A 922,746-nucleotide genomic window follows, 5' to 3' on the forward strand; every position below is an offset into this window, starting at 1 on the left:
TGCTGCAATAGCGCCTGTTGCCGCAGACCGTCATCCACGAACCATGACCGGTTCCGGCCTCGCCAGCGGCTAGCCCGATAACCTGAATCAGTGCACTACCGCCTATGTCAGACAGCCAACAGACCGAATACGATCCCGGGCCGGATTCTTCGGCCCTGGAACCGGCGCAAGACACCGAGCTTGCCCGTGGCCTGCGCGACGAAATTGATTCCCACGACCGGGATCTGTCGGGCTTTCACCTGCTGCATGATGGTCTGTCGGCGTTTGTCGCGCGCGCGGCTCTGGTGAGGGAAGCCAGCATTTCTCTGGACCTCAAGTACTACATCTACAGTGATGACACCTCCGGGCGAATTCTCACGGGGCTGCTGCTCCGGGCAGCGGACCGAGGTGTCCGTGTTCGCCTATTGGTGGACGACCTGGGGACACGAGTAGCCAATCCACGGATCCTTGCTCTGGAAAGTCATCCTCGCATTCAGATTCGCGTGTTCAACCCGGTCGAAGGCCGCAGTGGTCTGCGTCGCGGGTTGGAGCAGCTACTGAATTTCGGACGTATCAACCACCGCATGCATAATAAATTACTGGTATGTGATGGTAATGTTGCAATCACTGGTGGGCGCAATATCGCGGACGGCTACTTCTCCAAAGCAGAAACGGAGTTTCTCGATGTCGATATCGTTACTGTTGGAGCGGTGGTGGGGGATGCCTCGAAGACCTTCGACGATTACTGGAACAGTGAAGTCGCAATTCCCGTAACCGAACTGGCTTTCACCAATGATCAGACCTGCTCACTGGAGGAACTGCGGGAGCAGGTAGGGGAATATTTGGCGGGTGCGCGGCAATCGGAATTCAGTCGCGCGCTGGAAAAGTCGGACCTCGCGGAAAAACTCAAGACCGGCGCGATTGAGTTTCACTGGGGGAAGGGAACACTGTTTGCTGATCCTCCACGCAAGGCCATTGACCGGGCGAGCGTGCCGGTGAGCGAGTATCCCGGCGCTAAGCTGGAAAAAATTATCAGACAGTGCCAACAGAAAGTGCGTATCACCAATGCGTATCTGATTCCCGGTGTGCCCGGTGTGGACTTATTTTCCGCACTGCAGAATGCCAATGTCCAGGTGGATATTCTGACCAACGCCCTTGCCACCAACGATGTGGCAGTGGTGCACGGCGCCTATTCCCGCTACCGCAAGCCCCTGTTGCGCTCCGGGGTAAATTTATGGGAACTGCGTCCGGTGGCAGAACAGAAGCAGCGGCTGCACTGGTTTAAAGGCAAGTCTCGCGCGAGTCTCCATGCCAAGACTTTTGTATTGGACGATGATCGCGCCTTTGTCGGCTCGATCAATCTCGACAGTCGCTCGATTATCCAGAATACGGAAATTGGCGTGCTGATTGAAAACCCGCAGATCAACCGACAGTTGGACGAATTATTCGATACCTGGACCGGTCCGGACGCGGCCTGGCAGTTATCTCTGAATAAAGGAGAGAATATTCGCTGGACAGCGGCCGGGGAGGACGGGGAACAGGTAGTGGAAAAGCGGGACCCGGAGACCCGCTGGTGGCAACGCCTCTTGGCCCGTCTGCTCTCGCGCCTGCCTATTGAGTCGCAGATTTGAAACCGGCTGCTACCACGCCCCACCCGGGGGCGCAGCGGCATCAAAATTCAAATTGCACGGACCCCCCCAGAAATTGCAGCGAAGTATCTTTATAGCTGCCTTCTAGCCTTGGACTGAACGGCGGCCGACCCTGCTGGTCAATGTCAATATCGCCGGACCAGAGCATGGTGTAACCGATGTCCATGGTGACACCAGGGCAGAGCATTTTCCCTGCACCCAATCCAAAACGGTAGGCCTTGCCCGTGACCAGGTTGGCGGTGAGGTTGGATTCGTTCTGCATGGAGTTGTCATAGGCGAAACCCGTGGACAGGTTCCACCCCTGCAAGAATCCCTGAGAAAAAGCATGCCTAACGCCCAGGGCGAAATGACCGGTGTCCTTGTACCCCTGATCGATAAACACGGATATTTGATCAGGGTGGTCGAGAGCCAGTCTCATTCCGGCAAACTCGGACCAGTCCTGCCATCCGAGGTTGGCGTAGAGAGTGGTTTTGGGGGTCAATTTTTGTTGCAGGCTTGCGGTCACCGTCGCCGGCACCGTCATATCAATTTCAGTCCGAGTCCCATTGAACCGTGCTACCGCTGGCTCAAAAATGGGGCCGAAACCACTCAGGCGCAGGTTGTCTTTGAAGGTAAGCTCCACTTTCGATGTGTAGCTGATCCCAAAGGTTGTGGACTCGACCGGGCGATAGATAATGCCCGCATTGCCTCCGTAGCCGACGTCGATATCCTCGTATTTCAAGTGCGCATCACCGGGGATCACCCCCGCACGGGGTGCGGAAACGTACTCAAAAAACGCCCCCATGATGTTAACGCCCGCGCCGATGGAAAGGCAGTCGTTTATTTTCCAGCTGAGCGAGGGGATCAGGCTCATTCCAATCAGGTCGGACTCCTGAACAAAACGTCGGCCCGCCCAGTCGTCGTTGTAATCCAGTCCTAGCCCGAAGTTTCCTGCCATGGCCAGGCCCCAGCCTAAACGTTCGGAGAAGACACCTGCTGCGTGGGCGCCACCACCGGGAAACCATTTCACCGGATTGCCGCCGTCGTTGCCGGGCACATTGGTTTCTCCGCCATTGCTGAAACCGACGTCGCCATAGAGTGCCTGGCCCGCCACGCGCACTTCTGTGGTGTCGCGCCAGACGGTACCGGCCGGATTGGTGAATGCCGTGGCGGCGTCTTCCGGCGTCGCTGCCCAGCCGGCACTTGCGGTACCCAGAGTAGGGGTGCCTATTTCCCATAGAAGAAGCCCGCCTGCGTGTGCCGACGGCACAGCGGTCAATGCGATCATGAACGGTAATGATCGCGTGCAGAGTGCTGCGATCGAGGCACATTTGTGCTGCATAACCAGTTCCCTCTGGACTTGGAAGCGACGAAACGATAACGCGAATCCGCTTCGTCAGACGATTCGTGAAATCAGCTCAGTTTATTTGGGAAAGAGCATCACCCAGTTCAGTCGAAAGCCCCAGTCGTGGCTGCCCCCTGTTGGGCTTTCCGCGTAGTAGCGCGGCCCAGCCTGTATCTGATAGGTCTGCTTCCCTACCTTGAATACTTTGGCCACCAGAAAATGTACGGGTACATTCCATTGCTCGGTTTCCCAGTTGTAAGTGGATTCGGTCTGCAATGTAAAAGTCCAGGAGGTAGGGGTGTTGTATGCAAGAAACGGTTGCACAAAGGTGTTGTTCACATCGGTGCGGTTGTCGTTACCGGCAAAAGACCAGATGTGATTGGCGAGTGTTCCAATGGTCCAGGGGCCGGTCTGCTTGAGGACGACACCGGTTGGGCCGGCGCCCCATTTTTCGGTACCCAGTAGCGGCTCAGTACCTGTGGGCAATAGAAAGACCGGGCCCAGCCCCCAGGTAACTCCCCCGGCAGTGGGCTCCTTTGGCGAGAAAAACAGGCTTTGGGTGGTATCGCCGAGGCCGGTCTGATCGCCGCTCCCGGGGAAAATATCTTCCTGGTTCATCACTGGAAGGATGGTGCGACTGATCAGGTTCCATTCCTTATTGATGGAAAACGGAATCACTGGCTGGACATTCAAGGTGTATTTCCGTCCGCCATCCGCCGGGCCGACGCGGTTGTCCCAGTTGTTCTGGAACGGGACACTGATCAGGTCGGAAACCGGGTTACTGAGCTTTTTGGCGAGGTCGGCGTCGCCGCGGGTATCGCTGCTGACGAGCGATGTAAGTGTGGCCACAATGAATACAAGCGATGGGGCGAAACCGCGGTACATCTTATTCACCAATCTCGGTCAGTTGTAAATCAGCTTTCCTCAGTCTAGATGTAGCGGGCAATAATTGTTTTCGCGTGTCGCGGTGGACCACCACGGAATGAAAATTGATGATTGAGTGGCGTTATCGACAGCGCTTACCGAGCAATAGGCGCCACTCAGCGGGTAGTGGAGACGGTGGGGAGCGGTTTACTTGGCGGCAATGGCCAATGCTACGGTACCAGGTCCCAGGTTGATTCCGCCGGACAGGCTCATCACCGAGCGATAAACCTTTACTCTGTGTTTTGCCGCGGTTTCGAGGAAGGACTTGAAACCCGGTGTATTGTCCAGCTGTTCCAGTGGCCCCGCGATACTGACCACCACAGCGGGCATCAACAGTGCGTTGGCGGCCATCTTTTCTTCGGCGATCTGAAACAGGCGGTGGGTACTGCCATCGAAGGTTTTCACCGTATCGGCTACGGCGGAGCCCTGGTCGGTCATGGAAATGATCGGGTGCAGATCCAGCGAGCGCGCCATAAACGCCTTCAACCAGCTCACGCTTTTTTCGTTTTTCTGGCGGCCGCGTTCACGGAGGTAGTACACATCCCGGATTGCGGCGTAGCCGGCAATCTTGCGGCCAAATTCCTCGGTGCGGGATTTTACCTGAGCGCCGGTGAGGCCTTTCTGGATCAGCGACAGGGTGTAGAGCGCAAGCAATCCCTGGCCGGAAAACAGAGTGTGAGAATCCACCGTATGGATCGCCACGGCGTCATCGCTGAGCTTCTGTGCGACCTTTAGCGCATTGGTGTAGGTCGGGCTGTTGGCGGCATTGATGGTCTGAATGACGATATCTTTCTGGCCCTGGCGAATCAGTTTACTGATCACCTCTTCGATTTCCGGTTCACCTGCGGGCCCGGAATTGACGACTCGGGAGCGGTCGACCAGTGAGCGGGAATAGAAATGGCTCATTTGCGCGGGATTGCGCTGATCGCCAAACGCGTCTTTTCCCACACTGACACGGTGTGGCAATACGGGAACACCGTATTTGCGCAGGAATTCGTCCGGTAAATCGCAGCCGGAATCGACGACTAACTGAACCATTGCGGGGTACCTCTTATTGTTTGGTCCGTTGCCGAAGGCAATTGGTCGCCAAATTTAGCACTTCGTCACAATTTCGCACAGTTTGCGCAGGACAAAGTACTTGACTATTTGTGACTGATCGGTTCGCGGGGGCAGTCTGTGAGCGATGGTTTTGGGGCGGGGCGAATTTTAGCGCGGCGTTTCGAGGCCGCTTCAGCAACACACTTTGTGCGCAGAAAAAAGCCGCGGATGTCCGCGGCAGAAGCTACTCAGGATGTCGAGATGACGAGGAGAGTAAATCGATACAGCCCCTCTGGGGCCGCCATGGGTGCGTTCAGTTGTGGGAGAACGCCCTGACCTGATTGCGAACAAAGTCCAGCAGCGCGGGTGAACCGGTGTGTACCGCGAGCGCTTCCGGAACCGGCACCACCAGCCAGTTCACTGTCCAGGACAAGGCTTCTTCCTGTCGGAGCTGGTGTGCTGCACTCTGCACCTCCAGTTCCAGATAGGGAGATTCACCGCTCAGGTAGAGTTCGATGTCCCCTTCTCCCGTGGCCATGTCTGCGGCGGCCACAGGAGGGTAGACTTTGAGGTAGAGCAGCTGATCTACCACGTAGGCGAGCCAGCCCTCACTGCCATTGGCAATGACCTTACCTTCGACCAATGGCGCATCTTCGTTGAGAGGAAGCCAGAGGGTGTCTTTGTCCAGGGTGTAGGCCACTTCTCCACGCACGGTTTTGACCGTGTCGGCGTTGACCGGGGCAAATGCCAGCCCGCGCTTGGGAACGCGGGTAATCTCCCAGGCGGCGACTTCCGGAAAATCCTGTTCGGCATCGATCCGGTAATGCACGGCGATACGCTGGTCGCTTTCCACCGATACGGTTTTGTACACCTTGGCTCCGGCACCGGGAGCACTGGCGAGGCTCGCGGAATCATCCCCCTGCGTAATGACCGAATAGGGTTGGTGATCGTGCTCGGGCACCGGTGGCCACTGCCACAGGGATTGGGGGCTGAGCCAGAAGGTGGAGCCGAAGTTGTTGCCGCTGGGCCTGGCCAGCGACAACAGATCTTTTTCTCCGTACCGAAGCTCCGTGATCCTGCCGCCGTAGGCGGGATCCAGTACCAGGGAGAGCTTGTCCTTGCTGAGCTGGATACCGGAGGGCTCCGCGCCGGCGCTTGCGGCTGTCAGCGCGGCAGCGAGTCCCACGATGAACGGCAGATTTCCGATGCGTTCTTGCAGCATGGCGCTCAGCTCCCGCAGCGAATCTGTGCCTGTTCTGCCGCGCCGGGCACAAACTTGATGTTGGCCACAGCCATGGCCAGTTTGCCCTCACTATGCAGAGACAGGCCCTGGGAAACTTTCGAGAAATCCGCCCCGGCCTTGGCAAAGCATTGCAGGTCGATGGTGACCTGGGACCAGTCCCCTTGCGGCAGGGCCTGAAGTGTACTTTGCAGGGGCAGAGCACCATTGCACGCTTCACCGGCGCAGGAAATCTGTGCGAATACCGGCGCTACCGGCGCTTCATCGATGCGGATGTCCATGGTGAGAGCGGCACCTTCATTCAGGTAACGGCTGAGGTCCTGGGGCTTCTGGGTTTCCAGTACCACGCTACCGGCGCGCAGTCCTTTCCAGGTGAGGGCGCGGGCATCTTCCTGAGACAGCATATCGATGGAGGCCACGGTGATATTGTCATCGGCGCTGCTGGCGAGGTTGCCGCTGACCCAGACCGGCTCCTGTTCGCCGTCGGCAATAAACAGTTTCCACGGTGCCTGTGGGCGCGAGACCATCAGCCAGGCGTCTTCCAGTGCACCATCTACGTAGGACTCACCATCTTCGTTGAGATTGTTGGCCAGTTGTACATCGCTGGCGTAGTCGAGACCGTAGCCGTAGCTGAACAGCGGCGCATATTCTTCGTCGTCACGGTTGATAACGGTCTGGTGTACCAGCTCCGGCCAGCTGAACGAGAGGCGGCCGGTGAAGTCGTAGCGCTTGTTGCCCTCGGCATCGGTCAGCAGCACATCGGCAACCCCGGCGCCTTCCGAGCCCGGCAGCCAGGCCGCCACGAAGGCATCCGACAGGTTCAGCTCCTTGTTGACCCACAGGGGGCGGCCGGACAGGAATACACTGATGACCGGAATATTCTGCGCTTTGATTTTCTGCAGCAATTCCTGATCCTGTTTACTGCCCAGCTGGAATTCGATGCTGGCCAGGTCCCCGTGCCACTCGGCGTAAGGATCTTCGCCAAATACCACGATGGCCACGTCGGGCTTCTCGCCCGCAAAGTCTTCTGGTGCCAGCGCGCCATTTTCTCTCAAGACAACCTGGCCACCGGCGGCATCCACCGCCTGTTTGATACCGGTATAAATGGAGGTGGCACCGGGGAAGTCTTCGGCGGTGTTGCCGGTTCCCTGCCAGGAGATGGTCCAGCCGCCGCTCTGTTTGGAGATGTTGTCGGCACCGTCACCGGCCACCAGAATTTTCTGACGCGCATCTACCGGCAGCAGTTGATCATTATTTTTGAGTAATACCAGGGACTTGCGCACGGCCTCGCGGGCGATGGCACGGTGCTCCGGACTGCCGAGAATACCGTTTTTACCCGCCAGCGGACGATCCCGCTCAAACAGCCCCGCGCGGATTTTTACCCGCAGGATACGGCTGACCGCATCGTCGATGCGGCTCATGGGAATCTCCCCACTCTTGACCTGGGCGAGGGTGTTTTCCAACAGCGCCTTCCACTCGGAAGTGATCATGAACATATCCAGGCCGGCATTGACCGCCGCGGCACAGCTGTCGATGGAGCAGCCATCCACGAAGCGGTGGCCGTTCCAGTCGCCCACCACAAAGCCGTCAAACCCGAGGCGCTCTTTGAGTACGTCGGTGAGCAGGTATTTATGTCCGTGCAGACGTTTGCCGTTCCAGCTGTTGAAGGAGGCCATCACCGATTGCACGCCGGACTCCAGTGCGGTGAAGTAACCGGCGGCGTGGATCTCGGCCAGTTCTTTTTCACTGACCAGGGTATCGCCCCGGTCAATTCCGCGGGTGGTGCCGCCGTCGCCAACAAAATGTTTGGCGGCGGAAACCAGGTGGCGGCCGTCGAGAAATTCTTCGGTGTTTTTATCTCCCTGGATTCCCTTGATCATCTCCCGGGCGTAAGCGGCGACGATTTCCGGGTCTTCGGAGTAGCTTTCAAAGGTGCGCCCCCAGCGGTCGTCGCGTACCACGGCAATGGTGGGCGCAAAGGTCCAGTCGACACCGGTGACCGCCACTTCGCGGGCGGTGGCTTCGCCAATGCGGCGGATCAGGTCCGGGTCGCGGGCGGCGCCGAGGCCGATATTGTGCGGGAACAGGGTTGCGCCGATCACATTGTTGTGACCGTGGACAGCGTCACTGCCCCAGATGATCGGAATCGCAACGCCGCCGTCAGAGGTGTCCATAGACGCGGCAAAGTAGGCGTCGGCCAGCTGTCGCCAATCGTCGGGTGTGGCGAATTTGTCGTTGTTCGGGAAGGTACCACCGCCGTTGAGAATGGAGCCGATATGGTATTTTTTGACTTCTTCCGGCGTAATGGATTTGATTTCTGCCTGCATCATCTGGCCGACTTTTTCTTCCAGTGTCATCTGAGACAGCAGGTCGGCAATACGGGCTTCGAGTTTTTCGTCTTTGGGGAAAGCCGGCGCCAGTTTGGGCCAGTTTTCCAGGGAATACTGTTCGGTTTGTATCGGCTGATTTTCCGTTGCCTGCGGCGTATGGGTGGCGTTATCGGAGCTGTTTTCAGGCTCGCTGCAGGCAGTAAGGGCCGTTGCCAGCATGATGCTTGCTGACAGGGATTTCAGGTAAGACATGGGCACTCCGTAACGGGTCCGGTGCGGAACGTCGCTAATTCAAAAAAGGCGGGGGCCTTGAGAAAGGGTGATCAAGGCCCCCGCAATCACTACATGTGAAACGTGTGTTTCTTACACGTCGAGAGAGCAGGGGAGTCATTTACCGGGCCCGCCGCGCAATAAAAGCGTGCCCGGCTTACAGCAACCGCTTAGAAGTTCACCTTGAAGCGCGCGCCGTAAGTGCGCGGCAGATTGGTGAATCTAATGTTGTTGCCGTGATCAATGATTCCCTTATTAGAGACGGTTATGTCGGTCAAATTGGCCCCATAAAGTTCAACGCGGTATTTACCGGAGTTGTCGGTGAAGCCAATACCCGCATCCACATTCACGTATCCATCCACTTGATCCGCGTAATCCGGATCACTACCGATGACGGTCTCACCATCTACCAGGTCGTAGTCGGTGTTGTTCCAGATACTCAGGTAGTAATCGCTGCGGTACATGGCGGAAACAGACCAGTCGAAGGTACCTGCGGAGGTATCCAGCTGCTGGGACAGAGCCATGGTCATGGTGAATTCTGAAGCCTGCGGCAGGCGCTTGCCGGAAATATCCACGATCGGCAGATCGGTGCCCCAGCCCTGGCGGGTGTCCGCCATGGTGCCTTCCTTGATTTCCGCATTCAGCCACAGAGCGGTCATGTCCAGCATCAGGTCCGCGGGCAGCAGGAATTTGCTTTCCAGTTCCAGACCGGTGATTTCGGAGTCCGCGATATTGCGGTTTTGCAGGGAGCTCGCGCCCTCATCGTCTGCAGTGGCCACAATCATCTGGAACACCTGATCGGTGTAGTCGTAGAAGAACGCGGAAGCATTCAGTCGCGTGGGGACGTTGCCGAGGGTGAGTTCGTTTTTGCTGCCCACTTCATACATCACCAGTTTTTCCGGTGCGTAGGGGATGGCGATCAGATCGCCATTGGGATCCACCAGGCTGTCGTTGAAGCCGCCAGACTTGTGGCCGGAGGCAATGCTGGCAAACAGCATATTGTCTTCGGTCAGCTGGTAAGTACCGCCGATACGGAAGTCGACATAGTCTTCCTCGTAGGAACCTTCCTGTTGCTGCGGGCCGTAGTAGCCACCCTCCATGTCGGAACCGAAGGCACAGCTGTCGCTGTCCTGCAGGCACACGGCGATTTCATCGAAGTTATCGTCGACACCGAAGCTCTTGATGCCGGATAGCAGATAGCTCAGTGCATCAATTTTGCTCAGGTCGTACTCGTCGCGGGAGAGACCGTCATAGACGAAGCCGGGGCTGCCCCAGCGGATGGATTCGGGGCGGTCCTCTCCGGCCCAGAAGCCAAAGCCGTAGTTGCCGCCGGTGCCGTAACGGTACTTTTCTTCCTCGGTGCGGCGAATGCCGGCAAAGCCGGTCAGCTGTTCGGTGAAGTCATAGGAAACGTCCGCGTACACCGCGAGGGAGGAGCCATCCACGTCGGGCATGACCCACTCAGTGGCGTTGTACCAGTTTTCGATGCCGGCAACGTCGGTGAGGCTCATCAGGCCTGCTGCCTGGTCTTCATCGAACTGGAAGATACCCGCAGTCCAGGACAGTGCGCCGTCGCCATTGGAGAAGAAGCGCAGCTCGTTGACCACGGACTCAGACTGGGTGTCCCAGTACTGGGTGCTGTAGTTTTCCTGGTTGACGTCATCGTGACCCGGGTAATACACACCGTCGTTGGACGCGTTGGTCTGTTTGAAGTCCAGATCCCAGTAGCTGCTCGACAGTTCTACGGAGAAGCCGTCAAAGTCGTGGGTCAGTACCGCCATGATACCGGTGTGGGTGGAATCCAGGTCGCCCTCGGTGCCGCGATAGAGCACCGCACGCGGATCGTCCAGGTCATCGAAATCGTAGCCGGACTGCAGCGCCTGCTTGATCTGGGCACCGGGATAACCGGTGCCGCCTTCCTGGGTCTGGTCGGCGACCACATAGAGTGAAGTATTCTCACCGACTTCCCACAGGGCGGAGAGACGGAAGGACTGGACGTCTTCACTGCCGGCGGCATCCAGGGTGCTGTTGGCGCTGGCGTTGCTGAAGTAGGGGTCGTGTTGCTCGGTGTAGCCGGCGAGACGCAGGGCGAAGGTATCGGTGACCGGCAGGTTCACGGCACCGCGAGCGCCGAAGTTGTTGAAGTTGCCAGCGGAGACTTCCAGGTCTGCACTGGTGCCATCCAGGTCCGGGCGGTTGGCCACAATGTTGAGGGTGCCGGCGGTGGCGTTGCGTCCGCGCAGGGTGCCCTGAGGGCCTTTCTTAACTTCGACCCGGGCAATATCGTAGAACATGGCGCCAATACCGCGGGGGCGGGGAATGTACACGCCGTTTAGGTGGGTGGCGGCGGCCGGGTCACCCAGCTCGGTGTTGTTACTGGAGCCTACACCGCGAATGTAGATCTCCATATTGCCTTCCTGATCGGCAATATTGAGGCCGGGAACCACGTTTTGCAGGTTCTGGAAGTTGGTACCCACACCGAGACGGTCGAGGCTGTCCTGGTCGAAGGACTGGGCGACGCCGGCGACGCTTTGCAAGGTCTGCTCACGGCGTTCAACGGTGACTACCACTTCTTCCAGGGCTTGTGACGTGGTGGCTTCTTCGTCAGATTGGGCGTAAATCCCACCGCTAAAGAACCCAGCCAGAACTGCGGTCACAGCCGCAGCCAGTTGATCTCGCTTGAATCGCACCATCGCTGGCACTCCTTTTTATGTTTGTGATTATTTCTTGGTCGTCAGATCGAGTACTTCTCAGTCTCCCGAGAATACTGACCGCCGAGCGCACTGCGAGTCGTCTCACTTAGGACATCTGCACAAAATTGAACGTCCAGATACCGGGTATGCACAAAGTCTTACGTTTATTATGGCGCCATTCTGGCTGTTATTTAAACATTCTGGTAGTCTTCCCTCAAAATACTGCGGCTGTCTCCTGGCCTTGTGGGACAATCGTCTCTGCTTTAAAAGCAGACAATAACAATACCGAGAGAAGCGCTCCTCCCATGGATATCCTCCTGTTTAACGTGCACGACATCGTCCTGATGATGACGAGTTACCAGTGCCTGCTATTCGCATTGCTGCTCACGGCGGTGCGCAGTGAACAGAAATTCAGCTTCCTGCTGTTGGCCGCGTTTCTGGTGACCCAGGCCATGATTCCCATGGATACACTGATCAGCTACGGGGCCGGTGTGCGTCAATGGGCGATCGATACCTCGCCGAATCTGTTTTACGTGTTCGGTTTCGCCTACTGGCTGGAGGGGCCGGTACTGCTGTGGTACACCCGCTCGCTGATCTATAAGGACTACCGTCTGGCCCGTTCGGACCTGGTGTATCTGCTGCCATTTCTCGGTTACGCCCTGTACGAGTACTTCACCTACTTCCGCTTCGACAGCGCCACCAAAATTGCCATGCTGGAGGGGTATACCCCCTACGGCGAAACCCTGGTGAACCTGATTATCGGCTTTGGTCGCGAGTCTTTGCGCCTGCTGTTCGGGGTCTTCTGCCTGATCGAGATTCGCAACTGTCGGCGCCAGATGCGCGATACCTACTCCAATGTGGAGCGCATCGACTTCAAATGGCTGCTGATTCTGGTGTGGGGCTTTTTATTGCTGCGTGGTTGGGCGGTGCTGGTCAATGTGGCCCTGACTCTGGCTGCACAAACCGACGTGCCGGTGGACTTCCGGATCATGGGGCTGGCCAGCAATTACACGGTATTTATCCTGATCAGTGCGATGATCTTCTTCAGCCTCAGCTACGCGTCCATGTTCGAGGGGATCGATCGCAAGCAGGACGGAGGCGAGGCACCTGTCCCGGACGCCCCTGCCGGGGAGATGGAGGAAGAGGTCAAGCCGGCGGTGGACACCGCGTTGGCGGATCGTATTGCCCGCTTCATGGAGACAGAAAAGCCCTACCTGGAGCCCTCTCTGACGCTGGAGCAGCTGGCCGGCAAGCTGGATGTGCCCAAGCGCAGCGTTTCCAACACCATCAACCGACACTTTGAACGGAATTTCTTTGAGTTCGTGAATCAGTATCGGATCGAAGAGGCCAAAAACAAGCTGAGTGACCCGGACTGCGTGGATCTCACGGTCATGGATATCCTGCTGGACAGTGGCTTCAACACCAAGGCCACATTCAATGCTTTCTTTAAGAAGTTGGTGGGTATGACGCCGACGGAATACCGCAAGAACGCGCTCCGCGGACAGAGTTTGCCGGAAAAAACTGCGTCCGTGCAGTGATAAGGTGGCTTCCCTGTCGATTCAGCCAAGGTGACATCCAGTGTTGGATGGAGGGAGATGAATCTGTCGATTGCTAATCCAGAGATCCGCTGCCCGCCCAGCGGTACAGCGGATCTCCGGGAATACGGGTTAGCCGCGCATCTGTTCCAGCTCTAACCCTTTGGTCTCGTGCACCATATACAGTACAAACGCCACAGAGAGCAGTGCGAACAGAGTGTAGATACCATAGGCGCCCGCCAGGCCGATGCCGGTCAGCATAATCGGGAAGGTCATGGTGATGGCAAAGTTTGCTACCCACTGCGCCAGACCGGAAACCGCCAGGCCGGAGCCGCGGATCTGGTTGGGGAACATCTCACCAAGCATGGTCCACATGGCCGGCCCCCAGGAGCCATTGAAGAAGAACACGTAGGCGTTGGCTGCGATCAGTGCCAGCAGGCCCATGCTCTGGGAGAGCTGTAATTTACCGTCCACCAGGGACGAGTTGGCGAAAGCAAAGGCCACCAGGCCAAGGGTCACCGCCATACCGATGGAGCCTACCAGCAGCAGCGGCTTGCGGCCGATTCTGTCGATCAGTGCCATGGTGATCAGGCAGGCTGCGATGCTGACGCCGCCGGAAATGATATTGATCAGCAGGGCGTCGGACTCGGAGAAGCCCACCGCCTGCCACAGTACCGCACCGTAGTAGAACACCACGTTGATGCCCACCAGCTGCTGGAATACCGCCAGGCCGATACCCACCCAGACGATTTTGCGGACCTTGCCGACCCGTTGACCGGCACTTTCCAGCAGATCCGACATGCGCGGGCGGTGATCCGCTGCGACCGACTGGCGAATACTCTCCAGCTTTTCGTTTACAGCGGCTTCGCCATACAGTTTGCCCAGTACTTCGCGGGCACGGGCCGTCTGCTTCGACAGCACCAGGTAGCGCGGGCTTTCCGGAATCATCAGAAGCGCGAGGAAGAACAGGGTGGCGGGGGCAATTTCGATCCAGAACATCCAGCGCCAGGCGGTAAAGCCCATCCACCACTCATTCACGGCTGAGCCGGCGGTGTTGGCCAGCCAGTAGTTGCTGACAAATGCAGCGAACAACCCGGAAATAATGGCGATCTGGTTGATCGTGATCAGGCGTCCACGGATGGCCGCCGGGGCAATCTCACTGATATAAGCCGGCGACATCACACTGGCGGCGCCCACCGCCAGACCGCCCAGAATGCGATACACCACGAACTCCGGCGAACTGGTCGCGATACCAGAACCCCAGGCACTTAAAATAAAAAATACTGCGGAAATCAGCAGCAGGGTTTTGCGTCCCCAGCGGTCCGCCAGGCGCCCGGCAAAAAAGGCACCCACCGCGCAGCCGAGCAGCATGGATGCCACATTGAAGCCGGTCCCAGCGGTATTGGAGTTGAATGCCTGCTGCAGTCCGGTGACGGTGCCGTTGATCACGCCACTGTCGAAACCGAACAGAAAACCACCGATTGTGGCCACACCACAGATCAGCACGATAAAGGGTAGGGGAGGTGCGTCTTGACGGCTCTGGGCGGCGCCCTGAATGCCATCGACGGAGTTCTCAATCGCTTGCATAGCTACTTCCTGCATTTTTTATTTTCGGTGATCGGGTAGCGGGTATCCGCCCGAGTCTGTGAGTAAGTGGTTGTTCTTGTAATCGATGCACCCGCAAGGGGGCAGTCTTAATAGTGACGTGTGGGTGGCGTAAAAGCGTCCTACTTTAGGAAAATACCTAAAGTTGGACGCCGTGGGAGGCTCCCATCCGTCCCAGTTTGCGCCGCGCGCCGGCAAACGGTGGGACGGACGGAGCAACCTGTGAGACGTTGCCTGTTTCTCGGGAGGAGCGTTAGCGCAGGGTGAAACCGCTTTCCAGACCCGACTGGGCATCCGGTGCCACCCACACGCGGAATTCGCCGGGCTCGATGACCTGTTCCATCTGTGCGTTGTGGAAGGCCAGGTCACTCGCCGCCACGGTGAACTGCACCCGTTGCGATTCCCCCGGCGCGAGGGTGATCCGCTCGAAGCCTTTCAGCTCGCGCACCGGCCGCGACACGCTGCCCACCAGATCGCGCACATACAATTGCGCGGTTTCGGTAGCGGTCCTTTTCCCCGTGTTGGTAATGGTGGCGGATACCGTGAGCTGGCCGTTGACATCCAGCGTGGTGCTGGAAAGTTCCAGGTCGGCGTATGCAAAGTCGCTGTAGGTTAATCCGTAACCAAACGGGAAAAGCGGCTTGTGTCCGTAGTCCAGCAGGTTGGATGAGTTGCCCGGCTGGTGCTGGAACACTTCCTGGCCGATCTTGTCGATGCGGGTGTAGTTGTCGTCGGTGGCCGGGCGGCCGGTGGCCAGGTGGTTGTAGTAAATCGGGATCTGGCCCGCGCCCACCGGCCAGGTCAACGGCAGGCGCCCGGAGGGGGAGGTTTCCCCGTACAGCACATCCGCCAGTGCCGGGCCTGCCATGGTGCCCGGATGCCAGGCCATCATTACCGCGTCTGCCTGTTCCAGCGTCTCATCCAATTGCAGCGGGCGGCCGGCCATCAACACCATCGCCAGCGGCTTGCCGGTTTTTGCCAGTTCTGCCACCAGTTCGGCCTGGGCGCCGGGCAGGCGGATATCGCCACGGCTGTGGCCTTCGCCGGAAAGAATGGATTCCTCACCGCCGACATACAGAATCACGTCGGCTTGTCTGGCGGCCTTGAGCGCCGCTTTGAAGCCGCGGGTCCGCGTGTCACGGCTGTATTCAAGGCCGGCTGCATAGAGAATCTTGGCAGTGTCACCCACCATCTGACGCAGAGCCGGTAGCAGGGTGTGGGAGTGCCGCTTGTCGCCGTTATAAATCCAGGTGCCCAGCTGTTCATGGGGGGCTTCCGCCAGGGGGCCGATGACGGCAACGGTCTGCCCTTTTTTCAGCGGCAGTAACTGTTTTTCGTTTTTCAGCAGCACGAAGGATTCTTTGGCTGCGTCCTTGGCGGCGCTGAGGAAGTCATCGTTGCGAATGATCTGTTCGCGCTCCGCTTTGGATTTGGCGCGGGGGTAGGGGTGGTTCCACAGATCCAGGCGCAGTTTGACCCGCAGAATATTGGCCACCGCTGTGTCCAGTTGCGCTTCCGAGAACTTGCCTTCGTCCATCAGCTGCGGCAGGAATTGCTCGTAAGTGTCGGTGTGCATCTCCATATCGATTCCGGCATTGGCAGCGAGGGTGGCCGCGTGCTTGGCGTCGCGGGCAAACCCGTGGGGTACCATTTCCATAACGGCGTTCCAGTCACTGACCACGAAGCCATCAAAACCCCATTCGTCGCGCAATATCTGTTTAAACAGGAAGGGACTGCCGGTGCCCGGCACATCGTTCAGGGTGCTGTAGGTGCTCATGATGCTCTGCATGCCCGCATCGATACCGGCTTTGAACGGCGGCAGGTAGATGTCGCGCAGCAGGCGCTCCGGAATATAGGCACTGTTGTAGTCGCGGCCGCCCTCCGCCGCGCCGTAGCCGGCAAAGTGTTTGCCGCAGGCGGCGAGGCTGGTTGGGTCGGCGAGGTTGCCGGTCTGGAAGCCTTCCACCATGGCGACACCGAGAACGGAGGTGAGCAGTGGGTCTTCCCCCAGGGTTTCCGCGATGCGGCCCCAGCGCGGGTCACGGCTGATGTCAATCATCGGGGCAAAGGTCCAGCGGATACCGTCGGCGCTGGCCTCCTGAGCGGCGATGCGGGCGCCGTTTCTGATCAGTTCCGGATTCCAGCTGGCGGCCTGGCCAAGGGGGATGGGGAAGATGGTTTCATAGCCGTGGATCACGTCCTGACCGAACAGCAGCGGGATGCCCAGTGGGCTTTCCTCCACGGCGATGCGTTGCAATTCCTCAAACGCATTCTTGTCCACAGCGCTGAAGTTCACGTTCAGAAAGCCACTCACGCGTCCTTCGCGCACGGCCTGCTTGACGGCCTTCATGTCCGACGCACCGAAGGTGCCCCAGTCGCGCAGGGCCAGTTGGCCGATTTTCTCGTGAACGGACATCTGCGCCAGCAGGCTCTGGATCTGGGATTCGATGCCTTCTTGCTGTTGCTGCTGGTTTTGGGGGGCGCTGAAGCGCGTGGTTTCGTTGGCGGCCTGCAGGGGCAGAGTGGCTGCGAGGGAAAGAAGCCCGGCCATAACGCCGACGTAAAGTGGATGCTGTTTCATGGTGTTCACTCAGGTCAATCTGTTTTTCGGGTACTACTAAGCCGGTATCAGTTCGCTTTGCTACCTGTTGCGGCACGGGATGGCGGCGGACAGGCGCGGGGAAAAAGGCCCCCACCGTGGTGGGAGGGGGCAAGCGACGATGACGATGGCGGTTGAGATTGCCGCGGTTAATAAAAGTCGCGGTTAAAAGTTGTAATTGCCGCGGATACCGTAGAAGCGCGGCATGGAAACCGGGCCCTTGATTACGCCGTCGCCACCACCGGCCCAGTAGGTTTCTTTCTGGTCGGTGAGGTTGTAAACAAAGGCTTCGACATTCCACTTATTGTCCGGTGCTTCCAGCTTGAGGGTGCTGTTTACACTGTGGAATGCCGGGCGCACATCGCTGAACGCGTCCGGGGTTTCTGTGGCAAAAACGTCGTAGTGTTTATCCACGTTCTGGAAGGTGTGGTACGACTTGTCCCGCCAGAAGTAGCTGAGGTGAGGAACAATCGCAAAGCCGTTATTGAAACGGAAGGTGTGGGTGTAATTCAGTTTGGCGCTGAGTTTTGGAGACGCGGCCAGTTCGTTGCCTTTCAGGTTGACCTTCATGGCATCGTTATCTGGATTGGTGGCGGCACCATGGTCCACTTCGAACAGGTCGGTGGCGGCGAAATCCCAGTGGTAAATAAAGTCGCTGGTGATTTCGGTGTCCAGCCAGGTGACGTAACCGTCAAAGCGGCCGTTTTCAATCGGCGCCCAGTCAAACTCTACTTCCAGGCCCTTGATCACGGCGGTGCCGATATTGTCGGTCTGGAATACGGTCTGGGTTTCGGTGGTGATTTCGCCGGTCAGCTCGCCGGTTTCGTCCGCTCGCTCTTCAACGTAATACGGAAAAATACCTTTGGCAGAGGCCGCCTGCATATCTTCGTAGTCGCTGTAGAACAGGGTGGCCATCAGATTCAGGCTGCCGTCCAGATAGGTGCCTTTGGTGCCCAGTTCATAAGTGGTGACCACTTCCGGTTCGTAGGTGTTGCGGTGGCGCTCTTTGACTATGCGATCGCCGTTGTCGTCGAGCAGGTATTCCGCGGTGGCAGGGTCCTGTTCGTATTGCACGAACACATCGCCAATACCGCCAGATTTAAAGCCGTTGGCGACGTAGCCAAACACCATCAGATCGTCGTTGACGATGTAGTCCAGGCCCAGGCGGTAGTTGGTAAAGTCCCAGCTGCCTTTGGTCTGGTTGTCGCTGATGGCGGTGTAGATGGAAGGGTCGTCGAAGTAAGCCGTGGGCAGTTCGTTGAAGGCGTCGCGATCCCAGGCCGGAAAACAGGCTTCGCCGGTCTGTGGGTTTATGGTGTCGCCGTTGCAGGTCAGGTTGCGGCCGCCCACGTCCTGCTTGGTATCTTCGGTGTAGCGCACGCCGACAGTCGCATTCAAGCGATCGGTGAGGGCGTAAGTACCTTGGGTAAAGAAGGCCTGTGATTTGAGCGTGCGACTGGGCTGGTCCCAGTAGTCGGCATTCTGACCGCTGTTGATCCAGCCACCCTGCATATTATTGTCTTCTTCAAAATAGAAGGCGCCGGCAATCCACTGCAGGGGGCCGGAACCGGTGGACTGCAGCTGGAGTTCGTGGGACTGGGAGGTGAAGGTCGCATCGCGGAAGAAGATGGACATATCCCATCCGGTGATACCGCGATCCTGGTCGGAGTGCTGGGAACGCACCTGCTCCGCCCAGCCGGCGTTGTACACCAGGGCGAGTTCGTCGGACAGATCCCAGGTCATGTTGGAGCGGATCGATTCGATACTGAGATCGAGGAAGCCGGGCACACTGACGTTCACGGTAAAGTCGTCGGCGCCGGGGCCGTAGACATTTTCACAGCCCAGTTGGCCGGGCACCGGCACGTCGGAGATGTTGCCGTCCCCATCCAGGTAGTTGCCATCGCCGTCTTTGCGGATGCGTTTGGCGGCCATATCGCAGTTGAGGGTGTCGGCACCGCCGGCACCATTGTCCTGGAACTGTTCATAAGCCAGCATCCACGACAGGGTTTCGCTGGGCTCCCACAGGGCACTGACGCGGAAGGCGTACTGGTCGGAGTTGTTGTAGAAGTTGGCGGGATCGGCTTTTACCAGCTCCTGTACGTCACCGCTGCCCCAGCGCTCGCGCTGGCGCAGGCTGCGGTCTTCATCGGCGCCGGTGTAGACCGGGGCATTCTGGATTTCTTCCGGCAGATAGCGCACATCCCACTGGTTGGGATCGTAGTAGCCGTCGAGGTAGGAGTCGCGGGTCTCCTGCATAAACGAGGCGCGCAGGGCGAAGGTATCGCTCACCGGGATATTGAGCATGCCGCGGGTCTGCTGGTGGTTCCAGCGGCCGGCCTCAATACCCAGGGATGCATCGAATTCGTTGAAGTCCGGGCGTTTGGAAATGATGTTGACGTTACCCACGGTGGAGTTGCGCCCGAACAGGGTGCCCTGGGGGCCGCGCATGGCTTCTACCCGCTCCACGTCGAACATCAGCGCCATGGCACCCTGGGGGCGGGGCGAGTAGATACCGTCCAGGTGTAAGCCGACGGAAGGATCACCCAGTTCGGTGATGTTGGTGGAGCGGACACCGCGCATGGCTACCACCGGAGCGGTCTGGGAGGAGTCCATGGAAATTTCCATGTTCGGCACCATCTGCGCCATATCCTTGACGTTGGTCAGGCCTTCCCGGTCCAGCTTCTCCTGGGTAAAAGCAGTGATGGATATCGGCGTTTCCATCAGGTTGGTTTCTCGTTTGGTGGCCGTCACGACCACTTCTTCCAGGGCGGATACATCCTGGCTGGGTACTGGATCGTCCAGCTGTTCCTGCTGCGCATCCTGTTGTGCGTAGGCGAAGCCGGAGTTCACCAGCGCTATGGAGAGCGCAAGCGGCTTGTGCAGTCTCTTCATCGGTATTCCTCTCATGTTTATTGTTTTCGGCCGCCAAATCCGGGCGACGGAGGAAATTTGCCAAATGCCCTGGGGGCAGGCGTCCGGGTGCGGTTATTCGAACGCAAAAACCGGATTTTTTTGTGGTTCGACTATCCTACGCGGACTCGAACCCGGGGTAAATGCTGAAAAATCAATAGCTTAGGATGGGTCTGTCTGTGGGGGCAAGGGGCGAGTCGGAGACAAAAAAAAGGGCCGCGGCGGTGATGCCAGCGGCCCAAGGGACGAGAGAGGTGGTCAGTGGCGGTTAGTTTTCAAACAGCCACAGCTGGTTGTCATTGCCGTGGTATTCCCACTGTTGAATATTGCCGCCGGCGCTGGTGGAGCCGTCCTGCACATCCAGGGATTTACCGCTCATGGCCGACAGAATGCGGAACTGATTGCCGGAGACCGGCTCGATAATCCAGTGCTGGTTGGCGCCACCACCGTATTCCCACTGCTGGATGTTGGCGCCGTTGATGCTGGAGACACCCTGCACATCCAGGGCCAATCCGCTATAGCTGCTTTCGATCCGATAATTACCGTTGCTGAGGGCGGTGACCTGCCAGGACTGGCTACCGCCCTGGATCACATTGCCGCCGTTGCTGGTGGCATTGTTGGCAACGCCCAGCAACAGACCGCTGGCCAGGTTGCGGATCTGGTACTCGCCATCGGCAATGCTGCCAGATGGCGGTGGGGTGGGGTCCACGGGCTCGTCCTCGCCACCTCCCTCGGCCAGCTCGAACCAGTTGAGGTTGAACCCTGGGCCCGCGACTTCCAGGCGCAGGGTCTGGGTGCCGGCGCTCAGGTTGACCGTGGTGGAAACCGATTGCCAGCTCTGCCAGCCGCCGGTGTTGGGCAGACTGGTGTCGGCCACCTGACCCGCGTCGGCGAGCATCCGCAACTGCCCGGCATTGGCGGTGCTGGCGATGCGGTAGGTCAGTGTGTATTCACCATCCTCGGGAATTTCAACGCGGTAATCGAGCCAGTCGCCAGTGTCCGTCCAGCCCACATTTTGGCCACCACCACTATCGCTGGTGTCCTCTAGTTGGATGCCGGACATGGCGCAGTAGCTTTCTGCCTGCATTCGGCCAATGGTCTGTGCACTGGCGGTATCACAGCCGGCAGGCGGCGGTGTACTGCCACCGCTGGTTTTAATCGCGTCGTAGAACCCCTGATGCCAGCTGACATTGCTAGCGCCGTTGCCGATGTTGTTCTGGGCAAAATCGATCATGCCGGCATAGGCGTTGGCCGGTGGTGTGCCGCCGTGATTGATGTAGTTCACCACCTGGCTGTAGATACTGTTGGGGGCGATGGTCCACAGGGTGCGATCGTGACTCATCTTCTTGAATGACCAGGGAAATTGGCCGGCGATATTGTTCACCGACCAGTCGGTGAGCTGGCGAATAATATCGTTGTTGTCCTCGCCGTATTCCCCCAGGATCATCGGTACGTCCATATTATTTGTGCGGTCTACGCGGGGATAGAGGTCGGGAATCCAGCCGGCGTTGCCGAATACGTAGTGGTGGGTCTGGTACACCAGGTTGTGGTCCCAGCGGGCGCTGATGCCGGTGTTGGTCTGGGTGGCAGAGTCTGTCCAGTCGATTTTCTGTATGTCCGATCCCCACCAGCTTCCCTCTGCGACGATAGCGTGGTTGTTGTCCACTTCACGTATGGCATCGCGCATGGCGATTAGCGATGGCAGCAGCTCGTACTCGCGCCCGGCCTGGGGTACCGGCTCGTTAATCAGGTCGTACCCCCAGATCACCGGTTCGTCTTTATAGCGATTGGCGATGTGCCGCCACACCTGGCTGGCAATCTGCACATTGTTGCCGTCCCAGAATTTGACCGAGCCCCGCGGCTGGCCGGCATTGGAGTCCATATTGTCGCTGTGGTCGCCGGGATTCTGGTAGCCCGGGGCGGCGTGCATATCCAGCAGTACATACATGTCGTGGGTACGGCAGAACCCGATCAAACGGTCGAAATACTGGAAACCGTGATCGGTCAGCTGTCCGTTTTCCCAGAACAGGTTGTAGTGGAAGGGCACCCGCACGGTGTTGAACCCCAGGTTTTTCAGGTCGGCGATTTCCCGTTCGGTCACGTAGTGCATGCGCCATTGGTGTTCAAACTCCTTCGCCTGCGCCATGCTGCCAAAGGTGTCCGCCAGGCTGTTGAGGAACTGGGTGTGGGTGCGGTAATTGAAGTCGCCCATCATCAGGTAACCCTCCCACAACAGCCAGTTGCCGAGATTGATACCGTTGAGGTGAATAGGGTCACCATTACCGTCGACGATCTGGTTGCCATCGGTATGCAGGTACTGGGCCTGTGCGTCTTCTGTGGGGGTGAGCGGGGAGAGGAGAACCAGTAGTGTCAGAACACTGCCCAGTCCACTTGCGGTGTTAAATCTCATCATGCTTTCCTTTATTATCCATTTGATGTTGAGAGATAAAGGCGATTGAATCGCCAGCTGCACCCTAAGAGGTGGAGGCAATCCACGTCGTTCTGACGGCGTAAATTGTGTGGTATGCGGTGAGTCGAACCCGTTCGGCTGCCTCGCGGGATTCGAACGTCCCGGTTTTACTGGAAAATCATAAAAAATGAGCCAGGTCCTGTTTAATTTTCACGATGTGGTACTGCTGATGACGGCCATGCAGTGCCTGTTCTTTGCGGTACTGCTACTGGCCACAAATACCAGCAAGCAGACCAGTACCTATTTTCTTGCCGCCTTCCTGTTTGCCCACGCGTTTATTCCGCTACACGAGCTGGTGCTGTGGGGGGCGGAGTTCAAATTTGCGGTGCGTGAGTGGTTGCCGCAGGTCTATTTCCTCGGCGGTTTTGCCTATTACCTGGACGGCATGCTGCTGTTCTTTTGTGTGAAATCCCTGATTTTTCGCGACTTCAGGCTGCGTCCCCGTGACGGTGTGCACCTGCTGCCGTTCGCCCTCGCGCTTGTATATATGAGTGCCGTGTTCTTCCGCCTGCCGCTGGATCAGCGTCTGGAGCTGATCAACAGCGAAACGCTGGTGTATGGCTGGCACTACGTGCTGGTGGAATTTCTGTGCAAGGGCCTGCGGGTGGCGTACTGCCTGTGGTCTTTGTGGCTGATCGTGAATTACACCCAGCGTCTGAAAAGTACCCACTCCAATGTGGAAAAGGTGGATGTGGCCTGGGTTCGCTTTCTGGTGGCCGGATTTATGCTGGTGATGCTGGTGGAGGCGCTGCTGAGCGTGGTCAAAATCGTCGGCCTGTATCAGCACTACGATCTGGGCGTATTTGAGCGTATCGGTCTGACCGGCTATTACATTGTCTTCATGCTGGTGAATCTATTGGTGTTTACCGGTGTGCGCTACTTTGCCAGTTTCGAATCGGTACGGGAGCCGGAGAAACCGCGCAAGGCGCCCGGTGAGCAGGTGTGCAACCCGGCGCTGGCGGAGGAAATTGACCGCAAGATGCTCGCCGGAAAGTTCTACCTGCAGCCCGATGTCACCATCGATCTGCTGGCGGAAAACCTGGAAGTGCCGACGCGGGACCTGTCGATGATTATCAATCGGCACTTTGAAGTGAATTTTTACGAATTCATCAATCGCTACCGCATTCGCGAAGCTATGCGCCTGTTGCGCAGCCCCGATGGTGAAGGCAAAACCATTACTGATATCTATCTCGAGGTCGGCTTCAACAGCAAATCGGTTTTCAATACTTTCTTTAAAAAGGCCGCGGGAATGACGCCGTCCCAGTATCGGCGGGCCGACGTCACTCCCGAGACGGCGTGAGGGTATTCACTGCCGATGTCTGGGGCTATTGCCCCAGCAGTGCTTCCGCAACTCCCTCCAGTGCGGGTTTTTCTTCATAGGGGCCATTGGCGGGGCCGCTGAATAGCAGTGGCCAATCATCCGCACCCTGCCAGTTTTCGAAGTCCAGTATCCAGCTGTCACCGTCCCAGAGCCCCCAGACAGAGATGCCCCCACGCAATGCCGGCGGCACTTCCTCGAGGTAGGTCTGTACGATGGCCTTGTAACGGGCTTTCTGTAAGGCCGCGACTTCCGGCGTGAACTCGGTATGTTGCGGGAATGGCGCGGAGGAGTAGGGATTGTTCACTGGTACATCCAGTTCGGTGATTTTGACCTTGAGTCCACGTTCCACGATAGCCTGGAAGGCACTGCGTAAATGATCGGTGGTGGGCCAGTCGATCTGTATATGCATCTGCAGGCCGACTCCGTCGATGGGTGCACCATCTGCCTGCAATTCGTCCAGCATGGTCAGCAGGCAGTTGAACTTGGCGCTGTTGCCACCGGAAATGCTGTAATCGTTGTAGTAGAGATCCGCAGCCGGGTCTGCACTCTCAGCAGCAATAAATGCCTCACTGACGTAGTCCCGCCCCAGCCGCTGGTAAAACAGCGTATCCCGGTAGCAATTGGACTGGGTCTCATCCAGTACTTCATTTACCACGTCCCAGCTCACCACGCGGCCCGCGAAATGGTCGGCAATGGTGGCCACGTGGGTATTGAGCATGGACTGGAAATCGCCGCTGTAGCTTTTCATCCAGTCGGGTACCTGGTACTCGTGATGCCAGATGAATGTATGACCGTGCACGCTCAGACCATTAGTGAGTGCCCAGTCGACCATCTGATCGGCATCGGTAAAGTCGTAGGTATTTTCCGCCGGGTGCAGAAAACGCATTTTCATGATGTTTTCCGCAGTGATCTGGCTGAAGTGCTGGCGAATGGTGATTTCCTGCTGGGGGATTTTCAGAAAGCTGCGCGCACTGTCGCCGGCGGCGACCGCGACTCCGATCGGAAAAGACGCCAGGCTGTACAGGTGTTCCGTGGTGCCGCCGGAACTGGACGAGCTACTGGAGCTGGACGACCCGCCCGAGCTGGATGAGCCACTGGAACTGGAAGAACCGCCGGAGCTGGACGAAGAGCTGCTGGAAGAACCGCCCGATGAGGAGCCGCCATCGCACAGGGCGCCACTCACCGCAGGGGTTTCAGCGAAACTGCCAGAGGTTCCCTGAAAGCCGAATTCCACCGTCTGCCCCGGCTGCAGGCTGCCGTTCCACGAGACATTGCTGGCGGTATAGGGGTTGTCACCCTGGACTTCGGCATTCCAGGCATTGGTCACTCGATTGTCTCCAGAGTACTGCCACTGTACCTGCCAGTCCTGCACTGGAACGGAGGAATCGTTGGTGACACGCACATGGGCGACAAAGCCGGATCCCCAGTCGTTGCTGACGCTGTATTCACAGCCCGCAAACGCATTGCCCGCTGCGCCGGTGCAAACCGCCAGCAGCAGTGGCGCAAGCCGCCAGATCCGGTGGGTATGGCGATGGCGACCCGGTTGGGGGGTGTTACGCACGCTGCCTGCTTCTTTATGTATCTGCATCGCTATTCTGTTCTCTTGATGTTCTCTTGGTATTGTCGATCTCGATTTAACCGGTCGATTGGCTGTGCCCGGGAACGCTGGACACATGCTGGTGACGTGCGAATAACGTGGCCCGGGCCGCCCCGGTACCGGTTTTGTGCTCCAGATCTCTGATTGGTCGCCCGCGGTATCTTTTCCTGGCAACACAGGCGGTGCCAGACGGGTGCAGGCAAGGTGTGGTTTGGCCGGGTATACTCGCGGCAAATCTCGTCAGGAATCCGTGTGTGACACCGCCCTCTGAGCGATTGAACGACCTGCTGAACCGCTCCCTGAAGCGATACCCCGCTTCGGGGCAGTTGTGGCTGGGATATTCCGGTGGCCTGGACTCGTCTGTATTGCTACACCTGCTGGCACGTGCACAGGTGCCGGTGACGGCGGTGTACATTCATCACGGCCTGAGTACGGATGCGGGCGCCTGGCAGGATCATTGCCAGGTTGTGGCGGCCCAACTGGGGGTGCCATTTGTTGCCCACCATGTGCAGGTGGATCTCGGAGACGGAGGGCTGGAGCAGGGCGCACGGAATGCCCGCTACCGCGCATTTGACCAGTTGATGGGCGCGGGGGATCAGCTTCTGCTGGCACACCACAGTGACGACCAGGCGGAAACCTTTTTATTGCGCCTGTTGCGCGGCGCCGGGGTGCGGGGGCTGGGGGCCATGCCGGAATACCGTGTCGTCGGTGACCGGTCGACGGAGAAGAGCCTGTTGCGGCCACTACTGAAGGCGACGCGATCGGAACTGGAATCCTACGCCCGCGTGCACGAGCTGACCTGGATTGAGGACGAGAGCAATACAGACCTTGCAATCGACCGAAATTACCTTCGTAACCGGGTGCTTCCTTTTATTAATGAACGCTGGCCCGTTCAGGCCCGTGTGGTGCAGGCGTCGGAAAACCTGCGCGAGGCTGCAGATCTCTTACAGGACCTGGCAAATGAGGACCTGCAGCGGTGCGGATACCAGCGGGAGTCATTTGGTCACAGTGTCGACCTGGTTAGCTTCTCCTCACTCACCGAGGCGCGTCGCAAGAACCTGTTGCGGGGCTGGCTGGCACTGCTGGGATCCAGAATGCCGGAAGCCGTGCACTTGGTTCAGGCGTTACAGCAGGCTGGGGCGGTCGGTGACGGCGCTCCGGAAGTTGCGCTTGGTGAGCAGGTGCTGCGCCGCTATCGCGATCGCCTGTTTCTCACACCACAATTGCAACCTTTCCATGGTATTGATGGGGGCGAGATTCAGTGGGATGGATCTGGCGAACTTCACCTGCCAGGCAACTGGGCGCTGCTACCCAGCCAGGGTTGGCCCGTGGCGGACTATCGGGTCCGATTCCGTATTGGCGGCGAACGGGCCAAACCGCGCGAGCGCCGTCATTCCCAGACCCTGAAAAAGCTGCTGCAGGAGTACAGCCTTCCTCCGTGGCTGCGAGACCGGGTACCACTGGTCTATCGGAACGGTGCTCTGGTGGCTGTGGGCAACCTTTTCGTCACCGGGGATGGGCCTGCAGAACCGCCAATCTGGCGGTTTTTAGATTGAGCAGAAACCGCCTTTCTGGTAGTCTGGCGTCCCATCTCAAAGGCATCGGGTTGCGCGAGACTGCGCGCCCTGAGCCAGTCCCGCACGCCCGTACCCGTCGGGCATTCAACTGACCAAGGTTTTGCATGACGCGCTATATTTTTGTCACTGGCGGCGTGGTTTCCTCATTGGGGAAAGGTATCGCCTCCGCTTCTCTGGCTGCAATTCTTGAAGCCCGTGGCCTCAAGGTCACCATCCTGAAGCTTGACCCTTATATCAACGTGGACCCGGGCACCATGAGCCCCTTCCAGCACGGCGAGGTCTATGTGACCGAAGATGGCGCCGAGACGGATCTGGATCTGGGCCACTACGAGCGCTTTATCCGCACCCGCATGTCCAAGCGCAACAACTTCACCACCGGCCGTGTGTACGAAACCGTACTGCGCAAAGAGCGCCGTGGTGACTACCTGGGTGGCACCGTACAGGTGATTCCGCACATTACCGACGAGATCAAGCGCCGCGTGATCGAAGGCGGCCGCGACGTGGATGTCGCCATTGTCGAGATTGGCGGTACCGTAGGTGATATCGAATCCCAGCCATTCCTGGAGTCCGTGCGCCAGCTGCGTGTGGAAATGGGGACCAACCGCGCGCTGCTGATGCACCTGAGCTACGTGCCCTATATCGCCACCGCCGGTGAAACCAAAACCAAGCCGACCCAGCACTCGGTGAAAGAGCTGCGCTCTATTGGCCTGCAGCCAGATATCCTGTTGTGCCGCTCCGAGCGCGCCATCGATGACGACTCCCGCCGCAAGATCGCGCTGTTTACCAACGTGGAAGAGCGCGCGGTAGTGCCTCTGCCCGACGCCAAGACCATTTATGGCGTGCCGCGCATGCTGCACGAATACGGTCTGGACGAGATCGTGGTGGAAAAACTCCAGCTGGAAACCGGCGCACCGGACCTGTCCGAGTGGGACGAGGTGGTCGACGGCAAACTGAATCCGCAGCACGAAATCAAGATTGCCATGGTTGGCAAATACATGGAGCTGCTGGACGCTTACAAATCCCTCATCGAATCCCTGGTGCACGCAGGAATTAAAAACCGCACGAAGGTCAATATCGACTTTATCAATGCGGAAGATGTAGAGGGCGAGAACGGCCTCGATCTGATCAAGGGTGCCGATGCGATTCTGGTTCCCGGTGGTTTCGGTGAGCGCGGCCTGGAAGGCAAGCTGGAATCCGTCCGCTATGCCCGCGAAAACAACGTGCCGTTCCTGGGTATCTGCCTCGGCCTGCAGTCTGTTGTAATCGAGTACGCGCGCAATGTACTGAATCTGGAAGGCGCCAACAGCACCGAGTTTGATGCCAAGAGTCCACACCCGGTGATCGGTCTGATTACCGAGTGGATCGACAGCGAAGGTAATATCGAAAAGCGCGACGAGAAATCCGACCTTGGCGGCACCATGCGCTTGGGCGGCCAGGAGTGCCGACTGGCGAAAGATTCCAAGGCGCGTGAAATTTATGGCAAAGACGTGATCGTCGAGCGCCACCGTCACCGCTACGAAGTGAACAACAACTACGTGGACCGCCTGCAGAAGGCCGGCCTCAAAATTGGTGGCTGGTCTGCGGACGACACTCTGGTGGAAATGGTTGAACTGCCCGAGCACAACTGGTTCGTGGCCTGTCAGTTCCACCCGGAGTTCACCTCCACCCCCCGCGACGGCCACCCGCTGTTTGAAAGCTTTGTCGCCGCAGCCTTGAAGCACAAGCAGGCTTGAGAGGCTGAATCGGTGGATGCGCTTCGCTTATCCACCCTACGTGAAATCTGTGGTCAAAGCGTAGGGTTGGTAAGCCGCAGGCGCACCTACCATAGAGGATGAGAAAAAATGAAAACAATCGAAGTAGGTAACCTGCAGGTTGCCAACGACAAGCCGTTCACTCTATTTGGCGGTATGAACGTGCTGGAATCCCGCGATATGGCCATGAAAGTGGCCGAGCACTACGTTAACGTCACCGACAAACTGGGTATTCCCTACGTATTCAAAGCGTCATTTGACAAGGCTAACCGCTCTTCCATCCACAGCTACCGCGGCCCGGGGATGGAGGAAGGCCTGAAGATTTTTGAAGAAATCAAAAAGACTTTCGGCGTGCCCTTGATCACCGACGTGCACGAGCCTCACCAGGCTGCACCGGTTGCGGAGGTGGTGGACGTGATTCAGCTGCCTGCATTCCTCGCCCGCCAGACCGACCTGGTGACCGCCATGGCCGCCACCGGAGCGGTCATCAATGTGAAAAAGCCGCAATTTATGAGCCCACCGCAAATCAAGAATGTGGTGGAAAAGTTCGCGGAAGGCGGTAACGAAAATATCATCTTGTGCGAGCGCGGTGCCTGCTTTGGCTACGACAACCTCGTCGTCGACATGCTCGGCTTCCGCACCATGATCGATTCCACCGGTGGCGCTCCGCTGATATTCGATGTGACCCACTCCCTGCAAATGCGCGATCCCGGTGGCGCAGCCTCTGGCGGCCGTCGCTCCCAGGTGACCGAATTGGGCCGCGCCGGCCTGGCCATTGGTATCGCCGGTCTGTTTCTGGAAGCGCACCCGAACCCGGACAAAGCCCTGTGTGATGGTCCGAGTGCGTTGCCGCTGGAGAAACTGGAGCCCTTCCTGGGGCAGATGAAAGCGGTGGACGACCTGGTGAAAAACTTCGAGCCACTGGACACCAAATAACCTGGATTGGTGGATGCGCTTAGGCTTATCCACCCTACACGAATCCAGGGTGCTCGTAGGGTGGATAAGCGCAGTGCATCCACCGCGGACAAACTGAATAACTAGAAAGAGTGGCCCAGAGAAGGCGGTCACCAAACCCAAACCTCACAGATCAATAAATTCCGACTAACAAGGAGCCCGTTGTAAACATGAGCAAGATTGTTGCTGTTAAAGCTTTTGAAGTGTTGGATAGCCGTGGTAACCCCACCGTTAACGCCGATGTAGTTCTCGAGTGCGGCGCGGTAGGTTCCGCCTGCGCACCATCCGGTGCCTCCACTGGCTCCCGCGAAGCCCTGGAACTGCGCGACGGCGACAAAAGCCGCTATCTGGGTAAAGGCGTACTGAAGGCTGTTGAAAACATCAACGGCGAAATCGCCAGCCTGCTGGTAGGCAAAGATGCCACCGACCAGCGCGCCCTCGACCAGGCCATGATCGACGCTGACGGCACCGACAACAAAGCCAAATTGGGTGCCAACGCCATCCTCGCCGTTTCCCTGGCTGCTGCCAAAGCTGCTGCCATTTCCAAGGGCATCCCCCTGTATCAGCACATTGCGGAAATCAATGGCACCGCCGGCGAATACACCCTGCCGGTACCGATGATGAACATCATCAATGGTGGTGAGCACGCCGACAACAACGTCGACATCCAGGAATTCATGATCCAGCCGGTGAAAGCCAAAACCTTCGCCGAAGCTCTGCGCCAGGGTGCTGAAATCTTCCACGCCCTGAAAAAAGTACTGTCTTCCCAGGGCCTGAACACCGCCGTGGGTGACGAAGGTGGCTTCGCCCCCAATCTGCCGTCCAACGAAGGTGCCCTGAAAGTCATCGCCGAAGCCGTTGAAGCCGCAGGCTACAAGCTGGGCGACGACATCACCCTGGCCCTGGACTGCGCCTCTTCCGAATTCTACAAAGACGGCAAGTACAACCTGTCTGGCGAAGGCAAAGAATTCGACAGCGAAGGCTTCGCCTCCTACCTGCAGGAGCTGTCCGAAAACTACCCGATCATCTCTATCGAAGACGGCATGGACGAAAGCGACTGGGACGGCTGGAAAATCCTCACCGACAAGATCGGCGAGAAAGTACAGCTGGTGGGCGACGACCTGTTCGTAACCAACACCAAGATCCTCAAAGAAGGCATCGAAAAAGGCGTGGGCAACTCCATCCTGATCAAGTTCAACCAGATCGGCTCCCTGAGCGAGACCCTGGACGCCATCAAAATGGCCAAAGACGCCGGCTTCACCGCGGTTATCTCTCACCGCTCCGGTGAAACCGAAGACACCACCATCGCCGACCTGGCGGTTGCCACCGCTGCTGGTCAGATCAAAACCGGCTCCCTGTGCCGCTCCGACCGCGTAGCCAAGTACAACCGCCTGCTGCGCATCGAAGCCGAGCTGGAAGGCAAGGCGCCTTACCGCGGCATCGCTGAGTTCAAGTAATTCAGTTAGCCCGGTAAACTGGCTAGAAGTCGTATCGGAGCTCTAACAATGAACTTCGATGCGAAGGCACTGATGCCGATGCCCCTTCCTGGGACCTTCTGCGACAGGGACGTCGCGGAAGAGCCCCCATGGATGGGTTCACGGCGTGTCCCGGGAAGGGGCATCGGCAGCAGGGCCGCCACGAAAGGTTATTCGTGCGAACCCCGAAAGCCAGATAGAGAACAAAACAAATGAAATGGCTGCTGGTAATCCTCACCGTAATGCTGCTGGTCACCCAATATCGATTGTGGGTGGGCGAGGGCAGTTTTGCCGATGTGACCAGACTTGAACGCCAGCTCGAAGACCAGCAGCAAAAAAACGCTGCACTGGAGCGGGAAAACCGCCACCTCCTGCGGGAAGTCCGCAGCTTGAAAGAAGGCACCGACGGCGTCGAAGCCAAAGCCCGCTATGATCTCGGCCTTATCAAAGAAGGCGAAACCCTGTTTATTTTTCTCGACCAGGATAAACATCCTGCGCAGTCACAACGGGAAAAAGAATGACCAGCGCCACCAACCCAGTTGAAAACAACTACTGGGTCATCGTCCCCGCAGCCGGCAGTGGTAAACGTATGGGGGCCGACAAACCCAAGCAATACCTGCCATTACATGGCAAACCCCTCATCGCCCACACCCTCGAAAATGTACGCCAATGGCCGGGTGTGAAAGGTGTTGTCGTCGCCATCGCCGCCGACGACACAGAATTTAAAACGCTCCCCTGCGCGCAAGATCCCAGAATTCAGACCGTCACCGGCGGTAACGAACGCGCAGACTCCGTGCTCGCCGCCCTCAACTATCTGAGTGAGCGCCAACCTGCGCAAACCCCCGTATTGGTCCACGACGCCGCCAGACCGCTGGTAAACACCGACGACATTCAAAAACTGCTCGCCGCGTCCCCCATCGCGCTGCTCGCACAACCTGCCAGCGACACCGTCAAACAGAGTCGTGAGTGCGAAGACAAAAGCATCGTCCAGCAGACCCTGCCCAGAGCCCAGATCTGGCTCGCGCAGACACCGCAAAAAGCACCGCTGGGTCTGCTGAGAGAGGTACTGCAAATAGGCTTGCAGGAAAACCCCGCCGCAATCACCGACGAAGCCAGCGCACTGGAACTCGCAGGGCACAGCCCCGAACTGGTGGCCGCCTGCCGCAGCAACTTTAAAGTGACCCATCCCGCCGACCTGATCCTGGCGGAAGCCCTGATCAACTACAGGGCCTCGGAATCTAACTCTGGAAGCAAACTATGAGCCTCAGAATTGGCCAGGGCATCGACGTACACGCCTTCGGCCCCGGTGATCACATCGTCCTTGGCGGCGTCACCATTCCCCATGAGCAGGGTCTTGTCGCGCACTCCGATGGCGACGTCCTGCTGCACGCCCTCGCCGACGCTTTGCTCGGTGCGCTGGCCCTCGGCGATATCGGTCAACATTTTCCGGATACCGATGATGCCTACGCCGGTGCCGACAGCCGCGTGCTGCTGCGACATGTCATAAGCCTGATAGAGCAACAGGGCTATCGACTCGTGAATGCCGATGCCACCCTGATCGCACAGGCTCCTAAAATGGCACCGCACATCGACGCCATGCGCGCAAATATTGCCGAAGACTGTCAGGTAAGCGCCGACGCCGTCAGCGTCAAAGCCACCACCAGCGAGAAACTGGGGTTCACCGGCAGAAAAGAAGGTATCGCTGCACAAGCGGTTGTACTGCTGGAAACCGTCTCGTGACCGAATTACCTCAAACCTGGAACCTGAACTGGCCCCGGGCCCTTGGTGGCACCGCGATTCAGGCCGATTTTCGCAGTGCACCCGAAGACTTCGTCGTAGACGAACTGGCTGCGCCAGAAGCCGGTGAGGGGGAACACGTCTACCTGCACATCCGCAAGCGGGGCGCGAATACCGGTTATGTGGCCCAGCAGTTGGCCCAGTTGGCGGGTGTACAGAGTAATGATGTGGGCTTTTTCGGCCTTAAAGATCGTCACGCTGTGACCACCCAGTGGTTCAGCGTCTGGCTGGCACAAAAGCCGGAGCCAGACTGGCAGCGATTGAATAACGACGAGTTTCAGGTCCTGCAGCATTTCCGCGGCGCCCGCAAACTGCGCCGCGGCGAGCACCTGGCGAACCGTTTCCAGATTCGTCTGCGCAATGTCACCGGAGATAGTACCGCCGCGGAGCAGGTGTTAGAGCAGATTCCCAATGGTGTACCCAACTATTTTGGCGAGCAGCGCTTTGGCCACAATGGCGGTAATCTGGACCTGGTAGAAAAAGCGATTGCCGATCAGCAGGCCGGTCAGCGCCGGCGAATGCCGCGCAATCAGAAGGCCTTTGCACTGTCTGCGGCGCGCAGCTGGCTGTTCAATCAGGTTCTGGCTGAGAGAATCGGGCAGGGCAACTGGCAGTCATCCATAGAGGGTGAGCCGGACGCTGAACCCAGTGGCCCGCTGTGGGGGCGGGGACGAAATGCAGCCGCCGGTGAGCAGTTGGCACTGGAAGAGGGCGCCATGTTTCCCTGGAAGCCGTGGCAGGATTGGTTGGAACACGGCGGACTAAGCCAGGAACGGCGCTCGCTGGTGCTCGTGCCTCAGGGATTCACGTGGGAATGGCAGCAGCAGGAGGGGCGCAAGGATCTGGTTCTCTCCTTCGTGCTACCGCCTGGCACCTTTGCCACCGCTCTTCTGCGGGAACTGGCGGATCTGGCCAATCAAGTAGCCGTGGCCATAAAATAAAACACAGTTTAACGACAACAAAAGTGACCGGGTCTGGCTTGCCACTCACCAGTCAATCGCCGGAAAAAGCAGTTTTTGGGGACCGGCGATCCGCTTGTAGGGAGACTTACCGTCCTTATGGATCGATTTAGACACGAAGGCCTGGGCATGACATCCCAGCGTACCCGCAATCGCCTGATTCAGCGTCTGCGGGAAGAGGGGATCAGTAGCGAAGAAGTGCTGGATGTGATGGCATCCACACCCCGTCATCTGTTTCTGGACGAGGCCCTGGCCATACGCGCCTACGAAGATACCGCTCTACCAATCGGGTACGGGCAGACCATCTCCCAGCCCTATATCGTCGCTCGTATGACCGAGTTGCTGATGAGCCGTGCGCCGTCAAGGGCGCGGGTATTGGAAGTGGGGGCCGGTTCGGGGTACCAGACCGCCATTCTCGCGCGCCTGGTGGACAAGCTCTATTCCGTGGAACGGGTTGAGCCTCTCCTGGTTAAAGCCCGCCAGCGCATGCGCGAGCTGGGAATCTTTAACGTCGAGATGCGCCTGAGTAGTGGTGGATTCGGCTGGCCGGAGCAGGGCCCGTTTGACGCCATTCTGTGCGCTGCAGCTCCGGCAACAGTTCCCGATGAGCTGCGCGAGCAACTCGCTCCCGGTGGTGTACTGGTGATGCCCGTCGGTAGTGAAAGCCAATACCTCACAATTGTTACCCGTCGGGAAGAGGGTGACCGGTACGACGTCGAAAAGGCCGAGCCTGTGCGCTTTGTTCCGTTATTGAGTGGAGTGGTGCGTTGATGCGTGAAGATGCGCAAGATATGAAACCGGGCAGCGAGACTCATCATCGCGGCTCAATTTGGCAAAGCCGCTATTGGGGTATTGGTGCGCGAGGCCTTGCGATGGGTGCTGCGGATGTTGTGCCCGGGGTTTCTGGAGGCACGATTGCCTTTATTACGGGCATCTATCAGGAGTTACTCGACAGCCTGAGCAAAATCGGTCCCCAATCGGTAGCCACACTATATAAGGAAGGAATCGCCGCGACCTGGCGGCAAATGAATGGCAGCTTCCTGCTCGCGCTGTTCGCCGGCATTCTCGTCAGTATCTTTAGCCTCGCCAAGCTGATCAGTTTTCTGCTGGAAAATCATCCAATCCTGGTGTGGGGATTCTTCTTTGGGCTGATTCTTGCTTCCACGGTGCCCATCGCCCGCCGGGTAGCGAATTGGCGCTGGCCCAGCTGGATGGCTTTGATTGCCGGGGTCGCGCTGGCAATACTGGTCAGTGAAATGCGCCCGACCGAGATCGCGGCTACCCCGTACACGCTCTTCTTTTCTGGTGCACTTGCTATAAGCGCCATGATTCTCCCCGGTATCTCTGGTTCCTTTATTTTGCTGATGATCGGCATCTATCCCCAGGTGATTGCTGCGGTACATCAGCTTCAGATCAGTGCGTTGATCTGGTTTGCAGCGGGCGCCGGTTGCGGACTTTTACTGTTCAGCCGCCTGCTGTCCTGGTTAATGCGCCGTTTCCCTTCGGTAACCCTGTCGTTTCTAGTGGGTGTGTTGTTGGGCAGCCTGAAAATTGTGTGGCCCTGGAAGCTGGCGGATAGTGCCACGGGCGCCCTGATTAACGCGAAACTCGCGCCTGCGCTTGCCAATGTTTCTCCCTGGGAGTTTGCCGAGGTCAGCGGGCAGCCTTCTTATTTTATGGGCAGTGCCCTGGCCGCGATGGCCGCGGTGGTGCTTGTACTATCGATTGAGTGGCTTAATAGCCGCTTTGTAGGAAAAGACTTACAGAGGTAGTTGGCGATGTCGTACCTCGTAGTTCGGCCGTATATTACAGGGAATTGCAGCTGGACTTCGGGGTCAAAACCCTGAGAAATGGGCAGAGAGCGCCAATTGTTCGGTGATCGGGAAAAAGGCAGATTTAATGCCCGTCAACAGGCGATGAAATAGTGGTTTTCTTTAGACACTTTTTCCATAAATGCCCACCTTTGATGTAAAAAGAGAATAATGAAACGGCGCAATATTCGACATTTCAAAGACCGGTTTTTCGCCTTTGGTAGAGGAATTTTGTGCCTTTGTCCGTTTTTTCGGGGTTCTCGCCTACTCGTGCTTTGCGCGTCGATATTGATGGTATCCTGTACCAGTAACCTGGCTCCCACCACATCGCTCAATCAGCCTCCCAGCCAGAAAATCCAGCACCACACGGTGAGCAAGGGGGAGACTCTTTACTCCATTGCGTGGCGATATGGCAGGGATTTTAAGGAATTAGCGGCGATAAACCGTATTGCCGCACCCTACCGGATCTTCCCCGGGCAACGACTTGCGCTCACGGGGCGTGTGCCAGCACCGGTACGTACACAGCCGGTGAAGCAAGCACGAACACCGAAAAAGGTGACCCGTAAGACCGTGGTTAGCCCGAAAAAAATTCCCGCCAAAGTCGTGAAGAAATCGTCAATTTCGGACAGAAACAATTTTGACATAAAGTGGCATTGGCCGGTGCGGGGACGCATCCTGGCGCGCTACCAGGCCAACAACCCCTTGCGCAAGGGTGTTGATATCGCCGGGAAAAAGGGGGAATCTGTTCAGGCAGCAGCGGACGGCACAGTGATTTACGCCGGAAGCGCACTGAGAGGTTACGGCAAACTTTTGATCATCAAGCACAGCGAGGAATTCCTCAGTGCTTATGCCCACAACGACAAGCTGCTTGTTGGCGAGGGGGCGAAGATCAGAGCGGGGCAACGGATAGCGGAACTGGGTTCGAGTGGTACCGACCGCGATATGCTCCACTTCGAGATTCGCAAGAATGGTCAGCCGGTTGATCCGCTGGTTTATCTACCATGATCGTCCGGACTTGCGTATCCCCTCAGTAGGCGGAGTCAGCTCCCTGTCTTTACGCTGTTGTGTAATAAAAATGGACTTTTATTTATAACCACTTGAGGTAGTCACCGGGATCGGCAGTAACTGCCCTGCAGTGACCTCACTCACCGAGAAGTTGCCAACGAGGGTAGCGACGGTGAGGTGCCGGGAACGGAGGCTGTCGCATCGGACAGCGACCGATTCAGCGATCGCGCGTTGTCATGCGGCTGATACAGGCAAAGTACAAGGAGTTGGGGAAATGGAAGCACAACGTCACGATCACCTGGACATTGGTGCAAGAGCGGAACTATCACCTGAAGCAATGGATCAGGAAGAATCCATTAAGGAAAGTAAAACAAGCCGCAGCCGGAGCAAAACGGCTAAAAAAAGCTCCGAAACAATCTCACCTAAAAAAACAACAACGACAACAGCAAAAAGCGCCTCGCAAAAAACACCCTCCCGAAAGCTCGAAGATTCTCACGGACAGAAGAATCTGGATGCTACCCAGCTATATCTCAATGAAATCGGTTTTTCTCCCCTGCTGACTGCAGAAGAAGAGGTCTACTACGCACGCAAAGCGCTGCGCGGTGACGCGGCTGCGCGCAAGCGCATGATCGAGAGTAACCTGCGATTGGTTGTGAAGATCGCCCGCCGTTATGTCAGCCGTGGCCTGGCACTGCTGGACCTGATTGAAGAGGGCAACCTTGGCTTGATTCGCGCCGTAGAAAAGTTTGACCCCGAGCGCGGATTCCGGTTTTCCACCTACGCGACCTGGTGGATTCGTCAGACCATCGAGCGCGCCATCATGAATCAAACGCGGACCATCCGACTGCCCATTCATGTGGTAAAAGAGCTCAATGTGTACCTGCGCGCATCCCGTGAGTTGGCGCAGAAACTGGATCACGAGCCGACAGCTGAAGAGATCGCCAATCTGCTTGAAAAGCCGGTCGAGGATGTAGAGCGGATGCTCGGCCTGAATGAGCGTGTCACTTCGGTGGATACTCCCATAGGCCCTTCGTCGGAAAAGACCCTGGTGGATACCATCCCGGACCAGCAGGAGTCAGATCCCGCGGAGCTGCTGCAGGACACCGACCTGTTCGACAGCATCAATCGTTGGCTGGGTGAGCTGCCGGACAAACAGTGTGAAGTCGTTTCCCGCCGCTTCGGTCTGCGTGGCTATGAGGCCAGTACCCTTGAGGAAGTGGGGCGTGAAATTGGCCTGACCCGCGAACGTGTCCGTCAGATTCAGGTGGATGCCCTGAAACGCCTGCGCGAAGTGATGGAAAGTCAGGGACTGGATGGCATGTCACTGTTTGCCAATCTGTAATGGCCTGACAAGACGCCTGGACAGCCTCCTGAAAAACCCGCAAACATCCGTTTGCGGGTTTTTTTATTGGGAGGGCTGTGGTGTGGGTAGCGCCTATTTTTGCTTCCAGCGCCCCAGGTTGTCCTGGTAGTACTCGCCTTTGGACAAGCGCGCTTCCAGCTTCTCTGCGGCGCGGGCGGCAACCTGATTGATATCGATATTGTTGCGCTTGGCGATCGCCGCGTATTCCCGCTTGCGCTTATTGTTGACTTCCGCCACGAGCTTTTCTACTTCAGGGGTGCCATCCTGTACGACGGCAATATAACCACTGTTTGCCTCACCCACCAATCCTTTGGATTGTGCCTCTTTCAGTGAGAGTGCACTGGCGGGCAGGGCGATAAGCAGGGTAAGGCCAAGCAGGCCGCTCAACAGTTTTTTCATGGACGGGTATCCGGACATTGTCTCGACTCCTTCTCTCATTCGATGCGGGGGTTTCTTCAGCCGGGGCTTTAGAAAATCCCTTCCTTATCCTCAAACAGGTCATCAAGCTCTTTGTCCACTCGTACGCGGATTTCATGCTCGATCTTTACATTCAGATTGACAGTGATCGGTTCGCTGGGCGCCTGAACCGCCACTGTAGGGGTGCACGCGGCGGTAACCATACCCCCGAACAATAGCACCCCGCATACGGCGAGCCGTTTGAATATTCCTGATTGCTTCACTGATGAACTCCTGTGTCTCTCAGGTTGTTGGTCGCCAGGCCTCTGTGTCGCGATCCGGCCCGAACCGAGTCACCTGGGAGCAGTTGATGATCACTATAGATAGTGTCTGATTAACCGTACCTGAACAGTGTCCCCGCTGGGCAAAGCCGGCGGGGGATGCCTCGGCAGGTCCGACTCTGGTGCTATTGTATCTCCCGCTCAAGTACATCCGTGAGGTCACGGCTCGCCTGGAGCGATCGGAGCATTGAGGGGATGTTGTTCTCCAGGTTCAGATTGATAATCAGATCCCGATTGGCGTCGATGGCCTTGCTGCGCCCGGTAAGCTTCAGGTTCAATGTCAGGCCACCGCTCAGTGGGTAGTCAATGGTGCCATGAATGTCGCGATAATTGTAATCTTCCAGCGCGCCGGCAAGAAGCTTGAGTTGTGGGTTGCTGCCCAGCATGGACGGGGAGAATGCGCCGTAGTAACGCAGCCGTCCCCCCGGAGGGCGCGACTGCACAGTGCCTTTTTCGACCGTGATACCCTGGCGGTCGGTAGTGAGTGGAATGTTGGCGTCGAGTAAGCCACTGGCAGCGAAGTTTGTGGACTCCATTTCACGGGCAAGGGCGCCGATCGCCAGCCCGGTAAACTGGAGTTGCGAGTTTCGCTCCTCGCCTTGGATGTTCCATACCAGGCTGTTGGATGTCAGTGCGCCTTCCAGCAGCTCTGCCGAGAAGTCGCCCAGTGTGAGATCCCCCGTCTCACTCAGCGATAACGCAAAATGGACGTTTTTGATCGCGATGCCTGTATCCACCTGCTCGATGGAAATGGGCGTGGGCTGCGCGGTCGCCCAATGGCCATTGATGGGTTTCAGGGCAACATTTCCGTTGATGCCCACCGCAAAGCTGCTGTTGTACTGTAGCGCCGTATCCTTCAATTGAATATTGAGGTGGTCTCTGTTGACACCGGGCCAGTGGAATTGACCGTCGGCTTTTATTGATCCTTCCACAAGATCGATGGGAAGGCCTTCTATTGCACTGGACAGCGGATGCTTTGGTGAAAATGTGCTTTCCGGGATACGCGCCTGAAGACTGCCCTGAGCGTCTAACAGATTGTGCTCCCAGGTCATGTGCAGAGTCAGTGGTCCGGCAGTAATCGCGTTTGTGCCGGACAATGTCTGGTCGCGGAATGCCAGCTTCCCGTTGACCGACATCGTACTCTCGTATTGGTCAAGGCCCCGAATACTGAGCTTCTCACCGCGAAAAGCGGTTTCGACACTGAATTTCTGTGGCTGCTCGCGCTCACGGGTCAATGACAGGTCGTCCAGGAAGATGAGCCCCTGCAGTCGATTGTCGTCCATTCGCAGAGGGTCCAGGCTTATTGCTATCTGTGGAGCGCTACAACGAGTGCGTCCCTCTCGGAGCGTGCAGCTGGTCTGTTGCGCGAACAGTTCCGGGTTTTGCAGGGAGAGCGCCTCGGCGCTCATCGTGTCTGCGGTGAGATCGAATGCGCTTAATCCAATCTTCAGAGTGTGGTCTTCTGCCGTACTGAGCGCGATTTGCTCCAGCGACAGGTGTGCCCCGGCGACGCTTGCTTTGGCGGCACCCAATGTCAGCTCACCAAGCGTGGCTTCTGCCCGGAGCGAGCAATTCAGCTGGGGAAGCCCGGTGCACTGAATGTCGTTGAACTGGCCGCTCACGACTGCCGGCTCGGCAGCGGACACGAGTAGAGAAGTGGGTTGTGCCAGTACCGATAATGCCGGCAGGGACAGGCTCATGGGGCCGGGCAGTTTGGGTGCGGACAGTTGCACTGGACTGTGACCTGTAGCCTGTATCCAGGCGCTTTTCCATTGAATAGCGTGCAACGGATTTGCATCGGAGGGCGGCGTGTAGTGGAAGGTAATGGCATCGCTTAACGTCACTTCCGCGACGAAATGATCAATTGCGAATTTCTCTTGCTGCGCGAAAAGGCCGTCAATACCGGGTAGATAAAACCCGCCGGTAATGGTCTGTGTACCCTGTGCGTGAGCGATGGGTAGTTCAATGCCGAGGGTCCGCCAGCGTTCGGTATTCCGGAGCCGGAATATTTGGGCAAGGTGTGTACGTCCGGTGAAGCCGACACGGGGAATGTTACCCTCGGTCGCAAAAGTAACATCACTTTCGAACAGCGGCGCAGGACTATGGTTTGACTCCGGCGCCAGGGAAGCGCGAATGCGTGTTTCTCCTGCGATGGACGCAGCCGATAGCGGTACCAGGGAGTGCAGTTCTATATTGACCGGATTGATGGCCGAAAAATACAAGAGAATGGGCATCCCCAGAATGTCATCGGGTAAACGCATCGACAGCCCCTGGGAGCGGATGGACGCGCGGACCTGCGTGAGGTCAGTGGCCTGGGAAGGCTGATTCGGCAGTGAACCCGCGACCTCAAGTGCCAGCTGTCCCTTCACCGAATCCGGGTACTCGAGCCAGGTCTTCAGACGCGTTCCGTGAATGCCGGCTTTATCGAGAAGTTCCGGTAGACGTTCCGCCTCCAACGTCAATTGCGTCGCAATTTGCCACCTGGTCTTCGCGGTATCTGCTGCGGAAGGCTCTCCCCGGGAAAGCCCGGCTTCCAGTTGTGCGATGGGTTGATTGTGCTCAGTGAAACTGAGTGTCAACAGCGCAGAGTCGTTGCTGGTTTCAACGCCGAGATTCAGCGCACACTGAACGCACTGCGAAGCTTGTAGTCTGCCCCTCAGTTGGCCAGCTTCTGGCTGCTCCGCGATAAAGGAAAGGTGTCCCGCCAGTAGGTCCGGCCACCGTATCTCTGTCAGTGTCAGTTTGTGTAGCGGCAGATGACGCAGGCGAGCCAGCAGGTCAGCGATCGAACCCTGCTGGGGTGTCTTTTCGCTGGTTTGATCTCGAGCAGATGAAGATTGTGTGTCTGTCTTAGTGTCGTCACCCGGTGGCACAGGTGCTGGAGCATCTTTGGCACTCGCCCCGGCACTTCCAGCTCTGCCCGGTGAGCCGGGTGCGGGGGCGATAGAAACCCGGGCAATGGAGAGCTCCGACCTGGCCGGTGGGGGATTGGGGCGGGAGATTGTCAGTGTGTGGATGAGTGCGGTCAGCTCCGTAATGCGAATACCATGCAAGTGAATGGTGTACTGATCGTCTGACGTCAGAGTGAGACGTTGAATATCCGCGCGAACGCCCCGGTTGGTGTGCGCCAGGGTAAAACCGTCTAGCCCGGTAACAGACAGGCCGTCCAGCTGACGGCTTATCAGTGCCGGAACCCAGAAATATCGCGTGACCCAGAGACTTGCTGCGAGCAGAGCCAGAGCGGCCGCTGAAATCGCGGCCAATTTAACGATACGGGACACAAGACGCACATATACCTCGGTTGACCGGCCTGTCTAATACGGAGAGACTTGCTCTGAGAATAACGATAGGAACAGTAATTGTGAAACTCGAGATGACAGTTTTTATCTCCCGTCTGGCCCGCAATGGTTCAGCAGCTTCGTTGCAAAGCGGCCGCAGGTATAGAAGTTGGTGCACGGCAACCGCAGCAATGCGTGCCATTGGTGCATTTGTCGCCACGCTGGCGTTCAGCGCCGGTGTATATGGGTATGACCGCGTTAACGGAGAGGGGTTCGCCAGCCGCTCTCCTGTACTGGCTACCCAGGGGATGGCTGCCACCAGCCAGCCGCTCGCGACTCAGGTGGCTCTGGATATCCTCAAACAGGGTGGCAGTGCGGTTGATGCTGCCATTGCTGCCAACGCGGTGCAGGGGCTGATGGAGCCAACCGGTAACGGGATAGGTGGTGACCTGTTTGCCATTGTCTGGAGTGCTGAAGATAAAAAGCTCCACGGTTTGAATGCCAGCGGCCGCTCGCCAAAGCCTCTGCCATTCGAGTATTTTGCCGACAATAATCTGGAGAAAATCCCGTCTCATGGTCCACTGCCGGTGTCCGTGCCCGGTGCAGTGGACGGCTGGTTCGCATTGCACGAGAAATTTGGTCGGTTGCCTATGGAGCAGCTGCTGGCACCGGCAATCCGATACGCGAACGAAGGCTTTCCTGTTACTCAGCTGGTTGCCTACTATTGGAACCGCTCTGTACCGATTCTCGAGAAATTTCCCGGTTTTCGCGATACTTTTATGCCCGGGGGCAAAGCACCGGCTGAGGGAGACCTGTTCCGCAACCCGCGTCTGGCGAAGACTTTACAGAAAATCGCTGACGGTGGCCGTGACGCTTTTTATAAAGGGGATATCGCGCGCGAGATCGACCGCTATATGAAACAGAATGGCGGGTTCCTTTCCTATGAGGATCTGGCCAGCCATACCTCTGATTGGGTCAAGCCAGTATCCACCAACTATCGCGGCTACGATGTGTGGGAATTGCCGCCCAATGGGCAGGGTATTGCCGCTTTGCAGATACTGAATATTCTGGAAGGTTTTGACTTGAAGAAGCTGGGGCGTACCAGTCCGGAATACGTACACCTGTTTGTGGAAGCAAAGAAACTGGCCTTCGAGGATCGTGCGAAATATTACGCGGACCCCGATTTCAATCAGCTGCCAGTGAAGGAACTGATCTCAAAATCCTATGCGGAGAAACGTCGCAAACTCATCAACCCCGACAAAGCTGCCAAGCACTATGATGCGGGAAATGTCGCTTTGCGACATGGCGATACCATCTATCTCACCACCGCCGATCAAGACGGCAATATGGTGTCTTTGATCCAGAGCAACTACCGGGGTATGGGCTCGGGGATGACGCCGGGAGAACTCGGATTTATTTTGCAGGACCGTGGTGAGATGTTCAGCCTCAAGGAAGGCCATTTCAATCAGTATCAACCGGGCAAACGCCCATTTCATACCATCATCCCGGCCTTCGTTACCAGGAATGGGAAGCCCTGGTTGAGCTTTGGTGTCATGGGGGGCGCTACTCAGCCGCAAATGCATGCGCAGATCGTCATCAATATGGTGGACTTCGGCCTCAATGTTCAGGAAGCCGGGGATGCGCCACGTATTCTACACAGCGGCTCCAGTCAGCCCACGGATGAGTTGATGGAGGACGGCGGCTACATCAGTCTGGAGGACGGCTTTCCTATGGAAACCCGGCGCAGACTGGTGCAGATGGGGCACAAGATTCGCTTCGAAAGTGGCCCCTACGGCGGCTATCAGGGCATCCTGAAAGCGGAAAACGGTGTCTATCACGGCGCATCGGAAAGTCGCAAAGATGGGCACGCCGCGGGGTATTGAACCGCGAAGCTTATGGAAGGCGGGCGCCGACTTCTTGGGGCCCACAGGTATTGCAAGAGATTGTTGGAAATGAAAGACACACAGCCACGCACTATTTATCTGAAAGACTACCGGGCGCCTGAGTATCTGGTGGATCGTACCGAACTCACATTCGACCTGGACCCGCACGCCACCCTGGTCAAATCGCGCCTGTCTGTGCGGCGCAATCCAGATGCGAATGGCACTGATACGTTACCGGCACTTTGGCTTGATGGCGTAGACCTTGAGCTTCTGTCCATTGCGATCGACGGTGAGTTACTACCTGCCCATCGCTATACAGAAAAACCAGGGGGGTTATTACTCAATGTGGATAAGTCCGCATTTGTGCTGGAAGTTCAGACACGGATAGCGCCGGAGGCCAACACATCATTGGAGGGGTTGTATCTCTCCAATGGTATGTACTGTACCCAGTGTGAGGCGGAAGGCTTTCGTAAGATTACTTTCTATCCGGACCGCCCGGATGTGATGAGTGTATTTACTACCACCATTGTTGCGCCAGCGAACTACCCGGTACTGCTGTCAAACGGAAATAAAATTGACAGCGGGACCACGGCGGATGGCCGTCTCACCGTGACCTGGGAAGACCCCTTTGCGAAGCCCTCCTATCTGTTTGCCCTGGTCGCCGGGGACCTGCAGTTTGTAGAAGACCGGTTTATCACCTGTAGCGGCCGTGAAGTGACGTTGCAGCTGTATACAGAACCCAAGAATATCGGCAAGTGTGAACATGCGATGACCTCACTGAAGCACTCCATGAAGTGGGATGAAGAGGTATACGGCCGGGAGTACGATCTTGATATCTTCATGATCGTAGCGGTGGATCATTTCAATATGGGGGCCATGGAAAATAAAGGGCTGAATATCTTCAATTCCGCCTGTGTACTGGCAAGCCCGGAAACGGCAACCGATGCTGCTTTCCAGCGTATCGAAGCCATTGTCGCTCACGAATATTTTCACAACTGGTCCGGTAACCGGGTCACCTGTCGTGACTGGTTTCAGCTGAGCCTGAAAGAAGGCTTCACCGTATTCCGCGATGCGGAATTTTCTGCGGACATGAATTCCCGCGCGGTAAAACGTATTGAGGATGTCACTCTGCTACGCACCGCGCAGTTCGCGGAGGACGCTGGGCCCATGGCGCACCCGGTGCGCCCGGACTCCTATATGGAAATTTCCAATTTCTACACTCTTACCGTGTACGAAAAGGGCGCGGAGGTTGTGCGGATGATCCACACGATTCTCGGTGCCGAAGGATTTCGTCGTGGTAGCGATCTTTACTTCGAGCGCCACGACGGCCAAGCCGTTACCTGTGAGGACTTCATCGTGGCCATGGAAGATGCCAATGGTGCGGACCTCCAGCAATTCCGCCGCTGGTACAGTCAGGCTGGGACCCCTGTGCTGGATGTCGAAGATACCTACGACATGGAAACTCAGGAGTACCGTCTGACTATTCGACAGCACACGCCTGATTCGCCGGGGCAGGTAGACAAATTGCCACTGCACATTCCGGTGTCTATCGCTTTACTTGGTAGGAGCGGCAGTGCATTGCCGCTGGATTCCTCCGGTGAAGTGGAGTGTGTTCTACATGTCACGGAACCCTGTCAGGAGTTTGTATTCGGCAATATTCCGGAGCGGCCATTACCCTCACTGTTGCGGGGCTTCTCGGCACCAGTCAAGTTGCGCTACGGCTACGGTGTGGAGCAATTGCTCTTTTTGATGCGTCACGATAGCGATCCGTTTAATCAGTGGGATGCGGGGCAGCGCCTTGCTTTTGATGCGCTTTCCTCGTTGCAGCAAGCTTACCGGAATGGGACAGAGCTGGAACTGCCAGAATCCCTGATCGATGGGCTCTCAGCGGTATTGGAGAATACCCGGCTTGATCCTGCGCTGGTGGCGAAGATGTTGGCACTACCGAGCGCGCAGGAACTGACAGAGCAGGGCGGTGAAATTGATGCCCCTGCGATTATTGCCGCGCGTAACTTTGTACGGGACGGAGTCGCCAAAACACTGAAACCGCAGTTCCGGGCACGCTATGAAGCACTGAATGTCCAAAAACCCTACTGCCCGACGGCCAGTGATATTGCCGAACGGAGTCTGAAAAACACCTGTCTGTCTTACCTGTGCGCCACTGGCGACCAGGAGATGCTGGCCCTGGCGGAGGCCCAGTTGGCCCGCGATGACAACATGACCGATAGTGCCGCGGCACTGGCGGCCCTGGTTGAGTTCGGTCCGGCGGACAAAGCGCAGGCGCACCTGGATGCGTTTTACCGACAATGGCAGCAGGACACACAGGTGGTGGAAACCTGGTTTGGACTGCAGAGTAGCAGTCCCACATTCGGAACTCTGGATCGTGTACGGGCGCTTATGCAACACAGTGCCTTTGAGTTCAAAAACCCGAATAAGGTAAGAGCGGTTATTGGTGGCTTCGCGATGCGGAACTTTGCACAGTTCCATGCGCCGGATGGCAGCGGTTACGCGTTTCTCGCAGAACAGGTGATCGCTCTGGATAAACTGAATCCCCAGATCGCTGCGCGGATCGTGACGCCACTGACTCGGTGGCGCAAGTACCGAGCGGAAGAGTCCACACAGGTTCAGGCGGCACTGAAGACCGTCCGCGAAAGCGGCGAACTGTCACGGGACCTCTACGAGGTCGTTAGTAAAAGTCTTGCGGATTGAGTGAGCATTCCACGGGAGCCGTTTACAGGGCTCCCGCGGGTCACGGCGGGTTAGCGGATCTGATTTCGGTCGGTCCGCTCTCGCCCAAGTGCCTCGATACTGAGCGCACCGCTATCCGGATCCAGATTCAGGCGGGTTTGTGAGGTGTAATCGGCCAGGAACTGGGTGACACGTTCATCCTTGCGTATCGCCGCAACGACTGCGTTGATCACCAAAAAGTGACAGAACACCAGAGTGGTTTTAGCTGCGCTGTCTTTCCCCAGTCCGGACAATGCCCGCATGAGCCCAGTTCGCCACAGGGCTTGCTCTGAGGTCAGGTTGCCCCAGTCACTATCAAGAAATGTCTGAATCCAGTTCCCCCGCTCAGCGAGCGGGATCCCCTGTGGTGAGGGGATCTCGATAAAATCATCTCGCTCAATCAGCGGCTTCCGCCACAGTCGGGATACCGGCATCGCAGTCTGTCGTGCACGGGCCTTTGGGCTGCTGATCAGTCGTACTCCGCTACCATCGGGGTACTGTCGCTGCAGATCCTGCGCTAGTTCCATAGCCTGTTGTCGTCCCAGACCGGTGAGGCCGGGATCACCATCCGTGGGTGACTTGGCTGCCTCACCGTGGCGAATCAGTACGATTTTGTGCAATGTGGGATACTCCGTAGATCAGCGGGAGCCCCGATTTTACGCGCTTTATAGAAAACCGCGTAGTTGGTGATCATCGAGATCTGCCCAAAGGGTCTGTAGAGCCTCCGGGTTGAGCGTTCTATCGGACTGGCTACCAAACTGTTTACTGTGCCCCCTATCATAATCGGGCCAGTCTGTGCCGGGCTCGCCGGATTCCGCGAAATTCAACCAGGCATCCCGCATGGATTCACTAAGGGGGTGGGGCTCGGCTTCCCCACCGTAAAAATGTGCCAGATCCTCTGCGGCGTGTGTGCCAAATACAAAGCCCAGCTCGGCGGCGTGGCAGGCCCCTAACAAGGGCTGTGCGCTCAACGGGTGGGTAAAGTGATAGTGATACCGTTTTCCCTGATGGGCACCGAGTAGCCTCAGTCCAGGAACGGTAAATACCATATCGGTTAACATCAGGTTCCAGGTGCGGCTCCACAGTGGCCATGGATTCTCCGGCATGGACTCCGCGCGCGCGCGGTAGTACTCCAGTAGTGGGGCAATCTTGGCTTCTGGAATGACATGCTGTAAGTGGCCGCGGATTTGCTGGTCGTCCAGGGTAAACGTCTCCGGTCGTGCAGCACTGAAAAGATTCCATTCGTCGCTATTGCTTCCCACCATCATCGCGACATTCGCCGCCGCGGGGTTTTTCAAGGCGTCCACCGGGGCGCTCTGCAGGAACTGTCCATCCTGAACAGGCTTGAATGGCAGGTGCCCCCAGCGCTGATCTGTGCAGGGGGCGTCAATAATGGCCGCTTGTGCCTTCAATAGCTGTGGTACGGTGAGCGTGTGTATGGGCGCTCGGCTGTCACTGTGTAGCGCTTCCAGAAAAGACTCTGCCAACTGGGTTGCGTGTTCCGGTTGATGGTAAACACCCGGATTGCCGCTCTGCACAATTGCTTTATGAAACAGATTGCCGCACAGAGGCTCGCGTTGCTGAGGGCAGGCGGAGAATAGCGAAGCGATGCTCATCGCACCAGCGGACTCGCCAAACAAGGTAATGTTGGCGGGGTCGCCGCCAAACGCGCTGATATTCTCCTGCACCCAGCGCAGTGCCGCCAGTTGATCCATCAGGCCTTCGTTACCTGTGGCTGGCAGGTCGCTAATGTCACATAAGCGCAGAAAGCCGAACACGCCCAACCGGTAATTCAACGTTACCACCAGGGCGCGGCCACTTGCTGCCAGGTACTTGCCGTCGTAAAGCGCCTGACTACCTGAGCCGAGGTAAAAGGAACCACCGTGAATCCACACCATGACTGGCAGCTTTTCCTGTTGGGGGCTCAGGGGTGCGTAGATATTCAGGTAAAGGCAGTCTTCTGATTCCGGTTGCTCTCCGTTGGGACCACGAATTTCAAACAGAGATGATGGGTTTTGTGGCGCAGGCATACCATAGCGAGTTGCCTCCAGTACATCATGCCACGGGGATAGTGGCTGAGGTGCCCGCCAGCGCAGCTCATCTACGGGCGGGCGAGCATAGGGAATCCCCAGAAACTGCTTTACCGAAAGTTGATCGTCCAATTTTCCCCGGATTGCGCCACAGGGCGCTTCTACCAATAGACTGTCGTTTCTCGGGTGCTGCATCAGTGTTGTGTCCTGCGTAGTAGTCATTTCCAGCAACTGGCGATAGTGACGTGGATTCAAGTGTCGGGCAGGTGCTGTCTTAGGTCACTCTCAGTATAGAAGCTGTCATATTTGGGAATTCGGGCACCATTTGTGAAAGAAATGTTTCTGTCGATTCGCCGAAAATTACGGTTGCATCGGTCAACTGTTGAGATATGATTAAAAAGTAACTGTCCTGTTGTCATCGAAACGCTCATAGTGACGATCACCGTTGAGCGGCTTTCAATCAGAGCATTCAATCTATGTTGATCAAATTATTTGGCACTGCCCCTGTACGTCTGCGTCACCTTTTCGTGACTGCAGATAGCGCTGTGTCTGATGATCAGCGAAATGTTCTGGCTTGTCCTGTGGCTCACACTATATCCGCGGGCGCACTACCTACTCTTCTATGCGCCTATTCCGTGGGCACCGGCTTTTCCGTCATGGCGCATGTACGTGCTGCCATTGCGTGTACCGCACGCAAACTGCGTAAGGCCCGTAAATTGTTAACCTGACAGTCAAACTGAATCGTACTGGAGGGTTTTCCCAAGACTCTCCACAGAAAACCCGGAGAGCCTTGGCCTCCGGGTTTTTTTTGCCGCTAATTTGGGAGAAATCGGCATGGACAGGCAGTGGTGGCAATCGCTTTATGGCTTACCGCCTTTGATATGGGTCGTATTGATTGGCAGTTTTTTCGGTCGTGGTACCTACTTTATGGTGTGGCCTTTTCTCGCTGTAATGCTGCATCAAAAGTTCGCACTAGGCCCTGGGGTGATCGGTGCGGTACTCAGTATCTCGGCAATGTGTGCCGCGGTGCTTGGCTTTTATACTGGATCTCTATCTGATCGGTTCGGTCGAAAAATTCTGCTTCTAGCCGGCACCTTTATCAATGTGATCGCCTTCTTCTTACTTGCGGTGGCCGATAGCATTGAGGGGTTCGTGGTGGCAATTACGCTGAGTGCAGTAGGGCGCTCGGTATGGGAACCACCCGCCATGGCGATGTTTGGTGATCTGATTTCCGATACGCGTGTGCGAGAACTGGCGCTGCAGTTTCGCTATTTTCTGATCAATGCGGGGAGTGCCCTGGGGCCAATGATCGGCGTATGGGTGGGAATCAGTGCTCAGCAGACAACATTCAGTATCACAGCACTGAGTTACCTCGGGCTGTTTGTTGCTTTCATGTGGGCCTTTGCGTCTATACGACCAGGATCTGAGACCCCCAAGGGGACGGCTGGCAGTTCAAGCTTTGCCAGTACCGTGCGGGTGCTTGCGCGAGATAAAGTATTTCTGGTGACAATTTCCGCGAATATTCTCGCCTTGTTTATCTATGCTCACATGGACTCGAGCCTGATCCAGTACCTGACAGTCAATGATGCGCCCGGTATCGTGTCGCTCATTTCCAGCATGATTCTGATAAATGCGCTGACCATCGTGTTCTTGCAGTTCCCCTTGTTGCGCTTGATGCGCGATCTGGAGGTTAATCACCGCATTATTTTTGGACTCATGGTGTTGGCGTTGGGGCAGGTTTGGTTTGCATTCAACCCAATCCAATGGTTTTACGGCTGGCTCGGAGCGACATTTCTCATCAGTGTGGCAGAGGCAATTCTGTTTCCAAATATGAGTGTGCAAATAGATCGTATGGCGCCTGCAAATCTTCGAGGTAGCTACTTTGGTGCTACCAGCCTGTATGCATTCGGTTGGTCGAGTGCGCCATTGGTCGGCGGTATTACCATTCAGTATTGGGGCGGGCAGGTGTTATATCTGGCAACCTTCATCTTGTGTCTTGTGGTTATGCTTTTGTACGTGTTTGCGTCCAAAGTTGCTGCGCTTCCTGTAGCGGCTGCACCGATCTCCGATGACGCCGTGACCAGCCACGGGGATGAGTCTGAAGAAAAAGCTCGCGTTCAGTCCGTTTGCTAACCAGCCGTTCCCTGAATGGTTTCAGCCGCCTTTTATCTTAGCCCCCGAACAGGGGGCTTCTTCTTAATGGAAGAGATGCTCGGCAGACTCCTCTATTGGCGTTTCCTGTTCATAGGTGTCTGCAGCTATTTCGATGACAGGAGGGGCCCGGTGGCGTGAAGCCTCTTCTCCTGACGCTCTGAGGAACCGAGCGTCGATGAAGTTCTGATTAATTTGTGAGCAGTGTCAGATTTCGAGGCGGGTATATTGAGATTCTGGCGCCAATATCTTCCTCGCCTGCATATATTCTTTTTTTTAGACGACCGCCCTTAACTTGAAAAATTCGAATAACTCATCCATACCAAAGTATGTGTGATTAAAAATTACACATATTGTGCAGGTGGTGATCGCTTCGGAGGTGTGGCTGTCATCACATTCTTTGGGGTCCATCAGAAAGCGATGGAAAGAAAAGGTATGCAGGATGCAAACCCAGGTAGTCGACAAGTCTAGCGGCGCCTTGAGTTCATTCGAATCCACCCACGTGGTTTTAGATGCACCAGGGTTCGTAAAACTCCAGTTAGCGCAAGATGAAATTCGCGCTTTCTCCAGGGCTGGGGACGATCTGATAGTTCAGCTCGCCTCTGGTGAAATAGTCACAATTGAGAATTTCTATCTCGCAGACGCGACCGATGCTCAAAGTGACCTGTTTTTGGAAGACCCTGATTCGGGTACGGTTCTGCTTGCGCAGAAAGGTGCAGACGGATCTATTTTCTCCATGGCACAGGTGAGCAGTAGCGCGGACCTGGCGGGGGTTGTTCCTCCCACGGGCGAAGTCGTTTGCCCTTGGGTATGGGCGGGGCTTTCGGCATTAGGGATTGCCGCCATCGCTCACGCGGTGGATGATGACAACGATGATAATAATGAGCGCGGAATATTTGAACCTTTCCTGAAGCCGACTCCGTTCGGACCCATCCCTGTGCCTCCCCCCGCCCCTCCTCCTGCACCGGATAGCGACGCAGACGCGGACTCCGATGCAGATGCCGACGCCGATGCGGATGCGGATGCCGATGCGGATGCCGATGCGGATGCGGATGCGGATGCCGATGCCGATGCCGATGCCGACGCAGACGCAGATGCCGATGCGGATGCCGATGCGGATGCGGATGCGGATGCCGATGCCGATGCCGATGCCGATGCCGACGCAGACGCAGATGCCGACGCAGATGCCGACGCAGATGCCGACGCAGACGCAGATGCCGATGCAGACGCAGATGCCGATGCAGACGCAGATGCCGATGCAGACGCAGACGCAGATGCCGATGCAGACGCAGATGCCGATGCAGACGCAGATGCCGATGCAGACGCAGACGCAGACGCAGACGCAGATGCCGATGCTGATGCCGATGCCGATGCTGATGCCGATGCCGATGCCGATGCCGATGCCGATGCCGATGCCGATGCCGATGCCGATGCCGATGCAGACGCCGATGCCGATGCCGACGCAGACGCCGATTCGGATGCCGATGCCGATGCCGATGCCGATGCAGATGCCGACGCTGACGCCGACGCTGACGCCGACGCTGACGCCGACGCTGACGCCGATGCGGATGCTGACGCCGATGCCGACGCTGATGCTGATGCCGATGCGGATGCCGATGCCGATGCCGACTGCGACAAGGAATGTGAAATCAATGTCAATGTCGACGTAGAGCTCGAATGTGACGCTGACGCCGATTCAGATGCAGATGCAGACGCGGATTCAGATAGTGATTTCGAGTATTCGTTTGATTTTGTATACAAGGGAAGTGAGTTCGACGTCGATATTGAGATTGATTTTGACAAGGTGATAAACGAGGAGACTTGCGAGCTAAATTTGGACGTTGATATTGATATCGCGTACTCGCTAGTTGACCAATACGGCAACCCGATTCCATGCCCAGATCCGTTAACGGAAGAGCACATAGAAACTCTGATGGAAGAAAGTATCGAGCTGGGCCTCGAATCGGTACTTGGTATCTATTTTAGGAATGAATGCTGTTGTGAGGACCCGTTTAATACGGCCGTTGAGAGCGGTACACAGGACGTCGCCGCCATTGGTTTAGGGGACTTATTAGTTGATTATTTCGACAGTCACGAAGCATTTGAACCATCACTAGATCTGCTGAGTACCGGTACTCTGTCTAATTTGCCGGACGACTCTTCGTCGGAAGTGGTGGCGATTGAATTTCATGACACTACCGAAAGTCTTTGGCAGCAAGGCGGTGTACACGAGTTCTGACAAAGATTGATCAACATGGCCGACTACTTTGGCGCCACAAGCACCGGGCTAAAAACCCGGTGCTTTTTTATTGAGCTAAACTTTATGCGGCAATAGAAATAAATTTCCGCACAGGGCCCAAGAGCGCAGGGTCGCCAGAAAGCGATTCAGTTGCGGCACAAAAAAGTGAATAAATGTGAGCCAGCGATACGATCACCGCAAGCTACGGATGGCTGAGCGTCGTAATGACCGCCAACCCCATTTTCTTCTACCGTTTCTGGTCTCTAGCCTGATTGTGGGCGCTTCCGTCGCAATAGCCGACAGCGCCGCGCAGATTGAAACGGAGTCCATCAGCCCGGGTCAGCTCCAGGGCGAAGTGAGCGTTAATCCGCTATTCAACGCACAACCACTCAATCCGGGGATCTCATCGAGTACCGCCAGCCTGCAGATAAACATGACAAATGCTGTCCAGCAGGCGGTGGGGTGGCATCCGGCAGTTGGCGAATCTGTGGGTGAACTACACCGCCAACAGGAGAATATCCGCGCCGCTCGCGCTGGCTATTTCCCACAAGTCAGTGTCGGTGTCGTAGGAGGGTATGAAACAGAGAACGAAGGAAATGGAGATGGTCACGCAGTACAGCTGTACGTATCTCAGGTCCTTTATGATTTCGGGAAAATCGCGGGCAGCGTCGACGCCGCCACCGCTGGGGCAAGGGCATCCCAGGCACGTGTTTTACAACAAATAGATACGATTGCACGTGATACCGCGCAAGCGGCGATTGAGGTTCTCCGTTACCAATCTCTCGTCGATTCTGCCGACGCGCAGATCGAGGGTGTTTCAGCGATTTCCAACCTGGTAACCATGCGCAACCAACGTGGTGCGAGCTCGCGGTCAGATGTCCTGCAGGCACAAGCGCGTATCGAATCTGCAAGGGCTAACCGTCAGCAGACCATCGCCCAACTTAATCGGTGGCGCAGTGTTTTGCAGAATCTGATGGGCGTGGAGCAACCTGTTGTTTTGAAAAACGGCGTTCCCCAGTCGATTGTCAATGGCTGCTCGGTAGACCCTCTGCAGGCGAACGCAGCACCTGCGGTACTGGTCGCAGAAGCCGAACGTGCCGAAGCGGTAGCACAATTGAAAGAGGCGCGCGCGCAATCGTGGCCGACTCTCTCCCTGGACGGAAGTGTGAATAGCTATCTGGATCAGGAGTATGTGGACGTGAACGCCCTAAATGATCATGAAAGTGCCATATTTCTGAACCTGTCGATGCCCATCTATCAGGGGGGGCGACTATATGCGAATCGCGACGCCGCGAACTTCGCGATGCGTTCAGCGGAAGCGGCCAAAGATAATGCCCGTCTTGCTGTCGCCCGGGATCTTCGGATCGCCCAAAGTCAGAGCGTAGGACTGGAGCGCAGCCTGAATATCCTCGATGCCCGCCTGCATGCAATCGAAGAAACCCGGGATTTATACAGAAAACAGTACTCTGCACTGGGGACACGGACGTTGGTTGAGCTACTGAACTCGGAGGAAGAGGTTCAACAGGCTCGCATTGAAAAAAGTAATACACAATATGATCTATATAGCCTGCAGGTAGATTGCCTGTACACCGTGGGGCAAGTCCGCCGCGCCTTTCATCTTGATGGTCGACAGGTACAGGGTGTAGAAATTCTGCCGTGAATAAGCGCCGGATACGTAAGGGGCATTTCGTCAGAGCAATCTAAGGGTGAGTCGGAGTTTTATGAAAAATGCTGAGCCGTTGAATACTGATTATTCGCCCTGGCTGGCTGCTGTATTATCGGTGGCGAAATACTATCGTCTGGATTTTTCCGCTGAAAATGTGCGTATTGCCGGAAACTGGAGTGGCGAAGAAACTACGGAAAGCGTCATCCGAAGTATGGCCCGACAAGCGGGTTTGGTCGTCCGCTTCACTACCTTTAATTCAAGCATGTTGTCGCCATGGCGCTTGCCGTTGGTCGTGCAACTCAAGGGCGGCCAGGTCGGTGTGATTGAGGCGATCGACGGCGACGGTAAAGTCGCGCTCGCATTCAGCGGTGATGAGGGCGCCAACACCTCCGTGGATGCTGAGATCCTGAAGAAAGAGGTTACATCGGTGGTCGTTTTAAGACCGTCGAGCAATGTCGCGGATGTACGTGTTGATGATTATATCAAGCCACAGGAAAAGCACTGGTTTCGATCGATCATATTGAGAGACCTCAAACCGTATGGTCATGTGGTTATTGCTACAACCGCAGCAAATATTCTGGCGCTTGCGGGTATCCTCTTCTCCAAGCAGGTATACGACCGCGTCATACCTGCAGAATCCATGCCCACACTGTATGTGCTCTTTATCGGTGTCGTAATCGCCATTGTTTTCACCTTTCTGTTACAGGTAACACGAATAAAGATCACGGATCTTCTGGGTAAACGCGCTGATATTCGCGTGTCTGACCTGGTATACGGCCATGCGGTGCGATTGCGCAACAGTGCGAAGCCGAAATCGACCGGCGTATTTATTTCGCAGATCAAAGAGCTTGAACGGGTTCGGGAAATGGTTACCTCGACCACCATTCTCGCCCTGGCAGACTTTCCGTTCTTTTTCCTTTTTCTGTTTGTCATGTGGTATGTGGCGGGTCCCCTGGCGCTGGTGCCATTGGGTGCTCTGGTGCTATTAGTAATACCCGGGCTGCTCGCGCAGAAGAAGCTTTCCAGCCTGGTCGCGGAGGCAAATCGGGAATCGGCCCTCAGAAACGCAATGTTGGTTGAAACCATTCAGGGAATGGAAGATATCAAGGCACTACAGGCTGAGCAGCGGTTCCAGCAGCAATGGAACCACTACAACGCGGTAACCTCTGAGGCGAGCCTCAAGCTTCGTAATCTGATTGGGCGGCTGACAACCTGGACGCAGAATATCCAGACGTCTGTATTTGCTGTCGTGGTCCTGATCGGCGCGCCGATGGTAATGGCTGGCGATTTGACCACGGGTTCTCTGGTTGCGGCATCTATATTGGGCTCTCGGATGATGGCGCCCATGTCACAGATCACTCAGGTGCTGAGTCGCTGGCAGCAGGCAAAGTACGCCCTTAAAGGGTTGGATCAGATAATGCAGCTACCGGTGGATCATCCGCAGGGGAGCAAGCGGGTGCATATTCCCAATATTGCCGGCAATTTTACGTTGACGCAGGCAGTCTTCAAGTACAGCGCAGACTGTGCCTTGCCAGCACTCACAGTATCGAAACTGCATATCCGTGCTGGGGAAAAAATCGCTGTGCTTGGCCGAAATGGCGCAGGTAAGTCAACCTTGCTACAAGGATTGTCCGGCATTCTCGAGGCAAACCAAGGTGAGATTACCCTTGAGAATGTAAGTTTGGCGCATATTGATCCAGCGGATACACGACGGGATATCGGGTTACTGACGCAAAATTCGAGTCTTTTTCACGGTACATTGAGAGAAAACATCACGCTGGGAGCCCCCGGTGCGACGGACCGGGAAATTGTGGCGGCACTGGATATGTCCGGAGCATTGGAGTTCGTTCGCAAGCTGTCGAAAGGGTTGGATCACATGGTGCTCGAAGGTGGTCTCGGGATGTCTGGTGGGCAGCGTCAATCGTTACTGCTGGCCCGGCTGTTCATTCGCGACCCGAGTGTTGTGCTGCTGGATGAGCCCACTGCATCGCTCGATGATATGACCGAAAAGCGCTTTATAAGAAAACTGCAAAAGTGGGCGCACGGTAGAACGCTGATAGTTGCTACGCATCGAAGCAGCACTTTGCAGCTGGCGGACCGAATTCTAGTGGTCGAGAATGGCGAGCTGGTTCTCGATGCACCGAAGGAGGATGCGTTGAGCCGGCTGGCACAGGCGAGCTCTCGCGCGACCCGTAGTAAGGAGGTAGTTGGCTGATGACTGACAATTCCGATAAACATTCATCGTCCGAACGTGCCGTCGGTAGTATTAGTGAACAGGATTTCGTTCCCGCGTCGATTGGTACTGTTCATGACAAAGCGCGTAGTGCAAGTAGTGTTGCCATTCTGGAAGCTGATTTTCAGAATGCTGGTGCGCACTTCAATGTGGAGTTGGACGACGCTCGGCTGACAAAGTCGACTCGTATTGTATGGATATTTTTGTTGCTGCTGGTAACTCTTATTACTTGGTCGTATTTTGCGGAAGTGGATGAGGTTTCTAGAGGGAGTGGGAAAGTAATACCGACGTCCCGTGCCCAGATCATCCAGTCCCTGGAAGGGGGGATTCTCGCGGAACTCAAGGTAATGGAGGGGGATATCGTCGAGCAAGGACAGGTCATCGCACAACTTGATCCCACAAAAATTCGCTCCAATGTCAATGAGAGTGAAGCACGATTTCGCGCGGCGTTGGCTAGTGCGGCTAGATTAAGTGCAGAGGTGAGCGGTCGGAAGCTGATTTTTCCCGAAGAGCTTGCTGGATACCAGAATCTGATCGCTAAAGAGAAAAAGCTCTACACTATCCGCCAGAATGGATTACAGGATGCGTTGGAAAGCTTGCAGGAATCGCTGAGCCTGGTAAAAAGTGAATTGAAGATAACCCGGGACCTTGTAGAGTCAGGCGCAGCGAGTAGTGTGGAGGTGCTTCGGCTAAGTCGCCAAAAATCCGAACTTGAGCTGAAGATTAAGGAAGCGAAATCCGAGTATATGGTTCAGGCGAGGGAAGAGCTAGCGAGCGTCAGCGCGGAGGTTGAAGCACTTAGGTCTATTATTGAGGGGCGGTCAGACTCTCTGACGCGGTTGACGCTAAAGTCACCGGTGCGGGGCATTGTCAAAGATATCGCCGTCACAACGATTGGCGGAGTAATACCGCCGAATGGTCATTTGATGGAGATCGTACCTCTGGATGACCGTCTGTTGGTAGAGGCAAAGATTTCGCCAAGAGATATCGCCTACATACACCCAGGTCAAAGTGCGAAAGTTAAAATTACCGCGTACGACTATTCTATTTTTGGCGGTCTGGAAGGAAAGGTTGTTACGATTTCCCCCGATACGATTCAGGATGAGAACAAGCCGGACGAGTACTATTACCATGTTACCATCCTGACGGACGCGCCTGCCCTAATTAACAAGTCCGGTAAAAAGTTTCCAATCGTTCCAGGGATGATTGCTTCAGTAGATATAAAGACTGGTGCAAAAACTATATTTGATTATCTTGTTAAGCCAATTAATCAAGCGGGGGAAGCTTTGCGAGAGCGTTAATTCGTAACTGATCTAGCTACTTGAGTCTATTTACCCGCTTTCACATATCGGGGTGCCCTTAGAGTAGGCCCCAAAAACTCATCTTTTCCATACTGCTTTACACACTGACTGTTCCCAACATCCTTATCTGTCTTTTTTCTCTGCCTGTTTTTTGATCGATTGATCAAATTTCTCGCCGTTTTCTTATGAGATGCGAATTGTGTCAATCGTTCGACCTTTCAGTCTCATGCCTCAATTATTTACTAGGCTGTTAAAAACTTGGCCTATTTCCAGGCTGGTAACCATTGGTAGGGAATAAATCCAACTTCGGGCGTACTACCAATTCTCTTTAAAAGTGTTCTGTCGGTGGAGCTGAAGATTAATGCGGTGCTGCGGCTGCTTCGAAAAATAAACTTTCTATAGCTAGGTGATGAATATGAAGGTTCAGGTAGTCACAAAATCCAGTGGCAATGTCGAAGAGTTTGATGGAGCTTCCCTGGCATTAAATGAGCCGGGAATAGTCAAGCTGTCTTTGACGGAAGATGAAGTACAAAGCTACACACGATCTGGTAATGATTTAATTGTTCAGCTGGTTTCCGGGGAGTTCGTAACGATTCACGGATTCTTTTCACCAGCCGGAGATAACACAAAAAGCGACCTTTTTCTGCAAGATCCTGGTTCGGATGAAGTGCTACTTGCTCATTTCAGTGAAGAAGGCAGTTTCTTCTCAACCTCGCTGGTGAGTAGCAGCACCGATCTGGCCGGCGTGGTACCTGGCAGTCAGCAGGTTTGCCCGTGGGTTTGGGCGGCGCTGTCCGCTATAGGTATCGCTGCCATTGCGGATGCGGTTGATGACGATGATGACAACGACAGAAACAATGGAAATGGGAGAGAAGGACGAGATACCTTCGAGCCATTTACCCCGACCGCTTTTTCTGCTCCTCCCCCTGTAGATAGCCCACCAGCTGTAGACGCACCGCCCCCATCCGAGCCGCCAGCGCCTCCACCGCCGGATGGGGACGCCGATGCGGATTCAGATGCGGACGCTGATGCCGATGCCGATGCCGATGCCGATGCGGATGCCGATGCGGATGCGGATGCTGACGCCGACGCGGATGCGGATGCCGATGCCGACGCCGACGCCGATGCCGATGCGGATGCGGACGCCGATGCAGACGCTGACGCGGATGCCGACGCGGATGCAGACGCAGATGCAGATGCCGACGCGGATGCGGATGCCGATGCGGATGCTGACGCGGATGCTGATGCCGACGCCGATGCAGATGCCGACGCGGATGCCGATGCAGATGCCGATGCCGACGCCGATGCGGATGCCGATGCGGATGCTGACGCTGATGCTGATGCTGATGCTGATGCAGATGCCGACGCGGATGCTGATGCCGATGCCGATGCCGACGCTGATGCGGATGCCGACGCGGATGCGGATGCCGATGCAGATGCAGATGCCGACGCGGATGCCGATGCCGACGCTGATGCCGATGCCGATGCCGATGCTGACGCCGACGCTGATGCGGATGCGGATGCTGACGCTGACGCTGATGCGGATGCGGATGCGGATGCGGATGCGGATGCTGATGCGGACGCGGACGCGGATGCGGATGCCGATGCCGACGCGGATGCGGATGCGGATGCGGATGCTGACGCCGACGCCGACGCCGACGCCGACGCCGACGCGGACGCTGATGCCGACGCTGATGCTGATGCCGACGCTGATGCCGACGCTGATGCTGATGCCGACGCTGATGCGGATGCCGACGCTGATGCGGATGCCGACGCTGATGCGGATGCCGACACTGATGCGGATGCTGACGCTGATGCGGATGCGGATGCGGATGCGGATGCCGATGCTGACGCTGATGCAGATGCTGACGCGGATGCGGATGCTGACGCCGACGCCGACGCCGACGCCGACGCCGATGCCGACGCAGATGCCGATGCGGACGCTGACGCGGATGCCGATGCGGACGCCGATGCAGATGCCGACGCAGATGCCGATGCGGACGCCGACGCCGATGCAGATGCCGACGCCGACGCCGATGCGGACGCTGATGCCGATGCCGATGCCGATGCAGATGCCGACGCAGATGCCGATGCGGACGCCGACGCCGATGCAGATGCGGACGCCGATGCGGACGCGGATGCCGATGCGGATGCCGACGCCGACGCCGACGCCGATGCGGACGCCGACGCAGATGCGGATGCGGATGCGGATGCCGACGCTGACGCTGACGCGGATGCGGATGCTGACGCTGACGCTGATGCAGATGCCGACGCCGACGCCGATGCCGATGCGGATGCAGACGCGGATGCTGATGCCGATGCCGATGCCGATGCTGACGCGGATGCCGATGCAGACGCTGATGCGGATGCCGATGCAGACGCTGATGCCGATGCAGACGCTGATGCCGATGCAGATGCGGATGCTGACGCCGACGCCGACGCCGATGCCGATGCCGATGCCGATGCCGATGCCGATGCCGATGCCGATGCCGATGCCGATGCCGATGCGGATGCGGATGCAGATGCTGACGCCGACGCTGATGCAGATGCAGATGCAGATGCTGACGCCGACGCTGATGCAGATGCAGATGCAGATGCGGATGCCGATGCCGATGCCGATGCCGATGCAGATGCCGACGCCGATGCGGACGCTGATGCCGATGCGGATGCCGATGCGGATGCTGACGCTGATGCAGATGCAGATGCAGATGCGGATGCCGATGCGGACGCGGATGCAGATGCCGACGCCGATGCGGATGCCGATGCGGATGCTGACGCCGACGCCGACGCCGATGCCGATGCGGATGCAGATGCTGACGCCGACGCGGATGCCGATGCTGATGCCGATGCCGATGCCGATGCCGACGCCGACGCCGACGCCGACGCCGACGCCGATGCTGATGCCGATGCCGATGCCGATGCCGATGCCGATGCCGACGCGGATGCCGATGCTGATGCGGACGCTGACGCTGACGCTGACGCTGACGCTGACGCGGATGCCGATGCCGATGCGGATGCTGACGCCGACGCTGATGCCGATGCCGATGCCGATGCCGATGCCGATGCCGATGCCGATGCAGATGCCGATGCAGATGCCGATGCGGATGCGGATGCTGACGCCGACGCCGATGCTGACGCCGATGCCGATGCCGATGCCGATGCCGATGCCGACGCCGATGCAGATGCGGACGCAGATGCGGACGCTGACGCCGACGCGGATGCCGATGCCGACGCGGATGCGGACGCCGACGCGGATGCGGATGCCGATGCCGACGCCGATGCGGATGCCGATGCCGATGCCGATGCGGATGCGGATGCTGACGCCGACGCTGATGCCGACGCGGATGCGGACGCAGATGCGGATGCTGACGCGGACGCTGATGCCGACGCGGATGCGGACGCAGATGCGGATGCTGACGCGGACGCCGATGCTGACGCCGATGCCGATGCCGATGCCGATGCCGATGCCGACGCCGATGCAGATGCGGACGCAGATGCGGACGCTGACGCCGACGCGGATGCCGATGCCGACGCGGATGCGGACGCCGACGCGGATGCGGATGCCGATGCCGACGCCGATGCGGATGCCGATGCCGATGCGGACGCAGATGCGGATGCTGACGCGGACGCTGATGCTGATGCAGATGCCGATGCCGATGCCGATGCTGATGCCGATGCTGATGCTGATGCCGATGCGGATGCCGATGCTGACGCCGACGCCGACGCCGATGCTGACGCGGATTTCGAGCTTGTAGATGTAAATGACGAAGCGGTTCTGCAGTGTGAGATCACGCTAGAGGCCGAAGCTACTCCGGATACTGACAGTGACTCTCAGTTGGATGTCGCAGGTATCACTATCGCGGATCTGGCAAGCCTGAATATCGGCACAGGTCACCCTCTTGTTGAGTTCGGTCTGGACGAAGACACGAACGAAACAGTATTTGACCTAGATATATCCGGGGTGCTGGGAATTGGTGTACTTAATGACTACGTCTTGATCGTCGAGCGATTTGAAGGCGGGTCATGGGAGCGTGTTGATGATGCTGAAAACAATCTTGATGGCGGTCTGCTGTCTCTCAGCGTGCTGGGCTTGGGCGGGACGTCTGGCCAGGTAACACTGGAGAACCTGGAGCCCGGATCATATCGCGCAACCCTGGTTCCGGATCCTGACCTTATCGACGTCAGCGTAGGTATTACGCGAAGCATTGACGTGACAGCTACAGACTTTACAGAAATTGAAAGCATCGTCGGAAGTGTGAATGCGGAAGACAATTTCATTACACAGTCGGCTAGTGGTGATACGAGCAACCTGGAAGTTCAGTCGGTAACCTTCGATGGAAATTTGGTAACACCTAGCGGTGGCGAGATCGAAATAGAAGGTGATTACGGTACGCTGGTAATGCAGACGGACGGTAGTTACGTCTATACGCCTGATGAAGAGTCTGGCAGTGCCGGTACAGATACTTTCTCTGTAACCGTTGTTGATACGGAAACCAATGAAACCTTGTCTGCAAATCTGATCATCGAGGTTACGAAAGAAGTTATTCCTGATGACGGCGACGCCGACGCCGACGCCGATGCGGATGCCGACGCAGATGCCGACGCAGATGCCGACGCCGATGCCGATGCTGACGCCGATGCCGACGCCGACGCCGACGCCGATGCTGATGCTGATGCTGATGCCGATGCCGATGCCGATGCCGATGCCGATGCCGATGCCGATGCCGATGCCGACGCGGATGCCGATGCTGATGCGGACGCTGACGCTGACGCGGATGCCGATGCCGATGCCGATGCCGATGCCGATGCTGACGCTGATGCTGACGCTGACGCTGACGCTGACGCTGATGCCGATGCGGATGCCGATGCAGACGCTGATGCGGATGCGGATGCGGATGCGGATGCGGACGCAGATGCGGATGCGGATGCTGACGCTGATGCGGATGCGGATGCGGATGCGGATGCGGACGCTGATGCGGATGCGGATGCCGATGCGGATGCCGATGCGGATGCTGACGCGGATGCCGACGCCGACGCCGACGCCGACGCTGACGCCGATGCAGATGCAGATGCAGATGCAGATGCTGACGCCGACGCCGACGCCGATGCCGATGCCGATGCCGATGCCGATGCCGATGCCGATGCCGATGCCGACGCCGATGCAGATGCGGACGCAGATGCGGACGCTGACGCCGACGCCGATGCCGACGCCGATGCGGATGCCGATGCCGATGCGGACGCAGATGCGGATGCTGACGCGGACGCTGATGCAGATGCAGATGCAGATGCAGATGCAGATGCCGATGCCGATGCCGATGCCGATGCCGATGCCGATGCCGATGCCGATGCGGATGCGGATGCTGACGCCGACGCCGATGCCGATGCCGATGCTGATGCCGATGCTGATGCCGATGCCGATGCTGACGCCGACGCCGATGCCGATGCCGATGCCGATGCCGATGCTGATGCCGATGCTGATGCTGATGCCGATGCGGATGCCGATGCTGACGCCGACGCCGACGCCGATGCTGACGCGGATTTCGAGCTTGTAGATGTAAATGACGAAGCGGTTCTGCAGTGTGAGATCACGCTAGAGGCCGAAGCTACTCCGGATACTGACAGTGACTCTCAGTTGGATGTCGCAGGTATCACTATCGCGGATCTGGCAAGCCTGAATATCGGCACAGGTCACCCTCTTGTTGAGTTCGGTCTGGACGAAGACACGAACGAAACAGTATTTGACCTAGATATATCCGGGGTGCTGGGAATTGGTGTACTTAATGACTACGTCTTGATCGTCGAGCGATTTGAAGGCGGGTCATGGGAGCGTGTTGATGATGCTGAAAACAATCTTGATGGCGGTCTGCTGTCTCTCAGCGTGCTGGGCTTGGGCGGGACGTCTGGCCAGGTAACACTGGAGAACCTGGAGCCCGGATCATATCGCGCAACCCTGGTTCCGGATCCTGACCTTATCGACGTCAGCGTAGGTATTACGCGAAGCATTGACGTGACAGCTACAGACTTTACAGAAATTGAAAGCATCGTCGGAAGTGTGAATGCGGAAGACAATTTCATTACACAGTCGGCTAGTGGTGATACGAGCAACCTGGAAGTTCAGTCGGTAACCTTCGATGGAAATTTGGTAACACCTAGCGGTGGCGAGATCGAAATAGAAGGTGATTACGGTACGCTGGTAATGCAGACGGACGGTAGTTACGTCTATACGCCTGATGAAGAGTCTGGCAGTGCCGGTACAGATACTTTCTCTGTAACCGTTGTTGATACGGAAACCAATGAAACCTTGTCTGCAAATCTGATCATCGAGGTTACGAAAGAAGTTATTCCTGATGACGGCGACGCCGACGCCGATGCGGATGCCGACGCAGATGCCGACGCAGATGCCGACGCCGATGCCGATGCTGACGCCGATGCCGACGCCGACGCCGACGCCGATGCTGATGCTGATGCTGATGCCGATGCCGATGCCGATGCCGATGCCGATGCCGATGCCGATGCCGACGCGGATGCCGATGCTGATGCGGACGCTGACGCTGACGCTGACGCTGACGCGGATGCCGATGCCGATGCCGATGCCGATGCCGATGCCGATGCTGACGCTGATGCTGACGCTGACGCTGACGCTGATGCCGATGCGGATGCCGATGCAGACGCTGATGCGGATGCGGATGCGGATGCGGATGCGGACGCAGATGCGGATGCGGATGCTGACGCTGATGCGGATGCGGATGCGGATGCGGATGCGGACGCTGATGCGGATGCGGATGCGGATGCCGATGCGGATGCCGATGCGGATGCTGACGCGGATGCCGACGCCGACGCTGACGCCGATGCAGATGCAGATGCAGATGCAGATGCTGACGCCGACGCCGACGCCGATGCCGATGCCGATGCCGATGCCGATGCCGATGCCGACGCCGATGCAGATGCGGACGCAGATGCGGACGCTGACGCCGACGCCGATGCCGACGCCGATGCGGATGCCGATGCCGATGCGGACGCAGATGCGGATGCTGACGCGGACGCTGATGCAGATGCAGATGCAGATGCAGATGCCGATGCCGATGCCGATGCCGATGCCGATGCCGATGCCGATGCCGATGCGGATGCGGATGCTGACGCCGACGCCGATGCCGATGCCGATGCTGATGCCGATGCTGATGCCGATGCCGATGCTGACGCCGACGCCGATGCCGATGCCGATGCCGATGCCGATGCCGATGCCGATGCGGATGCAGATGCTGACGCCGACGCGGATGCTGATGCGGACGCAGATGCCGACGCCGATGCTGACGCGGATTTCGAGCTTGTAGATGTAAATGACGAAGCGGTTCTGCAGTGTGAGATCACGCTAGAGGCCGAAGCTACTCCGGATACTGACAGTGACTCTCAGTTGGATGTCGCAGGTATCACTATCGCGGATCTGGCAAGCCTGAATATCGGCACAGGTCACCCTCTTGTTGAGTTCGGTCTGGACGAAGACACGAACGAAACAGTATTTGACCTAGATATATCCGGGGTGCTGGGAATTGGTGTACTTAATGACTACGTCTTGATCGTCGAGCGATTTGAAGGCGGGTCATGGGAGCGTGTTGATGATGCTGAAAACAATCTTGATGGCGGTCTGCTGTCTCTCAGCGTGCTGGGCTTGGGCGGAACGTCTGGCCAGATAACACTGGAGAATCTGGAGCCCGGATCATATCGCGCAACGCTGGTTCCGGATCCTGACCTTATCGACGTCAGCGTGGGTATTACGCGAAGCATTGACGTAACAGCTACAGACTTTACGGAACTTGAAAGCATCGTCGGAAGTGTGAATGCGGAAGACAATTTCATTACACAGTCGGCTAGTGGTGATACGAGCAACCTGGAAGTTCAGTCGGTAACCTTCGATGGAAATTTGGTAACACCTAGCGGTGGCGAGATCGAAATAGAAGGTGATTACGGTACGCTGGTAATGCAGACGGACGGTAGTTACGTCTATACGCCTGATGAAGAGTCTGGCAGTGCCGGTACAGATACTTTCTCTGTAACCGTTGTTGATACGGAAACCAATGAAACCTTGTCTGCAAATCTGATCATCGAGGTTACGAAAGAAGTTATTCCTGATGACGGCGACGCCGATGCGGATGCAGACGCAGACGCTGATGCAGATGCCGACGCCGACGCCGATGCGGATGCGGATGCGGATGCGGACGCCGATGCCGACGCCGATGCCGATGCCGATGCCGACGCCGATGCCGATGCCGATGCCGATGCCGATGCCGATGCTGACGCCGATTCCGACGCCGACGCCGATGCCGATGCGGATGCAGATGCCGACGCCGATGCCGATGCCGACGCCGACGCCGACGCCGATGCCGATGCCGATGCCGATGCCGACGCCGATTCGGATGCGGATGCCGACGCAGATGCCGATGCGGATGCGGATGCGGATGCGGATGCGGACGCAGATGCGGATGCGGATGCTGACGCTGATGCGGATGCGGATGCGGATGCGGATGCGGATGCGGATGCGGATGCGGATGCTGACGCGGACGCCGATGCCGATGCGGATGCCGATGCGGATGCTGACGCGGATGCCGACGCCGACGCCGACGCCGACGCCGACGCCGACGCCGACGCCGACGCCGACGCTGACGCCGATGCAGATGCAGATGCTGACGCCGACGCCGACGCCGACGCCGACGCCGATGCCGATGCCGACGCGGACGCAGATGCGGATGCCGACGCTGATGCTGATGCAGATGCCGACGCCGATGCGGATGCCGACGCTGACGCCGATGCCGACGCGGACGCCGACGCTGATGCAGATGCAGATGCAGATGCAGATGCCGACGCCGACGCCGATGCGGATACCGACGCTGACGCCGATGCGGATGCGGATGCGGATGCGGACGCCGACGCCGATGCTGATGCGGATGCTGATGCCGATGCCGATGCCGACGCCGACGCCGATGCGGACGCAGATGCCGACTTCGAGCTAGCGAATGTAGCCGGCAATGCTGCGGTCGAGTGTGAGATTACCTATGACGAGGAGCCGGTACCGGAAACAGATAGTGACACCGAGTTTGATGCATTGGGCGTCAGCATTGGCAGCCTCGTAAGTCTCGATATTGGAAGCGGCCACCCATTGGTCGAGTTCGGCTTGGATGAAAGCACTAATGAAACGGTGTTCGATCTCGAGATTAGCGGTGCGCTGGGAATCGGGGTTCTGAATCAGTATGTGCTGATTGTCGAGCGTTTCGAAGGTGGATCCTGGTCGCGGGTTGATGATGCCGAGAATAACCTGAGTGGAGGTTTGCTCTCACTTAGTGTGCTTGGTCTGGGTGGTACATCCGGTCAGGTAACCTTGGATAACCTGGATGCAGGTGAGTACCGAGCGACCCTGGTCCCGGATCCTGGTCTGATCAGTGTTGGTGTCGCGCTCACCCGTGATATATCTGTTACGGCAACGGATTTACTGGAAGTTGAGACCGTGGTCGGTAGCCAGACCGCGACTGGAAACTTCATCAGTGAATCCGCCAGTGGTGACACTACTAATCTCGAGATCCAGTCAGTCACTTTCAATGGAAACGAAGTCACGCCGACCGGCGGTGAGATAAACATTGCAGGTGATCATGGAAGTTTGGTGATACAGACTGACGGAAGCTATGTCTATACGCCGACGGAAGCTCTCGACAATGAGGGTACGGATGTGTTCAGTATTGAAGTAGTGGATACCGATACGAACCAAGCCTTGAGCGCCGATTTGAGCATCGAAGTAACCAAAGAGGTTGTGGCCTCCGGTGAGGCAGCCGTGAGTTCTTTCGCCATGGAAATGGATGGAGAGGCTGATGAGTCATCGGATGACGACTTCGTGGTACAAACCAATGAGGCTGGATTGGAGACTCTTCAGTGGCAGGGTGGAGCGGATACCATTGCCCTGGGTGATTACAGCGATTCATTTGAAGGGATCGAGGCCGTTGATCTGGACCAGGGCAACGCCGTCACTCTGTCGGTTGGCTTGGATGACCTGCTATCGATCTCTGCCGGTGATGACAGCTTCTATATCAACGGTGATAGCGAGGACTCGGTCGATATCCTGAGTGAATGGTCTGCTAGTACTTCAGGAACTGCGCACGGAATCGACTATCACGTATATGTGGCAACGGATGATCCCGAGCTGGAACTTTGGGTCGAGACTGGTATCACCGTCGTCTAAAATTCGATCTGCCTCTTTAATCCACAACCGGGCCTCAGGGCCCGGTTTTTTTGTACTTTACAATAGGGATATAAACAAGGGGGCTTACAATGGGAGGCCTGAGGATCGAAAAGGAAGGGGAATAGGGATGGCGACGTAGATCCGGGTGTATCTGCAGGTCCCGCTTAGAAGGTAGTGTCAGCTCGACGGCGTGGTCTGTTCACTGGCTGTGAGTTCTTGACCTAGACGTACCATCGAGAGATAGTCGTTATAGCGTTCTTTCGGTGATGGCGATCCCGCGGTAACTGAAATAAGGGTTGTACCGGGATTCAACGCTGAAACCGCGGCAAGGTTGAAGTAGGAAGGCCAAAGTGCGCCAGACTTCCCTCCACGGAACTGTGGGATGTTAATTGCCGGAACTTCCGAAAGGGTCGAGAAAATAAAGCTGGATTTTATCGAAATTTCGCGTGCGTTCTCACCGTGAACCGGTATTGTGTAGCGCAATTTGTTCCATAGTCCGCGGATGATTGTATTTTCCGAGCATTTTTTAACGAGAAGTGATAAATCTCGGGCGCTACAGCGTTGCGCCTTATTCGCTAAACCGTGCGCATTGATAAAATAGGCGTTCTTCATCCGCAATTGGCGTGCAACCAGATTCATCTCGCGAATAAAACAATCTGTCGGTGCTGCGTTTGAGTCGGTGCCGCGTGCCACAAGAATACCGCCCATTTCTCGTGCGATGACATTTGCACTCATGTTCGAGGATGAGATCAACAGGTTTGCAATGCAGTCCAGAAACGAGAGTCTATCACCGGGCTTCAGATTTCGACCAGACCCCTCAATGTCGTCACTCTCTGCTACTTCGACGAGGGTGATTGGGGATATGTTGTTTTTTACAACAATCTCTATTGCGGTTAATGCGGTGAGTAGCTTTGTTATTGATGCCGGATAGATCAGGCGTTCAGAATTCTTCTCGTAGATCAACCTTGCTTTTTTGTCGCGAATGATAACGCCGATAGCACTTTTGGCGGTTACAGGTGATGTGCTTGATGATGGCGGATATTTCACTAGTGATTCCGGTTTGGTATCGAATATTTTCCTGCAACCTCTCAAGCATTTTCAGATTCCAGTAAATCTTTTACAAGAAGGTGCAAGCCACTTCCATGGGATCCCTTAAATAATAGAATGTCTTCCTCATCTAGTGTGTCTTCGAGTGCTTCTTTCAGCGCAGCTGGATCGCTGTAGATTTTGCTGTCTATCCCATGTTCCGTGAGTTTCGGGTTGAGGTTTTTCATTTCCTTACCGAATAGGTAGACTGCACTCGCTCCAGTGTCAGTGATGAAGGGGGCGAGTGATTCATGATAGGTTTTGGATCCTTTTCCCAGTTCCAGCATGTCGCCTAAAACAAGAATTTTTCTGGCTGTTTGGCGCGCTAGCGGAGTCTCCTTGATTCGCTGTAAGGCTGCCTTCATTGAAGCTGGATTGGCATTGTAGGCTTCGTCAATAAGATTAATTTTTTTGCCACGGACATTTATCCTGGTTAGGCTGCCGCGCCCTGGTAACGGAGTGAACATACTGAGGAATGGAAGGGCAATTCGATAGTCTAAATCCAGTGCATGTAGACAGGCCAGACAAGCCAGGCTATTCATTGCCATGTGTATGCCCGGTGCGCCCGCTCTGAACTGTGCGGATTCGCCGTGTGCGGTGACAGTGGCTGTTCCGGAGCTGGAATCATATTGACTCAGCTGGAAGTCGCTCTCGGAGTGCTCGCCAAAGGAAAGAATTTTCAGGTTGAATTTATTGGCTTCTGCCTGGATTACCGGCCATTCTGCTATATCCCGGTTGATTATCGCGGTACCTCCCGGTTTCATGCCCGAGAAAATACGGCTTTTCTTGCGCGCAATTTCTTCGGTATTGTGATGATACTCCAGATGGGCTGGGTGTATATTGGTAATAATCGCCACGTCGGGGCGGGCAATTGAAGAATTCAATTGCATATTACCGATTGCCATTTCCAAAACAGTAAACCGTGCGTTCCAGGGAATCGACGCGAGATTCCAGGAGATCCCTAGTGGAAGGTTGGCATTGTGTTCGGTTCGCCCGATGGTTCCCTAAGGGCTCAGTACATGTTGTAGCATCGCGACACTCGTCGTTTTACCCGAGCTCCCGGTGATGCCGATAACCTTTCCGGAGAACTGTTTTCTTGAGTATCGTCCGATATCAAGTATTGCTTTACGTACTTCACTTACCAGCAATGTGGGGATCGAATCTTTCGACGTATATTTTGGGTTGTCCGTTATTACTGCCTGCGGTGTATAGCGCAGGTTTCGAATTTGTGTGGGGTGGATAAATCGTTTGTCATTTTCTGGTCGCAATACCACCATATTTCCTGGCTGCATTCCCGGTGAGAAAATGCATAAGCCGGTTGCGCACCAGGACTGCCGGGGCGCTTTCAACCAGCTTCCCGATGTGGCCTCCTGAAGATTATGCATGTTCCAATTATCAGACATTGGAATTGCGCGACTTTCTACAGCCTTTTTCTTCGGAAATTGCATGTTGCTCTCAACCGGTGGCTTCGGTGGGTTTTCTACTATTGTCGCATTCGTATTGCTGCTTTTGACTGCTTCCAGTAGGTGATTCCGATAAGCGATGAACCCTGACAGATAGTGCTCGACATCATCAATACGCACACGGAATGCGTGATGGCGGATAAAGAAGCTGCCCGTTATCCGCTTCGGATTGCCGAAGAACATTGCATATTCCGGCCAGTAGAACCCATTCAGCAGATATTTAGCGCGGCTATGGAGTGCTTTGTAGAACTTGTCAAGATTCAGCTGCCGCAGCAGGTGGCTGAATTCTGGTTGTTCTCGCAGCCGTGAAACCATTTTTTCCGCGGCCATCATGAGCTCGAGAAGTGTCGGGAAAGTGGTGATTCTTTCCAGTACAAAGTCAAGGTACCCGGCGACGTTCTGAATCCCGAACTGGTAGTACTTTTCGTTGGGACGATAGAGTGTCAGCTCATTCACACAATAGCTGAGCCAGTGGTCATGGGCTTGCCAGTGTTTATTGTCGATAAAGTAATCGAACGCTTTTTCTACCACCTGAAGCCATCGCTCATCTTTTGTCAGTCCATACAGGCGCATCAGACCGAAGGCCGCCTCGCCGTCGTAGTAAATAATTCGGAACTCTTCTTTAACGGCGAGTTCTGGAAATTGGAGTACATGGACAAACTTCCCTGTGGTCTGGTCTTGCATGAACTGGATACCCAGTGCCAGTGCCTCGAGTAGATCCAGGTACTTGTCGGTTCCGGTAACTTCAGAATATTTGGTAAGGGCCAGTAGGCAGACCGCGTTACCCCCCAGTTTTATTTCACCATTTGCTTCCAGGAGGAAGGCTGCGTTTTCGCCGGTTGGTGTCGGTGTAAACCGGATCAGCTTCTCGGTGAGATAGTTTAAGGCGCGGTCAATCGCGCGCTTCATCCCGGGATCCCTGGTGACCTCCCAGGCTTCGGTCAGCGCATAGATTGAACTGGTATGGCGCAGAGTGTTGTAGGTATTGATAGGACGATCGAAGCAGCAGTGCCAGCCATAGTAGAACCGCCCGCTGGCTCGTACCTGGCTTGCCAGATATTTACCACTGGATTCAATCAGATGGTAGGTGGAATTCTTATCGAGCGCTTCAATGATCCTGCGGCCTGCATTTCTGCCCGGTCCATACAGGGGCTGTGGCGGTGTTTTGGGATCCAGATAGAGACCTTCGGTACTGAGTACGGTGACGGGGCTATGGTCATCAAAATCGAGTGGAGTTTTCTTGCTGAACCGGACGTCGGTATACGCGCGAAATTTTTGCTGGTTGACCACGACATGGTGAATTTTGTTTCCACCGTAAAGCATGGCATTTCCATTCAATTCCTGTTCGAGGAAGGCGACTTTACAGTTGGGGTCCAGTGCCAGCCCGTAACGGAAGTAGCCTCGCTTGGTGTTTTTAAAGCGTTCGTTGAGCGTCGCCCAGGTAATGGCTTCCCGTTGTGTTACCCAGTCTACGCGGAACCAGGTCGGAGTCATTTTTGCGCTCTTTGCCAGTTTTCGCGCCTGGTTGGCCAGTGTTAACCAGAGAGCGTCGATATCGGCTGCGGATCCGTGACATACCTTGGCGCGCTGTTCCCCATCGCTGACCGAGAAGAAAAGGGTATAAGGCGGGCTTTGTTGCGCGAGTTTCTGGACAACCAGAGGTTTGGCGCGCATGAGTAGCTCTGAAAATGAAATCGCAGTTGTACTGGAGGCCATACCGGAAACAGTCCCTGTTGATCGTTATTGTCGGGGAGGGAATACCTGGCTTGTGAGAGGCTTCGTTAAGCCTCGGAGTGCCATATCCGCGTCCCTGGCGGATTATTCCGTACGATAGAGTATAGTCGGCTTCTCCAATTCTGCTGCGGTGACAGCGGGTGAGGGCGCTCGGAAGGGTAGCGGTGGGATGGCCGACGAAAGGAAAGCAGCAGGGGCCTCGGCCAGGCTCCCTGCTGTAGTGGAGTTTTTCCGTTATAGCGCCGCGGCCACTCGTGAGCCTTGATCGATTGCTCGTTTGGCATCTAGCTCTGCCGCTTCATAGGCGCCACCAATCAGGTGGCTGACCTGGCCACGGGCCTGCAACTGGTCGTGCAGGGTACGCAGGGGTTCCTGCCCGGCGCAGATCACGACATTGTCAACTTGCAGCACTTTTTCCTCGTCCCCCAGTCGAATATGCAAACCCTGGTCATCGATCTTCAGATAGGTCACCCCTGCGAGGCTCTGGACATTGCGGTGCTTCAGACTGGTGCGATGAATCCAGCCGGTGGTTTTACCGAGACCTGCGCCGACCTTTGAGGACTTGCGCTGCAACAGGAAGATCTGGCGGGGGCTGCTCACCGGCTGTTGGGGCTTCAGGCCGGCGCGGTGATCCAGCGCAATATCCACGCCCCATTCATCGAAAAACTCATCCTTGTTACTCGCGATCAGTTCCTCGGCATGATCTTCGCTGTGAGTGAGGTACTCCGCGACATCAAAGCCGATGCCGCCGGCGCCGATAATGGCCACGGATTTACCGACCGGTTTCTTGTCTTTTAGCACCTCGAGGTAGGTCAGTACCTTGGGGTGGTCGATGCCTGTAATGGGTGGCTTGCGCGGGGAGATGCCCGTGGCAATGATCACTTCATCAAATTCTGCCAGGTTTTCCGCGTTGGCGACGGTGTTAAGCCGTACATCGACACCTGTCAGCTCCAGTCGGCGTTTGAAGTAGCGCAGCGTTTCTTCAAATTCCGCTTTGCCTGGTATTTGTTTGGCAATATTGAACTGGCCGCCTACCGTGTCACTCGCTTCAAACAGGGTTACCTGGTGTCCGCGTTCTGCAGCGACAGTCGAGGCCGCGAGACCAGCGGGGCCCGCGCCTACCACGGCGATTTTCCTGGCGCTTTCCACCGGTAGGTAGTTCAGCTCTGTCTCATGGCAGGCGCGTGGATTGACCAGGCAGGATGTGAGTTTCAGCTCGAAAGTGTGATCCAGACAGGCCTGGTTACATCCGATACAGGTGTTGATTTCATCTGCGCGGTTTTGCGCTGCTTTGTTGACGAATTCTGCGTCTGCGAGGAACGGGCGTGCCATGGATATCATGTCGGCCTTGCCCGCCGCCAGTACATCTTCACCGACCTGTGGCATATTGATTCGGTTGCTGGTGATTACCGGTACCTTCAAGTGCTGTTTTACCTTGGCGGTGATGTCGGCAAATGCGGCGCGGGGGACGCTGGTGGCAATGGTGGGCACTCGCGCTTCGTGCCAGCCGATACCGGTATTGATAATGGATGCGCCAGCCTGTTCGATGGCCTGACCCAGGGCGACCACTTCATCAAAATCACTGCCGCCTTCTACCAGGTCCAGCATGGACAGGCGATAAATGATAATGAAGTCGTCCCCGACGGCCTCGCGGATTCGGCGTACGATTTCAATGGGTAGGCGAGTACGGTTTTCAAAGCTGCCCCCCCAGCGGTCGTCCCGGTGATTGGTGCGGGTGACGATGAACTGATTGATAAAGTAACCTTCAGATCCCATTACCTCCACTCCGTCGTACCCTGCTTCCCTGGCGAGGGTTGCACAACGCACGTAATCGTCGATCTGCTGCTCTACCTCGGCGTCGCTTAGCGCTTTGGGAGTAAAAGGGTTGATTGGCGCCTGAATCGCGGAGGGGGCTACCAGGTTGGGGTTATACGCGTAACGGCCCGCGTGCAGTATCTGCATGCAGATCTTGCCCCCTTTGCTGTGCACCGCTTTCGTAATCGACTTGTGCGCTTCAGCTTCTTCTGCGGTGGTCATCTTCGAAGACCCTTGAAACACCCCACCTTCCTCATTCGGCGCGATACCACCGGTTACGATCAGGCCAACGCCACCGCGCGCGCGCTCACCATAGAATGCCGCCAGGCGATCGAAACCGCCGGGGTGCTCCTCGAGGTTGGTGTGCATCGAGCCCATAAGGACGCGGTTTTTGAGCGTGGTAAAGCCGAGGTCCAGTGGGGCAAGAAGGTTCGGGTAGGCGTTTGTCATGGTGGTCATTCTCTTTGTGTCCGACTCTTGTGGGGCGACGGGGCCTGATGGGAGTACACAGTTTCTCAGGTTTATATGCAAAAAGTTGCATATCATGCTTCAAGGATAGCAACTGTCTGCGAGGGCCCGCAGTGACCAATCCGATCGAATGCTCTGGCTTTCAGCGCTATATGACGATTGCCGGCAGTGGTATTGCCTGGGCTTGCGTTTCAGCCGAACAGGTGGAGCACCTGTTGCCGGAGCCAGCGATTGGCCCCTTCCTCGTCCTGACTGCGATGCCACAAGAGGTGCCAGTCCATCTGAGGGATCTGAAAGGGTAGCTCGAAACACTTCGCCGGATATTGCTGCGCCAGACTGACGGGTACCGTCAGCGCGAGATCCGTCTTCATCACCACCAGTGGTGCGACCCGGTAGTGCTGTACGCGCAGCTTGATCTTACGCCGCCGCCCCAACTTATTGAGAGCAATATCTGCTATGCCCGGGCCGCTGCGGCGGCTGGAGACATGGATGTGCTCCAGTTCCAGGTACTGCTCCAGGGTCAGGTTAGTCTGCTGTGCGAAAGGGTGGTCCGGACGCAACATACACTGATAGCGGTCTGCAGAGAGGCGCTGCTGATTCAGCTGGGTGGCGGAGATCATCGGCACGTCCAGGGCGAAATCCAGGCTATTCGCTGCCAGCTCCTTTGCCAGCTGGTCCCGTGGTACGTAGTAGGACTCCACGCTGATGCCCGGCGCCACCTGTTGCAGGTGCTCCAGTAGCCGCGGCAATACCAGTGTCTCGGCCATATCGTTCATGGACACCCGCAGCGTTTTCTCCGCCGTCTTCGGCTCGAATTGGTGGTGTTCCGCTACGCTGCTGCCCAGCAGGGTCAGCGCCTGCTGTACCTTCGGCATGATGTGCTCTGTCAGTGGTGTCGGGCTCATACCGTTGGGTGTGCGGATAAACAGCTGGTCGTTCAGCACCCGGCGCAGGCGTGCCAGCGCATTACTCACCGCGGGCTGGGTGATGTGCAGGCGTTCGGCGGCGCGGGTCAGATTGCGGGTGTTGTAAATCGCATCCAGTACCGGGAAGAGATTCATATCCATCTGCTGTAACTGCACGGTCACTGCTCCCCCTCAGGTATTCAAAGTGGTATCACTGCTGTGAATGTTTCGATATTTACATAATAAACTTTAATGATCCATGGCGAATCGCTAGCGTAGCTTCCAATGAAGCGCCGGCGGCCCGGTCCCAGACTTGAGGTCGTTCGAGGAACAGATTGGACGGATTTGCGCAGGCGTGCGCTATGCAAGAGGAGGAAGAGCCGTGCCGGAGATATTTGTGGTACGCCACGGCCAGGCGTCATTCGGCAGTGAAAACTACGATCGGCTTTCGGATCTCGGTTGGCAGCAGGCCCGCTGGCTCGGCGAGTACTGGGCAGGCGAGGGGCATCGATTCGATCGTATTGTCAGTGGTGATCTTCAGCGCCATCGGGAAACTGCGTTGGGTATTTGTGAGGGGCTTGGCCTGGAAGACCGGGCCGTGGAAGAACTGCCGCAGTTGAATGAGTTCGATTTCAAGCGGGTCATGGGAGCCTACGGTGAGAAGAACCCCCAGGCGGCACCACAGCAGGGCGCAGTGCGGGCAGACTACTACCGGTTTTTGAAAATGGCCATGCACGCCTGGTCCAGCGGTGAAATCGACGGCGCCGAAAGCTGGCAGCAGTTTGAACAGCGGATCGAAGAGGTGTTGGGAGTGTTGTCAGCCGGAGTGAAGGGCGGGCGGACCCTTGTGGTGAGTTCCGGCGGCGCCATTGCGATGATGGTGCGCCAGATTCTCGGAGCTCCTTCTCACAGCGTGACCCAGCTGAATATGCAGATAAAAAATACGGCAGTTACCCACTTTTTCGCCGGGCGCAGCGGGGTAAGTCTGCACAGTTTCAATCATGTCCCGCACCTGGATAACCGTTTACGCCGGGAATTCATTACCTACAGCTAACAAATTAAACGTGAATAAACTGGAAAGATCGCGATGAATTTTGACTACTCCCCGAAGGTAACTGATCTACTGAATCGTTTGAAAAAGTTTATGGCGGAGGAGGTATTCCCCGTTGAGCGGACCTATTACCAACAGCTGGAGGAGGACCGCTGGGGTGAACCGCCTATCATGCAGACTCTCAAGCGCAAGGCGAAAGATGCGGGGCTGTGGAATCTTTTTCTACCGGATGACGGATGGGGCGCAGGGCTGACCAACCTTGAGTACGCTCCACTCGCGGAGGAGATGGGGCGGGTGGGGTTCTCGTCCGAAATATTCAACTGCAGTGCGCCAGATACCGGCAATATGGAAGTACTGGCTCAGTACGGGTCTCCACAGCAGCAGGCGCGCTGGCTGAAGCCACTGCTTCAGGGGGAAATTCGCTCCGCCTTTGCAATGACCGAGCCGGAAGTCGCCTCGAGTGATGCCACCAATATCGAAACGAAAATTACCCGCGACGGTGATGACTATGTGATCAACGGGCGTAAGTTCTATATCAGTGGCGCGATGAACAGGCGCTGTGAAATCATGATTGTGATGGGAAAGACCGCGCCAGACTGCGAGGACCGGCATCGACAGCAATCTCAGATCCTGGTCCCCATGAACACTCCCGGTGTCCAGATCGTTCGCCCGATGCGTGTATTTGGCTACGATGACGCGCCGGAAGGCCATGCGGAAATCGTTTTCGACAATGTCCGTGTGCCGAAAGAAAACCTGATTCTTGGTGAAGGGCGTGGCTTTGAGATTGCACAGGGACGCCTTGGGCCCGGTCGCATCCATCACTGTATGCGCCTGATAGGACAAGCACAACGCGCACTGGAAATGATGTCAATGCGCGCTGAAAGTCGAGTGGTCTTCGGCCGCCCGATGATCAAGCAGGGCTCGGTGCGTGAGGATATTGCGACCTCGGCCTGCGAAATAGAGCAGGCGCGTTTATTGACCCTGAAGGCTGCAGATCAGATGGACCGGTATGGTAACAAGGCGGCTCGTGATCTGATCGCCATGATCAAAATCGTCGCGCCGAAGATGGCATGCAGAGTGATCGACCGTGCAATCCAGATCCATGGTGCTGCTGGGTTGGGGCAGGACCTGCACCTTGCTCGGGCCTACAGTTACGCGCGCACCATTCGTATTGCAGATGGACCTGATCAGGTGCACATGATGCAGCTTGGTCGCAATCTGGCCGCCGCTTACGCTGCCACCGCGCAACAGGAGGGGTGAATGACGGAAGCAAACCACGTGGGCCTCGTAGGGCAGCTGGATATAGAAAACTTGCGCCGATACCTGAGAGAAATTCTCCCCGGTTTTGACGGTGTGGTGCGGGCGACGAAATTCCCCGGAGGGCAATCCAATCCCACCTTCAAGGTGGAAACTGATGCGGGCCTCTATGTACTGCGACGGCAACCGCCGGGGAAACTGCTGAAATCTGCCCATGCGGTAGACCGTGAGTTTCGTGTGATGCGCGCACTGGCAGGTAGTGATGTACCTGTACCGAACGTTTTTCACCTGTGTGAAGATCGCGACGTGATCGGTTCGATGTTCTATGTCATGGAGTACTGTGGCGGCCGGATATTCTGGGATGCTGCACTGCCCGAGCTCGATTGCAATGAGCGTACCGGGCTCTATGACGAAATGAACCGGGTACTGGCGGCGCTCCATAGCGTCGATGTCGAAGCGGTCGGGCTATCGGATTACGGCCGGCCGGGTAACTACTTCGAGCGACAGTTCGACCGATGGCATGGACAATACCGCGCATCAGAACTGCAAACCATCGATACGATGGATCAGCTGATTCGGTGGCTGGGTGACAACCTGCCCGAAGACGATGGCCGGGTAGCGCTGGTGCATGGGGATTATCGTCTCGACAACATGGTGTTCCACCCTGTTGAACCCCGCGCTATTGCAGTGCTTGACTGGGAGCTGTCTACCCTGGGGCACCCGTTTGCCGATCTTGCCTATCAGTGCATGCAGCTGCGTATGCCGGCGGACAGTGGCAACATTTCCGGATTGATGGGTGTGAACAGAGCAAAACTTGGCATACCCAGCGAGCGGGAATATGTGGCACAGTATTGCGAGCGGATGGGCATCACGGGTATCGACAACTGGGCGTTCTATCTCGCGTTCAGCTTTTTTCGGCTCGCGGCAATCATTCAGGGCGTCGCCAAACGTGCTCAGGAGGGCAATGCATCCAGCAGCGATGCAGCGAAGCTCGGTGCGTTTGTTGCGCCTCTGGCTGCCCTGGCAATGAATGTCATTGAGAAAGAGTCTTGAAGAAAAATAAAAATCATCATTTACAACACTATGCGTCGGGAGAGTTGAATGGCGACCAAACTGTTTGATCTGAGTGGGAAAATCGCGCTGGTGACTGGAGCCAGTCGGGGTATTGGCGAGGCCACTGCCAAGCTGCTGGCGGAGCAGGGTGCGCACGTGCTGGTATCCAGTCGGAAAATCGATGGGTGCCAGGCGGTAGCGGATGCGATTAACGCAGCCGGTGGCAAGGCAGAAGCGATTCCCTGTCATATCGGCAATATGGGGGATATCGAGCAGGCTTTCGAGCATATCCGGAAGTACTACGGCAAGCTGGATATTCTGGTAAATAATGCAGCGACGAATCCCTACTTTGGACATATTCTGGATACAGACCTGGGGGCATTTGAGAAGACAGTTGCGGTCAATATCCGCGGCTATTTTTATATGTCGGTGGAAGCCGGAAAACTCATGCGGGAAACTGGTGGGGGCTGTATCGTAAATACGGCATCCATCAATGCGTTGCAGCCCGGTGTGGGGCAGGGCATCTACTCCATTACCAAAGCCGCAGTGGTCAATATGACCAAGGCATTTGCCAAGGAGTGTGCGCAATTCAATATCCGGGTGAATGCGCTACTGCCTGGCCTCACCAAAACCAAGTTTGCCGGAGCATTATTTTCCCACGAAGAGATTTACAATACTGCTATCAGCCATATTCCAATGCATCGCCACGCCGAGCCGGATGAAATGGCCGGTACCGTGTTGTACCTGGTATCTGATGCCGGTAGTTACACCAATGGCGAATGTGTCGTAGTGGACGGCGGCCTGACTGCCTGCGGAGGGCTCTAACCATGGCGGCGATTCAACGAGACCCGATACTGGACTTCACGGGGAAAGCGGCGCTTATAACCGGCGCTGCCAGCGGTTTCGGCGCATTGTTGGCCGAAGAACTGGGGCGGCGTGGCGCGCGCCTGGTGCTTGGGGATATCAATGACGCCGGTCTGGCGCCGGTGGTTGAAAAGCTGACCCTGCTCGGCGCTGAAGTGCGGGCGATTGCCTGCGATGTGTCGGTGGAAGCTGATTGCGCCGCAATGGTTGCACTGGCTGAGGAAAGCTTCGGCGGCTTGGATATCGCGGTCAATAATGCTGGTATCGCGCCGCCACTGCAGTACTTTGAAGAAGTGGACGAAGAAACCTTCGACCTGCAACATCGGGTCAATGTGAAAGGGGTCTTCTTTGGAATGAAACACCAGCTTAAGCGGATGCGGCGTCAGGGAAGCGGTGCGATCCTGAATGTCAGTTCCATGGCCGGAATTGGTGGTGCGCCGAAAGCTTCACCCTATGCGGCAGCCAAGCATTCGGTGGTGGGGCTCACGCGTACCGCGGCGGTTGAGTACGCCCGGCACAACGTGCGTGTAAACGCCATATGTCCCTTCTTTACCCTGACACCCATGATTACCGGAATGCAGGCCCCCGAAGGTTTGACTCTGGAGCAGGTGCACGCGGTCTTCGCCGCAGGGTGCCCGATGAAACGGCTGGGGAAACCTGAGGAAGTCGTCAGCGCGATGTTGATGATGTGCTCACCGGCGTTGACCTATGTAACCGGGCAGACACTCGCTGTGGATGGCGGAGTGTCTGCCTTTTGACCTGCAATGGCGGTGACCGGATCAGGGTAGGATGCGGCAATGTTGCCGGGCTTTGCTGACCAGGTCGTCAGGCAGGCTAGCCTTCGCTACCGAATGTTTCTGGCGCCGCCACTCTGCACACAGCTGCATGTAGCTGCCGGCGTTCACTTCCGTTCGCAGCGTGTGCCACGGGTCGGTATTGACCTTGATGGTAGCGGGTTTTGCCCGGTAGCGCTCCAGTCCTCGGGGAGTCGTGTGGTCACCCTCAGGGAGGGCAACTCCACCGGGTGCCGCACCGATATACTGCGCCGGGTGCAGCAGAACGATCACGATCGCCAGAGCACTACAGGTGGACGCGGCTTTGGAAAGCAGGCCGCCGCTTTGCCGGCGTGATCGCGGTTTCAGGGGTTTTACACCGCGAATACCTGCGAGTATTTTGTCATCCAGCGCGACAGGGGCCCGAAGTTCTTCGACAGCGCGCCGATACGATGTTTCCCAGTGATCACTACTCATGCTCGCGCTGCCTCAACCGAAGAATTCGCCGTGGTGGGGTTGCCTGTACCTGAGCCATCCGAAGATTTGCGGGGGCTCCATGGGAAGCGCGCTCGCGACTTGCGGGGAGCTTCCGCACGCTCGGTCGTTACTTGCGCGGCCGCTTCCATTTCCGCCGCCTCTCTGGCGAGTGTGATACTGGATTTCCAGGGTTTACGGACACTGCCGTGGAGGTTAAAGGCTACCGATTGGCGCCCGTGTGCGAGCTCCTGCCGGCACACCGATAAAGAAATTCGCTCGATGTCAGCAATGGTGGCCAGGGACAGCTTACATTCATTAAACAGCAGGAAAATATTCCGCTGTCGGCGCGGCAACTGCTGTACCGCACTGAGTACATCAGAGGACTCAACAGCGGACTGTAACGGCGATTCCGCTGCACCATCTGCTTTCACATTTGGATCAACGGTATTGAGCACTTTATGCAGCCGGGTATAGAGCCAGTTCTTCAGACGCTGGCCGTGCAGGCTCGGCGGCTCCTGCAGCAGCGTGAGCCAGAATTCTTCCATGAGCAGATTGCAGCGCTCCAGATTCATCTGCGCGCAGTAGCGAAACAGTGGATCCCTGTAGCGTTGGTAAATTTCACGAAAAGCTTTTGGATTACGTGTACTGCGATACTGCTGCAGTAAGTCTTCATCACTGAGACTGCACAACTTCTCCGCAAACATGGGATTTGCCTCCTTGGCTCCAATTCCCAATGTTAATTACTCGGTTGCACACCTCCCGAAGGTTCCGTTCCGGGAGTACATCAATGAACCAGTAAATTATCTGTTAACTTTATTCCGCCGCAGTGTCGATTCGGCGAATACTACCCTCTGACTCAGTGTTTTCCGTATTTTGAATTTTCTACAGACGTCGTATTTGCGCTGCTTTTCTGGCTGGGAGACTTCTCTGCGGTTCCTGTTACAACTTTTTCATTACGCTGCGGTGGGTCCCTGAGCTCATCGCGACGTTTGCGCCAGGAGGCAAGGAAGATCGTTCCCAGTCCCAGCAGGATCTCATCCACAAAGGGAAGAAAATCGGGAATGATCAGGTCGATCAGAAACAGGGCGCAGATCCATTTGAATAACTGCGGGTGCTTGAGTTTACGCGCGTAATTGAGAAACCAACCGACAAAGGCGCTGGGAAGTACACGCTTCATAAACTGTGTAAAACTGCTTTGAGGACCGTGTTGGGAGTATAGCGCGGGGCGGCTAGACCGGTATCCGGGCAAAAGGTTCCGTGTATGAAAAAGCGCAAGGGTTGGCGTCAAAATCTCACTGTGATGTAAACCCCGCGCAGTAATGCGGCGCAACAGTAGACTGAAAATTGAGCAATTTCAGGTGTTGCGGGATGATCGGTAGCGCAGGGGCAGCGGCAACTGCTCTGGCCCTAAATCGGCGCGTAAATCTTTGAGTTTGATCCCTACGCCAAGCAGACGAATGGGCTCATTGCGCTTTTCCCAGCACTGTTGTAACAGCTGCTTGAATTCACTGATGCGGCCTGCCTTGCTGGCTCGCTCGTGGGTCGATTGGGTAAAGTCTGCGTACTTCACCTTCACGATCGCGCCGGCAATCTCATAGCGGTCGCCGAGTTTTTCAAGCCGCTCCTGCAGACGGCCGTACAAACCCACCAGCTCTTCCTGCCAGGCTTCCAGCTGAACCAGGTCTGAGCGGAATGTACACTCCACACTGACACTTTTTCGGGATCCATCACTGCTGACAGCCCTGTCATCGATACCGCGACACAGGTGGTACAGGCGATTACCGAATTTGCCGTATTTTTGCACCATCTCCACCAGGGTGAACCGCCGTAAATCACTGCAGGTGCGGATTCCCTCCCGTTGCATCTTTTCTGCGGTTACACGCCCGACACCGTGGATCTTGTGGATCGGAAGCCGCAAAACAAAGTCTTCTACCGCGTTGGGGTGTATCACCGTAAGTCCGTCCGGTTTCTGCCAGTCACTGGCGATTTTGGCGAGGAATTTGTTCGGCGCGACACCTGCAGAAATCGTAATCCCCAGGTCTTTGTGCACTCTTGCGCGAATTTCTCTGGCGATCAAAGTTGCACTGCCATTGCAGTGATTACTCTCTGAAACATCGAGGTATGCCTCATCCAGAGAGAGTGGTTCTATAAAGTCCGTATAAGATAGAAAGATCGCCCGAATCTGCGCGCTCACTTCCCGATATTTTTTCATGTTGCCCGGCACTACAATCAGATCAGGGCACAGCTTCTTGGCGTGTGCAGTCGGCATCGCCGAGCGTACGCCAAAACTGCGTGCCTCGTAGTTACAGGTGGAGATTACGCCCCTGCGATCACTGGCTCCGCCCACGGCAATGGGGCGCCCGCGTAAATTGGGGTCGTCCCGCATCTCTACCGAGGCGTAGAAGCAATCGCAGTCGCAGTGGATGATTTTGCGCATGCTGGGATTATATCCAGTATTCGGGCGCAGCCAACCAGATTCTGAGCCGGCCTGGCGAGAAGAGAGGTGGATATGAGCAATATGCCTTTGGTCAATAGCACGACCGGTATACCGAATGAAACGCAGGTGACAGCGGTGCTGGACGATGTGCGTACCCAATTGGGCTCTGTGCCCAACCTGTTCCGTGCCTACGCCAACAATCCGACCATCCTGGCACAGCTGTGGGAGCGCTATCAGCACGTCATGTTGACGGGCCACCTGTCTCCAAAGCTCAAGGAAGGGATTGCCCTGATGATCGCGTCGGACGAACATAGCGATTACGGCATTTCCCAGCACAGTGCCCTGTTGCAAAAACTGGGGGTTGCGCCCGACGAAGTGTTGCGCATCCGTACCGATCCGGACCATGCCCACTACGACCAGAAAGAACACGCGCTGCTGGAGGTGGCGCGCCACGGAAACAACAGCCCTCACGATCACGGTGATCGGGTACTCGAGGCTGCCCGGGAGGCGGGTGCCAGTGATGCAGAAATTCTGGAGGCGCTGGCGGTTGGTGGGTTAGCCGCGGAGCTAAGTCATGCGGCTGCGTTTTTAGACATTTCGCCAGATTGAGAGCGCGGGCTTTCTCTCCGACCGTGGCCAGTCAATAAAAAAGCCGTCTCGAAAGACGGCTTTTTGTTGCGATTTTAGCGGTGCTTAGCGCTCCAGGTACTGTAATTTCCCGGTCTTCCCATCCCACTCTTCCGCATCCGGCAGTGGATCTTTCTTCTCGGTGATGTTTGGCCAGACTTCCGACAGTTCCGCATTCAGCTCGATGTATTCCTGCTGATCGTCCGGCACTTCGTCTTCGGAGAAGATGGCATTGGCCGGGCACTCGGGCTCACACAGGGCGCAGTCAATACATTCGTCCGGGTGGATCACCAGGAAGTTGGGGCCTTCGTAGAAGCAGTCTACCGGGCAAACTTCCACACAGTCGGTGTATTTGCACTTGATGCAGTTTTCCCCAATTACGAATGTCATGCTTGTCCCTCGATAATGCTGATGCGTCGCCGCTGCCCGGTCGGCTCCGCGTGCCGGAACCGGACCTTATTCTTGAAAGCTGCGGATTTTAGCAATAACTGGCGCGAATTGTAGTGGCTTTTGAGTCGAATTGGTTGGGTGCTTATAACAGTTTGCGCAGGGCGTAGAGCTGTTCCAGGGCCTGGCGCGGGGTCAGGTCGTCCGGGTCCAGCCCTTCCAGGGCCTCTACTGCCGGGTGCGGGACGCTGCCAAACAGGTCTACCTGTGCCGGCGCGGCGGGCTTGGGCGGTGCTGCCGGGGCTGGAGTCGGGGCGGGCACCGGTTCCGGGGGCGGGTTCATTGCCTGCGGTTGCGGCGCACCCGGACCCGAGTCGCGGGTGGTGTGCCCCGCTTCCAGGGCGGCCAGCCGGGCCTTGGCTTCTTCCAGAACTTCCTGGGGAATCCCGGCGAGCTTGGCGACCTGCAGACCGTAACTCTTGGATGCCGGTCCTTCCTGGATGCGGTGCAGGAATACGATGGAGTCCCCGTGCTCGGTGGCATTCAGGTGGATGTTGGCCGCATCCGGGCATTGCTGGGGCAGTTCGGTCAGCTCGAAATAGTGGGTGGCAAACAGGGTAAAGGCGCGCACCTTGTCGGCGAGGAAGTGGGCGCAGGCCCAGGCCAGAGAGAGACCGTCGTAGGTGCTGGTGCCGCGGCCGATCTCGTCCATCAGAATCAGACTGTGTTCACTGGCGTTGCGCAGGATATTGGCGGTCTCGGTCATCTCCACCATAAAGGTGGAGCGACCACCGGCGAGATCGTCGGCGCTGCCGATGCGGGTAAAGATACGGTCCAGCAGGCCGATTCGGGCGCTGTCGGCGGGTACAAAGCTGCCGCAGTGGGCGAGCAGGGCGATCAGCGCGGTCTGCCGCATGTACGTCGATTTACCGCCCATGTTCGGGCCGGTAATCACCAGCATGCGGCGGCTCTCGTGCAGCTCGATATCGTTGGCCACAAACGGATCGTCCAGCACCTGTTCCACTACCGGGTGGCGGCCGCCTTCCACGTGAATGCCGAGGGCCTCACTCAGCTCTGGCTGGATCAGGCGTAACTGGTCGGCGCGCTCGGCCATATTGGCCAGTACGTCCAGTTGCGACACCGCCGCAGCGGCGGTCTGCAATTCCGCAAGGGATTCGTTCAGGGTAGTGAGTAGTTCTTCATACAGGAACTTCTCCCGGGCCAGGGCGCGGCTCTTGGCAGACAGCGCCTTGTCTTCAAACTCTTTCAGCTCCGGGGTGATGAAACGCTCGGCGTTTTTCAGGGTCTGGCGGCGGATATAGTCCGCCGGTGCCTTGTCGCTCTGGCCGCGGCTGATCTCGATAAAGTAGCCGTGCACCCGGTTGTAGCCCACCTTCAGGGTGGGGATGCCGGTGCGCTCTTTCTCGCGCACTTCCAGCTGTACCAAATAGTCGCCGGCGTTTTCGCTGATACCGCGCAGCTCGTCCAGCTCCTCGTCGAAGCCTTCGGCAATCACGCCGCCATCGCGCAGCACTACCGGTGGGTTTTCCACCACCGCGCGCTGTAACAGCTCGACGGTTTGTGGCCACTCACCTATCTCTGTGCTGAGCTGCGCGAGCAGTGGGGCATCGGTCTCGGACAATTGGCGTTGCAGTTCCGGGAACTGGGACAGGGACATGCCCAGGCGGGACAGGTCCCGCGGGCGCGCGGAGCGCAGGGCTAGGCGGCCAAGGATGCGCTCCATATCGCCGATGGGTTTCAGGGCTTCCCGCAATGGCTCAAAGCGGTAGTCCTCGATCAGCGCGGTGATTGCCTGCTGGCGCTGTTGCAGGGTATGTAGATTGCGCAGGGGATTGTTCAACCAGCGGCGCAGCAGCCGGCTGCCCATGGCGGTTTTACAGGCGTCGAAGACGGATAGCAGGGTGTTGTCGTCGCCGCCGTTGAGATTGGTATCGATTTCCAGGTTGCGACGGCTGGCGGGGTCCAGGGCCACAGTGTCTTCGCTGCGTTCGGTGCGCAGGGTGCGGATATGGGGCAGTTCGGTGCGCTGGGTATCGCGGGCGTACTGCAGCAGGCAACCGGCGGCACAGAGTGCCGCCTGCATATGGCTGCAGCCAAAGGCCTCCAGGTCCATGGTGCCGAACTGGCGATTGAGCAGGCGCAGGGCGCTTTCCAGATCGAACTCCCAGGGGGCGCGGCGACGCATGCCCGGGCGCCGCTCGATTTCTACCGGTAGGGTAAGGTCTTCGGAAACCAGCAGTTCAGTGGGGCTGTAGCGCTGCACCTGTTCGGCGAGGTCTTCCAGGGTTTCCACTTCCTGTACGGCGAAATGGCCGGTGCCCACATCCAGCAGTGCCAGGCCGAATTTCTCGCCGACGAGGACGGTGGCTGCCAGCAGATTGTCCCGGCGTTCGTTCAGCAGGGCCTCATCGGTCACCGTGCCCGGGGTGACGATACGCACCACCTTGCGCTCCACCGGCCCCTTGGAGGTGGCCGGGTCACCGATCTGTTCGGCGATGGCGACGGACACCCCGGCCTTGATCAGCCTCGCCAGATAGCCCTCCGCCGCGTGGTAGGGAATACCCGCCATGGGAATCGGCTGACCACCGGACTTGCCGCGGGCGGTCAGGGTCACATCCAGCAGCTCCGCCGCGCGTTTGGCATCGTCGTAAAACAGCTCGTAGAAATCGCCCATCCGGTAAAACACCAGCTCCTGGGGGTGCTCAGCCTTGATCTTCAGGTACTGGACCATCATCGGCGTGTGTTCGGGCTTGGCGGTTTTCGCGGCAGTTGCGGGCATTTGTGAAAAATTCTTGTTAAATCATTGGGTTATCTATGGGGGTAAGCGTGATTCACCCCGTTGCAGGGTGCCTCGAGCAAGCCGCTAAGGATACCAAAGCGCCACTGCTGAGACTATCGGGTTGGAGGCGGGGGGGGGGGAACTCAGGGGGCCCATGAGAAAAAGCCACCGATGGGTGTCGGTAGCTTTTCCCATAGGTTATCGCTATGTGCGATCAATTGACCGGTGTCAGGACAACCTTGTCACCATTCCATTGCCAGGCGCTGTTGCCAGTGCTCTGTACACGCAAGGTATGGGTGCCCGGGGGCAGGGCAATCGAGGAGGGAAGGGTGAAGTTCACGTAGCTTTCCCAGTCGCCGGTATTGCTGATGGCGATAGAGCCCACATTTTGGCCATCGATGGAAACCTGGGCGTTGATATCTCCAGACATCGGAGTTGCTGCCGCAAGGGTAAGCCCGTAATTACCGCTAGTGGCTACATCCAGCTGGTACTCCGCCCAATCACCGCTGGTGTTGTAATTGATGTTACTGCCATTGGGATTGAAGCCCACCACGGAATCGCCCGCTACCGCTGAACCGACTTTGCCGGTGGTGACGAAGTCTGACAACTCTAGTGTGATGGATTCGGCCGGCCGCTGGGAGGACAGCTTTACAAAGCGGATGGCATCGCCATTCCACTGCCAGGTACTGGTACCGATACTTTTCACCCGGAAGCCATAATCACCGGCAGCACTGACCGATACGGTCTGCGCAAACTGGAAGGTCTGGTACGACTCCCAGCCGCCGGTGTTGCCGATTGTGGTGACGAGTGTGCTGCCGTTAAACTGCAATTCGGCTCCCAGTTCCCCGGCTGAGGGCGAGGCGGTAATCAGCTCTACCCGGTAATCGCCAGCTTCCGGCAGGGTGACGGTGTAATCGCCCCAGTCGCCGCTGGTGTTGTAGTTGATATTACTGCCATTGCGGTTGAAGCCAGGCACCGTATCGCCGGACACGCTCGCCCCGTCTTTGCCTGTGCTGTAGAAGTCTCCCAGCTCGACGGTGGTCACGTCGCCTTCGGTGCTGCCACCGGAACTTCCACCTGAACTACCTCCGGAGCTGCTGCCACCGCTGCCGGAGCCGCCACCGGTTGCCACAGGCTTATAGAAACGCACCCAGTCCACGTTGTAGGTATTGCGATTCGGGTCCGCCAGCTCGGCATCCGTGGGGGTGATACCGTTGTCCGAGCGCCAGTTCTGATCTTCCATATTGATAATGGCATGCATCGGTTTGCTCAGACCGGTGCCACTGGTAAAGCCGTTGGGGTCGATAATGTCGGGCCCAGATGCGGTGCGTACCAGCTGCCCATCTACGTAGTATTCCAGATGCCAGGGATCACGCCAGTAAACCCCGACACGATGATAGCCATCTGCCCAACGGGTGCCGTTGCCATCGGCGTACCAGGTACCGGGATCGGTCGGCTGGTAATCCTGGAATGGCTCGCGGATAAACACGTGGTGCGAAAGGTGCAGGCGTTCGGCAAACCATTCCTGCCCCGGGCGGTCACTGCCGTAGGCCTCGATCACGTCGATTTCTTCGGTGGAATCCGCGCTCAACAGCCAGAAGTCGGAGGCCAGCACCATGTTGCTCAGTTTGGCTCGCGCTTCCATATACAGCGGATAGGTGAGGGTGGTTTTGGAAGTAATACTGCCGAGATATACCTGATTGGTACCCGGTTTGCGGCCGGATTTGATCTGCAGGCGGCCATTGCTGACCAGTGAGTACTCCGGGTGCCATTCGGTCAGGCCCGGCCCGGTCCAAGGGTTGATAAAGCCCTCTTTCCAACGTTCGTAAAACGCCGCGCTTTTGCCCGCTGCCGGGGCCTCGTAATTGAAGTCGTCGGAAAGGGGGTGCAGCTCCCAGACCTTGCCTGCGCCCGGGTCTGCCGGCACCGGGATGCCGTCCCAGTCCGCAGCGGTCGCTGTCCCGCCCAGCATGGATGCGAGCAGGGTGATAGTTAGACGGTTCATCACTTTATCTCCTTGGGGTTTTTTATCGTTATTCCAGCTCACCTTAACGCAACCACTCATCTTTGTTAACAATTAACTATTGACATTGTGTGAGGTGGCGCACAGGATGGCCATCGCAGTCTGCGATAGGCGGGGCTTTCATCTCCGCTCGCACACTGCACAGGAAAGTTCAACTCAATAACGAATAAGCGCTCGATACTCGGTCACCTGGCGGCAGGTGTGAGGTCTGAGCTTCGAGCCTCCAGATGGAGAGAGAGCATCCATGCCTATCTATAACAAGCGCTTCACCCTGAGCGCCTTGTCGGCTGCCGTGATTTCCGCCGCTTCTGCGGGTGCATACGCCCAGGAAGCCGGTACCAGTGCGCTGGAAGAAATTACCGTGACCGGCATTCGCCAGTCCCTTACCAATGCCATGGACATCAAGCGAGATTCCGCCGGCGTGGTAGACGCGATTTCAGCGGAAGACATCGGTAAATTCCCGGATACCAACCTCGCAGAATCCCTGCAGCGGATTACCGGCGTATCCATTGACCGCAGCAACAACGAAGGTAACAAGGTTACTGTGCGCGGCTTTGGTCCCAACTTTAACCTGGTAACCCTGAATGGGCGGCAGATGCCGAATTCATCGGCGCTGCAGTCTGAAGGTATTAACCGCAGTTTCAAATTCGCGGAAATTTCTGCGGAAAGTGTCAGTGGCGTAGAGGTATTTAAAACCGGTAAGGCGGAAATTTACTCCGGTGGTATCGGCTCCACCATCAATATCAAGACCGCCCGGCCATTCGATTACGACGGGTTTGTCGCCAGCGCCAGCGTGAAAGGTGTCATGGATACCAGTGTCGAAAAAGGTGATACCGTCACTCCGGAAATCGCCAGTATGGTGAGCAGCACCTTTTTCGAAGATAAACTTGGTGTGCTGGTAGCCGTTTCCCACGCGGTGCGCGATAGCCGCAGCGAATCGGTGAGCACTCAGGCCTGGGTTCCCAACTACGGTGCGGCCGACACTTCGGCCATTGATCGCAGTAAAAACCCGGAAGCCACTTACTGGGCCCCCTGGACCTTTGACGTAGACGTGGCTGACCACCAGCGCGAACGCCAAAATGCGCAGCTGGTTGTGCAGTTTGCGCCGGTAGACAACGTGACGGCGACCCTGGATTACACCGCATCCCGCTACGACGAAGATATTTCCATGAACCGGACCAGTGTCTGGTTTGACAGCTCCACCGGCGTAGCGGACAGCAACGGTACTGTAATCAACCCAAGTGTTCAGAACGACGAGCTCAATTTCTGGGCGTGGAATTATCAGTTTGTAACCGAAAACGACTCTGTCGGTCTGAATGTCGAATGGGACGCAACAGAATCCTTGAGCTTCGGCCTGGACGTGCACGATTCTACTTCCCACTCCCAGCCGGGTGGGATTCCCGCAGAGACCATCGCGAATACCAGAAACCCGGGTAAGTTGGTGGATATTACTGCGGACTTTTCCAGCGGTAGCGGTTTGCCAGGTATCAGCTTCGATGATTCTGCTCTCGCTGGTGGTGCATTCGCTCCAGAAAATATCGTATCCGACCTGTTTCAGGAGCGGGGGCTGGAAATCGAAAACCAGATTCAACAGTTCCAACTGGATGGTACTTGGGAGAACCTGGACGACGGGGCTCTCAAAGCCATCAAATTTGGTCTTGCCAGTACGGATTACAAGGTGGACTCCTACGATAGCCAGTCTTTCGCCTTTGTAGATCTGGGCGACTTGGCATCTCTCGGTATCGACTTCGAACAGCTGAGTGACTTTGGCGATCAAATTGGCAGCAATGCGGGCCTTTTTCCGCTACTGGCTGACTATGAGGCATCTGACTTTATCGAGGCAGTTAAAGCCAGCGGTCAGTACTTCGAGGCAACGCCAACCTTCAACAAGGTGGAGGAGGAAACCCTGGCGGCCTTTGTTACGGCTGATTTCGAAACTGAATTTAACGGGTACCCTGTTCGCCTGAGTACCGGGTTGCGATTTGAAGATACAGAAGTGGTCGGTACTTCAATCCAGAATGGTATTCTCGGTCTTAGCTACTGGCACGATGAAGAGCTGCGCGAGGTCAATGATGACACGCCAAGCGCTGATACTCTGGAAGGGAACTACACTCGCTTTCTCCCGAATCTGGATGCGAGTGTTGAGTTGAGTGAGGAGCTTGTCGCCCGCGCTTCTTACAGTCGCACCTTGAGCCGCGCGGACATCTCTGCGATGTTCCCGTCCACGTCCCTGAATGTCTCTCGCCCCGGCGGCCCATTTAACGCCTCTCAGGGCAATCCGGGTCTATTGCCCATTACCTCGGATAACTTTGATCTGTCGATAGAGTACTACTACGACGAGGGTAGCTATGCATCTTTGGGTTACTTCAAGAAATACGTTGAGAACTTTATCGGCGCAACGTTTGAAGACCGTGTGATCACCGACGTCAACGGTAATCCGATCACAGATCCAAGTGTCAACCCACGTCCGGGCTGCCCTGACGCCAGTGGTTCAAACCCGGCTTGTCTCGGCAATGCGAGTGATCCGGTGGTGACCTGGAATGTGGCCACCCCCGGGAACCTGGAGGATGCTGAGGTTTATGGCTGGGAGCTGGCCGTCCAGCATATGTTTGGTGAAACCGGATTTGGTGCAATCTTTAACGCAACCGTTGTCGATGGTGATGTCGAATATGACGTTTACGACAATGAAAATGTGTTTGCCCTGACCGGCATGAGCGACTCCGCCAACCTGATCGGCTTCTACGAGAAAGATGCATTCCAGGCGCGTTTGGCGTACAACTGGCGCGATGATTTCCTGCTGGCTACCCGTCAATCCGAGATTGGTGGGCAGCCTGTGTTCAATGAAGCCTACGGTCAGTGGGACCTGAACGCCAGTTACGATGTGACTGAGGATATCTCCGTGTTTGTGGAGGGACTGAACATTACTGAAGAAACCATCCGTCGTCACGGTCGGTTCGCCAATCAGCTGGTCAGCGCCCAACAGTATGGAGCTCGCTACAACATCGGCGTACGCGCCAAGTTTTAAGAGAGCGCTGGATTGTTCATGTAGTACCAGGGAGGGCTGCCACATTCGTGGCGGCCCTCTTTGTTTTCACCGTATAAAAACCAGAGGTCAGAAATGACTGATCCAATAAAATCCGTCGTTATTCTCGGTGGTGGCACCGCAGGCTGGATTACTGCGGGCACTCTCGCTGCACGCTTTAACAGAGACCATGCCAATCCGGTTCGCGTCACCCTTGTGGAATCGCCAAATGTACCAACCATCGGTGTCGGCGAAGGCACCTGGCCCACCATGCGTACAACCCTTAGGAAAATGGGTATCCGCGAAACCGACTTTATCCGCGAGTGCAATGTGGGCTTCAAACAGGGTGCCAAATTTGCACGCTGGACCACGGGTACCGAGGACGATTTTTACTACCACCCGCTGGTACTGCCGGAGAACTTCAATCAGTTCAATCTCGCTCCCCAGTGGTTGAGTGGCGACCGGAACCAATCTTTCTCCGACATGGTGTGCCCCCAGGAGGCCCTCTGTCAGCACAACCGGGCGCCCAAACACATCGGCACCCCGGAATACGCCGCCGTTGCCAACTACGCCTACCACCTGGATGCGGGCAAGTTTTCCGGTTTCCTGCAAAAACACTGCACGGAACATCTGCATGTGCGCCATATCCTGGCGGATGTTACCGGCGTTACCGAGTTGGAGAGCGGCGATCTTGAGTCCCTGCAGACAGAGACTGCGGGCGATATTGAAGGTGACCTGTTTATCGACTGCAGCGGCTTCCGCTCGCGCTTACTGGGTGATCATTACGGTGTGCCGTTCCGCTCCTGCAAAGACGTGCTGTTTATCGACAACGCTCTGGCCGTTCAGATCCCGTACGAGAACGAAGACAGTCCCATTGCCACCCACACCATCTCCACTGCCCAGAGCGCCGGTTGGCTGTGGGATATCGGCCTGCAGAATCGCCGCGGAGTAGGGCATGTATTTTCCAGTGCGCATACCGACGAAACCGGAGCCTACCGCGAGCTCGCCGCCTACCTGAACCTGAGTGAGGTGGAGTTGGATCGCTTGGGGGTACGCAAAATCCCCATCGTGCCCGGCCACCGGGAAAAGTTCTGGCACCGCAACTGTGTCGCAATCGGTCTCTCTGCTGGCTTCCTGGAGCCGCTGGAAGCTTCGGCACTGGTGCTTATGGAAATCTCGGCAAATATGATTGCCGAACAATTCCCGGCGAGTCGCGCAGCAATGGATATCGTGGCACGGCGTTTTAACGATACCTTCCTGTACCGCTGGGACCGCATTATCGACTTCCTCAAGTTGCACTATGTACTTACCAAGCGCACGGATAGCCATTTCTGGCTCGACAATTGCGACCCCGAGACTATCCCAGACAGTTTGAAAGAGCTACTTACCTTGTGGCGGTACCAGCCCCCGTGGCACGATGACTTCGACCGCGCGGTGGAAGTCTTCCCCGCAGCCAGCTACCAGTATGTGCTTTACGGCATGGGATTCGAGACAGAACCCAATGCCTTCGGCCTGTCGGAACAGTATCGGGAGCAAGCACAGCAGTTGCTACAGCAAAAACAGAATGCCACACAGCAGATGCTCGCCGGCCTGGATAATCACCGGGATCTGATCAACAAAATCTGCCAGCACGGCCTGCAAAGAATCTGAAGGAGAGAAAACCCATGAGCGCCCAAGCAAACCCACAAAATAGCGACGTGGTTGCCCTCAACAACGAAAGCCACCGCAACCTCACCGTCGTTACCAAGCGCGGCGCCGAATACGGCGAAGCCACCCACCTGGTGCCAGTAGTGGCCAACGAACTGCGCAACCTAGTGCTCGAATACCCGGTCTGCATCACCAAAGACCCCAGCAACGGCCAGTTCTCCCTGTGCGCATTGCTGGGTTTCGAACCGGGAGAAAACCTCTACCTGAATGGTGAAAACTGGGACGCCCAATACATCCCCATGCACATTCGCCGCCAGCCCTTTATGGTCGGCTACAAAAATCCACAGGCCGGCGCCGGCGAGGATAAAGGCGCGGTCATTACCGTGGACCTGAGCAGTAAACGGATTCACGAAAACGGAGCAGAGGGCGAGCGCCTGTTTGACGACGAAGGCAACAACACCCCATTTATGCAGCAGGTCAGCGACCTGATGGGGCAATTGATGGCGGGTATGGAATCCACCACCGCATTTCTCAAAATCCTGGCCGACAACGACCTGATCGAACCCGCCCACATTAACGCACAGTTCGCCAGTGGCGAACAGAAACGCTACGAAGGCCTCTATACGGTCAATGAAGAAAAACTGCAGAAGCTAGAAGCGGATAAGCTTGTGTATTTTCATCAACACGGATATTTACAGGCGGCGTACTGGTTGGGGGCTTCTATGGGGCAGGTGCGGAAGCTGATTGTTCTAAAAAATAAATTGGGATAGTTTCGAAAGCTTAATGCGAAGGCGGCGATACCGGGTACAGCCTCGCAAGACCTTCTAAAACAGGGACGTTTTAGAAGAGCCCCCATGGGCCGGAGGCGCCGCGTTGAAGCGGCTGGGCTGGGTTAAGGGGGGGCGCCTAGCTCGTGTCTTGCGAGGCTGTACCCGGTAGCGGCGCCGCCACCGGGATAAGAAAGAACGAATTATCCGGTGGAATCGGGACTGGCCGAGGACTCAATCGGATGCACCTGCGGCCATCCGGCGAACTGTCGGTCCCGCGCTGGATCTGCATCCCACGGCCAACACTCCAGCCGGTATCGCCCCTCCGCGTGATCCACCACCACAATCCCGTATCCCTCACTTTTCAGATTGCGATCAGACACAAACTTACCCCAGGTCGTATTGTCATCGCTGAACTCCGCGTGGGTAATCTTCGGATTCGCCGCCGCCAGGACGCGCATATTATTGCCAAACGGATCGGTAAAATTCCCAGTATTGGGATCATCACCGTAGCGGCCTTCCAGCTGTCCAAAACCCTCAAACCAGCGCTGCCAGAACGCCGCCGAAGCAGGCCCGGAGAAAAACAGTGCCCCCGCGTTCTCATCACCCACAGGGAAGGCACCACTGTACTGCCGCGCCACCAATCCGAGGTGCTGGTCCCCCGCAAGCACCAGCGCCTTCGCATCCTCCACCAGCTTCACCGCACGGGTACGCCCATCGGGGGGATAGCAGTTCGCGTCGTAGTCAATCAACCCCTTGCCTTCCTCATCCGTTTGCGGTGAACCCCAGATAGAGGCCGTCAGACAGATTTTCGGCAGGCCCGGATCCATCTTCGCCCAGTCCCGCAGGAACTGCTCTTGCCGCTGCCCAAGCAACTCGCCGGTAACCGTCAATCGGTCTGCCTCATAGTCTGGAGCGGATTTGAACTTGCGGTCCTCCACCATCGCAAAACTGGTGCCGCCGTAAACAAAGTGTGCGTAAGTAACCGGGATGCCGTGGCGGATTGGGGTGGGGTCGTAGGCATCCGGCGTGTGGCTGCTTTGAATGCGGTACACCATTTTCACCAGCTCGATATCGTGTTTGAAGCCACCGTCTTCTTCCCGCGGGCCACCGGTTGCATCGCCCTTGTTGCCCCACAGGTTGCCCTGCAGAACGTCGTGGTCATCCACCAGCACAATGGAAGGGCGGTTGCGCACGGATTCGCGGAAGGTCCAGTACCACAGGTACCAGCGGTATAGGGTGTCCAGTTTCGCCTGGGGGGTATCACGGCCGTAACGGGTGGGGAACGTCTCGTAGTACTGGTCCCCGGCAAACACGTACAGGTCCGGTTGATGACTGTCGCAGTTGGAAACCAGGGTGTTGTGAGGGAAGAAAATACTGTCCTCGGTGTAGCGCCCGAGAAGTCGTTCTTCCGGGATATGCCTTTTGTACACCGTTTCATCCAGGCTTTTAGCCGTGGGAATAATGCAGGAATAGAGCGCGATTTTAAGCGGGCGGGACTGGCCTGGATCGCGGGCGATGGTGCCGGAGTAGAGCGCCGCTTCGTCATTGGCAAATCGCACGCGATATTCGTGGTCTTTGCTCGCATCCCACCCGGCGATACGGAAGGCCGCAACATAGCCGTCCTCGATGGGGCGCTCGGCGCCCAATTGCCACTGTTTAGTGCCAACCGCTCGATACTCCAGGATTGCCCTCGAATTCCCTGCGAGATCAATCGGCATAAACTGGGTGGAAAGCTTCATCACCGGCTGGTCACCGTTGCAATTTAGGCTGTGCATACAGCCCATGACCGGGCCTAATATGCGCTCGGAGTATGCTGCAATCTTTTCGCCCCCGGTCTCAATATCCGCAAACCACCAGCGTGCACCGGCGGCATTCGCGGGCGGTGAGGAAACCAGCATAATGCCGCCGGTCAGTTGCGCTGCCGGAACCTCGGTGCGCACCGCAAAGCCGAACTCCTCGCCACTCTTTGCGTCGCTCGCTACCAGTCGCACATCAAACCGGCCATCGGTCACCGGGTCGATATGGCAGTCCAGAAGAATCTCCCGCTGGCCGACTTCCGCGATGCTCACGCTGCCTTCCCGCTCCAGCCGGGTAAAGCCCATGCTGTTGTCTTGGTCGGAAAAATCCCGAAAGCCGAGATTGCCGCTTTCATCCAGCACCGCCATAAAACCGCCGTTGGTACCGCCGGCACGTTGTGCCAGTGCCGCCCCCCGGTATTCCAGCTTGCCGGCGCCGACGCCCAGCAGAAATCCGCAAAACCCATTGGCATCCGGCGTAAGCAGACCCACGCGGGCGCGGATACGGCCGGGTTTGTGGGTGTTATTCAATTCCCGTGTCAGCAGGGCAGCGGTGCGTACCTCAAAGGTTTTGTCCCCTTGTAGGCATTCCAGGCGCCCGTCACTGCACTGCCAGTCTTGCAGGCGATTGCCCCAGAAGTGGCCGCCGAGCCAGTGTTGAGTACCGCCCGGCAAGGCCCCAAGCGGTGCGGTTTCCACCAGTTTCGGACGCGCTGCCGCCATGGCAACGGAGAGGGAAGGGGAAATGGCTGGTGCCAGCGCGGCACCGGAGCCGAGCTTGAGAAAGCTTCTTCTTTTCATGGTCGGATTTCCGTTTTTTCGATCGGATTTATTGTTCGCTGAGTACAGGTGTTGTTATTGAACGGCGGAATACTTCGTCATTCAGCAGCGCTCCTTTGTGTTGAATCACCAGCGCAGACACTTTGGCCGCAAGTGCAATGGCGTCGCGCGGGCTCAAGCCCTGGCTGCGGTAGGCGAGATAGGAGCCATTAAATGAATCCCCGGCAGCGGTGGTGTCCACTACCTGAGCAACCGGCGTAATCGGCTCCACAAAACGTTCTGTTGGCCCGCGGTAGCAGACCCCATTCGGGCCGTCCTTGATCACCAGTTCTTCGATGTCAAAGCCATCCAGGAAATCGCAGGCACCGTCAAAGCTCTTCACTCCGTACAGAGCCGACAGATCCTCGATGCCGGGCAATGCCAGGTGCGCGTACTCAAAGGCGCGCGCGTACTCCGCTCTGGTCTCTTTGACCGAGCTCCACAGCTTGGGGCGGTAGTTCGGGTCAAACACAATGCGGGTGCCGGCGCCGTGCAGTTGCTCGATAAGTTCCCAGAACGCGGGGCGGGTATTGGGGGTTAGCACGGCCAGAGAGATACCGCTGAAGAAAAACAGGTCCGGGCGCGGGGCGATGCCGCAGGGCAGGTAACCGCCATCCCCAGCCACCTGGGTGGCCTCGCGGAATAGTGGCATCACCTCCCGGGCCGCAGAGTCCGATCGCCAGTAGCTGAAGCTGCGCTCACCCCGGTTATCGGTATTGACCATATACAGCCCCAACTGGCGGGTGGGGTGGCGAAACACCAGTGAGGTATCGATGGATTCCTGCTCCAGAGCCGCCAGCAATCCGTGGCTGGCAGTATCGTGCCCCACCGCAGTCATCAGGCGCACCCGGTCGCCGGGACTGGCCAGTCTCTTGAAGTACACCGCCACGCTGTGCACGTCCCCAGCGTAGGATTGCTGGAAGATTCCGGGCACTTGCTGACTGAACTCCACCATGCTCTCCCCCAGAATTACCAGATCTGTCATAGCAGTCACCTTTATACGTTGCCTTATACGCGCCATCTGGGACAATTCGTGCCACTAAATGAAGTAATGGCAATTAAGTCACGCCGCTTGCGTGGTCAGGGCCTGGGGCGAGAGGATTGCACCTTTACTCCCCTAAGGCGACCTTGTAAATTGTCAACAACGGGCTGCGAACAAATGCGTAGCTTATTAAAAAATGCTTATAAAACAATAACTTAAAATATTGAGGCTCGGATCGCCTCAAGCTAGTGGCTGACGCCCCCTTCACCAAACATTAAACAACGGATTTAGATTGTTAACAATCAACAGTTGACATGGTTTCCGGGGTTGGTGGATGATTGAGCCATCGATGGAAGAAACCCACTAGATAACAAAACCGGGTCTTCTTTCGAAAACTAGGGGCGGCGCCACTAGCGGTATCAGTGAATGCCGAATTGATAATAAAAATGCGATCCGATGGAGAGAGTAAGCCATGTCTACGTCCACTGTACGTAATCGCTTCCGTATGTCTGCACTGTCAGTTGCCGTACTGTCCGTTTGTAGCGGCCAGGCATTTGCACAGGAAGACCAAAAAGAAGATGAAAGCCAATATCAGGCACTTGAAGAAATTCAGGTGACCGGTATTCGTGCGAGTATTGAAAAGTCCATTGATGACAAACGCTACGGCGGCAACATCAAAGACACCATCAACGCCGAAGACATCGGCAAAACCACCGACCAGAACATTGCAGAAGCCCTGTCCCGCGTGACCGGTGTTTCCATGCAGACCGCCGACGGTGAAGGCACCACCATCACCGTGCGCGGCGCGAATGCGCAGCAGAACAATATCAGCCTAAACGGTGTGCAGCTGGGTTCTACGGGCTTCAGCCAGGCGGTGGACCTGTCGGCTTATTCCGCAGATATTCTCTCCAAAATCGAAGTTGTGAAAACCCCCAGTGCAGACCACGACGAAGGTTCGCTGGGCGCGAATATCAATCTGGTTTCTGCCAAACCGCTGGAAGTAACCGAAGGGCTGAATATTACCGGTCAGGGCCGCTATAACGACTTGGCGGAAGGTGAAGATCATAAGGCGTCTGTTACGTATACCGGTAAATTCTTGAATGACACTGTGGGTGTCATTGTTACCGCTTTTGACGAGACGAACTCGGTCCGTAAGGATCAGTATGAGGCTGAAGATTTTGTAGCAAAGACCTCCCGGATTGCTCGTGATCAGAATGGCAATATCATCGAAGATGTCACAGGTATCGCCGTTCCGTTTTCACATATGCAGCTGTTTCAGAACGAACGGGATCGCCAGGGCGTAAATCTCGGTTTGCAGTGGTATGCAACGGAAACCACTGAAGTTAATGCAAATGTTAGCTGGAACAAGCAGGATATCGTGTCTTCAATGCACGACCTGAGAACGCGTATCGGTGATTACGAAAATATGATCGAAGGGGAAACTGTCCCCGGTATCAATATGGACCCCGCCGAATGGACTGATCCTCAGCAAAATTGGCATGTCTACGACACCGAAACCCAGACGTTTACAAAAATGGTAAACCGTACGGCGTTGGGTGATATTTCTCAGGGTACCAATAACTTTTCAAATGAGAACACCATTGTCTCGCTGGATTTGACTCAGCAGATTGGTGACTCGATTGTTTTATCTGGTGGTCTTAACTATTCCAAAGCAGAGCAACTACCCGGGCAGTCTTTGTATGTAAATATGCAGAACTTTGATCGGATCAATGCGACGCAAATGATGAATACCCACCCGGATGATTTAGAGCCGGTGGGCTACGATTGTACCTCTGGCCGTTGCGTTTTGGTTGGTGGTACCGGGATAGTTGATCATGGCGATGTATTGCCGCCGGATACAGAACACACGAGAGATAACTATTCGACCACAGGATTTAACCCGGATGATTTGGCTGCGCAACATTTAAGCTATCTCACCAAAACAGACCGATCTGTTGAAGACACCCAAAGAGCTGCATATTTTGATGTGGATTGGGACGTAGATTTTGCCGGCGTTAACAAACTAGAGTTCGGTGCAAAATTCTCCGATCGAGAGAAATTCGTCGACAACCAAATGGTTGTGTTTAATAACCCGGATTCATATACTAACCGCGACAAATTACCTAAAACTGGAGGTGATCTGCGATACTAGGGGCATTTTACTCCCGCCAAGAAGTGAATTGCACCAATGAAGTATCAACAGATCACCAGAGAAGAAAGATACACGATTGCGGCCTACCGTGCACAAGGTCTTTCCGTCACCGATATCGCCGAGTTGACTGGGCGCCACAGGAGTACCCTCTATAGGGAGTTCCAACGTAACAGCTGCCACCGAACCGATGGCGGTTATAGACCGAGTGAGGCCGACAGTCGTACTCGAGGGCGACGCAGACGATCACGTCGTAATAGGCACTATTCTGAACGCCACTTTAAGCTTGTGCGAGCGTTACTTCGGAAGAAGTACAGCCCAGAGCAAATAGTCGGTTACATACGCAGACATAAATTGATGAAACGCCGGTTAAGCCACGAAACTATCTACCAGTATATCTGGAGAAATAAGAAGAATGGCGGCAACTTATGGACGCATTTACGCCAAGCCTCAAAACAGCGTCGAAAGCGCTACAAAGCCTATGACAGCAGGGGGAGACTTGCGGATAAGCGGCACATCACAGACCGACCTAAAAGTGTAGAGACCAGGCGTTACAAGGGCCATTGGGAAATTGACACTGTTCACGGCCGGGGCAGCAACCACTGCATTGTTACATTGCTGGAGCGTAAAACGGGGTTTGTGATGATTGGGAAGCTCAAAAATAAATCAACCTATGAGCTGAACAAGAAAACAGTACGGTTAATTAATCGTGATCCGAGAAATATTAAAACTATAACCGCTGACAATGGTACTGAATTCCACCAATATAAGAAGATTGAGGACTGCTGTGCAGTAAAATTCTATTTTGCCACCCCGTACCACTCCTGGGAGCGAGGAAGCAATGAGCATGTCAACGGGTTAATCAGGCAATACCTTCCGAAGGATCACAGCATGGAAGACATTACACAGCAGCAATGTGACGCTATTGCAATGAAATTAAATAGCCGCCCCAGAAAGCGGTTCGGCTACAAAACCCCAGAAGAGGTGTACTATGGAAGATAACAGTTATTGTCGCGGTTCAAACTTGATACTAGGTAACGTAACAGAGGGAACCGTAACTCGCGATCCCGTTACTGGCGAGGTGTTCACGACTGTTCGCGGAATGACGGATATCAGCGGTACCAATATTGCCTGTGGAGAGTTCCCGGTTGACAACTTCATGGAGTCGCTGGGGTACGGCCGCGATAATATCACCGATGGCTGGGCGGTTGTCTCCGCTGAAAAAGCGTTTATGGCCGCCCTGGGTAATACAGACGTAGATTACCTCCCGGACAATACCGAAACACGCCTGACCGAGCTGGATAATCAAGCTGTTTACTTGAAAGGGAATTTTGCGTTCCTGGATGATCGCTTGACTGGTGACATTGGGGTTCGCTACGTAAAGACTACAGTGGAAGCTGAAGGCTATTCCGGTGTGAACTTCCATTCTGATCCAAATAATAATGGCTTAGTATTTGACCCGTTCGCCCTTGAAGCCTTGCGTGATTCAACCAATCCTCTTTGCCCCGATATCCTGTTTTACGGTGGAACTAACTGGAATGATGAAACTCGTTGGTCTCGGGTAGATGGTCAGGGCTATGACACCATGGGAACTGAAACTCGCGAAGATGATGTTCCTCTTCCTGACGCAGGTGCCTGTTTTGAACCGCTCGCGGTTAAAAATAATTGGGCGGGCGAAGAAATTGCAGAATGGTGGCTGTGGCGCCATTCCGATACGTCCACCGAGTCTTTTAATATCTATGGTGAGCGCCAGTTCGATGAAGATGGCAATATCATTCCTGGCCCGGATTTGAGTCAGCGTTCTTTCGCGGTTGAGGATGAGCATGAATATAGTGCGGTCTTGCCAAGCTTGAACCTTAACTACGTTATTAACGATGAAATGGTTGGGCGTTTCGCCGTGTCCAAAACCATGGCTCGTCCGCAGATTGACTCGCTTCGCCCCGGGTTCAAGGTGGTAGAGAGTATTTGGGGAGATCGTACAGGTAGCGTGATTACGTTGTATAACACCAAGTTGGATCCGCTGGAGTCAAATAACCTCGATCTTTCCTTCGAATGGTATTTCTCGGAAAACGCCTTGTTCGCCGCTGGTTTGTTCTACAAGGACATGACCAATTTCGAAGAGTCACAAACTATCGTCACCTATATGGACGATCTGCGGGACCTCGGGCTTAATGAAGGCGATGAGCCCTATGAAGCTGCGGACCTGATCAAGCAAGCCGATGATCTTGAGAACTGCATGCCTAAGCGTATGCAGGGCAATGTGATGTTGAACGAAGACTGGGCCTTCTCTGGTGATCCCGAGCAAATGTGTGCCCAGTTCCGCACCACGCAAATCAAGAATGGTAAAGGTGCGGAAATCAAGGGTCTCGAGCTTCAGTACACTCAGACCTACGATATGCTCCCGGGTGTATTTTCTGGCCTTGGTACCATGTTCAACTATACGTTCCAGGATAGCGCTTATGAACAGGAAGTGTCCTCACTGGATCCGAACATCGTTCTCCCGGAGCTACCCGTAGCGTACACACCGGAGCACAGCTACAACGCGACCGTATTCTGGGAGCAGAATGGTCACCAGTTACGTCTTGCCTACCAAGGTACCTCTGATCAATTGGCGCAGCGCAGTTGGAACAACGGTGCGCTCTGGCAGGAAGGTCGTCAAACTCTTGACCTATCTGCGAGCTATGCGCTCAACGACAATGTGACGCTATCCTTCCAGGCTACTAACCTGACTGATGAAGGTGTTCGAACCTACTACACCAGTCGTTTTATGGACCTGGGTGAGGTAGATGCGGATGGAAACACCGTGCTGTTTGACGAAGGAAATCCATTGGATGGAGATGCGACCAAGTCACGTACTGTAGTGGACTATCGCACCGGTCGTACCTTCCGCGTCGGTGTCCAGGCGCGCTTCTAAGCCCTCTCTTCAATAGTTTGTCATTGCTTGCCGCGTCTGGAAACAGGTGCGGCTTTTTTTCACCCATTTTCTGGTGATTCTATGAATAGAAGACGCTTTCTGATCAATATATCGGCTGCACTTGGGTATGGTGCGCTCGTCAATGATGCTGCAGCTTTGGATGCTGCGCTCGCCTTTTCCGGGAAACCTTCCGGCTTTCTAGGTCCAGATGAACTGGAGTTCGTTTCTCAGGTCTCGGATATTATTATTCCTAAGTCAGATACACCCTCGGCCAGTCAGGCAGGAGTTCCGGCATATATTGATTTTTACCTGAGCGAATTTCTGGAATCCAAAGCAAGAAATTCATTTGTTGAAGGCTTGAGGGAATTGTGCAATGAATCCATTCAAGAATTTCTGAGATTATCCGAAGAACACAAAACGGAGTTGATTCAGTCTCTGGATGACCGGCTGGGCTCCTCTGATGAGAGCACTGTCTACAAACAGCTCAAAGAGCTTATCGTAATCGGCTACTACACCTCCCAAGTCGGCGCTACTCAAGCGCTACGTTACGACCCGGTTCCGGGCCCCTATAAAGAGATCAAGCTGGCAGAAGTCGGGCGCGCCTGGTTGTAGCGCGAAATAGGTCTGAAGGAAAACAGTAATGAGCAATACTGAATACGACGTAATCGTCGTTGGCTCCGGTATGAGCGGCGCTTATGCGGCGAAAGAGTTCTGTGAAAAGGGCTATAAAACTCTGGTGCTAGAGCGGGGTGAGATGGTCAAACACCGGCAGTATAAGACCGAGGGCAAGGCCCCGTGGCAAATGCCTTTCCGCGGTGATGTACCGGAGGAGTTCAAGGCAGAGCAGCATATCCAGAAGGAGGTGTATATCTACAATGATTACACCCGCCACCACCTGATCAATGACAAAGATCACCCTTACGAACAGAAAAGACCGTTTATCTGGTACCGCAGCGCCACGGTGGGTGGCAAGTCGCTGATCTGGGGGCGCCAGAGTTACCGCTGGAGCAAACTGGATTTTGAATCCAACAAACTCGATGGGAACGGTATCGACTGGCCGGTGCGCTATGAGGATATCGAGCCCTGGTATGACCGGGTGGAGCCTTTTGTGGGGATATCCGGTAGCTATGAAGGTCTCGAAGTTTTGCCGGACGGCAAGTTTCTGCCTGCATTGCCGCTCAATGTGGTGGAGCGGGATATGAAAAAGAAAATTGAGAAAACTTTCCCGGACCGTCACTTTATCCCCGCGCGGGTCGCGCATCTCACGCAACCCCAGAAGCAGCACCTGGAGCTGGGTCGGGTGCAATGTCAGGCCCGCAGTGAGTGTCCTCGCGGCTGTTCCTTCGGGGCCTACTATTCTTCCAATTCCGCAGCGCTGCCGGCCGCCGAGCGCACCGGCAATATGACGCTAGTGGCCAATGCTCAGGTTCAGGAGGTGCTGTACGATCACGCCAGCGGCCGCGCCACCGGCGTGGCCTATGTGGATATGCGCAGCGGAGAGCGCAAGCAGGTGTCTGCGCGTACCGTATTTATGTGTGCCTCTACGCTGGCCTCGGTACAGATTCTGCTGAATTCAAAATCCGAGACCTTTCCCGAAGGGATTGGCAACCGGTTTGATGTGCTCGGCCGTTATGTGATGGACCACTGTGGCGGGGGCGGGGCTTCGGGCATGGTGCCCGGGTATCTGGAAGACTATTACAAGGGGCGCCGCCCGGGCGGGGTCTATATTCCCCGATTCCGAAATATCAATAGTAAGCACGGAAAGTTCGAACGCGGTTATGGTTTCCAGTGCGGTGCCAGCCGTGCAGGGTGGCACTGGGCCAAGACGGGCAAGGGCATTGGTAAGGCCTTCAAGGAAAAAGTGAGCCAGCCGGGAAATTGGTACTTCACCATGTGGGGTTTTGGCGAGAGCCTGCCGAGGTATGAAAACCGAATCTATCTCCATCCGTCCAAAAAAGACAAGTGGGGTATGCCATTGCTGGTGACCGATGTGGCCTATGGAGAAAACGAAAGCGCCATGGTGCGGGATATGAGCGATACCGCGGTCGAAATGCTGGAAGCTGCGGGGCTCCAAAATATCCGCCGCTTTGAGGGCGAGGCGCCGCCGGGCGGCGCAATTCATGAAATGGGCGGCGCCTGTATGGGGCATTCGGTGGAAACCTCTTACTTGAACAAGTGGAACCAATGTCACGATGTGAAAAATCTATTTGTCACCGATGGCGCAGCCTTCTCGTCTGTATCCTGCGTGAATCCTTCGATTACGTTTATGGCGTTTACCGCGCGGGCGGTGGATTATGCGGATCAGCAGATGCAACAGGGGTTAATCTGAATGGCCGGGAAGGACAAAATGAAAAAATCGCCAGTAAAAAGGGTGGTGACGTTACTCGCGCTGATGGCTGCCACACCGGTTTCGGCGGCTCAGTTCAAGGCGCTGCTGTTTACCAAAACGGCGGGCTGGCAACACGAGAGTATTCCGGCTGCAGTTTCGGCGGTAACGGAACTATCCCGTCTACACGATTTTGAGGTGGTGCACACGGGTGATAGTGAGGCGTTTACGACGGAAAACCTGCAGCAGTTCGATGTGGTGGTTTTTCTATTAACCACCGGTGATGTTCTGAACGAACGGCAACAGGACGCCTTTCAGGCCTTTATCCGTTCCGGTAAGGGCTATGTGGGTGTGCATTCGGCAGCGGATACGGGGTACGACTGGTCCTGGTACCGGGGCCTGGTTGGGCGTAATTTTCTGATCCATCCAGCGGTGCAGTCTGCGAAAGTGGATGTGCTGGAGGCGGGCTTTCCGGGTGCCGAGTATATGCCAGCGCGTTTCCTGTGGACCGAAGAGTATTACACCTATGGACCGGAGCACAGCGATTCCCTGAAGTATCTTTTGTCCGTGGATGAAACCACCTACAAGGCGCAGGCCGCATGGGGTGATGTGAAGTCCGACGGTATGGGTGAGTTTCATCCCGTTGCATGGTACCAGCAGTACGATGGCGGCCGCGCTTTCTACACGGGCCTCGGCCATTTGCCGGCGTCTTACGGTAATGCCATGTTTCTGTCGCACCTTTACGGTGGAATTTACTGGGCCGCGACCGGAAGAGGGATCGAATAGGCTCCGATGATCTAGATCTTTAACGTTTACTGAATCATTAAAAAACCCCGCCCTGTTACCAGTGCGGGGTTTTTTGTTTTACCTTGTGGTCAATGAGGCTTAGTTTCGCACCGGCACGGTGCTGTAGTCTTTGACAACCAGGTTGGCGACGGTCAACTCACCATTGTGTCGGAAGTCGACGCTGATGGTGTTGTTGGCCTGCAGTAGGTCAGCCGGAACGGGAATCTCCAGGGTGTTGAAGTACCGTTCTGCCGCGTTCTGCTTGCGTCCACGCCAGTCCAGTGGCGTCTCAACGGTCTGGCCATTGATGGTCAGGCTGTCGATCTGCAGCAGGCTGTCGGGGCTGTCGTCTTCACCCGGGTAGAGAGCCACGGTAAGGCGCAGTTGCGCTTCCGCATAGCCGGCCGGAACCGCCACGTTGTTCACCTGCAGTGTTTTCGCACCACCGTTAACTGAGATACGGTGGGGTACACTGCCGCCGCTTACGCTGTTACCGAAGTACTTCTTCTCGTTCATGGTCTGGTTAACGGCGATGTTGTTACCCAGGCTGTAGCGCAGCACAACAGTAGCATTTGCCGCGAGCGTGAGGTTACTCGGCATTTGCTTCATATGCTGGCGGTCCAGCAGGGTATCGAAGCTGTTGTCGAAATGCATATTGCGCATTTCCACATTCTGCAGCTGGGCGCCGCCCAGGCCAGCGATGTCCAGGTTCACGGTGGTGTCTACGGTTTCCAGGTTGTTCATGATCACGAACAGCTCGTCGCCATCCACATAAGACTGGACCTGTACATCCGCATCACTGGAAATGCTGTCGACCCGAGTACCATCTACATCCGCCCACAGCTCGTAGAACTTGATGTAGTCAGACCACTGCCAGTTGCCCTGGTTGAGTACAGGCTCGATCAGCAGGCTGTAGTGGTACGGGGCTGAACAGGTACGCGGTTCTTCATAACCACAGCCGCCCGGGTAGTAGCCCCACAGGGGTTTGGCCGGGGTAAATGGCATGGACTTGATGACATAGTCCGGGCGCTCCAGGATCTGCATCAACATGGCGTTGAAGGATTTGATTACCTCGGACTCGTAACGAACCTGGTGGGGAAGATAGTCCCAACCACCCTGTACCGCGCCGTATTCCGACAGCACGATGGGTGTGCGGTTGGATTGGCCGTTCTGGTGAACGTCGTACCACTCCATCATATCGAGCATGGCGTGTAGGTGACCGTTTCGGCGCAATGTCGAACGCGAGTCATCGTCCACTCCCGGCCAGTCATAGACGTGTACTGCATAGAAGTCCATGTTATGGCCAGCGGCATCCATAAAGCCCTTCCACATTACATCCCACTGGTACCAGTCTTGTGCTCGGGTATCATCCACGGTGGTCGCCATGGCCTGACGGAAGAACTCTTCCGCCGCAGCTTCTTCAGCGGGGTCGTCTGCGGTAATCCACTGGTCGTAGGCGTCATCGGCGTGACGCGAGATGCCATCTCGACGATAGAAGTCGTGCTGGCCCCAGGTCAGGCCGCCGATCATTGGCGCTTCGTTCCCGAGCTTCGCACGGATTTCCTGTGCTACGAGGTTGTGATATTCCCAGATCGCTTCCTGGTTGGTGACCATAAACGCGCCGGTTTTCATTTTCATATCCGGTTCGTTGATCACTTCCCAGTATTTTGGCATGGGATCGCCCACGTAACCGTTGCTGGAATTTGCGTAGTAATGCTTCAGGTATTGGCCCATCCACGCAGCAGAGGTTTCGATATTCATCGGCTGCCAGTTGTGCCAGGTCTTACCGGTGTCGTACCAGCTCAGGGTCGGGTACGTCGGGTGTGGGTTGGTGCCGGCAATCAGCTCGGTGCTCTCTGCACTGAAGCGTTTGTAGAAGGGGTTGCCTTCGTACAGTTCACGCAGCTCCTGCCCGCGCTCCACCATATAGTCCATATCCGGCCAGTTGTCCCGGTTTGGATCTTCTTTGGTGTCCTGGAATTTCCAGGTAGCGGTACCGTTGTCGCGGCCGAGGGTCACATCCAGAGTATTTACGAAGTAGTTCAGTTTGTCTGAATGACCGTTCCAATCATTTTCGTAAATGGTGGTATGCGCAGTAATGTGGCGCTTACGTCCGAAGTCAGACACACCGCCCACGCTGTGCTTGATATTGGCGTTGACCGTTACAGTGGCACTGTGACCGTTACCCACTTGTGAGGCTGAGCAGCCAGACTCGTTGGCAAACTCGCCGGCAGGGGTGGAGGGGCAGTTGTCTGCACTGTTGGCGATACCGTCGTTATCGCTGTCGGCGAATCCGGAACAGCCGGATGGGTCGACGTTCTGACCGTACGGGGTATTCGCACATTGGTCCGTACCATTGAGCACGCCGTCGAAGTCATCGTCGTCGCCGCCCGGGCTTGCACAGCCAACGGCGTTAACGAATTCCCCGGCCGCGGTCGTCGGGCACTGATCCAGATTGTCGGTAATGCCGTCTTCATCGGTGTCCAGTTGAGAGGGCGCACAACCTACGCTGTTGGCGGTTTCTGCTGGGTCGGTGCTCGGGCATTGATCGTCCACATCCGGGGTGCCGTCGCTGTCGCCATCAAGGGCCATGTTCACGTCGCCCACACGTTCAAAAGTGGCGTAGTCGATATTGAACTGGAAGTCCTGACTGCCTGCGCCGAAGATGCGGATGGTGAGGTCGCCGGCGAACAGGTTGATTTCGCTGGAGGCGTCGAGCAGATAGAAGCTGTCCCAGTCGCCCCCCTGGCTTTGTACATCAGTGGTGTTCTTGATGACAAGCTCACCCTCGTGGTCGGTGGCCATCAGGCCAACAGACGTACCGGAAGTGTTGCCGGTACCAACGAAGAATTTCGGACGGTAAAGACCGGATTGATCCAGGCTCAGGTTGTACTCGAGGTAGTCGCCACTGTTGAAGTAGTTCACCGCCGTGCCGCCGTTGATGGCGTAGGTATCGATATCACCACCCACAACGTGTGCGCTTTCAGCCTGCAGGGTGAAGGTGCCGGAAACCGGGCTGCCGTTACCGGGGCTGCTGCCGCCGGAGCTGGAGCCGCCAGAGCTTGAGGAGGACGAGCTCGAAGAGCTGGAGGAAGACGAGCTTGAGCTGCTACCACCAGAGGAGCTGGAGCTGCTGGAAGAGCTTGAGCTGGAAGACGAGGAAGAGCTCGAGGAAGAACTGGACGAGCTGGAAGATGAGCCGCTGCTGGAGCCGGAGCCTGCACTGTCGTAACTCAGTTCAAAGCGATCCAGGTTCCACTGCCAGTCGTTGCTGCCACCGCCATACACGCGGATTTGCTGGGTGCCTGCGGGCAGGTACACGCTGCCACCGGCCAGTGCCTGGAAGTTATCCCAACCGGCGTTTGGAACACTGGTTTGCGCCAGGGTCTGCCAGTTGCCGCCATTGTTGTGCTGGAAGTCAATGCGACCGCCGTTAATCGCGGTGCCGGCGAAATAGGTCAGGTCGTAGTTGCCGGCCTGGGGAACGGAAATGGTGTATTCCGCGTAGTCGCCTTTGTTGACGTAGTTAATCGCCGTCGCGCCGTTTACGGAGTAAACGCTGATTTTTTGCGGTTGGCCATCGGCGTAAGTACCACCGACCTGGGAGAAGCTCTCTGCTTCGACGGTGAAGTCGAGGCTACCACCGCCACTGCTGCTGGAGCTGCCGCCGCTGCTGCTGGAACCGCCACCGGTGTTGACCTGGGTGAGTTCCAGTGCGTCCAGGTTCCACTGCCAGTTGTTACTGCCAGAGCCGACCACGCGCAGATTGACCGTGCCCGCCGGCAGGGAAATGTTGCCGGCATCGAGTGGCTGGAAGTTATCCCAGTGGCCCGCCGGTACGGCTTTTTTAACCAGCGAGGTCCAGCTGGAACCACTGCCGATCTGGAAGTCGATTTCCGCACCGGAGGCCACGCTGGTACCAATCAGGTACTGGAGGTTGTACGTACCCGCTTCGGCGACTTGCAGGGAGTACTCGGCGTAGTCGCCTTTGTTGACGTAGTTGATGGCGGTTACGCCGTTGACAGTGTAAACACTGATTTTTTGCGGCTGTCCATCGGCGTAGGTGCCGCCTACGCTGCTGAAGGCTTCCGCTTCGATGCGGTAATCCGCCGCAGTCGCTGCCGTACTGAAGGCGATACCAGCGGCCAGCACGGATTGTGCCAGCGCCAGTGGGCGCCTGGGGTAGGGGAGTTTCATCGCTTGCTCCGAGATTGAGACACGGTACATCGGGTGTCGTTATTATTTTTGAACCGCTCGGGCGTTCCGCCGGTACCTCGGAATGGCGGAGCGCACAGTAAGTGGCTCCAGATCGACGGCAGTTGCCGCAAAAACCGTATGTTGTGAAAGGTTTGGAAGTGCGGCGCTGTTAGCGTTATATCTGCTGTCACAAGAATTAAACAATAAACTGTTAACAATCGACAATATGTTTGATTGGAATTGTCGTGTAATTCGCTCATGTTTTTTGTGGGGATGAGAACTGCCTCTAGTTCTCGAGAAGTGGAGGGGGAATAAAAGGCAGGCCGGGGTTGGAAACCACCGGCCTGAAAAGGGTGAAAAGAAAGCTGTAGAAGGTCGTTGTTGTTTTTGGTCTATAAATTTGAATTATTCACGGACGCCGCGGGCGATTGCTGAGGAGGTATTGAATACCTGCAGTGTTGCCGTACTGACAAAGCCTCCTTCGTCCTCAAACACGATTTCTACGGTGTTGTCTTCGCGGAGGTATTCGAGATCCACAGGGATTTCGAGTACCCCAAAGAACTGTGCGCGGCCTTTGCCGCCGTAGTACTGATCGTACCCCTGGTAATCTTCCGGTACGGTGACCGCATTGCCGTTCACCGTAACGCTCGGCGTCAGGGATTTCCCGTGCTCGCGACCAACACCCAGGCGTAGTACCGCTTCACCAGTATCGCCAACCAATACGTCGTTTATTGCAAACTGCAACTTGGCATCGGCACTGATGGCCTGCTTGTATTTGTCGGCGTAGTATTTAGTTTCTGTCCCATCGCCATCAACGGCAATTGAGTTTGTATAAGTCAATTGCAGAATGGTCGTCGCTTCGGACTTCAGCGTGTACATCTGTGGAAGTTCTGCTCCGTCACTTACGTCCAGCACCGGCTTGCCATCCGGGTCGTAATAGAGCTCTTTGATGGTCACGCTTTGCAGGCTGTTTCCATCGGCGCCCAGTGCCGCCAGGTTCAGTTCGGTGTCTTCCTGCTCCAGGTTATTTAGCACCAGGTAGGCCGTTTTATCGTCTACATAGGCGTTTACCTGAATATCCAGATCGCTGGCCCAACTATCTACCCGCGTGCCTTTTACGTCAGACCATAGCTGGTAGAACTTCACAAATTCTGTATATACCCAGGCGTCTCCGGTCTCCCCTTCGGCTTCAAATTTCTGACGCATTAGGCGATTGGTATAAGGCACCTCAGTGCGCCCCCACTCCGCTTTCATGGTGACAAACGGAATGGATTTCAGGATCTGGTCCGGGCGCTCCAGCATATTCATCGTCAGTCCGTTAAGGGCGCGTAACTTGTAGCCGTCCCGTTCCGGAGTCCAGGGATCATTCATCATGCTGTGCACGGTGGCACCAATTTCTGAAACCACGAAGGGTTTACGCTCGCCGGTGGCCATCAGGCTATACTGTTCCAGCATATCGAAGGTGGCTTCCACATTACTGCCGCGGCGCAGTTGGCGGGTACCCTGGAATGCTGGGAAGTCATAAAAATGGACGGACAGGAAGTCCATGTTCGCCCCGGCAATATCGATAAACAGCTTGTCGCGTTCTTCCCAGCGATTGAAATTGTCTTTTTCGAAGTCTGGGAAAGCGACGGTATAGCCGCCGATCAGCACATTGTCGTGGGAGGCCAGATTCCACTGGTCCCGGTAAGCTCGGACTTCATTGGCGACCGCATTGTGGAATTTGAATACGTCTTCCGGTGTAGTGCCTGCGTCTTTATCTTTCGGGTAGTCAACGAGGTCATACAGCGGCTCGTTTATTACTTCCAGATACACGGGCTTCGGTTGACCGTAGGTGTCACTGCCGCCGCGATTGAAATACTCGTAGAGGTAGTTCGCCATATAGTGGCCCACCGCTGTGCCCAGTGGTTCTTCTTCGGTATCCGTTTGGGAGAATGACCAGCCCATGCCCACGTCGTCACCGTTGGGCCAGTATGGGTGCTGCTGGCCGCCTACAATCATGTCGGTTGCCCGATGCTCATGTTGTCGTGCCAATACTGCATTTTCCGCACTGATCTCAGTGTAATTCCAGCGCACACCGCCGCCATTGGTTCTTGCTGCCTCAACATCAATGAAACCGGGGCGCGCGCCATCTTCCGGAAGCTGGCTTAATTGCCACTTCATACCGCCGGTATCCCGTCCAAAATACACGTCGTAACCTTCCAGGAAGTTGGTCATAAGATCCGGGTCATCATTGGGGGCGCCGGCGCTTTGCGAGTTGCCGCCAAACCAATCGTTCTCAATATTGGAGGCATGCACGGTAATAAACTTGCGCCGATCAAATTCTGATTCCCCACCAACGGTGTGACGCATATTCAGATTGAAGTCTACTTTTACCGCATCGTCAGTTGGGGGTTCGGGTTCCGCAGGCTCTGCCATGGTGGTCACCGAATAGTCTGCGCTCACGCCGCCAATGGTCAGTGATGCAGTGACTGCGGTGCTGTATTCGGTACTAGTGGTGACGCGAACGGAAACGGTGTCCCCGTTATTCACGGTACCTGCGTCACTGGTGAAATCCCCGTTGTTTACCGAGTACTCGCCACCACTAACGCTGATGTTGGCCGCGGCGTTAATGCCGGAGACCGTAATGGCATTGGAGGTGTAGCTAGTGCCCATCTCGGCATCGGAGATGGCGGTAAAGGCGAACGTATCTGGTCGTGTGTCCTGCTGTGTTTCGCCACCGTCTTGTGGGGGCTGGTCATTGCTGGAACCGCCGCTGCCGCCACCACCGCAGGCAGCCAGAGCGGCGGTGAGGGTCAGTAGGGCAAATCGTGCGGGCAGGGAATGCGGCTTCATCCGTTCTCTCCAATCTCGTTTTATGATTTTTGTAGAAGGGATGCTAATAGCGGCGGGATCTATTTGTAAATGGTAAATTGTTAACAAAGTGGTCAGGGTTGGAACATTTGTGCCAGGCGTGTCTTTTTGGCGGGGTAGATGGCTCTTGAATATAAATTGAGCGGAGAGCGGCAGCTCGGGAGAGCGCCTCAAAAGTGTTGTAGATTGTTAACAAAAAAGGTAGTGTCGGGTTCAGAGCAGTCCCAACTTTCGTCGATAACCAACAATAATGGGTAAAGTGATGATTGAAACTACCGTGAAAGTCCAGGCATTCCTTGGGCAATCCCCCGTTCCTTTTTATTCTAATGGTGCCTGGGTGACCGGCGGCACCAGCAAGTCCATGGCGGTGGAGAACCCCGCAGATAAATCTCCCCTGGCTAACATTGCGGAAGCGGTCGCCACCGACGCGGAACAGGCCATTGAGGCTGCGCATACCGCGTTTCAATCCTGGCAGGACACCATACCCGCCGAGCGCGCCACGCTGCTGCGCAAACTCGCGGACCTGTGTGAGCGGGATGCAGAAGAGCTCTCACAGCTGGAAGCTCTGGATGTGGGCAAGCCCGTAGAGAACGCCCGCGGCTTTGACGTCCCTTTTGGTATCGAATGCCTGCGCTACTTCGCGGACATGTGCGAAAAGGAAGAATTTGAAACTCCGTTGACCCTGGCCGGTATGAAGCAGGCCCGCAAGGTACGACTTCCCTACGGCGTGGTCGGCTTTATCTTTCCCTGGAATTTCCCGCTGACCCTGTGCCAGTGGGGCATTGCGCCGGCGCTGGCCGCGGGTAACACCGTGGTGGTTAAACCGTCTGAAGTGACTCCGTTGTCCACTCTGTATCTCGCCAAGCTGGCAGAAGAGGCGGGCTTCCCTGCGGGCGTAATCAATGTGTTGCCCGGTGACGGTCCGGAAGTGGGTACCGTGTTCACCCGCCACCCGAAAGTGCGTTTTGTTTCCTTCACCGGCTCCTCCCGCGTTGGCCGCCTGATCGGCGAAGCCTGTGGCGCGAACCTGAAGCCAGTGAAGCTGGAGCTGGGCGGCAAGGGTGCATCCATTATCTGTGACGATGCCAATATCAGCGCGGCGGCAGCCGGCCTTGCCGGAGCCATCACCCTGAATACCGGGCAGGTGTGCTGTACCGCAACCCGCTGGATTGTGCATGAGAGCGTCGCCTCTGAATTTATCGACAAGGTAAAGGCGGAGCTGGACAAGGTGCTGATCAAGGCGGGTATGAACGAAGACAGCCAGATGGGCCCGCTGGTCAGCGAGCGCCAACTGAAAACGGTCAACGGTTACATCCAGCAGGGCCAGGAGCAGGGCGCGGAAGTGGTCTACGGTGGCAACACTATTTCGGATGCGGAGCGCTCCGGTTATTACGTCAGCCCAACACTGCTGATGGGCTCTGAAGAAAACATCTGTTTCCGCGAAGAAATCTTCGGCCCGGTGGCCTATATCACCACCTTCAAGGACGACGCTGATGCGCTGCGCCAGGTGAACAGCCTGGATTACGGTCTTGCCAACAGTGTATGGACGACGAATAACGACCGCGCCATTGCCATCGCCAAGAAAATGGTTTCCGGCAACAGCTGGGTGAATGCCCACAACGTCTTTGCCTATGGCTTGCCCTACGGTGCCTGTAGCGCCAGTGGTATGGGCGGCGGTGTGAACAGCCGCGAGACCATGCTGGATTACACCCGCAATCTTTCGATTGCCGAACCCGAAGAGGAATAAATGTGGATCAGGTAGCATTATGTAATTACCTGATCGATAAAGGTCTTCTGCTCTCACAGGATGCAACCTTTACCCCGCTCTCCGGCGGGGTTTCTTGTGAAATCCTGCTGGTAGATGACGGCCAGTCGCGCTTCGTGGTGAAGCGCGCGCTGGACAAGCTCAAGGTAAAAGACGATTGGTTTGCGGATATCAAACGCAATATCACCGAACAGGAATACCTCCGCTATGTGGGCGCATTCCTGCCGGAATCCGTACCCGCCATTCTCTACTCTGATACGGAAAAGTACTTTTTCTGTATGGAGATGATTGAGGGTGGCCTGGAAAACTGGAAGTCCCGCCTGCTATTGGGCGAATACGACCGGCAGTACGCGCGCCTCGCCGGCGACTATCTTGGAACCATTCACCGCCGATCTCTCGGGGATGCGGTTGCCCGGGAAAAATTTGACACCCTCAAAGACTTCACCGAACTGCGGCTGGATCCCTACCTGCTGAAAACCGGCAGCCGGTATCCGCAGCTAAATCCGTATTTCACGGCAGAAGCAGAGCGGATTGCAGGTACCCGCACCTGCCTGATTCACGGCGACTACAGCCCCAAAAACCTGATGGTGGGCAGTGGCCGGCTGGTGATACTGGATTGTGAAGTCGCCTGGTACGGCGACCCGGTATTCGATGTGGCTTTTCTGTTGAACCACTTCCTACTGAAGGCGCTGCACCGGCCGAAAAATGCCGCGCAGATACTCGGCCTCGGCCTGAAGGTGTGGGACAGCTACACCGCTGCAGCAGATACGGTGGTCGACGACGCATTTGAGGTGCGACTGTGCCATCTGCTGCCGATACTGATGTTGGCGCGTGTGGATGGAAAATCCCCGGTGGAATACCTGGACAGCAGCCAGCAACAGACAGTACGGGATTTCACGTACGCTGTAATTCCTGATTCTCCCAACACACTTAACCAACTTGTCCACCAATGGACCGAGCTTTTGACCGCTGAATGAATAACGGTAAGAAAACCATGAATATCCAGAGTATTGACGCCTTTCAGATTTACGATTCCCGCGGTTTTCCTACCGTAGAAGTACAGGTGACCCTTGAAAGTGGCATCACTGGTACGGGCCTGGTGCCGAGCGGCGCATCTACCGGGCAATTCGAAGCCCTGGAATTGCGCGATGGCGACAAAGCGCGCTTTCGCGGGAAGTCCGTATTCAGGGCCATTGAAAATATCCAGAAAGAAATCGCCCCAGTATTAAAGGGGATGCCGGTCACCGATTTAAAAGCCATCGACAACAAACTGGTCGAGCTGGACGGTACCGCCAACAAATCCCGCCTCGGCGCCAACGCCACTCTCGGTGTATCTATGGCGTGTGCCCGCGCTGCCGCCAACGCTCGCGGTGTGCCGCTGTATGAATACCTTGGAAAAGGCCAGGGCACTCTGTTGCCGCTGAACGAAATTCAAATCCTCGGTGGCGGTGCACACGCCGACTGGGCCATCGATATTCAGGATTTTCTGATCATCGCCGTGGGTGCCAAGACCTACGAAGAAACCCTGGAAATGACCTTCAATATCTACCACGCCGCAGGCGAAGTGATGAAGGCTCGGGGCAAAAGCGTCGGCCTGGCCGACGAAGGCGGCTGGTGGCCGGCATTCGACAGCAACGAAGAACCTTTCGAAGTGCTGCTGGAAGCCGTGCGCATGGCGGGCTATGCAGCAGGCAAAGACGTTGCCATTTCTCTGGACATCGCCGCCAGCGATCTCTACGACGGCCAGCACTACCATCTGAAAAAAGACGGTACTTCCTTTACCCCGGCAGAATTCTGCGACCTGATGATCCAGTGGTGCGACAAGTACCCCATCATCTCAATCGAAGACCCTTTCGCCGATACCGATTTCGACAGCTGGAAGCGATTCACCGCGGAAGTGGGCAAGCGCGTACAGGTTATCGGTGACGACCTGTTTACCACCAACATCGAACGCATCCAGAACGGTATCGACAACCAGCTCGCCAACTCAGTTCTGATCAAACTCAACCAGATCGGCACCGTTTCCGAAACCATGGCGGCCATCGAAATGACGCAGAAAGCCGGCTGGCTCCCCGTCGTCTCCGCCCGCTCAGGAGAAACCGAAGACGCATTTATTGCTCATCTCGCTGTCGCGACCAATGCGGGTCAGCTCAAAGTGGGTTCCTTTGCCCGCAGTGAGCGGATGGTGAAATGGAATGAGGTACTGCGGATTGAGCGGAGCCTGGGTAACCGGGCGCGGTTTGTTGGGGCGGAACTTTACCGGATCATTTTCTCCTGAATGTTTCTCGAAAAGGCCGGAGCGAATTATCGCTCCGGCCTCTTGCTTTTCAGGCTGTTAGTTACTCAGCGTAAACTTGTCGAGATTCCACTGCCAGTCGTGCGTGCCTGCCCCATAAAGTCTCACAGTATGAGCGCCGGCTTTGAGATAAACCGTACCTCCGCTTAATGGTTGGAAATTGTCCCAGCCAGCATTAGGTATCGCTGTCTGTGTCTTGTTACTCCAGGTTCCACTTTCATTGACAAGGAAGTCAATACGCCCACCGGTAATGCCACTACTGATGTTATACGTAATACTGTAGATGCGATCTTCAGGCACGGTGACGGTGTAGTCTACATAGTCTTCGCGATTCACGTAATTGATCGCTGTAGTAGCCCCAGTTGTGTAGGTGCTTATGGCTTGCGATTGGCCATCTGAAAAATGGCCTCCAACGTTATCGAAATCCTCCGCCTCTTTCTCGATATCAATACTCCCGTTGCCGGAATCACCTCCATCGGTATCTGGCACGGGTTTATAGAAACGCACCCAGTCCACCAGGAATTTGTTTCGGCTGGGGTCTGCCAGCTCTTCATCGGTGGGGGGCGCGGTACCCTGGGCATCGCGCCAGGGTTGGTGTTCGGCATCAAAGATGACCTGCATGGGTTTGCTGAGGCCGGATCCCCCCGTATAGCCGTAGGGGTCAATCATGTCCTGGCCGGATACGGTGCGTACGTGCTCGCCGTTTACGTAGTATTCCAGGGTCCAGGGGTCAATCCAGTAAACACCAATACGGAAAAATTGGTCGCGCCAGGTGCCGCCATTGGGGTTGGGGTACCAGCTGCCGGCGTCTTTGGGCTGGTAGTCCTGGAAGGGTTCGCGGATAAACACGTGATGGCTCAGGTGGAGGCGCTCATCGAACCAGGTCTCGCTGGGGCGGTCGCTGCCGTAGGACTCCAGTACGTCGATTTCCTGGGTGGAGTCGGCGCTCAGCAGCCAGAAGGCGTTGGCCAGGGTGAGATTGGTGATCTTGGTGCGCGCTTCCATGTACAGCGGGTAGGTCAGGCTCTCCTTGGAATGAATCGCTCCGGTGTAGACCTTGATGGTGCCGGGCTTGCGGGTGGCCTTGATCACCAGGTTGCCGTCCTCCACGGAGGAGTTGGGGGCGTGGTATTCGGTTTCGCCGGGGCCGAGCCAGGGGTTGATAAAGCCTTCGCTCCAGCGCTCGAAGAAGGTGGTGCTCTTACCGGAAGCCGGTGCTGCGTAGTTGAAATCGTCAGAGAGTGGGTGCAGTTCCCACGTGTTGCCGGGCCCTGCATCGGCCGGAACCGGAATGCCGTCCCAGTCGGCGGCCATCAGAGGGGTACTAAACATGAGCGCCGCCAGGGCGCACTGAGTGGTTTTCATCACTTTGCTCCATACGCTCAATCCGTTCCTGGACGAGCGCGTTATTGTTATATCGGAGCAGTTAGGTTACTGTTAATTGTTAACAATTTAAAGCGGTCAATGACTACGCGGTGCGGATTGGGGAGTCGTTCGCATTTTCGGGTATCCAGAGCCGTATTGGTCGGACACAACGCCGGCCAATAGCACCAACCAATAACAGCGACGATGCAGCAGCGGTATGAAAGCAGCCAATAAATTCGGAGTTCTCGCGCTGATCTTTATCAGTGTGGTGATCAACTATATGGACCGCACCAATATTTCGGTGGCGGCCAATGCGACTTCTCAGGACCTGAGCCTTACCCCGGTTCAGATGGGGATCATCTTTTCCGCTTTCGCCTGGACTTATTCCATCATGCAGATTCCCGGTGGGATGATCGTGGATGTGGTGAAGGTGCGGATTCTGTATCCGTTTATCCTGGTAGCCTGGTCGTTGGCGACCATCGTGCAGGGGCTGGTCAGTTCACTGGCGGCGATGGTGGGATGCCGTATGGCAATCGGCTTTTTCGAGGCGCCATCGTATCCCGCCAATAACAAGATCGTTACCCAATGGTTTTCTCGGCAGGAGCGGGCTAGCGCGATTGCCGTATACACCTCTGGTCAGTTTATTGGTCTGGCCTTTCTGATGCCGGTGCTGGCCCTGATTCAGGAGTGGTTTGGTTGGCGCGGGCTGTTTATTGTCTCCGGTGTGATCGGCATTATGTGGGCGGCGATCTGGTACTGGCTGTATCGTGAGCCCGGGAGTGAGGATAGCGGTACGATCAGGGATGAGAAGGGGCAGAAGTCACCGGTAAGGGAGAGCAGAGATACACCGGCGGCGGTCAGCTGGGACAATATCCGTCTGGCATTCTCCAGCCGCAAGCTCTGGGGTATTTATATCGGGCAGTTTTGCCTCGGCAGCACCTTGATCTTCTTTCTTACCTGGTTCCCGACCTATCTCGCCGAATACCGGGGAATGGGAGATCTTAAAACCGGTTTACTGGCATCGGTGCCGTTTCTGGCGGCTTTTTGCGGGGTGTTGCTTTCCGGGTTTACCTCGGACTGGCTGGTGCGGCGTGGCTTCTCGAACGAGTTTGCGCGCAAGACACCGGTGATTCTAGGCCTGCTACTTTCCGGCTCCGTGATTGGTGCTAACTATGTGGACTCGATTGCCGCCGTTACCTTTTTCCTATCCCTTGCCTTCTTCGGCAACGGTCTCGCCTCTATCAACTGGGTATTTGTTTCCCTGATCGCCCCGAAGCAAATGGTCGGTTTGGTGGGAGGCTGCTTCAACTTTATCGGTGGTCTCTCCGCCGTAACCATCCCCGTAGCCATCGGCTTCCTGGTGCAGGATGGTGATTTCCGCCCCGCGCTGGCCCTGATCGGAGCCCTGGCACTGCTGGGGCTGTGCGCCTATGTGTTTCTGGTTGGGAAGATTGAAGAAATTCCCATGCAGCGCCCAAATCAAAACCCTGATCTCGAAGATGCCAAGCCTTCAGCTTGACCCCTCTACCTGAAAATATTGATGAGTCGATTTATGAACTTCCCGATAAAGCAACTTTCAGCCGCTGTTTTTCTTGCAACCCTGATCAGTGGTTGTGGCGATGATGCCCGTTCCAACGCTACAGAGTCGGCTACGGAAAATACACAAGCGTCCGAGAAAGGTGGCGATGCTAAATCCCTGTGGACGTTTGAACAGGGCCAGGTGCCAGCTGCAATACAGCTTGAGAATGCGGATGCCCGTGTGATTGATGGGGAGACTGGCAAGGCGCTGGAAGTGCAGCTGCGCACCAAAACCCAGTACTCGGCGAATCTTACCTTCGCCCCTGAGCAGCTGTGGGACTGGAGCGGGCTGGGGAATTTTGCCTTTGCCCTGGATATTGCCAATCCGAAGGCCTCTTCGGTGCACCTGTACGTTACCGCGACGGATAAAAACGGTAAGGCGCACAATCGCAGCTTCGCGGTGCCAGAAAATTCCAGCGGCACCTATTTTATGGAGTTGAAAGGGCCGGATCTGACGGTGGAGACCGGGATTCGTTCCAATCCACCCAGCTGGGACTCCGAGTTTCAGGACATGATCTACCGCTGGGGTGATAAGCAGTTGGATGTCAGTGCGATTGAGAGCATCGCCTTTACGGTTACCGGCGTACTTGAAGACAAGACCCTGGTGATCGACAACGTACGGTTGATTCAGCCCAAATCTCTGGATAAAGACTACCTCAAGGGGCTGGTGGATGAGTTTGGCCAGAACGATAAGCTGGATTTCGCCAACAAGGTGGAATCCCTTGAGGAATTGCGTGCAATCTCCGCAGAAGAGCAATCACAGCTGCGTAAAACACCGATGGATGGCCGCTCCCGCTTCGGCGGCTGGGCAGAAGGGCCAAAGCTGGAAGCTACCGGCTATTTCCGCACAGAAAAAGTGAATGGCAAATGGGCCCTGGTAGATCCGGAGGGCCATCTGTTTTTCTCCACCGGCATTGCCAACGTGCGCCTGGCCAATACCTCCACCATTACCGGATATGACTTTGACAAAGCCAGAGTTCCCCAACGCACCCCCGGCGACCTGACGCCAGAGGATTCTCTTGGTCTTAACCGCGTGCCCGACGCGGCCATTCCGACGCGCCATATCAGCTCGCCTCTGCGTGCGGAGATGTTTACCTGGTTGCCGGAGTACGATGAGCCCCTGGGACAGAACTTTGGCTATCGCCGCGAAGTGCACACCGGCGTTATTGAACACGGTGAAACGTTTAGTTTTTACCGGGCCAATTTACAGCGCAAATACGATATTGCCGATGAAGAACGGTTGATGGCGAAGTGGCGGGAGACTACGGTTGATCGCATGCTGAGCTGGGGATTCACTTCCTTCGGTAACTGGGTTGACCCTGCCTACTATCAGATGAATCGAATTCCGTATTTTGCCAACGGCTGGATTATCGGCAACTTCAAAACCGTGAGCAGCGGCAATGATTACTGGAGCCCGCTGCCGGATCCGTTTGATCCGCTGTTCAAAGAGCGCGCCTATATTACGGCCGAGCAGATTGCCAAAGAGGTCGCAAACAACCCCTGGTGCGTGGGTGTATTTGTGGACAACGAAAAGAGCTGGGGGCAGGAGGGTTCCACCGCTTCCCAGTACGGCGTTGTGATCAATACCCTGGGCCGCGCAGCGGGTGAAAGCCCGACCAAGGCGCAGTTTGTGCAACTGATGCAGGATAAGTATGGCGAAATCGACGAGCTGAATAGTGCCTGGAATATTCAGCTGGCGGATTGGGACAGCTTTGCAAACGGTGTGGCGCTGACCGACTTCAACGATGCCATGGTCGAAGACTTCTCCAGCATGCTGGAGCATTACACCGGTCAGTACTTCAAGATCGTGCGGGAAGCCGTCAAGCACTATATGCCCAATCATATGTATCTGGGCGCACGTTTTGCCGACTGGGGAATGACGCCGGAGGTGCGCAGCGCTGCGGCGAAATATGCGGATGTGGTGAGTTACAACTACTACAAGGAAGGCGTCAGCGATAAGTTCTGGCATTTTCTGGAAGAAATCGACCGCCCCTCCATTATTGGTGAGTTCCACAATGGCGCACTGGATTCCGGCCTGCTGAACCCGGGTCTGATCCACGCCAGCTCCCAGGCCGATCGCGGCAAGAAATTCGCCGAGTATATGAACAGCGTGATCGACAACCCGTATTTTGTTGGCGCGCACTGGTTCCAGTACATTGACTCTCCTCTGACCGGCCGTGCCTACGATGGGGAAAACTATAACGTGGGCTTTGTGTCTGTTACCGACATCCCTTATGAGCCGCTGGTGGAAGCGGTCAAGGAAGTGAACGAGAACCTGTACCAGCGGCGCTTCGGGAAAACGGCGGGTTCCAGCAACGAGGCCAATTGATCATGAAGCGATTTCCGGCTTTGCGCCTGCCTCTTGTAGCCCTTGCGTTCATTGGTTCCAGTTGTGCTTGGGCGGATGTGCATTTCACGGAAGTCAGTGAGCAGCAGGGGCTGAATACCGAACCGACCTGGAAATACGGCGGCCCTGCTGTTTCGGATCTGAACGGTGATGGCCGTTATGAATTGTTGCTGAGCAATCATGACAAGGTGCCTGCACAACTATTCTGGGGCGGGGCTGATGGACGCTACCGCGAGCACGATTCACCGCTTATGCGCTGGGACGTGCACGGTATTGCCGCCGGTGACTATGACGGGGATGGCGACCAGGATGTAGCGGTCGCACTCGGCGGCGGCAACGGCACCAGCCCGCAGCCGCCGCGCATCCTGAAAAATAATGAGGGTGTGTTCGACGATATCACCGTCGGTAGCGGTATCGAAAACATGGGCGCCCGCGGGCGCTCGTTACGCTGGGTCGATATGGACCTGGATGGGGATCTGGACCTGTTGCAGATCAACGCGGTCATGCTGCCCGGCGAAAAAGGCCCGCGCAATATCCTGTTCGAAAATGTGGGCGAGGATCAGTTTCGCTACCGTCCCGCACCGGCGTTCGAGCAACTGGAGGCCGAGCGGGTTCTGGTTACGGATTTCAATGGCGATCATGTTGATGACCTGATCGCCTTCTCGCCACTAAGTCTGTGGGCCGGCGAAGGCCAGTTCGGGTTCCGCGATGTCACCGAGCAGTGGTTGCCTGAGGGTACGGACCGGGAATACGTGATGGCGGTAGCCGAGGCCGATATCGACAACGATGGCGACCTGGACTATTACCTGGCCCGCGGCAAAACCTATTACCAGATCGCCAACAACGCGGTGTCATTTGATTCTGCCAGTGGACGCCTGGATCTGCGCGATGAAGGTAATCGCAGCCACGACGGGATCACTTTCTACAGTGATGGATCTCTGCAGCTCAATGAATTTTTTCATTGGCAGCGGGGGCAGGAAATTACTCTGCCGGTGCATCTCGGCGCGAATGGGGAAACTCTGGCTACCCCAGCGGGTAAATCCCTGGTGACCGTGTCACCAGAGAAGGCGCAGGGCTTTCGCGCAGAATTGAGCGAAAATGGCTGGCATCTCGGCGTGGTGGAGCAACCCGATTCCCGGGCGACAGGCAATGGCCCTTACCAGTGGCGTCTGGAGTGGCTGTTAAACGGTGATCTCGCCTGGGATATCCGCGCCAGTGTACATGGCGTCAAGCAGATAGCACCTGACTGGACGCCCCAGGCGCTGGGTGTTGCCGATATCCTATTGCGCAACGATGGCCGGGGTTTTACCGACATCAGCGACCGTCTTCCCCCACTAACTGCCGACAATAACTGGGGCGTGACCACCGGGGATCTCGACAATAACGGCTACGCCGATTTTTTTGTGTACCGCTTCGGCGAATTGCACCGCCGGGTAGAAGATCTTTTGTTGTTAAATCAGGATGGCAATTCTTTCCGGCAGGCATCCAGTCACGGCGGCACCGTTCTGGGCCAGTCCGGTCACGGCGACATGGGCGCGGTGTTTGATTTCGATCAGGATGGTGACCTGGATCTGCTCAGTGGGGACGACGATCAGGGGCGCTGGCATCTGTTTGAGAATGCGCTGAATCCTCATGAATCTGAATCCCCGGAGAATAACTACCTGCAAGTACGCGTCGGCTACTCGGCCAAGGGTACCGACCCGAAGGGAGCCGAGGTTTCCGTAACCAGCCCCCACCGGCGCTATCAGCGAATCGGTGCGGGCAGTGCCACCCACTCTCAGGGTCAGCTAGATGTTGCGCATTTTGGCCTTGAGCGGAGCCGCGATCCGGTGGATATTCATGTGCGATGGCGGGATGGAACAGAGGCGATACTGCGCGGCCTTGCTGTCAATCAACGGGTATTCATAAGCGGCGACAGCGATAGAGCTAAAAGCGCCACTGCAAGCGGTGCGCCCCCTCGCAGTGTCGATTTTAATTTTGGCTGGAAATTCCGTTTGCAGGATGACGAGAACTTCCGTAAACCCGAATACGATGACAGCCAGTGGCGCGACCTGCGCCTGCCGCACGACTGGAGTATCGAGCACGACTTCGACCCGGCACTGAACGGCGCCACCGCCTATTTGCCCGGCGGCATCGGCTGGTACCGAAAAACCTTTACCACGCCCGAACACGCCGAAGGAAAAGTCACCTATCTGAATTTTGACGGAATCTACAATCACTCGGAAATCTGGCTCAATGGTGTGAAGATCGGCGGGCGCATCAATGGGTACACGCCGTTTAGCCTCGATCTCACCGAACACCTGGCCCCGGCGGGGCAAGACAATGTTGTCGCAGTACGGGTGGATCGCAGCCGTTATATCGATAGCCGCTGGTACACCGGATCGGGTATCTACCGCAGTGTAAAGCTGCTGACCGTAGACCCGCTGCATATTCCTGTATCCGGGGTATTTATCCAGACTCCGGAAATCAGTACAGATATGGCGCAGGTTAGTGTCCAGGTAGATATCGTCAATAAATCAGAGGCGCAGCCCTTTTTGGTTGAGACGGAGATCTTCGACCAGATGGGCAAGGCGGTCGCTCGCAGCAGAACCCGAAAATCTCTGGCCGACCACAGCGACGGTACTGTTAACCTCCAACTTGAAGTCGCTGCCCCCAGTTTGTGGAGCCCGCAAACGCCGAATTTATATACGGCGGTAACCCGTGTGATACAAGGCGATCGTATTATTGATCAGGTGGAGAGCCGCTTCGGTATCCGTTCCCTGCGCTTTGACGCAAACGAAGGTTTTTTCCTGAACGGTGTCAATACGCCCATCAAGGGCGTAAACCTGCACCACGATGCGGGCGCAGTGGGTGTTGCGGTACCGAAGGATGTGTGGCGACGCCGCCTGGCAACATTGAAGACCGCTGGCACCAACGCTATTCGCACTGCCCACAACCCAGCCTCGGAAGAGTTCCTCGATCTGTGCGATGAGATGGGGTTTCTGGTACAGGCGGAAATCTTTGATGAGTGGGACAACCCGAAAGACAAGCGCCTGAATCAGTGGGAGCGGCACAGCGATTACATCAGCCGTGGCTATGCGGATTACTTCCAGCAAGAGGCCGAATCAGACCTGAGACTGGCCGTAAAGCGTGACCGCAACCACCCCTCCATCATTATGTGGAGCATCGGTAACGAGATCGAGTGGACCTATCCCCGTTACAAGGACGCCACCGGTTATTTCGACATGAACGCGTCGGGTAATTACTTTTACAACCCACCGTTTATTACCGAACAGGAAATCAAGGACCGCTTCCACGGTAGCGAAGAGGGTGAATATGTACTCGCCAAGACCGCGAACAAACTGTCTGGCTGGGTCAAAGAATTGGATACCAGCCGGCCGGTTACTGCGAACCTGATTCTGCCTTCTGTGAGCCATATTTCCGGTTATACCGACGCGCTGGATATCGTCGGCTATAGCTATCGCCGGGTGATCTACGACTACGGTCACCAGCGGTACCCCGAGAAAATGATTATGGGCACTGAAAACGTGGTGCAGTGGCATGAGTGGAAAGCGGTGGAAGAGCGCCCCTTTATTCCCGGTACCTTTCTGTGGACGGGAACGGACTATCTGGGAGAGGCCAATGGCGCCTGGCCACGCAAGGCGGTGCGCAGCGGCATGCTGGATGTAGCCGGTTTCGAGACGCCGGCCTATGACCTCTACCGCACTCTCTGGAACAGCGCACCTTATATCGCGATTACCTCGCAAACCGAGGAAAAATCGCTGTACCGTCGTGATGCTGATGGCGGTGTAGTGGAAAAGACTCCGGGCGCCTGGGCGCAGCGGGTGTGGGGCTGGCAAGACGTAAATCGTCATTGGAATTACCAGGACGGCGAGCCGGTTATCGTCGAGGTGCTAAGCAATTGTCCGGAAGTAGCCTTGTCACTGAATGGCGAACCCCTCGGGACGCGGGCCCTTGCGGATAGTCCGGACCGCCTGTTGAAGTGGGCGCTGCCATTCGTGAGCGGTCGCCTTAGAGCCCATGGCGTCAATGGCTGCGATGTGTCCGCGGAAGTCGAAACCACTGGCGGGCCAGCCGCGGTCGCGCTTTCACTGGATCGAGACACCTTACCGGTAGACGGTTACAGTGCCGCACATGTGACGGCAAAACTTGTGGATGACCAGGGCAGACCTGTACGTCACCAGGATAGGCGAATTGAGTTCGAGCTCGCAGATGGACTTGAGCTGCTGGGTACGGATAATGGCCGAACCTCCCGTATGACGGGGTACAAAAGTACAAAGCTGCGTACCAGTGAAGGTAAGGCGCTGTTGATTGTCCGTGGCCTTGTAGAAGAAGGCGAAATAGCACCAACCACAATCCGCCTGGATAAGGCAGTACAGGCGAAAATCATTGGGGAGGCTGGTGTCGATTAAAAATGGGTAGAGAACTTGAAGAACAATATAAATGGATTGTCCCGTCGCAAGCTGGTGTTTGGCATACTCTCCAGCGCACTCGGCGCATTGCCATTAAGCGCTGCAGCCAGAGCACTGTTAACGAATAGTCGCGTTACCACTAGTTCGATTAATAAAATGAATCGCGAGGAAGAAGAAGTGAGTGAGCATTCGCAGAATTCTGCCGAGCCTGGTCAGCCAGAGGTTTTCGATCAGCGCATCTGTAGTCTGGGGGAGGGGCCCTTGTGGCATCCACAGCGCAAAAACCTGTACTGGGTGGACTTGCTCAACAAGCGGGTACTGGCCAACGGTGCGGAAGGTGAACAGGCCTGGGAATTTGATGAGATGCCCTCTGCGATTGGCTGGGTGGATAAGGACCGGGTCATTGTGGCCTTTGAAAGTGGCCTGAACCTGCTGAATCTGGACAGCGGCGAGAAAACCCTCCTGTGTGCTCTGGAACCAGATCAACCTGGGAATCGAAGCAATGACGGACGGGCCGACCCCTGGGGTGGGTTCTGGATCGGTACCATGGGCAAGGAAGGGGAGCCGGAGCAGGGCAATCTGTACCGCTGGTACAAGGGCGAGTTGCGCCAGCTGGACAGCGGTATGACCGTGCCGAACGGTATCTGCTTTGATAGCGCGCGCAACCTCGGGTATTACGCAGATTCGGCCAGAGGTGTGATTTATCGGGTGCCGTTAAACGAAGCCGATGGTTGGTTGGCTGGGGAGCGTGAAGTCTTTCTCGACCTCAGTAAAGAGGGACTGACCCCCGATGGGGCGGTAATGGACGGCCAGGGGAATATGTGGTCCTCCCTGTGGGATGGTGCGCGTACCCAGTGCTTCACCCCGGAAGGCCTTGTAACCGGCGCTTTACAGGCACCGGTGACTCGCACCACATGCCCCGCCTTCGGCGGGGATGACTTTACCGATATGTATGTCACCACGGCAGCGGTCGGGCTGGAAGACAAACCCGGTGCGGCGGTCGCCAACGGTGTGACATTGGTGTATCGGAACGCGGTAAAAGGCCAGGCCGAACCGGCGGTGATTGTGTAGTCCGGTGTTCAACTCAGTCGGATCAGAATTAAATCTGAGCTCAATAAAATAGGCGTCTCTGCGAATTTGGGGGCCGCCTTTTTTCGTGAAAAACGTGTACGCTCAGTGGTTGCTTGAAGTCTCGGGCAATTTTGCCTTTCTAAAAGCATCAATCCGTTCCATGGCCTGCCCTTCAAACTCCCGCTTCAGCTGCCATCTGGGGCGCTCCAGCTGCAGCTCCCACTGGAATAATTTCTTGTATAGCGCGGCAACTTTGTCCGGATACTGCTGCGCAAGATTCTGGGCTTCGCTGACGTCTTCCGCCAGGTTGTAGAGCTCGGCGGGTCTGTCCGGGAAGCGCAGTAGTTTCCAGTCGCCATCGCGAATCGCCGCGCGGCTCTCCTTCCTCCAGTAGAGCGACTGGTGCGGTTTTCCGCTTGCCTCGCCACTGACGAAGGGCAGCAGGTTTACACCATCGATACCCTCCAGCGTGGAAGTCTGGCCCCCGGCGGCGGCATAAAATGTCGGTAACAGGTCCAGCAGGCTAATGGGGGCCGGAAAGGTCTGCTTTGCCGGAATCCGGCCGGGCCACTGCATCACAAATGGAACCCGGATACCGCCCTCCAGATGCGTGGCCTTGGTACCGCTCAAGGGGAAGTTGTTGGAAGCATTGTGATCCGTGGGGCCGCCGTTGTCGTTTGTGAATACGATCAGAGTATTGTCGATCAGCTTCTGTTGTTCCAATACGTCGAGCAGTTTCCCCACCCCTCTGTCCAGCGCCCGGGTCATGGCGGCGACTTTCTGTCGGTTGCCGGAAAGCTCGGGGAAGGCGGCCAGATCTTCTGGCAGCGCATCCATGGGCGCATGTACCGCGGTGTAGGATAGGTAGAGGAAGAAGGGCTCGCTTTTATTGCGCTCCACAAATGCGACCGCTTCATCCGTTAGCGCGTCGGTGAAGTATTTGGGTGTCTCGGCAAAGGAGCCGAAACCGCGCTCGAGGAAATCTTCCCGGCGGGAATTGGGGTTGCTCTCATTGAACGGGAAGTACGACCGGGCACCGCCGCGAAAGCCATAAAATTCGTCGAATCCCCGCTTGAGTGGGTGGAAACGATCGGCATTGCCCAAATGCCATTTGCCCAGGATGGCGCTGTGGTAGCCCAGTGGTTTGAGGTAGTCCGCGATGGTTTTTTCGTCCAGCGGCAGCCCCATATCGTCTCCGGTAGTGCCGCTGGCACTCATATAGCCCGGTACGTTGTTTTCCTCATAGCCAAAGCGTTGCTGGTATTTACCGGTGACCAAACCCGCTCGGGATGGTCCACACACCGCGGCACTTACATACGCCTGCGAAAAACGGGTACCGTTTTTTGCGATGCGGTCAATGTTCGGTGTCTGGAATACCTCACTGCCCTGGAAACTGAAATCCGCGTAGCCCGCGTCATCCGCGAGAATCAGAATAATATTGGGCTTTTGTACGGCCTGCGCCGTGACGGAAATCAGGATCAGCGCGATGAACGCGGACAGAACGCGCAGTGTGGCGAATAAGCCGCGACAGCCGCCGATATGGTTGTGGAAAGACATGAAAACCCCCAATGCTGAAAGATCGGGGGTAGTCTACCGCTATTTGTATATTGTTAACAAAGGCCTGGCGTGGTCGCATGAACTTCAAATGACCAGCTACGGGATGCGCGGGCTGGAACCGCCGGCGCCGTCCCTCTGTCCAGCAGTTCCCGCAGGCTGTCGCCGTTGCCAATCGCCGGCTCCAGCACCAGATTGAAATAGGGCGCGCCGCCATCGCCGGCCCAGCCCCGGTAGTTGAGCCACAGGGCGATATGGGGCACTTCCGACGGTGGCAATACAAAATGCAGCGCCTCACCGGTTGCCGGGTTTTCCAGCCCGGCTATGGCCGGCGAATTGCCGCTGGTGCAGTCGGATAGGTTCTGATGGGAAAGTAACTTAGTGGCGTATCCGCTATTGGTATCCGGGTCTGGAATAATCGACATATCGGTACCGTTCGGGGTTAGTGGCCAGCGGAACTGGTCGCCAGTGGTCAGTGGGGCATTGTCGCTGGCGTAGGAACAGTACAAATGGTGGCTATCTGGCAAGCGCAGCTGCATACCAGGAGTGATGGCAAGCGCTGGGTGCATACACCAACTGAATGGAACCGGGCTGTCACTCAGGTTTTCGACACGGTATTCGAACCGGAGTGTACCGCTGTCCGGGGCGAGCAGCAGGCGGCGCTCGAAAGTTACCGGTAGTGTCTGGCACAGTTGTCTGAGTGTCAGTGTTGCGGTGCCATCGCTGTTCACGACACTCTCTTGAAGTGTCCACGGGCGGCCGTAGAGTTCGCCATGGTCGGGCAGGGGGTGACCGGCCCGGTCGCCTGCGTTCGCTGGCAGTTCGCAGGCATCTACGCTGGGGAAGCATTCGTCGATGCCCCCGGTATCGTGCTGGCGTGTGTAGCTGTGGTCCAGCTGCGCGGGCTGATGAGGAGCTCGTTCACTTTTCCACAGCCATTCGGTCTGCAGCGCCCGGCCGGAGCGCAGACTGATAATTTTGCCACCCAGGTCTGGGGCGATGTCCAGGGATAGAAACCGGTTTTTAAGTCGAAATACTGAAAAGTTTTCGCCATTCAGGTGTTCAATGGTTGCTGTGGGGTTTGCCATGGGTTTCACAGGTGAATCAAACAATAAATCAGAATTGCACTTTTCGAGGGGTAGTGCAAAAAAATGGCAGCCGGTTGGCTGCCATTTTCGGTCACCAATGAGAATATTGGTGATTGAAGGGATTGCAACTTACTGGGTGACAGTGATCGAATAAGTGGCTGTTTTCCCCTTGTTTTTGGTTTTGACGGTAATGGTTGCTGAACCGGCTTTCTTGCCGACCACGACCCCGGAGGAATTTACCGTTGCGACGAGAGGGTCACTGGTGGAGAACACCACGCTTTTGTTGGAGGCGCAGGCTGGTGCGACCATCGGATTGAGTGTGACAGACTGACCCCTACGCAAAGTACCGGAATTTGGGTTCAGGCTGACTCCGGTTACCGCCACCCAGCCCCCATCGCAGGTTTCACCGCCGCTGGAGCTGCTTGATGAGCCGCCTGAAGAACTGCTGGACGAACTACTGGACGATCCACCGGACGAACTGCCACTAACGGCACTCACGGACAGGTTGGCCGTCGCCTGAAAACCCCCATCGTCGGTGGTGACGGTAACGGTCGTGTTACCGGCAGCATTGGCCCGCGCCAGGCCCTGCTGATTAACGCTCGCCACGCCGGCGTTGCTGGACTGCCAGCTTACCCCTTTATTGGCGGCACTGACCGGATAGACGGTGGCGCTAAGCTGAGTGGTCTCGCCCACTTCGAGTTCGCTATCGCCCGCCGCGACGGAAACGCCAGTTACCGCAACTGGCACCTCGTCTCCCACAATATTGACTGGCTGGATGCCGCCCAGCTGGAACACGTCGCTACCGTTGGAGGAGCGGAATACTGGCGCCAGTGCGTAGTAGTGACCGTCTGGCAGGTGTTCAACCGGCGTTACTCCGCTCAGGTCCAGGCTGAGGGTCGTCTGACCACCGTAGCGTTTTTCTTCGGTCGTGACCGATGCGTCGTTAGCGCTCGCGGCGATCTTTACAAAACCATCCGCATTTTTTTCCACCAGATTGACGGTAATACCGTTGTACTGACCGCCCACCACGTGATGGTTGCTGCCGCCGTGGTAGTTCACCACCACATCCAGGGTGCCGTCGTTACTGTAACTGGTAGAAAGGTATTTACTTTTGTCGTCTACCCAGATGGACGGCAGTACCTCCCAGGTTTTCACGTAGTCCACCTGCATGGTGGCGTCTTCCGGGAAACCCTCGGAAGTAACCGTGTTGGGGTTGGGATCTGCGCGGTTGCAGGCGCTGTTAAAGTAAATGAACTGGCGGCGCAGGCCCATGGAGAAAATGACATGCATGGGGCGGTGCCAGAATAGGTTTGGCTTCTCGCCGATCAATTCTCCGTCCACGTACCAGCGGATAACGTCCCGGCGGTTCTCTACCGCGTAGGTGTGGAAGTCTTCGGACGGGTCAAAGGGGGCTTCAAACTTGAGCAGCTGTGCTTCCGGATAGGGTTTGGGGCGGCGCCAGTAGGTGTTGCCATTTTGACCCACGATGCGAGCGTGCAGGTTGTGGTCCATTACGTTGATCGGGTCGGCGTCATGTGGGCCGGGGCCATACCAGTCCGCCTGTTGCAGCTCGACAATATCAATTTCACTGTAATCTACGCTGCCCGGGACGTTGCGGTCGGGGTAGGGGTGGCCGTCACTGTACAGCCAGAACGCCGGGCTCAGCCCAGGGAATACCTTGACCCCTTTGAGGCTGGCTTCGTAGTAACCGTACACGCCGTCATTGGTGGACTTTACCGCACCGGATTTGTAGTAGAGCTCGCGCTGGACGGTAGCGCCGCCCTGACACACATCGCGGAAAGGCCGCGTGTGGGTCTCTTGGGTGACCTCGATATTCAGTTTTCCGTCCGCCACATAGGCGTTGTCGCTATCAAAGGTCCAGGCGCCGATCACCAGGTCGTTGGGATCGTTGATCCATTTGCTGGTGTCGAGGCTGTTGCCATTGAAGTCGTCGGTGCGGTTGCCGAGCTCCTGCCAACGGATTTCGCCTTCGACCGCGCCCACAGGGCGGACATTCTGCGCCTGTACGGCGGTGGTACCGGCGAGCAGCAGCGCAGCCAGTATTGGGGTGGTTTTCATAGAGGGTTCTCTTCGCTAGTCAACTTATTGTTGTGTCACACAACCCTGAGTCTTACAGCACTCTCAAGGTAAAACAAATGTAAACATATGATGTTGAGGCTTAACAAGGGATCCGGGCGCTGGGGCAAGGGAGGTGGCCGGAAATGCGAGGTAGTTCCCGCGTCTCGTACCTTGTTGCGGACGGGTACCGCCTTGCCAATATGGTACGTATTGCTTTGCTAAACATCATATGTTTGAATGCATCTAATGAATGGCGGTAGCGGGTCAAAACCCGGCATTGAGGTGTCTAACCATTCATTCGTCCATATGTAGGGCGTAGTGCGCTTAATAGGTACTCGCCCGATCCGGAAGCTGGCGGCACAGCAGGCTCCGGTGAAGGCGGAAGCGCGATGAAAATAATCCAGTATAAAAATGAGAGGGAAGACGTGAAGAATCAGAGCCCAAAGTCCATGCACAGCTTGCTGATGCTCGGTTGCTGCTCCGTAGCCACGCTTTTCAATGTCGCCATCGCACAAGAGGTGGAGACCAAGAAAAAATTCGATGAGACCAGCGCCCTGCAAGAAGTGGTTGTTACCGCTCAGAAACGCGAGCAGTCTGTTCAGGATGTTCCCGCATCCATGGAGGTTCTTTCAGGAGACCTGATTGAAGAACTCGGAGCGGATACTGGTTTCGATATTGTGAAATACCTGCCGGGCTTCGGCGTTGACGATAACAACGAAATCCGCACCACCACCCTGAAAACCCGCGGTATTGGTACTTTCACCAGCTCCATTGGTCTGCAATCGTCCAACCTGATCGTGGTTGACGGCGAAGTACTGCCGCGCCAGTCCATGATGAATCTGGCCATCGCTGACGTGGAGCGCGTTGAGGCACTGCGGGGCCCGCAGGGTACACTTTTCGGTCAGAATACTTCTACCGGCGTTATTCACTACGTGACTAAGCGTCCGCAAATCGGCGAGTTTTACGGTAGCGCCAAAGCCGAACTGACCGAATATAACGGTCGTCAGGTCAGCAGTGCGGTCAACTTGCCCATCAACGATAATTGGGCTGCGCGCATCAACGTGCAGCACGGCGAGCAGGACGGCTGGATCCGCAACGAATACCCGGGTGGCGAAGATGTGGGTGCGGAGGAAAAGTCCGGTATTCGCACGCAGTTCCTGTACGACAATGGCAATGACCTGAGCGCTCTGGTACGTATGGATTACTCCGAGCGCGACACCAACTGCTGTTCCATGGTTAAAACTGAGATTAGCCGCGAATACGGTCCAAAGCCGGTGGTGCGTATAGATGACGGCGTTGTGACTGCCGCCGCTTACAATGAAATTGATTCCGAGCCAGATTACAATGTTTTTGGTGAGCCGGTAACTGCGCGCAACCCGGAATCCAACTACGGGTCCGTTGAAAACGCCGGTCTTTCTGCGGAGGTCAACTACGATCTCGCCAACGGTATGTCTCTGAGCTACCTGGCCAGCTACCGCGACTTCGAGCTGAACAACAGCTCTGGCTTCTTTACCTTCAAGTTCCCGGTACACCGCGAACACTTCGGTGGTAACGAGTCCGTTGAGGTAATTCAGCAAGAATTGCGCATCAGCGATTTTGACAACGAAACCTTCAACTGGGTACTGGGTGCCTTCTTCCATGATACTGCCGGCCAGCGTTCAGAAATTACCGATGGCTGTGTGGGCGGCGGTGGCGCCAGCTCCCGTGGTGTGATTGAAGATGGGGTGATGACCGGTTGTGTAAGCAATGCGTCTGCATTGGCCTTCATCAACCATTACAACGAAACCGGTACGCAGGATCGCTCCCTGCTGGTTGCCGATCGCAACCTGTCCGCTGGTGACTTCACCGCAGACTTCACCAATACCGCGCTGTTCGGTCAGCTGGAATACCAGATTACCGATCGCCTGGATGCGACCCTGGGCTTCCGTGCCCTGCACGAGAAAGGTTCCGCCTCTTTCGACGCCCTGTGGCTGCGCCCGCCCACCGATGGCACCGGAATGGAAACCTTCGACGAAGTGTTGGCAATGTCCAAGTCTGACCCATCTCTGATCCGTAACGATCCGGAAGGTGCGAAGTTCTCCGACTCCAATACCGACTTTATTTATAAAGCGGTACTGGGATACGACTTCACCGACAACATTCGGGCCTATGTGAATTACTCCACTGGCTACAAAGGTCCTTCATACTTTGTAACCAGCAACACCAACCCGGCGGATGCCGAGTACTTCCCGACCCGTCCGGAACAGTCCACCAACTTTGAGGTAGGCGTGCGTTCACGCCTGCTGGACGACAAACTGCAATTCAACCTGACCTACTTCGATATGGCCGTGGAAGACTACCAGGTTCGCGCTCAGCGCCTGGTGGACGAAGCGTCTAACACCTACTTTGCCGGCTACGTGAATGCGGACGAAGTACGTTCCACCGGTTTCGAAGCGGATGCGGTGTACAAGCTGACTTCCGATCTGAAAGTGGTCGCCAGCTATGCCAACTACGAAGCAACCTACGAGGACTTTGCGGATACTCCGGTAAACTGCCCCGGTGGCACCCTGGCGGATCGCTGTAGCGTTGTCGGTGGTCGCAATGTGTTCGATCAAACCGGTTTGCCGGTTGAGAACAATGCACAGGAACAGGCGCTGGTGACGCTCAACTACAATCGCGAGATTGGCAGCACCGGTTGGGACGCGAATGTACGCACTGTATGGCGCTACGAAGGTGACTTCACTCCCTCCGCAAACATGATGGCACAAGAATTTGATCCAAACGCAGATTACGATGTGCTGGATCTCTACATCGGTGTCGGCAACGACAAGCTGCGTGGCAATCTGTTCGTGAAAAATGTCATGGACGAGAGCTACAACACCTTTAAGTTTGCCGATCAGTGGGGCAATCAGGCATTGTTCTATCCGCGTGATTACTCGCGTTACTTCGGTGCCAGCGTAACTTATATGTTCTGATCTCACAGGTCGTTGGATATGTAGTCTGCCCCTGGTACCCGCCCGAGTAACCCCAAAATTTGCTCGGGCGGTGTTCAGGGGCTTTTTTATAGTATTTGCGGTGATGAAATGAAAAAAATCCTGATGTTGTTGATGGCCGTAGTGCTCGCGCCTGCAGCCTGTGCGGATACCAAGAAAGCGGCACCTGTAAAAAGTGAGCGCCCCCCGAATATCGTACTGCTATTCGCCGATGATGCGGGCTATGAAGACTTCGGTTTCCAGGGAAGCCCGGTGATGAAAACACCACGCCTGGACGAAATTGCCGAAGGTGGTGTGCGATTCACGCAGGGCTATGTCTCCGATGCAACCTGTGGTCCCTCCCGCGCGGGCCTGATGACGGGCAAGTATCAGCAGCGCTTCGGTTACGAAGAAATTAACGTTCCCGGCTTCATGAGTGAGAACTCCGGCATCAAGGGTGCCGAAATGGGCCTGCCACTGGATCAGAAAACCATGGCGGACTACCTGAAAGATCGCGGCTACAAGACTGCGGTCTACGGAAAGTGGCACCTCGGAGATGCCGATCGATTCCACCCGACCAAGCGCGGCTTTGACGAATTTTACGGTTTCCGCGGTGGCGACCGCAGTTACTTCAAATATGATGGGGAAAACCCACTGGATAACGTGGTGGCCGCATTTGATAAGAAGCTGGAGCGTGGTTTTGGTCGCTATGAAGAGCACGATGGCTACCTGACCGACGTGTTGGCCGATGAAGCAGCACAGTTTATCGAGCAGAACCAGGACAGCCCCTTCTTTATCTATCTGGCGTTCAACGCGGTGCACACACCGATGGAAGCGCTGGAAGAAGATATGCAGCAGTTTCCGGAGCTCTCCGGCAAGCGCCGAGAACTGGCGGCAATGACACTCGCCATGGATCGCGCCACTGGTCGTGTGATGGATAAGCTGGAAGAGTTGGGTCTGGCGGAAAATACCATTGTGGTATTCACCAATGACAATGGCGGCCCTTCAGATAAGAATGGCTCCAGCAATTATCCCTTGGCGGGCACCAAGTCCAATCACCTGGAAGGGGGCTTACGCGTCCCCTTTATTATACGCTGGCCCGCGAGGTTGCCTGCTGGTGTGGATTACGAATATCCGGTTTCTACCCTCGATCTATTGCCGACTTTTTATGAGGCTGCAGGCGGTAGCGAATACGAGTCCCAGTTGGATGGCGTGAACCTTCTGCCTTACCTTACAGGTGAGAAAAAAGAACGCCCGCATCAGAAAATGTTCTGGAAAAAAGAGTCCCGCGCGGTGATTCGCGATGGTGACTGGAAGCTGATTCGTTTCCCGGACCGTCCGGCAGAGTTGTACAACCTGGCGGATGATATTGGCGAGCAGAACGACCTGGCATCGGCTGAGCCCGAGCGCGTGCGCAGTATGTTCAAAGACCTGTTCGAGTGGGAGCTGACCTTGGAGCGCCCGCTGTGGCTGCTCAAGCGAAAATACGAGAAATACGATATTGACCGCATGGATCAGTACCGGGTGCCAAAGCAACCCGACGCCTGAGGGCGTTTGTGACGTAGTCTGGCTCAGACGCTTCTTTAGACCCATTGCGGGTGCCTGGTGCACCCGCAATGACCATCCACGACCGTTCACCCCGGTGGTTCTACTGCTAAAGATCTACCTGGTATTCCCCCTCCTTCTGTAAAAATCCCGCCCCAAAATTTCAATTAACCAGCAGTACCTACCTGGTGCCTGCCTCAAGATACCTTCGGATCTGTCTGTCGGCTCTACGGATGCCTGTGACTGCCGCCGTCTGTTAGCGATGGTCAGCGTGGCGGCGCTTTACCAATAGTGCAGGTGAAAAGTGTGACCTGGATAGTGTCTCGAGCATTGAAAAATGTTTTCAGGGATGTATTGCCTATACAAACATCATATGTTTGAATAAGTCGTATGGGGTTGTGGTGCCGCTCTTCAACGGGTGGGTAGCTCAACAATAAGTAGGCCCGGCCCCAATCTGGCAATACTTGCTGCCTCAGTTAGCAACTAGAAAAACTATAAGATTTCTTTCTCAGATAGTCGGGGCCTTATGGGCTCTGTCTGCAGCCCCTTGAGTGGATGCGTATTCACTACGCGAGGGTGGCGTTGTGATCAATCTTCGTTTTTCCGGAACTGCAAATCTAAGTCGGCATGGTGCGTCAATCAGGTGCGTTGAAGAGCCTGTGAGCGGTATGCAGGGGTGTCAGCGTTAGCAGTCAATAAAACAACAATAGTGAAGGTGGAGAGATCAAATGAAGAATAGGTTTAAGCCACATGCGCTTTCGGTTGCGATCGTGGGGGTTATGGTCGCAGCGCCGGTTTTTGCTCAGGAAGAGGAATCTAAAGAGCTTAAAGAGCCAGCGGAGCAAAGTGAGAGCCTGGAAGAGGTTGCGGTTACCGGGTTCAGACAAACTGTAGAGCGTGCAGTGGATGCGAAGCGTCTCTCGGATGAGGTTTCCGACTCTATTTTCGCAGAAGATATCGGTAAATCTACAGACCAGAATATTGCCGATGCTCTGAATCGTATTACCGGTGTCAGCGTCACCGAGGAGGGCGGTGAAGGCGCGAGAATTTCAATCCGTGGTACCTCTTCCTATCAAAACCAGATTCAAATGAACGGCGTGGCATTGACCAGTGGTCTGAGTCCGCTGGGTGCCGGTGATACCGCGGATACCGCGGAGGCTGACCAGAGTGTCGACCTAAGCGCCTTTTCTTCTGACATCCTTTCTGCCATTCGCGTGATCAAAACCGCTACCGCTGACCAGGACGAGGGATCCCTGGGTGGCACGGTTATTCTGGAGACGGTTGCTCCACTGAGTCGTACTGATCGCGTATTGAATGGCTCGGTACAGAGTCGCTTTAATGAGTTTTCCGGTGAAGACGATTACCGTTATAACGCGAGCTATCTCGATCAGTTCTTCGATGACAAGCTCGGCGTGGTATTCACCGTGTCGGAAGATAATCAGATTTATCGTGAAGATCGCATGACCCACGACTGGGGTGACTCTATGGCAATGGTTTCCGATGCCGGCGGAGAAAGCGGTCTTCGGGCCATTGATAAGGAAACCGGCAAGGCCATTCGATATCTCAACGAAGATGGCAGCCTGCCCGAAGGTTTTGATCCTGAAACCGAAGTGGCGTTTGCCGATCCGGTTGAAGTACTTCGCCGCGATTCCATCCACCTTGCCCTGAGTCGCAATGAGCGCAAGCGTCAGACCGGAAACTTCGGTATCCAGTTCCGACCTTCCGATTTTACAGATATTCGCCTGGATACATCCTATACCAAGCAAACGGTCACTACTGACTACAATTCCATGCGCTATAACATGGGTTCGCAGGGTATGCAGCCGATCGATCGGACGGATTGGGCTGTGGTGAATACCGACAACAGCACGCTTGAGGCCATGCGCGGTGTGGCGCGAGGTGGCTGGATGAACCGTTCTCAGGGCGACACTGTTTCCGAAACCCTGGTTGCGTCGCTGAAACTGGATCAGCAGATCACCGACTCCCTGACCATGAATATCACCGCCGGTTACTCGAGTACCGATGAGAACACCGATGATTTCGTGAATATGGGGACGGAGACCTGGGGAACCATCGGCGTTGGGGCGGTTGAAAACAATGACCCCGACTTGAGTGAACCTACGGGGTATGACTGTTCGACGGGTGTATGTACTTTTTATAATGGCACAACCAATGCCACCTTTAATCCTGTGACCGGTAATGTCGTCAATGCAACGGGGCGATTTAATCCGACCGATCTCTACGCGAATCACCTGGGTAATACCAATATTCGGGATAACTACCAGACGGATACCAATAGCTCGGTATTTGTTGATTTTGACTGGGATGTCGATCGCTTTGGGCTTACCACCGTTGAGTTTGGTGCGAAATATGCCAACCGTGTAAAAGACGTTCACACACAAAACACCACCATCGGTCTGGGTTCCACCTTCAAAGATGGTGACGGCACCGACTACGCCTACGACGGACTTTCCTCTGTTCGTTTGATTGATATGAGCGCTTCAGAAGCTTTCCTATACAAAAACTTTGGTGAAAAGCTTGGAATTGATCGCTCCAACCCTGTGTTCAAGGGGTGGCCGATGATCGATCACGACAAGGCGTTTGAAGCCTTGCTCGGAAGGAAGCCGGGTTCCATCAGGGTTGATATTGACAATCGCGGTACCCGAAATATCGATACCGACACTTTTGCGGCGTATATCAAGTCCAGCTTTGAGGCGATGGATGGCCGTCTGCGTGGTAATGTCGGTCTTCGTTACGCCGAGGATAAAACCGAAGCGCGAGGCTATGCGGGTATGCAGTATTATCCAAACCCTCACGTTATTGACCTGTACGACCTGGCTCAGCGCGGCTTATTTAACGATAAAAACCCGGTGTGTCAGGAGCCTGATTGGACCGGTGGTCCGCAAGACAACGACCACCGCTATGAACCACAAAATTCCGGTCAGGATGGTGTGGACCAAAACTGCTTCTCTTGGCGCCTGAACTACGCGTATGACGTCAACAAACCGGAAACCCTGCCATACGACACCGAGAAGGGGGAGTGGGTTCACGAGGACGGTAAGGACTTCAACCGTATTGTTAACATTGAATACAATGACGACGGCACTATTAAAGGTGGTGTCGAAGGTTTCAATGAGGCAATGACGGAATTCTACGGAGGGGAATTCGATAACCCCAATGGCAGTGGTTCTTTCACAACCAATACCCAAAGCCATTGGTATTTTAACAATAATGGCGGTATGGAGCGTTGGTTAGACCGCAGTACGAACATTTACCGTTCGAATAGCGACACTAGCCTGAATACCCAGCAAAACTACATTCGTGCCTCTGAAATTTCAGACAAGGGTCTCTTCGATGTGCTGCTGCCAAGCCTGAACTTGAGTTATCAGATCAACGATGAGTTGATTGGACGTTTTGCTGCATCCAAGACCATGACCCGTCCACGATTTGACAGCTTGAACCCAAGTCTGCAGGTCAACGAGAACAACTGGAACGAGTATGCAACCGGCACTGCGGGTAACACCCAGTTGCAGAACCTTGAATCGATTAACCTGGATTTTTCGCTGGAATGGTATTTTGGTGAGGGCAACAACCTGTCTGCCACTGTTTTCCATAAGGATATGAAAGACACCGAAATAACCGTTGAAACGCCTTATTTTATTAAGGATGCGCGCGGAGATTACGATCTCGAAGATGCTGACCTCTTGATTGAGCCGGTCGGTGTTCCTGGAGAAAGTGCTGCGGGAGGGGAAACCTGTTTGCCACGCCGGCATATTGCGGGTTGGCAAACACAAAATATGCAAATCGAGTGCCGGGCAGCCCGTATTCAACAGGTTCAGAACGGTGGCGGCGCTTCCATTACCGGTCTGGAGCTAAATTACACCCATATGTACGACTTCCTGCCCGGCATCTGGTCCAACTTGGGAGTTCAAGCGAACTATACCTTCCAGGATGCACTGCAAGACGAAGTTGCTCTAGCTACCACCGGTCGCGTAATAGCGCCTAAATCTCTTGAAGATACGCCGCGGCATTCTGGAAACCTGACTGTATTCTGGGAAGGGGATCGTCTGAGCCTGCGATTGGCAAACAGCTATGTCGGCACTCAGGCTGTGGATCACGGGCAAATCGGCACATCCATTTGGCAAGAGAGCTACAACCGTCTGGACTTCAGCTCTAGCTACTTCGTCAACGATAACGTGACCATTACTTTCCAGGCCACGAACCTCGGTGATGAAGGCCGTCGTACTTTTGTTACCGCCCGGGATATGCTGTTGGCAGACGGTAGCTATTGGGATGAGGGTGATGCGGTTACTGATAGCGTTAATACAAGCCGTACCGTGAACGAGTGGAACTTTGGTCGAGTGTTCCGCTTGGGTGCGCGGATGAACTTCTAATCCATTCAAATAATAAATCTAATACTGATTTCGCCACTTTCTCTATGAGACATAGCGGGAGTGGTCGAAATGGAGAGAAAATATGAAACCTAGAATTCTGAAAAGTGTAGCCATGATGGCTCCGGTTATTGCTCTGATGGGGGGCTGTAAAGCTGATAGAGGTCAGGACTTTGTTGGTGATGGCGATCAGCCGATCGTATTCAGTGATGATGCGCTGAATGTTGTGGTAAACGAGGATGAAGGTGTGATCATCATCGATTTACCCCAGGGCGCGACAGTAGGTGGCGATCCACTTTCTACACAGAGCGGCGTGGGTGTAAGTCAGGTCAGTTTCGCCCAGGACACCATCATCTGGGACCCTAGCGCCGAGAATAATGATCAGCCTATGTATGGTCTGCCAGTTCCCACTGTAGTAGAAAATGGTAAACAAGTTACGCCGTTTTTGCTGGAAGGGAATCAGATGCTGGTCGATCTTGGGGGGTTCGATGACAGACTGGTTTCATGTTCTGATTTTACCCCGGGTGAGAGTGTTAACCCGTGGCCACGTCCGGCTCATACTTACACCATTACCTATAATATCCTGCATGGTGGTGAGCCGGTTACCAGAACCCTTAATCTGACGATTAACGGCGTGGTATCGATGATTGAAGAGATTGATGTGCAAAATCTATCTGTTCGAGTTGATGAATCCACTAGCGCTTCGGTTAGCTTTTCGCCTCAAGTCGCTTGTGATAAAGAATTGCGGTACGAAATTGCTGACGAATCTGTAGCTACCGTGGACGATGAGGGGAACGTTACGGGAGTGGAAGTAGGTACAACGGAACTTACAGTTTGGAACCCAGAGACTAATATCTCAGCGACGGTAGATGTAACTGTGAATTCCACCTTCCAGATTAATGTCGCCAATGCCGATGGCCCACGGGATGCACTGGTAAAGGAAATTCCTGCATGTACCCATGGTGGCCTGCACGTGGTGCCGGTTCCGTCACTTGGCGAGACATTGAACGGTGTCTATCAGTATAGCTGGAGTACTGAAGAAGAGAGTCTTCTCACTCTGCTTGATTTGGTTCCGGATGCCGATTCCGAAAATGGTGAGTGGGCAATTATTCAGGTTGGCGATGGCGATAAGAATCCGATCAGTAATGTCGCCCAGAGCGCGGAGGCGATTACCGTTGCCTATGAGTCCGGTGAAACGACTACTCCGAAAGAGGCTATAGAGCAGCTATCGGTGTCTGCAAGTGTCGTACCCAACAAGGCCTGCCTGAAAGCCAATTATGACGATAATGCCTCCAACTGGGATCACACGTTTGAACACAGTTTCCCAGGCAATGGATACAATGTCTATGTATCGGGGACTTTCGATCAGGCGACGGGGGATCCCATTTTCGGTAGCTCCCTGCGTGTGACTGCGACTGAAGACGGCAACACTGCCGGTGTTGTTAAGACCAACTGGACCAATGGTAACGCCGCCTTCGACATGTGGGGCTCTTACTATGGTGTTGGTACCCGGGGGCACGGTGTTGAATTCGGTGTTTCCATGTGGGTCAAGCTTGAGCAGCCGCGCGAAGGCGTAAAAGTGCACTTCAATCTCGCTCCTTGGCATGACAGCCGTAACGCCAACGCCAACAAAACCGCAGGCAGTTTCCCCAACGCTGAAAAAACCGGGTCTGACTTTGCTGCGGAACTGGCGCCGACCACCGCCTGGCAGCTTGTTAACCTGGTGAATCGTAACCATACAGAAGATGAAGGCGATGATTCTCCTACCTATACGATCCCAACAACCTGGGCGATTGATGGAACGGCGAATACCACGGTGATGCCTTACATCTATGCAACGGGTTTGAAGACCGGCGATCAGATTCTGTTTGATGATATTGCTGTCATGGAGAAACAACAGGCGAGTGAGTAGTATCCTGACCTGAGGAACCTCTGAATGGCTGCCGTACGAATTGTACGGTGGCTATTTTTTTGAATTATCGGATGAGGTGATTTTTCAATGAAGAATTTTATTTTTTCCTTTCTGATTTTAGCCTCTGCATTTGCATGTAGTGCCTCAGCCAATGCAGACGATTTTATTAACAGTCTCGATGTTCCGGATGTCATAGGTGGCGATCAGCCACTGCGGGTGGATGTCGATCTGAAAGTGGCCAAGACCCGGGATGTCTATTTTGTGTTGCAGCACTTTGGCAGCTGGAAGAAATTAAAGGAAAAAACAGCAAGGGTTACGGCTAGCGGCAAGTATCACGTGAATTTTGATACGAAGGGTGTCGAACCGGGAAAGTATCGGGTTGTTGTGTACGTAACGCCGCGTGATCAAAACTGGAATCATCGAGTGGGTAATGAGCTTAACGCCGTTACGTCTGTTCTGACTGAAAGTGCCTGGAATGAGCATATTTCAACGGAAGCGATTTCTGAGGTTCGCTGGCCCCGTCGCGTCAGCACTGGTAAGGAAGTGCTGGGTGTTAGCTATCGAGTCAACGCCCCAAAACTTTTGAATCTTGATTTGCTGAATGGGGACGGGGATGTCATTTCCAATATCCAATACCCGGTAACTGAGTCTGGCGACTTTTCTTTGCCAATTGATGATTTATTCGGCAAAGTCGGGGCAGGCAGGTTCACCTGGAAAGTCCTGCTGCTGGCCGAGGACGGAGAGAGTGCCGTTGGTGATGAGGCTGTTTTTCATTTTACCGTGTATGGCGGGTGATGCTGTTGCCCTGGGCGCTGAATTGGTTAGTAATTTTTCCTGATGTGAGTAGTTTCTGTTGAAAATTGAATCCGTTGAAACATTATTGGGTGCCGTAGGCACCCGCAATCAACTGCTGGTCAAAGTCGTTACTGAATGCGGCCTGGTGGGCTGGGGGGAATCCGGGCTTTCAAACCGGGAGCAGGCGGTGATCGGGGCTGTGGCGCACTTCGCCGAATTCCTGCGTGGCCGTGACCCGCGCCAGATTGGCAGTATCTGGCAGGAAATCTACCGCAGCCAGTATTTTGAAGGGGGCAGGGTGCTGACCGCGGCCATGTCCGCGATCGATATTGCGCTGCACGATATCGCTGGCAAAGCGCTACAGGTGCCTGTATATCAGTTGCTGGGCGGTAAGCAGCGGGACAATATCCCCTGCTTTGCCTGCTGTTATACCGAGGCAGACCCCGATCGCCTGGACGAGCTGGTCAAGGAAGTCACCGCACTGATCGAACTCGGCTGGACCACCATTCGGGTGATTCCCGCGGGTTTTGATGATCCGAATCTCTTTGACCCGCGGGATTCCATTGCACGCACCGCTCGCTGTCTCACCGAGTTGCGCAAAATCATCGGTCCCGATATCACCCTGGGTATCGATTACCACCATCGCCTGAGCGTGGCCGAGGCGGCGTCTTTCTGTCAGCGCATGGCCCCGGGCACTCTGGATTTTCTTGAAGAACCTATCCGCAATGAATCGCCGGACGCTTACGCCACTCTGCGCACCCTGACCAGGGTGCCATTTGCCATTGGCGAGGAGTTCAGCTCCAAATGGGCGGCGATGCCCTTTGTGGAAAAAGGCCTCACCCAGTACCTGCGGGTGGACGTGTGCAATATCGGTGGATTTACCGAAGCGATGAAAGCCGCGGCCATGGCCGAGGCACACTATATCGATGTGATGCCGCACAACCCGCTGGGTCCGGTGTGCACCGCCGCCTCCAATCACTTTGCCGCAGCACTGCCCAATTTTGCCCTGATGGAGACCCATCAAGGGCCATTCTGCACCTTCGGTTTTCACGACCCGGCACTCTTCCCGGTGCAGCACAAACTCGACGGCACCGCATTCGTATTGCCGGATACCCCGGGGCTTGGTGTGGAGGTCAATGAAGAGGCCTTCCGCCAGTCGCCGCCCGTCGCCGCAGAGGCGCCACACCTGCGCAGGGCCGATGGCTCCGTGACCAACTGGTAAGCAAGATGAGCACTATGTCTGAAAGTCCTTTTACGGACGTTACCGCGGAAGTTTTCGATGGGCGCCCCTGCCAGTTGGGTGAGGGGCCTTTGTGGCATCCAGAGCGCCAGACCCTTTACTGGGTGGACCTGCTCAATTGTCGGCTGATGGCGAAAACCGAAGCCGGTGCCGAGCTGGCCTGGGACCTGGGGGAAATGCCCTCTGCGATTGGCTGGATTGATGCCGAGCAATTGCTGGTGGCCTGCGAAAGCGGGCTCAACCTGTTCAACGTGGAATCTGGAGAGAAGACTCTGCTGCGTGCGCTGGAGCCGGAGCTTCCGGGGAACCGCAGTAACGATGGTCGTGCTGATCCCTGGGGCGGATTCTGGATTGGCACCATGGGGAAAAACGGTGAAGAGGGCGCGGGTAATCTTTACCGCTGGTATCGCGGTGAGCTGCGGAGGCTCGATACAGGCCTCACGGTCCCCAACGGTCTCTGTTTTGATCGTGAGCGTCGACTGGCGTATTACGCGGATTCCGCGGCGAACACGGTTTACAAGGTATCGCTGGATGCGCAAACAGGCTGGCCGGAATCGTCACGCCAGGTGCACCTGGACCTGACCGATGGCGCGCTGACTCCCGACGGTGCAGTGGCAGATTCTCAGGGGAATATGTGGACCTCCCTCTGGGATGGAGAGTGTACCCAGTGCTACAGCCCGGACGGTGTCGAGCTGGGAGCCCTGAAGGCACCGATCATCCGCACCACCTGTCCGGCCTTCGGCGGGCGGGACTTTACCGATCTCTATGTGACTACCGCAGCGGTAGGACTTGAGGATGCGCCCGATGCCCCGGTGGCCAATGGTGTGACCCTGGTTTATCGCAATGCAGTGAAAGGGCAGGCGGAGCCCGCCGTCACTCTGTAAGGGGTTAGCGGATGATCTCGGGCTAATACGTTGCCAGTCCAAACATCATATGTTTAAATAGGTCTTATACGTTGCCAAAGGCACAGCAAAGTGTCGGCAATTAGCGATGAAGAATTCAACAAGGTACCAACAATGAATAAAAATAGTGCCGCCAGTAATGTCACCAAATATGCACTGATTGCCGCCTTTGGCGGCTTTGTGTTTGGTCTGGATGCTGCGAATATTTCCGGGGCCGTACGCTATGTCAGCTCCCAGTTTGAGTTGAGCAGTATGCAGGTGGGCACCCTGGTGGGGTGCGCCATTGTTGGTGTGATTATTGCGCTGTTTTTCACCGGTACCTTGTGTGAGCGTTTTGGCCGCAAGAAGGTTCTGCTTGCCATTGCAGGAACCTACTCTCTCTCGACTCTCGTTTCGGCCTTCGCCGTGGACTACAACATGTTGGTCCTCGGCCGTTTTATTGGTGGTGTCGCCTTCGCCTCGATCACGGTTTCGGCCATGTATATCGGCGAAGTCGCACCGGCGGACAAGCGCGGCAAGTTCGTCTCGGTCAATCAGTTACTGATTACCCTGGGCAGCCTGCTGGCGTTTATCGTCAACTATTTCCTGGTCAAATCCATGGCGGACATCAGCTGGATCCACAATGAAAATGTGTGGCGGCTGATGTTGGGCTTTGAACTGATCCCCAATGTCATCTGGATTTCCTTGCTGCTGACGATTCCCGAATCGCCGCGCTGGCTGGTGACCCAGGGGCGCGAGCAGGAAGCGCGCGAAGTCTTTGCGAATGTTGTGCCGCAGTCCCAGGTGGAAGCCCTGGTGAGTGAAGTGCGCGGCAGTATCGATGAAGAACGTAAAAACAGTACCCTCGACCAGCTCAAAACCCTGTTTAGAAAACCTATGCGTTTGGTAGTGCTGATTGCGGTTTGCTACGCAGTGGTGCAGGGTGCGACCGGAATGAATGCGGTGCTGTTCTATGCGCCGACCGTGTTCGAGCAGGTGGGCATGAGCGTGGAAGACAGCTTTATGCAGACCATCGTGCTGGGTTTGGTTGCCGTTGTATTCACGTTGGTGGCCATCACCACCGTGGAGAAGCTTGGCCGCCGCGTGCTGACCCTTGCCGGGCTCGCATTGATCGTGGTTGCCCACGCTTCCACCTGGTACGGATTTGAATCCGCCCGCTATACCCTGGATGACAATGCAATTGTGGCCCTGGAAGCGCAGCAGATCGACGCAGCGCCGCTGGCTCCCTATATCGGCAAGACCTACGAGAATGATGTTGCACTGAAAAACGACATCGCCGCAGTCTATTCGAAAAAGGATGTGCCGCTGGTGAGTGGCCCGATCATCAACTCGACGATTGAAATCAGTGCGGGCTTTGTTCTGTTCGGTATCTTCGCTTTCCTGGCTGCGTTCAATATGTCCATCGGTCCGGTGATGTGGGTGATTTTCTCGGAAGTCTTCTCCAATCGGGTACGCAGTGTGGCCCTGCCGTTCGCGGCACTGGTGCAGAGTATTTCCAGCTACCTGATTCAGCAGTTCTTCCCCTGGCAGCTGGAGCACCTGGGTGCAGCGAATACCTTCCTGAATTACGGAGTGATCGCCTTCGTGGGCATGCTGGTCATGCTGATGATCCTGCCGGAGACCAAAAACAAGTCCATCGAGCAGATTGAAAAAGATCTGGTGCGTCCGGACCCGGCCGGCAAAGCGGAGCTGGCGACCTGATTCCCACGGGAGTCGGTTGGGAGAAGTATCATGACGAATCGTTTGCAGAATCAGGTCGCTATCGTCACCGGTGCCGCGGATGGCATCGGCAGTGCAATCGCCCGGTTGTTTGCCAGTGAGGGTGCCAAAGTCTGTGTGGCGGATGTGGATGTCGAGCGCGGCCTGGCGCTGGTAGAAGAATTGAAAGCGGCAGGACAGCAAGCCATTTTCACCGAGACCGATATCGCCGATGAAGATTCGGTAAATGCCATGGTGCAGGCTACCTGCGAGCAGCTCGGCGCGCCGAATATTCTGGTCAATAACGCCGCCCTCACTCCCATGGGGAAGAGCGTGCTGGATGTTTCTCGCGAGCAGTGGCAACGCAATTTTGCCGTCAACGTGGACGGCATGTGGCACTGCTGCCGTGCGGTACTACCGATGATGAAAGCCGCCGGTGGTGGCAGCATCATTAATGTCGGCTCCGTGCACTCCTTTAAAATCGTGCCGGACAGTTTTCCCTATGCGGTTACCAAGCACGCGGTGATCGGGCTTACCCGCAATCTGGCGGTGGAGTTCGGGCCGGACAATGTGCGCGTCAATGCGTTGTGCCCTGGCATGGTGGAAACCCCCAACGCGTTCAAGGCCTGGGAGCAGACCGAAGACCCAGCCGCGGCGCGCAAGGCCATTGGCGATGTACACCCACTGCGCCGCAATGCCAGTGTCCAGGAAATCGCACGTCCCGCGTTGTTCCTGGCCAGCAGCGATTCAAGTTTCATGACTGGGCACAGTCTTGTTGTCGACGGTGGGCGCTCGGTGCTTTACCACGACTAGGGTGAATGTGGTTTTCATCTCACCACGTTCTCCCTCACTTTGATGATGCGAGTTGCGTTCAAAGTGTTGTCTTGCCGGCACCTTCACGGGTGCCGGCTTTTTTTTGGCCGGCTCCTTCAGTGATTTCCGCTCCCCATTACCTCACCGCTTATCCCTGTCGCCGACCTGTCTGACCAATCTCGCATAGTTGGCCGATAAAAGTCATAAGCGTATTGTTAGTGTAAACATCATGTGTTTAAATTGTTTGCAACTGGAATGAATCAATAAGCTTAAGGTGGGTGGTTGCTGGCGTCTTATGCTTGGCCACCCGCAAGGCAGGCAACAGGGGACTGAATATGGCACTGGCCAAACGTATGTACATCGGGGGCGAGCTGTGTGGTGACGGCTACCTGGACGTGGTCAATCCGGCAACCAATGAAGTGGTTGGCACGTTTGCCGAGGCGACCGTAGCCGATGCCCACAAGGCGCTGGAAGCCGCTCAGGCCGCTTTCCCCGGCTGGTCGACCACCAGCGTCGCCGAGCGCGTCAGCTGGATGCACAAGCTGCGCGATGCCGTGCTGGCCAATGAAACCCACCTGCGCGAGTGTATTCACCTGGAAATGGCCAAGCCCTGGGCGGCCACCAAAGACGACTACCAAATGCTGGTACACAGCCTGGAGTTTTACGCGGAAGAAATTACCCGCATGCATGCCGAGTCCCTGGTGGACCGCGAAGGCACCCACGTGCACACCCTGTCCCGTCAGCCCGTTGGCGTGGCGGCGGCCTTCCTGGCCTGGAACTTCCCGCTGCTGAACCTGGCCTACAAGCTCGGCCCGGCCCTGGCTGCCGGCTGCCCGATTGTGATCAAGCCGTCTTCCAAAACCCCGCTTTCCGCCTATGCGGTGGGCGAGCTCTGCGCCGAGATCGGCCTGCCGGCCGGTGTGGTCAATATTATTTCTGGTACGGACCACGAGATTGGCGATGCCATTTCTGCTTCTACGATTCCTGCGCTGCTGACTCTGATCGGATCCACTCAGACCGGGCTGCACGTCATGCGCACCGGTGCCACCTCTATTAAGCGCTATTCCATGGAGCTTGGTGGCAATGCGCCGGCACTGGTATTTGCCGATGCGGATCTGGATCTCGCCGCCGATGTGATCTGCGGTGTGAAGTACGCCAACTCCGGGCAGATCTGTGTAACGCCTAACCGGGTGTTCGTGGAAGCCGGTGTGGCGGACGCATTCCGTGAAAAAGTGCTGGCTCGTGCCGCAGCAGTAAAGGTGGGTTACGACCGCGACGGCGATATTGATATGGGTCCGGTGATCGATCAGCGTTCCGTACAGCGCATTGATGCGCTGGTTCAGGACGCAGTAGGGAAGGGCGCGACCCTGGTGCACGGTGGCAAGAAGCCGGAAGGGCTGGATGATAGCCTGGAGAAGGGTGCCTTCTACGCGCCGACGGTACTGGACGGCGTCAATAACAGCATGCGCCTGTACAGCGAAGAAGTATTTGGCCCGGTGATCAGCCTGCTCACTTTTACCGATGAAGATGAAGTGATGGTGCAGGCCAATGACACCGACGCCGGTCTGTCATCCTATATTTTCACCGCCGATATCGAAAAAGCAGAGCGCTGCGCGGCGCAGCTGCAATTTGGCGAGGTACAGATTAACGGCATCAAATATGCCATCGACCTGCCGCATTGTGGAGTCAAGCAATCAGGTATTGGTGTGGACTGCTCACACCTGGCACTGGACGACTACCTGGCACCGAAACGGGTGTCGCGCGCCATTAAAAAATAAAACTGAGAAACCTCTGAATAATTACTGCGCGAGCGCCTGGCGGCGCCCGGCTGTGCTCGGATGCTCACGTACTCAAGTACGCTCCGCGTCCTGTGCGCAGGCGGTCACCACCATCCACTCGCTCGCTACATTATTCAGAGGTTCTCTGAACTAATTTCCGAAATACTTCGGGATTGAGTTAGGGGTTAACTCCATGAAAATAACAAAAATCATCAGTCATGTACTGCAGTACGATCTCGAGGAGGAGCTCGGCTATTCACAGCAGTACTACTTGAAGCGCACCACCCATCTGGTGGAAGTGCAGACCGATGTGGGCATTACCGGTTGGGGTGAATGCTTCGGTGGCGGTAACGTGGCTTTTGCCAATAAAGCTATCGTGGAAAAAGTCATCCAGCCGATGATTCTGGGGATGAACCCTCTCAATCGGGAAGTGATCTGGCACACCGTCTACAACCTATTGCGGGATCACGGCCAGGAGGGTATGCCCATTCAGTCCCTGTCCGGTGTGGACATTGCCCTGTGGGATATCGCGGGTAAAGCCCTGAACCAGCCGGTTTACCAACTGCTGGGCGGTGCGTTCCGCGAACGTATTCCCGCGTACGGTTACGGCATGATGCTGCAGCGGGTGCCGGACCTGAAAGAACGCTTTGCCGAGGAAGCCGTCGCCATCCGCGAGAAGGGCTTCCGCGCAATGAAAATGAAAACCGGCCTCGGACACAAAAAAGATGTCGAGTTGGTGGAAGCTGTGCGCAACGCCATCGGTGACGAAGTGGGCCTGATGGTAGACGCCAACCATGCTTACACCACCCGCGAAGCCATCCCCATGGGGCGCGAGTTTGAAAAACTGGGCGTCGACTGGTTTGAAGAACCGGTAGCACCGGAAGACTACCGCGGCTATCGGGATCTGTGCGAAGCCCTGGATCTGAATATTTCTGGTGGTGAGTGTGAGTTTACCCGCTGGGGCCACCGCGAACTGATTCAGAATCGCTGCGTGGATATTCTGCAGCCGGAAGTCTGTGCTCTGGGCGGCATTACCGAGTACCAGAAAGTCCTGGCACTGGCCACGGCGAACTTTATTCCGGTGATCAACCATGTGTGGGGCTCGGCGGTGGCCGTGGGCACCAACCTGCACCTGCTGGCCGCACTGCCGGATCTGCCCGGTGCGGCGCATCCGGTACAGCCGATGCTGGAGTACGACACGACCCCAAACCGCTTTCGCGAAGAACTGCTCACCGAACCGCTGCGGATTCAGGAGCAGGTCGCAGAGAGCGGCGGTACGGTTGCGCTGCCAAAAGGCCCGGGTCTTGGTATCGAGCCAGACCGCGACTTTATCAAGCACTTTGAAGTCGACGCCTGATAGTTTGTCTTGATTGCGCTCAATTATTCGTAATTGTTGCAATGCTTTCGTTATTTGCCCCGGCGGTCTATCTGGCATCTTTCCAGTAGTCGACCGGGGTTTTTTTCTATCTGATGGATTAATCCATGCCTGAACACGTAAACACCTCGCCCGCATTGATCGGCGTCGACTGGGGCAGTTCCAACTTTCGTGCATTTCTGATGGATCGCAGTGGCGCCTTGTTGCAGGAAACCACCAGCCCGAAGGGTATGTTGACGCTCAGCCAGGAGGAGTTTGAGTCTTTTCTATTGGAACAAATTACCCCCTGGCTGGAAGGCGGCAAGCTGCCGGTACTGATGACCGGCATGGTCGGCAGTGCCCAGGGCTGGATAGATGCCGGTTACGTGGACTGCCCGCTGCTACTGTCGGCAATGGGTAAGACGCTGTGCCCGGTGGCAAACGGCCAGGGGCTTTCCATGGGCATTGTGCCCGGCGTGCGCGGCCGTTCCTTCAGTGGCTTTGCCGATGTAATGCGCGGCGAAGAGGTGCAGATTCTCGGTGCTGAATTACTGCAGGGCAGTGAAGTAGGGGACGGTGAAGCCATTGAAGGTGTACGCCTGTTGTGCCTGCCGGGCACCCATGCCAAGTGGGCGAGGGTAGGCCTGTGTTCTGCTACAAGCGGTGAGGCTGAGCCGGCGATTATGGATTTCGCCACCTGCATGACGGGCGAACTGTTCAACGTGCTGTGCCAGCACAGCATCCTCGGCCGACTGATTCCTGTTGATGGTGCGGGCAAGGCCGCAAGCCCGTTCCACCCTGCCGCGTTTGATCGCGGTGTCGGTGTGGCCGCGGAGCATCCGAACCTGCTGCATACCCTGTTCAGTGCGCGCAGCGCGGTGGTTGCGGGTGTCGTTGCCGATACCTTCCAGCTGAGCGCGGACGAAGTGCACAGCTATCTTTCTGGCCTGTTAATCGGTGCGGAAATGCACACGGTCACTGCAGAAATTGGCCGCCCAACCCATGTGACTCTGGTGGGTGGTGGCAACCTCACCGCCCTGTACCAGCGCGCACTCGAACTGCGCGATATTCCTTCTGCAAGCATCGACGGCAACAGCGCCGTGCGCCGCGGGCTGGTGGCCATTGCCAGCAATGCCGGCTGGTTATAACACATCAGAATTTTTGGAGAAAAACATGACCACAAACATACTGAATCCTTATCTTGAAGCACTGCCCCTGGTGGCCATTCTACGCGGTGTACAGCCCACCGAAGTAGTGGCAATTGCCGAGACCATCCGCGAAGCCGGATTTCGTATTATCGAAGTCCCGCTGAATTCCCCAGAGCCCTGTGCCAGTATCCAGGCACTGGCGGAAGTGATGGGCGACGATGTACTGGTCGGCGCCGGTACCGTATTGACCGTAGAGCAGGTGCGAGCGGTAGCAGAAGCCGGCGGTAAGGTGATTATTTCCCCAAATACCGATGTGGACGTGATTCGCGAGACCAAGCGCCTGGGGCTGATTTCCATGCCTGGTTTCTGTACGCCTACCGAAGCCCTGGCTGCTGCGGATGCGGGCGCCGACGCGCTCAAGCTATTCCCGGCAACCGCACTCGGCTCGCAAGGGTTCAAAGTGGCCTCGGCGGTATTCCCGGATCTACCGGTGCTAGCGGTGGGTGGCGTTTCACCGGAAAATATGCCGGAATATCTGGCCGCAGGGTTCTCCGGTTTTGGTCTGGGTTCCGGGCTGTATCGCGCGGGTATGACCGTGGCACAGGTGCGGGACAATGCCGTGGCCTATGCCTCTGGCTATCGCGCCCTGTCTGCCTGAGCGCAGGAAGGACAAGCGATGATGCCCGGTGTATCATTTTCCGCAAATTCTTCCAGGAGATTGATTCCCATGAAAACCATTCTTGCCGCCTACGCAACGGCACCGGTAACCGACGATTGGCAGCCAGAGGTGCAGACCCGGTACTTGGATGGCATCAAACAGCTGAGCAGTATCCGGGGTATTGAACACCCGTTTACCGGTCAGTTGCACCCGCACGATGATGACTGGTTTTTGCAGAACATCGACCCCACCTGGGATTTCGTGTTCACCGGTGTGCCGGGCATCATGGGCCGCCTGGGGAAAAACCCGCACTTTGGTATCGCTTCCGACAACCCGGACGGGCGTGCGGAAGGTATCGCCTTCTATCAGCAAATGCGTGCTGCGGTACATAAGCTGAATGCGCATCTCGGGCGCAAGGCGGTGGATTTTATTCAGTTGCATACCAGCCCAAACCGTACCGGAAGTGCATCTTCCGTGGCCTCGTTGGTCGAGTCGCTGAAAGAGATCCAGTCCTGGGACTGGGACGGAGCTGAGTTGGTGATCGAGCACTGCGACGCCTTTGTCGAGGGCGCACAACCGGAGAAAGGCTTCCTGACACTCGAGGAAGAAATTCAGGCGGTGTCAGAGGTCAACCGCGCTTGTGGTTGCGAAATCGGCCTGTCTGTCAACTGGGGACGCTCCGCGCTGGAAACCCGCAGTGTACAGGGGCCTCTACAGCACCTGCAGGCGGCGCGCGAGGCCGGGCTATTGCGCGGCTTTATGTTCTCCGGTATTTCTGATCAGGACACCCCTTATGGTGTATGGCGAGATACCCATATGCCACCGGCAGAAATCTTCGAAGGCGGAAGTTTCGCGGAGGGGTCCCTGTTGACCGCTGAGCAGATGAAGGCAAGCCTTGAGGTGGCAGACTGGTCCAGTCTGGATTTTATGGGTATCAAGATTGGTGTGCGCCCTAAGGATTTGGGAGCCGATGCTCGAGTGGCCTATAACCGCGATGCATTGGCGGCGCTGGATTTACTGACGAAGGGTTGATATCCCGCAGTATGTGTTTGGAAATCCAATAAAAAGGGGAGCAATTTGCTCCCCTTGTTCGTTGTTTGACTCAGAATTGCTCTCAGTGCCTCGTGGTTTTGATCTCATGTAAAGCGAGCTCGTCAACATAAACTAGCCCACCCTGTGGCTTGTTGGTAAAGAAGATGGTCACCTCAGTGGTGTTCGGGCCGGTAGTGAACTGCAGGCTCTTTTCATGCCAGCGGTTGAAGAAGTAGCGCACGTTTGAGGTGGCATTGCCGTGGTCTCTTACGCCCAGGTAGGCGTTGAACCATTGGTCTGTCTGATTGGTGTCGGCGCTATTGGCCCAGGCACTGACGATGTACGCCGTATTTGGTTTTACCGCTACCGTCTGTTCGATGGTGCCACCACGGGTCAGTGATGCCGCCTTGTTGCCATCTGATGTTACGTTGGTGGTGATGGTGGCGGGTCCGCTCCAGCCTTGCAGGTCATGTTCGAAGCTGGGGTTGGTCAGCAGGTTTTCCCGGTTCGGGCAGGCGCCGCCAGATTGTCCGTTGGTGCGCTGGTAGACGCGGCTGTAGTCAACGACAAAATCGATACCTTCGGCACCGTTAAAGTGTTCAGGTCGCAGGTCCCAGGCGCTGATTTCCCAGTCGAAGGTTTCCATATCGATCCACGGGCGCTGGGGGTTGGTGGCAACCCATGCATTGCCCATTTCTTCACGGGTAACGCAGTTTACCAGCGCGCCATCGATATAAATGGCGACATAGTTGGGATCCCACTCAAACCCGTACACATGGAAATCGTCGGCTACACCGAAATCAAAAATATGGTCGTTTTCCCAGATGCGGCGGCCGTAGGTGGAAGAGCCATTGCGCCAGTCGTGAAAGCTGGTGTGAAAGCGCTTGCCGGACCAGGGGTTGTTCGGGTTCCAGCCAAAGCTTTCGAAGGCATCGGTCTCACCGCCTACACCGGTAGTCCAGTAGGAGCTGGAAATGGGGCCAGGTGCAGCTTTGGAACGCATCTCCATATAGCCGTACAGGAAGGTGTTTTTGCCAAGCAATGCCGCGGTGGTAATGGGCACATCACCGTATTGCCAGTTGCCCTGGGAGTTGCCGCCGCCATTGCCGTCTGAAAAGTTATGGCCTGGATCCCAGCGGGATGTCATATACAGATAGCCGTTTTCTACCCGCACGTTATCCGGGTCATATTCGGACGGAGCCCGTCCGCGCCACTGTCCATTCCATTGGCCGTTTTCACCCTGATTGAACCACACGTCTCTATCAAAGCTTGAGCCATTAAATTCATCGGAAACACTGGGATTTATGACCCAGCCAGCGTTGTTGTCTGGGTCGGATAGTGGTGGGGGGATTTCCTGCGCGGTGGCTTGTTGGCCCGCAGCGACCGCCACGGTGAGCGCGAGAGAGGCTCTTAATTTCTTACGCATTGATTTACACCCTTAAGTTTTTTTATTTTTTCTGTTTGCACGATGCTGGCCCGGTATCTCACCGCTATTGGTGCCGGGCCAGCGTTTCGTCGTGGATGTCAGTGAAATGACGTTACTGGGACACTATGAGAGTAATCGCGTCCGTGATGGATGAGTCTGCCTTGGAGACAACCGTAATCGTGGCCTGTCCAGCACCCTGGGCAGTGATTAAACCGGACGTGCTGGGGCGGGCAATTTGCCAGCTGGACGATTGATAGGTTACGTTTTGCTGGTTTGCACAGCTCGGAGAAACGGTTGTATCCAGAGCCAGTGTGTCACCAACGTTTAGGTGAACAGTGCCTTCTACATTGAGCGCGATACTTTCCACCGGGACCCAGTTGGGTTGACCCGGGCCGCAGATGCTGTTGTCGGGCTCAGGCTCGGGTTCGGGCTCGGGCTCGGGTTCAGGTTCAGGTTCAGGTTCAGGCGGGGTCCCTCCAGCGAACGCCAGAAGGTAGTGATCCACGTTGAAGGCGTTTTGCCGGGTCGACACCAGGCGCGTGTTGGGCCGGCCATTGCCGAGCCAACTTGCAGGAATGTTCCCGTAGACATACGGGTCCGGCTGCATCGGCTGACGGCGCTCGTCGTACGGTGCCATTACGCCCGGGTGTAACGCCAACGCGTCGAGGTCAAGTCCGCCGCGTCCGTCAGCGGTGTGACAGCTCAAGCAGAAGGAGTTTCCACGGGACTCCGGGCGAGGGCGATCTGCCTGCAGTGGGCCTTCCGGGAAGTTGATCGCTTCACGAACGCCGACCATTCCGGCGGGAATATTCTGCAAGTGTGCGGCGTAGTCATCACTGTAGTCGTGATAGCACGCGTATTGCGAATAGGTGTTCTCCCCGAATTGCTGCAGGACAGTGCTGATTTCGTTGTGGGAGTCAGCCGGGAACCCATTGGCGCGCGTGCGCCAGTACGCAGGAGCATTGCCTGTGACAGCGGCGAGGGTACCTTTTGCGTGGTTACAGGCGACTTCTTTATTGACGGTTTCAGAAAATACTTTGAAGTCATCAATCCAGCCACGGAAGGAGGGGGTTCCGTGAGCGCCGGCGCCGATCGTCAGGGTACCCGGCTCGAGCGCGAATAGCGGTTGACCACTGGTAAAGGTATCCACCTTGTACCCGTTGATATAAGTCTCGATCGTGCGGTTTCCAACACTCAGCTGAAAGCCGAGATGTGCCCAGCCGGATAGCGGTATGGCGTCCACCGTGTTCAGGGTATGCACCTGCGCGCCGTTGCTATCGATAAAGGCAATGCGGTCGCTATTTTGCAGACGGACCTGAGAGCCATCGGGAAATTCGATTAGAGTGCGCTCTCCGGCATTGTCACGGCTATCTATAAAAATGCTGTAGTACCAGGGAGTTCCCAGTACGCTTTGCGGCTGCTCTGGTATTTCGTACTCCAGCCCGATGTTGTCGCCGTCCAGCCAATAACCTTTACCGGTAAATCCGCCGTTGGCGATAATTTCTGCGCGCCCATCTCCGGTCATTCGTGCACTGAGCGGTTTGTTCCAATACAGGGACGTCGCTGAATTCTGGATATGTCCGTCGAGGACCGCTTTTACGTTGTATCGCGTGTTGATCCTCAGCTGCTGCACCATATGCGAAACAATAAAGCCGTTTGCATTGACGTAGTCGTCAAACACGACCTCATCGGTCGAACGACCTGTACTCATCAGCCAAGTGACATCCGCGGGACTGATTGGGCGCATATTGTCGAAGTAATTGAAACGGTGTTCGTTCGAATCAAAAAAACTGGTATTTGGCACATTGCCATTGGGCATAACATCGATGTTGCGGCTACGGGTATCGCCGACACGTTTATATCCTTGATCCGCCCCATTGGGCTCATACAGCAATACTTCGCGATGTGCGGTTTCGCGCACGTCTTCCATGCTGTCCATATGATTGATCATACCGTCCAGCAGTACCATTTTGCCGCGTGTCCACAGCCCTAGAAGTGTGCGCCCGTTGAGCGGTGAATTTTCTGCACCGCCGGAGCAACCGCCATAGGTTGCCTGTACTTCTGGTGGGCAACGGGTAGGGAACCCGGCATTGGACAAGCGCCCGCCGATGGAAGTAAAGGTGATATTGGCACCACTCTTATCAATCCAGGGGTAGGTGCCAAAACCGAAGCCATCGGGAAGTACCAGGCGCTCTCCCCGGTTGTCCAGGGTCTCGAAGGGGTGCATGGCGAAACCATAACGGGTGTTAATGGTGTCATCGTAGGGGGCGTGGCCAATCGGGTAGCGGTCGGTGAACTGGCGTACGTCACAGGCTTCAAAATTGTCGGGGTTGTCGTTTACGTAGTAGACAATATCCGATCGGGCGGAACGGGTACCTCCGTCCGGGTGGCGCCAGGAAAAGGACGCATTGTCCGTACGGTGTACGAGCAGGTGGCCGTCACCGGTAATGCTGGGTTCAAAAAACGACCCTCCGGGAAAAGCCACATTGCCTTCCACGGTATTGCCGGCGGTGATTTCGGCAATGTGTGCATCGGCGGTTTTGGGGTTTTCAACCCGGATGTGCACATCAGTACCGGCCAGGTGGCGATTTTCCAACTGGGTGATAACAACCAGGTCATAGCAATCGTCTGAACCGTCTACGCCACACGCATAGGGGTTCGCGTTATCCCGGTGGGGCGCGGCGGACGGGTCATCTGAAAGATCCCCGGAAGGGTCACACAGCGTCATGTGGCCGGACGTGCCTCGGATCGGAATATCTCCATCCGGTTGCATTTCATAGGAGTACTCATGGCGACTCATAATTTCCATACCGGCAGGGGACTCGAGAAAGGGCTCGTTGATGTTTTCCGGTTTTAGCAGACGGAAATACACCCCGCGATAGGGCCGGTGGGTTAGCCCGACCCGGCTGTCTTTGCTGGTGGTGAGGGGGGGGATGTAAGGGTTTAGCCAGTGCCGATGGGTACCGCCAGGCACATGGCCCTCTGCCATGTGAATGGTGCGGTCGATACTGGGTCGTTCTGGGGCTGCATGACCATAGCTCGCTGTGAGTGCGAGCAATACGGCCGGCACGTAAAGTCTCATCGCTAGTTGCCTCCGGGCATTATTTTTATGTAAGTGCTCAAAAAAACCTCGGAAACGGAGGTTTACCGCATTTGAGGAGGGCTCCCTGACAGAGAGAGTAATGAAAATGTAGCATTTAGCCAAACATCATACTAATGATATTGTGTTATGTGGTGCACACTTTTCGTGCAAGGACGCTCTCTCTAGTGGATTATTGCGTCAGATCGGAAGAATATTGCGAGCCAAAACGTATGATGTTTAAATAAGTGGCATGACCCTGATTTCGAGGCTCCGTGTGAACCCGATGGGTAATCAATGCGAGATCTGAAAACCAATAACAGCCAAAGTCACGCCTGGATCGAGAGAAAAATGAAAAAGACATTGTTGTGCACCGCCATTGCTGCGCTTTTGCCGCTGGGCCTGGGGGCCTGCTCCGAGCAGAAACTGGAAGCCGCCGCACTGGAAAAGCCAGCCAGTGAGAGTGTGGCCAATGTCAGCCCACTGGAAGCCACTGCTTTGGACAAAATCGGCACTCTCGAGGCGCAGGTAAAAGAAGCACAAAGCAAAGGCCTGGATGTTACCCGGGAAGAAACCACCCTCTGGTTCGCCCGGGAGTTCCTGAAGTTTGCCAACTGGGACGAGCAGAACCGCGATGCGGTGGCCTATATGTTCGGTGCCTACGCCCCCTACGAAGATAGAAAAGAGCAGTTGGCGGATGAGCTGCCGGACTTCGAGCGCAGCAAAGTCATCGAAATCCTCGATGCGAGTATTGAAGAGCTGGGTAAAGTCATCGACGGTTCGATCAAGCGGCGCCCGGTGCCCAAGATTGACTGGGAAAATATCGAAGTCAGCGACAATATGCTGCTGAGCAACGGCAAGCCCGCGTTTCTATACGACTATTTCTCCAAATCCGTCGGCCGCCCGCTGACGGATACCGCGGTGTACAACGATCACCTCGGTGCCATTTATCACGGTGGTGAAAACCTCTACCCGGTGGATCACGACCGCGCCATCAACTCCTTCCTGCTGAAAGAAGACGGCACCTTTGATGAAACCTTGATGAAAGAGGTTACCGACATCGACCCGAGCAATGTCGGCTTCCTGATTTACTGGAACATGGGTATCCCCGAGTGGGTGGAAAAGAAAGAGCCGGAGGTACGCCTCGGTCGCTCCCTGTTTACCGGCTATGACATCGACAACCCGCTGGTGCGCGATGTCTGGGGCAAGATCGCCAGCCATACCGGTGAGCTGACCCGTGGCAAAAAAGTGACCCAGCTGGGCTATATCCTCGCCAATGAACCCCACTGGTTTAGTGAAAAAGGCCACTGGAGTCAGAATTTTCAGGAAATGAACGCGATCAGTTCCTACACCCTGGATGCTTTTCGCAACTGGCTCGACGGAAAATACCGGGGTGACATCAAGGCGCTGAACGGTAACTGGGATAGTGACTTTGCGAGCTTTGATCGCGTACAGATCGAGATTCCCATTGACCCCGCCATTCGCGGCACGGCCAAGTGGTACGACTGGTCCCGCTACAACATGGACCGTGCCATCAACTGGTTTACCTTCCTTCAGGGGGAGCTGCGTAAGGGCAATCCGGAGGCGGATACCAGTATCAAAATCATGCCTGACATGTTCACGGAAAACGCACGCTCCCACGGTATTGATGTGGAGGCGCTCACCGATCTCACCTCAATGATTGGCAACGATGCTAAAACCCGCGAGACGCGCGCGCTGAACCGTAATCAGCCGGAGCCCTGGGAAGCGCATTACAGCTGGTTCTGGGAAGAGATGAGCATGAGTTACGACTTTATGGAGTCGGTCTCGCCGGGGAAAATCCACGTAAACAGTGAAAGCCACTTTCTCTCAGCGTCCTGGTGGCGGGAGCTGGATTCCAGTGTAGATTACGTGCATAGCGTTTATTGGCTGGCGACCCTGCAGGGGATGGATGCCAATATGGCCTGGTTCTGGGCCCGTGACCCGGACGGCTCTCCGGAAGACCGTCTTGAGGGCGAGATGAACTTCTTCGACCCGGCACTGGCGGGTTCCTTTGCCGGCTCGGTCAACCAGCAGCCGCATATTGCCAACGCCTATACCCAGGTGATGTACGACCTGAACAGCTTTTCCGAAGAAATTATCGCGCTGCGCGAACAGCGCCGTCCCATCCGCCTGTTTTATTCGGAAACCTCGGCCATCAATAAGCCAAAGCATATGAGCGAACAGTGGAAAGCCTACGAGAGTCTGTTCTTTGACGGCTTCCCGGTGGGCTTCGCCACCGAAAATATCATCAACAAACAGGATCACAGTCAGTGGGATGTGATTGCGGTGCATAGCACCCAGTATGTCACCAGCTCCGAGCTTGACGCCCTGCAGGGCTACCTGAACCAAGGTGGTACCGTGATCGTGGACAGCGCGGAAAGCCTGAGCATGGACGAGTACGGCAAACCGCACAAAAAAGCGCTGGAGCAGGGCAAGGGCAAACTCATTGTTCTGAATAAAAAGAACGACGTTGCCGCAATGCGTGAAGCCGCGCTCGACGAGGCTGCAGCGAGCCTGCCGGCCATCAACCTGGTGGAAGACAATGGCACCGAGCACAAAGGCACCACCTGGCGTGTGGTGCAGCAGGATGACGGCTCCTATCTCGTCAGCATCCTGAATATCGGCAAGCACACCGCCAAGCTCGACCTGAGCCTGGACGGCGCCGATACCATTGCCGTAACCGACCTGTTTACCGAAAACGAGATGGGCACCCAATTCGAACTGGCGCCGAAGGGCGTGATGTTACTCCAGGTGGCCGCACGTTAGAGAGAGGTGTTCTCGAACGTTATTACGTTAGTCTTCACGAAATGAGACCATTAGTCTCTTTTCGTGAAAGAGATTGCGCGGATCAAGAATATTCTGTTGTCCGTCTAAAGGTATAATGTTTAAATAGATTCCATGAGTGAGTTAATCTATTACGACCTGAAGCGCGCCCCCACCATGTCTCCGAGTCTGTCTGTCCAGGTGGCTCGTGAGCTTGGTCGGAGAATCGTTTCCGGTGCCTTCGAGCCGGGGAGCCTGATTGATGATGAGGCGGCTCTCGCGGAGCGCTATCAGGTAAGCCGGGTGGTGGTACGCGGTGCGGTAAAGATTCTGGTAGGGAAGGGCCTGCTGGACGTTCGCCGTGGGATCGGTACCAAAGTGCGGCCGCGCAACCAATGGATTCTATTGGATGACGATGTACTGGCCTGGCACCTTTCCGCGCCCCCCAATCCCGCGTTCCTCAAACAGTTAATGGAAATTCGTCTGGCGTTTGAGCCCAAAGCGTCCCGCTGGGCCGCGGAGCGGGCAACGCCAGAAGATCTCGCAGAAATTGAAGCGGCCTGTAACCGGATGGCGGAAGAGCGCGGTTCTGCAGAAGACTTTGTGATTGCAGACTCGATGTTTCACCGCGCTATCATCAAGGCCGCACGCAACAGCATTTTGACGGCGATGGAAGGGGTGATTTACTCGGCTCTGCTGGTGAGTATCCGCGTAACCAACAAAGATCCGCGGGAGAATGGTGCCTCGGTGCCATTCCACCGGGAAGTGTACGAAGCCATTGCCGCTGGTGATGGCGACAAGGCCGAGCGGCTCACTGATAACCTGCTCCGGGATACCAGCCGGCGGTTAAGCCTGGAGGAGAGTGAAGTCTGATCGCTTTTTAAACAGTTTGACTGAAAATCTCAGGTTTTCGATTTCCTGAAACGACCTGCCTGGCCTCCTGCCGACAAATCTGTTGGCAAGTTCTACATGCTATGTTTATATGCGTCGCATGAGTGAACTTCTTTATTACGATCTTAAACGCTCGGTGTCCATGTCGCCGAGCCTCTCCGTTCAGGTGGCTCGCGAGTTGGGCCGCCGCATCGTTGCCGGTGCCATCGACCCGGATACCCTGTTGGACGAAGAAAACACCCTGGCCGAGCGCTTCAAGGTCAGCCGGGTGGTGATCCGTGATGCGGTTAAGATTCTTGTCAGCAAGGGGATGCTGGATGTACGGCGGGGAATCGGCACTCGAGTGCGCCCGCGCAACGACTGGAATCTGCTGGACGACGATGTGCTGGCATGGCACTTGTCAGCGCCCCCCAGCCGTGAATTTCTTATGCAGCTTCTGGAAATTCGCCTGGCATTTGAGCCCAAGGCGGCACGCTGGGCGGCAGAGCGCGGCAGTAAAGAAGATATCGAGGCGATCAAGGAGGCCTGTGATCGTATGGAAGCTGCGGTTGGTTCCTCGGAAAACTTTGTGGTGGCAGATGCCCTGTTCCATAAGGCGATTCTTCACGCTGCCAATAACGAGATTCTGACCGCAATCGAGGGTGTGATTTATTCAGCGCTGCTGGTGAGCATCAAGATCACCAACCAGACTCAGGAGAGTAACCTCAAGTCGATTCCATTTCACCGCAGCCTCTACCAGGCAATTGCTGCCGGCAAGGCAGAGAAGGCGGAGAAAATGGCGGGGGATCTGCTGGGAGATGCGGCTGAGCGTTTGCGCAAGGAAATAGAGGCTGGCAAAGAGTAATTGCTGAGCGGATATGATGAAAACGCCTGTCTGCCGAGCGGCCCTACGAGGCGCCGCTCGGCAGACAGGCGTTTTTTTATGCGAGCGACATATGCTTGTTGACCGGCAGATCGCGGATGCGCTCGCCGCAGGCGGCATAGATCGCATTGGTGATGCTAGGAGCCACTGGCGGTACTCCTGGTTCACCGACCCCCGCGGGCGGTTGATCGGAGGTGAGCAGGTGTACATGTAACTCCGGACACTGCTGCATACGCAATAATGGGTAATCGTGGAAGTTACTGTTTTTCACGGCACCGTTTTCCATGGTGACTTCCCCCATCAGTGCCAGGCTCAAGCCAAAGATCATCGCGCCTTCCATCTGTGCATTGACGCGATCCGGGTTCACCGCGAGGCCCACGTCGGCAACGCAGTGCATTTCCGCAACCCTGAGTTTATCGCCCTGTACCTCTACCCGCGTGGCAATGCCGACGTAGGAGAGGAAACTGCGGTGCACCGCAATGCCCCAGCCTTCACCCTTGCCATTGTTGAGCGAAAAGTCCGCCTTGGCTGCGGTCTCTTTTACCACCCGTTTCAGGCGAGCAGTGTCAACCGGGCTGTCTTTCAACTTCGCGCCGTAGTTGCCGTATTTGAAGTCTCCCTGGTTGGGATTGACATGCCGGTCTTTGCCGATCAGCTCCAGCAAAAAAGCATCCGGTGCCTGCCCGCTCAGGTGCGCCAATTCATCCGCGAAGCTGCAGATACCAAAGGCGTTCTGGATATTGGCCACCGAGCGCATCCAACCGATGCGTGTATGGTATTCGGCAACGGCTGTTTCACAGGTTCTGTTGGGGATGTCGTAGGCCAGGTCGGCAAAACCGAGGCTCAGTTCACCGGCAGAGGGGCGGTCGACACCTGCAGAAAAGGTGCCACTGATGGACGGGAAGGCGGTGCGCTGGCGCCACGCGGAAACCAGCCCGTCGCTGTTGAGGCCCGCTTCAAAGTAAGCGGCGCTTGCGGCGTGGTAGTAGCTGTGCCGGATATCGTCTTCGCGGCTCCACACGACCTTGACCGGGCGCTGCATTTTGCGGGCGAGTACCGCGGCTTCCACGGCAAAATCCGGTTTGGATTTACGTCCGAAGCCGCCGCCGAGAAAAGTGACGTTTACCTTCACCTGCTCCGGTTTGAGCCCGAGGGCTTTGGCGACATTCTGCTGTGCGGATTGCGGCGTTTGCGTGCAGGCCCAGATCTCGCAGCTGTTCTCGTCAACCACGGCGGTGGCACTGGGGGGTTCCATGGCCGCGTGGGTTAGATAGGGGACAGAGTAGACCGCACTGTGGCGTCGTTCGGACTTCGCCAGCTCAGTGTCCGTATCGCCGTAAGTCGTCACGGTTTTGCCCGGTTGGGTGACCCGCTGCTTTAGAGTGTCGATATATTCTGCGCTGTTGTGCGTTTCGTGCGTACTGTCGCTCCAGCTGATTTCCAGGGCCTTGCGGCCTTGCAGAGCTGCCCAGGTATTGGTGGCCAGCACCGCGACTCCGGCGAGCGGGTGAAAAAGGGGAGGGAGTTGGCCACCATCCATGGTTTCAATCGCGACCACCCCCTTCACTGCGCGGGCTTTATCCTGTTTCACGCTGGCGACACTGCTGCCGAGAACCGGGGCCCGTTCGATACTGGCAATCAGCATATTGTCGAGCTGTACGTCTTGTCCGTACTGGCCCTTGCCCATGACCATATTCGGTGTGTCGTAGGTGGCCACTGGTTTACCGATATAGTTGAAGTCATCGCTGCTTTTCAGTTTCAGCGCGCTGGCTTCCGGCACCGGTTGCGAGGCGGCCAGTTCCGCTAGCTCACCAAAGCTGATGGATCGCCCGCTGTCCTTATGGTGGACCCGGTGCTGTAGTGCCTGGCAGCTGGCGACGGGGACAGTCCACAGCTGTGCGGCGGCGGCCTCCAGCATGTGGCGGGCGCTGGCGCCCATGGTGCGCATGGTGTGGTAGAAGTTGCGAATACTGCGCGAGCCGTCGGTGTTCTGGCTGCCGTAGCGTTTATCCGCAAGCCCCTGGACTACGTTTACCTTTTCCCAGTCCGCTTCCATTTCGTCCGCCACGATCTGTGGCAGGCCGGTACGGATACCCTGGCCCATTTCAGAGCGGTGGCAGACGATGGATACGGTATTGTCCGGGGCAACACTGACAAACAGGTTGAGTGTGTGCTCGCTATCGCTGCTACTGTTTGCATCGGCCCATACTGGTTGCGTGCCGGTAAACCCACTGCCCAGAATCAGGCCGCCGCTGCCGATACCCGCCAGTTGCAGGAACTTGCGGCGGCTGACCACGGTAATGTTGGTGTCCTGCTTACGCATGTCTGCTGCTCCCTTTTGTCTTGCTTCCTTTTGCTGGGTACGCCAGCGCGGCGCTCGCTTCGGTGGTTTTTACCGTGTCTTTGATGGCAGCCTTGATTCTTGGGTAGGTGCCGCAGCGGCACAGGTTGCCGCTCATGGCGCTGTCGATTTCCTGATCTGTCGGGTTCGGATTGTTGGCGAGCAGAGCAGCTGCCGACATCAGCTGGCCGCTCTGGCAATAACCGCACTGAGGCACATTGTGTTTGATCCACGCCTGTTGCAGTGGGTGCTCCCCAGCTTCGCCACCGAGCCCTTCGATCGTTGTGATGGTCGCACCTTTGGCGACGGATACCGGTGTCAGGCAGGCGCGCGCCGGGTTGCCGTTGATATGAATGGTGCAAGCACCGCACAGGCCCGCGCCACAACCGAATTTGGTGCCGGTCAACCGCAGTTCGTCGCGCAGTGCCCAGAGCAGTGGCATATCCTCGTCTACATCCACCTGGTGGACTGTGCCGTTGATGGTTAATTCCATAATGTGTCTCCACTATTCAGGGGTTCCGTCAGGGGCCCGGTAAATTTATTACTGGTGTTTTGCCAGCGCAGCCAGTCATCTGGCGTATCGATATCAATGGCGGCGCTGGGCATGGGTGTCTCCTGTAGGGCGCCTGTCTGAGCCTTGAGTAAGGCCTTGGCACCCTTGTCTCCCTCCAGTTTGCGCAGAGCCGGGAACTGGCTGTGCGGAAAAATGGCGGGAACACCCGGCGCGCCCTGGTAGTGCGCGCAGACCACGTTTCCTGACTCTTCCCAGTTTCGAAGCAGTTGGGCAATATGCTCGCCGGTGATCGCGACCTGATCCCCAAGCAGCAGTAATACCCCCTGGGCGGTATCCGGTATGCAGTCCATGGCGAAGCCGATACTGGAGCCCAGGCCCTTTTTCCAGTTGCGATGGTAATGAAGGTTCAGGTTGGGGACTGCCTGTTGCATAGCATTGTGCCAGGCGCCGGTGATAATGAAGGGGTTACTGAGTCCAGCCTGGCGCACCGCATCCACACGGTGCTGTAGCAACGACTTTCCTTCCTGTAATAACAGGTGTTTGCAGCTGCCAAACCTCTGTGCCGCTCCGGCAGCGAGAATGACAGTGGTCAACCCGTGGCGTGTATTGCTCATGATCATTCCTGCAGCGCCGGATTTGAGTTCATGTGCAGACGAGCCTGTGAAGAAGGGGCGGTAAGTGCTACCGCGGATTTGCGGTGCAGTACGCTGTGAATTTCCGCGCAGGTCGCCAAGGCAATACTTTCCGGTAATTCTCCCCCCAGATCCAGGCCAATGGGGGCACGCAATACGCCCCGAATCAGCTGTTGCTGTTCTTCATAAGAGAGTCCACTTTGCGCCAGCACGCGATCCCGGCGGCTGATCGGACCAAGTAGCCCCAGGTAGCGCAGTGGGGACTGGTGCAGCAGGCGTATTGCTGCGGCATCCAGGTTTAGGTTGTGGCTCATCGCCACGGCTGCGTCGATGCTGGTGAGATCCAGCTTTTCCGGCAGCGCGTCGGGATGGCAGCGGTAGCTTATGCAATTGGGAAAATAGGCGGGTCGCGCATTGGCCGGGCGCGGATCGCACAGACTGACCTGCCAGCCCTGGGCGTTGAACTGCTGTGCCATTGGCCGGGCATCAATGCCTCCGCCCACGATCAGTACGTGCGGAGCGGGGAACAGGGGGGTGTTCAGCCAAAGGTTTCCGTTGCTTTCCGCCAGAACCGGTCGTTGCGACGGAAAGCCTGACTTCTCAGCCTCGTTGTGGAGTGGTCGCAGATCGGCACAGGTTTCACCATTTGCGGGGATCAGCTGGCGGAAAACCACCGCCTGTCTTTGCTTGAGCTGGTTTCTCAGTTCCCCCAGCTGCAGGTAGTTGCTCTCCGCGGTAATAGGCTGCAGCAGTATTTCGACTTCTCCCCCGCAGCCGATGCCCAGCTGGAAGGCCACATCGTCCTCATCGCTGCCATCGTAGCGGATGGTGGCCGCTTTTCCGGTGCTCAGCGCCTTCAGCGCATGCCTTTGAATGTCAGATTCCAGACAGCCGCCGCTAAGTAGCCCGTAGTGCCGGCCGAGGTCGTCGCATAGCATCATGGAGCCCGCTTTGCGGTAACTGGGCCCGCGAGTCCGATACACAGTGCCCAGAACCCAGCCACGGCTGTCTCGGTTGCTGAACCAGAGATCCAGCAGTGTGCTCAGGTGGTTTGCAGGTGCCTCCTGGAGGTCTTGCATGGTGAGTATTCCGCGGTTTTTATTCTGAAATCAGCGGTGTATGGCGTCCCCTGCTGAGGACCGCCGTGTCAGCCGCGCCACTGTACCCTAACACGGTGCGCGGTGATTGCCTGCCCGAATCCGTCGAAGTGACGCTGTGGGCCGGCCGTCGCAAGGCATGAATTACTTGCATATAAACGTCATATGTTTATATTATTTCTACCTTGAAGATTCAAGCGTGACTTTAAGGCCTTATCTGCAAAGACCTTTAGACCTCCCGCTGTTAATAAAAATAATGTTCAGGTGGAATCAATGAATAAATTGCTTGCAGGGGTGTTCGCCTGCGTGGTCGCGAGCGCAGCCCCCGCAGTCGCTACCCCCGCGGAAGCGGGATCGGCAGCTGGTGATCGTGAAAACGTACTGATTCTGATGTTCGACGACATGCGGTTCGACACCTTTTCCTACCGCAACGGCCCCGTTTCCACGCCGAATATCGATGCCCTTGCGGAAGAAAGTGTGCGTTTCGATAACGCCATGACCACCACAGGACTGTGCTCTCCCTCACGTGCCGCCATGTTTACCGGCCGTTGGGGGCACAGAACCGGGCTGGACGATAATGTCGGCCTGTATCACTCCCGCCTCTCCGAACTTGACCTGTCTGAAGGTGGGCTGATCGCCCGCGCCAAGGAAGCGGGCTATTTCGTTGGATACGTGGGTAAGTGGCATCTGGGCCCCCAGGGGGTTCGCCTGCGCGGCGCGGACTATACCGCAGAGATCAAAGAGGCCGATTGGTCACGCAGTATGCGCCAGCTGACGCCTTATGGTATCCAGAAAAATATTGCCAGATACAAGGCCGCAGCCAATGCACCGGAAGGCGAAAAAGCGGACTATTTCAATGGTGAGAAGGTCGAGTACTTCCAGACTCTGCCTGGAACCTACGAAGACACCGGCACTTATAAAAAAGTAAAAGCGGGCCAGGACCTGCTGCGCAAAGCAGCGGAAGAAAAGCGGCCCTTTTTCGGGGTAATCAGCTTCGATCAGCCCCATCCGCCTTACCGGGTGCCGGAGCCCTATGCCAGCATGTTTGATCCGAATGCGCTGGAACTGCCGCTCAACCATTTGAGCAAGCGTGTCAACAAGCCGATGTCGCAGGATGATCCCTTTTGGCCCTGGCACGATGTCAGCCATCTGAGTGATGAAGAGTGGCTGAAAATGCGTGCTTACTACTACGGTGCCATGGCCATGATCGACCGCGCGGTCGGTGAAATACTGGAGACAGCGAAGGAAACCGGTCTCTACGAAAACCTGCATATCGTGTTTGTCGGCGATCAGGGCAGCATGTTGGGCGAGCACGGCCTGTACGACAAAGGTCCATACGCCTATGACGAACTGATGCGTATGCCACTGATGATTCGCGACCCGAATACGCAACCAAAATCCGTTACCCGCCAGGTATCCATGCTGGATATTACCCCCACCCTCGCCGAAGTAATGCAATTGCCGGAAGACGGTGTCCAGGATGGCCGCTCTCTGCGCGCGCTCATGCTAGAGGGCGATGTCGCAGATAAGGGGCGAAAAGATACCGCCCTGTACGCATACGAATGGTACAACGGCGGCTGGTTTGGTATCCGCGCATTACGTACACCAGAAATGAAATTTGTATGGAACCCAGGCGATGCCAGGGACGAGCTGTACGACCTGCGCAGAGACCCGATTGAAGTGAACAACCTGTTCGATAAGCCGGAGTATCGCGAACAGCTGTTGGCCATGGCGCGCCTGATGCGTGCAGAGTTGAAGAGAACTGACGACCCGCTGTTGTCCCGGTTTGATTTACAGATGAAAGAACTCCTCAAATAGAATTCAGGAAACAGAGGCGAGAGAAGTATGGATGTGTTGAGAATACTGGCGGTAGCGTTGTTGACTCTGGTGGCGAGTGGGGCATCTGCGGCAGCCGCGGAGAACATCGAAAAACCCAACATCGTGGTTATTCTTGCCGATGATCTGGGTTACGCAGATGTTGGCTTCAACGGTTCGAAAGATATTGTCACTCCAAATCTGGACAAGCTTGCCAATGAAGGGATGACCTTCAGTGAGGCCTATACCGCCCACCCATTTTGCGGGCCCAGCCGAGCGGCGTTGATGACCGGCCGTTACCCTCACAAGATCGGCTCCCAGTTCAATCTGCCGGTACGTGGTTCTTTTGTGGGGGTGCCCACGGAAGAAAAGTTTATCAGTAAAGTGTTGCAAGATAATGGCTACTTTACTGGAGCCGTGGGCAAATGGCACCTGGGAGAGGCGCCGGAGTTCCATCCAAATCGACGCGGCTTCGACGAGTTTTACGGCTTTCTGGGTGGTGGTCACAACTACTTTCCCGAGCTGTTCAATAAGCTATATGCCAAGCAGAAAGCACAGGGGCTCACCAATATCGATCCCTACATCAGACCGCTCGAACACAACGGAAAGGAAATAGAAGAGAACGAATACATCACCGATGCTCTGTCCCGTGAGGGCGTCAATTTTGTGCGTAAAGCCGCAGACACCGGAAAGCCGTTTTTTCTGTACATGGCCTACAACGCGCCCCATTCGCCACTGCAAGCCAAACAGGAAGATATGGCGAAGTTTCCCGGTATCAAGAACAAAGATCGCAGGACCTACGCCGGCATGGTGTACGCCATGGATCGCGGCGTTGGCGATCTGGTGGAAACACTCAAGAGCACCGGGCAGCTGGACAACACCCTGATTGTCTTCTTTAGCGATAACGGCGGTGATAAAAGATATGGTGCCAACAACAATCCGCTGAGAGAAGGGAAGGGCAGTGTATTTGAAGGCGGTTTCCGCACGCCGATGGTGATGCATTGGCCGCGACAGATTAAGGCGGGATCGCGCTTTGAGCATCCGATAAAAGCGCTGGACCTGTTCCCGACCTTTGCTGGCCTCGCCGGTGCGTCACTGGAGCCTGACAATAAGCTCGATGGAAAGAATATTTTCCCCTTCCTGAAAACCGGTGAGGCGCCCCACAAGGATGAACTGATCTTCGCACTGCGCCACCGCGGCAGCTATAGTGACGCCGCAGTGCGTCGCAATGAATGGAAGGCGGTCAAGGTAGGCGAAGACTCTCCCTGGAAGCTGTTCAATATTGAACAGGACAAAGAAGAAACGCGTGACCTTGCTGAAAAGCACCCGTTGATGCTGCGCGATATGGTGCGTGAGATGGAGGTATGGTCGTGGGATAACGCACAGCCGGGTTGGTTCCACCTTCATGATGAAGGGGCATTGTGGCGTCAACACGGAATGCCACGCTTTGATAAAACCTTTTCAATAGACTGAGCCTGCGGGTTCTTATACAGACCGGAATTAAACGCCAAGGGCCACCCAGATATGACTCGGTGGCCCTTTTTGTGTGATTTTTGTCAAGGAGCACGTGTGATGATAGCCAGGACAACTCTGGCAACAGCGCTGGTCGCTGTATGTATTGGTTCCCTGCTGGGTTGCGACCGAAACGCTGAAGATGCGAAGCTGCAAAGAGAAGGTATACGCTTTTCTCCCGTTAATACGGGGTATTTCGGTCAGCAGAAGAACCTCCGTAAATGGGGGGCGCCAGCGGTGGCAGATCTGGACCAGGACGGGTGGCCAGACGTGATCTTAAACGATCATGGTTTTGGTGTGCGGGTTTTGTGGAACAATGAAGGGGAGTTCGGTAAACCTTTTGATCTGTTGATGGGGGATTCTCACGGGGTGTCCGTAGCCGACTTCGACCTGGACGGCGCCCTGGAGGTCGTGCTTTCCCGCGGTGGCGGCTCCGGCTCGAACGCACGCAATTCCGTCATTTACCGGGTGGATGGCGAGCGCAATTTCGAACGCCTGGAAGATTTTCCCGAGCCGCTGATACATATGCGCGGTCGTACCGTACAGTTTGCAGATCTCGATCACGATGGCGCCGTGGATTTATTGAACTTCGCGTTTCCCTCCAAAGAGAAGCGTGGAGAGAGTGAGAATTACCTGTATCGCAATACACAAAATGGCACCCTTGAGTTAGCCGGCCGCTTGAATGCCAGGGTGCATGGCGATGGGCAGCGAACCCTGATTACCGATATCGACGGCGATGGTCAGCAGGATCTTTTATTGTATGGCCATGGCCCCATCTCATTGCACCGCGGCCAGGGCGGTTTTGACTTTGAGGAAGTGACGAAGCAGTGGCTACCGGCCAAATATCGGGATGTCACCAGTGCAGTAGAAATTGATTTCGACAACGACGGCGATTTCGATATTGTGCTGAGCCGGGCAAACGCGTTTGAAAGCGGTGAAACCTTTTACGATGAAGAAGCCGGGACCTGGGGATTCTACGTGCGCCGCGATAGTTTCGAATTCGACCTGGTGGCGGGTGACGTACTCAAGCTGGTCAATTACCAGAGCCCCTGGCCGCACCGGCAGATCTACATCGGCGAATCCGCCTATCAATACAAGTTCCCCGGTGAAACCCACAGCGGCAAAACCCTTGATCTGATTAACAGTGACTCCCTGGGCTGGCCCGATCATCAGGAAAAGCAGGGGTTACACGCCGGCTATATTGGCAATAGTAACTGGCGAATCGGAGGCCAAATCTGGTCTCCTACCGCGGGTGTGGTAAAGGGGTTGGCAGAGAACCCGAGCCCGCAAAGCGATAAACACAAGGATGCATTGAGCAACATCCTCCTGGAAAATCGCGATGGCAAATTCGTGGATGTTACTGCGCAGGCTGGCCTGGATGCTCCGTCTAACAGCACTGGTGTGGTAGTCGCGGATTTTGATAACGACGGCTACCAGGACCTGTTCTTCGTACAGCGTGGCAACCTGGTAACCCCCACAGAATCCAGCATCTATCGGAACAAGGGTAACAAAACCTTCGAGGTAGTGCGCAACCATCAAGTGGTCTCTCACGACTTGGGCGCCTGGGGCCTCGGTGGTGTTGCCCTGGATTTTGATCGGGACGGAAAACAGGACCTGTTGTATGCCAATGAACACGGCCAGTGGCACCTGTTCAAAAATCAGACCGGAAAGGCTGGAGAATCTCTCGTCATCGATCTGGGCGCAGGTGAGGCACCTGAGTTCACCCAGCTCGATGGCATCCTGCAGTTAAGCGCATGTGGCCAAACGCAAACCCGCCGGGTTGGTATTAGCAACGCCGGCTACGAGCGTGGTTACAACCGATATGTCTACTTTGGCTTGGCAGGCTGTTCAGAACCTGGGCAATTGACCGCTACCTGGACCAACGGGGAAACAGTAACGCAAACCCTTGAGCCGGCCGGCACCACCAAGGTGTCCCTGCTCGCAATGCATTAGCAGTGATCAGGCGGGTTTTACGATCAATATCAGGGATTTTTCGTTGCCGTTTAGCCACCCGTGGGGTGTATTCGGCTTGAAGGTAATAAAGTCCCCTGCCTGATACCGCACACCCTCGGTGCGGTTTTCTTCCGCGTCGCCGGCATACAAGGTGCCGTGGCCGCTGGCCACGAAGGCGAGCCAGGCTTCATCCGAGGTGTGGATAGGGTATTCCACCGCGCCCGGCTCGATCTCAAACTGAAACATGAAAATACCGGCATCTTCCACCGCGCGGGCTTTCCAGCCGGGCATATTTTCGTGGCTGGTGAATTCCGGGGCGTCGGTGGTTTCGATGCCGCTGGCGCCCTGGTGTTCGAACATGATGAGATGTTTGGACATGGCGTTTTCTCTCTTTATTGTTTTGCTGCGTAATAAAACGGGGGCTTATGCCCCCGTAGTGTTTATTGTCTAGTTACAATTTAAATACACTACGCGTTTTTGTAGATAGCCTTCGATGCCGTAGATGCCGTCCTCACCACCAATACCGCTGCGCTTGTGGCCAGAATGGTAGCCCTGGATATAGCCGACGATCTGTTTGTTTACGAATACGGTGCCTACTTCCAGGCGGCTGATGCCGTCCATGATTACCCGGTAGTCGTTGCTCCACAGGTAGCAGCTCAGGCCGTCGTTGCGGCAGTTTGTAATTTCCACCGCCTCATCGAACGAAGAAATTTTGACGATGGGCAGTACCGGGCCGAAAATCTCTTCGCGGGCGGCGGCCATGTCGGCGGTGACGTCTGTCAGTACCGTGGGCTGATACCAGTTGCCGTTTTCAAACTCGGCACCTTGCGGGCGCGCGCCGCCGCAGGCGAGGGTGGCGCCGGCGTTTATGGTTTCCTGCACGATGGAATCCACCCGGTCCAGCCCTTGCGCGGTAACCGCCGGGCCCATGCTGGGGTTGTCCATGGGGTTGCCCACGGTGAGGGCTTTGACTTTTTCCAGTACCTTGCGGGTGAATGCATCCGCGACCTTTTCGTGCACCAGCACCAGTTCGGCGCAGATACATACCTGGCCACAGTTGGCGTAGCGGGAAATCACTACCGCATCCACGGCCTTGTCGATGTCCGCATCGTCCAGCACGATAAAAGAGGCCTTGCCGCCCAGCTCCAGAGAGACCGCGGTGACATTTTCCGCTACTGCACGGCAGATGGCCTGGCCGGCGCGGATGCTGCCGGTAAGGGTAACCAGCTGGGTGATGGGACTTTTCACCAGGTGTTCGCCCACGGTAATACCGCTACCGCTGATGATATTGATCACGCCTTTGGGGATGCCCGCTTCTTCCACCACCTTGGCAAATTCCATGGCGGTGACCGGGGTGGCCTCATGGGGTTTGACGATCATGGTGTTGCCGGTAACCAGCGCCGGGCCAACCTTGCGGCCGATCAGTGCCAGTGGATAGTTGAAGGCACACAGGCCGACGGTAACGCCGTACGGGACTTTCTGGATCCACAGCTGTTCGCCGGCGGCGTCCGCGGGAAAAATATTGCCTTCGATACGGCGCGCGGCTTCGGCGGAATAGGAGAGGTAGTTCAGGGTATCGTCGAACTCGCCGTAGGCTTCCGCAAGGGTTTTACCCTGTTCCAGTACCAGCAGGCGGGCGAACAGGTCGCGCTTGGGTTTGAGTGTGTCGATCAGGCGCAACAGATGGCGGCCGCGCTCGATGGCGGGTAGCATTTTCCAGCTCTGCAGTGCCTGTTGCGAAGAGGCCAGGGCGGCATCGGCCTGCTCAAGGGTACAGTCCGGTACGCTGGCAAATACTTCACCGGTTGCCGGGTTTTCTACGGCGACTTTCTCTGCGCTGTCTACCCATTGCCCGTCGATAAAGCACTGGTAGTGTTGTGCGGTGTTGCTCATCATCTTCTCCATGGTGAGTGGCTTTTTCTATTTATTCGATTACTGCTTGATCGTTGCCACGATTATTGATTACACGCTTTTACTGATTGAAAGACGGTTCCCGTTTTTCCACAAATGCGCGCAGTCCTTCTTCGGCATCGGCGGTTTCATACAGGGAGTCGGCCAGTTCCGCTTCCAGGGCCAGGGCGCGATCCAGCGGCAGTGAACTGCCTTCGCGCAGGGCGCGTTTGGTGGCGGCGAGGGCACGGCCGGGGCCGCGCGCCAGTTCTTCGGCAAATTCTGTGGTGCTTTCGGCCAGCGCTTCACCGTCGTAGATGCCATCCACCAGGCCGAACTCCTGGGCCTGTGCCAGACCAAAGGTGTCGCCGGTGAGAAGAATTTCCATGGCGGCGCGGCGGCCGATACGCCGCACCAGGCGCTGGGTGCCGCCATTGCCGGGAATCAGCCCCAGTTTGATCTCCGGCAGGCCAAAGCGGTAATTGCCTTCGGCGGCGAAAATGAAGTCGCAAGCCATGGCAATTTCCAGGCCGCCGCCGAGGCAGTGGCCGGTCACCTGGGCAATATAGATCTTGCTGCTGTTTTCGATGGCATTGGCATTGGCGCGGGCCTGGGCAACCAGGGCGAGGTTCTGCTGCACCGAGTTGCTTTCAAATACTTTGATGTCGGCACCCGCGCAAAAGAACCGTTCCAGTCCGCTTTCCAGTATTACCACGCGCACAGAATCGTCCTGCTCCAGGGTGCGAATGGCATCGCCAATCTCTCGCAAAAACTCTTCCGTGTAGGCGTTTGCCGGTGCCCGCTGCAGGGTAATGCGGGCAATGCCACTGGGTGACACTGTATGCAATACACGAGAGGGCGTTGGATTTGCACTCATGACTATTTCCTTTCTCTCATTTTTGTTGTTTGTTTTTCAACGCGAGGTCGATGGCCGCCTGGTGTTGCCCCAGGTTCGGCGCGGGTTGATTACCCCATAACAGTTCGCCATCAAGCCGGATCGGGCAGCGGCTGGTGGTCAGGGGCGTGCCACTGGCCAGTGGTAGCGACTGCAGCATGTCGAGGGCGGTAAAGCCGTCGTGCTGCAGTAGTTGATCCCAGTCCAGGACTTCCGCACACCAGATATCTGCCGGTTCCAGTAATGACAGCCAGTGGCTGGTGGTCTGGGAGGGCAGGTGGTCGGCGAGTATCTGCTTGATCGCATCCCGTTCCTTGAACGCGACCCCTGGGGCTGCGTAGGGAAGTAGGGCGGGGCAGTCCAGCAGTTGCGCGAGGTCTTGTACTCGGCCCATCGACAGCGCGATGTAACCGTCCGCGGTGCGATAAAAACCGTAGGCGCCGGCGACCAGCGTGTGTGCGCCATTGACTGCGGCGCGCTCGATCTTCTGTTGCTGGTCGTGGAGCAGGATGGTGAGCGGTTCAAACTGAAAATCCAGCATGGCTTCCAGCATACTGATTTCCACATGGGCGCCTTCACCGGAAAATTCACGGGCGAAGAGTGCGGCGAGGACACCCTGCACCAGCTGTGCGCCGGTAAAAATATCCGCGACCGGAACTCCCATGGCCACGGGGCCATCGTCTTTGCTGCCGGATAGCCAGGTCAGGCCGGAAAGCGCCTGCAGCAATAGGTCCTGACCGGGGCGGTCTTTCCACGGGCCAGCGGTACCGTAGCCGGTGATTTCGCCGTACACGATGTTCGGATTGATTGCTTTTACCGCGGCGTAGTCCAGCCCCAGCCGCGCCATAACACCGGGGCGGAAGTTGGCGATCAGGATATCCGCGCGGCGGATCAATGCGTGGATGTCTTCGCGGTGTGCGGGGTTTTTGAGGTCTGCGCAGTAGCTTTCCTTGTCGCGGTTGATGGCGTGGAACAGGGTGGATTCCCCGTCCAGTACGCAATCGGACAGGTACAGGTTGCGGCAGTCGTCGCCGCCTTCGGGACGCTCGATCTTGATCACCCGTGCACCCAGGTCCGCAAGGCGCAGTGCGGCGGAGGGGCCGGACAGGAACTGGGAGAAATCCAGCACCAGTGTTCCTTTCAATGGGCCGTCTACCGGAACGTCTAGCGGTCTGTCGGAAATATTCATGCAAGGGCCTCCAGAATACGCGCGGTATCGGCACCCAGTGCCGGTGCTGCCTTGGGGCTGACAAAAGGTTGTCCGTTAATGCGAATCGGACAGCGGGTGGTGGTGACGGTAACGTTCTCGCCCGCACTATTTTGACGCTGTACCTGTAGCGGCATGGCCACCGCTTTGAAGGCCGGGTGTTGCAGTAGCTGATCGTAATCCAGTACTTCCGAGGCCCACAGTTTGTGCGCTTCCATACGCGCCAGCCAATAATCGGTGGTATTACTTTTCAGGCGTTCCGCGAGCATTTTTTTCAGCGCGTCGCGCTGGGCGAACGCCTGCTCGTCCGCCACATTTAATGCCGGGCATTCCAATGCGTTTGAGAGTGTTTCCAGGGAGCCCATGGAAATGGCAATCCACTGATCGCGGGTTTCGTAAATACCGTAGGGCGCACCGAGAAACGCGTGGGCGTTGGCCACTTCGCTGCGGCTTGGCATCTGTCGGCCGTTGTTGAGATAGGTGGTGAGTCCTTCAAACTGAAAATCCACCATGGATTCCAGCAGGCTGACTTCCACTTTTGCGCCGATGTTCTTTTTCTGGCGGCGCACCAGTGCCGCCAGAATGCCCTGGGCCAGGTGGGTGCCACAGAGCATGTCGGCGATGGCAAGCCCCAGGGGCACCGGGCCCTGATCCGCATTGCCGCTCAGCCAGCCCACACCGGAAACCGCCTGTGCCAGCAGGTCCTGTCCCGGTTTGTGTGCCCAGGGGCCGGTGTCGCCATAGCCGCTTACCTGGCCGTAAACGATGGTGGGATTGATGGCTCTGACGCTGTCAAAATCCAGTCCGATTTTTTCCATCACGCCGGGGCGGAAGTTGTGCGTCATCACATCCGCCTGCTGAATCAACTTGCGCACCTGTTCGAGGTCTTCGGCGCTTTTCAGGTTTGCACAAAAGGATTCTTTGTTGCGGTTGATGGTGTGGAACAACAGGCTGTCCCCGTCCACCCATAAATCTTTGGTGGCGAGGCTGCGGCAGGCATCGCCGCTGCCGGGGCGTTCGACTTTGATGACCCGCGCACCCAGGTCTGCCAGTCGCAGGCCCGCGTAGGGGCCTGCCAGGTACTGGCTGAATTCGAGAACGGTTATGCCCTTGAGAGGTTGCAGCATGAATTATCCCTGGTGTGACTTTACGTACAGCTGATTGAGTTGTTGCAGCAGGGTTTCCGCATCGCCACCGTGCATCAGGTAGTTGCGAATGGGCGCACCGGAATTGTCCTGGAAGAACATATGCCCATGATAGCGTGGGCGTAGGAAGGCCCGGTCGAGCGTGGGCAGGGTGTTGGTGAAGTAGTTGTTGGTCAGATGATTGGCTGACTCACTGGTCCAGGCTTTGCGGTGCCCTGGCTGTCCGCCGTACTGGATGTAGAAGGAGGCCTGCAGCTCCGGGTTGCCGGCAAACTCTACGAATTGTGCGGCTACTTCCGCGTGCTTGGAATGTGCTGAAATGGCGAGGCCGGTCCCGCCCAGGGTGGTTTTCAGGTGTTCACCTTTGGGGCCTGCAGTCACGGTATCGCGGAATTCCAGCAACTTGCGCGCATAGCCGGGTTGCGCGTAATTGGCATAGCCGTAAGCGAAGGGGCAGTAGGCGAAGTCGTCGCTGCGGGTCATGGCCTCGTACACCTTGATCGGGTTCCAGTCGAAGCAGCGGCGATCCAGATTGTCGGATAGCGCCTTCAGCATGCCCAGGGCTTCGATACCCACCGCTTTGCTCACCACTTCTTCTTCGCCCACACAGGGATCTTCACCCATGGCGGAGCACAACATGTAGAAGTTCATCAGGGTGTCCTGGGGAATACTGGGCACCGCCACCAGGCCTTTTTCCGCCAGTGCCATCAGGTCTTCCCAGGTTCGGGGTTCTTCCAGCCCATTTTCTTGCAGCAGGTCCGGGCGCAAAGACGCTACCGGGGTGGCCGCGTCCAGTGCCAAAGCCCACTGCTGGCCATCGTAGTGATAGGAAGTGTGGGAGTGCCCCACGGCGTTATCTGCCTGGTCCTTCAGGAAGGCGGAGGACAGGTGCTCGTCCAGGGGCAGGATGACCTTTTCCCGTGCGGCAAAACCAGTCCAGGGGTGGTCGATCACCAGCAGGTCGTAGCGGCTGGCGAGGTCATCGATGGGGTGGTCGGCAAAGGCCTGCAGCGAACGCTTGTCCCACTGGATGGTGACATTTGGGTTCAGTTCTTCAAAGCGCTGGGCCGCGGCCACCATGGGGGTAAAGCCACGGGTATGGTTCCAGGTCATGCCGCGCAGGACGATGGGTTCCGCCGCCTGCTGCATTGGGGCGCCTTGCTTCTCTTGGTCGTTGTCGGAGCTGCTCATAGTTTTCTCTCGATTTTCTCCATAGTGTCTCTGGAGTGTCTCGCTGTGCGAGGCGCGGGCGCTGGTCCGGGATTGGGGGCACCCGCAGGTTGGCGGCTCATCAGGATTGTGTTTTTATATTTGAAATTGTTGTTCAAGTATAAAAATCGTTTTTTGGTGGTGTCAACCTGTGCTTAAATGCGCAGACATACCAAACCGATAAATTGGATGGGTCAGGGGGAAGCGGTGCCCGAGAAAGTGAGCGAAAAGGCCGGCAGCCAGAAGAATGGCAATGGCGCGAATAAATACGCGGTGCCCGCGCTGGATAAGGCGCTGGAAATACTGGAGTTTCTCGCCGCGGAATCGCTGCCGCTGTCCCAGTCGGATATTGCCCAGGGGATCGGGCGTACCAATAGTGAGATCTTCCGGGTGCTGGTTGGCCTGGAGTCCCGGGGTTATCTGCTGCGGGATGAGGTGTCCGGTAAATACCGGGTGTCTCTCAAGCTGCTGGAGCTGACCCGTACCCTGTCGCCAGTATCGCAATTGCGCTTTGCGGCGCAGCCGGAGATGGAGGCGCTGGCGGCGCGTCTGGGCCAGTCCTGTCACCTGAGTGTGATCCACCAGGGGCAGCTGATGGTGGTGCTGCAGGTGCAGAGCCCCGGGCCGGTTTCCCTGTCGTTCAATGAGGGTACGCTTTTCCCGTTGCTGCAGACCGTTTCCGGGCGGGTGTTGGTGGCGAACTGTGAGGCTGGGCGCCGCGCCGGCCTTCTGGCTAAAACCACTGTCCAGGAAGGTGTGGCCGAGCTCGAACAGTCTTTGCTGTCGGTGCGCGATCAGGGGTTTGAACTGCGGGCCAGTGAATTGACCGATGGCGTCACTGATTGCGCAGCTCTGGTAGGGCAGCCGGATGGGGCGACCATTGCCGCACTGGCGGTATCCAGCCTGACATCGGTAGTGGGTAAAAAGCTGGAGCGGGAAGAGCTGGTGCGGGCAGTGCGGGAATCTGCCGCGCGGATCAATGCGTCGCTTGGCCTCTGATCGGGGCGGTGAGACAACTATAAGAAATAAAAAAACGCCCCTGAAAAGGGGCGTTGAAGCGAGAGAAATGCTTGCATTGCGGTACAAGCAAAGGTCACGAAGAGTCAATCGCAACTGACAAGGTGCACCGGATTCCATCACTTAGACAGTCCCCGGTGTAAGAGAGAAATCGTTCAGGCGCCTGGGGAACCTCTGATCAAGTCCGTAATGCCTCAGCGTGACCTGAAGGCAGTAGCTGTTAGGCGCAGCTTGCAGTGAATGGCTGGCCCTTTACAAGAGCTGCAACGCAGCAGATGCTGTCTTCAGGTCGCGCCCTGCGGGGCTTTCAGAGCGATCCACACTCTGCGTTGTGACTTCTTGAAAGGTCTAGACATTCCTGCGAAGCCACGCCTTGATTGTGAACCGCTCCGAAAGCCTGAGGCATCACGGACTTGATCAGAGGTTCCCTAGTGCTTTGGCGCGGTTGGCCGCGTCCACCATGATGCGCGCCTTGTCCGCGATCTGGCTGGCATTGTCGCCGGCGGCGTAAATATTGGAGCCGAGGCCGAATCCGCGGGCACCGGCTTTCCAGTACGCTTCCATATTGGTATCGGTGATGCCGCCCACTGCCAGGGTGAGGATATCTTTCGGGACCACCGCACCCAGGGATTCCAGGTACCGGGCCGGGAAGTCCGCCACCGGGAACATTTTCAACACCCGGGCACCGGCCTTGAGCGCGCTGAAGGCTTCGGTCGGGGTGAGGCAGCCAGGAACAGAGATCAGATCCCGGTCGATAGTGGCCCGAATGATTTCCGGGTCGCAGTTTGGCGAAACAATGATCTTTCCGCCTGCATTTTGTACACTTCGCGCCTGTTCCGGTGTGAGTACAGTGCCGGCGCCACAGATGGTGGTTTCGCCGAAATCGTCCATGATCTGGGCCAGCCGCTCGATGCTCTTTAGGGGCTCTACCGGTGAGTTCAGTGGGATCTCGATAGCGCGTACACCCGCTTCCAGCAGGGTATTGGCGACCATATCGATCTCGTCCGGTGTCACGCCACGAATAATGGCGATCAGCGGGCAGGCCTCCAGGGCCTGATGAAACTGTTGGCTCAGCATCTGGTCTTCCTGTGCTGTTTTCTGTTTATTCCCGATGACGGGACAGGATGGATGCAGTATAAAGGGACTCAGGAATATTTGTATATAGTTAATTGTTAACAAAAATGGATTGGGGTTGTATGATGGGCCAACATCAGGTGGTGGCCGACCGTGCAACCAGAAGATACCTGAAGGTACCCCTGAAGAGGGTGGCAGGTATCAGCGGTCGGAGTACCCATAACAATAAAGAGGGTTATCCGATGAGAGGATTCCAATTGACCGCCTTCAAATTTGCCGCGATCGTGGCATTTGGCGGTTTCATCTTTGGACTGGATGCGGCGCTGATCTCCGGCACCGTGCGTTTTATTACTGCCGAATTTACCCTGTCCGACTTGCAGGTGGGGACCGTGGTCAGTGCGCCCGGTTTCGGGGTGATTTTTGCGTTGATGGTCACCGGGCGGATTTGTGACGCTTGGGGCCGTAAATCGGCGCTGCTGATTATCGCCGCTCTTTATCTTCTTTCTGCCGTTGGCTCGGTGCTCGCCCCCAATTTTGAGATGTTGGTGGCGGCGCGCTTCCTCGGTGGCCTTGCGTTTACCTCCCTGTCTCTCGCCTCCATGTATATCGGCGAGATCGCCCCGGCCAATATGCGCGGCAAGCTGGTCTCCATGAACCAGATCACTACCGTAGTGGGGCTGTCGGCGGCGTACTTTGCCAACTACCTGATTCTGCAGGCGTCCAACGCGGACGCCGCCTGGGTGGGCGCGCTTGGGATCGATCAGTACACCTGGCGCTGGATGCTCGGAGTGGAAGTGATTCCGGCGCTGATCTGGCTGTTGATGTTGCTGGCCATTCCCGAGAGCCCGCGCTGGCTGGTGCTGAAAGGGCGCCTGGACGATGCCCGCGCCGTGATGGGTAAGTTGATCCCCGCAGGCCATATCGAACCGCAGATTCAGGAAATCCAGGAGAGCGCTGCGGCCGCACCCACCGGCAGCTTCCGCCAGCAGGTGGCGGAGATTTTCAAACCGCGTCTGCGCACCGCCTTCTGGGTTGGCCTGGTGATCGCCATCGCCCAGCCGATTACCGGTATCAACGCCATCATGTTCTACGCGCCCACGGTGTTTGAGCAGGTGGGTATCGGCACCAATGCCGCCTTTATGCAGGCAGTGATCGTCGGCGTAGTGAGCGTGATGTTTACCGTGCTGGCGCTGCTGCTGATTGATCGTCTTGGGCGCCGCCCACTGGTGCTGTTCGGCCTCGCCTGGGGTGGTGTCAGCCTATTTCTGTGCAGCTGGGCGTTCAGTCAGGCCAGCTATGAATTGACTGCGGCTTCGCTACAGGCGCTGGCGAATGCGAATATTGATGTGTCTGGCTTGCAGGCCTTGGTCGGCACTGCCTTTGAGAGCGATGTGGCCTTCAAGCAGGCCATGTATCAGGCGCTCGGCGAAGCGACGGCGCGGGCCAACGAGGGCGCGCTGATCCAGAACGCCATCCAGATCAACGCCAAGTTGGTATTGATGGGCATCATGTGTTTTATCGCCGCGTTTAACCTGTCCATTGGGCCGGTGATGTGGGTGCTCTTCTCGGAAATTTTCCCCACCCATGTTCGCGGTGTGGCGATTCCATTCTTTGCACTGATTGTGAGTACCGTCAGTTACTTCGTGCAGCAGTTTTTCCCCTGGCAGCTGAACAATATGGGTGCGACGGAAATCTTCTTGTTCTACGCCGCCTGTATCAGCGTAAGCCTTGCACTGCTGTTCCGTCTGCTGCCGGAAACCAAAAACAAATCCATCGAAGAAATCGAAGCGACCATGGTGCGCGCCTGAGCGCGCATTGGTGGACCGTTCAAGAAAGTGAGAAGTCTTCATGTCTAAAGCCTTGCTGGATCAGAAGGTTGTTATCGTCACCGGTGCCGCTGCAGGCATCGGTTGGGGTATTGCACAGGTGTGTGCCGAGGCGGGAGCCAAGGTGGTACTGGCGGATATCAATGATGCGAGTAACCGGGTGGAAACCCTGCGCGATCGTGGTTTTGAGAGCGCCTATTTTCCGCTGAATGTGGGGGACGCTTCCGCCATTGCGCCGTTTATCGACGAGGTCTTCGAAAAGTTCGGGCGCATCGATGGCCTGGTGAATAACGCCGGCGTCACCATCGAGGGGGACTTTCTCGAGTTCGATCTGGACAAGCTGAATTGCCTTTGGGAAGTGAATCAGCGCTCGGTATTTCTGTTGTGCCAGGCGGCGGCGCGCCGCATGCAGGCGGGGGCGACCATTGTCAATATTGCCTCCAACCACGCCGGCGCCAGCGTGGCGGGCTACGAGATGTATGCCGCCACCAAGGGCGCGATTGTCGCCATGACCCGCGCCATGGCCTGGAGCCTTGGCAAAAAAGGAATTCGCGTAAATAGCCTGTGCCCGGGCCTGACCAAGACCGAAGCGGTGGCGAAGGTCGCCGATGACAACCCGGCTCTGGCGGCGTCTTTTAACCAGATGCACGCGGACAACAAATACAACACCGTTGAGGAAGTCGGCCACATCGCCGCCTTCCTGTTGTCGCCCTGCTCCGGCGCCATGACCGGCTCCAATATCACCGCAGACCACGGCCTCAGTGCCAGCCTCTGTCCCACCGACGATCTGAAATGAGCGGAGTGCGAGCATGAAGATTAGCGATATCAAGGTTTACCCGGCCTGGGTTGGTCACCGCAATCTGTGTCTGGTGAAGGTGGAAACCGATGAGGGAATCTATGGCTGGGGCGAGTCCGGTTTATCCAGTCGCGAGCTGGCGGTGGCCGGTGCGGTAAAACATTTCCGCGAGTTTCTGATTGGCCGTGATGCACGCAACATTGGCGCCCTGTGGCAAGAGATGTACCGCAGCCAGTATTTCGAAGGTGGCCGGGTGCTTACCGCAGCTATTTCTGCTATCGACATCGCCCTGTGGGATATTGCCGGCAAGGCGCTGAACGTGCCGACCTATCAATTGCTTGGCGGCAAGCAGCGCAACGAAATTCCGCTGTTCGTTACCTCCACCAAACCCATGGGACAGGCGCTGCTGGATGACTTCCGTGCACTGCGGGAGCAGGGCTGGGAAGTGATTCGTGCAACCACAGGCGAACACGGTTTGCCCACCGAGCCCACCACGTTTGATGTGCGCAAATCCATTGCCGCCGCAGCCGGCAGCCTGAAGGAAATCCGTCAGGAGCTGGGGGAAGAGCTGGTACTGGGTATCGACTATCACCACCGCCTCTCCGTTGCCGAAACCGCGAGTTTCTGCCAGAAGCTGGGGGAGGGCGTGCTCGATTTTCTCGAAGAGCCAATCCGCGATCAGTCGGTTACCGCGTATCAGGGCCTGCGCAAACTGGTGAATGTGCCCTTTGCCATCGGTGAAGAGTTCGCCAGTAAGTGGGATTTTATGCCCTATATCGAAAGCGATCTCACCAACTTTGCCCGCATCGACGTGTGCAACGTGGGTGGACTGACCGAGGCGATGAAAGTAGCGGCCATGGCGGAAAGCCACTACATCGACATTATGCCCCACGACCCACTGGGCCCGGTGTGTACCGCTGCCACCATTCAGATGTGCGCGGCGGTGCCAAATCTTTCCTGGTGTGAGATTGCGCCTTACGACAGCAACAAATCCGATCACGACAAGTATTTCATCAACCGCCCGAAAGAAGTGAATCGGGTGTATCCGGTGGGCGATGCGCCGGGCATCGGCATCGATGTGAATGAGGAAATGATTGCCGAGCAGTCGTTCAAATTCTGGGAAGCCCCGCGGCTGTACAAGCCAGACGGCAGCTACACCAACTGGTAAGAAATTCTTTCAAGACTATGCGTCAGGCAACCAATAATTAAAACGAGTACTACGATGGACACAAAGCGATTTCCCAAATCCCTAATGCGCTCAGCACTGAGCCTCGCGATCACTGCGGCCACTCTGGGTGCTCTGGCGGCCTGTTCTGGCGAGCAGAAAGGTGGCGAGACTGCGGCCAATGTGACAGCCGCGTCCGATTCCAATCTGCTGGCTCAGGACCTTTTGCTGGAAGGCTTCGATCAGGGCGGTATTCCTGCTTCTGTACAGGTAAACAATGGCACCGCCAACCTGGTAGATGACGGTGCTGGTGGTAAAGCGCTACAAGTGAAGTTGAAACTGGCCGACAACAATAATGCCGGCCTTGTAATCCAGCCCGCGGAGGCCTGGGACTGGAGCGAGTTCTCGGACTTTAACCTGGCATTCGATGTGGCCAACCACGGTGCCGAGTCGGTGCAGATTGATGTCACCATGGCGGATAAGAACGGCGATTTCTATACCCGCGGCCTGGTCGTGCCGGCGGATGGTACCGCGCGTACTTACTATGCCAAGCTGCACGGACACGATCAGGAAGACCCCAAGGCGGCGGCACAGAACGAATTCAATTTCGCTTCCGGCCTGCGTTCCAATCCGCCCACCTGGCAGTCCGACGACATTATGCTGCACTCCTTCTGGGGCAAAAAACTGTTGGACCTTTCGGGTATTACCCAGATTTCCTTCGGTACTGATGGCAGCCTGAGCGATCGCCAATACACCATTGACAACCTGCGCCTGCGGGCCAATCCGGCGATGGACGAAAACTTCCTTACCGGACTGCTGGACAAATACGGCCAGAACGCCAAGGTGGATTACGAAGGCAAGATCCACTCCGATGAAGAACTGAAAAAAGTCGTCGAGGAAGAGCTGGCCAGCTTGTCCGGCAAACCCAACGCCGACCGCTCAAAATTCAGCGGTTGGAAAAATGGACCGCAACTGGAAGCCACTGGCTATTTCCGTACCGAAAAAGTCAACGGTAAGTGGGCTATCGTCGACCCGGAAGGATACCTGTATTTCTCCACTGGTATCGACATCATCCGTTTGTCCAATTCTTCCACCATTACCGGCTACGACTACGACCAGGAATTGATTCCGAAGCGCAGCGCGGATGAGGTGATTGCGGAAGACGATCAGCCTTTGAACCGTGTCGACGAGAAAGCCTGGGCGACCCGCGAGCTGATCTCGGAAACCCGCGCGAAAATGTTTAACTGGCTGCCCGGTTATGATGATGAACTGGGGAATCACTACGGCTACCGGCGTGAGACACAATCGGGGCCGCTCAAGCACGGTGAGACGTTCAGTTTCTACAGTGCCAACCTGGAGCGTCGCTATGGCGAGACATATCCGGAATCCTATCTGGATACCTGGCAGAAGGTCACTGTCGACCGCATGCTGGACTGGGGGTTCACTTCGTTGGGCAACTGGGCCGCGGAACCCTTTTATGAGCAGGAGCGGATTCCGTATGTCGCTTTCGCGGACATTATTGGTGAGTTCGGTACTCTCAGTAGCGGTTTCGATTTCTGGCATCCGGTACCTGATCCCTACGACCCTCGTTTCTATCAGCGCTCGGTAGTGGCGGCAAAGTCGGTCAGCGAGCAGGTTGAAAACAGTCCCTGGTGTATGGGGGTGTTTTTTGACAACGAGCAGAGTTTTGGTCGACTGGAAAGCGACGAACTTCACTACGGTATCGTGATCAATACGCTGACACGGGATGCAGCAGACACTCCAGCCAAGGGTGCCTTCACCAAGGTATTGCGAGAGAAGTACGGCACCATAGAAGCCTTGAATAAGGCCTGGAACAAAGAGGTGAAGTCCTGGGAAGCCTTTGAGAAGGACATGGACTCGAGCCTCACGACCGATGCGCAGCGCGAAGATTACGCGACTCTGCTGTTTGAATACGGCAATCAGTACTTCGGCACTATTCGCAAGGCGATGAAGTCGGTGATGCCGAATCACCTGTATCTCGGCTCCCGTCTGCCAAGCTGGGGTATGCCTCCGGAGATTGTGAAGGCGGCGGGCAAGAACGTGGATATCATCAGCTATAACCTCTACGAGGAGGGGCTGGTGCCATCCAAGTGGGAGTTCCTGGCAGAGATCGACAAGCCGAGCCTGATTGGTGAGTTCAGCTTCGGCTCGGACGATCAGGGCCACTTCCACCCGGGGATCGTAATCTCTGCGGACCAGAAAGACCGCGGCCGTATGTTCAAGAACTATATGCACTCGTTTATCGACAACCCCTGGTTTGTGGGTGTGCATATGTTCCAGTACATGGACTCCCCAATTACTGGCCGCGCCTATGACGGCGAGAACTACGCGAATGGGTTTGTGTCGGTAGCGGATGTTCCCTACGTGGAGCTGGTCAAGGCGGCCAAGGAAGTCCATGAGGATCTGTACGAGCGCCGCTTTGGCGATGTGAAGCCTGTCGAGTGATTTTTCGAGCGCTGTAGAAAGTTCGGTGGCGGCGACGCTGCCGGGTAGGGCTTCCCAGGACGCGCCGTGAACCCATCCATGGGGGCTTTTCCACGGGTCCCTCTCGCGGAAGGTCCTGGAAAGCCCTACCCGGCATCGACGCCTGCTCGAATAGATAGGTAGTTCAAGCGTACCTGCGCCAAAAACAGGGCGACGGAGACAAGCGCGGCGTCCGAGAGGGCATCGCGCTTTTTTTATCGGTAAAACAAGGGTTTAAGTCCCTTAAGGGACATAGAAACGTTTACATTGAGCTTGGATGACTGTAGATTGTTAACAAAATATTGTTAATAAAATAGAATAACGATCTTTTGGTCCCGGTTAGCTCAATGTCGATCTCTTTGTCCTCAGTTCAATGTGTGTTGAAGCAACTTCGTTTCGGAATACTGTGGCTTTCCGTGGCTCCTGTGCTGCTGTCTGCCTGCGGTCAGCCAGGCGATGAAGGCGCAGTAGCTGCGGGTCCGGGCAACGAGCACGAATACCCGCCGGCTTTATTGACTGGTGGCCGTGGGATTCCCGCAGGTGTGGAAGGGCACGGAGTGTCGCTTTCCCGACTGCCGGTGGACACCGGAATCTCCCCGTTGCACGCGGTTTTCTACAAAAACACCTATGAGCCGCGACTGGACCTTGCCCCGGATTCTGGCTGGGACTGGAGTGGTGCCGGGGAGAATATCGGTCTGTCCCTGAAAGTAACCAATCCCGGGGACCACTCGGCGCAGTTGTTTGTGTCGGTCTACGATGACGAGACTTATGGTACGCGCTCGTTCAATGTGCCCGCAGGCGGGACCGGTACTTATTATTTCGATCTGAATGGCCCGGCACTTGCCCTAGATACCGGTATGCGGGATGCGCCGGCACTCTACGACAACGCGGCGACGGCAATGACCTGGATGTGGGGCAGCAAGTCGCTGGATCTGGCGAATATTCGCCGCATCGAGCTCAATATGAAGAGTATCCTCAGTGACCGGGCCCTGGTGTTTGAGGATATCGCGCTGACATCCAACGGCGATTTCCAGCCGCAAAAGCTGCAGAAAATCTTCGATCGGTACGGGCAGTATGCACCTCAGGACTACCCGGAAAAGATTCTTAGCGATGACGAGCTACGTGCAAGTGCGCAGCGTGAGGCAGAAGCATTTTCTGGGTCTTCGAACTTTCCGGATCGTTCCCGTTTTGGTGGCTGGGCGGAGGGGCCGCGCTATGAATCCACCGGCTATTTTCGGACCCAAAAAATCGATGGGCAGTGGGCGCTGATTGACCCGGAGGGTTACCTGTTTTTCGCCACTGGCGTCGACAATATGCGTATGGACAACACCGTCACCATGACCGGTGTGGATTTTGCGGATCCGGACACAGGGCGGGGAGAGACAATAGCATCAGAGCTGCGCCGGGACCTGTTTCAGTGGTTGCCGGAAAAAGACGATCCGCTCGCTGCCCACTATTTTTATCGTCCCGTGGTGCATATGGGGCCGGTAGAGAAAGGGCAGGGATACAGTTTTTATCGGGCAAATCTGCAGCGGAAATATGGACCGGATTATCTGCAGCGCTGGCGTGAGGTAACCGTTGACCGCCAGTTGAACTGGGGATTTACTACCCTGGGTAACTGGGCCGATCCATCGCTATACGACAACCGTAAGGTTGCTTATGTGGCCAATGGTTGGATTCGCGGCGAGCACAAGCGCGTCAGCAGTGGCAACGATTACTGGGGGCCACTGCATGATCCGTTCGATCCGGAGTTTGTCAATTCCGTAAAACGCACCGTGACACAGGTCGCTGCCGAAGTGCGGGGCGATCCCTGGTGTATGGGCGTGTACATTGAAAACGAACTGAGCTGGGGCAACACCAAAACCGACGCCGGTCACTACGGCCTGATTATTCATACTCTGACGCGTGACGCCGCAGAGAGCCCCGCCAAGGCCGCGTTTGTCGAAATCCTGAAAAACAAATACTCCAGTGTGGAGGGGCTGTCTCGCGCCTGGTTCTCCTCTATTCCTTCCCGGTCTATTCCTTCCTGGGAAGCGTTTGCCGCAGGCTTTTCGCTCTCTCAAGGAGCTGGCGGTGAACCCAAAATTGAGGGGCAGTTGCGGGAGGACTTCTCTCTGCTGCTGGAATCCCTTTCTGCCCGATTCTTCTCCGTGGTGCAGCGCGAGCTGGCCGATGTTATGCCTGACCACCTTTTTCTCGGCGCCCGCTTTGCGGATTGGGGAATGACACCAGAGGTGGTGCGCGGGGCTGCTGCCCATGTGGATGTGGTGAGCTACAACCTCTACACCGAGGGGCTGGCGGCAGATAACTGGGAATTCCTCGCGGAAATCGACAAGCCCTCCATCATCGGTGAATTCCATATGGGTGCGACGGACTCCGGCAGCTTCCACGCGGGCCTGGTATCCGCAGAGAGCCAGCAAGAGCGCGGCGAAATGTTCCGCGACTATATGCACACCATTGTCGACAACCCTTGGTTTGTGGGAGCCCAGTGGTTCCAGTACATCGATTCACCGGCCTCCGGCCGCGCCTGGGATGGGGAAAACTACAACGTCGGCTTTGTCACCGTAGCGGGTGAGCCCTATGGACCGCTGGTAGCTGCGGCTCAGGCTTTGAACCGGGAGCTGTACCCGCGCCGATATGGGCAAAAAAATGATTGATGTTAATTGTTAACAATATACAATGGTTCCATTGATTGAAGTCTAATCATTGGAAGTATTGAAAAAGGGCCTATTAACACTGAATTCGATGGCCGCGCCGGAGGCCGTTTTTTCGCAAGGCAAGGCGCAGTGAGCGCCGTGTGGTTATTCCACATAAGCAAACTGCAACGCAGCATTGCGGGAAAACGGTCCCGGCCCTCCGGGTTGCGCCCCAAAACGAGCCATGCAGCGTTGCTCGTCGCTCGTTTAGCGGGCTAAACCACGCTCCTCGTGCCTTGCCTGGCTCGTTTTGGGGGGCAACGCGGCCATCGAATTCAGTGTTAATAGGCCCAAATAAAAAATCACGGATTTTGGGGTTTCTCCATGTTGATGGAAGTACAAGAGCAGGCCACAGAGCTGCTGTCTTCGAGCACCATCGCCGCCACCAAGGTTGAGTACTACCAGATTCCTCTGGCGGAAGTGCTCTCCGATGCGCGCCACGGCGATCACACCCACTTTGAGGTGCTGGTGTTCCGCGTGCGCTGCCAGGATGGTCTGGAAGGCGTTGGCTACACCTACACCGGTGGTCGCGGTGGTCGCGCCATCTACTCCCTGCTGCAGGACGATATTCAGCCGCTGCTGGAAGGCCGCGATGCGTCAGATATCATTGCCATCTGGGAGGGAATTCAATCCCACCTGCATTATGTGGGCCGCGGCGGGCTGCTGAGCTTTGCGCTATCTGCGGTGGATATCGCCCTGTGGGATCTCCGGTGCAAGCGTCTCGGCCTTCCGTTGTGGAAGGTCGCTGGGGGCGCCGGTAATTCCAGCAAGTGTTATGCCGGTGGTATCGACCTGAATTTCTCCGAGTCCAAACTGCTGGACAATATTTCCAATTACCTGGCCCGTGGCTTCAATGCCGTGAAGATCAAAGTGGGTAAGGAAGACTACCGGGAAGACGTGGCGCGCGTGGAAGCGGTGCGCAAGCTGATTGGTGGCGATGTCACCTTTATGGTGGACGCCAATTACTCCATGACCATCGAACAGGCGGTGCGCTTCGGCCGCGCTATTGATCACTGCGATATTACTTGGTTCGAAGAGCCCACCATTCCCGACGATTACCTGGGTTACGGCCGTATTGCCGATGCCATCAATATCCCACTGGCCATGGGCGAAAACCTGCACACGGTGCATGAGTTCACCTACGCCATCGCACAGGCCAAGCTCGGCTTCCTACAGCCGGATGCATCCAATATCGGCGGTATTACTGGCTGGCTGAAAGTGGCGGAGCTGGCCTATGCGCACAACCTGCCGGTGTGCAGCCACGGCATGCACGAACTGCATGTCTCCCTGATGGCGAGCCAGCCCCATGCGGGCTACCTGGAAGTGCACTCTTTCCCTATCGACGAATACACCACCCGCCCGATCGTGCTGGAAAACGGCCGCGCCGTGGCTTCCAACGAGCCGGGTACCGGGGTGACTTTTGATGAAACTCTGCTGCGACCCCATCTGGTCAAGCACTCTTAATAGGTGATGTTCATGCAAGCTCAAGCTGCTCAGTATGTCGGCAACAAATCATTTGACGTTGTGGAAGGTCGCTGTGAAGCGCCAGCGGCGGATGAGGTGCGCCTGAAGGTCGGTTATGTCGGTATCTGTGGTACCGACATGCATATCTATCACGGTGTGATGGATCAACGTGTAAAGCCACCGCAGGTTGTCGGCCACGAAATGTCCGGTGTTGTGGATGCGGTAGGCGAAAACGTAAAAGACTACACAGTGGGCGAACGCGTTGTGGTGCGTCCGTTGGATTACTGCGGCGATTGCCCGGCCTGTGATAGTGGCCACAGCCATATCTGTCACAACCTGAAATTTATGGGCATCGACTCCGTCGGCGCTTTCCAGAGCTACTGGAATGTGAAAGCCCGCACTCTGCACAAGCTGCCGGAAAATGTATCTCTGAAGCAGGGCGCATTGATCGAACCCCTGGCAGTGGCCTGTCACGATATCTCCCGCGCGCGACTTAAGGCTGGGGAGAAAGCCGTGATTCTCGGTGGTGGCCCAATCGGTCAGCTGGTGGCCCAGGTTGCCCTCGGTATTGGTGCCGAGGTGATGATTTCCGAACCCAGCCCGGAGCGCCGCGCTTTTGCGGAAAAAACCGGTGCGCTGGCGGTGAACCCGATCGAGCAAGACCTGAAAGCGGCGGTGGAAGACTGGACCCAGGGTAAGGGTGCCGATGTAGTGTTTGAAGTGTCTGGTGTACAGCCGGCGGTGGATGCGATGACCGAGATCGCGGCGGTGCGTGGCCGCATCTGTATGGTGGCGATCCATTCTCAGAAGCCACAACTGGACCTGTTTAAGTTCTTCTGGCGCGAGCTGGAGCTGGTGGGTGCGCGCGTGTACGAAGCGCAGGATTTCGAGCAGGCCATCGATATGGTTGCTACTGGGAAAATCGATCTGGTGCCTTTCATCAGCAAGGTGGCCCTTCTGAACGATATCGGTAGTGCCTTCGCTTCTATGGATGGCAATCCATCCGGCATGAAAGCACTGGTCGCCTGCGGCGCGGAAGACTGAGCCGCGATTCGCCAATTAAAGAATCTAGAGAGTAAAACGATGTTGCAACAATTCAGCCTCGCCGGAAAGAAAGCCCTGGTTACCGGTTGTAACCGCGGTATTGGCAAAGCCATGGCGGTGGCCCTGGCGGAAGCGGGTGCCGACGTCATCGGTGTCTCGGCCAATCTGGATCTGAATGAATCTGACGTAGGCCGTGAAGTATCCGCGGCAGGTCAGCAATTTTTCCCTTACCAGTGCGATTTTTCCGACCGCAGTTCTCTGTACGGTTTTATCGACAAGGTAAAAAGCGAGCACGCGCAGATCGATATTCTGGTGAATAACGCCGGTACTATCTTGCGTGCGCCAGCGGCAGAACACGGGGACGACCTCTGGGACAAGGTGATCGAAGTCAACCTGAATGCCCAGTTTATCCTGAGCCGTGAAATCGGTAAGGAAATGGTCGCGCAGGGTTCCGGAAAAATCATTTTCACTGCCTCTCTGTTGACTTTCCAGGGCGGTATCACCGTACCGGGTTACGCGGCCAGTAAAGGGGCAATTGGCCAGATCACCATGGCGCTGTCCAACGAGTGGGCGTCTAAAGGTGTGAACGTGAACGCGATTGCACCGGGTTATATCGCGACCGATAACACCCAGGCACTGCGCGAGGACAGCGAGCGGGCGGCGAGTATTCTTGCGCGTATCCCTCAGGGGCGTTGGGGTGAACCAGAAGATTTCAAAGGCCCGGTGGTATTCCTGGCTTCTGAAGCTTCCAACTACATGAACGGCAGCGTCCTACTGGTGGACGGTGGCTGGATGGGGAGATAACCCATGGCAATTGCAATTAAAAACAACGTGAACTTCGTTAATGGCGAATACATTGCCTCCAAGGCGGACGGCGTTATTGAAGTGCTGAACCCGAGCACCGGTGAGGTACTGGGAAATATTCCCAAGGGCTGTGCGGAAGATGCAGAAGCGGCGCTAGCCAATGCCAAGCAGGCACAGAAGGCCTGGGCAAAGCGCACCGCCCGCGATCGCGCGGCGCTGTTGCGCAAGTTTGCCGCGGCGATTCGTGCGGAGACCGAAGGCCTGGCGGAGCTGCTGGTAAAGGAGCAGGGCAAGCTGATTGGTGTGGCCCGCGATGAAGTCAACGCGACCGCAACGTTTATTGAGTACGCCTGTGACAACGCGCTGACGCTGGAAGGGGATATCCTGCCCTCGGATAACACCGACGAAAAAATTTACATCCACAAGGTGCCTCGCGGCGTTGTGGTGGCGATTACTGCGTGGAACTTCCCGCTGGCTCTGGCTGGACGCAAGATCGGCCCGGCGCTGGTTACCGGCAATAGCATTGTCATCAAGCCAACCCAGGAAACACCGCTTACCACCATGGAGTTGGGGCGCATTGCCAACGAAGTGGGTATTCCCGCGGGCGTGCTGAATATTGTCAACGGCGAAGGCTCCATCGTTGGCCAGGCCCTGTGCGAAAGCCCGCTGACCGCAATGATCACCATGACCGGCAGCACTCGCGCCGGCCAGATTATTCATCAGGCCAGTGGCAAGCACATGATTCCGGTCATGCTGGAACTGGGTGGTAAGGCGCCATTTATTGTGATGGAAGATGCGGATCTGGATAAGGCTGCGGAAGCCGCACTTTGGACCCGTTATGCCAATTGCGGCCAGGTGTGTACCTGTGCGGAGCGCCTGTACGTACACGAGAAGGTGTACGATGCATTTATGGCCAAGTTCCTTCCTAAGGTGAAGGCACTGAAAGTGGGCAACCCGCTGGATGAATCCTCGCAGATGGGGCCTAAAGTGAATGCCCGTGAAATCGAGCATATCCACGAGCTGGTACAGCAAAGCATCGCCCAGGGGGCGGAGCTGCTAACTGGCGGCAAGCCCGCGGAAGTTGCTGGCTTCGAAGGGGGCAACTGGTATGAGCCGACTGTGCTCGCCAATGTTCAGCAGGACAACATCTTGGTGCACGAGGAAACCTTCGGCCCGATTCTGCCGATCGTGAAGATTTCCAGTATCGATCAGGCCATCGCCTATACCAACGACAGTGAGTACGGCCTCTCCGCCTACCTGTTTACTGAAAACCTGCGCTATATCCACCAGTCGATTGCAGAGATGGAAGTGGGTGAGGTGTATGTAAATCGCGGGATCGGCGAGCAGCACCAGGGCTTCCACAACGGGTGGAAACTTTCAGGTATAGGCGGTGAAGATGGCCGCTATGGCCTCGAGCAATACGTGGACAAGAAAACGGTTTATCTCGCGGAGGTTTGAGCCACCTTCGGACTCTTCCTTTCATCTCATCAGGATGAACACTTGTGCGGGGACTTATGTCCCCGCTTTTTTTTCGCTAATCGGGTAAAAGTACCAGGCATAAAAAAGCCCGGCACCTGGCCGTAATGCTGTTCACTTAAGCGGAGCAGCACGACGATTCACTGGATAGCGGGTTTTGCGGATCTTTACCGTCCTCGGCCTAGAAGGCCGAGGACGGTCCTCTAAAAACAGGTTCCCAATCCCCGCCCTAAGCTCCGATAAGCGCGCTCCAGTCCTTGATAATGGCTGAGCCGCGGCCATGACAATCAGCTGCGCAGCAATATACTGGCATGCGAACTTAAAGCGTATCCTGGCTGGGTTTCCCCCGTGAGCGACCGCTGCCTGGCTTGCCTCTCGACGTATCACGTTGTACGCCAACAGTAGCCCCCACACTTCCTGGTAAACCAGTTCCACGGTCTTGCTACGTAGGGTGACGGCGTTGTGCTGCATGGAACTTTTGATGTCACGGAAGCCGATTTCGATTTCCCAGCGCTCTTGGTAGAGCTTCGCGACGGCTTTAGTGCCGTAAGTATCTGCCGGTAGCGAGGTAAATACCGTTTTGTTTTTGCCATTATGCTTGTAGCTCACTGCTCGAACTTCCCAGTACTCGGGAAGGGCCGGATTGCGCTTCCGAGCCTGGGGGGAGACCTTCATTCGCAGTAGTCGATCATTTTTGTTGTAGACCTCCACTGTCTCACTGACCAGGCCTTTGCGCTCGGGGATCAGCCAGTGGCGTTGCGTGTTCTGATCCGCCCACCGCAGCAAAAGGTCTGCACTCCAAAAACCCTTATCAAACAGGGTTACGGAGGCTTCCGGCACCTGATTCATAAACTCATCGGCCAGGCGTATTTCGCTGCGTCGGTAAGGGCTTAGCTCTGCATTCAGAAGTACATGTGAACGTACGTTCATTAGAGCAACCAGGCGCATAAGAGGGTACGGAGTTTGCCGGTTTGTGCTCGTGTTACCGGAGCCAAAATGATCTCGCAGCTCAGGAGTATCTTGGGTGCGCAACAGCGCGCCATCGACAGCGAGAACTTGCAATCCTCGCCATTCATCTTCGGGGTAACGCTCATGTCCCCAGTGCACCCCGGTACGTTGAAATAGCCACTGAACGGGGTTAGCACCAAGACGCTGTCGCGCCTTTGATACCCCGCTTGGGGCCAACAGGCTATCGTTCGCGAGCCCCTGAGCACAGATATTGAGCCTGCGGCAACTTCTGAGACCGGTTCATTCCTGAACAGGGCCATGCCCAGCACGAGCCAGAGTACCTGATCGGCGGGAAGTCGACGGCGGCGAATAGTGGCTTGCGAGGATAACTGCAGAGCGGAATCCACCCATTCAACGGGAATGTTCTGGGTGAAGGTACTCAGGTCACAGAAGGACTGGAGGGCATCAATATCGAAGAGAGACTGCTGAAGAGACACAAAAAAATCCGGTTTCCTGATCTGGAAACCGGATTTTCCGGGGCCCCACCTTAGGCTGCAATGCTTAAGTGAACAGCATTACGGCACCTGGCCGGGCTCCGTGTGCGGATTCGGTATTATTTGATGTTGGCGCGCAGTGCGGTGGTCGCTACATTGATTTTATTGGCCTTGAGCGCTTCCAGGATCGCGCGGTGCTCGTCCACGCAGTCTTTAGGCTTGGAGATTCGCTTGTAGTTCATGCGCATACGCAACACGATGGGATACCACAGGTTGGTCAGCTCATCGCCACCGGCGGCCTGCACCAGGTAGCGGTGGAAATCGATATCTGCCTTGGTCACCTCATTGAATTCCTGCGCGTCAAAGGCGTCCTGTAGGCGCACCAGAATATCTTCCAGTTCGGCGAAGTCCATCTCGGTCAGCTTGCCTTTCAGCTGGGAGATGGCGAACACCTCGATGCGGCGGCGGATATCGATCATCAACTCCTGCATGGAGGGATCCAGCACGCTGTTTACCGATACCCCGCAGTTGTTCTTGGCTACCAGCAGGCCTTCTTTGGTGAGCTGTAGCAACACATCGCGCACCGGCCCGCGCGATACGCCAAAGCGGTTGGCAAGCTGCTGCTCGTTCAACTTGGTGGTTGGGGCTAACTCTCCGGAAATGATATCGGAGCGCAACTGGTCCGCGATTTGCTGGCGGACTGGAATGATTTTTGTGGCTTCAGGCATGATGGATTCTGCTCACCATTTATCTTGAGGCAGGGGAAGTGATTCCTCCTGCCGTGATTTACGTTCTCGGACACAGCTGCCTACCCTGTATACCGCCCTTCGCGCAAATCACAACTGGTATTGCACTCCCAGGCAGCTGCAGCCGGCGGCACCGGGACAGTAGTGGTTACCGCTGGAACTTGTAACAAATCTACAGCAGGTTCCCGTTAGATAGATAGTACCTCAGTGGGGTAAAAAAATCGCCATCAAATTGTTAACAATGGACAATAAAGCTGGTTAAATCCCAAGCCTGAATGGCTGACGGGGCCGGAATCCCATGGGGTAGCGCCGCTTCCTGTGGATTATCCGTCAATCGTCAACAGTCAACCGATAGATAAATCAAATGGATAGCTGGGGGTACCCTAATGAGTGACGTGCTGGTGTGTGACTGGGGGACAAGCAGTTTCCGGCTAATGCGTGTGGGTGACTCCGGTGAAATAGTCGCCCAGGTCAGTACGGATCGCGGGGTAAAAAACGTCCCAAAGCCCGAGATGGAAGCCTATCTGAAGTCTCAGGTAGTGGGAATGGACGGCGACGGCCTGCCCCTGTTGCTGTGCGGCATGGTGGGATCCAGTATCGGTTGGTATGAGCCTTACGTGGCTTGCCCTGCGTCAGGCAGGTCCCTCGGCCGGGATCTGGTAAGGATCCCGGACACCGATCTCACCGCCTGGTGTGTGCCCGGCGTAAAGTACGTCACCGGCGGCGGTAGTGCGGACGTGATGCGCGGTGAAGAGACGCAGGTAATTGGCTGGCTGAGTCAGGCGAGTGAGCAGGAGCAGGCACAAAGCACTCTGTGCCTGCCTGGTACCCACAGCAAGTGGGTACAGGTGGAAGGCGGTGAGATTTGCAGTTTCAGTACCGCCTTTACCGGCGAATTGTACGCGCTACTGACCGAGCGCAGTGTGTTGGTACAGGAGCAACAGCAGTTTTCCTCCACGGCGTTTGTCGCCGGGCTGGCCGCCAGTGGTGAGGCGCCCGGACTGATCCATCAGCTGTTTAACGCCCGCAGTCGATCCGTGCTGGGCTTGCAACCAGCCAGTGCCAGTGCTTCTTATCTCTCCGGCCTTCTGATCGGCAGTGAAGTTGGGACCATGGTTGGGAACCTGAGCCGGGGAGAGCGGATTCATCTGATCTGTGGCGATTCTCTGGCTGTGCCCTATGGCACGGCGATGGACTATTTCAGGCTTCCATACCAGCACTATTCCGGCGATACATTTGCCGCACTTGGTATGTATGCCATTGCCCAGGAAAACGGGTTTTGAGTCCGAGGGGCGCTGAGCAGCGCCTGAGGGCGCCTCACTGGAGGGGGGCACTAGGCCAGCTGTTGCGCGAGTTTTTCCCGCAAAAAGTCGCGCAACAGCAGTACCGCAGGGGTGACCTGTCTGCGAGAGGGGCACACCAGGTTGAGATCGATTGGAGGGGACTGAAGCTGCGGTAGCACACGGATCAGACGGCCGCTGCGCAGTTCGTTCGACATATCGAGCCTGGCTTTAAACGAAATGCCTTTTCCCTCTACCGTCCAGCGGCGGACGACATCGGCGTCATTGGTGGTGCGATTACTGGTGACCCGAATTTTTTCCGTTTTTTTGTCCGGGCCCTCTGGGGGGGAAAATTCCCAGATATCGTTAATGCGTCCACTTAGCTGAAATAGCAGGCAGTTGTGCTGTAGTAACGCTTGTGGACTTTCCGGTGCGCCGTTTCGCGCAATATAGTCGGGGGAGGCGCAGAGTACCCGCTCGGTGGTCGCCAGCTTGAAGGCGATGCGCGAGGAATCGGCGAGGTTACCGTAGCGGATCGCCAAGTCCACCCGATCCAGATAAAAGTCGGATAGCGAGTCCCCCAGGGTCAGACTGATATTGAGTCCCGGGTGCTGATCCATCATTTCATCCAGCCAACCCAGCAGGATATTCCGTCCGAGATCTGAAGGTGCGGACAAGCGCAGTTCCCCCGCAATTGTTCCACCGCGGTTATCGATAGATGCGCGCCCTTCCTCCAGTACCGCCAGCGCCTGCCGGCAGTACACCAGAAACCGCTCTCCCTCGTCAGTGATCCGCAACCGGCGGGTAGAGCGGATGAACAGCTGTGTCTGCAGTTGCTTTTCCAATCGCTTGAGTGCTGCGCTCGCGGAGGCGGCGGTCATCTCCATGTATCGGGCCGCGCCGGTGATACTGCCGATTTCCGCGGTATGCACGAACAGCTGCAAATCTTCCGTATTCATTGTCAAAAATATTTTGAAAATGTTTGTTTTGTTGCTCTGTTTATAGCATGGAATACATTGGCGACAATACCCGAGTCAACGTAAACGCCGCCCCGCTCCTCGGGGGCTAACCCAGGATTAGAACCATGAAAGCGATTGCCTATACCCGACCTCTCGATATCAATGCTCCGGATGCACTGGTTGATGTGGATCTGCCAGTGCCACAAGCCTCGGGCCGGGACCTTCTGGTGAAGGTTCGCGCCATTTCGGTAAACCCGGTGGATACCAAAATTCGTGCCTCGGTCGCGCCCGACCACGGAGAATACAAGGTGCTGGGCTGGGATGCCGTCGGTGAGGTGGTCGCGGTGGGTGACGGTGTCTCACTGTTTGAAGTGGGAGATTCCGTCTGGTACGCCGGCGACCTGACGCGGCCCGGTTCCAACGCGGAGTATCAGCTGGTGGATGAGCGCATTGTTGGGAAAAAGCCGATGTCGCTGTCGGACGTCGAAGCCGCCGCCATGCCTCTGACGGCCATTACCGCCTGGGAGTTACTGTTTGACCGGCTGGGGTTCGCAGCGCAGCTGCCGACCGGAGTAACGTCATATACCGACGGTTTTACGGAGACCGGTGAGGCCGCGCGGATACTGGTGGTGGGTGCGGCCGGTGGTGTCGGGTCGATTCTGGTTCAGCTCGCCAAAAAACTGACCGGCGCTACGGTAATCGGTACCGCGTCGCGAGCGAAGAGTGAAAATTGGGTAAAAGAGCTGGGTGCGGATCACGTCATCAACCATCATCAGCCTATGTTGCCGCAGTTGCAGGCCCTGGGGATCGAACAGGTGACCCATGTGATCAGCCTGACCCACACCGGCGAGCACTTCCACCAGCTGGTTGAGGTGCTCGCACCACAGGGCAAGCTGGCACTGATCGACGACCCCAAAGAAGGGTTGGATATTCTGGAACTGAAAACCAAATCCATCTCCCTGCACTGGGAGTTTATGTACACCCGCTCCATGTTTGGCACCGGAGATATGCAGAAGCAACATGACTTGTTGACCGCACTGTCGCAATTGATTGACCGCGGCGTTGTCCAGTCAACCCTGGGTGAACACTACGGAGCCATCAATGCGGAGAACCTGATTCGCGCACATAAGCAGATCGAGAGTAACCGTTCAGTGGGCAAAATTGTGCTGGAAGGTTTTGCCGCGCAAAAAATCGCGGTGATGGGTAGCCGGTTCGATATGATAGGGTAACCTTCAGTAATCGGATTTTGGCTGACGCACTTCTATGGAACAGATCCTTGCAAACCCCATGGCCATGCTGGTGCTGGTGGGTATCGTTTCGATGGCCTGTCAGTACCTGGCGTATATGCTCAAGCTGCCGGCGATTCTGCCGCTGCTTCTGGCTGGGCTGGCATTGGGGCCCATGACCGGGGTGCTGGACCCGGATGCGCTGTTCGGGGATCTTCTGTTCCCGCTGGTATCACTGGCAGTGGCGATCATTCTGTTTGAGGGCGCGCTTACCCTGAAACTCTCCGATCTTGCCGGACACGGCACCATGGTACGCAACCTGTGTACCCTGGGCGCTCTGGTGACCTGGCTGATCGCCACCCCGGCTGCACACTATGTCCTCGGTATGCCGGTGCAGCTGGCAGCGTTGTTTGGGGCGATTGTGACGGTCACCGGGCCGACCGTGATTGTGCCCATGTTACGTACCGTGCGCCCGAATACTCGCATCTCCAATATCCTGCGCTGGGAAGGTATCGTCATCGACCCCATCGGCGCGCTCCTTGCGGTCCTCGTCTACGAATACATCGTCGCTGCGCAAAACCCGTTTGAGCATTCACTGATTTTACTGTTGAAAGTGGTGGTGATCGGATTCGGTCTGGGTTCCCTGATGGGCCACTTTCTCGGCACCATGCTGCGAAAAAACTGGGTGCCCCACTATCTCCGCAACACCGCAGTGCTGACCCTGATGCTCGGCGCCTATGCCATTTCGGACTTACTGGCGCACGAGTCGGGATTGCTGACGGTGACGGTGATGGGGATCTGGATGGCCAATATGAAAGGTCTCGAGGTAGACGACATCCTTGAGTTCAAGGAAACCCTCAGCGTACTGCTTATCTCGGCGCTATTTATCCTGCTGGCGGCAAGGGTGGAGCTGTTCACTCTTGCGCAGTTGGGGTGGGGTGCAGTCATTGTGTTGGCGGCCATCATGTATGTCGCGCGCCCCCTGTCCGTTTTTCTGTCGGCGCCGGGCTCGGGGCTCAACTGGCGGGAGCTGACGATGCTCAGCTGGATTGCCCCGCGGGGTATCGTTGCCGCTGCGGTTTCTGCGCTGTTCGCCCTGAAAATGGAATCCTTCGGCCTGCCGAAATCCGAGCTGCTGGTGCCGATGGTATTTCTGCTTATTATCACGACGGTGGTTGTCCAGAGTCTGACGGCAAAACCCATGGCGAAACTAATCGGGGTGCGTGCGCCATACCCCAATGGGTTCCTGATTTTTGGGGCTGGAAAATTCTCCCGTATGCTGGCAAAAGACCTGATGCAAAAGGAGGTGCCGGTCCGGATTGCCGATACCAACTGGGATGCCATCAGCGAAGCCCGTATGGATAATATTCCCACCTATTATGGCAATCCGATTTCCGAGCATGCCAGCCTGACCATGGACCTATCTACGGTGGGGAAGGTACTGGTGCTGTCACCCTACAAACAGCTCAACCCATTGGTGACCTATCACTTCGAACACCTGTTGGGAGATGGTGCGGTATTTGGGCTGAATCCGGGGGCTCAGCCGGGGCGTGCCAGCCATCAGGTATCGGAAGACTACGCCCGGAAGTTGACGCTATTCTCGGAAAATGCGACCTACAGTCGCCTGGCCAGTCTGGCCGCCCGCGGCGCGACCATACGCACAACCCGACTCACCGAGGCGTTTACGCTGGAAGACTATGAGGCAACCTACGGCGGCCGTGCGACCCGTCTGTATGCCGTCGACCCGCAGGGGAAAATTTATATCTGCACGATCGGCCACGAGTTCGAGATAAAAGAGGACTGGCAGATCGTCAGCCTGATTGCACCGGCGGAGGAGTCCGACCATAGTGAGGTGGCGGATGGGCGGGGGTGAGGACCGCCACCGTAGCCGGTGGCGGAAGTGATGGTGGAACGGTGGCGGGCGGAAATCAGTCCGTGCTGATGGTATAGCAGGGCCGGTACGCTTTTCCGGGCAGTTTCATCCGCTGCTGGGTGACAAAGGAATTCAGCAATGTATCCATACTGCGCATCAAGGCTGGGTCACCGCGCAATTCGTAGGGGCCGTTTTTCTCTACATTGCGAATCCCTTCGTCCTTTACATTCCCGGACACGATGCCCGAAAAGGCGCGGCGTAAATTTGCCGCCAGTAGATACGGTTCCTGGTGGTTGTGCAGCGCCAGCTCCCGCATATTTTCGTGCGTCGGAATAAACGGCCGCTGGAACTCAGTGGATACTTTCAGCTTCCAGTTGTAGTAGTACGCATCCCCGGTATCTTTGCGGTACTGGCGTACTTTCAGAATTCCCGCGGCCATCTGTCGGCCCACTTCCTGTGGATCGTCAATGATGATCTGATAGCGGGACTGCGCTTCCTCGCCCAGGGTTTCACCAATAAACTGATCAATCTGCTCAAAGTACGCCGCGGCGCTGGCGGGTCCGGTAAAGATGACCGGGAGTGGCTGTTCTCTGTTGTCCTGGTGCAGGAGTATGCCGAGCAGATACAAAATCTCTTCCGCGGTGCCGGCCCCCCCGGGAAATACCACGATGCCATGGCCGGTGCGCACGAACGCTTCCAGGCGCTTCTCAATATCCGGCATGATCACCAGCTGGTTTACGATGGGGTTGGGAGCCTCTGCGGCAATGATTCCCGGCTCGGTGACTCCCAGATATTGACCGTGTGCGTCCCGCTGTTTGGCGTGGCCGATGGTGGCGCCTTTCATGGGGCCTTTCATGGCGCCGGGGCCACAGCCGGTACAGATATCCAGGCTGCGCAGGGCCAGCTCATAGCCCACCTTTTTGGTGTAGTCGTATTCTTCCCGGGAAATGGAGTGGCCGCCCCAGCACACCACCAGTCGCGGTGCGCGGGTACGGTCGAAGGTGCCTGCATTTCGCAATATGTGGAATACCGCATCGGTGACGCCCTGGGCGGAAACCAGGTCATAGCGCGGATCACCGGTGATCTCACTGCGCACATAAATGATGTCACGCAGTACGGCAAACAGGTGTTCGGCGATCCCTTGAATCATCCGTCCATCCACGAATGCGGTAGCCGGCGCGTTAGTCACCTTGAGTTTGACCGAGCGCTCGGTGGGGATGACGGAAATATCGAAGTCGGAAAACTTTTCCAGCAGTTCTTTGCCGTCGTCCATGTAATTGCCGCAGTTCAGAACGGCCAGGGCACAGTTGCGGAAAATGGTGTTTTGCGGGCCGCGGCTGGTGTCGGTGAGCTTGTGGATCTCATATTTGGAAAGAATATCGAACTGTCCGGTAGGGGAGACTCGTGCATCGACGAGTTCGATAAGTTCTGTGGTCATACAACCCCCAGTAATACTTGTTGTGTGATGCCGCCACGCAGGGGCATTTCATTATCAGATTACGTCTGGCGGAAAAGGTTTTATTTTCCGGTTCCTGACTAAGGATAGCTGACGGGTGCGTCAAGTTTGGAAAAGTTGTGCAGGGAGGGGTAGGCGGAAAAGAAAAAGCCCCGAGCTCTTACGAGTTCGGGGCTTCTTGTATGGCGCGCTCGGGAGGATTCGAACCTCCGACCGCCTGGTTCGTAGCCAGGTACTCTATCCAGCTGAGCTACGAGCGCGTCGTTGTGGTTGCGAACTATAGTGACTTGCCTTGGCTTCGTCAACGTTTTTTTTAAAAGATTTTTTAAAAATTCTTTTAAAATCCGCAAGTTACCGAGCTTTTGCTGTTGGCCGAAACCGTTGCTTCAGCTCGATAGGGCGCGCATTCTGCCGCGCCTTCTGACCCAATGCAAGCAGTTTTTTCAATTTTTCTTCAGCCGGTTAAATGGCGGGTTCCGCCTCGGGGGCATTGCGGTGAAGCGCAAAGGCCCGCTCCAGAATCTCCGGGTCCCGGTGGCGCTTGATTTGCTCGAAGAACACCTGGGCCTGCGGAAAGCTCAGCTTGAGGTAGGCGAGCCACTGCTTGACCCGGTTGCCCAGGTACTTGGCGGGGTATATATCCTTGGTGGTGGTGTAGTACTCATAGAGGATGCTGGCCACCTGGGGCCAGGCGAGGGGCTTTACTTGCTCTCCGGCGCAGAGTGCACGAATCTGCAGGCCGATATCCGGGCGTGCCAGCAGGCTTCGGCCGAACATATACGCGTCACAACCGGTGACCTCCCGGCAGCGCTGGAAGTCTGCGAGGGTCCACAGATCTCCATTGGCGATCACGCGAATACCCAGCGCCTGACGAATTTCCCCGATGTACTCCCAGTAGGCGGGTGGCCGGTAGCCATCCACCTTGGAGCGGGCGTGCACCGCCAGCTCCGAGGCGCCGCCGGCTTCTGCCGCACGAGCGTTGTCCATATAGGCACTGCGGTCTTCAAATCCCAGCCGAATTTTTGCCGATACCGGGATCTCCGGCGGCACCGCCTGCCGCACAGCGGAGACAACGGCTTCTACCCGGGAAGGGGTTTTCAGCAGGCATGCTCCGCCATCGCTGTTGTTCACATGCTTGGCCGGGCAGCCGAAGTTCAGGTCGATGGCGGTGGCGCCCGCTTCGACTGCGCGAATCGCGTTAAAGGCCATGGCACTTGGATTGCCCCCCAACAGCTGTAACTTAACCGGCGTTCCCGAGGGCGTTACAGCCCCTCGTTCCAGCTCTGGACAGAGGCGGGTGAAAACCCGCCGTGGCAATTTGGTGTGGGTGACACGGACAAATTCGGTGACACAGATATCCACTCCCCCGATTTTCGACAGCAGCGCGCGCACATGGTGATCAATCACACCTTCCATGGGGGCCTGATAGATCAGTGGGGGCGTGGCTTGAGTGGATTCGGTGTTCATGGATGACAAAATAGGTCCGTGTGTACAGCAGTGAGCGACAGGGGCGCGCGCATTGTACGAGAAAAGTCCGTGCCTGGTTAGATAATGTGCAGTGTCCTGGGGGTGGGGCGCAAAGGCACGGCCGGCGGGCGGGAGAGGGCAGGCGAGATTCTGCGGACAAGGCTAACTGGTCGAATCTGGCAGGCAAAATGGTCGAAAAGGAAGGTTTTTGGGTGCTTCTTGGTTGCTTCTGTAACTAATAAGTGTTTGATTTTGAAAGGTTCTTTTACTGATAATATCGCCCGCTCCAATGCAGGTTGCATCGGCCTGCCTATAAGTCTGGTATCGCCACGGGCGCAGGTTCTGAGCCCGGGGAAACTGCCAGAGCAATAATCAGAGTAATAAAAGCAACGAAGCGAGGGGGTTATCGTGCAAGACGCACTTCTGCAGCAAGGTCTGGACATCACGCTGTTCGGCATGGGAATCGTATTTACATTTCTGCTGCTGCTGGTGATTTGTACCACCGTCATGTCCCGCGTCATGACCCGTTACTTCCCTGAGCCAGAGCCTGCCGCTGCGCCTTCTCTCGCGCCCACAACACAATCCGACGCTGGTAACCAGCGCCTGCGCAAAATTATCGAAGCTGCCATCGAGCAGCACCGCAACCGCCGTAAATAGTTTTTCAGATTATTTGCCGGTTTTCCGTGCCTGACCCCGTCGGCGCGGAGCAGCGGATAGAAAGCGCCATCATTTTTCATTTGCCAAGATCAATTTCGAAGAGAGATCACCCATGACTGAGGTTAACTCTTTTGTTAATAAAACCCCGCTCGGAATTACCGACGTAGTTCTGCGCGACGCCCACCAATCCCTGTTTGCCACCCGGATGCGGTTGGACGACATGCTGCCCATCGCAGAAAAACTGGATAAGGTTGGCTTCTGGTCTCTCGAATCCTGGGGTGGGGCTACCTTTGATGCCTGCATTCGCTACCTGGGGGAAGATCCCTGGGAGCGCATTCGCGAGTTGAAAAAAGCCATGCCCAACACGCCGCAACAGATGCTGTTCCGCGGCCAGAACATCCTGGGCTACCGACACTACGCAGATGATGTGGTGGAAAAGTTTGTCGAGCGCGCAGCCACCAACGGTGTGGATGTTTTCCGTGTGTTCGATGCCATGAACGATATGCGCAACCTCAAAACCGCACTGGCGGCGGTTAAGAAACAGGGCAAGCACGCACAGGGCACAATCTCTTATACCGTCAGCCCGGTGCACAACATGGACATGTGGGTGGATCTGGGGCGTCAGATTGAAGACATGGGGGCGGACTCCATTGCCATTAAAGATATGGCCGGCCTGCTGCGCCCCTACGAAGGCTACGAGCTGGTCTCCAAGCTGAAAGCCGCGGTGGATATCCCCATCCATATGCAGTGCCACGCCACCACTGGCCTGTCTACGGCAACGGCTCTGAAGTGTGTCGAAGCAGGTATCGACAATATCGACACCGCGATTTCCTCCATGTCCATGACCTATGGTCACAGCCCCACCGAGGCGGTGGTGGCGATTCTGGAGGGCACCGATCGCGATACCGGTCTGGACATCAATCTGCTGGAAGAAATTGCCGCGTATTTCCGCGAGGTACGGAAAAAGTACGCGAAATTCGAAGGTTCCCTGCGCGGTGTGGATTCCCGCATTCTGGTGGCGCAGGTACCCGGTGGCATGTTGACCAATATGGAAAACCAGCTGCGCGAGCAGGGCGCTGGTGATCGTTTGGACGAAGTACTGGAGGAGATTCCACGGGTTCGCAAAGACCTGGGTTACATCCCACTGGTCACACCCACTTCGCAAATCGTGGGTACCCAGTCTGTACTGAATGTACTGACGGGCGAGCGTTACAAATCCATCTCCAAGGAAACCGCCGCAGTATTGAAGGGCGAGTACGGCGCAACGCCAGCAGACGTCAATAAGGAGCTGCAGGACAAGGTTCTGGAAGGCGGTGAGCCGGTAACCTGTCGCCCGGCGGATCTGATTGCTCCGGAACTCGACAAACTGTCCGCGGAGCTGAAGCAGAAATCTGCCGAAGAACGTATTGCGCTGACTTCCGGGGAAGGCGAAATTGACGATGTACTCACCTACGCACTTTTCCCGCAGATCGGCCTGAAGTTCCTGAAAAACCGCGGCGATGCTTCAGCCTTCGAACCGGTGCCTACTGGCAACGAATCCAGTGAAGTGAAAAACGATCAGGGCGAGTGTGTGTACACCGTTTCTGTAGAGGGCGAAAGCTACACCGTTACCGTGGCCGATGGCGGCGACGTTACCGGCATGGTGAAAGTGGGTGGCGAGTCGCCTGCTGGCGCCGCAGCAGCACCTGCGGCAACGGGCGGCGGCGAGCCGGTAAAAGCCCCTCTGGCAGGGAACATCTTTAAAGTGCTGGTGAAGCCCGGTGACCAGGTCGCCGAAGGCCAGACCATTGTGGTTCTTGAAGCCATGAAAATGGAAACCGCGGTCAGTGCGCCCCGGGCGGGCAGCGTCACTGGTGTGACCATTAAAGAAGGCGACTCCGTGGCGGTGGGCGACGACCTGCTGACCATCGCGTAACGGGGGGTACCGTGGAAAATTTAACCAACCTCTGGCTTTCGTCTGGCGCCAACCAGATGACGATCGGCCAGTTCTCCATGATCGTGGTCTGCCTCGGTCTGCTGTTTCTGGCGATTCGCAAAAACTTTGAGCCGCTGCTGCTGGTGCCCATTGGCTTTGGCGGTATTCTGGCGAATATCCCAGGCGCCAATCTGGCGCTGCCAGCAGTGGAAGCGGCCATTGCCTCCGGTGACGCCGGCGTGCTGGCGCAACTGTCCCAGGCTCTCGGCCTGTCTGCTTCTGAATCCATCGACGGATTGAAGGCGGCCCTGGAAAGTGCGCCGGCAGCGGCCGCAGAGCGGGCGTCCCAGGTGGCTGCGGATGCGGGCTTTTCCAATGGCATGTTGTACAACTTTTATAACGTGGCCATTGCTTCCGGTGTCGCTCCACTGGTGATTTTTATGGGCGTTGGTGCCATGACGGACTTCGGTCCACTGCTGGCCAACCCGCGCACCCTGTTCCTCGGTGCCGCCGCGCAATTCGGTATTTTCGCAACGGTTCTGGGCGCGGTCGCCATGTCTGCGGCAGGGATAATGGATTTCTCCATCGCCGACGCGGCGGCCATCGGTATCATCGGTGGTGCAGACGGTCCCACCGCGATCTATGTGTCCAGCCTGCTGGCACCGGATCTACTGGGTGCGATTGCCGTAGCCGCCTATTCCTATATGGCCCTGGTACCCCTGATTCAGCCGCCCATCATGCGCGCGCTCACCACCGAGCAGGAGCGCCGTATTGAAATGGTGCAGCTGCGCCATGTGAGCAAGCGCGAGAAGATTATCTTCCCGCTGGTTTTGCTGATACTGGTGGCGCTGTTCCTACCGGACGCGGCACCGCTGCTGGGTATGTTCTGTTTCGGTAACCTGATGCGTGAATGCGGTGTGGTATCCCGACTTTCCGATACCGCGCAGAATGCACTGATCAATATCACCACCATCTTCCTTGGTCTCTCGGTGGGCTCCAAATTGGCCGCAGACAAGTTCCTTGACCCCAAAACCCTCGGCATTCTGGCGCTGGGTATTGTGGCCTTTGCCATCGGTACTGCCGCCGGGGTATTGATGGCAAAATTGATGAACACCATGAGCAAGAACAAGGTCAACCCGCTGATCGGCTCTGCCGGTGTATCCGCCGTGCCAATGGCCGCGCGGGTATCCAACAAGCTGGGCCTGGAAGCCAACCCGCACAACTTCCTGTTGATGCACGCCATGGGCCCGAACGTGGCCGGGGTGATCGGCTCCGCGGTGGCTGCCGGGGTCATGATTACCATGGTGCGCGCCATGACCGGCTGATCGCCTCACCGGACGCGATTCGTGAAACCCCGCTTCGGCGGGGTTTTTTATTGCGTCGACAGAGAGCGTGACCGTGAAGTCGAACCCTGGTCGCGCAGAATAGGGGCGCGCAGCACCTCGTGGTAAGATGGCGACCGTTTTTTACCGTTAGTGGCGCCAGTGCAGGTGTCCGGAAGGAGAAGTTATGTCCTGGTTAGGAGCGGGTATCGGTGCCGGAATCGGCATGATGTTTGGCGGTCCTATAGGTGCGGCCCTGGGGGCCTGGGTTGGGGGCTCCTTTGGCTCCGGCCTGAAAAAGCTCAGTGAAGCGGGTATTACGCTGAACCGCGATGGCGCCCAGGCGGTATTTATCGTCGCCCTGTTCTCGATGCTGGCGAAAATGGCCAAGGCGGATGGGCAGGTGTCCAAAGCCGAAGTGCAGTTGATCGACGACTTTATCAACAACAACCTGCGCCTGAATGCCGAAGATCGCCAGCAGGCGATCAAGATTTTCCAGAATGCCAAAACGGATCAGTACTCAATATACGATTACGCGCGCCAGTATAGTCAGCTGATTCGCAACCAGGCCATGCGTGAGATGGTCTACCGCCTGCTGTTTGCGGTGGCTTTTGCCGATGGGGAACTGCATCCGGCGGAAGAACAGATTCTGCGCAAAATTCCCGAAGAGCTCGGTCTGCACGCCTCCATTTTCACCGCCATGTTCAATGAGTTTGGCCATGGCCGAGGCCCTGCGGCCAGCGGCGACAGTCTCAAGGCACATTACGACGTGCTGGAGTGCAGCCCGGACGTGAGTGATCGCGAACTGAAACTGGCCTACCGGCGCAAGGCCGCGGAATTCCATCCGGACAAAATTGCCTCGAAGGGTCTACCGGAAGAGTTCATGCGTCATGCGGAAGACCAGATGAAGAGCGTGACCGTCGCCTACGATACGATTGTTGCGGCGCGTAAGCGTCAAGCAGAAATAAACCAGGCCTGATTCAGGATTTGAGAGAGGTAGATAAGCGGAAATGTCCCTTGCGCAGCAGATTCAGGAAAAGCTGACAGCAGCTTTTGACCCATCCCATATCGAAGTACAGTGCGAAAGCCATATGCACAATGTACCGGAAGGCTCTGAAATGCACTTTCGGGTAGTGCTGGTCAGCGAGGTGCTGAATGGCCTGCGAAAAGTACAGCGGCACCAGAAAGTGTACGGTGTGCTTGCGGAGGAAATGGCTGGACCCATTCATGCACTGGCGCTGCATTTGTTTACCGGTGAAGAATGGCGCGGACAGGCGCCGGATAGTCCTCAGTGCCTTGGCGGCGGGAAAGAATAAGCGTTTTCCCGCCAATTTTTGTTTACTCAACACTTCTTTACGCTTGCGATTTTCAGGGATGTCGGACCTGAATGTCGCCTGAATAACTGACGGAAAATTTCCTATTTTTCCGGTGTGCCCATCGTTTTCCGCAAACGATTGGCGCGACTTGCTTCTTTTCTTTCCTGTGTGGCGCCTGAGATAACTTTTTTGGCGCTTATTTCCCCGCCGATAGCCCCATCCTCTGCTCCGTTTCATTTTACGTCTGGCGTTTCACTTTTGTTTATCGAAGGACGCGGCGACAGAATCGGCCAAAAGTTCCACAGCTGAAGATTTTTTTTGGTTGTTTTTTCTACAGCCGCTCACAAGCGTGTCTAGACTGACAAGTGATTGGGTCAATTGCTGTTTAATTTGCCGAATACGATGGAGTTCTCAATGAAAATGACACGCGTTCTGACACCGCTTGCGATCGCTGTAGCCGCTCTGGTCAATGCCCAGCAGGCTTCTGCCGATTGGTTGAGTGATGGAGATTTTGTTGTACGTGTTGGCGCCAGCTGGGTAGATCCTAACGACGATAGCGATCAGTTCCGTCTGAGCGATCGATACAGCACGGCAAAGTTTGATGTAGACGCTGATACCACCTGGAATATTTCCGGTGCATGGCTGCCAGTAGAGCATTGGGGCGTCGAGCTGATGTACATCGGTTCCACCCAGCACGATCTGGACGTTGAAGATATTCGCTACGGCAATATCACTTATGACACTGACCGTTACCGTGTAGGTAGCTTCGATGCCAGCTATGCGAATGCATTCCTGAACTGGTACCCGCTGAGCCGCGATTGCCTGGGTCAGCCATACATCGGTATCGGTGTGAACTACACCGACTTCAGTGATGAGCATTTGCGTGGACGTTTCCGCGACGATATCAACAACTGGGATCCGGATCTGGGTATCCGTGATGTGGACTACGGTCTGGGTCACTCCTGGGGTGTCGCCGGTCAACTGGGTGTGGATTTCCGCTTTGGCCGCGACAGCGCCTTCCTGGTTAACGCCGCGGTACTGTACATGGATGCCGACACCGATCTGACGACCTATTACACCGATACTACTCTGCCGCGTAATCCGCGCCTGAGCGTATCCGACGACGTGGATTACAGCCCCTGGGTATTCAACCTGGGTGTTGGTTACTCCTTCTAATCACCTGGCGTGATTTAACGAGTAGCGTTCAGGGATGAACGGAAAAGGGCACCCTCGGGTGCCTTTTTCTTTTTCCGGTAACGATCGAGAAGTGGCCATCATCCATGGAGTACCGTGACTACTACCAGATTCTTGGCGTCGAACGCAGCGCCTCACAAGATGAGATCAAGAAGTCCTACCGCAAGCTGGCACGCAAGTATCATCCGGATGTGAGTAAAGAGGATGATGCGGAGGATCGCTTTAAAGAAGTGAGCGAAGCCTACGAAGTACTGAAAGATCCGGAAAAGCGCGCCGCCTACGATCAGCTCGGCAAGCGCTGGAATAGCGGTGAGGACTTTAATCCACCGCCAGATTGGGATCAGGGGTTTGAATTTCGCGGTGGCGGATATACCGAAGCAGACCCCGAGGCCTTCAGTGATTTTTTTGAGAGCCTGTTCGGAGGAGGCGAGTTCCGTCAGGGTGGATTTCACCGTGGAGGTTTTGGTCAGGCGGGCCAGTCGTTCCACGCTCAGGGGGACAACACCCACGCACGTATCGCTATTGATATCGAAGACAGCTATCGGGGACGCAAGCGACAGATTACCCTCAAGCACTCAGCGCTGGGGGCAGACGGGCGCCCCGTAGTAAAAGAACGCACACTGAATGTGACGATCCCCAAGGGGGTGACCGAAGGCCAGCAGATACGCCTGGCGGGTCAGGGGCAGCCGGGCCTGGGTGACGGAAAACCGGGGGATCTGTATCTGGAAATCGTGTTCAACCCGCACGCCCGCTATAGCGTGGAGGGGAAAACCGTATATCTGGAGCTTCCAGTGGCGCCCTGGGAGGCCGCCCTTGGGGGCAAAGTTCCGGTGACCACGCCGGAGGGCGCGTTGAATCTTACCCTGCCGCCCAACAGTAAGAATGGGGGTAAGTTGCGTCTGAAGGGAAAGGGACTACCGGCGAAAGAGCCGGGGGACCTGTATGTGGTTCTGGATATTGTCACTCCGCCGGCTCACAGTGAAGAGGAGCGAGCAGCGTACCGTCAGTTTCGCGACAGCTTTCAGTTTGATCCACGCAAGCCTAACAGCCATGGAGGTGCCTGAGCATGCCATCCGGGAGTCCGTCGGAAGAGGTTCTTGCCGAGATCCTCGACGAGAACAGCATCCTTACCCTGCGAGAACTTTGTATGGCCTGCGACCTGACGGCAGAGCAGGTGCTGGCTATGGTCGAACACGGTGTTATCGATGCGCAGGGGGAAGGGACAGGTTTGCGTTTCAGTGGAATCTGCGTGCGTCGGGTGCGCCGCGTATATCGATTGGAGCGGGATCTTGGAGTAAATCACGCGGGCGCCGCACTGGCACTGGAGCTGCTGGAAGAGATTGAGCAGCTGCGGGCTCGGGTGCGGCGTCTTGAGCGGCGCTAGGGAGACAGGGATATTGCGCCCGTGAATCCCCGCGCGATTTGATCCGGAACGTCAGGCCGCCGTTGCGGTGCTGGTAATTTCGTACACCAGGTACGCAGTGTAGGCCACATAGGCCGCCAGCAGCGCCCCCCCTTCGAAACGGTTGATACGTCCCTGGCGTTTGCCGAACCCGTAGCCAAAAACAAACAGCGCGAGTGTCAGCCCCATCACCATTGGCCAGTCACGGGTGATGAGTTCGTGGGGCACGTCGGGCATGGGGGCGATGGTACCAGCGATGCCGACCACTGCCAGCAAGTTGAACATGTTGGAGCCCACCACATTGCCGATGGCAATATCGTGTTGACCTTTCTTGGCTGCCACCAGTGTCGCCGCCAGCTCGGGTAGAGAGGTACCCAGCGCGACAATTGTCAGCCCGATGATCAGATCGCTGACGCCAAGTTGGTGCGCAATGGTCACCGCTCCCCATACCAGCATCCGTGAACTGACCACCAGTAGAATCAGTCCCGCAATCACCCAGAACAGCGCCTTGCCCAGTGGCATATCGTGCTCTTCCAGGTTGTCCTGCATACCGCTTTCAATCAGGTCGCCCTTGCCCTGAATGGCGGAGTAAATAGACCAGCCGATGACACCGAAAAAGCCGGCCAGCAAAATCGCCCCTTCGGCCCTGCTGAGAGTGCCGTTCCAGAAAAAGGCCGCGGTAATACAGGTGATGATCAACAGCAACGGCAGTTCTTTATGAATAATTTTGCTGTTGACGGTGAGCGGAATGAACAGTGCAGTGGCACCGAGAATCAAGCCGGTATTGGCAATATTGGAGCCGTAGGCGTTACCCAGTGCCAGCCCCGGGCTACCGTCCAGGGCGGCCATGGCGGATACGACCATTTCTGGCGCCGATGTGCCAAAGCCCACAATCACCATGCCGATCAGCAGTGGTGGCATCCCCGCGTGCTTGGCGGTCGCGGCCGCACCATCGACAAAGCGATCGGCACTCCACATCAGCAAAAGAAATCCGGCAATAATGGCAAGCGAAGCAAGAATCATGGGGTTCCCTGGTTTTAATGAACGGCCATCCACTCTCGCGCCAATCGAGGCGCCGGAAGTGGGGCTGAAATCGGGGGCCGATTGTAACGGCATTGGCTCTCACTTGCAGTGATAAATCGGGGGGCGCCCGGTGGGTGGTGCAATCTGGTGGACCTTAGTTTGTTTTCTGGTTTGATGTCGGGTGCAGGCCCGAAGCCCGGTCAGTATTCTGGTGAGTCTGGAGAGTCGGACAATCCGCAGGGGCGGGGCTATTTATCGCAGCTGGCAGAAAGACTCGGCATTTATGCCAAGGCGGCACAGGTGATTGAATCACAGGTGCCGCACTGAACGAGGCTAAACCGGTCAGATTAAGGCAGCAGTCGGGCGAAATTCGGGCCGGTGGGGTAGTCGCCCTTGGTCCAGCCGAGGCGCACGACAACCGTATTGGTTGAGGGTGAAATCATTACCGCCTGCGCGCGGTTGCCCAGCATAAAATAGCTGTCTGCGGGCAGCTCCGGGTAGCGCAGGGATTCTCCGCCACCGTTCAGCCAGAACTGATAACCGTACCGCGGTTCGTTGGTGCTGGCATTGGGTGTGCTGGCGCTGGTGACCCAACCCTCGGGCAATAGCGCTGTACCCTCCCATTCTCCGCCATTCAGCATCAGCTGGCCGAGCCGCGCCCAGTCGCGAGCGGGCGCGTAAAGGTAGGAACTGCCCACAAACACGCCACTGCCATCCACCTCGAAGGTGGTATTGGCCATGGCCAGCGGTGCCAGGAGTTGCTGCTGGAAAAAGTCGACACTCGCCTGTGGGGCGGCACCCAGCTGCTCATATACCCAGCGGGCCAGAAGATTGGTGGTACCGGACGAATAGGAAAAGTAGCTGCCGGGCGGGTGCGCCAGTGGGCTTTGCAGTGCGATATCTGATGCACTGTGAGCACCGAACAACATTTCGGTGGCGTCACTGCCGGGGGCGTAGGTTTCGTCGAATGCCAGTCCGGACGACATCTGCAGGAGGTTCTCCAGGCTGATCTGGCTGCGCTCGTCACTCCACTGGGGAAAGAGTGGAGAGGAGGTGTCGTTGTCTGGCTGCACGGCCTGCAACCGGGCGACCAGCATCGCCGTCACACTCTTACCCATAGACCAGCCGAGCAGCGGCGTCTGGGGGGTAATCCCGTCGCTGTATGATTCGGCAACCAGCTTTCCATCCTGAACCACCAGCAGTGCACGGGTATTGAGACCGGATGCGCTGTCCTGGCTCAGCATGGCATTGAGGGTTTTTTGCAGTGTCGGATCGATATCGGGAGCGCCACTGCCACTCGGCCAGGGGGCGGAAGACGCCGCAAGCGGCTTCACCGTTACCTGATCCAGGGCGCTGGAATCCCCGATATCCAGTGTACAGCCGAGGCCCGGGCGAAAGGTTGCGCTGGTTTCCCCCATGCCCATGAGGGTGGCGGTGACCCGCTTGGCCTGATCATCGTAAACCAGGTCCAGCAGTCGGTTGGCCGGCGAGTAGGACGCCAGATCATTGAGGTTGCGCGTGTGATCAAACCCGGACAGGTAGCGGCCAGAGCAGGCGAGCTTGGCGCCCATACCGGTGGAAACGCGCACCGCATTGCCCAGTTCGGTGATGGAAAATCCCAACAGCCGGGGGGCAAGAAGCGCGAGCGCCAGTACGAATGCGGCGATGACTGCGAGCAGGCTCAGAATTATTTTTTTCATTCGATCTCGGCACCGTGATTTGCTGTTCATAAGCGCAAATCATTGCCGATGTACCCGTCGATGGACAGGTTAATTCGTGTCAGCCTCGGTGACCGTTTCAAATTCCGCGAGTAGCTTCAGAAACGGTTCGCCGAACCGCGCCAACTTACTGTCGCCAATGCCGGATACTGCCAGCATTTCCTGTTCGTTGCGCGGGCGGGCACTGAGCATTTCCCGCAGCGTCGCATCGTGGAACACGACGTAAGGGGGCACGCCGAGTTCTTCGGCCAGGGACTTGCGCAGGCCACGCAGGGCATCCCACAGAGGCCGGTCTTGCTCGGAAATTTCCACTGCGGCGCGGGAGCGGCCACTTTCGGATTTTCCGGTTGCCTTTGCGGCTTTCGGTAGCGTGCGCAACTGTACCGGTTCCTCGCCGCGCAACACCGGGCGGCACTGTTCGGTGAGTTGCAGGGCGTTGAAGGCTTCAGCATTCACCTGCAGGTAGCCTCGCACCACCAATTGCCGGACCACCGCGCGCCATTCGTTGGCACTGAGATCGCTGCCGATACCGTAGGTGGAAACCTGATTGTGATTGAACTGGCGAATTTTCTCCGTGTCGGCACCGCGCAGTACATCGATCACATGGGCAGCACCGAACCTCTGGCCGGTGCGATAGATACATGACATCAGTTTGCGTGATGCGTCACTGGCATCCCAGGTGACCGGTGGTGTCAGGCAGGTATCACAATTGCCGCAATCCTGTGCCAGCTCCTCGTTAAAATAGCGCAGCAGAGCGCGGCGCCGGCAACTGGTGATTTCGCACAGTCCCAACATGGCGTCGAGACGCTGGCGCTCCTGGCGCTTGTGCTCTTCGCTGCCCTCGGAGGTATTCGCCATCTGGCTGAGTTTCACCACGTCTTCCAGCCCGTAGAGCAAAAGCGCGGTGGCCGGTTCCCCATCGCGCCCGGCGCGCCCGGTTTCCTGATAGTAGGCTTCGATACTCTTGGGAAGATCCAGGTGGGCGACAAAGCGTACATCCGGCTTGTCGATACCCATACCAAAAGCGATGGTGGCCACCACAATCACCCCTTCTTCCCGCAAGAAACGGCGCTGGTGCTCCGCCCGTACCTCGGCGGAGAGGCCCGCGTGGTAAGGGAGGGCGTTAAACCCCTGCTGCTGCAGCCAGCTCGCCGTGGTCTCCACTTTGTTGCGCGACAGGCAGTAAATAACCCCGGCATTCCCCTGATGTTCTTCGTTGAGAAATTGCAGCAGTTGGCGCTTCGGATTGTTTTTGGCTGCAATCCGATACTGAATGTTCGGGCGGTCAAAACTGCTGACGAAGTGACGTGCGCTTTCCAGGTCCAGGCGGCGAGCAATTTCTCCTTGTGTCCGCTGGTCGGCGGTAGCGGTCAGAGCCACTCGTGGCACCGTGGGAAAGCGCTCATGCAGACAGGACAGTTGCAGGTAGTCGGCGCGGAAATCGTGTCCCCACTGGCTGACACAGTGTGCCTCATCAATGGCGAATAAAGAGATGTGCGCCTGGCTGAGCAGCTCCAGGGTCCTGGGCTGTAGCAGGCGCTCTGGTGCCAGATAGAGCAGGTCCAGTTCACCGCGCAGTAATTGCGCTTCCAATGCCTGCCCCTGCTGATAATCCAGCGAGGAATTCAGAAAAGCCGCGGCCACGCCCACCGCGGTCAGGGCTTCTACCTGATCCTGCATCAGGGCGATCAATGGAGAAATCACCACCCCGCAGCCCGGGCGGGCCAGAGCGGGAATCTGGTAGCACAGAGACTTGCCCCCGCCGGTTGGCATCAGTACCAGGGCGTCCTGCCCATTCACCAGGGTTTCAATGATGGCTTGCTGGTCACCGCGAAATTCGGTGTAGCCAAAGGTGTGTTCCAGGATGTAACGGGGAGAGGCGTCGGTGGTGGGCTGGGTGTCATTCATGGCGGGAGTATACCGCCTGAATCCACACCAAGGCGAACGGGTAGGGCTGCCGGTCCCGGGAAAAATTGGCGCCGCTTGCCTTGGGTTTGGCGCGCCAATCCTTCCGTAAATGAGAAGTTGTACTATAATCCGTGCACCGCTGACATAGACAGGGAAAATGCTATGCGCGCAATGACATCGACGTCTAATATCAAATATCGCATCTGGGCGGTGATTTTTATGCTCGGACTCGCTGGCTGTGCAAGCCAGACTCCAGAGCCCATCAATCCGCGCCATCTCGCTCAGTCCGCCGTGGCGGATACCCACCTGGGCTGGAAGCCGGCCCCAGCACACCAGCTCAACTACTCTCTTGCCACATCGTCGGGTATCGCCCGGATGGAAATGCGCGAACTGCCCAGCGATCTGCAGGCGCTGACCATCGAACTGCCGGGCATGCGGAATGTCGAGGGGATTCAGTGGCGGGCATCCAACGGGGATCATGCGATGCTGTTCGATGGCGATCGCGGCGCAGATGGCGTAACCCTGGAACGCCGGCAGCGCGGCTATCGCTTACAGGTGCGCGGTCCGGCGCTGGAAACCGTTCGCCCCGGTGGATTTCTGACCGTCATTGATTACTACCGGAACTGATCGCTGCTAGCGCGCGCTTTCTGCTTTTTCCGTTCCCTGGTTTTCTCCCTCAAACCCGAGTCCCCGGGGGCGGATCAGGTAAAGCCTGGGCCATAGCTTTCCCGTTACCCAGAGTCCATTGCGGGCTTTGTCCCAGGCGATACCATTGGCCACCGCATCCACGTGCCGCCGGCCGAGCAGACTCTTCTCCTGCAGCGTCTTCAGGTCCACCCATCCCTGCACTTTGCCTGAGTGCGGGTCAATGGCGATGATCCGGGTATCCTGCCAGATATTCGCCCAGATCAATCCATTCGCATATTCCAGTTCATTCAACCGCGACCACTGCTGTCCGCCACCGGAGACCTTCAGGCTGCGGGTCACCTTGAAGCCATCGGGGGTACGGAAAGTGAGCGTATCGCTGCCATTGCTCATGATCAGAGATTCTCCATCGCTGGTCAGTCCCCAGCCTTCACCGGAGTAATGCAGCAGATGGACCAGCTGGAAGTTGCGGCGATCGTAGATCTGCAGCTCTCCTGCGCGATAGGTGAGCAGATACAGGTAATCACCAAACACCGCGAGCCCCTCGGCAAAGCGGTTGCTCGCCAGCCATTTGCGTCTTACCGGGTTACCCCCCGGGTCGGTATACTCCGCCAGCCAGGACCGGCCGTACAGGCCGCTGCTTTCCAGCCAGCGTTCGCCGTCGAAATAGAGTCCCTGGGTAAAGTGGTCGGCAGGGCGGGGCTTGCTCTCCAGTACCCGGTAGGGCACCGCCTGCGGGGCGGCGGCCACGGAAGCGCACAGTGTGAGCGAGAGCAGAGCGAAGAGGGCGGTTTTCATGGTCTGATTCGGGGTTCCCGGTAGACGCCGGCGGAGTATCGGCGTTCCATAACAATGCGTGCAGTTCTTACTAGAAGCCAAGATGACCAGAATTAAAACATTTATTACGTTAACCCTGTTAGGTGGCCTGGCGGTCGTCTTACCCATAGCCATCTTTATTCTGCTGTTCCAGTGGCTGTTCGGCCAGATCAGTGAACTGGTGGCGCCCGCCACAGAGTGGATGCAGGCGCATACGGAGTTCAAGGATAATTTTGCCCGGCTGATCGTGATCGCCGTGATTCTCGGGCTCTGCTTTGTGATCGGTCTGTTGGTAAAAACCAGCGTGGGCCGCTGGATACACCGGCACCTGGACCACTGGCTGGGTAAACTGGCACCGGGTTACAACACCATCAAGGAATTGGTGCTGCAGTTTATTGGTGGCGGGGGAACCGAGGGAGTGCTGTCGGGGCCGGTGGCCAGAGCGCGGATTCACGGCGCCGGCAACCCGCTGTCGGTAACGGCGATCGTGACCTCTACCCATGCGGACGGCCACTTCACGGTCTATGTCCCAACCGCACCGGTGCCCACCTCCGGGTTTGTGTACCACCTGCCACCGGAGTGTGTGGAAATCCTGCCCCATGTGACGGTCGAGGCGGCGATGAAATCCATTGTTGCCTGCGGCTCGGGAAGTGGCCAGCTGCTGGCGGCACCGGCGCTGGAAGAGAAAGTCTAGGCTAGATCGGCTTGTTTTTGCCCAATGCGCGAATGGCGAAGCGCATTGGGTGCAGTGCTTTCACCAGATCCTCCGATACCGGCATCACTTCATTGTTGATCCAGGCCGCCAGTACCTCCGCGGCCAGCGGCGCATAGGTAAACCCCCGCGAACCCAGGCCGGCGAGCACGTAGAGATTGTGCTGGTAGCGCGTGCGTCGGGGAATCCGCTGCTTACGGTTTTTTCTCAGCGCACTGTAAGTGCTTTCCAGCGCGTCCCACTGTGCTACGGGGCCCGCCATGGGCAGGTAGTCCAGTGTCGCGGCGCGCAGCGCCGCGCGGCCCTCCAGGGGCTGCCCGGCAAATTCTTTCTCAAATTCCGGGAGCAGGGTGCCGAGGGTTTGCAGGTTCTCCCGGTGCTCCTCTTCGCGAATATCCGTTTCCGTCTGCTTGAGTTTGAAGGTGGCACCGAAGCTGTGATGTGGCGCTTCTTGCGTTTCCAGCGCACTTGATGCCGGAGCGATATAGCCCTCGCCACACAGGGCAATGTTCAGTTTCTCTGTGGCGCGGGTCGCCTTGGCAAAAGAGACCTGACCGCGAATGGGCTGCAGGGGCAGGGGAGCCGTTTGCGGGAACTGGCGATTGAAATTGGCGGTACACAGGATCAGCGCATCAAAGCACCGCGGCTTTTCCTGGCCCTGGACGTGCAGCTGCCACTGATCATTCTGGTACTGCGCCTCCCGTACCCGGGTAGCGAACTGCAAGTGAATGTTGTCGTGCTGTAAAAGGCTGTTGCAGACCTGCCGGGGTTGCAGCCAGCCGGCCTTGGGGAAATACAGGCCGGGGAAGCCTAATGTTACGCCGGCGAGTTCGGTGGCCTCTTCTGCCGTCACCGGTTGTGCCAGCGGGCTGTGGGCGTCCAGTTTCAGGTGTTGGCAAATCTGCTGCTGCAACTGCCGCTCTTTGTCCGATTGTGCCAGTTGCAACAGACCGTTGAGGTGCGCCGCCTGTGGGCAGCGGTTCGGGTAAAAGCGCTGGGCAAACTGCAGGGCCTGCAGATTGAAATCCCCGTTGGGGCCGGGTTTGGGAGAGAGCTTCCCGTAGAGGATACCCTGGTCGTTTCCCGACGCGCCACTGCCCGCAAGTGCCCCTTCCTCGAACACGGTCACCAGGAAGCCCCGCGCAGCCAGAGCCTGGGCGGCCGCGGCACCGGCGATTCCGGCACCAATGATGGCGATGGCATTCGGCTTTTGCACAGGCGCAGGCGGCAGGTGCCAGGGTGTGCTCGAATAGCGTTGTGCCTCTGCGCCTTCCTGTTTTTCTTTCTCTTCTTGTTCTGGGGCGAACCGCCCCCGCAGCATTTCCCGCTTGCGCCCGAACCCAGGTACCTTTTCCAGGGCGAAGCCCACGGACTTCAGCCCGCGTTTCACAATGCCTGCACAGGTGAAAGTGGCGAAGGTGGCTGCCGGTGCGCTCAAGGTTGCGATGGCGCGGAACAGCGCCTTGCTCCACATCTCGGGATTTTTTGAGGGCGCAAACCCATCGAGAAACCAGGCATCGATTTGCCGGTCTCGCTGTGGATCTTCCAGAGCCAGGGATTCAAAACCGGCACTGGCCTCACCAATCACCAGGGTCAGATGCACATTGCCGGGAAAATTGATCCGGTGTACCCCGTGGGCGAGATACCCCGGGTAGTTGGCGATCAACTGTGCACTGAACGCCTCCAGCTCCGGCCACATTGCCAGCGCCCGCGCCAGATCCTTGGGATGCAAGGGGTATTTCTCGACACTGACAAAATGCAGATGCGCGGACGCGGGCGCGGTGCTTTTCCAGAGTTGCCAGGCCGCGAGAAAATTCAGTCCGGTGCCGAAGCCGGTTTCGCCGAGGGTAAAGACCGCATTCTCCGCAAGCCCGTTCCAGCGCTCCGGTAGATGATTCTGTGCGAGAAAAACGTGGCGGGTTTCTTCGAGCCCCGAGGCGGTGGAAAAGTAGATATCGTCAAAGGCGCTGGAAACCGGCTGGCCGTTGTCGCGCCACTCCAGCTGCGCGTGGCGAACCGAGCTGGGATCTTCGGGTTTTTCATCGGGCAGCTTGTCAGGCCGTTCCTGGTCGCTCATAAAGATTAAGCCGCAAGACCGAATTCACGCATCACCTGGGCGCACCACTGATCCAGTCGTTCATCGCTGAGATCAAACTCATTCTCTTCATCCAGCGCCAGTCCCACAAACTGACTGCCGTCCGGCGTCAGTCCCTTGGACTCCTCAAATTCATAGCCCTCAGCGGACCAGTAACCCACCGCCTTGGCCCCCACCGCGACCACCTGCGCGTGCAGGTAGCCCAATGCATCCTGATACCACTGCGGATAACCTTCCTGATCCCCAAGCCCGTAACAGGCCACCTTCTTGCCGCTCAGATCCAGCGTCGCCAGTTGATCCCAGCAATTCTCCCAATCCTCCTGCAACTCGCCATAGTCCCAGGTCGGAATACCGAGAATCAGAAAATCGTAATCCTGCATTTGTGCCACATCGTCCGTCGCCACATTGTGCAGATCGATCCACTCCTCACCGATACGATCGCGAATCTTCTCCGCCGCCATCTCCGTGTAACAAGTGCTGGAACCGTAAAACAGCCCGATCGGGGCCAGGGACGTATCGAGGGAACTGTCTGTTGTTTGCATAATCTACTGAGCGTTCACATAGCCCAGCTGACGCCAGGCCTCATAAATAACGATGGCTGCCGCATTGGACAGATTGATACTGCGGCTGTTGGCACACATGGGAATACGCAGCGTATTTTCCTTCCCCGTCATCGCCAGAAACTCCGCCGGCAAGCCCCGCGTCTCCGGCCCAAACACAATCGCATCCTCCGCCGCAAAGGCCACCTCCGAATGCGGTTTACTGCCCTTGGTCGAAAGCGCCAGCACCCGCTTCGGCTGCTCCGCCGCCACAAACGCCTCCCAGTCCCGGTGGCGCACCACGCGGCTGTACTCCGCATAATCCAGCCCCGCGCGGCGCAGGCGCTTGTCATCCATCGCAAACCCCAGGGGCTCGATCAGGTGCAGCTCGGCTCCGGTATTGGCGCATAGACGGATGATATTGCCGGTGTTTGGGGCAATTTCTGGTTGGTAGAGGACGATTTTGAACATGTATGCAAAGGGGTAGTAGTAGCTGCGGCTGAACTACAGGAAGTTAACGTGAAGGTGTCGGGATCGGGTACTGCCTTGCGAGACCTTCACCGCCATGGATGGCGGTGCAGAGCCCCCAGGGATGGGTTCACGGCGTGTCTCGCAAGGCAGTACCCGATACCGGCACCGCCACGGAGCAGCTTAAAAACCCTGGGGCTGGAGGTCTGAATTGGCCTGTTTCGCCCAACAATAAGGCGCGGATTATAACGCGGACGACGTCTCTTCGCAGTCTATCTCGACGCCCAGCTCATCGGCGATCTCATCGAGCTCGTCGTGCAGGCCATCGATGCTCACATCCTCCGCCACACTGATCGTACACTCCGCAGAGAACAGCGGTTCACCACTCCATGGCGTGCTGCCATAACGGGTATCCAGCGTCTCCATATTGATCTTGCGCGCCGCCAGCGCCCGGGAAATCTCCTTCACAATCCCCGGCCGGTCACTGCCCACCAGCTTCAGCTGCAACGTCTGGCGCCCGTCCGCCGCCACCGCCAACGCATCCTCAATCTGCAGCTTGAAATCATCGCCCGCCAGATTCTGCAGCGCCTCCCGCAAACGGGCACTGTCCTCCGCCGTCACACTCACCCGCAGGATTCCCGCAAACTTACCTGCAAAATGTGCCATGCGGCTGTCTTCCCAGTTGCCACCGTTCTCCGCCACCGCAGAGGAGAGCATCTCCACCACACCGGGCTTATCATCGCTGATGATCGAAATCACGAGGTGCTGTTGCATAGGGACATCCTTCCTGGCGCTAATTACAATTTGGTGAATTGTAGCCAGTGAGAGCCCCAGTGGGCAAAAAACGTGAATAGGCCTCAACTAGCCGAGAATGCCACTCAATACCCTTTACATGGCGTTAACCAGCGTGTTGAATCCCAGAGTGCAGAAAATAATTCCAACCACCTGAATCACTTGGGAGATTCTTGATGAAACTGACCCACTGGCTCGCCGGCATGGCCTGCGCCCTTACTGTGACCGGCATGGCGGGCGCCGCACAGGCCGACGCCATCAAAGACGCCGTCGCCAATGAAAAGCGCACCGAAAAGTACACCCAGCGCGATCAGTACCGCCACCCCGCAGAAACCCTCGAATTCTTCCAGATCAAGCCCGACATGACCGTGGTGGAAGTCTGGCCGGGCGGCGGCTGGTACACAGAAATCCTGTCCCCCTTAATGGCGGAAGACGGCAAACTGTACGCCGCGCACTTCCCCAAGGACTCCGACGTGGGTTATTTCAAGCGCTCTCGAGAGAGCTTTGAAAAGTGGCTCTCAGACGAGAAAGACACCCATGGCCATATCGTACTGACCGAGTTTGCACCGGGTAAAGAGAGCGAAATCGCCCCTGCCGGCAGCGCCGACGCGGTGCTCACCTTCCGCAACGTGCACAACTGGATGCGCGGCGACAACGAAGCCGCCGCGTTCAAATCTTTCTACAAGGCGCTGAAGCCCGGCGGTGTTCTGGGCGTGGTGGAGCACCGGGCCAAGCCGGGCACCGACCGCGATGCCATGAAAACCAGTGGCTATATGACTCAGGACTATGTGGTTGAGCTGGCCACCAAAGCCGGTTTCGTACTCGAAGAAGCCAGCGAAGTGAACGCCAACCCCAAAGACACCGCGGTTCACCCGAAAGGCGTCTGGACCTTGCCGCCGTCTCTGGCACTGGGTGAGGAAGACAAGGAAAAGTACCAGGCCATCGGCGAAAGCGATCGCATGACCCTGCGGTTCCGCAAACCCAAGTCATAGAAAAAGCTCCTGTTTCGGTAGCCTGATTGGTTCCCGATTCAGGCGTTGCGATAAAATGCCTCGAGCCCGAACGCTCGGGGCATTTTTTTGTTGTCGAGCCGTCCGACAATCTCCATGTATTTTATGAACCGTAAACCATGATCATCCCCTACAAACAACTGGATCCGGACACCCTGCAGAATCTGCTGGAAGAATACGCCACCCGCGATGGGACCGATTACGGCGAGCGGGAAGTGAGCCTCGCCCACAAGGTCGCCAGCCTGCGCCGCCAGCTGGACGACAAAACCGTAGTGATCTGGTTTGAACCAGGGGAAGAGTCCATCAACCTGGTACTCGCGGAAGACATCCCCAAAGAGGGGGGGGACTGATGGCGCCCCCTACCAACTGGCTGATTGACCGGCCCGAAAGTGCCCCCATCGCCTGGTTCCTGTTCGCCCACGGCGCCGGCGCGCCCATGGACAGCGACTTTATGCGGGCGATGGCTGAGTTGCTGGTGGAGCAGGGGCTGGGGGTGATTCGCTTCGAGTTTCCTTACATGGCCGAGCGCCGGCAAACCGGCAAGCGGCGCCCCCCAAACAAAATGGACGTACTTCTGACTTCGTTTCAGGCGCAGATTGACCGGGCTGAAACGGAGTTCCCCGGGGTTCCCCTGTATATCGGTGGCAAATCCATGGGTGGGCGCGTGGCGAGTTTGCTGGTACAGGAGAACGCGGATGGGGGAAGGGTGGCCGGTGCCGTTTGCCTGGGTTACCCCTTCCACCCACCGGGCAAACCGGAAAAGTTGCGCACCGGACACCTGGCCCCCATGACCTGCCCGACCCTGATTATCCAGGGTACCCGGGACAAGCTCGGGAGCCGGGAAGAAGTGGCCGAATACCCGTTGGGATCAGGTATTCAGTTGTACTGGCTGGAAGACGGAGACCACGACTTCAAACCACGCAAAGTCAGTGGCTTTACCCAGCAACAACACTGGCAGACGGCTGCTGCCCAGGTGCACCGCTGGCTGCATCCTCAAGGATCGTAATACGCTCCTCCTGGGCCAGCATCGGGGAAAGTTGCGCCATCTGGTCTCGCCGCTCCTCGCTGTCGTACCACTGCTGCCAGTGCAGCACCGACTTCCAGCGGGAGAAGGTAAAGCGGCGCAGCGGGTTATCCAGCTCGGTGTAGGTGTGCCCGTCCACAAATCCCGTGGTCTGGTAGGCGTTGGTCAGCAGCTTACGGGCCGCGTCTTCGTAGGTGGTTTCCAGGTCTTCGGCGATTTCTCGCTCAATCAATACGTAAATCATCTCGCGTTTGAATCCTGCTCGCTCTGGATTGGTGGCCTCGCTGTACGCAGTTTAGCCTTGGGTGCCCGTGGTCGCTGCTAATATCCGAAGCTGCTCACCAAAACCCGCGCACCGAGACAGCCAAGACGAAACCAGCGAGTCTTACCATACCAGATGACGCGCCCGTGCAAATCCCCGACAATAGGCCTATGAAGTCACACCACACCCTCGATGCCCGCGGCCTGCTATGCCCGGAACCCGTCATGATGCTCCACACCGCCGTGCGCAAGGTCGCCGCCGGCGAAGTGTTGCAGATGTTCGCCACTGATCCCTCCACCCAACGGGATGTGCCCAAGTTCTGCCAGTTTCTTGGCTATGAGCTGGTGAAGCACGCGGAAGAGAATGATGAGTTTGTTTATTGGATCAAGAAGGCTGATTGAAACGAAAAAGTCAGATGCGAAGGTCGAGCGCTGGGTACGTCTTTTCGAAAGCGTCGGCGACAGGGACGTCGCCGACGCAGCGTACAGGGAAGTATTCATAGCGGTTTCGAAAAGACGTACCCAGTGATCGGCCGCCACGACAGTCTTCAAATGTAACAAGGGCGACCACTGGTCGCCCTTGTTTTACGTGTTTGTGAGGGAAGTAAGTTAGGGCGAAGTGACAAGCGCCGCGATCGCTGCCAGGGCCTCTGGGTCCTCGGATTTGATCTTGTTGGCGATGTGGTGTTGGAAGAAGTAACGGAAACACTCCGACTCCTGAGCCGGGTACAGACAATTGTCCCCCGGGAGAACCGGTGTCGTCTCCACACTGTTGTGATCAATCAGCATGCCGTGGATCTCTCCGCTGGCAAACAGACGCCAGCTCACGACTTCTGTAAGGGTCAGGTTCTCCTTGTCCACATCCATGAACACCGCATGGGTGCCAATGGTATCCGGGATCTCCTGAACCACTTCATCTGCCTGATTGCTTTCGTACTCGAAGTATTCCGCCGCAGTCTCCAGCTCGACGATTTTATGGATGGGAGGCTCGTGGAAAATTTCCTCGATGCCAGAGTCGTAATAGCCTTCAAACCGTCCATCCAGGGGGTCTTGAATATCCGGGCAGGCCACGATGGAGTTCAACCAGGGAACCAACCCGACAATCTCGCCATTGGCACGCAGGCCCCAGCAAAGAATTTTCAGGCTGTAGAGATCATTTCCACTGGAATTGTTGGAGTAGAGCATTTCCAAGCCATCCAGCTCCGGAGACAGACGGATAAACCGCAGATTCTCTGAAGTTTCGATAGGCTTGCCGGTGAAGAGGTCAACCACGTTGTTCGTACTGTGGTCGGTCATAGAGCACCTCCTTGCAGGGCCGGTAGTAGGGCGGAAGGTCTTGTACTACTTATTTTGAGGGCCCTGAAATCTATTGCGCGTGCACCGGATGGCACCCGCTCGATAGAATTTCAGCTCCCTAAAGCTTAGAAGCAACCGGCGTAGGGATACTGTGCGAAGACCTGCCGGCCATCGCCGAATCCAGACTCCGGGAGCAACTGTTTTGCCTCCCTGGGAAGCCGGTACCGCAACCGAAAACGACTACCCAGCGCGCTCGCGAGGGATGGCATTGAGCAGCAGCAGGTTTCCGGTATCCCTATATTCAAAGGTATATTCTGATCCGCAGAAATACAACCAGCGGATTGGGGTTCTTTGCCTCTAAATGCCTCCTTTTTGGTTGAATTCGCAGGGGGTGGTCGCGGACTCCGTATCCGGCTCCACCGCGGAGTCGCCGGCGGTCCTCAACGCGGCCGGTCTTGATCCCCCCGCAGGCGCTGATATAGTCCGCGCCAAGCGGGCGCTCGGCCCAATATTCATCCCGACAGCGGTCATGCGCTTTGCCAGATACAGTCTTGAAACAGCAACTTCCGTACCATTCTGACCACGCTGTGGACCAAGAGATCCCGATGCGGGAATCGTCAGTGACTGAACGGATAGTCACAGTCTTTAATGACTGTTTTGCGGCGCCGGAGACCTTGAATACCTGCCTGGTCGGCGGGCACGCGGAACCCTACTATCGCCCGGCCAGCACACCGGGTGAGCGCCACCGGGTCGAATTTTCTTACGATTACCCCGCCAGTGCTCTGCACGAGGCCGCGCACTGGTGTGTAGCCGGCGAAGAACGCCGCCAACTGCCCGATTATGGCTACTGGTACGCGCCGGATGGTCGCAGTGCAGCGCAACAGGCCGAGTTCGAGCGGGTAGAGGTGCAGCCCCAGGCGCTTGAGTGGATGTTTGCCAGAGCCTGCGGCCTGGACTTTCGGGTCAGCGCCGACAACCTGGATGCCGGCCTCGGTCCCAGCGAATCCTTCAAGCGCGCCATCTGGCAACAGGTGCAACGCAATTGTCACCAAGGGGTAAATTTGCGCGCGCGGCAATTGGCCCAGGCTCTGGCGGCCGAGTTCCGGCAACCGGATCCGATGCGGGCGGAGTGCTATCGCCTGGAGGATCTCCGGTGAAGCCGATTTTCCTGGTCGATGCCTCGGTCTATATCTTCCGCTACTACTTTGCCCTGCCGCCCAACTGGGAAAGCCGCTCGGGTTATTCCACCGAAGCGGTGTACGGATTCACCAACTTTCTGCTCGACCTGCTGGCCCGCCGGCCGGGTGGCATCGCCTGCGCGTTTGATGAGTCATTGGGCAGCTGCTTTCGCAACGATATCTACCCGGACTACAAGTGCAGTCGGGCGTTGCCCGATGAAGCGCTGGCCTTTCAGCTCGCCGCCTGTCGCGAGATGGCCGAGGCGCTGGGTATCGCCAGTTTCGCCAGTGAGCGCTTTGAAGCCGATGATATTCTGGCCACTCTGACCCGGATCTGTGCCGAGCAGGGGACGGCCCCCGTGATTGTTACCCGCGACAAGGATCTCGGCCAGTTGCTGGACCGCGGAGCGGCCAGCCTGTGGGACGTTGCTGCGGATCATTTTATCGGCCAGCAGGAAATACAGGACAAGTTCGGCGTGCGCCCGTCGCAGATTGCCGATTATCTCGCATTGGTCGGTGACACGATTGACGATATTCCCGGGGTGCCCGGTATCGGGGCCAAGACCGCAGCGACCTTGCTGGGTGCCTTTGACTCGGTTGGGCATATGCTGGCCAATCCAGAAAAAATAGTGACCCTCAAACTGCGCGGCGCGTCCCGGGTGGCAGAGAAGATTCAGGCATATCGCGAGCAGATCACCACGTCACTGGCGTTGGCACAGCTGGCGTACGATGTCCCTCTGAAAATAACCGCGTCGGAGTTAACCGGCGGGCAGGTTGCTCCGGATCTCGCCGTCGCCCTGGCGGAGGAGTTTGGTATAGCCGGGCTGACCAACAAAATCACCCGTACGCTGCTGCCCGAATGCACCGTGAACGGTGCCGCGGCGATCGATAATCATCATCAGTAATAGGAATTGCGTGCAGCAGATGACGACTTCTCAAGTAGCACCATCTCTGAATATTGTTGCCGACGAGAATATTCCCGGTCTGGATCAGTGGTTCGGCGACCTGGGCAATATCACCCGGGTTCCCGGCCGTACCCTCACCCGGGAGCAGCTGATGAATGCGGATGTTTTACTGGTGCGCTCTGTCACTGAGGTGAACGAAGCGCTGGTTGCGCGCACACCGGTGCGATTCGTGGGCAGTTGTACCATTGGCACCGACCACCTGGACACGGACTGGCTGGAGTCCCAGGGCATTGCCTGGAGCGCGGCGCCCGGTTGCAACGCCAACTCCGTGGTTGAGTACGTGTTCTGCACTCTGGCGGCACTGGATATCGATTGGCGGGGCCGCAGCTTCGGTATTGTCGGTTGCGGCAACGTGGGTGGCTCGCTGCAGCGCAAACTGCGGGCGCTGGGCATCGATTGCAAGATTTACGACCCCTGGAAAACCGACAACCCGGACAGCGCAAGCCTGGAGGCGGTTCTGGCGCAGGATGTGATCTGTCAGCATGCGCCGCTGGTAAAAGTCGGCCCGCACCCCAGCCTGCATATGCTCGACGCCACCGCGCTGGAGCGAATCTGCCCCGGCGCTGTACTGATCAGTGCAGGTCGTGGTGCCGTTATCGACAACCGGGCTTTGCTGGCACTGCGCAAGCGGGAGCCGCGTTTTACCACGGTCCTGGACGTGTGGGAGAACGAGCCGGATATCGACCTGAATTTATTGCAGGCAGTGGATCTGGGAAGCCCCCATATCGCCGGTTACAGCCACGACGGCAAGCTGACCGGTACGCGCATGGTACGCGAGGCGCTGGAGCGAGCGCTGGAATTACCCGCGGCAGAGCCTGCGGATGCTTCGCAAGCGCCGCAGGCCCCCCTGTCCACGGAGCTGTCGGGTTTTGCAGCCATCCGTGATTTGCTGCTTGCCATGTACAACCCGCGGGAAGACGATGCCCGCCTGCGCGCTGCGGCCAGTGAGGCAGAAAATGATGGGGTACCCATGAAGGTCGCCTTTGATCGTCTGCGCAAGCAGTACCCGAAGCGCCTGGAATTCTCCCATTACCAGCTGGCGCAAGCGCCCAACCTCGACGACGCCACCCGACAACAACTGGCAATCCTGGGGCTCAAGTGAAACTCAAGAAACTCGGACTTATTATCAACCCTTGGGCCGGTGTCGGCGGTCCCGCCGGGCTCAAGGGGAGTGACGGTGCCGAAACGGTGGAGCGCGCGCTCGCCGCCGGTATCGAACCCCAGTCCCACAAGCGCGCCGCTCTTGCGCTGTCCGCTCTCCAGCCATTCTGCAATGTGCTGCAGATAGTGACGTTTGCCGGGGATATGGGGGAGCAGCTCGCGGTCTCTCTGGGGTTCAATGTCGAAGTGGTGGGCGAGGCGGCAGGTGCTCGCTCGACGCCGGAGGACACCGAGCGCGCGGCAAACGCCATTCGTGAAGCCGGCGCCGACCTGATTGTATTCGCCGGTGGCGATGGCACCGCGCGCAATATGGTCAATGCCCTCGGTGATGCCTTCCCTGTACTGGGTATTCCCGCCGGGGTCAAAATGCACTCCGCCTGTTTCGCCATCTCACCTCGCGCCGGCGGCGAAGTATTGCGGCGTTTGATGGCCGGCGAACTGGTGGATCTGCATCAGCACGAGGTGCGGGATATTGACGAACAGTCTTTCCGTGACGGCAGAGTAAGCACCCGTTATTACGGTGAGCTACTGGTTCCGGAAGAGGGCTACTTTCTACAGGCGGTAAAAAACGCCGGGCGCGAAGTGGAAGAGCTGGCCGTTGCCGATATCGCTGCACAAATCGTAGAAGAAATCGACGAGCTCGACCCCGATACGCTTTATGTGTTTGGTCCCGGCTCCACCACGCTCGCAGTACTGAGTGAACTCGGTGGCGATGGCACCCTGCTGGGGGTGGACCTCTGGCAGAATGGCGCGCTACTGGCTGCGGATGTCAATGCGCCGCAGATTAACCGAGCCATTGCGGAACACCGCCGGGACAACCCGCAGCGTCCGGTAAAAATCGTTCTCACCGCCATCGGTGGACAGGGGCACCTGATTGGCCGCGGCAACCAGCAGTTGAACCCCGCTGTACTGAAAGCGGTGGGGCGCGACAACCTGATGGTGATTGCCACCAAAACCAAAATTACCGAGTTGGGCGGCCGACCGCTGCTGATCGACAGTGGCGACCCGCAATTGGACGAAGCCTGGAGCGGCTTTGTGCGCGTAGTGACTGGCTACCGCGATGAGATTCTCTACCCTCTGTCTGGCGATGGCAGTGGCGAAGCCCCTGAAAATACAACTGTGAGTGATTGATAGCTTGAACTGGGACCCCCTGCTGCAGGAAGTGCGCAGCAAACTGAATGAACAGACGCCGGGCGATTCCCCGGACAGCCGCCGGCTGTTTCACGGCCGCGGACGCTGTTATCCGGGGCTGGAGTGCGTCTGTGTGGACAGCTATCACCCGGCGCTTCTGGTAACGCTGTTTGAGGCATATGACGGTGAGGATCTGCTGGCGGAGCAGTTGTGGGCTCTGGGGCAACCGGCGGGTTATACCGGCGTGGCGGTTCAGCGTCGATACCAGCGCGGGGCGCCAATTGAATGGCAGTGTGGCGAGCCGCTGGAAGCCCCGGTGGCTCGTCGTGGGACGCTGAAGTTTCCACTGACTTTTGACCGTCAGAACGTGGGCTTTTTCCTGGATATTGAGCCCGGTCGCCAGTGGCTGGAACAGCAGGTGCGGGAAAAGGCCGGCGACGTCGACCAGCTGAAACTGCTGAACCTGTTTTCATTTACCTGCGCCTTCTCCGTTGTCGCTCGTGCGGCAGGCGAGCTGGAAGTGTTGAATGTGGATCTGAACAAGGGCGTGTTGAAGCGGGGGCAGGCCAATCATCAGGTCAACCAGCTGGCGAGCAAGGGGATTCGCTTTCTGGCCATGGACGCATTGCGGGATTTCAAACGCTACGACCGCCGTGGGCCTTTTCAGCTGGTTGTGGTGGACCCGCCCACTCGCCAGCGGGGCAGTTTCGATGCGGGAGAAAACTATGCGCGGCAGCTGGAACTGCTGCCCGGATGTCTTGCAGATGACGCCGACTTACTGCTGGTGCTGAATTCGCCCGCGCACAGTGAGCAGTACTTCAGGGAATTGATCGAGGCGGCGCATCCGGGGTATTTGGTGGTCGAGCGATTGCCGCAAAGCCCCGATTTCCCTGATAGCGACCCCGATGCTGCGCTGAAAATGCTGCACGTAAAATTTAAACGCGGGTAAATTGGCTGGGTGGCTAGCGGTTCAGTTGGGCCATCAACCCCACCATCAGTTCTTCAAGCTGCGGCGAAGACCCACTTCGCACTACCTGATCCAGTTTTTCCGCATTGCTTGTCCCATCGTCTCCCCGGCTCACCAGCAGCAGAAAGCTGCGGTGGGAGAGGGTGGCGTCTTCAATCGCTTCCTGGCGTACCAGCTGGCTGAAGTTGATATAGCCACACTCTTTCAGCCAGGTCATGGCGCCAAGACAGGCCAGGTGGCGGGGGGAGTGCAGGCCGAACTCGTCCGGCGTGTCGGGCCCGGCAATATCCTCTACATAGATGGTGGCCGGTGCGGGAAACTGCTGGAACAGTGCCAGCAGGATTCTTCCCGCATCGCGATAAAAGTCGTGGATGTGCAGATCGTCGAGCATGATTCCGGTGTGCAGCCTGTTAGCGGGTGTAGCGCTCGAGGAAATGACCCAGTCGGCTCACCGCGTGAGACAGATCGTCCGCCCGGGGCAGGAATACGATCCGCAGGTGGTCCGGTGCATCCCAGTGGAAGGCGCTGCCCTGAACCAGCAGAATTTTTTCCTGACGCAGGAAGTCGAGCACAAAGCGTTCGTCGTTTTCGATCTTGTGGCGGTCCAGGTCGATCCTGGGGAACATGTAAATGGCACCCTGGGGCTTGACGCAGCTTACGCCGGGAATGTCGTTGAGCATGCCCCAGGCGAGGTCGCGCTGTTCGCGCAGGCGGCCGCCGGGCAATACCAGATCCTTGATACTCTGGTAACCACCCAGTGCGGTCTGCACGGCGAACATCGCCGGGACATTGCCGCACAGGCGCATGGACGACAATATATCCATACCCTCGATAAACCCTCTGGCGAGGTGCTTGGCACCGCTGACGACCATCCAGCCAGAGCGGAACCCGGCCAGGCGGTAGGACTTGGACAGGCCGTTGAAGCTGAGGCACAGCACATCTTCGGCCAATGACCCCATGGGGATAAACTCGGCGTCGTCGTAAAGGATTTTGCTGTAAATCTCGTCGGCAAAAATAACCAGGTTGTGTTGACGTGCCACTTCCACGATCTGCTGCAGCAGCTCGCGGGGGTAGACCGCGCCGGTGGGGTTATTGGGATTGATCACCACGATTCCTCGGGTACGCGGGGTGATCTTGGATTTGATGTCTTCGATATCCGGCAGCCAGTCCGCCTGTTCGTCGCAGCGGTACAGCACCGCCTTGGCACCGGTCAGGTTGGTGGCCGCCATCCACAGCGGATAGTTGGGCATCGGCAACAGCATTTCGTCGCCATTGTTCAGCAGTGCCTGGGTCGACATGGAAATGAGCTCGGAAACGCCGTTGCCCAGATAGATATCATCGATATCCACATCGGGTACACCGAGTACCTGGCATTCGTGCATGATGGCCTTGCGTGCGGCAAACAGGCCTTTGGACTCCACGTATCCCTGGGCCTGGGACAGGTTGTAGATTACGTCCTGAAGGATTTCATCCGGTGCATTGAAGCCGAAGGGGGCCGGGTTGCCGATATTCAGCTTCATGATCCGGTGGCCTTCTTCTTCCAGGCGCGTTGCCTGCTCCATCACCGGTCCGCGAATTTCGTAACAGACCCCGTGGAGTTTTTCCGACTTGTGAATATCCTTCATTGCTGCGTTCTTTAGTGAGCTTGTTGCTAAGGGTTTAAATCCGTCATGCCGACAGCGCCTGTACCGGAACTACCGGCGGACCTTCGTGCAGGCAAAACCGTTTCTACCAAACGCTCGGACCTAGTAGGCTGTGCTACATCTTGGCGGGTAACCGGCCGGACGAAGGGTTGGCACCGGGATAGGGGTGCTGCCGCAAAGCGTTGTGCCGGGCAGGGTAATGCCGCTGGATACTGACTTATCAGGCAAAAAAGGAGTCACAGTATGGCAAAAGAAAAAGACGATAACTACTGGCGCGAACGCCTTACTCCGGAAGAATTTCACGTTTGCCGGGAAGGCGGGACCGAACGTCCATTTACTGGTGAATACTGGGATACCTTTGAAGACGGCAAATACCTGTGCCGTTGCTGCGGCAAGCGGCTGTTCAATGCCGAGTCCAAGTTTGACGCCGGTTGCGGTTGGCCCAGCTTCGATGCCGAGGCCGAGCAGGGGGCCGTGGCAGAGCGGGTCGATAACAGTCTCGGCATGCACCGTACCGAAATCGTGTGCGCCAACTGTGGTTGTCACCTGGGGCACGTGTTCCCCGACGGCCCGACCGAGACCGGCTTGCGCTATTGTGTTAATTCACTGTCGGTAAAATTGGACCCGGACGAGAAAGCTGAGTAGTGCCGGGCGCAACAGGGGAGAACGAACATGCTGAGATCCGGTCGTCCGCGGCACTGGAGCCGCTGGCTGTACCGATTCCAGTGGCTATTTCTGACCCTAATAGCACTTACGGTCGTCGCCGTGCGTGTGGGGCTGCTGCATCTGGACTCTTCATTTCGTGTCTTCACCGGCCTGGGGCTGGCCATGGTCGCATTGGCACTGCTGTCGATGCTGGTTTTTCTGTGGGGGATGGTCCGGCGCCACAGTGAGGCGCGAACCGCTGCCCTCTGGGCCATGTTGATGGGGGTGATTCCCGTCGCCCTGCCACTGTTTTTCGTGGGCCAGCAGAATCTCAGTGCGCCGGCACTCTACGATATCTCCACAGACCTCAAAGACCCACCGCAGTTCGATCTGCTGCTGTCGTTGCGCAAGGAGGGAGACCACAGCCCGGACTATCCGGGCAGTGCGGCGGCGGTGGTTCAGGAAAAGTCGCCTCTCTACGGGGATATCAAACCGCTGATCCTGACCGCAACACCCTCTGAAGTCATTTCCCAGGCGGAGCTGGTGGCCCGGGATCTCGGCTGGCGTATTATCGCGGTGCAGGCCGGGAAAGGGCAGCTGGAGGCCGTGGTGCGTACGCCGATACTCGGTATTACCCAGGATGTGGTGGTGCGCATCCGGCCTGTGGACGCGCAGGGCAATCAGGAAGAAACACCGGAGCGCAAAAGCGCCGACCGAGCAAACAGCACAGGCGCCGATGCAGCGACCGCGCCGGAACCGACGTCCACCCGGGTGGATATGCGTTCTGCCTCCCGCACCGGCAGCCGCGATCTGGGCAGTAACGCCGAGTCGATACGCACGTTTCTGCAGAAGCTGAAGCAGCGGGTGAGCGAACGGGGGGAGGTGGCGCAGTAATAGTTGGTCCATCCGCTGGGTCATTTCTGCGGGTTTTGTGCACAGGTTATGTAAGTGCCTGTATGGAAAGGAAAAATTTGTTAAAAAGTTTTCAATCGGGTGTTGACAGCCCCCCGGCCCGTCCATAGAATGCGCACCACTTCTGAGGCACTGCTGATCTTTCTTCACCGAAACAGCGGCACCGAAAGAAGCTTCTGGGTCCCCATCGTCTAGAGGCCTAGGACACCGCCCTTTCACGGCGGTAACAGGGGTTCGACTCCCCTTGGGGATGCCACGCGGGAATAGCTCAGTTGGTAGAGCGCAACCTTGCCAAGGTTGAGGTCGCCGGTTCGAACCCGGTTTCCCGCTCCAATTTTTGTTCACTGGCCATTGCGAGTGAGCAGGTAAAAAGGAAATTGATCGCAAGATGATTTCCAGTTTACCAAACTCAATCTCCAAGAGATTGAGAATGTTCTATGTCCCCATCGTCTAGAGGCCTAGGACACCGCCCTTTCACGGCGGTAACAGGGGTTCGACTCCCCTTGGGGATGCCAATGCTGTGAAGCTGCCAAGGCAGCTTTACCACAGGATTGCGGGAATAGCTCAGTTGGTAGAGCGCAACCTTGCCAAGGTTGAGGTCGCCGGTTCGAACCCGGTTTCCCGCTCCAATCTAAAGCCGCTCTTTGAGCGGCTTTTTTTTGCCTGTTTTCTGGAGAGCCGGGCTCTTACCTGCGCTCTCAAAATTCCACACTTTCCGTTCCGTGGTTGAAATGTTTTCGCTGCAGGCGTTGAATAGCGCCTACCTTTTACAGATTCAGTACATTTTATGACTGCCGCACTTTCTATTCGCGATTTGCAGAAAACCTACGACAACGGCTTTGAAGCCCTCAAGGGCATCAGCTTTGATGTGCAGCCGGGGGATTTCTTTGCCCTGCTTGGCCCCAATGGCGCGGGCAAGTCCACCACTATCGGCATCCTCTGCTCCCTGGTGCGCAAGACCGGCGGCAATGTTTCCATATTCGGTATCGACATCGACGACAATTTCCCGGCGGCCAAGCAGATGCTCGGTGTGGTGCCGCAGGAATTCAATTTCAGCCAGTTTGAAAAAGTGTTCGATATCGTCTGCACCCAGGGCGGCTTTTACGGCATGCCGCGCAAGCTGGCCGAGGAGCGCACGGAAAAATACCTGCGCAAGCTGGGGCTGTGGGACAAGCGCAGTACCCAGGCGCGGATGCTCTCCGGCGGCATGAAGCGCCGTCTGATGATTGCGCGCGCACTGTTGCACGAACCCAAGCTGCTTATTCTGGATGAGCCCACCGCGGGGGTGGATATTGAGCTGCGCCGCTCCATGTGGGAATTCCTGCAGGAAATCAACGCCCAGGGCACCACGATCATCCTTACCACCCATTACCTGGAGGAGGCGGAAAGCCTGTGCCGCAATATCGCCATTATCGACAAGGGCGATATTGTCGAGAACACCTCTATCAAGTCCTTGCTGAAAACCCTGAGTCGGGAAGTGTTTATTGTCGATACGCGTGAGACTCTGGAAAAGGCGCCGGATTTTGGGGGTTTTGACGGGCGCCTGCTGGATGAGCACAGCCTTGAGGTGACCATCGAGAAGGGGCAGTCTCTGAGTGATCTGTTTGCGCAATTGAGCGCACAGGATATTGCGGTAACCAGTATGCGCAATCGTGCCAATCGGCTGGAGGAGCTGTTTGTCTCCCTGCTGGCTGAAAACCAGTCGTCGGCGGACAAGGAGGCCGAATAATGAGCCCGCAATTAATCTGGACCGCCTTCTCTACTATTTTCCGTCGTGAAGTGCGTCGTTTTACCCGTATCTGGCCCCAGACCCTGGTACCGCCGGTCATCACCATGTCTCTGTATTTTGTGATCTTCGGCTCGCTGATCGGTAAGCGCATTGGGGAGATGGGCGGCTACTCCTATATGGAGTTCGTGGTGCCCGGTCTGATCATGATGGCAGTGATCACCAACTCCTACGGCAATGTGGTGTCCTCTTTTTACAGCGCCAAGTTTCAGCGCAGTGTGGAAGAGCTGCTGGTTTCACCCACACCTAACTGGGTAATTATGGCGGGCTACGTGCTCGGCGGCGTTGCGCGCGGTTTGATCGTCGGGCTCGTCGTAACCTTGATCGCGCTGGTGTTTACCGCACTCGAGGTGCAGCACATCGGTATCACTGTGTTGATTGTATTCCTGACGTCGGTGTTGTTTGCCCTGGCCGGTTTCATCAATGCGATCTTCGCCAACAGCTTCGACGATATTTCGATTATCCCGACGTTTGTGCTGACCCCGCTGACCTACCTGGGTGGGGTCTTTTACTCCATTGAGCTGCTGTCACCATTCTGGCAGGGGCTGTCGAAGCTAAACCCCATCCTCTATATGGTGAATGCCTTCCGCTACGGGGTGTTGGGTGTATCCGATATTAATGTGGGCTGGGCGTTTGCCGGAGTGCTGGCGTTTATTGTGGCGCTGTCGGCGTGGGCCTTGCATTTGATGCGTCACGGCAAGCGTCTGCGTCACTGACGGAAGATTAAGGTGTTCGCCTGCAGGCAAATGAATCGTTGGATCAAATAGATGAACCGAGAAGACTGGCAAAACCTCCCCCTGGGGCAGGAAACCACCTACGAAGCAAAATACAACCCGACCCTGTTGCACCCCATTCCCCGTGCCGTATCCCGCGCGCAGCTGGGGCTGGATGGTGAATCGCTTCCTTTCAGCGGTGCGGACGAGTGGTGGGGCTTCGAGCTGTCCTGGTTGAGCCCCAAGGGGGTGCCACAGGTCGCCGTAGCCCGCTTCCGCTTCGCCGCGTCCAGCCCGTTCATGATCGAGTCCAAGTCATTCAAGCTGTACCTGAACTCGCTGAATCAGAGCGAATTTGCGTCTGCAGATGCGGTGTGCAGGGTGCTGGAGCAGGACCTGAGTGCCGCCGCAGGCAATGATGTGTGCGTGACCCTGTATGACGTCGAAAGCGTGGAACTGGCGGTGCAGAAACCCCGGGGAGTCTGTGTGGATCATCAGGAGATCGAAGCCCGGCAGTACCAGCCGGATGCGGGGTTGCTAAAACTGGCGGCCGGTGGCGAGACGGTAGAGGAAACGCTTTACAGTCACCTGTTGCGCAGTAACTGCCCGGTCACCGGTCAGCCGGACTGGGCCACGGTGACCATTGAATATGCCGGGCCGGCGTTGGATCAGCAGGCGCTGCTGGCCTACATCATCTCCTTTCGCGAGCACCAGGACTTCCACGAGCATTGTGTAGAGCGTATCTACTGTGACCTGCAGGCGCTGGCCGATTTCCAGCACCTGACCGTCTGCGCCCGTTACACCCGCCGCGGTGGGTTGGATATCAATCCCTTGAGAACATCCTCTGGCAGAATTGAGTTTCCCGGGCGTTTTGCCCGACAGTAGTCGCCTGATTCAATTTAGCATATCAAGTGATTGAGCCGAGCGAGGGTGCGGCTATCCTGAGAGCTGATATTCCTTTGAAACAAGCAATTACTCCTCGTTCCACTTTATTGATCATCCTCGTTGGATAAATTTTGCACTCTATAGGTGCGCGGTTCTAGCGCTATCGCGCCGATTCCGGAAATCGAGTTTCTTTGCTGGATCTGATAAAGCAACTTTTCTTCTGTGAATTTCCGGTTAGCTGATCGCCGGTTTTCACATCGTTAAATACTTCTTACTGGTCTGCCACGCTTCAGCGATTTCCATCGCCACGGCAGACACCACCGTAGGCCTCTACACCCCTCTGAGCGCTCATAGGCAGCGGCACCCAAGTACTGCTCTCGCTCTATCAGCATCAGTTCGTTGAGCAGCACTTTGAGGGCCGACGCCAGGCCATCAAATCCTTGCTCTGACAGGATTTCAGCGACAACGGTAATTGCGGTATTCTCATTGTCGCAGGTCAAGGTCAGTTCCTTTTGAGGCTGACCTTGTTTGGCGACAATCAGTCTAACCGTGGCCTGGTCCTAAATCATGTGCAGGCGAATATATAGAAGGGATGGTGCACGACCTACTAGAGTGATAATTGAGGTTTATTTATTTCCGTCGATTTTAGTCAGTTCTTCTAGGGTTTTTAATGGATGAAAAGTTTTACTGAGGCAAAATGGTGGTCGATTGCGTGCGTAATTGGTTTCGTACTGGTTTTATATTGTGGATGGAGGATGAGTGGAGCGATCGATGGTGGCCAGTGGGGTTGGGGGGCGGGGAAAGAGCCTGATCTTACTGGTGATCAGCAGAATGTGAATGCTGGTTATTCAGCAGTTCGTGATCGTGAGAGCAGCCTGTTGAATGCAGCTTCTGAAGCGGTCAACTTCGTGCCAACGGAAAATAATGGTTTAACCGGTCCCCCCGCCGATGTTTACGGACAGGATCTCGGGACAAAAAGTGATGAGGAAGATTGGTGCAGTTTGAGTGAGCTTTCCGAACAGTCACAGGCAGATGTTAGTGCGGAATTGGATGAGTGGAGACGAGGCCTAGGCTACGACGCCATTGGTACGCAAAATAGGCCAAACTCTATGAATTATCAAGATTATAATTTATCGACTTTACGCTCTTTGGCCGGCCAGGGCGACTTCTATGCGATATATCAACTTTTAGAACGCCCGGAAGTTACCCAAGAAGAAAAGAAATCTTTAGCTCATGAAGCACTAGTTTACGGTGCGACGACTACGATCGCTCAGTATGCAGCGGCTCCAAATCCTGAGCTTTCTAGGTTGATTAAGGCGGGGAAACCTGAAGCCGCAAAACAACTTTTGATAGAAGAGCTAGCTTGGGGAGAGTATGCAGCGATTCGGGGCGATTATACCGTGTTCGGTACAACAGTGAGGAGCTACCAGAACCGTTTGAAGTTATTTGGCGATGCTGTACGGTTATCTAATGAGGACCTTAAAACGATTTCTGCTATGGCGCATGAGAATGTCGAAAGCATCAACGCTGAGCGTACCGCCCGCGGGCTGGGGGAATTGAGTTTGTCTCCCCCAAAGAGCGCTAAAAAAATGTTTGAACGAAAGGTTGGCTCCATATTAAGCGGTGGTTACGATCTCAATTATGGTCGCCAATTCCTGCAGGCTAACTCGTGTGTCGAAAGGCATCTTGAATTTTTTACTCGACTCAAAAAAAGTGGAGAAACTGGTGGTTAAGCCGGATACTTCGCGAGAAGTAGGGGTGTCAGTAGGGGGAAGCCAGCGTAAGAGAGTTGTATTTCAAACTAGCTAGACAGACTTTGCGTTCTATCTCTTTCAGGCTGGCTATTTTGGCAACAGGTTTACTGTGGGGGAGGTTGTTGAAGCGGCCTCAGCCATCTGTTGTATAGTAGCTGGCTGGTGCTGGTCAGCCCGCTAGATCGCAGCCTTTCGCGAGCAACGAGGGGGTTCACGAGTACTGCAGGAAGCGTATCAATTGCGACCTGAAAAATTGACGAAGTTTGGTGTGCGATCAGTCTTCTCCACCCTCAACATGGCGCCTGCGTCCAGGTATTCCAAGCGTGAGTAGCCACAATGGCTTTGACCGTTTCAGCTCGCGGTAGGCATTTGTGCGTAGCAACCAGATGAACGGAAGGCGTAAGGCCATGTAGCTCTGCCGTTTCTATCAGGCCGTATAGTGCGGCACTGCCTTTATCCCTGTTCGGGGGTGGGTTCTCACTGAATAGTTAGTTCTTGCGGCTGAGTGGGCTTTGCTTGGCGATTTCAATTTACTTTTGCCGTTCTTGTCTTTATCGCCACTGGCCTTTTGTGTTTCGCTAAATTTTCGTCGTACATGCTGTGCCCAGCAACCGAGATGGATGGTCGTATTGCCACAGCTCACATCATGGTACCCGCCGTTTTCCCGGCCGTTTTGCACGGCAATAAGGGGCGCACTGCCCCCTTAAATGATGGTTTTGCTTTTCAGCTGCGACTGCGCCTTCTGTAGCGCCTTCAGCACTTTTTCTTTGTCGTAGTTGCGAATCTTCTCGAGGTCCAGGTGCATGGCAAAGCCCGGAGCATGCTCCTCTAGGTAGCTCTGCTGGCCACCGAGGTTTTTGCGCAGGTCGGATACCGAATACACCTTCACCGGGGTGCTGAAGCCTTTCACCGTAATGTGGCCTTTATCCCGGCACATCACGGTCTGCTTGATCATTGCCCAGGTCTCATGGCTGATCAGAATCTCCCCTGGCTCGGCGGCGCTTTCAAGGCGCGCTGCCAGGTTTACGTGTGTGCCCATGACCGTGTAGGTTTGGTGATCGGCGGTACCGAAAACACCCACGGTGCAGTAGCCGGTATTGATACCCATGCGAATCTGCAGGGGGTGGGAGATGCCCTGGTCGTACCACTCCTGCATCATCTCCCGCACCCGCTTGCGCATGGCCAGCGCCATGGCCACACAGCGCAGGGCGTCGGATTTTGGCCCTTTGCTCTGGTCGTCTCCGAACACCACCATTACCGCATCGCCGATGAACTTATCGATGGTGCCGCCGTAATGGGCGACGATGCGCGACATCTCGGTCAAATAGCTGTTCAGCAGGCGGGTGAGGGTTTCCGCTTCCATCTCCTCGGTCAGCTGACTGAAATCCTTGATGTCAGAAAAGAACACTGTGAGCAGCTTGCGCTCGGTGACAATCTCTTTTTCCTTGCCGGTGGTTACCGCGCGCCACAGGCGCTTGGGGAGGTAGCGGGAAAGCTTGTAGCTGGCGAGGTTGGCGATGCGCTGCTCTTTCTGCAGCTGCTCGTTATCGCGCTTTAGGGTGGAGATCTGCTTGAACATGTAAAAGGCATGACAGCAGAAGTAGGTGAATACGCCGATCAGGCTGGCGGCGCTGATATTCAGGTCTGCGTTTACCACCAGCGCCGGGCGGTGTATCAGGTAGCCAACCCCCACGCCGAGTAACATGGCGGTATTGTGCTCGAACCAGCTGCGCCCACCCCCTAGTGTCAGTGCGTTGAACTGCACCATGGTCAGGAACAGCAGACTCGGCAACAGGCTGAAATTGGAAAGCGCCATGGCCATGCCGACCAGCAGTGCGTCGGTAAACGATAACCAGCGGTGTACCTCGGCCTGGTTCTCGGGAATCGCGCGGCGGCTGATTTGGTAGGCGATGGGAATATAGGCGAGCAGTATGATCGCCATGCCCAGTGGGAGAAGGGCACTCTGCGTGAATAAGGATGACCAGGAGATACTGTTCAGTAGCGTGCCGGAGGCCGCAAAACAGATCAGAGCGCGAAAATACAGCGGGTACCGGGAATCGGATATTGCGCTGTTGGTTTCTTCAGGCTGGTTCTGCATGAACGCTGGGTCTTATCAAAGCTTTGCTGCAACAATCGGGTCGGTTGTAACCACGCTGCAGGTGTTAAATGGGCGCTTGTTGTTTTCTTCTCGTCCGCATCGGTGTCGGCTGCCAGTGCGCATTGACTAGTTTTTAGTCGACAGCATCTTGTTGATCGTTGTTGCTGTTGCAAATGCGTGGCATGGGTCACTGACAGGCGCAAAGTTTACCCTTATCCGAAGGTGAAAGCGACGCTAATTGACCATCCGGCCGTAGTCTGGACGGTCGTGCAAGATAGTTTTTATTGGCCAGTAAGATAGAATCGCCGGTCTGCTGAGGCAGGCCCGGGCAACGGCCTGTTCAGATGAAGGCAAATAACAGGAGGCATATATGGACGCGTTGGATGCACTGCACAACCGGGTTTCGATTGGGGTATTGACGGAGCCCGCCCCCGAGGGCGCCCAGCGAGAAAATATCTTCCGCTCGGCCCTGCGTGCTGCCGATCACGGCAACCTCCGTCCCTGGCGGTTTCTGGTGGTGGAGGGCAGTGCACGGCACCGGCTGGGGGATATCTACCTGGCGGCCAGTGCGGATCAGGAAGACCTGAGCGAGGCCCAGAAAGACCGTATCCGCGCCATGCCACTTCGTGCCCCACTGGTCATCGTCGCCATTACGCGCCTCCAGGATCACCCCAAAGTGCCTTTCAACGAACAGCGCATGTCCACCGCGGGAGCGGTACAGGCGATGATCACTGCGGCATTTGCTCAAAATGTGGGCGCTTACTGGCGCACCGGCGCACTTGCGGAAAACCAGCAGGTGGCCAACGCCCTGGGGTTGGCAGACAACGAAGAGATCAGCGGTTTCATCTACATGGGTACCCCTGCCAAGCCCCCACGCCCCGCCCCGGACCTCGCCATAGAGGACTTCTTCGCTGACTGGAGCGGTGAGTAAGGTAGCAAAGCGAATGGCTCGGCGGCATTTTTTCCCAAATACACTTGCACCGGCCGCCGCCATTCTGTAAAGTGCGCGCTCGCTGATCGGGGCGCTATGTTACTGATTAGCAAGACAATTTGGTGAGGTGTCCGAGTGGCCGAAGGAGCACGCCTGGAAAGTGTGTATGTCGAAAGGCATCGAGGGTTCGAATCCCTCCCTCACCGCCATATACAAAAAAAGCCCCATGCGAAAGCATAGGGCTTTTTTTGTATATGGCGGTGCAACGCCCCGAGCGCTGCTTGAGAGTCCGCGCGTAGCGCCGGAGACCAGCGAGGCAGCGAAGCGAATCCCTCCCTCCGGTTCGATTAACTCCTGCCAGCCTTGATCCCCATCCCGTCCATCCCGTAAACACAGTCATACCCGCCTGAGCAACATTCGTCAGCGTTATTCATCGCGGCCGCAGGCCCGAAACTTGCTTGCTCTTCTCTGCGAAGGTGACACTGTTTGCGAAAGCCAGTAGAACATCACCGAAAATATCTATAACCAGACTCCAGGGGAACCATGGCACTCTTTCACTATTTTCGTTGTTCAGTTATTTGTCTAAGCCTGTTTTCCACCCCTGCTCTTGGCATGACCCACATCACCGCCGATCGCATGATCGACGTGGAAACCGGCGAGGTGATAGAGGCCCCGGTGATCTCCGTCGATGGCAATCGCATTGCCTCTGTTACCGCCAATGGCGAAGTCCCTGAAGATGCCATCCGCCTGCCGGGCGCTACCCTGATCCCGGGCCTGATGGACATGCACGTCCACCTCACCGGCGATGCGCACACCCACGGTTACCGTCGCCTCGCGGTCTCCGCTATGCGCTCTGCGCTCACTGGCGCCAAGAACGCGCGCATTTCTCTGGAGTCCGGCTTCACCACAATGCGCAACCTGGGCGCCCCGGGTTTCGCCGACGTGGCTTTGCGAGATGCGATCAATGCTGGCGATATTCCCGGCCCGCGTCTATTCGTGTCCGGCCCCGCAATCGGTATCACCGGCGGTCACTGCGATAACAATCTGCTGCCCATCGCATACAAAGCCAAAGGCGGCGGTGTGGCGGATGGCCCCTGGGCGGTGCGTGCCAAGGTACGGGAAAATTTCAAATACGGCGCAGACCTGATCAAGCTTTGCGCCACCGGTGGGGTAATGTCTAAGGGGACGGAACCGGGGGCGCAGCAGCTGGCCCTGGAGGAAATGCAGGCGGCGGTGACCGAAGCGCACAACCGGGGTACTACTGTGGCGGCCCATGCCCATGGCACTGCCGGAATCAACGCGGCGATTCGTGCGGGTGTCGATTCGGTGGAGCACGCCAGCTTCCTGGATAAAGAAGCCATCCGCCTGGCGAAGAAGCAAGGCACCGTCCTGTCGATGGATATTTATGTCACTGAGTACATTCTGTCCGAAGGCGAAAAGGCCGGTATCCTGCCGGAAAGCCTGGAAAAGGAGCGTCGCGTTGGTGGCCGGCAACGGGAGAGCTTCCGCGCGGCGGTAGATGCCGGAGTAAAAATGGTGTTTGGTTCCGATGCCGCCGTTTATCCCCATGGCCAGAACGCGCGACAGTTTTCCCGCATGGTGACATTCGGTATGACGCCACTGCAAGCTTTGCAGGCCTCCACGATCAATGCGGCACAGCTGCTGGGTAAGCAGAATGAACTTGGCAGTATAAGGGAAGGCAAATTGGCGGACCTCGTTGCGGTGCCCGGGAATCCGCTGGAGGATATTTCCGTATTGGAGCGCGTGCAGTTTGTCATGAAAGATGGTGAAGTGTTCAAGAACTCCTCGGAAAATTTCTGAACCCGACAAATGGAAAAGGCCCGAGGATAAAAATCCGCGGGCCTTTTCAGACTTGGTCGGGTCGCGTTCATTATTGAGGCAGTGAATTCTCCGAATGCGCGGCTTGCGAACCGCCCCCCAGCCCGCCAATCAGCTTCTGCTTGCCACGCGCCGCAAAGCGGCTGATATCCACTCCCACGCCATACAACGCCGGCACCAGCAGCAGCGTCACAAAGAAGGCGACAAACACCCCAAACGCCAGCGCCACCACAATCGGCTGCAGAAAGGCGGCCTGAATGCTTCGTTCCAGCATCATCGGCAGTAGGCCCACAATGGTGGTTACTGTGGTCAGCAGAATAGGGCGGAAGCGCGCAACGCCGGCTTCGACAACGGCCTTGAGCGGTGCCATGCCTTTTTCCCGCAGGCGGTTGCAGTGGTCCATCAATACCAGGTTGTCATTGACCACCACACCGGCTGCGGCGGCGATACCGAAGTAGCTGAAAATCGCCATGGTCATGCCCATCACACCGTGGCCGAGTATCGCGCCGACGAAGGCAAACGGAATGGCGATCAGGATCAGGATCGGCTGGAAGTAGCTGCGGAACGCCACCGCCAGCAGGCTGTACATGGCGAAGAAGGCCATGGTGTACAACCCGAGTACTTCGGCAATAAAGCGCTTCTCGCCTTCTGCCTGACCCACGGCGCCGCGCACGATACCCGGGTAGCGCTGTTCCCACTCCGGGAAAAAGTTTTCTTCCAGGTCTTTCATGATGTCTCCGCGCACATCGTCTTTCAGATCTGCCATTACCCGTGCTGCGCGGTTGCCGTTCCAGCGCTGAATGCGCTTGATACCGGGAGCATATTCCAGGTCGGCAATGGCGAGTAGCGGAACCTCGCGGCCATCACTGGTGCGCACGCGAAAATCCTTCAGGCTGTCGATGGAGCGGCGCGATTCCAGCGGGTAGCGCACCATGACTTTTACATCCTGGCCGCCCCGGGGCAGGCGTTGTACTTCTTCTCCAAAATACGCCTGCCGGACCTGGCGGTTTACTTCCGCCAGGGTCAGGCCAAGTTTGGTGGCGCCGGGTTTCAGGTCGATGCGGATTTCTTCCGACGCGCCCTCCAGATTGTTGCGTACATCGTAGAGGCTTTCGTATGTGCGCAGCTGAGACTCCAGGTCGGATGTGGCTTCGCGCAAGATGTCCAGATCCGGGTGGCGGATGGAAAGCTCGAAGCCGGGACCATTGTTATTGGACGTGTACTGAACCGATACCTCCTTCGCGTCCGGCACGTCGCCGAGCAATTCCCGCAGGCGCAGCGCAGCATCTTTCGCCGACATTTCGCGGGTTTCCGGCGGTGCCAGTTGCACGATGGCTATTACGCTGTCGCGGCGGGAGCGGGTGTACCAGTTCTCGATCAGAGCGCCTTCGCCATTTGTTCGCTGGTTCACTTCTTTTTCAAGGTGCTTTTCTGCATCCTGAAGCTGCGCCAAAACTTCCAGTGCCCGGCTGTAAGGCGCGCCCTCTGGCATGACCACGTTGACAATAATCTGATCGGATTCAATATCCGGCATAAAGCTCTTTTTCACCCAGCCACTGCCAAAGGCGCCGAAACCGATCATCATCACGGCGACAAAAATACTGACGGTGAGGTAGCGTCGCTCGACCGCCCACTGGCCGGCACGGCGATAATGATTTTGTGCAAAGTACACGATACCGTTGGCGATACGTTGCTGAATACGCCCAAAGCGCCCGGGGTTTGTCTGCGGCTTCAGGTTGTTCAGATGCGCCGGCAGAATAAACAGGGATTCAATCAGGGAGAACAGCAGAGCCAGAATCACTACCCAGGTGATATGCCGGGTAAACTCACTGGTGGATCCGCTGATAAAAATCCACGGCAGGAAGGCGAGGATGGTGGTCAGTACGGCAAAGATAACCGGCTTGGCCACCAGTTGTGTGCCCAGTACCGCCGCGCTCAGGCTGCCACCAGACTTCTGGTGTTCGGGATTGTGAGACTCGCTGTGAATGCTTTCGCCCACCACAATCGCGTCGTCCACCACAATGCCGAGTACCAGCAGGAAGGCGAAGGTCGACAGCATATTCAGGGATACACCCACGGTGGGCAGTAGCACAAAGGCACCCGCGTAGGCGGTACCAATGCCTACCGATACCCAGAAGGCGACTTTGGGGCGCAGGCTGAAAATGAGTACCAGCAGTACCAGCAGCAATCCCATAAAGGCAGAGCTGCTGATGGTCTCCATACGTCCCTTGAAGTCCTCTGCATTGTCGGTCCACAGAGTGAGTTCCGCACCGGCGGGCAGGGTCTCGCGGCGCTCGGCAATCCATTTGCGAATCGAGTCCGAGGCGGTGACGATATCCATGGTCTCGGTGCTCATGACCTGCAGTAACACGGCCGGCTCACCATTGAGGGTGGCGAGGATTTCGTTGTCTTCAAAGCCGTCGACCACTTTCGCCACATCGCCCACGCGGATGGTGCCGCCGTCGGCGGTCTGGCGCACGATGATATTGGCAAACTCCTGCTCACTGTCCGCCTGGTTGCGCACTTTCAGCTGGTAGTTGCCTACTTCGGTACGCACGGTACCTGCGGACTGGTTGATCGAGTTTGCGCGAATGGCATCCGCCAGTTCCTGAAAGGTCATCCCGTAGCGGCGCAGCGCCTGTTCACTTACCTCGATGGATACTTCTTCCATACGTGTACCGAATAGTTCCACCACAGAGATCGCGGGCAGGGTGGCGACTTCGCGGCGCAGCTGTTCGGCGAGGCGCTTCAGCTCGCGCTCACCCAGATCGCCGTGCACCGCCACGCGAATAAACTCGTTGCGGTTAACCCACTGGTGTACCTGCGGTGGCTCGATATCGCGAGGGAAAGACGAAATTCCATCGACACGGATTTTTACATCGTTCATGAAACGGGAAAAATCCACGGTGGTTTCCGCGAGAATATACACCTCACCGAACCCCTCGGAAGAGGTGGAGCGCACCCAGTCAATATTGTCCAGGTCACTGACCGCTTCTTCGATCCGCGCGACGATCTGTTCTTCCACTTCCTGCGGCGCCGCACCCGGCCAGGCAACGCGAATTTCCAGACCCGGGAAGCGCACCTGCGGGTCCATTTCCCGTTCCATACTCAGGAAGCCGATCACGCCGGCCACAAGAATGCCGATCATGGCGAGGTTGGCGGCAACCCGATTGCGGGCCCACCAGGCAATCAAACTGTTCATGGGGCTTGTCCTTAGCGGCGGGCCAGATGGGTGATGGGTTGTACGTGCATACCATGCACGGGGTTGGCGATGGTGGAGGTCACCACGCGCTCGCCATCGGTAACTCCGCTGGCGAGTACAACCCGGTTGTCGGCAGTAGAAAGTACTTCAACGGTGCGAATATCCAGACGGTCCTCGTCGTCTACGACGTACACCTTGTCGGCACTGCGCAGCGCTTCGCGGGGCACAACGATCGCGTTCCGCTGGGCAGCGGATTCCGCTCTGGCAGTGACGAACAGTCCCACCGCCAGAGGTACACCGTCACTGGCACCTTTGCCATAGGGATCCTGCACTTCTGCCACGGCATAAATCAGGCGGGTTTGCGGGTCGATACTGGCCTGGGTGCGCACGATGCGCCCCTGCCACTGCTGTTCATGATTTCCCACCAGGGCCGATAGGGTTACTGCGGGGCCCGGTGACTGCTTGCTGGCGACAAATCCGAGTGGCAGGTCGAGCTCCAGCAGCTGGCTGTCGGTGAGTGGCAGGCGCACTTCGACGCGGTCCGTAGCAAAGATACGCCCCAGAGAGGTGCCGGCGGTCACGTATTGACCGACGCCCACTTCACGGCTAACCACGCGGCCGCGGTAGGGCAGGCGAATCTGCGTGCGTGCTAGGTTCAGTTCCGCATCGGCCAGTTCGGCCTTGGCCGCACGCAGGTTGGCTTCCGCCTCCAGCACCTGCGGTTTGTTGACCTGAAGCGGGGTCGGCTCTTTGTTGGGGTTCAGGCCGAGCCACTGCTGGCGTTTGATATCCGCGGCGGCGTTCGCCTGTAACAGCAGTACTTCGGCCTGGGCAACCCGGGCTTTGGCCCGGGCGACATCCAGTTGGAAGTCTGCATCGTCGAGCTGAATCAGGGTTTCACCGGCCTCAAAACCGGCGCCCTCGGCAAAGCGGTTGGAAATCGCGGTGATACGCCCGGAAATCTGTGGGGTGAGATGAATCGCGGTGTGAGCGCGCACCTCCCCCTGGGTGGTGACTTGCAGTTGCACCGGCTGGGCGCGGGCCTGCGACGTAACCAGCGATACCAGGCGCTGTTCTTCCTCTTTTTTCTCCGGTTGCGGTTTTGCCGCAGACATCCATTGCACGACGCCAAATGCCGCCGCCAATACGAGTACCGGTGCCATCACTTTCAATGGTTTCTTGTTCATTGTTTTTTTCGCAGTTTTGTTGCGGAGTTTTGAAATGGGTTGCCAGATGGACGGGGTGGCAGCGCGGGATGGATGCAGGGGGTGGAAAAAAATTCCTCGAAACAGGGAACTTCCATAGATAGTTATTGACGGACACCTGATAATCATTATCATTGCGAATCGATTTTTCGGCATGCCTAGCATGCGGTACAGGGTGGTCCAAAACGGGTGGCCTTAGGCAGACCGGTTTGCGACATAAAGGATGATTAGAAAAGGGGTACAACAGGATGCAGGGCATCAAGAGCCAGGGCTTTACATGGAATTTGCTTGCCGCCGCCGTGGTGGCAAGTCAGGTGGCAACGGTCGCGCAGGCACAGGAAACGCCTGCGGCGGAATCTGCGTCCGACGCCAGTATGGAAAGTGTGGTGGTTACCGCCACAGGTTTTGAGCAGAAAATAACCGATGCGCCGGCGAGTATCTCGGTAATCAGTGCCGATGACCTGAAAACACGCCAGTTCACCAATCTGCTGGATGCGGTGAAATATCAGGAAGGTGTGGATATTGGCAGTACCCGCGACAAGACCGGTCAGGGCTCCATCAGCATGCGTGGCCTCACCGGTGAATACACCCTGGTGCTGATCGATGGCATTCGCCAGAACAATCATGGCGATATTTACCCGAACAACTTCGGCGGCAACCAGTTCAATCATATTCCACCTCAGGACACCATCGAGCGTATCGAAGTGATCCGCGGCCCGGCTTCCACGCTATATGGTGCGGATGCGCTGGGTGGTGTCATCAATGTCATTACCAAACGGCACACGGACGAGTGGGGCGGAGGCATGACCTACGGTCGCAGCCTGCAGACCAATGACGACTTCGGTGATGACATCACCACCGACTTCAACGTTATTGGCCCGATTGTTCCCGGTGTGCTCACACTGGGCCTGCACGGCAGCGTGTACGAGCAGATGGCCTCGAATCCGGAATTCCAGCCCGCGGTTGACCCCAATGGCGAAGTACACGTGCGTTCCATGGGATTCGGCAGCGGTGGCCGCACCGTGGACAGCATCAGCGAGCAGTACGGTGTCAGCCTGTCCTGGACCGCCAGCGACAACCAGTTTGTGCGTTTTAATTTCGACACCTCCGAGCAGTCCTACGACAATACGCCGACTTTCGATATCAATACCGGAGGAATCAGCTATCCACTGGGTACCAAAGACAATATCGAGTCTGTATGGCGGGACAGTCGCGGCCAGGTTCAGCCGCGTACCGGCTATGCGGCCGACCAAGTATTTACCCGCGACTGGTGGTCGCTGATCCACGAAGGCGATTGGGGCTTTGCCACCAGCAGTGTTTCTCTGAGCTTCGTTGATACCAACAACGAAGGGCGCACCCTGCCGTTCACCGTGGCCGAGCGACTCGAGCTTCAGGAAATGTACGACGGCACTGGTGAATACGCCGGTATGGATGAAGAAGCGCGCAAGGCACTGGCGGAAGCCACCTTCCTGCCGCGCCCGCAGCGCACGCTGGCCAGTAGCCAGTACACTCTGGATGCACGCATGGACATCCCGCTCAGTAATATGCTGGGTGAACACATGCTGGTAATCGGCGGCCAGGTGATTGACGGAGAGCTGGAAGACGACGTTTTCGGTATGGAAGACAATGCCGCCGGTGGTATCCAGGAACAGAATATGTACTCGCTGTTTGTCGAGGACAACTGGACGCCAGTGGGCGATATGACCATCACCGCCGGTGTGCGTTACGACAATCACGACACCTTCGGCAGCCAGGTATCACCGCGCCTTTACAGTGTGTATTCGCTGACCGACAGCTGGACTGTGAAAGGCGGCGTGAGCACGGGATACAAAACCCCGCAAACCACTGACCTTTATGATGGTATTACCGGTTTTGGCGGCCAGGGCACCTCGCCATTCGCGGGTAACCCGGATCTCAAACCGGAAACCAGTGTCAACAGTGAGATTGCGGTGTACTGGACGGCGCCCTCCGGTGCGCACAACTTTAATGCAACCCTGTTTCAGACCGACTTTGAGGACAAGATTGCCAGCGGCGACACCATCTTCAGCTGTGAACGTACCGGTGGTATCCGTCCCTGTGTGAATCTGGGGGAGTATGATTCTCTGGGCTACGATTCTTACAGCCAGAAAATCAATGTGGACGAAGTGGAAATTCATGGCCTGGAACTGGCGGGTGAGGCGTCTCTGGCGGCGGACTGGTCGCTGCGCGGCAACTACACCTGGACCGACAGCGAACAGCTGAGTGGCCCGGAAGAAGGGCAGCCCCTCACCAACACTGCGGAACACATGGCAAATGTGACCCTGGATTGGCAGGCCACCGGCGACCTGAATGTCTACCTGCAGGCGGAATTGCGTTCCGATCGCTATCGCGGTTGGGACAATGTGCTCGATAAACCCCTGTACTTCGAAAACTACGAGGTGCTGAACCTGGGTGCGCAGCTGCAGATCAACGAAAGCGTTTCTGTAAACGGCCGCATCAACAACCTGCTGGATGAGGACTTCACGTCTTACCAGACCTCCTACACCGATCTCGACGGTGATGGTGTCTACACCTATGCAACCGGGCGCGGTGTCGTCAGTGAAGTGGTATTTACCGACGATTACAACGTGAAAGATAAAGCCCGCAGCTTCTGGGTGGGCGTGAACGTGTCCTTCTGATCGGGCCGGGTGAAGCACCATTTGGTGTATTACTCGACCAATTGCGATACCTGTCCCAGTGGCAGCGGAAATCGGCAAAAAAGGCCGGCGGTTATAGATAACCGCCGGCCTTTTTTTTGGTAAATCGATAGGTTTACTCCCGGTATTTTTAACGTAATTTACATCGGATTAACCCTTCTTTACGGATAACTCGGCCATCATGTGGATCTCTTTTCCAAGAACCTGTTATTCACCGTGTGCCAACTTTTCTACCGTCCACAGACACCGTTAACACTGCTATTCGCAATGGCAGTTGCAGCCCCACTCTATGCCGCTCCGGTGCCAACCGAGGCTGAGCCCTCTGGTGCTCAGGCGCTGACGAGTAATGAAGCGGTGGAGCAGATATCTGCTGTAACAGCCGATTGGTGGCAGCAGTTCGACGATCCGCTGATGGTCGACCTGATCGACCGTGCCATTGCCACCAATCCCGATCTACACAGCGCCCAGGCTGTGGTCCGGGCCTCTCAGTCCCAGGCGGTAATCACCGGCGCCACCCTGAAACCCGAACTGGATGGGAGTTCTTCCGCCTCTCAGAATGACGGTCGGAGCAGCTACGGTGCAGGTGTGGATGCCGGGTGGGATCTGGATATATTCGGCGGCAATCGCGACAACCTCCGCGCCTCCGAAGCTGATCTGGCAGCGACCACCGCCAGTCTGCAGGATATGCAGATTTCCCTGGCCGTCGAGGTGGCCACCAATTACATCACTCTACGGCAGGCTCAGGCGCAGGCAGATATTCTCGTCCGCAATCTCGCTGCGCAGCGGGAAACTGCAGAGTTGATAGAAGCCCGCTTCAGAGTCGGGCTCGACAGCGAATTGGAATTCACTCAGGCCAGGTTAAGCGTCGGGCAATTGCTGGCGCAGTTACCGGAACAGGAAAAAGTGGTCAGCCAATCCATGCATAGCCTCGCGCTACTCGTTGGTGAGGAGCCGGAGGCATTGATCGCGCAATTGCGCACAGTTACCGGCGTACCCTATATGGCGCACCTACACGGGAATCCGTCAATTAACGCCGAGCTGGTGCGTCGCCGCCCGGATCTGCGCGCGGCGGAGCACGCGGTGGCCGCGGCCGCCTTCCGCCGGGATGCCGCAGAGGCAGATCGTTATCCTAGCTTCCGACTCGGTGGCGCGTTGAACTTTAGCAGCCTGGATGCCGCGGATCTGTTTGATTCCGCAAATCTGGCCCGTTCGCTGCTCGGCTCCATTAGCGTACCTCTGTTTAATGGCGGTCGTCTGAAAGAGCAGGTAAACCTTCGCGACGCGCAGCATGAGCAGGCGGTAAATCAATATCGGAAAACACTACTTACGGCGCTCGGTGAAGTGGCGGACGCCCAGGTAGATATGGCCAGCAGCGAACAGCGAATTCCCCAAATGACAGAGAACCTGGTGATGGCCCGGGATACGCTGGATTTGGCCTTTACTCGTTACCAGGCTGGTGCGGTGGACTTTCAGACGGTGCTCGACAGCCAGCGTCAGGTGTTAAGCGCGGAGGAAGCGCTGCTGCATGCCCGGGTAGCCACTTCCCTGGCCGCAATCAATCTGTACCGCGCGCTTGCCGGCAGCTGGTAATTCGAGAATAAAAGCATGGAGAATCAATCGATGAGTGATCGCCACCAGACGGTTCAGGAAATGCTGGCGCAGTCTGGCAATAAACACGGTTTCTTTACTGGGCTGAAATCGAGATGGAAAAGCGCGAATGTTACCCGTCGCAATAAAATCGGACTGGGTGTCATCGGTGCTGCCCTAGTGGCCTACTGGGGATGGAGCAGTTTCTTTAGCGCGGGCGGCACGCCACAGTTCAGCACCGCAACCATCGCTCGTGGTAATCTCGAGGTCTCGGTAACCGCGACCGGCAACCTGCAGCCGGTCAATCAGGTGGACATCGGTACCGAAGTATCCGGCACCGTGGAAACGGTTTCCGTGGATTACAACGATCAGGTAAAGAAAGGTCAGGAGCTGGCCCGCCTGATTACTGTGCAGTGGCAGGATCAGGTACGCAAAAGTTCCGCGGCACTGGCGTCTTCCAAGGCAAGCCTGCAGCAGGCCGAGGCCTCGCAGATTGAAGCCGCACAAAACCTAAAGCGTTTACTGGATTTGCGAGAGGCCACTGACGGTCGTTTGCCATCGCGCTCTGAACTGGAGGCTGCAGAGGCAGCGGACAGGCGTGCCCGGGCCGACGTTGCCGTAGCCGAAGCCAACGTTGAATCGGCGTCTGCGGATCTGGCGTCGGCAGAAACCAATCTTGCCAAGGCGATCATCGTTTCACCGGTGGATGGCGTGGTGCTCTCGCGCGTGGTGGAGCCCGGCCAGACCGTGGCCGCGTCACTTTCTGCTCCGGTGTTGTTCACCCTTGCCGAAGACCTGTCGAAAATGGAGCTGGAGGTCAGCGTGGACGAGGCGGATATTGGCGAGATGTCCAAGGGGTTGAGCGCGACCTTTTCCGTTGATGCCTGGCCTGGCCGGGAGTATCCCGCCACGGTCACCCGTGTGAGTCTTGGCTCCAGCATTGTCGATAACGTGGTGTCCTATTCCACGCTGCTGTCCGTGGAAAACCCGGATCAGACCCTGCGCCCGGGGATGACCGCAACAGCCACGATTACCACGGAATCTCGTCAGGATGTTCTGCTTGTACCTAACGCAGCGCTGCGTTTCACCCCGCCAGTGGAGTTAATGCCGGATATGCCTCCTCGCGGAGAACGCAGTGGTGCAGGTCCCGGTGAGCGTCGCGGAGAAAATGGTGAGCGTCCGCGCCGTGAAGGTATGGAGGCGCGCAATGGGGGAGGAGGTGAGCGGCATCGCAGTGGGAATAATCAACCCGGCGGCTTGTTCTCCCAGCTGATTTCCGGTCCTCCTCGCGGATTTCGCGGCTCACGTGACCGTAATCAGAAGCGCACTTCTTCGGATATTTCCAACCGCGGGCCACAACGTGTGTGGGTGATGGAAAGCGGCGAATTGAAACCTGTGCGTGTGCGTACCGGCATCAGCGATGGACGTTATACAGAAATCATCGGCGGCCGTCTGGAAGAGGGTGCTGAGGTCATTACCGGAATGACAGGAGCGCGCGGATGAGTGCACTGCTGGAATTTTCCAGAGTTACTAAAAGTTATGGTCAGGGCAGTGCCGCATTTCAGGCACTGCGCGGTGTCGATCTCAAAGTGGAAGAGGGCGATTTCGTTGCGGTAATGGGGCCCAGTGGTTCCGGTAAATCCACCGTGATGAATATTATCGGCTGCCTGGATGTTCCCACCACTGGTGGTTATCGCTTTCGCGATGTACAGGTGGAATCGCTGTCCCGCAATGAGCGCGCTCTGTTGCGTCGGCATTTTCTCGGCTTTGTTTTTCAGGGGTTCAACCTGTTGGCCCGCACCTCCGCCCAAGAAAATGTCGAATTGCCGTTGCTGTATCGCGGGGAACCGGCCGAAGTACGCGCCGCTGCCGCCAAGCGTGCGCTGGCTCAGGTTGGGCTTGCGGGGTGGGAGCATCACACCCCGGGGGAGTTGTCCGGTGGTCAACAACAGCGTGTGGCCATTGCCCGGGCCATCGTTACCAATCCCTCTCTCTTGCTTGCGGACGAACCAACCGGCAACCTGGATACATCCCGTAGCCACGAAATTATGGAGCTGCTGGTGTCTCTGAACCGCGACAGTGGTATCACCGTATTAATGGTAACCCACGAAGAAGAAATGGCAGCTTATGCGCAGCGTATGGTGCATTTTGTCGATGGCCGTGTTGCCCGGGACGAAACGCAAGAATCACGTGTGCGAGATACGGGGGAGTACGCCAATGTTATGGAGTAGTCTGCTGCTGGCGGTGCGCGAAGTGCGCCGCAACATCCTGCGCTCTTTCCTTACCGTACTCGGTATCGTGATCGGTGTTTCAGCCGTCATCACCATGGTGACTCTCGGCAATGGCGCTACTGAATCCGTGCGCGAACAGGTAGAAAAACTCGGCAGTAATTTGCTGATGGTTCGCCAGAGTCGATTCCGCCGCGGCCCTCCCGGTAGTGCAGGTTCTTCTGGTCCGCCACCGTTCAAGCTGGACGATGTTGATGCCATTCGCTCCTACATTCCCAATGTGGCCGCGGTGGCGCCGGAGCTGGAAGTGAGTACCACTGTAGTGGCCTATTCCAACAACTGGTCCACGGAAGTCGTTGGCAGCAATACGGAATACTTCACCGCCGCCAACTGGGAATTGGAGGCCGGGCGCTTTTTCAGTGAGGAAGAGGCGCAGATGGGGTCTACCGTGTGTGTAATCGGGTCTACCATTCGCGATGAATTATTCGGTGAGTCTGCTACACCTGTGGGCGATATTCTGCGGGTGAAGAATTTTTCCTGTGACATTATCGGCGTGCTGAAATCGAAAGGGCAAGCGCCCATGGGGGATCAGGACGATAAGGTAATCATGCCCCTCGGTGCCGTACAGCGGCGCCTGGCGGGCAGTCGGCGCAATATCGACACCATTCTTGTATCCGTTGTCAGTGCGGAACAGATTGATCAGGTGAGGGCGGAAGTTACCCAGTTGATGCGCGAACGCCGCCGGCTGTCAGAAAATGAAGAGGACGATTTCAATGTCCTGGATACCCGCCAGATTGCCGACGCGCTCTCCGGTACTACTCAGGTGCTCACGGGGCTGCTGGCTGCGGTTGCCTCTGTGAGCCTGCTGGTGGGGGGGATCGGGATCATGAATATCATGCTGGTGTCAGTGACCGAGCGCACCCGGGAAATCGGCATTCGCCTTGCCATTGGTGCGCTGGAGCGCGAAGTGCTTCTCCAGTTTTTGATTGAAGCGGTAGTGCTGGCTGCGTTGGGTGGATTGATGGGGATTATTCTTGCCACCCTCGCATCGGTCGGACTATCACTTTTGATGGGGCTTCCCTACCGGTTTGACGTGGCGATCAACCTGATTTCTTTTATTTTCTCTGCCGCAATCGGTGTGTTGTTCGGCTATATGCCCGCCCGTCGGGCGGCACGGCTGGATCCGATTGATGCTTTGAGACACGAGTGAGGAAATTGGTCATATAGGTCGGGTTGAAAACCGTCGGAGAAATGGAAACGGTCATAGAGAGCAGGTAGTCTTGGCAGCCGGTACCCGAGTGCCAATCGAATAAATATTTTTAATCGGCGGGATAAATCGCCGCTATTAACCTGCTGCCAAAGCTGATTTCCAATCTGGTGATTTCTCAATGCCAAGCTCACCCTTGTCCGCTCATTTCTTCTCAACTTTCCGGGGCTTAACTGCTGGGGTTGCGATCTGCCTGACTCTCTCGGGTTGCAGTCGAGATGTGGAGACGCCCGCTGACGGCGAGCGGGCACCGGCCGCTCAACCGGTAGTGACCGAGGTAGTGGAATGGCAGCCACGCAAAGTGCGCATTGAAGCGGTTGGAACCTCCAGAGCGCTGAAAAGTGTCACCGTACACCCGGAAGTCAGCGGTGAGGTTGTGGAGGTGACCTTTGCGGCTGGAGACAGGGTACAGGCGGGGCAGACCATTGTGCGCCTGGACGATCGCGACCAGCGTCTCGCGGTACAAATTGCCCGCGTGGAACTGGAAGATGCCAAGCGTCTGTACAGCCGCTATCAACGCACCCGTGGCTCGGGCACCGTGACCGAGAGTGTTATAGACGATGCAAAAAGTGCGGTGGAGCGCGCCCGTCTCAATCTCGACCGGGCAAAGGTGGCCCTGGACTATCGCAGTATCGAGGCTCCGTTTGACGGTTACCTGGGTATCAGCAATATCGACCCGGGATCTCGGGTGGACACAGCAACGGCCATTACCACCATCGACGACCGCAGCAAATTGCTGGTGACCTTTCAGGTGCCGGAGCTGTTTCTTGGGCAGATCGAACAGGGGCAGGAAATTGTGGTTGCCACCTGGTCCAGCGGCAGTGCGCCTCACACCGGCCAACTGGTGGAGATCGATAGCCGGGTCAATCCCGAGACCCGGACCTTTGCCGCCCGTGCCCTGGTGGAGAACGAGCGCGACCTGTTGCGCCCGGGGATGAGCTTCCGTGTTTCCCTGGATCTGGAAGCCGGACGCTATCCGCAGATACCGGAAGTGGCACTGCAATGGGGCAATGATGGTGCCTTCGTGTGGGGTGTGGACGGCGGAAAAGTCACGCGGATTCCCGCCACGATCGTGCAGCGGGTGCCCGGTGCCATTCTGGTGGAGTCGGACCTGCCCGAAGGCATTCAGGTAGTGACCGAAGGTACCCAGCGCATGCGCGAAGGGCTGCGCGTGACCAATATCGCGGGGCTTTAATACCATGGGCGAACAGAATACGACCCCGCAGGAATTAAACCGTCCGGCGAGCAACGTGAAAAACGATCTCGCTTCTCTGGCCATCCGACGCCCGGTACTGGTGCTGGTGCTGAACCTGCTGATTGCCATTGCTGGTATCGCCGCCTTCAGTGCCGTGGAAGTGCGCGAGTTACCGGATGTGGATGTGCCCATCGTTTCTGTGCGCGGCACCTTGCCCGGCGCCTCGCCGGAAACCCTGGATTCCGAAGTCACCAGCATAGTGGAAGGCGCGGTGGCGCGGGTGTCCGGGATTCGGCAGATCGAATCTTCCAGTGAGGAAAACAGTTTCCGCATTCATATTGAATTCAACTCCAATGTGGATCTGGATACGGCCGCCGCCGATGTGCGCGAAGCGGTCAGTCAGGCGGAGCGCAATCTGCCCAGCGATGTTGAACAGCTGACCGTCGTCAAGGCCGCCGATCAGCCGGAGCCGGTGGTGCAACTGGCGGTCACCAGCGATACCCTGCGCGATGAAGCGCTGACCTACATCATCGAAAAAGACATCGTTCCGGAGCTGATATCCATCAACGGTGTGGCCGATGTGCCCATCTCCGGGCAGCGCCAGCGGGTATTGCGGGTAGTGCTGGACCCGTTGCGGCTGACAAGTTTTGGCCTCTCCGTCAGTGAGGTGGCGGCGGTGTTGCGCAATGCGCCGCTGGATGTGCCCTCCGGCAGTTTCAATTCCGTGGACCAGCAGTTACTGGTGCGCACCGATGCGTCTACAGTGACCGAGGAGCAGGTGCGTGAAACCACGGTCCGCGGGGATATCCGTATCGGTGATGTGGCCCACGTGTCCTTCGGCCCGGAGGATGTGCAGTCCCTGGTGTATCTGAATGATCGCCCGGTGATCGGGCTGGGGGTAGTGCGCCAGGCCCAGAGTAATACCATCGAAATCAGTGATGCGGTGCACCGCAAAGTCGCGTCCCTGAATAAGCGCTTCGACAACCTTTCCATCACCGTTACCGAAGACCGCGCTGTGTTTATCAAGGGCTCGGTGAAGGAAGTGGTCACCAGCCTGTTTTACACTGTGCTGATCGTGATTGCCGCCATCTGGTTGTTTTTCGGCAATATCCGCACCACCCTGGTGCCCAGTACCGCCATTCCCATCGCGCTGATCGGCACGCTGGCGGGTATCTGGATGATGGGTTTTTCCATCAATATCCTGACACTGCTGGCCATTGTGCTGGCCACCGGTCTGGTGGTAGATGACGCGATCGTGGTGCTGGAAAATATTCAGCGTCTGCGTGGAATGGGTATGGGCACGCGCGCAGCGGCGGTGCTTGGCACGCGCCAGGTCATTTTTGCGGTGCTGGCCACCACTGCGGTTCTGGTGAGCGTATTTATTCCCATCGCTTTATTGCCCAGTACCGCCGGGCGCATGTTCCGGGAATTCGGCATGGTACTGGCGACCGCCGTTGCACTGTCATCCATTGTCGCGCTGACGCTAGTGCCGATGCTCACCGCGCGGGTCACCCGTAACGAGCAGTCCCAGGGCGGCAATCCAATCTACCTGCGGATTGCGGCACTGGGAGAGCGCCTCGCCGGTATTTATCAGCGCAGTCTGCAGGCCTGCCTGCGCCGCGGATGGATCAGTTTTGCGGTGGCCATGTTGCTCGCGGTGGGCGCCGGTGGCCTGTACACGGTGATCGGCAAAGAGCTGTTGCCGCCGGAGGACCGCGGCATTCTCTACGTGAATGCCACCGGCCCCGACGGGGTGGGGCAGAACTATATTGCCCGTCAGGCGGAACATATTGAGGATGTGGTGCGGCCGCTGGTGGAGCGCGGTGATATCACCGACATCATGACCAAGATCGGCCAGTGGGATCCCAACCGTGCGCAGATTACTTTGCCACTGGCGGACTGGGATGATCGCACGGTTTCCCAACAGGATATCAAGCGGGAAATTCAGGGGCCGCTGGAGGCAATCCCCGGTGCCCGTATCCGCGTGGGCAGCCCCAACAGTCTGTCGATTCGCGGCGGGGGTGGCGGTATCGAAGTCGCGCTGCTGGGGAACGATTACGGACGCATCTATCAGGCCTCCAGGGAACTGGCCCGGGCCATGGAAGATCGGCTGCCGCACTTTGGTCGCCCGGAAATCAGCTACCGTCCCACGCAGCCGCAGCTCTCTATCGAAATTGATCGCCGCCGCGCGGCGGATCTCGGCGTACCTCTGGACAGCATTGCGACCACCCTGCGCACGGTGGTGGATGGACTGGACGTGGTGGATCTGAACGTGGGCGACCAGGCGGTGCCCATCATGCTGGAAACCTCCAATACCACGGTGTCGTCACCGGAGGATCTGGTGAACCTCTATGTGAAAAGTGAGCGGGGTGACCTGCTGCCGCTTTCGAGCATGGTGAAATTGCGGGAAGAAAGTGTCGCTGCCGAACTGGATCGCCAGGGTCAGCGCCGCGCCATTGAAATTGATGCGGGGCTGGAGCCGGGTTATCCCCTGGCCAGCGCGGTGGCGGATATTCAAAACCTGGCGGACGAGATTCTGCCGGAGGATATCGGCCTCGCGTTTCTCGGTGAAGCGGATTCCCTGGAAGAGAGTTCCCGGGAGGTGGCAATGACCTATGCCATCGCGGCGCTGGTGGTCTTTCTGGTGTTGTGCGCGCAGTTCGAAGGCGTGAGCAGTGCGGTGATTGTCATGGTCACCGTTCCTTTCGGGTTGGCCGCGGCTATTTACGCGCTGTTTTTTACCGGTACCACCATCAACATCTTTTCTCAGATCGGCCTCGTCATGCTGATCGGACTGATGGCCAAGAACGGGATTCTCCTGGTGGAGTTTGCGGATCAGTTGCGGGACAAAGGTCATAGTGTCTATGACGCTGTCACCGAAGCGGCCCGCGTGCGCCTGCGCCCTATCGCCATGACCATGCTGTCCACAGTGCTGGGTGGTTTGCCGCTGATTTTAAGCAGCGGCCCCGGTGCGGAAGCGCGCTCCGCCATTGGCTGGGTGATGTTTGGGGGGCTGGGGCTGGCGGCGCTGTTTACGCTCTACCTGACACCGGTGGTGTACCTTGGTCTCGGCCGTTTTCACAAGCCGCGCTCGGTGGAAAGCAGTTTGCTGGATACGGAATTGCAGCAGGCGGGTGAGGGAAGAGGTATCTAGATCGGCCTGAACCAGAGGGTTACGGAGCAAGCCGTAACCCTCTGCGACGTTTAACCGTCGAGGCGCTTGCGATGCGCTGCCAGCACTTCACCGGCACCCATCTCGAACTCGCTCAATGCTTCCATAATCCGCACCAGGCAGTTATCCCGCAGGGTTTCCAGCTCGCGGATGCTGTGATCGCCGGCCTGTTCCTGCGTGCCTTCCACCATGCGGTCGATCAGCTGGTCGTTGAGTTCCGGCGCTTCCAGTTTGGTCCACGGCAACTTCAGGGCCGGGCCGAATTGTTCCAGCATGTGGCGCATACCGGTTTCGCCACCCGCCAGATGGTAGGTCAGGTTGGTGCCCATAAATGCCCAGCGCAGACCCGGGCCGTAGGTGATGGCCTGATCCAGCTCACCGGTGGTGGCAACACCATCGTTTACCAGGTGCAGTATTTCTCGCCATACCGCTTCCAGCAGGCGGTCGGAAAGGTGTCCGTCGATTTCGTTGCGCACATGCAGCGGGTGCATGCCGATACCGCGGAAAAATTCCTGCGCGCGCGCAATGGTTTCCGCAGAAGTCTGTTCACCACCCACCACTTCCACCAGCGGCAGCAGGTAGACCGGGTTAAACGGGTGGCTCACCACGAAGCGCTCCGGTGCCACCATATTCTGTTGCAGTACACTGGGTTTAAAACCAGAAGTGGACGAACCGATCAGGGCATCCTGCGGTGCTGCGCGGCTGATTTCCGCCAGCAGATCCACCTTCATCGCCTCGCGCTCAGGGGCATTTTCCTGAATAAAGTAAGCCCCTTCGCAGGCCTCTTTCAGTGAGGTGGCAAAGCGCAGGCGCTCGCGGCTGGCACCGGTGACCAGCCCGACTTTCTCCAGAGCCGGCCAGGCGGTGTCGACGCTCTCGCGCAGTTTGCGCTCTGCCTCTGCGCCCGGGTCCCAGGCTACCACGTCGTGACCCTGCGCCAGCAGGCGCGCGACCCATCCTGCACCGATAACACCGGTGCCGATAACTGTTGCGTGTGACATCTCGTCCCCTTAGTTCTGTTTTATCAATAGTGTTTTTTCAGATTCAGTCGCTCGCGGGTTTCCGCCGGTGTGGCGACGCTGCTGCCCAGGAGTTCGATGATGTTGCGGATTTTTTCCACCAGCTGTGCGTTGGTGGCCAGTTCGCCGCGCTTCAGGTAAAGGTTGTCTTCCAGGCCCACGCGGATATTACCGCCCATCAACATGACCTGGGTGGCCATGGGGAACTGGTGGCGGCCGATGCCGAAGCCCGCCCACTGGGCGCCCTCTGGCAGATTGTCCACCATGGCTTTCAGGGTGCTGATGTCGGGCGGCGCGCCCCAGGGAATACCCATACACAGCTGGAACAGCGGCGGCGCGTCCAGCAACCCTTCCGCGAGCATCTGGTTGGCAAACCACAGGTTGCCGGTGTCGAAAATTTCCAGTTCCGGTTTTGCCCCCAGCTCCTGTACGCGCCTGGCGCCGAGGCGCAGCATTTCCGGGGAGGAGATATACACGAGGTTCTGGTCGCCGAAGTTGAGGGAGCCGCAATCCAGGGTGCAGATCTCCGGGCGCAGCTCCTCGATATGGGCGAGGCGCTCCATCCCGCCCACCAGATCCGTGCCGTCGGCGAAATCCATGGGATTGTCGTCCGGGCCCAGCAGCAGGTCGCCACCCATGCCCGCGGTGAGGTTGATTACCACATCGGTATCGGACTCGCGGATACGCTCTACCACTTCTTTATAGAGGGCTACGGAGCGGCTGGGGGCGCCGGTTTCCGGGTCGCGCACATGAATATGTGCCACTGCTGCACCGGCTTTGGCGGCGGCGATGGCGTCGTCGGCAATCTGTTTCGGGGTGACCGGTACATGCGGGCTCTTTTCGGTCGTGGCGCCGGCACCGGTAAGGGCACAGGTGATGATCACCTTGTTGTTGATCTGCATTCGCTTTCGCTCCTGATCGAGAGGGGAGTTCGGCGGTAATGCTATTGGGCAGGGGGAAAAACGCTCGCACAAACCCGCAGTCGAGTTTTGATATTGCGACAAGCGGCAAAAGATTCCGGCAGTGTGCAGGGAACGCCGGGCATTGCTCTTGATGTTTGGTTCACAGTCGTTATTCGCGGTCCTTGCTCGGGCTGATACCAAAATCCTTGCGGTAAGCGGAGCTGAAATAGGCGGCGGACTGGAAGCCGCAGGAAATGGCGATATCCAGTACCGTCATATCGGTCTGGCGCAGCAGCTGACGGGCCTTGTCCAGGCGCAGCTTGCGGTAATAGCGTTTGGGCGGGGTGCCTACGTCGTTTTTAAACAGTCGCTCCAGCTCGCGCACAGAGGTTTCACAGCGCTGGGCAATTTCGTGAATGGAAAGTGGCATGGTCAGGTTTTTTTCCATCAACTGCACGGCGCGGATCAGACGTTTATTGGTGGTGGAGAGGCGTCCGCGCAGACTCATGCGCTGGGCGTCTTCCGCACTTTGAATGTGGGTATAGGTAAACTGCTCGGCCACCGCCGTAGCCAGTTCCTGGCCGTGGGCGGCCCCGATAATATTCAGCATCATATCCAGGCTGCTGAGTCCACCCGCTGCGGACACCCGATTTTCCTCGATCATAAAGCGCTCGGGCACCACCTGAATGGTGGGGTAGTTTTCCTGAAAGCCACTGCTTGCTTCCCAGTGCACCACGGTACGCTGCCCCTGCAGTAACCCCGCGCGGGCCAGAATATGCGCTCCGGTATCCACGCAACCGAGACTCGCGCCGTTGGCGGCCAGTCGGCGCAGCTCCGAATACAGAGTGTCGGAACAGCCGTCCAGCGGGTTGAACCCGGAAATCACCACCACCGTCTGGTACTCGTCGGGGCAATCCGCGATGGAATATTGGGTGTCAAAGGGAATGCCATTGGATGCCTTGACCGGCGAGCCGTCCTCGGAGAGGAAGGTAAATGTGAATAACTTCTTGTCCGCGAGCCGGTTTGCCACCCGCAGGGGCTCGGAACAGCAGGCGAGGGCAAAGAAGGAAAAATCGGGAATCAGCAGGAAACCGATATGCACCACATCGCTCTGTCCAAAGCGCGGTGGTTGAAACGTATCCAGGGTATCGAACTCGGGAGAACTATCGGTCATGTCGGAATTGAACAAGATTTCATCGCATTTCCAAAAGTATATGTCAGGTCAGGCAGTAGGATAACGCCAGCTTTATTCGCAGGCCGGCAAAATCTTTCGTTTGCGTGGGCCTACTCCTGTCAATAACCCTCTGGAAGATGAATGCGACCTTATAGTCTAAGAACAAATACCCCCCTCAAACTAAACCCTATCGCACAAGTGATTGCCGCCAGCCTCAGCGCACTACTGGCTCAGGCAGCCACCGCCCAGGAAGCTACTGCTGACCGCGCGGACAATAGCGCAAATCTCGCTCTGGAAGAAGTCACCGTGACTGCCCAGAGAAAATCCCAGAACCTGCAGAGCGTCCCCATCGCTGTGTCCGCCTTTGGTGAAGAAGCCATGGAGCGCGGCAATATGCTGGATGTGGAAGATGTCTCCGCAATGACTCCGGGATTTTCTTTGTCTTCCTATAACCCGGTTACCCCGCAGCCGTACATCCGCGGTGTGGGCACCAACTCCAGCTCCGTCGGTGACGATGCCTCCGTGGGCGTGTTTATCGATGAAGTATACGCAGGTCGCGCTGGTGGCTACCGCGCGGATATGTTCGATATCGAGCGCGTGGAAGTGCTGCGCGGGCCGCAAGGTTCGCTTTATGGCCGCAATGTGGCCGGTGGTGCGATCAATGTCATCACCAAAAATCCGACCGATAGCTTCGAGGCCAAGGCCAAGGTGACCGGTGGCAATTACGATCTGAAAGAATTCCGCGGCATGGTGAACGGCCAGCTTTCAGACAATGTGAATGGCCGTGTGGCGGTTTCCCGTCGCACCCGCGACGGTTGGATCGAGAATGTCGCCACAGGCAATGAACTGGCCAATCAGGACAACCTGTCTGCCCGCGGTAAACTTGCCATTACTTTGGGTGATCGCACCGATCTGTTGCTGAGTGCCGACTATGCCACCGATGATCTGATCGGCTCCGGTGCCCGCAGCATTGTCGGTTACGAGGATGTATTCGGTGTGGAGCATCCCACCGAAAACCGTCCGGACAAAGTGGATCTGTTTGTGGATGGCTTCGCCGAGCGCGATATGCACGGTGTCTCCGCAAAGCTGACCCACTCCCTGGAGACCGTTGACCTGGTGTCCATTACCGCCTATCGCGCACAGGAATACGCGTTCAACGACGACCTGATGGGTACTTATCTGGCGCCGGCGGATGCGGCCATGACCAATGACGTTGAGGAAGACTCGAGCCAGTTCAGTCAGGAGCTGCGCATCCAGTCTGCCGGTACCGAAGCGCTGGAGTGGACCGCTGGCCTCTACCTGTTTAAAGAGGAAGTGAACCGCGTTGAGAGTTTTGACTCTTCACTGGTTTACACCCTGATGGGCTACGAGGGACTGAGCTCCCGACCGGTGTGGGATGCCAGCAACGATACCACCAGCTATGCCGCCTTTGGTGAGGCGACCTATCACTTCTCTCCGGCACTGAGTGCCACCTTCGGTGGTCGCTATACCTACGACAATAAAGCGTTCAGTAGTGTGGCCACGGGTAGTGGTGATCTGTTCGGTTTCCTGGCGGAAGACTACGAAGTTACCGCTGAGAAGGACTGGAAAAAGTTCACGCCCAAAGCGACCCTGACCTATACCACGGAAAACGCCAATATCGTCTACGCGACGATTTCCGAAGGCTACAAGGCCGGTGGGTTTAATGGCATTGCTGCCACTGAGCAGGGTGCCACTGTCGCGTTTGATCCGGAAAACGCCACCAATTATGAGCTGGGCTTCAAAACCAGCCTGATGGGCCAGCGTGTTCGTCTGAACGGTGCGGTGTTCTACCTGGAGTACAGCGATTTGCAGAGTTTCACCGTAGACCTGGAGTCCGGTCAGGTGGAAACCGCCACGGGTGATGCGGAAATCAAAGGGGTCGAGCTTGAGGTCTCCGCATTTGTAACCGACGGATTGTTGCTGGCTCTGAATTACGGCTATACCGACTCCGAATATGTGCGCTTCGCGTCCCGCCCGGAAATTGTCGGCAATCATCTCGCGCGTACCCCGGAGCATAGTGCATCCACCAGCCTGAACTACGAGTGGCCACTGGCCAACGGCTCTGCGCTGAACTTCAATACCAACGCCATGTACCAAAGCCAGGTGTACTACAGTGTGGGTAACGTGGATGCGGCGTCCGACGATGCCCGCACCCTGGTCAATGCCAACGTCACCTGGGACAACTACGCGGGCCTCAAGGTTGCACTCTGGGGCAAAAACCTAACGGACGAAGAGTACATCGCGCACTCCTTCGACCAGTCCGGCATGGGCTTCGCGATTATGGGTGAACCCACCACCTGGGGTGTTAGCGTAACCAGAGAGTTCTTCTGATTGCGACCACACTCGGGGATAGCCGGAAACGCGGCTATCCCCGTTTTTTCATTCCGAACAGCACACCCTGAACAGGAAGATACGTGTGAATAGCTCCCAACCGGTCGTGGCCGCCGACCGCCCACGGCTGGATCTCCCCGTTTTTATCCCCGCGTTTGCCATTGCCGTCATCGCCGCCTGCTTCCTGGTGTTCCGCCCGGAGCAGGCGGAAGCCTGGGCCGCACACCTGATGTCGCTGGTGACCAGTCAGTTTGGCTGGTTGTTTGTCATTTTCGGTTTCGGCACCTTTGTGTTTGCCCTGTGGCTGGCCTTTGGCCGTTTTGGTCAGGTGAAGCTTTCACGCACCGATGAGCCACCGGAGTATTCCGAGCTCAGCTGGGCGGCGATGATGTTTTCCGCTGGTATCGGTATCGGCCTGGTGAGCTGGTCGTTTGTAGAGCCGATTTACTATCTCTCCACACCGCCTCTGCATATCAAACCGCATTCGGCGCGCGCCGCGGAATGGGGCCATATGTATACCCTGTTTCACTGGAGCTTCGTGCCCTGGGCGCTGTATGCGGTGCCCTCGGTAGCCGTCGCTTACGTCCTGCATGCGCGCCACCGCCCGCTGCTGCGTATTTCGGAAGTATGCCGACCGGTATTGGGCAACCGCGTGGATGGCTGGGTAGGCTCGGTGATCGATACTCTGATCATTCTCGGCCTGATCGCGGGTGCCGGCACCTCCCTGGGGCTTGGGGTACCGCTGGTGTCGGCGTTGACCACCTCGACTCTGGGGATTGAAGAAAATCTCTACACCCGCCTCGGCGTAATCGGGGTCTGGACAGTGATTTTTGGTGTCAGCGCCTACAAAGGGCTGAAGGCCGGCATCCGCATTCTCAGTGATATCAATATTTTCCTCGCCATTGCACTGGTTCTACTGGTGCTGTTTGTGGGGCCGACGGTGTTTATTCTGTCGCTTTCCGCCAACAGCCTGGGCCTGATGCTGGACAGCTTTCCCCGAATCAGTTTCTGGCTGGATCCGGTGAAAGATGGCGGTTTTCCCGATGCCTGGACGCTGTTTTACTGGGCCTGGTGGATTGCCTACGCACCCTTGATGGGACTGTTCTTTGGGCGTATTTCCCGCGGTCGCACCATTCGCCAGACGGTGCTGGGCATCATCCTGTGGGGCAGCCTCGGGTGTATATCGTTTCTGAGTATCTGCGGTGCCTATGCACTACACCTGGAGCTGGATGGGGTGCTGGAAGTGTCGCGCATGCTCAGTGAAAACGGCATTCCCGCAACCGTAGTGGAAATCGTAAAAACGCTGCCGTTCAGTCAGGTGCTACTGGCTGCATTTACCGTGCTGAGCTTTGTGTTCCTGGCCACCACGCTCGATTCGTCTGCCTATGTCCTGGCAAGTATCAGCACCAAAAATCTGTATGGCGAAGACGAACCGGGTAAGCGCAACCGCCTGGCCTGGGCCTTTGCCCTGGCGATGATTGCCGTCGGCCTGCTGTTCGCCAGCGGTCTGCAAACGGTCAAATCGCTCACCATTATTCTCGCGCTGCCACTAACGGCAGTGCTGTTCGTGGTTTTTCGATCGCTGACCCGCGCCCTGGGCGAGGACTTTGGCAAGCGCGTGCGCAAGCCGGCCCTGGTGATCGCCCCGACAAACAATGCTTCGAATAAGGAATCTTGAAATGTCTAAAAAATTTTTAATGCTTGGGGCGCTGTTGAGCGCGACCCTCTTTGCTGTGAGCAGTGCGCTGGCCTCCGATGAAAGCCGTAAAGAACTGGAAGAAGTTGTGGAAGAGGGCGGTGCTGCGCAGTTTATTGCCAATGCTATTGCCCATGCCAAGGCGACCGTAAAAGACACGGATATGGATGCAATCAGCAAAGCGCTGCGCCCGTACGATCAGCGCTACTTTCCGGAAGGCGAGGGCGCGGTTCCTACCGTGTTGTTCTTTCACGGCTGCAGTGGACCCACCGAAAGCCACGAACAGGACTGGGCCCGTCGCCTGAATAAGGAAGGTGTCGGTATGATCGCCGTAGATAGCTACAAAGGTCGCGGCATCAAATGGCAGGATGCGTGTAATTTCCAGGCCATGACGCCCTGGCAGCGCTCGGCGGATATTCTCGCCACCATTGAAGACGTGAAAAATGATCCGCGCGTGGATGCGGAGCAGCTGTATCTCGCGGGTTTCTCCCACGGCGCTGTCACCATCTGGGCCGCACTGACCCAGGCCTCTGCAAAATCTGCCCCTATCAGTCTGACGGAATGGCCGCAAGTGGATTTTGAACGTCGTGTACAGGGTGCCTTTATGTTCTACGGTACCTGCATGCAGCCCTGGACGGTGGACGTGGATGCTGTTGCCTTCCTCGGCACCGAAGACCGTTATATCGAAGAGGAAGTGTGCCAGGCCTACCAGCCGAACCACCCCAAAGGTGCTGGCGAACTGACCCTGAAAATATACAAGGGCGCTACCCACACCTTCGACCATGCCAACCCCAATCAGGCGAATATCGATGCGGGTTCTGTATACGATGCCGCCGCTACTGAAGACGCGTGGCAGACCATGCTGGGGATGATTCACGCGGGAACAAACGGGGAAGCCAACTAATGGCTGCCGTTCGCACTTTTTCCGGCGTGGCCCACACCTGGCTGTGTGATGAAATGGGGCATATGAACACCCGCAATTACGTGGGGATGTTCGATGATGCCATGCAGCACTTTATGCTGATCCTCGGGCATAACGCCATGGTCGATGGCGAGCGTCGCCTGGGATGGGCAGACGTGCGCCACGAGATCGACTACAAGGCGGAAGTACCGGAGGGCGCACTGGTGCATGTGGACTGCGAGGCACTGAAAATCGGCAACAGTTCGATTACCTATCGTCAGACGCTGGTATTGAGTGAAAGTGGTGAAGTGGCGGCGATCAATCGCGCCACTTCGGTGCTGTTTGACCTCAAGGAGCGTGGTACCGCGCGCATTCCGCAGGTGATGCGGGACAAGGTGGGTGAATATTTGGCGGCGGAAGGCTAGGGAACCTCTGATTTTGCTTTTTCTCGATCCACGAATTTCTGTATCGTAGTATTCAGTCACTCTGGATAACGCTACGCCATGGCCTTTGAGGTTCTGAAAGACCGCAATTACGCGCTGTACCTGGGCGGGAATACCGTCTCCTGGATTGGCACCTGGATGCAGCGCACTGCCATTGGCTGGTTATCGTGGGAGCTGACGGAGTCCTCGACCTGGGTAGGGCTTATCGTACTTGCCCAGTACCTTCCTCTGGTTTTTATTGCGCCGTTGTTCGGCGTGCTGATCGATCGCATGGATCGCCGGCGCTACGCCATTGCCTGCCTGCTGGTACAGATCCTGTTCAATACCGGGCTTTTCGTGACCCACGCGCTGGGTTTTCTCAATATTCACGCGCTGCTTGCCTGCTGTGTATTGCTCGGTATTGGCAATGCCGCCTACCAGCCGATCCGCCTGACGCTGATTCACGATATCGCACCGCGGGAATTTCTCACGCAGGCCATCAGTCTGAATGCGGTGGTGTTCAATGTTACCCGCCTGGTAGGCCCCGCATTGGGCGGTGTGTCCATCAGCACCATCGGCGTTGGCGGTACTTTCCTGATCAACACCCTGACCTTTCTCGGAACGCTGCTTGCTCTTCTGGTGGTGCAGATACGACCCACGGCGCGCAGTCAGAAGGGCGGTGGTGTCCTCTTCCAGTTGCGCGAAGGCCTGCTCTATATCAAAAGCACTCCAAAATTTCTCGAGCTCTTTATTCTTTCGGTTGCCATCGCCGTCTTGGGACGCGGGGTGTTGGAGTTGCTGCCCGCCTTCGCCGGGGGCGTGTTCCACAGTGGCAGTAGCGGCCTCGCGATCCTGATGGCGGTGGCCGGTGCGGGCGGTATTGTCGCCGGTGTTGTGTTATCCGGAACGACCCGGCGCAGCACGCTGGTAACCTTTATCACCATGGGATGCGCGTTGCAGGGGCTGTTTGTGCTGATGCTCGGTTTTTCCAGTCAGTTTTTACTGGCGGCCCTCAGCATCTTCGGTATTGCCGCCATGTCCACACTGGCCAGTATCGGTATGCAGGCCGCTTTACAGGCGGACCTCGACGGCGCATTCCGGGGCCGGGTAGTGAGCCTGTGGGGGATGACCACGGTGGCCGGGCCAGCGGTCGGCGCATCGCTACTCGGCGCTCTGGCCCAGATAACCGGGTTACCAGCAGTGGCAGTGCTCAGTGGGGTATTGTGTGCGGTGGTATGTTGCGGCGTCATGTGGCGCAGCCGCTTTTTTCCCGTCGGCAGCGCTGGGCGAGCCGTAGGGTAAACTTGGCCGGGCTGATATCGAGAACTGGATTGGGAGATTTTCGTGCGCACCCTTGCCCCCTCTGTTGCCCTGATTCCCGGCTTTATGCTGGATGAAACACTGTGGAACGAATTTCGGCTTTACCTTCCGCAAGACTGGAGCCTTCATACCGCAGCCCTGGGCAATGGGCCGACCATCCGCGATATGGCGTCCGATATTGCCGAGCGCCTGCCGGAACGGTTCGTCCTGATCGGTTTCTCACTCGGTGGTTATATTGCCCGGCAACTGGCTGCAGATTTCCCGGAGCGGGTGGAGGCGCTGATCCTTGTTGCCAGTTCGTTGCGCGACGACACCGCGCAGCAGAGGAAAACAAAAACGCAGGCGGTGCAGGCACTGACCCCGGAGCGATTTCGGGGCCTGAGTAACAGTACCATTGCCCATTCACTGCACCCGGATAACGCCTCGGACAAAACCCTGATCTCGACGATCAAGGAAATGAGTCGCCGGTTGGGGTATCAGGCGTTGGCGACACAATCGGCACTGGACCGCTCTCAGGTTCCGGCGTCGACAATCCAGTGCCCGACCCTGGTGATTGCCAGTGCAAACGATGCGCTGCGTTCTCTGGAAGAAGCGGACGAGCTGGCGGCGGCGATTCCAGGCGCCGAGCTCCGGCGGATCGATGGCGGCGGTCATATGCTTCCCCTGGAGCAGCCCCAGGCACTGGCGGACGCCATTGTGCACTGGCTGGATCAACCCCAGTAGGCTACTAATTTTCGCGCTCGGTCGCCCCTCGGGTAGGACGCCCACGAAACGATCCGGTAACGATGGAAATCAGTGCACTGATCCCCAGCAGCCAGCAGTAGTGGATACTGCCCGCTAGCGCCAAAGGCGAGACTTTTGCCAGAGACGATGCCAGCAGTATCTGTGCACCGTAGGGAAGCATTCCCTGTACCACGCAGGAAAAAATATCCAGCAGACTGGCGCTACGACGGGGTTCCACGCCGTAGCGGGTGGCCATCTCCCTGGCGAGCTGTCCGGTCAGTAAAATAGCGACGGTATTATTGGCGGTACAGACGTTGGTCAGTGCCACGGCGGTACTGATGCCCGCCTCGCCGGTTTTGCGCCCGGGTTTACCACGGCTGCACAGATGACTGATACGATCAATCTGCCGGCCCAGCCAGGCCAGTCCGCCACCGGCGTGCATCAGAGCGCCGAGCCCACCGATCATCAGTGACAGAATCAGGATTTCCTGCATCCCGGTATAGCCCGCGTAAATATCTTTGGACAGGGCGGCAATGGAGTAGTCCGGTTGCAGTCCCAGCCCAATGGCGCCCGCCAGCAGGATGCCGATAAACAGCACCAGCAGTACATTCACGCCGCTGACCGCCAGTACCAGCACCGCAATATAGGGCAGCACCCGAACCAGTTCGTAGTCGCCCGGTGCCGTAACCTGCGCGGTGGTGCCGGAGAAGTACAGCCAGATCAATGCGATCACAGCGGCGGGCAGGGCGATCAGCAGATTCATGCGGAATTTATCCCGCATTTTTACCCCCTGGGTACGGGTGGCGGCGATGGTGGTGTCGGAAATAATCGACAGGTTGTCACCGAACATGGCCCCGCCCACCACGGTGCCGATGGTGAGCAGTATCGACAAATCCGTGGCATCACTGACGCCCACGGCGATCGGCGCGATGGCGGCGATGGTGCCCATGGAGGTGCCCATCGCTGTCGCCACGAACGCAGTGATCAGAAACAACCCCGGCAAAACCAGCGTTGAGGGAATCACACTCAGGCCAAAATTCACCGTCGCATCCACTCCTCCCACGGCCTTGGCCACGCTGGCGAAAGCACCGGCGAGCAGGTAGATCAGCACCATGGTGACAATGGTCGGATCACCCACACCCCGAATAAAAGTGTCGATACGCTGGCTGAGAGGGCCGTGGGCGAGCAGGATTCCCAGTGCGATGGCGGGCAGAATCGCGACCGGGGCGGACACCTGATAGAAGCCCATGGCAACCCCCTGGGACTGATACCAGAGGCCGGCGCCCACAAAGAGTGCGAGAAACAACAGGAGCGGAAGCAGGGCGCGTGCTGATGGTGCCACAGGTGGTGTCGATGAAGGGGGAGGCGTGGGCTGTGCAGAGTGGTGCGTCATGAATCCGCTTTGACCATTGAGTTTGCTGATGCAGTAATCGGAAAAGGGCGCGGATTTTAAACAGTATGGCGGCGGCCGGCTAAGAATTTGCGATGGCCATACGAGCACGATCCGTTATATGACTTGGGCGGTGAAACACCTGGGCCCTTTACAGAATTTTACATTCTGCCGGGATGGAAGGCTTTGATGTTGTTAATGAGATACATTATCATTATTTGTTTGATCCCGCCTGTGCTCTCTGCCTGTCGAAGTCAGATGGGCGGCGCTCGGGTGGTGGTCTGCACAGGGGTGCACAGAATAAGACGTTTCGGGGGCGGAACCATCGTGGCTATATCTCTTGGGTCGGTGCGGCAGTGGCACTGGATCAGCTCTGCTGTCTGTCTGGTGGGAATGCTGCTGTTCGCCATCACCGGGATCACCCTGAACCACGCGGGAGAAATCCCTGCCTCGACGCACATTGTCAGCCACGAGGGACAGGTGCCCGGACCCCTGCTGCAGGAGTTGCGTTCCCTGGGCGCAGACGACGGGGAAGCATTACAGATGCCCGAGTCACTGAAGAGCTGGCTGGCGTCGGAATATCAGATCTTGATCGCGCGCTCTTATGCGGGTGAATGGGACAGTGGTGAGTTCTATCTTGCGATGCCGCGGCCGGGGGGAGACGCCTGGCTGTCACTGGATACCGAGAGTGGTGCGTTTATTTACGAGAGTACCGACCGCGGTTGGATTGCGTATTTTAACGACTTGCATAAGGGGCGGGACACCGGCACAGCCTGGCGTTGGTATCTGGATATGTTCGCAATTGCCTGTGTCGTGTTCTGCGTTACAGGTTTCTGGCTGCTCTGGCAACAATCCTCCCGACGGGTTTCTACCTGGCCGGTTACGGCGCTGGGGGTTTTGATTCCTCTGGTGATTGCGCTGGTTTTTATTCACTGACTGTTAATTTGGAACAAGCATGGAAAAAACGCTGTTAAAACGTTTCGCTGGCATCGTCGCAACCGGTGCGCTTTTTCTGACGATGAGCGCCGAGGCCCGGAACCTGCAGGTAAGCATCGAAATTCCGCGATTGAATGTAGCGGAATACCACAAGCCGTATGTGGCTGTCTGGCTGGAAGATGAATCCCGCAGCGCGACCCAGATTGCCGTGTGGTACGACGTCGGAATGCGCAATAACGAAGGCGAGAAGTGGTTGAAAGACCTGCGCCAGTGGTGGCGCCGCGGAGGCCGGGCGCTGGATGTACCGGTGGACGGTATTACCTCCGCGACCTACGGCCCCGGTGAGCACACTTTGGAGGTATCCATTGCCGGTAGCGACCTGGCGAAGCTGGCACCGGGGAAATACCGCCTGCGGGTCGAAGCTGCCCGTGAAGTGGGCGGCCGCGAGCTGGTTGAAATTCCCCTCACCTGGCCGCTGGAAGAATCCGAACTGCCGTTGTCGGCAGCCGGGAATGAAGAACTGGGCCGGGTGCGTATCGCGCTCGCGTCTGCCAGCGACAATTGATCATTCTGTAAAGGACACACTCATGAAAAAGAATTTCACAAGCGTTCTGGTTGCCGGCCTGATGGCCGCCGGTGTGGCAATGCAGGCGGAAGCCCACCGGGCATGGATTCTGCCGAGCAGTACGGTACTGTCGGGTGACGATCCCTATGTCACCTTTGACGCCGCTGTCTCCAATACCATTTTCTTTCCGGATCACGTGGCGATGGGGGTGGACGCGGTCACAGTAGCGGCGCCCAACGGTAAAACTCTGTCACTGGAGAATGCGTCCAGAGGTAAATATCGCTCTACCTTCGACCTGCAGCTGACGGAAGAGGGCACCTACAAAGTCGGTCTCGCTTCCTCCGGTTTGCGCGCTTTCTGGAAAGACGCAGAGGGCAAACGCAAAATGTGGCCGCGACGGGGCCAGCAGGCGAATGACGCGGAGTTTGAAACCGCCGTACCCAAGGACGCCAAAGACCTCCGCGTCACCCAGAGCTCCCGTCGGGTTGAAACCTTCGTCACTGCGGGTGCCCCTACCAGTGATGTGCTCAAGCCCGAGGGGGTTGGCCTGGAACTGGTGCCGGTCACCCACCCCAATGACCTTTATGCAGGTGAAGCGGCCAGTTTCAAACTGCTGATTGACGGCGAACCGGCGAAAGGCGCAGAAGTGGTGCTGATCCCCGGCGGCACCCGCTACCGCGACAGCCAGAACGAAATCAGTGCCCAGGCTGACGCTGAAGGCAAGTTCAGTGTCACTTGGCCGAGTGCGGGGCAGTACTTTATGGAAGCGGAATATGAGGATGGCAAAGCCCGCGCACCGGCGACCGTGCGTCGCGGTTCCTACTCTGCAACCTTCGAAGTGCTGCCCCTTTAACCGGGCCGCGAGCGGAGCGGACTTGTGACCGAGAATCAACGTATCGCGCTTGCTCTGGGTTGTATTCTGCTCTGGTTGCTGTGGGTGGTCGATCTGTACCTGCAGTATCGTCGCACCCTACGCAGTGCAGATCGTCTGCAGCTGTCACAGGTGGAAGACAGCGTTCTTATCGCGTATGCCAGTCAAAGCGGTACCGCCGCCACACTGGCACGGCAGAGCGCTGATCACCTCGGCGCATCGCAGCCGGTTACCCTGCTGCCCCTCAGTCAGGTTTCTTCCGATACCCTGCGAACAGTGCGCAAGGCGCTGTTCGTTGTCGCGACCTACGGCGAAGGCGAACCGCCGGATAACGGCCAACGCTTCGCCAGGAAGTTTCTGGGCCATAGCAGCGGCGCCAGTGGTGAAGTTGCGACCCTGGACCTTTCGCACCTTTCCTATTCCGTGGTTGCCCTGGGTGACAGCACCTACGAGCGCTTTTGCGCCTTCGGGCAGCGCCTGTTTGATGGCATGGCCGCGTTGGGGGCCCGCGCCCTGAACCCTCTGCATAAAGTAGACCGGGCCCAGGGTGATACCGGCGCGCTGGCCAGTGTCATGCCCGCCTGGTTTCGCGCTTCCCCGGCGATGACGCATGACCGGGCGCCGCCGGCCAAACAACCGGTGATCTGGTGGCGACTGGCGGAGCGCGGTCTTCTGAATACCGGGAGCCCCGGTGCCCCCCTGTTTGAACTCACTCTGCGAGCGGTCAGCGACTGGCCCAGATGGCGCGCTGGTGATGTGTTTGAGTTGCAGCCCCGTCAGCCTCGCGCCGTGGTGGCAGACTGGCTCGCGCGACATCAGCTGGATGCGAACGAGTGGGTGGTGGTGGGCGGGCGCGGTCAGACCCTGCAGGCCTGGCTGCGCGAGCGTAGGTTGCCAGGTGGCAGATTCAGCCGGGAAAAACTCTTGTGTGGCGACTTTTCCGAATTTCCGCTTCTGCCGATGCGCGAATACTCGGTGGCTTCCTGTTCCGCGGAAAAAGCCCTCAAGCTGATCGTTCGCCAACAGGCGGACTCCCATGGGAATCTGGGCCTCGGGTCGGGATGGCTGACGGAGTTCTGTGAAGTGGGGGAATTGTTTGGTGGCCGCTTGCGGGAAAATTCGCACTGCCACACGCCGGACCACAGCCGCTCGTTACTGATGGTTGGGGCCGGCAGTGGACTGGCCGGGTTGCGCGCGCAACTGGCGGAGCGGGCAGCCGAAGCCTCTGTGCAGGGTGGTGCCGGCCCTGTTTGGCTGGTTTATGGTGAGCGCCGTGCCGAATCGGACCGCCCACTGGCACGGGAAGTCGAGACCTGGCAACAGCTGGGCATCATATCTCGCTGCGACCGGGTGTTTTCCCGCGGGGCATCGGATCAACCCGGGTATGTGCAGGATGTTCTCGCCGCGCATGCGCAGGACCTGTGTCGTTTCCTCGCTCGCGGGGCGGATATATACGTCTGTGGTAATCGCGATGGAATGGGGCAAGGGGTGGACCGCGTTCTACGGCAACAGCTTGGAGATCGCGAAGTGACATCGCTGCTCGAGAATGGTCGGTATCGCCGGGACCTGTACTGAATACGGCTTTTCCAGTAGGGTCATGTGCATTCAAAACGAAGGAGTGGGGTATGTGTGACGAGCTGAACAGTAACGATGCGGAAGCCTATTTCCTGCAGCATGGCCTGGGTAAAGGGGTAAGTCGCCGGGGATTCGGCCGCATGGGGGTCGGCGCTGGCCTGTTGGCGATGCTGCCCTGGTCCGCGTCTGCCACCAGCGAAGCCAACCTTGTGGAAAGCCGGGTGATGGTGCCCACACCCGATGGTGAGGCCGATTGCTACTTCGTACACCCGGCGAAAGGTCGTCACCCCGCGGTCGTGCTATGGCCGGATATTTTTGGCATGCGCCCAGCATTCCGCCAGATGGGCAAGCGCCTGGCTCAGTCCGGTTACTCTGTACTGGTGGTGAACCCCTATTATCGCACCATGAAAGGCCAGCTGGTGCCGGACGATGCCAAAATCATTGGTCCGGAACTGCGCAAAAAAGTCTTTCCCAAAGGTCGCGAACTGGCCGGCACTCTATCTCCCGAAACTTGTGTTACCGACGGCAAGGCATTTATCGCCTGGCTGGACAAACAGGACTCTGTGGACGCCGGCAAAAAAGCCGGTACGGCAGGGTATTGCATGACCGGCTCTTACACCTTCCGTATGGCCGCCGCCCAGCCCGAGCGCATCGGGGCTGGCGCTTCTGTCCATGGAGGTGGCCTGGTGACCGATAAAGCGGACAGTCCCCATCGCCTGATTCCCGAGATCCAAGCCGGCTTTCTTGTGGCCATTGCTGAAAACGACGACGAGCGCCAGCCTGAGGCCAAAGATGCCTTGCGTGAGGCCTTCGAGGCCGCAGACGTGGACGCCACTGTAGAGGTATACGAAGGCGCCATGCACGGCTGGTGTCCGCCGGATTCGATGGCGTACAACCAGGCCCAGGCGGAACGTGCCTGGGAAGAAATGCTTAACTTGTTTGAAGAGCGACTTGCATAAAAGGCCGGAGGCTTGGAGATGTGGCAGCGGATTTCCTGTTTGATCGCGGGCTTGGTGTTTTGCAGTCCGCTGGTGTGGGCGGAACAACCGGAATCTGCCCCATTTGCCATCGCCATCCACGGTGGTGCGGGCACCATTGAAAAGTCCTCCATGACGCCGGAGAAGGAGCGTGCCTACCGTGGCAAACTCGAGGAAGCCATCAATGCCGGCTATCGGGTACTGGCCACGGGGGGCTCCAGTCTGGACGCGGTCGTCGCCGCCATCAATATTCTTGAAGACTCCCCCCTGTTCAACGCCGGCAAAGGCGCCGCTTACACCTATGACGGCACCCATGAACTGGATGCGTCCATCATGGATGGCCGCAATCGCCAGGCCGGCGCGGTGGCCGGAGTAAAGCACGTCGCCAACCCGATTGACCTGGCGCGGATGGTGATGGAGGACTCGCCGTTTGTGATGCTCGCGGGCCAGGGTGCAGAGGACTTTGCCAAAAGCCGGGGTGTGCCCATGGTTGACAATCAAACCTTCGATACCGAGCAGCGCCGCCAGCAACTGGAGCGGGCGAAAGAAAAGCTGGATAAGGAAAACAAACAGGACAAGGATTACCGGGCCGCCGTCGAATCCCTGCCTGAACCTTTCCGCATGGGTACCGTTGGTGCCGTCGCTCTGGACAAGCAGGGCAACCTGGCTGCAGGAACTTCCACCGGCGGTATGACCGCCAAACGCTATGGTCGTATTGGCGACGCGCCGGTAATCGGGGCTGGCACCTTCGCAGACAACGAATCCTGTGCGGTCTCCGCGACCGGTCACGGGGAGTACTTTATTCGCTACAATGTCGCTGCGGATATCTGCGCTCGCGTGGCTTACCAGAACAAGTCTGTCGCGAACGCTGCGGACGAGGTGATCAACGATATTCTGTTGCCGGTAGGCGGCACTGGTGGCGTGATTGTGCTGGATAGCAAGGGGAATCTGGCGCTGACCTTTAATACCAAGGGTATGTATCGGGCCAGTCGCGTGGCCGGGCAGAAGCCGGTGATTAGAATTTTCGCGGAACACTGAACCTGGAAATGGCGCCCCCGGCAGGACTCGAACCTGCAGTCCGGACTTAGGAGGTCCGTGGTTTATCCTGTTAACCGACGGGGGCTTTCCCTGATGCAGCCAGCCTTCTTGGCGGTCGGCCGGGCCCAGCCTTGAGGGCCGGGAGGGCATTCTAGCGGCTGATTCTGCTCCTGTCATGACACGGTGTCTAAGCGCCAGCTCCGGCGGCCACCCGCACCGGCAATTTCTGCCAAACCTCGGATACCTTTTCAGCCTGCCTCTGCACTGTCACCAAGAGTAACGCCCGGTACCAAAACGGTTACCAGACTGCTCTGTTTTCTGGTGTTTTCATAGACTGGGAAAACAGCGGAAAAATTTCGCAAATTGGTAACAATTTGTCGCTATTTTGGCGCCAGCAGCCGGGGGTTGAGGATCCGCCTCCTCGGTGCTGAGGGCGCTATCCAGGTGGCAGTTGTAACCCCAGGAAAAACTGCACCGTATAGCGAAAAAGTTGCTTGACCGGAAAAGCCGGAGCTGGCTAACCTGCGATTGCACAACAAAAACAGACAAAGAGTTTCTGCCCTGGCAGATCGAGATTGTGGAGTTTTCTATGAGCGGCAACGTTATCGAAAATGACATGGATTTTGATGGAAATGATTCCTCTCTTGAAGAGAGTCTGCTCTACACCCCGGAGAGCCCTCGCGACGCACGTCGGCTGGTCGAAGACCGGTTGGAAGAAATGCGGCTGCGGCGGGAGTTGATGGACTATCAGTACGACTTCTGACCGAGACTGGAATCTCAGGCCAAAACCTCACACCGGGAACTGCCCGGAATAAAAATCATTCCTGCTCCAATGCGGTGTGCATAAAGCGAGCAGTGTACGCCGAAGGGTGCCATTGGCACCCTTTCGCATTTCTGGGATAGGGCCCCACCAGTTTCCACACCTTGCAGCGGGGTGTATATTGGAGCTGACAAGTTCTGCAACGGTCAGGATGCAGCAGGATATAGGACGTTCTAATGGTGATTTCCGAAAGGTTCGAGAGCCGCGTGAGCTCGGAAGTTTCCGAAGATGGCGAAGAACTGGTGATTCATATCACCGGGAACTTCGATTTCAATATTCATCGGGACTTTCAGCGGGCCTACCGCAATGCGAATCCGATTCCCAAGGTGTTTCTGGTGGACCTTGCGGCCACCGACCACCTCGATAGTGCGGCTCTGGGGATGCTGCTTTTGCTGCGTGACTACTGCGTCGAAGTCGGCCGAGAGCGCGAGCAGCCCACCGTGGAGCTGATGAACGCAAACGCGCACGTGGCGCACATCCTGACCGTGTCTAACTTCGACCGGATATTCAGCATCCGCTGAATACCGCGTTACCCTGATGCCCGCCTTCCGAATTCTCATTATTGAAAGTGACTCGCAGGAAACCGCAGAGCTGCGTCGGCTGATTGATGAATGGGAGTACCGGAGTTCTGGGGGCAAAGTGTCGCCGGCATCGGTATTGTGTGTCCCCCATGCCGCTGCCGCCCTGCGCTGTTACGATGCCTTCGCGCCCAACCTCCTTATTTTTGGGCCAAACGCTGCGCTGGCTACCGGTAGAGAAGCGGTCGCACAACTGCGGCAGTGTATGGGGGTAGAGCCGGTACCGATCCTGGCGGTGCAGGAGCTGCATGACGCCGATCCCGAGACGCTGAGCCTGGCGCAATGTGACGATATTCTCACCAAACCCTACAGCCCCCGCCTGGTGCAGTTGAAGCTGGCCTCCATCCGGCGTTTCTGTGAGTTCGGCCGCTCCCTGATGGCGCAGCGTGACCGGCTTCGCCGTCATCACGCGGACTTTCTCCAGGAGCAGGCCAACGCGCGGGAGATCTTCGGTAACCTCGGCAATGAGAGCTGTCTGGACGATACTCCGGCCATTCGCTATCACCTGTCTCCGCGCGCCGTGCTGAATGGCGATCTGCTGGCGGCGACATATGCCCCCGATGGCAAACTGGTGTTGATGCTGGGGGATTTTGCCGGGCACGGTCTCGCCGCAGCGGTGGGGGCGGTTCCGCTGACTTCCGTTTTTTATTCGATGATTCCCCGGGGGTTTTCGTTTGCCCGCGTGGCCCGGGAGATCAATCGCAAGCTGTACGATATCCTGCCCCGGCAGATGTTCTGTTGTCTGGTGATGCTGGAGTTCGACCCCCGGCGCCAGCACCTTCGTCTGCTGAACGCGGGAATGCCAAGCCCCTGTCTGAAACGGTCCAGTGGCGCACAGCAATTGCTGGAATCCCGGCATCTGCCGCTGGGTGTGCTGTCTTCCGATCAGATCAGTTCCGCCATCGTGAATATCCGGGTGTTGCCGGGGGATCGGCTATTTCTGTGGAGCGATGGCATTCACGAAGCGCGCAACAGCAAAGGCGAACACTTTGGCGAGTCGCGTCTGTTGGATATTTTGCGGGAAACATCCGCAGGCAACGCGCCAGCCGGTGTCGGCAGGCCGATATTTGACCAGATCCTGATGGCCGTCAGTGCACACGCGGCGGAACAGCACGATGACCTATCGCTGGTGGAGCTGGATCTGTCCGATCCGGGCCTGCTGCGCAGAGGGTGTCCTGAACACGAGATGTCCGGGGAGCGAAAAGGGGGGCGCATCGGCGACTGGTCGATCAATTTCCGGCTCACGGAAACCGAGTTGCGGGAGACGGACCCGCTGCCGCACCTCCTTAGTGTGCTCGGGCAGATGCCCGGTGCCGCACGCTTCCAGGAGGATCTTGCTATCGCCCTGGGAGAACTGTTCCGCAACGCTCTGGAACACGGGGTGCTGGAACTGGATTCCTCGATCAAGGGGACAGATGATGGCTTTGTGCGTTATTACGATCTGATGGCGGAACGGAGAAGTCGTTTGTCTCAAGGTTGGGTCAACATTTCCCTCTGTTGCCGCGAGGGAAGTGGCGGTGGCAAACTGACGCTGGTGGTTGAAGACAGTGGCGACGGCTTCCCCCAGGTGCGTGAGGCGGGCTCCATCTACGCCGGCCGCGGCCTTGCACTGTTGCACACCGTGTGTGGCGAGGTGCGCTACTGTGCCGGCAGTAGCAGAGTGGAAGCGACCCTGACTTGGGGGGAGGCTTCCGATCAGACGCCGGAAGACAGTTCACAATCGCAATACGATTCCATGCAAACCCCGCCAGTACCGGTATAATTGCGCTCAGTTTTTCATCAGTGCCGGTGCTCAATGACCCTTACCGCTTCCGATTCTCCCGTTGCCGCCGGCAGCCCTCTCCTGTCCGTGCAGGGGCTGTGCTGTGAGCGCGATGGCCGGCCGTTGTTCGACGGACTGAGCTTTGCCCTGAATACCGGTTGTGCAATTCAGGTGATGGGGGCCAACGGCGCAGGCAAAAGTACTCTGATCCGTACCCTGATTGGCAGCGTCTCGGACTTTCGCGGCGAAATTCACTGGCGTGGCCAGGCGTTCCCTGCGGGGCTGCCGTCGATGCGCGCGGAACTGTTGTATGTCGGGCACAATGCCGGTGTGCGCCGGGGCCTTACGCCACTGGAAAATCTCGCCTGGTACGGCGCCACCGAGAAGGAAGCGTTTGAGGCGCTTGCGGCGGTGGGCCTGTTCGGGTTCGAGGATCTGCTGTGCCGGCAGCTGTCGGCAGGGCAGAATCGCCGAGTGGCACTGGCGCGCCTGTACCTTCCTGACCCCGCTCCCCTGTGGGTATTGGACGAACCGCTGGCCGCCCTTGATGTGGCGGGGGTGGAGAGTCTGGAGGCGCGTATGCGCGCGCATCTGGAAAATGACGGAAGCCTCCTGCTGACTTCTCACCAACCGGTCAATATTCCCGCGCTCAGCAGGATCGATCTGGCGGACGTCCAGGCCCCGTGTGAAGACCGTTTCGACGATGCCGCTGCCCTGGCCGGGCAAGTTCGCGGGACAGCGTGCGAGGTCCATCATGGGTGAGCCCGCAGTGCCCCCCCGCGCCTCCACCGCTGCCGATACATCGGCACCGTCGGCGAGCCGCTCTGCCTTTAGCCGGCTGCCGGGATTTTTTACCCTGTTGCGCACGGAGTTCACCCTGGCGGTGCGGCGGCGCTCGGATATCGTCAACCCATTGCTGTTCTTCGTCACCGTGCTGGCGATGATGCCGCTGGGGATCGGGCCGGAGCCGGAGATGCTGGCGCGTATGGCGCCCGGACTGATCTGGGTGATGGCATTGCTGGCGACGTTGCTCTCTCAGGAGTCTCTGTTTCGCAATGACTACGAGGATGGCTCCCTGGAGCAACTGGCACTGCAGCCGCAGCCGCTGTACTTTCCGGTACTGGCCAAAGTGCTGGTGCACTGGCTGGTGACCGGCTTGCCGCTGGCATTGCTCTCGCCATTGTTGGGGATGATGCTGAACCTCGGGGCAGCGGGCTACTGGCCGCTGTTGGTGTCCCTGCTATTGGGCACCGCCAGTCTCAGCCTGATTGGTGGGGTGGGGGCAGCGTTGACCGTGGCATTGCAGCGCCCGGGTCTGTTGCTGGCGTTGATTATTATGCCGCTGTATGTGCCCGTGTTAATCTTCGGCACCGGAACAGTGCAGGCGGCACTGGATGGCTACAGCTATGGCCCCCAGCTGGCGATCCTTGGGGCCATTCTGGCCGTCGCTGCTGCGCTGGCACCTCTGGCGTCTGCGGGTGCCATCCGTATCAGTCTCGAGAACTGACCCTTTCCTGCAGTTCCCACACGCGGTATGGGAATTGACTGAGAGAAGGGCATAGGAGTACGTATTTTGTCCTGGCAATGGTTTCACAGATTGGGTTCGCCGCGCTGGTTTTATCAGAAATCCGGTGCCTGGCTGCCCTGGCTGGGGGCGACAGCGCTGCTGTTGCTCTCGGTTGGTATTGTCTGGGGCCTGGGTTTTGCCCCGGAAGATGCCAAGCAGGGTAACAGCTACCGCATCATTTACATTCATGTGCCCGCGGCCTTCCTCGCCCTGGCCGGCTACTACATCATGGCGATTTCCGGGGCTATCGGCCTGATCTGGAAGATGAAACTGTCTTTTGTGGTCATGCGTGCCGCCGCACCGATCGGCGCCGTGCTGACGTTTATCGCGCTGTTCACCGGTGCTGTGTGGGGCAAGCCCACCTGGGGCACTTACTGGGTGTGGGATGCCCGTATTACCTCCATGCTGATTCTGTTCTTCCTGTATCTCGGGGTAATGGCGCTTTCCGGTGCCTTCAGTCGCGAGCAGTCCGGCGATAAAGCCAGCGCCCTGTTGGCCCTGGTTGGCACCGTCAATATCCCGATCATCTACAAATCGGTCGACTGGTGGTTCACGCTGCACCAGCCCGCGACGCTCAAACTGACCGAAGCCAGTACTATCGACCCGAGCATGTTCTACCCGCTGATCACGATGATCGCGGGCTTCTACCTGTTTTACGCCTGGGTGCTGACGCTGCATACCCGCACCCTGATCCTGCAGCGGGAATGGCGCACCCAGTGGGTGCGGGAATTGCTGGGGGCATCTTCCCCCGCCCGAGGTTGAGCCGCCAACGAGGATGCGAGCGATGGAATTTCAATTTGACAGTCTGGCCAGTTTTATCGCGATGGATGGCCACGGTCCCTATGTGTGGGCGTCCTACGGGGTAGCCCTGCTGGTGCTGGCAACCCTGGCGATTGTGCCGTCGATCCGGCAGAAAGCCTTGCGTGCGGAAATCGGCCGCAAGTTGCGCCAGGAAGAGGCGCGCCGCCGCGCAGCCCAGAGTGCGCGTACTGCGCAGACACAGCCGGAAATGGCGGACTGAATAGCGCTGCCGCGAACACCTGCGGTGGTAACGAATATCTACAACGAATTGCGATTGAGAACAGGATACCCATGCATCCAGCCCGTAAACAGCGACTGATACTGGTGGTCATACTGGTGGCGCTCTCGAGTGTCGCGGTGGGGGTTGTCACCTACGCCATGCGTGAAAACATGGACTTCTTCTATGCACCCAGCGCATTCGCCGCCGGCGAAGTGCCTGTTGAAAAGCGGATCCGTGCCGGTGGCTGTGTGGTGCCTGGCAGTATCGTGCGCGATGAGGATTCCCTGGATGTGCGCTTTGCGATTACCGATGGTGAGGCGGAGCTCGAAGTCGTGTTCGACAAGATTCTGCCGGATCTGTTTGCCGAGGGTGAGGCTGCGGTGGTAACCGGTAAACTCCAGCAGGGAGGGTATGTGCGTGCCGATCAGGTGCTCGCCAAACACGATGAGTCCTACACTCCGCCGGAAGTCGCAGAGACCATGGTGAATCAGGCGAGTTGCCATGGAGATGCCAAAATATGAGTCCTGAACTGGGCCATTTTGCCCTGATAATCGGTCTGCTGCTGTCCCTGGCGCTCGCAATCGTGCCCATGCTGGGTACCTATACGGGGCGTCTCCTCTGGGTGAACACCGCGCGCCCTCTGTCGATGGGTGTGCTTGCATTTACGGCGCTGTCGTATGTGTGCCTTACGGTCGCGTTTGTGAACAGCGACTTCTCCGTCGCCTACGTCGCGCAGAATTCGAACAGTATTCTGCCGATGATGTATAAGGTGACTGCGGTATGGGGTGGGCACGAGGGCTCCATTCTGTTGTGGCTGTTGATGCTGGCTGGCTGGACCGCCGCGGTCGCGGTGTTCAGCCGTCAGTTGCCCGCAGTGCTCGTTGCGCGGGTACTGTCGGTCATGGGTATGCTGCTGATCGGCTTTTTCCTGTTTATTCTGCTGACCTCAAACCCCTTTGATCGCATTCTGCCGTTCCCGCCCAGTGATGGCAGTGACCTGAATCCGTTGCTGCAGGATCCGGGGATGATTATTCACCCCCCGTTGCTGTATATGGGCTATGTGGGTTTTGCAGTGGCCTTCGCCTTTGCCATTGCCGCGTTGCTGGAAGGGCGACTGGACAGCGCCTGGGCGCGCTGGGCGCGGCCCTGGACGGCGGTGGCCTGGGCGTTTCTGACTCTGGGGATCGCGCTGGGAAGCTGGTGGGCCTACTACGAACTTGGCTGGGGAGGCTGGTGGTTCTGGGATCCGGTTGAGAATGCCTCCTTTATGCCCTGGCTGGTGGGAACGGCACTGCTGCACTCGCTGGCTGTTACCGAAAAGCGCGGTCTCTTCCGCAGCTGGACCATTCTGCTTTCCATTTTTGCGTTCAGTCTCAGTTTGCTGGGCACCTTCCTGGTCCGCTCCGGCGTGCTGACCTCGGTGCACGCGTTTGCCACTGACCCGCTGCGGGGCGGATTCATTCTCGCGTTTCTGGCAGTGGTTGTAGGGTTGTCCCTGCTGTTGTTCGCCCTGCGAGCGCCCACGGTCAGTGCCGGCAGTGTGTTTTCGTTCCGCTCCCGTGAAACCTTCCTGCTGGGCAACAATATTCTGCTGATATTGATTATGGCGGTGGTGCTCACCGGCACCCTGTATCCACTGCTGGCCGATGCGTTGAACTGGGGCAAAATCAGCGTGGGCCCACCGTTCTTCAATATGTTCTTTGTGCCGTTGATGCTGGTGCTGTGCGTTCTGCTGGGTATGGGGATTCACGCCAACTGGAAAGACAGTCAGACGAAAAAGCTGGTGAAGTCCTGGGGCATGCCGGCACTGGTGGCAGCTATTGGTGCGCCACTGCTGACGCTGCTGGCGGGTGATTTCCACTGGGGCGCGGCACTGGGATTGTTTGCGGGACTGTGGGTGATTGCTGCGAGTGTCGCCGATATTCTGGCCAAGTCGCGGAATGCCGATAGTCTGCTTGCCGGCCTCAAGCGTCACCGCGCCAGTTATTATGGGATGCACCTGGGGCACGTTGGTCTGGCGGTTTCAGTACTGGGGGTGGCCCTGACCACCGTGTACAGTGTGGAAAAAGACCTGCGGATGTCGCCGGGGCAGAGTGCCACAATGTCTGGCTACGAATTTACCTTTGAAGGTGTGCGCCAGGTACGCGGGCCCAACTATCGCGCCTCGGAAGGGGTGTTGCTGGTGCGTAAAGACGGTCGCCAGGTGGCCGAGTTGCTGCCGCAAAAACGCAGTTATTTTTCCGGCGGCAATATCATGACCGAAGCCGCCATTGATACCACGCTGTTCCGGGATCTGTACGTCGCGCTCGGTGATCCCATGGACAGGGAAAACCTCAGTGGCGATTGGGCGGTGCGTTTGCAGTACAAAGCGTTTGTCATCTGGATCTGGCTGGGCTCGGCGCTGATGGCACTGGGCGGGGCCATCGCGGTTGCCGACAAACGCTACCGTAAGGTACGGGCGGCACGGGCAGGTAAGGTCCGCGCAGAGGCTGCGGGTGGTTCCCTGGCCCGTGCCTGATTGGCTTTCCAACAATAAGCGATATACGGATTTTCGGATTACATGGCAAGACTCAAGCTGTTCCTTCCACTGATTGTGTTTGCCGCGCTGGCCGCGCTTTTCTGGCGCGGCCTGTCGCTCAACCCTCAGGATATGCCCTTGGCGCTTGTTGACAAACCCGTGCCGGAGTTTGCCCTGCTCGATGTGGAATCCAATCGCGAATTGAAAAAAGCGGATCTGCCCAGTCGCCCGCTGTTGCTGAATGTCTGGGCGACCTGGTGTATTTCATGCCGGGTGGAGCACCCCTACCTGAACGAGCTGGCAGAGCAGGGTGTACCGATCGTCGGGATCAATCTGAAAGACGACAACGAAGCGGCACAGAAGTGGCTGGAACAGTTCCAGAACCCCTATGTTTTTTCGGTATCGGACAACGAGGGTCGGCTCGCGCTGGATCTGGGGGTTTTCGGTGCACCGGAAACATTTCTGGTAGATGCTGGCGGCACGATTCGCTGCAAGCATGTCGGCGTGGTGGACGACAAAGTCTGGCAGACGAAATTGCAGCCGCTGTATCAACGGTTGCAGAATCAGGAATGGGACGAATTTTCTGGTGAGTTATCAGATTCCCTGCTCGCCCGTTGTCGCTGAGACAGAAGAAAAAAAGAGCCGCTTTATCTGCTGGCTGGGGCCGGTGATCGATAAAGCGGCTTTTTTGCACGAACTGGAAAGTATCCGTGCGCGCTATCCGGACGCCTCCCACCATTGCACGGCGCTGATCGTCGGCAATCCCGCAAACCCCGATGTGATGCAGAGTGACGATGATGGTGAGCCCGGCGGCAGTGCTGGCAGGCCAATGCTGGAATTGCTGTTGAAACAGGAAGTGGGCAACGTGGGTGCCATCGTTACGCGCTATTTTGGCGGCACCAAGCTCGGAGTGGGTGGTCTGATGCGCGCCTACCGCGGAGCCGTGGGTGCTGCGCTGCAGATGGCGACACTCGAAACCCATATCCCTCTGCTCGACGTGCAGATCGTCTGCGATTTCGCCGGCGAATCCCGTGTGCGCTTTCTGGTGACTCGTTACCGCGGAGTGTGTGGTGATGTTGAGTACAGTGACCGGGTGCGCATTGCGGTGCAACTGCCGCGAGATCAGTGGCCGCCCTTGAAGGAAAAACTCGCGCCAGAAGGTTTTTCGTTTTCCCTGTCGACGCCCTGAATCTTTCCTTTCCCGGCTCTTTTTTCCTGTATCGCCTTCCGATTCGGGATTACTTGGCAATCCTTGCACTAAGTGGCGCCGTTCACGTCCATCGGTTTGACAGCGTTGTCAGCTGCCCGCTAGCTTGGCAATGCTAGTTGACAGCGCTGTCGGCTAAAAGTTGGTGCGCTTTTCTAATTCCGCCTCCTTCAAAAGAGGAGGGCTCTTTTCCTCTAGCGTTTTCTTTCCTTGCGGTACCGATCCAATCAATCGGGCGGAATGATCCGCCATTTCAATACCGACTCTTCGACTGGGAGAAGAAGAAAACATGCAAAAAACAACAATAAAAAGGATATGGAATACTGGCGCCGTGTTGCTTGGCCTGTGGGCTGCGGCAAGTGCGTCGGCATACGATTGTTCAGGTGCGCCGGAGTTTGTAGACGGCGCCAGCTATACCACCGGCGCTACCGTGCAAAGCGCCGGCGTTGCCTATCGGTGTGATGTCGGTGGCTGGTGTAGTCAGGGGGGGGCCTATGCCCCCGGTAGTGGTTGGGCCTGGGAGCATGCCTGGAGCGGCCTGGGTAGCTGTGATACCGCTGGCTCCAGCAGCTCCAGCAGCTCCAGCAGCTCGAGTAGTTCAAGCAGTTCGAGTAGTTCGAGTAGCTCCGGTAGCGGCTCTGGTAGCGGAAGCAGTAGTTCCAGCTCTGGTTCCGGTGGTTCTTCCGGGAGCGGAAGTGGCTGCCCCACCTATGTTTCGGGCAGCGCCTACACCGCCGGTGATGTGGTGTCCAATGCAGGTGGTTTCTTCTCCTGTTCAGTAGCCGGCTGGTGTTCTTCCGGTAATTCGGCGTACGAGCCGGGAGTCGGCTGGGCGTGGGAAAATGCCTGGGCCAGCAGCAGTGAAACGGCGTGCTCGGGAGGTGGCAGTAGTAGCGGAGGCAGTGGTGGCACTGTTCCAGACGAATATTTCTGTGCGACCGAATGGCAGACCGGCACGCTGTATACGGAGGGGAGTGTTGTCGCTTATCAGGGCATTGCGTATCGCGCACTCGTGGATACCCACTCCATCGCACCAGACAATACGGCTTATCCGGGGCAGTGGGAGGCTGCGGGATATCCCGACGATGCTCTGTGTCCGGTGCCAATTCCCAACAGTATTGATTATGGAGAGGCCCAGCCCGTCGACGGTAATCTGAGTGCCGGGGTGGTGAACCCTGCTGGTGCGATCGGTGCCGCGCGAATTGCCGATTCTCAGTCACCAATATCCGGTTTTCAGGGCGGTGCCGATCCGGCTGCGGATAACGGTGGTGATCACGGTGGTCTCGACGTCGACAATGGAGCCCGGGGGACCAAGCTGGTGCCTGGCAATCTGCCTTTGCAGCACAACGGGTATAGCCTGAGCGCCGGTACCGAGGTCGTCACCTACATTGGCGATTGGGCAATATACGGCCGACAGTACGACTTTACCCAACTGCCGGCCGCCAATCTGCACCGCATCGTGTATGGCTTTGCCGGTATCTGCTATCCCGATGCGAAAAACGTTCAGGACGGCGGTTTTCCCACCACGGCTCCGGCGGCAGTGATGCGGACCTGTGATCAGAGCGGGCTTCCCGACGGTGCCATGGCCGTGGCGGATTTTGAGGCGGCCTTTGTGCGCGATGTGGGCGTCGCCCCAAAAGGGATCGTGGGCACGGAAAGCATGTACGCACTCGATAAAGATAAGGTCGGTGGTGTCTTCGGCGTGCTGTATCAGCTCCGTCAACAGAATCCGCAGTTAAAGCTCGATCTTTCCATCGGCGGTTGGACCTTGTCCGAGGGCTTCCCGTGGATGGCCCACGATCCGGCGCGCCGTAAAGCCTTTGTGGATTCCGTTGTGCATTTTCTAGAGCGCTATGACTTCGATGGGGTGGATATCGATTGGGAATATCCGGGTAGCGATGGCGCGGTTGTGGGAATGGCGCGAGAAGACGATGGCGAAAATTACGCAACCCTGATTCGTGAACTGCGCGCAGGCATGGACTGGTTAAGTGAAAAAACGGGTAAGCCCTATCGCCTGTCATCGGCCATTCCTGCCGGACTCGGCCGGCTTGAAAAAGTCGACTGGACACAGGTGCATCCGTACATGGATCGCCTCTACGCCATGACCTACGATCTGACAGGCGCCTGGGAGCGTGAGCTTTCCCACCATACGCCGTTGTATGTAAATCCGATGGCAGTGGGCTCGTCTGCGGGCACATCGGCCAGTTGGACGCTCAACTATCTGCAAAGCCTGGGAGTGCCTGCCAATAAGCTGATGATTGGCGCGGCCAACTATCATCGCTCCAAAGCGACGCATCCCGGGGACATTTCTCAGTTTACCCATGGGTTGACGGGCAATAGCAGCTACGGAGACGGCAGCTGGAGTGGGGCGGATCTGATTCTCGGTATCGCCGGGCTTGGCTCCTGGGAAGCTGGTGTGATCGAGGGTTACGATCTTTACCAGAACTATCTGGATAGCAATATGCTGCCGCGTAATGGGTTCTGGCTATATACCGATGCGGAAGCCAATGCGGACTACCTGTACAACGACACCATTGGTGCATTTATTTCCGTGGAAACCCCCCGCACCGTTGCCCTGAAGGCGCAGTACGCCAAAGACAACGGCCTGGCCGGCATCTTTTTCTGGATGGCAGAACAGGATAATGGTTACAACCTGAACGCGGTAAATCATGTGTTGGGAAATAGCCTGACACAGGACCGGTCTGATGGTGATCCGGCAGACCAGATTCCTGTCTGTGGGCGCAATGTCACTGCTGCAGAATGTGAGTCGTTGATCGCGCCGTTGCGCTGAGCGCAGATGTACTGACCGTTGCCCCTTCATCGTACCGACCTGGCTTCGGGAGAGTTGTGGGCAGCGGTATCTTGTGGAAAAAATAAAGGACAATTTATGAAAACGCATCTTTGGAGTAATGCGATTCGGTGGTTGCTGTGTTTTGCTGGCTTGATGGGGGGTGGCTCTGCTTACGCAGTGGACTGCTCCGGACTGTCGGTTTGGAACAGTAGTGACGCCTACAGTGGCGGGGCGCAGGTGCAGCACTTGGGCACCGCGTACGAGGCCAACTGGTGGAGTCAGGGCAGCGATCCCGCGCAGCACTCCGGTCAGTGGCAGGAGTGGTCGGTCATCGGCCAGTGTGGTGGCGGGAGTGCCTCCAGTTCCTCGTCTTCCAGCTCGTCTTCTTCGGGGTCGTCCTCATCGGGTTCCTCGTCATCCTCTTCCGGCGCCTCATCCAGCTCGTCCTCGGGCGCTTCTTCTGGTGGTGGCAGCTGTCATTCCGTGCAGTACGTGGCGGGCGTCAGTTATGCAGCGGGGCAGCTGGTACAGAATATGGGGTATGAATATCAGTGTGATGTCCCCGGCTGGTGTTCTTCCGAATCTGCCTGGGCGTACGCACCAGGGGAGGGCGACTACTGGGATCACGCATGGACCCAGGTGGGAGATTGTGGCGGCTCTTCCAGTTCCTCGAGCTCTTCGTCGGGGTCGTCTTCGGGGACGTCTTCGGGATCCTCCAGTGGTGCTTCGTCGAGCAGCTCTTCAGGGGGTTCCAGTGGTGGTAACAATCGTCGCCTGATATCTGGCTATTGGCATAACTTTGACAATGGCTCCGGTGTCATTCCGATTGCGGATGTTTCCGATGCCTACGACGCGATCAATGTATCGTTTGCCGAGCCGACGGGCGCGGCACCTGGGGAAATTGGTTTTGTGCTGGACCCGCTGTTCAACGAGCAGGACTTTATCGCGGGTATTCAGTCCAAACAGGCGGCAGGTAAGAAAATCATTATCAGCATAGGCGGGGCCAACGGTCAGGTGCGCCTTGAAAGCGCTGTAGCCCGCGACAACTTTGTCGCGTCGATGATCGATATTATCGACCGGTACGGATTCGATGGCCTGGATGTGGATTTTGAAGGGCACTCTCTGGAATTGAATGCCGGGGATGTGGATTTCCGCAACCCCACCACGCCGGTGATCGTCCATCTCATCGATGCGCTGCAGGCCCTGGTCGCGCACTACGGTGATGACTTCATGCTCACCATGGCTCCCGAAACCTTTTTTGTGCAGCTGGGCTACAGCTTTTACGGTGGCTCCTGCTCTGGCTGCGATCGACGTGCCGGCGCCTACCTGCCGGTGATTCACGCCATGCGTGATGATCTGGACTGGCTACAGGTGCAGCACTATAACTCGGGTTCGATTATCGGGTTGGACGATCAGTACCACAGTATGGGGGTTGCCGATTTTCATATCGCCATGGCGGACATGGTTTTAACCGGCTTCAATGTTGGCGGCGACCCGAACTATTTCTTCCCGCCACTGCGACAGGATCAGGTGTTGATCGGGCTGCCGGCCAACGTGAATGCCGGCGGTGGGTTTACTTCGGTCAGTGAGGTACACGCTGCGCTGAACTGCCTGGTGAAATTGCAGGGGTGTACCACTTATACACCGCACACGAATACTGGGTGGACCGGGCTCGGAGGGTTGATGACCTGGTCAATCAACTGGGACAAATTTAATAACTTCGAATTTTCGACTGAACACCGGGCGTTTCTGGATGCGCTGTAATATCGGATCGTGGATACGAAAGGGAAAAATGATGGGCAGGGAAAGTAGGTAAAGTGAGGTGCAGGGTGCGGCCGGGACTGATTCGCGGCTGCGCCGCTCACCCTGCGGGCGCCTTCGGCGTCTTAAATTGCTGCGCAATTTGATCGAACGAGGGTTCTCGCACGCCGATCAACCACATACAAAAAAGGCCCTCACTTTCGTGAGGGCCTTTTTTGTATGTGGCGGACCGGACGGGACTCGAACCCGCGACCTCCGGCGTGACAGGCCGGCATTCTAACCAACTGAACTACCGGTCCGCATTCCTGACATTCCTTTGTGCAATCTGCCGTGCAGATGTAAAGGAAAGTGGTGGGTGGTACAGGGGTCGAACCTGTGACCTACGCCTTGTAAGGGCGCCGCTCTACCAACTGAGCTAACCACCCCGCGTCAGGAGCTGCGTATAGTAATGATATTTTTTGGGGCGTCAACGGTTTTTGAAAATTTTTTTTCAATTCAATGAGTTAAGCGGGTGGCAGCGTAATTCGGTTTAATGCGCAGGGAGTTGGCATTGCTGCGGTTCGGACGTGTTTGCCGGCGCCGGCGCTGATATAATCGCCGGAATTTCCGCCGGAGAAAGCCAGTGCAGAAAAAAATCTTGGCAGCGCCACGGGCTGCCGTCCTGACCCTGCTGATCGCGATGGTCGCACCGCTGTCCGCCAGTTACGCCTCGGTAGAGGTGGAGCCCCTGTCTACCCCGGAACTGCAGGCGCGTTATCTGGTTTTAATTGAAGAAATGCGCTGCCCCAAATGTCAGAACCAGAATCTGGCCGGGTCCGATTCCATGGTGGCTACCGATCTGCGGCGGGAAATTCGCCGGCTGCTGGAAGAGGGCTTCAGTGACCAGGAGATCAACGATTATATGGTGGCGCGCTACGGAGACTTTGTTCTGTACCGTCCCCCGCTGCAGCGCAACACCATGCTGTTATGGGTGGCGCCGGGGGTGTTTGCCGCGCTCGGATTACTGTCCCTGATCGTGATTGTGGCGCGCTCTCGCAGTGGGCGTGGTGGGCAACAGAGTGATGAAAATGATGCGCTGAGTCCGGAGGAGTCCCGGCGTCTGGCGCAGTTACTTGATCGTAGCGATGATCTGGAAGGGCGCGAGTCCGTGGCCCAGCAAAAGAGCGGTGGCAAAAACGATGTTTGATCTCTGGATAGTGCTGGCGCTTCTACTGTTGCCACTGGCGGCTGTGATTGTGTGGCCCATACTGCGCAAACAGCGCACCCCGGTGACCCCGACGCAGGCTTCACAGACCGAACTCTACCGGGAGCATCTGGCGGAGATCGAAAATGCCCACACCAGCGGTGCTATTGATGAGGTGCAGTATGAATCCCTGAAGGCGGAGCTGGCGCGCAAGCTGTTGGCGGAAGAGCCCGGAGCGGGTTATCGCCTGGCAGAGAGTCACTCCGGTGGACGGGGTCTGCTGTTCGCGCTGGCGTTTGTGGTGCCCTTCGCCGCGGTGGGGCTGTACTTCTATTGGGGGTCCCACGACGACCTTGCTCTCTATCGTGAGATGCTCGCCAGTCAGGCGGGTGAGACGGATATGGTGGCGGAAGCGCGCATTACCCAGCAATTGCGAGAGCGCGCGGTCAGCCACCCGGAGGACCTCAATAGCCGTTATGTGCTGGCTCAGCGCTTGCTGGTAAGCAACGACATTCAGGGGGCGGTGGCACAATATCGCTATATTGTTGCCCGTGAGCCGCAGGCGGCAAATATTCGCGCGGAGCTGGCGCAGGCGCTGTTCTTTGCCAATGGCTCGCAGATGAGTGCTGAGGTGATGCGCGAGGTGGATCAGGTTCTGTCTGCGCAGCCGAACAATACAACCGCTCTTGGCCTGGCGGGTATTGCGGCATTTGAGCAGGAGAATTTCTCCGGCGCCAAGTCCTATTGGCAGCAGGCGCTCGCGCAAATGGCTCCCGGGTCAGGTGCCGCCCAGGCACTGGCTGCAGGGGTTCAGCGGGCAGAGGCCGCGCTGGCAGAAGCCGGAAACGGTGACGTTGCCTCCGCTGCGGGCGCGCAGCCCGAAGCAGTGGGTGAGGTCGGAACGCAGAAGGAAAATCGCATTGCGGTATCCGTCGCGCTGGCCGACTCCGTAGACTACGCCCCGGATACCCCGGTATTTGTTTACGCGCGTACCGCGGAAAGTCCGATGCCGCTGGCAATTGTCCGACTCACCGCCGCGGACCTGCCCACGCAGGTGGTGCTGGACGAATCCCGCGCGATGATGCCCGGGCGCAGCCTGAAAACTGTCGATCAGGTGCAGCTTGTGGCCCGTCTCGCCGTCGGCGGTAATGCCCGCCCGGCGCCGGGAGACTGGCAGGGCGAGGTGAAGGCCCTGGCCCGTTCAGACTGGTCCAGGCCGGTAACGATTGTGATCGACGAGCAGATCTGATCCGCAGCTGCTGAGTCAGCCCGTCCGGCTCGACCACTTTCCCCCGGGGTAGCCGGGAATCCCTTTTCCCGGCTCCGTTTTCAGGCGGAGCCGTCGCTGCCGTATTGTGGTGAAAATAGCGCTGAAACCCGGCCCTCAGCCATGTACAATCGGCGGTTTGCAAAGACAAAACGGCGATTTGCGGGTACTGGCCAGTCAGATCCCCCGGGCAAATCCTCCAGAAAGTACAACGAAGAGCGTTCGGCGGCGGCACCATGACCGCACGGGCGCCGGGTATTACCGAGTTTTAAGACCATGCGTTTGAAGTGTATCAAGCTGGCCGGATTCAAATCGTTCGTCGATCCGACCACCGTTTACTTCCCCTCCAATCTGAGCGCCGTGGTCGGCCCAAACGGCTGTGGCAAATCCAATACCATCGACGCCGTGCGCTGGGTAATGGGTGAATCCTCCGCGAAAAACCTGCGCGGCGACTCCATGACCGACGTCATCTTCAATGGCTCCAGTGGTCGTAAGCCTGTGGGTCAGGCTTCCATTGAGCTGGTCTTCGATAACTCCGCGGGCAAACTGACCGGGGAATACGCCGCATTCACTGAGATTTCCATCCGGCGCAAGGTGACCCGCGAAGGGCAGAATATCTATTACCTGAATGGCGAAAAGTGCCGCCGCCGCGATGTGACCGATCTGTTCCTGGGCACCGGCCTGGGTCCGCGCAGCTATGCGATTATCGAACAGGGCATGATCTCGAAGCTCATCGAGGCCAAGCCGGAAGAGCTGCGGGTGTTTATCGAGGAGGCCGCGGGTATCTCCAAGTACAAGGAGCGCCGCCGGGATACGGAAAACCGTATGCGCCGCACCAAGGAAAACCTGGAGCGCCTCACCGATATCCGAGATGAACTGGACCGCCAGCTTGCGCGCCTGGAGCGCCAGTCTGCGGCGGCGGAAAAATACAGCCGTTTCAAGGAAGAGGAGCGCACGCACAAGGCGCACCTGCAGGCTCTGAAGTACAAAGACCTGGATGACCAGGCGCATGCCAAGCAACAGCAGATCGGCGAGCTGGAACTGACCGTGGAAGAACTGGTGACCCGCCAGGTGGGCTTCGATACCGGTATCGAAGAGCAGCGTGTGGCGTACCACGATCTGTCGGACGCCTTTAACGAGGTGCAGGGGCGGTTTTATGCGGTGGGCGCGGACATTGCGCGCCTGGAGCAGAGTATCTCCCACGCCCGCGAGCGCAATACCCAGCTACAGACCGATTTGGCCCGCACCGAGCAGGAATTCAATGAATCCCAATCACTGCTGGCGGCGGACCAGGAAAAAGCGGTTGAATTTGACGCCGAACTGGAAATCATCCTTCCCGACCTCGAAATGGTACAGGCCGCGGAAGAAGAGTCCGCACAGGCGCTGCTGACCGCCGAAGATCAGATGCGCGACTGGCAGAATGAGTGGGACCAGTTCAACCAGGGCGCGTCCGGCTCGCGCCAGCGCGCGGAAGTCCAGCAGTCGCGTATCCAGCACCTGGAAACCTCGAGCCAGCGTCTGCAGGACCGTATTACCAAGCTGCAGACCGAACGTGAATCCCTGTCTGGATCCGGTGACGACCTGGAGCTGGAGCAGCAGAACGAAGAGCTGGCCGAGCTGGAAATGCAGCTGGCAGATCTGCGTGAATCCATTGCCGAGCAGGTGGAGCAGCTGTCCGAGCTGCGCCGCCAGGAAACCGAGCTGGGTGCGGAGCTGGACAAGGAGCGCCTGCAGCTGCAGACCAGCCGCGGCCGCCAGGCCTCACTGGAGGCGCTGCAACAGGCCGCCATGGGGCAGGGCAAGAATGTCGCCAGCTGGCTCGAGCAGCACAGCTTGCAGGATCGCCCGCGCCTGGCGGAGCAGATCAGCGCCCGCGCCGGTTGGGAAACCGCGGTGGAAACCGTTCTCGGCGCCCAGTTACAGGCGGTGTGCGTCGACCAGATCGATTCCCTGCAGGAAAGCCTCACCAGCTTTGACGGTGGCCAGGCCGTGTTTGTCGACGGCCACAGTGCCCCGGCAGCCGCCGCCGGCAGTCTGCCGAAACTTGCCGAGGTCGTGGAAGGCCCGGCCTCGTTGAGCGGGCTGGTGGATGGCATCTATACCGCCGAAGACCTGAATGCGGCCCTGGCCCAGCGCGATCAACTGAAAGCCAATGAGTCCATCGTCACTCGCGATGGCCTCTGGGTCGGCCCCAACTGGCTGAAGGTCAGCCGCGGAGGTGATGCGGAATCCGGCGTACTGGCGCGCAAGCAGGAGCTGGAAAACCTGGAAGCGGCGCTGGAAACCTGTGAAGCGCGCATCGAAGAGCTGTCGGAACAGCGCGAACAGCTGCGCAGCCGCGCCAGCGAGCTGGAACCCGGTATCGAGCAGGGCCGCAACAATGCGGAGCAGCTGAACCGCCGCACCGGCGATCTGCGCAGCCAGCTCTCTGCCCAGCGCGCGCGCCAGGAGCAGATGGACGAGCGCCGCCGCCGAATTGAAGCGGAAATTGCCGAAGTGAAAGAGCAGCAGGAGCTGGAAGCCGAGTCGATTTCCGAGGCGCGCATTGTGCTGCAGGAGGCCCTGGAGGCCATGAGCGACGACACCGATCGCCGCGAATCCCTGCTGGCGCGCCGCGAAGAACTGCGCGAAGCCCTGGATGCCGCCCGTCAGCGCGCCCGCGAAGACAAGGACCGTGCGCACGAACTGGCCATGCGGGAACAGTCCGTACGCACCCAGAAGGTATCCCTGGAGCGCACCCTGCAGGTATTGCGCGAGCAGGTCGAGCGCCTGCAGGAGCGCCGCGAGCAGTTGTTGCGCCAGATGGAAGACGCCCAGGATCCGTCGCAGGATTTCCAGTCGGAACTGGAAGAGAAGCTCGGCCAGCGTATTGAGGTGGAAACCGAGCTCTCCGAAGCGCGCAAAAAAATGGAAGAAGTGGAGGCCACCCTGCGCAACCACGAGCAGGAGCGCCACAAAGTGGAATCCGCCCTGCAGGGGGTGCGCGCCCAGTTGGAGCAGCAACGCCTGGCGGCGCAGACTCTCGAAACCCAGCGTAGTGGTCTGGTGGAGCAGCTGGCGGAAGCGGGGCACGAATTGAAAGGCCTGCTGGAGGAACTCCCCGAAGAGTTGACTATCGAAGCCGTACAGCAGGATATCGAGCTGGTGGCTGCGCGTATCTCCCGTCTGGGGCCCATCAACCTGGCCGCCATCGACGAGTACAAGCAGGAATCCGAGCGCAAGAACTACCTGGATACCCAGTACAACGATCTGACCGACGCGCTGGAAACGCTGGAAAATGCCATCCGCCGCATCGACAAGGAAACCCGCACCCGCTTTAAAGAGACCTTCGACCAGGTTAACGGCGGCCTGCAGGAGTTGTTCCCTAAAGTATTCGGGGGCGGCCACGCCTATCTGGAGTTGACCGGCGACGACCTGCTGGATACGGGGATCGCGATCATGGCGCGACCACCGGGCAAGCGAAACAGTACTATTCACCTGCTGTCCGGTGGTGAGAAGGCTCTGACCGCAATTGCCCTGGTATTTTCCATCTTCCGCCTCAACCCGGCCCCCTTCTGTATGCTGGATGAGGTGGACGCACCGCTGGACGATGCCAACGTGGGTCGCTATGCGCGGATGGTAAAAGAAATGTCAGAACACGTTCAGTTCATCTACATTACCCATAACAAGATTGCCATGGAGATGGCCGATCAACTGTTGGGGGTAACCATGCACGAACCGGGTGTTTCCCGTCTGGTATCCGTGGATGTGGAAGAGGCCGCGGAACTGGCTTCTGCGTGACGGGCACAGGGAGAGGGATGTAATTATGGACAACTGGCTGATCAATCTGCTGGCGCTGGTGCTACTGGGCGTAGTGCTCGATGGTGCCCGCCGCGCCTATCTCAAGCATAAAGATTCGGTAAAAGTCTCCCGCAACCTGGCTCGCTCCATGCGTCAGGAAATGGAGGATGGCAACGAAGATATTCTGTCCACCCCGCGCACCGTAAAGGAAGCGGCGGATGCCACGCCGATGCCGGAAAAATCCAGCCCCCTCAGTGAGTCCGAGCTCGAATACATCGATCCGGAAGAGGCGGAAAAGCGCCGCCAGATCTCCGCGGAACTGCCTGGCACCGTGCGGGTGGTACAACGCCGCAAGCCGGAAGATGCGAGTCAGGTGAATCGCCAGGTACAGCAGAACTTCCAGTCATCCCGTAAACCTCTGGCGGGCAGCAAGCCTGAACGTGTATCGGAGCGCAGCGAAATGCGCACCGATGTGCCCGCGCCATCGACCACCACCACGCGTGCTGCCAAGGTGCCGGAACAGGCCTCGCTGAACCTTGAGGAGCAGGTGCCAATGCTGATGGACTCGGTGGAGCCGGACATCGCACCGCAAGCCGCCGGTGATATGCCATCCGAATACACCTCAGAAGACAGCCTGCAGTATCAGGGAGAGCTGGATCCGGTTGCCGGCCTGGCCTCCGCCGGCGATGAGTCGCCGGTGACCGATCGCCGCGAACCCTCTCTGGACGAGTCCATCAGCCTCGAATCTCTGCAGTCGGTGCCGGACGATGCGCCGGTGGAAGAACCCGAAGCGCCGGTGAAGAAGCCCGGCTGGTCACCGGCGGACCTGAAACTGCCGGAGATTAAATTTCCAGAACTTAAAAAAGGCCCCGACCTGAAAAAAGCCGCCGGTCGCGATGGGGTGGAAGACGCGGAAAGCCCTGGTAAGAAGAAGTCCGGCAAGCGCGGCCATAGCGGGTCGCAAGAGCGGGAAGTACAGGAAGTCCTGATCCTCAATATCATGGCCCCCGCAGGCGACTGTTTCGAAGGCAATGACCTGTTGCGGGTGCTGTTGTCCAGTGGGATGCGCTTTGGTGACATGAATATTTTCCACTACCACTGCGGCGAGGCGGGAGAGGGACCTGCGCTGTTCAGTCTGGCGAATATTGTGGTACCTGGCACCTTTGATATGTCGGAGATGGAAGACTTCACCACTCCCGGGGTAAGTCTGTTCCTGGCGTTGCCCGCGGAAGTGGAAGCCCTGAAGGCGTTCGACACCCTGTTGTCTACCGCGCGTACCATTGCCGAGCAACTGGGCGGCGAGCTGAAAGACGAGAACCGCAGTGTGTTTACCGCGCAGACTGCGGAGCACTACCGCCAGCGGGTCATGGAATTCCAGCGCCGCACTGCGCTTGCCCGTGCCCAGGCCTGATCACTTTCCTGTTGTAGGAGCCTGCTGCAGGCGAATAAACCTCGGATTGAGAGTTGCAAGTTCATCCGCAAGACAGGCTCCTACAAAAAACACGTTCTAACACACCGGCAAGAATTCCCCATTTTTGCGGAAAAACAATGACAAAGAATATTCCTTCGGACGCGCAGTCCCGCGCATCCGCGCTACACGAGATTCTCAACCGCGCCAATTATCAGTATTACGTGTTGGACACACCGGAATTGCCCGACGCGGAATACGATCGCTGCCTGCGTGAACTGCAGGCGCTGGAAGAAGCGTACCCGGCGCTTGTCACCAGTGACTCACCCACTCAGCGGGTGGGTGCGGAGCCGCTTGCGGCGTTTACCCAGATCCGCCACGAAATGCCCATGTTGTCGCTGGACAATGCGTTCAGTGATGAGGAGATGGAAGATTTTGATCGCCGGATCCGTGAGCGTCTCAACAGTAGTACCCCGGTGGAATACGCCTGCGAGCCGAAGCTGGATGGTATCGCGGTGAGCCTGCTGTACCGCGACGGATTACTGGAGCGGGCTGCCACCCGTGGTGATGGTACCGTGGGCGAGGATATTACCCAGAATGTGCGCACCATCTACTCCGTGCCTTTGAAACTGCTTGCCGAGGATGTACCGCAAGTACTGGAGGTGCGCGGGGAAATCTATATGCCGAAGGCGGGTTTCGAGTCGCTGAATGAAAAGGCCCGCGCCGCCGGCGAAAAAACGTTTGTGAACCCGCGCAATGCCGCGGCCGGCAGCCTGCGCCAGCTAGACTCCCGCATTACTGCCCAGCGCCCGCTGGAGCTGTGTGCCTACAGTGTAGGCGTGGTGGAAGGTGGCGACCTGCCGGAGACCCACGCGGAAATTCTTCGGCAGTTGAACCGCTGGGGATTCCGGATCAATAGCGAAATGGCGGTGGCGGAAAACATTCAGGCCTGTATCGACTATTACCGCAAACTTGGCGAGAAGCGCGCACAGTTGCCGTACGATATCGACGGTATCGTGTTCAAGGTAAACAGTATTTCGCTGCAGAAGCGGCTGGGATTTGTTGCCCGTGCACCACGCTGGGCCACAGCCTACAAATTCCCCGCACAGGAAGAGATGACCCAGTTGATGGATGTGGAGTTTCAGGTGGGGCGTACCGGTGCAGTAACCCCGGTGGCGCGCCTGGAACCTGTATTCGTGGGCGGGGTGACGGTTTCCAATGCCACTTTGCACAATCGCGATGAAATCGAGCGTCTGGGCGTAAAAATCGGGGATACCGTGGTGATCCGGCGCGCCGGTGATGTGATTCCGCAGGTGGTCTCGGTGGTGGAGAGCCGGCGCCCCAAAGACGCCCGCGACATCGAGTTTCCCAGCCACTGCCCGGTGTGTGATTCACCGGTAGAGGCGACCCCCGGCGAGGCCGTCGCCCGCTGTAGCGGTGGCTTGATCTGCAGTGCGCAGCGCAAACAGGCAATCAAGCATTTTGCCTCGCGCAAAGCCATGGATATTGACGGACTCGGCGACAAGCTTGTGGAGCAGATGGTGGACGAGGGGCTGCTGAAGTCGGTCGCGGGTCTCTACCACCTCTCTCTTGAGCCACTGGTGGCACTGGAGCGGATGGGGGAGAAGTCTGCCCAGAACCTGCTCGATGCACTGGAGCGCAGTAAAAATACCACCCTGCCAAAGTTTTTATATGCGCTGGGTATTCGCGAGGTAGGGGAGGCTACCGCGCGCAACCTGGCGCGGCATTTTGGCGACCTGGAGCAACTGATGCAGGCGGACACCGAGGCATTGCAGCAGGTGGAGGATGTCGGTCCGATCGTGGCCCATTATGTGGCGGAGTTTTTTGAGCAGCCACACAATCTCGAAGAGATCGCCGCGCTACAGCAGGCCGGTGTGCACTGGGAGGCGGAAGTGCAGGAAGCCGGCAGTCAGCCTCTGGCCGGTCAGACCTGGGTGCTCACCGGCAAGCTGGAGACCCTGTCGCGCAGCGAGGCCAAGGATTATCTCCAGCGCCTGGGCGCCAAAGTCGCCGGCAGTGTATCGGCCAATACCCACACCGTAGTGGCCGGGCCCGGCGCCGGTTCCAAACTGAACAAAGCGCGGGATCTGGATTTGCCGGTACTGGATGAAGAGCAGCTGATGGTCATGTTGCGGGAACAGGGCATCGAAATTTAAACGATCTGCCTGAAATGCGATCGGGTCGAAAATTTGCCGTCATCTGGCAGTAGAATTATCCCGGTCGCGCCGTTACAGTTGGCGGAGCATTAATTGAATTGGCCCGCTGACAACACATTCGTGCTGCGGGAGAAGCGTAGGGGTTAGCGCAGCGTGATTCAGGGCGATCAGGAATCCATCGTTTACGGCTGTATCAAAGACAGCAACAGCCTGGCGGGCGGCAGCGATCGCCGCCGGGTCAATCGGGAAGCCGTGTTGGCGCTACCTAGTGCGGACGAGTGGCCGTTCCTGTGTCGCGACATGTTTTCGATCCCGACCATCAAGGTCAAGCAATCCCAGTACCAGACCGACGTGATCCATTTTGGTGCTTCCTATCGCGCTGTCGAATATGAATGGAATCACTGGATTCAGAAATTCGAAGAGCTGTTGCGCAGTATGTACTGGGTGTCGGCCACGGTGCATCTGGAGACGGAGCTCTCGGGTACGCACTCGTTTAACTGGGAAGCCGCCGGCCTGTTTCACGAACCCGGCAGTGGGGATATGCAGGTGCGCTGCGAGTGGACCCAGGAAGGGCGCGTCAGCGTCTGATTGCGCCCTGGCAATTGCCAGATCCCGTCACCACACATTACTCTGTATCAGATTACTCTGAACCGGTGTTTCGCCGGTGTCGCATTTCTTTCATCTGTGCTTTCCAGGAGGTCCTGCTCCGTGCGCAAGCCACCCTTCGATGAACCGGGCGAGAATGCCGGGTCATTCCGGATCGAGAAAGACAGTCTCGGCGAAATCCGCGTTCCACAAGATGCGCTGTTCGGGGCCCAGACCCAGCGCGCGGTCGATAATTTTCCGGTCAGTGATTACGCGTTACCCGTGCCGTTTGTGCGGGCGGTAGTGGCAATCAAGCGCGCTGCGGCGGAAACAAACCGGTCACTTGGTATTCTGGAAGAAGAAAAGGCGCGCGCGATCATCCGGGCCTGTGACAGCCTGACCGATGCGCACTACGCCCGGCAGTTTCCGGTGGATGTGTTCCAGACCGGCTCCGGTACCAGTACCAATATGAATGTGAACGAGGTGCTGGCCCATCTCGCCAGTGAGGAAAGTGGCCTCACCATTGGTGCCAACGATCACGTCAATATGTGTCAGAGCAGCAATGATGTCATTCCCACAGCCATTCATCTCTCTGCATTATTGGCCATTCAGAATCAATTGTTACCGTCTCTGGTACACCTGTGTGAGGTGCTGGATAGCAAGGCGGAGGCCGTGGCGGATGTCGTCAAGACCGGCCGTACGCACCTGATGGATGCGGTGCCCATCACGCTGGCGCAGGAAGTATCTGCCTGGAGTGCGCAGATAAAACTGTGTCGCACGCGTCTCGAGGATGTGCTGCCGCGCCTGGAGCAGTTGGCGCAGGGAGGCACTGCGGTGGGAACAGGCCTGAACGCGCACGAAGACTTTGCCGAAGTGTTTGCGCGCAAACTCGGCGCCGCCTGCGGCATCTCGCCGCGCCCCGCAGATAACCCGTTCGCGGCAATCTCCAGTCAGGACACGGCGGTGGAAGTGTCGGGTCAGCTGAAAACCCTGGCGGTGGCGCTGATGAAAATTGCCAACGATCTTCGCTGGATGAACAGTGGACCGCTGGCGGGTGTCGGTGAAATAGCGCTGCCGGCATTGCAGCCGGGCAGCAGCATCATGCCGGGAAAGGTGAACCCGGTCATTGCTGAGTCCGTTGCCATGGTGGCGGCGAAAGTGATGGGCAACGACACCACCATTACCGTGGCCGGCCAGAGCGGCAACTTTCAGTTGAATGTCATGTTGCCGGTAATCGCCTTCAGTCTGCTGGAGAGTATCCAGTTATCGGCCAATGCGTCGCGCATGCTGGCGGACAAGGCCATCGGCGACTTTTCGGTAAATGCGTCGCGCATGCAGGAAGCGCTCGCGCGCAACCCGATACTGGTGACGGCGCTGAATCCGGTAATCGGGTATGCCAAGGCGGCAGAGATCGCCAAAGCGGCGTATAAAGCCGGACGCCCGGTGCTGGATGTGGCTGAGGAAATGACGGATCTGCCCCGCTCGCAGCTGGAGAAGTTACTCGATCCCGCGCGCCTGAGCGAAGGGGGGATCGTGGATGGGTCAGGCCATTAGCAGAATGCCCAGCAGAATGGAGCCGGCGACGAGCATCATGCACTCGACCCAGATGCCAAGCCGGCGCAGTATCGATCTGTCTGCTTTGCGAAGTAAGTGTCGTCTGTGCATGGCATTCTCCCTGGTCGGGTCCGCCGGATCCTCAATCGGTCGGGCTGCGTTGACAGCCCATGACCATTCCTGCAGGATTCGGCGCCATGTGGACACGGGAATACCCGGTCCCGATTTTGCAGGTCTGCGCACAGCGTGTCCGCCAGCGGTGGTGGCACCTGTGACCCGGTAAAATCCATCGCTCTGGTTATAGTATTAGAGAGATCGGAACTCCGGGTCCCGGGCACTCGGCGAGGTGTTGTGAGCTTCTCTTCTCTGGGGCCCCGCGTAACACCTGAATCCTAGTGTCGGCGAATGCCGCCGACCAATCGTTCATTCCCCGTTGAAAGTGCTTTGTTATGGCCCAGAAACGCCGCCGTTCGTTTATTACCAGTGTACTCGCCTGTATTGCCTTCATTGCCGCGGCTATCTGGAGTTGGGACCTGCCGGTGGCGGATGTATTCAGCTACCTGATCCTGATGCTGGTGTTTCTCGCGGTGATCGTGGCGGTGGCATTCGGTTTCGGTGCGCTGCTGAACTGGTTGCGGCGCAGAAATGATCAGCGCGACGATCGTCGCAACGACGACCGCTAGGCAAGGGCAGATTATGGCCAGCGACAGTCCGTCGGTTTCCAGCCTCAACCCAAGCCAGAGTGACGATATCCGTATTCCCATTGCCTATGTCCAGCGCCTGCTGGATGAGGCGGCCAGGCACGGTTGCGACCGGGCGGAGCTACTGGCGTCGGTAGATATTTCCGAGGGCGAGCTGGCGGATACCGCGGCGTTTTCCGCAGTAAAGTACGGGCGACTGTACCAGCGGGTCATGTGGCTGGCGCAGGATGGATGGTTTGGCATGCTCAGCGGCGGCCGGGTGCGTTCCGGCTCGTTCCGACTGCTCTGCCTGACGGTGGTGAATTGCGCCACGGTACGCCAGGCCATCACCCTCAGTGCAGAGTTTATGGAAATCTGCCGCGGCTTCCGGGTCAAGCCTGTGCTCGCGCCGGAAGGGGATCGCGACAAAGTGGTGATTGTGGGCATCAGCTCCGTGAAAGAGGGCGAGTTCGATCAACTGATCGCTGAGACAACCCCGGGCGTCATTCGCACCACACTGGCGGTGTGGCACCGTTTCTACTGCTGGCTGGTGGGCCGTGAAATCCCACTGGCCAAACTGCATTTTTCGTTTCCCTGCCCGGAAGAGTTCCAGACTCTGGCGCAGAGCGAGGCCGGCGAGCTGCTATTTGATCAGCCTGCCAATGCCCTGGAGTATGAAAGTCGTTACCTGGACTACCCCATTGTGCAGAGCCCCCAGACGGTGGAGGATTTTATCCGCACCGCGCCTTACCACCTGGTGATCAGCGACGGCAATGCCAACAGCATCAAGACCAAGGTCAAAACCATCCTCAATCGCGATGTGAGCGAGTCCATGCCGCCGGCCGAGGCGGTTGCCGAGCGCCTGAACATGTCGGTCACCACCCTGCGGCGCAAACTGCAGCAGGAAAACACCTCTTACCAGAAACTCAAGGACGAATGCCGCATGGAGGCCGCGTTCCACTATCTGAGCTGCCCGGATCTGTCCAATACTCAGATCGCCGAGATGCTCGGTTTCGATGAGGCCAGCGCCTTCTTCCGCGCCTTCAAGAAATGGACCGGCGTGACCCCGGGAGAATATCGCAAGAGCCCGCGCGGGGCGGCGGCAAACTGAATCCGCGCGGCGCGCCTTTCCTTACTGTTTCCCTGGTTGATCCTGTGGTTCCGCACCGCTCTGGTGACCTGAGCGTCAGTGATTTTTAGCCCAAATCGTCGCCGTATTTTGTTAGTGCTTTGGACACTTTTCGCCATAGTGACTATTGGTAATTTGCTACTAATATGAATAAAACGAATAGTTGAGTCACGGCATCTCGCCGTGCTTCCCATGCGCTGCCCCGCCTGGTTCGCGTTGAACACGGGCAGAGGGCGCGAGAAATCGAGTGTAAAAATCGTTAAAGAGGGTATTCAGGATGAGCGAGATCAAAATTCCGCTGCGCGACATGCGTTTTTCCATGCGTGAGCTGCTGAACTGGGACCAGCACTATGCAGCGCTGGGCTACGAAGATGCGAGCCCCGACGTGGTGGATGCCATCCTGGAAGAGGGTGCCAAGTTCTGTGAAAACGTCCTCGCGCCGATCAATCAGGTGGGCGACCAGCAGGGTTGTACCTGGAACGACGGCGAAGTCACCACCCCGGAGGGCTTCAAGGAAGCCTATCAGCAGTTCGTGGAAGCCGGCTGGCCATCCCTGCCGCACAAGGTCGAGCATGGGGGGCAGGGCCTGCCGCCTTCTCTCGGTACCATCCTGAGTGAAATGGTGGGCACCGCCAACTGGTCCTGGGGTATGTACCCTGGCCTGTCTCACGGCGCCATGAATACCCTGGAAGCCCACGGCACCGACGCGCAGAAAGAAACCTACCTGACCAAGCTGGTGGAAGGTACCTGGACCGGCACCATGTGTCTGACCGAGCCGCACTGCGGTACCGACCTCGGTATCCTGCGCTCCAAGGCTGAACCCAACGACGACGGTTCCTACTCCATCACTGGGACCAAGATCTTTATCTCCGCCGGTGAGCACGACATGGCCGAGAACATCGTGCACATCGTTCTGGCGCGCCTGCCAGATGCCCCGGCGGGTACCAAGGGCATTTCCCTCTTTATCGTGCCGAAGTTCCTGCCTAACGAAGACGGCTCTGTGGGTGAGCGCAATGGCGTGACCTGTGGTTCTCTGGAACACAAAATGGGTATTCACGGTAATGCTACTGCGGTGCTCAACTTCGACGGTGCCAAAGGCTTCCTGATTGGCCCGCCCAATAAAGGCCTGAACTGCATGTTCACCTTTATGAATACCGCGCGTCTGGGTACTGCACTGCAGGGCGTGGCTCACGCGGAAGCGGGCTTCCAGAAGTCTCTGGCCTACGCCAAAGACCGTCTGCAGATGCGCTCTTTGAGCGGCCCGAAGAACCCGGAGGGTGCCGCTGACCCGATCATCGTACACCCGGATGTGCGCCGCATGCTGCTGACCCAGAAAGCCTTCTCTGAAGGTGGTCGTATGCTGGTGTTGCTGTGTGCGCAGCAGGTAGACCGCAGCCATGCCGCAGAGACCGATGAAGAGCGCAAAGACGCCGATGACCTGCTGGCGTTCCTGACGCCGATCGCCAAGGCGTTCCTGACCGAAACCGGTTATGAGTCTGCCAACCTGGGCCTGCAGTGTTTCGGCGGCCACGGTTACATCGCTGAGTGGGGCATGGAGCAGAACGTCCGCGACAGCCGTATCTCCACCATCTACGAAGGTACTACCGGCATTCAGGCACTGGACCTGCTGGGCCGCAAAGTGTTGATGAGTCAGGGCGAGCTGCTGCGCAAATTCACCAAAATTGTGCACAAGTTCTGTCAGGCGGAAGTGGACAACGAAGCCCTGGCGCCGTATGTCGCCAAGCTCCAGGAAATCAACAAGGAGTGGGGCGAGCTGACCATGAACATCGGTGTAAAAGCCATGGAAAACCCTGACGAGGTCGGCGCTGCTTCCGTGGATTACCTGATGTATTCCGGCTATGCGGTACAGGCTTACCTGTGGGCACTGGCTGCAAAAACCGCTGACGAGAAGCTGCAGGCGGGCACCGGTGAAGAAGACTTCTACCGTGCGAAAATTGCCACTGCGCGCTTCTATTTTGACCGTATTCTGCCGCGCACTGCGACCCACGCCAGTGCCATGCAGAGCGGTGCTGACAACCTCATGGGCCTGGACGCGGAACACTTCGTATTCTGAGTGACATGATTGGAAAACACCGCCCCTGGTAACAGCGGCGGTGTTTTTGAATCCGCGTTTGCCAACGGCGGTTAACGGCGGACTTCCGAACTTCCGGAGTGATGATGCAATTACCGGCGCACATTCTCGAGCGCTTGCGGCTGCTTACTTGTCTGCCTCAGACCACTCGAGTACAGTTTCGATTGTCGGATGGCAGCGATTTTTACCTGCGCGTTGCGCGCAGGGGGCCGGCCGAAAGGGGCCGGGAAGAAGTGGCCGTAATTGAGGCGGAGCAGGTCTCGGGGCTGGCTGAAGCGCCAGATCTGGATCTGGAAATGTCCTACAACACCCTGCGGGACATTATCGATGGTCAGTTAAGCGCGCGGCACGCGTTTCTGCTGGGCGATATCCGCTATACCGGTAATCGCGAACTGGCGGCGGCACTGGCCGACCTGTTCGCGGTCCACTGATTTCGCCGGGGTTTCTCTTCCGGGAGAAAACCCGCTTCGCATCTCGGCGCATGCTCTCTGGTGGAAAGGCGCCGGGAAGGGGACCTGTTGAGAGACGCCCGCCAGGGGAGGGACCCGGCGCAACAATAATTATTTGACCGCCGGTCATCGGTTTACGATGAAATTCAGGCGGCTTATTTGCCTCTCGCAGTAACATTCACCAGATAACTAACAAAACTTACAATAATTACCCGTCTGCTCAGATCAGCACTGCGGATTTCGACTATAAACGGACTGGATCGCCCGGTGAGGTATCATCAGTCCGCGAACTCGCCGATAATCTGCCAGTCTTGTGAATCTGTCCCAGCTCGAATCATTGCGAGTGCGGCAGGCCGCGTTTGGCGGGTGACACCACAAAAACAACAGTATTGGGAGAAACAAGTTGGACATCGAACGCAGCATTCTTGACGTGTTTACCAGTGCCACGGCCAAATATGCAGAGCGCCCGGCATTTACCTGCCTGGGGCAGACACTCACCATTGGTGACATTGATCGGCTCAGTGCCCAATTTGCCTCCTACCTTCAGAACCACACCAACCTCAAGCCTGGCGATTGCGTCGCCGTACAGCTCCCGAATGTATTGCAATACCCGGTAGCGGTGTTCGGTGCCTTGCGCGCCGGTATGGTGGTGGTCAATACCAACCCCCTGTACACACAGCGTGAAATTAAGCATCAGCTGAATGACTCCGGTGCCAAGGCGCTGGTGGTGCTGGCGAACATTGCCGACACTGCCGCGGCGGTGATTGGCGAGACCTCCGTGGAGCAGGTGATTGTTTCCGAAATTGCCGATCTGCACCCGCCACTCAAGCGGGTTCTGATCAATACCGTTGCCAAGCACATCAAGAAGATGGTTCCGGACTTCCACTTTGAGAATCAGGTGAATTTCCGTGACGCCATGTCAGCGGGCGCCAAACAGCCGCATCAGGACGTGCAGCGTACCGCGGACGATATCGCGGTGCTGCAGTACACCGGCGGAACCACCGGTGTGGCGAAGGGCGCAATGCTGACCAATCGCAATCTGGTGGCGAATATGGAGCAGGTGCGCGAGGCCCTGGGTGACTCCATGAAAGAGGGCGAGGAAATCTACATCGCGCCTCTGCCGCTGTATCACATTTACGCGTTTACCATTCACTGTATGGCGCTGTTTGCCACCGGCAACCACTCGATCCTGATTCCCAATCCGCGGGATATTCCCGCGTTCGTAAAGACCCTGAAGGGAGTCCGCTTCACCGGTTTTGTGGGGCTGAACACACTGTTCAATGGCCTGATGCGCAACCCGGATTTTGCCAACCTGGACTTCAGCAAGCTGCACACCACGGCGTCTGGTGGTATGGCGTTGACCCGGGATACCGCCAAACGCTGGGAAGAGATGACTGGTTGCGTGGTCACCGAAGGCTACGGTATGACGGAGACTTCACCGGTTGTGTCTTTTAACCCCGCCGAAGCGGTGCAGTTGGGGACCGTGGGCAAGGCCGTTCCCAATACCGAAGTGAAAGTAATCGACGAGAACGGTAATGATCTGCCCAACAACACTCCGGGTGAGTTGTGCGTGCGTGGTCCCCAGGTAATGAAAGGTTACTGGGAGCGTCCGGAAGCGACCGCCGAGACCATTGATTCTGAAGGGTGGTTGAAAACCGGCGATATGGCGGTGATTCAGGACGACGGATACATCAAGATTGTGGATCGCAAAAAAGACATGATTATCGTGTCTGGATTCAACGTCTATCCGAACGAAATCGAAGACATCGTCAGCGCACACCCGAAAGTGACCGAAGCCGCCGCGGTAGGCATCCCGGACGAGCGTACTGGCGAAACGGTCAAGCTGTTTGTGGTGAAGGCGGACAACTCCCTGACGGAAGAAGAAATCGTCGCCTACTGTCGCGAGAACATGACGGCCTACAAGGTGCCGAAAAACATCGAGTTTCGGGAAGACCTGCCAAAAACCAATGTGGGCAAGATTCTGCGCCGAGAGCTGCGTGACGAAGAGCTCAAAAAGGTGGAGGCGGGAGTCAGCGCCTGAGCATAGGCCTGTTCCTCAGCAAAAAAAGCCCGCTGCTTGCAGCGTAATGCTGTTCACTTAAGCGGAGCAGCACGACGATTCACCGGATAGCGGGTTTTGCTGATCTTTACCGTCCTCGGCCTAGAAGGCCGAGGACGGTCCTCTAAAAACAGGTTCCCAATCCCCGCCCTAAGCTCCGATAAGCGCGCTCCAGTCCTTGATAATGGCTGAGCCGCGGCCATGACAATCAGCTGCGCAGCAATATACTGGCATGCGAACTTAAAGCGTATCCTGGCTGGGTTTCCCCCGTGAGCGACCGCTGCCTGGCTTGCCTCTCGACGTATCACGTTGTACGCCAACAGTAGCCCCCACACTTCCTGATAAACCAGTTCCACGGTCTTGCTACGTAGGGTGACGGCGTTGTGCTGCATGGAACTTTTGATGTCACGGAAGCCGATTTCGATTTCCCAGCGCTCTTGGTAGAGCTTCGCGACGGCTTTAGTGCCGTAAGTATCTGCCGGTAGCGAGGTAAATACCGTTTTGTTTTTGCCATTATGCTTGTAACTCACTGCTCGAACTTCCCAGTACTCGGGAAGGGCCGGATTGCGCTTCCGAGCCAGGGGGGAGACCTTCATTCGCAGTAGTCGATCATTTTTGTTGTAGACCTCCACTGTCTCACTGACCAGGCCTTTGCGCTCGGGGATCAGCCAGTGGCGTTGCGTGTTCTGATCCGCCCACCGCAGCAAAAGGTCTGCACTCCAAAAACCCTTATCAAACAGGGTTACGGAGGCTTCCGGCACCTGATTCATAAACTCATCGGCCAGGCGTATTTCGCTGCGTCGGTAAGGGCTTAGCTCTGCATTCAGAAGTACATGTGAACGTACGTTCATTAGAGCAACCAGGCGCATAAGAGGGTACGGAGTTTGCCGGTTTGTGCTCGTGTTACCGGAGCCAAAATGATCTCGCAGCTCAGGAGTATCTTGAGTGCGCAACAGCGCGCCATCGACAGCGAGAACTTGCAATCCTCGCCATTCATCTTCGGGGTAACGCTCATGTCCCCAGTGCACCCCGGTACGTTGAAATAGCCACTGAACGGGGTTAGCACCAAGACGCTGTCGCGCCTTTGATACCCCGCTTGGGGCCAACAGGCTATCGTTCGCGAGCCCCTGAGCACAGATATTGAGCCTGCGGGCAACTTCTGAGACCGGTTCATTCCTGAACAGGGCCATGCCCAGCACGAGCCAGAGTACCTGATCGGCGGGAAGTCGACGGCGGCGAATAGTGGCTTGCGAGGATAACTGCAGAGCGGAATCCACCCATTCAACGGGAATGTTCTGGGTGAAGGTACTCAGGTCACAGAAGGACTGGAGGGCATCAATATCGAAGAGAGACTGCTGAAGAGACACAAAAAAATCCGGTTTCCTGATCTGGAAACCGGATTTTCCGGGGCCCCACCTTAGGCTGCAATGCTTAAGTGAACAGCATTACGCTGCTTGCAGCGGGTTTTTTTATGGGTGCCTGTCACCCAGGGGCAACAGACAGGGCCAAGAGTAGCGTGGTGTATGTCACCGGGCCACGTCAGGTGCGCTATAACTATGGGGCAACTCCCTGACCCGAGAGCAGCGTATGTCCGACAAGCAGGAACGCCCGACCATGATCCATGAGGAGCTACCGGCGGAGCACGAAGATCCGCTGATTCGATTCCTGCATGTGGTTATCCGCAGTTCGGTGCGCTTTCTGTCTGTGGTGATGGCTCTGGTGATCGTATGGAGCGTGGCGGATGTTGTGTGGGTGGTGTACCAAAGGCTGCATTCGGCACCGTTTCTGATTCTGAACCACAATGATCTATTCGATGTTTTCGGCGCGATCATGCTGGTGCTGATTTCCATCGAGATATTTATCAATATTCGCCTGTATCTCGGCTCCAACGTAATCCCGATTCAGCTGGTGGTGGCAACCGCGCTAATGGCGATTGCGCGGAAAGTCATTGTGCTGGACCTTGATGATACGACACCCGACTATATCCTCGGTATCGCAGCGGCGGTCTTGGCGCTGGGTGTGACCTATTGGCTGGTAGCGAAAAAAGAGGCGCTGTCGTACAAAGAGCGGCGCAGCCTGCTCGAAGATAAGGATTGAGTGTGGGTAGGTAAAAAAAAGGGGCGCCCCACCGGGCGCCCTTATTGTGTTTGATCGCGCGGACAAGCCGCAATTTCCTTTTATTAACGCGCGTCCGCACTCTTGTCGCGCGCTGCGCGGAACTCGTTGCCCTGATACCAGTTTGGCCAGTCGCGGCTGTTAGCGAGCTCAAGACCCAGGTCCAGTCCCAGGGCCAGATCCAGTGCGGCACCTTCCAGGTTCCACTGTGGGTCGTACTCATCGGCGGGCTTGTGATAGGCGTGGGCACCGTACTCGGCCGCTTTCTTTTGTGCCCATGCGCGACCGTGTTCGAAACTGTCCGTTCCGGAATCAAAATACAGCATGGGTACGCCTTTTTTCGCCAGACTGAAGTGATCTGAGCGGTAAAAGTAACCGCGTTCAGGGTGGTCTTCCGGCGCCAGGTAGCGCCCCTGTCTGGCGGCGGCTTTTTCCAGCAATTGCTCCAGTTCGCTGTTGCCGTAGCCGACAACGATCACATCGCGCATGGGGCCAAGCACGCCCATGGCGTCGAAATTGATACCGGCAACGGTTTTCTCCAGGGGCACAACCGGATTTTCTGCATAGTATTTGGAACCGAGCAGGCCCGACTCTTCTGCGGTAACCGCCACGAAGATCATGGAGCGCCGCGGCGCTTCCGGCAGCTTGGCAACCTGGCGTGCCATGGCCAGCAGACCGGCGGTACCCGTGGCATTGTCCACGGCACCGTTGTAAATATGATCCTCGCCTTCACCGTGTCCACCCACACCCAGATGGTCCCAGTGTGCGGTGTAAATGACCGCTTCATCCGGGTACTTGCTGCCCTCGACCTTGGCGACCACATTGCGGGAATCCGAGGTGCGGACTTTATTTTTCAGGGCAATACTGGCGGTCAGGTTCAGCGGTTTGGGCTGGAAGCCACGTTGTTTAGCCGCTCCCATTTCCGCAGTGAAATCCAGGCCCGCCGCGTCAAACAGGGATTTGGCCGCAGCGGTGGTCATCCAGGACTCCACCGCAACGCGGTCTGCGTTTCTGTTCTCCGCAGCGAGGCTGATCTGAGCACCGGACCAGCTGCCACTCACGACCTCCCAGGGGTAGCCGGCGGCACCGTCCTCATGGATGATGATGGCACCTTCCGCGCCCTGGCGCGCCGCCTCTTCAAATTTATAGTTCCAGCGGCCGTAATAGGTCATCGCATTGCCATTGAACAGGTTCTTATCCTGCGTGGCATAGCCCGGATCATTGACCAGAATCACCGCCGTTTTGCCTTTCATGTCGAGGCCAGCGTAATCATTCCAGTCGTTTTCCGGCGCGACGATTCCGTAGCCGACAAATACAAGAGGGCTATCGCTCAGTTTACTTTCTGCGGTCTGGCGCTGAGTAAATGCGACCATGTCGGTCAGGGCGTCGAGGGATTTCTCAAAACCTTCGCCCTTGACCTCCAGAGGCGTGGTTTCGATCTGCATTTCGACCACCGGCACCGACTGGAACCAGCTGGGATTGCCCTCTGCATCGGTGGCTCCCGGTTTCAGGCCCAGCTTCTTGAATGCATTCGCCAGATAGTTGACGGTGAGTTCTTCACCTTTGGTTGCGGGCGCACGCCCCTCAAACTCATCGGAAGCCAATACCGCGATATGGGTGTGCAGATCTTTTGCCAGCTCGGCCACTTCGGCTTTTTCGGCATCACTGAGTTTCGGCTCAGTAATGGGCTCAACCGTGGGCATCTCCTGGGGTGGGGGTAGCGTGCGTTCCGCGGTTTCACTCTGGGGGGAGGATGCCCCGAGACTGCTCGTGGGCTCATCCTTACTCTCATCCTTAGTGCACGCGGATATGGTGGTGATCGCGGCAAGCGCAAACGGCAGAGCAAGCCGCTGCCAGGGTAACGATTTAAGCATTCTATTTCCTTTTGTTATTTCTATGCTGTCCGGGTTTCTGGTGCTGTCATCCATTGCCATTCATATAGGCAAGTGTTTCGCGAATGGGAGTGAGCATATCCCGCGCCAGTTGACGGCAGCGTGCTGGTGACCAGCCTTCAATGGGGTCGGGTAGGTTGTCGTTGTCTTTGAAGGGCATTTCCAGCGTCAGCGCCAGAGTGCGGAACTGATGGCCGCACCAGTTGGTGCCCACGGTCATATTGGCCTCACCGGGTTTGTCCAGCGGGTAACCCTGCTCCGTCTGGAAATCCGGGCTGGCGTTGACAAAAGATTCCTTGAATACCTTTTCAAGCGCTGCATGTTTTTCGTCGTAGCCGGGAATACCTTCACAGGCGGCCACGAAATTGAATGGCAGCGCTTCATCTCCGTGAATGTCCAGGAACATGTCGCCGCCGGTGGCCAGCATGCGCTCGCGCACAAGATAGACTTCGGGGCTCTTTTCCATACTTGGGGATTGCCATTCCCGGTTGAGGTTGGCTCCGGCCGCGTTGGTACGGAGGTGGCCGCGCACACTGCCGTCGGGATTCATGTTGGGCACCACGTAAAAAACGGTGTCCTGCAATAGTTGCCGTGCGCCCGGATTGGCTTCGTCCAACAGGGTTTCCAGGAAGCCCTCGACAAACCACTCGGCCATGGACTCTCCCGGGTGTTGACGGGCGATCATCCACACTTTGCGCGTTGCTTTGTCCGCATCACCAATGGTGAGCAGCGTCATATCGCGTCCGTCCAGCGTCAGGCCGAGGGTTTCGGACTGCACCCGTTCATCGGATTGTGCCCAGGCCAGCAGGTCGAGATGCCGCTCCCAGGAATAGGGGGCGAAATAGGCCAGATAAATAGCCGGTTGCTCCAGCTGTACCGTGAAGTCCAGGACCTTGCCGTCATACTGCGCGTCAATGCGGAACCAGTTGTGGCGGTCGTAGGACGCGCATACCCGGTAGTTTTCCCAACCTTCCGGATAGGCTGCCTTGCCGGCATTGTTGATACGCAGTGGGTACTGCTTGCCCACTTCACCGTCGAGGCGAAAGTGGAACCACTGGTAAAAATCGGACTGGTTGTCGATTCGGATCGCCAGCTCGATGGGATTCGATTTTTTGTCGATGACTTTGATATTGCCGCTATCGAAAGCGCTGCTGATATGCATGCGTAGACTCCGCAGTGATTTTGTTCAGGTTTTCGGCACGGTGCCGCGAGCCAGTGGTCGAACGGGGTGCAGGATACAGCGTCGGGCCTGGAAATCAGGATAGTCCAAGGCAGCTTGAAGGAAATATCTGTGGGGGCGCAAGTTTCGAGATGAAAATTTTGTAGCCGGGGGGCAATTTCCCGTGGGAATTTTCTGCGGGAACCGGCAAATAAAAAGGCGCGACGCCCTCGCGGACGTCGCGCCTCTGCCAATCCTTGGCGGCACCTGCCGAGACTACTGCTCCCTGAAATTTCTGGCGTCGGACCAATGACGACTTCTCACTGCCCTGGTCAAATGCTCGGTGTGAACCACTAACACACCTTCAGAAATGTTGTACTGCTCCCTGACATTCCTCAGCAGGTGCTGACTAAAGTTTAGGCAGTCTTTTGAGGTTGCCAGGGGGCGGACGCCCAACTTGGCGCAGATTCAATTGACTATTAGACAGGTGAAGCAGGTTAGGACTTGGGATGGCGGGGCCGCGGGCGGAATACCGCCCGCTGTGACGCGCGCCGGCAGAGCGCACGGGCCTGTGGTCGGACTCAGTTCAAAGCGGCATCTTTCCAGTATTTGGTGCCCTTCACCGTCGCCTGCAGCGCGATACCGCTTTCCGTGAGCTGGTAGACCCGCATGCCATCGGCCACGACCTCTCCGCCGACGGCAGCGCCTTTGTCCTGGGATTTGGCGGCGGCGTCCGCGTGGCCGCCAAAGGTCCAGCCGGATTCCACAAAGCGTTGCATGACTTCAGCGGAATCAAAGATAAACAGGGCGCGGAAGTCTTTTACCCCGAATCCCAGGCCAACCCCCACTTCACCCATTTTCATATAGGTACGCTTGCCGGATTTGCTTACGACAACACCGTATCCACTGGCGGTACTGGCAACCAGCAGGTTGACGTTGATATTGCTGAACACGGCGTACCCTGGCGCCTGAGCCACTTCGCTGCGCAAGGCCGGCTTCAACCGGTAGAGTTCCTCCAGCACTTCGCGCTCGGTTTGCACAATATGCTGGCGTTGCTCGTCGGGAGTGCGCCCGGGGGCGGCACAGGCCGCGAGCAGGCAGATCTGCAGGACGATCGATGTCAGCGCCAATGGGCGCAGAAGTGGGAGCAGAACACTGGGCATGGGAAATCTCCGAAAGCCAAAAGAGTATGAGGGTGAGAAGGCAAGGTGTATTCGGTACAGCTTCCTTTCAAGAATACCGAGGATGTCCCGCAATGCCTGCGACCTGGCGCACAATGAATGATATGGCGCCACTTTCAGCAGGTTTGGGAAATCAGGTATCCTTGCGGACCCCGGATTTTGAATTGTCCGGCCCTGCGGTGGCCGGCACCTGCTAAGGAATACGTACTATGAATCGCCCATCGAATCGATCTCTCACGCGCGGTCTCGCGGCGACCTGTCTGCTGACCATGGTAATGAATCTGACCGCCTGCGGTTATTTCCTGTACCCGGAGCGCAAAGGGCAGAGTGGTGGCCGGGTCGACCCGGTGGTGGTGATCCTGGACGGAGCGGCACTGCTGTTCGGTATCCTGCCGGGCATCGTGGCATTTGCCGTGGACTTTACCAATGGCACCATTTATCTGCCGGCGGGTGGCTCCTCCGCGATTGACCGCCACATCACCTCCGCCGATGACAGCCAGCACAGTGGTGAGCGGTCGGCGAAGCCTGTGATTGATCAGAACGGTCAGGCCTGGATCGCGCTGCCCCTGCAAGAGGTGACCGCTGCCGATGACCTGGCTCGAGTGGGCACTGCGCTACGGGAATATACCGGGCAAAACGCGGACCTTTCCGACATCGTCTGGGTGCAGGATCTGGCGGCGTTACAGCAGGCGCGCACTGCCCAGATGGCGACTGCGCACTAAGATGTCACGGTTTGGCCATTGTCATGGCTGACAGGCCGTCACTACTCGTCGCTGCCGGCGCGGGTGGTGACGGTGAGGCGTTGCCCGAGCGCCGCTTTGCGCAGGATTTCTCTGCACCGTTTTCCTGTATTCCCTTTCTCGATACGCCCGAGGTGGTGCATATGGGGCTCAACAGGCTCGATACACGCCACTGGGTATTGCCCTGTCACACACTCCCGCACTATCACCACCACAAGATTGCCGCCCGTCGCGTGCTGGGGGACAAAGTCTATGCCCAGCTGCCAGAATCGCTGCCGGCTCAGCGAGAGCTGGGGGAGCGGCTGTATCAACATCTGATCAACGACCACGCAGGTTACGCGTGCACATCCGCTGGCCCCCTTCGTTGGCAGGCGGATGGCAAAGCCCTCTACTGGACGGGCCTGGCCTCCCAGCTTGCAAGTGGTGAACCCCTGTGGGATGCCAGTGGCTGGATTGCGGACGATATCTGTCTGCTGCAACCGGGCAAGCACGGCTATGTACTGGTTGCCGCGTCACTGACGGCGCCGAGTTACTGGCGGCTGGAAGAGAAGATCGGGCGGCCACTGGATGCGATTCACAGGCCGGTACCCGGATTCCAGAACAAACTGTCAGCCCAGGTCGCACGCTTTTTCGATCACCTGAAGCCGGCGTATCCGGTATGGCGGGGCAACTGGTCGCTGGTGACTTCGGCAGAATTGTTGCAACGTGGCGGCGTTAGCGTGGATTCATCGGGAACCGGCGAGACTAAAAATCAGCGGGCATACCTGCGGATCGAGCGACAGTCGCTGCGCCGACTGCCGAAAACCGGCGCGGTGGTATTTACCATTCGTGTGTCGATCAATCCGCTGGAAGATCTGTTGCTGATCGAGGGCGGTGTTGCCGCACTGCAGGCTGCGGTGGAGGCGATGTCACCGGAAGAGACCCGGTACAAATCACTGGCGCCGTTGCTGCAGGACGAGCATGGGCCTCTGCGACAATTTTTTACCGAGCATGGTGGGCGTATATAAACGTATCAGCGCCGGCGTCCGGTCAGAGCGCCCATCAGTCCGCGCATTAACTCCCTGCCAAACTGTCGTCCAAAGCTGCTGGCCATCTGCTGAATACTCTTTTCCAGTGTGCTCCTGGAGGCCTGGCCGCTTCCGGTGGTTGCTGCGGGAGCGGTGTCCTTCGTGACCTGCAATTGCTCGCGCCGCTGCTGGAGCTGTTCGTAAGCGGATTCCCGATCCAGCTTTTTACCGTAGATTGTGCGCAAGGGGTCACTTTTCACTAAAGCTTTTTTCTCGTCGTCCGTGAGTGGCGCGAGCTGGCTCGCCGGTGGGTGAATCATCGCGCGCGCTACCGGCTGTGGAATGCCATCGGGGTCCAGCCCGGAAATAAGAGCCTCGCCGACGGCCAGTTCGCCGATGGCGCTGGCGGTATCGATAGCGGGGTTCTCGCGAAAGCTGCGCGCTGCGGCCTTGACCGCGCGCTGCTCATTTGGCGTGTAAGCGCGCAGTGCGTGCTGAATGCGGTTGCCAAGTTGCGCGAGAATGTCTTCTGGAATATCCAGCGGGTTTTGCGTCACAAACACAATGCCCACACCTTTGGAGCGGATGAGTTTCACGATCTGCTCCACCTGGTCGCACAGGGCTTTTGGCAGATCGTCGAACAGAAGGTGTGCCTCGTCAAAAAAAAGGACCAGGTGCAACTGACTGTCGCCGCTCTCGGGCAGGGTTTCGTACAACTCTGCCAGCAGCCACAGCAGCAGCGTGCCGTAGACGGCGGGCTGCATATCGCTGGCGTCCAGCAGATGGATGCGCCCGCCCTGGGTCAGATCATTGAGGTTCAGTGCGGGCTCGCCGAAGAGACTGGCGGCGCCTCGGGTGTCCGCTGACAATGGCTCCAGGGCCAGCATCTTGCGCTTGATGGCGCCGAGGCTCGCGGGAGAAATATTCCCGTATTCGGCGGTCAGCGCTTTGCGGTGCTGTTCCACATAATCCAGCAGCGCGGTCAGGTCTTTCCAGTCCAGTAACAGCAGTCCCTGCTGATCGGCCATGTGAAAAATGACCCGCAATAACCCCTGCTGGTTGTCATTCAACTGAAGCAGCCGGCCGAGCAGCTCCGGGCCCATTTCACTGGGAGTGGTGCGCAGAGGCAGGCCGCAGCGCCCCCACAGGGTCAACGGAAAGCCGGTGAAATAGCGCTCGTCGAGGGCGAACAGCGACAGGCGTTCCCGTACCTTCTGGTTGCCGCCACCGGGCGCCGCCAATCCACTGAGGTCGCCTTTGAGATCGGTGACCAGTGTCGCGATATTACGGCGGTTCAGCTGCTCGACCAGGTAGCGCAGGGTGACTGTTTTGCCGGTGCCGGTAGCACCGCAGATCAGTCCGTGTCGGTTCAACATCTGCGGCAGCAGAACCACCGGGGCATGGGCGGCGCCGGCCTCGGGCGGGAGTGTGGTCTGCCCGAGTACGATGGGTAGCCGGGAGGGCGGTTCGACGGTGGACGCGGACTGGACAGACATGCGCGGGTTCCTGAATGCAGTAGTTCGGGAAGTCTCCCTAACTGTAGCGTTCTCCCGCGGTGACGGTAGCGATCAGTCCTGCTGTGCCTTGAACCCTTTCGGGGACAGGCCGGTCCAGCGGCGAAACGCTTTGCCAAAGGCGCTTTCGTCGCAGTACCCGAGGGCCGCGGCAATATCCACGTTGGTCTTCTGGCCCTCGCGCAGCCACTGGCAGGCATAGTGACTGCGCACCTCGTCCTGTATCGCGCGGAAACTGGCGTTCTCTTCCAGCAGCTTGCGCCCGAGGTGTCTCGGGCTGATGCACAGACGGGCAGCGACCTGCTCGCGGCTGAGTTGCGGCTCCTGCTGTAGCAGGTGCGCCACCCGCAGTTGCAGGCTCTTGCTGGTCAGGGCCTTGAGCAGGGCATCTGCCTCGGGCTTGAGGCGCGCCATCACCTGGCGATCTGCGGCCACCAGCGGGGTTTCCAGATCCTGGGGGCGCAGGCGGATGGCCGAGACTTCCGCATTGAACTGTACCGGTGCCTGCAGCAGTTGCTGGTACTGCTGTTGTACCGCGAGAGAGGGGGTGGGGTAGGCGAACTGGACACTCTGGGGCTGGAATTCCCGCCCGGTCATGGCGCGGGCCTGGGCCAGGCAGATGGACAGCACCGTCTCGACCCGCAGTCGCGCGCAGCGCAGGTAATTGGGGCGATAGCAGAGTTCCACATAAAAACTGCTGCGGCGCAGCTCGAACTGGCCACCCTCTCCCAGCAGCGGGTGGTATATGAGAAGCTGATCAATGGCCGCACCCAAGTTTTTCTGGGTCATCAACAGGTAACCCACCAGCCCCATCTGGCTGCCTTGCATGGCCTGCCCCAGGCGGATACCCAGAAGTGGGTCCGGTATGGCTTCCTGTACCGCCAGCCAGATCTCTTCCTGGACCTCCATTGGCACGCGCTCTTCCTCGTCAATGGCGGCCAAGAGGGATTGGGCACTGTCAGGGAGTACCAGATCCAGGCGCCCGAGAGCGGCAATAATTGCGCGGGTATAGCTGAGTGTGACGGTTCGAGTATCAGTGGTGTTCAAATTCACTGTCCGAAATTAACCAGAGACTGCCCGATTATGACGACGGCCTCTCCGGATGTCACGTTATATTCAAAATCGACCCCAAACGGTATGTCTGAGAGTGCGGTGAAACGCGGAGCAGGCATCGTTGATGAACTGAAAAAACAGCGAGAAGAATAATGAAACCCTACGCGGTGATTGGCGCGGGCCCCATGGGTCTGTGTAGTGTACGGAATCTGGCAAAGCACGGCATCCCCTGTGTGGGATTTGAAATTCACAGCGATGTGGGTGGGCTGTGGGATATCGACAGCCCGACCAGCACCATGTATGAGTCGGCGCACCTGATTTCCTCCAAGCGCATGACCGAATTTGCCGAATTTCCCATGGGGGATGAAGTTGCTCTGTTCCCCCATCACAGTGAGCTGAAGCAGTATTTTCAGGAATATGCACGGGAATTCGATCTCTACCGCCATTACGAATTTGATACCGAGGTTGTCCACTGCGAGCGGGTCGATGGCGACTGGCATATCACAACGCGCTGCAAAGGCGAGGAGCAGACCCGGGTATTCGGCGGCTTGTTGATTGCGAACGGCACCCTGCACCATCCCAACAAGCCGCAACTGCCCGGTGAATTTGCCGGCGAACTGCTGCATTCCTCGGATTACCGGGATCCGGCTATTTTCGATGGCAAACGCGTGCTGCTGGTGGGGTGCGGCAACAGCGGCGCGGATATCGCAGTGGATGCAGCGCATCGCGCCCGCAGTGTGGACATCAGCCTGCGTCGCGGCTACTACTTCCTGCCCAAGTTTATTGGCGGCAAGGCGACGGACGCGGTGGGTGGCAAGATCAAACTGCCGCGCTTTATCCAGCAGAAAATCAGCGCGGCTCTGTCAAAGTTCATGCTGGGTACACCGGAGCAATACGGCCTGCCCAAGCCGGACTACAAGATGTTTGAGTCCCATCCGGTGATCAATTCCCTGATTCTGCACCATATTGGCCACGGGGATATCAAGGCCCGCAAGGACATCGCACAGGTGGACGGTCACCGCGTGACCTTCGCTGACGGCAGCAATGGCGAATACGATATGATCCTGCTGGCAACCGGCTACAAACTGCATTACCCGTTTATCGATCGCGCGCGCCTGAACTGGGAGTCCTACGCGCCGCGGCTCTATCTGAATGTATTCCACCCGGAGTATGACAACCTGTTCCTGATGGGCATGGTGGAAGCGGCCGGACTCGGATGGGAGGGGCGCAATCGCCAGGCGGAAATGGTGGCGCTGTACATCCGCCAGCTGTCGGAAGGCGCGGAATCCGCGCGCAAACTCCAGGCGATCAAGCGGGCCCGGGCAGGCAGCCGGGCCGATGGCGGGATGAATTATCTGAATCTGGAGCGCATGGCCTACTACGTGCACAAGGATACCTACCTGAAAGCACTGGCTGGTCACACCAGGGACTTGCTGAAGGGGTATGAGTTTGCGGATACTGATCATTTTGTAGCCAGTCCCGCTGCGGCGACCCGCTGAGGTCGCCAGGACCATGAATGAAATGAACCCCGTAATCTCGTCCTCGCTGGAGACTTTTCAGATGTCGCCAGCGGCGCTGCTCGCGCTCAACGCGATTCTCGCGTTTATGATGTTCGGCGTTTCTCTCGGGCTGCGCAGTGCGGACTTTCGCCGGGTACTGCGTCGGCCAGTGGCTCCGATCACCGGACTGGTCGCGCAGTTTCTGTTGTTGCCAGCGATGACCTGTGCCGCGACCTGGGCTCTGGATATCAGCCCGGGACTGGCGCTGGGCATGATCCTGGTGTCCTGCTGCCCCGGCGGTACTTTCTCCAATGTGATGACCTGGATTGGGCGCGCCAATGTAGCCACCTCGGTGAGCATGACCGCCATTTCCAGTCTCGCTGCCGTGGTGATGACGCCATTCAATTTTGCCCTCTATGGCAGTCTCAACCCGAACACCCGCGATCTGCTGCAGGCCATTGCGCTGCCGGCGGAAAACATGGTGCTCATTGTGGTGATGGTACTGGCAGTGCCTATGGTGCTGGGGATGCTCGCCGGCGCGCGCTTCCCGCATTTTGCCCAGCGCAGTGAGCGCTACTTCCGCACGGCCTCACTGCTGGTATTTCTGCTGTTTGTGGTGATCTCTTTCAGCAAACACTGGCAGACCGCGATACAGATTGCCGGCTCCGTTCTGGTTCTGGTTGTCGCACACAATGCGCTGGCCTTCCTGATCGGAGACCTTTCCAGCCGGGCGGCTCGCCTGCCGGTCGGGGACCGGCGCGCGGTCACCATGGAAGTGGGTATCCAGAACTCCGGATTGGCGCTGGCCATCCTGTTCACCTTCTACCCCCAGGCGGGAGAGATGCTGGTTATCGCCGGCTTCTGGGGCGTGTGGCATCTGGTGTCCGGGCTTTGTGTGGCGGGCTATTGGAACTATTCCAGCAACCGCTGCCCGACGCCCGGATTCAACGGCGCGGGGAGCGATTCGGTCGGGTAGACCAGCCACAGACATCGAATCATAAAAACGCATACAAATAACAATATCGTTTCGGCGGCGACCACCGGTCGCGGCCCCGGGGAAAATAAGAGTGAACAATGACTGATAAGCGGGTATTGATTACCGGTGCTGCCGGCTACGTGGGCTGCTTACTGGGGGAATCTCTGAGTAAACAGATGTCCGTCATGGGTATTGACATCGTGCCGCGGGAAGCGGCATTTCCGATTCGTGAAATGGACATCTGTGACGCGCGCCTGGCGGAACTGCTGCGCGCGGAGCGCATTACACATGTGGTGCATCTGGCTTCTGTGGTGTCGCCCGGGCGCGACCGCGCGCGGGAGTACAGGATTGACGTGGAGGGCACGCGCAACGTGCTGGAGGCCTGTGTCAAGGCTGGTGTTTCCCACCTCACGCTCACCAGCAGCGGTGCGGCCTATGGTTATCACGCCGACAACCCTGCCTGGCTGCAGGAGAGCGATCCGCTGCGGGGCAATCCGGAATTTGCCTATTCCGATCACAAACGGCTGGTTGAGGAGATGCTCGCGGAGTATCGCCTGCAGCACCCGCAGCTCAAGCAGTTGATTTTTCGTCCCTGTTCCATTGTCGGTGCAACGACCAACAGCAAAATCAGCGCGTTGTTTTCCGGTCGCGGCATCCTCGACCCCGGAGCCCATAATTCACCGTTTGTCTTTGTGTGGGATCAGGACGTGATCGGCGCGATTGAATACGGCGTGACACGTAGTGCCAGTGGGATTTTCAATCTGGCCGGCGACGATGCACTTACCCCGAAGGAGATTGCGCGGCTGTTGCATAAGCCTCTGCGGTGCCCGCCGGTTTGGCTGTTGAAGGCGATCCTGTCTTTCTGTTTCACATTGCGCCTGGGGAGTGTGCAGCCGGCTCAAGTGATGTTTCTGCAGTATCGGCCGGTTCTGCTAAACCACCGGCTGAAAACCGAGTTGGGCTATCAACCGCAAAAAACTTCGGCTGAGGCCTTTGCCTTTTTTGCAAAAAATGCACTGGGTATCCCGGTGGATGCGAGAGAGGCCCGCGTCACCCGGTTTGAGGGGGTAGTGTCGGGCGCGCAGCGACAACAACAACCGCAGGGAGAGGCCGCATGAGTTTTTTACGTGGCAAGCGGGTGAACCGCGAACAGGTGGCAGTAGTGACCGGTGCCGCAGGCGGACTTGGATGGGCCATGGTGCAGCAGCTCGCGGCGCGGGCCCAGCAGAGTGCGACGTCTCTGCGTCTGGTGCTGGTGGATATGAACAGCGATGCGCTGCAGCATCGGGCGGCAGAACTGACCCAGCCTTTGGTCTCGGTGGATGTGCACGTGGCCGACCTTTCTGCGGAAGATTCGGTGGCGGGACTTTGCCGCGCGCTGTGTAATGCCCACCCTCAGATTGATCTGCTGATCAATAATGCGGGAATCACCCACCGCAGTCTCTCCACCCAGACCACCAACGCGGTGATCCGCCGGGTGATGGCGGTGGACTATCACGCGCCGGTGGAACTTGCGCAAGGACTGCTCGCACCGATGCGTGCTGCCGGTGGGTGCGTGGTGAATATCAGCTCCATGGCGGGCTGGATGCCGGTGCTGGGACGCGCCGGATACTGTGCTGCCAAAAGCGCTTTGCATCAGTACTTTGAAACTTTCCGTGAGGAAGTCCGGGACGACGGTATCTCTGTGTTGATGGTGTACCCCAGTTTTGTTGCCACCAATATTGACGCCAATGCGCTGTCTGGGGACGGTGGTCGCGCGCAGCACGCGCAAAGCACGGTGGGCCAGGTGCGCACTGCCGACTGGATGGCAGCGCGTATTGTGAACGCGGTGGCGGCAGGCAAAGAGCGTCTGTTCCCGTGGGACAAAACCCTGCTCGGTGCCTATCTGTATAAACTGGCGCCGCGACTTTTCCTGCGGCAGATGGTGAAAAACTTTCGTGTGGAGCTGGAAGAGGGGCGCAAGTTGGCGCGCCAGTCCAGTATCAGCTGAAGCGCGCAGACGCTTTTCCCGGGTGCCGCCGGAGCGCGCTTCCTGCACGCGGCACTCTCCCTGTCATACTGTCATACCGCCTTCCCCCACTGAGCGCGTCGCTTTTCCGGCGCGCCCGACCTACAATTCACGCCCTGTACATCTCGAATCCGCTTCACCTGAGATTCCCGGGGAGTTTTGATGGCGCTGATCGATAGCCATTGCCACTTTGATTTCGATTCCTTCTCTGCCGATCGCGGGCAGGTCTGGGCGCGCTGCCAGGGGCTGGGTATGCAGGGGTTGATCATACCCGGCGTGAGTATTCCCCAGTGGCGCCACCTGTTCGCACTCGTGCAGTCTGAGCCCGGCTGGTTCGGGGCCGTGGGGGTGCACCCGTGGTGGGTGGCAGACCTTGCCCTGGGGGCGGCCGAGGTCGGGCGCGCGGTGGTCGAGCGTGTCCAGCACGAACGCAAACGGGGTGGGCAGCACTGTGTTGCGATCGGTGAATGCGGTCTCGATGCCAATATCGAAACACCTCTGGAGGCACAGATTCCGGTATTCGAGGCGCAGCTGCAGGCTGCGCAGACATTGTCGCTGCCGGTGATCGTTCACTGTGTGCGGTGCCACAGCGAGGTCCTGAAAGCGCTGAAAAGTATTTGCCCGGAAAAAGGCGGGGTGATTCACGCATTTTCCGGCAGCCGGGAAATAGCCGAGGAATATATCAGGCTCGGATTTTCTCTCGGTGTTGGTGGCACCATTACCTATGAACGGGCGGCGAAAACCCGCGCAACCCTCAGCGATGTGCCCCTGGAAAAACTGCTACTGGAATCCGATGCACCGGATATGCCCCACGCGGGGCGCCAGGGTGAGAGAAACAGCCCGGAATACCTGCCGGCGGTAGCGCAAACCCTGGCGGAATTGCGCGGGGTGCCCGTTGAAACCGTGATTGCTCAGACTGGAAATAATGCCCGGGTACTCTTTGGGCTCTAATTGACAATGCATTTTTCTCCCGAATACTTCAAAACACACTTCCCGCTCTTCGCTCAGCAGGAAAACCGGGAGCTGGTTTACCTGGACAATGCGGCGACCACGCACAAGCCCGCATGTGTGATTGACGCGCTGCGCGATTTTTATCTCCACAGTAATGCCAATACGCACCGTTCCAGCCACCGGCTCGCGCGTCGCGCAACCGAAATGGTGGAAGGGGTACGCCGCGCCGCAGCCGGGTTCCTCAATGCCCGGTCCCCGCGCGAGATTATTTTTACCCGCGGAGCCACCGAAGGCCTGAATCTGCTCGCCAACAGTCTGTGCGGCACCCTGCAGGCGGGGATGAGGTCGTTCTGTCTACCGCAGAGCACCACGCTAACCTGGTGCCCTGGCAAATGATGGCTGAACGCTATGGGCTGACGTTGCGTTTTGTGCCCGACGCCCGGGGTATTCCCCAGTTCGACCGTATTGGTGAGGTACTGTCGTCGCGAACAAAGATTGTATCGGTGACGGCCGGCTCCAATGCTTTGGGCTTCCGTACGGATCTGGCGGCACTGCGCGCGTCACTGGGCGACCGGAACCTGTACTGGGTACTCGACGGCGCGCAACTGGCGGCACATGACCCAGTGGATGTGGCAGCCATCGGTTGTGACTTTTTCGTGTGTTCTGCGCACAAGTTTTACGGCCCTACGGGGATTGGCCTGGTTTTTGGTAAAGAGGAACATTTGCGATCGATGCCCCCCTGGCAGGGCGGAGGCGAAATGATTGCGGATGTGGACCTGCTGTCCAGCGCGTACGCGGAATTGCCGCACAAGTTCGAGGCGGGCACCTCATCCCTCGCAGGCATCGCGGGTCTTGGCGCCTGTCTCGAATTTATCGCTCGTCAGGATCGCGTCGCCATGGCCCGGCACGAGCAACAGATGCAGCAGTATCTCCACGAAAAACTGTCGCAGATTAGTGAACTTCATTTATTGAGCAATCCGCAACACAACCTCGGTATTGTCAGTTTTACCCATCCCCGATGCGCCGCGATTGACCTGGCGCAGTGGCTGGACGGACGGGATATCGCGGTGCGGGTCGGGCACCATTGCGCGCAACCCCTTTTACGTGCCGCCGGACATACCGCAATCTTGCGTGCGTCATTGGCCGCCTATAACACCCGTGCGGACTTGGATCGTTTTGTGGCGGCGGTCGAGGAGTTTTTACGACAGCTGGACTCGGATACCGATCCGGAACCGGGAATGGCTGACATGACGCATGGCCTCTGGCAGCCGGACTACCTATCGACGCTGGATCTCGCTACGCTGCGCAATCAAAAAAATTGGCAGGATCGCTATCGCACCCTGATGGGGTGGGCCAAGGTGATAACCCGCAAGGATGCGATTCGTACTGCGGAAAACCTGGTGCAGGGCTGTGAGTCCAGTGCCTGGCTGGTGCATCGTCAGCAAGGCGACCGACACTATTTTGCTGTGGATAGCGATAGCCGCATCGTCAAAGGGCTGGGGGCGCTGCTGTTGTCGCAGTTGGACGGATGCCAGTCCGATGAGGTAAGCGTCGAACAACTGCAGGCGCTGTTTGATGACCTGGGACTGGCACAGCAGCTCAGTGAGTCCCGGGCAAACGGGTTCCGTGCATTGCTACAGCGCGCTTTCAGCCTGATGAATACGCGCTGACGGCATTTCAGGTCCGCTTGCGGGTGCGCTGCAGTATGCGCTCAACGGCTTTTGCTGCGGCAACAAATCCGAAGGTACCGGTGACCATGGTGGCGGCGCCGAAGCCGCCGCTGCAATCCAGCTTGACCCCATTCTGCATGCTACTTTTCTGTTGGCATACCTGGCCATCGGGCTGCGGGTAGACCATGGGCTCGCGGGAATAAATGGCATCCACACCAAACTGTCGCTTGCTGGATTTCTGAAAGTTGTGAAAGCGGTACAGGTGCTGGCGGACTTTTGCCAGCATCGGGTCGCTGACTGTGCGCCCGAGATCCGCACAGGTGATCTGGGTGGGATCCTGTTTGCCGCCGGCAGAGCCTACGGTAATCAGTCTCAGTTTGCGCGCCTTGCAATAGGCGATCAGTGCAGCCTTGACCCGCGCATTGTCGAACGCGTCGATCACCAGATCGATGGACTCCCGCTGCGGTGCCAGTAGCTCGGCGAAGTTGTCGCTGGCGATGAAGTCCTCGACGGTTGCGACCCGAATTTCCGGGTTGATCTCCCGCAGACGTTCCGCCATCGCCGTCACCTTGATTTCCCCCACACTCTGCTCCAGCGCGTGTATCTGCCGGTTGGTATTGGTGATGCAAATATCATCGAGATCGATCAGGGTGATTTTGCCGATACCACTGCGCGCCAGTGCTTCCGCCGTCCAGCTGCCGACACCGCCAATTCCAATGACCACCGTGTGCGCGGCGTGAAGGAGCGGCAGAGCGTCGGCGCCATACAGTCGTGCAATACCGCCAAATCGTTGCAGGTAGGCGTCACTCAGGTTCTTGTGGGGCAGAGAGTCGGGCATAGGGGTCCGGTACCACTTACTATTGGGCTGAATAATAAACCGAAGGGGGAGGGTAGAAGACGCAGGGCGGAGGGACCGCCCTGCGGGGAGAGTTTCGAGTCAGTGCACGTGGCCGTGGTCGATCTCTTCCGGAGTTGCTTCGCGTACCGAGACCACTTCGATGTCGAAGTGCAGCTCAACGCCTGCCAGCGGGTGGTTGCCGTTGATGGTTACCTGGTCACCGTCGATATCGATGATTTCGACTTCGATCGGTTGACCCTCGGTACTCTGGGCACGGAAGGCCATGCCTACTTTCAGCTCTTCCACACCGCCAAATGCGCTTTTCGGCAGGGTCTGGATCAGCTCCGGGTTCTGGGGGCCGTAGCCATTTTCAGGCTCTACCACGACCTTGAACTTGTCGCCGGCACTCTTGTCGAGCATTTCCTGCTCCAGCCCGGGGATGATATTTCCTACGCCCTGCAGGTATTTCAGCGGCTGGCCACCTTCGGATGTGTCGATCACGGTACCTTCGGCATCTTTCAGGGTGTAGTTGATCTCCACAACGCTGTGGTTAGCAATTTTCATTGGCAATCTCTTGTATCTTGAGCGTGAGTTGTAGCGCTTACCGCTTACAGTAGGAAAAGCAAACGGGGATATAGGCTGTGTGAGAGTGCATTGTATGGGGCGGCCCCGGCGGTCGCAACCGAGGCCGATGCGGGAGGCGAAGCGCCGCGGTCAGATGGCGCGCAACCGATGCTCAGCAGGCGATGGACAGCGGGGTTTCGCTCTGGTCATACAGGTCGGTCACGGTGCGTACCAGTTGTCCGCCGAAGGAAGGGGAAAAGCCAAGCTCCAGCAGGCGCGCTTCAAAATACTCCATCAGACCCTCAAACAGAGCGGGGTTGAGTCCGCGGGCGAGGAAGCTGGCGCGGGCGCTGTGCACTGGCTCCGCCTGCTCCGCCAGGGCGTGGCTGATAAACTGTGCCTGACGGGTGGTCTGTTTGCCGTGCTCGGATGTGTCTTCACTGGACAGATATTTACCGATCGCCTGGTAAAACTCAGTGACAAGCTGATCGACAAACACGCGGCCGCCGATGATGTCGAGCAGGGTGCATTCCCCCGGAGTCTGGATCGCGCTGTGCTGGGAGCACGATCGGAGTGCTGGTACGGCTGATACAACCTTTGGCATGAATGAAATCCCCCTGTGAGACGGTCAAACTGAAAGTAAGTTGGCGCCCTTTTTCCTGTAAGTAGTTGCTTTTTTGGCAATTGCGTTTGCGGTATTCACCGTTTTTGCTGAGGTCTGGGCTGCCGGCTTCGATATGGGCGGCAAGAGTACGGGATGGAAATACCACTGCCAACAAAACGGCAAGAAATTGTCACACTTCTCCACGGGTGTTTCAGGGCCCGTTTAATTGGGCGCAACGTCGCGGCGCAGTATGCTTCAGAAGCCTATTTTTACAGCGTTTTCTGGCGGCTGCCGAGTTGTCCGTTAGCTCTTGGGAGCCATGTGCATTGTGTGGCCGTTCTGTCGCCGGCATGCTGAGGAGGTGACACGGCAAACGCCACTGGTAAACTGCCCGTCGAACCAATGCAACAGCAGATTCAGCAAAGCAGGGCACCCAATGGCAAGTATTTTTACCCAAATCATCAATGGCGACCTTCCTGGGCATTTCGTCTGGCGAGACGAGGTGGCGGTGGCAATCATGACCATTGCGCCCATAAAACCGGGCCACTGCCTGGTGATTCCGGTGGAGGAGATTGATCACTGGGACGATCTACCGGCGGAAACCAGCGCGCACCTGATGCAGGTGGCAAGCAGGGTGGCGAAGGCTCAGAAGCGCGTGTACAGCCCAAAGCGCGTTGGGGTCATGGTGGCAGGCCTGGAAGTGCCGCATACCCACTATCACCTGGTGCCCATCAATGAAATCCCCGACCTGGATTTCGCGCTGCAGCAGCAGGCGGAACCGGAGGTCCTGGCGGCCGAAGCGGCGAAGATCCGTCAGGCGCTGGTCGATCTCGGCTACCGCCACAGTACAGATCCGTCGTGCACAGACAAATAGCCACCCACTGCATCCGAACCGGCGCGCGGGAGCGTCCTACAGGCAGTGAACGGAAATGGCAGCCCACGCGGGTGCCGTCGGGTAAATCAGTTAATGACTACAGGTAATCGGGCCATGGGTTCCAGATCTTCATTTTTTGCTCGTTTTTTGACCTTTGTGGTGCTGGCGCCACTACTGCTGCTGGGGGCTGCCGGCAGCCGCGCGCAAGACAGTCGCAGCTTCGATGCGGAGGGCTTTTCCGCCATTGTCCTGAAAGGCGGCTCGACGCTGGAAGTGGTACAGGGGGCGTCCTTCTCGGTAACCGCACACGGACAGAAAGAAGACCTGCAATACGCTCGGACGGAGGTCAGCGGAGACACGCTGTCGCTGTCGGTAGAATCGGACCGCAAGAGTTTGTTTGGGGTGGTAACCGTAAGCAGCGAACCGGAAATCGACTTCAAGGTCACTCTGCCGGCGATAAAGGCCCTTCGCGTTACCGGTTCCGGTAAGGCTTCTGCGGGAACCCTCGAGAGTGCGGAACTGGATCTGCGCGTGACCGGGTCCGGCGTGATGCATGTGGCGAAAGTGGCGGCAGAGTCGCTCAGTGCTCAGGTGACCGGTTCCGGTGACCTGATTCTCGGTACTATTCTGGCTGTGCAGGGGGACACCGGCGTGACCGGCTCTGGGGACGTCCGTATGGACAACTTTATTGGCGAGACCCTGAGCGCACAGATCAAGGGCTCCGGTGATATGGTGATCGGCGGCAAGGTGGCTGACCTGAAAATCACCGTGATGGGTTCCGGCGACTTTGTTGGCCGCAACCTGCAGGCGACCAATGCCGGCGGTGCGGTAATGGGGTCGGGGGACATCGTTCTGAAGCGTCCCGCCAGTGACAATTTCTCGGTGATGGGCTCTGGCGACATTGCCCTGGTCGAGTAAGCCGCCGGCGTTTGACCGCGGTGGTTGCAGCCTCAGGTGCCGCATCCGGGCCGCGTGTCGCGGCACCACTGTACATGGAGTTTGAGTGAGTTCTGAAAATCGTGGCCATACCGGCAGTGGCCGCTTGCGCGGCCTGAAAAAGCAACTGCGCCACCTTGGAAAAGAGGCGCTGGATAAATCCCACTGGGCGGCCGAGCGCCTTCTCGACAAGCGCCTGTGTATCGGGATTACCGGTCTCAGTGGTGCCGGTAAATCCACGCTGATCACTAGTCTTGTCTATCAGCTGAGTCATCCGGACAGAGCCCAATTGCCGGGCTTTGCGCCGGCCCTCAATGGCCGCCTGATCGGCGCCGACCTGCATCCCGCCGTCGATTCCGGTCTGCCACTATTCGAATATCAGCGCTGCATCGAGGCGTTAACCGCCAATCCGCCGCGCTGGCCGGAATCCACCCGCGACCTCTCCGCCCTGGAACTGCACCTCCACCTGCAAAGCCGACGCTTCGGCCGCAAATATCGCCAGAAGCTGATTCTCGAGTTTCGCGATTATCCGGGCGAATGGTTGATGGACCTGCCTCTGCTGCGGTTGGATTTCGCCACCTGGTGCCGACACCAGCGGGATTTGCTGGCTGGTGAAACCCGGCGGGCTTTGGCGCCGGCATTGCTGGCGCGCCTGGAGAACCTCAACCCGGAAGCGACGGCAGACCCCCGGGAGCTGGATAGCCTGTGGCAGGATTATCGTCAGTTTCTGCGCGATTGCCGCGGCAGTGCCCGGCTCAGCTATCTGCAACCGGGCCGGGCGCTACTCGATAACGACGAATACGGCTTCTTCCCGCTGACGGCCCTGGCGCATCAGAGTGCCGCAGAGCTGGCGGCGCTACCGGAAGATAGTGTGTATCGGGTTCTGGAAGCGCGCTATCGGGAGTATGTTGAAACCCTGGTGAGCCCATTTGTCGAAAGTCACTTCCGGCACCTGGACCGCCAGCTGGTCCTGGTGGATCTTATCGGGACGTTATTCGCCGGCGAAGAAGCGCTGGAAGATATGCGCATGGCGTTTGGGCATATTGCCGACACCTTTCGCTATGGCAGCAACGGGTTGCTGCGCAAACTGTGGCGTCCTCGGATCGACCGACTGGTATTTGCTGCCACCAAGGTCGATCAGGTGCTGGCGGCGGATCACGACGCCCTGCGGCAGTTGCTGGGACAGCAGTTACAGCAGGTATTTTCCGGTGCGCGCCATCGCGGGTTACCGCTGTACTGCGAAGCCATTGCCGCGGTGCGCTGCTCGAATGAGAGTGTGCGCGATGGTCGGCGTATGCTGGTGGGGCACGGGATGGATGGCCGCTATCTCGGGTTTGAAAACGCGGAAATCCTCGCCCATCTACCGCAGGAGGGGGACTGGCAGCATTACAATGGGGGCCTGCCGCCGCAATTGCGGCCACCGGTAGGTATCGGCAGTGAGGGCTATATGCCCCATATACGCATTGATGCGTTACTGAACCTGTTGCTGGGGGATAAGGTGTGACGGATTTGCCTGACAATAACGCCGTCCCGGGCGGCAAGCCGCCCGGTGGGCTGGGGGCGCCGCGGCGTCAGACCCGAATTGAAAACCTCGACGCGGAAGAGCCGGCACCTCGCGAACGGGCCGCGACACGGGTGGAATCCCTGGCGGAGGAACCCGAGCAGCTGCCGCGCTCAATAACCACCGGTGAATCATTGCCGAATACGGTCTCATTTTCCGAGCTCCGGCTACCGGTATACCGCCTGCGCCTGTGGAAGCCGGCATTACTGGCCGCTCTGGCACTGACATTTGGCGCCGTGTTCTGGGAGTTGCGTCAGTTTTTCTACTGGGCGGCAGATATGCACTGGAGCCTTGGGCTTTTGGCCGGGGTCATTATTGGTGCGCTGGTGCTCACCATGGCCAGCGCCGTGTGGGAATATTTCCGCGCTGGTAAGCCGTTGCGCAAGTTGCAGAAAACCCAGCAGCTGGCGGCGCAGGTGCGTGATAGTCGTGCCACGGACGCGGTTGAGCCACTCAATCAGCAGTTGCGAGCACTCTTCGACGGCAAACCCCAGGGGGCGTTACTCGCCAGAGTGCAGGAGGAAACTCCGGATTATTACGATAACAGTGAGCTTCTCAAGCATCTGGAGCTCAACTTTTTTGAAGCGCTGGATCAGGAAGCCCTGCGGCGTATAGTGCGCCACGCCACCACCACCGGTGCCCTTGTGGGCCTGAGCCCATTTACGACCCTGGACGTCCTGGTCGCCCTGCGCCAGTCCATGCGCATGATCGACGATGTTGCACAGATCTACGGTGTACGACCATCGGTGGTGGTGCGCTGGCGCCTGTTCAAAAAGATCCTGGCACTGGTGGCGTACAGTGGAGCAAGCGAATATGCCGTAAGCGAGCTGTGGCCGGAACTCGTGGGCGACAGCATGCTCAGCACCGTCTCTGCCCGGTTGGGTCAGGGTATGGGAGCCAGTCTGTTCATGGCGCGTATTGGTCTCGCCGCAGTGCACAGTTGCCGGCCGATTCCGTTTTCTGAAAAGCAGCGGCCCAAGCTTGGCGCGCTTGCACGCAGAATTGCTGCCAGCCTCAAAGAGCGTCTGTTGGGGCGTGATCAGGAGCATTGGCCGGAGATGACCGCGAGCGAGGCCGCAAAGGGAAGGGAGGCTGGCGCGGCGGTTCCGCGGCCAGGCAGTGAGAAGGAAGGCCGGGAACGGTAGTACTCGAAGCTCTACCGCCCCGGTCAGACGGTGATTACTGGAACTGCTTCTTCATCAGAATACGCGTGTGGTGCTGATCCATCAGCTCGGCGAGCGTCTCGTAACGACTTTTGATAAACGGGTGCGGATTGTTCGCACCGGACTCATCCGGATACTCGACGCCTTCGCGGACCAACTGGAGTTCCTTGGCAAGGGCATCAATCGCGGCAAAGATGTCCTTGGTGTTCTTTTCATCGTGGAACACGTGAACGCTGGCGGTATCCTTGAGGTAGGCGTCGCATTCTGACAGCCATTCCGAACGCTGCTTCAGGAAATTGATGGTATTGCGGATACCACCTTTATATTCCGGTTTGAAGTTCTCATTGACGTATTTACCCAGGCTGCGCATCCCGGAATCGACGAATTGCTCTACCAGCCCATCGCAATAGCTCTCGGTGAGGTATGACGGATGGGCATTGGCCGCGGCGTTACCGGAGGACAACAGAATGCCGAGTGTCATGGCGGCAGTCAGCGCCTGAGTTACTTTCCGGCGCAGGTTCGGCAGGGTGGATGGGTGCAAGTGTGTTGTTTTTCGATATGGTGTTTTCATTTTCGAGTGCCTTGCTGTTGTTTTCGCTATCAGGCTTGTTATTGTGATAAACATCACATAAGTATCTAAACGCCAGTCTTATGTCAACGGCTTTTAAGTTCGAAATGTCACTTATGTGCCAATTGCGGAACCAGTCCGCGTTTCCCCTGGCCAATTAGTGGTGAGATAGGTAGTTTTTTCGGCAAAAGGAGTGAATTTTGTCTGAATTTGATTTTGATCTTTTCGTGATTGGCGCCGGCTCGGGCGGCGTGCGTGCGGCGCGCATGGCCGCGGCATCGGGCATGCGCGTGGCAGTTGCGGAAGATCGTTATATGGGCGGAACCTGCGTCAACGTCGGTTGTGTGCCAAAGAAACTGTTCGTCTATGCGAGCAGCTATCGCGAGGCTTTTGAAGATGCCGAAGCCTATGGCTGGCAGGGACAGGCGAGCGCCGAGTTTGACTGGCCCACTCTGCGTGACAACAACGCCAAAGAGGTGACGCGTCTCAATGGTATCTATCGAAATCTGCTGGGGACCGCGGGTGTGACCATTATTGATGGGCGCGCAAAGCTGAGTGGCAGACATCAGGTCACCGTCGGCGAAACCGAGTATTCGGCACAGCGCATTCTGATCGCAACCGGTGGCTGGCCGTTTGTGCCGGAGCTTCCGGGTTCTGAATATGCGATTACCACCAACGAGGTATTTTCCCTGGAGGTCTTTCCAAAGCGGGTGCTGATTGTGGGCGGTGGTTATATTGCTGTCGAGTTTGCCGGGATATTTGCCGGGCTCGGTGCGGAAACACATCTTTCCTATCGCCGGGATCTGTTTCTGCGGGGGTTCGATAACGATGTGCGTCGTTTCGTCCGCGATGAAATGGCGAAAAAGTCCGTACAGCTGCACTTTCAGCACCAGGTCTCATCCATCGAGAAATGCACCGATGGCAGCCTGCGGGTAACTGACAGCGACGGAAAGGTGCTGGAAGTGGACGCGGTGCTGTATGCCACTGGCCGTAAACCCAACACGGCCGGTCTCGGTCTGGAGAAGCTTGGGGTGGTGGTGCACAAAGATGGCACCATTGGTGTTGACGACAACTTCCGCAGCAGTGTGACTTCAATCTACGCTCTGGGAGACGTGACAGGGGGCCCGGAACTGACGCCTGTGGCGCTGGCGGAAGCGATGGCACTGGTAAAACATTGGCAGAGCGGTAAGACCGCGGAAATCGACTACAACAACATCCCGACCGCAGTCTTCTGTCAGCCCAACATTGGTACCGTCGGGTTGACCGAAGAAGAGGCTCGCCAGGCTGGGATCCCGGTGCAGGTGTTTCGCTCCGATTTTCGCGCCATGCGCCATTCCGTCAGCGGGCGCGATGAGCGCACACTGATGAAACTGATCGTGGATCGCGATAGTGACCTGGTAGTCGGGGCGCACATGGTGGGGCCCGACGCCGGGGAGATCATCCAGGGGCTGGCGGTGGCCATGAAAGCAGGAGCGACCAAGGCGATCTTTGACCAGACCATCGGTATCCATCCGACCGCAGCTGAAGAGTTTGTGACAATGCGGACCCCGGTGGCAGAGTGAAGTAAGCGATCGGGTGGCGCAAACGTAAAAGGCGGGGAGTTACCCCGCCTTTTCTGGTTGTATTCAGCAGGAGACATTCAGGTCCACTGCGCGAAAAATTCTGATGTATCGATCGGTCTGGGCTCGCTCGGGTAGCGGCGACGCTACTCCTCGGTGACAGCCTCTACCTGCGGCATCTGATGTCGACGGGTTTTGCGGCGGTCGCCGCGCTCTTTCAGGCAGCGCTCGGCGGAACTGAAGGCACCATTGACGGCTCGGTGAATGGAGTCGCTCTCGTTGGTAATGGTGACGGGATTGCCGCTAACAGCGAGCTCAACGGAAGCTTTGTACTGCTTTCCTTTGTGCTTGTGTTGATGGGGGGCTTCGAGGACCACACGGCTTCGTATGATATCGCCACAATAACGTTCCAGCTTGTCCAGCTTTCTGGATACTGTGTCCGCGAGGGCGGCAGATTTGTCGATGTCGCGAAACACAATGTTATCGTAAGGCGCAGATTTCATGGGCACATACCTCCGGTTATAAAGGATCCATGCAGGCCGCGATGCGCGGTTTGCTGAAAGAAGGTAGGGCGCCCTGTAGGGAGAAAATGACAGGGTTGAAAATTTGGTCACCAGAGGTCGCGGTTTGGTGGCTGTGCGTGCAGCCGGTATAAAGTTTTGCGCTCGGGCCGGTCTTCAACCAGGTCAGGATTAACTCCCTGTGATCCATAATGCGATTCTCAGAAAAAAAATCAAGCATCAAAATCAATAAAATGTCATAAAAATTTGCTAGTCCCGGGGGAACTTTTTCAGCTCTCAGAAACTGCGAATTGCAGCACAGGTCACCCATTGCCCTGCATTCTTGTTGGCATGGTCATTGCTGCGTAAAAGTGGCTGGGGTAAATTTGTCGTGTACATGAGAAAATGTGCGTGAGCGTGGCTATCGGCCTGCTGAACTCCCGGATTTGGGCGTTTTGGGGGGTGGCTCGCTCAATTTTCATACTGCCGGCGCCGATTAGTGGTGGCCCGGCACATCAAGAGCGCCTGCAGAAAGGTATTCCGCGGTGTTCTCTCGAAGTAAAAATCAAACAATGGATTTTGACAATGGTGGTAAACCGTGGCCGCTCGCTGTTGATTGCGGGCCTATTGGGGGTGATTGGCTGGAATTCGGCGCTGCAGGCAGCATCTTCGCTGACCGCGGAGCAGAACAGGCTTGCGCGTATGGAGCAGGTTCAGGAAAACCGGCTGGTCGAGTTGGAAGATATTGAGAACGAAATGCTGGCTTACGAGTACAAGCTGCAACGTGCTCAAGAGTCGCTCAGCAAGGCGCGGGAAAACTATCAGCAGAGCCTGGTGGAATTGAAGACCGCAGAGCGGGAGCACAAGGGTGCACCCAGCACGGATACCGAGCGCGCTCTGCATAAAGCGCGCCATGCCCATGATATGGCCGAGCGCGGGGTTGATAGCCGCAATCGCCGGGTGGAGATCATTCAGTCCAACTTCGCCGAGCTGGAACAGCGACTGAAAGATTCGCGGGAATCGGTGGCCGCGGGCAAGGCGCGTCTGGCCAGTCAGCAAACACTGGTGGACTCCCTGGTGAACGCGATGCTGTCGGAAGCCAACACCAAAGCCCAGGCGAAAAAAGTCGAGCAGGCGAAGAGTGCCTCGCCGGCGGTTGCCATGTCACAACCGGAAATCCCCGAGCCGACTCTGGCTTCCCTGGCTCCGGCTGAAGAGGCGGCGCCTGCCGCTGCGGAAGCGGCCATGGCGCAAGAGCCTGTGCGCGAGATTGACCCCGAATTACTGGAGTATGTGCGCGGAGAGCGCGAGCGCCTGGAAAAGTTGCTGGGTGAGCTCGAGGAGGGGGAAGAGGGTAAGCATACTTTCCGTAACCTGACCCTCAGACCCTCCGGTGAGGACGCTATCGAGTTCGAGTTTCTTGGTCAGAACCAGTACAAGCTGATTGCGCCGGTCAGTTCCGGGCGGCAAACCTACAAGATCAATTCCTGGCGCTTCCGCCGCACCATCCCGTCGGATGATGATGGTGAGCGCTATGTCTTTATCTTCGATGCCCGTCGCCTGTCGCGCCCGCGTCTGGTGATGTACCCAGAGTATGTTCTGTCCCATCTGGACTGATGAGTCAATTGACTGCTCCTGAATGGAGCAGCTCCGACAGCCCGCCTGGCCTGGCCGCCAGGCGGGTTTTTTTATGCCTGCGAATCCGCCTCGGAATTTTCTGCCCCGCACAGTGGTAGTGTCAGCAGTGACCGGTATTGACTGCCTTCGGGCGCAAGGAGACTCTGGTAGAGGGTGAGGTTGTCGAGTATGCAGGTGAAATCCGCGGGGATGGGTGCGGGTCGGGAAAACCCGCTGCGGCTGCGCGCTAGGGTGAAGTGTGGGCGAAAGGTCTTGCGCTCCGGTGCTTTGCCGATGGCGTGCATGAGTGCCTGACACGCCCGGTGCAACCTCGTCAGCGCCGGAGAAGGCAGCAATTCTGCGGCAAACATTGCGGCACGGGCCCGCGGAAAAGGGTGGGCGCTGACAATTTTGCCACAGAGAGGCGGTGACCCACTGGCGATACCTGCCAGAGACTGCTCGATCGTTTCCAGGTGGTCCGGATCCGTTTCACCGAGGAAGGCCAGGGTGAGGTGCCGATTGGTGTGGCTGATCCAGCGAACTTTCTTTGGCAGTCCGCGCTGCCCCGCTTCGCAACAGATCCCGTCGAGAAAATGCTGTGTGTCTGCATCTGGTGCGATACCGATAAACAGCCGGATGAGACTGGTGTCCTGAGGCCTTTGCTGAGGGCGCGAAGTTTTTTGCATTTTTTTTTGATGTTGATCTTGAAGGCGGATCACCCGGCCCTATATCTATGGGTAAGGGAGCAGGCTCGACAGAGGTGTTCCCGGAATGCCGGATACCCCCGATATTGGGGAGTAGTACCGGAAAGCAACCGCCCGGTACGGAAGCTGTGCTTCACAAGGTACGGGCACCTTTTAAATATTGCTCTGAATTGAGGATATGACAATGCGTAATATCGATTTTTCTCCGCTTTACCGTTCTGCAATCGGGTTTGATCGTCTGGCCAGTCTGCTGGACTCCATGAATAGTGCCGATCAGAATCAGCCCGCATACCCCCCTTACAATATTGAATTGACCGGGGAAGATGCCTATCGAATTTCCATGGCGGTCGCCGGGTTTGATCAGTCAGAGCTGGATATTCAGGTGGAACAGAACCGTCTGACCGTCAGTGGTAAAAAGCCCGCCGACGAAAACCAGCGCAATTTCCTGCACCGCGGCATTGCGGCGCGCAATTTTGAGCGGCGCTTCCAGTTGGCGGACCACGTGAAAGTCGTGGATGCTCAGCTTTCCAATGGCCTTCTGCACATTGAACTGGTGCGCGAAATCCCGGAAGCCATGAAACCGCGGAAAATTGAAATCTCCAGCGGAAAGCTGCTCCAGTCCAGCACATCGGCTCCCAAAGCTGTGACCAGTGATGGCGAGCAGGATAAGGGTGAGCAAGCCGCCTGATCGTGACGTCACAAAAATCCAGCCTGGATCGGCAGACCGTATCATCCGTCTGCCCACTGTGCCGCCTTCGGGCGGCACAGCCGTTTCTGTACCACCGGGATCGCCGCAACAAAAAACGTCGCACTGTCGAAGACGCCGCTTTGCGTTCCTACTATCAGTGTTCAGCATGTGCGTTGGTGTATGTGCCTGAGCAATTCCATCTTTCCGCTGGGCAAGAGAAAGCCTATTACGACCTGCACGAAAACAGTCTGCAGGATGCCGGCTATCGGAAGTTCCTGAGTCGATGTGCCGAGCCGTTAGTCGCTGCTCTGCCTGCGGGAGCGGAAGGGCTGGATTTTGGTTGCGGCCCGGCTCCCCTGCTGGCACAGCTACTTGAGCAAGCCGGCCACAAAATGGCGATCTACGATCTGTACTATCAACCAGATGCGGCGGTGCTGAAGCGGACGTTCGATTTCATTGTCAGTACCGAGGTTGTGGAGCATCTGAGTGCCCCCGGTGATGTGATCGAGATGTTGTGGCAGCGGGTCCGGTGTGGGGGAGTGCTCGCATTGATGACCAAGCTGGTAGCGTCCCGCGAGCGCTTCGCCAGCTGGCACTACATTCGCGATCCTACCCATATCGTATTTTTCAGCGAAGAAACCTTTTCCTGGCTGGCAGCCCATCTGGGGGCAGAGCTCGAAATTGTCGCGCCCGATGTGATTTTTCTGCACCGGCCAGATTGATCGGGGTTGAATGTCTGGCTTTTCGAGTCGCGCGAGCCTCTCGCATTTCAGGGAGCGTCCGAACTCTGCCCCCGTCGCTCAGGTGTTTACCCGAAACAGTTTCGCGCGTACGGTTGTACGGTACTCGCTTGGGGTAGTGGAGAGGAATTTTTTGAACAGCGCAGTGAAATGGCCCATGTCCTGATAGCCGACTTTTTCCGCGATTTCGTTGACCGACAGATTGCTCGACTGCAGTAATTCTCTCGCCATATCCACGCGCACGTTCTGCAGATATTGCAGGGGTGTCTGACCGGTTGCCAGTTTGAAGCGTCGGTTGAACGAGCGCACACTCATATCGAAGGTCTTGGCGACTTCACTCAGTTTTACATCTTCACTGCAACGCTGCTTCAGCCACGTTTGCGCCTGAACGATATCCTCGTCCGGGTGCAGGTGCACAGCACCCTCCGAGTAGGCGATTTCCTCGAACGGCCGGCGGATTTCATGGGAGAAATTGCGCTCCACATGGCTCGCGACAGAGGGGCCGTATAGCTGGCGGATCAGGTGTACGGTTACATCCGCCAGTGCGTTAACACTGGCGGCACAGAACAGCTTGTCGGCCTGGGTAATAAAATACTGGCGTTTGAGTTTGACATCCGGGTAGTCGGCAGCGAAGCGATCGAAATAATGCCAGTGCGTGGTCGCGGGTTTGCCATCCAGCAGGCCGGCTTCCGCGAGAAAGCATACGCCGGTGCCCACCGCACTGATCGCGGCGCCTTTGCTGGCCTGATCGCTCAGCCAGTCCAGCAGGGGTTGACTGCGCTTGAGTGCCGGGCGCGGATTCCGCCACAGTGCGGGCAGATAGATAATATCGCTGTCCGGCACCTGGGCGAGGGCCATGTCCGGCGCCAGGTTGAAGCCCGAACGTGACCTGACCGGCTTGCCATCGACACTGGCGCTAATCAGCTTCAGGGGAGTGGATTTTCCCTCCGCCCGAGCCCGGCTCTCTGCCCCTCGCAGCATTTCCAGGGGCAGCATGGTGCCGGTGGATAGCATCTGGTCGATCAACAGGAAGGTGACGGTGGGCATCGGGTAACTCTCTGGGGTAACGCTCTAGGATAGTGCGGTTCGGAGCCGGCCGGTTCGGAAGCCCGGCATTGTTGCTCGGATGCCAGCGTGTTCAGCGCTGTTCGCCGCAAAATCCTCACAGTCATCCGGGCCTGTGCCAATCCAGGGCGCGGCGCCCGGGGCAATCATGGCCAGATGGTCAAATTTGCTGGCCAGTATGCCCATAACTAGGCCGAATCGCCAGCCCCTAAACTGGCGCACATCCGAAATTACCGGGTTCTTTTGTTTCGTGTTTCCGTAACAGGCTGGAGGTCAGGATGCAGCGCCTACCCGTAATCACTGCGTTTGGGGGATTCAACCCGGCAGGTCGCAGTTCCTTTCACCGTGGCTACAAGCGCATGGTGTTGGATAGTCTCGGGGCTGATGAGCGCACCGATGTATTGTCTGATCTCGCGGCGCTGATGGGGCTCCGCACCGGCAGCGAAGCGCAGGGCACCCTGAGTGCGGAGCTTGAGCAGCAGGTGCTGGATGGCACCCTGGTGCGGGCACTGGAGACCCGTTTCTACGATTACCGCCAGTGCCATTTTCACCAGCCGGCGTCGCTGTCCAGTGCCGAGGGTTTCACCTTTGAAATGTCTGCGCGCCAGCTGCCCAATCCACTGCCGGCGGGCTGGCAAGTGGAGACACTGGAAACTGGCCGGGTAAAGGTGCGTACCGGCAGCCTGTCGGTAATGCTCGACAGCCACCGGGAGATCGCGGTGGCCTCAGCGGGTCAGTTGCCCACCGGCTTCGAGCCGGGCGAGCAGTACAATTCCCGGTTCCATCCCCGCGGCCTGCAACTGGCGATTCTGGGGGCTTCCGATGCGGTGCAGTCCCTGGGAATCGATTGGGATAAGGTGGCCGAGAAAGCGGGCCCCGACAAGATTTCCGTATACGCCAGCTCAGCCATGAGCCAGCTGGATCCCAATGGTAATGGTGGTCTGCTGCAATCCCGCCTGCGCGGCGGTCGGGTCAGCTCCAAGCAGCTGGCGCTCGGCCTCACCAGCATGCCAGCGGACTTCGTCAATGCCTATGTGCTCGGTAGTGTCGGTACGACCGGGGCTGTTGCCGGCGCCTGTGCGACCTACCTTTACAACCTGCGTTCCGCAGTGGAAGACATTCGCTGTGGCCGCGCCCGGGTGGCGGTAGTGGGCGCCGCTGAGGCGCCGCTGGTTCCGGAAGTGGTTGATGGTTACGCGACCATGGGTGCCCTCGCCAACCTGGACGGGCTGCGCAAAATTTTTGGCGATCGAATCGACTTCCGTCGCGCCAGTCGCCCGTTTGGCGAAAACTGCGGATTTACCCTGGGTGAGGGTAGTCAGTGGGTGGTCTTGATGGACGACGCGCTGGCGATGGAGCTCGGCGCCCCCATTCACGGTGCTGTGGCCAATGTCTTTGTCAACGCCGACGGACCCAAAAAATCCATTTCTGCACCGGGGCCGGGTAATTACCTGACGGTAGCGCGCGCGATGGCGGAAGCCCGCGCGATTCTGGGCGAGCAGAGCCTGCGCGAGCGCAGCTTTGTGCAGGCTCATGGCTCCAGTACCCCGCAGAACCGGGTGACCGAGTCCGCCATATTTGATCGCCTGGCGGCCGCGTTTGATATCAAAGACTGGCCGGTGTGCGCGGTAAAAGCCTTCGTGGGGCATACGGTCGCCGCCGCCAGTGGTGACCAGCTGATTACCAGTCTCGGTGTATTTAACCGCGGTATTCTGCCCGGTATCACTACCATCGACCGGGTGGCAGATGATGTGCACCACGAAAACCTTGCGCTTTCCATGGCCCACGTAGAGCGGGACCCGGAATCTCTGGACGTGGCCTTTCTGAACTCCAAGGGCTTCGGTGGCAACAACGCGACAGCCGGCGTCCTTGCCCCCCACGTTACCCGGCGCATGCTCGCCAAACGTCATGGTCAGGCTGCGTTTACCGCCTACCAGGCTCGCAATGAAGTAGTGAGTGAGCAGGCCGCGGACTACGATGCGCGCGCCAGCCGTGGCGATCTCAATGCCATATATCGTTTTGGCGAAGGGTTGATTGATGAGAGCGCGATCGAGATGGATGCGCACAGGCTGACCCTGCCCGGCGGTGCGGGCGCCATTTCCCTCGACGCCGACAACCCCTTTGCGGATATGGTCTGACTGATTCACAGCGTCGGCTCGCCCGGGCGGGCGGCGCTGGTTCCCGCCTTGCGACTGCGTCTTGGGATGGAATCGATGCAGTGCTCCCCTCAATCGGCTCCGCAGCCGACCCCCTGGACGGTATTTCCCGCTATGCTTGCTGCGCACGCCGCCGTTGCCGCGGTGATGTCCACAAAAACCCGGTTTGTGAACGATTGGGTCAGATTTTGATCGGAATCCGTGCAAGACCACAATGTTTCCACCGGTATGCACCGAACCGGACAGTGGATATGGCAGAAATGGTATTCAAACACACGTTTGAATCTGGCTATACTTGGCGCGTTGACTGATTTCGGACAGTGCGTCATTAACTGGCAACACGAGTGCCGCACGCTGTTCGCGGCGAGTCCTATCTCAGTCTTGCACAACCCGACCCCCGGACCGGTCCATTGACGTCAATGACACCGGGTCACCAATCAATGAGGTCAATAATGTTATTTAGTGGCAAAGCGCTATCCGTGCAGATGCTGGACAACGGCATCGCGGAACTGAAATTCGATCTGGAAGGCGAGTCCGTCAACAAATTCAATCGTCTCACGGTATCGGAGTTTTCCGACGCTCTGGATGCGATTGAAAAAGCGGGCGATATCAAAGGTCTGTTGCTGACCAGCGGCAAAAGTGTATTCATCGTCGGTGCCGACATTACCGAATTCGGCGGCGCTTTCTCCGCCGGTCCGGAAGGCATCGCCGAGCTGATGAACAAAAACAACGAGAACATCAATCGCCTGGAAGACCTCCCGTTCCCCACAGCCGTGGCAATCAATGGGTATGCCCTGGGTGGCGGTTTCGAAGTCTGCCTGGGTTGTGATTTCCGCGTAATGGGCGACAAGGCCAAAGTTGGCCTGCCGGAAGTGAAACTTGGTCTGATTCCGGGCTGGGGTGGCACCGTGCGCCTGCCGCGTGTGGTAGGTGTGGATGTCGCTGCGGAATGGATTGCGGCCGGTAAAGAACAGCGCCCGGATGCCGCATTGACTGCCCATGCGGTAGACGCGGTGGTTCCTACCGACAAGCTGAAAGATGCCGCGCTGAAACTGCTCGAACGCGCCATTGCCGGCGAACTGAATTATGAAAAGCGCCGCGAGATCAAGAAGTCGCCGATCCCGCTGAACGACACCGAAGCGCTGATGGCCTTCTTCACCACCAAGGCGTTTGTCGGCCAGCAGGCGGGGCGCAATTATCCGTCGCCGGTGAATGCGGTGACCTCCATCGAGCAGGGCTATAAAGTCGATCGCGATGAAGCCCTGAAGATCGAGCAGCAGCAGTTTATTGCCAGTGCACAAACCGAAACCGCCAAATCTCTGGTGGGCCTGTTTCTGAGTGATCAGAAAGTCGGCAAGGTGGCGAAAGGCTGGGAGAAAAAATCGGACAAGGATATCGAGCGCGCTGCGGTACTGGGCGCCGGTATCATGGGCGGTGGTATTGCCTATCAGTCTGCCTATAAAGGCACGCCAATCAAAATGAAAGACATCGCCCAGGATGGCATTGACCTGGGCCTGAAAGAGGCGGGCAAACTGCTTACCAAGCTGGTTGACCGCGGTCGTATGACGCCAGCGAAGATGGCCGAGACCCTGAACCGCATCGAGCCCACCCTGAGTTACGATGGTTTCGACAATGTCGATATCGTGGTTGAGGCCGTGGTGGAGAACCCGAAGGTGAAGCACGCAGTGCTGAAGGAAGTAGAAGGCAAGGTGACCGACGACACCGTCATCGCCTCCAACACTTCTACCATCTCCATCGATTCCCTGGCTGAGCCCCTGTCCCGCCCGGAAAATTTCCTCGGCATGCACTTCTTTAACCCGGTGCACAAAATGCCGCTGGTGGAAGTGATTCGCGGTGAGAAAACCTCCGAGACGGCCATCGCACGGGTTGTGGCTTATGCGAACAAGATGGGTAAGAAAGCGATCGTCGTACGCGATTGCCCCGGATTCCTGGTGAACCGGGTACTTTTCCCATACTTCGCCGGTTTCGCCATGCTGGTACGCGACGGCGCGGACTTCCAGCAGGTCGACAAGGTGATGGAGCGCTGGGGCTGGCCCATGGGCCCGGCTTACCTGATGGACGTGGTCGGTATCGATACCGGTGTACACGCTGAGCAGGTGATGGCGGAAGGCTTCCCGGATCGCATGGGTAAATCCTTCACGGCTGCTTCTGATGTCATGTACGAAGCGGGTCGTTACGGCCAGAAGAATGGCAAGGGCTTCTACGTCTACGAAGAAGACAAGAAGGGACGCCCGAAGAAAGTGGCAACCGATGAAGCCTACGAGCTGCTGAAGCCCCACGTCGCCGAGCGTCGTGAGTTCGAAAACGATGAGATTATCGAGCGCATGATGGTGCCGATGGCGACCGAGCTCGCCCGCTGCCTGGAAGAGGGTATTGTGGACTCTCCTGCCGAAGCGGATATGGCGCTCATCTACGGCATCGGTTTCCCACCGTTCCGCGGCGGCATCTTCGCCTGGTTGGACAGCATTGGTCTCGATACCTTCGTGAAGATGGCCGAGAAGCACAGCGACCTGGGTCCGCTGTACGAGCCCACCAAAGGTATGCGTGAAATGGCTGCCAGCGGCAAAACCTACTACGGCGACAAGTAAGGAGAGTTTCCATGAGTCTGAATCCTAGAGATGCCGTAATCGTCGACTATGCGCGTACCGCCATGGGTCGATCCAAGAACGGTGTTTACCGCAACGTGCGTGCGGACGACATGTCGGCAGAGCTGCTGAAAAAATTCCTGCAGCGCAATGACAAGCTGGACCCGAAAGAAATCGATGACCTGATCTGGGGCTGCGTGATGCAGCGCGATGAGCAGGGCTTCAATGTGGCGCGGTTTATTCTGCTGCGCGCGGGTCTGCCGCACACCATTCCGGCGCAGACCGTAAACCGTCTGTGTGGCTCCTCCATGTCGGCGCTGCACACCGCGGCGGCGAATATCCAGGCCGGTGTTGGTGATGTGTATGTGGTGGGTGGCGTCGAACACATGGGCCACCTGAACATGATGGAGCACGTGAGCCCCAACCCGATGCTGGGCCGCAACATGGCCAAGGCCGCAGGTTCCATGGGTATGACCGCGGAATACCTGGCGATGATGCACGGTATTCAGCGTCAGCAGATGGACGAGTTTGGTGCCCGCTCTCACCAGCTGGCTGCCAAAGCTACCAAAGAAGGCAAGTTCAATCGCGAAATTATCGCGATTGAGGGGCACGATGAAGATGGCGTGCCGATGCTGGTGGAAACTGACCAGACCATCCGCCCGGATACCAGGGCCGAGGCGCTCGCGCAGCTGAAGCCCGCATTTGATCCGAAGCACGGCCAGGTAACCGCAGGCACGTCCTCGCAGATTACCGACGGTGCTTCCGTGATGCTGGTGATGTCGGCCGAGCGCGCCCGGTCGCTGGGTCTGACGCCGATCGCCAAGGTGCGCGAGATGGCACTGGCAGGCGTGGATCCGTCCATCATGGGCTATGGCCCGGTGCCATCCACCCAGAATGCGTTGAAGCGTGCGGGCCTCACCATCGAGGATGTCGACAAGCTGGAGCTGAATGAGGCCTTTGCTGCACAGGCGTTGCCGGTGCTGAAGGACCTGAAGCTGCTGGACGTGATGGACGACAAGGTGAACCTCTATGGTGGCGCGATTGCCCTGGGGCACCCATTTGGTTGTTCCGGCGTTCGAATCACCGGCACCCTGCTGTCTGTGATGCAGAACGAAGGCGGTAACCTGGGTGTCTCGACCATGTGTATTGGTCTGGGGCAGGGCATTACCACAATTCTCGAGCGCGTATAAGCGATCGGGTCTTGTGTTCGCAATCAGGGCGCCTGCGGGCGCCCTGATTGTTTTTGGGCTACTTATTGAAGCCCTGTGCCCACTGTGGCACAATCTGCTCCCCTCGCTGGACGTGCGGCCTGTTTTTTCCTAAAAATGCAGGAAAATCAAAGGCTTATCCGCGAGTGTGTGTTGGGGACGTGGTGGAATTGGTAGACACGCCAGATTTAGGTTCTGGTGCCGCAAGGTGTGAGAGTTCAAGTCTCTCCGTCCCCACCAATCAGGAATTTTGCAGTCCGTGCTTATTCGGCACCTTCTCTGCGCAAGCCTCGGGCGCGCAAGGGGAGGGCGCAGTGGCGCGGGCTGTTTGTATTTGGCGGCCGGAACAAGTTCGGCGCAACGCTAATCGCTGGTGGCGGGCAAGCATTCCCGTAGCCCGGCATTCAGTGAAGAGAAGAGTCTCACGAGGATTAACATGCAGGTTTCCATCGAAACAACTTCCGGTCTGGAACGTCGCTTAACCGTCAATCTGCCGGCAGAAGTGGTTGATAAGGAAGTAGACAAGCGCCTTCAGCAAGCGGCCAAGACCGTGCGCATTAACGGCTTCCGTAAAGGCAAGGTGCCGATGAAGGTTGTGCGTCAGCGTTTTGGTGCTGGAGTTCGTCAGGAAGTGCTGGGCGAAGTGATGAGCCGTTCTTTCTACGACGCTGTGCAAAAAGAGCAGGTCAAGCCGGCTGGCCAGCCCAGCATCGAAGCCAAGAATGTGACGGAAGGTGAGAACCTGGAGTACGTGGCGACCTTCGAAGTCTATCCGGAAGTTGAGCTGGCGGACCTGTCTGAAGTTACTGTTGAGCGCCCGGTGGCGGAAGTGACCGACGCGGACGTGGACAATATGATCGACGTTCTGCGCAAGCAGCAGTCCGGCTGGAAAGAAACCAAGCGCAAGGCGCAGAAAGGCGACCGCGTAACCATCGACTTTGTCGGCCGCAAAGATGGCGAAGAGTTCGAGGGTGGCAAGGCGGAAGGTCAGCAGCTGGTGCTGGGTTCCGGCAGCATGATCCCGGGCTTTGAAGACGGCATTCTGGGTATGAAGCCGGGCGAAGAGAAAGAAGTGGAAGTGACTTTCCCGGAAGATTACCAGGCGGAAAACCTGAAAGGTGCAGATGCCGTGTTCACCATCAAGGTGACGGCTTCCGAGAAGCCGGAACTGCCTGAGCTGAACGACGAGTTCTTCGCTGGTTACGGCGTGGAAGAGGGCGGCGAAGAGAGGTTCCGCGAAGAAGTGCGTGGCAACATGCAACGCGAACTGAAAAACGCCGCGCTGAACAAGGTCAAGACCCAGGTCATGGACCAGCTGTTTGAAAAGCACCAGGTTGAAATCCCGGCTGCACTGGTTGCGGGTGAGGTTCAGACCCTGCGCGGCCAGATGGTTCAGCAGTTCGGCGGCCAGATCAAGCCAGAAGACGCAGCCAAAATGCTGCCGGACACCATGTTCGAAGATCAGGCAAAGCGCCGTGTTGTGCTCGGTCTGGTGGTTGGCGAAATCGTCAAGGAAAACAAGCTGACCGTGGATGCCGACCGAGTGAAGGCCAAAGTGGAAGAGCTTGCCTCCACTTATCAGCAGCCGGAAGAGGTGGTTGAGTACTACCTCAATAACCGCGAACTGCTGGCTGGCGTCGAATCTGTAGTGCTGGAAGATCAGGTCGTTGACTTTGTACTGGACAAGGCAAAAGTGAGCGAAGTTGAAAGCAGCTACGACGACGTGATCAAGCCCCAGAAGCAGTCTTGATTCGCACGCAGTAGCGTTTCAAAGCGGCCACCTTCGGGTGGCCGTTTTTGTTTGTAGGTTTTGTTTTTTCCGCCCGGTGGCGCGAGTGTCAATCTGGCATTATTGCTGTCGAGCAGTTAAGCTCAGGTTGAGCGAATTTTTCAGAAGTGTGTCTTTTTTGAGCACATGCGTTCTGACCCGCCTAATACGCCGAAAAAGGAAGCATCGTATCCATGGCATATTTTGATAATCCAATGAACTCCAAAGAAATTCTCGCCACCGGTGGGCTGGTGCCCATGGTGGTGGAGCAGACAGCGCGCGGGGAGCGTTCATTTGATATTTACTCCCGCCTGCTGAAAGAGCGTGTGATTTTCCTGGTTGGTCCGGTCGAAGACCATATGGCCAACCTGGTAGTGGCGCAGCTGCTTTTCCTGGAAGCGGAAAACCCCGATAAAGACATTCATCTGTATATCAACTCGCCAGGCGGGTCGGTGACGGCAGGTATGTCCATTTATGACACCATGCAGTTTATCAAGCCCGACGTCAGCACCATGTGTATTGGTCAGGCCTGTAGCATGGGTGCGTTTCTGCTGACCGCTGGCGCGGAAGGCAAGCGCTACGCCACACCAAATTCCCGCGTCATGATTCACCAGCCCAGTGGTGGCGCTCAGGGGCAGGCGTCGGATATTCACATTCATGCCCAGGAAATTCTGAAGATCCGCGCGCGCCTGAATGAGCTCATGGCGCATCACACTGGCCGCAGTGTGGCGGACATCGAGCGTGATACGGATCGCGACCGCTTCCTGAGTGCTGATGAGGCCAAGGAGTACGGTTTGGTGGATGAAGTACTGGCTCAGCGTCAGAATTTGGGTAAGTAATACGCTTGGGGCGTTGACCGCGCACCAAATCCCTAAAATACCCCGGGCCCGGGGAGTGTTGTCCCGCAGAATTCGGCATCCTGTTGCTGGCGTTGTGGGGCGGCGCTACCGCCGGGCCCGGAGGAGAGAATAAAAAAGCTTGAAAATCCTGCCAAAAGACCGCATCTTGGTTATGAACCCTTTTTGCCACCGAGTTTTGGCTGGCTATGAGACCACGGAGTACTTAGATGACTGAAAAGAACAGCGGAGACGACAACGGCAAACTCCTTTACTGTTCCTTCTGTGGCAAGAGCCAGCAGGAAGTACGCAAACTGATCGCAGGCCCCTCTGTTTACATCTGTGACGAATGCGTCGAACTCTGCACCGATATCATTCGCGAAGAGGTGCAGGAAACTGTTGATGGCGACGATTCCCGTTTGCCAACCCCTCAGGAAATCACCGAGATTCTCGACCAGTACGTTATTGGTCAGGCGCGTGCCAAAAAAGTGCTCGCGGTAGCGGTGTACAACCACTACAAGCGTCTGCGCACCAGTAAAGGTGTGAAAGGCAAAGATGAAGTGGAGCTGGGTAAGTCCAACATTCTGCTGGTGGGCCCTACCGGTAGCGGTAAAACCCTTCTTGCGGAGACACTGGCGCGCCTGCTGAATGTGCCGTTCACCATCGCCGATGCGACCACGCTGACCGAAGCGGGTTACGTGGGTGAGGACGTCGAGAATATCATCCAGAAACTGCTGCAGAAGTGCGATTACGATGTGGAAAAAGCCCAGCAGGGTATTGTCTACATTGACGAAATCGACAAGATTTCCCGCAAGTCTGACAACCCTTCCATCACCCGTGACGTGTCCGGTGAAGGGGTGCAGCAGGCACTGCTGAAACTGATTGAAGGTACCGTTGCTTCCGTTCCCCCGCAGGGCGGGCGCAAGCACCCGCAGCAGGAGTTTCTGCAGGTGGATACCTCCAATATTCTGTTTATCTGTGGCGGCGCATTCGCCGGCCTCGATAAGGTCATCCGCGATCGTTCCGAGAAGGGTGGTATCGGCTTCTCTGCGCAAGTGAAGTCCAAAGACAACAACAGTAACTTCGGAGAAGTACTGCTGGACCTGGAGCCGGAAGACCTGGTGCGCTACGGCCTGATTCCCGAGTTTGTGGGCCGCCTGCCGGTGACTGCAACCCTGGAAGAGCTGGATCGCGCTGCACTGGTGCAGATTCTGACCGAACCACGCAATGCGCTGACCAAGCAGTATGGCAAGCTGTTCGATATGGAAGGGGTTGAGCTGGACTTCCGTCCCGACGCCCTGGACGCAGTCGCCAACAAGGCGATGGAGCGTAAAACCGGTGCCCGGGGCCTGCGCTCGATCATGGAGTCGGTGCTGCTGGAAACCATGTACGACATCCCGTCCATGGACAACGTGGCCAAGGTCGTGATCGATGAAGCCGTGATCAAGGGGGAATCCGCTCCCCTGCTGGTCTACGAGCAGGCGGAAGCCCAGAAGGTTGCGCCGGAAGAGTAATCGGCTGCGGTAAATACCTGCTTCGGCAGGCATAAAAAGCCCCAATTTGGGGCTTTTTTTGTGCCTGTCGATTGCGGTGACAACGGGCGATGGTGGCCGGGTCACTCTCGTAACTGACCCCGACGTCAGGCTCCCGCTGGCCTACAATCGAGTGTCTTTTGTGCTAATAGACTCAGGCATTCAGGAACTTGAGTTTTGTGCAACCAAGGCTGAGGCTGTGGAATTAAACTAATTTTGCTGCGCTTGGCGGCACAGGCTTGTTATTCTGCGGTATGCCCCCACTTTAGCTGTTGAACTGGCACTAGCCGTACAAGAACCGCGTCTGGAATAGCGGCTTGCGACGACGAATACGCTGCCAATCTGGCGGTTTCTACCGCCTGAAGGCCGAGAGGAGTTTTATGGACCAGCCATCCGAGACCTTGAACGAATACCCCTTGCTGCCACTGCGAGATGTGGTGGTATACCCGCATATGGTGATCCCGCTGTTTGTTGGCCGGGAGAAATCCATTGATGCGCTGGAAGACGCCATGCGCAGTGACAAGCAGGTGTTGTTGGTAGCCCAGCGTCAGGCGTCGGAAGATGATCCTGGTGCTGAAGATGTATATCGCGTAGGCACCGTCGCCAGCGTGCTGCAGTTGCTGAAGCTGCCCGATGGCACCGTAAAGGTGCTGGTTGAGGGCGGCCACCGGGTGAAGGTGGAAGAAATTACCGAAGGCGAAGGGCACTACCGCGCCACTGTATCTCAGATTGATTCGGAAGATTTGCCCGAAGCGGAGGCCGAAGCACTGGTGCGTTCCGCGATGTCTCAGTTTGAGCAATATGTCAGTGTCAGCAAAAAGGTGCCCAACGAGGTCATGACCTCACTGTCCGGGATTGATGAGCCCGGTCGCCTGGCGGATACCATTGCCGCGCATATGTCCCTGGATTTGCCCCAGAAGCAGGAGCTGTTGGAAACGATCAGTGTCAAGGAGCGCCTGGAGCACCTGCTGGGCCTGATGGATTCGGAAATCGACCTGATTCAGGTCGAAAAGCGTATTCGCGGCCGAGTCAAAAAGCAGATGGAGAAGAGCCAGCGCGAGTATTACCTGAATGAGCAGATGAAGGCAATTCAGAAAGAATTGGGCGAGATTACGGAAGAGCCCAATGAAATTGAAGAGCTGGAAAAGAAAATTGCCGATTCCGGTATGTCCACTGAGGCGGAAAAGAAAACCCGTGCCGAACTGGGCAAGCTGAAGATGATGTCGCCGATGTCGGCAGAAGCTTCTGTGCTGCGCAGCTACATCGACTGGATGTTGAGTGTCCCCTGGAAGAAAGCCAGTCGAGTGCGCCACGACCTGATCAAGGCAGAAGAAATTCTGAACAAAGATCATTACGGTCTGGAAGAGGTGAAGGAGCGCATCCTTGAGTATCTCGCGGTGCAAAAGCGCGTGAAAAAAGTGAAGGGTCCGATTCTTTGCCTGGTGGGTCCGCCCGGGGTCGGTAAAACTTCCCTCGGTGAGTCCATTGCCCGTGCAACCAATCGCAAGTATGTGCGTATGGCTCTGGGTGGCGTACGTGATGAGGCCGAAATTCGCGGTCACCGCAGAACCTACATCGGCTCTCTGCCCGGTAAACTGGTACAGAAAATCTCCAAGGTCGGGGTGAAAAACCCGTTGTTCCTGCTGGATGAAGTGGACAAGATGGGGATGGATCACCGCGGTGATCCGGCCTCTGCACTGCTTGAGGTGCTCGACCCGGAACAGAACAAGTCGTTCAACGACCACTACCTGGAAGTGGACTACGACCTCTCTGATGTGATGTTCGTATGCACCTCCAACTCCATGAATATTCCGGGCCCTCTGCTGGACCGGATGGAGGTGATTCGAATCCCCGGCTACACCGAGGACGAGAAACTCAACATTGCCCAGCGTTATCTGATTCCGAAGCAGCGCAAGGCCGCCGGCCTCAAGCCCGAAGAGCTGGAGCTGGCAGACGAGGCAGTGCGCGATGTAGTGCGTTATTACACTCGTGAGGCCGGGGTCCGCGGTCTGGATCGCGAGATGGCGAAAATCTGCCGTAAAGTGGTTACCGAGCATGTGCGCAACGCCACCACTGAGAAGGTGGTGATCAAGCCGGAACAGCTGGAAGACCTGCTCGGTGTGCGCAAGTTTGATTACGGTCGCGCTGAAGACGAAAACAAGATTGGTCAGGTTACCGGCCTGGCGTGGACCGAGGTTGGCGGCGAGCTGCTGACGATCGAATCTTCCGCCGTGTCTGGTAAAGGGCGGGTGATCAAAACCGGTTCCCTGGGCGATGTCATGCAGGAGTCTATTCAGGCTGCGCTCACCGTTGTACGCGCGCGTGCACAGGCACTGGGTATTGCGCCAGACTTCCACGAAACACGGGATATTCACATTCACGTGCCGGAGGGGGCGACCCCGAAAGACGGACCGTCTGCGGGTATCGCCATGTGCACGGTTCTGGCTTCTGTACTCACCAATATTCCGGTGCGTTCGGATGTGGCAATGACCGGTGAAATTACCTTACGCGGAGAAGTGTTGCGTATTGGCGGCCTGAAAGAGAAGCTGCTGGCAGCGCACCGGGGCGGAATCAAAACTGTGCTGATTCCCGCGGACAACGAGCGCGACCTGAAGGATATTCCCGACAATATTCAGCAGGATTTGGTGATCAAGCCCGTTAAATGGATTGATCAGGTGCTTGAATACGCGCTCGAATCCATGCCCAGCCCACTCAGTGACGAGGAGTATTCCGCACTGCAAAAGCAGGCGGATGAGCGTTCCCAGCGCTCGATGCAAACTCACTAAAACGCCTGCCATCCGGTCGGCGGAAAAAACCATTGAAACCTCGGCAGCAAGTCGCGTAGAGTACGCGACCTGCTGCTGTTACAGGTTAAAAAATGAACTTGCAGGCGGTTGACTGAACAAGTGTGCTTCAAAATTGTCCAACTGCCCGCAAAGCCGCATGGTTCCTTGACCCACCAACAGGCAGTTGGTATAAAACGTGGCTTGTTGCGCTGCGGGGGAGCCGCAGGCGATTAAAAATCGACTGCAAAAAATGCACGATTGCGCCTCGTAAAACGGGGTTGCAACAGACCTGAAAAAGACACCTGGAAATCACGTCCGGAACGATCTTCCGGATGCAGAATCTAGATATTTAGACCATTTAGACCTAGAAAAGAACAGAGGGATATAGCGTGAATAAGTCCGAACTGATTGAAGCCATCGCCGCGTCTGCCGACATTCCAAAGGCAGCGGCAGGCCGTGCGCTGGACGCCATGGTAGACAGCATTACTGACGCCCTGAAAAAAGGCGATCAGGTAGCACTGGTTGGCTTTGGTACCTTCGCTGTAAAAGAGCGCGCTGCCCGTACTGGCCGCAACCCGCGCACCGGCGATCCGATCGAAATCGCAGCGGCTAAAATCCCGAACTTCAAAGCTGGTAAAGCTTTGAAAGACGCGGTGAACTAAGAAGCCTTGTAAAAGCAAGGCTTCAAAGAGGCGTATCATCTGGATGCGCCTTTTTTGTTTGTGAAAGAAAAAATTGTAAACAGGATCAACAGGATATTTGTCCTGATCGGCCGGGTGCTTTCTGCACATGAGGTCGAGACAACAATAAAGATTGATCTGCCTGAGTACTGACAAGAGTTAATTTCGGAGCTGAATATGCTTCAGTCCATGCGTGACAACCTGAAGGGAACGGCCGCCATTATCGTAGCGGCCTTTTTCGGATTTATCATGGTGATCGGTGGGATCGATTTCTTCACTGGCGCCAGTGGCGGTTCCGCCGAAAAAGTAGCGGAAGTGAATGGTGAAAAGATCACCCAGTTGGATTTACAGCGGGCGATCCAGAATCGCCGTGCGATGATTGAAAGCCAATACGGCGAAAATGTGCCGAGCGACCTGCTTACCGATGAGCAGCTGCGAGGCCCCGTTCTGCAGCAGTTGGTCAATAGCGCGGTGATGCGCCAGGCGGCGCTGGATAGCGGTATGGCGATGAGCACCAGTGCGGTTGATCGTGAAATTGTGCAGATGCCCGGTTTTCAGGTAAACGGTCAGTTCGATCAGCAGATGTTCCGTGAAGGGCTGCGCCGGATGGGATACAGCCCGGCAGGTTTCCGTCAGCTGCTGGAGCAGGAAATGGTCATGCAGCAGTTTATCAGCAGCGTGTCCGACACCGCATTCAGTACCCGTACCGATGCGGAAAATATTGTAGCGGTGTCGATGGAAGAGCGTGACTTTGACTATGTCACACTGCCTGCCTCTCCGCTGCTGGACGGAATAGAAGTGGCTGACGAAGAAGTACAGACCTACTACGACGAAAACCAGGCCTCCTTTCAGCGCCCCGAACAGGTTGCAATTGAGTACATTGAGCTGACCCCTGAGCAGTTTGCGGCGAACATTGATGTGTCCGAACAGGACGTGCGTGCGCAATACGAGCAGGAAGTAAAAAGCTTTGAAGCCAATGTGCGTCGCCATGCCGCACACATTCTGGTGGAGGGCGACGACGAAGCAGCGCAGGCCAAAATCGCAGAAGTGCAGGCCAAGCTGAGCGAGGGGGCGTCCTTCGAGGCGCTGGCGAAAGAGTACTCCGACGATATTATCTCCAGTGAAGATGGCGGTGATGTGGGCTTCACCTCGGGTGATGTGTTCCCGGAGGCTTTCGAAGATGCGCTGGCAAATCTGCAGGTTGGGGAAGTGTCGGGTCCGGTTGAGACCGATGGTGGTACCCATTTTATCAAGCTGATTGAAATTGCCGATGCGGAGCCCCCGACGTTCGAAGAACGCAAAGCGGCCATTTCGGCCCGTTTGCGCAACGCGGCTGCGGAGCGGGAGTTTGTTGATGCGGTCAGCCGTCTGGGCGATCTCGCTTATAACGCGGAAACCCTGGCCGCACCGGCAGAAGAGCTGGGTGTGAGCGTTCAGAAATCCGCTCTGTTCTCGCGCCAGGGTGGCAGTGGTATTACCGGTGAAGGGCAGGTGATATCCGCTGCGTTTGCCCCGGAAGTACTGGAAGATGGCAATACGTCCGATGTGTTGAATCTCACGGAGAATCACGCGGTGGTACTGCGTGTTATCGAGCACAAAACCGCCGGGGTTAAACCGCTCGAAGAAGTCACAGCAGAAATCGTTCAGCGTCTGAAGCGTGAAAAGGCCAGTGAGCAGCTTGCCAGCAAGGCGGAGCAGATTCGTGACCAGGCGGCCTCCGGAGACGGTCTGGCGACGGTTGCGGAAGCCGAAGGATTGACGCTGGAGACCAGCGACAAGACACGCCGTGGCGGTTTTGGGACGCGGGGTGAGGTGGTGAATAAAGTCTTCGCAATGAATGCGCCCCGCCCAGGAGCACGCACCCTTGAACAGTTTGCTCTGCCTAGTGGCGATGTGGTGGTTGCGCAACTGCGCGCGGTCCGTGCCGGTGTTCTTGCGCGGCAAAGCAAGGAGCAGCGAGAGGCATTGCTGCAGCAGCTGGCTTCGATGCAGGGCAGTGCGGAACTTGCGGCCGTTCAGCAGTTCCTGACTGGCAAAGCAGATGTGGAAGTATCCCAGGCTGAGCCGGCACAGTAATGCGTGGTACCACTGGTTGATACAATACGTGTTCAATAAAAAAACCGGCGATATCGCCGGTTTTTTTATGCCTGTCTGGACAGTTTGTTGACTCAGCCGCTGTTGGCGGTATCCACAAACAGCGTCAATCGCTGGCCCGGTTGCCGGTAGCTGTTTTTGCTGATTTTATTCCAGCGCACAATGTCGCTGATATCGATGCGGAATTTGCGTGCGATACGGTACAGCGAGTCTCCGCTACGCACCCGGTAGGAGAGTTTACGGGTTGTACGGCTCTCGCTGCTTTGGGCACCGCTGTAAGCCACCAGTTTACGCCCTGGTCGGAGGGTGTCGCCCGGGGCCATACTGTTCCAGCTGGCCAGCTCACGCACTTTCACATCCAGCTTGCGGGCGATGCCCCAGAGTGTGTCGCCGGGACGAACGGTGTAGTTTGTTTTCTGGCCTTTACCCGAGCTCTGCCGGCGCTTTACGCGTTGGTCGATCGCGTAAGCGTATTGGGCATTGGGGCCGGACGCGCTGGGAATTAACAGGGTCTGACCTGCGCGGATGTTGCTGCCGCGCAGTTTATTGGCCTGCTGGATGGCGGCAATGGTGGTCTCATAGCGGCGTGCAATTACAGAAAGAGAGTCACCACGGGCCACGCGGTAGTGCTGCCAGCTTACCCGTTGGTCGGCGGGAAGTTTCTCCAGTGCCTCGATGAACCGGGCACTCTTTTCCCGCGGGACCAGTAGGCGGTGGTGGCCTTCCGGATCGGTTGCCCAGCGGTTGAAGCCGGGATTCAGCAGGTGGAGCTCTTCAATCTCTACGCCCGCCAGTTCCGCGGCCTGGGCAAGATCGATCTGGCTGCCCACATTGACCGCTGCGTAGTAAGGTTCGTTACCGACGTCGTGCAGGGGGACCCGGTAATGGTCCGAGCGGGACACCACTTCGGCGAGGGCCAGCAACTGCGGTACATAGCGCTGGGTTTCACGGGGCAGTTTCAGGTCCCAGAAACTGGTTCCTTTTCCCTGCCGGGCGTTGCGTTCCCTGGCGCGGCGAACGGTGCCTTCGCCGGCATTGTAGGCGGCCAGTACCAGCAACCAGTCGCCATCAAATTTCGCAGACAGGTAGTTGAAGTACTCGGAGGCGGCCCGGGTGGACTCGACAACGTCCCGGCGTCCGTCGTACCACCAGTTCTGATGCAGTCCAAATGAGCGTCCTGTGGCGGGGATAAACTGCCACATTCCGGATGCCTGTGCATGGGAGTAGGCGAAGGGATCGTACGCGCTTTCCACGATGGGCAGCAGGGCGAATTCCAGCGGAATATTTTCCTGTTCCAGTTGCTCGGCGACGTGAAAGATGTAGCGACGGGCCCGTTCCGTTACCCGGGCCATATAGCCCTGGTTGGAAGAAAAATATTTTACGTAATCCTTAACTTTTGGACGATGTGTTTCACGATCCAGCGTGAAACCCTGTCGCAGGCGCTGCCAGATATCGTCCGGCGGAAGGGCCGGTTCGGTGACATTCAGGATATTCTGGCTGATCGCACTGTGCTCCCCCCCGGATGCTGCCGGGTCTTGAGCGGCGCCGTTGTCGGAGGCGTTTGCATTTTGCGGAGCAGAGTCGATCTGCGTACAGGCCCCCACGGCCGCTGCCAGGAGCGCAACGGCAAACTTCTTATAAACCATTCTGGTGTCCACGATCTGTTGTTATCTTGTGGCTCTTTATTCCTGTGCAGCGCGCCCAGCGCGACACGGATGCGATACTGGCGGAATTCACGGCTCCGGCAGAAATTACTGCCGGCGAATACAGCCGTGGAATCAAGCGGCCAAATAATACACTTGAGCTTTGAATTGTAATTATCTGATTCTAAAGACGGGGGTTGGTTCCGGTCAATGGAATCTGGTCAAAAAACGTCCTTCCACTGACGTAAAGTGGCGAAAATTTCTACAGCATCCGCTGTGTCGGGCGCACCCTGTTGGTGTGCCCGGGCGCGCACCGAGGGTTGGTCGGTGCGCAGAAACGGGTTGGTGGCACGTTCCAGCGCGATGGTCGAGGGCAGTGTGGGTTCATCTCGCTCCCGCAGCGCCGCAGCGGCCCGCTTTCGTTCGACCAGCTGCTGGTTGTCCGGCTCCACCGCAAGGGCGAAGGCCAGGTTGGCAAGGGTGTACTCGTGGGTGCAGTAGACGCGGGTATGCGGCGGCAGCGCTGCGAGCCTGGCAAGGGATTCGTGCATTTGCCCGGGAGAGCCCTCGAACAGGCGTCCGCAACCGCCGGCGAACAGGGTATCGCCACAGAACAGATAGCGTTCGCGGCCGTCTTCCATCAGCACGGCGATGTGGTCCAGTGTGTGCCCTGGTACCGCCATGACGGTACAGGGGTTCCCCATCAAGTTGACATCAGCGCCGTCGGTCAGCGGGTGAGTGACGCCCTCGATGGTCGCCGGGCCGTAAACCGGGCAGTCAAAGGTGCGGGTGAGAGCGGGAACGCCACCGGTATGATCGAAGTGGTGATGTGTCAGCAGTATGCCCGACAAGCGTTCACCCTGCAGAGCGCGCATTACCGGCGCCGCGTCCCCCGGATCTACTACCCAGTGCTCACCATTTTGTTGCAAATGCCAGATATAGTTGTCGTTGAATGCCGGGATGGGGCGGATTGTGATCATTGGCTGTCCCCGCTAACCTAAGGATGATTGGCGAACCCTAACACAGCCGAATTGCTGGGGCAGTGAAGAATACCGCCATCCGGGCGACTGTGGAGTTCCGCACGGAGGTGGCCTTTCGGGGCTCAACCGCGGATAAACAGGTACGGGATGTCAGAAATAAGGAGCTGGTGATGACGCGGATGCCGGAAAAACCGGATAAACAATCCCTCTTCTTTGGGGGGAAGGCGCCCATAGCTCCACTTGCAGAATCCTGTGAGGCGTTGAGTGACTGGTTTGACAGCGGACTGGGACGGGAAATCCTGACCCAGCAGTTGGCGCTGGTCCAGCCGGTCGTGGAAGGGCTGTTCGGCTATCACCTGATGCAGGCCAGTGTGGCCCGGCAGGTGGATTTTGCCGCGTGCAGCCGCATCAATCACCGCTTCAAACTTAGTCCTTGCGCGGAAGGCCAGGGGGCCGCGCTGGTTGAGTTTGATCAGTTACCGCTGCCGTCCGAGTCCATTGATGTGGCGGTGTTGCACCACCTGCTGGACTTTTCGCCGCAGCCACACCAGGTCCTGCGGGAAGCCGCACGGGTATTGATCCCCGGCGGGCATATGGTGTTGATTGGGTTCAATCCGTTTTCTCTTCTGGGGCTGGCGCGCTTTTTCCGCTCCTCGAGCCCCTATCAAGCGGGTAATCAGTTGCGCGCTGCGCGCATTGCCGACTGGATGAACCTGCTGGATTTACAGTCGGGAGAAATAGAGCGCGGTTTTTTCCGTCTGCCTCTGAAGCATGGTGACCTGCTGGCGAAGACATCGTGGATGGAGCGCGTGGGGACCCGCTGGCACTTGCCGTGGGGAGGCTTTTACATCATAGTCGCGCGCAAAGAGGTGGCGCGGATGCGCACCATCAAACTCAACTGGCGCGGTGAGAAAAAGCCGGCCCTGAGTGTGGTGCCAAGCAGTCCGCGGATCGCCGCCAGAGACAGGCTCAAGCCGCTGCGTCCGGGTAAGCAGAACCGGAATACCAAGCGCTGACCAGACCTGTCAGCAATTTATCGAATAATTTCACGACGAGCACGATTTGAAACAAGTCACCATATATACCGATGGCGCTTGCCGGGGTAATCCTGGCCCGGGCGGGTGGGGTGCGTTGCTGATGAGTGGCGGTGCTGAAAAAGAATTGTGTGGCGGCGAGTCCCTGACCACCAACAACCGCATGGAGTTGATGGCGGCGATTCAGGCCCTGCAGGCGCTCAATCAGCACTGTCGCGTCGATCTGCATACCGATTCCCAGTATGTGCGCCAGGGAATCACCGGGTGGATACACAACTGGAAGAAGAATGGCTGGAAGACCTCGGCCAAAAAACCGGTGAAAAACGCCGATCTCTGGCAGGCGCTGGATGCGGCCATTGGGGAGCATGAAGTACATTGGCACTGGGTCAAAGGGCACGCGGGAGATCCGGGCAACGAGCGTGCCGATGCCCTGGCCAATCGCGGTATTGATGAATTGGGGGAGTCCTGAGTCATGCGTCAGATTGTTCTGGATACGGAAACCACGGGTCTGGACCCCAAATCCGGCCACCGGATTATTGAAATTGGTTGTGTCGAACTGATCAACCGCAAGCTCACTGGTCGTCACTATCACCAGTACATCAACCCGGAGCGCGAGGTGGATGACGGGGCTATCGAGGTGCACGGCATAACCAACGAGTTTCTGGTCGATAAACCGGTTTTCTCACAAGTTGTCGATGAGTTCATGACCTTCTGTGATGGTGCAGAGCTGGTCATCCACAATGCGCCGTTCGATGTGGGGTTTATTGATGCTGAGCTGAAGCGGTTGGGGAGTCCGCGCTGGCAAAGTGTGGCGGCGCACTGCGGAGTACTGGATACCCTGGCGCTCGCGCGGGAAAAGCATCCGGGCCAGAAGAACAACCTGGATGCTCTGTGCAAACGTTATTTTGTCGATAACTCACAGCGGGATTTGCACGGCGCACTACTGGATGCGGAGATTCTCGCCGACGTTTACCTGATGATGACCGGGGGCCAGACGGATCTCGCGCTTGCCGGTACCGATACCTCCGGCGATGACGATGCGGATAATCAGACCCAGGAATCTGGAAGTTCCTTCTGTTCTCTGTTCCTTCTGCGCTATGGCTCAGATTGCGTAGACGACGCAGGTCAGTGCAACAATCGTCAGAACGACGGTGTATGGCAGGGCCATAATTACCATGCGACCGTAAGACAGGCGAATCAGCGGTGCGAGGGCGGAGGTCAGGAGAAACAGGAACGCCGCCTGGCCATTGGGAGTAGCCACGCTGGGCAGATTGGTGCCGGTATTGATGGCGATGGCGAGCTTGTCGAAGTGCTCGCGGCTGATGTCCCCGGCGATCAGGGCGTCCTTGACTTCATTGATGTAGACGGTGGCAACAAACACGTTGTCACTGATCATGGAAAGGATGCCATTGGCGAGAAACAGCATGCCCGGCTGCTGTTCCGGCGCCAGACTCAGTACGAAATGGGTAACCGGTGCGAACAGGTGCTGCTGATGGATTACCGCGACGATGGCAAAGAACACGACCAGCAAAGCAGTAAATGGCAGGGCTTCCTCAAAGGCGTGGCCAATCCGCGCTTCCTGGATGACGCCGTTGAAAGCGGTCAGGAGCACAATGACCATCAGGCCAATAATGCCTACTTCTGCCACATGGAAGGCCAAGGAAAGCACCAGAATGACGGCTACAATCCCCTGAATCCACAGCTCAACCACGTCGCGTTGGGTGCGCTTGCGCTCCTGTTCGGACGCGTAATTTGACAGCACTTCGCGCACCGCATCCGGCAGTTTGGCGCCGTAGCCAAACATCCTGGATTTTTCCAGCAGGAAGCAGGTAATCAGGCCGGCTGCGAATGCGGGCATGGTGACTGGCGCCATGTAGGTGAAAAACTGCAGGAAGTCCCAGCCGGCTTTTTCTGCAATTAGCAGGTTTTGCGGTTCGCCGACCAGGGTGCAGACGCCGCCCAGGGCGGTGCCTACCGCTCCGTGCATGATCAGGCTGCGCAAAAATGCCCGGAACTGGTCCAGATCGGAACGGTGGTATTCAACCACCCCATCGTCGCTGGAGTGGTCGTGTTCCGGATGGGCCTGCCGGTTGGAGGTCACCTTGTGATAGACCGCGTAAAAACCCACTGCCACTGCAATCAGGACCGCGGTGACGGTGAGCGCATCAAGAAACGCGGACAGTACCGCGGAAACGCCGCAAAACAGCAGGGATAGTACAGATTTTGAACGGACGGTAACCAGCAGCTTGGTGAATACATACAGCAGCAGGTTCTTCATAAAATAGATGCCGGCCACCATAAACATCAGCAGGAGAATAACCTGAATGTTTTCTGTCACCTCGTGAAAGACCGACTCGCTGCTGGTCATGCCCAGTAGTACCGCTTCGATGGCCAGCAGGCCTCCTGGCTGCAGGGGGTAGCATTTCAGGGCCATGGCGAGGGTGAAGATAAATTCACCAATCAGAACCCATCCGGTCACGAACGGTGATGTGGTGTACAGTAGGATGGGATTGAGGATCAGGAAGAGGGCGATGGTCAGCTTGTACCAGTCAGGGGCCTCCCCGAGAAAGTTGTCGGTAAATGCGCGGCCGATGCCGCTACCCGTTGCCGGCAGGGTGTCATTCAGAGCGTTCATTAATACTACTTCCTTGGTTCTCTTAGGGCTCCCTTGCCGCTACCGCCGGGAGGACCGGCGGCAAAGCTACCTTTTTCCGCGGCGAATTTCAATTGGTTTTACCAATTGGCAGGTGGCGTGCATTTTTGTCGATTGATCGGTGGAAACGGGATGATTTTATCTGGACACTTTTACGGTTTTGTATAAATTGGACGGTTTGCAGGAAGGCGCCATTGGCGCCCAGCTGGCTGGCAGTAAAAAATAACGAGAATTGCAGTGGTGTAGGCAATGAATGGATTGCGCGAAATCAACCTGACATCCGTCAGTCTGGTAAAAGACGAGCTGGTTGCGAGTATTGAAGGAGCAACCGGCTACCTGGACCAGTACGCGGCAGATCACGGGGATAAACTGGCGCTGGAAGAATGTATCCAGAGCATGCGTCAGGTGTCTGGTGTGTTGCAGATGGTGCAGTTGAGCGCTGCGGAGCTGCTTGCTCAGGAAATGCTCGCGGCCATGGGTGACCTGCTACAGGATCGCCAGCAGTCGCCTCAGGAGCTGCTGGAAAGCCTCGGTATCGCCTTTTATGTAATGACCCGCTATCTGGACTTTGTCCAGAATCGGGCCGCCCCCCGTCCGGAGCTACTGGTTCCCTATATCAACAGCCTGCGACTGGCGCGCGCCCAGGCGCCGGTGCCCGAGAGCCACTTCCTGCGCTGCCGCCTCGATGCCACCGTGCCGGGAGCGGTGTCGTCTGCGGTGATGTCCGAGGACCTCAAAACCTTTGTGCGCCGCTTCCGTCACATGTACCAGGTGGGCTTGCTCGCGCTGCTGAAAGGAAAGCCCCGCGGCCCCGCCTATACCATGATGGCGCGCGCACTGCAGCGGATTGCCAGTGTGTGTGCCGGGCGTCCCAATGGCAAACTCTGGTCCGTCGCGGGCACCGCGATTGCCGCAATGGCAAGCCGCGAGATGCTGATCAACCGGCAGCGGGTGATGGTCTTCAGTATGCTGGACCGTCGCCTGCGCAATATCTGCCGCGACGGCGATGCGGCACTGGATCAGCCGGCCCCCCCTGTGTTGATCAAGGAGTGCCTCTACTGGCTGGCCCTGGCGGGGCCGTCCGGACAGGGAGAAAAAATGCTGCAGGTGTTCGGAGTCCGCCCGCTGGCCTATCGCGAGCCGGAGCTGGAGCGGGATCGTGCGAGCCTCGGTGGCCCCGGCGCCACGGCGATCGCCGCGGTAGCCGGTGCACTGGAAGAAGAGCTTTCCGGTGTGCGGCGTCTGCTGGACGATGCAGAAATGGTCGGTATGACTGGTCTGGATGACGAGGGCGGGCTGGTAGAAACCCTGCGGCGGATCTCCAACACCCTCATTCTGCTCAATTTTCGTCGCATTGGTGAAAATCTCGGCGGCTCTCTCACTGCCTACCAGAATTGTGCGCAGGTGGGTGGTCGCGCAGCGGACAATGCGCTGCAGCAGCTGACAAACCAGATTCTAACCGTGGACAGTGCGATCCGGGCCATGCGCCAGCGTTCCACCATCGAGCTGGATGAGAGCGGCCAGGCGGATATTGCCCTTGAGCGCAGTCAGCTCGAAGAGGCGGAGCTCGCGGTGCTCAAAGAAGCGGAAGCCGGGCTCTCTCTGATCAAACGGGCGCTGGGTTCCTATGCGGATTCCGGGTTCGATCACGGTCATATCCGCAATGTGTCCACCACATTGAACAGTGTGCGCGGCGGTATGGTGGTGTTGAGTCTCAGCCGGGCGGCAGCGGTGGTGGAGCGGCTGACCCATTTTGTGGATGCGGTAATCGATCAGAAGACCGTGTCCCCGGGGATAGAGCAGTCCCTGGAGATATTTGCTGATGCCATCATCAGTCTGGAATATTACCTCGGTGAGGTGAAGCTGCACCGGCAAGTGGATATGCAGTCCCTGGACCTGGCTGTGGAAAGTCTCGAGGCGCTCGGGTACCCGGTAGAGGTTGCCTGAACCCGGGCGCTGGTGCAGTCTTGGTGTAATGATCCAAGTACAGAATTCTCTGCATGTCTGATTTCAGCCCCGCGGCGAGCGTATTTCCCCACCCGGAATTTCACTGGCATATTGTGGTTTCCCATGGAGAAGTCCTGTGTGGTGCACAGGGGCCGCTCCACCGGTCCCTGCCGGTTCATGAACTAGCCGCAGACGATGCCCTGTCCAGCACGCATTATCTGGGTGAATGGGCGGGCAAGCCCTGTGCCGTTCATTACCTGCCTTTCCGCGTAGCGTTGCCCGGCTGTGATTGGCGAGGCCTGCGCACATTCCTGGGGACCGTCAGTGAGCCCCTGTTTTTTCTGATCGGGCGTGCCATGCAGGTGGTCAATTGGGATCTCGACCATCGCTACTGTGGCCGTTGTGGGCGGCACACAACCTACCACGCGAGGGATCGGGCTCGGGTCTGCAGTAGCTGCAATTTCAACGTATACCCGCGCATTTCCCCCTGTGTCATCATGTTGCTGGTGCGTGGGGATGAGTGTCTTCTGGCCCGTCACACTCACCATCGTCACGCCCTATATACCGCACTGGCCGGGTTTATTGAGCCCGGTGAAAACGCAGAGCAGGCCCTCGCCAGAGAGGCGCGTGAAGAAGTGGGGCTGGAGGTCGGGATGGGGCCGGAGCAGCTGCACTATGTCGGTACCCAATCCTGGCCATTTCCCGGGCAATTAATGATTGGCTACCTTGCCGAGGTAACCGGCGGGACCCTGCGGCCGGACCAGGAAGAGATCATGGAAGCGCACTGGTTCCACAAATCGCAAATCCCTCAGGCAATTCCGCCCGCGGAAACGCTTTCGGGGCAATTGATCCGAACGTTTGTTGGGCAGCGCTGAAACGGTTCCACCACAGGCGCAGCCCGTGAATGAGGCTAAAACAATGTATATCGCTATAACCTTTGCCATTGCCTTTGTGGCACTTTTACTGGTTTTCTGGGGTGGGAAGGTGTTGCTGCGCGGCAACTGGCTGATGGGCTTTCTGCGCGGTTCGGTCGGGCTGCTGTTGCTTGTGGGGGCTCTGTTGATCGTGCTGCTGGCATTGGATGTCTATAGTTATCGCAACCTCGGAGACGAGCACAGCGTGGGCACGGTTTCCTTTGAGCGTCTGGGCAACCAGCACTACATGGTGAAATTCGCCGACGAAGATGGTATTTCCCAGGAATTCGAGCTCTACGGGGACCAGTGGCAGCTCGATGCCCGTATGCTCAAGTGGAAGGGGGTACTCGCACGCTGGGGTATTGAGCCCGCCTACCGGCTGGATCGGCTGAGTGGCCGCTACCTGACATTGCAGGACGAGCGCAACAAGGCGCGCTCTGTTTATGCGCTGGAACAGAGTAACCACGGTGTAGACCTGTGGAATTTTCTGCGGGAAATGGATAATCGCGTGCCCATGGTGGATGCGGTTTATGGAAGTGCTACCTTCCTGCCCATGCAGGACGGTGCTGTGTACGAGGTCCGGATCAGCCATACCGGGTTGCTGGCACGGCCGCTGAATCAGCAGGCAGAATCTGCACTGAACGAGTGGCAATAAACGGGAAGTGCCACAGATTGAACGTTGCCGCAGTTGATGTCACTGCGGGAAAGAAAAAGAGAGGATTGAGTGGAATTTCTGAGTGAATACGGATTATTTCTGGCCAAGGTCGTCACCATTGTGTTGGCACTGCTGTTGGTGATCGGATTTATAGTGGCCAACCGCGCGCAACTGAAAGATCGCCAGCCCGGCCACATCGCGGTGACCTATCTGAACGACCGCTACGACGACATGAAAGAGTCTCTGCTGGAAGCGGTAATGGACGATGCGGATTACGCAGAGCGGAAAAAACAGCAGGAAAAAGAAAAAAAAGCGGAAGCCAAAGCGCAGGCAAAGCAACGTAAAGCCGAATTGAAGGCACAGGCGAAATCGCGCAAAGGGCAGGGTAAGAAGCGTGAATCGGCAGAAGCCGCGGTGCCCGAGCAGGCGGAAGCCGATGCGGAAACCGGGGCTGCCGCCCTCGAAGGTGAAGTGGAGACTGCCGGTGATGGTTCCCGGGAGGCAGAAGGGGCCAAGTGCAAGCGTCTGTTTGTGGTGCATTTCGATGGCGATATCAAGGCCAGTGCACTGTCCAATTTGCGCGAAGAAATCACCGCGATTCTGCAGATTGCGGGTAAGAAAGATGAAGTCGTTGTGTGCCTGGAAAGCCCCGGTGGCATGGTGGCCAACTACGGACTCGCCGCCAGCCAACTGGCGCGCGTGCGCAGCGCCGGTGTGCACCTGACCATTGTGGTCGACAAGGTGGCGGCGAGTGGTGGGTATATGATGGCCTGTGTGGCGGACCGCATTCTCGCGGCGCCCTTCGCGATGCTGGGCTCCATCGGTGTGGTTGCTCAGTTGCCGAACTTTCACCGCCTGCTGCAGCGGAACGATGTGGATTTTGAACTGTTTACCGCGGGTGAATACAAGCGCACGGTGACCATGTTCGGTGAGAACACTGAGGAAGGCAAAGAGAAATTCCAGGCCGATCTGGAAGAGATTCACACCCTGTTCCAGCACTTTGTGCAGGAATTTCGTCCGCAGCTGGATATTGCCAAGGTTGCCACGGGCGAAGTCTGGTTCGGGCAGCGCGCACTCGATCTCGCACTGGTTGATGAATTGAAAACCTCCGACGAGTATCTCACTGCTCGGGCGGCGAATGCCGACCTGTATCAGGTGGAATATAAAGAGCGACAGAATATCGCACGCAAGATGGGAATCGCTGCACAGCTGGGCGTCGAAAGTGCCTTTTCTCGCCTGTTTACACGGCTCGAAGCCTGGCGTCATCAGGCCCAGTAAGTATTTCCTGGGGCTGGCATTTTCAGTGGATAAGGAAGTGGCGGGAATGGCTGCTGAACAACAGAACAATACGGATCAGTGTTACCGGGCCATGCTGGTAGAAGAGGTGGCCGCGGGAAAGTACGACCAGAATATCGTACAGCGCCCGATGAGCGACTTGCCCGACAATCCGGTGCGGATTGCGGTTTCCCATTCGTCCCTGAACTACAAGGACGCGCTGTCTGCCTTTGGCAATCGCGCCATCACTCGCGAGTATCCTCACACTCCGGGTATAGATGCCGCGGGCACCGTCATCCGGGATGACAGCGGTACGCTGCAAGCGGGGACGCGGGTACTGGTAACCGGCTACGATCTGGGTATGAACACCCCGGGAGGCTTTGCTGAGCGCATTTCCGTGCCGGCGCAATGGGTGGCGCCCCTGCCGGATGGTCTGTCCCTGCGCGAATCGATGATTCTGGGAACCGCTGGCCTGACAGCGGCGCTCTGTGTTGAAAAGTTGCTGGAAGCGGGGGCAAAACCCGAAGATGGCGAGGTGTTGGTGACCGGTGCTACCGGGGGCGTCGGCTCCATCGCCGTGGCGCTTCTGGCCAAGTTGGGCTTCCGTGTGGCGGCAGTTACCGGCAAGCTCGAATCCGCCGAGTTTCTCACCGCACTTGGCGCCTGGAAGGTTCTCGACCGTGAGACCCTGGCCCCCTTCGCCAACAAGGCTATCGCCAAGCCGCTGTGGGCCTGGGCGGTGGATACCGTTGGCGGCGAGACGCTGTTCAATGTGATCAAGTGTCTCAAATACAGTGGTGGTGTCGCGGCCTGTGGTATGGCCTCCGGTGCCCAGTTCCAGGCCAATGTTTTCCCCTTTATTCTGCGCGGTATCAGCCTGCTGGGGGTGGACAGCGTGGAGCTGCCACTGCAGAAAAAGGTTGATGTCTGGCAGAAGCTGGCGGGATCCTGGTATATCGGTGAGCAACTGGAGCGGATTGCCGAAGATATCTCGCTCGAACAGGCGCCGGAATTCCTGGCTCGACTGCACCGCGGTCACGGCATCGGCCGCTATGTGGTCGATATGACCCGGTGACGCAGCTTCAGTCAGTTTTGTGACCCTGCGCGCACATTTTTGTTTTGCGCGCCGGTCCGCGGGACCGGCGGCCGCAGGCGCTGCTATCCTCAGCTGCTATGCTAAATAGCCACAATAAATTTAAACTGGGATAGATTGACGAGTTATTGGTCAATCATGAAAGAAATTTCCTAACTCCTGTTGATCTGGTAGCAAACTTTGTCGGTCAATAATCCGGTACCCCCCATCACACATGATTCTGGCGCCCTGATTCTCTCCGGTGGTGGCGCCCGCGCGGCCTATCAGGTTGGCGTGTTGAAAGCGCTGGCGGAGCTGGCGCCGGACAGTGAACCGCATCCGTTCAAGATCATCTGTGGTACTTCTGCCGGGGCGGTCAACGCACTGGTGCTGGCGACTCACCCGGGGACCTTCAAAGAGGCGGTGGCGCGCCTGTGTGATCTGTGGATGGGGCTGTCTGTCGACCGTATCTACCGCAGTCACTTCACCAGTCTGCTGGGCAATATGTTTACCATTACCCGGTCCCTGTTCAATCAGGGGATGGCCCGGCACAAGCCCCTGGCGTTACTGGATAATCGCCCGCTGCGGGAGCTGGTCACTGAGGTGGTGCCATTTGGCAATATCCAGCGCAACATCGACGCAGGGCGTCTGCGGGCCGTCAGCGTCAATGCCATGTCATACAGCGAAGGGGAATCGGTCAGTTTCTTTCAGGGCTGTGACGAGTTGCAGGAATGGCGTCGCTTTCGCCGCTGTGGTGAGCGCACCCAGCTCACCGTCGATCACTTGATGGCGTCAGCGGCAATCCCCACACTGTTTCCGTCGGTCAAAATTGGCGATGCGTATTTTGGCGACGGTGCGGTGCGCCAGTTGGCGCCGATCAGCCCGGCCTTGCACCTGGGGGCGAGTCGGGTGTTTGTGGTGGGTGTGTCAGATAACCGTTCGCCGGTACACTGGGGTAAGCACCGCAAGCCTCCCCGGCACTCCCCGTCGATTGCACAAATTGGCGGCCAGTTGTTCAACGCTGCATTTATTGACAGCCTGGAAGGGGATCTTGAGCATCTCGACAGGGTCAATTTACTGTTGAAGTCGGTGGATGAAAAAGTCCTGCCAGATCTCGCGCCTCTGCGCGCAGTGGAGTCCGCGGTGATCGAGCCGAGCCAGAGTCTGGACCGTATTGCCGGGCGCAAGGTGCGTTATCTGCCGCCAACATTGCGTTGGCTGTTTCGCTCTACCGGTGCAACCACTTCCGGTGGCGGAGCCTCGGCGGCCAGTTATCTGCTGTTTGAAAAACCTTATCTCGGTGAATTGCTGGAGTTAGGGTATCAGGATGCGATGTGGGAGCGGGAAACCCTGAAGGAGTTCCTGCGGCCGCGCACCCAGCTGGTGGAAAGCCAGCAAAAAAGTCTGTTTGGTTTACGGGTAAAACCCGCAACGGAAGCTTCCAATGATAATTCCTCGAACTGATTTATGTTTCTCAATCCAGACCCGCAGCCTGGCCCGGTTTGCTGCCGCGGTGTCGCTGGCGGTGCTGCTGGCCGCCTGTAGTGGCCAGGGGACGCAGCAGGGTGGGTCGAGTCCGGGCTTGCGAGCACAGAACCAGAGTGAGTACCAGATGCTGCTGGAAGAGGCGCGTCAGTTGAGTTTTACACTGGATTTTGATCGTCTGCGCAAGGCCTATGTGGCGTCATCGGAATACAACCCCTACGGTGGCATGAAGCTGAAAGGGCTGCCGGAAGCCTACAGTTCGGTAGAGCAGGCGGACTTCACCAGCTGTCTGCGCAATGTCGACAAGGTGCTGGCGTATAACTATATGAGTCTTGAGGCCCATATGATCGGTGTGGTGTGCAGTGGGCAGGCGGGGGAGTACGAGCGTGAGGATCTGCATCGCTACATGGTGGAAGGCTTGATGACCTCCATTGAAAACAGTGGCGATGGTAAAAGCCAGGAGAGTGCATTTCTGACCATCAGCACATCCGAGTTGCGTGGCTTTGTTCGGCTGAAGGGGCTGCAGGTTCTGGATCAGTCTATTGTCTACGACAAGCAGGGCATCTACGACAAAATGCAGGTGCGCGATCCGGAGTCCGGCGAGGAATACCCGCTGTTTTTCAATGTCAGCCAGCAGTTCGCGCACTCCACGGAAGCGGAATAAGCGGGCGTCAGGCTGCCCGCTGCCCCGGCGGAGTCAGCACAAGTGTTGTGACAGCTTGTCCCAGTCAAAGCGGCGGGTCTGGCGATCACTAAACAGGATCTCCACCCGCGCGTCCTCCCACTTTATGACTCGCCCGTAGCCCAGCTTCTGGTGCTGTATCCCATCTCCCACCGCAGGTTTCTTCACCGTCGCCTGCGGTGCATTGATGTCCGGGTTGTAATCGCACGCTGCCAGATAGCGCAGTGCCAGCCGCGTAATCGGCACTTTGGTGTCGATGTTTTCCGGTCGCTCCTGCAAGGCGCTCGCCAGTAAATCACTCAGCGGCAAATGCATTTCATCCAGAAACAGTGAGGGTTTCTGTTCGGTCTCCGCAGGATGGCCCGGGGCTTTGTTATTGCTCTCTGTTGGCGGTGGTGGTGTGAGCAGGAACAGGTGTTTGCGTGCACGGGTCATGGCTACGTACATCAGGCGGCGTTCGCTCTCGACAGAGGCTGGGGTGGAAAAATCCCGCTGCGGCTGGTATGGCATATTGTGGGTGGTAAGCCCGGGAATAATGACCTGATCCCACTCCAGCCCCTTGGCCTGGTGCATGGTCGTGATCTGAATGCGAGCGCGTTTTTCGTTCGGTACTTCTGCGCCGTCGGTGAGTGTGGCCGCGTCTACGTTTTCCTGGGCGCTCTCGTTCTGATGCTGCTCTTGCAGTTGTTGCAGGTGAGACAGCGCTTCCTGTGGCGTCAGGCGCAATTGGTCGAGGTACTGGATAAAGGCCAGTATGGTCTGCTGTTTTTCTTCTGCCTGTTGCCGATTGAATGCATCTTCGGCAATGCCGCTCAGAAAATCCAGTTCGCCCAGTTGCCGTCGCACCAGCTCCCCGGCCGTACCGCGCCAGTGTTCCACCTGTTGCAGCAGTTCTGCCCGTTGTCGCAGCCGTTTACTCTGGGGCTGGCTCAGGGACTCCGGCATCAGGGTGAGCAGCGTTTTACCCCAGTCTTTCTCCAGTCGGGCAAGCCTCTCGCAGAGAGGTTCCAGAACCGCGCGGGCGATGCGTACATGTGGAGCCGTAAGCCACTCATAGAGTCCCCTGGCGCGGCGTGTCACGGGCAGGTCGCGAAACCGGCCGGCAGCGATATTCAGGCTCCAGAACAGTGGTCGTAACTCCCGACGTGAGAGTACGGTGTTGCGACTGCCGGAGCGGTAGGGAATATTGTTGGCCAGCAGGGCCAGTTCCAGCGGTGCCGCGAGGGACCAGAGTCTGACCAGTACCGCGATACTCCCTAGGTCGACGCCTTCCTTGCGACAGCGGCGAATGTGCTCCACCAGCCACTTCCCTTCATTGGCGGCACTGACCTGCTGAATGCGGGTTGTGGCCTCGGGGTTGCCGGAAACGCAGAAAATATCTGCGCGCTCGCGGTTATTCTGAATAAAGTGGTTGGCTGCCAGTGACAGTGTGTGTCCATAGCGGAAGGTACGGCTCAGACGATATACATTGGACGGCGGGAAGTCCCCATCGAACAGACGCAGTAGAAATTCCGGTCGCGAGCCTCGCCATTCGTAAATGGTCTGATCCGGATCGCCGATGGCAATGACGTTACCGGATTTACCGTAGAAGACCCGCAGCAGGAGGTGTTGGACTTCGTTGATGTCCTGGTATTCATCGACCAGCAGTTCCTGGTAAAAACTGCCGTAAGTTTCGGCCATTTCCGGGTTGAGTTTCAGTTGCATGGCGGGATCGTACAGCAGGTCCGCGTAGGTCACTGCCTGCTGCTCGCGACGCCAGTCCTCAAAGTGGCGGAACACCTTCAGAAAGTACCGGTACTCATCCCCCAGTCGGAGACGGTCGAAAGCGCTGAGGTCGCCGTCCAGTGTGGTTTTGGTGAAATCAATAAAGAATTCCGCCGCCTCTGTCTCAGATTGTTTGCGCGCGCGGATATCTTCCAGTTCCGCCGGGGGGGCGCAGGCTTCGATGGCTTTCCATATCTGCAGTTGCACCAGCGACTGGGGCAGAGGAGAGAGGTTGGCCTGCGGCAGCTGCCCTCGGGCGATCATGCGCTGGTACAGGCGATAGCCGAGGCTATGAAAAGTGTTTACCACCGGACTGTTCTGGCCACAGAGTGCCTGCAGGCGGCTACTGAAGTCTTCCCGGGCGCTGCGGTTGTACATCACCACCAGAATCCGGCGGGGGTCAGTTCCCGCGTTCAACCGGTTCTGAATGTAGTGCAGGAGCGCCGTGGTTTTTCCGGAGCCGGCCACCGCGATAATCTTTGCGTGGCCGCCGGGATGGTTGGCAATGGCCTGTTGCTCTTCCGTGAGCTGTGCTGGGTTGCCTGACATGGATTCGAGTACCGCCAAAAAAGAGTACTGGATATATTGCCAGTATCCGGGTGGCGGGTACAAGTCTTTATGCCGGCTCCTCTGGTATGGGCTCTCCTTCATCGCCGTGCCGCAGCGCCAGTTCGGCAATATACGACGACAGGAAGATGCGGCCGGTCAGTTTTTCCAGCAGTTTTGAGCGGCTCAAGCGATCGAGCACCGGCCCTTTTACCTCGGAAAGGTGCAGGCGGATATTGCGGTTTCTCAGGTCCTTGTTGATCTGGTGCAGGCGCTCTAGTGCGGTGCCATCGATGCGGCTCACCGATGACAGAATCAGCACCAGCTCGCGGGTCGCCGGGTGGCGTTTCAGTTCGCTCAGGAGGCGGTCCTCCACGGCGCTGATATTGCTGAAGAAGAGGCTCTCATCAATGCGCAGAAATAGAATTTCCTCCTGGGTTTCCACGTCGTGGCGCAACACATTGCGGAAATGTTCTGTGCCCGGGACGCGCCCGACCACCGCAATATGCGGCCGGCTGCTGCGCCAGATCAGAGTGGCGAAGGAGAGGCCAATGCCCAGCGCGATGCCGACTTCCACCCCGAAAAGCAGCACTCCGATAAACGTGCACAGCATGGCAATGCCATCGGTGCGATCGTAGCGCCAGTTATGAATAAAGCCGCGGAAATCGAACAGGCTGGCGGCGGCCACAATAATGATCGCAGCCAGAACCGTCAGTGGCAGAACGCTGAATAGCCTGGTCAGGTACAGCAGCACTGGAATCATCAGCAGCGCCGCCAGCACGCCGGCCAGGGGGGAGACAGCGCCGGCCTCGGCATTGACCGCGGTGCGGGAAAAGCTGCCTGCGACCGGCAGGCCTCCAGACAGCCCGCTGGTGATATTGGCGGCACCCAGACCGAGAAGCTCCCCGTCGGCATTGAGGCGCTCTCCGCGCCGGGCGGCCAGCGCCTGGGCGATGGAAAGACTTTCCACAAAGGTGAGCAGGGCGATGATCAGCGCGGGTAGCAATAGCTGAAAGACCAGGTGCCCATTCCAGTCGGGGATCACGATCTCGGGTAACCCGGCGGGGATGTCACCGACAATGTCCAGTTCATCACTGAGGGCGAGCCAGTGCACCAGGCCGATGGCGCAGAGCACCAGCAACATGGGCATCAGCCGGGCGCCCAGCCGTGCCAGTTGTTTGGGCGCACCGAGGCGAAACAGCAGCATGGGTAGCCAGATGCGGCTGAATATCAGGATGGCGGCGGTGGCAACGCCAAATACCATGGTGGGCAGGTGGGCCTGTGGCAGGTGTTCCAGTACATGCAGCAGTTTGACCGAGGCCGTTTCCCCATCCGCTTCGACCCCGAGCAACGCAGGTAGTTGGCCTACGATAATCAGCGCCGCAGCACCGGACACAAACCCGTTGATCACCGGGTGGCTCAGCAGGTTGGACAGGGCCCCCAGTTTGAACAGTCCCATGGCGAACAGAAATAGGCCGCTCAACAGGGTGAGTACCACTGCAGCGCCGATATATTCGGGGCTGCCGACGGCGGCGAGAGGACTGAGTGCGGAAACTGTCATCAGCGAGAGGACGGCGGCGGGACCAACGGACATGGCGCTACTGCTGCCAAAGGCAGCATAGGCAATCAGTGGGACCAGGCTGGCGTAGAGCCCCACATGGGGCGGCAGCCCGGCCAGCAACGCATAGGCCAGCCCCTGAGGGACCAGCAGCATACCCGACACCAGTGCCGCGGTCAGATCAGAAAGGAGCCACTGGCGGCGATAGTTTCGCAGCCAGAAGGGTATCAGTCGGTTTGCCCGCATGGGTTGTGCAGTCTTGCTCCGGAGGGCGCATGAATTCCATCAGCATAGCCCCTGCCATCTGGAAGAGGCCAGTGCCATCTACGCTCAGTGGGTGCGCTGCTCCAGAATGCGAAAGAAGAACATCCCGGCCAGCATGGCGAGCACAAATACCGCCGCACCCGGCTGCAGTGCGCCGGTAGCGACAATGCCTGGTCCCGGGCAGAAACCGGCAAGTCCCCAGCCAACTCCGAAAGCCAGGCTGCCGAGAACCAGGCGCCTGTCGAGGGAGCGTTTGGTGGGCAGGTGTATCTCCCCTCCGAGCAGTGCGCGCTCGCGCTTTCTGGCCAGTGTAAACACGGGCAGGCCGACCGCAATGGCGCCCCCCATTACCAGCGCCAGGGAAGGGTCCCAGGCACCGAACAGGTCGAGAAACCCGAGTACCTTTTCCGGGTTGGCCATTCCTGAAAGCAGCAAGCCGACACTGAAGATCAGCCCGGAAGCAAATGCGGATACCGTTACTCTATTCATGGCGTCAGGCTCCCAGCAGGTGGCGCGCGATAAAAACAGTGGCGAAGCCGCCGCACATAAACGTCAAGGTGGCAGCCAGCGACCTGGGCGACAGTCGCGACAATCCGCAAACACCGTGGCCGCTGGTACATCCGGCTGCATAGCGGGTGCCGAGCCCCACCAGCAGGCCGGCCGCAACCAGCACCGGGTAGCTGGCATTGATTTCAATGGGGGGTAATACATAAAACAGTGCCCAGACCCCGGGGCCTGCGAGAAGGCCGAGGATAAAGGCGAGCTGCCAGCCGTGATTGCGTCGCTCTTGAGGCCCGCGCTCGCGGTTTACAAGTCCGCCGAGAATCCCGGAAATTCCAGCGATACGGCCGTTTGCGAGGATCAACCAGGCGCTGGCCAGCCCGATCAGCACCCCGCCGGCGAGGGCGGATATGGGGGTAAATGCATTCCAGTCGATGGTCATGGTGGCGAGTTACTCCGCGCAGTACAGTTGATACAAAGTTTGTAACAGGGTCAGTACCTTCTGGTCAGCCACCCGGTAGTACACCCGCTTGCCTTGCTTGCGTGTGGCGACCAGACCCTCCCGACGCAATACACCCAGCTGCTGAGACAGGCTCGGTTGGCGGATATCCAGTCGTTCCTCCAGCTCTCCAACGCTCAGTTCCTCTTCACACAGCTGGCAGAGCAAGAGCAGACGATCCTGATTGCCCAGCGAGCGCAGGAGTTGCGAAGCTTCCCCTGCGGCGGCACGCATTCTGTCGAGCTGTAGGTCACTTGGTTCCGGCATTCTTGGTGTTCCGCTTGGTGATTCAGGCTGGGGTGCGGCTAAGTGCACGCCGTATGAGGTGCCGGGCAGCCACGGTAAACTGTTACGAAAAAAATAATATATTGAAAAGTATATTGTTGGAATATATATTTCTCCTGGTTATTGATATATTCCTGGATGGTCTATGAGGCGCTGACATGGTTACCGCAGATCCCTGTCCACTCGTGCAACCGTTTCTCGATGATGACACCGAGACATGGAGCTATGTGGTCTATGACCGGGCCGGTGGCAGTGCCGCGGTCATTGATGCGGTTCTTGACTTTGACCAGGCATCCGGGCGTACCAGCACCGACGGCGCCCAGAGAATGGTTGAGTTCGTGCGCGACAAGGATCTGACCGTGGAATGGATCCTGGAGACCCATGCCCACGCCGACCACCTGTCTGCGGCGCCGTTCATTCGCGAGCAGCTGGGGGGCAAGATCGCCATCGGCGATCAGATTCGCCAGGTGCAGGGTATCTTCCGTGAGGTGTTCAATCTGGAAAAAACCTTCCTGGTAGACGGCTCCCAGTTCGATCACCTGTTCCATGACGGCGATATCTTCAAAATCGGTGATCTGGAAGCCCGGGTCATCTATGTTCCCGGGCACACCCCGGCGGACATGGCATGGTTGATTGGCGATGCGCTGTTTGTAGGCGATACCCTGTTTCTGCCGGACGTGGGCAGCGCACGCTGCGATTTCCCTGGTGGCGATGCCCGTACTCTGTATCAGTCGGTCCAGAAGCTGCTGTCACTTCCGGAGGAGACCCGCATGTTCATGTGCCACGACTATCCCCCCAATGGGGTCCGCGGGCACGAATGTGAAACCACCGTGGGGGCGCAAAAGCGCGAGAATATTCATCTGCACCAGGGGGTGACAGAGGAGGAGTTTGTAAAAATGCGCAGTGCCCGCGATGCCACTTTGGGCATGCCACGACTGATTCTGCCCTCTATCCAGGTCAACATTCGCGCGGGCCAGATGCCACCGGCAGAAGACAACGGCACCGTGTACCTGAAAGTGCCCGTCGACAGGTTGTAACGCGCGGGTTTCGTCTGTTTACAGATATTCATCTTACATCGCAGCCATCGATCGCATTAATTGAGGATACGCATATGGAGCGCAAGACACTGGACTCTCAGGTAAGCATTTCCGCAGAGCCCGCCCTCGCGGAGTTTGCCGCGTTGGCCGAGCAGGGGGTGGAAGTGGTCGTATGCAATCGGCCGGAAAACGAGGCGGAAGATAATCCCAGTTTCGCCGAGCTCGAAAACGCGGTCTCTGATGCCGGCATGACATTTGTCGCCATCCCGTTTTCCCGAGGGCAGATGCAGCCCCAGCACAGTGAAGCCTTTGCCGAGCTATTGCGCAGCGGCAAAAAAGTGCATGCGTTCTGCCGTACCGGTAACCGCTCCTGCAATCTCTGGGCAGCGGCCAGCTGCCTGAATGGAGCAGAGAAACCGCAGTTGCAGCAGGCGGCGCAGAAGGCGGGGTTCGATATCAGCGGAGTGCTGGTGACCTACTGATCGGGTCCGGCAGTCATTGAAAAATCAAGGATGCGAAAGCAGGTATTGAGGAGCGAGCCGGTGAATCAGGTATTTGATCGCAGTGCGGAGCTGGTGTGGTACCTTTCCTGAACCACACTGTTCCGGCTACGCAGTGGCTGCGCGAATATTCTCTGGGCACCCTGCAGCGGGATCTGTTGGCGGCGGTTGTCGTCACCATCATGCTGATTCCGCAATCCCTTGCCTACGCCCTACTGGCTGGTGTTCCGGCCGAAGTGGGGCTTTACGCTAGTATTGCGCCGCTGATGGTTTATGCGCTGTTCGGCAGCAGCCGCACTCTGTCTGTAGGGCCTGTGGCGGTGGCCTCGCTGATGAGTGCCACAGCCCTGAGTCAGGTGGCCGCGCAGAACACGGCGGATTATCTGCTGGCGGCGACGCTACTGGCGCTATTGTCGGGCCTGTTCCTATTACTGCTGGGGGTGCTGCGTCTCGGTTTTCTCGCCAACTTCCTTTCTCACCCGGTCATTTCCGGGTTTATCACCGCCTCGGGAATCCTGATAGCGTTCAGTCAGCTCAAGCATCTGACGGGTGTCACTGCCCAGGGAGACAGCCTGCCGGAGCTGCTTCTGTCGATGCTCGCCGGTGCAGAGAGCATCAATCCATATTCGCTCTTACTGGGCGCGGCGGTAATCATATTCCTGATCTGGTCGCGCGGTGCGGCAGCGCGGTTTCTACAGTACTTTTCGCTGTCGGAGAATACCGCGGCAATGTTGGTAAAAGCCGCGCCGATCATTGGCGTGATCGCAACCATACTGATCGCCAGCGGTTGGGATCTTGAAGGGAAGGGAGTGAAACTGGTGGGGGCAATCCCCAGTGGCCTGCCACAGCTGGTATGGCCCAGTTTCACGTTGGAGTTGATCCAGCAGCTGCTGATGCCCGCCATCATGATTTCCATTATCGGCTATGTGGAGTCGATTTCGGTTGGAAAAACCCTGGCGGTCAGACGCCGGCAGAAAATCGATATGAACCGGGAATTGATCGGTCTGGGGGCGGCGAACTTGGCTTCGGGCTTCTCCGGCGGTTTTCCGGTCACCGGGGGATTCTCCCGTTCGGTGGTCAACTTCGATGCCGGTGCAGAAACCCAGATGGCGAGTGTATTCACTGCTTTCGGGATAGCGCTTGCGGCCATGTTTCTTACCCCGTTTCTTTATTACCTACCCAAGGCAACTCTGGCGGCGACCATTATTGTCGCCGTGTTATCCCTGGTGGATTTCTCCATTCTGAAAAAGACCTGGCACTATGCCCCCAGGGATTTCGTCGCGGTATTGACCACCATTGTGGTGACCCTGCTGTTTGGGGTAGAGGCGGGGGTGTCCTGTGGTGTGCTGGCCTCGATCGTGCTGTTCCTGTACCGCACCTCCAGGCCGCATATTGCGGAAGTGGGACTGGTTGAAGGTACCGAGCATTTTCGCAATATCCAGCGGCATCAGGTGCACACCCTGCCGCAGATCCTGAGCATCCGCATGGATGAAAGCCTGATGTTTTCCAATGCGGCGTTTCTGGAAGACCGGATGTACGCCGACATCGCCGGGACACCGGAAGTGAGACACGTCATTCTGGTGTGCAGTGCGGTCAACGAAATCGACTGGAGCGCTCTGGAAACTCTCGAATCCATCAACGCGCGACTGCGGGCCGCTGGAATCTACTTTCACCTGTCCGAGGTCAAAGGGCCCGTGATGGATGCGTTGTCGAGGAGTGGTTTTGTACAGCGCTTGTCAGGGGAGATATTCTTTACCCAGTATCAGGCCTTTACGACATTGAGTGAAACTCTGGGTAGCGGTCCGCCCGCTCAGTGGGAGAACAGATAGGGGAACAGTCGCTTCCTTTCCGCATCCGTGAGCGACTCTACCCGCAGGATATTGTTGTGGGGAATAGACTCCGGATCCGGATAATTTTTCAGTCCGCGTTCCAGGCTCGCTTCCCGCAGAATATGCAAAATAGGGTAGGGGGCGCGGTTGGTAAGGTTCTCCGCATCGTCCGGTTGTGTGTCGGCAAACTGGTAGTGGGGGTGAAAACTGGCGATCTGGTAGATGCCCTCATAACCCTGCCGCTTGAGCAGCCACTCGGCATCGTCGAGGAAAAAGTTGTAATCGTGAAAGTCCTGCAGCTGGGTGGGCAGGATCAGCAGGGTGGTTTCCACCTCTTCTTCCGTGCAGCGGTCCAGTACCTGAAATTCCTGCAGTAACTCCTCCAGCAAAATTTCCGTGCACTTTTCCGCGGCGGCGTCGCTCACCACGTAACGGATCTGCCCGGCGCGCAGCGGCTTGCGGGCAAAGGGGCACAGGTTCAGCCCCACCACGACCTCATTCAGCCACTGCTCGACCTGGGCGATAACTGGATCGCTGTCTGTCATCTCACTGAGCGTCCGCTTACCACATCAGGTCATCGGGGATTTCATAGCCCGCATAGGGGTCGTCTTCGTCCGGTGCTGCACTGCTGTTTTCCGGTGGCTGCACCACCATGGCGGGATTGCGCTCGGCAATCTTTTCGGCCACGACCTTGGGCACCAGCTCGAACTGTTCGCCCTCACCGACGATCAGTAGCCGGCCTGCGATCAGGTGGTCCTGCACCGCGGCGGAGACATAGATTTTTTTGACTTTCTTGTCGAAGGTAAAGTGGTAGGCAATATCGTCTTTACCGTTGGCGCCCTTGGGCTGCTTGTTGCGCTCGATCAGCTGTTTGACCTGGGCCTGGATCGCCTTCTCCTGAGCGGCCGCCTCACGCTGGGCATTCAGTTCCCGGTCTTTGGCCACCTTGGCTGCACGGGCCTGCTCCGCTGCCAGTTTGGCCTCGTCCACCTGACCTTCGCCAGATTTCTTGGCCACTTTGTTCTGTTTGCGCTTTTCTTTGCTGATTTGCTTGGCTTTCTTGCCGTCTACCAGACCTGCCTTGAGCAGTTGATCCTGGAGTGATGCCATGGGGGTCTACCTGATGGGAACGTTCAGGCGGGAATTCTAGCGGATTTTGGTTGGGGATCGCAGTAGGGAAACTGCTATTGCGATGGTGGGTAATGTGATTATGTGGGCTTGAAGGTGGCTCTGCCGGTACAGGCTTGCAAGACCTTCCGCGAGAGGGACCTCGCGGAAGAGCCCCCATGGATGGGTTCACGGCGTGTATTGCAAGCCTGTACCGGCAGAGTCACCGCCACAAAACTTAATTTATGGCGATGAACTTACTATTTCTGCTCAAACACCAGACTGGTAGTCACCGGCACCATCGGGCTGATGCTATCCAGGCCAGCCACTTCGCGCAGCTTCTCGATACCTTCGAGCAGCTTGTAATCACCGGCATTGAGCAGAATGGGCGCCTTGGTGGTGACCAGCAGGCTGCCGCCTTCCAGACCGGTAACATGAAGCTTGGCCTTGTGGGTTTTGGACTCGCCGTGGATCGCGACAGTAACATCCGCGTTCACCGACATGGTCTGACCGGGCTTCAGGGCCTTCAGTTTCGCGGCATCCACACTGGTGGAAACTGTCGCCTCGGCGAATTTCGCCGTCTCGAAGAGCATTTTCTGCATCCGCTCGTTGCGGATCGGGATGTTGGTCTCCACGCTGGCCAGGTCGATGGTCACTTCCGCCTTACCCTCGTCGGAAATGGCACCGCTCACGCTCTTGAAAAAGTGGGTCTCGGCAATGGTGCTTTTTTTGACGGATACGAAATTGACACTGGAGTCATCACCGGCCAGCTGCCAGTCAGCGAACGCGGAAACGGGCAGAGCAAGTAGGGATGCCAGGGCAATGGACTTTAAAGTCATGGTGATTCTCCTGTTTCAGACTCGGTAGTGAGACCGGGGTTTAATCCATACACAGACTGTGTCGACCAGAATCGACCAATCGGTTTCAGGTGAGAAACATTATCAGTCACTGTGGTTACTGGCCAGTGAAAGTCAGCGAATAGTAGTAAAAACTGCAAAGAAAAAAAGCCGGCTAGGGCCGGCTAAAGGTTGAGGATGGTTCCCAGTGGGGGATGGGAGGGGTTCCCATCGGGGAGAGGCCGGGCGCCGCTGGGAGGCCAGCGCCCGGTGTTGCGATATCGCGCCGAGGCAGGTGTGGCGCCACTCAGCTCGCCAGTGACAGCGACGCATTCGCTGTCGCGGCATTTTCATCCGGTACCGAATGGCGGATCAGGTGATCAAAGGCGCCCAGGGCGGCGGTAGCGCCGGCACCCATGGAGATCACAATCTGTTTGTAGGGCACGGTGGTAGCGTCCCCCGCGGCGAACACACCGGGTACGGACGTGGCACCGCGGCTGTCGATCACAATTTCACCAACTCGGTTCATTTCCACGCCGCTGCCCTTCAGAAACTCGGTGTTGGGTACCAGGCCGATCTGCACAAATACTCCCGCCAGTTCCAGCTTCCTGCGCTCACCGCTGACGCGGTCGGTGTATTGCAGGCCGTTGACCTTGCTGCCGTCGCCGAGCACTTCGGTGGTCTGGGCGTTGGTGATGATGTCCACATTCGGCATGGAGCGCGCCTTGCGTACCAGTACCTCGTCAGCGCGCAAGGTGTCGGCAAATTCCAGCACCGTGACCTGCTTGACGATACCGGCGAGATCAATGGCCGCTTCGATACCGGAGTTGCCGCCGCCGATCACCGCCACGTGCTTGCCCTTGAAGAAGGGGCCGTCACAGTGCGGACAGTAAGCCACGCCACGGGTTTTGTATTCCGCTTCACCAGGGACTCCCAGCTCGCGCCAGCGGGCACCGGTGGCCAGCACCACGGACTTACTGGCCAGGGTAGCGCCGCTCTCCATTTGCAGCTCGATCAACTGTTTTCGTTGAAGGTCGGCCGCCCGCTGCCCGGTAATGATGTCCACACCGTACTCTTTCACGTGCTGCTCGAGGCTGGCGGCCAGCTTCGGGCCTTCGGTGTAGGGCACGGAAATAAAGTTTTCGATACCCACGGTATCCATGACCTGGCCACCGAAGCGCTCCGCCACCAGAGCGGTGCGAATGCCTTTGCGCGCGGCATAGATCGCCGCTGCGGCACCGGCGGGGCCGCCACCGAGCACCAGTACGTCGTAGGGCTCGCGCCTGTTCAACTCTTCCGCTTTGCGGGCCTCGGCACCGGTGTCGATCTTTGCCACGATTTCTTCCAGGCCCATGCGGCCCTGGCCGAAGTGTTCACCGTTCAGGTAGACCGCGGGCACCGCCATGATCTGGCGCTCGTCCACTTCGTCCTGGAACAGGGCACCGTCGATCATTTCGTGAGTGATGTTCGGGTTCAGGTTTGCCATCAGGTTCAGTGCCTGGACCACGTCCGGGCAATTCTGGCAAGACAGTGAAATATAGGTTTCAAAGTGGAATTCACCTTGGATATTGCGAATCTGCTCCAGCAGTTCCGGATCCGCTTTGGACGGGTGGCCGCCGGCCTGCAGGAGGGCGAGCACCAGGGAGGTGAATTCGTGTCCCATGGGGATGCCGGCGAAACTGACGCGCGGGGCTTCTCCGGCGGGCGCGATGGCCATGCTCGGGGTGCGCTTGCGGCTCTCCTGTTGCAGCTCAATTTGGCTGGAGAGGCCGGCGATTTCGCTGGCGAGGTTGTTCAGTTCAACAGCCTTGGGGCTGCTGTCGGCGGACACACTGATCTGGATCGGAGTGACGATATTCTGCAGATAGGTGTCCAATTGTTTCTTTACGTTTGCGTCCAACATCGGTGTGTCCTGAAATTCGGGTATTTATCAGAGGTTGTGGTGAAGGCGCCGATGCCGGGTGCTCTCTTGTGAGACCTTCCGCGAGAGGGACCTCGCGGAAGAGCCCCCAGGGATGGGTTCACGGCGTGTCTCACAAGAGAGCACCCGGTAGCGGCGGCGCCACTGAACTCTATTCAGAGCTCTGAATTGTTGCGGGCCGAAGCCCGCTGTGGATGGTTAGATCTTGCCAACAAGATCCAGAGACGGTGCCAGAGTTTCTTCACCTTCTTTCCACTTGGCCGGGCAGACTTCACCCGGATGGGCGGCGACGTACTGGGCGGCTTTGATCTTGCGCAGCAGGTCCTGGGCGTCGCGGCCAATACCGCCGGCGTTGATCTCAACGATCTGAATACGGCCTTCCGGGTCGATCACGAAGGTACCGCGGTCTGCGATGCCTTCTTCCTCGATCATCACACCGAAGTTGCGGGTGATGGTGCCGGTGGGGTCGCCGATCATCGGGAATTGAATCTTGCCGATGGTGTCGGAAGTGTCGTGCCACGCTTTGTGGGTGAAGTGGGTGTCGGTGGAGACGGAGTAGATCTCAACGCCCAGCTTCTGGAATTCGGCGTAGTTGTCCGCCAGGTCGCCCAGCTCGGTGGGGCACACGAAGGTGAAGTCCGCCGGGTAGAAGAAGACCACAGACCACTTGCCTTTCAGGTCCGCGTCAGACACATCGAAGAAGTCACCAGACTGGTAAGCCTTGGCGTTGAACGGTTTGATTTCGCTGTTGATGTAGTTAGCCATGGTATTTCCTTATCTCCTGAGAGAATGTTTGCCCGTTGTTTCAGGTATCTGTTTCGGGCGTGGGTTATCGGGTACGGGGGAAATACTATTGGATCGCTGCTTCTGATAAAAATTATTGATTTTAATGGGTGTGATTGCCCTGCGCTATCTGTGTATTGGTTTTGATAGCCTGATCGTCAAAAGAAGTAATGGGGGATCAACGCCAGGGCACTGCCGGTGAGTGCAAACGCCAGCAGCTCCAGGGCACCGTCGCGGGCGACCAGTGCCAGGCCGAAGGTAATCAGCGCAAGACCCGCCAGGGAGGCGGAGAAGGGGATGATTTCCATCACCGGTAGCAGCAGCGCGATGATGCAGCAGATACCCGCCGTAGCGAGGCTGCCGGCGCGATACACCATGATGCCAAGCCGTGGACGTAACAACCGGTCCAGGTGCTCCGCCGGTTTTTCGATCCAGTCCAGACCACGCACCAGGGGCTTTTTGGGAATGGTGCGGCTGAGCAGCCACTGTGGCAGCCACAAGTGATGGCGCAGCATCAGCATCTGGGTACTGATCAACAGCAGCAGGATACCCATCAGGGTAGGTACGCCGGGAATGCCGGACAGCGGGGAGAACAGGATCAGGCCGGCGAGGAGGATCACCGGTGCAAAGGACCGGTCGCCCAGGGCGTCGAGCACCTTATCCAGGGTAATCTTGCCACTGCACTCGGTCAGCGCCTCCAGCTGCTCTACCAGCTGACTGAGATTTCGAATCCTGTCTGTCATAGGGAAAGGCTACGCCTCGTCCGGTGCATGTGTGTGGCGCTGGTGCCACTCCAGTACAAATGCCGTCAGGGACGGCAGCATTGTCAGTGTCACCAGCGTGGCTCCAATGATACCCGCCATTACAATCACGCCCACTCCTCGGTAGAGTTCGGTACCGGCACCCGGTAGAAAGACCAGTGGCGCAAGTCCAAAGATGGTGGTCAGGGTGGATATGGCGATGGGGCGCAGGCGGGAATCCACTGCTTCCTGCACCGCTTCTACGGCGCTCATACCGTCTTCCTTCACGTTGGCGATGGCGCGGTGCACGATCAGGATCGGGTTGTTGACCACGGTACCCATCAAAATCAGAAAACCCAGCATGGAGATCATATCGAACGGCTGGTGAACCCCCTCAAATCCCACGCTGCGCAGCAGGGTTCCGGCGAGGTTGAGCAGAGCCAGCCCGGCAATGCCACCGGCAATACCCAGTGGAATGGTGGTCATGATCAGCAGTGGATACCCCCAGTGGGAAAAGATCGCCACCATCAGCAGATAGATAATGGCCAGGGCCACCACATAGTTACTCCCCAGAGAGGCGCGGGTTGCGTCCAGCTGATCTGCAGCGCCGGAGATATTCATCGACACGCCGAGGGGCACCTGGCCGTTATCCCGCAGGTACTGGACCAGCTCTGTGCGCACGGCTTCCACGCCGGTTTCCAGAGCCACTGAACGGGGCGGGATGATATTCAGCGTGACGGTACGGCGGCCATCGATTCGTCGCACCGTGGCCGTGTCCACGGTTTCCTGAATCCGCGCCAGCTCGGACAGCGGCAACACTGCGCCGGTGGGGGTGTACACAAAAATCTGTTCCAGCGTCTCCACCGTCGCTTCCGGCCCCTGCCGGTTGTACAGATAGATATCCACCTTGTCGTCGTCCATGAAAAATTCGTTGACGAAAGCGCCGTCGGTCAGGGCTGCCACCGCGAAGCCAATGTCTTCCGCGCTCATGCCCACTTCTGCGGCACGGGCCCAGCGGGGCTTTACTTCCAGCAGTGGCTGGGCCAGAGACAGGCTGGCGGGGCGGGTCTGGATATTGGGGTTGTCGAAAATCTGCTGCGCGCGGCTGTAGGCGGTGCGGGCAACCTGGTAGAGATCGGCGAGATTGGCCCCGGAAATATCCAGGTTCACGCTGCGGGTGCCGCCATCGTTACTGCTGATGATGGAGCCTCGGGTGGCGAAGGCGCGCATGCCGGGGTACTGCTCGTATTGTTTGACGATGATCGTCATCAGCTCGTCGATGTGCCGTGGATCCTTGGTTTCCGCAATGATACGCAGGCTCTGCGGGGATACGCTGATGATAAAGAACTTCATCGGTGGCACTGCGGCGTCGCCGCGATCGAATGCCTCCGGTGCCGGGTCCAGATAGGGCAGAAAGAATGCCTGCAGCTCCAGCGCGATCTCTTTCATGGTGGCGAGGTTGTAGCCGGGCGGGGCATTCATGCTGGCAAAGGTTTTTGCCTCCTCGCCCTCGGGCAGATATTCCGCCGGGGGCGTCAGCAACAGGACAATGGCAAGGCTTGCGGTAACGGTCACTCCGATACAGTACAGACGGCGCGCGGGCGCGGCGAGCAGCCAGTGGATGCGGCGAACCACGCCTCGGCGCACCCGGCTGTGGGTCAGATGATCGGCGGTGGTGCCGTCAAATCTCAGGCGCGCGCTGGCGGTGGGGATGACCGTGATGGCCACCAGCATGGAAACGAGAATGGACGCGGAAATGGCGATGGCAATGTCAGAGTACAGTTGCCCCGCTTCTTCTGCGATAAATACCACCGGCAAAAATACCATTACCGTGGTCAGTGTGGATGCCAGCACCGCCGGCCAGACTTTTTTTACGCCGCTGATGGCCGACTGTAACCGGTCCAATCCCCGTCGGCGTTCGAGCTCAATGCTTTCCAGCACCACAATACTATTGTCCAGTGTCATGCCGATGGAGAAGGCCACGCCGGCGAGGGAGATCACGTTGATGGTGCGCCCGGCGATCAGCAGGCCGATAAAGGCGGCAATGGTACAGATGGGAATACCGACCACGCCGAGTGCGGTTGCCCGCAGGGAGCGCAGGAAGGCGTACATGATGGCGGTGGCCAGTGCCGCGCCGAGAGCCAGGTTTTTCCATACATTGAATACGGAGGACTCTACATAGCCCACATCGTCCGCGGTGAGGGACAGATGCATACCCTGGGGTTCCAGTAACTCCCGATTGATCTGTGCCACCTCTCGGAGCATGGCGCGCTTGATATCAATGACATTGGAGCCGCTTTCCCGGCGCACGGAGAGAAAAATCACCGACTGACCATTGACGAAAGCACTGCTGCGGATCTTGAAGTGGTCCAGGGTGATCTCGGCGACGTCTTCCAGATACACGATACCGTCACCGTCCCGCCGCAGTATCAGCGCGCGAAGCTCTTCCAGATCCTTGAAGCGCCCCAGGGTTCGCAGCAGGTAGCGGCGCTTTCCACTTTCGACTTCGCCCCCGGAGATATCGCGATTGCGCGCATTGATCACCGCGCGCACCTGCGCAAGGGTCAGATTGCGCTCGGCCAGCCGTTCCGGTTTCAGGCGGATCTGGATCTGTCGCTCGGCACCGCCACCCACATCCACCTGAGCCACACCCGCCACCCCCGACATACGCGGTCGCACATTGTCTTCGACGAAATCACGCAGCATATCCATATCCAGCCCATGCGGATTGCCGGGTAGGGGGGACACACGAAAATACATAAAGGCATTGGAGGAAAAAGACGTGGCATAAACCCGGGGCTCGTCCACATTTTCCGGGTAGGAAGGCACCTGGGTGAGGGCGTTGTTGACCCGGATCTGGGTTTCCAGAATATCCACCCCAAATGGAAATTCCAGCTCGATCTCCGCAGAGCCGAGATCCGCGGTGGATTGCAGTTCCTGGAGATAGGGAATGTTGCGCAGGTATTCCTCTTGCTCGATCAGGATTTCCTTTTCGATATCCTGTGGTGTGGCGCCGGGCCAGCTGGTGCGGATGGAGATGGTGCGCACTTCCAGGTCGGGGATCATCTGCACGGGGATACGAAATGCCGCGACCAGGCCGAGGATGGCGATGATCAACACGGATACGGTTACCAGAATACCGTTTTTGATGATCTGCTCGAACATCAGTGACTGCCTGCGGTCTTCGGTGTTCCTGCCCGTTTCAATATCACGCGCTGCCGGGGTTGCAGGCTCTCATTGCCGCGCACGATGACGGGCTGGCCTGCATTGATTCCCTCGGTGATTTCGATCATGCCGTTGAAGCTGAGTCCGGTTGAGACCTGCTGCTCGGTTACGGTGGTGACAGCTCCCCAGCGGCTGTCGCGGGCGGCCACCCATAGGGTGATACGGCCGTCGGGGTAGCGCAGGACGGCATCCCGCGGCACCGCGATCCCCTCGCGATCTTGCTTCAGGTGCAATACCGCGGACGCGGACATGCCCGGGATAATCGAAGGGGGGTTGCCCGCGCGCTGCTGTTGGACGGTGGTGCGTAGTAGAAAGGTGCGGCTGCCACTGCGGCTCACCGGAATGCGATGCTCCACCCGGGCGCTCAGTGTCTCGCCGTTGTCGAGGGTCAGGCGTAGGCCGGTGTCGGGCCGGATACGGGAATAGTAGCGCTGCGGGACCTGGAAGTCGGCGCGGAGTGTTTGCGTATCCACCAGTTCAAACAGGGCAGTGCCCGGTTCGACCCATTCCCCTACGTCCACCTCCCGCAGACTCACGGTGCCGTTGAAGGGGGCGGCAATCTGGTGTCGGCGGAGCAGGGCACCCAGGCGCTCACTCTCTACCTGGGCTGCCTGCAATTGGGCACTGCGTTCGCGCACTTCGGAACTGAGGCTTTCCACTTCTGTTTCCGCCACGTGGTTGTCGCCCACCAGCCGCTGTAATTCCGCCAGACGTCGCCGGCTGTCTGCCAAGGTTTCCCGCACCCGCGCGACTTCCGCAAGGGCTGCGTCACGGTCGAGGCGGCTGAGCTCCGGGTCGAGGGTAACCAGCAACGCCCCTTGCTCTACCCGGTCGCCAATATCCGCGTGAATTGTCTGAATCATACCCGCCACCTCCGCGGACAGCAGGGACTGCCGCAAGGGATTGATGGTGCCGGTGACCGGCACCTCCTCGATCAGTGGCTGCGCCCGCGCGACTACCGCCTCTACCGTGATGGCGGCGGTCTCGGATGCCTTCTCGTCACCTGTCGGCTGTGCCCACAGCGGGGACAGTGCGACGAAGAGGGTAATGGGCAGGAATCGGATTAGCCGCATGGAGGCGAAATCATTAAACGTATCTGGCTAGTGTAGTAATCCTGCCCGAGAGAATTGGCGACGGCGGTATAGATAAACAGATAAGGAAAAGCAATGACGCTGATTTGCGGGCTTAATCGGTAGCCCGGTATTTCGGCAAAGTTCCACTGAGAGCCGTTCGATTGGCGTCGAATAGCTGGAGTTGTGTGAAGACTGAGGTTGCCAGTGCCTATATTCAAAACCAGCATTATTCAGAATAACCCGACGAGCGGCTCGCAGGAGACACTGTCATGATCAAAACCCAATTCCCACTTTGTACCGCCCTCGTGCTGACCCTGGCGACACTGTCTGCCAGCCTGGGGCTGCAGGCCCAGGAAAACGCCAACACCATGGTGCCGCCACCTGGAGAGCCCAAGCCCAACAGCTTCTGGTGGCCGGATGAGCTGGATCTATCTGTATTGCGCCGCAATAACCCGGCCTCCAATCCCCTGGGAGAGGAGTTTGATTACGCCAAGGCATTCAACAGTCTCGATTACAACGCGCTGAAAAAAGACATTGAAAAGGTGCTGACCACATCTCAGGACTGGTGGCCCGCAGATTATGGGCACTATGGCCCGTTGATGATCCGTATGTCGTGGCACGCCTCCGGTACCTATCGGGTCGTCGACGGCCGCGGGGGTGCTGGTGGTGCGCAACAGCGCTTTGAGCCACTGAATAGCTGGCCGGACAACGTCAGCCTCGACAAAGCCCGTCGTCTGCTGCTGCCAATCAAACAGAAATACGGCAATAAAATCAGTTGGGCGGATCTGATGGCGCTGACCGGCAATGTGGCGATGGAGTCTATGGGCTTTGAGACCTATGGCTTTGCCGGCGGCCGCGAAGACGACTGGGAAGCAGATCTCGTTTACTGGGGCCCTGAAACCAAATGGCTCGATGACAAGCGCTACAAGGGCGATCGCCAGCTGGAGAAACCACTCGCCGCCGTACAGATGGGACTGATCTACGTCAACCCGGAAGGCCCCAATGGCGATCCGGATCCCATCGCCGCCGCCAGGGATATCCGCGAGACCTTCGGTCGCATGGCCATGAACGATGAGGAGACCGTGGCGTTGATTGCTGGCGGTCACACTTTTGGTAAAGCCCACGGCGCAGTGAAACACGATTGCGTAGGGAAAGAGCCTGCCGCAGCGGGTATCGAGGAGCAGGGGTTTGGCTGGAAAAACAAATGCGGTACCGGCAAGGGCGCGGACACCTTTACCAGTGGACTTGAGGGCGCCTGGTCGGTAAACCCCATTCAGTGGAGCAACCAGTATCTGGAAAACCTGTTCAAGTTCGACTGGGTAAAAACCAAGAGCCCTGCCGGCGCCACTCAATGGATTCCCAAAGACGGACAGGCCGCCAACCTGGTACCCGACGCCCATGACAAATCCAAGCGCCATGCACCGATCATGTTTACCACGGATCTTTCCCTGAAGATGGATCCGGAATACCGGAAGATCTCCCAGCGTTTCCTGGAAAACCCGGACCAGTTGCAGAAAGCCTTTGCCAAAGCCTGGTTCAAACTGTTGCACCGGGACCTGGGGCCCAAGTCCCGTTATCTCGGCCCGGAAGTACCCAAAGAAGATCTGCTCTGGCAGGACCCGATCCCGGCGGTGGATTACACGCTGATCAGCGAGAGCGATGCGGCCAACCTGAAGAAAAAAATCCTCGCTTCGGGGTTGAGTGTTCCGGAACTGGTGCGCACCGCCTGGGCGGCCGCGGCGTCCTATCGCGACTCCGATGCCCGGGGTGGGGCCAATGGTGGACGTATCCGCCTGGCACCTCAGAAAGACTGGCCGGTGAACAACCCTGCAGAACTGTCCAAGGTGCTTGCCAAACTGGAATCCATCCAGAAAGATTTCAATGACTCCTTAAGTGGTGGTAAGAAAATTTCTTTCGCGGATACCGTGGTGCTCGCCGGCAATGCTGGTGTGGAAGAGGCCGCCAGGAAAGCTGGATACAACATTCAGGTACCGTTTAACCCGGGCCGCAATGACGCCACTGCAGAGCAGACAGATGTGGAGTCGTTTGGCTGGCTGGAGCCGAAAGCCGATGCCTTCCGCAATTACTATGGAAAAGGCAATACACTGTCTCCGGCGGAAGCCATGGTGGACAAGGCCAGCATGCTGGATTTGAGTGTTCCAGAGATGGCTGTACTGATCGGCGGTATGCGCACCATGAATACCAATACGGATAGATCCGCCAACGGCGTGTTGACGGACAAACCCGGTACGCTCAGTAATGATTTCTTCGTCAACCTCGTGGATATGTCCACGCAGTGGAGTAAATCCGGCAATAATCTGTATGAAGGCAAGGATCGGAAAACCGGCAAAGTGAAATGGTCTGCCACGCCGGTGGATCTGATCTTCGGCTCCAATGCCGAGCTGCGGGCTGTGGCGGAATTTTATTCTACCGACGATGCCAAGCAGAAATTTGTCGATGACTTCGCCAGGGCGTGGCACAAGGTGATGAACCTTGGGCGCTAGTCACGGGGATACGGGCACTCACAGAGTGCCCGTTTTCGTCTGCGCCCAGAATTCACCCTGGGGGTGATCCACGGGACTGAAATTGCGTACCATAACCAATAGATACGCTGAACCGTCTCTGGAAAATGGAATTGTTTATGTCGACACCACGCCGAGGAATACCCGCGATATTCCTGATTTTGTGTACGCTGCTGGCTTCGAACCGGCTGTCAGCGGCCGCCCTTGATGTGCGGGTGGTCAATGCCCCGGCAGAGGGCACTCTGGTGTTTCAGGTGTACGACAACCCAGACGCATTTGGTGACTTCCGCAGCCCCTCCCGGGAGATTCCACTGCCGGTCAATGGCAGCGGTGTTTACCGTATTGACGATGTGCGCCCCGGCGCGGTGGCGCTGCTGGTTTATGCGGATGGCAATCAGAATCGCGCTCTGGATCGCACCTTTATCGGTATCCCCAAAGAACCCATTGGCTTATCCAACGGTTACCGCCCGAAAGGGCCGCCCAGTTTTCAGCGGGCAAGTTTTTCGCTGGCCGAGAACGAAACAAAAACCGTCGATATTGAACTCTACGAAGTACTGGGTGAATTCGGCCAGTGGGGTGTCGGGTTGGGTGTCATTGGTCGCAGCAGTCCGTACATCGGTTCCGACTCCACGGTGACTCAGGTGATTCCGGCTATTACCTATTTTGGTGAGCGCCTTCAGTGGGTGGGGCCAAGTCTGCGCTATGGCCTGTGGGGCAGCGATACTTTCCGCTTCGCGGTCAATGCCACCTATCGGGTCGGCGCTTATGAAGAGAGCGACAGTCCCGTTTTACTGGGGCTGGGTGACCGGGACAGTACTCTGATGGCGGGCGTTGGGCTGGTGTATGACGGTCCTAACCGTATCGATGTGGATTTTCGCTATCAGCACGACGTACTCGATCGGTTTGGCGGCGGTACCGCCGAACTGCGGGTGTCGAGAGGGTTTCAAAATGGCAATATCAACTGGGCGCCGTCGCTTGGTGTCAACTGGCTGAGCAGTGACCTCGCCAACTACGATTTCGGCGTGCCGACCTGGGGCGCGCTGCCCGGGCGCCCAGCCTACGACGTGGGTAGCACCGTGACGGTGGAGGCGGGTATTGGCGCGATGCTGGAGATTACCGAGCACTGGCGCCTGGTGCTGGATATTAATGCCGAGTATCTCGGGGATGATATCTCGGACAGCCCGATTGTCGGTGACGACTATGTTCTCAAGGGGTTTGCCGCGATTACCTATACCTTCTGACGTCCGCGGTCCTTGCGGAGGTTCCCTAGAACAGCCCCAGTTGGGGCTGTTTTTCGTTAAAGGTCATCACCGGCGCCTGGGGCAGGCGCGCGTGTAGCAGTTCGGTCCACAATGTGACCAGGTTCAGGGCATCGCCGTTATCCGGCATATGGATGAAAACGTACGGCCGGACTCCCTGTTCGATCCAGTTCGCCACTCGAGCGACCCAGGGAGCGAGGTATTCCCGATTGCTTTCCAGTTCCGGGTGGCCGATAAAGCGAATCACCGGCGGTGCATTTACCGGTAGCAGGTGCACCGGTACCTTCGGTTTCTTGCGCTGCGCATCTGCGATCGATGGGCTCTCCGCTTCTGCCGCAAACAGGCCGCGGCTGTCCAGGCACACACGTGCGCACTCTCGCTCGCGCAACCCCCGGTTCAGGGCGCGCTCTGCGTCACCCTTTTGGAAGAATGCGGCGTGTCGGACTTCCACTGCGCAGGAAAGTGGATGCGGGAGATCATCCATAAACCGCCACAGATTGCTCAACTGCTGTGGGCCAAATGCCGCAGGCAACTGCAGCAGAAATGGGCCTAGCACGTCATTCAGTGGAGAAACGATCTCCAGAAATTCGGTCACCAATTTTTGTGGTGGGGTCAGCAGGTAGTCGTGGCTGATGCTGCGGGGAAACTTGAGCAAAAAGCGAAAATTATCGGAAACCTGGCGTCGCCACTGCACACATTGCGCCTGACTCGGGGTTGCGTAGAAAGTGGTATTACCTTCTACACAATTCAGCACCTGACTGTAGCGTTCGAGGGGCGCCGGGCCCGCGGGCAAGCGGGTGTGCCAGGCCGGGTGTTGCCACTGGGGACAGCCGAGAAAATAGGGAAGATCCATGATTTCGCAGTGATAAATATTTCCGCGCAAATGTAACCCCCGTATTCCGCAAGTCAAGTCTGCACATTTACTTTTAAATCATTAGAATTCGCGACCTTTTCGCGGGCCGGATTTTCGTGAACCTGAGCTACGAGAACCGAGGTTTGCGATTGACCCGCACGTCTGATTAAGAAGAGGTTGACTGAGATACCATGATCGTATTTACCCTGACCAACGAAGATACGGATCAAGTATGGGTGGGCACTGCGCGCGAGGGCGTGACGCCGGAAGCCCGCTTCGAGCAGATCCAGGCCGCCGTATCTTCGGGTATCGATCACCCTTTCTATGATGAACTGAAGAAATTCGGTGCGTCTGCCTTCACCCCGAGCCTGTTTGCCGTAGCGGAAGACCGCCTGGAGCTGCAGGAGATGGTGGAAGAAGCACTGGACAGCTTCAATGCCAAAAGTCTGGTAGGTATCAAAACGGTAAAGCCCGGCACTACTCAATCCGCACTGGCTCCCAAGCGCAAGACGCGGGTGACACGCGTCAAACCGTCAGCCAGCACCGCGGCGAAACCGAATAGCAAAAAGCCGGTAAAAGAAAAGCTGGCCACCGGGCGCACCGGCAGCGCGGCGAAAGAGCGGGCGATTAAAGCGGGTATCGAGGCCGAAAAGGCACGTATTGCAGCGGAAAAGGCCAAAAAGGTGCAGGAAGAGGCTGATGAGATGAAGGCAATTCTCGCCGGCCTGGATGCGCGGGGCTCGACGCTATCCCGGCGCTAAGCTGGATGAGTTCAATGCGGCGGGATCCCTGATCGCGCCGCGTTTCCCGCCTGTTTTATTGAGGGCGCGCCGGGCGCCGAAGCGCGTCACAGCAGTACGCAGTCGTTTCTTGATCCACAGTAAAACGCAGCAATCAGTGAGTAGCGCAAGAAGGGTGCGTAGCTGCTCAGGAAGTCCTTGATCCAGAACTGAATGTCTTCCGTGTTCAGCGGCTGACCTTCTGTTGCGAACGTGCACTGCACCACGGCGTGGGAGTCACGTACTTTGCCATCGTCGGTGACGACGATGGTCAATGTTGCCGTATCGACATTCCAGCCAAAGAGCAGGTAGCGGGAGTCGTCCTGGATATTGCCTTCCAGGAGCTCACAGGCTTTTTCAGTCGTTGCTTCAATCGCGCGCTGTACGTTCTGATTGTCTGGACTTTTCACATCCGCTCGATAAACCGTGAACTCGCGATCATTTCCCGCTGTGGCCTCGGGGAGTGAATTTTCTTGCGTCGTCATCCAGTTTAAAGACATGGCCGTTTCTCTTCGTTTTCAGTTCAGCTGGCAAAAAAAAGCCCCGCTCTTTCGAGCAGGGCTTTCCGAACCTCAGTCAGTCACTTATACAGCAACATCCTGAATCTCGGTCGCGGCGATACGCTTACCTTCTTCGGCAGACTTCTGGAAGTCTTCAATCTGGTCGAAGTTCAGGTAGCGGTAGATTTCCGCAGACATGGAGTTCAGGTTCTGGGCGTATTCCTGGTATTCCGCCGGGGTCGGCAGTTTGCCCAGGATGGCGCCTACAGAGGCCAGTTCCGCGGAGGTCAGGTACACGTTGGCACCATCGCCCAGGCGGTTGGGGAAGTTACGGGTAGAGGTGGACAGCACGGTGCTGTTCGGGGCTACGCGCGCCTGGTTACCCATGCACAGGGAGCATCCCGGCATCTCGGTGCGTGCACCGGATGCGCCGTAGATGTTGTAGTAGCCTTCTTCCATCAGCTGGTGCTCGTCCATCTTGGTGGGCGGAGAGATCCACATACGGGTGGAGATGCCACCCTTGTGCTGCTGCAGCAGTTTACCGGCGGCGCGGAAGTGACCGATGTTGGTCATGCAGGAGCCGATAAATACTTCATCGACCTTGTCGCCGGCCACGTCAGACAGCAGCTTGGCGTCGTCCGGGTCGTTCGGGCAGCACACGATGGGCTCTTTTACTTCCGCCAGGTCGATTTCGATCACTGCGGCGTACTCGGCGTCGGCGTCGGCGCTCATCAGCTCCGGTTTTTCCAGCCAGGCTTCCATGGCGCGTGCACGACGCTCCAGGGTGCGCTTGTCGCCGTAGCCTTCCGCGATCATCCAGCGCAGCAGGGTGATGTTGGAGCGCAGGTACTCGGCGATGGAGTCTTCCGGCAGCTTGATGGTACAGCCCGCAGCGGAACGCTCGGCGGAAGCGTCGGACAGCTCGAATGCCTGCTCTACAGTCAGGTTGTCCAGACCTTCGATCTCGAGGATGCGGCCGGAGAAGATGTTCTTCTTGCCTTTCTTCTCGACGGTCAGCAGGCCTTCCTGAATCGCGTAGTAAGGGATGGCATGTACCAAGTCACGCAGGGTGATGCCCGGCTGCATTTCGCCCTTGAAGCGCACCAGTACGGATTCCGGCATATCCAGCGGCATAACGCCGGTGGCCGCGGCAAACGCCACCAAGCCGGAGCCGGCCGGGAAGGAGATGCCCATGGGGAAGCGGGTGTGGGAGTCACCACCGGTACCCACGGTGTCCGGCAGCAGCATGCGGTTCAGCCAGCTGTGGATGATGCCGTCGCCCGGGCGCAGGGAAACACCGCCGCGGTTCATGATGAAGTCCGGCAGGGTGTGCTGGGTGTCGATGTCCACGGGCTTGGGGTAAGCCGCGGTGTGACAGAAAGACTGCATGGTGAGGTCGGCCTGGAAGCCGAGGCACGCCAGGTCTTTCAGTTCGTCACGGGTCATCGGACCCGTGGTGTCCTGGGAGCCAACGGTGGTCATCTTCGGCTCGCAGTAGGTGCCCGGACGGACGCCTTCCATACCGCAGGCTTTACCCACCATTTTCTGTGCCAGGGTGTAACCCTTGCCAGTGTCGTTCGGTTGCTCCGGCAGGCGGAACAGGTCGGAAGCGCCGAGTCCCAGGGATTCGCGGGCTTTGGTGGTCAGACCGCGGCCAACGATCAGGTTGATACGGCCACCGGCCTGCACTTCGTCCAGCAGTACGTCGGACTTCAGTTCGAATTCGGAAATGACCTTGCCGTCCTCGGACAGGATCTTGCCTTCATAGGGGCGGATTTCGATGATGTCGCCCATATTCAGGTCGTCAACCGGGGCTTCGAAGACCAGTGCGCCGGCGTCTTCCATGGTGTTGTAGAAGATCGGGGCCACTTTACCGCCGATGCAGATACCGCCGCCTTTCTTGTTCGGTACGCCCGGCAGTTCGTCGCCGAAGAACCACAGGACAGAGTTGGTGGCGGACTTACGGGAAGAACCGGTACCGACTACGTCACCAACAAAGGCAACCGGCAGGCCTTTGGCCTGGATTTCTTCGATTTGCTTCATCGGGCCGGTCACGCCGTGCTCTTCCGGCTCCAGACCGTCGCGGGTCATTTTGTACATGGCGCGCGCGTGCAGGGGGATATCCGGGCGGGACCAGGCGTCCGGGGCCGGGGACAGGTCGTCGGTGTTGGTTTCACCGGTCACTTTGAAGACCGCAACCTTGATGCTCTCGGGCACTTTATCGCGCTTGGTGAACCACTCGCCGTCGGCCCAGGACTGGATTACCGCCTTGGCCACTTCGTTGCCGGCTTTGGCTTTTTCTTCCACATCGTGGAAGGCGTCAAACATCAGCAGGGTGCCTTTCAGCTGTTCGCCGGCCAGTTCCGCCAGATCTTTGTCGTCCAGCAGGTCTACCAGAGTGGCGATGTTGTAGCCGCCCAGCATTTTACCCAGCAGTTTGGTGGCATGTTCTCTGTCGATCAGGGGGGATTCGGCCTCGCCCTTGACGATGGCGGTGAGGAAACCGGCTTTTACGTAGGCGGCCTCGTCCACACCCGGCGGTACGCGATTGGTGATCAGGTCCAGCAGTTCCTGCTCTTCACCCGCGGGCGGGTTTTTCAGCAGTTCCACCAGGCCGGCAACCTGCTCGGCGTTCAGGGGCTTGGGTGGGATATTCTGTTCGGCGCGCTCGGCGACGTGTTTGCGATAGGCTTCAAGCACGGATAATTCCCTCTTTGGTGTATGGGGTGGAACCAACAGCTTTCCTGGAGTTCTGGGCGACCAGAGCCGCAAATCGAACTCCGTTTTACATCGATGGCCGCTGGAAGCGGGTGGCGAATTCTACATTACTCGGTTAACGCTGTTAAGTTCGTTGAAAAATCAATAACTTACGCAAATTCTCATCATTCATCGGATGAATAAAGGTCGATTTCAGTGGCTTTTTTCAACTGATAATCAATCGCATTATGGTGCTTTCACCCGGCTATTATCCATGTGATGAATGGACGTAAACGGTCATCGAAAATGCTATTCTGTGCCGCCTCGATTCACACAGCGTTTCACACGAATTTATCGGCGCCCCACCGTACGGTGAGCATCACACAGGATGCTGGCGGTAGTGGCGGCAGAAGAGGTATTTTCGCTGCATGGCGATTTATAAAAAAGTACGTACGCCCTGTATTGGCGTCTGCTCCACCGGCATTGGCGACAATGTCTGTCGTGGGTGCAAGCGATTTGCGCACGAAGTGATCAACTGGAACGCATACTCGGAAGAGCAACGCCGCATCATAGCGGAGCGCCGTGACGGCTATCTTGCAAATGCCGTGCGCAGTCAGTTTGAAATCGTCGACCAGAACCTGTTGCTGGCGCAGTTGCGCCATCAACAGATCCGTTTTAATGAAGATCAGAACCCCTACTGCTGGGTGTTTGAATTGTTGCGCGCGGGGGCTAGCCAGATTGCCGACCCGGCGGAGTACGGGTTGCAGGTGACCCCGGTAGCACGGGGTATCCCGTTGACGGAGCTGCGCAGGCGCATCGATGAAGACTTTTTCGCACTCTCACAGGCGTACTACCTGCGATTTGTGGCGCCGGGGCTGGCATCGGCGGCCGAGTAGCCGGTGCGTACGTCAGGTGCTGTTTATTTCGGGTTGCTGTCAGGGCTCACAGTGCCCTGGCCACCGTTCATTATTTTTAGGAGTCTCACTTGCCCCACGCTTCCCGTCGCCCAGACAAGCAGCTCCTTATCCTGATCAACCCGGCCAGTCGCAGCGGCGGGGATTGTGCTGATCAGCTGCAGGCGGGGGTATCCGGCTTGCGGGAAGAGGGCTGGTCGGTCGAGGTAAGAGACACGGACAGTCCTGAAGATGCCGTTACCAGTATTCGTGATGCCCGGGCAGATATGATTGCCATTGGCGGTGGTGATGGCACTGTCAGCGGTTGTGCAAAAGCCCTGGTGGAGCGGGGGCTTCCTCTGGCGGTACTGCCCATGGGGACCGCCAATGATCTCGCACGTTCCCTCGGTATCGAGTCACTGGAACAGGCATTTGCAGCCATTCGTGACGGCCACACGGCAAGGATCGATCTCGCGCGCTTGGGGGATGAGTACTTCTTCAATGTGGCAAATCTGGGGCTGGGTGTGCAGGTGACGGAGGCGCTTACCCCGGATGTAAAGCGCCGCTGGGGTGTTCTCAGTTATCTCAAAGCCGTGAGTGAAGCGCTGACGCGCAGCAACCAGTTCAAGGTCCGGCTGGTCGTTGACGGGCAGAAATTCCATATCCGATCAATGCAGCTTGCGGTCGGTAACGGCCGTTTCTACGGGGGCGGCAATGTGGTGCACGAGCAGGCTACCATTAGCGATGGCAAACTCCACCTGTACAGCCTGAAGCCGCAAAGTCTGCTGGAACTGTTGTCCTTGGCGCCGTTTCTTCGCTTGGGGCAGCACCGGGTGTCCAGGCGCGTATTTACGGCGTCGGGTTCCGAAGTGGCGATCGAGACAGCGCCGGCAGCGATGGAAGTCCACGCAGACGGCGAGCCAGTGGCGACTACCCCGGTATGTATTCGGGTGGAGAAAGGGGTGATCGCGGCCGTGGTGCCGGCTGACGCTGGCGTCTAGCGGGCTGTTTGTCCCCGGCGCTGAGGAAGGCCGGGGTTCATGCGTAAGGAGAGTTGGTCTAATGAGTTTACTGAGAAGCGACCGTCAGGTGGCATTGCAGTGGCTGCACGGCTGGGCGCTGGAAACCCTGTCGCATTTCCGTTTCGTTGCCGATCACGAGGTGGGTGCGGAAGCGGTAGCGCTGTGTGAATCCCTGGCGGATGAGCGCGAGCAGCTGGTGGGCAGGCTGGCGGCGGCCATCCGGGAAACCGGTGATCTACCGGCGGAGCCAGATCCTGATCGCGAAGCGCTGCAGCAGATGCAGGAGCAGCTGTCCAGCGTCTTTGCGGAGCAGGGTGGGGACGCCATGCTGGCATACTGCGGCTCCCGGGAGGAGGCATTTCTGGAACAGGCTCGGCAGGAGGCGGGTGTGCTGGAGGGTACGCGATATGCGTCGCTACTTTCGGCGTGCCAGGCCAGTGCTGCGCAGGCAATCAAGCGCCTGCAGGCCTGACTACCGGCTTTATGCCCAATGCCCACGTTCAGTGCGGGCGGATAAGGTGCACCCGCAATGCCGGTAAAAATGGTGTTTTATCCACCTGCAAGTCCCGGCGCGTGCGTCGCCGGCTCGCCGGTGGCGTGTGGTCGACCCGAGAGAACTCCGGCAAAGAGCGATCCGCACCACCGCTGATCAGCACCGGCATCGCCGAATAACCTACCTGCCGATAGTCGTCCCGCTGATCCTGCTCTGCGGCATGAAAGATTTCCGCTACCTGTAAATTCGCTCTGCTCTGAATCTGTACCTGGCGCAGGTGGTCGTGGTCGTTACGGTGCAGCCCGGCCAGGAGCTGACGCTGATACTGAATACCCGGGTCCTGTCCCTGTGGGTCCAGTTGCACCAGCTTCCTCTCACACCACGCAATACTCACCTTTTTCATGGATTTGCGAGCCTTGATCCAGCTGAGTGCTATGGCATCCGGGCGCCGTGGGCAGAGTAGTATCTGGCGGTAACACTGGCGCAAATGGGTGCGGGGAAAACCAGCATCCGCGAGCATATCCCGCAGTTGTTGGTCGCGCTCTAGGGCAGGTTGGGGGGCGAGAGCCTGTTTTATGTCGGCGACCGTCTTCTGAAATACCGCTTTTGCTTTATTGAGTTGCTGCGCGTGCTCAATAGCACCGGTGGGAACCGCCAGTAGCCCCGGAACCTGTAGTGTATTGCGGGCATCCCCTGGCTGGTGGGCCTCACCATAATCAAGGCTGGCGAAGAGTGCAGCGGCCAGGCCGAATGGCTGTTCAAAGGTGACGCCCAGGCGGTTCGCCGAATCGATCGCAAACTCCGGGCGCAGCAGATAGTGCTGCCAACTGGGAGCGGCGTCCTCCAGTGCAGACAGGTGTTGCGCCAGTTGCTCCGCCAGTCCGTGCAGCTGCACAAGGGAGGCTGCCAGCTCGCGGTTGAGTTGTGCCAATTGGGACTTCGAGGTGACGCTGTTCGACATCTTCTGTGCCCTGGAGGTGATCCGCCGGATCTGGCCCTGGAGAGCGATGAATCCGACCTTGGGTGGTGCGGGAGTCTCCTATATTAATCCACTTAATAAGTCGTTATCAAATGAGCGCGATGCTCGGTACGCCCACCCCCGAGCGCGGTAACCGGTCAACAAAAGGCGGGGAGGGGCGTTATGATGCGCCGCGCCGGGAGGCACGTGTATTCCCGCGTATCCGTATTTGATTTGTCATGAGTTCTGTTATGAGTAGTGCCCCGGTTCCCGACCTGTCCGCCATCCACGACTTTCTGTTGTGCGAAACCCCCGGCGCGTGGATCGAGGCGGCGCTCGCGCAACCTGAAATGATGCTGGTGGACCACGCCAATTGCGAAAAGAAAGCCGCGGGCACGGCGCTCAATCTGATGTTTCGCTATCTCGACAATTTTGAGCTGCTGAACAAAATGTCGCGACTGGCGCGGGAGGAGCTGCGGCATTTCGAGCAGGTGATTGCGATTATGAAAAAGCGGGGTATTCGCTACCCGCATGTCACGGCCTCGCGCTATGCAGCGGGACTGCGCGACCAGGTGCGCCGGGAGGAGCCGGGCCGACTGGTAGATACGCTGATCTGTGGCGCGATTATCGAGGCGCGCTCCTGTGAGCGGTTTGCCCGGATTGCGCCGCATCTGGATGAAGAGCTGCAGGCGTTTTATCTCTCCCTGCTCAAGTCTGAGGCGCGGCATTTCCGCGACTATCTAACACTTGCGCAAAAGGCGACGAGCGAGGATATCCAGCCGAGGGTGCAGGCAATGCTGGAGGTAGAGCGGGACCTGGTGCAGGGCAGCGATGAGGAATTCCGCTTCCACAGTGGTGTACCCGGGCTCGCATGAGTCCCGTCGCGGCTATTTGTACACTTCGACCACATCCCCAAGCCGCTCTGCGACGATTGCCCGTAGGTCGCTGGCCAGCTCCCGGTAAAAGCGCCGTGCCGGGGCGCTCGCCCGCCATACCAGGCCGTGCTGGCGTCGAATCGGTTTCGCCCGCAGCTCGCTGACGTGCAGTGCTTCCGGGTTGTGCATTTCTGAATGGACGTAGAGTCCGGGCAGAAAGGCAACGCCCAACCCCATCACTACCATCTGGCGCAAAGTGTCCAGGCTGGTGCCCTCATAGTCTCGCTGTAGCTGGGCGCCCAGGCGCTCGCATATCTCCTGCACCTGATGGTGAAAGTGATGTTGTCCTTCCAGGGTCAGCACTTTTTCCCCCTTGAGCTGTGATGGCGTCACCTGAGCCTTGCCTGCCAGCCGATGGTCCGCGGGTACCACGAACTTGAGCGGTTCGGTAAACAGGGGTTCCACTGATATGTCGTCCCGTTTGACCGGGAGGGGCACGATCGCAATGTCGTAGAGACCTTCGGTAAGTGATTGGAGCAGGCGGTTTGGGGGCGCCTCCCGCACATAGAGTTTCAGTTTGTGGTGCCGGTGATGTAGAGCTGGCAGCACGTTGGGGAGCAGGTAGGGCCCCAGCGTGGGGGGTACTCCGAGTTTGTAGGTGCTCTGATGTCCCTGGGAAATCAGGTCCGCGTGTTGCGAAAATTCGCGAACTCCCAGAATAAGCTGCTTTGCGTGTTCAAGTAGCTCGCGGCCTTCCGGGGTCAACAGGGTGCCCGAGCGGTTTCGTTCAAACAGGGGAATGCCCAGGTTGCTTTCCAGGGCCTGAATCTGCGCGGTGAGTGCGGGCTGGCTGACTCTAAGCTCGTCAGCGGCACGCCGAAAGCTTGATTGTGACGCTATGGTCACAAAGTATTCCAGCTGTTTAAAACTGGGTGGTTGAGAGGTTTTCGGCATGGCGCTTCAGTCTTTTTTGATAACGAATGATTATCAGCGATAGGTATTTTAACTTATTGAACTATCAAAAAATAATGGATTCCAAGTTGAATGCCCGTTCCAGAATGATTGCAAGGAGTAATGATGGAGCACGTAATTTCCGGTGTGGCGAAGTTTCAGAAAGAAGTCTATCCCACCAAAAAGGCACGCTTTTCCAAGCTGGCTGACGGCCAGAATCCCGAGGTGCTGTTTATCACCTGCGCCGATTCCCGCATCGATCCGAACCTGGTCACCCAGACCGAGCCCGGCGAGCTGTTTATCTGTCGCAATGCGGGCAATGTGGTTCCCCCGCACAGCAATCATTCCGGCGGCATGACGGCATCCATCGAGTTCGCGGTGGCGGCGTTGGGGGTTTCCCATATCGTGATCTGTGGGCATACCGATTGTGGCGCCATGAAGGGCGCGATCGAGCCGGAGAACCTGGACTCGCTGCCGCATGTGAAGGAATGGCTTGGTCACTGTCGTTCAGCCACCGATGTTGTGCGCGACCGCCACGGCGAGCTGAGTAAAGATCACCTGAATGAAGTGACTTGTGAAAATGTGGTCCAACAATTGCAGCACCTGCGTACCCACCCTGCGGTCGCCAGTGGTCTCGCCAATGGTCGGGTTACCTTGCACGGTTGGGTTTACAACATTGGCAGCGGGGAAGTTCTGTGCTTCGACGAGTCAACGCGGGAGTTCAAGCCGATGGATGAGCGCTATCGCGCAATGTTCGGCGAGCTGGCGGACTCGGTTGCCAAGGACACCTGCGGCAGCTGATCGCCTCGCGTGTGTGTCGTCTGCGTTTCGTGCTGACAAAAGGGGCCAAGGCTCCTTTCGCAAGGAAGATTCTGAAGTATAAGAGGTGCCGAAGTCATGAAGTTCGACCTGTCTAATTTGCGCGGCGACATCACCGGGGGTATTACCGCCGGTGTCGTTGCGTTGCCGCTGGCACTGGCGTTGGGGGTTGCCTCCGGGCTTGGCCCCATGGCCGGTATGTACGGTGCAATCGCCGTAGGTTTCTTTGCCGCCCTGTTCGGTGGCACCGGCCCCCAGATTTCCGGTCCCACCGGGCCGATGGTGGTTGTTCTCGCGGGCCTGTTTGCCAGCCTCTCCGGCGATGCTGCGCTCATATTCACGGCAGTGATTCTGGCGGGCGTTTTTCAGATCGCCTTCGGGGTACTGGGCATCGGCCACTACATTCGACTGGTACCCTATCCGGTGATTTCCGGGTTTATGACGGGTATTGGTGTCATCATCATTATTCTCCAGTTGAACCCACTGCTTGGACACGCTTCTCCAAGCGGGGTGCTGGGCGCACTGGGGAATGTGCCTGAGGCGCTTTCTTCTGTTCATCCGGCAAACCTGGTACTCGGTCTGGCAACCCTGGCCATGGTCTACCTGTGGCCCGGTAAATGGGGGCGCTACCTCCCGGGGCCTCTGGCGGCATTGATTGTGGGTACCGTGGTTGCCTATTTCGCCCTGGATGTGCCGATTCTCGGCAGTATTCCCACCGGGCTGCCTGAGCTGCAAATGCCTGTGCTGGGTGGGGAGAATATGATGCTGGTGGTGGAAGCAGCCATCATCCTGGCGATCCTCGGTTCTCTCGACAGCCTGCTGACTTCTCTGGTAGCGGACAACATGTCCCGTACCCGACACCACAGCAATAAAGAGCTGATTGGCCAGGGTATTGGTAACACGGCGGCAGGATTTATCGGTGGTATCGCCGGTGCGGGCGCGACCATGCGCACCGTGGTGAATATCCGTTCCGGGGGCCAGACCCGTATTTCTGGGATGGTTCATGCGCTGGTATTGCTTGCGGTGGCACTGGGCCTCGGTCCCCTGGCGGAGAATATTCCCCAGGCGGTGCTGGCCGGTATCCTCGTGAAAGTGGGGCTGGATATCATCGACTGGAAATACCTCAAGCGCGCACACCAGGGCCCGCGTTGGGATCTGCTGTTGATGGTGCTGGTACTCAGCATGACCGTGTTTGTTGACCTGATTACTGCGGTTGCGGCCGGTGTGGTACTGGCAGCGCTGGCCTATGTGAAGCAGGTGGCGAGCCTGCAGATCGAGCGCCTGCGCAATTTACCCGAGCATCTGGATAGCGAGGAAGACAAAGCCATCCTGCAGCGTCACCGCGATCGTATTGCGCTCTTCGAGTTCAGCGGTCCGCTGAGCTTCGGTGCGGCGGCCGATCTGGGTCACCATGTGCGCGAGCAGAGCAGTCAGCAGTCGCGGGTGCTGATTCTGAACTTCTCTTCGGTACCTTACCTCGATCTGTCTGCGGCCCTTGCGGTGGAGACGATCGCAGCGGACGCCAAGGACAGCGGCAAGCAGCTCTATCTGGCGGGCATGAACGAAGAGGTGCACAAGGTATTGAAGGGCCTGAATGGCCGGATTCCTGCCTCGGGCACTTATGAGACCCTGAGCGAAGCGTTGAAAGCGGCGGAAGCGTCGATCGAATCGACCGCTGAAGTCGGTACGGACGATCTGAAGGGCTTGCCCAGCGGAGGTGCAGCCTGATTGATTGGGCTGACATTGCGTAAAACAAAAACGGGGCACATTCAGTGCCCCGTTTTTGTTTATCTGTCCGTCCGGCGTTTAACCGCGGGAATCAGGGCTCAATAGGCCATTGTTCCAGCGACAGGCCGTTTTCATCTGCCCTGGTGCACCACGCCAGCGCGCCCCAGTCCCCCAGCACGATACGCTCCGCCGCCTGGCCATTCGCGGTCAGCGCATGCCGGTCGGGTCGGTGCGTGTGTCCGTGAATCAGGGTCTGGGTGTTATGGGATTCCATGACCTTGACCACTTCCTCCGGTGTGACATCCATGATGTCTTCGGCTTTCAGGCTGTTCATGGATTTTGAGGTGGCGCGGATCTGCGCGGCAATCTGGCGGCGCTCCTCCAGGGACTTGGCAAGCAGCCCCTGCTGCCACAGCGGGTTACGGGCCTGCTGGCGGAATGCCATATATTCCTGGTCGCGGGTACACAGGCTGTCGCCGTGCATCAGCAGGACCGGGTGGCCTGCCAGCTCCACCAGGCTGGGATCCGGGAGCAGGGTGGCGCCGCAGCGCCGGGCGAAGTCTTCACCCATCAGGAAATCCCGGTTGCCGTGCATCAGGTAGAGTGCCGGGCCGGAATCGGAATAGGTCCTGAGTTGGCGCGCAACTTCTTCGATCAGGGGAGCATCGTCGTCGTCTCCGATCCATACTTCGAAAAAGTCGCCGAGGATGTGCAGCGCTTCGGCGCCCGCCGCGGGCCCTTTCAGAAAGTCAAAAAAGGCCCGGGTGATATTCGGGCGGGATTCGTCCAGGTGCAGGTCTGAAATCAGGTAGGTTGCCACTGGTCTGCTCCGCCCGGTTTGGTGTGGTATGCGAGTATTCGGGATTCGCTTACTTGTCGGCGTAGGCGTCGGAGACGGTCACACCGGTAATTTCGATGGTCTCGGTGGGTACGTCCTGATGGAAGCCGTTGCTGCCGGTGGGAACGTCCTTGATCTTGTTGACCACGTCCATACCGTCGACCACCTTGCCGAATACACAGTAGCCCCAGCCCTGTGCGTCTTTGGCGCGGAAGTTCAGGAAGTCGTTGTCTTTCACGTTGATGAAAAACTGCGCGGTGGCGGAGTGTGGGTCCATGGTGCGTGCCATGGCCAGGGTGCCGGTGTCGTTCTTCAGGCCATTATCCGCTTCGTTCTCGATCGCGTCGCGGGTGGGCTTCTGGTCCATATTCGGGGTCATGCCGCCACCCTGGATCATGAAGTTGTTGATCACCCGGTGAAAGATGGTGCCGGTGTAAAAGTCGTCGCGGCAATACAGCAGGAAGTTGGCCGCGGTCTTCGGCGCCTTGTCAAAATCCAGTTCGATGTTGATGTCGCCGTAGGTGGTGTGCAGAGTGATCATAAAATGTCCTGTCCGGGATCGGTTTGGGGCGGCATGATACTCTGTTCACAGTCCGACGCAAGCCGCGCAGCCCGGCGACTTACAAGCAGTGAAAACCCCATGCGGCGGCAGTCATCTGCGGTATAATCCGCCGCTTACTTCGAGTTGTTGATTTAGAGAAAGCTATGACATCCGAGAGCAAGCCCGCTCACTTCCTCCAGAACATCATTCGCGAAGACCTGGCCGAGGGCCGCGTCGAGCAATTGACTACCCGTTTCCCGCCGGAACCGAACGGTTACCTGCATATCGGTCACGCCAAATCCATCTGCCTGAATTTTGGTCTGGCGAATGAGTTTGGTGGTCAGTGCAACCTGCGCTTCGATGATACCAACCCGGCCAAAGAAGAAGAGGAATATGTTGATGCCATCAAGCGCGACGTATCCTGGCTGGGGTTCCAGTGGGCGGGAGATGTGCGCTACACCTCGGACTACTTTGACCAGCTGCACCAGTGGGCCATCTACCTGATCGAGCAGGGCAAGGCCTATGTATGCGATCTGAATGCGGAGCAGGCTCGCGAGTACCGCGGCACCCTGAAAGAGCCGGGCAAGAACAGCCCGTACCGCGATCGCACGGTGGAAGAGAACCTGGACCTGTTCGCGCGCATGACCGCCGGCGAGTTCGACGAGGGTAGCTGCAGCCTGCGTGCCAAGATCGATATGGCGGCGCCGAACATCAACCTGCGCGACCCGATCATCTACCGGATCAAGAAAATGGCGCACCACCAGACCGGTGACAAATGGTGCGTCTACCCGAGCTACGACTTCGCCCACGGTCAGTCTGATGCCATCGAAGGGATCAGCCACTCCATCTGCACCCTGGAGTTTGAAGACCACAAGCCGCTGTACGACTGGTTTATCGAAAACCTGCCGGTGCCGGCGCGCCCGCGCCAGTACGAGTTTGCCCGCCTGCACCTGAACTACACCGTGGTGTCCAAGCGCAAACTGAAGCAGCTGGTGGACGAGGGCTTTGTGGACGGCTGGGACGATCCGCGGATGCCGACCATTTCCGGTCTGCGTCGCCGCGGTGTGACCCCGGCTTCTATCCGTCAGTTCTGCGAAATGATCGGTGTTACCCGCTCCGACTCCACCGTTGATGTGGGCATGCTGGAATACGCGATCCGTGACGACCTAGACAAAAACGCGCCTCGCGCCATGTGTGTGCTGAAGCCGCTCAAGGTGACCCTCACCAATTACCCGGAGGGGCAGCAGGAAATGCTGAGTGCCCCCGGCCACCCGGTGCGTGAAGACCTGCCGACGCGTGAGCTGCCGTTTACCAAAACCCTGTATATCGAACAGGAAGACTTCCGCGAGGAAGCCAACAAGAAATACAAGCGACTGGTGCTGGGCAAAAAGGTGCGTCTGCGCAATGCCTACGTGATTCAGGCGGACGAAGTCATCAAGAACGATGCCGGAGACATTGTGGAAGTTCTGTGTTCCGTGGACCTGGATACCCTGGGTAAAGATCCGGCAGATGGCGTCAAGCCCAAGGGAGTTATTCACTGGGTGTCTGCGGACAACAACGTGGACTGCGAGGTGCGCCTCTACGACCGCCTGTTCAACGAAGAGTCCCCGGATGTCGGCGACAAGAACTTCCTGGAGTCCGTCAACCCGGACAACCTGGAGGTGCTGACTGGCTGTAAAGCCGAAATCGGCCTCGCCGAAGCGCAGCCGGAAAAAGGCTATCAGTTCGAGCGCAACGGTTATTTCTGCCGCGACAGCAAATACGGCACGCCGGAAAAGCCGGTGTTCAACCGCACTATCGGGTTGCGTGATAGCTGGGCCAAAGAACAAAACAAGTAAGTTTACCCGTCGGGATTGGTGGATGCGCTGCGCTTATCCACCCTACGGCCATGGGTTTTGTATTTGTAGGGCGGATAAGCGAAGCGCATCCACCGTCCGTTACCGAAAAGCCACAAAATCAGAAACAGCGAGAACCGATGTCTCTCAAGGTTTACAACACCTTCTCCGGTGAAAAGGAAATCTTCACGCCCATTCAGGAAAACCGCGTGCGTATGTACGTGTGCGGCCCGACCGTGTACAACCGTGTGCACATCGGCAATGCGCGCCCGGCGGTGGTGTTCGATACACTCTATCGCGTGCTGAAAAGCCTCTACAGCGACGTGGTGTACGCGCGCAACATTACCGATATCGACGACAAGATCATGAAGGCCGCGCGGGACAACGGCGAAGAAATCGGCGCTCTCAGCGCGCGCTTTGCCCAGGCCTATTTCGAGGATATGCAGGCGCTGAATACCCTGCAGCCAGATGTTACCCCTTACGCTACCCAGCACCTGCCGGAAATGATCGCCATGATCGAGGCGCTGGTGGAAAAAGGGCATGCGTACGCTGCAGAGGGCCACGTGCTCTTCGCAGTGCAGTCTATGGACGACTACGGCAAACTCTCCAAGCGTTCTCTCGACGACATGCTCGCCGGCGCCCGAGTGGAAGTGGCACCGTATAAGAGATACGCCGGGGATTTTGTGCTGTGGAAGCCGTCGTCAGAAGACGAGCCCGGTTGGGAGAGCCCCTGGGGCCGCGGTCGCCCGGGCTGGCACCTGGAGTGCTCGGCCATGATCAAAAAGCACCTCGGGGATACCATCGATATCCACGGCGGTGGTCGCGACCTGACCTTTCCGCACCACGAAAACGAAATCGCCCAGAGCTGCTGTGCCAACGGCAAAGAGTTTGTGCGTTACTGGATGCACAACGGCTACGTCAACATCGACGGCGAGAAAATGTCCAAATCCCTGGGCAACTTCCGCATGGTCAATGACCTGCTGCAACAGTACCCCGGCGAAGTACTGCGCTTCGCACTGCTCTCCGCCCACTACCGTTCCGAACTGAATTTCAGCGCGGACCTGCTGGATCAGGCCTGGCGCACCCTTGATGGCCTCTACGGTGCACTGCGCGAAACCCAGTCGGTGGAAGCGGCCGAAGCGAACCTAGAGGGCACTGCCTTTATCGAGGCCCTGCACGATGACCTGAATACCCCCATTGCCATCAGCGAATTGCACCAGCTCGCCCGCGAGCTGAACAAAGCCGCTGACGCCGACAAGCCCGCGCTCAAGGGCCAGTTGCTCGCGGCCAGCGAGATGCTGGGTATCCTGCAGATGGATGCGGAAGCCTGGTTCAAGCAATCCCGCGGCGGCGATGAGATCAGCGAAGACGAGATCGAGGCCCTGATCGCCGAGCGCCAGCAGAGCAAGAAAGACAAAAACTTCGCCCGCGCCGACGAGATCCGCGAGGAGCTGAAGGCCAAGGGTGTGGTTTTGGAAGACAGCCGCGAAGGCACCAAGTGGCGTCGAGAGTAATGTCCGGCTGAGCACCACATACACCGTCATGCCGGCACAGAGCCTGTGCCGGACTTGATCCGGTACCGGTATCCAGTTCGAAGCTCCGCAGCCTGGATTCCGGCATGCGCCGGAATGACGAAACAAAAGATAAAAACTAGAGAAAACGACCATGAAAAAAATCTTCACAGTTGCGTCCATCCTCTCCGCCGCTTTCCTGCTCACCGCCTGTGAACCCAAGCGTGGTTCCGATGCCTGGTGCAAGAAAATGGATGAAACCCCGAAGGGCGACTGGAGCTTCAAAGACGCCGGTGACTACACTAAATTCTGTGTGCTGAACCAGAAACCTGAAGACCAGTAAACTGACCTCTGACCGGAAGCCTGCCCGTTGTTCTTTGCAGATTCCTACCAGCACTTCTTCCGCCCGCTCACCGGCAAATACCGTGAGCAGGTGGTCGAATGCCTGCGCCTGTTATACGAGCGCCTGTACACTGCCAAGGCGGACTACGGCGAGTCGCTCACCCGCGAACAGATTCTGGAAATCTTTTCCGAGGCCCTGACCCGAGCCCCGCAGCTGGACAGCGACGGCAGTGCGGAGCCGGAAGGGCGCTTTCGCGGTTTGCGCGAGCAGTCCGTCTGGGTGCTGAACAGTCTGGTGGAGTTTGGCTGGCTGGAGAAGCTGGTGGACACCGCCACGCTTACCATCTCTTATCCCTTCAGCCGGCGCGGTCGGCTGTTTACCCAGCCGCTGGTGGAGCTGAACAGCACCCGCGTGCGCACCCGCCACCGCAACACCCGCAATACGCTCAACTCCCTGGAAGCCTTCGCCAATCGCGGGGAGGTTTACGACCTGATCGACGCCTGGGAGTATTCCGAGCGCATCGTCGCCGATTTCACGGATATGATCGCGGAGCTGGAAGAGCGCAAACGGGAAATGGTGCGCGAGGTGGAAGCGCAGATTCTGGTGCAGCAGGCTACCGACGAATTTTTCTCGTTTATGGAGAGCCGCTTCCAGCCAGGCCTGGCGATTCGCCTTTCCGCCGACAGTGTGGAAAAGCACCGCGACAGCATCAGTCGGGTCATCGGTCAGATTCGTCGCAAAGACAACAACAGAAAGGCCGAGTGGGAGCAGCGTCTGCGCCAGCAGCTCCCGGAGCTGCACGCCGAGGGGCAGTCGGTCCTTTGGTTGATGCTGGACACCATCGAAGACCGTATGCGCCGCGCCTGTGAGGTAAAACTCCCGGCATTGCGCCAGGCCCTGCAGGGCTTTACCAAGCGCGCGGAGATCATAATCCGCCAGCTGAGTTACCTGCAGAGTAGCACCGAAGGGGCCTTCACCGATCTGTGCCAGGAACTGGGTACAAACAGCGAGCGCGACCAATTACTCGGCAGGCTGGGCAGTGATCTCGCCGCCTTCCAGTTGCGGTTGTACGACCCGAAGCAGACACAATTGTGGCAGCGCAACCGCCGCCAGCCCGTCAACACCCTGGTGGAAGACATAGTGCCTATCGATGACGACAGGCAGCGTGGCATCGTCTTACAGCAACTGTTGGATCAAGCATTCAACTTTAACAGTAGTGACCTGCGCAATTATTTGAGCAGTGCTTTGCGCGCGGGAAAATCGGTCAGTAGTCGCGATCTGCCACTCACCAACGCCCGCGACCTGCTTGCCATGAGCCATGCCCTGGAAGCGGCGGCTGTGTCCCAGGATGGCAGTGGCCCCTTTGTGGAAGTGACCTTTACCGGTGAGACCGCCAGTAACGATTACTTCGAGCAATTTGATGAATACACGCTTGAATTGAAAACCGAGTCAGAAAATCGTGATTGAACAGGCATTGGAAGAAGCACTGGCCCAGTGCAAGTTGACCCGCAACGAATTCTCCGAGCTGCTGGTGCGCCTGCTGGATTACGGAGTGATCTGCCGGGACGAAAGTAATGTGGAGACGGTACTGTACGACCGCTTCCAGCGCTGCGAGCCGCTGATCCGCGAGTGGATTGCCCCGCTGGGCCTGCGCCTGCAGCACGACAGCCGCTTTCAGTTTATCCGCGTCTATCCGCCGGGGGCGGAAGTTCCCGGTATGCCGGATCAGGAGGAGCCGCACCACGGTGGCTTCCGCGCACGCCTGTCTCAACAGGAGGTGGCGGCGATTCTGGTGTTGCGGGTGGAGTACGACAAATCTCTGCGGGAAGGGCAGGTAGACGACCAGGGGTGCGTGGCACTGACACTGGAAGCCCTTGAACTCGGCCTGCGCAATCTGCTGAAAATGTCCCTTCCGGACAAGCTCGCCGAGCGCAAACAGCTCCTGAAAAAGCTCCGTCAGCTGCGCCTGATCCAGTTTAACGGCGAAGACAGCGAGGCCGTGGCCGAAACCCTGTTGCGGGTGCGGCCGACCATTGCGCAGTTTGTCAGTGAATCCGCGCTGGCGCAGTTGCTGGAGAGCGATACGTCGAATGACGAGGTGGAGCAAGTCGAGCGGATTACTCCGGCTAGCGAAGATCACAGCCTCTTCGCCACTGAACAATAGTACCGTCATTCCGGCGCAGAGCCTGAGCCGGACTTGATCCGGTATCGGCATCCAGTGCTACGTAGTGCTGGATGCCGGATCAAGTCCGGCATCACGACAGCGCATCTGCCAACGAGAAAAATTAAACCGAGCACACGAAACGTATGTTTCTGAAAAAACTCATCCTGATCAACTGGGGCAATATTCCCCAGCTGGAATACGACTTCGGCCCCATCAACCTGTTTTCCGGTGGCAATGGCTCCGGCAAAACCACCGCCGCCGATGCCATCCAGACATTGATGACCGCCGCCCACGATACCCTGTTTACCTTCAATCCGGGGCAGGACGAGACCACCCAGCGCGGGCGCGGCGGCAAGCAGGTGCGCACACTTGCATCTTACGTACTCGGCTGCGACGACGGCAGCTACGCGCGGCTGCAGCCTACCGATTGTTATATCGCGGGCAATTTCTTCCCCACCGAAGGTGAAGACGGCGAGCCCTTTACCGCCATCATGGCTATCCGCGCACACCTGGATGCCAGCTCCAAACCCGCCCAGGCGCGCCAGGACAATCTGAAATTTTTCGTGATCCCCGGCGAGCAGCTGGCCATGGGCGATTTCATCAAGGAATACAAAGACGGCAAGCACCTGCTACCCCTGGACAAGTTCTACAGTGTTGCCAGCAAGCAGTTCGGCAAGGTCGAGCAGTACGACAAAAAGAAAGCCTATCTGCGCCGGCTTTATGGCGCGCTGCGCGGCCGGAAGGATGCAGTACCGGATCGCGAGGCCACTCACGCCGCACGCACCTTTGCCAACTTTATGGCCTACAAACCGGTAAAGAGCATCAACGATTTTGTCGCCCAGGAAGTGTTGGAAAAGCGCGACCTCGGCGAGGCGATCCGCTCCGTATCCGAGCTGATGAAAACCATTCACGGAATGGAGCAGGAGGCGCGGGAAATTGTCGACCGCGTGGAGGCCCTGGCGAGTATCGGGGAATCGGCCGGCCTGTACACCGAGCAGTGGTTGCAACTGCGCGTGCAGGAGTATCTGCAGGCCAAGCACCAGCAATTGCGGGTGCAGAAAACCTATGTCGAGGGGAAAAACCGGCAGAAGGAAACCCGTGCGGAACTCGAGCGCACCGGCCAGGAAATCCTCCAGTCGGAGGGTCGTACCCGCCACCTGAGTGAGCAGCTGGTGGCGATCCAGGCTCAGCGCCAGGGTGTGGCGGCGCTGCGCAGCAAAGACGAGCTGGATCAGAAGATCGAGGAAGCGAATCGCACCCTGTCTTCGCTTGCGGCGCCGCTGGCCAGCCAGCAGCAGAGCTTTGCGGAAAATCAGGCCGCCGCCGGTGAGTTGCTGTCCCTGTTGAGTACCACCTCTGTTTCCCTGGAGATTCCGGCGTTCAGTGACGGTGGCCTGGTCAAGTCATTGAAGGCGGTCGCCCGGGGTGATGCGCTGCCAAAGCTGGACGGCCTGCTGGGCAAAGACTGGATTGATCTGTCCGCCCAGGAGTCGCTGCGAGAAGCGGTGGCCAATGCTGAGGCGCAGCAGAATCGTTTCGTGCAGCAGATGACCGGCGCAGAACCCGGGGAAGTGACCCTGCGGGATCAGGTCAACGATCTGGTGTCCCGCGGCGAGCTCAAGGTGCAGCAGGTGCAAAAGCAGTTGCACGCCCAGGAATCCCGTATTCACCACCTGCAGTCCAACCGTGTGCGCTACCCGCAGTATGTGGACCAGGCGCTGGCGGCGATTCGCGAACAGTGCCCCCAGGCCGAGCCCCAGGTGTTGTGTGATTTTGTGGAAGTACTAGACGAGCGCTGGCAGATGGCCGTGGAAGGCTATCTGGGCGGTGCCCGCTTCTCCATTATTGTCGACCCGGATTACGAAGCGGAAGCGATTGGTATCGTGCGCAGTATGCCGGGCCGCGGCAACCGGGCACGGGTCATCCAGGGCGACAAAGCCCGCCGGGATGCCGAGCGACTTGACCCGCAGAACAGATCCATCGTCGAGCTGATGTCGTTTAGCCACAAGACGGCGGAGTACTATTTGCGTGCGTCTTACGGCTCTGTGCTGCAGGTGCGCGATGCCGCCGAACTCAAGGGCACCCGCCGTGGCCTGACCTCGGAAGGCTTGGCCAGCGGCAACTACAGTATGTGGCGCTGTGATATTGATGACAGTGAGCTGGTGTTCGGCCAGGGTGCGCGGGCGCGGGCACTGGCAGCCCAGGAGCGCGCTCTGCAACAATTATTGAAAGAGGCGGGCGCGATTAACGATCAGCAGCAACAGTTGCGTAAACTGTCGCAGGCTGTGCGCAGTCTGACGCCACTGAAGCTGCTGGATGCGGTGGATACTGCGCTGAATGCCCAGCGCCAGGGCCGCAACGCGGAGCAGGCACTGTCCAATCTCGATCTGGACGATGGAATGGAGCTGGAGCAACAGGCTAACGCGCTCCACGAAAAGCTCGAGGCCGAACGCCAGCAGGGCGCCGGTCTGCAGAAGCTGGCCGGCAAACTGGAAAGCAATCTCGACGGTATCGCTCGTCAGTTGCAGGCGCTGTCGGCGCAGCTGGATCAACTGGACGAAGCCCTGTCGGACAGTGAAGCGGCGGTGCAGCGTATTGCCCAGATCACCCCGGACTTTGATGCCGAAGCCACCCTGCAAAAAGCCGACGACCAGGCCGCACAGGCGGATGACGGTTTCGACTTCTCCCAGGATGTGGCCGAGTGGCGTGGTCTGCTGCAGAAGTACAGCCATCAGTTGCTGAAAGCGGTGATGGACTACAACAGCAGTTGCAGCACCGGCGACACGCTGTCGTTTGATCCCGACTTCGCCGCCGGTCACAACGAAGGCCAGTTCAAGCTGGTGTGCCAGCTGGTGGAGCAGGTGACGGCCCTGCGCAACCGTCTGAAGAACAATCTGCTGGTGGATCGCCACGAGCAGCTGCAGGGGCTCAAAAAGTCCTTCAATACCACCTTCGTCACCCACCTGTGTCACGCCATCTACCAGTCCATCAATGATGGCAAGCGCGTGCTGGACGACCTGAACCAGGAGCTGGAGCACCACCGCTTTGGTGCCGATCGCGAGCGCTTCCGTTTCGATTACCGCTGGGTGCCGGAATTCAGGGAATACTGGAATTTCTTCAAGGCGGTGATCGAGCTGCCGAATCTGGGTGAAGAGCAGAGCCTGTTTGATGCGGACCTGGATCCAAAGCACCAGAAGGTGCGCGACCGCCTGTTGGGAATGTTGCTGAGTGAAGACGAGCAGGTGGCGCGCCGCGAGCTCGACCGCATCAGCGACTACCGCAACTATCGCAATTACGAGATCTACAAGGAGCCTCAGGGCAAGGAGCCCATTGCGCTCAGTCAGTACGGCACCGGCTCCGGCGGGCAGCTGGAAACACCGGCGTATATCATCCGCTCCGCCGCGGTCACCTCCGCGTTCCGCTTCAATGACGGCAACAGCCATCTGAAAATGGTGCTGGTGGACGAGGCTTTCTCCAAAATGGATGAATCCCGCTCTCGCGAGGTGATTCGCTACCTCACTGAGACGCTGGGTCTGCAGTTGCTGTTCATCATGCCCAGCAGCAAGTCCGGCCCGTTTATGGACCTGATCTCCAACCAGTTTGTGTTCAGCAAGTGCCCGAGCCCCAAGCCCATCGGTGAGCTGAATACCCGGGTGTATGTGGATCGCAAGGTGTGCAATCAGGAGAAAATTGCCAAACTCTGGGCCAACCACCGCCACACCATCCGGCAGCAGGCGAGTCTGGAGTTCCTGGATCTGGTGGACGAGGTTCCCGAATAAGCCTCGGATTTCGTCATCCCGACACAGGCCGGGACCCAGAGCTGCGAAGCTGGATACCGGATCAAGTCCGGTATGACGGTTATTCTCGGATACCGGATCAAGTCCGGTACGACGGCTATTTTTGGATACCAGATCAAGCTGGGTATGACGGTTATTCTCGAATGCCGGATCAAGCCGGGTATGACGGCTATTCTTGGATACCGGATCACGTCCGATGCGATAAGGAAGGGAGCAGCCTTACTGGTCATAGATTGAACTTGCGTTTTACACGCCAGTTCACGGAATATATCCCCGGTTCCGTTAATATTTGCCAGATTATATGCAGTAGTCACGCAAAAGCAGGGGAGGCTTGAATGCGTCAGTTTTCGATTTTATTGGTCTTCGTGGTCGCCTTTGGGGGCGCTGCGGTGCTGTATGAGCAAGAAAGTCGCAAAGTCAAAGGTGTACTCTCGCAGATTACTGATCTGCAGGCCAAGCTGGGGGATATGCAGGCGGAGATTAATCGTCTGAATGCAGAGCTGGAAGCCGTCAAACTGGCGGATCGTCGCCGCCCGAATCTGAACACCATTGCCAGTCGCGTGCTCAAAAACGCACCTGCTGAACCCAGTGCGCCGACCAGCCAGCCGCCCTCCGGCACGCGCTCGCGTGGCCTGGTTGCGGGGGATGTTACCACCACCGGTCCGGCGATTCGGGCAAATAAGTCGGAGAGTGACGACAGTGAGTGGGCGAGACCAACGGTGGATGCTGAGGCCTATGAGGTGCAATCTGAAGCCGATACACCGATAGCGGATCCCTACCAGTAAATTCCAGGTCAGTGATCTGGAGGGCAAGCTTTATTCCCTGCACTCCAGCCCTTACAATCGCCCTGAGCCCGCTTGCTGCGGGCTTTTCACTTTCTGGCCGCCCGTTACGGGTAGCTGGTTGCCATTGTCTGAGGTCGCTATGACGGTTACACCCTTTTACCAATCTCTCTCCAGCCAATTGACCGGTCTGTTGACCGGCGAGCGGGACTGGCTGGCCAATACCGCCAACGCCAGTGCCTTGTTGTGGCTGGAATTGTCCGACATCAACTGGGCCGGGTTTTATTTTCTGCACGGTGATGAATTGCGCCTGGGGCCCTTTCAGGGCAAACCCGCGTGTACGCGTATTGCGGTCGGCGCGGGTGTTTGCGGCACCGCGGTGAAAACCGGGCAGTCGCAACTGGTGGAGGATGTCCATGCGTTCCCCGGGCACATCGCTTGCGATGCGGTCTCGGCGTCGGAAATCGTGGTGCCCCTGTACAACGGTGATCGCTGTATCGGAGTGCTGGATATCGATAGCCCGCAGATCGCCCGCTTTACCGAGCAGGATCTCGCCGGTATCGAGCAGTTCGCGACAACCCTGCTGGAGCACTCGGACTTGCCAGGCAACTAAAACGGGCACCCGGGGATGGCAGTCATCTGGCAGCAGCGCCGCGGTGGCAACCGCTATGAAGTGCGAACCCACGGAGCGTCGGTGCGCCTGTACAGTAATGGTGTGTTTCATTCTCAGTGGAACCCGCGGGATCCCTTGAAGGGGTCATTGTGGGAGCTGCTGTTGCTGCCCGTGTTCTTTCGTCGCCCACAACAGATCAAGCGTGTGCTGTTGCTTGGCGTGGGTGGTGGCGCTCTGATTCGACTGCTGCAGACCTATGCCTTCCCGCACACCATTGTCGGTGTCGATATTGACCCGGTACATCTCAAGGTTGCCAAACGTTTTTTCGGGGTCGCGGGTACCGAGCTGATTTGCGCCGATGCCCGGCAATACATTTCGGAGTGCCAGGGCACTTCGGCTGAAAGGTTTGACCTGGTGGTCGATGATCTGTTCGACCATACGGACGGTGTGGCCCAGCGGGCAATTCCTGCAGATCCAGATTGGTGCGGACAGCTCCTGGAGCTTCTCACCCCTGATGGGGTTCTGGTCGGCAACTTCGGCAGTCGTCGCGAGCTGCTTGATAGCGGGTGGCGTCGGCCGCAGCTGCGTGCACAACTCGCACAGGAAAAAGGCGCATGGACTCTGGAGCACCCGGTTTACGAGAATTGCATCGGTGTGTTCAGTCGTCGTCCACTGATCCGTGCCGAGCTTCTGCAGCAGGCACCACCTGCGATCAACCCCGGCAATCCCAGCCGTAAACTGGATTCTCGCCTGCGCGCGCTTCGTTAGGGTCCTGCCGAACGGGTATTTAGATTGGCGGGTTAATGATCCCTGAGTCTATACTGGTTTTAGTCAGTTATTTTCCCAGGACCAGTTGATGCGGTACAAGACCTTGGAAGATGTGATCCAGGAGGGGAGGGAGTTCCACCTAAAACTGAGCCGCCAGTACGAAGAGTTTGAGTTGCTCGCTGCCAATGCGCGCGCCAGCCTGTTGCTCGATCAGTTAAAACGGCGGGAAGTGTCCATGACCCATACCCTGGAAAACTTCCGGGATGATGTGGGCGAAGGGGCGTTGCACACCTGGGTACAGTTTGCACCCGAGGGGCGGGAGCCAGAATTACTCCAGCGGCTGCGCAATACGGATATTTCCGATGTGGACGCCATTGGCCAAGTCGCGATGGATATTGAAATGTACCTGGCCGATCAATACCGGGACCTACTGCTGGTGGCAGATACGCCGAGCGCGAAGCATGCGCTGGAGCGGCTACTGGAACTGGAGCAACTCGAAGAGCACACCCTCTCGGTGAATCTGTTTAATCTAAGGGACTATTGAGCGGTGAGCATTGAACACTTGTGTGCTTGCCTGACCGTCGTTTAGCGGGTCAGACGATAGAGGCAGAATCCTCGCGCTTTTTCCAACTCTTCCACCTTTCCGAAAAGCGTTTCGGCTTTCTTCCCGAGCGGGATGAACTCATTCACTACAAATAAGGCCGTACCCCGTGGGCGCAGTATCCGAGCCGCCTGGCTCAGAAAGTGGCCGGTAAGATCACCCTCGACCTGGAAGCCCTGATGGAAGGGGGGATTGCACAGAACCAGGTCGGCGGACGCACTGGCTATCTGTGATCCGGCATCACCGGGTACGACCTCTCCCGGGATATTGCTTTCCATGAAATTTTTCTCACAGGCAATCAGTGCGGCGGCATTATTGTCTGTCGCGAGGATTCGGGCCTGAGTGGCGATTTTTGCCAGCTGGCAGCTGAGATAGCCGTAGCCGCAGCCCAGATCTACCGCGGTAAAAGGAGATGGGCCCAAATGGTCGGCAAAATGCGCGGCCAGAAGTGCGCTGCCTACGTCGATCTTGTTCCAGCCAAATTGTCCGGGCTTGGAGTAGAGATCGCCCAGTGCCATCACGGGGCGGAGGGAGCGGTAGTCACTATCGTCCAGTGGTGCACCGAGGGGTGCGCCGACGGCAAGCCTTGATCGGCTCAGATACTCCGCACCGTGCTTTTGCAGACGCTTGGGCGTGCCCAGATACTGCGCTGTTTTTTGTGCGTAAGTCTTGATACCGCTGTTCTTGCTGCCGAGCAGTAACAGTTCACCGTTTTCCTGAAGAACCTTCGGTGCAGAGTTGATCACGTAGTGGACGGCTGCCTTTTCTTTGGAAACCGGATATAGAATCTGCGAAAAGTGATTGCCCGCATGGGTCAGTTCAAAGTCCGAAAACACCGCCGTGACGCCACATAGCTGCGCCGCCTGTACCAGATCCCAGCGGTTACTGAGCATTGTCCCGGCAAATGAAAAGTCTTGGGTAAGCAGGGGCTTCGCATTTTCGTCTGCGATCCACAGGGTGCTTGCGTCACTATCGCGCAACAGCTGGGCGAGCAGGGTAGACATACTCAGTTTCCGGGGTGGTTGGTAACAGGCAATCAACCAATACTGGCGATTTCTTCCGGGGTCAGCGGACGGTAGTCCCCTTCCGACAGCAACTCATCGAGCTGGATTTCGCCGATGCTCTCCCGGTGCAGCTCCAGCACTTTGTTGCCGAGTGCGGCAAACATACGCTTCACCTGGTGGTAGCGTCCTTCGGTGATGGTGATGCGGACTTCGTTGCGGTAGAGAATTTCGAGCCTGGCGGGCTTGGTGCGGGTCTTCTCATGGTTGAGCCAGACCCCTTTTTCGAATTTCTCTACCGCATCGTCGGCAATGGGTTCCGCCAGGTGCGCGTAGTAGGTTTTGGCGCACTGATGGCGGGGCGAGGCAATGCGATGGGACCACTGGCCGTCGTCGGTGATCAGTACCAGACCGGTGGTATCGATATCCAGGCGCCCTGCAATATGCAGTTTTTGCAGGTTGGGCTCATCCAGCAGGTCCAGCACGATGGGGTGTTCGCCATCTTTGGTGGCACACACATAACCCAAGGGTTTGTTCAGCATAAAGTAGCGCGGACCGGCCGCACCCAGTACTTCGCCGTCCAGGCACACTTCGTCTGCGTCACTGACTTTGACGGAAGGGTCGGTCACCGCCACGCCATTGACGGTAATCCGTTCCTGGCGCGCGGCCCGTTTGACGTCTGCCCGGGACAGATCCGTTACCTGGCTGACGGCTTTATCGAGCCGCATGATGGATGCCGATGATGGCGAAGATGAAGAGGATTTAGCCAAGCTTTTTCTCACCGGAATCGACAGACTGATAAATCAGGGTGTTGATGGTCATGGGGCCGACACCGCCGGGAACCGGGGTATAGGCAGACACGCGCTCTGCCAGCGGGCCCAGCTCGATATCACCCACGCCACCGGGGTGGTAGCCGGCATCCACAACCACGGCGCCATCTTTAATCCAGTCCGCCTTGATAAACTCCGGGCGGCCCACGGCACCCACCACGATATCGGCGCGGCGGATATGCTCGGCCAGGTTTTGGGTGCGGGAGTGGCAAATGGTCACGGTGGCATTGGCATTCAGCAGCATGGCCGCCATGGGCTTGCCCAGGATCGGACTGCGGCCGACAACAACCGCGTGCTTGCCTTCCAGTGCGATGTTGTAGGCTTCCAGCAGGCGCATGATACCTTTCGGGGTGGCACAGCCGTAGGCCTCTTCACCCATCGCCATACGACCGAAGCCCAGGCAGGTGACGCCATCGACGTCTTTTTCCAGAGCGATGGCATCGAAGCAGGCGCGCTCGTCGATCTGCTCGGGCACCGGGTGTTGCAGCAGGATACCGTGTACGTTCGGGTTGGCGTTCAGCTCTTCAATCTTCGCCAGCAACTGCTCGGTGGTGGTCGAGGAGGGGAGCTCTACCTGCAGGGAATCCATACCGATACGGCGGCAGGCGTTGCCCTTCATCTTTACGTAGGTGGCGGATGCGGGATCATCACCCACCAGGATGGTGGCCAGGATCGGCGTCTGACCGCCGCTTTTTTCCTTCATCGCCGCCACGCGGGCAGAAAGTTCTTCTTCTGTTTTCTGGGCAAGGGCCTTGCCGTCCAGAACCAGTGCAGACATAGAGTATTCTCAACCTGAACAGGGAGCGCAGCCGCGGGAATGTGGACGCGCTCATGAATAGTTAGAGCGAGCAGGCTGCCGAACCGGACTTTCCCTCGCGACGAGCGCCTAAGTCCGTCAGCCTGCTAAAGCTTAATTTAGGCGCGGCATTTTCGCACAAGCGGCGAACATTTTCCCTATTCGGTCACTCATAAGATCACCACATTGGCGAAAGGCTAAACTACTTTAAAAAAGAATGGCTTAGCGCCGTTGACACCCTAGGGAGCCGCAAGTAATATGCGCGCTCTCGAACGGGGGGACACCCTCGGGAAAGAAATCGGGGCATAGCGCAGTCTGGTAGCGCGCCTGCTTTGGGAGCAGGATGTCGGGGGTTCGAATCCCTCTGCCCCGACCAATTTACCGGGTTTTCTTGCGCCCGTAGCTCAGCTGGATAGAGCATCCGCCTTCTAAGCGGATGGTCGCAGGTTCGAGTCCTGCCGGGCGTGCCATATCTCTGATAGTGGCTGCGAGCTTGGCAGACTAGTGATGGTCCGCAGCGAGCTAAAAGACGCAGGACTATTCCGGCCCATCAGCACAGCTGATGGGCGTAAAAATCGCCCAAAGCGGTGCTTTGCAAGCGGCGATTTTTACCCTGCCGGGCTTTGTGCCAGGTTGGGAGCGCGGTGGAAACATCGCCGTTGTGCAGCCACAGTGTACAACGTTAAACACCGCTCAATGGTGGCCGTAGCTCAGTTGGTAGAGCACAGGATTGTGGCTCCTGAGGTCGCGGGTTCGATCCCCGTCGGCCACCCCATATATGACCTGATGGTCCCGCAAACCCGGCTTTATGCCGGGTTTTTTGGTTTTAGCACTTTATTGTTCTATGGGTTGCCTTTACCTGCACTGGGGCGATCTAGGATAATGCGCGCCAGTTTTAGATTTCCGTCCCAAATGCTGTTGAGTACTTGGCGTCGGAGCAATTATTCGCAAGTTCAACTGTACTTAGGGGAAGAGAGTGACGGAAGTAGTCGAGCGTAAGGCAACCAATGTTCATTGGCACGATGGGGAAGTTACCCGTGGTGACCGTGCTGCAATGCTGGGTCATAAAGGTGTGACCCTGTGGTTCACTGGCCTGTCCGGATCCGGTAAAAGCACCGTTGCGGTTGCTTTAGAGAAAGCGCTGACTGCCCGTGGCGTACTGACTTACCGTCTCGATGGCGACAATATCCGTCTCGGTATCAACTCCAACCTGGGCTTCTCCGCGGAAGACCGTCAGGAAAACATCCGTCGTGTAGGCGAGATCTCCAAACTGTTCGCCGACACTGGCGTCGTGGTTCTGAGCAGCTTTATCAGCCCCTACGCCGATGATCGCGCCATGGTACGCAAGGTCCACAAAGAGGGTGACCTGCCGTTTATGGAAGTGTTTGTCGACTGCTCCTTGGAAGCCGCTGAAGAACGTGACCCGAAAGGCCTGTACAAGAAAGCCCGCGCTGGCGAGATCCGCGGCTTCACCGGCATCGACGACCCCTACGAAGCGCCAGAATCACCGGAACTGCATCTGCGCACCGACAAAATGACCCTGGAAGAAGAGGTTGAGGCGGTGATCAAATCCCTGCAGGATCGCGGCATCATTGTCTGATCCTGATGGGTTGCTGCAGGAGTCTGTTACCAGGCTCCTGCAGAGTGGCACGAAAAATTCTCATGGCGAGTCAGTCACGTGCTATTTCAGGAAAAAGTGCTCCCGCAAATAGACCTTTCGACATCAACGTTCTTTGATTTCTCCATTCTTTCTGTCTAAATTTCAAACGGCAATTCCTGCCGAATTTTCTTCGAGTAAACTCGCCCGCCAACCGGCCAACGCTTTTCCCGGCGCCACATATACTGTTGCTGTGCCCGCGGTTTTTGATGACGAAAGGCTTCGTCTCTTCGGTGCACAGGAATACACGGCGTACGGAGGCGCATATGGCTTGGAGCGCAAGGAATTTGACTGCGCGATTTGGAGTCCGGCGCGTGGTGACCAGTATTGTTGCCACGCTGTTTATTCTGCTGGGGCTGGGTACCTGGTTTGTTTATGAAAACCTCCCACGGCTGCCGGGTGTACCAAAAGCACCGGTGGTTGGCGTGCCCAAAGGGGCGCTGGATCATGCGCCTCAGCCGGCCTACCTAGGTGATCACCCGAGGAAAAGTGGTCGCCCGGCCGAATATTTTCCATTCCCTATTGCGATTGGCGAGAGTGGGCCAGTCGAAACCCTGTTCTCGGGGCCTTCCACCTATCCGTTTCTGTGTGGAGAAAACAAAGTCACCAATAATCAGCCATTGGTGGATAACCACAATGGCGAAGGTATTCCGGTATTTGCCCTTGATGAGAATGGGGAGCAGACCGATGAAGTGATCGGTTACAGTCGCGACTGCAGTCACGGGACCGCAGTTTCCTATTTCTATCGCAGTTCAGTAGACGGGCAGTTTCACCCGCTTGAGGATGCGAACAACGATATAGATCAGGTGACCGTTAACGGTCGCACCACGGATTTTGTGGTGCGACTTGAAACCGGCACCATCAACCGGTTTTTCTACGCGATCGCTGCCTTGAGAGGCGACGGCGAAACCGCTGACAATCCCAATACCAGCAACTGGAACAAGCGGTTAATTTACCAGTTTCGCGGTGGTGTCGGCGTGGGTCGCCGCCAGGGAAATATCGGTCGTAATCACATCGTCGAGCGGCGGGAAGATCAGCTTGCGCGAGGGTACGCCATCGTCTATTCCACCGCGAACCAGACCAGTAACCACTACAACATATGGTTGGCCGAAGACACTGCACGGCGTTTGAAGAAGCAGTTTTCCGCACTCTATGAAGAGCCTCTGTACACGGTGGGCATCGGTGGGTCCGGTGGTGCCATTCAGCAATACCTGATCGCGCAGAACGCACCGGGTGTACTGGATGCAGCGTTACCGCTGTATTCCTATCCAGACATGGTGAGCCAGACCATATACGTGTTTGACTGTGAGCCTCTTGAATATTATTTCGATGTGGTGGCCGCCGGTGACGAGCGCTGGAGGGAGGTCTCCGAACGGGAGGCCATTATTGGTCTCGCGACCAAAACAGATTTCGATCATCGCTTTAAGATTCTGGAAAACGCCGTCGGGTTGTTTGATGGCCGTTACAAGGGGACAGCCAACGGCGCTTCTGAATGCGTTCAGGGGTGGCGAGGTCTGGTTCCACTGGTGAACAACCCGAATTTTATACATTTCAGTGCGAGTTATGCGGATGCAGTGGCGAAACAGACACACTGGACGCACTGGGAGGACCTGCGTGATTTCTACGGTGCGGGGCAGGATGGTTACGCCAACAGTGCCTGGGACAATCAGGGGGTCCAGTACGGATTGAATGCGCTGAAGCAGGGAAAAATTGATATCGACGAATTCCTGCGCCTCAACGCGACCATTGGCGGCTGGAAAGAGCCCACAGAGCAGGGTGGTGAAAAGCTCTGGTTTATGAACGGTGATGTCTTCCCGGTAGAGCTGTCCGTGTGGAGCGAGCACAACATGAATCTGGGTGGGCTGGATAACCCGGCCCCCAGAAGTGTGGCGGATATTGAAGCAATCGAAGGTATCTACCGGTCGGGGCACGTATTCCTGGGGGATGTCGAGATACCTATCGTCGACCTGCGGCACTATCTGGAAGGTGAACTGGATATGCACCACAGCCTCGCGTCCTTCTCAAGCCGCGAGCGTATCCGTCGGGCGCGGGGGCATGCGGAGAATCAGCTGATCTGGATGAGTCATAAAAAATACAACCCGGTCGATGAGGCCCTCGATATCATCGACCATTGGATTCAGAAAATCGCGGAAAACCCCGAACGCGGCGTAGCCGGTAACAAGCCGGTAGAGGCGACCGATCGCTGTTTCGACAAAAACGGAAACGTGCTGGCTGCTGGTCCAGGTGTCTGGGACGGCGCATGGAATCACAAGCCCGATGGTGCATGTATGCAGCGGTATCCCATTTACAGCACCCCCCGTCAGATGGCCGGCGCACCCATAACCGGCGATGTGTTCAAGTGCGCTTTGCAGCCCCTGGAGCGCGCAATCGCCAAAGATACCTATGGCGCAGCCACGGATGACGTTGTTTCCCGTATTGATGAGATGCGGCGGATCTTCCCGGATGGTGTGTGTAATTACAACGAGCCCGATATTGGGCGTCCAAAAGGCCCGCTATTCCAGCAGGGTGGACCTGTCATCATTGCCGGGCAGCCGGTGAATTCGGACTATCGCTTGGCGCCAGAGCAGATTGCAGGGGAGCCTGAGGTGGAAGAAGAAATCGTGCCGACCCCGGTGTCTGCGGAGGCCGTACCTTTGGAAGATTAGTTCTAAAAATCAATGACTTAGGTTAATAAATAGGCGCTGAAAAGTTTTTTAATTTTTTGGCGTCTTTTTTGTTGACACTAAATCACAGTCCGGTAAGATGCGCCTCGCTCTCGGGGGACAAGCCCAGAGCGAAATCGGAAAACTTGATCGCTTTTAGCTCGAAAGACAGTTACCCGAAAGGGTGGTTAGCTCAGTTGGTAGAGCGGCGCCCTTACAAGGCGTAGGTCACAGGTTCGACCCCTGTACCACCCACCACTTCCTTAAAGGAAGCACTACCGCGGACCGGTAGTTCAGTTGGTTAGAATGCCGGCCTGTCACGCCGGAGGTCGCGGGTTCGAGTCCCGTCCGGTCCGCCATATACGCAAAAGGCCCTGTTCGAAAGAGCAGGGCCTTTTGCGTATATGGCGGACCGTCGGACTCGAGCCACCGTTCGACCAAATCGCAAAGCGATGTAGGGCGCCGAAGGCGCCCGCAGGGCGAAGGCCGATAGGCCTGAGTCAGTCCCGTCCCGATGTGGCACATACTGTACTCCTAGGTTTCACCACCTTTGCAATTTGTCCATTTGTCGAATATATTTAGGTCAAATGTCCTCTAATTACAGCCCGGAGGCAAAATGGCCAACCCAGCCCATACCCCGCAAGCCACCGAAGATCAGGTCCTCCTAGAGGCAACTCTCAATACTGCCAGCCACCTGGGCCTGAAAAAGAAAGAGCTCAGTGAAATCATCCACCTGGATGATCGCACGTTGCGCCGCCGCAGTGGCCTGGCCCCCCAGAGTGCCGAAGGGCAGCTCGCCCTGTTGCTGGTTCGGGCCTATCGCTCCGCGTTCGTGCTGATGGGGGGAGAAGAGGGCGCCAAGACCTGGTTCGCCACTGCCAACCGCGCATTAAACGGCGTACCCAAAGAAATAGCTCACCGTATCGATGGTCTCGTACGCATCGTCACCTACCTGGACGCAATGCGGGGTAAGGTGTGATCGACCTTCGGGACAAGATCCGAAACTCGGCCATCCGGCTGCTCGGGCGGCTGTACAGAATTATTGAATCTCAGGAAGAAGTCGCCACCCGGGGTCTCGTCGATAGCCTGCAGAAGCAGGAGGTTCTGGAAAACCTCCTCGAACAGAGCAAACCTGCCAGGCTACCGGGGAGCGAAGATCTGCACTATCTGCTGGCGACGCCGTTTCGCTACCCGCCGCTTCCCTGGGGATCAAGGTTTGGTGGCGTCGCCGAGAGCGGTATCTTTTACGGCAGTAAAACCATCGACACGGTACTCGCCGAGACTGCTTATTACCGGTTGTTATTTATTAGCGACATGGCGCATCCCCCGCCGAATCCTGTAACCAGCTTCCACCAGGTTTTTTCTGCCAAATACTGCGCTGATCCCGGGGTTCGCCTGCAATCGACAGAATGGCAGGACTACTGGCCACAGCTAACCCACGCTGCGGAGTACCGTTTCTGCCAGCTGCTGGGAACACAGGCACGAGAGGTTGGGATTCAGGGTTTTGAAACGCCGTCTGCCCGTGCTCTTTCTGCGGGCGTTGCGGAGCTGCCGACAGCCGGTGTCGAGGGGATCAATATAGCGTTATTTGACCCTCAGGCACTATTGCGTCGCCCACCCACCATGGAAGCGGAAGTTACCGCTGAGTCTTCGAGCGAGGGCGTGGCCTTCCTGGTCAAGACCGGCAGCGGCGTTCAGTCCCGCAATTTTTCTCGAGATCTGTTCGAGGCATCCGGCCAGATCCCGCAGCCCGCATGATCCGCTACCTGACCGAGTTGAGCCTGGAAGCCTTTACGGAGGCCGCCAGAAACGTGCCCTATCAGCAAATTGAGTCCGAACTGTTTCCCGGTATCGATCTCTGGATCCGCCGCGACGACCTCATCGATCCCATTATTTCTGGCAACAAAGCCTACAAGCTGATATTCAATCTGCTGGAGGCCCGTGCGCAGGGCAAGGATACGATTGTCACCTGCGGCGGTGCCTGGTCGAACCACATCCACGCCACCGCCGCTGCCGGACAGCGGTTTGGGTTCAAAACTATCGGCATCATACGCGGTGAACGCCCCCCCGCGCTGAGTGCCATGTTGCAGGACGCCGAGCGGTTTGGAATGGAATTACGGTTTGTGTCTCGCGCTGTATATAGGAAGAGAGCGGAAGAAGGGTTTTGGGCGCAGTTGGGGCTATCCGGCGAGCGGTATTGGTACGTGCCGGAGGGCGGGGCGAATGAGCAAGGGGCCCGAGGGGTTGAGATTTGGGGGCAGGTGATCCGGGAAACTTGCCCAGTACCCATGGATGAGTGCTGGCTGGCCTGTGGCACCGGGCTGACACTGGGTGCATTGAGTGCAAGTCTTGGTGCGTCAATACCATGTATTGGGGTAGCGGTTCTAGGGGCAGAGGCGAGTATCAGGAACACGGCGGGTTTCTGGGGGCGCGGGCTCCCATCTAATGATTCTCGAATAATTACAGGTGAACATCATGGGGGTTATGGCAAAACCTCCGAATTACTACGCCTCGATATCTGCGAAATAGAGGACTGCAGTGGCGTCAGGTTCGACCATGTGTATACGGGGAAGGTAGTTTCTGCAATCAAAAAAAGCCGCGTTAATCTCACCTCAAAAAAATGTAATACGCGCCAGCGCCGAGTCCTGTTCATACATACCGGAGGGGCGCAGGGGGCACGCGGATTGGTCGTAAAGTGATCAAAATACTAGGTTTTTGTACAAATAATATGCAGATTGGCTTGTGACCAGGCAGGCGCACACAACCCCGAATCAGGTTCGACTCGCTCTTTTCCCTCAGGCATAATCACCTGTCATATTACCCGCTGATAGATCAGAAATTGAACAGTTTCTGGTTGAAGCGCAAAACTCAAAAAACTGCATTGGCCCAGATTCGGGCACCTTGGGGGAGCGGTGTCGGAATTTCAGAATATCGGTCTTATCGGCCGAACCGAAAGTGATAGCGCAGTCATCTCACTCAAACGCCTGATGGCGTTTCTTGAGAGAGGGGGCTATTCCGTCGTGCTCGAAAAGAATACAGCCAATGATGTTGTCGGTCACAAAGCCAGAGTTTCAAGTAAAGATAAACTCGGTGAACTCTGTGATCTGGTTATCGTTGTGGGGGGGGATGGCAGTTTGCTCGCTGCTGCACGCGCTTTGGCCAAATTCAGTGTGCCTCTACTGGGGATCAATCGCGGCCGATTGGGCTTTCTGACCGATATCACCCCAGATGAAATTGAACAAAAGGTAGGGGAAGTGCTCTCCGGCAAATATATGGCTGAGAGCCGCTTCTTGCTGGATATGTCCGTCACCCGTGATGGTAAACCAATAGGTAAAGGATCCTCTCTCAATGATGTGGTGATTCACCCGGGTGAGTATATCCGCATGATTGAGTTTGATCTGTTTATTGATGGGCAGTTTGTATACACGCAGCGCTCAGATGGGTTGATCGTCTCCACGCCCACGGGGTCCACCGCGTATGCACTGTCCGGCGGTGGGCCGATTATGCATCCTAAGCTCGATGCAATCGTGGTGGTCCCTTTAAACCCGCATACTCTTAGCAGTAGGCCGATCGTGGTAGAGGGAAGTAGTGAATTTAAGATCATTATCGGTGAACATAATTCTACCCACTCCTATGTAACCTGTGACGGGCACGACCAGGTGATCACCGAACCGGGCGATGTGATTCGTATACATAAAAAGCCGCATAGGCTCACTTTGATACACCCGATTGATCACAACTTCTATGAGACATGCAGGTCAAAACTAGGCTGGTTGAGTTGAGTAAATGGCAAGTGTCGATTTTAATCCGGTACTTAATTTAGCTTTTATGGGGTTTAAATAGCAGTGGGCAAAATCGAAGAGCGGCGACCAATGAAACTAATATTGAATAGCGTTTCAGGTATACCCACGAGTACGATTTCTCGGGTTATAGGAACTCTTGGCCTAAGCATAACTGAGGCTGAAGAAGGTCAATTAACTAGAGCTCTTAACGATACGGCTTCCGAGGGAGAGTTTTATCTGTTGGTACAGCGCCATCCGATAAAGGTGATTGCGGAAAGCCTTCGAAAAAGGAATGACCCATTTGGTGCATTGGATATGTGGTGTAACGAAACTGAGCGCCAGATTCAGTTTCGTAAGATTAATGCAAACCAAGCATTATTCGTGGATGTCGATAACTCGGCAGAAAATCTAGGCACTCTCCTACCGGATGTCAATAGAGTAGTCGATGCTAGGGGCAGGTCAACCCAAGCTGTCGGTCGCCAAAAACCAGACTTTTACGATCTGCTCGCTGAAGCAGTGATATCGAGAAATTCGAAGGCAGTAGGGTTGTATGAAAGTCTCTGTAGTTACTTTTCAGGACCGGCTGATGGGCTCTTTGATTCAGAGCTCGATGTTAATTACCTAGTTAGTGAACTGGAGTCAATGACCTATGCGGAAGAGCAAAACGACTCATTATTGAAAGCTATTCAGAAGGAAAATCAAATTCTGTTGGCTCAATTACACACTGCAGAATCAGACCTAGATAATATGTATAAAAAGCTAGCTTCATATAGTCGCAAACAAAACCCTCTTGTAGGGAAGTTCGCCAAAAGAGAGGGGCGGCGATTTCATCAATGGTTGAGGCGAAACCTCGTAAGCGTTGTGAACCCTAGGAATAGTATTATCTGGAAGATTTCAGCCCCGCTGCGGTCTGTTACTAGGTCCGCACGAAAATCCTTGTCCTGAAACATACATGTATGGTTCGTAAAAAATTTATAGTTCGTGGCGTATTCCGTGGTTAGAGATCTAAGTTATTATTTTGAGTCCGGGCTGGTGAAGATTGCGGCTGTCGTTGATGGTGCTGGTGACTATGATTTAATTTTGGGTGCGAGGCTGCAGAAAGAGTTATATCAAAAGATCGAAGCGACTCACGGAAAGATATTTTGGGAGGACGCTCATAAGCTACTTTGTGAAAAAATCTCGAAGTATCAAGTGCCCGTTTATGGGATAGATTCGTCTGCCAATATCTTGGCTTACGGTGCCACCGTCAATAATCGCAAGGAATTTGATTTTTTTTCAAAGCTGCTTGAACGGAATGGCTATTCCGAAAAGCTAGTGAATGTGCGGGACTGTGAGAAAGTTGTAGAACCACTAATAGTTACTTTCAAGAGAATTGAAGAGGCGAGAAACGTAATACTTTCAGTTGCGGCGCGCTTTTTGTCATTGAGAGGGTATATATCTAAGTCAATATTGCATCAGGTATTGAATTATAGTCTTACATTCCTGTGTGCAATTGCTACATTGGTGACGTCGAAAGCAAAAGTATTTGTTGTCGCTAATGATCATTCGCCGATGCCTGTCGCGTTCTCCGTTGTAGCCAAATACTTTGGGGTAACCACGCTCTACATCCAGCATGCAGAAGTGACGGAAATCTTTCCGCGGAACGATTTTGACTTTTCAATTTTGCGCAACCAGGCCTCACGTAACGTCTATGAGAAAATAGCTCCATTGACCGGGGAATCTATATACCTCAGTAGAATCGACAAAGATCTCACTTTGGGACGAATATTGCATTCTCGCCAGCTTCTGCGGGAGAAAGTTGACCCGGCAATAGTTATTTATCCTAGCAGTAGTTTTGTTGTAGGTGAGCTTGGAGAGCTTGTACGAAGGCTTCGACTAGGTGGTGTTCCCTCTGATGTGAGGGTAAAACCACACCCATCCTTTAGTGCCTTTGAAGTTTTCGATAAGTTGAATGTCGGGGTTCTGAAGGAGGTCCCGGAGTACCCTCATATTGCTATATGTGGTAATTCATCAGTAGTGGTTGAGTTATTAGCAAGGGGGAACTTGGTTTACCAGTATTTCAAACTGGATTCTATTGTTGATGATTACTACGGTTTTGTGCGGCGGGGACTAACTAGCTCTTTAGCGGATATTGATACAAGTGGAAAGTTCTGGTCTGACGATAAAGATGGGAAGGCTTGGGGGGCTGTGCTTGGTGAGTACCTGCCGAACTTGGATACTGACCGTAATTTGATCGAAAAGCGACGCGAATCATTGTTCTTCAGAAAATTGTTCGTGGCCTCCGGGCTTTCCAGAGAATGGGATCACGCTATTTCAAAAGAGTTTAGTTTTTATAGAGATTTGTTTTGTTTTAATCAGACATTTACAAATTTTATGAGGGCTGGGCGAGCTGCTCGCTATGGTGACCTGTGGATAATTAAGCGGTTAAATAGTTACTTTGACTCGCGCAGTCCTTTATTAAGTAAGCTTTTCAATTCAGCTGATTTGACGGTTTGTCAGTCTATATTGGACTTCTGGTTGATCGCTAAAAGAATCGAGTGGACGGGATATCCCCCCTCGCATGAAAATATTGCATTACTGATAGAGTTTGCATGTAATTACTCTGGTGGTGAAGGCGCTGAAAAGTGGGTTGAAGCAAAAATCTTCGACATTATTCTTAGGCATTCAAATAATTTTACGTTAATTGGTTTTTTAAATCGTACAAGGCATTTTAGGGTGGAAAATGCCAGTATCAATCGACGTATAGCTTTTTTGCGTTTTGCCCAAGCTGATCAGGATCAAGGCCATACGTTGCTAAAGTATTTTGATTACCGAAAAGCAGATTTGACTCCACTAGAAAGGTTGAAGATTTCTGTGCAATGTCTCCTCAAGGTGAGGGGTGAATTTGAATTCTCCGACTATCAAGAGGTCGAGCGCAAATTTATCGAATACCTCCCGGCCATATCAGCTGAGTATAAATTGGCTGTAATAAATGTCTACGATCAATTACGAGATCGAGTTGTACTGTTGGATGTAAAGAGGAACTCTGACCAGTTTCAGCGCTTTGTGGCAATGGTCGAGTCAAAGTTGGTGTCTCGTGAGGGTTTTTCTTTCATAAGATTAAGTGATGGTGAAGGATACTTATTTCGGGATTATAGTGAGCATTTCTCTGAAGATGATGCACTGAATCGTGAGAGACACTGGTGGGGGCAGGAAATTCCGGCGGATCTGCGAGAAAAAATTTCTAATAATGCTAAGGCGGCGATTCAAAACGCTGATGTTTTGGGGATTCCAAGTGTGTACCGTTTTTTGAGGGATCACTCTGACAAGTCTGTTACATTGAAGAATAGTGTTCAGGGGCGCGGGCTTCTTTCTGTTCTCGAGGGAATTCGTATGCTTGACCGAGGATCTGCAATTTATACAGATGATAAAGCTAATCTGGCTGTTTTTAATAACATGCAGGTACTTCGGAAAATTGCTCAATTGGCTGGGAAGGTGATCATTGTGTCCAGTGGCGAACCGAATAACCTTAAGAATATCCTGGGTGAAACCATTGACACCCGGCTCATTTCTATCCCTACACATAATAAAACTTTGAAAAATGATAGGTACACTAGCTTCGAACAGCCATTACCTTTTCTGTTTCAGAATATTTGTGATGCCATTTCAGGCTTGGCAGTAGCTGGTGACTTGGTTCTTGTGGGAGCAGGAGTGGCCGGAAAAATTTTCATGGATACCGCCAAAAGCAAAGGTGCTGTCGCGCTTGATATGGGTAGCGCTATGGATGAGATTCTTGGCGCAGGTATCCACTCTTTACATTAATTATTTACATAATCATATGGAGTAAAAATAGTGTTTGATAATTCTTCTATTCTCGTTACTGGTGGCACTGGTTCGTTTGGGCACACTTTCATTCCAATGCTGTTGGAGAAATATAACCCAAGCCGAGTCATTATCTTCTCTCGAGACGAAATGAAACAATGGGAAATGGCAAAAAAATTCAAGGACGATCCTCGTGTTCGTTTCTTCATTGGAGACGTAAGAGACCGTGAGCGCGTTTATCGTGCGCTTGATGGGGTTGATTACGTCGTGCATGCCGCAGCAACTAAAATTGTGCCAACAGCCGAGTACAACCCTTTTGAGTGTGTGAAGACCAATGTTCATGGCGCAATGAACCTGATTGATGCCTGTATAGATAAGGGTGTGAAGAAAGTGGTTGCACTATCTACGGACAAGGCAAGTAGCCCGGTGAATCTATATGGTGCGACTAAGTTGACGTCCGACAAGCTTTTTGTGGCGGGCAACTCTTACGCTGGCGCTCACAATACGCGCTTTTCAGTTGTTCGCTACGGGAATGTAATGGGGTCTCGTGGTTCCGTGATTCCTTTCTTTATGTCAATTCGTGGAGAAGGTAAATTACCAATAACTGACCCGAGAATGACTCGCTTCATGATCTCACTGGAGCAAGGTGTAGAGCTCGTATGGCATGCTTTTAATGATATGGAAGGTGGCGAAATATATGTCAAAAAAATTCCTTCTATGAAGGTTACTGATGTGGCTAAAACAATAGCACCTGACGCAGAGCAAGAGATTATTGGAATTCGCCCTGGAGAAAAATTGCACGAGCAAATGATTGGTGCTGAAGACTCCTTCTATACCTATGAGTATCCAGAGCACTTCAAGATATTACCGGCCATCCACGATTGGGACAAGTGTGCAAACCGGATTAAGGATGGTACTAAAGTGCCAGAAGGTTTTATTTATGCCAGTGACAATAACAGTGACTGGATGAATGAGAGCGAGCTTGGTGCTTGGATTGACACCAATAAAGATAAGATTGGGAGTATTTAAGTGATTCCTTACGGTCGCCAGGATATTTCGCAAGAAGATATTGATGCGGTAGTTAGCGTTCTCACTTCAGATTTCTTGACGCAGGGGCCGATGGTGCCCCGCTTTGAGGAGGCAGTCGCGAGTAAAGTTGGTGCCAAGTACGCAGTCGCTGTTAATAGCGCCACATCAGCATTACATATTGCGTGCCTGGCACTGGGGTTGGAGGTGGGAGACCGCCTTTGGACTAGCCCTGTCACGTTTGTTGCGTCCGCAAATTGTGCACTCTACTGCGGCGCCAAAGTAGATTTTGTCGATATAGATGCAAAATCGTATAACCTCTGCCCGGTAGCGCTTGAGAAGAAATTAGTTGATGCTGAAGCACAAGGCTTGCTCCCCAAGGTGGTTGTAGTCGTTCATCTTTGTGGTCAACCATGTGACATGCAGGCTATCCGAAAGTTAAGCCATAGGTTTAACTTCAAAGTAATTGAAGATGCTTCTCATGCAATTGGCGGAAAATATCAAGGTAAGTATATCGGTGGGGGGCAATACAGTGATATTACTGTTTTCAGTTTCCACCCGGTAAAGATCATTACTACTGCCGAAGGTGGCATGGCTGTCACTAATGACCCTAAAATTGCCCAAAAACTACAATTACTACGTAGTCATGGAATTACGCGTGACCCTGCACTAATGACTCATAAGCCTGATGGTTCTTGGTATTACCAGCAGGTTGATCTCGGATTTAACTACCGAATGACGGAGATGCAAGCCGCGCTAGGTGCATCCCAACTTGGACGACTTGATGCATTTGTAAGCCGTCGTCATGAGTTGGCCGCTCGCTATAACGAATTGCTGGATGGACTGCCTGTCCTTACTCCTTGGCAACACCCTGATAGTTATTCCGGCTTTCATTTATATGTGATTCGTCTGAAACTGAATGAGTTGACGGCCAGTCACAGTGAAGTGTTTGACTCATTAAGGGCCCAGGGGATTGGTGTCAATCTACACTATATCCCTGTACATACCCAGCCGTTCTATCAACGCATGGGCTTCAAGGTTGGGCTTTACCCAGAATCGGAGCGTTACTATAGTGAGGCCATCAGCCTTCCGATGTTCCAAACTATGACCGAAGCTCAGCAAGATGAAGTTGTAGCAGCCCTAAGAAAGGCAATTGATGCATGAATGCAGCAATAATCCCAGCTAGAGGGGGCAGCAAACGGATTCCCCGTAAAAACATTCGGAGCTTTGGCGGAAAGCCAATGATTGCCTGGTCAATTGAGGCGGCAATCGAGAGCGATTGCTTTGACCACGTGATCGTTTCAACCGATGACTCTGAAATTGCAGAGATCGCTATTCAGTACGGGGCCGCGGTACCATTTATGCGCCCTTCAGTTTTGTCCGACGATTATACTGGAACGATCCCTGTAATTCGTCACGCTATCCATTGGTTGCAGTCCAATCAACTGGACGTGGACTATGCATGCTGCATTTATGCGACTGCACCATTTGTTTGCGCGGAAGATATTCGCCGTGGGTTGGCGTTGTTAAAAGCATCAGGTGCAGATTATGCGTTTTCTGTAGCGAGCTATGTGTTTCCAGTACAGCGAGCTATACGGTTGGCGGATAATGGTCGAGTCAAAATGGCGTACCCGGAGCACTTTGATACTCGTTCACAAGATCTTGAAGATATGTACCATGATGCCGGCCAATTCTATTGGGGAAAAGTCGATGCGTGGCTGAATGAACGAGTGATTTTTTCACAAGGATCTGTCCCCGTGCCTTTACCTCGTCATCGCGTGCAGGATATTGATACTCAAGAAGACTGGGAGCGAGCAGAGTGGATGCTTAAGGCTAAGCTGGCGCAGGCAGGTGTTAACCAGTGAAAGTTGCTTTTCGGGTCGACGCCTCCTTTCTCATAGGCACTGGGCATGTAATGCGATGCTTGACGCTTGCTGAAGCTCTCAGTGAATTTGGGGCAACTTGTTACTTTATTTGTCGCAATCATCGAGGAAACTTGTGCGACCTAATACTTGCCAAAGGTTTTCAACTGAAAATTCTTCCCAGCAATGACAGCGGTGCCAGTTCGATTGAAAAAGCAGAAGTAGCTCTTAGTTATAAATCGTGGCTGGGTTGTAATTGGGAAATTGATGCGGAACAGACTGCCAGCGTGATTGAGCATATTAAACCGGATTGGCTAGTAGTAGATCACTATGCAATCGATAGGAATTGGGAGTTAAATGTTAAGCCATTTACCCGGTTGTTGATGGTAATTGACGACCTTGCGGATCGTCCCCACATTTGCGATCTACTGATAGACCAAAATCTGGGAAGAGACCCATCAGATTATTCGCAGTTGGTGCCGGAATGTAGCAAAAATCTGATTGGTCCCGATTTCGCTTTACTACGTCCCGAATTTGCGTTCTTAAGAACTTCAAGTCTCTCTCGTCGATCAAAGGGAGGCTTGAAAAACATTCTTATCACGATGGGTGGTATCGATCGAGGCAACGCCACAGGTGAAGTCTTGCATGCATTGAAGGGGTGTAAGCTGGGACCCGACTGTAAGGTTACGGTAGTTTTAGGAGCTCACGCACCATGGTTGAATCACGTTCGGTACCTCGTTAAAGACCTGCCATTTGATACCCAGGTTCTGGTCAATGTTGATGATATGGGACGGAGAATGGCAGGCAGCGACTTGGTTGTCGGCGCTGCCGGAGGAACTGCATGGGAGCGAGCATGCCTTGGAGTTCCGTCTATCATTGTGCTCCTTGCGGAAAATCAAGAGCCCGGCGCCGCTGCATTACAGGCGGCCGGGGCTGCAAGAGTTGTAGGAAAAGTTGAGGATATCCGAGCTCTTTTTCCCAAAATATTGGATGAAGTATCCCGCGGTGAAATATTGATGGAAATGTCTCGGTCTGCAGCCAAAATTACCAACGGCCTCGGAGCTAAGAACGTTGCTCAGGTAATGAAAGAAGAGTTTTTCGGTCATGGTTAGTGCAGTTCGAACTATGAATGAAGCTGACCTCGACTTGGTTTTAGAGTGGCGAAACCATATAGAGGTCAGGCGTTATATGTACACGCAAGACAAGATAGATTTTGACCAGCATAAGAGTTGGTTTGACAGTAGCTCGAAAAATACAAGCCGACGATTATTGATTTTTGAGCAAGGTGATACTCCGCTCGGGTTTGTCAGCTTTAACAGAATAAACGGCGGCGATGTTGCGGATTGGGGATTTTATACGGCACCTGACGCACCAAAAGGAACAGGTAAAGAACTCGGAGAAACTGCTCTAGCCTATGGATTTGACAAGCTAAATTTACATAAGGTTTGCGGCCAAGCCCTGTCGTTCAATGAGCGATCAATAAGGTTTCATCGACGTCTTGGTTTCAAGCAAGAGGGTATCCTTCGAGACCAATACAGATATGGTAAATCATATTGCTCGGTGGTGTGCTTTGGCTTATTGACTACTGAATGGAAAAATATCAAGCGCGAGGAAAAAAATGTTTAAAGGCACCCCTAGTATTAATATAGCTGGCCGTGAAGTTTCAGTAGAAAACCGACCGTATATTATCGCTGAATTGTCTGCAAACCATAATGGTAGCCTAGATACTGCGCTAAAAATTGTCACCGAGGCAAAGCGGGCGGGAGCTGATGCTATAAAATTGCAGACGTATCGACCTGATACAATTACGTTAAATAGCAATGCAAAAGATTTTCAAATAAGTGGAGGGCTCTGGGATGGTCGCACTTTGTATGAGTTGTATCAAGAAGCCCACATGCCATGGGAGTGGCATGCTCCGTTATTTGAGTTGGCAAGGGAGCTTGGGATCACTATGTTTAGCTCCCCATTTGACAGTACAGCGGTTGACCTCCTTGAAGATTTGGGGGCCCCGGCCTACAAAATTGCTTCTTTCGAAGCGGTAGATCTGCAGTTGATCAAGTACGCTGCGGGAACCGGTAAGCCCATGATAATTTCAACGGGTATGGCTGATGCAGTTGAAATTGAAGAAGCCATTACTGCAGCACGAGACGGTGGCTGTAAAGAACTCGCAGTTCTTCATTGTGTGAGTGGATATCCGGCTCCTGCAGGCGATTACAATCTTAGAACTCTGAGTGACATGTCTCAACGGTATGGTTTGGTAACAGGTCTCTCAGATCACACTCTTGATAATACAACTGCTATTGCTAGTGTGGCACTGGGTGCCTCGATAATCGAGAAACATTTTACCTTGGATCGAAACGGGGGAGGGCCAGATGACAGCTTCTCTTTGGAGCCGCGGGAGCTGCAAGAGCTGTGCCGGGATACCAAGACCGCATGGGAGGCACTCGGTACTGTTAATTACGGCCGCAAGTCAAGTGAAACGGGAAATGTGCAGTTCAGAAGATCGTTATACTTTGTGAAATCTCTGCTGCCCGGAGAAGTTATTACTGCTGACGCAATACGTAGCGTTCGACCAGGGTATGGCCTACCTCCAAAATTTTACGACTCAGTTATAGGGAAGAAAGTAAACTCAGTTGTTTACGAGAATACTCCAGTTACTGCGAGTGTTCTCCAAGATCACTGAAACTTTAGGGCGTGCAGGCATTCCTCTATGGAGGAATGCCTGCTCTATTTCTTAGCATGCTGAAATATCTATCGCGGATTATCCGATGAAATATTCGATTATTGTTCCGATCTATGAGCAGTGGCATCTTGTGCCGGATTTAATAGATTGTTTGGAGCGTCAATCGACATGTGCTGAGACTTTTGAAGTTGTTCTGGTAGATAACGGCTCGACAATTTTTTGCCCTCCAGATCGAGTCTCAAATAGGTTTCGTATAATCAAGTGCAAAAGGCCGGGGTCATACGCCGCTCGTAATTATGGAGTTAGACACTCCAAAGGAGAGTGGCTTGTATTCACAGATGCGGATTGTCTTCCCGAGCCAGATTGGCTTTCAGAAATCAACCAAAAAGTAGCTCAACTTAACGGGCAGACATTCGTTATTGCTGGGAATATAAAAATGTTGCCGAGCTCAAGCTCGCCATGTGCTTATGAAATTTACGACCTGGTAAAAGGTGTACCGCAATCGAAATATGTAAAGCAAGGGTATGCTGCCACAGCAAATTTAGCATTTTCCAGAAGCTTGTTTGACATGGTCGGTGGATTTGATGAGTGCCGATACTCAGGTGGAGATGCGGAATTCTGTCGACGAGCTGTACATAACAAAGCTACATTAATTTTTGCTGAAGATGCAGTTGTAGGTCATAGGGCGCGTCGTAGCTGGTTCGATATTGCGAGTAAAGCACGTCGTATCAAAGGAAGCCAGTTGCGTCGTGGATCCTTTACTGCGCGATTTCTAACAATTGGGCGAACTTTTCTTCCACCATTGTTCGCTGTAGTGCGTTTTTTAAGGTTAAGAGATTTTTCAATGAATTCCAGGGCTATAGCCATCATGGTTCAGTTCAGAATCTGGACTGTGGAAATATATGAGGTCATACGATTATTACTGCGCGCAGAAGCTGAGCGACGTTAAGAAGAGATTCGATGTATGAATTTAGTGGCTCAAACAAAAATATTCTGGTCGTGGTATTTCCGAATTTTCAATACATTCTGGGGGGTTAGGCCAGGTGTATTCACGACCGTAGTACTTTTTTCCCTAATTGAAAAATTTTGCAATTTAATTGCAATGGTTCTTCCATTAAAGATTATTCTGCTCGCTAGCTCTGAGGGAATACCTAAATATTTTCAATTTTTTATGGGAATTGAATATAAGCAGCATTGGATAATTGGATTGTCGGCCGCGGCAATCGGCTTTCATTTGGTAGGGTTTGGATTTAGTGCAATTTCTGAGCGCCTAGCAGCTTTGGGTGGGGCTGAGGTTGTGGCTAAGGCGAATGAAATCAACGTGGTTTATGGACGAGAACAAAAGCTGAGAAATTATTATTCAGCGTTTTGCAGGATTTTGTCGAGTGCCACCTTCGTATTTTTGGTTCTTTCAGTCTTGGTGTGGCTTGACGATACTCTTTTACTGGCACTTTTATGCTCATTGTCCTTGCAGTATATGTTTTCAGTGTGGGTGCTTAGACCTTTGCCGCAAGCGCGAATGTCAAGGGTTGGTAGGTTTGCGAAAAATGAGCTTCCAGACTACTTGAACTCACTTACTTACGTAAACTTTATCGTTTGCTTTGTTATCGTACTAATGCCTTTCGTACTTGGATATCCTGCAAGCGTATTCTCTGCAGTCGTATCAATAATTTTACTTAGGCACGCGATAAATGCGATAGGAGGTATCGTAAAGGATTGTGTGAAGTTATGGGGTTGGAAAGACGGGATTGACCCTCTCGTTCTTCGAAATGTTCAAGTAAAGAAAAATGAATCACCAGAAACAGTAAGTTTTAGACAGCTTCTGGAAAAATCTAGCCGTGAAGAATGGGTTGCGAGAATACTTCCGAAGAATGTTTTATCTGAAGCGTCAGTTTCCGTTGAGTGGCTAGATCCTCCGCAGAAAGGCATAAACACATTTCAGGCTACAGTCGATACAAGTTCAGACTGTAAGAAAAGATCGTTTCTTCTTCAAGTTATGGATGTAAGGTGGAAACATCTTATTTCAAATGAACAGTACTTACTCAAACACGTGCCTCATGACGTATTGCTTGCGCCTGCCCGTGTTGCAACTGTGATGGAGGACGAGTTTGCGGCTCAGTTCTTGGAGGTCGAAGATGGAAAACGTGCTTCCAATGAGCTATGGCGTAAAGTGGAGAAGATAATTCTTCTAGAGCATTGGAGTTATTGCCCTTCGAGGGCATTATGTTCTGGCTTTGTTTTATCTCACCCGCTCTTACATCAGCGAGTTACTTTGAGCTTCGTAAAGAAAGTCTCCCTGGCTATTGATACGGAAGATGAAGCGAAAGTTTTCTCCTTATTTCTAAATACGTATCCTGAACTAATTAGGGTATTGCAATCTTTACCCTTGTATGTTTTTAACCCTGATCTGCAGCGTGATAATGTAATTGTTTCCGGAGGTCAGAGCCCCAAGCAATTTGTAACCAGCTGGGGCAGGTGGGCTTTGGAGCCAGTCGGCGTAAAATTACCTGCCGGAGCTAGTGAAATTCTGCTTGAAGATATGATTCATGAGCTAAGACAAAAAAGACCCACTCTTCCAGAAGACTATTCTATTTTCCATTTGAGTTTAGCGAACCGGGTTTTTCGCTTGGAAAGTATGATAAATGGACAAAAATTTAAAGCGGCTCTGGCTGAAATGTCCATAATTCTTGAAAATTCATTGTTGAGAAAGGGGTGTGGTCTTGCTGAATCTGCGTAATGTTGTCGCTGCAGTTCCTGGAGTCAGGGCCTTTAAGCGTTCAATTTTCAATCGGAAAACGTCGCGTCCTACACCAGTCGGCTTCCCCTCTGATCGCGGTAAACCACATGTGTCTACGTCACCAGGGGGGGGCACTCAGATATCGGAAGTGCCTGATACTTTTGTGCTATGGCGAATTATTGGGAATGACCTTTTCCCCAGGCATGAAAGGGGGCAATCCAGAAAGAACCTCGCTTTTATACTGGAAAACGAACCAGATCTTTTAGGTTGTCAGAAACGATTTATAGTCAATCGAATTGTCGACCCAAATGAAGAGCGTTTGATAATAGAAATGCTCGAACGTACAGGTTATCCCTATATCCGTATTCCCTTCGATTGGAATGAGTATCGGCAGCTGACATGGGATACCTCAGGTGTCCCATCAGATTATGCCCCTTATACCGAATCCTTTGCTGAGTTGCCTCAACAGGCTAGGCACCAGATTGAAATGCGAATTTTCCGTCACAAAAATAACTATGTGATGAATAACAATGGTGCAAGAAATGTAGCGCTACGGGAAGGGAAGAAGCTTGCAAAGTGGGTCCTTCCTTGGGATGGTAATTGTTATCTTACGGGCAGCGCATGGAGAGAGCTTCGCAGTGCTGTGATTTCGAAACGTGATGTACCATATCACATTGTTTCGATGGCGAGGATTACGGAGAACAGTAAACTACTCGATAAAGAATATATGCCGGAAGCCGCGGAAGAGCCTCAAATTCTGTTTCGTGCGGATTCAAAATCTGAATTTAATGAAGACTACAGTTATGGTAGACGACCTAAAGTAGAATTACTTTGGCGCCTGGGTGTTCCGGGAACATGGGATAGATGGCCTATCGAACCTTGGGACTTGGCGTGCCCACCCTATTCATCTGAAGCCGGGCAGTTTACTTATTCCGGCTGGGTTGCCAGGCTTTATTCTGGAAAAGCAAACCTTGAAAAGCAAAAAGATCACAAAGCATTAGTTGGACGGGGCGAAGCGAGGATGGAGGCTGTTGGCACTCTTCTTTCGAGTCTTGATGCTAAGGTGCTCGAGTCGAGTATCGACTCGGACCTACCAGTTTTTTCTAATCCTAGCAAATTGTCTGATGCCTCTTCGTGTCTACTGGGTAAATTGCGTACTGCTGCTAATCAAGCAATGTCGCGCGGTCCTTACTCAGTTGTGGACAAAAAAACCCTCCCTCCCAGTCAAAATCCTCACGATTATTGGCACGCTGCTCCATATTACTGGCCTCATCCATTGAAGTTGCCCGGATTGCCATACATTCGACGAGATGGTCTACGGGTACCTGGTACTCGGTTATACGAACCACAGAGTGATAATTACGATCGTACCCGGCTTCAACGTTTGTTTGACGACACCTATGTGTTGGCATTGGGCTGGCGGAATTTGGGTGATGATTCTTTTGGGCGGCACGCTGCCGCGTTGGTAAAGCACTGGTTTTTAGAGCCCTCTACAGCGATGAATCCCCACCTGGAGTTTGCACAGGTTCGAAAAGGACATAACAGAAATCGGGGGGCCAGCACAGGTATCATTGAGTTCAAAGACTTCTATTATTTTCTGGATGCAGTACGAATTTTACGAAGTGGTAGGTTTCTGAATCAAGCAGAAGTAATTAGTTTTGAGAATTGGTTAGGGGAGTATCTGCACTGGCTTTCTAGAAGCGAGCAAGGGTTTGGTGAGCGCTCAGCAAATAATAATCATGGTACCTATTACGATCTTCAGGTCGCCGCTATTAGTTTGTTTTTGGGTGAACATAAAATATTGCGGAGAACACTTCGCGACTCTCGATTTCGGATCCTTGAACAGTTTGATAGTGATGGAGCCCAGCCTCATGAATTGGCGCGCACAACCAGCGCTCATTACTGCTGTTTTAATTTGCAAGGCTGGATTCATCTTGCAATGTTGGCGGAATATATAGGTGAAGATCTTTGGTCTTTTACCGGTCGGGACGGTCAGAGTATTCGTAAGGGGATGGAATGGCTGATATCATATATCAATAAACCATGGCCTTTTAAGCAAATTGATACGTTTGACAAAGATCGCTTCTTACCGATCTTGTTAAGCTTTGATCGTAAGTACGGGCGCCCGTCTCGCATGGAGACGTTTGAGTCTCCGAGCGCCGAAGATCTAAAGCCTTTATTTTATCCACATGATGGAATTCGTCCATTCTGGAACATTGAAATGATTTCAACTAGAAATAAGTTCCTTAAATTTAGGAAGGAAAGTTTTGCATTGTAATATATGTAAACAAGTTTTACAGAAAATAGTAAGAATGAATTTCAACTAACACAGTTGGCAAGATAAATGGCCGTTAGCTCTCGAGTTGATAGGCTAACAGGGCTGACACTTTTTCCGAAAGAAATATATTTAATTGTTGAGAGGTTGATATGTCTTATTCTCCAGTATCAATGGCTATTGTTGGAGCTTATAAAAAACACAGGTCATTCTTGAGGCCGTTTAAGCAAGTCTTGGTACATCTCCATGTTTTCCGGGCAATCAGAAACTATGTTGTGAATAGCTCCCGCCCCAAAGTTGTCCGTGAAGTGGTGCGAGGGCCTTATTTGGAGGCTTTGATACGAGGGGGTGTTATTATAAATAAAGATTTGTCGCCAATGGAAATTGAGGAGCCTGATTGGAGTCGAGCAATTAACTGTTTTGAGTTTTGGCAGGCGCTTCCTCAGCACGTGCGTGCTAGGGAAGTTGAGTCGCCGAATGAATTTTTTAAGCTTTATATTTATCGCGAGAAGTATAGATGCCCAATTACAGGAGCTACTATTTCAATTGAAGCGGCCTTATCCTTTTTATGTCTATTTTCCCATCCGTTATATTGTAGATTCTTCAAAGATACACTGCTGGAATTCGATCGAAAACCTTCAGGTGAACTGGGTGTGCCGTCATTTTGTGGTAAAGCTTGCGTGGAAATTCCTGATTCTTTTCTGGGTCAGATGGCGAGCTCTCCCTTTGGGCGATTTCTGATTTCTTTAATGTACGCTAGACCACTCACTCGAGATCTGGAGGAGCTGCTTGCGACGTCTAAATCTCGAGTCGCTATCAACCTATTTGAAGATCTAATAATTTACTTGCGAGATCAGGTTAGATTTGATGACCTCAGGGATCTAATTGAAGTATATATTCAATGGTTTAATAAGTGTTCGCTTGATATTGGCGCGCGCTCTTATATTCGATTTTTTGACACCCTCACAGTCGGCGTCAAAAATCTCAATGCTAGAGTTGTTAACGATTTTCCTGTGTTAGATATTTCGCGGGTTGAGAATCAACATCATTATATTGTGTTATGCCGATCATATTTCCGGCTTGCGTTGGGGATGGCTAAATATGATGTTGCAAAAGAAATTCTGGAAAGCGCTGGGGAAATCGATCCCGTTACCTCACTCTCGCTAGCACTACTTACACACCAAAAACCGTTTAAGGTGGAGAGGCAGCCTGAAGTCCGACAACAACTCCAGTTATTATCGGCTGAGTTGATGCGTAAAATAGTTGCTTCAAATGTGAAGCTTGGCCCAGTCGTGTCACATATCGCATATCATGCCGTCACCGCGTCGGTCGATGATTTACGTGATGCCATAGTCACTTTACGAGATAGTGATATCCCCGAATTTGTTCAGCCTGACACTGGTTACTCTGCGCTGTTTGCAACGATATTATCGCAGCTAATACGGTTAGGCCTATATCGCGAAGGAGCGGAGCTTCTTTCTTTGTGTTCTAGAATGATGACCCCTAGTCATCAGAGCCTTTATAATATTCGGTTACATTTTGAGACAGGAAGTTGTGATTGGAATAAATTGAGAGGGGTGTGCTCAGAATCTGTAGTGCGTGAGTACTTGATGAAGTCTGCTGGTCTCACCGCTTGGAGGGCGAATAAGTTTTTCGAGGCGTTCTTGTATTTTTCTGCCGGGTACAAAGAGAATGATAAATTAGAGAAAAAAGTTGCTCGACAGTCCACGCTTGATAGGTTGCAATTTTTGCAGAGAACTAGCGACTTTGTTAATTCTGTCGTGCAGCCGCGTCGCCCTAAAGGACTCGTGCTTTTGGCAACATTAAATTGTTTTAATTCACTCGCGATGCTCGCACCAGTGATGGTGGAAATAAAGAGACGAAATTTTGCGGTAGCTGCGCTACTTGAAGGTGTTTTAGATTCTCCTTATTTGGAGGCTGGCTCTGAGATGTTCCTTTGCAATCATTTGTTTAATTCTATACGGCGTGAGCGTACTGATGGTAATGTAGTATTGGAATGGAATGTTGACTGGGGTGCTCGGGTTGTTAGCTCCGAGGGTGTAAACTTTTACCAAGGAATATATGAGCATTTATCAGCAAAATTTAGGCGGTCTACAATTAGTTTGGAAAACCCATTGGTTAAAGAGAGCTTTGACCAGTTGATCATGCTCTGTGATTACCTTCTGAGAGTTTGTTTGGAAATTGAAAAAGCTGCGCGTTCGGCAGAGTATCCTATTGTTATAGTCGGTAGCAATACCCATATTGCTCCTTATTCAGTGTTTCGAGATTTTATACTGGAAAGATCAATACCGAATCTTCGATTTGTGTCTTCAAATGTGGCGTATGAAAATTATTATACAAACTTGGGTAGTAAGTTTTCAGGATCAATGGCAGTAGTCGATATGACTTTGCACCGAACCTGTCGGGCTCCTTTTTTGGCACTTCGGCATAGGTTCGAAGAGTGGTATGAAGTGGAGAAAAACTCAGCTGAGCTGAATAGTAGGTTTTTAGAGCTAATCCACGAGAATAGAAATTCCGGCTCAGACGAAGATATTCCTGATTGTCACGATCTGATTGTGTCGGCAAAAAATGCCGGGAAGCGAGTTGTTTGCTGTTTTGGTAAAGTGTTGTGCGATCTTGCTGTGCCCTATGATGGTGGTCCTGCGCATTCGGATATGAAGGATTGGCTGCAGCATTCAGTCTCGACAGTTGCTGGTTCTGATGTGTTATTGTTGATTAAGCCACACCCTCATGAACTTCGGCCAGAAATTGCTTTAGATTTAACAGAAAAACTTGAGGATTTTCTGCCTGAAGACCTGCCAGAAAATGTAATTCTCCTCGGGCATAGGGACTACAATGTGCACGAGTTGGCTCGTTACATAGATCTTGCGGTACTTTGGAATGGTACTTCATGTTTAGAGCTTACGGGTCTCGGCGTGCCAGTAATTATGTGTTCCCACTTCGGTAAGTATGATTACCCGGTCGATCTTATTTATCCAGAGAATCGGGATTCATATGAAGAATCTAATTCTTTATTCTCAGTTGGATGCTCCTTCGGAAGAATTGCAAAAAAAGGCAATGGGTTTGCTTCACTACATGGGGACGGAAGAGGTTGCCATCCCTAATACCTATAGCCGAAGACCGATAACCAACGATAGTGTTGGTGTTCCACAATGGGATGAGGATAAAATTGCGGAATATTTGAAGTGTGGTGACGAACATATGGAGGTTGCTGCAGATAGAATTTTAGAGGGGTGCGTCACTTGACGTTGGTTCGATCTATTGCCTCCGTATGAGGTTTTGTATGCAGTGATAGGTGCGCATTGAGTCGTTTGATTTAATTCACTATTGATAGGGGCTGGAAATGGTGGAGCTTAAAGTTTTGGGGGCGATAGGGAGAAAGGTTTCGGGGACTTTTCTTTTTTCTGATTCAGAAAAGCGGATTCAGCGTCCTAGGATTTTCTTCTGCCATATTCCCAAGTGCGCTGGGTCATCTATTGTGTCAGCTGTTCGGAATAAGCTGTACCCTAATTGCGCTAATGGTACGTTCGAAATTGAACAGGCTCCAAGTAAGCGGTCCGCAAGATCTGTCGGGAAACCGATGATGGAGCTTCGAGAGAATATTCTCGCTTACAATTTGGCGTTGGATAGAAATTATTTTGGTCACGGGCATAGTTATTGTCGTCCTGAATTGGTTAAAGAATTTCTTGTCGATTGGGACTTCGTTACGATTCTCAGAGATCCAGTGGAGCGCTGGATTTCAGAGTACGTGTACAATACCTTCAAGGAAGGTGATTGGGCAAAGAACACGATGAGTTTAGAGCAATATCTTGATTCGAAGAAGGGGCTTTTCACAGGAAGGTACCTTCTTCACTACTTTTCAAATGAGTCCCGGTGCTCTGGTTTTGCTCCGGAACAGTATGTCACTGAAGCTTTGGATAATTTGTCTCGTTTTAGTGTTGTCGGAACGCTGGATCGTCTTGATCAATGGAGCAATGATATGATTCGGCGTTATGGAGTCACTTTAAAAATACCTAAAAAGAACGCTAGTCCAAGATCAGAAGTTGCAGAGGAAATAAGCTCGGACAGTAAGCTTGTTAAAAAAATTGAACGCCTCTGTAAGTATGATCTGGAAGTATACAATCGAGTTCTTGATCGCATATATTAGCGGAAAGGTGATTTGCTGCTGCTATGGTGTGTTGATTTTCGGGTTGATTCTCACTTAGGGGTTTTATTGTAGTATGCATTTTGTATTTTGGTTGTCCTGACGTGTTTCGGCTAGTGAGTGTTAATTCAAGGTCTTTACACCCTCTGTCGTTAAATTCGTAATCTGGTGCTTAAAATGCGTCTAAGTTTTAGCGTAATTGTTCCTGTATACAATCAATGGCAGTTCATTCCCGGTTTAATTGACAAGCTGAGATTGCAATCTTATGGGGTTGAAGATGTGGAAGTTCTTCTTGTTGACAATGGTTCATCAGAACTTCAGGTTCCCGACGAACTTCCGGAGAATGTGAGAGTTCTTTATTGCGAGGATCGTGGCTCCTACGCGGCCAGAAACTTTGGGGCTCGTTTTTCCTCTGGTAATTGGTTGGTCTTTACGGATGCAGATTGTTTACCCGAAACTGAGTGGCTAGAGCAGATTGCGAGAGCAATTAGTTCAAGTAATGGCGAAAACCGTATCATTGCGGGGGGTATCGACTCGTACTGTGAAGAGGTAAATCCTACGCTTTATGAAATATATGACATCGTACGTGGCATTCCGCAAGAGCGGTATGTTAGCCACGGATATGGTGCAACTGCCAATTTAACGGTACCAAGAAAAGCAATTGATATGCTCGAGGGCTTTAATCATCAGTTGTATTCGGGGGGGGATGCTGACTTTTGTCGTCGTGCCCGGAACCAGGGATTTGATATTGTTTATGTTAGCTCGGCCTTAGCTCAGCATCGTACCCGGTCTAGTTGGGAAGAAATTGCTACTAAGGCTCGGAGAGTAAAGGGGGGGCAGCTAGTTTGTAAGCCATTGAAGTATAGGGCGTGGATAGTTCTCCGAACGTTACTTTCTCCACTCGTCACCACTCACCGCTTTGTCAGCGAAAAACGTTATACGTTACGTTATCGTCTGATCGCAAGCTTTATTTACTTGCGAGTTTGGGGTGTGGAATTAGTGGAACTTGTGCGTGTCGGTTCCGGGCGAGAGCCTGAGCGTCGTTAGTTATTGGTGTTCTCGATCATGCAGCTAATATTAATTTACATTATTTCGAGCGTTTAGATGTCAATTATGAAAGGTAATGAGGTTAGCGTGATAATGCCTGCCTACAATGTTGCCGGCTATATTGAAAGTGCTGTACGGTCAGTCTTACGACAGTCCCATGCTGATCTTGAGCTTATCATCATTAATGACTGTTCTACCGATGGAACTGCTTTGCTCGTTGATAAGCTGTCTGTAGAAGATTCAAGAATACGAGTGATTCATAGTAACAAGAATCTTGGTGGTGCCGGGGCGAGAAACTTGGGGCTGGCGAGCGCTAGTTACTGCTACGTTGCCTTTATTGATGGTGATGATCTTTGGCATGAGGAAAAATTGGCGCGTCAGTTGACGATTCTTCAAAGAGGAGATGCCCAGCTCGTTTACACCGCAATTCAGAAAGTGGATTTTTCCGGGCTTCCGTTTGGGCAAGTGCAAAATGTTTCCCCTGAGGTCGACTACAAAACACTACTTGGCGACCCACTTATCGCCTGTTCCAGTGTGCTTCTTGATTATGGCGCGGTGGGTAGATGTAGAATGCCGGATATCCGAAAACGTCAAGATTTCGCGTTTTGGCTTAAGTTACTCCGCTCTGGTGTTGTCGCCAAGGGGATTGATATGCCGCTGACCTACTACAGGGTAAGACCAGGGTCATTGTCATCAAATAAGTTGAGTGCAGCGCTGTATACATGGCGAGTATATCGTGATTTTGAGCGATTGCCGCTTTGGAGGGCAATTCCTAATTTTGTTTCTTACGCATTCCGGGGCTTTCGAAAGCGGTTGAATCGATGATTGCAGGCAAGATACTAGTCACTGGTGCGAGTGGAACGATTGGTCGGGCACTGTTGAATAGGTTGAATTCAACGGGGGAATCAATGAGCTCTAGCAAGCCTACTCAATTCGGTGTAGCCGTTGCCCCTCACTGGAGACTCGGCCAGCCGTTAGGTGGCGCCTTGGATCGCGTGGAGTCGCTAGTGCATTTGGCTGCGCGTGTGCATATTCGGGGTAAGGGGTTTTCGGACAACTCTGGATTTATTAAAGATAATGCTGACGGGGCTCTTGCACTCGCTCAGGAAGCCAGCTTCTATGGTGTAAAGCGGTTTGTGTTTCTCAGCTCTATCGGGGTTTTGGGATCAAATTCGAGTACACCCTTGACTGAAAGTGCACCGTATAAAGCTCATAATGCGTATACTACTGCAAAGGCTTTGGCTGAAGAAAAATTAATGGATTTTGCAAATTCCAGCGATATGGAGTTAGTGATATTGCGCTCTCCTGCAGTCTTGGGCCCTGGTGTTAAAGGTAATGTGGCAAGTCTGGTTGGCGCAGTTAAACGTGGAATCCCGCTACCATTCTCCCGAGTACTTAATCAGCGTCAGTTTGTTGCGGTTGAAGATCTAGTATCCGCAATCGATTTGGCGCTGTCACACGAGGGTGCCCCAGGCGAGATATTTCATGTGGCCAATCCTGAGCGAGTCTCTACACGTGACCTTTGTAAAAGTGTTGCTTCGTGTATTGGCGTGAAGCCTAAATTGTGGCCCATTCCACCCGGTGTTCTGCGATCTGTATCGACCCTTGTCGGTCGAAAATCTCTAGGGGACGGTCTCACTGGCGATCTATTGATCAGCTCTGAAAAAATTACCCGTTTACTTGGGTGGCAGCCTAGGCAATCTCTTGACTCTGCATTATCCGATGCCATTCGGTCAATGAGCTAGCCGGGTCTTTCTGAAGCTCCAATAGTGCTACTGCGAGAACAGCCCAGGAAGTGTTTCGTCCTCTGTTTTAATTTTCTCTTCTATTTCTCGCTTTATTAATCGGCTGGCTAATATCTGTACTTGCTGCTGATTTAGCGGCTTCGGCGGTGTTAGATAGAGGGCTGTTCCAAGTAGCTCCCGAAGCTTATCCAATTCTTCAAAATTTAGCTGGCGGTTGAGCTCACTTAGGCTGCTGCCTTTCACCTGCGGCCAACGAGCACCTATCCAATGAACGAGAGCTTGTTGGATCTGGACAGCATCGCCATTTTTTATCGCGTGTCCCAAAGCACGGGTTTGTTCGTCGACGCCGGTGGAGCCCCTGGCGTTGTTGGCTTTCTCGTGGACGCGGTTGCCTCGGCGATAGAATAGATAGAAAACCCAAAGTAGATGCGATGCGATCGCGGCAATGGCGACCTTTTGCCAGAATCCTGGTTCCACCTCGTTGGTGATTGGTGTGCGGGCGCTCGGCAAGCCTGTAGATGTCGCCGCAGCGCTATTCGTTACTGGAGTGCCGCTAACGTTAAACCGAAACGCCGGCAACTGCGTAGCTCGTTGCCGCCCGATCTTCGTATCCCACCAGGTGATCGTAACGGCCGGTAGCTGATAGCTCCCTGGTTTGGTTGCAACAATGGCTGTTGTTTCTATGCGGCTGCCGGTTATGCCGTTCGAGCCGGGCTGATCCTCCTGCTGCGGCTGATCCGGGTAGGTTTTCAGGCCATCGATGTTGAGTTTGGGCAGGGGGGGCAGTTGAGCCGCTCGTAGGCCTTCGGCTCTCAGGGTAATAATCCGCGTTATCGGCTCTCCCACCTTGAACTCTTCCGGGTCTTTGGACCAGCTCTGTACCAACCCAAGGCTGGCCGCTGGGAGCCAGTGACTTCCACTATAGCTATCGGGCTTGGGCTCTACCTGTACTGTTTTCGCTTCCGAGCGCAGGCGGATGCGTTGGGCGTTGCGGTTGAACAGGGAGAAGGGGTCTCGTCTGCCGGTCACGGCAACGTAGTTGAGCGCGGGGATTTGCAGTTCGCCGGAGCTTTCCGGGAATACGGCGTAGGTTAGTTCGTAGACGGCATGACCTACACCTTTGATTCTGCGTTCAAAGCGCTGTTCATCCACTTTTTCAATATGCGCACCGGGTATCTGCAGGGGGTCGGTGGCGATGTCGTGCAGGCCTACGGTGGTGTAGAGGCGGACTTTGACCAGGAGCTGTTCCTGTACGTACAGTTTGTCTTTGTCCAGCTCAACTTCCAGAAATGCTTTGCGGTTGTCACCACTGGGTGTCTGGCCGGCTTTGTTGACGGTGATGGGGATGGCGTCGGAGATCTGGCCGTGCAGGTGTAATGAGGGGACGAAGAGTTTGCCTTCCTTCAGTGGGGCGAGGATCAGGGTCCACTCGACGAAGCTTTCTGCACGGCCATTGATGACGCGATACTGATTGGACTGCTGGCGGGAGAGGACTTCGAAGTCCTGTTCCAGCAGGTTGAAGTCTGGCTGGCCGCCGCTTTGGCTGCCACTGTAACGCAACGTGAGGGTAAAGGTCTCGTTGATAGCGAGTTCGTTGCGGTCTACGGACGCGGTCAGGTCCTGGGCGCTGGTTGACAGTGAGACCAACAGGAGGAGTGGCAGCAGGATAAGATAGGCGAGCCGGGTGGATCGTGTGGTATTCGTGCGTACGCGCGGTTCGCCTGCAGGCAGGCTCCTACGTGGGGGAAAGGAGTAGTTTTCCGCTTGGCTTACCATCTTTGGGTGGCTCCGTTTTCCGGGGGTTGCCATTCGCCGGCGCGATAGGCGCGGCGGCGCTGCAGGCTTTCATATTTGAATTTTTCGCGCATCAGACCGGCGGGGTCGTCCGGAATTTGCCGCAACCATTGATCCAGGGCCTGCTGGGTTTCCGGATCCAGTTCACTTTGGGATTCCTGTGGCTGCCCATCTGCCGGCTGTTCGGACTCTTCGCCGTCCTGGTTTTGGTGCTGGCTGTTGGCCTGCTGCCGTTGTTCTTGCTCGGATTGATCCTGCTCACCCTGGTCGGCGTTTTGCTGTTGCTCTTCTTCGCCCGACTGCTGCTGGTTCTGGGACTGCTGTTCCTGTGGGGACTGGTCGGAATCGCCTTGCTGCTGATTCTGCTGAGATTGATTCTGCGACTGTTGGTCCTGCTGTTGGTCTTGTTTGTCGTCCTGATTCTGTTGCTGATCGCCCTGTTGGGATTGCTGGTTTTGTTGCTGCTGTTGCAGCTTTTTCAGCTCTTCAGCGATCTGTTTGTTATGCCGCGCGTCGGCGAACTCGGGGTTTTGCTGAAGAGCGCGATCAAACGCTTCGATGGCCTGATCAAACTGGCCCTGCTGGGTGAGGCTATTGCCCAGATTGTACAGCCCTTGCGGGTCGATGCTTTCGGCAAAGCTTTTTGCTGCCGCGTCGTATTCACCGGCGCGGTATTGCGCGGTGCCACGCCACTGGGAGTTTTCAAAGACTTTGGCGGCTGCTTCGGGGTTGCCTTGCTGCAGGAGTTTTTCCGCCTGCTGATTTGGGGTCTGCCACAGGCTGCCGGACTCCTGTGCACTCGCGTCCGGGGCGGCCAGCAGTGCCATCAGGGGCAAGCTGAGTGGCAAGAGGCAGGCGAGGGTGCCCTTGCGGAACAGAAGCAGAGCGAACGGCAAGAGCAGTAAGACAAGCCACGGACCTTCTTCGTTCCACTGGTCGAATTCCCGTTCGGTGAGCTCTGCCTGCTGTGGTGATGTGTCATCGGGTAATACCCGGTTTATATCGCGGTCATCCACGGTGATCTGGGCAACCTGGCCGCCGGTGCTATTGGCTAGGCGCTGTAGCTCGCCGCGATCGAAGTTGGCAATAATGATGGAGCCGCTGTCATCGGTGATGAAGCCGCTACCTGTATTTTTGGGGATGGGGCTGCCTTCGCCACTGCCAACGGCGAGGATGGAGAGGGTGGCACTACTGCTATTCATTTCACTTTTGACGGTGCCCAATGCAGATTTGGCGATACCGTCGGTTACTGCCAGCAAGCGCCCCTGTCCACCGGCGCCGTCTTTCAGTAGTCGCAAGCCTTCCTGCACGGCCATTTCGATATTGCTGCCGGGAACCGGCATGATGCGCGGTGACAGCGACGGCACCAGGTTGGCAATGGTGGCAGTGTCATCGGTCAGTGGTGTGACCACGTGGGCTTCGCCTGCGTAGGCAATCAGCGCGGTCAGTCCGTCTTTGCGCTGTTTTAGGATGTCGAGGATCTTCAGGCGCGCGCGCGTCAGCCGGTTCGGTGATAGGTCCGTAGCCATCATGGATGGAGAAAGGTCCAGGAGAATCACTACGGCATCCTGGTTGCTGTACACCGGTGTCGGCAGCTTGCGCCATGTGGGGCCGGCGAGGGCGGCGACGGCACAGGTCAGCAGGGCGAAAATCAGGGTGAACAGCCAGGGGCGCTTTTCGCCGCCCTTGAGCAGCAGGTGCGGGAGAAGGTCCGGGTCGATGATTTTCTGTAGCCGCCCACTGGCGAACACGGTGCGTGCCAGAGCCCAGCAAAGCAGCGCAGCGGGCAGGATCAACAACAGGATTGCCGGGCGCAGAAAATGAAACTGGTGAAGGTCGGCGAAAAAGCTCACGCGGGTTGACCTCCATTCTGCTTGCGGGCACGTCTACTGTTGTGTAGTTGCAGCTCCGAAACTCCGGAGGTTATCAGCGGTAAAGCGGCCCACAAAAGTGCTGACAGCAGGGCGAGACCCAGGGGCCAGACGTACAGCGATTTCAGTGGGCGGTAGGTTTCCGCCTCCTGCTCCACGGGCTCGAGGCGATCCAGCTCCTGATAAATCTGTACCAGCTCCTGGGGATTGTGGGCGCGGAAGTATCTGCCACCGGTCTGGTCGGCAATCGCCTGCAGCGTGTCACTGTCGAGATCCCGGGATGGATTGACCCGACGCGCACCGAAGCGTGAGCCTAACAATCCGGGCTGGACCATCTCGTCTGCTCCGACGCCGATGGTATAGACGCGCACCCCGGCCTGCTTGGCCAGCTCAGCGGCTTTCAGTGGCGCTACTTCACCGGCGGTGTTGGCGCCGTCGGTGAGCAAGATCAGCACCCGCTGGTCCGCCGGTCGTTGGGTAAGCCGCTTGACCGAGAGGCCGATGGCGTCGCCAATGGCGGTACCCTGGCCAGCAAAACCGATCTGTGCTTCGTTAAGCAGGGTATCGACAGTCTGGCGATCAAAGGTGAGCGGCGCCTGCAGGTAGGCGCGGGTGCCAAACAGTACCAGACCGAGACGATCCCCCTTGCGGCGCAGGACGAAATCCCCGACCACATTCTTGACCGCGGTAATACGCATGGCCGGATTGCTGTTGAGGATCATGTCCGGAGTTTCCATACTCCCGGATATATCGACGGCGATCAGCAGATCGCGGGCGCTGGTAGTCTGAGTGATGGGTTCACCGTACCACTGGGGGCGCGCCGCGGCGCACAGCAGCAGTACCCACAGCAGCCACAGCATCAACAGATTCCAGCGATTGCCCGCTGCGCCGCCATTTTTGCGGGGTAGCTGCTGGTAGTAGGGCACTTTGAGGGCACTGTTCAGCGGTTCACTCTTGGGCAGTAGCCTGCGGGCCAGTAAAGGCAGCGGCAGCAAAAGGAAAACCCAGGGGAGACCAAACTCAAACATGTTCGGCCTCCGGAGTCTGCTGTTGTTCGGCCTGGCTCTGCGGGTTCTCCTGCACCAGGTGGGTGCGCACCCAGTCCTTTGCGTACTCTCGCAGTGCCGTCAGGTCCTGTTGGTCCGGATCTTTCGCGCTGTACAGGCTTTGCAGAATAACGCGATGCACAGGCTCCGGCATGGGCGTGTCGGCGGTAGTACGCAGAAACTCGATCCAGCGCTCACCGGTAAGCGGGCCGCACTTGGCGCGACCGAAGGTGACGACGGCGACGCGTTTCAGCAGAACATTGATGGCCTCCACCACGCGCGGTTGTTGCAGGTTGAGTTCATCTAACAGGCGTACACCTTCCACCCGGTACATTTTCTTCTGGCGCTGGCGGCGCAGATAGCGAAACAACCAAAAGCTGGCAACCACCAGGGCGATGATGATACCCGCGAGAATCCACCAGCCGGGAGCCAGTGGCCACCAGCCGATGGGGGCCGGCTCATGGATATCCCGCAGTTGTTCCAGCAACTGTTGCATTTCCGGTGTCAGGTGCGGCTGCGGTTGAGGTGGCGTGACCTGCTTGGTAAAGAGCCCGGCGGATTTCACGCTTGCCTCCGGCCCGGGGCGGGCTGTCGGTCACCGTAGGTGGTCAGCAGGCGCGGTACCACCGGCTGAGTATTGTCAAAATCCAGCAGCGGCAGACGCAGGCGGCGACACAATTGCGCCGCGTTCTCCCGCACCTGTTGCTGGTGCCGGGCAAACACCTGTCGCATCCCCTGATTGCCCTTGCCGAGAAAGGTACGCTGGCGTCCATCGCTGATGGTGACGGCCTGATCCGGCAGCTGTTGTTCCAGCGGGTCGGTGACCCGCAGTACCTGCAGGTCCGCATGACGGGTCAGGGAGTAGAGCGCCTGTTCGCAGCTTTGATCCAGGTCGTGGCAGTCGCTGATCAGGAACACGGCACTGCCCGGGCGGGCCACACGGCGGGCCTCTTCCAGCAGGGTGGACAGAGATTGGGATCCATTGGAGGGAATCGGGCTATCCAGTGCGCCGGCGGATTCCACCATGCCGTGAATGGCGGCGAGTACTGCGTGGTGGCTGCGCCGCGGGCGTACGGTGTTGACGTCGTTGTCGTCGAAAATCAGCGCGCCGATACGGTCGCCGTGTTGCAGGCCGGCCCAGCTGAGAGCGGAGGCAATGCTGCAGGCGGCGACGGATTTAAAAGCGTTCTGGCTGCCGAAGAACATGGGGGCGCGCAGGTCCAGTAAGATGACCACCGGGCGCTCGCGCTCCTCCTGAAACAGTTTGGTATGGGTTTTGCCAGTGCGCGCGGTCACACGCCAGTCGATGGAGCGCACGTCATCGCCGGGCTGGTAGTAGCGTACCTCCTCAAAGTTCATACCGCGGCCGCGGTAGCGGGTGAGCAGGTTGCCGGCCTGGTCGCTGCGGTTGACCCGGGGCTTGAACAGGCGCAACTGCCGGGCGATATGGCGCAGACGCACCAGCGGTGTCACCTCGGGGTAGGCGCCTTTCAATTCAAGCTCGCTGTGGTTCCGTGCTTCAACCACTATCAATAACCTAAATCGCCGGGACCAGTTGCAACAGGCGACGGATGACACGGTCGGCGTTGGCGCCGGCAGCCTCGGCTTCGAAGCTCAGTAGCAGGCGGTGGCGCAGTACATCCGGGGCAATTGCCATGACATCGTCCGGGGTGACGTAATCGCGCCCGGAAAGCCAGGCGTATGCGCGGGCGCAGCGGTCCAGTGCGATGGTGGCCCGGGGGCTGGCGCCAAAGTCGAGCCAGCTGGCCAGTTCATCGTCGTAGCGCTGGGGTTCGCGGGTGGCGATAATCAGCTGCACGATATAGGTTTCCACCGCCTCTACCATGGTCAGGTCGAGTATTTCCTTGCGTGCGGCGAACAGAGTGTCCTGGCTGATGATATTTTCCGGGCGGTCTTCGCCGTGGCTGGCTTCCGCGCGGGCCAGTTTCAGAATCTTGGTCTCCGCTTCCGCGTCCGGGTAACTGAGGTTTACCTGCATCAGGAAGCGGTCGAGCTGCGCTTCCGGCAGGGGGTAGGTGCCTTCCTGTTCGATGGGGTTCTGGGTGGCCATCACCAGAAACAGCTCTGGCAGAGAGTAGGTTTTGCGGCCCACACTGATCTGCCGTTCTGCCATGGCTTCCAGCAGGGCGGATTGCACTTTGGCCGGGGCGCGGTTGATTTCATCTGCGAGGATCAGATTGTGAAACACAGGCCCCGGCTGGAAATGGAATTCGCCGGTTTCCGGGCGATAGATGTCCGTGCCGGTGATGTCCGATGGCAAAAGGTCCGGCGTAAACTGCACCCGATGGAAGTCTCCCTCGATGGCATCCGCCAGGGTTTTGATCGCTTTGGTCTTGGCCAGGCCCGGTGCGCCCTCAACCAGAAGGTGCCCGTCGGCCAGCAATCCTATGAGAATCCGATTGACCAGAACCTCCTGGCCAATAATCTGCTGCTCCAGCCAATCACCCAGAATTTTTATCTGCTGGCGTGTGTCCATATCGTCACTTCTTTTGCCGATTTCCTGTTTCAATACGCTGCCGCGGAGCGGTGGCTATCTATGCTTTTTGAGGTGCCCTCTTATATATAGCCACTTGTCCGAAGTCTGCGGGCAGGTCGATTTTAGCGGCAGTTGGCTGAGAGGCAAATGCTGCAAGGTCTACCCGCAATCAAAGGCGGAAGAGTAGACAATTATTCTGTCGTTTTGTTCTACCTTGTAAGCGCATGGTGACGCATACCCGCGCAGATGGGCAAATCATACGACAGGTGGAATCAGGCGGGCGGAGTCTGGCACCCTATGTGCCAGCTCAGATTAATCAGTCGGGTGCGATGGCGATCGCATCGGAATGGGAGGACGTACGTGAATATGGCGACGGTCATTACCGATAGCCGGGAAGAGCTGCTGGAACAGGTCAGCAGTGTCATTCGCGATAAGCTGGGGGACAAGGCTGGGCCTGTAGAGGCCTTTGCCGAGCAGTTTCTGAATCAATACCCGCTGGAGGATCTGGCGGGCAGGCGTCTGGTGGATGTCTACGGGTGCCTATACACCTGTTGGGATTTTATTCAGCAGCGCAGTGGCGGCGAACCCAAAGTGCGGGTGTACAACCCACGCCTGGAGGAGCATGGCTGGGAATGCTCTCATACAGTGGTCTGTGTGCTGCAGCGGGATATGCCTTTCCTGGTGGACTCGGTGCGCATGGAGATCAACCGTCGCAACACGGTGATTCACTCCATCAAAAGCACCGTGATGCAGATGCAGCGGGACGACAGTGGCCGGCTGCAGCATCTGATATCCGCCACACATCGCCAGAGCGAAGACCGTCAGGACGACCCGCGCATCACCAGCGAGGCGCTGATCTATCTGGAGATCAATCTCGATACCAGTGCCTCTCACGCCTCGGATATGGCGCGGGCGCTGAAGGATGTGCTTGGAGATGTGGAGCTGGTGGTCGACGATTACGTGCCCATGCTCGATACCTGCGCAGCCATGGAAGATCAGCTGCAGGCGGGAATTGCCGATAATGACGCCAACCTGGAAGAGGCCAGCGCCTTTCTGCAGTGGATGCGGGATGGCAACTTCACTTTTCTTGGCTACCGGGAATACGAGTTCTCCCAGCAGGGCGACAAGAAAGTTCTGCACGAGGTCGAGAACCGCCGACTGGGCATCTTCAAAAAGCTGGAAGAAAGCGCCCAGCCCACACCGGAATACGCCTTCAATGAAGGCAAGCAGCGGTTCTATCAGGGGCCGAACTTTCTCACCTTCGCCAAATCGTCGGTCAAGTCCCGGGTCCATCGGGCGGCCTATTCCGATTACGTCAGTATCAAACGCTACGACGACAAGGGCGAGGTGATCGGCGAATCCGCGTTTATGGGCCTTTACACCTCACCGGTGTACACCGAGAGCCCGTCGAAGATTCCGATCATCCGCCGCAAGCTGGCGTCGGTCATCGAGCAGAGTGGCCTGGCGCCTACCAGCCACGACGGTAAAGCTCTGAAGCGTATTCTGGATACCTTCCCCAGGGACGAGCTCTTCCAGAGCAGCACCCGCGAACTGTTCGACACGACCCACGGCGTGCTGGCGATGAATGAGCGCGCGCGGCTGCGCCTGTTCATGCGCAAAGATCCGTTTGGCAAGTTCGTTTCAGCGATGGTGTATGTGCCAAGGGACCAGTTTAATAGTGAGGTGCGGGAGAAAATCAGTGAGCGCATTGCCCGTGCGGTACACGCGCTGGATTCCGACTTCACCACCTATTTTTCAGAATCAATCCTCGCCCGGGTACACCTGGTATTCCGGGTTGACCCCAATGAACCCGTGGAATTTGATGTGGCGCGACTGGAGGCGCAAATCGTGGATATAACCCGCAGCTGGGAAGACGTATTCCATAGATCCCTGATTGAAACCCACGGGGAAGAAGAGGGCAGTCGCCTGATTGGCACCTACGGTCAGGCTTTCCCCGCCGGTTACCGGGAAGACTTTGAACCGCGCATCGCGGTGCAGGATGTCACCTCCATCCAGGAGTTGAGTGACAACAACCGCGTGGCCATGAGTTTTTACCAGCCGGTAGGCGCGGAGCCCGGCAGCCTGCGCTTTAAAGTGTTCAACGTCGGCGGCGGCCTGACCCTGTCCGATGTGATTCCGGTACTGGAGCACCTGGGGCTGCGAGTAATGGGGGAGTTCCCCTATACCATCCGCCCGCGGGGCAAGCAGGATGTGTGGATGCACGAGTTCCATCTGGAGTTCGGCCTGCCCACCCGTGTGGACGCACAGGCGTCGCGCTCCCTGTTCCAGGATGCCTTCGCGGCGATCTGGGACGGCGTGGCGGAAAGTGATGCCTTCAACCGGTTGGTACTGGCAGCCCGGCTGAACTGGCGCGAAGTCACCATGTTGCGCGCCTATGCCCGATATCTGAAACAGACCAAGTTCAGTGCCAGCCAGTCGTATATTGCGGCAACCCTGGCAAACCACGTGGAAATTACCCGCAACCTGGTGGCGCTGTTCCGCGCCATGTTCGACCCCAGAATCAACTCCGCGGACCGCCAGGATGATGCCCGGGTCGAGCGCCTGATCAACAAGATCCATGACGGTCTCGACGCGGTGGACAACCTGAACGAAGACCAGGTGATCCGGCGCTATCTGGACCTGATCCGCGCCACCCTGCGGACCAACTTCTTCCAGCTGGATGAGAACGACCAACCCAAGGATTACATCGCGATCAAATTCAGCCCGCGGGATATCCCCAATATTCCGGAACCGCGCCCGCTGTTCGAAATCTTCGTCTATTCCCCACAGGTGGAAGGTGTGCACCTGCGCGGCGGCAAGGTGGCCCGCGGTGGTCTGCGCTGGTCCGACCGTCTGGAAGACTTCCGTACCGAAGTATTGGGGCTGGTAAAAGCCCAGAATGTGAAGAATGCGGTGATTGTCCCCAGTGGCGCCAAGGGTGGCTTTGTGGTGCGCAAGCCGCCGGCAGATAACAGCCGCGAAGCGTTTATCGAGTCCGGCATTCAGTGCTACAAAACCTTCATCCGCGCATTGCTGGATGTCACCGACAACCTGAAAGATGGTCAGGTAATCCCGCCGGAGCGGGTGATTCGTCGCGATGAGGACGACCCCTATCTGGTTGTGGCCGCGGACAAGGGCACGGCGACCTTCTCGGATATTGCCAATGGCATCGCCGCCGAGTATGACTTCTGGCTGGGTGATGCCTTTGCCTCCGGTGGCAGCAACGGCTATGACCACAAAAAGATGGGGATTACCGCGCGCGGAGCCTGGGTTTCCGTGCAGCGCCATTTCCGGGAGATGGGGGTCAATGTACAGACCGAAAACTTCTCGGTGATCGGTATTGGTGATATGGGCGGGGATGTATTCGGTAACGGGATGTTGCTGTCCGAACATATCTGCCTGAAGGGTGCCTTCAACCACCTGCATATCTTTGTCGATCCCAACCCGGATGCCTCCAGCAGTTATCAGGAGCGCAAGCGCCTGTTTGAACTGCCCCGTTCCAGCTGGGCGGACTACAACCTGAGTCTAATTTCCAAGGGAGGGGGCATTTTCGAGCGCCGTGCCAAATCCGTGAAAATCAGCCCGGAAATGAAGCAGGCCTTCGCGATTGAAGCGGATCAGCTGACGCCCAACGAGTTGATCAGCGCCATGCTGAAAGCGCCGGTGGACCTGATCTGGAATGGTGGCATCGGTACTTACGTAAAAGGCAGCGCGGAAACCCATGCCCAGGTGGGAGACAAATCCAATGACAACCTGCGGGTGAACGGTAGTGAACTGCGCTGTAAGGTATTCGGCGAGGGCGGCAATCTGGGCATGACCCAGCGCGGCCGTATCGAGTTCTCGCTGAATGGTGGCCGCTGCAACACCGACTTTATTGATAACGCCGGCGGCGTGGACTGCTCCGACCACGAGGTGAACATCAAAATCCTGCTGGATAAGGTGGTTGCCAATGGGGATCTGACCGAGAAGCAGCGCAATCAGCTGCTGGAGGAAATGACCGAGTCCGTGGCCGAGCTGGTTCTCACCAACAACTACGATCAGACCAGTGCGCTGAGTGTGGCGGCCTATCAGGTGGGCGACCGTTTCGATGAATTCCGCCGTGTGATCAACGCGCTGGAAAGTGAAGGGCGCCTGCGCCGCCAGCTGGAATTTATTCCAGACAACGAGGTGCTCAACGAGCGGCAGAGCAAGAAGCAGTACCTCACCCGTCCGGAACTCTCGGTGCTGATCTCCTACGTGAAGGTCAAGCTGAAAGAAGAATTGCTGGACGCACATATCATCGACAACGACTATGTGCAGACAGCCGTGGAATCTGCCTTTCCGCCGGCACTGGTGGCGCGCTACAGGGCACTGGTATACGACCACCAGCTGCGTCGGGAGATCGTTTCCACCCAGGTGGCCAATGAAATGGTCAACAGCATGGGCATTACCTTCTATCATCGCATCAGCGGGGCCACCGGCGCGGATATCGACACTATTGCCGCCGCCTATATCAGCGCCCGGGATGTGTACCTGATGCCGCAATTCCAGGATGGCGTGGCCCTGCTGGATTATCAGGTGCCTGCGGAGATGCAGTTGCAGCTGATGAGCTCCATGATTGGCCGCGTACGTCGCGCTACCCGCTGGTTTGTACGCAATCGTCGCGGTGAGCTGGACCCGGCCAGAGAAAGCGCGCTTTATCAGGAGCCCGTTCAACGGGTCATTCGTGCGCTGCCGGAAGTGTTGAGTGGCGAGCCCCTGCGGGAGTGGCAGTCCCGCCACGAGCAGCTGATGGCGGCGAATGTGCCGGAGGATCTGGCATTGCTGGCAGCGTCGCCCACCTACCTGTTCTCCGCCCTGGGTATTTCCCATACCGCCGCCTTTAGCGACCGGCCGGTGGAAGAGGTGGCCAAAACCTACTTCGCCTTGGCGGACCGACTGGGTCTGTACTGGTTCGGCAATCAGATTATCGACCTGCCGTCGGAAACCTTCTGGCAGTCCCAGGCGCGGGAAACCAGTATGGACGACCTGGACAGTCAGCTGGCACGTCTGGCGACACATATCCTGCGGCTGGCCAGTGACGACGGACTCGATGTCGACAGTGCGGTAGATCATTGGGTGACACTGATGGCGCAGTCCATTCAGCGGTGGGAAAACTTGATGAAAGAACTCAAATCCTCGACCCAGGGGGATTTCGCCATGTTCACGGTTGCCCTGCGAGAGCTGATGTACCTGGCCAATGCCACGGCGGATCAGGAATCGCTGTTGAGCAACTAGCTACTGGGGAAGCGCGGGCCGGTTTTTCGTCCGGCCCGGTTTTCCGTACAATAGCCAAGCCCCATCCGGACGCGCTTCGGGTGGGGCTTTATCGTATTCAAGCCGTTAAAAACCTTGTCAATTGCCAGGAAGCCCATGTACCAGCATTTACGCAAAGCCCTGTTTGCCCTCGATCCCGAGCGTTCGCATCACCTTTCGATGGATGCCATTGGCGCGGCGGAGCGCCTGGGGTTGATGTCGCTGTTCAGTAAGTCGGTACCGGACGATCCGGTTGAATTGATGGGGTTGACTCTGCCCAATCCCGTCGGACTGGCGGCCGGGCTGGACAAGAACGCGCAGGCGTTTAACGGCCTTGGCGCCCTCGGCTTCGGGTTCGTCGAGGTGGGTACCGTCACTCCGCGCCCGCAGCCGGGCAACCCGCATCCACGCCTGTTCCGTCTGCCACAGGCGGAGGCCATCATCAATCGTATGGGCTTCAACAATGAAGGCGTGGACTACCTGCTGGAACGGGTGAAGCGCCGTCGCTATTCCGGTGTGCTCGGTATTAACGTGGGCAAGAACTTTGATACACCTGTGGAGAAAGCGGCAGAGGATTACTGTATCTGTATGGAGAAGGTGTATGCCCATGCGGATTACATTACCGCCAATGTGTCCTCCCCAAATACCAAGGGGCTGCGGGATCTGCAGTTTGGCGACAGTTTGAGCGAGTTGCTGAATACGCTGAAAGAGAAACAGGCACAATTGACCGCGGAACACGACCGCTACGTCCCCCTGGCTGTGAAAATTGCTCCGGATATGGACGACGACGCCATTGCGCAGGTGGCGCATACCCTGCAGGAGCACGAGATTGACGGCGTGATCGCCACCAACACCACCATTGACAAATCTGCAGTGGAAAACCTGGAACATGGTGAGGAGCAGGGCGGGTTGAGTGGTCGCCCATTGACCGAGCGCTCCACGGAAGTGATTCGCAAGCTGTCATCTGCCCTCGATGGCAATATCCCGATTATCGGTGTGGGGGGGATTTTTGACGGTGAGACTGCGGCGGAGAAGATTCGCGCCGGTGCCACAGCGGTACAGATCTATTCCGGATTTATTTACCGGGGACCGGAAGTCATTCGCGAAGCGGCGGAGGGTATTGCCGAGCTCCACAAGGCACGGATCATCGAGCGTAAGAAGTAGCTCGCGAGGCACACCAGCGGGCAAAAAAAATCCCGGGTCGATACGCACTGCGTTGACTCGGGATTTTCTTACTCAATAACGAAACAAGCACGTGACAAACGTATGCGTTACATTGAGTAAAACCGTTCAGATTTCAGTGTAGAAGATGCTGGCATAAGCGTTCTGACTTCCCCTTATGTGCCAGTTACATACTCTCCATGCGCTGGGCCTGGGCCGCACGACCGAAGCCACTCCAGATATCCTCCCGTCCCTGTCGCCAGCCGTTCACCCACTCCTGGTGTAGTGATCCGTTCTCGTGGGGGCAGCTGTCATGGTTTCTGCCCTCAACGGCAGCAACGTAACCTTTGTGGAAAGCTCTATCGTTCGGATTACGTTTTTGGCGTTTCATAGATGTGATACCTCATTCTGGTTTTTCCAGCCGGCCGGCAAACTCTGCCAGACCGACATCACCCAATTTCCCCCTTTGTCCATTTCCAGCTTATTGTGGCGCTCGACCGGTGAGAAGAGCTGCAGTTAACCAAATTCACACGCCACCGGGAACGAACCGTTTTTTATGAAAAATCGGCCGTTTAGGCGTAATCCGTCTAGGCAGGGAAAAGTTGTCGCGCTTCGGAAAAGGCCGGGCAGAACAGAATCTCTGATTGCGGTATGCTTGCGCCACGAACGGTTCGAGTGGCTAAAATGGCCACACAAATTCTGCCAGAATGGCACTGTTAATTTCTGCGGAAAACCTACGGTGACGCCGCAGCCCTGAGAGGTTGATCCCTTGACTGAGAAGTACCAATTTACCGCCACCTGCCCAAAGGGGCTGGAAAACCTGCTCGCTGACGAATTGCGGCAACTGGGCGCCAGCGTGGAAAAGGAGCAGCCCGCGGCGGTGCGGTTTGCGGGTGACCTGCAGATGGGGTATCGGGTAAACCTGTGGAGTCGTCTTGCCAACCGGGTACTGCTAAACCTCGGGCAGTCACGCATCGAGGATGCCGAAGCGCTGTATCGCGCCGTGGCAGACGTGCCCTGGGAAGAGCACATCAGTCCCAACGGGGTCTTGTGGGTACAGTTTTCCGGTACGAACCGGGAGATTCGCAATAGCCAATTTGGCGGCCAGAAAGCGAAGGATGCCATCGTTGACCGGTTGCGCAAGGTGACTGGCGCGCGTCCGGATGTCGACAAGCGCGATCCGGATCTGTCGGTCATGCTGCGCCTGCATCGCGATCTGCTGGAAATTGCCATCGACCTCAGTGGCGACAGCCTGCACCGTCGCGGTTACCGCACCCATATCGGTGCCGCTCCCCTGAAGGAAAACCTGGCGGCGGCACTGCTGATGCGCGCCGGTTGGCCGAAAATCGCGGAAGAGGGCGGCGCTTTACTAGACCCCATGTGCGGTTCCGGTACCTTTCTTGTTGAAGCGGCGCTGATGGCCGCCGACGTGGCGCCGGGCCTGCTGCGTGAAGAGTTCGGCTTCGAACGCTGGCTCAATCACCAGAGTGATATCTGGCTGGCACTACGAGAAGAAGCGCTGCAACGGCGCGCGGCGGGATTGGCGAAAGTCCTGCCGGAAATTCGCGGTTACGATGCCGATGCCAAGGTGCTGTTTGCGGCGGAGTCCAATATCGCGCGCGCGGGCCTGGACCGGCACGTAAGGGTCAGCTGCCGGCCCGTTGCCGGGTTCAAGGTGCCCAGTCACCGGGAGGTGCAACCCGGGTTGGTGATTGTCAATCCGCCTTACGGGGAGCGTCTGGGGGAACAGGAAGCGCTGCGGGAAACCTACGCGGAACTGGGCCAGCAACTCAAACAGGAATTTGGTGGCTGGAAAGCGGGTATTTTTACCGGTAATCCGGAGCTGTGCCATTCCACCGGACTGCGTTCCCACAAACAGTACAAACTGTTTAACGGCAGTATTCCCAGCCAGCTTCTGTTATTCGATATACATGCACAGTCCGCGGAGAAAGGTGGTGATAGCAGCGCACCCCGTCTATCGGACGAAGCGCAGATGGTGGCCAACCGCCTGCAGAAAAACCTGCGCACGACCGGCAAGTGGGCCCAGCGCAACGGGGTCACCTGCTACCGCCTGTACGATGCGGATCTGCCCGAATACTCGGCGGCGATTGATGTGTACCACTCGGTGGAGGGAGAACGCTTCGCACATATTCAGGAGTACCGGGCACCGGCCAGCATCCCCGAGCAGAAAGCGCGTACCCGACTGATGGACCTGGTGCGTGCCACCCGTCAAGTGCTGGGGTTGGCCCCCGGGCATATCTCCATCAAAGAGCGCCGCCGACACAGCCATAAAGACAGTGGCGCGCAGTATCAGAAGCAGACGCAGCGCAGATCCACGGGCCAGCAACGCGGCGATCAGGGGGCGGACAATACACGCACTTTCTGGGCCGATGAGTACGGTGCGAAACTGGAAATCAATCTATGGGATTACCTGGATACCGGCCTGTTTCTGGATCACCGGCCGGTACGCCAGCACCTGCGCAAGCTGGCAACGGGCAAGCGGCTGCTGAACCTTTTCTGCTATACCGCAACCGCCACTGTGCAGGCGGCCATCGGCGGCTGCAGTGAAAGCACCAGCGTGGATCTGTCGAAAACCTATCAGGCCTGGGGCCAGCGTAACTTCCGTGAAAACGGTATGGATCCCTATCGCCACCAGCTGATCGAGGCCGACTGTCTGCAGTGGCTGAAGGCTGCCCAGGACAATCGGCGCGGGCACTACGATGTGATTTTTCTTGATCCGCCGACTTTTTCCAACTCGGCGAAAATGCAGGGGATTCTGGATATCCAGCGGGACCACCCGGACCTGATCCGCCAGTGCATGGCGTTGCTGAACAGCGGCGGTGTGCTGCTGTTTTCCAATAACCTGCGTAGTTTCAAAATGGATGCAGAGATTCAGGCCGCGTTTGCGGTGGAGAACCTGTCGGCAAAACTGCTGGACAAGGATTTTCAGCGCAACCCGAAAATTCACAATGTATGGGAAATTCGCGCGCGCTGAATACTGAGTTGTGAGGCTTCTTGAGCAGTGGTGGCGCCTGGTGTCAGCGGGGTACTCAGAGCTCCATAACCAGGCGGAAACCGACCTCTTTGGAACGCGCCTTTTCATTGAGGCCGGTGCGGTAGTCTGAGCTGATGTTACGCAGTGGCTCGCGCATGGAGCCCCCGCGCACCACGCGCAGGTCGCAGTTTTTCAGCTGTACCGGGCGCGCATCGCTGCGGTGATTGGTGAAATCGCCTAGAAAGCAATCCTGTACCCATTCACCGGCGTTGCCGGCGGTATCGTATAGGCCAAAGTCATTGGCCTTGTAGTGTCCTACCGGTGCGCTGGAAATAGAGAACAGGGAGTTGAATTCGCTGGCGCAGCCACGGCGGCAGTTGGCTTTACCCCGTGCGCTGCTGTCTCCCCACCAGAAGGGGGTATCGCTGTCTGCACGGGCGGCGTACTCCCACTCCGCTTCACTGGCCAGCCGGTATCTATGTCCGGTCTGTTCGCTGAGCCATTGCGCGTATTCCTGCGCTTCCTGCCAGCTGACATTGATCACCGGTCGGGTGCCGCGACCCCAGCCCTGGTCGCCCGGTAGGCCCTGGCCACTGGCTTTGGCGTAGCGGTCGTAATCATTGAAAGTGACTTCGTGTACGCCAATGGCGTACGGGCGGCGGATCGTAATCTTGTGTTCCGGGCTGGTGAATGGGCGAGCGTTATTTCCCATGGTGAAAGAGCCTGGCGACACCACAACCATCTCCGGTCCATTGCCGCCATCTTTCAGAGGTGACTGAAAAGATTTACCCGGAAAAAATTTGCGCTCAAGCTGCACGGCCAGATTGACGTCGGCACCGCTGACCTCGACCCAGCGCCGCACGGTACTGTAACCCGGTTTGCTCACTTCCACGTCGTAGCGACCGGGCTCCAGGGCAATCCCAGGGGAGTAGCGGGGCACGATGTTCATGATCCGGATTCGGGCGTCGGCGGGTACCGCAGAAACCGTGAGTGCGTAGGTGGAAATCACTGGCTGCGCCACTTCGGCAGCGGCGACCTCGGTGTTGTCCACGGCGGCAGTGTCCGCTGCGGCTTCCGTTTCGACGGACTCCGTCTCCCCGCGGTCGAGCACGGCTGGCGCTGTCGCGACGGCCTCCGCGTCTTCCCCGCTGCCAGCGGAAGTGGCGGGCTGCCGGAGCACCGGTCGCACCTGATTGGCTACCGACGCGGAATCCGCCAAGGGCGCGGGCTGCAGTGGGCCGGGCAGGGCATTCGCGGGGGCTATCTGTGCGGCGGCGCTACTGTCATCGCCGGTGGGTAGTAGTGCCTGGGACGTCATGTCCACCGCGTTATTCACCAGTCCGGACTCTGTTCGCCACTGAAATTTGTTGCTGAACAGGCTGAAGAGTACCCAAGCCAGGCAAAAGCTCACCGCGATCATGCCGGCCAACACCCAAGAGCGCTTTTTCACCGGTGCGGTGTGCTGCATGACCTGCTGGAATCGCATGATGGTCTGCTGTTCCGAGCGGGTATTCTGCTGGTGCAGTGGTTTGTCTCGCAGGCGTGCCCAGGCCGCCGAGAGGCGGTCGGTCATAGTGCCGTACAGCGTCATTACCAGAGCGCGCAACAAGCTGGAGACGCGCACGGATGTATTGTTCAGCTTGGTGGTGGGAGCGGGTGTTTTACCGTCCAGTGCCGCCAGCAGCTGGTCGATGGTATCCACCACGTCCAGCCCCCGTTGGAAGCGCTGCTCCGGATCTTTGGCAAGAAAGCGGTCGATCAGCCCCTGGTACAGAGAGTGGCGCGCCGGCAGACGCGGGATGGGGTCCGTCAGGTGTTTGATGGCAATGGCGACCGCTTCTTCTGCCTGGTAGGGCACGGCACTGGTGAGCATTTCGTAAAACACCACACCCAGGCTGTAGAGATCTGCCCGTCCATCCACTGCGGCGCCACGTGCCTGCTCCGGGCTCATATAGTGCGGGGTTCCCACGACCATACCGGTATTGGTCATGCGCGTGGTACGCGCCACCGCACGCGCGACACCGAAATCGGTGAGCACTGCGGAGCCGTCTTCACGGAACAGAATATTTTCCGGTTTCAGGTCCCGGTGCACATACCCTTTATTGCTGGCGTGATCCAATGCCATGGCGATCTGCCGGGTTATGTGCAGGGCTTCCAGCGGTTCGATCGCGCCCTTGGTCAGTGCATCGGCCACGGAGCCCCCGGGCAGGTAGTCCATGGCGATGTAATTCAGGCTGCGATAGCGGCCGATATCGTGAATGGCAACGATGTTGGGGTGAGAGAGCTGGCCGACAATATTCGCCTCGCGCTGAAAGCGCTCGCTAAATATCGGGTCGGCATTGAGCACCGGCGACATGACCTTGAGGGCGACCTGGCGACCCATGCTGCGCTGGGTGGCCAGGTACACGGTAGACATGCCACCCTGATTGATTTTTTTCAGGATCTGGTAGCCGGGAATTTCCAGCGAAGCAATGCCGCTGCTGACTACTTCCATTCGAGCCTGTTCCTTATTATCCGTTCAGCAGCTGCCAGGCCGCGTAAGCACTTAGCGAAAAAATTATCGAAAGTGTAGCGATTCTGCGGATCAGTTTGCCGCGTGCAGAACGAAATTTACCGGACACAGGTGGCTGCCGGTGTGTGCGGGAGTTCCGGTTTTCCGAGGTTGACTGACCATTTTTGTCAACGCTGTATGCATTTTCACCGGGTGCAGCTTCCGCGCCGCTATGCGGCGCACTGATGACCTGCACCGTGATATTGTCGCGGCCGCCGGCATCCAGTGCGGCCGCAATTAGAAGTTCACTGGCGCGTTGGTTGTTCGGGTTTTCTGTCAGTATCTGGCAGATTTCCGCCGCGCTTACGTCATTGCTCAGGCCGTCACTGCACAGCAATAGTTTTTGGCCGCTATTCCAGGAAAAGGACGCGCGATCGATCTCGAGGCTGGGGTTCGCGGAGCCACCAATGCAGCGAGTAATGACGTGTCGATTCGGGTGGTTGGCAGCTTCTTCCTGATTGATCGCGCCGGAATCCACCAGCATCTGCACGTAAGAATGATCGACAGTGAGCTGTTTCAGTGAGCCGTGAGGCTCGCTGTCGCAGGCGTTAGATGGGGTGTTGTCGTTGCGCGCTGGGGGGGTCCACAAATAGGCGCGGCTGTCGCCTACCCAGTAGATGTGGAAGTAAGGGCCGTCTTCGGCAACCACTACCGCGGTAGTACCCATGGCAGTGGCACTGCTCTCGTCACCGGCGAGCAGTGCATGCGCGCGGCGCAGCGCCTGTTCGTAATGACGGTCGGTGGCGGAAGAGCGTTGAATTTCTTCGACCACGGTCTGGCTGGCGATTTCCCCGGCCTGGTGGCCGCCGAGGCCATCGGCCACTACCCAGACTCCGCGAGTCTCGTCGCCCCAGAACGCATCCTCGTTCTGTTCTCGGCGGTATCCGGTGTGGGTCGCGCCCGCGCTGCGCGTGGTGGCGCGGGCGGCGGGTTGGCTCACACCACTGGGGTGTTCCCGTAGGTTGGCTTCACTCACTGGTATGCAACTACCTGTTACCTGTCGTTATTGTCGAAAGCGCCAAACTTGTGGTTTGCCTCTTTCCTGCCCCTGAAATCCTTTGGGGTAGGGAGTCCTTGAGGGAAATCGCGCTTCCATACTAGAGCCTGAGGCCATTGTAAGCTGCAAACGGAATCACAGGCCAATGAAATTGGCCGTGATAAACTGCCAGCGATGCTTTCAGACACTTGGAGTATGAAAAATTTCCGCCAAGGTTCCCAGGTTGGCGGAATTTCAGTGCATCGGCACCGCCAACCTGACGCTGAACAGACCAGCGGGGCAGTGTCGATCATTTTGATTGGTTAAAAATTGTACGCCTTTTAGCGCCTTCAAGGAAGCCCAAAACATGTTGAAATTGTGTGACGTGAAAGATGCCAGCCAGAGTGTGTGGCTGGTTGCACCCAGGGTCACGATCGGACGGGGGAGTCAGTGTGACCTGACACTGGGTGATCCGTCTGTCGCCAAGTTGCATGCGGAGATTCTGGTTGATGGCGAAGCACTGGAATTGCGCAATCTCTCCGGTGGCGGCCAGGTGGCCGTCAATGGCAAGCAGGTCGACGGTAGCTGTGCCCTGAGTCGCAACGATCGCATTCAGCTCGGCAATAGCAACCTGGCGGTGATCGACCCGAAGATCACGCGGGTGAAGGCGGCAGGTAATGCGGCAAATGTTTCCTGGGCGTTACGCGCCAATCACCCTGCGATTGTTGGCCGGGTCTTCCCGGTGCGGGAGACCAGTGTGGTGGGGCGTTCCGATGAATGCGATCTCACCTTTGCCATGTCCCACCTGTCCCGGCGTCACGCGCGCCTTGAGGTACGCGAGGGCCTGTTGTTCGTGGTGGACCTGGGGTCTGCCAACGGGACTTACCTGAACAATCAGCGGATTACCGAATCGCGAGTACGCCGCGGTGATGAACTGCGCTTCGACAGTCTCAGCTTCAGTGTGGTGGGGCCAGCGGATGATCTCGACAAAACCACCGTGCGCCAGGCGGTCACCATGCCGGATGCTGCGCGCCAGAGTGCGGCGCTGGATCAGGCGATGCAGCGGGGGCGCCACCCGGAACAGCGTGGAGTGACCCGAGACAATCTGGGCAGCGACGACGCGTCTTCGGTGCCCGCCGGTGGCTCCCGGTACGGCGGCGATTCGGCCACCGCGGGTGGCAACATGGGCTGGGTGTGGCTGGGTGTGCTGCTGTCCTGTGCTGGTATTGCCGGATTTATGTGGGCGAAAGGCCAGGGGCTGGTGTAACCGGTGGCGACGCAGAACCTGATTCTCTATACCACCCTTGGCTGCAGTCTGTGTGAGAAGGCGAAAGTGGAAATCTGGCCGCTGCTGGACAAGTACCCCTTGCGGCTGGAGTCCGTGGATATCGCCGAGGACGAAACCCTCACCCGGCTGTTCGGCTGGAGCATACCGGTGGTTGGTTTAGGGGCGACCGATGACGTGCTCTGCTGGCCCTTCACCAGCGAGGAACTGGATGCCTGGCTGGCGCAACGGGTCGTCTGAAAGCGCCGCCTGATCGCAACGCTTCTCTCTTTATCCTGTCTGGATAGCGGTCTTTCTTCGGAAAGGCCGCGTCACCACTTTGCTTCCGCTTCGTTCCTGTTCAGCAGAGGAGCCTTGTTGCCGCTGCGGTAGGCGTAGATGACCGAGTAGGAAAGCACGTTCTGCACATACTTACGGGTTTCACTGTAAGGAATTGTTTCGATCCACACGTCAAACGGCAGCTGCTTGTTGGTGTCTTTGAGCCAGCGCGATACCCGCGTGGGGCCGGCGTTGTATGCGGCGGCGGCAAGGAACCGGTTGTTGTCGAAGCGATTGAGTAGTGAATTCAGATAATACGCGCCCAGATTGATATTGGTGCTGGGGTTCAGCAGATCCCAGCTGCGCCGATAGGGAACACCGGCCTTGCGCGCGGTGGCCTGGGCGGTTGAGGGCAGCAACTGCATCAGCCCCATGGCTCCGGCGTGAGACTTGGCATCGTGACTGAAATGGCTCTCCTGCCGCGCGACCGCGAGCACCAGATAGTCGTTGAGGGCGGTTTTTTTACCCATGCGCTTGGCGACGTCACTGACGATGTCGGAAAACGCCAGTGGGAAGCGCAGCTCCAGATCGTCCAGATAGTCTGCCGCGAGGATCGACTGGATGGATTTGTGGTACCAGCCCCAGGAGTTGGCGATTTTGCCCGCAGTCATCAGCTCCTCGGTGGTCATCGGCTCGGTGGCGTAGTTCCACTCCCGGCGCGCGTGGTAGAACTCACCAATAGCCTGCAGTTCGCGAGCCCGCTGCATCCCCGGTCGCGCCGCCACCTCGTTTACCAGCTTGGGTGTTATCGGCGCAGGGCGGTCCACAAAGCTGTAGTCTGCGCCGATGGTGTCAGACGCGAGAAATCCATAATAGCTGCGTTCCGCCGCCGCCTGCTGATAGAGCTTTTTCGCCAGCGCCTGACGCGCCGGATCTTTTTTGCCCGCGCTTGCCAGCTGCTCTTCAATGGCGCGGGCTTTCCAGTACAGCCAGCGATCCAGCTTCTGATCTTCCGCGGGCAGCTGATCGATCCAGAACTCAATCTGTGCCCAGTCCATTTCGCGCAGGGACTGGCGGATGAGCCACTCCGAGGTGCGCAAGTCGTAAAACCCGGGGTTGTTTTTAATCAGGGCCTGCAGCCCCTGCTTGTCGTCCTGGCGGGCAAAGCGCAGGGCCAGATACTGCAGATAGTCGTCGCGTTCTTTGTCGCTGAACAGGTAACTCGCGCTGTATCGATCCCAGGCCTTGCTCGCTTTGGGGGCGTCCTTGATCGCCAACCGGCGAAGCCCGATATTGACGATATCGCGGTATTCCGGCTCCTCGCGGATAAATTTTTTGTAGTTGAGTATCTGCTCGGGTTTTCGATAAACGGCTCGCATCAGCTCGGCCCGGGCGGCGCGGCTCTTATCCAGCTGGCGCGCGATATAGGCCGCCAGATCCAGGTTGCCGGATCTGACCGCGAGCGTATGGCGCTGCCAGGCGCGCTCCTGAGTTAGACCGCCATCTTTCATCCAGCGGGCAAAGGCCGGGTCGCACTCTTTGGGCTGTGAGGCGCCCACCGTCCACAGCTCGGCGATCAGATCGTAGGCCTTCTGCTTGTCGCCGTGGCGGGTCAGTGCATCCACGTAGTAGCAGCGCAGTTGGGTGCGCTGGATCTTCTCGGTGTCGTAGTACTTCAGGTACGCCTTGAAGCGGTCCCTGCCGCCCAGTTCCCGCAGCACACGTACCCGCATCCAGTCGCCGATCGCGGTGCCCTCATACTTCGCCAGAAAGGCGTCGATATCGTCATAGGGCAGACGGGATAGGCGTTTGCTGAGCGCCCAGTATTCGATATACGGCAGCAGCGGATAGTCTTTGAGCGCTTTCTTGAGTGCGCGCAACTGGCGCTGGTCGTTGTGGGCGATCGCAAGGCGCGCTTGCTGCAGCTTTTCCCGTTGTGCCACCGCGGCCTTGGCCTCGGCGGTATCTGCCGACAGTGCTGCCGGACTTCCGGCGACTGCGACGGCAAGCGCGAACGTGAGGCTGGTTAAGAGAGTGGCGAATCCCTTGCTGCCAATCGACATACTGAAAACCCGATTGCGAAATCGCTTATTCGATGGGATGAAGAATAATGCGTAAAATGCCCTTTTTACACGGACGCCGACACAAACCGGGCGGACGGGTCATCCAGATGTCCCCGATTCCGATTTGTTCCGGCATCTCAAACACATTGTAGTGGTTAATTATGTTGCTTCAGTTGGATGGCGTCGGATTGCGCTATGGCGTGCAGGTTCTGGCGGATGGTGTGAGCGCCAAGGTGGATCGCGGTGACCGGATTTGTCTGGTGGGCCGCAATGGCGAGGGGAAATCCAGCCTGCTCAGCCTGATTGGTGGCAAGGGGGATCCGGATGAGGGCGAAATCATTCGTCAGACAGGGATGGTGCTCGCCACCCTCGAGCAGGCGCTGCCAGAGGACTGTGGTCAGACGGTGTACCGGTACGTGGCGGAAGGGCTCGGAGATGTGGGTGCTTGGCTCGCCGAGTACCGGGACAACCAGAACCCCGACCTGCAGGCGAAGATCGACAACGCCCATGGTTGGGAGCTGCTGGCGAGGATTGACAGTGTCCTCGACCGCCTCGATCTGGATGAAAGCGCACGAGTGCAGGACCTCTCCGGCGGTTGGCAGCGCCGCGCGGCACTGGCTCGGGCACTGGTGACGGAGCCGGATCTACTGATTCTCGACGAACCCACCAACCACCTCGATATCGCCGCGGTGGAGTGGCTGGAGGATTTCCTGTCCAGTTACCGTGGCGCACTGCTGTTTGTAAGCCACGACCGCGCGCTGGCCCAGCGTCTCGCCAATACCGTGTGGGACCTCGATCGCGGCATTCTTCGGGTATTTCATTGCCCGTTTGATCGCTACCAGCAGGAAAAAGAAAAACAGCTCGAAGAAGAGGCCCGCAACGACGCCCTGTTCGACAAAAAGCTCGCGCAGGAAGAAGTCTGGATTCGCCAGGGGATTAAAGCCCGGCGCACCCGTAACGAAGGCCGGGTACGCGCGCTCAAGGCGTTGCGCAACGAGCGCAAGGCCCGCCGCGATCGCCAGGGTGTGGCAAAAATGTCTCTGGATGCCGGCGAAAAGTCCGGCAAGCTGGTGGCGGAGATGAAAAACGTCACCTTTGGTTTTGGGGGCGAGAGTGCCGGCGAACAGGGCGATGGGGCACCGTTGATCCGCAACCTGAATTTCACCCTGATGCGGGGCGACAAGGTCGGTCTGATCGGCCCCAATGGGGTGGGCAAGAGTACCCTGATCAAGCTGTTACTGGGAGATCTCGAGCCCCAGGAAGGCAGTATCCGGCTCGGTACCAAACAGCAGGTAGCCTATTTCGATCAGCGTCGGGATGTGCTCGACCCCGACCTCAGTGTGGTGGACAACATTGCCGAGGGCCGTGAAAACATTCAGGTAGGCGGCAGCACCAAGCATGTGATGGGTTACCTCGCCGACTTCCTGTTTACCGGCGTTAAAGCGCGCACCAAGGTCAGTGCCCTGAGTGGTGGTGAGCGCAACCGCGCACTGCTGGCCAAACTGTTCAGCCAGCCCGCCAATATCCTGGTACTCGACGAGCCCACCAACGACCTGGATGTGGAAACGCTGGAACTACTGGAACAATTGCTGCTGGATTTCTCCGGGACGGTGCTGCTGGTGAGCCACGACCGGGCTTTCCTCGACAACGTGGTGGAGAGTTGTCTGGCATTTGAAGGCAATGGCCTTGTGCGGGAATACGTAGGCGGTTATGAAGATTTTGTGCGCCAGGGTGGTAAGTTTCTCAGCGCCGAAGAACAGCTGAAAACGCGCAAGCAGGCCGCCGGCAAAGACCGGGCGCCCGCCGCTGATTCCCCGGCGGCAGGCAGTACGCCAGCGGCCAAACCGAAGAAGCTCAGTTACAAGCTGCAGCGCGAGCTGGATGCGTTACCGGGCCAGATCGAGAAGCTGGAAAAAGAGATCGCCGCCATGGAAGCGGAGGTCGGTGCGCCGGATTTCTATCAGCAGGACAGTGGCGTTGTACAGGAACGCCTGAAAGTACTGACAGACTTGCAGGCCGCCCTGGAGGAGGCTTTCGAGCGGTGGGCGGAACTCGATAGCCTGTAGCCGCTAGCGCCAATATCGCCATGGCAGTAGAACCACTCCGTGGGCCACCGGCTGGCGCCGGGTGGGGGGAATGCGTGGCGGCGCAATTCTGCGCTGATGCTATTCGCTCGGGGAGTGGACCCGCACCGCCAGCACATCACAACCGGCGCCGTGCAGTACACCGTTGGCCGTGGACCCGAGCAGCAGGGCCAGCCCGTGGCGTCCATGGCTGCCGATCACGATCAGGTCGCAGCCGCTTTCTTCCGCCAGGCGATGAATTTCTGTGGCCGGTTGCCCGAGTACCACGTATTGCCGCTCCTCAGGAATATTCAGGCCCTGTGAGGCTTTGCGCAGTTGTTCCCTGGCCTGATTCTGTAGCTGCTCCTGCACTTCCGACAGGTCCATGGGAATATCGCCGCCGTAGGCAAAGGTCAGTGGTTCGATAATGTGCGCAAGGCTCATTTGTGCGCCCGAGCAGGCGGCAATGTCGCTCGCGCGCGCCAGCACCTGGGAAGATTCTACCGATAGGTCCAGTCCAACCAGTATGTTCTTATAGCCTGACATGGGTTCCTCTCAATCTCCGATGGTATTTCGCATAGATCATGCGTGAATGCGCGGCATTCGGGTAAAAATATCCGGCTGCCGATGGCTTCATTCAGTCTACTTTAAAAAAACAGACTTGACACAACCGCCCCGTTGCGGAGAAAAATGCGCGCCTGAAACAGGTGTTGCGACCACGTTCGGCGACGCCAAAGTGCGTACATTGCTACTTCTCGACTCTGACAGGAAACACACCATGGCCAGTTGGGTGCCCATCGTTGTCATTATTTTTGCCGTCGTGCTGGTGATCGGCCCGGTCATGTGGTTGAAGCCCAGCAGCCGCGAGCGTCAGCTTGCCGACCTCCGTCAGAAGGCTGCCAGCGCCGGCCTGAAAGTGCAAATTCAGACATTGCCAGAGGCACTGGGGGAGGGGTCTGCGGCGACCTATTTTTCCCAGTGGCGCAACCCACGCCGGCTGAATATCGGCTGGGGGTTGGAGGTGCAACGCATGTCCCATGAAATGCACTTTCAGGGGCCCTGGGATTGGCGTAAGGGGCGCCCGGCGCCCGAAGCGGCACAGCCGGCGCTGAAAGAGCTGATCGGGGCATTGCCCGCGGACGTCACTGCGGTCTATGCCAACGACAGCGGCCTGGGCGTGCAATGGCGTGAGCGCAGTGGTGACGACGGTTTGGGAAAGATTCAGGAGGCACTGGCCGCGCAGCGGCCAGTAATAGAAGAAGCAATACGTCAGCCGTCCCGGAGCGAGCCTGGCGAGGCCTAGCCGACGCCTGGTGCTCAAGAAAACTGGCCGCCCCGGAGATCTGGGCTACTGTTTTAACCGGTTGAACCAACCCCGGAATCATCGGTCACAGGCGCCGGCCGCAGTCAGGAATTGGTAACCAATTTGACTCTGATTTCGCCGATTTGCTTGACCACACTGGGGGCGGAGCATATATATTCGCGCAGCGCACCGTCGAAACGGAGGCTGGCGCAAAGTGCGTGAGCAGTAAATTTTCTATTAAAAATCAAAAGCTTATGGGTAAATCACTGGTCATCGTCGAGTCACCGGCGAAGGCAAAAACGATCAACAAGTATCTCGGAAAGGACTTCGTGGTTAAGTCCAGTATTGGTCATATCCGAGATCTTCCTACCGGTGCATCGGCGAAACAGGCCGTGGATCCCAAAGAGCGTGCGCGCCGAGCGGCAGAAACCCGCAAGCTGTCGCCGGAAGCCAAAGAGATCTACAAGCGCAAGAAAAGCCGTGAGCAGCTGATCAAGCGCATGGGCATTGACCCGGATCACAACTGGGAGGCCCACTACGAAATCCTCCCCGGTAAAGAGAAAGTGGTCGATGAGCTGCGCAAGCTCGCCGCGAATGCCGACCATGTCTATCTCGCAACGGACTTGGACCGCGAAGGGGAGGCCATTGCCTGGCACCTGCGGGAAGCCATTGGTGGGGATGAGCAGCGTTACCGGCGGGTGGTGTTTAACGAAATCACCAAGTCTGCCATTCAGGAGGCGTTTGAAGATCCGGGCCCTCTGGATATCGACCGGGTGAACGCGCAACAGGCGCGCCGTTTCCTCGACCGCATTGTGGGCTACATGGTTTCGCCGTTGTTGTGGGAGAAAGTTGCCCGCGGCCTGTCTGCCGGTCGCGTGCAGTCCGTTGCGGTGAAACTGGTGGTGGAGCGCGAGCGTGAGATTCGCGCGTTTATCCCCGAAGAATACTGGACCCTGTTTGCGGATACGCAAACCGCCAAGTCCGATCCCCTGCGTCTGGAAGTGAAAAAGCAGGCCGGTGAAGCCTTCAAGCCCACCAATGAAGAGCAGGCCATGGCGGCGCTGAAGGCGCTGCAGTCCAGCGACTTCACCGTAAGCGCCCGGGACGACAAGCCCACCAGCTCCAAGCCCAGTGCACCATTTATTACCTCCACCCTGCAGCAGGCCGCGAGCAACCGCCTCAGCTTCAGCGTGAAGAAAACCATGATGATGGCCCAGCGACTTTATGAAGCGGGTTACATCACCTATATGCGTACCGACTCCACCAACCTGAGTGCCGAAGCGGTGTCTTCCGTGCGCGAATTTATTGGTGAGAATTACGGCGAAAAGTACCTGCCGGAAAACCCCAACCGCTACAGCAGCAAAGAGGGGGCGCAGGAAGCGCACGAAGCGATTCGACCTTCCGACGTACGGGTGAAACCGAACATGCTGTCCGGTATGGAGCGCGACGCCGAGCGTCTGTACACCCTGATCTGGCAGCAGTTTGTGGCCTGTCAGATGACGCCGGCCCAGTTTACCTCCACCTCGGTGGTGGTCACCGCTGGCGATTACGAGCTGCGCACCCGCGGTCGCGTAATCCGCTTCGACGGCTTCCTGAAAGTCGCACCCGCGCAGAGCAAGAAAGACGAAGATCTGGTGCTGCCGGATATCAAGGTCGGTGAAAAACTGAACCTGAAAAAGCTGGATCCAAAGCAGCATTTTACCAAACCGCCGGCGCGCTTCAGTGAAGCGGCGCTGGTGAAAGAGCTGGAAAAGCGCGGTATCGGCCGCCCTTCTACCTATGCCTCGATCATCTCCACCATTCAGGATCGCGGATACGTACGCCTGGAAAATCGCCGTTTCTACGCGGAAAAAATGGGCGATATCGTCACCGACCGGTTGAGCGAAAGCTTTACCAACCTGATGGATTACGGGTTTACCGCCAGCCTGGAAGAGTCACTGGATACCGTGGCAGAAGGCAGGAAGGGCTGGAAAGACTTGCTGAACGAGTTCTACTCCGACTTCAGCAAGCGCCTGGAAGTGGCCCAGGACAAAGAGGGCGGCATGCGCCGCAATACGCCGACGGATACAGACATCGAGTGCGGCAAGTGCGGTCGCCACATGCAGATTCGCACCGGTTCCACCGGCGTATTCCTCGGATGTTCCGGCTATGCGCTGCCACCCAAGGAGCGTTGTACCAACACCATGAATCTGGTGTCCGGTGAAGAAGCCGTGGATGCCGAGAAAGACGAAGATGCGGAAACCCGTCAGCTGCGTGAAAAGCGCCGTTGCCCCAAGTGTGGCACCGCCATGGACAACTACCTGGTGGACGAACACCGCAAACTGCATATTTGCGGCAACAATCCCGATTGCAATGGTTTCGAGGTTGAGAAGGGTACCTTCAAGATCAAGGGTTACGACGGTCCGGTCATCGAGTGCGACAAGTGCGGTGCCGACATGCAGCTGAAGTCTGGCCGGTTTGGCAAGTACTTCGGTTGTACCAGCGAGACCTGTAAAAACACCCGCAAGCTGCTGAAAAGCGGCCAGCCGGCACCGCCGAAAATGGATCCGGTGCCCATGCCGGAGCTCGCCTGTGAAAAGGTGGAAGACACCTACATCCTGCGCGACGGTGCGTCCGGGCTGTTCCTTGCGGCCAGTCAGTTCCCGAAAAATCGTGAAACCCGCGCGCCCCTGGTCAAGGAGCTGCTGCCCCACAAGGATGAGATTGATCCCAAGTACAGTTTCCTGTTCTCGGCGCCTACCGAAGACAACGAAGGCCGAGATACGGTTGTGCGGTTCAGTCGTAAAACCCAGGAGCAGTACGTTCAGAGTGAAGAGGACGGCAAGGCCACTGGCTGGAAAGCCTTCTATCGCGATGGCAAATGGCAGATAGACGTTCCTGCGAAAAAAGCACCGGCGAAGAAAAAAGCCGCTGCCAAGAAAGCGCCTGCCAAGAAAGCGGTCGCCAAAAAAGCGCCGGCGAAGAAAAAGGCAGCCGCCAAAAAGTCCCCGGCCAAGTAACTGGCCGGGACGCCGCTCTCCATCATCCCGGCGCATGCCGGGATCCAGGAAATCTGGGAGAAAGACTAGTGGGTAATGCAGTTTGAGTAATCCCTATACCGGAACCGTCGCGTCGGCACTGCGCAAAGCCCAGCTGCTGCTGCAATCCAGCGCGCAAGCGGGGGATACTCCACTGCTGGAAGCCTCCCTGCTGGAAGCGGCGGTAGTGCAGCTGTGGCGTGGGTACCGGGGGTTTCTGGCGGAGCAGGGGCACCAGATGCAGCTGGGCTTTGCCACCGGTGCTGAACCGGAAACCGCCCATGCGCTGGCGCACCTGGTCGCCCAGCGCGGGAAGTTCAGTGCTGAGGCCAATGAGCTAGTCAGTCTTGCTGAAAACCCCGACAGCTGGTTTGCCGGTCTCTGCGGGGCCTGGCATCGACTGTGGGCCCTGAGTGTTTCCTCGGCCACCACATCCAGCCCTGCCAGCGGTGTTCAGTCCGTCATCCCGGTGCGTCAGCTTGATGATCTGGGCCGGAGTGTGGCCACTTCGGATCAGCCGCTCACCCGGGAGCGGGTACAGGAGTGGTATCAGGGGCTGTCCGAGCTGATTCAGCGCCAGCGGGCCCACAGCCAGGAGTGGTGATCCCCCGGGGCAGGAAGGAAACCTATCACCCGCTGCCCGCTGATTAATCAGGCGCCGCTGTGTTACACTGCCTCCAAATCACGCGGTTATTGGAGAAGTGAATGTCTACCGAGACTTACGAAATCATTGAGTTGTCCAATGGTGATGTGGCGCTGCGACGCGCTGGTCACAAAGGGGAACCGCTGGTGCGTATTCATTTCTCGGACGAGAGCCAGCACTTCCTGCGGGAACACAAGGTGGCCGTAGCCCGCGCCATGCTGGAAGCTGGGATCGAAGCGGTGCAGGACATCAATGAGATGGAGCCAGAGCCGTTCGAGGATGAAGAGGTAGACCTCACCGAGCACACCATTCACTGATCATTCTGTGGTTGATTCGTATACATAAAAAAACAGGGCTGAAGCCCTGTTTTTTTATGTTCGAAATACGAGGTTCGGAATGTTTGGCGATTCGTCATCCCGGCGAATAGCCTGTGCCGTACTTGATCCGGCAACGGGGGCCGGAAAACCTGAAGGCTCGCCGCTTACACCGCCAACATCAGATCGGATTCTGGCGAATCACACCCACCGCGAGACCTTCAATCGCAAAGCTGCGATCCCGCATATCCACTTCAATCACATCAAAATCCTGATTCTCTGGCAGCAGCTGCACCGTCGCCTGGTTCCCGCGGCGCTTGAAGCGTTTTACCGTGACTTCGTCTTCGATACGCGCGACCACAATCTGCCCATTGCGAATATTGTCGGTGCGCTGCACCGCCAGTAAATCCCCATCGAGAATACCCGCGTCCTTCATGCTCATGCCGTGCACCCGCAACAGGTAATCTGCCGGCGGATGAAAAAACTCCGCGGGAATCTCACAGTATTCCTCGATATTCTCTTCCGCCAGAATCGGGTTACCCGCTGCAACGCGGCCCACGATCGGCAGGCCATTGTTGTAGTCGGGGATACGGATGCCGCGGGATGCGCCGGCGACCATTTCAATTGCACCTTTGCGGGCCAGTGCCTTGAGGTGCTCTTCCGCAGCATTGGGAGAGCGAAAACCCAGCTCCTGGGCAATTTCGGCTCGGGTGGGCGGGTAGCCCGTATCGTCCAGATAGGATTTGATCAGTTCCAGTACCTGAGCCTGGCGTGCGGTGAGGTTTGTCATGAGCGCCTTCCTGTTGTCTGTATTTTTATACAGTTGCTGTGATTATATACAGATTTCAGGGGCGCGCAATCAAAGCGACCTGTGCACTGGTGGCGGCGAATGCCGCGGTCCACTCCGTACTGACAGGCGCAGGGTCATCAGGATTGAGTGCAATGGCTCAGAAGCCCTCATCGGTACCGGGGAAGCTTTCCCCCTCGAGCCGGTCGATCGCACTCTGTGCGGGGGAAAAAATCGGACTGCGATAACCGGCATCTTCGTCATCCTGCATTTCATCCGCCACAGTGCCGTACCCGGCGTTGGGGTCTTCGGGAGCCGCAGCGCCGATGACCGGCATTGCCGGCCAGTTCTGGAAGTCGATTTCGTCCAGACTGCCGTCCAGGTACTGGATTTCAATGGTGCGAGCCGGGTGATCGACGGCAACCACTTCAAACAGATCACCGGTATCGAAGTTTTCAAACCAATTGCCAATTTCCGGAGCGATTCGTGCCATGGCGTGCTCCTCCTCTTTTACTGTCGTGGTATCTCCGCCTTCCGTTCCATCCCGGCGCTTTCAGAGCTTGTACACTCGTTCTAACGTGGGGGAGGTGGGCTTGGTACTTTCGTCGAGGGCTAAAAGCCGTCGCGCGGTAAAGACTGGGATGGGTAGCGCAGGTTTCATCGCCGGCGGACTGTGCTAGTCTCCCGTTGAAACAAGCGTTTTAATTGTTGGTTTGAATTGGTGTGAAATCGGCATGAGTCAGTCAGACACGGTCCATCGTATTCTGGACGCCGCGGAAGTCCTGTTCGCAGAGCGGGGTTTTACGGAGACCTCCCTGCGGACCATAACCAGTACCGCCGGGGTGAACCTGGCAGCGGTCAATTACCATTTTGGTTCTAAAAAAGAATTGATTCAGGCGGTTTTTGAACGTTTCCTTACACCTTTTACGGATATTCTGAATCGCGAGCTTACCCGGCGGGGTGGTGCGAGCGAGCCGTTGCAGCTGGATGATCTCCTGCAGAGTCTGTATCGCGTTGCCCTCGCGGGGCTCGCCAGCCAGGGGCGCGACCCCAAGCGCTTTATGCGTCTGCTGGGACTGGCGTATACGCAGTCTCAGGGGCATCTGCGCCGCTTTATCGTATCCCGCTATGGCGACAGCTACCGGCGCTTTGCCGGCCAGCTGGCGGCCGCGCTGCCGCATGTGGATCCGGTGACATTTTACTGGCGCCTTTACTTTATGCTCGGTGCGACGGTGTTTTCTCTTTCGAGCTTTGACGCCATCGAAGCTATCCTTCGTGAGGATTTTGGCGCCGAGAGCAGCCTGGAAGAGACCCTGGCGCGGTTGGCTCCGGCGGCGGTGGCCATGCTGACTGCGCCCATGCCCGGCGAAAGTGCCGGCGACAACCATTAATTCATCTTGGAGTTCGTGCCGATGTCTAAACCGATTGGGCCGGTAATGATCGATGTGGAGGGGCACGCCCTCACCGACGAAGATCGCGCGTTGTTGCAGCATCCTCAGGTTGGCGGATTGATCTTTTTTGCGCGCAACTTTGACAGCCGTCCACAGCTGGAGGCACTGGTGGCAGAGATTCGCTCAGTGCGGCCCGAAATTCTGCTGGCCGTGGACCAGGAAGGGGGGCGGGTTCAGCGGTTTCGGGACTCTTTTACCCGTATCCCGTCCATGCAGGCGCTGAGCGCCCACGCAGATCAACAGCGGCTGGAAGATGTGGGCTGGTTGCTGGCCGCAGAACTGTTGGCTGTGGGGATCGACTTCAGTTTTGCGCCGGTGCTGGACGCGGATGACGATTTTTGCCGCATTGTCGGCGATCGCAGTTTTGCCCGGGATCCATTGAAGCTCGCCGACAAGGCGCGCCCATTTATGAGAGGTATGCACGATGCCGGGATGGCCACCACCGGCAAGCATTTTCCGGGTCACGGACAGGTGCTGGAAGACAGCCACGAAGAGCTGCCTGTAGACCAGCGTCCCCTGGAGGAGGTCTTGGCTGCGGATTGCACGCCGTTTAGTCAGTGTATTGCGGCCGGTGAGCTGGAAGCCGTCATGCCGGCCCATATTCGTTTCGCCAAGGTCGATGAAAACCCCGTGGGCTTTTCCCGTTTCTGGCTGCAGGAGATACTGCGCAAGCGCCTCGGCTTCGATGGTGTCATCTTCAGTGATGATCTGACCATGGAAGGCGCCGGTGCCGCGGGCGGTTATCGTGAGCGGATTCACGCGGCCATGGCGGCGGGGTGTGATATGGGTGTGGTTTGTAATAATCGTGCCGGCGCGGTCGAGGTGCTGGAGGCTCTGAAAGACTTTACTCCGGATCCCGATTCCAGCCGTCGTCTCGAGCGGATGCGTGGGCGCGCAAAAATGTCATCCTGGGACGCGTTGACTCAGAGTGAGCGTTGGCAGAAAACCCGCCAGTGGTTAGCCTCCTGGATGTAAAACCTTTTATTCTTTGCGCGCACGCGGTGCGCGTAATACTTGTCAGACAAGTACAGAAAAATAGTCACTAGCCAATAATGGAGTTATTTGTGGAGTCAGTTACAGCGTTTCTGCGCTCTCTGGTGGGGGATGATCGCTTCTGGATTGCGGAAGTCTTTGTCGTCGTATTGATAACGGCAATCGCGTCCTGGATTCTTGGGCTGTTTGTGAATCGTATGCGCGAGCGCGCAGAGCGCACCGTCAACCCCTGGGATGATGCGCTCGTCAACTCGATCAACCCCCCAGCCTCGATACTGGTGTGGTTGTTGGGGCTCTCGTTTGCCGCCGCGCGCGCCGGAGATGCCACTGGCGCGGAGCTGCTGCTCTGGCTGGAAGGCAAGCCCAGAGCAATTGGGTTTGTGGTGGTGGTTACCTGGTTTGCCATGCGTTTTGCGAAAGAGGTTGAGCGCAACCTGGCGGATCCGCGCTATGTGCGCAAGCCCATCGATACCACCACGGTGCGGGCCATCGGAAAGCTGGTCCGTGCATCTATCCTGATCACCGCGGCGATGGTCGTCATGGAGCGGCTTGGCTATAACCTCAGCGGTATTCTCGCCATGGGAGGTATTGGCGGCCTTGCCATCGGCTTTGCGGCCAAAGACCTGCTTGCCAACTTCTTCGGTGGCCTGATGATCTACCTGGACCGCCCATTCAAAGTGGGGGACTGGGTGCGTTCGCCCGACAAGGAAATCGAAGGCACGGTAGAGGATATCGGTTGGCGCCTGACCCGCATTCGCACCTTCGACAAGCGCCCGCTGTACATTCCCAATGGTGTCTTTACCCAGATTTCCGTGGAAAACCCATCGCGCATGCTGAACCGTCGGATATACGAAACCATCGGTATTCGTTATGACGATGCGCAATTGATGGCGCCGATCGTGAAAGAGGTGCGCAGCATGCTTGAGGGGCACCCGGAGATCGATACCAACCAGACCCTGATCGTCAATTTCAATTCGTTCGCACCTTCGTCACTGGATTTCTTTATCTACACCTTTACCAAGACCACCGATTGGGTGCGTTATCACGAAATTAAGCAGGATGTGCTGCTGAAAATCCTGAAGATCGTCGAAGACCAGGGCGCTTCCTGTGCCTTCCCGACATCCACCCTGCACATTGCCGACATCCCGGAGCTGGCGCTGAGTGATCGACGCGCCGAACCGTCGAACTCCGTCGGCGCCTAGCCGCTCAGGCGAGTGCCATGTGAAGAATGGCAGGTTTGTGCGTCAGGACCTGTCGGGGATTTGGGGCGAAAGTGCATGAATTGTCAAAAGTTGTGGCACTTTTGTTACCAATTTGGTGATATGTTGCGCATTGTGCGTGGGAAGTAACATTAATTTCACGTGCAAACCTAGACACTGGCGCAGTTTTATCTAAGAATCGGTAACGACCTGCGCGCGATGTCGGGCAGGCACTTCGAGACAGTGGCCGGCCTGGCAATGAAATTGCTTTGTACAGGTGCGGCTACCGCAATTGGGGTAGGCGAGTCGCCCGTAACCGGGGCGAACGCAATAACAATAAATGAGGTTGGCTTAATGAGTGATCGCGTTACGGGTACCGTGAAGTGGTTTAACAATGCCCGGGGTTATGGCTTTATCACCAGTTCCGAAGGTTCAGAAGATATTTTTGTTCACTACCGCAGCATCCGCGGCGATGGCTACAAAACCCTGAATGAAGGGCAGGCGGTAGAGTTCGAAATGCAGCAAGGTGACAAAGGCCTGCTGGCTGAAGACGTGGTTCCCTGCGAATAAATCGCAACCTCGTTCAGGTAGGTTGTCAGCGTTGCACTGACTGAATGCGTCGCTGGTACCAATCCAATAAAAAAGCCCACAGGGTAGCAGTACCAATCTGCTATTCCGTGGGCTTTTTTGTGTCTGCGCGCAGCCCGATAAGTCAGGCTGGCACAGTATGTCGACGACAGTGAGTTACTGGCCTTAATCGGTGAGGCCGGTCGGCTCCAAAGCGTCTTCCGGTGATGGCTTCACCGTCCGCACCTCGATCAGCACGCCCAGCTTGGGGTGATCAATATAGTGCAGTTCGCCGCTGCGTAGCCGGCGCTCTTCCTGCAGTACCGCGACACGTTTGGCGATTTTCTCCGCGGGCGGGGCGGGGGCAGTATCGACGCCTGCCTGCTCACCATGGAACACCGCTCGATCAGCAGTGGTGCTGAATCCACCGCGGCCGGGCTCGCTATAGCCGCTACTCTGCAGGCTGCCCGGGTTCTCTGTCGAGGTCAGGCCCATGGGTTCATCGGTGAACTCGGCAGCCGGCTTGGGCTGGAGCGCACGGGGGCGCGCGGGTACGGCGATGCCTGTGGGGGCGGTCAACGGGGTGTCATTATCTGCAGCCTGTGGGCTCCACTGGCGCTGGTCGAATCCACTCTGATCGGCCCATTCGCTCAACCACAGGTCGGTGCTCAGATGCAGATAGCGTGCGACGCTGAGAGTGACGCTGCCTTCCAGCTGGTGGTGGTTGCCACTGACATCGCCGCCGTTGATCAGTACCGCAGGTGCGTTGCGTTCGGTTTGCAGAACCTGGCGCCAGGTCTTGTGAAACAGAACCTCGTAGCCCGGGTCCCGGGTAAGGGCGGCTACCTTGTTGTTCAGTTGATTGGTGGCTGGTTGCAGGGCCGGCACCAGGGGATCCCCACGGGAAGGTGTATTGAAATCCACCCACTTGCTGTCGTACGCGAGCACGGGGTTGGTCGGCCAGGTCTCCCGGGAGGCGTTCATGCCCTGCGTGCGGGAAAACACCACCATTTCAATTTCAAACTGTGTGCCCGCGTAGCCGGCCGCCTGAGTGCTGTTTGCGCCCAACAGCAGGGGGAGGGCGGCAGCCAGGCAGGTAACCGCGGTAGCGGCTTTGGTGGTGATGGAACGGGTCAGTCGCTCGGCGACCTTGGTCTTCAAAGTGGTCATTATCGATACCGCGTTTGTTCTAAACCGCTTTCGGGGTTCGCCCACCGAGAGGTTGCCAGGGCTGCCGCCCTGGCGCTGGCGAATAATTCAACCATATTAGCACCCTTTGGCGGCAGGATCTGCCATCGCCGCCGTTATTGAGACAGCTGTTGCAGCACATCGTTGACCTGCTGCAAACGCTGCTCCGGACCACTTTCATCAATGACAAAGTTGAGTTGGTTGGCACCCTGCAAACGGTAGGTGGTGGGGCGGGTCTGTACCAGCTTCACCAGGGTGAGTGGGTCCACATTGGCGTTGTCGGCAAACTCGATCCGCCCGCCGGTGGCCGAGGCCTCCAGCTTGCGAATGCCCATTTTATTGGCGTTCAGCTTGATTTCAGTAATGCGGAACAGGTGCTTGACCGGCTCCGGCAGCAGACCGAAACGGTCAATCATCTCTACCTGCAGCTCCTTCAGTGCATCTTTGTTTTCCGCGTTGGCGATGCGTTTGTACATGATCAGGCGGCTGTGCACGTCGGGCAGATAATCCTCTGGAATGAGCGCCGGTACCCGCAGGTTCACATCCACCGCCGGGGATTCCAGGGGCTCGTCAATATTCGGGGTGCGGCCTTCGCGAATGGCTTTTACCGCGTGGTCGAGCATTTCCATATACAGGCTGAAGCCGACGCTCTGGATCTGGCCGCTCTGTTCTTCCCCCAGCAGCTCACCGGCACCGCGGATCTCCAGGTCGTGGGTAGCCAGGGTGAAGCCCGCGCCCAGATCCTGGGCTTCGCTGATGGCTTCGAGGCGCTTGACCGCGTCGCCGGTCATGGCGCGCTTGTTGGGGGTCAGCAGGTAGGCGTAGGCCTGGTGGTGGGAGCGGCCCACCCGGCCGCGCAACTGGTGCAGCTGCGCCAGGCCAAACTTATCCGCGCGCTCGATCAGGATGGTATTGGCGGTGGGTATGTCGATCCCGGTCTCGATGATGGTGGTACACACCAGCACATTGAAGCGCTTGTGATAAAAGTCGCTCATCACCCCTTCGAGTTCGCGCTCGCGCATCTGCCCGTGCCCGATTCCAATGCGGGCTTCCGGTACCAGCTCCTGAATTTCCCGGGCGATGCGCTCGATGCTTTTTACCTCATTGTGCAGGAAGTACACCTGACCGCCGCGCAAGATCTCCCGCAGGATCGCTTCTTTGATCAGGGCATCGTCCCGTTCGCGCACGAAGGTTTTCACCGACAGGCGCCGCGCCGGCGGCGTGGCAATGATCGAGAGGTCGCGGATGCCCGCCATGGCCATATTCAGGGTGCGCGGGATGGGTGTGGCGGTGAGGTTGAGAATGTCAACCTCGGCGCGCAGGCTCTTCAGCTTTTCCTTCTGGCGTACACCGAGGCGGTGTTCTTCGTCGATGATCAGCAGGCCCAGGTTTTTGAACTTGAGGTCACTCTGTAGCAGCTTGTGGGTCCCCACCAGAATGTCGACCTTGCCTTCGGCGACGCGCGCTTTGATCGCGTCCACTTCTTTGTTGCTGCGGAAGCGGGAAATGACTTCAATGGTTACCGGCCAGTCTGCGAACCGGTCCTGCAGGGACTGGAAATGCTGTTGCGCAAGCAGCGTCGTGGGCACCAGCATGGCTACCTGCTTGCCCCCATGTGCGGCAACAAACGCCGCGCGCATGGCCACTTCCGTTTTACCGAAGCCAACATCACCACACACCAGTCGGTCCATGGGTTTATCCGACAGCATATCGCCGACAACCGCTTCAATCGCCAGCTGCTGATCCGGTGTCTCTTCAAACGGGAAGCCAGAGGCAAACTCCCGGTAGGCCATGCCCGGATCGCCAAACGCGTGTCCCACGCGAGCTTCGCGGCGGGCGTAGATATCCAGTAACTCGGCGGCGGCATCGCGGACTTTCTCCGCCGCCTTGCGCTTGGCCTTCTGCCAGGTTTCGCTGCCAAGTTTGTGCAGTGGGGCCAGCTCTTCGTCGGCGCCGGAATAGCGGCTGATCAGGTGCAGGCTGGCAACCGGTACATAGAGTTTGGCGCCATCGCCGTATTCCAGGGTGAGGAATTCTGCCTGCTGACCGTCGATATCCAGGCTTTGCAGGCCTTTATAGCGACCCACGCCGTGATCGATGTGGACCACCGGGGCGCCGATCCGCAACTCCGCCAGGTTTTTGACGGCGTTGTCTGCGTCGTCTTTGGCTTTGCGTCGACGACGTTGCTGTAATACCCGATCGCCGAACAGCTGAGGTTCTGCGATCAGGTTCAGTGTGGGGTCCGCCAGTACCATGCCCTGATCAATCGGCGATACGGTAATCGCGAAGGGTTCGTCGCTGTCGAGGAAATCCTGCCAGCTGTGCAGAGTTTTGGGTTTCAGGCGTATACCGTTCAACAGCTCCAGCAGGGCCTCGCGGCGGCCGCCGCTTTCCGCGCAGAACAGTACCCGGCCTTTGTAGTCCATCAGGTAGGCTTCGAGGGCTTTCAGTGGCTGCTCGGATTTTCCATCCACCGGCAAGCTCGGTGGCTGGCTGGTGGCGAAGTTGTAGTTACCCTCTGCTTCGGGCAGGGTTTCACTGGAGAAAAAGGCGCGCGGCAGGCTTTTCAGGGCGCCATAGAATTCGTCGATGTTCAGGAGGACCTGGCGCGGCTCCAGGATTGGCCGGGTCAGGTCGCCGCGGCGGCTTTGATAGCGGTTTTCGGCCTCTCGCCAGAAAGATTCCACCGGCTGCTGCAGGTCGCCCTGAATGAAGACCTGGCTGTTTTCCGGCAGGTAATCAAACAGGCTCGAGCACTCATCGAAAAACAGCGGCAGATAATATTCGATCCCCGCCGGTGCGATACCGGCACTGATGTCCTGATAAATGGAGACTGGCCCCGGGTCGCAGTCGAACTGTTCGTGCCAGCGCTCGAGGAACTTCGCCAGTGCCAGTTTGTGCATGGGAAATTCCCGTGCGGGGAGCAGGTGAATCTGCGCGACCTTGTCCACGGTGCGCTGGTCTTCCGGGTCGAACGTGCGCAGTGATTCGATCTCATCGTCGAACAGGTCAATGCGGTAGGGCAGGTTGCTGCCCATGGGAAAGATGTCCATCAGTGCGCCGCGCACCGCAAACTCGCCGTGTTCGTAGACGGTATCTACGCAGTGATATCCCGCCTGCTCCAGCAGCTTGCGCTGGGCATCCAGGTCAAATTTCTGCCCTTCGCTGAGAATCAGCGCATTGCCGGCGACATAGTCTTTCGGTGCCAGTCGGTGGAGCAGGGTGCTGATCGGCACAATCACAATGCCACTGCCCATCTGCGGCAGTTGATACAGCGTGGCCAGTCGGTCCGAGATGATGTCCTGGTGCGGCGAGAAGGTGTCGTAGGGGAGGATTTCCCAGTCTGGAAACTGGAAAATCTTCAGCGCGTCGCCGTCGCGATCGGTGTCGTCATCTCGCCGCGGCTTGTTAAAAAATTTCAGCTGCACCTCAAGTTGATGCGCTTCCTGGCTGTTGCGTGCGATCAGCAGTGTGGGTGCGGTGCTGGCGCGCGCGGCGTTGAGGATGGCCAGTGCGGCGGCGGCGCCATGCAGTTGACCCCAGAATTGTCGGTCATTCTGGCTGCGAAATGCGGGGGGGGACAAAGGGGGGAACTGACTCATCTTTCCTTATAATTCCGTGCTTTCTGACCACTGCCGGCCGGGGGTGGGGCGTATTGTAGCGGTGAACCGTGACCGTTGCAGGTATGAGGTTCAAAGGGGTGGATTTTGCCCGTTGACCACAGCGCGCTGAGTGCCTGTGAACGAACCTTTTTACCTATCGAAAAATGTAGTTTAACTACAGTTTTTAGGCTGTTTTTTGCGCTGTTGCGCGGCCTCCAGTGAATCCACATAATTCGCCCGCCTTCGAGCCAGAGGCAGATTTTTGAGCCATCCTTGGTGGTGTGCTCGGTGATTTACTCCGGCCCAGGCAAGCCCCAAATTTTACTTTGCAGAGGTGTCTGACTGTGACTCAGAAGCGACCGAAGCCCGCTGACTTTTTCAAGGACTGGAAAGCGCGTGAAGCGCTGGCGGAATCCATGATTCCGATGATTGGCAAGCTCAACCGGGAAAGCAATGTCGGCATTTATATGTACGGCCAAAACCTGGTGAACCGCTCCGTGCTCAGCATCATGAAAGCGCATCGCTTTGTGCGTCAGGTGGAAGAGAACGAGCTGTCCGAGTTTGAGACCTATCCAGTTCTGGAGGTCATCTGCAAGCTGGACCTGGGTCCGGTGCATATCGACCTGGGTACCCTGACCAACAAATATATGCGCGATGAGCGCGGCCTGCCCATCGAAGACTTCGTGCGTGAAGAGCTGGCGGACGCTGCCGGCGCCGGCAAGCCGCTGCCGCAATCCCAGGACGTGGTGATCTACGGCTTCGGCCGTATAGGCCGCCTGGTGGCCCGCCTGCTGATCGAGAAGGCGGGCAGTGGTGATGTGCTGCGCCTGCGCGCCATCGTGCTGCGCAAGGGCAAGGCGGACAACGATCTGGTCAAGCGCGCTTCTCTGCTGCGTCGCGATTCGGTGCACGGCGCCTTCAATGGCACCATCCGGGTGGACGAAGAGACCAACACCCTGATCTGCAACGGCAATGAGGTGAAGGTGATCTACGCCAACTCCCCGCAGGAGGTGGATTACACCGAGCACGGTATCAACAATGCTCTGATCGTTGACAGTACCGGTGTGTGGCGCGACGAAGAAGGCCTGTCCCAGCACCTGGAGAGCAAGGGTGCGGCGAAAGTGCTGCTGACCGCGCCGGGCAAGGGTGACCTGAAGAACATCGTTTACGGCATTAATAACGGTGATATCACTGCCGACGACAAGATCCTGTCTGCCGCCTCCTGTACCACCAATGCCATTGTGCCGGTGCTGAAAGCGGTGATGGACAAGTACGGCGTGGAGCATGGCCACGTGGAAACCGTGCATGCCTATACCAACGACCAGAACCTGATCGACAACTACCACAAAGGGGAGCGTCGCGGTCGCTCTGCCGCTCTGAACATGGTGCTGACCGAGACCGGTGCGGCAAAGGCGGTCTCCAAGGCGCTGCCGGAGCTGAAGGGCAAGCTCACCGGCAACGCGATTCGCGTGCCCACCCCGAACGTTTCCATGGCGATCCTGAACCTGCGCCTGGGCAAGGAGACCACCAAGGACGAGCTGAACGAGTACATGCGCGATGTCGCGCTGCATTCGCCGCTGCGTCAGCAGATCGACTTCACCAACTCTCCGGAAGTGGTGTCCAGTGACTTCGTGGGCTCCCGCCGTGCCTGTGTATTCGACTCTATTGCCACCATCGTGGATGGGGATAGTGCGGTACTCTACTGCTGGTACGACAACGAATTCGGTTATAGCTGTCAGGTGGTGCGTTGCCTGGAAGATATGGCCGGGGTGCGTTACGAGCTGTTCCCGAAGAAAGACTGAACGGGCAATCTGTATCAGTCGGGGTGATCTGCGAGGCCCGTGTTTGGGTCGAAGTGGCCAGGCAGATCAATCCCGCGCCACCACTGGCGGTCCGGCCAGTGGTGGCGCCTCCAACTAAAGTTGTTGTTTTTTCAGCAAAAATTTCCTCATCTTGAGCCGATTTGGCTCTATCCGCTCTGGTAAACCCCCCGCCCCATCCTTATAATGCGCGCGATTTTGCGGGGCTGCCGTGCGCCGGGAATTTTTGCGCAAAGACTGCGGGTTGCGAAGGCAATTGCGGATCTTTGCTTCCCGGGCTGCGAGTGACTTCTTCTTATACCTATAGGTTAGGTGCCGACCGGCCAGACGCGCCGGGACCAGTGGCTGACGATGTGTGGCTGCTCTCTTCGCGGTGCACCTCGAGGCTTGTGTCAGGCTCTCCAAGGCTTAAGCCCCCGCTCCGGGTTTCCTATTCTTCCGGGCCCAAAAGGCCCAGAAATTTTTAAAACCTACTAAATCTACCAACTTAGAACTAGGCACAGGCGTATGAGAAAGATCCGTCGGGGATTGGATTTACCCATATCCGGCGCGCCCGAGCAGGTCATCCACGATGGCCCTGCAGCCAAAACTGTTGCGGTGATTGGTCCCGATTACAACGGGATGAAGCCCACCATGGCAGTTGCGGAAGGGGATAGCGTCAAACTCGGACAATTGCTGTTCACAGACAAGAAGACAGACGGTGTTCGTTACACCGCGCCGGCCGCCGGCCGTGTGGTTGCAGTCAATCGCGGTGTTCGCCGTGTGCTGCAGTCCGTCGTGATCGAGGTGGAAGGGGATGCAGCCGAGCAGTTTGCCAGCTACAGCGCTGACCAGCTCGCCACCCTGACCGCGGAGCAGGTGCGTGTGAACCTGGTGGAGTCCGGTCTCTGGACGGCACTGCGCACCCGCCCGTTCAGCAAGGTGCCGGCCCTCGACGCCCAGCCTTCTGCACTCTTTATCAACGCCATGGACACCAATCCGCTGGCCGCCGATCCCGTTGTGGTGATCGCCGAGCAGCGCGATGCGTTCGCCCAGGGTGTTGAGATTCTGTCCAAGCTCGCGGACAAGACCTTTGTCTGCACCGCGCCGGACGCCGACATCCCTGTGCCCAGCGCTGCAAATGTTCAGCGCGAAGCCTTCGCCGGCCCGCACCCCGCCGGTCTTTCCGGTACCCACATTCACTACCTGCACCCGGTCAAGCCTGGTCGCCAGGTGTGGTCTATCGGTTATCAGGACGTGATTGCCGTGGGCAAGCTGTTCGAAACCGGCAAACTGTACACCGACCGCGTAGTCGCCCTGGGCGGCCCCCGCGTGACCAACCCACGTCTGCTGCGCACCCGTCTCGGTGCCGATCTGACAGCGCTGGTTGCCGGTGAAATCGAAGGTGACGACAACCGCGTTATCTCCGGTTCTGTTTTCGGTGGTCGCACCGCAAATGGACCGCTGGCCTACCTCGGCCGTTACCACAACCAGGTGAGTGTGCTGGAAGAGGGCCGCGAGCGCCCAATGTTCCACTACTTCACCCCCGGTGCGAACCGCTTCTCCGTGCTGCCGATCTACATCAGCCGCTTTATGAAGAGCAAACGGTTCGATTTCACCACCAGCACCAATGGCTCCGAGCGCGCGATGATGCCCATCGGCACTTACGAGCGTGTGATGCCATTGGACGTATTGCCGACCCAGCTGCTGCGCGCGCTGGTGGTAGGTGATACCCAGGTTGCCCAGCAGTTGGGTGCTCTCGAACTGGACGAAGAAGATCTGGCTCTGTGCACCTTTGTGTGCCCGGGCAAGTACGACTTCGGCTCCATTTTGCGGGACAACCTCACCCGTATTGAGAAGGAGGGTTAAGGATGTTGCGTAAACTACTCGACTCCATGGAGCCGCATTTCCATAAGGGCGGCAAATACGAAAAGTTCTACGCGCTGTACGAAGCGATCGACACCGGTCTTTTCCAGCCAGCAGACCGCACCAAGGCCACCGCACACGTGCGCGACGGTATCGACCTGAAGCGCATCATGATCACTGTGTGGGCCTGCGCCATGATCCCGATGTTCTACGGTATGTGGAACGTGGGCTTCCAGGCCAACACCATCATTGCCGGCATGGAGAGTGTGGACCTGAGTGGATGGCGCCACGCCATCATCGGTGCGCTGTCCAGCTACGACGCCAATAGTGCCTGGGATAACCTGATCCACGGTGCCATGTACTTCCTGCCCATTTACGCGGTGACCTTCATCGTCGGTGGTATTTGGGAAGTGCTGTTCGCGGCGGTTCGCGGCCACGAAGTGAACGAAGGTTTCTTCGTTACCTCCATCCTGTTCGCGCTGACCTGTCCGCCGGATCTGCCCCTGTGGATGGTGGCGATGGGTATCAGTTTCGGTGTGGTCATCGGTAAGGAAGTGTTCGGTGGTACCGGCAAGAACTTCCTCAACCCCGCACTGACCGGTCGTGCTTTCCTGTTCTTTGCCTATCCGGCGGCCATGTCTGGTGACACCGTTTGGACTGCGGTCGACGGTTACACCGGTGCGACTGCGCTGTCCGTACTGGCCAGCGAAGGTATCCAGAATGGCGCGGTGGGCGTACCTGCCGGCCAGCTGACCTGGATGGATGCGTTCCTCGGTAACATGCACGGTTCTATTGGTGAGACCTCGACCCTGGCCATGCTGATTGCCGGTGTGATTCTGATCGGCATGAAGATCGCCAGCTGGCGTATTGTTGCCGGCACGCTGCTGGGCATGATGGCCACCGCCACCATGTTCAACTTCATCGGCTCTGAAACCAACCCGATGTTCGGTGTGCCCTGGTACTGGCACCTGGTAGTGGGCGGCTTCGCCTTTGGTCTGATCTTCATGACCACTGACCCGGTATCCGCTGCCATGACCGACGCCGGTCGCTGGTGGTACGGCATCCTCATCGGCGTGATGTGTGTATTGATCCGCGTGGTGAACCCGGCATTCCCGGAAGGCATGATGCTGGCGATTCTGTTCGCCAACCTGTTCGCGCCGCTGTTTGACCACTTCGTTGTGCAGTCCCATATCAAACGGAGGTTGGCACGTGGCTAATAAAGATTCAGTTAAAGGTACTCTGATTGTTGCGCTGGTACTGTGTATCGTCTGTTCCGTGGTGGTTTCCACCGCGGCGGTGATGCTCAAGCCCACGCAGGAAGCCAACGCTGCGTTGGACATGAAGAAGAACGTACTGCTGGCCGGTGGCCTGATCGAACCGGATCAGACCAGTGCCAAGGCTATCGAAGAAGCCTTTGGTAACGTCACCATCAAGTACGTAGATCTGCGTACTGGCAAGTTCACTGATGAAGCGCCGGAAGGCGGCAGCGGTCGCGCAGCCTCCAAAATCGCCAGCGCCAGTGAAAAACTGCCCGCGGATCAGGACACCGCCAAAATCATCCGCCGCGAGAACACCAAAGAGGTGTATCTGGTGGAAGAGAACGGTGAAATGCAGCGTATCATCCTGCCGGTGCGCGGCTACGGTCTGTGGGGGCAGCTGTATGGCTTCCTCGCGCTGGAAAAAGACCTCAACACCGTCGCCGGTCTGGGTTTCTACGAGCACAAGGAAACCCCGGGACTGGGTGGCGAAGTGGACAACCCCCGCTGGAAATCCCAGTGGGAGGGTAAAGAGGTCTACGACGCAGACGGCAATGTTGACCTGACAGTTGTGAAAGGCAGCGTTGACCCCAGCAGCCCGAACGCTGAACACCAGGTAGACGGACTGTCCGGTGCGACCCTGACCAGTAAAGGTGTCGATAACCTGATCAAGTTCTGGCTTGGCGCCGACGGTTACGGTCCCTTCCTGAAAAACCTCAAAGCAGGGGATGCATAAGCATGAGCAAGAAATTAAAAGACACTCTGCTGGAGCCGGTATTCAACAATAACCCCATTGCGCTGCAGATCCTTGGTATCTGTTCTGCACTGGCGGTTACCAGCTCGCTGCAAGTGACGCTGGTAATGTGTATCGCACTGACCACGGTGGTGGCTTTCTCCAACACCGCGGTATCCCTGATCCGTAAGCAGATCCCGAACAGCATCCGGATCATCGTACAGATGACCGTGATTGCCTCGCTGGTAATTCTGGTTGATCAGGTACTGAAGGCATACGCCTACGACATTTCCAAGCAGCTCTCGGTATTCGTTGGTCTGATTATCACCAACTGTATCGTCATGGGGCGCGCGGAAGCCTTCGCCATGAAGCACGGTCCCAAAGACAGCTTCTTCGACGGTGTCGGTAACGGCCTGGGCTACAGTGTGATCCTGATCGGCCTCGCGTTCATCCGTGAACTTTTCGGTGCGGGCAAACTGTTCGGCGTGGAAATCCTGCAGACCGTGAACAACGGTGGCTGGTATGTACCGAACGGCATGCTGCTGCTGCCGCCGAGTGCCTTCTTCCTGATTGGTCTGTTTATCTGGGCGATTCGCGCCTGGAAACCGGAGCAGGTGGAAGAGGACGAGTTCAAGATTGCGCCCAACTCCAAAATGCCGTTGGCGCAACAGGAGGCCTGATCGATGGAACATTTTATTTCTCTCATCATCCGCGCCGTTTTCGTAGAAAACATGGCGCTGGCCTTCTTCCTGGGGATGTGTACCTTCCTCGCGGTATCCAAGAAGGTCGAAGCGGCGATAGGTCTCGGTGTTGCGGTAATCGTAGTGCTGACCATCACCGTCCCTGTAAACAACCTGATTTACACCTACCTGCTGAAAGACGGTGCGCTGGCCTGGGCCGGCTTCCCGGAGGTGGATCTGAGTTTCCTCGGTCTGCTGTCTTACATCGGCGTAATTGCAGCGCTGGTACAGATCCTGGAAATGTTCCTGGATAAGTATGTACCGGCGCTCTACAACGCCCTGGGTGTATTCCTGCCGCTGATTACCGTGAACTGCGCCATCATGGGTGCGTCTCTGTTCATGGTGGAGCGCGAATACAATTTTGGTGAAAGTGTTGCCTACGGCTTCGGCGCCGGTCTCGGCTGGGCGCTGGCGATTGCGGCTCTGGCGGGTATCCGCGAGCGCATGAAGTACAGCGACGTACCGAACGGCCTGAAAGGCCTGGGTATCACCTTCATTACCGTTGGTCTCATGTCGCTGGGCTTCATGTCCTTCGGCGGCATCGACATCTAAGCGGGGAGGTTGAATAACATGGAATTAACGGATATTTATTTCGGCGTCGGCATGTTCACCGTGATCGTGATCGCGCTGGTAGCCATCATTCTGGTTGCCCGTTCGCGTCTGGTGAACACCGGTGAAGTCAACATCCTGGTCAACGATGAGAAAACCCTCACCGTACCGGCTGGTGGCAAACTGCTGCAGACCCTGGCTGCCAACAACCTGTTCCTGGCTTCCGCCTGTGGTGGTGGTGGCTCCTGTGCGCAGTGTGTATGTGTGGTTGAAGAAGGGGGCGGCGATATGTTGCCCACCGAAGCTGCCCACTTCACCCCCCGCGAAGCGAAGGAAGGCAAGCGCCTGTCCTGTCAGGTTGCGGTCAAGCAGGACATGAAAATTGAAGTGCCGGAGGAAGTGTTTGGTGTGAAGCAGTGGGAATGCACTGTGGAGTCCAACCCGAACGTGGCCACTTTCATTAAAGAGCTGACCCTGAAGCTGCCGGAAGGTGAGAACGTCGACTTCCGTGCAGGTGGATACGTACAGCTGGAGGCGCCGCCCCACCACGTGAAATTCTCTGACTTCGATATCGAAGAAGAGTACCGCGGTGACTGGGAGCACTTTGGTTTCTTCAAGTTGGAGTCCAAAGTCGACGAGCCGGTGGTGCGCGCCTACTCCATGGCGAACTACCCGGAAGAGAAGGGCGTTGTTAAATTCAACATCCGTATTGCGACTCCGCCGCCGCGCACCGAAGGTATTCCACCGGGCCAGATGTCTTCCTACGTCTTCAATCTGAAGCCGGGTGACAAAATGCGTGTGTACGGTCCCTTTGGTGAGTTCTTCGCCAAAGATACCGACAATGAAATGGTGTTCATTGGTGGTGGTGCCGGTATGGCGCCGATGCGTTCGCACATCTTTGATCAGCTGAAGCGCCTGAAAAGCACCCGTAAAATCAGTTTCTGGTACGGCGCGCGCTCCCTGCGCGAAATGTTCTACGAGGACGATTACAACGGTCTGCAGGAAGAGTTCGACAACTTCCAGTGGCATATCGCCCTGTCTGATCCGCAACCGGAAGACAACTGGGAAGGCTACACCGGCTTCATCCACAATGTGGTGTATGAAAACTATCTGAAGGACCATCCGGCGCCGGAAGATTGTGAGTACTACATGTGTGGGCCGCCCATGATGAACGCGGCAGTGATCAACATGCTGAAGAACCTGGGTGTTGAGGATGAAAACATCCTGCTCGACGACTTCGGTGGCTGATCACCCATGATTGGAAGTGACAACACATCCACGAAAGCAGGGCCGATGTATTCGGCCCTGTTTTTGTTTGTGCGCCCGGGGTTTTCCAACCGCGCCACCGTCGCGCTGCTGCTGGCCCTGCTCGTCAGCCTTGCCGGCTGCAGTCAGGAAAATACGGTCTGGAAGCTGACCGGCCCCACCATGGGTACTGCCTACCACGTCACCGTGGTGGATGCGCCCGCCGGCCTGGCGCGGGCAGAATTGCAGGCCATGATCGACGCGGAGCTGGCGGCGGTGAATCAGGAAATGTCCACGTATATTCCGGATTCCGAGCTGATGCAATTCAACGGTGGTCCTGTGTCACAGCCGGTGGCACTGTCGCCGAACCTGGCACTGGTGATCGCGCAGGCGCTGGAGATTTACCGCAACAGTGGCGGGGCTTTCGATGTCACCGTGGGGCCGCTGGTCAACCTGTGGGGCTTTGGTCCGAATCCGGAGCCGGAAACGGTGCCGGCTGCAGCGGAGATCGACAAGCTGCGCGCGCAGATCGGTTCCGATGCACTGAGGCTGGATGGTCAGAAACTCATCCGCAGTCGCCCGGTGCAGATTGACCTGTCGGCCATCGCCAAGGGTCACGGCGTTGACCGTGTCGCAGATCTGCTGATGGAGCAGGGCGTCGCCAACTATCTGGTGGAAGTGGGTGGTGAGCTGCGCACTGCGGGAGTCAACCCGGCGGGGCAGACCTGGCGCATCGGCATCGAGCGTCCTTCTGCCGGGCAGGTGGTGCAGAAACCGATTCAGGTGGCGGGCAAGGGTATTGCCACCTCTGGCGACTACCGCAACTACTACGAGCGCGATGGCAAGCGCTACGCCCACACCATCGATCCGCGTACCGGTCGGCCGGTGGAGCATCGCCTGGCATCCGTGACCGTGATCGCGGACACCTGTGCCATGGCCGATGGTTACGCCACCGCGCTCAATGTGATGGGGGCCGAGGCTGCGTTAAAATTGGCGGAAGAGCTGCAATTGGCGGTTTTCCTGCTGGTAAAGACCGATACCGGGTTCGAAGAGCGCGCCAGTAGTGCTTTTGCGCCCTATCTTGCAAATCAGGCTGAAAGTCAGGGGAGGTAACCGTGACTATTTATATTCTTGCGTTCATTGTTGTACTGTTGGTCATTACCGGCATGGCGCTGGGTGCCATCGTGCAGAACAAGCCGCTGAAAGGTTCCTGCGGTGGTCTGAACAAGATCGGCATGAAGAAAGACTGCGACATCTGTGGCGGTGACGACGATGAATGTGAAAAAGAACAGGAGCGTCAACGCCAGGCCGCACTGGCCAAAACTGCCGCCGCCGACCTCGCGTACGATGCTGCCGCGAAAGGTAAGCAGAGGAAGTAAGCGGCCCTCCTGCGGCAGCCGCGCACACGTGCGCAACACTATTCGGATGGAGAAAGGCGTCGCCTGCTGGCGGCGCTTCCGATAACAAACGACAATGAAAAACAAGACAGTACTTCAATGGCAGATTCCAAATACGATCTGGTAGTAATTGGCTCCGGTCCCGCCGGGGAAGCCGCGGCCATGAGTGCCGCCAAAAAAGGCCTGCGTTCTGCGGTCATCGAGCGTAGTGTGGCGGTCGGTGGTAACTGCACGCACAAGGGCACCATCCCCTCCAAGGCGCTGCGCCATTCCGTAAAGCAGCTGATGCGTTACAACACACAGAGTGTGTTCCGGGCTCTGGGCGAGCCGCGTCGCCTCACCTTTCCGCAGGTGATGCGCACGGTCAACAAGGTCATTAATCAGCAGGTGGAAATGCACACCAGTTTCTACGCGCGTAACCGCGTCGATCTGATTATTGGCGATGCCAGATTCATGGATGCAAACCGGGTAGAAGTACAGTTGGCTGATGGTGCCAAGGAAATTATTACTGCGGAAAAATTTGTGGTGGCCACAGGCTCCCGTCCTTACCGTCCGGCAGATGTGGACTTTGAGCATCCGCGGGTGTACGACAGCGACACCATTCTGGATATGGAGCACACGCCGCAAGCGATCATTATTTATGGCGCCGGTGTGATTGGTTGTGAGTATGCGTCTATATTCGCCGCGCTCGGTATCAAGGTTGACCTGATCAACAGCCGTGAGCATCTGCTGGAATTCCTTGACGACGAAATCTCCGACGCGCTCAGTTACCACCTGCGCGATATGGGGGTTACCGTTCGCCACCGGGAAGAGTACGCCAAGGTGACGGGCAGTGATCGCGGCGTGGTGATGGAAATGCAATCCGGCAAGCGGATCTCTGCCGATGCCCTGCTGTGGTGTAACGGCCGCTCCGGTAACACCTCCAGTCTCGGTCTCGAAAACATAGGCCTGGAAGCCAACCACCGGGGGCAACTCGCTGTCGATGAGCACTACTGCACATCCGTGGAGAATATCTTTGCCGTAGGTGATGTGATTGGCTGGCCTAGCCTGGCGTCGGCTTCTTACGACCAGGGGCGTGCGGTTGCGGCGGCGATTGTCGGCCGCGGCCACCGAGTGATCGAAGATGCCCCCACCGGTATTTATACGTTGCCGGAAATTTCCTCGGTGGGTAAAACCGAATCAGAACTGACCAGCGCCAAGGTGCCCTACGAAGTCGGGCGTGCTCTGTTCAAGCACACGGCGCGGGCGCAGATTTCCGGTGAGCGTGTGGGCATGCTGAAGATCCTGTTCCACATCGAGACACACGAAATTCTCGGTATCCACTGTTTCGGCGCCGAGGCCGCAGAAATCGTCCACATCGGGCAGGCGATCATGAAACAGCCGGCGCCGAACAATACCATCGATTTCTTCGTCAATACCACGTTCAACTATCCCACCATGGCGGAAGCCTACCGCAGTGCCGCCCTGGACGGACTGAATCGGGTGATGCGACTGTGACCGAGCCTTCGGCCGACGAGTTTCGCAAGCTGATGGAGGGCGTCTTTGAACAGGTGCCCTTCGTACGGGAAATTGGCCTCAAACTGCACGACTTCAATTTCGCCGAACAGACGCTGTCGGCCAAATTCGCTCGCACGCCCAAACTGATCGGCAATCACTTCCACAATATTCTGCACGGTGGTGTCATTGCCACTGCGCTGGATACGGTGGGAGGTTTCACCGCGATGGTGGCGGCCTATCAGCGGATGGGTGGCGCCATCGACTGGGAAGAGAAGGTTCAGCGTCTCACCCGTCTGGGGACCGTCGATATGCGGGTGGACTACTTAAAGCCCGGGCGCGGCGAGGAGTTTATCTGCGGCGGCTCAATTTTGCGGGTGGGGAACAAGCTCGTGGTGAGCCGAATGGAGTTGCACAACGAAAAGCAGGAGCTAATTTCCACCGGAACCGCTACTTTCCTGTATTGAATCCGCGCACTGGAAAGCCGGGCATAAAAAAACGCGCTCACTTTTCAGTCAGCGCGTTTTTTTATGGTGAACAGGCGTGTCCCTGTATCAGCCCCGGTGTTTGGCGACGGTATGAAGTACCCGGTCGTACTCGAAATAGACAAAAAAGTCGGCATATTCCCAGCGGGTAATGGCTGGCTCACCTACCGGGCCCTGAATACTCATTGGCTCACCGAATTCCTCAGTGACCTTTTCCTGCTTCTTGCCGCGCAGGTGATTGGCCTCCACCGCGTAACCCTGTTCGCCAACGGGGACTTCGACAGTGTCTGCCTGAGAGAGTGCGGTGCCGAACAGAGTGGCGCAGGTCAGGCTGGCGAGTGTCAGGTTGCGCATGGATTTTCTTGAGAACATTGGGGCTCTCCGGTCTGATTATTGGGGTCTTATCAACGACGTTGTGACGATTAAAGCAGATATTCTGCCTAAACACGCGGCATTCTTCACGTTTTTCGTGCGCGAGGCCGCGCGGCGTCCTTTCCCGCCCGTTGCCGCCCTGTGCTAGGCTGAATCTCGAACAGGGATAACCGGACAGTCACGGATGAGGCTTGCTCACTTCTTCGCCAGTGGTGGTCTGCTGGTCGGCACCATATTTTTTGCGCTCTCGCTGACCCCTTCGCTGATTCCACGGGAGGGGGTTACCCAGGGAATGATTTCCGGTGCCGCTCTGGCGGCGGGTTACGGAGTGGGTGTCTTCCTGACCTGGTTGTGGCGATACCTCGAACTTCCGGCCCTGAGTGAGCGGACCCGCCGGCGCCTGCGCTGGGTCGTCAGTGCCGGTTGCGTGCTGCTCGCGCTGATCTTTCTGTGGCGTGCCGCGCACTGGCAGAACGCCGTGCGCGCACTCATGGGAATGGAGGAGGCCCCCGGCGTCCGGCCCATGGTGATCGCCCTGGTGGCGGCGCTGGTGTTTCTGGTGCTGCTGGTGATCGCCAAGCTGTTCCGGCGCCTGTTTTATTTTCTTGCCGGGCGTCTGCAGAATCGGGTGCCCCGTCGAATTGCCGGATTGCTTGCCCTGTGCGGCGCCTTTGTCCTGTTCTGGGCGGTGTTCAACAAACTGTTGATCAGGGAAGCGCTACACCAGGTCGACGGTATCTATCAGCGTCTGGACGCCAGCGAGGCCCCGGATCTGCCGGCGCCCACCGGCAAGCTGGACCCGGGTGGTCCGGATTCCCTGATACGCTGGCAGGACATGGGCCATCAGGGCCGGCGCTATCTGTCCCTCCGCCCCCGGGCCGACGACATTGCTGAGGTCACCGGAGACGCCCGCGACCCAATCCGTGTGTACGTGGGCCTGAATGCCGCGGATACGCCGGCACAGCGCGCCAAGCTCGCTCTGGACGAGCTCAAGCGGGTAGGGGGCTTTGAGCGTTCTTACCTGATTCTGATTACCCCCACGGGTACCGGTTGGGTTGATCCCGGTGCCATCAATTCGGTGGAGTATCTGTTAGGGGGAGATGTTGCCAGCGTGGCGGCGCAATACTCCTATCTGCCCAGCCCGATAGCGCTGCTCACCCAGGATGCCTACGGCCGTGAGACCGCACGGGCGGCGTTTGGGGAAGTCTACCGCTACTGGCGGCAGCTGCCGCACAGTTCGCGCCCCAAACTCTATCTGTTCGGCCTGAGCCTCGGTGCGCTGAACTCCGACCGTTCCTTTGATTTCTACGACATTATCGATGACCCCTTCCATGGTGCCCTGTGGGTGGGGCCACCGTTTCGCAGTGATACCTGGCGCATGGTGACGGCCGAGCGCGACCAGGGGTCCCCCGCCTGGTTACCGGAGTTTCGGGGCGGGGCCGTGGTACGTTTCGGCAATCATTTTGAAGGCTATAACCGTGGGGACGCGCACTGGGGACACTTCCGCATTGCGTATCTGCAGCATGGCAGCGACCCCATCGTATTTTTCGACCCCAACGCCGCCTACCGTGAACCAGACTGGATGAAAGGTACCCGGGCACGGGATGTATCACCGGATCTGCACTGGTACCCCATTGTCACCATGCTACAACTGGCCATGGATATGCACGCCGGTCTGGCACCCATGGGGTATGGACACAGTTACGCACCCCAGGACTATGTCCGGGCGTGGCATCAACTCCTGGCGCTACCAGGCTGGGAGAAGACAAAAATCGAACAACTCAATAAACACCTGTTGAAATGGAATCCTCGCTGAGATTTGCCATCCAAACCTGAGTGTCCGCAGTGCCGGTGTTTTGTGGTGTGGCCGGGCTAAATACTTGGATTTCTTGGCGTTTTTCCGCTTAAATCACCGACATGATAAAACCAGTTCCTCTTTACATCGGCCTGCGCTACGTGGCCGCCCGCCGGCGCCAGCAGTTTATTTCCTTTATTAACGGTTTCTCCCTGCTGGGCATGGCGCTCGGGGTCTTCGCGCTGATCGTGGTGACGTCGGTCATGAACGGATTCGATCGAGAGCTGAAAACCCGCATCCTGTCGGTGGTTCCCCACGGTTTTGTGGAGCAGAAGGGCGGGCTCGAGGATTGGCCGGCCATTGCCACACAGCTGCGCGCACAGCCACATGTGCAGGCCGCGAGCCCGTTTGTTCGCGGCTTCGCCTTGCTGGGGGCCAATAACCAGTCCCAGGGCGTTGAATTTCAGGGCGTGGATCCGGAGGCGCTGCGACAGGTGTCCGCGGTGGGGGAACACATGCTGGTGGGCAGCCTGGATGGGCTCGAATCGCGCAGTTACAACATTGTGCTCGGGCGCATACTCGCGCGTCAGCTCGGTGTAATGCCCGGTGACAGTGTCATTCTTACCCTGCCGGATGTGATGATCACCCCCGCCGGCATCTTTCCCCGCACCAAGCGTTTCACCGTTGCCGGTGTTTTTTCCGTGGGCGCACAGGTGGATCAGAATATGGCACTGATGCACCTCGACGATGCCGCGCGCCTGTTGCGCATGCCCGGCAAGGTACAGGGGCTGCAACTGAAGTTCGATGATATGAACAATGCACTCGGGCGGGTCGAAGGCTACGCCGAAAACCTGGGGGAGGGCTTTACCGGAGAAGACTGGAGTCACTCCCAGGGCAGTCTGTTTCAGGCGGTCAAGATGGAAAAGACGGTGGTTACGCTGATGCTGATGATCATCGTCGCCGTGGCCGCGTTCAATATCGTTTCCGCGCTGGTATTGATGGTTGCCGACAAACGCTCGGATATCGCGGTGCTGCGCACCCTCGGGTTGACCTCCCGTCAGATCATGACGGTGTTTGTTGTACAGGGCAGTGCTATTGGCATTATCGGCGCGCTGGCGGGCGGACTGCTTGGCACCCTGATGGCGCTCAACCTGACAGATATCGTTTCCTGGGTGGAACAGGTGATTGGTGCCCAGATATTCGACCCACGGGTATTTTTCGTGAGTTTCCTGCCATCGGAATTCCGCCCGGGGGATGCCATCATGGTTTTGAGTGCCGCGGTGCTGATGAGTCTGCTGGCCACCCTGTTCCCGGCCTGGCGCGCGGCACAGATCGCCCCGGCGGAAGCGCTGCGCTACGAGTAATTGTTGTGCGCCCACAAACTGGATTAGATAGAAGATGAATAGCCAAGTGGAAATACACCCGGAAGAATCGACCCCGTACCCGGCCGCCGATGTGGTGTTGGCCTGCCGTCAACTTTCCAAGACCTATCGTCAGGGCGCCAATGAGCTGGCGGTACTGCGCGGTGTGGAACTGCAGGTGCCCAAAGGTGAACGTCTCGCCATTGTCGGTGCGTCCGGCTCCGGTAAATCGACCCTGCTCAATCTACTCGGTGGGCTGGACACGCCGACCTCCGGAGAGGTCTGGGTGGGCGGTAAAAACCTGGCGGCACTCAATGCCAACGAGCGTGGCTGGCTGCGCAACAGCAGCCTTGGTTTTGTCTATCAGTTCCACCACCTGCTGAATGAATTCAATGCCCTGGAAAATGTGGCCATGCCGCTGCTGATCGGCAAGCAGCCGGTTGCCGAAGCTCGTGCAGCGGCCACGGAAATGCTGCAGGCGGTGGGGCTTGGCGAACGGCTGGATCACAAACCAGCACAACTGTCTGGTGGTGAGCGTCAGCGGGTAGCCATTGCCCGTGCACTGGTGGCGCGCCCCGCCTGCGTATTGATGGACGAACCCACCGGAAATCTGGACCGCGCTACCGCCCAGGAAATTCACAAATTGATGGATCGCCTGAACCGCGAAACCGGCATCAGTTTTGTAATCGTGACCCACGACCCGGATCTGGCGGGTGCGCTGGACCGCTGTCTGCATCTGGTGGATGGCGAGCTGGTAGAAGACTGGAAACCGGGCGACGGTGTTTAAGGAAAGTCATGTTTAAGCCTTTACCCGCCTTTATCGGCCTGCGTTACGCCGGGGCCCAGCGCAGCGACGAGGACTCCGCCGGGCTGGTGTCGTTTATTTCCGGTCTCTCCATGATCGGCTTGATTCTCGGTGTGGCGCTGATGGTGATTGTCATGTCGGTAATGAATGGTTTTGACCGAGAGTTGCGCGAGCGCATTCTCGGCATCATGCCCCACGCCACCGTCTACAACACCAACCCCGACATCAACTGGACCGCAGTGCGCGATCAGGTGGCCGCAGCGGAAGGGATTACGGCCGCTGCGGAAGTGTGGCAGGTGAACGGCCTCGCCAAAAACGGACTGGAAGTTACACCGCTGCTGGTGCAGGGGGTAAACCCCGAAACCATCGTCAACGTGTCTACCATTGGTGACTTCCTGCAGCCCGGTAGCTTCGATGCGCTGACGGATAACCCCGCCGAGCCGGGCATTATTCTCGGCAAGGGCATTGCCGATAAACTGGAAATCGGTGTGGGTGAGCAGCTTTCGGTGATCGTCCCGCAGAGTGCCAGTGCCAGTGGCAGCGGCGGCGGCGGACGCAGCGCGGCGCAGCTTGCCGGGTTCAAGGTGGTCGATGTTTTTCACTCCGGAACCGCGCTAGACCATTCCCTGGCGATTGTGGACTGGGCACAGGCCAGAACCCTGGCCGGTGGGGCAGGGGGTGCCGGAGTGCAGATGCGCATGCAAGATATGCTGCGTTCTTTCTCCGTGTTTCAGAGCCTGTTGCAGCAGCTTCCGGTCGAAGGCTACTACGGCAACGACTGGACCGGTACCCACGGCAATCTGTATCAGGCCATTCAGATGTCGCGCAATCTGGTGAGTCTGTTGGTGTTTCTGATCATCGCCATTGCCGCCTTCAATGTGGTTTCCACCCTGGTCATGGTCGTGATCGACAAGCACGGGGATATCGCGATTTTGCGCACAATGGGGGCCAGCACCAAAGAAATTTTGCTGACCTTTGTCAGTCAGGGTGCGCTGGTGGGGTTGATTGGCGTACTGGTGGGCGGTGTGCTGGGTGTGCTCGGCTCACTGGTGGTGACCGATGCGGTGGCCGGGCTGGAATCGTTATTCGGTATCCAGTTTCTGAAGTCGGATGTGTATCCGGTGGACTATCTGCCGTCGGAATTACATTGGGGTGATGTCGCACTGGTGGTGGGCGCCGGCTTCCTGCTGAGCCTGATCGCCACTCTCTATCCCGCGCTTCAGGCAAGTCGCGTGCAGCCAGCGGCGGCACTGCGACAGGACTTCTAACATGTCATGCTGGACGAGGTCCGGCATCCAGAGAATCGGAGTACTGGATCCCGGGACAAGCCCGGGATGACGAAGCGGGTATACCCGTCATGCCGGACTGGATCCGGCATCCAGCGAACCGGAGTACTGGATCCCGGGACAAGCCCGGGATGACGAAGCGGGTATACCCGTCATGCCGGACTGGATCCGGCATCCAGCGAACCGGAGTACTGGATCCCGGGACAAGCCCGGGATGACGAAGCGGGTATACCCGTCATGCCGGTCTGGATCCGGCATCCAGTGAACCGAAGTACTGGATCCCGGGACAAGCCCGGGATGACGAAGCGGGTATACCCGTCATGCCGGACTGGATCCGGCATCCAGCGAACCGGAGTACTGGATCCCGGGACAAGCCCGGGATGACGAAGCGGGTATACCCGTCATGCCGGACTGGATCCGGCATCCAGAGAATCGGAGTACTGGATCCTGGGACAAGCTCGGGATGACGAGAACGCCCCCGTGGCCGGGGGCACTTTAGTTACTGATGATCCACCCAAAAATCGTAAACAACCACTTCACCGTAGTTGTCCGGATGATCGGTGTAGTCACCTTCTTCATCAGGGTTACTCTGGGTGTAGTTGCCAATCTTGAAGTAGGCTTCTCCGTAGTCCAGATCCATCACATAATCGTTGGAACCGTCTTTTACAAGATACTGGCTCGCATTACCTGACAGGAATGCTTCATTCAGATTGCCATCTTCGCTGTAATAGACATAGTGCTTCCCATCTACAACCTCAAAGATCACCTCGTGGCGGGTGCCGAGTTTGTAGTCGTCCTTGATGGTGACATTACTTCTCAGTTTTCCGCCATTGAAGCTGAGGAAAAGATGCTCGTCTTCCAGACGTACGACCAGCGCATCGTCGATACCCTCGTCTTTATTGCCGTGAATCTGCGTGGCAACCAGCTCATCCTTCACGATTGGCAGATGCGTAATAGCCTGGTCGACATAGACAATGTGCTGGCCATCGGTGGTCCAGTAAATATCTTTGCTACCATCGGCCACACGCTCCCGGAGTTCTGAGCGAATGTTGTCCGAGTTGGGCGTAGTACCGTTATTGCTGCGGATCGGTGCGCGGAACACCATGCCGTCGCCGGTCTCGTTCACAAAGAAGTACTCATTGTTGGACTCACCACACAGTGTCTTGTCTTCTTCTCCATCCGGGTAGGTAATCTTCCATTGATCACAATTTTCCATCAGGTCAGACGGAATGGACGCAGAGCCGGAAGAGCCACCGCTGCTGCCGCCGGAAGAACTGCCGGAAGAGCTGCTCGAGGAACCACCGGAAGAGCTGCTGGACGAACTGCCGCCAGAGCTGGAGCCGGAATCATTGTCTCCGTTGTGTGAAACGTCCAGGTTGTAGAAAGAGACCTGTGCGTAGTCGTCGCTGTCACCACCGTTATTCTGGTTGTAATTACCGGCTTTAAAATAGAACCAGTCATCGTTGTATTCTTCTGCCCAGAATACGGTTTGACGCGCCCAGGTACCGTCGGACTTGGTCACGGTAACCGTCATCTCACGGCCTTCCACATTGACCTCGTAGCCAAATTTCTCACCCAGGGCGATACCGTCTTCCACTGGCTCAACGGTAGATGTCAGGCCGTACTCGTCGGTACCGGAATCACCAAACAGGGGAATGAATACTTCGGTATCGGAGTCTTCATACGCCATGTACACCCAGCCTTTGGTATGGCCCGGAAGCTTGCGGTAGTAGAGCTTGAATGGCTCGTGATCGGACGCGTGAATCTGGCCGACAATCACACGGCCCACACGCCACTCAGAGCCGGAGTCGTAGGTATCGGAAACGCGGTCCACCGACACGGTGGCTTTCATATTGCCATCCACTGCACCTGCGGCATTGCGGTCTGAGCTGGAAGCGGTGGAGATCACCCAGTTATTACCCAGGCTGGTCGTGCCCGCGCTTTCGTTCAGCATTTCGCGCAACTCGGTGCGCGAGTACGAAGAGTTGGATGTAGAGCCGCCGTTGTTCGGACACTGGAATACCATGGCACCAGTATCACGGTCGGTGTAGAACTCATCGTCACTGACTTGGGGCGGGAACTTTTCGTCCGCATCTGGATAGGTGATTTTCCAGGTGCTGAGATCAAAGTTTTCATCCGGGTCCGCAGACGGATCGAGATTGGCCAACGGCAGAGTGCCATCGGTGCCGTACACGAGGCAGCCGACCGTTACACTGTCGCCGGTGCTTGACGTATCACAATCGGAAGAGCCGCCACTGCTGCTGCCGCCACTACTGCTGCTTCCGCTGCTGCTACCACCACCGCTGCTACTGCTGCCACCGTCCACCGGGTCGGTGTGGCCGTTGTCTTCACTGACCCGAATTTCGGACAGAGAATTCCAGGCGCTGCTGCTGTTCCCGTAGCCGATATAGCGCACGTAGCGCGCTTCGGTTTCAAACAGCGAAAAACTTTCCCAGGAGGAAGTGTCGCCACTGCTTACCGCTCCGGACAGAACAGTTTCCCAGGCAGACATGTCTTCGCTGGTCTGGATATCGAATGAGAAACTGCGTTCGTCACCTTTATGAAAAGCGATGTCCACGCTACCTACCACCTGGCTTGCGCCGAGGTCCAGTTGCAGCCATTGGCCACTCCCTTCCGCGGACCAGCGGGTATCGAGGTCATCATCCAGTACATTGGCAGCGACGTTTTCCCCTTCATCATCACTTGCTGTAGCGACAATCTCAGGTACGCAGGCAGTACAGCCCGGATCTTCAATTTCCTCACCCGGGTCATCAGAACCGCTGCCACCGGTGGTGAGAATGTCGACTTCGCTGATACTGTTCCAGTCGTTGGCGGAATTGCCGTAACCAACAATCCGCACATAGCGCGCGTAGGAGTCGGCAACTTCGACACCTTGCAGTTCGTCAGAGCTGTAAGGCTGTTCGTCGTCGTACACGGTTTTCCAGTTGCTTGCATCAAGAGAGGTCTGGACTTTCAGGGTATTTGTACGCTCATCGCCTTTGAAAAAGGCCATTTCCAGCGAGTCAACGGTGTAGTACTTGCCCAGATCATACTGGATCCACTCACCTTCACCTTCGGCTGACCAGCGTGTGGATAGGTTATTGTCGAGCGTATTTTCGGGCTTGTTCCCGTCATGGCTCGAGGCAGTAACGCCTACTGGTTCTACGATCTGGCTCATGGCTGCTTGTGAAGCAAAAACCAGAACCGCTGTTGCCAATTTTGTTGGCAACCATTTTCGCGCGTTCATTTTTGATTCCCTTTGGGTTTTTTAGCGCGCACAGTCCCACCGATGAACGCTCAGGTTCACCTATGAAATGTGACGCGGTTGTTTCTTTGAGAAATTTTTACAAACTGCGAAACCACATCTGTGGTTTTTGTAAAAACGATTAAGTCAGCACAGGATGGATTCGAGTGACTTAATCGCTGGCTACATTAGTGAAGTGAAAAAACCTTCGTCAATGAAAATTCTGACAAATTCTCTGAATTGGTTGACCAGTTGGTAAGAAAGGTGACTCGCGTCTAATAAATGGTTTTTTTCGAGGAAATACATCAAATATTAATTGGGGGGTTAGTACCAAGTGGGGGCGTGGGACTGGCGGTTCACAGGTAGAGACAAAAGGGCGGGGGCTCAAAAGATTGGGACGTAGATCATAAAACCGGAGAGTAGGGGGATCCCGGGCCGGGCCCGGGATCGAGAAAAGTGCCCTCGCTACGCGAGGGACACTTCAGTTACTGGTGGTCAATCCAGTAATCATAAACAACGACTTCACCGTAGTTGTCCGGATGGTCCGCCAGGTCTCCTTCGCGATCAGCATTACTCTGCGTGTAATTACCAATCTTGAAGTAGGCGTCTCCGTAACTACGGTCCATCACGTAGTCGTTGGAGCCGTCACGCACCAGATACTGATCCGCATTGCCGGACAGGAAGGCGTTGGCAAGGTTGCCGTCTTCGCTGTAGTAGGCGTAGTGCCGGCCGTCCACTACTTCGAAAATAATTTCGTGAGTAGTGCCCAGCTGGTAGCCGGTCTTGATGGTGAGGTCATCCCGCAGCTTGCCGCCGTTGAAGCTCAGGAACAGGTGATCGCCTTCCAGGCGCAGAACCATGGCATCATCAATGCCTTCACTTTTGTTGCCGTGAATCTGCGTTGCTACCAGGTGATCTTTTACCATGGGCAGGTGGGTAATCGCCTGCTTCACGTACACGATGTGTTGGCCATCGGTGGTCCAGTAAACATCCTTGCTGCCGTCCGGCTCACGCTCACGCAGCTCGGAACGGATATAGCTGGAGTTTGGCGTGGTACCGTTGTCGGTGCGAATTGGTGCATAAAACACCATGCCATCGCCCGCATCGTTTACGTAGAAGTACTCGTTATTGGCCTCGCCACACAGGGTTTTATCTTCTTCACCGGTGGGGTAGGTGATCTTCCACTGGTTGCAGTTTTCCATCAGGTCTGAAGGTACACTGCCGGAACCGGAAGAAGAACCACCTGAAGAGCCGCCGGAAGAACTACCCGAAGAGCTGCTGGAAGAACCGCCGCCAGAACTGGAGCTGGAAGAGCCGCTATCGCCGTCGTGGGTAACCTCAAAGTTGTAGAAGGAAACTTGGGCGTAATCGTCGCTGTCGCCACCATTGTTCTGGTTGTAGGAACCGGCTTTAAAGTAGAACCAGTCATCGTTGTACTCTTCAGCCCAGAAAATGGTCTGACGTGCCCAGGTGCCATCGGCCTTGGTCACTGTCACGGTCATTTCACGGCCTTCGACGTTGACTTCGTAGCCCCACTTCTCGCCGAGCTCGATACCGTCTTCTACCGGTTCAACGGTAGAGGTCAGGCCGTACTCGTTGGTGTCGGAATCACCAAACAGCGGAATGAAGATCTCGGTATCGGAATCCTCATAGGCCATATAGACCCAGCCTTTGGTATGTCCTGGCAGTTTACGATAGTAGACCTTGAACGGCTCGTTATCAGACGCGTGAATCTGTCCTACAACAACGCGGCCAACGCGCCATTCAGAACCAGAATCGTAGGTGTCGGATACACGATCCACAGAAATGGTGGCTTTCATATTGCCATTCACGCCCGCCGCTGCGCTCTGGTCAGAGCTGGAGGCAGTGGAAATGACCCAGTTGTTGCCGAGGCTGGTGGTACCCGCACTCTCGTTCAGCATCTCGCGCAGTTCGCTGCGGGAGTAGGACGAGTTGGAGGTGGAGCCACCGGTGTTGGGGCACTGGAACACCATGGCGCCTGTGGCGCTGTCGGTGTAGAACTCATTCGCGCTGACCTGCGGAGGATATTCTTCGCTGGCATCCGGATAAGTGATTTTCCATTTGCTCAGATCAAAGTTTTCATCGGGGTCCGCGGAAGGATCGAGATTGGCCATTGGCAGGGTGCCACCGGTACCGTACTCCAGGCAGCCAACGGTCACGCTGCTGCCGGTGCTGGAAGTGTCGCAGTTCCCGGAGCCGCCACTGCTGCTGCCACCACTGCTACTACTACTGCTGCTTCCACCACCGATCGGATCGGTGTTGCCGTTTTCTTCACTGACGCTCATTTCGGTCAGCGAGTTCCAGGAGTTGGAGCTGTTGCCGTAGCCAACATAGCGCACGTAGCGCGCTTCGGTCTCAAATAGGGAGAAGTTTTCCTGCGCGGTAGTGTTACCGCTGCTGACACCACCGTACAGTACGGTCTCCCAAGCGGAGCCGTCATCACTGGTCTGGATGTCGAACGAGGAAGTGCGCTGATCGCCCTTGTAGAACGCGATGTTCGCGCTGCCTACAACCTGCGATTGCCCGAGATCCAGCTGCAGCCATTGGCCACTGCCGTCGGCGGACCAGCGGGTGCCGAGATCATCATCCAGAACATTTTCCGGGCCATTGCCATCGTCGCTGCTTGCGGTCGCGACCACAGCTGGTTCACAGGCCGGACAGCCAGGATCGCCGGGGTCACCGGGATCATCAGACGAAGTAGTAATGTCGACTTCACTGATGCTGTTCCAGTCGTTGGAGGAGTTGCCGTAGCCCACAATACGCACGTAGCGCGCGCTGGTGTCGGTCACATCAAACGTCTGCAGGTTGGCGGTGCTGGAAGGCTGGTCTCCGGAGAATACGGTCTGCCAACTGCTGCCGTCGGTGGACGTCTGAATGTCCAGGGTCGCGGTTCTCTGGTCGCCTTTGTGCAGGGCGATTTCCAGTGCCTCGACCGTGTAACTGGTTCCAAGATCGTAGCGGATCCATTGTCCATCACCCTGGGCAGACCAGCGCGTGGATAGGTTATTGTCCAGAGTATTTTCAGGTGTGTTGCCATCATCGCTAGACGCAGTGACACCCACAGGATCAGCGGCAAAACACACTGTCGCTTGCGAAGCAAGCAACAGCGCAGCCGCCAATTTCATAGGCGAGTATTTCTGCACATTCATTACATAATTCCTTGCATTATTGTTTTTCACAGCGCGCACGAACCCACCGACAAGCTTTTGGAGGAAGCTCGCCTAGAGAGTGCCGCGCGATGAAATTCATTAAAGAAATTATTACAAACTACGAAACCACGAATGTGGTCATTGCAATAACAATCAAGCCAATAATTATTATGTGGATAAGGCTTGATCGATATTTACATTACTGAAACGAAAAAACGTTCGTCAATTAAAATCCGGAAAAATTGAAACAATTGGTTGACCAGTTCGAGTTTTTCGAGAACTACGTCAAAATCATGGTACTTTTTCCGAAGATAATCCTGTTTCACTGGAAATGAATATTTTTCTGAAACAGGTCAGAAGATAGCGCGCTCGCGTATGCGAAAAGGTGAAGCGCAGCGTGGAAAGAAATAAAAAATTATAAAACGGCGAGGGGAGGTGGACGGGCAAACGAGTGACCGGTTACTGGCTCTGGTCGAGTTGGGATTTGCGTTGCGCCAGGCGCGCTTTCCATCGCTTCACCACCTGCCAGCGCCAGATCGCCTGCATGGCAAAGTAGGCAGCGGTCGCAAAGAAGATCGCGAAAATCAGAGAGCCGGAAAACAGCGGCAGCCAGATACGCCCGACTTCCTCGGTCAGCCACTCCCAAGACAGCTCGATCTTGAATGGCATGGGCGGAGTGCCGAGTATCCAGGCGCCAAGCTTGTAGGCGCTGTAAAAAATCGCCGGCATGGTCACCGGGTTGCTGATCCAAACCAGAGCCATCGACAGGGGCAGATTGCAGCGGAACCACAGTGCCAGCAGTGCCGCAATCAACATCTGGCCGGGCAGGGGAAGAAAGCTGGTGAAGATACCCACCGCGAAGGCCACAGAGACCGAATGGCGGTTCAGGTGAAACAGGTTGGGGTCGTGCAGCAGGGTGCCCAGAAACTTCAGGCCATTATTTGCGCGCACTTGCTCGGGAGTTGGCAGCCAGCGCCTGATAACACTCTTAGGCATGATGTTGTTCTGCTCGGTACTCTCGAAATTGGTTCCGGTCCGGTCACCGGTACTACATTAACGGGAATCTGGGTGTCCTGTAGTCGGCATCTATCCTAAGAATAGAGTGCCCAACACACATTCCGCCGGCGCGAGCCTGGGCCGGCGCGGCGCTATTATGCCCATATCACTATTTCAAGACTACCATTCTGGGCGCGAACCACCGGAACTGCCCCGATTCCAGCCCATTTCCCCGGTTTACAGGCCCCTGGCAGCCGTACCGCTCGTAGTTTCCGTGACTTTCTAGTCAGTCGCTAAATGACAAAATGTTGACATATTTTGCGGTTGACGTGGAAAAGGTGGGCAAATATCCTGACTCAAACTAAAAAGTGTCGACAATCTTGGTTGGCACAATCCGGTATAGAGAATCGGGATAGCGATGACGATGGAATCCGCCAAAGACCAGTCGACGGAAGCGCCAGCCACGATGAGCGAGGTGCCGCCGGCGAATGCGCCCACGGCCACTGCCGGTAAACCTGCCCGTGGCTCCCAGAGCCTGGCTGACCGGCTGTTTCTGTCCCTGCGCAAAGATATCGTGGAAGGGCGAATCGCCGCCGGCAGCAAGATCAGCGAGCCGGAACTGGCCCGTCGCTTCGACGCCAGCCGCGGCAGCCTGCGCGAAGCTCTGATGCGGCTGGAATCCCTCAGTCTGATCGAGCGCCGGGTCAACGTAGGCGCCCGCGTGGTCGATCTCACCGAGCGCGGCCTGCTGGAAATTTACGACGTGCGCGAGGCGCTGGAAGGCATGGCCTGCCGCCTGGCCGCCGAGAACCGCAGCGAAGACGACCTGCTGGAGCTGCGCCGGATGCTGGTGCGCCATGAGCAGCAGGAAGAACTGAAGCAGGGCACCGCCTACTACCAGCCGGAAGGGGACTTCGACTTTCACTTCCGCATTGTGCAGGCGTCCCACAACGACCTGCTGATCGACACCCTGTGCAACAAGCTCTATTACCGCGTGCGCATGTACCGCTACCAGCTGGGTATGGCCAGCCCCCGCGCGCACCGCGCCTTCCGCGAACACAGCCACATTATCGAGGCCATCGAGGCCGGCGATGGTGAACTGGCAGAAATCCTGATGCGTCGCCATATCCGCGCGTCGCGCAGCAATATCGAAAACAAGCTTTCCCAGCAGAATTGAACAGAAAAGAGGCAGTTATGAGCAGACCAGAATCCGCCGGCGCACGCTTTCGCCAGGCCCTGAGCGACAATCAGCCCCTGCAGGTTGTCGGTACCATCAACGCCTACACCGCGATCATGGCCGAGCGCATCGGTCACCAGGCCATCTACCTGTCCGGCGGCGGCGTGGCCAATGCTTCCTACGGCCTGCCGGACCTGGGTATGACCAGCATGAACGACGTACTGGAAGACGTGCGCCGCATCACCGCCGCCTCCAGCCTGCCGCTGCTAGTGGATATCGATACCGGCTGGGGTGGCGCTTTCAATATCGCCCGCACCATCAAAGAAATGATCCGTGCCGGCGCCGCGGCGGTACATATCGAAGACCAGGTCGCCCAGAAACGCTGCGGCCACCGCCCGAACAAAGAGATCGTCTCTAAAGAGGAAATGGTTGACCGCATCAAGGCCGCTGTGGACGCCCGCGATGACGACGACTTCTTCATCATGGCCCGTACCGATGCCTTCGCACAGGAAGGCCTGGAAGCCGCCATCGACCGCGCCCAGGCATGTATCGAAGCCGGTGCCGACGGTATCTTCGCCGAAGCCGTCACCGAACTCGAACACTACCGCGCCTTTAAAGATGCATTGAACGTCCCGATCCTCGCCAACATCACCGAATTTGGTAAAACCAAGCTGTACAACAAAGCCGAGCTGGGCGAGTCCGGCGCCGACATGGTCCTCTATCCACTGTCCGCCTTCCGTGCCATGAACAAAGCCGCGGAAAACGTCTACAGCAGCATCCTGCAAAACGGCGACCAGCAGGCCGTAGTCGACACCATGCAGACCCGCGCGGAGCTCTACGACTACCTGAACTACCACGAGTTCGAAGACAAGCTCGATAACCTGTTCAAGAAGTAATTCATCAACCCAGCGTCATCCCGGACTCGATCCGGGATCCAGCCAGAGGTTGTCGACAGGCACCGAACTGGATACCGGCCTACGCCGGCATGACGAACAATAAACCCAGCGTCATCCCGGGCTCGATCCGGGATCCAGCCAGAGGTTGTCTACAGGCACCGAACTGGATACCGGCATACGCCGGCATGACGAACAACAAACCCAGCGTCATCCCGGGCTCGATCCGGGATCCAGCCAGAGGTCGTTGACAGGCACCGAAATGGATACCGGCATACGCCGGCATGACGAACAACAAACCCAGCGTCATCCCGGGCTCGACCCGGGATCCAGTCAGAGGTCGTCGACAGGCACCGAAATGGATACCGGCATACGCTGGCATGACGAACCAAAAACGCAAACTGATAGGGGAATTAGAGATGGCAGAGAAAAAAGTTGGCGGAGCAGGCCTGCGCGGCCAGGTCGCGGGCAAGACCGCACTTTCCACCGTAGGCGTATCCGGCTCCGGCCTGACCTACCGCGGCTACGACGTAAAAGACCTGGCAGAAAACTGCGAGTTCGAAGAAGTCGCCTACCTGATCTTCAACGGTGAACTGCCCACTCAGGCCCAATTGAACGACTACAAGGGCACCCTGAAAACCATGCGTGGTCTGCCAGTGGCCCTGCGCGAAGTACTGGAGCGCATCCCCGCCGACGCCCACCCCATGGACGTCATGCGCACCGGTTGCTCCATGCTGGGCAACCTGGAAGGCGAAGAGTCCTTCGATCAGCAGCAGGAAAAAGCCAACCGCCTGCTGGCCGCGTTCCCCTCCATCATTTGTTACTGGTACCGCTACAGCCACGACGGCGTGCGCATCGAGACCGAAACCGATGATGACTCCATCGGCGGCCACTTCCTGCACATGCTGCGCGGCGAAAAGCCCAACGCACTGCACGAGCAGGTCATGAACGTCTCCCTGATCCTGTACGCGGAGCACGAGTTCAACGCGTCCACCTTCACCGCGCGCGTCTGTGCCTCCACCCTGTCTGACCTGTTCAGCTGCATCACCGGCGCCATCGGCTCCCTGCGCGGCCCGCTGCACGGCGGCGCCAACGAAGCCGCGATGGAACTGATCGAGAAGTTCTCCTCCGCCGACGAAGCAGAAAAAGAACTGCTGGGCATGCTCGAGCGCAAAGAAAAGATCATGGGCTTCGGCCACGCGGTTTACACCGAATCCGACCCGCGCAACGCCATCATCAAACAGTGGTCGGAAAAACTGGCCGCGGACGTGGGCGACGACGTGCTCTACCCGGTATCCGTACGCTGCGAAGAAGTCATGTGGCGCGAGAAGAAGCTGTTCTGTAACGCCGACTTCTTCCACGCCTCCGCGTACCACTTCATGGGTATTCCCACCAAATTGTTTACGCCGATCTTCGTGATGAGCCGTGTAACCGGCTGGGCCGCCCACGTATTCGAACAGCGCGCCGACAACCGCATCATCCGCCCAAGCGCGGAATACACCGGCCCGGAGCTGCGCAAAGTAACCCCAATCGCAGACCGCTAAACACTTTCTATATCGTCATTCCGGCGAAGAGCCTGTGCCGGACTTGATCCGGTATCGGAATCCAGCTCCCCTGAACCACCAGCGAGCACTGGATCCCGGATCAAGTCCGGGATGACGAAAGAGGTGCCCATCACTCCGCCCCGTCGTCAATCCGGCGACGGCTGGAATCCAGCTCCCCCAAACCACCCGCGGGCACTGGATCCCGGATCAAGTCCGGGGTGACGGGTAAAGAACATCAAGCACCAATCAACCCGAACGGGTGATATACGATGAACACCGAATACCGCAAAAAACTCCCCGGCACAGACCTCGATTATTTCGACACCCGCGAGGCCGTCGAAAACATCCAGCCGGGCAGCTATGAAAAACTCCCGTACACATCCCGCATCCTCGCGGAGAACCTGGTACGCCGCTGCGAACCCGAAAACCTCACCGCAGCCCTGAAACAAATCATCGAGCGCAAACGCGACCTCGACTTCCCCTGGTTCCCCGCGCGCGTCGTCTGCCACGATATTCTCGGCCAGACCGCACTGGTGGACCTCGCCGGCCTGCGCGACGCCATCGCAGAGAAGGGCGGTGACCCCGCCAAAGTAAACCCGGTCGTGCCCACCCAGCTGATCGTCGACCACTCCCTGGCCGTCGAGTACCCCGGTTTTGAAAAAGACGCGTTCGAAAAGAACCGCGCTGTGGAAGAGCGCCGCAACGAAGACCGCTTCCACTTCATCAACTGGACCAAGACCGCGTTTGAAAACGTCGACGTCATCCCGCCCGGCAACGGCATCATGCACCAGATCAACCTGGAGAAAATGTCTCCGGTTGTGCAGGTCAAAGATGGCGTCGCCTTTCCGGATACCTGCGTCGGCACCGACAGCCACACACCCATGGTGGATGCACTCGGCGTAATTTCCGTGGGCGTGGGCGGTTTAGAGGCCGAAAGCGTCATGCTCGGTCGCGCCTCCTATATGCGCCTGCCCGACATCGTCGGCGTCGAACTGACCGGCAAACTGCAGCCCGGCATCACCGGTACCGACATGGTATTGGCATTGACCGAGTTCCTGCGCCGCGAGCGCGTAGTGGGTGCCTACCTCGAATTCTTCGGCGCAGGCGCGTCCAGCCTGAGCCTCGGCGACCGCGCCACCATCGCCAACATGACGCCCGAATACGGCGCAACCGCCGGCATGTTCGCCATCGATGAGCAGACCATCGACTACCTGAAGCTCACCGGCCGCGACGACGAGCAGGTAGCCCTGGTAGAAAAGTTTGCGAAAGAAACCGGCCTCTGGGTAGACAGCCTCAAAAATGCCGAATACGAGCGCGTACTCAAGTTCGATCTCTCTTCTGTCGGCCGCAACCTCGCCGGCCCCTCCAACCCGCACGCACTGCTGCCGGTATCGGAACTGGCGAATCGCGGTATTGCCAAAGACTGGGAGGACGGTTGGAATAAAGAGAAAGGCGAGATGCCGGACGGCGCGGTGATCATCGCCGCAATCACCAGCTGCACCAACACCAGCAACCCGCGGAACATGATTGCCGCGGGCCTGATCGCACGCAACGCCAACAAGCTCGGTCTGACCCGCAAGCCCTGGGTAAAAACCTCCCTGGCACCGGGTTCCAAAACCGTAAAAATGTACCTGGAAGAAGCCGACCTGCTGCCGGAACTGCAACAGCAGGGCTTCGACGTGGTCGCGTTTGCCTGCACCACCTGTAACGGAATGAGCGGCGCGCTGGATCCGAAAATCCAGAAAGAAGTCATCGACCGCGACCTCTACGCCACCGCCGTACTGTCCGGCAACCGTAACTTCGACGGCCGTATCCACCCCTACGCCAAGCAGGCCTTCCTGGCTTCACCGCCCTTGGTGGTCGCCTACGCCATCGCCGGCACCATCCGCTTCGATATTGAAAAAGATGTACTGGGCCACGACAAAGACGGCAACCCGGTAACCCTGAAAGATATCTGGCCGAGCGACGAAGAGATCGACGCGATCGTCAAACAGAGCGTGAAGCCCGAGCAGTTCCGCCAGGTCTACATCCCGATGTTTGACCTGAACAAAGCGGAAGCAGAGAAGGGCGAGCCGCTGTACCACTGGCGCCCGCAAAGCACCTACATCCGCCGCCCACCGTACTGGGAAGGCGCACTTGCAGGCGAGCGCAGCCTCAAAGGCATGCGCCCGCTGGCGGTACTCGGTGACAACATCACCACCGACCACCTGTCGCCGTCCAATGCCATCCTGGCCAGCAGTGCGGCCGGTGAATACCTGGCGAAAATGGGCCTGCCGGAAGAGGACTTCAACTCCTACGCCACCCACAGGGGTGATCACCTCACCGCCCAACGCGCCACCTTCGCCAACCCGAAACTGTTGAACGAAATGGTGCGCGACGACAACGGTGCAGTGAAGCAGGGCTCCCTTGCCCGCGTGGAGCCGGAAGGCAAGGTCACCCGTATGTGGGAAGCCATCGAAACCTACATGGACCGCAAGCAGCCGCTGATCATTATCGCCGGCGCCGACTACGGCCAGGGCTCCTCCCGCGACTGGGCCGCCAAGGGCGTGCGCCTCGCCGGTGTCGAAGCCATCGTGGCCGAAGGCTTCGAACGCATTCACCGCACCAACCTGATCGGCATGGGCGTACTGCCCCTGGAATTCCAGCCCGGCACAACCCGTGAGACGCTGGGCATCGACGGCACCGAAACCTTCGACGTTCTCGGCGAACACACCCCAGGCGCAACCCTGACCCTGCTGATCCACCGCAAAGACGGTGAGACGGTGGAGGTCCCGGTCAAATGCCGCTTGGACACCCAGGAAGAAGTCTCCATCTACAGCGCCGGCGGCGTCCTCCAACGCTTCGCCAACGACTTCCTCGAAGCCGAAGCCAGCGCCTAAGCCTGTTTAAATCGTCATCCCGGACTCGATCCGGGATCCAGAGATAACCTCGTCATGCCGGACTTGATACGGCATCCAGCTAGTGCCTCGTCATCCCGGCGCAGGCCGGGATCCAGCTCCGAGGCCCTGGATCCCGGATCAAGTCCGGGATGACGCAATAAGTGATTAAACCCATGACTCATACTCCCCAAAACTTCCCCCCACAAATCCGGGTCCCCGCCACCTACATGCGAGGCGGCACCAGCAAAGGCGTCTTCTTCCGCCTACAAGACCTCCCAGAACCCGCCCAGGTCCCAGGCCAAGCCCGAGACAACCTGCTACTCCGAGTAATCGGCAGCCCCGACCCCTACGGCAAACAAACCGACGGCATGGGCGGCGCCACCTCCAGCACCAGCAAAACGGTGATCGTCTCCAAGAGCGAACAGCCCGAACACGACGTCGATTACCTGTTCGGCCAGGTCGCCATCGACAAACCGTTCGTAGACTGGTCCGGCAACTGCGGCAACCTAACCGCCGCCGTCGGCGCCTTCGCCATCAACAGCGGTTTTGTCGATGCAGCGCGTGTTCCAGAGAACGGCATCTGCACCGTGCGCATCTGGCAGGCCAATATCAAAAAAACCATCATTGCCCAGGTCCCCATCACCAATGGGGAAGTGCAGGAGACCGGTGATTTCGAACTGGACGGCGTCACTTTCCCCGCGGCAGAGGTCCAGATCGAATTTATGGATCCGGCCGACGGGGAAGGAGCCATGTTCCCCACCGGCAACCTGGTGGACGACCTGGAAGTACCAGGCGTCGGTACGCTAAAGGCCACCATGATCAATGCCGGCATCCCCACCATCTTCATCAATGCCGCGGATATCGGTTATACCGGCAGCGAACTGCAGGAAGCCATCAACGGTGACGACAAGGCCCTCGCCATGTTCGAAACCATCCGCGCCCACGGGGCGGTGAAGATGGGGCTGATCGCAAAGGTGGAAGAGGCCGCCGCTCGCCAGCATACGCCCAAAGTTGCTTTCGTAGCCGCCCCAAAGGGCTATATCGCCTCTAGTGGTAAAGAAGTAGGATCAGGAAGTATCGATCTGCTGGTGCGCGCCCTGTCCATGGGCAAACTGCACCACGCCATGATGGGCACCGCTGCGGTGGCCATCGGCACCGCAGCCGCCATTCCCGGCACCCTGGTCAATCTGGCCGCTGGGGGAGGGGAGCGCAATGCCGTTACCTTCGGCCATCCGTCTGGCACCCTGCGGGTTGGTGCGGAGGTGGAAATTGCCAATGGGCAGTGGACTGCTACCAAAGCCATTATGAGTCGCAGTGCGCGGGTTTTGATGGAGGGTTGGGTGCGGGTGCCCGGGAACACTTTTTAGTACTGGTCCAGGAGGCTCCGCAAAACGGTGCACGCTGTTTGAACAAGCACTGAAATTCGGAAAAGCGAGTCCAAAATTGGGCGCGCTTTTTTTGTGCCAAATTTCTAATTATTCCTTAGCTATAAAGGGCTATGTGCACACTCAATTCGACAAAATCTGGCGTGAAAATCACCCGGCTAAAGATAAGTGATTGACTCAATTCGTATTTGAAATACGATCGAATACGGCTCTACGAAAAATCTAAACACCTTGTAGAGCATGATATGTGAATGTATTAATGATTAGTTTGGCGAGTATTTCGGTGGTAGTTCGAGGTGTATGGCAGGGGCCTCTTTGCCCTTGCATCGAACAATCAAAAAACCTAAAAGCGTAAGGAGAGATCGCGGATTTACAATGTTCAGATAGAGCGAGCTACCAGTCGGGCTCGCTTTTTTGTTTCTCCAGTCTACTCCGCGAAACTTGAATAATTTGATATTGGCTGCTGTTCGATCAGAAGATGCCAGCGCTTAGAAGATCAAATAGTAAAAATACAGCTGATCTTACTCACTGTGATTAATAGACCCGTTCTTTGCAATATTGAAAAGGTGCTCTCGTGATGGGTGGTACGAGGTGAGATCGGCCGCTAGTAATAGACTCATAGTAATTTTCTCTGGGGGATATAGTGATCAATATTAGAATATGGGCATCCAAGGTTGTGGTGGGGTTACTTTTTTGTTTCTGGGTTGGCGAAATTTTTGCGCAGATTCCACCCAATTCTCGGCGCTTTCAGATCAATGATTATTACGGCCCCGACGGAAGCGGTGGATACGAACTCTATCGAGCGCATGGGTTTGCCTTACAGAGCGCAGACAATATAAAAACGAAAATATTTCTACTGCCATTGGTTGAGGCGCGAACCAACGCGATTGAATTCTACGACGAGGATGGCTTTCTATATGACCCGGCCGATAGCCCGAGGCAGCTCGCACGGTCCATTAGTATTCCGTTGGCGTTGCACCAGAAACTACCAAGTAAGGAACATACGCCAGCGTTTGTTAGCGCACTAAGCGACGGAATCTCTGTGACCAATTATATGTACCCGAGTGCGAAAGCACCTAACGGTATGCCTCTGATTTACCCGCCTGCGCAAGGCCTGGCTCCCCAGTTGCATCAAGCAAACATGGAAAGAGACAGACTCTTCGCCGAACAACAAAAAATGATCGAGCAGTTTGAGAACTATGCACCGGAGCTGGTAAACCTCTTGGAGCTAGAAATTTCCGTGCGAATTGGGTCTGAGCAAATTGCCGTTGTGTCGTACCCACATAGCTTTATAACGATGGGTGACACGCTGTCTGTCGCGGTTGAAAACCCCACTATGTATGAGCAGAACAGAATCCGCCAAGGCAAAATGGACGTGCTGGTTTCCTACAAATTCCGTGATGCTAAGACCTCCACGATTTCAGCGCGCTTCGATGCGAAGCGGATTGTCAATAGATTTCTTCGCGAGGTTCAACAATCTTCGGTGAAAAAGAAGTCGTCTGGTTGGCAGTTTCTCGGATTTGGATCCCGACGCAGTACCCTAAAAACAGCCTTCAATCAGAGTGTGGATAGTCAGTTTAAGGGCTCAACATCCGAGTCGACTACGATTGAAATGTTTGATGCTGACGACAGTATGATTGAACAGTTCGAGGCGGACTTCTTCCCCGAGCTAAGTCGCCAATCTGTGATAGAGAACCATCTCGAAGCGGCCCGTATTGCTGCGGCGTCTGGAAATGAAAAGCTGCGCGATCTGCACCTGAAGTACGCCGATGCGGTTGAAAATAGTAACCCCGATCTGGAAGTGGATGTGGCGGATGCCGTGGCTTCTCTCTCCGCCGGTGACTACGCAGGGTTTTTAGCAAAAGGAGTTCGTTGGGGTGACCACCGGGCCACCGGTAATAGTTCGTTCCGTCGAGTGATAAATGAGCAAGCGGCGATTGACAAAAACAAAGCCTGGAGTCAAAGCCGGACGGTGTCGGTCCAACGCTCATTGACGATGAAGGCTGATCGCCTGAATACTTGGGAGCAGTGGCCTGACATGGGCATTTGTGGAGTGGTCTCGTATAACTATCAGGTGCCGATCGAACGCTGGAATGGATGGCAATGGGTGCAGAAGGTAGGCGTCATGCCCACATGTGTAACTGAGAATGGTCCAGCTCGCTCAGCAGGTATTATTCCTGGCATGATCGTGGCTGATTTTGATGGTGAGCTGTTCACCTCATCGTTGGAGGCGGAGGACTTTCTACGTCGCTATAGACCCGGCGATCGTGTTACGGCAAGAGTGGTGGATTTCCCGCCGGGTCGACCACCGCAGTACACAGATTACGACATCCAATTATCTGCAGGGAAACCAATCAAACTATGAATACCTTACGGATTACCGTTCTTACCATTTGCGCTTCGATGTCCTCTTACGCAGCCACAGCCCAGGAGGTACCTCGGTGTCACGTGTATGTGGATCGCGCAGGATGGGTGGCGAGTGACGTTTCAAAAGTAGTCAAAGTGCGCTACGACAGTGCCCGTCTGTGTGATACGACACTCAAACACTATGTCTGTTACACCTATTTTGAGAGTCGAGAGGGCTGTAATAAGAATGACGCTAGCCTGGTCGACCTTTTCTTGAAGGATGCACGCGCTGCAGGAGAAGTCATTGATTGATGCATTGACGGTTACGCGAGTTCTCTGGCTCTGAGTAGGATATCCGTAAGTGGGTGCGTACAGGTGCCCGGTGACTGCATTTGGTTTGGACGCCAATATTAGAGGTCGGTACAAAATAGCGAATTTTCACAAGGCGAAAAAGCGAGCCTCATTTGAAGCTCGCTTTTCTATATGCGTCAGTCGCTGATTAAATCTTAGCCGAATTACATGTTGAAACCACGATGACGGATTACTTAATCACGACTTGAGTGGGCAAACCTGTGTCATTGACTTAAAACATAATTCAAATACTATCTAGATCAGAAAAATTTAACGGGCATATAGGAAATGCCCGTCGAAACATGGCGTCCCATTGAGTATGGATAGAAGGCTCCGTCCTTTTTGGCAATCAATTGCCGGCGCTGATATGCCCCAGCGCTCTGTAATCGAGTTGGATATGCAAATATCAATCAAGGACGTTCGCTTACCTACCGCCCTAACGCACCATGCGCAGAGGGCGTTATGGCTAAACTGATTCCATCCCTCAGTTCCTGTCTGTCCAGAATGACCTCCGGCGAGAAACGCTTTGCTCGGCGCCTCGAAGCACTGCTGGAAGATGATTACCTCTGTTGGTTTGATATTCCCTTAGGGAGAAAGCGTCGCTACCCGGATTTTATAATTCTGCATCCCGCTAGAGGTATTCTTTTTTTAGAGGTCAAGGATTGGAAGGCATCCAGCATCAAACGTGTAAGCCATGCTGAAGTTGATCTTGAAACCTCCAGCGGTCGTAAAACGGTAAGTAATCCGATTGAACAGGCCAGACAGTGCAGTTATCAGGTTTTGCAGGTACTTGAGCGCGACCCTCAGTTAAAGCAGCTGATGGGAAAATACAAGGGGAAACTATGTTTTCCCTACGGGTATGGTGCAGTATTTTCCAATATCACTCGCAATCAAATTGAAAAAGGTATCCCAGAAGAATATCGCCAAAAGCTGCTACCTGGGCACCTATTAATCTGCCAGGATGAAATGTCCGAAAGCGTTATGGCTGACGAGTTCCAGGAGCGGCTATGGGGAATGTTCAATTATAAGTTTGGCAATAAACTGACATTACCTCAGATAGATAGAGTTCGCTGGCATTTATTTCCTGAAATCCGTATTGAGGCGGCCCAGGATGATTTGTTTGGTGCGGAGGAGGCCGGTGAAGGTATGCCCGAGGCGTCGTTGGCCGAAAACATGCCAGACATTGTGAAGATCATGGATATCCAGCAAGAGCAACTGGCCCGCAGTTTGGGGGATGGTCATCGCGTTGTTCACGGTGTTGCTGGTTCTGGCAAAACACTGATTTTGGGGTATAGATGCCTCTATCTAGCCGAGGCGTTAAATAAGCCTATCTTGGTACTTTGTTTCAACATTACCTTGGCTGCTCGCTTACGTAGCTTTATCGCCGAAAAGGGGATAAACAATAAAGTCCAAGTTTATCATTTTCACGATTGGTGTGGCGAGCAGCTGCGAGCTTACCACGTTGATCTGATCGATATAGATGCTCCGGTTTGGGAGCGTCAAGTGCTTTCCGTGATTAAAGCCGTTGAGAAGGGGCGTATTCCCAAAGGCCAGTACGGGGCGGTGTTGATTGATGAAGGGCACGATTTTGAAGCTGAGTGGTTGACTTTGATTTCTCAAATGGTTGACCCAGAGACGGATTCACTTCTTTTGCTGTATGACGATGCGCAGTCTATCTACAAACGGAAATCAAGCCTTGGGTTTAGCTTGTCGAGCGTGGGAATCAAGGCCCAGGGGCGGACCACGATACTTCGATTGAATTACCGTAATACCCGAGAAATTCTTGCCTTCGCGTATCAATTCGCCAAGGACTACTTTTCTCAAAATTCTGATTCCGAAATCCCTCTCGTTGAGCCTGAGGCAGCGGGCAAGAGTGGTGTTGAACCTTATGTAAAATGCGTTGAAACGCTGGAGGAGGAAATTGAGTATGCGGTACGCTGTTTGAAGGTCTGGAATAGTAAAGGGAAGGCTTGGAAGGATATGGCAGTGCTGTACCCGGGGGGCACTGCTGGGAAGCGGATGGCTGCCGCCTTGAAAAGGGAGCGCATACCGTGCGCATGGCTCGCCTCCAGCGAGTATAAAAAGCGCTATGACCCAAATTCTGAAAGTGTCTGCATCATGCCGATTCCGAGTAGTAAGGGGCTGGAGTTCGATACTGTAATTATTCTCGATTCCAGCTATCGATCCAGCCACGAGGGACATGTTGATTTGGCTGGTGATGTGCGTCGAATGTATGTTGGTTTGACACGAGCGCAGGAGCATTTACTGGTGAGCCACCACCGACGGAATGAATTGAGCGCAATGCTGTCTAGCCGAGATCGGGTCGGGAATGAGTCATTTGTGTAAGGTCGATTTGACTGGGTGAATCAGGTGCCGAAATAGTGACCTGGCCCCATCTATTCACCTGCACCGAGCTGCAGGAAGCCGTCAACGGTGACGACAAGGCGCTCGCCATGTTCGAGACCATCCGCGCCCACGGCGCGGTGAAGATGGGGCGATCGCAAAGGTGGAAGAGGCAGCCGCCCGCCAGCATACCCCCAAGGTTGCGTTCGTCGCGCCACCCAAGGGCTATACGGCCTCCAGTGGCAAACATGTGGACTCGGGCGATATCCACCTACTGGTGCGCGCCCTCTCCATGGGCAAACTGCACCACGCCATGAAGGGCACCGCTGCCGCGATTCCCGGCACCCTGGTCAATCTGGCCGCTGGGGGCGGGGAGCGCAATGCGGTGACTTTCGGGCAACCGTCTGGCACCTTGAGGGTGGGTGCGGAAGCGGAAATTGGCAACGGGCAGTGGACTGCGACTAAGGCCATTATGAGCCGTAGTGCGCGGATTCGGATGGAAGGGTGGGTGCGGGTGCCCGGAGGCAGCTTCTAGCAAGGTGCCGTGAATAGCGGCAGACACTGTTCAAGCTGACTTCGGAAGTCGAAAAAGCGAGCTTCAATTGAGGCTCGCTTTTTTATGCCCCTGAACCAGGGCATGTGAGTATACCAGGGCATATCTCCTCGAATTATACGGTTAGCCTCGGATATAATCTGATATGGTCGCGCTTAATGTTAATAATATGCATAATTATATAAGTGCGCTTTCGAGTGGTTGCCAGAATTCAACGTTTCATATATCGATTTGAACGGTCTGTCCTTTAACATGTGGTGAATAATCCATAATCATAGTGGATGATTTTTACTCTCGACATGTATACCAACAGGTTGCGGTGGGAACGATAAATATTTTCCGTTTAGTCCCGGTCCGGCCGGGTATCATTTTCAACACGTTCGGATAGTGTAAATTGGTGGGTCCAGTGAAAGAAAAAATAAAGAATGTATTTGTTAGCCATCACCACAAAGATGATGCAAGTGTAGATGGGCTTGCATCAATAGTAAGTGGGAAAAACTACCAATTAAGGAATAGCTCGATTAGGGTCAAACCTGAAAACCAGAAACGTGTTGAACAAAAAAAGGTCAGTGATCGAACCATTGCCAGGCTGCTGCGAATGAAAATGAGGTGGGCAAGCCAAGTAATTGTCGTAATCGGCAAAGAGACCCATACAAGGGATTGGGTGAATTGGGAAATCAAGGTCGCTCACCAACTTGGTAAGCCGATAATAGGGGTATATGAGAATGGTTTAAGAGATCAAGTAGATATCCCAGAAAACTTAAAGAAATATGCGACTTCAATTGTTGGTTGGCGAGCAGAATCCATTGTTGATGCGTTAGAAGGAAATAGTCAGTTTCAAAAGCCAGATGGCACTCCTGCTCCGAAAGTTAGTGGGGTGACAGTAACGTGTTGATTGATCCTAATTCAAATTTACATGTGTATACGGTTGCCCGAGACTTTGGCTTTGCTCCAAATCCCTTTCACGGGATGTGCACGTTGGCCACTTGCAAACCTAAGATCCGAAAGAGTGCGAGGATTGGTGATTGGGTGATGGGTAAAGCTGGCGCTGGCCTTTCTGATGCAAAAAGAAAATGTATATATTTGATGAAAGTGACGGAAAAAATTTCTTTTGAAGATTACTGGAATGATCCGCGCTTTTATTTGAAAAAGGCGGTTCGAAATGGAAGTAATGTGCAGTTGGTTGGCGATAACATATACCATAAGCGTAACGACGGAAGCTGGGTTCAGGAAGATTCGCATCATAGCAATCCCGATGGAAACCCGAATGTTGAAAATTTACAAACAGATACATCAAGTACTGACCAAGTATTGGTTTCCGATTTTTTTCTTTATTTCGGGCAGGCTGCAATACCTGTGAATTGGGAGTCTATTGGGTATAAAGGAGGGATTGGTCAAAAAAAAATTGACTTATCTGAATCCGAAAATGCTCGAAAATTGATAGCGAAAATTTTTCAGGAAAATAAAGCAAATTTAAATTTGGTCCTAGGGGATCCCTGTCAATTTGCTCTGTCACACCAGCGAGCTGACCAGAGCACAGGGAAGCTAGTTGAGTAAAGACTGGTTTTTCGACTTACAACCTGTCTTAAGATTGGGGATTTCTACGGTGGTGAGTAACTATAAACCTGCACTGGCAATTAACTTTATATGGTGTCCTTCTGATGACACGGTTGTCCGCCCGATTGTCGATTCTGTTAAGAGTGCTTTTTCGAGAGACAAAGATAGGCCTTTTTCTCGAGAGTTAAACATCCCCATGTTTTTCTTTAGTTCAAATAGTTGCGTCGAAATTCCTTCGGGTCTTCCGAAGGATGTTGCTGTAAATAATATTTCTTTCGTGTTTACAAGTGTTAATACGGTCGGGCGGCGAGAGTGGCGCAACTACGTGGATGCTGTTGCATCCTTGGGAAATTTTAATGTAATTCCAGTTGCGATTGATTCGGAAGGTTTGGGGCACACGGGGGCAATGTCGGGAGTAAATTGTATTCGAGTGAGTGATTGGGGGGCTGAAAATAGAGATTTACATTCTATCGTGGCTCTTGCTCATGAGGTTTATAGATATGGGTGTTCGGATGGTGAGTCTGGCTCAGTAGGAATTGATGCATCGATAAATATATTTTTAAGTCATGCCAAGGCAGGCGATACTGGCCGATTAAATTCGGAGCAATTGAAGCGGTTTATTGATGATTCAAATATGAACCGTTTTTTTGATGCAAATGAAATTTCACCTGGGTATAGGTTTGATGGAGAAATCGAATCGCATATAGAGAAATCTACGCTGCTAGCATTTATCACTGACGCTTATTCATCTAGATATTGGTGCCAGCGAGAAATCTTGTCGGCCAAAAAATATGGGCGTCCAATAGTGATTGTGGATTGCCTGGCTGAATATGAAGATCGTGTTTTTCCAGCCGCCTCTAATGTGCCTTGTGTGCATATTCCTGCAAGTGTCCCTATTTCTGCGCGAGATGTTTTGCGAATCCTTTCCGTTGTTATTTTGGAAACTGTTCGCTATTTCTACGCTCTTCGATGTCTGAATGAATATAAGAGGGTGGGTTGGATAGACTCAAATGCTGAAATTCTAGCTCGACCACCTGAGATTCGACAGATGTTAACTTTGAAAGCCAATGGATGTGAAAAAGTATGTTATCCAGAGCCTCCAATTTATTCGGCAGAGGCGGATTGGCATGAGCTGGTAAAGGTAGATGCTTACACACCGCTTTGGAGTAATGCTGAGCAGGATTGTCTTGACCGCATGCGGGTAGGCATGTCAATTTCCGAGGTTGATATAGATGATCTTATAGATCAACACTTGGATGCCAATGAGTTGATCCGTTTGGCGCAGGATTTTGCGAGACATTTACTAGCTCGATCCGCTATTTTGCTCTATGGCGGGGACCTTAGGCCAAACGGATTTACTGAATTTGTATTAGATGAAGCTAGAATCTTATTAGATCGTTTAAAGCAGGCAAGCCCCCATGTTGAAAATCATTTGGCATGGCCCTTATACGTTAATGAACCTAAAGTCATAGCGTGGCGGGCGCAATATCACGCAGTGATGGAAACTGTCGAACACAAAATCCCTGCTGATGTTGTTGAATTGGTAGATGAAGGGGGCTTTTTGAAGCCCAGTACGCCAAATAATTCATACATTTGGTCTCGATGCTTAACTGAGATGAGAGTGAAGTCAATTTCGTCTTCTACTGTGCGCATTTGTGCTGGTGGCAGGTTGAAGGGTTATAAAGGCAAAATGCCAGGTGTGCTGGAAGAAATTTTTATATCATTACAGAATAATAAGCCCTTGTTTTTGCTTGGTGGTTTTGGCGGCGTTGTTAAGGACGTATGCAAATTGATGCTGTCCGGTGAAACGCCAGTGTCACTCACTGAAAGTTGGCAGATTGCTCATAACGTTGGTTATTCTGAGCTGCAAAATATAGCTCGTGCTCACAATAACTCGTGCGACTATGATGCAGTCTTAGATGCGGTAAAAAATGTTGAAATTTCTAGGCTTGCCGAGAATTGCGGCCTGGATGAAAGTGATTATGTGAGATTAATGGTTTCGCAATTTTCTGACGAGTGCATTCATTTGGTTTTAAAGGGGGTGGGGAAAATTTTTCGGAGAAATAGCGCTTATAATTTCAATTGAGCTTGTGTCAAACGGGTTGAGTTTCTATTTGTGAATGATATTACTTTTAATGGATTGCTAGAGTTGAGTGGCGCTATTCCGTTACGGGATTATGAGCGAGTAATTTCGGAAACGGATAGGTTTTCAAAGGACGATATAACTCCAATTTTGTTGGGGCTATATGGTGAGGTTGGAAGCATTATGTCGGCCTCCAAAAAATATCACAGGGAAAAGAAGGCTTATCTTGGATATAAAGAGTCTGTTGAAGAGGAGTTTGGAGACGCTTTTTGGTACTTTTCCGCTTTGTGTCGCCGCTATGGGTTAAAATTGGCGGATATTTTCGAAGTCGCGACGCAAAAATCAAATATAAAGATTGTCTCAGCAAACAACCATGAGAGTGCCCCTGTTCCTTTTGTGGTTGGCTCTGATGCTATGGGCTCATTGGACTCTTCATTATTAGACTTGGGCTGCCTAACTGCTAAACTTTTAAAGTTGGATAGAACTTCGAGTAATGTACGCGATTCTTTGGTGGATTTCGCGGAAGTTTACTTGCGCGCCCTCAAGTCTATGAAGCTTTCATTTGCTCATGTGCTCAAAGGAAATTTAAGAAAGGCCTTTGGCAGGTTTTCAGAACCCGATTTAAGCTCATTGCCTGACTTTGATTTGGGTTTTCCAGAAGAGGAGCAGTTGCCAAGGAACTTTGAGATTGAAATTTCCCAGAGAGCTAATGGGCAATCTTACCTTAGGTGGAATGGTGTTTTTATTGGATCCCCTCTAACTGACAATATGAAAAGTCCTGATGGGTATAGGTTTCACGATGTTTTTCATTTGGCTTATGCTGCAGTTTTACATTGGTCTCCGACTATTAGAGCTTTAATTAAACATAAGAGGAAAAGTGATCCTATTTTCGATGAGGCTCAAGATAGTGGGCGCGCAATTGTTGTAGAGGAAGGGCTGACAGCTTGGATTTATTCATATTCGAAGGCGTTGGATCATTTTGATGGCCATGATCGGGTATCTTTTGACGTGTTGAAAACAATACAAAAGTTTGTCCAGGGTTATGAAGTAGAACAATGCCCTCTTAAATTGTGGGAGGACGCAATTTTAAAGGGGTATTCAGTCTTTAGGGAGGTAAAAAAGAATAATGGTGGATTTGTCATTGGGGATAGGGAAAATAGGACTCTGCGGTATCGTGCGTTGGGAGTGGGAAAATGAATTCTGATCGTTTTGTCAAAGATCTGTGCAGCGTTAAATTTCCTAATGTGTTTAACCCATATTTTGATCGATGCGAAAGGTACGATTACTATGACGCCCCTGCGAAGAGGAGGACGCTTCTTAAAGGAATGTTATCGGCGGCCAGTAATATTGAAGTAGATTCGATATGGATTGGCCGGGACTTAGGGTATCGGGGAGGGCGACGTACCGGGCTAGCGTTAACTGATGATGTTAACCTATCTAACCACCTTAATCGCTGGGGGCTCGAGAATGACCGGATAACTAAAGGGGTGGCTGTTCCAGAGAGGACTGCAGCAGTTATATGGAGTGTCTTATCTCAAGTGTCTAGTCCTGTTTTTCTTTGGAATGTATTTCCTTTACATCCGCACGAGCCAGGCAATTATTTTAGTAATCGAGCGCATAACGCTAAAGAGCGAGAGGTGGGGATAGAATTGTTATCATCGCTTGTTCAACTTTTAAAACCTAAGCGAATCGTTGCAATAGGAAATGATGCCGATAATGCAGTTAAAAAACTTTCACATGCCTGTGAAGTATATAAGGTAAGGCATCCTAGTTATGGCGGTCAAAATATTTTTCTTGATCAAATTCGATCGGTGTATAAGTTGAATTCCTCAAGACTCTTTGAATAGAGAGCGTTCCATTTTGTTGGGGGTTAGTTACAAATAAAAAGGACACCCAAAAATTGAAAGGCAGCTACCAAATGGTTTTTAGGGGGTTGACTGAGGTTGGGGTTTCCGATTGCATCGCCCGGAATTACTGAATTTGTGCTCTGATACGCAGCAATAAATGGGGTCAGATCAACATTATGGCGCTAAACAAAACTGGATGTTTTTGAAACCAAAAGTATGATCTACCCCGTTTCTCTTGCAACAAGTTACTTGGTTTGTAGTACGTGATAAATGACCAAGATCCAGAATCAATCCGCCCTTGATGAAACGTTGAAGAAAATCGGCAGGAATGTCCAGAATTTTCAGCGGATGGAAGCGATGCTGAAGTTTCTGATTTCGCATTCGAGACTGCAAGGGGCAGCGAGCGAACTTCAGTCAAATCACGAGAAGGCCGTTGATGCCGTCTCTAAGCAAACAATGGGAATTTGGTAAAAGACTTCGTGACGCCGGTGTATTCAGAGTCAAACTTGGAACCGGAGCGACCTCTTGATAATGAGCAAGCTTGGTTTTCATTTTCATTCACAGTCGAAACTGACGAAGCAAGCATTGAGCAGCGCAAGGCTGTACTCGCCTCTGATAGTCTAGGAGAGAAATGCCCTTATTCAGCAAATGCTTGGTCAGCTTGATCACAAGTCAGTTGAAAGTTGTCGTCAACTCAATGAAGTACTTGATAAGCAGTCGGAAAGAGTACGCCCCGAGTTTGAAGCCTTAAAGTCGCTCGTAATGACACTCCTGAATGGTAGAAAGCACGCTGTGGAAAGGGAGCTGATGGGGGAGGCGATCGCACCAGATGATAGGTAGAGCTCATTGTAAGACGTTCAATTAGCTGGATATGCATCACTGAGAGGCTCTGCTACTCATACCGCTGCGCTCCTTAACTCAATGTTATATGCAATACAACCGGGTTAATATAGATGAAATATGCGCTTGTTAATGGAGCTAAAACAGTTGCAGCTAGAGGTTTGAAAGGTATATGTCCTTGTTGCGGCTCAGTCTTGATCCCTAAATGTGGAGATCAAAAAGTTCATCATTGGTCCCATAAAGGGAATCGAAACTGTGATCAATGGTGGGAAAATGAAACAGAGTGGCATCGCCGGTGGAAAGGTTATTTCCCTAAGTCTTGGCAAGAAGTAGTGCATTTTGACGAATCCAATGAAAAACACATTGCTGATGTTAAGACAGGAAACGGATGGGCGGTTGAGTTTCAACATTCATACCTAAATAACGAAGAACGTCAATCAAGAAGTAGGTTCTACAAAAAGCTTGTATGGGTGGTAGATGGATCAAGGCGGAAAATGGATAGAACACAGTTTATTAAGGTTCTTAAAGAAAGTTCCAGACTGAGAGTTTCGATTCCTATTTATAAGGCACACTTTCCTGACGAGTGCCGGTTACTAAAAGAGTGGTACGGCTATTCAATGGTTTTCTTCGACTTTAAAGAAGTTGGAGAGGGGCAAGAACCTATGTTCTGGTTTTTGTTTCCAAGGACACCTGCTGGATCAGTATATTTGTCGCCGTTTTCCCGAGAAAGATTTATCGAGATATTTAGTAAGGATCGTTTTGATGAGGTTCTTACGGAAATAATATTGCCGATTCATGCAGAGATAGTTAACGAGGAGCGGAAGCAACGATTATCGGTATCTATAAGCCGAAACAATTCAGTTTCAGGCGTTGATAGATATGTGTTGAGGAAGCAAAGCCGTAGGCGTCGCTTTTAAAGAGAACTGAATAAATAGGGTTAGATCAACATTTTGACACCCATAAGCATTCGCTGAGTTTCCCCATCCATTAGTCTACGGCCATAGCTCTCAATGGTTAGGTCACTGCGCCTCGGACCTACAGGATTTAGTAGTATGTTATACTTCGGGGTAATAACCGGCAGGCTTGCTTCTGTTCAGAACAGGATATGGTCGACTATGCTGGTCGGCTAAATTAGTAGAAAAGGAATTCGGTTTTCAGATGCATGCTTGGGTCTGTGGCCAACTACCTCTACCGGCTGGCAACTTCAAACGTATGAGGTTGAGTCCATGGATGGGAAGCCACTAGACACAGAAATTGATCGTGGGGTTTATCGCTCTGTCGCTAGCGATTTTTACGGATATATTGACACGTGGCGCCAGTATTAGCTCGATTAGTCAGTCCTATCATTTAGCGGATAACGCCCGAAATGTATTCGTTGGCTCTCTCTGCGTTATATCGGCTTTTCTATGGTCGTAGAACGGCTACCCCTTGTTTCAAGCTGTCTTGAGAATAGTCGCAGCAATAGCTGTTGCAGCGGTGGCATTTTTCCATGCGATTGCTTTACCGGTCGGGGTGTTGACGGAGAAACGACGGTGACTGGGAATGTTCACACAGCCTCGGCAATTGCAATGTTCATTATTCTCGCAATCTTTTGTTGGCTGTTTTACCTGAGAGCGAAAGAAAATAACTCAAAAGAGGCGAAGGTGAGGGGACTAATTGATTGAGTCTGTGCATTCGTTATGGTTGGTGCTATGGTCCTGCAGCTGCTCTATATTATCAGGGTAGATTTTTGCGGTATTACTCAGCGGCTGACTTACTACGTCGAGTCGGCAGGCTTGTTTGCGTTTGGTGTTGCATGGCTGACAGCCAGCCGCATGCTGCCATTTATCACGACTGAAGATGAGCGTATTAAGATCGAGCTTGCTGGGAAGTAGGGCGAATTTTTGACTCGGCTAGTTTTATCCCATAAAAAAGGGCGCCGAAGCGCCCATTAGAATCTGCCGAATCTTCAATGTCAGAAAGAAAATTTATAGCCCACTGACAGATTGAACATCCAGGGATCATAGATGTAGTCCCCGGAATAGGACTCATAAATCGGCTCTACATTCGGTGGCGGCGGTACGTCATCCATCAGCTGCAAGCGCATATCGGTCATGGATCGCGCGTAAACCGCGGCGACGTTGACCAGCCAGGCGCTCTCGCGTCCGAAATTGAAATCCACACCCACTTGCCAGGTATAACCCCAGGAAGATCCCAGGTCGAAGTCGCCGCGAAGGCCGAAGTCGGCGAGGTCGTCGCGTACTTTGCGGCTTAGGCTGCCTTCGCCGAAGTCGGTGTAGCTAACGCCACCACCGATATACGGCTGTACCATGCAGGTCTCATCCAGAGGGTAGAATTTCAGGCTTGCGGTGCTGATGTCGGCGTCAAAACTGACTACATCACGAAATTCAACGTTGTCGAATCCCAGAGAGAAAAAGCCGTCGGCGTGACTACTGGTGTGATTGTCGCCGTCCATATAGGCCAGCTCGATGCCCCAGTGCTCGACAGGTTTCCACTCGAGGTTCATGTACCAACCCCATTCGGAGCCGGGATCGACGTTGGCGCGGAAGGCGTCGAAATACTGGTAGGTATCATCGACAAAGCTCACTTCGTCATCGCCCGGGGACATATAGTATCCACCCACACGGACGATGAAGTCCTGTGGGTCGGAGAGGCCGAAAGCGCCGGCAGAGACTGGGGTGGAAAGCGCCAGTGCCAGAGGCGCTAACAGAGGTGAAAATTTCAACATCCTTTTCATCCGAGGTAACTCCTTTATACCCGTGGAATAAAAAGTGTAATACAGCCAGTTATGGCCTAAAGAACAAACTGCGTACTTTAGGCGCCATGTCGAAAAATAGTTCCCATCAATATTCAATTACTTCAAGTTGCGATCCAGAAACTCTTTAATCACCGGAATAATTTCTGCTTGGTGCGTCTCTAACGCAAAGTGGCCCGTATCAAAAAAATGCACTTCGGCGTCTGGAATATCTCTTTTCCATGCTTCAGCACCTTCTGGTGAGAAGAAGGGATCATTCTTTCCCCATACCGCCAGAAGGGGCGGTTGATACTTGCGAAAGTACTCTTGGTACTCAGGATATTGCGCAACGTTAGAGGCATAATCGAGCAACAGGTCTAACTGAATATCCGCCATTCCTGGTTTTAATACATGCAGCCCTTCGAGGGTATATCCGTCAGGCGCCACTTTGCTCGTATCAGGCACACCTTCGATATACTGCCATTTGATCGAAGCTGGCGTTGGGAAGTCGCTAAGCGCCTCCCTGTTTTCAGTCGATGGCTCTTTCCAGTACTTCTTGATGGGCGCCCATCCATCTGCCAGGCCCTCTTCATAGGCATTGCCATTCTGAGAGATGATCGCCGTCACCCTGTCTGGATGCTTGACCGCTAAACGCCATCCAACAGGGGCACCGTAATCGTGAACAGCGATGGCGAAGGAGGCGATTCCTTTCTGATCAATGAACTGATCTACCGTATCGGCAAGGTTGGCGAAGGTGTAGTCGTACTCAGTACCTTTAGGGGATTCGGTAAACCCAAAGGCGGGCAGATCCAGTGCGATTACGTGATAGTTATCAGCCAATGCGGTAATCACATCACGCCACATATAGGAGGAGGCCGCGTAGCCATGCAGCATCACCACGGTAGGCGCATCAGGGCTTCCCGCTTCCCTGTAGAAGATGTTGACCCCTTCTACCTGTTCATAATTGAAACTTACTTGCTGCCCCGGAGTATCCGCTTGTACACCAGCGGATGTGCTCCCGATCGCGATACTTGCTGCGAGCAGCGTCGCTGAAGTTGACTTTGATTTCATTTTTAACCCTGTAACCTGTAAAGAGTGTTTTTGCAGGTTAGATGCAAGTGGTGTAACCTGTCAAGTGTGTTTTAAGTGGTTACACCTGTTGGGATAGTTGATGTCTTCTTCAGACTTTATTTTTGTGGCAAACAACCTGGCACTAGATTTCCTGAATACAGAGTCACTGGCAGGGGAGAGTGTGGTTGAACGATTAACGAGCGGTGAAAAGGTTTTAGATTGGCTGCAAGAGGCAGCGCCTCGATCACTGCGGAGCAGTGAGGCTTCGCCCAACCTGCTCGAATTGGCGATTAGGCTACGTGAGGAAATGAAAGAGTGTCTGGCGATGGCAAAGCTGGGGATGCCTTATGCGGCAGATACCGTTAACTTGATTCTTGAGAAGGGGGCGCCAACACCGAATCTGGGATGGGATGATAAATCGGGAAGATTTATTGTTACCGAGCGTTATGGTGCCATCACCGATGAAGTCTTACTGCACCCTGTTGCACACGCATTTGTTCACCTGGTTACCGACATCGACTTAAACCTCGTAAAGCAATGTGAGGCACCTGATTGTATTTTGATGTTTCATGATCAGACAAAGTCCCACCGCAGACGTTGGTGCAGCATGGCACTGTGTGGAAACCGAATGAAAGTGGCGGCACACAGGACACGGGCACAGCAGAAGTCACGTTGAGAAGTAGGGTGATCTGTAACAGTTCCTGGTTTTCTGGTGTGGCGTTGACCATGCATACACTTCAGGGAGCAGATTTCGGTCCACTCCCGTCTTAGATCGCTGTGTCGACTATCTAGCACTGTTCGCTTTTTTCGCCCCAACGTACATGGCAAGTAACCGAAGACCTATGGAAATCAGAACGAGCATGCTGGGCGCCGTAAGGTCGGGCATGGTTTTCAGTTGCGAGATTTCCCTTTGGATTATCATGGTTTGGTGTGGGTTGGACTGATGCTTTGATATCTGGCTGGTGTTTTGCTTTAGCAGTTTATCGAACGACTCAATTTCTCCTGCGAGCATGTCCAGGAGTTCCATCTCGTTCTTACCGTCTGTTGGCAGTTTTTTAATGTCCGTGTTCAGCGCTTTGCCGATTTTTTTCCATTCTTCTGCAAGAAAGGCTTCGAGCGACGAGAGTGTCCCGAGCTTTGAGTTCATCGACTGATTGGCTCGGTAGGCGCTGTGGCCGGCGGTGGCGGCCTTCATTTTTCCGAAGTGCTGTACGTTGTGTTTGGCGGTATTCAGATTGCGGCTGATTAGAGCGAGCTGTTCCAGTGCGTGATTGAGCGTGCGATTCCAGCCGGGATCTTTATCCTTGCTCTTGATTGCTGCCAGGGCAGTGGCCACCAGTCGACGTACCTGTTCTTTGGTTGCGTGTTCGTTAATAGACATATCCATTTATCCTTGTGAAGTCTTAGAAGAACCGGTTTAACCTTCCTACCTGGGACGGGTGTGCCACCTGCTGGTTTCTCAGAGGCGAGCGTATTTCGGTACCAGATTAAACTACCCGAAAATACGTGGGTAATCATTTGTGAGTTCGCGTGGATTCTAAACTAAATTAGTCTCAGGGTTCGTGTCACTGCGCTCTGATTCGCGCGGCAGTTATCATATTTTCAGAACCACGCCGATGAAGATGAGAACAAAATAGAAGGAAAAGATGAAATTTATGCTACACACGGGCGGGCGATGAATTTTCTGCCGATTCGCTGAGGGTAAACCAAATGGATGGGAAACCACTGGATCCTGAAATCAATCATCACACTGCAAAATTCATTGTTGGGGTTATCGCATTATCGTTGGCGAGTTTGACGGATTTACTGACACCAGGGGTAAGTATCGGTTCTATCAGTTTGTCATACCATTTGACGGATAATGCCCGCAACGTATTCGTTGGGTCTCTCTGTGTAATATCGGCCTTTCTCTGGTCGTACAATGGCTACTCTCTGTTTCAGGCGGTGTTGAGTAAAGTCGCAGCCGTGGCTGTTGCCGCTGTCGCCTTTTTCCCATGCGATTGTTTTTCCGGAAGGGATCTGGAACAGGCTGTCAGAGAGCCCTCGCTGACAGGGATTCTGCATACCGCCTCGGCAATTACAATGTTTGTGATCCTCGCGATTTTCTGTTGGCTGTTTTATCGAAGAGTGAAAAGAAAGGATTCTAAGGAGGCGCGGATTCGGGGGGTAATTTATAGAGTCTGTGCGATAGCCATGATTGGAGCAATGGCTGTGCAGTTGCTCGATATTCTGGGGTGGGTAGATTTTAGTGGTATCACACAGCGGTTGACGTATTACGTCGAAGCGACGGGATTGTTTGCGTTCGGCGTTGCGTGGATGACCGCGAGCCGCATGTTGCCTTTTCTCACCGCTGAAGATGAGCGGGTAAAAATCGAGCTTGCCGGGAAGTGAACGAGTTAATACGGGCTGTGACTGAACGCATTTGTGCCCAACTGCTATCAAGCCCCTTGTATCAAGATCTGCTGCTTGCTGATATCTGTGCATTTATCCAGTAGAATAACCGCTGTCTCCAACCCAAGCTTGAATCCAGAACAGTCTCTTGCCCCAAGGTTTTCTTCTCAGTCGCCACAGCTTTGATCAGCGCGGCAGTACCTGTATCCACTACTGGCTGGCCACACCCGAGGGCCCGACCAGGCTGGTCATTGAGGGCGAGCGCCCGGTGTTTATGGTGAAGGTGGCGGACCGCACTGAGGTGACCGAGGCGCTGGCCGGCGTGTCCTACGACTGGCAGCAGCTGGGCTTCCGGACCTTTGCTCACGAGGAAGCGGCCATGCTGTATCTTCCTACCATTGACGCGCACCGTCGGGCCCAGACCTTGCTAAAAGATCGCGGTATCGAGGTGTTTGAGGCAGATTTCCGCCTCCACGACCGCTACCTGATGGAGCGCTTTACTCGGGGTGGCCTCTATTTTGAAGGCGTGGCGCGGGCCAGAGACGGCTATACGGAATATCGCCAGGTGCGCCTTAAGGGTGCTGAGGTGCAGCCGGATTTCAAAGTGGTTTCCCTGGATGTGGAGTGCTCCGGGCAGGGGGAGCTGTATTCCATCGGCCTGTACGGTCATGGAGTGGAAGAGGTGCTGATGGTCGGCAAACCGGAGGCCGCCGACACCACCATTCACTGGGTGGATGACGAGCGGGCGCTACTCCAGGCCCTCGAGGGCAGAATCCAATCTCTGGACCCGGACATCATCATCGGCTGGGCCGTGGTGGATTTTGATTTTCGGTTGCTGGTGAAACGGGCAGGGCGCTACGGTCTGCGCCTGAAGCTGGGGCGCGGTGGCACCGATGCCCGCTGGCGAGATGGCCGCGACGGGAATCAGGGCTTTGTCACCTTGCCGGGGCGGGTGGTGCTGGACGGCATCGACGGACTCAAGAGTGCCACCCACAGCTTCGAAAGCTTCAGCCTCGAGTTTGTGGCCCAGACGCTATTGGGCCGGGGCAAGGACACCGAAGACGTGGACAACCGTCTGGCGGTGATTGAGCACGACTTCCGTCATGACAAACCCAAGCTGGCGGCCTACAACCTGGAAGACTGCCGCCTGGTCTGGGATATATTCCAGCACACCCGCTTGCTGGACTACCTGCGCCTGCGAGCCCAGCTCACGGGCCTGGAGCTGGACCGCAGTGGTGGCTCGGTGGCGGCGTTTACCAATCTCTACCTGCCCAAGCTCCACCGCAGCCGCTATGTGGCACCCAACCTGCCGGCGGACGGCGGCCTGGCCAGCCCCGGCGGCTATGTGATGGACTCCCGGCCGGGCCTGTACGACAACGTACTGGTGCTGGACTTCAAGAGCCTGTACCCCAGTATTATCCGTACCTTCAAGATTGATCCGATGGGCTTGATCGAAGGACTGGCGGATGACGGGGCGAGTGAAAATAGCATCCCCGGTTTTCGCGGCGCGCGCTTTTCCCGCGACCAACATTTCCTGCCGGATATCATTACCAATCTCTGGGCGCAGCGCGACATCGCCAAACAGGAGCAGGATGCGGCTCGTTCCCAGGCGATCAAGATCATCATGAACTCCTTCTACGGGGTACTTGGAAGCGGGGGCTGCCGTTTTTACGACACGCGCCTTGCCAGCTCCATCACCCTGCGTGGCCACGAGATCATGCAGCAGACTGCCCGTTGGATTGAGGAGCTTGGCCATCAAGTGATCTACGGCGATACCGATTCCACCTTTGTCTGGCTGAACGGCAAACCCAGCCCGGTCGAGGCCGATGCGATTGGCAAGAGTCTCGCCAGCGAGATCAATGCGCGCTGGCGGAACAAACTCCAAGACGAGCTCGCGCTGGAATGCGAACTGGAGTTGGAATTTGAAACCCACTACCAGCGCTTTTTGATGCCCACCATCCGCGGTTCCGAAGCCGGTTCCAAGAAACGCTATGCGGGGCTGGTAGTAAACGGAAAAGAGGAGAAACTGGTATTCAAGGGCCTGGAAACCGTGCGCAGTGATTGGACGGCTCTCGCCAAGCAGTTCCAGACCCAACTCTACGGGATGGTCTTCAAGGGGCTCGATCCCTCTGCCTATATCCGCGAGACCGTGGAGAAGACCCGGGCAGGGGAGATGGACGAGCACCTGGTGTACCGCAAGCGGCTCCGGCGCAAGCTGGATCAATACGTCAAGAATATCCCGCCCCAGGTCCGCGCCGCGCGACTGGCCGATGACCACCGCCGCCAACAGGGGCTGGCACCTCGCTACCAGAACAAGGGGTGGATTCGCTACGTGATCACACTGAATGGCCCGGAGCCCGCGGATTACCGGCAGTCACCGATCGATTACCAGCACTACATCGACCGTCAGCTGAAACCGGTTGCGGATGCCATATTGCCGTTTATCGATCTGGATTTTGACTCTCTGGTGGATGGCCAGCTGGGGCTATTCGGATTGAGTGATTGAGCAACGGCCTGGAGATACCCTGACTTTAGTCTCGGTAAAGAAGGTTTTGATCAAATTTACTGATCTCAACCTGTTTTTTGTAGTCCCGCCCAAATAAACGCGTCGCCCAGTTTATTGCTCCACCGGGCGCCTTTTCCAGAGTTTGCAACGTGCCAAGGTCGATGTTTTTGAGTATACCGGGTAGCGTACGCTCGATGTCATTTAATACCTGACGGATCGTGTTTTCGATTTCGTTTCCATACCCGAGTGTGTAAGACGTTAGCACTTCAACACATTGTTTCGTGGCGTACTGCGAGTAATTACACGCCAGCGAAGTTACGAGTCGGAGGTGGTAAGTAAAGTTGAGAAATTGCGTGATCGCTTCGATGTGGAGGAGTACGGACGGCTGGAATATGGTGATGAGCACTTCCCATTGCTTGCGATCCGCGGTCGCGGCTGGATTGAATACTCGCTTAAGTAGCTGGGCTTGTGTGCCAGCGTTTCCGACGCGTGCTACAAGACTACAACGGAAGTTTATCCAGCCACTCTGAGTGCCACGCCCGAGAAATACAATGAAGCCCAGGCGGTGGCGGTGTGTGCGGCGATTGATTACGCATTGGTATCTATGGAATAAGCTCGCTCTCTTCACACAATCGGAGCCTTACGAATCTAAAATGGTGAACTACATCACATATTTGATGGTGGTCGGGCTTGTAACTGGGGCAGTTGCCCCAGGACTTGTCGTTCTGGCTATTCGTAATCCTTGGAATAATAGATATTAGTGTTGATAGAATACGATCTCTATCGCATAGGTGCTAAGAAATTTAAAAAGGATTTTGAATGAATACAGATTCGCTGAGAGCGAGCGATCCCGATCTTGAGCAATCGCTTAAGAAAAATGAACATACACTGGTGGTGATGGATCCGAAGGAGTTTGTCGATTTCATTGTTCGTCAAAAGCTTCGGAGCGGTATGTCAAGAGAAGAAGTTTCCGAATGGATGGACTCTGTCGTAATGGAATCGAAAAAGATTTCTTCAGCATCCAAGAAGTTATGGCAGGAAAGCAAAGGCCATTTGAAATCGTATGGCTCATATGTCCCCGCTTTGGCTGACACAAAAGTACTTGCGGCACTTGCCTATGACATGCACAAAGGTGGCGATGTATTCAGCACATACCAGATAAAGACCTATTCGGGTCGATCGTACGTCATGTTTAAGGGGTATTCCCAGCTAAGGTCTCAGCTTACGGGGACTAGATATTTGGCAAATAATCCTAAGGTCGTGAGCCTTGGCGTCGGCAAGCTGGGAGCCGCAAAAGCTATTAAGGGCGGGCTGGTGTTCTCCGTCGTTTTCTCCGTGGCATTTCACTCGATTGAGCAATTGCTGAATGACCGAGCTACATGGCACGATTTTGTGGCAGGAGTTTCAGTTGATGTGGTGTCTGCTGTGGCCGGTAGTGCCATTGCCTGGAGCACAGTCTCAACAGTTGTAGGTGCTGCTGCGATGGCGACGATAGGCCCCATTGCTCTGGTTGTTGTGGTTGGTGTTGGGGCGACTTACGCTCTCAGTACTATCAGTGAGAACTATGAACTTTCTAAAAAATTGTCTGACCTTCTCAAAACTGCAGAATCCAGAATGATTAACAACCTTGAGCAGGTTCAGCGAGAAACGCGTAGAGGTCTCAATTATATGGATGAAGATCCGATTGGCTTTATGCATAGGCTCTTTGGAATTCCATATTTGAGGTTTCAATGACTACTGCCCATATCTCCGAGAGTAAAGCGCAAGGGTCAACACCGCCAAAATCAATGATTGCTTTGAATGTCGGTTTGTTGGCTTCCTGTGTGACCGCGCTTATTTACTTCCGTGGCCATGCGTTTATTGACGGGATCAGCCGAGTAAATGATGGTCACATTTATGTTTCGATTTCTAATTGGGATATTCCCGTTTTCATTAGTATTCCTTGCTTCTTATCAATTATCGCAATCCTGATACTGCGGCTCGTAGGTCGTGGGGCGGAAAGCACTGTTCAGAAATTACTGAAGTTTTCTTTTGTCGCTGCCCTTATCGCAATAGTGGTTCGCCTCCCAATCGGCTACCTTAATTCTACTTATATGTACTCAGCGGGATACTCGCCATGTTGGGAGCTGTCGTCTCCATCATTAATGGCTCCAACAGTCTGGGTGTCGAATTCTGGGTATTGTCTCCCGGAGGCTGCTGGCGTAAGAGGGGAGGTATTAGAGTGGATTGATGCTCAGTTTAGGTCAGGTGTGCGCCCGACGCCTAGAGAGGTGGCACGCGAAGTCAGCAAGCTTAGATAGTTTTCGAAGAGTAGTTGGCAGCGTCATTTCCGATGAGAATTGACCTGCGGGTATGGGTGGTGAGGGACTTTGCGTTGGCATATCAGTACGTTCCTGGCCCTATGTGGCACCCAACCTGCCGGCGGACGGCGGCCTGGCCAGCCCGGGTGGCTATGTGATGGACTCCCGGCCGAAGCCGATGCGATCAGAACAAGGGGTAGCGTTGTTTCGCAGGTGGGTAATGAATGCGGATATCAGCGGACGAGCCTGATTCTCCGGGGAGCAGACCCAGGCAAACCGTCTGTCCAGATCAAGTGGGGTATCGAGTGCGATCAGGTGCCCCGCTGCAATCTCATCGGAAATTGCCAGCGTGGACAAACAGCCGATGCCCAGTCCCGCGCGTACCGATTGCTTGATCGCTTCGTGCCGAGGCAGTTCCAGGGCTAGCGTTGGTTTGATTCCGGCCAGCTGCAGTGCCGCTTCCACTACCGCACGGGTACCAGAGCCTGCCTCTCGCAGTATCCAGTGCTGCTTCTCCAGCAGTGAAGTAGGGATCTCTTTGCATTGTGCCAGCGGATGTTGCGGTGCACTGAATACCGTCAAGCGGTCCGCGCGCCAGGGGACAATATCCAGTGTGGGGTGTAGCGCCGGGCCTTCAATCAGGCCGATCTGTGCCTGTCCTTTTTCCACTCGACTGATAACCCCGTCGGTATTGGCGATTTCAAGGTGGGCGGTGACGTCGGGATATTGCGCCTTAAACTTGGCGATGAGTGCCGGTAACAGATAGCTGGCTATCGTGACACTGGCGACAATGCGCAGTTTACCGGCAACTTTCTGAGCATCTGGCTGGGTGAGGCTGTCGGTTAGCGCCAGTATCTGCCGAACCCGCGGCAGGATGAGGTGTCCTGCTTCGGTCAGCTCCAGCTCTCGCCCAACCCGGTCAAGAACCGTAAAACCGAGGGCGCGCTCCAATTCCCTGATTGCCTGGCTGGCCGCGGACTGGCTGATGGCCAGCTCATCTGCCGCCAGCGTAAGGCGCCCCAGCCGCACCGTAGCCTCAAACAGCCGCAGTTGTCTGACACTATTAATCATTAGTTCAGCTTATCTCTTGAATCAGATATATCCATTTTAATTAAATTACCTTTCGGCATAAAGTCATCTCTAGAAGTAATAAGGGGAGAGTTTGATGCTGGTTCGATTGCTGATGATTGCCGTAGCGGCGCTGATACTGGCGCGAAATTCCGTGCTCAGTGCGCTCGGTCTCAGTGCATTGCCGTTGGCAATCCTGATTGGGATGATCTGTGGGAACCTTGTTCGTTCTGAGTTCAGCGGCAGGGATACCGCGGTGTTGGTGTTTAGTCAGCAGCAGGTTTTGCGACTTGGCATTATCCTTTTCGGCTTCAATATCAGCTTTCAGCAGATTGCCTCAATCGGCTACCAGGCCGTCTTGTTGGACATCCTGGTGATTGTAGTGGTCCTCTCGTTGGGGATCTTCGCCGGTGTGAAACTGTTCCGGTTGCCGAGAGAGCTTGCCGTGCTCACGTCAGTGGGCAGTGCGGTGTGTGGTGCGGCAGCGATCATGGCGGCGGAGCCGGTGGTCAAGGCAAAAGAGAAAGACGTGACAGTTGCCGTCGCGACGGTGGTGGTCTTCGGCACTCTGGCAATGTTCACATACCCGGTTATCTACCGGTTTGCCGATATGGAGCCGTCCGCTTTTGGAATCTATATCGGCAGTACCGTGCACGAGGTAGCTCAAGCCGTGGCGGCGGGGGAATCAGTGAGTGCGGAAGCCATGAACGCTGCAGTCGTGGCCAAGTTGATCCGCGTAATGCTGCTGGCGCCGGTGGTGATTGCGCTGAGTATGCTGATGTTCCGGAATACCGCTGACACTGGCGAAAAACGCCCGGTCCCCATTCCCTGGTTTGTTTTTGGTTTTATCGCAGCCGCGGCATTAAACAGCGTTCTTGTTCTCCCGGAAACAGTGCTCGACGGACTGAAGTTCTCTGCGCAGATCTGTCTTGCGGTGGCGATGGCTGCGCTCGGTTTCAAGACACGCTGGGCCACTATTCGCCATGTGGGTGTGCGGCCCCTGATTCTGTCGCTCCTGCTGTTTCTCACTCTGATGCTGGGAGGCTTTGCACTAAACCTCTTGTTCTATGGGTAGGCCGGTTGCTGCGCCGGCCCCGGAAGTCGCGCCTCGGGGAAAAGGAGATACTACGTTTCGGCACGCCGAAGCTGTCAGCTCTGCAGTTGTACCCTGGCGGTGTAGAATGCCCTCATTGCCCACTACTGGAGACCGCGCGCCATGAATACCACACCCGCATTCTACCCAATCGGTACTCCCGGCACGCCCTGGAGCAATGTGGAGCGCGTGCAGTGGCTTTCGCGACAGGTCCGGCGGCGCAGTTATGAATCCGAGGTGGTGAGCAAGATCAAAAATCTGGGTGGTCGCTTTGACCTGGAAGAATACGGACGCCTCGAATACGGCGACGAACGGTTTCCGCTACTGGCCATTCGCAGTCGCAACTGGAAGGACAATCTGCCGGTAGTGTTGGTTACCGGCGGGGTTCACGGTTATGAAACCAGTGGTGTTCATGGGGCATTACAGTTCGCGGATCAGTATGCGGGGAAATACCCGGATCGGGCCAATCTGCTGATTGCTCCGTGCGTCAGCCCCTGGGCCTACGAGCGTATCCATCGCTGGAACCCGAACGCCATTGACCCGAACCGCTCTTTTTACAAAAACAGCCCGGCGGAGGAGTCGGCGGCACTGATGCGACTGGTGGCCCCGATTCGCGATCGCGTCCTGATGCATATCGACCTGCACGAAACTACGGATACCGACGAAACCGAATTCCGCCCCGCACTGGCCGCCCGTGATGGCAAGCCATTTACCCCGAGCGGTATTCCCGATGGTTTTTACCTGGTGGACGACAGCGAGAACCCGCAGCCGGAATTTCAGCAGGCGGTGATTGCAGCAGTAGAGAAGGTCACCCATATCGCCCCGGCGGACGACAATAACGAGATCATCGGCTCACCGGTCGTTGCTCGCGGCGTTATCGAGTATCCACTCAAGCAGTTGGGCCTGTGTGCCAGTATCACCAACGCCCGCTATAAAACGACCACTGAAGTCTATCCCGACAGCCCTCGTGCGACACCCGAACAGTGCAACACTGCACAGGCTGTAGCGGTGTGTGCGGCCGTCGAATACATGCTGTCACACTGAACGCTACTGGGGGCAGCGTAGTTTAGTATGTAATTGTCGCGGTAATGGTGTCTTGGTATGTTCCTGTTGGCTTTGCGCTCTGCAGGGGTACGCGACCATAGACAGTGAGTGATTGAGTGTTGCCGTTACCGGTGCTGCTTAGGGTAGAGCCAGCTGTGTCTCCCCAGATCTGAGTGCGGGCTGCGTTCTGGTAGAGTTGATAATCAATTGTGTCTGGACCAAGCTGCATTTTACGGTGGTTTATATCCCCGTTATTCCCGCCGTCGAGCGCTATGGTGTAAGCACCGTTCAATGTGCAGGTTACCGACAGATTACTACTGGCATCTGTTTGCGCGATACTGGTTACGTTCCCGAAGTCGAGGGGGGTTGCAGAAATGGTGCAATTCGGTTCGATTTCTAATTGTGCTGTCATGCTGTCTGGCAGGTTGTACACCGAACTGATCGAAGAGCAGCTCTCCAGGGTTAACCCTTCCCGCACTTCAATACCGTTCAGCACCGACTGATACAACCCAACTGGTTTACCGGTTTGCCCTGCAAACAGTCGTCCATACACGGTTGTTACCTGCGTGCCTCCGAGCAAAGTGAAGTCCACGGTGAGCTGCTGATTCCCAGATACAGTGCCCCAAATTTGGGTACGCGCCGCATCGCGAAACAATTGATACTGGACGTCATATCCGCTACTGATCATGCGACGATCTGAAACAGACAGACCGCCACTGCCCGTGGGAAGGCTAATACATACACGTCTCAACAGCAGACTTCCCAGTGGGGGGCACTGCACGGTGATGTTCGCGGTTACATCGACCTGTGAGGTTGGTAACCCGGCCATAGTGCCGAAGTCGAGAGTCGGTGATACGGTGTAATTGCATGCCTGTCCCCAGCAATTTGATCCTGCGACTAGAAGAATCAATAGTAGAGTGCGCTTAACGGTCACGGGGACGCCTCACAGTATTCGGGTGACCGTTGAAGGCGTACGAACGCGGGTTCCGGTGTGGCACTGGGGTGAATGATATAGTGACAAACGAGCGTTTTCTCGTGCACCTCGATGCGGGCCCCCAAAGAAATATCGTCCAGATAAATTTCGCCACCGTAGCCTACCGGTAAACTATATTGTTCACCCGCCTGGTAGAGTGTGGCGCGGCTACCGGCTTCCAATTTCCGACCAGATTGATTCATGAGTGCGACAATGGCGGGCTGTAGCTGCGCAACTGGAAATACGACAAGCTGACCCGCATGATCGGCAGGGATTGCGAATTTTTCCAGCTCGGTGATTCGTACATTTGCGGCCAGTTGGTCGGGGTCAATACCGATCTTGTTACGCTGCCAGCCACGTAAATCCGGAATGAGCAGGTAGCCTTTGTCATCGGTGTGGCCGTAGATGCGGTTTTCGTTCAGAACGGGAATATTCTCCATGCCGGTGTAGACCAGTGCGAATGCATCGTGGATTCGTCGGCTTGCGATAAGCCGTTTTTCCATAATGGCGATACTGCCGCCCGCTTCAAAGAAATAGCCGCGGGCACCGCGATCCCAGTCGATCCCGCCGCGTGCCTCAATATAGCGGCCACGGGTTTCCACTGCAGCCTGGCCATATCCGCCGTCGGAATCGCCTCCTTGAAGCCACCAGCCCCATCCCCCGTCATAGGGAGCGGTTCGTCGCAGTTGCGCCTGCGGCTCAGTGGAGCCACCACTGCGACGCTGGGCGCCGACCGCGAGGTAGGCCAGATCCTCCAGTGGAATACTGAATGTCAGATTGCCGCCGGAACCGGTGTTGTCATCCTGAAAAAGCGCGGCGGAGATTGATAGGCGCCGGCCAATGTTTTGTGTCCAGCTGACACTGTGGGTACTGTTAAATTCCTGTGGTAGCAATTGGTCGCGGTGGTCTCTTCGACGCAGGTAACTGTAGGCGAGGTTACCACGGCCTACCTGCAGCCAGGATGTGACGCGGTCCTGAGCGTTGAGCCAGTGCTCCGTCAGGGTTCGGTCGGTATCCAGATCAGCCAGGTCGTAATACCCGCGAGAGCGGCGCACAGATTGCACATCGATTCCGAATGTGGGGCCTATCCATTGATATCCGAGGCTGTATTGGAAGCCGGATCTAGGGGAACTGTGGCGGGGGTGGGTGTCACTATAGGCAACGGAGGCCGAGACCAGCCCCCAGCGTGTATCGGGGGACCATACGCCGCCAATCCCCGTGAGTGAAAGATCCCGAGAGAGCTCGGTATGGGCCTCAAATGTAAAGGCGTCGGAAATGCCGTGTAGCCAACTCGCACCTGCGACTGCATAGTTGCCGTAATCATCCCAGCCGCCCTCGAAATCTGTGCGCAGTACTCCCACCTCAAAACTGAAATCACTGAGCCCAGGAGCGAGACGCCGGTGATCGACATAAAGGGGGGCGCTGGTTTCCGATGTTCGACCCAACGCATCGGTAACTAGCAATGTTGCGATCCCAGCGCCGCCGATTCTGGGTAGCGTGTTTAGAACAAATGGTCCGCTGTCTACGGCTTCGTCGTATTGCAGAATGTTGTTGACGTAGAGTTCAACCGTTGAGGGGAGTGCCGCACTGCCATCGAATTGCGGTATCGGTAATGTGATCAAGTCTGGACGTACGTCAAAATTGCGTCGCCACTGAATGCCGGCCATACGCACGGGACGTGACCAACGATGGCTACCACTAATAAAGTCGCCGACACTCCAGGTCCACATTCGTATCGGGTCACTGTAGGTCCAGTAGCTGTCTAAGCGGCGATACCCAACGGCTTCTTCACCGCTGCGAGTAACCCCGGCAATCTGAAAGCTTCCAAGGTGACCAAACCAGTTTAAAGTTGTGCCAAGAGAAGCCGAACTATGTTCCTGCCAGTGTCGGCTGTAAATATCGTATCCGATGAGTATCCCGTGATCTCTGCGTACTTCAACCGGCGGCGGTGGTTGGTAGCCAAGGTGCTGACTGTGACGGAGCCTCGCGGGTGCGTGGAGAATCAAGGATTGAGTCGGGACATCGTAGCGATAGGACAGACCGGCCAGAGAGTCCAGTGGTATCCATTGGGATGCGCTCTCCTCTGGCGTCGTGATTCCAATTGCGAGAAGATCTTCGGCTAAGACAAAGAGCCTGTTCTCGCGAAGTTGCACATGTACGATCAACCCCGTGCTGAGTTCGTCATAAAAAGCTTCCAGATAAAGGTCCTGGGCGGGACTTGCAATTGTTGGAAGGCTGTCGGCGGCGAGCTGGTGATGGTTGAGTGTAGGTATTGCTTGCGCTTTGACAGCGAGACTACTGCCAATCAAGTAGAAAAACGTGCGAATTAAGCAGGTACCCAGCTTGTTATTGCAGCGGGATGGTACTGGGTTGGCCATTTAGCAGTGTTTCCAGTCGCATTGGGTGCGTGGAATCCGCAACAGGTAGATGACTATCCTCTGGAAGCGTCCAAATCCTACGACTACCCGGCAAAACGTAGCCAAGTAGCCCTGCACTGAGTGGCAACTCCCAACCGAAACTATCAATTAATTGGGTGGCGCCCAGCTGGGCGGCACGACCACCAGAATTGACGCACTCCAGTGCCTTTAAGCTTCCGTCGATTCTGCAGGAAAGCTTGGCAGGGCGGGCGTCAGTGGCACGCACAAACAGCGGTAGAACATATCGCATTCGGACGCTAACTTTCGTATTGTTGTCATTGATCGGCGCTGGTAATTCATCCACTACCAGCCGGAAGTTATGATCCTTCTCTATAGCCGGTGGCCCTAGCCTAACGATACGTACAATCTGCTCTGCACCGGGTGCGAGCTGAACAATGGGTGGGCTTGCAACAACCGCATCACTGGGCGTCAGTTGATCTTCGCCATCGACCTGTTGCCAGTGAAATATCCGCACCTGTGCAGAAAGCTGCGCATCGCCGGTATTTGAGAGCCGTAAGCGTGAGGCTTTAGCACCAGCGCCGATTTGAACCATTATTGGGCCCGCCTGAAGCTGACCTTTGGCGAGTGCCGATATGCTAAACAGCACTGAGATGAGTACCGCAATCCACCGATTAAAATGTCGCTGAACCCACATCTCAGAAGGTTGCTGTTGCCGTGATCGTGGAATCGTAGGTACCTGCGGGCTTGGGGTTTTGCCCGGGACCCGTCAATCCATAGACGTCAAACGAATCGGCGCCGCCGGTACTGGTGAAATCGATGGTAAATGTTCCAGTGCTTCCGTCGCCCAGAATTTCCGTATTCGCTGCGTCGCGATAAAGGTTGAAATCGATGGTGTTGGTACCGTCGTCCATTTGCCGAACGGCAAATGTACTCGTTCCGCCGGTGCCTGCACTGAAGGCCACGCTCACCGGTGCTATGCCGGAGCAGGTCACGGAGCCGGTAGTAGACCCAGAAATCGAAGGTGTCAGATCATTGACTGTGCCGAAGCTCAGATCGTTTACCGAAATGGTACAGTCGTTCTCAATGGTAATCGAAACTTCGAAAGTGGTTGTATCGGTCGCAGAAAAAACCGGTGTGGAAAGCAGTAAGGCAAAAAACGAAACAGTTTTCTTTTTATTCACAATAACCTCAGCTGTTTTGAATGCTGCTGGAAAATTTTTATGCAGCATAAAATCTAGCCTAACTATGCGAGCCTATATAGCTTGTCGTAAAAGGTTGGCGGTTAACTTAACCTGAGTTGATGTTCAAGACGTCACCTTTGTGATTCATCTATGGCTCTATCTGATACATGCGTATCACTTTGGTCGCAGAAATTATCGCCGAACGAGAGTTGGGTTATTCTGATTGAGCGATCTACAATTATCTGCCACATATAGGTAACTGCGTTACGGCTTTAAGGTGACGCCAGCCACGGGCCATACCAATCCACACCGTAACGCTGTGAGCAGTATTAACAACGACGTTTTCATAGTAAGGAAAACGCCAATAGGGTGATCGGGCACACCCGCAATCATCAAGTAAATCAAATAGAGTGTTGCAAGTAGGTTGCCGACCAGGGTGGCGGTGAGCGCATAGCTATGCGTCTGCCAGAGAGGTCTACTGAACAGCATGTTCAACACGGCAGCGCCGGCTAGTATCGTTCCGGGCAGCAATCGCAGCAGACGGCGGGGAAGGGCGGTATCTTCACCAAATTGCGACAAGATGCCCATGGCCATTGGCATCTTCGCAGCAACCATGGGGATGTGGTTGCCGCGGATGTGATACAGATAGCGGCGACTATGTCTTGCAACGCCGTACCGGACTAGTCTGCCCCCTGATAGCGCATAATCACTATATCCCGCCCCTGTTTCTGGTAGGTATGGAACCGGTCGACAATGGCCGATGGCAAGCCTGCCTCTTCGACCACGACATAGCCCAGTGACTGGTAAAATGGAATCAGGTGCTGATAGGGAAAGGTAAAGGTACTGGTGTCGCAGGCTTCCGTCATCCGGGTCAACAGTAGGCGTGCAATACCTTTGCCGCGCCAAGCGTCCGCCACCGCGACACCGGCAAGCAGCTGGCTGCCCGTCAGTTTGCGCAGGGATCCGCAGGCGACAATCTGGTTTCCCGGCCCCCGGATGACCATACAGGGGTCATGCCGCCGGGCTTTGCCGCGCAATTTATGGCTGCGGTAGAATTTGTTGGCGAGGGGGATCTCTGCGCCGGAGAGCCACTGAGCAGTATAATTATTAGTCGATTTTTCCGAGTCCATTTTGCCCTATGCCGCGCGAAACCTGCTCAACCTGCAAGCGCCCGCTCAAAGTCTGCTACTGCGATACTTTGGTAGCCATACCCAGTCGTATCCGGGTATTGATCATACAACACCCATTGGAAGAGCGGCACCCGTTCAATACCGGACGCATGGCGCACCTGTGTTTGACCAATAGTGAGCTGGTTGTGGCGGAGCACTTGTCGGATGTCCGGCTGGCGCAATTGTTACAACCACGGTCTGCACTGCTTTATCCGTCACTGGATTGGTTACCAGACGTAGCCGAAGTGTTACCGGGTTCGCCGGAAAGCGATGCACTGGAGCAATTGGTCGTGATCGATGCGACCTGGCGAAAGTCCAAGAAGATGTTGCATCTACATCCGATGTTGCAGTACCTGCCTAGGGTGAGCTTTGAAGGGGAGCTGCACTCCGGCTACCGGATTCGCCATTCCTCGATGGAAAACAGCCTGTCGTCCATAGAAAGTATCGCGCTGGCAATGGACGCCTTAGAGCCGGCAGGGAGCTTCCGCCAGTTATACCGCCCGTTCGAACGCATGGTGTCTCTCCAGCTCGAACTTACCGACACTAAAAGTAGCGGCGAATTTCCATCTGCAGATAGTCGTCGCGGTCGAAACTGAACTCGGGCGATGTGGCGTTAATGGATGAGAACATTCGTGCTTCCACTGCGAGTTGCCAGTAATTGTTCAGGCGACGCTCGGCCTCAATTGATATAAACCGATTGCCATTGTCGAGGTCTGTGGCGATCAGGGCGAGCACTTCTGTGGCGTTGAAGTCATTCAGGGAAAGTCTCACTCCAGCCGCTAAATCATTCTGACTTAAGCGCTGACGTAAACCTGTACGATCATCGAACTGATACTCGCTAATAATGCCTAGATCCACGTTGCTCGACCCTAGTCCGTAGAGAGTATATTCAACCCCTCCAACAAACGCCGTATTGCGACCGTGGTCCAATTCATAAACCGAAATTGCTTCGAGCTTCAATAACGTGGCATCCAGCGTTGCCTGAACTTCAACGCCTGTCTGTTCGATCTGCTGGTAGCGCGGCCGTACCGCGGGGGTTGGGGCGGTACTCTCCGGTATCAGAAGGGGCGTACGGCTGGTGCCGGAAAAGTGGCTGATGGCGAGGTCCCATATGTCGAAATAGTTCGACCATCGCACCGCCCAGTCAAGGTGGCGCTCTTCGGCTCCGGATTGATACTCAGGTTCCGAGATGACAGAAACGGGCATACGCAACCTGGCGCTTTCGGACGGGAACTCTCTGGTTCGAAAGTAGGGCAGGAGGTACCCCTGCAGCGAGCCCCAATTGTCCGTCCAGCTCAATTGCACCATGGGTTGTCCGAGTTTTTCTTCCCCGTCCATGTCTTCGACAAAATCATCCTGATTGATGATGTCGACAAGATGAAGCGATTCCGTTACGCCCCAGAATACCTTCTGTACTCCCACAGAGACACTGCCGGATTCAAGCGTGGTCAGCCAGTAGGCTTCTCGTAGATCGAAATGGGATCGCTGACTGTCGGCGCTATCTGTCCGCCCAAACGCACGTAACTGTATCTGGTGGCGGGTGGAGATCGGATGATTCTTCTCAATCTCACCGGATAGAGAGACGGCATGCTCTGACTGTTCGTCAAATCGTGGGGAATAGGGGAAATAGCGCGCCTGTGCGGCAATGTGCCCGTCGGTACTTGCGAGGGCGCAATTGCATGAGAGTAACAGCATTACCGCAATTAGTAGTCCACATCGGCGAGCACTCTGAGACAAAGTCCGTGGGTTCGCGTGTCCCTGCATATCAAATTTCCCCATACAACCTGGGCTCCGTATCCTGAAGCCCTCAGGGCGCCGCGGTGGAGACCGTTTCAGAAGTTGCTTTGTTCAGTCGGATAGCACCGCTGATATAGAGGGAACCGAGGGCGATGCACAGTAATGAAGACCAGAGCAGGAAAGCAGGCCGTGCCTGCAGCTCGGCGAAATAAGCCGACTCCGCTATAAACAGCAGCGGAACCCCGAGCAAGCCTCTGGCAAGGAGTATTGCGCCGATTGTGGAGAGTGCGAAACGCGTCAATGGTAGCCGCCGGATGATCCCGGCGGCTCCGAGCGCATAGCATGACCAGACGAAAAGAACGGAAGCAATGAACAGGGTGACCAGTGCCGGGTAGGTGGATCCACTCTCAGCCATTCGGGCCATTTCTTCGCCGGCACCCCAGAAACGATACCAGTCCGCTCCGCCGACGATAATGCAAATATGAAGAATTGATCCCACCAGAGTAACGATACCGGCAGCGAGAAGCGTGTTGCGTTGACTGATCATAAAAAGTCCTGGAATCTACAAAACATCGGGTCGATATGATACTCGGATTATTTCTGGTGCTTCATGCCGCTGCGGTGAAAAGTCGCAGGGTCGAAATCTACTCCGAACGTCAACTGATTGGTGGCGAGTACGGTTTTGTTTTTGTTCTGTACGTTGATCATGGTTTTGGTATTCGCGCGCCAGTAACGGTCCTGGTATAGCGCATAGTCTGACAACTCCAGTGTTTTCAGCAGGCTGCCTTTGCGGTCATAGTACTCCACCTTGCTCTGACGCAAGTGCTCCACATCCATCCAGACTTTCAGCTTGGTATATCCGGAATTCTCATATTTGGGAATATACTCGATGACGTGGTTCGCCTTCCCGTGAAGGTCTTCCATTCCAGAGTAGCGATAGTCGTACTTTTCGATTTCGAAGGATCCCACATCTTCGTATGCAAACTCACTACCCAGGAAAGGTCCGGACTTGTTTCGTGACGAAATGCGCTTAATACGTCCCAGTGCCGGCATATAGATCCACTGCTGATCGGGTTCCAGGACGCGGGATATGTTCAGGAAAACAGTTCCCTTGACGTCATGGGGGGTATCGAAAATTGTCAGACTTTTGTCACCATCGTCCGCTACCTCGAGCATCATGGTACGCAGTTCACGACTAACGCTATTACCGCGCTTATCGAACAGGGTCATGGTCATCTTTGCCGATGCGTCAACCCATCCGCTGTCCCGCTGCTTGCTTTCAGTGACGATCGCCACTGCTTTGTCGTCATTCGGTGCTGTCGCCCAGGTCGGGCTTAGCACTAGCGCTGCCAGTAACAAACTGGCGAATGTCATATTCCATTTCATGGTAAACCTCACTTTGAATCAATGTGAATGGACGTTAGGCCGATTGAGGCTGGGCTTGCGCGGGCACCGTTGAGGCGTCGGGCTTCTTGCGAAATGTCAGGACAAGTAATGCGGGAAGCAGTACAAGGTCGAGGACCAGAGCGATCAGGATGCACACCGCCGTCAACAGGCCCATTTCGGAGTTCACTTTGAAGTGTGACAGAGCCAGTATTCCGAAGCCGCCCGCCAGGATCAGGCTGGTACTGACAATGGCGCGACCTACGTGGCGAATACTCATGGACACTGCCTGATTGATATCAGTGCCCGCGCGCTGGTGGCGCAAACATCGATAAAGAAAGTGGATAGTGTCATCGACGACGATACCGAGACTCATGGCCGCCACTACGGAGACCGCCAGCCCCACCTCACCGACCGCGAGTCCCCAGAGACCAAAGGCCATGAGTGCGGGGGCTAGATTCGGTAACAGACTGATCATGCCGTACTTGAGTGAGCGCATCATCAACAGCATCAGCATCGATATCCCGATCAGTGCGAGTGCCGTTCCGGTGAGCATTGATTGGATGTTTCTCAGGCTGATATGCGCAAACATCAGGGTTGGGCTACCGGCCAGTACAGAGACCCCCTCATGTTGGTCCCACCAGTTTTTTGCACGTTTCTCAAATGCAAGAACCTGCTGCGTGGGTATGGTTGACAGGGTTGCGGAGACTCGCAGGGACGATTTGTCCAGGCTCATCTGGTTCTTCAGATCCAACCCGTAGGGTAGGGACATCTCGTACAGAAAGATGTACTGTGCGATTTCCTGTTCGGTGTCTGGCAGGCGCGCGTGCAGCGGGTCATCACCATGCAGGTTTTTGTTCAGGCGCTTTACTGTACTGACAAGAGAGCTTACGTGGGTTACTTCCGGCTGCACATTCAGCCAGTCCACGAAATCTTCCACTTTCTTCAGGTAGCTGGGGTCATAGACCCCGTTTTCCGATTCAGAGTCGATGGCGTAGTCGATAAAATAGAGGCCGGTGAGCCTCCTTTCAATTTCGTCACTGTCCGCGCGAAACTGGATGCTATTGTCAAAGTAATGCAGAAATGTGTCGTCGATCCGGTTCTTCGGCAGCTGTGCGATAAGGGCGACGACAACACACAGGCCGACCGCTGCAATTACGAGAGGCCTTGCCGTCACTGTTGCTGCCAGACGGTTCAACAGCCTGTCCGCACTGCGCAGAGTGATTCCTTGCCCGGTGACAGGCGGCAGGAACCAGAGAAGTGCGGGAAGCACGGTCAGGGAGAGTACCCCCGCGAAAACAATACCCAGCGCGGTAATGTTGCCGAGGTCCCGGAAAGGTGGGGAATCACTGAAGTTCATCCCCACAAAGCCAATAGCAGATGTAACCGAAGTCAGTAGGATCGGCATCCAGTTGTTGCTGTACGCATAGCGGATTGCCTTCCACTTGATTCGGGTAGTCTGTAGCTTGTACTGATAGGAAGAGATAAAGTGTATGCAGTCCGCAATCGCGATCGTTAGTATCATCAACGGTGCGGAGGCAGAAGGTGGCGTAAGCTGTATACCGATCCAGCCTGCGGTGCCCAAGGCCATCAGGACAGCCCCGAGGATGATACTGGTCGTTGCCAGAACCGCGGCCACAGAGCGAAACAGTGCATACAGGATAACCAGCATCAACAGCAGTGCCCCCGTGATCAGAGTTTCCCCATCCCGCATGGAAACCTCTGCGAATGCATAGTCCATCGGCACCACACCACTGACACGGATTGCCAGATCCGGGTGATCGGATTCGATGCTGGAGATCATCTTTCTTACAGCTTCCATCACTTCTTTAGGCTGACCCGGTGTTCGCTCGTCGGGAAAGCTGATAGTGATGTACAGCGCCGTATGGGCACTGTCGCTGGAGAGAAGGCGCCCCACAAGTTCCGTCTGTGCAAGGGCATCCTGATTGGCCTCTTTCAGAAATCTTGATGAAAGAGGCTGATCGGAAGGAACCAGATCGCGTACCGTGAGGTCATCGGCCTCGGCTTCACTAAATTGAAAGTTGGTGATGGAGTCTACTCGCGTGGAGTAGGGTATCTGCCATGAGGTTTCAGTCAGTGCATGGATTGCGGAGATGGTCGATGGGGTGAACACCTGACCATCTTCAGGTGACACCATGATCATGACGGTATCACTCTTCACAAACCGGTCCTGAATGGTGTCAAACGCCCTGAGTTCGGGATTCCCATCATCGTAGAAAGCGTGATAGTCGGTATTGAAGCTCAGGTTGGGTATACCCGCTGTCAGTCCAATTGCAATGAGCGCCAGTACGGCGAGCAACATATAGCGGTATTTCTTGATTGCACTGTCCATGTTTTACGCTTTCTGATGATGAGTTTGTAAGTAATCGGAGAGTTGCCAGGTTTATGCGGGCTCTGTTTTCGCCTGATCAATCACCTCCATGCTGGTGGCTGAAACTTTAAGCGTACCGCGTGCACAGATTTTGCCTTTCTGTACCGCCTGGACTCTGAATTCCCGAAATGCTTCACTGTCGCTCACCATTTTTACCCGTAGCTCCAGTAGCGCACCGGGAAATACCGCTTTTGGAAACTTGATGTCGGAGTGCAACAGAACATATACCTTTGCTGGAGACGCTTCTTGAGCTGCCGTGGAATATCTTGATTCCAGCGCGAGAAACGCGGCACATGACTGCGCCAATGCTTCGGTTACGAGCACACCCGGCATGATCGGAAAGCCGGGAAAGTGCCCCTTGAACCAGTAGTCGTCATCGCTTACCGAACGCTGCGCGTGTAGAGCCTCGCCCGGCAAATACTCGATGACTTCATCGATCAGCAAAAACGGGTCGCGATGCGGTATAAGATCGCACACATCGATGTTTTCAATCATTTGCATGTCCTACTGCTTCTGAAAAACCACAAGGCTGTGTTGTCCGTCATCATCACACGCCAGGATGCCAATGGTCGAAGGCGCTGTTACCGGCTCCCCATACAGGAACGGTCCTGCCTCTTCTGGAACCTGCAGGTTCTGCGACAATAGTTCATTCGCCCACCCGGCGAAGAGAAACGAGTTGGCACATTCGCCCGCCTGGCCGAGCCATGCCTCACCATCGATCACATACTGCGCACTGTTGCTCGCGTACATCGCCGCCGCTAATGCTTTACTGGCGCCGTAGAATCCGGATGAAGCCGTAATCACGAGGCAATCAAGGCCATTAGGGAGGTTCTGTCCGTTAACCGCCTGATTGATTGCTGCCACCGCGTTATTTACGTCTGGCGTCGGATTGGTGAAAAGGGTTGGAATATGGATGCGCACCAGGTCACTTTCCTGACAGCGACGGACCACGAAACCACATGCCACCTCTCTTGGCGTTGGGGTGAGCGTTTGATGATAAGGCGAGTACACCTCCACTGCACCTACGATGCCCCTGTTGATGGACTCGTTCTCAATGCTCAGAAAAGCGAGATCCAGCGTATGTGCAAGACCGGATTGACCGGAGGAGACAGTACAATTGGGACCCTGAATTCCTGCGAAACGCGCAAAATGACTGGCGACCACGTTTGACAGGGTGTTTGGGGCGTGCAGGGGGCTCACGTAATCCGGTCCGTGATTCCGCGCACACATATCAAATGCGAAATCATCCTCCAGATTAATGTTTTCGCCGGCGAAGAAAATGCCAATGGCACCCGGATCCGTCTCCAGTGCAATTTTTGCCTCTGTGTCGGCTAGAAGCCTGTGGGCGGTAGAGCTGAATAATTTTGTGGCTGCACTCAGGTGGCGACTTTTCCCAATGCTTTTGTCCGCATCGTAGTTGGAAAAGGTGCCCGTCAGCGCCTGTGATTTGATGGCGTCATAGTATGAGTCAGCGGCAATGGACTCTGGAAATTTAACGGTAATTTGTTCTATGGCAAACGTCATGGTGGCACCTTATTCGTAGCGGCTCATTACAATGGAAGCGACATTGCCACCGAAGGCAAATGCATTGCTCAGTACATGATCGACTTTCGCTTCCCGGGCGTGATTAGGAATAATATCGAGCGGGTAGGGGAACGCAGGATCCAGGGTTTCCGTATTTGCCGTGGGTGGCAATGCCTGCTCCTTTAGTGCCAGAACGCAGGCAACCGCTTCGAATCCGCTTGCGGCTCCCATACAATGACCAATCAGAGATTTGATTGAACTTACCGGAACTTCGCGCAAGGTGTCGCCGAAGACACGATGAAGTGCAATTGCTTCCGATTCATCGTTCGCACGGGTTCCGGTACCATGTGCACTAATATAGTCAATATCCGCTTTTTCGATATCGGCCATTTTCAGCGCCTGCTCCATCGCCCGTACTGCACCGTTCCCTTCTGGATGTGGTGCGGTAGCGTGGTAGGCATCACAGGTAAGGGCGTACCCGGTGACTTCTGCGTAGATTTTCGCATTGCGCGCCTTGGCATGTTGCAGCTCTTCCAGTACCAAAAACGCAGCGCCTTCACCCACGACCATTCCATCGCGGTGCTCGTCGAAAGGACGACAGGGCCCTTTGGTGGATGCATTGAGGCGATGGAAAATGGTGTAGCAGGTACGACTGAATGGGTCCGCACCACCAGCCAGGATAACGTCATTGCGGCCACTGCGAATCCGATCAAAGCCCACCCCAACAGAGTAGTTTCCAGCCGCGCAGGCGTTCACTAATGTTGCGGATCCGCCGTACATTGCCAGTCGTTTTGCGGTCTCAGCACTCAGCTTCGCGGGACTGAAGTTTTGAATATCGGCTTTGGAGACAATGGCCGGATCCTGATCCTCTTGCAGGTCGTGCCGGTCAATCGCGCGCTCCACAAGATCCTGGTTGCCCATAGTAGTACCAACGAGAACCCCGTAATTGTTCGGTCTATTCGGGTCAATGTTGAGACCTGCATCCGTAAGGGCCATGCTCCCCGCAGCCACGCTATATCCCACTGCCTGCCCATAGGTAGTCAGGCTCTGGTCTTTGCTTTGCGGCAACTGATCCCAGTCTTTCACTTCGGCTGCCAGAGGGCGAGGGTATTTATCCGCGTCCAGTTTCGACAGCGTGTCTATCCCACTCTGGCTATCCATCAATCCTCCCCAGAATGACTGAATCTGACTGCCGAGAGGTGATACCACCCCGATACCCGTAACTACTACTCTTCGCATTGTACTCTCCTTGTGGCGCAGTTGATTTCGCGCGGGTAAGTTGTGCTAGGCGCTCAAGCCGCCATCAATAACCAGTGTCTGTCCGGTGATATAATCCGCGTGATCTGACAACAGGAACAGTGTGGCTTTGGCCACTTCACTCACTTCGCCTACGCGTCTTGCGGGAATCAGTTTGGTGAGTTTCTTCATGGCCTGCTCATTCATCTGCTCGACCATGTCCGTTCGGATAAATCCCGGGGCGATACAGTTGACCTGTACACCAAAGCGCGCCATCTCGTGGCTCAGTGTTTTGGTCAGGCCTACCAGCCCCGCTTTGGAGGCAGAATAGTTTGCCTGTCCTGCGCTCGCCTGGAGGCCACTCACCGAGGAAATGAACAGCACTTTGGCACGATCCTGGTGAATCATCTGCTTCAGAGCGGCCTGGGTCATATAGGCGCTGCCTGACAGATTGGTGCCAATCACGCTATCCCAGTTTTCCGCAGGCATCGTCATAAATGCCTGATCGGCGGTGATGCCGGCATTGTTGACCAGCGCGTAGAGATTACCCTCCTGTGCTAACACATCTTCTACAAGGGCCTGGCATTGCGCCGCGTCAGATACATCTGCCTGTACGCCGCGACAGTGGCGACCTGCTTCGACATTACTGCCCTCAATATCACGTGCCAATGCCTCATTGCTCCGGTAGGTGAATATAACTTTTGCGCCACTTTGGCAGAGAGCGTCCACGATTCCTTTGCCAATCCCTCTTGTACCACCTGTGACGATGACCGTTTTATCTTTTAATGAGCTGTACATTGTTTTCTCACATTAATGCTTTTAAGTCAGAATGTTTTCCGGATGAATTTAAAGGCAGGCGCAGGATCAGATCGACCATCCGCTCCATACTGCTTCGATGAAGCTTTCTTGGCACAAATGGCGCGCTGACGCTATGCCACTGCTGGTGTAGCTGCTCGACGATCCCCTCCCTACAGTCAGCCGCTTGAATTTCCTGGATGCAACGCTGAGTGTGAACCAGACAATTCTGAATAAGGTTTTCATCACCCTCGGGTGAGAGAATTCCGTGATGCGCCGTCACTATCTCGCGGACCGGCAACTTACACAGCGCCCGGAGCGATTCCAGATAGGCTTCCGCATCGTCAAATATCAGCGGGCGCCAACATCTGGTTACAGGGTCGAGCTCGCCCAGGCAGTCACCAGTGAAGAGTCGCTGTCTTCTGGCATCGTAAAAGCAAGTGTGATCCGGCGAGTGCCCGGGTGTTGCCACAGCAGTAACCGTCAGATGGTTGCCAGCTACAAATGACGCACCGGGATCAATTGCTTTTACAGGAAGCTTATCCAGGCGCTGGCACGATCTCCCAATTTCCGGAGTGCCCAGGGTCGCATTCAATCGGTCAATGACATCTCGAGTTGACGCACTCTGCCAACTTTCGATGGTTGCCCGGCTAGCGACAATTTCGACATTCGGCATAAGTGGCGCGACATAGCAAAGCATCCCGCAATGGTCATAGTGCTTATGGGATATAAACCAGTAGCGAATTGCCTTGAGATCTATTCCACGTGCTTGCAGCTGCTCGATGAACAGATCACAGTCACGACTGATGCCTCCCTCAAATAAAGCGAACTCTCTGTCGTTGATTGGTGCAACGTAAACCGGAACATTGGCTGATCCCAGAACCAGCAGCTGCTCACATTCGTGGTCGTCGCGGAGTGGGATCTGCATGTTCAAGGCACTCGATACACCAGGCTTCCCCAGGTGGCGCCCGACCCATAGGCAAGACAGAGCACCGTCTGGCCAGATGAAAGGCGGTTCATGTTCAAAGCGAGAGTCGCCGGTAGGGACGCCGAGGCCATGTTGCCGAGCTTGTGTACTGTTACCAGGAATTTCTCTTTTGGGATGCGAAGTTCCTCGCGAACACAGTCGAGTATCCGGAGATTAGGCTGATGACATATCACGTAGTCGATGTCATCCAGTGTCAAATCATTGTGTTCGAGGGTTTCCTTTGCCAGCCGAATCAGGGTTCCGCTCGCGTGTTCGAACATTGGGCGTCCGTTCATGACGAACTCGGTTTCTCCTGCCTCGAATTGCTCTGGGGTCAGGAATCGCATACCTGCGGATCCTGGGGCCTTCGTCATCAGCAGGTCGAAATAATTGCCGTCTGCGCCCAGCTGGCAATCCAGCATTCCCGATGCTGAATCGTCTGTTTTGCGAACAACCGCCGCTGCCGCACCATCTCCAAGAAGAATGGCAAGATTTCTTCCCCGATCGGAGCAGTCCATGCGCTTGGACAATACTTCACCGCAAATAATCAGGATGTTCTCGTACTTTTCATTGTTGAGGAGTGCATCAGCCAGCTCGAGGCCGTAAACGAAACCACTGCACTGGGCGCGCAGATCCATGGCCGGCACACAGTCCAGTCCCAGCTTCCGCTGGATCAAGCAGGCCTGAGATGGGTCGTGGTGGTCTGGCGACAGTGTGTTGACCAGCAGAAAGTCGATCTCCGACGGGCCGATTCCAGCATTTTCCATTGCCTGTATTGCGGCGGGAATCATTAAGTCGCTACATGCTTGACCGCTTGCCGCGTGATGTCGATAAATGACACCAGTGCGTTCGATAATGAACTCCTCTGACGTATTCATCATATTGACGAGGTCCGCATTCGACACGCACCGATCGGGTATTGTGCAACCCATTCCCGCTATCTCTAAAGCCATGAGATTTTCCGCTGCCTCAATTATTTGAAAATATTGTCCATTTTACTGGCGAGATAGATATTGCCCTTCACCAGCAGTTTACGGGTCAATATCGCTGTCATTCCTTTCAATTCGTTATTTACAAGCCGCAGATAGGAGTGCTCGTCAGTCTCAAAAGTGACATCCGGGTTTTCTTTGCGGCCATCAAGAATGGAGAAAGCACCATTGTTGACATGGATACAGAACTCTTTGCCATTTTCGCCGTTGATAATCCATTGATACTTTGCATCCACGCCTTTGCTTGCGTCGGGTTGGAAGCGCGCATCCATAGAGTGGATGACTTCTTCGATCGAATTTAGCCGTTGAGACATCAGTGTTGACCCTTTGCTAATGCTTTATTGATAACGCGCTCGAAACCTTGCATCACCCAGATATCGTGGTAGTCCGGATGGTAGATACCAGACTTCACAAAGTAGTGAATAGAGGGCATGACGAGTTGATCATTTAACTGCTGTCGGTGCTCAGAACAGAGAATGACATCGAGCAGGCGTTCGTGGTCCTGGAAAGCCGGGTCCTGAAATCCGATCTTCTCAAAGCAGTCGATATTGGTGATACCTTGATCAACCAGCTGGCGAAGATAGACCGCGGTTAACTCCTGAGCTTGCTGTTTGAAGGTGGGGTCACTGTCGATCAGGTTCTGAATCATCTGTTGACCCCACTTGATGTGCCGCATCTCTTCTTTCCAGTGGGCCTGTACTACGGCCTTTGCCATGGGGTGCACATAATCGGCATCAACGTCAAGCCGCTGGTATTCATCAGCAATCCATTCGATGACCATGGTCAGGAAAACCGCCATCAGGGGGTATTGGCCAGTACCGGCGTTATCGTCGTAAAAGGTTCTGAGAAAGTCCGGCATCGGGTATATATCGCTGCCGTAATACCGAATGGCTTTCTTGAAAACGAGGGTGTGGACCAGCTCTTCCTTGATGAAGTGCTTCATATAGTCTCTTACCAGCGGAAGATCATCGAAGGCTCCGTTGTTGAGTTCCTTCATGTAGTACTCGACAACAAGGGATTCCAGGTGCACAAAGGCAGACCACCAGGTGATCATCTCTTCTTGAGACAGTTTCTGGATCTCCTCCGGTGTGGCTTTGTCCCAGAACTCTGTGCCATAAATGGAAATGCGCTCCTTTTTCTTCAGATAGGGCGGCTCCAGAACTTCCAGGTTCCATGGATGATCGTGAAGGGTGCTCATGGACTTTTTTTCTGAGGACAGAATGAGCCGCTCAGTGACTTTGTTGATGCGGTCAATATTGGATTGGTCTACGGTAGCCTGCTGAGACATGACGTTATGCTCCTTCTGCAACTTGCTGGCGATTTCGGATGGTGGCTGCGGTGAACCCCAGGCACATGGCGGGTTCATAACCGGCACCATTTATCCAGGTGCCAACGAATTGAAGTCCCTGAAATGGTGGTTTTTGCAGGAATCGAACGTTTCTCTTCGGGATTGGCTTGTACCCGAACGACGATCCCCCGTATGAGTTGGTAAACTTCTTACTGGTTCTGGGTGTCGATACATCGAAGTACCGGATGTGCTTTTTGATATCCGGAAAATGTGACGCAAATCGGTCGATAAGAAGCTGGGCAATGGCGATTTTTCTTCGTTTATAGGACTGTCGGTCCAGCTCGAACCAGTCCGACTGATGATCTAACACCTCCAGTTGAATGACATTTCCGTATGTGCTGTCCAGAACCGAGTAATTCGATACCGAAAGTGGCCAGTGCTGGTATCTCTCATCTGATGCAGAGAGACCGTCGGCACAGTCCAGATATTGCGTCGATGCGAACAGGTAGTCATCTTTCGTGATACCAATCTCGCTTGGTGCTCGGTCAAGCCCCAGATACACGATGAACGCACCCAGCCCAAACTCCAGAGATTCGAGCTTCCCGGTGAAGCTGTCTAGCGCCGGGCTCGGAGGCGTAAGGTTGGGTATCTGGTGGGGGCAGCCGGTAAACACCGTATGCTCCGCGGTAATATCGTACCGTCTGGATAGGCAGCCTGTGACAGTGTCACCGTCTGTTTTGAGCGAACTCACTTCTTCACGTACGATCAGTTCGCCGCCTCGGCGTACAAACTCGTCAGCAAGCGTGTCAGAAAGTGCCTGTGATGAGCCTCTCACATACCGCTTCTCGGTGAAAAAGAAGGTGTAGGCAAAGTGCAGGAAGTAGAGCGCATCTACTTCATAAGCCTCAACCCCGAGGTTGATGGCGATCGCGCAGAAAAGGGTGATCAGCTCACGGTTTCGAAACAGTGTGCAGAGATAGTCATAGGTAGTGATGCGGCTCAATTGCCTTCCGCGTACAATCTCTTCAAAGCTGAGCTCGTATTCCCCCAATGCCAGCCGTGCAATCATATAGTTTTGATAGCCACAACCCTTGATATCCGCGATGAATCGGTGAATTGACTCCCTTTCGTCAGGGAATTCACGCAGTAATTGCGCAACGAACTCATCCGGTTTCGCCGAGATCCGAAGATTGCGCTTCCCGATGAAGATGTTCGTCAGGTGTTCATAGGTCTCGAACTCGACCAGATTGAGTAATCCTGCGCGACCCAATGCATTTTCCAGGTTTCCGCTCTCGCCGAATCCAGTGATCTTATGTAGGCTGCAGTCGAAAATGTACTCGCCCTTGCGCGCAAAGTTGGTGGCGTAGCCACCAACTTTGGTGTGTTTATCGATGACGACAACGCGCTTTCCGGCGGCAGCGGCTACGTTTCCGTAGACCAAGCCGGTAAGTCCTGCACCAACGACAAGCTCGTCAGCAAATATTTTCGCTCGTTCCTTCATTGAATGAATCTCAATCAAGCCGTCGCGGTTTCTTTTTCTTCAATCAGTTCATTGATCAAGTCGGCAATGGCCTGGATGGTTACCATTTCCTCGTAGCGAGAAGGTGGCACCTTCACCTTGTATTTTTTCTCCAGCCCAACCGTGATCTCCAGGCCGGCAAGAGAGTCGAGACCTACTTCTTCCAGGTTGTCCTGAAGCCCGATTTCCATATCCTCAAGTTCGCCGGCTTCGATTGCGAGGCTTCGAATTGTCTCGATAAGATTATCCATAATGTCACCTGTTGTGAGAAAGTTTGGGGAGGTCCCCGGTTAAGTTTCTGATCTTCAGCAAATTACCATGTCGCCGATTCGCCAAACCTGTGCCGCAAACCCCCATCCAGTTGCGGCGCCAGCCATCACAATGTTGTCGCCTTTTTGAATGCGACCCTGCTTTAATGACTGGTGGAGAGTGTATGGAATAGAGGCCGACACCATGACGCCCGCTTTGTACATGGTGGTGAGGTATTTTTCCTCGGGGCAGTCAACTCCGGTTGCCCATGCGTGGACGAGCAGGGGGGAGGGTTGGTGGAATACGAACTCACCGATATCGCTGCTTTGCAGACCCGCTTTCTTCAGGGCTCGGTGCACTGCGATCGGTACGTTTTGCGGAACAAATTCCTGCATCTGCTTCTGGCCGTCTTCATCCAGGCTGAAGTAGAGTTTGGTTCTATGGCTTTCACTGTCACCGGAAGGTGCACGCCATTTTCCGGTGGCGATCGAGTAATGCGTGGCGTTGCTATGTTGTGCGCTGGCCAGTAATTCACCTTCATCTGTGCTGGCGGTGAGCAGGGCCGCCGCGCATCCATCCGAGAATATCGTGGAGCTTCGGTCGGTGTAATCCATCATGTTGGAGATGTATTCACAGCAAAGTACAACGGCGTTTCGAACCTTTCCCTGTTCGATATACGAGGCGGCCAGTTTTTGCCCCAGTAGAAAGCTCGCACACTCCATCTGAATATCGAAGTGCATGGCATTGATCAGTCCCGCCTCCTCGCGCAAGACCCGGCTTAACCTGGGGTAGAGCCGAGGCTGATTGGTACCTTTTACGCTGCCAATATTGGTCAGAACCGGGCAGGATGCAGCGCAGATAACGAGGTCAACATCTGCCGGCTTCAAACTATTGGCCTTTAGAAGGCGGTCGAGCACCGTAAGAGAAACGCGCAATTCATCTTCACCGAGGTCAGGACTAAAGTAACCCCGCTCGTCGATTCCCCAGAAACGCCACCACCGCTGTGACATTTCTGGCAGGTGGCCAAATATCGGGTCCGTATTTTTAAACTTTCGGGCAGGCAGCTGACTCGTGATTGATGCAATTTTCGCTTTGATCATGCTTTTTCTCCTTCCACGGTCACAGTCACGAAGTCAATCGCGGATGCGAATGGATCAAAAGAGTAAACGCCGATTTTTCCCGCGGCTCTGGGTTGGCTGCTTTTCACCCACTGAAAGAGCGTGAATGGTCCAGCATTCAGTTGATCTTCTGTCTTCTCATTAAGCCAGGACTCGACAACCGGAGTATCGTAGGCCGCTGAGTTCCGCGCGTGTGCTGCGGCACAAGTTGCTGCGATGTCACTATAGAGTTCGGGCTGAAAGGTAAGGTTGAAGCGACCTTTCCTGTCGTCCGCCGACTTGATGTCCGTATTAAGGTCAATGCTCAGGGGGGCGATCGCCTTTTCGAGCGCGTAGGTTGCGGTAGCCTGTGCGGGATCCGCTTCGAGTAACGCTACAGCGACACCGTCAGAGCTGATAAAACCGCTTCTCTGGTCTTGCTCAAAAGACTGGTTCTGGTCGTATCGGATCAGCAGAATGTTGCGGTACGACTCGGCAATAGCGAGGGTGTTGATGATTGACAGTGCTTTTGCCAGGCTGGACTCCATCAGGTCAAACACGAACGCCTTGCTCGCACCGATCGCGCCCTGAAAGGGATGGCCGATCTTCGGGCCCATGATGCTGGTGTCGTGCACCAGATGATCAGGAGCCAGCGAGAGCGAAACAATCAGATCGATCTCTTCAGGATTAATCTGGTGATTTTCCAGCAGCCCGATCGCCATTGGTTTCAGGTAGTCGATACCTACCGTTCCGTTTTCGAACTTTGCGTAGCGAATCGAATAACGTTCCTGAGCGTAAGTAGGCTTCTCACTCACGACAGTTTCAGGCAGATAGCAATCAGCATCGATTATGCGCATATCGGAGCCTCCACAGGATCGTTCTGCTGGGTTGCCATTCTGGTCATTTCCTTTCGAACCACTTTCCCGTTGTCATTCCGGGGTAGGCTTTCGAGATACAGGACTCTTACCGGATGCATGTAAGAATCGAAGCGGTCCTGTATGAAGGCAAGCACTGTTTCTGTCGTTACCGAGTGTTGATCGGCGACCAGAAAAAGTACCGGTTGGACGGGGGCGGCGCCGTGGGCGGATGGGATAACGGCACATTCGAGAATCGAGGGGAATTCTTCAAGTAGACTATGCTCAATAAGGGCGGGGGTAACCCATCGCCCATTTACCTTGAACATGTCGTCTTCGCGGCCGCGATAGTAATAGTAGCCGTCGGCGTCCATTACGAAATTATCGCCAGTTCTGTACCAGCCCTGGTCGAACTTCTCGGATGTTTTCTCCGGTTGGCCAAAGTAGCCCGAACTGACGCTGCCGCCTTTTACCAGTAGCACGCCCTGCGTGCCGGTGTTGACTATTTCATCGCCGCTCTCGTCGACAAGCATACATTGGTAGCCCGGTAGCACCTGGCCGGTGGCCCCGGGGCGAGACCTTCCAAGGCGGTTTGCGAGAAAAATGTGCCCAACTTCGGTTGCGCCGATTCCATCGCAGATTTCAATACCCTGACTGATCCAGTACCGATACTCCGCCTCTGGAAGAGGTGCGCCTGCGGATACGGCTTTGCTGACGCTCTTTGCGATCAGACCTGCCTGGCTCTCTAGCGCGCTGTAGATGGCGGGAACCGCGAAGAGTACAGAGGGCTTGTATTGAGCGATATTGGCGATTATTCCCTTCGGCGTAGGCCATGCATCATCCAGAATCGCCGTGCAACCAGCGTATATGGGGAAGAACAGAGAGTTCCCCATACCGTAACCAAAGAACATTTTGGGCGCGGAATAGCAGATATCACCGGCATGGAGTGCGAGCAGGTTCTCTGCCACCGCCTTGCAGAACGCCATAGTGCCCGATGTGGAATGCATGACCCCTTTCGGGGTTCCGGTAGATCCCGAAGTATATTGGAGGTAGCAAACCTCATTGTTGGGAACTCTGTGAAAGTCGTTCCATTCTGGATTTCCGCACGCGAAGCCAAATTGCTCAGGGGACAGCTGTGTCCCTCCCGGCGCGGCCTCTTCAAAAATGATGATCTCGATATCAGACCAGTGAGGCAGTGTATGGGCTTTTTCAAAGGAAGTAACAATGAACGCCGGGGTCTTCTGGCTGATCATTTCTTCGACGGTTTCATTGCGAATTTTCGGGTTGATAATTGCCGGTATACCGCCCACGGCAATGACTGCCAGAAACATCTGTGCGAGAGAGGGCGAGTCGTTAAGCATTATCAGGATGTGATCGCCCGGGTTGATTGCACTCTGCAGCTCGCTGGCAAGTGCTCTGACCGATGCCGAAAAGTGCTTTCGCCGGATCTGATCTTCTTTGTACAGATACAGCGTATCTGCCGATTCGTGGTGCTTATTCGAAAGAAGTAATTCAGCGAGGTTCTCACGGTAGCAGGGGATGGCACTCATACTGCGGCCACCTCCGCAGCAATGTCGCGCTTCTGGGTCAATTCTTCGAGCAGTGCCGAGCACCACTGGGTAATCCGCTGTTCGGTTTTCTCAGGCTGGCAGTCCTCATCCAGGGCCAGGCCCACGAAGTGTGATCCATCTTCGGTCAGCGCTTTGGAGGCTTCAAATTCGTAGCCCTGGTTTGGCCACCGACCGACAATATTCGCGCCTTTTTCCACACACAGGTCGTGCAAGATGCCCATGGCATCCAGATACCACTCTGGATATCCGTACTGATCGCCAAGTCCAAACAGGGCGACCGTTGTACCAGAAAGATTTGTTTCTTCGAGTTCGGACCAGAGCTCTTCCCAGTCGGACTGCAGGTGACCGTAGTCCCAGGTTGGAATGCCGAATATCACCAGGTCGCAGGTTTCGAGGTCGGAAAAACCAGCTTCGGAAATTGTGTTCAGTTCGGCAAGGTCATCCCCAAAGAATTCCTGCACCTGTCTGGCGGCAACTTCGGTATTGCCGGATGTGGAGTCAAAATAAATTCCAATTTTCACAATAAAACCATCCGTTGGTAATTCGTAAGCCTGAGGCCACGGCATTGCGGGAAGCAGTGTCGCTTCCAGCGCAAGTGGTACCGGAGCCAGTTGGGCTATCTGTGTCGATTGATCTGCGGTGTACGCTAGCGAAGTTTTGTTACATAAAAATTCTTAATGTAAAAAAATATTCTCAATCAAAATTTTTTGGTGGGAAAAATTGCTGCGGTAGCAAGGCGGCGCATTTCAGCAGGAAAATTTTTTTTCGTCAACGCGCAATTTGTTTCTCAGTAGTGTGCCTCGGTGTAATTTTAATTTTTTCACCGAAGGGGTTTCGCAGTATTCATCCTGCCGTTGAATTTCGCGATGTAACCGTGTTTGTACGATCGTATTTGTTGCGAAGGTATTATTGCGGGCAAGTGAAATATTTTTGCTTTTGCTTTGGGTTTTTCGATGTTATTTCTGTTTTTTTCCGGTTGTGCGGGATCGGGATAATCCTGGAACACCTGTACATGCTTTTTATCTGGCACATTCGTGTGAATTGGGTGGCCTTTTAATAAAGGCGCGTAATTAGTTATTTTCTTGCGGAAATTTAATGGTACAAGAGTTCATGTTGATACATATTTTCAGCGTGGAGCGATTTTCGTACGGGAACAGCGGAAGATAGCTAAGAGCGGGGGAGTAGCAGGAGGGGAGCAGTGAGCGTGAAAGCCGGCGGGGGGAAGGGTTATTCCTGTTTTGGCATATCTTTGAAGTACTGCTTGTAAATCGCATCGCCATTACTGACCAGTGGAATCTGAGAGAGATATTTCAACCCGGTAATCTTTGCATAATTCAACCGCTGCCCCGGCAGGTGCGCAAATACCCCGAACATCTTTGAATAGGATTTTATCGCGCGGACTCGTTTGTGCCTCCGCTTAATGTACGAATGTATCAATTCACGAGTGAGAGTGGGCGGGGGGTTGGATTGAACCAGTTGTACGAGTACTGCCGCATCTTCAAAAGCGAGAGAGGCTCCCATACCCAGATTAGGTGTTACTGCGTGTGCGGCGTCGCCTATCTGTAAGAATCCGCTATCGTTTGTCCAGCGGACCGCGTTCTCCGATATCTGATCAAAGCGGACTTTTGTATCAGCGTTGATCCCGTTGCGGACAAATGCCCCGGGCTTACCAAAACGGTGCAGTATCTGCTGGATGTCTTCATTACGGTACTTTGACTCGCGTGCGAATGCACACGGTTGTGAAGTCAGAAATATATAGGAGCAGCTCTGCGACACAGGAAAGATCCCCAGTCGGAATTTTCCATTATGTATTTCGTACGCTCGTTCCTGATCGAGCACGCCATCAATCAGCCAGCGCCAGACTCCCTGTGTTGTGGCTTTGTTGTTTTCTGCAGTGGCTTCAAAACCGTGAATGCCGTCGCTAAAGAGGACGTTGCGTGCTCTGACGACCTCGCCGGAGGAAAGTGCCAGGTGCGTCTCGTTCTCGCTGTGCCGGGTAGCGGTGATCAGTTGGCGTTCTGGCAGGCAGTACTGTTTGTTGACATGACGATAAAGTAATTGATGCAGGGTGGCGCGCAACGTCGAAGCCACTGGATAGCCTTCATAGCCCATCTCTTGTGCGGCGATGTACGGGTTTCCGGGGGTCCCAAAGACCATCTCGCTGAGAGGAATGTAGCCATCCAGATGGCGGTAGTCTATGCCCAGCTGGTGCAGTGCGTGCAATCCGGATGGATGCAGGACTATTCCCATCCCCTCGGCAACAGGCAGTTGTCGCTGTTCGATCAGGCGGTAGTCCCGACCGGCGGCCTCCAATCCACAGGCCGTAGCCAGTCCTGCCAGGCCGCCGCCAATGATCGCTATATCCGTTTTCATGGTGTGAGCCTCGCTTTCCCTGGCGTTGTCAACTGGGCCGTTACTGCCGCTTCGTCCCGCGGATGAAATCGTATGGATTGTGCCAGTAGAACCCGTGGCCCTCCAGCCGTCTGTCTAATCTTCTATCTATATGGGTACGCGCGGTCTGCACGGTCAGTATAAGTCGATAGGAAATAGAGGGCACCTTATCTACAATACGCACCTTTGGTATTCCCCTCTATTAGTCGAGCTTCCTCTGTGACCCAATCTGACTCCAATCACCCCCGTGACTTCCAGTCGCTTCCTCTTCAAAAGCCGCTACTGAAAAACCTTCAGGATCTGGGCTACGAACAGCTGACCGAAATTCAGGCGATGGCGCTGCCGGCCATTGTGGCGGGCCGGGACGTGATCGGGCAGGCCAAGACCGGGTCGGGGAAGACGGTGGCGTTTGGCCTGGGATTGTTGCACAAATTGAACGTAGAGCAGTTTCGTGTGCAGTCGCTGGTGCTATGCCCCACCCGTGAGCTGGCAGATCAAGTGGCGCGGGAGCTGCGGAAGCTGGCGCGGGCCATTCACAACATCAAAATTCTGACCCTGTGCGGTGGTATGCCATTTGGGCCTCAGATCGGATCTCTCAAGCATGGCGCGCATATCGTCGTGGGTACCCCGGGGCGTATTGAAGATCACCTGCGTAAGGGTAATCTCGATCTGAAGCATGTGGAGACCCTGGTGTTGGATGAAGCGGACCGGATGCTCGATATGGGCTTCCAGGCAGTGCTGGACCAGATACTCGCAGAATTGCCGAAGGCGCGGCAGACGCTGCTGTTTTCTGCGACCTACCCGAAAACCATCGACGCATTGGCCTCCCGCGTGCTTAGCACCCCGTTAAAAGTGGAGGTGGCAGCGTCGCACACCCAAAACACGATTGAGCAGCAGTACTATCGGGTGGAAAACAATGAGGCGCGACCGGGGGCACTGTATCAGTTGCTCGCCAGCTATGATGCTTCATCAGCACTGGTATTCTGCAACACCAAAAAGGAGACCGAAGAAGCCGCGCAAGCGCTGAAACGTGCGGGCTTTGCGGCGCTGGCACTGCATGGTGATATGGAGCAGAAAGACCGTGATCGTACGCTGGCACTGTTTGCCAACGGCAGTGCTTCTGTGCTCGTGGCTACGGATGTGGCAGCGCGGGGGCTGGATATCGAAGAGCTGCCAGTGGTGGTGAATTATCACCTGTCGCGGGATCCAGAAGTGCATGTGCACCGTGTGGGTCGTACCGGGCGGGCAGGACAGAAGGGCGTGGCGCTCTCACTGGTGAGTAAGAAAGAGATCTACAAGCTGGAGCGCCTGGAAGCACTGATTCAGCAGAAAATCGCTCTACGGGAAGTGCCGGAACCGGATTCCGGCTTTGTGCCGACGCGCCCACTGATGTCTACATTGCAGATCGATGGTGGGAAAAAGCAGAAAGTCCGCGCGGGCGATGTAGTTGGCGCGCTCACCGGCGAGGGCGGAATTGACGGGGCGATGATCGGGAAGATCCAGCTGTTCGATTTTTCTACTTTTGTCGCGGTGCAGCGTCCCGTCGCGAAAAAGGCGCTGGGAAAATTATCCAGCGGAAAGATCAAGGGACGAAAGTTTCGCGCGCGTATTGTGGGCGTCTGATAGCCGGCAATACTAGTGGTCCATGCGGAAAATTCGGGTTCCCTATTGCGCCCCGTGCGGGCAGCAATAGGGAGGCGGATGCGAGTCAGAAGCGCAGGCGTATTCCCAGTGCGCCATCCACGTCGAAGCCCTCGTAGTAATCCACATCGCTGAACCCGTAGTGTGGCACCGCCTGAATGTAGGCTTCCAGGCTGGGGGCAATACCAAAGCTCAAACCTACGGGCAGGCGCACTCCAGTCTGGTAGTAGTCGCCATTGCCGTCGCCGTCTCGATAAAAGCCTCCGGCATCAATGTAGGCGTGTACTGTTCCCAGGTTATTGGTGAAGTTCTGCAGGCGCATATCGACGGCGATGGCATCGCTGTTGAAGAAAATCGAGGTTCCGCGTAACTGCGCGGTCACGCCCAGCCCCAGGTCGTGGGCGACCCCAAGCCCGACGCCAGTCCTATTGGCTGCCATAGACGGCGTCGCCAGGACAGCGAGCATGAGGGGTAGGGCGATCCTGATCAGGGTTTTCGAAAACTTCATGAGTACCTCATTGGTGGGGTAGATGAGGGGCGCGAGTATAGATTGGCCGCCCGGCGGTGCTTTGCGGTACTTCACAGTTGCGTGAAGGCCGGCTACTTGCTGCATTCTGGCAAGACGCAGCGGGTCAAAATCGGGATAATGCCGCGGTTTGCTCACTCCTATTCAGTTATCAATCCGGTAGTTTCCATGGAAATCAGCGTCAACTTCCTCGAAAACCTGCGTCTTGAAGCCAAGTTCGACGACTTTACCGTCATTACGGACCAGCCCATCCGCTACAAGGGCGATGGTTCGGCTCCCAGCCCGTTTGACTACTTTCTGGCTTCCTCTGCGCTCTGTGCGGCTTATTTTGTGCGGGTTTACTGTCTGGCGAGAGATATCCCTACGGAGAATATCCGCCTGTCGCAGAACAATATCGTGGACCCGGAAAATCGCTATAACCAGATCTTCAAGATCCAGGTGGAGCTGCCGGAGGATATTTCCGAGAAAGACCGGCAGGGCATTCTGCGCTCCATTGACCGCTGTACCGTAAAGAAGGTGATCCAGACCGGACCGGATTTCCAGATCGAGACGGTGGAAAACCTGGCGGAAGATGCGCAGGCGCTGCTGATGGTGGAGCCGGATGCGGAGCACCAGACCTTTATCGAAGGTAAGGATCTGCCACTGGAGCAGACCATTGCCAATATGACCAAGATCCTTGCCGATCTCGGTATGAAGATCGAGATCGCCTCCTGGCGCAACATCGTACCGCACGTGTGGTCCCTGCATATCCGTGATGCGACCTCCCCCATGTGCTTTACCAACGGGAAGGGGGCAACAAAAGAAAGTGCCCTATGCTCTGCGCTGGGCGAATTTATCGAGCGACTGAGCTGCAACTTCTTCTACAACGACCAGTTTTTCGGCGAGGAGATCGCCAACGCCGGGTTTGTGCACTACCCGAATGAAAAATGGTTTCCCTTAGAGGACGATGATGCGCTGCCGGAGGGAATACTCGATGACTACACCCGCGCAATTTATGACCCGGAAGAGGAGTTGGGTGGCTCCAACCTGATTGATACCAATTCCGGTCGCGCTGATCGCGGTATCTGCTCTCTACCGTTTGTACGCCAGTCTGATGGGGAAACCGTCTATTTCCCCTCCAACCTGATCGAGAACCTGTTTCTCAGCAATGGGATGAGTGCCGGCAATACCCTGGCGGAAGCCCAGGTCCAGTGCCTGTCGGAAATCTTCGAGCGGGCGGTGAAAAAACAGATTCTCGAGCAGGAAATTGCTCTGCCGGACGTGCCGAAAGCGATACTGCAGAAGTATCCGGATATTCTCGAGGGTATCGAAGAGCTGGAAAAGCAGGGCTTTCCGATTCTGGTGAAAGATGCGTCGCTTGGGGGGCAATTTCCGGTGATGTGCGTGACCCTGATGAACCCGCGCACCGGCGGTGTGTTCGCATCCTTCGGCGCGCATCCCAGCCTGCATGTGGCGTTGGAGCGCAGCCTGACCGAACTGATGCAAGGGCGCAGTTTTGAGGGGTTGAACGATGTACCTCCGCCCACCTTCAATAGCCTCGAATTGACCGAGCCGCATAATTTTGTCGAGCACTTTATCGATTCTACCGGGGTGGTTTCCTGGCGATTCTTTAGTGCCAAATCCGACTATGAATTTGTCGAATGGGACTTCTCCGGCAACCACGCTGATACCAATCAGACCGAGGCGGAGCGCCTGTTCGCGATTCTGGAAGAGATGGGCAAAGAGGTCTACCTCGCCACTTATGATGACCTGGGCGCTTCGGCCTGCCGTATTCTGGTGCCGGGCTATTCGGAAGTGTACCCGGTGGAGGACTTGATCTGGGACAACACCAACAAGGCGCTGGATTACCGCGAACATATTCTCAATCTGCACCGTCTGGATGACGAAGCCCTGGCGGATCTGGTGGAGCGGCTGGAAGAAAGCCAGATCGATAATTATGAAACCATCATCACCCTGATTGGTGTGGAGTTTGATGAGAACACGGTATGGGGTCAGCTTACGGTGTTGGAACTGAAGATACTGATCTACCTCGCGCTGGGGCGCCATGAAGAAGCGTTAGAGCTAGTGGAGGCCTTCCTGCAGTACAACGACAATACCGTGGAGCGTGGGCTGTTCTATCGCGCGGTGCAGGCGGTGCTGGAGATTGAGCTGGACGAGGATCTGGCGCTGCAAGATTACCGCTATAACCTGGAGCGGATGTTTGGGACGGCGACCATGGATGCGGTGGTGGGGTCGGTGGATGGCAGTGTGCGTTTCCACGGTCTCACGCCGACGAACATGCAGCTGGAGGGCCTGGATAAGCATCTGCGTTTGATTGAGAGTTATAAAAAGCTGCACACGGCCCGGGCGGCCAGTGCTAAAGCCTGACCAGACGGGTTACCGCGCGGTGGGCCTGGATTCCGGCATGCACCGGAATGACGGGTGCGCAATTTTGGCGTTCCGTCACCCCCGCGAAGGCGGGGGGCCAGGTACATCGTAGGTATGAGTCAGGAGGTTGTGAATTTATTGGGTTAGTTTAGGCTCGCCGAATCTTGCGACGGCTCTGCCGTATCATTTCTCTTCACATACCCATCCTCATCCAGCTCCACAATCGGCATACCCAGTTCCGCGATACTCTCACGGATATTGGCGGCATCGCCAACCACAACGATCGCCATATTCTCCGGATCCAGTAGACCGGTGATGACCTTGTTCAGGGTCTTGCGGTCGGTCTCTTTCAGCATGGCACCCTGCTGGGAGCGGTAGTCCAGTGGCAGGTCATAGCGCAGGATATTGTTGAGCAGGCTAAGCTTGTCACCGGGCGTTTCGTATTTGCGGGCTTCCTGCTGGCCGATGGCGGAGCGCAGGTAATTGAACTCGCTTTCGGTCATGCCCTCACTGTCGTACTTTGCGAACTCTTCAAGCACTTCGTTCAGTGCATCGGCGGTTGCGTCTTTTTTCACCTCTGAGCTCATCATGTACTGGCCTTCCTGCGGTTCGCCGATCAGGTAAGAGCGGGCCCCGTAGGTATAGCCTTTGTCTTCACGCAGGTTGAGGTTGATGCGGCTGTTGAAGTTGCCACCCAGTGGGAAGTTGCCCAGGTAGGCGAGGTAGTAATCGCCGAGGGCATCGTAAGGTACGCCGTGTTGGGCGACACGCAGGCTGGACTGGGCGGCCCCTTCCTTGTTCACCAGATAAACGGTGCGGCCTTCAATTACCGGTTTTTGCAGGGCGATGGTCGGGCGTACCGCTTCTGCGGTTTTCAGTCTCGCCAGTTCACTCAGAGACTTCACAATCTTCTCGTGGGGCAGGCTGGTGCTGACGGTCACACCACTCAAATGCGCGGGGAAGTGCGCCTGGTAGTACTGCTTGACGTCGTCGAGGGAGATCTGCTCAACGGTGCCCGGCAGGCCGGCACTGGGGTAGCTGAGGGGGTGTTCGGTACCACGCATTACTGCCCCGACCGCGCGGGTCGCGAGCCCCTGCGGTGTTTTGCGGGCCTGCTGCAGGCCTTCGATGGTCTGCTGCTTAATGCGTGCGAAGTCCGTTTCGGTAAATGCCGGTTTCAGCATGCGCTCCATCATCAGCGGTACCGCCGCATCCAGGTGTTTGGCGAGCACATTCAGCGTGACGGTGGTTTCGTACTGACCGCTGTTGACGCTGACACTGGCACCCAGGCGTTTCAGCGCTTCGGTGAACGCCGCCGCGCTGCGTTCTGTGGTCGCTTCACTCATTAGTGCAGTCATCAGGGCCGTCAGGCCGGCTTTACCGCGGGGTTCGTCCCGTTGGCCGAAGTCAAACACGGCACGCACAGTGACTGTGGGTGTTTCGTCATTTTTCACTGCCAGCAGACGCACGCCGTTTTCCAGCTTTCCGTCCTGAATCTCGGGCAGTTCCACTTGCGGGTTTACCCCGGGAGTGGGCTGTACACTGCGGTCGAAGGTATCCTTTACTGGACGCAGGGCGAGGGCTTCGTCCTCGTCACTGTAGGTTTCCGGAATAGTGCGCTTCCACTCATGGCTCTGCTCTGCCGCGGCCAGTTCCGGTTTGCCATTGGGCACAATGCTGAGCAGTACCGCCGGCTGCTCGGCGATGTACTGGTCGAAGACCCGGGTAACGTCGTCAGTGGCGACGGACAGGTAGGCGTTGATCTCTTTGTCGATACCCTTGGGGCTACCGGTGAAAGTTTCGAAGGCGGCGAGAGTGGATACTTTGCCGGAGACGGATTGCAGGCCGAACACGCGGCCAGATTCGTAACCGGCCTTGAATTTGACAAGGTCATCCTCGGTCACGCCGCGACTGGCGAATTCGGTGAGGGTATCGCGCACCGCCTGTTCCATTTCCGCCAGGGTTTCGCCGGAGGCAGGGTTCTGGATGACGATAAACCACATCTCACAGGCCAGTTCCTTGCAGGAATGGCTGACACTCGCGGAGACGGCGCGACCGGTTTGTACCAGGCGCTGATACAGCATGGAATCCTGGCCCTGACCGAGAATCGCGGCGGCGGCATCCAGTGCCGGCTCGTCCTCATGGCCGTAGTAAACCGTAGGTACCATCATCGCCAGAGCGGGAAGATGGATATTGTCTTCCAGGGTGACGTAGCGGTCCGCGTCGAGTTTGGCCGGTTGTTTCGGCAGGTTTTCCACTTCCGGGCCGGCGGGGATGGGGCCGAAGTACTTGGCCACCCATTCCAGGGTTTTGGCTTTGTCCACGTCACCACCGATGGTGAGCACGGCGTTATTGGGACCATACCAGCGCAGGAAGAAGCGTTTCAGGTCGTTGAGGTCGGCGCGATCGAGATCCTCCATCCAGCCGATCACCGGCCAGGAGTAGGGGTGACCATCCGGGTAGGTGGTGGCATACATGGTTTCCAGGGCGCGGCCGTAAGGGCGGTTGTCCACCCGTTGACCACGCTCGTTCTTTACCGTTGCGCGCTGGACTTCAAACTTTTCCTGTGTGACCGCGTCGAGGAATACTCCCATGCGGTCGGATTCAAGCCAGAGTACCGTCTCCAGTTGATTGGCGGGTACTGTCTGGTAGTAATTGGTACGGTCTGTGTTGGTGGTGCCATTCATGCTGCCACCGGCTTCAGTGATGATGCGGAAGTGTTCCTCGTCCGCCACATTGACCGAGCCCTGGAACATCATGTGCTCGAAAAAGTGGGCGAAGCCGGAGCGGCCGGGATCTTCCCGGTTGGAGCCTACATGGTAGGTGACGTCTACGTGCACCAGAGGGTCTGAATGGTCTTCGTGCAAGACTATCGTCAAACCGTTGTCGAGTTTGTATTTGCTGTACGGGATGGCGATCTCGGCACCATCGCCATCAAAGGTTTCCACCAGGGTAATACCGGCGGGCAAGCTGGCCTGTTGAGCCGACTCCGGAGAAGCTTCGCTGGTGGCGGAGGTCTGCGGGGATACAGGATCGGTGCCCTTGCTGCAGGCTACCAGAAGTGCGGATGCGAAAATCAGTGCGATTTTTGTGCGATGCATGATGGTAGGAGACCTTTTTATTTTCAGAATCTCCGATCCTAGCACAGCCGGCGGAATGTGCCCGACCGATACCGGTGTAACCCCGGTGTCCCCGGTTGCGTGACGCGCTATTCTTCAGTTGGAACGCAACAAAAGGGGCACTACCGGTCGGTAGTACCCCTTTTGCGTGGCGGTGGGCATGGAAGCGGTATGGCGCCTCACAACATGCCTGATTGCTGAATTAGAATTTGAACTCTGTGCCTACGCCTACGTAGCTGCGCGCATAATTATCTGCGGCAGTTTCATCGGTGTAGAAAGTAAATACCTTGGCAGCTTTGGACAGCTTGTAGTCCAGTCCAAGGCTGAATGTTTCGCCATCGGTCTTTACGATATCAGACTGGCCGTACTGTGCCTTCGCGGTCCAGTTATTGATTTTGTAAGCGACAGAGGTCATCCATCCGTCCTGCTTACTGTTGTCTGCTCTTTCCTGCTCTTCGTAAAGCCCGCCGACCTGCACATTACCAAAGTTGTACTGCGCAACCATACGCGCAACATTCCAGTCATTGGCCTCTACATCCATGTCATAGGCGTAGGCCAGGTAGACACCGTTGTTATCGTACGCAAATGCAACGGAAGTACCGTTGTCGCGGGTGTCGATCAGTGCGCCCTCGTCGTCCAGAATTTCTGCGTCCTTGTTGCTGATGTAAGCTGCCGCTACATGGAAGCCACCAAAGGATGGGGTGGTGTATTGCAGATTGTTGGATTCGCGGTTGTCGCTTTTGGTGATCAGGCTTTTAATATCGCCTTCCAGGTCGTTGAACAGATCTACTTTCTTCTGTGCAATCTTCAACGGCGTATCGAATTTACCGCCGATGACCTGGCCGAAGCCGCCTTCGAGCCCGGCAAAAATATTGCGTTGAGTGAAGGTGTCACCTTCGCCATCCATGTTGACCTGGTATTCCATTTTGTAGATGCCCTTGATACCACTGTCCAGGGGCAGCTCGCCTTTTACACCGAGGCGAGAGGCATTGCTTTTTACGTCGGTCGTTGCGCCGTCACCTTCGTCGTTGGACTGAAAGGACGCGTTGGCTTTACCGTAAAAGCCAAAGATTTCCGCGTTGGCGAAAGAGGGAAGTACTGCAACCAGCGCGAGCGACATGGCGGTCTTTTTCATGGGGGCTCTCGTAATGTTTGTTAAAAATGAACGCTGTGTGTTCTTGAGTTGCGCGCAGTTTGCTGCGGAAATGTTACAAACATGTGAAAGATGAAGATAAAGTGAATAAATTGTTACGCGGCCGCTTCAGCTCTGACAGGTGTGTCAGGTAAACCGGGCTGAGTGAGGGGCTTTTTCTCAGGGATAGAGGGTATGAGCAGGAGAGCTTGTATGGCGCATGGGTGGCGCGGGTATGCCAGTGATAGGGGCTAAGTCAGGCGGCCGCCCGAAAATATTGCCGGGCCTATGGATCTGTGCCGCAGGTATTGGGCAGGTGGCCTTCTGGCCTGTTTTACCGGGAAGCCGGGAAGTGGCCGGCACAATACTGCTGTGCCTGCTCGGCGCCACTTTGCTGTTGACCGTGACCGGTGTCTGGCGTCGCGCAGCGGGCTGCTGGGCCGGACTGTCTCTGTCGTTCCTCCTTGGTACCTTTTGGGCACTCTGGTGCAATCACCAGGCGCTGGAGCAGCGCCTTCCACCGCAGTTGCACGGCACTGATCACACTCTGGTGCTGGAAGTGGTGTCCTTGCCGCAAAGTGCACCGGCTGTCTCTTTTTTCGGCAGACCGTCACTGTCCGCCAACGGCTATCTCGACGCCCGTTTCCGCGCCCGTGTTATCGACGGGGCAGACGCCCGCTTTGTCGATCGCACGCTGCAGCTTGGTTGGTACCGCATGACCCCGGCGGAGGCCGAGCGCCTGCAGGCGGGCAGTCGCTGGCGGATGCGGGTGCGGGTGAAGGAACCGCGCGGCAGTATCAACCCTCACACCTTTGACTACGCGGCCTGGTTACTGGAGCAGGGGGTTTTTGCCACGGGGTATGTACGCGATCGCGATCTGCAGCCGGCGCTTATGGCGAGTGGCCATGGCATCGATCGCCTGCGGGAGGGCTTGCGTCGCCAGTTGAAGGCAGAGGTGTCGGGGCAGCCGCGGTATCCTCAGGCACCGCTGCTGAGCGCACTGCTTCTCGGCGACCGTGGTGGTATCTCGGAGAAAACGCGCAGGCTGCTGCAGAGCACCGGAACGGCACATCTTCTGGCGATTTCCGGGCTGCATGTGGGGATGGTTGCCGGCTGCTTCTTTGTGCTGGGCGGTATATTCGGACGTTCCGTGGGGGTATTCGGCGGGCGGTGGTCCGGAAACCCGCTGTATCTGGCCGGCGCTGCGGGTGCGCTCGGGGCGCTGTCCTACACCCTGATCAGCGGTGCCCCCCTGTCTGCCCAGCGGGCACTGTTGATGTCGCTGGTCGCGCTGGCGGCTGTGGTGCTGCGGCGGCGGTTCGATGGGCAGCTGGGGTTGGCTCTTGCGCTCTGTGGCATCCTGTTCTGGCAGCCCCTGGCGGTATTGAATGCGGGGTTCTGGCTGTCGTTTGTCGCCGTCGCCGCCCTGTTGTTGCGTTTTCAGGGGCGGGTAGGGGCTGCGGCGGTGGATGAGGTCGCGGCGCCAGTGGGGGGCTGGTTGTTAAACGCGGTGCGCAGCCAGTGGGCCATTATGATCGGTTTGCTGGTCCCCTCAGTGCTGATTTTTCACGGCGTAAGCCTCACCGGACTCGCCGTGAACCTGATCGCGATTCCGTGGGTCGGGTTGACCATTTTGCCGCTGATACTATTGGGTGCGCTGTGCCCGTTCGCGCCCCTGACGAGTAGCCTGTGGACCCTTGCAGATCTGCAGCTGGGCTGGCTGCTGCGCTTTCTCGAAACCACCAATCAGTTGGCACCCGGTTGGCATGGGCTGCCGGTGCCCGGGGGCTGGGTACTGTTGTTGCTCGCGTTTGCCGGGCTGCTGCTGATCATGCCCCGGGGTATCCCCGGGCGAGGGTTGGGCTGGCTGCTGGTTCCGGTGGTTGCGCTGGGAGGCACTGGCTGGCAGCGGCCGCTGCCAGATTCGTTTGAGCTGACCGTTCTGGATGTAGGGCAGGGGTTGGCGGTATCGATGACCACGGCCGAGCGCACCCTCATCTTCGATACCGGCGCGAGTACCGCCAGTGGCTGGAGTGCGGGGGGGAGCATTGTCGCTCCTTACCTTCAGGCGCAGGGGCGCCAGCTGGTGGATGCAGTGATTGTCAGCCACGGGGACCGGGATCATGCCGGTGGACTGCGCGGGGTGCTGGAACAGTTATCGGTGGTGAACCTGGTGGCGCCCGGTCACCTTGCAAAGCGTCTGTCGACCCACATAGATTCCCACCAGTGTGTCGCCGGGCGCGTCGCCAGCTACGGCGACCTCTCCATCCGCTGGTTGTGGCCGCGCTCCACGGCAGTGAATGGCGAGGAAAATGATCACAGTTGCGTGGGCCTGTTGCAGTGGAATCAGGTGCGTATCCTACTGACGGGGGATATTCCCGGTCAGGTGGAAGCACAATTGGCTGAAATGTACCCGCACATGGCGCCCGTCGATGTGCTGCTCGCCCCCCACCACGGCTCGCGTACATCGTCTTCTGCCGCGCTGGTGGCATGGGCGCAGCCGGCCCGTGTCGTGTTCAGTGCCGGCTACAGGCACCGCTTTGGCCATCCGCACCCGGAGGTGTCTGCCAGATACCGGGACGCGGGCGCGACCCTGTTCAACACTGCGGATGATGGGGCCATTCAGTTTCGCTGGGAGGGGGGTGGCGCGCCGGAAATCGCGCGCGCGCGTGATGGCGGCCGCTTTTGGTATCGGCATCACAGCAACAAAAAAGATAACAATCAGGCACTTAGCCGTCGCCCAGAGCTGTGGTAGAGTTTGGCGCTGTGGTGCCGGATGGCTCGGCCAGGCACCGGGGTTGCGATGGATACTTCTGTACAACCCTTGATAAACCATAAGAATCCCGTACGCAGTCTGGGGCACAAACGTGTTAGAAATCATCAAATCCGGCGGCTGGCTGATGCTGCCAATCCTGCTTTGTTCCGTTGCCGTTATCGCTATCTTTATCGAGCGCCTGTGGACCCTCAATGAGCGCAAGATCGCCCCGCGGACCCTGCTGGGGGAAGTGTGGGGCAGCCTGCGCAATAATCAGCTGACCACAGAAAAGATCAAAGAGCTGCGGGATTCCAGCCCTCTGGGCCGTATCTTCGCGGCAGGTCTGGCCAACTCAAAACACGGCCGCGATGTCATGAAGGACAGTATTCAGGAGGCCGCCAGCGAGGTGGTACACGAACTGGAGCGCTTCCTGAACGTGCTGGGCACCATCGCCGCTGTGGCGCCGTTGATCGGTCTGCTGGGTACTGTGGTCGGTATGATCCAGGTGTTTACCGCCATCATGCTGGAGGGTACGGGTAACGCGGGTGTTCTTGCCGGGGGGATCTCTCAGGCTCTGATCACCACGGCAGCGGGCCTGAGCGTGGCGATTCCCGCACTGATGGCACACCGTTACTTCCAGCGCCGCCTGGACAGCATCGTGGTCACCATGGAGCAGGAGTCCGTCAAACTGGTGGACGCGCTGCACAGCGACCGCCGTATCGAAGCCGCCTGAGCCCATCGCCAGACATTCAGGAGCGCTCGATGCAATTCCGTCGTCAAAGCCAAGAGCAGGATGGGGTCAACCTCACACCACTGATTGATGTGGTATTCCTGTTGCTGATCTTTTTTATGGTGTCGACCACCTTTACCAAGGAAAGCCACCTCAAGCTCAACCTCCCTGAAGCCGCGGGGCCTCAGGCCGAGTCGCCGCCGTCTACGATCGAGATTCTGATCAATGCAGATGGCTCATACTCCGTGGACGGCCAGGCACTGATCAACAAGAAGCTGGTTACCCTCAAATCGGCACTGTCGGAAGTTTCGGCTGGCGAGTACAATCGCCCGCTGATCATCACCGCTGATGCCACTGCCGAACACCAGTCAGTGGTTCGCGCCATGGATGCCGCCGGGCAACTGGGGTTTGTACACCTCAGTATTACCACGCGGCAGCCTGACGAACAGTAATCTATAAGTGTTGAAGTGGGGTGGCACCCGTGTCACTCCGTTGGTCCTTTCGCGCACCGTCGCCCGCAATCCGCGGGCGTTGTCGTTTGATAGGGCGGCCAACACACAACCTGATTGTTTATGGATAAATCCCCGCAACCGACCCGCAAACCCCAAAATGGAGCAAGGACCTACCGTCGCCTGCTCTCCTACGCCGCACCGCACTGGGCGGTGTTTGTGCTGGCGGTGTTTGGCTTCCTGCTGTTTTCCACCATGGAAGTCGCCCTGATTGCGGTGACGGAACTGCTGCTGGATGCGGTGGGCGCGGGAATCGAGACCGGACGCGGGTTTCTGTCCAAGTACGTCGCGTCCTATTTTCCCGGGGGCCAGATGCCCCAGGAAACGGCCCGCTGGCTGGTGCCCACGGGGATGCTTGCCATTATTGCCCTGCGCGCGGTGGGAAATTTCGTCGGCAGCTACGGCCTCGCCTATGTTGCGCGGGCGGTGATTCACCAGTTGCGTTCCGAGCTGTTTGAAAGTATCGGTCGTCTACCCAGCAGTTATTACGACCGCTATACCGGTGCCTTTCTCATTTCCAAAGTGGCGTATAACGTTGAGCAGGTTACCAACTCCATCACCAAATCCCTGAAAACCATTTTCCGCTCGTCATTTACCGCAATTGGCCTACTTACCTATCTGTTGATGGTGAACTGGAAACTCACCCTGACATTCTTCCTGTTCGTTCCGATTATCGCGGCCATCGTCGGTATTGTGGGCAAGCGTTTTCGCAAACTGAGCCACCGTATCCAGAACACCATGGGGGACGTGACGCACGTTACCCAGGAAGCCATCAACGGTTACGAAGTAGTGCGGATGTACGGTGGGCAGCAATACGAAAATGCGCGCTTTCAGGCCGCGAGTAATGCCAACCGTCAGCAGTTTATGAAGCTGGTCGTGGCGGACAATGCAAGTGTCTCGGTCATTCAGATTCTCGTCGGCCTGGCTACGGCAGTGCTGGTGTGGTTTGCACTGGCCCCGGGTATGGTGGAATCCATGACCGCCGGTGTGTTCGCCTCTTATATCGGTGCGGCGGCGTCGCTGGCAAAACCCATTCGAAACCTGTCCGAAGTGTATGCGGAAATCCAGAAGGGGATCGCCGCCGCGGAAAGTATTTTCGATGTGTTCGACGCGCCCAAAGAGCCGGCAGATGGCGACGCCGCACTGCCGAAACCGGTAACCGGCGAGGTGACTTTCGAACATCTCGGGTTCCGTTACAGCGACGATGGCCCCGAAGTCCTTGCAGATATCAATGTCACGGTGCGCGCGGGGCAGACGGTTGCGCTGGTGGGGGCTTCCGGTTCCGGCAAGACCACCCTGGTGAGCCTGTTGTCGCGGTTTTATGAGCCGACCACCGGGCGCATCCTGCTGGACGGGGTTGACATTACCCGACTGCCGCTGGCGGATCTGCGCGCGCAGATCAGCCTGGTTTCCCAGAATATCGTGCTGTTCAATGACACCGTGTATCGCAATATTGCCTACGGTGAGCTGGAATCGAAGCCGGAGGCCGATGTACAGCAGGCGGTAGATCTGGCCCATGCCCGCGAGTTTATCGAAGAGTTGCCCCAGGGCCTGCAGACGGTACTGGGCGACAACGCCCAGATACTTTCCGGCGGCCAGCGACAGCGCCTGGCGATCGCGCGCGCGCTGTTGAAAGATTCCCCGCTACTGATTCTGGATGAGGCCACTTCGGCTCTCGACAATACCTCTGAGCGGCATATCCAGGCTGCTCTGACCGAGGTGATGAAGAACCGTACCACATTTGTCATTGCCCATCGGCTCAGTACTATCGAGAATGCCGATTGTATTCTGGTCATGGATCAGGGGCGCATCGTAGAGCAGGGCAGCCACAGTGAGCTGCTTGCCCAAGGCGGGCGCTACGCACTGCTACTGCAGCAGCAGAACATGCAGGGCGCGGGCTGAACACCGCCAGGTTATTGAATACACCGTATCAGGGATAGGGGGCACATAGCGCAATGTCGCTTGAAGACTGGTTGAATAAACGCTGGTACCCGGCCACCGAGGGTGGTGGTGAGTGCGGTACCCAGCTGCCATTGCTGGCACCGCTGGAGGTTGCGTTTCGTCACGGCAGCCGCTGGCGCAAACAGCGCAATAAGCCGGCGCCACTGCCGGTACCGGTCATTGTGGTTGGCAATATCACCGTAGGTGGCGCGGGTAAGACCCCGCTGGTAGCCGAGCTTGGGCGCTGGCTGCTGGACCGCGGTTACCGACCGGGAATTATCAGCCGCGGCTACGGTGGTCGCGCCAAGCAGTACCCCTATGATGTCACCGCGCAATCCCACCCCCTCGAGTCCGGCGACGAGCCTCTGATGCTGCACCTGATGACCGGATTACCGGTAATGGTGTCGCCGAAGCGGGTAGAAGCCGCGCAAGCGCTGATCGCTCAGCACGGGTGCGACGTCATCCTTTCCGACGACGGACTCCAGCACTACGGCCTGTGGCGCAGTATGGAAATCTGCGTCGTGGACGGGCATCGCGGGCTCGGCAACGGTCACCTGTTGCCCCGCGGACCGCTGCGGGAGTCCGTCGAGCGGTTGGCCAGTGTGGACATGGTGGTGGTCAACGGTGTCGCAGGAGAGCTGGCCAGGTCCCAGTGTGGTGACAACATCGACTTCTCCATGCACCTGGAGCCGGCCCGCTGGCATCAATTCAACCTGGATCAGACCTCGACACTCAAGCTGGAGTCCGGCCCGGAAGTCGGCCCCTGCCACGGGGTCGCGGCCATCGGAAATCCCCAGCGTTTTTTCAACGCCCTGCGTGCAATCGGCTTTACCGTGATGGAGATGCCATTTCCTGATCACCACCAGTTCTGTGCTCAGGAGCTGCAGCTGGACGGCGTGACCCCGGTCATCATGACCATGAAAGACGCGGTCAAATGTCGCGACTTCTGGCAGACCCACTGGTGGGCAATGGAAGCACGCGCGCAGCTGCCCGATCTGTTCTATCAACGCATTCACCAACATCTCGAGAGTTTTGAGCCTGCATGAGTACCTCCGGCGAACTGAGCTTTGATGTCATCATTCCCGCCCGTTACGCCTCCAGCAGGCTACCGGGAAAGCCACTGGCAGAGATTGCCGGTAAAACCATGGTACAGCGGGTGTACGAGCGCGCCAGCGAGAGCGCCGCAGAACGGATAATCGTTGCCACGGATGACGAACGTGTGGCCGATGCGGTGGCGGCTTTTGGTGGCCAGGTGTGTATGACCCGCGGCGATCACGCCTCTGGTACCGACCGTCTGCAGGAGGTCGCGGCCAAACTCGGCCTTGCGGAGGAGCGTATTCTGGTAAATGTTCAGGGGGATGAGCCGTTGATCCCGCCAGCGGTGATCAACCAGGTGGCCGCCAATCTGGCTCAGAATACCGCTGCTGGTGTTGCCACCCTTGCGGAACCCATTGAATCCGTGGACGATTTCCTGAACCCCAATATCGTCAAGCTGGTATGTGAGGAAAATGGCCTGGCGCGTTACTTTTCCCGCGCCCCCATACCCTGGCCGCGGGATGCTTTTGCCCGCGACCGAACTGTTCTGCCGGCCGGGGTGCACCCGCGCCGTCATATTGGCATCTATGCTTACCGGGCAGCCCTGTTAAATCTTTTTGTGGGCTGGCCAATGGCGCCACTGGAGCAGATTGAAGCGCTGGAACAATTGCGCTTCCTGTTCAACGGCCATGCCATTCACGTGGCAGATGCCTGTGAGGCAGTGCCCGGTGGCGTGGATACGGAGCAGGATCTGGCGCGGATGCGCAGTCTGTTCCATTGAGGGCCGGATGGGCCAGTCGACCTTGCGGTAGGCCGGGCAGGCGCGGGCGTCACCGCTCTGCCGGCAGGCTCAACACATTTTCTGGTAGCGCATGATTCAGTCTGATATCGACCTGCAACCTTTCAATACCATGACCATAGCGGCGCAGGCGCGCCACTTTTGCTCGGTGACTTCCCTTGAGCAACTGCGCGAGGCCCTCGAATTTGCCCGCAGCAGACAGCTCCCCATCCTCCCTCTGGGCGGTGGCAGCAACATCGTGTTGACCGCTGATTTTCCTGGCCTGGCTCTGCACCTTGGTATGCGCGGGGTGGAGGTCGACGAGGCCGAGGACGGTGTACGCATTCGCGCTCAGGCCGGAGAAAACTGGCACCAGCTGGTGATGCGCACCGTAGACGCCGGTTTTGGCGGGCTGGAAAACCTGGCGCTTATTCCCGGAAACATCGGCGCGGCGCCCATTCAGAACATTGGTGCGTACGGGGTCGAGCTCAAAGATCATTTCGAGCAGCTCACCGCCATGGAAGTCACCACCGGTGAACTGGTGACCTTTACTGCCAGCGAGTGCGCCTTTGGCTATCGGGACAGTCTGTTCAAGGGCAAGGCCAAGGATCGCTACCTGATTTGTGAGGTCGTGCTCAGGCTGCGTCGTGACTGGCAGCCGCGTATTGACTATCCCGCGCTGCAGCAGCATTTCCAGGCGCACAATACCGCACTGGATACCCTCACCCCGTCCCAGGTAGCCGCAGCGGTCATCGATATTCGCAACAGCAAATTGCCAAACCCCATTGAAATCCCGAATACCGGCAGTTTCTTCAAAAATCCGGTGGTTTCCGAGGCGCAATATACCGCGATCAAACAGCGCCACCCGAACGTCGTGGCTTATGCCGCGGGGGATGGTTGGAAACTGGCAGCGGGCTGGCTGATCGATCAGGCCGGCTGGCGAGGTTTTCGGCGCGATGGTGTCGGTGTGCACGACCGGCAGGCCCTGGTGCTGGTCAACCCGGGGCACCGGGCAGGGCAGCAGGTGGTTGATCTGGCCCGGGATATCGCAGCAGATATTCAGCTGAAGTTTGGGGTGACTCTGGAGCCGGAGCCGCGCTTCTACCCGTAGCGACGGGGGTGTGAAATGGGGTTTCAGAGTGGGATATACCAGCCGTCAGGGGGTGCGGGAAATTTCCTGCCGTTTTTTTGCCTTAATGCAGCAGATTGCGTCGCGTTAACTTGCGTACCACTTGCTTTGCAATGAGACACTAGTCTGGTATGTTTTCCGAGGGCTCTGTGGATGGATCTTTGCGGGATGTAACCCGCTGAGCAATAACAAAAAATTCGGTTTTGTGCTAGCTGATTTCAGTAGGAAGATTTTGCGCAAAATCGGCTGAAAATCCGTGGTTGGGGCTAATTTGATAAAAGTCTTAGTGGTAGACGATCACGACTTGGTGCGCATGGGTATTTCCCGCATGCTCGGCGACGTTGACGACATTCAGGTCGTCGGCGAAGCCAAAAGTGGTGAAGACGCACTGGCATTTGTCCGCGAGACGGAAGTGGACGTCATTTTGATGGACGTACGAATGCCCGGTATGGGGGGGTTGGAGGCAACCCGTAAGTTGATTCCGCGCTTCCCCAAGGCGAAGGTCATTGCCGTCAGCGCACTGGACGACGACCTCTTTCCCAGCCGGCTGATTCAGGCGGGGGCATCCGGTTATGTCACCAAGGGTGCAGACCTGGAAGAGATGGTGCGGGCAATTCGCTCGGTGGTTGCAGGCGAGACCTATATCAGCTCGTCGATGGCGACCAAACTGGCGCTGCGCAGTGTCAGCGGTGGCTCTTCGCCCTTCGAAGATCTCTCGGAGCGGGAGTTGCAGACGGCGGTCATGATCGTGAATGGCAACAAGGTGGCAGAAATTGCCGAAACCCTTGCGGTCAGCCCGAAAACCGTCAACACCTATCGATACCGGATATTTGAAAAGCTCGGCCTGCACTCGGATGTCGAGCTGACTCTGCTGGCGGTGAAGCACAATGTGCTGGACCCGGAGGAGGCGGTGTAGTGACAGCGGGCTGCAGAGACTCCGTAGAGACGTGGTAGAGATGCAGTTGTTTCTGCCCGGGTATCATCCACCCAATACGATTTATTGAGAACAGGGGCCTTTCCGGCCCCTGTTCTGTTTCGGTAGCAGTATTTTTTGCATGTTCGACAGTAAGCGCTTTTTATCGACCGTGACCCGTAAACCTGGTGTTTATCAAATGTTTGATAGCCAGGGGAAGGTGCTGTACGTGGGCAAGGCGAAGAATCTGCGAAACCGTCTCGGCAGCTATTTCCGCGCGACCGGGTTGACGGCAAAGACCATGGCTCTGGTGGAAAAGATCTCGGATATCGAGGTCACTGTCACCCGCAGTGAAACCGAGGCGCTGGTACTCGAGCAGAGCCTGATTAAATCCCAGCGGCCGCCCTACAACGTCATGCTCAAGGACGATAAGGGCTACCCGTATATCTTTCTGTCGAGCAAAGATACGTTTCCGCGTATCGCATTTCACCGGGGCTCCAAACGGAAAAAGGGGGACTATTTCGGCCCTTTCCCCAATGCCTCATCGGTGCGTGATAGCCTCAACTTTCTGCAGAAAACCTTTCGACTTCGATCCTGCGAAGACAGCGTCTTCGCCAACCGCTCCCGCCCGTGTCTCCAGTACCAGATCGAGCGCTGTACTGCGCCCTGTGTCGACTATATTTCTCCGGAGGATTACCGCGCGGATGTGCGCCACGCGCAGATGTTTCTGGCGGGGAAAAGCGACACCATCATTCGCGAACTTGCGGAGTCCATGGAGCAGGCTTCCGTTGCGCTGGAATTTGAAAAGGCGGCGCGCCTGCGCGATCAGATTGTCGCCCTGCGCCGCCTGCAATCCGACCAGATTGCGGAAAGTGCCGGTGGCGACGTGGATGTCCTCGGTGCGGCCACCTCTGGCGGACTGTGTTGTGTGCATGTGCTGTTTATCCGCCAGGGCCGGATCCTTGGCAGCCGTAGCTATTACCCAAGCGAAAAGCTGGGGCTGGCATCCTCGGAACTGCTCTCCGCGTTTATTCCGCAGTTCTACCTCGGCGCCAACCGGGAGATCCCCCGCCAGATCCTGATGTCGGAGCTGCTGGACGACGGCGAAGCGCTGCAGCAGGCACTCTCTCAGCAATCCGGTAAAGATGTACATCTGGTGCATAGATTGCGTGGCAATCGGGCATCCTGGGTGGAAATGGCTCAGCAGGCCGCCAGTCAAAACCTGCAAAGTCGCACCGCGTCACAGCAGAAGTTACTGGACCGGTTCGAGAATCTGCAGGACGTCCTGCGCCTGGGGGAAATGCCCGAGCGGCTCGAGTGTTTTGACATCAGCCACTCCAGCGGTGAGGCCACGGTAGCGTCCTGCGTGGTGTTCGATACCGGTGGTCCGGTGAAATCCGACTACCGGCGCTTTAATATTGAAGGCATTACTGCCGGTGACGATTACGCGGCGATGGGGCAGGCACTGCAGCGGCGGTATGCCCGCTTGTCGAAAGGGGAGGGCCGGTTTCCGAATATCCTGCTGATCGACGGCGGCAAGGGACAGGTGCGGCAGGCGGTAGATACCCTCAATGAGCTGGGTGTCACCGGCGTGCAGATCATTGGTGTTGCCAAGGGAACCACCCGCAAGGCGGGGTTTGAGACCCTGCATGTGGTTTCGCAGAATCGGGAGTTGGTGCTGGAGTCGGATTCGCCAGCCCTGCATCTGATTCAGCAGGTACGAGATGAGGCCCACCGGTTTGCCATCACCGGGCACCGCCAGCGGCGCGACAAAAAGCGTCGGGAGTCTCCGCTGGAGGGAATCCCCGGTGTGGGGCCCGCACGGCGGCGGGCACTGCTGCATCATTTCGGTGGGCTTCAGGAAGTGATGCGGGCATCGGTCAATCAGCTCGCCAGTGTGGAGGGGGTCAGCCGCAAGCTGGCCCAGGAAATTTACTCTGCTCTGCACAATGAGTAGTGTAAAGCGCGCCCTTTGGCGTTTATTTTTCGGGTGCGGATTGCTAAGTTACGCATTGCCGACGAAGTCTGTTCAGCGAATGTAAAAGGATCAGCATGACCCTCGCCAATCAATTGACTCTGCTGCGCGTAGCGCTGATTCCGGTATTTGTGCTGGTTTTCTATCTCCCCTATAAGTGGAGCTACATCGCGTCCGCTCTGATCTTTTCTATCGCCGCCGCCACTGACTGGCTGGATGGCTATATTGCCCGCAAAATGAACCAGAGCACGCCATTTGGCGCCTTTCTGGATCCGGTTGCCGACAAGTTGATGGTCGCCACTGCGCTGGTTCTGCTGGTGGACCTGCACGATCACCGCCTGTTTACCATTGCTGCGGCCGTGATAATCGGCCGCGAGATCGCTGTTTCCGCGCTGCGTGAGTGGATGGCGGAGCTTGGGCTGCGCAGTAGTGTGGCGGTGAACTATATCGGCAAGATCAAGACCACCGCGCAAATGGCCGCGATTATTGTTCTGCTGGCGTTTGATGTACAGGAATTTCCGGTAATGGAAACCATTGGCTATATCCTGCTCTACGTCGCTGCGGCACTCACGCTGTGGACGATGGTGGTGTACTTGCGCGCTGCCTGGCCCGCATTGAGCGGCGACGAAACGTCCAAATCCTGAACCGTTAAATACTCGCCCGGCGATGGCCGGGTCGAGGCTGTCACAAATTTCACTTTTCAATATTGGTGCTAATTTTCGCGCCAAACAATCTCGGGTACGATAGTTCCATTCAAGCTTTTATGCGCCAATGGAGTTGTCGTGCCGCGTTCTCAAGCTTTTGCTTCCTTCCGATACCTGCTTGTCTGTTTTCTGCTGATACCCTGCGTCTTGTGTGCAAGTGCCATGGGTGCTTCCGGTGAGAATCACTACCGTCGCGCCGAGTGGTTACCCCGGTGGTCTGATACCGATCGGGACTGTCAGGATACCCGCCATGAATTGTTGATTCGCTTCTCTCTGGCCCCCGTCACCTATAGCGATGAACGTCAGTGCAAGGTGGCCAGTGGCCTTTGGATGGATCCGTATACCGGGAATTTTTTCGAGCTGGCGTCAGATCTGGATGTGGAGCACATTGTGCCGCTCAAATGGGCGCATGAGCGCGGTGGTGCCCTTTGGTCCCGTGACAAGAAGCGGGCGTTTGCGGAGGACCCGGATAACCTGTGGCTGGTGGACGATGGGCGCAATCAAAGCAAGGGCCACCGCGGGCCAGACCAGTGGATGCCTCCCTACGGCCCCGTCAGGCAGTATTACCTGCGTCGATTTATGGCTGTTGCAGAAAAATACGGACTCCAGGCCAGTCCGGAAGAGTCCCGGCTGTTTCTCGCAATGCTGGAAAGCCCCCACCGGGGCTAGTGCGGTAGCAGCTGCAGGATCTCGCCAAAACGGTCTTCGATCGGGTAGGGGGAGGCTGACCAGCCGAGCCTGACCACAACCGCATTGTGGGAGGGCGCCACCATCAGTTTCTGTTCCCGGTTCCCCAGCATATAGAAGCTGTCTGCGGGTAATTGCGGATACAGCTGCGGTAACTGGTTGGTGCGGTTGTTCAGCCACAGCTGGTAGGCGTAGCGCGGGTCGTTGTCGCTCTGGTTGGGGGTAAGGGCGCGAGTGAGCCAGGTCGGATCCAGAAATGGCTGTGGATTGTGGCCCACACCGTATCCCCCTAGCAGGGTGGCACCGATTCGGCCCCATTCCCGCGCGCTCGCATACCCGTAAGAGCTTCCGATAAATACGCCATCGCCATCGAGTTCCAGTATCGTACTGGTAAGGCCGAGTGGCGCGGCAAAAGCAGTTTCCCAGAATGCCAGTGTTGCCTCGGTCCCGCCGAGGGTTTGGTGCATCCACCGCGCCACCAGGTTGGTGCTTCCTGAGGCGTAGGAAAAGTGGCGTCCCGGCGAATGGGCCAGCGGCCGTTGCAGGGCATAGCGAGAGGCGGGCAGGGGACCAAACAGCATACGGGTGGCGTCTGTTCCCGGGCGGTAGGTCTCGTCGAAGGCGAGACCGTCACACATCTGTAACAACCGGTGGAGGGTTATCTCGCAGCGACGATCGTTCTGCCACTCGGGGAAAAGATCTCCCCTGGCAGCATCCGCGAGACCCAGGGTCTCCAGGCGTCCAAACAGTATCGCCAGCAGGCTCTTGCTCATAGACCAGCCAAGTAGTGGTGTTTGGTGTGTAATACCTGCACCGTAGGCTTCTGCCAGAATTTCGCCTTCCTGAATTACCAGCAGTGCGCGGGTGTCCAGCCCGGATTCGTGATCGTGTCGCAGCTGGCTTTCCACAAGCTCCTGCAGGGCAGGGGGGCGGGTGTTTTTTTTGCGCTGGTCTACCCCTTTGCTTACGCCGGAAAGGGGGTTGTCGGCGAGTGGGTGGCGAGGGAGGGGCTGGGGCTTTTGCGCATCGATCAGCGTGCAGCCATAGCGCGGATAGAAGTGTGCTTTCACACTGACAATATTGCCAATGGTTGCTCGGGTAACTCCCTGTCGCTGCTCGATGGATACCAGCGAGAACAGGGGGGAGTAGTTGCTGAGATCACTGCGAATGCGCTGTGGGGTAAACCCTGAGATATGGTGGGCAGAGCACGCCAGTCTGGCGCTCATACCTAGTAGCGTCTGAACAGCATCCCCGGGTAAGCGAAAAAATTTCGCAACTTGCGCGCTCCGGCGTTTCAGGCCGATAACCAGGACGGCGCCCACTGTGAACACGAGCACCCAGGACAATAGGAAAATCATTGGCTTCCGCATGGCATGCCTGGCCAGCGCTCGCAGCGGTGGTGCACCAGGATGCGTTGACAAGAGGGTTTGTCAGTGAAGCTTAGGGGAAAACGGAAGGTGGTGCCCAGAGCCGGACTTGAACCGGCACGTCCCAAAGGACGGGAGATTTTAAGTCTCCTGTGTCTACCAATTCCACCATCCGGGCAGATAGGGCGATCGACAGGCGTGGAGAAAGGCTGTCGATTGGACCAGCCTGATTACTCAGGGCTGGAAGAAAATGGAGGCTAGGGTCGGAATCGAACCGGCGTACACGGAGTTGCAGTCCGCTGCATAACCACTCTGCCACCTAGCCATATTGACTCTGTAGAGGATTCGCTCGCCGGTTCGAGTCGTACCGGCCCTCTTTATTCGCTGCAGGCGCTCGGAGTTGCCATCCACTGAATGACCACTCTGCCACCTAGCCATAGGTGTTGAAAACGTCGCGGATTCTAACGGAATAACAGTAAAAATCCCAGAGTTTTCTGATACTTACGCGCGCCAGGGCGTGTAAGAGGGCGCTATTCTATGGTTTGTCGGGGATTAGTCAAGGCTATTTCGCGATACGATGCATACTGTTCAAATTGTGATCTATGGGCTATTCCAGCGCCGCAGCGGGGAGGCGTAATAACTGGATGAAATGGAAGGGCTCTATCTATTGCCAATTGTTCTAAATTAATTGGCGATCGCGCTGGCAATCCCCCGGACCTGACCAATACTGAGAGTAGCTGGCTAGCACACATCTCCCCCCACGTGTTGTTTAGTAGTGCCGGCCGGGTGCCTTCCTCCATATGGGCACCCAGTGTGTTGTAAGGATGAAATCCTCCAAGTTTCACTCCTAATGGTCTTGGCCCTGACGCTCTCCCCCCCCCCCGTCGTCAGGGCTTTTTTTTGCCTGTAAGAAATGCACGCTCCAGTTGTGGAACGGGCTCTCCCGCCGCTTCTTCTACAAGTTTTCGGAATTTTTTTAGTGTGATTTCACCGCGATCGGCCGCCAGTGCCGTCACCACTTCATCCAGGTTGCGCTTGCCGTCGCTGGATTGTTGGATCTGCTCGTCAATCTGGTGGAGTACTACTGTGGCTCTTGCGGTGATCGGACCAGACGAGCGTTTCACCAGCAGGTTTGGAGATTCTTCTCCCCATTCCGCAAGATCTTGCAGCGCTTCCTGAAAGCGCCGCTCACTGATACCACCGGTACGGCGCAATGTCTGCAGGGAGTAATACTCCGCAATGCCTTCCACAATCCAATCGCTCTCTTTGTCACCGCGAATGCCGGTGACTACATGCACCAGCTCGTGCAGCATACTGCTTGTTCGGTTACCACTGATCAGAGGGCGGTCGGCGTGCATAAACAGGGAGCGGGTTCCAGATAGCCCGCCACGCCACATGGGGTCATCGGCCATGACGATCAGCAGTTTTGCTGGAAACTCCGGGAATACCTTTTTGAGTTCCGGCAAGGTCCAGCCGAGAAAGGCCAGGGTGTCCTGCCGGCGCAGCCCAATACCCAAGGGCCCGGCGATAACGGTGTCGGTTCCATCGATGATGTCCTGGCGACTGCCGATACGACCGGAAATCATCCAGCCTTTGGGGCGAATAAAACGGCGGCCCGGATCCTTCAACTGGAAAATACCTTTCTCGTCCTTGGCATAAGGGGCGAGGGTATTCCAGTCTTGCGGCGTATTGATCTGTAGTGTCGCCTGCGATTGCAGGGACTTGGGGGCGCGGGCGGATATGGGGGGAATCAGTTTGTCGGTGCGGAGGATGGTCCACTTGTCGGTCATCAATGAGTCATAGCGGCCTGACGATTTTTTCGCATCGATCTTGAATCGGTACTGGATTTCACTCTGTCCCGTTCCCGGTTTCCAGATGGCTTTGTCGCCATTCAGTGAAACATCTTCGCCGGCAATTTCTGAATGCCGTTCCGGATTCAGATGCAGAGTCAGTTGGCTGGGGAGCGTGTCACCGGACAGTTCAATACGGACATGCGCAAAATCTTCATCCGGCTTCAGATCCACCCGGTACTGAATGTCGTAAAAGGTTTTGGAATCGGAATGTGCATATGGTGCACACAGACTGCATAGCAGGGCGATCACGCCCAGGTTCGCGAATATGCGGGGAGAGCAAGCTTTCCAAAAATGTTGCATGAATACTTTCTGGCTTGTTAGAAGGACATGGATACGTTTGTTGGTATGACATCACACCTTGTGAACAGTGCCAAAGGTTAGCCCCCATTTTCCCGGGAGGCGACGCTGCGCACAATTTGCAGCCAGGCCGCTATTGGCACCACACTCCTACCGCGATCTTCGATTGAAAAATGTCAGAAGTCTCAGGGCTTGAGTAGAGCGCTATGCAGGTGGCACGGGGTTGTGCAACTAAAAAGCAGGAAAATAAAAAATAGGAGGGGTTGGAAAAATGGTCGGTGAGAGAGGATTCGAACCTCCGACCCCTTCGTCCCGAACGAAGTGCGCTACCAGGCTGCGCTACTCACCGACTTGTGCAACGTTCGATTCCGTTGCGGAATCTGCTGCGGCTTCCTTGTGAAACGGGCGGCATTATAACAGCCACTTCGCCTCTGTAAACCACTGATTTCATTTAATTTTAGCCGTTGTGCGCCCGTAGGCGCGTCGGAGCGTTTTACTTCTTGATCTGGCGGATCAGGCCTTCCTGGGTGGTGGAGGCAACCAGTCTGCCATCGCGGGTGAAGATCTGGCCACGGCAGTAGCCGCGGGCGCCACTGGCGGATGGACTATCGGTCACGTAGAGCAGCCATTCATCCGCGCGGAAGGGGCGGTGGAACCACATGGCGTGGTCGAGACTCGCGGGCATCAGGTGCGGGTCGAACAGGCTGATGGGGTGTGGTTGCAGAGCGGTACCCAGCAGCGCCATATCGGACGCGTAACAGAGAGCGCTGCGGTGTTCGATGGGGCTGTCGGACAATTCGCCGTCCACCTTGAACCAGAACATGCACTGGGGTTCGCGCACGGCGTTATCGAAGTAGCTCATTGGATCCACTGGACGGAAATCGACCATATAGCGGCGCTGGTTCTGCGCGGCGCCTTGCATGCCGGCTTCTTCTGCCAGTTGCTGGGTGTTTTTCAGGTCTTCCGGCTGAGCCAGTCCGTCGGTGGGCATATCCGCCTGGTGATCAAATCCCGGTTCTTCGATCTGGAATGAGGCGGACATATTAAAGATGGCTTTGCCGTTCTGGCGGGCAACTATTCGGCGAGTGGTGAAGCTACCGCCGTCGCGAATGGGATCCACATCATAGATGACAGGTTTTTCACTGCTGCCTGGCCGCAGAAAGTAGGCATGTAGAGAGTGGGGTAGGCGACCCTCAACGGTCCGCGCGGCCGCCATCAGTGCCTGCCCGAGCACCTGGCCTCCGAACAACACTTTGCGGTAGTTTTCGACATGCTCCCGGCTACGGAATAGATTGGTATCCAGTTGTTCGACATCGAGGAGCTTGCTTAACTTTTCCAACATGGGCGGTTACTGCCTGTCTGAATAGGGTTGTCTGATGTGTCACCTAGTGCTCTCGCAATCGGCGGACCGGAAATATTAGCAATTACTCCCAGAATGACCATTGCCGAACTGATCAAAATTGATTTCCTTGTCTTACGGGTTTTCCCGTCGGCACCTGCTCCATTAAGTTGCCGGGCCACCGCCGATTTAACAGTTCTGAATAAAAAAAGATCAGTGTGGTTGAACTATAAGCGCTAAATTTAATGAGAGGAAACGGGAGTGGCACCATGTGATCCTCGCGAATACGCGGTAAATGTACTACTGGCGCGGCTTTTTCCTGTCAATTAGGCGCAAAGTCCCCTGTAGAATTTGGGAAATCCTTTTCCATTCCGGGGGAATTGCCTATCATTCATGAATGAATAGTCAATTTCAGTCTCCACATTCACGGACAGCTAAGGTCGGAAGTATGGATAAGGCAAAAGAGAAGGTTCAGCGGTTCCGCGCGCGCGAGCAGCGTATCCTGGACGCGGCGTTAGAGCTTTTGCTCGAGCATGGTGAAGAAAAGGTTACCGTTGAGCAGATCGCCGAGCGGGTCGATATCGGTAAAGGCACCATCTACAAGCATTTCATCTCCAAAACCGAGATCTACATGCGCCTGCTGATGGACTACGAGAAGTCCCTCACCGAGCGCCTGAAAAGCGCCGTTGCCACGGCTGAGCAGGGCGATATCACCGCCCCGGCACGTGCTTATTTTGAATCCCGTATGGCGGACCCGGCGCGTGATCGCCTGTTCCAGCGGCTGGAAGAGAAGATTATCGCGTTGAATCTTGCGCCAGAGATGATCGCCGAACTGCACGCGCTGCGTAATTCCAACGCGTCAGCCCTGAATCGGGTGTTTGAGCGTCGCATGGAACAGGGGGTTCTGAAGAAGGTGCCTGCCTACTATTACTACTCTACCTATTGGGCTCTGGTACAGGGCGCCGTAGAGCTCTACCACTCCAAGTCATTCGCGGATGTTATCGAAGACCGTGAGGGTCTGATGGAGTTCATCATGGATGTTGGTGTGCATATCGGCGATATCTCCAGCCGCCGTCAAGTTGGCGGTACCCAGCCTTCAGAGCCGGTGCAGAGTAGCCCGAGCAATCCGGGTAGCAGTTTTGGCTGAACCGCTTTTCCAGCAGCTGCAGAAATTGCAGGACGAGTTCCGGGGGCACCCACCGGTGGCCTCCTGGAATCCGGATTTATGTGGCGATATGGATATGGTGATCCGGGCCGACGGTCGATGGATCCATGAAGGAACCGAAATAGAACGCCAGCCACTGGTAAAGCTATTTGCCAGTATTCTCAAGAAAGAAGGGCGTCACTACTATCTGGTGACCCCCGTAGAGAAGTGGCGCATTCGTGTCGAAGATGTCCCATTTCTGATTACTCAGGCGGCGCGCCAGGGGGAAGGGTCTACCGGCGAAATTTTGCTCACCACCAATACCGGTGACGTTGTTCCGTTGGACAGCGAACATCCTCTTCTGCTCAAGCCTTACGGCGACCCGCCGCAACCAATTCCCTACGTCGAGGTTCGCAACGGACTTCAAGGGCGGATGTCTCGTGATGTCTACTACCAGTTGATTGACTGGGCCGAGCCGCGGCAGCCCACCGAGCCTCCGGCGAAATTATGCCAGTTGTGGTTGCAAAGTAAGGGCGAGGAATTTTTGCTCGGCCAATATTAGTTCACCGTCGACACTTGGAACTGGTGTTCCTGTGCCTTGTTTCAATTTACCCCTTCTCTGTATGTTTTTTATCCGCTCGGGATCTCCCTGAAATATATATGAAATCATCCAGAAATATTACAGAAATAAAAATTTAACATTGCAATATTTTTGAATTGATTTACGGCTTTTTTTCTTCGCGTCTTTCATTCGTAACATTTTCGCAACACTCCGTTCCTAGACTCCCCCTCGTCCAAATTGCTTTGGCCGATAAGAATTTTTAAATCTCGGATTAATTCACTTCATCCTTGTTAGGGGGATCCATGAAACTTGCATCCAACAAGCTGCTGCTGGCAGCCGCGATTTCTGCTGTGCTGGCTGGTTGTGACAGCGGCGGTATCACCATTGCTCCGGAAACTAACGATAACTCTACCAACAACGGTGGCGGACAAGTCGAAGTTCCAGGTGATTCTTACGATGGTCCCTGCGCCTCATATGAAAAAGAAGATGGCACTATTGCTCACGGTGATTACAACGAAGCTCAAGGAAATTGTGTATACCAGCGCAGCTTCGTAGATGCCGGAAACCCGCTGATGCAAGACATCACTCTGGCGACCCTGGCTGGTAATGGCGCTCATGTCTTCACAGGTAGCCTTGTGGTTGGTAAAAATTACAGCAGTCAGGCTGAGCTAGACGCCGCAGGTATCGCAAAAGGCGGCGACGGTGCCGTTCTGACTATTGAGCCGGGCGTGACAGTTGCGTTCAACTCCGCTGCAGAGTCCCTGGTAATCAACCGTGGATCTCAGATTTTCGCTGAAGGTACTTCCGCTGCGCCGATCATTGTTACCTCTCTGTCAGACGTAAACGGTGAAATCACTAACCCTGAAGCCGTAGGCGAATGGGGCGGCATGGTGGTGAATGGTTTTGGTGTTACCAACAAGTGTGAGTACACAGGCTCTGTTGATGCAGGTGATATTGCTCAGGTTGGTGAGTGTCACGTAGACGTTGAAGGTCTGATTGGCGACGCTATCTCCAACTATGGCGGCGACAACAACGAAGATAACTCTGGTGTTCTGCGTTACTTCATCGTTAAGCACACTGGTTTCGACGTAGTGCCGGGCAACGAACTGAACGGTATTACTTTCGGTGCCGTTGGTTCTGGCACTGTGCTGGAAAACATCCAGGCTTATTCCACTCAGGACGATGGTGTTGAATTCTTCGGCGGTTCTGCGGACCTGACCAACTACGTAGCACTGTACGTCAACGACGATTCCATCGACCTGGACGAAGGCTACCGCGGTACCATCACCAACTCTCTGGTAATTCAGGGTGGTCGTGAAGGTGCTAACTGTATCGAATCTGACGGTATAGGCAGCTACTCCAGCAAAAGTGCTGACGTTATTGCTGACTTCATCGCCCGCGGCCTGAATAGCCGTCCAGTTATCGATGGCCTGACCTGCATCATCTCTCCAGTCGCCGGTACTGACGATGAAGGCGCTGGCTGGCGTTTCCGCGAAGCAATCTACCCGACCATCACTAACTCCATGGTTGTTGCTTCTTTCATCGGTGCTGAAAACGGTAGTGACAACTACTGTGTCCGTCTTGAAAACGACACCCTGCAAGGTGCGCAAGATGGTGACGTTGTAATGAAGTCCAACATCTTCGCCTGTGAAACCAAGACCAAAGGCGGTGTTCTGCCGAACAACCAGACCGTTGAAGCTTGGGCTGCTGCAAACGGCAACGTATTCGCCGAAGCCTTCCCGACCGCGGGTGCGGCTTACAACCCAACTGCTGCCGCCGACACCGGTCTGCAGATTCTGGGTGGCTCTCCGCTGCCAATCTTCTCTCTGGATACCGCCAGCATGCTGGTTGACGGTGCTGCAGTTACCCTGGCGCCTGAAAATGATCGTGGCTTCATTGGTGCACTGTCTGAATCCAGCGACGCAGGTGACTGGACTTCCGGCTGGACTGTAGGTCTGGACACCATCGATTGGCTGACTCAGTAAGGTAGGAATGGAATAGGGGGGAATAGCCCCGATTCCTAAGGGCGCCGCCTTCGCTGCTGGAGTCGGCGCCCTCTTTAGTTCTACTGCCTTTATAAACAGGAACGATAAGAGGCCTGGGTAATGGTTAAAAACGAAAAATTTTATCGAGCGCCGCTGGTACTGGCTATTACCGCGGCCTCCACATTTGCATCTGGTGCCTTTGCGCAAGATGCGCAGTTGACAGCGGAATCAGAAGAGTCCAAACCTCAAATTGCGGCGCCGCAGATTGAAGAGGTAATGGTGCAGGGGCGACTTCAGGATTCCGCACACTCACTGATTAATGAGCGCCTCGACGAAGAAGTGGTAACCGATATTCTCGGCGCCGAGATGATTGGCCGGGTGGGCGATTCCACCGTAGCAGCTGCACTGCGTCGTGTGTCCGGCTTGTCTCTGGTAAATGACAAGTTTGTCTACGTTCGTGGCTTGGGTGAGCGTTACTCCAGCACAACTCTGAATGGTGCTGTAGTGCCGTCACCGGATCTCACCCGTAACGTGATTCCGCTGGATATTTTCCCGACCTCGGTTGTTGAATCGTTGGCGGTTCAAAAAAGCTACTCAGCCGACCAGTCTGCAAACTTTGGTGGTGGTAATGTTGATATCCGCACCAAGGGAATTCCGGATGATTTCACTGTTGCCCTGGAAGTGGGCACCGGCTTCAATTCTGAAACCGACGGCGACGTATTGAGCTACGCCGGCGGTGGTGATGACTCGTTCGGTACCGATGACGGCACTCGTGCTATGTCGAGCGAGCTGCAATCTGCCCTGGATCGTTTCCAGGGACGTCTGGATGTTAACTCCATCCGTAATACCCTGATTTCTGAAGGTAGCGCGGCGCCAGAAGATGCGCGTGCTGCTGCAATCGCTTTGAATCGCAACTTGGCCCTTGAGCTGAATCGCGATATCGCGATCGAAGAAGATTCCAGCAACCCGGATTCTGATTTCAAGGCCAGTATTGGTAATCGTTTTTATCTGAACGATAACTGGGACGCTGGTTTCCTGGTGGGTGGCTCCTACAAAAGCAAATGGCGTTCGGAAGAAAGTACGCAGCGTGTGTATGGTGACCCCGAAGAGCAATATGGCGTAACGACTGAGTCCGTATACGCCGTGGATATTACCGGCAACGTGAATCTCGGTATCAGTTTTGCCGATGAGCACAATGTAGCGTTGACCAGTCTGTTCTTACGCAATACCGATGACACCACTGGGATCAAGGACTTCTTCAACGAAAACACCATCAAGTCCGATGGTTCTGGCTTTCGCGACTACTCAATTCGGTTTGAGGAGCGAGAACTGCTAGTAAATCAATTGAAAGGTACTCACTCCGTTGGTGCTGAGACCAAAGCCATGTTTGGTGGCCTGCTGAACTGGGTCCCCGAAGACCTGGTTGTCGATTGGCACTACTCCGACTCTGTTGCAACTACTGACATCCCCAATGAAGTGGTTGTTCAGGCGGATACCAAAACAGATCCGGCGACCGGCGAGGTGCAGAGCTCAACCATACGTTTGAACAACGGCAGTGCAAGCTATCGTTTCACCGAGTTGGAGGACGATGTGTTGAGTTACGGCTGGTCTGCGACGTTGCCGATCGAGTTCAGCACTTCGACCCTTGAGCTGAGCGGTGGTTTCTCTCATAACGAGAAAGGCCGGACTTACAAAGAGACGCGCTTCGGTCTCGGTATTTCAAGTGTGGTCGATGACACAATTCTTGGTGGCTCTCTGGATGATGTGTTTAGTGATGAAAACATCACTAATCCGGAGAACGACTACGGCCTGGTTCGTGCCGGTATCGACAACAAGAGCTACATCGCAGCCACAATGACCGATGCGGTATTCGGTAAGGTCGACTGGACCTTGAATGAAACCTGGCGTGCCTCTCTCGGTGCCCGCTGGGAAGATTACAATCAGGTCGCATTGGATTGGAATCCCTATGGATATTCGGTAGACGAGCCTCAGTTGCCAACCGATCCAGATACACTGCAAGATTCCGTGTTTTCAGAAGATAAGGTATACCCATCTCTCGCTCTGACATATATGAGTGATTTCTGGGCGGAAACCTTCCAGCTGCGTTTTGGTGCATCCAAGACTTCTGTGCGCCCGGATCTGCGTGAGATCACTGATGCGGTATATCTTGATCCCATTACCGATGAGCGCGTAACCGGTAATTCCAGTGTTCGTCCGTCTGAAATGACCAACTTTGACATCCGTGCAGAGTGGTTCTTCAGCGAAGGTGACAACCTGACCGTATCTCTGTTCTACAAAGATATCCTGGATCCGATTGAGTACTTCGAGAAGGCTACCAGTGATACGGATACCGGCCGTGAAATTATCAACGCGGAATCCGGTGAGATCGCCGGTGTGGAATTTGAAGGCCTGAAGTCCATGGGTTTCCTTGGTGAAACTATGGATAGCTTCTTCCTGCAGGGTAACCTCACACTGCAAGAGTCCGAGCTGGTTGCCGGCAGCGAAGCTGATTCTCCGACGAACCACGTCCGTACTATGGCTGGTGCATCGGAATATGTACTCAATATGCTGGTTGGATTTGATTCACCAGATGGCGCTCACTCTGCAACGCTCGGTTACAACGTATTCGGTGATCGCTTGTACCTGGCGGGTCGTCTGGGGGCGCCTGACTCTTTCGAGCAGCCGTTCCACTCTCTGGATATGACATATTCCTGGTATCCAACCGCTGAGATCACCATTAAGGCTAAGATGCAGAATCTGCTGAATGAGTCTATCGAAATTGAGCGCGATGGCGTGATCGTATTCGAACAGAAGCCCGGCCAGTCGTTCGCTCTGAGTGCGCAATACCAGTTCTGATCTGAAGTATTAAAAACCACGAGCAACCTGGAAGTTGTAGCGGTAATAAACCAACAGGGAATGCTTACTAAGCCGGACACTGGTGACAGTGCCCGGCTTTTTTGTTGGTGTGTCAGAGTGTGTCTGGTAGATGCGCCTGCGGCTTATCTACCCTACGGGTAGACGGGCTTTTCAGTAGGGTGGATAAGCCGCAGGCGCATTCACCAAAACCGGGTGTTTCCAATATAAAAACGGGGCGCCATTGGCGCCCCCATAGGTAAAGTGCACAGCTGATTACATATTCGGATAGTTGGGGCCACCGCCACCTTCCGGTGCGATCCATACAATGTTCTGGGTTGGATCCTTGATATCACAGGTTTTGCAGTGCACGCAGTTCTGTGCATTGATCTGGAAGCGCTTGCTGTCACCTTCTTCAATAACTTCGTACACACCGGCAGGGCAGTAGCGCTGTGCCGGCTCATCGTAGATGGGCAGGTTGTGATTCAGCGGGATGTCATTGTCCTTCAGCGTCAGGTGACAGGGCTGGTCTTCTTCGTGGTTGGTGTTAGAGATAAATACGGAAGACAGCTTGTCAAAGCTCAGTACGCCGTCCGGCTTTGGATAGTCGATTTTCTTGCAGTCCGCGGCCGGTTTCAGCTGCGCGTGGTCGGCCTTGCTGTCACTCAGGGTCCAGGGCAGTTTGCCCTTGAACAGGTTGATGTCGATAAAGGCGTAGGCAGAGCCGAGAATATTGCCCCATTTATGTTGCGCAGGGCCGAAGTTGCGCTGCATGTGCAGTTCCTTCCAGGCCCAGCTGTTTTTGTAGCGTTCGCTGTAATCGCTCAGCTCGTCGCTGCCGCGTTCCGCAGCCAGTGCTTCCGCCACAGATTCCGCTGCCAGCATGCCGGACTTCATGGCGGTGTGGTTGCCCTTGATCTTGGCAAAGTTCAGGGTGCCGGCGTCGTCGCCGATCAGCAGGCCGCCGGGGAAGGCCATTTTCGGCTGGGACTGCAAGCCACCTTTCACGATTGCCCGTGCGCCGTAGGCGACACGTTGGCCGCCCTCCAGGTACTGCTTGATCACGGGGTGGTGCTTGTAGCGCTGGAATTCGTCGAACGGGCTGACGTGGGGGTTGCTGTAGGAGAGGTCGGTAATCAGACCCACAACCACCTGGCCATCTTCCAGGTGATACAGGAAGCCGCCACCGGCAGAGTCGGATTCGTCCAGGGGCCAGCCGGCAGTGTGTACGACCAGGCCCTGCTGGTGCTTGTCGCTGTCGACTTTCCAGATTTCCTTGATGCCGATGCCGTAGTGTTGCGGGTCGCGGTCGGCATCGAGGGAGAATTTGGCGATCAACTGCTTGCCCAGGTGTCCGCGGCAGCCTTCGGCGAACAGTGTGTATTTGGCGTGGAGTTCCATACCCGGCATATAGGAATCCTTCTCCTCGCCGTTCATGCCCACGCCCATATCGCCGGTGGCGATACCTTTTACCGAGCCATCTTCGTTGTATAGCACTTCGGCGGCGGCAAAGCCGGGGAAGATTTCGACCCCAAGGGCTTCCGCCTGCTCGGCGAGCCAGCGGCACAGGTTGCCGAGGCTGATAATGTAGTTCCCTTCGTTATGCATGGTGCTCGGCACCAGCATGCCGGGCACCTTGAGGGCGCTTTCCGGACCGCGCAGTACATAGATGTCGTCACCGTTGACGGCGGTTTCCAGCGGCGCACCGCGCTCTTTCCAGTCCGGGAAGAGCTCGTTGAGGGCGGTGGGTTCGAATACAGCGCCGGAGAGAATGTGCGCACCGACTTCAGAGCCTTTTTCTACAACACACACGGCGATGTCTTCGTTGATCTGGCGCAGCTTGATCGCGGCGGCAAGTCCGGCAGGGCCCGCGCCGACGATGACTACGTCGTATTCCATTGACTCGCGTTCCACAGGTCTCTCCTCAAACAGGTTTAATTATTCACCCGCCGAATTATGGCAGGCAATTTATAGGTAGGCGGATTATATCGGGCATCGTGCAACCCCACCAATTGCGTAAATTTTCATTTCTGCTGGCAAATACTGGCGTATTTGACGGTTGTTGGGCCGGTACAATCGGGCCTGTTTATGGCTCGAAATTGATCTTGTGAATGGCTGCTAGGCTTACTATTCAACTATTGATTTTGGTCTGTGAAAGGGCCAACATACACGCCGCTCAAACGCTTGTTTGAACTGGAGGCTGGCTCGCAGGTGCCTTAAAACACTCGATCCGGGTGGTTTGGCAGGGCCGCTGAAACACTCAGCCGGGAGGCTGCGCGAGTTACCCATGCCGCAGTTCAGCGCCGTTACCGGCAGCAGACTGCGGCCTTTATGTAGACTACTGAGACGGGATTTTCATGAAAGTTCTTGTAGCCGTGAAGCGCGTTGTCGATTACAACGTGAAAGTTCGCCCCAAGGCGGACGGTTCTGATGTGGACACTGCCAACGTCAAGATGTCCATCAACCCATTCTGTGAGATCGCGGTCGAAGAAGCGGTTCGCCTGAAAGAGAAGGGTGTGGTCAGCGAGATCGTCGCTGTGTCCATGGGCCCGAAACAGTGTCAGGAACAGATTCGTACCGCGCTGGCGCTGGGCGCCGACCGCGGCATTCAGGTTGAGACCGATGCGGAGCTTCAGCCGCTGGCAGTGGCCAAGTGCCTGAAAGCCATCGTCGAGAAAGAAGAGCCGCAACTGGTTATTCTGGGCAAGCAGTCCATCGATGGCGACAACAACCAGACTGGCCAGATGCTGGCGGCGCTGACTGGCATGGGGCAGGGCACCTTTGCTTCTGAGGTCAATGTCGAAGACGGTTCCGTCAAGGTCACCCGTGAAATTGACGGCGGCCTGCAGACCGTGGAACTGACCCTGCCGGCGGTGGTTACCACTGACCTGCGTCTGAACGAGCCCCGTTACGCCTCCCTCCCCAACATCATGAAGGCCAAGAAAAAGCCCCTGGATGTAACCAACCCGGAAGAGCTGGGTGTCGATATCGCCCCGCGCACCAAAACCCTGAAGGTCGAGCCGCCGGCCGAGCGCCAGGCCGGCATCAAGGTTGCCGATGTGGCGGAACTGGTGGAAAAACTGAAGAGCGAGGCGAAGGTAATCTGATGAGCATCCTTGTAATTGCAGAACACGATAATGCGGAACTGAAAGGCGCCACGCTGAACACCATCGCTGCGGCCAAGGCCATTGGCGGCGACATTGATGTGCTGGTTGCCGGCAGTAACTGTGGCGCCGTGGGCGAAGCGGCGTCCAAAGTGGACGGCGTGAGCAAGGTCCTGGTGGCGGACAACGCCGCCTATGAGCACCAGTTGGCAGAGAATGTGGCCAAGCTGGTTGCTGACCTGGGTAAGAACTATAGCCATGTACTGGCTCCGGCCACGACGACCGGTAAGAACATGCTGCCGCGTGCTGCTGCGCTGCTGGACGTTCAGCCAATCTCCGACATCATCGCCGTTGAGGGTCCGGATACCTTCAAGCGTCCGATTTACGCCGGCAATGTGATTGCTACCGTGCAGAGCTCCGATGCCATCAAGGTGGCTTCTGTGCGTACCACCGCGTTTGACCCGGTTGCGGCGGAAGGCGGCAGTGCATCGGTCGAGTCCGTGGATATTGTCGACGACGCGGCGGTTTCCAAGTTTGTCGGTGAAGAGCTGGCGGAGTCCGATCGTCCCGAGCTGACCGCAGCGCGGGTGGTGATCTCCGGTGGTCGCGGTATGCAGAATGGCGAAAACTTCGAGATGCTGTACAAGGTCGCCGACAAGTTGGGTGCGGCGGTGGGTGCATCCCGCGCAGCCGTTGACGCGGGCTTCGTACCGAACGACATGCAGGTCGGTCAGACCGGTAAGATCGTGGCGCCGGACCTGTACATTGCCGTTGGTATCTCCGGTGCCATCCAGCACCTGGCGGGTATGAAAGACTCCAAAGTGATCGTGGCTATTAATAAGGATGAAGAGGCGCCGATCTTCTCCGTGGCAGATTACGGCCTGGTGGCCGATCTGTTTGATGCGGTGCCGGAGCTGGAAACCAAACTGTAACAATCAGTTCATATACTTCACTCCAAAAAGAAAGGGCGGCCATTGGCCGCCCTTCTCGTTTTTATGTGAATGTTGGGACACTGTGCCGGATTTGGCGGCCAGTAATGCTTTACTTGCTGCCTGGTTATTCTTTAGCCTATGCAGCCGAGATCATTGCCTTTCTGGGGGTATGCCCCGAGAATAGGCGCCCAATAATTAGAATTACGTTGTTTGTGACGGGTTTCATCATGTCATTGGTCAAGCGCACACTGTCGTCCGCACTGCAGAACCCAGGGGCTCCCGGAAGCAGTGCCAAGAAGAGCCTGCTCGCTACCGCCGGAGTGGTTGGCGGCTGGTTCGCCGTGAATCTCATGGCATACGGTCATCTCGCGGTGCCAGCTGATGGCGCGGAGAGCTTGCTGGCGGAACGCAGTAGCCGCTCCGTGGCGCACAATTCCGCCACAACGCTTCCCCCGACGGCATTTTTCGGTGTCGCAGCGGTCAAAAAGGCGGAAGAGCCTGAGATCGATCTGGCCAATATCCCGATCACCCAGTTAAACCTGGTGTTGTCCGGTGTGCTCAGCAGCAGTGTGAATGAGCACGCCAGTGCCCTGATTGCCGAGAGGGGCAAACCCGCTGAACGTGTTTTTGTAGGACAGACTTTGCCGGGGGGCGCCGAGGTCTACTCCGTTGAAGTCGACCATATTATCCTTCGCCGTAACGGGCAGATGGAAAAACTGACCTACCCAGACGCAGAGGGGCGTCCAACTGTTCCCAAGCAATACGCCAATTACGCCCGTCAGGCGGCCAAAGTGATCAGTGCCAAGTCCAGCGGGAGTCAGGCGGATAAACAGCAGTCCATTCGCGAGCGCCTTGAGCAATTGCGAAAGATGGCTCGTGAGCGTCAGGGGGCGCAATCGAACCGCTGAGACTGCGCAGCGAACCGGTAAGCGAATGGGGATTTTGGGTATTCGCTTTGCTTTCAAGACCTAACCATTTAACGACCAGATAAGAATTAGAGTCAGATTCATAATGATGAGCGTGTTTCACCGACGACTGGTTGCAGTCGCCATGGGTTTTTTGTTGTCTTTTTCGGTGCTGGCTCAGTCTTCTCCGGAGAGAGTGACACTTTCTCTCGACAACGCCGATATTCGCGACCTGATTAACTGGGCTGCGGATTTCACCGGCAAGAACATCATTGTCCACCCCAACGTAAAGGGCAAAGTGACCGTGGTTGCGGGTGATCCCATGACCCACGCACAGGCCTTTGACGTATTTATGTCTGTGTTGCAGGTAAACGGCTTCAGCCTGGTAGAGCAGGGGGATGCATGGAAGGTGGTGCCCGATGCGCTCGCCAAGCAGCAGGCGATCCCGGTGATCGACGAGCAGACCCGGGCCCCCGGTGAGGCGCTGGTGGTGCGCACGGTCAAGGTGGAGAATATTTCTGCCGCCCAGCTGATTGCCATGCTGCGGCCACTGATCCCGCAGACTGGCCACCTGGCCGCCTATGCGGACACCAATACCCTGATCGTTGCCGACCGCGCGGCGAACATCGACCAGATTGTGCGCCTGATCAAGCAGCTGGACCGCGCTGGCGCCATCGATATCGAGCTGGTTGCACTGCAATTCGCCTCAGCCAAAGAGGTCAAGCAGGTTCTGAACGAGTTGTTGCAGGGGGGCGGTAAGCAGGCCGGTAACGATGTGCAACCGCTGCGTATCGCCGTAGACGAGCGCTCCAACAGCATCCTGCTGACCGGCGACCCGGTCACCCGTACTCAACTCAAGAAAGTCATTCAGCGTCTCGATCAGCCTCTGGCCGGTGAGGGCAATACTGCCGTGGTCTATGTGCAGTACGCCAGCGCCGTGGACCTGAAGCCGATTCTGGAGGGGATGAGTGGCAGCATCCAGAAGACCGAAAAGGACCAGCAGGTGGCGGATGTGGAGGTCAGCATTCAGGTGAATGAGGAGCTGAATGCGCTGATTCTTACTGCGCCCCCATCACTGCTGGAAACCATGAAAGGGGTGATTGCCAAACTGGATGTGCGCCGCGCACAAGTTTTGATTGAAGCCATTATTGTGGAAGTCACCGAAGGTACCGGTAATCAGCTGGGAATCAAATGGCTCGCCGGGAACGACGACGATGTTTTTGCCGGCTTCAATAACGATGTGGCGATCGGTGATCCGGACGGGGACAACACCATTGAGGTGGATGGTGTTCCCATCAACCCGGGGTCACTGGATCCGTTGAATCTCGTCGGTGCTGGCCTGAACCTTGGATTTCTGAGTGGCACTGATGTTCGTGTGGCAATTAATGCAATCGCAGAGCAGAACAACGCGAACATTTTGTCTACACCGACCATCATGGCACTGGATAATGAAGAGGCTGAGATTCTGGTGGGCCAGAATGTACCGTTTATTACCGGTTCACAGCTGACCACTGGTAGTAATAATGATCCTTTCCAGACCATTCAGCGCCAGGACGTGGGTACCATTCTTAAGGTGACGCCGCGAGTGAATAACAACAACTCGGTGACACTGGATATCGAGCAAAAGGTTGAAAACGTGCTGCCGGTTACCGGTGCGGCATCGGACATCGTGACCAGCAAGCGTGAAATCCGCACCAAGGTCCTGATCGATGATGGCGCCATCTTGGTATTGGGCGGACTGATCGAAGATAAGCTCACCGAATATAACAACAAAGTGCCGTTGCTTGGCGATATACCCGGGCTCGGGCGCCTGTTCCGTAACTCCCAGAAAGACGTGGATAAAACCAACCTGATGGTGTTTATCCGCCCGCGTATTCTCAGCAACCAGATCGCCGGTTACGAGGAAACCCGTCGCCGCTACCGGGATATGCAGGAGAAACAACTGCGCATGCGTGACGACACCAGCCGAATCTGGGACTGGAATCGCGGCGATGTGCTGCCCGACCTGCTGCCACCCGCAACAAATTATGAGCAGGAATCTCAGGAGCCTCTTCCGGTGGAGCCTGAGGGCGTCAAGTGATGGCGGAAGTGGTACTCAAGCGCCTGCCATACGCGTTCGCCAAGCGGCATCAGGTGCTGCTGGCGGAGGTTGAGGGCACCCCGGTGTGTCAATATGTGGCGCCACTGAATCCCTCGGTGCTGGCGGAAGTTCAGCGTCTGTGTGAGGTGCCGCTGGGGGTAGCTCCGGTGGACCGGGAAACCTTTCAGGAATCCCTGCAACGGGAGTATGAAAACCGCGAAGGGGGCAACCTTTCCGATGTCGAAGGCCTGGGTGATGACCTGGACCTGGCCGCGGTCGCCGATTCCCTGCCCGAGACCGAAGACCTGCTGGAGCAGGAAGACGATGCGCCCATCGTCAAACTGATCAATGCCATTTTTGCCGAGTCCCTCAAACAGGGGGCCTCGGATATTCATATCGAAACCTTTGAAAAACGCCTGGTGGTGCGCTTCAGAGTAGACGGTGTGTTGCGCGAAGTACTGCAACCGCGTCGCGCCCTGGCGCCACTGCTGGTGTCGCGGATCAAGGTAATGGCGAAGCTGGATATCGCCGAGAAGCGTGTTCCTCAGGACGGCCGGATTTCCCTGTTGATGGGCGGCCGGGAAGTGGACGTGCGTGTATCCACCATGCCTTCCTCTGCCGGTGAGCGGGTGGTGATGCGTCTGCTGGACAAGCAGGCGGGCAAGATGGATATGCGTCAGCTGGGCATGGCCGAGCGCGACCTGAAGGTTATCACCGAGCTGTTGAGTCGGCCTCACGGCATTCTGCTCGTTACCGGCCCAACGGGTTCCGGTAAAACCACCACACTGTACGCGGGTCTCGCCAGCATCAACAACCGGGAAAAGAATATTCTCACCGTGGAAGACCCGGTGGAATACAACCTGGAAGGGGTTGGCCAGACCCAGGTCAACACTAAGGCGGATATGACGTTCGCCCGCGGCCTGCGCGCTATTTTGCGCCAGGACCCGGATGTGGTGATGGTGGGTGAGATCCGCGACCTGGAAACCATGCAGATCGCCATTCAGGCCAGTTTGACCGGCCACTTGGTGCTCTCCACCCTGCACACCAACACCGCGTTGGGTGCGGTGACCCGTCTGGTGGATATGGGGATCGAACCGTTTTTGCTGTCGTCCAGTATTATTGGTGTGCTGGCCCAGCGCCTGGTAAGGGTTCTGTGCCCGGATTGCCGCCAGCCCCATCAGGCCGACGCGTTCGAGCTGAGAATGCTCGGCTTTGCGGAAGATGCAGAGGCCACCATTTATCGTCCCGGCGGCTGTGAAAAATGCAACCACAGTGGTTATCTTGGGCGCGTCGGTATCTATGAGCTGGTACCGGTCAACGAGCGTCTGCGGCAGATGATTCACGACCGGGATTCGGAAAGTGCGCTGGTAGCCGAGGCGCGAAAACTCGGCCCCAGTATTCGCGACGACGGCATGGCCAAAGTTCTGGCTGGAACCACTTCACTGGAAGAAGTGTTGCGGGTAACCCAGGAGTCCTGATATGGGGGCATTTGAGTACACGGCGCTCAACAGCGGTGGCCGCAAAAGCCGCGGTACCCTGGAAGCGGATAGCGCAAAAGCCGCGCGTCAGCAGTTGCGCGCGAAAGGTCTGGTTCCGCTCGAGGTGACCGCTGCGGGGGACTCCTCGCCGCAATCAGCGGGTAGCTTCCTGAGTGGTAGTCCCGGGCTTGGCATCAAGCCGCTGGCACTGCTTACCCGGCAGATTGCCACCCTGCTGCGCGCCGGTATTCCCCTGGAAGAGACCCTCAGCGCGATTGCCAACCAGACCCGCAATCAGAAGGTGCGCCGTATCGTACTGGCCATTCGCGCCAAGGTGCTGGAGGGGCACAGTCTTGCCCAGGCGCTGGGGAGCTTTCCCCGCGCGTTTCCCAAGCTCTATCGGGCCACGGTGGAGGCCGGTGAGCATTCCGGCCATCTGGATGATGTGCTGGAGCGGCTGGCGGATTACACCGAGAGTCAGCAGCAGTTTCGCCAGAAAGTTCAGCTGGCTCTCATATACCCCATCGTACTGGTCGTTATCTGCGTCCTCGTAGTGACCGGCCTGATGGTGTACGTGGTTCCCGATGTGATCGAGGTATTCACCGGCACCGGTCAGCAGTTGCCACTGGCCACGCGGATACTGGTCTCGTTCAGTGATTTTATTTCTGCGTGGGGCTGGATTATCCCTCCGGTTATTGTGCTGCTGGTGGTGGGTTGGCTGCTGCTCCTGCGTCAGCCCAAATTCCGTTATCGCTTTCACCATCGACTACTGGAAATGCCGGTGATTGGCTGGCTGGTGCGCGGTGGTCAGAGCGCCCGCTATGTGGGTACTCTGGCGATCCTGACCGGCAGTAGTGTGCCACTGGTGCAGGCCATGGGGATTGCCAGCGGCGTGATGGGGAATGACTACCTGAAGGAAAGGTTGCAGACCGCACAGAAGTTTGTTCGCGAAGGCGGCAGCCTGCGGCGGGCGCTGGAAGACGTGGAGTACTTCCCGCCGATGATGACTTATATGATTGCCAGTGGCGAATCCTCCGGCACGCTCGATGAGATGCTGGAGCGTGCCGCGGAAAACCAGGAGCGGGATCTGCAGGGTGCGGTTACGGCATTTGTGAGCCTGTTTGAACCGCTGATGCTGCTGGTAATGGCGGGGATCGTTTTATTTATCGTAATGGCAATCATGATGCCGATCATGAACATGAACCAGTTGGTGGTCTGATTCGCTCCGTGAGTGGACGCAGCCGGGCCGACCGTTTTTGAGCACGCGAGGTGAGAAATGAAAAATTTGCGTAAGAGCCAGGGCTTTACCCTGATTGAGATCATGGTGGTGATCGTGATTCTGGGCGTTCTGGGTGCACTGGTCGTGCCCAATATCATGGGGCGCACCGGGGAGGCCCGGATTAAAGCGGCAACGGTCGATCTTCGTGCGATCTCGTCACAGCTGGACCTGTACCGCATGGACAACTTTGTGTATCCGAGCTCGGATCAGGGCCTGGAAGCGCTGGTTACCAAGCCGTCCGGTTTCCCGGAGGCAAAAAACTGGGCTGAACCTTACCTGAAGCGCGTGCCTAAAGATCCCTGGGGCAATGAATATCAGTACATCAGCCCCGGCAGCAGCGGCCCGTACGATCTGTTCAGCCTGGGTGCCGACGGCAAGCCCGGCGGTGAAGGTGAGGCGGCGGACCTGTTTGCTTCCGAGCTGTAAGCCCGGAGCCTGATTCTGTTATGCGTATCCTGTCCCGCCGCCAACGGGGATTTACCCTGATTGAATTGCTGGTGGTGATTTTCATAATCGCTACCCTGGCGGGCATGGCGACGCTTTCACTTCGCGGGACCGACAGCCGCAACTGGACCGGTGAGGTTCAGCGGCTCGCGAATCTGTTGCAGCTGGTGGCAGACCGCGCGCTGATCGACAAGTCGCACTACGGTGTCGTCTTTGAAGAAGACCGCTATGAGGTTGTCCGCTACGACTCCTCAGCCCTGAGGTGGCAGGAAATCGATGTCTCAGGCTCGGCCATCTCCTCCCGTGCCGGCCGCTTTATGTCCCACGAGCTGCCGTCAAATATGCGTCTGGAAGTCCTCTCGCAGACCGAGCTCCCGGGGGCGGATGGCAACAGTTCCAGTTTCACGCCCAGCGGTCGCAGCGATCGCGACAAAGACGACGAAGAGAAAGAGATCAAACCGCAGTTTGCGGCACTGTCCAGTGGTGAGGTGCTGCCGGTGGAGGTGGCGTTTTTCCTCACGCGGGATGGCGATGTAGCCCGTGGCGCGGTTATATCCTACAGCAGTCTGTACGGTATGCAGCTGGAGTGGCAGGTCGATGACTACTGAATCCCGACAGCTGCGCAGCCGGATTCAATCCGCCGGGGGGTTCACCCTGGTTGAGGTGCTGGTTGCTCTGGTGATCTTTGGGGTCATCGCCGCGAGCGTGCTCAAAACCATGCAGGATAGCGTGCGTCAGCAGGCTGCGCTGGAGGAGCGCCTTACCGCCAATCTGGTGGCGCAACAGGCGTTGGCAGAAATCCGCCTGCGTACCGACTGGCCCCCACTGGGCAAGAAAACCGAGCGCGTGCTGTTGGCAGAGCGCGAGTGGGAGGTGACCGCAGAGGTTAAATCCACCAGTGAACCGCGTATGCGTCACATCATTGTGCAGGTGGGTTGGCCGGACAAGTCACCACTGCTGACGATTGATTCCTGGGTGGCCGAATAACATGCGTGTGCCCCGTTCCCTCCCTCGGCCAATTCCTGCCCAGTCAGGCTTTACCCTGATTGAGGTCACCGTCGTGCTGGTGATCGTATCCATCATCGGCATTGGCTCCTACTCCCTGCTGGAAACGTTTTTTTCCACCGACCGTGCCTTGAACGCGCGCGCCGACGAAATGCGGCGTTTGTCCATGGCCATGTACCGGTTGGATGATGATTTGCGGCAATTTACCGCGCGCCCGGTTAAAAATGGCTACAGCGGCTACGAGCCGGCTTTCTTGGGGCTGAGTAACGAGTTTGAATTTACCCGATTGGGGGCCGCCAACCTGACCGGTGACCCCCGCGGGAACCTGCAGAGACTTCACTACGGTATCGGCTATGCGGAGGAGGACGACGAGCGGTACGCAGCCCCGGACGACGATACCGCGCTGCTGCTGCGCAGCCGTTGGCGCATTCTCGACCGCGGCCCCGATTCGCAGCCGGTGGCTGAGCCAGTACTGGATGGGGTGATCGAACTGAACGTGCGGTATTTCGACCGCGATACCCAGACCTGGCTCGCTCAGTGGCCTCCGGCCTCCTCGGCAACCACCCCCGGTGCCGTGGATCTGCGCTTGCCCCAGGCCATCGAGGTGACATTATTGACTCGAACCGGTGGTGAAATGCGCCGTCTGTTTTCGCTGCCGGCGTATGCTGTGGCTACCAGTAGCGGGGGTAGCGGTGGCAGCTCCAGTGGCGGTGACGATGACGGTGGATCCAGCAGCAGTGGCGGGGATGATGACCGCGGTGGAAGTGATGACGAGGAGCGCCAGTAATGACCTCTGCAAGTTGTCACGGTATTAATCGCGCCGGTGCCGGTGGACTGCTGCGCAACCAGCGGGGTGTGGCGCTGATTACTGTCTTGCTGGTAATGGTAATTGCAGTGGCGGCAGTGACCCATGCGGTGACACGCAACCGCCTGGCCATTTCCCGTACCAGTGCAATTCTCGCCAATACCCAACTCGCGGAATTTGTGCACGGGGCGGAGGCCTGGGCGACAGTAACGCTCGAAAAAGACTTTGAAGAAGACCGTGAAGCCGGTAGCGCTAGTGACAATCTACATGAACTCTGGGCTCAGCATCAGACAGAGTTCAATCCGGGTAATGGGAAAATACGTATATTAATCAAGGACTTGCAGGGCTGTTTTAATGTAAATAATTTAACGGTTCCTGGAGGTTCCAGCGGCGCGGACTCCGGCGGAAGTGGTACCGCTGGCAGTGGTCCCGGGCCTGTTCTGCGCCGTCTGGTGAGTAACCTGGGTGGGCCGGCGGATATGGCACTGGGTATCGAGGATTGGCTCGACCCCGGTGATACCCCGCTCGCGTCCGGGGGAGAAGACACCGGTTATCTCGGATTGGAACTGGCCTATCGCACTCCAGATACCCTGATTACCGATGTGTCTGAATTGCGCGCGGTGCAGGGAATGGACCCGGAAATCTGGCGTCAGCTCGAGCCTGAACTCTGCGCACTACCGGAGGCGGGTACTCCGGTGAATGTGAATACCGCATCGGAGGGACTGTTATCGGCGATGTTCCCATCGGCCAATATCGCGAGTCTGATTACGCAGCGGGAATCCGGTGTAGCGTTTACCCAGATGTCTGATCTCTCCCCGTTCAACATTTCCGGCGGGGGCGATCTGGATTTCAACAGCGCGTATTATGTGGCGCACATTGCAGTACAGCTGGGCCTGGAGGCGGGTACTGAACACCGGCAGTATTGGGAGTCGATTCTGAAACTCGACACCACCACCGGGAAAATAAAAGTGATTCAGCGTCAGCGGCGCGAGTTCTCCGGGCAGTTTTTGCAGGAATTATTGGGGGTCTAATTGAGCCAGGAAGTAAAACTATTGCGGCTGCGGGAGCCCGGCGCTGGTGCCCATAGCGGCAATCAGGAGCTGGGAGCCGGCGCTGTTGTGCTTGAGTACTGGCACCAGGCGCAGTGGAAACCGGTGGCCGTTGACGAAGATTTCGAGCAGGCGTTTGCCGACCCGTCGGGGTCAGAGGATGCCCAACCACCTGTGGAAGAGGGTTCCGCGCCGGATCCTGGCATCGCGCTGACCTTTGAACCGGGAGAGCGTGGCGTAATCCTGATCCCGGGCACCTGGGTCTGGAACGGCCTCGAATCGGTGCCCCGGGCAGCCCGGCGGCAGAGCCAGGCGGTGGGCTACATGGTGGAGGAGCAGCTGGCGGCAGATGTTGAAGAGCTCCATTTCGTCTGTGAACCGGTGCAGGGTGATCTGTGCAGTGTTATGGCGGTGGCCAGTCTGAAGCTGGCGATTCTCAAATCGCAGATTGAGCGGCTCGGATGGCCGGTTACCGTCGCCATCCCCGAATATCGCCTGCTGGCGGACACGGGATCCGAATCCGCGGTGTGGTTTGACGGCGAGCGTGCCCATTTCTGGCACACCGGTGGTCGCGGCCTCTCGGTCAACCGGACGCTGGCGGGGGTGATCGCCGAGAGCCTGTTTGCCGATGCGGCGGAGGCGGGCGAGGAGCCTGAGCAGGGCGAGCCGGCCGCGGGTGCGCCATTGCGGTTAATGGGCGATGCCACCGAGCTGGAGCGGGCTACGCTGGAACAGCTGGGTACCGTGCAGCCGGTTGACGGGACGCCACAAGACCTGTTGCTTGGCGGTGTAGCACCCACGGTGTCAGGAAACCTGCTGACAGGCCCGTATCAGGTTGCTCTGCAATCCGCCGAAGGCCCCTGGTGGAAAAAGCCGGCGATTGCCGTCGTCGTGTGTTTTGTACTGCAGCTGGTCTTTTTTATCGGCGCGGGCACCTATTACAAAATCCAGGGGGCGAAGGCGGAAGCGGAGGCCAGGGATCTGTTCAGCGAGATCTTTCCGGGGGATTCTCCCAGCGCGGATCTGCGCCGGCAGATTACCGGTTATCTCAATCAGTCGAGCGGCAGTGGCGGAGAGTTCGCGGGACAACTTCAGCAGTTGAGCACTGTCTGGGGAGGTGCCAAAAATAGCGACCTGAAACTGCAGTCTCTGCGTTTCGACGGCAACCGCGGCGAGTTGGTATTACAGCTGCGCGCCGCCAACCTCGGTCAGCTGGATTCTGTGGTCAGTCGCTTGGGGCAGGGGCAGTACAAAGCCGAGCTGCTGGCCGCCAACGAGCTGGAAGAAGGGGTTTCCGGGCGGATCCGCCTGCGACAACCGCGATAACAAAGAGCAAATATGAAGCATACAATCGAACAGTGGCGGCAGAAGTGGCTCGCCTTGCCGCCCGGAGATCAGCGGGCACTGGGTATTCTTGGCTTGTTTCTGGGACTGATGATTATCGTATTCGGTCTCTTCAAGCCGGCGCAGTCATTCTTCGAGGGCGCCCGGACCGATGCGGAAAGTGCCCGGGAGCTGGTGCAGTGGATCGAGCGGCAGCGGCCCCAGCTGGAGCGGGTACAGCGCGCCAGTGGCGGGCAGTCCCAGGGCAAGGGCACTTTGCTGCAGCGGGTAACGGCAGCGGCAAATAATCATCAAGTCACGATCAAGCGCTTTGAGCCAGAAGGCGACCGTCGTATTCGCCTGTGGGTGGATGAGGCGCGCTACCAGGATCTTCAGCCATGGCTGAACACCCTGTTGCAGCAGCGCTTTACCATTCGCTCGGTCAGCGTCGATGCCCTGGCTGAAGAGGGCATGGTGTCCGCCCGCCTTACTCTGGAGCGCTAGGGCGCTCCCATATTTCCAATATCCAGCACATGTGTGCGAAATTTGACGGATATTCCGATTTTTTCACATGATTGCCCGGGTATTTCCTGGCTAGCTTCGTCTGTGTCGAAGTGATAGGTGCCGGCGTAGGGTGCTTTTCCGCCGAATTCGTCCTCGGATGGCGCCATTTTCTCTCTATACTGATGGGTATTGAGAAGAAATAGGGGCCAAACATGTTGTTGAGAAACGCCGACGGCAATCACCTGATTGATGTGGCCGATGTCGTCACCCTGACCAACCCATACGAATTGACCGTCGTCGGACGCTACCTGTGGGGGGAAGAAATTCAGGACCCGGAAGTATTCGACAAAGAGCAGTTGCGCTTTCTTTCGGGGGAATCTTTGCCCCGTTGCTGGCAGGATAGTCGCTACCGGGATCGAGAAGTGCGTCGTGTGAAATGCGGCACTCGCGTTGATGATAGCGACTATTATCAGGGCGCCTGAGGTATAGCCTGTCCGCAAGGATGGATAGGGAATTCCCCGGGATCTGCCCGAAAGTTACATGGTTAAGCGTAGCGACCTCCTATACAATACGCGCCAATTTTTCTCCGGTAACAGGCCGGGTTAAGTGGTAACCCGGTCGAAGCCGGGAATGCGCGTGGAAGTGGTGTCATGAGCTTTGAGCTGTTTGAAGAGTATTCCCTGATTGTCGGAATTGGGGGCCTGATCCTGTTTATGGTGTTTATCGTCTGGAATCTGGCCAAAGAGTCCAAGGCGGGTCGCTTTGGCACCTTTATTCTCTTCATTGCCCTTGGTCTAGGCTTGCTGGGCTTCCTCGTAAAAACCGTACTGGTTGAAGTCATGGGCCTCGGCCAGTAACAGGCCATTGCAACGCCCGACATTTCCGTCACAGGGAGCGTTCGCCGGAAATCGCTATGCCGTTATTTGATCACCCGGAACTCAAAGTTCAGAAAGATCGCCGCGTATGCCGGAATACGGATACCCGGATCGCCAAGTACAGCCGCCGTGGGATGCTGTTCACCATGGTGGCGTTCGCCATTGCCGTTGCCATTGGTGAGCTGAGAACGATTGCACCGAAGCTTGTTTTGTCACTGGCGATTGTGTTGGTGCTGGTGACCCTGTTTCGCGCCTATTACGTGTTCCGCTTTGACCATATATATGCCACCGGGCCCAAGCGCTGGCGTCACCGCTATTTCCTCGCTTCCACGCTCGGCGCTATCTGGTGGGGCGTAATCCTGCTGAGCCATGTGTTTCTGCTGGGCTTTTCGCCCGCCACCCAGTTCCTGTGGCTATACACCGTCGTGTTCTGTGCCAGCGTGGCCTCGGTATTTTCTCCTTACCACCGTTTTCTCACCTGGTTTCTCGCAGGGTCGCTGGTACCGGCCGCTCTTCAAGGCTTCATGACGGCGGATATACTGGGTGCCATCTACGGCGCGCTGACGCTGGCATTTGTCTGGTTGATGGCCCATCAGGCCCGTCGCGAGTCGGAAAACTACTGGGATCGGGTAGCGGCGATGCAGGCACTGCAGCAGAAGGCCAGTAACCTCGCCGCCGCGCGTAAGCACTCCGACGCCGCGGTGGAGGTCACCAATGAGTTTCTGGCCAATGTCGGTCAGGAGTTTCGCAGTCAGCTGTCGGATTCTCTCGGCGCTCTGGCGCTGCTGGAGGGCGACCGGCTCTCCGAGCGCCAGCGGGAATGGGTGCGGCTGGCGAAAAATGCCTGTAATCAACAGCTCAAGCTGGTGGATAACGTGGGCATGTTCACGCGAGTGGCGCGTAAGGACATTCACTTGCGGCGCTCCCCATTCAATCTGGTGCGCACGATTGAGAAAGCCTTCAAGTTCGCCGCTCGGGCTGCTCAACGGCAACGTCTGGAATTCAACTTCCAGATCAGCGACGAGCTGCCGGTGATGGTAACCGGGGACAACCGAAAAACCGCCCAGCTGATCCGCAACTTGGTGGACTCTGCCACTGTGATTGCAGAAAGCGGCGAGCTCTGGGGCGAAGTCCTGTTTGAGCAGGTAGGGGCCGACGAGGGGCAGTTGACACTCAAACTGGTGGACAATGGCCGTGGTGAAATTCTTCCGGACGAGTCTGAGCTGTTTGGTGCATTCTCACGGATGGATACCACACAGGTGACCACGGGGCTTGGTCTGAATATTGCCAAAGGGCTGGCCGAAGCCATGGGCGGGTATCTGCAGCTGTACTCCTCGGATGAGGGCAACCGCTATCAGGCCGTCATCAAATTCGAAATCGAACCGAACCAGCGGATTTACCTGCAACCAGACCGGCGCCTGCAGGATACCGATATCCTGCTGTTGCATCAGCGTGGCCTCTTTGTCGGTGGTATCGTACAGCAGCTGAAATCCTTCGGCATGGAAGTGTCCTGCGAGGTGTGGGAGGACGGCAGCACCGCACCGATGGATGCGCTGTTGCAGTTTATGGAGCGCGGTCAGCTGGTTGTCCTGGCGCCGGCGGCGGGAGATGCGCAGCTCTTGAGTGGCGTGACTCAGGTGATTACCTCCAACAAGGTGGAGAATGCAAGATTCCCGCTGTTGTGCCTGGGCGGTTACGGGCACAAGCTGGAATTTTCTCCGCTGGCCGCCGCCGATCCAGAAGCACAGTATCTGGCCCGGCCGGTTACCCGCAAGGAGTTTCACGACGCACTGGTATTGCGGTTGTTCGGCGGCCAGAAAAAAGCCAGCCGCCGGGTGGTCAGCCAGCATTCGGCAGTCCCTCGGAAAAACAACCTGCTGCTGATTGAAGAGTCCCGTCAGCACCAGGGGGTGACCGAGGAAATGGTTCAGGCACTGGGGTATCAGGTCCAGGTGGTGCCCTCGGTTGAAGAAGCCCTGGCACTACTGCCGGATGGAAACTATGACCTGTTACTGGTGGACTGCCAGCAGAATACCGGACACAGTGCCGAGATCATCGAGCAGTTGCGGCTTTGGGAAGCCGAGTACTCGACGGATGACCGCCTGCCGATCGTGGCGCTGACCAGCACCACGGAAGAACAGTTTGAGGGGCGGTGTCTGGCAGCGGGAATGGATGATTTCCTTACCAAGCCATTGAGTAAAGACAGTCTGGCGGAGACATTGGAACGTTGGCTCGGCGAATAAGCAGATCGCGAAGCCGTTAAAAAAATGGCCTGTCTATGACAGGCCATTTTTGTTTTGCGGAGCCGTAAAGTTCTGGCTCCGCAGGGGCTGGATCAGAAGTTGTACTTCAGGCCCAGCTTCACACGCCAGGTAGACTCCGCTGCCTCGAAACGGCTGTAGTTGCGCGAATCAAAGCCGCCGAATGGTTCGTCGTAAACGTACTGTCCTTCTTCATTGACTTCAAAATCGAACAGTTTGTTCTGCGGGTACTCCAGATCGTACACCTTACCCCAATCGTCGTTGAGCAGATTGGCGAAATTGTCGATGGTGAGGTACACCAGACCGCGGTGCTCCGGCATAAATCCTGGGACTTCCTGGCTGATTGCCAGATCCATGGTGGTTACCCAGGGCATATTGTCGGAGTACTTGTCTACAAACCCACCGGCATAGCCATCGACACCGGCGGCACGGGCCATTTCCATGATTTCCGCGTAGCTCAGACCATTTTCAAAGTCCACGTTGGGGTCATCTGCACCGGACGGGATATAGGCCAGGTACACATCGGAGTCGTCGAAGCTGGCCTGATCGCCGAAGTGTGCATCGCGGTAGGAGTCCAAGGTCCAGGAGAACGGACGACCAGAGCGGCGCTCCATGAACAGGTTGAAGTTGGTGGCGTAGCCCTGGATGAACTCGGCGCGGTAGCCCAGATTCAGAACGAAGCGATGCTCGATTTCATAGTAGGCAGTGCCTTCCAGGGGCTGGTTGCGGTTTTCGGTTACTTCGTACTGGAAGTTGGATTCCGCCGTGGAGCTGGTACCCGGATTCACTTCGGTAATGTCCTGATTGGTGTAGGACAGGTTGAAGGAGAGGCCGTTGTCAAAGGCTTTGTCCAGGGCGGTGGACCAAATGATACTGCGGCCACCATTGTCGACGTTGGTCAGCTCCAGGTCGTAGTTGCCTTCGAACTCGGTGCCGTCATAGATGCTGTCCCAGATAATGCGGTCGCCGATACGCTTGCCGTTATCGACCCGCGACAGGTCGCGCCAGTACACCGCATTTTCACGATCGACGTACATGACTTCGGTGCTCCAGCTGAAGTCATCACCCACGCCCGGAATTGCAAACACATAGTCCGCAGCCAGCTGGTAGCGCCAGTCGGAAGGAAGCTCGAAGTCCGGATCGATGGTGTTGGTGCTGCCGGCACCGGGTTCCAGGGCGTCCAACGCCGCCTGAGGGACACCGGTGAAGTTGACGTCGGAAGGGTCAACATCGGTGCTGTAGTAAGAATCCTTGGTGGTGCCGTCGTTGGTGTAGGCATTGGATACCCACACCAGCGGCATGCCGCCGCTGAAGCGTCCGACGCCACCGCGCAGGGTCAGGTCATCCTGAAGCTCCCAGTTAAAGCCGATACGCGGCAGGAAGATGTCGCGTCCATCCAGGTTTTCAGTGTTGCTGAAACCATAGGTTTCCACAAAATTATCGTTCTGGTTGGGGGCGCTGTCGATACTCAGGGTCTCGTAGCGCAGACCGGCCACAAGCTCAAATCCGGCGAATGGCTCTAAGGTGGCTTCACCATAGAGAGAGTAGGTGGTGCCGTTTACATCGTAGGCAATATCATCGATGTTATTGGTGTAGGCGTTGCTGTACTCGAGGCTGGCGACTTCGCGGTTTTCAAACGCGTCGAGGTCGTCAAAGGTCCAGGTGCCCCGTGCATCGCGGCCGTAGAGGTTGTAGTTCAGGTGTCCTCCAGTTCCGCACCGAAGCGATACTGGACTTCACCGGCCAGGTAGGTGCCGTGTACGCCAAAGTTCCATACTTCGTTGGCCAGCACGTTAGCGTGGCGGTTTTCATCCGCACCGGCGACGATATACCCATCTTCGGTCTGGATATTGATTTCCCCCCAGCTGGAGCTGGTCAGGGAGGCCTGCTCATAGTCCTTGTAGGACAGGTTCACCTCAGTGCTGAATACATCGCTCCAGTCCGAGAACAGGTGCGCGGTGTAGTAGGTGGTGTCCTGGGCCATGGTCCACAGGTTGGAGCCTAGATTCAGGGTGGCGCTGCCGTCGGTGTAGTTGCGCGCGGAGCGGGTTTCCTGGGTGCTGTAGGTGAAGTCGGCGCGCTGGTTATCGGCGATATTCCAGTCCAGTTTTACCAGAACCTTTTCATCGCTATCGGGATCAGGGGCAGATCCTGCAGTGTCATTCAGGCCGTATACATCCTGAAGAATCGCCAGGGCGCGGTCGCGCTCCGCTGGGGTGACATCGTGATTGGCGAGGGTGTTCAGGTCGTAATCAAACGCGACTTCTTCTTCCCACTTCTCATAGGAAGAGAAGAAAAACAGTTTGTCCTGTACCAGCGCGCCGCTGAAGGTCGCACCGTAAGTCTCTTCTTCGTTCTCGATATCGATCTCAGTAACCGAGCCATCGGTGGGCAGTCGATCGTCTTTGGCTGTGCCAGTCCACGGCGTATTTTCGACATAGATGCTGCCGTGATATTCGTTGGTACCGGATTTGGTCACGGCGTTAATGTTACCGCCGCCAAACTTGCCGATACGGGCATCGAATGGTGCGAAATCCACGGAGATCTGCTCAACCGCATCCAGGGAGATCGGTGGGCGGTTGGTGGGGTAACCGTTGGACTGCAGGCCGAACGTATCGTTGATACCCACGCTGTCGATGGTGAACGCGTTGTATTTCGGGTTGGAGCCCGCGATGCTGAGCTCGGTGCCATCGGGGCTGACCACCGCCAGTGGGTTGGCCCGGATGACTTCCTTGAGATCGCGATTGAAGGTTGCAGCGGAGGAAATCTGGTCTTCACCGAAAACACTGCTGGAACCGCGGTTCTTTGACAGCAGCGCCTCTGCTGTCACTACAACCTCTTCAAGTTCATTCACTTCCACGTCATCGCTATCGAGGTCGATGGGGAGGACTAAGGGATTGCCCAGGGAAAGATAAATGCCGTTAACCGTCTCATCACCAAAATCGGACTCAACGCGCACGGTATAAGGACCACCTACACGCAGGCCGGATGCATTGAAGCGGCCAGCATTGCCACTTTCAATAATGCTCTGGGTATTGGAGGGCTGGTGAATGATGGTGAGCTTGGCATTTTCGACGGGTTTCCCCCCATCGCTGGTAACCACGCCACGAATGGCCGAAGTCGTCTGTTGCGCGCTGGCGGTCGGTGCGATTCCCAGCGCGGAGATTACCGCAGCGGATAGTAGCGCAACAGGGAACACGTTGCTTTTTACGGGACTGTTCATGGAACTCTCCTAATGTGTACTTCTAAAACCCGTACGGGCGTACCGTATCCTCGGTATCTTCCCGTTGGCCTGAATATGTATCTCGTTGATATTGGTCTCGGCCTGCAGTGCAGCCGGCCGAACTTTCGGCGGGCCCATTGTTGGTGAGAAGTCTTTCAATGGAGTGAAGGAAATATTTCCGGTTTATCGCAAAAGGGTGACAGATACTTTTTATCTATCAGCGCCATTGACGGAGCAAATTGCCCAGCTGTGATAATCCAGAGATTGCCGGTTTTTCTATGTGGAGGAGGGGCTGTCTGCGCAGCTCGGGGGCGGTGGTGCAAACCTTGTTTAAAACGCCTGTGGATGCCTCATGGCAAGGACGAGGGTTTTGAAGAGGCGCCCATGCGCTTCGCTACGCGATGCGCATTGAAATGGGTTTGCGGTTTTACCCGAATGGTCGGTACTTATTTTGAAGTCTGGTGCCGCGTGTGCGACACCAGCTTTGCAGAGGTTGCACTTACATGGAGCGTTGATCAATCCGCTTTCGAAACTCTTCACTGGTTTCCTTTCGTTCGGAGTAGCGATCGGTAAAGTAGTCCCGTTTGTCTTTGAGCAAGTAGGTAAACTTCATCAGCTCTTCCATCACGTCCACAATGCGGTCGTAATAGGAGGAAGGCTTCATGCGGTCATTGTCATCAAACTCCAGCCAGGCCTTGGCCACAGAAGACTGGTTGGGGATGGTGACCATGCGCATCCAGCGACCGAGAATACGCATCTGGTTGACGGCATTAAACGATTGAGAGCCACCACATACCTGCATCACGGCGAGAGTTTTTCCCTGAGTGGGCCGCACACCTTGCATCGCCTGTGGAATCCAGTCGATCTGGGCTTTCATGATACCGGTCATGGCACCATGACGTTCCGGTGAGGACCACACCATGCCATCGCACCAGGTGGCGAGATCGCGTAGTTCCCGGACTTTGGGGTGCTCGGCATCGGCGTCATCCGGCAGTGGCAAACCGGATGGGTTGAAAATGCGGGTTTCCGCACCCAGCCGGTTGAGGATACGCGCTGCCTCTTCCGCTGCGAGACGCGAAAATGACCGTGCTCTGAGGGAGCCATATAGCAGCAGAATTTTGGGTGCTGTTTCGGCAATCGGCGCAGTGAGTTGGCTTTTGTCGGTCTCCCGGAAGCAGTCCGCTACCAGGTTCGGTATATCGCTAATCTGTTCGCTCACACATTTTCTCCCACTTTGGTCTCTGTGGTTTGATCGGTGTTCCCGTCAAACCAGTGGCGGGTGCGGTTGGCAATTGCAACCAGAGACAGCATGACCGGTACTTCCACCAGAACACCAACCACGGTCGCCAGCGCGGCCCCGGAATGCAGTCCAAACAGTGAGATGGCCACCGCAACCGCCAGCTCAAAAAAGTTCGAAGTGCCGATCATACATGCCGGTGCAGCGATGTTATGCGGCAGTTTCATTTTGTGTGCGGCAACATAACTGAATGCAAATATGCCGTAGGTCTGGATCAACAGCGGAATTGCAATCAGCAGAATCGCCAGCGGATTGGCGAGGATAGTCTCAGCCTGGAACCCAAACAGAAGAACCACCGTCGCCAGCAGGCCACCCACGGAAATTGGCTTTACCCGTTGCAGAAAGTTTTCCAGGCGGCTGTGGTCATTGGCTTTATCGAGGGCGCGACGCGTGAGGATACCGGCGATCAGAGGTAGCAATACGTACAGCACTACAGAAAGGATAAGGGTATCCCAGGGCACCGTGATATCGCTGACCCCAAGTAACAGGGCAGCAATGGGCGCAAACGCGAAGATCATGATCACATCGTTCACCGAGACCTGCACCAGGGTGTAGTTGGCGTCGCCGCGGGTGAGCTGGCTCCACACAAATACCATCGCTGTACACGGGGCGACCCCCAGCAGGATCATACCGGCGATATATTCCGATGCAGTTTGCGGGTCCACAAGATCCGCAAACAGTACCCGAAAGAAAAGCCAGCCGAGCGCGGCCATGGTAAAGGGCTTGATCAACCAGTTGACCACCAGGGTAAGGGCCAGCCCCTTTGGTTTTTCACCGACATGCTTGATGGAAGAAAAATCCACCTGCACCATCATCGGATAGATCATCACCCAGATGAACACTGCGACGGGCAGGTTGACGTGGGCGATTTCCATCCCGGCGATTTGCTGAAATACTTCCGGTGCCATGTTGCCGAGAACAAGACCGGCAAGAATACACAGTCCTACCCAAAGAGACAGATAGCGCTCAAAGATTCCCATTTTTCTGCTCTCCTGTTTGTTGCCGATTATTCGCCCTGAACCAAGGCCTGCGCGGCATCACGCAGGTCGGATCCGTGCTTCTTGTCCAGCTCCAGCTCGAGCATCTTTTCTACGCGCGCCTGAATGGCATCGATCGTCTGATGGAACGCCCGGGCCAGTTCTTCTTCGCTGCCTTCCAGTTTCGACGGATCCTCCAGGCCCCAATGCACTTTGGTCGACTCACCCAGCCAGATTGGGCAGGCCTCCCCAGCGGCACTGTCGCATACGGTGACCACCAGATCTGGCGTCCAGCTTTCAAAGTCGTCCCAAGACTGACTCTTCAGGCCTTCGGTGGAAATACCCCGTTCCGCGAGATACTTGAGTGACAGTGGGTGTACTTCGCCACTTGGCTGGCTACCGGCGCTGCGCGCATCGATACGTCCCTGGCTGAGGTAATTGGTCACCGCTTCGCTCAGAATGCTGCGGCAGCGATTATGGGTGCAGATATACAGAATTTTCATCGGAAGCTCTCTCAATTAGGGCAGTCGGTATTTTGTTGGATCAATGGTTGATGGGCATCAGACGCGATGGTCAGAAACCGCTGGAATTTCGTTGCTCAGTCAACAGCAATTGGCGGCGCTGCTTGGGCGGTCCTGCATTTGACTGAGCGCCTGATGATTGGGCTGGATAAACCCGGGGATGGCCTGCAGAGTCTGTTGAAGAATGTCGGTAACCCACTGGGGCAGGCTCGGGGCAAGGCGGTAGTACACCCACTGGCCACGGCGTTCATCCTGCAACAGATCACAGTTCCGGAGCTGGGCCAGGTGCCGCGAGATTTTGGGCTGGCTCTGATCCAGGGCGCACATCAGCTCGCAGACGCAGAGCTCGCCCTCGCTGGCGATCAGAAGAAGGCTGCGCAGTCGGGTGTCATCAGCCAGACATTTGAAGACGGAAACCGGGTTCATCGGTGGCTCCTGGCCCGGGTGGGCGAAGTACAATTCAAACTTGGGGTAAGGATATTCGAAAAGTCATATATATGCAAAAACGAATATTTGTAGCTCAAGGGATGCTGCGGGATGGGGTGTTCCGAAGGGGAGCGGGAAAGGGGAACGAAAACGGAGGTGGGTAGGGTGCGCACCGGCATTCACCGGCGCGCATTGCTGCTGGAGGGGTCAGATATCGAATTCCGCCCACACGGGCGCGTGATCCGAGGGACGCTCCATACCGCGGATATCGTAGTCGATACCGGTATTCACGCAGCGCTCGGCCAGTACCTGGGATGCCAGGATCAGGTCGATGCGCAGTCCACGCCGCGGCTCACGGTCAAAACCACGGCTGCGGTAATCAAACCAGCTGAACAGGTCATCGGTGTCCGGGTACTGCGCGCGGAAGGTATCCACCAGCCCCCAGTTGTGAATTTTCTCCAGCCATTCTCGCTCCTCCGGCAAAAAGCTGCATTTGCCATCCCGTAGCCAGCGCTTGCGGTTGGGCTCGCCAATACCGATATCCAGGTCGGTGGGGGAGATGTTCATGTCGCCAATCACCAGAACCGGCGCTTTGCTGTCACAGCTGTTGTTCAGGTACGCGTCTAGGTCCGCGTAATACTTCTGCTTGGCCGGGAACTTCACCGGGTGTTCGCGATTCTCACCCTGAGGAAAATATCCATTGATTACCGTGAGCGGTTGATCGGCTCCGATATCAAACTGGCCGGCCACCAGGCGGCGCTGGGCATCGTCGGCGTCGGTGGGGAAACCGTACTGCTTCTTGAGAAAGGGGTAGCGGGAGAGCAGGGCAACACCGTAGTGCGTCTTCTGACCGAAATAGATGACCTCGTACCCCAGGTCGCGAATGACATCGACCGGGAAGTCTTCATCTGTCACCTTGGTTTCCTGTAGGCCGATGATATCTGGCGACTGGGTCTTTACCAGTGCCTCCATCTGGTGCAGGCGTGCGCGAATGCTGTTTACGTTAAAGGATACGACTTTCATTTTCCTTCCCCCCAAAGTGTTTTATCAAATAGGTAAAAAGCCAAAGCCCGCGGCTCGACAAGAGCAGCGGGCTTGGCAGAAATTTTGTTGGCCCGGGGTGACACCACTCCCGGGCTGTTGGCTTCTGGCGAACGCCGGTCAGTCGAAGTTGGCTACTTGCGGCGAGTTGGCGTGCTTCTTCAGGCCAATGAAATCCGCCATGATATAGCCCGCTTCGTTCAGCACTGGATCATCTTCCAGGGTGATTTCGGTCGGGCCACCCACCGGGGCGGTGTCTTCCGACTCACTCTTCTCATAGGCCTCGAAGCTTTCATAGGGTTCCAGACCCTTGGCTTTGCGGCGTTCATTTTCCATTGCAAGAATTTCCTGATTCAGGTTTTCCCGCTCCTGGATCCGCGCTTGCTCATTGAGCGATACGGCCTTGCGGTCTGCGCGTTCGGATTGGTATTCAAACTGCTTGCGCAGGAAGACAAAGTCCGGATCGATTGCGGTACGTTTGTCATGTTTCTTCGACAGCTGGGGTACCAGGTCTTTCAGGTTGAAGTACTTGGCGTGACGCACGGCGTGGATGCGATCCCAGGGCAGGGCGGTGTCGTAGGCACTTTCCCCCACCTGCTCGCTATCAATCAGCTGTGGCATGGAAATATCGGGTTTTACGCCCGCATGCTGGGTGCTGTCACCGGATACCCGGTAAAACTTGGACTGGGTAATTTTCAGCTGACCTTCTTTCAGGGGAGCCATGGTCTGTACGGTACCTTTACCGAAAGACTGGTTGCCCACCACCAGGCCGCGATTGTAGTCCTGAATGGCGCCGGCAAAAATCTCCGAAGCAGAGGCCGACAGCCGATTGATCAGCACCATCAGCGGGCCGCGATACATGGCCCGTGAACGGGAGCGGTTGTGGCGGGAGATCTGCTCATTGGCGTGACGAATCTGAACCACCGGGCCCTGATCGATAAACAGGTCGGTGAGCATGGTGGCTTCCTGCAGAGAGCCGCCGCCATTGTTGCGCAGGTCAAGAATGACGCCGTCAACGCCTTCTTTCTGCAGCTCATCCAGGAGTCGCGCTACGTCGCGAGTGGTGCTTTTGTAGTTCGGGTCGCGCCGACGGTAGGCCTCAAAGTCGATGTAGAAAGTCGGCAGGTTGATAACGCCGATTTTGTAGCTCTGTTCGCCGTCAGAAAACTCGAATATGGCTTTCTTGGCCGCCTGATCCTCCAGCTTCACTTTGCTGCGCTTGATGGTGATGGTGCGGTGGCTGCCGTCCCCACCGGTGGGAATGGTTTCGAGACGTACGAAGGTGCCCGCGGAGCCGCGAATCAGGTCCACCACATCGTCCAGACGCCAGCCGACCACGTCCACCATTTCGCCGTCTTTATCCTGGCCTACCGCCACAATCTTGTCGTTCGGCTTGATTTTGCCGGTGCGATCCGCCGGACCGCCGGCAACCAGGCGTGCCACTTTGGTGTATTCGTCTTCCATCTGCAACACGGCACCGATGCCCTCCAGTGAGAGGGACATGCTCATGTTGAAGTTCTCCAGTGAGCGGGGCGAGAGGTAGTTGCTGTGGGGGTCATACAGACGGGTGAGGGAGTTCATGTAGAGCTCGAACACGTCGTCGGAGTTCTGCTGGCTGAGGCGCTTGAGCTGGCCTTTGTAGCGGCGCTTCAGCAGGTCGGCGATCTCTTCATCGCTTTTGTCGGTGAGTCGCAGGTTCAGTACGCTGCTCTTGAGACGTTTGCGCCACAGGTCGTCAGCCTCGCTGATTGACTTCGGCCACGCGCTGTCTTCCCGGTCGAGCTCCAGCGACTCTTCCTTGGTGAAGTCGAATTCGGGCAGGCCATTTTCCAGCTGCGACACGATGTTGTTCAGTCGATCCGAGATACGCAGGCGGTAGCGGTTGTAGATGTCAAAGCCGCGGTCCACATTGCCCGCGCGCAGATCGTCGTCCAGTTTGGTGCGCCACTGGCGGAATTCATCGATATCCGAGGACAGGAAATAGCTTTTGGTGGGGTCGAGACTGTCGATGTACTCGTCCCAAAGACCGGCAGACATCTCGTCGCCCACTTTGAGCTTGTTGTAATGCAGCATCTCGAGCTTGCTGACAATTTCGCGGGCGGTTCCACCCTGGTCTTCGTGGGGCTTGAGCTCTTCGGTGTCAGCGGCCAGAACGGCCGGGGAGGTCACTACCAGGAGAGAGAGGGAAAGGCCGGAAATCAGTGCGGCTATTCGATTGCTAAGCATAAGGAGTCTCTTTATACGTCCTACTTCAAGGCGTCCCACTGTCATAGTTGGCCGGAAGGGGGCTTCCGGAGCAGTGGCGACTTATAGCTTAGGACAAGTATAAAGGCTGAAAGCTCCGAAAGGCATGAAATGCTTCTTGAACGAGGCGAAAGGTTGCTGTCAAAGGGCAACAAGAGAGGTGAATTTCCCGCCACAGGTCCGCTGGTGGTGAAAAATTACTCAGCTTCTGTCTTTTCCGCTGCCAGTTCCGAGGTCTCCGCAGTGGGAACCTTTCTCAGGTGGGCGGAGCTTTTCAGCATTTCCAGCATCGCTTCCACATGGCGGGCTCCGACCTCGGCAATATTGAACGCCTCCGGCCGCATCAGCCATTCCTGCAGTAATCCGATGATGCCCGCGTGCACGACGGGCACCGCTACTTCAATGTCCAGATCCGCTGGCAGCTGCCCCACAGTAACCGCACCCTGGATGAGAGTACGCAAACGTTCGGTACCTTCGGCGTGCCCCTCGCTGCAGCGCTGGTGGATCTCACCATTCTCCGGTACCCATTCACAGCGCAACAGAATAATGGCGAATATGCGGTGCCACTGTTCGTTCGACATGACCTCGCGGTACATGAACAGACAGCGATTGCGCAACTCTCCCAGCGGGTCACAGGATTGATGGGACCCCTGGCAAAGGGATTCATCCGGCAGCTGGATGCGGTCGGCGAGGGCGCTGAACAGGTCTGCCTTGTTCTGGAAATGGCCATAGACGGCGCCGCGGGTGACGCCCGCAAGTTCGGCGATTTCGGTAAGGGACGGGCGCGAAACACCGCGCCGGTCAAAGACCTCGACGGCCGCATCCAGAATCCTCTCGCGGGTTTCCAGAGCGTCTTCTTTGGTGCGTTTGGCCATGATCGAATCCTGTAGATAGGTACTGCGCGTCGTACTGGACGATGTTGTTCGGGGTTGTTCGGGCGCATGGTTACGGCCGCAGATCTTACTTTACATTCACTCATGAATAAATAGTTGATATTCATTCATGAATGTATTTAAATCGCACCAGGTTGCCACGCTGTCTACAAAAGTCAGGTCAGTTCGGCAGGCGCTTTTCTTTTCGCTCCTTTGGGGGCAACGCGCGGAACGGGTCAATCAGTCAGCCTGTCACGCTCTTTTTACGTTGGCCGCTCCGGTTCGCCCGAGCGGCGTCGTTTTATCTGTTTTTCAATCGCGGTGGTGCCGATGGCACCGGAATGGACGCTATCAAGAGGTCGTCATGTTGCACAAAAAGAAGTCGTTGATCTCCGGCAGCCTGTTGCTTGCCGTAGTGCTGCTCGCAGCCTGCGGGGAAAAACAGCCGGCCATGCAGGGACAAACGCCGCAGGTCACGGTCGTCACACTGGGCACCCAGCCGGTGACGCTGACCCGGCAGCTTCCGGGTCGCACCAGCCCGTTCAAGGTGGCCGAAGTGCGCCCGCAGGTCGATGGCATCGTCAAAGATCAGTTGTTTAAAGAGGGCGGCCTGGTGGAAGCCGGTGGCGCGCTGTATCAGCTGGATGATGCCCGGTACCAGGCCGATTACGACAGCGCCAAGGCGGCGCTCGAGCGTGCCCAGGCCATTCTGAATGTGTCGAAGTTGCAGGCGGAACGCACCCAAGAACTGGTAAAGAGCGGTGCAGTGAGCAAGCAGGACAACGATTCCGCGATTGCTGCACTGCAACAGGCGAAAGCGGACGTCGCCTCCGCCAAGGCGGCGGTGCAGCGTGCCGGGGTGATGCTGGATTTTGCCCGAATCAGTGCGCCGATCAGCGGTCGTATTGGTATTTCTTCCGTGACCCAGGGTGCGCTGGTTACCACCAATCAGGCAGCACCGTTGGCGACGATCCAGCAGCTGGATCCAATCTACGTGGATCTTACCCAGTCCGTGAGCGAGCTGTTGAATCTGCGCAAGGCACTGGCCGCGGGCACTATGCAGGAAACCGACGACCTGCCGGTAACGATTCTGCTGGAAGACGGCACTCCCTACCCCCACGCTGGAAAACTCGCATTCTCTGAGGTGAGTGTGGATCCGACCACTGGCAGCGTCCGTCTGCGGGTGGTTGTACCGAACCCGGACAATCTGCTGCTGCCGGGAATGTATGTGCGGGCCTCTGTGGGCAGCGGTCAGCGCGAAAATGCGGTGCTGGTTCCACAGCAGGGGATTGCACGGGATCCCAAGGGAAATACCACGGCCATGGTGGTCGGTGAAGGGAACACCGTCGAAGTCCGCCCGGTTCAGGTATCCCAGACCGTTGGCGCCAATTGGTTGGTGGAAAGTGGCCTGAAAGCCGGTGACCGCGTGATTGTGGAGGGGCTGCAAAAGATTCGTCCCGGGATTGTGGTAAACGCCGGTGAGGCGGCGACGCCCGCTCCGGTTGATCTTCCGGCTCCGAAAAACGAAACCGCAGGAAACGCGCAGAGCGACGCCAGCAAGGGGTAATTGACATGGCAGGCTTCTTTATCGATCGCCCGATTTTTGCCTGGGTGATCGCCATTGTCGTGATGCTGTTTGGCAGCCTCGCGATCAGCAAATTGCCGGTGGAGCGCTACCCGGATATTGCGCCGCCGGTGGTTTCCATTACCGGCGCGTATCCCGGCGCGTCCGCCAAGGTCATCGAGGATTCGGTGACTCAGGTCATCGAGCAGAACATGAAAGGTCTCGACGGCCTGCTGTACATGTCGGCCACCAGTCAGTCCATTGGTACGGCGGAAGTGACGCTGACGTTTGCGAACGGGACCGATCCGGATATCGCGCAGGTGCAGGTGCAAAACAAATTGCAGCTCGCCATGCCGCTGTTACCGGAAATCGTACAGCGCCAGGGTCTTACCGTGGGTAAGGGCCGTGCGGGCTTCCTGATGGTAGCGGGCTTTGTTTCCACCGATGGCGGTATGAAGAAGGAGGATATTGCGGATTACGTGGTATCCAACCTGGTCGACCCGCTGAGCCGAGTGCCCGGTGTCGGTAGTATTCAGGTGTTCGGATCCAAGTATGCCATGCGTATCTGGCTCGACCCCAACAAACTGGATGCTTACAAACTGACCCCCACCGATATTATCGCCTCGGTGCGCAATCAGAATTCGCAGGTGGCGATCGGCAGTCTGGGTGGCACGCCCGCGGTCGAGGGCCAGCAGCTGACTGCCAGTATTACCGCCCAGAGCCGCATGCAGACGCCGGAAGAATTCCGCAACGTCGTTTTACGCGCGAATGAGGACGGCTCGGTATTGCGTCTGGGGGATGTTGCGCGGGTAGAAATGGGCACCGAGAGCTATGACTTTCTGACCCGCTACAACCGCGCGCCGGCCACCGGTGTGGCCATCTCCCTGGCTACCGGCGCCAATGCGCTGGAAACCGCCGAAGCGGTAAAGCAAAAACTCGCGGAACTGGAGCCGAATTTCCCCGAGGGGCTGAAAACGGTTATTCCGTTTGACACCACCCCCTTCGTAGAGGTGTCGATCAAAGGCGTGATCCAGACGCTGGTGGAAGCGGTCATTCTGGTATTCCTGGTCATGCTGCTGTTCTTGCAGAACCTACGCGCCACCATTATTCCCACGATCGCGGTACCTGTTGTATTGCTCGGTACGTTTGGGGTGCTGTCGATACTCGGTTTTTCCGTCAATATGCTCACCATGTTTGCCATGGTACTGGCCATTGGCCTGTTGGTGGATGATGCCATCGTGGTGGTGGAAAACGTCGAGCGGGTAATGCATGAAGAAAAACTGTCGGCGAAGGCGGCGACCAAAAAATCCATGAAGCAGATAACCGGCGCACTGATTGGTATCGGTGTGGTGCTGTCTGCGGTATTCGTACCCATGGCCTTTATGGATGGCTCCACCGGTATTATCTATCGCCAGTTTTCCGCCACCATTGTGGCGGCCATGACCTTCTCGGTGATCGTTGCCATTGTGCTGACACCGGCCCTCTGTGCCACCATGCTGAAACCCGGTGATCACGGTACCAAGAAAGGCTTCTTCGGCTGGTTCAACCGCAACTTTGACCGCAGTGCGGCCTCCTATCAGCGCGGTGTGCGCGGCATTCTGGCCCGCAGTGGACGCTTTATGGTGATCTTCGCACTGCTCAGCGCACTGATGGTCTTCCTGTTTGTGCGTTCGCCGAGTTCCTTCCTGCCGGAAGAAGACCAGGGCGTGCTTTTCTCGCTGGTACAGACACCGGTGGGCGCGACACAGGAGCGCACCATGGAATCGGTGGAGAAGCTGGAAAATCACTTCCTGGAGAATGAGTCCGACCTGGTTGAATCCGTGTTCTCCGTTCAGGGATTCAGTTTTGCCGGGAGTGGTCAGAACAACGCCATGGCGTTTATCAAGTTAAAGGACTGGAGTGAGCGCGAGGAAGAATCAGAGCAGGCGGGCGCTGTCGCCATGCGGGGCATGGGCGCTCTGAGCCAGATCAAAGATGCCATTGCCTATGCGTTCTCGCCACCGGCACTGCCGGAGCTGGGTACTTCCGCAGGCTTTGCCATGTATCTGAAGGACAATGCCAATCAGGGGCACGAGGCGTTGATCAACGCACGCAACCAGCTGCTCGGTATGGCCGCCCAGAGTCCGCTGTTGGCCGGCGTGCGTCCCAACGGGCAGGAAGATACACCGCAGTTCAAGCTGAAAGTGAACAATGCGAAGGCGGCATCTCTCGGTGTGTCGATTGGTGAAATCAACAGCGCTCTCGGGGTTGCCTGGGGTGGCCAGTACATCGATGACTTTATCGACCGTGGCCGTATCAAGCGGGTTTATATGCAGGCGGATGCGCCTTTCCGTATGAACCCGGAGGATTTCCGCTTGTGGTCCGTACGCAACAGCAACGGGGAAATGGTGCCGGTGTCTTCATTCGCGACCTTCGAATGGGATTACGGCTCACCGCGTCTGGAGCGGTATAACGGTGTACCGGCGGTGCAGATTCAGGGGCAGGGCGCACCGGGCGTCAGTTCCGGTGATGCGATGGCGGAAATGGAGCGCCTGGTGAGCCAGCTGCCGGAAGGCTTTGGCCTGGAATGGACCGCACTGTCTTATCAGGAGCAGCAGGCCGGGTCGCAGACCACGCTGCTGTATGCACTGTCTGTCCTGATTGTGTTCCTGTGTCTCGCGGCCCTCTACGAGAGCTGGACTGTACCCACTGCGGTACTGCTTGTCGCGCCCCTGGGGATCCTCGGTGCGATTGTGGCGAGCAATCTGCGTGGCTTCGAGCGCGATATCTACTTCCAGGTCGCGATGCTCACCACCGTGGGTCTGACCAGTAAAAACGCGATTCTGATTGTGGAGTTTGCCAAGCAGAATCTGGAAGCCGGTATGGCCCTGGTCGAAGCCACCATGGCGGCGGTACGAGACCGCTTGCGCCCGATCATCATGACCTCGCTGGCATTCGGGCTTGGCGTATTGCCACTGGCAATCGCGTCTGGCGCAGGTTCCGGTGCTCAGCAGGCCATTGGTACCGGCGTGCTTGGCGGAATGATTGTGGGTACTCTGCTGGGTATCTTCTTTATTCCACTGTTCTTTGTCGTGGTGCAGAGACTGTTCGGGAAAAAGGCGGTGCCCACGGACGGTGCCGATGGTGAAAATTTTGTCGGTAAGCTCGGGATTGATTCAGAACAATCCGAGCGGCGCTCGGAACCCGCGTAAACCGATCTCACGTCTGTAAACCTTGGCCGGGTATTGCGAAAGCGTCCCGGCCTTTTTTATGTCCGACGAGCGATTCGCGGTTCAGCGCACGATGGCTACGGATTTGATCTGTGCCCACACGGCTGTATTTTCCCGCAGGTCCAGCAGGTGCATTGAGCGCCGGGTGATCCGGGCAATGATGCCGGACGCTTTCGCCGTCCCGCTGCGCGGTGGCCGCAGTCGCACCAGAACCATTGCGGGATCCGCATCCGCCGATATTTCCTGCACACACATCGGCAGTCGGTTGAGGATGCTGGAATCTTGATCCTCACTGCGGGTCAGGCTTACGTCCCGCGCCAGAATGCGAACGCGAATCCGGTCGCCGCACGCCTCGCCACTGTCCCGTAGCCACAGGGTGTCGGTGTCACCGCCAAACTGCACCTGCATCAAGTTCCACTCAGGATCGCGCGCCGTCACCACCGCTTCCAGTAATATGCCCAGATCGTCCCCCAGTTGTACCGGGAAATCGGTGCGCGACAGTAGTTCGGTGGCAGGTCCGGCGCGATGAATCCTGCCGTTTTCCATCAGCAGTACATGGTCGGCGAGCCGGGCGATTTCCTCTACCGCGTGGGTGACATACAGGATGGGAATATTCAGTGTGCGATGGAGCTGTTCCAGGTACGGCAGGATTTCCCGCTTGCGCATCTGGTCCAGGGCGGCCAACGGCTCATCCATCAGGAGTAGTTCGGGTTTGACCAGCAGTGCGCGGGCAATGGCGACCCGCTGCTGTTCACCCCCAGACAGCGCATGCGGTCGCTGCTCCAGCAGTGGTGCGATGCCCATCAGCGCCACGATTTTATCGTACTCATCGGCGGTCACCTTCTGTGCCGCCCGTTTGCGCGCAAACGCGAGATTCCCAGCGGCGGTGAGGTGGGGAAAAAGACTGGGCTGCTGAAATACATACCCCAATGGGCGCCGATGTACCGCCAGTGGCGTACGGTCGTCATCCGCTGTTTGCCAGTGGCGCCCATTTACCTGGAGGCTGGCGTGCTCGCAGGGTTGTAGGCCGGCAATGCAGCGGAGCAGGGTGGTTTTTCCAGACCCGGATGGCCCGAAAATACCGGTTACTCCGCGACCGGGTATTTCGAAATCCACGTCCAGCGTAAATGGTTCACCCTGCGCATCGCTGCGCAGCGGCAGCAGAAAGCGCCCCGCGATCTTCGGTTGCGTATTCTGGTTAGGGTCCATAGCGCCACCCGCTCGCCGCACGCCGACGCTGCAAGGTGTACAACGCCAGCAGAACCGAAAACGAAAAGATCAGCATGGCCGCAGACAGCCAGTGCGCCTGCGCATATTCCAGTGCTTCCACATGGTCATAAATCTGTACCGACACTACCCGGGTTTCACCGGGAATATTGCCGCCAATCATCAGGATTACCCCGAACTCACCCACCGTATGGGCAAAGCCGAGGACCGCAGCGGTCACAATGCCGGGTTTGGCGAGTGGCAGCGTGATATGCCAAAAGCGATCCCAGGGGCCAGCTCGGAGGGTCGCGGCCACCTCGGCATGTCGGCGGCCCTGCGCTTCGATGGCGTTCTGGATGGGCTGCACCACAAAAGGTAGTGAATAGAGTAGCGATGCGAAGACCAGCCCGGGAAAGGTGAACGGCAGCGTGCCGAGTCCGACAGACTCGGTCAATTTCCCCATGGGGCCTTCCGGACCCATAAAGATGAGCAGATAAAAGCCCAGCACGGTGGGCGGCAATATCAGCGGCAGCGTGACCAGGGCGCTTACCGGGCCGCGCCAGCGGGAGCGCGTATTTGCCAGCCAGTGGGCCAATGGGGTACCGAGTATCAGCAAAAGCAGGGTAACCGTCGCGGCCAGTTTCAGGGTCAGCCAGATGGCTGCAAGATCGGATTCACTCAGCATTCAGTGGTCCCCGGTCTATCGATGACGTCGCGGCTACCCGGTAGCCGTAACTTTCGATAATTCGCTGTGCCTCTGGCCCTTGCAGATAGGTCCAGAAGGCGTCCACTGCGGTGCGCTTGCCATCCTGGGTGGCCCGTTTCAGGATAATCGCATCCTGCTGAATGGGATGATGCAGCGTATCGGGTAACAGCCAACCGGAGCCATGGGTGATGGCCCCATCGCGGAATACTTGAGACAGGGCGATCATTCCCAGCTGCGCATTGCCGCTGGCGACATATTGATAGGTCTGTGCGATGTTTTCACCCACAACGCGTTTTGTGCTCGTCTCTTCTGCCAAACCCAGTGCGTCTATAACCTGCAAGGCCGCCGCGCCATACGGGGCGAGCCTGGGGTTGGCAATGGCCAGATGCCGGAATTTTCCGGCCTCGAGAGCCTGGCGCTCGCGGCCCGCGAGTTCGGCATCGGTAGTCCACAGCACCAGGCGTCCCAGGGCGTAGGTATAGCGACTGCTGGCATCGGCAGCGTCAGCGGCAACCAGAGCGCGCACTTTGTCCTGGTCTGCGGAAAAAAATGCGGCAAAGGGGGCACCGTGGCGAATCTGTGCAAAGAGCTTTCCTGAAGAGCCAAGGGCTACGCGCACCCGGTGATCGCTGCTTGCTTCAAATCCGCTGACAATCTCGCCCATGGGGGAGGAAAAGTTGGAGGCGACGGCGATGGTGATTTCGTCACTATGGGCAGCCGGGAGGGCCGCAACGAGGGTCACCCCGAGCAGCGCGCGGGCGATCCAGTGGTCCATCGCGCGGATCACTCTGTGCCATCCCTGTAGATACCGTCTCGGCACGGTTGCTCTCCTGGCCGGTGTTTTGGTGAAGTGTAAGAATGTAGCGCATTATACGACGAAAACCCGTGGTGCCTCCCCATGGCCATCCTTGACGAGTATTACCGATGACCGACAGTACGCCCGATATCCGTAGCAGTGCTGGCATTTTGCCTGAACCGGAACAGGCAGGAACCGCGCTTCAGGATGCGCGATTTCTTGCTGAACTGCGTCAGCAGATGCTGAAGTTTGCCCGTCTACAGCTGCGCGATGAGCACCTGGCGGAGGATGCGGTTCAGGAGGCATTGGCCGGTGCATTGAAAAATGCCGATTCGTTTCGCCGCCAGTCGGCGCTGCGCACCTGGGTGTTTTCCATCCTCAAATTCAAGATTACCGACATTCTCCGCTATCGGCAGAAAGTGATCGCCACCAGCGAACTGGGGGACGACGCCCAGCGGGAAGAGGCATTCTCGGAGGCACTGTTCAATCACGCTGGCCACTGGCACAAGGCCGAGCGCCCCAGCAGCTGGGCGGGGCCTCAGGGCGGGGTCCACAGCGATCACTTCTGGCGGGTGTTTGACGCCTGTCTGAATGGCCTACCGGAAAAGCAGGCAAGAGTATTTATGATGCGGGAATTTATCGAGCTGGAATCCGACGAGATCTGCGATCAGTTGTCGCTTTCCACTAGCAATCTGCACGTGATTCTGTATCGCGCGCGTTTGCGGCTGCGGGAATGTCTCGAGAATGGCTGGTTCGAACCGGCGGACAATCCGGGGGGGTCGTCATGATGAACTGTAAACAGGCAACGCGGCTGTTGTCGGAGCGTATGGAGCGGGAGCTCAGCCCGCGAGAGAAGTTCGGTCTCAGGGTGCACCTAATGATGTGCCGTGGCTGCCGCAATTTTGGCCGGCAGATGGGTACGCTGCGCGATCTGGCCAAGGCGTACGCGAAAAGCGATACCGGCCACCAACCTCCAGATCCGGTTGATGGCTCGGCCTCGCGGGGCGGCGAGAACGAAGACCGTTAGACCCCTGCGGCAGGCAGGGTGGAAGAAGCGGTATCGGTGGCTTTCGGCCCATACCAGAAGCGGTAGAAGTCTTCGGTGACCTTCTGTTCGATATCCGTGGCGTCTTCCCGGGGACAGAACAGGGTAATGGTCACGACATCGTGGCCCAGTTCACTGGTGGTGATCTTGATTTTGGGTTCGGTACCAGCGAGATCAACGCCCATACGGCTCTCGATCAGTTTGCAGTAGCGCTCTGCAACATCTTTAAATGACTCGCAGTGCTCCAGCACACGCTGGGTAATGAACGCCTTGATGGCAAAGGGATTTTCGCCCTTGTTTTCGCGCACGATGGAAAACGTGTGCTCAATATAGCGGCGCATAAAGTTGAGGTTCTTAACCGGCTGGGAAAAGAACACACTGTTCGGCACATAGAGCGTGGTGCCGGTATAGCCGTTACCAAGACCGTGCGGGTCGATTTCCAGCAGGGTGGTACTGAGCCAGTTATTGTCGATCACCTCACCGAACTGCTCACCGATTTTGACCCAGTCACCAATGGTGAAAGAGCGCATGCCGGCCTGGTAGATACCCCCAACCAGACACTGCACCACGTCGCGCAGAGCAATCACAATGGCCACGGAGAAAGCGGCAATCGACAGGGCGAAATTACGCAGCTCTGACACCCAGATCGCAAACAGCCCGATCACCATGATCAGGTTGCCAAAATTGTGCACCATGTGGACCCGGCGGCGGATATCCTGGCGCGGCCAGCTCGTTTTTCGGAACGCGTGGGTCAACAGGTAGCGGACCAAGATGACGCTGGCGATCAGCGCCAGGCTCCAGGCGAGTTGGCTGTCTAACAGCAGTTGGCGAAGGGTTTCGCTATTCATTGATGGCTCGGTAAAACGTTGGTCGGCACGGGTTGCTGCCAGCGCCACTCCAGCTGAACGGGTGGTTATCAGGTTGAGGATTCAAGTGTGGCGCGAGTGCATAGGGCGGGCGTCAGTACGGGCGGCAGTGTAGCCGATGCTTGGAAAAATCCGCAACGGTTCAGGCGCTATTGACGCTCCATCTCGTTCAGTTTGTCGGCCAGGCTAGCCATTAGCGTCGTGGCCGCGTTATCTGTCATGCGCTGTCCCTCTTCTATATATTCCCAGACGGTCGCATCACTCTTCCATCCCCCCTGTTTCTTGATCAGCTCGAAATCCACTTTTTCCCGTGCCGCGGAAGTAGACATGCCGCGGCGAAAGCTGTGGCTGCTCAGGCTGTCGGCAAAGTCGAAACCGCAGGCTGCTGCCAATCCCTTGAGAATGTGGTTGACCGCTCCGGGGTTGAGCGGTTTTTCCTGAACCCGATCCCAGCGCGTGACGGCGCGAAAGATCGGGCCCTCCTGGATCGCAGCGTGCTCGAGCCAGCGTCGTAGCGCGCGTAGCGGACAGATCTCAGCGGTGCCGTAGGGCAGGGCACGTGCCACTCCCTCACCGGTCTGATCCGTTTTTGACCGGGGTAAAAATACGATGAGCCCGTCTTCCTCCCATTTGAGGTCTTCGACCCGGATCGCAACCAGCTCGCTGCGCCGAAAGGCGCCGAAAAATGCCAGCAGAATCAGGGCCAGATCTCGCCGTTGCTTGTGGCTGTCCGGCTGACTGCGGATATAGCGGGTCAGCGCCGCAATATGTTCAAGTCGCAGGGCTTTGGCCTTCTGTTTCGGTTGCCCGTGGAGTCTGCGGATACCGCGCATGGTTTTCTGTACCAGAGGCTCGAGTGTGGGATTGTCCATACCCTGGTAGCGGTGCCACTGACCAATGGCGGTCAGATGCAGGTCCAGGGTGCGCGGGTTTACTGCTTCAGCCCGCTGCATCAGGTAGCGCACCAGTGTCTCGCTATTGGTGGGTAATCTTCCGCCCCATTTTTCAAACTGCCGGATGGCCGAGCGGTAGGCCCGCCGCGTGCTCTCAGACGTGGCGGCATTGAGGTATTCCCGTAGCTGTAATGGCGCCGCAACTACTCCCGCATCTGTTGGTGCGGCGGGTGCCGTCGTTGTCCGGGTGGTGTCGGGCGGGGACTTTGGGGGATGGTGCATTGGGTGTTGTTACCTGTGTAGCCGCCCGGTCTGTACCGGCGCGTGGAACCCGAATTCCGGATTCGGGAAATTAACCGATGATAAGTTTAATTAACGTCGGTTATAAATGTGCGATCAAATATTGCCTTACCACTCTTAAATAATGTAATAACACGTAATATGTATTACATTACGAAATAATCGCTAAATCGTAGGAGCACCACATGGCTCGTTCTGGAGTCGGGTATGTTGACGTCGCCAAAGCCGCAGAAGGGCTGAAGGCCCGCGGCGAAGAGCCCACAGTTGACAAGGTCCGCGCACAGCTCGGCACCGGCAGCAAAAGTACGATCGCGCCCCTGCTCAAGCGCTGGCGTACCGAAGTTCAGGGAGATCCGGTCGATACTGCTGGCTTGCCGCGAGAGCTGGTTGATGCGCTCAGAGATGTATATGAGCGCATTCAGGCGCAGGCGGAACTCGAGGTGCAGAAAGTTCGCGAAGAGTCGCAATCCAAGCAGGACAATCTTGAGCGGGAGCTGGCTCTGGCCCGGAGTGCGTTTTCCTCCCGCAATCAGGAGCTGGAGCAACTGGAGCAAAAGTTGCAGCAGTCGCAAGAGGAGGGGGGGCGTCTTACCCAGCGCCTGGCAACCGCACTATCGGATCTGGAGAAGAGTGAGTTCCAGCGGGGCGAGGGGATCAAGCGTGTGGCCGAGCTCAAGTCCACCGTCGAAGAAATGAAGTCGGAAAACCGCGATATCCGCGAGCACTTCGAGCATTTTCAGCAGCGCAGTGCGGGAGATCGACAGCAGGAGCGGGATCAGGCACGGCTGGTGGCGGACCAACTGCGCGGCCAGTTGGCGCAGCTGAGTGAGCAGTGCAGTGTGCGGGATCGCGAACTGGGAAATCTCCAGCAGCAGATTGAAGAACTGCGCGACCGTGGCCGTGAACTTGAGCGTGTAAACCAATCACTGGTTGGGGACCTAGAAGCGAGCCGGGTGGAAGCCGCGGAAAATGTGCGCCTTGTAACAGATCTCCAGCACCAGCTGGAGCGGAAACACAGCGAATGTGAGCAGGCTCAGTCGCAGCTGCGTGCGCAGGAGGTGCAGAATGCTGCCGCTGCGCGGGAGGCAGAATGGCAGCGGTCACTGGCTGGCAGGCTGGAAGAGGAGCTTGTCACCCTCCGTAAGACCGTGGAAGACCTGCGCGAAGAAAATCGTACTGTACTGCAGGAAAAGGCCGAGCTTCAGGGGCGCCTCAAACAGTTGGAGCGCTCGCAGCGCCCGGCAGATACCCGATAAATACCCGCAAAAGTAGAAGTATTCTCCGGAAACCATAAGGAAAACCCATGGAAGATTCTCGCGAGCACCAGCTCAGCATGAGCGTGCTGATGACCCCGGATATGGCCAATTTTACCGGCAAGATTCACGGTGGGGACCTGCTGTCCTATCTCGATAAAGTCGCTTATTCCTGTGCCAGCCGTTATGCCGGGCGCTACGTGGTCACCTTGTCGGTTGATCGGGTGGTGTTCCGGCAGGCGATCAATGTGGGGGAGTTGGTGACTTTTCTGGCGTCCGTCAACTATACCGGCAATACCTCACTGGAAGTGGGTATCAAGGTGATCACCGAAGATATCCGGACCCGCGTGGTACGCCATACCAATAGCTGTTATTTCACAATGGTGGCACTGGATGACAATGGAAAACCCGCGCCGGTACCACCACTCAAACCGAAGACCGTTGTCGAGAAGCAGCGTTTCGAGGCTGCGCTGTTGCGTCGCAAGCTACTTCACGAGCAGGAAGCGGCACACGATGCCATTAAGGAAAAGGTGCGTGGTTTTCAGTTTGAAAGCTGACTCGCTCAGTGCGCTCCTCAGTTCACCGCGTAACGCATTTCCTGCCCAGAGGGTAGGGCAGTGATATCGAGAAAGTAGGTCATATAAAAATGCATGGCTCTCGCAGCCTGCTGATCGGTGTCAAGCAGGGCGCTCAAAGGCGGGTGAAAGGTGATCAGGTGGGCCATTTCCAGATGGTAGTCCGCGCATTGGCTGGGCAACGCGTCGGCAAGCACGGTGGCGATTTGACGGGCAACCAGGGGCGCGCTGCCAAAGTCCGTCAACACGCGGGTCATGCGTCGGCAGAAGCGCTCTCGATGGGCCAGCTCCGGTGCGAAAAGTTCAATAGCGAAATAGATTTGTTGGCCGATGGACATAAAGCTCCCCCCGAGTAAAACGAGCGGCGCATCCTAGCGTTTACGTAGCCCGGAACCTATACGATGTGGGCCCTTTGGCATGAATCGGCTGCCAAAATTTGTAACCAACCGGTCATAGGATGCGCGCGACGCCAGGCCGGTCACTGCTGGCTGCGGTAGGGCGTCAAAAGCCCTGGCGACCGGTGGGCCAGGTGACGGGCCCGCCCTGCTGACAGGCTATTTTACGCCACGACCTTTACCGCTTTCCGCCCTTACCCGGTTTTCCGTCTGTACGTAGACCGTATCGGTTGTAGCCATGCTGGAATGGCCTAAATCTTCAGATAGATCCTTGAGCGCACGGCCGCGCTCAACTTCCATGCTGGCGCCGGTATGACGCAGCCAGTGGGTCGAGGCCTCACGGAGTTTGCGCGCGCTGTCTTCACCCTCGGCTTGGCGCATATCGTCGTAGGCGCGATCGAATACCTGCTGGACAATCCGTGCCAGTTGCCGTGCCGTCATGCCGCCCTGGCCGCGGATTTTTTCCACGATAGGGTGGTTTTCACCGGTGGCGGGCAGGGGGGGCAGTCCCCGGTAATGGCGGTAGCGTTTCAGGTAGGGAATAAAACTCGGGGGCACGGTAATATCCCGTAACTTGCGCCCTTTTCCGTAGATTTTCAGCCACCAGTTACCATCGGAATCCTGCCAGAAATGGCTCATCAGCGGCGACCAGGCGCGGCGCTCGGAAAGCTCGGATATCCGCAAAAACAGCGTCTTGAGCGCACAAATAATAAACAGGCTGCGTTCGTAGATAGGGTCTTCGTCCGCCATCGAATGGGCCACGTTGAATACATATTGCCACTGGGCCTCGGTCAAGCGTCGGATTTCCTTGACCTGGGCATCTTTAATAAAGTGCCGGCAATCGCCCTTGGCAATCTGCGCAGGATTGCCGTACAGGTATTCTTCATTCATCAGGTATTTGTAGAACGCGATGATACCGGTAAAGATACCGGTCAGGGTCTGCTGGGATGGACGATATTTCTTCTTATCCGGGGTTTCATCCTGGGCTGGCCGGTTTTTTGGAAGCTTCAGCCGAAACGGCGCCCAGGCTGGATTCTGCACATAGCGGCCGTTGATTAGCTGGAATTTCTCGTGATTTGCCAGACAGATCCAATCCAGTGGTGGCTGCCAGCAAAAATCCGCGTATTCCAGAATGTCGGCCTTGCGCAGACGATCCATGGGTTTCTGCTTGACCTGAAGCACCCACAGCAGGAAACGCTCGGTCTCATTGCGAAACCGTGTAAAGGTGTGTTCGGATTTGTTGCGGCCGATGTAGCTGAGAAATTCCTGGCCCCAGAGCCAGTGTTCCATCCACCAGGGCTCGCCGGAGATCAGGAAGTCTTTCAGTTCCGGGAAGTCGCCAAAGAAGGTTTTATCCGGACTGATGGGCTTGAAGCCTTTGATCGCGTCATAAGTTGGGTACAGCGCGACGGGTTTCGGTATCGCCATATCTGGAGCCTGAGCGTGGTTATTGTTGGTTTGCGGAGCCAAAAGCCCATTCTACCCGCCTCTACATATATTGTCGAACACTAAACAGTATTGGACATAACGAGGTGCCGCAATACAGCCTCTCTGACCTGGCAATCTGCAATTCGGTAAACACGCTGCGCACCCGTTCAAGGCACCTTGGGCCGGCTCGACAGTTCGCTGTATTGTCAGTGTCGGCTGTGTGGCATCATTTCGTAGCCATTCAGCTTGACCTGATAGATTACCCAGCAATATTGGCAAGCTGCCAGGTCAAGTCTGAACTGCTACCTGTAAGCTTTCTACAATTCAGCTACGCGGAATCAGGCAGGTTCAAAATCCGTGGTTATCGATTTTTCTGCCCAGGCATCCATCTCAGCTGCCCTGCTCTGCAAGCTTGCTCTGGACATCTCCAGCGCGTCAGATCCGGCAATAAGTCTGAGTGGTACTGAATTCGCGTGTCCAACTCCTACGATGAGTGCGCTCAACTTTTCCGGATCACCTGGTTGCGCATGGCTGTATTGATCGTATTGCGTTTGTTGAGTCTTGGTTGCAGACGCATAGTCGCCGATGTCAATGGTTCCATAGCGCACCGATGAGGCATCTAGAAAATCGGTTCGAAAAAATCCCGGTTCGACGATTGTTACCTTGATACCAAAGGCGTTGACCTCTAAAGCAAGGCTTTCAGAAAACCCCTCTACAGCAAACTTTGTAGCACAGTAAACGGATGCACCTTCAAACCCTACGGCGCCACCGATTGACGACAAGTTGATAATGTGACCACTTTTTTGCTTTCGCATTATCGGAAGCACCGCCCGAGTGACTTTCATCAGGCCCATCACATTTGTCTCGAACTGACGTTCGATATCTTCAGCGCGGATGGTTTCGAAGTGCCCAAGCTGGCCATAGCCAGCATTATTGACGAGTACATCAATTCCGCCGTAACGCTCGGTTGCTATTTCTACGGCTCGAATTGCCGCATCTTGATCGTTTACATCCAGATTCGCGAATGTGAGCTGACTGTGTTCCTCTCCAAACGCATTTATTAACCCATCAACACTTCTTCCTGTCGCGACCACGTTGTCGCCTACTGATAGTACTGATAGTACTGATTTAACGATACTTTTACCTATACCTCTGGACGCTCCGGTAATGACCCATGTTTTTGCCACTGTGACGCTCTCCTATGAACTTTGAAAACAAGTGCTTTTGAATGTCTATATTGACTTACTTCCATGTTCGTCCACATGGGCAATTGTTCGGGTTTCTTGTACTATCCTACATATGCGAACATGCAGATTGTTCAAAAAGTGGGCCCAGCTAGGACTTTTTAGTGTGAGATCACTAATCGATTTAAAAAATATCATGCTGAATCTGGCGCCTCGAGAAGGGATATTTACAACCTCACTGGCAAACCTTTCCGTTATTCGGAGTGATAGGCCTACGGTCCCTAATGCTCGCACAGATGGTGAGGCGGGCGAAAAACTACCGTACCCTTTATGACACTCTTGCATGGCTGGAGAAGCACTTTGCTGAATCAAGTTCCTGCCAGGACCTTGCCGGCAGAGCCAGCATGAGTCAGTCGAAATTTTACTCTCAGTTTAAGGCGCTGACCGGAACATCGCCAATGCGCTATCGAGCACGACTCAGGTTAATTGAGGCACGACGTTTAATGGTTGTCGATGGTTTCGATGCGGCGAGTGCGGGGTTCAAAGTCGGATATAATGAACCTTCTCAATTTAGCCGCGAGTATTCCAGCTACTTTGGCTTGCCACCTAGGCGTGATGTGGAACGACTCTTGAGCAGCGAAGGCGATGCTTCGGTTCTGCTTTCGGGGCGGTGACCCTTTCAGGTCGCAGCGGGCTTCTCATTCGAGCATGCCCGCCTCGCTACATTGTTGATGATGTTATATCGGTAGCGGATGCTTTTGGGAGGCAACCTATCGCCGCAGGATCCTCATTTGCAGAAAATGCACAATGGTAGCAATGACAATTCCAAAGCCTGAAATAAGCGATAATTTCAAGATGGAGGCCAGTCTCGGTTCGGTGTGCGCTGCGAAGAAAACAATAATCCCGAGCCAGTATGCAGGTACAAGATTTAACGGTGGTGCGGCTCTTAATGATAGAACCAGTGAGGCAACGATAAATACAACGGGCGCCAGCGAGTAAGCCCCCATAGTGGGCGTGATCTCCTTTAGCGCTAGCGCGGCGGCCAAACCAATGGCGATACCTAGTGTCAAGCAGATATAGCTTTGCGCCGCGCCTTTCAGGTTCATTGGGCCCGTCACGTACGCAACCCAACCGACAAACATGGCCCAAACCGGAAGCTCGTTTACTGCAGTGGTTACCGCTGCGAAAGCGGCAAATACCGCTGCGGCGAGTGTGGCACCGTTAAACCGAAGGTCAGTAAAATTCATAACATGTCCTCGTTAGATAATTCCGCCATTGGCGCGAATGACCTGGCCGTTAATCCAGCACTGCTCCTGCTTCGCCAGAAATGTGACAATTTTTGCAATATCTTCGGGCTTTCCTAGTCGCTCGAGCGGCGACATTTTTGCCAGTCTGTTGATCGTTTCTTCAGATTTACCTGATAGAAAGAGATCGGTTGCGGTGGGGCCAGGTGCAATTGCATTTACGGTAATATTTCGACCGCGCAGTTCTTTTGCCAGTATCCGAGTCAGTGTTTCAGTTGCTGCTTTTGTACTGGCGTAGATGCCGTAGGTTTCCAGGTTCAGGCCCACAACGCTGGTCGACAGGTTGATGATCTGGCCACCTTCAGCAATATTTCTTGTAGCCTCTCGCATCATATTGAAGGAGCCTTTGAGGTTGACGGAAACTTGGCTATCAAATTCGGCGTCGCTGCAGTCCGAGATTTTTGCGAGTTTCATGATTCCGGCATTATTTACGAGTACGTCCACCCGTTTGAAATGCTCAATGCTTTGCTCAAATATCCGTTTTACGGCTTGAGGGTCGGCGACATCCGCCTTGATGGGGATGGCGTCCACGTCACGCGCTTTGATGGCGCTTACTACTTCACTGGCCGCTGTGTCGTTTCCTGCGTAATTCACGACGATATTGAAGCGGTTCTCGGCCAGTCTTATGGCGATTTCGCGGCCGATTCCCCGTGATGCTCCGGTCACAATGGCTGTTTTTCTGATCGAGTTTTTCATTTTCCACCTCATGGGTACCAGGAGTGCACAGGCTAGCATGTTGCATATGTTGCAACCCGTATACAATTATGCAAAATGATGTTGCTCTGGGCGCAACACGTGGGTGTTTGATGAAACTTAGGCAGGCATACAACGACGAACGGGCGTTTATCCGCGTGGTGGAGCTGGGTTCGATCCGCGCAGCGGCAAAAGAACGGTCCGTCGAGCCATCCAGTATCTCCCGTAGGATCAACGCGCTCGAAAACCGCCTGGGTGTGAAGTTACTGGATCGGACAGGTGCTAGTTCGAAAATAACCGAAACGGGTATCTATTATTACAAAGCGATGGCCGGGCTGCTGGCTGAGATTGATGCTTTGGAAGCGGAAATTGCCGGTGAGGCTGACGAGCCCAAGGGCCTTCTAAAGGTAACGGCTTCGATTGATTTCGGGCAGACACTTGTGATGCCATGGATCATAGAGTTTCAAAAGCAATACCAAAAGGTTCAGGTTGAGCTGAACCTTTCCAGTGAATTTGAAGATCTTTCCATGGATAAGATCGACGTGGGGTTGAGAATTGGAGCGTTGAAAAACTCCGCACTTATTGCTCGACAGACTCGCGTCTGTCCCAAGGATACTTGTCGCGTCGAAAGATTATCTGAGTCGACATGCAGCGCCCAGTACACCCCAAGAGCTTGAGGGCCACGATTTCGTTTTCTTTCGTGAAAGAAACCGTAAGCGACCTCTTATTCTTACGGATAAAAATGGAGAGGAATACCGGATTCAATGTGACGGGAAAATTACCGTCAACGCCGTGAACTCGATTATCAGAGCTGTTCTTGCAGGCTATGGGTTGAATATGGGGCCCCGGTGGGCGTATCAGAAGTATATTGAAAGTGGTGAAATCATAGAGCTTCTGCCTCAATTGGATTTACCATCTCAGCCGCTCTACGCAATTTGGAAACCCTCTGTTGTACAGCCCGCAAAGGTGAAAGCATTCGTAGATTTCGTGGCTGAAAAAGCAAAAGACGTGGCAGGGCTCGGCCCTTAGGTTATGGCGTTCTTGCAATGACCTTGATCTCAAAATCAAAGCCCGCCAACCAGTTGACACCCACGGCAGTCCAGTTCGGGTATGGCTTTTCGCTGAAGACCTTCTCTTTCACCTCCATAATCGTCCCAAATTGATTCTCAGGGTCGGTATGGAAGGTGGTCACATCAACGATGTCACTCAGTTTACAACCCGCCGCCTTTAGTACCTGCTCCAGATTTTCAAAAGCAAGTTCAACCTGGCGTTTGAAGTCGGGTTCAGGCGTTCCATCTTCCAGGCTGCCGACCTGCCCCGATACAAACAGGAGGTCACCGGACTGAATGGCCGCCGAGTACCCATGTTCTTCATAAAGTGCATGCCGGTTTGCCGGGAATATCGCTTTGCGTTGCATCATTTTCTGTAAATCTCCAGTCAAATTATGAGGTTGCTGTATTTTTCAGGCTCTTTTCTCAAGGTTGCCGCGTGTTTCCGTATGCGTTGTGGTCAAATACGAGCCGTATGAATGGTGGATCTCACATACGCAGCGTATGTAAGATATTTCACATACGCTGCGTATGTCAATATCCTGAGATCGCGAGAAGTTGTTTGTGGGTTGGAGTGGAATGAACAAACGCGCAGAAAAAATGGCAGAGAACCGGGCAAAGCTCATCAAGGCCGCCAGAGCGGCTTTCACTGAAAAAGGATATGCCGCGGCGTCCATGGATGACTTGACCTCTGCAGTGGGTTTGACCCGTGGTGCCCTGTATCATAATTTCGGCGATAAACGGGGCTTATTCGCTGCAGTTGTCGACCAGATAGACTCTGAAATGGCGCTATTTGCGAAGAGGAAAGGCGCCGAAACCGGTGACGATTGGCTCGGTTTGCTCGCGGAAGGAGCGGCTTATATCGAGCTTGCGTTAAACCCGGATGTTCAGCGCATCGTGCTACTGGACGGCCCTGCGGTACTTGGGGATCCCTCTCAATGGCCCAGCCAAAATAGCTGTCTTCAGGCCACCAAAGAGATGCTCTCCAAGCTCATTTCTCAGAAGGTAGTGAAAAGCGTCGACGTCGAACCGGCCGCCCGTCTTTTGAATGGCGCGGCGCTGAACGCTGCCCTCTGGGTTGCTGCGAGCGATCAGCCGGAGGAAGCGCTTCCGCTCGCGGTAGACGCATTCCACGCATTGGCTTCTGGACTTCACAATTCCACCAGCGGGTAACCACTAAGCCAAGCTTGCATTGCGAGAGACTTCCTTGACGCGCGTGGCCTCAAGCCTAGTATTAGTTGGCGGCAGTAAGGTGATAATGTAACATCGCGCTTTTGCGTAGCCTGAAGCGTTTTTATGTACTCGAAGCACCTGCTCGCCAAGCCGTTCGCCACTCCTTTTGCGTTGTCACCACTTGTTGCTGTACTTGGCCTGAGCGTCCACGTAGCGGCACAGGCTACCGTATCCGCGCCGACGACATCGTCAATCGAGGAAATCACGGTTACCGGGCACCGACAGCCGTATCGTGGCGATGTACCATTAAAATCGCTGCCGCAATCCACGCAGGTGCTGTCGGAAGATTTACTGAATCAGCACCAGATCACGGACCTCCAATCCGCACTGGATTTGTCTGCGAGTATTTCTCGCCAGAACGACCTGGGTGGTATTCAGGATACCTTCGCCATTCGGGGCTTTGCCGGTGATGAAACCATGCCCGGTGGCTACCTGGTCAATGGTTTCAGCGCCGGGCGCGGATACAGTGGACGTTGCGATATTTCCAATGTTGAGCGAATTGAGATCATGAAAGGCCCCGGGTCTGCGCTGTACGGGCGTGGGGAGCCCGGCGGTACCATCAATCTGGTTACCAAGAAGCCCCAGTTTGAAACTGAGGGCTATCTGCAGGCTTCCGCCGGCAACTTCGGCAGCCGCCGCCTTGAGGGTGATTACACCGGGGCTCTGTCCGAGAATATTGCGTTCCGGATCAATGGTGCCTTTAAGGATGCCGATGGATACCGCAATACCAACCCCCGCAAGTATGCCCTGACCCCTTCCCTCCTGTTCAGCCTGTCGGATGCGACGTCACTGACATATGAAATGGAGGCAATCAAGCAGCAGGCGCTGTTTGATCGCGGCATCATCGTGGTTGATGGGGTTCCGGAAGTGCCTGTAACCCAGTTTCTCGGCGACCCGGAAAACGGCGCTACTGAAATTGAGGCGCTCGGCCATCAGCTGGTTCTGCAGCACACCCTGGACAGCGGCTGGCACCTTTCTGCAGCGCTCGGTTATCGGGATTCGACTCAGAAAGGGCTGTCTGCGGACGCCGAGCTCTCTGACGGCCGGCAGCTGATTTACACCGACGGCACCACATTGAGTCGTCAGCGCCGTTCACGGGATTACGCCGCGGAAGATCTTTCCGGACGCTTTGAATTGAGCGGAACCTTCGATACCGGGCCGTTCACTCACCACCTGCTGGTGGGAGCCGATGCCTACGAATTCGAACTGGATTTCAATCTCGGCCGCTGGCGCGTGGATTGGGGCTCCATGGACGACAGTTACGCAGTCAACATCTTTGATCCCGTGTACGATGGCATTCGCCCGGACCCGGCAGCACAAATCAATCAACTGCAGATTCAGCGCACCCAGGGTGTTTACCTGCAGGACCAGATTGATCTTTCCGAACAGTGGAAGATGTTACTGGGTGTACGTCTCGACGATTTTGAACAGCGCATTGATGATCGCTTGAGCGGACTGCGTAGCACTATGTCGCAAACTGCCACCAGCCCGCGTGTCGGCCTGGTGTACGAGGCAACATCCCAGTTGTCGCTTTATGTGAGCTACGCGGAAGGCTTCCGCCCTAACACTGGTTCTGACTTCTACGGTGCTGCCTTTGAACCAGAGGAAAGTAGATCCTACGAAACCGGCATAAAACTCGAGACCGACGACGGTCGGACCAGCGGTACCCTTGCCCTATTCCAGGCGGAGAAATCCAATGTGCTCACCGTGGATCCGGCGAACCCCGGTTTTTCGACCGCACTGGGACAGGCAGAAAGTCGCGGTGTGGAGCTGGATATTGCCACCCAGATCGCGGAAGACCTGAACCTGGTGCTGTCTTACGCATACGTCGATGCAATGACCAGTACCGATATGGTGAATATTGATTGGGGTGTGGAAATTCCGGCCGGGAGTCCGCTGCTGAATATCCCGGAGCATACCGGCAGCCTGTCGCTCACCCGGGATTTTGAATTCCGTGGCGCACCGGCATCGGCAGCGCTGGGTATTCGCTATGTGGACGAGCGCCTGGGGGAAACCGTCGATCCCGACTATATTTTGCCTGCCTATACGCTGGCCAATGTATCTGCCACTTACGCACCAACCAGCAAGGTCACACTGCTGGCGGATATCGATAACCTGTTTGATAAGCGCTATTACGCGAATTCTTACCACAAGCTGTGGACCATGCCGGGTGCACCGCGCACCTATAATGTAGGCGTTCGATACAGCTTTTAGACCATATTGATGATCGATTGTAGATGATCGATAGGCGCTTCACGGAGTAGATTTCATGGCTACTGATGCTACACCTTTAAACTCTGCCGGGCCTCTTCCGCAGTCCCCGGGTACCGCAGTGAAGCGCCGAATCGCGTCCATTGATATCATGCGCGGTCTGGTGATTGTACTGATGCTGATCGACCATGTGCGAGAGCGCTTTTACCTGCATATGCAGGTGTCCGATCCGATGGACGTGAACAGTACCGATCCTGCCCTGTTCTTTACCCGGCTTTCCGCACATATCTGTGCGCCGACCTTTGTGTTTCTCACCGGGCTTTCCGCCTGGCTCTACGCGCACCCCAGTAGCGGCAACCAGCGATCGGCGAGTGGTTTTCTATTCAAGCGCGGCCTGTTTCTGGTGTTGCTGGAAGTCACACTGGTGAATTTTTCCTGGGCGGGCAGCTTCGGAACTTTCTGGTTACAGGTGATCTGGGTTATCGGCCTGAGCATGATTGCACTTTCCGTGCTGGTCATGTTGCCACGCTGGTTGGTAGGCGCCATCGGCTTCGCCATTGTGTTCGGCCACAACCTGCTGACACCAATTACCTTTCAGCCGAGGGAATTTGGTTACAGCCTCTGGACCATCCTCCATGACCGTGGTTTTTTGCTGGATACCGAAGCGCTGCGTATCAAAATCAGCTACCCGCTATTGCCGTGGATCGGTGTCATCGCCCTGGGGTATTTTGCCGGTCCTCTATATGGGCGTGCGGTGGATGCGATCACCCGTCGTAAAACCCTGATCGGATTGGGCCTTGGTTGCCTGGCATTGCTGCTGCTATTGCGCGGATTCAATATCTACGGCGAAACCCTGCCTTGGGAAGCCGGTGCAACGGCGATGCAAACGGTCATGTCGTTTTTGAATTTCACCAAGTATCCGCCATCTCTGGATTTTCTGCTGTTGACGCTGGGCATCGCCTTCCTGTTACTGGCCTGGTTTGAACCGCGTAAAAACGCCGTGCTGGATTCCCTGGAAGTGTTCGGGTCGGCGCCGATGTTCTTTTATCTGCTGCATCTTTATGTGCTGCTGATTCTCTATCAGATTGTCATTGCCCTGTTTGGGCCGAATCATGGAGACCTGTTCGGGGTCGATCATATCGGGTGGGTCTGGTTAATTTCTGCGGTGCTCGTCATCGTGCTGTACTTCCCGACTCGGGCTTTCTCTCGCTTCAAGCACAGCACCGATTTATGGTGGGTTAAATATTTCTGAGCGGAATACTATCCTCCGTTCAAAATTCATTAGCCCTTTTATTAGCAGTATCTTCAGGGATAGAAGTACATCTGCGAGGTCGATACATAGCCGTATCACCGACATCGACAGACGCCGGCTTCACTCCAAATAATAAGTAAGTGATTTAGCGTATGGTGACTAACATTAAGCAGCGGCTTTGGATCGTAATTGCTGTAGCTCTTATGCTGGGTGCGACTACTTTCTGGTGGTGGAGTGGGCGCCCGGTTTCGATATACAAAACTGAAGCCCTGGCCATTGGGGATATCGAGTCGGTGGTTGCCGCTATTGGGACGGCGGAACCATATAATTCCGTTGATGTTGGCGTACAGGTTTCCGGGCAAATTACACGAATTCATGTGCAGCCCGGGGATACGGTAAAGCAGGGGCAGCTGCTCGCCGAGATCGATGCCAGGGTATTGACCGCGGTAGTGGAGGCCGGACGTGCCGAATTGGCAATGCTCAAGGCCCAGCTCCAGGAGCGGCTAGCAGAAGTAACGCTGGCGGAACAAAAACAGCAGCGTCAGATAAAACTGTTTGGTACGGAAGCCACATCACAGGAGCAGCTACAAACGGCTGAAGCGAATCTTGCAATCGCACGTGCTCGGGTCAAACAGTTACAAGCCAGTATTCAACAGACGCAATCGCAGCTGAGGGCCGATGAGGCGCGGCTCAGTTACAGCCGCATTTATGCGCCCATGGCCGGCACCGTACTCACCATTGCGGTCAAACAGGGGCAAACGCTGAATGCGGCTTACCAGACGCCTACCCTACTCCAGATCGCCGATCTGGCCACCATGCGCATTCGGGCTTATGTGTCTGAGGCGGACATTCATCGTATTCGCTTCGGTATGCCCGTCCGCTTCAATACGCTCGGCAATAGCGGGCGCGTCTGGGAAAGCCAGGTTGAACAGATACTGCCAATGCCCCCAAAAGCGGATACAGATGGCTCTCAGCTGCAAGCAGTGACGTATGCGGTGCTGTTCAATGTAGACAACAGCGATGGTGCCTTGCTGCCAGGTATGACTGCCGAGGCAGACTTTGTCGTGACCGCTGCCCCGGAAGTGCTGGTGGCTCCACTTGCGGCATTGATGCCTGAATCCGCTGAGAGTGGCACCTATCTCGCGAAAATACTATTACCAGACGGCCAGACCGAACAGCGAAAAGTCACCGTGGGACGCCGCGACCGTCTGCATGCGGAGGTCATAAATGGATTGGAGGCTGGGGAGCTTTTGATCGTAGGGTCACAACAGTATCAGCGCCGCAGGGACAGTTGGTAATGCCACTCATCTCACTCCGAGATATTCGCAAACACTACGGCGGCTATGGCGAGGCGCCGAAGGTAGAGGTATTACGCGGTATTGATCTGGACATTGATCGTGGCGAATTTGTTTCGATTGTCGGCGCCTCAGGATCCGGAAAATCGACCCTGATGCATATCATCGGGTGCCTCGACACGCCCACTTCCGGCGAGTACCTCTTTGAGCACGAGGATGTAGCCTCCCTCAGTCGTGACCAGCTCGCAAGGTTACGCAGTAAGGTGTTTGGCTTTGTATTCCAGGCCTATCACCTGATTCCCACCGAAAGTGCGCGCGAAAACGTCGAGGTCCCCGCAATCTACGCTGGCATCGATGAGGTTACTCGCCAGGCACGGGCTATACAGCTACTCTCTGGTCTGGGGCTGGGCGAGCGCCTTGATCATCGCCCTTCACAGCTCTCCGGCGGCCAGCAGCAACGTGTGTCGATTGCACGCGCACTCATCAACGGTGGAACAGTAATTCTCGCCGATGAACCTACCGGGGCGCTGGACCGGGAAAGCGGCGACCAGGTGATGACATTGCTAAGGGGCTTTGCGGCAGAAGGTCACACCGTAGTCCTGATTACTCATGATCAACAGGTAGCCGCCAGTGCCGACCGAATCATCGAGATCCAGGATGGGCGGATTGTGCGGGATATGCGCAATCCGCGGATGAAGCATGTACAAGATGCCGCGGTCGCAAGGACAGATACCGGATATGAAACCTCTCTTGGCAGCACGCCAATACATCCACCCGGTAGAGCGTTGGGGAGGTTGCTACCCGGTGTGACGGATGCCTGTCGGGCGGCGTGGCGCGTCTTGAACACCAATCGCGCCCGCACTTTGCTCACGCTGCTAGGCATAATTATTGGCGTCGCATCGGTTGTGACAATGCTCGCAGTCGGCGAAGGCGCCAAGCGCGAAGTCATGTCCCGGTTGAATGCCATGGGCTCGAACCTGCTGCAGATTGGCTCTTCGCGCCCTAAATCCGGTGGCCCTCGTGGGGTTATCACTGAAGAAGATATAGAAGCCATCGCGAAAATACCGGAAGTACGCCGGGTTATGCCAATATTGCGCGACGACGCACTGGTTCGGTTTGGGTCGTTCAGTCGCAATTTTGAAGTTCTTGCACCTACCGAGGTTATGCCTGAGGTGAACCGCTGGCCCGTACTACATGGGCGCTTTTTCACACGGGAGGAAAACCGCAATGTGGCGCCCGTGGTTGTTCTCGGCTATCGCGCCTACCAGTACTACTTCCCCGACGCTGGCAATCCCTTGGGACATCAGATTCTGATCAAGGATGCACCGTATGAAATTATTGGTGTGATGAGTGAGAAGGCCTCCGAATCCGGACATATCAATCACGACGAGCGCCTATACGTGCCCCGTCGTACCGGTATGGTGAGAGTATTCCCCGATCAGCGAGATGAAAGTTATCTCGTAGTGGAAGTAGTCAACAGTGAGCAGCTTTACAGGGCGCAAGAAAATATTGAAACCCTTCTACTGGCACGCCATGGCCGTGCGGATTTCTGGTTGAATAATGCCGCTGCAAGGCAGCAAACCGAGCTCGAGGCCCGTAATAGTCTGACCATGATGCTGGCGCTCATCGCGGCCATTTCATTATTGGTAGGCGGTATTGGTGTAATGAATGTAATGCTGATGACCGTACGCGAGCGGGTCCGGGAAATCGGTATACGCCTGGCGAGTGGTGCCAGGCAGCGGGATATCCATCGGCAGTTCATTGTTGAAGCAACGCTGGTATCCCTGGTGGGGGGGGGCACTGGCATTCTCTTGAGCGTGGTTGTTATTGCTGCACTGGCGTTGCTAGAGGTCCCGGTGGCACCCTCGCTCAATGCTTTGTTGGGTGCTGTTGCCTGTGCAGTGATTACCGGTGTTGTATTTGGCCTAATGCCTGCCCGACAAGCGGCCAGACTTCACCCTGTTGCTGCACTGAATCGCGAATAGCCGCAACCATCGACTGGGTAACCTCTGTTCACTTCCCCGTTCATCTTAGTGAGGATATCGTGCTCTCTTATCTGATCCGTCAATCCCGTCTGCTATTGATTGCCGCATCTATAGCGAGTGTGGTTTCCGCTATTTGTGGGGTACTGATGATATCCAGGATCAATACTGCCCTCACAGCTGATAATCATACCCCAGTCCTGATGTGGAGCTTTTTTGGGCTTATTGTTCTGTTAATGCTCGGGCGTATTTTGTCTTCTGCGCTGTTTGAGCGATTGGCGCAACATTCCATGGCCGAATTGAGAAGGTATATAGCTGGAAAAATTCTCACTGCAGAGTTGCGGCAGCTAGAGTTGATTGGTAGTGCCAGATTGCATTCCGCCTTGAGTGAGCACTGCGCAAGTGTTGTACAGTTTTTTGTTACCCTCCCCTCCCTACTGAATCATTCGGTTGTGGTGGTGGGTTGTATGATTTACATGTTGGCGCTTTCCTGGCAAATATTCCTTGCCGCTCTCGTAATGATTGGGTTGGGATCTCTCGGGCATTTCGTCGCACAAGCAAAAGCGACCGCATTCTTGCGACGCTCCTCTATCGAACAGGATCGACTTTTTGGCTATTTCCGAGCGCTTACGGATGGTGCAAAAGAGTTACGGCTCAATGAGTCGAAGCGCCGCGTCTTCCGAGACGATCTATTGGGTAAGTCGATTGAGACCGTTCGTAAAAATCGTACCGCCGGCGCTTCACTCTTCATGATTTCCTCACGCTGGGGAAACTTTCTTATATATGCATTCATTGGCCTGGTGCTGTTTGTTCTCTCGGAGAATATTTCAAACCGCGAGCAGGTCATGACTGGGTTTGCGCTGGTGTTCTTTTTCATGATGGGGCCACTGGAGGGGTTGTTGGGAGCCATCCCGCGTGCGAAAGTCTCTGGTGTGGCTGCCGACCGTATTGACGACATTATCAGAGAATTGGAAGCTGCCGCTGTACCTGTGCAAGGTATACGCAGAGCGTCATTCACCTCGATTCGCTTAAAAAATGTACTCCATCGCTACTATCACGAACAGAGCAATGAGTTGTTCCAACTGGGGCCGGTAAATTTGGAGTTTCGACCAGGTACCGTTACTTTTCTAGTGGGAGGGAATGGTAGCGGAAAGACTACTTTGGCAAAGCTGGTTACGGGGCTATATGCTCCGGAATCGGGCGCTATATTTGTCGATGATACACCGATTGACGATGCTGATCGTGATGGCTATCGCCAGTTGTTTTCTGCGGTTTTTTCAGATTTCCATTTATTCGAGCGATTAATGGAAGTGGGCTGTCCCGAACTCGACGAAACAGGTAATGCCCTAATAAGTAAATTGCAGCTACAACACAAAGTAACAATGCGCCATGGTGCGTTTTCCACACAGTCACTTTCTCAAGGTCAACGCAAACGACTGGCCCTTGTCGTAGCACATCTGGAAGATCGGCCGTTTCTGGTTTTTGACGAATGGGCCGCAGATCAGGACCCCACATTCAAAGATGTATTCTACCGAGAACTGTTACCGGAGCTGAAATCTGCGGGGAAAACGGTACTGGTGATTTCCCATGATGACCGCTACTTCCATCTTGGTGATCGAATATTGAAACTGGAACATGGCAGACTTCTGGCCGCCGAAGTTCCCGAGCCGTCATAGCGCGGGAACGGAAGATTTTTGTAAATCCAGCTTCGCTTTCAGCACAGATGTCTTGCGTATTACCGGCACCCTGGTGGTCAGTCTTTTGTCGATGTAGTCTTTGAATAATGGCGGTCGCGAGGATTCTAGATAGAAAGCTCGATCCTGTTTGACCGCCGCTGGCAGCAGGAAATCCGATACATCACCTTCTGTTGCATCGATTAACAGACAAGGTACGTACCGAAAGCCCAGCTCGCGCAGTGCGTATACACGATGCGACCCATTGGTAAGAATTATCCTGTTTCCGGAACGAGTTGCTGTGATGACATTGTCACTAAATCCGACATACACAACAATCGCGTGACTCGCAGATCCTATTGGCGTGAAGTCGCGAATCGCGTTGGGATCCATCATTGTCACATCCAGAAATCGAAGATCGTTCGAAGCGGAGCTAAACATATATCCGCCGTCGGACTGTGTGCATCGAATTTCTGGATTTGAGTGTTTTCCACTGCTGGACGCCAGTTCGATGATTTCCTCTGCGCTTGGGTCGGAGGATAGGTTTTCTTTGATTTTCTCGACATGATGCAGATTGATTGAATCCTGAAACACAACAAGACGGTCAATTTCCACCATGCACCAACGCCTGGGCACCATCGATACCATTCTGTGCATCGATGGTTCCTGAAGAACCTTATCTGCCAGGCTTCGCATTTCTTCTGGTAACTCGCGCTCGTCGATTAGATCAGCGGTCCCACTCTCTTCCTGTACCAGGATTTTTACCGTAGCTCTCGCCTCTCGCCATTCTTCCACTAACGCGTGGTCGTGAAAGCTTCGGGGAGGGCAACGCTCTTTTATAAATCGAATGAATCTTGGCAGAGGGAATATCCCTTTAAGAACGACGGTCTGATTGGTACCACCGTCTAAGTTGGTCGTCATCTGTTTTCACATTCCTGTGTTCATCTGAGATCTGGTTCATTACCCAATAATAAAAGGATATAACGTAACGTTACGATATGTCAAACTGTTAGTCGACAGCGAGATTGGATGACCGTAGTGTTAAAAATGCATTTGGCAAAGAATTGCCGATTGCGTAACCCAATAATTTGAGTATAAAGGAATTACTAATGAATGAATTAATTGAACTCGGTGTTATGAACTCTGGTAAGAGCGCTAAAAACTCTGATGCATTGGCTGACTATGAGCTCAGAGACCTTGGCCTGGTTGTCTCGGAGACTAAAGCCCACGATCATGGCAGTAAAATGGATGACACTCTGCCATCCACATCCCCGGACTCCCTCTCACGTTAATACGCCAACGTAAACGGTAAGCGGTGCTTTTCATCGAGGCATCGCTTGCTCTGGCATCACCAGAATGAGGTCCAGATGGGATCGGCGGAATTTCCCCCCTACTTTCTTTCAAAGCAAACGCACATAGCGCTTGCTGGAAACACATTGTTTTTACTTGATGAGGCCAGTGGGAAGTACCTCTCACTCCCCCGGGAGAGTGCGGCATGCCTTTCGACGCATATTCTGGGTTGGCCGATAGTATCCGATCGCTGTACTCCCCCGCCTATTCTCCGGGCACTGATCGATAAGGGATTGGTGACAAACGATCCCGCGCATGGCAAATCTGCTATTCCAGCGAAAGTCAGCCTCCCGATGACCTGGCTGCGAGATGGGCAGCCTCGAGGTCGACCTCAGTTCAAGATCGTCGATATATACCGGTTTTTTGTATCTGTTGGCTATGCAGTATTGTCCAAGAGGCTTCTTCATTTTCGGAAAATAGTTTCTTTGGCTGATAAGAGCAGGAAATCAGCGCCGCCGGCTGGATCTGTCAGTATCGAATCACTTGCTGCACTTGTACGAATATTTGACTGGCTACGGCCGTTCGCTTTCAAGAAAACGGATGAGTGCTTTCTGTACTGCTGGGCATTGAGTCGATTTCTTGGGAAATACGGTATTTATCCGAGCTGGGTATTTGCAGTCCTGGAACAGCCCTTTGCCGCACACTGTTGGCTACAACACGAAAGCTATGTATTGACGGATATCCCGTTTAATTTGCGACGGATGACCCCGATTCTCGTTATCTGAAGGCGGAGAGTTTATGTATCGGTTTGTTGCCCTCTTCTGGGATGGAACCCTGGATACTTCCAACAGACATGCCTCGCTCATTGCAGAAAAAATTGGCGCGATGATTCCAGGGGTCGAGAAGGTATTGTCTGATCCCAATGCGGCGATTTTTTACGCGAGCGATGATCATAGTGTTTTTGATTGCGTTACCGAGGGCCCTCTGGTCGTCTTGGGAAAAGCGTTTACCAAGAACTTTGGCGATGGTGTCGTACCTGAGCCTGCGACATTCACCGAGAGATCTGCGGACGAGATTTGTCTGAGCCACGGCCACACCCTTGTGCAGGAATTCTGGGGGCGGTACGTCGCTTTCGGTAAAAATCCCGTAAAGGGCAACTGGTTTGCCATGCGCGACCCGACGGGAGAGATTCCCTGCCACATGATTACCGTGGATGGTCTGACAGTGCTGTTTTCGAATATGGAAGACATACTGAAATTGGGACTTACACGGTTTTCTGTCAATTGGTCGTACCTGATCAATGCACTCAGACTACCGTTTAGAGACAACGGTCAGACCGGGTTCAATGAAGTGATCACCCTGGACGTGGCGGAATCTCAGATTATTGAAGATGGCAAGCCTGTTTCCCGCATTTGCAACTGGGACGTGATGCAGATGGCGTACGAGAATCCCATTACCGATGTAGAAGAAGCCGTTCGGCTTGCTCGCTCTACACTACTCGGCTGTATTGGCGCACTGGCAGGTCAGCATTCCCATATTCAGCTTAAACTTTCCGGTGGGCTTGATTCATCAATCGTATTGGCGGGTTTACTCCATGCCCCTTCGAGACCTGAGATAGAGTGCATCCATCACTACGATGCCGGTATCGGAGCGGATGAACGTGAATTTGCGCGGATGGCGGTTGCCGGAGCCTGCGCCTCTTCCGGTCGAAGCTGCGAGCTCGTAGAGTTCGAACGCCAGCCTCACTGCTCACTGGAGGAAATACTCGATTTCCCGCGTACTGCGCGACTTTTATACTGCTCTGGGCACCTGCTTCACCGGGATGTGGGCATGGGAAGCGCTCTGAATGATGTTGCCACACGATTTACTGGCGTTGGGGGCGATGCGGTTTTCCTGCGTTTCAAAGGAAATGGCGGAGCCATTGATTATGCATGGCGGCACGGGATCAACCCCGGACTGTTGCGGGTAGCTCTGGAAACGGCGCAAGCCGGTGATTCTTTTTATGGTGTGATGAAAGATGCCATCCGCTATGGCGTGCAAAAGAAGCCGCTCACGGTCAACAAACGCTGGGGTAGCCCCTGCGACTGGCTTCGTATTGACGCGGAGCAATCTGAATTCCAACCTGCCTGGTTGCGCCACGGTCTCGACAATGGGATCGCGCTCTCACCCAGTAAGATCACTCACATAAGTAGAATGGTTTTCCCCACCAATATTCTCGACCCGTTTGAGGGCGCGAGAGGCTGGCACGGTGTTTCTCCGATTAGTGCACAGCCGGTGGTCGAGCTTTTCGCTCGAATCCCGCTCTATATTCTCATGGCGGATGCTGAAGACAGAACCATCGCGCGGCGTGCTTTTGCCGGCTTACTACCGGAACCCATACTTTCCCGAAAGGTTAAATGTTATCTCGATGATCATGCGGTGGCAGTAACACAGCACCATCGAGAATTTATCAAGGATATGTTGGTTGACGGAATTCTGGCTGAAAAAGGTTATATCAATAGGCGCCTGGCGAAATCGGGCATCCAGGGCATTTGCCCGGACAACGCGTCGCAGGTTCTTGGGGTTTTTGGCCCGCAACTGAACGTTGAAGTCTGGTTGCGAAAGTGGTCGAGCTCCTGTGCTGATGTGGGTCTTGTTCGCAATTAGACTGCGTCAGCCATTGCCTCAAGGTAGAGGTCTTGCAGATCACTTGTGGTGATCTTAGATGCATCGACCGAATGGCGCAGCTCTCCGGTTCGCATCAGACCTATGGTGGTGGCAACCTGCCGCGCGCGAAACAAGTCGTGGGTGGCCATAAGAATGGCCGTACCGCGATCGCGCTGTCGTAATAGCAATTCGTGAAATTCAGCGGAAGCCTTCGGGTCCAGGCCGGAGGTCGGCTCATCCAGCAACAGAGCCCGCGCATTTTTGGTAATTGCCAGCGCGATACCAACCTTCTGGCGCATTCCTTTGGAGTAGTGCCCTACTCGTCGGTCGAAGCTGTCCGCCGGGAGACCTGCAGCGGACAGGGACTCCCGTAATCGGGCGCGAGACGGATCTTCTACATTGGCCAGTCGTGCAAAATAATCGAGGTTTTCGTAACCTGTGAGCTCATCGTAGAGTGCGATGGTCTCCGGAATATAGAGAAGGCGGCTTCTTACGGCCTGTGGGTCAACTTCCGGATTGAAGCCATCGACCTCGGCGATACCCGATGTTGGCTTCATAAAGCCGAGAAACAGTTTAATGGTTGTGGACTTGCCTGCTCCATTTGCACCGAGGAGACAGTAGATTTCCCCCTGCCCCACGGTAAAGTTGACATTGTTCAGGGCGCAATGCGTGCCATGATTTTTGCTCAAAGCCTTCGCAGAAAGCATAAAAGGTCCTTTAAGGTGTTGCTAATTTTTTGCGCAGGGAAAACACCGCGACCACAATAAGAATTGTTGCGATCAGGGCTGTTAAAAGGTCCAGCACAAGCCTTGTCTCAAACACTTTATCACTCTCCTTAAACTGGAACCCCGGTTCCCGGTCGTATTCTGCGAGCGTAAGCAGAGTGTCATTATCCAGGTGTGTCTTATACCGCTGCCGCAGAGCCATTTGTGTGGCGCGTACCTGCTGCTCGAAAACTATTGCGCGATCTGCATCCGATCCTGCGACACGATCTAACGCATCCTGTATGGCGACGGCTGGCAAAAAGAATCGTATGGTATCGAGCAGATCGCGGCGCGTACGCTCGGCTTGTTTATGCGCGCTGATCAATGGCCACAGCGCTTCGTCCAATGCCACTCGCTCCCCGTAGCGTTCACGCAGACGGTCAGGAATGGTGGGTGATGATTCCCGGACCTTTATCGTGATTGTTTCGGCAGTCTCTTGCAGTTGCTTGCTAACCGCAGCCTTGCGCGCTTTGAGGGCCGTCGCGAAGCCCATTGCAGATGGTGCCGGCCTGATCACATCGACGGCAGCGAGAGTTAGTGAAGGCGCCATCACCACAATCAGCAGCCAGGCTGCACCGGCAGCTATTGCCGCTTCTGCCGAGCGACGGGTAATACAGTTGATCAATACGGCAATGGCGATCCAGAAAGCACCGTATATGAAAACGATACAGGCAAGTGCGACCAGGTTGGCCAGGTCCCTCGCGCCCATCCATATCGAGGCACTCACAATCCATGCGATGAATGGTCCGAGTATCAACACTCCACGAGTGACAGCCCTGACCCAGATTAACGGGGATATTGCAATGGGCTGTGACACCACCAGTGCGGCGATGCCGCGCTCTCGCTCTTTCGACCACAAATCGTAGGTAGTTGCGAGAAGAACCAGGGGAAGCAGGAGTACGATCACAAAAGCCAGGTCGAAGCGTCCGGCTGCGCGCACGTCCGGACTGCCAATGTCTCCCCATACACGCTTGAACAGGGTTGAGTAATCGTGCAGCGGATAAATTTCTGCGTGGAATGGGTAGGCATCTGCCTGCCCGATCGAAATTCCGGACATCTCGGTGGGCGGGAGTACTGCCAATGTAGCGGGAATCACCAGCTGCGACTCTACAAATCGACGGCCGAAGGCCCGTCGATCTCTTTCCTCTGCTTTGATGAGGTCAATGGCCGCATGGCGTTTATCGGTCCACTCAATACCATTCCAGATTGCATAGCTGCTGAGTGCCAGCAACAGAAGCAAAAGCGCCAGAAACCCGCGGTCGCGACGCATGCGACGGAATTCGTACCCGCCGATTACCAGGAATTTGCTCATACCCGCTGTCCCAGGCGTAGCGCGGAAACAGCGACCAGAATCAGTGCGATCGCGGCCCATAAAACAAGGATTACAAGATTTGGCAGTTGAGTATTCAATAGCTGGCCGGTCGGTGCCTGCTGCTCCGTATAGGTAACACTCCGCGTAATCGAAGCTATATCTGCATGGTGATTCCGGTCCTCGCCAACGGGCTTTTGGTTCTTGATTTCCCTGTTCAAGGTTTGCACAAGGCGGTATCGGTAGTCCTCGACACCACGTAAGAAATTGAGGTGGGCACCGAAGTCTGTAAGCGTGAGGGCGCGGGACCAGGCTTGTATAGAAATAGTTGGAGACATCACCGAGAAGGTGCGCTTTATGTACTCCTGTTTCTGGTACAGATCATAGAGTTGCTCGAAGTGACGATTGTATAGATCCGTTGACAGCTGTTCGCCATATTCATAAGCGGCGCCTCTGAAGTTAATAGGCAGGTCTTCTATCCGGGTGACGTTAAAGCGTGCCATCAGCTCCGCCTTAAAGGCGATTACCCCCTCGTCACTCGCGTTGTGGACATCGACACCCTGCGTGGCCTCATCCTTGACCGCAGCCCTGAACGCCGCCGCAGAAGGCGTCGGTTCCAGCGACTCAGCGATCGCTGGTGCAATACGGGGTACCAGTACGGTGGATACTGCCCAAAACCCGAGCAACAACACCAGGGCAGTACGCGCCGACGCGCACAAACCGGATATGGCTATCGTGATGGCACAGAATATGAGCAGATATAGCATGTAGCCCGCTGCCAAACCAATGAGAGTTATCGTATCAACCTTGCCCGCTTCTGGTGCTGCGATCGCGGGCAGGGTCGCACTAATCAGAATCATCGCCAGCAGCCCTGCGGCAATTACGAGGGCCAGTAGCCTTCCCCCGACCAGTACCATCGCGTTCGCTCCGGCACCGAGTTCCTGGCGAAGACGGGCGCGAGCTGCTTCGCCAGACATGGTGGAAAACCCGGCGAGAATGACAAGCAACGGTACGATGGCTTGCAGTGTCCACGCTGCCGAGAAGCCACCAAAGCGACTGATTGCGGCGCCTCGTTCGGCGGGTTTGTGGCGAGCCGGATTTTGCGCGTGCCCCTCGATAAAGACAGAGGTGCCCACATACTCCGTCAACCCTGGGTCGAAGGCCGCCAGAGGACGTACCGGTGCTGGCACGGCCCGCCCTACGTGAGCTGCCTCATGCGGATCTATCACGCCCTGACTATCCCACAACCGCCCTTCTTCCTGCGCGACAGCCTGCCGTTCCTGTGCCTCGGACGACAGGCGCGCGGCACTGGTAGCCAGTGATGCCCCGACGAGCGACACGATGGCGAGCGCGAGCCAGGCCAAACGGCGCTCGCGCCACATCAGCTTGAGTTGTGTTGCGGCTACCGTCAGCATCGGCAACTTACGTTGGCACTGGTCACGGCTACTGCCCTACCACTCGTAGGTCATGGAAAGGGACACAAATCGCCCGAGCGCAGTGGCGTTGGTGGGATCATAACCGGTACCACGGGCATTCAGGACAAAGGGTGGATCCTCATCGAATACATTCTGAATGTTCAGGGTGAGATTCGTTTCGCCCACAAAGTCGTAGCCCAGGTTCATATCCACCGTCGCCCAGGAGTCTACTTTTGGATCATCCATGTTGGATGGATCGCGGTAGCTGTCTACGTAATTCAGAAATACGCCGCCGGTCACTTTGTTCCGGTTAAGTGTCACACCGCTGCGCACCTCGAGGTCGACGGGGAGATACACCATGTTCAGGGCGTCTGATTCCGGCGAAGTGCTGGTCAACTGGCGCGTGGAGTCGATGATGTACCAGGCCGCAAGGCTGAGACCAACCTGGTTGTCACCAACGTCGACGTTGTACTGCACATCAAGGTCAACGCCCCGTTGCGAAGTTTCTGCATTGTTGCGAACCCGATTATCAAGAATGGCTGCGGTGTCGAATTCGTCCTGATCCTCGGGAACAGCATAGGGGCCGCCACGAATCACGCGAAATGCACCACCGGTGAGTCCCATCTGTCGTGCGGCCTCGATTTCTTCCGCCGTCGGGTTGAATGTCAATATGGAGGTATAAGGATCCGTGGAGTCCGCGTACAGTGCGCCGATGCTGCCCACATACCCGACATCGATTCGGTCTGCGTAATCGATCTGATAGTAGTTTGCCTGAATGGTGAGGTCTGAAATCGACTGCGGCGAAAAAGTAAATCCGCCGGTCCAGGTCTCAGCGCGTTCAGGCTCCAGATCCGGGTTGCCATTGGAAAGCATCAAGGTGTTGGTTCTGCCACTGGGTGCATTGGCGTTGGGCAGGCTGAAAACGTAGGCTCCATTGTTTGTTTTCATATCGGTGAATACGGGGGCGCGGAACGATTCTCCATAACTGGCTCGAAACGCGAGACTCTCATTCACTTCCCACAGCACGCCGTACTTGGGATTGGTAGTAGAACCAAAATCGCTGTAATCATCGTACCTGGCGGCGATGGTCAGGGATAGATTGTGGGCCCCTGGCTGGTTGCTCAGTAACGGGATATTCAATTCGCTGAACGCGGCAGAAATATCCCTACTCGGATTGTAGGGGTCTTCGAGTCCGCGATAGTCCATAAGGTCGTACTCATCACGGCGAAAGCTGGTGCCTACGGCAGCACGCACGGCGCCAGCTGGTAGGGAGAACAGGTCCCCATCCGCAATTAGGTCCAGATAGGCAATCGTCGAGTTGGTATCCGTCGGCGGTGCGGTTTCGGCTACGCCATCCTCAATGGTTGTGCGCTCGTAGCGGACTTCGTTTTTACCGTAGCCGGCGTTCAGCCGCGCCTGCCATTGCTGGGGTAACTGCAGGGTAAGTCCTGCAAACAGGTCGTATTGCCGGGTCTGCGGAAACAGGTTTGTGATATCCCACTGGCTTGCGATATTGGTATCCATTTCCCGGTCGGCATAGGATGCGCTGAGATTCAGAGTCAGAAAATCGTTGATTTGCTGAAGCCCGTCCATATAGAGGCTATGGCGCTTTGAGGCGGGGTACAGATCATAGGGGGTGTATGCCACGTCACTGGAAAAATCCTTGTCCAATGCGGAAAGGTTGTCCTGTCCCAGATATTCGTAGTTGACCAGTGCGCGGCCGCCCTCCCATGACCACCCTGCCGCCTGGGATACCTGATATTCGTTCATACCACCGGTGGTGACCGCGCCGTAGCGCATATTGGTCTCATACCCGGTAAAGTCCTGTCGCATGATGATATTGACCACCCCGCCGATCGCATCTGCCCCGTATATGGCGGAGGCACCATCGGTCAGGATCTCTACACGCTCCACCGCACTCATTGGTATCAGGGATACGTCGACGTACTGATAGCGATTAGACGACGATACCCGGTGCCCGTTGATCAAGGTCAATGTGGTGCCGGTACCGAGTCCTCGGAGGTTGATGGAGGTTCCCTGCCCAAAATTGTTCCCGGTATCACGGTCGACCCCCAGGTTCCCGACATTTGCGCCATTGGCGCCACCGGCAAAGTTCTGTGGCAGTTTTTCAAAAAACTGCTGCATGGTTGCCGCACCGGTATTCTCGATATCGGTCTTGTCGAAACTGATCACGGGGGAAGCGCCGCCTGCAGCAATACCACGAATATTACTGCCGATAACCACTACCTCTTCCATCGGCTCGACATTCGCGCTCGCGTCTGGCTTCTCTCCTTGTTCAGCCCCGCTCTGGTCTTGAGCCAATGTAGGAATACTCGTGTAAGACACGACTGCCATACTCGCTGTTAGCAGCGCATTGAATCTTACTTTCGACATAATCTTCCGCCTTGATCGTTTTTTATCCAGCTATCGATGGGATGAGCGTGACTGGAGGTACCGCTGAATGAATTCCTCATTACCACGTCGCAATTATGTTGCGGTATAACATCACGAGAGTAAAATAAGAAGCCGTACGTAGAACTGGGCGCCAGATTGTTATTTGACGAAGAATTGGCCGGCGCAGGCACCTGCTGAACAAATCTGCGATGTTTCAGTCACTGGGTACCTCGCTACGCCCTGCCGAAGCTGTGTCCACTTCGGCGTATATCCATTTCATCGTAATAGTTACGATGTATCGTGCCTTTATTCCGCAGTATGTTCCGTGTTACTGCGGAAGCCACTGAGTCTATTTTCTATAGGATCCAGATGAATAACTTTCCAAAACGGCTACTGGCCCATGCATTACCGGTATTTTCCGGCCTGATTTTTACGCACGGCTCTGCGATTGCTCAGGAAAATACTGAGTTGAACAATGATGACCACCAGTCCAACGAACTGGAGCACGTGCAGGTATCCGGAGAAACCTATCGCGGGCTGGACAGCCAGACGACACAGCCGGTGACGGTTCTCACCGGTGATGAATTGGCCCAGAGACGCCAGGGTACACTGGGTGAAACGCTCAATGCCCTGCCCGGTGTACACCTTGATAACTTTGGTGCGGGAGCCTCGCGCCCTGTGATTCGTGGCCAGACGGTACCCCGGATTGAGGTTCTGATGGATGGCGCGAATGTATTTGATGCTTCTTCCGTGTCTCCAGACCACGCCATTGTTACCGATCCACTGTTGCTCGATGCAATCGAAGTGTTGCGCGGACCAGCAGCGACCCGTTACGGCGGAGGCGCGATCAACGGCGCGGTAAACCTTGTCGACAGTAAAGTCCCGCGGGCGGTCCCGGAAGGGGGAGTTTCCGGCGCGACGGAGGTGCGTTTGGGGTCTGGTGACGGAGAGCAGACTGCTGTGGGACGGATGACAATGGGGCTCGGTAATGTGGCTTTCCACGTTGAAGGTTCGAGCCGCGAAAGCGAGAACTACGATATTCCCAGCGAGTTCGGTGCCGATGAGCTGGCCGACTCCTTTTCCGAAAGCTCAAATTTTAGTCTGGGTGCGTCGTGGATCAATGACAAGGGGTATATTGGCGCCGCTTATACGCGGCAGGACGCCGAATACGGTCTGCCTGGCCACAGCCACTTGAATGGTGTCTGCCACACGCATGGGGCGGATCTGCACTGTGAGGCACATGACGAATTCGAAGATCCTTTTGGTTCGTCCGACGACCATACGGCTTATATCGATCTGCGCAGTGAACGTGTGGATGTGCGGGCCGATTACGCGCAATTATTACCGGGTATTGCGCATACACGTATGCGCCTCTCGTATACGGACTATGAGCACGAGGAAATCGACGGCCCTTCGCTTTTCAGCCAGTACCTGAATGAAGTCTATGATGCGCGTTTGGAGTTCACTCATGAGCCCCTCCTCGGCTTTAGCGGTATTTTCGGTGTGCAATACACCGATGGTACGTTTTCGGGACTGGATGTAAATCTGGTACAAAACTCCGGTTTGATAACCTCGATTTACATGGCACTCACCAGTTATGGCCCGCCCATTGAGTACAAGACCGAGAACTATGCGGTATTTCTGAATGAGAGCCGGTCGTTCGGTCAGCTCGATGTGGAATTCGCGATCCGGAAGGATCATCGTGAGATTTCCCGGCCGGTACCGGAGTTGATTGAGAATGTTCGCCCCGGCTATGAAATGTTGTTGCCGGTGTTTGTCAGCCTTTATGGGGAAAATTGGATTGACAATTTTAGAGATGAGGCAGCCGAAGATTTCATAGAGAACAACCCCGGCTCGAAACACAGTCCATTATCGGCATCGTTCGCAACGACCTGGAATTTTGACGAGGCCTACTCGGCATCTGTATCGATTGGACGTACGGAGCGCGCGCCGAATGTTCGGGAACTCTATGCCTATGGTAATAACCTGGCCACGAACTCTTATGAACTGGGGCTTACCCAGCGCAACCGGGCATCGAGTTCGTTCCCTGAAAACTCCGCGGATATTATGGAGTCTGCCGACTCGCTTGATCTCACCTTCCGCAAAACCAGCGGTGACACGCAATTTGAAGTTGGTGTCTTTTACCAGGATGTGACGGACTACATTTTTGCCCGTCACCTCGAAACCGAAGATGCGACGGGTGTTGCGCATAACTACCTGATGTACGTGGCTGCAGACGCAGACTTTACTGGTATCGATGGTCAGATCAGCCATCAGTTCTCGCCTGTATCACGAGTGACCGTTTTTGGTGACTATGTCGATGCCGACTTGAAAAGCGAGGACGACCGATTGCCGCGGATGCCACCTGGCCGCCTTGGTGTGCGCTACGACTGGGAATCCGGTCCTTTCGCGGCGAATCTTGAGTACTATCGTACCGCCAGTCAGGACCGTGTTGCCTCGTATGAGACACCGACCGATGGCTATAATATGGCGAACATGACGATTAGCTATCAGTTTAATAACGACGCGACGGAGGCTTATCTACGTGGGGTGAATTTGACGAACGAGCTGGCATTTATGCACACATCTTTCGTCAAAGAGCAGTCTCCATTGCGTGGCCGTAATCTGATATTGGGCCTAAGGCACCAGTTCTGATTACTGATACCTGTGCCAGTCAGCGACGGCACAGGTATTGTTTTTTCAATCGGGAAATAGGAAAAGCCGAATAGGAATGGAATCCATCCGATGACTCAGGGTTGCGTCTGCAACCCCTGATTTAACGACTGCCGATAGGCGCTGATGGCCGGGACGGCGGCGACGACAAACGTCGTTACCAGCACAGCGCCGATCAATGTTACAGCCTGCTTAATCAATGGCGTACCGGTCAGATAAATACCGACACGTTCGCTGAGCAACGGTTCCAGAAGCCATTGACCCGCGAATACCGCCAGAAATGCTCCGGCTGCTCCCAGCAGCACCACCAATAGTGCCTCCGCCTGAATCAGCAAAAACAGTTGCAGTGGCCCCGCACCAATTACCCGTAGCAGTGCAATTTCCCTGCGCCTTTCGCGCATGGAGGTCAGCAACATAATGCAAAGACCGAGCAACGCCGCAAGAACCACCATCGCGGAAATCAATAGTAATATTTTCTCCACCATACCCAGCATCTGCCAGAGTTGCGACAGAGTCACACCTGGCAAAATGGCCAGTAACGGTTCTCCACGGTATTGGTTGATCTGTCGTTGTAGCTGAAAAGTGGCGACGCGGGAGTCCAGCCCGAGCATAAAGGCGGTAACACTGCTGGGGGTCAGATCAGTGTGCACCTGACCGTGCGGCTTGTGAACCGCTTCCATTCCCTCCAGGCTGATATACTGGGCACGATCTACCGGGGTACCGGTGGGTTCAAGTATTCCGGATACGGTAAATGGGTGCTCTTCGTGATGGCTGAAACTGGTGCTTCCCAAGCCGTGGGCGAGCACCACAGAGTCGCCAAGCTCATACTTTAATTGCGTTGCCACCGCGGCACCCAGTACCACATCGTGGGTCTTTGCAAATGGATGTCCACTGGCGAGGGTCAGCGCCCTGCCCTGACCGTACTGATAGTGATTGAAAAATGCTTCGCTGGTACCGACCACCCGGTAGCCGCGGTGGGAATCGCCGAGGGAAATTGGAATAGTCCAGGCAACCCGTGGTTGCTCCGCAATATCGCGATATGCCTGCCACGAAATATTGTTACTGGGCGTGCCGATGCGAAATACACTGTACAAGAGAAGATTAATCTCTCCGGTGCGTGCACCGACGATCAGGTCTACCCCAGAGACGGTGCGATTGAAACTGTCCCGGGCCTGATTACGTATCTGCTCGACCCCGAGCAATACCGTCAGGCTCACGGCTACGGAAAGTACTGCCAGCAGCACACTGCCGCGACGGTGCATCAGGCTGCGCCAGGCCAGCTTAAGCAACATCCGTGGCCTCCGGATTCCAGGCCTTGTTCAGGTCGCGCATGTCGGCGGTCACCGGAAAATGTTGCGCCAGTGTGGTGTCGTGGCTGACAAAGATCAGCGTGCTCTCTTCACTGGCGTAATTCTCCATCAGCAGTTGCACGAATGCATCGCGGGCATCCCGGTCCAGTGCGGACGTCGGTTCGTCGACCAGCAACAGCTGAGGCCGGTTGATCAGCGCACGGGCGATTGCCACTCGCTGCTGTTGCCCCACGCTAAGTGCTTGTGCGGGCCGTTTCAGCAGGTCAACTGGCAGTTTTAGCTGTGTGATCAAGTGGGTAGCGTGCTCGCGCACATCCCCACCGCGGCCAAAATGGGCCGCAAGGTGAAGATTGTCCATAACGCTCAGGTAGGGAATCAGATTGAACTGCTGAAACACCACACCGATGCGCTGCGCGCGGAACCGGTCCCGTCCACGGTTACTCAGTGCGCTCAGCGACTGCCCAAAGATCTGTAGCTTCCGCCCTCCTTGCTTGTTCGGCGCGACCAGAGTGCCGGAAAGCAGATTCAGCAAAGTGGATTTACCAGAGCCGGAGGGGCCGCGCAGAAACACGCGGCTGCCCTGTGGCACCTGCCAATCGGCAATCTCCAATACCGGCGTGCCGCCGGCGTATGCGAAGCAGAGCTGTTCGATTGCAATCGCGTTCATAGTTCCTTTAAGTCGCTAATTCCGTGCTGCGCAGGCAGGCGTTCTGATGCTCCAGCTCTCCCTGCAAGACCGGCACCTGTTCAGCGCAGATCTCGGCTGCATGGGGGCAGCGGGTGCGAAATACGCAGCCACTTGGGGGATTGATCGGCGATGGCAGATCCCCTTCGAGCAACTGGATCTGCTTGTGCTTTTCTTTTTGGGGGTCTGGGATCGGCACCGCCGACATCAATGCCTGGGTGTACGGGTGCCTGGGGTCGGCAAAGAGCTTGTCCTTAGTACCAACCTCTACGGCGTTGCCGAGGTACATGACGATGACCCGGTCGGAGATATGCTTTACCACCGACAGGTCGTGGGCGATAAAGATCAGCGACAGGTTCATTTCCCGTTGCAGCTGTTTGAGCAGATTGACCACCTGCGCCTGAATCGAAACGTCCAGTGCAGACACCGGCTCATCGCAGATGATCAGCTTCGGGTCGAGAATCAGTGCCCGTGCGATTCCGATGCGCTGGCATTGGCCACCGGAGAACTCGTGGGGGTATCGGTTGACCAGATTGGGCAGCAGGCCCACCTTCTTCATCATGGCCTGCACTTTTTCGCTGACCTCCTCCCTGGGAACGTCCGGGCGCAGGGTGCGTAACGGTTCGGCGATAATATCGCCGATGGTCATGCGCGGATTGAGTGAAGCCAGGGGATCCTGGAAGATCATCTGTATGTCTTTGCGGGTGGCGCGCAGGGATTTTTCATCCAGCGCGGTGAGATCCTGGCCGAGCCACAAGACGTTGCCATCGGTCACTTTGGTAAGCCCGATAATGGCGCGCGCCAGAGTTGATTTACCGCAGCCGGACTCCCCCACAATACCGAGGGTTTCTCCCGCGTAGAGCTTCAGGTCCACACCATTCACCGCCTTCAGGTTGGCGGGTTTGGTCCACGGCCAGGCGTTTTCCTGCTTGATGGAAAAGTGCACTTTGAGCGCCTGGACATCCAGCAAAACTTCGTTATCGGTGCGTTGTATATTCCGCATCAGCTGGCCTCCAGAATTTCGGCTAGATCGGCGTGGCAGGCACGCATGCGCGTTTGCTCGAAAGCGGTCAACGAAGGGGCCTGCTGGCGGCAGTGCTCCTGTACTCGGTGACACCGCTCCTGAAATGGGCAGCCGCTGGGTAAATTGAGCAGATTGGGTGGATTACCGGGGATGGTGGGCAAAGCCCCCTCTTCTGAATCGAGCCGTGGAATCGCCTGCAGCAGCCCCTCGCTGTACGGATGGCTGGGGCGGTAGAAAATATCGTCGGCGCTGCCGTATTCCATGGTGCGCCCCGCATACATGACCAGAACCTTGTCACAGGCACCGGCCACAACGCCGAGGTCGTGGGTAATCATGATGATGGCGGTATTGAAATCCCGCTTCAGTTCGTTCAATAGCGTGAGAATCTGCGCTTGAACCGTCACATCCAGTGCGGTGGTGGGCTCATCGGCAATCAGCAGTTCCGGGCGGCACAGCAACGCCATGGCGATCATTACCCGTTGACGCATGCCGCCGGAAAACTCGTGAGGGTACATATTGAGGCGTTTGTGCGCCTCGGGAATTTTCACCGCATCGAGCATCTGCCTGGCTTCGACAAGGGCGTCCCCTTTGCTCAATCCCTTGTGTTTGACCAGCACCTCCGCCAGTTGATTGCCCACTTTCATATAGGGGTTCAGCGAAGTCATCGGGTCCTGAAAAATCATTGCGATTTTGTTGGCGCGAATCCGGTTCAATTCGCGTTCGGGCAAACCCAGAATCTCCTGGCCTTTAAAATTGGCGCTGCCGCTGACAATGCCATTCTTCGCCAGTAGTCCCATCATCGCGAATACAGTCTGGGTTTTACCGGATCCGGATTCGCCGACAATACCAAGGGTTTCTCCCGCCTCGAGGGAGAAATTCAGGTCATTGACGGCGGTAACAGCCCCTTCCGGCGTGGTGAACTCGACGCGGAGGTCTTGCACATTCAGTAAGCTCATGGGTACCTCTCTAGCGATCTTTCGGGTCCAGCGCATCGCGCAGGCCGTCACCGATAAAATTGAAACAGAACAGGGTCGTCACCATAAAGAGCGCGGGCACAATCAACTGCCAAAGGGCGATCTCCATGGTCTGCGCGCCCTCGTTCATCAGTGAGCCCCAAGAGGTCATGGGTTCCTGAACACCCAGTCCCAGGAAACTGAGGAAGGACTCGAACAGGATCATCTGGGGCACCAGCAGCGTGGCATACACCGCGACGATGCCCAGTACGTTGGGAACAATATGCCGGGTAATCATGGCCCACTTGGATACCCCGTAAACGGTGGCCGCCTCGACGAACTCTTTGCTTTTAATGCTCAGGGTCTGACCGCGCACGATCCGCGCCATATCCAGCCAGCTGACCGCGCCAATGGCGATAAAGATCAGCAGGATATTGCGACCGAAGAACGTCACCAGCAGGATGACGAAGAACATAAACGGGAAAGAGTAAAGAATTTCCAGCGTACGCATCATGACACGGTCGGTGCGACCGCCGACAAAGCCTGCGGTGGCGCCGTAGAGAGTGCCAATCAGGACCGCCACCAGCGCCCCCATCACACCCACCATCAGTGAGATGCGTCCGCCCATGGCGGTACGTACAAACAGGTCGCGGCCGAGTGAGTCGGTGCCGAAGTAGTGGCCGGAGGCCAGTGAAGGTGCGGCGTGCATTGCGCCCCAGTCTACTTCATCAAACGCAAACTGGCTCAAAGCCGGACCGATAAAAACAAACAGCGTGACCAGTGCAAGAATGATCAGGCTGGTCAGGGCGGCGCGGTTATTGAAAAAGCGGCGGCGCGCGTCGTCCCACAAGCTGCGGCCTTTGACTTCCAGCTGTGTAGAAAGATTTTCAACCGCTTCTCTATTGGCAGTAGTCGATAACATCTGGGTGACCTCAGCTTACGCGTAGCGGATTTTGGGGTCGACCACTGCGTACAGAATGTCGACAATCGCATTGAAAGTGATGGTGAGCGCGCCGACCAGAATGGTCAGGCCCAATACCATGGAGTAGTCGCGGTTGAGGGCACCGTTGACAAACAACTGGCCGATTCCGGGCAAACCGAAAATGGTCTCGATCACCACCGATCCGGTGATAATCCCCACTAGCGCCGGCCCCAGATAGGACAGCACCGGCAGAATGGCCGGCCGCAGTGCGTGGCGCACGATGATATAGGGCATGGACAGGCCCTTGGCTTTGGCGGTGCGGATAAAGTTGGAGTTCAGCACCTCAATCATGCTGCCGCGCATAATGCGGGAGATGGACGCGATGTAGTACAGGGACATCCCCAGCACCGGCAGCACCACATACTGGGCCGCACCATTGTGCCAGCCACCGGCGGGAAGCCAGTCGAGCCAGATGGCGAAGATCAATACCAGTAACGGAGCGAGTACAAAACTGGGGATCACCACTCCGGCCATGGCGCTGGTCATGATGGTGTAGTCGAGCCAGGTGTTCTGACGCAGCGCGGCGATGGTGCCAAAGCACACCCCGCAGGTGACCGCGACAATAAACGCAAACAGGCCGATCTTGACCGAGACCGGTAAGGCCTGCGCCACCAGCTCGTTCACACTGAAGTCTTTGTATTTGAAGGATGGACCGAGATCACCCTGCAGCAGACCACCGAGATAGCTGAAGTACTGCTGGTAGACCGGCTTGTCGAAACCGTATTTTGCCTCGATATTCGCCATCACCTCTGGGGTCATGGTGATTTCAGCGGAGAAAGGATTGCCGGGCGCAAAGCGCATCAGGAAGAAGGAGACCGTAATCAGAATAAACAGCGTGGGAATGGCTTCCAGCACGCGCTTGATGATAAATCGGAGCATATGGAACTTCTTTTATAGCTTTTGTTGGTAACGTTCTTGTTGTGACTGGCTTCTCTGCTAAAAAATGCCCGGAGCCCGCTCTGAAGCTCCGGGTTTTTGGTTAGTGCTCGATGATCCACATATCTTTTGAGTAGTAGTTGTCCAGCGGATCAGCGGCGTAGCCGCCCACATGGGGCTTGACCATATGCTGGATGACGTATTGGTAAATCGGCGCGATGGGCATATCTTCCGCGAGAATTTCTTCCGCCTGCGCGTAGTATTCCGCACGCTTGCCCATATCCATTTCTTTGGAGCTTTTCGCCAGTAATGCGTCGTAGGAGGGGTTGCTGTACTTGGCGTAGTTACTGCCACCGTCGGTCAGCAACAGTTTCAGCATGGTGGACGGTTCGTTGTAATCGCCAATCCAGCCGGCGCGGGCAATATCGAAATCGGTATTGGCGCGGGTGGAGAGGTAGGTCTTCCACTCCTGGTTTTCCAGGGTGACATCCACATGCTGCAGATTCTGTTTCCACATGGCACTGATGGCGACGGCCACTTTTTTGTGGTTGTCATTGGTGTTGTACAGCACGCTGAATTTGAGCGGGTTGTCTGCGTTGTAACCGGCTTCCGCCAGCAGTGCCTTGGCCTTGGCAACACGTTCTTGCTGGCTCTTCTGGCTCCAGGGCGTCGGCGGCGCGTCAAAGCCCTTGACCACACCCGGGGTAAGATGGAATGAAGGTTCCTCGCCGCGCCCCATCACCTTGTAAGCCATGATGTCACGGTCGATGGCGAAGGCCAGTGCCTTGCGCACGCGTGCGTCGTCAAACGGCGGGCGTGTGGTGTTGAATTCGTAGTAATAGGTACCGATGTAGGGGGTGGTTTTGACTTCGTCCCCGCGCTCTTTTTTCAGGCGACCGATATGTTCGATGGGAATAGAGTAAGCAAAGTCGATTTCACCGGCCTCGTAGCGCTTCAGCTCCGCATTGGGTGAGGCAATGGGCAGGTTGCGTACCTTCTCGAGTTTTACATTGGCCGCATCCCAGTAAAGATCATTCTTTACGTACTCGATACGTTCATTGACTACCCACTCGGTAAGCTTGAAGGCGCCGTTGCCCACGTAGTTCCCTACCCGGGTCCACTGGTCGCCAAATTTTTCCACGGTTGCCTGATGCACCGGTGAAGTGGAGGCATGTACCAGCATGGAGACAAAATACGGTACCGGCGCTTCCAGAGAAACCTTCAAGGTCTGCGGGTCCAGGGCCTCTACCCCGAGATTCTCGGGCGGCTCCTTGCCTTCACTGATGTCCTGGGCATTCTTTACCTTGGCGGCGGCGAGATACCAGGCGTATTTGGAAGCGGTGGCCGGATCCACCAGGCGACGCCAGGAATAGACGAAGTCGTCAGCGGTGACCGGATCACCATTGGTCCATTTGGCATTATCACGCAGCTTGAAGATATAGGTCTGATTGTCCGTGGTTTCCCAACTTTCCGCGACGGCCGGACGGACACCGCCATCCGGAGCGGCAATCACCAGTGTTTCCATCAGATCGCGCAATAGTGCGGATTCGACGGTACCGGAGATCTTGTGCGGGTCCAGGGATTCTGGTTCTGAGCCGCCCCCGCGCACCAGTGTCTGATCTGCGGCGAGTTTGGTTGGGTCGAGTGCTGCTGCGGGGGTACTGGTGTCTGTGCCGGGCTCCGAGGGGCCACCGCAGGCGGTAAGGCCAAACAGGGCCGTCAGAAGCGCCCCCAGATACCAGCTACGGCGGGAGTAGGAAGATTGGTTGCATCGCATCATTTATTACTCATTTGTTCTTTTGGAACTTGGTTTATTGTGTGCTTGGCTCTGCGGGCGATCAGCCCACCGATTAGACTTTATACCGCAAATGTCGCGAAAAGTTCTGCCTGGGTGGCCAGGTACTGCATTGGCGCTTGCCTATATCGCGATGGCGCCTGAAAAGACCGACTCTGCAAGATCACTGCCAACCCAATCAGACAGCAATCGCGACTGGCTGCATCGACCTTTTATGGCGTTTCCTTCAGGGACGCTAAGCTGTACGATGCAACATATCGTAAAAGATCAGACATTTACACGCCATGCTCAATCGAAACAACAGAACCGGCCGTTCACTATCGTTCACCCTCATACTAGCAGCCTCACTGGGTGTTGGCTGTAGTGATGAAAATCGCGATGCGGAGCGCGCAAGCGACGCTCAGACCACTGTCGCCGCTGATCTTAACGCTGACGTACCAGCCCCCGGCGAACCGGAAGCGTCGGCCGAGCAGGAAACCGTGGACTACCGGGAGGTCAAATGGGAGGAACTGATTCCCCAGGAAGACCTGGAGGCCCTGCTCAACCCGCCGGCTTATCTGGCCACCATCGCCGAGGGCTCCGATGCAGATATGTTCCCCAAGGAAGAGCCCCTGACCATCGACGGCCCCGCCAGCGCTGAGGAAGCGCGCTACCAGCAGGCGCTCCAGTCAACCAAGATCAAGCCGGAGTTCGACCGCCAACAGGTGCGTATCCCCGGCTTTGTGGTGCCGCTGGAGTTTGATGACGATCAGACCATTACCAGTTTCCTGTTGGTGCCCTACTTCGGCGCTTGTATGCACCTGCCGCCACCGCCGCCGAACCAGGTGATCTACGCTAACTTCCCCGAAGGGTTCCAGGTGGAATTTCTCTATGACCCGGTGTACATCGAGGGAGAGTTGCGCACGCTGCCAGAAGATACCGAGCGCGGCAATGCGGCCTACTCCATGAACGTAGCGCGGGTGTCTGCCTACGAAGAATAAACCGTGGCGTGCGCACCCCCTAATGGGAGCGCGCGCGTTTTATGGGCTGCAGACTACAGTGTGCGGGGAATCTGCGATGAGTGGTGGTGCAGAATCGGATTGGGGCTGGCGAGGTCGATCACATAACTGAATCGCGCCTCGAAGTTGAGCAGTTCGCCGTCAACTGCGAAGCGCCAGTTGTAGATGCCTCCCAGCGTATACTGGTCACTCTTCATTTCCTGAACGGTCAGAGTCTTTTCATGGAGCGCAATGCTCAACTCCGGCCGGCTTCCCAGCTTTTCAAAATAGTCGCGCAGTTTTTCCGGTGTGTTCAAGATCCGGTTTGAAAACGTAGGGATCAGGACGGCGTGCGGGTCATACAGGTTGAGCAGACTGTCTACGTCTGCACTGTTAACCGCCTGCATCCACTGATCAAGAATATCCTTGGGACTGTGTTTCTTCATTGAAGTTTCCTTGAAAATCATTGTCTGCTGTTCGCTATCCATTGGCTTTCGGTCTGTGCCTGACTTGCTGACTCGCCCCTGAGGGCGGGCTTATCGCGAGAAGTTTCGGTTGTCTCCAGGCTCTTCGAACATTATGATACGTTATATCGTTTATGTAAAAGCCTGGCGGATTGTGCGCCGGATGAGGATGGAATGCGCTCTGTCGATATTGCCGAAAACGTCGCTGGTGGGGCGGCCGTCCCTGGCCTCTTGCCCCGGGTTACGCCAGTCGGGGCCGGGGTTTCCCCTGCCGTAGTGCCACACAATGATGGAGGCCAGCCAGTCCAGTCGGTCTCTCGCCGCACGGTATTTACGCCCACGCCAGATGCATTTGCGGATATCTACGAGGAGGACGTGCACCTGTCGGTCTGGCAGCGCCAGCTCAGCCCGGCACTGACCGCAGAGTGTGAAGCCTTTCTGGATCAGAAAGGCTTCAACAGTCATCGGCTGGTGGTGCCAGCGGCAAAAATCCAAAACCTGGGCGACGTGATACCGGGTCTCGATGCGTTCCCGAATTTATGCGCGGATATCGAGCTGTTGGCCGATATGTTCACCTGCCTGTTTGACCTGAATGCCATTGGCATCCGTCTGAGTGTGCTGAGCGACACCATGTGCCCGCGGTTTCATGTGGACCGGGTGCCCTGCCGCCTGATCACCACGTATTCCGGTGTGGCGACTGAATGGTTGCCCCACGATCAGCTGGATCGCAGCAAGCTGGGTGCCGGCGGCGGTGGGCTTAGCGATGCGGAAAGTGGCCTCTATCCCTCTACCCAATCCATTCAGTCACTGGCTGCTGGCGAGGTAGCACTACTGAAAGGCGAGCTGTGGGCGGGCAATGAAGGTGCGGGTCTCGTGCACCGATCCCCAGCAGTGGCGCCCGGCAGTCAGCGCCTGATTCTTACCTTTGATTTTGCGTCTTCTGACGACTGATTCTGAACGATTTGTTTCAAGGACTGATAATGAAAAAAACCGCGTTCTCCCTCGCATTGATGACCGTTTCTGGCCTGGCCAATGCACTTTCTGGCCAGGTGACAGATGCTGCCGGAAATCCCATCAGCGGTGCTGCGGTAGAAGTAATCGGCAGCCAGTTGCACACCCGTACCGACGAACAGGGGCGGTTTTCTCTCGACGCCGCAAGCGAATCCGCGAACGAACTGCATATCAATGCACCTGGTTACAGTCACCGGACCCTGCGCCTTGCAGGCAGCGATGCGACGCCGTTGCGCATCACCCTGCGTCGCTCGGTAATTGAGCAGATCGACGTCACGGCGACCCCGCTGCACACCTCCACCATGGAATCTGCGCAGCCGGTAACCGTTCTGGCCGGCGATGGTCTGCGTCGCAAGCAGGCGGCAACTTTGGGGGAAACCCTGAAGAACGAAGTCGGTGTGCATTCGACTTATTTCGGGCCTGTGGCCAGCAGCCCGGTTATTCGTGGACTGAGCGGCCCCCGCGTGCTGATCACCCAGAACAGCCTGGATGTGAGTGATGCGTCCCGCGTCGGTCCGGATCACGTGGTAGCCACCGAAGCGCTCACCGCACAGCAAATCGAAATTCTGCGCGGCCCCGCCACCCTCTTCTATGGCTCCGGCGCCATTGGCGGTGTGGTGAACGTGGTTGATGACCGCGTGCCCTCTTCCAGTGAGTCCAAGGGTGCCTTTCAGTTTGGGCACAGCACGGTAAACAGCGAGGAAGATGCCTCGTTCGCCTACACCGGTGGCGGCGAGCAGTTTGCGTTTCATGTGGACGGTTTTACCCGCAAGGGAGACAACTACGAAATTCCTGGCGCAGCTGAACTTGCGTCCGACCATGACCATGAAAACGAGGCGCATGAAGAACACGAAGAGCACAGTGTTGGCATTCTGGAAAACAGTGCCTCGGACAGCAAAGGCTTCAACCTCGGCGGTAGTTGGTTGCTGGACAACGGCTTTATTGGTTTGGCGTATGGCCGTCTGGAGCGTGTAAATGGTATTCCTGGTCACAGCCATGCCCATGGGGACGACGAGCACGGCGAAGAGCTGCACGAGGAAGAACACGTGGAATCCGAGATGCACGCCCATGAGGAAGAAGCGGAAGTGCTCTCCGATCTGAAGCAGGACCGCTGGCAGCTGATCAGCGAACTGAGCCTGGATAACAACCTGTTGAGCGGCGTGAACACGCGCATCGGCTACACCGATTACGAACATGTTGAAATTGAGAACAACACCACTGGCACCTTGTTCCAGAACGAGACGGTGCAGGCCCGTGTGGATCTGTTGCTGCAGGAAATGTCCGGCTGGCGCGGTGCCGTCTCTATTGAAGGTAAGTCGAGTGATTTTTCCGCAGTTGGCGAAGAGGCTTTCACCTCGCCCAGTCGTACTGACACACTCGCGATTGCCCTGATGCAGGAAAAGCACATGGGTGATTTCCTGTGGCAGCTAGGCGCCCGTGTCGAAAAGGTCACCATCGAGGCCGATCCTATTGCCTGGGAGTCTCATGAGCATGAGCACGCAGAAGAACACGAAGGCGAAGAGCATGAGCACGAAGAAGCAGCGCTGCTGGAATTCGACGAGCTTGATTTCACACCTTACAGCGTGTCCGCAGGTGTGGTGTGGGATTTTGCCGCCGACTACAACGCCGGCTTGTCTCTGACCCACGCTCAGCGCGCTCCAAGCGCATCAGAACTGTTCTCCTACGGCCCGCATATCGGCACCGGTAGCTTTGAAGTGGGTGCACTGTTTGACCTGCACGTTACCGACGAGCCTCACTTCGATTACGGCAGCGATGTTCAGGAAGAGGTTTCCAATAACCTCGACCTGACCTTGCGAAAGCACTCCGGAGACATCGGCTGGGTAGTGAACCTGTTCTATAACCAGGTAGGCAACTTCTACTACGAGCGCGACACCGGTTTTACCAGTGAAGATTTCGAAGGCCATGATCATGAAGAGCACGATCATGAAGAGCATACACATGAGGAAGGGGAAGAACACGAGCACGCCCATGACCACGGTGCCCTGCCCGTCTATGTCTTTGAGCAAGCGGATAGCGTGCTCTACGGTATGGAAGCGCAGCTCGCATGGCAATTCTCCGAGCCCTTCACCCTGACCCTATGGGGTGACAGCATTCGCGGCAAGCTAAAAGACGGGGGTAATCTGCCGCGTATTCCTCCAGTGCGCCTCGGTGGGCAACTGACTTACGCGCAAAACGGCTGGGAAGCTGGCTTCGGCGCCTCCCACTACTTTGAGCAGGACAAACTGGCGGAGCTGGAAACGGCTACCGATGGCTACACCCTTGTGGAAGCGGAGCTGGGCTATACCTTCGCCAGCAACTTCGGTGATACGACCGTATTCCTGAAAGGTCACAATCTCACCGATGAAGAAGCCCGTGTACATGCCTCCTTCCTGAAAAACCGCGCCCCGCTTCCGGGCCGTAGTTTCAGCCTTGGCATGCGCAGCACTTTTTAATTGATTTAAATATTTCTCGAATTTGACCTGAGCCCAGGTCAGGGAAAAGGAAAAGTAGTAATGAAACCAACAACAGCAGCGACAGACAAGATCGCCATTGGTCTATCTGCAATGTGTACCATCCACTGTCTGGCGTTGCCGCTGGTGTTGGCACTGGTACCCAGTATGGCGGCACTAGGCTTGGACAACGAGGCGTTCCACCTGTGGATGGTGCTGGCGGTGATACCCACCAGTGTGTACGCCCTGACCATGGGGTGTAAGCAACACAAGCGTTACCGTGTTGTTGTGCTCGGCGGAGCCGGCCTGGGATTACTCGCCACCGCGGTTCTTCTGGGTGAGTCTGCAGGAGAACTGGGTGAGAAGCTGCTGACGGTTGCCGGTGCCAGCCTGGTAGCATTCGGACATCTGTGGAATTACCGCCTGTGCCAGCAGCCCTCTGACTGTGCCTGCCCCACCTCCAGCAACAGTTAAGCGAGACAGGCAATGCTACGGGATTATTTTATCGCGCTCGAAACGCACCCCAAGGATGCCCCTTTGGCGCTACACGATGTTATCGAACAGTTGGCATTTAATGAGCAGGGATTGATCCCGGTAATTACTCAGGATGCGCAGAGCAAAACGGTTCTGATGTTCGCCTGGATGAACAAAGAGTCCCTGCTTGCCACCATAGAGACCCAGCGCGTTACCTACTGGTCCCGGAGTCGCGAGCAGTTGTGGGTCAAGGGCGAGACCAGCGGCCATGTGCAATCCCTGGTTTCCATGGCCTTCGATTGCGATGGCGATGTGGTGCTCTGCCAGGTAGAGCAGCAAGGCGCCGCCTGCCATACTGGACGGCGGTCTTGTTTTTACCTGCAGGTCGATTCGGAGCAGCGAAAAATCTGGGTAACCGGAGATCCTGTACCCGTATGACCTCGACATTGATTAAGCATGCGCGGTTGGTCAACGAAGGCGATGTGATCGATGCGGATGTTCGCATTGTTGGCGAACGGATCGCAAAAATTTGCCCGGAAATCGCCGCAACGCCCGGCGATCGCGTGATCGATGCAGACGGGGCCTATCTGCTGCCGGGCATGATCGACGACCAGGTGCACTTTCGCGAGCCCGGCCTTACCCACAAAGGCACTATCGCCAGCGAATCCCGAGCAGCGGTTGCCGGCGGCATTACCAGCTATATGGAAATGCCAAATGTGAACCCCGCCACCACCACCATTGAAGCTCTCGAAGACAAGTACGCGATAGCTGCCACGAGCTCGGCCGCCAATTTCGCATTCTATCTGGGCGCTACAGAGGACAATCTCGAACAGATCAAGCGGCTCGATCCGGCGAAACACTGCGGTGTAAAAGTGTTTATGGGCGCTTCTACCGGCGACCTTCTGGTAGAACACCCGGAGGCGCTGGATGCGATTTTCCGCGAGTCGCCAGCGCTGATCGTTACCCACTGTGAAAGCAGCCCGATCATTCGTCAAAACCACGCGGCATTGCGGCGTTCTAAATCGGTGCTGACGATCGAAGATCACCCAAAGCTACGTGATACCGATGCGTGTTTTGCGTCATCTTCCTACGCGGTTGATTTGGCGAAGAAATACGGTAGTCAATTACATGTATTGCATATCACCACGGAAAAGGAGCTGGCTCTTTTTGAGCCCGGGCCGGTTCAAGGCAAGCAAATCACCGCAGAAGCCTGCGTACATCACTTGTGGTTTTCCGACGAGGATTACCCGCGTCTCGGCAATCTGATCAAATGTAATCCATCTATCAAAAGCCAGCGCGATCGCAATGCTTTGATTCAGGCGTTACATAGCAACCAGATCGACATTATTGCTACCGACCATGCGCCCCATACGTGGGAGGAAAAGCAGGTCGATTACGAACAGGCACCGGCAGGATTGCCCCTGGTGCAACATGCCCTGCTGACCTTGATGGACCACGTGAAACACGGACGTATGAGTTTGGCGCAGGTTGTCGAAAAAACGGCGCACAACCCCGCGATTCGCTTTGGCGTGATTGGCCGAGGTTACCTCCGCGAAGGCTACTTTGCCGACCTGGTACTGGTCGATCCAGACACCGCTACCTCGGTATCCAACGAGAACACCTTATATCACTGCGGCTGGTCACCGTTTGCGGGACACGATTTTTCTTCGCAAATTGTTGGCACCTGGGTCAATGGCCGACAGGTCTACAGCAGGGATGGTATTGCCGCAGCTGAAATAGCCGCAATGCCCCTTTCTTTTGACCGCTGAGAACCCGTGCTTCAAACACCCATAGATCAACGGTGCCACACCAAGGCCCCTCAACACATCGTTGACGGGCTTAGAGTCTTTTGAATCTTCAGATTTAGGCAAGAGTTACATGCAGTTTACCGGATCCCTCCCCGATATCGCCAAAACCCAGATTGAAACGGGAGCCTACCCGTTGCAGTGGGTTGGCATGGAAGGTATCGCCGTTCCCCTTACTCTCTCTCTGGCTGGAGGCCAGGCGCAGGTGGTTGCCGCCACAGCGAGTGTATATGTCAGCCTCGACGATGCCGCCGAGAAAGGCATTCATATGTCGCGGCTACATGCGATCCTCAACGAGCTGGCCGCGACCACTTGTGACAAAGAAGGCCTGGATACACTTCTGGGGAAAATGGTCGAATCTCAGTCGGGAATCAGCCAAAGCGCAAAAATTGATCTGGCTTTCGACCTGCTGCTGCCCAAAACGTCGCTGTTGAGTAACGAGACCGGCTACCAGACCTATCGCGTTGCGATCAGTGGTCAATATTGCAAAGGCGTCTACGACTATGGGTTACAGGTAACGATCCCCTATTCCAGTACCTGTCCCTGTTCCGCCGCACTTTCACGTCAGCTGCTGGCAAACGCCCTTGATGAGGCGTTCACCACCCCGCAAGTTGAGAAGCAGGCACTGCTGACGCAGGTACAGGCCGCGAGCGTTGCCACACCCCATAGCCAGCGCTCTTATGCTTACCTGGACCTGACATTGGGTGACAGCAGCTGGCCATCGTTACCATCCCTTATTTTCAGTTTCGAAGAAGCGATCGGTACACCGGTCCAGACCATGGTCAAGCGCAGCGATGAACAGGAATTCGCGCGGCTGAACGCGAATAACCTGATGTTTTGCGAAGATGCAGCGCGAAAAATCAAGGCAGTATTGGAGCAGTCGACCTGGGTAAAAGACTACTGGTTCAAAGTCGAGCATCAGGAAAGCCTCCATGCACATAACGCTGTAGTGATCGATCGAAAGGCTTGTATCGATTAATCCCTCGAAACAATTTGAACCGTGCCACGATTGCGGGTCAACAACTGAGAAGTGAAAGGTCTATGTTCGAAGAAATCAATCGCTCCACCGAAGCGCTAGATAGGGAAGCGGCGAGTTGCTGCAGTAGCGAAAGTTGCTGTGCGCCTCAAGCGCCCGTTACACGGTCGACCCCAAAGGTTGGGCGCAATGACCCCTGCCCTTGTGGCAACGGTAAGAAATTCAAGAAATGCTGTGGGAAAAACCTCTAATACACGGTGTTTTTGTGCCTCCTGTAAGCTCTGCCCTTTCGTATGGAAATCTGAACCATGTCATCCGTGTCTGAAACTGAAAACGCATCCACCATTTTCGTAACACTCCCGGACGGATCCCAGCGCGCCTTTCCTCGCTCGACGAACGTTCTCGAGGTCGCGACGGCCATTGGCCCCGGGCTAGCCAGAAATACGCTCGCGGGCAAGGTGGACGGTAAGCTTGTCGACGCTGTTGACCCGATCGAGCAAGATGCGGCGCTCCAGATCATCACACCGAAGGATGATGAGGGCCTGGAGATTATCCGTCACTCCTGCGCGCACCTGATTGGGCACGCAGTGAAGCAGCTCTACCCAAGTGCGAAAATGGTCATCGGCCCTGTGATTGACGAGGGTTTCTACTATGACATCGCCTTCGAGCGCCCGTTTACCCATGAGGATCTCGCCGCGATCGAGAAGCGCATGCGCGAGTTGATCGCCAAGGATTATGACGTGATCAAACGGGTACTGCCCCGCGAGGAGGTTATCGGTATCTTTTCGGAGCGCGGTGAAGACTACAAGTTGCGCCTGATTGAGGATATGCCCGCTGAGCAGAAAATGGGCATGTATTTTCATGAAGAGTACGTGGACATGTGCCGCGGCCCCCATGTGCCGAACACACGCTTTCTGAAGCACTTCAAACTGACCAAACTTTCTGGCGCCTACTGGCGTGGCGATGCCAATAACGAACAGCTTCAACGTATCTACGGCACCGCCTGGGCCGACAAGAAGCAGCTCAAGTCCTATATCCAGCGTATCGAAGAAGCTGAAAAGCGTGATCACCGCAAACTTGGTCGTGAACTGGACCTGTTCCACTTTCACGACGATGCCCCAGGTGCCGTGTTCTGGCACCCCAAAGGCTGGTCCGTGTTCCAGCAGCTAATTGCGTATATGCGTCGTTGTCAGCAGGACGCGGGCTACGTAGAGATGAACTCCCCCGACGTAATGGATCGCAGTCTTTGGGAGATTTCCGGCCATTGGCAGAACTACCGCGATCATATGTTCACTACGGAGACTGAAGACGGTCGCGCACTGGCATTAAAGCCAATGAATTGCCCGGGTAGCGTGCTGCTGTATCGTCACGGACTCAAGAGCTATCGCGATCTGCCCATCCGTATGTGCGAATTCGGTAAAGTGCATCGTTATGAACCTTCCGGTGCGCTACACGGCTTGCTGCGTGTGCGTCACTTCACCCAGGATGACGCGCATATCTACTGTACGCCCCAGCAAATGGACGAGGAATGCCGCGAGGTGGTTGCGCTGGTATTGGAAATCTACCGTCAATTTGGGTTTGAGGACGTACGGATCAAGCTTTCCACTCGCCCTGAGAACCGCATGGGTGATGACGTGACCTGGGATCAGCTCGAGGGCGCCCTGGTGCGCTCACTGCAAAGCATGAAACTCCCTTATCAGATAAATCCTGGTGAAGGCGCTTTCTATGGGCCAAAACTCGAGTTTGTGCTGCGCGATGCCATTGGACGCGACTGGCAGTGCGGCACCCTGCAGGTAGATATGAACCTGCCGGAGCGTTTCGGCATTGAATATGTTGCTGAAGACGGTGAGCGCAAGCGTCCGGTCATGCTGCACCGTGCCCTCTTCGGCTCGCTTGAACGTTTCACCGGTATTTTGATCGAGCACCACGCAGGAAAGTTGCCTACCTGGCTGGCGCCGGTGCAAGCAGTGGTTCTCTCAATTACCGAGGATCACGCGACTTATGTGAAAGACGTAGCACAGCTGTTGCGTGGAGCCGGGGTGCGCGCTGAGTCTGACGTGCGCAACGAAAAGATCGGCTACAAGATCCGCGAGCAAACCCTACAACGGGTGCCATTCCTTTTGGTAGCCGGCGCCAGAGAGCGTGATACCGGTACCATCGCTATTCGCAGTCGCGACGGTGAGGATCTGGGTACCCTGCCCTTGCAGGAAGCCCTTGCGTTGCTGACGCAGGAAGCACAAGGACCGGACGAGGCAGCTCGTGCGCGCAGACAAGCGGAACTGACGGAATTACTGGAAGGTAGCCCAAGCTAGTCTTCAGTCAGAAAATACCACCCCATCCATTGCTTAACCGCCGGCTAACGCCGGCCGTTAAGCAGTCAACCAGAAGCAAGAGGAAGAGCGATATGGAAGCGTCTTTTATACCGCAGAGCTATCAAGAGTGGCGGCATTGCATTACCGTCACCTGTGGTCTGGAGCTGACGGAAACTTTTATCAACAGCCGCATACAGTCACTCAAGAACGAGTCGGACTACATGACCAAGCGCTTTGTTGAGCTCTATGGCGAGGCGCAACGCCAGCGCACCCTTGAGTGGTTTGTGCGCGCGAGTGAAGAAATAAAACATCCCAGCCTGTAATTCCACGATTCTACTGGGTAACACCCCAACGCTTTCCATTCTGTCATATTCGGAATTATCTAAATGACTACGCAGTTACCTGTAACGGTGCTCTCCGGTTTTCTCGGCGCCGGAAAAACGACACTCCTGAATCAAATCCTGAACAATCGTGCGGATCTTCGTGTGGCGGTCATCGTCAACGACATGAGCGAAGTCAATATCGACGCAGCGCTCGTGAACAATGAGGTGCAGCTGAACCGTACAGAAGAAAAGCTGGTGGAAATGAGCAATGGTTGCATTTGCTGTACCCTGCGCGAAGATCTACTGCTGGAAGTGACCAAACTGGCGAAAGAAGGCCGCTTCGACTGTCTGGTGATCGAGTCCACTGGAATTTCCGAACCCCTGCCCGTGGCCGAGACATTTACCTTTGCCGACGAAGACGGACAGAGCCTGTCTGAGGTCGCGCGGCTGGATACCATGGTTACCGTGGTGGATGGGGCCAATTTCCTCAAGGATTATCATGCGGCAGAGTCGCTCAAGGAGGCCGGTGAATATCTGGGCGACGAAGACGAGCGCAATGTAGCGGATTTGCTGGTGGATCAGATTGAGTTCTGTGACATTCTACTGATCAGCAAAATCGACCTCATTGACGATGCACAACTGGAAGAGCTGAAAGCCGTTCTGCGCAGCCTCAACCCCCGGGCAGAAATTCTACCGATGGAAAAAGGTAGCGTTCCCATCGAAAAAGTGCTGATGACCGGAAAATTTGACTTCGATCAGGCACAGCAGGCGCCGGGCTGGCTGAAGGAGATGCGTGGTGAGCACACCCCGGAAACCGAAGAATATGGTATCAGTAGTTTCGCCTATCGCGCGCGCCGCCCTTTCCACCCACAGCGGCTGTTCGATTTCTTTAACGATCCCCAGTTGAGCGGCAAGTTGCTGCGTTCCAAAGGCTACTTCTGGCTGGCCAGCCGGCCCCATTACGCTGGCACCTGGAGCCAGGCTGGCGGGATCGCCCAGCACGGCGCGGCCGGCTATTTCTGGGTGTCTGTACCGCGGGACGAATGGCCGGAAAACACCGAGCAGCAACAGTATATTCTCGATAACTGGGAGGAGCCGTTCGGTGACCGCCGTCAGGAATTGGTGTTTATCGGCCAGAATCTTCCCGAGGCATGGATCCGAGAACGGCTGGATCAGTGCCTGCTAAACGACCTTGAAATGGAAGCTGGCGAGATAGTCTGGCGAACCATGCCCGACCCTTTTCCGGCGTGGGAATAGCGAAAATTCCCGCGCATGCAGGTGGGCGTCAAACCTCGCTACAGCGCAGGTAAAAAAAAGCGGGCCAAATGGCCCGCTTTTTACGTTCAATTCACGTCGCTTTTACATGCGCTTCCACCACACGTTAGCCTTCTGAATTGAGACCACGGCGCTCAAGCAACGCTTCAGTGGTGGGTTCCTGGCCGCGGAATTTGACATAAGATTCCATCGGCGGGCGGGAGTTTCCGGTTTCAAGGATATTCTTGCGGTACCAGTCTCCGTTCTTACGCGTCAAACCACCGCGCTCTCGAATATACGCGAAGGCATCGGCGGCCAGAATTTCACTCCACATGTATGCGTAATAGCCGGCGGAATAGCCACCACCGATAGAATGGGCGAAATAGGTGGACTTGTAGCGTGGCGGTACTGCGGCCAGATCAACACCATGCTTTTTCAGTGCCGCTGCCTCGAACTTTTCTACGTCTTGAAGTTCCGCGTCCGCTGGCAGTGCGTGCAATTCCATATCCAGCAAGGCTGCAGACATATACTCCAGCGTGTCGAAGCCCATATTGAAGTTTTTGGCTTTCTGCACCTTCTCCAGTAGCTCTGCCGGAATAGGTTCGCCGGTTTTGTAGTGGTAAGCGTAATTTTCCAGTACTTCCGGCAATCCAGCCCAGTCCTCCTCAAAGGTTGACGGGAACTCGACGAAATCGCGGGATACGCTGGTGCCAGCCAGGCTGGGGTAACGGACATTGGAGAACATGCCGTGGAGACCATGACCCAATTCGTGGAACATGGTAGTCACGTGGTCATAGCTCACCAGCGTGGGCTCGCCCTCCGGGCCTTTGGGAATGTTCATGACATTCACCACCACCGGCTTCTGCTTAAGCAGGCCGGACTGGCCAACAAAAGAACTCATCCAGGCGCCGCCACGTTTGCCATCACGGGCAAAGTAATCCGCATAGAAAATAGCCAGGCTTTTGCCGTCGTGATCAAACAGCTCGTATGCTTTCACGTCGGGATGGTAGACCGGAAGGTCCGGGCGTTCTTCGAAATGGATACCGTAGAGACGGTTCATGGTGTAGAAGAGGCCGTCGTTCAGAACGCGATTAAATTCAAAGTACTCTCGTACTTCCTGTTCATTCAGGTCGTATTTGTCCTGACGGACTTTTTCAGCGTAGTAAGCCCAATCCCAGGGCTGGGCTTCAAAGTCACCGCCTTCATGCTCGATCATCGCCTGAATATCGGCTTGTTCCGCTTTGGTATTGCGGACGACTGCCGGGACCATGGAGCTCAGCATATTCAGCACACTTTCGGGCTTTTCAGCCATGGTGTTTACCAGCTGATATTCCGCCCAGTTGTCATAGCCGAGCAGTTTGGCCTTCTGTGCACGGATCTGAACCAGGCGCTGGACGATCGGGCGATTATCCAACTCCCCGGAAGTTCCGCGATTGGCCGACGCTTCCCAGATGCGCTGACGCAGCTCACGGTTTTTCAGCGATGTGAGGACCGGTTGACGGGTCGTGTTGGTGATGTTGATCAGGTACTTGCCTTCGTGCCCGGCATCTGCCGCGGCCTGGGAGGCAGCCTTGATCGCGCTTTCAGAAAGCCCCTCAAGCTCCGCCTTGTCGTCGACGACCACCGCGATTTCTTTGGTGATCTTCAGCAGGTTCTGGCTGAATTTAGTGGTAAGGCTGGAATGCTCTTCATTGAGCGCGCGCAGTGTTTCTTTTTCATCTGCAGACAGTTTTGCACCGGCCTTCACAAAGTTGTCGTAGTACACTTCGAGCAGACGTTCTGACTCTGGATCCATCTCCAGCGCAACACGCTGGTCATACAGGGATGAAACACGGGCGAACAGGTCATCGTTCAGATAGATGCTGTCCCAGTGGGCGGCAAGTTTCGGCGCAAGCTTGCTTTGCAGGGCGCGGCGCGCTTCATTACTGTCAGTGCCAGAGAGGTTGAAAAAGACGCGTGATGTGCGGGTCAGCAATGCGCCAGATTTCTCCATGGCAACGATCGTATTGGCGAAACTCGCTTTGTCCGCGTTCGTTGCGATGGCCTCGATTTCCTGCAGGTGCTCACCCATGCCCTGCTCAAATGCCGGCTCGAAGTGCTCATCCTTGATTTTACTGAAATCGGGCGCCTGATACTGAAGTGTACTTGCCTTCAGCAGCGGGTTGTTCTCATTGGAAGTGGCGGAGGATTCCGCAGTAACCTGGGCGTTCTCCTCAGCTGTGACCTGTTTCTCTTTGTCGACGACAGATTCAGGTGACTCTGAGCAGGCTGTCATCGCCACGATTGCAACCGCGAGCAGGGATTTACGCATGTTGTTCTCCGATATAGAAGTTGTTACGGGCATCAGCGAGGTTTCGCTGACGCACTTTGAATAATGAGGTGTGCACTCATCAGTAGTTGAGCGATTGCCATCTGCTGTGGCGATCAAAAATCAGGGATCGCACTTTACCCAATCCCTCGACATTTATCTGATTTACCTGGTCAGGCCACCGCTCCTGCAGCGCGTCAAATGCAAACCAGAGCTCCGAGACGTTGTCTGGGCGCGGCACTTCCTGATATACCCAGATAAATTTTCCATCCACTTCCTCACCAACGGTCGTCAGGGGCAGCGAAGTCCCTTCCGTCACGCCCATGCGGAAGTGCGCAGAGATATACCGCGCGAACTGCGCCTGCGCTTCTTTGTTCTCAGAAAGGTATACCTGTTTTCCGAGCAATTCGCTTAGCGCATGCTCCGCATCGTGCACGTAAAACCGGTGCATGATTTCAACATTCTGAGTCTGGTCGCTGAAAACCACTCTGGTAATGGCGGTTTTCATCTGATGAGCCTGCGCTGTGCAGGCTATCAACATGGTAAAGAGCAAGATCAGTTTCCGCATGGTGCCCTACTCCCCGTTTACTTTTTGTGGAAGCCCGGTTTGGGCTCCTCTTTCTTTGTTTTCGAGTCGTGCATGATGTCCCGATAGACCGGGTCAGTGCGCTTTTCTTCCTTGTAAATTTGCAGGCGCGACTTGTTGATTCTGCGGGGGAAGTGATTGTTATCGTTGTTGACATCAGCGGTTTCCCAGCGCGGATCAACCACTACTTGCTCAAGGACTTTATCCGTCACCACCAGTTTCGAGACGGCATCTGGAGAGCGGCGCCAGATTTCTGCGGGAATATAGCGCTCTTCCACACTACCATCTTCGAACGTGAGCTCAAGCAAGATCGGCATGACCAGGCCACCCAGGTTGGAGAAGTCCATTACGTAGTAATGTTTGTCTTCATCCAGTGCGCGCTTCAGTGCATTGCGCTCCCAGGGTTCAAGGTCCGCCAGCATTTGCGCGTACTCATTGCGCTCTTTGTTGGTGACGGTGAACCGATCATTGTCATCATAGAAGTCACGGATATCTTTGTTGCGTTCCACCCAGGTCTTGTTGCCAGCATCGCGTTCGCGTTTTTCAAACAGCGGTTGGGGCTTGTCCGCTTCTTCCTGGCGACGTCGTTCAAAATCGATATCCGGGTTCAGTGTATCGAGACGCAATTGCTGTACGTTATCGATACTGATGTCTACATGGTCGGTGGTGTAAAACCAACCGCGCCAGAACCAGTCGAGATCCACACCGCTGGCTTCTTCCATAGTACGGAAGAAGTCCGCCGGGGTCGGACGCTTGTACTGCCAGCGTGTCGCATACTCTTTGAATGCGTAATCGAACAGTTCACGCCCGAGAATGACCTCACGCAGAATATTCAGGGCTGCGGCTGGTTTTGTATAGGCGTTGGGCCCAAGACGCAGCACGGAATCTGACTGAGTCATGATGGGAACCTGAATATCGGACTTCATGTAGTCGACGATATCCCTCGGCTCGACACCCCAGGGCATTTCCGGATCCCACTCGCGCCCAGCGACGCCGTCCAGGAAGCTATTCAGGCCTTCATCCATCCAGGTCCACTGACGCTCGTCAGAGTTGACGATCATTGGGAAGTAGATGTGGCCAATTTCATGGATTACGACGCCGATCAGGAAACGCTTTTCTGCCTGCGTCCAGGTGCGGCTCCCATCTTCGTGTAAGGTAGTGCGAGGTCCATTAAAGGTGATCATCGGATATTCCATACCACCCACAGGGCCATTCACACTCTGCGCTACCGGGTACGGATAATCGAACGAGAAGCGCGAATAGACTTCCATGGTATGGATGACGGCCTCCGTTGAATATTTCTTCCACAGATCGCCGCCCTCTTTCGGGTAGAAGGACATTGCCATCACTTCGGGCATGATCTTTCCGCCCTGCTGATAACCCCGGGCATCCCACATGAATTTGCGAGAAGACGCCCAGGCAAAATCACGGACGCTGTCGGCCTTGAACTTCCAGGTTTTGGTTTTACGGGTACCCGCTTTCTCGTTTTCCAAAGCCTCTTCTTCGGTGACGATAAATACCGGCCGCTTGGCCTTGCGAGCTTTCTCAAGGCGCTCGCGCTGTGTTGCGGTCAATACTTCTTCGGGGTTCTGAAGGCTACCGGTCGAGGACACAATATGGTCCGCCGGGACCGTCAGGTTGACCTCATAATTACCAAACTCAAGGGTAAATTCACCGCGGCCGAGAAACTCTTTGTTGGTCCAGGCTTCGTAATCGGTGTAGGCGTGTAAGCGCGGAAACCATTGCGCCAGCAGGAAAATATCATTGCCACCTTTCCGTGCATCATCGGGAAAGTGCTCATAGCCGGAACGCGCGGATACCGCATCTTCCTCCAGGATATTAAAGGCAAAATCCATGCTGAAGGTGATCTGTTCGCCGGGTTTCAGAGGCTGCGCGAGGTCCAGACGCATATTGGTTCCGACAATCGTTGTGCGCAGCTCGGTGCCATCGGCATCCTTCACGTTGCGAATTCTGTAGCCAACTTCATTGTCCGCCAGCCACTGCTGTCGACGGAGCTCCCCGAAGGTGATACCTGCGGGTGCTTCGGGAGACTCTGAACGCGTGCCCGGTCCACGATTGCCCAGTCCACCAAAGGCGAGTGTGGTTTCTGCCATAGAGTCCAGACGGAAACGATTCTGGTCCAGCTGGAACCATAGAAATTTGAGTGTATCCGGGGAGTTGTTGGTATAGGTGATGACCTGGCTGGCGCTGAGTGCGCGCTTGTCTTCGTCGAGGCGGACATCAATACGGTAGTCCACTTGTTGCTGCCAATATGCATGTCCGGGTTCACCGCCGGCATTGCGGTAAACGTTTGCTGTTGGGAGCAGCTCATCAAGCTGGCGGAACTTATCCCCGGTCACATTCAAGGGATCTGCGGCCTGGGTCAGAGCCATTGGTGTAAGGGCAAGGAGCGCCGCCGACAGACGCGGGATAAGTTTCAGCTTCATTAGGTGGTTTCCAGCTATATGACATCGACGTTACATCATATCAATGTGCTGCTGGAGGGCAACCATGCGATATGTTGATTTATCGCATAAATGTGGCGCTTCATCCTACCTGTGGAGGTATATGCATTTATTTATCTTGCGGGTGTCTTATCAGCCAGAATTATTCTCCAGCAGGCCTGGAGGCGGCCCGGAAGCCACTAGCGCGTTGGGTGTTTGCCGGTTTTCTGGGGTACACGCTGTCGTTTCAGTCTTGTGTTGATGCCAACCAGTCGGCTTCAATGGCGGTCCAGTCCAGCCGTTCCGGGTGGATCATCTCGACACGGCTTTCAAGCGTGTCATCAAGCTCAACCACCGTTAATACGGCTCCAGCCTTGTTAAATCCGAAAACCCCTTGTTCGGTGATGAAAACCCCTTTGAGGCGCTCGCTCACCGAGCCACTGATCAGCGAGAAGAGAGTGTCGTAGTCAAAAACAATGCTGGGGCCGAAACGCCATCCACAGCTATGGTAGCCCTCGCCCGCATTCTCTGCGCGCTGGTAGCCGCATTCAGGTAGAGGCGCCTCTTCCACTACTGGCGGCGGCCTGTGATGATGACCGTGAGTTTCGGGCTGCTGGAAACTGCTGGGAGGCCGTAGCCAATCCGCTTCAATTTGGCCTTGCTCGACGGTTTTCAGCGGCTTTTGGGATTCGCCGGGCAGGAACGCGAGATAGCGTTGCAGGTTGTTCAGGTCCTCACTCCCGTAGAGATCCGATCTGTTCGCGACAACCAGGTCGGCGACTTCAATCTGCTGGCGAAAAGTATCACTACGTAGATAGCGCTCATCCATGATGCACCGTGCATCTACCAGGGTGAGCGTCGCGCGAAGGTCCAATACGCCGTTCCGGGCTCCCTCAGATAGCGTTTCAAGGACTTCCCGTGGATGGCCAAGTCCGGTTGGTTCAATCAGCAACCTGTGAGGTCGCGCCTTTGCAAGAAGCTGGTTCAGCGCGACCTGCATGGGCAAGCCGGCAGCACAACACATACAGCCCCCGGGGACTTCCCGAATATAGACTTCGTTGTCCTGCTCCGGCCCGAATAGCGCACCATCAACCCCGACCTCACCGAATTCGTTGACCAGTACAGCCCAGCGTTCAGCGGCGGGCTTATTTGCCAGTAGGTGCTGAATTGCAGTGGTCTTACCTACGCCAAGGAAGCCGGTAATGACATTGGTTGGTACTTTCTGAATCATTTTATGACTCTGAGCATTGGGTGGCCTGTCGCGCGCACTCGTCACATAGGCAATCCAGTTCCAGCTGGGAGGATTTCAATTGAAACCCGGCACCGGATACTGCGTCGCGCAAGGCGGAAATGACTTCTGGACTGATACCGATCTCGCTGACCTTGTTGCAGCCCCCACAAATCAGAAACTGCGGGGTGCCATGATGATGATCGCAGTTGATATGCGCGCAGGCTAGATACTTGTTTTCGGAGTTCAGTTTATGGGCCAGATTTTCTTTCGCAAGAAAATCCAGCATTCGGTAGACGGACATCGCCGGTATCGGCTCACCGTAGTCCTGAAGATACTGATCAACAATATCGTAGGCGGAAAGTGGTTTACTGGAGCGCAACAACACCGCGAGCACATTCTTGCGTTTTTCAGTCAGGCGCGCCCCGGTCGCTCGACAGGAGTCCTCGGCGGCCCCGAGCGTTTGTTTTACTTGGCTCGCATTCATCGACTACTGCAATTTCAACTGGCGGTTTTCCGAGGTAAGTACACCAGCGCCTTGGCGGGTGGCGGTGAGCCACTGGGCTTCAATTGACTGGATGCCCGGGAAAGGGTCGAACAGGTTGACGTAGACACTGTCGAGCGTCTTTACCCTGTCGCAGCGATAGTGGTAAGTGGCACTGAAAGTCGTATGCTCCGAGTGCTCCGAGTGCTCCGAGTGCTCCGAGTGCTCCGAGTGCTCCGAGTGCTCCGAGTGCTCCGAGTGCTCCGAGTGCTCCGTGTGGCTGGCGTGGTGCGTGGGCGCGACCTCAGTACTGCCGCCCGTATATGGGGACGTCACATCCGCCTCCTGTAGCTGACATTCCGCCCCACCAAACTGTAACAGTTTTGCCGGCGAAGCGAGCTTCTGAGCAGCTGTAACCAGCGCCTGGCGCTGTTGCTGATTCTGCGGCTCATGCTCAAACCCGACCAGGTTGGCACCTGGGGACTCGAAAGCAATATGCAGCGCGTCTTCACTGGCGGCAATGGTTAACAGTGCCTCACCGTGCACATGTGCCCCATGTTGCGCGGTGACATCGCCTGCCATCAGCAGCATGGAAAAGAGCGTCAGTCTGGGCAAGTTGGTCACGTCTTTTGGCCTCATGTCGATACCGTCCGTCCAGTGTATGTCGAAGTCGATGTTCCGCCTATGCTGCGCGCTCACTAGGGTAAAACCCGGAGTCACACACTTGCATAATATTGATGTTACACCATATCATCGAGAAACAGGAATATTCAACTGCAGTGACGCCCCTTATGTCTTTGATCTCCGAGAAAGAGCTGCTGGAGATGCCAGCGACCGAGTATATGAATGCCCAGCAACTGGCGTTTTTCCGCCACCGGCTGCAGCAGCTAAAGCAGGAAACCCGCACCGAAATTGATAGTGCCCGCGAGGCCATCGCTACCGCAGATCTGCATGCAGCGGATGAGCTCGATCGCGCGGTGGCGGAAGAGGAAAACCGTCAGTGCCTGCGGTTCACGGAGCGAAAATACCTTTTACTGCGCAAGATTCAGCGTTCTCTGGATAAAATCGATGACGGCAGTTATGGCTATTGTGAGGTCAGCGGCGACCCGATCGGGCTGAAAAGACTGCTGCTGCGCCCCACGGCCGAGCTCTCCTTTGAGGAGAAATCCCGCCAGGAACAACAGGAGCGCAATTTCCGCAAACAGCGGTAAAATGTGTGGTCGCGCCTCATTGCAGCCGCGACCCTGTGGGAATGCCGTTACACCCTATCAGTACCGTCTGTCGGTACCGATTCTCTCGCTCCGACCATAGCGTTAGCGGCCCTTGGCCTGCTGGAGTATCTCGGCCAGTTCTGTGACATTGTCCACCACATAATCCGGGGCCGGCGCCAGTGGGTAGAGCGCTTTTCCGGGGCGCGCGATAAACGCGGTCTGCATGCCCGCAGCCTTCGCGCCAGCCACATCCCATCCGTGTGCAGCCACCATCAGCGCTTCGTCCGGCTGTACACCCAGCTGTGCCAATGCCCAGCGGTACGCACGTAAATCGGGCTTATAGATCTGGATATCTTCGATGCTGTAACGTGCCTGGAAAAATTGCGTCAAGCCGGCATTTTCAAACTGGGTCTTGACGCCATTGTTGGAGGAATTGGTCAGGCTGACGAGTTTGAACCCCTGTTTATTCAAGGACTTCAGCCCCGGGATCACATCCGTATGGGGTGGCAGACTGAGCAGCGGTGTGACGATTGCGGTTTTCGCCTCCCCTTCCGAGAGCTCGATACCATTATTTTTGGCGACCATCATCAGAGAGGCCACCCCAATCTTACCGAAGTCGTGATAATCACCGGTCACTGTGGTAACCAGCGAATTATGCAGCATGGTGGAAAACCACAGTGGCAGCAGCTCTTCCCTATCCTCCAGTGCCTTACCGACCGACGCGCGCATGGACTCCAGGTCCAGTAGTGTCTCATTCACATCAAAGACGATGACTTTCGGCAGCTTCTTCACTGCAGTGGATGACTTATCCATACCTGAAACCTCCTGTGCGATAGCGGACGCTGAAAAAATCACGAGCGTTGCAATGGCAATCTTCTGTATTAATCGATAAATTTTCATAACGGTTACATTATCTGCTGTATTTGGTTTGACGCCGACGCTGGAGAAATCCTGCGGCGCCGTTTCGAATTAAGTTCGTGTCGCGGGCAAAGCTTGATCACAGAGTGAGCGCCCAATCGGGCAGAATACCCAGTGCAAACGCCTCCAATACTTTGTCCAGCCCCGTCAGCACCATGAGTCCTAGAACGAGTAGCATTGCCCCCAGTATCTTTTTGCCACGGTCGGCATTGGTCATGATGTTCCCACGCCAGCGGTCCAATAGCTTGCCTGAGACGTATGCGGCTGCCAGTAGCGCGGCCGCGGTGCCAATGCCAAAGGCGAACATGACCACGAATGCTAAGGGGATCTGTTGCCCGACCGATGCCAGAGCGATGGCCGCGCCCAGCGTGGGCCCCACGCAGGGTAGCCATACCAGGCCCAATAGCGCGCCGACCAGGAACTGTCCCCCAGCAGTGGTGTGGTCGCCACCGCCACCATTGCCGAAACGTCCGGTCAAGCGGGACAGTTGTCCGCTCAACCAATTCCCCAGTTGCGGAAACAACAGGGTCAGCGCCACCAGGATCAGCAGTACCGCAGCAACGTTACGGTAGGCGACAGGATCCAGACCAAGATTGATGAGGAGGAGCGTCAACACGGTGCCGGCCACAGCGAAGGCGGTTGCGAGCCCGAGCGCCATAAAAAAGGGGCCACTGCGGCCACCCGTGGTAGCGGAGGTCATGACGATCGGGACCAGTGGCCACACGCATGGGGACAAAATGCCGACAATGCCGGCGATCAACGCCAAGGGTATGGCGGCCAGCTCAAGCCCCATCACGCATCGCCTTGTGCAGCGGCAATCGCCTTATCCAGCTCCCGAGCAATGACCTCAGGGCGGGTCTCCGCCACACTGAACCATGTCTGCTCTTCGCCGACAAAGAGAACCAGTGTGGACTGGCGCGGTGCACGAAAATGGCGTACCCATTCCTTGTCCTGGTCGAAATCCACCACCAGTACATGAAACTGCTTATCGGGATTCTGCGCACGATATTGCTTCAGCACTTCCTGCTGCTTCGCACAGGTTGGACACCATTCGGCAAAAACATCCACCAGGACCACCTCTCCGGCAGCCTTCAAGGCCTTGAAGCGTGCCTCATCAAAAGGTTCGTTTTGCTGCGCCATTGCGCTTGTGGCCAAACCGAGCGCCAGGATAGTGATCAGGCTGAGTTTTTTTATTACGTTGTGCATTCTCGTGATTCCTTTTGGATGGTTGTAAAGCAGAGCAGCGTTCTACTCTAACCATATTTGAGCGGTCGCTCAACAAAAGGTTTCACGAGATCCTATCCACTCACCGCGCTCGGGAATCACTTCGTCGCCACGGGACAGGTATATTGTGGCGGGATCATGAATGGGTGACGGTGACCGAAAGGTCGAAGAGACTTAATGTCCCTTCTTCAGCGCATTTTTGCGCTTCCGCATTTTTTCACCCAACTCTTCCAGCTCCTCCGAGGTCATGACCTCTTTCGCCACCGGAAACATATCTTCCTCTTCCTCGTTGGCGTGGTGCTCGACCAACTCCTTGAGCACTTTGGCGCGACCTGAAAAGGATACTGAGTCAGGCTCGGTATTCTGGAGGTCCGGCAATACCAGGGATTCGACCGCGCGGTGCTCTTCGCACGCTTCATAGTACATCTTGTTTTTTGATTTGCTGGTGGCGTCCTTGAATGCCGGGTAGAAAATTTCCTCTTCCAGTGTGGTATGGATCGACAGCTCGTCAGCAATTTTTTCCAGTAGTTCTTTACGTCCTTTGACTGCACGTGTGGTGGTATCCGTCAATTGATCCAGTAGGTGGAGCACATGTTCGTGATCCTTTTTCAGAATTTCAATGGCATTCTGCGGCATGGTTCTCTCTCCCGAAGTGTGCAATCTGCCTGAAGTACAGCCCCACCCTTTTCGGTGGGGCTTTGTGGAAGTGACAATCGAAAAGTGAAATCAATTGTCCATGCAGGCGCTCGAGACCGCACTCAGTGAGCGCGATGACCACCTTCCCGCAGCCCGTATTGAGCGTAGGTATTTTTGCGGAAGGTCTGGTCAGCCATATTTGGCCAGTGGTCTTTGTCAAAACCTTCGGCATTTTTGAGCTTGTCTTTTTCAACGTTCAGGACAAAACACTTGTTTGCGGTATCTACCGTCATCGCTTCCGGCGGTACCGCGAAGAGGTCATCACCCATTCCCATAAAACCACCGAAGGAAAGCACGTAGTACGCGATCTCATGGGTTTCGGTATCAATCATGATCTCTGTGATCTTGCCCAGATCTTCACCCTGCGCATTTTTCACCGAATCACCTTCAAGTGAGGATGCTGAAAGTACTGTGGGGTTCATGGTGTCACCTATTCAACCGTTGCAAAAAGTTTGAGCGGGTTCCGGGAAGCGGTATGCATCCCTGGCAGGAACAGTAGTGCGGAGCCGCATGCGGGTACTAGATCATTAACGTATAGGTCGCGCGCTGTATAAGCCGTTCTCTTAGGTGTGGCGAACCGCCCGGCAATCGACAGGAAAAACAACGCAGATAGATAGAGTGAGTGACCCCGCCCGACTCAAATACGGTCCAGGGTCATTCGGTGTGGCACTGTGCCAGTATTTGCGCTCGATGACCGACCTGATCGTGCCCCCACTACGACGGACGACTACGATTGGTAGCGCAACACAGTTCACGCAAAATCCGGCGAATTGGTCAGCGCCAAATTTCCAATACCGGTTCTCAATTCCATATTTTTCATCGACATAGGGATGTAACAATGAGCTTTGAATACAAGCGACTCGATAAAGATGATGTCACACTGCTTCTTGTAGACCACCAGGCGGGTTTGCTGTCGTTGGTGCGAGATTTTTCACCGGATGACTTTAAAAACAACGTGTTGGCTTTGGCTGATATTGCCAAGTTTTTCAAGATCCCGACCATTTTGACCACCAGTTTCGAAGGCGGACCCAACGGTCCAATGGTGCCAGAGCTCAAAGAGGCATTTCCCGATGCGCCCTACTTCGCCCGGCCTGGCCAGATAAATGCCTGGGACAATGAAGATTTTGTGGCGGCAGTAAAAGCAACGGGCAAAAAACAGTTGTTGATCGCTGGTGTGGTAACCGACGTCTGTGTGGCTTTCCCGACATTGTCGGCAATTGAAGCGGGTTACGAGGTATTCGTCGTGACAGATGCGTCAGGTACGTTCAACAGTGTCACCCGTGATGCGGCCTGGGCGCGCATGCAGCAGGCCGGCGCGCAACTGATGAACTGGTTTAGTGTTGCCGGGGAGTTGCATCGGGACTGGCGCAACGATATCGACGGCTTCGGCGGGGTATTGGCGGACCATCTGCCGCAGTATGCGAATCTCATGCAAAGCTACTCCGCGCAGGAAAAATGATTTTCACGGTGCCGTGTGCGAACGATTTTGAGTGGCGCTCTTTGCACGTGTAGCGTTCAGATTGCGGCATACCTGCTCCATACCATCGAGTATGCGAAAGGTATGCCGCTGAATGACGTCTGGATGGATATGGTAGAGGTTATCGTTTTTGACCGCGCTCAGTCCCGGATAGGCATTCCAGTTGTTTAGCCACTGTGGGCGCGCTTCCGCCATACCGCTGGCGATAATCACCTCGGGGTTCCGCGCAAGCACCGCTTCGATACTGATTTTCGGCGCGAGAACAGCCGCATCGGCAAAGGCATTGCGTCCTCCACAGGCTTCAATCACGTCGCTGATCAGGTGGTCACCATTCAGCGTCTGTAAAGGATCATGCCACACCTGATACAACACGCTCACTGCCGGTAACGTCTCATGTGCCTGCCTGAGTGCCCGCAACCGTGACAGCCAGCGGTCAGCGGCACGGTTTGCGTGGCCCTGAGTGCCGGCCAGCGTGCCAAAAAGCCGAACATTTCGAGGAATATCCTCCAGCGTGCGAGACTCGGTGACAAATACCCTGAATCCGAAATCGCGCAGTTTTGTTATCGTGGCATCGCCATTTCCGGAACCCCAGGCGATCACGAGGTCGGGCTTCAGGGCAATGAGCGTTTCGTAGCTGATGGAATTGTATTTGCCGACCTGGGGTAGCTGCCGCGCCGCCGCGGGGAAGTCGCTGTGACTTATCACACCAATCAGTCGGTCCCCTGCCCCGGCGCTGTACAGGTTTTCTACGATATGCGGTGCCAACGCGACGATACGTTGCGCGGGCCCGGGAAGCTCCAACCAATGACCACTCGCATCCAGGATTCGCACTGGCTGTCCGGCGATGGCGCTGGAGGCGCACAGCACCAGAAGGAAGCCGATAGCGCTGAGCAGCCCGGCTGCGGGTGAAAAGCTGTTTCGCCTGACAAGGTTATCGGACATGGCATTGACCAGAATCGTTACTCATTTGCTAATACCAGTGGCTTACCGGTGATTGGATGCGTCACTACGGTTACCCCGTAGCCATATAGCTCCGAAAGGTTTGCTGCGGTGAGCACTGTTTCCCCGTCGCCATAGGCCATACAGCGCCCTTCCTTGAGCGCGAGGATACGATCACTGTACCCGCTCGCCAAAGCAAGATCGTGTACCGTCATTATCACCGCTACCCCGCGACGGGCGAATGCTTTGACGGCTTTCATCATTTCGTACTGGTGTGCGATGTCCAGGCTTGTTGCCGGCTCGTCGAGGAGCAACAAGCGGTCGCCCGCTTCTTCCGCACACCATATTTGCGCCATCACTCTCGCCAGCTGCAGGCGCTGCTGCTCACCGCCAGACAGTGTCGGGTATAAGCGACCCGCCAGATGTGTGACGTCGAGGGCCGCCATGGCATCCATACAGATTTCCTGGTCGCGGGCGAGTCCGGTAGCGTGAGGGTTGCGGCTGAGAGCCACCAGCTCGAGACCGGTAAACGCAAAAGAAAGCGGATTGTGTTGTGGCAATACGGCGATCTGGCTGGCCCGCGCTCTTGGTGAAAGGCTCTGGATCGGCGCCCCTTTAAAAAGGACTTGCCCACAGCTAGGCGCCGATTCCCCGCAGATTGCGCGCAGCAGGGTGGATTTTCCCGCGCCGTTGGGACCAATTACACAGATGAGCTCTCCGGCGGCAATGTTCAGGTCTACATCGCGAACCAACGAACGCTGTGCCACACGCACCGTCACATTCTGCACCGCTAACAGGGCCATCAGAGCGCCTCCCGGTTGCGTTTCAGCAGGGACACAAAGAATGGCACCCCGATGAGTGCGGTAATCAGGCCCACCGGAATCTCCACCGGCGCGATCGCGGAGCGCGCAAATGTATCGGAAATCAACAGCAGGCTCGCGCCGCCGAGTGCCGACAGGGGTAACAGCTGGCGGTGATCCGGCCCCACCCACAATCGCACCATATGCGGCACGACCAACCCGACAAACGCGATACTCCCAGCGACAGCAACGGAAGTGCCGACCCCCGCTGCAGCCAGTACGATCAGCCAGGTTTTAGTTCGCTCCACATCGACGCCAAGGTGACGCGCCTGAGATTCCCCGAGCAGTAGAACATTGAGGGACGCGCCGAAGCGCATCATGGTGGCGATCAGAACCGTAAGTACCGCGAGAATCAGAAAAGCGCGGGTGTAACTGGCGGATTCCAGTCCGCCCATACGCCAAAGGCTGATCCGGCGCAGCATCGCATTGTCGGCGAAATATTCCATCAGCCCGGAGAGACTGGCGGAGAACGCAGATACCGCGATTCCCATCAGCAGCATGGTGGCGACTGAAGTGCCACTTGCACTGCGCGCCACCTGGTAGACCAGACCTACGGCCACCAGCCCCCCACAAAACGCGGCGATGGAAACAACCGGTAAGCTGCCAAACGCGGAAGCCACCTGTGTCCCAAACAGAATTGCCAGGCTGGCCCCCAGAGAAGCCCCTGCAGTAACACCGATGAGTGATGGGTCGGCCAGCGGATTGCGGAACAGCCCCTGCAGCATCGCACCGCAGATCGCCAGCACGGCGCCGACTGCAGCGGCAAGCAAAGCCCGAGGCAGACGGATAGCCTGTACAATATCTGCGGCCAAACCACCCTCCCCCAGTCCCATCATCGCACTGGCAACCTGGGTCAGGGATAGCGATACCGCGCCAATGGCCAGTGCGGTTAAAAAGCTTGCCGCCAGCAATACGGGCAGCAACCACCAGGCAAGGTTTAACGTGCGGCGACGGGTAAGGGTCATTGGGGATGCGCCAGTTGCTTAAGCCAGCTGGAATTCATGGCGCTGCCAACGGTGTCCGCGAGCCGATCCAATTGGCGTTCCCGGTGCCCCTGCAAATCCAGTGAACGGGGCTCGCTTAGACCGGCCCACCGCAGAAGTGCCTGTTGCGCGGCACCCGCGTCAAATAGCCCGTGAAGATACGTGGCCAGTATCTGCCCGTCATCACTGATGGCACCATCGGCGCTACGCTGGCCGTTATCGGCCACCAGCTGGGTCAAAGGTCGCTGCAGTGCCGGCCCCCGTGAGATGCCACAGTGAATTTCGTAGCCCTGAACCGGAATCTCCTTCTCGCAGCTGTCCATGGTGAGAAAACCGCACACGTTCTTCAGCGCTTTCTGTGGCGTCAAGATGGTGGTGAAATCCAGGTAGCCGAACCCCGTTTCACTACCCGGTTCGCTCTCGACGCCCTCGGGATCCTGGATCGAGCGACCGAGCATCTGCAATCCGCCGCAGATACCGAGTATTTTCCCTCCGTAGCGCAGGTGGCGATCCAGTTGTCGCTGCCAGTTATTTTCTTTCAGGTATGCAAGATCGCCGCGCACATTTTTGCTGCCGGGCAATATGACCAGGTCACAGTCGGGCAACGGAGTGCGCGCGCTGACGAATTGCAGGTTCACCTCTGGGTGCAGGCGCAATGCATCAAAATCCGTATGGTTACTGATACGCGGCAACACCGGCACCACGACATTCAGTTTGCCACTGGCGCCGGTTTGCTGGGTGCTGATGGCATCTTCCGCATCCATATACAGATCGTGCAGGTAGGGTAATACGCCGAGTACCGGCTTTCCGGTGTAGTCTTCCAGCCAGTCGAGGCCGGACTCAAGCAATTTGATATCACCACGAAAGCGATTGATGACAAAACCCACCACGCGCTCGCGCTCAGTCTCTGACAGCAATTCCAGTGTCCCGACAATATGGGCAAAAACGCCACCGCGATCGATGTCGGCGACGAGAATCACCGGGCAGTCCACCGCCTCGGCAAAGCCCATATTGGCGATATCGTTTTCCCCTAGATTGATTTCCGCGGGGCTGCCGGCACCTTCCACAAGAATCAGGTCATACTGCGACCGCAGTCGTCGGAATGATTCGAGTACCGCGGACTGAGCAATGATTTTGTACTGTTGATAATCCAGCGCCTGCATATTGCCGATGGCCCGGCCCTGGATGATTACCTGTGCTCCGGTATCCGAAGCGGGCTTCAGCAGTACCGGGTTCATGTCCGTGTGCGGCGCAACGTGACAGGCCTGGGCCTGCAGCGCCTGAGCGCGTCCAATCTCCCCAGCATCGGAGGTGACGGCACTATTGAGTGCCATATTCTGTGGCTTGAATGGCGCAACACGCACACCCTGCCGGGCGAAGTACCGGCCCAGCGCCGCCACCAGAGTACTTTTTCCCGCATCGGATGTGGTGCCCTGAACCATCAGTACTGACATAGCGGCCCGCTCCTAGAAGTCCACGCCTTTGCGGGCTTTGATTCCCGCCTTGAACGCGTGTTTGACATCCTTGACTTCAGAAACCGTATCCATCATGGCCTGTAGTGCACTGCCGCCGCCGCGGCCCGTGACCACCACACTCTGCTCCGGCGGTCGTTGTACGATGGCGTCGAGCACCTGCTGTTCATCGAGATATTTGTAAGCCAGCATATAGGTGAGTTCGTCCAGCACCACCAGATCGTAGCGAGCGTCCGTAAGCATCTTTTTCGCTTCTGCCCAGGTCTTCTCCGCTTCCCGGATGTCACCGGCGCGATCCTGCGTATTCCAGGTAAACCCGGTACCCATCTGGTACAGCGTGACCTTAGGGCACGCATTTTTCAGGTAGAGTTCCTCCCCGGACAGCTGCGCGCCTTTGATAAACTGGATCACACCCACTTTCTGACCGTAACCCAGCGCGCGCATGACCATGCCGAAAGCCGAGCTGGACTTTCCCTTGCCGTTGCCGGTCAGCAGAATGGCGACACCGCGCTCGGTGTCTGCCGCAGCGATATGTGCATCCACCCTGGCCTTCTGCTTCTGCATGGCCTGTTTGTGCCGTGCATTTTTCTTCTGCTCGTCTTCCGACATGGTCACCTCTTGGCGGTAAAACGCTGCAAACAGCGATTTAGAAACTGAACTCTACACCAGCGTAAGCCGCCGCACCGGCGGTGTTGAAGCCGGCAATTTCCACATAGTCTTTATCTGTGAGATTTTCACCGCGCAGATAGACGGTGGTGACGTCGTTCAATCCATAGCGGACGCTGGCATCCAGTACCTGATAATCATCCATTCTGGAACCGTCAATATCCACACCGTCTGCACTGGAGCGCAGGTTCACCGCAAGGCTCACCCGGTCAAGTGGCTGATAGCTGACACCGAGGTTCGCCAGCTGCTTCGGCCGGCGCGGGCGGGGCGTGTCGTCGGCGGTTTCTGTGTCGGTATAGGTGTAGTTGGCAGAAAGCTGCAGGGTGTCAGTGAGCTGAATATCGCCAATAACCTCTACCCCACGGGACTGACTTTCGGCACCGTACTGACGATAGGTGTAGTCCCTCAGGTCGAACTCGATTTCGTTGTCGATAATCTGGTCGAAGAGTACGAGTTCCAGGTGCAGTGTATTCTCCCCGAAGTATTCGATACCGAGGTCCACACCGCGGCTTTCTTCCGGTGTAAGTGCCCCCAGTGCCGGATTATTCTGGGCCCGGTTGTAATCAATTTCGAACAGGCTCGGTGCACGGAAGCCGGTACCGTAGCTGGCTTTCAGTTTGATTGCCCCGTTTGCCACCTGGTCTATCAGGTAGGCGCTGCTGGCCCGAAAGCTATTGTGGCTACCGAAATCCGCGCTGTCATCGTGACGCAGGCCGAAGGTAAAGAACACCCGCTCGGCAAAACGGCCCTGGTATTCCGAATAGACAGCCCACTGATCACGCTTCAGGTCCCGTACGGCATCTTCGCGGTGCTCAAGCCCGTAGACAATTCCCTGACTGGTACTGAGCTCCATGCTGCCATTCAGGTTCAGTTTCTGGATATCACCCTCGGTATCATAGGAAGCAACCCCCTGGGTGAAACTGGTGCGACTGAGGTCTGCACGGGAATAGGACAGCTCCTGTTGTCCGCCTTCTCCCCTGTGGGCGAGGCTGACCCGGGCATTTTTCTGACGGAACGCATCGGAGCACTGGTCCTGGGTAACCGGCCAGCCGCAGCGGTCGTACTCACCGGTTGCGTCCACATCCCGCAGTACCGCGTCCAGGCGCCACTGCTCCGACAGGTTCCAGCCAGCGCGGGCGTGTAGTGTCTGGTTGTTGTAGCCATCTTTGTCGCGAAGTTCAGTGTCATTGCTGCTGGTATTGAATCCCGCGGTATGCACTTTGGCGGCAGAGACAAAATAGTCCAATGCGTCGCTGCTTCCGCCGGCGCTGGCGTTGTAGCGCCTTGAATCGAAGCTCCCGCCCTCGGCGTTCACGGTCATCCGATTTCCGCTTTCTTCGCGGCGTGTGGAAATATCCAGAACCCCGCCGGCATCGGCGCCGTACAGCATGCCCTGAGGGCCGCGCAGCAACTCCACACGCGCCAGATCATTGGTCAGGATATGTTGGATATGGGCGCCGCCCTGAGTGCTGGTGGGGTCAGATATATCAACGCCATCAATCCGCACCAGGGTGCGGAAACCGTCCTCACCCCGTACACGCATGGTGGTGACCTTGCCCATACCACCGGAGTTGGAGACTGACACGGAGGGGACGCTGCGAAGCACATCCGCAAGGGACATAAAGCCGCGGGCTTTGATGTCCGCCTCCTCCAGTACCGAGACCGAAGTGGCTACCTGCCGCAGAGGCTCGCTCTGGCGGCTACTCACCACAATGATGGTTTCGAGATCAGGGATAGCGCGCTCGGTAACAGAAGCGGTATCTGTGGTAGTGGCAAAAGCGGGTACGCTGGCTGCCGAGGCAACGGCCAAGCTCAATAACGTCTTATTCAAGGTTCAACCCCTAAGGACAAAAGCACATGGGATCGAGGGAGGCGTAGCAATGCGGTGCGCCAGGCGCAGGAGGTCGTATTGCAGGATGGTAGCCCTCCGCTCCATCGTGATTCGATCAGAGGCCGGTATCGGGCTTACTGCTCGCCGGACGTGGACGAAGCAGATCACCGTTGCGGGGGCAGCGCCGGATTTCCGGACTTCCCGTTTAACCTTCTCAGCCAGAACCCAACCCGGATCGGGAACGACGGCAGAAGGCACCTCATATCGCGGGGGCGAAATTAGGGGAATGTGTCTGGAAAGTCAAACCCGGGAGAAAAGCGCTGGACTCTGGGATTTCAGAAAGGCCGGAATGGCACTTTCCAGCCAATACCGCGGCTTCCACAGACTGCCACTGACAAACCCCACATGCCCTCCCCGCTTACTGATCCCGAGGGTGACGGACGGGCTGACATCCGACGCCCCTGGCACCGCCCGCGGCGACACGAACGGGTCATCGAGGGCGTGGATCAGGTAGGTTGGGCGCGCGATATCCATCAGGTGGGGTCGGCTTGAGGCCCGGGTGTAGTAGTCATCCACACCCCTGAAACCGTGCAGTGGCGCGGTAAAGTGATCGTCAAAGTGCCGAAAGTTGCTGAAAGCACGGGGGCGATCCAGCGGCGGCATCTGGCGGGCCAGTTGCGGGTCCCGGGCTTTGCGGCCCAGGCTCTTTTTCAGGCTCTCCAGCAGGTGTCTCTGATAAACCTTCGAAAACCCGGTATTCATTTGCTGGCTGGACAGGTGCAGATCCAGGGGCGCCGATACCGACACCGCGGCGCTCAGCGGGCTGTTCGCGCCATCTTCCCCAAGCCACTTCAATAGCACGTTTCCGCCGAGGGAATAGCCCACCGCCATCAACGGGGTATTGGGATAATGGGCCCTGAGCCGGCCGGCTACCCAGCGCGGATCCTCGCTATCGCCACTGTGATACGCCCTGGGCAACAGGTTTGGTACCCCCCCGCAACCGCGAAAGTGCATGACGGCCACCTGAAAGCCCGCTGCGGTAAGCGCGGGCATCAAGCCCTGCACATAGGGGGATTCCACGGAACCTTCCAGCCCATGCAGTATAAGTACGATAGGACGTTGACGATCGTCTGCGAGGCGCGCGGGTGTGTGTAGCGCAATGCGGTCACCATCCGGTGTATCCAGCCACTGGGCCTGGGTACGCACCCAGGGTTTAGCGCGGTGAAATACCGGAAAAATTGTTTGCAGGTGGCAATTGGCGAGCCCTATTCCGGGGGTAAACGCTTCGCCGAATGCTTGCGACTCGCCGGTTGCGGGGATGGATCGATTCAAAATGCGCTGTGCCCTGGTGGTGGCGTATTCGGGCCGCTAGAGTAGCCCCTGGCGGGCGCCGATTCCAGCCCACAGCGCATTCGTTAACTGGCTTCCGGTGCCGTGACCTTTTCGTAGAAGCGGTATTCGCCGTTCGATTGAATGGCATACACCACATAAGGCTCGAAGTTTTTCCCCCGGTACATGCCGGGGCTTCCCTGCGGCATTCCGGGAACGGCCAGCCCGATACTGTCTTTCGGGGGATTGGCGAGAAATTTACGAATCAGTCGCGCGGGTACATGGCCTTCAAACACATACTGGTTATTCCATACCCCGGTGTGGCAGCCCTGCATCGGGGGTGGGACCTTCCACTGTTGCTTGACGCTGGCGGTATCCAGGCCATTCTCGCTGGTGACGGCAAAGGCGTTGCTTTCAAGGTGTTTGATCCAGTCATTGCAGCATAGACAAAACGGTGACTTATACACGGTAATCTGTTCGCCGGCCTGTGCCGTTGTGCTGGGTCGCGCAGTGTCGCTGGTGGTTGATGTGCACCCGCTCATGAACGAAAAAATTACAAGACAGCTCAGTGCGTATTTCGCACAACCCAGAAATTCAGACAGCTTCGGCATAGTAAATCGCATAGTGTTGTTGGTGATCGGTCCAGTACTGCTGGGGCTGAAATCCGGTTGAATGCAACAACTCTTCCAACGTTGCCAGCGTATATTTATGGCTGTTCTCTGTGTGGATGGTTTCGCCTTCGGCAAAATGGAACTGGCGGCCACACACTTCCACCACCTGCTCTTTCAGGCTTACCAGGTGCATTTCCACCCGACGACGCAGCCGATGGTAAAATGCGCGGTGTGCAAACGCGTCGATATTGAATGAACCATCCAGTTCACGGTTAATTCGGTGTAACAGGTTTTTATTGAATGCTTCTGTGACGTGATTGCTGTCGTGGTAGGCCCGTTCAAGCACCACTGAATCTTTTACCAGGTCTGCCGCCAGCAGCAGGCCATCCCCTGTCTGCACCTGGTCCGCAAACAGGCACAGTAACGAGCGCGCCTGCTCCGGGGTGAAATTGCCGATGGTTGAGCCAGGGAAAAACACAACTTTGGGGCCGGCCGTCGCTGGCAGCTCCCGCCATACGGCTGGGCTGGTAAAGTCGCCTACCGCCGGAGAGATCGGCAGTTCCGGCATGCGCTGCTGAATACGCTCGCGCGCAGCGAATAAAATCTCCGGTGAAATGTCCAATGGCAGATAGGCAGCAGGCGTGTGCATCGCTTGCAGGAGCGGTTCTGCTTTCGCACAGTTCCCTGCACCCGGCTCAATCAGCGTGACGTCCGGGCCAAGTGCCTGCGCCATGGCGTCAATTTTCCGGGCGAATATATCGGCTTCGGTCCGCGTCAGGTAATAATCTTCCAACGCGCAGATTTCTTCGAACAAGCGGGAGCCCGCCTCGTCGTATAGGTATTTGCAGGGGAGCGTTTTTTGCGCGGCATTGAGCCCCGCCAACACGTCCTGCTCAAATGCCTGTACTACGGCAAATCCCTGTGCCGCCATATTCATAAATCATCTCCTGCCAGACGGATGCCGGTAAATTGCCAGGCTTGATGGGGGTAAAAGAAGTTGCGATAGCTGATACGGATGTGGCTGCGCGGTGTCACACAGGATCCGCCACGCAGCACCATCTGATTACACATGAATTTTCCGTTGTACTCACCGACCGCGTCGCTGCTGGCGCGGAACCCGGGATATGGCTGGTACGCACTTGACGTCCATTGCCACACATTGCCGAGAAATTGCGCACTATCCCCTGCGCCGCTATGGGGAAGCGTTTCCTGTTCGCGGACCGGGTGAAAGTGTCCGGATTCCAGAAGATTGGCGGTGCGTTGCGCGTTTTTATGACAATGCAGCCAGGCGGCAATTTCCCATTCGAATTCGGTGGGCAGCCGGTACCCCGCCCAACTGGCGAATGCATCCGCCTCGTAAAAGCTCACATGGCATACGGGCGCATCGAGATTGATCGGGCGCAATCCTCCAAGGGTGAAATGCTGCCATTCACCATCCTGCTCCTGCCAGTAGAGCGGCGCGTGACGACCGCAGCGCGTGACTTCGGACCACCCATCCGAAAGCCACAGGCGTGGGTCCCGATAACCGCCGTCTTGCATAAATGCCAGATACTCCCGGTTGGTGACCAGGCGGGTGGCAATGCGGAAGGCTGGCTGAAAGCGCTGGTGCGCCGGCCCCTCATTATCAAAGCCAAACTGCAGTCCGTCGCTGCCGACGGTGTAGTTGTCTTCGGGGATGCGCAGCCAGTGCTGATCTACCGCCGGCTCTTCGTCATCACGGTCTTGCACCGCAACGTGGTCGCGGTAACCCGGACACAGAGGGTTGATGGACAGCGCATGTTTGATGTCCGTAAGCAGCAGCTCCTGATGCTGCTGTTCATGATTGAGGCCCAGCAGCAGAAGGTTGGCAAGATCCGTGCTGACCTCTTCTTCCGTCAACCAGCGCTCAATTTCCACATCAATATAGCGGCGATAGCGCTCAATCTCGTGCAGGTCGGGCCGCGAGAGCAGACCCCGTTGTGGGCGGGCAAAGGGAGTGCCCAGTGAGTTGTAGTAGGAATTGAACAGGTGATGATAGCGGTGATCAAAGGGATCGTACGCTGGCGCGTGTGGTTGCAGGATAAACGTTTCAAAGAACCAACTGGTATGTGCCATATGCCACTTGCCGGGGCTGGCATCCGCCATGGACTGCAGTTGCAGGTCCTCGGCAGACAATGGTTCGGTGAGCGCTTCAGTCTGTGCGCGCACGCGTTGAAACTGATTCAACAGTGCGACGCGCTCGTCGACGCTGAGATCGCGTCCTTCGTCATCGCCCCAGTAAAGTGAGGCTTGGTCATTCACATCCGATGATGAAACAGCGGAATCCAACTCCGAGGTCAGGTTCATTCCATGTCCCGAGAACTGCATTAGGTGCTTTTGATCATACATCCATTACCGTGGATTCCCATGCAGGAAGCCACTTTGGCGCAGTAATTGGCGCCACTTCTTCCACGGAGCGCGGCGCCCTGCCCCAGAACGCAGAAAGGGCCGGCTTAGCCGACCCTTTCTCTGGCGCGAAACGCCAACTTTTGACAGACAACCCAAACTTAGAAGCGCACGGTGAAATCTGCACCATACATACGCGGCATAAAGCGCCATGCGGGGCTGGCACCGATGGCCGCACCGGTACCGCCGTAGCCGCCGGCAATTTCTTCGTCGGTGACGTTCTGCACCCACAGAGCCGCAGAGTAACGGTCAGAAGCGCTGTTCCAACCGGCACGCAGGTTCATCAGCTGGTAGTCCGGAATCACGCGGGCCGGGTCACTGATGGAGCCAACGCGCTCGTCGGTCCAGTTGTAGTCACCACGCAGTACCACGTCACCGCCGGCTGCCAGCTCCCAGGTATACTCCGCCATCAGGTTGAACTTGTTCTCCGGGGTGCCCACACGGGGCTGGCCTACACGGGAATGCTCTTCTTCGGTTTCACCGATCGCTTCAATGATCTGATAGCGGGTGTACTCGGTATCCAGGAAAGAGTAGTTACCTGCGATAAACAGGCTGTCGGTAGCGGCCCACTGAACTTCAAACTCCGCACCGCGACCTTCGGCATCGGCATTGCGCAGGTAGTAGTTCGGAATTGGCGCACCAACGAGGTCCAGCTGCTGCAGGTTTTTGTAATCGTACGCAAATACGGAGGCGTTAAAGCGAACCGCGTTGTCAAACAGGCTGCTCTTCAGACCAATTTCAAGGTTGGTGACACCCTCCTGGTCAAAGGATGGGTCGATACCCGGCGCTGCACTGAAGCTGTTGAAACCACCGGCCTTAAAGCCATCCGCCAGTGAGACGAAGGTCATTACGTCGTCGTTCCAGCGGTAATCCAGAACGATACGGCCAGAGAGATCGCTCCAGGAGTCGCTCAGATCCTGACTCAGATCGGCAATACCATTGTTGTTGAATGCCATACCGAAGCGCTCGGCCGGAATACACGGCGGCGCTACCGCGTTATCGCAGGACGGCACGGCTGGCAGAGGCATCTGCATCATCACGCTGCCATCCGGCGCCATGATATCGACCAGCCCGCCCGCAAGCGCGATCGGCAGAGTATTCTGATAGGAGCTGACGATGGAGAAATCTTTCTCATCGGCGGTATAACGCGCACCGATGGTCAGGTCCATTTTGTCGGTCAGGCTCCAGGTGGCATCACCGTAAATCGCTGCGGAGCGGTAGTCGCCGGTATTGAGTACCGATTCATTCCAGGGGGTATCGGCCATGACCCAAGGGGTAATACCTGCCATCAGCTGAGCAGCCATCTGCTCACGATTCAGCATACTGGCAGTGATACCCGCAGGCGCGCCCAGGCTGGCCAGAAGTGCATCAGCCTGACCAGACTGCACCATCAGGTCGTAGAGGAAAGTAGATACGGCAGCACCTTCGAGGCCACCGGCGATCATCGCCTGGCGTTGTTGGTATGCCATCTCTTCCACTTCCGTGGTGGTCAGGTCCAGTCCAAGTGCTTCTACCTGCGCTTTTACCCCTTCATATACGGCGAAGGATTCCAGCGAGCCGGCAGTGAAGTAGGCATCTGCTGTGTGCTCCAGCTCTTCACGGGAGTATGAAGCACCCAGGGTCCACTTCAGGGTATCGGTCACGCCGTTCAGACGGAACTCCCGCGAGAACTGGGTCTGATCGTCAAAGTTGGCGGAGCCGAACATGTAATCCGGATTCGCGGTACCGTCTTCGTCCTGCTGCAGATGGGCTTCAAAGCCGCGGTAGGCAGTAATAGAGGTGAAGGTAAAGTTATCGAAGTCGTGAACAACAGACAGCGAGGTGCCCCAGGAATCGCGATCCTCAATGGTCGGGGTATCCAGTGCGTAGTCGCCGAACACGTCGGTACCACCAGCTTCAGCCTGCAGTGAAGGCACAATCGAGGTGCGCAGCGCACTGCCCTGATCCATCACGCCATATTCCGCGCGCCACAGCACTTCGGTGTCCGGAGTGGGCTCCCACAACAGGGAAGCGCGGTAGGTCTGGGTATCAATATTCCCGACTTCAAAATCGTTGGCCAGGTTCTCGGCAAAAGAGTCGCGACGGTTGGTAGAAGCCGTAAAGCGGCCGTACAGGTTGTCGGCCAGCTCGCTATTCAGCAGCAGGTCGGTCGACATACGACCGTAGTTACCCGCGGTGAGGTTCAGCTCGGCGGTATTTTCGGCCTGCGGCTTCTTGGAAATGACGTGAATGGCACCACCGGTGGCGTTTCGGCCAAACAGTGTACCCTGCGGGCCTTTCAGTACTTCCACACGCTCGATGTCCGCCAGGGGTATCTCGGCGCCGGCGCCACGGCCTGTGTACACGCCATCAACATAAACGGCGACAGCGGGGTCAGAGCCCACGGTGAAGTCACCGGTCTCGATACCGCGCACGCTGTAGGTAGGCTGCAGCGGGGTGTCATTGTTCATTTCCACACCCGGGGTAAATTTACCCAGGTCCGTCAGATTCTTGACACCCATGGCCTTCATGCTGTCGCCGGTAAATGCGGAGATGGCAATAGGCACGTCTTGCAGGTTTTCCGCGCGCTTCTGCGCGGTTACAACCACTTCTTCAATTTCTGCGGCGTAAGCGGCACTGCTCATGGCCGTGGTGACAGCAATGGCAGCGGAGAGAGTGGTCAGGGAAAAGGAACGGTTTTTTCCGGACTGATCGGCGTTGTACATCATCGCGTCCTCGCGTTTGTAGTTATATGAAAAGCGTGATGGAAATTGGTCGTTATTGATAGTTATGTTGGGCCATCTTACGTCTACCTCGGTCCCAATAAAAGCTTGTTGTGACCTTTTTCTTGTGACCGGTCAGTTTTGCAGTATTTCTGGGTGGTATTCTGCGCCAATTTGGCGCATAACACTACAGAAAGCGGGTTATCGTGACCGATTGGTGTCCGTCGGTAACCATTTCAACGGTGCGATATGCTGATAGACTCGCTGAATCGGAGGTTGGCACACTTTGGTTATAAGGCGCCAGCTGTCCCAAAATAACAACGACCAATCAAACTTCGAGAGATCCCGTGATGTTGACTTCGAATCCCTGGCCACGGCGACTGCTGCGCTGCGCTATTGCGGCATTTGTCCTTTTGTTACTTGTGCTTGCGGCGACCTGGTTCTGGCTGCGTCAGAGCCTGCCGATTCTCGAGGGGGCGCTGGAGACCGGGGCGCTCCAGAAACCGGTCTCCATTGAACGTGATGCTCAGGGCATACCTTTTATTCACGCCGATACGCGCACGGATTCCGCGTTTGCACTCGGGTTCCTGCACGCACAGGAGCGTTTTTTCCAGATGGATTTGTTGCGTCGCAACTCCGCCGGCGAGCTGTCCGAGTTGGTTGGCGAGGCAGCGCTGGCCCACGACCGGGAAATCCGCCTGCACCAGTTCCGCAAGCGCGCGGAGCGCAATGTCGCGGCTATGCCGAAAGACCAGCAGCAGCTGCTACTGCAGTACACCGCGGGGGTAAATTTTGGTCTTGCCGAGCTCGGTGCGGCTCCCTGGGAGTACGCGCTGCTACAGACCGCCCCCCGGGAATGGGTGCCCGCAGACAGCCTGCTGACCATCTTCAGCATGTACATGACTCTGCAGAGCAATTCCGGAAATTTCGAACGCCGGGACAACGCACTGGCACAGTTGCTGCCCGATGACCTGTACCACTTTTTTGTTCCTAAAGGTGGCATCTGGGATGCCCCGCTGATCGGCGACGCCCGCGGCCCACTGTCGCTGCCGCGAACTCATATTGCCGCTCTGGTTGAAGATGGTGAGCCGATGGCTTACGAGCCCATGGAAAGTGAAGACATGATCTTCGGCAGTAATAACTGGGTGGTCGGTGGCGCCCTGACTGAACACGGTGCGGCCATTGTCGCCGACGATATGCACCTGGCAATTACCGTACCCAATATCTGGTATCGCGCCGGTTGGAATGTGCCCGGTACCGACTTCGAGATGCGTGGCGCTACCCTGCCCGGAGGCCCAATCATCGTGGCGGGCAGTAATGGCAAGGTGGCCTGGGGCTTTACCAACACCACTGCGGACTGGGGTGACCTGATCCCTCTGGAACTTTCTGAAGACGGCGCGCAGTACCGTACCCCGGAAGGCTGGCGTCCATTTGAGACCGTTGAGGAATCCCTCGCGGTCAAAGGAGCGCCCGCCGAAGTCCTGCAGGTGCGCAAAACCATCTGGGGGCCCGTGATTGGAGAGGACCATACCGGCACTCCCCTCGCCTACCGCTGGGTTGCCCACGATATCCGTGGAGCCAATATGAACCTGCTGCTGATGGAGACTGCAGGCACTACCCGCGCGGCCATGGATCTCGCACCACAACTCGGCATCCCCCACCAGAATTTCGTGCTTGGCGACAGTCAGGGCAATATCGGCTGGACCGTGGCGGGCCCGATCCCCCGCCGGGTGGGGCTGGAGGGCAATCGCTCGGTGAGCTGGGCAGATGGCACGGCCTATTGGGATGGTTACCTTTCGCTGGAAGAGCAGCCCCATATTTACAACCCGCCCTCTCACCGAATCTGGACTGCGAACTCCCGCACCATGGACGGCGAGTATTTGCGGGTGATGGGCGACGGAGGTTATGCACTGGGCGCCCGCCAGCAGCAGATTCGCGACGCCCTGTTCGCCAAAGAGGAATTTACCGAGCAGGACCTGCTTGATCTCCAGCTGGATGACCGCGCCGTATTCCTTGAGCGCTGGCAGCAACATTTGGCCGGGTTACTGAAAGACAATGCGGAGTATGCGGACGTTCTGGAACAGGTGGAAAACTGGGGCGCTCGCGCCAGCGCCGACTCCGTGGGCTACCGCATCGTGCGCAATTTTCGTCTGCGCTTTATCGATCTGGCCACGGCCCCGGTGCTCACCTATATGAAGCGCCACGACGAAGACTTCAAATTCGGTCGAGTGAACCGCCAGGTGGAGTACCCGGCCTGGGAGATGCTTGCCAATGAGCCGGCACACCTGCTGAACCCGGAATACGACAGCTGGCGTGATCTGAAATTCGCGGCACTGGATCTGACTCTGGAAAAAATGGCGGAAGATGGCCTGCCACTATCCGAGCAGACCTGGGGCGTGCAGAACGCGGCGAAGATCCAGCACCCGCTGGGGCGTGCGGTCTCCGCGGTAAACTGGTTCACCGCCATGCCCGCCGACCCGCTCCCGGGGGATTCCCACATGCCCCGCTTCCAGTCGGCCACCAATGGCGCTTCTGAGCGCCTGGTTGTGGCACCGGGACACGAGGAGCTGGGTATCTTCCATATGGCGACTGGCCAGAGCGCGCACCCGCTCTCCCCATTCTTTGGGAACGGCCACCAGGATTGGGTGGAAGGAAGCGCCTCGAGCTTTACCGAGAAGGAAACGGCCTACACGCTCATGCTGAAATAATTGGCGCGACTGATGTTTCGCTGAAGTTGGAGCGAAGGTGGCGATATCGGGTACGACCTTGCAAGACCTTCCGCGAGAGGGACCTCGCGGAAGAGCCCCCATGGATGGGTTCACGGCGTGTCTTGCAAGGTCGTACCCGGTAGCGGTACCGCCACTCAAAGTGCTACGAGGCTGAGATCAGGCCGTTTCGTCAAGAATCGCGAAAGACAGGAAAGAAGTGAAAAGCCCCAGGCCAAGGATAAAGGGCAATAACGGAAAGCAGATCATTAGCAAAGACGCGGCTATCCAGAGGTTCTTCACCCAATTGCGTTTGATCTTGTAAGTGCGGGAATAGCGGCGCAGGTGGCTGTCGTTTTCGTCGGGCAGCGCGATTTCACTTTCCCGGGGCAGAAAGCTCCGCACCAGAAGAGTGCAGTAAAAGCGAAACAACATCCACAACATAAAACCACCATTGGCAAACCTCCCTTTCAGTATAGATAGGGGTTTGCCAATGGATGGTGGAGTGGATGCCTAAGCTTGTGCCGAGGCGGTTACTGATACCAGCCCAGACTTTCGCGCAGCTTCACCACCCCGCCAATAATGGTCAATGCCGGCGCCTCGACCTTGTGGGTCTCGGCCAGCTCCGGCAGAGTGCCGATGGTGCCGACAATCACCCGCTGATCCCGGGTGGTACCCTTCTCCACTAGCGCCGCCGGCGTATCCGCCTCCATGCCGTTGGCAATCAGTTTCTCGGAGATGGTGGGAAGACCCGTCAGGCCCATATAGAACACCAGTGTCTGGTTCTTGGTGATCAGCTCGTCCCAGGGCAATACCAGATCGCCCTGCTTCAGGTGACCGGTCACAAAACGTACGGACTGTGCGTGATCGCGATGGGTTAGTGGGATGCCCGAATAGGCGGAGCAACCAATGGCCGCGGTAATACCCGGTACCACCTGGAATGGCACCTCCGCTTCCGCCAGCTTATCGATCTCCTCGCCACCGCGGCCAAATACGAAGGGATCACCGCCCTTCAGGCGCAGCACCTTCTTGCCCTCTTTCGCCAGGTCCACCAGCAGCTGATTGATATCGTCCTGGGGCACGGAGTGGAACTGTTTCATTTTGCCCACGTAGATGCGCTCGGCATCCCGGCGCACCAGCTCAAGCACCTCGGTGGAAACCAGGCGATCGTACAGCACCACGTCTGCCTGCTGCATCAGTCGCAGGGCGCGGAAGGTCAACAGGTCCGGATCACCGGGGCCGCCCCCCACCAGATACACCTCCCCGCTCGGCGCCGGCTTTTCTTCCCAGCGTTGCAGCTCTTCCAGGATCGACTGCTCGGCTTCCACCTTGTGTCCGCGCTCAATCTGACCAACTACCGGGCCGTTGAATACCCAGTGCCAGAAATCTTTGCGCTGGGCCTCTGGCAAGGCTGCTTTCACCTTGTCGCGCATGCGGCCCGCCAATTCGGCAATCAGCCCGAGACCCGGGGAAAGTAAGGTTTCGATTTGCGCACGCAGCATGCGCGTGAGAACCGGCGCGGAACCGCCGCTGGAAATGCCGATGGCCAGCGGGCCCCGTTCGACAATGGAAGGGAAGGTAAAGGTGCAGTGTTCCGGAGAGTCGACCACGTTCACCGGCAGCCGACGTGCGCGGGCGTCGGCAGATACCCGCGCATTGACATCGCCATCGGCGGTAGCGGCGACCACCATTTCGGCGTTGTCGAGCAGTTCCTTGCGGTAGGTACCGACGATATATTCGCCACCGCTGGCCATGACCAGCTGGCGCAGCTCGTCGGTAATGTCCGGAGCCACCACCAGCAGGCGGGCCTCCGCCTTGTTGAGTAACCGCGCTTTGCGCGTGGCAATGGAACCGCCCCCAACAATCAGACAGGGGCGGTGTTTCAAATCAAAAGCGAGAGGCAGGTAACGCAAGGTCTTGTTCCATACTGCTAGCCGATCTTTGTCGCGCCTTTCAAATAGGGGCGCAGTACTTCCGGCACCTCGATACTACCATCGGCCAGTTGGTAGTTTTCCAGTACCGCGATCAGCGTACGGCCCACTGCCAGCCCGGATCCATTCAGGGTGTGCAGCAGTTCTGGCTTGCCCGTTTCCGGGTTGCGCCAGCGGGCTTTCATACGCCGGGCCTGGAAGTCTCCCATCAGGGAGCAGGAGGAGATCTCACGGTACTTGTCCTGAGACGGAATCCACACTTCCAGGTCATAGGTTTTGGTTGCACCAAATCCCATATCGCCACCACACAGCACCACTTTGCGGTATGGCAGGTTCAGTTTTTGCAGAACATTTTCTGCATGACTGGTGAGCTGTTCGAGCGCGTCCATGGACTGATCAGGGCGGGAGAAGCAAACCAGTTCCACTTTTTCGAACTGATGCTGCCTGATCATGCCGCGGGTGTCGCGCCCGTGGGAGCCGGCTTCGGAGCGAAAGCAGTTGGTATGGCTGACGTATTTGTGGGGCAACTGATCGGCATCGACGATCTCGTCGCGGTACAAATTGGTCAGCGGTACTTCTGCGGTAGGAATGAGGTAGAAACTACGCTCGTCCTCCAGTTTGAACAGATCTTCCGCAAACTTGGGCAGCTGGGAAGTTCCGTACAGGGAATCGCTATTTACTATTACCGGCACATTGGCTTCTGTATAGCCGTGCTCTTCTACGTGAAGATCTAGCATGAACTGTGCCAACGCGCGGTGCAGCTTTGCCACTTCCCCAGTCATGACCGCAAAGCGGGAACCGGTGATCTTGCTGGCCACTTCAAAATCGAGCCCACCCAGATTGCTGCCCAGATCCACGTGGTCGCGCACTTCGAAGTCAAAGCTGCGGGGCTCGCCCCATTTGGCCACCTCGACGTTATCGTCTTCACTTTCGCCTTCAGGGACGGATTCGTGCGGCAGGTTGGGAATTGCCAGCAGGATATCGTCCAGCTGCTGTTGCAGTTCGCCGAGCGCCTGCTTGGCCTCGGTTAGCTGCCCACCCAGGGATTCAACTTCCTTCAACAGCGGCGCAATATCTTCACCAGCGGCTTTGGCGCGGCCAATATTCTTCGACTTGGTGTTGCGCTCGTTCTGCAGTGCCTCGGTGCGCACCTGCAGTTCCTTGCGTTGTTCTTCCAGTTGTTCCAGCTTTGCTGTGTCCAGCTGCACACCGCGTTTGGCCAGGGCGGCAGCGACATCGTCGAGTTGGGTACGAATCAGTTTTGGGTCGAGCATGATTAATTGATTACCGCGTTACAGATATTTCATTCCCAGCGTGACGGCGGTTGCGGTTGCCGCCACACAGACCAGGAGGCTGACCGCTACATAGGCCAGCGCTGTTAAAGGCTGGCCATTGTGCCACAACAGCACAGTTTCCAGCGAGAAGGTCGAAAAGGTGGTGAGAGCCCCGAACAGGCCGGTCATGATCAGCAGGCGCCACTCATGCCCGAGCACGCCGCGTTCCACAATCAACACATAGGCAATACCGATGAGAAGTGACCCGATTACATTGACAATCAGAGTACCCAGCGGGAAGCGGTGCTCAAACACCGGGTAGCTCCACAGGCTGATCAGGTGGCGCAAAAGCGCGCCGACTGCACCGCCCAGGGCAATTGCTATCCACTGCATGAGTCAGGTCCTTTTGTTGTTATTGCGGTCTGTCCAAAGGAGGCGTCGGGACTCGAGTGACGCTCCGCGTGACAAGGGCGGATTTTAGCGCTTTTCCGGTGCCGGGTATCGTTGCCGTGCACTGGCGCGGTTGAGCGCACGGAGCTTTTGCAGTTTTTCGTCGATTTTGAGCTCCAGCCCCCGGGGCACGGGCTCGTAGTAGCGCCGGCTGGCGATGGCCTCGGGAAAGTAGTTTTCTCCCGCCGCGAACCCGTCCGGTTCATCGTGGGCGTAGCGGTAGTCTGCGCCGTGCGCCATTTCCTTGGCGAGCTTGGTGGGTGCATTGCGCAGGTGTACCGGTACCTCGTAGCTGGGTTCGCGGCGAATGTCCGCCAGCACGCGCTTGTACGCGCTATACACCGCATTGCTTTTCGCTGCGACCGCGAGGTACGTAACGGCCTGCGCGATGGCCAGCTCGCCCTCCGGGCTGCCGAGGCGCTCCTGAACATCCCACGCATTGAGCGCAATTTCCAGGGCGCGAGGATCGGCATTTCCGATATCCTCGCTCGCCATCCGGACCACACGGCGCGCGATATACAGTGGGTCACAACCCCCATCGACCATGCGGGCAAACCAGTACAGTGCCGCATCCGGGTCCGAACCGCGCACCGATTTGTGTAGAGCGGAGATCTGGTCGTAGAAAAAGTCACCGCCTTTGTCGAAGCGGCGTACGTCCGCTGTCAGCACCTCTGCCAGCACTTCTTCATCGATTATCTGCTTGCCCCCCTCCTCCCGGGACAGATCGCAGGCAACCTCCAGAAGATTGAGCGCGCTGCGGGCGTCCCCATCGGCGCTCAGGGTAATTTTGTTCAGCACTTCATCGGAAATCACGATACTGCGCTCGCGCAGCTCCCTGTCTTCCGTCAGTGCCCGGCGCAGCATCCCCGACAGTTCCTCTTCACTCAGGCTGCGCAGCAGATACACCCGGCAACGGGAAAGCAGTGCGTTGTTCAGCTCGAAGGCCGGGTTCTCGGTGGTGGCGCCGACAAAGGTGACCGTGCCCTCCTCCACGTATGGCAGAAAGGCGTCCTGTTGGGACTTGTTGAAGCGGTGTACCTCGTCCACAAACAGGATGGTGCCGCGACCGCTCTGGGCGGCGTGCTGTTCCGCTTCGGCAACGGCCTGGCGGATTTCCTTGACCCCGGCCAGTACCGCAGACAGCGTGGCAAAGCGCGCGTCGCACTCCTGTGCCAGCAATCGGGCAAAGGTGGTTTTGCCGACACCGGGCGGTCCCCAAAGCACCATGGAGTGCAATTGACCCCGCTCCACCGCCTCGCGCAGCGGTTTACCGGGACCCAATAAATGCGTCTGGCCCACATAGTGGGCCAGAGTGTCGGGCCGCATGCGTGCGGCCAGGGGCTGATGCCGGCGCGGAGACCGGAATAGATCATTCATCGCGGATTATGTCGGTCCCTTTGGGCGGCTTGAAGTTGAACATATGGGATGACAGGTTCGGATTCGCACGCATGCCGTTAAAGCGAATGTCCGTAGTCTGCCCCATACCATCCCGTACGGTCATGGCGGAAGGTAGCCCCTTGTTGTCAAAGCGAATGACCATGGATTTGAAGGGCGCAGAAGCACGCTTCGGTGTCAGGTAATAGGCCCCCTTCTTGCTCTCCACCGTAAACGAACCGCGAATGTCTTCAACTTTACCCCCCAACAGCAACGCGGGAGTCTCTTTCATGCGGTTGTCGACCGGGCGGATGGTCACCTGCTCCAGGTCCGGATCATACAGCCACAGCTGCTTGTTGTTGGTGACCAGCAGCTGAGAATACGGCTCGCCCGTTTTCCAGCGCAGGCGCCCCGGGCGCTGAACGGAAAAGTTGCCGCTGCTCTTTTGCAGGGTTTTACCTTTCTGGTCTTTCAGGGTCTGACGGAAATTACCGGATAGCGCCCCCAGGGGTTGCAGCAGCCGGCTCAGTTCCTCACTGGCGTCGGCACGCGCATGTGCGGTGCCGAAAGTGAAGCCCAGCGCGATCAGAAAAATGCTCAGTGTGCGTTTCATTGGATGCCTTCCAGTTTGCTGATCTGTCCCTAAAGCCTAGTCGGACACAAGTGAACCCGACCTGAACCGGCAAAAATCCCCCGCGGAGGTACCGGTAGTGCCGGTCCCGCGCGCGAGCGTCAGGCCGGCGGTGGCCCCAGCACCTCGCGGTTGCCGTTGGCCTGCTGGGGCGAAACCACCCCAGCCGCTTCCATCGCCTCGATCATGCGGGCGGCGCGATTGTAGCCGATGCGCAACTGGCGCTGAACCGAGGATATGGACGCCTTACGAGATTTGGTCACAAACGCCACGGCCTCGTCGTAGAGTGCGTCCGTTTCCGGGTCGTCCTCGCCACCCTCGGTGGCCATGCCGGGTACTGGAATACTGTTGTTGGCGTCGTCAACAATGCCGTCGATATATTCCGGCTCCCCACGGCGACACCAGTCTGCCACAACCTGGTGCACCTCATGGTCATCCACAAAGGCCCCGTGCACCCTTATGGGTACCGCTGTACCCGGCGGCAGATAGAGCATATCGCCGTGGCCGAGCAGCTGCTCCGCACCACCCTGATCCAAAATGGTGCGCGAGTCGACCTTGGATGACACCTGGAAGGCCATGCGGGTGGGTACGTTGGCCTTGATCAGGCCGGTGATCACATCTACCGACGGGCGCTGGGTAGCCAGCAGCAGATGAATACCGGCCGCCCGCGCCTTCTGTGCAATACGGGCAATCAACTGCTCCACCTTCTTGCCAACGATCATCATCATGTCGGCAAATTCATCGATCACTACCACAATTGCCGGCAGTGGCTTCAGATGCGGCCGAGTCTGCTCTGCCTCCGGCACGCTAGACATAGGATCCGGCTGCCATATGGGGTCTTCCAGCGGTTCGCCGCTGGCGATGGCCTCCTTTACCTTGCGGTTGAAGCCCGCCAGGTTGCGGACCCCCATTGCGGCCATCAGTTTATAGCGACGCTCCATCTCACCCACACACCAGCGCAGGCCGTTGGCGGCGTCGTTCATATCGGTGATCACGGGCGTGAGCAGGTGCGGGATGCCCTCGTAGACCGAGAGCTCGAGCATCTTGGGGTCCACCAGGATCAGGCGCACTTCGTCCGGGGTGGATTTGTAGAGCAGACTCAACAGCATCACGTTGATACCAACGGACTTACCGGAACCGGTAGTACCGGCAACCAGCAGGTGCGGCATCTTGGCCAGGTCGGCGACAACCGGTTGCCCGGAGATATCGTGCCCGAGGGCCAGGGTCAGGGCAGAACTGGATTTCTCATAGACTTCCGCACCGATAACCTCGGTGAGGCGCACCATCTGGCGGTTTTCGTTGGGAATCTCGATCCCCACCACCGATTTTCCCGGAATTACCTCGACGACCCGTACACTGATTACTGCCAGGGAACGCGCCAGGTCTTTGGCCAGGTTGGTGATGCGGCTGACCTTGACCCCGGGCGCGGGCTGAATCTCGAACCGGGTCACCACAGGCCCCGGGAGAACCGACACCACCTCAGCGACCACACCAAAGTCTTTCAGCTTCAATTCAAGCAGGCGGGAAAGTGCTTCCAGCGCTTCGCGGCTGAAGCCGGCTTTTTTGTTAGTGTCCGCGGCGTCGAGCAATGAGAGTGCGGGGAGCGTGCCGGTCACCGGCCCCTTGAACAGCTCGCCCTGCTTTTCTTTCGCGGCCCGCGGACTCTGTTTGGGCGGCGGTGCGGTAGGCGCTATCTGAGGTGGCTGGCGCTTGGCGGTGCGCTGTTTTTCTTCTTCGACGGCGGCCTTGCGGACCACGATCGCTTCGCGGGCGACACGCTGTTCTTCCCGCGCCTTCTTCGCGCGCGCCAATCGACTGCCAATCCAGTTGAATACAAACAGCACGCTGCGGCCAATATCCTCAAAAAGCTGCAGCCAGGACATGCCGGTGAATACCGTGACCCCAATGGCAAACGTGGCCAGCAGCAAGATGGTGCCGCCCACATAGCCGAGTCCCCGCTCCAGAAACGAGGAAACCGCGGCACCGATGATGCCGCCATTGGAAAACGGCAGGGGCTGTGCGGACTCACTGAAACACAGTGTGGCGATACCGGCACCGGCTACCAGCAAGAGCAACAGGCCCGCAACGCGCAGCGCAAACAATGGGCCGTGAAAACGCGCATTCTTATCGCGCAGTATCCGATACGCGCGCCAGCCAATCAGCACGGGAAACAGGTAGGCCATCCAGCCCAGCAAAGACAGGCACACATCGGCCAGCCAGGCACCGGTGGGGCCAATGGCATTCTCAACCTCCACACCGCTACCGGTATGGGACCACCCCGGATCCTCGGGGCTGTAACTCAGCAGGCTTATACCAACCAGCAGAGCACCAGCCAGTAAGGCAATCAAGGCACCCTCGCGCACGATACGCGCAATCAGGGATTCCGGAATCGCGGCCCCGGATTCAGTTTCACTCTCAGCCTTCAATGGCCACCTCGGTTATTTCATTCATCATGAAGAGCGCGCTGCATGCAGGTCTTCAGGTTGTCTGGGGCTCTGTGTACTACAGGCGTGCCGCAAATGCTACCGGGACACAACTTCACAAATTACTTTAAGTTAATATTTTAAGTGAAAAAACAATAACTTATGTGACAAACCTCCAGTACTCTTAATGTGATTGAGGGAGACGGTATGCGGCGCTGCACTGTTGGCGATACGGTCACGCAATAAAGAAGTGCAATGATATAAATTAGGTCAAACTATTGGTCACCATAGTCCCATCCCCTATCATTGCCCGCGAACTTGGGTCGGCACGTCCTGCCTGCCCGCGACCCTTTACCGACACCGGACCAGTTGGTTTCAGGCGGCGGCCACAAGGGGAAAGGCTGCGCAGAGTAGCGCAGCATTGCGATTTCCAAATCCGAAAACTGAAGTACAGTGAGTTCTTTTATGAGCAACCATCACCGCCTGATCATTCTCGGTTCCGGCCCGGCTGGGTACACCGCAGCCATCTACGCTGCTCGCGCCAATCTGAATCCGGTGGTGATCACCGGTATGCAGCAAGGTGGTCAGCTGACCACCACGACAGAAGTCGAGAACTGGCCCGGTGGCGTGCACGATCTGCAAGGCCCTGACCTGATGGTGCAGATGCAGCAGCACGCTGAGCGTTTCGACACCAACATTATTTTCGACCACATCCACGAAGTAGACCTGAAACAGCGCCCGTTTACCCTCAAAGGCAACGAGACCTACACCTGCGACGCACTGATCATTTCAACCGGTGCCTCTGCCCAGTATCTCGGCCTCCCCTCGGAAGAAGCCTTCCAGGGCCGCGGCGTAAGCGCCTGTGCCACCTGTGACGGTTTCTTCTATCGCGATCAGAAAGTAATCGTGGTCGGCGGTGGTAATACTGCGGTGGAAGAAGCTCTGTATCTGTCGAATATTGCCGCGGAAGTCACCCTGGTCCACCGTCGCGACGAGCTGCGCTCCGAGAAGATCCTGCAGGATCGCCTCATGGAAAAAGCCGAAAACGGCAATATCAACCTCTGCTGGCACCACACTCTGGACGAGGTGCTCGGCGACGACAACGGTGTTACCGGTGTTCGCCTGAAAAATGTGCAGGACGGCACCACCAAGGAGCTGGATGTTTCCGGTGTGTTCATCGCCATTGGCCACAAGCCGAACACGGATATTTTTGAGGGCCAGCTGGAAATGAATGGTGGCTACATCGTGGTTGAAAGTGGACTCAACGGAAACGCCACTCAGACCTCTGTACCTGGCGTATTTGCTGCGGGCGATGTTTCTGATCACATCTACCGCCAGGCGGTCACGTCCGCCGGCACCGGCTGCATGGCTGCACTGGACGCGGAGCGGTACCTCGACGCGCAGTGATCTCTCCCGGCGATCAGCCACGGACGCGCTTCCTGAAAGCGCGTTTCCGGTGGTATAACGAAGGCGGCTTTCGAGCCGCCTTTTTGTTTCTTCAGGCCCGCATCCGGTGTATGAGCGAACGGCATGGATGACATCCTTTCATTACTGGACCCGGCACGGGTGGAGTTTCCCAGTACACAAACGGCTTTGTCTGACCCCAATGGCCTGCTGGCAGTGGGCGGCGACCTGACGCCGGAGTGGCTGCTGGCCGCCTATCGCAAAGGTATCTTCCCCTGGTTTTCCGATGATCAGCCGATTCTGTGGTGGTCACCCTCCCCCCGCTGCGTAGTCCGCCCCCAAGCACTGAAATTCAGCCGCAGCCTGCGCAAGGTCATTCGCCAGCGGCGCTTCACCATCACGTTTGATCAGGCTTTCGCGGATGTCATGCGCGGATGCGCCGGCCCAAGACGCGATGACTCCGGCACCTGGATTACCGGCGACATGTACTGGGCGTATCTCGAAATGCACGCCCGGGGTCATGCGCATTCCGTGGAAGCCTGGCTGGATGGCCAGCTGGTTGGGGGACTATACGGGCTCAGTATCGGGCGGGTGTTTTTTGGCGAGTCCATGTTTCACCGGGCCACCGACGCATCCAAGGTGGCGTTTGCGTATTTGGTGCGACAACTGGCGACCTGGGGCTGCAAGCTGATTGACTGCCAGGTGAGCAACCCACACCTCATGAGCCTGGGCGCGGAAGAAATGCCCCGCGAGGAGTTTGAGCGACACCTGGCGCTGGGGGTTGCCGACACTCCATTTCCCACTCAATGGCCAAATGTACCGGCACCGGACCTGTTCGACGGCGACTGAACAGTCTCACCCCTTTGCAGAATGTTTGAGTTTTTGCTGACTACAAATTACCCTCGGGTCTGGTAACAGTGGTCAGGCAAAGGGGACGGCGTGAGACAATTCCGCAGTACATACGGCAAGCAGGTGGCCGTTCAGTGAGCCAGTATTCTCAGCTGGACTCCGTGCGCCTGCTCGCGACCATGCCACACCCCTGCGGCTACCTGAAAGATCAGGAAGCCACCACCGTGTTTGTCGATCCGCAAACCCCTGTGGATCAACGACTTTACAGTCGCCTTTCGGAGCTGGGCTTTCGCCGCAGCGGCAATTACCTTTACCGCCCGCAGTGCACCAGTTGTCAGGCCTGTGTGCCCGCGCGCATTCCGGTGGAACTGTTTGTGCCCAACCGCAACCAGCGTCGTTGCTGGCGCCGTAACCGCGACCTGGACGTCTTCCATCAGCACGATATCGACACCGATGAGCACTATGCTCTCTACGCCCGCTATATCGAACAGCGCCACCGGGATGGGGAGATGTACCCGCCCAGTCGCGAACAGTTTCGCAGCTTTCTGAACAACGCCTGGGGCAGCACGCGTTATCTGGAGTTCCGCGCTCGCGATCGCCTGGTGGGCGTCGCGGTCACCGACGTACTGAATGGTGGTGTCTCTGCGATCTATACCTATTTTGACCCGGACGAGGTCAAGCGCAGCCTTGGCACTTACGCGATCCTGTATCAGATCGAATGGACCCGCCGCCTGGGGTTACCGAGCCTCTATCTCGGTTACTGGATACGTCAGTGCGAGAAAATGGCCTATAAAAATCAGTTTCAGCCGCTCGAATACCTGGTGGACAATCGCTGGACGCTTAGGTCAGATCGCTCCGGCTGACCCCCTACCCCGCTTTTCCTCAGCAATTCCCGGTTTCACTTGGCCTGCGGGCGCTTTTCGTGCAAAATGCACGCCCGTCGCACCGCCGGCTTGGCGGAATAGCTAGTACACATCAATCAAAGGTTGCTGCCGCATGGCAAAAGACGATTACATTGAAATGGAAGGCGAGGTGATCGACACCCTGCCCAACACCACTTTCCGGGTAAAACTGGAGAACGGACACGTGGTGATCGCGCATATTTCTGGAAAAATGCGCAAAAATTACATCCGCATTCTGACGGGTGACAAGGTCAAAGTGGAGCTGACTCCGTACGACCTGAGCAAGGGCCGCATCACTTACCGCGCCCGCTGATTGTCACGCTGCAATTTTCCAGGTTGCAGCTGCAATAAAAAAGCCACCTCAAGAGGTGGCTTTTTGCGTTTCTGGGTAGGGGCCGGCTAGTGCAGGGCCGGTTCCGCCGTCCTGATCTTCAACTGGTCATCCTCAACAGTGACCTCGACCTTACCGCCCTCCTCTGACAGGTCGCCGAACAGAACGGCTTCAGCCAATGGTTTGCGCAACTTCTCACGAATCAGCCGCGCCATCGGCCGCGCGCCCATCTTCTCATCGTAACCATTCACCGCCAGCCATTCGCGCGCCTCGTCGTCCACCTCGAGGGTTACGCGGGACTCATCGAGTTGCGCCTGCAGTTCGACCACGAACTTATCCACCACCGTTTTCACCACACTGATATCAAGCGCACCGAACTGGATGATGCTATCGAGGCGGTTGCGGAACTCGGGAGTAAACATTTTCTTGATTTCCTCCATGCCGTCACTGCTGTGATCCTGGTTGGCGAAGCCGATCGAGCGGCGGCTCATGACTTCGGCACCGGCATTGGTGGTCATAATCAGAATGACATTGCGGAAGTCGGCTTTGCGGCCGTTATTGTCCGTCAGGGTGCCGTGGTCCATGACCTGCAGTAGCAGATTGAACACTTCCGGGTGCGCTTTTTCGATTTCATCCAGCAGCACGACACTGTGGGGGTGCTTGGTGACGGCGTCGGTCAGCAGGCCCCCCTGGTCAAACCCGACGTAGCCCGGAGGCGCGCCGATCAGGCGCGAAACCGTGTGGCGCTCCATGTATTCGGACATATCAAAACGGATCAGCTCAATACCCATGACCTGCGCCAATTGACGGCACAGCTCGGTTTTACCGACACCCGTGGGACCCGCAAACAGGAAGGAACCGATGGGTTTCTCTTCTGCACCCAGGCCTGCCCGGGCCAGCTTGATCGAGGTGCTGAGGGCCTCAATGGCCATATCCTGCCCGAACACTACCATTTTCAGGTTTTCATCCAGCTTGGCGAGCGCCGCCTTGTCGGACGCAGATACACTCTTCGCAGGGATGCGCGCCATCTTTGCCACGACGTTTTCGATTTCCGTGACGGTAATGGTATCGGTGCGCTGATCGGCGGGCAGCAGCGCCTGGTAGGCCCCGGCTTCATCAATCACGTCGATCGCCTTGTCCGGCAGGAATCGCTCGGTAATGTGTCGGTTGGCAAGCTGTGCCGCAGCCTCCAGGGCGGAATCCGTAAACCGCACCTTATGGTGATCCTCAAAACAGGATTTCAGGCCCTGCAGAATCTGCACCGTTTCCTCGACCGAGGGTTCGTGGACGTCAATCTTCTGGAAGCGACGGGACAGCGCGCGGTCTTTCTCAAAGATCCCGCGGTATTCATTGAACGTTGTAGAGCCGATACAGCGCATCTGACCGCTGGAGAGCAGCGGCTTCAGTAGATTGGAGGCATCCATTACGCCGCCAGACGCCGCGCCGGCACCGATAATCGTATGGATCTCATCAATAAACAGTACGGCATGCTCGCGCTTTTTGAGCTCGGCAAGCAGCGCCTTGAAGCGCTTCTCGAAATCACCACGATACTTGGTGCCCGCCAGCAAGGAGCCCAGGTCGAGGGAGTAAATGGTGCTTTCTTTCAGGGGCTCGGGCACTTCTCCGTCAACAATTCTTCTGGCCAGGCCTTCGGCAATCGCCGTTTTACCGACTCCGGATTCACCCACCAGCAGCGGATTATTTTTGCGGCGCCGCGCCAGCACCTGGGTGACGCGCTCCACTTCCGGTGCGCGGCCAACCAGCGGGTCGATACGCCCGAGAATCGCTTCCTGATTCAGGTTGGTGGCGTAACTTTCCAGTGGGTCGGAGCCGCCGGATTCCGCCGTATTCCCGAGCTCTTCATCGACCTGCTCTGGGGATGGGTCCGGGTTGTTGTGGGTGTTGTGGCCGCCAGAGCTCACCCGGGAAATGCCGTGGGTGATGTAATTCACCACATCGATACGGGCAACACTTTGCTGCTTCAGGTAGTAAACGGCCTGACTTTCCTGTTCGCAGAAGATGGCCACCAGCACATTCGCGCCAGTAACTTCTTTCTTGCCGGACGACTGTACGTGGAAAACTGCCCGCTGCAGGACACGCTGAAAACCGAGAGTGGGCTGAGTTTCGCGCTCCGAGTCATTTTCAGGAATGAGCGGCGTGGTTGAGTCGACAAACTCGAGCAGCTCCCGGCGCAGCGCACTGAGGTCCGCACCACAGGCATGCAGAACATCTGCCGCAGATTCGTTGTCCAGCAGCGCCAGCAACAGGTGCTCAACGGTCATAAACTCGTGGCGTTTCGCCCGTGCACCCTTAAACGCTAGATTGAGCGTTACCTCTAAATCCTTGCTGAGCATCTAAACCTCAAAAACCTTACTGGCCAATGTCATCCGGATTGTCGCTGAGTACACCCGGCATTCCTGAAGTATTGCCGGTTACCCCGGCGGGTTTAACGGCACCGGCTTACCAGCCAGCGACCTCGAAAGCGTGTTCAACCCTCCTCGCCGTGCTCGTCGTCTTCATCTGCTTCGATCTCACACAGCAATGGATGTTCATTGTCTCGCGCAAATTGATTTACCTGCGCGGCCTTGGTCTCCGCTATATCTCGAGTATAGACACCGCAGATCGCTTTTCCCTTAGTGTGCACCTGTAACATCAGCTGTGTGGCGCGCTCGCGATTCACATAGAAAAAAAGCTCCAGCGCTTCGACCACAAACTCCATTGGCGTGTAGTCGTCATTGAGCATGACAACCTTGTACATCGGGGGGCGCTTGAGCTGCGGCCGGGCTTCCGCAAGTGCGGTGCCGCCTCCCCCCTCATGGAAATCAAAGTCGTCGTTATCAGGGCCTTGATTCGAGTGTAGTTTAATGATTTGTGAATTTCCCATAGCGCTAATCAATCAATCGTCAGGAATCAGTTCACAGTACTGGCACCGAGATCGCTGCCGCCCGAAACAGGCGAAACCAGCCGCTCGGAAGCAGTCACTGAATTGGAAGTGGCGAGCGGGCATTGTAACCGCAAATGGTATGCCGCACATCGCACCGGATGGCATTCACTTGACAAGTGCGGGGCTGTTGGCTACAAGAGATAGTAACCACGCCATGTGGTTAGCGAAGGTACAGAAATAATCGTACAAATGATTTTGTCCGAATAATCAAGCGCATGAAGCGCGATAACAATAATGACAACATGTATAGGCGGCCTGCAGTCGCCCCGGCAATATTAGAGGGATTTCGCCATGCCTACCGGTACCGTTAAGTGGTTCAATAATGCCAAAGGATATGGATTTATTCTTGCTGACGAAGGTGGAGAAGACCTGTTTGCGCACTACTCTGCAATCCAGATGGATGGGTATCGCACCCTGAAGGCTGGCCAGCAGGTACAGTTCGACATTATTCAGGGAGACAAGGGTTACCACGCAGCCAATATCAGTGCGTTGGACGCGGCCCGCCCGGCACCCAGCGCAGCAGCGCCTGTCGCGCAGACTGAAACGGTCAGGGAACAGGAAGCCGAAGAAGTCCTGGACTGACTGACCGCGGTGCGGCGGCAACGTTTCCGCTACCGCACCCGCCCTGCCCCCACTGGTGACGCAAGTCCACTCCTTGCGGCTCACAATGAGCCAGTGCTGCTTGACGCCCCTGCAGTGGCACACACGTCCCAAACAAAATCCGCAACCCGAACCGATATTGCCGTCAATACAATAAAAAAGGCCCCGCACCTTTCGGTGCGGGGCCTTTTTTTGGTCAGCGGGCCAATCAAGCCATGTGCTTGATGACTTCCTCGCCAAACTCGGAACAGGACTTCAGCTCCGCGCCGTCCATCAGACGCTCGAAGTCATAAGTTACGGTCTTGGCTTCGATCGCGCCTTCCATACCCTTGACAACCAGCTCGGCCGCTTCGTTCCAGCCCAGGTGGCGCAGCATCATTTCAGCAGAAAGGATCAGTGAACCCGGGTTCACTTTATCCTGACCGGCGTACTTAGGCGCAGTACCGTGAGTCGCTTCGAACAGCGCTACGTCGTCAGACAGGTTCGCACCCGGTGCGATACCGATACCGCCAACTTGTGCGGCCAGTGCGTCGGACAGGTAGTCGCCATTCAGGTTCAGAGTGGCGATTACGTCGTACTCGGCCGGACGCAGCAGGATCTGCTGCAGCATGGCGTCGGCGATTACGTCCTTGACCACGATCTCCTTGCCGGTGTTCGGGTTCTTGAAACTGCACCAGGGGCCGCCGTCGATGGGCTGAGCGCCGAACTCTTCACGAGCCAGTTCGTAGCCCCAGTCAGCGAAGGCGCCTTCGGTGAACTTCATGATGTTGCCTTTGTGCACCAGCGTCAGGGAGTCGCGATCCTGATCGATGGTGTACTGCAGGGCTTTGCGTACCAGGCGCTTGGTGCCCTCTTCGGAAACCGGCTTAACACCGATGCCCACTTCCTGCGGGAAGCGGATTTTCTTAACGCCCATTTCTTCCTGCAGGAACTTCACAACCTTGTTGGCTTCGTCGGTGCCTGCTTTCCACTCGATACCGGCGTAGATGTCTTCGGAGTTCTCACGGAAGATCACCATATCTACCTTGTTCGGCTCTTTTACCGGAGAAGGTACACCACTGAACCAGCGCACCGGGCGCTGACATACGTACAGGTCCAGCTCCTGGCGCAGAGCAACGTTCAGGGAGCGGAAGCCACCGCCAACCGGCGTGGTCAGCGGGCCTTTGATGCTGACAACGTATTCTTTGATGGCTTCGAGGGTTTCTGCCGGGAACCAGTCGCCGCTGTAGGTTTCAGCGGCTTTTTCGCCACAGAAAATCTCCATCCAGGCGATGGATTTTTCGTCGTTGTACGCCTTGCTAACCGCGGCGTCGATCACTTTGCGCATTACCGGGGTGATATCCACGCCGATGCCGTCACCTTCGATAAAGGGGATAATCGGGGTGTTCGGTACGTTCAGAGAACCATCTGCGTTGACTGTGACTTTTTCGCCGTTGGCCGGCACTTGGATATGACCCATTAAGTTGACTCCCGTAACTCTTTGACTAAACGTCCGGCTTTTTCGGGGAAATCTCGGCATAATGCGCCCAAATTCCGCTGCCGGTCATGGTTGCCGCCCATTGTTTGCGCCGTTGCATACGCCGAGCTGGCTAAAAATCGGCGGGATTATACCAACATCCGACCACTTTTGTAGTTTCATTACATTAATAGCAGGATGCCTCGTCGCGGCGGCCCCCGGGCACCAACTTACACTGAGAGCTATGAGCAAACTGATTCTGCTGAACAAGCCCTACGGGGTTCTCTGTCAATTTACCGACCCGGAGGGCCGCCCCACGCTCGCCGACTTTATTTCCGAGCCCGGTGTGTACGCGGCCGGCCGTCTGGATTTTGACTCGGAAGGCCTGCTGTTACTTACCGCCGACGGACGCCTGCAGCACCGCATTGCACACCCCAGTAATAAGTTACCGAAAGTGTACTGGGCACAGGTTGAGGGCGAGATCACCGACGACGCCCTGCTTCAATTGCGACTCGGGGTCACCCTCAAGGATGGGGAAACCGCCCCGGCGGAGGCACGACGCATACCAGCGCCCACCATCTGGCGGCGCCACCCACCCATCCGGGAGCGTAAATCCATTCCCACCTCCTGGATCGAGCTGACCATCACCGAGGGCCGCAACCGACAGGTTCGGCGCATGACGGCAGCGGTGGGCTTCCCTACGCTCCGCCTGGTTCGCCGGGCGATCGGCGACTGGTCACTCGAAGGCCTGGCGCCGGGAGAGAGCCGCTGCGAACAGGTGAAAATGCCGGCAATTCCCGAGGCCCCGGGGAAGCCCCGCTCCAGAAAACCATCGGGAAACCGGCGAAAGCGCCCGCGCAACGCCGTCGCCCCCGGCGCTGGCCGCAATTCCCGCACGCGCAAACCACGCCGCTGACCACACCGGAGGCTACGCTGCTTATAGGCTCCCTTGAGATCGCTGAGGCCCCGATTGCCCTGACCACGTGGTCTCGGCTTCACCTGATTGGGCCCCTGGGGTATGCCGTAAGCGTGAGGCGGCATGGCGAAATTGGTCACTGACTTCATTCACAGGTAAAATGCGCCCCCATTTTCCCGTCCCAGTGGGATTTAGCGGGCTTCACAGGGTTGAAAACCCGGCCTGCCCCCTCACTGATACAACCCGGTAGTTCATGTCAGAGTCGGTATCACCTGTGTCTTCAGCATCTTCAACATTATTGCCCGCGGGTAAGCGCGTTATCGTCGGTATGTCCGGGGGCGTCGATTCTTCCGTGGCCGCCCTGCTGCTTATGCAGCAGGGTTACCAGGTGGAAGGTCTCTTTATGAAAAACTGGGACGAAGACGATGGCACCGAATACTGCACCGCCAAACAGGATCTTGCGGACGCGGAATCTGTCTGCGCACGCCTGGGGATCAAATTACATACCGCAAACTTCGCCGCGGAATACTGGGACAATGTGTTCGAGTACTTCCTGGCCGAATATAAGGCCGGGCGCACACCCAATCCGGATATCCTGTGCAATCGGGAAATCAAGTTCAAAGTTTTTCTCGAGTACGCGGAAATGCTCGGCGCCGACGCCATCGCTACGGGGCATTACACGCGCAGGCTGGATCGCGACGGCCATACCTATCTTGCCAAGGGACTGGACCCCAACAAGGACCAGAGCTACTTCCTCCACGCGGTAGGCGAAGCGGAATTCGCCAAATCACTGTTTCCACTGGGTGAACTCGAAAAACCCGAGGTCCGCCGTATCGCGGAAGAAAACGGTTTTATCACCCACAGCAAGAAAGACAGCACCGGAATCTGCTTTATTGGCGAGCGCCGCTTCAAGGACTTCCTCGAGCAGTACCTCCCTGCGCAGCCCGGTGAAATGCAAACCCCCGACGGCGAAGTCATGGGCCAGCATGCCGGGTTGATGTACCACACGATTGGGCAGCGTCAGGGGCTGGGTATTGGTGGCGTCAAAGGCGCTGGTGACCAGCCTTGGTACGTGGTCGGAAAAGACCTCTCGCGCAATGTTCTGCTGGTCGCTCAGGGGAAGCACCACCCGTTACTTTACGCCACGGGCCTGGAGGCAACCCAGGCACACTGGATTAACGGTGCCCCACCCGCGAGCACCTTTCGCGCTGCGGCTAAAACCCGCTATCGCCAGAGCGATCAGGACTGTGAGGTCATCGTTGGTGAAGATGGCAAGATCAGCATGGCCTTCGACACACCGCAGCGGGCAGTCACTCCCGGCCAGTCTGTGGTCATCTATCAGGGCGATATCTGTCTTGGTGGCGCGGTGATCGACCGTGCTACCGGCATCGGCGATGTAGAGAGTGCAGGCCCGGAACACCCACCGAAAGCGAAAGTGGCGAGTACGCCAGAAGTCAATCAATCCGCAGGGAGCAACTTTTGAGTAATTGGCGAGACCAAGCACTGGCCCTGGCCGGCGTTTTTCAGTCAGCGATCCTTGTGGAGCGACTCGCAAAGACCGGCACTGCGCCTGCGGAGCAGATGGAAACTGCGGTTTACAGTCTGTTTCAGCAGAACCCTGAGACGACCGAGGACGTGTTTGGCGGTGTCGAGAAACTGCTTCCGGGCCTGCGCGCCGCGCGTCAGCTGATCGCCACCCGCAACCACCCCGAATATGCCGACTGCCTGCGCTATGTGCTGTCGATTCTCTACCTGCAGCGCCAATTGGCGAAAAAGCCGGACCTGCTTTCCATTATTGGCAGTCGCCTGGAAAAGGCGCAACTGCAGATGGACCATTTCGGCATTGGCCACGAAAACGTGTTTGCCAACCTGGCCAGTATTTACAGCGATACCCTGAGCACCTTCCGTTTTCGCATTCAGGTTCTCGGTGACTTTAACTACCTGCAGCAGCAGCGTATCGCCAATCAGATCCGCACCATGCTGTTTGCCGGTGTACGTTCCGCCATGTTGTGGCGTCAACTTGGGGGTCGCCGGCTGCATCTGCTGTTTCAGCGTAAAAAACTGATCGCAGAAATGGACGCACTGATATCCAAATACGAATCCCTGGAACACTGATTTACCACCTTTACGCCGGACAACTATTCCGGCAAGAGCTCACTACCGGAGAGACACAATGACTGTCGAGCTATCCGCACTTACCGCGGTTTCCCCCATTGATGGACGCTACGAAAGCAAAACCGCCCCACTGCGTGATATTTTCAGCGAATACGGCCTGATCCGCGCGCGCGTCGAGGTCGAAGTGCGCTGGCTGCAACAACTGGCCCGCCATGAAAAAATCACCGAAGTGCAGCCCTTTGCCGGCAACAGCAACCAGATCCTCGACGATATCGTTGCCAAGTTTTCCGTGGAGGATGCCGAACGCATCAAAGAAATCGAGCGCACCACCAATCACGACGTGAAAGCGGTGGAATACTTCCTGAAAGAGAAAGTAAAGGGCGACGAACAGCTGAATGCCGTCAGCGAGTTTATTCACTTCGCCTGTACCTCTGAAGACATCAACAACCTGTCCCATGCGCTGATGCTGCGCGCTGGCCGCGATCAGGTTCTGCTGCCTGCGATGAACCAGATTGTCAGTGAAATAGCCACACTTGCGCAAAACTTTGCCGACGTACCGATGCTGTCACGCACCCATGGCCAGACCGCCAGCCCCACCACCGTCGGTAAAGAACTCGCCAATGTTGTCGCGCGTCTGCGTCGCCAGGTAAAGCAGATTCACGATGTCGAGCTGCTGGGCAAGATCAATGGCGCGGTGGGCAACTATAACGCGCACCTGTCGGCCTATCCGGATGTCGACTGGCAGCAGAACGCGGAAGAATTTGTCACCTCCCTCGGACTGACCTGGAACCCCTACACCACCCAGATCGAACCCCACGATTATATCGCCGAACTGTTCGACGCGATCGCCCGCTTCAATACCATTCTGATCGACTTCGACCGCGATATCTGGGGCTATATCTCGCTCGGTTACTTCAAACAGAAAGTAGTTGCAGGCGAGGTTGGCTCCTCGACCATGCCGCACAAGGTAAACCCCATCGACTTCGAAAATTCCGAAGGCAATCTGGGTATTGCCAACGCCGTCTTCCAGCACCTGGCGGCAAAACTGCCGGTTTCCCGCTGGCAGCGCGACCTCACCGACTCCACCGTACTGCGGAATATGGGTGTGGGTGCCGGGTATTCCGTAATTGCCTACGCAGCCACCATGAAGGGTCTGGGCAAACTGGAAATCAACCGACAACGCCTGGAGGAAGATCTGGACAACGCGTGGGAAGTGTTGGCGGAGCCGATCCAGACCGTTATGCGCCGCTACAACATCGAAGAGCCCTACGAAAAACTGAAAGCACTCACCCGCGGACAGGGCATCACCAAAGAGACCCTGGCAGTATTTATCGATGGCCTGGATATGCCCGAAGAAGCCAAGCAGTCTCTCCGTGAGATGACACCGGCGTCCTATATCGGCAATGCAGTGGCACAGGCCAAAAATATCTAATTCCAGCATTTCACCGGGAGCGCAGAATGTCAGCATCGGGCCAGAAAAACGCCGTACCACCTCTGACCCACCTTGGCGATATGCCAGTGGAAACGTTTTTACGGGACTACTGGCAAAAAAAGCCACTGCTGATTCGCAACGCGTTTCCCGGGTTTGAACCCCCCATTACCGGCGAAGAACTCGCCGGCATGGCGCTGGAGGAACATATTGAATCGCGCCTGATCGAGGAGCGCGGCGCCGAGGGCCCATGGCAGCTGCGCTGCGGCCCCTTCACGGAAGAAGATTTTTTCGCTCTACCGAAATCGCACTGGACACTGCTGGTGCAAGCCGTGGACCAGTGGATTCCTGAAGTCGCAGCGATCAAAGATTGCTTTCGCTTTATTCCTGACTGGCGGCTCGATGACGTAATGATCAGTTACGCCGCCGACCAGGGGAGTGTCGGCCCCCACTACGACTTTTACGATGTCTTTCTGTTACAGGCGGAGGGCGTACGCCACTGGCAACTGGGGCCTAAAGCCGATGCCGACAGCCCTCGGGTCGAAGGCACGCCGCTGAATATACTGGCGAACTTTGCCGCCGAAGCCAGCTGGAAGCTGGAGCCTGGCGACATGCTGTATCTCCCACCGCAATTCAGTCATTGGGGCATTGCCGAAGGTGGCTGTACCACGATTTCGGTAGGCTTCCGTGCGCCTTCTGCGCGCACTCTGCTGGAGGATCTCGGCGGTGAGCTGGCGGCGCAGCTGCCAGAACATGTTCGCTACAGCGACGCCGATCTGAGGCTGCCCGCCAACCCTGCGGAAATCGATCCGGCCAGCATCGCCCGGGTCCAGAAGCAGCTGAAGACATGGCTCGAGCAGCCGGAAACGATCGCGCGCTGGTTTGGCGCTATCATGACGGAATCCAAATACCCGGAAACCGTAGCGCTGGATGCCGGCAGTGCGGAGGACTGGCGTGAGCACCTGTCACAGGGTGGCGGCCTTGTCCTCAACCCGGGGTCTCGCAGTGCCTTTTCCCGCAATCCGGCGCTTCTGTTTGTGGATGGAGAGCCCTTCCCTGCTCCACTGCTGTTTGCGCAAGCCTTCTGCGACAGTCGCACCGTCAGTCACGGCGACACCCTCTGCTATCCGGAGCTGGCCAGCGACAATGGCCTGATCGACCAACTGGTTTCCCAGGGCAGTCTCATTTACCCTGAACATCTTGAATACGACGATCAGGATGATGAGTAGGAGTTCGCTTCATGAGTCTGTTTGTACGCCTTGCTGATTGGCAGACGGACCGGGATGCCATTCGCAGCATTCGCCAGAAGGTGTTTGTGGATGAGCAGCAGGTACCGCCGGAGCTGGAATGGGACGAGCTGGAAGCGTCCGCACAACACTTTCTCGTGTATCACGAGAACAAGCCCATAGGCACCGGGCGGCTGACCGATGGTGGGAAAATTGGCCGCATAGCCATACTGAAAGAAGCCCGGGGTCTCGGTGCCGGGCTCGAACTGCTGCGCCGAATCTGCAAATTTGCCGCGCTCTCCGGGCAGAAAAATGTCTACCTGAATGCCCAGGTGCAGGCGATCCCGTTCTACGAGCGCGCCGGCTTTGCCAGTGCGGGGGAAGAATTTATGGAGGCCGGGATCCCGCATATGCGCATGGAGCGCACCCTGAACGAGAAAGAACCCTGCGCAAATCTCGATGACTGGAACCGCTGATCGACGCAACCGGCTCCAGGCTGGTGTGACAGATACCGAGCCCAGCGTGGTCGACCTGGACGGCAGTGCAGCCTGTGCAGAGGCGCTGACTGTGCTGTTGACCCGAAGCCGCCGCCGGGTGCGCATATATTCGCAACATCTTGCGCGCGCAATTTACCACCAGGAGGACTGTGTCGATGCGCTATCGCAGTTTGCGCGCCGCAGCCGCTACGCGCGGGTGGAGATTCTGATTGCCGACAGCGACCCGCTTCTGCGCCAACCGCACCGACTGCTGCCCCTGACCCAGCGACTCAATAGCCGAATCAGCCTGCACAAAATTCAAAACAGCAGTGAGCCGGGCGACTGGGAGTTTGCGATCGCCGATGACCGTCAGAGTCTACTGATAGCCGATGCAAACAAGTGGATTGGTCAGTACCGCGGTGACGACCCGGTGCGAAATCGCAAACTGCAGGACGTATTCGAGCAAAACTGGCTGAATGCGCGACCCGACCCATCCCTGAGACAATTTGTCCTGTAGACAGGTCGGCCCTATCGCGCTGATCCTCAGCGCTGACTTGCTTTGAACTCCCGACGGCGGCGGTGCAATACCGGCTCGGTGTAACCGTTGGGCTGTGCACATCCCTCAAATACCAGCTCGCAGGCCGCCTGGAAGGCTATGCTACGATCAAACGCCGGCGCCATCGGCCGGTACGCCGGGTCCGCTGCGTTCTGGCGATCTACTACGGCAGCCATGCGTTGCATGGTTTCCCGCACCTGATCCTCGCTACAGACCCCCTGCTTGAGCCAGTTGGCGATATGTTGTGACGAAATGCGTAACGTGGCGCGATCTTCCATCAGTCCCACGTCGTTGATATCCGGCACTTTGGAGCAGCCTACACCCTGATCGATCCAGCGCACCACATACCCGAGAATCCCCTGGGCGTTGTTATCCAGTTCACGCTGGATCTCCGCGTCACTCCAGTCGGCATTCTCCGCCACCGGCACCGTCAGGATATCGTCGAGTTGTGCGGATTTACGGCTGCTCAGCTGATCCTGCACATCCGCCACATTTACCTGATGATAATGCAGAGCGTGCAATGTGGCCGCGGTCGGCGAAGGCACCCAGGCGGTATTGGCACCGGCTTTGGGATGGCCGATTTTGGCCTCCATCATCGCCGCCATCTGATCGGGGATGGGCCACATGCCCTTGCCGATCTGTGCGCGCCCTTTCAGGCCCGTGGCCAGCCCGGTGTCCACATTCCAGTCTTCGTAGGCGGCAATCCATTTGGACTGCTTCATATCTCCCTTGCGGATCATCGGCCCTGCCAGCATCGAGGTATGAATTTCGTCGCCAGTGCGATCGAGGAAGCCGGTATTGATAAATACCACCCGGTCCCGCGCCTCGGCGATACAGGCCTTGAGATTGACCGTGGTGCGACGCTCCTCATCCATAATGCCCATTTTGACAGTATTTCGTGCCAGGCCGAGCGCATCTTCCACCCGGTTGAACAGGGTATTGGCAAACGCAACCTCTTCGGGGCCATGCATTTTCGGCTTTACGATATACACACTGCCCGCACGGGAATTGCGCACCGGTCCCTCGCCACGCAGATCATGGATCGCGATCAGGCTGGTGATCATGGCATCGAGAATACCTTCCGGCACCTCATTGCCCTCTTCATCCAGCACCGCGTCGTTGGTCATCAGGTGGCCCACGTTGCGCACGAACATCAGGCTGCGTCCGGGCAGCGTCAGCTGGCCACCTTCCGCGCCCTGATACTCACGATCCCCATTCAGGGTACGCACGATGTCACGACCACCCTTTTGCACCGTCTCCTGCAGGTCACCTTTCATCAGACCCAGCCAGTTGCGGTATACGATCACCTTATCCTCTGCGTCCACAGCGGCGACCGAGTCTTCACAATCCATAATGGTGGTCAGCGCTGCTTCCACGAGAATATCTTTTACCCCGGCGCTATCTGTTTTGCCGATGGGACTGTCGCGGTCAATCTGGATCTCAAAGTGCAGGTCATTGTGTTGCAGCAGAATGGCTTGCGGTGCGTCCTGTGCACCGCGATAACCGCGGTATTGCCGGCTATTTTGCAAAGTTGCGACTTTGCCATTTTGCAATTCAGCCTCCAGCAGAGAACCATTGATACGGTACTCCGCCACATCTTTATGGCTGGCGCCATTCAGCGGCGCGGCCCGGTTGAGAAAATCCCGCCCAAAGGCAATGACTTTGCCACCGCGCACCGGATTGTATTCCCCCGACTTCTCCGCACCATCGTCTTCGCTGATCACATCGGTGCCGTAGAGCGCGTCATACAGACTGCCCCAGCGTGCATTGGCTGCGTTCAGTGCGTAACGCGCATTCATTACCGGTACAACCAGCTGCGGGCCCGCCATGGTAGCGATTTCCGCATCAACATTTTCGGTCCGGGCAGTGAAATCCGCCGGTTCATCCACCAGATAACCGATTTCTGTCAGAAAAGCTTTGTATTTTTCGAGGTCACGAAACCCGTTGGGATTGTCGCGGTACCATTGATCCATCTGGCCCTGGATCTGATCGCGCTTGTTGAGCAGCGCCCGGTTGACCGGGGCCAGGTCGTCGACGATTTTCTCGAATTCCGTCCAGAACACTTCCTCTTCAACCCCGGTGCCCGGGATCACTTCCTTCGCGATCAATGCGTGCAGTTCTGCGGCGATTTGCAGACCGCCGATACGGACTCTTTCCGTCATGTCTGACCTCTTGGTACTGGTGAGTTCTGCGGCATTCTAAACACCGCACAACCCATATCACTAATTTATAGGTGCAATCTTCACTATTCGCGAAATGAATTACCGGGCATCCAGGCTATAGCTGACGACCCACATCCAGGATCAATCGACGCATCCAACGGTGGGGGGCGCTCTGCTGCAGCAACGGGCTCCAGGCCATTTTCAGCTCCAGCGGTGGTATTTTCAGTGGTGGTTCGCGAAGCACTACCCTGGGATTACTGGACGCCAACTGGGCCATACGGGTCGGTACGGTGACGATCAGGTCACTCTGCTCGGCGAGAAGCATCGCCACCTGGTAATGGCGGGTAAACACCGAGATATCCCGCTTGCGCCCCAGTCTTCCTATGGCCTCATCCACCCAGCCGAGCCGCTGTACATCTTCCGGGTTTACCCCGACGCCAACCCCCATACCGGTTTTACTGACCCAGATGTGCTGTGCTCCGAGATAACTCTCCAGATTGTAGTCCTGCAGTATCGGGTTATCCGTACGCATCACACAGGAAAAGCTATCGCTCCAGATCGTGGCCTGATGAAAGCTCTGCGGCATGGAGTCAAAGCGGTTGATCACCATGTCCACCTTGCCCTGCTCCACGTCCACGAAGCTCACGTCCGACGGGGTCATGATGTCTAGACTGATACCAGGAGCCCCCACCCGCAATTGTTTCAGCAGCGGGGGAATCAATGTGGATTCCGCGTAGTCACTCGCCATGATACGGAAGGTGCGGCGCGCGTCCCTGGGCGTGAAGTCCCGGTTCGGCTGGATGACCTGATCAATGGCCGCCAGCGCTTCCCGCACCATGGGCTGCAGCTCCATGGCGCGCTCGGTGGGCATCATCCCCTCCCGGGTTCGCACCAGCAGCGGGTCGCCGAACAGTTCGCGCAACCGCTTGAGTCCGTTACTCATGGCGGGCTGTGACAGCCCCAGATGGCTGGCCGCGCGGGTCACATTGCGCTCCCGCAGCAGTACGTCCAGGTATACCAGGAGGTTGAGATCAGCTCGTTCCAGATTCATCGGCACACTCGCTACCGGACTCCGTTTGCCGGTGGTTTGTTGTGGTTTCAGGGCGCTCCGGTCATACATTCACGCTTTGTATAGCGAGAATAATGACAATAAATTAGCCAAATTATGCCAGCACTCCTAGGATACGCACAACCTATTCGCAGTCACCGTTCAAGGGAAAATTGCCATGTCTAGCTACGCAAAAGAGATCGAAACAGCTGCCAAGCTGTGTGACGCCAACGGCAGCACCTGGGATGCCATCAGCCCGGAATCCGTCGCACGCATGCGTCTGCAAAACAAATTCAAGACCGGCCTGGATATCGCGCGCTACACCGCGGACATCATGCGCAAGGACATGGAGGCCTACGACCAGGACAGCTCCAAGTACACCCAGTCCCTGGGTTGCTGGCACGGCTTTATCGGCCAGCAAAAAATGATTTCCATCAAGAAACACTTCGAAGGGAATACCGACCGTCGTTATCTGTACCTGTCCGGCTGGATGGTTGCCGCTCTGCGCAGCGAATTCGGTCCCCTGCCCGATCAGTCCATGCATGAAAAGACCTCGGTGGCGGCGCTGATCGAAGAGCTCTACACCTTCCTGCGCCAGGCGGATGCCCGCGAGCTGGGCGGTCTGTTCCGTGAACTGGACGCCGCACGAGAAGCCGGCGACCAGGTGAAGGCAAAAAACATTCAGAACCAGATCGACAATCATGTTACTCACGTGGTGCCGATTATCGCCGACATTGATGCCGGTTTTGGCAATGCCGAGGCCACTTACCTGCTGGCCAAGAAAATGATCGAAGCGGGGGCCTGCTGTATCCAGATCGAAAACCAGGTTTCCGACGAGAAGCAGTGTGGTCACCAGGACGGCAAGGTAACCGTTCCCCACGAGGAGTTTCTGGCCAAGATCCGCGCGGTTCGCTATGCCTTCCTTGAGCTGGGTGTCGATAACGGTGTCATCGTTGCCCGCACCGACTCCCTGGGTGCCGGCCTCACCAAGCAGATCGCGGTGACCAAAGAGCCGGGCGATCTCGGTGACCAGTACAACAGCTTCCTGGACTGTGAAGAAGTCGCTGCCTCGGATCTGAACAATGGCGATGTGATCATCAACCGTGATGGCAAGCTGCTGCGTCCGAAGCGCCTGGCATCCAACCTGTTCCAGTTCCGCAAAGGTACCGGCGAAGCACGCTGCATTCTCGACAGTGTCACTTCCCTGCAAAACGGCGCTGACCTGATCTGGATCGAGACCGAAAAACCGCACGTTCGCCAGATTGGCGCCATGATGGACGAGATTCGCAAGCAGGTTCCCGACGCAAAACTGGTGTACAACAACAGCCCGTCTTTCAACTGGACCCTGAACTTCCGTCAGCAGGTATTTGATGCCTGGAAAGAAGAAGGCAAAGATGTCTCTGCTTACGACCGCGACAACCTGATGAGCGCCGAGTATGACGACTCCGAGCTCTCTAAAGCGGCGGACGAGAAGATCCGTACCTTCCAGGCGGACGCATCCCGCGAGGCGGGCATCTTCCACCACCTGATTACGCTGCCCACCTACCACACTGCAGCACTGTCGACGGACAACCTCGCCAAAGAGTACTTCGGTGAAAAAGGTATGCTCGGCTACGTGGAAGGTGTGCAGCGCAAGGAAATCCGTCAGGGTATTGCCTGCGTGAAACACCAGAATATGGCCGGCTCCGATATGGGCGACGACCACAAAGAGTACTTTGCCGGTGAAGCTGCACTGAAAGCCGCCGGTAAAGACAACACCATGAACCAGTTTGGTTAATCTGTTTGAGCCGATTCGTAGAAATCCCTGAGAATCGCTTCACTCACTTTCGGGCCGCTTAGCGGCCCTTTTTTGTTTCTCCGTTTCTGGTTGTTCAGGAGCGGCGCGCTTCTACATTATTCCCGGCCATGCCTTTTGGCGGAAAAATAGACTAGGCTTTAGGCAATCCACACGATGTTTTACCGCCGCTTATGTCTACTCCGTTTCCAGTCAATGGTTATGTGCTCGTGCTCAATTGTGGGAGCTCTTCACTGAAATTTGCAGTGACTGACCCCGCCACTGGCGATGTTGCACTGAGCGGAATCGGGGAGGCACTGGGACAGACGGAACCCTCGGTCAGCTGGAAGCTGGGTGGCGAGCGATTTTCCCATCCCCTGCCGGAGGGGGCGCGGAATAGCGACGCAATTCGGTTTCTGGTGGAGGAGATCCTTCAGCCAGCCGACGATCTGTATCAGCAAATCATAGCCATCGGGCACCGGGTAGTGCACGGGGGCGAGAAGTTTTCGGAATCGGTCCGGATTGATGACGGTGTGATCCGCGCAATTCGAGACTGCGTAGCGCTCGCGCCGTTACACAACCCCGCACACCTGCTCGGTATCGAGGCTGCGGCTGCGGCATTTCCAGACTTGCCCCAGGTCGCCGTATTCGATACCGCATTCCATCAGACGATGCCGCAACACGCATATATCTATGCGCTGCCGTACGCGCTCTATCGCGAGCACGGCATCCGCCGCTATGGCATGCATGGCACCAGCCACCGATTTGTGACCGGGCGCGCCGCGGAACTTCTCGAAATTCCAGCGCAAAAGATCAATATCATCTCCGCGCACCTGGGTAACGGCGCCTCGGTTACCGCCATCGCCAACGGAAAGAGCGTGGACACCAGCATGGGCCTGACACCGCTCGAGGGGTTGGTGATGGGAACCCGCAGTGGGGATGTGGATCCGGGTCTGCTGATGCACCTCGGTGCGTGCATGGACTATTGTCTGAAAGAGATCAATGACCTGCTAAACAAACAGAGTGGCCTGCTGGGAATCTCCGAGCTCAGCAACGATTGCCGCACGCTGGAAGCGGCATCGTCCGAGGGGCACCGCGGGGCACAACTGGCCCTGGACATTTTCTGCTATCGGCTGAGTAAATACATCGCCGCCTATCACGGCGTGCTGAGCCGGGTCGATGGAGTCGTTTTCACCGGTGGAATCGGCGAAAACTCCGCCCTGATCCGGGAAAAAGTACTGGCACAACTGTGTGGGCTGGGATACCGGCTCGACACTGGTGCCAATGCACAGATGCGCTTTGGTGCAGAAGGTCCGATTCACTCATCCACCGATGGCCTGCAGGATCGACCGGTGCTGGTGATTCCCACCAACGAAGAGTGGGTGATTGCGCGGGACGCCGCGCGACTGGTGTCTGCCAACGGGAGTCTCTGACGATGCCTCGTACCATCATGCTGGTACCCATCAGTACCGGGGTCGGTATCACTTCCGTGAGTCTTGGCGCCCTGCGCGCACTGGAGCGGGACGGAATCAGCGTGAGTTTTTATAAACCCATCGCGGAGACCGTGAAAAATGCGCGCAACCGGGAGCGCAGCAATGAAATTCTGCGCAGGGCCTCTAACCTAAAAGTGCCCGAATCCTTCAGCATGCAGCAAGCAGAGTCGATGATCGGCCATGATGACCTGGCGGATCTGCTGGAAGAAGTACTGGCCCGTTTCAATGAAAATGCACGCAAGGCTGATGTCGCCATTGTCGAAGGATTGGTCCCCAATGCGGAAAACCAGTTTGCCAATCAACTCAACCTGCACATTGCCAAGACGCTGGATGCAGAAATCGTCCTTGTGGTCTGCCCCAATCTGGATTCTACCCAGCAACTGAAAGACCGCCTTGAGGTGGCCATGACCACCTTCGGTGGCACCCGTTCCGGTCGCGTTGTGGGCTGTATTGTCAACAAGGTCGGCGCACCATCCCAGGTACCGGACGCACCCGGCGCAGATATTACCGGCGTCTTCGAAGGCCCACGGGTACGTCGCGGCAGCCTCGAAATTCTATCCCTGTTTGGGAAAAGTCCGCTGCCAATAATTGGCTGCATCCCCTGGAATGCGGATCTGGTGGCACCCAGGGCGAAAGACCTGGCGGACCACTTCCAGGCCGAAATCATCAACTATGGGGAACTGGAAAGCCGGCGGCTGCACAGTGTTACCTTCTGCTCTCGCTCATTGGGCAACATGATTTACCGGTTTGAGCCCGGATCAATGCTGGTGACCTCCGGGGACAGACCGGACGTGATCGTCGCTGCCTGTCTTGCAGCCATGAACGGGGTAAAGATTGGCTGCCTGCTGTTGACCGGGGGCTACCACATCGAGTCGCAAGTCCGGAAATTGTGTGGGCCGGCGATGGAAACGGGACTGCCGGTGATACTGGTGGAGAGCAATACCTGGCAAACTGCACTGCAGTTGCAATCGTTCAATACCGAGACCCCGACCGACGATATCGAGCGCATTGAGAAAGTGCAGGATTACATTGCCGGGCATCTCGACAACCATTGGCTCGAATCGCTCGGTAAGGACTCGAACCGCCCCAAACGGCTTTCTCCCCCCGCCTTTCGCTATCATCTGACCGAACTTGCGCGGCGCGCCAACAAGCGCATTGTACTTCCGGAAGGCGATGAACCGCGCACCGTGAAAGCCGCACTGGTGTGCGCGGAGCGAGGTATAGCGCGTCCGGTACTCCTGGGTGACCCGAAAGAGATTCACCGGGTGGCGGAACAGCAGGGAATCTCACTCGCCGACAAGGTCGAGATTATTGACCCGCAGAATGCGCGCAACAAATACGTGGACGCCATGGTTGAGCTGCGTAAGAGCAAAGGGCTCACTGAAATTGTGGCGAAGGAACAACTTCAGGACAACGTGGTGCTTGGCACCATGATGTTGGCCGAGGGCGAGGTGGATGGGCTGGTCTCCGGTGCCGTGCACACCACCGCAAACACCATCCGCCCTGCCCTGCAACTGATCAAGACAGCGCCCGGCGCAGCGCTGGTATCATCGGTTTTCTTTATGTTGCTACCGGATCAGGTACTGGTTTACGGCGACTGCGCCATCAACCCGGATCCCGACGCAGAGGAACTGGCAGATATCGCAATCCAGTCCGCCGATTCTGCTGAGGCATTTGGTATCGAACCGCGGGTGGCGATGATCAGCTACTCCACCGGCACTTCCGGGTCGGGAAGTGACGTCGAGAAGGTTCGCGAGGCGACCAGACTTGCGCAGGAAAAGCGGCCTGACCTGGTGATAGACGGGCCGCTGCAGTACGACGCGGCGATCATGGAAAATGTTGCGAAAAAGAAGGCCCCGGATAGTCCAGTGGCCGGTCGTGCGACGGTATTTATTTTTCCGGACCTGAATACCGGTAATACGACCTACAAGGCAGTTCAGCGCAGCGCGGATCTGATCAGTATCGGGCCGATGCTGCAGGGCATGCGAAAGCCTGTCAATGACCTGTCCCGCGGTGCCCTCGTCGAGGACATCATTTACACCATTGCATTGACGGCCATTCAGGCCAGCCAACAAAAAAGCGAATAGCGCTGCGTTGGTAAGCCGCTCAGCTCAGCCCGCGGCACTCCCTGACTGCGTATGGGCGGCCCCACTGGTGATATTCTCAGCGGTCTCACCCAGCGGGCGCCGCTCATCGTAGAACCGCACCAGTGCCCCGGCGACCACATACGCCTCCAGCCGGTGTTCAAAATTGTCACTGCGATCGAAACCCATCCGATCCAGACAGGCGTGCACCGAACGGAACTCCGGTGAATCGCTCTTGCAGGCTTTCAGCCCCTGGCGAAGAATCGGCCACAACTCCCAGATTTTGCGCCCCTCTTCCTTCACCGCTTTCAGGGCGACCGCAAGACGCCCCTCCTCCTCGGTCAGATCTGTGCCCAGTGGATAGTACGGCAACAGGCCGGGCCGGTGCCCCTGGGTAAACACGGCCTGTATGCGTTCCGGTGTGTTGTTGGTAAACGCGTCGGGAATACAATAGCCCGTCTCCACTTTACCGGCGTCCTGTGCCTTCTCCAGCAACTCCTGCTGGAAGCGCGAATCGGCGATACAAAGCATTGCGACAATGACATCGCGATCGCTTTTGCCACGCAGGTCCGCCACACCATATTCGGTTACGACCATGTCCCGTAAGTGTCGGGGAATCGTACAGTGTGGGTACTCCCACACGATATTGCTGCACACGCGGCCGCCGGAGTGCCGTGTACTCGGGAGCGCAATAATCGACCGGCCACCGGGCAGCTCATGTGCCTGGGCAACAAAGTTGTACTGCCCCCCCACACCACTGACAACCCTGCCATCTTCAAGACCATCGGAAATCACTGCCCCATTGAGGGTCACCATCATCGCTGAATTCACAAAACGGGCGTGCTGGCGCTGAGCGATTTTCAGATCAGGATTTTTCAGCATATCGTTGATAAAGTCGATTGCCGTCATGTTGATCCCGGCCATGTCACCGGTGGGCATGTTTCGCAGCCGTTGATACAGCCGCGTGGAACCCAGATAGAACCCCCCGTGCAGCCAGGTGCCCAGTTTTAACGATTTACCCGCGCAGTCGCCCAGTAGTTTTTCCCGGCCTTTTGACGAGTGAAGATCGCACTCCTCCATCTCGCCGCCCTCGTCCAGGAAGCGATGGCCACGCCAACTGTAAGAAGGATCAACAATACCCATGGTCTGCAGAAAGCGGGTGTCCTGTTCGCTCAAGGGACTCTGGATTCGCCCGATATCACGCAGTGCCAGTAACATGCGCTCGTCGACCGTTTCGGAAATCCGCCCCTCATTCAGCAGCTGTTGCAGTGCGGTGTCCGGATAGACTTTTCGCACCAGTACACCCACATCCCGCAGGTGGAAAAAGCCCTCAGGAACCATCTCACTGGCGCCATAGATACCCAGCTCAAAGCGGCCGGTTTCCAAGGGTAATTTACACAGGCTGGAAGGCTTATCGGTCTGCAGGGCCTCTAGAATATCGACAAAATCCAGGTTCTTGTTTTGTCGTAGCCCCAATACGTGGCAGACCGCATCCCCCAGCGCACCGATCCCCACCTGCAGGGTCCCGCCATCCTTGACCAGGCCGGCAATATGAAAGCCAAGCGCATAGTCGGTAAGGCGCACGGGTGGATTGGGGGCGGGAAAGATATCCTCATTGAACACGGGTCCGCTCAGTACAACGTCGAACATGCTGGCGGGAACACGGGCATCACCACCGACAAATGGCAAGCGGCTATTGACCTCACCCACCATGGTGATGGGGCCATAGCGGCGCTGCCTGGCGAGCGCGAGCAAAGGTAGTGTTAAATCCGGGTTGCAACTGAGGCTGAAATCGCCGGAGTCGTCCAGCGCCGGGGTGACCATCTGTGCCACCACATTGACGCCGCGATCAAGGAGATCCCGGGGGACATGGGTGTAGTTCGAGCTTACATAACTCTGCTGTGCCGATGAAGAATTGAGCAGGCTCCCCGGTTGCATGAAGAACTCGCAGACTTCCACATTTTCCGGTAAAAGGCCTTTGCGACGCGCCTGATTGTACGCGAGATCCTGGTAGTCCTGATAAAGGCGATCCAGCAGCGGCTGCACAAAGCGTCGTTCCAGTTCACTACCGCCGGACGGCCGCTCCAGGGTGAGCGCGGTAAATATCGTCAGGGATATTTCCGGGTCGGCCTCGGCACGAGCATACAGGGCATTGGCAAAATGGTTGGCTTTGCCAATGCCCAGAGGCAGGCCCAAAACGATACGCTTGCCAACCTTGTCCAAAACCGCATCGACACAGGCCTCTGCCCGGTCAAAACTTTCCGGAGCAGATGTGGAAGAAGCCATGGGCACCTCACATTCGTCAGTCAGTTGCGGTTTGCTCGCCGAGAGATTCGAAGTGGTCGACCTGAATCGCCTTGTCTACGGCCTCCGCGGTCTGCTTGATCTGGGTCGATTCTTCATCGCTGATTACGCCTTTGCTGCGGGCCTCTTCCACGGCCTCGACACTCAATGAGCGAATACCGGCTTTTTTCATTTTCTCGCGTATGGCCGCCGTCTCGTGGCTCTTCAGGAACGCCTGTTCGACCACATCCACACCGTCCCCGGGATTGCCGAGAAAAACGCCCTGGGTAAGGCGGTCGCGGGTTTCGGAGGGCGCCATGATCAGATTGGCGCAGGCTCGGGCCTGGCGGTCGGACGCGGCGCGAATACTGTGCCCCCAGGGCATGGTCAGAAAATGCATCAGGTGACCGATAAAGCGCACAGGGAAGTTATGGAACACCTCAAGCAGGCTGACTTCAATATTGTGAAATCCTGAACGCATGGCGAACTCCAGCAGCGGCCGGTCTTGTTCGGGGCTGCCATCATCGTGGAAACGCTTGAGTGTGCAGCTCATCAGGTAAAGCTCACTCAACACATCGCCCAGCCGTGCGGAAATCATTTCTTTGCGCTTGAGTTCACCACCGAGAGACATCAGGGAAATTTCAGTAACCAGGGTAAGTACCGCAGAGTACCGGTTCATCTGGCGATAGTACTTGGCAGCATCCCCTACGCCCTTGGGACTGCTGGCAAACAAACCGCCGGTCCACCCATGGAACATGGCACGGCCCAGGGTTTTTAACTGGAACAGAAGGTGTTTCGGCAGCAGCGCATCGAGTTCTTTTACCCCGGACTCGCTGTCGGGATTGGTGGCGGCTTCCATTTCCTGCAACAGGTAGGGATGGCAGCGAATCGCGCCCTGCCCGAAAATCATCAGGCTGCGGGTCAGGATATTCGCGCCTTCCACGGTAATGGCCACCGGTACTGCACGGTAAACGTTCCCAAGGTAATTTGACGGCCCGTCGATGATCGCCTTGCCGGCATGGATGTCCATGGCGTCGTTGATGGACTGCCGCAATCCGTTGGTGGCGTGAGCTTTCATAATCGCCGAAACCACTGCCGGCTTACGCCCCTGATCCAGTGCACGAGTGGTGGTCTTGTGAGCGGAGTCCAGGACGTAGGCGATACCGGCGATCTCCGCGAGGCGGCGCTGTACGCCCTCGAATTTCCCGATAGAAATACCGAACTGCTCGCGGATATGCGCATAGGCGCCAGTGGTTCGGGCCGCCAACTGCGCACCGCCGGTCGACAACGACGGCAGCGAAATACCCCGCCCCGCCGCCAACGCACTCATCAGCATATGCCAGCCATGACCGATATTTTCCTGGCCGCCGATAATCCAGTCCATGGGGATAAAGACGTCTTTACCCCAGTTAGGCCCGTTCATAAATGCCTGCATCGCCGGCAAATGGCGTTGGCCAATAGTGACCCCTTCGGTGTCCGTGGGGACCAGCGCGACGGTAATTCCGAGCGCTTCCTCGTCCCCGAGGATGTGCTCCGGATCATACAGTTTGAATGCGAGCCCGAGCACCGTGGCCACCGGGCCGAGAGTAATGTAGCGTTTGTGCCAGTTGACCCGCATCCCGAGGGTTTTCTCGCCCTTGTATTCGCCGTAACAGACAACCCCACGATCAACCATCGACGCCGCGTCAGAGCCGGCTTCGGGGCTCGTCAGACCAAAACAGGGAATATCCCGCCCGTCCGCCAGGCGCGGTAAATAGTGCTGCTTCTGTTCATCGGTGCCGTGGGCCATCAGCAGCTCCCCCGGACCGAGGGAGTTGGGCACCATCACAGTGACACCGACACTGGTGCTGCGCGTGGAAATCTTAGTGACTATTTGCGCGTGCGCTGTGGGAGAAAAGCCCAGGCCGCCGTATTCCTCGGGGATAATGATGCCAAAGAAGCGGTTTTTCTTCAGAAATTCCCAGATCTCCGGAGAGATATCGTGATCTTCGTAGGAAATCTGCCAATCGTCGATCATCTTGCAGAGCTCTTCCACAGGACCATCAATAAACGCCTGCTCCGCATCGGTTAAGGTGGGCGGGCCCATATCGAGTAGCTGTTCCCAGTCTGGCTTACCCGACAGTAGCTCAGCATCCCACCAGACTTCGCCCGCCTCCATCGCGGCACGTTCCGTATCGGAAATGGGCGGAAGAACCTTTTTGATCCATTTCAATAATGGTGCAGTGATCCACTTCTGACGCAGGGTGCTCATTACTTATCCTTGTCGAAATTTTGCTTGCAGTACCAATTGAATGGCGGCGGAAAGCAACAGATTCAATAGCTGTGGCGCATGTGTTACCTGCTGCAGTTACCTACAACGGCTGCCTGCAACTATAGGCAATCAATGACGAGTATGGTGAGTTTCAGGCAATTGCCAGAGTGCCAATGCCACAGAAAATGATCAATGCGGCAAACACACGCCGGAGAGAAAACCGCTCATTCAGCAGGAAGACCGAGATCAGTGAAGCAAACAGGATACTGACCTCTCTGGTTGCTGCCACCGCGGCCACCGGCATCATGGAGGTCGCCCACAGCGCAATACCAAAGCCGCTCGTGGCGAGAACACCGGAGAGAGAGCTGCGCCACAGATTTGCGCGGGCAAAGGCCAGGCCTTTCAGTGGGCGTGTCAACAGCACGGCCAGAATGATGCCCCCGCCCGAAAGGATTTCGAGCCAGGCAACATAACTCAGGGGGTTGCCGACACTTCGGACCCCTGCCGCGCCGAGTGTGGTGTAACCAGTGATGGCGACACCCGTTCCCACCGAATACAGAATGCCCAGACGGCTGACCCGAAGCTCTTTCATGATGAGGGCGAAAATACCGCAGGTCACCAAAAGTATGCCTGTCAGTTGCAACGGCTGTAGCGACTCATCGAGAAAAAGCAGTGCGGCGGTCGCCACCATCAGCGGTGTCACCCCGCGCGCGATCGGATAGGCGGTGCCATAGTCCAGAGCCCGGTAGGATCGTGAAAGTAGAAAGAAATACAGGTATTGAAAACAGGCACCGCCGATTAAAAATCCCAGCGCCTTCTCTCCAGGCAATGGAAGCTGGGTGGCCAGCACAGCGCCTACCAGCAGGCCAACACTGCGGATCATCGCCAGCTGTAGGAAGCCTTCTTCACTGTGTTTGACCACCGCATTCCAGACGGCATGAGCAAGCGCAGACAATAGGACCAGCGCAAAAAGAGCAGTTTCTGATATTTCCAAATTACATAAGCGGTTGGGGAGAAACTATCACACCGTTATTGTCGGCGTACAAATACTCTCCAGGTTTAAAGGTGACGCCGCCGAAAGTCACCGCAATATCCCGTTCCCCGATTCCTTTTTTCTCGGTTTTCATTGGGTGGCTTCCCAGCGCCTGTACACCTAACTCTAGACCAGAAATCACGTCCACATCGCGGATACACCCGTACATCAGAATACCAGCCCATCCGTCTTCCGCGGCTTTTTCCGCCAGCATGTCACCCAGGCAGGCCCTGCGCATGGAGCCGCCGGCGTCCACCACCAATACCCGTCCCGCCCCCTCTTCTGCCACCCGCTCGCGCACCAGCGAGTTGTCTTCGAAGCACTTGATGGTGGCTATGGCCCCGCCAAACGCCTCCCGGCCGCCGTAATTGATAAACATCGGCTCGACCACCTGAACCAGTTCAGGGTGGGCATCGCAGAGATCTGGGGTTGAAAGCACTTTCTCAGTCATGGTGGGCTCCGACGGTTGCGTGTGACATTTGCCCCCGTAGTCACGGACTTCTTCAGCAAGCACCCGGGGGCGAACCTGGAATCATAGCCTGTCACCATCGCCAGAACAGCACACAAACAAAAATGCCGGGTATTACCGCAATGGATAATACCCGGCGCACAGGGCCCGCAGGTTATCGAGCGGAGATGTCAATGGACACGGGCTCGACGGCGGATTCCCGAATAAATTTCAGTCTCAGTAGCTCACGGTCACCGGCATACCCACCCGTGAATACTGGTAAAATTTGCGTGCCATGTGCGGCGGCATACGCACACAACCGTGTGAGGCGGGATAACGGGGAACATGACCGGACGCATGCAGACCCACGCCACCGTTAAAGCGGATATAGTGATTCATTTTCGCACCGCGGTAATAGGTACCCGCGGGACGGCGATGCTTGCGCGTATCCACGTCCGCTTTTACAACACGACCGGTATTGCGATCTACATAGCTGCCGTAAATACTGGAGCGGTGATTCGGCCGTTTGGCGAGCACGCGGAATTTACCGGGACTGGTGCGAAAACCCTGCTTGCCCGAAGATATCAGCGATACACCCACCAACTTGTTACCCTTGTAGAAATACGCTTTCTGCTCACTGAGGTTGATGCGGATTGACGGTGCCCCGGAGGAGCTCATCGCAGCCTGGTCATCAAACCAGTTACCACTGTTTCGTGCTTCCGCAAACGTTGGCCACAGACTGCCAACCAGGGCACCGGTCACCAGCATCAGCGTCGCCACGAAGCCGCGCGAGAGGCCGACGATATCCGACACGGCGGTACCTGCATGAACGGCCACATCCCCCCCGGAATGCTCTAGCGTGTATTGCCCGTCTTGCGCGCGGCTGGAATGCTTTTCATTGGGAGAGAACAGGAAACGTCTAAGCATGATGGCACCTCGGTCAGTACTTCGATAGAAGGTTTTCTGTGCAAATAACAGCAATCAATACTCCCGCACTGCAGCGATTGGTTCGCGGACATTCCACGGAAGCTTGTTCGATTTTATTGACCCTAAAGCCCGTGCTTAGATTGATTTAATAGGGGTTTTTGAGGTTTTATGGGATTTGGCAATGCACATAGGCTGATGGAAATGCACTGACAAGACCGGGGGTACTGAATCGCCGCAGTCGGTGTCACCGGATGTCGCGCTCAGGTGGAAATTTTTCCTAACTGTATTGAAAAAAAAAGCGACCGATTTGGTCGCTTTTTGGTGAACGGCGCTACTTACAGCCGCGAATACTGATCGGTAGCCCCGTTAGAGCCCTAAAAAGGCCCGCTATTGCGCGTTTTCAACGCGCCGTAAGGACCGCTCAGGCCCCAATGCCCTACTCGCCCTGATCCGCGTTGCGCTGGTTGGCGAGATAGAGCCAGGTGTCCACCGCGGTATCCGGGTTCAACGACACACTGTCAATCCCTTCGTCCATCAGCCACTGCGCAAAGTCTTTGTGGTCCGACGGACCCTGTCCGCAGATACCGACATATTTACCGGCTTTTTTGCACGCCTGAATGGCCCGCGACAGCAGCATTTTCACCGCCGGGTCCCGCTCGTCGAACAACTCCGCGACCAGGCCTGAATCGCGGTCGAGCCCCAGGGTCAGCTGAGTCAGATCGTTGGAACCGATGGAGAAGCCATCAAAATACTGCAGAAAATCTTCGGCCAGCAGTGCATTGGATGGCAGTTCGCACATCATGATGATCTTGAGGCCATTCTCACCGCGTTTGAGTCCATTGTCCTCGAGCAGCGCGACAACTTCCCGTGCTTCATCCGGGGTCCGCACGAAGGGCACCATGATTTCCACGTTGGTCAGCCCCATTTCATCGCGTACTTTCTTCAGCGCCTTGCACTCCAGGGCGAAGCAGTGGCGGAAGTCTTTGGAGCGATAACGCGCGGCACCGCGGAACCCGAGCATCGGGTTTTCTTCGCTGGGCTCGTACATCTGCCCCCCCAGCAGGTGCGCATACTCATTGGACTTGAAGTCCGACAGACGCACAATGGTGCGGTTTGGGGCAAAGGCTGCAGCCAGGGTGGAAATGCCTTCCACCAGTTTTTCGACGATGAAATCTTCCGGTGAGGCATAGCCACCGATTCGATTGCGGATATTCTGCTGTAAATCCTGTGGCAGGCGCTCCAGTTCCAGCAGTGCTTTCGGGTGAATCCCGATCATGCGGTTCAGAATAAATTCCAGACGCGCCAGTCCAACCCCCTGATTGGGGAGATTGCTGAACGCGAATGCACGATCGGGGTTACCCACGTTGAGCATGATCTTGAACGGCAGATCCGGCATATCCGCAACTTCAGTCAGGGAGCGCTCGAAATCCAGCTGGCCGGACATCACGAAGCCGGTATCACCTTCTGCACAGGTAACAGTGACCGGGGTGCCCGTCGACAATGTCGATGTTGCATCACCACAGCCTACAACGGCGGGAATGCCCAACTCTCGGGCAATAATGGCCGCATGACAGGTGCGTCCGCCACGATTTGTGACGATCGCACTGGCCTTTTTCAGCACTGGCTCCCAATCCGGGTCGGTCATATCGGTCACCAGAACGTCGCCGTCCTGCATCTTGGCCATATCTTCCACGGAGTCGAGCACACGTACCGGACCGGCCCCGATCCGCTGACCAATGGCACGCCCCTCGCAGAGAATGTCGCCGCGCTCCTGCAGCTTGTAGCGTTCAATGCTGGTACCAGTATCCCGGGAACGCACAGTCTCCGGGCGCGCCTGGACGATAAACAGCTCGCCGGAATCACCGTCTTTGGCCCATTCGATATCCATCGGGCGCTGGTAGTGCGCCTCGATCTTACGCGCCTGATTGGCGAGCTCGGTAAGCTCTTCATCCGTGAGCGCAAAGCGCAGGCGGTCCTCGTCCGCCACCTGTACGGTTTTGACCGAGCGGCCGCACTCACCGCTGGCATCGTAGATCATTTTGATCGCTTTACTGCCGCGATTGCGTCGCAGTATGGCGGGACGCTTCGCCTCCAGGGCGGGCTTGTACAGGTAAAATTCGTCCGGATTCACTGCCCCCTGCACGACGGTTTCACCAAGGCCATAGGCGGCGGTGATAAAGATGACGTCGCGAAAGCCACTCTCGGTATCCAGTGTGAACATCACGCCAGAAGCACCGGTCTCACTGCGGACCATATGCTGGATACCGGCGGACAGATAGACACCGACATCCGCGTAACCGGTGTGTACCCGGTAGGCAATAGCGCGATCATTGTAGAGGGATGCAAAAACCTCCCGCACCGCCTGCAATACCGCATCGATACCGCGAATATTGAGAAAGGTTTCCTGCTGGCCGGCGAAAGAGGCATCCGGCAGGTCTTCTGCGGTGGCCGATGAGCGCACGGCAACCGCCGTTTCCCCGCCACCGAGTGCTTCATAACCCGCGCGAATTTCTTTTTCCAGCTGCTCCGGAAAAGGTGTGTTGAGCAGCCACTGGCGGATCTCTTCGCCAGCCGCAGCCAGCGCCGCAACATCCTCGACATCGAGGTTCTGCAAGCGATCGGCGATTCGGGTATCCAGGCCTGCAGAGGTCAGGAATTCACGAAAAGCTTCGGCCGTGGTGGCAAAGCCACCAGGGACGCTGACGCCGGCACCCGACAGGGACGAGATCATCTCGCCCAGGGATGCGTTCTTACCGCCGACCTTGTCGACGTCCGCCATGCCCAGCTTCGCGAACTCGATAGTGTAAGTGGTCAATGGATTGCCCTCTGCAACTGCTGTGTTGAGCGCAGATTATAAGGAAGGGTTTTGTAAATAATACCCCGCAAATCTCGGCGAAAATGACGGTTTTCTGTTGTAATTTTTCTACAAAATCACGAAATCGACTACATGAGCCGGCAACCGTGACACCACCGGCTCATACCGAGGAAAACATCCCCCTAGTGCGATTGAAAGACTACGTTTATCGCAAACTTTGGTATCTTTCCGCAAACGGCATCGAAGCCCCTGTGACCAGCAAGTGACAACTTATGAATGAACCCAACAATACGAGCACGTCTTCCGCACTGTCGGATAAAACCAGAAAACGCACCGCGTTTTTTATCTCGGACGGTACCGGGCTTACGGTTGAGGGTATCGGACACAGCCTGCTGGCGCAGTTTCCCGATCAGCAGGTGGAGCAGCTCACTGTGCCCTACGTCGATTCCGAGGCGCGGATTCAGCAGGTTTTACAACGTATTGAACGGGCCGCCCAGGAGTCCGGTTTACAGCCCATTATCATCACCAGCATCGTTTCCGATCATATCCGCGGATTGTTGCACCAAAGCTCGGCGCTGATGCTCGATGTGTTCGAAAGCTATCTTGCGCCACTGGCCAGTCTGTTCGGGTCAGACCCCAACCGGTCGGTGGGTGTTTCTCACGGTATTGCCGATAACAGCCGCTATACAGCACGCATCGACGCCGTACATTTCGCTATGGATAACGACGATGGCCGTCGTACCCGTGAGTTTGAGAGTGCCGACATCATTCTGGTGGGCGTCTCCCGCTCCGGCAAAACCCCAACCTGCCTCTATCTCGCGCTGCAGTTTGGATTGCGCGCGGCCAATTACCCCATTACCGAAGAGGACATGGATTCCACGGCACTGCCGAAAATCCTGCGGCCATTCCAGCACAAGCTGTTCGGCCTCACTATTGATCCGCGGCGTCTGATGAGCATCCGCCAGGAGCGCCGCGCCAACAGTCGCTACGCGTCCCCGGAGCAGTGCGAGTTTGAAGTGCGCCAGGTAGAACAAATGCTGCGCCGCGCCCAGATCCCCTTTCTCGACGCTACCGAGCTTTCCGTTGAAGAACTTGCCACACGACTGATGTCCCAGGCCGGTATCGAACGCAGAATCAGCTAAATTTTCTGCATGGCGGCTGTAAATCCACCAATTGTCCGCGCCCGATAGAGTGTACCCACGGGTTCATTGGGCTAACCGCGCAATTTGGAGTAAAGTAGCGCCGCCTCAGGGCACCCTGAATCGCCCACCGCGTTCAGGGTGATCATTCCGTGCGAAGTTTGGTTGACGTTTTGCAGATCATTTCCCTGCCCTATTCCCGCAATATCGGCGCGGCGTTTACCGCACTGGCCGACCTCCCGTGCCCGGTCTGGCTGGACTCGGGGCTCGCGGGTGCCCGCGGCGGGCGATTTGACATCATTAGTGCGGACCCGCTGTCGACCCTGGTACTCTCCCCTGGTGATACCACCCCCTTTGCCGATCTCGACGATCTCATGTGCGAGCTCGCGCCCCAGGAGGTGGATCAGCAAATTCCTTTCTGTGGCGGTGCTATCGGTTACGCCGGATATGAACTGGGTACTGCGGGGAACTTTCTCCCACCGGATCTCCGGCCCACGCCATTGCCCGCAGGCTATTTTGGTCTCTATAGCTGGGCACTGATCGCGGACCATCAACTCTGCAGCACCCACCTGGTGTTCCACCCCGCCTGCACTGACAGTCAGAAGCGGGATCTGCGTCAACGTTTCGCATGTGTCGCCTGGGAGTCACCGACCACAGGTTCCGAGCGGTTTCAGTTGATGGGAACGTTTCAGCACGAGTTCACCGCAGAGGAATATGCGCAGCGTATCGCCCGTATTCTGGAGTACATCAAGGCGGGGGATATCTATCAGGCCAATTTTACCCAGCGATTCCTCGCTGCCTACGAAGGCAACCCACTGACCGCCTATCTGGCATTGCGGGAGGTGGCCGCCGGGCCATTTTCCGCGTTTCTATCGCTCCCTGAGGGAGCCCTTCTCAGCCTGTCGCCAGAGCGATTCATCCTGCAGGATGGGCGTTTCCTGCAAACGGAGCCGATCAAGGGGACCATGCCGCGAGATACCGACACCGTCCGCGATGCAGCGTCCGCCAGACAACTGCAGGAAAGCCGCAAGGACCGCGCGGAAAATCTGATGATCGTGGATCTGCTGCGCAATGATCTGGGCAAAGTCTGTCAGCGTGGCAGTGTGCGTGTGCCCAATCTGTTTGAGCTACAGAGTTTTGCAAATGTACACCACCTGGTAAGCACCATAACCGGTCAGCTGCCGGACTCGCTCGAATACGCCGATGTACTGCAGGCCTGCTTCCCGGGAGGATCGATTACCGGCGCGCCCAAGCGTCGCGCCATGGAAATAATCCGGCAGCTCGAGCTGAGTCCCCGTGGCGTCTATTGCGGGAGTATCGGGTATCTGAGCAGCTGCGGTCGCGCAGATACCAATATTGCGATCCGGACCCTGACCGCGAGCAATGGTGAAATCAGTTGTGCCGCAGGCGGCGGTATCGTCGTAGACTCTGATCCCCACGCCGAACACCGGGAGTGTCTGGACAAAGTGCGCATCCTACTGGCGACACTCGAATCCCGCTTTGGCTGACCCCGTGAATCTGACGTGAAGGGCGAGCGGTGATTGCGAAGTTATATCACTATCGCCCTTCGGTATTTCCCTGCCTGTCGTTTCCTTGCTAGATTCCGCGCCAATCACTGGTATTCCCCGAATTGCCTTCAGGTCTGGCACACCGTGCCTGCCTGATTACGGCTGACATCATAAGGTTTTATTCCATGCGAATTACCCTGGTAAAGAAGATCCTCGCCGATGGCTCCCCATGCGGTAAATGTCGGGACGTTGAAGAGAAGCTGAAAGAAAACGATCAGGAAAAATATCTGGACGAAACACTGATTGCCGACGAGCGCGACCCCGAGAGCCCCGGTATGCAGCTGGCGCAACGCCTGAACGTCCAGCGCGCCCCGTTTTTTGTCGTCGAGGAAGATGGCAAAGAGCCGGAGGTTTATACGGTGTACTTCAAGTTTGCCAAGGAAGTGCTCAAAAACCTGTAGTGTATACAGTGTGGTAGAGCTTAAGGCTAAGCGGGTGACGGCGGGTGCATGCTTGCCCCGTCAGCGCTGCCGACACCGATGTTATAAAGGACGAATTGGAAGCCGGCCGCCGTCAAATCAATACACCGGCAGATCGATATGGGAAAAGAGCTCATCCACTTCCGCGCGAGAGGAAGCCTGGGCCGCCTGATCGATCAGTTCACGGGTAAGATGCGGGGCAAACTGCTGAATAAATTCATACATGAAGCCGCGCAGAAAAATCCCCTTCCGGAATCCAATTTTCGTAACGCTGGATTCGAACAGCTCACTCGCATCCAACGCCACCAGATCGCTGTCCTCATCTTCCACCGCCGCCATATCGGCCACAATGCCGATACCCAGCCCAAGACGCACGTATGTCTTGATTACGTCCGCATCCGCCGCGGTAAATACGACCTTGGGTGACAACCCCTTTTCCAGAAAGGCCTCGTCCAGCTTTGAACGCCCGGTAAAACCAAACACGTAAGTGACGATCGGGTACCTGGCGACGTCTTCCAGCGTCAGCTTGGAGACTTGCGCAAGCTCATGGCCTTTGGGAACGAGAATGCAGCGGTTCCAGCGGTAAACCGGCATCATCACCAGATCACTGAACAGCTCGAGCGCCTCGGTGGCAATAGCGAAATCCGCGGTGCCGTCGGCGGCCATTTCCGAGATCTGCATCGGAGTTCCCTGATGCATGTGCAGGGAGACTTCCGGGTAGCGGGCGATAAAACCCTTGATAACGGTAGGAAGCGCGTAGCGCGCCTGGGTGTGCGTAGTCGCGATGGAGAGGCTTCCGCGTTTGTCGTTACTGAACTCCTGCGCCACTTGCTTGATATTTTCCACCTTGCGCATGATTTCGCCGGCGGTTTTAAGAATGGCTTCACCGGCCGGTGTCACACGAGTGAGATGTTTGCCACTGCGGGCAAAAATCTCGACACCCAGCTCGTCTTCCAGCAGACGGATCTGCTTGCTGATCCCCGGCTGCGAGGTAAACAGGCTCTGTGCGGTGGCCGAGACATTGAGGTCGTGGTGGGCCACCTCCCAGATATATCGCAACTGCTGCAGCTTCATAGCCTCTCCCTGTCCGTGGCCGGCAAATGTACAAATGACCAGATCGATCATTTTTGCGCCAGCGATTGGTTATAAAAACTCTGCGACTTTATGCGGGAAAAGCATAGCAGCGAAAGTTACAGCGAGCCAACAGAACGTGATAAGAGCGCAGCAAATGCGAGCAAATCGTTACGAAAAGTGACTCAACCTGGTGAGAAATGTGCCACTTTTCGAAATTTGGCGGGAATATATTCCGCGGGCGTTGGCGCTACTTCGCCTGATTGGCAATACCGTGAGGTACGTGACCGGTAGCGACATGGGCAGCAGCCGAAGCGCAGTGGGTGGGCTGGTCATCAAAAAATACGTCGGCCCCAAATGCGCGCAGAAACTCCCCTTTGGGCAGCCCACCGAGGAACATGGATTCATCAATACGGATATTCCAGGCGCGCAGGGTGCGAATCACACGCTCGTGTGCCGGTGCCGAGCGGGCGGTAACCAGCGCCGTGCGAATCGGGCAGTTTTCCGGTGAAAACTCCCCCTGCAGGTGTTGCAGCGCCTCCAGAAAACCCTTGAAGGGACCACCCTGCAGGGGTTTCTTTGCCGACGCGCGCTCGGCGCTGGCAAACGCGGCCAGACCATCCCGCTTGAAGATCTGCTCCGCTTCGTCGGAAAACAAAACGGCATCTCCGTCGAAGGCAAAACGCAGCACTTCATCGCCCCGCTGGCGCGCACCACCGGGGATCAGGGTTGCGGCGGCAATGCCCTGCTCCAACGCGCGGCGCACATCCTCGCCATCGGTGGACAGGAACAGGTGGCACCCGAAAGGCGCGATATACCGGTACGGGCTGCCCCCGTTGCAAAAAGCTGCGCGGCTGATACTCAGCCCGTAGTGTTCAATCGAGTTGAATACCCGCAGGCCGGTATCTGCACTGTTGCGAGACAGAAGAATCACCTCTACCCGAGGCTCACCGGGAAGGCGTTCGTTGATCTGCAGAAATTTCTCCACCAGAGAAAAGGCTTCGCCCTTGGGTAGGATGTCGTTTTCACGCTCGATCTGGTACGCGGAAAAAGCATCGACCCCCTGCTCTTCAAAGATCTGATGGCTCTCCCGCAGATCGAATAATGCACGGGAGGAGATCGCGATAATCAGCTTGTTGGGTTTTGCATTTTTCATGAAGCCACCTCAGGGTGCCTCTACATCGTCCAGTCCCGACGGTGTTTCATCGTTGCGGTGGGCCTCGAGCAACACCGTCAGCATGTTGAGAAGATCTTCCCGGGTACGCGCCGCGCGCACCTCCGCCTGATTGACCACAACCAGCAACATCGCGTGGCAGGTTTCCAGGGTGGCCCGGGCCAACCGGTTGGATTCATTGGGCGGACAGGTAAAGCCGAGACGGCGGAACATGTCCACCAGGTGGCTGATAACCAGCTCATCATGGCGCTTGTCCAGCTCGTGAAGCTCGGGCACGCCCCACATCGCCTGCACCAGAGGCAGCAGTCCCCGCTGTTCACGGTATACCGACACCCAGCGGGTGAGCAGATCGTCGAGAAATTCCCGCAGGCTGAGCCTCTCCAGGTCACTGGCCGCCAGTTCGTCCAGACGCTCGGTAAGGCTCGCCAGCCACTGCTCGCCCATGGCGTAGAGAATGGCGTGCTTGTTGGGGAAATAGTGGTAAACCGACCCGACAGAAACGCCGAGTTCTTTGGCGATCAGGATCGTGGTGAGATCGTTCAGCCCCACCCGCTCGAGGAGTTGTCCGGTGGTATCCAGGATCTGGCGGGCCCGTTCCCGTGCCCGTGCCTGTACCGGCTCCCGTCGCGGCGACAACTGGTTTTTGCGGCGATTCTGTTCTGCGCTCGACACTTCCGAATTCCCTACTGGTGAACATCCTTTTTAACACAATTGGGGCGACGGCTCATTAAAAAAGGCCGGCATTGCTGCCGGCCTTCCGCTCCATCCTGTGAGATGAATAAATCGCTCAGAAACGGTAATCGAGATCGATTCCGACAACCCGCCCACGGGACGGATCGGTCTTGGTGGCCGGAAGGTTGTACAGCGCCTCTGCGTAGCCCCAGTGGTAGTACTCTTCCCCTGTCACATTCTCGGCATAAACGCCGGCTGTCCAGCTTTCATCCGGGGAAGTCAGGGCCACACGCAAGTTCAGCAGATTGCGCGCTGCCAGCTTCACCGCTTCGGTGTTTTCCAGCTCGGACCACTGCTCGCCGGTGTAAGTGTATTCCCCGGAGTACGACAGTTCGCCAAAACCGGTGGCCTGGGTGTAGGTGAGCACGGAGGCCGACGAGAACTTCGGTGAGAAAGCCATCTCATTGCCATTACAACCATCGCACAGTGCTTCCGGCGCACCGCTGAACTCGGTATCCAACAGTGCTGCCCCGAAGTACAGATCCAGGTTATCGGTGATCAGCCAGCGCGCATCCACTTCCAGACCGCGACCTTCGGATTCACCCACATTGCGGGTAATTGCTGCCGCCCCCACCCAGAATGCCTGTTGCATGTCGTCATAGGTGTACTGGAACGCGGCCGCATTCAGGGCCAGGCGATTATCCAGCAAGCGGGCCTTGAGGCCGAGCTCGTAGGACAGTACGGTTTCTTCATCGAACGTGCTCGGCTCGGCGTTGCCCGCATTCACCTCGTAACCCTGCTCATCCAGCCAGGCATACTGACTGTCCTCATCTTCGCCGTATGCCGGGTCGGCAATGTGGTATGACAGATAGTCAAAACCACCGGACTTGTAGCCGGTTGCAACACTGGCGTAGGTGGTCAATTCATCGTTAATCACGTGGGTCAGGGTTGCACGACCCGATACGTTGCTCCAGGTATTGTCTCCGGTAATACCGTTCTCGTCGGTGTACATGGCCTGGTAATTCCAGCCGCCGGTCCAGGTGTCCGGCCAGGGAGATACAACCTCGTAGGTCTTCTGGTCTTCGGTGTAACGTACACCCAGACCCAGCGTGGTGGCCTCACTGAGGTCAAACGTTGTATTGGCGAACACCCCCCAGCCCTTGTAATCCCCCCGTGTTTCGGCGGCTTCAATCGACAGTTTGTCTGGGGCGTACTCCCAGGGGTCCCCTTCGAAGCCAAAGGCTTCGTCGAGCACGTCCTGGGGAAGCTGGTCGCAGGTTACGAAACTGTCGAGCCCTTCTTCCCATTCATCGGCATAAATTCCGTCACAGAGGAAGTCTTCATGGTCGATACCGGCAAAGTCTGCATCGACTTCTTCCTGATAGTAAGACGCGCCCAGCACATAGTTGAAGGGACCGCTGCTGTTGGAGGCAATGCGGAATTCCTGACTGAAAAAGTCGCCGGACTGTTCGCGGGTATAGAGGTCGATTGGCTGCGGGGTGCCGTCGAAGTCCTCACGGTAGGAGTAGCTGTGTGACTTGTAGCCGGTGATCGCGGTAACCGTGTTGCCCCCGGCAAGCTCGTGCTCGACAGTCAGCACCAGGTCCGCAATTTCAGACTGGTCAAGCCCCTTCTCGTCGTTGTAAACCTGATCGTAATCCCCTTGTGGAAGCTCGTAATTGAAATCGGCACCACTGGCGAAAGCGCGATAAATCGTTCCGTCGCTTTCGCGATCTTCGTACTGTGCCATGAGGGTCACGGTGGTGGCATCGGCGGCGTCGTATACCGCGGTGAAACGGGCAGCGTTCACCTCGCTGGCCCCAAGGTCGTTACCCGTGGTGCGGTTTTCGACATGGCCGTCTTCCGAGAAGTGTTTACCGGAAATACGCACCGCCAGCGCTTCACTGACCGGCATGTCGACACCGCCTTCCAGCTCGGTACGACCGTACTGGCCAGCGCCTATGGAGATATCCCCGGCAAACACGTCACCGGGCTTCCGGGATACCATCGAGATGGCGCCGGACGCAGTATTGCGGCCGAAGAGCGTACCCTGTGGCCCCTTGATCACTTCCACGCGCTCGAGGTCGTACATGCTCGGTGTGGCGCCGGTGCGGCTCTGGTAGACGCCGTCCAGGAAAATGCCCAGCGCCGGGTCACTGCCACTGCCAAAACTGTTGTTATTGACACCGCGCACAGATACCGCATCGAAAAAAGAATCGTTGGTCTCGCCGGAAACGCCGGGGGTCAGCGCAAACAGATCCTTGAAATCGTTCAAGTTGCTCTTTTTTACCGTATCACCGGTGAATGCAGTTACCGCTGCGGGTACGTCTTTCAGAGATTCGGCACGCATCTGTGCAGTGACAGTGACCTCTTCGATCTCCGCGGCGAGCGCGCCACTACCTATGCTGAAAATCACGGCACCGATTGTGGATGCCAGCGTGCATTTGCTGGCCATAAACGAACGGTCTGAAAGCGTCATCATAATTCCCCGTAGGTTATTTTTATCGGGTGTGTGCCCATTGATACCGCTTGGGACGGACCCAGTCATCAAACTGTCTTATCTGTTATTCCACAAACCGAATCATTATTCAACTTTATTTTGAGCGCTTGAAAAGTACCAGACACACGGCCTGCGTAGCCCCGGTTTAGCGGGACCGCAGGAAAACCCGCGACGGGTCGACCGCGAGATCCCTATCGGCCCAGCTTGTCCAGCAAGCTGTAATAGACCATGCCTGCCACCAGCCCTGGCCAGCGCAGCAGTGTGCCGCCCGGGAAGCTCGGGGTTGGAATCTGCGCCAATATGTCAAACCTCTCCTCGCTACCCGCAATCACTTCTGCGAGCACTTTCCCTGCGAACGTGGCCGTGGGAACACCGTGCCCGGAATAGCCCTGGCTGTAATAGACGTTGGGCTCCAGGCGCCCGACGCTGGGCATGCGGTTCATGGTGATGGCCAGGGTGCCACCCCAGCCGTAATCGATTCGCGTCTCGGCGAGTTGCGGATAGACTTCCAGCATGTACTTCCGGACAAACCCGGGAATGTCCTTGGGAAAACGCGAAGAATAGTTTTCACCACCGCCAAAAATCAGCCGGTTGTCGCCGGACAATTTCCAGTAGTTGATCACGAACAGTGTGTCTTGCAGCGCGTGATCGTTCGCAATCAATTCCCGTGCCAGTTTGTCGCCCAAAGGCTCTGTCGCCAACACAAAATTATTGATGGGCATGATACGCCCCGCCATGCGGGGCTCGAGCTTGCCCAGGTAGCCATTGCAGGCGAGTAGGATATTTCCCGCGCTCACCCGCCCTTTCGCCGTCGACACAACACAGGGGCTACCACCGGTGTAGCCGGTAACGCGACTGTGCTCGAAAAATAAAACACCGGCCTTGCGCGCCGCATCCGCGAGGCCGAGGGCGAAATTGAGTGGATGCAGATGCAGGGATCCCGCATCAATCTGCCCACCGTAAAAGCGCTCAGATCCTACCAGGCTGGCGACCTCATCCCTTTCTGCATAGCGGATATCTTGATACCCGTAGCGCTGATTCAGCAGTTCGACCTCCTGTTTCAGCGCGGCATCGTGACTCGGCTTGGCCGCAAGGTGCATGATGCCCCGTTTCAGGTCACACTGAATGCCGTGCCTGTCAATCAGCTGCTCCACAAGCCGCACGGCTTCCAGGCTCATATCCCAGAGAACTTTGGCCGTATCCCGGCCCAGCATCTTCTCCAGTTCTTCCTGCCCCTTGCGCTGGCCGACCCCCACGTGGCCGCCATTGCGGCCGGAGGCCCCCCACCCCACGCGCTCGGCCTCGAGAACCACCACCCGGTAGCCTCGTTCGGCCAGGTGCAGTGCGGAAGACAGGCCGGTATAGCCTGCACCGATAACGCACACGTCCGCGGAGATCTCACCTTCCAGGGCAGGATACTCCAGGGTCGGGTTTGCGCTGGCGGCGTAATAGGAATCGGTATGGCCGGGCAACTGGGTAATGGTTCCGCTAGCGGACATCAGGTTTCTCCAAAATCATTCTCGCCAAAACCGAATCATCATTCGGTTTTTCTTGAATAATAATTCGGTTTCTTGCCATAATCAAAGACCGGATGAAAATAATGCGGTACGCCGGAATTCCTGTTTCGCCAGCCGTGGAGATTTAAACTACTGTTTGGCGAAGTCGGCACGATAATCAAATACAAGCCTTCCAATCTCAAGGTGTAACATGGACAAGATAACCCAGTGGCTCGCGGAACATTCGATCTCTGAAGTCGAGTGCCTGGTACCGGACATGTCCGGCAACGCACGGGGCAAATTCACCCCGACCGACAAATTCCTGACCGAAGACAGTCGTCTGCCAGAGAGCATTCTGGTTCAGACGGTAACCGGCGACTATGTCGACGAACACAACGAGCTGGTGGACCCGGCGGATACCGATATGTTGTTGGTGCCCGATCCGGATTCCATTCGCCTCAATCCCTGGGCCAATGAGCCCACTGCACAGATCATTCACGACTGTTACACCCGCGATGGCAAACCTCACCCCATCAGCACCCGCAATATTCTGAAGTTCGTGCTGGACAAATATGCTGAACAGGGATGGCAGCCGGTCGTCGCACCGGAAGTGGAATTTTACCTGGTCAAGCGCAATCTCGATCCGGACGAAAAACTCTCCGCCCCCGTGGGGCGTTCAGGCCGAACGGAGAAAACCCGTCAGTCCTACAGTATTGATGCGGCCAATGAATACGAACCCATCATTGAGGATATGTACGATTTCTGTGAAGCCCAGGGTCTGGATGTCGATACCCTGATTCACGAATCCGGTACCGCGCAGATGGAAATCAACTTCCTCCACGGCGACCCCCTCAAACTCGCAGATCAGGTATTTACCTTCAAGCGCACCGTCAGGGAAACCGCACTGCGCCACGGCATTTACGCCACCTTTATGGCCAAACCAATGGAAGATGAACCCGGCAGTGCGCTGCATCTGCACCAGAGTATCGTGGACAGCGAAACCGGGAAAAACATATTCGTAAACGACGACGGCTCCGAGAATGAACGCTTTATGCACTTCATTGGGGGCATGCAAAAATATACGCCGGGATTTATTACTTTCTTTGCACCGAATGTAAATTCCTACCGTCGCTTCACGCCGGAGATGGCAGCTCCCACCAGCCTGCACTGGGGCTATGACAATCGCACGACCGGGCTGCGTGTTCCTGACAGTTCGCCACAGGCGAAGCGACTGGAAAATCGCTTTCCGGGTGCCGACTGCAACCCGTATCTGGCCATCGCCACCTCTCTGGCCTGCGGCTATCTGGGCATGATGAATAAGGTTACACCCAGTGAACCCTACACCGGTGACTGCTCCTCAGAGCCCATCACCCTGCCCCGCACTCAGGAACACGCGCTCAGCCTGCTGGCCGAGTGCCCGGAAGCCGTCGAAATGTTCGGCGATACTTTCGTTCGCGCCTGGGCGGCCATCAAGCGGGACGAGTACGAAGAATTCAACCGCGTCATCAGCTCCTGGGAGCGCGAATACCTGCTGCTGAACGTCTGATGCGCTGAGCTCCCCCAAAAAAAACCCGGCAATTGCCGTAATGCTGTTCACTTAAGCGGAGCGGCACGACGATTCACCGGATAGCGGGTTTTGCTGATCTTTACCGTCCTCGGCCTAGAAGGCCGAGGACGGTCCTCTAAAAACAGGTTCCCAATCCCCGCCCTAAGCTCCGATAAGCGCGCTCCAGTCCTTGATAATGGCTGAGCCGCGGCCATGACAATCAGCTGCGCAGCAATATACTGGCATGCGAACTTAAAGCGTATCCTGGCTGGGTTTCCCCCGTGAGCGACCGCTGCCTGGCTTGCCTCTCGACGTATCACGTTGTACGCCAACAGTAGCCCCCACACTTCCTGATAAACCAGTTCCACGGTCTTGCTACGTAGGGTGACGGCGTTGTGCTGCATGGAACTTTTGATGTCACGGAAGCCGATTTCGATTTCCCAGCGCTCTTGGTAGAGCTTCGCGACGGCTTTAGTGCCGTAAGTATCTGCCGGTAGCGAGGTAAATAGCGTTTTGTTTTTGCCATTATGCTTGTAGCTCACTGCTCGAACTTCCCAGTACTCGGGAAGGGCCGGATTGCGCTTCCGAGCCTGGGGGGAGACCTTCATTCGCAGTAGTCGATCATTTTTGTTGTAGACCTCCACTGTCTCACTGACCAGGCCTTTGCGCTCGGGGATCAGCCAGTGGCGTTGCGTGTTCTGATCCGCCCACCGCAGCAAAAGGTCTGCACTCCAAAAACCCTTATCAAACAGGGTTACGGAGGCTTCCGGCACCTGATTCATAAACTCATCGGCCAGGCGTATTTCGCTGCGTCGGTAAGGGCTTAGCTCTGCATTCAGAAGTACATGTGAACGTACGTTCATTAGAGCAACCAGGCGCATAAGAGGGTACGGAGTTTGCCGGTTTGTGCTCGTGTTACCGGAGCCAAAATGATCTCGCAGCTCAGGAGTATCTTGAGTGCGCAACAGCGCGCCATCGACAGCGAGAACTTGCAATCCTCGCCATTCATCTTCGGGGTAACGCTCATGTCCCCAGTGCACCCCGGTACGTTGAAATAGCCACTGAACGGGGTTAGCACCAAGACGCTGTCGCGCCTTTGATACCCCGCTTGGCGCCAACAGGCTATCGTTCGCGAGCCCCTGAGCACAGATATTGAGCCTGCGGGCAACTTCTGAGACCGGTTCATTCCTGAACAGGGCCATGCCCAGCACGAGCCAGAGTACCTGATCGGCGGGAAGTCGACGGCGGCGAATAGTGGCTTGCGAGGATAACTGCAGAGCGGAATCCACCCATTCAACGGGAATGTTCTGGGTGAAGGTACTCAGGTCACAGAAGGACTGGAGGGCATCAATATCGAAGAGAGACTGCTGAAGAGACACAAAAAAATCCGGTTTCCTGATCTGGAAACCGGATTTTCCGGGGCCCCACCTTAGGCTGCAATGCTTAAGTGAACAGCATTACGGCAATTGCCGGGTTTTTTTTGGGCTGTTTGTTAACACCGCTACTTGTGGTTGGGATCTTTCCAGTAGTCCTTAACGGTGTCTTTCATTTCCCTGGCGAGAATCGAAATACCAAACAGGTTGGGCAATGTCATCAATACGATTGCCACCGCTGACAGATTCCAGATGATCGTCGTATCCTCGATCGCCGCCCAGAAAAAGGCCACCACGTACACCAACCGGTAGGGCATGACCGCCTTGGGGCCGAACAGATAGATCATCGAGCGGTCGCCATAGTACGACCAGGCAATTGCCGTCGAGAAGGCAAACAGCAGAATACCCAGGGTAACAATGTAACTTCCGTACTCACCGAAGAAGCCTTTCTGGAAGGCCCGGTTGGTCAGCGCCACCGAGTGCAATAGTGAATTACCCCAGACATCGACATTCGGGTTTACCAGGCGACCGTTGTTGACATTGAGCACACCGGAGAAGTTGTCGCTGCCCACCCGGAACTCCACGTCTTCCGCGACGGAGCGGGAATTCAGCACGGTAAACTCATCTTTGTTCAGTGGCAGACCGTCGGCGACCACGATGGTGCCGGTGTAGGATTTCACATCGCTACTCTGGTTACTGAGGAACCCGAACAGCTGCTTTACGTCCGCCTCGTCTTTATCGGAATAGGTCCCGGCGACCACCATCATATCGGCACGTTCAAAGCGGTTCATATGCTTTTCGGTCCAGACCCCGGAAGACAGGATTACCAGACCAGTGAGCGTACAGATGATCAGTGTATCAATGAAAGGCTCCAGCAGAGACACCATACCTTCAGACACCGGCTCATCCGCCCGTGCCGCGGCGTGCGCAATCGGCGCCGACCCCTGCCCGGCTTCGTTGGAGAAGAGGCCGCGGTTTACGCCGCGGTTAAAGGCGTAGGCGAAGCTCGCACCGAGGAAACCACCCATCGCGGCGCTGCCGTTAAAGGCGCCGGCGAAAACCGCCGAGAAAGAGGGAATGATGTTTTGATAGTTGTACAGGATGACCGCCAGTGCACCAACGATATACAGCACCGCCATCACCGGTACGATCGTTGAGGTCACCTTGGCAATGCGGGTAATACCGCCAATAATTACCAGGCCCAGCAGAATCGCCAGAACACCACCCGTCAGCATTTTACTCAGGCCGAAGGTGTCGTACATGGCCTGGGCGATATTGTTAACCTGCGGCAGGCTGCCGGTACCGAAAGAGCTGATCACTGTGGCAATCGCAAAGATCACCGCCAGCCACTTCATATTCAGCCTGCGCTCCATGTAAAACATGGGGCCACCAGCGTAGTAACCATCGGCTGCCTTGATCCGGTACTTGTGAGACAGTGTTACCTCGACGAACTTTGTCGTCATACCAAGGAATGCCGTTACCCACATCCAGAATAAAGCCGCAGGACCACCCAGGAAAATAGCCAGACCCACACCGCCGATATTACCGGTACCTACGGTGCCCGACAGCGCCGTGGACAATGCCTGGAAATGGGAGGTATCCCCGGGATCTCCGGGTTTATCGTATTTACCGCGTACGATTTTGATCGCGTGGCCGAAGTAACGGATCTGAGGGAAGCCCAGATACAGCGTAAAGAAAAAGCCGACCCCTAACAGAACCCACGGAAACCAGGCCGCTGAACCCAGCAACCCATCCAGGGTAAGCAACAACTGATTGAATGATTCCAAATCAACCCCCACAGCTCTTATTTTTTGATTGAAAAATAGTCAGCAATGCGCGCGACGTGGCGTTCGCCGACACAGATTCGGACAGTGTTCGATGTGGTTCTCACGGCGAATACGCCGGTTTTTATGTACGCGACTGCCCCTGACATTGCCGGTGAGGGTAGCAGTTTCACCAAAATGAGAACAGTAATCCGCCAATCATCAGCAGCATAGTCCTGTTTTCTGCCAAAAATTCGATTTATCACCAAATATTTCGCTAAAACAGAGAATTCTGTCGCGGAACGGAACCTCTGGCAGGTCGCGAACCTTCCACCAGCAGTTTCCCCGCCCGGCGCGATCGTTTATTTCTCGGCCCAACTGCTTTTAAAACCGGCGCGCTGAGGGAATATCCCAAACTGCCCACCGGTGTGTACAAACACCAGATTTTTGCAGTCGCGATATCGCCCGCGCTTGATCTCATTCAATAATCCATGGAAGGCTTTTCCGGTATACACGGGGTCGAGTAACAGCCCTTCCTGTTGCGCCAGTAATGCGATGGACTGATAGATTTCTTCCGTCGCCATCGCGTAACCAGGCCCGATGTAATCATCAATCACCGCCACCCGTTGCGTATCGAATGTAAAACCGTCAATAACAGCGTCGGGGTAACGGGCCTCCCAATCTGCCACATCCTGCGCAACCTTGCGTAAAAAGTAGGCCTCATCATCACATACGGCATAGCCGGTGACCTGCGTCGAAACGCCCAGCAACTGACAGCCAAGGGAAAGTCCCGACTGCGTACCGCCACTGCCGGTGGCACACACGAGATATTCGGGTTCAAAGCCCTGCCTGCGACAATCCGCAATCACCTCTTCCGCGCCGGCGATATATCCCCAAATACCAAGGCCATCGCTGCCGCCGGTGGGAATACACAAAGCCTTACGTCCCTGTTGCAGGTAATGTGCACGCCACTCTTCAAACAGCGTCGGGAGCCGCGAGAGGTATTCCTTGAGCGGATAGAGTGATACCCGTGCCCCCGCCAGATAGTCCACCAACAGATTCCCGTCTGGCGTCAGCGCCCCGGCGTCACTGTTTCGACTGGCCCGCAGCAACACGTGGGCCTGCAGCCCCACCTTGGCCGCCGCGAGCGCGGTCGCCCGGCAGTGGTTCGATTGCTCGCCGCCACAGGTGATCAGGGTATCGCAACCTTGCGCCTTGGCTTCGGCAATGATGAATTCGAGCTTGCGCAACTTATTCCCAGACATCGCGCTCTCGGTAAGATCGTCGCGCTTCACCCAGATCCTGGGCCCGTTATAGGGGTAGGAAAAGGTTTCGCTGATTCGGTCGAGCGCCTGCAGCGGCGTTGGCAAGTTCGCCAGCAGTTCCCTCGCCGGGTATTCAATATTCACTGTCGACCTCCACTGGGTATCCCGTCCGGCACTGCCTAATCAGAACAATGCAATCCATAAACCAAAAAACCCGGCAAAGCCGGGTTTTTACGAAGCGTAACCATCACTCGCCAGAATGCAATGTACATTCCTGACCGGAAGATCGACTTCAGATATTCTTGATGGTGCCTTTCGGCAGTACCGCATGTACGGCAACCTTCTGGAACTTGAGCTGCATATTGTCAGCCACTTCCAAGATCAGGTAATCCTCATCCACTTTCTCAACCCGGCCCAGCATACCGCTGGTCATCACCACCTCATCACCTTTTTTCAGAGCACCCACCAGCTCCTGATGCTCTTTTTGGCGTTTGCGTTGTGGGCGAATAATAAACAGCCACATAAACACAAACAGGCCACCAAACATGAGCAGTGTGATCAGCGGGTTGCCCTGAGGAGCGGGAGCAGCCTCTTGCGCCATTGCAGCAGGAATAAAGAAATCCATGGTCTAAACCTCAATAGAGTCAGTCAAAATTCTGGGGCCAACTCTAACGGCTTTGACAAAATGAGGCAATCCAGAGCACCGGCTTTAGCGGTACTCTGGATTACGTGATGCGAGGTAAAAGTCAGACAATAACGGCTTAGAAACGCTGTCTTACCTGGCGGCGGTAGCCGGTTGGGGACATGCCGGTCCAACGCTTGAATGCGCTGGTAAAGCTGGTTCTGTCAGAGAAGTCGAGAATACGGGAAATGCCATCGACGCTCAGTGCGGTATCCTTGAGGAAGTGCACCGCATGGCGGAATCGCACATGGTCGCGCAGAGAGGCGAAACTCAGATTGTGTTCCTGCAACCGGCGCTGCAGGGTGCGGGTAGACATGCTGAGGTCAGATGCTACCGGGCGAATTGCCAGAGATGCCTTTCCAATCCGTTGTTCCAGCACGTCGATAACTCGAGCGGCAATACCGAAGCTGGTTGCTTCCGGCGGTGCCAGCAACTGGTCGAGAATGTTCGGATCTCCGGACAGTCTGGCCTGTTGCAGAGGTTTATCTTCTGAGAGCGAAGCCTGGTCTGGCTGAATATGATTCATGGAGCTGCTCCTTGATGGGTTCCTTGAGCCGCGGTTATTGTTCTACGCCCGCTTCCTGCGAGTCCCTAAATACCACCGCCAGCGCATTGCCGACTTGAATTGCGGTTACAAATTCAACAATGACTGACTACTACCTGGGTGCGGGGCGCACCTGAAAACAGGCGATCGAAGCCTACCCAGAGTGAACGTTTTTTGTACTACTTCCTCGCACCACACCCAATCGCTCTGGGCCAAACGGTTGAGCGGCGCTCCTTTACACAAGCCAGTATAGACCATATGTGGATAATGCAAGGGACGACAGGCAATTTTTTTTAAGCGCCGCACAAAAACAACCTGCCGCCAACCGATTGATACGCTCCAGGGGGCTATTCAGGGCTATTGCACGTCTTAGCCCACCCTATCCAGGCACAATGTCCCCGCTCCCACACCTGTTTTCTGTACTCCGGCGGCGCCCTGGGCGCGCAGGCTACAAAAGCGCTGCAATACCCGTGCCCGATCAGGCCAAATTTTCATCAAGCCAGTTGAGCACATCATCGTGGTGGGTCTTGGTTTTGAACTTGTCCAGGATATGTACCAGACGACCGGATTTATCGATGATGAACGAGGTACGAATCAGCCCCATATACTCCTTGCCCATAAATTTCTTCAGGCCCCAGCAGCCATACTTGTCGGCAACCTTGTGGTCTTCATCGGCCAGTAGATCGAAATTGAGTTGGTGCTTGTCGATGAACTTCTGCAATTTGGCTTCCGGGTCCGGGCTCAGGCCAAGCACCACAGTATCGCGCTTGGCGAACGCTTCTGCGCTGTCGCGAATGCCACAGGCCTGCGTGGTGCAGCCGGGTGTCAGTGCCTTGGGGTAAAAATAGAGCACCACATTTTTGTCACCGCGGAAATCTTTCAGGGCGATTTTCTCGCCGTTTTGGTTGTTGAGCGTGAATACGGGTGCAAGATTGCCGATTTTAGGATGTGCCATGGCGCCTCCCCTCTGAATAAGCTGGCTAACGGGACCATTTCTGGATGAAATCTGGATATAAAAAAGGCCCGAGTCAAAAGCTCGGGCCTGGCATTATATAGAACTCACTTGGCGCTGCATCGCGGTCTTGATCCGGCGCTCACTAAAAGTCCTGCAAGCGAAAACTCTGTTCTTTGCGCGCGCGTAAACCGCAGTGGCCGAGCTTCTCCACCAGTGCGGCTTTTTCCGCATCAGTCAGAAAGTCGCCAATCTCCAGACACCCTTCCGGACCGGTGAAGGTGACGCACGAGGGCTCCGCAGGTGATGCGCCCATACGCACCAGCACGGCCAGGCTGTCGCGGTCGAACTCCGTATGATAGACAGGGCGCTCTAGACTGCCGCGACTGGTATCGAGCACTACGCGATCGTCGCTGATCCGGATCACCTCCCTTCGGGTGCCTTCCATATAGACATATCCGAACAGCGCCCCCAGCAACAGCATTTCCAATCCGGCAAATGGTATCACCATCCAGGCACCGGCGAGCGCAAACGCTATGCTGATCCCCAGAGAAACGGCCACCAGGGAAATAAATACCCAGAGATTACCGGCAAAGGACAGGGATTGGTTGGGCGCGAGGAGAATACAGGCCCGGCGCCCGCGCGCGCCGCCGACTTCTTTGACCATGGGTACAACTTCCGATATCCATCACTGTGACAATTTCAGTGTAGGACAGCGGAAAATTGAACCAAGAGTCACGGCGCCCTGCCCGGCCTTCTATACTGGTGCGGTAGCAGAAGCGTCAACGACTGCCTGGCCACCGGTGTGACATGGGGTGGATTTTCCGGCACACAGGGGGCAAGATGCCGCCGGAATGCGCGACCAAAAGACGCGTGGAACAACCGCGTAGCCTGTGGCACCCACATCCACGGTAGTGCCCGCACGGCAGGCGTGAATGACAACAAGAGCACCATCATGCAAGTTGAATCCATCGAACAACTCTTAAAGTCCACCCAGCGGGAGGGAGAAAGTGCCCGTATTCAGGGTTGGATCCGAACCCGCCGGGATTCCAAGGCCGGCCTGTCTTTCCTCGCCGTACACGACGGCAGCTGCTTCGACCCAATTCAGGTAGTCGTGGAAGCCGATATCAACAACTATCAGTCGGAGGTACTGCGCCTCACTACCGGCTGTGCAGTGGATATTGAAGGCACGATCAAGGCCTCTGAGGGCAAAGGTCAGGCGATCGAACTGCTGGCGACACAGGTGACCGTAGTGGGATGGGTGGAAGACCCGGACACCTACCCAATGTCGCCCAAGCGTCACACCATGGAGCATCTGCGCGAGCACGCCCACTTGCGCCCGCGCACCAACGTCAGTGGTGCGGTAGCGCGCGTGCGCAACTGTATCGCGCAGGCAGTGCACCGTTTCTTCCACGAACGCGGTTTCAACTATGTGCACACGCCCATTATTACCGCATCGGACTGTGAAGGCGCCGGCGAGATGTTCCGGGTCAGCACCCTGGATCAGACCAACCTCCCCCTCACCGATAAGGGCGACGTGGACTACAGCGAGGATTTCTTCGGCGAAGAGACCTTCCTGACAGTATCCGGGCAGCTGAATGTCGAAAGTTACTGTCTGGCGCTATCCAAGGTATACACCTTCGGACCGACGTTCCGCGCGGAAAATTCCAACACCACCCGCCACCTGGCGGAGTTCTGGATGGTGGAACCGGAAATCGCCTTCGCCGACCTGGCCGATTGCGCCAACCTGGCCGAAGCGATGCTGAAGTATGTCTTCAAGGCGGTACTGGAAGAGCGGGCGGACGATATGGCATTTTTTGCCCAGCGCATTGATAAAGAAGCCATCAGTCGCCTGGAAAATATCGTCGACAATGATTTCGCACGGATCAATTACTGTGAAGCCATCGAAATCCTGGAAAACTGCAAAGAAAAATTCGAGTTCCCGGTGTCCTGGGGTATCGACCTCGCTTCCGAACACGAGCGCTATCTGGCTGAAAAACACTTCAAGAAGCCCGTGATCGTGCTGAATTACCCGAAGGACATCAAAGCCTTCTATATGCGCATGAACGACGATGGCAAAACCGTCGCGGCCATGGACGTACTTGCCCCGGGTATCGGTGAGATCATCGGTGGTTCGCAGCGTGAAGAGCGCCTCGACAAGCTGGACGCGCGTATGGACGAGATGGATATTCCCAAGGACCACCTGGACTGGTACCGGGACCTGCGTCGCTACGGGACTGTACCGCACGGTGGCTTCGGCCTGGGCTTTGACCGCATCGTGTCCTATGTCACCGGTATGGGCAATATTCGCGATGTGATCCCCTTCCCCCGGACCCCGCGCAATGTGAAGTTCTGATTCTTCAGGCAGAATATTGCGGCCAAAAAAAAACCCGCACACTGTGCGGGTTTTTTGGCTTTTTACTTCTCAGAAGTCGAAAGCTTACGGCAGCAGATGTGCGACAGCGTCGCGCTCTTCCGCCAGTTCTGTCTCGGTCGCAGTCATCTTCTCGCGAGAGAAATCGTTGATGTCTACGCCCTGAACAATTTCCCAGTCACCGTTCTTGCAAACAACCGGGAAGGAGTAGATCAGACCTTTCTGGATACCATAGGAACCGTCGCTGTACACGCCCATGCTGGTCCAGTCGCCTTCGGCGGAACCCAGCGCCCAATCGCGCATGTGGTCGATAGCCGCGTTGGCAGCAGAAGCGGCAGAGGAAGCGCCACGGGCTTTGATGATCGCCGCACCGCGCTGCTGTACCGTCGGGATGAAATCCGTTTCGTACCACTCCTGTTCGACTTTGCCCATGGCATCTTCGCCATTGACCTTGGCCTGGTGCAGGTCCGGGTACTGGGTGGCAGAGTGGTTGCCCCAGATGGTCATGTGGGTGATGTCGTTCACCGTGGAGTCGGTTTTGTTGGCCAGCTGAGTCAGGGCACGGTTGTGGTCCAGACGAGTCATGGCAGTGAAGTTGCGCGGATCCAGATCCGGTGCGTTGCGCTGGGCGATCAGGGCATTGGTGTTCGCCGGGTTGCCGACAACCAGCACTTTAACGTTGCGGGAAGCAACCTCGTTCAGGGCCTTACCCTGCGCGGAGAAAATGGCGGCGTTGGCTTCCAGCAGGTCTTTCCGCTCCATACCGGGACCACGCGGACGGGCACCAACCAGCAGTGCGTAGTCGGCATCTTTGAAGGCAACGGTCGCGTCGTCAGACTGCACAATGCCAGCAAGCAGCGGGAAGGCACAATCTTCGAGCTCCATGGCAACGCCTTTCAGCGCTTCCAGTGCGGGAGTGATTTCCAGCAGCTGAAGAATAACTGGCTGATCTTTACCCAGCATTTCGCCGGAAGCGATGCGAAACAGCAGCGAGTAGCTGATCTGACCGGCGGCGCCGGTAACTGCAACACGAACAGGTGCTTTCACGATGTATCTCCGTTGTTTTCAGGCGCCCGCATTATAGGGCTTTGCAAATTAAATGCATTATCCTTTGGTCTGATCCCGATAAAGAATCCTGCCAAAACTGTCAGACCAAATCCTATCAGCTGCCCGGATAGCGATTTTTTAGCGCTTCATACAGCTGGTTACTGAAGTTTTCTGCTGCCGCGTCTAAAGATTGAACAATTTCTGCCAGATGCTCGTTGTCTTCCCGGCCGTCCCAGGTTTTCTGGTAACTGCCGTCTTTGTAGCCGTTGTCCTGACGGAAACGGTTGAGAACGTTTTTCCCGACGTAACGACGATAGAGCTCATCGAGCGACATCTCGCAATCGGCCAATAATTGTGCAAACCCTGGTAAATCGAACTGTTTGCTGGCCAGGGTCTTGAGAGTGAAAGCTTCGAGATTTTCACGGAAATCCCCGGCCTGCAGGGTGGACGACGCGAGCTGCTCCTGCATCTTGCGTGCAACATCTTCCGGCGCCCCCTGCTGCAACTCCAGACTCAGACCAAAATGCCAGATATCCACCAGCTCCAGTTTCACCTGCTCCATTTCGGGCTGCTGCTTTTTCCACCACTTCCAACCGTAATGGTCGAGGAGTTCGGCACTTTCTACCCAGATGGCCCGATACCAGGCAAAATTCTGTGCGCGCCAGTTTTCATTCACCACCGTGTTGATGGCATCTTGCAGAGCCAGCATGGTCTGCAATTGTTGCTGAGACATATATATTTCCTGAAACAGGTCATTCCAAAAGACAGTAGCCGATCTGTGCGCGACGACGTTCTCAGGCTGCGCGCGGGAAAAGCCGGTGAAAATTCTCGGTAGTTGCCGCTGCAAGCTCTTCGTAGGACAGGCCACGTAATTCCGCGATAAATTCCGCTACCTCTCGGACATAGGCCGGGATATTGGGCTTTCCGCGGTAGGGAACGGGTGCCAGATAGGGAGAGTCGGTTTCCACCAGCAAGCGATCAAGCGGTACCTGTTTGGCAACTTCACGCAGTTCTTCCGCGTTCTTGAAGGTCACGATGCCGGATAACGAAATGTAATAGTTGAGGTCCAGGGCCTGCCGGGCCATTTCCCAGGACTCGGTGAAACAGTGCAATACACCGGCGTGTTCGCGGCTGCCGTGCGCCTTGATCAGCTCGATGGTGTCCTCTCGGGCGTCGCGCGTGTGTACGATCACCGGTAACCCCACTTCGTCGGCCGCTTCGAGATGCGCGACAAAACTCTGCTGCTGAACCTCTTTGGTTTCCGTGCTGTAGTAGTAATCGAGGCCGGTTTCGCCCAGTGCCACCACATTGGGCTTGGTGGACAGGGCTTTCAGTTTCGCCACGTCCGCCAGACCGGATTCCACATCCAGCGGGTGCACGCCCACGGAGCAGACCACGTCCGGGTATCTGGCGGCAATGGAAACCACCTGGTCCACGTTGTCCAGACTGATCCCCACACACAGGAATTTACCGACGCCGCGGCTTCGCGCCAACGCCAGCACATCGTCCAGCTCGCCGTCGAATTTGTCGAGTTTTAGCCTGTCGAGATGACAGTGAGAATCTACCAGCATGAATCTCTGCCTATGGAAACGTACGTGCAAAATGGAGGGGGAATTATACAGATTGGCCCCCGGATTGCGCGTACTGCACTCTCCTTTAGGGCCGGGCGAAGGACGGGGTTTCCCCCGGGGCCGCGTGTTATAGCGTATGCGTTGGTCGGCTGGACTCGAGCGAGCCTGCCAGCAGGGTTTCGATCTTGCCCTGCGCGATATTTTCCTTATCACTAAACTGAATACCGATACCCGGGGTACGATTGCCCTGGGCACCGCCGGGCGTTATCCAGACCACTTTCCCCGCAACCGGCAACTTCTCAGGCTCATCCATCAGGCTGAGTAGCAGGAATACTTCGTCCCCCAGGTTATAGGACTTGTCGGTATTGATAAACAGGCCACCATTTTTCACAAATGGCATATAGGCCGCGTACAACACGGATTTGTCCTGAATCTTCAGCGACAGAATACCGTTGCGGGCACCGCCCCCCATACCTTTCATAGCTAACCCCGTTTTTGTCATCCGCCGGATCCGGCGAATCTGTCAGTGCCTTACACCGACTCGACCGTTGATTGTTATTTGATCAGAAACCGGTGATCAGCATCCATCACCGGCCAAATGCACCTGAATTGTCGCCTTAACTTACCCTGATGGCCAGTAACCTGTCCACATTGGTAACGGTTTACGGCACCGCTATCGAAACAGCGCCGCCCAGCGAATCAGCAACTCTTCAAGTAGAAGACGTTTATTCGGATTACTGTTGCCCGACAGTAATGCTCTCGCCTTGAGCAGGTGATCATAGAACGCAAATGCCGGCCGCAGACTCTCTGCCCCCGTTCCCGGCATACGCTGCAAAAGCGCCATGATACTGGCCTCCGCTGCCTGGTCAGTGCTGCGAGACTTGAGCATCAATGCGAGCCAGCTTTGCCAGAACTGCAACAACAGATTCAGATCAGCGCCCTCTCCCGGATTCTCCCATTTACCGGCCAGGGTCACCGGGTTTTCATCACCCCGGGTCAATGCGGAAAGATCGGCGAGGAACTGCTGCCTAGCCTCCCGGGATTCCGGTTCCATCAACTGCACCGCAAGTAATGGCGCCCCACCCGCAAGGTTCAGTGCACTGTCCGCGTCCTCGCTTTCAATACCGCTCTCCCGCATCCAGCGAAGTGCAGACTGCTGCGGCGGCACCGGAAACGCGATGGTCTGACAACGACTACGGATCGTCGGTAATAGCCCGGCGGGATGATCGGTGATCAGCAGAAAGATCACCGAACCGGAAGGCTCTTCCAGGTTTTTCAGCAACGCATTGGCCGCATTGATGTTCATCGCTTCGGCCGGCGCCAGCATCACTACTCTCGCGCCCTCACGGCCGCTGGTTCGACCGACAAATTCCCCCAGGGCGCGTATCTGCTCTACTTTCAGTGGTCCCTGCTCTTTTTCAGGGACAACGAGGGTGAAATCCGGGTGGGAGCCCGCAATGCGCAATTGACAGCCACGACACTCCCCACAGGCAAGCCCATGGCGAGGTTGATCACACAACAGCAGTGCAGCAAATGCTTCGGCAAAGCGCCGCTTGCCCAGCCCGGTCTGGCCACTGATCAGCAGTGCGTGCGGACAACGCCCCGCCACCCACTGTGCCCCCAGCCGCTGCCACTGTGCCGCCTGCCAGGGCAATGGCGACGGAATAGGTACCGGCTCGACAACCTTCGGTTGATCGGCACGCGCACTCATGAGCCACCCGCGATCTGTTGCAGTGCCGCCGCCAGGCTTTGCTGAACTTTTTCCAGCGAGACCGAGGCATCAATCAACTGGTAGCACTGGGGATTACTCTCTGCGCGCTTGCGGTACGCGGCGCGCACCTTTTGGAAAAAATCCATCTGCTCGCTTTCAAAGCGGTCCGCTGCGCCGGTGCTGGCCGCCCGCTGCAGTCCAATTTCAGGATCCACATCCAACAGCAGTACGCAGTCGGGGCGCAGGTCTCCCTGTACGGTTTGTTCAAGCTGCGCGATCAACGCCCAGTCGAGACCGCGGCCGGCCCCCTGATACGCATAGGTCGCATCGGTAAAGCGATCACAGACCACCCACTTGCCCTGCGCAAGTGCAGGCTTGATGACTTGATTCAGATGTTGCGCTCGTGCGGCAAACACCATCAACAGCTCTGCGGTGGGGTCAACCCGCTCGTCGCGCTTTTCCAGCAGCAGGCTGCGCAACTGCTCCGCCAGTGGTGTACCGCCGGGCTCCCGGGTCTGGATATAGGAAATGCCCTGCTCATCGAGCCACTGGGTAATGAATCGGAGGTTGGTGGATTTTCCCACTCCTTCTCCGCCCTCCAGTGTGATGAATTTTCCCTGGGGTAAATCTTGCATAGGTATACCGGTGTTCAATATCGGCTTAATTCTGTTGTGTATCTGCAGGGCTGGAACGGTAGTCCGAGCGACGCTTGAGCTGATACTGACGCACCGCACGGTTGTGCTCAGAGAGGGTTTCGGAAAATTGATGTGACCCATCCCCCTTTGCGACAAAGTACAGCGATTTCCCTGCCTTCGGGTGCAGTGCCGCGTGAATGGCCTCGCGGCCAGGCAAGGCAATCGGTGTGGGGGGCATGCCTTGGATGACATAAGTATTGTACGGGGTTGCCTCACGCAAATCCGCGCGGCGCAGGTTGCCCGCGTAATTCTCCCCCATCCCATAGATCACCGTTGGATCAGTCTGCAGGCGCATTCCCTTGTTCAGACGTCGCACAAACACCCCGGCAATCTCATCCCGCTCCCAGGGCACGCCGGTTTCTTTTTCTACGATCGATGCCATTATCAATGCTTCATAGGCACTGTCGTAAGGCAGATCGCTTGCGCGTTTTTCCCATTCTTCAGCAAGCACATTGTTCATCCGCTGATGCGCCTGTCGCAACAGGTCCAGATCAGTGGTACCTGAGCGGTAGATATAGGTGTCAGGAAATATCTGACCTTCCGGGTTGCCTTCGATGCCCAGCGCCTTGGCGGCGGCAACCACCGTTGCCGCATCTTCTGTGGTCTTGATCTTATTTGCCCCACGCACGAGCTCCAGGGCCTGTGCGAAAGTCCAGCCCTCAACAATCGTGACACGGTAGCGAGTGACGTCTCCGCGATTCAGGCGCGCCACCAGGTCCATGGCGTTACTTCCCGCCGGAATCATATATTCGCCGGGATGAATGTGCCCAAGCTTCTTCAGCCGTGCATAGGCAAGCACCAATCGCGGGTGACGCACAACGTCCTCATGTGCCAGACGACGGACAACACGGGACAGATTACTGCCCTCCTCGACATCCATACGCAAGCCATCCACCGGTACTGCCAGTGGTTCGATCAGTGCGTTTTTCGCGAACCAGAACGTTGCACCACCGGCGAGGACACCCAGCACGACCAGTACCAGAAGACCGCGCAGGAGTCTGGACAACAACCCAACCCCGGACCGCTTGCCCTTCGAGGTTTTTGCGGGAGCTTTCTTGCTGCTTTTCTTCGCTACCATAATTTTTCCGAAATTCTGTACTGCAATGCGGATACCGCTGCCCCGGGTACAACCGGAGCGGTATCAGGAGGAATCGTTTGCGGGCCACCAGGGGACGGTTGCTCGGTTAACAGTCTTGCTGGCACCACCCCGCGAACACTGTTGCACACCGCAAGCTCGGTCGCCTTGTGCAGATCCAGGGGACGGATGTCATCTTCGCCGATTTCTACCTGACCAGCCAGCCAGTGCAGCATCACGCCACGCACCCCATACCACCGCAGATTTGGGGTCAGCCAACGGCCATCCCGCAGAACCAGCAGGTTGCTGTGGCACCCCTCAATGACAAAACCCCTGGGGTCACATAGCAGCGGCTCCAGCTGGGGGGCGTCTTCGGGGCGCGAATCCGGGCTGCGCCATTCGCGAGCCGCCTGCCCATAGGTACCCCGAACGAGCAGCTTACAGCCCCGCACTTCCGGGGGAACAGAACCACCGCACGAATCTGCACTGGAATCGGCAAAAGGCGATCGGGTATCGGACTCGCTCAGGTGCGTATTGCACAGTGCAAGCACCGCTCCGTGATCCCACGACGAAGACGGACTCAATGGGAAAGCACTGATGTCCCACTGCGGGTGCCCGTCGCCCCCGGTCGCCAGCACACCGTATCGCAACCGCACCCGAGCACCCCAGGGCCAGCTTTGGGTGCGCGCGGCAATCGCAGTAATAGATTCTTCGATCAAGCGCCGTTGGGCACTCTGCAACCGGGCACTGCGTGCAAGTCGTTCAAGGTGGAGCGGCAGCAGTGGAATAGACCCAGCCTGGGCACGCATGGTTTCCAGCAGCCCGGATTGAAATGCACGATCGGGAGCGAGCGCCTGCTGCTCACCGTCGGCAGAAAGGAAAAGGGGGAGAATATCCGTCACGGACAGAGGTGCTGATGAATGCCCACCGGCGCCATTGCGCAACCCGGTGGGCAATCACCAAATCGGTCCGTCAGGCGCGCTGAAAAATCAGCGAGCCGTTGGTTCCGCCGAAGCCGAAGGAATTCGACAGCACCGCGTCGATTTTCATTTCCTGCGCTTTGTTCGGCACCAGGTTTACCCCGACACAGGTTTCATCCACCTTGTCGAGGTTGATCGTCGGTGGTGCCACCTGATCCAGGAGGGACTGAACCGCGAAAATTGCTTCGATAGCCCCAGCGGCCCCCAGCAGGTGGCCAGTCATGGATTTTGTGGAGCTTACCGCCAGTGTGTCGAGTGCATCTTTGAACACCGAGCGCACCGCCGCGATCTCCGCTTTGTCACCCAGTGGTGTGGAGGTGCCGTGTGCGTTGATGTACTGAATCGCCGATGGATCCATACCCGCATCTTTCAACGCATTTGCCATAGACAGTGCCGCGCCGGCTCCGTCTTCAGGTGGGGACGTCATATGGTGGGCGTCACCACTCATACCAAAACCACTCAACTCCGCATAAATTTTTGCACCGCGCGCTTTTGCATGTTCGTACTCTTCCAGCACGAGGACACCGGCGCCCTCACCCAGTACAAATCCGTCGCGGTCCTGATCCCATGGGCGACTGGCGGCCTGCGGATCATCGTTGCGGGTGGACAGTGCACGGGCCGCGCAGAAGCCACCTAGGCCTACCGGTGTGGTCACCATCTCGGCACCGCCACAAACCATGACATCCGCGTCACCGTACTGGATGGTACGCAGGCCGAGACCAATGGCATGTGTGCCCGTCGTACAGGCTGTGGTGGTCGACAGGTTCGGGCCTTTCATACCGTATTTAATCGACAGGTTGCCGGATACCATATTGATGATCGCGCCCGGCACGAAGAACGGCGACACCCGGCGTGGGCCCTTCTCCGCAATCAGCATGGCGTTATTCTCGATTGCGGCAATACCGCCCATACCAGATCCGATACAGGCACCTACCCGCGACGCGTTTTCGTCAGTGACTTCCAGGCCGCTGTCTTCCACCGCCTGGATACCGGCACTCAGGCCATATTGCAGAAACACATCCATCTTGCGCGCTTCTTTCTGCGGGATGTGGGGCTCGGGATTAAAGTCTTTGACGGTTGCCGCGAAACGCGTACTGAATGCAGAAGCGTCAAACGACTCGATCGGCACGACACCGCTCGTGCCAGCCAGCAAAGCGGACCAGGTATCTTCAAGTGTGTTGCCGAGCGGGCTGACAATGCCCATTCCGGTAATTACGACTCTTCTTTTCGACACTTGTGCCTCCCCCGAAATCAATCTGTTGCGCCGCAACCTGCTACTGCTGTCGGCCGCCTGTCTATCAATATGCAAGTATTTATCAATATGCAAATAAACGGAGAGCCGCGCTATGCAACATAGAACGGCTCTCGCGATGCTTTCAGTACGGGCCAATCACCATCGGCGCTGGCCGTACCAGCAAAAGGCAATATGCACCTTTTACTAAAGCTATCCAGCAGGAATCAACCCAGGTTCTGGTTGATGTAATCGATGGCCAGCTGAACAGTGGTGATTTTCTCTGCTTCTTCGTCCGGAATTTCGGTTTCGAATTCCTCTTCCAAAGCCATTACCAGCTCAACTGTGTCGAGGGAGTCAGCGCCCAGATCTTCAACAAAGGATGCTTCAGGTTTTACATCTTCTTCCTTCACGCCCAGTTGTTCAGCAACGATCTTTTTTACGCGCTCTTCAATGCTGCTCATGATTCAATTTAACTCCTAGTGGATAAAAATCTGTTTTGGTTACTGTGTGAAATTTGTTCGCCGTTATTGGCAAATCAGTAACCGGCTAACACAGCTTGTGGTTAATGCGAGGCGGCATTGTACCCTGATTTTTTCGGGATGTAATGCACCGCCTCCCAGCAACCGTTGAATGATAAATTTTTCTTTACCAATCAATTAGTTACAGCAATTTTCTCGAGAGAAAATCACCCCATATACATACCGCCGTTCACGTGAATGGTCTCTCCGGTCATATAGCCGCCAGCGTCGCTGGCCAAAAATGCGACAACCGAGGCAATCTCTTCCGGCGCACCCAGACGACCGAGAGGGATTTTGCCCAATAATGCTTCACGTTGCGCCTCCGGTAGAACCTTGGTCATATCGGTATCGATAAACCCGGGCGCCACGGTATTGACGGTGATACCACGGGAACCTACCTCTGCCGCCAGCGCGCGGGCAAAGCCGCCTACACCGGCCTTGGTTGCAGCGTAGTTGCTTTGACCCGCATTGCCCATGCTGCCCACAACGGAACTGATGTTGATGATCCGGCCCCAGCGCGCTTTGCTCATGTCACGCAGGCATGCCTTGCTCACACGATAGACCGCGGTCAGATTCGTGTTCAGCACATCGTCCCACTCATTGTCTTTCATGCGCATCAGCAGGTTATCTTTGGTGATACCGGCGTTGTTGACCAGAATGGTGGGCGCGCCAAATTCTCCTTTCACCGATTCCAGCACTTCCGCAATGCTTTCAAGACTGGTGACATCCAGTGCCTTGCCGGCACCTTTGATGCCTTTTTCCGCAAAACGTGCAGAGATTTTTTCTGCGCCGGAGGTACTGGTCGCGGTACCAATGACGATAGCACCCTGCGCACCCAACAGGTCCGCAATTGCCGCGCCAATGCCACGGCTTGCGCCAGTGACCAGTGCAACCTTTCCTTCCAGCGAAGTTGAAATTGTCATAGTTTCTCCCGATCACTCACCACGTCAGCCCGATGCTGACGAAACGAGGTCTTTGGTCCATTTTAATTGGGTAAATCTCGTTACGATGCGACGGCTTTTACCGCGTCCGACAGCTGCTCCGGCTTTTCGATATTGAACGCGCTCGGGCTGCGGTCAATGCGCTTGGCCAGCCCGGCAAGTACTTTGCCCGGACCGCACTCGACCAGTTGCTGGGTACCGGAAGACGCCATCGCCTGAACGCACTCGGTCCAGCGAACCGGGCTGTAAATCTGCTCGACCATCAGCGCCTTGATAGCTGCCGGGTCGCTTTCCGTTTTCGCGTGCACATTGTGAATCACCGGGATTTCCGGTGCATGAAATGCAGTGGCTTCTATCTGGGGTGCGAGTTTTTCAGCGGCGGGCCGCATCAACTCGGTGTGGAAAGGTGCACTGACCGGAAGCGGAAGCGCGCGCTTGGCACCTGCGGACTTGCAGGCCTCGATGGCACGTTCTACCGCCGCGGCGCTGCCGGCGATCACCACCTGCCCGGGGGAGTTATAGTTTACCGCAGCGACCACCGCACCCTGGGCCGATTCCGCACAGGCCGCTTCTACGGCCTGATCGTCGAGGCCGATCACCGCCGCCATCGCGCCCTCGCCTGCCGGTACCGCTTCCTGCATCAAGCGACCCCGTTCACGCACCAGGCGCACCGCATCTTCAAAGGCCAGCACACCGGAACACACCAGCGCCGACCACTCGCCCAGAGAGTGGCCCGCCATGGTTGCGGGCACTGCCCCACCTTGAGCCTGCCAGGCTCGATAGAGGGCGACACTGGAAGTCAGCAATAACGGCTGGGTTCTTTCAGTCTGGTTAATCTCTTCCTGGGTACCGTTTTGGCACAGATCCCACAGATCGTAACCAAGCACGGAGGAAGCTTCAGAAAAGGTCGCAACGACCTCTGGGAAAGCCTGGGCGGCATCCGCCAGCATACCGATCTGCTGGGAACCCTGGCCAGGGAATACAAACGCCAAAGCTGGATTGGTCATGGAACATCCTTTAACCAAATGATTGAATTCCAGGGGGCTGAGCAGCGGGCGCCATCGCTAGGGGCGAAAGGGCGAAAGGCCGATGCGCTCCTGTCACGCTTTAATCGCACCCGGTCTGACGCTGGGCCTGGAACGCCATGGCGTCCCCAACCAGATGCGCGAGATCCGACTCCGCACACTCTTTTGCGGTCAACATTGCGCGATAAAACGCTTCACTGCTGGCACCGCCATGACTCTTGATGACGTTACCTTTCAGCCCTAAAAAGCTGGCGCCATTATAGCGACCAGGCTCCAGCTGTGACCGCCATTTTCGCAACAGATTTATGGCTAATTGGCCAAAAAAACGCTTTATAGGCGCCTTTTTGTCGATGGTGAACGACTTCTGACCTATTAGTCGAATAACGCCTTCGGCGGATTTCATCGCCACATTGCCCATCAGGCCGTTGCAGACCACCACATCCACCACACCGGTAAAAATATCGTGCCCTTCGACAAACCCCACATAGTTGATGGCAGGGTCCGCCTGCATCAACTGGCCGGCGCGGCGAATCTCCTCCGTCCCTTTATGCTCTTCGGCACCAATATTCAGCAACGCCACGGTGAGCGCATCTTTTCCCGCGAACACCCGTTGCGCCTCGATGCCCATTCGCGCGAATTGCAACAGATCCTCCGCGCTGCAATCAATATTCGCGCCGAGATCAAGCAGAAAACAGGAACCGTCCGCCGTTGGCAGGGACTTGCCGAGCGCCGGGCGCTTCACGCCTTCAACCGTGCCGAGAATGCTTCTTCCCAGTGCCAGCAGCGCACCCGTGTTTCCGGAAGTGACCATCGCACCAGACTCACCGGCAGATACGGACTGCAGTGCTCTGGCCATGGAGGATTCACGTTTGTGGCGCAACGCCTGGACCGGATTACAGCCCTGCGTGATCACCTGTGCACAGTCCACCACCTCCAGTCGCTCACGGACGGACGGCGGTTCTTTAATCAGGAGAGATTGGAGTTCGGAGCGGGGACCGAACAGTTTGAGTTCTGCCCGGGGATGGCGGATAAGAAATCTTGAGCAGGCCGGAACGACAGAGCGGGGACCTAAGTCCCCGCCCATCGCATCCACGGCCAATCGAAATTGGCTGGACAAAACTTACTCTTCTTCGGAAGAGCCGCCAACGTCGATCACTTTGCGACCACGGAAAAAGCCGTCTTTGGTCACGTGATGACGGTGGTGCTTTTCGCCAGTAGTCGGGTCTACGGACAGAGTAGGTCCGCTCAGAGCGTCGTGAGAGCGACGCATGCCGCGACGGGAACGGGTTTTTTTGCTCTTCTGAACAGCCATTTGGTGCTCCTAAACATACTTAACAGTTAACACCGGAACCGGGGCGCCTACCGGCGAGCCCAAACCCTTCAAACAAGCCTCAAGCCCAACTCAAGACTTGTCTGACGAACCCTTCAACTGTTCCAGTACTTTAAAGGGGTTTTCTCGTTGCTCTTCCGTCTCAGGCTCCTCACTGCGACTCTGAAATGCTTCTTGCGCGACGCAATCCCAGTCGTGATAAGCCACCATCGGCAGATTGAGCAAAATCTCATCTTCCAATACCTGATACAGATCCAGTTCGTCACCTTCCTGTATCACCGGGTCCAGAGACTTGGGCAACGCATTACCCTGCTCTTCCGACCACACAAACCCCAAGGCGATATCTGCTTCGATGGCTTCACTCACCGGTTGCAAGCAACGCTGGCACAGCAAACCAACAGTCAACGCCAGGCGGCCTGTGGCCACCTGATTGCGCTGCAGATCCCGGCCAAATGCCAGGGAAACCGCTATATCGCCCTCAACCGACTCGGTAGCCGCTGCCAGCCGCGACAGCGCTTCCGGGGGGACGGTACCTTCCAGTTCTTGCCCGCGCTGCACCAACTTACGTGCGTCTATGCGGCGTGGCAGCGCGGATCTCTGATCCGATATCTGCGCTGAATTCTGGTCAGACTTTTGGGGGGGTATCGACATAAGCGCGCAATTCTATGGACTCACCTGAGCCTTGTCAAAACAATTCATCCACCGCATGATCAGCGGCCCAAACGCCCGGCACAGCGTCGTTTCCGCGCGGCTTGCCGGACCCGGAACCCCCTCTATATAAAGGAAGCCGTCATGCGCCGACTCATTCTAGCGTCCAGCTCTCCCTACCGCCGGCAATTGCTGGAAAAGCTTCGGATACCTTTTGAATGCCAGGCGCCGCGCATTGATGAGCAGCCCCTACCCGGCGAACCTGCCAGCGAACTGGCCAGTCGCCTCGCGACAGAAAAGGCGCTGGCGCTCGCGAATGATCACCCGGATGCACTGATTATCGGTTCAGATCAGGTGGCAGAGTGCAACGGCACCCTTCTCGGCAAGCCCGGGAATACGGAAAACGCCATCGACCAGCTGTCACGGTCCGCCGGCCAGACGGTCAATTTTCACACCGGCCTGTGCCTGGCGGATGCCCGCGATGGCTCACACCACACCCTGTGCGAAATATTCTCCGTGCGCTTCCGCCCGCTGAGCGCGAGCGAGATCCGGCGCTACGTTGAACTGGAAAAGCCGCTGGATTGCGCCGGATCGTTCAAATCGGAAGGACTGGGAATAGCATTATTCGAAAAAATGGAAGGGTCCGACCCGAACTCCCTTGTCGGCCTACCACTAATTCGATTGATCGACCTGCTAAAGCGATACGACATCAGCCCCCTGCAGTGAAGATGACTACCTCAGGCTACCAGCGGCGGCCACTCCAGCAACTCTGAGAAATGATCAATTACCCGCTGCGGACCACAGCCGTGCAAACGTTCACGACTGTGGACGCCATAGCTGACGCCGATAGAGGGCATATCGATCGCGGCAGCCATCCGCAGGTCGTATTCGGTATCGCCCACCATGACCGCACATTCCGCCGACACAGCAGTTTCCGAGAGTATCTCACGCAACATGGTCGGATCCGGCTTGGAAACCGTCTCATCTGCACAGCGACTGGCAACAAACAAGTGCCCCACCCCGTGATCCTCGAACTCACGGATCAGCCCGCGGCGACTTTTTCCGGTAGCGACCGCCAGGTGGTGCCCGGCTCCCAACAGCTTGTCCAGCGTAGCCAGCACGCCGTCAAACAGGGGCAGCGGTTCGCCGCGAGCGGCGAGCCATTCCTCAGCGTAGTATTCGCGCAGATCCGCACGCTGCTCTGAGTGCGCCTCGGGAAACAGCGAGGTAATCGCCTCGGGCAGCCCGAGGCCGATAATATTGCCAATGGCGGCAGGCTCCAGCACGGGAAGCCCGGCACGATGGGCTGCCCGCTGCATACACTGGACAATCCGCGCTTCGGAGTTACACACGGTTCCGTCCCAATCGAGAATCACCAACACTGATATTTGCCTCGCAATCCGATAAAAAACGGTAGCGCCCCTCAACGCAGCCTGTCGAGCACTGCCACAAGCTCCGACGGAAGGGGCGCCTCGACATGTACCCGCGTGCCGTCTGGCAGCGTACAGCCAACCGCCGCAGAATGCAGGAACAGCCGCTTCAGCCCCACTTCTCGGAAGCTGGCATTCACCGCATCCGGAGTGTATTTGGCATCCCCCGCCAACGGGCAACCGACAAACTGGGCGTGCACCCGGATCTGATGCGTACGACCGGTAACCGGCTCTGCACGCATCAGCGTAGCGCCACTAAAGCGCTCCTCGACCTGAAAGCGCGTTGTGGAGGGCTTACCCTCTCCATCCACTACCACCATCCGCTCACCGCTCTTCAGCGTATTCTTGCGCAGTGGCGCCTCCACGAGCTTCTGCGCCCGCGGCCACTTGCCTGTCGCCAGCGCCAGATAGGATTTCGCCATTTTGCCGGCGCGCAAGGTACTCTGAACGTGCAGCAGCACAGCGCGCTTGCGCGCCACCAGGATGGCGCCACTCGTGTCCCGGTCGAGCCGGTGTACCAACTCAAGAAACGGGCTCTCCGGATACATCTGCCGCAGCGCCTCGATCAACCCGAGGCGCACGCCGCTGCCGCCGTGCACCGCAAGCCCTGCGGGCTTGTTTACAACCAGCAGGCCACCTTTGTCATACAGTATGGCCGCCTCAAGCGTGCGACGGAGCTGCTCTCCCGCCACTGCCGGCGGCGGCTCTTCAGAAACACGGATTGGTGGCACCCGCACCAGGTCACCGGCCTGCAGTCGATACTCCGCCTTCACCCTTCCTTTATTTACGCGCACCTCGCCCTTGCGGAGGATCCGGTAGACGCGAGAGCGCGGAACCCCCTTGAGGCGTGCCTGCAGGAAGTTATCAATACGCTGCCCGGCCAGCTCGTCTGGCACGGTAATAAATTGAACGCCAGCAGCCGTACCTGCACCGCCGGAAGCGGTGTCAGCGGGTCTGGGCTGGGGCTGTGTGGACCGGGGCTTGCCCGGCGATCTTTTAGGGGGGGACTTTCGCATGGGGCGCATGATAGCCGCACACCCCAACCATTTGAAGCGCGATAATTGCCCCCTCGATTGATGCCCCATAGCGACCGTGGTATATTCCGCCGGCCTGAATTGGGGCCGGTTTTCGGCGGTGCACGGTTTTTCTGCTATAAAAAAACCTAGGTGCCGCTCTTGAGAAAATACCGCCAATCCGGCCGGTGCGCGGAATACCGCGTTATCAACAAAACTTTGTCGGTGAGACCCTTCGAGAGCGCGTCGCAAGACGGTGCCAAGGGCGTACAGAAACGCCTCTCCTGAAGCTCTCGCCGACCCCAACCCGACGACATACGGGATTATTGCGAAGGTAAGACGGGCCGATGCCCGCAGCGCTTGGAACAAACTCGACTCGTTACATCTCGCTCTGAGATTGTGCGCCAGCGACCGAACTGGCCCCCGGCCCCCGCCTGTGATGCTCAATGCCATCCTTGCGCCGCCGGCAACTACTAGACCAAACCCAGGGCCCAGCCACGAGCCGGCCCCGGAGCGAAAAGATGTGACCCATGCTTGCCCTACCCGGCAAGTAGCCAGGACCCGCCCAAAGAATCACGCTGGGCCGGACTGGCAGGATCTGAATACACCCGGACAACAAGGGGTATTCTGAGTTATTTCGATATGTACCCGGCAGATGTGCCCAATCTGGAGGCACCCCCTGCGCGGGCGGCATACGAGGCAGCCGTGTACACCTGGCCGAACACAGGCCCAAGGTCCCTCCACGGCGGTACCACCAACGTCTGCGAGCTTCAGCGGTGTTTTACCTTTGCGCAAACCGCAAGGAAAAAACCAACGCATGAAGAGAATGCTGATAAACGCGACCCAGCCGGAAGAGCTGCGCGTTGCACTGGTCGACGGCCAATGGCTGTACGACCTGGATATCGAAAATCGCACCCGCGAACAGAAAAAAGCCAACATTTACAAGGGTAAAATCACCCGTGTAGAACCCTCCCTGGAGGCGGCCTTCGTCGACTACGGCGCCGAACGCCACGGCTTCCTGCCCCTGAAAGAAATCTCCCGCGAATACTTCAACAAACAGCCAAAAGACATCGAAGGCCGCATCAAGATCAAGGATGTGGTCAAGGAAGGCATGGAAGTCATCGTGCAGGTAGACAAAGAGGAGCGCGGCAACAAAGGCGCTGCTCTGACTACCTTCATCAGCCTGGCCGGCCGTTACCTGGTCCTGATGCCGAACAACCCCCGCGCCGGCGGTATCTCCCGTCGTATCGAAGGTGATGAGCGCAGCGACCTGCGCGATGCACTGTCCAGCGTAGAAGTACCCTCCGGTATGGGGATCATTGTGCGCACCGCCGGTGTAGGCCGCAGCGGTGAAGAACTCCAGTGGGACCTCAATTACCTGCTGCAACTTTGGACCGCAATCAAGAAAGAAGCAGACGAGTCCAAAGCGCCCCACTTCCTGTTCCAGGAAAGTAACGTCATCATCCGCGCGATCCGCGACTATATGCGCGATGACATTGGCGAAGTCATTGTTGACGACAAGGGTGCATACCAGCTGGCCGCAGAGTTCGCCCGCCAGGTAATGCCGAACTACGCCAACAAGGTGAAGTTCTACGATGACAATATTCCGCTGTTCAACCGCTACCAGATTGAAAGCCAGATCGAGACCGCTTTTGAGCGCGAAGTAAAGCTGCCCTCCGGTGGCTCTATTGTCATCGATGTGACCGAAGCGCTGATTTCCATTGATATCAACTCCTCCCGCGCCACCAAAGGCGGCGACATCGAGGAGACTGCGCGCAACATCAACCTGGAGGCCGCGGACGAAATCGCTCGCCAGTTGCGCCTGCGCGATATGGGTGGCCTTGTGGTCATCGACTTTATCGACATGCAGAACAAGTCCAACCAGCGCGAAGTCGAAAAGCGTATGGAAAAGGCGCTCGGCATGGACCGCGCGCGGGTTCAGGTTGGACGCATCTCCCGCTTCGGCCTGCTGGAAATGTCCCGCCAGCGCCTGCGCCCCTCTCTGAGCGAGACCACCCACCGTGTCTGCCCCCGCTGTAGTGGCCAGGGCACCATTCGTGGCACCAAATCCCTGGCGCTTTCCATCCTGCGCCTGGTTGAGGAGGAAGCGAAAAAAGAACGCAGTGCAGAGATTCGTGCGATCACGCCAGTGAATGTCGCCACCTACCTGCTGAACGAAAAGCGCAAGGCCATCTCCAATATCGAGTCCCGCAACAACACCCGTGTTGTGGTGGTACCCAATGCAGATCTGGAGACTCCGCACTTCGAAGTACAGCGCCTGCGTGACGACGACTCCACCACACTGGAAACGTCCTACAAGATCGCTGGCACTCTCGAAGAAGCCGCAGACAAGAGCGACGACGAGCCGCTGCGCCCGGTTGCCCAGCCTGCGGTTCAACAAATTGCCCATACCGCCCCCGCCCCGACGCCGGTTGCCAAACCCAAGCCGAAGGCCAAGAGCGACAAAGGCGAAGAGAAGCCGGGACTGTTCAGCCGCCTGATCAGCGCCATCTCCGCCCTGTTCAGCGGCGAAGAAGAGAAGGACGACCGCAAGAAGCACAAGAAGTCCAAAGGCCGGGGCAAAAACTACCAGCAGCGCAACCGCAATCAACGGGGCGGCCGTGGACGTGGCCGCGGTGGTCGCGGTAATCGCCGCGACGACCAGCGCAGCGAAGACCGCAAAGACGACAATCGCGGCAAGCGCGGAGACAAGCGCCGGGACGACGACGCCGAACGTCGCAGCGAAACCGCCCGTGACAACAACCGCGATCAGAAGCGTGAGGATAATCGCGAGCAAAATCGTGAAGGTCGCGAGGGCGGTCAGCGCCGCAGTCGTCGTCGCCGTGGCGGGGATCGCCGCAATGATCAGCAGGTGGCGTCTACCGATGTAGAAAACACCAACCTGGAAACCGCGGAAGCCACCGATTCCGGAGAAGATCAGCAACGTCCGGCTCGCCGGCCCAGCAATGTCCGCGGCCGCCCGCAACCGCGCCGTCGTGGCCGTCGTGGTGGTGAAAACCGCAACGACCAGCAGGCACCACAGGACAATCGCGACAGCCGTACCGCTGGCGAGACCAGTGAGCAGGAAGGCGAACAGCAGGAAGTGCGCGCAAAAGCCGAGCGCCCTTCCCGCAAAGAACGCGCTGAATCCGGTAGCGACAGCAAGCGGGAAAAGGCGCCGCAGCAGCGCAAGCCGAAGCAGGAGCACAGCGAACCTGAAACCCAGCAGGAGCAACCGAAAGCGGCCTCCCCATGGGCGGAAAGCGCAGAGCGTATTGCGGACAAGGCGGACTCAAAGGCAGAGCCAAAAGCTACGGAAGCGGACAGTGAACCCACTGCGGACACTACCAGCCAGCCGGCAGCAGAAGCACCGGTAGCAGAAGCCGAGCCACAGGCCGCAACGCCGAAAACCCACGCGGAAGGTGACTTCCTCGCTGAAACCCCGGAAAAAACCGCCGCGGCACGCAGCGAAGAAGTTGACCCCGAAGCGCAGGCGGAGGAAAAACCGGCGGCCGAAGCCGAAAGCACCGACGAGTCCGAAGCGGAACAGGCTGCCGCCGAGGCGGAAGAAAGCCCCGCAGAGGAGCAAGCTGAGCCTGAAGCGTCCGCAGAAGCACCAGCCGAACCGGAAACCGCAACCGCGGAGCCCAGTGCAGCCGCCCAGCCGGTCGCCAGCGTGCCGACCACCGACAAGCCGAGCCGCGCCAGTAATGACCCGCGCCTCAACCCGAAGCCGCTGGTTGATCTGCAGATCGAAACCAAACGCCCGGAAGTTGGGGAACTGCGCCCACTGGACACAGCACAACCGGCTGACATTCAGCACAGTCCGCGCGCCCTCTCCCGTCCCGCCAATGACCCTCGGGTAAAACGCGACACGGAAGAAACCAGTAACTCGGCAGAGGCAAGCTGATTGCGGCGTGCACCGGGTAACTAACCGTCACGGGGTTAGCTGTTCAAAATTGCAGCTAACCCTTTGAAGTTACTAAAAAAATTGGCTGCGCACTTGTACACGCAAAACAGCCCGGTATAATGCGCAGCACAATTTGGTGGGGTGGCTGAGTGGTCGAAAGCGGCGGTCTTGAAAACCGTTGACTGTAACAGGTCCCAGGGTTCGAATCCCTGCCCCACCGCCATACGCAAAAAGCCCGACTGGAAACAGTCGGGCTTTTTGCGTATGGCGGTGGGGTAGATTTAGAAGAGAACCCCGGTTCGAGCCGGAGCGGGCGCAGCCCTCGGAGACCAGCGAACGCCATCCAAGACACTGGCCACGACCGCTTGGCATGATCCCCTTCCTCTACACTGAAGTGATATACAGATTTCACTTCAATATGCCTACACCGGAAGACAACTCAACCACAACGACACCGCTGCTGGACACCGAAAGCATCGTCGCCTTCGCCATTGCGCTCGGGTTGGGCCTGCTGATCGGCCTCCAGCGAGAGCGCACCACCGACCGACTGGGTGGCATTCGCACCTTTCCTCTTATCGCACTGTTTGGCGCCTTGACCGCGCACCTGAGCCTCAGTGGAGGCATGAGTTGGCTACTGCTGACCGGGTTGCTGGCAATGACCGGGCTAATTTTACTTGGCAACCTTGATCGACTGCGCGGTATTGACGATAGCGCCGGGATCACCACCGAAGTGAGCGCCCTGCTGATTTTCCTGTTGGGCGCATATATCGTACTGGGCGATAAAACCGTGGCGGTCACCCTCGGTGGCACTATCGCCGTGTTGCTGCATTTCAAACCCGGGATGCATGCATTCGCGGAGAAGCTCTCCGAGAAAGACCTCCGCTCCATTATGCAGTTTGCGGTGCTTTCTCTGATCATTCTACCGGTCCTGCCCAATCGCACCTTTGGTCCCTATGACGTGTTGAACCCCTTTTCCATCTGGTTACTGGTGGTATTGATTGTGGGGATTGGCCTTGGCGGTTATGCCGCTTACAAGCTGGTGGGGGCCAAGGCCGGATCACTGTTGAGTGGCCTGATTGGCGGACTCATTTCATCAACCGCCACCACCGTCGCTTATGCGCGCCTGGCACGCACTGAAGAAAAAGCCGTGGAACTGGCGGCACTGGTGATTCTGATTGCGTCAACTAGCATGTTTATTCGGATGTTTGTGGAGATCGCGGTGGTGGCGCCGCGCAAGTTCGCCTCTTTCCTCCCGCCCCTGGCGCTGCTGTTTGCGATCAACCTGGTGGTCTGTGCCCTCGCCTTTCTGCACAACCGTCAGCGCCAGGGCAGCATGCCGGAACCCGGCAACCGTGCGGAACTCAAACCGGCACTGATCTTTGGTGCGCTCTACGCCCTGGTGTTGCTCGCCATTGCCGCCGCCAAAGACTACTTTGGCAACCAGGGGATTTATGTGGTCGCGTTGATTTCCGGATTCACGGATGTAGACGCCATCACCCTGTCCACAGCAAACCTGGCGGGATCCGGCTCTATGCAGGTGGATACCGCGTGGTGGGCAATGGTGATCGCAAGTCTGGCCAATCTCGTGTTCAAAGCGGGCGCTGCCGGGGTACTCGGCGGGGGCCAGCTGCTCCGCAGGGTAGCCGTGCTCTTTGCGATCCCGCTGATTTCCGGGGGAGCACTACTCTGGCTGTGGCCTTAAGCAGAATCTGAATAATGGCTTCAGCCATCCATTCCCGGAAGTAATGGCGCTTTGCCGTTGTCGACACGGCCGTCACCGATTTGGCTAGGCTATAGGAAGTACAAATTTGTCCACCCCGGCCGATCTTTTGTCATCCGGCTTCCGAACGTACGGGCCCAGCGGAACAATATGGCGTGAAGTTCTCACCAATCTGGTTACTGGTCATCTGCACGGTTACCGTGGGTATGGTACTGGCGATACTCCACTATTTTGACCTGGATGACCGTCTTATCGAGCTGATGCAGTGGATGGACACCCTCGGCTGGCAGGCGGGTATCTGGTTTATCCTGGTGATTGCGCTGGCCATCATCTGCCTGTTTCCCGGTGTCATCTTTACCATGGGAGCCGGCTTTGTGTTTGGCGTGATCAAAGGCACGGTGTATGTCGTGCTTGGAACGGTACTCGGCGCCGCGATTGCCTTCCTGATCTCCCGCTACCTGCTCGGTGAGCGGGCATCCAACTGGCTACTCTCAAAAGTCAAACCGCCCAATCTGGGCGAGATTTTACGGGATGAAGGTTGGCGCATGATCATGTTGACCCGCATGGTGCCACTGTTCCCCTTCAAGCTGTCCAATTACTTCTTTGGCCTGACGCCGGTCCGGTTTCGCGATTTCTGCATCGGGAACTTCATCGGCATTATTCCCATCACAGTCAACAACGTCTATGTGGGGTCGATCGCTGCGGACCTCGCCAGTATTGGCAGTGAGCGCAGTGCACGGACGCCGACAGAGTGGACACTGTACGGCCTCGGATTTCTGCTGGCAGTCATTGCGATCATCGGACTGACCCGCATGGCACGGCGCGCACTCAATCAGAAAATTGATCAGAAAATCGATGAAGGAGAACTTTGATGCCCTGGATGAAATGGCTTCCCTGGCGGTTCTTCGTCCGCAAATTCGCTACCGCCCACGGATTCCTCGATCCGCTCACGGTGATGGCGCGACTGCAGCGATTTGCCGAACCCTCTGAAGTCAGTGAACCCATCGAATTACTGCGCGCGGGAGTGGTCTTTCACGCGCGGGCACTGATGAACAGCAAGGTAATCCAGCACAATCTGGATTGGGTATGGCCCTACTGGATCGAGCGCCAATTCGACCCTGCGGATATCTCATTCATCCCCCGCGCCTTCTCCATTACGCACTGCAACCTCAGCCATCGCAACTGGACCGCCGTAGGCGTTCCCGGCAGCGAGGAAATGCCCATCGTGGATCCGCGCGGGCTACTGACGCCCCACTACGACGGGTGGTCCATTGATACCTGGATCATTGGTGACGACGGGGAAAATCTCTACCCCTCGCAGCGGGACGATGTGTCCCAGCAGCTCGACCTGGAGGGCGGTGTCGCGGTCGTCACAGAGTCCGGCAATGAGACGTGCAATCTCAGCAGCCGGGTCTGGGCTGAACTTGATGAACGCGCCAACAATTGCCATATGCAACTGAAAGCCACCCACCGCACGGGTGGCTGGCTGGTGGTGACATTGCGCCCCTGTAATCCCGAGGGCGTCGCGTTCATTCACAAAGTCACCCTCGAAAGCAGCCGCGACCGATGGCTGGTCGATGGCAAGGATCGCATTCTGTTTGACCGCGCGGCAGACCGCCACCATGCATCGGATTACAAGAAAGGCGATATCTCACTCTACCTGCGCGACGAGGGCAACGAAAATCACGCAGAGTGCGAAGTGGGCATGGCCACTGCCGCCGCCTTGTTCCGCATCGAGCCCGGCAAGACACTGGATACACTGGTCACCATTCCCCAGCACTGCAAACTGAACCAGAGCAATGCACCCGCCGGCTGGAAGCACAACCTGGATCAACACTGTGCGATGACAGTGCCCGATGCACAGATGCAGTTTATGTACGATGCAGCAGTGCGGACACTGATCCTGCATTCGCCGCACGACGTTTACCCCGGCCCTTACACCTACAAGCGGTTCTGGTTTCGCGATGCCGCATTCATGATCCAGTCGCTGCTGCACGCCGGCCTGCTGGAACGCGCCGAGCGGGCCCTGGAACGGTTTCCATCGAGACAGAAACGCAACGGCTATTTCCACTCTCAGGACGGTGAATGGGACTCCAACGGCGAGGCACTCTGGATCATCGACCAGTACTGCCGCATCACCAATCGAAAACTCAAATCCGAGTGGCTGGACCCGGTCTTGCGCGGCGCGCACTGGATCCATAACAAGCGGCAACCAAAGGACGGCAGCCTGACCGGCGGCCTGCTACCGGCAGGATTCAGTGCCGAGCACCTCGGCCCGAATGATTGCTATTTCTGGGATGACTTCTGGGGTATCGCCGGCCAACAGGCAGCGGTGGCAATCTGTGAACGGGAAGACCACGCGGAAGATGCAGCCATTTTTCAAAATCATGCCGACGACTTTCTGCTGACGGTGGACGAAACCCTGAAAGGCTGCGCCGAACGCCTCGGCCGCCCCGCCATGCCCGCCTCCCCCAAGCGGCGACTGGATGCCGGTGCCATCGGCTCCATCGCAGCGGGCTACCCGCTGAAACTGTATGAAGCGGACGATCCACGACTTCTGGACCTGACGGAATTCCTGCTGGACAAGTGCTTTGTCTCCGGCGGTTTTTTCCAGGATATGATCCACTCCGGAATCAACGCCTACCTGACCATTCACGTGGCTCAGATACTGTTACGCGCGGGAGACCCGCGTTGTATCGAGTTGATGCGCAATGTCGCCAAGCTGGCCACACCAACGGGTCAATGGCCGGAGGCAATACATCCGCACTCCTTTGGCGGCTGTATGGGCGACGGGCAACATGCCTGGGCAGCGGCGGAATGGGTCACCATGCAGCGCAACTGCTTTGTACGCGAAGAAGGTGAAACTCTGATCCTCGCTTCCGGCCTGCCGCCGGAGTGGCTGAGCGACACCAATGCCCAGCGCCCGCTACGGTTTGGCCCCGCACCCACGCATTTCGGTACCATTTCTCTGGAAATTATCCCCGGGGAAAAGCCGCGTGTTTCCTGGAAAGGAAAGTGGCACCGCGACGCACCGCCAATCGAGATACGCGCCTTTGGCTTTCGCGCAGAATCCGCAAGCCCCGACACCGAAATGATGGAGCTCAGACCTCTGTGAATATCGTCATGCTCACCAACACCTACCTGCCCCACGTTGGCGGTGTTGCGCGCTCGGTGGATGCCTTTTGCCGGGAGTATCGCAAAAAGGGGCACAATGTGCTGATCGTGGCACCGGAGTTTTCTCAAAAAATCGACAATGAAAAAGATGTGGTACGTATTCCGGCAATCCAGAATTTCAATGGCAGCGACTTTTCCGTAGCACTGCCCCTATCTGGTGAACTCACCGAGCAACTGGACTTTTTCGAACCGGATTTGGTGCACTCCCACCACCCCTTTCTACTCGGGATGACGGCACTGCGTATTGCCCGCAGCCGCGAGCTACCGCTGATCTTTACGCACCACACATTGTATGAACGCTACACCCACTATGTACCGGCTGATTCAGAGGCCCTCAAGCGTTTCGTGATCGAGCTCGCAACCCGATACAGTAATCTGGCCAGCATGGTGTTCGCCCCCAGCGAGAGTGTCGCAGCGTTACTTCGTGAGCGGGGGGTGAAGTCGCCAATCCAGGTGGTGCCCACCGGGGTCAAGCTGGCGGATTACCGCAACGGTGATGGCGCTGCTGCCCGCGCCCGATACGGTATTCCCCCGGATGCCTTTGTGGTGGGGCATCTGGGGCGCCTGGCTGAGGAAAAGAATCTGGCGTTCCTGTCTTGCGCCGTGCTTGAGTTTGCCCGGCGCAACGAAGACGTGCACTTTATGGTGGTGGGCAGCGGCCCGGCACAGGAACGGATCACCCGTATTTTTGGCGACGCGGGGCTGGCAGATCGACTGCATCTCACGGGCATTTTACAGGGCGAAGCCCAGCGGGATGCCTACAGTGCAATGAATGTCTTCGGCTTCTCTTCCACCAGTGAAACCCAGGGCATGGTGTTGACCGAGGCCATGGCCGCCGGCGTTCCGGTGGTGGCACTGGATGCCAGTGGCTGCCGCGAAGTAGTGGATGACCGTTTCAATGGCCGTTTGATTCTCAATCACTGCCAACGGGAATTTATTGGCGGACTGCAATGGGTCCAGGATCAGTCGCCGGAAGCCTACCGGGGCCTCTGTGCTGGCGCCCTTGAAACAGCCGAGCGCTACTCCATGGAAAACTGTGCGAAAGCTGCCCTCTCCCACTATCAGTCACTGGTGCACCAGCACTGGCCGGTCGATGACTCGCTCTACGCGCAATGGATGCGCCTGCGCAACACCATCGGTGCACAGTGGGAAATCCTCGAAGGTGTGACCAGCGCTGCCAGCGCCGCGCTGGAAAATACCGGAAAAAGTAAACTCTGAATCCAGCGCGAGCTGAAAGGGCCTGAATGCTAACTCGAATTGCCACCCGCCTCCGAATCTGGCGCCGCCGCGTCAGCCGTAGTGAATGGCTGGCGCGCATGATGAAATTGCAAATTAATGAACGGGAGCCGGATGCGCCGGCACTGGTGCTGATCCAGATTGATGGTCTGGCGAGACCGCAATTCGAGCGCGCGATGGCCGAAGGCAAGCTGCCGTTTCTGAAGAAACTGATTGAGCGTGAGCACTATCACGTGGATCACTGGTATTCCGGTGTGCCAGCGACAACCCCTGCCGTACAGGCAGAAATTTTCTACGGTGTGCGGGCGGCGGTACCAGCGTTCGGGTTTATGTCCGCTGACTCCCACGAAATGTTGCGCATGTACGAGTCCCACGGGGCCAACAAAGTGGAACAGCGCCTGCTGGATGAGGGCCATCAGCCTCTGTTAAAGGGCGGCAGCTGCTATGTCAGCTCATTTCGTGGAGGGGCAGAAAATGATGAGGCGCACTTCTGCCCCGCCTCCAAAGGCTGGGGATCGTCCCTCAAAGAAGCGGGCCCGCTCGCCCTGATCGCCATGGTGCTCGCCAACCTGTGGAGCCTGATACGTACAATCGGACTGCTTCTGCTCGAACTGGTCCTGTCGATTGTGGATTTTTTCCGCGGCCTGACCAAGGGCCAGGACTTCGTGCGCGAGCTGATGTTTATTCCGACGCGCATCGCCATCACCATTCTGATGCGCGAACTTTCCACGGTCGGGGTGAAAATTGATATTGCCCGCGGACTGCCGATCATCTACGTCAACCTGCTCGGGTATGACGAACAATCCCACCGGCGCGGACCCAGCTCAAAGTTCGCCCATTGGACCCTGAAGGGCATCGACGATGCGGTTGCCCGCATCTGGCGCGCTGCACACCGGTCTTCCCGCCGTCATTACGATGTGTGGATCTATTCCGACCACGGTCAGGATGACACCATCCCCTATGAGGACCGGTACGGCCGAAGCTTCGCAGACGCAGTGGGTGAGGCATTGTCCGACCTGCAACAAAGTCCGGGCTCGCCGTCCTCCGGTTCCAACCGCGGGGTGCAACTGCAGCGGGTACGTCTATTCGGTGGACAGTGGATCCAGAAGCTGTTCCCGGTGAAGTCGGACGACGAGCAGCGCAATCAGGATGCCCCCATGGCCCTGTCCGCCATGGGGCCACTGGCACTCCTCTACAACATTCATTGCCGGGATGTCCCCCAACAAACCATCGCCCGCGCCCTGGTCGAAAAAGCCAAGGCACCCATGGTGCTCTACGCGGACCAGAGTGAATACGTCACCGGTGCGAACGGCGAGCAACTGCGCAAAATTAAAGGCTGGTGGCGGGAAGGTGCATTCGCACTCCCGGAAGACGGGCAGCGGGTGCTCGGTGACGACCACCCATTTTTGGATGAGGCCATCGAGGACCTGGCGCACCTTTGCCGACACCCGGAAGCCGGAGACTTTATCGCCAGTGGCTGGTGTGCCGGCAACGAAAGTCTCACCTTCGCCATTGAGTGCGGTAGCCACGGCGGCGCGAGCCGCAAGGAAACCCATGGTTTTGCCCTGATGCCCGGCGATATCCACTTTCCGGATGACGGTCGTGGCCACTGGCGCCCCCGGGACATGCGCAACGCAGCGTTTGCTTTCTTGCGCGCGCAGCCAGCGCAAAAATTGAAAACGCCCATTGTCGCCGCGCCAGTAAAGGTGCCGGTAAAGGCTCCGGCAACACCCGCGCCCATCAGCACGGCGGACCAGGGCCATCGCGCAGAGGAGGATCAGCGCCAGCGGACACTGAGGGTGATGACCTATAACGTGCATATCTGCAAAGGCATGGACGGAAAACTGTCCCCCGAGCGCATCGCCCGGGTTATCGCGCGCTACTCACCGGATATCGTCGCGCTGCAGGAAGTGGATGTGCGCAGGCAGCGCACCGGGAGCGTGGATCAGGCGCACCAGATATCCAGACTGCTGTCCATGGACTGTCACTTCCAGCCCGCCATGCATCTGGAAGACGAGCGGTACGGCGACGCGATCATGACACGACTGCCCATACGCCTGGTCAAAAAAGACATCCTGCCCGGCCCACCGGAACGCTCCCGGGCACAAAAATTTGCGGAGCCCCGCGGCGCCCTGTGGGTGGAACTCGACTTTCACGGCACCCGTGTACAATTGTTCAATACCCACCTGGGACTGTCCAAGGGGGAACGGCAGCGCCAGATTGATGCTCTGCTGGGCCCCGAATGGATGGGACATCCGGAGTGCACGAAACCCCGGGTTCTGGTGGGTGACTTCAATGCCCTGCCCAATGCCTCGGAAATCCGCGCGATCACCCGGGTGCTGGACGATGCGCAGACACAGTTACCCGGCCATAAACCCAAGGGCACCTTTTTCAGCCGCCTCCCGAAAGCACGTATCGACTATGTGTTCGTGGATTCGGCGCTTACGGTAACCGACGTACAGGTACCGCGCAGTGAACTGACACGTCTGGCCTCCGATCACTTGCCGCTGATCGTCGACCTGAAGGTTCCTGTGGGCGACGCCTGAGCGGTCCGCGACGGGGGGCCGTACGCTATTGCATTTCACCGGGACGCCCCCATCTATGGGGAAAGAGCGGCAGTGCGATGGAAGACCCGCGGCGCGAACACAACGTTTCCGGTATAGCGCCAATGCACGCTATATTTCACCAAGTACTGGACATTCACAGAACCTGGCGCCTACTTGAAGGTCTAAAGCGCTGGTTATATGATCCCAACAGATTCTATATTCACTAGCAGGAGACGCTAATGCAGCCCGAAGTTTACACACAGTCCCGAGCGCTGGACCGCTCGGAATCCGCCAAAGTACTGCGTAATACCTACGCACTGCTGGCTATGACTGTATTGTTCAGTGCAGTCACTGCCGGTGTTTCCATGGCCATCGGCATGGGCCGTGGCATGAGCCTGATCTGTTCCCTGGGCGCACTTGCCCTGATCTGGTTCGTGCTACCGCGCACCGCCAATTCCAGCGCCGGCGTCGGTGTGGTATTTGCGTTCACGGGTCTGCTGGGCGCCTCTCTGGGCCCGATGCTGAACCACTACCTCGGTCTCGCCGGTGGCGGCCAGGTGGTTATGCAGGCACTGGGCACCACCGCGCTGATCTTCTTTGCGCTGTCCGCCTATGTGCTGACCACCCGTAAAGACTTCAGCTTTATGGGCGGTTTCCTGTTCGTGGGGCTGATCGCGGTACTGGTTTGCGCCATTGGCATGATGATCGCGAGTTTCTTCGGTGTGTACATGCCACTGGCGAGCGTTGCCCTGAGCGGCGTGATTGCCCTGCTGTTCTCCGGTTTCATCCTGTATGACACCAGCCGTATCGTGAACGGTGGCGAGACCAATTACATCATGGCAACCACTTCCCTGTACCTGAACATTCTGAACCTGTTCACCAGCCTGCTGCACATCTTCGGCTTCGCATCCGACGACTGATCAGCGCACTGATCCGGTTCAAACGGTGCCCCGCTCTGCGGGGCATTTTTTTATCGGTACGCTTTCTGTCCGATTCCCGCTTTACCAGGAATAAAAGCCATGCAATTTACCCTCGTGGTGTACGGTGCCCCGCACAGTGCTCAGAGCGCCGCCACCGCCCTGCGCTTCACCCGGGCGCTGCTGGCGTCGGGCCATTCCATTTTGCGGGTATTCTTTTACGGGGACGGCATTCACAATGGCAACGCCCTGGCCTGCCCGCCACAGGACGAACAGGATCTTCTCGGCCAGTGGCAAGCCCTGCAGCAGTCCCACCAGCTCGACCTTACAATCTGTATCGCCGCCGCCCAGCGCCGCGGGGTCTTGAGCGACAGTGAAGCCGTCCGCCTGGAAAAACCTGCGGCAAATCTTGCGGACGGATTTACCCTGGCCGGCCTCGGACAGTTGGCGGAAGCCACCGCACTGAGCGACCGCCTGGTGAGCTTTGGAGGCTGATATCGTGACAAAATCCATTCTCGCCCTCTGTCGCCATGCGCCCTACGGGACCACCCTCGCCCGAGAAGGCATCGAAGCAGTGCTTGCCTGCGCCGCCATGGATCAGACTCCGGAAGTCCTGTTTATCAATGACGGGGTATATCAGCTGCTGCCGCAGAACCCGGCCGCCATTGACGAAAAAAATCTGTTCCGCAATCTGCAGGCACTCCCCATGTTCGGCGTTGATCAGATACATATTTGCGAGAAAAGTGTCACTGAGCGCGGTCTGTCGCTGGCAGAATTTCAGCTCAGTGGCGCCGAAGTGCAACTGCAAAAAGACATCGGCGCTTTTATCCGCCGCTTCGATCAGGTTCTGAGTTTTTGACATGACCTTACATATCGTCAACCAGTCACCCCACAGAGACAGCGCACTGCGCGACTGTCTGAACGCGTTTGCCGAAGACGACGCTCTGGTGCTGATCGAAGATGGTGTTTACGCCGCGCAGACCGGTGCCCCGAATCCACTTCCGTCGCGCAATGTGTTCGTATTGCTCGCCGATGCTGAAGCGCGGGGTATTACCATTGCCACCGGCGTCGAAGCCATCGATGAACAACAATGGGTGACCCTCTGTGTGCAACACACACCGATTGTCAGCTGGTTCAGATAAACGGGCGGCCTACCTATGGAAAATACAGCAACACTGGTGGTCGGCGGGCGGGAGATCCCCCTGGATAAAGAGGGTTTTCTACGCAACCTGGATGACTGGAGTCCGGAGATAGCCCAGGCAATCGCGCAGCAGGAAGGTATCGAGCTCTCCGAAGAACACTGGGAAATCCTGCGACTGCTGCAGGATTTCTATCGGGAGTTCGAGCTGTCACCGGCAATGCGGCCACTGGTGAAGTACGTCGGGCTGCATCTCGGGCCCGACAAAGGCCGCAGTATTCACTTGATGAAACTTTTCCCTCCGAGCCCGGCAAAAATCGGCAGCAAGATTGCGGGCCTTCCCAAGCCCACTAACTGTCTTTAAGCAGGCCTGCGCTCGTCACCGCCATTGGCCGGTGTTAAGCCGAATATTTCTGGCAATACCGCCAGTGCCTGCCGGCGCGCCTGGCTCCAGGGGTGTGCAAAGCTGAGTCTCAGACAATTCCCAAACTGACCCGATGCAGAAAACAGAGGGCCGGGGGTGATCACCACGCCCTGCGCCAGCGCTCGTGAATACGCCGCCAGTGTGTCAATTCCCTCTGGCAGTTCAACCCATACCGCAAGCCCGCCATCGGGCACACTGACGCGGACATCACCAGGCCAGTCATCCAGCATTGTGCGCAACTGATCACGTTGTTCCCGCAACCTGCCCCGTTCGCGACGCAGGTGCGCTGCATAACCGCCATCCGCCAAAAAGGCGGCGACACCCTGTTGCACCGAGCGGCTGCCGGCCAGCTGGGTAACCAGTTTGATCTGCAGTATTCTGTCGTGCCACCGCGCGCCGGAAATCCAGCCCAGGCGCAAATCCCGGGAAAGGCTTTTTGAGAAGGAGCTGCAAAGAATGACACGCTGATACCGGTCCATCCCCTTGAGGGGATCGGGTACCGACGTAAAGCCGGTATCCCCATAAATGTCATCTTCGATCACTGCCAGATCGAATTCATCCGCCAGCGCCAGCAACCGCTGTTTGGCCGCATCCGGCATCAGTGCCCCACCGGGTGTAGCGAACGATGGCGATACGATACAGGCACGGACCGGCCAGCGCTGTAACACCGCATGCAGCGCCTCCAGATCCATTCCGCAATCGACCGCAGAGGGTATTTCAATCACCTGCAGCTCGAGATGCTCGAGCAGTTGCATCACACCGTAGAACCCCGGCGACTCAACCGCCACGATATCCCCCCGGCTGCAGCTCGCCATCAATGCGAGAAAAAGGGCATTCTGGCAGCCGGACGTGATGCACAGCGCATCGACACCAAGCCGGCAGCCGCGCCGCGCCATGCCAACCGTAAGCTGCTCCCGCAACCCGATGTCACCAGCAGGCGCATCGTAATACTGATAGCTGCCCTGGGACGGCCGGCGCAATGCCCGGGCAATCGCGCGGTTCGATGCGACAATGCCCGGAGGTGGAGCCGTTTCATGCAATGCAGGCAACAGATCAAATGCGGCGTTGCGCCCCATGATATCCAGCAGCAGCTCGTTCACGGTAACCGGCCGCGGCGGCTCGATACGCGCACGACTCACCGGCTGCGCAACATTAAGCGGACGAACCGCAACGAAGTGACCGGCCTTCGGACGTGTTTCAATCAGCCCTCGAGATTCGAGTCGTTGCAACGCGTGCTGTACCGTGGCCTTCGACAGCCCGTGCTCACGGCACAGAGCACGGATAGACGGCAATCGCTCGCCACTGCCCCAGCGCTGTTCGCGAATCCCCTGCTCCAGCCACGTTTCCAGTGCCTCGTAGCGGAATTGTATTCCCATACCGGCCGTCTCCACTGGCTTGTCTCGCGTCCCGCCCCCAAGGCGGTCGCCAATCTGTACCCATTATATTTATTTTTTCTATACCTGACCCCATTCGCGTTTGACCGGTAGCCTCCCTGGCAAACTTGTTGTGGATGACTCACGATGGAAAAAATCCCTGTGGTGCAGGACATACCAGCGCCAGAAGGCAAACTGCACGTCCGGCTCACCGAAGGCCGGTTTCAGAATGTACGCAGGCTGACCAGCTGGCCCCTGTTGGCTCTGTTTTTTTCCCTTGTCTGGATCGAGTCGAACGGGGAACCCTGGCTACTGTTTTCGTTTGAGCAACACCGTATCCTGCTCTTTGGCAATGCCATTTCCTGGCGCGACCTCTCACTGCTGGCGGGCCTGCTGATTGCCGCCGCGGCCCTTCTGTTCTTTGTCGCCGTTGCCTGGGGCCGCGTGTGGTGTGGCTTCGCCTGCCCGCAAAGCATATGGACGTGGATGTTTATCCGCATCGAAAACATCACCGAGGGCAGCGCGCACACCCGCGCGCGCCAGGCTCGCCAGCCCATTACGGGTGGGCTGGCGAGCCGGCGCCTGGTGAAGCATCTGCTCTGGCTCGCCCTGGCGCTCGCCACCAGTGCCACCTTTGTGGGTTACTTTGTACCGATTCGGCAAATTATTAACGCCAGCGCACAATTTCAGCTATCCGTCGATATTGCGGCCTGGATAGGCATCATCGCACTGCTGACGTACCTCAATGCCGGCCTGGTGCGTGAAAAGATCTGCCTGCACGCATGTCCCTATGCGCGCTTCCAGAGTGTGATGTTCGACGCGGATACGCAGACCGTCAGCTATGACCAAAGTCGCGGCGAGCCCCGCGTGAGCCGCCGAAAAGGCGACGGTAGCGCTGGCGATTGTGTCGACTGCGGAATCTGCCAGCAGGTTTGCCCCACAGGCATCGATATCCGCAATGGATTGCAAGCGGCCTGCATTGATTGCGGCGCCTGTATTGACGGCTGTGACCAGGTGATGAAAAAGCTCGGGCGGCCGCCGGGGCTGATCCGTTTTACTTCGGAGTCCCGGCTACAGGGGCAGCCTGGCCGGGTTCTCCGCCCGAGGCTCACCGGCTATGCGCTTGTTATGGTGAGTGCATTTGCCGGAGTGATTTTCGGGTTCACCGATACCACCGAGCTGCTGATCGAAATTCGGCGCGATCGCACCGCGCTGTTTCGGCAAATGGACCGGAACACCGTCTGCAATCACTACCAGATCAAGGTAGAGGGGTATCAGAAACAATCTAACAGCGTCCTGGTCACACTGGCGGAGCCGGCAGAGTTCACACTGTTCGGCCCACCGGCTATAGACCTTTCCGAGAACAGTGCGAACTGGCTACCCTATCGTATATGCGCGACCATCCCACAACCGGTCAAGCGGACCCTGGTGTTCCGGTTTATCAACGGTGACTCCGAAGCCCGCAAAGAAACCACATTTCTCACACACCGCTTTTGACCGAAGGGGTCCCGCAATACCCAGGCGCTAAACCTGGACAATCACGTTGCGGGTACCCCGGTGGTGTCGATGCTCCCACAGATAGATCCCCTGCCAGGTCCCTAGCAACAGGCGACCGTCTTGCATCGGAATGCCGAGGCTGCAGGCGGTAAGGGAGGCTTTGATGTGGGCCGGCATATCGTCCGGCCCCTCGAGTGTATGGGTATAGAGGGGATCACTTTCCGGGACCAGGCGATTCAGCCAGTTTTCCAGATCCACCCGCGCACTGGGGTCGGCATTCTCCTGAATCAGCAGGCTCGCCGACGTATGCTGGATAAACAGCGTGCACAGGCCGCTGCCGAATACATTCTGACCGGCCAGCCAGCGGTTTACGTCCGCGGTAAACTCGTGCAGCCCCTGGCCATTCACTACAATTTCCAGCTTACCAAGCGCCATACCCTGTCTCCTGTCTGTATCTTCTGGCAACCGTTTATCTGGAGGCCGCTTCCGCTATAATCCGCGCCCCGACACTCCCCGACCGGGATTCGGTCGGTCCCGCAGCAACATTTTCAACAACCACGGCTTCACACATGGCACTCCACCGCGTAAACACCGACGACTACCAGCAACAACTGGACCAGAAAGTGGCCCGTCTGCGGGACGCCTACGCCCCCTATACCACTCTGGAGCCGGAAGTATTCCCCTCGCCGCCCAGCCACTACCGCCTGCGCGCCGAGTTCAAAATGTGGCAGGAAGGTGGCCGCGTCGACTACGCCATGTACAAACAGGGGGAATATAAAAAGCCGTTTGTCATTCAAGAGTTTACCGTGGGCTCTGAACGGATCAACGCCTTGATGCCGCCGTTACTGGAGGCGATCAATGCCAGTGAAACCTTGCGCAAGCGCCTGTTCTGCACCGAATTCCTCACCACCCTCAGTGGTGATGCGCTGATCACACTGATCTACCACAAACCGCTGGATGCAGTGTGGGAAGCGGAGGCGCGCGCTTTGCAGAAGAAGCTGGGCGTGCCGATTCTCGGCCGCTCGCGCAAGCAGAAGGTGGTGCTGGAACGGGACTACGTGATCGAAAAGCTCGACATCCACGGCCGCACTTATCAGTACAAGCAGGTGGAAGGCAGCTTCACTCAACCCAATGGGGAAATCTGTCGCGCTATGATCGGTTGGGCCAAGAGCTGCTGTAAAGACCAGGCCGCTGACCTTCTCGAGCTCTACTGTGGTAATGGCAACTTCACCATTCCACTGGCTGAGAATTTCCGTCAGGTACTTGCCACCGAGATCTCCAAAGTGTCGGTAAACGCCGCGCAGGAGAACATCGCGGCCAATGGCGTGGAAAACCTGGCCATTGTGCGCCTATCGAGTGAAGAATTTACCCAGGCCATCGACAAGGTGCGGCCGTTCCGACGCCTGAAAGATATTGATCTGGATAGCTATGAGTTTTCCACCGTACTGGTCGATCCCCCCCGTGCCGGGCTGGACGCGGATACCTGCGCGATGATCGCGCGCTTTCCGCGTATTCTGTACATCTCCTGCAACCCGGAGACTCAGCTGGAGAATCTGGCAGAACTGACCAAAACCCACCGCATTGCGCGTTTTGCGATTTTCGACCAATTTCCGTATACGGATCATACGGAGTCTGGGGTTTTGCTGGTGAAAAGGTAAAGGGCTAATAGTAAAGCCCGGAACAGCTGGATCCCGGATCAAGTCCGGGATGACTCGGTGAAGGAATGACAGTCGTCATACCGGCGCAGGCCGGTATCCGGCCACACCGAACCCGACCGGTTTCTCTCAACGTTATTAAAAACTCCGCCCCAAGATCCGCTTGGCCGCATCCAGTGCGAAGTCCCGATATTCCCCCTCAATCCGCAGCATCTCTTTCTCGAATGCAAACTGCTCCTTGCGGGAGAGTTTTTTCCAGTCTTCCAGTATCGGAATGTGACTGGTTTTATCGGCAACCTTATAAAACGCGACAAATTCCTCTTTCACCGTCGGATCTACCTGCAATGAATCCAGCAGCACACGGATACGCAGGGAGGCTTCTGTCAGCCCAACCCCCTCTTCCAGCAGGGTTTTGGCAATGATCTGGATACTATTGTTTACCCGCTCCCGCTGCGCATCGGCTGCTGCTTCGAGCTCCGCCAGCTGCTGGGCCTGACGCTTGCGGGCGGTGCGCAGTTCGAGACAGTAATAGGTGGCGATGGCAGAAAGCACGAGAATAATCAGCCCGGCAACTACCAGGGTCCACACGGGTACTTCGGTCATGGGAGATTTACCTTCAACAGGGCCAACCCGAGGCTGGCGGTAACAATGGAAAATAACGTGCTGATCGCAATGATATTGGCAGCCAACTGACTGTTGCCCCCCAGTGCGCGCGCCATGATAAACGACGCAGAGGCCGTGGGTGTTGCTGCCAGCAGGAACAGCACCGCCATCGCCTGGGCGTCCAGACGGAACAGCAGCCCAGCCCCCAATAGCACCAGTGGCGCGATCAGTAATTTAAACGCGCTTGCGGCAAAGGCCGCGAACGAACTGCGCCGTAGCATGCTGAGATCCAGCGTAGCGCCGATACACAGCAGTGCCAGCGGCAAGGTCACGGACGCCAGGTATTCCCCGGTCTGAACGACCATTTGCGGCAGTTTCAAACCCACCGCCTTCGCCACAAGCGCCGCGACAATGGCGACAATCAGTGGGTTTTTGGCGATATCCGTCAGCAGCTTGCGCCAGCTGAATCTGGCTTTCTGGGAATACACCGCGAACAATGCCACCGCAGCGATATTGTAAAAAATGGTGATGACGGCCATCAGCAGCGCGGCCTGCGCCAGCCCCGCAGGGCCGTATGCATTGGCCGCCCACGCCAGGCCGATGATACCCAGGTTGCCGCGGAAGACCCCCTGAATAAACGCGCTGCGGTCACCATACGCCAGCGGACGCGCAACCACCCAGGCCAGCGGAACCGTCAGCATGGTACCGAGCAACCCCGCCAGCAGCAGCGGCCACTCCTCAGCGAGGTGCGCATCGGATCCAAAAATGTTGAAAAACAACAGCGCCGGCAGGGTGACCAGAAACACCAGTTTTGATGCGTCGTCGACAAACGATTCGCTGAGAAGCCTGACCCGGGCAAGACCGTAGCCCACCAGTAACGTGAGAAAAATCGGCGCCGTGACTGCGAGGGCGAAAGAAAACGTTTCAAAAATCGCGTCCAAAACTTATTCCGCTTCGCTCTCGGCAGCCAGCGCACGCTCCTGTTCCGGTGATGGCAGCTTGTGGCTGTCTTCCGCTTTCTCTCGCAGGTCCGCTGCAATCTGCTTGCGGGTCTTGGCGCCGAGTTTGCGCAGACTGTCGATACGCTTCACCGCGTTGCCGCGACCGGTCGCCAGGCGTTTATAAGTTTCCTGATAGGCCTCATCGGCCTGACGGATCCGGCTGCCGAGGTTGTCCAGGGATTCCAGCACCAGGGCAAACTGGTCGTGCAGCTTACCCGCTTCATCGGCAATTTTTTCAGCGTTCTTGTTCTGCTTTTCGTAACGCCAGATATTTTCCACCGTGCGCAGGGTCGCCATCAGGGTGGTGGGACTGACCAGAACAATCTGACGCTCATAGGCAAACCGGAACATCTCCGGGTCTGCCTGCATGGCGAGCATATAGGCGGCTTCGATCGGAACAAAAATAAACACGAAGTCGAGAGTGCGCACGCCTTCCAGCTGTTCGTAGGCCTTTTTGTTGAGGCCGGTAATATGGGCGCGCAGTGAATTCACGTGCTGTTTCAGGGCCGCAGCGCGCTCCTCGTCGGTTTCTGCCGACGCATAGCGTTCGTAGTCCACCAGCGACACCTTGGAATCGATGATCAGGTCTTTGTTTTCGGGCAGACGCACGATCACATCCGGCTGACGGCGACGGCCATCACTGGTAAAGCTGACCTGGGTTTCGTACTCACGCCCCTTCTGCAGGCCGGACTCTTCCAGCAGGCGCTCCAGCACGACTTCGCCCCAGTTGCCCTGAATCTTGCGGTCGCCCTTGAGTGCGGAGGTGAGGTTGAGTGCTTCGTCACTGATACGCTGGGTTTGCTCACGCAGCGCCTTGATTTGCCCCATCAGACTATTGCGCTCGGCATTCTCGCGGTCATACACATGCTCCACCCGTTTGCGAAAGTCCCCCAACTGGCGTTCCAGCGGGTCGAGGCTCTTGCGCAGGCTGTCTTCGCTACGGCGCTGAAAGGCCTGCTGCTTCTCTTCGAATATACGGTTGGCCAGATTCTCAAACTGCTGGGCCATGCTGGCGCGGGTTTGTTCGAGTTGCTGCTTCTGCTCGGCGAGGGCGGCCTCCCCTTTCTCCACCAGCACCTGATAGCGGGCCAGCTGGCTGGATTTGGCTTCCAGTTCCGAGCGCAACTGCTGGATATCCAGTTCGTGGCGGGAAGCCTGTTCGCGGCTGCTGGCGAGCTGCGCCTGAGCCACCTGATGCTCCCCCTGTAACGCCAGCAACCGCCGGTAGACGGTGGCGCGACCAGCCCACGCAGAGATGGTCACCAACAGTACCACCGCTACGCCCACCAGCGCCGCTTGCTCTAGAGTGACCTGGAGAGGAAACGAAATCATAGAAAACTCTTAAACTTATTGAGACGGCCCGGATTACCCGGGCGACGCGCTGAGGACAAATGACCTGCCAGTCCCGGCGCTGAATGCGGTATTCTTGGCCCGATTAGCGCGCCCCGCCAATATATGCCGGGCTGCGGAAGTGAGGGAAACAGGTTCTCGTTATGCCCAATGGAAGCGGCCATTCTAACAAGGCCCCCAGCGCATTGATATTCGATTCCGGTGTCGGTGCCATCAGCATCGCCCGTGAGGTTCGCCGGCAGATTCCGGCACTCACCCTGCATTTTGGGGTGGATAACGGCTTTTATCCCTACGGCACCAAGAGCGAGGAAGCGCTCCGCCCGCGGATCGTCGAACAGGCCTCGGCGATGATGGCCGCCACCGGGGCGGATATTCTGGTGGTCGGCTGTAATACCGCCAGCACCCTCGCCCTGCCACAGCTGCGTGAAGTGCTGCCACAACCGGTCGTCGGTGTAGTGCCTGCAATCAAGCCCGCGGCCCAGGAGACCGAAAGCGGCGTGATCGCCCTGATCGCCACCGAGGGTACCGTCAATCGCCGCTATACCCGCGAGCTGATCGAGCAGTTTGCCAATGGCCATCGCGTAATCAACGTTCCCGCTCCCGAACTGGTACGATTGGCAGAAGCCAAACTGCGCGGTGAGCGCATCACAGCCACCGACCTGGACCCGGTACTGCGCCGAATCTTTCACACCGCCGGCGGCGACCGGGTCGACACCGCGGTGCTCGCCTGCACCCATTTCCCCCTGTTGCGGGAAGAGCTCGATCGATTTGCACCCCGGCAAATCCGCTGGCTCGATTCCGGCCCGGCGATCGCCCGTCGCGTGCAATGGTGGCTGGATGAACTACACCTTGTTCTGCCCGAGCGGGCGGAGGCCAGTCAGCTCCTGAGCAGTGCCGCGGATTCCGACGGGCAAATCGCCCTCGCCTTCGCGGAGTTCTCACCGGCGCCGCGCTTACCGGTCAGCTGATCGGTGCCGAAAAAGGCGACCGATGGCCGTTGACAGTCTCCACGTAAACCGCGACTGTTATCCGCTCTACACGCTTGACCAACTCCCAGACCCAGGTTTGCCCCTTCATGCTGCAGCCAGCATTTCCCGTACTCGATATTCTCGCGCAACTCCCCCCGGGAGGCCTGCTACTGACACCCAACAATCGCCTGCGCAATCGCTGCCAGCAGGCGTACGCCAGCGAACAACCGGTATCCGCGAGTTGGGCGCCGCCTCCAGTGGCGTCACTGCAGGGCTGGCTGGACACACTGTGGTTCCGGTTACAACAGCTGGGCTGGCAGCCGGCATTGCGGCAGGTGCTGAATCGTGAGCAACGCCAACTGCTGTGGCAACGCGCGTTTGATGAAGCGCTGGAAAGAGCGTTGCTTAACAGCCTGCAACTGTGCCGCGACGCAGATGGCGCCCTCGCCCAGTTGCTGCAATGGCAGTTGGTAGACAACCTGGAGCAGCTCGACAGCGCCATCCAGCCCCTGCTGGAGCAGTTTGCCCTGTCATTGAGTGCGGAGGCGTTTCCACTGTTCCGTATGATCCGTGCCTTCGCCGATCAGCTGCGCCAGCACAATGCCATTACGCCGGATCAGCGGGACCTGTGTATTCTGCACGCCTTCGATAGCGGCGTGCTGCCTTCGTTACCGCGCATTGATACGGCCGGATTCGTACAGATTTCCCCGCTGCATAAAGCGATCATCGAGAAAGCCAGCGGGGATCTGGTGGACCACCCGGCCGCCAGACGCGCCGCTGTCGTAACCCGCGCTGCCTGTAGCAATCTGGAAGAAGAGCTGTATCAGGCGGCGCGCTGGGCGGCACAGAAACTCGAAGAGAGCAATACAAGCAACCGGCGTGCCAGTGTGGGTATTGTGGTCAACAACCTCGGCCAGTGCAGAGCCCAGGTGGAGACCATTTTTTCCCGGGTACTGGAACCCCAGTTTCTTGACCCCGCACAACCGCGCTACACCCTGCCATTCAACTTTTCCGCCGGCACCCCCCTGGCACAGACACCGGTGGGGGCCGCCGCTTTGCAGTTGCTCGAGCTGCTTGCGGACGAATGGGATTACTCCCAACTGAGGAATATTCTGTTCAGCCCCTTTTGGGGAGATGAGGAATCCCTGTGGTTGCGCAGTGCGCTATTCCGCCGCTTGCGCAAACTGGAACTACGTCAAGTCACTGGCGACACCCTGCGCTACTGGGCCGAGCGAATCACCGAAGAGTTGAAATTCGACAGCGCCTCGCTGCCGCGACAACTTGAGCAGATCGGCGATCGTCAGCGCCGCTGGCAGCGGGCACCGGCAGAAGTCTGGGCCGCCCGCTTTTCCGAGATTCTCACCCTGCTGGGTTGGCCGGGACAGCGCAACCCGGACAGTCAGGAATATCAGCAACTGATGCACTGGGAGAGCGCGCTGGAGCATTTCGCCACGCTTTCCGCCTTTGCCGGTACCCTGACGGTCACTGAGGCGTTGCAACAGTTGCGGCAGATCGCCAGTCGCACGCCCTTTCAGGCAGAGACCCGCGATGGTCCCTTGCAGATTCTCGGCGTCCTCGAAGCCGGCGGCCTGGCCTTCGATCACCTGCGTCTCGTTGGATTCGGCCAGCAGCAATGGCCCACCGCACCGGCGCCAAATCCGCTGCTTCCGATCCAGTGGCAAAAACACTGGAAAATGCCCCGCGCCAGTGCCGAGCGCGAGCTGGAGCTCGCCCGCGAGTTGACCGACGACCTGCTGAATGCCAGTGGCGATATCGTGGTCAGCTATGCCTGCGAGGAAGATGGCGTCCACCAGGGATTGAGCAACCTGTTCGGCGATCCCGCAGAAGCCGAAACCTTCGCCTGTGACGGGCTGACCGAGTACAACCAGCAACTTGCCGACGCGGTCACCCTGGAACAGGTCCCTGACACCCGCCTGCCACCGTTACTGCCAGCAGAGTGCGAGCACGTACGCGGGGGTGCCTCCGTTTTGAAGGCCCAGGCACTCTGCCCACTCAACGCGCAATTGCGTTACCGCCTGGGCGCCAGCGATTTTATGGCCCCCAGTATCGGCCTCGGTCCCGCCGAGCGCGGCAACCTGGTGCACCAGGTACTGGCCGAGTTCTGGCAGACCTGCGGCGACTCCGTACAGCTGAAAGCACTGGACGAAGGCGCGCGCAAGCAACAAATCGAAACCGCCATCGACAACGGTCTGCGGGATATGCGCAAAAAACACGGGCATCTGCCCAGCGGATTCTGGGCCATGGAGCAACAGCGCCTGTTGCGATTAATGGACCAGTGGCTCGAACTGGAAAGCGAGCGCCCCGCGTTTCATGTGGAAAAAATCGAGTGGGATCAGCAGGTCTCCATCGGCGGCTTGCAGTTCAACCTCCGCCTCGACCGCCTCGATCAGCTTGCCGGCGGTGCGCAGTTGGTCATCGACTACAAAACCGGAACGCCAAGTATCAACGAATGGCTGCAGGAACGCATTCGCGAACCTCAGTTACCCCTGTACGCCCTGTTCCAGCCCAAAGCCCAGGCCATCGCTTTTGGCCAGGTGCGCGCCAGCGACTGTAAATGGAGCGGCTGCGGTGAGCTGGAACAGCCCATCAAGGGCATCAAGCCGGTAGCCGATACCCAGAAAGACGCGCCCTACACCACCTGGCAGGATCTCAGCGACTACTGGCGGCAGGGCCTGGAAATGCTTGTGGGCGAATACCGCAACGGTGTCGCCACATTGCAATTCGACCGCCCACAGGACAACACCAATCAGAGTGAACTCTGGCCATTGAATCGCTGGCCGGAGCGGGAGCAGGCAGCACAATGAACGAAGTCGTATCCAACCAGGCGCCCTCCCAGCCCATCGATGCCGAGGCCCGCACCCGCGCATTGGACATAACCCGCAGTTTTGCGGTTTCCGCGCCGGCCGGTTCCGGCAAGACTGGCCTGCTTACCCAGCGTGTTCTGAAGCTACTGGCCAGTTGCCAGCAGCCCGAAGAGGTCCTCGCCATTACGTTTACCCGCAAGGCCGCCGGGGAAATGCGCGAGCGTTTGATCGAGGCACTGCAGAAAGCCCGCGATACCGAACACCCCGACAACCCCCACGATGCCATCACCTGGGATCTGGCCAGCGCACTGCTAGCGCGGGATCGCGAGTTGAACTGGCAACTTTTGCAGATGCCTCAGCGTTTGCGGATCCAGACCATCGATGGCCTGTGCCGCAGCCTGGCCAGCCAATTGCCCATTGAAAGTGGCCTAGGTGCACCGGGTGAACCCCTGGAACAGACTCAGGTCGCGTTTGAGATGGCGGTGGTGAACCTGCTCAAATCTCTGGATGGCGACGAGGCAGATACCGCACTGCAACAACTGCTGCTGCATCTGGACAACGATCTGGGCCAGCTCAATAAACTGCTACAGATCCTGCTGGAAAAACGCGACCAGTGGCTTGGCCCGCTCCTGGGCGTGGGGCACGAAGGGACGCAGGATTATTTTCACTTTGTTATCGACGAGCTGGTGTCAGACCGGTTGACCCAACTGTCCCAGTGCCTGGCTGTTTATCAGGGCGAGGTGCTGGAGCTCGCGGACTTTGCCGGCAGCTACCTGCGCGATCATTCCGTCGCCCACCCACTCGCTGCCTGCGCGGGCATTGTCGCGTTACCCGGCAGTGACGCCAGCGCCCTGCCCCACTGGCTGGCACTGATCAATATGCTGGTGACGGACAAGAATGGGCCGCGCAAGCGCGTCGACAAACGCCACGGTTTCCCCACCGAAAAAGAAGTGCCCGGTGCCGACGCGTATAAAAGCCGGCTCTATGCACTGTCTGCGGAATTGAGCGAAAACGCTCGTGTAACCGAAGCCTTCAATGAAGCCCGCAACCTCCCCACCGGTCTGCAGGAGAGTCAGTGGGAACTACTTCAGGCATTGGCCCAGGTACTGCCGCGCCTCGTTGCTCAATTAAAACTGGTCTTCCAGCAACTTGGAGCGACGGATTACACCGAAGTCGCCCAGGCGGCACTACTAGCGCTCGGCAACAGCGATGAGCCTACGGACCTGGCACTGAAGCTCGACCTGCAGACACAGCATATTCTGGTGGACGAATTTCAGGATACATCGCAGATGCAGCTGCAGCTGCTGGAAAAGCTGACCGCCGGCTGGGAGCCCGGCGATGGACGCACACTCTTTATCGTTGGTGACGGCATGCAGTCCTGTTATGGGTTCCGCAACGCCAACGTGGGTATTTTCCTCGGTGCCCGCGCCCAGGGTATTGGCCACGAAAATAACCGACTGCCCCTGGAAGCCCTGGATCTGCAGGTAAACTTCCGCTCGGAAGGCGCCGTGGTGGATTGGGTCAACAATACCTTCGAACAGGCATTCCCGGCGGAAGACAATATCAGCCGTGGTGCCGTGCGCTATCTGCACTCACACGCCTTCAAGCGCACCAAATGGCCCGCGCCTGCGGTCAACTTCTACGGTTGTGTCAATGACGAAACCCGGGACCTGGAAGCCGAGCAGGCGGTAAAACTGGTGCAGCAGTTGCGCGAACAGGACCCTGATAGCCGCATCGCGATCCTCGTGCGCAAAAAGAAACACCTAGGCCGGGTACTGCCCGCACTGAGTGCTGCCGGCATTACTTTCCAGGCGCCGGACCTGGCACCGCTGGCCAGTAAAATGGTGGTGCTGGACCTGTTGAGCCTGACCCGTGCGCTACTCGACCCGAGCGACCGAATTGCGTGGCTCTCCGTTTTCCGTGCCCCCTGGTGCGGTCTGCAGTTGCCAGACCTATACACCCTCGCCAGCTATAACCTTGCCAACCCGGGCAATCAGATCGATGGTGAACCTGAAGCCCGCGCGCCTACGGACAGCTCTGCGCGCCCGCTGCTCCTCGCACTGCAGGAAATCGACGAGATTCCGCTGCTGAGTGACGACGCCCGCGAGCGGCTGCATCGCTGCGCCAACACGTTGCTGCGTTCCTGGCAACACCGTGGCCGTAAACCCCTGCGCACCTGGATTGAAGGCCTGTGGCTGGCCCTCGGTGGCCCCGCAACCGTCGCCCATAAGACGGACCTGGAAAACGTGCAGGACTTTTTCCAGCTACTCGAAAAATACGATACCGGCAGCGCGATTGCCGACTGGACCCAGTTCTACAACGCACTGGAAAAATTATTCGCCCGCCCGGGCCAGGATGCCCGTGTGCAGGTGATGACCATTCACAAATCCAAGGGGCTGGAGTTTGAACACGTTCTGATCCCCGGACTCGATCAAGGTGGCAAGCCCGGCGGTGACCAGTTGCTACGCTGGGCAGAATGGCTCAACAGCAACGGCGAAAACCGATTTATGCTCGCGCCGAAAAGTGCCCGGGGCGACAAGGATCCGCTGTTTGACTATTTGCGCCACGACAACAGCGAACGAGAACGGCTCGAAGGCACCCGGCTACTGTACGTCGGCTGCACCCGTGCTATTCGGTCCTTGCATCTCCTTGCCTGTGTGAAACGCGACGAAAAGAAAGGCACCCTCAAGCCCCCCGGCGCCGCCGCACTGCTGGCCTGTATCTGGCCCTCCATTCCGAAGGAGGAGACCAGTGACTGGTGTCACTGGCAGGAAGCGCCAGAACAGGAACATGGGCCATCGCGCGCACGCAAGGACTACGATTACCTGCTGCGCCTGCCCCAATCCTGGGAAGTCCCCGCTGCGCCCAGGCGGGAATGGCTGTCTCAGTACCGCACACCGGATTACCAACCGGCGGAAACCAGCGAACCGAACCTGCCGGACATGGGTCTGGTGACATTACGCTGGTTCCGTCACGCCGGCACCGTGGCCCATGAAACCCTGGCGACGCTGACCGAAAACCCGGCGATGCAAACGCAATCACCAGCGGAGCTGAGCGAACAACTGCGCCCCCTCTGGCAGATTCGGCTGGCGCAAGCCGGGCTGAGTGGCAGCAACCTGGAAAAAGCCCAGGACAAAGTGGAACAGGCGGTACTCAACACTCTGAACTGTGAAACTGGACGCTGGCTGCTGGATGCCAGTCATACGGCCTCTGCGGCGGAACTGGAGTTACACAGTGGTGGCCGCCAGTTGCGGAGGAACATCATCGATAGAACCTTTATCGACGAGACCAGCACCCGCTGGATTGTCGATTACAAAACCGCAGAACCGGTTGCCGGAGAAGCGGAAGACGCGTTTATCAAGGACCAATTGGAGAAGTACCGGGGGCAACTGGAAAACTACCGCCGCCTGTTTTATCAACGTGGGGAAAGGTCTATCCGATGCGCCCTGTACTTCCCGCTGCTACAGCGGCTAGTGGAGCTTCCATCTGAATAACGAAGGAACGGGTGTCCTACCAGGTGGGTAAATTTGTGTTTAGGCAGGAATTTCATCCCTTTACTAAGCGCTTGGCTATGATGAGATTTGCGCCCTTACGCAAAAGCCGTGACGCCTAAAACTGTTTCAAATGAAACCCTAGCCCTGCCCCCTGCCACTAGGTAGCATAACTGCCCCGCAGCGCACGCCCTGCGGGCACGGACGCGTAAAAAATTATCGAAAAGTAGTGAATTAGCCATGACCACGCAGCAGTTCGACGACCTGAACGTCGTCTCCCAGGACATCCTGATTACCCCGGAAGCGCTGAAATCGGAACTGCCCGTCAGCGAAGCTGCCGAAGCCTCGGTAGCCGCCGGCCGCGCCGCAGTGCGCGATATTCTGGACCGCAAAGACCACCGCCTGATGGTTGTGATCGGCCCCTGTTCCGTTCACGACGTGGATGCGGCCATCGATTATGCCAAGCGCCTCAAGGCGCTGGCGGACAAGGTTTCTGACACCTTGCTGATCGTCATGCGTGTGTATTTTGAAAAGCCCCGCACCACCGTGGGCTGGAAGGGCCTGATCAATGACCCGCACTTGGACGACTCCTTCAAGATCGAAGACGGCCTGCACATCGGCCGCAAACTGCTGCTGGATATCGCCGAGCTGGGTCTGCCCACCTCCACCGAGGCGCTGGACCCCATTTCCCCGCAATACCTGCAGGACCTGATTTCCTGGTCTGCCATCGGTGCCCGCACCACCGAGTCCCAGACCCACCGTGAAATGGCCAGCGGCCTCTCCTCGGCTGTGGGCTTTAAGAATGGCACCGACGGCAGCCTGGAAGTGGCCATCAACGCCCTCCAGTCCACCGCCAACCCGCACCGTTTCCTGGGAATCAACAAGGAAGGCCAGGTCGCCATCATCCACACCGCCGGTAACAGATACGGCCACGTGGTACTGCGCGGTGGCAACGACAAGCCAAACTACGACTCCGTCAGTGTTGCCATGTGCGAGAAAGAACTGGAAGCCGCCGGCTTGGTACCCAACATCATGGTCGACTGCAGCCACGCCAACTCCAATAAAAACCATGAACTGCAGCCGCTGGTGGTCGACAATGTGACCCATCAGATTCTGGACGGCAACAAGTCCATTATCGGCATCATGGTGGAAAGCAACCTGAAAGCCGGCAACCAGAAGATCAATAAGGACCGCAGTAAAATGGAGTACGGTGTTTCAGTCACCGACAAGTGCATCGACTGGGAAACGACCGAATCCCTGCTGCTGAGCATGGCGGAACAGCTGCGTAATCCACTGAAGGAACGCGTGGGGTAGAACCCGGCATAAACCGAGATTCCCTTTCCATAAAAGGTCGGCATTGCCGTAATGCTGTTCACTTAAGCGGAGCAGCACGACGATTCACCGGATAGCGGGTTTTGCTGATCTTTACCGTCCTCGGCCTAGAAGGCCGAGGACGGTCCTCTAAAAACAGGTTCCCAATCCCCGCCCTAAGCTCCGATAAGCGCGCTCCAGTCCTTGATAATGGCTGAGCCGCGGCCATGACAATCAGCTGCGCAGCAATATACTGGCATGCGAACTTAAAGCGTATCCTGGCTGGGTTTCCCCCGTGAGCGACCGCTGCCTGGCTTGCCTCTCGACGTATCACGTTGTACGCCAACAGTAGCCCCCACACTTCCTGATAAACCAGTTCCACGGTCTTGCTACGTAGGGTGACGGCGTTGTGCTGCATGGAACTTTTGATGTCACGGAAGCCGATTTCGATTTCCCAGCGCTCTTGGTAGAGCTTCGCGACGGCTTTAGTGCCATAAGTATCTGCCGGTAGCGAGGTAAATACCGTTTTGTTTTTGCCATTATGCTTGTAGCTCACTGCTCGAACTTCCCAGTACTCGGGAAGGGCCGGATTGCGCTTCCGAGCCTGGGGGGAGACCTTCATTCGCAGTAGTCGATCATTTTTGTTGTAGACCTCCACTGTCTCACTGACCAGGCCTTTGCGCTCGGGGATCAGCCAGTGGCGTTGCGTGTTCTGATCCGCCCACCGCAGCAAAAGGTCTGCACTCCAAAAACCCTTATCAAACAGGGTTACGGAGGCTTCCGGCACCTGATTCATAAACTCATCGGCCAGGCGTATTTCGCTGCGTCGGTAAGGGCTTAGCTCTGCATTCAGAAGTACATGTGAACGTACGTTCATTAGAGCAACCAGGCGCATAAGAGGGTACGGAGTTTGCCGGTTTGTGCTCGTGTTACCGGAGCCAAAATGATCTCGCAGCTCAGGAGTATCTTGAGTGCGCAACAGCGCGCCATCGACAGCGAGAACTTGCAATCCTCGCCATTCATCTTCGGGGTAACGCTCATGTCCCCAGTGCGCCCCGGTACGTTGAAATAGCCACTGAACGGGGTTAGCACCAAGACGCTGTCGCGCCTTTGATACCCCGCTTGGCGCCAACAGGCTATCGTTCGCGAGCCCCTGAGCACAGATATTGAGCCTGCGGGCAACTTCTGAGACCGGTTCATTCCTGAACAGGGCCATGCCCAGCACGAGCCAGAGTACCTGATCGGCGGGAAGTCGACGGCGGCGAATAGTGGCTTGCGAGGATAACTGCAGAGCGGAATCCACCCATTCAACGGGAATGTTCTGGGTGAAGGTACTCAGGTCACAGAAGGACTGGAGGGCATCAATATCGAAGAGAGACTGCTGAAGAGACACAAAAAAATCCGGTTTCCTGATCTGGAAACCGGATTTTCCGGGGCCCCACCTTAGGCTGCAATGCTTAAGTGAACAGCATTACGGCATTGCCGGCCTTTTTTGTGTATAAACATAAGAGCCCCTGGGCTCTGGCTCCGCTTGCCCCCAACACAAAATCATTTTTACTGTCGAATTTGAGAAGCTAAATAGATGCCAATCAGCCTGCGTACAATGTCGGAGGTACTCGATTTCTAATGGAGACTCGCAACGCAAACAATGTGCGCAGGGTTTTAATTCTCGGCGGTTACGGGAATTTCGGCCGGCGAATCGTTGAAAATTTGTCGCGCCTTTCAGGTATCACTCTTATCATTGCCGGGCGCGACGTGTCGAAGGCAGAAAACTTGCGCCAACAGCTCTCTTCGATTGGCTCCCGAGCAGTGCTCGAAACGGCAGCTATCGACATCAATGCGAATGCCTTTGCCGGAACATTAGAATCCATCGCGCCCGATCTGGTGATACATACCAGTGGCCCATTCCAAGGGCAAGGCTACCGGGTCCCAGAAACCTGTATAGCACTGGGATGCCACTATATCGACCTCGCCGACGATCGGCACTTTGTTTGCAATATCACGACATTAGACAAGCTGGCCAAGGATCGAGGGGTACTGATCGTATCAGGCGCAAGCTCGGTCCCGGGCCTATCGTCTACTGTGGTAGATCACTATGCCAAAGAGTTTTCAGCGCTCGAAACAATTGATTTCGCAATCGCACCAGGCAATCAGGCCGAGCGCGGTGAAGCTACTGTACGCGGCATTCTCTCATACACGGGCCACCCATTTTCCGTCTATCTACACGGTAAATGGGTCGACACTTTTGGCTGGATGGGGCCCAGGCGGTTGGATTTTGGTGAACCTATCGGCAAAAGATGGCTTGCGGACATTGATATTCCCGACCTTCAACTCTTCCCCCATCGCTACAAGGGCATAAAAACGGTTAAATTCCAGGCAGGACTGGAGTTACCGATTCTACATTTTGGCATGGTTGTAATGGCGTGGCTGGCAAAGATCGGAATTGTGAAAAGCTGGGCGCGCCTCACCTCCCCCATCTTCCGCGCAAGCGAGTTTTTCAAGGGGTTCGGCAGCGATATTGGCGGAATGCAGATAAATCTTTTCGGAAGAGACGACCACCTTCAGGAGAAGCGCATAAAATGGACGCTGTGCGCCCAGGATGGGGTTGGTCCATATATTCCTACAGTTTCAGCGATCATTCTTGCAAAAAAGCTGATCGCCGGAGAGATCGATATGAAAGGTGCCACACCCTGCTTGGGTTTGTTTTCAATCGCAGACTTTGACAAGGAAGCTTTACCACTCGGAATTTCTCATCAACTGGAGCGATAGCATTGGAGTATTATCTTGTACTGAAAATGATCCATATCCTGAGCGCCATGGTAGTTGCCGGCACGGGAATGGGTATCGCCTTCTTTATGTTTATGGCAAGCCGCACCTCGAACATTGCCGCGATTGCTATCACTGCACGCCATGTGGTTCTTGCAGATTGGCTGTTTACTGCTCCAGCAGTAGCAAGCCAGTTTGTAACCGGTGTGCTCCTCATGCAAATACTCGGATATTCATTTTCCTCCACCTGGTTCCATTCTGTCATTGCATTATTTCTATTTATTGGAATCTGCTGGTTGCCGGTCGTCGTCATTCAATATCGACTAAAATCACTATCCGAAAAATCTCTGACTTCAGGCCAACTTAGTCCAGATTTCAGAAAGCTCATGCGCCGGTGGGTGGCCTTGGGGATACCGGCATTTGCATCAATTTTGATTATTTTTTGGCTAATGGTATTCAAGCCACTGTCGGTCATTTAGGTACTCTGTGGTGGTCCATTTTCATTTAATTGCAAGGCTCAGCCTTAGTTTTCTATGGCTGGCAACCGCCATTACATCCCCCTTTTTCGCCAAAGATATTGGCTATGAAGTATTGGCCCATGGAGGAATTCGCGGAAGTCTGGCCAGTGTGTGTATATGGGCAGGTAGTGCTTTAGACTTGGTTATCGGTATCTGGCTCCTAGCTGGATGGCAATTACAGCGGTGCTATCTCTTCCAATTTGGAGTAATCATCACCTATACCGCTCTTCTGACCATCATTAAACCCGACTTTTGGCTCCACCCTTTCGGTCCGTTAACCAAGAACATTCCTATCTTGGTGATGATTAGCTACTTGTACCTAAGCACCTATAGCGACAAACTTATGGGCCAAAAAACACTATCGACTAACAACAGATGACCAAACAAAAGATAATGTACCAATTTCGAGAGAAATTACTCCGCCCCAAGGTACCGGGAGACAATGGAGGCTGGGCGTTCGTGGTTCTTCCCAAGGAGGCCAGCGCAATCCTGCCCCGACGGGGCCGCACTACGGTTAACGGTCGAATAAACGGCAAAACCTTTCAGGCGCTTCTCGAGCCAGATGGCCGGAAGAGTCATTGGCTGAGAATCGACAAAGACTTACTGGAATCCGCAGGCACAGTTCACGGTGATGTTGCGGAGTTTGAAATTGAAGCGGTGGATAAGGAGCCCGAGCCTGAAGTGCCGTCAGACTTTGACCAAGCACTAATGGCCTCACCACAATCCAGGGCGACCTGGGATGCCACAACCACCATCGCCCGTATCGACTGGATTCACTGGATCGAATCCGCCAAGCAGGCGAAGACCCGGATAAAACGTATTCAGGACGCCTGCAATATGCTCGCAGAAGGGAAAAAGCGGGTTTGCTGTTTTGATACTTCCGGTTTTTACAGCAAGGCGCTGAGTGCGCCGAAAACCGCGGATTAGTATGTTGGTCAGCTAGCTGGAAATAATCATCAGTAGCGCCAGCAGCGCACCAAACCACACCAACAGCCACAGTGACCGTCGATACCAATCGAACCTGGCTTCCTGACGCAAGTGGCTCTGGATCGCTCGCTCGTACAGATCCCGATTGAGTCGCGCCTCGCCAATAAACTCTCCGCCAACATTCTCACGGCGACCCAACGCGCGCCTGCTCGTCCCGTCATCAGTGCACTGCCACACGAACGACAGAAGCAACGCAAGTACCGCCGTAACAAGGAAGCCAATCACATTCCACCAGAGCCAGGAAACGTCAGGTAAAAACAGCCAGCAGCCGCCGTTTACGGCAATACCGCCGAGCAGACCAACGATAACGTGGCGTCCGCAGACGTCTTTCGCAATAAACCCCAGCGCGAACACCGCGAGAATCGGTCCGTTCGCCAGTGAGCCGATCTTGTTAATGGCCTCAAGTACCGTGGGCGCAATATCACCCACAAAAAACGCCATGATCAGGGTCACCCCACCCCAGAGTGCGGTGATCAGCCGGGACAGCACCAGCTCCCGGCGCGCACTCCAGCTTCCGCGGTGAAACCGCCGCACATAGTCTTCCATGGTGGTAGCACTTAACGAGTTCAGCACCGAATCCAGAGACGACATCGCGGCAGCGAACAGTGCAACCAGGCTTAAACCCACCAGCCCCACTGGCAATGCGTGAATCATGTAAATCGGCACCGACAGGTTGTACTCGGGGCCATCGCCGGAGTCCGGCAATGCCGCGATAAACTCCGGGTGTCGAGCAGCGAACACGGCAATCCCCACACCGACCAGACAGTACAGGAATACCAGGGGGAAACGCAGCACACCGTTAATCAGCAAAGCGTTATTGGTTGCGTCGATATTGCGGGTACTCAGCTGGCGCTGTACCTGGCTCTGATCACACCCGTAATAGGAAACATAGAGAAACAGCCCACCAAACAACATTGGCCAGAAAGCGAAGGTCTGCCCGTCGCCAAAACCGTGATGGGCAAAATCCAGCGTACTTTTCCGCTCCGAAGAAAACGCTTGCCACATTTCGCCAAAGCCGCCGCTGGCTTCCACAAGGAAGATCAGCACGACCAGTAGCATGGCAGTGAGAATCAAAAGCTGAATAACGTCTGAGTAGATAACCCCACGAATGCCACCCAGCACGTCGTAGAGCACCGTAAACGCACCCAACAGCAGTACCGACGCGGTAAAACCCAGCCCCGTAATCAGGTCAATCACGAGGGCAATGCTGTATACGGTAACCGCCGTGGCGAAAGCGCGCACAAACAGAAAGAGACCGCTCAATGTGAGGCGAGTGGGCAGATCGAAGCGTTGCTCCAGATAGGCGTACACTGAGACCAGCTTGAGATGCCTAAACAGCGGCATGACAAACAGGATCAGAACGATCATTGCCAGTGGTACCGCCAATTCATACTGTAACCACAAGAGCCCACCGCCGGCCGTGAAAGCGACAAACGCAGGGGCGCCGAGAATACTGTTGGTGGAGCATTGCGTGGCCATGATCGAAAGCCCTACCGGCCAGGGCCCTACGTTGCGACCGGCCACATAGTAGTCTTCCCTACTGTGCTGTCGGCGAGACAGCCAGTACGCCATAGCGAGAAGGCCTACGCAGTAAGCGACAATCACCAACCAATCTATCCAGGCGATGCTCTGGGTCATTCCAATCCTTGAATTTTTGCGAATCTGGTCTGTACTTTTGGGGCGGGCAGCAGTTGCAGTCCATCGCGCTCACCTCATCCGCACACGTTTTCTCGACGGCTGCTTGAAATAAGCAGCGTACGCGTCAGATCTCGACGCTTGACTTGCACCTGGAGAGCCGCTTGAATATCGCGCCGGTTCATTCCACCTGCGCCTGACCAGCCGGGGAAGAATCCTGTCGATCACTGGGTTCCTGCCCGCGATCACCCGGCTCGTCAACTCCACAAGGGCACTACACGGCCCGCTTTGTCCGAGCGTACCAAAATCGGCGGCCAGGTGCCTTGAGCAACAACGTTTTACATTTTTCAGACCCAACCGGTAAGGCCCACCCTTGCCTGCAGTTTCAGAAAAGGAGGAAAACGTTCTATGACCGATGATATGTACCCTTCCCGTATTGGTGGCAGGGAGCAAATCATCCCGCGTAAGGACCCTGTGATTTACGCGGATCCCGCAACCACCCACGGCCCTTTGAATGACGGGCAATTGTCATTTTACCGAGAAAACGGTTATCTCATTTTCCCTGAGTTTATGCCGCAACTGGTTGCACCATTGCGCGCAGAAACCGAGAGCTTGCGTCATAAGCTCGCCGGCCGCGAAGAACTGGTGTGCGAGCCCCACGACAACTCACTGCGTACCATTTTTAATCCCTGTGGCTTCAGCGGTGCCTACGATCGATTTTTCCGGCATCCGCAAGTACTACCGATTGTGCATCAACTGCTGGGGTCCGAGGTATACCGAATGCAATCCCGGATTAACAACAAGCCGGCCTTTCACGGTCGCTCTTTCGCCTGGCACTCGGACTTTGAAACCTGGCATGTTGAAGACGGCATGCCGCGCATGCGCGCATTGACCGCCTGGATCATGCTCAATGAGAATCACCAGCACAATGGCCCACTCTATGTGATTCCCGGCTCCCACCACCTGTATATTTCCTGCAGTGGCAAGACGGCGGAAGACAACTACAAATCTTCTCTGCGGGAACAGAAGCTGGGTGTCCCACGGGCGGAAACCATGCGCGAAATTCTGCAAGGCAGGGACATTCACGCCATTACCGGAAAACCGGGCACCCTGGTGATTCACGAGTGCAACCTGCTGCATGGATCACCAGATAATATTTCGGGTGACCCTCGGCAGGTAGCCATGTGTGTGTACAACAGTGTACACAACCGCCCGCAAGCCCCCTTCGGGGCCCCCAAACCCCGCCCCGGGTTTCTCAGTAGCCGCGATCACACACCGGTGACGGTGGCCGCTTGATCTTAGGCGGCCCCCATCCGTACCTCGCGCACTGTCAGTATTGTGGGGGCCGCGCTCACCTGGGCTGCAGGTGCCAGACCTGCTCCATCGCCGCGACCTGTCCTTTCAGGCCACCCGCAACCGCGACGGAACTCAACAACTCAATGGTGTAACCGTCAGCATACAGCTGCCGGATTTCTTCACCATTGACACAGAAAGGCGGCCCGGCCAGCCGGGCCTGATCGTACTCGAATGAAATCAATAACTGGCGCGCGCTGGCAGTAAGGTTGTGCAGCTGTTGCGTGTAGGTTTGCCGGGTGTGCGCAGGTAACGCCACCAGGGCTGCACGGTCGTAGATGGCATCCACCGGGCCAAGCGCCGATCCCGTCAAATCAAATATATCGCCAACAAACATCTCGACGTCGTCACTGTGATATTTCTTCAGTGCGCCAAGGTCGGTGACTCGCGGGTTGATCGCCAGCTGATCAAACAGTTGTATAACCGCAGACTCACTCAGCTCTGCCCCGGCAACTCGGTACCCTTTCTCCAGCAACCAGGCAATATCCAGCGTTTTACCGCACAGGGGCAGAAAAAGCCGGTCACCCTGGCTTAAATTGAGACACGGAACATGCTGAACCAGTAGCGGGTGCACCTCGCGGTTATGAAAGCCAATTTCGTTGTTGCGCCATTTCTCCAACCAGAATACTTTTTCCATAAATCTTTGTGCTCTCCGTTACGATGCTGCCACGGCAGTTTCATCTTCGCGCTTTACCACCTTGTGCTGATCTTCACTCATACCGTACTTCCAGTAACTGGAAATATACCGAAGCTTCGCGTCAATCCGACGCACCTCACGAAAATAGGCGCGGAACTTGCGCATGCTGGAGAATTCGCAAGCACACCATACCGATGGGCTGCCCTCGGGCCAGGGTAATTGGGCTACCGTACTGAACAGCGCCTCACCGGGCGGAGACTGGTGGCGACGGACCACCCACACAATATCGACGCCGGGCGGACAGACGAGGGGCTGACGATCAGCCTGACTGGCAACTTCGATAACGGCAACCCCCGTTGCGGTGTCCGGCAATCGCGCAAGGTTTACGCTGATCGCAGGTAAGGCAGTCATATCCCCCACGAATAAGTACCAGTCTCCGTCAGGATGAATCAGTTTGCGTGTACCGGGGCCTCCCACAAGGATGGGATCCCCTGGTTGTGCGCCGAGCGCCCAACGGCCGGCGGGCCCGGGATGATCGTGTATCACAAAGTCCACATCGATTTCATTGTCGCGCTGACTGCGAATCGTATAGGTGCGCATCAAGGGTCGACGGCCTTCTCCCTGCTTGAACAGCAGCTTGATATATGCGCTTTCCTGATCCGCCGGGAACCCTGCCATCTGTTCGCCGCCGATTGTGAGTCGCAACATATGCGGGGTGATATGTCGGCTCTGTATTACCTGTAACTCTCGTAGCGCAGGTCTGGACATGCTAGCGACCTCCTTCAGATTCACTAGTGAGATTCGACACCATACGGGCGGTAAGATCCGCAAATTGTTCGAGCTCGTTTGCACTCAGGCTGCGTGTCATCGCCTTGGCGGTCTCCTGCTCCGCGGCCATCAGGTCTGCCAGCACCGCCCTGCCCCGTTCCGTGGGGAGCAACAACTGACTCCGCCCGTCGTCCGGGTTCGGGCGCTTCTCAATCAGCTGCTCGGCAATTAACTCCTTCAACACCCGGGTAATCTGCGCTTTATCACGCTGCATACGCTGGGCGATGGATTGCGCAGTGGAGTGTGGGTTCCGACAGATCCCCTTGAGTGCCCGAATATGGGTAATCGGCAGTCCCAGATCTCGCCGGGCTACCTCTTCACGCAGTCGACTTCGGTACCGATGCATCAGCCGATGCAGGTTGTCGCTCAGTGTCGATTCACTCATATACCTTGCTCGTAAAACATCGTGCCTCGATTTCCGACCTGGGCCGGGGTGTGTTGCCAACCGCATATGATTGACACTATCAATGATACAAAAAGAAGGTGACAGTGTCAACCATGTAGCCCAACTACCACCCCGCACTCCTACGTATAAATCCACGCCGGTATAATCACGCCCATGAGAGAACTACCCATTCAGGACGTACTTCCAGCCCTACTGGAAAAACTCCGCGCACACCACAACGTCGTCCTGCAGGCCCCTCCCGGCGCCGGCAAGACCACCGCTGTGCCGCTGGCACTGCTCGAGAGCCCGTGGCTGCAGGGCCGCAAGATCATCATGCTGGAGCCGCGGCGCCTCGCCGCGCGCACGGCTGCAGCCCGCATGGCGCAGCTTTTGGGGGAGCCAGTGGGTAAGACCGTGGGCTATCAGATCCGGGCGGAACGTAAAACCAGCGCGCAAACCCGTATTCTGGTAGTTACCGAAGGGATATTGACCCGCCTGCTGCAGTCCGACCCCGAACTGGCCGATACCGCGCTGGTGATCTTCGATGAATTTCACGAGCGCAATCTGCAGGGAGACCTGGCGCTCGCCCTGTGCCTGCAATCCCAGGAGGTGCTGCGCGAGGATCTGAAGCTCCTCATCATGTCCGCAACACTGGATGCGGAGGGTATCGCCGGGTTATTGGATGACGCACCAATCGTGACCAGTGAGGGCCGCGCCTATCCGGTAGACATTGCCTACCTGCCCCATACGCAGGTGCCCGAACACATTCGCCAACTGCCCACACTGATCAGCCGCAAGGTGGGTGAGCTGATCGACCAGCAACCGGGCAGCATCCTGGTCTTTCTGCCTGGTGTCGGTGAAATCCGGCAAACCGAGCGGGCGCTCCGCGAACATCTCGGCCAGCGGGACGATATCCTGATCGCGCCGCTATACGGTGACCTGAAAAAAGAACAGCAAGATGCAGCCATCAATCCGTGCCCATCCGGGCGCCGCAAAATCGTGCTGGCAACCAATGTTGCGGAGACATCCCTGACCATCGAAGGTATTCGTATGGTGGTGGATTCCGGTCTGATGCGGGAGTCCCGGTTTGATCCTAATACCGGTATGAACCGACTGGTGACGACGCAAATCTCCCAGGCCTCCGCAACACAACGCACCGGCCGCGCCGGACGGTTGAGCGAAGGTTTTTGCCTGCGACTGTGGAGCGAATCCACCCAACGGGGTATGGCAAAGAAGAACAGCGCGGAGGTGCTGCTCAGCGACCTGGCGCCGCTGGTTCTGGAGCTGGCCCAGTGGGGCGTGAGCGACGTGCGCGAACTGCGCTGGCTGGACCTGCCGCCACCCGGACCTGTGGCCCAGGCACGGGAACTGCTGATGGAACTGGGCGCTCTGGATTGCGAGTGGCGCATTACCGACCACGGGCAACGGATGCTGACCCTGGGCGCCCACCCGCGGCTCGCGCACATGATCTTAAAAGGTAGCCAGCTCGGACTGGCAGAGCCTGCCACCCTCCTCGCAGCGCTGCTGTCGGAACGGGATATTTTCCGCGGTGAACAGCGCTGGAACCGGGACATTCAGCAACGTATGGATGTTCTGCAGGGAAGAGCCAAAGCCGGGACAGCCGACCAGGGTGCAATTCAGCGCATTCGCCAGCAGGCAAATACCTGGCGCCAGCAGCTGTCTGCTCAACAAAATTCCACGGCGACAGAAGGTTCCACTCCGGATCCCCTGGACACCACCGGGGTACTGCTCGGGTTTGCCTACCCGGACCGCATTGCGCAAAATCGCCGCGATCAGGGGCGTCGTTTCCTGTTGTCCAACGGTCGGGGGGCGCACTTTTCCCACGATGACGAGCTCGCACTGCAGCCTTACCTGGTGATCGCCGAGCTGGACGGCCAGGGGCGCGATGCCCGAGTGCAGCTCGCCGCCGGGATCAGTCGCACAGCGCTGGACCAGTTCTTCGCCGACCGGATCGAACAAACGGATGTTGTGCGCTGGGATAACCACAGTGGGCGCGCCATTGCCAGCCACCAGAGGCGCCTCGGCAAACTGGTTCTGGAAGATAAGCCCTCCGCCCATATCGCACCGGAAAAATTGAGCCTCGCCCTGCTGGATGCCGTGCGTCAGACCGGCTTGCGCCTGCTGCCCTGGACCAAAGAGTCCGAGGGGCTGGTGGCCCGTGTATGCTTTCTGCAGTCGGAGCGGGAGAAGTTTCCGGATCTTCTCGGGGAACTGGAGTTATCGGACTGGAGTGACAGTGCCCTGCTTTCCACCCTGCAGCATTGGTTATTGCCGCATCTGCAAGGCTTCAGCAAACTTGAACAACTGAAACAACTGGACCTCAAAAGCATTCTGCTGGGGCAACTGGACTGGAATGCACAGCAAGCCCTGGACGCTCTGGCACCCGGCCATCTGCAAGCCCCCAGCGGCTCACGTATCGCCATCGACTATGTGCAAACGCCGCCAGTGCTAGCGGTGCGACTGCAGGAGATGTTTGGCCTGGCGCAAACTCCGGCGATTCTCCGGGGCCGCTATCCGCTGATGATTCACCTGCTATCTCCAGCACAGCGCCCGGTGCAGGTCACAAGAGATCTGGCCAGCTTTTGGCAGAACACCTATCACGAAGTAAAAAAAGAATTGCGCATCAAATATCAGAAACATTTCTGGCCAGACGACCCGGCCAACGCACAGGCCACCAACAAAACCAAGAAACGTATGAACAACTCGTAGGCGGAACCATACCTGTTTAATTCCCGGCCTCCGTAGATATTCACGACACCGGAGGTCAACTGAATTCAGATAAGCGCCACCAATGTCACATTTACCAAGTCTCACCTTCTATTTACTTCCAACATGGGACGCCACGACGTAATTTCCAAGGGATATTTTCGTAGCTCACACCTTGCTAACCACAAGGATTGCGAGCGCCCTTGACACTACCCAGTGAGACAACAAATGAGATCAGCTATACATTCGCGGCCGGCGAAACTGCTTCGCACGCTGCTTACAGGATTCGGTGCCGCAGTACTCTGTTGCAGTGCCCATGCAACTCTCTTCGAAGCCGAAGATTACAGTGCCTTTTATGACACCACTCCAGGAAACACCGGTGGTGCCTATCGCGCCGATGATGTCGACATAGAAGCCACCACCGATAGCGGGGGTGGTCACAATGTAGGCTGGGTCGATGCCGGTGAATGGCTCGCCTTCAACAACCTGACGATTCCCAGCAGTGGGACCTATACCGTACGCTTCCGGGTCGCCTCCGCAACCGGCGGGACTTTATCGAATGATCTGAACGGCGGCACCATCGTGCTCGGCAATCTGGAGATCCCCAACACCGGAGGTTGGCAGAACTGGCAAACCATATCTCACACAGTACATATCGACGCTGGGACATACAGCCTCGGTGTCTACGCCGTTACCGGTAACTGGAACCTGAACTGGATCGAAGTCGTTGCCGAGGAGTCGGACACCGGCGTTGCCAGAGTCCATGAGCATTGCAATTTTAACGGTTGGTCCACCGCACTCGACGTTGGGAGCTACAATCTGGCGAGTCTCCAGGCATTGGGTTTTGCAAACGACCAGGCCTCATCCATTGAGGTGTCATCCGGTTACCAGGCTACGCTGTACGAACACGATAATTTCACAGGCGCGTCGGTCACCATTACCGGCAACGATGAGTGCCTTAATAATGAAGGCTTCAACGATAATGTGACGTCGATTGTCGTGAGCCCGGCAGCGAGCAATGGACTGGTGTGGGCCGATGAATTCGACTCCATCAATAGTGCCAACTGGACGTTCGAAACCGGTGGTGGAGGCTGGGGGAATAGCGAGTTGCAGTATTACACCGCAGGCCAGAACGCATCGATCCAATACGACACTCAAGCGGGTAGCAATGTGCTGGTGATCGAGGCACGTCAACAAGGCGGGCAAAGCTGCTGGTACGGACCCTGCCAGTATACTTCCACCCGCATGATCACGGCTGGCAAGAAGGAGTTTCAGTACGGTCGTATCGAGGCCCGTATCAAATTGCCGCAGACCCAAGGTATTTGGCCGGCCTTCTGGATGCTGGGAGGAAACATCCGCACGGGCACGCCCTGGCCTAACTCGGGAGAAATCGACATCATGGAGCACGTAGGCTTTGAGCCGACTCTAACCCATGGTGCTTTGCACGGCCCCGGTTACTCCGGTAACACACCCATTACGGGAACCTATAACGTCGGTCAAAATGTGGACGCGGGCTATCACGTTTACGCGGTAGAGTGGAATAGCAGCGGCATCAGCTGGTACGTCGACGGCAATAATTTCTACAGCGTGTCACGTACCCAGGTAGAGCAGTATGGCCCCTGGGTATACGACCACCCCTTTTTCATCCTGCTAAACGTCGCGGTTGGAGGTACATGGCCAGGCAGCCCGGACAGCAGTAGCCAGTTCCCGCAACGGATGTACGTCGATTATGTTCGTGTCTACCAATAAGTTCTGCGGGTAATTCCGATACGACAAAAAGAAAAAACGCGGCATCTGCCGCGTTTTTTCTTTCGGAATAACAGACTCAGTAATACGCCTGAGACTTGTCAGTATGGTCGGTAATATCTTTCACACCGGCCAATTCAGGTACCTTTTCCTTCAGCGTTTTTTCGACACCCTCTTTCAGGGTCATGTCCACCATACCGCAACCCTGGCAGCCGCCACCGAACTTCAGCACCGCATACATATCCTCTGTCACTTCTACCAGGCTCACCTGACCACCGTGGGAAGCCAGACCCGGGTTGACGTCACTGTAGAGGACATAGTTAATCCGGTCTTCGATGGGGCTGTCGTCGGTGACCTTGGGCATGCGGGAGTTGGGTGCGCGGATAGTGAGCTGGCCGCCCATCTTATCCGCAGAGTAATCTACCCGCGCTTCATCCAGGTACGGGATACTGCGCCCTTCAAAATACGCCTTGAATCCGTTCAGCTGCATTTCCAGGTCGCCCTCTTTTTCTTCACCGGGGCGGCTATAGGCGATGCAGGTTTCCGCGTTCGGGGTACCCGGGTTGGATACGAACATGCGGATGGCGATTCCTTCACAGTCCTGCTTGGCCAGCAGGTCACGCAGGTACTCCTGAGCGGATTCGGTAATGGTGACGTTCAATTCTGTCGACTGTTCTGACATAGACCTTCTCAAATAACCAGGCTCAAATAACTGAGCGTTTATGTCGGGTATTCTACGCCCAAGCGCGGTCAATTTAAACCAGCCGCCAGATGCACGCCTAACCGGCTATTTCTGCACGTTGGACAGTGTCCCGAGCAGCGCTTTGGCAGCCGCTTCCGAGGACGCCGGATTCTGACCGGTGACGAGCAGCCCGTCCGTGAGAACGAACTCCGCCCAGTCATCCCCTTTGGCGTAGTCGCCACCGCGCTCCTTAAGCATATCTTCCACCAGGAAAGGCACCACGTCGGTCAGACCGACACCCTCCTCTTCACTGTTGCTGAAGCCCGTCACCCGCTTGCCTTTCACCAGTGGCTCCCCTTCTTTATCCACGGTGTTCTTGAAGACAGCCGGAGCGTGACAGACAGCACCAATTGGTCGATTCGCGCGGTAGAAACCGTGAATCAGCGCAATGGAACGCTGATCTTCCGCCAGATCCCAGAGGGGGCCGTGGCCACCGGGGTAAAACAGTGCATCAAATCCCTCCGCATCTACCGCGTCCAGCGCCTCCGTATTGGCCAGAGCCTGCTGCGCCAGTGGATCGTCGCGAAAGCGCTTGGTGGCGGGCGTGTGCGCATCGTCGGTATCACTTTTGGGGTCCAGCGGGGGCTGGCCACCCTTTGGCGAGGCCAATGTGACTTCCGCGCCGGCGTCCACGAATACGTAGTAAGGCGCCGCAAATTCCTCCAGCCAGAAACCGGTTTTCTCCCCGGTATCTCCCAGCTGTTCGTGGGAGGTCAGTACCATCAGGATCTTCATAAGGGCTCCTTGTGCCATTGCCTTTGTTCAAGCCTAGGCTCACGAGATGGGGATTGGTTACCCCACCTTCGAGCCCCGCCCGGAAAATACAGTAGAACATTTGGTTACAAGGATATGCACAAGCGTTCTGCAAATCTTGTACAGGCCTGAAATAGCGCCAGATTGTGCTAAGATTGCCGCCCTTTTTTGATCCTCCGGTGTTAAGGAAATGACCATGTCGGCTAATCGGTCTCAGCAGTCCCGTGACCAACGTCTGCAACAGCTTCACAAGGCCCTCGGCGAACGCATCGTGATTCTGGATGGCGGCATGGGCACCATGATTCAGCAGGAAAAGCTGACCGAGGCGGATTACCGGGGAGCGCGCTTTGCGGACTACCCCTCGGATCTCAAAGGCAATAACGACCTGCTGGTTCTGACTCAGCCGGATCTGATCGAGCGCCTGCACAAGGAGTACCTCGACGCCGGCGCAGACATTATCGAGACCAATACCTTCAACGCCACCCGCCTGTCCCAGTCCGACTACGACATGGAAGACCTGGTACCCGAACTTAACCGGGTAGCGGCACAAGTGGCGCGGCGGGCCGCCGATGCAGTTTCCACCCCGGACAAACCGCGCTTTGTGGCCGGGGTGCTGGGCCCGACATCGCGCACCGCGAGTATTTCGCCGGACGTGAACGACCCGGGCGCCCGCAATGTGACCTTTGAGGAGCTGGTGGCCAACTATATCGAGTCCACCCATGCCCTGATCGACGGCGGCTCGGATCTGATCCTGATCGAGACCATCTTCGACACCCTGAACGCCAAGGCCGCCATCTACGCAGTGCAAGAGGTGTTCGACCAGCGTGGCTTTGAGCTGCCGATCATGATTTCCGGCACCATCACCGACGCCTCCGGCCGCACCCTGTCCGGTCAGACCACCGAGGCGTTCTACTACTCCATCGCCCACGCCAAGCCCCTGTCCGTTGGCCTGAACTGTGCCCTGGGCGCCACCGAACTGCGCCCCTATGTGGAAGCCCTGTCCGGCGTGTGCGCGGAACACGTTTCCGCCCACCCCAATGCGGGCCTGCCGAACGAGTTTGGTGAATACGACGAGACGCCGGAACAGACCGCGGCGATTGTGGCGGAGTTCGCCCGGGCCGGCTTCCTGAACATTCTCGGCGGCTGCTGTGGCACGACACCGGACCATATCCGGGCCATCGCCGACGCGGTGGCGGACATCGCCCCGCGCAAACTGCCCGAAATCAAACCCGCCCTGCGTCTTTCCGGCCTGGAGCCCTACGTGGCCGATGAAAACGCCCTGTTCGTCAACGTGGGCGAACGCTGTAACGTCACCGGTTCTGCGCGCTTCAAGCGACTGATCATGGAAGAGGATTACGACACCGCGCTGCAGATCGCCGCCACCCAGGTGGAAGACGGGGCCCAGGTCATCGACTTCAATATGGACGAGGCGATGCTGGATTCCGTCGCCGCCATGCGCCGCTTCCTCAACCTCTGCGCCACCGAACCGGATATCGCCAAGGTGCCGTTTATGGTGGACTCTTCCAAGTGGGAGGTGATCGAAGCGGGCCTGCAGTGCATCCAGGGCAAGCCCATCGTCAATTCCATCAGCCTGAAAGAAGGTGAAGAGGACTTTATCGAGAAGGCCCGCCTGTGTCTGCGCTATGGCGCCGCCGTGGTGGTGATGGCCTTTGACGAAAGCGGCCAGGCGGATACCTTCGAGCGCAAGATTGAAATCTGTAAACGCAGCTACGATGTACTGGTGGACAAAGTCGGCTTCAACCCGACAGATATTATTTTCGACCCGAACATTTTTGCGGTCGCCACCGGTATCGAAGAACACAACAACTACGCGGTGGACTTTATCGAAGCCACCCACTGGATTCGTCAGAACCTGCCCGGCGCCAATGTGTCCGGCGGTGTCTCCAACGTATCCTTCTCCTTCCGCGGTAACAACCCGGTACGGGAAGCCATCCACTCCGTATTCCTGTATTACGCGGTGAAAGCCGGTATGAATATGGGCATCGTCAACGCGGGTATGCTGGAGGTGTACAGCGATCTGCCGGACGAGCTGCGGGATAAAGTGGAAGATGTGATCCTCAACCGCAATGACGGCGCCACCGAGGCTCTGCTGGACATCGCGGAGAAATACCGCGGCGATGGCAGCACCGCCGAACGCAAAGAAGATCTGGCCTGGCGCCAGTGGCCGGTCAAAAAGCGCCTGGAACACGCGCTGGTGAAAGGCATCAATAATTTTATCGAAGAGGATACCGAGGAAGCCCGCGCGGCCGCCACACGCCCGCTGGACGTGATCGAAGGCCCGCTGATGGACGGCATGAACGTGGTGGGCGATCTGTTTGGCGAGGGCAAAATGTTCCTGCCCCAGGTCGTGAAATCCGCGCGTGTGATGAAGCAGGCCGTGGCGTATCTACAGCCCTACATCGAAGCGGAGAAAACCGCGGACAGCAAGCCCAACGGCCGTATCCTGATGGCCACGGTAAAAGGCGATGTGCACGATATCGGTAAAAATATCGTCGGCGTGGTACTGGCCTGTAATAACTTCGAGGTGATCGACCTCGGTGTGATGGTGCCTGCGGAAACCATTCTGCAAACCGCCAAAGAAAAGAACTGTGAGATTATCGGCCTGTCCGGCCTCATCACCCCCTCCCTGGATGAGATGGTACACGTCGCGGCGGAAATGGAGCGCCTTGAATACGACATTCCCCTGCTGATCGGTGGCGCTACCACGTCCAAAGCACACACCGCGGTCAAAATTGATCCGCAATTCCAACGCAATCAGGTGGTGTATGTGGCAGACGCATCCCGCGCTGTGGGTGTGGCCAGCAACCTGTTGTCGGACGAGCTGCGCCCCGCTTTTGTTGAAGGGGTGCAGGCAGAGTACGAAAAGGTCCGTCATCGCACCGCCAACCGCAAGCGCAACGATCCGCGCCTGGCCTACCCGGACGCTTTAAAAGCCGGCCCGCAATTCGACTGGGCCAGTTTCAAGCCAGTTACCCCGAACAAGCCGGGCCTTACGGTACTGGACGATTTCCCGCTGGAAAAACTGGTGGACACCATCGACTGGACGCCCTTCTTCATTTCCTGGGATCTCGCGGGTAAATACCCGGCCATCCTGAATGACGAAGTGGTCGGCGAAGCGGCCACTGACCTGTTCAAAAATGCCCAGGCCATGCTAGCGCACATTATCGATAACAAGCGCCTGAAAGCCCGAGCGGTGTTTGGCCTGTGGCCGGCGAATGCGGACGGTGACGATATCGTGGTTTACACCGATGAAAGCCGCAGCAGCGAACGCGCCCGCCTGCACCAGATGCGCCAGCAGGTACAAAAGCGCGGCGGTGACGGCCTGTGTCGGTCACTGGCAGACTTTATTGCCCCGGTGGGGAGCGGCGTTGCCGACTATGTCGGGGGCTTTGCGGTGACTACCGGCATCGGTGCCGACGAGCTCGCCGCCGAGTACGAGGCCAAGCACGATGACTACAGTGCAATCATGGTGAAGGCGCTGGCCGACCGCCTCGCCGAATCCTTTGCCGAATACCTGCACCGTGAAGTCCGGAAAGACTACTGGGGTTACCAGCCGGAAGAAACCCTCAGCAATGAGGACCTGATCAAGGAAGCCTACACCGGAATCCGCCCAGCCCCGGGCTACCCCGCCTGCCCGGACCACACGGAAAAGGCCACGCTGTTCAAATTGCTGAATGCGGAGGAAAATGCGGGCATTGAACTGACTTCCAGCTTCGCCATGATGCCCGCAGCTGCGGTGAGCGGCTGGTACTTTGCACATCCGGAGTCAAAGTATTTTAATGTGGGCAAGATTTCTCGGGATCAGCTGGAAAGCCTGGCGAAACGCAAAGGAATGGGCGTGGACGAACTGGAGCGCTGGCTGCGGCCAAACCTGGAGGATTGACCGGTTTACGGGATTACCCTTCCCGGTAGGAACCCGTGTCAGAGCTTGCCCTGCAAGCGAACAGTCAAGACACTGAATCGTTCGCCTGCAAGGCAGGCTCCTACAGTGATGCGCGCTTGGAGCGGAACATGGATCAAAACGACAAGAAGCCCTCATTCGGTCAGGTAGTGCTCAGCACACTTGCTGCCGCCATCGGTGTGCAGTCGAATAAAAACCGGGAGCGGGACTTCAAAGGTGGGAGTTTCAAGGCGTATATCGCGGCGGGGATTATTTTCACCACCCTTTTCGTTTTGACCCTGGTACTGGTAGTGAAAACGGTTCTCAGCAATATGGGTTGAGCGCTGCTGGCGAAAAGGGCGCATCAGTGCGACGGTCTGCATAAGGCCTGCATGAATAATGGCGGGCAATAAAAACCTTTTCCGGTAACGCCCACCGGAAAAAGAATCATTCGTAAATAAGACCTTCAGCCCAGTGCATGCTTCCGCGCAATGCTTGTCTGGGCCGCGGCGCTGTATTCGATTTTGCCGGGATCTAGCCCTGCGAGGCTACCCAGTAGACACAGGTCGCGACAAAAATGGCCACCAGGGCCACCGCCGCAATGGCGTCTACCACGTTATCGCTATCGTCGGATACAACTACTACTTCTCTTACTGCTTGATCGTTCATCGGAATACTCCGTCTCTCAAGAAATCATTATTGTTTTAAAGGTAGCAGCACCGCTTAAAAGTGCGGTTTCTCAAGTAGATCAAATCCCCACGGGCGGTGCAACCGTGCAGTATTTCACCAGTTATAGACAGGTGAATTACTTATAACTGCCGGTTACTAAGGTAGCGAAAAAAATTGTTATTTTTTGTATAAGGCGGCTGGTATGTTATGCGCCACTCAGGGTCATAGACAGGCTCCAGAAGACCCTCTGGGCGCTGCACCGCCAGCGCGAAAAAGTAATGGAATCAAGCTCTTATGTATCGATACGACGAACAGGACCACAAGCTGATCCGGGAACGGGTGGCCCAGTTTCGCGGCCAGACCGAACGCTATCTCGCCGGTGAACTGAGTGAAGAAGAATTTTTGCCACTGCGTCTGCAGAATGGTCTCTATGTCCAGCGCCTGGCTCCCATGCTGCGCATCGCGGTGCCCTACGGGCTGATGAACAGCACCCAGGTTCGTCGATTGGCGCACATTACCCGCAAGTACGACAAGGGCTATGCGCACTTCACCACCCGCCAGAATGTTCAGCTGAATTGGCCAAACCTGGAAGATGTACCGGATATCCTCGCCGAACTCGCGGAAGTGGAAATGCACGCGGTACAGACCAGCGGCAACTGCATCCGCAACACCACCACCGACCAGTTTGCCGGTGTCGCCCGTGACGAGCTGGTCGATCCTCGCCCCTATTGCGAGCTGATCCGCCAGTGGTCCACTTTCCACCCGGAATTCGCCTTCCTGCCGCGTAAATTCAAGATTGCGGTATGCGGCGCCGAAGAAGATCGCGCAGCCATTCGCGCCCACGATATCGGTGTTCAGATCGTCAAGAACGATCAGGGTGAAACCGGCTTCCAGGTATTCGTTGGTGGCGGCCTGGGCCGCACACCGATTATCGGCGTCGCCATTCGCGACTTCCTGCCGGAGACTCACCTGCTCTCCTATCTCGAAGCCATCGTGCGGGTCTACAACCAGCTGGGTCGCCGGGACAACAAGTTCAAGGCGCGTATCAAGATACTGGTCAAGGCCATGGGTGCCGAAGAATTCGCACGCCGCGTTGAAGCGGAGTGGGAGCAGATCAAGGATGGCGCGGAACAACTGACGCCGGAGGCCATCGAATGGTCCAAGCGCTTCTTCCCGGAACCGGCTTACAAGACCTTCAGCGAAGGCCACGGTGAAGCGGTGCTACGGGATCGGGCCGGTGAAGATAAAGCCTTCGCCCGCTGGCTTGAACGCAACACCTTCCCGCACCGGGTAGATGGCTACCAGGCCGTTACCCTGAGCACCAAGCCCACTGGAATCCCACCGGGCGACGTTACCGATCGCCAATTGGAAGCCATTGCCGAATTGGCCGACAAGTACAGCTTTGGCGAAGTGCGTGTGACCCACGAACAGAACGTCGTGCTGGCGGATGTCGAGCAGGAACAGCTCTTTGACCTGTGGCAGGAAGCCCGCAAACACGGTTTCGCCACCCCGAACATCGGCACCCTGACCGATATGATCTGCTGCCCGGGCGGCGACTACTGCTCCCTGGCCAATGCGAAGTCCATCCCGGTAGCCGAGGCTATTCAACGCAAGTTTGACGACCTGGATTACCTCTACGACCTCGGCGATCTGGATCTGAACATCTCCGGTTGTATGAACGCCTGTGGCCATCACCATATCGGCCACATCGGTATTCTCGGCGTGGACAAGAAAGGCGAAGAGTTTTACCAGGTTCAGCTGGGCGGAAGCGCCAACGAGAAAGCCAGCCTGGGTAAAGTACTCGGCCCCAGTTTTTCCCGAGACGAAATGCCGGAGACCATCGGCAAGATTCTGGATGTGTTCGTAGAAAACCGTCAGCCGGAAGAGTTTTTTATCGACACCTACAACCGCATCGGCCTGCAGCCATTCAAGGAGCGCGTATATGCCAAAGCCAGCTAACCTCTCCGCGAAAAAGCCGGTAGGCGCGCAGCCGGAAAACCCGGCGCAACTCATTGTTGACGGTGCGGTGGTCGAGAACGAATGGAACCTGCTGCCCCTGGGCAGCGACGAAGAGATCAGCGCGCGCAGCCTGGCACCGGGTAAGGTGATCCTGCCATTGAGTGTGTGGCTGGCGCTGCGTGAAGATCTTCAGGGCCGCAAAGATGAGATCGGTGTGTGGCTGGACAGTGACGAAACCGCCGACCTGATTGGGGAATACGCCGCGGAACTGCCCTTGATCGCCGCCAATTTTCCGGCATTCACCGATGGCCGTGGTTTTACCGCCGCCCGCCTGTTGCGTCAGCGCTACGGCTTCAAGGGTGAGCTGCGTGCAGTGGGTAATTTTATCCGCGATCAGCTGACCTACCTGAAGCGCTGCGGCTTTAACAGCTTCGCCTTCCAGGGCGAGCAACCACTGCAGGGGCTGCTGGCATCCATGCAGGATTTTACCGACAGCTATCAGACCGCCGTGGACCAGCCGTTACCGATCTATCGCCGTCGGGCGCTCGCGTAACCAGCACCGCGTCAACCGCTCACGACAGCCCGGCAGTCACACTGTCGGGCTGTTTTTGTTTTGTCACATCCGCTTCTGTGGCCGCCACCAATTGTGCGGCCAACCACGCCAGCCCTTCCCTGCCCTGCAGGGTGTTTCCGGTCATCGGTAGTGAGACTCGGGGTACCTGCGCCAATGCATCGGCTACCCGCTGCAGAACTTGCTGCTGGCACGCCCAGGCGCCACGCAAGAATGTCACCGCTTCCGCCTCTGGCGGCAGTAATCGATTGAGAATGATACCTGCCACCGGGATTCCGCTATTCTCCAATGCCGTTACGGCGCGCCGGGTTTCACTCAGCGGCAGGGCTTCCGGTGTCATCACAAATAAAAAGGCACTAATCTGAGGATCCTGTAGGGCCTGCGCCGCCTGCTGAAACCGCGCCCGACGGGCAATCAGTGGTGCCAGTTGTGCGCTCGCGGCGCCATCTGATTCTTCCCCGGCGCTGGCAAATTTCCCCAGCAGGTCGCGAAATCGGCCGGCACGCTCCTTTTGCGCAATCAGCCCTTCCGTCCATCGACTCATGACACTGGGCAAGTTCAACAACCGCAGTGTGTGGCCGGTAGGCGCGGTATCGAAAATAATCAGATCATATTCTTCGCGGTTTTCGATCACTCGCGTCAACGCATCCAGCAGTGCCGCCTCTTCGGAACCGGGGGCATGGCGGGTGAGATGCAATTGCTTTTCCAGTTGCCCACGCAGATGCACCGCCACATGGGGCAGCATCTGCTGGCGCACCGATTCGAGATAGGTATCCAGTGCGTGCTGCGGACTGATTTCCAGCGCCTGTAAATTCCCCCCACCCCAGGGGATAGCACACCCGTTGCTACCGATTTCACAGCCAAACAGGTCACTCAGATTGTGCGCCGGGTCCGTGGAGACCAGCAGTGTCTTGCGGCCGTGCGCCGCGGCAATCGTCGCCAGTGTGGCCGCCATAGTACTTTTGCCCACGCCGCCTTTACCGCCAACCATAATCAGCCGGCGTGCCATCAACTGCGCAATATCCAGGGATCTATTCATGGTGATAGGAACTCACAATCAGCAGCAACGCATGTCGTCCAGCGGGGAGCGCTCCATCCCCATACGCTGATGCCACTGGTGGAAACGCGCCAACATTTGCGGCTGTAATTCCAGGGTATAAAAACTGACAGGATTGGGAATGCCCAGGGACTCGGCGTAGATCAGCAGCATAAACAGGTCCTCCTCATCCCGTTCGGCCCGCGCCAGGGTACTGCGATACGGGCCGTTGTAATAGGCTTCCAGCTGATCCCCGATACGGCGAAACACCAGGCGCAAATTTTTTGGCAGCGCCGATTGTTTCTCCTCTTGCATAACGCCACCCTCGCCTTGACGACTGTTTGACAACTTTCCGCGCATCATCACAGTTCCTCACCTTCCAGCGGGCTGGATGGCTTTTTGAACGCAGAAGCACATTCAAGAGTGACCAGAATCGCCGCCACCAGCACAATCAGATCAAGGCTCAGCAGGAACCAGTCTTCTTTCTGATAGAACTCGTTTAGTTGAATCAGCAACGCGGCAAGGGTCATCAACAGCAGGAAGACCAGTGGAATCAGGGTTACCCAAACCGGTCGATTCAAACGCACCAGCATGACCGAAGTCACCAACAACGTGAGGCCCGCAAGTAACTGGTTTGTGGTGCCGAACAGGGGCCAGATCAACAGGCCGCCAGGGCCGTCCGCGCCGCCAGCGCCAAAGGCCAGCAGCACACAGCAGGCAACGGCCATCAGCGTCGCTGGCAGTGGCCTGCCAAGCCAGCGGATGCCATAAATCTCGCCAAACTCCTGAAAAATATACCGTTGCAGGCGCAACCCCGTGTCCATGGTGGTACCGGCAAACAACGCGGCCATCACCGTCAACATGGTGCCCGACACCGCCGCATCGATACCCACTCCCTGATTCAGAATCGTCGCGCCACCATCCACAAACGCCTGCACGCCCCCCTGACCAAAGGCGCTGTACACCGCCTGCCAATCCCCGAGGGAAGCGAACCCGGCACAGGCAGCGATAATCGCTGCAAGCGCCAGTGCGCCCTCACCGATCGCGCCGAAATAGCCCACAAAGCGCGCATCCGTTTCTTTATTCAGTTGTTTGGACGTGGTGCCGGAAGCAACGAGCCCGTGGAAGCCGGAAATGGCACCGCAGGCAATGGTCACAAACAGCAGTGGAATCAACGGCGGCGCGCCCTCGGGTACCTGCTGATTGATCATCGGCGCAACCAGTTCGGGGCTCGCGATCAACACTGCGGAATAAAGCAGTATCAGACCCACAAACAACTGCAGGCCGTTGATGTAGTCCCGGGGTTGCAGCAATACCCATACGGGCAACAGGGAGGCAATCGCCGCATAGGCAAAGAGAATCAGAATCCAGGCGGCTTTATTGGAGAACCCCGCCACGGTCTCCGGAAGCGCAACCGGCATTGATGGGCCGATATAGATCAGCGCATATAACGCCATGACACCGAACAGGGAGACCAGTGCGAGATTGAATTTGAACCGGTAAATCAGCTGGCCAATCACCAGCGCCACCGCGATGGCACCCCAGATGGGTACCACCGAACCCGGGTTATCGATCAGGAGCCCCGCGATCACCACGCCAAACACGGCGTTGACCATCAGCAACACCAGGAAAATGACAATCATGAAGATACTGCGGGCGCGCTTGCCAACCACGTGCCCGGTCAGTGATCCGACCGATAGAGCCCGGTTGCGCACGCTGGCCCAGATGGCGCCGCTATCGTGAACCCCGGCGAAGAAGATGGTGCCGAACACCACCCAGAGAAATGCGGGTAGCCAGCCCCAGATCACGGCGATCGCCGGCCCGACAATGGGCGCGGCACCGGCAACCGATGTGAAGTGATGTCCCCACAGCACAAATTTGTTGGTGGGCACATAGTCCACACCATCCTCAAATTCGTGCGCTGGGGTAATAAAGTCCGGATCGAACCGGTAGATCCGGTCGGCGATAAAGCGCGAGTAGAAGAAGTAGCCGGCAGCCATCCCACCCAGGCCCAGTACCATCAGCAATATCGCGCTCATGCACAGCTTCCTTATTTTGTGCTGTTTGCAGTTATTGCTGTGATACTAGCGCAGTCGTCTAAACCTTCCCGGTCTGTGGCGGGCCACTCATCGTATTGGCGCAAATAAGCGCGACTCCTTATTCTGCAGAGCCAGCGGAGCAGCACTGCCCCCTCAGATCACCCCCTGGGCACGCAGGTTGTCGATCTCATCTTGTGACAGGTCCAGTGCCGTTTGCAGGACAGTTTCCGTATGTTCACCCAGCGTCGGCGGGGCCTGTTCGAATCGCAGTGGCGAGGCAGAAAAGCCCAGTGGGTTGCGCACGGTCCGAACCGTGCCGGCCTGAGGGTGCGGTTGCTCAACAACCATCCCACGGGCCTGCACCTGCGGGTCCGCAAACACCTGGGCGAGGTCATTGATCGGCCCACAAGGTACGTGAGCGGCGCTCAGATTTTCCAGCCACCAGGCGGCGGGCTTGCTGGCGGTTGCCGCTTCCACAATTGGAATCAACCGATCGCGCGCTTTTACTCTGTCCCGGTTCGTGGCATACGCCGGGTCCTGCGCAATCCCGTCCAGCCCGGCAATCTGGCAGAACTTTTCAAACTGGCTGTCGTTACCTACCGCCAGCATAAAATAGCCATCACTGGCGGGCACCGCCTGATATGGCACGATGTTGGGGTGTGCAGTGCCCTGGCGTTCCGGACTTTTACCGGAAGTGAGGTAATTCTGTGCCTGGTTGGCAAGCCAGGCGACCTGGGTATCCAGTAGCGCCAGATCAATCTGCTGTCCCTCCCCGGTCTGATCCCGGTGAATCACCGCCGCCAGTACGCCGGATACCGCATACATACCGGTCATCAGATCCGCAACCGCGACACCCACTTTCTGCGGGCCCGCCCCCGGTTGCCCTTCCGGCACTCCGGTAATACTCATCAGGCCACCCATGCCCTGGATCATGGCATCGTAGCCGGCACGCCGGGCATAGGGGCCCGTCTGCCCGAATCCGGTAATCGAGCAGTAAATGATCCGCGGATTGACAGCGCGAATGGCCGCGTAGTCCAGCCCGTACTTTGCCAGCCCTCCCACTTTGTAGTTTTCCAGCAGAATGTCACACTGTTGCGCCAATTGCCGGATCAGGGCCTGCCCCTCGGGCCGGGTAATGTCCACAGTGATCGACTTCTTGCCGCGGTTTGCGCTCAGATAATAAGCGGCATCCGCCGTGTCCTGCCCCTCCGCATCCTTGAGGTACGGGGGCCCCCAGTGACGGGTATCGTCGCCCTTCTGCGGGCGTTCCACCTTGATGACCTCGGCACCGAAATCCGCCAGGACCTGACTGGCCCAGGGGCCGGCGAGGATGCGGCTGAGATCGAGAACCTTCAGGTGAGAGAGAGGACCAGACATGGCGATTCCTTGTACTCCTGGCTGCGCCGGGCCGCTAGGGTGGCCCCAATCCGGCAAGCGCATAAAAACGTGATCACAAATTGCGGGGAAGATTAGCAGAAACCGCCGGTCGCCGTCGAAATCCGATAGCTAAACGGCCCGATCGCGGCCGCCATGTCCGTTTCAGACCAGCGGGCGCCCCGTGCTTCTGGTTAGAATCGGGAGTATCAACCTTCGCCCAGATGACAATAATCCATAAAAACAGGATAGCGAGATGGCAGACAACACCATGCAGGATTCAAGAGGTCACTCAGAGGCACCGCGTTTTGATTCGTTCCGCGACTTCTACCCGTTTTACCTGAAAGAGCACAGCAACCTCACCTGCCGCAGATTGCACTTTGTGGGTACCGCCCTGGTCATCGGTCTGGTCGCCACCGCCATTACCACACAGAACTGGCCGTTGTTGTACGCAGTACCACTCGCCGGATACGGATTTGCCTGGGTTGGCCATTTCTTTTTCGAACACAACCGCCCAGCCACTTTCAAAAATCCCTTTTACTCCCTGTGGGGGGACTTTGTGATGTTCAAGGACATGCTGATCGGCAAGATCGAGCGCTAGTCGGCGGTCAGCCCATATTTCCGCAGTTTGTTGGCCACGGCGGTATGGGAAATCCCCAGCCGCCGGGCAAGGGTGCGGCTGGAGCGCTGCCCCTTTGGCAGAGTCTCCAGCAATTCCTCGAGAATCCCCCGCTCTACCTTTTCCATCTGCTCTGTCAGGGTCAATCCGCGTCCCCAGTCGGTCCAACGCGCCGGTGGCGATACGCGATCCGGTAGCGCCGGGAAATCCTGCGCACAGAGCTGCGTTCCAGAGCGTGCCCTCAGGTGTGCCAGCGCACCGCTCAGCTGTGCTTGCAGGCCGGTAAAATTCGTCGGCCAGTCTCTGGTTTGCAGCACACGGAACACCGCGTGCCCGGCCTCATCTTCCGTCCACAGATCGTCGCGCTGCTCTCCGCGGCTGTGGGCAATCTGATCCGTCATCAAGCGCGCGAATCGCGGTATCGCCGGGCGCATGCCCCGCAGCGATGGCAACCGGATCTGATGGGTGGAAAACAACTGCTGCAGCACCGGTAACAGAGCATCCCAGTGGGTGGCGCTGAGCATGATGTGCGGCATAAAACGCCGGTGCAGCAGCGCGTCCGCGAGAAGCCGCTGGCTGTCGACAGACGCACCATCGACATCGTCCAGCAGTACGACGGCCTCGGCATCGACCTGCAGAAGGAGTGCGATATCGGCGGGTGCCAGCTTTCCCCCACTACCGCGATACACCCTGCCCCGCTCTGCCAGCGGGCTGAGGTAATAGGCCGCGTGCAGAAACGTGGTCTTGCCGGCGCCGCGCTCCCCGAGAATCATCAGTGGCGCATTCTGCGGTGCCAGCTGCTGTAACTGCAGGCAGCAGTCGCGACGCAGGTCCAGGTCCCAGAGCACCTGGGGGGGCGGCGGCGATTGAGTCAGCGTACCGGCGCGCCCATCGGTTGCAGCCTCCGGGGAAACGTCCGGTTGCTGCTGCAGGGTCAACACGGCGCCGGCCAGGGACGCAACGGCCCCGGGCTGGTCATTCAGCGTAATGGGAGACCAGTCGAGGGTGAACGGGCGCCCGCGCACGGTGACCGGAAACCCGTAGCGGGGTGCCGTCAGTCCACGCAGCAGCTCCTCCAGCTGCAGGCGCGGCAGGAAACGCTGCAGCTGCATTCCCGACACCTGCTCCACACTCACCCCAAAAGCCCGTGCGGCGGCCAGGTTGGCGGCAACGATGCGCCCCTCACCATCCACCGAGAGTACCGGGTCGGAGACGTGTCGCAGCAGTGTATCCAGCTCAAAGTGCCGCCGTTCCGAGGGAATCAACCCGATGCGACGCACCCGACGCACCCCGGGCACCCCCTGCAGGGCCTTTTCGATGGACTGGAATTGCGTGGCCAGCAGTCCCGGTGCCGACAGGTAAACCTTGTCTCCACTATCCCCACCAATCTCACCTGAACGCACGTTCACCCGAAAGTCCGTGAAGACAGCCATGATTTCCTGAAGGATACCCACACGATCGCTACATGTAATCTCGACTCTCATAGTCCAACTGTAAACTTATGTTTACAAAAAGTGTAGCCCGCGGGCGGTCCCGGGCCCGAGTTTGGCTGCCTGTCCCCTGCCACCAGCCCACCGCGATGTCTAAGAATAGAGAGACGATAACAACAGATGTGGCGGCATATTTCTGACCGCCCACCGCGGAGACAGTCATGAGCAGCAAAAAGCCCAGTAAATACGTGGCCCGTGAACCCGATGCCAACGGCGTTATCGCCTATACGGATCAGGAACATCAAACCTGGCAGCGCCTGATCGAACGGCAGCTACAGGTGATCCCCGGCCGCGCCTGTGATGAATACCTGCACGGCCTGGAACTTCTCAATCTGCCCCGGGAGCGAATCCCGCAACTGGAGGAAGTGAGCCGAATTCTCCGCCGTGAGACCGGCTGGGAGTGCGCTCGGGTGCCGGCACTGATTGGCTTTGAGACCTTTTTCCGCTTGCTGTCCGAGCGCAGGTTTCCGGTGGCCACTTTTATCCGCTCTCCAGAAGAGTTCGACTACCTTCAGGAACCGGATATTTTCCACGAAATTTTTGGCCACTGCGCCATGCTCACCAATCCGGCGTTCGCCAACTTTACCCAGAAGTACGGTGAGCTGGGCCTGAAGGCATCTCCGAAAGAGCGCGCGTACCTTGCCCGCCTCTACTGGTTTACGGTGGAGTTCGGCCTGTTGAATGGCAAAGACGGCCTGCGTATTTATGGTGGCGGTATTCTGTCGTCGCCAAAAGAGACTCTGTACGCCCTCAGTGACGAGCCGGTGCGCGCGCCATTCGATGTCGTGGATACCCTGCGCACCCCCTACCGTATCGATATTGTGCAGCCCATCTATTATGTCCTGAACGACCTCGAGGACCTCCAGCAGCTTACCGAAATCGACCTCATGGCGCGGGTGCGGGAAGCCATGGCCGCCGGACTCTTCGAGCCGATGTTCCCGCCCAAAGAAGCCGCCTGAAAGTCGTCCAGAAGGACGGAGGAGCGGCAAAACAAAATTCCTACAACTCCCCTGTGGATTGGCCGGGCATTGCCCGGCTTTTTTGATGGCAGGTGGCGCAGGGAAAAATTCCACTACTGATCTGTAAATACTGAGATTATCGTTACGGGCAAGACACGGGGCACAGCAAACGATTCTTCAAAGGCCCGCCAATGTCGGATCTCGCTGTGCCTTTCAGAATGACCGGGGTATTTTGTTGCAATGGAGCGCAGACTTAAGGCTGCAGATGGAACCGATCCCCGCGTTTTTGGGAGCACCGTAGCATTATGTCCTCACTCGACGCGATTGATCGACAACTTCTTGCCATTCTTCAATCTGATGTTAGCCTCTCCATCGAAGAGCTGGCCGAGCGTGTGGGTCTTACCAAGACACCCTGCTGGCGCCGGATTCAGAAACTGGAGAAAAGTGGCATTATCCGGCGCAAAGTGGCTTTGCTGGATGCCGAAGTACTCGGCCTGCCGGTTTCGGTTTTTGCGCAGGTGAAAACCAATCAGCACACCGCGGAGTGGGCGGACTCATTCGCTCGCGCCATGGCTGAACTGCCGGAGGTGGTCGACTGCTACCGCATGGCCGGCGACTACGATTATGTTCTGCGTATTGTGGTCAGCGATGTGGCAGCCTATGACCGCTTTTACAAAAAGCTGATCAGCCATTCCGGCATTTCCGATGTCTCCTCCACCTTTGCCATGGAGCAGATCAAGAGCACCACGGAGCTACCCATACCGACTGGTGAATAGCACCCGCTCAATGACTGTCTCTGAATAACGCCCGCGGGTGATCCTCGCGGGCGCAGTACATTGAGGTTGCGATGAACAATTCGACCAATAACGCCGTACGCCAGCCACAAGCTGCGTTACCTTCCACACCGGAAACCGATGCACTGCTACAACGCATTCGCGACAACGTCATTGGCGAGCGCATGCCGATGGACACGCCTTTTGGCCAGCGTCCGCTGGTGTACGCAGACTACACGGCATCGGGCCGCGCGCTGCAGTTTATTGAGGATGCCATTCGTCATCAGGTATTGCCCTGGTACGCCAACACCCATACCGAAACCTCCGCCACCGGACGTCAGACCACCGCGTTTCGCGAGCAGGCCCGCGCGGCTGTACGCCATTCTGTAAATGCCGGTGATGACCACGCGATTATTTTCTGCGGCTCCGGCGCTACCGCCGCAGTGAACCGGCTGGTCGATTGCCTGGGGCTGCGCAAAGATTGCTACGAGCGGTTTGGCGGCACCGCCGGCAACATTACCGATTGTAAACGCCCCGTCGTCTTTATCGGCCCCTACGAACACCACTCCAACGATCTGCCCTGGCGGGAATCGATTGCAGAAGTGGTCACCATTCCCCAGAACGACCTGGGCGGCGTTGACCTTGATGCACTGCAAAACGCCCTCGATCAATACGCCGACCGCCCGCTGAAAATTGGCAGCTTCTCGGCGGCATCCAACGTCACGGGCATCCGCACCGACGTCGATGCGGTTACCCGACTGCTGCATCAAAACAATGCCCTGTCGTTCTGGGACTACGCAGCGGCGGCGCCCTACGTCGCCATCGATACCCGCGGGGATGATGGGCTGACCAGCAAAGACGCCCTGTTTATCTCCCCCCACAAGTTCATCGGCGGCCCGGGTACCCCGGGCATCCTGATCCTGCGGCGCAACCTGCTGCCGGAAAACCAGCCAGCGGTAACCGGCGGCGGCACTGTGTCCTGGGTAAGTCCCGGGCGACACACCTATCTTCCTGCCGGCGAGCGCCGCGAGGAAGCCGGTACTCCGGCAATCGTGGAGTCCGTGCGCGCCGGCATGGCGTTTGCGCTCAAGGACCAGGTGGGAGCCGACACCATTGAAGCCCGGGAAGACCATTGGCTCGCCCGCGCCTTTGCGCGCTGGAGTGAAAACCCGAATATTCAGATCCTGGGCGGTACCGAAGCCAAGCGTGTCAGCATCGTTTCCCTGCATTTGCTGCACGATGGGAAACCGCTCCACCACGGTTTTGTCGTCGCCCTGTTGAATGACCTGTTCGGTATCCAGGTACGTGGCGGCTGTTCCTGTGCGGGCCCCTACGGACACCACCTGCTGCATCTCACCGATGAGCAGAGCACCGCCATTGAAAAGCTGGTGAGTGAAGGGGAAAGCATTCTGAAACCCGGCTGGGTGCGCCTGAACTTCAATTACTTCCTGGATGTAGAAACCGTGGACTACCTGATCGACGCAATCGACCTTATTGCCGAGCACGGTTACCGCATGCTGCCCTTCTATCAATACGACGCAAGCCACGGCGTATGGCGTTATCAGGGAATGGAAGCGGCAGCGCCCATCGCACTGGGATTTGATATGGGGGGCGGCGCGCCGGAAAAAGTGGCAACGCCCCTGCATGAGTTTATTGAGCAGGCCAGAGCCATTCTGGCGAATCCGCCTGGGGCGATCTGTGAGCAGCCAGTGCTGTCAAAAGAAGGGGAACTACTGCGCTGGTTTCCACTTTAACGAGAATCGTCATACCGGCGAATGCCGGTATCCGTCCCCACAGAATCTGAATGCCGGATAAAGTCCGGCATGACGCTCGATCAGCGCCACGCTTGAAACGGCATACACTCCCCGCCGATAATGACTGCCTGAGCCACAACCCAGTCTGCTACAAGGATGCGCAGTGCCTGAGACCTCCCTGTTCCAGTCGTTTTTTCTGATCTTCAGCGGCGCCGCGGTTCTTGCATCCCTCGCCCTGTGGGGGCGCCAACCCCTGTTGGTGGCCTACATTGCCCTCGGCTGTCTGCTCGGGCCGTCGGTTTTCGGGGTAATCGACAATGTGGCACTGATGGCGGAGATGTCGAGCATCGGTATCATTTTCCTGCTGTTTCTGCTCGGACTCGACATGCAACCGAAAGCGCTCATTTCGGTTCTGCGCAAGGCCACCTTCGTCGGCCTGATCAGTTGCGCCCTGTTTCTCGGGCTTGGCTATGGTATTGGGCATCTGTTCGGCTTTACCGACACGGAATCCTGGGTGATCGGTATGGCGATGATGTTTTCCAGCACCATCATCGGTATCAAGCTCCTCCCGACCACCGTACTGCACCACAAACATCTGGGTGAAATGATGGTGGGCCTGCTGCTGTTTCAGGATTTCGTGGCCATCGTCTGCCTGATGATTCTGTTGAGCGGTAGTACCGGCTCCGTCGACTTCGCGCGACTGGGCACGTCCTTCGCCGCCCTGCCCCTACTGATCGCCTTCGCCTGGGCTGCGGTGCGTTATGTCTTACAACCGCTGCTGGCAAAATTCGACCGTTTCCACGAGTACGTATTCCTGCTCGCGCTCGGCTGGTGTATGGGCGTGGCAGAACTGGCCGAGGTCGTGGGACTGTCCCGGGAGATCGGCGCCTTTATCGCCGGCATCACCCTCGCCACCAGCCCGATATCCCAGTACATCGCCATCAGTCTGAAGCCGCTGCGGGACTTCTTCCTGATCCTGTTCTTTTTCAGCCTTGGAGCCCAGTTCCACCTGGATATGGTGCCGGAAATCGCCATCCCCGCGCTCGTGGCCGCCACTGCGGTACTGGCGATCAAGCCCGTGGTGTTCCGCTACCTGCTGGGGCAACAGAGTGAACGGAAAATTTTGGCCTGGGATATCGGCTTTCGCCTGGGGCAGATCAGTGAGTTTTCGTTGCTGATTGCCTTTTTGGCGGTGAGCCAGCAATTGATTGGCAGCAAAGCGTCACACCTGATTCAGGCCACCGCAATTCTTACCTTCCTGGTCTCTTCCTATATCGTGGTGTTGAACTTCCCGAACCCGATTGCAATCAAGGATCACTTGCGCCGGGATTAGATAGCCGATGGTGCCCCCGGCACAGCAGGTCACGCCCCCTCTCTCCCCGATCAGCAAACAGCAATTTACGTAGGTTGCGACGCCACCGGCGCGGCGATTCGCTGATGGGCCGCCCTTTAGGATCTACGCTTGTTACTTTGCCGCCGAACTCAGCTGCCGTGAGAATTCGGAAATAGACTGCTTGGGACCTCGACATCAACTGGGCAATTATGACCGACGTCGTGAAAAACAGCGGAATCGGGCCGGACAGTTTCTACCGGACCTATTGCGGGGACCCACCGCCGCCGGAGAGCCTGTGGGCGCACTGGAATTTCGACCCATTCGTCCTGTGCTTTCTGGGGTTACTACTGTATTTTGCCTGCCGGTCTCCACGACACTATACCGGGTTGGCGGCGACCGCGGTTTTGTTTATCACCTTTGTCTCCCCTCTCTGTGCTCTGTCGTCCGCGCTCTTTTCTGCACGGGTAGCGCATCATGTTCTTTTGTTTACGGTTGCGGCCCCGCTTCTGGCAGCGTTTGCACCGACCCGGCGCGCTACCACCACAGCCGGTGCAGCGTTTGTCGTCTCATCGCTGATACTGTGGGTTTGGCATGCACCACCACTTTATGATTTGGCGCTCTCCCACGTTGGCGTTTACTGGCTGATGCAAGCCAGCTTACTGTTGAGTGCGGTCTGGTTTTGGCGGGTGGTTCTGGATGCGCGGCGACCGGCCGTTCAGTCCATATACCTCACCGTGGCCGGGCTCACTCAGATGGGATTGCTGGGCGCTCTGTTAACCTTCGCGCCGGAACCGCTGTACGCCGCCCATGCCAGTGCATCGCTGGCCTGGGGGTTGACCCCACTGGCGGATCAGCAACTGGCGGGATTGATCATGTGGGTTCCTGCGATTGTGCCCTACATCATCGTCGGCGCTTGGCGGGCGCACTCAGCCTGGTCGCAGCTTTTGGACCGGACCGCATGATCGAACTCCTGATTGCGCTCATTCCACTTTTTAAAGCCGTGCACATTTTCGCGCTGATTATCTGGTGCGGCGGTCTGGTTACCCTGCCCCTCATGATCGCCCATCATGACCCAACCGATAGTGGTGAGGATTATCGGCGCATCCGCCAGGCCACCCATCAAGCCTATATCTTCTGTGTCACCCCGGCGGCGGTAACAACGGTAGTGATCGGTACCTGGCTGATCTTTTTGCGGGGAGTATTTGAGCCGTGGTTTTACGGCAAGCTGCTGTTTGTTGCGCTGATGGTTTTCGCTCATGCCTGGATCGGGCACATCATCGTAGAGGTGGCGGAAACCAAGGGTCGCACGCGCATACCAGAACCGCTCATCACCCTGATGGCGATTCTTCTGCCAATGGCGGCAGTACTGTTTCTGGTGTTGGCCAAGCCGGATTTGTCGGGTATTGAATTGCCCGAGTGGCTACGCGAGACCCGGGATCACCCATTGCCTTTCGAAATCCCCAAACGATAGTCAAATACAAGCTTGCCGCCATGCCAACCTGTTACGATCACGAGCACAACGGCCAGAGCCGACAGCAGAATGCCATACGGCAGAACGCCCGCTTCGTAGCCAGACAGCCGCTGGCCCCAGTTTGCGCCCAACAGCGAAAGCAGCATCACGGCGATGATCGAATGGGTCCAGGGGGCTGCACGGGCGCGAATTCCGCTGACGAGCAGCAGCTCAAACAAGCCTGTAAACCCGGCCAACATGCCGAAGAAAAAACCGGTCCCAGCGGCCCAGATGGCCGCCCTCGCCAGAAAGGGCTCCCCGGTGAACCAGTACAGGCAGTCTGCGCCAAAGGTGCAAAAGGTGAGCGCCACAGGAAAGGCGACACTCATGGCATGTATGGGGTGACCCCAGATAGCGACACGGGATTCGGTCGCGTTGTAACCGGGTGTTTCTTCGATGGGGTCACGAAAACAACCGTCTGGCTGCACGCTTGCTTCCTGCTCTTGCGGCATTTCCGTTTCCACGGGCTGCTGTGCGCCTGGCTTGGAGGACGATTCAGACATGGTAAGCCCCTGATATTTTTTCCGCTTATCGTACTGGCTGGCTGCCAAGGATCCCTGTCAGTGCTCGACCCAGTAGGCCCTGCGGCCACTGAGATCAATACGCTTTGGTGGATCATGCTAGCGGGATCCGCCTTGATCGCCATTATTGTAGCAGCGCTCATCTGGCGAAGTTTTTACAGTACTCCCAACCCCGACAAACCGCGGAGCCGCACCCTGCGCATCTGGATCCACGGCCTGGGCCTGGCCTTTCCGATCAGTGTACTCGCGGCCCTGCTGATCTATGCACTCGTAGTCGGCGAGCGCCTGCTGCCACATCACGATACGCAGGTTGTGAGAGTCCACGCGATCGCGCAGCAGTGGCGCTGGCAGTTTACCTACGCCGAGCGCCCGAACTATGTCAGCGAGGGCATATTGCACATTCCCGCCGGACGCCCGGTGGATGTGGCCATTACCACCCGAGATGTCATTCACAGCTTCTGGGTACCGCGCCTCGCCGGAAAACTCGATGCGATTCCCGGCCACGTCAATACGCTTCGGATCGAGGCCGACGCACCCGGTCTGTATCACGGCCAGAGCGCGGAGTTTTCCGGCGCTGGGTACACCGGCCATACATTTGTTGTGCAAGCCCACAGCGCCGCGGATTGGGCCCGCTTCCTTGCCGGAGAGTCGATGTGAACGCCCTGAAACGCCATCGCTTGTTGACCCAAATCTGGGCATCGGACCCGGGGTGGAAACGCTGTTTTACCACGGTCAGTCACACCGACCTCGGTCGTATGTTTCTGGCGGCGGCTTTCTTCTTTTTTGCGGTTGGCGGCGTGCTCGCCATGCTCATTCGCGCGCAACTGGCCAGCCCACACGCCGCCTTCATGGGGCCTGATATTTACAATCAGGTTTTCACCATGCATGGCACCATGATGATGTTCCTGTTTGCGATTCCCGCGTTCGAGGGTCTGGCAGTCTACCTGTTGCCGAAAATGCTGGGCGCGCGCGACCTGGCCTTCCCCAGGCTCACTGCGTATGGATTCTGGTGTTACGCCTTTGGCGGATCGATGATGCTGATTTCCATGTTGGTTGGCCTGGCACCTGACGGCGGCTGGTTTATGTATCCTCCACTGACGGGCGCGGCGGCATCACCGGGAATCAATACCGATGTCTGGCTGCTTGGCGTCACCTTTGTGGAAATCTCCGCGATCTGTGCGGCAGTAGAGCTCTGCGTGTCGATTCTGAAATTTCGCGCACCGGGTATGTCGCTGGACAAAATGCCGATTTTTGCCTGGTATGCGCTGGTGACCGCGCTGATGATTTTAACCGGCTTCCCGCCGCTGATTCTGGGCTCCATACTACTGGAGCTGGAGCGCGCTTTCGGTCTTCCCTTTTTTGATACCGCCCTGGGGGGCGACAGCCTGCTGTGGCAACACTTGTTCTGGCTGTTCGGGCATCCTGAGGTCTATATCATTTTTCTACCCGCGGCCGGGCTGATATCAACCATCATCCCTGTGATGTCGCGCACGCCTCTTCTTGCTTACGGGTGGGTTGTGGCGTCCATCGTGGCACTGGCCTTTCTCAGCTTTGGCCTCTGGGTTCACCACATGTTCGCCACCGGCATTCCCCATATGGGGGTTGCCTTTTTCTCTGCAGCCTCGACACTGGTGGCTGTTCCCACCGCAGTGCAGGTCTTCGCCTGGATTGGCACCATGTGGCAAGGGCGACCACAGCTGCACATGCCGATGCTCTATATACTGGGCTTCTTCGCCACCTTCGTGATTGGCGGGTTGACCGGTGTGATGCTGGCGATCGTTCCCTTTGACTGGCAGGCCCATGACACCGCTTTTGTAACCGCACACCTGCACTATGTGCTGTTTGGTGGTTTTGTTTTTCCAGTGCTGGCAGGACTTTATTACTACGCCCCGCTGGTCACCGGCAGACGACGTTTTTTCCGTATTGGTGAGTATGCGTTTGCCCTGGTATTTATCGGTTTCCACGGTACTTTTCTGGCGATGCACTGGGTCGGCCTGCTGGGCCAGAGACGGCGTATCTACACCTATGATGCGGACATGGGCTGGGGGGTGATCAATCTGATCTCGTCGGTTGGCAGTTTTGTACTCGCTATCGGTCTGGCGATGGTTTTACTCGACCTGGCGCTCAATGCCTATGTTGCCATTCGGGGAAAACGCAACCCCTGGCGGGCGGGCACTCTGGAGTGGTCCATGATGTTACCGCCCTCGACCTATAACTTCCCCAGCCTACCGCGGGTGACAAGCCGAGAACCGCTCATCGAAACACCCGATCTGCCCACACGCCTCGCCCGTGGGGTGGGCTATCTTGCGGTGCCACGCGATAACCGGCGGGAAATGCTCACCGTCAGTACCACTCGCGCTGAACCCGAGAGCCTCGTCATTTATCCCGGCAACACCGCATTGCCGATGTGCATGGCGGCCGTAACGGGGAGCTTTTTCCTATCCCTGCTGTTCAAGGTTTACTGGTTCACACCGTTTGCGGTGATTGGTGTCATTGCTCTCGCCTGGCGCTGGGTCTGGGGACTGGGCAGCCGAACCGATGAGGCAGATCAAAACATCGGTTTTGGTGAGACGGTGCCACATGCCACGCAGACAAACCGCTCTCAGGGTTGGTGGGGCAGCGCGTTTCTGATGATTGCCGATGCCACGCTGTTCGGCTCGCTGATTTTTGGCTACGCCTTTCTCTGGACCATTGCGCCCAACTGGCCGCCACCCCAATGGCTCGCATTCACGCTGTGGGAACCGCTGATCGGCGTTGCTGCGGCGGGACTGGCATTTTTCGCCGCCCGTCAGAGCCCCGGATGTATCCGGCAGGAGACATGCAAAACGGAAGGCACGACTCGCCGGTGGTTCCCCTGGCGGTTGTCCCCTCAGCTCGCGCTCGTCGGTCTGAGCACGCTGGCCGTCATTTTTGTCAATCTTCTGTGGCGCGCGCCCTCGCCGACGGAACACGCCTATGGCGCGGTGCTGTGTGTCATCAGCGCTTACGGACTGTTTCATGTGCTGCTGGCGATTCTGATGCTCGTCTTTTTTATTTTCCGCATCCGCCACGGCTTTATTTCCACACGCCGTCGCGCTGAAGTGGAAATCGTCCGCCTCTGGATCGACTACGCCGTGCTGATCGGCCTCGTCAGTCTTATGCTCATCCTCAGCCCAGTATTGTTCACATGAGCGACCTACTCCGCCTATTGATCGCACCACTTGTCTGGCTCGCCGCCTTCAGCGCGGTCTATGGCCTGCAGGGATTCGGCTGCGCCACGGAACTGAACGACGTAATCTTTGCTGGCGTACCGCTTATGCGCGCCGGGCTGATTCTTGTATGGGTGCTGACCATCGCAACCCTTGTCGGGATACTGGTCTGGCTAGAGCGAAGCTCCCCCATTCTCGAGTGGACATCCCGCATCAGCCGTATCACCGCCTGGGTCGCAATCGTGGCTTCGGTATGGGCGCTATTTCCCGTCACCTTTGCAAGTATCTGCAGCTAAGCGTCGCTGGCCGCTCAACACCAGGCCCACTCAGGCCACAATACCTGCAAAAGCGCGGGCCGGTTGGCTGCTCAGGTTCGCATCCCCCCCAACGTCCGGGCTTTCACCATGCTAAAAAACGCCGGAATGTCTTTCGAGAACATCAGAAATAAACAGGGCACCAGCAACAAGGAAATCGTGGTCGCCGCCAGAATCCCGTAGCCCAGTGAAATTGCCATCGGAATCATGAATTTCGCCTGCACCGAGGTTTCAAAAATCATCGGCATCAAACCGCAGAAAGTGGTTACGGTGGTCAGGATGATCGGGCGGAAACGGCGGGCGGCGGCCGCTTTGATGGCCTCGGTGATGGGCATACCCTCCCCGCGCAGACGGTTGCCATACTCGATCATGACCAGCGTATCGTTGATGACCACTCCCGCAAGGGCCACCATGCCCAGCAGGCTGACCATACTGAGGCCGTAGCCCATCACCAGATGCCCGAGAATCGCACCGATGACACCAAACGGAATGGCCACCATCACCGTGAGCGGCTGAATATAACTTTTTAGCGGAATGGCCAGCAGGAAGTACAGCACCGCAAGGGTCAGAGAGAAGGTCAATCCCAGCGACGAGAGTCCCTCCCGCTCTTCTGCCTGACGCCCCTCATAGGAAATACTCAAGCCGGGAAACTGTGCACGCAGTTGCGGCATGGTGGTTTCGTTCAGCTCGTTGATCACCAGCGCCGCCTGATCAGCCGGCTCCACATTGGCGGTGACGGTCATTACCCGGCGGCCTTCCCGGCGGTTGATACCGGCATAAGCGCGCCCCTGGTCGATCACCACAAGATCCGGCAGGGGTAACCACAAGCCGTTACTCGCCTGGATCATGATGTTGTTGACATCGTCCAGTGTTACCCGCTCCTCCTCCGGAAGGCGCACCATGACTTTTACCTGATCCCGGCCTCGCTGCTGGCGCATCGCCTCGGCCCCATACAGGGATGCCCGCAGTTGACGCCCGATGTCCTCCGCGGTGAGGCCAAGGCTTTTCGCGGTATCGGTCAACGTAAGGTCCAGTTGCCGCTTGCCCTGGGAAACACCGGCGTCGATATCCCCCACCGCGGGAAATGCCTGTAGGGCCTCGGACAATTGCGTGGCGGCCTGCTCCAGCATATCGGTATCCGCATGGCGCAACTCTACGGTAAGCGCAGGCCCGGCACCCGGGCCGCCGCGGTCGCTGGCAAAACTGGAGCTGAGCGCACCGGGTACCGGCCCCACTTCCCGGCGCCAGCGCCGCACGAAGTCACCGGTAGAAATTTCGCGCTGATCCCCCGGTGTCAGATAGACATCCACCTGCACGGAGTCGTCGCGAATCAGCCCGCGCATGCCGATAAAGAAGCCCTCGCGGCCGGTCTCTTCGAGAATCCGATCCGCGGCCCCCATAATCTGGGAGCGCGCGCGCTCCAGCTGGGCCTCGGACGTACCCGGCGGAAACGTCACCTGGACCCGGCCGGAGTCCCGCTCTACCCGCGGCATGAGGGTAAAGCCCATACGTCCACTGGCGGCGTAGCCGGTCATCACGATCAGAATCGCCAGGGAAACCGAAATGGTGATGTAGCGGTGGCGCACACAGGCGTCGAGGACCGGCTTGAAGCGGTACTCCACAAACCGGTCCAGCCCCCGTGCAATCAGCTTCTGTCGGGCCGCGAGACGACGGGCAGAGCGGCTTTTATAGCCGCGCTTGGAATGGGCAAGGTGGGCGGGCAGGATATACAGTGCCTCCACCCAGGAAATCACAAACACGGACCCCACCACAAACGGAATCACACCGAAGATCTTGCCCATAAACCCGGGCAGTTCGGTCAGCGGGATGAACGCCACAATATTGGTGAGAATCGCAAAGGTCAGTGGCACCGCCACCTGACGGGCGCCGGCCACTGCCGCATCAAAATTACTGTAGCCCCGCTGGCGCCACTCATAAATGTTTTCCCCCGCGATGATCGCATCATCCACCACGATCCCCAGCGCGATAATAAAGGCGAACATACTCACCATATTGATGGAGATATCCATCGCCGGCAGGAACAGCAGCGCTCCGAGAAAGCTGATGGGAATGCCCAGGGTGACCCAGAAAGCGAGACGCAACTCCAGAAACGCGCCCAGTACCACGAACACCAGAAGCAGGCCGATAAAACCGTTTTTCAGCAGTAGCGAAAGGCGCTCCTTGAAGATTTCCGAGTCGTCATCGCGGACCGTCACATGCATACCCGGCGGCAGCGTCTGCTGCAGCTCTTCCAGCACTTCGTGGGTGGCATCGCTGACACTCATGGGCGTCTGATCGCCAATACGGAACACGTCGATACCGGCGGCAGGCTCGCCGTTAAACACCATATTGCGCGGCTCATCTACCAGCGCGTCCCGTATCGTGGCAACGTCTTTCAGACGCACGGTGCCGCCGCCCTCACTCTGCGCGATGGCAATATCGCCAAACTGTCGCGCCCAGTCTTTGCGCTCGGTGACCCGCACCAGAATCTCGCCGGCCTCCGACTTCACGCCACCGGCAGGTACGTCGACCGCGGCATTCCGCACCAGCTGGGCAATGCCGGCCAGGGTCAGGTTGTAACGGCGCAGGTCGTCCCGATGGACCTCAATCGCCACTTCAAAATCCCTGACCCCGTAGGCTTCCAGCTGGGTAATATCCGGGTGTGCTTCGAGCTTGTCATACACCTGCATGACGACAGCGCGCAAGGTGCGATCATCAACCTGCCCGTGCACCACCAGGTCCAGTACATCGCGTTTGCGTTCCGCCAGGCTCACCTGGGGCCGTTCGATATCCGAAGGGAAAGTGGACACCCGATCAATGGCGGCCTGCACATCCTGAAACACCTTGTTGGCGTTGGCGTCTTCATCCAGTTCCAGGGTCAGGCTGGCACTGCCCTCACCGGCACTGCCACGCAGCTCCTTGATCCCCTCCAGCCCGGTCACCGCCTGCTCTGCGGGGACCAGTACACCGCGCTCGACTTCCTCCGGGCTGGCACCGGGATAGGAAATACTGACACTCACCATGTCCAGGCTGAATTCCGGGAAGACTTCTTTCTTGATGGTCAGCGAGAAAATCAGACCGCCAATCAGAAATACCAGCATCAGCAGGTTGGCGGTCACATGGTTATGGGTCATCCACGCGATGGGCCCGTGACCGGTATCAATGGCCGGGCGCGGTCCGCGATGGGCTCTATCCATTGGGTCGTTCGGGTTACTCATCCGCGTTCACCATCGGTACCCTGTTGGCGGCTTTTCGGCGTATTGGCCGGCCGCGCCGGTGGTTCCCCCGCGCGCCTACGCGGGCGGCTGTCATTTGCGGCCTCGCCATCCTTCGCGGCGCCGGCGGTGCGCACGGGCATACCCTCGGTGACACTCGCCAGGCGCGTGGTAACGAGGACTTCGCCACCGCGCAGTCCACTGGCGAGAATGGCGAATTCATCGTCGTAGTGAGAGACCTGCACCGGCTGGATGCGGATCTTTCCATCGCGCACCACCCAGACCCGGTTGCCGTCTTGCAACGCGGTGAGCGGAATACGCACCTGCTGACCCGCAGCCTGACCGGTGATCTGCACCCGCGCCAGATCGTTGAGCAACAGTTGCGGAGTGCCGGCTTTTTTCATACCGAGGGGGTCATCCAGCTCAACCAGCACCCGCGCCAGCCGCCCCTGTTCCTCCAGTACCGGGATCACCCGCACGAACCGGCCTTCGCGGAAGATGGTCTCGGGCCACTGGCTGCCGCGAATCTGCACGGAGGCTTTGGGGGTATTGAGTTGCGGAAGCTGACGGGCCGGAACTTCCACCTCGATTTGAAACCGGTCGGCACCCGCCAGTGAATAGAGTACGGTTCCCGGGGCCACGCGATCGCCCACATCGACACTGCGGGACACAAGGAGTGCATTAAACGGTGCGCTAATTTCAGTAAGACGCAGGTCCCGCTCTGCCAGTTTTACCTGCGCCTGTGCCGCGTCCACCCGCGCACGGGCCGCCGCCAGTTGTGGCTCGCGCAATACCAGCGACTGGTCGGCATCCGGCAGCGAGCGTCCCAGTAATTCGAATTCTTCCTGGGCAACCAGTCGCTGCCCCTGCTCCTGCTGTAATTCCGCGCGCCGCTCCGCCAGCGTGCTGCGTGCGGACTGCAGTGCGAGCTCGTAGGGTTCGCGCTCGATGCGCATCATTGGCTGCCCTTTCGTCAGAGTCGACCCTGGCCCAAGGTCGTAATCCAGCCAGTCTACGCGCCCATCTACCTGTGGTTGTAAATCCACCTGCTCGCGGGCAGTGACCTTGCCAAGGGCATTAATGGTCAACGGAAACTGTCCGTACTCGGCAATGGCCACTTCCACCGTCAGCGGCGGCGTTTTGCGTTCCCCCCGCTGCATCGTGGGCTTTTCCCGCAGCAGCCAACTGGAGACGACGGACGCCAGCACGATCAGCAGGATCGGAATGGCGATATTCCAGTTGATTTTATTCAGCATGACAGCTCCTGAAATACGGTTTCAATAGATCCGGATGTGACCCGGCTTATAAGGATTCCTGCCGGTAAACGTCCAGCTCCACCGGTGCCGGGTGCGGCAGATCCTGCGCTGGCAATCCTCCGGACAGCGCGCGGTACAGCGCCACCCGATTCTCCAGCAGTTCGCGGCGCGCGGTGAGCAGCTGACGCTCCAGTGATTGCTGGTTATTGGTGGCCGACAGCACATTCAGAAAATCCAGTGTGCCCTGTCCATAGGCGCGGCGTTGGCGCAGGGTAATCTGGTCGGCAAGCTCGGAGCGGGTCTGCAGAAACTGCAAACGCTGACGAATGGCCTGCTCGTTGATCAACGCCTGTTCCACTTCGCTCAGCGCCTGGAACACGGTATCCCGCAGCAGGGCCCACCGCTCCTGCTCCACCGCTTCCTGCTGGCGTTGCTGCGCCCTCAGGTTGCCACCGTCAAAAATCACCCCCTCAAGGGATGCACTCAGATTCAGCAGCCAGTCTTCGGTAATGTCCACCAGCGCCAGACCGCCGCCATTTACCAGCATGCTCAGAGAGAGCGCCGGCAGCCGTTCGGCCCATGCCTGATCCGCCAGATAGTGCCCCTGCAACACGGAGCGCTGCGCACTCTGAACATCCGGGCGCCGCAGTAGCAGGTTCGACGGAATACCGGTGTCCGGCAAGGGGGGTAATTGCGGCAGTTGAGATTCGGCAAAGGCGGAGGGAGGCAAGGACTCGACGCTGGTGCCCAGCAGCGCTGCCAGCTGGGCGAGCAGGATCCGGATATTTGCCCGACTCTGATCGAGCTCCTGCAACGACTGCTGCACCAACTGACGCTGCTGCAGAACGTCTGCAGCAGCGGTCACGCCACTGCCAAAGCGCAGCTCCAGTGCACGCAGTGACTGGCGGTTGATATCCAGCTGGGCCTGCAGCAGGCGCTCCTGACCGCGCTCTTCCTGCAACTGCAACCAGACGCCGGCGACTTCCGCAACCAGGGTGAGCGCGGCGATATTGAAATTCTGCTCCTGGGCCAGATAGCCGGCCTGGGCGGCGCGGGCACCACTGCGTACCCTGCCCCAGAGGTCAATTTCATAGCTGGCGGCAAGATTGCCACTCCAGCTGTTACCTTCATTTTCGGCACCGGAAAAATCGAATTCGTTGCTGGACGCACGCCGCTGTTCCGTGTTTTGCAAAGACCCGGTAAGCCGCGGCCAGAACCCGCTGCGCGCCTGCGCCGCCGCAGCATCCGCCTGCTGCAGCCGCCAGTAAGTCGCCTGCAAGTCCGGGTTGGCCGCCAGCGCTTCCTGTACCAGCGCGTTCAATGCGGCGTCGTCAAACGCCTGCCACCACCGCGCCTCCACGGATGCCTGCCCGCTGGCACTGAACCGCTCCGGTAACGCGAACACTTGCTGCGGCAATTCTGCAGGCAGTGGTTGCGGCGTGCTGCATCCAGCGACACTCACAGCGCCCACCAGGCCGCACAAAGTGAACAATTTCCGCGAAAAACCCATAAAACTGATTCGATCTAATAGCATTTGTTTTCATTATCAAAACTTATGAGTCGGTGGCCAAGGCGTTTTACGTTTGTTTACGGTTTTGGTGAATATCTGACTGAAATACCAATCAACTGCAAAATGTGATCACAAACGTGACTCCCACAGAGGGGTTCGCTATGATGCCCCCACAGTCATTCCGCCGGTTCCGGGCCACCGCGCCCCGAGACCGGTTGTTCCCGGATGCGCTTATGAATGACCGGGCAATTGCCTACTATGACGAGAGCGCAATAACACAATTTCTAAAGACCCTGTGTCTTACGACTCTGTACGGATCCAAACCATGAGCAAAAATCAGCCGCTGGCCCACTGGGACGACATCCTGCTACTGGACCGCCAATTGAGCGATGAAGAGCGCATGATTCGCGATACGGCTCGCGAGTACTGCCAGTCGAAACTGATGCCGCGGGTGCTGGAAGCCAACCGGCACGAGATCTTCCACCGTGAAATCATGCAGGAGATGGGTGAGCTGGGCCTGCTGGGCTCCACCATTGAAGGCTACGGCTGCGCCGGCCTGAACTACGTCTCCTACGGCCTTGTGGCGCGGGAGGTAGAGCGTGTGGACTCCGGCTACCGCTCCGCCATGAGTGTGCAATCGAGCCTGGTCATGCACCCGATCTATGCCTACGGCAGCGACGCCCAGAAAGAGAAGTACCTGCCCAAGCTGGCCACCGGTGAATGGGTGGGCTGTTTCGGACTGACAGAGCCCGATGCCGGCTCGGACCCGGGCGGCATGAAGACCCGTGCGAAAAAAGTGGACGGTGGCTATCGCCTTACCGGCGCCAAGATGTGGATCACCAACAGTCCGATCGCGGATGTGTTCGTGGTCTGGGCCAAAGACGATGAAGGCGATATCCGCGGTTTTGTGCTGGAAAAAGGTATGGAGGGGCTGAGTGCGCCCAAGATCGAGGGCAAATTCTCCCTGCGCGCGTCCATTACCGGTGAGATCGTGATGGACAATGTGTTCGTACCCGAAGACAACCGCTTCCCGGATATCAAAGGGCTTCGCGGCCCGTTTGGCTGCCTGAACCGCGCCCGCTACGGCATTTCCTGGGGCGCCATGGGTGCCGCGGAATTCTGCTGGCACGCGGCGCGCCAGTACGGGTTGGATCGCAAGCAGTTCGACAAACCACTGGCCCAGACCCAGCTGTTCCAGAAAAAACTTGCGGACATGCAGACCGAAATCACCCTCGGCCTGCAGGCCTCCCTGCGGGTTGGCCGCCTGATGGACGAGCAGAAAAAAGACTTCGACGCCACCATGATTTCTCTGGTGAAACGCAACAACTGCGGCAAGGCGCTGGAGATTGCCCGCATCGCCCGGGATATGCACGGCGGCAACGGCATTGCCGATGAGTTCCATGTAATTCGCCACGCAATGAACCTGGAAGCGGTCAACACCTACGAGGGGACCCACGATGTGCACGCCCTGATTCTCGGCCGCGCTCAGACCGGGCTGCAGGCGTTTTTCTGACAGAACTGTACCCAAACCGCCAAGCCCTCCATAATCCCACGCCAGAAGGCGCGGGCTCAGCCGCCGGAGACCGGTCCCAGGTGACGGTCTCCCGGCCATACCGGCACCTCACGCCTACGCTCTCAGGTTCGCTGTCAGAAACCCGCCTGTTTTCTGGAACGCTGAACCGGATCACTGGAACTGTTGCGAGCCGGAGTCAATGGAACAACTTCTCTACTGGTGCGACCTGATCGGTATCGTGGTGTTTGCCTTTACCGGGGTACTGGCGGCAGGTCACAAGCAGATGGATCTGTTTGGTGCCGTGGTACTGGCCTGTGTCACAGCGACCGGCGGTGGTACCACCCGGGATATGATCCTGAATGTACCGGTATTCTGGCTCACCGACAGTTACTACCTGTGGATCGCCGCCATCACCGGCGTGGTCAGTTTTTACGTCATCCGTTATCTGCGTGTACCCATGCGCCTGCTGATGATCGCAGATGCGGCAGGACTGGCGGTGTTTGTGGTGATCGGCACCCAGAAGGTACTGAGTCTCGGCTACTCCCCCGCAATCGCCATCGTTATGGGGGTCATGACAGGGACCTTTGGCGGCCTGATCCGGGACCTGCTATGCGGCGATATTCCACTGCTGTTGCGCCGTGAAATATATGCCACAGCAGCCTTGAGTGGCGCTGCTGCTCTGGTGATACTGGACGATATACCGGTGCTCCCCGGGGAAGCGGTGGTGGCCATCGCGGTGCTGGTCACCCTCTCGATCCGTCTGGCGGCACTGCGCTGGAACCTGTCCGCACCGATTGCACGCTTCAGGTCAGAGTAGTCGCCCCGTGGCTGGTCTCCTTTAACCTCAGAAATACCCTATGCCAATACCCTCTCTGCGTTTGCTATCCCGTTTCTCACTCCGCTGGCTCCGCTATCTGGGAGCACTGTGTGTGGCCGCTCTGCTGAACGCCTGTGGGACGGAGGAGCCGACCACCGCTCCCTCCCCCAGCCGCCTGATTCCCAAGCCCTGCTGGTTTGATGCGGAGGCCAGCTGGCCGACCACCCAGTGTTTTATGATGGAAGTACCGGAGAATTATCAAAAACCGGAAGGCCGCAAGATCCAGTTTCCGGTCGTGCGCTTTTTTGCCGAGATCAGCGATCCCGACAAAGAGCCCTTGCTGCACCTTGGTGCCGGCGGCCCCGGCGCAAGCATGGGTCTGGAACCCGAGAATGCCAGCGACTGGCTGTGGGTGAACTACTCGGCCATGAGCGTGGAAGACGGCCGCGACCTGATCGTGATGGATCCGCGCGGCACAGGTATGGCGACTCCCAAGCTCGCCTGTACGGAATTTATCAAGGATGCCGATCTCGCGTTCACCCGCAACCTGAGTACGGACGAAGAAGCGCGGGTATTTACCTACAGCATGGAGCGCTGCTACAGCCGACTCAGCCAGAAGGCCGACCTGGCGCATTACAACAGCGCCGTGGTCGCAAAGGATGTCGAAGAACTGCGCAAGGCCCTTGGGGTGCCCCAGTTCAACCTGTACGGCGTCTCCTATTCCACCCGCTACGCTCTGACCGTGGCCCGCGACTTTCCCGAGTCCGTGCGCGCAATGGTGCTGAACAGCGCGGTGTTTCCGAACATCATCTATACCCAGAAACTGCCGCAGGATGTGGTTGTCGCCTACCGGCGCGGGGTGGATCACTGTCGCGAGGACCGCGCGTGCAACAAACAATACCCCGACCTGGAGCAACGCCTGGAAGCCCGTGTCCAGGCGCTGGATGAATCCCCGATTACTGTGACGACCGGAAACATCCACCCCGGCGAACAGTACGAATTTGTTCTCACTGGCCAGCGGCTGTTGCGCGTACTGTTTCAGGCCCTGTACAACGAAAATTTCTACCGGGAATTCCCGGCCATCATCGAGGAACTGGAAGCGGATCAGGCGGAACTGTTGAAGCCGGCTATCGCCAGTTTCATGGGCCTGGTGCTGGATCCGAATTTCGGTGACGCCGCCGGGATCAGCCATTTCTGTTACGAGGAAGCCCCCTTCGTCGACTTCCAGCAGGCCCGCAATCTCGCAGCCACCAGTGGCATTCTCGGCGGCTCGGTGCGTGCCGACATTGACATGATGCAGATGCAATGCCGAATCTGGGCCATTCCATCCGCGCCGATGGTGGAGTCCCGCGCGGTGCAGACACCCATTCCGGCGCTGGTGATGCACGGCGCGCTGGACCCGGTGCTGTCCGCCGAAGATGCCGACAAGGCCCGGAAAAAACTGCCCAACCATCAGTGGGTTCTATTCCCCCACCTGGCGCACGACGTCATTTCCGCGAGCGACTGCGCGGAACAGGCGGCAGCCGACTTTCTCGACAGCCCGGAGCAGCCGGTGGCAGAGAGCGCCGCCCAGTGTCGCCAGGCGGAGCTGGCACGCCAGGCCGAACTGGAGCAGAAAATTGCCGAACTGAAAAAGCAGCAGGAACAACAGGAATCCGACAGCGCACCTGCCGACAGCGATCAGACCAGGCAGACCCGTGATACCGGCGCGACGGCCTCTCCAGAGATGCAACCGTCGCCACCCGCCACTTCCGAGTCACCGCAGGCGGAGCCATCATCAGGCACCACCGACGGTGCCCGCGATGAAGCGCAGCGGCACCGCCAGGCACCGGGAGGCAACCGGTATTCGGAACTCTACTGAGCACCGTCACCGGGGCCGCCACGCCCGTGGTCAGGCCGGTGAACGCCCTCGTTAAAGAGGCTGGACAAATGCGCCGCAGACGCTTAATTTGATCCCCATAATGACGATAAAAAAGCAGTAGCTATGAACTATCAGGGTGTGATTGAAGTCTCCGAGCTGGCGGCACTACTGGCGCACGAAGAGAGGCAACAAGACACGGATGGCCATGTGGTCATTCTCGATTGCCGATACGATCTGGCAGATACCGAGGCCGGTCACAACGCCTTCCTCGCAGAACATATTCCCGGCGCTCAGTACGCCAGTTTACACGGGGACCTCTCCGGCCCCTGCGACCGCTACGGCGGCCGACACCCCTTCCCTACACAGCAGCAGTTTGTCGAATTCGCGCGCGGCAAAGGGATTAACACCAATACCCAGGTCATCGTGTACGACGCCCAGCGCTTCGCATTTGCCGCGCGTGCCTGGTGGTTGCTGCGGCACTTTGGCCATCAGCGCGTCGCCATCCTGAATGGTGGTTATGGGGCCTGGAAGCGCGCGCAGCTGGATACCGAAAGTGGCGCAGCACAAGCCACCTCCGCCGGAAACTTCTCCGCAGACGCAGCGGCACAGGACCTGCTGAGCTACGAAGATATTTACCCGCACCTGAATACGCCACCTTGGCAGCTGGTGGACGCCCGCGAGAGCAAGCGTTTTCTGGGAAATGAAGAGCCCATCGACCCGATTGCCGGGCATATCCCCGGCGCCATCAACAAGCCCTGGCAGTCCATTACCGATGACGATGGGATGGTGCTTTCCATAGCGGCGCTGAAGGCACACTGGCAGAGCATTCCGGCTGACGACGATATCGTCTGCTATTGCGGATCCGGCGTTACCGCCTGTGTAAACCTGTTCTCCCTGTTCCTGATCGGCCGCAAGGCGCGGCTATATCCAGGAAGCTGGAGCGACTGGTGTGCACATATTCTCCATCCTCGCAGCACCGCCGCCTCCGCCTGAATATCCGAGGGACGCTACGGTGAAATCACCGTAGCAGGCAGGCACCGGTTCCGGCCAGACCACAGTAGCCACCAGGGTTTTTCGCCAGATACTGCTGGTGGTCTTCTTCCGCATAGTAAAAAGTGGGGGCAGGAAGAATCTCGGTGGTGATGGCACCAAACTCCTGCTCCTGCAGCGCTTGCTGAAAAGCGGCCTCCGACGATTCGGCCTGTTGCGCCTGCTCGGCGCCGTAGGTGTAAATCACCGAGCGATACTGCGTGCCCAAGTCATTGCCCTGGCGCATGCCCTGGGTCGGATCGTGCTCCTCCCAAAAATGGCGCAACAGCTCTGTATAGCTGATCACCTGCGGATCAAATACCACCAGCACCACTTCGGCGTGGCCAGTGCCACCACTACAGACTTCCTGATAGTTGGGGTTGGGAGTGATGCCACCGGCGTAGCCCACCGCCGTCACCCACACCCCATCCAGCTCCCAGAACAGGCGCTCGGCACCCCAGAAGCATCCCATTCCGAACACCGCCTGCTCATAGCTGTCGGGAAAGGGCGCCACCAGTGAGCGTCCGGAGACAAAGTGCTTGCCACTGATCGGCATGGGGTCAGCACGCCCTGGTAGAGCTTCCTCAGGGGTGGGAATGCGGGACTTGTCAAACTGCATGGTATACCTCGATTGACCGTGGGTAACGGAATCTATTCATCGCCAGCGAGCATGATACAGCCCGAGGCTTTCATGGGGCGGAGAGTCTGCCACTCGAAGTACTGGGCGTCGAGTTTTTCTACCGCCCGCTCTCCCAGTCGCCGGAACGGTGAACGCCCCGGATCCACCAGCATCACCCGGCCCACGCCCGCGCGCAGCGCTCGTCGGGTCAAATTGTAGAGTGGCGCCTCCAGTTGGTCCCAAAAGCAGATATCGGTGCCGATCACCGCGTCAAACTCTCCCAGGGCCGTAGCGGTTACCTTCTCATAGCGGCAGCGCCAGGTTTTGATCTCTACCCCGTTCAGCGCCGCATGGTATTCCGCAAACGGAAACACGCTGGGGTCGGCGTCCAGCGAGGTCACTCTGGCATCAAATTGTTTGGCACAGAAAATACCACCGAGCCCCCAACCACACCCCAGGTCCAGCACCCGGGCCCCTTTCTTGAGTGGATGTTTTTTCAGGTAATCCATGGTGAGATAGGAGCTCTTCCAGAACTTATTGCCATGCAGACTGGCATCCCCCGCTTCGCGGCGCAATTTGCGCATATCCGGATGCGCATTTTTTCGCACCACCAGCCCAAACATCCGACGGTTTAGTGTCTGGCTTTCACTCAATGTGTCCCCTCCCTTTACGTGCAAATAAAATGAACATAACGCGGCTTGTTTGAATTGCGGCTAAAACTACAAAAAAAAAGCAGGCAATGCCATTTCTGCGAAGTGCCATCATTATGGCAAACCAAGCTGGCCCACTGGTCTATTTTTGCAGTGGGAAAACACGGATTTGTTTCGATTGCCCGCCCATAAATTCTTCGCTGCAGAAAAAACAGGCAAAAGAGCACTTTATCATGCCAAATATCCGCCGCACTCTCCTGGTCGCCACCGCGATTACTGCCGCTCCCGGCACCCAGGCAGTGCCAATTTATCAGTCCAATCAGGTGACCCTGTATATGGAGGGCTACCTGACCGCTCATATGGTCAACAGCTTTGGCGACACCTCCATGCAAAACGGTGCGTCACGTATCCGCATTGGCCTGAATGTGCCCGCCTACGACCAGTGGGATACCGGCTTCAATGTGGAATGGGGGGTGAACGCGATCAATTCCGCCGGCAATGTGGTGATTCAGGGCGACCAGCAGGCCGCTCTAGGTGAAACACAATTATCGTTGTACCTGAGGCAGGGGCACGGTTTTGCCAAACACCCCAAGTGGGGCGAGTTTTCTGCTGGGAAACAATGGGGGGTGTACTACGAGGTAACCTACATCACCGACTGGTATAACGTATCCGGTGGTCTCGCCAGCGGCACCTACGCGCTGGGAACCGACGGCGGTGTCACGGGAACCGGTCGCGCCGACAGCGCCCTCGCCTGGCGCAAATCCTGGGAAACAGAAGCCGGCGAATTCAAAATCGGTGTACAGTACGCGGCCCATGTGGCCGACCTTGAGATCAATGTGGACCTGGGGCCGGATTTGGAGGTCGAGTGCCCCATCGGCGATTGTGAATACGGCATTAGCCACGGTATAGCCGCGGTTTACCACGCAAATATCGGTGACGGCTTTTTCATCGGCGCTGCCTACAACCGGGTAAAACTGGATATCCAGACCGATGACGGCCTCGTGTTTGACACCTCTAGTGGCGAACGGGTGCTGATCGATAGCAACTATCCGATCGGCGCAAGCAGTAACGACTGGACCACGGCGCTCGGCATGTTCTATGGCAAAGAGGCGTTTGCCAAAGGGTTCTACGGCGCGGCGGTTTTTCAGCGCTCACAGAATAATGAGCTTGCCCCGGCCGGGTCGGTGATGGGCGTCGATAATTTCTTCGATGCCAAGGGTTCAGAATCCTTCCTCAGCTACACCTGGGGTAAAGATAATTGCTATTCAGTTTATGGTGGCCACAACTATCTGGTCTCGGACGACCCGGAATTTGACGCCGCACTGGTGGACGCAAATCGCTACAAACTCGCCCAGTACTACCTCGGTTTTCAGTACCGCTGGAACGAGCGGGTGCGTCTGTACTGGGAGAATGGTTACGACGATAGCAATGCCGTCGCCCGCCAGCAGTACGACAGTTTTATGGCCGTCGGCTTTCGCATCGACATCTGATACCCTTGCGGCTTGAAGACATTCTCTCTCGCTGGAGTAGTTCACCTTGGGCCGCATGATCCTGCTAATTGCCGTCGGTATTTTCGCCTGGCTGGCAATCCAGAAATTCAAGTACAGCCCGCCGGACCAACGGCGCAAGCTCATCATCCAATATGTACTGATTGCCCTGGCGCTGGCCGCGGTACTCCTCGCAGTCAGCGGCCGCCTGCACTGGGTGGGAGCCGCGGTCGCCGTGGTACTCCCCATCGTAAACCACCTGTGGCGCACCTTTGGCCGCCACCTGCCCTGGATCGCACCCCTGATCGCCAAGCACGCGCAGGCGCGCGCACAGAAGCAACAGCAGAAGCAGAAGCAGAAGCAGAAGCAGAAGCAGTCAGGCAGTGAAAACCCCGGAGCCGGAGAAGGAAACACACAAAAACCGGACCGGGAACCACAACTGACCGAGGCTGAGGCCCGCCGCATTCTCAGTGTTTCCAAAAACGCCAGCCGCGACGAAATTATCGGCGCCCACCGCAAGCTGATTCAGAAGTTCCACCCGGACCGCGGCGGCAATGACTATCTCGCCTCGCGCATCAACGCAGCCAAGGCCCTACTGCTGAAACAGCTCGGGGAGTAATCGGGCCCCGCGTCTACACCTTTCTGCAGAGCAGGTGAACGTAACGGGCCAACTGCCGATATGGATCAATGCGCGAATAGTGCAATTCTTTTTCGACGATGGCCTCAGCCGGCAGCTTGTCTCGTATTTCCGGGGTCATAAAATCGTGGAAACAGCGAATTCCGCTGTGGGCCACCAGCGACAGCCCCGCCTGCGCCACCCAATCCAATACTTCTTCCGGCAACAACGGATTCGACGGTGTCAGACTGCCGGGATGCCCGCCCCAGTTGTCACTGGCAAGATGGCGATCCAATTGCCGCAGGCTGCCCCGCTGCAGCAGACGGAATTCCAGCGCGCGACGATTGTAAAAGGTGAGGGAAAGGTAGCCGCCGGCATTGAGGTTATCAGCCAGATGTACCAGAGCCTGCTGGGGCTCCGCCAGCCATTCCAGTACCGCGTGGCACAAGAGCAGATCTGCGCTCGGAATGTTGGGGGCAGCATTCAACCGCTGCAGGGGCACCTCGACCAGGGACACCCGCTGTTGAAGTCCTCGAGTCTCGACCTGTTCCGCCGCCAATGCCAGCATGGCACTGGAAATATCCGTGATCCAGACACGGCAGCCCGCCTCCGCCAGGTCCAGTGCAAACTGTCCCTGGCCGCCACCGGCATCAAGCACCACCGGACCATCGCCATCTATTGCGGACTCGAGATTCACATAGGGCGCCAGGTCCCGTTTCAGCACCGCCAGACGAATATCGCCCTTCAGTCCACCATAGATGCGCTTGCGAAAGCGCTCCGCCAGATCATCAAAATTACGGTCGTTCACGGCTGCTTACTTGTCCCGCACCTACTTGTCCCTAACCTGGTCGAGGGAACGACCTTCCGCCGCGAGGATCACCTGGAGAGTGCGCGAGCGGAATTCCCGCATATACAGTACCCAGACCACCGCCAGGAACCCGAGCACAAACAGCAGTGGATGCACAAACCAGCCCATCACCGCCATGGAAAAGTAATAGCAACGCAAGCCGTAGTTGTAACTGTGCCCGGCCTGATCGATCACCTTGGCCGCACTGATGGCGTAGCGACGACGCTCCTCCCGCGTGACATCCTCCTCGTCTACCGCCGGAGCCGCCCCCAGCAGTACGTTGGCGAAGGAATACTGACGCAGGGACCAGGTGAAATTGAAGAAAGCGAAGATATAGATGAGGATCAGTACCAGTACCTTCAGCTCAAACTGCTCCACGGTGGTGGTCTGCGCAAAGGGCAGACTGCTCAGCACGGCCACCGCCGCACTGTTGGCGGACAGTGCGGTAACCAGACCCGCCAGAATCAGAATACTGGTGGAGGCAAAAAAACCGATCACCCGCTCGAGGTTGCTGAGAATGGCCGCATCCGGCATCCGCATATCGCGATCCAGCATACGCAGCATCCATTCCACCCGGTACCACTGCATGGAGGAAGCCAGGCACCAGGCCGTCTTGGCCTTGCGGCGGGCAAACACCGTATAGCCAGCCCAGGTAAAGCAGAACCCTGCCAGGCTCGCGAAATCCATCCAGTTCAACGCACAATCTCCCATCGACTACATTTATTGCGTCACGACTAACGATAAGTACAACGCGGTCGGAAGTGTCGCACCGGTGAACCCGGTGTCAACCCTGTCATTTCGTCGCCACTCGGCGCTAAAATGGCCGCCGATTTGGCCCTGGCGAAAAAATAGCACCAGGGCGACCGCTAATTACCACTGGAGCTGACTTTTGAGCAACGCACATCCCGCCTTCGAACCGATGACCAGTGCCGAGATCGAGTCCCTTGGCGTTCGCGTGGAAGAGTACCGCCACCGCCGCACCGGCGCCCAGCATCTGCATATCGCCGCGGACAACCCAGAAAACGTATTCCTGGTGGCCCTGCGCACCGTCCCCCACGACTCCACCGGGGTGGCCCATATCCTGGAGCACACCGCCCTGTGCGGCAGCGACAAGTATCCGGTACGCGACCCCTTCTTCATGATGATACGGCGTTCTCTGAACACCTTTATGAACGCCTTTACCAGTTCCGATTGGACCGCCTACCCGTTCGCCAGCCAGAACCGCAAGGATTTTGCCAACCTGCTGGACGTGTATCTGGACGCAGTCTTCTTCGCCAAGCTGGACCCACTGGATTTCGCCCAGGAAGGTCACCGCCTGGAGTTTGCCGAAGCCGATAATGCGGACAGTGACCTGGTCTTCAAGGGCGTGGTATTCAACGAGATGAAAGGTGCCATGAGCTCTGTCACCTCGCAATTGTGGCAGAAACTCAGCAAGTACCTGTTTCCCACCACCACCTACCACCACAACTCCGGTGGCGAACCCGCGGATATCCCGGACCTCAGCTATGAACAGCTGGTGGACTTCTATCGCACCCATTATCACCCCACCAACGCCATCTTCATGACCTTCGGCGATATCCCGGCCGCCGAACACCAGGCAGTTTTTGAAGAGAAGGCCCTGCATAAATTCGACCAACTCGACGATCTCATCAGTGTCGGCCGGGAAAAACTCTACGTGGCGCCGGTACGGGTGGAAGAAAACTACCCTCTGCCCGCCGACGAAGGGCAGGACGAGAAAACCCATATTGTACTCGGTTGGCTGCTGGGGGATGTGACCGATCTGGAACAGGTATTGACCGCTCACCTGCTGTCCGGTGTACTGCTGGACAACAGTGCCTCGCCGCTGATGCACCTGCTGGAAACCACTGAACTCGGGCAGTCTCCGTCCCCACTGTGCGGACTGGATGACAGTCAGCGGGAGCTGGTTTTTGTGTGCGGCATCGAAGGCAGTGAACGCTCGCGGGCCGACGACTTCGAGCAACAGGTTCTGAAGGTCCTTGCGGATGTAGCCGAAAACGGGGTGCCCTACGAACAGGTTGCCGCTGCTCTGCACCAGCTGGAGTTACAACAGCGGGAAATTGGCGGTGACGGCTACCCCTACGGCTTGCAGCTCATCCTCACCGCACTCTCCGGCGCCACCCACCGGGGCGACGCGATCGGTCTGTTGAACATCGACGCCACCCTGGAAAAGCTGCGCGAACAGATAAAAGACCCCAAATTTATTGCCGACGCCGCGCGCAGTTTACTCGTTGAGAACCAGCACCGGGTGCGCCTGGTCCTGTCCCCGGACCCGCATATGGCCGCCCGTGCCGAGCAGGCAGAAAAAAACCGGCTCGCCGAAATCAAGGCCGGCCTGGGTGAAGGCGAGAAACAACAGATCATTCAGACCGCCAAAGCCCTGGCGGAGCGCCAGCAGCGCAAAGACGACGAATCCATCCTGCCGAAGGTCGGTGTCGAGGATATTCCCGCGGAACTGCCACGGGTGGATGGAGAAACCGTCGAGGTGAATGGCAATAAGGTCAGCCGCTACGCCGCGGGCACGAACGGACTCGTATACCAGCAACTGGTGGCCTCACTGCCCGACTTCTCGGATCAGGAGCGCCTGCTACTGCCCTATTACTGCCAGACCTTGAGTGAAGTGGGCCTGGGGGACAAAGACTATCTGCAGGTCCAGCAGTGGCAGGCCGCCGTGGCGGGTTCCCTGCACAGCTTTACCAGCCAGCGCACAGAACTCGAAGACCTGCACAGCCAGAAGGGGCACTTCATTCTGTCTGGTAAAGCACTGGCCGCCAATCAGGCCGGCCTGACCGAGCTGATGCAGGCCACCATGGAACAGGTCCGCTTTGATGAGCTGCCGCGCATCAAGGAACTACTTTTACAGACACTGGCCCGCCGCGAACAGTCGGTGGTGGGTAATGGTCACGCCCTGGCCATGGCGGCGGCCAGCGCCGGTTTCAACCGCGCAGCGGCCGATGGCCACCAGTTTGGCGGCCTCCAGGGACTGCGCCAGCTGAAGGCGCTGATCAAAAGCCTCGACAGTGACGCTGGGCTCGAAAACATTGCCGGTACCTTCAATGCCATTCATCAGAAAATTCTCGGTGCCGAGCGCCAATTCCTGGTGATCGGCGAGGAAGACAAACTGGCGGACTTCACCAGTGCCCTGGCCCCACTGACCAGCGCCGATGGCATCCATTACGGGGCTGAAAAAGAAGATTTCACCCCTCACCCGATTAACGATATGTGGATCGCCAACAGCCAGGTCAACTTCTGCGCCAAGGCCTACCCGACCGTGCCAATGTCTCACCCGGATGCGGCCGCACTGGCAGTACTGGGCGGCTTCCTGCGCAACGGCTACCTGCATCGCACCATCCGTGAGCAAGGGGGTGCCTACGGCGGCGGCGCCAGCCACGACGCCACCATCGGCGCTTTCCGTTTCTACTCCTACCGCGACCCGCGCATGGCCGAGACCCTGCAGGATTTCGATGGGTCCATTGAATGGCTGCTGAATGAATCTCACGATGACCTGCAGGTGGAAGAAGCCATTCTCGGCGTGGTCGGTGGCATGGATAAACCGGGCTCTCCTGCCGGTGAAGCCAAGAAGGCCTTCCATTCCAATCTGTACGGCCGCACCCACGAAGTGCGTCAGGCGTTCCGCCGCCGGGTCACCGAGGTGACCGTGGACGACCTGCAACGGGTGGCCCGCACCTACTTGCAGCCGGAAAAAGCCAATACCGCAGTCATCACCGGCAATCAGGGACGCGATGCCGGCCTGGCGCTGGATCTGCACGAAGAAAAACTGTGAGCCAACCCGTGAGCAAGACGGATAGTAGAAAAGACGATATCTTCGCCAGCCCACTGGGTCAGGTAGCGGGATTCACGTTTGATCAGTCCGTGGTGGATGTATTTCCGGATATGATCCAGCGCTCGGTGCCGGGCTACACCACCATCGTGGCGATGATCGGCACCCTCGCAGAGCGCTATGCCCAGGCGGGCAGCCGCTGCTACGATCTGGGCAGCTCCCTGTGTGCGGCCACCCTCGCCATGCGCCACCGGATTCCGGCCGCGGACTGCGAAATCATTGCGGTGGACAACTCCACTGCCATGATTGACCAGGCCCGCACCGTTCTGGCCGCAGACAGCGGCCAGATTCCGGTACAACTGGTATGTGACGATCTGCAAAATATCACCATTGAAAATGCCTCGGTGGTGGTACTGAATTTCACGCTGCAATTTATCGCCACAGAAGAACGCGAAACCATTTTGCAGAAAATCTACCAGGGGCTGCGCCCGGGCGGTGTATTGATCCTGTCGGAGAAAGTGGCATTTTCCGATAGCGACCACCACGAGCTGATGATCGATCTGCACCACTCATTCAAGGCAGCCAACGGTTACAGTGCGCTTGAGATCGCGCAGAAGCGCAGTGCACTGGAAAACGTACTGATTCCGGAAACCCTGTTCGACCACCGTACACGGCTGAAAAATGTCGGCTTCACCAGTGTCGACGTCTGGTTCCAGTGCTTCAATTTCGCCTCCATGATCGCCATCAAACAGCGCGACGCCTGAGATATTTCTGACCCCGATTCCCCATGATTGACTACACACCGTTGTACGCTGGCATCCAGCACACCCCGGAGCTGCGCCCCTGGCTCACCACCCTGCCGCAGCAGGTGGCCGATGGCCTCAGCCCGGCCCGCTGGGGGGATCTCGCGGCGTGGCGGCAAGTACTGGACGCGCTGCCCCCCATCACCCCCTCTTCCGTGGAAGTCGCCGGTGAAGTGCGCATAGGTTGCGCAGGTGATGCCACCCCGGAGCAGCTCGCCGAACTGGAAGCGCAGCTGCACCGACTGCACCCGTGGCGCAAGGGCCCCTGGTCCCTGTTCGATATTTTTATCGACACCGAATGGCGTTCCGACTGGAAGTGGGATCGGGTGGCGCCGCACCTGCACGATCTGAATAACCGCCTGGTGTTGGATGTGGGTTGTGGCAGCGGCTATCACTGCTGGCGTCAGTACGGCGCCGGTGCCCGCCGGGTGATTGGAATAGATCCGTCCGCCAAATTTGTCGCGCAGTTTTACGCGCTGAAAAAATACATCGGCATGGATAAACCAGTGGATGTACTACCACTGGGCATCGAAGCGGTGCCTGCAGGCCTTCAGGCCTTCGATACCACACTTTCCATGGGTGTGCTTTACCACCGCCGCTCGCCACTGGACCATCTTCGCGAGCTCAAGGACACGTTGCGCCCAGGGGGCCAGCTATTGCTGGAAACCCTGGTGATTGAGGGAAAACTGGGTGAATGTCTGGTGCCGGAGGGGCGTTACGCCAAGATGCGCAATGTCTGGTTTTTCCCGACTACCGCCACCCTGGAGAGCTGGCTACGCAAGACCGGCTTTGTCGATGTAAAAACCGTCGATCTGGACCGCACCACACTGGAAGAGCAGCGCCGCACCGACTGGATGCGTTTTGAGTCGCTGGTCGACTTCCTCGATCCAGAGGATCACAGTAAGACCATTGAGGGGCACCCTGCGCCGCTTCGCGCGACTCTGACCGCAACCGCTCCCTGACCCCGCGGGCGGCTGTGCGGGGCTGACCGGACCTCCGCCGCCCGTTCATTTTCTGCAGCATTCTGTATCGCCCGCCGCGGCAAGCCAGCGATTTGTCGCACCGGCCCTGCTCCGCGCCAAATAAAATTTTGATTTCTCGTGCCCGTATTGCGACGTCGTGCCGCTTCGGCGAACGTGTGCGCCTGTAAAGATCCGGGTGCCGTCGCGCAGTCGCAGGTGCCCAATAACTACACTAATAATCAGCACTCGCGGCTTTCACCGCGAGGCTAGGCGAGAGAATCACCGAACACATGAGCATCAGTGTCTTCGAACTTTTCAAAATCGGTATCGGCCCTTCCAGCTCCCACACCGTCGGCCCCATGGTGGCGGCGCGCCAGTTTGTCTGTGATCTGGATACCCGTGGCGACCTGACAAAAACCGAGCGGGTTGAAGTCCACCTTTATGGCTCCCTGGCGCTGACCGGTGTTGGCCACGGTACCGACATGGCGGTCCTGATGGGCCTTGAGGGCGAGGCTCCGGACAGTATCGATGTGGACAGTATTGACGGGCGCCTCAAAGGCATAGATACCCATCAACAGTTGATTCTCAACGGTGTGCGCGCCATTCATTTTGAGCGGGATCGCGATCTGCTGTTCCACAAGGAAGAGTTCCTGCCCCAGCACTCCAACGGTATGACCTGCAAGGCCTTTGCCGGTGAGGAATGCCTGTTCGAGCGCAGCTACTTCTCCATCGGCGGCGGGTTCGTGCTGTCGGAAGAGGATTTCAGCAACGGGGAACAGATCGCCACCCTGTTGCCCTATGACTTCAGCTCTGCGGAAGAGCTTATGGCATTGTGCGACAAGCACGGCTGGACGATTGCCGAGCTGGCCATGGAGAACGAAAAGGCTTACCGCTCCGAGCAGGAAATCAAAGACGCCCTGTGGCATATCTGGGAAGTCATGGATGCCTCCATCCAGCGGGGCTGTCGTCAGAGTGGCACCCTGCCCGGTGGCTTGGGGGTACGCCGCCGGGCCGAAGAGCATTTCCGCGAACTGTCGAAGCAGACCAGGGAAGAGCGCTGTCAGGGCCTGTCCATCCTGGATTGGGTGAGCCTGTTTGCCCTGGCCGTCAATGAAGAGAATGCCGCACGCGGGCGCATTGTCACCGCCCCCACCAACGGCGCCGCGGGCGTTATTCCCGCGGCCATCGCCTATTACGTGGAGTTCGTGCACAACGACGAGGACCACGGCGACCTGAAAGATCAGGTGGTGGAATTCATGCTTACCGCCGGCGCGATCGGCATGCTGTTCAAGAAAAACGCATCAATTTCCGCAGCGGAAGTGGGCTGCCAGGGGGAGATTGGCGTCGCCTGCTCCATGGCATCCGCGGGGCTGGCGGCGGTACAGGGCGGTTCGAACCAGCAGATTGAGAATGCCGCAGAAATTGGTATGGAGCACAATCTCGGACTCACCTGTGATCCCATTGGCGGCCTGGTTCAGGTGCCCTGTATCGAGCGCAATACCATGGGTGCCGTCAAGGCGATCAACGCGGCGCGGCTGGCACTGCGCGGGACCGGCGCCCATATCGTGCCTCTGGATAGCGTGATTGAAACCATGCGCCAGACCGGCATCGACATGCAGAGCAAGTACAAAGAGACCTCCCTCGGTGGCCTCGCGGTCAATGCGGTGAACTGCTAACCCGGAACACCGTGCTTGGTGTACACATCAAAGCGCCCCGACTTGCCTTCAAATCGCAGGCTCGGCTTCGCACTATCGAGATCGGGTGCGAGCCGTGGGCGCTTTACCACCGCGCGGTAGTAGCAGGCCTCCAGTGCGGGTGTCAGCAGAGCGTCCGCATCTTCATCGCTGCCCACGATTTCATGGAAAGCGACCATCTCTTTCTTCACTTTGGCGCTCTTATCGCGACTGGGGAACATAGGGTCCAGATAGATCACCGGAATGGTTTCGCCACCCTGCCCCCGCAGCCAGGCTGCGGCGCTTGTCACCCGCGGCTCAAGAATCAGGCGGCCGGCAATGGGTGCGAGCTCCGGGTCGCATTGCGCGGCTGCCCGCAGCCGCTGAACGCCATCTTCCAGCAGTGCGTAGACCACCGGATTGCGTTCCAGCATACGCACCTCACTGCCCAGCGAAGCGAGCACAAACGCATCGCGCCCGAGGCCCGCCGTCGCATCGAGAATCTGCGGATAAAAGCCGCTGCGGATACCGGTGGCTTTGGCGATCTGCTGCCCCTTTCCACCGCCGTATCTGCGCCGATGTGCCGCTGCGCCGGTGACGAAATCCACCTTGACCGGACCCGGCGCTTTGCGGCCGGTGGCACAGAGTTGCAGGCTGTCACCACGGCACAGTACAAAGGGAAAGTCTTCAATACTTTTTTCCTGGGCGACTCCGAGGAACGGGAGCGATAGCTGTTCGGCGAGAGCTTGCGCTTGCGCAGCTTTGGTGTCATCTGCGGCGGTAACGGCCAACTGCATGGTTTGGGCACATCCGAGTGATTCGTGGGGTATCTATTGCAGGGGCAATTTACCCGGGATGCGCGAGCCATGCCAGTGCCGCCTCCTCCCCGGAACCGGGAAAAGGACGCACTTCCGCAGCCACAAAATGGTTTAGCAGTTGCGGCATAAACGCTAGCAGCACATTGTCGGAAAGTACCGCGATACGCTGGAGATGGCGGTGCTGATTGCGCGTGAATACGCAGTGGGAAACCAGTGCTGCAAAATTCTGCCAGCCGCGGAAGTGGCGGGCGTCAATCAACAGACCCTGCAGACTGCCATGCTCCCAGATCACAGGATCCACCTGCGCGGCCAGCGCGCGGAATTCCGCGGGTTTGAGTTCAGCGACCGGTCGAATTTCCAGAATATCGTGGTCGTGGTGCCAGCAGTGCTCGATCATCGTCTGTCATAACTTCGTAACTACCTTTAAAGGGTAGAAAAGAAAAAGGCCGCGAACCAGTCGCGGCCCTGTATCAGGCTTCGAGCAAAACAGTGGCTCACTGCTGAGGTTCGTCCTCGCTCTTGGCCTTGTCTTTCAGGTCGTCCCACGCCTCTTTGGCCTTGTCGGCGGCATCTTCGGCTGCGTCTTTGGTCGCGTCTCCCGCATCTTTGAGCGCATCGCCTGCGTCGTCGGCGGCATCTTTCACCACATCGCCCGCATCCTCGGCGGCATCCCGTACTGCATCACCGGCATCGCGAGCAGCATCTTCGGTGTCATCCATCAGAGTGCTGTCGGAAGTTTGTGGATCGGGGGTGGTTGGCGCAACGTCATCGCTTTCCTGTGGCATGGTCGGATCGCTGGATGAATCCGGCATGGTGGAATCGCTATCCGGTGCGGGCTGGGTTTCTTCGATGGCCGGCTTTTCCATCTTGTCGTAGGCATCACCCACGGAGTCGTCCGAATCTCTGGACATGAAGTAGCCGATAATCAGCAGCAGAATAATCAGTGGCAAGAGTAGTTTTTTCATAGTCCCGTTGACCCCTGGTCGGTTGGAATGAGAGCAAAACGATCGGGCAGATCCTGGGACCTGGCGGCGAGCACAGGTGGTATACCTGCCCCGTCGTTCTCGGTTGGCGTTCATTCGGCAGCACCGAGGAAGACGACGCCAATACAGATAAGAATAATCCCCAATTGCTGCACTTCAAGGAACATTGTTCCAGCAATTAAGTATTTATGCTTATATGCGTTCGACTGATTATTAAGGGAAATTCTATGGCACCCTGTGGCCGTACCCGCGCAGGGCCAATCCAGACCACCGGGCCTGCCCCGGGACATGTGCTCTCACGGCGGGTTACCCTTAGGGAACCTCCTAAAGCCTGAGGCATCACGGGCTTGATCAGAGGCCCCTAATAGTACCGGTTCAGTTCGGCCAGCAGATTGCCCCGCTCGGGGTGGGCAATGGCTGCTTCACAACTCAGCAGCTCCAGGTAACCGCGGGCATTGGTGCGGGCAAAAATCAGATACTGCTGCCCGCGGGTCAATTTTTTCTGGCAGTCAGCCAAGTGAACCCGGAAGGCGAGATGGGCCGCAGAGGCGCCCTTCCACACCTGTTGCGCGACGCCCGAATAAACATAGCCGGTAACGGCCGTCATACCCGGCTCGGACAAAGCGTGATCGATCAGACGCTGAACGGCGGTAATCTCTACCCGTGCCACCAGTTCAGCAGTCTCCAGCTGTCTCTTCAGTGGCGCAGCAAGCCCCGATTCAGCAGTGCGCTTCCCTTGCTCCACCGCGGCCTGATCCGCAGACAGTGGTAATGTCACCAGGGCAACGGCGAGAGCAGCAGCCCCCGGCCACGGAAACCTCGGCCACCCTTTCCGCCTCCAGTTATTCGGGACCATTCGCGCCTCCCTGGAATAGCCTCAATCCCTATCTCTCTGAACAGCATAAAAAAGGGCGCCGAAGCGCCCTTGTCGTTGCCGGCCCTATTGCAGCGGCAGCAGTTCCAGCTCTACACGACGGTTGGCCTGGCGACCAGCGTCGGAATCGTTGCTGGCGATGGGATAGCGCTCACCGTAACCCACAGCCTGCACACGACCAGCGGCAACACCGCGCGTAGTAAAGAAGTTGGCAACAGACTCGGCACGACGCTCACTCAGAGTCTGGTTGGTAACGTCGGAACCGGTGCTATCGGTATGACCACTCACACGAATAGCGGTTTTGTCGAACTCGTTCAGTACCAGAACCACGGAATCCAGAGTGCCGTAGAAGTCATTGCGAATTTCATAGCGGTTGGTGGCAAAGGTGATGTTGCCCGGCATGATCAGACGAATGTTGTCGCCCTCACGCTGCACACGTACCCCGGTACCTTCCAGGCGTTGGCGCAGTGCCATTTCCTGGCGGTCCATGTAGTAACCAATACCGCCACCGATGGCGGCGCCACCGAGTGCGCCAGTGATCGCGCCTTTTTTACGATCGCTCTTACTGGCTGTTGCCGCGCCGATAATAGCGCCCGCTACGGCACCGGCACCTGCGCCTTTTGCGGCATTACTGGTTTTACTTTCCTGGGTGTAAGGATCCAGGGTGGTACAACCAACCAGTGAGCCCAGAGCAAGAATCGCGACCCATTTTTTCATTAAGCTTTCTCCTAACGCTTTTTACTGATGACGGGTGGAATGTGAGGCAGTTTCGCTGTTGCAAGCTGACTGCAGGCTGAACCGTGTTCGCCATTGGCACGAAGACTATGCGGAAAGTCTCTTTTGGTCTACCGCTCAATTCCCAAATTTGACGGGAAATTCTAAATGCCACCGGCACCCCGAGTGTCGCCCCTACCCCCGTCAAAAAAATTTCCCCGGCCGAGGAGGAAGTGTCCGTGTATTCGGTAACGTTTCTTGCGGGCTTTGCATATCGCACCAATCGCGGAGCCCTCGGGTAACCGGTGCACAACTATCCTTCCACAAGTTCTGTGGATAACTATGTGCATGAAACTTGTTAACCCTGCGAGAAGCGGCGCAATTCCTAGCCCCCAGCGATTTGTGCATTTTTTGCGCCGAAGATATTTTTATTTACAAATCAATAACTTACACAACATCAAAGCATCCGCGTACTAATTAGTAGCTTATTAGGAGGCCGTTCAAAAATACGGGTTTTGATGTGGAAAAGATTTGTCAAGGGGGTACGGGAAGGAAGGAGCTGAAAAACCGTAAATTTCCAGAAACTCACGTAGAAATAGACGCAGCGCTGAAAGTGTACAACCCCCGGATGACATTCCGGTGATGGGGTAGAACGGGATCCCGACATTGCAGAGGTCCGGTGCGGCCGCTCAGTAATGCGGCGGCCGTTCTTCCCCGGGCTTATCGCCCTTGTTCATTTCGAACATCAGATCCTGATACTTTTCCGACACTTCTTTCAGCCGGGCAACCAGTGCCCGCAGCTGGGCGTCCTGTTGCGCGATGGTATCGTTCAACTGCGTCAGCGTGTCTTCCTGGAAAGCCAGTCGTGTTTCCAGCTCATCCACACGGGCTTCCAGTTGTTGCATTGCATCACTCATGACCTGGCTCCACTTAGAGTAATCGGTACAGGCAATCCTTCAGCCCCACTGCCCGCTGATCCATAAACAGGCTTTGCCCCATACGCGAGGTGACATAGCCAAAGCCCACTTCCGTTTCCGGGTCCGCAAAGCCTACGCTGCCCCCGGCACCGGGGTGGCCAAAACCACCTTTACCCCCGAAGGCCAGGTCTTCTGCGGAACCCGCCTTCAGGAAACCGCAGCCGAATGCCACATCCGTCTGCAGGATCGCATCCCGCGCCCGGCTCTGTTCGGTAGTGGCCTCTGCAAGAATCGTGCGATCCAGTAATTGTGGATCCTCGCTGGCCAGATCTCCGTACACCGCAGCGAGGTCGCGGGCGCTGAAATGCCCATTGGCCGCAGGAATCAGTGCATTCCGCCACTGATCGCCGTTGGTCCCCATCATGAGGGTGACGGGGTTGGTGAACGCCGTCGCCACCGGGCCCTGGCGGTCTTCCTTGATGGAGCGGCCGATCGCATTGGGGCGCAATTCCGGTAACGGCTTTTTCAGTGGGCCGACATCCGCGATCCGGGAGGAGCGGTGCCCTACCGCACCGAACCCGCCATCGAGCGCCAGCGGGTCGCTGACGCCCTTCTGGTAGAGATCCCGCACCGTTTCACCACTGGCTTTTTCTATCAGACCACCCAGGGTCCAGCCATACAGAAACGGCGCATATCCCTGCTGGCTACCAGGCTCCCACCAGGGGGCGGTCCGCGCGACCTGCGCGAGTGCCGCATCCCAGTCATAAATCAGGTCGTCGGCGACTTTCTCGCGGAAGGCAATGACACCACTGCGATGGCACAGTAACTGCCGGCCGGTAATCCCGGCTTTCCCCGCCTCGGCAAACTCCGGCCAGTATTGGGCGACAGGCGCATCCAGATCCAGTTTGCCCGCGGCGACCTGCTGCAGGGCGATCAGCGCAAGGATACCCTTGGAGGAGGAAAACACGTTTGCGAGGGTATCCTCTTCATAGGGTTCCGTGCCGGCGCGGTCGGCGCAGCCGGCCCACAGGGAGGCGATCACTTCTCCGTGCTGTACCGCGCAGAAGGAGGCGCCGACATCACCGTGATCACGGAAGTTGGCCGCAAAGGCATCGTACAGGGCTTCAAACCCCGGGGCGCAATATCCCTGAATATCCATGAAGAAGCGTTACCAATAAGAGAGGACGAAACGGAAAGGCGCACGGCGGGCAACCAGGCTGCCGTGAGCCCATCAAAACGGGGCGCAAGCATAGCGGATCGCTGCGGTACTGTTAAGGCGAGAAACCGGCAGGAGCGAGCCACTTGCGCGGTTCATTACCCCCCTTCTTCCAGCGGCTCCTCGAAGTCCTCCAGGCGATAGCCACACTGCTTGCAGTACTCGGCATCGGCATCATGGCCGGCTTTGCCACAATTGTGGCAGCGGGCAAGTTGCTTTTCGCGCCCTATCTCATGGGCCAGCTCGGCGGTGACAATACCCGTGGGCACAGCGATGATCGAGTAACCGATCAGCATGGTCATCGAAGCAATGGCCTGCCCCAGGGGGGTGTGCGGCGTGATATCACCAAAGCCGACGGTGGTGATGGTGACAATAGTCCAGTAAATACTTTTCGGGATACTGGTAAAGCCGTGCTTGGGGCCCTCCACCACAAACATGATGCTGCCAAAAATGATGCACAGCACCAGGACACTGGTGTAGAACACGAATATTCGCCGCCTCGCCTGCCACAGTGAGCGCATCAGGATATTGGCATCACTCAGGTAGCGAACCAGTTTCAGTACCCGAAAGACCCGCAACACCCGCAACAGGCGAATGACCATCAGGTAAGTGGCTCCGGTAAAAATCAGTGCCAGGTAACTGGGCAGGATGGCCAGCAGATCCACTACGCCGTAGAAGCTGGTGACGTACTCCCTGCGATCCCGAGCGCAATAGATGCGGGTAATGTACTCAAGGGTAAACAGTGCGGTGAAAAACCATTCAAGCTGGTAGAAGGTTTCCCCGAAACGCACCCACAGGCTTTCTACAGATGCCAGCACCACCAGAGTAACGCTCAGCAGAATCGCCCAGATCAGGACAACATCAAAGTACTTCCCCGCTGGCGTATCTGTGCCAAATATCACTTCGTTCAGCCACTTGCGGGTTCCCGTGAGAGGCATGTAATCCGGTCCTTCTCGTTATTCGTGTTACAGAGGGTGTAGTTGAAGACATTCTAGCGGACAGCAGCGGCGCAGAATACGCCGCTTTTGAAACAGGTCTGGGATCCGCTATGCTTCGCCACCGGATTGACTCCGCTCCTCTGCAATACGTCGACCAGCAGGAAACCAACATGCGTGACAAGAATCGACTCGTTTACTCCACAGACCGCGGCCGCATCAAGGAGCCCGCCAGAGAGGAAAGGCATCACAAGGGCGATGGCATCGTGCGGATACAGCGGGAAACCAAAGGCCGTAAGGGCAAAGGGGTGACCTGTGTGCGGGGTGTGGACGGGACCGATGCGGAGCTGAAGCTTTTACTGGCGGAACTGAAAAAGCGCTGCGGATGCGGGGGCGCGCTGAAAGACGGTGTGATCGAAATTCAGGGGGACAAGCGCGACGAGATCAAAGCCGCGCTCGAAGCCAAGGACTACAAGGTGAAGTTGGCGGGGGGCTGATTTCCTGGCCCGTTGCGGCGGTCACGATCGGCGCGAATCCGCACAGGCAGTTCCCTGACTGAGCCTCACAGACTGGCGAGACGCAACGGCTTCACTTTCAGGCGCTCCTCCTCTGCGAGGCATAACGCCAGCAGTTGTGCCAGTTCGGCCTGATAGGCTTCCATCACCACACCACTGGCAGACTTGCCGCGCAACTCCAGTGCCTGGAGCTCACCGCTGACATCATCACCCCGGACCGCGCCCGAAATCGCGGTCTCTCCGGTTGCGCAGGACTGCAATTTTTCCAATTGCGCCGGGGTCAGCGGCACCTGCCGGGCCCGAGCGGCTTCTTCCAGCTGCCGTATCTGCTGGGCGATCAGCTCCGGGTACTTCTGCAGCAATGCAGTGGGCAGCTCCTGAGTTGGGGCGCGCTCGATCAACTCGCAGACCACATCGCTGTATCGATTCAGTGTGGTCAGAGGCTCATTTAGGGCATCAAATTTGCGCAGCCGCGCGAGTGCCGTTTGCGCCGCTTTTCGATCCGCCGCCACCATGGTTGCCATGGCCCGCTCCACCCGCAAATAAAACATACTGTGCAACTGCTGACGCTGTTGCAGGCACTCGCTGAGGCGAACCCGATTGTCCTGGCGCGACTCATCTGTCGCTGCCGGCGTTGTCCCATTCAGGTCGTAGAGACGGGGGTCCACCCGCACATTCGCGCGCACCAGCGCCGCACCAATCTGTATCCGCGCCCCCTTGCGTTGCAACTGCGCAATCCGCTGTTCCAGTTCCTGCAGATCTACCAGCCGGCCACGCAACCAGTCTATGCACGACTGGAGATCCAGTGTCCGGAGCTCTTCGTTCCGCGGTAGCTGAAGGTGCACGAAGTCCCGGGGGATGGCGCGGTTGAAATATCGCGTCAACACCTGCTGGGCGGCCTCGGCGTTTTTGTCAGTTTCCAACAACAGGCGGTTTTCCACCGGACGGCAACTGTCATCCCCTCCTACCCGGCTGACCCGTGCGGCGAGCTCGGTAAAATCGATAAACAGTTTCTGCAATGAAAAGTCCTGTCGCTGCAGACCTGGCGGCAACTGGTGCTCTTCCACCGCACCGATACGCAGATGGCCAGCGGGTTCCTCTTGCGCCCAGCAATCGGTCTCCTCCGCCATCGCCGCGTCTATCCCCTTCAGGGTTTGCGCACTGGTGTTGTTGTACAACCAGCGCACCGCCAGAGGAACATTCATCAGGCGCTTACCCAGCAGTTGGGCTTCGCGGTTGATCTCACCACACACCAGGTCCGCATGAACCAGACGATTCCAACGCTCGGCAAAATGATGGAATCCGTCCGATCCAACCAGCTGGCCGGCAGCAAGATCCGCGTGTGCTTCCAGACGTCGCGCCAAGGGGCCGCTCATGTGGCGGTGCGCAGCCTGCAGGCGATCAAATAGCGGAGCCAGCGGGCGGCCGCAAATCACCAGCAGCTTGTGCAGCGGCTTCAGCACTACCGGGACTGTATCATCGGCGCCGATGATCGTTGCCTCCCGTTCCAGTGCATCCTGCGCCCGCTGCAAACGCTCAGAGGTACCGATTGCAAGCGACTGGGCAGCCCGGTACCAGTGATTCTGGTACGGACTCATGGCTCTGGCCATCAATGCCACGACATCGCCACCTTCCAGGGTGGCCACTGCACCGAGGCCAAGCGACAATTTTGGTGGGGAGAACGGCGCCTGCATCACGCGGATTTCCGCGCCTGCGGTCACGACCACCTCCGTGGCCAGAATCCGGTTCGCCGACGCGAGATTGCGCGGACCTTTCTGCTTTCGCGCAATGCTCACACCACAGGTCTCGGCCATCACTTCCAGCAATAAAAACAAGCCCGGAGCGTCCCGCTTGGACAGGCGAACCGGATCAAGATCACCGGCCACACCGGCGTGCAGCCCCGAGGAACCGATAGAAAAGAACGGGGTCAGAATCAGCGCCATGCAGAAGCACACCAGTAGGATGGTCACGCCGCTCCCCGCCAATGTACCCACGCCAAACTCACCGGCAAGCACTGCCGATGGCAATGCCCAGAACGCCCCTCCCAGCTGATACAAGCAGAGAAGCAGCAGCCCCACGAATCCGGCAGGTACAACCGACGCCAGAAGCAATTGGGGAAGCATGGCAATTCTGCTTCCCGGGGCGGGCGATGCGGCGCTGACAGCGGAACGGAACAGTGCCCGCAGCTGTGCGCGGGCCGCACTGTCTTTTGGCTCGGATTTCGGGGGGCTGGTCAGCTCCGGGGCATTTTTTGCGCCCCTTCCCTGCGCCGCTGTGGTCCGCTGTGTGGCGGCGCTTTTTGCCGCAGCGGGCGCGGTCGATTGACTGGGGGCGCCCCCACCAGACGGTTTAGGGTTGCTGGGCGCAGGTTTACTGCTGGAGGGTGCGACCTGACTCGGCGCCGCAACCTGCAGCGCCGGCGCCACCTCGGGGCCAGGTCGGCCTGTGGTGGTAGCCGGCTGTGACTTGCGCTCCTGCCGCTGTCGAGCAAATTTCAATCGCGCGAGAATCGCGCGATTATCGAAGGTGCCTGCAGGGTGTACCTCGATTTTCAGACCAAGTTGCTGAAGCTGTGTACGAAACTGCACCACCTCCCCCGCGGTCAGCTGATCCTTGATGACCCAGCCTTTCAAAAACAGCTTCCGTGCCTGATCCCCACCGATGGAAAATGCACTCATCAGCTGCTGCAACACTTCCTTTGGCGGTTTGGCACGCAGTGTTTTTCCTGCAGAAATGATCTGAAATCGGTCCTGATTTCTTCCCTGCAGATTGTCGGGTACCCGGTTGTGAATCCTTGCCTGGCTTGCCATCTGTTCCTCGTCGCCCCCGCGGGCAGATATCCGTAGATGGGCCGCAGGGTACGAGATTAGAAGCCATGGGAGTGGGGACTGGTTCTCACTGGAATTTCGGCCGACACCCGAAGCGCAATTTCCCCAATCAGTTCCCAATCGAGCCACCGACGAAATCCCAGTTCAACTATCGCCTGGATCACGTTTCAAATGCAGTCAGCAGAGGGACTGGCGCGTTATTTTGTGTCCTGCTCGGTGGGAGGTTTTGCGGTATTTTCCGAAGGGGTCCAGACCGAAGGATCGATCCCCGGAATATCGCAGCGCCGCGCGTCAAAAACCGGTTCGTTGATACCGCGACTGCGCTGCTCTTCATAGTCAGAAAACACCTTCAGGGCGACACCGGATAGCAGCAGAATCGCCAGCAGGTTTGCAGACGCCATAAAGCCCATGGACATATCGGCCATGTTCCACAGCAAGGCAAAATTTCCGGAACTGCCGGTATAGGCGACCCAGGCGCCAAACAGGATAAAGCCGATATACAGGACCCGGTAACAGAATATCGACGTTCGGGTGTGCCAGAGATAGAAGATATTGGTTTCGGCGTAATAGTAGTTGGCGATAATGGAGGTAAACGCAAAAAACAGCAGTGCAACGGCCACGAAACTGTTGCCCCAGGGGCCGAGAATACTGGCCAGCGCCGACTGAGTGAGTGTAACGCCTTCGACCGCACCACTCAGCTCCACATCACTCAGCAGAATGATTGCCGCCGTCGCGGTGCAGATCATCATGGTATCGAGAAACACCGAGGCCATCTGCACGTAACCCTGCACGACCGGATGTTTCACGTCGGCCGCCGCACCGACGTTCGGTGACGACCCCATCCCCGCCTCATTGGAGAAGAGCCCGCGCTTGATGCCATTGGCAACCACGGCCCCAAAAGCGCCGGCACCCGCTTCCTGAGCGCCGAAGGCATTGCCGAGAATCAGGGCAAACACCTCCGGTAGGCGGTCGATATTCATCACCACGATCACCAGCGCGATCACGATGTAAAACAGCGCCATAACCGGCACCACGATACCCGCGAAACGGCCGATGGTATGAATACCACCAAACACAATCATTCCGGCAAGTACGGCAATGACTATGCCGATCAATAGCGGATGAACACCCCAGGCCGCATTAATGGCATCCGCCATGGCATTGGCCTGGACGGCATTAAAGAAAAAGCCGAAACAGATCACCAGGAATACGGAAAACAGTACCGATAGCCACTTCCATTTCTTCCCCAGCCCCTTGTCGATGTAATACGCCGGCCCACCGCGAAAGGTCCCCGGTTCATCGCCCGGTTCCTTAAAGGTTTGCGCCAGCGTATTTTCAATCAGGCTGGTGGCCATACCCACCAGTGCCACCATCCACATCCAGAACACCGCACCCGGCCCGCCTGCGGTGATGGCCACGGCAACGCCCGCAATATTGCCGGTGCCCACCCGCGCCGCAGCACTTGTGGCAAAGGCTTCAAAGGAAGACACACAATCGTCACGCTCCTTGCGGAAACTGCGTGCCATGACGCGCAACATATGGCCAAAGGCGCGAATCTGAACAAAGCCCGTACGCACCGTAAAGTAAATGCCCGCTGGCAGCAGTGCAGCAATCAGAATGCCCAGCCACCAGACGCCGCCCAGCCCACCCCAGGTGATCTGGTTGCCCGCACTGACAACGGCGGCGAATAACTCCAGAAATGCCTGCATGAAGATCCTTTTTACCCACCGGTGCAGAATCCGTTGCCAGAATATTGCGCTGGACAAGGGACGAAAATTTTTCCTATAAATCCAGTAAAGATCAGCACCCGGAAAGCGCCACCCGAACCGCACCCGCACTCGGTGGGCGTGTGCCGCGGGTCATCCGCCACTTGTGACCCACCGACGCTGACGTACAATACCTCTAATCTGGCTGCGCTCAGCGGTCAAGCAGTATTCAGGCACCGAACAGGGATTCCGCGTACCGTCATGTCTTCTAACCACTCTTCATCAGTCCACACGTCCGCGCCGCAAACGGCACCCTATGGCAGCTGGACCTCTCCCGTGACCGCAAACCTGTTAACCGCGGGCAATGTTCGCCTCAGCGACGCACGCCTGTTTGACGGAAATGCCTATTGGCTCGAATCCCGTCCCGCTGAGAAAGGTCGCTCAGTTCTGGTGGAATGTGATCTTTCCGATCCAGAAAATTTGCGGGTACGGGATCTTATTCCCGCGCCTCTGAGCGTCCGCTCCAAAGCCCATGAATATGGTGGCGGTGCCTACACCGTGGCTGACGGCGTGGTGTATTTCGTGCTCGCAGCGGACCAGCGCATTTATCGAATGGCGCTTGATGGACAGACTCCGGAACCATTGACGCCGGAGGGCGCGTATCACTATGCAGATCTGCAACTGGACCGGCAGCGCAACCGCCTGATCTGTGTCCTTGAGGATGCGTCTGACCCGGAAGCTGAGCCCGTTGCCCGCCTTATCGCCATCGGGCTGCAGGATCGCGACGAACACGACGGGACATTTCAGTACACCGTGCTTGCGGAAGGTGCAGATTTCTACGCTTCCCCCGGTCTCAGCCCCGATGGAAAGCAGCTCAGTTTTCTTCAGTGGCACCACCCGAACATGCCCTGGGACGCCACCGAGCTGATGCTCGCGGAACTTGACGAAAATGGTACCGTCCAGGCAAGCCAGCAGATCGCCGGTGGCACCGGCGAATCCGTGTTCCAGCCGCAGTGGTCACCTGCCGGCGACCTGTACTATGTCTCCGATAAAAACAACTGGTGGAATATCTACTGGACCGGCAGCGACACGCCGGTTTGGGACAAAGATGCCGAATTTGCGACTCCGCAGTGGGTCTTTGGGATGTCCACCTATGGTTTTCTGGACCGTGACACGCTCTTCTGCACATTTACGCAAAACGGGCGCTGGCAGCTGGCAAACATTGACCTCAAGCGCGGTGAACACCGCTTGCTGGAGCACCCCGGCTGCGACTTCGAGAGTATTCGGTGCGCACAGAACCGGGCGCTGTTTATCGGCAGCAGCGCGACAGACTTCCCTGCGGTATACCTCTATTCCAGTGAATCCGGTCAGTTTCGGACCGTCGCCAGCAGCAGTTCCACCCCGGTGAACCGGGAGTGCTTTTCGCCGGCGCAACCAATCACCTTCGAAAAGAACGGTCGCGAGGTACACGGTTTTTACTACCCACCGCACAACCCCGGCTACCGCGGTGCCCCGGATGAGAAACCGCCGTTAATCGTGTTCGGCCATGGCGGCCCTACCGGGGCAACTTCCGCCGGGCTCAACCTGAAAGTGCAATACTGGACCAGCCGCGGCTTCGGTATTCTGGATGTCAATTATTCCGGCAGTACCGGCTACGGCCGCGCCTACCGCGATCGCCTTGAAAACAACTGGGGCATTCTCGACGTCGAAGATGTCTGCGCGGGCGCGGAATACCTGGTGGAACAGGGCCTCGCCGATCCGAACCGCCTGCTGATCAAAGGTGGCAGCGCCGGCGGCTACACAGTGCTGGCCGCCCTCACCTTTCACAATACGTTTTCCGCGGGTGCCAGCCACTACGGTATTGGCGACCTCACCACACTCGCCCAGGACACCCACAAGTTCGAATCGCGCTATCTCGACAAACTGGTTGGGCCCTGGCCGGGGACGGAAACGATCTACCGCCAGCGCTCCCCCATCAACCACATCGAGCAGCTGGACTGCCCGGTGATCTTTTTCCAGGGAATGGAAGACAAGGTGGTACCCCCCAGTCAGGCTGAGACCATGGTGCAGGCACTGCGTGAGCGGGGTATTCCGGTGGCCTACATTACCTTTGCGGAGGAAGGACACGGCTTCCGCTCCGCAAGCAGTATCCAGAAGGCACTGGAAGGCGAGCTGGAGTTCTACAGCCGCATATTCCGTTTCCCATTGCCCCAACCTGGCCCCGGTATCGAAATCGACAATCTCGAGGGCGAGCACTGATGGGGCGCTGGCGCCCACCGCGGCCCCGTGGTTCCCGCTATATCACGCCGGAAGGTGCCGCGCGTATGCGTGCAGAAGTGAAGCAACTCTGGGAAATTGAACGCCCGAGGGTCACCCAGGCAGTGAGCGACGCGGCAAAACTCGGCGATCGCAGCGAAAATGCCGACTACATCTACGGCAAGAAAAGACTGCGTGAAATTGACAGCCGTGTGCGCTTTCTCACCAAGCGACTCGAAGAAATCACCGTGGTCGACCGCGTCCCCGATGACCGGGGCAAAGTGTTCTTCGGCGCCTGGGTAACATTGGAAGACGAGGATGGCAACACAACGAAATATCGCATTGTGGGCCCGGACGAATTCAACGTGAAGGAAGGGTTGATCTCGATGGACTCTCCTGTCGCCCGCGCCTTGCTGGGAAAAAGCATTGACGATGAGGTGGAAATTCAGCAGATGGAACAGTGGGTGACCTACTACATCTGCGAAGTGGAATATCCTGAAATATCAACCTGAGGTGCCGGCCAGGCTCCTCCATTCAGGCATACCTGTCCGCTGGCTGACGATTCACGCAAGCGTTGGCAGAGCTGGTCGCAGGCGTCACCAAGCGGCATACCCGGCCAGCACCACAATCGCTCCATACACTGCAACGCCGGCAAAAACCGGCCAACCCAGTGAACGGGTCCGCCGCCATACCAAATAGGTGGCGAGGATACCAATGGCTGTCGCCCACCAGGTGGCAGGGCTCGGCGTTGCCGGCATCAGTGACACACCAAACATTGCCGCAATCATCAACGGACCGAGCACGGTCAGCCAGGACGGCATCGCCTCCAGTGAGTTTGCCGACTGTTTGCGAATCAGGTGCCGCCGCATCCACAGTAGTGGCAATGCACGCAGCATCAGGGTTCCCACCGCGGTGGTCACCAGGGCCAGCCAGAGTGTGTTATCCATGGTTCACCGCATCATTCCTCTGTCCCCGATTCCGCGCCAGTCTGTCCAGCCCGTAGTACACCAGTGCACCACACAACGCGGCGATGGGAATCGCGGCGTTTTTGAATCCATAGATGGCAAATATCAGCGCAATGGTGGTGGTTGCGGCCAGCGTCATCGCCCAGTGACGGGATGCTAATTTGGGCGCGAGCAGCACCAGAAACAGCGCCGGCAAGGCAAATGGCATCACCTCACCGACCAGGGGCCAGCGCTGCGTCAACTCCTTGCCGGCAATCGCACCGATCGCCGTTCCCCCAATCCAGCTGAACCAGGCCACCAGCGAAGCCCCGATGTACCAGCCCATACGATCCTGTGGAGGGAGCTGCGGAAGACGCACATGGGACAGCGCGAAAATCTGGTCGGTAAGGCCGTGCATCAACCAGGGCCAGTAACGACTGCGACCGAGCCAGGGCGCAATATTCGGCCCGTACACCACATGCCGAGCGTTGATCAATAATGTCATCACCACCACCAGCCACAGTGGTGCGCCGGCAGCGACCATGGCCACAAACAGGAACTGGGAGGCCCCCGCATACACCAGAGTCGATATCAAAATGGCCTCCCAGGCGGAGAAGCCAGACTGCACCGCGATCAAGCCAAAAGAAATCGCCACCGGAACATAGCCGCCCAACAGTGGAATACCCTCGCGCGCGCCGGTGACCCACGCCGGGCGCTTATCTGGGGTGGCAGAAGAACTCAAAACATCCAATCCTTTTTGCCCGTCGGGCGATAAAAAATACAATCTGAAAAAGACAAAGCCCCGGCAGCCGCTACCGGCTGCGGGGGCTTGAGCCACCGGCAATTGACGAGCCGGATTAACGCACGCCGTCCAGTAAATGCCGGGCGATAATCAAGCGCTGAATCTCGCTGGTGCCTTCGTAAATCGTGGTGATACGCACATCCCGCGCCATCCGCTCCAGGGGGAACTCCCGGGTATAACCAACGCCGCCGTGCATCTGCAGCGCCACATAGCAGGCCTCATTGGCCTTCTCCGACGCATAAAGCTTGGCCATGGAAGCAGCGGGCCCGAATGGCTGCCCCGCATCTTTCTGCCACGCTGCCTGCAACAATAACAGGCGCGCGGCCTCCATCTCCGTATATTTGTCGGCCAATTGCCACTGCAGCCCCTGAAACTGTGCCAGCGGCTTTCCGAACTGCTCACGCTCCTGCAGGTAATTGCGCGCGCAATCCAGCGCCTCAAGGCCGATCCCCAGAGCCAGCGAACCGATACCGATACGCCCTCCAGCCAGCTCGCCCGCGGCAATACGGAAACCGCGGTTCTCTTGTCCCAGCATATTGGCGGCGGGCACACGGCAGTCTTCAAAGGCGACCTCGTTCGTCACAGAGGCCTTCTGCCCCATTTTTTCTTCCGCCTTGCCAATCACCAGCCCCGGCGTACCGGCTTCCACCAGGAAACAGGAGATCCCTTTCCCTTTGGGAGCGGCAGCATCCGTCACCGCCCAAACCACAAATACCCCGGCAAACTCCGCGCTGCTGATAAACAGTTTGCTGCCATTCAGGACATAGTGGTCGCCATCTTTCACCGCCCGGGTACGCATGGCCGCGGCATCAGAGCCCGAGCTCGGCTCGGTCAGACAGAAGGATCCCGCCGGGTACTCGCCGCTGCAGATTTTGGGCAGAAAATACTGTTTCTGCTCCACGCTACCCATCGCCTGAATGACCTCTGCCACCATATTGGTGACCGAGGTGGTGGTCGCCGTGGAGGCACAGCCGCGGGCAATTTCCGTAATCGCGAGACTGAACGCGATGGTGCCGGCGCCAGTGCCACCATATTCCGGGTCGATATTGATTCCCATGAATCCGAGCTCGGCCAGCTCCTTGAGTTTCTGTAGAAACAGCGCCCGGTTACCGGTCTTATCCAGCTCTGCCGCAATGGGCTTCAGCTCACTATCCGCAAACTGACCCGCCGCCTCCCGGATCATCTGCTGCTCTTCGGACAATTCGAAATTCATGACGTTTTCTCACTCATCATTGCAGGCATACATCCAATGGTTCATCGGACAATGCGTCGTTATTGTTATAAGGGTTACGGTTATTTCCGGCGCAACAGGAACCGCCGCAAGGCTCCCTGTTGTATTGCCACGCCCAGTAAAATCAGCGCCAGGCCGGCGATGGTCGCCAGATGGATACGCTCTCCCACCAGCAGCGCGATCAATAACAGCGACAGGGGCGGAGAGAGATAGATAAAATTGCTGATACGCGCGGTGTTATCGCAGTGCAGCAGCGCCGCCTGCCATAATAAAAAGGCAATACCCATTTCAAACAGGCCCACGTATACCGCACCTATCCAGCCACCCAGTGGTGGCCACTGCCAGTCCCCCTGCCACCACACGGCTGCGGCCAACCAGGGCAGGCCGCAGCAGAATGTCAGGAACAGGTTTACCGATGCATTTCCACCGATACGGGTATTCAATAGCCAGTAACAGGACCAGACCAGCGTACTGAACAATGCCAGTGCCACGCCCCAGGGCTGCTCAAACCTGAGCTCTGCCAGATTGCCCCCTGTGGCAATCACCACGACCCCGCCATAGCACACCAGACCGGCGAACAGATCCTGCCTGCGCAGCTTCTGTTTCAAAAGCGGCACCGACAGCAGCGCCAGCACCACGCCCCAGGTGTAATTGAGCGGCTGGGCCTGCTGCGCAGGCAGCAGATCGTAGGCGTGGAAGAGAACCAGGTAATAGAGAAAAGGATTGCAGAACCCGAGGGCGAGAAACCAGCCCCGGGATCGCCGCCAGCTGTCGCGCAGCTCCCGGCCCAACCCCTGCCACAGGACAACCGCTCCCATAAAGACCGTGGAAACCAGTGACGCAATAGTCACTAGCTGCAGCGGCGACAGATATTGCAGGGAGAGTTTGAAGGCGCTGGCCACCGTGGACCAGCACAGCACTGCGGCCAGCGCGAACCACGTCGCACGGCGATTATTGCGGGAAAATGAACTGGCAGGTGCTTCCATCAGAGCGGTTAAAACCGTTTGCTCATCGCTTGCCGTTTTTCAGGTCCTGCTCGGGAATCGCCACCGAGGTATCGGTCTTCACTTCCTCGATCACAACATAGGTATGGGTTTCCCGCACACCGGGGACCGAAGCGAGTTTTTCACCAAGGAATTGACGGTACCCCAGCATATCCTTGATACGGATTTTTACCAGGTAGTCAAAACCGCCGGCCACCATGTGACACTCCTGAACCTCTTCGAGACTGGACAGATGCTTGTTGAATGCTTCCAGCGCTTCGGTCGCGGTATCCGTCAGGGATACCTGGATATAGACCACGAGACCCGCATGAACCTTGAGTGGGTCCAGCAGCGCAACATACTCTTTAATAAAGCCTTCGCGCTCCAGACGCTTGACCCGTTCGAGGCACGGCGTAGGACTCAGATTGACGCGACGCGCCAGTTCCACATTGGGAAGGCGGCCCGCACGTTGAAGAATCCGCAAAATCTGGCGGTCAATACGGTCCAGATCTTCCAATTTCCGAGACATAGCAAAATACCCTACTGGTGATTAACCGGATAACCCCTATATTTAACCACACTCTTTTCCAAAATGGAGATTAATTCTGGGATTTATCCCACATAATCTGGGTTTTTATCCTGTGCTTATTCCCCTCAGAGGGCTCTAAGGAAATACCTATGCCTACACATTTCGCCGGAGAACTGAAAAGCGCGCGCCAGAACGCCCGTAAGTATCTGCATGCCGACGAGAACCAGTGCGTCAGCGAGCTGCTGGCGGCCCCCCGCCCGGGTGAGGCACTGCGGGAGAAGATCCTGTCGACGGCGAGCCAGCTGGTGGTCAAGTCCCGCGAGCAGCG

733 protein-coding genes, 19 tRNA genes, 3 pseudogenes and 1 riboswitch (2 of these 756 running past the window's edge) are annotated in these 922,746 nt (G+C 56.8%); of the genes and pseudogenes, 436 read left to right on the plus strand and 319 right to left on the minus strand.

What is annotated here, in order from left to right; genetic code table 11:
* Positions 1-11: the 3' end of a tetratricopeptide repeat protein gene (locus LRR79_RS08730; protein ID WP_231756841.1), read on the plus strand. 2,317 nt of this gene lie to the left of the window's left edge; 11 of the gene's 2,328 nt are visible here — the last part of the coding sequence; its start codon lies beyond the left edge, outside the window; its stop codon occupies positions 9-11.
* Between the two features lie 93 nt (positions 12-104).
* Positions 105-1,610: a phospholipase D-like domain-containing protein gene (locus tag LRR79_RS08735; RefSeq protein ID WP_231756842.1), complete on the plus strand. Its 1,506-nt coding sequence runs from the start codon at positions 105-107 to the stop codon at positions 1,608-1,610.
* A 40-nt stretch (positions 1,611-1,650) separates the two neighbouring features.
* On the opposite strand, the gene LRR79_RS08740 is transcribed toward LRR79_RS08735, so the two are convergent.
* The 6 genes from LRR79_RS08740 to LRR79_RS08765 form a co-directional block, all read right to left on the minus strand.
* Positions 1,651-2,949, minus strand: a complete 1,299-nt coding sequence (locus LRR79_RS08740) for an OmpP1/FadL family transporter (RefSeq protein ID WP_231756843.1) — start codon at positions 2,947-2,949, stop codon at positions 1,651-1,653.
* An 81-nt stretch (positions 2,950-3,030) separates the two neighbouring features.
* On the minus strand, positions 3,031-3,837 hold the full coding sequence (locus LRR79_RS08745; protein ID WP_231760007.1) for a transporter: 807 nt from the start codon (positions 3,835-3,837) through the stop codon (positions 3,031-3,033).
* Positions 3,838-4,023: 186 nt separating this feature from the next.
* Positions 4,024-4,914, minus strand: coding sequence for a DegV family protein (locus LRR79_RS08750; protein ID WP_231756844.1), 891 nt, complete (start codon positions 4,912-4,914; stop codon positions 4,024-4,026).
* A 313-nt stretch (positions 4,915-5,227) separates the two neighbouring features.
* The gene (locus tag LRR79_RS08755; RefSeq protein ID WP_231756845.1) at positions 5,228-6,136 is read right to left on the minus strand and encodes a DUF4380 domain-containing protein; all 909 of its coding nucleotides are present in this window, start codon (positions 6,134-6,136) and stop codon (positions 5,228-5,230) included.
* A 5-nt stretch (positions 6,137-6,141) separates the two neighbouring features.
* Positions 6,142-8,736 carry a glycoside hydrolase family 3 protein gene (locus LRR79_RS08760; protein WP_231756846.1) on the minus strand — a complete coding sequence of 865 codons (2,595 nt, stop codon included), beginning with the start codon at positions 8,734-8,736 and terminating at the stop codon, positions 6,142-6,144.
* 188 nt (positions 8,737-8,924) lie between these two features.
* The gene (locus tag LRR79_RS08765) at positions 8,925-11,447 is read right to left on the minus strand and encodes a TonB-dependent receptor (RefSeq protein WP_231756847.1); all 2,523 of its coding nucleotides are present in this window, start codon (positions 11,445-11,447) and stop codon (positions 8,925-8,927) included.
* A 305-nt stretch (positions 11,448-11,752) separates the two neighbouring features.
* Here LRR79_RS08765 and LRR79_RS08770 point away from each other — a divergent pair, with 305 nt between their 5' ends.
* Positions 11,753-12,985 carry a helix-turn-helix domain-containing protein gene (locus LRR79_RS08770; RefSeq protein ID WP_231756848.1) on the plus strand — a complete coding sequence of 411 codons (1,233 nt, stop codon included), beginning with the start codon at positions 11,753-11,755 and terminating at the stop codon, positions 12,983-12,985.
* 129 nt (positions 12,986-13,114) lie between these two features.
* On the opposite strand, the gene LRR79_RS08775 is transcribed toward LRR79_RS08770, so the two are convergent.
* The 4 genes from LRR79_RS08775 to LRR79_RS08790 all read right to left on the minus strand — a co-directional run bounded on the left by LRR79_RS08775 (position 13,115) and on the right by LRR79_RS08790 (position 22,509).
* The gene (locus LRR79_RS08775; RefSeq protein ID WP_231756849.1) at positions 13,115-14,569 is read right to left on the minus strand and encodes a sugar porter family MFS transporter; all 1,455 of its coding nucleotides are present in this window, start codon (positions 14,567-14,569) and stop codon (positions 13,115-13,117) included.
* Positions 14,570-14,840: 271 nt separating this feature from the next.
* Positions 14,841-17,168: a beta-glucosidase BglX gene (gene bglX, locus LRR79_RS08780; protein ID WP_231756850.1), complete on the minus strand. Its 2,328-nt coding sequence runs from the start codon at positions 17,166-17,168 to the stop codon at positions 14,841-14,843.
* Positions 17,169-17,351: 183 nt separating this feature from the next.
* Complete coding sequence (locus LRR79_RS08785; RefSeq protein ID WP_231756851.1) at positions 17,352-20,078, minus strand: TonB-dependent receptor; 2,727 nt, start codon at positions 20,076-20,078, stop codon at positions 17,352-17,354.
* 286 nt (positions 20,079-20,364) lie between these two features.
* Positions 20,365-22,509 (minus strand): carbohydrate-binding protein, encoded by a 2,145-nt coding sequence (locus LRR79_RS08790; protein WP_231756852.1) that lies wholly within the window; start codon positions 22,507-22,509, stop codon positions 20,365-20,367.
* A gap of 184 nt (positions 22,510-22,693) precedes the next feature.
* Between LRR79_RS08790 and LRR79_RS08795 the strand changes: the two genes are divergently transcribed.
* A complete protein-coding gene (locus LRR79_RS08795; RefSeq protein WP_231756853.1) occupies positions 22,694-23,866 on the plus strand; it encodes a helix-turn-helix domain-containing protein in 1,173 nt (390 codons plus the stop codon).
* A 25-nt stretch (positions 23,867-23,891) separates the two neighbouring features.
* On the opposite strand, the gene LRR79_RS08800 is transcribed toward LRR79_RS08795, so the two are convergent.
* Complete coding sequence (locus LRR79_RS08800) at positions 23,892-25,475, minus strand: endo-1,4-beta-xylanase (protein ID WP_231756854.1); 1,584 nt, start codon at positions 25,473-25,475, stop codon at positions 23,892-23,894.
* Positions 25,476-25,738: 263 nt separating this feature from the next.
* Between LRR79_RS08800 and tilS the strand changes: the two genes are divergently transcribed.
* The 12 genes from tilS (at position 25,739) to rpoS (ending at position 38,155) form a co-directional block, all read left to right on the plus strand.
* Entirely contained in the window at positions 25,739-27,040 is a 1,302-nt protein-coding gene (tilS, locus tag LRR79_RS08805) for a tRNA lysidine(34) synthetase TilS (RefSeq protein WP_231756855.1), read from the plus strand.
* A gap of 125 nt (positions 27,041-27,165) precedes the next feature.
* Positions 27,166-28,794 (plus strand): CTP synthase, encoded by a 1,629-nt coding sequence (locus LRR79_RS08810; protein WP_231756856.1) that lies wholly within the window; start codon positions 27,166-27,168, stop codon positions 28,792-28,794.
* A 108-nt stretch (positions 28,795-28,902) separates the two neighbouring features.
* Positions 28,903-29,748 (plus strand): 3-deoxy-8-phosphooctulonate synthase, encoded by an 846-nt coding sequence (gene kdsA / locus LRR79_RS08815; protein ID WP_231756857.1) that lies wholly within the window; start codon positions 28,903-28,905, stop codon positions 29,746-29,748.
* Between the two features lie 188 nt (positions 29,749-29,936).
* Positions 29,937-31,223: a phosphopyruvate hydratase gene (gene eno / locus LRR79_RS08820; RefSeq protein WP_231756858.1), complete on the plus strand. Its 1,287-nt coding sequence runs from the start codon at positions 29,937-29,939 to the stop codon at positions 31,221-31,223.
* 230 nt (positions 31,224-31,453) lie between these two features.
* Positions 31,454-31,762 (plus strand): septum formation initiator family protein, encoded by a 309-nt coding sequence (locus LRR79_RS08825; protein WP_231756859.1) that lies wholly within the window; start codon positions 31,454-31,456, stop codon positions 31,760-31,762.
* Entirely contained in the window at positions 31,759-32,502 is a 744-nt protein-coding gene (gene ispD, locus LRR79_RS08830; protein WP_231756860.1) for a 2-C-methyl-D-erythritol 4-phosphate cytidylyltransferase, read from the plus strand. Before LRR79_RS08825 ends, ispD begins: the two co-directional genes overlap by 4 nt.
* The gene (gene ispF / locus LRR79_RS08835) at positions 32,499-32,981 is read left to right on the plus strand and encodes a 2-C-methyl-D-erythritol 2,4-cyclodiphosphate synthase (protein WP_231756861.1); all 483 of its coding nucleotides are present in this window, start codon (positions 32,499-32,501) and stop codon (positions 32,979-32,981) included. The genes ispD and ispF overlap by 4 nt, the downstream gene beginning before the upstream one ends.
* On the plus strand, positions 32,978-33,979 hold the full coding sequence (gene truD, locus LRR79_RS08840; protein WP_231756862.1) for a tRNA pseudouridine(13) synthase TruD: 1,002 nt from the start codon (positions 32,978-32,980) through the stop codon (positions 33,977-33,979). The genes ispF and truD overlap by 4 nt, the downstream gene beginning before the upstream one ends.
* A gap of 117 nt (positions 33,980-34,096) precedes the next feature.
* Positions 34,097-34,768, plus strand: a complete 672-nt coding sequence (locus LRR79_RS08845) for a protein-L-isoaspartate(D-aspartate) O-methyltransferase (protein ID WP_231756863.1) — start codon at positions 34,097-34,099, stop codon at positions 34,766-34,768.
* Entirely contained in the window at positions 34,768-35,769 is a 1,002-nt protein-coding gene (locus tag LRR79_RS08850) for a DUF368 domain-containing protein (RefSeq protein ID WP_231756864.1), read from the plus strand. The genes LRR79_RS08845 and LRR79_RS08850 overlap by 1 nt, the downstream gene beginning before the upstream one ends.
* A gap of 210 nt (positions 35,770-35,979) precedes the next feature.
* Positions 35,980-36,813, plus strand: a complete 834-nt coding sequence (locus tag LRR79_RS08855) for a peptidoglycan DD-metalloendopeptidase family protein (RefSeq protein ID WP_231756865.1) — start codon at positions 35,980-35,982, stop codon at positions 36,811-36,813.
* Between the two features lie 274 nt (positions 36,814-37,087).
* Complete coding sequence (rpoS, locus tag LRR79_RS08860; protein ID WP_231756866.1) at positions 37,088-38,155, plus strand: RNA polymerase sigma factor RpoS; 1,068 nt, start codon at positions 37,088-37,090, stop codon at positions 38,153-38,155.
* 93 nt (positions 38,156-38,248) lie between these two features.
* Here the strand turns inward: rpoS and LRR79_RS08865 are convergent, their stop codons facing one another.
* The 3 genes from LRR79_RS08865 to LRR79_RS08875 form a co-directional block, all read right to left on the minus strand.
* Positions 38,249-38,575: a YdbL family protein gene (locus LRR79_RS08865; protein WP_231756867.1), complete on the minus strand. Its 327-nt coding sequence runs from the start codon at positions 38,573-38,575 to the stop codon at positions 38,249-38,251.
* Positions 38,576-38,643: 68 nt separating this feature from the next.
* Complete coding sequence (locus LRR79_RS08870; protein WP_231756868.1) at positions 38,644-38,856, minus strand: YnbE family lipoprotein; 213 nt, start codon at positions 38,854-38,856, stop codon at positions 38,644-38,646.
* 182 nt (positions 38,857-39,038) lie between these two features.
* Positions 39,039-42,194 (minus strand): intermembrane phospholipid transport protein YdbH family protein, encoded by a 3,156-nt coding sequence (locus tag LRR79_RS08875; protein WP_231756869.1) that lies wholly within the window; start codon positions 42,192-42,194, stop codon positions 39,039-39,041.
* Between the two features lie 188 nt (positions 42,195-42,382).
* On the opposite strand from LRR79_RS08875, the gene ggt reads away from it, so the two are divergent.
* Together ggt and pepN are read left to right on the plus strand one after the other, a co-directional pair.
* Positions 42,383-44,074 carry a gamma-glutamyltransferase gene (ggt, locus tag LRR79_RS08880; protein ID WP_231756870.1) on the plus strand — a complete coding sequence of 564 codons (1,692 nt, stop codon included), beginning with the start codon at positions 42,383-42,385 and terminating at the stop codon, positions 44,072-44,074.
* A 69-nt stretch (positions 44,075-44,143) separates the two neighbouring features.
* The gene (gene pepN / locus LRR79_RS08885) at positions 44,144-46,783 is read left to right on the plus strand and encodes an aminopeptidase N (protein ID WP_231756871.1); all 2,640 of its coding nucleotides are present in this window, start codon (positions 44,144-44,146) and stop codon (positions 46,781-46,783) included.
* 50 nt (positions 46,784-46,833) lie between these two features.
* On the opposite strand, the gene LRR79_RS08890 is transcribed toward pepN, so the two are convergent.
* On the minus strand, positions 46,834-47,421 hold the full coding sequence (locus LRR79_RS08890; RefSeq protein ID WP_231756872.1) for a histidine phosphatase family protein: 588 nt from the start codon (positions 47,419-47,421) through the stop codon (positions 46,834-46,836).
* Positions 47,422-47,466: 45 nt separating this feature from the next.
* The gene (locus LRR79_RS08895; protein WP_231756873.1) at positions 47,467-49,026 is read right to left on the minus strand and encodes a carboxylesterase/lipase family protein; all 1,560 of its coding nucleotides are present in this window, start codon (positions 49,024-49,026) and stop codon (positions 47,467-47,469) included.
* Positions 49,027-49,665: 639 nt separating this feature from the next.
* Here LRR79_RS08895 and LRR79_RS08900 point away from each other — a divergent pair.
* The 6 genes from LRR79_RS08900 (at position 49,666) to LRR79_RS08930 (ending at position 68,643) form a co-directional block, all read left to right on the plus strand.
* Positions 49,666-50,964, plus strand: a complete 1,299-nt coding sequence (locus tag LRR79_RS08900) for an MDR family MFS transporter (RefSeq protein WP_231756874.1) — start codon at positions 49,666-49,668, stop codon at positions 50,962-50,964.
* 460 nt (positions 50,965-51,424) lie between these two features.
* A complete protein-coding gene (locus LRR79_RS17300) occupies positions 51,425-53,221 on the plus strand; it encodes a BapA/Bap/LapF family prefix-like domain-containing protein (protein WP_269455065.1) in 1,797 nt (598 codons plus the stop codon).
* 175 nt (positions 53,222-53,396) lie between these two features.
* Positions 53,397-54,881, plus strand: coding sequence for a TolC family outer membrane protein (locus tag LRR79_RS08915; protein ID WP_231756875.1), 1,485 nt, complete (start codon positions 53,397-53,399; stop codon positions 54,879-54,881).
* Positions 54,882-54,942: 61 nt separating this feature from the next.
* A complete protein-coding gene (locus LRR79_RS08920; protein ID WP_231756876.1) occupies positions 54,943-57,102 on the plus strand; it encodes a type I secretion system permease/ATPase in 2,160 nt (719 codons plus the stop codon).
* Positions 57,102-58,421, plus strand: a complete 1,320-nt coding sequence (locus LRR79_RS08925) for an HlyD family type I secretion periplasmic adaptor subunit (protein WP_231756877.1) — start codon at positions 57,102-57,104, stop codon at positions 58,419-58,421. Before LRR79_RS08920 ends, LRR79_RS08925 begins: the two co-directional genes overlap by 1 nt.
* Positions 58,422-58,836: 415 nt before the next feature.
* Positions 58,837-68,643: a BapA/Bap/LapF family prefix-like domain-containing protein gene (locus tag LRR79_RS08930; protein ID WP_231756878.1), complete on the plus strand. Its 9,807-nt coding sequence runs from the start codon at positions 58,837-58,839 to the stop codon at positions 68,641-68,643.
* A 177-nt stretch (positions 68,644-68,820) separates the two neighbouring features.
* Here the strand turns inward: LRR79_RS08930 and LRR79_RS08935 are convergent, their stop codons facing one another.
* The 5 genes from LRR79_RS08935 to LRR79_RS08955 all read right to left on the minus strand — a co-directional run bounded on the left by LRR79_RS08935 (position 68,821) and on the right by LRR79_RS08955 (position 76,291).
* On the minus strand, positions 68,821-69,690 hold the full coding sequence (locus tag LRR79_RS08935) for a D-alanyl-D-alanine carboxypeptidase family protein (RefSeq protein WP_231756879.1): 870 nt from the start codon (positions 69,688-69,690) through the stop codon (positions 68,821-68,823).
* A 41-nt stretch (positions 69,691-69,731) separates the two neighbouring features.
* On the minus strand, positions 69,732-70,727 hold the full coding sequence (locus LRR79_RS08940; RefSeq protein WP_322790445.1) for a UDP-N-acetylmuramoyl-tripeptide--D-alanyl-D-alanine ligase: 996 nt from the start codon (positions 70,725-70,727) through the stop codon (positions 69,732-69,734).
* Between the two features lie 6 nt (positions 70,728-70,733).
* Positions 70,734-72,908 (minus strand): glycoside hydrolase family protein, encoded by a 2,175-nt coding sequence (locus LRR79_RS08945; RefSeq protein ID WP_231756880.1) that lies wholly within the window; start codon positions 72,906-72,908, stop codon positions 70,734-70,736.
* A gap of 252 nt (positions 72,909-73,160) precedes the next feature.
* The gene (locus LRR79_RS08950) at positions 73,161-75,191 is read right to left on the minus strand and encodes an NADPH-dependent 2,4-dienoyl-CoA reductase (protein ID WP_231760009.1); all 2,031 of its coding nucleotides are present in this window, start codon (positions 75,189-75,191) and stop codon (positions 73,161-73,163) included.
* A gap of 209 nt (positions 75,192-75,400) precedes the next feature.
* Positions 75,401-76,291, minus strand: coding sequence for a LysR family transcriptional regulator (locus LRR79_RS08955; RefSeq protein WP_231756881.1), 891 nt, complete (start codon positions 76,289-76,291; stop codon positions 75,401-75,403).
* A 205-nt stretch (positions 76,292-76,496) separates the two neighbouring features.
* Here LRR79_RS08955 and LRR79_RS08960 point away from each other — a divergent pair, with 205 nt between their 5' ends.
* Genes LRR79_RS08960 through LRR79_RS08980 form a run of 5 tightly spaced genes read left to right on the plus strand, consistent with a single transcriptional unit; the run spans position 76,497 to position 81,097 of the window.
* The gene (locus tag LRR79_RS08960; protein ID WP_231756882.1) at positions 76,497-77,168 is read left to right on the plus strand and encodes a histidine phosphatase family protein; all 672 of its coding nucleotides are present in this window, start codon (positions 76,497-76,499) and stop codon (positions 77,166-77,168) included.
* A gap of 33 nt (positions 77,169-77,201) precedes the next feature.
* The gene (locus tag LRR79_RS08965; RefSeq protein WP_231756883.1) at positions 77,202-78,425 is read left to right on the plus strand and encodes an acyl-CoA dehydrogenase family protein; all 1,224 of its coding nucleotides are present in this window, start codon (positions 77,202-77,204) and stop codon (positions 78,423-78,425) included.
* Positions 78,426-79,475, plus strand: coding sequence for a phosphotransferase (locus tag LRR79_RS08970; protein WP_231756884.1), 1,050 nt, complete (start codon positions 78,426-78,428; stop codon positions 79,473-79,475).
* A gap of 48 nt (positions 79,476-79,523) precedes the next feature.
* Positions 79,524-80,300 carry an SDR family oxidoreductase gene (locus tag LRR79_RS08975; protein WP_231756885.1) on the plus strand — a complete coding sequence of 259 codons (777 nt, stop codon included), beginning with the start codon at positions 79,524-79,526 and terminating at the stop codon, positions 80,298-80,300.
* A 2-nt stretch (positions 80,301-80,302) separates the two neighbouring features.
* Positions 80,303-81,097: an SDR family NAD(P)-dependent oxidoreductase gene (locus LRR79_RS08980; protein ID WP_231756886.1), complete on the plus strand. Its 795-nt coding sequence runs from the start codon at positions 80,303-80,305 to the stop codon at positions 81,095-81,097.
* Between the two features lie 21 nt (positions 81,098-81,118).
* Here the strand turns inward: LRR79_RS08980 and LRR79_RS08985 are convergent, their stop codons facing one another.
* From LRR79_RS08985 to dinB, 4 genes are all read right to left on the minus strand, one after another.
* Positions 81,119-81,589 (minus strand): hypothetical protein, encoded by a 471-nt coding sequence (locus LRR79_RS08985; protein WP_231756887.1) that lies wholly within the window; start codon positions 81,587-81,589, stop codon positions 81,119-81,121.
* Positions 81,586-82,293 carry an RNA polymerase sigma factor gene (locus LRR79_RS08990; RefSeq protein ID WP_231756888.1) on the minus strand — a complete coding sequence of 236 codons (708 nt, stop codon included), beginning with the start codon at positions 82,291-82,293 and terminating at the stop codon, positions 81,586-81,588. Before LRR79_RS08990 ends, LRR79_RS08985 begins: the two co-directional genes overlap by 4 nt.
* Before the next feature lie 152 nt (positions 82,294-82,445).
* Complete coding sequence (locus LRR79_RS08995) at positions 82,446-82,766, minus strand: DUF6116 family protein (protein ID WP_231756889.1); 321 nt, start codon at positions 82,764-82,766, stop codon at positions 82,446-82,448.
* 177 nt (positions 82,767-82,943) lie between these two features.
* Positions 82,944-84,026 carry a DNA polymerase IV gene (dinB, locus tag LRR79_RS09000; RefSeq protein WP_231756890.1) on the minus strand — a complete coding sequence of 361 codons (1,083 nt, stop codon included), beginning with the start codon at positions 84,024-84,026 and terminating at the stop codon, positions 82,944-82,946.
* A gap of 72 nt (positions 84,027-84,098) precedes the next feature.
* Here dinB and LRR79_RS09005 point away from each other — a divergent pair, with 72 nt between their 5' ends.
* Complete coding sequence (locus LRR79_RS09005) at positions 84,099-84,635, plus strand: carboxymuconolactone decarboxylase family protein (RefSeq protein ID WP_231756891.1); 537 nt, start codon at positions 84,099-84,101, stop codon at positions 84,633-84,635.
* An 84-nt stretch (positions 84,636-84,719) separates the two neighbouring features.
* On the opposite strand, the gene fdxA is transcribed toward LRR79_RS09005, so the two are convergent.
* The 3 genes from fdxA to LRR79_RS09020 all read right to left on the minus strand — a co-directional run bounded on the left by fdxA (position 84,720) and on the right by LRR79_RS09020 (position 89,845).
* Positions 84,720-85,043 (minus strand): ferredoxin FdxA, encoded by a 324-nt coding sequence (gene fdxA, locus LRR79_RS09010; protein WP_043317038.1) that lies wholly within the window; start codon positions 85,041-85,043, stop codon positions 84,720-84,722.
* A gap of 142 nt (positions 85,044-85,185) precedes the next feature.
* Positions 85,186-87,840 (minus strand): DNA mismatch repair protein MutS, encoded by a 2,655-nt coding sequence (gene mutS, locus LRR79_RS09015; RefSeq protein ID WP_231756892.1) that lies wholly within the window; start codon positions 87,838-87,840, stop codon positions 85,186-85,188.
* A 214-nt stretch (positions 87,841-88,054) separates the two neighbouring features.
* The gene (locus LRR79_RS09020) at positions 88,055-89,845 is read right to left on the minus strand and encodes a carbohydrate-binding protein (protein WP_231756893.1); all 1,791 of its coding nucleotides are present in this window, start codon (positions 89,843-89,845) and stop codon (positions 88,055-88,057) included.
* A 262-nt stretch (positions 89,846-90,107) separates the two neighbouring features.
* On the opposite strand from LRR79_RS09020, the gene LRR79_RS09025 reads away from it, so the two are divergent.
* The 3 genes from LRR79_RS09025 (at position 90,108) to LRR79_RS09035 (ending at position 95,302) form a co-directional block, all read left to right on the plus strand.
* Complete coding sequence (locus LRR79_RS09025) at positions 90,108-92,888, plus strand: TonB-dependent receptor (protein ID WP_231756894.1); 2,781 nt, start codon at positions 90,108-90,110, stop codon at positions 92,886-92,888.
* A 93-nt stretch (positions 92,889-92,981) separates the two neighbouring features.
* Complete coding sequence (locus tag LRR79_RS09030; protein ID WP_231756895.1) at positions 92,982-94,535, plus strand: tryptophan halogenase family protein; 1,554 nt, start codon at positions 92,982-92,984, stop codon at positions 94,533-94,535.
* A gap of 14 nt (positions 94,536-94,549) precedes the next feature.
* A complete protein-coding gene (locus LRR79_RS09035; protein WP_231756896.1) occupies positions 94,550-95,302 on the plus strand; it encodes a SapC family protein in 753 nt (250 codons plus the stop codon).
* A 200-nt stretch (positions 95,303-95,502) separates the two neighbouring features.
* On the opposite strand, the gene LRR79_RS09040 is transcribed toward LRR79_RS09035, so the two are convergent.
* Complete coding sequence (locus LRR79_RS09040) at positions 95,503-97,899, minus strand: alkaline phosphatase D family protein (RefSeq protein WP_231756897.1); 2,397 nt, start codon at positions 97,897-97,899, stop codon at positions 95,503-95,505.
* Positions 97,900-97,927: 28 nt separating this feature from the next.
* The gene (locus tag LRR79_RS09045) at positions 97,928-98,902 is read right to left on the minus strand and encodes a sugar kinase (protein ID WP_231756898.1); all 975 of its coding nucleotides are present in this window, start codon (positions 98,900-98,902) and stop codon (positions 97,928-97,930) included.
* A 469-nt stretch (positions 98,903-99,371) separates the two neighbouring features.
* On the opposite strand from LRR79_RS09045, the gene LRR79_RS09050 reads away from it, so the two are divergent.
* From LRR79_RS09050 to LRR79_RS09075, 6 genes are all read left to right on the plus strand, one after another.
* Entirely contained in the window at positions 99,372-101,051 is a 1,680-nt protein-coding gene (locus tag LRR79_RS09050) for a TonB-dependent receptor plug domain-containing protein (protein ID WP_231756899.1), read from the plus strand.
* Positions 101,052-101,087: 36 nt separating this feature from the next.
* Entirely contained in the window at positions 101,088-102,050 is a 963-nt protein-coding gene (locus LRR79_RS09055; protein ID WP_231756900.1) for an IS30 family transposase, read from the plus strand.
* Positions 102,040-103,962 carry a TonB-dependent receptor domain-containing protein gene (locus tag LRR79_RS09060; protein ID WP_231756901.1) on the plus strand — a complete coding sequence of 641 codons (1,923 nt, stop codon included), beginning with the start codon at positions 102,040-102,042 and terminating at the stop codon, positions 103,960-103,962. The genes LRR79_RS09055 and LRR79_RS09060 overlap by 11 nt, the downstream gene beginning before the upstream one ends.
* A gap of 81 nt (positions 103,963-104,043) precedes the next feature.
* Positions 104,044-104,574, plus strand: a complete 531-nt coding sequence (locus LRR79_RS09065; protein ID WP_231756902.1) for a gluconate 2-dehydrogenase subunit 3 family protein — start codon at positions 104,044-104,046, stop codon at positions 104,572-104,574.
* Between the two features lie 28 nt (positions 104,575-104,602).
* Positions 104,603-106,291 carry a GMC oxidoreductase gene (locus LRR79_RS09070; protein ID WP_231756903.1) on the plus strand — a complete coding sequence of 563 codons (1,689 nt, stop codon included), beginning with the start codon at positions 104,603-104,605 and terminating at the stop codon, positions 106,289-106,291.
* Between the two features lie 18 nt (positions 106,292-106,309).
* On the plus strand, positions 106,310-107,074 hold the full coding sequence (locus LRR79_RS09075) for a ThuA domain-containing protein (protein ID WP_231756904.1): 765 nt from the start codon (positions 106,310-106,312) through the stop codon (positions 107,072-107,074).
* 99 nt (positions 107,075-107,173) lie between these two features.
* Here LRR79_RS09075 and LRR79_RS09080 read toward each other — a convergent pair whose 3' ends face one another.
* A complete protein-coding gene (locus tag LRR79_RS09080) occupies positions 107,174-111,271 on the minus strand; it encodes a carbohydrate-binding protein (RefSeq protein WP_231756905.1) in 4,098 nt (1,365 codons plus the stop codon).
* Positions 111,272-111,676: 405 nt separating this feature from the next.
* The gene (locus LRR79_RS09085) at positions 111,677-114,106 is read right to left on the minus strand and encodes an agarase (RefSeq protein ID WP_231756906.1); all 2,430 of its coding nucleotides are present in this window, start codon (positions 114,104-114,106) and stop codon (positions 111,677-111,679) included.
* A gap of 280 nt (positions 114,107-114,386) precedes the next feature.
* On the opposite strand from LRR79_RS09085, the gene LRR79_RS09090 reads away from it, so the two are divergent.
* Genes LRR79_RS09090 through eno (LRR79_RS09100) form a run of 3 tightly spaced genes read left to right on the plus strand, consistent with a single transcriptional unit; the run spans position 114,387 to position 118,167 of the window.
* On the plus strand, positions 114,387-115,871 hold the full coding sequence (locus LRR79_RS09090) for an aldehyde dehydrogenase family protein (RefSeq protein ID WP_231756907.1): 1,485 nt from the start codon (positions 114,387-114,389) through the stop codon (positions 115,869-115,871).
* Positions 115,872-115,873: 2 nt separating this feature from the next.
* The gene (locus LRR79_RS09095) at positions 115,874-116,866 is read left to right on the plus strand and encodes a phosphotransferase family protein (protein ID WP_231756908.1); all 993 of its coding nucleotides are present in this window, start codon (positions 115,874-115,876) and stop codon (positions 116,864-116,866) included.
* The gene (gene eno / locus LRR79_RS09100; RefSeq protein ID WP_231756909.1) at positions 116,863-118,167 is read left to right on the plus strand and encodes a phosphopyruvate hydratase; all 1,305 of its coding nucleotides are present in this window, start codon (positions 116,863-116,865) and stop codon (positions 118,165-118,167) included. Before LRR79_RS09095 ends, eno (LRR79_RS09100) begins: the two co-directional genes overlap by 4 nt.
* A 57-nt stretch (positions 118,168-118,224) precedes the next feature.
* Here eno (LRR79_RS09100) and LRR79_RS09105 read toward each other — a convergent pair whose 3' ends face one another.
* On the minus strand, positions 118,225-119,550 hold the full coding sequence (locus LRR79_RS09105; protein ID WP_231756910.1) for a carbohydrate-binding protein: 1,326 nt from the start codon (positions 119,548-119,550) through the stop codon (positions 118,225-118,227).
* Positions 119,551-119,767: 217 nt separating this feature from the next.
* Here LRR79_RS09105 and LRR79_RS09110 point away from each other — a divergent pair, with 217 nt between their 5' ends.
* The 4 genes from LRR79_RS09110 to LRR79_RS09125 are packed head-to-tail and all read left to right on the plus strand — an operon-like array spanning position 119,768 to position 128,958.
* Positions 119,768-121,069, plus strand: coding sequence for an MFS transporter (locus LRR79_RS09110; RefSeq protein WP_231756911.1), 1,302 nt, complete (start codon positions 119,768-119,770; stop codon positions 121,067-121,069).
* A gap of 33 nt (positions 121,070-121,102) precedes the next feature.
* Positions 121,103-123,457, plus strand: coding sequence for a beta-galactosidase (locus tag LRR79_RS09115; RefSeq protein ID WP_231756912.1), 2,355 nt, complete (start codon positions 121,103-121,105; stop codon positions 123,455-123,457).
* A 2-nt stretch (positions 123,458-123,459) separates the two neighbouring features.
* Positions 123,460-127,887 (plus strand): FG-GAP-like repeat-containing protein, encoded by a 4,428-nt coding sequence (locus LRR79_RS09120; protein ID WP_231756913.1) that lies wholly within the window; start codon positions 123,460-123,462, stop codon positions 127,885-127,887.
* 15 nt (positions 127,888-127,902) lie between these two features.
* Positions 127,903-128,958 (plus strand): SMP-30/gluconolactonase/LRE family protein, encoded by a 1,056-nt coding sequence (locus LRR79_RS09125; RefSeq protein WP_231756914.1) that lies wholly within the window; start codon positions 127,903-127,905, stop codon positions 128,956-128,958.
* Positions 128,959-129,060: 102 nt separating this feature from the next.
* On the opposite strand, the gene LRR79_RS09130 is transcribed toward LRR79_RS09125, so the two are convergent.
* The 3 genes from LRR79_RS09130 to LRR79_RS09140 all read right to left on the minus strand — a co-directional run bounded on the left by LRR79_RS09130 (position 129,061) and on the right by LRR79_RS09140 (position 133,679).
* Entirely contained in the window at positions 129,061-130,515 is a 1,455-nt protein-coding gene (locus tag LRR79_RS09130) for a sulfatase (protein WP_231756915.1), read from the minus strand.
* Between the two features lie 53 nt (positions 130,516-130,568).
* Entirely contained in the window at positions 130,569-131,600 is a 1,032-nt protein-coding gene (locus LRR79_RS09135; protein WP_231756916.1) for an aldose epimerase family protein, read from the minus strand.
* Positions 131,601-131,729: 129 nt separating this feature from the next.
* Positions 131,730-133,679 (minus strand): Ig-like domain-containing protein, encoded by a 1,950-nt coding sequence (locus LRR79_RS09140; RefSeq protein ID WP_231756917.1) that lies wholly within the window; start codon positions 133,677-133,679, stop codon positions 131,730-131,732.
* 389 nt (positions 133,680-134,068) lie between these two features.
* On the opposite strand from LRR79_RS09140, the gene LRR79_RS09145 reads away from it, so the two are divergent.
* From LRR79_RS09145 to LRR79_RS09210, 14 genes are all read left to right on the plus strand, one after another.
* Entirely contained in the window at positions 134,069-136,633 is a 2,565-nt protein-coding gene (locus LRR79_RS09145; RefSeq protein ID WP_231756918.1) for a TonB-dependent receptor, read from the plus strand.
* A 108-nt stretch (positions 136,634-136,741) separates the two neighbouring features.
* Positions 136,742-138,178: a sulfatase gene (locus LRR79_RS09150; protein WP_231756919.1), complete on the plus strand. Its 1,437-nt coding sequence runs from the start codon at positions 136,742-136,744 to the stop codon at positions 138,176-138,178.
* 725 nt (positions 138,179-138,903) lie between these two features.
* Complete coding sequence (locus LRR79_RS09155) at positions 138,904-142,569, plus strand: TonB-dependent receptor domain-containing protein (protein WP_231756920.1); 3,666 nt, start codon at positions 138,904-138,906, stop codon at positions 142,567-142,569.
* A gap of 82 nt (positions 142,570-142,651) precedes the next feature.
* On the plus strand, positions 142,652-144,478 hold the full coding sequence (locus tag LRR79_RS09160) for an Ig-like domain-containing protein (protein WP_231756921.1): 1,827 nt from the start codon (positions 142,652-142,654) through the stop codon (positions 144,476-144,478).
* A gap of 87 nt (positions 144,479-144,565) precedes the next feature.
* Complete coding sequence (locus LRR79_RS09165; protein ID WP_231756922.1) at positions 144,566-145,273, plus strand: hypothetical protein; 708 nt, start codon at positions 144,566-144,568, stop codon at positions 145,271-145,273.
* A 58-nt stretch (positions 145,274-145,331) separates the two neighbouring features.
* Positions 145,332-146,495: a mandelate racemase/muconate lactonizing enzyme family protein gene (locus LRR79_RS09170; RefSeq protein ID WP_231756923.1), complete on the plus strand. Its 1,164-nt coding sequence runs from the start codon at positions 145,332-145,334 to the stop codon at positions 146,493-146,495.
* 14 nt (positions 146,496-146,509) lie between these two features.
* Positions 146,510-147,397 (plus strand): SMP-30/gluconolactonase/LRE family protein, encoded by an 888-nt coding sequence (locus LRR79_RS09175; protein WP_231756924.1) that lies wholly within the window; start codon positions 146,510-146,512, stop codon positions 147,395-147,397.
* 90 nt (positions 147,398-147,487) lie between these two features.
* Positions 147,488-149,116, plus strand: coding sequence for a sugar porter family MFS transporter (locus tag LRR79_RS09180; protein WP_269455066.1), 1,629 nt, complete (start codon positions 147,488-147,490; stop codon positions 149,114-149,116).
* Between the two features lie 30 nt (positions 149,117-149,146).
* A complete protein-coding gene (locus tag LRR79_RS09185; protein WP_231756926.1) occupies positions 149,147-149,926 on the plus strand; it encodes a glucose 1-dehydrogenase in 780 nt (259 codons plus the stop codon).
* A gap of 335 nt (positions 149,927-150,261) precedes the next feature.
* A complete protein-coding gene (locus LRR79_RS09190; RefSeq protein WP_231756927.1) occupies positions 150,262-151,704 on the plus strand; it encodes an NAD-dependent succinate-semialdehyde dehydrogenase in 1,443 nt (480 codons plus the stop codon).
* A gap of 193 nt (positions 151,705-151,897) precedes the next feature.
* The gene (locus LRR79_RS09195) at positions 151,898-153,061 is read left to right on the plus strand and encodes a mandelate racemase/muconate lactonizing enzyme family protein (protein ID WP_231756928.1); all 1,164 of its coding nucleotides are present in this window, start codon (positions 151,898-151,900) and stop codon (positions 153,059-153,061) included.
* A gap of 125 nt (positions 153,062-153,186) precedes the next feature.
* Entirely contained in the window at positions 153,187-154,206 is a 1,020-nt protein-coding gene (locus LRR79_RS09200; protein ID WP_231756929.1) for a 2-dehydro-3-deoxygalactonokinase, read from the plus strand.
* 25 nt (positions 154,207-154,231) lie between these two features.
* A complete protein-coding gene (locus LRR79_RS09205) occupies positions 154,232-154,864 on the plus strand; it encodes a 2-dehydro-3-deoxy-6-phosphogalactonate aldolase (RefSeq protein WP_231756930.1) in 633 nt (210 codons plus the stop codon).
* Between the two features lie 69 nt (positions 154,865-154,933).
* Positions 154,934-155,896, plus strand: coding sequence for a DUF4862 family protein (locus LRR79_RS09210; RefSeq protein ID WP_231756931.1), 963 nt, complete (start codon positions 154,934-154,936; stop codon positions 155,894-155,896).
* 82 nt (positions 155,897-155,978) lie between these two features.
* Here the strand turns inward: LRR79_RS09210 and LRR79_RS09215 are convergent, their stop codons facing one another.
* Together LRR79_RS09215 and LRR79_RS09220 are read right to left on the minus strand one after the other, a co-directional pair.
* Positions 155,979-157,322, minus strand: a complete 1,344-nt coding sequence (locus tag LRR79_RS09215) for a family 16 glycosylhydrolase (protein WP_231756932.1) — start codon at positions 157,320-157,322, stop codon at positions 155,979-155,981.
* 112 nt (positions 157,323-157,434) lie between these two features.
* On the minus strand, positions 157,435-160,404 hold the full coding sequence (locus LRR79_RS09220) for a LamG-like jellyroll fold domain-containing protein (RefSeq protein WP_231756933.1): 2,970 nt from the start codon (positions 160,402-160,404) through the stop codon (positions 157,435-157,437).
* 348 nt (positions 160,405-160,752) lie between these two features.
* Here LRR79_RS09220 and LRR79_RS09225 point away from each other — a divergent pair, with 348 nt between their 5' ends.
* The 3 genes from LRR79_RS09225 to LRR79_RS09235 all read left to right on the plus strand — a co-directional run bounded on the left by LRR79_RS09225 (position 160,753) and on the right by LRR79_RS09235 (position 164,920).
* Positions 160,753-163,188 (plus strand): glycoside hydrolase family 42, encoded by a 2,436-nt coding sequence (locus LRR79_RS09225; RefSeq protein WP_231756934.1) that lies wholly within the window; start codon positions 160,753-160,755, stop codon positions 163,186-163,188.
* A 132-nt stretch (positions 163,189-163,320) separates the two neighbouring features.
* Positions 163,321-164,058, plus strand: coding sequence for a FadR/GntR family transcriptional regulator (locus tag LRR79_RS09230; protein WP_231756935.1), 738 nt, complete (start codon positions 163,321-163,323; stop codon positions 164,056-164,058).
* A 118-nt stretch (positions 164,059-164,176) separates the two neighbouring features.
* Complete coding sequence (locus LRR79_RS09235; RefSeq protein WP_231756936.1) at positions 164,177-164,920, plus strand: FadR/GntR family transcriptional regulator; 744 nt, start codon at positions 164,177-164,179, stop codon at positions 164,918-164,920.
* A 76-nt stretch (positions 164,921-164,996) separates the two neighbouring features.
* On the opposite strand, the gene LRR79_RS09240 is transcribed toward LRR79_RS09235, so the two are convergent.
* The 4 genes from LRR79_RS09240 to LRR79_RS09255 are packed head-to-tail and all read right to left on the minus strand — an operon-like array spanning position 164,997 to position 169,504.
* Entirely contained in the window at positions 164,997-167,261 is a 2,265-nt protein-coding gene (locus LRR79_RS09240) for a xanthine dehydrogenase family protein molybdopterin-binding subunit (protein WP_231756937.1), read from the minus strand.
* A complete protein-coding gene (locus LRR79_RS09245) occupies positions 167,254-167,775 on the minus strand; it encodes a (2Fe-2S)-binding protein (protein ID WP_231760010.1) in 522 nt (173 codons plus the stop codon). Before LRR79_RS09245 ends, LRR79_RS09240 begins: the two co-directional genes overlap by 8 nt.
* Positions 167,763-168,407 (minus strand): nucleotidyltransferase family protein, encoded by a 645-nt coding sequence (locus tag LRR79_RS09250; RefSeq protein WP_231756938.1) that lies wholly within the window; start codon positions 168,405-168,407, stop codon positions 167,763-167,765. The genes LRR79_RS09245 and LRR79_RS09250 overlap by 13 nt, the downstream gene beginning before the upstream one ends.
* A 2-nt stretch (positions 168,408-168,409) precedes the next feature.
* Positions 168,410-169,504 (minus strand): XdhC family protein, encoded by a 1,095-nt coding sequence (locus LRR79_RS09255; RefSeq protein WP_231756939.1) that lies wholly within the window; start codon positions 169,502-169,504, stop codon positions 168,410-168,412.
* Positions 169,505-169,795: 291 nt separating this feature from the next.
* On the opposite strand from LRR79_RS09255, the gene LRR79_RS09260 reads away from it, so the two are divergent.
* The 3 genes from LRR79_RS09260 to LRR79_RS09270 all read left to right on the plus strand — a co-directional run bounded on the left by LRR79_RS09260 (position 169,796) and on the right by LRR79_RS09270 (position 174,802).
* The gene (locus tag LRR79_RS09260; RefSeq protein ID WP_231756940.1) at positions 169,796-171,340 is read left to right on the plus strand and encodes a sulfatase-like hydrolase/transferase; all 1,545 of its coding nucleotides are present in this window, start codon (positions 169,796-169,798) and stop codon (positions 171,338-171,340) included.
* 27 nt (positions 171,341-171,367) lie between these two features.
* Positions 171,368-172,810: a sulfatase-like hydrolase/transferase gene (locus LRR79_RS09265; RefSeq protein ID WP_231756941.1), complete on the plus strand. Its 1,443-nt coding sequence runs from the start codon at positions 171,368-171,370 to the stop codon at positions 172,808-172,810.
* Positions 172,811-172,909: 99 nt separating this feature from the next.
* Complete coding sequence (locus LRR79_RS09270; RefSeq protein ID WP_269455067.1) at positions 172,910-174,802, plus strand: FG-GAP repeat domain-containing protein; 1,893 nt, start codon at positions 172,910-172,912, stop codon at positions 174,800-174,802.
* A gap of 6 nt (positions 174,803-174,808) precedes the next feature.
* Here the strand turns inward: LRR79_RS09270 and LRR79_RS09275 are convergent, their stop codons facing one another.
* The 6 genes from LRR79_RS09275 to LRR79_RS09300 form a co-directional block, all read right to left on the minus strand.
* The gene (locus LRR79_RS09275; protein WP_231756943.1) at positions 174,809-175,180 is read right to left on the minus strand and encodes a cupin domain-containing protein; all 372 of its coding nucleotides are present in this window, start codon (positions 175,178-175,180) and stop codon (positions 174,809-174,811) included.
* A 69-nt stretch (positions 175,181-175,249) separates the two neighbouring features.
* Positions 175,250-176,707, minus strand: coding sequence for an aldehyde dehydrogenase family protein (locus LRR79_RS09280; protein WP_231756944.1), 1,458 nt, complete (start codon positions 176,705-176,707; stop codon positions 175,250-175,252).
* Positions 176,708-176,774: 67 nt separating this feature from the next.
* Positions 176,775-177,569: an enoyl-CoA hydratase/isomerase family protein gene (locus LRR79_RS09285; protein WP_231756945.1), complete on the minus strand. Its 795-nt coding sequence runs from the start codon at positions 177,567-177,569 to the stop codon at positions 176,775-176,777.
* A gap of 16 nt (positions 177,570-177,585) precedes the next feature.
* Complete coding sequence (locus LRR79_RS09290; protein ID WP_231756946.1) at positions 177,586-178,776, minus strand: CaiB/BaiF CoA transferase family protein; 1,191 nt, start codon at positions 178,774-178,776, stop codon at positions 177,586-177,588.
* The gene (locus LRR79_RS09295) at positions 178,773-179,921 is read right to left on the minus strand and encodes a CaiB/BaiF CoA transferase family protein (RefSeq protein WP_231756947.1); all 1,149 of its coding nucleotides are present in this window, start codon (positions 179,919-179,921) and stop codon (positions 178,773-178,775) included. The genes LRR79_RS09290 and LRR79_RS09295 overlap by 4 nt, the downstream gene beginning before the upstream one ends.
* A gap of 3 nt (positions 179,922-179,924) precedes the next feature.
* Positions 179,925-181,130, minus strand: a complete 1,206-nt coding sequence (locus LRR79_RS09300; RefSeq protein ID WP_231756948.1) for an ABC transporter substrate-binding protein — start codon at positions 181,128-181,130, stop codon at positions 179,925-179,927.
* Positions 181,131-181,355: 225 nt separating this feature from the next.
* Between LRR79_RS09300 and LRR79_RS09305 the strand changes: the two genes are divergently transcribed.
* Positions 181,356-182,147, plus strand: coding sequence for an IclR family transcriptional regulator (locus LRR79_RS09305; protein ID WP_231756949.1), 792 nt, complete (start codon positions 181,356-181,358; stop codon positions 182,145-182,147).
* Positions 182,148-182,582: 435 nt separating this feature from the next.
* Here the strand turns inward: LRR79_RS09305 and LRR79_RS09310 are convergent, their stop codons facing one another.
* A complete protein-coding gene (locus LRR79_RS09310) occupies positions 182,583-183,242 on the minus strand; it encodes a 2-dehydro-3-deoxy-6-phosphogalactonate aldolase (RefSeq protein ID WP_231756950.1) in 660 nt (219 codons plus the stop codon).
* Between the two features lie 254 nt (positions 183,243-183,496).
* Between LRR79_RS09310 and LRR79_RS09315 the strand changes: the two genes are divergently transcribed.
* The 9 genes from LRR79_RS09315 (at position 183,497) to aldA (ending at position 196,976) form a co-directional block, all read left to right on the plus strand.
* Positions 183,497-185,047, plus strand: a complete 1,551-nt coding sequence (locus LRR79_RS09315) for an MFS transporter (protein WP_231756951.1) — start codon at positions 183,497-183,499, stop codon at positions 185,045-185,047.
* Positions 185,048-185,087: 40 nt separating this feature from the next.
* Positions 185,088-185,861: an SDR family NAD(P)-dependent oxidoreductase gene (locus LRR79_RS09320; protein WP_231756952.1), complete on the plus strand. Its 774-nt coding sequence runs from the start codon at positions 185,088-185,090 to the stop codon at positions 185,859-185,861.
* A 13-nt stretch (positions 185,862-185,874) separates the two neighbouring features.
* A complete protein-coding gene (locus tag LRR79_RS09325; protein ID WP_231756953.1) occupies positions 185,875-187,029 on the plus strand; it encodes a mandelate racemase/muconate lactonizing enzyme family protein in 1,155 nt (384 codons plus the stop codon).
* 54 nt (positions 187,030-187,083) lie between these two features.
* Complete coding sequence (locus tag LRR79_RS09330) at positions 187,084-189,492, plus strand: beta-galactosidase (protein ID WP_231756954.1); 2,409 nt, start codon at positions 187,084-187,086, stop codon at positions 189,490-189,492.
* 395 nt (positions 189,493-189,887) lie between these two features.
* On the plus strand, positions 189,888-192,167 hold the full coding sequence (locus tag LRR79_RS09335) for an agarase (RefSeq protein WP_231756955.1): 2,280 nt from the start codon (positions 189,888-189,890) through the stop codon (positions 192,165-192,167).
* Between the two features lie 363 nt (positions 192,168-192,530).
* The gene (locus tag LRR79_RS09340; RefSeq protein WP_231756956.1) at positions 192,531-193,670 is read left to right on the plus strand and encodes a mandelate racemase/muconate lactonizing enzyme family protein; all 1,140 of its coding nucleotides are present in this window, start codon (positions 192,531-192,533) and stop codon (positions 193,668-193,670) included.
* Positions 193,671-193,682: 12 nt separating this feature from the next.
* Positions 193,683-194,714: a zinc-dependent alcohol dehydrogenase gene (locus LRR79_RS09345; RefSeq protein ID WP_231756957.1), complete on the plus strand. Its 1,032-nt coding sequence runs from the start codon at positions 193,683-193,685 to the stop codon at positions 194,712-194,714.
* A 39-nt stretch (positions 194,715-194,753) separates the two neighbouring features.
* Positions 194,754-195,518, plus strand: coding sequence for an SDR family NAD(P)-dependent oxidoreductase (locus LRR79_RS09350; RefSeq protein ID WP_231756958.1), 765 nt, complete (start codon positions 194,754-194,756; stop codon positions 195,516-195,518).
* A gap of 3 nt (positions 195,519-195,521) precedes the next feature.
* Positions 195,522-196,976, plus strand: coding sequence for an aldehyde dehydrogenase (gene aldA, locus LRR79_RS09355; RefSeq protein ID WP_231756959.1), 1,455 nt, complete (start codon positions 195,522-195,524; stop codon positions 196,974-196,976).
* Between the two features lie 132 nt (positions 196,977-197,108).
* Here the strand turns inward: aldA and LRR79_RS09360 are convergent.
* Together LRR79_RS09360 and LRR79_RS09365 are read right to left on the minus strand one after the other, a co-directional pair.
* A pseudogene (locus tag LRR79_RS09360) lies at positions 197,109-198,412 on the minus strand (IS4 family transposase).
* Positions 198,413-198,555: 143 nt separating this feature from the next.
* Entirely contained in the window at positions 198,556-199,164 is a 609-nt protein-coding gene (locus LRR79_RS09365) for a GntR family transcriptional regulator (RefSeq protein WP_231756960.1), read from the minus strand.
* A gap of 404 nt (positions 199,165-199,568) precedes the next feature.
* On the opposite strand from LRR79_RS09365, the gene LRR79_RS09370 reads away from it, so the two are divergent.
* Complete coding sequence (locus LRR79_RS09370; protein WP_231756961.1) at positions 199,569-200,465, plus strand: 2-dehydro-3-deoxygalactonokinase; 897 nt, start codon at positions 199,569-199,571, stop codon at positions 200,463-200,465.
* Positions 200,466-200,515: 50 nt separating this feature from the next.
* Here the strand turns inward: LRR79_RS09370 and LRR79_RS09375 are convergent, their stop codons facing one another.
* Positions 200,516-201,421: a LysR family transcriptional regulator gene (locus tag LRR79_RS09375; protein WP_231756962.1), complete on the minus strand. Its 906-nt coding sequence runs from the start codon at positions 201,419-201,421 to the stop codon at positions 200,516-200,518.
* 125 nt (positions 201,422-201,546) lie between these two features.
* On the opposite strand from LRR79_RS09375, the gene LRR79_RS09380 reads away from it, so the two are divergent.
* Both LRR79_RS09380 and LRR79_RS09385 read left to right on the plus strand, forming a co-directional pair.
* Positions 201,547-202,650 (plus strand): zinc-binding alcohol dehydrogenase family protein, encoded by a 1,104-nt coding sequence (locus LRR79_RS09380; RefSeq protein WP_231756963.1) that lies wholly within the window; start codon positions 201,547-201,549, stop codon positions 202,648-202,650.
* A 34-nt stretch (positions 202,651-202,684) separates the two neighbouring features.
* The gene (locus LRR79_RS09385) at positions 202,685-204,520 is read left to right on the plus strand and encodes a cation:proton antiporter (RefSeq protein ID WP_231756964.1); all 1,836 of its coding nucleotides are present in this window, start codon (positions 202,685-202,687) and stop codon (positions 204,518-204,520) included.
* Positions 204,521-204,575: 55 nt separating this feature from the next.
* Here LRR79_RS09385 and ppnN read toward each other — a convergent pair whose 3' ends face one another.
* The 3 genes from ppnN to LRR79_RS09400 form a co-directional block, all read right to left on the minus strand.
* On the minus strand, positions 204,576-205,958 hold the full coding sequence (gene ppnN / locus LRR79_RS09390) for a nucleotide 5'-monophosphate nucleosidase PpnN (protein WP_231756965.1): 1,383 nt from the start codon (positions 205,956-205,958) through the stop codon (positions 204,576-204,578).
* A gap of 201 nt (positions 205,959-206,159) precedes the next feature.
* Positions 206,160-206,236: transfer RNA gene (locus LRR79_RS09395), tRNA-Arg, on the minus strand.
* A gap of 202 nt (positions 206,237-206,438) precedes the next feature.
* Complete coding sequence (locus tag LRR79_RS09400; RefSeq protein ID WP_231760011.1) at positions 206,439-207,443, minus strand: tRNA dihydrouridine synthase; 1,005 nt, start codon at positions 207,441-207,443, stop codon at positions 206,439-206,441.
* Positions 207,444-207,851: 408 nt separating this feature from the next.
* Here LRR79_RS09400 and LRR79_RS09405 point away from each other — a divergent pair, with 408 nt between their 5' ends.
* The 8 genes from LRR79_RS09405 (at position 207,852) to LRR79_RS09440 (ending at position 215,231) form a co-directional block, all read left to right on the plus strand.
* Positions 207,852-208,100: an OadG family protein gene (locus LRR79_RS09405; protein ID WP_231756966.1), complete on the plus strand. Its 249-nt coding sequence runs from the start codon at positions 207,852-207,854 to the stop codon at positions 208,098-208,100.
* A gap of 112 nt (positions 208,101-208,212) precedes the next feature.
* Positions 208,213-210,015 (plus strand): sodium-extruding oxaloacetate decarboxylase subunit alpha, encoded by a 1,803-nt coding sequence (oadA, locus tag LRR79_RS09410; RefSeq protein ID WP_231756967.1) that lies wholly within the window; start codon positions 208,213-208,215, stop codon positions 210,013-210,015.
* 11 nt (positions 210,016-210,026) lie between these two features.
* The gene (locus LRR79_RS09415; protein WP_231756968.1) at positions 210,027-211,340 is read left to right on the plus strand and encodes a sodium ion-translocating decarboxylase subunit beta; all 1,314 of its coding nucleotides are present in this window, start codon (positions 210,027-210,029) and stop codon (positions 211,338-211,340) included.
* 184 nt (positions 211,341-211,524) lie between these two features.
* Positions 211,525-212,316, plus strand: a complete 792-nt coding sequence (djlA, locus tag LRR79_RS09420) for a co-chaperone DjlA (protein ID WP_231756969.1) — start codon at positions 211,525-211,527, stop codon at positions 212,314-212,316.
* 31 nt (positions 212,317-212,347) lie between these two features.
* Positions 212,348-212,653 carry a BolA family protein gene (locus tag LRR79_RS09425; protein ID WP_231756970.1) on the plus strand — a complete coding sequence of 102 codons (306 nt, stop codon included), beginning with the start codon at positions 212,348-212,350 and terminating at the stop codon, positions 212,651-212,653.
* Between the two features lie 414 nt (positions 212,654-213,067).
* Positions 213,068-213,829 carry an OmpW/AlkL family protein gene (locus LRR79_RS09430; protein ID WP_231756971.1) on the plus strand — a complete coding sequence of 254 codons (762 nt, stop codon included), beginning with the start codon at positions 213,068-213,070 and terminating at the stop codon, positions 213,827-213,829.
* Positions 213,830-213,933: 104 nt separating this feature from the next.
* Positions 213,934-214,911, plus strand: coding sequence for a DnaJ C-terminal domain-containing protein (locus LRR79_RS09435; RefSeq protein ID WP_231756972.1), 978 nt, complete (start codon positions 213,934-213,936; stop codon positions 214,909-214,911).
* Between the two features lie 2 nt (positions 214,912-214,913).
* Positions 214,914-215,231, plus strand: coding sequence for a chaperone modulator CbpM (locus LRR79_RS09440; protein WP_231756973.1), 318 nt, complete (start codon positions 214,914-214,916; stop codon positions 215,229-215,231).
* A gap of 51 nt (positions 215,232-215,282) precedes the next feature.
* Here the strand turns inward: LRR79_RS09440 and LRR79_RS09445 are convergent, their stop codons facing one another.
* From LRR79_RS09445 to recQ, 3 genes are all read right to left on the minus strand, one after another.
* On the minus strand, positions 215,283-216,272 hold the full coding sequence (locus tag LRR79_RS09445) for a calcium/sodium antiporter (protein ID WP_231756974.1): 990 nt from the start codon (positions 216,270-216,272) through the stop codon (positions 215,283-215,285).
* A gap of 347 nt (positions 216,273-216,619) precedes the next feature.
* Positions 216,620-217,972, minus strand: coding sequence for a serine hydrolase domain-containing protein (locus tag LRR79_RS09450; RefSeq protein WP_231756975.1), 1,353 nt, complete (start codon positions 217,970-217,972; stop codon positions 216,620-216,622).
* Between the two features lie 69 nt (positions 217,973-218,041).
* A complete protein-coding gene (recQ, locus tag LRR79_RS09455; protein ID WP_231756976.1) occupies positions 218,042-219,898 on the minus strand; it encodes a DNA helicase RecQ in 1,857 nt (618 codons plus the stop codon).
* Between the two features lie 162 nt (positions 219,899-220,060).
* On the opposite strand from recQ, the gene LRR79_RS09460 reads away from it, so the two are divergent.
* Entirely contained in the window at positions 220,061-220,525 is a 465-nt protein-coding gene (locus tag LRR79_RS09460; protein WP_231756977.1) for a hypothetical protein, read from the plus strand.
* 6 nt (positions 220,526-220,531) lie between these two features.
* Here the strand turns inward: LRR79_RS09460 and LRR79_RS09465 are convergent, their stop codons facing one another.
* The gene (locus LRR79_RS09465; protein WP_231756978.1) at positions 220,532-221,341 is read right to left on the minus strand and encodes a glutaminyl-peptide cyclotransferase; all 810 of its coding nucleotides are present in this window, start codon (positions 221,339-221,341) and stop codon (positions 220,532-220,534) included.
* Positions 221,342-221,423: 82 nt separating this feature from the next.
* On the opposite strand from LRR79_RS09465, the gene LRR79_RS09470 reads away from it, so the two are divergent.
* Positions 221,424-222,053, plus strand: coding sequence for a DUF502 domain-containing protein (locus LRR79_RS09470; protein ID WP_231756979.1), 630 nt, complete (start codon positions 221,424-221,426; stop codon positions 222,051-222,053).
* A 1-nt stretch (position 222,054) separates the two neighbouring features.
* On the opposite strand, the gene mnmC is transcribed toward LRR79_RS09470, so the two are convergent.
* The 4 genes from mnmC to LRR79_RS09490 all read right to left on the minus strand — a co-directional run bounded on the left by mnmC (position 222,055) and on the right by LRR79_RS09490 (position 225,947).
* Entirely contained in the window at positions 222,055-224,148 is a 2,094-nt protein-coding gene (mnmC, locus tag LRR79_RS09475) for a bifunctional tRNA (5-methylaminomethyl-2-thiouridine)(34)-methyltransferase MnmD/FAD-dependent 5-carboxymethylaminomethyl-2-thiouridine(34) oxidoreductase MnmC (protein WP_231756980.1), read from the minus strand.
* A 5-nt stretch (positions 224,149-224,153) separates the two neighbouring features.
* On the minus strand, positions 224,154-224,708 hold the full coding sequence (gene fldB / locus LRR79_RS09480; RefSeq protein ID WP_231756981.1) for a flavodoxin FldB: 555 nt from the start codon (positions 224,706-224,708) through the stop codon (positions 224,154-224,156).
* Between the two features lie 3 nt (positions 224,709-224,711).
* Positions 224,712-225,176: a tRNA (uridine(34)/cytosine(34)/5-carboxymethylaminomethyluridine(34)-2'-O)-methyltransferase TrmL gene (gene trmL, locus LRR79_RS09485; RefSeq protein WP_231756982.1), complete on the minus strand. Its 465-nt coding sequence runs from the start codon at positions 225,174-225,176 to the stop codon at positions 224,712-224,714.
* A gap of 240 nt (positions 225,177-225,416) precedes the next feature.
* Positions 225,417-225,947 carry a glycine cleavage system protein R gene (locus tag LRR79_RS09490; RefSeq protein WP_231756983.1) on the minus strand — a complete coding sequence of 177 codons (531 nt, stop codon included), beginning with the start codon at positions 225,945-225,947 and terminating at the stop codon, positions 225,417-225,419.
* 194 nt (positions 225,948-226,141) lie between these two features.
* On the opposite strand from LRR79_RS09490, the gene LRR79_RS09495 reads away from it, so the two are divergent.
* The 3 genes from LRR79_RS09495 (at position 226,142) to LRR79_RS09505 (ending at position 227,981) form a co-directional block, all read left to right on the plus strand.
* Positions 226,142-226,957: a class I SAM-dependent methyltransferase gene (locus LRR79_RS09495; RefSeq protein ID WP_231756984.1), complete on the plus strand. Its 816-nt coding sequence runs from the start codon at positions 226,142-226,144 to the stop codon at positions 226,955-226,957.
* A gap of 137 nt (positions 226,958-227,094) precedes the next feature.
* Positions 227,095-227,325 (plus strand): YheU family protein, encoded by a 231-nt coding sequence (locus tag LRR79_RS09500; protein WP_231756985.1) that lies wholly within the window; start codon positions 227,095-227,097, stop codon positions 227,323-227,325.
* Positions 227,325-227,981: an alpha/beta family hydrolase gene (locus tag LRR79_RS09505; RefSeq protein WP_231756986.1), complete on the plus strand. Its 657-nt coding sequence runs from the start codon at positions 227,325-227,327 to the stop codon at positions 227,979-227,981. Before LRR79_RS09500 ends, LRR79_RS09505 begins: the two co-directional genes overlap by 1 nt.
* Here the strand turns inward: LRR79_RS09505 and LRR79_RS09510 are convergent.
* The gene (locus LRR79_RS09510) at positions 227,911-228,243 is read right to left on the minus strand and encodes an antibiotic biosynthesis monooxygenase family protein (RefSeq protein ID WP_231756987.1); all 333 of its coding nucleotides are present in this window, start codon (positions 228,241-228,243) and stop codon (positions 227,911-227,913) included. The two genes, LRR79_RS09505 and LRR79_RS09510, sit on opposite strands and share 71 nt — an antisense overlap.
* 188 nt (positions 228,244-228,431) lie before the next feature.
* On the opposite strand from LRR79_RS09510, the gene tusA reads away from it, so the two are divergent.
* Positions 228,432-228,662 (plus strand): sulfurtransferase TusA, encoded by a 231-nt coding sequence (gene tusA, locus LRR79_RS09515; protein WP_043316909.1) that lies wholly within the window; start codon positions 228,432-228,434, stop codon positions 228,660-228,662.
* Between the two features lie 207 nt (positions 228,663-228,869).
* Here the strand turns inward: tusA and LRR79_RS09520 are convergent, their stop codons facing one another.
* Entirely contained in the window at positions 228,870-229,556 is a 687-nt protein-coding gene (locus LRR79_RS09520) for a hypothetical protein (RefSeq protein ID WP_231756988.1), read from the minus strand.
* A 620-nt stretch (positions 229,557-230,176) separates the two neighbouring features.
* Here LRR79_RS09520 and LRR79_RS09525 point away from each other — a divergent pair.
* Genes LRR79_RS09525 through LRR79_RS09545 form a run of 5 tightly spaced genes read left to right on the plus strand, consistent with a single transcriptional unit; the run spans position 230,177 to position 234,940 of the window.
* Positions 230,177-230,713, plus strand: a complete 537-nt coding sequence (locus tag LRR79_RS09525) for an elongation factor P hydroxylase (RefSeq protein WP_231756989.1) — start codon at positions 230,177-230,179, stop codon at positions 230,711-230,713.
* On the plus strand, positions 230,710-231,639 hold the full coding sequence (locus LRR79_RS09530) for a 5'-3' exonuclease (protein WP_231756990.1): 930 nt from the start codon (positions 230,710-230,712) through the stop codon (positions 231,637-231,639). The genes LRR79_RS09525 and LRR79_RS09530 overlap by 4 nt, the downstream gene beginning before the upstream one ends.
* Before the next feature lie 19 nt (positions 231,640-231,658).
* Positions 231,659-232,801: a 4-phosphoerythronate dehydrogenase gene (locus LRR79_RS09535; protein ID WP_231756991.1), complete on the plus strand. Its 1,143-nt coding sequence runs from the start codon at positions 231,659-231,661 to the stop codon at positions 232,799-232,801.
* Entirely contained in the window at positions 232,798-233,991 is a 1,194-nt protein-coding gene (locus tag LRR79_RS09540; RefSeq protein ID WP_231756992.1) for an ATP-NAD kinase family protein, read from the plus strand. The genes LRR79_RS09535 and LRR79_RS09540 overlap by 4 nt, the downstream gene beginning before the upstream one ends.
* Before the next feature lie 4 nt (positions 233,992-233,995).
* A complete protein-coding gene (locus tag LRR79_RS09545) occupies positions 233,996-234,940 on the plus strand; it encodes a class I SAM-dependent methyltransferase (RefSeq protein ID WP_231756993.1) in 945 nt (314 codons plus the stop codon).
* Between the two features lie 13 nt (positions 234,941-234,953).
* Here the strand turns inward: LRR79_RS09545 and LRR79_RS09550 are convergent, their stop codons facing one another.
* Both LRR79_RS09550 and LRR79_RS09555 read right to left on the minus strand, forming a co-directional pair.
* The gene (locus LRR79_RS09550) at positions 234,954-235,349 is read right to left on the minus strand and encodes a hypothetical protein (protein ID WP_231756994.1); all 396 of its coding nucleotides are present in this window, start codon (positions 235,347-235,349) and stop codon (positions 234,954-234,956) included.
* A 19-nt stretch (positions 235,350-235,368) separates the two neighbouring features.
* On the minus strand, positions 235,369-236,583 hold the full coding sequence (locus LRR79_RS09555) for a pyridoxal phosphate-dependent aminotransferase (protein WP_231756995.1): 1,215 nt from the start codon (positions 236,581-236,583) through the stop codon (positions 235,369-235,371).
* A gap of 261 nt (positions 236,584-236,844) precedes the next feature.
* On the opposite strand from LRR79_RS09555, the gene msrB reads away from it, so the two are divergent.
* The 10 genes from msrB to LRR79_RS09605 all read left to right on the plus strand — a co-directional run bounded on the left by msrB (position 236,845) and on the right by LRR79_RS09605 (position 243,275).
* Positions 236,845-237,246 (plus strand): peptide-methionine (R)-S-oxide reductase MsrB, encoded by a 402-nt coding sequence (gene msrB / locus LRR79_RS09560; protein ID WP_231756996.1) that lies wholly within the window; start codon positions 236,845-236,847, stop codon positions 237,244-237,246.
* Between the two features lie 27 nt (positions 237,247-237,273).
* On the plus strand, positions 237,274-238,140 hold the full coding sequence (locus LRR79_RS09565) for a DUF1499 domain-containing protein (protein WP_231756997.1): 867 nt from the start codon (positions 237,274-237,276) through the stop codon (positions 238,138-238,140).
* 198 nt (positions 238,141-238,338) lie between these two features.
* A tRNA-Glu gene (locus tag LRR79_RS09570) sits at positions 238,339-238,414 on the plus strand.
* A 1-nt stretch (position 238,415) separates the two neighbouring features.
* Positions 238,416-238,491 (plus strand) — tRNA-Gly (locus LRR79_RS09575).
* A 106-nt stretch (positions 238,492-238,597) separates the two neighbouring features.
* A tRNA-Glu gene (locus tag LRR79_RS09580) sits at positions 238,598-238,673 on the plus strand.
* Positions 238,674-238,711: 38 nt separating this feature from the next.
* Positions 238,712-238,787, plus strand: a tRNA-Gly gene (locus LRR79_RS09585).
* Positions 238,788-238,945: 158 nt separating this feature from the next.
* Positions 238,946-239,887, plus strand: a complete 942-nt coding sequence (locus tag LRR79_RS09590) for an ABC transporter ATP-binding protein (RefSeq protein ID WP_231756998.1) — start codon at positions 238,946-238,948, stop codon at positions 239,885-239,887.
* Positions 239,887-240,660, plus strand: a complete 774-nt coding sequence (locus tag LRR79_RS09595) for an ABC transporter permease (protein WP_231756999.1) — start codon at positions 239,887-239,889, stop codon at positions 240,658-240,660. The genes LRR79_RS09590 and LRR79_RS09595 overlap by 1 nt, the downstream gene beginning before the upstream one ends.
* A gap of 51 nt (positions 240,661-240,711) precedes the next feature.
* Positions 240,712-241,542, plus strand: coding sequence for an NADPH-dependent 7-cyano-7-deazaguanine reductase QueF (gene queF, locus LRR79_RS09600; RefSeq protein ID WP_231757000.1), 831 nt, complete (start codon positions 240,712-240,714; stop codon positions 241,540-241,542).
* 674 nt (positions 241,543-242,216) lie between these two features.
* On the plus strand, positions 242,217-243,275 hold the full coding sequence (locus LRR79_RS09605) for a hypothetical protein (RefSeq protein WP_231757001.1): 1,059 nt from the start codon (positions 242,217-242,219) through the stop codon (positions 243,273-243,275).
* A 724-nt stretch (positions 243,276-243,999) separates the two neighbouring features.
* Here LRR79_RS09605 and LRR79_RS09610 read toward each other — a convergent pair.
* On the minus strand, positions 244,000-245,394 hold the full coding sequence (locus tag LRR79_RS09610; protein WP_231757002.1) for an adenylate/guanylate cyclase domain-containing protein: 1,395 nt from the start codon (positions 245,392-245,394) through the stop codon (positions 244,000-244,002).
* A 370-nt stretch (positions 245,395-245,764) separates the two neighbouring features.
* Between LRR79_RS09610 and LRR79_RS09615 the strand changes: the two genes are divergently transcribed.
* The 3 genes from LRR79_RS09615 to LRR79_RS09625 all read left to right on the plus strand — a co-directional run bounded on the left by LRR79_RS09615 (position 245,765) and on the right by LRR79_RS09625 (position 248,146).
* Positions 245,765-246,325, plus strand: a complete 561-nt coding sequence (locus LRR79_RS09615; RefSeq protein ID WP_231757003.1) for a nitroreductase family protein — start codon at positions 245,765-245,767, stop codon at positions 246,323-246,325.
* A gap of 121 nt (positions 246,326-246,446) precedes the next feature.
* Positions 246,447-246,534 (plus strand) — tRNA-Ser (locus LRR79_RS09620).
* 403 nt (positions 246,535-246,937) lie between these two features.
* Positions 246,938-248,146, plus strand: coding sequence for a Xaa-Pro dipeptidase (locus LRR79_RS09625; protein WP_231757004.1), 1,209 nt, complete (start codon positions 246,938-246,940; stop codon positions 248,144-248,146).
* Between the two features lie 70 nt (positions 248,147-248,216).
* Here LRR79_RS09625 and LRR79_RS09630 read toward each other — a convergent pair whose 3' ends face one another.
* Positions 248,217-251,366, minus strand: a complete 3,150-nt coding sequence (locus LRR79_RS09630) for an efflux RND transporter permease subunit (protein WP_231757005.1) — start codon at positions 251,364-251,366, stop codon at positions 248,217-248,219.
* Between the two features lie 11 nt (positions 251,367-251,377).
* Positions 251,378-252,553: an efflux RND transporter periplasmic adaptor subunit gene (locus LRR79_RS09635; protein WP_231757006.1), complete on the minus strand. Its 1,176-nt coding sequence runs from the start codon at positions 252,551-252,553 to the stop codon at positions 251,378-251,380.
* Positions 252,554-252,819: 266 nt separating this feature from the next.
* On the opposite strand from LRR79_RS09635, the gene LRR79_RS09640 reads away from it, so the two are divergent.
* The 7 genes from LRR79_RS09640 to LRR79_RS09670 all read left to right on the plus strand — a co-directional run bounded on the left by LRR79_RS09640 (position 252,820) and on the right by LRR79_RS09670 (position 264,677).
* Complete coding sequence (locus LRR79_RS09640; protein ID WP_231757007.1) at positions 252,820-255,228, plus strand: TonB-dependent receptor domain-containing protein; 2,409 nt, start codon at positions 252,820-252,822, stop codon at positions 255,226-255,228.
* A gap of 285 nt (positions 255,229-255,513) precedes the next feature.
* The gene (locus LRR79_RS09645) at positions 255,514-256,836 is read left to right on the plus strand and encodes an efflux transporter outer membrane subunit (RefSeq protein ID WP_231757008.1); all 1,323 of its coding nucleotides are present in this window, start codon (positions 255,514-255,516) and stop codon (positions 256,834-256,836) included.
* Positions 256,837-256,851: 15 nt separating this feature from the next.
* On the plus strand, positions 256,852-258,336 hold the full coding sequence (locus LRR79_RS09650) for an efflux RND transporter periplasmic adaptor subunit (RefSeq protein WP_231757009.1): 1,485 nt from the start codon (positions 256,852-256,854) through the stop codon (positions 258,334-258,336).
* Entirely contained in the window at positions 258,333-259,064 is a 732-nt protein-coding gene (locus LRR79_RS09655) for an ABC transporter ATP-binding protein (protein ID WP_231757010.1), read from the plus strand. Before LRR79_RS09650 ends, LRR79_RS09655 begins: the two co-directional genes overlap by 4 nt.
* On the plus strand, positions 259,051-260,271 hold the full coding sequence (locus tag LRR79_RS09660; protein WP_231757011.1) for an ABC transporter permease: 1,221 nt from the start codon (positions 259,051-259,053) through the stop codon (positions 260,269-260,271). Before LRR79_RS09655 ends, LRR79_RS09660 begins: the two co-directional genes overlap by 14 nt.
* 277 nt (positions 260,272-260,548) lie before the next feature.
* Positions 260,549-261,523: an efflux RND transporter periplasmic adaptor subunit gene (locus tag LRR79_RS09665; RefSeq protein ID WP_231757012.1), complete on the plus strand. Its 975-nt coding sequence runs from the start codon at positions 260,549-260,551 to the stop codon at positions 261,521-261,523.
* A 4-nt stretch (positions 261,524-261,527) separates the two neighbouring features.
* Positions 261,528-264,677 carry an efflux RND transporter permease subunit gene (locus tag LRR79_RS09670; protein ID WP_231757013.1) on the plus strand — a complete coding sequence of 1,050 codons (3,150 nt, stop codon included), beginning with the start codon at positions 261,528-261,530 and terminating at the stop codon, positions 264,675-264,677.
* A gap of 50 nt (positions 264,678-264,727) precedes the next feature.
* Here LRR79_RS09670 and LRR79_RS09675 read toward each other — a convergent pair whose 3' ends face one another.
* The 3 genes from LRR79_RS09675 to LRR79_RS09685 all read right to left on the minus strand — a co-directional run bounded on the left by LRR79_RS09675 (position 264,728) and on the right by LRR79_RS09685 (position 267,790).
* The gene (locus LRR79_RS09675; RefSeq protein ID WP_231757014.1) at positions 264,728-265,696 is read right to left on the minus strand and encodes an L-carnitine dehydrogenase; all 969 of its coding nucleotides are present in this window, start codon (positions 265,694-265,696) and stop codon (positions 264,728-264,730) included.
* Between the two features lie 23 nt (positions 265,697-265,719).
* Positions 265,720-266,616 (minus strand): BKACE family enzyme, encoded by an 897-nt coding sequence (locus tag LRR79_RS09680; RefSeq protein WP_231757015.1) that lies wholly within the window; start codon positions 266,614-266,616, stop codon positions 265,720-265,722.
* A 169-nt stretch (positions 266,617-266,785) separates the two neighbouring features.
* The gene (locus LRR79_RS09685) at positions 266,786-267,790 is read right to left on the minus strand and encodes a GlxA family transcriptional regulator (protein WP_231757016.1); all 1,005 of its coding nucleotides are present in this window, start codon (positions 267,788-267,790) and stop codon (positions 266,786-266,788) included.
* A 141-nt stretch (positions 267,791-267,931) separates the two neighbouring features.
* Here LRR79_RS09685 and LRR79_RS09690 point away from each other — a divergent pair, with 141 nt between their 5' ends.
* The 6 genes from LRR79_RS09690 to LRR79_RS09715 all read left to right on the plus strand — a co-directional run bounded on the left by LRR79_RS09690 (position 267,932) and on the right by LRR79_RS09715 (position 275,204).
* The gene (locus LRR79_RS09690; RefSeq protein WP_231757017.1) at positions 267,932-270,142 is read left to right on the plus strand and encodes a TonB-dependent receptor; all 2,211 of its coding nucleotides are present in this window, start codon (positions 267,932-267,934) and stop codon (positions 270,140-270,142) included.
* An 85-nt stretch (positions 270,143-270,227) separates the two neighbouring features.
* Positions 270,228-271,820 (plus strand): BCCT family transporter, encoded by a 1,593-nt coding sequence (locus LRR79_RS09695; RefSeq protein ID WP_231757018.1) that lies wholly within the window; start codon positions 270,228-270,230, stop codon positions 271,818-271,820.
* Between the two features lies 1 nt (position 271,821).
* Positions 271,822-272,742: a dienelactone hydrolase family protein gene (locus LRR79_RS09700; protein ID WP_231757019.1), complete on the plus strand. Its 921-nt coding sequence runs from the start codon at positions 271,822-271,824 to the stop codon at positions 272,740-272,742.
* A complete protein-coding gene (locus tag LRR79_RS09705; RefSeq protein WP_231757020.1) occupies positions 272,742-273,164 on the plus strand; it encodes an acyl-CoA thioesterase in 423 nt (140 codons plus the stop codon). The genes LRR79_RS09700 and LRR79_RS09705 overlap by 1 nt, the downstream gene beginning before the upstream one ends.
* A gap of 78 nt (positions 273,165-273,242) precedes the next feature.
* Entirely contained in the window at positions 273,243-274,463 is a 1,221-nt protein-coding gene (locus LRR79_RS09710) for an MFS transporter (protein WP_231757021.1), read from the plus strand.
* A 42-nt stretch (positions 274,464-274,505) separates the two neighbouring features.
* Positions 274,506-275,204 (plus strand): alpha/beta fold hydrolase, encoded by a 699-nt coding sequence (locus LRR79_RS09715; RefSeq protein ID WP_231757022.1) that lies wholly within the window; start codon positions 274,506-274,508, stop codon positions 275,202-275,204.
* Between the two features lie 4 nt (positions 275,205-275,208).
* On the opposite strand, the gene LRR79_RS09720 is transcribed toward LRR79_RS09715, so the two are convergent.
* Positions 275,209-276,546, minus strand: a complete 1,338-nt coding sequence (locus LRR79_RS09720; RefSeq protein WP_231757023.1) for a Na+/H+ antiporter NhaC family protein — start codon at positions 276,544-276,546, stop codon at positions 275,209-275,211.
* A gap of 375 nt (positions 276,547-276,921) precedes the next feature.
* On the opposite strand from LRR79_RS09720, the gene LRR79_RS09725 reads away from it, so the two are divergent.
* From LRR79_RS09725 to LRR79_RS09750, 6 genes are read left to right on the plus strand one after another with little or no spacing between them, the layout of a single operon-like run.
* Entirely contained in the window at positions 276,922-277,530 is a 609-nt protein-coding gene (locus LRR79_RS09725) for a PepSY-associated TM helix domain-containing protein (RefSeq protein ID WP_231757024.1), read from the plus strand.
* Positions 277,531-277,549: 19 nt separating this feature from the next.
* On the plus strand, positions 277,550-278,095 hold the full coding sequence (locus LRR79_RS09730; RefSeq protein WP_231757025.1) for a DUF2271 domain-containing protein: 546 nt from the start codon (positions 277,550-277,552) through the stop codon (positions 278,093-278,095).
* Positions 278,096-278,117: 22 nt separating this feature from the next.
* Complete coding sequence (locus LRR79_RS09735; RefSeq protein ID WP_231757026.1) at positions 278,118-278,948, plus strand: DUF4198 domain-containing protein; 831 nt, start codon at positions 278,118-278,120, stop codon at positions 278,946-278,948.
* Positions 278,949-278,972: 24 nt separating this feature from the next.
* Positions 278,973-280,541, plus strand: a complete 1,569-nt coding sequence (locus LRR79_RS09740; RefSeq protein WP_231757027.1) for an NADPH cytochrome P450 oxidoreductase family protein — start codon at positions 278,973-278,975, stop codon at positions 280,539-280,541.
* 50 nt (positions 280,542-280,591) lie between these two features.
* The gene (locus LRR79_RS09745; RefSeq protein WP_231757028.1) at positions 280,592-281,500 is read left to right on the plus strand and encodes a dienelactone hydrolase family protein; all 909 of its coding nucleotides are present in this window, start codon (positions 280,592-280,594) and stop codon (positions 281,498-281,500) included.
* Positions 281,501-281,518: 18 nt separating this feature from the next.
* The gene (locus tag LRR79_RS09750) at positions 281,519-282,556 is read left to right on the plus strand and encodes an isoaspartyl peptidase/L-asparaginase family protein (protein WP_231757029.1); all 1,038 of its coding nucleotides are present in this window, start codon (positions 281,519-281,521) and stop codon (positions 282,554-282,556) included.
* Between the two features lie 9 nt (positions 282,557-282,565).
* Here the strand turns inward: LRR79_RS09750 and LRR79_RS09755 are convergent.
* Positions 282,566-282,641 (minus strand) — tRNA-Arg (locus LRR79_RS09755).
* A gap of 504 nt (positions 282,642-283,145) precedes the next feature.
* Here LRR79_RS09755 and LRR79_RS09760 point away from each other — a divergent pair.
* The 13 genes from LRR79_RS09760 to LRR79_RS09820 all read left to right on the plus strand — a co-directional run bounded on the left by LRR79_RS09760 (position 283,146) and on the right by LRR79_RS09820 (position 296,584).
* On the plus strand, positions 283,146-283,319 hold the full coding sequence (locus LRR79_RS09760; protein WP_231757030.1) for a PA3496 family putative envelope integrity protein: 174 nt from the start codon (positions 283,146-283,148) through the stop codon (positions 283,317-283,319).
* 233 nt (positions 283,320-283,552) lie between these two features.
* Complete coding sequence (locus LRR79_RS09765; RefSeq protein ID WP_231757031.1) at positions 283,553-283,897, plus strand: STAS domain-containing protein; 345 nt, start codon at positions 283,553-283,555, stop codon at positions 283,895-283,897.
* Positions 283,898-283,913: 16 nt separating this feature from the next.
* Complete coding sequence (locus LRR79_RS09770; protein ID WP_231757032.1) at positions 283,914-285,716, plus strand: ATP-binding SpoIIE family protein phosphatase; 1,803 nt, start codon at positions 283,914-283,916, stop codon at positions 285,714-285,716.
* Between the two features lie 33 nt (positions 285,717-285,749).
* Positions 285,750-286,478 carry a cytochrome c biogenesis heme-transporting ATPase CcmA gene (ccmA, locus tag LRR79_RS09775; RefSeq protein WP_231757033.1) on the plus strand — a complete coding sequence of 243 codons (729 nt, stop codon included), beginning with the start codon at positions 285,750-285,752 and terminating at the stop codon, positions 286,476-286,478.
* Positions 286,471-287,223, plus strand: coding sequence for a heme exporter protein CcmB (gene ccmB, locus LRR79_RS09780; RefSeq protein ID WP_231757034.1), 753 nt, complete (start codon positions 286,471-286,473; stop codon positions 287,221-287,223). Before ccmA ends, ccmB begins: the two co-directional genes overlap by 8 nt.
* A gap of 66 nt (positions 287,224-287,289) precedes the next feature.
* Positions 287,290-288,045 carry a heme ABC transporter permease gene (locus LRR79_RS09785; RefSeq protein ID WP_231757035.1) on the plus strand — a complete coding sequence of 252 codons (756 nt, stop codon included), beginning with the start codon at positions 287,290-287,292 and terminating at the stop codon, positions 288,043-288,045.
* A gap of 22 nt (positions 288,046-288,067) precedes the next feature.
* The gene (ccmD, locus tag LRR79_RS09790; protein WP_231757036.1) at positions 288,068-288,304 is read left to right on the plus strand and encodes a heme exporter protein CcmD; all 237 of its coding nucleotides are present in this window, start codon (positions 288,068-288,070) and stop codon (positions 288,302-288,304) included.
* 71 nt (positions 288,305-288,375) lie between these two features.
* Positions 288,376-288,825 carry a cytochrome c maturation protein CcmE gene (gene ccmE, locus LRR79_RS09795; RefSeq protein WP_231757037.1) on the plus strand — a complete coding sequence of 150 codons (450 nt, stop codon included), beginning with the start codon at positions 288,376-288,378 and terminating at the stop codon, positions 288,823-288,825.
* Positions 288,822-290,822: a heme lyase CcmF/NrfE family subunit gene (locus LRR79_RS09800; RefSeq protein WP_231757038.1), complete on the plus strand. Its 2,001-nt coding sequence runs from the start codon at positions 288,822-288,824 to the stop codon at positions 290,820-290,822. The genes ccmE and LRR79_RS09800 overlap by 4 nt, the downstream gene beginning before the upstream one ends.
* A 42-nt stretch (positions 290,823-290,864) precedes the next feature.
* Complete coding sequence (locus tag LRR79_RS09805) at positions 290,865-291,446, plus strand: DsbE family thiol:disulfide interchange protein (RefSeq protein ID WP_231757039.1); 582 nt, start codon at positions 290,865-290,867, stop codon at positions 291,444-291,446.
* Positions 291,409-292,011 (plus strand): IMPACT family protein, encoded by a 603-nt coding sequence (locus tag LRR79_RS09810; protein ID WP_231757040.1) that lies wholly within the window; start codon positions 291,409-291,411, stop codon positions 292,009-292,011. Before LRR79_RS09805 ends, LRR79_RS09810 begins: the two co-directional genes overlap by 38 nt.
* Positions 292,012-292,360: 349 nt before the next feature.
* The gene (locus tag LRR79_RS09815) at positions 292,361-294,820 is read left to right on the plus strand and encodes a glycosyl hydrolase family 18 protein (protein WP_231757041.1); all 2,460 of its coding nucleotides are present in this window, start codon (positions 292,361-292,363) and stop codon (positions 294,818-294,820) included.
* 96 nt (positions 294,821-294,916) lie between these two features.
* On the plus strand, positions 294,917-296,584 hold the full coding sequence (locus LRR79_RS09820) for a glycosyl hydrolase family 18 protein (protein WP_231757042.1): 1,668 nt from the start codon (positions 294,917-294,919) through the stop codon (positions 296,582-296,584).
* Positions 296,585-296,803: 219 nt separating this feature from the next.
* Here the strand turns inward: LRR79_RS09820 and LRR79_RS09825 are convergent.
* Positions 296,804-296,880 (minus strand) — tRNA-Asp (locus tag LRR79_RS09825).
* Between the two features lie 50 nt (positions 296,881-296,930).
* A tRNA-Val gene (locus tag LRR79_RS09830) sits at positions 296,931-297,006 on the minus strand.
* Positions 297,007-297,203: 197 nt separating this feature from the next.
* Here LRR79_RS09830 and LRR79_RS09835 point away from each other — a divergent pair.
* The 7 genes from LRR79_RS09835 (at position 297,204) to LRR79_RS09865 (ending at position 308,535) form a co-directional block, all read left to right on the plus strand.
* Positions 297,204-297,767: a cytochrome c-type biogenesis protein gene (locus LRR79_RS09835; protein WP_231757043.1), complete on the plus strand. Its 564-nt coding sequence runs from the start codon at positions 297,204-297,206 to the stop codon at positions 297,765-297,767.
* Positions 297,748-299,013 (plus strand): c-type cytochrome biogenesis protein CcmI, encoded by a 1,266-nt coding sequence (ccmI, locus tag LRR79_RS09840; RefSeq protein ID WP_231757044.1) that lies wholly within the window; start codon positions 297,748-297,750, stop codon positions 299,011-299,013. The genes LRR79_RS09835 and ccmI overlap by 20 nt, the downstream gene beginning before the upstream one ends.
* A 294-nt stretch (positions 299,014-299,307) precedes the next feature.
* The gene (smc, locus tag LRR79_RS09845) at positions 299,308-302,811 is read left to right on the plus strand and encodes a chromosome segregation protein SMC (RefSeq protein WP_231757045.1); all 3,504 of its coding nucleotides are present in this window, start codon (positions 299,308-299,310) and stop codon (positions 302,809-302,811) included.
* Positions 302,812-302,836: 25 nt separating this feature from the next.
* On the plus strand, positions 302,837-304,222 hold the full coding sequence (gene zipA, locus LRR79_RS09850) for a cell division protein ZipA (RefSeq protein WP_231757046.1): 1,386 nt from the start codon (positions 302,837-302,839) through the stop codon (positions 304,220-304,222).
* 137 nt (positions 304,223-304,359) lie between these two features.
* Positions 304,360-306,396, plus strand: coding sequence for an NAD-dependent DNA ligase LigA (gene ligA, locus LRR79_RS09855; RefSeq protein ID WP_231757047.1), 2,037 nt, complete (start codon positions 304,360-304,362; stop codon positions 306,394-306,396).
* Positions 306,397-306,549: 153 nt separating this feature from the next.
* Positions 306,550-306,984: a hypothetical protein gene (locus tag LRR79_RS09860; protein WP_231757048.1), complete on the plus strand. Its 435-nt coding sequence runs from the start codon at positions 306,550-306,552 to the stop codon at positions 306,982-306,984.
* Positions 306,985-307,104: 120 nt separating this feature from the next.
* The gene (locus tag LRR79_RS09865) at positions 307,105-308,535 is read left to right on the plus strand and encodes a class II fumarate hydratase (protein WP_231757049.1); all 1,431 of its coding nucleotides are present in this window, start codon (positions 307,105-307,107) and stop codon (positions 308,533-308,535) included.
* Here LRR79_RS09865 and LRR79_RS17305 read toward each other — a convergent pair.
* A complete protein-coding gene (locus LRR79_RS17305; protein ID WP_255875435.1) occupies positions 308,524-308,646 on the minus strand; it encodes a hypothetical protein in 123 nt (40 codons plus the stop codon). The two genes, LRR79_RS09865 and LRR79_RS17305, sit on opposite strands and share 12 nt — an antisense overlap.
* A gap of 338 nt (positions 308,647-308,984) precedes the next feature.
* Between LRR79_RS17305 and LRR79_RS09870 the strand changes: the two genes are divergently transcribed.
* From LRR79_RS09870 to LRR79_RS09890, 5 genes are all read left to right on the plus strand, one after another.
* On the plus strand, positions 308,985-309,218 hold the full coding sequence (locus LRR79_RS09870) for a hypothetical protein (protein ID WP_231757050.1): 234 nt from the start codon (positions 308,985-308,987) through the stop codon (positions 309,216-309,218).
* 13 nt (positions 309,219-309,231) lie between these two features.
* Entirely contained in the window at positions 309,232-310,326 is a 1,095-nt protein-coding gene (locus LRR79_RS09875) for an AraC family transcriptional regulator (protein ID WP_231757051.1), read from the plus strand.
* Between the two features lie 295 nt (positions 310,327-310,621).
* On the plus strand, positions 310,622-312,418 hold the full coding sequence (locus LRR79_RS09880; RefSeq protein WP_231757052.1) for an acyl-CoA dehydrogenase C-terminal domain-containing protein: 1,797 nt from the start codon (positions 310,622-310,624) through the stop codon (positions 312,416-312,418).
* A gap of 251 nt (positions 312,419-312,669) precedes the next feature.
* On the plus strand, positions 312,670-312,867 hold the full coding sequence (locus tag LRR79_RS17380) for an SCP2 sterol-binding domain-containing protein (RefSeq protein ID WP_407665207.1): 198 nt from the start codon (positions 312,670-312,672) through the stop codon (positions 312,865-312,867).
* A 421-nt stretch (positions 312,868-313,288) separates the two neighbouring features.
* Positions 313,289-314,926 carry an AMP-binding protein gene (locus LRR79_RS09890; RefSeq protein ID WP_231757053.1) on the plus strand — a complete coding sequence of 546 codons (1,638 nt, stop codon included), beginning with the start codon at positions 313,289-313,291 and terminating at the stop codon, positions 314,924-314,926.
* Between the two features lie 53 nt (positions 314,927-314,979).
* Here LRR79_RS09890 and LRR79_RS09895 read toward each other — a convergent pair whose 3' ends face one another.
* Positions 314,980-316,284, minus strand: coding sequence for an IS4 family transposase (locus LRR79_RS09895; RefSeq protein ID WP_407665244.1), 1,305 nt, complete (start codon positions 316,282-316,284; stop codon positions 314,980-314,982).
* Positions 316,285-316,531: 247 nt separating this feature from the next.
* On the opposite strand from LRR79_RS09895, the gene LRR79_RS09900 reads away from it, so the two are divergent.
* Entirely contained in the window at positions 316,532-317,041 is a 510-nt protein-coding gene (locus LRR79_RS09900) for a phosphate-starvation-inducible PsiE family protein (protein WP_231757055.1), read from the plus strand.
* Positions 317,042-317,124: 83 nt separating this feature from the next.
* On the opposite strand, the gene LRR79_RS09905 is transcribed toward LRR79_RS09900, so the two are convergent.
* The 3 genes from LRR79_RS09905 to LRR79_RS09915 form a co-directional block, all read right to left on the minus strand.
* Positions 317,125-318,933: a M28 family metallopeptidase gene (locus LRR79_RS09905; protein ID WP_231757056.1), complete on the minus strand. Its 1,809-nt coding sequence runs from the start codon at positions 318,931-318,933 to the stop codon at positions 317,125-317,127.
* A gap of 46 nt (positions 318,934-318,979) precedes the next feature.
* Positions 318,980-320,113 carry a M14 family metallopeptidase gene (locus tag LRR79_RS09910; RefSeq protein WP_231757057.1) on the minus strand — a complete coding sequence of 378 codons (1,134 nt, stop codon included), beginning with the start codon at positions 320,111-320,113 and terminating at the stop codon, positions 318,980-318,982.
* Between the two features lie 578 nt (positions 320,114-320,691).
* Entirely contained in the window at positions 320,692-321,273 is a 582-nt protein-coding gene (locus tag LRR79_RS09915; protein ID WP_231757058.1) for a lipid-binding SYLF domain-containing protein, read from the minus strand.
* A 227-nt stretch (positions 321,274-321,500) separates the two neighbouring features.
* Here LRR79_RS09915 and LRR79_RS09920 point away from each other — a divergent pair, with 227 nt between their 5' ends.
* Positions 321,501-322,013: a hypothetical protein gene (locus LRR79_RS09920; RefSeq protein WP_231757059.1), complete on the plus strand. Its 513-nt coding sequence runs from the start codon at positions 321,501-321,503 to the stop codon at positions 322,011-322,013.
* A 23-nt stretch (positions 322,014-322,036) separates the two neighbouring features.
* Positions 322,037-323,038: a heme-dependent oxidative N-demethylase family protein gene (locus LRR79_RS09925; protein ID WP_231757060.1), complete on the plus strand. Its 1,002-nt coding sequence runs from the start codon at positions 322,037-322,039 to the stop codon at positions 323,036-323,038.
* Between the two features lie 5 nt (positions 323,039-323,043).
* On the opposite strand, the gene LRR79_RS09930 is transcribed toward LRR79_RS09925, so the two are convergent.
* Entirely contained in the window at positions 323,044-324,534 is a 1,491-nt protein-coding gene (locus tag LRR79_RS09930; protein ID WP_231757061.1) for a helicase HerA-like domain-containing protein, read from the minus strand.
* A gap of 72 nt (positions 324,535-324,606) precedes the next feature.
* Entirely contained in the window at positions 324,607-325,599 is a 993-nt protein-coding gene (locus LRR79_RS09935; RefSeq protein WP_231757062.1) for an AraC family transcriptional regulator, read from the minus strand.
* Positions 325,600-325,757: 158 nt separating this feature from the next.
* Between LRR79_RS09935 and LRR79_RS09940 the strand changes: the two genes are divergently transcribed.
* The 7 genes and pseudogenes from LRR79_RS09940 (at position 325,758) to LRR79_RS09970 (ending at position 332,709) form a co-directional block, all read left to right on the plus strand.
* Positions 325,758-327,104 (plus strand): flavin-containing monooxygenase, encoded by a 1,347-nt coding sequence (locus LRR79_RS09940; RefSeq protein WP_231757063.1) that lies wholly within the window; start codon positions 325,758-325,760, stop codon positions 327,102-327,104.
* A 22-nt stretch (positions 327,105-327,126) separates the two neighbouring features.
* Positions 327,127-328,080, plus strand: a complete 954-nt coding sequence (locus LRR79_RS09945; RefSeq protein WP_231757064.1) for a bile acid:sodium symporter family protein — start codon at positions 327,127-327,129, stop codon at positions 328,078-328,080.
* A gap of 98 nt (positions 328,081-328,178) precedes the next feature.
* The gene (locus tag LRR79_RS09950) at positions 328,179-329,198 is read left to right on the plus strand and encodes an SDR family oxidoreductase (protein WP_231757065.1); all 1,020 of its coding nucleotides are present in this window, start codon (positions 328,179-328,181) and stop codon (positions 329,196-329,198) included.
* Positions 329,195-330,070 carry an SDR family NAD(P)-dependent oxidoreductase gene (locus tag LRR79_RS09955; RefSeq protein WP_231757066.1) on the plus strand — a complete coding sequence of 292 codons (876 nt, stop codon included), beginning with the start codon at positions 329,195-329,197 and terminating at the stop codon, positions 330,068-330,070. The genes LRR79_RS09950 and LRR79_RS09955 overlap by 4 nt, the downstream gene beginning before the upstream one ends.
* 180 nt (positions 330,071-330,250) lie before the next feature.
* Positions 330,251-331,039, plus strand: coding sequence for a TatD family hydrolase (locus LRR79_RS09960; RefSeq protein WP_231757067.1), 789 nt, complete (start codon positions 330,251-330,253; stop codon positions 331,037-331,039).
* Positions 331,040-331,045: 6 nt separating this feature from the next.
* Positions 331,046-332,157: pseudogene (locus LRR79_RS09965) on the plus strand (aminotransferase class V-fold PLP-dependent enzyme); the annotation flags it as partial.
* Between the two features lie 225 nt (positions 332,158-332,382).
* Positions 332,383-332,709, plus strand: a complete 327-nt coding sequence (locus LRR79_RS09970) for a SufE family protein (protein ID WP_231760013.1) — start codon at positions 332,383-332,385, stop codon at positions 332,707-332,709.
* 7 nt (positions 332,710-332,716) lie between these two features.
* Here LRR79_RS09970 and tcdA read toward each other — a convergent pair whose 3' ends face one another.
* From tcdA to LRR79_RS09985, 3 genes are all read right to left on the minus strand, one after another.
* Positions 332,717-333,547, minus strand: a complete 831-nt coding sequence (gene tcdA, locus LRR79_RS09975; RefSeq protein WP_231757068.1) for a tRNA cyclic N6-threonylcarbamoyladenosine(37) synthase TcdA — start codon at positions 333,545-333,547, stop codon at positions 332,717-332,719.
* 99 nt (positions 333,548-333,646) lie between these two features.
* Positions 333,647-334,111: an FKBP-type peptidyl-prolyl cis-trans isomerase gene (locus LRR79_RS09980; RefSeq protein ID WP_231757069.1), complete on the minus strand. Its 465-nt coding sequence runs from the start codon at positions 334,109-334,111 to the stop codon at positions 333,647-333,649.
* A 172-nt stretch (positions 334,112-334,283) separates the two neighbouring features.
* Positions 334,284-334,715, minus strand: a complete 432-nt coding sequence (locus tag LRR79_RS09985) for a hypothetical protein (protein WP_231757070.1) — start codon at positions 334,713-334,715, stop codon at positions 334,284-334,286.
* A gap of 436 nt (positions 334,716-335,151) precedes the next feature.
* Between LRR79_RS09985 and LRR79_RS09990 the strand changes: the two genes are divergently transcribed.
* From LRR79_RS09990 to LRR79_RS10005, 4 genes are all read left to right on the plus strand, one after another.
* Positions 335,152-335,589 (plus strand): HIT family protein, encoded by a 438-nt coding sequence (locus tag LRR79_RS09990; RefSeq protein ID WP_231757071.1) that lies wholly within the window; start codon positions 335,152-335,154, stop codon positions 335,587-335,589.
* A 114-nt stretch (positions 335,590-335,703) separates the two neighbouring features.
* Positions 335,704-336,507, plus strand: coding sequence for a GIN domain-containing protein (locus tag LRR79_RS09995; protein WP_231757072.1), 804 nt, complete (start codon positions 335,704-335,706; stop codon positions 336,505-336,507).
* An 85-nt stretch (positions 336,508-336,592) separates the two neighbouring features.
* Positions 336,593-338,029: a YcjX family protein gene (locus LRR79_RS10000; protein ID WP_231757073.1), complete on the plus strand. Its 1,437-nt coding sequence runs from the start codon at positions 336,593-336,595 to the stop codon at positions 338,027-338,029.
* Positions 338,026-339,231: a TIGR01620 family protein gene (locus LRR79_RS10005; RefSeq protein WP_231757074.1), complete on the plus strand. Its 1,206-nt coding sequence runs from the start codon at positions 338,026-338,028 to the stop codon at positions 339,229-339,231. The genes LRR79_RS10000 and LRR79_RS10005 overlap by 4 nt, the downstream gene beginning before the upstream one ends.
* Positions 339,232-339,265: 34 nt before the next feature.
* Here LRR79_RS10005 and LRR79_RS10010 read toward each other — a convergent pair whose 3' ends face one another.
* The gene (locus tag LRR79_RS10010; RefSeq protein WP_231757075.1) at positions 339,266-339,790 is read right to left on the minus strand and encodes a hypothetical protein; all 525 of its coding nucleotides are present in this window, start codon (positions 339,788-339,790) and stop codon (positions 339,266-339,268) included.
* A gap of 227 nt (positions 339,791-340,017) precedes the next feature.
* Between LRR79_RS10010 and gorA the strand changes: the two genes are divergently transcribed.
* Complete coding sequence (gene gorA / locus LRR79_RS10015) at positions 340,018-341,379, plus strand: glutathione-disulfide reductase (protein WP_231757076.1); 1,362 nt, start codon at positions 340,018-340,020, stop codon at positions 341,377-341,379.
* Positions 341,380-341,522: 143 nt separating this feature from the next.
* Here the strand turns inward: gorA and LRR79_RS10020 are convergent, their stop codons facing one another.
* Positions 341,523-341,879: an HPF/RaiA family ribosome-associated protein gene (locus LRR79_RS10020; protein WP_231757077.1), complete on the minus strand. Its 357-nt coding sequence runs from the start codon at positions 341,877-341,879 to the stop codon at positions 341,523-341,525.
* Between the two features lie 16 nt (positions 341,880-341,895).
* Positions 341,896-342,207 carry a hypothetical protein gene (locus tag LRR79_RS10025; RefSeq protein ID WP_231757078.1) on the minus strand — a complete coding sequence of 104 codons (312 nt, stop codon included), beginning with the start codon at positions 342,205-342,207 and terminating at the stop codon, positions 341,896-341,898.
* A 254-nt stretch (positions 342,208-342,461) separates the two neighbouring features.
* Here LRR79_RS10025 and LRR79_RS10030 point away from each other — a divergent pair, with 254 nt between their 5' ends.
* A complete protein-coding gene (locus LRR79_RS10030) occupies positions 342,462-343,493 on the plus strand; it encodes a hypothetical protein (protein WP_231757079.1) in 1,032 nt (343 codons plus the stop codon).
* A gap of 71 nt (positions 343,494-343,564) precedes the next feature.
* Here the strand turns inward: LRR79_RS10030 and thpR are convergent, their stop codons facing one another.
* Positions 343,565-344,179, minus strand: a complete 615-nt coding sequence (gene thpR / locus LRR79_RS10035) for an RNA 2',3'-cyclic phosphodiesterase (RefSeq protein ID WP_231757080.1) — start codon at positions 344,177-344,179, stop codon at positions 343,565-343,567.
* A 202-nt stretch (positions 344,180-344,381) separates the two neighbouring features.
* Between thpR and LRR79_RS10040 the strand changes: the two genes are divergently transcribed.
* A complete protein-coding gene (locus tag LRR79_RS10040) occupies positions 344,382-344,885 on the plus strand; it encodes an Hsp20 family protein (protein ID WP_231757081.1) in 504 nt (167 codons plus the stop codon).
* 2 nt (positions 344,886-344,887) lie between these two features.
* The gene (locus LRR79_RS10045) at positions 344,888-345,607 is read left to right on the plus strand and encodes a class I SAM-dependent methyltransferase (RefSeq protein ID WP_231757082.1); all 720 of its coding nucleotides are present in this window, start codon (positions 344,888-344,890) and stop codon (positions 345,605-345,607) included.
* A gap of 78 nt (positions 345,608-345,685) precedes the next feature.
* Here the strand turns inward: LRR79_RS10045 and LRR79_RS10050 are convergent, their stop codons facing one another.
* Entirely contained in the window at positions 345,686-346,672 is a 987-nt protein-coding gene (locus LRR79_RS10050; protein WP_231757083.1) for a GlxA family transcriptional regulator, read from the minus strand.
* Positions 346,673-346,968: 296 nt separating this feature from the next.
* Between LRR79_RS10050 and LRR79_RS10055 the strand changes: the two genes are divergently transcribed.
* The 10 genes from LRR79_RS10055 to LRR79_RS10100 all read left to right on the plus strand — a co-directional run bounded on the left by LRR79_RS10055 (position 346,969) and on the right by LRR79_RS10100 (position 362,338).
* On the plus strand, positions 346,969-348,828 hold the full coding sequence (locus tag LRR79_RS10055; RefSeq protein WP_231757084.1) for a beta-ketoacyl synthase: 1,860 nt from the start codon (positions 346,969-346,971) through the stop codon (positions 348,826-348,828).
* 470 nt (positions 348,829-349,298) lie between these two features.
* Positions 349,299-351,455 (plus strand): fatty acid oxidation complex subunit alpha FadB, encoded by a 2,157-nt coding sequence (fadB, locus tag LRR79_RS10060; protein ID WP_231757085.1) that lies wholly within the window; start codon positions 349,299-349,301, stop codon positions 351,453-351,455.
* 11 nt (positions 351,456-351,466) lie between these two features.
* Positions 351,467-352,642, plus strand: a complete 1,176-nt coding sequence (gene fadA / locus LRR79_RS10065) for an acetyl-CoA C-acyltransferase FadA (protein WP_231757086.1) — start codon at positions 351,467-351,469, stop codon at positions 352,640-352,642.
* Between the two features lie 173 nt (positions 352,643-352,815).
* Positions 352,816-352,900 (plus strand) — tRNA-Leu (locus LRR79_RS10070).
* A 196-nt stretch (positions 352,901-353,096) separates the two neighbouring features.
* Positions 353,097-354,410: a trigger factor gene (tig, locus tag LRR79_RS10075; protein WP_231757087.1), complete on the plus strand. Its 1,314-nt coding sequence runs from the start codon at positions 353,097-353,099 to the stop codon at positions 354,408-354,410.
* Between the two features lie 212 nt (positions 354,411-354,622).
* Entirely contained in the window at positions 354,623-355,267 is a 645-nt protein-coding gene (clpP, locus tag LRR79_RS10080; protein ID WP_231757088.1) for an ATP-dependent Clp endopeptidase proteolytic subunit ClpP, read from the plus strand.
* A 227-nt stretch (positions 355,268-355,494) separates the two neighbouring features.
* Complete coding sequence (clpX, locus tag LRR79_RS10085) at positions 355,495-356,778, plus strand: ATP-dependent Clp protease ATP-binding subunit ClpX (RefSeq protein ID WP_231757089.1); 1,284 nt, start codon at positions 355,495-355,497, stop codon at positions 356,776-356,778.
* A gap of 398 nt (positions 356,779-357,176) precedes the next feature.
* Complete coding sequence (lon, locus tag LRR79_RS10090; RefSeq protein ID WP_231757090.1) at positions 357,177-359,582, plus strand: endopeptidase La; 2,406 nt, start codon at positions 357,177-357,179, stop codon at positions 359,580-359,582.
* Between the two features lie 389 nt (positions 359,583-359,971).
* Positions 359,972-360,244 carry an HU family DNA-binding protein gene (locus LRR79_RS10095; RefSeq protein WP_010132873.1) on the plus strand — a complete coding sequence of 91 codons (273 nt, stop codon included), beginning with the start codon at positions 359,972-359,974 and terminating at the stop codon, positions 360,242-360,244.
* 195 nt (positions 360,245-360,439) lie between these two features.
* Entirely contained in the window at positions 360,440-362,338 is a 1,899-nt protein-coding gene (locus tag LRR79_RS10100) for a SurA N-terminal domain-containing protein (RefSeq protein WP_231757091.1), read from the plus strand.
* A gap of 92 nt (positions 362,339-362,430) precedes the next feature.
* On the opposite strand, the gene LRR79_RS10105 is transcribed toward LRR79_RS10100, so the two are convergent.
* Both LRR79_RS10105 and gloB read right to left on the minus strand, forming a co-directional pair.
* The gene (locus LRR79_RS10105; RefSeq protein WP_231757092.1) at positions 362,431-364,002 is read right to left on the minus strand and encodes a LysM peptidoglycan-binding domain-containing protein; all 1,572 of its coding nucleotides are present in this window, start codon (positions 364,000-364,002) and stop codon (positions 362,431-362,433) included.
* Between the two features lie 218 nt (positions 364,003-364,220).
* Positions 364,221-364,979 (minus strand): hydroxyacylglutathione hydrolase, encoded by a 759-nt coding sequence (gloB, locus tag LRR79_RS10110; protein WP_231757093.1) that lies wholly within the window; start codon positions 364,977-364,979, stop codon positions 364,221-364,223.
* Positions 364,980-365,041: 62 nt separating this feature from the next.
* On the opposite strand from gloB, the gene LRR79_RS10115 reads away from it, so the two are divergent.
* From LRR79_RS10115 to dnaQ, 3 genes and pseudogenes are all read left to right on the plus strand, one after another.
* Entirely contained in the window at positions 365,042-365,995 is a 954-nt protein-coding gene (locus tag LRR79_RS10115) for a class I SAM-dependent methyltransferase (RefSeq protein ID WP_231757094.1), read from the plus strand.
* A gap of 46 nt (positions 365,996-366,041) precedes the next feature.
* Positions 366,042-366,482, plus strand: a complete 441-nt coding sequence (rnhA, locus tag LRR79_RS10120) for a ribonuclease HI (RefSeq protein WP_231757095.1) — start codon at positions 366,042-366,044, stop codon at positions 366,480-366,482.
* Between the two features lie 3 nt (positions 366,483-366,485).
* Positions 366,486-367,049, plus strand: a pseudogene (dnaQ, locus tag LRR79_RS10125) (DNA polymerase III subunit epsilon); the annotation flags it as partial.
* A 66-nt stretch (positions 367,050-367,115) separates the two neighbouring features.
* Here dnaQ and nhaB read toward each other — a convergent pair.
* Positions 367,116-368,648 (minus strand): sodium/proton antiporter NhaB, encoded by a 1,533-nt coding sequence (nhaB, locus tag LRR79_RS10130; protein WP_231757096.1) that lies wholly within the window; start codon positions 368,646-368,648, stop codon positions 367,116-367,118.
* A gap of 267 nt (positions 368,649-368,915) precedes the next feature.
* Between nhaB and LRR79_RS10135 the strand changes: the two genes are divergently transcribed.
* The 7 genes from LRR79_RS10135 (at position 368,916) to LRR79_RS10165 (ending at position 376,678) form a co-directional block, all read left to right on the plus strand.
* Positions 368,916-370,613: a hypothetical protein gene (locus LRR79_RS10135; protein WP_231757097.1), complete on the plus strand. Its 1,698-nt coding sequence runs from the start codon at positions 368,916-368,918 to the stop codon at positions 370,611-370,613.
* Between the two features lie 53 nt (positions 370,614-370,666).
* A complete protein-coding gene (gene nudC, locus LRR79_RS10140; RefSeq protein WP_231757098.1) occupies positions 370,667-371,488 on the plus strand; it encodes an NAD(+) diphosphatase in 822 nt (273 codons plus the stop codon).
* A gap of 43 nt (positions 371,489-371,531) precedes the next feature.
* Complete coding sequence (locus LRR79_RS10145; protein ID WP_231757099.1) at positions 371,532-372,182, plus strand: cation/multidrug efflux pump; 651 nt, start codon at positions 371,532-371,534, stop codon at positions 372,180-372,182.
* Positions 372,183-372,251: 69 nt separating this feature from the next.
* Positions 372,252-373,460, plus strand: a complete 1,209-nt coding sequence (gene sohB / locus LRR79_RS10150; protein ID WP_231757100.1) for a protease SohB — start codon at positions 372,252-372,254, stop codon at positions 373,458-373,460.
* 46 nt (positions 373,461-373,506) lie between these two features.
* Positions 373,507-374,532, plus strand: a complete 1,026-nt coding sequence (locus tag LRR79_RS10155) for a YhdH/YhfP family quinone oxidoreductase (RefSeq protein ID WP_231757101.1) — start codon at positions 373,507-373,509, stop codon at positions 374,530-374,532.
* A gap of 198 nt (positions 374,533-374,730) precedes the next feature.
* Positions 374,731-375,993: a patatin-like phospholipase family protein gene (locus LRR79_RS10160; RefSeq protein WP_231757102.1), complete on the plus strand. Its 1,263-nt coding sequence runs from the start codon at positions 374,731-374,733 to the stop codon at positions 375,991-375,993.
* Entirely contained in the window at positions 375,974-376,678 is a 705-nt protein-coding gene (locus LRR79_RS10165) for a DUF4919 domain-containing protein (RefSeq protein WP_231757103.1), read from the plus strand. Before LRR79_RS10160 ends, LRR79_RS10165 begins: the two co-directional genes overlap by 20 nt.
* Positions 376,679-376,711: 33 nt before the next feature.
* Here the strand turns inward: LRR79_RS10165 and LRR79_RS10170 are convergent, their stop codons facing one another.
* The 5 genes from LRR79_RS10170 to LRR79_RS10190 all read right to left on the minus strand — a co-directional run bounded on the left by LRR79_RS10170 (position 376,712) and on the right by LRR79_RS10190 (position 382,095).
* Positions 376,712-379,009, minus strand: coding sequence for an ATP-dependent helicase (locus tag LRR79_RS10170; protein WP_231757104.1), 2,298 nt, complete (start codon positions 379,007-379,009; stop codon positions 376,712-376,714).
* A 67-nt stretch (positions 379,010-379,076) separates the two neighbouring features.
* Positions 379,077-380,810: a SulP family inorganic anion transporter gene (locus LRR79_RS10175; protein WP_231757105.1), complete on the minus strand. Its 1,734-nt coding sequence runs from the start codon at positions 380,808-380,810 to the stop codon at positions 379,077-379,079.
* An 84-nt stretch (positions 380,811-380,894) separates the two neighbouring features.
* Positions 380,895-381,317, minus strand: a complete 423-nt coding sequence (locus LRR79_RS10180) for a YeeE/YedE family protein (RefSeq protein WP_231757106.1) — start codon at positions 381,315-381,317, stop codon at positions 380,895-380,897.
* Between the two features lie 4 nt (positions 381,318-381,321).
* Complete coding sequence (locus LRR79_RS10185) at positions 381,322-381,771, minus strand: YeeE/YedE family protein (protein ID WP_231757107.1); 450 nt, start codon at positions 381,769-381,771, stop codon at positions 381,322-381,324.
* A gap of 9 nt (positions 381,772-381,780) precedes the next feature.
* Complete coding sequence (locus LRR79_RS10190; RefSeq protein ID WP_231757108.1) at positions 381,781-382,095, minus strand: ArsR/SmtB family transcription factor; 315 nt, start codon at positions 382,093-382,095, stop codon at positions 381,781-381,783.
* Positions 382,096-382,271: 176 nt separating this feature from the next.
* Between LRR79_RS10190 and LRR79_RS10195 the strand changes: the two genes are divergently transcribed.
* The 3 genes from LRR79_RS10195 to LRR79_RS10205 all read left to right on the plus strand — a co-directional run bounded on the left by LRR79_RS10195 (position 382,272) and on the right by LRR79_RS10205 (position 385,479).
* Positions 382,272-383,150 (plus strand): MBL fold metallo-hydrolase, encoded by an 879-nt coding sequence (locus LRR79_RS10195; RefSeq protein WP_231757109.1) that lies wholly within the window; start codon positions 382,272-382,274, stop codon positions 383,148-383,150.
* A 74-nt stretch (positions 383,151-383,224) separates the two neighbouring features.
* A complete protein-coding gene (locus LRR79_RS10200; protein ID WP_231757110.1) occupies positions 383,225-383,632 on the plus strand; it encodes a TIGR01244 family sulfur transferase in 408 nt (135 codons plus the stop codon).
* A gap of 95 nt (positions 383,633-383,727) precedes the next feature.
* On the plus strand, positions 383,728-385,479 hold the full coding sequence (locus LRR79_RS10205; protein ID WP_231757111.1) for a SulP family inorganic anion transporter: 1,752 nt from the start codon (positions 383,728-383,730) through the stop codon (positions 385,477-385,479).
* Here LRR79_RS10205 and LRR79_RS10210 read toward each other — a convergent pair.
* The 8 genes from LRR79_RS10210 to LRR79_RS10245 all read right to left on the minus strand — a co-directional run bounded on the left by LRR79_RS10210 (position 385,461) and on the right by LRR79_RS10245 (position 395,164).
* Complete coding sequence (locus LRR79_RS10210) at positions 385,461-386,024, minus strand: DUF1415 domain-containing protein (RefSeq protein ID WP_231757112.1); 564 nt, start codon at positions 386,022-386,024, stop codon at positions 385,461-385,463. The genes LRR79_RS10205 and LRR79_RS10210 overlap by 19 nt on opposite strands.
* Before the next feature lie 16 nt (positions 386,025-386,040).
* Positions 386,041-386,589 (minus strand): DUF2058 domain-containing protein, encoded by a 549-nt coding sequence (locus LRR79_RS10215; protein ID WP_231757113.1) that lies wholly within the window; start codon positions 386,587-386,589, stop codon positions 386,041-386,043.
* Between the two features lie 257 nt (positions 386,590-386,846).
* Positions 386,847-387,425 carry a YceI family protein gene (locus tag LRR79_RS10220; protein ID WP_231757114.1) on the minus strand — a complete coding sequence of 193 codons (579 nt, stop codon included), beginning with the start codon at positions 387,423-387,425 and terminating at the stop codon, positions 386,847-386,849.
* Positions 387,426-387,729: 304 nt separating this feature from the next.
* Entirely contained in the window at positions 387,730-389,325 is a 1,596-nt protein-coding gene (gene ahpF, locus LRR79_RS10225; protein ID WP_231757115.1) for an alkyl hydroperoxide reductase subunit F, read from the minus strand.
* 216 nt (positions 389,326-389,541) lie between these two features.
* Positions 389,542-390,108, minus strand: coding sequence for an alkyl hydroperoxide reductase subunit C (gene ahpC / locus LRR79_RS10230; RefSeq protein WP_231757116.1), 567 nt, complete (start codon positions 390,106-390,108; stop codon positions 389,542-389,544).
* Between the two features lie 176 nt (positions 390,109-390,284).
* Positions 390,285-390,869, minus strand: coding sequence for an exopolysaccharide biosynthesis protein (locus LRR79_RS10235; protein WP_231757117.1), 585 nt, complete (start codon positions 390,867-390,869; stop codon positions 390,285-390,287).
* 9 nt (positions 390,870-390,878) lie between these two features.
* Positions 390,879-394,031, minus strand: coding sequence for an efflux RND transporter permease subunit (locus LRR79_RS10240; RefSeq protein ID WP_231757118.1), 3,153 nt, complete (start codon positions 394,029-394,031; stop codon positions 390,879-390,881).
* A complete protein-coding gene (locus LRR79_RS10245; protein ID WP_231757119.1) occupies positions 394,031-395,164 on the minus strand; it encodes an efflux RND transporter periplasmic adaptor subunit in 1,134 nt (377 codons plus the stop codon). The genes LRR79_RS10240 and LRR79_RS10245 overlap by 1 nt, the downstream gene beginning before the upstream one ends.
* A 269-nt stretch (positions 395,165-395,433) precedes the next feature.
* Between LRR79_RS10245 and katG the strand changes: the two genes are divergently transcribed.
* Together katG and LRR79_RS10255 are read left to right on the plus strand one after the other, a co-directional pair.
* Entirely contained in the window at positions 395,434-397,668 is a 2,235-nt protein-coding gene (katG, locus tag LRR79_RS10250) for a catalase/peroxidase HPI (protein ID WP_269455069.1), read from the plus strand.
* A gap of 137 nt (positions 397,669-397,805) precedes the next feature.
* Positions 397,806-398,927 (plus strand): MipA/OmpV family protein, encoded by a 1,122-nt coding sequence (locus LRR79_RS10255; protein WP_231757120.1) that lies wholly within the window; start codon positions 397,806-397,808, stop codon positions 398,925-398,927.
* 25 nt (positions 398,928-398,952) lie between these two features.
* Here the strand turns inward: LRR79_RS10255 and LRR79_RS10260 are convergent, their stop codons facing one another.
* Positions 398,953-399,798, minus strand: coding sequence for a DUF72 domain-containing protein (locus LRR79_RS10260; RefSeq protein WP_231757121.1), 846 nt, complete (start codon positions 399,796-399,798; stop codon positions 398,953-398,955).
* 191 nt (positions 399,799-399,989) lie between these two features.
* Between LRR79_RS10260 and LRR79_RS10265 the strand changes: the two genes are divergently transcribed.
* Complete coding sequence (locus tag LRR79_RS10265; protein ID WP_231757122.1) at positions 399,990-400,559, plus strand: GIY-YIG nuclease family protein; 570 nt, start codon at positions 399,990-399,992, stop codon at positions 400,557-400,559.
* Between the two features lie 86 nt (positions 400,560-400,645).
* On the opposite strand, the gene LRR79_RS10270 is transcribed toward LRR79_RS10265, so the two are convergent.
* Both LRR79_RS10270 and acnB read right to left on the minus strand, forming a co-directional pair.
* Positions 400,646-401,077 carry a hypothetical protein gene (locus LRR79_RS10270; protein ID WP_231757123.1) on the minus strand — a complete coding sequence of 144 codons (432 nt, stop codon included), beginning with the start codon at positions 401,075-401,077 and terminating at the stop codon, positions 400,646-400,648.
* Positions 401,078-401,161: 84 nt separating this feature from the next.
* Positions 401,162-403,777 carry a bifunctional aconitate hydratase 2/2-methylisocitrate dehydratase gene (gene acnB, locus LRR79_RS10275; protein WP_231757124.1) on the minus strand — a complete coding sequence of 872 codons (2,616 nt, stop codon included), beginning with the start codon at positions 403,775-403,777 and terminating at the stop codon, positions 401,162-401,164.
* A gap of 425 nt (positions 403,778-404,202) precedes the next feature.
* Between acnB and LRR79_RS10280 the strand changes: the two genes are divergently transcribed.
* The 3 genes from LRR79_RS10280 to LRR79_RS10290 all read left to right on the plus strand — a co-directional run bounded on the left by LRR79_RS10280 (position 404,203) and on the right by LRR79_RS10290 (position 406,161).
* Positions 404,203-404,670: a DUF1289 domain-containing protein gene (locus LRR79_RS10280; RefSeq protein WP_231757125.1), complete on the plus strand. Its 468-nt coding sequence runs from the start codon at positions 404,203-404,205 to the stop codon at positions 404,668-404,670.
* Positions 404,671-404,759: 89 nt separating this feature from the next.
* The gene (locus tag LRR79_RS10285; RefSeq protein WP_231757126.1) at positions 404,760-405,668 is read left to right on the plus strand and encodes a lipid kinase; all 909 of its coding nucleotides are present in this window, start codon (positions 404,760-404,762) and stop codon (positions 405,666-405,668) included.
* A gap of 61 nt (positions 405,669-405,729) precedes the next feature.
* Entirely contained in the window at positions 405,730-406,161 is a 432-nt protein-coding gene (locus tag LRR79_RS10290) for a hypothetical protein (RefSeq protein WP_231757127.1), read from the plus strand.
* Between the two features lie 28 nt (positions 406,162-406,189).
* Here LRR79_RS10290 and LRR79_RS10295 read toward each other — a convergent pair whose 3' ends face one another.
* Positions 406,190-407,143 carry a hypothetical protein gene (locus LRR79_RS10295; RefSeq protein ID WP_231757128.1) on the minus strand — a complete coding sequence of 318 codons (954 nt, stop codon included), beginning with the start codon at positions 407,141-407,143 and terminating at the stop codon, positions 406,190-406,192.
* Between the two features lie 248 nt (positions 407,144-407,391).
* On the opposite strand from LRR79_RS10295, the gene miaE reads away from it, so the two are divergent.
* Positions 407,392-408,015 (plus strand): tRNA-(ms[2]io[6]A)-hydroxylase, encoded by a 624-nt coding sequence (miaE, locus tag LRR79_RS10300; protein ID WP_231757129.1) that lies wholly within the window; start codon positions 407,392-407,394, stop codon positions 408,013-408,015.
* Between the two features lie 12 nt (positions 408,016-408,027).
* Here the strand turns inward: miaE and LRR79_RS10305 are convergent, their stop codons facing one another.
* Entirely contained in the window at positions 408,028-408,921 is an 894-nt protein-coding gene (locus LRR79_RS10305) for a hydrogen peroxide-inducible genes activator (RefSeq protein ID WP_231757130.1), read from the minus strand.
* Positions 408,922-409,089: 168 nt separating this feature from the next.
* Here LRR79_RS10305 and LRR79_RS10310 point away from each other — a divergent pair, with 168 nt between their 5' ends.
* Both LRR79_RS10310 and LRR79_RS10315 read left to right on the plus strand, forming a co-directional pair.
* Positions 409,090-409,767, plus strand: coding sequence for a carbonic anhydrase (locus tag LRR79_RS10310; RefSeq protein WP_231757131.1), 678 nt, complete (start codon positions 409,090-409,092; stop codon positions 409,765-409,767).
* Between the two features lie 96 nt (positions 409,768-409,863).
* The gene (locus LRR79_RS10315; RefSeq protein WP_231757132.1) at positions 409,864-411,513 is read left to right on the plus strand and encodes a SulP family inorganic anion transporter; all 1,650 of its coding nucleotides are present in this window, start codon (positions 409,864-409,866) and stop codon (positions 411,511-411,513) included.
* Positions 411,514-411,604: 91 nt separating this feature from the next.
* On the opposite strand, the gene LRR79_RS10320 is transcribed toward LRR79_RS10315, so the two are convergent.
* Positions 411,605-412,333 (minus strand): UDP-2,3-diacylglucosamine diphosphatase, encoded by a 729-nt coding sequence (locus LRR79_RS10320; RefSeq protein WP_231757133.1) that lies wholly within the window; start codon positions 412,331-412,333, stop codon positions 411,605-411,607.
* Between the two features lie 49 nt (positions 412,334-412,382).
* Positions 412,383-412,892 carry a peptidylprolyl isomerase gene (locus LRR79_RS10325; RefSeq protein WP_231757134.1) on the minus strand — a complete coding sequence of 170 codons (510 nt, stop codon included), beginning with the start codon at positions 412,890-412,892 and terminating at the stop codon, positions 412,383-412,385.
* Between the two features lie 164 nt (positions 412,893-413,056).
* Between LRR79_RS10325 and LRR79_RS10330 the strand changes: the two genes are divergently transcribed.
* From LRR79_RS10330 to LRR79_RS10380, 11 genes are all read left to right on the plus strand, one after another.
* Entirely contained in the window at positions 413,057-414,730 is a 1,674-nt protein-coding gene (locus LRR79_RS10330) for a glutamine--tRNA ligase/YqeY domain fusion protein (protein ID WP_231757135.1), read from the plus strand.
* A 137-nt stretch (positions 414,731-414,867) separates the two neighbouring features.
* The gene (gene cysS, locus LRR79_RS10335; RefSeq protein ID WP_231757136.1) at positions 414,868-416,241 is read left to right on the plus strand and encodes a cysteine--tRNA ligase; all 1,374 of its coding nucleotides are present in this window, start codon (positions 414,868-414,870) and stop codon (positions 416,239-416,241) included.
* Between the two features lie 151 nt (positions 416,242-416,392).
* Positions 416,393-416,581 (plus strand): DUF3012 domain-containing protein, encoded by a 189-nt coding sequence (locus LRR79_RS10340; RefSeq protein WP_231757137.1) that lies wholly within the window; start codon positions 416,393-416,395, stop codon positions 416,579-416,581.
* A gap of 27 nt (positions 416,582-416,608) precedes the next feature.
* Entirely contained in the window at positions 416,609-418,048 is a 1,440-nt protein-coding gene (locus LRR79_RS10345; RefSeq protein WP_231757138.1) for a Wadjet anti-phage system protein JetA family protein, read from the plus strand.
* Positions 418,041-418,745, plus strand: a complete 705-nt coding sequence (locus LRR79_RS10350; RefSeq protein WP_231757139.1) for a DUF4194 domain-containing protein — start codon at positions 418,041-418,043, stop codon at positions 418,743-418,745. Before LRR79_RS10345 ends, LRR79_RS10350 begins: the two co-directional genes overlap by 8 nt.
* A 143-nt stretch (positions 418,746-418,888) precedes the next feature.
* A complete protein-coding gene (locus LRR79_RS10355) occupies positions 418,889-422,524 on the plus strand; it encodes an ATP-binding protein (protein ID WP_231757140.1) in 3,636 nt (1,211 codons plus the stop codon).
* 72 nt (positions 422,525-422,596) lie between these two features.
* Positions 422,597-422,779: a hypothetical protein gene (locus tag LRR79_RS10360; protein ID WP_231757141.1), complete on the plus strand. Its 183-nt coding sequence runs from the start codon at positions 422,597-422,599 to the stop codon at positions 422,777-422,779.
* A gap of 98 nt (positions 422,780-422,877) precedes the next feature.
* Positions 422,878-423,327, plus strand: coding sequence for a hypothetical protein (locus LRR79_RS10365; RefSeq protein ID WP_231757142.1), 450 nt, complete (start codon positions 422,878-422,880; stop codon positions 423,325-423,327).
* Between the two features lie 139 nt (positions 423,328-423,466).
* Complete coding sequence (locus tag LRR79_RS10370) at positions 423,467-423,937, plus strand: GAF domain-containing protein (RefSeq protein WP_231757143.1); 471 nt, start codon at positions 423,467-423,469, stop codon at positions 423,935-423,937.
* Between the two features lie 15 nt (positions 423,938-423,952).
* Positions 423,953-424,705, plus strand: a complete 753-nt coding sequence (locus LRR79_RS10375) for a methyltransferase domain-containing protein (protein WP_231757144.1) — start codon at positions 423,953-423,955, stop codon at positions 424,703-424,705.
* 88 nt (positions 424,706-424,793) lie between these two features.
* Entirely contained in the window at positions 424,794-425,249 is a 456-nt protein-coding gene (locus LRR79_RS10380) for a hypothetical protein (protein WP_231757145.1), read from the plus strand.
* Between the two features lie 41 nt (positions 425,250-425,290).
* On the opposite strand, the gene LRR79_RS10385 is transcribed toward LRR79_RS10380, so the two are convergent.
* The 3 genes from LRR79_RS10385 to folD are packed head-to-tail and all read right to left on the minus strand — an operon-like array spanning position 425,291 to position 427,915.
* Complete coding sequence (locus LRR79_RS10385; protein WP_231757146.1) at positions 425,291-426,310, minus strand: class I SAM-dependent methyltransferase; 1,020 nt, start codon at positions 426,308-426,310, stop codon at positions 425,291-425,293.
* Between the two features lie 32 nt (positions 426,311-426,342).
* On the minus strand, positions 426,343-427,035 hold the full coding sequence (gene rsuA / locus LRR79_RS10390) for a 16S rRNA pseudouridine(516) synthase RsuA (protein ID WP_231757147.1): 693 nt from the start codon (positions 427,033-427,035) through the stop codon (positions 426,343-426,345).
* A 34-nt stretch (positions 427,036-427,069) separates the two neighbouring features.
* On the minus strand, positions 427,070-427,915 hold the full coding sequence (gene folD / locus LRR79_RS10395) for a bifunctional methylenetetrahydrofolate dehydrogenase/methenyltetrahydrofolate cyclohydrolase FolD (protein WP_231757148.1): 846 nt from the start codon (positions 427,913-427,915) through the stop codon (positions 427,070-427,072).
* A gap of 317 nt (positions 427,916-428,232) precedes the next feature.
* Here folD and LRR79_RS10400 point away from each other — a divergent pair.
* The 27 genes from LRR79_RS10400 (at position 428,233) to LRR79_RS10530 (ending at position 457,376) form a co-directional block, all read left to right on the plus strand.
* Positions 428,233-428,309: transfer RNA gene (locus tag LRR79_RS10400), tRNA-Pro, on the plus strand.
* Between the two features lie 17 nt (positions 428,310-428,326).
* Positions 428,327-428,403, plus strand: a tRNA-Arg gene (locus LRR79_RS10405).
* 229 nt (positions 428,404-428,632) lie between these two features.
* A tRNA-His gene (locus tag LRR79_RS10410) sits at positions 428,633-428,708 on the plus strand.
* Between the two features lie 201 nt (positions 428,709-428,909).
* The gene (gene cysC, locus LRR79_RS10415; protein WP_231757149.1) at positions 428,910-429,533 is read left to right on the plus strand and encodes an adenylyl-sulfate kinase; all 624 of its coding nucleotides are present in this window, start codon (positions 428,910-428,912) and stop codon (positions 429,531-429,533) included.
* Positions 429,534-429,904: 371 nt separating this feature from the next.
* Positions 429,905-432,256 carry a DUF6351 family protein gene (locus LRR79_RS10420; protein ID WP_231757150.1) on the plus strand — a complete coding sequence of 784 codons (2,352 nt, stop codon included), beginning with the start codon at positions 429,905-429,907 and terminating at the stop codon, positions 432,254-432,256.
* A 179-nt stretch (positions 432,257-432,435) separates the two neighbouring features.
* Positions 432,436-432,511, plus strand: a tRNA-Val gene (locus LRR79_RS10425).
* A 24-nt stretch (positions 432,512-432,535) separates the two neighbouring features.
* Positions 432,536-432,612 (plus strand) — tRNA-Asp (locus LRR79_RS10430).
* Between the two features lie 257 nt (positions 432,613-432,869).
* Positions 432,870-433,232, plus strand: coding sequence for an MbcA/ParS/Xre antitoxin family protein (locus LRR79_RS10435; protein WP_231757151.1), 363 nt, complete (start codon positions 432,870-432,872; stop codon positions 433,230-433,232).
* A complete protein-coding gene (locus tag LRR79_RS10440) occupies positions 433,229-434,011 on the plus strand; it encodes an RES family NAD+ phosphorylase (RefSeq protein WP_231757152.1) in 783 nt (260 codons plus the stop codon). The genes LRR79_RS10435 and LRR79_RS10440 overlap by 4 nt, the downstream gene beginning before the upstream one ends.
* Complete coding sequence (locus LRR79_RS10445; protein WP_231757153.1) at positions 434,008-434,952, plus strand: 1-aminocyclopropane-1-carboxylate deaminase/D-cysteine desulfhydrase; 945 nt, start codon at positions 434,008-434,010, stop codon at positions 434,950-434,952. Before LRR79_RS10440 ends, LRR79_RS10445 begins: the two co-directional genes overlap by 4 nt.
* 213 nt (positions 434,953-435,165) lie before the next feature.
* Positions 435,166-436,035 carry an NAD(+) kinase gene (locus tag LRR79_RS10450; protein WP_231757154.1) on the plus strand — a complete coding sequence of 290 codons (870 nt, stop codon included), beginning with the start codon at positions 435,166-435,168 and terminating at the stop codon, positions 436,033-436,035.
* 90 nt (positions 436,036-436,125) lie between these two features.
* Complete coding sequence (locus LRR79_RS10455) at positions 436,126-436,980, plus strand: GAS domain-containing protein (protein WP_231757155.1); 855 nt, start codon at positions 436,126-436,128, stop codon at positions 436,978-436,980.
* Between the two features lie 48 nt (positions 436,981-437,028).
* Positions 437,029-439,836, plus strand: a complete 2,808-nt coding sequence (locus LRR79_RS10460; RefSeq protein WP_231757156.1) for a hypothetical protein — start codon at positions 437,029-437,031, stop codon at positions 439,834-439,836.
* Between the two features lie 30 nt (positions 439,837-439,866).
* On the plus strand, positions 439,867-440,865 hold the full coding sequence (gene pseB, locus LRR79_RS10465) for a UDP-N-acetylglucosamine 4,6-dehydratase (inverting) (protein WP_231757157.1): 999 nt from the start codon (positions 439,867-439,869) through the stop codon (positions 440,863-440,865).
* Positions 440,866-442,026: a UDP-4-amino-4,6-dideoxy-N-acetyl-beta-L-altrosamine transaminase gene (pseC, locus tag LRR79_RS10470; protein WP_231757158.1), complete on the plus strand. Its 1,161-nt coding sequence runs from the start codon at positions 440,866-440,868 to the stop codon at positions 442,024-442,026. It begins immediately after the preceding gene.
* Positions 442,023-442,727, plus strand: coding sequence for a pseudaminic acid cytidylyltransferase (gene pseF / locus LRR79_RS10475; RefSeq protein WP_231757159.1), 705 nt, complete (start codon positions 442,023-442,025; stop codon positions 442,725-442,727). The genes pseC and pseF overlap by 4 nt, the downstream gene beginning before the upstream one ends.
* Positions 442,724-443,836 (plus strand): UDP-2,4-diacetamido-2,4,6-trideoxy-beta-L-altropyranose hydrolase, encoded by a 1,113-nt coding sequence (gene pseG / locus LRR79_RS10480; protein WP_231757160.1) that lies wholly within the window; start codon positions 442,724-442,726, stop codon positions 443,834-443,836. Before pseF ends, pseG begins: the two co-directional genes overlap by 4 nt.
* A 13-nt stretch (positions 443,837-443,849) precedes the next feature.
* On the plus strand, positions 443,850-444,350 hold the full coding sequence (gene pseH, locus LRR79_RS10485; RefSeq protein ID WP_231757161.1) for a UDP-4-amino-4,6-dideoxy-N-acetyl-beta-L-altrosamine N-acetyltransferase: 501 nt from the start codon (positions 443,850-443,852) through the stop codon (positions 444,348-444,350).
* Positions 444,343-445,407 (plus strand): pseudaminic acid synthase, encoded by a 1,065-nt coding sequence (gene pseI, locus LRR79_RS10490; protein ID WP_231757162.1) that lies wholly within the window; start codon positions 444,343-444,345, stop codon positions 445,405-445,407. The genes pseH and pseI overlap by 8 nt, the downstream gene beginning before the upstream one ends.
* Before the next feature lie 85 nt (positions 445,408-445,492).
* Entirely contained in the window at positions 445,493-446,356 is an 864-nt protein-coding gene (locus tag LRR79_RS10495; protein WP_231757163.1) for a glycosyltransferase family 2 protein, read from the plus strand.
* A 15-nt stretch (positions 446,357-446,371) separates the two neighbouring features.
* Entirely contained in the window at positions 446,372-448,144 is a 1,773-nt protein-coding gene (locus LRR79_RS10500) for a hypothetical protein (RefSeq protein ID WP_231757164.1), read from the plus strand.
* A gap of 148 nt (positions 448,145-448,292) precedes the next feature.
* Positions 448,293-450,422 carry an alginate lyase family protein gene (locus LRR79_RS10505; RefSeq protein ID WP_231757165.1) on the plus strand — a complete coding sequence of 710 codons (2,130 nt, stop codon included), beginning with the start codon at positions 448,293-448,295 and terminating at the stop codon, positions 450,420-450,422.
* A 272-nt stretch (positions 450,423-450,694) separates the two neighbouring features.
* The gene (locus LRR79_RS10510) at positions 450,695-453,544 is read left to right on the plus strand and encodes a hypothetical protein (protein ID WP_231757166.1); all 2,850 of its coding nucleotides are present in this window, start codon (positions 450,695-450,697) and stop codon (positions 453,542-453,544) included.
* Between the two features lie 239 nt (positions 453,545-453,783).
* Positions 453,784-454,587, plus strand: a complete 804-nt coding sequence (locus tag LRR79_RS10515) for a sulfotransferase family 2 domain-containing protein (RefSeq protein WP_231757167.1) — start codon at positions 453,784-453,786, stop codon at positions 454,585-454,587.
* A 174-nt stretch (positions 454,588-454,761) separates the two neighbouring features.
* Positions 454,762-455,631, plus strand: a complete 870-nt coding sequence (locus LRR79_RS10520; protein ID WP_231757168.1) for a glycosyltransferase — start codon at positions 454,762-454,764, stop codon at positions 455,629-455,631.
* A gap of 57 nt (positions 455,632-455,688) precedes the next feature.
* Positions 455,689-456,456: a glycosyltransferase family 2 protein gene (locus tag LRR79_RS10525; RefSeq protein WP_231757169.1), complete on the plus strand. Its 768-nt coding sequence runs from the start codon at positions 455,689-455,691 to the stop codon at positions 456,454-456,456.
* Positions 456,453-457,376, plus strand: a complete 924-nt coding sequence (locus tag LRR79_RS10530; protein ID WP_231757170.1) for an NAD-dependent epimerase/dehydratase family protein — start codon at positions 456,453-456,455, stop codon at positions 457,374-457,376. The genes LRR79_RS10525 and LRR79_RS10530 overlap by 4 nt, the downstream gene beginning before the upstream one ends.
* 27 nt (positions 457,377-457,403) lie before the next feature.
* Here the strand turns inward: LRR79_RS10530 and LRR79_RS10535 are convergent, their stop codons facing one another.
* The 6 genes from LRR79_RS10535 to LRR79_RS10560 are packed head-to-tail and all read right to left on the minus strand — an operon-like array spanning position 457,404 to position 464,584.
* Positions 457,404-459,152: a BatD family protein gene (locus LRR79_RS10535; protein WP_231757171.1), complete on the minus strand. Its 1,749-nt coding sequence runs from the start codon at positions 459,150-459,152 to the stop codon at positions 457,404-457,406.
* Positions 459,146-461,023: a VWA domain-containing protein gene (locus LRR79_RS10540; RefSeq protein ID WP_231757172.1), complete on the minus strand. Its 1,878-nt coding sequence runs from the start codon at positions 461,021-461,023 to the stop codon at positions 459,146-459,148. The genes LRR79_RS10535 and LRR79_RS10540 overlap by 7 nt, the downstream gene beginning before the upstream one ends.
* Positions 461,020-462,069 (minus strand): vWA domain-containing protein, encoded by a 1,050-nt coding sequence (locus LRR79_RS10545; RefSeq protein ID WP_231757173.1) that lies wholly within the window; start codon positions 462,067-462,069, stop codon positions 461,020-461,022. Before LRR79_RS10545 ends, LRR79_RS10540 begins: the two co-directional genes overlap by 4 nt.
* The gene (locus tag LRR79_RS10550) at positions 462,062-462,652 is read right to left on the minus strand and encodes a DUF4381 domain-containing protein (RefSeq protein WP_231757174.1); all 591 of its coding nucleotides are present in this window, start codon (positions 462,650-462,652) and stop codon (positions 462,062-462,064) included. The genes LRR79_RS10545 and LRR79_RS10550 overlap by 8 nt, the downstream gene beginning before the upstream one ends.
* The gene (locus LRR79_RS10555; protein WP_231757175.1) at positions 462,649-463,614 is read right to left on the minus strand and encodes a DUF58 domain-containing protein; all 966 of its coding nucleotides are present in this window, start codon (positions 463,612-463,614) and stop codon (positions 462,649-462,651) included. The genes LRR79_RS10550 and LRR79_RS10555 overlap by 4 nt, the downstream gene beginning before the upstream one ends.
* A gap of 10 nt (positions 463,615-463,624) precedes the next feature.
* Entirely contained in the window at positions 463,625-464,584 is a 960-nt protein-coding gene (locus LRR79_RS10560) for an AAA family ATPase (RefSeq protein WP_231757176.1), read from the minus strand.
* A 366-nt stretch (positions 464,585-464,950) separates the two neighbouring features.
* Here LRR79_RS10560 and LRR79_RS10565 point away from each other — a divergent pair, with 366 nt between their 5' ends.
* Positions 464,951-469,840 (plus strand): NAD-glutamate dehydrogenase, encoded by a 4,890-nt coding sequence (locus LRR79_RS10565; protein WP_231760015.1) that lies wholly within the window; start codon positions 464,951-464,953, stop codon positions 469,838-469,840.
* A gap of 135 nt (positions 469,841-469,975) precedes the next feature.
* Entirely contained in the window at positions 469,976-471,022 is a 1,047-nt protein-coding gene (locus LRR79_RS10570; RefSeq protein WP_231757177.1) for a quinone-dependent dihydroorotate dehydrogenase, read from the plus strand.
* Between the two features lie 184 nt (positions 471,023-471,206).
* Here the strand turns inward: LRR79_RS10570 and rmf are convergent, their stop codons facing one another.
* Positions 471,207-471,410 (minus strand): ribosome modulation factor, encoded by a 204-nt coding sequence (rmf, locus tag LRR79_RS10575; protein ID WP_231757178.1) that lies wholly within the window; start codon positions 471,408-471,410, stop codon positions 471,207-471,209.
* A gap of 378 nt (positions 471,411-471,788) precedes the next feature.
* On the opposite strand from rmf, the gene rlmKL reads away from it, so the two are divergent.
* A complete protein-coding gene (rlmKL, locus tag LRR79_RS10580) occupies positions 471,789-474,014 on the plus strand; it encodes a bifunctional 23S rRNA (guanine(2069)-N(7))-methyltransferase RlmK/23S rRNA (guanine(2445)-N(2))-methyltransferase RlmL (RefSeq protein WP_231757179.1) in 2,226 nt (741 codons plus the stop codon).
* Between the two features lie 55 nt (positions 474,015-474,069).
* Here rlmKL and LRR79_RS10585 read toward each other — a convergent pair whose 3' ends face one another.
* Positions 474,070-476,508 carry a bifunctional serine/threonine-protein kinase/formylglycine-generating enzyme family protein gene (locus LRR79_RS10585; RefSeq protein WP_231757180.1) on the minus strand — a complete coding sequence of 813 codons (2,439 nt, stop codon included), beginning with the start codon at positions 476,506-476,508 and terminating at the stop codon, positions 474,070-474,072.
* Positions 476,509-476,524: 16 nt separating this feature from the next.
* A complete protein-coding gene (locus LRR79_RS10590) occupies positions 476,525-477,541 on the minus strand; it encodes a PP2C family protein-serine/threonine phosphatase (RefSeq protein ID WP_231757181.1) in 1,017 nt (338 codons plus the stop codon).
* Between the two features lie 367 nt (positions 477,542-477,908).
* Here LRR79_RS10590 and LRR79_RS10595 point away from each other — a divergent pair, with 367 nt between their 5' ends.
* Positions 477,909-478,808, plus strand: coding sequence for an FHA domain-containing protein (locus LRR79_RS10595; RefSeq protein ID WP_231757182.1), 900 nt, complete (start codon positions 477,909-477,911; stop codon positions 478,806-478,808).
* Between the two features lie 3 nt (positions 478,809-478,811).
* Entirely contained in the window at positions 478,812-479,066 is a 255-nt protein-coding gene (locus LRR79_RS10600) for a glutaredoxin family protein (RefSeq protein ID WP_231757183.1), read from the plus strand.
* Positions 479,067-479,137: 71 nt separating this feature from the next.
* Here LRR79_RS10600 and LRR79_RS10605 read toward each other — a convergent pair whose 3' ends face one another.
* Positions 479,138-481,147 (minus strand): transglycosylase SLT domain-containing protein, encoded by a 2,010-nt coding sequence (locus LRR79_RS10605; RefSeq protein ID WP_231757184.1) that lies wholly within the window; start codon positions 481,145-481,147, stop codon positions 479,138-479,140.
* A 161-nt stretch (positions 481,148-481,308) separates the two neighbouring features.
* Here LRR79_RS10605 and abc-f point away from each other — a divergent pair, with 161 nt between their 5' ends.
* Positions 481,309-483,213, plus strand: a complete 1,905-nt coding sequence (gene abc-f / locus LRR79_RS10610; protein WP_231757185.1) for a ribosomal protection-like ABC-F family protein — start codon at positions 481,309-481,311, stop codon at positions 483,211-483,213.
* Between the two features lie 99 nt (positions 483,214-483,312).
* Here abc-f and LRR79_RS10615 read toward each other — a convergent pair whose 3' ends face one another.
* Positions 483,313-483,756, minus strand: a complete 444-nt coding sequence (locus LRR79_RS10615) for a universal stress protein (protein ID WP_231757186.1) — start codon at positions 483,754-483,756, stop codon at positions 483,313-483,315.
* A gap of 232 nt (positions 483,757-483,988) precedes the next feature.
* On the opposite strand from LRR79_RS10615, the gene LRR79_RS10620 reads away from it, so the two are divergent.
* From LRR79_RS10620 to LRR79_RS10635, 4 genes are all read left to right on the plus strand, one after another.
* Positions 483,989-484,513 (plus strand): hypothetical protein, encoded by a 525-nt coding sequence (locus LRR79_RS10620; protein ID WP_231757187.1) that lies wholly within the window; start codon positions 483,989-483,991, stop codon positions 484,511-484,513.
* 254 nt (positions 484,514-484,767) lie between these two features.
* Positions 484,768-487,512 (plus strand): type I DNA topoisomerase, encoded by a 2,745-nt coding sequence (gene topA / locus LRR79_RS10625; RefSeq protein WP_231757188.1) that lies wholly within the window; start codon positions 484,768-484,770, stop codon positions 487,510-487,512.
* An 82-nt stretch (positions 487,513-487,594) separates the two neighbouring features.
* On the plus strand, positions 487,595-488,134 hold the full coding sequence (locus LRR79_RS10630; protein ID WP_231757189.1) for a DUF6586 family protein: 540 nt from the start codon (positions 487,595-487,597) through the stop codon (positions 488,132-488,134).
* Positions 488,135-488,235: 101 nt separating this feature from the next.
* Positions 488,236-488,490 (plus strand): hypothetical protein, encoded by a 255-nt coding sequence (locus LRR79_RS10635; RefSeq protein ID WP_231757190.1) that lies wholly within the window; start codon positions 488,236-488,238, stop codon positions 488,488-488,490.
* A gap of 178 nt (positions 488,491-488,668) precedes the next feature.
* On the opposite strand, the gene lexA is transcribed toward LRR79_RS10635, so the two are convergent.
* A complete protein-coding gene (gene lexA / locus LRR79_RS10640) occupies positions 488,669-489,277 on the minus strand; it encodes a transcriptional repressor LexA (protein ID WP_231757191.1) in 609 nt (202 codons plus the stop codon).
* 157 nt (positions 489,278-489,434) lie between these two features.
* Positions 489,435-489,767, minus strand: a complete 333-nt coding sequence (locus tag LRR79_RS10645) for a DUF6763 family protein (protein ID WP_231757192.1) — start codon at positions 489,765-489,767, stop codon at positions 489,435-489,437.
* Positions 489,768-490,008: 241 nt separating this feature from the next.
* On the opposite strand from LRR79_RS10645, the gene LRR79_RS10650 reads away from it, so the two are divergent.
* The 4 genes from LRR79_RS10650 to LRR79_RS10665 all read left to right on the plus strand — a co-directional run bounded on the left by LRR79_RS10650 (position 490,009) and on the right by LRR79_RS10665 (position 493,487).
* Positions 490,009-490,665 carry a TetR/AcrR family transcriptional regulator gene (locus LRR79_RS10650; protein WP_231757193.1) on the plus strand — a complete coding sequence of 219 codons (657 nt, stop codon included), beginning with the start codon at positions 490,009-490,011 and terminating at the stop codon, positions 490,663-490,665.
* Between the two features lie 21 nt (positions 490,666-490,686).
* Positions 490,687-491,700 carry a beta-N-acetylhexosaminidase gene (nagZ, locus tag LRR79_RS10655; protein WP_231757194.1) on the plus strand — a complete coding sequence of 338 codons (1,014 nt, stop codon included), beginning with the start codon at positions 490,687-490,689 and terminating at the stop codon, positions 491,698-491,700.
* A 77-nt stretch (positions 491,701-491,777) separates the two neighbouring features.
* Positions 491,778-492,920, plus strand: a complete 1,143-nt coding sequence (locus LRR79_RS10660) for a mechanosensitive ion channel family protein (RefSeq protein ID WP_231757195.1) — start codon at positions 491,778-491,780, stop codon at positions 492,918-492,920.
* A 351-nt stretch (positions 492,921-493,271) separates the two neighbouring features.
* On the plus strand, positions 493,272-493,487 hold the full coding sequence (locus LRR79_RS10665) for a cold-shock protein (protein ID WP_043316491.1): 216 nt from the start codon (positions 493,272-493,274) through the stop codon (positions 493,485-493,487).
* Positions 493,488-493,670: 183 nt separating this feature from the next.
* Here LRR79_RS10665 and LRR79_RS10670 read toward each other — a convergent pair whose 3' ends face one another.
* Both LRR79_RS10670 and mfd read right to left on the minus strand, forming a co-directional pair.
* Positions 493,671-494,654, minus strand: a complete 984-nt coding sequence (locus LRR79_RS10670; RefSeq protein WP_231757196.1) for a CsiV family protein — start codon at positions 494,652-494,654, stop codon at positions 493,671-493,673.
* A gap of 134 nt (positions 494,655-494,788) precedes the next feature.
* A complete protein-coding gene (mfd, locus tag LRR79_RS10675) occupies positions 494,789-498,274 on the minus strand; it encodes a transcription-repair coupling factor (RefSeq protein ID WP_231757197.1) in 3,486 nt (1,161 codons plus the stop codon).
* A 416-nt stretch (positions 498,275-498,690) separates the two neighbouring features.
* On the opposite strand from mfd, the gene LRR79_RS10680 reads away from it, so the two are divergent.
* The 11 genes from LRR79_RS10680 to LRR79_RS10730 all read left to right on the plus strand — a co-directional run bounded on the left by LRR79_RS10680 (position 498,691) and on the right by LRR79_RS10730 (position 509,820).
* Positions 498,691-500,076, plus strand: coding sequence for a glyceraldehyde-3-phosphate dehydrogenase (locus LRR79_RS10680; RefSeq protein WP_407665245.1), 1,386 nt, complete (start codon positions 498,691-498,693; stop codon positions 500,074-500,076).
* A 525-nt stretch (positions 500,077-500,601) separates the two neighbouring features.
* Positions 500,602-501,942 carry a Na(+)-translocating NADH-quinone reductase subunit A gene (locus LRR79_RS10685; protein ID WP_231757198.1) on the plus strand — a complete coding sequence of 447 codons (1,341 nt, stop codon included), beginning with the start codon at positions 500,602-500,604 and terminating at the stop codon, positions 501,940-501,942.
* 2 nt (positions 501,943-501,944) lie between these two features.
* Positions 501,945-503,156, plus strand: a complete 1,212-nt coding sequence (locus LRR79_RS10690) for an NADH:ubiquinone reductase (Na(+)-transporting) subunit B (RefSeq protein ID WP_231757199.1) — start codon at positions 501,945-501,947, stop codon at positions 503,154-503,156.
* Complete coding sequence (locus tag LRR79_RS10695; protein WP_231757200.1) at positions 503,149-503,931, plus strand: Na(+)-translocating NADH-quinone reductase subunit C; 783 nt, start codon at positions 503,149-503,151, stop codon at positions 503,929-503,931. The genes LRR79_RS10690 and LRR79_RS10695 overlap by 8 nt, the downstream gene beginning before the upstream one ends.
* Positions 503,932-503,933: 2 nt before the next feature.
* The gene (locus LRR79_RS10700) at positions 503,934-504,608 is read left to right on the plus strand and encodes an NADH:ubiquinone reductase (Na(+)-transporting) subunit D (protein ID WP_043316478.1); all 675 of its coding nucleotides are present in this window, start codon (positions 503,934-503,936) and stop codon (positions 504,606-504,608) included.
* Between the two features lie 3 nt (positions 504,609-504,611).
* The gene (nqrE, locus tag LRR79_RS10705) at positions 504,612-505,220 is read left to right on the plus strand and encodes an NADH:ubiquinone reductase (Na(+)-transporting) subunit E (protein ID WP_231757201.1); all 609 of its coding nucleotides are present in this window, start codon (positions 504,612-504,614) and stop codon (positions 505,218-505,220) included.
* 18 nt (positions 505,221-505,238) lie between these two features.
* Positions 505,239-506,465 (plus strand): NADH:ubiquinone reductase (Na(+)-transporting) subunit F, encoded by a 1,227-nt coding sequence (gene nqrF / locus LRR79_RS10710; RefSeq protein WP_231757202.1) that lies wholly within the window; start codon positions 505,239-505,241, stop codon positions 506,463-506,465.
* 45 nt (positions 506,466-506,510) lie between these two features.
* Entirely contained in the window at positions 506,511-507,575 is a 1,065-nt protein-coding gene (locus tag LRR79_RS10715) for an FAD:protein FMN transferase (protein WP_231757203.1), read from the plus strand.
* A 2-nt stretch (positions 507,576-507,577) separates the two neighbouring features.
* A complete protein-coding gene (gene nqrM, locus LRR79_RS10720) occupies positions 507,578-507,841 on the plus strand; it encodes a (Na+)-NQR maturation NqrM (protein ID WP_231757204.1) in 264 nt (87 codons plus the stop codon).
* A 117-nt stretch (positions 507,842-507,958) separates the two neighbouring features.
* Entirely contained in the window at positions 507,959-509,356 is a 1,398-nt protein-coding gene (gene sthA, locus LRR79_RS10725; RefSeq protein WP_231757205.1) for a Si-specific NAD(P)(+) transhydrogenase, read from the plus strand.
* Positions 509,353-509,820 (plus strand): thioesterase family protein, encoded by a 468-nt coding sequence (locus tag LRR79_RS10730; RefSeq protein ID WP_231757206.1) that lies wholly within the window; start codon positions 509,353-509,355, stop codon positions 509,818-509,820. Before sthA ends, LRR79_RS10730 begins: the two co-directional genes overlap by 4 nt.
* A gap of 87 nt (positions 509,821-509,907) precedes the next feature.
* Here the strand turns inward: LRR79_RS10730 and LRR79_RS10735 are convergent, their stop codons facing one another.
* Positions 509,908-510,210, minus strand: coding sequence for a hypothetical protein (locus LRR79_RS10735; RefSeq protein WP_231757207.1), 303 nt, complete (start codon positions 510,208-510,210; stop codon positions 509,908-509,910).
* 184 nt (positions 510,211-510,394) lie between these two features.
* Here LRR79_RS10735 and LRR79_RS10740 point away from each other — a divergent pair, with 184 nt between their 5' ends.
* The 4 genes from LRR79_RS10740 to LRR79_RS10755 all read left to right on the plus strand — a co-directional run bounded on the left by LRR79_RS10740 (position 510,395) and on the right by LRR79_RS10755 (position 515,439).
* Complete coding sequence (locus tag LRR79_RS10740) at positions 510,395-512,026, plus strand: alpha/beta hydrolase (protein WP_231757208.1); 1,632 nt, start codon at positions 510,395-510,397, stop codon at positions 512,024-512,026.
* A 101-nt stretch (positions 512,027-512,127) separates the two neighbouring features.
* Positions 512,128-513,369, plus strand: coding sequence for a lipoprotein-releasing ABC transporter permease subunit (locus LRR79_RS10745; RefSeq protein WP_231757209.1), 1,242 nt, complete (start codon positions 512,128-512,130; stop codon positions 513,367-513,369).
* A 34-nt stretch (positions 513,370-513,403) separates the two neighbouring features.
* A complete protein-coding gene (gene lolD / locus LRR79_RS10750) occupies positions 513,404-514,153 on the plus strand; it encodes a lipoprotein-releasing ABC transporter ATP-binding protein LolD (RefSeq protein WP_231757210.1) in 750 nt (249 codons plus the stop codon).
* 8 nt (positions 514,154-514,161) lie between these two features.
* Positions 514,162-515,439 (plus strand): lipoprotein-releasing ABC transporter permease subunit, encoded by a 1,278-nt coding sequence (locus LRR79_RS10755; protein ID WP_231757211.1) that lies wholly within the window; start codon positions 514,162-514,164, stop codon positions 515,437-515,439.
* A 517-nt stretch (positions 515,440-515,956) separates the two neighbouring features.
* On the opposite strand, the gene LRR79_RS10765 is transcribed toward LRR79_RS10755, so the two are convergent.
* From LRR79_RS10765 to LRR79_RS10780, 3 genes are all read right to left on the minus strand, one after another.
* Positions 515,957-518,635: a polysaccharide lyase family 7 protein gene (locus tag LRR79_RS10765; protein ID WP_269455072.1), complete on the minus strand. Its 2,679-nt coding sequence runs from the start codon at positions 518,633-518,635 to the stop codon at positions 515,957-515,959.
* 551 nt (positions 518,636-519,186) lie between these two features.
* Entirely contained in the window at positions 519,187-521,871 is a 2,685-nt protein-coding gene (locus tag LRR79_RS10775; protein ID WP_269455073.1) for a polysaccharide lyase family 7 protein, read from the minus strand.
* 459 nt (positions 521,872-522,330) lie between these two features.
* Entirely contained in the window at positions 522,331-522,867 is a 537-nt protein-coding gene (locus tag LRR79_RS10780; protein ID WP_231757212.1) for a DUF2062 domain-containing protein, read from the minus strand.
* Positions 522,868-523,285: 418 nt separating this feature from the next.
* On the opposite strand from LRR79_RS10780, the gene LRR79_RS10785 reads away from it, so the two are divergent.
* From LRR79_RS10785 to LRR79_RS10860, 16 genes are all read left to right on the plus strand, one after another.
* Positions 523,286-524,044: a GntR family transcriptional regulator gene (locus LRR79_RS10785; protein WP_231757213.1), complete on the plus strand. Its 759-nt coding sequence runs from the start codon at positions 523,286-523,288 to the stop codon at positions 524,042-524,044.
* Between the two features lie 17 nt (positions 524,045-524,061).
* A complete protein-coding gene (gene prpB, locus LRR79_RS10790; protein WP_231757214.1) occupies positions 524,062-524,940 on the plus strand; it encodes a methylisocitrate lyase in 879 nt (292 codons plus the stop codon).
* A gap of 416 nt (positions 524,941-525,356) precedes the next feature.
* The gene (gene prpC, locus LRR79_RS10795; protein WP_231757215.1) at positions 525,357-526,481 is read left to right on the plus strand and encodes a bifunctional 2-methylcitrate synthase/citrate synthase; all 1,125 of its coding nucleotides are present in this window, start codon (positions 525,357-525,359) and stop codon (positions 526,479-526,481) included.
* Between the two features lie 269 nt (positions 526,482-526,750).
* On the plus strand, positions 526,751-529,360 hold the full coding sequence (acnD, locus tag LRR79_RS10800) for a Fe/S-dependent 2-methylisocitrate dehydratase AcnD (protein WP_231757216.1): 2,610 nt from the start codon (positions 526,751-526,753) through the stop codon (positions 529,358-529,360).
* Between the two features lie 173 nt (positions 529,361-529,533).
* Positions 529,534-530,727, plus strand: a complete 1,194-nt coding sequence (gene prpF / locus LRR79_RS10805) for a 2-methylaconitate cis-trans isomerase PrpF (RefSeq protein ID WP_231757217.1) — start codon at positions 529,534-529,536, stop codon at positions 530,725-530,727.
* 661 nt (positions 530,728-531,388) lie between these two features.
* Positions 531,389-533,110, plus strand: coding sequence for a PDZ domain-containing protein (locus tag LRR79_RS10810; RefSeq protein WP_231757218.1), 1,722 nt, complete (start codon positions 531,389-531,391; stop codon positions 533,108-533,110).
* A gap of 794 nt (positions 533,111-533,904) precedes the next feature.
* Positions 533,905-535,788 carry a 3'-5' exonuclease gene (locus LRR79_RS10815; RefSeq protein WP_231757219.1) on the plus strand — a complete coding sequence of 628 codons (1,884 nt, stop codon included), beginning with the start codon at positions 533,905-533,907 and terminating at the stop codon, positions 535,786-535,788.
* A 160-nt stretch (positions 535,789-535,948) separates the two neighbouring features.
* Complete coding sequence (locus LRR79_RS10820) at positions 535,949-536,320, plus strand: PrpF domain-containing protein (protein ID WP_241301343.1); 372 nt, start codon at positions 535,949-535,951, stop codon at positions 536,318-536,320.
* Positions 536,321-536,744: 424 nt separating this feature from the next.
* A complete protein-coding gene (locus tag LRR79_RS10825; protein ID WP_231757220.1) occupies positions 536,745-537,233 on the plus strand; it encodes a TIR domain-containing protein in 489 nt (162 codons plus the stop codon).
* Positions 537,227-537,895 carry an Nmad2 family putative nucleotide modification protein gene (locus tag LRR79_RS10830; RefSeq protein ID WP_231757221.1) on the plus strand — a complete coding sequence of 223 codons (669 nt, stop codon included), beginning with the start codon at positions 537,227-537,229 and terminating at the stop codon, positions 537,893-537,895. The genes LRR79_RS10825 and LRR79_RS10830 overlap by 7 nt, the downstream gene beginning before the upstream one ends.
* On the plus strand, positions 537,888-539,981 hold the full coding sequence (locus LRR79_RS10835) for a TIR domain-containing protein (protein WP_231757222.1): 2,094 nt from the start codon (positions 537,888-537,890) through the stop codon (positions 539,979-539,981). Before LRR79_RS10830 ends, LRR79_RS10835 begins: the two co-directional genes overlap by 8 nt.
* Positions 539,982-540,011: 30 nt before the next feature.
* Positions 540,012-541,175: a nucleoside triphosphate pyrophosphohydrolase family protein gene (locus LRR79_RS10840; RefSeq protein WP_231757223.1), complete on the plus strand. Its 1,164-nt coding sequence runs from the start codon at positions 540,012-540,014 to the stop codon at positions 541,173-541,175.
* Positions 541,172-541,825, plus strand: coding sequence for a uracil-DNA glycosylase (locus LRR79_RS10845; RefSeq protein ID WP_231757224.1), 654 nt, complete (start codon positions 541,172-541,174; stop codon positions 541,823-541,825). The genes LRR79_RS10840 and LRR79_RS10845 overlap by 4 nt, the downstream gene beginning before the upstream one ends.
* A 270-nt stretch (positions 541,826-542,095) precedes the next feature.
* Positions 542,096-542,296: a hypothetical protein gene (locus LRR79_RS10850; protein WP_231757225.1), complete on the plus strand. Its 201-nt coding sequence runs from the start codon at positions 542,096-542,098 to the stop codon at positions 542,294-542,296.
* Positions 542,297-542,778: 482 nt separating this feature from the next.
* Positions 542,779-543,582: a competence protein CoiA gene (locus LRR79_RS10855; RefSeq protein WP_231757226.1), complete on the plus strand. Its 804-nt coding sequence runs from the start codon at positions 542,779-542,781 to the stop codon at positions 543,580-543,582.
* Between the two features lie 774 nt (positions 543,583-544,356).
* Complete coding sequence (locus LRR79_RS10860) at positions 544,357-544,539, plus strand: hypothetical protein (protein WP_231757227.1); 183 nt, start codon at positions 544,357-544,359, stop codon at positions 544,537-544,539.
* Between the two features lie 80 nt (positions 544,540-544,619).
* Here LRR79_RS10860 and LRR79_RS10865 read toward each other — a convergent pair whose 3' ends face one another.
* Together LRR79_RS10865 and LRR79_RS10870 are read right to left on the minus strand one after the other, a co-directional pair.
* Positions 544,620-545,393 (minus strand): OmpW/AlkL family protein, encoded by a 774-nt coding sequence (locus LRR79_RS10865; protein ID WP_231757228.1) that lies wholly within the window; start codon positions 545,391-545,393, stop codon positions 544,620-544,622.
* A gap of 126 nt (positions 545,394-545,519) precedes the next feature.
* On the minus strand, positions 545,520-546,470 hold the full coding sequence (locus LRR79_RS10870) for an alpha/beta fold hydrolase (protein WP_231757229.1): 951 nt from the start codon (positions 546,468-546,470) through the stop codon (positions 545,520-545,522).
* Positions 546,471-546,570: 100 nt separating this feature from the next.
* Here LRR79_RS10870 and LRR79_RS10875 point away from each other — a divergent pair, with 100 nt between their 5' ends.
* Entirely contained in the window at positions 546,571-547,146 is a 576-nt protein-coding gene (locus LRR79_RS10875) for a CGNR zinc finger domain-containing protein (RefSeq protein WP_231757230.1), read from the plus strand.
* A 108-nt stretch (positions 547,147-547,254) separates the two neighbouring features.
* Here LRR79_RS10875 and LRR79_RS10880 read toward each other — a convergent pair whose 3' ends face one another.
* Positions 547,255-547,851, minus strand: coding sequence for a hypothetical protein (locus tag LRR79_RS10880; protein WP_231757231.1), 597 nt, complete (start codon positions 547,849-547,851; stop codon positions 547,255-547,257).
* Positions 547,852-548,180: 329 nt separating this feature from the next.
* On the opposite strand from LRR79_RS10880, the gene LRR79_RS10885 reads away from it, so the two are divergent.
* The 4 genes from LRR79_RS10885 (at position 548,181) to LRR79_RS10895 (ending at position 553,101) form a co-directional block, all read left to right on the plus strand.
* Positions 548,181-548,861, plus strand: a complete 681-nt coding sequence (locus LRR79_RS10885; RefSeq protein ID WP_231757232.1) for a DUF998 domain-containing protein — start codon at positions 548,181-548,183, stop codon at positions 548,859-548,861.
* A gap of 148 nt (positions 548,862-549,009) precedes the next feature.
* The gene (locus LRR79_RS10890) at positions 549,010-551,367 is read left to right on the plus strand and encodes a DNA polymerase II (protein WP_231757233.1); all 2,358 of its coding nucleotides are present in this window, start codon (positions 549,010-549,012) and stop codon (positions 551,365-551,367) included.
* A 328-nt stretch (positions 551,368-551,695) separates the two neighbouring features.
* Complete coding sequence (locus tag LRR79_RS17310) at positions 551,696-551,827, plus strand: hypothetical protein (RefSeq protein ID WP_269455074.1); 132 nt, start codon at positions 551,696-551,698, stop codon at positions 551,825-551,827.
* Between the two features lie 359 nt (positions 551,828-552,186).
* The gene (locus LRR79_RS10895; RefSeq protein WP_231757234.1) at positions 552,187-553,101 is read left to right on the plus strand and encodes a hypothetical protein; all 915 of its coding nucleotides are present in this window, start codon (positions 552,187-552,189) and stop codon (positions 553,099-553,101) included.
* Positions 553,102-553,817: 716 nt separating this feature from the next.
* Here LRR79_RS10895 and LRR79_RS10900 read toward each other — a convergent pair.
* Positions 553,818-554,738: a LysR family transcriptional regulator gene (locus LRR79_RS10900; protein ID WP_231757235.1), complete on the minus strand. Its 921-nt coding sequence runs from the start codon at positions 554,736-554,738 to the stop codon at positions 553,818-553,820.
* Positions 554,739-554,832: 94 nt separating this feature from the next.
* Here LRR79_RS10900 and LRR79_RS10905 point away from each other — a divergent pair, with 94 nt between their 5' ends.
* Both LRR79_RS10905 and LRR79_RS10910 read left to right on the plus strand, forming a co-directional pair.
* Positions 554,833-555,810 carry a YeiH family protein gene (locus tag LRR79_RS10905; RefSeq protein WP_231757236.1) on the plus strand — a complete coding sequence of 326 codons (978 nt, stop codon included), beginning with the start codon at positions 554,833-554,835 and terminating at the stop codon, positions 555,808-555,810.
* A 141-nt stretch (positions 555,811-555,951) separates the two neighbouring features.
* On the plus strand, positions 555,952-556,872 hold the full coding sequence (locus tag LRR79_RS10910; RefSeq protein ID WP_231757237.1) for a M14 family metallopeptidase: 921 nt from the start codon (positions 555,952-555,954) through the stop codon (positions 556,870-556,872).
* 22 nt (positions 556,873-556,894) lie between these two features.
* Here LRR79_RS10910 and LRR79_RS10915 read toward each other — a convergent pair whose 3' ends face one another.
* From LRR79_RS10915 to LRR79_RS10940, 6 genes are all read right to left on the minus strand, one after another.
* Entirely contained in the window at positions 556,895-557,701 is an 807-nt protein-coding gene (locus LRR79_RS10915; protein ID WP_231760017.1) for a Csu type fimbrial protein, read from the minus strand.
* Positions 557,702-557,802: 101 nt separating this feature from the next.
* Positions 557,803-560,223: a fimbria/pilus outer membrane usher protein gene (locus LRR79_RS10920; RefSeq protein WP_231757238.1), complete on the minus strand. Its 2,421-nt coding sequence runs from the start codon at positions 560,221-560,223 to the stop codon at positions 557,803-557,805.
* A complete protein-coding gene (locus tag LRR79_RS10925) occupies positions 560,192-560,917 on the minus strand; it encodes a fimbrial biogenesis chaperone (RefSeq protein ID WP_231757239.1) in 726 nt (241 codons plus the stop codon). Before LRR79_RS10925 ends, LRR79_RS10920 begins: the two co-directional genes overlap by 32 nt.
* Before the next feature lies 1 nt (position 560,918).
* Positions 560,919-561,452 carry a Csu type fimbrial protein gene (locus LRR79_RS10930; protein ID WP_231757240.1) on the minus strand — a complete coding sequence of 178 codons (534 nt, stop codon included), beginning with the start codon at positions 561,450-561,452 and terminating at the stop codon, positions 560,919-560,921.
* 216 nt (positions 561,453-561,668) lie between these two features.
* Positions 561,669-561,998, minus strand: a complete 330-nt coding sequence (locus tag LRR79_RS10935; protein WP_231757241.1) for a hypothetical protein — start codon at positions 561,996-561,998, stop codon at positions 561,669-561,671.
* Positions 561,999-562,084: 86 nt separating this feature from the next.
* Complete coding sequence (locus LRR79_RS10940) at positions 562,085-562,534, minus strand: GNAT family N-acetyltransferase (RefSeq protein WP_231757242.1); 450 nt, start codon at positions 562,532-562,534, stop codon at positions 562,085-562,087.
* An 8-nt stretch (positions 562,535-562,542) separates the two neighbouring features.
* Here LRR79_RS10940 and LRR79_RS10945 point away from each other — a divergent pair, with 8 nt between their 5' ends.
* Positions 562,543-563,169 carry a tRNA-uridine aminocarboxypropyltransferase gene (locus LRR79_RS10945; RefSeq protein ID WP_231757243.1) on the plus strand — a complete coding sequence of 209 codons (627 nt, stop codon included), beginning with the start codon at positions 562,543-562,545 and terminating at the stop codon, positions 563,167-563,169.
* Here the strand turns inward: LRR79_RS10945 and LRR79_RS10950 are convergent.
* From LRR79_RS10950 to LRR79_RS11040, 19 genes are all read right to left on the minus strand, one after another.
* Positions 563,117-564,268, minus strand: a complete 1,152-nt coding sequence (locus LRR79_RS10950; RefSeq protein WP_231757244.1) for a hypothetical protein — start codon at positions 564,266-564,268, stop codon at positions 563,117-563,119. The two genes, LRR79_RS10945 and LRR79_RS10950, sit on opposite strands and share 53 nt — an antisense overlap.
* 112 nt (positions 564,269-564,380) lie before the next feature.
* The gene (locus LRR79_RS10955; protein ID WP_231757245.1) at positions 564,381-564,857 is read right to left on the minus strand and encodes a hypothetical protein; all 477 of its coding nucleotides are present in this window, start codon (positions 564,855-564,857) and stop codon (positions 564,381-564,383) included.
* Between the two features lie 47 nt (positions 564,858-564,904).
* Complete coding sequence (locus tag LRR79_RS10960; RefSeq protein WP_231757246.1) at positions 564,905-565,684, minus strand: outer membrane lipoprotein-sorting protein; 780 nt, start codon at positions 565,682-565,684, stop codon at positions 564,905-564,907.
* 46 nt (positions 565,685-565,730) lie between these two features.
* Positions 565,731-568,046, minus strand: coding sequence for an efflux RND transporter permease subunit (locus LRR79_RS10965; protein ID WP_231757247.1), 2,316 nt, complete (start codon positions 568,044-568,046; stop codon positions 565,731-565,733).
* Positions 568,047-568,097: 51 nt separating this feature from the next.
* Positions 568,098-568,580 (minus strand): 3-hydroxyacyl-ACP dehydratase FabZ family protein, encoded by a 483-nt coding sequence (locus tag LRR79_RS10970; RefSeq protein WP_231757248.1) that lies wholly within the window; start codon positions 568,578-568,580, stop codon positions 568,098-568,100.
* Between the two features lie 9 nt (positions 568,581-568,589).
* A complete protein-coding gene (locus LRR79_RS10975; protein WP_231757249.1) occupies positions 568,590-569,609 on the minus strand; it encodes a beta-ketoacyl synthase N-terminal-like domain-containing protein in 1,020 nt (339 codons plus the stop codon).
* 9 nt (positions 569,610-569,618) lie between these two features.
* Entirely contained in the window at positions 569,619-570,848 is a 1,230-nt protein-coding gene (locus tag LRR79_RS10980; protein ID WP_231757250.1) for a beta-ketoacyl-[acyl-carrier-protein] synthase family protein, read from the minus strand.
* A 45-nt stretch (positions 570,849-570,893) separates the two neighbouring features.
* Positions 570,894-571,643, minus strand: a complete 750-nt coding sequence (gene fabG / locus LRR79_RS10985; protein WP_231757251.1) for a 3-oxoacyl-ACP reductase FabG — start codon at positions 571,641-571,643, stop codon at positions 570,894-570,896.
* Between the two features lie 7 nt (positions 571,644-571,650).
* Positions 571,651-572,568 carry an MBL fold metallo-hydrolase gene (locus LRR79_RS10990; RefSeq protein ID WP_231760018.1) on the minus strand — a complete coding sequence of 306 codons (918 nt, stop codon included), beginning with the start codon at positions 572,566-572,568 and terminating at the stop codon, positions 571,651-571,653.
* Positions 572,569-572,570: 2 nt separating this feature from the next.
* The gene (locus LRR79_RS10995) at positions 572,571-573,560 is read right to left on the minus strand and encodes a beta-ketoacyl-ACP synthase 3 (RefSeq protein ID WP_231757252.1); all 990 of its coding nucleotides are present in this window, start codon (positions 573,558-573,560) and stop codon (positions 572,571-572,573) included.
* Between the two features lie 20 nt (positions 573,561-573,580).
* On the minus strand, positions 573,581-573,910 hold the full coding sequence (locus tag LRR79_RS11000) for an SCP2 sterol-binding domain-containing protein (protein ID WP_231757253.1): 330 nt from the start codon (positions 573,908-573,910) through the stop codon (positions 573,581-573,583).
* The gene (locus tag LRR79_RS11005; RefSeq protein WP_231757254.1) at positions 573,910-574,884 is read right to left on the minus strand and encodes a diiron oxygenase; all 975 of its coding nucleotides are present in this window, start codon (positions 574,882-574,884) and stop codon (positions 573,910-573,912) included. Before LRR79_RS11005 ends, LRR79_RS11000 begins: the two co-directional genes overlap by 1 nt.
* A 4-nt stretch (positions 574,885-574,888) precedes the next feature.
* The gene (locus LRR79_RS11010; RefSeq protein ID WP_231757255.1) at positions 574,889-576,403 is read right to left on the minus strand and encodes a phytoene desaturase family protein; all 1,515 of its coding nucleotides are present in this window, start codon (positions 576,401-576,403) and stop codon (positions 574,889-574,891) included.
* A complete protein-coding gene (locus LRR79_RS11015) occupies positions 576,400-576,654 on the minus strand; it encodes an acyl carrier protein (RefSeq protein ID WP_231757256.1) in 255 nt (84 codons plus the stop codon). Before LRR79_RS11015 ends, LRR79_RS11010 begins: the two co-directional genes overlap by 4 nt.
* 54 nt (positions 576,655-576,708) lie before the next feature.
* Positions 576,709-577,752 (minus strand): 3-oxoacyl-ACP synthase III family protein, encoded by a 1,044-nt coding sequence (locus LRR79_RS11020; RefSeq protein ID WP_231757257.1) that lies wholly within the window; start codon positions 577,750-577,752, stop codon positions 576,709-576,711.
* Positions 577,749-578,606, minus strand: coding sequence for a hypothetical protein (locus tag LRR79_RS11025; RefSeq protein ID WP_231757258.1), 858 nt, complete (start codon positions 578,604-578,606; stop codon positions 577,749-577,751). Before LRR79_RS11025 ends, LRR79_RS11020 begins: the two co-directional genes overlap by 4 nt.
* A complete protein-coding gene (locus tag LRR79_RS11030; RefSeq protein WP_231757259.1) occupies positions 578,597-580,153 on the minus strand; it encodes an AMP-binding protein in 1,557 nt (518 codons plus the stop codon). Before LRR79_RS11030 ends, LRR79_RS11025 begins: the two co-directional genes overlap by 10 nt.
* Entirely contained in the window at positions 580,150-580,695 is a 546-nt protein-coding gene (fldB, locus tag LRR79_RS11035; RefSeq protein WP_231757260.1) for a flavodoxin FldB, read from the minus strand. The genes LRR79_RS11030 and fldB (LRR79_RS11035) overlap by 4 nt, the downstream gene beginning before the upstream one ends.
* Before the next feature lie 706 nt (positions 580,696-581,401).
* Positions 581,402-582,547 carry an FAD-dependent oxidoreductase gene (locus tag LRR79_RS11040; protein ID WP_231757261.1) on the minus strand — a complete coding sequence of 382 codons (1,146 nt, stop codon included), beginning with the start codon at positions 582,545-582,547 and terminating at the stop codon, positions 581,402-581,404.
* Positions 582,548-582,784: 237 nt separating this feature from the next.
* Here LRR79_RS11040 and dbpA point away from each other — a divergent pair, with 237 nt between their 5' ends.
* Entirely contained in the window at positions 582,785-584,188 is a 1,404-nt protein-coding gene (gene dbpA / locus LRR79_RS11045; protein ID WP_231757262.1) for an ATP-dependent RNA helicase DbpA, read from the plus strand.
* 85 nt (positions 584,189-584,273) lie between these two features.
* Here the strand turns inward: dbpA and LRR79_RS11050 are convergent, their stop codons facing one another.
* Complete coding sequence (locus LRR79_RS11050; protein WP_231757263.1) at positions 584,274-584,714, minus strand: hypothetical protein; 441 nt, start codon at positions 584,712-584,714, stop codon at positions 584,274-584,276.
* A gap of 186 nt (positions 584,715-584,900) precedes the next feature.
* On the opposite strand from LRR79_RS11050, the gene LRR79_RS11055 reads away from it, so the two are divergent.
* A complete protein-coding gene (locus tag LRR79_RS11055) occupies positions 584,901-587,099 on the plus strand; it encodes an OsmC domain/YcaO domain-containing protein (protein WP_231757264.1) in 2,199 nt (732 codons plus the stop codon).
* A 143-nt stretch (positions 587,100-587,242) separates the two neighbouring features.
* Here LRR79_RS11055 and LRR79_RS11060 read toward each other — a convergent pair whose 3' ends face one another.
* Both LRR79_RS11060 and LRR79_RS11065 read right to left on the minus strand, forming a co-directional pair.
* Entirely contained in the window at positions 587,243-590,200 is a 2,958-nt protein-coding gene (locus LRR79_RS11060) for a M16 family metallopeptidase (RefSeq protein WP_231757265.1), read from the minus strand.
* Between the two features lie 220 nt (positions 590,201-590,420).
* Positions 590,421-591,353 carry a porin gene (locus LRR79_RS11065; RefSeq protein ID WP_231757266.1) on the minus strand — a complete coding sequence of 311 codons (933 nt, stop codon included), beginning with the start codon at positions 591,351-591,353 and terminating at the stop codon, positions 590,421-590,423.
* A gap of 349 nt (positions 591,354-591,702) precedes the next feature.
* Between LRR79_RS11065 and LRR79_RS11070 the strand changes: the two genes are divergently transcribed.
* From LRR79_RS11070 to LRR79_RS11120, 11 genes are all read left to right on the plus strand, one after another.
* Entirely contained in the window at positions 591,703-594,105 is a 2,403-nt protein-coding gene (locus tag LRR79_RS11070; RefSeq protein WP_231757267.1) for a DNA internalization-related competence protein ComEC/Rec2, read from the plus strand.
* 112 nt (positions 594,106-594,217) lie between these two features.
* The gene (locus LRR79_RS11075; RefSeq protein WP_231757268.1) at positions 594,218-594,838 is read left to right on the plus strand and encodes a MotA/TolQ/ExbB proton channel family protein; all 621 of its coding nucleotides are present in this window, start codon (positions 594,218-594,220) and stop codon (positions 594,836-594,838) included.
* A gap of 29 nt (positions 594,839-594,867) precedes the next feature.
* A complete protein-coding gene (locus LRR79_RS11080) occupies positions 594,868-595,287 on the plus strand; it encodes an ExbD/TolR family protein (protein ID WP_231757269.1) in 420 nt (139 codons plus the stop codon).
* A gap of 120 nt (positions 595,288-595,407) precedes the next feature.
* Positions 595,408-597,246, plus strand: a complete 1,839-nt coding sequence (gene msbA, locus LRR79_RS11085) for a lipid A export permease/ATP-binding protein MsbA (RefSeq protein ID WP_231757270.1) — start codon at positions 595,408-595,410, stop codon at positions 597,244-597,246.
* Between the two features lie 53 nt (positions 597,247-597,299).
* Positions 597,300-598,331, plus strand: a complete 1,032-nt coding sequence (gene lpxK / locus LRR79_RS11090) for a tetraacyldisaccharide 4'-kinase (RefSeq protein ID WP_231757271.1) — start codon at positions 597,300-597,302, stop codon at positions 598,329-598,331.
* Positions 598,332-598,345: 14 nt separating this feature from the next.
* Positions 598,346-599,101 (plus strand): 3-deoxy-manno-octulosonate cytidylyltransferase, encoded by a 756-nt coding sequence (gene kdsB, locus LRR79_RS11095; RefSeq protein WP_231760019.1) that lies wholly within the window; start codon positions 598,346-598,348, stop codon positions 599,099-599,101.
* A 91-nt stretch (positions 599,102-599,192) separates the two neighbouring features.
* Positions 599,193-600,209, plus strand: a complete 1,017-nt coding sequence (murB, locus tag LRR79_RS11100; protein ID WP_231757272.1) for a UDP-N-acetylmuramate dehydrogenase — start codon at positions 599,193-599,195, stop codon at positions 600,207-600,209.
* 289 nt (positions 600,210-600,498) lie between these two features.
* Positions 600,499-601,143: a response regulator gene (locus LRR79_RS11105; RefSeq protein ID WP_043316364.1), complete on the plus strand. Its 645-nt coding sequence runs from the start codon at positions 600,499-600,501 to the stop codon at positions 601,141-601,143.
* 139 nt (positions 601,144-601,282) lie between these two features.
* Positions 601,283-603,097, plus strand: a complete 1,815-nt coding sequence (gene uvrC, locus LRR79_RS11110) for an excinuclease ABC subunit UvrC (RefSeq protein ID WP_231757273.1) — start codon at positions 601,283-601,285, stop codon at positions 603,095-603,097.
* A gap of 95 nt (positions 603,098-603,192) precedes the next feature.
* Positions 603,193-603,759 (plus strand): CDP-diacylglycerol--glycerol-3-phosphate 3-phosphatidyltransferase, encoded by a 567-nt coding sequence (pgsA, locus tag LRR79_RS11115; protein WP_231757274.1) that lies wholly within the window; start codon positions 603,193-603,195, stop codon positions 603,757-603,759.
* A gap of 222 nt (positions 603,760-603,981) precedes the next feature.
* Positions 603,982-604,488: a GmrSD restriction endonuclease domain-containing protein gene (locus tag LRR79_RS11120; RefSeq protein ID WP_231757275.1), complete on the plus strand. Its 507-nt coding sequence runs from the start codon at positions 603,982-603,984 to the stop codon at positions 604,486-604,488.
* Here LRR79_RS11120 and LRR79_RS11125 read toward each other — a convergent pair.
* The 6 genes from LRR79_RS11125 to LRR79_RS11150 form a co-directional block, all read right to left on the minus strand.
* Positions 604,485-605,732 carry a serine hydrolase domain-containing protein gene (locus LRR79_RS11125; RefSeq protein ID WP_231757276.1) on the minus strand — a complete coding sequence of 416 codons (1,248 nt, stop codon included), beginning with the start codon at positions 605,730-605,732 and terminating at the stop codon, positions 604,485-604,487. The two genes, LRR79_RS11120 and LRR79_RS11125, sit on opposite strands and share 4 nt — an antisense overlap.
* Before the next feature lie 232 nt (positions 605,733-605,964).
* Positions 605,965-606,051: transfer RNA gene (locus LRR79_RS11130), tRNA-Leu, on the minus strand.
* 73 nt (positions 606,052-606,124) lie between these two features.
* Positions 606,125-606,198 (minus strand) — tRNA-Cys (locus LRR79_RS11135).
* Between the two features lie 562 nt (positions 606,199-606,760).
* Positions 606,761-608,026 carry a hypothetical protein gene (locus LRR79_RS11140; protein ID WP_231757277.1) on the minus strand — a complete coding sequence of 422 codons (1,266 nt, stop codon included), beginning with the start codon at positions 608,024-608,026 and terminating at the stop codon, positions 606,761-606,763.
* Between the two features lie 269 nt (positions 608,027-608,295).
* Positions 608,296-608,372: transfer RNA gene (locus LRR79_RS11145), tRNA-Pro, on the minus strand.
* A 144-nt stretch (positions 608,373-608,516) separates the two neighbouring features.
* On the minus strand, positions 608,517-609,365 hold the full coding sequence (locus LRR79_RS11150) for an acyl-CoA thioesterase (RefSeq protein ID WP_231757278.1): 849 nt from the start codon (positions 609,363-609,365) through the stop codon (positions 608,517-608,519).
* A gap of 445 nt (positions 609,366-609,810) precedes the next feature.
* Here LRR79_RS11150 and LRR79_RS11155 point away from each other — a divergent pair, with 445 nt between their 5' ends.
* The 4 genes from LRR79_RS11155 to LRR79_RS11170 all read left to right on the plus strand — a co-directional run bounded on the left by LRR79_RS11155 (position 609,811) and on the right by LRR79_RS11170 (position 615,909).
* Positions 609,811-610,509 carry a TetR/AcrR family transcriptional regulator gene (locus LRR79_RS11155; protein WP_231757279.1) on the plus strand — a complete coding sequence of 233 codons (699 nt, stop codon included), beginning with the start codon at positions 609,811-609,813 and terminating at the stop codon, positions 610,507-610,509.
* On the plus strand, positions 610,502-611,068 hold the full coding sequence (locus LRR79_RS11160; protein WP_231757280.1) for a DUF1285 domain-containing protein: 567 nt from the start codon (positions 610,502-610,504) through the stop codon (positions 611,066-611,068). Before LRR79_RS11155 ends, LRR79_RS11160 begins: the two co-directional genes overlap by 8 nt.
* 302 nt (positions 611,069-611,370) lie before the next feature.
* Entirely contained in the window at positions 611,371-613,053 is a 1,683-nt protein-coding gene (locus LRR79_RS11165; RefSeq protein ID WP_231757281.1) for a serine/threonine protein kinase, read from the plus strand.
* A 120-nt stretch (positions 613,054-613,173) separates the two neighbouring features.
* Positions 613,174-615,909, plus strand: coding sequence for a TonB-dependent receptor domain-containing protein (locus LRR79_RS11170; RefSeq protein ID WP_231757282.1), 2,736 nt, complete (start codon positions 613,174-613,176; stop codon positions 615,907-615,909).
* Between the two features lie 273 nt (positions 615,910-616,182).
* On the opposite strand, the gene LRR79_RS11175 is transcribed toward LRR79_RS11170, so the two are convergent.
* Positions 616,183-617,820, minus strand: coding sequence for an electron transfer flavoprotein-ubiquinone oxidoreductase (locus tag LRR79_RS11175; RefSeq protein ID WP_231757283.1), 1,638 nt, complete (start codon positions 617,818-617,820; stop codon positions 616,183-616,185).
* Between the two features lie 443 nt (positions 617,821-618,263).
* Between LRR79_RS11175 and LRR79_RS11180 the strand changes: the two genes are divergently transcribed.
* The 16 genes from LRR79_RS11180 to LRR79_RS11255 all read left to right on the plus strand — a co-directional run bounded on the left by LRR79_RS11180 (position 618,264) and on the right by LRR79_RS11255 (position 633,932).
* Positions 618,264-619,013: an electron transfer flavoprotein subunit beta/FixA family protein gene (locus tag LRR79_RS11180; RefSeq protein WP_231757284.1), complete on the plus strand. Its 750-nt coding sequence runs from the start codon at positions 618,264-618,266 to the stop codon at positions 619,011-619,013.
* Positions 619,013-619,942 carry an electron transfer flavoprotein subunit alpha/FixB family protein gene (locus LRR79_RS11185; protein ID WP_231757285.1) on the plus strand — a complete coding sequence of 310 codons (930 nt, stop codon included), beginning with the start codon at positions 619,013-619,015 and terminating at the stop codon, positions 619,940-619,942. The genes LRR79_RS11180 and LRR79_RS11185 overlap by 1 nt, the downstream gene beginning before the upstream one ends.
* Positions 619,943-620,169: 227 nt before the next feature.
* A complete protein-coding gene (locus LRR79_RS11190; RefSeq protein WP_231757286.1) occupies positions 620,170-620,850 on the plus strand; it encodes a type II secretion system protein N in 681 nt (226 codons plus the stop codon).
* 193 nt (positions 620,851-621,043) lie between these two features.
* Entirely contained in the window at positions 621,044-622,927 is a 1,884-nt protein-coding gene (gspD, locus tag LRR79_RS11195) for a type II secretion system secretin GspD (RefSeq protein WP_231757287.1), read from the plus strand.
* Positions 622,927-624,405: a type II secretion system ATPase GspE gene (gene gspE, locus LRR79_RS11200; RefSeq protein ID WP_231757288.1), complete on the plus strand. Its 1,479-nt coding sequence runs from the start codon at positions 622,927-622,929 to the stop codon at positions 624,403-624,405. Before gspD ends, gspE begins: the two co-directional genes overlap by 1 nt.
* A 1-nt stretch (position 624,406) precedes the next feature.
* The gene (gene gspF / locus LRR79_RS11205) at positions 624,407-625,624 is read left to right on the plus strand and encodes a type II secretion system inner membrane protein GspF (protein ID WP_231757289.1); all 1,218 of its coding nucleotides are present in this window, start codon (positions 624,407-624,409) and stop codon (positions 625,622-625,624) included.
* A 57-nt stretch (positions 625,625-625,681) separates the two neighbouring features.
* Complete coding sequence (gspG, locus tag LRR79_RS11210) at positions 625,682-626,110, plus strand: type II secretion system major pseudopilin GspG (protein ID WP_231757290.1); 429 nt, start codon at positions 625,682-625,684, stop codon at positions 626,108-626,110.
* Between the two features lie 20 nt (positions 626,111-626,130).
* Complete coding sequence (gene gspH, locus LRR79_RS11215; protein WP_231757291.1) at positions 626,131-626,736, plus strand: type II secretion system minor pseudopilin GspH; 606 nt, start codon at positions 626,131-626,133, stop codon at positions 626,734-626,736.
* Positions 626,726-627,115 (plus strand): type II secretion system minor pseudopilin GspI, encoded by a 390-nt coding sequence (gene gspI / locus LRR79_RS11220; protein ID WP_231757292.1) that lies wholly within the window; start codon positions 626,726-626,728, stop codon positions 627,113-627,115. The genes gspH and gspI overlap by 11 nt, the downstream gene beginning before the upstream one ends.
* A 1-nt stretch (position 627,116) precedes the next feature.
* Positions 627,117-627,920, plus strand: coding sequence for a type II secretion system minor pseudopilin GspJ (gspJ, locus tag LRR79_RS11225; protein ID WP_231757293.1), 804 nt, complete (start codon positions 627,117-627,119; stop codon positions 627,918-627,920).
* Positions 627,920-628,969 (plus strand): type II secretion system minor pseudopilin GspK, encoded by a 1,050-nt coding sequence (gspK, locus tag LRR79_RS11230; RefSeq protein WP_231757294.1) that lies wholly within the window; start codon positions 627,920-627,922, stop codon positions 628,967-628,969. The genes gspJ and gspK overlap by 1 nt, the downstream gene beginning before the upstream one ends.
* Positions 628,970-630,313, plus strand: coding sequence for a type II secretion system protein GspL (gene gspL / locus LRR79_RS11235; RefSeq protein ID WP_231757295.1), 1,344 nt, complete (start codon positions 628,970-628,972; stop codon positions 630,311-630,313).
* A 12-nt stretch (positions 630,314-630,325) separates the two neighbouring features.
* A complete protein-coding gene (gspM, locus tag LRR79_RS11240; RefSeq protein WP_231757296.1) occupies positions 630,326-630,814 on the plus strand; it encodes a type II secretion system protein GspM in 489 nt (162 codons plus the stop codon).
* Positions 630,815-631,026: 212 nt separating this feature from the next.
* Positions 631,027-631,296 (plus strand): acetyltransferase, encoded by a 270-nt coding sequence (locus LRR79_RS11245; protein ID WP_231757297.1) that lies wholly within the window; start codon positions 631,027-631,029, stop codon positions 631,294-631,296.
* 168 nt (positions 631,297-631,464) lie between these two features.
* Entirely contained in the window at positions 631,465-631,671 is a 207-nt protein-coding gene (locus LRR79_RS11250; protein ID WP_231757298.1) for a DUF2788 domain-containing protein, read from the plus strand.
* A 56-nt stretch (positions 631,672-631,727) separates the two neighbouring features.
* Positions 631,728-633,932 (plus strand): hybrid sensor histidine kinase/response regulator, encoded by a 2,205-nt coding sequence (locus LRR79_RS11255; protein WP_231757299.1) that lies wholly within the window; start codon positions 631,728-631,730, stop codon positions 633,930-633,932.
* A gap of 92 nt (positions 633,933-634,024) precedes the next feature.
* Here the strand turns inward: LRR79_RS11255 and LRR79_RS11260 are convergent, their stop codons facing one another.
* From LRR79_RS11260 to LRR79_RS11300, 9 genes are all read right to left on the minus strand, one after another.
* On the minus strand, positions 634,025-635,650 hold the full coding sequence (locus LRR79_RS11260; RefSeq protein WP_338146946.1) for a TonB-dependent receptor domain-containing protein: 1,626 nt from the start codon (positions 635,648-635,650) through the stop codon (positions 634,025-634,027).
* Complete coding sequence (locus LRR79_RS11265) at positions 635,647-637,173, minus strand: TonB-dependent receptor (protein ID WP_231757301.1); 1,527 nt, start codon at positions 637,171-637,173, stop codon at positions 635,647-635,649. Before LRR79_RS11265 ends, LRR79_RS11260 begins: the two co-directional genes overlap by 4 nt.
* Positions 637,174-637,672: 499 nt before the next feature.
* A complete protein-coding gene (arsH, locus tag LRR79_RS11270; RefSeq protein ID WP_269455075.1) occupies positions 637,673-638,392 on the minus strand; it encodes an arsenical resistance protein ArsH in 720 nt (239 codons plus the stop codon).
* The gene (arsB, locus tag LRR79_RS11275; RefSeq protein ID WP_231757302.1) at positions 638,389-639,450 is read right to left on the minus strand and encodes an ACR3 family arsenite efflux transporter; all 1,062 of its coding nucleotides are present in this window, start codon (positions 639,448-639,450) and stop codon (positions 638,389-638,391) included. Before arsB ends, arsH begins: the two co-directional genes overlap by 4 nt.
* Before the next feature lie 26 nt (positions 639,451-639,476).
* The gene (locus LRR79_RS11280) at positions 639,477-639,950 is read right to left on the minus strand and encodes an arsenate reductase ArsC (protein WP_231757303.1); all 474 of its coding nucleotides are present in this window, start codon (positions 639,948-639,950) and stop codon (positions 639,477-639,479) included.
* Between the two features lie 99 nt (positions 639,951-640,049).
* On the minus strand, positions 640,050-640,394 hold the full coding sequence (locus LRR79_RS11285) for a metalloregulator ArsR/SmtB family transcription factor (RefSeq protein ID WP_231757304.1): 345 nt from the start codon (positions 640,392-640,394) through the stop codon (positions 640,050-640,052).
* 207 nt (positions 640,395-640,601) lie between these two features.
* Positions 640,602-641,417 carry an exodeoxyribonuclease III gene (gene xthA / locus LRR79_RS11290; protein WP_231757305.1) on the minus strand — a complete coding sequence of 272 codons (816 nt, stop codon included), beginning with the start codon at positions 641,415-641,417 and terminating at the stop codon, positions 640,602-640,604.
* A gap of 138 nt (positions 641,418-641,555) precedes the next feature.
* Positions 641,556-643,661 (minus strand): carboxy terminal-processing peptidase, encoded by a 2,106-nt coding sequence (locus tag LRR79_RS11295; protein ID WP_231757306.1) that lies wholly within the window; start codon positions 643,659-643,661, stop codon positions 641,556-641,558.
* Positions 643,662-643,876: 215 nt separating this feature from the next.
* A complete protein-coding gene (locus LRR79_RS11300) occupies positions 643,877-644,554 on the minus strand; it encodes a TetR family transcriptional regulator (protein ID WP_231757307.1) in 678 nt (225 codons plus the stop codon).
* Between the two features lie 361 nt (positions 644,555-644,915).
* Here LRR79_RS11300 and LRR79_RS11305 point away from each other — a divergent pair, with 361 nt between their 5' ends.
* Positions 644,916-646,118, plus strand: a complete 1,203-nt coding sequence (locus tag LRR79_RS11305) for an efflux RND transporter periplasmic adaptor subunit (RefSeq protein ID WP_231757308.1) — start codon at positions 644,916-644,918, stop codon at positions 646,116-646,118.
* A 5-nt stretch (positions 646,119-646,123) separates the two neighbouring features.
* Positions 646,124-649,306 (plus strand): efflux RND transporter permease subunit, encoded by a 3,183-nt coding sequence (locus tag LRR79_RS11310; protein WP_231757309.1) that lies wholly within the window; start codon positions 646,124-646,126, stop codon positions 649,304-649,306.
* A gap of 81 nt (positions 649,307-649,387) precedes the next feature.
* On the opposite strand, the gene modC is transcribed toward LRR79_RS11310, so the two are convergent.
* The 3 genes from modC to modA are packed head-to-tail and all read right to left on the minus strand — an operon-like array spanning position 649,388 to position 652,056.
* The gene (modC, locus tag LRR79_RS11315) at positions 649,388-650,533 is read right to left on the minus strand and encodes a molybdenum ABC transporter ATP-binding protein (RefSeq protein ID WP_231757310.1); all 1,146 of its coding nucleotides are present in this window, start codon (positions 650,531-650,533) and stop codon (positions 649,388-649,390) included.
* Positions 650,523-651,215, minus strand: coding sequence for a molybdate ABC transporter permease subunit (modB, locus tag LRR79_RS11320; protein WP_231757311.1), 693 nt, complete (start codon positions 651,213-651,215; stop codon positions 650,523-650,525). Before modB ends, modC begins: the two co-directional genes overlap by 11 nt.
* A complete protein-coding gene (gene modA / locus LRR79_RS11325; RefSeq protein ID WP_231757312.1) occupies positions 651,205-652,056 on the minus strand; it encodes a molybdate ABC transporter substrate-binding protein in 852 nt (283 codons plus the stop codon). The genes modB and modA overlap by 11 nt, the downstream gene beginning before the upstream one ends.
* A gap of 104 nt (positions 652,057-652,160) precedes the next feature.
* Here modA and LRR79_RS11330 point away from each other — a divergent pair, with 104 nt between their 5' ends.
* Together LRR79_RS11330 and LRR79_RS11335 are read left to right on the plus strand one after the other, a co-directional pair.
* Complete coding sequence (locus LRR79_RS11330) at positions 652,161-652,820, plus strand: RNA polymerase factor sigma-70 (protein ID WP_231757313.1); 660 nt, start codon at positions 652,161-652,163, stop codon at positions 652,818-652,820.
* Positions 652,817-653,059 carry a zf-HC2 domain-containing protein gene (locus LRR79_RS11335; RefSeq protein WP_231757314.1) on the plus strand — a complete coding sequence of 81 codons (243 nt, stop codon included), beginning with the start codon at positions 652,817-652,819 and terminating at the stop codon, positions 653,057-653,059. The genes LRR79_RS11330 and LRR79_RS11335 overlap by 4 nt, the downstream gene beginning before the upstream one ends.
* On the opposite strand, the gene LRR79_RS11340 is transcribed toward LRR79_RS11335, so the two are convergent.
* Entirely contained in the window at positions 653,056-653,925 is an 870-nt protein-coding gene (locus tag LRR79_RS11340; protein ID WP_231757315.1) for a mechanosensitive ion channel family protein, read from the minus strand. The genes LRR79_RS11335 and LRR79_RS11340 overlap by 4 nt on opposite strands.
* A gap of 167 nt (positions 653,926-654,092) precedes the next feature.
* Complete coding sequence (locus tag LRR79_RS11345) at positions 654,093-655,118, minus strand: site-specific integrase (protein WP_231757316.1); 1,026 nt, start codon at positions 655,116-655,118, stop codon at positions 654,093-654,095.
* Positions 655,119-655,321: 203 nt separating this feature from the next.
* Here LRR79_RS11345 and LRR79_RS11350 point away from each other — a divergent pair, with 203 nt between their 5' ends.
* Both LRR79_RS11350 and LRR79_RS11355 read left to right on the plus strand, forming a co-directional pair.
* Entirely contained in the window at positions 655,322-656,392 is a 1,071-nt protein-coding gene (locus LRR79_RS11350) for a DNA-binding protein (RefSeq protein WP_231757317.1), read from the plus strand.
* 47 nt (positions 656,393-656,439) lie between these two features.
* Positions 656,440-656,946, plus strand: a complete 507-nt coding sequence (locus LRR79_RS11355; RefSeq protein ID WP_231757318.1) for an acyl-CoA thioesterase — start codon at positions 656,440-656,442, stop codon at positions 656,944-656,946.
* Between the two features lie 17 nt (positions 656,947-656,963).
* Here the strand turns inward: LRR79_RS11355 and LRR79_RS11360 are convergent, their stop codons facing one another.
* From LRR79_RS11360 to LRR79_RS11370, 3 genes are all read right to left on the minus strand, one after another.
* Positions 656,964-657,302, minus strand: a complete 339-nt coding sequence (locus LRR79_RS11360; RefSeq protein WP_231757319.1) for a hypothetical protein — start codon at positions 657,300-657,302, stop codon at positions 656,964-656,966.
* Positions 657,303-657,518: 216 nt separating this feature from the next.
* Positions 657,519-658,787 carry a tyrosine-type recombinase/integrase gene (locus LRR79_RS11365; RefSeq protein ID WP_231757320.1) on the minus strand — a complete coding sequence of 423 codons (1,269 nt, stop codon included), beginning with the start codon at positions 658,785-658,787 and terminating at the stop codon, positions 657,519-657,521.
* Between the two features lie 338 nt (positions 658,788-659,125).
* Complete coding sequence (locus tag LRR79_RS11370; RefSeq protein WP_231757321.1) at positions 659,126-659,974, minus strand: SDR family NAD(P)-dependent oxidoreductase; 849 nt, start codon at positions 659,972-659,974, stop codon at positions 659,126-659,128.
* Positions 659,975-660,255: 281 nt separating this feature from the next.
* Here LRR79_RS11370 and LRR79_RS11375 point away from each other — a divergent pair, with 281 nt between their 5' ends.
* Positions 660,256-660,645, plus strand: a complete 390-nt coding sequence (locus LRR79_RS11375) for a helix-turn-helix domain-containing protein (protein ID WP_231757322.1) — start codon at positions 660,256-660,258, stop codon at positions 660,643-660,645.
* A gap of 96 nt (positions 660,646-660,741) precedes the next feature.
* Here the strand turns inward: LRR79_RS11375 and LRR79_RS11380 are convergent, their stop codons facing one another.
* The gene (locus tag LRR79_RS11380) at positions 660,742-661,218 is read right to left on the minus strand and encodes a DUF1097 domain-containing protein (RefSeq protein ID WP_231757323.1); all 477 of its coding nucleotides are present in this window, start codon (positions 661,216-661,218) and stop codon (positions 660,742-660,744) included.
* A gap of 12 nt (positions 661,219-661,230) precedes the next feature.
* Positions 661,231-661,971, minus strand: a complete 741-nt coding sequence (locus LRR79_RS11385; protein WP_231757324.1) for an SDR family oxidoreductase — start codon at positions 661,969-661,971, stop codon at positions 661,231-661,233.
* Between the two features lie 110 nt (positions 661,972-662,081).
* Between LRR79_RS11385 and LRR79_RS11390 the strand changes: the two genes are divergently transcribed.
* Both LRR79_RS11390 and LRR79_RS17385 read left to right on the plus strand, forming a co-directional pair.
* Positions 662,082-662,645: a LysR family transcriptional regulator gene (locus LRR79_RS11390; protein ID WP_231757325.1), complete on the plus strand. Its 564-nt coding sequence runs from the start codon at positions 662,082-662,084 to the stop codon at positions 662,643-662,645.
* A complete protein-coding gene (locus LRR79_RS17385) occupies positions 662,551-662,997 on the plus strand; it encodes a LysR substrate-binding domain-containing protein (RefSeq protein WP_407665208.1) in 447 nt (148 codons plus the stop codon). The genes LRR79_RS11390 and LRR79_RS17385 overlap by 95 nt, the downstream gene beginning before the upstream one ends.
* Before the next feature lies 1 nt (position 662,998).
* Here LRR79_RS17385 and LRR79_RS11395 read toward each other — a convergent pair whose 3' ends face one another.
* Positions 662,999-663,388 (minus strand): RidA family protein, encoded by a 390-nt coding sequence (locus tag LRR79_RS11395; RefSeq protein WP_231757326.1) that lies wholly within the window; start codon positions 663,386-663,388, stop codon positions 662,999-663,001.
* A 208-nt stretch (positions 663,389-663,596) separates the two neighbouring features.
* Between LRR79_RS11395 and LRR79_RS11400 the strand changes: the two genes are divergently transcribed.
* The 6 genes from LRR79_RS11400 (at position 663,597) to LRR79_RS11425 (ending at position 672,666) form a co-directional block, all read left to right on the plus strand.
* Positions 663,597-664,190: a TetR/AcrR family transcriptional regulator gene (locus LRR79_RS11400; RefSeq protein ID WP_231757327.1), complete on the plus strand. Its 594-nt coding sequence runs from the start codon at positions 663,597-663,599 to the stop codon at positions 664,188-664,190.
* A gap of 123 nt (positions 664,191-664,313) precedes the next feature.
* A complete protein-coding gene (locus tag LRR79_RS11405) occupies positions 664,314-666,464 on the plus strand; it encodes a TonB-dependent siderophore receptor (RefSeq protein ID WP_231757328.1) in 2,151 nt (716 codons plus the stop codon).
* Positions 666,465-666,582: 118 nt separating this feature from the next.
* A complete protein-coding gene (locus LRR79_RS11410; RefSeq protein ID WP_231757329.1) occupies positions 666,583-667,713 on the plus strand; it encodes a DUF1624 domain-containing protein in 1,131 nt (376 codons plus the stop codon).
* 152 nt (positions 667,714-667,865) lie between these two features.
* The gene (locus LRR79_RS11415) at positions 667,866-669,011 is read left to right on the plus strand and encodes an efflux RND transporter periplasmic adaptor subunit (protein ID WP_231757330.1); all 1,146 of its coding nucleotides are present in this window, start codon (positions 667,866-667,868) and stop codon (positions 669,009-669,011) included.
* Positions 669,011-670,993, plus strand: a complete 1,983-nt coding sequence (locus LRR79_RS11420; protein WP_231757331.1) for an ABC transporter permease — start codon at positions 669,011-669,013, stop codon at positions 670,991-670,993. The genes LRR79_RS11415 and LRR79_RS11420 overlap by 1 nt, the downstream gene beginning before the upstream one ends.
* Positions 670,994-671,052: 59 nt before the next feature.
* Positions 671,053-672,666, plus strand: coding sequence for a cyclic peptide export ABC transporter (locus LRR79_RS11425; protein ID WP_231757332.1), 1,614 nt, complete (start codon positions 671,053-671,055; stop codon positions 672,664-672,666).
* Here LRR79_RS11425 and LRR79_RS11430 read toward each other — a convergent pair.
* The gene (locus tag LRR79_RS11430) at positions 672,661-673,584 is read right to left on the minus strand and encodes a ParB N-terminal domain-containing protein (RefSeq protein WP_231757333.1); all 924 of its coding nucleotides are present in this window, start codon (positions 673,582-673,584) and stop codon (positions 672,661-672,663) included. The two genes, LRR79_RS11425 and LRR79_RS11430, sit on opposite strands and share 6 nt — an antisense overlap.
* A 188-nt stretch (positions 673,585-673,772) precedes the next feature.
* Here LRR79_RS11430 and LRR79_RS11435 point away from each other — a divergent pair, with 188 nt between their 5' ends.
* The 3 genes from LRR79_RS11435 (at position 673,773) to LRR79_RS11440 (ending at position 676,599) form a co-directional block, all read left to right on the plus strand.
* The gene (locus tag LRR79_RS11435; RefSeq protein WP_231757334.1) at positions 673,773-673,955 is read left to right on the plus strand and encodes a hypothetical protein; all 183 of its coding nucleotides are present in this window, start codon (positions 673,773-673,775) and stop codon (positions 673,953-673,955) included.
* A gap of 351 nt (positions 673,956-674,306) precedes the next feature.
* A complete protein-coding gene (locus LRR79_RS17390) occupies positions 674,307-674,738 on the plus strand; it encodes a lasso peptide biosynthesis B2 protein (RefSeq protein ID WP_407665246.1) in 432 nt (143 codons plus the stop codon).
* Between the two features lie 13 nt (positions 674,739-674,751).
* The gene (locus LRR79_RS11440; RefSeq protein ID WP_231757335.1) at positions 674,752-676,599 is read left to right on the plus strand and encodes an asparagine synthase-related protein; all 1,848 of its coding nucleotides are present in this window, start codon (positions 674,752-674,754) and stop codon (positions 676,597-676,599) included.
* Here LRR79_RS11440 and LRR79_RS11445 read toward each other — a convergent pair.
* From LRR79_RS11445 to LRR79_RS11460, 4 genes are read right to left on the minus strand one after another with little or no spacing between them, the layout of a single operon-like run.
* The gene (locus tag LRR79_RS11445) at positions 676,596-677,306 is read right to left on the minus strand and encodes an ABC transporter ATP-binding protein (protein ID WP_231757336.1); all 711 of its coding nucleotides are present in this window, start codon (positions 677,304-677,306) and stop codon (positions 676,596-676,598) included. The genes LRR79_RS11440 and LRR79_RS11445 overlap by 4 nt on opposite strands.
* A gap of 10 nt (positions 677,307-677,316) precedes the next feature.
* Positions 677,317-678,675 (minus strand): DUF3526 domain-containing protein, encoded by a 1,359-nt coding sequence (locus LRR79_RS11450; protein WP_231757337.1) that lies wholly within the window; start codon positions 678,673-678,675, stop codon positions 677,317-677,319.
* Complete coding sequence (locus LRR79_RS11455) at positions 678,672-680,087, minus strand: DUF3526 domain-containing protein (protein WP_231757338.1); 1,416 nt, start codon at positions 680,085-680,087, stop codon at positions 678,672-678,674. Before LRR79_RS11455 ends, LRR79_RS11450 begins: the two co-directional genes overlap by 4 nt.
* A 36-nt stretch (positions 680,088-680,123) precedes the next feature.
* Positions 680,124-682,481 carry a TonB-dependent receptor plug domain-containing protein gene (locus LRR79_RS11460; protein ID WP_231757339.1) on the minus strand — a complete coding sequence of 786 codons (2,358 nt, stop codon included), beginning with the start codon at positions 682,479-682,481 and terminating at the stop codon, positions 680,124-680,126.
* Positions 682,482-682,850: 369 nt separating this feature from the next.
* On the opposite strand from LRR79_RS11460, the gene LRR79_RS11465 reads away from it, so the two are divergent.
* Complete coding sequence (locus LRR79_RS11465; RefSeq protein WP_231757340.1) at positions 682,851-685,136, plus strand: TonB-dependent receptor domain-containing protein; 2,286 nt, start codon at positions 682,851-682,853, stop codon at positions 685,134-685,136.
* A 95-nt stretch (positions 685,137-685,231) separates the two neighbouring features.
* On the opposite strand, the gene LRR79_RS11470 is transcribed toward LRR79_RS11465, so the two are convergent.
* The 7 genes from LRR79_RS11470 to LRR79_RS11500 all read right to left on the minus strand — a co-directional run bounded on the left by LRR79_RS11470 (position 685,232) and on the right by LRR79_RS11500 (position 692,764).
* Complete coding sequence (locus tag LRR79_RS11470; protein WP_231757341.1) at positions 685,232-686,446, minus strand: ABC transporter permease; 1,215 nt, start codon at positions 686,444-686,446, stop codon at positions 685,232-685,234.
* On the minus strand, positions 686,436-687,131 hold the full coding sequence (locus LRR79_RS11475) for an ABC transporter ATP-binding protein (protein ID WP_231757342.1): 696 nt from the start codon (positions 687,129-687,131) through the stop codon (positions 686,436-686,438). The genes LRR79_RS11470 and LRR79_RS11475 overlap by 11 nt, the downstream gene beginning before the upstream one ends.
* 7 nt (positions 687,132-687,138) lie before the next feature.
* Entirely contained in the window at positions 687,139-688,152 is a 1,014-nt protein-coding gene (gene oppF, locus LRR79_RS11480; RefSeq protein WP_231757343.1) for a murein tripeptide/oligopeptide ABC transporter ATP binding protein OppF, read from the minus strand.
* Positions 688,152-689,129 (minus strand): oligopeptide ABC transporter ATP-binding protein OppD, encoded by a 978-nt coding sequence (gene oppD, locus LRR79_RS11485; protein WP_269455076.1) that lies wholly within the window; start codon positions 689,127-689,129, stop codon positions 688,152-688,154. Before oppD ends, oppF begins: the two co-directional genes overlap by 1 nt.
* A gap of 10 nt (positions 689,130-689,139) precedes the next feature.
* The gene (oppC, locus tag LRR79_RS11490) at positions 689,140-690,048 is read right to left on the minus strand and encodes an oligopeptide ABC transporter permease OppC (protein WP_043316311.1); all 909 of its coding nucleotides are present in this window, start codon (positions 690,046-690,048) and stop codon (positions 689,140-689,142) included.
* Between the two features lie 15 nt (positions 690,049-690,063).
* Positions 690,064-690,987 (minus strand): oligopeptide ABC transporter permease OppB, encoded by a 924-nt coding sequence (gene oppB / locus LRR79_RS11495; RefSeq protein ID WP_231757345.1) that lies wholly within the window; start codon positions 690,985-690,987, stop codon positions 690,064-690,066.
* A 100-nt stretch (positions 690,988-691,087) separates the two neighbouring features.
* Positions 691,088-692,764 carry a peptide ABC transporter substrate-binding protein gene (locus LRR79_RS11500; protein WP_231757346.1) on the minus strand — a complete coding sequence of 559 codons (1,677 nt, stop codon included), beginning with the start codon at positions 692,762-692,764 and terminating at the stop codon, positions 691,088-691,090.
* A gap of 299 nt (positions 692,765-693,063) precedes the next feature.
* Between LRR79_RS11500 and LRR79_RS11505 the strand changes: the two genes are divergently transcribed.
* The gene (locus tag LRR79_RS11505) at positions 693,064-693,759 is read left to right on the plus strand and encodes a DUF3299 domain-containing protein (protein ID WP_231757347.1); all 696 of its coding nucleotides are present in this window, start codon (positions 693,064-693,066) and stop codon (positions 693,757-693,759) included.
* Positions 693,760-693,812: 53 nt separating this feature from the next.
* Here the strand turns inward: LRR79_RS11505 and LRR79_RS11510 are convergent, their stop codons facing one another.
* Positions 693,813-694,202 (minus strand): nuclear transport factor 2 family protein, encoded by a 390-nt coding sequence (locus tag LRR79_RS11510; RefSeq protein ID WP_231757348.1) that lies wholly within the window; start codon positions 694,200-694,202, stop codon positions 693,813-693,815.
* Positions 694,203-694,394: 192 nt separating this feature from the next.
* Here LRR79_RS11510 and LRR79_RS11515 point away from each other — a divergent pair, with 192 nt between their 5' ends.
* The 10 genes from LRR79_RS11515 to zigA all read left to right on the plus strand — a co-directional run bounded on the left by LRR79_RS11515 (position 694,395) and on the right by zigA (position 704,828).
* Positions 694,395-695,171 carry a DUF1826 domain-containing protein gene (locus tag LRR79_RS11515; RefSeq protein WP_231757349.1) on the plus strand — a complete coding sequence of 259 codons (777 nt, stop codon included), beginning with the start codon at positions 694,395-694,397 and terminating at the stop codon, positions 695,169-695,171.
* Between the two features lie 29 nt (positions 695,172-695,200).
* Positions 695,201-697,684 (plus strand): TonB-dependent receptor, encoded by a 2,484-nt coding sequence (locus LRR79_RS11520; RefSeq protein WP_231757350.1) that lies wholly within the window; start codon positions 695,201-695,203, stop codon positions 697,682-697,684.
* A gap of 60 nt (positions 697,685-697,744) precedes the next feature.
* Complete coding sequence (locus tag LRR79_RS11525; protein ID WP_231757351.1) at positions 697,745-698,155, plus strand: MerC domain-containing protein; 411 nt, start codon at positions 697,745-697,747, stop codon at positions 698,153-698,155.
* Between the two features lie 12 nt (positions 698,156-698,167).
* A complete protein-coding gene (hisI, locus tag LRR79_RS11530) occupies positions 698,168-698,593 on the plus strand; it encodes a phosphoribosyl-AMP cyclohydrolase (protein WP_231757352.1) in 426 nt (141 codons plus the stop codon).
* Complete coding sequence (locus tag LRR79_RS11535) at positions 698,590-699,924, plus strand: dihydroorotase (protein WP_231757353.1); 1,335 nt, start codon at positions 698,590-698,592, stop codon at positions 699,922-699,924. Before hisI ends, LRR79_RS11535 begins: the two co-directional genes overlap by 4 nt.
* A gap of 109 nt (positions 699,925-700,033) precedes the next feature.
* Positions 700,034-700,939 carry a GTP cyclohydrolase FolE2 gene (gene folE2, locus LRR79_RS11540; protein ID WP_231757354.1) on the plus strand — a complete coding sequence of 302 codons (906 nt, stop codon included), beginning with the start codon at positions 700,034-700,036 and terminating at the stop codon, positions 700,937-700,939.
* A 62-nt stretch (positions 700,940-701,001) separates the two neighbouring features.
* Positions 701,002-701,187: an SEC-C metal-binding domain-containing protein gene (locus LRR79_RS11545; RefSeq protein ID WP_231757355.1), complete on the plus strand. Its 186-nt coding sequence runs from the start codon at positions 701,002-701,004 to the stop codon at positions 701,185-701,187.
* Between the two features lie 57 nt (positions 701,188-701,244).
* Positions 701,245-703,248, plus strand: coding sequence for a threonine--tRNA ligase (gene thrS / locus LRR79_RS11550; protein ID WP_231757356.1), 2,004 nt, complete (start codon positions 701,245-701,247; stop codon positions 703,246-703,248).
* A 92-nt stretch (positions 703,249-703,340) separates the two neighbouring features.
* Positions 703,341-703,571 (plus strand): hypothetical protein, encoded by a 231-nt coding sequence (locus LRR79_RS11555; protein ID WP_231757357.1) that lies wholly within the window; start codon positions 703,341-703,343, stop codon positions 703,569-703,571.
* Positions 703,572-703,634: 63 nt separating this feature from the next.
* Positions 703,635-704,828 (plus strand): zinc metallochaperone GTPase ZigA, encoded by a 1,194-nt coding sequence (zigA, locus tag LRR79_RS11560; RefSeq protein WP_231757358.1) that lies wholly within the window; start codon positions 703,635-703,637, stop codon positions 704,826-704,828.
* Positions 704,829-704,952: 124 nt separating this feature from the next.
* Here zigA and LRR79_RS11565 read toward each other — a convergent pair whose 3' ends face one another.
* The 6 genes from LRR79_RS11565 to LRR79_RS11590 form a co-directional block, all read right to left on the minus strand.
* On the minus strand, positions 704,953-707,136 hold the full coding sequence (locus LRR79_RS11565; protein WP_231757359.1) for a M3 family metallopeptidase: 2,184 nt from the start codon (positions 707,134-707,136) through the stop codon (positions 704,953-704,955).
* 79 nt (positions 707,137-707,215) lie between these two features.
* Positions 707,216-707,701, minus strand: a complete 486-nt coding sequence (locus LRR79_RS11570; RefSeq protein ID WP_231757360.1) for a DUF6702 family protein — start codon at positions 707,699-707,701, stop codon at positions 707,216-707,218.
* 17 nt (positions 707,702-707,718) lie between these two features.
* Positions 707,719-710,166: a M1 family metallopeptidase gene (locus tag LRR79_RS11575; RefSeq protein ID WP_231757361.1), complete on the minus strand. Its 2,448-nt coding sequence runs from the start codon at positions 710,164-710,166 to the stop codon at positions 707,719-707,721.
* A gap of 244 nt (positions 710,167-710,410) precedes the next feature.
* A complete protein-coding gene (locus LRR79_RS11580) occupies positions 710,411-711,394 on the minus strand; it encodes a CobW family GTP-binding protein (protein WP_231757362.1) in 984 nt (327 codons plus the stop codon).
* A 1-nt stretch (position 711,395) separates the two neighbouring features.
* Positions 711,396-711,878, minus strand: coding sequence for a Fur family transcriptional regulator (locus tag LRR79_RS11585; protein ID WP_231757363.1), 483 nt, complete (start codon positions 711,876-711,878; stop codon positions 711,396-711,398).
* A gap of 3 nt (positions 711,879-711,881) precedes the next feature.
* Positions 711,882-712,514, minus strand: coding sequence for a ZrgA family zinc uptake protein (locus LRR79_RS11590; RefSeq protein WP_231757364.1), 633 nt, complete (start codon positions 712,512-712,514; stop codon positions 711,882-711,884).
* A gap of 152 nt (positions 712,515-712,666) precedes the next feature.
* Between LRR79_RS11590 and LRR79_RS11595 the strand changes: the two genes are divergently transcribed.
* Positions 712,667-713,086: a TraR/DksA family transcriptional regulator gene (locus LRR79_RS11595; protein ID WP_231757365.1), complete on the plus strand. Its 420-nt coding sequence runs from the start codon at positions 712,667-712,669 to the stop codon at positions 713,084-713,086.
* A 102-nt stretch (positions 713,087-713,188) separates the two neighbouring features.
* On the opposite strand, the gene LRR79_RS11600 is transcribed toward LRR79_RS11595, so the two are convergent.
* The 5 genes from LRR79_RS11600 to LRR79_RS11620 form a co-directional block, all read right to left on the minus strand.
* Positions 713,189-713,899 (minus strand): haloacid dehalogenase type II, encoded by a 711-nt coding sequence (locus tag LRR79_RS11600; RefSeq protein WP_231757366.1) that lies wholly within the window; start codon positions 713,897-713,899, stop codon positions 713,189-713,191.
* 184 nt (positions 713,900-714,083) lie between these two features.
* Positions 714,084-714,797: a cytochrome c biogenesis CcdA family protein gene (locus LRR79_RS11605; protein WP_231757367.1), complete on the minus strand. Its 714-nt coding sequence runs from the start codon at positions 714,795-714,797 to the stop codon at positions 714,084-714,086.
* Entirely contained in the window at positions 714,797-715,210 is a 414-nt protein-coding gene (locus LRR79_RS11610) for a thioredoxin family protein (RefSeq protein WP_231757368.1), read from the minus strand. Before LRR79_RS11610 ends, LRR79_RS11605 begins: the two co-directional genes overlap by 1 nt.
* A 192-nt stretch (positions 715,211-715,402) precedes the next feature.
* The gene (locus tag LRR79_RS11615) at positions 715,403-715,864 is read right to left on the minus strand and encodes a hemerythrin domain-containing protein (protein ID WP_231757369.1); all 462 of its coding nucleotides are present in this window, start codon (positions 715,862-715,864) and stop codon (positions 715,403-715,405) included.
* Between the two features lie 122 nt (positions 715,865-715,986).
* Complete coding sequence (locus tag LRR79_RS11620) at positions 715,987-716,346, minus strand: PRC-barrel domain-containing protein (protein WP_231757370.1); 360 nt, start codon at positions 716,344-716,346, stop codon at positions 715,987-715,989.
* Between the two features lie 416 nt (positions 716,347-716,762).
* Between LRR79_RS11620 and ycaC the strand changes: the two genes are divergently transcribed.
* Positions 716,763-717,383: an isochorismate family cysteine hydrolase YcaC gene (gene ycaC / locus LRR79_RS11625; protein ID WP_231757371.1), complete on the plus strand. Its 621-nt coding sequence runs from the start codon at positions 716,763-716,765 to the stop codon at positions 717,381-717,383.
* Positions 717,384-717,386: 3 nt separating this feature from the next.
* On the opposite strand, the gene LRR79_RS11630 is transcribed toward ycaC, so the two are convergent.
* The 11 genes from LRR79_RS11630 to LRR79_RS11680 form a co-directional block, all read right to left on the minus strand.
* Positions 717,387-718,343: a cobalamin-binding protein gene (locus LRR79_RS11630; RefSeq protein ID WP_231757372.1), complete on the minus strand. Its 957-nt coding sequence runs from the start codon at positions 718,341-718,343 to the stop codon at positions 717,387-717,389.
* 17 nt (positions 718,344-718,360) lie between these two features.
* A complete protein-coding gene (locus LRR79_RS11635) occupies positions 718,361-719,143 on the minus strand; it encodes a heme ABC transporter ATP-binding protein (RefSeq protein ID WP_231757373.1) in 783 nt (260 codons plus the stop codon).
* Positions 719,143-720,165 carry a FecCD family ABC transporter permease gene (locus LRR79_RS11640; protein WP_231757374.1) on the minus strand — a complete coding sequence of 341 codons (1,023 nt, stop codon included), beginning with the start codon at positions 720,163-720,165 and terminating at the stop codon, positions 719,143-719,145. The genes LRR79_RS11635 and LRR79_RS11640 overlap by 1 nt, the downstream gene beginning before the upstream one ends.
* Positions 720,162-721,637 (minus strand): cobyric acid synthase, encoded by a 1,476-nt coding sequence (locus tag LRR79_RS11645; protein WP_231757375.1) that lies wholly within the window; start codon positions 721,635-721,637, stop codon positions 720,162-720,164. The genes LRR79_RS11640 and LRR79_RS11645 overlap by 4 nt, the downstream gene beginning before the upstream one ends.
* Positions 721,638-721,649: 12 nt before the next feature.
* Entirely contained in the window at positions 721,650-722,264 is a 615-nt protein-coding gene (gene cobO / locus LRR79_RS11650; RefSeq protein ID WP_231757376.1) for a cob(I)yrinic acid a,c-diamide adenosyltransferase, read from the minus strand.
* A 37-nt stretch (positions 722,265-722,301) separates the two neighbouring features.
* Positions 722,302-724,152 carry a TonB-dependent receptor plug domain-containing protein gene (locus LRR79_RS11655; protein WP_231757377.1) on the minus strand — a complete coding sequence of 617 codons (1,851 nt, stop codon included), beginning with the start codon at positions 724,150-724,152 and terminating at the stop codon, positions 722,302-722,304.
* A gap of 103 nt (positions 724,153-724,255) precedes the next feature.
* A riboswitch (cobalamin riboswitch) is annotated at positions 724,256-724,396 on the minus strand.
* Between the two features lie 56 nt (positions 724,397-724,452).
* The gene (locus tag LRR79_RS11660) at positions 724,453-725,484 is read right to left on the minus strand and encodes a hydrolase (protein ID WP_231757378.1); all 1,032 of its coding nucleotides are present in this window, start codon (positions 725,482-725,484) and stop codon (positions 724,453-724,455) included.
* A gap of 83 nt (positions 725,485-725,567) precedes the next feature.
* Complete coding sequence (locus tag LRR79_RS11665) at positions 725,568-726,023, minus strand: DUF411 domain-containing protein (protein WP_231757379.1); 456 nt, start codon at positions 726,021-726,023, stop codon at positions 725,568-725,570.
* A gap of 52 nt (positions 726,024-726,075) precedes the next feature.
* Positions 726,076-727,029 carry an L-histidine N(alpha)-methyltransferase gene (gene egtD / locus LRR79_RS11670; RefSeq protein WP_231757380.1) on the minus strand — a complete coding sequence of 318 codons (954 nt, stop codon included), beginning with the start codon at positions 727,027-727,029 and terminating at the stop codon, positions 726,076-726,078.
* Positions 727,026-728,417, minus strand: a complete 1,392-nt coding sequence (gene egtB / locus LRR79_RS11675; protein WP_231757381.1) for an ergothioneine biosynthesis protein EgtB — start codon at positions 728,415-728,417, stop codon at positions 727,026-727,028. The genes egtD and egtB overlap by 4 nt, the downstream gene beginning before the upstream one ends.
* A 200-nt stretch (positions 728,418-728,617) precedes the next feature.
* The gene (locus tag LRR79_RS11680) at positions 728,618-731,224 is read right to left on the minus strand and encodes a TonB-dependent receptor (protein WP_231757382.1); all 2,607 of its coding nucleotides are present in this window, start codon (positions 731,222-731,224) and stop codon (positions 728,618-728,620) included.
* 344 nt (positions 731,225-731,568) lie between these two features.
* Between LRR79_RS11680 and LRR79_RS11685 the strand changes: the two genes are divergently transcribed.
* Positions 731,569-733,926 carry a penicillin acylase family protein gene (locus tag LRR79_RS11685; protein WP_231757383.1) on the plus strand — a complete coding sequence of 786 codons (2,358 nt, stop codon included), beginning with the start codon at positions 731,569-731,571 and terminating at the stop codon, positions 733,924-733,926.
* 177 nt (positions 733,927-734,103) lie between these two features.
* Here the strand turns inward: LRR79_RS11685 and LRR79_RS11690 are convergent, their stop codons facing one another.
* The 7 genes from LRR79_RS11690 to LRR79_RS11720 all read right to left on the minus strand — a co-directional run bounded on the left by LRR79_RS11690 (position 734,104) and on the right by LRR79_RS11720 (position 742,009).
* Positions 734,104-734,367: a hypothetical protein gene (locus tag LRR79_RS11690; protein ID WP_231757384.1), complete on the minus strand. Its 264-nt coding sequence runs from the start codon at positions 734,365-734,367 to the stop codon at positions 734,104-734,106.
* Positions 734,368-734,456: 89 nt separating this feature from the next.
* The gene (cysG, locus tag LRR79_RS11695; RefSeq protein WP_231757385.1) at positions 734,457-735,836 is read right to left on the minus strand and encodes a siroheme synthase CysG; all 1,380 of its coding nucleotides are present in this window, start codon (positions 735,834-735,836) and stop codon (positions 734,457-734,459) included.
* A 17-nt stretch (positions 735,837-735,853) separates the two neighbouring features.
* Positions 735,854-737,128, minus strand: a complete 1,275-nt coding sequence (gene serS / locus LRR79_RS11700; protein WP_231757386.1) for a serine--tRNA ligase — start codon at positions 737,126-737,128, stop codon at positions 735,854-735,856.
* 18 nt (positions 737,129-737,146) lie between these two features.
* Positions 737,147-737,521 carry a fluoride efflux transporter CrcB gene (gene crcB / locus LRR79_RS11705; RefSeq protein WP_231757387.1) on the minus strand — a complete coding sequence of 125 codons (375 nt, stop codon included), beginning with the start codon at positions 737,519-737,521 and terminating at the stop codon, positions 737,147-737,149.
* Between the two features lie 84 nt (positions 737,522-737,605).
* Positions 737,606-738,955 (minus strand): replication-associated recombination protein A, encoded by a 1,350-nt coding sequence (locus tag LRR79_RS11710; RefSeq protein ID WP_231757388.1) that lies wholly within the window; start codon positions 738,953-738,955, stop codon positions 737,606-737,608.
* Complete coding sequence (gene lolA / locus LRR79_RS11715; RefSeq protein WP_231757389.1) at positions 738,948-739,565, minus strand: outer membrane lipoprotein chaperone LolA; 618 nt, start codon at positions 739,563-739,565, stop codon at positions 738,948-738,950. Before lolA ends, LRR79_RS11710 begins: the two co-directional genes overlap by 8 nt.
* Before the next feature lie 119 nt (positions 739,566-739,684).
* A complete protein-coding gene (locus tag LRR79_RS11720; protein ID WP_231757390.1) occupies positions 739,685-742,009 on the minus strand; it encodes a DNA translocase FtsK in 2,325 nt (774 codons plus the stop codon).
* A gap of 462 nt (positions 742,010-742,471) precedes the next feature.
* Between LRR79_RS11720 and trxB the strand changes: the two genes are divergently transcribed.
* The 4 genes from trxB to infA all read left to right on the plus strand — a co-directional run bounded on the left by trxB (position 742,472) and on the right by infA (position 745,474).
* Positions 742,472-743,413: a thioredoxin-disulfide reductase gene (trxB, locus tag LRR79_RS11725; protein WP_231757391.1), complete on the plus strand. Its 942-nt coding sequence runs from the start codon at positions 742,472-742,474 to the stop codon at positions 743,411-743,413.
* A gap of 123 nt (positions 743,414-743,536) precedes the next feature.
* Positions 743,537-744,259 carry a leucyl/phenylalanyl-tRNA--protein transferase gene (gene aat / locus LRR79_RS11730; RefSeq protein WP_231757392.1) on the plus strand — a complete coding sequence of 241 codons (723 nt, stop codon included), beginning with the start codon at positions 743,537-743,539 and terminating at the stop codon, positions 744,257-744,259.
* Positions 744,260-744,393: 134 nt separating this feature from the next.
* Positions 744,394-745,122, plus strand: coding sequence for an arginyltransferase (locus tag LRR79_RS11735; RefSeq protein WP_231757393.1), 729 nt, complete (start codon positions 744,394-744,396; stop codon positions 745,120-745,122).
* A gap of 133 nt (positions 745,123-745,255) precedes the next feature.
* A complete protein-coding gene (infA, locus tag LRR79_RS11740) occupies positions 745,256-745,474 on the plus strand; it encodes a translation initiation factor IF-1 (protein ID WP_010130378.1) in 219 nt (72 codons plus the stop codon).
* 86 nt (positions 745,475-745,560) lie between these two features.
* Here infA and clpA read toward each other — a convergent pair whose 3' ends face one another.
* Both clpA and clpS read right to left on the minus strand, forming a co-directional pair.
* The gene (gene clpA / locus LRR79_RS11745; RefSeq protein WP_231757394.1) at positions 745,561-747,846 is read right to left on the minus strand and encodes an ATP-dependent Clp protease ATP-binding subunit ClpA; all 2,286 of its coding nucleotides are present in this window, start codon (positions 747,844-747,846) and stop codon (positions 745,561-745,563) included.
* A gap of 134 nt (positions 747,847-747,980) precedes the next feature.
* Positions 747,981-748,376: an ATP-dependent Clp protease adapter ClpS gene (clpS, locus tag LRR79_RS11750; protein ID WP_231757395.1), complete on the minus strand. Its 396-nt coding sequence runs from the start codon at positions 748,374-748,376 to the stop codon at positions 747,981-747,983.
* Positions 748,377-748,727: 351 nt separating this feature from the next.
* Here clpS and cspD point away from each other — a divergent pair, with 351 nt between their 5' ends.
* Entirely contained in the window at positions 748,728-749,018 is a 291-nt protein-coding gene (gene cspD, locus LRR79_RS11755) for a cold shock domain-containing protein CspD (protein WP_269455080.1), read from the plus strand.
* Positions 749,019-749,244: 226 nt separating this feature from the next.
* On the opposite strand, the gene icd is transcribed toward cspD, so the two are convergent.
* Positions 749,245-750,495 carry an NADP-dependent isocitrate dehydrogenase gene (icd, locus tag LRR79_RS11760; RefSeq protein WP_231757396.1) on the minus strand — a complete coding sequence of 417 codons (1,251 nt, stop codon included), beginning with the start codon at positions 750,493-750,495 and terminating at the stop codon, positions 749,245-749,247.
* A 241-nt stretch (positions 750,496-750,736) separates the two neighbouring features.
* Between icd and LRR79_RS11765 the strand changes: the two genes are divergently transcribed.
* The 7 genes from LRR79_RS11765 (at position 750,737) to LRR79_RS11795 (ending at position 757,171) form a co-directional block, all read left to right on the plus strand.
* Positions 750,737-751,408, plus strand: coding sequence for a pseudouridine synthase (locus tag LRR79_RS11765; protein ID WP_231757397.1), 672 nt, complete (start codon positions 750,737-750,739; stop codon positions 751,406-751,408).
* Between the two features lie 328 nt (positions 751,409-751,736).
* A complete protein-coding gene (gene mnmA, locus LRR79_RS11770) occupies positions 751,737-752,891 on the plus strand; it encodes a tRNA 2-thiouridine(34) synthase MnmA (protein ID WP_407665247.1) in 1,155 nt (384 codons plus the stop codon).
* Positions 752,888-753,523, plus strand: coding sequence for a high frequency lysogenization protein HflD (hflD, locus tag LRR79_RS11775; RefSeq protein ID WP_231757399.1), 636 nt, complete (start codon positions 752,888-752,890; stop codon positions 753,521-753,523). Before mnmA ends, hflD begins: the two co-directional genes overlap by 4 nt.
* 58 nt (positions 753,524-753,581) lie before the next feature.
* Positions 753,582-754,955 carry an adenylosuccinate lyase gene (purB, locus tag LRR79_RS11780; RefSeq protein ID WP_231757400.1) on the plus strand — a complete coding sequence of 458 codons (1,374 nt, stop codon included), beginning with the start codon at positions 753,582-753,584 and terminating at the stop codon, positions 754,953-754,955.
* A 26-nt stretch (positions 754,956-754,981) separates the two neighbouring features.
* Complete coding sequence (locus LRR79_RS11785; RefSeq protein WP_231757401.1) at positions 754,982-756,181, plus strand: cupin domain-containing protein; 1,200 nt, start codon at positions 754,982-754,984, stop codon at positions 756,179-756,181.
* A gap of 11 nt (positions 756,182-756,192) precedes the next feature.
* The gene (locus tag LRR79_RS11790; RefSeq protein ID WP_231757402.1) at positions 756,193-756,654 is read left to right on the plus strand and encodes a GNAT family N-acetyltransferase; all 462 of its coding nucleotides are present in this window, start codon (positions 756,193-756,195) and stop codon (positions 756,652-756,654) included.
* Positions 756,638-757,171: a DUF7931 domain-containing protein gene (locus tag LRR79_RS11795; RefSeq protein WP_231757403.1), complete on the plus strand. Its 534-nt coding sequence runs from the start codon at positions 756,638-756,640 to the stop codon at positions 757,169-757,171. The genes LRR79_RS11790 and LRR79_RS11795 overlap by 17 nt, the downstream gene beginning before the upstream one ends.
* A 26-nt stretch (positions 757,172-757,197) precedes the next feature.
* Here the strand turns inward: LRR79_RS11795 and LRR79_RS11800 are convergent, their stop codons facing one another.
* Together LRR79_RS11800 and LRR79_RS11805 are read right to left on the minus strand one after the other, a co-directional pair.
* Entirely contained in the window at positions 757,198-759,372 is a 2,175-nt protein-coding gene (locus LRR79_RS11800; RefSeq protein WP_231757404.1) for a malate synthase G, read from the minus strand.
* Between the two features lie 115 nt (positions 759,373-759,487).
* Entirely contained in the window at positions 759,488-760,423 is a 936-nt protein-coding gene (locus LRR79_RS11805) for a LysR family transcriptional regulator (protein ID WP_231757405.1), read from the minus strand.
* A 175-nt stretch (positions 760,424-760,598) separates the two neighbouring features.
* On the opposite strand from LRR79_RS11805, the gene LRR79_RS11810 reads away from it, so the two are divergent.
* From LRR79_RS11810 to pta, 3 genes are all read left to right on the plus strand, one after another.
* A complete protein-coding gene (locus LRR79_RS11810) occupies positions 760,599-762,197 on the plus strand; it encodes an isocitrate lyase (RefSeq protein ID WP_231757406.1) in 1,599 nt (532 codons plus the stop codon).
* Between the two features lie 191 nt (positions 762,198-762,388).
* Positions 762,389-763,627, plus strand: coding sequence for an acetate kinase (locus LRR79_RS11815; protein WP_231757407.1), 1,239 nt, complete (start codon positions 762,389-762,391; stop codon positions 763,625-763,627).
* 2 nt (positions 763,628-763,629) lie between these two features.
* Entirely contained in the window at positions 763,630-765,774 is a 2,145-nt protein-coding gene (gene pta / locus LRR79_RS11820) for a phosphate acetyltransferase (protein WP_231757408.1), read from the plus strand.
* 24 nt (positions 765,775-765,798) lie between these two features.
* On the opposite strand, the gene LRR79_RS11825 is transcribed toward pta, so the two are convergent.
* From LRR79_RS11825 to ppsA, 6 genes are all read right to left on the minus strand, one after another.
* A complete protein-coding gene (locus tag LRR79_RS11825; protein WP_231757409.1) occupies positions 765,799-768,057 on the minus strand; it encodes an acetyl-CoA hydrolase/transferase C-terminal domain-containing protein in 2,259 nt (752 codons plus the stop codon).
* Between the two features lie 16 nt (positions 768,058-768,073).
* The gene (locus LRR79_RS11830) at positions 768,074-770,305 is read right to left on the minus strand and encodes an acyl-CoA dehydrogenase (protein WP_231757410.1); all 2,232 of its coding nucleotides are present in this window, start codon (positions 770,303-770,305) and stop codon (positions 768,074-768,076) included.
* A 151-nt stretch (positions 770,306-770,456) separates the two neighbouring features.
* On the minus strand, positions 770,457-771,227 hold the full coding sequence (locus LRR79_RS11835) for a DMT family transporter (protein WP_231757411.1): 771 nt from the start codon (positions 771,225-771,227) through the stop codon (positions 770,457-770,459).
* A gap of 73 nt (positions 771,228-771,300) precedes the next feature.
* Positions 771,301-771,789: a ribonuclease E activity regulator RraA gene (gene rraA, locus LRR79_RS11840; protein ID WP_231757412.1), complete on the minus strand. Its 489-nt coding sequence runs from the start codon at positions 771,787-771,789 to the stop codon at positions 771,301-771,303.
* 234 nt (positions 771,790-772,023) lie between these two features.
* Positions 772,024-772,713 carry a L,D-transpeptidase gene (locus tag LRR79_RS11845; RefSeq protein WP_231757413.1) on the minus strand — a complete coding sequence of 230 codons (690 nt, stop codon included), beginning with the start codon at positions 772,711-772,713 and terminating at the stop codon, positions 772,024-772,026.
* Between the two features lie 436 nt (positions 772,714-773,149).
* Positions 773,150-775,528, minus strand: coding sequence for a phosphoenolpyruvate synthase (ppsA, locus tag LRR79_RS11850; RefSeq protein ID WP_231757414.1), 2,379 nt, complete (start codon positions 775,526-775,528; stop codon positions 773,150-773,152).
* 272 nt (positions 775,529-775,800) lie between these two features.
* On the opposite strand from ppsA, the gene ppsR reads away from it, so the two are divergent.
* The 3 genes from ppsR to LRR79_RS11865 all read left to right on the plus strand — a co-directional run bounded on the left by ppsR (position 775,801) and on the right by LRR79_RS11865 (position 778,636).
* Complete coding sequence (gene ppsR, locus LRR79_RS11855) at positions 775,801-776,670, plus strand: posphoenolpyruvate synthetase regulatory kinase/phosphorylase PpsR (RefSeq protein WP_231757415.1); 870 nt, start codon at positions 775,801-775,803, stop codon at positions 776,668-776,670.
* Positions 776,671-776,819: 149 nt separating this feature from the next.
* Complete coding sequence (gene pabB, locus LRR79_RS11860; RefSeq protein WP_231757416.1) at positions 776,820-778,175, plus strand: aminodeoxychorismate synthase component I; 1,356 nt, start codon at positions 776,820-776,822, stop codon at positions 778,173-778,175.
* A 185-nt stretch (positions 778,176-778,360) separates the two neighbouring features.
* The gene (locus LRR79_RS11865; RefSeq protein ID WP_231757417.1) at positions 778,361-778,636 is read left to right on the plus strand and encodes a hypothetical protein; all 276 of its coding nucleotides are present in this window, start codon (positions 778,361-778,363) and stop codon (positions 778,634-778,636) included.
* Between the two features lie 117 nt (positions 778,637-778,753).
* On the opposite strand, the gene cysB is transcribed toward LRR79_RS11865, so the two are convergent.
* From cysB to LRR79_RS11890, 5 genes are all read right to left on the minus strand, one after another.
* Complete coding sequence (gene cysB / locus LRR79_RS11870) at positions 778,754-779,728, minus strand: HTH-type transcriptional regulator CysB (RefSeq protein ID WP_231757418.1); 975 nt, start codon at positions 779,726-779,728, stop codon at positions 778,754-778,756.
* 247 nt (positions 779,729-779,975) lie between these two features.
* Positions 779,976-780,881 (minus strand): 5'-nucleotidase, encoded by a 906-nt coding sequence (locus tag LRR79_RS11875; protein ID WP_231757419.1) that lies wholly within the window; start codon positions 780,879-780,881, stop codon positions 779,976-779,978.
* A 9-nt stretch (positions 780,882-780,890) separates the two neighbouring features.
* On the minus strand, positions 780,891-781,571 hold the full coding sequence (locus LRR79_RS11880) for a TetR/AcrR family transcriptional regulator (protein WP_231757420.1): 681 nt from the start codon (positions 781,569-781,571) through the stop codon (positions 780,891-780,893).
* 115 nt (positions 781,572-781,686) lie between these two features.
* Positions 781,687-784,053 (minus strand): TonB-dependent receptor, encoded by a 2,367-nt coding sequence (locus tag LRR79_RS11885; protein WP_231757421.1) that lies wholly within the window; start codon positions 784,051-784,053, stop codon positions 781,687-781,689.
* Positions 784,054-784,262: 209 nt separating this feature from the next.
* Entirely contained in the window at positions 784,263-785,570 is a 1,308-nt protein-coding gene (locus LRR79_RS11890) for an NAD(P)/FAD-dependent oxidoreductase (protein WP_231757422.1), read from the minus strand.
* A gap of 208 nt (positions 785,571-785,778) precedes the next feature.
* Between LRR79_RS11890 and LRR79_RS11895 the strand changes: the two genes are divergently transcribed.
* Positions 785,779-787,113, plus strand: a complete 1,335-nt coding sequence (locus LRR79_RS11895; RefSeq protein WP_231757423.1) for a glutamine synthetase family protein — start codon at positions 785,779-785,781, stop codon at positions 787,111-787,113.
* Between the two features lie 47 nt (positions 787,114-787,160).
* Here LRR79_RS11895 and LRR79_RS11900 read toward each other — a convergent pair whose 3' ends face one another.
* The 7 genes from LRR79_RS11900 to LRR79_RS11930 form a co-directional block, all read right to left on the minus strand.
* Positions 787,161-788,465, minus strand: a complete 1,305-nt coding sequence (locus LRR79_RS11900) for an IS4 family transposase (protein ID WP_407665248.1) — start codon at positions 788,463-788,465, stop codon at positions 787,161-787,163.
* Positions 788,466-788,614: 149 nt separating this feature from the next.
* On the minus strand, positions 788,615-790,273 hold the full coding sequence (locus LRR79_RS11905) for an alanine/glycine:cation symporter family protein (protein WP_231757425.1): 1,659 nt from the start codon (positions 790,271-790,273) through the stop codon (positions 788,615-788,617).
* Between the two features lie 338 nt (positions 790,274-790,611).
* Positions 790,612-791,658: a D-cysteine desulfhydrase family protein gene (locus LRR79_RS11910; RefSeq protein WP_231757426.1), complete on the minus strand. Its 1,047-nt coding sequence runs from the start codon at positions 791,656-791,658 to the stop codon at positions 790,612-790,614.
* 148 nt (positions 791,659-791,806) lie between these two features.
* Complete coding sequence (yajC, locus tag LRR79_RS11915) at positions 791,807-792,139, minus strand: preprotein translocase subunit YajC (protein ID WP_231757427.1); 333 nt, start codon at positions 792,137-792,139, stop codon at positions 791,807-791,809.
* A 136-nt stretch (positions 792,140-792,275) separates the two neighbouring features.
* Positions 792,276-792,722 carry a helix-turn-helix domain-containing protein gene (locus tag LRR79_RS11920; RefSeq protein WP_043316188.1) on the minus strand — a complete coding sequence of 149 codons (447 nt, stop codon included), beginning with the start codon at positions 792,720-792,722 and terminating at the stop codon, positions 792,276-792,278.
* 496 nt (positions 792,723-793,218) lie between these two features.
* A complete protein-coding gene (gene bcp, locus LRR79_RS11925; protein ID WP_231757428.1) occupies positions 793,219-793,695 on the minus strand; it encodes a thioredoxin-dependent thiol peroxidase in 477 nt (158 codons plus the stop codon).
* 142 nt (positions 793,696-793,837) lie between these two features.
* The gene (locus tag LRR79_RS11930) at positions 793,838-794,359 is read right to left on the minus strand and encodes a DUF2244 domain-containing protein (RefSeq protein WP_231757429.1); all 522 of its coding nucleotides are present in this window, start codon (positions 794,357-794,359) and stop codon (positions 793,838-793,840) included.
* Between the two features lie 288 nt (positions 794,360-794,647).
* Between LRR79_RS11930 and asnS the strand changes: the two genes are divergently transcribed.
* A complete protein-coding gene (gene asnS / locus LRR79_RS11935; protein WP_231757430.1) occupies positions 794,648-796,048 on the plus strand; it encodes an asparagine--tRNA ligase in 1,401 nt (466 codons plus the stop codon).
* Positions 796,049-796,132: 84 nt separating this feature from the next.
* On the opposite strand, the gene LRR79_RS11940 is transcribed toward asnS, so the two are convergent.
* The 15 genes from LRR79_RS11940 to LRR79_RS12010 form a co-directional block, all read right to left on the minus strand.
* Entirely contained in the window at positions 796,133-797,113 is a 981-nt protein-coding gene (locus LRR79_RS11940) for a malate dehydrogenase (protein ID WP_231757431.1), read from the minus strand.
* A 115-nt stretch (positions 797,114-797,228) separates the two neighbouring features.
* Complete coding sequence (locus LRR79_RS11945; RefSeq protein WP_231757432.1) at positions 797,229-797,846, minus strand: dUTP diphosphatase; 618 nt, start codon at positions 797,844-797,846, stop codon at positions 797,229-797,231.
* A gap of 61 nt (positions 797,847-797,907) precedes the next feature.
* Positions 797,908-798,684: a TatD family hydrolase gene (locus tag LRR79_RS11950; RefSeq protein ID WP_231757433.1), complete on the minus strand. Its 777-nt coding sequence runs from the start codon at positions 798,682-798,684 to the stop codon at positions 797,908-797,910.
* 127 nt (positions 798,685-798,811) lie between these two features.
* Complete coding sequence (locus LRR79_RS11955) at positions 798,812-799,165, minus strand: PilZ domain-containing protein (protein WP_231757434.1); 354 nt, start codon at positions 799,163-799,165, stop codon at positions 798,812-798,814.
* A 192-nt stretch (positions 799,166-799,357) separates the two neighbouring features.
* The gene (locus LRR79_RS11960; protein WP_231757435.1) at positions 799,358-800,395 is read right to left on the minus strand and encodes a DNA polymerase III subunit delta'; all 1,038 of its coding nucleotides are present in this window, start codon (positions 800,393-800,395) and stop codon (positions 799,358-799,360) included.
* Positions 800,392-801,030, minus strand: a complete 639-nt coding sequence (gene tmk, locus LRR79_RS11965) for a dTMP kinase (protein WP_231757436.1) — start codon at positions 801,028-801,030, stop codon at positions 800,392-800,394. Before tmk ends, LRR79_RS11960 begins: the two co-directional genes overlap by 4 nt.
* 25 nt (positions 801,031-801,055) lie before the next feature.
* Complete coding sequence (mltG, locus tag LRR79_RS11970) at positions 801,056-802,096, minus strand: endolytic transglycosylase MltG (protein WP_231757437.1); 1,041 nt, start codon at positions 802,094-802,096, stop codon at positions 801,056-801,058.
* 65 nt (positions 802,097-802,161) lie between these two features.
* Positions 802,162-803,067 (minus strand): aminotransferase class IV, encoded by a 906-nt coding sequence (locus LRR79_RS11975; RefSeq protein WP_231757438.1) that lies wholly within the window; start codon positions 803,065-803,067, stop codon positions 802,162-802,164.
* 70 nt (positions 803,068-803,137) lie between these two features.
* Entirely contained in the window at positions 803,138-804,379 is a 1,242-nt protein-coding gene (gene fabF, locus LRR79_RS11980) for a beta-ketoacyl-ACP synthase II (protein WP_231757439.1), read from the minus strand.
* Between the two features lie 224 nt (positions 804,380-804,603).
* Positions 804,604-804,840, minus strand: a complete 237-nt coding sequence (acpP, locus tag LRR79_RS11985; protein ID WP_010130751.1) for an acyl carrier protein — start codon at positions 804,838-804,840, stop codon at positions 804,604-804,606.
* A 224-nt stretch (positions 804,841-805,064) separates the two neighbouring features.
* The gene (gene fabG / locus LRR79_RS11990) at positions 805,065-805,820 is read right to left on the minus strand and encodes a 3-oxoacyl-ACP reductase FabG (protein ID WP_231757440.1); all 756 of its coding nucleotides are present in this window, start codon (positions 805,818-805,820) and stop codon (positions 805,065-805,067) included.
* An 80-nt stretch (positions 805,821-805,900) separates the two neighbouring features.
* Entirely contained in the window at positions 805,901-806,845 is a 945-nt protein-coding gene (gene fabD, locus LRR79_RS11995; RefSeq protein WP_231757441.1) for an ACP S-malonyltransferase, read from the minus strand.
* A gap of 100 nt (positions 806,846-806,945) precedes the next feature.
* Complete coding sequence (gene plsX, locus LRR79_RS12000; protein WP_231760021.1) at positions 806,946-807,947, minus strand: phosphate acyltransferase PlsX; 1,002 nt, start codon at positions 807,945-807,947, stop codon at positions 806,946-806,948.
* 36 nt (positions 807,948-807,983) lie between these two features.
* Positions 807,984-808,175: a 50S ribosomal protein L32 gene (gene rpmF / locus LRR79_RS12005; protein ID WP_231757442.1), complete on the minus strand. Its 192-nt coding sequence runs from the start codon at positions 808,173-808,175 to the stop codon at positions 807,984-807,986.
* Between the two features lie 90 nt (positions 808,176-808,265).
* The gene (locus LRR79_RS12010; RefSeq protein WP_231757443.1) at positions 808,266-808,751 is read right to left on the minus strand and encodes a YceD family protein; all 486 of its coding nucleotides are present in this window, start codon (positions 808,749-808,751) and stop codon (positions 808,266-808,268) included.
* Between the two features lie 234 nt (positions 808,752-808,985).
* Between LRR79_RS12010 and LRR79_RS12015 the strand changes: the two genes are divergently transcribed.
* Positions 808,986-809,567, plus strand: coding sequence for a Maf family protein (locus LRR79_RS12015; protein ID WP_231757444.1), 582 nt, complete (start codon positions 808,986-808,988; stop codon positions 809,565-809,567).
* An 11-nt stretch (positions 809,568-809,578) separates the two neighbouring features.
* On the opposite strand, the gene LRR79_RS12020 is transcribed toward LRR79_RS12015, so the two are convergent.
* Together LRR79_RS12020 and rluC are read right to left on the minus strand one after the other, a co-directional pair.
* Positions 809,579-810,223 carry an HAD-IA family hydrolase gene (locus tag LRR79_RS12020; protein WP_231757445.1) on the minus strand — a complete coding sequence of 215 codons (645 nt, stop codon included), beginning with the start codon at positions 810,221-810,223 and terminating at the stop codon, positions 809,579-809,581.
* A gap of 41 nt (positions 810,224-810,264) precedes the next feature.
* Positions 810,265-811,167 (minus strand): 23S rRNA pseudouridine(955/2504/2580) synthase RluC, encoded by a 903-nt coding sequence (gene rluC / locus LRR79_RS12025; RefSeq protein WP_231757446.1) that lies wholly within the window; start codon positions 811,165-811,167, stop codon positions 810,265-810,267.
* A 934-nt stretch (positions 811,168-812,101) separates the two neighbouring features.
* On the opposite strand from rluC, the gene rne reads away from it, so the two are divergent.
* From rne to LRR79_RS12085, 12 genes are all read left to right on the plus strand, one after another.
* Positions 812,102-815,194, plus strand: coding sequence for a ribonuclease E (gene rne / locus LRR79_RS12030; protein WP_231757447.1), 3,093 nt, complete (start codon positions 812,102-812,104; stop codon positions 815,192-815,194).
* A 135-nt stretch (positions 815,195-815,329) separates the two neighbouring features.
* A tRNA-Ser gene (locus LRR79_RS12035) sits at positions 815,330-815,417 on the plus strand.
* A gap of 195 nt (positions 815,418-815,612) precedes the next feature.
* Positions 815,613-816,896 carry an MgtC/SapB family protein gene (locus tag LRR79_RS12040; RefSeq protein WP_231757448.1) on the plus strand — a complete coding sequence of 428 codons (1,284 nt, stop codon included), beginning with the start codon at positions 815,613-815,615 and terminating at the stop codon, positions 816,894-816,896.
* Positions 816,897-817,069: 173 nt separating this feature from the next.
* Complete coding sequence (locus LRR79_RS12045; RefSeq protein ID WP_231757449.1) at positions 817,070-817,786, plus strand: TVP38/TMEM64 family protein; 717 nt, start codon at positions 817,070-817,072, stop codon at positions 817,784-817,786.
* Positions 817,786-820,029 carry a hypothetical protein gene (locus LRR79_RS12050; protein WP_231757450.1) on the plus strand — a complete coding sequence of 748 codons (2,244 nt, stop codon included), beginning with the start codon at positions 817,786-817,788 and terminating at the stop codon, positions 820,027-820,029. The genes LRR79_RS12045 and LRR79_RS12050 overlap by 1 nt, the downstream gene beginning before the upstream one ends.
* Positions 820,026-821,306 (plus strand): glycosyltransferase, encoded by a 1,281-nt coding sequence (locus tag LRR79_RS12055; protein WP_231757451.1) that lies wholly within the window; start codon positions 820,026-820,028, stop codon positions 821,304-821,306. The genes LRR79_RS12050 and LRR79_RS12055 overlap by 4 nt, the downstream gene beginning before the upstream one ends.
* Positions 821,307-821,332: 26 nt before the next feature.
* Positions 821,333-823,870: an endonuclease/exonuclease/phosphatase family protein gene (locus tag LRR79_RS12060; protein WP_231757452.1), complete on the plus strand. Its 2,538-nt coding sequence runs from the start codon at positions 821,333-821,335 to the stop codon at positions 823,868-823,870.
* Positions 823,871-824,109: 239 nt separating this feature from the next.
* A complete protein-coding gene (locus LRR79_RS12065; RefSeq protein ID WP_231757453.1) occupies positions 824,110-824,790 on the plus strand; it encodes a Bax inhibitor-1/YccA family protein in 681 nt (226 codons plus the stop codon).
* 99 nt (positions 824,791-824,889) lie between these two features.
* Positions 824,890-825,282, plus strand: coding sequence for a sulfurtransferase complex subunit TusD (gene tusD, locus LRR79_RS12070; protein WP_231757454.1), 393 nt, complete (start codon positions 824,890-824,892; stop codon positions 825,280-825,282).
* Positions 825,283-825,286: 4 nt separating this feature from the next.
* The gene (gene tusC, locus LRR79_RS12075) at positions 825,287-825,646 is read left to right on the plus strand and encodes a sulfurtransferase complex subunit TusC (protein ID WP_231757455.1); all 360 of its coding nucleotides are present in this window, start codon (positions 825,287-825,289) and stop codon (positions 825,644-825,646) included.
* A gap of 1 nt (position 825,647) precedes the next feature.
* Positions 825,648-825,929: a sulfurtransferase complex subunit TusB gene (gene tusB, locus LRR79_RS12080; protein WP_231757456.1), complete on the plus strand. Its 282-nt coding sequence runs from the start codon at positions 825,648-825,650 to the stop codon at positions 825,927-825,929.
* A 15-nt stretch (positions 825,930-825,944) separates the two neighbouring features.
* Positions 825,945-826,289: a TusE/DsrC/DsvC family sulfur relay protein gene (locus LRR79_RS12085; RefSeq protein ID WP_231757457.1), complete on the plus strand. Its 345-nt coding sequence runs from the start codon at positions 825,945-825,947 to the stop codon at positions 826,287-826,289.
* On the opposite strand, the gene LRR79_RS12090 is transcribed toward LRR79_RS12085, so the two are convergent.
* Entirely contained in the window at positions 826,286-827,725 is a 1,440-nt protein-coding gene (locus LRR79_RS12090; protein WP_231757458.1) for an aminotransferase-like domain-containing protein, read from the minus strand. The genes LRR79_RS12085 and LRR79_RS12090 overlap by 4 nt on opposite strands.
* Before the next feature lie 144 nt (positions 827,726-827,869).
* Here LRR79_RS12090 and ccoG point away from each other — a divergent pair, with 144 nt between their 5' ends.
* Entirely contained in the window at positions 827,870-829,219 is a 1,350-nt protein-coding gene (gene ccoG / locus LRR79_RS12095) for a cytochrome c oxidase accessory protein CcoG (RefSeq protein ID WP_231757459.1), read from the plus strand.
* Positions 829,220-829,246: 27 nt separating this feature from the next.
* Here ccoG and LRR79_RS12100 read toward each other — a convergent pair whose 3' ends face one another.
* Positions 829,247-829,654: a secondary thiamine-phosphate synthase enzyme YjbQ gene (locus LRR79_RS12100; protein WP_231757460.1), complete on the minus strand. Its 408-nt coding sequence runs from the start codon at positions 829,652-829,654 to the stop codon at positions 829,247-829,249.
* A gap of 134 nt (positions 829,655-829,788) precedes the next feature.
* Between LRR79_RS12100 and trmA the strand changes: the two genes are divergently transcribed.
* Positions 829,789-830,877, plus strand: a complete 1,089-nt coding sequence (gene trmA, locus LRR79_RS12105) for a tRNA (uridine(54)-C5)-methyltransferase TrmA (protein WP_231757461.1) — start codon at positions 829,789-829,791, stop codon at positions 830,875-830,877.
* 135 nt (positions 830,878-831,012) lie between these two features.
* Here the strand turns inward: trmA and LRR79_RS12110 are convergent, their stop codons facing one another.
* From LRR79_RS12110 to rmuC, 3 genes are read right to left on the minus strand one after another with little or no spacing between them, the layout of a single operon-like run.
* Positions 831,013-831,477: a DUF2489 domain-containing protein gene (locus tag LRR79_RS12110; protein WP_231757462.1), complete on the minus strand. Its 465-nt coding sequence runs from the start codon at positions 831,475-831,477 to the stop codon at positions 831,013-831,015.
* Positions 831,474-832,418, minus strand: coding sequence for an AEC family transporter (locus LRR79_RS12115; RefSeq protein WP_231757463.1), 945 nt, complete (start codon positions 832,416-832,418; stop codon positions 831,474-831,476). Before LRR79_RS12115 ends, LRR79_RS12110 begins: the two co-directional genes overlap by 4 nt.
* A gap of 3 nt (positions 832,419-832,421) precedes the next feature.
* Positions 832,422-833,810 (minus strand): DNA recombination protein RmuC, encoded by a 1,389-nt coding sequence (gene rmuC, locus LRR79_RS12120; protein WP_231757464.1) that lies wholly within the window; start codon positions 833,808-833,810, stop codon positions 832,422-832,424.
* A gap of 161 nt (positions 833,811-833,971) precedes the next feature.
* Between rmuC and murI the strand changes: the two genes are divergently transcribed.
* The 4 genes from murI to LRR79_RS12140 all read left to right on the plus strand — a co-directional run bounded on the left by murI (position 833,972) and on the right by LRR79_RS12140 (position 842,426).
* Positions 833,972-834,796 carry a glutamate racemase gene (gene murI, locus LRR79_RS12125; protein WP_231757465.1) on the plus strand — a complete coding sequence of 275 codons (825 nt, stop codon included), beginning with the start codon at positions 833,972-833,974 and terminating at the stop codon, positions 834,794-834,796.
* Between the two features lie 107 nt (positions 834,797-834,903).
* Positions 834,904-837,621, plus strand: a complete 2,718-nt coding sequence (locus tag LRR79_RS12130; RefSeq protein WP_231757466.1) for a PD-(D/E)XK nuclease family protein — start codon at positions 834,904-834,906, stop codon at positions 837,619-837,621.
* A complete protein-coding gene (locus LRR79_RS12135; protein ID WP_231757467.1) occupies positions 837,618-841,115 on the plus strand; it encodes a UvrD-helicase domain-containing protein in 3,498 nt (1,165 codons plus the stop codon). Before LRR79_RS12130 ends, LRR79_RS12135 begins: the two co-directional genes overlap by 4 nt.
* A 237-nt stretch (positions 841,116-841,352) precedes the next feature.
* Complete coding sequence (locus tag LRR79_RS12140) at positions 841,353-842,426, plus strand: 3-deoxy-7-phosphoheptulonate synthase (RefSeq protein ID WP_231757468.1); 1,074 nt, start codon at positions 841,353-841,355, stop codon at positions 842,424-842,426.
* Between the two features lie 58 nt (positions 842,427-842,484).
* Here the strand turns inward: LRR79_RS12140 and LRR79_RS12145 are convergent, their stop codons facing one another.
* Positions 842,485-843,789, minus strand: coding sequence for an IS4 family transposase (locus tag LRR79_RS12145; RefSeq protein WP_407665249.1), 1,305 nt, complete (start codon positions 843,787-843,789; stop codon positions 842,485-842,487).
* A gap of 260 nt (positions 843,790-844,049) precedes the next feature.
* Between LRR79_RS12145 and LRR79_RS12150 the strand changes: the two genes are divergently transcribed.
* The 4 genes from LRR79_RS12150 to LRR79_RS12160 are packed head-to-tail and all read left to right on the plus strand — an operon-like array spanning position 844,050 to position 846,634.
* Positions 844,050-845,192, plus strand: coding sequence for a saccharopine dehydrogenase family protein (locus LRR79_RS12150; RefSeq protein ID WP_231757470.1), 1,143 nt, complete (start codon positions 844,050-844,052; stop codon positions 845,190-845,192).
* Between the two features lie 2 nt (positions 845,193-845,194).
* Entirely contained in the window at positions 845,195-845,668 is a 474-nt protein-coding gene (locus LRR79_RS12155; RefSeq protein ID WP_231757471.1) for a DUF2269 family protein, read from the plus strand.
* A 10-nt stretch (positions 845,669-845,678) separates the two neighbouring features.
* Positions 845,679-846,086 (plus strand): DoxX-like family protein, encoded by a 408-nt coding sequence (locus LRR79_RS17395; protein ID WP_407665209.1) that lies wholly within the window; start codon positions 845,679-845,681, stop codon positions 846,084-846,086.
* Positions 846,087-846,100: 14 nt separating this feature from the next.
* On the plus strand, positions 846,101-846,634 hold the full coding sequence (locus tag LRR79_RS12160; RefSeq protein ID WP_231757472.1) for a YdeI/OmpD-associated family protein: 534 nt from the start codon (positions 846,101-846,103) through the stop codon (positions 846,632-846,634).
* Between the two features lie 12 nt (positions 846,635-846,646).
* Here LRR79_RS12160 and LRR79_RS12165 read toward each other — a convergent pair whose 3' ends face one another.
* Entirely contained in the window at positions 846,647-848,332 is a 1,686-nt protein-coding gene (locus LRR79_RS12165; RefSeq protein WP_231757473.1) for a sodium:solute symporter, read from the minus strand.
* Positions 848,333-848,737: 405 nt separating this feature from the next.
* Between LRR79_RS12165 and LRR79_RS12170 the strand changes: the two genes are divergently transcribed.
* Positions 848,738-849,625, plus strand: coding sequence for a phytanoyl-CoA dioxygenase family protein (locus tag LRR79_RS12170; RefSeq protein WP_231757474.1), 888 nt, complete (start codon positions 848,738-848,740; stop codon positions 849,623-849,625).
* A gap of 55 nt (positions 849,626-849,680) precedes the next feature.
* On the opposite strand, the gene tmpT is transcribed toward LRR79_RS12170, so the two are convergent.
* From tmpT to LRR79_RS12185, 3 genes are read right to left on the minus strand one after another with little or no spacing between them, the layout of a single operon-like run.
* Positions 849,681-850,319: a thiopurine S-methyltransferase gene (tmpT, locus tag LRR79_RS12175; protein ID WP_231757475.1), complete on the minus strand. Its 639-nt coding sequence runs from the start codon at positions 850,317-850,319 to the stop codon at positions 849,681-849,683.
* 18 nt (positions 850,320-850,337) lie between these two features.
* Entirely contained in the window at positions 850,338-851,087 is a 750-nt protein-coding gene (locus tag LRR79_RS12180; protein ID WP_231757476.1) for a siderophore-interacting protein, read from the minus strand.
* Between the two features lies 1 nt (position 851,088).
* Positions 851,089-851,532 carry a MarR family winged helix-turn-helix transcriptional regulator gene (locus LRR79_RS12185; RefSeq protein ID WP_231757477.1) on the minus strand — a complete coding sequence of 148 codons (444 nt, stop codon included), beginning with the start codon at positions 851,530-851,532 and terminating at the stop codon, positions 851,089-851,091.
* Positions 851,533-851,706: 174 nt separating this feature from the next.
* Between LRR79_RS12185 and hrpB the strand changes: the two genes are divergently transcribed.
* The gene (gene hrpB, locus LRR79_RS12190) at positions 851,707-854,262 is read left to right on the plus strand and encodes an ATP-dependent helicase HrpB (protein ID WP_231757478.1); all 2,556 of its coding nucleotides are present in this window, start codon (positions 851,707-851,709) and stop codon (positions 854,260-854,262) included.
* Positions 854,263-854,487: 225 nt separating this feature from the next.
* Entirely contained in the window at positions 854,488-856,008 is a 1,521-nt protein-coding gene (locus tag LRR79_RS12195; protein ID WP_231757479.1) for a family 16 glycosylhydrolase, read from the plus strand.
* Between the two features lie 76 nt (positions 856,009-856,084).
* Here LRR79_RS12195 and nfuA read toward each other — a convergent pair whose 3' ends face one another.
* Both nfuA and LRR79_RS12205 read right to left on the minus strand, forming a co-directional pair.
* The gene (gene nfuA, locus LRR79_RS12200) at positions 856,085-856,687 is read right to left on the minus strand and encodes a Fe-S biogenesis protein NfuA (protein WP_231757480.1); all 603 of its coding nucleotides are present in this window, start codon (positions 856,685-856,687) and stop codon (positions 856,085-856,087) included.
* Positions 856,688-856,792: 105 nt separating this feature from the next.
* Positions 856,793-857,482 (minus strand): type 1 glutamine amidotransferase domain-containing protein, encoded by a 690-nt coding sequence (locus LRR79_RS12205; RefSeq protein WP_231757481.1) that lies wholly within the window; start codon positions 857,480-857,482, stop codon positions 856,793-856,795.
* A gap of 214 nt (positions 857,483-857,696) precedes the next feature.
* On the opposite strand from LRR79_RS12205, the gene metH reads away from it, so the two are divergent.
* Positions 857,697-861,404: a methionine synthase gene (metH, locus tag LRR79_RS12210; protein ID WP_231757482.1), complete on the plus strand. Its 3,708-nt coding sequence runs from the start codon at positions 857,697-857,699 to the stop codon at positions 861,402-861,404.
* A 128-nt stretch (positions 861,405-861,532) separates the two neighbouring features.
* Complete coding sequence (locus tag LRR79_RS12215; RefSeq protein WP_231757483.1) at positions 861,533-861,742, plus strand: DUF2970 domain-containing protein; 210 nt, start codon at positions 861,533-861,535, stop codon at positions 861,740-861,742.
* Positions 861,743-861,935: 193 nt separating this feature from the next.
* Here the strand turns inward: LRR79_RS12215 and LRR79_RS17315 are convergent, their stop codons facing one another.
* Positions 861,936-862,070, minus strand: coding sequence for a hypothetical protein (locus LRR79_RS17315; RefSeq protein WP_255874814.1), 135 nt, complete (start codon positions 862,068-862,070; stop codon positions 861,936-861,938).
* 294 nt (positions 862,071-862,364) lie between these two features.
* On the opposite strand from LRR79_RS17315, the gene LRR79_RS12220 reads away from it, so the two are divergent.
* Complete coding sequence (locus LRR79_RS12220) at positions 862,365-864,029, plus strand: nitrite/sulfite reductase (RefSeq protein WP_231757484.1); 1,665 nt, start codon at positions 862,365-862,367, stop codon at positions 864,027-864,029.
* Positions 864,013-864,582 (plus strand): DUF934 domain-containing protein, encoded by a 570-nt coding sequence (locus tag LRR79_RS12225; RefSeq protein WP_231757485.1) that lies wholly within the window; start codon positions 864,013-864,015, stop codon positions 864,580-864,582. The genes LRR79_RS12220 and LRR79_RS12225 overlap by 17 nt, the downstream gene beginning before the upstream one ends.
* 19 nt (positions 864,583-864,601) lie before the next feature.
* Here the strand turns inward: LRR79_RS12225 and LRR79_RS12230 are convergent, their stop codons facing one another.
* From LRR79_RS12230 to LRR79_RS12245, 4 genes are all read right to left on the minus strand, one after another.
* Positions 864,602-865,639: an ArsA family ATPase gene (locus LRR79_RS12230; RefSeq protein WP_231757486.1), complete on the minus strand. Its 1,038-nt coding sequence runs from the start codon at positions 865,637-865,639 to the stop codon at positions 864,602-864,604.
* Positions 865,640-865,657: 18 nt separating this feature from the next.
* Positions 865,658-865,951 (minus strand): cory-CC-star protein, encoded by a 294-nt coding sequence (locus LRR79_RS12235; protein WP_231757487.1) that lies wholly within the window; start codon positions 865,949-865,951, stop codon positions 865,658-865,660.
* Between the two features lie 47 nt (positions 865,952-865,998).
* Positions 865,999-867,675, minus strand: coding sequence for a carbon starvation CstA family protein (locus LRR79_RS12240; RefSeq protein WP_231757488.1), 1,677 nt, complete (start codon positions 867,673-867,675; stop codon positions 865,999-866,001).
* A 153-nt stretch (positions 867,676-867,828) separates the two neighbouring features.
* Positions 867,829-869,052, minus strand: a complete 1,224-nt coding sequence (locus tag LRR79_RS12245; protein WP_231757489.1) for a CaiB/BaiF CoA transferase family protein — start codon at positions 869,050-869,052, stop codon at positions 867,829-867,831.
* A gap of 253 nt (positions 869,053-869,305) precedes the next feature.
* Here LRR79_RS12245 and LRR79_RS12250 point away from each other — a divergent pair, with 253 nt between their 5' ends.
* A complete protein-coding gene (locus LRR79_RS12250) occupies positions 869,306-869,650 on the plus strand; it encodes a DUF962 domain-containing protein (protein ID WP_231757490.1) in 345 nt (114 codons plus the stop codon).
* Here the strand turns inward: LRR79_RS12250 and LRR79_RS12255 are convergent.
* A complete protein-coding gene (locus LRR79_RS12255) occupies positions 869,647-871,101 on the minus strand; it encodes a TyrR/PhhR family helix-turn-helix DNA-binding protein (RefSeq protein WP_231757491.1) in 1,455 nt (484 codons plus the stop codon). The genes LRR79_RS12250 and LRR79_RS12255 overlap by 4 nt on opposite strands.
* Before the next feature lie 218 nt (positions 871,102-871,319).
* Between LRR79_RS12255 and phhA the strand changes: the two genes are divergently transcribed.
* The 6 genes from phhA to LRR79_RS12285 all read left to right on the plus strand — a co-directional run bounded on the left by phhA (position 871,320) and on the right by LRR79_RS12285 (position 877,448).
* Positions 871,320-872,117 carry a phenylalanine 4-monooxygenase gene (gene phhA, locus LRR79_RS12260; RefSeq protein ID WP_231757492.1) on the plus strand — a complete coding sequence of 266 codons (798 nt, stop codon included), beginning with the start codon at positions 871,320-871,322 and terminating at the stop codon, positions 872,115-872,117.
* 305 nt (positions 872,118-872,422) lie between these two features.
* Positions 872,423-872,893, plus strand: coding sequence for an Lrp/AsnC family transcriptional regulator (locus LRR79_RS12265; RefSeq protein ID WP_231757493.1), 471 nt, complete (start codon positions 872,423-872,425; stop codon positions 872,891-872,893).
* Between the two features lie 71 nt (positions 872,894-872,964).
* Positions 872,965-874,644: an aminotransferase class V-fold PLP-dependent enzyme gene (locus tag LRR79_RS12270; RefSeq protein ID WP_231757494.1), complete on the plus strand. Its 1,680-nt coding sequence runs from the start codon at positions 872,965-872,967 to the stop codon at positions 874,642-874,644.
* A gap of 163 nt (positions 874,645-874,807) precedes the next feature.
* A complete protein-coding gene (locus tag LRR79_RS12275) occupies positions 874,808-875,977 on the plus strand; it encodes a cation:proton antiporter (protein WP_231757495.1) in 1,170 nt (389 codons plus the stop codon).
* Between the two features lie 209 nt (positions 875,978-876,186).
* A complete protein-coding gene (locus LRR79_RS12280; protein ID WP_231757496.1) occupies positions 876,187-876,939 on the plus strand; it encodes a cytochrome c oxidase assembly protein in 753 nt (250 codons plus the stop codon).
* Positions 876,936-877,448 (plus strand): CopD family protein, encoded by a 513-nt coding sequence (locus tag LRR79_RS12285; protein WP_231757497.1) that lies wholly within the window; start codon positions 876,936-876,938, stop codon positions 877,446-877,448. The genes LRR79_RS12280 and LRR79_RS12285 overlap by 4 nt, the downstream gene beginning before the upstream one ends.
* Here LRR79_RS12285 and LRR79_RS12290 read toward each other — a convergent pair.
* On the minus strand, positions 877,415-877,990 hold the full coding sequence (locus LRR79_RS12290; protein ID WP_231757498.1) for a DUF2231 domain-containing protein: 576 nt from the start codon (positions 877,988-877,990) through the stop codon (positions 877,415-877,417). The genes LRR79_RS12285 and LRR79_RS12290 overlap by 34 nt on opposite strands.
* Before the next feature lie 60 nt (positions 877,991-878,050).
* Between LRR79_RS12290 and LRR79_RS12295 the strand changes: the two genes are divergently transcribed.
* Genes LRR79_RS12295 through LRR79_RS12305 form a run of 3 tightly spaced genes read left to right on the plus strand, consistent with a single transcriptional unit; the run spans position 878,051 to position 881,492 of the window.
* Entirely contained in the window at positions 878,051-878,665 is a 615-nt protein-coding gene (locus LRR79_RS12295; protein ID WP_231757499.1) for a cytochrome c oxidase subunit II, read from the plus strand.
* The gene (gene ctaD / locus LRR79_RS12300; protein WP_231757500.1) at positions 878,662-881,178 is read left to right on the plus strand and encodes a cytochrome c oxidase subunit I; all 2,517 of its coding nucleotides are present in this window, start codon (positions 878,662-878,664) and stop codon (positions 881,176-881,178) included. The genes LRR79_RS12295 and ctaD overlap by 4 nt, the downstream gene beginning before the upstream one ends.
* Positions 881,175-881,492, plus strand: a complete 318-nt coding sequence (locus LRR79_RS12305; RefSeq protein ID WP_231757501.1) for a hypothetical protein — start codon at positions 881,175-881,177, stop codon at positions 881,490-881,492. Before ctaD ends, LRR79_RS12305 begins: the two co-directional genes overlap by 4 nt.
* 71 nt (positions 881,493-881,563) lie before the next feature.
* Here LRR79_RS12305 and LRR79_RS12310 read toward each other — a convergent pair whose 3' ends face one another.
* The 3 genes from LRR79_RS12310 to LRR79_RS12320 are packed head-to-tail and all read right to left on the minus strand — an operon-like array spanning position 881,564 to position 887,443.
* Positions 881,564-884,707, minus strand: coding sequence for an efflux RND transporter permease subunit (locus tag LRR79_RS12310; RefSeq protein ID WP_231757502.1), 3,144 nt, complete (start codon positions 884,705-884,707; stop codon positions 881,564-881,566).
* 17 nt (positions 884,708-884,724) lie between these two features.
* Positions 884,725-885,981: an efflux RND transporter periplasmic adaptor subunit gene (locus LRR79_RS12315; protein ID WP_231757503.1), complete on the minus strand. Its 1,257-nt coding sequence runs from the start codon at positions 885,979-885,981 to the stop codon at positions 884,725-884,727.
* Positions 885,982-886,027: 46 nt separating this feature from the next.
* Positions 886,028-887,443, minus strand: coding sequence for an efflux transporter outer membrane subunit (locus LRR79_RS12320; protein WP_231757504.1), 1,416 nt, complete (start codon positions 887,441-887,443; stop codon positions 886,028-886,030).
* A 373-nt stretch (positions 887,444-887,816) separates the two neighbouring features.
* Between LRR79_RS12320 and LRR79_RS12325 the strand changes: the two genes are divergently transcribed.
* The 4 genes from LRR79_RS12325 (at position 887,817) to LRR79_RS12340 (ending at position 892,675) form a co-directional block, all read left to right on the plus strand.
* Positions 887,817-889,004 carry an acyl-CoA dehydrogenase gene (locus tag LRR79_RS12325; protein ID WP_231757505.1) on the plus strand — a complete coding sequence of 396 codons (1,188 nt, stop codon included), beginning with the start codon at positions 887,817-887,819 and terminating at the stop codon, positions 889,002-889,004.
* A gap of 199 nt (positions 889,005-889,203) precedes the next feature.
* The gene (locus tag LRR79_RS12330) at positions 889,204-889,821 is read left to right on the plus strand and encodes a trimeric intracellular cation channel family protein (protein WP_231757506.1); all 618 of its coding nucleotides are present in this window, start codon (positions 889,204-889,206) and stop codon (positions 889,819-889,821) included.
* Positions 889,822-889,861: 40 nt separating this feature from the next.
* Positions 889,862-891,682: an alpha/beta fold hydrolase gene (locus tag LRR79_RS12335; RefSeq protein ID WP_231757507.1), complete on the plus strand. Its 1,821-nt coding sequence runs from the start codon at positions 889,862-889,864 to the stop codon at positions 891,680-891,682.
* Positions 891,683-891,805: 123 nt separating this feature from the next.
* Positions 891,806-892,675, plus strand: coding sequence for a sulfurtransferase (locus LRR79_RS12340; RefSeq protein ID WP_231757508.1), 870 nt, complete (start codon positions 891,806-891,808; stop codon positions 892,673-892,675).
* A gap of 25 nt (positions 892,676-892,700) precedes the next feature.
* On the opposite strand, the gene msrA is transcribed toward LRR79_RS12340, so the two are convergent.
* Positions 892,701-893,330 (minus strand): peptide-methionine (S)-S-oxide reductase MsrA, encoded by a 630-nt coding sequence (gene msrA / locus LRR79_RS12345; protein WP_231757509.1) that lies wholly within the window; start codon positions 893,328-893,330, stop codon positions 892,701-892,703.
* 32 nt (positions 893,331-893,362) lie between these two features.
* Positions 893,363-893,983 carry a class I SAM-dependent methyltransferase gene (locus LRR79_RS12350; protein WP_231757510.1) on the minus strand — a complete coding sequence of 207 codons (621 nt, stop codon included), beginning with the start codon at positions 893,981-893,983 and terminating at the stop codon, positions 893,363-893,365.
* Between the two features lie 230 nt (positions 893,984-894,213).
* Here LRR79_RS12350 and LRR79_RS12355 point away from each other — a divergent pair, with 230 nt between their 5' ends.
* The gene (locus LRR79_RS12355) at positions 894,214-895,470 is read left to right on the plus strand and encodes a porin (RefSeq protein WP_231757511.1); all 1,257 of its coding nucleotides are present in this window, start codon (positions 894,214-894,216) and stop codon (positions 895,468-895,470) included.
* Between the two features lie 55 nt (positions 895,471-895,525).
* On the plus strand, positions 895,526-896,086 hold the full coding sequence (locus LRR79_RS12360) for a DnaJ domain-containing protein (RefSeq protein ID WP_231760022.1): 561 nt from the start codon (positions 895,526-895,528) through the stop codon (positions 896,084-896,086).
* Positions 896,087-896,099: 13 nt separating this feature from the next.
* On the opposite strand, the gene LRR79_RS12365 is transcribed toward LRR79_RS12360, so the two are convergent.
* Complete coding sequence (locus tag LRR79_RS12365) at positions 896,100-896,891, minus strand: methyltransferase (RefSeq protein ID WP_231757512.1); 792 nt, start codon at positions 896,889-896,891, stop codon at positions 896,100-896,102.
* Positions 896,892-896,912: 21 nt separating this feature from the next.
* Positions 896,913-897,617, minus strand: coding sequence for a DUF599 domain-containing protein (locus LRR79_RS12370; protein ID WP_231760023.1), 705 nt, complete (start codon positions 897,615-897,617; stop codon positions 896,913-896,915).
* A 232-nt stretch (positions 897,618-897,849) separates the two neighbouring features.
* Here LRR79_RS12370 and LRR79_RS12375 point away from each other — a divergent pair, with 232 nt between their 5' ends.
* From LRR79_RS12375 to LRR79_RS12390, 4 genes are all read left to right on the plus strand, one after another.
* A complete protein-coding gene (locus LRR79_RS12375; RefSeq protein WP_231760024.1) occupies positions 897,850-900,732 on the plus strand; it encodes an insulinase family protein in 2,883 nt (960 codons plus the stop codon).
* Positions 900,729-901,493 carry a carboxy-S-adenosyl-L-methionine synthase CmoA gene (cmoA, locus tag LRR79_RS12380; RefSeq protein WP_231757513.1) on the plus strand — a complete coding sequence of 255 codons (765 nt, stop codon included), beginning with the start codon at positions 900,729-900,731 and terminating at the stop codon, positions 901,491-901,493. Before LRR79_RS12375 ends, cmoA begins: the two co-directional genes overlap by 4 nt.
* A 23-nt stretch (positions 901,494-901,516) precedes the next feature.
* Positions 901,517-902,494, plus strand: a complete 978-nt coding sequence (cmoB, locus tag LRR79_RS12385) for a tRNA 5-methoxyuridine(34)/uridine 5-oxyacetic acid(34) synthase CmoB (protein WP_231757514.1) — start codon at positions 901,517-901,519, stop codon at positions 902,492-902,494.
* Positions 902,495-902,784: 290 nt separating this feature from the next.
* Entirely contained in the window at positions 902,785-904,170 is a 1,386-nt protein-coding gene (locus tag LRR79_RS12390; RefSeq protein ID WP_231757515.1) for an L-serine ammonia-lyase, read from the plus strand.
* Here LRR79_RS12390 and LRR79_RS12395 read toward each other — a convergent pair.
* The 8 genes from LRR79_RS12395 to LRR79_RS12430 all read right to left on the minus strand — a co-directional run bounded on the left by LRR79_RS12395 (position 904,167) and on the right by LRR79_RS12430 (position 910,627).
* Positions 904,167-904,964 carry a class I SAM-dependent methyltransferase gene (locus tag LRR79_RS12395; RefSeq protein WP_231757516.1) on the minus strand — a complete coding sequence of 266 codons (798 nt, stop codon included), beginning with the start codon at positions 904,962-904,964 and terminating at the stop codon, positions 904,167-904,169. The genes LRR79_RS12390 and LRR79_RS12395 overlap by 4 nt on opposite strands.
* A gap of 49 nt (positions 904,965-905,013) precedes the next feature.
* The gene (locus LRR79_RS12400) at positions 905,014-905,382 is read right to left on the minus strand and encodes a SpoIIAA family protein (RefSeq protein ID WP_231757517.1); all 369 of its coding nucleotides are present in this window, start codon (positions 905,380-905,382) and stop codon (positions 905,014-905,016) included.
* 97 nt (positions 905,383-905,479) lie between these two features.
* Positions 905,480-905,950 carry a hypothetical protein gene (locus LRR79_RS12405; protein ID WP_231757518.1) on the minus strand — a complete coding sequence of 157 codons (471 nt, stop codon included), beginning with the start codon at positions 905,948-905,950 and terminating at the stop codon, positions 905,480-905,482.
* Positions 905,951-906,329: 379 nt separating this feature from the next.
* Positions 906,330-906,746 (minus strand): hypothetical protein, encoded by a 417-nt coding sequence (locus LRR79_RS12410; RefSeq protein WP_231757519.1) that lies wholly within the window; start codon positions 906,744-906,746, stop codon positions 906,330-906,332.
* Positions 906,747-906,908: 162 nt separating this feature from the next.
* Positions 906,909-907,559: an OmpA family protein gene (locus LRR79_RS12415; protein WP_043315998.1), complete on the minus strand. Its 651-nt coding sequence runs from the start codon at positions 907,557-907,559 to the stop codon at positions 906,909-906,911.
* A gap of 686 nt (positions 907,560-908,245) precedes the next feature.
* A complete protein-coding gene (locus tag LRR79_RS12420; RefSeq protein ID WP_231757520.1) occupies positions 908,246-908,473 on the minus strand; it encodes a SlyX family protein in 228 nt (75 codons plus the stop codon).
* A gap of 13 nt (positions 908,474-908,486) precedes the next feature.
* Positions 908,487-909,632 carry a serine hydrolase domain-containing protein gene (locus LRR79_RS12425; RefSeq protein ID WP_231757521.1) on the minus strand — a complete coding sequence of 382 codons (1,146 nt, stop codon included), beginning with the start codon at positions 909,630-909,632 and terminating at the stop codon, positions 908,487-908,489.
* Between the two features lie 155 nt (positions 909,633-909,787).
* Positions 909,788-910,627, minus strand: coding sequence for an ion transporter (locus LRR79_RS12430; protein ID WP_231757522.1), 840 nt, complete (start codon positions 910,625-910,627; stop codon positions 909,788-909,790).
* A 170-nt stretch (positions 910,628-910,797) separates the two neighbouring features.
* On the opposite strand from LRR79_RS12430, the gene yciH reads away from it, so the two are divergent.
* A complete protein-coding gene (gene yciH / locus LRR79_RS12435) occupies positions 910,798-911,121 on the plus strand; it encodes a stress response translation initiation inhibitor YciH (protein ID WP_231757523.1) in 324 nt (107 codons plus the stop codon).
* Positions 911,122-911,186: 65 nt separating this feature from the next.
* On the opposite strand, the gene LRR79_RS12440 is transcribed toward yciH, so the two are convergent.
* Both LRR79_RS12440 and LRR79_RS12445 read right to left on the minus strand, forming a co-directional pair.
* Complete coding sequence (locus LRR79_RS12440) at positions 911,187-913,949, minus strand: hypothetical protein (protein WP_231757524.1); 2,763 nt, start codon at positions 913,947-913,949, stop codon at positions 911,187-911,189.
* Positions 913,950-914,164: 215 nt separating this feature from the next.
* Positions 914,165-915,676, minus strand: coding sequence for an alanine/glycine:cation symporter family protein (locus LRR79_RS12445; RefSeq protein ID WP_231757525.1), 1,512 nt, complete (start codon positions 915,674-915,676; stop codon positions 914,165-914,167).
* Positions 915,677-915,934: 258 nt separating this feature from the next.
* On the opposite strand from LRR79_RS12445, the gene LRR79_RS12450 reads away from it, so the two are divergent.
* Positions 915,935-917,932 carry an alpha/beta hydrolase family protein gene (locus LRR79_RS12450; RefSeq protein ID WP_277608700.1) on the plus strand — a complete coding sequence of 666 codons (1,998 nt, stop codon included), beginning with the start codon at positions 915,935-915,937 and terminating at the stop codon, positions 917,930-917,932.
* Complete coding sequence (gene greB / locus LRR79_RS12455; protein ID WP_231757527.1) at positions 917,932-918,441, plus strand: transcription elongation factor GreB; 510 nt, start codon at positions 917,932-917,934, stop codon at positions 918,439-918,441. Before LRR79_RS12450 ends, greB begins: the two co-directional genes overlap by 1 nt.
* 84 nt (positions 918,442-918,525) lie before the next feature.
* On the opposite strand, the gene LRR79_RS12460 is transcribed toward greB, so the two are convergent.
* From LRR79_RS12460 to LRR79_RS12480, 5 genes are all read right to left on the minus strand, one after another.
* Positions 918,526-918,876, minus strand: a complete 351-nt coding sequence (locus tag LRR79_RS12460; protein ID WP_231757528.1) for an AzlD domain-containing protein — start codon at positions 918,874-918,876, stop codon at positions 918,526-918,528.
* On the minus strand, positions 918,869-919,615 hold the full coding sequence (locus tag LRR79_RS12465) for an AzlC family ABC transporter permease (protein ID WP_231757529.1): 747 nt from the start codon (positions 919,613-919,615) through the stop codon (positions 918,869-918,871). The genes LRR79_RS12460 and LRR79_RS12465 overlap by 8 nt, the downstream gene beginning before the upstream one ends.
* A gap of 115 nt (positions 919,616-919,730) precedes the next feature.
* Positions 919,731-920,888 carry an acyl-CoA dehydrogenase family protein gene (locus LRR79_RS12470; RefSeq protein ID WP_231757530.1) on the minus strand — a complete coding sequence of 386 codons (1,158 nt, stop codon included), beginning with the start codon at positions 920,886-920,888 and terminating at the stop codon, positions 919,731-919,733.
* Between the two features lie 80 nt (positions 920,889-920,968).
* Positions 920,969-921,892 (minus strand): DMT family transporter, encoded by a 924-nt coding sequence (locus tag LRR79_RS12475; protein WP_231757531.1) that lies wholly within the window; start codon positions 921,890-921,892, stop codon positions 920,969-920,971.
* 22 nt (positions 921,893-921,914) lie between these two features.
* Entirely contained in the window at positions 921,915-922,418 is a 504-nt protein-coding gene (locus LRR79_RS12480) for an Lrp/AsnC ligand binding domain-containing protein (RefSeq protein ID WP_043315982.1), read from the minus strand.
* Between the two features lie 149 nt (positions 922,419-922,567).
* On the opposite strand from LRR79_RS12480, the gene putA reads away from it, so the two are divergent.
* Positions 922,568-922,746, plus strand: partial view of a bifunctional proline dehydrogenase/L-glutamate gamma-semialdehyde dehydrogenase PutA gene (gene putA, locus LRR79_RS12485; protein WP_231757532.1) — the 5' end (the start) only. Its footprint extends 2,980 nt past the window's final position; the window shows 179 of its 3,159 coding nt (coding positions 1-179); its start codon is at positions 922,568-922,570; its stop codon lies off the right edge, out of view.

Source organism: Microbulbifer elongatus (assembly GCF_021165935.1).
In the GTDB taxonomy this organism is placed as follows: Bacteria; Pseudomonadota; Gammaproteobacteria; order Pseudomonadales; family Cellvibrionaceae; genus Microbulbifer; species Microbulbifer elongatus.

Excerpts from the sequence above, each read along its gene's own strand:
- LRR79_RS08735 (WP_231756842.1), top strand. The coding sequence starts at position 105 with ATGTCAGACAGCCAACAGACCGAATACGATCCCGGGCCGGATTCTTCG.
- LRR79_RS08740 (WP_231756843.1), bottom strand. The coding sequence starts at position 2,949 with ATGCAGCACAAATGTGCCTCGATCGCAGCACTCTGCACGCGATCATTA.
- LRR79_RS08745 (WP_231760007.1), bottom strand. The coding sequence starts at position 3,837 with ATGTACCGCGGTTTCGCCCCATCGCTTGTATTCATTGTGGCCACACTT.
- LRR79_RS08750 (WP_231756844.1), bottom strand. The coding sequence starts at position 4,914 with ATGGTTCAGTTAGTCGTCGATTCCGGCTGCGATTTACCGGACGAATTC.
- LRR79_RS08755 (WP_231756845.1), bottom strand. The coding sequence starts at position 6,136 with ATGCTGCAAGAACGCATCGGAAATCTGCCGTTCATCGTGGGACTCGCT.
- LRR79_RS08760 (WP_231756846.1), bottom strand. The coding sequence starts at position 8,736 with ATGTCTTACCTGAAATCCCTGTCAGCAAGCATCATGCTGGCAACGGCC.
- LRR79_RS08765 (WP_231756847.1), bottom strand. The coding sequence starts at position 11,447 with ATGGTGCGATTCAAGCGAGATCAACTGGCTGCGGCTGTGACCGCAGTT.
- LRR79_RS08770 (WP_231756848.1), top strand. The coding sequence starts at position 11,753 with ATGGATATCCTCCTGTTTAACGTGCACGACATCGTCCTGATGATGACG.
- LRR79_RS08775 (WP_231756849.1), bottom strand. The coding sequence starts at position 14,569 with ATGCAAGCGATTGAGAACTCCGTCGATGGCATTCAGGGCGCCGCCCAG.
- bglX (WP_231756850.1), bottom strand. The coding sequence starts at position 17,168 with ATGAAACAGCATCCACTTTACGTCGGCGTTATGGCCGGGCTTCTTTCC.
- LRR79_RS08785 (WP_231756851.1), bottom strand. The coding sequence starts at position 20,078 with ATGAAGAGACTGCACAAGCCGCTTGCGCTCTCCATAGCGCTGGTGAAC.
- LRR79_RS08790 (WP_231756852.1), bottom strand. The coding sequence starts at position 22,509 with ATGATGAGATTTAACACCGCAAGTGGACTGGGCAGTGTTCTGACACTA.
- LRR79_RS08795 (WP_231756853.1), top strand. The coding sequence starts at position 22,694 with ATGAGCCAGGTCCTGTTTAATTTTCACGATGTGGTACTGCTGATGACG.
- LRR79_RS08800 (WP_231756854.1), bottom strand. The coding sequence starts at position 25,475 with ATGCAGATACATAAAGAAGCAGGCAGCGTGCGTAACACCCCCCAACCG.
- LRR79_RS08810 (WP_231756856.1), top strand. The coding sequence starts at position 27,166 with ATGACGCGCTATATTTTTGTCACTGGCGGCGTGGTTTCCTCATTGGGG.
- kdsA (WP_231756857.1), top strand. The coding sequence starts at position 28,903 with ATGAAAACAATCGAAGTAGGTAACCTGCAGGTTGCCAACGACAAGCCG.
- eno (WP_231756858.1), top strand. The coding sequence starts at position 29,937 with ATGAGCAAGATTGTTGCTGTTAAAGCTTTTGAAGTGTTGGATAGCCGT.
- LRR79_RS08825 (WP_231756859.1), top strand. The coding sequence starts at position 31,454 with ATGAAATGGCTGCTGGTAATCCTCACCGTAATGCTGCTGGTCACCCAA.
- ispD (WP_231756860.1), top strand. The coding sequence starts at position 31,759 with ATGACCAGCGCCACCAACCCAGTTGAAAACAACTACTGGGTCATCGTC.
- ispF (WP_231756861.1), top strand. The coding sequence starts at position 32,499 with ATGAGCCTCAGAATTGGCCAGGGCATCGACGTACACGCCTTCGGCCCC.
- LRR79_RS08845 (WP_231756863.1), top strand. The coding sequence starts at position 34,097 with ATGGATCGATTTAGACACGAAGGCCTGGGCATGACATCCCAGCGTACC.
- LRR79_RS08850 (WP_231756864.1), top strand. The coding sequence starts at position 34,768 with ATGCGTGAAGATGCGCAAGATATGAAACCGGGCAGCGAGACTCATCAT.
- LRR79_RS08855 (WP_231756865.1), top strand. The coding sequence starts at position 35,980 with ATGAAACGGCGCAATATTCGACATTTCAAAGACCGGTTTTTCGCCTTT.
- rpoS (WP_231756866.1), top strand. The coding sequence starts at position 37,088 with ATGGAAGCACAACGTCACGATCACCTGGACATTGGTGCAAGAGCGGAA.
- LRR79_RS08865 (WP_231756867.1), bottom strand. The coding sequence starts at position 38,575 with ATGAAAAAACTGTTGAGCGGCCTGCTTGGCCTTACCCTGCTTATCGCC.
- ggt (WP_231756870.1), top strand. The coding sequence starts at position 42,383 with ATGCGTGCCATTGGTGCATTTGTCGCCACGCTGGCGTTCAGCGCCGGT.
- pepN (WP_231756871.1), top strand. The coding sequence starts at position 44,144 with ATGAAAGACACACAGCCACGCACTATTTATCTGAAAGACTACCGGGCG.
- LRR79_RS08895 (WP_231756873.1), bottom strand. The coding sequence starts at position 49,026 with ATGCAGCACCCGAGAAACGACAGTCTATTGGTAGAAGCGCCCTGTGGC.
- LRR79_RS08900 (WP_231756874.1), top strand. The coding sequence starts at position 49,666 with ATGGACAGGCAGTGGTGGCAATCGCTTTATGGCTTACCGCCTTTGATA.
- LRR79_RS17300 (WP_269455065.1), top strand. The coding sequence starts at position 51,425 with ATGCAAACCCAGGTAGTCGACAAGTCTAGCGGCGCCTTGAGTTCATTC.
- LRR79_RS08920 (WP_231756876.1), top strand. The coding sequence starts at position 54,943 with ATGAAAAATGCTGAGCCGTTGAATACTGATTATTCGCCCTGGCTGGCT.
- LRR79_RS08925 (WP_231756877.1), top strand. The coding sequence starts at position 57,102 with ATGACTGACAATTCCGATAAACATTCATCGTCCGAACGTGCCGTCGGT.
- LRR79_RS08930 (WP_231756878.1), top strand. The coding sequence starts at position 58,837 with ATGAAGGTTCAGGTAGTCACAAAATCCAGTGGCAATGTCGAAGAGTTT.
- LRR79_RS08945 (WP_231756880.1), bottom strand. The coding sequence starts at position 72,908 with ATGGCCTCCAGTACAACTGCGATTTCATTTTCAGAGCTACTCATGCGC.
- LRR79_RS08950 (WP_231760009.1), bottom strand. The coding sequence starts at position 75,191 with ATGACAAACGCCTACCCGAACCTTCTTGCCCCACTGGACCTCGGCTTT.
- LRR79_RS08965 (WP_231756883.1), top strand. The coding sequence starts at position 77,202 with ATGAATTTTGACTACTCCCCGAAGGTAACTGATCTACTGAATCGTTTG.
- LRR79_RS08970 (WP_231756884.1), top strand. The coding sequence starts at position 78,426 with ATGACGGAAGCAAACCACGTGGGCCTCGTAGGGCAGCTGGATATAGAA.
- LRR79_RS08975 (WP_231756885.1), top strand. The coding sequence starts at position 79,524 with ATGGCGACCAAACTGTTTGATCTGAGTGGGAAAATCGCGCTGGTGACT.
- LRR79_RS08980 (WP_231756886.1), top strand. The coding sequence starts at position 80,303 with ATGGCGGCGATTCAACGAGACCCGATACTGGACTTCACGGGGAAAGCG.
- LRR79_RS08985 (WP_231756887.1), bottom strand. The coding sequence starts at position 81,589 with ATGAGTAGTGATCACTGGGAAACATCGTATCGGCGCGCTGTCGAAGAA.
- LRR79_RS08990 (WP_231756888.1), bottom strand. The coding sequence starts at position 82,293 with ATGTTTGCGGAGAAGTTGTGCAGTCTCAGTGATGAAGACTTACTGCAG.
- LRR79_RS08995 (WP_231756889.1), bottom strand. The coding sequence starts at position 82,766 with ATGAAGCGTGTACTTCCCAGCGCCTTTGTCGGTTGGTTTCTCAATTAC.
- dinB (WP_231756890.1), bottom strand. The coding sequence starts at position 84,026 with ATGCGCAAAATCATCCACTGCGACTGCGATTGCTTCTACGCCTCGGTA.
- LRR79_RS09005 (WP_231756891.1), top strand. The coding sequence starts at position 84,099 with ATGAGCAATATGCCTTTGGTCAATAGCACGACCGGTATACCGAATGAA.
- fdxA (WP_043317038.1), bottom strand. The coding sequence starts at position 85,043 with ATGACATTCGTAATTGGGGAAAACTGCATCAAGTGCAAATACACCGAC.
- mutS (WP_231756892.1), bottom strand. The coding sequence starts at position 87,840 with ATGCCCGCAACTGCCGCGAAAACCGCCAAGCCCGAACACACGCCGATG.
- LRR79_RS09020 (WP_231756893.1), bottom strand. The coding sequence starts at position 89,845 with ATGAACCGTCTAACTATCACCCTGCTCGCATCCATGCTGGGCGGGACA.
- LRR79_RS09025 (WP_231756894.1), top strand. The coding sequence starts at position 90,108 with ATGCCTATCTATAACAAGCGCTTCACCCTGAGCGCCTTGTCGGCTGCC.
- LRR79_RS09030 (WP_231756895.1), top strand. The coding sequence starts at position 92,982 with ATGACTGATCCAATAAAATCCGTCGTTATTCTCGGTGGTGGCACCGCA.
- LRR79_RS09035 (WP_231756896.1), top strand. The coding sequence starts at position 94,550 with ATGAGCGCCCAAGCAAACCCACAAAATAGCGACGTGGTTGCCCTCAAC.
- LRR79_RS09040 (WP_231756897.1), bottom strand. The coding sequence starts at position 97,899 with ATGAAAAGAAGAAGCTTTCTCAAGCTCGGCTCCGGTGCCGCGCTGGCA.
- LRR79_RS09045 (WP_231756898.1), bottom strand. The coding sequence starts at position 98,902 with ATGACAGATCTGGTAATTCTGGGGGAGAGCATGGTGGAGTTCAGTCAG.
- LRR79_RS09050 (WP_231756899.1), top strand. The coding sequence starts at position 99,372 with ATGTCTACGTCCACTGTACGTAATCGCTTCCGTATGTCTGCACTGTCA.
- LRR79_RS09055 (WP_231756900.1), top strand. The coding sequence starts at position 101,088 with ATGAAGTATCAACAGATCACCAGAGAAGAAAGATACACGATTGCGGCC.
- LRR79_RS09060 (WP_231756901.1), top strand. The coding sequence starts at position 102,040 with ATGGAAGATAACAGTTATTGTCGCGGTTCAAACTTGATACTAGGTAAC.
- LRR79_RS09065 (WP_231756902.1), top strand. The coding sequence starts at position 104,044 with ATGAATAGAAGACGCTTTCTGATCAATATATCGGCTGCACTTGGGTAT.
- LRR79_RS09070 (WP_231756903.1), top strand. The coding sequence starts at position 104,603 with ATGAGCAATACTGAATACGACGTAATCGTCGTTGGCTCCGGTATGAGC.
- LRR79_RS09075 (WP_231756904.1), top strand. The coding sequence starts at position 106,310 with ATGAAAAAATCGCCAGTAAAAAGGGTGGTGACGTTACTCGCGCTGATG.
- LRR79_RS09080 (WP_231756905.1), bottom strand. The coding sequence starts at position 111,271 with ATGAAACTCCCCTACCCCAGGCGCCCACTGGCGCTGGCACAATCCGTG.
- LRR79_RS09085 (WP_231756906.1), bottom strand. The coding sequence starts at position 114,106 with ATGAAGCCGCATTCCCTGCCCGCACGATTTGCCCTACTGACCCTCACC.
- LRR79_RS09090 (WP_231756907.1), top strand. The coding sequence starts at position 114,387 with ATGATTGAAACTACCGTGAAAGTCCAGGCATTCCTTGGGCAATCCCCC.
- eno (WP_231756909.1), top strand. The coding sequence starts at position 116,863 with ATGAATAACGGTAAGAAAACCATGAATATCCAGAGTATTGACGCCTTT.
- LRR79_RS09105 (WP_231756910.1), bottom strand. The coding sequence starts at position 119,550 with ATGAAAACCACTCAGTGCGCCCTGGCGGCGCTCATGTTTAGTACCCCT.
- LRR79_RS09110 (WP_231756911.1), top strand. The coding sequence starts at position 119,768 with ATGAAAGCAGCCAATAAATTCGGAGTTCTCGCGCTGATCTTTATCAGT.
- LRR79_RS09115 (WP_231756912.1), top strand. The coding sequence starts at position 121,103 with ATGAACTTCCCGATAAAGCAACTTTCAGCCGCTGTTTTTCTTGCAACC.
- LRR79_RS09120 (WP_231756913.1), top strand. The coding sequence starts at position 123,460 with ATGAAGCGATTTCCGGCTTTGCGCCTGCCTCTTGTAGCCCTTGCGTTC.
- LRR79_RS09130 (WP_231756915.1), bottom strand. The coding sequence starts at position 130,515 with ATGTCTTTCCACAACCATATCGGCGGCTGTCGCGGCTTATTCGCCACA.
- LRR79_RS09135 (WP_231756916.1), bottom strand. The coding sequence starts at position 131,600 with ATGGCAAACCCCACAGCAACCATTGAACACCTGAATGGCGAAAACTTT.
- LRR79_RS09140 (WP_231756917.1), bottom strand. The coding sequence starts at position 133,679 with ATGAAAACCACCCCAATACTGGCTGCGCTGCTGCTCGCCGGTACCACC.
- LRR79_RS09145 (WP_231756918.1), top strand. The coding sequence starts at position 134,069 with ATGAAAATAATCCAGTATAAAAATGAGAGGGAAGACGTGAAGAATCAG.
- LRR79_RS09150 (WP_231756919.1), top strand. The coding sequence starts at position 136,742 with ATGAAAAAAATCCTGATGTTGTTGATGGCCGTAGTGCTCGCGCCTGCA.
- LRR79_RS09155 (WP_231756920.1), top strand. The coding sequence starts at position 138,904 with ATGAAGAATAGGTTTAAGCCACATGCGCTTTCGGTTGCGATCGTGGGG.
- LRR79_RS09160 (WP_231756921.1), top strand. The coding sequence starts at position 142,652 with ATGAAACCTAGAATTCTGAAAAGTGTAGCCATGATGGCTCCGGTTATT.
- LRR79_RS09165 (WP_231756922.1), top strand. The coding sequence starts at position 144,566 with ATGAAGAATTTTATTTTTTCCTTTCTGATTTTAGCCTCTGCATTTGCA.
- LRR79_RS09175 (WP_231756924.1), top strand. The coding sequence starts at position 146,510 with ATGTCTGAAAGTCCTTTTACGGACGTTACCGCGGAAGTTTTCGATGGG.
- LRR79_RS09185 (WP_231756926.1), top strand. The coding sequence starts at position 149,147 with ATGACGAATCGTTTGCAGAATCAGGTCGCTATCGTCACCGGTGCCGCG.
- LRR79_RS09190 (WP_231756927.1), top strand. The coding sequence starts at position 150,262 with ATGGCACTGGCCAAACGTATGTACATCGGGGGCGAGCTGTGTGGTGAC.
- LRR79_RS09195 (WP_231756928.1), top strand. The coding sequence starts at position 151,898 with ATGAAAATAACAAAAATCATCAGTCATGTACTGCAGTACGATCTCGAG.
- LRR79_RS09200 (WP_231756929.1), top strand. The coding sequence starts at position 153,187 with ATGCCTGAACACGTAAACACCTCGCCCGCATTGATCGGCGTCGACTGG.
- LRR79_RS09205 (WP_231756930.1), top strand. The coding sequence starts at position 154,232 with ATGACCACAAACATACTGAATCCTTATCTTGAAGCACTGCCCCTGGTG.
- LRR79_RS09210 (WP_231756931.1), top strand. The coding sequence starts at position 154,934 with ATGAAAACCATTCTTGCCGCCTACGCAACGGCACCGGTAACCGACGAT.
- LRR79_RS09215 (WP_231756932.1), bottom strand. The coding sequence starts at position 157,322 with ATGCGTAAGAAATTAAGAGCCTCTCTCGCGCTCACCGTGGCGGTCGCT.
- LRR79_RS09220 (WP_231756933.1), bottom strand. The coding sequence starts at position 160,404 with ATGAGACTTTACGTGCCGGCCGTATTGCTCGCACTCACAGCGAGCTAT.
- LRR79_RS09225 (WP_231756934.1), top strand. The coding sequence starts at position 160,753 with ATGAAAAAGACATTGTTGTGCACCGCCATTGCTGCGCTTTTGCCGCTG.
- LRR79_RS09230 (WP_231756935.1), top strand. The coding sequence starts at position 163,321 with ATGAGTGAGTTAATCTATTACGACCTGAAGCGCGCCCCCACCATGTCT.
- LRR79_RS09235 (WP_231756936.1), top strand. The coding sequence starts at position 164,177 with ATGAGTGAACTTCTTTATTACGATCTTAAACGCTCGGTGTCCATGTCG.
- LRR79_RS09240 (WP_231756937.1), bottom strand. The coding sequence starts at position 167,261 with ATGCGTAAGCAGGACACCAACATTACCGTGGTCAGCCGCCGCAAGTTC.
- LRR79_RS09250 (WP_231756938.1), bottom strand. The coding sequence starts at position 168,407 with ATGAGCAATACACGCCACGGGTTGACCACTGTCATTCTCGCTGCCGGA.
- LRR79_RS09255 (WP_231756939.1), bottom strand. The coding sequence starts at position 169,504 with ATGCAAGACCTCCAGGAGGCACCTGCAAACCACCTGAGCACACTGCTG.
- LRR79_RS09260 (WP_231756940.1), top strand. The coding sequence starts at position 169,796 with ATGAATAAATTGCTTGCAGGGGTGTTCGCCTGCGTGGTCGCGAGCGCA.
- LRR79_RS09265 (WP_231756941.1), top strand. The coding sequence starts at position 171,368 with ATGGATGTGTTGAGAATACTGGCGGTAGCGTTGTTGACTCTGGTGGCG.
- LRR79_RS09270 (WP_269455067.1), top strand. The coding sequence starts at position 172,910 with ATGATAGCCAGGACAACTCTGGCAACAGCGCTGGTCGCTGTATGTATT.
- LRR79_RS09275 (WP_231756943.1), bottom strand. The coding sequence starts at position 175,180 with ATGTCCAAACATCTCATCATGTTCGAACACCAGGGCGCCAGCGGCATC.
- LRR79_RS09280 (WP_231756944.1), bottom strand. The coding sequence starts at position 176,707 with ATGGAGAAGATGATGAGCAACACCGCACAACACTACCAGTGCTTTATC.
- LRR79_RS09285 (WP_231756945.1), bottom strand. The coding sequence starts at position 177,569 with ATGAGTGCAAATCCAACGCCCTCTCGTGTATTGCATACAGTGTCACCC.
- LRR79_RS09290 (WP_231756946.1), bottom strand. The coding sequence starts at position 178,776 with ATGAATATTTCCGACAGACCGCTAGACGTTCCGGTAGACGGCCCATTG.
- LRR79_RS09295 (WP_231756947.1), bottom strand. The coding sequence starts at position 179,921 with ATGCTGCAACCTCTCAAGGGCATAACCGTTCTCGAATTCAGCCAGTAC.
- LRR79_RS09300 (WP_231756948.1), bottom strand. The coding sequence starts at position 181,130 with ATGAGCAGCTCCGACAACGACCAAGAGAAGCAAGGCGCCCCAATGCAG.
- LRR79_RS09310 (WP_231756950.1), bottom strand. The coding sequence starts at position 183,242 with ATGCTGAGCCAACAGTTTCATCAGGCCCTGGAGGCCTGCCCGCTGATC.
- LRR79_RS09320 (WP_231756952.1), top strand. The coding sequence starts at position 185,088 with ATGTCTAAAGCCTTGCTGGATCAGAAGGTTGTTATCGTCACCGGTGCC.
- LRR79_RS09325 (WP_231756953.1), top strand. The coding sequence starts at position 185,875 with ATGAAGATTAGCGATATCAAGGTTTACCCGGCCTGGGTTGGTCACCGC.
- LRR79_RS09330 (WP_231756954.1), top strand. The coding sequence starts at position 187,084 with ATGGACACAAAGCGATTTCCCAAATCCCTAATGCGCTCAGCACTGAGC.
- LRR79_RS09340 (WP_231756956.1), top strand. The coding sequence starts at position 192,531 with ATGTTGATGGAAGTACAAGAGCAGGCCACAGAGCTGCTGTCTTCGAGC.
- LRR79_RS09345 (WP_231756957.1), top strand. The coding sequence starts at position 193,683 with ATGCAAGCTCAAGCTGCTCAGTATGTCGGCAACAAATCATTTGACGTT.
- LRR79_RS09350 (WP_231756958.1), top strand. The coding sequence starts at position 194,754 with ATGTTGCAACAATTCAGCCTCGCCGGAAAGAAAGCCCTGGTTACCGGT.
- aldA (WP_231756959.1), top strand. The coding sequence starts at position 195,522 with ATGGCAATTGCAATTAAAAACAACGTGAACTTCGTTAATGGCGAATAC.
- LRR79_RS09365 (WP_231756960.1), bottom strand. The coding sequence starts at position 199,164 with ATGCCTGAAGCCACAAAAATCATTCCAGTCCGCCAGCAAATCGCGGAC.
- LRR79_RS09370 (WP_231756961.1), top strand. The coding sequence starts at position 199,569 with ATGAGTGACGTGCTGGTGTGTGACTGGGGGACAAGCAGTTTCCGGCTA.
- LRR79_RS09375 (WP_231756962.1), bottom strand. The coding sequence starts at position 201,421 with ATGAATACGGAAGATTTGCAGCTGTTCGTGCATACCGCGGAAATCGGC.
- LRR79_RS09380 (WP_231756963.1), top strand. The coding sequence starts at position 201,547 with ATGAAAGCGATTGCCTATACCCGACCTCTCGATATCAATGCTCCGGAT.
- LRR79_RS09385 (WP_231756964.1), top strand. The coding sequence starts at position 202,685 with ATGGAACAGATCCTTGCAAACCCCATGGCCATGCTGGTGCTGGTGGGT.
- ppnN (WP_231756965.1), bottom strand. The coding sequence starts at position 205,958 with ATGACCACAGAACTTATCGAACTCGTCGATGCACGAGTCTCCCCTACC.
- LRR79_RS09400 (WP_231760011.1), bottom strand. The coding sequence starts at position 207,443 with ATGAACACCGAATCCACTCAAGCCACGCCCCCACTGATCTATCAGGCC.
- oadA (WP_231756967.1), top strand. The coding sequence starts at position 208,213 with ATGACTGAGGTTAACTCTTTTGTTAATAAAACCCCGCTCGGAATTACC.
- djlA (WP_231756969.1), top strand. The coding sequence starts at position 211,525 with ATGTCCTGGTTAGGAGCGGGTATCGGTGCCGGAATCGGCATGATGTTT.
- LRR79_RS09425 (WP_231756970.1), top strand. The coding sequence starts at position 212,348 with ATGTCCCTTGCGCAGCAGATTCAGGAAAAGCTGACAGCAGCTTTTGAC.
- LRR79_RS09430 (WP_231756971.1), top strand. The coding sequence starts at position 213,068 with ATGAAAATGACACGCGTTCTGACACCGCTTGCGATCGCTGTAGCCGCT.
- LRR79_RS09435 (WP_231756972.1), top strand. The coding sequence starts at position 213,934 with ATGGAGTACCGTGACTACTACCAGATTCTTGGCGTCGAACGCAGCGCC.
- LRR79_RS09440 (WP_231756973.1), top strand. The coding sequence starts at position 214,914 with ATGCCATCCGGGAGTCCGTCGGAAGAGGTTCTTGCCGAGATCCTCGAC.
- LRR79_RS09445 (WP_231756974.1), bottom strand. The coding sequence starts at position 216,272 with ATGATTCTTGCTTCGCTTGCCATTATTGCCGGATTTCTTTTGCTGATG.
- LRR79_RS09450 (WP_231756975.1), bottom strand. The coding sequence starts at position 217,972 with ATGAAAAAAATAATTCTGAGCCTGCTCGCAGTCATCGCCGCATTCGTA.
- recQ (WP_231756976.1), bottom strand. The coding sequence starts at position 219,898 with ATGAATGACACCCAGCCCACCACCGACGCCTCTCCCCGTTACATCCTG.
- LRR79_RS09460 (WP_231756977.1), top strand. The coding sequence starts at position 220,061 with ATGCGCGCAATGACATCGACGTCTAATATCAAATATCGCATCTGGGCG.
- LRR79_RS09465 (WP_231756978.1), bottom strand. The coding sequence starts at position 221,341 with ATGAAAACCGCCCTCTTCGCTCTGCTCTCGCTCACACTGTGCGCTTCC.
- LRR79_RS09470 (WP_231756979.1), top strand. The coding sequence starts at position 221,424 with ATGACCAGAATTAAAACATTTATTACGTTAACCCTGTTAGGTGGCCTG.
- mnmC (WP_231756980.1), bottom strand. The coding sequence starts at position 224,148 with ATGAGCGACCAGGAACGGCCTGACAAGCTGCCCGATGAAAAACCCGAA.
- fldB (WP_231756981.1), bottom strand. The coding sequence starts at position 224,708 with ATGCAAACAACAGACAGTTCCCTCGATACGTCCCTGGCCCCGATCGGG.
- trmL (WP_231756982.1), bottom strand. The coding sequence starts at position 225,176 with ATGTTCAAAATCGTCCTCTACCAACCAGAAATTGCCCCAAACACCGGC.
- LRR79_RS09490 (WP_231756983.1), bottom strand. The coding sequence starts at position 225,947 with ATGCAACAGCACCTCGTGATTTCGATCATCAGCGATGATAAGCCCGGT.
- LRR79_RS09495 (WP_231756984.1), top strand. The coding sequence starts at position 226,142 with ATGAAACTGACCCACTGGCTCGCCGGCATGGCCTGCGCCCTTACTGTG.
- LRR79_RS09500 (WP_231756985.1), top strand. The coding sequence starts at position 227,095 with ATGATCATCCCCTACAAACAACTGGATCCGGACACCCTGCAGAATCTG.
- LRR79_RS09505 (WP_231756986.1), top strand. The coding sequence starts at position 227,325 with ATGGCGCCCCCTACCAACTGGCTGATTGACCGGCCCGAAAGTGCCCCC.
- LRR79_RS09510 (WP_231756987.1), bottom strand. The coding sequence starts at position 228,243 with ATGATTTACGTATTGATTGAGCGAGAAATCGCCGAAGACCTGGAAACC.
- tusA (WP_043316909.1), top strand. The coding sequence starts at position 228,432 with ATGAAGTCACACCACACCCTCGATGCCCGCGGCCTGCTATGCCCGGAA.
- LRR79_RS09520 (WP_231756988.1), bottom strand. The coding sequence starts at position 229,556 with ATGACCGACCACAGTACGAACAACGTGGTTGACCTCTTCACCGGCAAG.
- LRR79_RS09535 (WP_231756991.1), top strand. The coding sequence starts at position 231,659 with ATGACGACTTCTCAAGTAGCACCATCTCTGAATATTGTTGCCGACGAG.
- LRR79_RS09550 (WP_231756994.1), bottom strand. The coding sequence starts at position 235,349 with ATGCTCGACGATCTGCACATCCACGACTTTTATCGCGATGCGGGAAGA.
- LRR79_RS09555 (WP_231756995.1), bottom strand. The coding sequence starts at position 236,583 with ATGAAGGATATTCACAAGTCGGAAAAACTCCACGGGGTCTGTTACGAA.
- msrB (WP_231756996.1), top strand. The coding sequence starts at position 236,845 with ATGGCAAAAGAAAAAGACGATAACTACTGGCGCGAACGCCTTACTCCG.
- LRR79_RS09565 (WP_231756997.1), top strand. The coding sequence starts at position 237,274 with ATGCTGAGATCCGGTCGTCCGCGGCACTGGAGCCGCTGGCTGTACCGA.
- LRR79_RS09590 (WP_231756998.1), top strand. The coding sequence starts at position 238,946 with ATGACTGCCGCACTTTCTATTCGCGATTTGCAGAAAACCTACGACAAC.
- LRR79_RS09595 (WP_231756999.1), top strand. The coding sequence starts at position 239,887 with ATGAGCCCGCAATTAATCTGGACCGCCTTCTCTACTATTTTCCGTCGT.
- queF (WP_231757000.1), top strand. The coding sequence starts at position 240,712 with ATGAACCGAGAAGACTGGCAAAACCTCCCCCTGGGGCAGGAAACCACC.
- LRR79_RS09605 (WP_231757001.1), top strand. The coding sequence starts at position 242,217 with ATGAAAAGTTTTACTGAGGCAAAATGGTGGTCGATTGCGTGCGTAATT.
- LRR79_RS09610 (WP_231757002.1), bottom strand. The coding sequence starts at position 245,394 with ATGCAGAACCAGCCTGAAGAAACCAACAGCGCAATATCCGATTCCCGG.
- LRR79_RS09615 (WP_231757003.1), top strand. The coding sequence starts at position 245,765 with ATGGACGCGTTGGATGCACTGCACAACCGGGTTTCGATTGGGGTATTG.
- LRR79_RS09625 (WP_231757004.1), top strand. The coding sequence starts at position 246,938 with ATGACCCACATCACCGCCGATCGCATGATCGACGTGGAAACCGGCGAG.
- LRR79_RS09630 (WP_231757005.1), bottom strand. The coding sequence starts at position 251,366 with ATGAACAGTTTGATTGCCTGGTGGGCCCGCAATCGGGTTGCCGCCAAC.
- LRR79_RS09635 (WP_231757006.1), bottom strand. The coding sequence starts at position 252,553 with ATGAACAAGAAACCATTGAAAGTGATGGCACCGGTACTCGTATTGGCG.
- LRR79_RS09640 (WP_231757007.1), top strand. The coding sequence starts at position 252,820 with ATGCAGGGCATCAAGAGCCAGGGCTTTACATGGAATTTGCTTGCCGCC.
- LRR79_RS09645 (WP_231757008.1), top strand. The coding sequence starts at position 255,514 with ATGGCAGTTGCAGCCCCACTCTATGCCGCTCCGGTGCCAACCGAGGCT.
- LRR79_RS09650 (WP_231757009.1), top strand. The coding sequence starts at position 256,852 with ATGGAGAATCAATCGATGAGTGATCGCCACCAGACGGTTCAGGAAATG.
- LRR79_RS09655 (WP_231757010.1), top strand. The coding sequence starts at position 258,333 with ATGAGTGCACTGCTGGAATTTTCCAGAGTTACTAAAAGTTATGGTCAG.
- LRR79_RS09660 (WP_231757011.1), top strand. The coding sequence starts at position 259,051 with ATGTTATGGAGTAGTCTGCTGCTGGCGGTGCGCGAAGTGCGCCGCAAC.
- LRR79_RS09670 (WP_231757013.1), top strand. The coding sequence starts at position 261,528 with ATGGGCGAACAGAATACGACCCCGCAGGAATTAAACCGTCCGGCGAGC.
- LRR79_RS09675 (WP_231757014.1), bottom strand. The coding sequence starts at position 265,696 with ATGTCACACGCAACAGTTATCGGCACCGGTGTTATCGGTGCAGGATGG.
- LRR79_RS09680 (WP_231757015.1), bottom strand. The coding sequence starts at position 266,616 with ATGCAGATCAACAACAAGGTGATCATCACCTGTGCCCTTACCGGTGCC.
- LRR79_RS09685 (WP_231757016.1), bottom strand. The coding sequence starts at position 267,790 with ATGACCGATAGTTCTCCCGAGTTCGATACCCTGGATACGTTTCAACCA.
- LRR79_RS09690 (WP_231757017.1), top strand. The coding sequence starts at position 267,932 with ATGCGACCTTATAGTCTAAGAACAAATACCCCCCTCAAACTAAACCCT.
- LRR79_RS09700 (WP_231757019.1), top strand. The coding sequence starts at position 271,822 with ATGTCTAAAAAATTTTTAATGCTTGGGGCGCTGTTGAGCGCGACCCTC.
- LRR79_RS09705 (WP_231757020.1), top strand. The coding sequence starts at position 272,742 with ATGGCTGCCGTTCGCACTTTTTCCGGCGTGGCCCACACCTGGCTGTGT.
- LRR79_RS09710 (WP_231757021.1), top strand. The coding sequence starts at position 273,243 with ATGGCCTTTGAGGTTCTGAAAGACCGCAATTACGCGCTGTACCTGGGC.
- LRR79_RS09730 (WP_231757025.1), top strand. The coding sequence starts at position 277,550 with ATGGAAAAAACGCTGTTAAAACGTTTCGCTGGCATCGTCGCAACCGGT.
- LRR79_RS09735 (WP_231757026.1), top strand. The coding sequence starts at position 278,118 with ATGAAAAAGAATTTCACAAGCGTTCTGGTTGCCGGCCTGATGGCCGCC.
- LRR79_RS09745 (WP_231757028.1), top strand. The coding sequence starts at position 280,592 with ATGTGTGACGAGCTGAACAGTAACGATGCGGAAGCCTATTTCCTGCAG.
- LRR79_RS09750 (WP_231757029.1), top strand. The coding sequence starts at position 281,519 with ATGTGGCAGCGGATTTCCTGTTTGATCGCGGGCTTGGTGTTTTGCAGT.
- LRR79_RS09760 (WP_231757030.1), top strand. The coding sequence starts at position 283,146 with ATGAGCGGCAACGTTATCGAAAATGACATGGATTTTGATGGAAATGAT.
- LRR79_RS09765 (WP_231757031.1), top strand. The coding sequence starts at position 283,553 with ATGGTGATTTCCGAAAGGTTCGAGAGCCGCGTGAGCTCGGAAGTTTCC.
- LRR79_RS09770 (WP_231757032.1), top strand. The coding sequence starts at position 283,914 with ATGCCCGCCTTCCGAATTCTCATTATTGAAAGTGACTCGCAGGAAACC.
- ccmA (WP_231757033.1), top strand. The coding sequence starts at position 285,750 with ATGACCCTTACCGCTTCCGATTCTCCCGTTGCCGCCGGCAGCCCTCTC.
- ccmB (WP_231757034.1), top strand. The coding sequence starts at position 286,471 with ATGGGTGAGCCCGCAGTGCCCCCCCGCGCCTCCACCGCTGCCGATACA.
- ccmD (WP_231757036.1), top strand. The coding sequence starts at position 288,068 with ATGGAATTTCAATTTGACAGTCTGGCCAGTTTTATCGCGATGGATGGC.
- ccmE (WP_231757037.1), top strand. The coding sequence starts at position 288,376 with ATGCATCCAGCCCGTAAACAGCGACTGATACTGGTGGTCATACTGGTG.
- LRR79_RS09800 (WP_231757038.1), top strand. The coding sequence starts at position 288,822 with ATGAGTCCTGAACTGGGCCATTTTGCCCTGATAATCGGTCTGCTGCTG.
- LRR79_RS09805 (WP_231757039.1), top strand. The coding sequence starts at position 290,865 with ATGGCAAGACTCAAGCTGTTCCTTCCACTGATTGTGTTTGCCGCGCTG.
- LRR79_RS09820 (WP_231757042.1), top strand. The coding sequence starts at position 294,917 with ATGAAAACGCATCTTTGGAGTAATGCGATTCGGTGGTTGCTGTGTTTT.
- smc (WP_231757045.1), top strand. The coding sequence starts at position 299,308 with ATGCGTTTGAAGTGTATCAAGCTGGCCGGATTCAAATCGTTCGTCGAT.
- zipA (WP_231757046.1), top strand. The coding sequence starts at position 302,837 with ATGGACAACTGGCTGATCAATCTGCTGGCGCTGGTGCTACTGGGCGTA.
- ligA (WP_231757047.1), top strand. The coding sequence starts at position 304,360 with ATGACAAAGAATATTCCTTCGGACGCGCAGTCCCGCGCATCCGCGCTA.
- LRR79_RS17305 (WP_255875435.1), bottom strand. The coding sequence starts at position 308,646 with ATGCACAGACGACACTTACTTCGCAAAGCAGACAGATCGATACTGCGC.
- LRR79_RS09870 (WP_231757050.1), top strand. The coding sequence starts at position 308,985 with ATGGCCCAGAAACGCCGCCGTTCGTTTATTACCAGTGTACTCGCCTGT.
- LRR79_RS09875 (WP_231757051.1), top strand. The coding sequence starts at position 309,232 with ATGGCCAGCGACAGTCCGTCGGTTTCCAGCCTCAACCCAAGCCAGAGT.
- LRR79_RS09880 (WP_231757052.1), top strand. The coding sequence starts at position 310,622 with ATGAGCGAGATCAAAATTCCGCTGCGCGACATGCGTTTTTCCATGCGT.
- LRR79_RS09900 (WP_231757055.1), top strand. The coding sequence starts at position 316,532 with ATGTCCGACAAGCAGGAACGCCCGACCATGATCCATGAGGAGCTACCG.
- LRR79_RS09905 (WP_231757056.1), bottom strand. The coding sequence starts at position 318,933 with ATGCTTAAATCGTTACCCTGGCAGCGGCTTGCTCTGCCGTTTGCGCTT.
- LRR79_RS09910 (WP_231757057.1), bottom strand. The coding sequence starts at position 320,113 with ATGCATATCAGCAGCGCTTTCGATAGCGGCAATATCAAAGTCATCGAC.
- LRR79_RS09915 (WP_231757058.1), bottom strand. The coding sequence starts at position 321,273 with ATGCCCAGTGTTCTGCTCCCACTTCTGCGCCCATTGGCGCTGACATCG.
- LRR79_RS09920 (WP_231757059.1), top strand. The coding sequence starts at position 321,501 with ATGAATCGCCCATCGAATCGATCTCTCACGCGCGGTCTCGCGGCGACC.
- LRR79_RS09925 (WP_231757060.1), top strand. The coding sequence starts at position 322,037 with ATGGCTGACAGGCCGTCACTACTCGTCGCTGCCGGCGCGGGTGGTGAC.
- LRR79_RS09930 (WP_231757061.1), bottom strand. The coding sequence starts at position 324,534 with ATGTCTGTCCAGTCCGCGTCCACCGTCGAACCGCCCTCCCGGCTACCC.
- LRR79_RS09940 (WP_231757063.1), top strand. The coding sequence starts at position 325,758 with ATGAAACCCTACGCGGTGATTGGCGCGGGCCCCATGGGTCTGTGTAGT.
- LRR79_RS09945 (WP_231757064.1), top strand. The coding sequence starts at position 327,127 with ATGAACCCCGTAATCTCGTCCTCGCTGGAGACTTTTCAGATGTCGCCA.
- LRR79_RS09950 (WP_231757065.1), top strand. The coding sequence starts at position 328,179 with ATGACTGATAAGCGGGTATTGATTACCGGTGCTGCCGGCTACGTGGGC.
- LRR79_RS09955 (WP_231757066.1), top strand. The coding sequence starts at position 329,195 with ATGAGTTTTTTACGTGGCAAGCGGGTGAACCGCGAACAGGTGGCAGTA.
- LRR79_RS09960 (WP_231757067.1), top strand. The coding sequence starts at position 330,251 with ATGGCGCTGATCGATAGCCATTGCCACTTTGATTTCGATTCCTTCTCT.
- LRR79_RS09970 (WP_231760013.1), top strand. The coding sequence starts at position 332,383 with ATGGGGTGGGCCAAGGTGATAACCCGCAAGGATGCGATTCGTACTGCG.
- tcdA (WP_231757068.1), bottom strand. The coding sequence starts at position 333,547 with ATGCCCGACTCTCTGCCCCACAAGAACCTGAGTGACGCCTACCTGCAA.
- LRR79_RS09980 (WP_231757069.1), bottom strand. The coding sequence starts at position 334,111 with ATGAAAATTGCTAACCACAGCGTTGTGGAGATCAACTACACCCTGAAA.
- LRR79_RS09985 (WP_231757070.1), bottom strand. The coding sequence starts at position 334,715 with ATGCCAAAGGTTGTATCAGCCGTACCAGCACTCCGATCGTGCTCCCAG.
- LRR79_RS09990 (WP_231757071.1), top strand. The coding sequence starts at position 335,152 with ATGGCAAGTATTTTTACCCAAATCATCAATGGCGACCTTCCTGGGCAT.
- LRR79_RS09995 (WP_231757072.1), top strand. The coding sequence starts at position 335,704 with ATGGGTTCCAGATCTTCATTTTTTGCTCGTTTTTTGACCTTTGTGGTG.
- LRR79_RS10020 (WP_231757077.1), bottom strand. The coding sequence starts at position 341,879 with ATGAAATCTGCGCCTTACGATAACATTGTGTTTCGCGACATCGACAAA.
- LRR79_RS10025 (WP_231757078.1), bottom strand. The coding sequence starts at position 342,207 with ATGGGTGACCTGTGCTGCAATTCGCAGTTTCTGAGAGCTGAAAAAGTT.
- LRR79_RS10030 (WP_231757079.1), top strand. The coding sequence starts at position 342,462 with ATGGTGGTAAACCGTGGCCGCTCGCTGTTGATTGCGGGCCTATTGGGG.
- thpR (WP_231757080.1), bottom strand. The coding sequence starts at position 344,179 with ATGCAAAAAACTTCGCGCCCTCAGCAAAGGCCTCAGGACACCAGTCTC.
- LRR79_RS10040 (WP_231757081.1), top strand. The coding sequence starts at position 344,382 with ATGCGTAATATCGATTTTTCTCCGCTTTACCGTTCTGCAATCGGGTTT.
- LRR79_RS10050 (WP_231757083.1), bottom strand. The coding sequence starts at position 346,672 with ATGCCCACCGTCACCTTCCTGTTGATCGACCAGATGCTATCCACCGGC.
- LRR79_RS10055 (WP_231757084.1), top strand. The coding sequence starts at position 346,969 with ATGCAGCGCCTACCCGTAATCACTGCGTTTGGGGGATTCAACCCGGCA.
- fadB (WP_231757085.1), top strand. The coding sequence starts at position 349,299 with ATGTTATTTAGTGGCAAAGCGCTATCCGTGCAGATGCTGGACAACGGC.
- fadA (WP_231757086.1), top strand. The coding sequence starts at position 351,467 with ATGAGTCTGAATCCTAGAGATGCCGTAATCGTCGACTATGCGCGTACC.
- tig (WP_231757087.1), top strand. The coding sequence starts at position 353,097 with ATGCAGGTTTCCATCGAAACAACTTCCGGTCTGGAACGTCGCTTAACC.
- clpP (WP_231757088.1), top strand. The coding sequence starts at position 354,623 with ATGGCATATTTTGATAATCCAATGAACTCCAAAGAAATTCTCGCCACC.
- clpX (WP_231757089.1), top strand. The coding sequence starts at position 355,495 with ATGACTGAAAAGAACAGCGGAGACGACAACGGCAAACTCCTTTACTGT.
- lon (WP_231757090.1), top strand. The coding sequence starts at position 357,177 with ATGGACCAGCCATCCGAGACCTTGAACGAATACCCCTTGCTGCCACTG.
- LRR79_RS10100 (WP_231757091.1), top strand. The coding sequence starts at position 360,440 with ATGCTTCAGTCCATGCGTGACAACCTGAAGGGAACGGCCGCCATTATC.
- LRR79_RS10105 (WP_231757092.1), bottom strand. The coding sequence starts at position 364,002 with ATGGTTTATAAGAAGTTTGCCGTTGCGCTCCTGGCAGCGGCCGTGGGG.
- gloB (WP_231757093.1), bottom strand. The coding sequence starts at position 364,979 with ATGATCACAATCCGCCCCATCCCGGCATTCAACGACAACTATATCTGG.
- nhaB (WP_231757096.1), bottom strand. The coding sequence starts at position 368,648 with ATGAACGCTCTGAATGACACCCTGCCGGCAACGGGTAGCGGCATCGGC.
- LRR79_RS10135 (WP_231757097.1), top strand. The coding sequence starts at position 368,916 with ATGAATGGATTGCGCGAAATCAACCTGACATCCGTCAGTCTGGTAAAA.
- nudC (WP_231757098.1), top strand. The coding sequence starts at position 370,667 with ATGTCTGATTTCAGCCCCGCGGCGAGCGTATTTCCCCACCCGGAATTT.
- LRR79_RS10145 (WP_231757099.1), top strand. The coding sequence starts at position 371,532 with ATGTATATCGCTATAACCTTTGCCATTGCCTTTGTGGCACTTTTACTG.
- LRR79_RS10155 (WP_231757101.1), top strand. The coding sequence starts at position 373,507 with ATGGCTGCTGAACAACAGAACAATACGGATCAGTGTTACCGGGCCATG.
- LRR79_RS10165 (WP_231757103.1), top strand. The coding sequence starts at position 375,974 with ATGATAATTCCTCGAACTGATTTATGTTTCTCAATCCAGACCCGCAGC.
- LRR79_RS10170 (WP_231757104.1), bottom strand. The coding sequence starts at position 379,009 with ATGTCAGGCAACCCAGCACAGCTCACGGAAGAGCAACAGGCCATTGCC.
- LRR79_RS10175 (WP_231757105.1), bottom strand. The coding sequence starts at position 380,810 with ATGCGGGCAAACCGACTGATACCCTTCTGGCTGCGAAACTATCGCCGC.
- LRR79_RS10180 (WP_231757106.1), bottom strand. The coding sequence starts at position 381,317 with ATGAATAGAGTAACGGTATCCGCATTTGCTTCCGGGCTGATCTTCAGT.
- LRR79_RS10185 (WP_231757107.1), bottom strand. The coding sequence starts at position 381,771 with ATGACCATCGACTGGAATGCATTTACCCCCATATCCGCCCTCGCCGGC.
- LRR79_RS10190 (WP_231757108.1), bottom strand. The coding sequence starts at position 382,095 with ATGCCGGAACCAAGTGACCTACAGCTCGACAGAATGCGTGCCGCCGCA.
- LRR79_RS10195 (WP_231757109.1), top strand. The coding sequence starts at position 382,272 with ATGGTTACCGCAGATCCCTGTCCACTCGTGCAACCGTTTCTCGATGAT.
- LRR79_RS10200 (WP_231757110.1), top strand. The coding sequence starts at position 383,225 with ATGGAGCGCAAGACACTGGACTCTCAGGTAAGCATTTCCGCAGAGCCC.
- LRR79_RS10210 (WP_231757112.1), bottom strand. The coding sequence starts at position 386,024 with ATGACAGACAGCGATCCAGTTATCGCCCAGGTCGAGCAGTGGCTGAAT.
- LRR79_RS10215 (WP_231757113.1), bottom strand. The coding sequence starts at position 386,589 with ATGGCATCACTCCAGGATCAACTGCTCAAGGCAGGTCTGGTAGACGGC.
- LRR79_RS10220 (WP_231757114.1), bottom strand. The coding sequence starts at position 387,425 with ATGACTTTAAAGTCCATTGCCCTGGCATCCCTACTTGCTCTGCCCGTT.
- ahpF (WP_231757115.1), bottom strand. The coding sequence starts at position 389,325 with ATGTTGGACGCAAACGTAAAGAAACAATTGGACACCTATCTGCAGAAT.
- ahpC (WP_231757116.1), bottom strand. The coding sequence starts at position 390,108 with ATGGCTAACTACATCAACAGCGAAATCAAACCGTTCAACGCCAAGGCT.
- LRR79_RS10235 (WP_231757117.1), bottom strand. The coding sequence starts at position 390,869 with ATGACAGACAGGATTCGAAATCTCAGTCAGCTGGTAGAGCAGCTGGAG.
- LRR79_RS10240 (WP_231757118.1), bottom strand. The coding sequence starts at position 394,031 with ATGTTCGAGCAGATCATCAAAAACGGTATTCTGGTAACCGTATCCGTG.
- LRR79_RS10245 (WP_231757119.1), bottom strand. The coding sequence starts at position 395,164 with ATGCGGCTAATCCGATTCCTGCCCATTACCCTCTTCGTCGCACTGTCC.
- katG (WP_269455069.1), top strand. The coding sequence starts at position 395,434 with ATGATCAAAACCCAATTCCCACTTTGTACCGCCCTCGTGCTGACCCTG.
- LRR79_RS10255 (WP_231757120.1), top strand. The coding sequence starts at position 397,806 with ATGTCGACACCACGCCGAGGAATACCCGCGATATTCCTGATTTTGTGT.
- LRR79_RS10260 (WP_231757121.1), bottom strand. The coding sequence starts at position 399,798 with ATGGATCTTCCCTATTTTCTCGGCTGTCCCCAGTGGCAACACCCGGCC.
- LRR79_RS10265 (WP_231757122.1), top strand. The coding sequence starts at position 399,990 with ATGATCGTATTTACCCTGACCAACGAAGATACGGATCAAGTATGGGTG.
- LRR79_RS10270 (WP_231757123.1), bottom strand. The coding sequence starts at position 401,077 with ATGTCTTTAAACTGGATGACGACGCAAGAAAATTCACTCCCCGAGGCC.
- LRR79_RS10280 (WP_231757125.1), top strand. The coding sequence starts at position 404,203 with ATGGCGATTTATAAAAAAGTACGTACGCCCTGTATTGGCGTCTGCTCC.
- LRR79_RS10290 (WP_231757127.1), top strand. The coding sequence starts at position 405,730 with ATGAGTTTACTGAGAAGCGACCGTCAGGTGGCATTGCAGTGGCTGCAC.
- LRR79_RS10295 (WP_231757128.1), bottom strand. The coding sequence starts at position 407,143 with ATGTCGAACAGCGTCACCTCGAAGTCCCAATTGGCACAACTCAACCGC.
- miaE (WP_231757129.1), top strand. The coding sequence starts at position 407,392 with ATGAGTAGTGCCCCGGTTCCCGACCTGTCCGCCATCCACGACTTTCTG.
- LRR79_RS10310 (WP_231757131.1), top strand. The coding sequence starts at position 409,090 with ATGATGGAGCACGTAATTTCCGGTGTGGCGAAGTTTCAGAAAGAAGTC.
- LRR79_RS10315 (WP_231757132.1), top strand. The coding sequence starts at position 409,864 with ATGAAGTTCGACCTGTCTAATTTGCGCGGCGACATCACCGGGGGTATT.
- LRR79_RS10325 (WP_231757134.1), bottom strand. The coding sequence starts at position 412,892 with ATGATCACTCTGCACACCACCTACGGCGACATCAACATCGAACTGGAT.
- LRR79_RS10330 (WP_231757135.1), top strand. The coding sequence starts at position 413,057 with ATGACATCCGAGAGCAAGCCCGCTCACTTCCTCCAGAACATCATTCGC.
- cysS (WP_231757136.1), top strand. The coding sequence starts at position 414,868 with ATGTCTCTCAAGGTTTACAACACCTTCTCCGGTGAAAAGGAAATCTTC.
- LRR79_RS10340 (WP_231757137.1), top strand. The coding sequence starts at position 416,393 with ATGAAAAAAATCTTCACAGTTGCGTCCATCCTCTCCGCCGCTTTCCTG.
- LRR79_RS10355 (WP_231757140.1), top strand. The coding sequence starts at position 418,889 with ATGTTTCTGAAAAAACTCATCCTGATCAACTGGGGCAATATTCCCCAG.
- LRR79_RS10360 (WP_231757141.1), top strand. The coding sequence starts at position 422,597 with ATGACGGTTATTCTCGGATACCGGATCAAGTCCGGTACGACGGCTATT.
- LRR79_RS10365 (WP_231757142.1), top strand. The coding sequence starts at position 422,878 with ATGCGTCAGTTTTCGATTTTATTGGTCTTCGTGGTCGCCTTTGGGGGC.
- LRR79_RS10370 (WP_231757143.1), top strand. The coding sequence starts at position 423,467 with ATGACGGTTACACCCTTTTACCAATCTCTCTCCAGCCAATTGACCGGT.
- LRR79_RS10375 (WP_231757144.1), top strand. The coding sequence starts at position 423,953 with ATGGCAGTCATCTGGCAGCAGCGCCGCGGTGGCAACCGCTATGAAGTG.
- LRR79_RS10380 (WP_231757145.1), top strand. The coding sequence starts at position 424,794 with ATGCGGTACAAGACCTTGGAAGATGTGATCCAGGAGGGGAGGGAGTTC.
- LRR79_RS10385 (WP_231757146.1), bottom strand. The coding sequence starts at position 426,310 with ATGTCTACCCTGCTCGCCCAGCTGTTGCGCGATAGTGACGCAAGCACC.
- rsuA (WP_231757147.1), bottom strand. The coding sequence starts at position 427,035 with ATGCGGCTCGATAAAGCCGTCAGCCAGGTAACGGATCTGTCCCGGGCA.
- folD (WP_231757148.1), bottom strand. The coding sequence starts at position 427,915 with ATGTCTGCACTGGTTCTGGACGGCAAGGCCCTTGCCCAGAAAACAGAA.
- LRR79_RS10435 (WP_231757151.1), top strand. The coding sequence starts at position 432,870 with ATGGCCAACCCAGCCCATACCCCGCAAGCCACCGAAGATCAGGTCCTC.
- LRR79_RS10445 (WP_231757153.1), top strand. The coding sequence starts at position 434,008 with ATGATCCGCTACCTGACCGAGTTGAGCCTGGAAGCCTTTACGGAGGCC.
- LRR79_RS10455 (WP_231757155.1), top strand. The coding sequence starts at position 436,126 with ATGAAACTAATATTGAATAGCGTTTCAGGTATACCCACGAGTACGATT.
- pseF (WP_231757159.1), top strand. The coding sequence starts at position 442,023 with ATGAATGCAGCAATAATCCCAGCTAGAGGGGGCAGCAAACGGATTCCC.
- pseH (WP_231757161.1), top strand. The coding sequence starts at position 443,850 with ATGAATGAAGCTGACCTCGACTTGGTTTTAGAGTGGCGAAACCATATA.
- pseI (WP_231757162.1), top strand. The coding sequence starts at position 444,343 with ATGTTTAAAGGCACCCCTAGTATTAATATAGCTGGCCGTGAAGTTTCA.
- LRR79_RS10495 (WP_231757163.1), top strand. The coding sequence starts at position 445,493 with ATGAAATATTCGATTATTGTTCCGATCTATGAGCAGTGGCATCTTGTG.
- LRR79_RS10500 (WP_231757164.1), top strand. The coding sequence starts at position 446,372 with ATGAATTTAGTGGCTCAAACAAAAATATTCTGGTCGTGGTATTTCCGA.
- LRR79_RS10515 (WP_231757167.1), top strand. The coding sequence starts at position 453,784 with ATGGTGGAGCTTAAAGTTTTGGGGGCGATAGGGAGAAAGGTTTCGGGG.
- LRR79_RS10520 (WP_231757168.1), top strand. The coding sequence starts at position 454,762 with ATGCGTCTAAGTTTTAGCGTAATTGTTCCTGTATACAATCAATGGCAG.
- LRR79_RS10525 (WP_231757169.1), top strand. The coding sequence starts at position 455,689 with ATGTCAATTATGAAAGGTAATGAGGTTAGCGTGATAATGCCTGCCTAC.
- LRR79_RS10530 (WP_231757170.1), top strand. The coding sequence starts at position 456,453 with ATGATTGCAGGCAAGATACTAGTCACTGGTGCGAGTGGAACGATTGGT.
- LRR79_RS10535 (WP_231757171.1), bottom strand. The coding sequence starts at position 459,152 with ATGGTAAGCCAAGCGGAAAACTACTCCTTTCCCCCACGTAGGAGCCTG.
- LRR79_RS10545 (WP_231757173.1), bottom strand. The coding sequence starts at position 462,069 with ATGTTTGAGTTTGGTCTCCCCTGGGTTTTCCTTTTGCTGCCGCTGCCT.
- LRR79_RS10560 (WP_231757176.1), bottom strand. The coding sequence starts at position 464,584 with ATGGACACACGCCAGCAGATAAAAATTCTGGGTGATTGGCTGGAGCAG.
- LRR79_RS10565 (WP_231760015.1), top strand. The coding sequence starts at position 464,951 with ATGGCGACGGTCATTACCGATAGCCGGGAAGAGCTGCTGGAACAGGTC.
- LRR79_RS10570 (WP_231757177.1), top strand. The coding sequence starts at position 469,976 with ATGTACCAGCATTTACGCAAAGCCCTGTTTGCCCTCGATCCCGAGCGT.
- rmf (WP_231757178.1), bottom strand. The coding sequence starts at position 471,410 with ATGAAACGCCAAAAACGTAATCCGAACGATAGAGCTTTCCACAAAGGT.
- LRR79_RS10585 (WP_231757180.1), bottom strand. The coding sequence starts at position 476,508 with ATGGAAGTAGTCAGCAGCGGCATTGCTTCGCTGGAAATTCCCGGCTAC.
- LRR79_RS10595 (WP_231757182.1), top strand. The coding sequence starts at position 477,909 with ATGTTGAAATTGTGTGACGTGAAAGATGCCAGCCAGAGTGTGTGGCTG.
- LRR79_RS10605 (WP_231757184.1), bottom strand. The coding sequence starts at position 481,147 with ATGTCGATTGGCAGCAAGGGATTCGCCACTCTCTTAACCAGCCTCACG.
- abc-f (WP_231757185.1), top strand. The coding sequence starts at position 481,309 with ATGTTGCTTCAGTTGGATGGCGTCGGATTGCGCTATGGCGTGCAGGTT.
- LRR79_RS10615 (WP_231757186.1), bottom strand. The coding sequence starts at position 483,756 with ATGTCAGGCTATAAGAACATACTGGTTGGACTGGACCTATCGGTAGAA.
- LRR79_RS10620 (WP_231757187.1), top strand. The coding sequence starts at position 483,989 with ATGGCCAGTTGGGTGCCCATCGTTGTCATTATTTTTGCCGTCGTGCTG.
- topA (WP_231757188.1), top strand. The coding sequence starts at position 484,768 with ATGGGTAAATCACTGGTCATCGTCGAGTCACCGGCGAAGGCAAAAACG.
- LRR79_RS10635 (WP_231757190.1), top strand. The coding sequence starts at position 488,236 with ATGTCTACCGAGACTTACGAAATCATTGAGTTGTCCAATGGTGATGTG.
- lexA (WP_231757191.1), bottom strand. The coding sequence starts at position 489,277 with ATGACAAACCTCACCGCACGCCAGGCTCAGGTACTGGAACTGATCAAA.
- LRR79_RS10645 (WP_231757192.1), bottom strand. The coding sequence starts at position 489,767 with ATGGCACGAATCGCTCCGGAAATTGGCAATTGGTTTGAAAACTTCGAT.
- LRR79_RS10650 (WP_231757193.1), top strand. The coding sequence starts at position 490,009 with ATGAGTCAGTCAGACACGGTCCATCGTATTCTGGACGCCGCGGAAGTC.
- nagZ (WP_231757194.1), top strand. The coding sequence starts at position 490,687 with ATGTCTAAACCGATTGGGCCGGTAATGATCGATGTGGAGGGGCACGCC.
- LRR79_RS10660 (WP_231757195.1), top strand. The coding sequence starts at position 491,778 with ATGGAGTTATTTGTGGAGTCAGTTACAGCGTTTCTGCGCTCTCTGGTG.
- LRR79_RS10665 (WP_043316491.1), top strand. The coding sequence starts at position 493,272 with ATGAGTGATCGCGTTACGGGTACCGTGAAGTGGTTTAACAATGCCCGG.
- LRR79_RS10670 (WP_231757196.1), bottom strand. The coding sequence starts at position 494,654 with ATGACCACTTTGAAGACCAAGGTCGCCGAGCGACTGACCCGTTCCATC.
- mfd (WP_231757197.1), bottom strand. The coding sequence starts at position 498,274 with ATGAGTCAGTTCCCCCCTTTGTCCCCCCCCGCATTTCGCAGCCAGAAT.
- LRR79_RS10680 (WP_407665245.1), top strand. The coding sequence starts at position 498,691 with ATGATTCCGATGATTGGCAAGCTCAACCGGGAAAGCAATGTCGGCATT.
- LRR79_RS10685 (WP_231757198.1), top strand. The coding sequence starts at position 500,602 with ATGAGAAAGATCCGTCGGGGATTGGATTTACCCATATCCGGCGCGCCC.
- LRR79_RS10690 (WP_231757199.1), top strand. The coding sequence starts at position 501,945 with ATGTTGCGTAAACTACTCGACTCCATGGAGCCGCATTTCCATAAGGGC.
- LRR79_RS10700 (WP_043316478.1), top strand. The coding sequence starts at position 503,934 with ATGAGCAAGAAATTAAAAGACACTCTGCTGGAGCCGGTATTCAACAAT.
- nqrE (WP_231757201.1), top strand. The coding sequence starts at position 504,612 with ATGGAACATTTTATTTCTCTCATCATCCGCGCCGTTTTCGTAGAAAAC.
- nqrF (WP_231757202.1), top strand. The coding sequence starts at position 505,239 with ATGGAATTAACGGATATTTATTTCGGCGTCGGCATGTTCACCGTGATC.
- LRR79_RS10715 (WP_231757203.1), top strand. The coding sequence starts at position 506,511 with ATGTATTCGGCCCTGTTTTTGTTTGTGCGCCCGGGGTTTTCCAACCGC.
- sthA (WP_231757205.1), top strand. The coding sequence starts at position 507,959 with ATGGCAGATTCCAAATACGATCTGGTAGTAATTGGCTCCGGTCCCGCC.
- LRR79_RS10735 (WP_231757207.1), bottom strand. The coding sequence starts at position 510,210 with ATGTTCTCAAGAAAATCCATGCGCAACCTGACACTCGCCAGCCTGACC.
- LRR79_RS10740 (WP_231757208.1), top strand. The coding sequence starts at position 510,395 with ATGAGGCTTGCTCACTTCTTCGCCAGTGGTGGTCTGCTGGTCGGCACC.
- LRR79_RS10745 (WP_231757209.1), top strand. The coding sequence starts at position 512,128 with ATGATAAAACCAGTTCCTCTTTACATCGGCCTGCGCTACGTGGCCGCC.
- lolD (WP_231757210.1), top strand. The coding sequence starts at position 513,404 with ATGAATAGCCAAGTGGAAATACACCCGGAAGAATCGACCCCGTACCCG.
- LRR79_RS10755 (WP_231757211.1), top strand. The coding sequence starts at position 514,162 with ATGTTTAAGCCTTTACCCGCCTTTATCGGCCTGCGTTACGCCGGGGCC.
- LRR79_RS10765 (WP_269455072.1), bottom strand. The coding sequence starts at position 518,635 with ATGAGCCAGATCGTAGAACCAGTAGGCGTTACTGCCTCGAGCCATGAC.
- LRR79_RS10775 (WP_269455073.1), bottom strand. The coding sequence starts at position 521,871 with ATGAATGTGCAGAAATACTCGCCTATGAAATTGGCGGCTGCGCTGTTG.
- LRR79_RS10780 (WP_231757212.1), bottom strand. The coding sequence starts at position 522,867 with ATGCCTAAGAGTGTTATCAGGCGCTGGCTGCCAACTCCCGAGCAAGTG.
- LRR79_RS10785 (WP_231757213.1), top strand. The coding sequence starts at position 523,286 with ATGACGATGGAATCCGCCAAAGACCAGTCGACGGAAGCGCCAGCCACG.
- prpB (WP_231757214.1), top strand. The coding sequence starts at position 524,062 with ATGAGCAGACCAGAATCCGCCGGCGCACGCTTTCGCCAGGCCCTGAGC.
- prpC (WP_231757215.1), top strand. The coding sequence starts at position 525,357 with ATGGCAGAGAAAAAAGTTGGCGGAGCAGGCCTGCGCGGCCAGGTCGCG.
- acnD (WP_231757216.1), top strand. The coding sequence starts at position 526,751 with ATGAACACCGAATACCGCAAAAAACTCCCCGGCACAGACCTCGATTAT.
- prpF (WP_231757217.1), top strand. The coding sequence starts at position 529,534 with ATGACTCATACTCCCCAAAACTTCCCCCCACAAATCCGGGTCCCCGCC.
- LRR79_RS10815 (WP_231757219.1), top strand. The coding sequence starts at position 533,905 with ATGGCTAAACTGATTCCATCCCTCAGTTCCTGTCTGTCCAGAATGACC.
- LRR79_RS10845 (WP_231757224.1), top strand. The coding sequence starts at position 541,172 with ATGAATTCTGATCGTTTTGTCAAAGATCTGTGCAGCGTTAAATTTCCT.
- LRR79_RS10850 (WP_231757225.1), top strand. The coding sequence starts at position 542,096 with ATGACCAAGATCCAGAATCAATCCGCCCTTGATGAAACGTTGAAGAAA.
- LRR79_RS10855 (WP_231757226.1), top strand. The coding sequence starts at position 542,779 with ATGAAATATGCGCTTGTTAATGGAGCTAAAACAGTTGCAGCTAGAGGT.
- LRR79_RS10860 (WP_231757227.1), top strand. The coding sequence starts at position 544,357 with ATGGTCCTGCAGCTGCTCTATATTATCAGGGTAGATTTTTGCGGTATT.
- LRR79_RS10865 (WP_231757228.1), bottom strand. The coding sequence starts at position 545,393 with ATGTTGAAATTTTCACCTCTGTTAGCGCCTCTGGCACTGGCGCTTTCC.
- LRR79_RS10870 (WP_231757229.1), bottom strand. The coding sequence starts at position 546,470 with ATGAAATCAAAGTCAACTTCAGCGACGCTGCTCGCAGCAAGTATCGCG.
- LRR79_RS10875 (WP_231757230.1), top strand. The coding sequence starts at position 546,571 with ATGTCTTCTTCAGACTTTATTTTTGTGGCAAACAACCTGGCACTAGAT.
- LRR79_RS10880 (WP_231757231.1), bottom strand. The coding sequence starts at position 547,851 with ATGTCTATTAACGAACACGCAACCAAAGAACAGGTACGTCGACTGGTG.
- LRR79_RS10885 (WP_231757232.1), top strand. The coding sequence starts at position 548,181 with ATGGATGGGAAACCACTGGATCCTGAAATCAATCATCACACTGCAAAA.
- LRR79_RS10895 (WP_231757234.1), top strand. The coding sequence starts at position 552,187 with ATGAATACAGATTCGCTGAGAGCGAGCGATCCCGATCTTGAGCAATCG.
- LRR79_RS10900 (WP_231757235.1), bottom strand. The coding sequence starts at position 554,738 with ATGATTAATAGTGTCAGACAACTGCGGCTGTTTGAGGCTACGGTGCGG.
- LRR79_RS10905 (WP_231757236.1), top strand. The coding sequence starts at position 554,833 with ATGCTGGTTCGATTGCTGATGATTGCCGTAGCGGCGCTGATACTGGCG.
- LRR79_RS10910 (WP_231757237.1), top strand. The coding sequence starts at position 555,952 with ATGAATACCACACCCGCATTCTACCCAATCGGTACTCCCGGCACGCCC.
- LRR79_RS10915 (WP_231760017.1), bottom strand. The coding sequence starts at position 557,701 with ATGGCCGGGTTACCAACCTCACAGGTCGATGTAACCGCGAACATCACC.
- LRR79_RS10920 (WP_231757238.1), bottom strand. The coding sequence starts at position 560,223 with ATGGCCAACCCAGTACCATCCCGCTGCAATAACAAGCTGGGTACCTGC.
- LRR79_RS10925 (WP_231757239.1), bottom strand. The coding sequence starts at position 560,917 with ATGTGGGTTCAGCGACATTTTAATCGGTGGATTGCGGTACTCATCTCA.
- LRR79_RS10930 (WP_231757240.1), bottom strand. The coding sequence starts at position 561,452 with ATGCTGCATAAAAATTTTCCAGCAGCATTCAAAACAGCTGAGGTTATT.
- LRR79_RS10935 (WP_231757241.1), bottom strand. The coding sequence starts at position 561,998 with ATGGCCATGGGCATCTTGTCGCAATTTGGTGAAGATACCGCCCTTCCC.
- LRR79_RS10940 (WP_231757242.1), bottom strand. The coding sequence starts at position 562,534 with ATGGACTCGGAAAAATCGACTAATAATTATACTGCTCAGTGGCTCTCC.
- LRR79_RS10945 (WP_231757243.1), top strand. The coding sequence starts at position 562,543 with ATGCCGCGCGAAACCTGCTCAACCTGCAAGCGCCCGCTCAAAGTCTGC.
- LRR79_RS10950 (WP_231757244.1), bottom strand. The coding sequence starts at position 564,268 with ATGCTGTTACTCTCATGCAATTGCGCCCTCGCAAGTACCGACGGGCAC.
- LRR79_RS10955 (WP_231757245.1), bottom strand. The coding sequence starts at position 564,857 with ATGATCAGTCAACGCAACACGCTTCTCGCTGCCGGTATCGTTACTCTG.
- LRR79_RS10960 (WP_231757246.1), bottom strand. The coding sequence starts at position 565,684 with ATGACATTCGCCAGTTTGTTACTGGCAGCGCTAGTGCTAAGCCCGACC.
- LRR79_RS10965 (WP_231757247.1), bottom strand. The coding sequence starts at position 568,046 with ATGGACAGTGCAATCAAGAAATACCGCTATATGTTGCTCGCCGTACTG.
- LRR79_RS10970 (WP_231757248.1), bottom strand. The coding sequence starts at position 568,580 with ATGATTGAAAACATCGATGTGTGCGATCTTATACCGCATCGCGACCCG.
- LRR79_RS10975 (WP_231757249.1), bottom strand. The coding sequence starts at position 569,609 with ATGACGTTTGCCATAGAACAAATTACCGTTAAATTTCCAGAGTCCATT.
- LRR79_RS10980 (WP_231757250.1), bottom strand. The coding sequence starts at position 570,848 with ATGCGAAGAGTAGTAGTTACGGGTATCGGGGTGGTATCACCTCTCGGC.
- fabG (WP_231757251.1), bottom strand. The coding sequence starts at position 571,643 with ATGTACAGCTCATTAAAAGATAAAACGGTCATCGTCACAGGTGGTACA.
- LRR79_RS10990 (WP_231760018.1), bottom strand. The coding sequence starts at position 572,568 with ATGCAGATCCCACTCCGCGACGACCACGAATGTGAGCAGCTGCTGGTT.
- LRR79_RS10995 (WP_231757252.1), bottom strand. The coding sequence starts at position 573,560 with ATGGCTTTAGAGATAGCGGGAATGGGTTGCACAATACCCGATCGGTGC.
- LRR79_RS11000 (WP_231757253.1), bottom strand. The coding sequence starts at position 573,910 with ATGTCTCAACGGCTAAATTCGATCGAAGAAGTCATCCACTCTATGGAT.
- LRR79_RS11005 (WP_231757254.1), bottom strand. The coding sequence starts at position 574,884 with ATGTCTCAGCAGGCTACCGTAGACCAATCCAATATTGACCGCATCAAC.
- LRR79_RS11015 (WP_231757256.1), bottom strand. The coding sequence starts at position 576,654 with ATGGATAATCTTATCGAGACAATTCGAAGCCTCGCAATCGAAGCCGGC.
- LRR79_RS11020 (WP_231757257.1), bottom strand. The coding sequence starts at position 577,752 with ATGATCAAAGCGAAAATTGCATCAATCACGAGTCAGCTGCCTGCCCGA.
- LRR79_RS11025 (WP_231757258.1), bottom strand. The coding sequence starts at position 578,606 with ATGCGCATAATCGATGCTGATTGCTATCTGCCTGAAACTGTCGTGAGT.
- LRR79_RS11030 (WP_231757259.1), bottom strand. The coding sequence starts at position 580,153 with ATGAGTGCCATCCCCTGCTACCGTGAGAACCTCGCTGAATTACTTCTT.
- LRR79_RS11040 (WP_231757261.1), bottom strand. The coding sequence starts at position 582,547 with ATGAAAACGGATATAGCGATCATTGGCGGCGGCCTGGCAGGACTGGCT.
- LRR79_RS11050 (WP_231757263.1), bottom strand. The coding sequence starts at position 584,714 with ATGAAGTTTTCGAAAACCCTGATCAGGATCGCCCTACCCCTCATGCTC.
- LRR79_RS11055 (WP_231757264.1), top strand. The coding sequence starts at position 584,901 with ATGGAAATCAGCGTCAACTTCCTCGAAAACCTGCGTCTTGAAGCCAAG.
- LRR79_RS11060 (WP_231757265.1), bottom strand. The coding sequence starts at position 590,200 with ATGCATCGCACAAAAATCGCACTGATTTTCGCATCCGCACTTCTGGTA.
- LRR79_RS11065 (WP_231757266.1), bottom strand. The coding sequence starts at position 591,353 with ATGAAAAAGACCGCCATGTCGCTCGCGCTGGTTGCAGTACTTCCCTCT.
- LRR79_RS11080 (WP_231757269.1), top strand. The coding sequence starts at position 594,868 with ATGCAATTCCGTCGTCAAAGCCAAGAGCAGGATGGGGTCAACCTCACA.
- msbA (WP_231757270.1), top strand. The coding sequence starts at position 595,408 with ATGGATAAATCCCCGCAACCGACCCGCAAACCCCAAAATGGAGCAAGG.
- lpxK (WP_231757271.1), top strand. The coding sequence starts at position 597,300 with ATGTCGCTTGAAGACTGGTTGAATAAACGCTGGTACCCGGCCACCGAG.
- murB (WP_231757272.1), top strand. The coding sequence starts at position 599,193 with ATGATTCAGTCTGATATCGACCTGCAACCTTTCAATACCATGACCATA.
- uvrC (WP_231757273.1), top strand. The coding sequence starts at position 601,283 with ATGTTCGACAGTAAGCGCTTTTTATCGACCGTGACCCGTAAACCTGGT.
- pgsA (WP_231757274.1), top strand. The coding sequence starts at position 603,193 with ATGACCCTCGCCAATCAATTGACTCTGCTGCGCGTAGCGCTGATTCCG.
- LRR79_RS11120 (WP_231757275.1), top strand. The coding sequence starts at position 603,982 with ATGGGTGCTTCCGGTGAGAATCACTACCGTCGCGCCGAGTGGTTACCC.
- LRR79_RS11125 (WP_231757276.1), bottom strand. The coding sequence starts at position 605,732 with ATGAGCGCCAGACTGGCGTGCTCTGCCCACCATATCTCAGGGTTTACC.
- LRR79_RS11140 (WP_231757277.1), bottom strand. The coding sequence starts at position 608,026 with ATGCAACATTTTTGGAAAGCTTGCTCTCCCCGCATATTCGCGAACCTG.
- LRR79_RS11150 (WP_231757278.1), bottom strand. The coding sequence starts at position 609,365 with ATGTTGGAAAAGTTAAGCAAGCTCCTCGATGTCGAACAACTGGATACC.
- LRR79_RS11155 (WP_231757279.1), top strand. The coding sequence starts at position 609,811 with ATGGATAAGGCAAAAGAGAAGGTTCAGCGGTTCCGCGCGCGCGAGCAG.
- LRR79_RS11165 (WP_231757281.1), top strand. The coding sequence starts at position 611,371 with ATGAAACTTGCATCCAACAAGCTGCTGCTGGCAGCCGCGATTTCTGCT.
- LRR79_RS11170 (WP_231757282.1), top strand. The coding sequence starts at position 613,174 with ATGGTTAAAAACGAAAAATTTTATCGAGCGCCGCTGGTACTGGCTATT.
- LRR79_RS11180 (WP_231757284.1), top strand. The coding sequence starts at position 618,264 with ATGAAAGTTCTTGTAGCCGTGAAGCGCGTTGTCGATTACAACGTGAAA.
- LRR79_RS11185 (WP_231757285.1), top strand. The coding sequence starts at position 619,013 with ATGAGCATCCTTGTAATTGCAGAACACGATAATGCGGAACTGAAAGGC.
- LRR79_RS11190 (WP_231757286.1), top strand. The coding sequence starts at position 620,170 with ATGTCATTGGTCAAGCGCACACTGTCGTCCGCACTGCAGAACCCAGGG.
- gspE (WP_231757288.1), top strand. The coding sequence starts at position 622,927 with ATGGCGGAAGTGGTACTCAAGCGCCTGCCATACGCGTTCGCCAAGCGG.
- gspF (WP_231757289.1), top strand. The coding sequence starts at position 624,407 with ATGGGGGCATTTGAGTACACGGCGCTCAACAGCGGTGGCCGCAAAAGC.
- gspG (WP_231757290.1), top strand. The coding sequence starts at position 625,682 with ATGAAAAATTTGCGTAAGAGCCAGGGCTTTACCCTGATTGAGATCATG.
- gspH (WP_231757291.1), top strand. The coding sequence starts at position 626,131 with ATGCGTATCCTGTCCCGCCGCCAACGGGGATTTACCCTGATTGAATTG.
- gspI (WP_231757292.1), top strand. The coding sequence starts at position 626,726 with ATGACTACTGAATCCCGACAGCTGCGCAGCCGGATTCAATCCGCCGGG.
- gspJ (WP_231757293.1), top strand. The coding sequence starts at position 627,117 with ATGCGTGTGCCCCGTTCCCTCCCTCGGCCAATTCCTGCCCAGTCAGGC.
- gspK (WP_231757294.1), top strand. The coding sequence starts at position 627,920 with ATGACCTCTGCAAGTTGTCACGGTATTAATCGCGCCGGTGCCGGTGGA.
- gspM (WP_231757296.1), top strand. The coding sequence starts at position 630,326 with ATGAAGCATACAATCGAACAGTGGCGGCAGAAGTGGCTCGCCTTGCCG.
- LRR79_RS11245 (WP_231757297.1), top strand. The coding sequence starts at position 631,027 with ATGTTGTTGAGAAACGCCGACGGCAATCACCTGATTGATGTGGCCGAT.
- LRR79_RS11250 (WP_231757298.1), top strand. The coding sequence starts at position 631,465 with ATGAGCTTTGAGCTGTTTGAAGAGTATTCCCTGATTGTCGGAATTGGG.
- LRR79_RS11255 (WP_231757299.1), top strand. The coding sequence starts at position 631,728 with ATGCCGTTATTTGATCACCCGGAACTCAAAGTTCAGAAAGATCGCCGC.
- LRR79_RS11265 (WP_231757301.1), bottom strand. The coding sequence starts at position 637,173 with ATGAACAGTCCCGTAAAAAGCAACGTGTTCCCTGTTGCGCTACTATCC.
- arsB (WP_231757302.1), bottom strand. The coding sequence starts at position 639,450 with ATGGGAATCTTTGAGCGCTATCTGTCTCTTTGGGTAGGACTGTGTATT.
- LRR79_RS11280 (WP_231757303.1), bottom strand. The coding sequence starts at position 639,950 with ATGAAAATTCTGTATATCTGCACCCATAATCGCTGCCGCAGCATTCTG.
- LRR79_RS11285 (WP_231757304.1), bottom strand. The coding sequence starts at position 640,394 with ATGAACCCGGTTTCCGTCTTCAAATGTCTGGCTGATGACACCCGACTG.
- xthA (WP_231757305.1), bottom strand. The coding sequence starts at position 641,417 with ATGAAAGTCGTATCCTTTAACGTAAACAGCATTCGCGCACGCCTGCAC.
- LRR79_RS11295 (WP_231757306.1), bottom strand. The coding sequence starts at position 643,661 with ATGCTTAGCAATCGAATAGCCGCACTGATTTCCGGCCTTTCCCTCTCT.
- LRR79_RS11300 (WP_231757307.1), bottom strand. The coding sequence starts at position 644,554 with ATGGCCAAACGCACCAAAGAAGACGCTCTGGAAACCCGCGAGAGGATT.
- LRR79_RS11305 (WP_231757308.1), top strand. The coding sequence starts at position 644,916 with ATGTTGCACAAAAAGAAGTCGTTGATCTCCGGCAGCCTGTTGCTTGCC.
- LRR79_RS11310 (WP_231757309.1), top strand. The coding sequence starts at position 646,124 with ATGGCAGGCTTCTTTATCGATCGCCCGATTTTTGCCTGGGTGATCGCC.
- modC (WP_231757310.1), bottom strand. The coding sequence starts at position 650,533 with ATGGACCCTAACCAGAATACGCAACCGAAGATCGCGGGGCGCTTTCTG.
- modB (WP_231757311.1), bottom strand. The coding sequence starts at position 651,215 with ATGCTGAGTGAATCCGATCTTGCAGCCATCTGGCTGACCCTGAAACTG.
- LRR79_RS11330 (WP_231757313.1), top strand. The coding sequence starts at position 652,161 with ATGACCGACAGTACGCCCGATATCCGTAGCAGTGCTGGCATTTTGCCT.
- LRR79_RS11335 (WP_231757314.1), top strand. The coding sequence starts at position 652,817 with ATGATGAACTGTAAACAGGCAACGCGGCTGTTGTCGGAGCGTATGGAG.
- LRR79_RS11340 (WP_231757315.1), bottom strand. The coding sequence starts at position 653,925 with ATGAATAGCGAAACCCTTCGCCAACTGCTGTTAGACAGCCAACTCGCC.
- LRR79_RS11345 (WP_231757316.1), bottom strand. The coding sequence starts at position 655,118 with ATGCACCATCCCCCAAAGTCCCCGCCCGACACCACCCGGACAACGACG.
- LRR79_RS11350 (WP_231757317.1), top strand. The coding sequence starts at position 655,322 with ATGGCTCGTTCTGGAGTCGGGTATGTTGACGTCGCCAAAGCCGCAGAA.
- LRR79_RS11355 (WP_231757318.1), top strand. The coding sequence starts at position 656,440 with ATGGAAGATTCTCGCGAGCACCAGCTCAGCATGAGCGTGCTGATGACC.
- LRR79_RS11360 (WP_231757319.1), bottom strand. The coding sequence starts at position 657,302 with ATGTCCATCGGCCAACAAATCTATTTCGCTATTGAACTTTTCGCACCG.
- LRR79_RS11365 (WP_231757320.1), bottom strand. The coding sequence starts at position 658,787 with ATGGCGATACCGAAACCCGTCGCGCTGTACCCAACTTATGACGCGATC.
- LRR79_RS11375 (WP_231757322.1), top strand. The coding sequence starts at position 660,256 with ATGCTCGCACAGATGGTGAGGCGGGCGAAAAACTACCGTACCCTTTAT.
- LRR79_RS11380 (WP_231757323.1), bottom strand. The coding sequence starts at position 661,218 with ATGAATTTTACTGACCTTCGGTTTAACGGTGCCACACTCGCCGCAGCG.
- LRR79_RS11385 (WP_231757324.1), bottom strand. The coding sequence starts at position 661,971 with ATGAAAAACTCGATCAGAAAAACAGCCATTGTGACCGGAGCATCACGG.
- LRR79_RS11390 (WP_231757325.1), top strand. The coding sequence starts at position 662,082 with ATGAAACTTAGGCAGGCATACAACGACGAACGGGCGTTTATCCGCGTG.
- LRR79_RS11395 (WP_231757326.1), bottom strand. The coding sequence starts at position 663,388 with ATGATGCAACGCAAAGCGATATTCCCGGCAAACCGGCATGCACTTTAT.
- LRR79_RS11400 (WP_231757327.1), top strand. The coding sequence starts at position 663,597 with ATGAACAAACGCGCAGAAAAAATGGCAGAGAACCGGGCAAAGCTCATC.
- LRR79_RS11405 (WP_231757328.1), top strand. The coding sequence starts at position 664,314 with ATGTACTCGAAGCACCTGCTCGCCAAGCCGTTCGCCACTCCTTTTGCG.
- LRR79_RS11415 (WP_231757330.1), top strand. The coding sequence starts at position 667,866 with ATGGTGACTAACATTAAGCAGCGGCTTTGGATCGTAATTGCTGTAGCT.
- LRR79_RS11420 (WP_231757331.1), top strand. The coding sequence starts at position 669,011 with ATGCCACTCATCTCACTCCGAGATATTCGCAAACACTACGGCGGCTAT.
- LRR79_RS11430 (WP_231757333.1), bottom strand. The coding sequence starts at position 673,584 with ATGACGACCAACTTAGACGGTGGTACCAATCAGACCGTCGTTCTTAAA.
- LRR79_RS11435 (WP_231757334.1), top strand. The coding sequence starts at position 673,773 with ATGAATGAATTAATTGAACTCGGTGTTATGAACTCTGGTAAGAGCGCT.
- LRR79_RS17390 (WP_407665246.1), top strand. The coding sequence starts at position 674,307 with ATGACCTGGCTGCGAGATGGGCAGCCTCGAGGTCGACCTCAGTTCAAG.
- LRR79_RS11440 (WP_231757335.1), top strand. The coding sequence starts at position 674,752 with ATGTATCGGTTTGTTGCCCTCTTCTGGGATGGAACCCTGGATACTTCC.
- LRR79_RS11445 (WP_231757336.1), bottom strand. The coding sequence starts at position 677,306 with ATGCTTTCTGCGAAGGCTTTGAGCAAAAATCATGGCACGCATTGCGCC.
- LRR79_RS11450 (WP_231757337.1), bottom strand. The coding sequence starts at position 678,675 with ATGAGCAAATTCCTGGTAATCGGCGGGTACGAATTCCGTCGCATGCGT.
- LRR79_RS11455 (WP_231757338.1), bottom strand. The coding sequence starts at position 680,087 with ATGCTGACGGTAGCCGCAACACAACTCAAGCTGATGTGGCGCGAGCGC.
- LRR79_RS11460 (WP_231757339.1), bottom strand. The coding sequence starts at position 682,481 with ATGTCGAAAGTAAGATTCAATGCGCTGCTAACAGCGAGTATGGCAGTC.
- LRR79_RS11465 (WP_231757340.1), top strand. The coding sequence starts at position 682,851 with ATGAATAACTTTCCAAAACGGCTACTGGCCCATGCATTACCGGTATTT.
- LRR79_RS11470 (WP_231757341.1), bottom strand. The coding sequence starts at position 686,446 with ATGTTGCTTAAGCTGGCCTGGCGCAGCCTGATGCACCGTCGCGGCAGT.
- LRR79_RS11475 (WP_231757342.1), bottom strand. The coding sequence starts at position 687,131 with ATGAACGCGATTGCAATCGAACAGCTCTGCTTCGCATACGCCGGCGGC.
- oppF (WP_231757343.1), bottom strand. The coding sequence starts at position 688,152 with ATGCGGAATATACAACGCACCGATAACGAAGTTTTGCTGGATGTCCAG.
- oppD (WP_269455076.1), bottom strand. The coding sequence starts at position 689,129 with ATGAGCTTACTGAATGTGCAAGACCTCCGCGTCGAGTTCACCACGCCG.
- oppC (WP_043316311.1), bottom strand. The coding sequence starts at position 690,048 with ATGTTATCGACTACTGCCAATAGAGAAGCGGTTGAAAATCTTTCTACA.
- oppB (WP_231757345.1), bottom strand. The coding sequence starts at position 690,987 with ATGCTCCGATTTATCATCAAGCGCGTGCTGGAAGCCATTCCCACGCTG.
- LRR79_RS11500 (WP_231757346.1), bottom strand. The coding sequence starts at position 692,764 with ATGATGCGATGCAACCAATCTTCCTACTCCCGCCGTAGCTGGTATCTG.
- LRR79_RS11505 (WP_231757347.1), top strand. The coding sequence starts at position 693,064 with ATGCTCAATCGAAACAACAGAACCGGCCGTTCACTATCGTTCACCCTC.
- LRR79_RS11510 (WP_231757348.1), bottom strand. The coding sequence starts at position 694,202 with ATGAAGAAACACAGTCCCAAGGATATTCTTGATCAGTGGATGCAGGCG.
- LRR79_RS11515 (WP_231757349.1), top strand. The coding sequence starts at position 694,395 with ATGCGCTCTGTCGATATTGCCGAAAACGTCGCTGGTGGGGCGGCCGTC.
- LRR79_RS11520 (WP_231757350.1), top strand. The coding sequence starts at position 695,201 with ATGAAAAAAACCGCGTTCTCCCTCGCATTGATGACCGTTTCTGGCCTG.
- LRR79_RS11525 (WP_231757351.1), top strand. The coding sequence starts at position 697,745 with ATGAAACCAACAACAGCAGCGACAGACAAGATCGCCATTGGTCTATCT.
- hisI (WP_231757352.1), top strand. The coding sequence starts at position 698,168 with ATGCTACGGGATTATTTTATCGCGCTCGAAACGCACCCCAAGGATGCC.
- LRR79_RS11535 (WP_231757353.1), top strand. The coding sequence starts at position 698,590 with ATGACCTCGACATTGATTAAGCATGCGCGGTTGGTCAACGAAGGCGAT.
- folE2 (WP_231757354.1), top strand. The coding sequence starts at position 700,034 with ATGCAGTTTACCGGATCCCTCCCCGATATCGCCAAAACCCAGATTGAA.
- LRR79_RS11545 (WP_231757355.1), top strand. The coding sequence starts at position 701,002 with ATGTTCGAAGAAATCAATCGCTCCACCGAAGCGCTAGATAGGGAAGCG.
- thrS (WP_231757356.1), top strand. The coding sequence starts at position 701,245 with ATGTCATCCGTGTCTGAAACTGAAAACGCATCCACCATTTTCGTAACA.
- LRR79_RS11555 (WP_231757357.1), top strand. The coding sequence starts at position 703,341 with ATGGAAGCGTCTTTTATACCGCAGAGCTATCAAGAGTGGCGGCATTGC.
- zigA (WP_231757358.1), top strand. The coding sequence starts at position 703,635 with ATGACTACGCAGTTACCTGTAACGGTGCTCTCCGGTTTTCTCGGCGCC.
- LRR79_RS11565 (WP_231757359.1), bottom strand. The coding sequence starts at position 707,136 with ATGCGTAAATCCCTGCTCGCGGTTGCAATCGTGGCGATGACAGCCTGC.
- LRR79_RS11570 (WP_231757360.1), bottom strand. The coding sequence starts at position 707,701 with ATGCGGAAACTGATCTTGCTCTTTACCATGTTGATAGCCTGCACAGCG.
- LRR79_RS11575 (WP_231757361.1), bottom strand. The coding sequence starts at position 710,166 with ATGAAGCTGAAACTTATCCCGCGTCTGTCGGCGGCGCTCCTTGCCCTT.
- LRR79_RS11580 (WP_231757362.1), bottom strand. The coding sequence starts at position 711,394 with ATGATTCAGAAAGTACCAACCAATGTCATTACCGGCTTCCTTGGCGTA.
- LRR79_RS11585 (WP_231757363.1), bottom strand. The coding sequence starts at position 711,878 with ATGAATGCGAGCCAAGTAAAACAAACGCTCGGGGCCGCCGAGGACTCC.
- LRR79_RS11590 (WP_231757364.1), bottom strand. The coding sequence starts at position 712,514 with ATGAGGCCAAAAGACGTGACCAACTTGCCCAGACTGACGCTCTTTTCC.
- LRR79_RS11595 (WP_231757365.1), top strand. The coding sequence starts at position 712,667 with ATGTCTTTGATCTCCGAGAAAGAGCTGCTGGAGATGCCAGCGACCGAG.
- LRR79_RS11600 (WP_231757366.1), bottom strand. The coding sequence starts at position 713,899 with ATGGATAAGTCATCCACTGCAGTGAAGAAGCTGCCGAAAGTCATCGTC.
- LRR79_RS11605 (WP_231757367.1), bottom strand. The coding sequence starts at position 714,797 with ATGGGGCTTGAGCTGGCCGCCATACCCTTGGCGTTGATCGCCGGCATT.
- LRR79_RS11610 (WP_231757368.1), bottom strand. The coding sequence starts at position 715,210 with ATGCACAACGTAATAAAAAAACTCAGCCTGATCACTATCCTGGCGCTC.
- LRR79_RS11615 (WP_231757369.1), bottom strand. The coding sequence starts at position 715,864 with ATGCCGCAGAATGCCATTGAAATTCTGAAAAAGGATCACGAACATGTG.
- LRR79_RS11620 (WP_231757370.1), bottom strand. The coding sequence starts at position 716,346 with ATGAACCCCACAGTACTTTCAGCATCCTCACTTGAAGGTGATTCGGTG.
- ycaC (WP_231757371.1), top strand. The coding sequence starts at position 716,763 with ATGAGCTTTGAATACAAGCGACTCGATAAAGATGATGTCACACTGCTT.
- LRR79_RS11630 (WP_231757372.1), bottom strand. The coding sequence starts at position 718,343 with ATGTCCGATAACCTTGTCAGGCGAAACAGCTTTTCACCCGCAGCCGGG.
- LRR79_RS11635 (WP_231757373.1), bottom strand. The coding sequence starts at position 719,143 with ATGGCCCTGTTAGCGGTGCAGAATGTGACGGTGCGTGTGGCACAGCGT.
- LRR79_RS11640 (WP_231757374.1), bottom strand. The coding sequence starts at position 720,165 with ATGACCCTTACCCGTCGCCGCACGTTAAACCTTGCCTGGTGGTTGCTG.
- LRR79_RS11645 (WP_231757375.1), bottom strand. The coding sequence starts at position 721,637 with ATGTCAGTACTGATGGTTCAGGGCACCACATCCGATGCGGGAAAAAGT.
- cobO (WP_231757376.1), bottom strand. The coding sequence starts at position 722,264 with ATGTCGGAAGACGAGCAGAAGAAAAATGCACGGCACAAACAGGCCATG.
- LRR79_RS11665 (WP_231757379.1), bottom strand. The coding sequence starts at position 726,023 with ATGAGCGGGTGCACATCAACCACCAGCGACACTGCGCGACCCAGCACA.
- egtD (WP_231757380.1), bottom strand. The coding sequence starts at position 727,029 with ATGAATATGGCGGCACAGGGATTTGCCGTAGTACAGGCATTTGAGCAG.
- egtB (WP_231757381.1), bottom strand. The coding sequence starts at position 728,417 with ATGAACCTGACCTCGGAGTTGGATTCCGCTGTTTCATCATCGGATGTG.
- LRR79_RS11680 (WP_231757382.1), bottom strand. The coding sequence starts at position 731,224 with ATGATGTACAACGCCGATCAGTCCGGAAAAAACCGTTCCTTTTCCCTG.
- LRR79_RS11685 (WP_231757383.1), top strand. The coding sequence starts at position 731,569 with ATGTTGACTTCGAATCCCTGGCCACGGCGACTGCTGCGCTGCGCTATT.
- LRR79_RS11690 (WP_231757384.1), bottom strand. The coding sequence starts at position 734,367 with ATGTTGTGGATGTTGTTTCGCTTTTACTGCACTCTTCTGGTGCGGAGC.
- serS (WP_231757386.1), bottom strand. The coding sequence starts at position 737,128 with ATGCTCGACCCAAAACTGATTCGTACCCAACTCGACGATGTCGCTGCC.
- crcB (WP_231757387.1), bottom strand. The coding sequence starts at position 737,521 with ATGCAGTGGATAGCAATTGCCCTGGGCGGTGCAGTCGGCGCGCTTTTG.
- LRR79_RS11710 (WP_231757388.1), bottom strand. The coding sequence starts at position 738,955 with ATGAATGATCTATTCCGGTCTCCGCGCCGGCATCAGCCCCTGGCCGCA.
- lolA (WP_231757389.1), bottom strand. The coding sequence starts at position 739,565 with ATGAAACGCACACTGAGCATTTTTCTGATCGCGCTGGGCTTCACTTTC.
- trxB (WP_231757391.1), top strand. The coding sequence starts at position 742,472 with ATGAGCAACCATCACCGCCTGATCATTCTCGGTTCCGGCCCGGCTGGG.
- aat (WP_231757392.1), top strand. The coding sequence starts at position 743,537 with ATGGATGACATCCTTTCATTACTGGACCCGGCACGGGTGGAGTTTCCC.
- infA (WP_010130378.1), top strand. The coding sequence starts at position 745,256 with ATGGCAAAAGACGATTACATTGAAATGGAAGGCGAGGTGATCGACACC.
- clpA (WP_231757394.1), bottom strand. The coding sequence starts at position 747,846 with ATGCTCAGCAAGGATTTAGAGGTAACGCTCAATCTAGCGTTTAAGGGT.
- clpS (WP_231757395.1), bottom strand. The coding sequence starts at position 748,376 with ATGGGAAATTCACAAATCATTAAACTACACTCGAATCAAGGCCCTGAT.
- cspD (WP_269455080.1), top strand. The coding sequence starts at position 748,728 with ATGCCTACCGGTACCGTTAAGTGGTTCAATAATGCCAAAGGATATGGA.
- icd (WP_231757396.1), bottom strand. The coding sequence starts at position 750,495 with ATGGGTCATATCCAAGTGCCGGCCAACGGCGAAAAAGTCACAGTCAAC.
- LRR79_RS11765 (WP_231757397.1), top strand. The coding sequence starts at position 750,737 with ATGAGCAAACTGATTCTGCTGAACAAGCCCTACGGGGTTCTCTGTCAA.
- mnmA (WP_407665247.1), top strand. The coding sequence starts at position 751,737 with ATGTCCGGGGGCGTCGATTCTTCCGTGGCCGCCCTGCTGCTTATGCAG.
- purB (WP_231757400.1), top strand. The coding sequence starts at position 753,582 with ATGACTGTCGAGCTATCCGCACTTACCGCGGTTTCCCCCATTGATGGA.
- LRR79_RS11785 (WP_231757401.1), top strand. The coding sequence starts at position 754,982 with ATGTCAGCATCGGGCCAGAAAAACGCCGTACCACCTCTGACCCACCTT.
- LRR79_RS11790 (WP_231757402.1), top strand. The coding sequence starts at position 756,193 with ATGAGTCTGTTTGTACGCCTTGCTGATTGGCAGACGGACCGGGATGCC.
- LRR79_RS11795 (WP_231757403.1), top strand. The coding sequence starts at position 756,638 with ATGACTGGAACCGCTGATCGACGCAACCGGCTCCAGGCTGGTGTGACA.
- LRR79_RS11800 (WP_231757404.1), bottom strand. The coding sequence starts at position 759,372 with ATGACGGAAAGAGTCCGTATCGGCGGTCTGCAAATCGCCGCAGAACTG.
- LRR79_RS11805 (WP_231757405.1), bottom strand. The coding sequence starts at position 760,423 with ATGAATCTGGAACGAGCTGATCTCAACCTCCTGGTATACCTGGACGTA.
- LRR79_RS11810 (WP_231757406.1), top strand. The coding sequence starts at position 760,599 with ATGTCTAGCTACGCAAAAGAGATCGAAACAGCTGCCAAGCTGTGTGAC.
- LRR79_RS11815 (WP_231757407.1), top strand. The coding sequence starts at position 762,389 with ATGTCTACTCCGTTTCCAGTCAATGGTTATGTGCTCGTGCTCAATTGT.
- pta (WP_231757408.1), top strand. The coding sequence starts at position 763,630 with ATGCCTCGTACCATCATGCTGGTACCCATCAGTACCGGGGTCGGTATC.
- LRR79_RS11825 (WP_231757409.1), bottom strand. The coding sequence starts at position 768,057 with ATGGCTTCTTCCACATCTGCTCCGGAAAGTTTTGACCGGGCAGAGGCC.
- LRR79_RS11830 (WP_231757410.1), bottom strand. The coding sequence starts at position 770,305 with ATGAGCACCCTGCGTCAGAAGTGGATCACTGCACCATTATTGAAATGG.
- rraA (WP_231757412.1), bottom strand. The coding sequence starts at position 771,789 with ATGACTGAGAAAGTGCTTTCAACCCCAGATCTCTGCGATGCCCACCCT.
- LRR79_RS11845 (WP_231757413.1), bottom strand. The coding sequence starts at position 772,713 with ATGCTTAGACGTTTCCTGTTCTCTCCCAATGAAAAGCATTCCAGCCGC.
- ppsR (WP_231757415.1), top strand. The coding sequence starts at position 775,801 with ATGAATGAACCCAACAATACGAGCACGTCTTCCGCACTGTCGGATAAA.
- LRR79_RS11865 (WP_231757417.1), top strand. The coding sequence starts at position 778,361 with ATGCGAATTACCCTGGTAAAGAAGATCCTCGCCGATGGCTCCCCATGC.
- cysB (WP_231757418.1), bottom strand. The coding sequence starts at position 779,728 with ATGAAGCTGCAGCAGTTGCGATATATCTGGGAGGTGGCCCACCACGAC.
- LRR79_RS11875 (WP_231757419.1), bottom strand. The coding sequence starts at position 780,881 with ATGAAAAATGCAAAACCCAACAAGCTGATTATCGCGATCTCCTCCCGT.
- LRR79_RS11885 (WP_231757421.1), bottom strand. The coding sequence starts at position 784,053 with ATGATGACGCTTTCAGACCGTTCGTTTATGGCCAGCAAATGCACGCTG.
- LRR79_RS11890 (WP_231757422.1), bottom strand. The coding sequence starts at position 785,570 with ATGTCCGCTAGCGGAACCATTACCCAGTTGCCCGGCCATACCGATTCC.
- LRR79_RS11895 (WP_231757423.1), top strand. The coding sequence starts at position 785,779 with ATGGACAAGATAACCCAGTGGCTCGCGGAACATTCGATCTCTGAAGTC.
- yajC (WP_231757427.1), bottom strand. The coding sequence starts at position 792,139 with ATGGATTTCTTTATTCCTGCTGCAATGGCGCAAGAGGCTGCTCCCGCT.
- LRR79_RS11920 (WP_043316188.1), bottom strand. The coding sequence starts at position 792,722 with ATGAATCATATTCAGCCAGACCAGGCTTCGCTCTCAGAAGATAAACCT.
- bcp (WP_231757428.1), bottom strand. The coding sequence starts at position 793,695 with ATGGCACATCCTAAAATCGGCAATCTTGCACCCGTATTCACGCTCAAC.
- LRR79_RS11930 (WP_231757429.1), bottom strand. The coding sequence starts at position 794,359 with ATGGTCAAAGAAGTCGGCGGCGCGCGCGGGCGCCGGGCCTGTATTCTC.
- asnS (WP_231757430.1), top strand. The coding sequence starts at position 794,648 with ATGCAAGTTGAATCCATCGAACAACTCTTAAAGTCCACCCAGCGGGAG.
- LRR79_RS11945 (WP_231757432.1), bottom strand. The coding sequence starts at position 797,846 with ATGTCTCAGCAACAATTGCAGACCATGCTGGCTCTGCAAGATGCCATC.
- LRR79_RS11950 (WP_231757433.1), bottom strand. The coding sequence starts at position 798,684 with ATGCTGGTAGATTCTCACTGTCATCTCGACAGGCTAAAACTCGACAAA.
- LRR79_RS11955 (WP_231757434.1), bottom strand. The coding sequence starts at position 799,165 with ATGAAAGGTATGGGGGGCGGTGCCCGCAACGGTATTCTGTCGCTGAAG.
- LRR79_RS11960 (WP_231757435.1), bottom strand. The coding sequence starts at position 800,395 with ATGAGTGCGCGTGCCGATCAACCGAAGGTTGTCGAGCCGGTACCTATT.
- tmk (WP_231757436.1), bottom strand. The coding sequence starts at position 801,030 with ATGCAAGATTTACCCCAGGGAAAATTCATCACACTGGAGGGCGGAGAA.
- acpP (WP_010130751.1), bottom strand. The coding sequence starts at position 804,840 with ATGAGCAGCATTGAAGAGCGCGTAAAAAAGATCGTTGCTGAACAACTG.
- fabG (WP_231757440.1), bottom strand. The coding sequence starts at position 805,820 with ATGACAATTTCAACTTCGCTGGAAGGAAAGGTTGCACTGGTCACTGGC.
- fabD (WP_231757441.1), bottom strand. The coding sequence starts at position 806,845 with ATGACCAATCCAGCTTTGGCGTTTGTATTCCCTGGCCAGGGTTCCCAG.
- plsX (WP_231760021.1), bottom strand. The coding sequence starts at position 807,947 with ATGGGCGGGGACTTAGGTCCCCGCTCTGTCGTTCCGGCCTGCTCAAGA.
- rpmF (WP_231757442.1), bottom strand. The coding sequence starts at position 808,175 with ATGGCTGTTCAGAAGAGCAAAAAAACCCGTTCCCGTCGCGGCATGCGT.
- LRR79_RS12015 (WP_231757444.1), top strand. The coding sequence starts at position 808,986 with ATGCGCCGACTCATTCTAGCGTCCAGCTCTCCCTACCGCCGGCAATTG.
- rne (WP_231757447.1), top strand. The coding sequence starts at position 812,102 with ATGAAGAGAATGCTGATAAACGCGACCCAGCCGGAAGAGCTGCGCGTT.
- LRR79_RS12040 (WP_231757448.1), top strand. The coding sequence starts at position 815,613 with ATGCCTACACCGGAAGACAACTCAACCACAACGACACCGCTGCTGGAC.
- LRR79_RS12050 (WP_231757450.1), top strand. The coding sequence starts at position 817,786 with ATGCCCTGGATGAAATGGCTTCCCTGGCGGTTCTTCGTCCGCAAATTC.
- LRR79_RS12060 (WP_231757452.1), top strand. The coding sequence starts at position 821,333 with ATGCTAACTCGAATTGCCACCCGCCTCCGAATCTGGCGCCGCCGCGTC.
- LRR79_RS12065 (WP_231757453.1), top strand. The coding sequence starts at position 824,110 with ATGCAGCCCGAAGTTTACACACAGTCCCGAGCGCTGGACCGCTCGGAA.
- tusD (WP_231757454.1), top strand. The coding sequence starts at position 824,890 with ATGCAATTTACCCTCGTGGTGTACGGTGCCCCGCACAGTGCTCAGAGC.
- tusB (WP_231757456.1), top strand. The coding sequence starts at position 825,648 with ATGACCTTACATATCGTCAACCAGTCACCCCACAGAGACAGCGCACTG.
- LRR79_RS12085 (WP_231757457.1), top strand. The coding sequence starts at position 825,945 with ATGGAAAATACAGCAACACTGGTGGTCGGCGGGCGGGAGATCCCCCTG.
- LRR79_RS12090 (WP_231757458.1), bottom strand. The coding sequence starts at position 827,725 with ATGGGAATACAATTCCGCTACGAGGCACTGGAAACGTGGCTGGAGCAG.
- ccoG (WP_231757459.1), top strand. The coding sequence starts at position 827,870 with ATGGAAAAAATCCCTGTGGTGCAGGACATACCAGCGCCAGAAGGCAAA.
- LRR79_RS12100 (WP_231757460.1), bottom strand. The coding sequence starts at position 829,654 with ATGGCGCTTGGTAAGCTGGAAATTGTAGTGAATGGCCAGGGGCTGCAC.
- trmA (WP_231757461.1), top strand. The coding sequence starts at position 829,789 with ATGGCACTCCACCGCGTAAACACCGACGACTACCAGCAACAACTGGAC.
- LRR79_RS12110 (WP_231757462.1), bottom strand. The coding sequence starts at position 831,477 with ATGACCGAAGTACCCGTGTGGACCCTGGTAGTTGCCGGGCTGATTATT.
- rmuC (WP_231757464.1), bottom strand. The coding sequence starts at position 833,810 with ATGATTTCGTTTCCTCTCCAGGTCACTCTAGAGCAAGCGGCGCTGGTG.
- murI (WP_231757465.1), top strand. The coding sequence starts at position 833,972 with ATGCCCAATGGAAGCGGCCATTCTAACAAGGCCCCCAGCGCATTGATA.
- LRR79_RS12130 (WP_231757466.1), top strand. The coding sequence starts at position 834,904 with ATGCTGCAGCCAGCATTTCCCGTACTCGATATTCTCGCGCAACTCCCC.
- LRR79_RS12135 (WP_231757467.1), top strand. The coding sequence starts at position 837,618 with ATGAACGAAGTCGTATCCAACCAGGCGCCCTCCCAGCCCATCGATGCC.
- LRR79_RS12140 (WP_231757468.1), top strand. The coding sequence starts at position 841,353 with ATGACCACGCAGCAGTTCGACGACCTGAACGTCGTCTCCCAGGACATC.
- LRR79_RS12150 (WP_231757470.1), top strand. The coding sequence starts at position 844,050 with ATGGAGACTCGCAACGCAAACAATGTGCGCAGGGTTTTAATTCTCGGC.
- LRR79_RS12160 (WP_231757472.1), top strand. The coding sequence starts at position 846,101 with ATGTACCAATTTCGAGAGAAATTACTCCGCCCCAAGGTACCGGGAGAC.
- LRR79_RS12165 (WP_231757473.1), bottom strand. The coding sequence starts at position 848,332 with ATGACCCAGAGCATCGCCTGGATAGATTGGTTGGTGATTGTCGCTTAC.
- LRR79_RS12170 (WP_231757474.1), top strand. The coding sequence starts at position 848,738 with ATGACCGATGATATGTACCCTTCCCGTATTGGTGGCAGGGAGCAAATC.
- tmpT (WP_231757475.1), bottom strand. The coding sequence starts at position 850,319 with ATGGAAAAAGTATTCTGGTTGGAGAAATGGCGCAACAACGAAATTGGC.
- LRR79_RS12180 (WP_231757476.1), bottom strand. The coding sequence starts at position 851,087 with ATGTCCAGACCTGCGCTACGAGAGTTACAGGTAATACAGAGCCGACAT.
- LRR79_RS12185 (WP_231757477.1), bottom strand. The coding sequence starts at position 851,532 with ATGAGTGAATCGACACTGAGCGACAACCTGCATCGGCTGATGCATCGG.
- hrpB (WP_231757478.1), top strand. The coding sequence starts at position 851,707 with ATGAGAGAACTACCCATTCAGGACGTACTTCCAGCCCTACTGGAAAAA.
- LRR79_RS12195 (WP_231757479.1), top strand. The coding sequence starts at position 854,488 with ATGAGATCAGCTATACATTCGCGGCCGGCGAAACTGCTTCGCACGCTG.
- nfuA (WP_231757480.1), bottom strand. The coding sequence starts at position 856,687 with ATGTCAGAACAGTCGACAGAATTGAACGTCACCATTACCGAATCCGCT.
- LRR79_RS12205 (WP_231757481.1), bottom strand. The coding sequence starts at position 857,482 with ATGAAGATCCTGATGGTACTGACCTCCCACGAACAGCTGGGAGATACC.
- metH (WP_231757482.1), top strand. The coding sequence starts at position 857,697 with ATGTCGGCTAATCGGTCTCAGCAGTCCCGTGACCAACGTCTGCAACAG.
- LRR79_RS12215 (WP_231757483.1), top strand. The coding sequence starts at position 861,533 with ATGGATCAAAACGACAAGAAGCCCTCATTCGGTCAGGTAGTGCTCAGC.
- LRR79_RS17315 (WP_255874814.1), bottom strand. The coding sequence starts at position 862,070 with ATGAACGATCAAGCAGTAAGAGAAGTAGTAGTTGTATCCGACGATAGC.
- LRR79_RS12220 (WP_231757484.1), top strand. The coding sequence starts at position 862,365 with ATGTATCGATACGACGAACAGGACCACAAGCTGATCCGGGAACGGGTG.
- LRR79_RS12225 (WP_231757485.1), top strand. The coding sequence starts at position 864,013 with ATGCCAAAGCCAGCTAACCTCTCCGCGAAAAAGCCGGTAGGCGCGCAG.
- LRR79_RS12230 (WP_231757486.1), bottom strand. The coding sequence starts at position 865,639 with ATGAATAGATCCCTGGATATTGCGCAGTTGATGGCACGCCGGCTGATT.
- LRR79_RS12235 (WP_231757487.1), bottom strand. The coding sequence starts at position 865,951 with ATGCAAGAGGAGAAACAATCGGCGCTGCCAAAAAATTTGCGCCTGGTG.
- LRR79_RS12240 (WP_231757488.1), bottom strand. The coding sequence starts at position 867,675 with ATGAGCGCGATATTGCTGATGGTACTGGGCCTGGGTGGGATGGCTGCC.
- LRR79_RS12245 (WP_231757489.1), bottom strand. The coding sequence starts at position 869,052 with ATGTCTGGTCCTCTCTCTCACCTGAAGGTTCTCGATCTCAGCCGCATC.
- LRR79_RS12250 (WP_231757490.1), top strand. The coding sequence starts at position 869,306 with ATGGCAGACAACACCATGCAGGATTCAAGAGGTCACTCAGAGGCACCG.
- LRR79_RS12255 (WP_231757491.1), bottom strand. The coding sequence starts at position 871,101 with ATGGCTGTCTTCACGGACTTTCGGGTGAACGTGCGTTCAGGTGAGATT.
- phhA (WP_231757492.1), top strand. The coding sequence starts at position 871,320 with ATGAGCAGCAAAAAGCCCAGTAAATACGTGGCCCGTGAACCCGATGCC.
- LRR79_RS12265 (WP_231757493.1), top strand. The coding sequence starts at position 872,423 with ATGTCCTCACTCGACGCGATTGATCGACAACTTCTTGCCATTCTTCAA.
- LRR79_RS12270 (WP_231757494.1), top strand. The coding sequence starts at position 872,965 with ATGAACAATTCGACCAATAACGCCGTACGCCAGCCACAAGCTGCGTTA.
- LRR79_RS12280 (WP_231757496.1), top strand. The coding sequence starts at position 876,187 with ATGACCGACGTCGTGAAAAACAGCGGAATCGGGCCGGACAGTTTCTAC.
- LRR79_RS12285 (WP_231757497.1), top strand. The coding sequence starts at position 876,936 with ATGATCGAACTCCTGATTGCGCTCATTCCACTTTTTAAAGCCGTGCAC.
- LRR79_RS12290 (WP_231757498.1), bottom strand. The coding sequence starts at position 877,990 with ATGTCTGAATCGTCCTCCAAGCCAGGCGCACAGCAGCCCGTGGAAACG.
- LRR79_RS12305 (WP_231757501.1), top strand. The coding sequence starts at position 881,175 with ATGAGCGACCTACTCCGCCTATTGATCGCACCACTTGTCTGGCTCGCC.
- LRR79_RS12310 (WP_231757502.1), bottom strand. The coding sequence starts at position 884,707 with ATGGATAGAGCCCATCGCGGACCGCGCCCGGCCATTGATACCGGTCAC.
- LRR79_RS12315 (WP_231757503.1), bottom strand. The coding sequence starts at position 885,981 with ATGCTGAATAAAATCAACTGGAATATCGCCATTCCGATCCTGCTGATC.
- LRR79_RS12325 (WP_231757505.1), top strand. The coding sequence starts at position 887,817 with ATGAGCAAAAATCAGCCGCTGGCCCACTGGGACGACATCCTGCTACTG.
- LRR79_RS12330 (WP_231757506.1), top strand. The coding sequence starts at position 889,204 with ATGGAACAACTTCTCTACTGGTGCGACCTGATCGGTATCGTGGTGTTT.
- LRR79_RS12335 (WP_231757507.1), top strand. The coding sequence starts at position 889,862 with ATGCCAATACCCTCTCTGCGTTTGCTATCCCGTTTCTCACTCCGCTGG.
- LRR79_RS12340 (WP_231757508.1), top strand. The coding sequence starts at position 891,806 with ATGAACTATCAGGGTGTGATTGAAGTCTCCGAGCTGGCGGCACTACTG.
- msrA (WP_231757509.1), bottom strand. The coding sequence starts at position 893,330 with ATGCAGTTTGACAAGTCCCGCATTCCCACCCCTGAGGAAGCTCTACCA.
- LRR79_RS12355 (WP_231757511.1), top strand. The coding sequence starts at position 894,214 with ATGCCAAATATCCGCCGCACTCTCCTGGTCGCCACCGCGATTACTGCC.
- LRR79_RS12360 (WP_231760022.1), top strand. The coding sequence starts at position 895,526 with ATGATCCTGCTAATTGCCGTCGGTATTTTCGCCTGGCTGGCAATCCAG.
- LRR79_RS12370 (WP_231760023.1), bottom strand. The coding sequence starts at position 897,617 with ATGGATTTCGCGAGCCTGGCAGGGTTCTGCTTTACCTGGGCTGGCTAT.
- LRR79_RS12375 (WP_231760024.1), top strand. The coding sequence starts at position 897,850 with ATGACCAGTGCCGAGATCGAGTCCCTTGGCGTTCGCGTGGAAGAGTAC.
- cmoB (WP_231757514.1), top strand. The coding sequence starts at position 901,517 with ATGATTGACTACACACCGTTGTACGCTGGCATCCAGCACACCCCGGAG.
- LRR79_RS12390 (WP_231757515.1), top strand. The coding sequence starts at position 902,785 with ATGAGCATCAGTGTCTTCGAACTTTTCAAAATCGGTATCGGCCCTTCC.
- LRR79_RS12395 (WP_231757516.1), bottom strand. The coding sequence starts at position 904,964 with ATGCAGTTGGCCGTTACCGCCGCAGATGACACCAAAGCTGCGCAAGCG.
- LRR79_RS12400 (WP_231757517.1), bottom strand. The coding sequence starts at position 905,382 with ATGATCGAGCACTGCTGGCACCACGACCACGATATTCTGGAAATTCGA.
- LRR79_RS12405 (WP_231757518.1), bottom strand. The coding sequence starts at position 905,950 with ATGAAAAAACTACTCTTGCCACTGATTATTCTGCTGCTGATTATCGGC.
- LRR79_RS12415 (WP_043315998.1), bottom strand. The coding sequence starts at position 907,559 with ATGAAAAAATGGGTCGCGATTCTTGCTCTGGGCTCACTGGTTGGTTGT.
- LRR79_RS12420 (WP_231757520.1), bottom strand. The coding sequence starts at position 908,473 with ATGAGTGATGCAATGCAACAACTGGAAGCCCGTGTGGATGAGCTGGAA.
- LRR79_RS12425 (WP_231757521.1), bottom strand. The coding sequence starts at position 909,632 with ATGGATATTCAGGGATATTGCGCCCCGGGGTTTGAAGCCCTGTACGAT.
- LRR79_RS12430 (WP_231757522.1), bottom strand. The coding sequence starts at position 910,627 with ATGCCTCTCACGGGAACCCGCAAGTGGCTGAACGAAGTGATATTTGGC.
- yciH (WP_231757523.1), top strand. The coding sequence starts at position 910,798 with ATGCGTGACAAGAATCGACTCGTTTACTCCACAGACCGCGGCCGCATC.
- LRR79_RS12440 (WP_231757524.1), bottom strand. The coding sequence starts at position 913,949 with ATGGCAAGCCAGGCAAGGATTCACAACCGGGTACCCGACAATCTGCAG.
- LRR79_RS12445 (WP_231757525.1), bottom strand. The coding sequence starts at position 915,676 with ATGCAGGCATTTCTGGAGTTATTCGCCGCCGTTGTCAGTGCGGGCAAC.
- LRR79_RS12450 (WP_277608700.1), top strand. The coding sequence starts at position 915,935 with ATGTCTTCTAACCACTCTTCATCAGTCCACACGTCCGCGCCGCAAACG.
- greB (WP_231757527.1), top strand. The coding sequence starts at position 917,932 with ATGGGGCGCTGGCGCCCACCGCGGCCCCGTGGTTCCCGCTATATCACG.
- LRR79_RS12460 (WP_231757528.1), bottom strand. The coding sequence starts at position 918,876 with ATGGATAACACACTCTGGCTGGCCCTGGTGACCACCGCGGTGGGAACC.
- LRR79_RS12470 (WP_231757530.1), bottom strand. The coding sequence starts at position 920,888 with ATGAATTTCGAATTGTCCGAAGAGCAGCAGATGATCCGGGAGGCGGCG.
- LRR79_RS12475 (WP_231757531.1), bottom strand. The coding sequence starts at position 921,892 with ATGGAAGCACCTGCCAGTTCATTTTCCCGCAATAATCGCCGTGCGACG.
- LRR79_RS12480 (WP_043315982.1), bottom strand. The coding sequence starts at position 922,418 with ATGTCTCGGAAATTGGAAGATCTGGACCGTATTGACCGCCAGATTTTG.